At 38.3% G+C, this 843,031-nt stretch carries 692 protein-coding genes, 2 tRNA genes, 3 rRNA genes and 1 riboswitch (1 of these 698 cut by a window edge); of the genes, 328 read left to right on the top strand and 369 right to left on the bottom strand.

Annotated features, from left to right (window positions below):
* The 4 genes from fusA to AABJ44_RS11400 all read left to right on the top strand — a co-directional run.
* On the top strand, positions 1-369 hold the 3' end of the coding sequence (gene fusA / locus AABJ44_RS11385) for an elongation factor G (protein ID WP_074642389.1). It extends 1,728 nt beyond the left edge of the window; the window shows 369 of its 2,097 coding nt (coding positions 1,729-2,097); its start codon lies off the left edge, out of view; the stop codon is at positions 367-369.
* Between the two features lie 154 nt (positions 370-523).
* Entirely contained in the window at positions 524-1,183 is a 660-nt protein-coding gene (locus tag AABJ44_RS11390) for a hypothetical protein (RefSeq protein ID WP_338369178.1), read from the top strand.
* 141 nt (positions 1,184-1,324) lie between these two features.
* Complete coding sequence (locus tag AABJ44_RS11395; protein WP_338369179.1) at positions 1,325-1,846, top strand: hypothetical protein; 522 nt, start codon at positions 1,325-1,327, stop codon at positions 1,844-1,846.
* Positions 1,847-1,915: 69 nt separating this feature from the next.
* Positions 1,916-2,365: a hypothetical protein gene (locus tag AABJ44_RS11400; RefSeq protein WP_338369180.1), complete on the top strand. Its 450-nt coding sequence runs from the start codon at positions 1,916-1,918 to the stop codon at positions 2,363-2,365.
* 104 nt (positions 2,366-2,469) lie between these two features.
* On the opposite strand, the gene AABJ44_RS11405 is transcribed toward AABJ44_RS11400, so the two are convergent.
* On the bottom strand, positions 2,470-3,282 hold the full coding sequence (locus tag AABJ44_RS11405; RefSeq protein ID WP_338369181.1) for a YesL family protein: 813 nt from the start codon (positions 3,280-3,282) through the stop codon (positions 2,470-2,472).
* A 60-nt stretch (positions 3,283-3,342) separates the two neighbouring features.
* Between AABJ44_RS11405 and AABJ44_RS11410 the strand changes: the two genes are divergently transcribed.
* The 5 genes from AABJ44_RS11410 (at position 3,343) to AABJ44_RS11430 (ending at position 7,773) form a co-directional block, all read left to right on the top strand.
* Entirely contained in the window at positions 3,343-3,783 is a 441-nt protein-coding gene (locus AABJ44_RS11410) for a MarR family winged helix-turn-helix transcriptional regulator (protein WP_074642379.1), read from the top strand.
* A 98-nt stretch (positions 3,784-3,881) separates the two neighbouring features.
* The gene (locus AABJ44_RS11415) at positions 3,882-4,886 is read left to right on the top strand and encodes a BMP family ABC transporter substrate-binding protein (protein WP_338369182.1); all 1,005 of its coding nucleotides are present in this window, start codon (positions 3,882-3,884) and stop codon (positions 4,884-4,886) included.
* 81 nt (positions 4,887-4,967) lie between these two features.
* On the top strand, positions 4,968-6,092 hold the full coding sequence (locus tag AABJ44_RS11420; protein WP_338369183.1) for an ATP-binding cassette domain-containing protein: 1,125 nt from the start codon (positions 4,968-4,970) through the stop codon (positions 6,090-6,092).
* Positions 6,089-6,970, top strand: coding sequence for an ABC transporter permease subunit (locus tag AABJ44_RS11425; RefSeq protein WP_338369184.1), 882 nt, complete (start codon positions 6,089-6,091; stop codon positions 6,968-6,970). The genes AABJ44_RS11420 and AABJ44_RS11425 overlap by 4 nt, the downstream gene beginning before the upstream one ends.
* Complete coding sequence (locus AABJ44_RS11430; protein WP_338369185.1) at positions 6,967-7,773, top strand: ABC transporter permease subunit; 807 nt, start codon at positions 6,967-6,969, stop codon at positions 7,771-7,773. The genes AABJ44_RS11425 and AABJ44_RS11430 overlap by 4 nt, the downstream gene beginning before the upstream one ends.
* Here AABJ44_RS11430 and AABJ44_RS11435 read toward each other — a convergent pair.
* The 3 genes from AABJ44_RS11435 to AABJ44_RS11445 form a co-directional block, all read right to left on the bottom strand.
* A complete protein-coding gene (locus AABJ44_RS11435) occupies positions 7,757-10,117 on the bottom strand; it encodes a methyl-accepting chemotaxis protein (RefSeq protein ID WP_338369186.1) in 2,361 nt (786 codons plus the stop codon). The two genes, AABJ44_RS11430 and AABJ44_RS11435, sit on opposite strands and share 17 nt — an antisense overlap.
* Before the next feature lie 88 nt (positions 10,118-10,205).
* A complete protein-coding gene (gene lysS / locus AABJ44_RS11440) occupies positions 10,206-11,843 on the bottom strand; it encodes a lysine--tRNA ligase (RefSeq protein WP_338369187.1) in 1,638 nt (545 codons plus the stop codon).
* A 250-nt stretch (positions 11,844-12,093) separates the two neighbouring features.
* A complete protein-coding gene (locus tag AABJ44_RS11445; protein WP_338369188.1) occupies positions 12,094-13,587 on the bottom strand; it encodes a family 43 glycosylhydrolase in 1,494 nt (497 codons plus the stop codon).
* Between the two features lie 88 nt (positions 13,588-13,675).
* On the opposite strand from AABJ44_RS11445, the gene AABJ44_RS11450 reads away from it, so the two are divergent.
* Together AABJ44_RS11450 and AABJ44_RS11455 are read left to right on the top strand one after the other, a co-directional pair.
* The gene (locus AABJ44_RS11450) at positions 13,676-14,614 is read left to right on the top strand and encodes an alpha/beta hydrolase (RefSeq protein ID WP_338369189.1); all 939 of its coding nucleotides are present in this window, start codon (positions 13,676-13,678) and stop codon (positions 14,612-14,614) included.
* Positions 14,614-16,065, top strand: coding sequence for a family 43 glycosylhydrolase (locus AABJ44_RS11455; RefSeq protein ID WP_338369190.1), 1,452 nt, complete (start codon positions 14,614-14,616; stop codon positions 16,063-16,065). The genes AABJ44_RS11450 and AABJ44_RS11455 overlap by 1 nt, the downstream gene beginning before the upstream one ends.
* Here the strand turns inward: AABJ44_RS11455 and AABJ44_RS11460 are convergent.
* Complete coding sequence (locus AABJ44_RS11460; RefSeq protein WP_338369191.1) at positions 16,060-16,905, bottom strand: helix-turn-helix transcriptional regulator; 846 nt, start codon at positions 16,903-16,905, stop codon at positions 16,060-16,062. The genes AABJ44_RS11455 and AABJ44_RS11460 overlap by 6 nt on opposite strands.
* Positions 16,906-17,068: 163 nt before the next feature.
* Between AABJ44_RS11460 and AABJ44_RS11465 the strand changes: the two genes are divergently transcribed.
* From AABJ44_RS11465 to AABJ44_RS11480, 4 genes are all read left to right on the top strand, one after another.
* A complete protein-coding gene (locus AABJ44_RS11465; RefSeq protein ID WP_338369192.1) occupies positions 17,069-18,763 on the top strand; it encodes a type 2 periplasmic-binding domain-containing protein in 1,695 nt (564 codons plus the stop codon).
* Positions 18,764-18,889: 126 nt separating this feature from the next.
* Positions 18,890-19,858 carry an ABC transporter permease gene (locus AABJ44_RS11470; protein ID WP_074642344.1) on the top strand — a complete coding sequence of 323 codons (969 nt, stop codon included), beginning with the start codon at positions 18,890-18,892 and terminating at the stop codon, positions 19,856-19,858.
* The gene (locus AABJ44_RS11475) at positions 19,855-20,802 is read left to right on the top strand and encodes a carbohydrate ABC transporter permease (protein ID WP_218141037.1); all 948 of its coding nucleotides are present in this window, start codon (positions 19,855-19,857) and stop codon (positions 20,800-20,802) included. Before AABJ44_RS11470 ends, AABJ44_RS11475 begins: the two co-directional genes overlap by 4 nt.
* A 141-nt stretch (positions 20,803-20,943) precedes the next feature.
* Positions 20,944-22,335, top strand: coding sequence for a carboxylesterase/lipase family protein (locus tag AABJ44_RS11480; protein WP_338369193.1), 1,392 nt, complete (start codon positions 20,944-20,946; stop codon positions 22,333-22,335).
* Here AABJ44_RS11480 and AABJ44_RS11485 read toward each other — a convergent pair.
* From AABJ44_RS11485 to AABJ44_RS11500, 4 genes are all read right to left on the bottom strand, one after another.
* Entirely contained in the window at positions 22,330-23,652 is a 1,323-nt protein-coding gene (locus tag AABJ44_RS11485) for a GH1 family beta-glucosidase (RefSeq protein ID WP_338369194.1), read from the bottom strand. The two genes, AABJ44_RS11480 and AABJ44_RS11485, sit on opposite strands and share 6 nt — an antisense overlap.
* Positions 23,653-25,026: a glycoside hydrolase family 5 protein gene (locus AABJ44_RS11490; protein ID WP_338369195.1), complete on the bottom strand. Its 1,374-nt coding sequence runs from the start codon at positions 25,024-25,026 to the stop codon at positions 23,653-23,655.
* A gap of 62 nt (positions 25,027-25,088) precedes the next feature.
* Entirely contained in the window at positions 25,089-26,825 is a 1,737-nt protein-coding gene (gene ettA / locus AABJ44_RS11495) for an energy-dependent translational throttle protein EttA (RefSeq protein WP_074642333.1), read from the bottom strand.
* 110 nt (positions 26,826-26,935) lie between these two features.
* On the bottom strand, positions 26,936-27,763 hold the full coding sequence (locus tag AABJ44_RS11500; RefSeq protein ID WP_338369196.1) for a pyridoxamine kinase: 828 nt from the start codon (positions 27,761-27,763) through the stop codon (positions 26,936-26,938).
* A 110-nt stretch (positions 27,764-27,873) separates the two neighbouring features.
* Between AABJ44_RS11500 and pdxR the strand changes: the two genes are divergently transcribed.
* Positions 27,874-29,295 (top strand): MocR-like pyridoxine biosynthesis transcription factor PdxR, encoded by a 1,422-nt coding sequence (gene pdxR, locus AABJ44_RS11505; RefSeq protein WP_338369197.1) that lies wholly within the window; start codon positions 27,874-27,876, stop codon positions 29,293-29,295.
* A 3-nt stretch (positions 29,296-29,298) separates the two neighbouring features.
* On the opposite strand, the gene AABJ44_RS11510 is transcribed toward pdxR, so the two are convergent.
* From AABJ44_RS11510 to miaB, 3 genes are read right to left on the bottom strand one after another with little or no spacing between them, the layout of a single operon-like run.
* Positions 29,299-30,291, bottom strand: a complete 993-nt coding sequence (locus tag AABJ44_RS11510) for an SPOR domain-containing protein (protein ID WP_338369198.1) — start codon at positions 30,289-30,291, stop codon at positions 29,299-29,301.
* Positions 30,292-30,296: 5 nt separating this feature from the next.
* Positions 30,297-30,632, bottom strand: a complete 336-nt coding sequence (locus AABJ44_RS11515; RefSeq protein ID WP_338369199.1) for a LapA family protein — start codon at positions 30,630-30,632, stop codon at positions 30,297-30,299.
* Between the two features lie 8 nt (positions 30,633-30,640).
* Positions 30,641-32,014 (bottom strand): tRNA (N6-isopentenyl adenosine(37)-C2)-methylthiotransferase MiaB, encoded by a 1,374-nt coding sequence (gene miaB, locus AABJ44_RS11520; protein WP_338371297.1) that lies wholly within the window; start codon positions 32,012-32,014, stop codon positions 30,641-30,643.
* A gap of 93 nt (positions 32,015-32,107) precedes the next feature.
* Between miaB and AABJ44_RS11525 the strand changes: the two genes are divergently transcribed.
* On the top strand, positions 32,108-33,109 hold the full coding sequence (locus AABJ44_RS11525) for a LacI family DNA-binding transcriptional regulator (RefSeq protein WP_338369200.1): 1,002 nt from the start codon (positions 32,108-32,110) through the stop codon (positions 33,107-33,109).
* Between the two features lie 364 nt (positions 33,110-33,473).
* Here AABJ44_RS11525 and folE2 read toward each other — a convergent pair whose 3' ends face one another.
* Complete coding sequence (gene folE2, locus AABJ44_RS11530; protein ID WP_074642319.1) at positions 33,474-34,244, bottom strand: GTP cyclohydrolase FolE2; 771 nt, start codon at positions 34,242-34,244, stop codon at positions 33,474-33,476.
* 2 nt (positions 34,245-34,246) lie between these two features.
* The gene (gene folD / locus AABJ44_RS11535; protein ID WP_338369201.1) at positions 34,247-35,119 is read right to left on the bottom strand and encodes a bifunctional methylenetetrahydrofolate dehydrogenase/methenyltetrahydrofolate cyclohydrolase FolD; all 873 of its coding nucleotides are present in this window, start codon (positions 35,117-35,119) and stop codon (positions 34,247-34,249) included.
* Positions 35,120-35,219: 100 nt separating this feature from the next.
* Here folD and AABJ44_RS11540 point away from each other — a divergent pair, with 100 nt between their 5' ends.
* The 5 genes from AABJ44_RS11540 (at position 35,220) to AABJ44_RS11560 (ending at position 43,158) form a co-directional block, all read left to right on the top strand.
* A complete protein-coding gene (locus tag AABJ44_RS11540; RefSeq protein WP_338369202.1) occupies positions 35,220-35,837 on the top strand; it encodes a TP0733 family outer membrane beta-barrel protein in 618 nt (205 codons plus the stop codon).
* A gap of 14 nt (positions 35,838-35,851) precedes the next feature.
* Positions 35,852-37,075, top strand: a complete 1,224-nt coding sequence (locus tag AABJ44_RS11545; protein WP_338369203.1) for a hypothetical protein — start codon at positions 35,852-35,854, stop codon at positions 37,073-37,075.
* Positions 37,076-37,101: 26 nt separating this feature from the next.
* Positions 37,102-39,705, top strand: coding sequence for an AAA family ATPase (locus AABJ44_RS11550; RefSeq protein ID WP_338369204.1), 2,604 nt, complete (start codon positions 37,102-37,104; stop codon positions 39,703-39,705).
* A gap of 199 nt (positions 39,706-39,904) precedes the next feature.
* On the top strand, positions 39,905-41,623 hold the full coding sequence (gene ilvB, locus AABJ44_RS11555; protein WP_338369205.1) for a biosynthetic-type acetolactate synthase large subunit: 1,719 nt from the start codon (positions 39,905-39,907) through the stop codon (positions 41,621-41,623).
* 2 nt (positions 41,624-41,625) lie between these two features.
* A complete protein-coding gene (locus tag AABJ44_RS11560) occupies positions 41,626-43,158 on the top strand; it encodes an NFACT RNA binding domain-containing protein (protein ID WP_338369206.1) in 1,533 nt (510 codons plus the stop codon).
* Here the strand turns inward: AABJ44_RS11560 and AABJ44_RS11565 are convergent, their stop codons facing one another.
* The 3 genes from AABJ44_RS11565 to AABJ44_RS11575 all read right to left on the bottom strand — a co-directional run bounded on the left by AABJ44_RS11565 (position 43,159) and on the right by AABJ44_RS11575 (position 46,699).
* A complete protein-coding gene (locus tag AABJ44_RS11565; protein ID WP_338369207.1) occupies positions 43,159-45,030 on the bottom strand; it encodes a TonB-dependent receptor plug domain-containing protein in 1,872 nt (623 codons plus the stop codon). It lies immediately after the preceding gene.
* Between the two features lie 228 nt (positions 45,031-45,258).
* Positions 45,259-45,798 carry a hypothetical protein gene (locus AABJ44_RS11570; RefSeq protein ID WP_338369208.1) on the bottom strand — a complete coding sequence of 180 codons (540 nt, stop codon included), beginning with the start codon at positions 45,796-45,798 and terminating at the stop codon, positions 45,259-45,261.
* Positions 45,799-45,853: 55 nt separating this feature from the next.
* Positions 45,854-46,044, bottom strand: a riboswitch (cobalamin riboswitch).
* Positions 46,037-46,699 (bottom strand): HAD family hydrolase, encoded by a 663-nt coding sequence (locus tag AABJ44_RS11575; protein WP_338369209.1) that lies wholly within the window; start codon positions 46,697-46,699, stop codon positions 46,037-46,039. Its footprint overlaps the riboswitch before it by 8 nt.
* Positions 46,700-46,836: 137 nt before the next feature.
* Between AABJ44_RS11575 and AABJ44_RS11580 the strand changes: the two genes are divergently transcribed.
* From AABJ44_RS11580 to AABJ44_RS11645, 14 genes are all read left to right on the top strand, one after another.
* The gene (locus AABJ44_RS11580; protein ID WP_074642297.1) at positions 46,837-47,046 is read left to right on the top strand and encodes a FeoA family protein; all 210 of its coding nucleotides are present in this window, start codon (positions 46,837-46,839) and stop codon (positions 47,044-47,046) included.
* 27 nt (positions 47,047-47,073) lie between these two features.
* Entirely contained in the window at positions 47,074-47,292 is a 219-nt protein-coding gene (locus AABJ44_RS11585; RefSeq protein ID WP_338369210.1) for a FeoA family protein, read from the top strand.
* 22 nt (positions 47,293-47,314) lie between these two features.
* The gene (feoB, locus tag AABJ44_RS11590) at positions 47,315-49,660 is read left to right on the top strand and encodes a ferrous iron transporter B (RefSeq protein ID WP_338369211.1); all 2,346 of its coding nucleotides are present in this window, start codon (positions 47,315-47,317) and stop codon (positions 49,658-49,660) included.
* A gap of 38 nt (positions 49,661-49,698) precedes the next feature.
* Positions 49,699-49,854 carry a FeoB-associated Cys-rich membrane protein gene (locus AABJ44_RS11595; protein ID WP_338369212.1) on the top strand — a complete coding sequence of 52 codons (156 nt, stop codon included), beginning with the start codon at positions 49,699-49,701 and terminating at the stop codon, positions 49,852-49,854.
* Between the two features lie 162 nt (positions 49,855-50,016).
* Positions 50,017-51,246, top strand: coding sequence for a tyrosine-type recombinase/integrase (locus AABJ44_RS11600; RefSeq protein WP_338369213.1), 1,230 nt, complete (start codon positions 50,017-50,019; stop codon positions 51,244-51,246).
* Entirely contained in the window at positions 51,239-52,195 is a 957-nt protein-coding gene (locus AABJ44_RS11605; RefSeq protein WP_338369214.1) for a tyrosine-type recombinase/integrase, read from the top strand. Before AABJ44_RS11600 ends, AABJ44_RS11605 begins: the two co-directional genes overlap by 8 nt.
* Positions 52,185-53,219, top strand: coding sequence for a tyrosine-type recombinase/integrase (locus AABJ44_RS11610; RefSeq protein WP_338369215.1), 1,035 nt, complete (start codon positions 52,185-52,187; stop codon positions 53,217-53,219). Before AABJ44_RS11605 ends, AABJ44_RS11610 begins: the two co-directional genes overlap by 11 nt.
* Before the next feature lie 43 nt (positions 53,220-53,262).
* Entirely contained in the window at positions 53,263-54,699 is a 1,437-nt protein-coding gene (locus AABJ44_RS11615) for an RNA-binding domain-containing protein (protein WP_338369216.1), read from the top strand.
* The gene (locus AABJ44_RS11620; RefSeq protein WP_338369217.1) at positions 54,696-56,276 is read left to right on the top strand and encodes an SH3 domain-containing protein; all 1,581 of its coding nucleotides are present in this window, start codon (positions 54,696-54,698) and stop codon (positions 56,274-56,276) included. The genes AABJ44_RS11615 and AABJ44_RS11620 overlap by 4 nt, the downstream gene beginning before the upstream one ends.
* 9 nt (positions 56,277-56,285) lie before the next feature.
* Positions 56,286-56,771 (top strand): hypothetical protein, encoded by a 486-nt coding sequence (locus tag AABJ44_RS11625; protein WP_338369218.1) that lies wholly within the window; start codon positions 56,286-56,288, stop codon positions 56,769-56,771.
* Between the two features lie 3 nt (positions 56,772-56,774).
* On the top strand, positions 56,775-57,452 hold the full coding sequence (locus tag AABJ44_RS11630) for a YARHG domain-containing protein (protein ID WP_338369219.1): 678 nt from the start codon (positions 56,775-56,777) through the stop codon (positions 57,450-57,452).
* Positions 57,453-57,478: 26 nt separating this feature from the next.
* On the top strand, positions 57,479-58,675 hold the full coding sequence (locus AABJ44_RS11635; RefSeq protein ID WP_338369220.1) for an SH3 domain-containing protein: 1,197 nt from the start codon (positions 57,479-57,481) through the stop codon (positions 58,673-58,675).
* 278 nt (positions 58,676-58,953) lie between these two features.
* Positions 58,954-60,036, top strand: a complete 1,083-nt coding sequence (gene prfA, locus AABJ44_RS11640) for a peptide chain release factor 1 (RefSeq protein WP_074642288.1) — start codon at positions 58,954-58,956, stop codon at positions 60,034-60,036.
* Between the two features lie 89 nt (positions 60,037-60,125).
* The gene (locus AABJ44_RS11645; RefSeq protein WP_338369221.1) at positions 60,126-61,073 is read left to right on the top strand and encodes a N5-glutamine methyltransferase family protein; all 948 of its coding nucleotides are present in this window, start codon (positions 60,126-60,128) and stop codon (positions 61,071-61,073) included.
* Here AABJ44_RS11645 and AABJ44_RS11650 read toward each other — a convergent pair.
* From AABJ44_RS11650 to AABJ44_RS11665, 4 genes are read right to left on the bottom strand one after another with little or no spacing between them, the layout of a single operon-like run.
* Positions 61,070-61,366, bottom strand: a complete 297-nt coding sequence (locus AABJ44_RS11650) for a PG0541 family transporter-associated protein (RefSeq protein ID WP_338369222.1) — start codon at positions 61,364-61,366, stop codon at positions 61,070-61,072. The two genes, AABJ44_RS11645 and AABJ44_RS11650, sit on opposite strands and share 4 nt — an antisense overlap.
* A complete protein-coding gene (locus AABJ44_RS11655) occupies positions 61,366-64,491 on the bottom strand; it encodes an efflux RND transporter permease subunit (RefSeq protein WP_338369223.1) in 3,126 nt (1,041 codons plus the stop codon). The genes AABJ44_RS11650 and AABJ44_RS11655 overlap by 1 nt, the downstream gene beginning before the upstream one ends.
* The gene (locus tag AABJ44_RS11660; protein ID WP_338369224.1) at positions 64,491-65,501 is read right to left on the bottom strand and encodes an efflux RND transporter periplasmic adaptor subunit; all 1,011 of its coding nucleotides are present in this window, start codon (positions 65,499-65,501) and stop codon (positions 64,491-64,493) included. The genes AABJ44_RS11655 and AABJ44_RS11660 overlap by 1 nt, the downstream gene beginning before the upstream one ends.
* Before the next feature lie 29 nt (positions 65,502-65,530).
* On the bottom strand, positions 65,531-66,844 hold the full coding sequence (locus AABJ44_RS11665; protein WP_338369225.1) for a TolC family protein: 1,314 nt from the start codon (positions 66,842-66,844) through the stop codon (positions 65,531-65,533).
* A gap of 93 nt (positions 66,845-66,937) precedes the next feature.
* Between AABJ44_RS11665 and AABJ44_RS11670 the strand changes: the two genes are divergently transcribed.
* Entirely contained in the window at positions 66,938-68,779 is a 1,842-nt protein-coding gene (locus tag AABJ44_RS11670; protein ID WP_338369226.1) for a RelA/SpoT family protein, read from the top strand.
* Positions 68,780-68,798: 19 nt separating this feature from the next.
* Here AABJ44_RS11670 and AABJ44_RS11675 read toward each other — a convergent pair whose 3' ends face one another.
* Both AABJ44_RS11675 and AABJ44_RS11680 read right to left on the bottom strand, forming a co-directional pair.
* On the bottom strand, positions 68,799-70,301 hold the full coding sequence (locus tag AABJ44_RS11675) for a peptidase U32 family protein (protein WP_338369227.1): 1,503 nt from the start codon (positions 70,299-70,301) through the stop codon (positions 68,799-68,801).
* Between the two features lie 2 nt (positions 70,302-70,303).
* The gene (locus AABJ44_RS11680) at positions 70,304-71,308 is read right to left on the bottom strand and encodes an alpha/beta hydrolase fold domain-containing protein (protein ID WP_074642276.1); all 1,005 of its coding nucleotides are present in this window, start codon (positions 71,306-71,308) and stop codon (positions 70,304-70,306) included.
* 155 nt (positions 71,309-71,463) lie between these two features.
* On the opposite strand from AABJ44_RS11680, the gene metA reads away from it, so the two are divergent.
* A complete protein-coding gene (metA, locus tag AABJ44_RS11685; RefSeq protein ID WP_074642274.1) occupies positions 71,464-72,381 on the top strand; it encodes a homoserine O-acetyltransferase MetA in 918 nt (305 codons plus the stop codon).
* 194 nt (positions 72,382-72,575) lie between these two features.
* Here metA and AABJ44_RS11690 read toward each other — a convergent pair whose 3' ends face one another.
* On the bottom strand, positions 72,576-74,135 hold the full coding sequence (locus AABJ44_RS11690; RefSeq protein ID WP_074642272.1) for a sodium:solute symporter family protein: 1,560 nt from the start codon (positions 74,133-74,135) through the stop codon (positions 72,576-72,578).
* Between the two features lie 70 nt (positions 74,136-74,205).
* Between AABJ44_RS11690 and AABJ44_RS11695 the strand changes: the two genes are divergently transcribed.
* From AABJ44_RS11695 to AABJ44_RS11705, 3 genes are read left to right on the top strand one after another with little or no spacing between them, the layout of a single operon-like run.
* Positions 74,206-75,282, top strand: a complete 1,077-nt coding sequence (locus AABJ44_RS11695; RefSeq protein WP_338369228.1) for an endonuclease/exonuclease/phosphatase family protein — start codon at positions 74,206-74,208, stop codon at positions 75,280-75,282.
* 15 nt (positions 75,283-75,297) lie between these two features.
* Positions 75,298-76,263, top strand: coding sequence for a DNA-methyltransferase (locus AABJ44_RS11700; RefSeq protein ID WP_074642269.1), 966 nt, complete (start codon positions 75,298-75,300; stop codon positions 76,261-76,263).
* A 1-nt stretch (position 76,264) separates the two neighbouring features.
* A complete protein-coding gene (locus AABJ44_RS11705; protein WP_338369229.1) occupies positions 76,265-76,861 on the top strand; it encodes a pseudouridine synthase in 597 nt (198 codons plus the stop codon).
* Here AABJ44_RS11705 and AABJ44_RS11710 read toward each other — a convergent pair.
* Entirely contained in the window at positions 76,844-77,467 is a 624-nt protein-coding gene (locus AABJ44_RS11710; RefSeq protein ID WP_338369230.1) for a hypothetical protein, read from the bottom strand. The genes AABJ44_RS11705 and AABJ44_RS11710 overlap by 18 nt on opposite strands.
* Before the next feature lie 61 nt (positions 77,468-77,528).
* A complete protein-coding gene (locus AABJ44_RS11715; protein WP_338369231.1) occupies positions 77,529-78,419 on the bottom strand; it encodes a TatD family hydrolase in 891 nt (296 codons plus the stop codon).
* A 127-nt stretch (positions 78,420-78,546) separates the two neighbouring features.
* On the opposite strand from AABJ44_RS11715, the gene AABJ44_RS11720 reads away from it, so the two are divergent.
* Together AABJ44_RS11720 and AABJ44_RS11725 are read left to right on the top strand one after the other, a co-directional pair.
* Positions 78,547-79,278 (top strand): hypothetical protein, encoded by a 732-nt coding sequence (locus AABJ44_RS11720; protein WP_338369232.1) that lies wholly within the window; start codon positions 78,547-78,549, stop codon positions 79,276-79,278.
* Between the two features lie 26 nt (positions 79,279-79,304).
* Entirely contained in the window at positions 79,305-79,853 is a 549-nt protein-coding gene (locus tag AABJ44_RS11725) for a hypothetical protein (protein WP_338369233.1), read from the top strand.
* Between the two features lie 9 nt (positions 79,854-79,862).
* Here the strand turns inward: AABJ44_RS11725 and AABJ44_RS11730 are convergent, their stop codons facing one another.
* Both AABJ44_RS11730 and AABJ44_RS11735 read right to left on the bottom strand, forming a co-directional pair.
* Positions 79,863-80,909, bottom strand: a complete 1,047-nt coding sequence (locus AABJ44_RS11730) for a radical SAM protein (RefSeq protein ID WP_338369234.1) — start codon at positions 80,907-80,909, stop codon at positions 79,863-79,865.
* The gene (locus AABJ44_RS11735; protein WP_338369235.1) at positions 80,909-81,313 is read right to left on the bottom strand and encodes a hypothetical protein; all 405 of its coding nucleotides are present in this window, start codon (positions 81,311-81,313) and stop codon (positions 80,909-80,911) included. Before AABJ44_RS11735 ends, AABJ44_RS11730 begins: the two co-directional genes overlap by 1 nt.
* 120 nt (positions 81,314-81,433) lie before the next feature.
* Between AABJ44_RS11735 and AABJ44_RS11740 the strand changes: the two genes are divergently transcribed.
* The 11 genes from AABJ44_RS11740 to AABJ44_RS11790 all read left to right on the top strand — a co-directional run bounded on the left by AABJ44_RS11740 (position 81,434) and on the right by AABJ44_RS11790 (position 94,665).
* Positions 81,434-83,494 (top strand): 4-alpha-glucanotransferase, encoded by a 2,061-nt coding sequence (locus AABJ44_RS11740; RefSeq protein ID WP_338369236.1) that lies wholly within the window; start codon positions 81,434-81,436, stop codon positions 83,492-83,494.
* A 1-nt stretch (position 83,495) separates the two neighbouring features.
* The gene (locus AABJ44_RS11745) at positions 83,496-87,104 is read left to right on the top strand and encodes an alpha-amylase family glycosyl hydrolase (protein ID WP_338369237.1); all 3,609 of its coding nucleotides are present in this window, start codon (positions 83,496-83,498) and stop codon (positions 87,102-87,104) included.
* Positions 87,105-87,275: 171 nt separating this feature from the next.
* Positions 87,276-87,425, top strand: a complete 150-nt coding sequence (locus AABJ44_RS11750; RefSeq protein WP_338369238.1) for a hypothetical protein — start codon at positions 87,276-87,278, stop codon at positions 87,423-87,425.
* An 84-nt stretch (positions 87,426-87,509) separates the two neighbouring features.
* Positions 87,510-88,550: a radical SAM/SPASM domain-containing protein gene (locus tag AABJ44_RS11755; protein ID WP_338369239.1), complete on the top strand. Its 1,041-nt coding sequence runs from the start codon at positions 87,510-87,512 to the stop codon at positions 88,548-88,550.
* Positions 88,551-88,564: 14 nt separating this feature from the next.
* A complete protein-coding gene (locus tag AABJ44_RS11760; protein ID WP_338369240.1) occupies positions 88,565-89,455 on the top strand; it encodes a PqqD family protein in 891 nt (296 codons plus the stop codon).
* Between the two features lie 56 nt (positions 89,456-89,511).
* A complete protein-coding gene (locus tag AABJ44_RS11765) occupies positions 89,512-90,180 on the top strand; it encodes a hypothetical protein (RefSeq protein WP_338369241.1) in 669 nt (222 codons plus the stop codon).
* A gap of 12 nt (positions 90,181-90,192) precedes the next feature.
* Complete coding sequence (locus AABJ44_RS11770) at positions 90,193-90,675, top strand: hypothetical protein (RefSeq protein WP_338369242.1); 483 nt, start codon at positions 90,193-90,195, stop codon at positions 90,673-90,675.
* A complete protein-coding gene (locus tag AABJ44_RS11775; protein WP_338369243.1) occupies positions 90,662-92,383 on the top strand; it encodes an ABC transporter ATP-binding protein in 1,722 nt (573 codons plus the stop codon). The genes AABJ44_RS11770 and AABJ44_RS11775 overlap by 14 nt, the downstream gene beginning before the upstream one ends.
* Positions 92,380-93,012, top strand: a complete 633-nt coding sequence (locus tag AABJ44_RS11780) for a C39 family peptidase (RefSeq protein WP_338369244.1) — start codon at positions 92,380-92,382, stop codon at positions 93,010-93,012. Before AABJ44_RS11775 ends, AABJ44_RS11780 begins: the two co-directional genes overlap by 4 nt.
* A complete protein-coding gene (locus AABJ44_RS11785; protein WP_338369245.1) occupies positions 92,996-93,844 on the top strand; it encodes a hypothetical protein in 849 nt (282 codons plus the stop codon). The genes AABJ44_RS11780 and AABJ44_RS11785 overlap by 17 nt, the downstream gene beginning before the upstream one ends.
* Positions 93,841-94,665 (top strand): CPBP family intramembrane glutamic endopeptidase, encoded by an 825-nt coding sequence (locus tag AABJ44_RS11790; RefSeq protein WP_338369246.1) that lies wholly within the window; start codon positions 93,841-93,843, stop codon positions 94,663-94,665. Before AABJ44_RS11785 ends, AABJ44_RS11790 begins: the two co-directional genes overlap by 4 nt.
* 4 nt (positions 94,666-94,669) lie before the next feature.
* Here the strand turns inward: AABJ44_RS11790 and AABJ44_RS11795 are convergent, their stop codons facing one another.
* The 5 genes from AABJ44_RS11795 to AABJ44_RS11815 all read right to left on the bottom strand — a co-directional run bounded on the left by AABJ44_RS11795 (position 94,670) and on the right by AABJ44_RS11815 (position 99,190).
* Entirely contained in the window at positions 94,670-95,440 is a 771-nt protein-coding gene (locus AABJ44_RS11795) for a hypothetical protein (RefSeq protein ID WP_338369247.1), read from the bottom strand.
* 54 nt (positions 95,441-95,494) lie between these two features.
* Positions 95,495-96,043 carry a hypothetical protein gene (locus AABJ44_RS11800; protein WP_338369248.1) on the bottom strand — a complete coding sequence of 183 codons (549 nt, stop codon included), beginning with the start codon at positions 96,041-96,043 and terminating at the stop codon, positions 95,495-95,497.
* Positions 96,044-96,142: 99 nt separating this feature from the next.
* Positions 96,143-97,447, bottom strand: a complete 1,305-nt coding sequence (locus tag AABJ44_RS11805; RefSeq protein WP_338369249.1) for a PALP domain-containing protein — start codon at positions 97,445-97,447, stop codon at positions 96,143-96,145.
* Positions 97,448-97,508: 61 nt separating this feature from the next.
* The gene (gene argR, locus AABJ44_RS11810; RefSeq protein ID WP_074642241.1) at positions 97,509-97,979 is read right to left on the bottom strand and encodes an arginine repressor; all 471 of its coding nucleotides are present in this window, start codon (positions 97,977-97,979) and stop codon (positions 97,509-97,511) included.
* 161 nt (positions 97,980-98,140) lie between these two features.
* Positions 98,141-99,190 (bottom strand): hypothetical protein, encoded by a 1,050-nt coding sequence (locus tag AABJ44_RS11815; RefSeq protein ID WP_338369250.1) that lies wholly within the window; start codon positions 99,188-99,190, stop codon positions 98,141-98,143.
* Between the two features lie 114 nt (positions 99,191-99,304).
* Between AABJ44_RS11815 and AABJ44_RS11820 the strand changes: the two genes are divergently transcribed.
* Genes AABJ44_RS11820 through AABJ44_RS11830 form a run of 3 tightly spaced genes read left to right on the top strand, consistent with a single transcriptional unit; the run spans position 99,305 to position 100,872 of the window.
* A complete protein-coding gene (locus tag AABJ44_RS11820) occupies positions 99,305-99,838 on the top strand; it encodes a TlpA family protein disulfide reductase (protein WP_338369252.1) in 534 nt (177 codons plus the stop codon).
* Between the two features lie 18 nt (positions 99,839-99,856).
* Positions 99,857-100,003 (top strand): CD1871A family CXXC motif-containing protein, encoded by a 147-nt coding sequence (locus AABJ44_RS11825; protein ID WP_177177727.1) that lies wholly within the window; start codon positions 99,857-99,859, stop codon positions 100,001-100,003.
* Positions 100,003-100,872 (top strand): 4Fe-4S binding protein, encoded by an 870-nt coding sequence (locus AABJ44_RS11830; RefSeq protein WP_338369254.1) that lies wholly within the window; start codon positions 100,003-100,005, stop codon positions 100,870-100,872. Before AABJ44_RS11825 ends, AABJ44_RS11830 begins: the two co-directional genes overlap by 1 nt.
* Positions 100,873-101,013: 141 nt before the next feature.
* Here AABJ44_RS11830 and AABJ44_RS11835 read toward each other — a convergent pair whose 3' ends face one another.
* Positions 101,014-102,597, bottom strand: a complete 1,584-nt coding sequence (locus AABJ44_RS11835; RefSeq protein ID WP_338369255.1) for a glucose-6-phosphate isomerase — start codon at positions 102,595-102,597, stop codon at positions 101,014-101,016.
* A gap of 87 nt (positions 102,598-102,684) precedes the next feature.
* Positions 102,685-103,584 (bottom strand): LysR family transcriptional regulator, encoded by a 900-nt coding sequence (locus tag AABJ44_RS11840; RefSeq protein ID WP_338369256.1) that lies wholly within the window; start codon positions 103,582-103,584, stop codon positions 102,685-102,687.
* A gap of 120 nt (positions 103,585-103,704) precedes the next feature.
* Here AABJ44_RS11840 and metE point away from each other — a divergent pair, with 120 nt between their 5' ends.
* Together metE and metF are read left to right on the top strand one after the other, a co-directional pair.
* On the top strand, positions 103,705-105,957 hold the full coding sequence (gene metE / locus AABJ44_RS11845) for a 5-methyltetrahydropteroyltriglutamate--homocysteine S-methyltransferase (protein ID WP_338369257.1): 2,253 nt from the start codon (positions 103,705-103,707) through the stop codon (positions 105,955-105,957).
* 3 nt (positions 105,958-105,960) lie between these two features.
* Positions 105,961-106,854, top strand: a complete 894-nt coding sequence (gene metF / locus AABJ44_RS11850) for a methylenetetrahydrofolate reductase [NAD(P)H] (RefSeq protein WP_338369258.1) — start codon at positions 105,961-105,963, stop codon at positions 106,852-106,854.
* Positions 106,855-106,857: 3 nt separating this feature from the next.
* On the opposite strand, the gene AABJ44_RS11855 is transcribed toward metF, so the two are convergent.
* The gene (locus tag AABJ44_RS11855) at positions 106,858-107,283 is read right to left on the bottom strand and encodes an RrF2 family transcriptional regulator (RefSeq protein WP_074642223.1); all 426 of its coding nucleotides are present in this window, start codon (positions 107,281-107,283) and stop codon (positions 106,858-106,860) included.
* A complete protein-coding gene (locus AABJ44_RS11860; RefSeq protein WP_338369260.1) occupies positions 107,276-108,460 on the bottom strand; it encodes a MalY/PatB family protein in 1,185 nt (394 codons plus the stop codon). The genes AABJ44_RS11855 and AABJ44_RS11860 overlap by 8 nt, the downstream gene beginning before the upstream one ends.
* A gap of 192 nt (positions 108,461-108,652) precedes the next feature.
* Here AABJ44_RS11860 and AABJ44_RS11865 point away from each other — a divergent pair, with 192 nt between their 5' ends.
* The 3 genes from AABJ44_RS11865 to AABJ44_RS11875 are packed head-to-tail and all read left to right on the top strand — an operon-like array spanning position 108,653 to position 112,470.
* Positions 108,653-109,990, top strand: coding sequence for a nitrogenase component 1 (locus AABJ44_RS11865; RefSeq protein WP_338369262.1), 1,338 nt, complete (start codon positions 108,653-108,655; stop codon positions 109,988-109,990).
* Between the two features lie 16 nt (positions 109,991-110,006).
* On the top strand, positions 110,007-111,479 hold the full coding sequence (locus AABJ44_RS11870; RefSeq protein ID WP_338369264.1) for a nitrogenase component 1: 1,473 nt from the start codon (positions 110,007-110,009) through the stop codon (positions 111,477-111,479).
* Positions 111,480-111,489: 10 nt separating this feature from the next.
* Positions 111,490-112,470, top strand: a complete 981-nt coding sequence (locus tag AABJ44_RS11875; protein ID WP_338369266.1) for a PLP-dependent cysteine synthase family protein — start codon at positions 111,490-111,492, stop codon at positions 112,468-112,470.
* Here AABJ44_RS11875 and AABJ44_RS11880 read toward each other — a convergent pair.
* On the bottom strand, positions 112,456-114,912 hold the full coding sequence (locus tag AABJ44_RS11880) for a glycoside hydrolase family 2 TIM barrel-domain containing protein (RefSeq protein ID WP_338369267.1): 2,457 nt from the start codon (positions 114,910-114,912) through the stop codon (positions 112,456-112,458). The two genes, AABJ44_RS11875 and AABJ44_RS11880, sit on opposite strands and share 15 nt — an antisense overlap.
* Before the next feature lie 198 nt (positions 114,913-115,110).
* Between AABJ44_RS11880 and AABJ44_RS11885 the strand changes: the two genes are divergently transcribed.
* The 3 genes from AABJ44_RS11885 to AABJ44_RS11895 all read left to right on the top strand — a co-directional run bounded on the left by AABJ44_RS11885 (position 115,111) and on the right by AABJ44_RS11895 (position 117,861).
* Positions 115,111-116,040 (top strand): LysR family transcriptional regulator, encoded by a 930-nt coding sequence (locus tag AABJ44_RS11885; RefSeq protein ID WP_338369268.1) that lies wholly within the window; start codon positions 115,111-115,113, stop codon positions 116,038-116,040.
* Between the two features lie 92 nt (positions 116,041-116,132).
* Positions 116,133-117,398 (top strand): urease accessory protein UreH domain-containing protein, encoded by a 1,266-nt coding sequence (locus AABJ44_RS11890; RefSeq protein ID WP_338369269.1) that lies wholly within the window; start codon positions 116,133-116,135, stop codon positions 117,396-117,398.
* 1 nt (position 117,399) lies between these two features.
* Positions 117,400-117,861, top strand: a complete 462-nt coding sequence (locus AABJ44_RS11895) for a Fe-S-containing protein (protein WP_338369270.1) — start codon at positions 117,400-117,402, stop codon at positions 117,859-117,861.
* On the opposite strand, the gene AABJ44_RS11900 is transcribed toward AABJ44_RS11895, so the two are convergent.
* Positions 117,858-118,496: a TatD family nuclease-associated radical SAM protein gene (locus AABJ44_RS11900; protein ID WP_338369271.1), complete on the bottom strand. Its 639-nt coding sequence runs from the start codon at positions 118,494-118,496 to the stop codon at positions 117,858-117,860. The genes AABJ44_RS11895 and AABJ44_RS11900 overlap by 4 nt on opposite strands.
* A 147-nt stretch (positions 118,497-118,643) precedes the next feature.
* Between AABJ44_RS11900 and AABJ44_RS11905 the strand changes: the two genes are divergently transcribed.
* Genes AABJ44_RS11905 through AABJ44_RS11935 form a run of 7 tightly spaced genes read left to right on the top strand, consistent with a single transcriptional unit; the run spans position 118,644 to position 125,793 of the window.
* Entirely contained in the window at positions 118,644-119,468 is an 825-nt protein-coding gene (locus tag AABJ44_RS11905; protein ID WP_074642209.1) for a transporter substrate-binding domain-containing protein, read from the top strand.
* Between the two features lie 30 nt (positions 119,469-119,498).
* On the top strand, positions 119,499-120,209 hold the full coding sequence (locus AABJ44_RS11910) for an amino acid ABC transporter permease (RefSeq protein WP_074642208.1): 711 nt from the start codon (positions 119,499-119,501) through the stop codon (positions 120,207-120,209).
* On the top strand, positions 120,206-120,868 hold the full coding sequence (locus AABJ44_RS11915; RefSeq protein ID WP_338369272.1) for an amino acid ABC transporter permease: 663 nt from the start codon (positions 120,206-120,208) through the stop codon (positions 120,866-120,868). The genes AABJ44_RS11910 and AABJ44_RS11915 overlap by 4 nt, the downstream gene beginning before the upstream one ends.
* A 12-nt stretch (positions 120,869-120,880) precedes the next feature.
* Positions 120,881-121,633 (top strand): amino acid ABC transporter ATP-binding protein, encoded by a 753-nt coding sequence (locus AABJ44_RS11920; RefSeq protein WP_338369274.1) that lies wholly within the window; start codon positions 120,881-120,883, stop codon positions 121,631-121,633.
* Between the two features lie 59 nt (positions 121,634-121,692).
* Entirely contained in the window at positions 121,693-123,168 is a 1,476-nt protein-coding gene (locus AABJ44_RS11925; protein WP_338369276.1) for a nitrogenase component 1, read from the top strand.
* A gap of 29 nt (positions 123,169-123,197) precedes the next feature.
* The gene (locus tag AABJ44_RS11930) at positions 123,198-124,463 is read left to right on the top strand and encodes a nitrogenase component 1 (protein WP_338369277.1); all 1,266 of its coding nucleotides are present in this window, start codon (positions 123,198-123,200) and stop codon (positions 124,461-124,463) included.
* A gap of 13 nt (positions 124,464-124,476) precedes the next feature.
* On the top strand, positions 124,477-125,793 hold the full coding sequence (locus AABJ44_RS11935; RefSeq protein ID WP_338369278.1) for an MATE family efflux transporter: 1,317 nt from the start codon (positions 124,477-124,479) through the stop codon (positions 125,791-125,793).
* Here the strand turns inward: AABJ44_RS11935 and AABJ44_RS11940 are convergent.
* Positions 125,786-126,400, bottom strand: coding sequence for a flavodoxin family protein (locus AABJ44_RS11940; protein WP_338369279.1), 615 nt, complete (start codon positions 126,398-126,400; stop codon positions 125,786-125,788). The two genes, AABJ44_RS11935 and AABJ44_RS11940, sit on opposite strands and share 8 nt — an antisense overlap.
* Before the next feature lie 184 nt (positions 126,401-126,584).
* On the opposite strand from AABJ44_RS11940, the gene AABJ44_RS11945 reads away from it, so the two are divergent.
* The 4 genes from AABJ44_RS11945 to AABJ44_RS11960 are packed head-to-tail and all read left to right on the top strand — an operon-like array spanning position 126,585 to position 130,567.
* Positions 126,585-127,667, top strand: coding sequence for a methionine ABC transporter ATP-binding protein (locus AABJ44_RS11945; protein ID WP_338369280.1), 1,083 nt, complete (start codon positions 126,585-126,587; stop codon positions 127,665-127,667).
* Between the two features lies 1 nt (position 127,668).
* Complete coding sequence (locus tag AABJ44_RS11950) at positions 127,669-128,403, top strand: methionine ABC transporter permease (protein ID WP_338369281.1); 735 nt, start codon at positions 127,669-127,671, stop codon at positions 128,401-128,403.
* Positions 128,404-128,427: 24 nt separating this feature from the next.
* Entirely contained in the window at positions 128,428-129,354 is a 927-nt protein-coding gene (locus tag AABJ44_RS11955; protein WP_338369282.1) for a MetQ/NlpA family ABC transporter substrate-binding protein, read from the top strand.
* 19 nt (positions 129,355-129,373) lie between these two features.
* Positions 129,374-130,567: a M20 metallopeptidase family protein gene (locus AABJ44_RS11960; protein WP_338369283.1), complete on the top strand. Its 1,194-nt coding sequence runs from the start codon at positions 129,374-129,376 to the stop codon at positions 130,565-130,567.
* Here AABJ44_RS11960 and AABJ44_RS11965 read toward each other — a convergent pair.
* Entirely contained in the window at positions 130,564-131,250 is a 687-nt protein-coding gene (locus AABJ44_RS11965; RefSeq protein ID WP_338369284.1) for a YczE/YyaS/YitT family protein, read from the bottom strand. The two genes, AABJ44_RS11960 and AABJ44_RS11965, sit on opposite strands and share 4 nt — an antisense overlap.
* Before the next feature lie 169 nt (positions 131,251-131,419).
* Between AABJ44_RS11965 and AABJ44_RS11970 the strand changes: the two genes are divergently transcribed.
* The 15 genes from AABJ44_RS11970 (at position 131,420) to AABJ44_RS12040 (ending at position 146,225) form a co-directional block, all read left to right on the top strand.
* Positions 131,420-132,238, top strand: coding sequence for an ABC transporter ATP-binding protein (locus AABJ44_RS11970; protein WP_338369285.1), 819 nt, complete (start codon positions 131,420-131,422; stop codon positions 132,236-132,238).
* Positions 132,235-133,167 (top strand): ABC transporter permease, encoded by a 933-nt coding sequence (locus AABJ44_RS11975; protein WP_338369286.1) that lies wholly within the window; start codon positions 132,235-132,237, stop codon positions 133,165-133,167. Before AABJ44_RS11970 ends, AABJ44_RS11975 begins: the two co-directional genes overlap by 4 nt.
* Positions 133,168-133,189: 22 nt before the next feature.
* Positions 133,190-134,287, top strand: coding sequence for an ABC transporter substrate-binding protein (locus tag AABJ44_RS11980; protein ID WP_338369288.1), 1,098 nt, complete (start codon positions 133,190-133,192; stop codon positions 134,285-134,287).
* Positions 134,288-134,315: 28 nt separating this feature from the next.
* On the top strand, positions 134,316-135,788 hold the full coding sequence (locus AABJ44_RS11985) for a nitrogenase component 1 (protein WP_338369289.1): 1,473 nt from the start codon (positions 134,316-134,318) through the stop codon (positions 135,786-135,788).
* Positions 135,785-137,140, top strand: a complete 1,356-nt coding sequence (locus tag AABJ44_RS11990; RefSeq protein ID WP_338369290.1) for a nitrogenase component 1 — start codon at positions 135,785-135,787, stop codon at positions 137,138-137,140. Before AABJ44_RS11985 ends, AABJ44_RS11990 begins: the two co-directional genes overlap by 4 nt.
* A gap of 33 nt (positions 137,141-137,173) precedes the next feature.
* Entirely contained in the window at positions 137,174-137,563 is a 390-nt protein-coding gene (locus AABJ44_RS11995) for a NifB/NifX family molybdenum-iron cluster-binding protein (RefSeq protein WP_338369291.1), read from the top strand.
* Between the two features lie 123 nt (positions 137,564-137,686).
* Positions 137,687-138,667, top strand: a complete 981-nt coding sequence (locus AABJ44_RS12000; RefSeq protein WP_338369292.1) for an ABC transporter permease — start codon at positions 137,687-137,689, stop codon at positions 138,665-138,667.
* A gap of 181 nt (positions 138,668-138,848) precedes the next feature.
* The gene (locus AABJ44_RS12005; RefSeq protein WP_074642171.1) at positions 138,849-139,628 is read left to right on the top strand and encodes an ABC transporter ATP-binding protein; all 780 of its coding nucleotides are present in this window, start codon (positions 138,849-138,851) and stop codon (positions 139,626-139,628) included.
* A 45-nt stretch (positions 139,629-139,673) separates the two neighbouring features.
* Positions 139,674-140,237 carry an ECF-type riboflavin transporter substrate-binding protein gene (locus AABJ44_RS12010; RefSeq protein WP_338369294.1) on the top strand — a complete coding sequence of 188 codons (564 nt, stop codon included), beginning with the start codon at positions 139,674-139,676 and terminating at the stop codon, positions 140,235-140,237.
* Between the two features lie 80 nt (positions 140,238-140,317).
* Positions 140,318-142,036: an ABC transporter ATP-binding protein gene (locus tag AABJ44_RS12015; RefSeq protein WP_338369295.1), complete on the top strand. Its 1,719-nt coding sequence runs from the start codon at positions 140,318-140,320 to the stop codon at positions 142,034-142,036.
* On the top strand, positions 142,024-142,857 hold the full coding sequence (locus AABJ44_RS12020) for an energy-coupling factor transporter transmembrane component T family protein (protein WP_338369296.1): 834 nt from the start codon (positions 142,024-142,026) through the stop codon (positions 142,855-142,857). The genes AABJ44_RS12015 and AABJ44_RS12020 overlap by 13 nt, the downstream gene beginning before the upstream one ends.
* Positions 142,858-142,997: 140 nt before the next feature.
* Complete coding sequence (locus tag AABJ44_RS12025; protein ID WP_338369297.1) at positions 142,998-144,089, top strand: ABC transporter substrate-binding protein; 1,092 nt, start codon at positions 142,998-143,000, stop codon at positions 144,087-144,089.
* Between the two features lie 83 nt (positions 144,090-144,172).
* Complete coding sequence (locus AABJ44_RS12030; protein WP_074642160.1) at positions 144,173-144,376, top strand: DUF4418 family protein; 204 nt, start codon at positions 144,173-144,175, stop codon at positions 144,374-144,376.
* Positions 144,361-145,551 (top strand): ABC transporter permease, encoded by a 1,191-nt coding sequence (locus tag AABJ44_RS12035; RefSeq protein ID WP_338369299.1) that lies wholly within the window; start codon positions 144,361-144,363, stop codon positions 145,549-145,551. The genes AABJ44_RS12030 and AABJ44_RS12035 overlap by 16 nt, the downstream gene beginning before the upstream one ends.
* Complete coding sequence (locus tag AABJ44_RS12040) at positions 145,548-146,225, top strand: ABC transporter ATP-binding protein (protein WP_074642157.1); 678 nt, start codon at positions 145,548-145,550, stop codon at positions 146,223-146,225. The genes AABJ44_RS12035 and AABJ44_RS12040 overlap by 4 nt, the downstream gene beginning before the upstream one ends.
* Positions 146,226-146,234: 9 nt before the next feature.
* On the opposite strand, the gene bioB is transcribed toward AABJ44_RS12040, so the two are convergent.
* The 7 genes from bioB to cysK all read right to left on the bottom strand — a co-directional run bounded on the left by bioB (position 146,235) and on the right by cysK (position 152,341).
* Positions 146,235-147,191: a biotin synthase BioB gene (gene bioB, locus AABJ44_RS12045; protein ID WP_338369300.1), complete on the bottom strand. Its 957-nt coding sequence runs from the start codon at positions 147,189-147,191 to the stop codon at positions 146,235-146,237.
* 70 nt (positions 147,192-147,261) lie between these two features.
* Complete coding sequence (locus AABJ44_RS12050) at positions 147,262-148,431, bottom strand: trans-sulfuration enzyme family protein (protein WP_338369301.1); 1,170 nt, start codon at positions 148,429-148,431, stop codon at positions 147,262-147,264.
* A 1-nt stretch (position 148,432) separates the two neighbouring features.
* A complete protein-coding gene (locus AABJ44_RS12055) occupies positions 148,433-148,903 on the bottom strand; it encodes a NifB/NifX family molybdenum-iron cluster-binding protein (RefSeq protein ID WP_338369302.1) in 471 nt (156 codons plus the stop codon).
* A 203-nt stretch (positions 148,904-149,106) separates the two neighbouring features.
* Entirely contained in the window at positions 149,107-149,958 is an 852-nt protein-coding gene (gene nifH, locus AABJ44_RS12060) for a nitrogenase iron protein (RefSeq protein WP_074642152.1), read from the bottom strand.
* A 119-nt stretch (positions 149,959-150,077) separates the two neighbouring features.
* On the bottom strand, positions 150,078-150,431 hold the full coding sequence (locus AABJ44_RS12065; RefSeq protein ID WP_338369304.1) for a NifB/NifX family molybdenum-iron cluster-binding protein: 354 nt from the start codon (positions 150,429-150,431) through the stop codon (positions 150,078-150,080).
* Positions 150,424-151,302 carry a radical SAM protein gene (locus AABJ44_RS12070; protein WP_338369306.1) on the bottom strand — a complete coding sequence of 293 codons (879 nt, stop codon included), beginning with the start codon at positions 151,300-151,302 and terminating at the stop codon, positions 150,424-150,426. The genes AABJ44_RS12065 and AABJ44_RS12070 overlap by 8 nt, the downstream gene beginning before the upstream one ends.
* A gap of 100 nt (positions 151,303-151,402) precedes the next feature.
* Positions 151,403-152,341, bottom strand: a complete 939-nt coding sequence (gene cysK / locus AABJ44_RS12075) for a cysteine synthase A (protein ID WP_074642148.1) — start codon at positions 152,339-152,341, stop codon at positions 151,403-151,405.
* Positions 152,342-152,541: 200 nt separating this feature from the next.
* Between cysK and AABJ44_RS12080 the strand changes: the two genes are divergently transcribed.
* From AABJ44_RS12080 to AABJ44_RS12105, 6 genes are all read left to right on the top strand, one after another.
* Positions 152,542-152,988, top strand: a complete 447-nt coding sequence (locus tag AABJ44_RS12080; RefSeq protein WP_022932533.1) for a PTS sugar transporter subunit IIA — start codon at positions 152,542-152,544, stop codon at positions 152,986-152,988.
* Between the two features lie 91 nt (positions 152,989-153,079).
* Positions 153,080-153,520, top strand: a complete 441-nt coding sequence (locus AABJ44_RS12085) for a hypothetical protein (protein WP_338369307.1) — start codon at positions 153,080-153,082, stop codon at positions 153,518-153,520.
* 149 nt (positions 153,521-153,669) lie between these two features.
* Complete coding sequence (locus AABJ44_RS12090; protein WP_338369308.1) at positions 153,670-154,449, top strand: transglycosylase SLT domain-containing protein; 780 nt, start codon at positions 153,670-153,672, stop codon at positions 154,447-154,449.
* Positions 154,450-154,656: 207 nt separating this feature from the next.
* A complete protein-coding gene (locus tag AABJ44_RS12095) occupies positions 154,657-155,271 on the top strand; it encodes a CoA-binding protein (RefSeq protein WP_338369309.1) in 615 nt (204 codons plus the stop codon).
* A gap of 20 nt (positions 155,272-155,291) precedes the next feature.
* Entirely contained in the window at positions 155,292-156,467 is a 1,176-nt protein-coding gene (serC, locus tag AABJ44_RS12100; RefSeq protein WP_338369310.1) for a 3-phosphoserine/phosphohydroxythreonine transaminase, read from the top strand.
* Positions 156,467-157,648: a 3-phosphoglycerate dehydrogenase family protein gene (locus AABJ44_RS12105; RefSeq protein WP_338369311.1), complete on the top strand. Its 1,182-nt coding sequence runs from the start codon at positions 156,467-156,469 to the stop codon at positions 157,646-157,648. The genes serC and AABJ44_RS12105 overlap by 1 nt, the downstream gene beginning before the upstream one ends.
* A gap of 80 nt (positions 157,649-157,728) precedes the next feature.
* Here the strand turns inward: AABJ44_RS12105 and AABJ44_RS12110 are convergent, their stop codons facing one another.
* From AABJ44_RS12110 to parS, 4 genes are all read right to left on the bottom strand, one after another.
* Positions 157,729-158,166, bottom strand: a complete 438-nt coding sequence (locus AABJ44_RS12110) for a helix-turn-helix domain-containing protein (protein ID WP_338369312.1) — start codon at positions 158,164-158,166, stop codon at positions 157,729-157,731.
* A 127-nt stretch (positions 158,167-158,293) separates the two neighbouring features.
* Entirely contained in the window at positions 158,294-160,018 is a 1,725-nt protein-coding gene (locus tag AABJ44_RS12115) for an RNA polymerase sigma factor (RefSeq protein ID WP_338369313.1), read from the bottom strand.
* Between the two features lie 82 nt (positions 160,019-160,100).
* Positions 160,101-160,541: an RES family NAD+ phosphorylase gene (locus AABJ44_RS12120; RefSeq protein WP_074642138.1), complete on the bottom strand. Its 441-nt coding sequence runs from the start codon at positions 160,539-160,541 to the stop codon at positions 160,101-160,103.
* The gene (parS, locus tag AABJ44_RS12125) at positions 160,538-160,930 is read right to left on the bottom strand and encodes a type II RES/Xre toxin-antitoxin system antitoxin (RefSeq protein WP_074642136.1); all 393 of its coding nucleotides are present in this window, start codon (positions 160,928-160,930) and stop codon (positions 160,538-160,540) included. Before parS ends, AABJ44_RS12120 begins: the two co-directional genes overlap by 4 nt.
* Positions 160,931-161,107: 177 nt before the next feature.
* On the opposite strand from parS, the gene AABJ44_RS12130 reads away from it, so the two are divergent.
* Positions 161,108-162,397, top strand: a complete 1,290-nt coding sequence (locus AABJ44_RS12130) for a BspA family leucine-rich repeat surface protein (RefSeq protein WP_338369315.1) — start codon at positions 161,108-161,110, stop codon at positions 162,395-162,397.
* 39 nt (positions 162,398-162,436) lie between these two features.
* Complete coding sequence (locus tag AABJ44_RS12135) at positions 162,437-164,203, top strand: BspA family leucine-rich repeat surface protein (protein WP_338369316.1); 1,767 nt, start codon at positions 162,437-162,439, stop codon at positions 164,201-164,203.
* An 80-nt stretch (positions 164,204-164,283) separates the two neighbouring features.
* Here AABJ44_RS12135 and AABJ44_RS12140 read toward each other — a convergent pair whose 3' ends face one another.
* The 4 genes from AABJ44_RS12140 to AABJ44_RS12155 are packed head-to-tail and all read right to left on the bottom strand — an operon-like array spanning position 164,284 to position 167,980.
* Complete coding sequence (locus tag AABJ44_RS12140; protein ID WP_074642132.1) at positions 164,284-164,511, bottom strand: hypothetical protein; 228 nt, start codon at positions 164,509-164,511, stop codon at positions 164,284-164,286.
* Positions 164,512-164,542: 31 nt separating this feature from the next.
* Complete coding sequence (locus tag AABJ44_RS12145) at positions 164,543-166,300, bottom strand: AMP-binding protein (RefSeq protein ID WP_338369317.1); 1,758 nt, start codon at positions 166,298-166,300, stop codon at positions 164,543-164,545.
* A 21-nt stretch (positions 166,301-166,321) separates the two neighbouring features.
* Complete coding sequence (locus tag AABJ44_RS12150) at positions 166,322-167,071, bottom strand: rhomboid family intramembrane serine protease (protein WP_338369318.1); 750 nt, start codon at positions 167,069-167,071, stop codon at positions 166,322-166,324.
* A 51-nt stretch (positions 167,072-167,122) separates the two neighbouring features.
* Entirely contained in the window at positions 167,123-167,980 is an 858-nt protein-coding gene (locus tag AABJ44_RS12155; protein WP_338369320.1) for a DUF1295 domain-containing protein, read from the bottom strand.
* A 68-nt stretch (positions 167,981-168,048) separates the two neighbouring features.
* Here AABJ44_RS12155 and AABJ44_RS12160 point away from each other — a divergent pair, with 68 nt between their 5' ends.
* The 13 genes from AABJ44_RS12160 to AABJ44_RS12220 all read left to right on the top strand — a co-directional run bounded on the left by AABJ44_RS12160 (position 168,049) and on the right by AABJ44_RS12220 (position 182,259).
* Positions 168,049-168,360, top strand: coding sequence for an ATP-dependent Clp protease adaptor ClpS (locus tag AABJ44_RS12160; protein ID WP_074642125.1), 312 nt, complete (start codon positions 168,049-168,051; stop codon positions 168,358-168,360).
* A complete protein-coding gene (locus AABJ44_RS12165) occupies positions 168,353-170,755 on the top strand; it encodes an AAA family ATPase (RefSeq protein ID WP_338369321.1) in 2,403 nt (800 codons plus the stop codon). The genes AABJ44_RS12160 and AABJ44_RS12165 overlap by 8 nt, the downstream gene beginning before the upstream one ends.
* Positions 170,736-171,683 (top strand): sugar ABC transporter substrate-binding protein, encoded by a 948-nt coding sequence (locus AABJ44_RS12170; RefSeq protein WP_338369322.1) that lies wholly within the window; start codon positions 170,736-170,738, stop codon positions 171,681-171,683. The genes AABJ44_RS12165 and AABJ44_RS12170 overlap by 20 nt, the downstream gene beginning before the upstream one ends.
* A gap of 5 nt (positions 171,684-171,688) precedes the next feature.
* Complete coding sequence (locus tag AABJ44_RS12175) at positions 171,689-173,206, top strand: sensor histidine kinase (RefSeq protein ID WP_074642121.1); 1,518 nt, start codon at positions 171,689-171,691, stop codon at positions 173,204-173,206.
* Positions 173,199-174,764 carry a response regulator gene (locus AABJ44_RS12180; protein ID WP_074642120.1) on the top strand — a complete coding sequence of 522 codons (1,566 nt, stop codon included), beginning with the start codon at positions 173,199-173,201 and terminating at the stop codon, positions 174,762-174,764. The genes AABJ44_RS12175 and AABJ44_RS12180 overlap by 8 nt, the downstream gene beginning before the upstream one ends.
* Before the next feature lies 1 nt (position 174,765).
* Positions 174,766-175,815: a sugar ABC transporter substrate-binding protein gene (locus tag AABJ44_RS12185; RefSeq protein ID WP_074642118.1), complete on the top strand. Its 1,050-nt coding sequence runs from the start codon at positions 174,766-174,768 to the stop codon at positions 175,813-175,815.
* Between the two features lie 189 nt (positions 175,816-176,004).
* Complete coding sequence (gene chvE, locus AABJ44_RS12190; protein WP_074642117.1) at positions 176,005-177,066, top strand: multiple monosaccharide ABC transporter substrate-binding protein; 1,062 nt, start codon at positions 176,005-176,007, stop codon at positions 177,064-177,066.
* Between the two features lie 111 nt (positions 177,067-177,177).
* The gene (gene mmsA / locus AABJ44_RS12195) at positions 177,178-178,725 is read left to right on the top strand and encodes a multiple monosaccharide ABC transporter ATP-binding protein (RefSeq protein ID WP_074642115.1); all 1,548 of its coding nucleotides are present in this window, start codon (positions 177,178-177,180) and stop codon (positions 178,723-178,725) included.
* 1 nt (position 178,726) lies between these two features.
* Complete coding sequence (mmsB, locus tag AABJ44_RS12200) at positions 178,727-179,968, top strand: multiple monosaccharide ABC transporter permease (protein WP_074642113.1); 1,242 nt, start codon at positions 178,727-178,729, stop codon at positions 179,966-179,968.
* Positions 179,969-180,059: 91 nt separating this feature from the next.
* A complete protein-coding gene (locus AABJ44_RS12205; protein WP_338369323.1) occupies positions 180,060-180,869 on the top strand; it encodes a hypothetical protein in 810 nt (269 codons plus the stop codon).
* A 33-nt stretch (positions 180,870-180,902) separates the two neighbouring features.
* Entirely contained in the window at positions 180,903-181,193 is a 291-nt protein-coding gene (locus AABJ44_RS12210; RefSeq protein ID WP_074642110.1) for a hypothetical protein, read from the top strand.
* A 4-nt stretch (positions 181,194-181,197) separates the two neighbouring features.
* Positions 181,198-181,653 (top strand): ASCH domain-containing protein, encoded by a 456-nt coding sequence (locus AABJ44_RS12215; RefSeq protein WP_074642108.1) that lies wholly within the window; start codon positions 181,198-181,200, stop codon positions 181,651-181,653.
* A 30-nt stretch (positions 181,654-181,683) separates the two neighbouring features.
* Complete coding sequence (locus AABJ44_RS12220; RefSeq protein WP_338369324.1) at positions 181,684-182,259, top strand: hypothetical protein; 576 nt, start codon at positions 181,684-181,686, stop codon at positions 182,257-182,259.
* Between the two features lie 56 nt (positions 182,260-182,315).
* Here the strand turns inward: AABJ44_RS12220 and rny are convergent, their stop codons facing one another.
* The 5 genes from rny to AABJ44_RS12245 form a co-directional block, all read right to left on the bottom strand.
* A complete protein-coding gene (gene rny, locus AABJ44_RS12225) occupies positions 182,316-183,845 on the bottom strand; it encodes a ribonuclease Y (RefSeq protein WP_338369325.1) in 1,530 nt (509 codons plus the stop codon).
* Between the two features lie 98 nt (positions 183,846-183,943).
* Positions 183,944-184,741 carry an LPS export ABC transporter ATP-binding protein gene (gene lptB / locus AABJ44_RS12230; protein ID WP_338369326.1) on the bottom strand — a complete coding sequence of 266 codons (798 nt, stop codon included), beginning with the start codon at positions 184,739-184,741 and terminating at the stop codon, positions 183,944-183,946.
* On the bottom strand, positions 184,731-185,480 hold the full coding sequence (locus AABJ44_RS12235; protein ID WP_338369328.1) for an LptA/OstA family protein: 750 nt from the start codon (positions 185,478-185,480) through the stop codon (positions 184,731-184,733). Before AABJ44_RS12235 ends, lptB begins: the two co-directional genes overlap by 11 nt.
* Positions 185,458-186,018, bottom strand: coding sequence for an LPS export ABC transporter periplasmic protein LptC (lptC, locus tag AABJ44_RS12240; RefSeq protein ID WP_338369329.1), 561 nt, complete (start codon positions 186,016-186,018; stop codon positions 185,458-185,460). Before lptC ends, AABJ44_RS12235 begins: the two co-directional genes overlap by 23 nt.
* Positions 185,993-187,696: an AMP-binding protein gene (locus AABJ44_RS12245; RefSeq protein WP_074642098.1), complete on the bottom strand. Its 1,704-nt coding sequence runs from the start codon at positions 187,694-187,696 to the stop codon at positions 185,993-185,995. Before AABJ44_RS12245 ends, lptC begins: the two co-directional genes overlap by 26 nt.
* Before the next feature lie 145 nt (positions 187,697-187,841).
* On the opposite strand from AABJ44_RS12245, the gene AABJ44_RS12250 reads away from it, so the two are divergent.
* Positions 187,842-188,525: a tRNA-uridine aminocarboxypropyltransferase gene (locus tag AABJ44_RS12250; RefSeq protein ID WP_338369330.1), complete on the top strand. Its 684-nt coding sequence runs from the start codon at positions 187,842-187,844 to the stop codon at positions 188,523-188,525.
* Here the strand turns inward: AABJ44_RS12250 and AABJ44_RS12255 are convergent.
* The 4 genes from AABJ44_RS12255 to AABJ44_RS12270 all read right to left on the bottom strand — a co-directional run bounded on the left by AABJ44_RS12255 (position 188,522) and on the right by AABJ44_RS12270 (position 193,321).
* Complete coding sequence (locus tag AABJ44_RS12255) at positions 188,522-190,201, bottom strand: glycoside hydrolase family 3 protein (protein WP_074642095.1); 1,680 nt, start codon at positions 190,199-190,201, stop codon at positions 188,522-188,524. The genes AABJ44_RS12250 and AABJ44_RS12255 overlap by 4 nt on opposite strands.
* A complete protein-coding gene (gene trxB / locus AABJ44_RS12260; protein ID WP_074642093.1) occupies positions 190,194-191,120 on the bottom strand; it encodes a thioredoxin-disulfide reductase in 927 nt (308 codons plus the stop codon). Before trxB ends, AABJ44_RS12255 begins: the two co-directional genes overlap by 8 nt.
* Positions 191,121-191,226: 106 nt before the next feature.
* Positions 191,227-192,186, bottom strand: coding sequence for an aromatic acid exporter family protein (locus AABJ44_RS12265; RefSeq protein WP_338369331.1), 960 nt, complete (start codon positions 192,184-192,186; stop codon positions 191,227-191,229).
* A gap of 16 nt (positions 192,187-192,202) precedes the next feature.
* A complete protein-coding gene (locus AABJ44_RS12270) occupies positions 192,203-193,321 on the bottom strand; it encodes a glycoside hydrolase family 18 protein (protein ID WP_338369333.1) in 1,119 nt (372 codons plus the stop codon).
* A gap of 111 nt (positions 193,322-193,432) precedes the next feature.
* Here AABJ44_RS12270 and AABJ44_RS12275 point away from each other — a divergent pair, with 111 nt between their 5' ends.
* Positions 193,433-193,792 carry a tautomerase family protein gene (locus AABJ44_RS12275; protein ID WP_338369335.1) on the top strand — a complete coding sequence of 120 codons (360 nt, stop codon included), beginning with the start codon at positions 193,433-193,435 and terminating at the stop codon, positions 193,790-193,792.
* A 98-nt stretch (positions 193,793-193,890) separates the two neighbouring features.
* Here the strand turns inward: AABJ44_RS12275 and AABJ44_RS12280 are convergent, their stop codons facing one another.
* Positions 193,891-194,655 (bottom strand): nucleoside phosphorylase, encoded by a 765-nt coding sequence (locus AABJ44_RS12280; protein WP_338369336.1) that lies wholly within the window; start codon positions 194,653-194,655, stop codon positions 193,891-193,893.
* A gap of 109 nt (positions 194,656-194,764) precedes the next feature.
* Between AABJ44_RS12280 and AABJ44_RS12285 the strand changes: the two genes are divergently transcribed.
* Together AABJ44_RS12285 and AABJ44_RS12290 are read left to right on the top strand one after the other, a co-directional pair.
* A complete protein-coding gene (locus AABJ44_RS12285; RefSeq protein ID WP_338369337.1) occupies positions 194,765-195,190 on the top strand; it encodes a hypothetical protein in 426 nt (141 codons plus the stop codon).
* Positions 195,191-195,223: 33 nt separating this feature from the next.
* Complete coding sequence (locus AABJ44_RS12290) at positions 195,224-195,751, top strand: flavin reductase family protein (protein WP_074642081.1); 528 nt, start codon at positions 195,224-195,226, stop codon at positions 195,749-195,751.
* Between the two features lie 12 nt (positions 195,752-195,763).
* Here AABJ44_RS12290 and AABJ44_RS12295 read toward each other — a convergent pair whose 3' ends face one another.
* From AABJ44_RS12295 to AABJ44_RS12305, 3 genes are all read right to left on the bottom strand, one after another.
* Positions 195,764-196,162, bottom strand: coding sequence for a pyridoxamine 5'-phosphate oxidase family protein (locus tag AABJ44_RS12295; protein WP_338369339.1), 399 nt, complete (start codon positions 196,160-196,162; stop codon positions 195,764-195,766).
* Positions 196,163-196,238: 76 nt separating this feature from the next.
* A complete protein-coding gene (locus AABJ44_RS12300) occupies positions 196,239-196,586 on the bottom strand; it encodes a VOC family protein (protein WP_338369341.1) in 348 nt (115 codons plus the stop codon).
* The gene (locus AABJ44_RS12305; protein WP_338369342.1) at positions 196,549-197,235 is read right to left on the bottom strand and encodes a GyrI-like domain-containing protein; all 687 of its coding nucleotides are present in this window, start codon (positions 197,233-197,235) and stop codon (positions 196,549-196,551) included. The genes AABJ44_RS12300 and AABJ44_RS12305 overlap by 38 nt, the downstream gene beginning before the upstream one ends.
* A 108-nt stretch (positions 197,236-197,343) precedes the next feature.
* On the opposite strand from AABJ44_RS12305, the gene AABJ44_RS12310 reads away from it, so the two are divergent.
* On the top strand, positions 197,344-200,874 hold the full coding sequence (locus AABJ44_RS12310; protein ID WP_338369343.1) for a glycoside hydrolase family 2 TIM barrel-domain containing protein: 3,531 nt from the start codon (positions 197,344-197,346) through the stop codon (positions 200,872-200,874).
* On the opposite strand, the gene AABJ44_RS12315 is transcribed toward AABJ44_RS12310, so the two are convergent.
* Positions 200,867-202,021 carry an SLC13 family permease gene (locus tag AABJ44_RS12315; RefSeq protein WP_338369344.1) on the bottom strand — a complete coding sequence of 385 codons (1,155 nt, stop codon included), beginning with the start codon at positions 202,019-202,021 and terminating at the stop codon, positions 200,867-200,869. The two genes, AABJ44_RS12310 and AABJ44_RS12315, sit on opposite strands and share 8 nt — an antisense overlap.
* Before the next feature lie 119 nt (positions 202,022-202,140).
* Between AABJ44_RS12315 and AABJ44_RS12320 the strand changes: the two genes are divergently transcribed.
* A complete protein-coding gene (locus tag AABJ44_RS12320) occupies positions 202,141-202,842 on the top strand; it encodes a GTP pyrophosphokinase (RefSeq protein ID WP_338369345.1) in 702 nt (233 codons plus the stop codon).
* A gap of 62 nt (positions 202,843-202,904) precedes the next feature.
* Here AABJ44_RS12320 and AABJ44_RS12325 read toward each other — a convergent pair whose 3' ends face one another.
* A complete protein-coding gene (locus tag AABJ44_RS12325; RefSeq protein WP_338369346.1) occupies positions 202,905-203,375 on the bottom strand; it encodes a hypothetical protein in 471 nt (156 codons plus the stop codon).
* Between the two features lie 169 nt (positions 203,376-203,544).
* Between AABJ44_RS12325 and AABJ44_RS12330 the strand changes: the two genes are divergently transcribed.
* Positions 203,545-204,261 (top strand): septal ring lytic transglycosylase RlpA family protein, encoded by a 717-nt coding sequence (locus tag AABJ44_RS12330; protein WP_338369347.1) that lies wholly within the window; start codon positions 203,545-203,547, stop codon positions 204,259-204,261.
* 218 nt (positions 204,262-204,479) lie between these two features.
* On the opposite strand, the gene gdhA is transcribed toward AABJ44_RS12330, so the two are convergent.
* From gdhA to pyrB, 6 genes are all read right to left on the bottom strand, one after another.
* Positions 204,480-205,838 carry an NADP-specific glutamate dehydrogenase gene (gdhA, locus tag AABJ44_RS12335; RefSeq protein ID WP_338369348.1) on the bottom strand — a complete coding sequence of 453 codons (1,359 nt, stop codon included), beginning with the start codon at positions 205,836-205,838 and terminating at the stop codon, positions 204,480-204,482.
* Positions 205,839-206,064: 226 nt separating this feature from the next.
* Complete coding sequence (locus AABJ44_RS12340) at positions 206,065-206,412, bottom strand: nuclear transport factor 2-like protein (RefSeq protein ID WP_074642063.1); 348 nt, start codon at positions 206,410-206,412, stop codon at positions 206,065-206,067.
* A 93-nt stretch (positions 206,413-206,505) separates the two neighbouring features.
* Positions 206,506-207,555, bottom strand: coding sequence for an alpha/beta fold hydrolase (locus AABJ44_RS12345; protein ID WP_338369349.1), 1,050 nt, complete (start codon positions 207,553-207,555; stop codon positions 206,506-206,508).
* Between the two features lie 86 nt (positions 207,556-207,641).
* Complete coding sequence (locus AABJ44_RS12350; RefSeq protein ID WP_338369350.1) at positions 207,642-209,165, bottom strand: dihydroorotase; 1,524 nt, start codon at positions 209,163-209,165, stop codon at positions 207,642-207,644.
* Positions 209,166-209,174: 9 nt separating this feature from the next.
* Complete coding sequence (locus AABJ44_RS12355; RefSeq protein WP_074642057.1) at positions 209,175-209,612, bottom strand: aspartate carbamoyltransferase regulatory subunit; 438 nt, start codon at positions 209,610-209,612, stop codon at positions 209,175-209,177.
* Between the two features lie 13 nt (positions 209,613-209,625).
* The gene (gene pyrB, locus AABJ44_RS12360) at positions 209,626-210,552 is read right to left on the bottom strand and encodes an aspartate carbamoyltransferase (RefSeq protein WP_074642056.1); all 927 of its coding nucleotides are present in this window, start codon (positions 210,550-210,552) and stop codon (positions 209,626-209,628) included.
* 210 nt (positions 210,553-210,762) lie between these two features.
* On the opposite strand from pyrB, the gene AABJ44_RS12365 reads away from it, so the two are divergent.
* On the top strand, positions 210,763-211,890 hold the full coding sequence (locus AABJ44_RS12365; RefSeq protein WP_338369353.1) for a helix-turn-helix transcriptional regulator: 1,128 nt from the start codon (positions 210,763-210,765) through the stop codon (positions 211,888-211,890).
* Positions 211,891-211,996: 106 nt separating this feature from the next.
* Here AABJ44_RS12365 and fabV read toward each other — a convergent pair whose 3' ends face one another.
* Both fabV and fabF read right to left on the bottom strand, forming a co-directional pair.
* Positions 211,997-213,250, bottom strand: a complete 1,254-nt coding sequence (gene fabV / locus AABJ44_RS12370; RefSeq protein WP_338369354.1) for an enoyl-ACP reductase FabV — start codon at positions 213,248-213,250, stop codon at positions 211,997-211,999.
* Between the two features lie 9 nt (positions 213,251-213,259).
* Positions 213,260-214,516: a beta-ketoacyl-ACP synthase II gene (fabF, locus tag AABJ44_RS12375; protein WP_338369355.1), complete on the bottom strand. Its 1,257-nt coding sequence runs from the start codon at positions 214,514-214,516 to the stop codon at positions 213,260-213,262.
* Positions 214,517-214,684: 168 nt separating this feature from the next.
* Here fabF and AABJ44_RS12380 point away from each other — a divergent pair, with 168 nt between their 5' ends.
* A complete protein-coding gene (locus tag AABJ44_RS12380) occupies positions 214,685-215,800 on the top strand; it encodes a DUF362 domain-containing protein (protein WP_338369357.1) in 1,116 nt (371 codons plus the stop codon).
* Here AABJ44_RS12380 and AABJ44_RS12385 read toward each other — a convergent pair.
* The 6 genes from AABJ44_RS12385 to iorA all read right to left on the bottom strand — a co-directional run bounded on the left by AABJ44_RS12385 (position 215,797) and on the right by iorA (position 223,025).
* The gene (locus AABJ44_RS12385; RefSeq protein ID WP_338369358.1) at positions 215,797-216,228 is read right to left on the bottom strand and encodes an amino acid-binding protein; all 432 of its coding nucleotides are present in this window, start codon (positions 216,226-216,228) and stop codon (positions 215,797-215,799) included. The genes AABJ44_RS12380 and AABJ44_RS12385 overlap by 4 nt on opposite strands.
* A gap of 96 nt (positions 216,229-216,324) precedes the next feature.
* Positions 216,325-217,635 (bottom strand): phenylacetate--CoA ligase family protein, encoded by a 1,311-nt coding sequence (locus tag AABJ44_RS12390; protein WP_074642045.1) that lies wholly within the window; start codon positions 217,633-217,635, stop codon positions 216,325-216,327.
* A gap of 367 nt (positions 217,636-218,002) precedes the next feature.
* The gene (locus AABJ44_RS12395; protein ID WP_074642043.1) at positions 218,003-219,253 is read right to left on the bottom strand and encodes a SpoIIE family protein phosphatase; all 1,251 of its coding nucleotides are present in this window, start codon (positions 219,251-219,253) and stop codon (positions 218,003-218,005) included.
* A 74-nt stretch (positions 219,254-219,327) separates the two neighbouring features.
* Positions 219,328-219,897, bottom strand: a complete 570-nt coding sequence (locus tag AABJ44_RS12400) for an indolepyruvate oxidoreductase subunit beta (protein WP_338369360.1) — start codon at positions 219,895-219,897, stop codon at positions 219,328-219,330.
* A 114-nt stretch (positions 219,898-220,011) separates the two neighbouring features.
* The gene (locus tag AABJ44_RS12405; protein WP_338369362.1) at positions 220,012-221,298 is read right to left on the bottom strand and encodes a hypothetical protein; all 1,287 of its coding nucleotides are present in this window, start codon (positions 221,296-221,298) and stop codon (positions 220,012-220,014) included.
* Positions 221,298-223,025 (bottom strand): indolepyruvate ferredoxin oxidoreductase subunit alpha, encoded by a 1,728-nt coding sequence (gene iorA / locus AABJ44_RS12410; protein WP_338369363.1) that lies wholly within the window; start codon positions 223,023-223,025, stop codon positions 221,298-221,300. The genes AABJ44_RS12405 and iorA overlap by 1 nt, the downstream gene beginning before the upstream one ends.
* A gap of 153 nt (positions 223,026-223,178) precedes the next feature.
* Here iorA and AABJ44_RS12415 point away from each other — a divergent pair, with 153 nt between their 5' ends.
* Both AABJ44_RS12415 and AABJ44_RS12420 read left to right on the top strand, forming a co-directional pair.
* On the top strand, positions 223,179-223,487 hold the full coding sequence (locus tag AABJ44_RS12415) for a type II toxin-antitoxin system Phd/YefM family antitoxin (RefSeq protein WP_338369365.1): 309 nt from the start codon (positions 223,179-223,181) through the stop codon (positions 223,485-223,487).
* The gene (locus tag AABJ44_RS12420) at positions 223,484-223,927 is read left to right on the top strand and encodes a type II toxin-antitoxin system VapC family toxin (protein ID WP_338369366.1); all 444 of its coding nucleotides are present in this window, start codon (positions 223,484-223,486) and stop codon (positions 223,925-223,927) included. Before AABJ44_RS12415 ends, AABJ44_RS12420 begins: the two co-directional genes overlap by 4 nt.
* Here the strand turns inward: AABJ44_RS12420 and AABJ44_RS12425 are convergent.
* Together AABJ44_RS12425 and AABJ44_RS12430 are read right to left on the bottom strand one after the other, a co-directional pair.
* Entirely contained in the window at positions 223,924-225,306 is a 1,383-nt protein-coding gene (locus AABJ44_RS12425; RefSeq protein ID WP_338369367.1) for a TrpB-like pyridoxal phosphate-dependent enzyme, read from the bottom strand. The two genes, AABJ44_RS12420 and AABJ44_RS12425, sit on opposite strands and share 4 nt — an antisense overlap.
* Positions 225,307-225,480: 174 nt before the next feature.
* A complete protein-coding gene (locus AABJ44_RS12430) occupies positions 225,481-227,124 on the bottom strand; it encodes a class I adenylate-forming enzyme family protein (protein ID WP_338369368.1) in 1,644 nt (547 codons plus the stop codon).
* Positions 227,125-227,300: 176 nt separating this feature from the next.
* On the opposite strand from AABJ44_RS12430, the gene AABJ44_RS12435 reads away from it, so the two are divergent.
* Complete coding sequence (locus AABJ44_RS12435; RefSeq protein WP_074642029.1) at positions 227,301-227,459, top strand: rubredoxin; 159 nt, start codon at positions 227,301-227,303, stop codon at positions 227,457-227,459.
* A gap of 64 nt (positions 227,460-227,523) precedes the next feature.
* Here the strand turns inward: AABJ44_RS12435 and AABJ44_RS12440 are convergent, their stop codons facing one another.
* Entirely contained in the window at positions 227,524-228,015 is a 492-nt protein-coding gene (locus tag AABJ44_RS12440) for a DUF456 domain-containing protein (RefSeq protein ID WP_083379762.1), read from the bottom strand.
* Complete coding sequence (locus AABJ44_RS12445) at positions 228,012-229,445, bottom strand: HD-GYP domain-containing protein (protein ID WP_338369370.1); 1,434 nt, start codon at positions 229,443-229,445, stop codon at positions 228,012-228,014. Before AABJ44_RS12445 ends, AABJ44_RS12440 begins: the two co-directional genes overlap by 4 nt.
* A gap of 128 nt (positions 229,446-229,573) precedes the next feature.
* On the opposite strand from AABJ44_RS12445, the gene hisG reads away from it, so the two are divergent.
* The 8 genes from hisG to AABJ44_RS12485 all read left to right on the top strand — a co-directional run bounded on the left by hisG (position 229,574) and on the right by AABJ44_RS12485 (position 235,545).
* Complete coding sequence (gene hisG / locus AABJ44_RS12450; protein WP_074642025.1) at positions 229,574-230,446, top strand: ATP phosphoribosyltransferase; 873 nt, start codon at positions 229,574-229,576, stop codon at positions 230,444-230,446.
* A gap of 68 nt (positions 230,447-230,514) precedes the next feature.
* Entirely contained in the window at positions 230,515-230,910 is a 396-nt protein-coding gene (locus tag AABJ44_RS12455) for a GxxExxY protein (RefSeq protein ID WP_338369371.1), read from the top strand.
* Between the two features lie 42 nt (positions 230,911-230,952).
* Entirely contained in the window at positions 230,953-231,567 is a 615-nt protein-coding gene (gene hisB / locus AABJ44_RS12460) for an imidazoleglycerol-phosphate dehydratase HisB (protein ID WP_338369373.1), read from the top strand.
* Positions 231,568-231,590: 23 nt separating this feature from the next.
* Positions 231,591-232,250, top strand: a complete 660-nt coding sequence (locus AABJ44_RS12465; RefSeq protein WP_338369375.1) for an SGNH/GDSL hydrolase family protein — start codon at positions 231,591-231,593, stop codon at positions 232,248-232,250.
* On the top strand, positions 232,250-232,699 hold the full coding sequence (gene rnhA, locus AABJ44_RS12470) for a ribonuclease HI (RefSeq protein WP_338369377.1): 450 nt from the start codon (positions 232,250-232,252) through the stop codon (positions 232,697-232,699). The genes AABJ44_RS12465 and rnhA overlap by 1 nt, the downstream gene beginning before the upstream one ends.
* Positions 232,700-232,775: 76 nt before the next feature.
* A complete protein-coding gene (locus AABJ44_RS12475; RefSeq protein WP_338369379.1) occupies positions 232,776-233,642 on the top strand; it encodes a hypothetical protein in 867 nt (288 codons plus the stop codon).
* Complete coding sequence (locus tag AABJ44_RS12480) at positions 233,639-234,826, top strand: DUF8086 family protein (protein ID WP_338369380.1); 1,188 nt, start codon at positions 233,639-233,641, stop codon at positions 234,824-234,826. The genes AABJ44_RS12475 and AABJ44_RS12480 overlap by 4 nt, the downstream gene beginning before the upstream one ends.
* An 8-nt stretch (positions 234,827-234,834) precedes the next feature.
* A complete protein-coding gene (locus AABJ44_RS12485) occupies positions 234,835-235,545 on the top strand; it encodes a hypothetical protein (RefSeq protein ID WP_338369381.1) in 711 nt (236 codons plus the stop codon).
* Positions 235,546-235,582: 37 nt separating this feature from the next.
* On the opposite strand, the gene groL is transcribed toward AABJ44_RS12485, so the two are convergent.
* Both groL and AABJ44_RS12495 read right to left on the bottom strand, forming a co-directional pair.
* Positions 235,583-237,208 (bottom strand): chaperonin GroEL, encoded by a 1,626-nt coding sequence (gene groL / locus AABJ44_RS12490; RefSeq protein ID WP_338369382.1) that lies wholly within the window; start codon positions 237,206-237,208, stop codon positions 235,583-235,585.
* An 88-nt stretch (positions 237,209-237,296) separates the two neighbouring features.
* Positions 237,297-237,923 carry a hypothetical protein gene (locus AABJ44_RS12495; protein ID WP_338369383.1) on the bottom strand — a complete coding sequence of 209 codons (627 nt, stop codon included), beginning with the start codon at positions 237,921-237,923 and terminating at the stop codon, positions 237,297-237,299.
* Between the two features lie 107 nt (positions 237,924-238,030).
* Here AABJ44_RS12495 and AABJ44_RS12500 point away from each other — a divergent pair, with 107 nt between their 5' ends.
* The gene (locus AABJ44_RS12500; RefSeq protein ID WP_338369384.1) at positions 238,031-239,281 is read left to right on the top strand and encodes a response regulator; all 1,251 of its coding nucleotides are present in this window, start codon (positions 238,031-238,033) and stop codon (positions 239,279-239,281) included.
* 3 nt (positions 239,282-239,284) lie between these two features.
* Positions 239,285-240,169 carry a histidinol-phosphatase gene (locus AABJ44_RS12505; RefSeq protein WP_338369385.1) on the top strand — a complete coding sequence of 295 codons (885 nt, stop codon included), beginning with the start codon at positions 239,285-239,287 and terminating at the stop codon, positions 240,167-240,169.
* 1 nt (position 240,170) lies between these two features.
* Here AABJ44_RS12505 and AABJ44_RS12510 read toward each other — a convergent pair whose 3' ends face one another.
* Positions 240,171-240,527 carry a TraR/DksA family transcriptional regulator gene (locus AABJ44_RS12510; RefSeq protein ID WP_074642008.1) on the bottom strand — a complete coding sequence of 119 codons (357 nt, stop codon included), beginning with the start codon at positions 240,525-240,527 and terminating at the stop codon, positions 240,171-240,173.
* 145 nt (positions 240,528-240,672) lie between these two features.
* Here AABJ44_RS12510 and infA point away from each other — a divergent pair, with 145 nt between their 5' ends.
* Both infA and tyrS read left to right on the top strand, forming a co-directional pair.
* Positions 240,673-240,891, top strand: coding sequence for a translation initiation factor IF-1 (infA, locus tag AABJ44_RS12515; protein WP_074642006.1), 219 nt, complete (start codon positions 240,673-240,675; stop codon positions 240,889-240,891).
* Positions 240,892-241,234: 343 nt separating this feature from the next.
* Positions 241,235-242,467 (top strand): tyrosine--tRNA ligase, encoded by a 1,233-nt coding sequence (tyrS, locus tag AABJ44_RS12520; protein ID WP_338369387.1) that lies wholly within the window; start codon positions 241,235-241,237, stop codon positions 242,465-242,467.
* A 51-nt stretch (positions 242,468-242,518) separates the two neighbouring features.
* Here tyrS and AABJ44_RS12525 read toward each other — a convergent pair whose 3' ends face one another.
* The 11 genes from AABJ44_RS12525 to AABJ44_RS12575 form a co-directional block, all read right to left on the bottom strand.
* Complete coding sequence (locus AABJ44_RS12525) at positions 242,519-243,109, bottom strand: J domain-containing protein (RefSeq protein WP_338369388.1); 591 nt, start codon at positions 243,107-243,109, stop codon at positions 242,519-242,521.
* Positions 243,110-243,239: 130 nt separating this feature from the next.
* Entirely contained in the window at positions 243,240-243,815 is a 576-nt protein-coding gene (locus AABJ44_RS12530; protein WP_338369389.1) for a hypothetical protein, read from the bottom strand.
* Between the two features lie 88 nt (positions 243,816-243,903).
* Positions 243,904-246,753 carry a glycosyl hydrolase 115 family protein gene (locus tag AABJ44_RS12535; protein ID WP_338369390.1) on the bottom strand — a complete coding sequence of 950 codons (2,850 nt, stop codon included), beginning with the start codon at positions 246,751-246,753 and terminating at the stop codon, positions 243,904-243,906.
* A 95-nt stretch (positions 246,754-246,848) separates the two neighbouring features.
* Positions 246,849-247,946 carry a family 8 glycosyl hydrolase gene (locus tag AABJ44_RS12540; protein WP_338369392.1) on the bottom strand — a complete coding sequence of 366 codons (1,098 nt, stop codon included), beginning with the start codon at positions 247,944-247,946 and terminating at the stop codon, positions 246,849-246,851.
* Between the two features lie 102 nt (positions 247,947-248,048).
* Positions 248,049-249,455 (bottom strand): ATP-dependent 6-phosphofructokinase, encoded by a 1,407-nt coding sequence (locus AABJ44_RS12545; protein WP_338369393.1) that lies wholly within the window; start codon positions 249,453-249,455, stop codon positions 248,049-248,051.
* Positions 249,456-249,578: 123 nt separating this feature from the next.
* On the bottom strand, positions 249,579-250,427 hold the full coding sequence (locus AABJ44_RS12550; RefSeq protein ID WP_338369395.1) for a carbohydrate ABC transporter permease: 849 nt from the start codon (positions 250,425-250,427) through the stop codon (positions 249,579-249,581).
* Positions 250,424-251,341 (bottom strand): carbohydrate ABC transporter permease, encoded by a 918-nt coding sequence (locus AABJ44_RS12555; protein WP_338369396.1) that lies wholly within the window; start codon positions 251,339-251,341, stop codon positions 250,424-250,426. Before AABJ44_RS12555 ends, AABJ44_RS12550 begins: the two co-directional genes overlap by 4 nt.
* Before the next feature lie 90 nt (positions 251,342-251,431).
* Positions 251,432-252,826, bottom strand: a complete 1,395-nt coding sequence (locus AABJ44_RS12560) for an ABC transporter substrate-binding protein (protein WP_338369398.1) — start codon at positions 252,824-252,826, stop codon at positions 251,432-251,434.
* 560 nt (positions 252,827-253,386) lie between these two features.
* A 5S ribosomal RNA gene (gene rrf, locus AABJ44_RS12565) occupies positions 253,387-253,498 on the bottom strand.
* A 97-nt stretch (positions 253,499-253,595) separates the two neighbouring features.
* Positions 253,596-256,521: ribosomal RNA gene (locus AABJ44_RS12570) — 23S ribosomal RNA — on the bottom strand.
* A gap of 282 nt (positions 256,522-256,803) precedes the next feature.
* Positions 256,804-258,349 (bottom strand): 16S ribosomal RNA (locus tag AABJ44_RS12575).
* The 16S, 23S and 5S rRNA genes sit together here, the layout of an rRNA operon.
* Positions 258,350-258,977: 628 nt before the next feature.
* Between AABJ44_RS12575 and pepT the strand changes: the two genes are divergently transcribed.
* Positions 258,978-260,207, top strand: coding sequence for a peptidase T (pepT, locus tag AABJ44_RS12580; RefSeq protein ID WP_338369399.1), 1,230 nt, complete (start codon positions 258,978-258,980; stop codon positions 260,205-260,207).
* Positions 260,207-261,490, top strand: a complete 1,284-nt coding sequence (gene murA / locus AABJ44_RS12585) for a UDP-N-acetylglucosamine 1-carboxyvinyltransferase (RefSeq protein ID WP_338369401.1) — start codon at positions 260,207-260,209, stop codon at positions 261,488-261,490. Before pepT ends, murA begins: the two co-directional genes overlap by 1 nt.
* Before the next feature lie 16 nt (positions 261,491-261,506).
* Here murA and AABJ44_RS12590 read toward each other — a convergent pair whose 3' ends face one another.
* The 3 genes from AABJ44_RS12590 to AABJ44_RS12600 are packed head-to-tail and all read right to left on the bottom strand — an operon-like array spanning position 261,507 to position 265,213.
* Positions 261,507-263,789, bottom strand: a complete 2,283-nt coding sequence (locus AABJ44_RS12590; RefSeq protein ID WP_338369402.1) for a radical SAM protein — start codon at positions 263,787-263,789, stop codon at positions 261,507-261,509.
* Between the two features lie 22 nt (positions 263,790-263,811).
* Positions 263,812-264,714, bottom strand: a complete 903-nt coding sequence (locus AABJ44_RS12595; protein ID WP_338369404.1) for an AEC family transporter — start codon at positions 264,712-264,714, stop codon at positions 263,812-263,814.
* Between the two features lie 16 nt (positions 264,715-264,730).
* Complete coding sequence (locus AABJ44_RS12600) at positions 264,731-265,213, bottom strand: COG2426 family protein (protein ID WP_338369405.1); 483 nt, start codon at positions 265,211-265,213, stop codon at positions 264,731-264,733.
* A gap of 68 nt (positions 265,214-265,281) precedes the next feature.
* Here AABJ44_RS12600 and AABJ44_RS12605 point away from each other — a divergent pair.
* Together AABJ44_RS12605 and murD are read left to right on the top strand one after the other, a co-directional pair.
* Positions 265,282-265,367 (top strand) — tRNA-Leu (locus AABJ44_RS12605).
* Between the two features lie 34 nt (positions 265,368-265,401).
* Positions 265,402-266,805, top strand: coding sequence for a UDP-N-acetylmuramoyl-L-alanine--D-glutamate ligase (gene murD, locus AABJ44_RS12610; RefSeq protein ID WP_338369407.1), 1,404 nt, complete (start codon positions 265,402-265,404; stop codon positions 266,803-266,805).
* Here murD and AABJ44_RS12615 read toward each other — a convergent pair.
* Together AABJ44_RS12615 and leuA are read right to left on the bottom strand one after the other, a co-directional pair.
* Positions 266,802-268,904 carry a methyl-accepting chemotaxis protein gene (locus tag AABJ44_RS12615; protein WP_338369408.1) on the bottom strand — a complete coding sequence of 701 codons (2,103 nt, stop codon included), beginning with the start codon at positions 268,902-268,904 and terminating at the stop codon, positions 266,802-266,804. The two genes, murD and AABJ44_RS12615, sit on opposite strands and share 4 nt — an antisense overlap.
* A gap of 106 nt (positions 268,905-269,010) precedes the next feature.
* Positions 269,011-270,714, bottom strand: coding sequence for a 2-isopropylmalate synthase (gene leuA / locus AABJ44_RS12620; protein WP_338369410.1), 1,704 nt, complete (start codon positions 270,712-270,714; stop codon positions 269,011-269,013).
* 112 nt (positions 270,715-270,826) lie between these two features.
* Here leuA and AABJ44_RS12625 point away from each other — a divergent pair, with 112 nt between their 5' ends.
* From AABJ44_RS12625 to AABJ44_RS12640, 4 genes are read left to right on the top strand one after another with little or no spacing between them, the layout of a single operon-like run.
* A complete protein-coding gene (locus tag AABJ44_RS12625; RefSeq protein WP_074644543.1) occupies positions 270,827-271,795 on the top strand; it encodes a TAXI family TRAP transporter solute-binding subunit in 969 nt (322 codons plus the stop codon).
* A 57-nt stretch (positions 271,796-271,852) separates the two neighbouring features.
* The gene (locus AABJ44_RS12630) at positions 271,853-272,383 is read left to right on the top strand and encodes a DUF1850 domain-containing protein (protein WP_338369412.1); all 531 of its coding nucleotides are present in this window, start codon (positions 271,853-271,855) and stop codon (positions 272,381-272,383) included.
* A 21-nt stretch (positions 272,384-272,404) separates the two neighbouring features.
* Positions 272,405-274,453 carry a TRAP transporter permease gene (locus AABJ44_RS12635; RefSeq protein WP_338369414.1) on the top strand — a complete coding sequence of 683 codons (2,049 nt, stop codon included), beginning with the start codon at positions 272,405-272,407 and terminating at the stop codon, positions 274,451-274,453.
* Positions 274,454-274,488: 35 nt separating this feature from the next.
* Positions 274,489-274,761, top strand: a complete 273-nt coding sequence (locus tag AABJ44_RS12640) for a co-chaperone GroES (protein WP_074644538.1) — start codon at positions 274,489-274,491, stop codon at positions 274,759-274,761.
* A gap of 70 nt (positions 274,762-274,831) precedes the next feature.
* Here the strand turns inward: AABJ44_RS12640 and AABJ44_RS12645 are convergent, their stop codons facing one another.
* From AABJ44_RS12645 to AABJ44_RS12685, 9 genes are all read right to left on the bottom strand, one after another.
* A complete protein-coding gene (locus tag AABJ44_RS12645) occupies positions 274,832-276,682 on the bottom strand; it encodes a tetratricopeptide repeat protein (RefSeq protein WP_338369418.1) in 1,851 nt (616 codons plus the stop codon).
* Entirely contained in the window at positions 276,663-277,133 is a 471-nt protein-coding gene (nusB, locus tag AABJ44_RS12650) for a transcription antitermination factor NusB (protein ID WP_074644534.1), read from the bottom strand. Before nusB ends, AABJ44_RS12645 begins: the two co-directional genes overlap by 20 nt.
* Positions 277,134-278,219: an MOSP complex formation periplasmic protein, TDE1658 family gene (locus AABJ44_RS12655; RefSeq protein ID WP_338369420.1), complete on the bottom strand. Its 1,086-nt coding sequence runs from the start codon at positions 278,217-278,219 to the stop codon at positions 277,134-277,136. It abuts the gene before it with no gap.
* A gap of 74 nt (positions 278,220-278,293) precedes the next feature.
* A complete protein-coding gene (locus tag AABJ44_RS12660) occupies positions 278,294-280,117 on the bottom strand; it encodes an alanine--tRNA ligase (RefSeq protein WP_338369422.1) in 1,824 nt (607 codons plus the stop codon).
* Between the two features lie 61 nt (positions 280,118-280,178).
* On the bottom strand, positions 280,179-281,750 hold the full coding sequence (locus AABJ44_RS12665) for a pallilysin-related adhesin (RefSeq protein WP_338369424.1): 1,572 nt from the start codon (positions 281,748-281,750) through the stop codon (positions 280,179-280,181).
* A gap of 129 nt (positions 281,751-281,879) precedes the next feature.
* Positions 281,880-282,311, bottom strand: coding sequence for a hypothetical protein (locus tag AABJ44_RS12670; protein WP_338369426.1), 432 nt, complete (start codon positions 282,309-282,311; stop codon positions 281,880-281,882).
* Complete coding sequence (locus AABJ44_RS12675; protein ID WP_338369427.1) at positions 282,308-285,373, bottom strand: clostripain-related cysteine peptidase; 3,066 nt, start codon at positions 285,371-285,373, stop codon at positions 282,308-282,310. Before AABJ44_RS12675 ends, AABJ44_RS12670 begins: the two co-directional genes overlap by 4 nt.
* Before the next feature lie 231 nt (positions 285,374-285,604).
* Positions 285,605-288,082, bottom strand: a complete 2,478-nt coding sequence (locus AABJ44_RS12680) for a glycoside hydrolase family 94 protein (RefSeq protein WP_338369428.1) — start codon at positions 288,080-288,082, stop codon at positions 285,605-285,607.
* 83 nt (positions 288,083-288,165) lie between these two features.
* On the bottom strand, positions 288,166-289,176 hold the full coding sequence (locus AABJ44_RS12685; RefSeq protein WP_338369429.1) for a LacI family DNA-binding transcriptional regulator: 1,011 nt from the start codon (positions 289,174-289,176) through the stop codon (positions 288,166-288,168).
* A 278-nt stretch (positions 289,177-289,454) separates the two neighbouring features.
* On the opposite strand from AABJ44_RS12685, the gene AABJ44_RS12690 reads away from it, so the two are divergent.
* Positions 289,455-291,503: a methyl-accepting chemotaxis protein gene (locus AABJ44_RS12690; protein ID WP_338369430.1), complete on the top strand. Its 2,049-nt coding sequence runs from the start codon at positions 289,455-289,457 to the stop codon at positions 291,501-291,503.
* A 6-nt stretch (positions 291,504-291,509) separates the two neighbouring features.
* Here AABJ44_RS12690 and AABJ44_RS12695 read toward each other — a convergent pair whose 3' ends face one another.
* From AABJ44_RS12695 to AABJ44_RS12755, 13 genes are all read right to left on the bottom strand, one after another.
* Positions 291,510-292,217, bottom strand: coding sequence for a glycoside hydrolase family 11 protein (locus AABJ44_RS12695; RefSeq protein ID WP_083379853.1), 708 nt, complete (start codon positions 292,215-292,217; stop codon positions 291,510-291,512).
* Positions 292,218-292,354: 137 nt separating this feature from the next.
* Positions 292,355-293,983: a glycoside hydrolase family 5 protein gene (locus AABJ44_RS12700; RefSeq protein ID WP_338369432.1), complete on the bottom strand. Its 1,629-nt coding sequence runs from the start codon at positions 293,981-293,983 to the stop codon at positions 292,355-292,357.
* Positions 293,984-294,146: 163 nt separating this feature from the next.
* The gene (gene ilvC, locus AABJ44_RS12705; protein ID WP_338369434.1) at positions 294,147-295,625 is read right to left on the bottom strand and encodes a ketol-acid reductoisomerase; all 1,479 of its coding nucleotides are present in this window, start codon (positions 295,623-295,625) and stop codon (positions 294,147-294,149) included.
* A 46-nt stretch (positions 295,626-295,671) separates the two neighbouring features.
* On the bottom strand, positions 295,672-297,117 hold the full coding sequence (gene trpF / locus AABJ44_RS12710; RefSeq protein WP_338369435.1) for a phosphoribosylanthranilate isomerase: 1,446 nt from the start codon (positions 297,115-297,117) through the stop codon (positions 295,672-295,674).
* Between the two features lie 69 nt (positions 297,118-297,186).
* Complete coding sequence (locus AABJ44_RS12715; RefSeq protein ID WP_338369436.1) at positions 297,187-298,794, bottom strand: bifunctional anthranilate synthase component II/anthranilate phosphoribosyltransferase; 1,608 nt, start codon at positions 298,792-298,794, stop codon at positions 297,187-297,189.
* 13 nt (positions 298,795-298,807) lie between these two features.
* Positions 298,808-300,262, bottom strand: coding sequence for a chorismate-binding protein (locus tag AABJ44_RS12720; RefSeq protein ID WP_338369437.1), 1,455 nt, complete (start codon positions 300,260-300,262; stop codon positions 298,808-298,810).
* Positions 300,263-300,278: 16 nt separating this feature from the next.
* Positions 300,279-301,043: a tryptophan synthase subunit alpha gene (trpA, locus tag AABJ44_RS12725; protein ID WP_338369438.1), complete on the bottom strand. Its 765-nt coding sequence runs from the start codon at positions 301,041-301,043 to the stop codon at positions 300,279-300,281.
* 1 nt (position 301,044) lies between these two features.
* Complete coding sequence (trpB, locus tag AABJ44_RS12730) at positions 301,045-302,313, bottom strand: tryptophan synthase subunit beta (RefSeq protein WP_338369439.1); 1,269 nt, start codon at positions 302,311-302,313, stop codon at positions 301,045-301,047.
* Between the two features lie 160 nt (positions 302,314-302,473).
* On the bottom strand, positions 302,474-303,181 hold the full coding sequence (locus AABJ44_RS12735) for a hypothetical protein (protein WP_338369441.1): 708 nt from the start codon (positions 303,179-303,181) through the stop codon (positions 302,474-302,476).
* A gap of 99 nt (positions 303,182-303,280) precedes the next feature.
* Positions 303,281-304,042, bottom strand: coding sequence for an exodeoxyribonuclease III (locus AABJ44_RS12740; RefSeq protein WP_338369442.1), 762 nt, complete (start codon positions 304,040-304,042; stop codon positions 303,281-303,283).
* A gap of 20 nt (positions 304,043-304,062) precedes the next feature.
* Positions 304,063-304,665: a hypothetical protein gene (locus tag AABJ44_RS12745; RefSeq protein WP_074644495.1), complete on the bottom strand. Its 603-nt coding sequence runs from the start codon at positions 304,663-304,665 to the stop codon at positions 304,063-304,065.
* Entirely contained in the window at positions 304,653-304,811 is a 159-nt protein-coding gene (locus AABJ44_RS12750; RefSeq protein WP_177177755.1) for a TMEM14 family protein, read from the bottom strand. The genes AABJ44_RS12745 and AABJ44_RS12750 overlap by 13 nt, the downstream gene beginning before the upstream one ends.
* 73 nt (positions 304,812-304,884) lie before the next feature.
* A complete protein-coding gene (locus AABJ44_RS12755; protein ID WP_074644493.1) occupies positions 304,885-306,531 on the bottom strand; it encodes a Na/Pi cotransporter family protein in 1,647 nt (548 codons plus the stop codon).
* 75 nt (positions 306,532-306,606) lie between these two features.
* Here AABJ44_RS12755 and AABJ44_RS12760 point away from each other — a divergent pair, with 75 nt between their 5' ends.
* Both AABJ44_RS12760 and AABJ44_RS12765 read left to right on the top strand, forming a co-directional pair.
* Positions 306,607-307,410 (top strand): hypothetical protein, encoded by an 804-nt coding sequence (locus AABJ44_RS12760; RefSeq protein WP_338369444.1) that lies wholly within the window; start codon positions 306,607-306,609, stop codon positions 307,408-307,410.
* Position 307,411: 1 nt separating this feature from the next.
* On the top strand, positions 307,412-308,068 hold the full coding sequence (locus AABJ44_RS12765) for a YfcE family phosphodiesterase (protein ID WP_338369446.1): 657 nt from the start codon (positions 307,412-307,414) through the stop codon (positions 308,066-308,068).
* 32 nt (positions 308,069-308,100) lie between these two features.
* Here the strand turns inward: AABJ44_RS12765 and AABJ44_RS12770 are convergent, their stop codons facing one another.
* From AABJ44_RS12770 to AABJ44_RS12780, 3 genes are read right to left on the bottom strand one after another with little or no spacing between them, the layout of a single operon-like run.
* Complete coding sequence (locus tag AABJ44_RS12770; RefSeq protein ID WP_074644486.1) at positions 308,101-308,901, bottom strand: DbpA RNA binding domain-containing protein; 801 nt, start codon at positions 308,899-308,901, stop codon at positions 308,101-308,103.
* A gap of 5 nt (positions 308,902-308,906) precedes the next feature.
* Positions 308,907-309,764, bottom strand: a complete 858-nt coding sequence (locus AABJ44_RS12775) for a GNAT family N-acetyltransferase (RefSeq protein ID WP_338369449.1) — start codon at positions 309,762-309,764, stop codon at positions 308,907-308,909.
* A 51-nt stretch (positions 309,765-309,815) separates the two neighbouring features.
* The gene (locus AABJ44_RS12780) at positions 309,816-310,436 is read right to left on the bottom strand and encodes an ATP-dependent Clp protease proteolytic subunit (RefSeq protein WP_338369451.1); all 621 of its coding nucleotides are present in this window, start codon (positions 310,434-310,436) and stop codon (positions 309,816-309,818) included.
* A gap of 136 nt (positions 310,437-310,572) precedes the next feature.
* On the opposite strand from AABJ44_RS12780, the gene AABJ44_RS12785 reads away from it, so the two are divergent.
* From AABJ44_RS12785 to AABJ44_RS12795, 3 genes are all read left to right on the top strand, one after another.
* Positions 310,573-311,277: a late competence development ComFB family protein gene (locus AABJ44_RS12785; protein ID WP_338369452.1), complete on the top strand. Its 705-nt coding sequence runs from the start codon at positions 310,573-310,575 to the stop codon at positions 311,275-311,277.
* A gap of 204 nt (positions 311,278-311,481) precedes the next feature.
* Positions 311,482-312,963, top strand: coding sequence for an alpha-N-arabinofuranosidase (locus AABJ44_RS12790; RefSeq protein WP_338369454.1), 1,482 nt, complete (start codon positions 311,482-311,484; stop codon positions 312,961-312,963).
* A 29-nt stretch (positions 312,964-312,992) separates the two neighbouring features.
* Positions 312,993-313,217, top strand: coding sequence for a DUF6171 family protein (locus tag AABJ44_RS12795; protein WP_074644562.1), 225 nt, complete (start codon positions 312,993-312,995; stop codon positions 313,215-313,217).
* Between the two features lie 2 nt (positions 313,218-313,219).
* On the opposite strand, the gene AABJ44_RS12800 is transcribed toward AABJ44_RS12795, so the two are convergent.
* The 16 genes from AABJ44_RS12800 to AABJ44_RS12875 all read right to left on the bottom strand — a co-directional run bounded on the left by AABJ44_RS12800 (position 313,220) and on the right by AABJ44_RS12875 (position 335,953).
* Positions 313,220-314,593, bottom strand: a complete 1,374-nt coding sequence (locus AABJ44_RS12800; protein ID WP_338369456.1) for a hypothetical protein — start codon at positions 314,591-314,593, stop codon at positions 313,220-313,222.
* A complete protein-coding gene (locus AABJ44_RS12805) occupies positions 314,593-315,369 on the bottom strand; it encodes an outer membrane lipoprotein-sorting protein (protein ID WP_074644473.1) in 777 nt (258 codons plus the stop codon). The genes AABJ44_RS12800 and AABJ44_RS12805 overlap by 1 nt, the downstream gene beginning before the upstream one ends.
* A 66-nt stretch (positions 315,370-315,435) precedes the next feature.
* Positions 315,436-316,791 (bottom strand): ABC transporter permease, encoded by a 1,356-nt coding sequence (locus AABJ44_RS12810; protein WP_338369457.1) that lies wholly within the window; start codon positions 316,789-316,791, stop codon positions 315,436-315,438.
* 12 nt (positions 316,792-316,803) lie between these two features.
* Positions 316,804-318,327 carry an ABC transporter permease gene (locus tag AABJ44_RS12815; protein WP_338369458.1) on the bottom strand — a complete coding sequence of 508 codons (1,524 nt, stop codon included), beginning with the start codon at positions 318,325-318,327 and terminating at the stop codon, positions 316,804-316,806.
* 23 nt (positions 318,328-318,350) lie between these two features.
* Positions 318,351-319,202, bottom strand: coding sequence for an ABC transporter ATP-binding protein (locus tag AABJ44_RS12820; protein ID WP_074644466.1), 852 nt, complete (start codon positions 319,200-319,202; stop codon positions 318,351-318,353).
* A 316-nt stretch (positions 319,203-319,518) separates the two neighbouring features.
* The gene (gene pth / locus AABJ44_RS12825) at positions 319,519-320,175 is read right to left on the bottom strand and encodes an aminoacyl-tRNA hydrolase (protein ID WP_338369459.1); all 657 of its coding nucleotides are present in this window, start codon (positions 320,173-320,175) and stop codon (positions 319,519-319,521) included.
* Positions 320,172-321,098, bottom strand: coding sequence for a DUF4340 domain-containing protein (locus AABJ44_RS12830; RefSeq protein WP_338369460.1), 927 nt, complete (start codon positions 321,096-321,098; stop codon positions 320,172-320,174). The genes pth and AABJ44_RS12830 overlap by 4 nt, the downstream gene beginning before the upstream one ends.
* Before the next feature lie 15 nt (positions 321,099-321,113).
* Positions 321,114-323,174, bottom strand: coding sequence for a GldG family protein (locus AABJ44_RS12835; protein ID WP_338369461.1), 2,061 nt, complete (start codon positions 323,172-323,174; stop codon positions 321,114-321,116).
* Between the two features lie 13 nt (positions 323,175-323,187).
* Positions 323,188-323,922: an ABC transporter permease subunit gene (locus tag AABJ44_RS12840; protein WP_083379851.1), complete on the bottom strand. Its 735-nt coding sequence runs from the start codon at positions 323,920-323,922 to the stop codon at positions 323,188-323,190.
* Entirely contained in the window at positions 323,922-324,854 is a 933-nt protein-coding gene (locus tag AABJ44_RS12845; RefSeq protein ID WP_338369462.1) for an ABC transporter ATP-binding protein, read from the bottom strand. Before AABJ44_RS12845 ends, AABJ44_RS12840 begins: the two co-directional genes overlap by 1 nt.
* Positions 324,855-324,956: 102 nt before the next feature.
* A complete protein-coding gene (locus tag AABJ44_RS12850; RefSeq protein WP_338369463.1) occupies positions 324,957-327,977 on the bottom strand; it encodes a hypothetical protein in 3,021 nt (1,006 codons plus the stop codon).
* 79 nt (positions 327,978-328,056) lie between these two features.
* The gene (locus AABJ44_RS12855) at positions 328,057-329,229 is read right to left on the bottom strand and encodes an aspartate aminotransferase family protein (protein ID WP_338369464.1); all 1,173 of its coding nucleotides are present in this window, start codon (positions 329,227-329,229) and stop codon (positions 328,057-328,059) included.
* Positions 329,230-329,309: 80 nt separating this feature from the next.
* A complete protein-coding gene (locus AABJ44_RS12860; protein ID WP_338369465.1) occupies positions 329,310-331,280 on the bottom strand; it encodes a diguanylate cyclase domain-containing protein in 1,971 nt (656 codons plus the stop codon).
* 119 nt (positions 331,281-331,399) lie between these two features.
* Entirely contained in the window at positions 331,400-332,740 is a 1,341-nt protein-coding gene (locus AABJ44_RS12865; RefSeq protein ID WP_338369466.1) for an acetate kinase, read from the bottom strand.
* A 116-nt stretch (positions 332,741-332,856) separates the two neighbouring features.
* The gene (locus AABJ44_RS12870) at positions 332,857-334,542 is read right to left on the bottom strand and encodes a peptide ABC transporter substrate-binding protein (RefSeq protein WP_338369467.1); all 1,686 of its coding nucleotides are present in this window, start codon (positions 334,540-334,542) and stop codon (positions 332,857-332,859) included.
* Positions 334,535-335,953 carry a TP0584 family protein gene (locus AABJ44_RS12875; RefSeq protein ID WP_338369468.1) on the bottom strand — a complete coding sequence of 473 codons (1,419 nt, stop codon included), beginning with the start codon at positions 335,951-335,953 and terminating at the stop codon, positions 334,535-334,537. Before AABJ44_RS12875 ends, AABJ44_RS12870 begins: the two co-directional genes overlap by 8 nt.
* Positions 335,954-336,119: 166 nt before the next feature.
* Here AABJ44_RS12875 and murJ point away from each other — a divergent pair, with 166 nt between their 5' ends.
* Together murJ and AABJ44_RS12885 are read left to right on the top strand one after the other, a co-directional pair.
* Complete coding sequence (gene murJ / locus AABJ44_RS12880; protein ID WP_338369469.1) at positions 336,120-337,748, top strand: murein biosynthesis integral membrane protein MurJ; 1,629 nt, start codon at positions 336,120-336,122, stop codon at positions 337,746-337,748.
* Complete coding sequence (locus AABJ44_RS12885; RefSeq protein WP_074644441.1) at positions 337,745-338,896, top strand: M24 family metallopeptidase; 1,152 nt, start codon at positions 337,745-337,747, stop codon at positions 338,894-338,896. Before murJ ends, AABJ44_RS12885 begins: the two co-directional genes overlap by 4 nt.
* Here the strand turns inward: AABJ44_RS12885 and AABJ44_RS12890 are convergent.
* Together AABJ44_RS12890 and AABJ44_RS12895 are read right to left on the bottom strand one after the other, a co-directional pair.
* The gene (locus AABJ44_RS12890) at positions 338,893-342,051 is read right to left on the bottom strand and encodes a tetratricopeptide repeat protein (protein ID WP_338369470.1); all 3,159 of its coding nucleotides are present in this window, start codon (positions 342,049-342,051) and stop codon (positions 338,893-338,895) included. The genes AABJ44_RS12885 and AABJ44_RS12890 overlap by 4 nt on opposite strands.
* 16 nt (positions 342,052-342,067) lie before the next feature.
* The gene (locus tag AABJ44_RS12895; protein WP_338369471.1) at positions 342,068-343,600 is read right to left on the bottom strand and encodes a LamG-like jellyroll fold domain-containing protein; all 1,533 of its coding nucleotides are present in this window, start codon (positions 343,598-343,600) and stop codon (positions 342,068-342,070) included.
* A gap of 3 nt (positions 343,601-343,603) precedes the next feature.
* Here AABJ44_RS12895 and uvrC point away from each other — a divergent pair, with 3 nt between their 5' ends.
* Positions 343,604-345,592, top strand: coding sequence for an excinuclease ABC subunit UvrC (uvrC, locus tag AABJ44_RS12900; RefSeq protein WP_338369472.1), 1,989 nt, complete (start codon positions 343,604-343,606; stop codon positions 345,590-345,592).
* Here uvrC and AABJ44_RS12905 read toward each other — a convergent pair.
* From AABJ44_RS12905 to AABJ44_RS12915, 3 genes are read right to left on the bottom strand one after another with little or no spacing between them, the layout of a single operon-like run.
* On the bottom strand, positions 345,589-346,473 hold the full coding sequence (locus AABJ44_RS12905) for a 2-oxo acid dehydrogenase subunit E2 (protein ID WP_074644432.1): 885 nt from the start codon (positions 346,471-346,473) through the stop codon (positions 345,589-345,591). The two genes, uvrC and AABJ44_RS12905, sit on opposite strands and share 4 nt — an antisense overlap.
* 12 nt (positions 346,474-346,485) lie before the next feature.
* Positions 346,486-347,121: an MBL fold metallo-hydrolase gene (locus tag AABJ44_RS12910; protein WP_338369473.1), complete on the bottom strand. Its 636-nt coding sequence runs from the start codon at positions 347,119-347,121 to the stop codon at positions 346,486-346,488.
* A gap of 22 nt (positions 347,122-347,143) precedes the next feature.
* The gene (locus tag AABJ44_RS12915; RefSeq protein WP_338369474.1) at positions 347,144-348,160 is read right to left on the bottom strand and encodes a LacI family DNA-binding transcriptional regulator; all 1,017 of its coding nucleotides are present in this window, start codon (positions 348,158-348,160) and stop codon (positions 347,144-347,146) included.
* A gap of 332 nt (positions 348,161-348,492) precedes the next feature.
* On the opposite strand from AABJ44_RS12915, the gene AABJ44_RS12920 reads away from it, so the two are divergent.
* From AABJ44_RS12920 to AABJ44_RS12950, 7 genes are read left to right on the top strand one after another with little or no spacing between them, the layout of a single operon-like run.
* Positions 348,493-349,557, top strand: coding sequence for a PTS sugar transporter subunit IIC (locus tag AABJ44_RS12920; protein ID WP_338369475.1), 1,065 nt, complete (start codon positions 348,493-348,495; stop codon positions 349,555-349,557).
* 50 nt (positions 349,558-349,607) lie between these two features.
* Positions 349,608-350,393: an SDR family NAD(P)-dependent oxidoreductase gene (locus AABJ44_RS12925; protein WP_338369476.1), complete on the top strand. Its 786-nt coding sequence runs from the start codon at positions 349,608-349,610 to the stop codon at positions 350,391-350,393.
* 58 nt (positions 350,394-350,451) lie between these two features.
* Positions 350,452-352,194, top strand: coding sequence for a DNA repair helicase XPB (locus AABJ44_RS12930; protein ID WP_338369477.1), 1,743 nt, complete (start codon positions 350,452-350,454; stop codon positions 352,192-352,194).
* Complete coding sequence (locus AABJ44_RS12935) at positions 352,187-354,283, top strand: helicase-associated domain-containing protein (protein ID WP_338369478.1); 2,097 nt, start codon at positions 352,187-352,189, stop codon at positions 354,281-354,283. The genes AABJ44_RS12930 and AABJ44_RS12935 overlap by 8 nt, the downstream gene beginning before the upstream one ends.
* Positions 354,284-354,291: 8 nt before the next feature.
* Positions 354,292-354,924: a histidine phosphatase family protein gene (locus tag AABJ44_RS12940; protein ID WP_338369479.1), complete on the top strand. Its 633-nt coding sequence runs from the start codon at positions 354,292-354,294 to the stop codon at positions 354,922-354,924.
* A complete protein-coding gene (locus AABJ44_RS12945) occupies positions 354,902-355,516 on the top strand; it encodes an L-threonylcarbamoyladenylate synthase (RefSeq protein ID WP_338369480.1) in 615 nt (204 codons plus the stop codon). The genes AABJ44_RS12940 and AABJ44_RS12945 overlap by 23 nt, the downstream gene beginning before the upstream one ends.
* Positions 355,517-355,533: 17 nt before the next feature.
* Entirely contained in the window at positions 355,534-355,959 is a 426-nt protein-coding gene (locus AABJ44_RS12950) for a hypothetical protein (RefSeq protein ID WP_338369481.1), read from the top strand.
* Positions 355,960-355,992: 33 nt separating this feature from the next.
* On the opposite strand, the gene AABJ44_RS12955 is transcribed toward AABJ44_RS12950, so the two are convergent.
* Complete coding sequence (locus AABJ44_RS12955; protein ID WP_074644406.1) at positions 355,993-356,631, bottom strand: hypothetical protein; 639 nt, start codon at positions 356,629-356,631, stop codon at positions 355,993-355,995.
* A 224-nt stretch (positions 356,632-356,855) separates the two neighbouring features.
* Here AABJ44_RS12955 and AABJ44_RS12960 point away from each other — a divergent pair, with 224 nt between their 5' ends.
* From AABJ44_RS12960 to AABJ44_RS12980, 5 genes are all read left to right on the top strand, one after another.
* The gene (locus AABJ44_RS12960; RefSeq protein ID WP_074644404.1) at positions 356,856-357,806 is read left to right on the top strand and encodes an SGNH/GDSL hydrolase family protein; all 951 of its coding nucleotides are present in this window, start codon (positions 356,856-356,858) and stop codon (positions 357,804-357,806) included.
* Between the two features lie 76 nt (positions 357,807-357,882).
* The gene (locus AABJ44_RS12965) at positions 357,883-358,506 is read left to right on the top strand and encodes an SAP domain-containing protein (RefSeq protein WP_338369482.1); all 624 of its coding nucleotides are present in this window, start codon (positions 357,883-357,885) and stop codon (positions 358,504-358,506) included.
* An 11-nt stretch (positions 358,507-358,517) separates the two neighbouring features.
* Entirely contained in the window at positions 358,518-358,871 is a 354-nt protein-coding gene (locus tag AABJ44_RS12970; RefSeq protein WP_338369483.1) for a VOC family protein, read from the top strand.
* 7 nt (positions 358,872-358,878) lie between these two features.
* Positions 358,879-359,112 carry a DUF3781 domain-containing protein gene (locus AABJ44_RS12975; RefSeq protein WP_338369484.1) on the top strand — a complete coding sequence of 78 codons (234 nt, stop codon included), beginning with the start codon at positions 358,879-358,881 and terminating at the stop codon, positions 359,110-359,112.
* Between the two features lie 128 nt (positions 359,113-359,240).
* Positions 359,241-360,635, top strand: coding sequence for a FliM/FliN family flagellar motor switch protein (locus AABJ44_RS12980; protein WP_074644393.1), 1,395 nt, complete (start codon positions 359,241-359,243; stop codon positions 360,633-360,635).
* Between the two features lie 19 nt (positions 360,636-360,654).
* On the opposite strand, the gene AABJ44_RS12985 is transcribed toward AABJ44_RS12980, so the two are convergent.
* The 9 genes from AABJ44_RS12985 to AABJ44_RS13025 form a co-directional block, all read right to left on the bottom strand.
* Positions 360,655-361,464, bottom strand: coding sequence for an ABC transporter permease (locus AABJ44_RS12985; RefSeq protein ID WP_338369485.1), 810 nt, complete (start codon positions 361,462-361,464; stop codon positions 360,655-360,657).
* Between the two features lie 2 nt (positions 361,465-361,466).
* The gene (locus tag AABJ44_RS12990) at positions 361,467-362,261 is read right to left on the bottom strand and encodes an ABC transporter permease (RefSeq protein WP_074644388.1); all 795 of its coding nucleotides are present in this window, start codon (positions 362,259-362,261) and stop codon (positions 361,467-361,469) included.
* Positions 362,261-363,244, bottom strand: coding sequence for an ABC transporter ATP-binding protein (locus AABJ44_RS12995; protein ID WP_338369486.1), 984 nt, complete (start codon positions 363,242-363,244; stop codon positions 362,261-362,263). Before AABJ44_RS12995 ends, AABJ44_RS12990 begins: the two co-directional genes overlap by 1 nt.
* Positions 363,231-364,139: an ABC transporter ATP-binding protein gene (locus AABJ44_RS13000; RefSeq protein WP_338369487.1), complete on the bottom strand. Its 909-nt coding sequence runs from the start codon at positions 364,137-364,139 to the stop codon at positions 363,231-363,233. Before AABJ44_RS13000 ends, AABJ44_RS12995 begins: the two co-directional genes overlap by 14 nt.
* A 68-nt stretch (positions 364,140-364,207) precedes the next feature.
* The gene (locus tag AABJ44_RS13005) at positions 364,208-364,924 is read right to left on the bottom strand and encodes a sensor histidine kinase (protein ID WP_338369488.1); all 717 of its coding nucleotides are present in this window, start codon (positions 364,922-364,924) and stop codon (positions 364,208-364,210) included.
* Positions 364,925-364,945: 21 nt separating this feature from the next.
* On the bottom strand, positions 364,946-365,632 hold the full coding sequence (locus AABJ44_RS13010) for a LytR/AlgR family response regulator transcription factor (RefSeq protein ID WP_338369489.1): 687 nt from the start codon (positions 365,630-365,632) through the stop codon (positions 364,946-364,948).
* Positions 365,629-367,752, bottom strand: a complete 2,124-nt coding sequence (ppk1, locus tag AABJ44_RS13015; protein ID WP_338369490.1) for a polyphosphate kinase 1 — start codon at positions 367,750-367,752, stop codon at positions 365,629-365,631. Before ppk1 ends, AABJ44_RS13010 begins: the two co-directional genes overlap by 4 nt.
* Before the next feature lie 10 nt (positions 367,753-367,762).
* Positions 367,763-369,292: a Ppx/GppA phosphatase family protein gene (locus AABJ44_RS13020; RefSeq protein ID WP_074644375.1), complete on the bottom strand. Its 1,530-nt coding sequence runs from the start codon at positions 369,290-369,292 to the stop codon at positions 367,763-367,765.
* Between the two features lie 12 nt (positions 369,293-369,304).
* On the bottom strand, positions 369,305-370,732 hold the full coding sequence (locus AABJ44_RS13025; RefSeq protein WP_074644373.1) for an MGH1-like glycoside hydrolase domain-containing protein: 1,428 nt from the start codon (positions 370,730-370,732) through the stop codon (positions 369,305-369,307).
* Between the two features lie 266 nt (positions 370,733-370,998).
* Here AABJ44_RS13025 and AABJ44_RS13030 point away from each other — a divergent pair, with 266 nt between their 5' ends.
* Entirely contained in the window at positions 370,999-372,570 is a 1,572-nt protein-coding gene (locus tag AABJ44_RS13030; RefSeq protein WP_338369491.1) for a YifB family Mg chelatase-like AAA ATPase, read from the top strand.
* Between the two features lie 316 nt (positions 372,571-372,886).
* Here the strand turns inward: AABJ44_RS13030 and AABJ44_RS13035 are convergent.
* Positions 372,887-372,969 (bottom strand) — tRNA-Leu (locus AABJ44_RS13035).
* Positions 372,970-373,015: 46 nt separating this feature from the next.
* Between AABJ44_RS13035 and recQ the strand changes: the two genes are divergently transcribed.
* Entirely contained in the window at positions 373,016-374,869 is a 1,854-nt protein-coding gene (recQ, locus tag AABJ44_RS13040) for a DNA helicase RecQ (protein WP_338369492.1), read from the top strand.
* Here the strand turns inward: recQ and AABJ44_RS13045 are convergent.
* From AABJ44_RS13045 to AABJ44_RS13060, 4 genes are read right to left on the bottom strand one after another with little or no spacing between them, the layout of a single operon-like run.
* A complete protein-coding gene (locus tag AABJ44_RS13045; RefSeq protein WP_338369493.1) occupies positions 374,853-376,013 on the bottom strand; it encodes a sigma-54-dependent transcriptional regulator in 1,161 nt (386 codons plus the stop codon). The genes recQ and AABJ44_RS13045 overlap by 17 nt on opposite strands.
* A gap of 22 nt (positions 376,014-376,035) precedes the next feature.
* The gene (locus AABJ44_RS13050; RefSeq protein WP_074644363.1) at positions 376,036-376,776 is read right to left on the bottom strand and encodes a WecB/TagA/CpsF family glycosyltransferase; all 741 of its coding nucleotides are present in this window, start codon (positions 376,774-376,776) and stop codon (positions 376,036-376,038) included.
* A 29-nt stretch (positions 376,777-376,805) separates the two neighbouring features.
* Positions 376,806-377,645, bottom strand: a complete 840-nt coding sequence (locus tag AABJ44_RS13055; RefSeq protein WP_338369494.1) for an RsmE family RNA methyltransferase — start codon at positions 377,643-377,645, stop codon at positions 376,806-376,808.
* An 18-nt stretch (positions 377,646-377,663) separates the two neighbouring features.
* Positions 377,664-379,145: a S41 family peptidase gene (locus AABJ44_RS13060; protein ID WP_074644359.1), complete on the bottom strand. Its 1,482-nt coding sequence runs from the start codon at positions 379,143-379,145 to the stop codon at positions 377,664-377,666.
* 70 nt (positions 379,146-379,215) lie between these two features.
* Here AABJ44_RS13060 and AABJ44_RS13065 point away from each other — a divergent pair, with 70 nt between their 5' ends.
* The 7 genes from AABJ44_RS13065 (at position 379,216) to AABJ44_RS13095 (ending at position 387,800) form a co-directional block, all read left to right on the top strand.
* Entirely contained in the window at positions 379,216-380,361 is a 1,146-nt protein-coding gene (locus AABJ44_RS13065) for a nucleotide-binding protein (protein ID WP_074644357.1), read from the top strand.
* A gap of 12 nt (positions 380,362-380,373) precedes the next feature.
* The gene (lgt, locus tag AABJ44_RS13070; protein WP_338369495.1) at positions 380,374-381,348 is read left to right on the top strand and encodes a prolipoprotein diacylglyceryl transferase; all 975 of its coding nucleotides are present in this window, start codon (positions 380,374-380,376) and stop codon (positions 381,346-381,348) included.
* 2 nt (positions 381,349-381,350) lie between these two features.
* Complete coding sequence (locus AABJ44_RS13075) at positions 381,351-381,695, top strand: hypothetical protein (RefSeq protein WP_338369496.1); 345 nt, start codon at positions 381,351-381,353, stop codon at positions 381,693-381,695.
* Positions 381,696-381,697: 2 nt separating this feature from the next.
* Positions 381,698-383,122 carry an NAD(P)H-hydrate epimerase gene (locus AABJ44_RS13080; RefSeq protein WP_338369497.1) on the top strand — a complete coding sequence of 475 codons (1,425 nt, stop codon included), beginning with the start codon at positions 381,698-381,700 and terminating at the stop codon, positions 383,120-383,122.
* Between the two features lie 77 nt (positions 383,123-383,199).
* Positions 383,200-384,423: a GGDEF domain-containing protein gene (locus tag AABJ44_RS13085; protein WP_338369498.1), complete on the top strand. Its 1,224-nt coding sequence runs from the start codon at positions 383,200-383,202 to the stop codon at positions 384,421-384,423.
* A gap of 158 nt (positions 384,424-384,581) precedes the next feature.
* On the top strand, positions 384,582-386,672 hold the full coding sequence (locus tag AABJ44_RS13090; protein ID WP_338369499.1) for a glutamine synthetase III family protein: 2,091 nt from the start codon (positions 384,582-384,584) through the stop codon (positions 386,670-386,672).
* A gap of 84 nt (positions 386,673-386,756) precedes the next feature.
* Positions 386,757-387,800 carry a glycoside hydrolase family 5 protein gene (locus AABJ44_RS13095; protein WP_338369500.1) on the top strand — a complete coding sequence of 348 codons (1,044 nt, stop codon included), beginning with the start codon at positions 386,757-386,759 and terminating at the stop codon, positions 387,798-387,800.
* A 73-nt stretch (positions 387,801-387,873) separates the two neighbouring features.
* Here the strand turns inward: AABJ44_RS13095 and purD are convergent, their stop codons facing one another.
* From purD to AABJ44_RS13125, 6 genes are all read right to left on the bottom strand, one after another.
* Positions 387,874-389,214 carry a phosphoribosylamine--glycine ligase gene (gene purD, locus AABJ44_RS13100; protein ID WP_074644339.1) on the bottom strand — a complete coding sequence of 447 codons (1,341 nt, stop codon included), beginning with the start codon at positions 389,212-389,214 and terminating at the stop codon, positions 387,874-387,876.
* A 71-nt stretch (positions 389,215-389,285) separates the two neighbouring features.
* The gene (locus AABJ44_RS13105; RefSeq protein WP_338369501.1) at positions 389,286-391,355 is read right to left on the bottom strand and encodes a methyl-accepting chemotaxis protein; all 2,070 of its coding nucleotides are present in this window, start codon (positions 391,353-391,355) and stop codon (positions 389,286-389,288) included.
* A gap of 91 nt (positions 391,356-391,446) precedes the next feature.
* Positions 391,447-392,457, bottom strand: a complete 1,011-nt coding sequence (locus AABJ44_RS13110) for a glycosyltransferase family 2 protein (RefSeq protein WP_338369502.1) — start codon at positions 392,455-392,457, stop codon at positions 391,447-391,449.
* A 15-nt stretch (positions 392,458-392,472) separates the two neighbouring features.
* Complete coding sequence (locus AABJ44_RS13115; RefSeq protein ID WP_338369503.1) at positions 392,473-394,554, bottom strand: hypothetical protein; 2,082 nt, start codon at positions 394,552-394,554, stop codon at positions 392,473-392,475.
* A 14-nt stretch (positions 394,555-394,568) separates the two neighbouring features.
* A complete protein-coding gene (locus AABJ44_RS13120; protein ID WP_338369504.1) occupies positions 394,569-396,548 on the bottom strand; it encodes a hypothetical protein in 1,980 nt (659 codons plus the stop codon).
* Positions 396,549-396,612: 64 nt separating this feature from the next.
* Positions 396,613-397,008: a hypothetical protein gene (locus AABJ44_RS13125; protein ID WP_338369505.1), complete on the bottom strand. Its 396-nt coding sequence runs from the start codon at positions 397,006-397,008 to the stop codon at positions 396,613-396,615.
* Between the two features lie 172 nt (positions 397,009-397,180).
* Here AABJ44_RS13125 and AABJ44_RS13130 point away from each other — a divergent pair, with 172 nt between their 5' ends.
* The gene (locus tag AABJ44_RS13130; RefSeq protein ID WP_074644328.1) at positions 397,181-398,041 is read left to right on the top strand and encodes a flagellin N-terminal helical domain-containing protein; all 861 of its coding nucleotides are present in this window, start codon (positions 397,181-397,183) and stop codon (positions 398,039-398,041) included.
* Positions 398,042-398,149: 108 nt separating this feature from the next.
* Here AABJ44_RS13130 and AABJ44_RS13135 read toward each other — a convergent pair whose 3' ends face one another.
* From AABJ44_RS13135 to dnaX, 4 genes are all read right to left on the bottom strand, one after another.
* Positions 398,150-398,704 (bottom strand): STAS domain-containing protein, encoded by a 555-nt coding sequence (locus AABJ44_RS13135; protein WP_074644325.1) that lies wholly within the window; start codon positions 398,702-398,704, stop codon positions 398,150-398,152.
* 76 nt (positions 398,705-398,780) lie between these two features.
* Positions 398,781-399,380: a recombination mediator RecR gene (gene recR / locus AABJ44_RS13140; protein ID WP_338369506.1), complete on the bottom strand. Its 600-nt coding sequence runs from the start codon at positions 399,378-399,380 to the stop codon at positions 398,781-398,783.
* A gap of 3 nt (positions 399,381-399,383) precedes the next feature.
* Positions 399,384-399,695 carry a YbaB/EbfC family nucleoid-associated protein gene (locus AABJ44_RS13145; protein WP_074644321.1) on the bottom strand — a complete coding sequence of 104 codons (312 nt, stop codon included), beginning with the start codon at positions 399,693-399,695 and terminating at the stop codon, positions 399,384-399,386.
* A gap of 2 nt (positions 399,696-399,697) precedes the next feature.
* On the bottom strand, positions 399,698-401,773 hold the full coding sequence (dnaX, locus tag AABJ44_RS13150) for a DNA polymerase III subunit gamma/tau (RefSeq protein WP_338369507.1): 2,076 nt from the start codon (positions 401,771-401,773) through the stop codon (positions 399,698-399,700).
* Positions 401,774-402,110: 337 nt separating this feature from the next.
* Here dnaX and AABJ44_RS13155 point away from each other — a divergent pair, with 337 nt between their 5' ends.
* From AABJ44_RS13155 to AABJ44_RS13190, 8 genes are all read left to right on the top strand, one after another.
* Entirely contained in the window at positions 402,111-403,157 is a 1,047-nt protein-coding gene (locus AABJ44_RS13155; protein WP_338369508.1) for a hypothetical protein, read from the top strand.
* Positions 403,144-403,911, top strand: coding sequence for a Nif3-like dinuclear metal center hexameric protein (locus tag AABJ44_RS13160; RefSeq protein WP_338369509.1), 768 nt, complete (start codon positions 403,144-403,146; stop codon positions 403,909-403,911). The genes AABJ44_RS13155 and AABJ44_RS13160 overlap by 14 nt, the downstream gene beginning before the upstream one ends.
* Before the next feature lie 13 nt (positions 403,912-403,924).
* Entirely contained in the window at positions 403,925-404,470 is a 546-nt protein-coding gene (gene lspA / locus AABJ44_RS13165; protein WP_338369510.1) for a signal peptidase II, read from the top strand.
* Positions 404,471-404,486: 16 nt separating this feature from the next.
* A complete protein-coding gene (locus AABJ44_RS13170) occupies positions 404,487-404,882 on the top strand; it encodes a hypothetical protein (protein WP_074644311.1) in 396 nt (131 codons plus the stop codon).
* On the top strand, positions 404,879-405,568 hold the full coding sequence (locus AABJ44_RS13175) for a 5'-methylthioadenosine/adenosylhomocysteine nucleosidase (RefSeq protein ID WP_338369511.1): 690 nt from the start codon (positions 404,879-404,881) through the stop codon (positions 405,566-405,568). Before AABJ44_RS13170 ends, AABJ44_RS13175 begins: the two co-directional genes overlap by 4 nt.
* A gap of 91 nt (positions 405,569-405,659) precedes the next feature.
* On the top strand, positions 405,660-406,154 hold the full coding sequence (locus AABJ44_RS13180) for an S-ribosylhomocysteine lyase (RefSeq protein WP_074644307.1): 495 nt from the start codon (positions 405,660-405,662) through the stop codon (positions 406,152-406,154).
* Between the two features lie 21 nt (positions 406,155-406,175).
* Positions 406,176-407,645, top strand: coding sequence for a DUF1538 domain-containing protein (locus AABJ44_RS13185; RefSeq protein WP_338369512.1), 1,470 nt, complete (start codon positions 406,176-406,178; stop codon positions 407,643-407,645).
* Complete coding sequence (locus tag AABJ44_RS13190) at positions 407,642-408,298, top strand: P-II family nitrogen regulator (RefSeq protein ID WP_074644302.1); 657 nt, start codon at positions 407,642-407,644, stop codon at positions 408,296-408,298. Before AABJ44_RS13185 ends, AABJ44_RS13190 begins: the two co-directional genes overlap by 4 nt.
* A gap of 2 nt (positions 408,299-408,300) precedes the next feature.
* Here AABJ44_RS13190 and AABJ44_RS13195 read toward each other — a convergent pair whose 3' ends face one another.
* Together AABJ44_RS13195 and AABJ44_RS13200 are read right to left on the bottom strand one after the other, a co-directional pair.
* Positions 408,301-410,421 carry a heavy metal translocating P-type ATPase gene (locus AABJ44_RS13195; protein ID WP_338369513.1) on the bottom strand — a complete coding sequence of 707 codons (2,121 nt, stop codon included), beginning with the start codon at positions 410,419-410,421 and terminating at the stop codon, positions 408,301-408,303.
* Positions 410,421-410,783 carry an ArsR/SmtB family transcription factor gene (locus AABJ44_RS13200; RefSeq protein WP_074644297.1) on the bottom strand — a complete coding sequence of 121 codons (363 nt, stop codon included), beginning with the start codon at positions 410,781-410,783 and terminating at the stop codon, positions 410,421-410,423. The genes AABJ44_RS13195 and AABJ44_RS13200 overlap by 1 nt, the downstream gene beginning before the upstream one ends.
* 143 nt (positions 410,784-410,926) lie before the next feature.
* Here AABJ44_RS13200 and AABJ44_RS13205 point away from each other — a divergent pair, with 143 nt between their 5' ends.
* Positions 410,927-411,676, top strand: a complete 750-nt coding sequence (locus tag AABJ44_RS13205) for an RNA methyltransferase (RefSeq protein WP_338369514.1) — start codon at positions 410,927-410,929, stop codon at positions 411,674-411,676.
* On the opposite strand, the gene AABJ44_RS13210 is transcribed toward AABJ44_RS13205, so the two are convergent.
* From AABJ44_RS13210 to AABJ44_RS13270, 13 genes are read right to left on the bottom strand one after another with little or no spacing between them, the layout of a single operon-like run.
* A complete protein-coding gene (locus AABJ44_RS13210; RefSeq protein ID WP_338369515.1) occupies positions 411,645-413,603 on the bottom strand; it encodes an EAL domain-containing protein in 1,959 nt (652 codons plus the stop codon). The genes AABJ44_RS13205 and AABJ44_RS13210 overlap by 32 nt on opposite strands.
* Before the next feature lie 47 nt (positions 413,604-413,650).
* Positions 413,651-414,352 (bottom strand): thioesterase II family protein, encoded by a 702-nt coding sequence (locus tag AABJ44_RS13215; protein WP_338369516.1) that lies wholly within the window; start codon positions 414,350-414,352, stop codon positions 413,651-413,653.
* 1 nt (position 414,353) lies between these two features.
* Positions 414,354-415,577 (bottom strand): MFS transporter, encoded by a 1,224-nt coding sequence (locus AABJ44_RS13220; protein ID WP_338369517.1) that lies wholly within the window; start codon positions 415,575-415,577, stop codon positions 414,354-414,356.
* 2 nt (positions 415,578-415,579) lie between these two features.
* A complete protein-coding gene (locus AABJ44_RS13225) occupies positions 415,580-419,785 on the bottom strand; it encodes an amino acid adenylation domain-containing protein (protein WP_338369518.1) in 4,206 nt (1,401 codons plus the stop codon).
* A gap of 4 nt (positions 419,786-419,789) precedes the next feature.
* Positions 419,790-430,310, bottom strand: a complete 10,521-nt coding sequence (locus AABJ44_RS13230) for an amino acid adenylation domain-containing protein (protein WP_338369519.1) — start codon at positions 430,308-430,310, stop codon at positions 419,790-419,792.
* Positions 430,311-430,338: 28 nt separating this feature from the next.
* Positions 430,339-431,265: a hypothetical protein gene (locus AABJ44_RS13235; protein WP_338369520.1), complete on the bottom strand. Its 927-nt coding sequence runs from the start codon at positions 431,263-431,265 to the stop codon at positions 430,339-430,341.
* Positions 431,266-431,269: 4 nt separating this feature from the next.
* Positions 431,270-432,121 carry a hypothetical protein gene (locus AABJ44_RS13240; RefSeq protein ID WP_338369521.1) on the bottom strand — a complete coding sequence of 284 codons (852 nt, stop codon included), beginning with the start codon at positions 432,119-432,121 and terminating at the stop codon, positions 431,270-431,272.
* A 26-nt stretch (positions 432,122-432,147) separates the two neighbouring features.
* On the bottom strand, positions 432,148-433,365 hold the full coding sequence (locus tag AABJ44_RS13245) for a hypothetical protein (protein WP_338369522.1): 1,218 nt from the start codon (positions 433,363-433,365) through the stop codon (positions 432,148-432,150).
* Position 433,366: 1 nt separating this feature from the next.
* Complete coding sequence (locus AABJ44_RS13250) at positions 433,367-434,044, bottom strand: ABC transporter ATP-binding protein (RefSeq protein ID WP_338369523.1); 678 nt, start codon at positions 434,042-434,044, stop codon at positions 433,367-433,369.
* Between the two features lie 8 nt (positions 434,045-434,052).
* Positions 434,053-434,793 (bottom strand): outer membrane lipoprotein-sorting protein, encoded by a 741-nt coding sequence (locus AABJ44_RS13255; protein ID WP_338369524.1) that lies wholly within the window; start codon positions 434,791-434,793, stop codon positions 434,053-434,055.
* Between the two features lie 14 nt (positions 434,794-434,807).
* The gene (locus AABJ44_RS13260) at positions 434,808-436,013 is read right to left on the bottom strand and encodes an FtsX-like permease family protein (RefSeq protein ID WP_338369525.1); all 1,206 of its coding nucleotides are present in this window, start codon (positions 436,011-436,013) and stop codon (positions 434,808-434,810) included.
* Positions 436,014-436,019: 6 nt separating this feature from the next.
* Positions 436,020-437,195 carry an ABC transporter permease gene (locus tag AABJ44_RS13265; protein ID WP_338369526.1) on the bottom strand — a complete coding sequence of 392 codons (1,176 nt, stop codon included), beginning with the start codon at positions 437,193-437,195 and terminating at the stop codon, positions 436,020-436,022.
* 30 nt (positions 437,196-437,225) lie between these two features.
* Positions 437,226-438,209 (bottom strand): hypothetical protein, encoded by a 984-nt coding sequence (locus AABJ44_RS13270; protein WP_338369527.1) that lies wholly within the window; start codon positions 438,207-438,209, stop codon positions 437,226-437,228.
* Between the two features lie 324 nt (positions 438,210-438,533).
* On the opposite strand from AABJ44_RS13270, the gene AABJ44_RS13275 reads away from it, so the two are divergent.
* The 4 genes from AABJ44_RS13275 to AABJ44_RS13290 all read left to right on the top strand — a co-directional run bounded on the left by AABJ44_RS13275 (position 438,534) and on the right by AABJ44_RS13290 (position 442,714).
* A complete protein-coding gene (locus AABJ44_RS13275) occupies positions 438,534-439,229 on the top strand; it encodes an HAD-IA family hydrolase (RefSeq protein WP_338369528.1) in 696 nt (231 codons plus the stop codon).
* Between the two features lie 18 nt (positions 439,230-439,247).
* Positions 439,248-440,168 carry a 1-phosphofructokinase family hexose kinase gene (locus tag AABJ44_RS13280; protein WP_338369529.1) on the top strand — a complete coding sequence of 307 codons (921 nt, stop codon included), beginning with the start codon at positions 439,248-439,250 and terminating at the stop codon, positions 440,166-440,168.
* A gap of 101 nt (positions 440,169-440,269) precedes the next feature.
* A complete protein-coding gene (locus tag AABJ44_RS13285; RefSeq protein WP_338369530.1) occupies positions 440,270-441,244 on the top strand; it encodes a glycoside hydrolase family 43 protein in 975 nt (324 codons plus the stop codon).
* A gap of 219 nt (positions 441,245-441,463) precedes the next feature.
* Complete coding sequence (locus AABJ44_RS13290; protein WP_338369531.1) at positions 441,464-442,714, top strand: BspA family leucine-rich repeat surface protein; 1,251 nt, start codon at positions 441,464-441,466, stop codon at positions 442,712-442,714.
* Between the two features lie 95 nt (positions 442,715-442,809).
* Here the strand turns inward: AABJ44_RS13290 and AABJ44_RS13295 are convergent, their stop codons facing one another.
* The 6 genes from AABJ44_RS13295 to AABJ44_RS13320 form a co-directional block, all read right to left on the bottom strand.
* The gene (locus AABJ44_RS13295) at positions 442,810-443,901 is read right to left on the bottom strand and encodes a hypothetical protein (protein WP_338369532.1); all 1,092 of its coding nucleotides are present in this window, start codon (positions 443,899-443,901) and stop codon (positions 442,810-442,812) included.
* A complete protein-coding gene (locus tag AABJ44_RS13300; protein WP_338369533.1) occupies positions 443,901-444,899 on the bottom strand; it encodes a hypothetical protein in 999 nt (332 codons plus the stop codon). The genes AABJ44_RS13295 and AABJ44_RS13300 overlap by 1 nt, the downstream gene beginning before the upstream one ends.
* Positions 444,900-445,007: 108 nt before the next feature.
* Positions 445,008-446,552 carry a glutamate synthase subunit beta gene (locus AABJ44_RS13305; RefSeq protein WP_338369534.1) on the bottom strand — a complete coding sequence of 515 codons (1,545 nt, stop codon included), beginning with the start codon at positions 446,550-446,552 and terminating at the stop codon, positions 445,008-445,010.
* A gap of 143 nt (positions 446,553-446,695) precedes the next feature.
* Positions 446,696-447,601: a diacylglycerol kinase catalytic domain-containing protein gene (locus AABJ44_RS13310; protein ID WP_338369535.1), complete on the bottom strand. Its 906-nt coding sequence runs from the start codon at positions 447,599-447,601 to the stop codon at positions 446,696-446,698.
* A gap of 2 nt (positions 447,602-447,603) precedes the next feature.
* Entirely contained in the window at positions 447,604-448,620 is a 1,017-nt protein-coding gene (locus AABJ44_RS13315) for an SPFH domain-containing protein (protein WP_338369536.1), read from the bottom strand.
* A 180-nt stretch (positions 448,621-448,800) separates the two neighbouring features.
* On the bottom strand, positions 448,801-451,209 hold the full coding sequence (locus AABJ44_RS13320; RefSeq protein ID WP_338369537.1) for a phosphoketolase family protein: 2,409 nt from the start codon (positions 451,207-451,209) through the stop codon (positions 448,801-448,803).
* 373 nt (positions 451,210-451,582) lie between these two features.
* Between AABJ44_RS13320 and AABJ44_RS13325 the strand changes: the two genes are divergently transcribed.
* Positions 451,583-453,391: an EAL domain-containing protein gene (locus tag AABJ44_RS13325; protein ID WP_338369538.1), complete on the top strand. Its 1,809-nt coding sequence runs from the start codon at positions 451,583-451,585 to the stop codon at positions 453,389-453,391.
* Between the two features lie 2 nt (positions 453,392-453,393).
* On the opposite strand, the gene AABJ44_RS13330 is transcribed toward AABJ44_RS13325, so the two are convergent.
* Positions 453,394-454,575 carry an aldo/keto reductase gene (locus AABJ44_RS13330; RefSeq protein ID WP_338369539.1) on the bottom strand — a complete coding sequence of 394 codons (1,182 nt, stop codon included), beginning with the start codon at positions 454,573-454,575 and terminating at the stop codon, positions 453,394-453,396.
* A gap of 95 nt (positions 454,576-454,670) precedes the next feature.
* A complete protein-coding gene (locus tag AABJ44_RS13335) occupies positions 454,671-459,260 on the bottom strand; it encodes a glutamate synthase-related protein (protein ID WP_338369540.1) in 4,590 nt (1,529 codons plus the stop codon).
* Between the two features lie 330 nt (positions 459,261-459,590).
* On the opposite strand from AABJ44_RS13335, the gene AABJ44_RS13340 reads away from it, so the two are divergent.
* A complete protein-coding gene (locus tag AABJ44_RS13340; RefSeq protein WP_338369541.1) occupies positions 459,591-460,979 on the top strand; it encodes an HD domain-containing phosphohydrolase in 1,389 nt (462 codons plus the stop codon).
* On the opposite strand, the gene asnB is transcribed toward AABJ44_RS13340, so the two are convergent.
* The 4 genes from asnB to AABJ44_RS13360 form a co-directional block, all read right to left on the bottom strand.
* Positions 460,976-462,730, bottom strand: a complete 1,755-nt coding sequence (gene asnB / locus AABJ44_RS13345; protein ID WP_338369542.1) for an asparagine synthase B — start codon at positions 462,728-462,730, stop codon at positions 460,976-460,978. The two genes, AABJ44_RS13340 and asnB, sit on opposite strands and share 4 nt — an antisense overlap.
* Positions 462,731-462,961: 231 nt before the next feature.
* Complete coding sequence (locus AABJ44_RS13350; RefSeq protein ID WP_338369543.1) at positions 462,962-465,283, bottom strand: formylglycine-generating enzyme family protein; 2,322 nt, start codon at positions 465,281-465,283, stop codon at positions 462,962-462,964.
* Positions 465,284-465,496: 213 nt separating this feature from the next.
* A complete protein-coding gene (locus AABJ44_RS13355) occupies positions 465,497-467,167 on the bottom strand; it encodes an ammonium transporter (RefSeq protein WP_338369544.1) in 1,671 nt (556 codons plus the stop codon).
* A 235-nt stretch (positions 467,168-467,402) separates the two neighbouring features.
* Entirely contained in the window at positions 467,403-469,508 is a 2,106-nt protein-coding gene (locus AABJ44_RS13360; protein WP_338369545.1) for a glutamine synthetase III family protein, read from the bottom strand.
* Positions 469,509-469,817: 309 nt separating this feature from the next.
* On the opposite strand from AABJ44_RS13360, the gene AABJ44_RS13365 reads away from it, so the two are divergent.
* Both AABJ44_RS13365 and AABJ44_RS13370 read left to right on the top strand, forming a co-directional pair.
* The gene (locus AABJ44_RS13365) at positions 469,818-470,705 is read left to right on the top strand and encodes a hypothetical protein (protein ID WP_338369546.1); all 888 of its coding nucleotides are present in this window, start codon (positions 469,818-469,820) and stop codon (positions 470,703-470,705) included.
* 401 nt (positions 470,706-471,106) lie between these two features.
* A complete protein-coding gene (locus AABJ44_RS13370; RefSeq protein ID WP_338369547.1) occupies positions 471,107-472,387 on the top strand; it encodes an O-acetylhomoserine aminocarboxypropyltransferase/cysteine synthase family protein in 1,281 nt (426 codons plus the stop codon).
* 96 nt (positions 472,388-472,483) lie between these two features.
* Here AABJ44_RS13370 and AABJ44_RS13375 read toward each other — a convergent pair whose 3' ends face one another.
* From AABJ44_RS13375 to AABJ44_RS13390, 4 genes are read right to left on the bottom strand one after another with little or no spacing between them, the layout of a single operon-like run.
* Positions 472,484-472,882, bottom strand: coding sequence for a PaaI family thioesterase (locus AABJ44_RS13375; protein WP_074930011.1), 399 nt, complete (start codon positions 472,880-472,882; stop codon positions 472,484-472,486).
* Between the two features lie 19 nt (positions 472,883-472,901).
* Positions 472,902-473,684, bottom strand: coding sequence for an energy-coupling factor transporter transmembrane component T family protein (locus tag AABJ44_RS13380; protein WP_074645387.1), 783 nt, complete (start codon positions 473,682-473,684; stop codon positions 472,902-472,904).
* Complete coding sequence (locus AABJ44_RS13385; protein WP_338369548.1) at positions 473,685-475,436, bottom strand: ABC transporter ATP-binding protein; 1,752 nt, start codon at positions 475,434-475,436, stop codon at positions 473,685-473,687.
* Between the two features lie 38 nt (positions 475,437-475,474).
* Positions 475,475-476,032: a tryptophan transporter gene (locus tag AABJ44_RS13390; protein ID WP_338369549.1), complete on the bottom strand. Its 558-nt coding sequence runs from the start codon at positions 476,030-476,032 to the stop codon at positions 475,475-475,477.
* Between the two features lie 304 nt (positions 476,033-476,336).
* Here AABJ44_RS13390 and AABJ44_RS13395 point away from each other — a divergent pair, with 304 nt between their 5' ends.
* Entirely contained in the window at positions 476,337-476,951 is a 615-nt protein-coding gene (locus tag AABJ44_RS13395; protein ID WP_338369550.1) for a DUF2271 domain-containing protein, read from the top strand.
* Here AABJ44_RS13395 and AABJ44_RS13400 read toward each other — a convergent pair whose 3' ends face one another.
* Positions 476,952-478,061 (bottom strand): 3-deoxy-7-phosphoheptulonate synthase, encoded by a 1,110-nt coding sequence (locus tag AABJ44_RS13400; RefSeq protein WP_338371298.1) that lies wholly within the window; start codon positions 478,059-478,061, stop codon positions 476,952-476,954.
* Between the two features lie 23 nt (positions 478,062-478,084).
* Positions 478,085-478,894: a prephenate dehydratase gene (locus tag AABJ44_RS13405; protein WP_338369551.1), complete on the bottom strand. Its 810-nt coding sequence runs from the start codon at positions 478,892-478,894 to the stop codon at positions 478,085-478,087.
* A gap of 435 nt (positions 478,895-479,329) precedes the next feature.
* Here AABJ44_RS13405 and AABJ44_RS13410 point away from each other — a divergent pair, with 435 nt between their 5' ends.
* From AABJ44_RS13410 to AABJ44_RS13430, 5 genes are read left to right on the top strand one after another with little or no spacing between them, the layout of a single operon-like run.
* Positions 479,330-479,974, top strand: a complete 645-nt coding sequence (locus AABJ44_RS13410) for a sulfite exporter TauE/SafE family protein (protein WP_338369552.1) — start codon at positions 479,330-479,332, stop codon at positions 479,972-479,974.
* A 15-nt stretch (positions 479,975-479,989) separates the two neighbouring features.
* Positions 479,990-481,195: a 4Fe-4S binding protein gene (locus tag AABJ44_RS13415; RefSeq protein WP_338369553.1), complete on the top strand. Its 1,206-nt coding sequence runs from the start codon at positions 479,990-479,992 to the stop codon at positions 481,193-481,195.
* A complete protein-coding gene (locus AABJ44_RS13420; protein ID WP_338369554.1) occupies positions 481,192-482,337 on the top strand; it encodes a hypothetical protein in 1,146 nt (381 codons plus the stop codon). The genes AABJ44_RS13415 and AABJ44_RS13420 overlap by 4 nt, the downstream gene beginning before the upstream one ends.
* 7 nt (positions 482,338-482,344) lie before the next feature.
* Entirely contained in the window at positions 482,345-482,782 is a 438-nt protein-coding gene (locus AABJ44_RS13425; protein WP_074645369.1) for a LytTR family DNA-binding domain-containing protein, read from the top strand.
* Complete coding sequence (locus AABJ44_RS13430; RefSeq protein WP_338369555.1) at positions 482,779-483,225, top strand: DUF3021 family protein; 447 nt, start codon at positions 482,779-482,781, stop codon at positions 483,223-483,225. Before AABJ44_RS13425 ends, AABJ44_RS13430 begins: the two co-directional genes overlap by 4 nt.
* Here AABJ44_RS13430 and AABJ44_RS13435 read toward each other — a convergent pair.
* Positions 483,203-484,402, bottom strand: a complete 1,200-nt coding sequence (locus AABJ44_RS13435; RefSeq protein WP_338369556.1) for an LL-diaminopimelate aminotransferase — start codon at positions 484,400-484,402, stop codon at positions 483,203-483,205. The genes AABJ44_RS13430 and AABJ44_RS13435 overlap by 23 nt on opposite strands.
* 9 nt (positions 484,403-484,411) lie before the next feature.
* Entirely contained in the window at positions 484,412-485,275 is an 864-nt protein-coding gene (dapF, locus tag AABJ44_RS13440) for a diaminopimelate epimerase (RefSeq protein WP_338369557.1), read from the bottom strand.
* Between the two features lie 248 nt (positions 485,276-485,523).
* Between dapF and AABJ44_RS13445 the strand changes: the two genes are divergently transcribed.
* The gene (locus AABJ44_RS13445) at positions 485,524-486,666 is read left to right on the top strand and encodes a carbamoyl phosphate synthase small subunit (RefSeq protein ID WP_338369558.1); all 1,143 of its coding nucleotides are present in this window, start codon (positions 485,524-485,526) and stop codon (positions 486,664-486,666) included.
* 13 nt (positions 486,667-486,679) lie between these two features.
* Here AABJ44_RS13445 and AABJ44_RS13450 read toward each other — a convergent pair whose 3' ends face one another.
* A complete protein-coding gene (locus AABJ44_RS13450) occupies positions 486,680-488,770 on the bottom strand; it encodes a methyl-accepting chemotaxis protein (protein ID WP_338369559.1) in 2,091 nt (696 codons plus the stop codon).
* A gap of 207 nt (positions 488,771-488,977) precedes the next feature.
* Here AABJ44_RS13450 and carB (AABJ44_RS13455) point away from each other — a divergent pair, with 207 nt between their 5' ends.
* Positions 488,978-492,139 (top strand): carbamoyl-phosphate synthase large subunit, encoded by a 3,162-nt coding sequence (carB, locus tag AABJ44_RS13455; protein ID WP_338369560.1) that lies wholly within the window; start codon positions 488,978-488,980, stop codon positions 492,137-492,139.
* Between the two features lie 30 nt (positions 492,140-492,169).
* Positions 492,170-493,762 carry a CTP synthase gene (locus AABJ44_RS13460; protein ID WP_338369561.1) on the top strand — a complete coding sequence of 531 codons (1,593 nt, stop codon included), beginning with the start codon at positions 492,170-492,172 and terminating at the stop codon, positions 493,760-493,762.
* Between the two features lie 73 nt (positions 493,763-493,835).
* On the opposite strand, the gene gltA is transcribed toward AABJ44_RS13460, so the two are convergent.
* The 7 genes from gltA to AABJ44_RS13495 all read right to left on the bottom strand — a co-directional run bounded on the left by gltA (position 493,836) and on the right by AABJ44_RS13495 (position 505,126).
* The gene (gene gltA / locus AABJ44_RS13465; protein WP_074645353.1) at positions 493,836-495,311 is read right to left on the bottom strand and encodes an NADPH-dependent glutamate synthase; all 1,476 of its coding nucleotides are present in this window, start codon (positions 495,309-495,311) and stop codon (positions 493,836-493,838) included.
* 10 nt (positions 495,312-495,321) lie between these two features.
* Entirely contained in the window at positions 495,322-496,176 is an 855-nt protein-coding gene (locus AABJ44_RS13470) for a sulfide/dihydroorotate dehydrogenase-like FAD/NAD-binding protein (RefSeq protein ID WP_074645351.1), read from the bottom strand.
* A 126-nt stretch (positions 496,177-496,302) separates the two neighbouring features.
* On the bottom strand, positions 496,303-497,511 hold the full coding sequence (locus AABJ44_RS13475; RefSeq protein ID WP_338369562.1) for a hypothetical protein: 1,209 nt from the start codon (positions 497,509-497,511) through the stop codon (positions 496,303-496,305).
* A 10-nt stretch (positions 497,512-497,521) separates the two neighbouring features.
* Positions 497,522-500,254 carry a hypothetical protein gene (locus tag AABJ44_RS13480; protein WP_338369563.1) on the bottom strand — a complete coding sequence of 911 codons (2,733 nt, stop codon included), beginning with the start codon at positions 500,252-500,254 and terminating at the stop codon, positions 497,522-497,524.
* A gap of 179 nt (positions 500,255-500,433) precedes the next feature.
* A complete protein-coding gene (locus AABJ44_RS13485; RefSeq protein ID WP_338369564.1) occupies positions 500,434-502,842 on the bottom strand; it encodes a helix-hairpin-helix domain-containing protein in 2,409 nt (802 codons plus the stop codon).
* A gap of 80 nt (positions 502,843-502,922) precedes the next feature.
* Positions 502,923-503,816 carry a hypothetical protein gene (locus AABJ44_RS13490; protein ID WP_338369565.1) on the bottom strand — a complete coding sequence of 298 codons (894 nt, stop codon included), beginning with the start codon at positions 503,814-503,816 and terminating at the stop codon, positions 502,923-502,925.
* Positions 503,817-503,896: 80 nt separating this feature from the next.
* On the bottom strand, positions 503,897-505,126 hold the full coding sequence (locus AABJ44_RS13495; protein ID WP_338369566.1) for a dicarboxylate/amino acid:cation symporter: 1,230 nt from the start codon (positions 505,124-505,126) through the stop codon (positions 503,897-503,899).
* A gap of 57 nt (positions 505,127-505,183) precedes the next feature.
* On the opposite strand from AABJ44_RS13495, the gene AABJ44_RS13500 reads away from it, so the two are divergent.
* Together AABJ44_RS13500 and AABJ44_RS13505 are read left to right on the top strand one after the other, a co-directional pair.
* Positions 505,184-505,909, top strand: coding sequence for a hypothetical protein (locus tag AABJ44_RS13500; RefSeq protein ID WP_338369567.1), 726 nt, complete (start codon positions 505,184-505,186; stop codon positions 505,907-505,909).
* 5 nt (positions 505,910-505,914) lie between these two features.
* Positions 505,915-506,592 carry an MgtC/SapB family protein gene (locus AABJ44_RS13505; RefSeq protein WP_338369568.1) on the top strand — a complete coding sequence of 226 codons (678 nt, stop codon included), beginning with the start codon at positions 505,915-505,917 and terminating at the stop codon, positions 506,590-506,592.
* A gap of 3 nt (positions 506,593-506,595) precedes the next feature.
* Here the strand turns inward: AABJ44_RS13505 and AABJ44_RS13510 are convergent, their stop codons facing one another.
* Positions 506,596-506,910: an isoamylase early set domain-containing protein gene (locus tag AABJ44_RS13510; RefSeq protein ID WP_074643933.1), complete on the bottom strand. Its 315-nt coding sequence runs from the start codon at positions 506,908-506,910 to the stop codon at positions 506,596-506,598.
* Positions 506,911-507,090: 180 nt separating this feature from the next.
* Here AABJ44_RS13510 and metK point away from each other — a divergent pair, with 180 nt between their 5' ends.
* The 5 genes from metK (at position 507,091) to AABJ44_RS13535 (ending at position 511,587) form a co-directional block, all read left to right on the top strand.
* Positions 507,091-508,308, top strand: coding sequence for a methionine adenosyltransferase (metK, locus tag AABJ44_RS13515; protein WP_338369569.1), 1,218 nt, complete (start codon positions 507,091-507,093; stop codon positions 508,306-508,308).
* A gap of 265 nt (positions 508,309-508,573) precedes the next feature.
* A complete protein-coding gene (nth, locus tag AABJ44_RS13520) occupies positions 508,574-509,206 on the top strand; it encodes an endonuclease III (RefSeq protein ID WP_338369570.1) in 633 nt (210 codons plus the stop codon).
* 74 nt (positions 509,207-509,280) lie between these two features.
* Entirely contained in the window at positions 509,281-510,156 is an 876-nt protein-coding gene (locus AABJ44_RS13525; RefSeq protein WP_338369571.1) for a mechanosensitive ion channel family protein, read from the top strand.
* 28 nt (positions 510,157-510,184) lie between these two features.
* A complete protein-coding gene (locus tag AABJ44_RS13530) occupies positions 510,185-511,258 on the top strand; it encodes an HD domain-containing protein (RefSeq protein WP_338369572.1) in 1,074 nt (357 codons plus the stop codon).
* A gap of 17 nt (positions 511,259-511,275) precedes the next feature.
* Complete coding sequence (locus tag AABJ44_RS13535; protein WP_338369573.1) at positions 511,276-511,587, top strand: YhbY family RNA-binding protein; 312 nt, start codon at positions 511,276-511,278, stop codon at positions 511,585-511,587.
* Here the strand turns inward: AABJ44_RS13535 and AABJ44_RS13540 are convergent.
* The 5 genes from AABJ44_RS13540 to pyrE are packed head-to-tail and all read right to left on the bottom strand — an operon-like array spanning position 511,584 to position 515,729.
* A complete protein-coding gene (locus tag AABJ44_RS13540; protein ID WP_074643921.1) occupies positions 511,584-512,444 on the bottom strand; it encodes a hypothetical protein in 861 nt (286 codons plus the stop codon). The two genes, AABJ44_RS13535 and AABJ44_RS13540, sit on opposite strands and share 4 nt — an antisense overlap.
* Positions 512,408-513,196 carry an ABC transporter ATP-binding protein gene (locus AABJ44_RS13545; RefSeq protein WP_338369574.1) on the bottom strand — a complete coding sequence of 263 codons (789 nt, stop codon included), beginning with the start codon at positions 513,194-513,196 and terminating at the stop codon, positions 512,408-512,410. Before AABJ44_RS13545 ends, AABJ44_RS13540 begins: the two co-directional genes overlap by 37 nt.
* A complete protein-coding gene (locus AABJ44_RS13550) occupies positions 513,193-514,197 on the bottom strand; it encodes a FecCD family ABC transporter permease (protein ID WP_338369575.1) in 1,005 nt (334 codons plus the stop codon). The genes AABJ44_RS13545 and AABJ44_RS13550 overlap by 4 nt, the downstream gene beginning before the upstream one ends.
* The gene (locus AABJ44_RS13555; protein ID WP_338369576.1) at positions 514,197-515,042 is read right to left on the bottom strand and encodes an ABC transporter substrate-binding protein; all 846 of its coding nucleotides are present in this window, start codon (positions 515,040-515,042) and stop codon (positions 514,197-514,199) included. Before AABJ44_RS13555 ends, AABJ44_RS13550 begins: the two co-directional genes overlap by 1 nt.
* Complete coding sequence (gene pyrE / locus AABJ44_RS13560) at positions 515,043-515,729, bottom strand: orotate phosphoribosyltransferase (RefSeq protein ID WP_074643911.1); 687 nt, start codon at positions 515,727-515,729, stop codon at positions 515,043-515,045.
* Positions 515,730-515,767: 38 nt separating this feature from the next.
* On the opposite strand from pyrE, the gene AABJ44_RS13565 reads away from it, so the two are divergent.
* A complete protein-coding gene (locus tag AABJ44_RS13565; RefSeq protein ID WP_338369577.1) occupies positions 515,768-516,403 on the top strand; it encodes a hypothetical protein in 636 nt (211 codons plus the stop codon).
* Here AABJ44_RS13565 and AABJ44_RS13570 read toward each other — a convergent pair.
* The 6 genes from AABJ44_RS13570 to AABJ44_RS13595 form a co-directional block, all read right to left on the bottom strand.
* Complete coding sequence (locus tag AABJ44_RS13570; protein WP_338369578.1) at positions 516,395-517,897, bottom strand: phosphohexomutase domain-containing protein; 1,503 nt, start codon at positions 517,895-517,897, stop codon at positions 516,395-516,397. The two genes, AABJ44_RS13565 and AABJ44_RS13570, sit on opposite strands and share 9 nt — an antisense overlap.
* 63 nt (positions 517,898-517,960) lie before the next feature.
* Entirely contained in the window at positions 517,961-519,403 is a 1,443-nt protein-coding gene (gene mnmE / locus AABJ44_RS13575) for a tRNA uridine-5-carboxymethylaminomethyl(34) synthesis GTPase MnmE (protein ID WP_338369579.1), read from the bottom strand.
* A 13-nt stretch (positions 519,404-519,416) separates the two neighbouring features.
* On the bottom strand, positions 519,417-521,756 hold the full coding sequence (locus tag AABJ44_RS13580) for a putative glycoside hydrolase (protein WP_338369580.1): 2,340 nt from the start codon (positions 521,754-521,756) through the stop codon (positions 519,417-519,419).
* A gap of 35 nt (positions 521,757-521,791) precedes the next feature.
* Positions 521,792-523,249 (bottom strand): HD-GYP domain-containing protein, encoded by a 1,458-nt coding sequence (locus tag AABJ44_RS13585; protein ID WP_338369581.1) that lies wholly within the window; start codon positions 523,247-523,249, stop codon positions 521,792-521,794.
* Positions 523,236-524,363, bottom strand: a complete 1,128-nt coding sequence (locus tag AABJ44_RS13590) for a hypothetical protein (RefSeq protein ID WP_338369582.1) — start codon at positions 524,361-524,363, stop codon at positions 523,236-523,238. The genes AABJ44_RS13585 and AABJ44_RS13590 overlap by 14 nt, the downstream gene beginning before the upstream one ends.
* A 14-nt stretch (positions 524,364-524,377) precedes the next feature.
* On the bottom strand, positions 524,378-530,422 hold the full coding sequence (locus AABJ44_RS13595) for an Ig-like domain-containing protein (RefSeq protein WP_338369583.1): 6,045 nt from the start codon (positions 530,420-530,422) through the stop codon (positions 524,378-524,380).
* Between the two features lie 137 nt (positions 530,423-530,559).
* Between AABJ44_RS13595 and AABJ44_RS13600 the strand changes: the two genes are divergently transcribed.
* Positions 530,560-531,303, top strand: a complete 744-nt coding sequence (locus AABJ44_RS13600; protein WP_338369584.1) for an NAD-dependent protein deacylase — start codon at positions 530,560-530,562, stop codon at positions 531,301-531,303.
* Here AABJ44_RS13600 and AABJ44_RS13605 read toward each other — a convergent pair.
* The 3 genes from AABJ44_RS13605 to AABJ44_RS13615 are packed head-to-tail and all read right to left on the bottom strand — an operon-like array spanning position 531,300 to position 536,886.
* Complete coding sequence (locus AABJ44_RS13605; RefSeq protein ID WP_338369585.1) at positions 531,300-534,428, bottom strand: hypothetical protein; 3,129 nt, start codon at positions 534,426-534,428, stop codon at positions 531,300-531,302. The two genes, AABJ44_RS13600 and AABJ44_RS13605, sit on opposite strands and share 4 nt — an antisense overlap.
* Positions 534,400-536,133 (bottom strand): putative ABC transporter permease subunit, encoded by a 1,734-nt coding sequence (locus tag AABJ44_RS13610; RefSeq protein WP_338369586.1) that lies wholly within the window; start codon positions 536,131-536,133, stop codon positions 534,400-534,402. The genes AABJ44_RS13605 and AABJ44_RS13610 overlap by 29 nt, the downstream gene beginning before the upstream one ends.
* Positions 536,134-536,142: 9 nt before the next feature.
* The gene (locus AABJ44_RS13615; protein WP_338369587.1) at positions 536,143-536,886 is read right to left on the bottom strand and encodes an ABC transporter ATP-binding protein; all 744 of its coding nucleotides are present in this window, start codon (positions 536,884-536,886) and stop codon (positions 536,143-536,145) included.
* A gap of 180 nt (positions 536,887-537,066) precedes the next feature.
* Here AABJ44_RS13615 and AABJ44_RS13620 point away from each other — a divergent pair, with 180 nt between their 5' ends.
* Positions 537,067-537,966 (top strand): RpnC/YadD family protein, encoded by a 900-nt coding sequence (locus tag AABJ44_RS13620; protein WP_074643887.1) that lies wholly within the window; start codon positions 537,067-537,069, stop codon positions 537,964-537,966.
* 148 nt (positions 537,967-538,114) lie between these two features.
* Here the strand turns inward: AABJ44_RS13620 and AABJ44_RS13625 are convergent, their stop codons facing one another.
* The 22 genes from AABJ44_RS13625 to AABJ44_RS13730 form a co-directional block, all read right to left on the bottom strand.
* Positions 538,115-550,834 (bottom strand): Ig-like domain repeat protein, encoded by a 12,720-nt coding sequence (locus AABJ44_RS13625; RefSeq protein ID WP_338369588.1) that lies wholly within the window; start codon positions 550,832-550,834, stop codon positions 538,115-538,117.
* A 243-nt stretch (positions 550,835-551,077) separates the two neighbouring features.
* Positions 551,078-552,907: a dihydroorotate dehydrogenase gene (locus AABJ44_RS13630; protein WP_338369589.1), complete on the bottom strand. Its 1,830-nt coding sequence runs from the start codon at positions 552,905-552,907 to the stop codon at positions 551,078-551,080.
* An 81-nt stretch (positions 552,908-552,988) separates the two neighbouring features.
* On the bottom strand, positions 552,989-553,459 hold the full coding sequence (locus tag AABJ44_RS13635) for a GNAT family N-acetyltransferase (protein WP_074643880.1): 471 nt from the start codon (positions 553,457-553,459) through the stop codon (positions 552,989-552,991).
* Between the two features lie 330 nt (positions 553,460-553,789).
* Positions 553,790-554,698 (bottom strand): NAD-dependent epimerase/dehydratase family protein, encoded by a 909-nt coding sequence (locus tag AABJ44_RS13640; protein WP_338369590.1) that lies wholly within the window; start codon positions 554,696-554,698, stop codon positions 553,790-553,792.
* Between the two features lie 17 nt (positions 554,699-554,715).
* Complete coding sequence (locus AABJ44_RS13645; protein WP_338369591.1) at positions 554,716-555,537, bottom strand: glycosyltransferase; 822 nt, start codon at positions 555,535-555,537, stop codon at positions 554,716-554,718.
* A 12-nt stretch (positions 555,538-555,549) separates the two neighbouring features.
* Entirely contained in the window at positions 555,550-556,026 is a 477-nt protein-coding gene (locus AABJ44_RS13650) for a hypothetical protein (RefSeq protein WP_338369592.1), read from the bottom strand.
* A 37-nt stretch (positions 556,027-556,063) separates the two neighbouring features.
* The gene (locus AABJ44_RS13655; RefSeq protein ID WP_338369593.1) at positions 556,064-556,309 is read right to left on the bottom strand and encodes a phosphopantetheine-binding protein; all 246 of its coding nucleotides are present in this window, start codon (positions 556,307-556,309) and stop codon (positions 556,064-556,066) included.
* Between the two features lie 3 nt (positions 556,310-556,312).
* Positions 556,313-557,587, bottom strand: coding sequence for an AMP-binding protein (locus AABJ44_RS13660; RefSeq protein ID WP_338369594.1), 1,275 nt, complete (start codon positions 557,585-557,587; stop codon positions 556,313-556,315).
* 17 nt (positions 557,588-557,604) lie between these two features.
* Positions 557,605-559,611 (bottom strand): nucleotidyltransferase family protein, encoded by a 2,007-nt coding sequence (locus AABJ44_RS13665; protein WP_338369595.1) that lies wholly within the window; start codon positions 559,609-559,611, stop codon positions 557,605-557,607.
* A gap of 10 nt (positions 559,612-559,621) precedes the next feature.
* Complete coding sequence (locus AABJ44_RS13670) at positions 559,622-560,605, bottom strand: ABC transporter ATP-binding protein (RefSeq protein ID WP_338369596.1); 984 nt, start codon at positions 560,603-560,605, stop codon at positions 559,622-559,624.
* A gap of 11 nt (positions 560,606-560,616) precedes the next feature.
* Positions 560,617-561,408 (bottom strand): ABC-2 family transporter protein, encoded by a 792-nt coding sequence (locus tag AABJ44_RS13675; RefSeq protein WP_338369597.1) that lies wholly within the window; start codon positions 561,406-561,408, stop codon positions 560,617-560,619.
* A 2-nt stretch (positions 561,409-561,410) separates the two neighbouring features.
* Positions 561,411-562,205, bottom strand: a complete 795-nt coding sequence (locus AABJ44_RS13680) for an ABC transporter permease (RefSeq protein WP_338369598.1) — start codon at positions 562,203-562,205, stop codon at positions 561,411-561,413.
* Positions 562,198-563,325 carry a serine hydrolase domain-containing protein gene (locus tag AABJ44_RS13685; RefSeq protein ID WP_338369599.1) on the bottom strand — a complete coding sequence of 376 codons (1,128 nt, stop codon included), beginning with the start codon at positions 563,323-563,325 and terminating at the stop codon, positions 562,198-562,200. Before AABJ44_RS13685 ends, AABJ44_RS13680 begins: the two co-directional genes overlap by 8 nt.
* On the bottom strand, positions 563,322-564,620 hold the full coding sequence (locus AABJ44_RS13690) for an amidohydrolase family protein (protein ID WP_338369600.1): 1,299 nt from the start codon (positions 564,618-564,620) through the stop codon (positions 563,322-563,324). The genes AABJ44_RS13685 and AABJ44_RS13690 overlap by 4 nt, the downstream gene beginning before the upstream one ends.
* Before the next feature lies 1 nt (position 564,621).
* The gene (locus AABJ44_RS13695) at positions 564,622-565,371 is read right to left on the bottom strand and encodes a phosphorylase family protein (RefSeq protein ID WP_338369601.1); all 750 of its coding nucleotides are present in this window, start codon (positions 565,369-565,371) and stop codon (positions 564,622-564,624) included.
* On the bottom strand, positions 565,365-567,374 hold the full coding sequence (locus AABJ44_RS13700; protein WP_338369602.1) for a PEP/pyruvate-binding domain-containing protein: 2,010 nt from the start codon (positions 567,372-567,374) through the stop codon (positions 565,365-565,367). Before AABJ44_RS13700 ends, AABJ44_RS13695 begins: the two co-directional genes overlap by 7 nt.
* 2 nt (positions 567,375-567,376) lie before the next feature.
* Positions 567,377-568,024, bottom strand: coding sequence for a dTMP kinase (tmk, locus tag AABJ44_RS13705; protein ID WP_338369603.1), 648 nt, complete (start codon positions 568,022-568,024; stop codon positions 567,377-567,379).
* 10 nt (positions 568,025-568,034) lie between these two features.
* Positions 568,035-568,895 (bottom strand): radical SAM protein, encoded by an 861-nt coding sequence (locus tag AABJ44_RS13710; RefSeq protein WP_338369604.1) that lies wholly within the window; start codon positions 568,893-568,895, stop codon positions 568,035-568,037.
* Between the two features lie 11 nt (positions 568,896-568,906).
* The gene (locus tag AABJ44_RS13715; protein ID WP_338369605.1) at positions 568,907-569,992 is read right to left on the bottom strand and encodes a radical SAM protein; all 1,086 of its coding nucleotides are present in this window, start codon (positions 569,990-569,992) and stop codon (positions 568,907-568,909) included.
* 24 nt (positions 569,993-570,016) lie between these two features.
* Complete coding sequence (locus AABJ44_RS13720; protein ID WP_338369606.1) at positions 570,017-570,667, bottom strand: class I SAM-dependent methyltransferase; 651 nt, start codon at positions 570,665-570,667, stop codon at positions 570,017-570,019.
* Between the two features lie 12 nt (positions 570,668-570,679).
* On the bottom strand, positions 570,680-572,242 hold the full coding sequence (locus AABJ44_RS13725; protein WP_338369607.1) for a hypothetical protein: 1,563 nt from the start codon (positions 572,240-572,242) through the stop codon (positions 570,680-570,682).
* A 49-nt stretch (positions 572,243-572,291) separates the two neighbouring features.
* On the bottom strand, positions 572,292-573,146 hold the full coding sequence (locus tag AABJ44_RS13730) for a radical SAM protein (RefSeq protein ID WP_338369608.1): 855 nt from the start codon (positions 573,144-573,146) through the stop codon (positions 572,292-572,294).
* Positions 573,147-573,509: 363 nt separating this feature from the next.
* Between AABJ44_RS13730 and AABJ44_RS13735 the strand changes: the two genes are divergently transcribed.
* Both AABJ44_RS13735 and AABJ44_RS13740 read left to right on the top strand, forming a co-directional pair.
* Positions 573,510-574,040, top strand: a complete 531-nt coding sequence (locus tag AABJ44_RS13735; protein WP_338369609.1) for a hypothetical protein — start codon at positions 573,510-573,512, stop codon at positions 574,038-574,040.
* A gap of 317 nt (positions 574,041-574,357) precedes the next feature.
* Positions 574,358-574,852, top strand: a complete 495-nt coding sequence (locus AABJ44_RS13740; RefSeq protein ID WP_338369610.1) for a hypothetical protein — start codon at positions 574,358-574,360, stop codon at positions 574,850-574,852.
* A gap of 142 nt (positions 574,853-574,994) precedes the next feature.
* Here AABJ44_RS13740 and AABJ44_RS13745 read toward each other — a convergent pair whose 3' ends face one another.
* The 14 genes from AABJ44_RS13745 to pyrF form a co-directional block, all read right to left on the bottom strand.
* Positions 574,995-575,630, bottom strand: coding sequence for a 4'-phosphopantetheinyl transferase family protein (locus tag AABJ44_RS13745; RefSeq protein WP_338369611.1), 636 nt, complete (start codon positions 575,628-575,630; stop codon positions 574,995-574,997).
* A gap of 2 nt (positions 575,631-575,632) precedes the next feature.
* Positions 575,633-576,643, bottom strand: a complete 1,011-nt coding sequence (locus AABJ44_RS13750) for a hypothetical protein (RefSeq protein ID WP_338369612.1) — start codon at positions 576,641-576,643, stop codon at positions 575,633-575,635.
* Position 576,644: 1 nt separating this feature from the next.
* Entirely contained in the window at positions 576,645-577,649 is a 1,005-nt protein-coding gene (locus tag AABJ44_RS13755; protein ID WP_338369613.1) for an ABC transporter ATP-binding protein, read from the bottom strand.
* An 18-nt stretch (positions 577,650-577,667) separates the two neighbouring features.
* Entirely contained in the window at positions 577,668-578,465 is a 798-nt protein-coding gene (locus tag AABJ44_RS13760; protein WP_338369614.1) for an ABC transporter permease, read from the bottom strand.
* 8 nt (positions 578,466-578,473) lie between these two features.
* Positions 578,474-579,391 carry a 2,3-diaminopropionate biosynthesis protein SbnA gene (gene sbnA / locus AABJ44_RS13765; protein WP_338369615.1) on the bottom strand — a complete coding sequence of 306 codons (918 nt, stop codon included), beginning with the start codon at positions 579,389-579,391 and terminating at the stop codon, positions 578,474-578,476.
* Positions 579,392-579,406: 15 nt separating this feature from the next.
* Positions 579,407-579,649, bottom strand: coding sequence for a phosphopantetheine-binding protein (locus AABJ44_RS13770; protein WP_338369616.1), 243 nt, complete (start codon positions 579,647-579,649; stop codon positions 579,407-579,409).
* 1 nt (position 579,650) lies between these two features.
* On the bottom strand, positions 579,651-580,616 hold the full coding sequence (locus tag AABJ44_RS13775) for a hypothetical protein (RefSeq protein WP_338369617.1): 966 nt from the start codon (positions 580,614-580,616) through the stop codon (positions 579,651-579,653).
* Positions 580,604-581,647 carry a cysteine peptidase family C39 domain-containing protein gene (locus AABJ44_RS13780; protein WP_338369618.1) on the bottom strand — a complete coding sequence of 348 codons (1,044 nt, stop codon included), beginning with the start codon at positions 581,645-581,647 and terminating at the stop codon, positions 580,604-580,606. The genes AABJ44_RS13775 and AABJ44_RS13780 overlap by 13 nt, the downstream gene beginning before the upstream one ends.
* A gap of 16 nt (positions 581,648-581,663) precedes the next feature.
* Positions 581,664-581,909, bottom strand: a complete 246-nt coding sequence (locus AABJ44_RS13785) for an acyl carrier protein (RefSeq protein ID WP_338369619.1) — start codon at positions 581,907-581,909, stop codon at positions 581,664-581,666.
* Between the two features lie 4 nt (positions 581,910-581,913).
* On the bottom strand, positions 581,914-582,714 hold the full coding sequence (locus tag AABJ44_RS13790; protein WP_338369620.1) for an ABC transporter permease: 801 nt from the start codon (positions 582,712-582,714) through the stop codon (positions 581,914-581,916).
* The gene (locus tag AABJ44_RS13795) at positions 582,711-583,655 is read right to left on the bottom strand and encodes a hypothetical protein (RefSeq protein WP_338369621.1); all 945 of its coding nucleotides are present in this window, start codon (positions 583,653-583,655) and stop codon (positions 582,711-582,713) included. The genes AABJ44_RS13790 and AABJ44_RS13795 overlap by 4 nt, the downstream gene beginning before the upstream one ends.
* A 17-nt stretch (positions 583,656-583,672) precedes the next feature.
* Positions 583,673-588,664: an amino acid adenylation domain-containing protein gene (locus AABJ44_RS13800; RefSeq protein ID WP_338369622.1), complete on the bottom strand. Its 4,992-nt coding sequence runs from the start codon at positions 588,662-588,664 to the stop codon at positions 583,673-583,675.
* A gap of 189 nt (positions 588,665-588,853) precedes the next feature.
* Positions 588,854-589,156 (bottom strand): helix-turn-helix transcriptional regulator, encoded by a 303-nt coding sequence (locus tag AABJ44_RS13805; protein ID WP_338369623.1) that lies wholly within the window; start codon positions 589,154-589,156, stop codon positions 588,854-588,856.
* 373 nt (positions 589,157-589,529) lie between these two features.
* A complete protein-coding gene (gene pyrF, locus AABJ44_RS13810; RefSeq protein ID WP_338369624.1) occupies positions 589,530-590,468 on the bottom strand; it encodes an orotidine-5'-phosphate decarboxylase in 939 nt (312 codons plus the stop codon).
* 131 nt (positions 590,469-590,599) lie between these two features.
* Between pyrF and AABJ44_RS13815 the strand changes: the two genes are divergently transcribed.
* Together AABJ44_RS13815 and AABJ44_RS13820 are read left to right on the top strand one after the other, a co-directional pair.
* Positions 590,600-591,742, top strand: coding sequence for a DUF4932 domain-containing protein (locus AABJ44_RS13815; RefSeq protein WP_338369625.1), 1,143 nt, complete (start codon positions 590,600-590,602; stop codon positions 591,740-591,742).
* A gap of 17 nt (positions 591,743-591,759) precedes the next feature.
* A complete protein-coding gene (locus AABJ44_RS13820; RefSeq protein ID WP_338369626.1) occupies positions 591,760-593,400 on the top strand; it encodes a S41 family peptidase in 1,641 nt (546 codons plus the stop codon).
* Positions 593,401-593,448: 48 nt separating this feature from the next.
* Here AABJ44_RS13820 and ppdK read toward each other — a convergent pair whose 3' ends face one another.
* The 3 genes from ppdK to AABJ44_RS13835 all read right to left on the bottom strand — a co-directional run bounded on the left by ppdK (position 593,449) and on the right by AABJ44_RS13835 (position 601,049).
* Positions 593,449-596,139, bottom strand: coding sequence for a pyruvate, phosphate dikinase (gene ppdK / locus AABJ44_RS13825; RefSeq protein ID WP_074643863.1), 2,691 nt, complete (start codon positions 596,137-596,139; stop codon positions 593,449-593,451).
* Between the two features lie 163 nt (positions 596,140-596,302).
* Positions 596,303-597,505, bottom strand: coding sequence for a BMP family ABC transporter substrate-binding protein (locus AABJ44_RS13830; protein ID WP_338369627.1), 1,203 nt, complete (start codon positions 597,503-597,505; stop codon positions 596,303-596,305).
* A gap of 1 nt (position 597,506) precedes the next feature.
* Positions 597,507-601,049 (bottom strand): HD domain-containing phosphohydrolase, encoded by a 3,543-nt coding sequence (locus tag AABJ44_RS13835; protein WP_338369628.1) that lies wholly within the window; start codon positions 601,047-601,049, stop codon positions 597,507-597,509.
* 95 nt (positions 601,050-601,144) lie between these two features.
* Here AABJ44_RS13835 and AABJ44_RS13840 point away from each other — a divergent pair, with 95 nt between their 5' ends.
* Together AABJ44_RS13840 and AABJ44_RS13845 are read left to right on the top strand one after the other, a co-directional pair.
* Positions 601,145-602,635: a hypothetical protein gene (locus tag AABJ44_RS13840; RefSeq protein WP_338369629.1), complete on the top strand. Its 1,491-nt coding sequence runs from the start codon at positions 601,145-601,147 to the stop codon at positions 602,633-602,635.
* Between the two features lie 8 nt (positions 602,636-602,643).
* Positions 602,644-603,726: an SGNH/GDSL hydrolase family protein gene (locus AABJ44_RS13845; RefSeq protein ID WP_338369630.1), complete on the top strand. Its 1,083-nt coding sequence runs from the start codon at positions 602,644-602,646 to the stop codon at positions 603,724-603,726.
* Here the strand turns inward: AABJ44_RS13845 and argA are convergent.
* From argA to AABJ44_RS13905, 12 genes are all read right to left on the bottom strand, one after another.
* Positions 603,701-605,014: an amino-acid N-acetyltransferase gene (gene argA, locus AABJ44_RS13850; protein ID WP_074643850.1), complete on the bottom strand. Its 1,314-nt coding sequence runs from the start codon at positions 605,012-605,014 to the stop codon at positions 603,701-603,703. The genes AABJ44_RS13845 and argA overlap by 26 nt on opposite strands.
* Positions 605,011-605,679, bottom strand: coding sequence for an epoxyqueuosine reductase QueH (locus AABJ44_RS13855; protein WP_338369631.1), 669 nt, complete (start codon positions 605,677-605,679; stop codon positions 605,011-605,013). The genes argA and AABJ44_RS13855 overlap by 4 nt, the downstream gene beginning before the upstream one ends.
* Position 605,680: 1 nt before the next feature.
* Positions 605,681-607,321 (bottom strand): alpha/beta hydrolase family protein, encoded by a 1,641-nt coding sequence (locus tag AABJ44_RS13860; protein WP_338369632.1) that lies wholly within the window; start codon positions 607,319-607,321, stop codon positions 605,681-605,683.
* Between the two features lie 15 nt (positions 607,322-607,336).
* Positions 607,337-608,518 carry an FprA family A-type flavoprotein gene (locus AABJ44_RS13865; protein WP_338369633.1) on the bottom strand — a complete coding sequence of 394 codons (1,182 nt, stop codon included), beginning with the start codon at positions 608,516-608,518 and terminating at the stop codon, positions 607,337-607,339.
* 63 nt (positions 608,519-608,581) lie between these two features.
* Positions 608,582-610,987, bottom strand: a complete 2,406-nt coding sequence (locus AABJ44_RS13870; RefSeq protein WP_338369634.1) for an MMPL family transporter — start codon at positions 610,985-610,987, stop codon at positions 608,582-608,584.
* Complete coding sequence (locus tag AABJ44_RS13875; RefSeq protein ID WP_338369635.1) at positions 610,959-611,585, bottom strand: LolA family protein; 627 nt, start codon at positions 611,583-611,585, stop codon at positions 610,959-610,961. Before AABJ44_RS13875 ends, AABJ44_RS13870 begins: the two co-directional genes overlap by 29 nt.
* Before the next feature lie 6 nt (positions 611,586-611,591).
* On the bottom strand, positions 611,592-612,563 hold the full coding sequence (locus AABJ44_RS13880) for a lysophospholipid acyltransferase family protein (RefSeq protein ID WP_338369636.1): 972 nt from the start codon (positions 612,561-612,563) through the stop codon (positions 611,592-611,594).
* A complete protein-coding gene (locus AABJ44_RS13885; RefSeq protein ID WP_338369637.1) occupies positions 612,560-613,321 on the bottom strand; it encodes a glycosyltransferase family 2 protein in 762 nt (253 codons plus the stop codon). Before AABJ44_RS13885 ends, AABJ44_RS13880 begins: the two co-directional genes overlap by 4 nt.
* Positions 613,321-613,698 (bottom strand): ApeI family dehydratase, encoded by a 378-nt coding sequence (locus AABJ44_RS13890; RefSeq protein ID WP_338369638.1) that lies wholly within the window; start codon positions 613,696-613,698, stop codon positions 613,321-613,323. The genes AABJ44_RS13885 and AABJ44_RS13890 overlap by 1 nt, the downstream gene beginning before the upstream one ends.
* A 14-nt stretch (positions 613,699-613,712) precedes the next feature.
* Positions 613,713-615,725 (bottom strand): AMP-binding protein, encoded by a 2,013-nt coding sequence (locus AABJ44_RS13895; protein WP_338369639.1) that lies wholly within the window; start codon positions 615,723-615,725, stop codon positions 613,713-613,715.
* A gap of 15 nt (positions 615,726-615,740) precedes the next feature.
* Positions 615,741-615,992: an acyl carrier protein gene (locus tag AABJ44_RS13900; RefSeq protein WP_074643826.1), complete on the bottom strand. Its 252-nt coding sequence runs from the start codon at positions 615,990-615,992 to the stop codon at positions 615,741-615,743.
* Between the two features lie 15 nt (positions 615,993-616,007).
* Positions 616,008-616,265, bottom strand: coding sequence for a phosphopantetheine-binding protein (locus AABJ44_RS13905; protein WP_074643824.1), 258 nt, complete (start codon positions 616,263-616,265; stop codon positions 616,008-616,010).
* Positions 616,266-616,383: 118 nt separating this feature from the next.
* Here AABJ44_RS13905 and AABJ44_RS13910 point away from each other — a divergent pair, with 118 nt between their 5' ends.
* The 6 genes from AABJ44_RS13910 (at position 616,384) to rocF (ending at position 622,514) form a co-directional block, all read left to right on the top strand.
* Positions 616,384-617,046 (top strand): beta-ketoacyl synthase chain length factor, encoded by a 663-nt coding sequence (locus AABJ44_RS13910; protein WP_338369640.1) that lies wholly within the window; start codon positions 616,384-616,386, stop codon positions 617,044-617,046.
* Between the two features lie 21 nt (positions 617,047-617,067).
* Positions 617,068-617,916, top strand: a complete 849-nt coding sequence (locus AABJ44_RS13915; RefSeq protein WP_074643819.1) for a lysophospholipid acyltransferase family protein — start codon at positions 617,068-617,070, stop codon at positions 617,914-617,916.
* Between the two features lie 95 nt (positions 617,917-618,011).
* Positions 618,012-618,512 carry an RNA polymerase sigma factor gene (locus tag AABJ44_RS13920; RefSeq protein ID WP_177177746.1) on the top strand — a complete coding sequence of 167 codons (501 nt, stop codon included), beginning with the start codon at positions 618,012-618,014 and terminating at the stop codon, positions 618,510-618,512.
* Entirely contained in the window at positions 618,496-619,281 is a 786-nt protein-coding gene (locus AABJ44_RS13925) for a hypothetical protein (protein WP_338369641.1), read from the top strand. The genes AABJ44_RS13920 and AABJ44_RS13925 overlap by 17 nt, the downstream gene beginning before the upstream one ends.
* A 35-nt stretch (positions 619,282-619,316) precedes the next feature.
* Positions 619,317-621,536 (top strand): caspase family protein, encoded by a 2,220-nt coding sequence (locus AABJ44_RS13930; RefSeq protein ID WP_338369642.1) that lies wholly within the window; start codon positions 619,317-619,319, stop codon positions 621,534-621,536.
* A gap of 72 nt (positions 621,537-621,608) precedes the next feature.
* On the top strand, positions 621,609-622,514 hold the full coding sequence (rocF, locus tag AABJ44_RS13935) for an arginase (RefSeq protein ID WP_074643810.1): 906 nt from the start codon (positions 621,609-621,611) through the stop codon (positions 622,512-622,514).
* A gap of 21 nt (positions 622,515-622,535) precedes the next feature.
* Here the strand turns inward: rocF and AABJ44_RS13940 are convergent, their stop codons facing one another.
* Complete coding sequence (locus AABJ44_RS13940) at positions 622,536-623,393, bottom strand: YitT family protein (protein WP_338369643.1); 858 nt, start codon at positions 623,391-623,393, stop codon at positions 622,536-622,538.
* Between the two features lie 104 nt (positions 623,394-623,497).
* Between AABJ44_RS13940 and htpG the strand changes: the two genes are divergently transcribed.
* Positions 623,498-625,477: a molecular chaperone HtpG gene (htpG, locus tag AABJ44_RS13945; RefSeq protein ID WP_338371299.1), complete on the top strand. Its 1,980-nt coding sequence runs from the start codon at positions 623,498-623,500 to the stop codon at positions 625,475-625,477.
* A gap of 155 nt (positions 625,478-625,632) precedes the next feature.
* On the opposite strand, the gene AABJ44_RS13950 is transcribed toward htpG, so the two are convergent.
* The gene (locus AABJ44_RS13950; RefSeq protein WP_338369644.1) at positions 625,633-627,561 is read right to left on the bottom strand and encodes an AMP-dependent synthetase/ligase; all 1,929 of its coding nucleotides are present in this window, start codon (positions 627,559-627,561) and stop codon (positions 625,633-625,635) included.
* Between the two features lie 86 nt (positions 627,562-627,647).
* Positions 627,648-629,756, bottom strand: coding sequence for a methyl-accepting chemotaxis protein (locus AABJ44_RS13955; protein ID WP_338369645.1), 2,109 nt, complete (start codon positions 629,754-629,756; stop codon positions 627,648-627,650).
* A 142-nt stretch (positions 629,757-629,898) separates the two neighbouring features.
* Between AABJ44_RS13955 and AABJ44_RS13960 the strand changes: the two genes are divergently transcribed.
* Positions 629,899-630,663, top strand: coding sequence for a tRNA1(Val) (adenine(37)-N6)-methyltransferase (locus AABJ44_RS13960; protein ID WP_338369646.1), 765 nt, complete (start codon positions 629,899-629,901; stop codon positions 630,661-630,663).
* On the opposite strand, the gene AABJ44_RS13965 is transcribed toward AABJ44_RS13960, so the two are convergent.
* Positions 630,660-631,322: a TetR/AcrR family transcriptional regulator gene (locus AABJ44_RS13965; protein WP_074643789.1), complete on the bottom strand. Its 663-nt coding sequence runs from the start codon at positions 631,320-631,322 to the stop codon at positions 630,660-630,662. The two genes, AABJ44_RS13960 and AABJ44_RS13965, sit on opposite strands and share 4 nt — an antisense overlap.
* A gap of 127 nt (positions 631,323-631,449) precedes the next feature.
* On the opposite strand from AABJ44_RS13965, the gene AABJ44_RS13970 reads away from it, so the two are divergent.
* Positions 631,450-631,677, top strand: coding sequence for a hypothetical protein (locus tag AABJ44_RS13970; RefSeq protein WP_074643786.1), 228 nt, complete (start codon positions 631,450-631,452; stop codon positions 631,675-631,677).
* 73 nt (positions 631,678-631,750) lie between these two features.
* Positions 631,751-632,581, top strand: a complete 831-nt coding sequence (locus tag AABJ44_RS13975) for a DUF975 family protein (protein ID WP_338369647.1) — start codon at positions 631,751-631,753, stop codon at positions 632,579-632,581.
* A 35-nt stretch (positions 632,582-632,616) separates the two neighbouring features.
* Here AABJ44_RS13975 and aspS read toward each other — a convergent pair whose 3' ends face one another.
* Entirely contained in the window at positions 632,617-634,455 is a 1,839-nt protein-coding gene (aspS, locus tag AABJ44_RS13980) for an aspartate--tRNA ligase (RefSeq protein ID WP_338369648.1), read from the bottom strand.
* A 119-nt stretch (positions 634,456-634,574) separates the two neighbouring features.
* Here aspS and AABJ44_RS13985 point away from each other — a divergent pair, with 119 nt between their 5' ends.
* The 8 genes from AABJ44_RS13985 to AABJ44_RS14020 all read left to right on the top strand — a co-directional run bounded on the left by AABJ44_RS13985 (position 634,575) and on the right by AABJ44_RS14020 (position 640,781).
* The gene (locus tag AABJ44_RS13985) at positions 634,575-635,822 is read left to right on the top strand and encodes an integron integrase (RefSeq protein ID WP_338369649.1); all 1,248 of its coding nucleotides are present in this window, start codon (positions 634,575-634,577) and stop codon (positions 635,820-635,822) included.
* A gap of 18 nt (positions 635,823-635,840) precedes the next feature.
* Positions 635,841-636,038, top strand: coding sequence for a hypothetical protein (locus tag AABJ44_RS13990; RefSeq protein ID WP_338369650.1), 198 nt, complete (start codon positions 635,841-635,843; stop codon positions 636,036-636,038).
* Between the two features lie 52 nt (positions 636,039-636,090).
* Positions 636,091-636,363 carry an XRE family transcriptional regulator gene (locus AABJ44_RS13995; RefSeq protein WP_338369651.1) on the top strand — a complete coding sequence of 91 codons (273 nt, stop codon included), beginning with the start codon at positions 636,091-636,093 and terminating at the stop codon, positions 636,361-636,363.
* A 213-nt stretch (positions 636,364-636,576) separates the two neighbouring features.
* A complete protein-coding gene (locus tag AABJ44_RS14000; protein ID WP_338369652.1) occupies positions 636,577-637,419 on the top strand; it encodes a hypothetical protein in 843 nt (280 codons plus the stop codon).
* Between the two features lie 106 nt (positions 637,420-637,525).
* Complete coding sequence (locus AABJ44_RS14005) at positions 637,526-638,215, top strand: tetratricopeptide repeat protein (protein WP_338369653.1); 690 nt, start codon at positions 637,526-637,528, stop codon at positions 638,213-638,215.
* Between the two features lie 114 nt (positions 638,216-638,329).
* Positions 638,330-638,905, top strand: a complete 576-nt coding sequence (locus AABJ44_RS14010) for a hypothetical protein (RefSeq protein WP_338369654.1) — start codon at positions 638,330-638,332, stop codon at positions 638,903-638,905.
* A gap of 124 nt (positions 638,906-639,029) precedes the next feature.
* Positions 639,030-640,190 carry an SH3 domain-containing protein gene (locus AABJ44_RS14015; RefSeq protein WP_338369655.1) on the top strand — a complete coding sequence of 387 codons (1,161 nt, stop codon included), beginning with the start codon at positions 639,030-639,032 and terminating at the stop codon, positions 640,188-640,190.
* A 177-nt stretch (positions 640,191-640,367) separates the two neighbouring features.
* Positions 640,368-640,781 (top strand): NUDIX hydrolase, encoded by a 414-nt coding sequence (locus tag AABJ44_RS14020; protein ID WP_338369656.1) that lies wholly within the window; start codon positions 640,368-640,370, stop codon positions 640,779-640,781.
* Between the two features lie 4 nt (positions 640,782-640,785).
* Here AABJ44_RS14020 and AABJ44_RS14025 read toward each other — a convergent pair whose 3' ends face one another.
* Both AABJ44_RS14025 and AABJ44_RS14030 read right to left on the bottom strand, forming a co-directional pair.
* Positions 640,786-641,067, bottom strand: coding sequence for a DUF2442 domain-containing protein (locus tag AABJ44_RS14025; RefSeq protein WP_338369657.1), 282 nt, complete (start codon positions 641,065-641,067; stop codon positions 640,786-640,788).
* A 10-nt stretch (positions 641,068-641,077) separates the two neighbouring features.
* Entirely contained in the window at positions 641,078-641,338 is a 261-nt protein-coding gene (locus AABJ44_RS14030) for a DUF4160 domain-containing protein (RefSeq protein WP_338369658.1), read from the bottom strand.
* Between the two features lie 156 nt (positions 641,339-641,494).
* On the opposite strand from AABJ44_RS14030, the gene AABJ44_RS14035 reads away from it, so the two are divergent.
* The 43 genes from AABJ44_RS14035 (at position 641,495) to AABJ44_RS14245 (ending at position 676,299) form a co-directional block, all read left to right on the top strand.
* Entirely contained in the window at positions 641,495-641,956 is a 462-nt protein-coding gene (locus tag AABJ44_RS14035) for a hypothetical protein (protein ID WP_143064211.1), read from the top strand.
* A gap of 290 nt (positions 641,957-642,246) precedes the next feature.
* Complete coding sequence (locus AABJ44_RS14040; RefSeq protein WP_338369659.1) at positions 642,247-642,834, top strand: transglycosylase domain-containing protein; 588 nt, start codon at positions 642,247-642,249, stop codon at positions 642,832-642,834.
* A gap of 283 nt (positions 642,835-643,117) precedes the next feature.
* Entirely contained in the window at positions 643,118-643,699 is a 582-nt protein-coding gene (locus AABJ44_RS14045; RefSeq protein ID WP_338369660.1) for a hypothetical protein, read from the top strand.
* Positions 643,700-644,002: 303 nt separating this feature from the next.
* A complete protein-coding gene (locus AABJ44_RS14050) occupies positions 644,003-645,097 on the top strand; it encodes a YARHG domain-containing protein (RefSeq protein WP_338369661.1) in 1,095 nt (364 codons plus the stop codon).
* A gap of 100 nt (positions 645,098-645,197) precedes the next feature.
* On the top strand, positions 645,198-645,704 hold the full coding sequence (locus AABJ44_RS14055) for a hypothetical protein (protein WP_338369662.1): 507 nt from the start codon (positions 645,198-645,200) through the stop codon (positions 645,702-645,704).
* Between the two features lie 609 nt (positions 645,705-646,313).
* Positions 646,314-646,730: a hypothetical protein gene (locus tag AABJ44_RS14060; RefSeq protein WP_338369663.1), complete on the top strand. Its 417-nt coding sequence runs from the start codon at positions 646,314-646,316 to the stop codon at positions 646,728-646,730.
* A 327-nt stretch (positions 646,731-647,057) separates the two neighbouring features.
* Complete coding sequence (locus AABJ44_RS14065; RefSeq protein ID WP_338369664.1) at positions 647,058-647,477, top strand: hypothetical protein; 420 nt, start codon at positions 647,058-647,060, stop codon at positions 647,475-647,477.
* Between the two features lie 401 nt (positions 647,478-647,878).
* Entirely contained in the window at positions 647,879-648,502 is a 624-nt protein-coding gene (locus AABJ44_RS14070) for a transglycosylase domain-containing protein (RefSeq protein WP_338369665.1), read from the top strand.
* 370 nt (positions 648,503-648,872) lie between these two features.
* Positions 648,873-649,859 (top strand): NADase-type glycan-binding domain-containing protein, encoded by a 987-nt coding sequence (locus tag AABJ44_RS14075; protein WP_338369666.1) that lies wholly within the window; start codon positions 648,873-648,875, stop codon positions 649,857-649,859.
* 63 nt (positions 649,860-649,922) lie between these two features.
* Positions 649,923-650,645 carry a DUF5071 domain-containing protein gene (locus AABJ44_RS14080; RefSeq protein ID WP_338369667.1) on the top strand — a complete coding sequence of 241 codons (723 nt, stop codon included), beginning with the start codon at positions 649,923-649,925 and terminating at the stop codon, positions 650,643-650,645.
* A gap of 308 nt (positions 650,646-650,953) precedes the next feature.
* Positions 650,954-651,856, top strand: coding sequence for an RHS repeat domain-containing protein (locus tag AABJ44_RS14085; protein WP_338369668.1), 903 nt, complete (start codon positions 650,954-650,956; stop codon positions 651,854-651,856).
* Positions 651,857-652,438: 582 nt separating this feature from the next.
* Positions 652,439-652,672: an AbrB/MazE/SpoVT family DNA-binding domain-containing protein gene (locus AABJ44_RS14090; RefSeq protein ID WP_338369669.1), complete on the top strand. Its 234-nt coding sequence runs from the start codon at positions 652,439-652,441 to the stop codon at positions 652,670-652,672.
* On the top strand, positions 652,666-653,004 hold the full coding sequence (mazF, locus tag AABJ44_RS14095) for an endoribonuclease MazF (RefSeq protein ID WP_338369670.1): 339 nt from the start codon (positions 652,666-652,668) through the stop codon (positions 653,002-653,004). Before AABJ44_RS14090 ends, mazF begins: the two co-directional genes overlap by 7 nt.
* Before the next feature lie 108 nt (positions 653,005-653,112).
* Entirely contained in the window at positions 653,113-653,616 is a 504-nt protein-coding gene (locus AABJ44_RS14100; protein WP_338369671.1) for a YcxB family protein, read from the top strand.
* 294 nt (positions 653,617-653,910) lie between these two features.
* Complete coding sequence (locus AABJ44_RS14105; RefSeq protein ID WP_338369672.1) at positions 653,911-654,768, top strand: hypothetical protein; 858 nt, start codon at positions 653,911-653,913, stop codon at positions 654,766-654,768.
* A gap of 108 nt (positions 654,769-654,876) precedes the next feature.
* On the top strand, positions 654,877-655,368 hold the full coding sequence (locus tag AABJ44_RS14110; protein ID WP_338369673.1) for a hypothetical protein: 492 nt from the start codon (positions 654,877-654,879) through the stop codon (positions 655,366-655,368).
* A gap of 170 nt (positions 655,369-655,538) precedes the next feature.
* Entirely contained in the window at positions 655,539-655,832 is a 294-nt protein-coding gene (locus AABJ44_RS14115; RefSeq protein WP_338369674.1) for a hypothetical protein, read from the top strand.
* A 400-nt stretch (positions 655,833-656,232) separates the two neighbouring features.
* Positions 656,233-657,600, top strand: coding sequence for a chitobiase/beta-hexosaminidase C-terminal domain-containing protein (locus AABJ44_RS14120; protein WP_338369675.1), 1,368 nt, complete (start codon positions 656,233-656,235; stop codon positions 657,598-657,600).
* A gap of 4 nt (positions 657,601-657,604) precedes the next feature.
* Positions 657,605-658,057 (top strand): hypothetical protein, encoded by a 453-nt coding sequence (locus AABJ44_RS14125; RefSeq protein WP_338369676.1) that lies wholly within the window; start codon positions 657,605-657,607, stop codon positions 658,055-658,057.
* A gap of 250 nt (positions 658,058-658,307) precedes the next feature.
* On the top strand, positions 658,308-658,766 hold the full coding sequence (locus AABJ44_RS14130; protein ID WP_338369677.1) for an SMI1/KNR4 family protein: 459 nt from the start codon (positions 658,308-658,310) through the stop codon (positions 658,764-658,766).
* 190 nt (positions 658,767-658,956) lie between these two features.
* Positions 658,957-659,799 (top strand): enhanced serine sensitivity protein SseB, encoded by an 843-nt coding sequence (locus tag AABJ44_RS14135; RefSeq protein WP_338369678.1) that lies wholly within the window; start codon positions 658,957-658,959, stop codon positions 659,797-659,799.
* A gap of 136 nt (positions 659,800-659,935) precedes the next feature.
* The gene (locus tag AABJ44_RS14140; protein ID WP_338369679.1) at positions 659,936-660,361 is read left to right on the top strand and encodes a hypothetical protein; all 426 of its coding nucleotides are present in this window, start codon (positions 659,936-659,938) and stop codon (positions 660,359-660,361) included.
* Between the two features lie 60 nt (positions 660,362-660,421).
* A complete protein-coding gene (locus AABJ44_RS14145) occupies positions 660,422-660,658 on the top strand; it encodes a hypothetical protein (protein WP_338369680.1) in 237 nt (78 codons plus the stop codon).
* Between the two features lie 99 nt (positions 660,659-660,757).
* Positions 660,758-661,237, top strand: a complete 480-nt coding sequence (locus tag AABJ44_RS14150; RefSeq protein WP_338369681.1) for a DUF2716 domain-containing protein — start codon at positions 660,758-660,760, stop codon at positions 661,235-661,237.
* Positions 661,238-661,552: 315 nt separating this feature from the next.
* Positions 661,553-662,266, top strand: a complete 714-nt coding sequence (locus tag AABJ44_RS14155; RefSeq protein ID WP_338369682.1) for a hypothetical protein — start codon at positions 661,553-661,555, stop codon at positions 662,264-662,266.
* 298 nt (positions 662,267-662,564) lie between these two features.
* Positions 662,565-663,188 (top strand): transglycosylase domain-containing protein, encoded by a 624-nt coding sequence (locus AABJ44_RS14160; protein ID WP_338369665.1) that lies wholly within the window; start codon positions 662,565-662,567, stop codon positions 663,186-663,188.
* Positions 663,189-663,564: 376 nt separating this feature from the next.
* Positions 663,565-664,419: a hypothetical protein gene (locus AABJ44_RS14165; RefSeq protein WP_338369683.1), complete on the top strand. Its 855-nt coding sequence runs from the start codon at positions 663,565-663,567 to the stop codon at positions 664,417-664,419.
* A 124-nt stretch (positions 664,420-664,543) separates the two neighbouring features.
* Positions 664,544-665,164 carry a hypothetical protein gene (locus tag AABJ44_RS14170; RefSeq protein WP_338369684.1) on the top strand — a complete coding sequence of 207 codons (621 nt, stop codon included), beginning with the start codon at positions 664,544-664,546 and terminating at the stop codon, positions 665,162-665,164.
* Positions 665,165-665,510: 346 nt separating this feature from the next.
* On the top strand, positions 665,511-666,092 hold the full coding sequence (locus tag AABJ44_RS14175) for a DMP19 family protein (RefSeq protein WP_338369685.1): 582 nt from the start codon (positions 665,511-665,513) through the stop codon (positions 666,090-666,092).
* A 98-nt stretch (positions 666,093-666,190) separates the two neighbouring features.
* On the top strand, positions 666,191-666,763 hold the full coding sequence (locus AABJ44_RS14180; protein ID WP_338369686.1) for a hypothetical protein: 573 nt from the start codon (positions 666,191-666,193) through the stop codon (positions 666,761-666,763).
* A 123-nt stretch (positions 666,764-666,886) separates the two neighbouring features.
* A complete protein-coding gene (locus AABJ44_RS14185) occupies positions 666,887-667,927 on the top strand; it encodes a hypothetical protein (protein WP_338369687.1) in 1,041 nt (346 codons plus the stop codon).
* A 125-nt stretch (positions 667,928-668,052) separates the two neighbouring features.
* Positions 668,053-668,544, top strand: coding sequence for an NUDIX hydrolase (locus AABJ44_RS14190; RefSeq protein ID WP_338369688.1), 492 nt, complete (start codon positions 668,053-668,055; stop codon positions 668,542-668,544).
* A gap of 76 nt (positions 668,545-668,620) precedes the next feature.
* Positions 668,621-668,905: a type II toxin-antitoxin system Phd/YefM family antitoxin gene (locus AABJ44_RS14195; RefSeq protein ID WP_074643711.1), complete on the top strand. Its 285-nt coding sequence runs from the start codon at positions 668,621-668,623 to the stop codon at positions 668,903-668,905.
* Complete coding sequence (locus AABJ44_RS14200) at positions 668,895-669,245, top strand: type II toxin-antitoxin system RelE/ParE family toxin (RefSeq protein ID WP_338369689.1); 351 nt, start codon at positions 668,895-668,897, stop codon at positions 669,243-669,245. The genes AABJ44_RS14195 and AABJ44_RS14200 overlap by 11 nt, the downstream gene beginning before the upstream one ends.
* A 340-nt stretch (positions 669,246-669,585) precedes the next feature.
* Positions 669,586-670,194 (top strand): hypothetical protein, encoded by a 609-nt coding sequence (locus AABJ44_RS14205; protein WP_338369690.1) that lies wholly within the window; start codon positions 669,586-669,588, stop codon positions 670,192-670,194.
* Between the two features lie 381 nt (positions 670,195-670,575).
* Positions 670,576-671,508 (top strand): phosphotransferase, encoded by a 933-nt coding sequence (locus tag AABJ44_RS14210; RefSeq protein WP_338369691.1) that lies wholly within the window; start codon positions 670,576-670,578, stop codon positions 671,506-671,508.
* A gap of 81 nt (positions 671,509-671,589) precedes the next feature.
* Positions 671,590-671,835, top strand: coding sequence for a type II toxin-antitoxin system prevent-host-death family antitoxin (locus tag AABJ44_RS14215; protein WP_338369692.1), 246 nt, complete (start codon positions 671,590-671,592; stop codon positions 671,833-671,835).
* A complete protein-coding gene (locus AABJ44_RS14220) occupies positions 671,835-672,149 on the top strand; it encodes a type II toxin-antitoxin system RelE/ParE family toxin (RefSeq protein WP_338369693.1) in 315 nt (104 codons plus the stop codon). The genes AABJ44_RS14215 and AABJ44_RS14220 overlap by 1 nt, the downstream gene beginning before the upstream one ends.
* Positions 672,150-672,253: 104 nt before the next feature.
* Complete coding sequence (locus AABJ44_RS14225; RefSeq protein ID WP_338369694.1) at positions 672,254-672,787, top strand: nitroreductase family protein; 534 nt, start codon at positions 672,254-672,256, stop codon at positions 672,785-672,787.
* 3 nt (positions 672,788-672,790) lie between these two features.
* Complete coding sequence (locus AABJ44_RS14230; RefSeq protein ID WP_338369695.1) at positions 672,791-673,195, top strand: peptidoglycan DD-metalloendopeptidase family protein; 405 nt, start codon at positions 672,791-672,793, stop codon at positions 673,193-673,195.
* 14 nt (positions 673,196-673,209) lie between these two features.
* Complete coding sequence (locus AABJ44_RS14235) at positions 673,210-673,923, top strand: hypothetical protein (RefSeq protein WP_338369696.1); 714 nt, start codon at positions 673,210-673,212, stop codon at positions 673,921-673,923.
* A 47-nt stretch (positions 673,924-673,970) separates the two neighbouring features.
* Positions 673,971-675,005, top strand: a complete 1,035-nt coding sequence (locus AABJ44_RS14240) for a Gfo/Idh/MocA family protein (RefSeq protein WP_338369697.1) — start codon at positions 673,971-673,973, stop codon at positions 675,003-675,005.
* A gap of 43 nt (positions 675,006-675,048) precedes the next feature.
* Positions 675,049-676,299 (top strand): carcinine hydrolase/isopenicillin-N N-acyltransferase family protein, encoded by a 1,251-nt coding sequence (locus tag AABJ44_RS14245; protein WP_338369698.1) that lies wholly within the window; start codon positions 675,049-675,051, stop codon positions 676,297-676,299.
* 108 nt (positions 676,300-676,407) lie between these two features.
* Here the strand turns inward: AABJ44_RS14245 and trhA are convergent, their stop codons facing one another.
* The 3 genes from trhA to AABJ44_RS14260 all read right to left on the bottom strand — a co-directional run bounded on the left by trhA (position 676,408) and on the right by AABJ44_RS14260 (position 678,693).
* Positions 676,408-677,310 carry a PAQR family membrane homeostasis protein TrhA gene (gene trhA / locus AABJ44_RS14250; RefSeq protein ID WP_074643674.1) on the bottom strand — a complete coding sequence of 301 codons (903 nt, stop codon included), beginning with the start codon at positions 677,308-677,310 and terminating at the stop codon, positions 676,408-676,410.
* Between the two features lie 87 nt (positions 677,311-677,397).
* On the bottom strand, positions 677,398-678,180 hold the full coding sequence (rlmB, locus tag AABJ44_RS14255) for a 23S rRNA (guanosine(2251)-2'-O)-methyltransferase RlmB (protein ID WP_338369699.1): 783 nt from the start codon (positions 678,178-678,180) through the stop codon (positions 677,398-677,400).
* A gap of 15 nt (positions 678,181-678,195) precedes the next feature.
* A complete protein-coding gene (locus AABJ44_RS14260; RefSeq protein WP_074643671.1) occupies positions 678,196-678,693 on the bottom strand; it encodes a YchJ family protein in 498 nt (165 codons plus the stop codon).
* A 74-nt stretch (positions 678,694-678,767) separates the two neighbouring features.
* On the opposite strand from AABJ44_RS14260, the gene AABJ44_RS14265 reads away from it, so the two are divergent.
* The 6 genes from AABJ44_RS14265 to AABJ44_RS14290 all read left to right on the top strand — a co-directional run bounded on the left by AABJ44_RS14265 (position 678,768) and on the right by AABJ44_RS14290 (position 684,719).
* The gene (locus AABJ44_RS14265; RefSeq protein WP_338369700.1) at positions 678,768-680,342 is read left to right on the top strand and encodes an ATP-binding cassette domain-containing protein; all 1,575 of its coding nucleotides are present in this window, start codon (positions 678,768-678,770) and stop codon (positions 680,340-680,342) included.
* Between the two features lie 48 nt (positions 680,343-680,390).
* Positions 680,391-681,473: a glycosyl hydrolase family 18 protein gene (locus AABJ44_RS14270; protein ID WP_074643667.1), complete on the top strand. Its 1,083-nt coding sequence runs from the start codon at positions 680,391-680,393 to the stop codon at positions 681,471-681,473.
* Between the two features lie 100 nt (positions 681,474-681,573).
* Positions 681,574-682,176: a hypothetical protein gene (locus AABJ44_RS14275; RefSeq protein ID WP_338369701.1), complete on the top strand. Its 603-nt coding sequence runs from the start codon at positions 681,574-681,576 to the stop codon at positions 682,174-682,176.
* Between the two features lie 181 nt (positions 682,177-682,357).
* Complete coding sequence (locus AABJ44_RS14280) at positions 682,358-683,719, top strand: PFL family protein (RefSeq protein ID WP_338369702.1); 1,362 nt, start codon at positions 682,358-682,360, stop codon at positions 683,717-683,719.
* Positions 683,720-683,727: 8 nt separating this feature from the next.
* Positions 683,728-683,859, top strand: a complete 132-nt coding sequence (locus AABJ44_RS14285; RefSeq protein ID WP_338369703.1) for a hypothetical protein — start codon at positions 683,728-683,730, stop codon at positions 683,857-683,859.
* Positions 683,856-684,719 carry a GNAT family N-acetyltransferase gene (locus AABJ44_RS14290; protein ID WP_338369704.1) on the top strand — a complete coding sequence of 288 codons (864 nt, stop codon included), beginning with the start codon at positions 683,856-683,858 and terminating at the stop codon, positions 684,717-684,719. Before AABJ44_RS14285 ends, AABJ44_RS14290 begins: the two co-directional genes overlap by 4 nt.
* A gap of 26 nt (positions 684,720-684,745) precedes the next feature.
* Here the strand turns inward: AABJ44_RS14290 and AABJ44_RS14295 are convergent, their stop codons facing one another.
* From AABJ44_RS14295 to AABJ44_RS14305, 3 genes are read right to left on the bottom strand one after another with little or no spacing between them, the layout of a single operon-like run.
* Entirely contained in the window at positions 684,746-685,531 is a 786-nt protein-coding gene (locus AABJ44_RS14295) for a hypothetical protein (protein WP_338369705.1), read from the bottom strand.
* 14 nt (positions 685,532-685,545) lie between these two features.
* Complete coding sequence (locus tag AABJ44_RS14300; protein ID WP_074643654.1) at positions 685,546-686,244, bottom strand: ABC transporter ATP-binding protein; 699 nt, start codon at positions 686,242-686,244, stop codon at positions 685,546-685,548.
* Positions 686,245-686,253: 9 nt separating this feature from the next.
* A complete protein-coding gene (locus tag AABJ44_RS14305) occupies positions 686,254-686,607 on the bottom strand; it encodes a GntR family transcriptional regulator (RefSeq protein WP_074643652.1) in 354 nt (117 codons plus the stop codon).
* 143 nt (positions 686,608-686,750) lie between these two features.
* On the opposite strand from AABJ44_RS14305, the gene AABJ44_RS14310 reads away from it, so the two are divergent.
* Positions 686,751-687,527: a helix-turn-helix transcriptional regulator gene (locus AABJ44_RS14310; RefSeq protein ID WP_074643649.1), complete on the top strand. Its 777-nt coding sequence runs from the start codon at positions 686,751-686,753 to the stop codon at positions 687,525-687,527.
* On the opposite strand, the gene AABJ44_RS14315 is transcribed toward AABJ44_RS14310, so the two are convergent.
* Together AABJ44_RS14315 and AABJ44_RS14320 are read right to left on the bottom strand one after the other, a co-directional pair.
* The gene (locus AABJ44_RS14315) at positions 687,524-688,420 is read right to left on the bottom strand and encodes an alpha-hydroxy-acid oxidizing protein (RefSeq protein WP_338369706.1); all 897 of its coding nucleotides are present in this window, start codon (positions 688,418-688,420) and stop codon (positions 687,524-687,526) included. The two genes, AABJ44_RS14310 and AABJ44_RS14315, sit on opposite strands and share 4 nt — an antisense overlap.
* Before the next feature lie 13 nt (positions 688,421-688,433).
* Entirely contained in the window at positions 688,434-689,519 is a 1,086-nt protein-coding gene (locus AABJ44_RS14320; RefSeq protein WP_074643645.1) for a 6-phosphofructokinase, read from the bottom strand.
* A gap of 197 nt (positions 689,520-689,716) precedes the next feature.
* Here AABJ44_RS14320 and AABJ44_RS14325 point away from each other — a divergent pair, with 197 nt between their 5' ends.
* From AABJ44_RS14325 to AABJ44_RS14340, 4 genes are all read left to right on the top strand, one after another.
* A complete protein-coding gene (locus tag AABJ44_RS14325) occupies positions 689,717-692,761 on the top strand; it encodes an adenylate/guanylate cyclase domain-containing protein (RefSeq protein ID WP_338369707.1) in 3,045 nt (1,014 codons plus the stop codon).
* A gap of 18 nt (positions 692,762-692,779) precedes the next feature.
* The gene (locus AABJ44_RS14330; protein ID WP_338369708.1) at positions 692,780-693,442 is read left to right on the top strand and encodes a YczE/YyaS/YitT family protein; all 663 of its coding nucleotides are present in this window, start codon (positions 692,780-692,782) and stop codon (positions 693,440-693,442) included.
* 88 nt (positions 693,443-693,530) lie between these two features.
* On the top strand, positions 693,531-695,411 hold the full coding sequence (locus tag AABJ44_RS14335) for an OPT family oligopeptide transporter (protein WP_338369709.1): 1,881 nt from the start codon (positions 693,531-693,533) through the stop codon (positions 695,409-695,411).
* 11 nt (positions 695,412-695,422) lie between these two features.
* Positions 695,423-695,776, top strand: coding sequence for a PqqD family protein (locus AABJ44_RS14340; RefSeq protein WP_074643635.1), 354 nt, complete (start codon positions 695,423-695,425; stop codon positions 695,774-695,776).
* A 110-nt stretch (positions 695,777-695,886) separates the two neighbouring features.
* On the opposite strand, the gene AABJ44_RS14345 is transcribed toward AABJ44_RS14340, so the two are convergent.
* Entirely contained in the window at positions 695,887-697,368 is a 1,482-nt protein-coding gene (locus AABJ44_RS14345; RefSeq protein WP_074643633.1) for a DUF1846 domain-containing protein, read from the bottom strand.
* A 98-nt stretch (positions 697,369-697,466) separates the two neighbouring features.
* Here AABJ44_RS14345 and AABJ44_RS14350 point away from each other — a divergent pair, with 98 nt between their 5' ends.
* Positions 697,467-698,570, top strand: coding sequence for a GGDEF domain-containing protein (locus AABJ44_RS14350; RefSeq protein WP_338369710.1), 1,104 nt, complete (start codon positions 697,467-697,469; stop codon positions 698,568-698,570).
* Between the two features lie 87 nt (positions 698,571-698,657).
* On the opposite strand, the gene AABJ44_RS14355 is transcribed toward AABJ44_RS14350, so the two are convergent.
* The 14 genes from AABJ44_RS14355 to AABJ44_RS14420 form a co-directional block, all read right to left on the bottom strand.
* Positions 698,658-699,926, bottom strand: coding sequence for a beta-ketoacyl-ACP synthase (locus AABJ44_RS14355; protein WP_338369711.1), 1,269 nt, complete (start codon positions 699,924-699,926; stop codon positions 698,658-698,660).
* A 95-nt stretch (positions 699,927-700,021) separates the two neighbouring features.
* Positions 700,022-701,434, bottom strand: coding sequence for an MBL fold metallo-hydrolase (locus AABJ44_RS14360; RefSeq protein WP_338369712.1), 1,413 nt, complete (start codon positions 701,432-701,434; stop codon positions 700,022-700,024).
* 201 nt (positions 701,435-701,635) lie between these two features.
* A complete protein-coding gene (locus tag AABJ44_RS14365; RefSeq protein ID WP_338369713.1) occupies positions 701,636-702,307 on the bottom strand; it encodes a C39 family peptidase in 672 nt (223 codons plus the stop codon).
* A gap of 179 nt (positions 702,308-702,486) precedes the next feature.
* Positions 702,487-703,239 (bottom strand): 3-oxoacyl-ACP reductase FabG, encoded by a 753-nt coding sequence (gene fabG, locus AABJ44_RS14370; protein WP_338369714.1) that lies wholly within the window; start codon positions 703,237-703,239, stop codon positions 702,487-702,489.
* 114 nt (positions 703,240-703,353) lie between these two features.
* The gene (locus tag AABJ44_RS14375) at positions 703,354-704,787 is read right to left on the bottom strand and encodes a glycoside-pentoside-hexuronide (GPH):cation symporter (protein ID WP_338369715.1); all 1,434 of its coding nucleotides are present in this window, start codon (positions 704,785-704,787) and stop codon (positions 703,354-703,356) included.
* A gap of 21 nt (positions 704,788-704,808) precedes the next feature.
* A complete protein-coding gene (locus AABJ44_RS14380) occupies positions 704,809-707,148 on the bottom strand; it encodes a glycoside hydrolase family 3 C-terminal domain-containing protein (protein ID WP_338369716.1) in 2,340 nt (779 codons plus the stop codon).
* Between the two features lie 91 nt (positions 707,149-707,239).
* Entirely contained in the window at positions 707,240-707,728 is a 489-nt protein-coding gene (locus AABJ44_RS14385; protein ID WP_074643614.1) for a hotdog family protein, read from the bottom strand.
* Between the two features lie 12 nt (positions 707,729-707,740).
* Positions 707,741-708,979, bottom strand: coding sequence for a linear amide C-N hydrolase (locus AABJ44_RS14390; protein WP_338369717.1), 1,239 nt, complete (start codon positions 708,977-708,979; stop codon positions 707,741-707,743).
* A 9-nt stretch (positions 708,980-708,988) separates the two neighbouring features.
* Positions 708,989-710,176 (bottom strand): beta-ketoacyl synthase N-terminal-like domain-containing protein, encoded by a 1,188-nt coding sequence (locus AABJ44_RS14395; RefSeq protein WP_338369718.1) that lies wholly within the window; start codon positions 710,174-710,176, stop codon positions 708,989-708,991.
* Positions 710,177-710,178: 2 nt separating this feature from the next.
* On the bottom strand, positions 710,179-710,796 hold the full coding sequence (locus tag AABJ44_RS14400) for a DUF3261 domain-containing protein (RefSeq protein ID WP_338369719.1): 618 nt from the start codon (positions 710,794-710,796) through the stop codon (positions 710,179-710,181).
* A 1-nt stretch (position 710,797) separates the two neighbouring features.
* Positions 710,798-712,243 (bottom strand): TrkH family potassium uptake protein, encoded by a 1,446-nt coding sequence (locus AABJ44_RS14405; protein WP_074643604.1) that lies wholly within the window; start codon positions 712,241-712,243, stop codon positions 710,798-710,800.
* The gene (locus AABJ44_RS14410) at positions 712,243-713,688 is read right to left on the bottom strand and encodes an NAD-binding protein (protein ID WP_338369720.1); all 1,446 of its coding nucleotides are present in this window, start codon (positions 713,686-713,688) and stop codon (positions 712,243-712,245) included. The genes AABJ44_RS14405 and AABJ44_RS14410 overlap by 1 nt, the downstream gene beginning before the upstream one ends.
* Before the next feature lie 21 nt (positions 713,689-713,709).
* Positions 713,710-714,321: an ECF transporter S component gene (locus AABJ44_RS14415; protein ID WP_338369721.1), complete on the bottom strand. Its 612-nt coding sequence runs from the start codon at positions 714,319-714,321 to the stop codon at positions 713,710-713,712.
* A gap of 118 nt (positions 714,322-714,439) precedes the next feature.
* Positions 714,440-715,207, bottom strand: coding sequence for a type III pantothenate kinase (locus AABJ44_RS14420; protein ID WP_338369722.1), 768 nt, complete (start codon positions 715,205-715,207; stop codon positions 714,440-714,442).
* Between the two features lie 315 nt (positions 715,208-715,522).
* Between AABJ44_RS14420 and AABJ44_RS14425 the strand changes: the two genes are divergently transcribed.
* Positions 715,523-716,443, top strand: coding sequence for a helix-turn-helix domain-containing protein (locus tag AABJ44_RS14425; RefSeq protein ID WP_338369723.1), 921 nt, complete (start codon positions 715,523-715,525; stop codon positions 716,441-716,443).
* Entirely contained in the window at positions 716,424-717,266 is an 843-nt protein-coding gene (locus AABJ44_RS14430) for a CPBP family intramembrane glutamic endopeptidase (protein WP_338369724.1), read from the top strand. Before AABJ44_RS14425 ends, AABJ44_RS14430 begins: the two co-directional genes overlap by 20 nt.
* A gap of 39 nt (positions 717,267-717,305) precedes the next feature.
* Here the strand turns inward: AABJ44_RS14430 and AABJ44_RS14435 are convergent, their stop codons facing one another.
* The 7 genes from AABJ44_RS14435 to AABJ44_RS14465 form a co-directional block, all read right to left on the bottom strand.
* A complete protein-coding gene (locus AABJ44_RS14435) occupies positions 717,306-718,094 on the bottom strand; it encodes an alpha/beta hydrolase (protein WP_338369725.1) in 789 nt (262 codons plus the stop codon).
* A 105-nt stretch (positions 718,095-718,199) separates the two neighbouring features.
* Complete coding sequence (locus AABJ44_RS14440) at positions 718,200-718,955, bottom strand: TIGR02757 family protein (RefSeq protein ID WP_338369726.1); 756 nt, start codon at positions 718,953-718,955, stop codon at positions 718,200-718,202.
* 18 nt (positions 718,956-718,973) lie between these two features.
* Positions 718,974-720,440 (bottom strand): response regulator transcription factor, encoded by a 1,467-nt coding sequence (locus AABJ44_RS14445; RefSeq protein WP_074645731.1) that lies wholly within the window; start codon positions 720,438-720,440, stop codon positions 718,974-718,976.
* A 2-nt stretch (positions 720,441-720,442) separates the two neighbouring features.
* A complete protein-coding gene (locus tag AABJ44_RS14450; RefSeq protein ID WP_338369727.1) occupies positions 720,443-722,242 on the bottom strand; it encodes a sensor histidine kinase in 1,800 nt (599 codons plus the stop codon).
* 118 nt (positions 722,243-722,360) lie between these two features.
* Entirely contained in the window at positions 722,361-723,995 is a 1,635-nt protein-coding gene (locus AABJ44_RS14455; RefSeq protein WP_338369728.1) for an extracellular solute-binding protein, read from the bottom strand.
* A gap of 106 nt (positions 723,996-724,101) precedes the next feature.
* Positions 724,102-724,986, bottom strand: coding sequence for a carbohydrate ABC transporter permease (locus AABJ44_RS14460; protein WP_074645723.1), 885 nt, complete (start codon positions 724,984-724,986; stop codon positions 724,102-724,104).
* Between the two features lie 12 nt (positions 724,987-724,998).
* Complete coding sequence (locus tag AABJ44_RS14465) at positions 724,999-725,970, bottom strand: ABC transporter permease (RefSeq protein ID WP_074645721.1); 972 nt, start codon at positions 725,968-725,970, stop codon at positions 724,999-725,001.
* A gap of 243 nt (positions 725,971-726,213) precedes the next feature.
* On the opposite strand from AABJ44_RS14465, the gene AABJ44_RS14470 reads away from it, so the two are divergent.
* Positions 726,214-729,585 carry a hypothetical protein gene (locus tag AABJ44_RS14470; protein WP_338369729.1) on the top strand — a complete coding sequence of 1,124 codons (3,372 nt, stop codon included), beginning with the start codon at positions 726,214-726,216 and terminating at the stop codon, positions 729,583-729,585.
* Positions 729,586-729,688: 103 nt separating this feature from the next.
* Here AABJ44_RS14470 and AABJ44_RS14475 read toward each other — a convergent pair whose 3' ends face one another.
* Entirely contained in the window at positions 729,689-731,554 is a 1,866-nt protein-coding gene (locus AABJ44_RS14475) for a methyl-accepting chemotaxis protein (protein WP_338369730.1), read from the bottom strand.
* Positions 731,555-731,729: 175 nt separating this feature from the next.
* Between AABJ44_RS14475 and AABJ44_RS14480 the strand changes: the two genes are divergently transcribed.
* From AABJ44_RS14480 to AABJ44_RS14490, 3 genes are all read left to right on the top strand, one after another.
* Positions 731,730-733,184, top strand: coding sequence for a glycoside hydrolase family 30 protein (locus tag AABJ44_RS14480; RefSeq protein WP_338369731.1), 1,455 nt, complete (start codon positions 731,730-731,732; stop codon positions 733,182-733,184).
* 8 nt (positions 733,185-733,192) lie between these two features.
* Complete coding sequence (locus tag AABJ44_RS14485; RefSeq protein WP_338369732.1) at positions 733,193-734,668, top strand: family 16 glycosylhydrolase; 1,476 nt, start codon at positions 733,193-733,195, stop codon at positions 734,666-734,668.
* Between the two features lie 88 nt (positions 734,669-734,756).
* On the top strand, positions 734,757-736,649 hold the full coding sequence (locus AABJ44_RS14490; protein ID WP_338369733.1) for an EAL domain-containing protein: 1,893 nt from the start codon (positions 734,757-734,759) through the stop codon (positions 736,647-736,649).
* Here AABJ44_RS14490 and AABJ44_RS14495 read toward each other — a convergent pair.
* Entirely contained in the window at positions 736,630-737,868 is a 1,239-nt protein-coding gene (locus AABJ44_RS14495; RefSeq protein WP_338369734.1) for an SGNH/GDSL hydrolase family protein, read from the bottom strand. The genes AABJ44_RS14490 and AABJ44_RS14495 overlap by 20 nt on opposite strands.
* 79 nt (positions 737,869-737,947) lie before the next feature.
* Positions 737,948-738,364, bottom strand: coding sequence for an FMN-binding protein (locus AABJ44_RS14500; RefSeq protein ID WP_338369735.1), 417 nt, complete (start codon positions 738,362-738,364; stop codon positions 737,948-737,950).
* A 32-nt stretch (positions 738,365-738,396) separates the two neighbouring features.
* Here AABJ44_RS14500 and AABJ44_RS14505 point away from each other — a divergent pair, with 32 nt between their 5' ends.
* The gene (locus AABJ44_RS14505; RefSeq protein ID WP_074645707.1) at positions 738,397-739,674 is read left to right on the top strand and encodes a DUF2130 domain-containing protein; all 1,278 of its coding nucleotides are present in this window, start codon (positions 738,397-738,399) and stop codon (positions 739,672-739,674) included.
* Here the strand turns inward: AABJ44_RS14505 and AABJ44_RS14510 are convergent.
* Together AABJ44_RS14510 and AABJ44_RS14515 are read right to left on the bottom strand one after the other, a co-directional pair.
* Entirely contained in the window at positions 739,671-741,077 is a 1,407-nt protein-coding gene (locus tag AABJ44_RS14510) for a GGDEF domain-containing protein (RefSeq protein WP_338369736.1), read from the bottom strand. The two genes, AABJ44_RS14505 and AABJ44_RS14510, sit on opposite strands and share 4 nt — an antisense overlap.
* A gap of 115 nt (positions 741,078-741,192) precedes the next feature.
* A complete protein-coding gene (locus tag AABJ44_RS14515; protein WP_218141070.1) occupies positions 741,193-741,654 on the bottom strand; it encodes a MarR family winged helix-turn-helix transcriptional regulator in 462 nt (153 codons plus the stop codon).
* 126 nt (positions 741,655-741,780) lie between these two features.
* On the opposite strand from AABJ44_RS14515, the gene AABJ44_RS14520 reads away from it, so the two are divergent.
* The gene (locus tag AABJ44_RS14520; protein ID WP_338369737.1) at positions 741,781-742,353 is read left to right on the top strand and encodes a hypothetical protein; all 573 of its coding nucleotides are present in this window, start codon (positions 741,781-741,783) and stop codon (positions 742,351-742,353) included.
* 147 nt (positions 742,354-742,500) lie between these two features.
* Positions 742,501-742,974, top strand: coding sequence for a glutathione peroxidase (locus tag AABJ44_RS14525; protein ID WP_074645698.1), 474 nt, complete (start codon positions 742,501-742,503; stop codon positions 742,972-742,974).
* Here the strand turns inward: AABJ44_RS14525 and AABJ44_RS14530 are convergent.
* Complete coding sequence (locus AABJ44_RS14530; RefSeq protein WP_338369738.1) at positions 742,971-744,008, bottom strand: hypothetical protein; 1,038 nt, start codon at positions 744,006-744,008, stop codon at positions 742,971-742,973. The two genes, AABJ44_RS14525 and AABJ44_RS14530, sit on opposite strands and share 4 nt — an antisense overlap.
* 368 nt (positions 744,009-744,376) lie before the next feature.
* Between AABJ44_RS14530 and AABJ44_RS14535 the strand changes: the two genes are divergently transcribed.
* The 5 genes from AABJ44_RS14535 (at position 744,377) to AABJ44_RS14555 (ending at position 753,340) form a co-directional block, all read left to right on the top strand.
* On the top strand, positions 744,377-746,593 hold the full coding sequence (locus AABJ44_RS14535) for a hypothetical protein (RefSeq protein ID WP_338369739.1): 2,217 nt from the start codon (positions 744,377-744,379) through the stop codon (positions 746,591-746,593).
* A gap of 265 nt (positions 746,594-746,858) precedes the next feature.
* Positions 746,859-750,110, top strand: coding sequence for a carbamoyl-phosphate synthase large subunit (gene carB, locus AABJ44_RS14540; RefSeq protein WP_338369740.1), 3,252 nt, complete (start codon positions 746,859-746,861; stop codon positions 750,108-750,110).
* 292 nt (positions 750,111-750,402) lie between these two features.
* Positions 750,403-751,788, top strand: coding sequence for an AmmeMemoRadiSam system protein A (gene amrA / locus AABJ44_RS14545; RefSeq protein ID WP_338369741.1), 1,386 nt, complete (start codon positions 750,403-750,405; stop codon positions 751,786-751,788).
* Between the two features lie 17 nt (positions 751,789-751,805).
* The gene (gene amrS / locus AABJ44_RS14550; protein WP_338369742.1) at positions 751,806-752,654 is read left to right on the top strand and encodes an AmmeMemoRadiSam system radical SAM enzyme; all 849 of its coding nucleotides are present in this window, start codon (positions 751,806-751,808) and stop codon (positions 752,652-752,654) included.
* The gene (locus AABJ44_RS14555; RefSeq protein ID WP_338369743.1) at positions 752,651-753,340 is read left to right on the top strand and encodes a helix-turn-helix domain-containing protein; all 690 of its coding nucleotides are present in this window, start codon (positions 752,651-752,653) and stop codon (positions 753,338-753,340) included. Before amrS ends, AABJ44_RS14555 begins: the two co-directional genes overlap by 4 nt.
* Here the strand turns inward: AABJ44_RS14555 and AABJ44_RS14560 are convergent.
* Positions 753,282-753,671, bottom strand: coding sequence for a cupin domain-containing protein (locus tag AABJ44_RS14560; protein ID WP_338369744.1), 390 nt, complete (start codon positions 753,669-753,671; stop codon positions 753,282-753,284). The two genes, AABJ44_RS14555 and AABJ44_RS14560, sit on opposite strands and share 59 nt — an antisense overlap.
* Before the next feature lie 94 nt (positions 753,672-753,765).
* Between AABJ44_RS14560 and AABJ44_RS14565 the strand changes: the two genes are divergently transcribed.
* Positions 753,766-755,496 (top strand): ABC transporter ATP-binding protein, encoded by a 1,731-nt coding sequence (locus AABJ44_RS14565; RefSeq protein WP_338369745.1) that lies wholly within the window; start codon positions 753,766-753,768, stop codon positions 755,494-755,496.
* Between the two features lie 10 nt (positions 755,497-755,506).
* On the opposite strand, the gene AABJ44_RS14570 is transcribed toward AABJ44_RS14565, so the two are convergent.
* Both AABJ44_RS14570 and AABJ44_RS14575 read right to left on the bottom strand, forming a co-directional pair.
* Positions 755,507-756,538, bottom strand: coding sequence for a Gx transporter family protein (locus AABJ44_RS14570; RefSeq protein WP_338369746.1), 1,032 nt, complete (start codon positions 756,536-756,538; stop codon positions 755,507-755,509).
* A complete protein-coding gene (locus AABJ44_RS14575) occupies positions 756,522-756,884 on the bottom strand; it encodes a NusG domain II-containing protein (RefSeq protein WP_338369747.1) in 363 nt (120 codons plus the stop codon). The genes AABJ44_RS14570 and AABJ44_RS14575 overlap by 17 nt, the downstream gene beginning before the upstream one ends.
* Before the next feature lie 73 nt (positions 756,885-756,957).
* Here AABJ44_RS14575 and AABJ44_RS14580 point away from each other — a divergent pair, with 73 nt between their 5' ends.
* Positions 756,958-758,382, top strand: coding sequence for an HD domain-containing phosphohydrolase (locus tag AABJ44_RS14580; RefSeq protein WP_338369748.1), 1,425 nt, complete (start codon positions 756,958-756,960; stop codon positions 758,380-758,382).
* Between the two features lie 147 nt (positions 758,383-758,529).
* Positions 758,530-760,851, top strand: a complete 2,322-nt coding sequence (gene pheT, locus AABJ44_RS14585) for a phenylalanine--tRNA ligase subunit beta (protein ID WP_338369749.1) — start codon at positions 758,530-758,532, stop codon at positions 760,849-760,851.
* Positions 760,852-760,914: 63 nt separating this feature from the next.
* On the opposite strand, the gene AABJ44_RS14590 is transcribed toward pheT, so the two are convergent.
* The 9 genes from AABJ44_RS14590 to AABJ44_RS14630 all read right to left on the bottom strand — a co-directional run bounded on the left by AABJ44_RS14590 (position 760,915) and on the right by AABJ44_RS14630 (position 774,551).
* Positions 760,915-761,418 (bottom strand): response regulator transcription factor, encoded by a 504-nt coding sequence (locus AABJ44_RS14590; RefSeq protein ID WP_338369750.1) that lies wholly within the window; start codon positions 761,416-761,418, stop codon positions 760,915-760,917.
* A 3-nt stretch (positions 761,419-761,421) separates the two neighbouring features.
* On the bottom strand, positions 761,422-762,396 hold the full coding sequence (locus AABJ44_RS14595) for a hypothetical protein (RefSeq protein ID WP_338369751.1): 975 nt from the start codon (positions 762,394-762,396) through the stop codon (positions 761,422-761,424).
* Between the two features lie 106 nt (positions 762,397-762,502).
* Positions 762,503-763,501: a 2-hydroxyacid dehydrogenase gene (locus tag AABJ44_RS14600; protein WP_338369752.1), complete on the bottom strand. Its 999-nt coding sequence runs from the start codon at positions 763,499-763,501 to the stop codon at positions 762,503-762,505.
* Between the two features lie 149 nt (positions 763,502-763,650).
* The gene (locus tag AABJ44_RS14605) at positions 763,651-766,485 is read right to left on the bottom strand and encodes a chitinase (RefSeq protein ID WP_338369753.1); all 2,835 of its coding nucleotides are present in this window, start codon (positions 766,483-766,485) and stop codon (positions 763,651-763,653) included.
* Positions 766,486-766,500: 15 nt separating this feature from the next.
* On the bottom strand, positions 766,501-768,576 hold the full coding sequence (locus tag AABJ44_RS14610) for a glycosyl hydrolase family 18 protein (protein ID WP_338369754.1): 2,076 nt from the start codon (positions 768,574-768,576) through the stop codon (positions 766,501-766,503).
* Between the two features lie 284 nt (positions 768,577-768,860).
* Positions 768,861-770,909, bottom strand: coding sequence for a beta-1,3-glucanase family protein (locus AABJ44_RS14615; protein WP_074644212.1), 2,049 nt, complete (start codon positions 770,907-770,909; stop codon positions 768,861-768,863).
* Positions 770,910-771,032: 123 nt separating this feature from the next.
* Entirely contained in the window at positions 771,033-772,058 is a 1,026-nt protein-coding gene (locus AABJ44_RS14620; RefSeq protein ID WP_338369755.1) for a GGDEF domain-containing protein, read from the bottom strand.
* Between the two features lie 55 nt (positions 772,059-772,113).
* Positions 772,114-772,761, bottom strand: a complete 648-nt coding sequence (locus AABJ44_RS14625) for a YczE/YyaS/YitT family protein (protein ID WP_338369756.1) — start codon at positions 772,759-772,761, stop codon at positions 772,114-772,116.
* Between the two features lie 2 nt (positions 772,762-772,763).
* Positions 772,764-774,551, bottom strand: coding sequence for a hypothetical protein (locus AABJ44_RS14630; protein ID WP_338369757.1), 1,788 nt, complete (start codon positions 774,549-774,551; stop codon positions 772,764-772,766).
* A 186-nt stretch (positions 774,552-774,737) separates the two neighbouring features.
* On the opposite strand from AABJ44_RS14630, the gene AABJ44_RS14635 reads away from it, so the two are divergent.
* The 4 genes from AABJ44_RS14635 (at position 774,738) to AABJ44_RS14650 (ending at position 779,957) form a co-directional block, all read left to right on the top strand.
* Positions 774,738-776,015, top strand: a complete 1,278-nt coding sequence (locus tag AABJ44_RS14635; RefSeq protein ID WP_338369758.1) for an endo-1,4-beta-xylanase — start codon at positions 774,738-774,740, stop codon at positions 776,013-776,015.
* A gap of 80 nt (positions 776,016-776,095) precedes the next feature.
* Positions 776,096-779,254, top strand: a complete 3,159-nt coding sequence (locus AABJ44_RS14640) for a DNA translocase FtsK (protein WP_338369759.1) — start codon at positions 776,096-776,098, stop codon at positions 779,252-779,254.
* An 18-nt stretch (positions 779,255-779,272) separates the two neighbouring features.
* Positions 779,273-779,533 carry a hypothetical protein gene (locus AABJ44_RS14645; RefSeq protein WP_338369760.1) on the top strand — a complete coding sequence of 87 codons (261 nt, stop codon included), beginning with the start codon at positions 779,273-779,275 and terminating at the stop codon, positions 779,531-779,533.
* Positions 779,534-779,624: 91 nt separating this feature from the next.
* On the top strand, positions 779,625-779,957 hold the full coding sequence (locus tag AABJ44_RS14650; protein WP_074644193.1) for a hypothetical protein: 333 nt from the start codon (positions 779,625-779,627) through the stop codon (positions 779,955-779,957).
* Positions 779,958-780,164: 207 nt separating this feature from the next.
* On the opposite strand, the gene AABJ44_RS14655 is transcribed toward AABJ44_RS14650, so the two are convergent.
* From AABJ44_RS14655 to AABJ44_RS14685, 7 genes are all read right to left on the bottom strand, one after another.
* Positions 780,165-780,485, bottom strand: coding sequence for an immunity protein Imm33 domain-containing protein (locus AABJ44_RS14655; RefSeq protein ID WP_338369761.1), 321 nt, complete (start codon positions 780,483-780,485; stop codon positions 780,165-780,167).
* Positions 780,482-781,009, bottom strand: a complete 528-nt coding sequence (locus AABJ44_RS14660) for an ankyrin repeat domain-containing protein (RefSeq protein WP_338369762.1) — start codon at positions 781,007-781,009, stop codon at positions 780,482-780,484. The genes AABJ44_RS14655 and AABJ44_RS14660 overlap by 4 nt, the downstream gene beginning before the upstream one ends.
* On the bottom strand, positions 780,999-781,847 hold the full coding sequence (locus AABJ44_RS14665) for an RHS repeat domain-containing protein (RefSeq protein ID WP_479681742.1): 849 nt from the start codon (positions 781,845-781,847) through the stop codon (positions 780,999-781,001). Before AABJ44_RS14665 ends, AABJ44_RS14660 begins: the two co-directional genes overlap by 11 nt.
* A gap of 287 nt (positions 781,848-782,134) precedes the next feature.
* Positions 782,135-782,671, bottom strand: coding sequence for a hypothetical protein (locus tag AABJ44_RS14670; protein WP_338369764.1), 537 nt, complete (start codon positions 782,669-782,671; stop codon positions 782,135-782,137).
* Positions 782,672-782,969: 298 nt separating this feature from the next.
* The gene (locus AABJ44_RS14675; RefSeq protein ID WP_338369765.1) at positions 782,970-793,292 is read right to left on the bottom strand and encodes an OmpL47-type beta-barrel domain-containing protein; all 10,323 of its coding nucleotides are present in this window, start codon (positions 793,290-793,292) and stop codon (positions 782,970-782,972) included.
* Between the two features lie 18 nt (positions 793,293-793,310).
* The gene (locus tag AABJ44_RS14680) at positions 793,311-796,664 is read right to left on the bottom strand and encodes a hypothetical protein (protein WP_338369767.1); all 3,354 of its coding nucleotides are present in this window, start codon (positions 796,662-796,664) and stop codon (positions 793,311-793,313) included.
* Between the two features lie 164 nt (positions 796,665-796,828).
* Positions 796,829-798,001 (bottom strand): type III PLP-dependent enzyme, encoded by a 1,173-nt coding sequence (locus AABJ44_RS14685; protein WP_074644178.1) that lies wholly within the window; start codon positions 797,999-798,001, stop codon positions 796,829-796,831.
* 261 nt (positions 798,002-798,262) lie between these two features.
* On the opposite strand from AABJ44_RS14685, the gene AABJ44_RS14690 reads away from it, so the two are divergent.
* Positions 798,263-798,469, top strand: a complete 207-nt coding sequence (locus AABJ44_RS14690; RefSeq protein WP_338369768.1) for a hypothetical protein — start codon at positions 798,263-798,265, stop codon at positions 798,467-798,469.
* Between the two features lie 22 nt (positions 798,470-798,491).
* Here AABJ44_RS14690 and AABJ44_RS14695 read toward each other — a convergent pair whose 3' ends face one another.
* The 10 genes from AABJ44_RS14695 to AABJ44_RS14740 all read right to left on the bottom strand — a co-directional run bounded on the left by AABJ44_RS14695 (position 798,492) and on the right by AABJ44_RS14740 (position 808,478).
* Positions 798,492-800,417, bottom strand: a complete 1,926-nt coding sequence (locus tag AABJ44_RS14695) for an NAD(+) synthase (protein ID WP_338369769.1) — start codon at positions 800,415-800,417, stop codon at positions 798,492-798,494.
* A 126-nt stretch (positions 800,418-800,543) separates the two neighbouring features.
* Entirely contained in the window at positions 800,544-802,028 is a 1,485-nt protein-coding gene (locus AABJ44_RS14700; RefSeq protein WP_074644171.1) for an APC family permease, read from the bottom strand.
* Between the two features lie 9 nt (positions 802,029-802,037).
* Entirely contained in the window at positions 802,038-802,436 is a 399-nt protein-coding gene (locus tag AABJ44_RS14705) for a Rid family hydrolase (protein ID WP_074644169.1), read from the bottom strand.
* Positions 802,437-802,802: a P-II family nitrogen regulator gene (locus AABJ44_RS14710; RefSeq protein WP_074644166.1), complete on the bottom strand. Its 366-nt coding sequence runs from the start codon at positions 802,800-802,802 to the stop codon at positions 802,437-802,439. It lies immediately after the preceding gene.
* A gap of 42 nt (positions 802,803-802,844) precedes the next feature.
* Complete coding sequence (locus AABJ44_RS14715) at positions 802,845-803,984, bottom strand: tyramine oxidase subunit B (RefSeq protein WP_074644163.1); 1,140 nt, start codon at positions 803,982-803,984, stop codon at positions 802,845-802,847.
* A gap of 147 nt (positions 803,985-804,131) precedes the next feature.
* Positions 804,132-804,956 (bottom strand): helix-turn-helix domain-containing protein, encoded by an 825-nt coding sequence (locus AABJ44_RS14720; protein WP_074644162.1) that lies wholly within the window; start codon positions 804,954-804,956, stop codon positions 804,132-804,134.
* 118 nt (positions 804,957-805,074) lie between these two features.
* Entirely contained in the window at positions 805,075-806,220 is a 1,146-nt protein-coding gene (locus AABJ44_RS14725; protein WP_338369772.1) for an NAD(P)/FAD-dependent oxidoreductase, read from the bottom strand.
* Position 806,221: 1 nt separating this feature from the next.
* On the bottom strand, positions 806,222-806,536 hold the full coding sequence (locus AABJ44_RS14730) for a (2Fe-2S)-binding protein (protein ID WP_074644157.1): 315 nt from the start codon (positions 806,534-806,536) through the stop codon (positions 806,222-806,224).
* Positions 806,537-806,551: 15 nt separating this feature from the next.
* Entirely contained in the window at positions 806,552-808,135 is a 1,584-nt protein-coding gene (locus AABJ44_RS14735; protein ID WP_338369773.1) for an FAD-dependent oxidoreductase, read from the bottom strand.
* Positions 808,136-808,154: 19 nt separating this feature from the next.
* Positions 808,155-808,478: a (2Fe-2S)-binding protein gene (locus tag AABJ44_RS14740; protein ID WP_074644152.1), complete on the bottom strand. Its 324-nt coding sequence runs from the start codon at positions 808,476-808,478 to the stop codon at positions 808,155-808,157.
* A gap of 199 nt (positions 808,479-808,677) precedes the next feature.
* On the opposite strand from AABJ44_RS14740, the gene AABJ44_RS14745 reads away from it, so the two are divergent.
* From AABJ44_RS14745 to AABJ44_RS14765, 5 genes are all read left to right on the top strand, one after another.
* Entirely contained in the window at positions 808,678-809,604 is a 927-nt protein-coding gene (locus AABJ44_RS14745; protein WP_338369775.1) for a DUF2156 domain-containing protein, read from the top strand.
* Positions 809,598-810,113: a hypothetical protein gene (locus AABJ44_RS14750; RefSeq protein WP_338369777.1), complete on the top strand. Its 516-nt coding sequence runs from the start codon at positions 809,598-809,600 to the stop codon at positions 810,111-810,113. The genes AABJ44_RS14745 and AABJ44_RS14750 overlap by 7 nt, the downstream gene beginning before the upstream one ends.
* 42 nt (positions 810,114-810,155) lie before the next feature.
* Positions 810,156-811,577, top strand: a complete 1,422-nt coding sequence (locus AABJ44_RS14755; protein ID WP_338369778.1) for a diguanylate cyclase — start codon at positions 810,156-810,158, stop codon at positions 811,575-811,577.
* A gap of 16 nt (positions 811,578-811,593) precedes the next feature.
* Positions 811,594-817,722: an alpha-2-macroglobulin family protein gene (locus AABJ44_RS14760; RefSeq protein WP_338369779.1), complete on the top strand. Its 6,129-nt coding sequence runs from the start codon at positions 811,594-811,596 to the stop codon at positions 817,720-817,722.
* A gap of 133 nt (positions 817,723-817,855) precedes the next feature.
* The gene (locus tag AABJ44_RS14765; RefSeq protein WP_338369781.1) at positions 817,856-819,940 is read left to right on the top strand and encodes a transglycosylase domain-containing protein; all 2,085 of its coding nucleotides are present in this window, start codon (positions 817,856-817,858) and stop codon (positions 819,938-819,940) included.
* Position 819,941: 1 nt separating this feature from the next.
* Here the strand turns inward: AABJ44_RS14765 and AABJ44_RS14770 are convergent, their stop codons facing one another.
* Positions 819,942-820,316 (bottom strand): desulfoferrodoxin family protein, encoded by a 375-nt coding sequence (locus AABJ44_RS14770; RefSeq protein WP_074644138.1) that lies wholly within the window; start codon positions 820,314-820,316, stop codon positions 819,942-819,944.
* Between the two features lie 246 nt (positions 820,317-820,562).
* On the opposite strand from AABJ44_RS14770, the gene AABJ44_RS14775 reads away from it, so the two are divergent.
* The 5 genes from AABJ44_RS14775 (at position 820,563) to AABJ44_RS14795 (ending at position 826,619) form a co-directional block, all read left to right on the top strand.
* Entirely contained in the window at positions 820,563-822,401 is a 1,839-nt protein-coding gene (locus AABJ44_RS14775) for an adenylate/guanylate cyclase domain-containing protein (RefSeq protein WP_338369783.1), read from the top strand.
* The gene (locus AABJ44_RS14780) at positions 822,401-824,338 is read left to right on the top strand and encodes an adenylate/guanylate cyclase domain-containing protein (protein WP_338369785.1); all 1,938 of its coding nucleotides are present in this window, start codon (positions 822,401-822,403) and stop codon (positions 824,336-824,338) included. The genes AABJ44_RS14775 and AABJ44_RS14780 overlap by 1 nt, the downstream gene beginning before the upstream one ends.
* A 65-nt stretch (positions 824,339-824,403) precedes the next feature.
* Positions 824,404-824,898 carry a deoxycytidylate deaminase gene (locus AABJ44_RS14785; RefSeq protein WP_074644130.1) on the top strand — a complete coding sequence of 165 codons (495 nt, stop codon included), beginning with the start codon at positions 824,404-824,406 and terminating at the stop codon, positions 824,896-824,898.
* Positions 824,891-825,796 (top strand): hypothetical protein, encoded by a 906-nt coding sequence (locus tag AABJ44_RS14790; RefSeq protein ID WP_338369787.1) that lies wholly within the window; start codon positions 824,891-824,893, stop codon positions 825,794-825,796. Before AABJ44_RS14785 ends, AABJ44_RS14790 begins: the two co-directional genes overlap by 8 nt.
* Positions 825,797-825,836: 40 nt before the next feature.
* Positions 825,837-826,619: an amidohydrolase family protein gene (locus tag AABJ44_RS14795; protein WP_338369788.1), complete on the top strand. Its 783-nt coding sequence runs from the start codon at positions 825,837-825,839 to the stop codon at positions 826,617-826,619.
* Here the strand turns inward: AABJ44_RS14795 and mnmA are convergent.
* Both mnmA and AABJ44_RS14805 read right to left on the bottom strand, forming a co-directional pair.
* Positions 826,609-827,787, bottom strand: a complete 1,179-nt coding sequence (gene mnmA, locus AABJ44_RS14800; RefSeq protein ID WP_338369789.1) for a tRNA 2-thiouridine(34) synthase MnmA — start codon at positions 827,785-827,787, stop codon at positions 826,609-826,611. The genes AABJ44_RS14795 and mnmA overlap by 11 nt on opposite strands.
* A 130-nt stretch (positions 827,788-827,917) precedes the next feature.
* On the bottom strand, positions 827,918-828,367 hold the full coding sequence (locus AABJ44_RS14805) for a hypothetical protein (protein ID WP_338369790.1): 450 nt from the start codon (positions 828,365-828,367) through the stop codon (positions 827,918-827,920).
* 241 nt (positions 828,368-828,608) lie between these two features.
* Here AABJ44_RS14805 and AABJ44_RS14810 point away from each other — a divergent pair, with 241 nt between their 5' ends.
* The 4 genes from AABJ44_RS14810 to AABJ44_RS14825 all read left to right on the top strand — a co-directional run bounded on the left by AABJ44_RS14810 (position 828,609) and on the right by AABJ44_RS14825 (position 831,333).
* Positions 828,609-829,535 carry an exopolyphosphatase gene (locus tag AABJ44_RS14810; RefSeq protein ID WP_338369791.1) on the top strand — a complete coding sequence of 309 codons (927 nt, stop codon included), beginning with the start codon at positions 828,609-828,611 and terminating at the stop codon, positions 829,533-829,535.
* 138 nt (positions 829,536-829,673) lie between these two features.
* The gene (locus AABJ44_RS14815; protein ID WP_256210402.1) at positions 829,674-830,375 is read left to right on the top strand and encodes an AzlC family ABC transporter permease; all 702 of its coding nucleotides are present in this window, start codon (positions 829,674-829,676) and stop codon (positions 830,373-830,375) included.
* The gene (locus AABJ44_RS14820; RefSeq protein WP_074644117.1) at positions 830,375-830,683 is read left to right on the top strand and encodes an AzlD domain-containing protein; all 309 of its coding nucleotides are present in this window, start codon (positions 830,375-830,377) and stop codon (positions 830,681-830,683) included. Before AABJ44_RS14815 ends, AABJ44_RS14820 begins: the two co-directional genes overlap by 1 nt.
* A gap of 2 nt (positions 830,684-830,685) precedes the next feature.
* Positions 830,686-831,333 (top strand): HAD family hydrolase, encoded by a 648-nt coding sequence (locus AABJ44_RS14825; RefSeq protein WP_338369793.1) that lies wholly within the window; start codon positions 830,686-830,688, stop codon positions 831,331-831,333.
* On the opposite strand, the gene AABJ44_RS14830 is transcribed toward AABJ44_RS14825, so the two are convergent.
* Both AABJ44_RS14830 and AABJ44_RS14835 read right to left on the bottom strand, forming a co-directional pair.
* A complete protein-coding gene (locus AABJ44_RS14830) occupies positions 831,311-831,697 on the bottom strand; it encodes a hypothetical protein (RefSeq protein ID WP_338369794.1) in 387 nt (128 codons plus the stop codon). The genes AABJ44_RS14825 and AABJ44_RS14830 overlap by 23 nt on opposite strands.
* A gap of 158 nt (positions 831,698-831,855) precedes the next feature.
* Positions 831,856-832,983 (bottom strand): hypothetical protein, encoded by a 1,128-nt coding sequence (locus tag AABJ44_RS14835; protein ID WP_338369796.1) that lies wholly within the window; start codon positions 832,981-832,983, stop codon positions 831,856-831,858.
* A 184-nt stretch (positions 832,984-833,167) separates the two neighbouring features.
* On the opposite strand from AABJ44_RS14835, the gene AABJ44_RS14840 reads away from it, so the two are divergent.
* Together AABJ44_RS14840 and AABJ44_RS14845 are read left to right on the top strand one after the other, a co-directional pair.
* Positions 833,168-834,724: a glycoside hydrolase family 43 protein gene (locus tag AABJ44_RS14840; RefSeq protein WP_338369798.1), complete on the top strand. Its 1,557-nt coding sequence runs from the start codon at positions 833,168-833,170 to the stop codon at positions 834,722-834,724.
* Entirely contained in the window at positions 834,711-835,211 is a 501-nt protein-coding gene (locus AABJ44_RS14845) for a GNAT family N-acetyltransferase (RefSeq protein WP_338369799.1), read from the top strand. Before AABJ44_RS14840 ends, AABJ44_RS14845 begins: the two co-directional genes overlap by 14 nt.
* A gap of 1,233 nt (positions 835,212-836,444) precedes the next feature.
* Here the strand turns inward: AABJ44_RS14845 and gyrA are convergent.
* The 4 genes from gyrA to gyrB all read right to left on the bottom strand — a co-directional run bounded on the left by gyrA (position 836,445) and on the right by gyrB (position 842,908).
* A complete protein-coding gene (gene gyrA, locus AABJ44_RS14850) occupies positions 836,445-838,955 on the bottom strand; it encodes a DNA topoisomerase (ATP-hydrolyzing) subunit A (protein ID WP_338369800.1) in 2,511 nt (836 codons plus the stop codon).
* Between the two features lie 98 nt (positions 838,956-839,053).
* Positions 839,054-839,578, bottom strand: a complete 525-nt coding sequence (locus AABJ44_RS14855) for a GNAT family N-acetyltransferase (protein ID WP_338369801.1) — start codon at positions 839,576-839,578, stop codon at positions 839,054-839,056.
* Positions 839,579-839,594: 16 nt separating this feature from the next.
* Positions 839,595-840,881, bottom strand: coding sequence for a condensation domain-containing protein (locus tag AABJ44_RS14860; protein WP_338369803.1), 1,287 nt, complete (start codon positions 840,879-840,881; stop codon positions 839,595-839,597).
* Between the two features lie 101 nt (positions 840,882-840,982).
* Positions 840,983-842,908 (bottom strand): DNA topoisomerase (ATP-hydrolyzing) subunit B, encoded by a 1,926-nt coding sequence (gene gyrB, locus AABJ44_RS14865; RefSeq protein WP_074644100.1) that lies wholly within the window; start codon positions 842,906-842,908, stop codon positions 840,983-840,985.
* Positions 842,909-843,031 lie beyond the last annotated feature (123 nt).

Here is an 843,031-nt window from a genome sequence, read left to right on the forward strand (position 1 = left end):
GATAACGCATTCCAGATTGCTGCTATTGGTGCTTTCCGCGAAGGTTACATGAAGGCTAAGCCTGTAATCCTCGAACCAATCATGAAGGTACAGATGACTGCACCTACTGAGTTCCAGGGTAACCTCTTCGGTCTTATCAACCAGCGCCGTGGTGTAATCGTTGATTCAACTGATGAAAACAACACTTCTACAGTAAACGCAGAAGTTCCACTTTCAGAAATGTTCGGATTCTCTACTATCCTCCGTTCTTCAACTCAGGGTAAGGGTGAGTTCACAATGGAATTCCTTAAGTATGGTAAGGTTCCAAACAACGTATCTGAAGAACTTCAGGCTAAATACAAGGAAGAAAAAGCAGCTGGTAAGAAATAATTAATTTCTAACCACTGATACAAAGGCGACTTGGTTTTTCCAGGTCGCCTTTTTTTATTTTTATTTATTTGCTTTATATCAATTCATAGTTTAGAATAGAGGAAGTGATCAGATATCTGATTTAAAAACATTTATGCACCTCAGGAGGTCGACTATGAATAAGAAAGATTTAATCGCTCACAGCCCTGTGAGATATTTTGATGTGACAAATGCAGGTTTAAAAGACGGTGAAATGGGACTCATAACAGCTAAAAAAGGTCTTGGAAAGACTTCTATTCTGGTTCAGTTTGGAATTGACAGCCTTCTCAACGACAAAGCTCTCGTTCATGTTTCTTTTGACCAGCAGTCATCTAATGTAATTGCCTGGTATTCAAGTGTTCTTGCTGAAATTGCTAAAAAGAAGAGTTTGAACCTTGATGATGTAAATGAAGAAATTGTACGCAACCGCACAATTCTGAACTTTAATCAGGAAACATTCACTCTTCCAAAGGTTGTAAACACACTCAAGGCTCTTAAAGACGGAGGTACATCAATTGCTTCTGTAGTTGTAGATGGTCTTGATATGAACAAAACTTCTGCAGACGACATCAAATGCTTTGGAGATTTCATCAAAAAAGAAAAGATGACTGCATGGTTCAGCTTTACAAATGAAGCTGCAGACCTTAAGGGAACACTTGCTGCAGATAAGCTTGATAACTTTGCAACAGTTGCACACCTTGCTGCAGAAGGAAAAGTTCTTTCTCTTGCAATTCTTAAGAATGGAGAAGGTAAAGTTAGTCTTGATGCAAAAACTTTGCTTATGACTAAATCATAAAATATGATGCTGAATTAAGTTCAGCTGACGCGTCACCCCGAACTCGTTTCGGGGTCTTTTTTTTTAAAAAAAAGTGCACTTTTTTTATCTCCCGGGTGTCTAAATACATGTAAACAAACTCATACAAAGGGAGATAATTTTATGAAAAAACTTACTACTATTCTTACTATTGCTGCAGCTGCACTTATGTTTTCAAGCTGTATTATTGTTGGAGCTGATGACCTTCCAGATGTAATTATTGAAGAAAAAACAAATACTCCAAAACCTTCAAACCCACAGCCGGAGCCAGAACCAATTTACTATCACAGTATTACATGTAAAAACCAGACTTCGTATACAGTTACAGACTGGTGTGTAAAAAAGGACAACATTGTTACTTATCCAAAATCTGGTTATAACCGCTCTATTCGTTCTGGCGGAGAAGACATGATTTTGGATCTTCCAGAAGGATACTACAAGGTATACTTCTCTTTTGAAGATACATACCAGCTTAATCCAAGTGATTATTACAGCAGCGAAAGCATTTACCTTAACAAGGATGTAATCTACACTCTGTATGAGCGTCAGGTTACAGTTGCCTGTCGTGCCGCTGGTACATCAGATAAACCTCAGTTGTATCTTGCAGGTTCTGATGGAACTGAAATTGATTTAGTGAGTGAGTAAAAAACAAAGCAGCATTTTGCATAGCAAAATGCTGCTTTATATGCTACAATTAGGCTCAAGGAGCACAAAATGAAAAAGATATTTCCAATACTTCTAGTAACAATGATATTAGATCTCTTTTCGAGTTGTATTCTTGTATTACCGGAACATACATTGTATTTTTATAACGATACTAAAAACGAATATGTATATGACTGGTATCTGAAAGATTTAGATGGAACTGAATATGCAGTCTCAAGTGGTTATTGTGAAGTTGGACCTGGCGAATATGATTATATTTCAAATTTGAAAGAAAATTGCTACCAAGTTTGGTTCTGCGAAAAAATAACTCAAGATAAAGACTATTATTGGCATACTGATAATTATTTTGAACTTAATAGTGATGCAACATTCTATTTAAGTAATACAAAAACATACTCAGGAAGTCCTCGATCTGCAGTTTCTGAAAATAATAACTTTGAAAATAATTATGTCCTTAAAGATTCAAAAGGAAATGTATACAAATTAGTCCGCGACTAACGGGGGCGTTGCGGGGGAACTCCCCCGCAGGGTAGGTAGCGGAAAACGCCACAGGCGGTTGAAGCGAGGGAGGTGCCCCTCCCTACACTACCATAAAATCTGAACTATAAATCCTGGCGCTGATCGTCCTTCCATGGGAAGAGGAAGCTGCGGATTGGGCGAGGACCGAGGATGTCGCGGTCTTCGGCAATTAAATCGTCCCAAGGAATCTGGCGGCGTTCTTTTTTTGTTTTCAGTTCAGGATGCTCTTCCAGATAATCATATTTATAAAGAAGAATGCGAAGTGCATTGGTATTTGCAATAAGAATACCTGTCATTGAAGGAAAGAATCCGATTGCAACTACTGACAGAACCAGAAGAATAAGATTATAAAGTCCCATCAAAAGTGTAAAACCGGTATTATCGAAGAGGATTATAAAGCTCTTCTTAAAGCATTTTCTGAAGTTGTTGTGCATAAGGGCACGGATAGGAATGAACCACTGCATTGCAAGCAGATAGAAGAAATCTACCCAGAAAATTGCACAACCAAGCGCAAATCCCAAAAGTGTACCAGATTCAACTATATAATATCTGATTGAAAAACTTGATACGAGGAAAACTCCGGCATTCATAAGGCCGAACAGTGCGCCGTCTTTTATTGCTCCTGGAATTGCCTTGAAGAAATCGAGCATATGGATTCCTTCGAAGTTTGCAATATGTGCAGCTGAATCACTGTAAGCTACAATAAGAATAGAAAGAAATACTGCACCAAAAATTAAAGCAAGAAGAACGAAGATTTCTGACTGTGTATTTGCAGCAAGACCATTCAAAAGAACTATACCAATTCCTGAAAAAAGGAAAACGAGATTTGCCATAATAACTGAAAGAAGGTTGTCCCAGCCATCACAGAAATTCTTTTTAATAATAAAACCAAACATATTTAAAATTTAACAATTATTACTATTAAATACAAGAAGATTTCGTGGTAAAATAATGTTATGGACGTAAATTCTTCTATTTCACTACTTTCTAACATTCATTCTATTACAGCTGATTTTCTTACTGAAAGGCTTAAAAATAAGGGGTTTCCGGAATTTGCTTCTTCTCATGGAAATATTCTTTTTCAGCTCAGTGTTAATGAAAAAATGACTATGGGAGATCTGGCTGAAAAAATTAACCGCGATAAGTCTACAACTACTGTGCTAGTAAGAAAACTTGAGGCTGAAGGATTCATTACAGGAGAACCAGACCCGTCAGACAAACGCAGCCGAATAATCTATCTTGCAGATAAAGGCAAACAGTTTAACTCAATTGCACAGGAACTTTCGAAAGAACTTCTGGATACATTTTACAAGGACTTTTCTGATACAGAAAAAGAGAAGTTTTTTAAATCTCTGCTAAAAATCAAAAAGAATTTCTCACAGTGCACACAGAGATAATATATCCAGTTATTTAATACTTCGTGTCCTCTTTTGCTCTGTGAGGAATTTTTTACCGGTCACTTGACTCTACTTTTATATAAAAATATATTATACACATGAAAAAGATAATTTTATTTACAACTATTTTTGCAGCAATCCTTTCTATGGGATTTGCTAAGGCTAAAAAAACTGACAAAACTTCTATTGCAGTTTTTGTTCCAGGAATTATTGATGACAGTCCTGTTTATAACATGCTTGTTCAGGGGGTAAAAGCCGCTGTTGAAGAAAAGAATCAGAATCTTTCTAAAAAAGAAAAGGTTAATCTTTTTATTATGGAAGCTGGTACTAACCAGGCTGAATGGGGTGCAAAGATTACAGCTCTTTGTGCTGAACAGAAATATGATGTAATTATTTCTTCTAACCCTTCTCTTCCAGACCTTGTTGAACCAATTCTTAAATCATTCCCAAAACAGAAGTTTATTCTGATGGACGCAACTAAAGAAGGAAATCAGAACATTCATACTATCTGTTACAATCAGTATGAGCAGTCTTATCTTACCGGTTATATCGGCGGACTTATGTCTAAAAGCCATAAGCTTGCTTTGATTGCAGCTCAGGAATATCCTGTTATGAATAACATTATTCTTCCTTATTTTGAAAAGGGTGCAAAGGCTGCAAACGCTGATTCTACTGTAGACTTTAGAATTGTAGGAAACTGGTATGATGCAACAAAGGGTGCAGAAATTGCAGATGCTGTTGCAAAGAAAGGTGTTGATGTAATTCTTCCTATCTGTGGCGGTGCTTCTCAGGGTGTTATAACTTCTGCTGTAAATAATGGAATTTATGTTACATGGTTTGATGACAATGGCTTTGCAAAAGCTCCTGGAACTATTATTTCTTCCAGTGTTATGAAGCAGAAGGAAATGTCTTATAATGTAACTAAGGAATTTATTGAAGGTAATACTCCTTGGGGAACAGCTAAAATGGTTGGAATAAAAGAAGGTTTTGTTGATTTTGTTCAGGATGATCCGAACTATATCAAAGCCGTTCCGGCTGACATCAGAGAGAAAATGAAGAACCTTTTGGATGATATTCGTTCAGGAAAAACAGAGATAAAATAGATAATAGATTGCTTCGCTACGCTCGCAATGACGTCATTGCGAGGAGCCTGAAAGGCGACGTGGCAATCCATATAAAAATAGATGCTGAGTTTAAAAGATATCTGCGTAAAATATTCTTATAAAACTGTACTCACCGGCGTTTCGCTGAATTTTGAAAAAGGGAAAATTTATTCCCTTCTCGGAGAAAACGGTGCCGGTAAGTCTACACTTGCGCGTGTACTTTGTGGAGATATTCTGCCGACAGGCGGAAGCATTTATCTGAATGAAAAAAAACTGAATATAAGAAAGCCGAAGGACGCAATCAGAAACGGAATTGTTTGTGTTCACCAGAGACCACTGCTCGCTCCTTCAATTTCTATCAGGGATAATCTTAGAATCGGCATCAGCCATAAGATGATAAAGCTTATTCCTGAGTTCACAAAAAAATGGATTTTTGGGCGTGAACTTTCAGAAACAGTAAAAAACATCAGTGAACAGGAAGTGTTTAATACATCTCTTGCCGGTGCACTGCTCAAAAGTCCATTTGTACTGATTCTGGATGAACCGCCCTTTTTAGACACACAGAAAATCAGAGAGCTGGCAAACAGCGGACTAATCATAATTATAATCACACACAGTTTTAAAGAAGCTATTGAAAAATCTGATGAAGTGATTTTGCTGAAAGATGGAAATGTTCTTGAAAAAACTTCTGCAAAAACAATTACCGAAGCATATATAAAAGAAAAACTCTTCGGACTTACAAAAACTATAACAACTCCAGATTTTATTGAAAAAAAAGATATTTCTGAAGAAGAGGTTATGGATCTCAGACGAGAGACCTTCGGGTCAGGCTCGAAGATGACAAAAAAAAATATCGGATATATTCCTTCTGACAGAACATTCCGAGCCTCGAATCCTAACCTTACAATTTTTCAGCTTTGCACAGCCTATCATACAAAAGGCAAACAAAAAGAACTTGAAGAATACTCAAAAAAACTGCTTACAAAAGCAGATGTAAATATAAGATTAAATGAAAAAGCGTTGTGTCTCTCCGGTGGAATGTTACAGAGATTGATTCTTGAACGCGAACTGGAAGAGAATCCGGAAGAGCTTTATCTTTTTGATCCGACTCATGGACTGGATGCAGAAGCCACAGAACGGCTTTATTCCAGACTTGAAGGACTTGCAAAAAAAGGCGTGAAGATAATAATAGGAAAGGTAGAATGAATATTTATTACACAGGCTCTGCACTGAATCTTTCTGCCTTATATATGATTGCGGGAAGCGGTGCTTTAATTTCAATGAAATCGGGAGATTTCAATTTAGGCGGCGAAGGACAGATTTACCTTGGTGGTTTTGTAAGTGCAATTGTGCTGGCAAAACTTGCAGAAAGTGGAAATCCTGCAATGTCATGTTTCGCCGTTCTTACAGCAGTACTCGCTGCCTTTATCTGTACCGCGCTGATGGCAGGAGTTTCTGCTGTTTTTAAGATTTTCCGCAATGCAGATTTTCTGTTTACCTCGTTTATTGCTTCGGCTGCCATGATTCCGTTTATTGACGGTCTTGTAAGCGGACCGTTCAGAAGTACCACAGACAATCTGCTGGCAACGCCTTTTATTCCAGAGAAGGTTCGTCTTCCTTCTATTCTTCCGCCATCGCCACTTAATGCCTCGTTCATTCTCGCACTGGCATTCTGTGCCGCCGCATGGTTCTTACTCAACCGCACAGCCTGGGGACGCCAGTTATGCATACTCGGCACCAGTCCAGAGTTTTCACGTTTCGCGGGCTTCGCAGGCCACAGACTTTCCCTTAGTTCCGCATTACTTTCCGGCGGCCTCCACGGCCTGGCCGGGGCGGCCGCCATCGCAGGAACCTACTTTACCTGCCATCAGGGCTTTTATTCCGGTATGGGATGGAACGCCTTCTCCGCAGCCCTGATTGCAGGAGCTAATCCTCTGCTGCTTATTCCGTCGTCTATTTTTATGGGCTTTATTACAACCTATTCAAATAAGTTTGCGCTCTATCATAATTTCGGATTCGATATCAGCAGTATGATTCAGGCCGTTATACTGTTTTTAATTGCATTTAAGCCGAGGTCAAAATGACAATACTCGCTGTTTTATCTTACGCCTGCCCTCTTATTCTCTGTTCGATTGGAGCCCTGTTTACTGAATACGCAGGTTGTCTTGCGCTTTTCTTAGACGGACTTGTTTCGTTCTCTGCCTTTTTGTTTTATACATTCACTGTAACAACAGGCTCGGCAATTCTTGGGGCGGTGATGGCATGCCTCGGTGCGGTAGGAATTACACTGACGTTCTCGGCAGTTGTAGAGCGAGGGGGAGCTAACAGGTTTATTGCCGCCATAGCAATGAACCTGTTATTTGGTGCGCTGTGTTCTTGTTTGTCGTCGGTGATTTTTGGGACTCGCGGAGTTCTGGCGGCAGAACTCTTCCGTTTTTCTGCGAACTCGGCGCGCGCGGCGACTGTAGTTGTTACGGCGGTACTTGTTGCGATTGCGGTGATTTTCTTAAGATACGGCCGCCACGGGTTATATATTCGGATTGCGGGAAGTGATGCGGATGTATTACAGGCAAAGGGTGTAAATCCAGGCGTAATCAGAACTCTGTCCTGGTCACTTGCAGCCCTTTACGGTTCTGCAGCTGGCTGCTTTCTTGCTATGAGACTCTCTTCTTTTGTTCCTAATATTTCAAGTGGACGAGGCTGGATGGCACTTGCAGTAGTTTTCCTTGGCAAAAAGAAACCGCTGCGCATTGTGGCAGCGGTTCTGGTTTTCTGTATTGCAGATGTTTTCTCTGCTAATATTCAGAATTATATTTCGGGCATTCCATCTTCCTTTTTGATTTCACTGCCCTATCTGGTTTCGCTTCTTCTTATTTTTGTAAAATAGTACTTTCTAAATCATCATTTTTGAACATGTCATCACTGATTCCAAAGCCACCAGCCATTGCAAGCTGATTCAGTTTTGCATTGATTTCATCAAGGCTTGGGCTCTTGTATACAAGTTTTACATTCTCGTTTTCTGCCCCGACAACTCCTCTTTCACCAATTTCTTTAACCTCATCAACTTCAGAAGTTTCTGACGAAGTTGCAAAAATGTCACTTCCCGAATTAGATCTGCTGAACATTTCAAAACCGCCAGATTTCTTTTCTACTGGAGCAGCAGGGGCTTCTTCTTTTACTTCATCTTCCATTATAGGAATTTCTTCTTCCATTATTTCCGGAATTTCAGGTTCTTCAGTTTTTTCAACAGCAGCAGGGGCTTCGATTACAACCGGCTTTTCAATTACTGCAGGCTTCTCATTTACTCCAGGCTTCTCATTTACAACTGGAACGTCAGCCTCTGGTTCAACAGCGACAGGCTCTTCCATTACAGTCTTTCCAACTTCACTTGTCTTGAACTCTTCAAGTACAGTTTCAAGCTCTGACAGGTTTCTGTAACTTTCATCACTTGAAGAACTAACATTCTTCATCTTCTGTACAATATCTGCAGTCTCTTCCTTAATCTTCTTAAGCGAAAGAATAGCCTGGAAGAATACCTCATTCATGTTATCAACCTGCTGAGAAACCTTCTGCTGTTTTCCTGCAAGATCTCCACAGTATTTGTTCATCTCATCTGCGGCAGAAGAAGTTTCTTCACTACGCTGTTTAATCTGAAGCATCTGTGAATCAATTCTTCCAATTCCGCCAGTAATTTCCTGCAATGAACTTACTATCTGATCTGCATGAGCACTAACCTTTTCAAAAGCCTCAAATGCAGACTGACTCGATTTGTTTGCATTTTCAACAGCCTGTACGATTGCATTTACAACGCGGGAAATCTTATCTGCATTTTCAGAAGTTTCCTCTGCCAGAGAACGGATTTCCTCAGCAACGACACCAAAGCCCTTACCTGCTTCACCGGCATGTGCAGACTCAATTGCAGCATTCATAGAAAGAAGGTTTGTCTGCTCTGCAACGTTATTGATGATTGTTACAACTTCATAAACTTCATCAAGCTGTTCAGCGACGTGTCCAAGGATTTCATTTGTAGCAGTAATCTTATCATCACCATCGGCTACATAAGTATGCATTTCCTGTGCACTTTCCATTCGCTCTTCAGCCATCTTGCTCATGGACTCAAGGGTCTTAACAACTTCTTTTACTGCGCTGTTACTGTTTTCAATTGCGGTAGTCTGAACATTATTACTCTTAACCAGCGTATCAACATGAACATTCATTTCCGCAATTACGCCAATTGCAGCATTCATAACTTCTACCATTTCTGTAAACTTCTTACTCATTTCATCAATATTTGAATCAATCTGAGTTGAAGCTGTTGCCGTACTATTAGCAGATTCATTGATTATTGCTTCTGCATCAATTGCTTTTTTTGCAGTAGATTTTACAAGCAGGAAGAAGTTATTTATCTGTGTAACCATATCGCTGATATTTGCCATCAGCATATGCATTTCATCGCTTCCTTCAGGATTTACATTTGCAGTAAAGTCTTTTTCTGCAAGTGTAGAAGTAACATCCTTTACCTTGATGATTCGCTTAGAAATCTTTGAAGTAACAAAGAAAATCATGCAAGCAAGAATGATTGATGTAACTGCTGCAAAAATAATTGTAATTGCAACGAATTTAGTTTCTCTTTCCAGAACAATTCTTTCTATATAATTAAGGGTTTTTGTGTTCAGCTCCATAAGAGAAACATAGAGAAGTCGGATTTTTTTAATCTGTGTATGAGCATCCTCTGTGAGGCTTAAAAGATTTAAAATATCTTCATCCTGTGTATAAAGATTTGCTGTTTCACGGATACCAAAACTTTTGATACTTGTGAGCACGGAAGTATTAGGCTTTGTTGCTTCCATTGTTTTTAAAATATTTTCAACTGGTCCAAAGCTGTCATTAAGCAGCTGCCAGGTAAGTTTTGTCTGTTTGAGGCTGGATTTTAAATCTTCCGGGAATGAATCAATTACCGGATTTTCAAGAAGATAATTAAAGGATTCTGTAATTGATGTTTTTTTAGAATCAAATGCAGAATAAGCTGTTTCTATTTCAAAATCCCAGTAATCCATTTTTTCCAGATAATCAACTATGGATGCAAGCTGAGATTCAGTTTTGATTTCCATTATCTGGTAATTTTTAAGATTTTGAATCTGAGTAATATTTACGATTGAAAAGACTGTAAGAATTACAGACTGAAAAACAGTAAAAAGAATTATAAAAGAGAATTTGCCATTAAGTTTCATAAAATAACAATCCTATGATAAATATTTTATCATAGGATTGTTATTTTTCAAGAATTATTGATTTTCTTCTATTATAAATAACATTTCGTTAATAAACAGAAAGAATCTTTTCGAGCTTTTCTTTTCCGATAATGCGGAAGAAGCTTCCGAGACGTGGTCCCTGATCTTTGTTGATGAGTGCATTGTAAAGTGCTGTGAACAAAGTCTTTGATTCAAGTCCCATTTCTGTAGCGATGTCGTACATTGCCTGCTGACATTCCTTGTCGAGCTGGAATGTATCGAGCTTTGGAAGTACTTCATCACGAACACGCTTTACTGCTGTAAGAATGTCGCCAGAGAGGTCTGCCTTGCTTCCGTCGTTGCGGAGTTCGAAGCAGAAATCTGGAGCGCAGTCTGGAGCTGAATGCTTTACCCAGAACCATGCACATTCAATACGGCGGCGGAGGCGTTCTTCCTGTTCAGGTTTTACATCTCCAAGTGCCTTAATTACAGCATCAATATCACCAGAGTAAATCTGGAGCAATGTTGTAAGCTGGCGAATTGTTACCTGATATGGCATTGTTTCTGGAATCTTTCCGTCAATCTGAGAAAGCATATAAATACGCTTTTCCTTATTAAAGTGATCTTCAGATTTAGCCTTATCAATTCCGTAAACTACACGTTCAGTCTTGTCGTAGTCCTCATAAACCTTGAGAACGTCCATATCAAAGCTGATTGCAAATTCTGTATTAGGGCGTGTACCTGCAAAGAGGTAGCGAAGAACTTCTGCCTGATAAACATCAAGAGCATCAGGAAGAGCAATTACCTTACCCTTTGATGAAGACATCTTTCCTGGCACCCCTTTCAGGTTTACAAAGTCATAGCGCATTGTAACTGGAGCATCCCAATTGTAGATTCTCTTAGAAACAAGTTTTGCTGTATCGTAGCTTCCACCTGGACTGATGTGGTCTTTTCCACCCGGCTCGAATACAACCTTTTCTTCGTTCCATCTCATTGGCCAGTCAACACGCCAGCCGAGCTTTGCGCCCTTGAAAGTACGGATATCTGCAGTTTCGCAGTTACCACATTCACACTTATAAGTGATTCCGTATTCGCCGTCGTAGTCTGTAATTTCAGTTGTATCTTTCTGGCACTTTCCGCAGAAAATTGCTACCGGCCAGTAAACATCTTCCGGCTTCATTTTATGAGCGTCATCGCGGTATTCGTTCAAACATTCCTTGATCACGTCGCGGTTCTGCATAGCCTTTTTCATACCTTCTGCATAGCGGTTAGCACGGTAGCGGCTTGCCTGATAAAGGAACTCAGGAGAAATGCCAACGCGTGGAAGCTGAGTTTCAATATCAACCTCATGGTGGCGGGCATAGTTTTCATTGCGTCCAGTTGTATCAGGTACCTCAGTAATTGGATAGCGGAGGTATTTTTCAAGGATTTCAGGGTCAGGCATGTTAGCAGGAACTTTGCGGAATACGTCGTAGTCATCCCATGAATAAATAAAGCGTACGTTCTTACCGCGGTCGCGAAGTGCGCGAACTACTAAGTCTACTGTAATGATTTCGCGGAAGTTTCCAAGGTGAACTGTTCCAGAAGGTGTAATTCCTGAAGCACAGGTATAAGAATCCAGATCTCCCTTCTCACGGATAATCTGGTTAGCCATCTGATCTGCCCAGTGACAGAGGAGTGGATCTCTCTTTTCGTTATTCTGATTATTCTGATTTTCGTTACTCATAGATGTATATTATAGTAAAAAAATGAATATGTAGGAAGTAGTTTTAGAATTTTCGGTATTGTAAAGGGGTTCCGTATAAAAAAAAATAGTGTAACTTTGGCGCGAGGAAGCGGATTTGTGGGGCAAAAAGACTTTGTTTGTGGCTGCCGCGAGAGCGGCAGGTATAATAGTTACTATACTACAAACAACGTCTAGCGAAATATTGAGCGTTATTGTCCTACAAATACGCGCCCGGAAGCCAATTATACGGTTATTTGATTCTCCACGAAATCAGTTCAACACCTTCAGGAAGAATGATGTAGAGGTCGTGAACACCATTTATGCCGCTGAACTTTGTTCCAATCTCAGTGCCAGTGCTTCCAATTCCATCAATACTCAACTTGATTGATTTTCCTTCAACAGGAATACATTCTACAGAGAACTCAGTTTCTGTACCTTTGAACTCTACACCCTTGAGGCAGAGGTATGCGCCATCTTTAACAGCAACTACAGTCTGCCTGCTTGTAACGGCAGCATTGCGTGAGCTTGCCATTGTTGCAGCAGGAACAACATCACCAAGTGCAAAAGTTCCAAGCTGTTCTACACCCTTCTTTGTTGACTTCTGAATTGGGAGAGAGCCGTCTGCATTTACTGCAAAATGATCAATAAAGATATTGCGGTATCCGCCCTTCTCGCTTCCGACTGTTTTTTCAAGAGTCTGTGTGTGGTATGCGATATACCAGTTTCCGCGGAAGTTGAAAATCCAGTGATGGTTATTTCCCCAGGCACCAAAAATAGTTCCAGGATTTTCCAGAGTGTAACCCTTGTACTCGAAAGGTCCGAGAGGATTCTTTGATGTCATATAACCGATTACTGCAATTGGCATCTTATCTGGATCTTTTGTATCTTTTCTGTCTGCCCAGTTTGTACAATAAGTATAATACCAGGTATCACCAATCTTATTGATTCCAGAATCTTCAAAAAGGAATGGAGCATCAATAACTTTAGGTTCTCCTTCAAGATGAACCATATCTTCACTCAAGGCAGCGCAGCGGGCATTCATAGGATGTTCATATTTATCAGGATCATGTCCACCGCCAAAATAAATATATGCCTGTCCATCATCATCAACAATTACAGCAGGATCAAAAAGCCAGTTGATTTTTTCGCAGGTTGGAACCTTTCGGGAAATAAGAGGTTCTTTAATCGGGTCAACAAAAGGACCAACAGGAGACTCTCCTTCCAGAACACCAATTCCGTTTCCACTGTCTGCAAAGTAAATAAAGAACTTATCTTTTCCATTGATGTTCTTCCAGCAGACAGCAGGTGCCCAGGAATTGCTTGCCCAGAGAGCAGCACCAATAAAATCATTTTTTCCGGCAACTTTGATTTCTCCGCAGTCAGTCCAGTTTACAAGATCCTTTGTACTGAACACGTTAAGACTTGTAATCTTATTATATCCGTTATCAGTTTTGCCTTTTGTAAATTCAAACTGCTGCATATCATTTGTTGTATAAAGATATAAGGTATCCTTATAAATCAAAATGGCAGGATCTGCACCATATTTGTGTGCAACAACAGGATTATTCTCTCCCGGCATTTTAAAAGCTTTTTCTGCCATAAGCTTCTGCATTTCTGTTACAGCAGTTGCTTCCAGTATTGTCTCATTTTTTGATTCCATCTTTTTTCCTCCGTTACATGAACTTGCCGCCGTAATTATACTTAAAATCATAATTACGGATACAAAATATCTTGCACTTTTCATAATTAAATTATAAAGTTTATTTAAAATAATGTAAAACGTTTAACTATTTTTTACGGAAAATTTCTTAGAATAAATCAGGATAATAATCATGAAGAGAACTTTTATCATTTTCAGCATTGCAACAATCTTATTTACCGGCTGCAAAAATAAAAAGACAGACTTTCCGTTTGAAGCGAATCCGATTTCTCAGGCAATCAAACTTGAGAACCAACCAGTCACAAAACAGCAGCTGGACCGCATTCCGGAAGCTTACCGCGTTATTGTAAAGGACGGCGGAACTATTGAGCACATCACTTATGAATCTAAAAATTATTATGGTGATGGTCAGACTAAAGAAAAAAAAGCAAACGTCTATCTGCCTGCAGGTTATGACAAATCAAAAAAATATAAAGTGCTTTATCTGATGCACGGAATCGGCGGTGACGAAAACGAATGGGGTATGAAAGACGAACAGTCCCTCATCAAAAAGATAATGGACAATCTGACTGTAAAAGGTGATATAGAACCTTTTATAATCGTAACACCAAACGGACGTTCAGGCAGCGATCCGAATCCGAACAAAACTTATCTTGCTTTTTATAAATTCGGAGAAGAGCTCCGCAACGATCTGATTCCTTATATGGACTCACACTACTCTACTTATGCAGACAGAGACCATCGTGCAATGGCCGGCCTTTCTATGGGCGGAATGCAGACTATAAATATTGGAATCTGTGAATGTCTTGATTTGATAAGTTATTTCGGTGCTTTTTCTGCAGCTCCAACTTCTTATGAAGCAGCAAAGGTAGCTCAGGTTTTAGACCGAAATGAAAAACTGCCGGTACATTATTTCTATAATATTTGTGGTACTGAAGATTCGATTGCTTATGGAGCTCATGCAGCTGCAGCTAAACTTCTTCCGCGCCTTACAGACCGTCTCACAGAAGGCGAAAACTTCCGCTGGCAGGAACAGGGCGGCGGTCATGATTTTGGAATATGGAATTTAGGATTTTATAATTTTGTAAAAGTTTTTGGAGGTAATAAATAATGAAAAAGCAGGGCTTTAATCCTTACTTACCGTCATGGGAATATATTCCAGACGGAGAACCACATGTTTTCGGAAACAGAGTTTATGTATATGGTTCACACGACTGCTTTAACGGCTGGGTTTTCTGTCAGGGAGATTACGTGTGCTACTCTGCTCCGGTAACTGACCTTAGAGACTGGCGTTATGAAGGAGTAATCTATCCTAAAACTTCAGAGGAAATGAATGCTGACGGACACATGTGTCTTTATGCTCCAGATGTAACAGTTGGACCAGACGGACGTTATTACCTCTATTATGTTTATGATAAAGTAGGTTTTGTTTCTGTTGCAGTCTGTGACACACCGGCAGGAAAATATAAGTTCTACGGACATGTTCACTACAAAGACGGAACAAGACTGGGAGATCGTAAAGGCGATATACCGCAGTTTGACCCGGGCGTTATTACAGAAGGAAACCGCACTTACCTTTACACAGGCTTCTGCGGAAATCATATGAAAGACAGAATTGGAGCAATGGCTACAGTCCTTGGACCTGACATGCTCACGATTGAAGAAGAACCTGTTATTGTTGCTCCAGGCGACTGTTACACTGATGTTACAGCCCCAGTTACAACAGACTGCCCTTACAAACAGGATTCAGTTGAAGAATGGAAAAACTATAAAGACCACGCTTTCTTTGAAGCTCCTTCAATCAGAAAAATTGGCGATACTTATTATTTTATTTTCTCATCTCAGGTTATGCATGAGCTTTGTTATGCAACAAGTAAAAATCCAACTTCAGGCTTTAAGTATCAGGGTGTAATTGTAAGTAATGTTGATATGCATATTGATTCCTATAAGCCTGCTGATATGCCGGCAGCTTTTGGAGCAAATAACCACGGCAGCATTGAACTGATAAACGGTGAATACTACATCTTCTATCACCGCCACACAAACGGTAACTGGTTTAACCGTCAGGGTTGTGCAGAAAAACTTAAGGTTCTTCCAGATGGTACAATTCCACAGGTTCAGATTACTTCATGTGGTTTGAACGGTGGTCCTCTTGAAGGAAAAGGTGAATACCCTGCATACATTGCCTGCAATATCTTTAATCCGGAAGAAAAGAACTGGATTGTTGATATCAGACATCCCCGTGTTTCTCAGGACGGCCGCGATGGCGATGAAGAAACAGGATATATCGCAAATGTTCAGAACGGCTACATCTATGGCTTTAAATATTTTGATTTCAAGGATGTAAAAAAGATTTCTATATTAACCCGCGGTTATGTTTACGGAAAATATGAAATCAGAACAAAGTGGGATGGCCCTGTACTTGCAGAAATATCAGCAGGCTGTTCTAACATCTGGGAAACAAACAGTGCAGACATCAGCATTCCAGACGGAATCGGCGAACTGTACTTTAAGTTTGTCGGTGGAGGAAGCCATCAGTTCAAGGGATTTATACTCTCATAAACTGTCCTGACGCCAGATCAGTTTCTTTTTTTTATTCTGATACTGCTTTGGCGTACAGTTCATATATTCTTTAAACTTTCTCGAAAAATACTGAATATTGTTAAAGCCGTTTGAAGTTGCAATTTCCGTAATATTATTATTCGTGTAAATCAAGTCCAGACAGGCTTTTTCAATACGGTATTTATTTATGTATTCTGATACATTCATTCCCGTACTTTCTTTAAATAGTCTGATAAAGTGACTCTTGCTGTAATTTGTAAGCTTAAGGATTGCTCCAAGGCTTATAGATTCACTGTAGTTTTCACGGATATAATGAATTGCATTATCAATTGCAGAAAGACTCCGTTTTTCATTTTCAACAACCTGTGAAAAACGCTCATACTGGTCCGTTTCTATTGCATAGGAAATCACATCAAGAATAATTGAACGGAGAATAACCTCCATACCTTCTGAATTTTTTTTCATTAAAGAGATATTATGAAATCTCTGAGCAAGTTCCGGAGGCATTGTCAGAAAGCGGCACAGTCTGATTCCTTCAAAAAAAAGCCTGCACGGATCATTTTCACTGCCCAGTGCAGAAATATCAAACAGAATACGGTAACAATGAAACTCCAGAACCCCTCTTCCCTTCTTAAGAAAATGTTCTTCAAAAGGATTGATGAATATGAAATCACCTTCAGATATATCAGAAACTGTATTTCCGATATAAACCTTGCCATTTCCTTTTTTTATGAAAAGAATTTCATATTCTATCTGTCTTAAAGGCTCTTCCTGATAACTGTTTTGCGAACTAAAACTGACGGCAACCGGTTGCCGTACTATTCGCTGTTCATTCTGCATAGGGGTATTCTACTATGAAAATTCTCGAAATTCAACGCAAAATAAGACTTTTTTATAAATATTATGATACTTTTAGTGTTTTTTCCCAAAAATAACCGATTTATCATATTTATAAAACGTTTTACCATGTTTTTACTAAAAGTTTTATAAATGGAGGACTTTTATGAAAAAAATTATGTTAGTTGCTGCAGCTGCAGTACTGGCATTGAGCCTGGTGGGATGTAAAGGCGGCGCTTCTGGAAAGAAAGACGCTCTTAACATCTCTGTATTTACAATCCAGCAGCGTGAACAGCCACCTGCTGACAACAAAGCTTACAAATGGATTGAAGAGAATTTCGGTGTAACATTCTCTTGGGATATCCTCGTAGGTGATAAAGACCAGAAGATCGGTGTACTTATTGCTTCTGGCGACCTTCCTGACCTCGTAGAAGTAGACTCAGAGAAGTTCCAGGGTGCTGGATGTCTCCGCGACCTTAAGCCACTCTTGGAAAAATATGCTCCTAACCTGATGAAGCACTATTCTTCAGCTTGGAAGAAGATGATTGATCAGGATTCTGAAAAAGATGCTAATGGAAACATCGTAAAAGAGCACATCTACTCTCTTCCTAACTACGGTGTAATCGATGGAATCCCATCTGATACATACTACAACCAGAATGGCTGGTGGATTCAGAAAGCAGTTCTTAAGGAATTCGGATATCCAAAGGTAAAGACAATTGACCAGTACTTCGATCTTATCGAAGCTTACTATAAGAAGTATCCAACAATTGATGGAGCTCCAACAATCCCATTCAATATCATTACAGCTGACTGGGAAGCATTTGACCTCTGGAACCCACCTAACTTCTTGGCTGGTTATCCAAACGATGGTAACGGACACGTTACTCTCGAAAACGGAAAATATGTTTACACAGACAACTTTGCTGATGAAAATGCTCACAGATGGTTCAAGCTCGCTAACGGATATTTCCAGCGTGGTTTGATCGATCCAGCTTCATTCACAGACAACCGTGACCAGTACTATGCAAAGATTGCACAGGGCCGTGTACTCGGTATGTTCATTCAGGGATGGCAGTTCATGGGTGAACCAGAACAGACACTCTGGACAGCTGGAAAAGATGAAAGAACATATGCTCCATTGGCAATCACATTCGATGAATCAATTAAGCCTCACTACCGTGACCAGTCACTTCCTAACCTCCAGAGAGGTTATGGTATTACTGTAAAGTGTCCAGAAGACAAGGCTATCAAGATTCTTCAGTTCATGGACAAGATGATTCTCGAAGAGAACCAGAGAGTTCTTTACTGGGGATTCGAAGGCGAAGACTGGCAGAAAGATGCTCAGGGACGCCCTTCAAGAACAGACAAGCAGCGTGCTGAACAGAAGGATCCAAACTGGATTCAGAAGAACCGCGCTACTCTCTGGACAGAAGAAGCTCCAAAACTTGAAGGAACACTTCCAAGCGGATATACACGTCAGATGGATGACCTCGCATGGGAATATGCTCTTGCACAGAAGCAGGTTGACCTTGACCTCTGGGCAGCTTACGGAGTTGGTTCTTATGCAGAATTCGTAGATGCTAACCCTCCAAAGAATGCTGGATGGTACCCAATGTGGCAGTGTAACCCATCAGCTGAAAACGGCGGATTCGAAGAAGAAGCAGCTGTAGCTATGGCTGGATTCGAAACAATCCAGAGAAAGTATCTCCCACAGATGATCATGGGTAAACCAGCTGACTTTGAAAAGACTTGGAACGAGTACTGCAACTTGCTTAAACCTCTTACAGAGAAATATAACAAGTTCATGCAGCAGCAGCTCGATCACCGTGTAGAAGCATTCGGTGGTTTCCAGGACTAGTTTAGTATTGACTCTAAGTCAGACTTAAACTTGATGTAAGAGTGTTGTTTGCACTCTTACATCTAAAAAAAAGTCCACGGATTTTCTGTGGACTTTTTTTTAATCTTTAAAAACAGGTGTTTTTTTATGAAAAATAAAAAAGATTCTAGTACTGCAGAAACAACTTCTACAGCACTTGTAAACAAAAAAAGCAAATGGAAGCTTTTAGGCAAGCAGAAACTGCTTATTCTTATGTCTCTTCCTTTTGTTCTTTACATTATTCTGTTCAGATATGTCCCTCTCTGGGGTTGGACAATGGCTTTTCAGGACTATAAGCCATATAAAACTTTTGCACAGCAGGATTGGGTAGGCTTCAAATGGTTTGTACAGCTTTTCACTGAGAAAGAATTCCTTCTTTCTTTAAGAAATACTGTTGGAATGAGCCTTATTAGTACGGCACTTGGATATATTACTGCTATTGTGATTGCCGTATTCTTGAACGAAGTACGTTATATTGGTGTTAAACGCTTTGTTCAGACTGTATCTTATCTCCCACACTTCCTTTCTTGGGTTATTGTTACAGGCTTAGTTGCGAATGTTCTTTCCGTTGAAGACGGAATTTTAAATGACATATTATTAGGTTTAGGACTTGTTAAACAGCCTATTCAGTGGCTTGCAGTTCAGAAATACTTCTGGCACATCATCGGTTGGACTTATGTATGGAAGGAAGTAGGTTGGAACACAATTGTATACCTTGGTGCAATGACTGCAATTGACCCATGTTTGTATGAAGCTGCTCAGATTGATGGTTGTGGTCGTCTCCGCAAGATCTGGCATATCACTTTGCCAGGAATCAAACCTACAATTATTATCATGATGATTATGTCTGCCGGACATATTCTTGATGCAAACTTTGAAATGCCATACTTGCTGCAGAATGGACTTATCCAGGACGTTGCAGAAACTATCGATATTTATGTATTGAAATACGGTTTCAAACTTTCTAGATATGGACTTGCTACCGCTGCCGGTATCTTTAAGAATGCAGTTAATATCTTGCTTCTTATTATAGCTAATACAATTGCAAAGAAGAGTGGTGAGGAGCGCTTGATATGATGGACGAAATTAAGAAAAATGAATATGCAGCAGCAAAAATGAGAACAAATGTAAGTAATATCATTTTTGATATAATCATTTATATTGTTCTTGCATTTGTTGTTATTTCAACTGTATATCCTTTCTGGAATACAATTGCAATTTCTTTGAATGATGGTTTGGATTCCCTTAAAGGTGGAATTAAGTTCTTCCCAAGAAAATTCACATGGAAGAACTATCAGGATTTGTTCCAGACTCCACGTATTTTCCAGGCTGGAATTATTTCGGTTACTCGTACAATTCTTCAGACTATTTTAAGTGTATTCTGTACTTCTATGCTTGCTTATGCACTCAGCCGCAAAGAATTTGTAATCAGAAAGCCATTAACAACTATTCTTGTAATTTCTATGTATGTAAACGCTGGTTTGATTCCAGGATATATGCTTATTAAGAACCTTCACCTTCTTGGAAAATATTCTGTTTATATTATTCCTTGTCTTGTTGATGTCTTTAACTTTATTCTTGTAAGAACTTACATCCATGGTTTACCAGACAGCTTTGTTGAATCAGCTCGTATTGATGGTGCTAATGAATTTAAGATTTTCATGCGTATCATCTTCCCTCTGATTGTTCCTTCAATTGCTATGGTTTCTTTGTTTACTGCTGTAAACGCATGGAACAGCTGGTTTGATACTTACCTCTACTGTTCTAACAAGCCAAAGCTTCACTCTCTGCAGTATGTATTGATGTCATTCCTGCAGCAGAGCCAGAACCAGAGTTCAAATGCAGCTGATGCTAACTCTATGGCTATTTCTGCCGGAGCAGGTTCAACTGCTTCTAAGGCTACACCAATCAGTATCCGTTCTTCAATTACAATTGTTGCAACACTTCCTATCCTCGTAGTATATCCGTTCGTACAGAAATACTTCGTTGTAGGTATGACAATTGGTGGTGTTAAAGAATAAGGCTAAAATCGAAGAACCGTTAAAAAACGGGCTGCGACAGCGGGCCGTTTTAGGTTCATCGAAAGAATGCCTCAGAGGCAAGCTGTGCTTGCCGACTTAAACGGTGGATAATAACCACCGTTTTTTTTTGGAGAATTAAAAATGCTAAGAATCGTAAAAACAAAACTTGGTACCGTTGAAGGTATTCCTGCTGCAGATCCACGAATAACTGCATTCAAATCAATTCCATTTGCAAAGCCACCTGTAGGAGACTTACGTTTTGCTCCACCACAGCCTGCAGATCCATGGGAAGGTGTTCGCGAATGTTATAAGTTCCCAGCAATTCCTGTTCAACCCTCCCCTAACCGCAATCCTCCACCAGAGGATGTATACTCACGTGAATGGTCTGTAGATCCTGATATTCCTGTAAGTGAAGACTGTCTATATCTTAATATCTGGACACCTGCAAAAACCGGTAACGAAAAGCTTCCAGTATATTTCTGGATTTTCGGAGGCGGCTGGCAGGTTGGTCACACAGCAGAAATGGAGTTCGACGGAGAACGTATTGCCCGCCGCGGTATTGTTGTAGTTACAGTTAATTACCGTGTAAATCTTTTTGGTTTTACATGTCATCCAGAACTTACTGCAGAATATCCAGACAAACCTGCAAATATGGGGCTTCAGGACCAGCAGGCCGGATTAAAATGGGTATATGAAAACATCGAAGCCTTTGGTGGTGATAAAGAAAACATTACAATCGGAGGCCAGTCTGCTGGTGCCGGCAGTGTAATGTTCCATATTGAAAATGAAGAGAGCAGAAAATACTTTAAGCGTGCCGTAGTAGACAGCGGACTCATTTATACTCCGAACATGCCTGACATGTTCCCTAAACGCAATGTAAAAGAAGCAGAGCAGCTTGGTGTTGAATTCTTTAAGTTCTGTGGCTGTAATTCCCTTGCAGAAGCCAGAAAACTTACTACCGACCAGCTACGTCAGAAATGGAGTGAATGGGGCGGTTATGAAAAATCAATTGCCTGCTGGACTCCTGTTTTTGATGAACAGTTTAATAAAGGCAGTCTGATAGATGTAGTAAAAGAAGGTAAATGTACACCATGTCCTATCTTTACAGGTTATACTACTGATGAATTTATATTCGGTGGCATGCATGCTGTAGAAATGGGTGTACGAAAGCTGATGAAGGAAGAGGAAAACCGCGGATTGGATATTCAGAACTACTGTTATAAGTTTGATGTTCCAATTCCTGGCTGGGATCACCCAGGTAAGTTCCATTCTGTTGATTTGTGGTTCTGGTTCGAAACTCTCGCTAAGTGCTGGAGACCATTTAAGGGAGTACACTATGATGTTGCACGTCAGATGTGTGATTATCTTTGTAACTTCATTAAGAATGGAAATCCAAACGGAAAAGACCTTTGTGGAGAGCCACTTCCTGAGTGGACACCATTTAAAACAGAAAAGGCGAACTTCATGGAGTTCACTACTTACAGTGCCCTCAATGAAATTCCGCCTTCTGCTGAAATGAAGAAATACTTATAAGTTTTCTCCGTTAGATTCTATTACTTCTTTATACCAGTAAGCTGAATCCTTTGGAATGCGTTTGAGTGTATTATAATCACAGAAAACCATTCCAAAGCGAGGATTGTATCCCTTAGCCCATTCAAAGTTATCCATAAATGACCACTGGAAATATCCGCGGATATCACAACCAGCATCTGCGGCAGCCTTTAAGCCACGAAGATATCTGTGTAAGAAATCAATTCTGTTAGGGTCATGAACTTTTCCATCCAGGCTCTCCCAGTCGTGGCATGAAAGACCGTTTTCTGTAATGTATACAGGAAGATTCCATCTCTTTGTAAAATGCTTTACACCCCACTCCAGAGCACGGTCAAAGGTATCCCAACCGATTTCTGTATGTGGTGTTCCTCGAGGTCTTTCATATCCCTCTTCATATTTACCCTGATAGATATTCTGTCCGATAAAATCAATCTTCTGACTGATAAGCTTCATATCTTCATCAGTTACTTTAGGGAAGATGTCTTTACATTCATTTACGAGGTCTTCAGGATAGTGTCCGAATACGATTGGATCAGCCCAGTAAGCATCAGACCAGATAAAGAACGGCTTATGACAGCTGAAATAAATATCATAAGCTGCTTTTTCATCCATATCTCCATTAGGAATACGAGGCATTGTTGCCAGGGTGATTCCAACCTGTGCATCTGGAGCAAGTTCACGTATAGCACGAACAGCTTTTCCATGAGCAACATGAACATTATGTCCTGCAAGAAGAAGGTCACGTGAACCACACTTCATTCCAGGAGCATGAACTCCAAAAAGATTTCCACAGCCAAGGAATACAGAAGGCTCATTGAAAGTGATGAAGTGCTTTACTCTGTCACCAAGTTTTGCTACAACTGCACGAGTATACTCCTCAAACCAGTCTGAAATTTCAGGATTCAACCAGCCGCCTTTTATCTGAAGTGAATATGGTAAATCCCAATGATAAAGAGTAACAAATGGAGTAATATTGTATTTCAAAAGTTCATCTACAAGATTACTATAAAACTCAAGTCCCTTTTCATTTACCTTGCCGGTTCCTTCAGGAATAACACGAGGCCAGGCAATTGAAAAACGGTAAGCCTTAAGTCCAAGATCAGCCATCAGCTTTACATCTTCCTTGTAGCGGTGATAGTGATCGCAGGCAACCTTTCCGTCTGAACCGTCTTCTATTCTTCCAGGCTCTTCACAAAATACATCCCAGATAGACGGTGATTTTCCGTCTTCATTCCATGCACCTTCAATCTGAAAGGAAGCTGTTGCAGCTCCCCACATAAAATCTTTTCTAAAACTCATTTAGTTAGCCCCTTCATTTATAGCTTTAATAATCTCAGGGAAATACCAGGTCTGATTATAACGGTTGTAAAATCCATAGTGTTCACTATATTCATTACCTTCAACTTCCCAAACAGCATTATCCCATACAAAACAAGGCATGTCATTAGCTTTTGCATTTTTTACAAAAGCACGGAACCATGCAACACGGTCCTCGAGATTATTCTTATTAGTAGCACCGTATTCACCAATATAAACTGCATATCCGTTAGCAATAAAATAGTTATGCAATCTTTTGAACATTGATGTGAAATCACTTTCAACCTTTGGAGAAAATTCTTTGATTCCAGGTGATTCCATTGCAAAGTTGTATGGAGTATACATATGAACTGAAACAATAAGTCTGTCCTTGCTGCCATCATAATCCTGAGGCATTTTGAATGTACTTTCAAGTGCAGATTCAGGAGATGCCTGTAATGATGGAATTGCAACCATACGCTTTTTATTGTTTCCGCCGCTTGCACGAATTACATCAAGAATATTCTGTGTAAGCTTATTGAGATTATTCATTGCAACAATTGATTTCATTGAGCTTGGATTATAATACCACTCCTCTTTTGTTCCGCAGAGACGAGGCTCATTCAGAACTTCAAATACAAGGTGCTCATCATAACCATCATTAAAGGCAAGAGCAATCTGTGCCCAGGTATTACAAACAAAATATGCAGATTCTTCATAGTTTTCATCTGTAGGATAGAAACCGCCACCTCTTGGCATTTTTGCATTCTTTTCATAGTTATCATGATGGATATTGAGAACAACATACATTCCGTCTTCAATTGCCCAGTCAACGATTTCTTTTACACGCTTCATCCATACAGGAGCAATAGTATAGTTATTATCTATAATATGACGGCTCCATGACACAGGAATACGGATAGTTTTGATTCCTGAGGCAGCAAGTCCATCAATCATTTCTTTTGTAGTATAAGGTTGTCCCCAGCTTACCTCTGAAGCAAGTCCCTTTCCGCCACCTGTAGCATCAAGAGTATTACCAAGATTCCAGCCGGTTTTCATATCGCGGACAAGTTCTAAAGCTGTAATATCTTTGAAAGCTTTTTTACCGGTGTCAACTACGGCATTTTCGCGATTAAAACATATAATTTCGAGTGGATTTACTTTGGTAACAGGAGCGGGCTCAGCGGCTTTTTCTTCAGTTTTAACAGGCTTAGCAGTGCCTTCTGAAGACTGAGCTTTCAGGAATCTGTCTGCCATAGGATTACTGAATTCAGCAGAATTATTTTTCTTTTCTGATTTACCGCTGCAAGAGAATGCAATAACGGCAAAACACATCAAACATAATAACTTAAGTGTAGTTTTAAAAAAAATCTTCATACCCCTAACTATAATAGAAGTATGAAGATTTTGACAGTCAGAAATATCTCTGATTATTGTATTTATCTACTAAGCTTGCGATAAACTGTGCGTTTTGGAACTCCGGCATCTTCACCAAATTCCTTGAGCTTCCATTCTGCATATTCAGACCAGTTTCCTTCAAAGAAGCGAACTTCTGAGTTGTTTTCAAATGCAAGAATATGGGTACAGATACGGTCGAGGAACCAGCGGTCATGGCTTACTACAAGCGCACAACCGGCGAAGTCTTCGAGCGCTTCTTCGAGGGCGCGGACTGTTTCTACGTCGAGGTCGTTTGTAGGTTCGTCGAAGAGCAGAACGTTTCCACTTTCCTTAAGCATCATACCAAGGTTCAGGCGGTTGCGCTCACCACCAGAAAGCACGCTTACCTTTTTATTCTGATCCGGGCCTGCAAAGTTGAACCAGCCGCAGTATGCGTGAGCGTTTACTTCGCGAACACCACCTTCGAGAGCTCTACCCTTTTCATCTACAGCACCGAGTTTTACGAGGTCTCCGCCACCGCCAAGAGTTTCGTAAACAGTTTTGTTCATATCAAGGCCGCTTCTCATCTGATCTACGTAAACAAGCTTTACAGTCTGACCAACTTTGATAGTTCCGGCATCCGGTTTTTCGCCACCTTCAAGACCAGCTGCATCAACAATCATCTTAAAGAGAGTTGTTTTACCGGCACCGTTAGGTCCAACAATACCAACGATGGCACCGGCTGGAATATGTACGTTGAGATTTTCAAAAAGAAGCTTGTCGCCGAAAGACTTTGTAAGATTTTCAATATCAATTACCTGACCGCCAAGACGTGGACCGGCTGGAATAGAAATCTGAGTATCCTTAAGCTGCTTTTTGCTTTCCTGAGCCATGAGCTCGTTATAGCGTGTGATGTGTTCCTTATGCTTTGCCTGACGTCCCTTAGCGCCCATGTGAATCCATTCCAACTCGCGCTGAATTTCTTTCTGGCGTGCAGATTCATTTTTATTTTCCTGTGCAAGGCGGGCATTCTTCTGTTCAAGCCAGCTTGAGTAGTTACCCTTGAATGGATAGCCTTCACCGCGGTCAAGCTCAAGAATCCAGCCGGCAACCTGATCAAGGAAGTAACGGTCGTGAGTTACAGCAATTACAGTTCCTGGATAATCATTAAGATGTTTTTCGAGCCATGCTACAGTTTCTGCATCGAGATGGTTTGTAGGTTCGTCGAGAAGAAGAATATCTGGCTTCTGAAGAAGAAGACGGCACAAAGCAACACGGCGGCGTTCACCTCCAGAAAGTACATCTACAACCTGATCAGCAGGAGGACAGCGGAGGGCGTCCATAGCAAGTTCAAGGTTATTGTCGAGGTTCCATGCATCGAGAGCATCGAGCTTTTCCTGAACCTCACCCTGGCGTGCACAGAGCTTATCAAAATCTGCATCCGGGTCACCAAAGGCTTCATTGATTTTATCGAATTCTGCAAGAAGGTCTGTAATTGGTTTTACACCTTCCTTTACAATTTCCATTACAGTTTTACCAGCTTCAAGCTCTGGTTCCTGTTCGAGATAACCGATTGTGTAACCTGGAGCAAGAGATGTTTCACCGGCGAAGTCTGTATCTTTTCCGGCAAGAATCTTAAAAAGAGAAGATTTACCAGAACCGTTAGGTCCTACAACGCCGATTTTCGCACCATAGTAATATGAAATACTGATATCTTTAAGGACAACCTTAGTTCCGTAAGAACGGGTAACCCGGTCCATTGTGTATATGATTTTTTTATCGTCGAATGTTTTTGCCATAGTGCGGTCTCCTGTATTGTTTCTGATTTTTTTCATTTACAGTTTACATAAAAAAAACGAATGAAACAACACATAACCGCACCATTTGCAAAGACATTGTAAAAATCAGATTATGACAGACGCTGAATAAGATATGGAAGAGCCAGTTCAAACTTTACGCCGTACCAGTGGTCTTTGTCGCCGGCAGTAAGTTTAATTGCTTCCACTACAACATCAGCTCCAAGACTTGCAGCTTCCAGAAGAGACTTACCGCGAAGCAAAGCACCCGCAACTACAGAAGCGTAAAGATCTCCGGTTCCATGAGAACTTACAGCCTGCTTTTCATTAAAGTAATATTCAACTTTATTACCATCATAAACTGCAACACCAAGTTTAGAAGGCTCAAAACTGACTCCCGTAACAATTACATTTTTAGCGCCAAGGGCTGCAAGATCGCGAGCCATTTTTTCGATAAACGCTTTATCATAACCATCAGCTTTATATGGCTGGTCAAGAAGGAAGGCAGCTTCTGTAAGATTTGGCATAATAACATCCGCGCCGTTAATCAGCTTTTTCATCTCCTGAGGGAAATCCTCATCAAAACCTGTGTAGAGCTTTCCGTTGTCGGCCATTACCGGGTCAACAATGCGGAGAGCGCTAGGACGGGCAGCTTTTTCCATAATTTCAAGAATGTATGGAATCTGAGTTTTTGAAACATAGCCGGTATAAAATGCATCAAAGCTCACTTTTTCCGTAAGCCAGCGTTCAAGGATTTTCGGCATATCGTCTGTAAGGTCGTGAAAAGTCCAGCCGAAATAACCTGCAGTATGATTTGAAAGAACAGAACTTGGAAGAATTCCAGTTTCAATTCCACAGGCAGAAATAACAGGAAGTGCAACTGTAAGCGAGCACTGTCCGACACAAGAAATGTCCTGAATTGTCAAAAGTCTTTTATCCATTTTATTACCTCGAAAAAATTGCCAGATGGCGATATTTATAGGTAAATAGTAGCGACAATCTGATATTATAGATATATTCAATTTATAATAAGTTTTATATAATCAGATTTATGATAACTCTGGACTTTGAAAAACGCGGGAACAAAACTCTAACAGATTTTCTTTACACTTCAATCAAAAATCAGATTCGGGATGGAGTACTGAAAGAAAATGAAAAGCTTCCTTCAAAACGCTCTTTAAGCCAGCACCTTGGAATCAGTGTGATTACCGTACAGAATGCTTATCTTCAGCTGATTGATGAAGGCTATATTTATTCTATAGAAAAGAAGGGATTTTTTGTTTCAGATATTGCAAGACATTTGAAAAAGGAAACCGCCGAAGACGCCCGCAGCCATAAAGCTGACCACAGAGAATCAGAAAGCACAGCAGCCCCGCTTACTTACTTTGCAGATTTTACAAGTAATGCGGCAGTGCCAGGGAAGTTTCCCTTTGGACTGTGGTCGAAGACTATGAGACAAGTGCTTTTTTCTGAAAATGAGAAATTACTAAAACGAACTGATGTTTTTGGCACACTGGAATTGAGGCGTGCAATTTACCGACATCTCAAAGCCTTCCGCAACATGGACGTTTCCGAATCTCAGGTAATTATAGGGGCCGGAACAGAATCGCTGTATTCTATGCTGGTTCAGTTTCTTGGGAGAGATGAAATATTTGCCGTAGAGAATCCGGGTTATCACAAAGCGGCAGAGATCTTCAGACTTAACGGGGTAAGGTGTGAGCCGGTGAATATTGACGAGCACGGAATAATCATAGAAGAGCTTCAAAAGGCCGCGGCAAATATTGTTCACGTTTCTCCATCGCATCACTTTCCGTCCGGCGTCATAATGAACTTTAAGCGTCGCACTGAACTTTTGGAATGGGCAAAAAAAGCCCCGGACCGTTTTATTATTGAAGATGATTATGACAGCGAATTCCGTTTTATTGGAAAGCCGCTACCTACCCTGCAAAGTATTGATCAGAACGGTCGGGTAATTTATATAAACACCTTTTCTAAAACTCTGTCCCCTTCCTTTCGAATCAGCTATATGATTTTGCCTCAGGAGCTTGCAGCGGAGTTTTCGCAAAAGCTCGGTTTTTACTCGTGTCAGGTTTCGAGTTTTGAACAGTTTACGCTTGCCCGTTTTATAGAAGCCGGACATTACGAAAAGCATATTAACCGAATGAAAAATTATTACAGGAGCCTGCGGAATATTTTGATTACAGGTATTGAAAACTCGGCGCTTTCAAAGGCTTTTTCGATTCGTGAAGAGAACTCGGGACTTCACTTTCTTTTGACTCTGAACAACGGATTTAATGCCCGCCTTATACAGGAAAAATGGCGGAAGAAAGGAATCAACATTCAGCTTTTGTCAGATTATTATTATGATAAAAAAACACTGCCCTCAACTGAAAGCTTTGTAATAAATTACTCGGGAATCAAAAAGGACAGTGTTAATACAATTATTCAAAAAATGAGCCAGGCTCTTAATTAATTTTTATTCAACTCCATAGCAGTCATAGCCGCTGCTTCGAAGGCGGTCTGCAACATTACCGTTTTTGTCTTCGCGAACAAGAACAATATAGTATGTTGTACCGCTGGCTCGTTTTTCGGTAGTTATGTATGAATCAAAACCTTTGGCTTTTACTTCATCAGCAAGGAGTTTTGCATTGTTTTCTGTACGAAAAAGACCAAGCTGCCATTTAGTAAACTTAGCAGGCTTTTCTGCAGCAGCTGTTTGAGTAGAAGTTTGTTTTGGCTCTTCTGGAACTGCGAAACTTCCTGTTCCCTGTTCTGCTTCACCGCTCTTTGGAACAAAGAACCAGAATGGAGTTGGAAGCAGTTGTGCATCACCCTTTACAATAGAAGATTCTATAGATTTTGGATAAAGTTTTGTAATTTCTTTTGAATACGAGCTGTCGCCGGTTACATACCAGAGAGTAAGAAGAACTGCTGGCTTTACAGTATTCATTGAATCAACTTTAAGATATGCCTGAAGCATTACTACAGGTTCCTGAATATCAGAAACCTCTTCTGCCTTACAGAGAGCACTCCACTGAGTATAAAGTTTGATATAAGCCTGAACGTCAGCATTTTTAGAATTTCGTACAGCAGAATTGAGGTAACTGTCGGCAGTAGCATAATCACCGGAACTTAAGGCACAGCGTACTGCATCAAGAACGATCTGCTCGTTTGATTTCTTAGGCATTCCCTCTGCATTACCAGCCGCAATTGCAGCTGCCTGTGCATAAGATTTTTGGGCATCGGCATACATAGCCATTTGCTCCTGAAGCGAGGCTAAGAAAACATAAGTTGCACGCTTTTCAGCAGCAACAGTCATTTTAGAAATTTGAGATTTAAGATAAGAAACCGATTCTTCAACAGAATCTTTTTTAGCAGCCTCGGCCGTTACGAAGGAGGCTGTTAGTTCTGCGGCAAATATTGAAGTACAGAAAAAAACTGTCAGAACTACGGAAATTATTTTCTTCATATATATTATATCGGTTCGTTTTTCTTTGCATCTTTAGCAGCCTTTTTAGAGGCTTCTTTTTCTTTTGCCAGACGAAGTTTTTCTTCTGCACGTGCTTTTTTCTCCAGCTTTTTTGCAGCGCGAGCTTCTGCATCAGAGGCAGGAGCTTTCATTTTTGCAGCAAAAATAAACAGAAGCGCAAAAATTATTCCTGCACCAAAGGCAATCAGTGTAAGAACTGCAACCGGCAATTCTGTAAAAGTCTTAAAAAACCAGAATGTACAGACATTCGAAAGATTCATGCCGATGAAGAAAGCCATAAAAATGACAATCAGAAGGATAAGAATTAGTGTAATTACCATACTATCTCCTAAACAATTTCACCACGGAAAGTGTTACCACTGAGTTCTGTTATTTTTACATTTACAAAAGTACCGATAAGAGAAGCCGGTGCCTTAAATGCAATTTTTTCGTGCTGTTCAGTCTGACCTAGAAGTTCTTCCTTATTATCGCGGCTTACACCTTCTACAAGAACCATTGCAGTGCTGCCAACACGTTTACTCATCTGCTCATGAGTATGCTCCAGCTGAAGGTCAATTACACGCTGCAGACGCTCCTTACGGGTATCAACAGGAATCTGTTCCCATTTGCTGGCAGGAGTTCCTTCACGAGGATTATAATAGTACATCATTGCAGATTCATACTTTACCTGGCGCATTAGATCCAGAGTCTGCTCTACATCTTCTTCAGTTTCTCCAGGGAACCCCATCATAATGTCAGTTGTAAGAGAAACATCTGGAATGCGTTCTTTGATTTTTGCTACAAGTTCAAGGTAATGCTCTCTTGTATAACGGCGGTTCATCTTTTCAAGAACCTTTGTAGAACCATTCTGAACCGGAAGATGAATATGATGGCAGATAATCTTTTCACGGGCAATTACATCAATTACATCATCAGAAAAATCCTTTGGATGAGAAGACATAAAGCGCACCCATTTTATAGGTGAATTTGTATCGCGAAGATGGTCTGCAATTTTCTGAAGCAGCTGTGCAAAGTTCACACCATCATCACTATGATAGCTATTAACATTCTGACCAATTAAAGTGATTTCACGAACATTCATTTTACTAAGCAGATCAATTTCATGAAGAATCTCATCTACAGGGCGGCTGAGCTCGCGGCCACGAACATACGGAACTATACAATAGGTACAGAAGTTATTACAGCCATGCATGATAGGAACAAAGGTTGAAAAAGCACCAGGTTCAGCAGATAAAGATGCAAAACGGTATTTTTCCGAATCATCAATCTGATAAGGCTTTCTCCCCTCTTCAATTGCTGTTATGATTTCTGAAAAATGATGTTTAGCATAAGTTCCTACAACATAATCAATAAAAGGATAATCTTTCTGAAAGCTCTTTAAGAGACGTTCTGCCATACAGCCCATAACAATCAGGGTAAGAGGCTTTGCTCCGTCTTTCACATATTCAACAGCCTCTTCGAGCATTTTTGTTTTTGCACCAAATTTACACTCGCGCACAGCCTTAAGACCATTAAACCAGCCAAGGCGACCAAGAATTCGGTTTTCTGCAGTTTCGCGAATAGAACAGGTATTGATTACTGCAACATCGGCAATCTGCGCAGATTCAGATTTTTTCCAGCCTCTCGCAATAAAAAGCTGTTCAACTGCTGCAGATTCTGCAATATTCATCTCACAGCCATAGGTTTCAAAAAAATACGTCAACATACACCTTTATTGTACAGAAAAACTAAGATTTTATAAATATATACCTAATACCTTTGCGTTAACTTTCTTTTTACTATATAATAAATAAAAATGAGAAACCTTGTAACTATGAAAGACATAGCCGATGAGCTTGACATCACGGTCATGTCTGTATCAAAAGCGTTATCAGGTAAAGACGGGGTGAGTGAAGATCTTAGAGCCAAGATTCTTGCTAAGGCGGAGGAACTTGGCTATAAAAAAGCTCAGAGCTCTACTATTGATGACGGAACCTCACATAATATTGGTATTTTGATTGCAGAACGCAGTATGAATGCCAATGCTACCTATATGTCCCTTCAGCAACCGCTCATTTCAAATCTTACACAGTTAAATTATTATGGAATGACAGAGATCATTTCCGACGAAACAGAACACCTTCTTCTTCTTCCTAAAATCCTTAAAGAAAATAAAGTAAGCGCATTTATTATTCTTGGTCAGATGAGTAAAGAATATGTTCAGGTACTTAAAAACTCCGGAAAACCATTTTTATTTCTTGCCCATATTTATGATGATGTAAATGAAGGTGGAATTATAACAGATAACCTTTATGCAGGCTTTACCCTGGCTAATTACCTTGTTGAACAAGGCTGTAAAACAATAGGTTTTGTCGGAAACATTCAATTTGCAGAAATCGTAATGGACCGCTACCTTGGAATTGCAAAAGCACTTCTTCACCACGGACTGGATCTTCAGAAAGAGCTTTTGATTCCAGATGTAACTGATTTTGGTGAAGAAATAAGTCTTATTCTTCCAGATAAAATGCCAGATGCCTTTATCTGTAATGATTGCCGAACCGCTTACAAACTGATTCATAATCTTGAAGGCCTTGAATACAGTATTCCAAAAGATATTTCTGTTGCAGCCTTTGATGATGGTATATTCGCAGATATCGGTATCCCAAAACTTACGACATATAGTATTAATTATAACACCATGGCTCTGCTCGCTGCAGAAAGTATTGTTCTTAAGCTCGAAAATCCTAATTTCCACATTGGAAAGAAAGTTGTTCACGGAAATGTTGTTGTCCGTGACTCTGTAAAAAAGCAAAAATAACCTGAAACAGACATATTTCTCACAATATTACCTAAATATGACTAAGGTAATATTCCGTCACACACAAAATGCCTTAAAATATTCTTAAAATGATATATTTTTCAACTATTTTAAACTTTTTTTAACATTTTCAATATTTTTTCTTGACATATTACTATAGTCATATTACTATAATCATAGGTAAACGATGAGTTTACCGGAAGTTCAAAACCTTAATTTAATAATAAGTTAAAAAAGGGCGAGTAAAACAAGTATTAAAAAATAAGTTAAAAACAAAATAATTATTTAAAAAACAGTTTTTGGGTCTTTTGGTATTTTACGTATTAGAATATGAGCCGTCAGAGTTTCTGGCGGCTCTATTTTTTTATATGGAATATTCAGCAAATGCATATGCATTATGATTATGAATACTTTCGTCGTTCTCTGCTTCTACAGAAAAACTGGTAAATCCAAGCTTTTTTAATCCTAAATACACTTCACGTACAACATCTTCAACGAACCGTGGATTCTCATAAGCATGTTCTGTAACATATTTTTCATCCTTACGCTTCAGAAGTGAATATAATGGAGTAGAAGCACAATTTTCTATTGTTGTAATTACATCTTCAATCCAGAAAAACTCTTTATATAGAAGACGAACGCTTACAAGACCTCTCTGATTATGAGCACCATATTCACTTATGGCTTTACTGCATGGACAAAGGGTTGCAACAGGAACCTGAATTGAAATATAGAACTTACGGTCTCCATCTTCACTTACTTCGCCTTCATACGAGCATTTATATTGCATAATTCCAGAGGCTTCTGTAACAGGAGCTTTTTTCTCTATAAAATATGGAAATTCTATACGACCAAAAGACTTCTGTGCGTCAAGTTTTACACGAATCTCCTCAAGCATATCAAGAAAATGATGCATCGAAATATCCGTATGATATTTATGGAACACTTCAATGAATCGAGACATATGTGTACCTTTGTAATTATGAGGAAGATTTACATATAAATCTACAGTTGCTGTCGTATGCTGTTTTGATGCAGTTTTATCAAGAACGACAACTGGATATTTTACACCCTTTACACCAACCTTCTGAAGAGGTACGGCACGGGTGTCTTCTTCATTTTGAATATCACGCATTTTTAAGCCTTTCTTTCTGCACTCTCAAGAGTATTCTGCATGAGCATTGCAATTGTCATAGGTCCTACTCCACCAGGAACAGGAGTGATAAATGAAGTCTTCTCCTTCAAATCATCAAAATCACAATCTCCAATCAAACGGAAGCCAGACTTTTTAGTAGAATCTGGAATGCGGTTTACACCGACATCAATTACTACTGCCCCTTCTTTTACCATATCACCAGTAAGAGTGTGAGGATGTCCGCTTGCTACAACGATAATATCAGCCTGACGTGTAATTTCTGCCATATTTTTAGTACCAGTGTGACACATTGTTACAGTACAGTTTACGTCCTTGCGTGCAAGAAGAATAGAAACCGGCTTTCCAACGATATTTGAGCGGCCGATTACAACAGCATGCTTACCGCTTGTCTCAATTCCGGCTTTTTTGAGCAGAACAATAATTCCATGTGGTGTACAAGGAAGGAAGCCTGGACGGCCAATCATAAGATTACCAACGCTTACAGGGTGGAAACCGTCAACATCCTTTTCAGGAGAGATAGCCATAATAACTTTTTCTTCATTAATATGCTTTGGAAGTGGCAGCTGAACAAGAATTCCGTGAACGCTGTCATCTGCATTAAGTTCATCAATAAGCTTAAGAAGTTCTTCTTCGCTTGTGCTTTCTGGAAGATGTACAGAACGGTCTACCATACCAACTTCTGCAAGTGCCTTCTGCTTGCCTGTAACATAACTTACGCTGGCTGGATTCTCTCCTACAAGAATTACTGCAAGACAAGGTGCAATTCCTTTCTTTTTCAACTCACTGACCTTATTTGCAACCTCCGCACGAACATCTGCAGCAACCTGCTTACCGTCGATAATAACTGCGCTCATGTAACCTTCAAAGCTCCTTTCTGTTTTATTGATAAACTGCTATAAAAACAGTATATTCTTATAGTAACAAAATATACTGAAATAAAAAAAAGGTCGCAATATGAAACGCTTTATTTCCATATTATCAGCCGTTCTTTTATTATCCGCTGCTGTATTTGCAGACGATTATTATGACGATGATGAAGAATATGACGACGGCTATGTTTATGAACAGAATGGTGCTGGAGACCAATTCTTAAAAATTGATTTGGCTGCTAATTTTCCATTAAACTTTGACTCTCAGCTTAAAGTTGGAGGGCTCGTATCTATTGGATATTACAGATTCCTCAATCAATATCTTGCTATAGGTGGCGATTTACTGGTTTCTTACAATCGATCTGTAGGAAAAAAATCACTTTTCTCAGTTCCTGTCACATTTGGTGTAATGTATCAGCCTTATGTAGGAAAATTTGAGTTTCCACTTCAGCTCAATATAGGTTTTGCAACACAGACATGTCAGTCTATGACCTATTTTCCAGCCTTTGCTGCTAGATTTAATGCAGGTGTTTATTACAGATTCTCAGAAACCTGGTCTTTCGGAATCAGTTCTACAACCTATTGGATTCCAGAGTTTTTCTGGATTGGAAAACGCGAAGATGGTAAAATTAACTACAAAGGCTATAAATCAGACAATGGATTTTTCACAGGCGTAGGTCTTTCTGTCCGCTATCACTTCTAATACAGGATGTAAAAATGAAAAAAACAACTTTATTTATAGTATTAACTTCTATTTTATTTATAACAGGCTGTCAGCAACCTATCTATGAAGCAATTCGAGAAGACGTTGCACCAGAAGAAGCTACAGTTTCCGGAGACATCACAAATATCACCCGCTATACAATTGGCTCAAAAGAATATCTTTTCCTTGCCGCAGACGGTGGTCTGAGATATAAGCAGACGGATAATACAAAACACGGTTCATGGAGTAGATTCCCAGTTCCATTCTCTTTGAATCAATATAATTATGATGATTCAACTTATTCAGGAGAACAGATACTTACAGTTCTTGCAAACAGCGATTATCTTTATCTTATAACAGCAAAAAATGCACATACAGAGATTGAAGGTTATACATATCCTGCTAATATCAAACTCTGGGGTGCTAAAATTACTTCAACAACAGCAAAAACAGACTGGACTCTTGTTACAGAAAATAATACAGTTCTGTTCCCTATAGCTGAAACAGAAATTTCTAGTAGTTCTACATATTATGAATCAAAATTCAGAGTATTCCAGACAAATGCACCTCAGCAAGCACATAGACATGCTTTTGTCAGAAGTTATAACTCCACAGACAAAAAATGGCATTACTATGAATTAACCGGTCTGGATGAATTTGATGAATCAACAATGCCTGCTGAATATACTATTTCAGGGATAATTGATCCATCTCCATCTTCTGCAGAAGACTATGTTCCAGTTGCAACTTCTGTAGTATATTTTAATGGCGGACTTAAGTTCTTTACTTCAACAGTTGCTACAACAAATGAAAGCTATGTTGCTGATGCAAATCTTTATTATTATTCAGATTCAAACACACTCTATTATTCTGACGGAACAAACACTAGCTCATTAGAAGGCAAAACAACTATCTGTTCTTTAGCAACAACTGCAGATTCTATTATTATCGGCTATGGTTATCCAGGATCTAACACTTCATCTCCTAAGGCAGGAGGAATTGGAAGAGCTGCATATAATGAAAATGGAAAACTTGAATTAGCAACATTTGACAATAACGCAACATTCCAGATTACAAGTTCATATCTTGTTTTTGCTTTAGTCAATGCAACCCCAGAAAAAAAAGAAGAAGACAGTAATCTATATGCTGCCGTTACTTTTTATGGAACAGGTTCCGGCTTTGGCAATATCGGGCTCTGGTCATACTATCCTGATAGAGGTAACTGGAACCGCGAATAACCTTCCGATAAATAATCAGGAGAGAAATGTCAGAAAACTCTTTATTTGAACAGATAAAACTGACTCAGGAACCTCTGGCGGCCCGCATGCGGCCGCGAAATCTTGATGAATATATCGGACAGGATCATATTGTAGGTAAAGGCCGGCTTTTACGCCGCGCCATTGCCGCAGATCAGCTTACTTCCATAATTTTTTACGGCCCGCCAGGTAGTGGTAAGACTACCCTCGCCCGTGTAATTGCAAATCATACAAAATCTAACTTTTTGACATTAAATGCCGTGCTTACAGGTGTTCAGAATATCCGTGACTCAATTAAGCAGGCAGAAGATTACTATAACCTTTATTCACAGCGAACAATTTTATTTGTAGACGAAGTTCACCGCTGGAATAAAAGCCAACAGGATGCTCTTTTACCATGGGTAGAAAACGGTACAATCATCCTGATTGGTGCTACTACAGAAAATCCTTTCTTTGAAGTAAACAAGGCTCTGGTTTCACGTTCCCGTGTATTCCAGTTGAAACCTTTGACTTATAACGACCTTGAAAAAGCAGCTCATCAGGCATTAACTGATGTTGATCGTGGTTACGGACACTGGAAGGTTGAGTTTGAAGAAGGTGCTCTTGAACATCTTATAGAAACAGCAAATGGTGATGCACGTTCTCTTTTGAATGCTCTTGAACTTGCAATTGAAACTACTCCGGAAAAATGGTCGCCATATTCAGATCCGCCGGTGCCGGCTTATGGTACTAAGATTTATATTTCAAAAGAAGCCGCCGAAGAATCTATTCAGAAAAAAGTTGTACTTTATGACCGTGACGGCGACTATCACTACGATATAATTTCTGCATTTATAAAATCTTTGAGAGGACGCGATCCTGATGCTGCCTGCTACTGGCTTGCAAGAATGGTTGCCGCAGGAGAAGATCCTCACTTTATTTTCCGCCGTATGCTTATTTCTGCCTGTGAAGATACCGGTCTTGCAGATCCGAATGCGATTACAGTTGTAGAAAGCTGTGCAAATGCATTTGACAGAGTTGGTATGCCGGAAGGCCGCTATTTCCTCGCACATGCAGCACTTTATCTTGCGACTGCTCCTAAATCGAACAGCAGTATGGCATTTTTTGATGCATTGGCCAGCGTTGAAAAAGAAGATTCTGAAGTACCAAACCATCTGCGAGACAACAACAGAGATGCAGAGGGCTTTGGACATGGAGCCGGTTACCTCTACCCTCACGCCTACCGCGACCACTGGGTTGCACAGCAGTATCTGCCGGATACCTTAAGCGGCAGGGTTTTCTATAATCCAAGCACACAGGGCTATGAAGCAACAATAAGAGACGGAGTTCTTTCGCGCCGCGAACTTCAGATTGCAGCAATTCTTGAAAAGACACAGAGTCACGAGCAGTATACATCTGATGAACTTGCATCTTCTCCAGAGGAAACAGGTTCTATCAACATATTCAGACAGATAAAAGCTGCTGCCGGTACAAATGATGATGGACTTGAAAAATCAGAATATGGAGAAAATCCAATTTCTGAATGGTGGGTAAACGAGCATTTCAAAAGCGGAAACGAAAAGAAAGAAGAAAATCTTACTTTCAGCCCAAAGGATCCTGCAAAAGAAGTTGTATTCAACCGTGCAGACCGTTTCTGGCAGCAGAGACTTGATTCTAACAGAGCCGAGGTTCTGCTTGGAATCCGCGATACAATGACTTCTATGGCCGAACTTCTGCGCCATCACCGCTCACTCATCTGGAATGCAGACAGCGGTCTTTTACTTTGGGAAATTGCCCGTAAAACCCCGGAAGGTGTTACCTGTGGTGTATGCCGAACAGAACAAGGAAAACAAATTCTTGAACAGTATGGCCGTACTCTTGGAAGTCTTGACCGCCCTATATTACAGCATCGCGGAACTTCAATCTCTACAGATTTCCTTACTCAGAAGGACTTTTATAATATTCTCGTAAAATTCCAGTATAACGGGGTCATTTTTGACCGTCTGTTCTTTACAGATCCATTTGCGAGTGAGCCTTCTATTATTGCTCTTGCTGATTGTCTTTCTGGAATTATGACACCTCAAAAGGATTCTGATGAACCTGACACACCTTCTGTACCTTATGCTGATATAGATAAGGGAGTAGAAAAAGCCGGCGAAGATTTTGCATACGAATGTCCGCTTGCTAAAAACTGGAAAGTTATCATTTCTCAAAAAATCCCTTGTCATGGACAGCATATCAGCGAACTTGTACGTAAACAGATTCTATCTCCAGATAATCTTGGACAGTTCCGCGAAACATTAGATAAAATGGAAGCTGCTGAACAGGAGTTCTTTGGTGATAGAGACAACCAGCTTTTCTCATGGGACAGCATTTTCATTGCAAACCTTTTCAGAAAGAGAGGATTTAAGGTAAAAGTTGCCTCACAGATTCTCACTGAAAAACGCCGCATAACTCCATCAGAAATCGAAAAATGGTTTACACCAGAATCTTCAGCATATGGTGCAAAAATGAGTGAAGCCTGCGGCAATGCAGAACTTCAGAAAATCGTAAACCTTATGCTTGCAGCCTGCGACCGTACACTTTTTGAATGGAAAAGCGAAGTTGCGTTCTTTACAATTGAGATGTCTTGACACAACGCCAAAAATTTGGAAAATATAATATATGAAATTCAATGCTTTAGTCAAAGTCGTAGCAGTCCTCGTCCTTGTGGTTAATAAATAACCAGAGAGTGAATGTTATATACTTTGTGATAAGCAAAAAATATAAGAGAAGCTCTCCGGTTAGGGGAGCTTTTTTGTTTTCCAGCTGGAGCAGCACAGGAGATTTATAATGAAATACACAGGCGCACAAATCATTGTTAAATTACTCGAGATGTACGGAATTGAAACCGTTGCAGGTATTCCGGGAGGTTCTATTCTCCCTCTTTATGACGAGCTTAATCGTTCTTCAATCCGACACGTCCTTGTGCGCCACGAGCAGGCAGCCGGATTTTTTGCACAGGGTATGGCTCGCTCTACAGGCAAGCCTGCCGTTTGTCTTGCTACAAGCGGTCCTGGAGCTATGAATCTTCTTACAGCAATTGCAGATGCACGTGCAGACTCTATCCCTATCATCGCAATTACAGGTCAGGTAAATACAACATTGATTGGAACTGATGCATTCCAGGAAGCAGATACTTTCGGCCTTTCATTCCCAATTACAAAGCATTCTATAATGGTAAAAAATCCTTATGAACTTCTGGAAGCAATTCCTAAGGCTTTTGAAATTGCATTAAAAGGAAGACCAGGTCCTGTTCTTATTGATGTACCACGTGATGTACAGCTTAAAGAATGTGATTTTGACGTATGGCCGGACATAAAAAAAGTTCGCCTTCATGATATAAAATTCCACACACCAATTGATGAATATTCTGAAAAAATGGGCTTAATCACTGAGGCTCTATCAAAAGCAAAACGCCCTGTATTGTATTGTGGCGGTGGCTGTAATTCAGAAGAAGCAGTAAGTGGAATTAAAAGTTTTTTACAGAATTACAGACTTCCTGTTGTTACAAGTCTTATGGGAATCGGCTGTATTCCAGAAAGCAACGAGATGTATATCGGTATGGTTGGTATGCACGGAAATCATGCCGCAAATGTTGCCATGCATGATTCAGACCTTGTAATTGCAGCCGGAGTTCGTTTTGATGACCGCGCAACCGGCGTTGTTTCAAAGTTCTGCCCGGATGCAAAAATCATTCATATTGATATTGATGCTGCCGAAGTTGATAAGATTATTCCGGCTTCTATTTCTGTAGTTGCAGATGTTGAGTCTGTATTCCCTGTAATTGCACAACTGATTGCAGAAAAGAAAATTACAAGTGATGAAGGCTGGCTTAAAAAGATGGCTAAGCTCCGCAAGGAACACTTCTCTCTTGAATGCGGCCGTCCAAAGAATGAAAAACTTACAAATCCTCGTGAACTTATTTCTAAAGTTCCTGAATATGCAGAAGCAGCCGGTATGTCAAAAGACAAACTGATTGCAACTACAGATGTTGGACAGCATCAGATGTGGGCAGCTCAGTATTACCCTGTTGAACGACCACGCAGTTTCCTAACAAGCGGCAGTCTTGGAACTATGGGTTTTGGACTTCCTACTGCAATTGGTGCTTCAGTTGCTAATCCGGATTGTAGAGTTGTTTGCTTTAGCGGTGACGGCTCAATCATGATGAATGTACAGGAAATGGCAACTCTTGCTGAACTTAATCTTCCGGTAACTGTAATCGTTTTCCAGAACGGAACACTGGGCATGGTTTATCAGCAGCAGAAATTCCTTTTTGATAAGAATTACAGTGCTTCTGTTTTTGGACGTTCACCAGATCTTCTTGAAATTGCACGTGGTTTTGGAATTGAAGCTATTGATGCCGACAGCGATGCAGAATGGTATAAAAAAGCTTTTGACAATAACCGTCAGAACAAACCTTGCTTTGTAAGGGTAAGCGTTGATTCTGAAGAAAACGTACTTCCATTTGTTCCTGGTGGTAAGGCTAATATAGATTCAATAAGGGATTAAAATTGTCACTCAATTGTAATGAAATAAATCTGATTCTCGAAGAGCTTAATCTTGAAGGTGCATTCATTCAGGATATAATTCAGCCGGGTTATGATACACTTGCGCTTTATACTTATAAAGAAGGCAATGCAAAAACTGTTTTGATTTGTACTGCCCAGAACTCGGTGCGCCTTAATGCGACCAGACGAAAAATTACAAAGAACGATAAGCCGCTGCGCTTTATGGAATTTCTCCGCGCCCGCATTAAGGGCTGCCGCATAAACTCGGTTAAACAGATTGGAGTTGAGCGCGTTATTAAAATGGAACTCAGCCGTCTGGTTGAAGAAAAACCGAAGGGTGCAGCAAAGGGAACCGTGCATATTTCACTGGTAAAAAAGCCGGTTCTCAGCAAGGATGAAATTGAAGCTCAGGGTGAGCCTGTTGAAATTGAAGAAAACTACATTCTTTACATTAAGCTCTGGAATAATGCTGCGAATGTACTTCTCTGCGACACGGACGGCACTATTCTTGAACCAATGTTCCGCCGACCAGAACGTGGGGAAATGAAGGATGAAAAGTTCGCGGAGCCCGCCGCGGATGAACAGAAGGTGGCCGAGGCATTGGTGCGGTTCCCGGTCCGTGAATGGTCAGAACATCCAACCTTCAACGCCTACATCGACTGGTGGTACTCGGAACACTCTGATACACTCTCGCGCGAATCACTGCTTGAAAAGGCTGAAAAGTGGTACAACTCTACCCGCTCGAAAAAAGAATCGGCTCTTAAAAATCTGGAAGATAAACAGGAATCCTTCAAGAATGCAGAACAGTTAAAACATCAGGGCGACCTTATTCTTTCTTACGGCTATATGATAGACGGAAACAGTAATTTCCTTGAATGCGAAGATTACGAAACTGGAAAAACTGTCCGCCTTATGATTGATCCGAAAAAAAATGCACAGGATAATGCAGCCGAATATTACAAAAAATACAAGAAGGCTATAAGCGGAAGCGAAGAACTCGTTCATGATATCGAAATAATGAAAAAGCAGCTGGAAAAACTTGATGCTCTTTATGAAGAAATTAAGAACGAAAAAAATCCTGTAAAAATAGAACAGCTGCTGCGACGTGATACGACTCCAAAACAGCAGCAGAAGAAAACTCATCCTGGACTCGACTACACAGTGGACGGCTGGTACATTCTCGTAGGCCGTGATGCAAATGAGAACGACGAACTTCTCCGTCATCATGTTCGGGGTGATGATTTGTGGCTCCATGTACGTGATTTCCCTGGCGGATATGTTTTTATAAAAGCCCGCAAAGGAAAAACTGTTCCTCTGGATATTCTGCTGGATGCAGCTAATCTTGCAGTTTATTATTCAAAAGCCCGCAACGCCGGAAAGACAGACCTTTACTATACTCACGTAAAATATCTTCGCCGCGCAAAAAACGGTCCAAAAGGCCTTGTACTTCCAACTCAGGAAAAGAATCTTTGTATAGAACCTGATAAGTCACGACTCGCCCGTCTGGATTCTCTGCGTGCAGACAGTCAGTTGTAATTAAAAGAATTTGTATTTTCCGCCGAGGGTTAGTGAAATGCCGGGCATTGTATACCCCTGCACAGACTGATAACGCCAGTTGAGAAGATTATCGAGTTTTATATAAGTAGTGAACTTATTGCGAATCGGTGCAGATTCTGCAGAGAGATTTACAAGAACATAAGGTTTCAGATAATACAGATTCATATTGTCTGTATAGCGGCGTCCAATATAGTTTGCACTTAGTGTCATTTTTGCAAACTCCAAATTAAGTCCTGTCGAAAGATTGCATACAAAATCAGGAGTCCACATAATTCGTTTGCCATAGGTATATTTATTTGTTATATCTAAAAGGCGATTGTAAAGATATTCTCCGGCTAAATCCACAGTCCAAAGCCCGGCAAAGAAATCTGCATTTAAATTAAAATCTACACCAAGATAAAATGCGCTCGAAAGATTTTCTGTCGTTCTGGTTTCCCATTTAATTTTATCAGTGTAATAATCAGAGAAAACTGTAAGATCTAAGCTTAAAACAGAACTTTTCTTTCCCTGTCCCAGTTTAATATTTTTTAAAGCCACTCCCAGATCAGCACCTAATCCGCGTTCAGGTTTCAAATCAGGATTTCCATGATAGCCCCCACCCTGCCAGAACAAATCATCCATATTCGGAAACTGAACCATGTGGTAAACATCTGCCGTCAGCTGTAATATACCGCCTGCAAAAATATCATGATTCCACGCAACACCAAACTTAGGAGTAAAAGCAAAATTAGTTTTAGTATCATTTATACAAAACTTAACAGCAAGCGGCACACTTATGCTAAAGCCTCCACCTGCTGCAAATTTTGTTGTTTCCTTAAAAACTCCGGAAACCTGATAATGCTTTCCATCGTTTGAAGAATCAAGTCTTGTAAAATCAGCTGAGATGCCAGCCATCTGCTGAAGCCGCCCGCCTACGAGCGAAACAAAATCAACACTTCCTGTATATTTTACAGTCTGAATAAAATGACTGCTGTTTTCTTTTCCGTTATCTGTTTTATAAAAGCGGTTATTAGAAAGCCACACCAGGCTGTTTTTCATATTAAAAAGGCCACCTGCAATCGCCGGGTTCCAGACTGTAAAAGAAATATTATTATTGTAATCCCGCTGAAGCCCCTGATCTCTGGAATTTATGACGCCCGGTGTATTCTTATGTCCGCCATAAAATATATCTCCAACCGAAATATAATTTCCATCACCAAAATAAGTGGTAATAAATGCCGATGCATTTCCATCTATAACAGCTGCATTTTCCTGACTTTTTAAGGAACCTTTTTTATCATAAGCGCCAAATACACCATCACAAAGTGAATATAATCTGTCTATCTTATAAAGATATCGATTAGCAGCATAATTCAAATTTCCGCTTGTATTAAGAAAAGTATTTTCACCCAGCCGTCCTTCAAAATTGAGTTTCTGAAAAACAGAATCCAGCGGCCGTTCATAATTGAAAAAAGTTTTTGCAGATATATCTGCCGTCAGTGAGTTTTTTAATTCCAGCTTTTTCATAGTGATGTAAATAACACCACCGACAGCCCCTTCATCTTCCACGCCTTCTGTAAAACCGCCGCGAACAATTTCGATTTTTTCTACTGCAGCAAGATTTATAGAAGAAAGATCAAAGGTTCCGTACTGCGCATTATTCACACAGATACCATCAATCACAACCCGCACCGTCTCATCTGTAAAAGCGCGGATACTCGCCTTACTTTCCAACCCATACGGCCCGTAAGAAAGCATCTGAATCCCACAGCGCTCCACCAGCTCCGGCAGACTCTCATAATGCGCCACCTCAATTTCCTCCGCCGTAATCACAATCTTCTGTTCAACAGATGCCGGAATATAAGTTGTCACCTCCGGCAGAATAATTTCCGCCTCATCGGCAAAAATGAGAAAACTAAAAATATGAATTGAAAAAAAAAGAATTAAAAGACGGTGTTTCATGATGGTTCATAAGGAGGGGGAAGTCTCCCCCTGCGCCCGCACGTTGTTGCGGGCTACCCCTTCCAGCGGGGCGAAAATTACAGAGTTCATTTGCCCCCAAGGCTGTTCATTGCAAGCATAGAGGGCGATTAGAAAAAACTATTCTGTTACTTTTGTAAACGGTGTATTTATATAAGCAAAATATTTATTTGCTTTAGTATACTTTGTCACACACTCTTCCAATGTTGAAACAAATTCCTGATCAGTATAATCTGCATCACACATTTGTACCGAATTTGCTGTTAATTCCTGATATGCAATTGCTCCCCATTTGCCAGTTACATCAACATCATCATATCCGCTACCATTCCACAAAGAAATTGGGCCAGAAAACTGATAATATATATATCCAGAGTTTTCTGATACTTCTCTTATATATACAGTACCATTATTATAACTATAGTAAGATGCAGGTTTAATCATATCTGCTTTTATCTGACAATCATAGTCAATATAAGTATTCCATTCTTCAAAATTATCTTCCCAGTTTCCAATAATTGGATGAGAAGCTGATAATTCTTTTACTACATAAACCTTCTCAACAAGAACTTCTTCTGTCTGAGGTTTACATCCAGTCAGAGCCAAACATGCAACAACGAGAGCTGCTGCGAACAAACGAGAAAATTTTAAATTTTTCATTATTTCCTACCCGGGAACCGAGACTGCGCAGTTCCCAAAAAAGAGAGATATCCTTTCATACGAAAGGTGTGTACCAAAGTTTCCGGGCTTGAAGCATTTGCATCTGAAGCCTTCCCAGACCAGACGGTCCAGTGGCTGTATTTCAGATGTCGTTTTTATCTTCATACCGTTGCGCATTCAGCTCAGGCCTTGCACCTGATTCCATTGAAATACACAAAAAAATATAGCATAAAACGTGTTATTTTGTAAGATATCCGGCAAGCTCTGCGGCATTCATCATGATTACTTTTGCGCCGTGTTCTTCGAGGAACTTTTTACCGCGGAAGCCCCAGTCTACGCCGATTACATCGAGGCCGGCATTCATTCCAGTCTGCATGTCTACATCTGAGTCGCCGATGAACACTGCGCGCTGACCTTCAGATTTTCCATCCATACCGGCACGGCTCAGAATCTCATAGATTCCGTCTGGTGCAGGCTTAGGTGGCATACCAGGACGGCTGCCGGAAATAATATCAAAAAGGCCCGGGAAGTAGTCATCACAAAGAGCAATGGCGGCAGGCTCAACCTTATTTGTATTTACAGCAATTTTGATTCCAGCAGCGCGGAGAGTTTTTATACAGTCCACTACTCCATCATAAGGAGCGGTTTTTATTGCACAGTGCTTTTCGTAATATGCAATAAAATCAGCAAGAATCTGCTCAAACTGAGGATTGCTGCGGCCGTCTGCAAGAGCACGTTCGATCAGCTTTGGAATTCCGTTTCCTACCATAAAACGTACTTCATCTACAGTATGAAGCGGAAGGTTGTATTTTGTAAGAATGTCATTCAGAGAATCTGTCATGTCATCAAGAGTATTAAGGATTGTTCCATCCATGTCAAAAATCGCAAGTGAGTATTTCATACGCATCAATATATAACAATGAAATAAAAAATACAATTTAATAGAAAATTAATTTCTCTTTTGATAGTATTGACTAACCTGTTAGTTAATACTAATATTAGGCTAATCTAACACTATGTTAGAGGGAGTTAACTAAAATGCCTTTAACTATGGCTTGTCAGGATGACAAGTTTCTGATCAAAAAAATCAATGGAAAAGAAGAAGTAAGACGCTTTCTGGAAAATCTGGGATTTGTTGCCGGAGCCGAAGTGTCTGTTATTTCAAAGATGTGCGGTAATATAATCGTTCAGATTAAGGAAAGCCGTGTGGCCATCAGTAAAGAAATGGCTCAAAAAATCATAGTTTAATTCAGTACATTTTATAGGAGAATAAATATGACTTTAAGGGATGTAAAAACAGGCCAGACAGTTACTGTTGAAAAGCTGCTTGGCGAAGGTGCGGTAAAGCGCCGTATTATGGACATGGGAATTACAAAGGGTACAGAGATTTATGTGCGCAAGGTTGCTCCACTTGGAGACCCGGTAGAAGTTACAGTTCGCGGCTACGAACTCTCGATTCGCAAGGCCGACGCAGAACTCATTCTGTTGAAATAGGACGACCGGAGGAAACACGACAATGATAAAAATAGCTTTAGCAGGAAACCCGAATGCGGGAAAAACCACATTATTTAATGCGCTCACAGGCTCAAATCAGTTTGTTGGAAACTGGCCTGGAGTAACTGTAGAAAAAAAAGAAGGAAAGCTTAAGGGCCACAAGGATGATGTTGTAATCACAGACCTTCCCGGCATCTACTCGCTTTCTCCATATACACTCGAAGAAGTTGTATCGCGCGACTATCTTGTAAAAGAACGCCCTGATGCAATCTTGAATATTGTTGATGGAACAAACCTTGAGCGAAACCTATATCTGACAACTCAACTTGCAGAGCTCGGTATTCCAATGGTTGTTGCTGTAAACATGATGGACGTTGTAAAGAAGAACGGCGACAAGATTCACGTTGATGCAATGTCAAAGGAGCTCGGATGTCCTGTACTTGAGATTTCAGCTCTTAAGGGAACCGGCTGTATTGAAGCGGCAGAAATTGCTTTGAATAAGGCAATGGAAAAAAAACCTATGCTGTATAAGCACCGCTTTGAAGGCTGCGTTGAACATGCTCTTGCTCACATTGAAGAAGCAATCGTTCACAATCTTCCGGAAGAACAACACCGCTGGTACTCAGTAAAACTTTTTGAACGTGATGAAAAGGTTATCAAAGCTCTTGGAATTGAACCTTCAAAACTCGAACATATTGAAAAAGATATCAAAGCGTGTGAGGCAGAACTTGATGATGATTCAGAATCTATCATCACTGCTGAACGCTATAAGTATATTGAATCAATCATAAAAAACTGCGTAACAAAAAAGAACCGCACTAAGCTCAGCACTTCAGATAAGATTGACCGCGTTGTTACAAACCGCTGGCTTGCTCTCCCAATCTTTGCTGTTATAATGTGGTTTGTTTACTACGTTGCAATGGTAACCGTTGGTGCCTCAGCAACAGACTGGGCAAACGACGGACTCTTTGGTGACGGATATCACCTGTTTGGAATCGGTACAGGGGCTTACGAAGAAGCAGCCGAAGAATACGGTGACACAGCAGCAATTCTTGAAGCACTTGAAAACGGTGATGTTACTTATGTAACTGTTGATGAAGAAACTATGGAAGTTTCTGAACCAATTGAAATTACAGATGAAGTTGCAGAAGAAGCAAAAGCAATGGCAGAAAAGTACGGTGAAGAAGGACCTGATCCAGCAGACTACGGTGTATGGGTTCCTGGTGTTCCAGTCCTTATTGAAAGCGGTTTAGATGCAATCGGTTGTGCAGACTGGCTTAAGGGACTTATTCTTGACGGTATTGTTGCCGGTGTTGGTGCAGTGCTCGGATTTGTTCCACAGATGCTTGTTCTGTTTATCTTCCTTGCCTTCCTTGAAGCTTGTGGTTACATGGCACGTATTGCCTTTATTCTTGACCGTGTATTCCGCCGCTTTGGACTTTCTGGAAAATCATTCATTCCTATGCTGGTTGGTATGGGTTGTGGTGTTCCTGGAATTATGGCTTGCCGTACAATTGAAAACGAACGCGACCGCCGCATGACAATCATGACAACAACCTTTATTCCATGTGGAGCTAAGCTTCCATTTATCGGACTTGTTGTTGGTGCTTTGTTTGGTGGAAGCCCATGGCTTGCAGCAAGTGCTTACTTTATCGGTTGTGCTGCAATCATCATTTCCGGAATTATCTTGAAAAAGACAAAGCCTTTTATGGGCGAAGTTGCTCCTTTTGTTATGGAACTTCCTGCTTATCACTGGCCAACAGTTACAAACGTTCTTCGTTCAATGTGGGAAAGAGGATGGTCATTCATTAAGAAAGCCGGTACAATTATCTTGCTTTCGACAATCGTTATCTGGTTCCTTTCATTCTTTGGATGGGCAGACGGCGGATTTGGAATGCTTGAAGAAGATCAGATGGATTCAAGTATTCTTGCAAAGATTGGTGGACTTATCGCATGGATTTTTGCACCTATCGGCTGGGGTAACTGGCAGGCAGCTGTTGCTTCTATTACAGGTCTTGTTGCTAAGGAAAACATTGTTGGTACAATGGGTATTCTCTATGGTGGAGAAGAAACCTGGGCTAACATGGCTGCAGCATTCACAGCGCCAGCAGGTCTTTCATTCCTGATTTTCAACCTTTTGTGTGCTCCTTGTTTTGCAGCAATCGGTGCTATCAAACGCGAAATGAACAGCAGAAAGTGGACTTGGGCAGCAATCGGCTGGCAGTGCGGCTTTGCTTATGTAATTTCATTCATCGTTTACCAGTTCGGAAGCATGTTCACTGAAAATGCAAATATTGCAGGCATTATCTGTGCAATTGCAGTGCTTGGATGTTTGTGCTACGCTTTGTTCAGAAAGGCTAAGAATTAGATCCCGAATCAAGTTCGGGATGACGTGGAGGTTATAATATGGGTACATTAATAGTTGGTTTAATTCTTATTGCTGTTGTTGCATGTGTTATAACCTCAATGGTTAAAGCAAAACGCGCAGGACGCAGCCACTGTTCGTGTGGCAGCAGTTGCAGTTCATGTGGCGGAGCTTGTCACTGCGCCTCTAAAAAATAAACCACAGAGGGGGTCGGCGAAAATGAAAACTTTTGGATTTTTGAGCTTATCCTAACTAAAAAGAAATCCATACTTATTGTCATATTCTCTTATGATATAAAGAATTAATAATATAAAAGTTTGGATTTTATTTTCGATATTCAAGACAAGGAGGATATTGTTATGAATATCGAAAAATTAATAGCGACATCGGATGTTTTGTTCAAAGCAATGAAAGAGCAACACTATACAGATTCAAATATAGAAAAGTATATTTGCGAAATTCATTGGATACAAAAACATGGAAAAGACAAAGATTTTTCATCTTATGTTGATTTATGTAATTATCGACTTGAAAGAAAAAGAGTTTCTGTTGGTGTGGTATATAGCTATCGTTCTATGTATCGCGTTTTCAGGGACTTTGACGAAAATAATCAATTGCCATTGCACTATAAAAGAAATCCTTTGCAACCTGTTAAAAGTGCATATTTATGCTTAAATCCCTATTTCAAATCACTGATTGATAATTATATCTCATATGCTACTAATGAAGGACATAGTGAAAAAACTATAAGCTCCTGTGTAAGAAAAGCTGCATGTTTTCTTAAATTTTTTCAGCAAAAAGGGTTTGCAACATTCGCAAAGGTGACAGAGAAAGAAGTATATGCTTTTTTTCTTGATGAGAATAATCAACTAAATAAAAGTCACTCTTATAAAAAGGCCATAACAACAGCGTTACAGGTAAATCTTGAAGATTCTGATGTGCAAAGAATTATGAACTATGTACCAGAAATAAGGAAAATACGAACGCTTTATCAGTTTCTAACAGTAAAAGAATGTGAAGTAATAAAGCACGAGCTGATGGATAATCATTTTTCATTACGAGATAAGGCTATCCTGAATATTTTGTTTTACTATGGACTACGGGCTTGTGATGTAGCTAATCTTAAATTGGAAAATATAGACTGGCAAAAAGATAAAATATCTTTATACCAGTCAAAAACCTTAAATCTGGTTGAATTACCTCTTTTGCCAATTGTTGGAAATTCAATATACGATTATCTCAAATTTGAGAGACCAAAAAAACAGAGTCAATTTCTTTTCCTTAAGTCGTTTTCTCCATATGAAGCCCTCAATAGCAATGGTATTTATAGCATTTCAAATAGGTTATTTAAAATAACTGGGCTTAGGCAGAATAAAGGAGATCGTCGAGGAACGCATATTTTCAGACATCATATTGCAACAGCATTAGCATCCAGTGGATTTTCTCAACCTGTAATAAGTGCAACTTTGGGACATGTCGAACCAACTTCCTTAGAGCCATATCTTGAAGCAGATATAGAACATTTAAGACCATTTGCACTTAGTCTAGAAAACTTTCCAATTGACGAGGAGGTGTTTACAAATGACTGATTTAGAAAAGAATTTAGAGGAAAAAATAAAGCTCTTCCTCAATTACAAAACAGTTTCTGGTGGTATGAATAGAGTATATATACAGACTTTAAGACGATTTGAAAAATTTTGTTATGAAAACTTTGCTGCTCAGAAAGAATTAACTCAAGAAATGATTGATTCTTGGTGTCAAAAAAAATCTTCTGAATTGAATGGATCTAGAAATACAAGAATAAAAGTCGTTAGAGCCTTTATAAAATTTCTTAATCAAAGAGCCTTGTCATGCATTGAACTGCCGGTGCTCCTGAAGTCTGAGAAATCTAAATATATACCACATTCATTCACAGAAGAAGAATTGAAGGCTTTCTTTTTTGAATGTGATCATATTTGTAAAGATAGTCGCAGATTTTCCAATTATAAGAACCTTGTTGTTCCGGTTCTTTTCCGCTTGCTATATAGTTCTGGAATTCGAACAACAGAGGCCAGATTGTTAAAAAGAGAAGATGTCGATTTTGAGAACGGCATTCTTAAAATTCGAAAAGGGAAAGGCTCTGATAAACATTATGTTGCGCTTCATTCCTCTACCGTTGATATGTTAAAGAAATATGATTTTGCAATGGATAAATTGAAAAAAAATCGAACATATTTCTTTGAAAAATCTAATGGTTCTTTTTTTGATACAAGCTGGCTTAGCAGATGTTTTAGGGAGTGCTGGTACAGAGCTAATAAAACATCTGCAGTGCCTTATGATTTGCGGCACAACTATGCAACAACTAATATAAATAGTTGGGAAACTGATTCATTCGAATTCAATGATAAATTGTTTTTCTTGTCTAAATCTATGGGACATAAAAAGTTAGTATCTACACTCTATTATTACTCGATAGTCCCGCGTCTTAGTGAAACTATAAAAGATAAAACAGAATCTGATTTGAATGAAATAATAAAAGAGGTGAATTATGAAGAATAATGCGGAAGCTATAAAATTTTCGAAATATATATCAGATTATCTTTACAATTATGCACCTGCATTTTTAAGCCGTTCAAAAGATACTCTGAAATCTTATGAAGATACTTTGGTTTTATATATCAAATTTTTAGAAAAAGAAGGTATCACTTCTTCAAATCTATCAAGAAAAGCTTTTGAAAGAACGTATATAGAAAAATGGATACTCTGGTTAAAAAATGAACGCAGTTGTTCTCCAGATACCTGTAACAATCGAATGAGTACATTCAGAGGATTTTTGAAATATCTTGGTTCTAAGGACATAAAACTTATGTACCTGTATGAAGAGTCAAGAACTATTCACAGATTAAAAACTTTGAAGAAGAAAGTTACAGGTGTTTCTAAAAAAGGAATTCAAGAATTATTGAATCAACCAGATTTGGGAACTAAGATAGGTCGAAGAGATTATACGCTTTTAATGTTGATGTATAGTTCGGCAGCACGAATTAATGAGATTTTATCATTAAGAATAAAAGATTTATTCTTAGAGGGACCTCATCCTTATATGAATTTGTTTGGAAAAGGTGAAAAGATTAGACCTGCTTTTCTCATGCCAAGAACTGTTACCAACTTGAAAGGTTATATTGAATCCGTACATGGAAAAAATCCTAAGCCGGAAGATTACTTATTTTTCTCGCCTGTTGGAAATCGGAAGGAGAAATTAACTCAGCCGGCTATTGCAAAGCGTATAAAGAAATACGCAGAAGCAGGCAGTGCAAAAAGTCAGGAAATTCCAATTAATTTGCATTCACATCAATTACGGCATGCAAAAGCCACGCATTGGCTGGAAGATGGAATGAATATTGTTCAGATAAAATTTCTACTTGGACACGAAAGTGTTGAAACGACAATGAAATACCTTGATGTTTCCATAGCCGAAAAAGCAGAAGCACTGGCGACACTTGAAGATGAAAAGGAGGCAGCGCTTCCTAAAAAGTGGGAAATGGATGATGGTTCATTATCTGAATTTCTTGGATTACCAAGATAAATTTTGTGGCAAAATATCACCCATATTACTTACTTTATTACCCATGTGTGATATAATCATCATGGGTGATAAAGTGAATAATCAATTACATGAATTATTAGATGAACTCCGTTCTTATGATACTGAACGTGAATGGTTTGAGTTTAAGGAAAACTGGTTTGATCAGACTCAGCTTGGACAGTATATTTCTGCTCTCTCAAACAGTGCAGCAATTGAAGGTCGTAAGAATGCTTATTTTGTCTGGGGAATTCATAATGATACACATGATGTAACAGGCACAACTTTTAACTGCAACATGGATATTAAAAATGAGCCTTTAAAACATTTTCTTGCACGACAGATTTATCCGGATTTAAATTTCAATTTTGAAGAAACTAATTATGAGGGTAAAAAAGTAGTTGTTCTTACTATTCCGGCTGCAAGGACAGTTCCTACAAGTTTTGATAACGAACGCTTTATACGAATTGGCTCAAGTAAGGAAAGTCTCAGAAAGTATCCGGAAAAAGAGTCTTATCTGTTTGATGTCCTTCGGCACGGATTTCCAACAATTGAGAATACACCCTCAAAATATCAGGATCTAACATTTGAAAAACTGTTTATTTATTATGGTGCTAAAGGTCTGAAACTTAATCCTGATAATTTCAAAAAGAACCTTAATCTTCTTACAGAAGATGGACAATATAACATTCTTGCACAGTTGCTTTCTGATAATTCTCAGATTCCGTTAAGAGTTGCCATTTTCTCAGGAAAGACAAAAGCTGATAAAATGTATTCTATCCGCGAATTTGGTTACCAGTGTATTTTGTATACGCTTGATGAAGTTCTTCGTTATGGAGATGTCTTGAATATTCTTCAGGCAGATGAAAAGGATAGAGTTGTTGAGCGAAAGGACGTTCCTTTGTTTGAAAATGATGCTTTCAGGGAAGCTGTTATAAATGCGTTTGTACATAACAAATGGGTAACAGAAAATGAACCGATGATTACCGTTTTCTCAGATAGAATTGAAATTCTTTCTCGGGGAATACTACCACCAGAACAGACGCTTGAAGGTTTTTTTAGAGGTGAATCTGTCCCTGTAAATAAGAAGCTTTCAGAAATATTCTTACAACTTCATATCAGTGAAAAAACTGGCCGTGGTGTTCCAAAAATTACCAGCACATACGGAAAAAGTGCATACGAATTTCATGAAAACTCTATTGTTGTAAAAATCCCTTTTAATTGGATTAACAATATGGGTGATAAAGTGGGTAATAAAACGGGTGATAATTCAAAATTAAATAATACTCAGTCCAAGATTTTTTCAGAAATCCGAAATAATCCAAATATTACAAAACCTCAAATTGCACAGTTGGTCGGAGTTGGAAAGACTACCGTTGATAATGCAATTGCAGTTCTCAAACAGAAAGGTTATATAAAACGCTCAGGTTCCAATAAAACTGGTTTCTGGGAAATATTAAATGCAGGAGAAATTGAGAAATGAAGAAGATTTTTTTTATAGTTTGTTTGATTTTTATAAGCACTTTCTCATGGAGCCAGAATGTTGAAATAATGAAAAGGATTCCTTTTGGAACTGAGGGTGCATTTAATTATTCATCCTCTTGGGATGAAAACGAAGGTTCTGCTCCTGAACTCAGTGTTTTAGCGTCCTTTGAAAACATGATGATAGTTTATGACGGAAAGAATTATTATGAATTAAATCTTATTAGTAAAAAACTTAAGAAGAAACTGTCCTTAAAAAATAATGCCCCTTATACTGGAACCCAAATATATGGAAATCTTTCAGACGGTTTTCTTTATGGAAATGTTGGAGCTGGTGCAGGACAGAATGAAGATTATCTGATTATTTATCATAAAGGAAATGAATATAAAATCGAAAACAAAACAAGCCTTTTCCCATATGGAATTTATGATTATGCATCCTTCCTTTGCTTAGATGATACAGTTTTCTTTATGACTACTGGAAAAACACTTGTTTGCATTCAATTAAAAAAAGATGGTACTTATACTGTTAAAAATGAAAGAGAAACCTCTGAATATCTGGATAAAGGGATGGCAGAGAAACTTGGCTTTATCTTTACAAGAAATAAAAAGGGCAATATTTCAAGAATCTGTATAGGTGATTATTCACTAAATAGAAGTTCAGATGGGATTAATTATTGGAAACGAAGAAATGATACATTCCAAATTATGAATCCACAATATCAAGACAAAAAAAATATAGACTCTTTTTCACAAAATCCTGGTTTTCCTGTATATACTCTGACCGGGACAGATTTAAAGGGCTTTCATTATTTTATGAGATTTGATAGTGAAAATGGAAGATTTTCAAATGATAATCCTGGCTTTAATGTAAAGTTTTCTATTGCAGTTTTGACTCCTTTTGATAGTAAACTTTATATTTATGAAGATTACAAAGAAAATGAATGGAATCCTGCCCGCAATAAAGCAGGAAAACCAATCTGCAAAACTTCGTTTTATATAGCTCCAGATGGAAGTATTTATTTTTCTGATTGCAATGCTCAGAATAAAGAATGGTTGATTAAGAAGATTCCAAACAGATTATATGATCAGTTAGATGTAGATATCAGCCATATCGGAATAATTATAAACAACAATATTCCGCTTTACGAAAATGCAAATTCATCTTCAGCTGCAAATGGAAACAATTATGAAAACGACATAGTTTTGCAAAAAGAGACAAAAGGCAATTGGAGTAAAATTCAAAAACTAGATGGTCGCGAAGGCTGGGTAGAAACGAAGTTCATCAATTTTGATAATCAGCAATCAACATCATTTACAAACGTAGCGGTTAACAAAATAATGAGTTGCAATGATAATTTGCGTCTGCGTTCAGAAGAAGCAACTTCAAGCAATGTAATTACAACCATGCAAAAAGGGACAAAAGTCAAAATCCTGAAACTTGGCAAAGCAGAAACAATCGATGGCATAAACAGCAACTGGGTACAGGTAGAAGTTCTTTCTGATGCAAAAAATAAAGACGGTAAAGAAATAAAATCAGGCACAATAGGCTGGTGCTACGGCGGATATTTGGAATAAGGTTTGAATATGAAGAAGAGACTTTTACTTACAGCAATTATTCTCGCAATGAGCGTTTTATGTTTCGCTTTGGAAGTGGAAAAACTTGGAGAAATAAAAGATATATATTATAGAGATGGTATCGCAGGTGGACCCGGAAGTCCAAATGAGCTTGCCATAAATGAAGTTGATAACACAATAAAAATCATTAATAGCACATCTGATTTTACTTATTATGATTTGACTACTCTGGAAGGTGTCAAAAAAACTGAATATCGGAATACCTTTGGTTTGATGCAAATTGAATTGGGAGATTTCGATATAAGTTGCCATAGTGATGTTTTAATTCTGGAAAAAGACAATGAACAGATTCAATATATAGCCGGATATGAAAATATCAAGTCTGGAATCAGTTTCATTCTCAAAAAAGATAATGGCTACATAATTTATTATGTAAATGAAGATGGATTTCCAAGTGCTGTAGATACCACCGGCCGTATCTATTCAGAAGAATAAGCAATGGCATATTTGAAAAAATATGACCCGGAAAAATACGAGCAGAGCAAGAGTACTTCTGGTGAATTAGAACTCTACAATGATTTTATTCGCAATCGTGTCCTTATCTGGGGAAAAACTCATTACATGAAACACAATGTAATGGTGCAATATGACCTTCAAGGAAATTATTATTTTATGCAAGACTTTGGAAGCCTTGGTTCTGACATTGGATGTTACTTTAATGATAAGTGTATTTTTTACAAATTTACTGAAGGATTAAATCCATACTCTGAAATAATCAAGAACTGTAAAGATGATGATTATTATAGCTCCAGCTGGTATCTTGGGTTCGGCGGCAACATCTACTACTACATAGCCGGCGAAGAATATACCGAAGTATTCCGCATCCGCCGCACCTGGGGTGATCCAGATTTTTATGCTATGGCCATCAACGGCTACACAGACGACTCTTACGGCCAGTACGTAAACAAGGTTCTTCCAACTTTGAGCAAAGCAGAACTCCGTCTTTTGAGAAATACAATCTTTGCCATCTATGGCGTTCACTTTAAAAGCGCAGACCTTTCAACTCATTTCAACAAACAAGTCTGGTACACAGATGAAGGCAAAACATCTGGTGAAGTGACGCTTCCGGCGCATCGTCAGAAGCTTGTTGAGATGATACAAAAGTTAGAGAAATAATCAAAATCTATCTGGAGTTAAAAGAAATGAAAAAGACATTCATATTTATAACTTTACTTTTCATAAGCACATTTTTATGGTGTCAGAATGTTGAATTTAAAAAAATTAAACAATTTAAGAATGATAAGGCATCTGTTTATATTAGAGAAGAGGTCAATCCTCAGGATGATATTACTGGTAACGATATCTTTTTTGATGCTGATGGAAATTTTATGATTTATCAGCGTGACAAGAAATTGATGCTTTTCACCAATAAAGATTTAGAGATTGAAACACAGATAAAAATTAATACAGATACATCTTTGCAGACTTTCCAAACAATTGAAAATAATATTTTTATGGGAAACCATACCGAAGCATTCTATTTTAATAAAAATGGTTCTGAGTTTTTTCGAGTAAATATTTATTCAATATTAAATAAGCTTAATGGAGGGGACAGTAATTGGTTCACTGATTGTTATTATGATGAAGAAAAAGATATTTTGTTTTTTACATACCCTCATAATTCGGTAAACAGCATAGTAAATCCTTCTTTTGATGAAGTTCAGAATCAGAAAAATTTCCGTAATGCAGAAGAAACAAGTAAACTTCTTAAAAATGGAAATTATGATCCTCATCTGACTTTAGATTCAGATAATGATTTATATATTGATGGAGTCAGATGCAGATGGAATGCAACAGCTTATGAAACTACAGATTATGTAATTACTCTAAATAACAAGCGTAAAACTATTAGGGTTTTTGACAGAAAAGAAAGTGAGGTGTTATATTACACCATTCCTGAGAATGAAACCGAAGAATCCATCACCTATCATCCAAACGGCGACTGGTATTTCCTGACTATAAACTGGACAACAGACACTCACACCCTTTGGCGAATCGAAAATACCTGGGATTCACAGTGGCGCGAGCAGTGGAATAAAGAACACATCAATTTTGATAATCAGGATTCAGCTTCATCAACAAACGTAGCTGTAAGCAAAGTAATGACTTGCAACGACAATCTTCGCCTTCGTTCTCAGGAAGCAACATCAAGCAGTGTAATCACAACCATGCAAAAAGGCACAAAAGTCAAAATCCTGAAACTTGGCAAAGCAGAAACTATCGATGGAATAAACAGCAACTGGGTACAGGTAGAAGTTCTTTCTGACGCGAAAGACAAAGACGGCAATGAAATAAAATCGGGTACCACAGGCTGGTGCTACGGCGGATATTTGGAATAAGTTCTTTTTGCGAAGAACTTGTTATGGTAAAGATAATAAAAATAAAATCCAAACTTTCAACTGCTTAATTATATGTAATATATGGGGTAAGTTTGAAAAGTTTGGATTTATAAAAAGAAGGGATAACGGCAGGCATAGCCTGCCTCTGCCGCTATTTTTTAAGGATAATCCTAAAACGACCCGCTGTCGCAGCTCGTTTTTTAACGGATTCTCTATAAGAGCGGGGATTCATCCCCCTCCTTTTCATATTTTCTTTTCTATGATAATATACTCAAATTATGGATTTACTGAAAAAGCTTGATGAATGTGAGAAGCGCTTTAAAGTTGTAAGCGACCTTGTAATGGATCCGAATCTTGTAAAGGACCCGAAGAAGTACAAGGACACAATGCGTGAGCACGGATACCTGACTGAAGTTTGTGCACTTTATGACGAATACAAAAAGGTTTTGAGCGGTATCCAGGACGCTAAGGAAATGATTACGGCAGAAGATGATGCCGAGATGAAGGAAATGGCTCGCGAGGAGCTTAAGGAACTGGAAGAAAGACAGCCTAAGCTTGAAGAGGATATTAAACTGAAGCTTGTTCCGCCTGATCCTCTTGATGAGAAAAATATTATTCTTGAAATCCGCTCGGCTGCGGGTGGTGACGAAGCTTCGCTTTTTGTACGAGACCTTTGGGAAATGTATACACACCTCGCTGAACGCAAGGGCTGGAAAACTGAAACTATGGAAGCTCAGGAAACTGAAGTTGGTGGTTTCAACAAGATTGTAACTTCTATCAGCGGTAAGTTTGTATATGGTACACTTCGCTGGGAATCTGGTGTTCACCGTGTTCAGCGTGTTCCTCAGACAGAAAGCCAGGGACGTCTGCAGACTTCTACTGCAACTGTTGCTGTTCTTCCTGAAGCTGAAGAAACTGAAATTGAAATTAAACCGGGCGACGTTCGCGTTGACGTAATGCGTGCCGGTGGACCTGGTGGACAGTGTGTAAACACAACTGACTCTGCCGTTCGTCTTACTCATATTCCGACAGGTCTTGTTGTTATTCAGCAGGATGAAAAGTCTCAGATTAAGAATAAGGAAAAGGCTTTCCGAGTACTCCGTGCCCGCCTCTTCGACCTTGAAGAAAGCAAAAAGCAGGAAGAGCGTGCAGCTGCCCGCTCAAGCATGGTAGGTTCTGGTGCCCGCTCTGAAAAGATCCGCACTTACAACTTCCCTCAGGACCGCGTAACTGATCACCGCATCAACTATTCGGCTCATAACCTTCCTTCTTTCATGATGGGCGAAATGGACGATATGCTCGATGCATTGAACGTTTACGCTAAGGAAGAGCAGTTGAAGTCGGATATCACTGAACTTTAATTTGATGTAGGGGGGAAGTCTCCCCCCGCGGCTGCACTTCGTTGCAGCCTACCCCTTCCAGCGGGGGACACCCCCGCAACGCCTCCGCTATGACAATTCGTGAATATAAGAATCAAATAATCAAAACAATTTCATCTTCCGCATCTCCACAACTAGATGCAGAAATCCTGTTATGCCATTTTCTGAACTACAATAAAACACAGCTTCTTATGAATCAAAATCAGGAATTGTCAGACGCCACAAAAACTAAAATAGACGACGCTGTTGCCCGACGCGCAACAGGACTTCCTATTGCGTATATCACCGGACACAAGGAATTTTACGGTTACGACTTTATCGTAACTCCAGACGTTTTAATTCCAAAGCCAGACACAGAGATTTTAGTAGAACGCGCTGTAGACGTTATTCTATCGATGATGGATGCACGCGGTGAGAACCTTTTAACAGTTTGTGATATGTGTACCGGTAGCGGCTGTATTGCAGTTGCAGTGGCTAAGACTCTGCTTGAAGACGAAAGAGTTCCGGCTGAACAGCTGCCAAAGTTTACACTTGCCGACATCTCAGAACCTGCGCTCGATATAGCACGACGAAATGTTGCTGCCCTGCTCGGGGACAGGCCGGACAGCACGCTTATTCTCTCGCGCTTTAACTTTGTGCGCACTAACCTCTTTGATGCAATTTCTGAAGCAATTAAATATGATGTGATTCTTTCTAACCCGCCGTACATTCCGCACACAATGGTGGATGAACTTTTACAGGACGGTCGCAGCGAACCGCGCCTCGCACTCGACGGCGACATAACAATAGACGGCGATCGCGCCACAAATGACCGCGGCGAGCCTGCTGATGATGGACTAGCGATAATCCGGAACTTAATTCCGCAGGCTGCTGCACACCTCGCACCGCGCGGTTCAATTATTATGGAAACCGGCGAGTACAACGCAGAAGCAACAGCCGAGTTCGCGGAGGCAGCCGGCTTTAATACGGAGATTCACAGAGATCTCGAAGGCCAGCTCCGCGTAGTCGAGATTTACTAGAACTCAACAGCTTTTGTAAAGAACAAACTGATTCCCTCGTTCGGGAAGCGCTGTTTTACTTTTTCTACGACTTCATTTACCTTGCGGGCATCTGCTTCTTCAACATACGAAAAAAGCACAAAGTTCATTTCCGGCCAGATGGTGTCACCAAGCTTTTTAGTGTGAGAACCGCGGCCGTGGATTTCCGGAATTACGGTATATTGAATTGAAGGAATCTCTTTTTCAAGAGCTTCTGTAATATCTTCCTGAACAGACTGGTTCGAAATTATTTCAGCACGATAAAGTTCTGACATTATTCATCCTCCTCCCAGCGGCTTTTATCGTAATCACCGGTGTTTTCAACATGCTCAACCACCGGGCGAGCACCGCGCTTTCTCATTACCAGGCTGTACAATACCGGAATTACCAGCAGTGTAATAAACGTACTGGAAATCAAACCACCTACTACAGCAATGGCAATAGGGCGAACCATACTTGACTGGCCTTCTGTTGTAAAACACATCGGGAGCATACCAAGAATTGTTGTAAGGGTTGTCATCAATACCGGACGGAAACGGCTCTTTCCAGCTTCAAAGCAGGCATTCTTAAGCTCGACACCACGTCCTACAAGAATATTCGTGTAGTCAACAAGAATAATACCGTTATTTACAACAATACCAATCAGCATGATAACACCGACTGCTGTCATGAAGGAAAGTGCTTCTCCAATAATCTTATGAATCAGAATTACACCAATGATAATGAACGGCATTGTTGCAAGGTTGATAAGCGGAGCCTTGAACGACTCGTAGGTTGCAGCCATTACACCAAATACCAGCAGAATTGCCATAATCGCAATCTTAAGATAGAAGCCGTACTGGCTCATTGTTTCTTTCCAGGCTCCCTTATAATTAACTACAACTGAATCTGGAATAATAACATTTTCCTGAATGGCGGCCTTAATTTCTTCTTCAATTACGTTGTCGTTTTCTTCTGTAAGATTGCTTGCGCGAACGTGAATGATTCGCTTCTGGCTTTCACGGCGGATAGAAACCGGACCGAGGCCTTTTTTAATCGATGCAAAGTTTGCAACGCTGACCATTCCGCCGTTTCCACGAACGTAAATGGATTCAAGGTCGTTGATTGTCTTGCGATCTTCCGGACGGTAAGCAACTACTACGCTGTAATCTTTTCCGTTGCTCTTGTAAGTACAGGCGGTAGAACCGTTAATCGCATAGTTGATTTCGCGTGCGACGGTTGCAATGTCTACACCCATGTTGTAGGCGCGTTCACGGTCAATAACAATTTCAACCTGAGGAAGTCCCTTATCCATACTTACAGAAGGCTCGCTGATTTTCTTGTTTGCAGAAATAACTTCACGGATTTCTTCTGCAGTATTCAAAGCCGCATCAAGATCATCTGAAAGAAGAACGACATCTACACTGCTTCCCATCCACTGACCACGGAAACCTTCGCTAAAGGAAAGTCGTGCACTAGGGAATTCTGCAAAATGCTTACGGAGCTTATTCTGCATATCCTGAGCAGAATCAATCTGCTTTGCAGTTTCCGGAAGAGCAATTGTGATGGAACCGCGGTTTGTATTACGACCACCAATTGAAGTAGTTACAGTTTTAATTCCTTTACATTCGGCTTTAACATATGCCTCAAGTGCAAGTACGACCTCTTTTGTTTCTTCAAAAGGAGTTGCAGTTGCCATATTGATATTCAATTGAACCTGATCATCACGGCCGGCTGGAATCTGATTAATCTGCATTGTCGGAATAAAGGCAAAAGAAATTACAAGTACACAGACAGCAGCAACAATTGTAATCAGACGGTTATCAAGGGCTGCTTTTAATACGCGTGAATACAAACGGATAAAGAACTGAATTATTCCTTCAAAAAATCCGTATAGTCTTTTCAGCACAGGATTTGAAACAGGTTTTTCATTTCTGTTTGAAAGCGGAAAGAATTTTCCTGCCAAAACAGGAACAAGGAAAATAGCAACCAGCAGAGAAGAAACAAGGGCAATTACAATTGTAAAAATTGCAGCCTTAAACATCTGCCCCATAAATCCAAGATCTTTAATAAAGAAGATAAATGGAAGGAATACACAGATTGTTGTAAGGTTTCCTGATGTTACCGACATGAGCATTTCCTGTGAACCAAGAATTGCAGAAGTACGAGGCTTAGCACCACGCTGCCTGTAAGCATAAATATTATCAATCATTACGATAGACGCATCTACAATCATACCTACACCAAGAATCAGACCTGTAAGGGTCATCATATTTAATGTAAGTCCAAACATACTCATTGCAAACAGAGTAATGATAATTGAAAGAGGAATAGAAATCGAAATGATAATTGTTGACTTAAAGTTTTGAAGGAAGATAAACAGAATGATAACCGCAAGAATAAGTCCCTGCCAGGCAGAAGTAATCAAAGTATTGATTGTTTCGCGGATAGCGTCTGTTGAATCCTGAATGATTTCAAGAGTAACATCCGGCGGAAGATTCTGCTCTGCCTGATCAATCTTTTTATAAACATTATTTGCTACAGTTACAGAGTTTGCATCTGACTGCTTTGTAACACTGATATAAACACCTTTTTCACCATTGATGAACGATTCCTGTGTTGTATCGCTGTAACCGATTGTTGCTTCACCTATATCTCGAAGTCTGATTGCATAACCGTTGATAATAGAAATTACAGTATCATTAATTTCATCAAGGCTTGTATATTCACCAGTTGTTCGAACAATATAGTTTCTGTGTCCTTCCTGAACCTTACCACCACCAAGTTCAAGATTCTGTTTTGAAAGAGCACCTGTAACAGTTGGAACTGTAAAGCCGTAAGCAGCCATTCTGTTCTGATCAAGTTTTACATTTACCTGTGCAGAACGTCCACCATAAACTTCAGCTTCACCTACACCATCAGCCTGTTCAAGAATACTTACTACATTGCTCTCGGCAATTGATTTTAAGTCATCTACAGAACGGTTACCACGGATAAGGATTCGCATGATTTCGCCGCTGTCTCCAGTGAAGCGGAAAATTGTAGGAGTTCCCGCATTATCAGGAAGACCTCGCTTTACTCTATCAAGCTTATCGCGGACATCATTCATTGCAGCTGTCAAATCAGTTCCATACTCAAACTCAAGGGAAACGTTAGAAGAACCTTCATTCGAAGTTGATGTAAGATTCTTAAGACCGTTTACGCTCATAACAGCACTTTCAATCATCTTTGTAATAGACTTTTCAACAGACTCAGGGTCTGCGTTTGGATAAGATGTATTGATTGAAAGAGAAGGATTTTCGATTTCCGGCATAAGTGCAGTTGCTACATTGCTCAGGGTAAAAATACCAATCATTCCAAGCAGAGCAAAAACAATCAGAATCAATACCGGATGTTCAAGTGTTTTTCTGCTTAAACTCATTATTTTTTACCCTCTGGCTTTGGACTTTTTTCATCACCTTTATCTGCAGGTGGTGCTTCTACAAACTCCACGTTGCCGCTGATATCACGAACTTTTGCACCTTCATAAAGTGAAAGCATACCTTCAAGAACAACAACTTCACCGGCAGCAAGACCATCAGTAACCTGATTGTAACCGTCGATATTTTTTCCACGGGTTACCTTGCGCTTTGTAACAGTGCTATCATCTTTTACAACATACAGATAATATTCATCACTGTTTTCAACAAAGGCATCCTGAGGAATAACCGGATAGCCTCCAAAATCAACAGTAAAAAGCTTAACGCGGGCAAACATACCGGCATTAACCTTGTCATATTTTTTATCAAAATTCAAAATGATTTCTTTTGTACGTGTAGCAGGATCTACAACTGGAGAAATACGAACAACTGAAGCAATAAACTTTTCTTCGCCATAAGCCTGAAGTGTGATTTCTGCCTTCTGACCGATTGCGATATCTGCAACATATCGCTCCGGCACCTTTGCTGTAATCTGAAGATTGTTGATATCACCTATTTTTGTGATTACTGAATTTGCACTAACCTTTTGGCCGATTTTTACAGGAGAGGTAATGATACTTCCGTCGATTGGAGCTGTAACAGGGCTTTTTGCATAATAACTTCCAGGCTCAGACGGGTCGATATAAGCAATAATGTCGCCCTGCTTTACTGAAGAGCCGAGAGAAACCAGCATCTCTACAACCTTACCCCCTATAGAAGGAAAAACTTCAATTGATTTCTGAGTTTCAATTTCACCGTTTGTATAAACGAAATCTGTAATTGTTTTCTTTTCTGCTACAGTTGTACGAACTGCAGTTGCTGTCTGTGGACCTCGGCCTCCAAAACCTCCGAATCCACCAGACGCTGAGTTTTTATTTTTTGCTGAGCGGGTTATTAAAAATACTGCACCAGCTGTAACAGCAAGAATGGCAATCAGAATAATTGCCGTAGTTGTAGTTTTTTTCCTGTCCATATATACCTCTTAATTTTTCCTAATTTATTTTATTCGTTTCCCAAAGATCCAAATGGAACTCCGAGTGTATTTTCCAGATCTAAAACAGCGCAAATCAGATTGTAAATATGAGATTCTCTGTCTGTTTTTGCTTTAAGAAGTGAATCTGAAGCGTTCTGCAAAGTAAGTAAATCGCGTGAACCGTGATTATAGGCAGTAAGAGTCATATCATAAGATTTCTGCGCAATTTCTACATTGCGGTTCAGCATCTCCATCTGACTCTGCTTCTGAAGAATATTTTTTATACTGTTCTCAAGATTAAGGGATGCTGTTGTCTTTTCATCTTCAAGCTGCAATTCGAGATCTTTTAAAGCTCCCTTTTGTGCTGCAATACTAAGAGCTCCATTTGACCATGGAAGATATCCATCTAGAGGAATTCTTACTCCAAACGACAAACTATGACTTTCATTTTCATTTGCTTTAGTAATATCTTCTGTTTTATCAGACAATCTATTCATTCCCCAGGAATATGAGGCCGAAATTGAAGGTGCATAAGCAGAAAAGCGAGTTGCAAGCAGCGAGTTTTTCTGTTGTTCAATATTTGTCTGAATCTTCTTTACTGAAGGAAGCTCCTCTACAGTCTGCGTAACTGTAAAAGTTTCAGGAGGAATTGCATCCGAAAGAGATCCTGAAAGTTCAATTTTTTCATCCTGCGAAATACCAAGAGTCTGCTTAAAGGAAGCCATATTATTCTGATAAGCTATTTCTGCAGATTCTATTGTCGGGCGCTGGCTTTCATAGCTGTACTGAGACTGCAAAAGGTCGAGTTCAGAAAGCTGGCCGCGGTTATATTTATCGCGGTTATTTTCATAACGAAGACGTGCTGTTTCCATATTACGCTTCTGGAGAGATATACTTTCTTTTGTATACAAAAGAGAGTAAAAAAGCTTTCTTACACTCAGTTCAACCTGACGAACAGCATCCTCATAAGAAGTTTTTCCACTTTCAAACTTAAGTCGAGCTTCCTTTATTGAAGTATAAAGTGAAGGTGTAAGAGAAAGACTGACAGAAGCACTAAAGCTATAAGTATACTTATTTGAAGCTTCTTTTTCTGTAAGCAAACCATCAAAAGGAATTTCATAGGATCCGCTTAAAGAGGCAGACGGACTTACACCATTCCAGGAAGTCTTATTACGCTTATCCAGTGCGTCCAGAGTAATTTTCTGACGTTTAAGGGAAATATTGTTATCTGCAGCAAGAACTACTGCATCTTCCACTGTAATAACTCTAGATTTCTCAGTTGCAGTCTGCGCATACAGTGAAAATGACGCAGCCACAATCATTGTAAAAATTAAACGTTTCATATTATACTTTCCATATTAAATTATACTAAAATTACAAGCTTTTTTATAGAAAATTACTGTCATTTTTTAGAATTATCTGTTATTTTTATGGGTATGAGCAGCGAAAAAGTGTTTGATTCAGACATAAAAAATCCGGCTGCCCTTCTGGAAGAGTTCTTTTCAAAGCATGAGTATCTTTCTCCAGAAGAAAAAGAGGCAGTTTCACAGGCATGGACTCTCCTTGTTACAAAAGCAGGTGACAGGGTACGTGAATGCGGTAAGCCTTACTATCTCCATCCTCTAAGAGTTGCAAATATCCTTGCAGAAAGCAAACTCGACAGCCCTACTCTTGTAGCAGCCATTCTTCATACTATTCTGGATTTTAATGTTACAGAAGAAGAACTGAAAAATCAGTTCGGCGAAAATGTCTGCAATATCATTCTTACAGTAAATAAGATTCTCAATCTGCCTATAAATACAAAAACCATGCATCAGTCTGATGCAATCCGTAATATGCTTTTTGCTATGTGTGATGATGCACGAATTATCCTCATTACACTTGCAGACCGTCTGGACCGTATACGCAATATCAAAAACTTTACGGCTGCAGACCAGCATATGATTGCCTCTGCCGTTATAGAAATCTGGGCTCCGCTTGCAGACAGACTCGGTATGCAGGCAGAAAAAAATGAATTTGAAGATTTAAGCCTTAAATATACTAACCCGGCAGTTTTCCAGCAGATTAAAGCCATTGTTTCTCAGAAAAAAGATGAACGTTCCAGCTACCTCGAAAAGGCTGTAAACAGCATTTATAAGTCTGCAGATAAGATGGGCATGAAGATTGAAATTCAAAGCCGTGCAAAGCACTTTTATTCAATCTATCAGAAGATGAGAAAGCGCAACAAGGAAGCCGGCGAGCTTTTTGATTTGCTTGCACTCCGTATTCTGTGTAACACACCTGCAGAATGCTACACTCTCGTTGGTATTGTACACGGACTTTGGAAACCGCTGGACGGCCGTTTTAAAGATTACATTGCAATGCCTAAGGCAAACGGTTATCAGTCACTGCATACAACTGTAATGTGTGAGGGTAAGCCTCTTGAAATTCAGATCCGTACCCACGACATGCACAATATGGCTGAGCACGGAATTGCCTCTCACTGGCTTTATAAAAAAGGCAGCTCACGAGAGCTGATAGAAGAAGACCGCCTTGCCATTTACAACAAGCTTCAGCAGTTTAAGGACAGTCTCACAGAAGGCAACAATTTTGAGACTCTCAAAAACGAACTCCTTGGTGATGAGATTTACGTTTTTACTCCAAAGGGAGATGTAAAGAAACTTCCGATGGGAGCAACTGCAATTGACTTTGCTTACTCTATTCACTCGGCTATCGGTGAAAAGATTATTGCAGCAAAGGCAGACGGAAAAATCATTCCTTTGTCTAAAGCGCTTCAGAATACACAGATTATTGAGGTAATCACAAATCCTCAGGCTCATCCTACAGAGGCCCAGCTTAAGCTTGTAAAAACAAGTAAGGCTCACCAGAAGATTCACTCTTGGCTCATGGCAAATGACCCTACCTTTAGTGAAAGACTCGCTCTTAAAGCTGAGGAAGCCGCCGCAGCCCAGGGTATTGAGGGAACGGTTGGTACTGCGGGTGCCGGTGGTACTCACTTCAGCAGGGTAAAGAAATCCCGCCCTAAAAAAGGCAAGCAGGAAATTACCGAACAGAAGCCTCGAAAAAAATGCGGTATTCTCGTACAGGGAGAGCGCCGTGTTCTTTACAATATTGCGCAGTGCTGCCATCCGGAATATCCGGACCTTATTGCGGGATATGTTACAAGAACTAAGGGTGTTTCAATTCACCGCGCCGACTGTCTGATTTATCAGCGTATTCCTCAGAAAGAAGAACGCAGTGTTGACGTTGCGTGGGATGATGGTCACGACCAGCAGTAAGCAGCTGGCCGACCGATTTTTATCTTCCAGTGTCGCGGATTTTTCCTTCTACATAATCAGGATCAAGAGTTCTGAGCAGAGTTGCTTCAGGCAATTTATGAGAAACATAAAGATATGTCGGATGTCCGTCGCAGGTCCAGTTCATCTTCAAGCCGGTTTCAGAATCAATGATTTCCCATTCACCAGCAGGAATTGTAAGCGAACAGAATTCTGGTGAAACAAACTCAATGTCATCCTCAATACGAATCATGTTCATTGCATTGCATTCATACATATACCAGCCGTCTTTCTTTTCAAACGGAATAATTCGGCGGTCAGGATGCTGCTCGTAATCCTTAAGACGTGCTTCGCGGGCTGCAGGGTGCATTTCGTCCAGAGCTTTCTGATTTTCGACTCCGCGTTTCTGACCTTCTGTATAAACAGTGTCAAAAGCGGCATCTGTGATTTCCTTTCCAATTTCCGCTGCAAGCTGATATTTACTGTCGCTGGCACCGGTTGTAGTTTTATCGGCATCGGCCTTGTTATAGTAAAAGCCTGTTGTGCTTTCGCGGTGAGCTACATTTTCGAGCTCTGCAATATAAGGAGCAGCTTCTTCGTCTGTGATTTTTCCTTCAAGGACATCGAGGGCTTTGCGGTGTGCACGGGTTACCATTGCAACATAGTAAACACTCTTCATACGGCCTTCGATTTTGAGGGAATCAATTCCGGCATCGCGGAGATCTGCAAGGTGTTCAATCATGCGGATATCTTTTGAAGAAAGAACTGCAGTAAAATCTTCACCTTCAAAAATCGGGAACTTTTCGCCAGGTCTCTGCTCTTCTTCAATTGTAAGAAGTCCGCTCTGTGCCATCATTTTTGCTTCTTCAGCGGTTATGATATGAGGAGCCGAACTGTCGTTTCCTGAATCACGGTCTTCTGCAAGTTTAAAATTCCATCGGCAGGTATGAGAACAAAAACCACTCTGTGCGCTGCGGCCTGTAAGATAAGCACTCATAAGACAGCGGCCGGCATAGGCAATACACATTGCACCGTGAACAAAGGTTTCAAGTTCCATATCAGGAACAGAATCTTTTATGCGGCGAATCTGATCAATGGAAATCTCACGTCCAAGAACAATACGAGAAAACCCCATGTTCTTATACATCTTAACAGCTTCACTGTTTACGCAGCTTGCCTGGGTACTTAAGTGCAGCTGGGCATTAGGAAATTCTTTCTGAAGTAATGGAACAATACCGATATCCTGTACGATAAAAGCATCTATCGGATACTGTTTAAAATAATCGAGATTTGCCTTTAATGCATCGATTTCTTCATCATGAAAAGAAATGTTGAGTGCACAGTGAAGACGACGTCCAGGAAACTGAGCTTTAAGTGCCTGAACCTTTTTATATTCATCTTCATAAAAATTGTCGGCCTTTACGCGGAGAGAAAATTTCTTAAGACCGATATAAGCGGCATCTGCTCCATAAGCATATGCATAGTATAATTTTTCAACATTGCCGGCTGGCGATAAAAGTTCCATTGTTATGCCTCCGAACGAAGACTGTGTTCGAGTTTAGGCTTGTTTTCAATCTGAACGGCAGCTTTTCCTGCAGTTCCCTCCGTAACAACTTTTCCAACTTTATCTAAAGCAAGATGAGATTCATGTAAGTATTCGTCTGCCATCTGGAACATGAACATCATATCTGGCCATATATCAAGTTCACATTCATTTCCTGTGGAACGAAGATTAGATGCAAATTCCCTTGCATCATCCAGAAGGATTTCTTTTTCACCCATCTGAATAAATACAGGTGGGAAATTCTGAAGAGATTCATCACCTGCAAGAAGTGGAGAAACCATAGGACTTTTTGTATTTGATTCGTAAGTATAAACTGAGCTGCTCTTTCTAAGAACGTCACCACTCATTACTTCATCACTGATTTTTTTTGTCTGAATCAGTTTTGAACATTCAGAAACATCAAGCCATGGAGAAAAAAGAATTACCTGTTTGATGCAGGTGCGGTATCTCTCGCGAAGATTAAAAATCAGAGAGCATGCAATTGGAGCTGCAGAACTATCAGCTGCAATTATGATTTCCGGCATCTGAGGTTTTTCGCCCTTTTCTGCATTTAATGAACAGGCAATCTGTTCTTCTGTAAAGAGAGATTTAAAAACATTCTGAATATCTTCATTAGCAGCAGGGAAAGGGAAAGCAGGTGCTAAACGGTACTCTGGAACAACTACACGACAGAAGCATTTTGTTGCAAGAGAAGCACAGAAACTTGCGTAAGCTGCGCGTGAACCGCCGACAAAGGAACCGCCGTGAATATAAAGCATTACACGATTTGAAGCATAAATCTCCGGTGCAAGCACATCGCACTCTGTATTTCCGTATTTATATTCAGTACGCTCAACTCCGTTAGGCAAAAAAACAGTTTTAAAGCCTTCATCAAGTTTTGCGCGGAAAATATCTACATTTGATTTTGACCCGAAGGTAAGAAGTTTGAGTTTTTTGATTGCACCTTTGCGGTCGTTTTTGTTTTCCATATCTATATATTATAGCAAAAAGGAACGTTTTCTGCTAGAATAGGCCCTAAATTACACTAAAACATCGTCATTGCGAGCCGTAGGCGAAGCAATCCATTTAATAGATTGCTTCGCTTCGCTCGCAATGACGGAGATTTATTACAAGGAGGTTTACGATGCCTATTAAAATTCAATCCGACTTGCCAGCATGCGCAACACTTGAAAAAGAGAACATCTTCGTCATGACGGAGAAACGGGCGATGGAACAGGATATCCGTCCGCTTAAAATTGCGATTGTAAACCTCATGCCTAACAAGGAAGTTACAGAAACTCAGCTTCTTCGTTTGCTCGGAAATACACCACTTCAGATTGAGATTTCTCTTGTTAATATGGAAAATCATTCCAGCAAAAATACAGACCAGAGCTACCTCGACCGTTTTTATATTCCTTCGAGCGAGCTCTATAATCAGAAGTTCGACGGCATGCTGATTACCGGTGCACCTGTTGAGCAGATTGAGTTTGAAGATGTTGATTACTGGGAAGAGCTTTGTAAAATTATGGATTATGCCCGCCAGAATGTTTACTCTACCCTTTATTTGTGCTGGGGCTGTTTTGCAGGTCTTTATCATCATTATGGAGTTCCAAAGCACGCACTTGAAAAAAAGATGTCGGGTATTTTTATGAATGAACGTTCTGTTGAAGGCGATCCTCTTCTTCGTGGTTTTGATGACACCTTCCCTATTCCACAGAGCCGTCATACAACTCTTATAAAAGAAGATTTGATTAAACATCCTGAACTTGTAATTCTTGCAGAAAGCGCAGAAGCAGGTGTTACAATTTTGAAATCAAAGGATAACCGCGAAATCTTTATGACCGGCCACCTTGAGTATGACACAATGACTCTTGCTCAGGAATATTACCGCGATACAGATAAGGGAATGAAGGTTCCGCTTCCAAAGAACTACTTCCCTACAAATAACGTAAACCGTATGCCAACCAGTTACTGGCGTGCTACGGCGCATCTGTTCTATTCGAACTGGCTGAACTATTACGTTTACCAGGCTACGCCGTTTAATTTGTCTAGCATTAAATAAAAAAAAGCCGGCTCATATCAATGAGTCGGCTCGCAAGTCTCACCTCTGAGGCATTTTTGTGTAGAACCTAAACCGACCCTGTGTAAGCCCGCTGGCGGGCGTTGTTCTATAGCAGAGCGTTAAGAAAATTGCGAAAGCAATTTTTAGCTCTACTATATTCGCAGCTCAGTTTTTAACGGTTCTGCTATTATAGCCTAGTCTTCCTCTGAAAGAGCGTTAGTTGTATGAACTGTAACTGTTGTATTGTAACAGTCGAACATCTTTTCTACCCCAGCCGGACGGGTCTTTGCTGTGCAGAGACTTACGATTGGCACGATGATCAAAGATGAAAGCATACTGAATACACCAGAGTAAAGTGAGTTCTTGAAAATCAATCCGAGAACTGGGCCGCTTACGTGAACAAAGCCCATAGAAATTGAAAGCTGAATTAACATCAAAACACAACCGAGTGTGAACGAAGTTGCAACTGCAGCCTTACTTGTCTTTTTCCAGTAGAGACCGAAGAAGAACGGAGCAAGGAAGGCACCAGAAAGAGCACCCCATGAAACACCCATAAGCTGAGCAATGAAAGTAACTTTTGACTTAGCCTGAACAATTGCGATTACAGCAGAAATGATAATGAATACAGCAACGAAAGCACGCAAAATCAAAAGATTATGTTTATCACTTGATTTTTCTTTTTTGAAAGAGTTGATGAAGTCGAGTGTAAGAGTTGAACTTGATGTAAGTACAAGAGAAGAAAGTGTAGACATAGAAGCAGAAAGTACAAGAATCAAAACTACAGCAATAAGTACATCACCAAGACCAGAAAGCATTGTAGGAACAACACTATCAAATCCATTAGCAGCAACCTGTTCAGGTGTATTGAACAGACGTCCAAATCCTCCAAGGAAGTAACATCCACCAGCAACTACGATTGCAAAGAAAGTAGAAATTACAGTTCCAATTTTGATAGAACGTTCATTTTTAATAGCATAGAACTTACCAACCATCTGAGGAAGTCCCCATGTACCAAGTGAAGTAAGGAGAACTACAATCAGCAGATAGAACGGCTGCGGACCAAAGAATGAAGTATAAGCTCCCTTTAAAACAGGAGATTCAATCTCAGACATCAAAGCAAGTGACTGCATGAATCCGCCGTTCTTAGAAAGAACTGCGAGAATTACTGCAACAATACCAATGAGCATGATGATACCCTGGATAAAGTCGTTTACAGCAGTTGCCATATAACCACCAACAATTACGTAAATTGCTGTGAGAATTGCCATTACAATTACACAAACTGAATAGTCAACATTGAAAGCCATTCGGAAAAGACGTGAAAGACCGTTGAACAAAGATGCAGTGTAAGGAATCAGGAAAAGGAAGGTAATTGCAGAAGCAACAACCTTAAGAGTCTTTGATTCATAACGCTGACCAAAGAAATCTGGCATTGTCTTTGAGTTCAGGTGCTGTGTCATAACACGAGTACGACGGCCAAGAATTGCCCAAGGCATAAGCGATCCGATGAACGCATTTCCAAGACCAATCCAGGTTGATGCAACACCAAAGTTCCATCCGAACTGTCCGGCATAACCAACGAAAATTACGGCAGAGAAATAAGATGTACCGTAAGCAAAAGCAGTGAGCCATGGACCTACAGTCCTGCCTCCCAATACGTAACCGTTTACATCGTTTGAAACTGCGCGGCATTTAATACCAACAAAGATGAAAACGGCGAAGAAAAGAATAAGTAAACCTAGTTTTATAATCATGATACTATACATAATAACAAAATTATTTTCTATTGTATATCCCCGCACCCGTGATATAATAGTTTTTACCATGAAAAGACGAATGTTTATTATTATTCCCGCAGCTGTAATTTGCGCTCCGGTTTTATGCGTTGTACTTTTATTTCTCTTTCTCACTATTATTGAATACAGACCAAAACCTGTAGAAGAGGTACCATTCACAAGCGAAAAAGCAATGCTGAGCAAAGGTGAACCTGTTTCCATTATGACATGGAACATAGGATTTGCAGGTCTTGGAAAGAATGAAGACTTCTTTATGGATGGCGGCAAAATGAGCAAGCCGGATTCAAAAAAGACTGTTGAGAATTATTTTTCCGGTATTAAAAGTATTATCGGAACTCATGAATCAGATATTCTTTTCATTCAGGAAATTGATACAAAGTCTGCCCGAACCTATAAAATCAATCAGGTTGAAGCAATGAAAAACTTTACCGGAAAAGGCGGAGCTTTTGCTTACAACTATAACTGTATCTTTGTGCCTATTCCGTTCCCGCCAATGGGACGCATTCAGAGCGGAGTTGCAATTTATACAAACTTCGAAACAACTTCAGCACATCGTCTTGCACTTCCTGTTCCTTTTACATGGCCAACAAGGGTAGCAAACCTTAAACGCTGTATTCTTGTAACACGAATTCCTGTTTATGAAAACGGTGGTGCTACAGAACAGGAGCTGGTACTTGCAAATTTCCATCTTGAAGCTTATGACAGTGGCGAAGGAAAAATCGCACAGACAAAAGCTCTTAAAGATTTTATTGATTCAGAATATGCAAAGGGAAATTATGTAATTGCCGGCGGTGATTTTAATCAGAAGTTCCCGGATTCTACAGCCTTCCCGGTTATCAGTCCAGACGGATGGATTCCAGGCCAGCTGGATGCAAGTATTACAGATGGCGGATGGAAGTTTGTTTATGATGATTCAAAACCAACCTGCCGTTCTCTGGAAGCTCCTTATAATGATGAGAAGGCAAAGGCTCATAACTGGCAGTACTATGTAATTGACGGTTTTCTTATTTCGCCTAATATTGAAGAACTTTCTGTAAATGTAATTGATGAAGATTTTGAAAACTCTGATCATAACCCTGTTTACATGAACTTTATTCTGAAATAAAATCTTCAGTTAATTATGGAAGAAAAAAAACGGGCAGGACGTAACCGCACAATTACATTAAGTGAAGCAGAAAAAGAGACTCTGAAAAAAAGACTGATTGAAGTCCGCGGTGATTTCGATACGGCCTCCGGCCTTCTCAACCAGCAAGATTTTCTGGATCACACAATAAACGCAGACCTTCTCACTGCCTTGCCGCTTCTCCCGGATGAATTTGCAGATTTAATCATTATTGATCCTCCTTATAACCTCACAAAAAATTTCAACGGTAAAATTTTTACAGCCCGCGACGAAGCTTCGTATGAAGAATACCTTATGTCATGGTTTCCACAGGTTTGCAAAAAACTAAAGCCTTCAGGTTCCCTTTATATGTGCGGTGACTGGAAATGTACGGCAGCTCTTCAGCGGGCAATGGAAAGCGAACTTTCAATTTTGAACCGCATCACCTGGCAGAGAGAAAAAGGACGTGGAGCAAAAGCAAACTGGAAAAACGGAATGGAAGATATCTGGTTTGGCGTAAAAGATCCAGATAATTATTATTTTGATATTGAAGCCGTAAAGCAGAAGCGCCGGGTAATTGCCCCTTACCGCGAAAACGGAAAACCAAAAGACTGGGAAGAAAGCGAAGACGGGAACTTCCGCCTCACCTGCCCTTCAAACTTCTGGGATGATATAAGCGTGCCTTTCTGGTCCATGCCGGAAAACACAGATCACCCGACTCAAAAACCAGAAAAACTTTATGCAAAACTGATTCTGGCAAGCTCGCGTCCAGGAGATGTTGTTTTCGATCCTTTCCTTGGTAGTGGAACTGCAAGCGTTGTTGCAAAAAAGCTCGGCCGTCACTGGTGCGGAGTTGAACTGAACGAAGAATACTGTATGCTCGCTGAAAAACGCCTTGAACTTGCCGAAACAGACAAAGAGATTCAAGGCTATAGTGATGGAGTTTTCTGGGAAAGAAATTCTGCAGCACTTTATAAGAAATAAGATGAAGACTTCTTCCAGCTCAGAAAAAATCTACCTCATAATGAATAAGCCTTGCGGGTATGTATGCTCGGCAGTTTCTGATTCTCATAAAACCGTTTACGATTTACTGACTCCAGAATTACGAGAACTCGTTCAGGGTGCAAAACGCGGAAGCAGGCTTCACACAATCGGACGACTGGACTGCGATACAAGCGGGCTTTTATTGTTTACCACAGACGGATATTTTTCACACAGGATTGCTGCAATGTCAGAAATCACAAAAACCTACCGGGCCACTCTCACCATCCCCGTACCCCTGGAGCAACAAGACTCGTACATCACCCGCGCCTCTCAAGGACTCACACTTCCACCAGAAAAAAAATATGGAGAACAACAGGCCGAGCCTGCCATTCTCCATTTTATAAAATCAGACCTCTGCGAAATCACCGTTCACGAGGGAAAGTTCCATGAAGTCCGCCGTATTTTCCGCGCCCTCGGCAATGAAGTAAAAGACCTCGAACGTATCTCCATCGGAAGCCTACAAATGCCTGAAGAGCTCAGCTCCGGACAGTGGCGGGAACTTACGGAAGCTGAAATAAATCTATTTATGTTCTTTTAAATATTTTTTATATTCCTTTTTAAGAAGAAACTGTTCTTTTTCTTCATTATTATTATCAATAAGCCAGTTTGCAAAATAAGCATATCTTTCGTGTACATCTTCTGGAATTGTAATTCCAATAATATCTTTAATTGATTCCATAGCGATAAAAGCAAAGGCTCTTCGTTTAAAAATCCAGAAATAAGTATAATCTGGTTCTGTCCATTTCCAATTAGATTTTCCGAAATAATCTCCTGGTTGAATTGCTGTTGTAGATTCATTTAGATAAGAATAATGATATTTTACATTTTCCTTATGACTGGTAAAACCACCAAAAATACTACATGAATCAAAGACACCATCCAAATTTGCAAAGCTTATAAAGAATACTCTTTTATCAAAATTTTCTTCAAGGCCTTCACGCATGATATAAATCCAGTCTGAAGTTTCTTCATTCTTATAAAATACAATATTATCTTTCTCATAACTTTTTGTAAGATTATAAGTTTCAAGTAACTTGTTTAACTTTTTCGAAGAAAAGATGTCAGAAGATTTCCACTTAGCACCAGCTGCAAACAGACATGAAACAGCCATCAGAACTGAAAAAAATGCAATAACTTTTTTCATCAATAACTCCTATATTTATAGTATAAGGCAGCATTGTGATAATACCAAATAAATTATTATATTATAATTTAAAAAGCTTACGAATATTCTCATCAACAAGATTGCTGAGTTCTTCCGGCGATGTTCCACGAACCTCGGCTGCAAAATTATAAACATGCTCAACATTTACCGGAGTGTTTACAGTCCCTCGCAACGGCACCGGAGCAAGATAAGGCGCATCGGTTTCACACAAAAAGCGGTCTGCAGGAACAAATTTTAAAAGTTCTTTTATCGCCTCTAGCTTAGCTTTTTTGTTGTAGGTAACGGCTCCGCCAAAAGCAATATACCAGCCACGGTCAAGAAAAGCACGGGCTTCATCAATTCCGTAGCTATAGCAGTGAATAATTCCGTTATCGTAGCCAACGTTTTTTATACAGGCGAGAGAGTCTTCAAAGGCATCGCGGCTGTGAACAATTACAGGAAGGTTTAATTCACGGGCAAGCTCCAGATGAGACTCAAACATTTCGCGTTCACCACGGTAAGTTGCCTCATCAAAATCAGATTCACAACGGCCATCCTCTCCACTCGGATTCCAGTGATGGTCCAGCCCACACTCACCCACCGCAACAATTTTACGATTAAGAGTATCCTGGTCTCCACATGCAGAAGCAGCTTCTATAGATTGACGCAGAATCTTCATCTGATTCTCTCTGTCATGAATTGCTCCGACATCAGGCCAGATACCGGCAGTAAAATACATAAACTCGCGGACTTTAGCAGCAAGTTTTCCGTCTGTAATTCCGGCAATAGCCTGTTCAACACAAGACTGACGCTCTGCCAGATCATCACAATGAGTTCCTATATCAAGACCAAAAAAACAGTTACGCGCAGCCATGGTAGACAAAACTTCTACACCGTTTACTCCGCGTTCTGTCGTCATCATTTTAAAATGGAAATGTGTATCTGAAAACATAGTGTGAGTTTATCAATTTATAAACAAAAATACAAATAACAGAAAATGACTGATTATTTAAAAATTGACAACAGAGAATTTTTCTTATATATTCAATTTAAAATAAACAAATTAAAAAAGAGGTATTATGTCATCTTCTAATTCTCACATACCAAAGATATCTTCAATTCTCACTTTTATATTTCTAATAGCTTTTCCAGTAGCATTTGAATTGTTATTTTCATTTATACAAGCTTTAAATTATGATTTTGAAATTTTGCCTGTAATTATTTGTGGAATCTATTTGCTTTCTGCCCTTATAATACAATTCAAAGGTGATGTTGTACTAAGAAAGAAGTTTTTAGTTATCATATTATTTTTTATTCTTCCATTAGCATCACTGGCTATTATGACTACAAAAACCAATTACTGGTATAAACCATATGATCTAAAAAAAACAACAGCAACAGTTTATTTATATAATGAAAGTTCTAGTGAGGAAATCAAAAGAATAACCTGTACAAGCAATATTCCATACACACTGATTGATAAATTTTATGCTTTTGTGTGGTATAAATCTAACGATAAATGGATACTTCTGGAAAAAAAGAAAAGAGCAGTGTTAAAAATAAGACCTGGAGTAACAACTTTTGAAATTCAAACAGAAAATGATAAATCAAAAAAATATATAGTTGATTTGAATATGCCTGATATAAAAGTATCAGACGGAGATGAAATATTCCTGTGTTATGGCGGTAAAAACTTCTTCCAGTTTACACCAGATACTAAAGCACGTAAAGCCATTATAGATGGAACCTTTACAGGAACTATTTCTTTACCAGAAGGTGCTCCTTCAAGTAAAAAAGAAGAAACTAAATAAAATTACAAAGTTATCAGGAGCGTTTTATGATGAACCCAGATTGCCAGTTATTAAAAGATTTTTATGTAAAAGTATTTGAAACTGAATCATATAGAAATTTTGCCGGAACAGATGATTACATATATGAATTTGAAAAAAAACTTATAAAAACTGAAGGATTAATTAAGATTTTAAGTTTTATTATTCTTTTTGCTATATATCTTTCACTAATTCTTTTTTTTAGAGGTGCATATAAAAAAATAATTATTCTTCCCCTTTTAATTGTTGCATTGATAATTACAAAGATCTTTCAGAAAACATATAAATCAAAAATAAAAGCAGCATATAAAAAATTGGAAATATACCGAAAAGAAGTTCAGGATATTGCTGCACAAACAGAAAATCCTCCACTTCCAGACGACAAATTTACACCAGAGCATTTTAATAATTTAATAGCAGTTTTTGAATCTGGGCGTGCAGACAACCTTAAAGAAGCTCTAATTACTTATGATCAAGATCTCAAACATAATGAAAAGATAGAAGAACTTAGAAATATCCGTAGCGCAATTAATTCCTATCATTACTACTATATCTAACTGTATATATCAGCAATGCCACAGCGGGGTTGCAAGTTTATTGCTGAACGGCTGAGGTTTTGTAAAATCTGGCAGCCAGCTGGTATCATCACTTAATTCCTGATAAAACAGATACTCAAAATCATAGGCTTCGATGAGGTCCTGAATATCTGCGTCTTCTTCGGCAGTTACGAGGCGGTTTTCGAGATTGGAGAGGGCGCGCCTGCGGGCTGCAAGCTGAGTCTCGGATTCGTTGAATTTTACCGGGGTATACTGGTTCATCAGAGAAATAATGGCGCGCCCGTCGGCGTTTTCTTTAAGCCACGCGAGGACGTCGGCGGTTTCGGCGAAATGGCCGGGCATAAAAAGGTGTCGGATAATTACGCCGGAAAGCAGTTTGTCGCGTGGCTGGCCGGGTTCTGCCCATTCGGCGGGTTTCGCATCGGGAGGTTCTGGGATTTCGGCAATTTCAAGCGGATTATTGTCAATCATCCAGCAGATTGCGGCAGTTGCTGCCTCTGGATAATTCGGGGCTGCAAACAGTGACTTTGAAAGAGTTCCGTCCAGTGTTTTAAGGTCGGGCAGCCATATTGTTACAAGGCCCTTTAAAAGCTCGAGCATTTCCACGGTTTCATAAGCGGAAGAGTTCCAGCAGAACGGTATTGTAACTCCACGGTCGCGGGCTTTACGTAAACAGGCTGCGATTTTTGGGATGTGGTGGCTGCCTGTAACAAGATTTATGTTTTCTGCCCCTGCGGACTGAAGGCGCAGGCAGATGTCGGCAAATTCTTCTTCATCAACTACACGGCCAAGTCCATCCTGACTGATCTGATAGTTCTGACAAAAAGCACAGCGCAATGTACAACCGGTAAAAAAGATTGTTCCGCTTCCACCGAAAACTGTTACCAGAGGCTCTTCTCCAAAATGAAGGCCGGCAAAAGCTATACGGAGGTCGGCTGGTTCACGACAGAAACCGGCACTTCGAGTCTGCTCAGAGACCTCGAAACGATCTGCCTCACAGGCTCTCGGACACTGACGACAGTTTTTATAGAGCGCTTCTATCTGTGATTTTTCCATTAATATGCGCCCTTGCTTACAAGAATCTTCATCAAATCCTGAAGTACATCAACATCAAGATCTTCTGCTTCAAAATTTACAAGGCGGCCGAATTCATTCCAGTCTGCATCAGAAATAAACTCCTGAAATTCATCACTGTTCTCAAGAAATGCAAGATATGCTGCCAATCGGTTCTGATTTTCTTCTGATGGTTCTGCTTTTATATCTGCTGAGCGGTAAATATACTCATTTTCCCAATATTCATAAACAGAATCTGCCAGTTCACCCACCATTGCTGCATTACGTTCAAAAAGGCGGCGCAGGTCATTTTTTACGCGGTTATAATCAGATTTTCCACCGTTATTCTGGCGGTCATGTTTTAGAGATTTCTGCATATCAGAAAGAAATTTATTAATGTCTGTCATATCTTCCATTATATCATTTTTTATGATTCTGGTGCTAGTTCAAATACAAATGGAATTCTTTCTATAATTTCTCATTATTTTCTCATTATTTTTATAAATTCGTGCTATAATATTTGCCGTATGACTAAGGGAAAATTGACTGGAACTGCGGTTCCGCTAGGTGCATTATATACAAAAGATAATCCTGTAATTGGAGAATTTCCAGATTTAAAACCGTTTGCTGACTTCTGTAAATCTGCTGGAATCTCTATTATCCAGCTTCTGCCGGTAAACGACACTGGAACACAAAGTTCGCCATATTCAGGTCTTTCTGCTTTTGCTCTTCATCCTATCTATATACGTATTTCTACTATTGAAGGATTCGATGCACTATATTCATCAGATGCAAAATTTAAAACAACTTATGATGATCTGTATAAAAATCATAAATACTGTCTGCGATACGACTATGACGGCATTTTGAATGCAAAAACTGATCTTTTGAAACAGCTTTACGACAATACTGACGAGGGAAAAACGGGAGAAGCTGGAGCTGCCCTTTCTAAGTGGATAAAAGCTAATTCATGGGTAAAAGATTATGCGGTTTATAAGAACTTAAAGTGGAATTATATGCAGGCTTCATGGAAAAGCTGGCTTGATTCAGACCGCTCAAAAACTAAGGAAGAAATCACTGCTCTCTGGAATAAAAAGGCCTTCAAAAAGGAACATCTGTTCTATGCCTGGACTCAGATGATTGCCGATGCTCAGTTTAAGGACGCTGTTGAATATGTTCACGGTCTTGGTCTCAAACTCAAAGGTGATATGCCAATTCTGATGAATGAAGATTCTGCAGATGCCTGGGCTTATCCGGAAGTATTTAATCAGGATCTCCGCGCCGGCGCACCTGCTGATGGTGATAATCCGAACGGACAGAACTGGGGATTCCCTACCTATAACTGGAAAAATCTTAAAGAAGATAATTACAGCTGGTGGAAGGACCGCCTTAAAAATGCTTCAAAATATTATGATGCATATCGTCTCGATCATATTCTGGGCTTTTTCCGCATCTGGGCAATTCCAGAAGCAGATTTGAATGCCTTAAATGGTCATACTGAGCCTTATGCTTTCATCAAAAAAACTGATTTATATGAACTTGGTTTTGATGATGACCGCATCCGCTGGTTGAGTCAGCCTCATATTCCAACTAATGTAATTGAAGACATTACCTGGAATCATGATAAGGCGCATCAGATTCTCGCAATTTTCTGTAATAAGATTGACGGTGAAGAGCTCTGGCGTTTTGATCCGTCTGTAACCGGCTCAAAGATGATTGAGAGTGCAGATCTTTCTGAACTCTGTGCAGTTGATGCAATTCCACGCGTAAAGAAAGTACTGGAAGATTACTGGAGCAATCGCACTCTTCTTGAAATTTCAAAGAACAAGTATGTTCCGCTGTGGACTTATGGTCAGTCTACTTCATGGGGCACTTTAAACGATAAAGAAAAAACTTCTCTGCTCGAGTGTTTTGATGAATTGAATTCAAAAAACGAAAAGCTCTGGAAAAAGCAGGCTGACGAAATCTTTGCTGCAATTACCGGTGCCGTAAAGATGATTCCTTGTGGTGAAGACCTTGGCGTAAGTATTGAATGTGTTCCAAAAACTATGGAAGCACATAAAATACTTGGACTGCGCGTAGTTCGCTGGTGCCGTGAATGGAGCAAACCGGGTCAGCCTTATGTTCCTTTTGCTGATTATACTCCACTTTCGGTTACTACCACATCTGTTCATGATTCATCTACAATACGTGAATGGTGGGAAACTGAAAAAGAAAGCGTAAAGGCATTTATTTTGCAGAACGGCGATGCCTTTGGAATTGAAACCGGTGCAAAGGATGGACCTTTGTTCACTGCATCAAAAGAAGAAATTGAACCTAAAGCCACAGCAATTGCTCAGTCAGATTTCACTCCGGAAATCGCGGAGTCTATTCTCAAAGCGTCTTCAACTTCTGCAAGCCAGTGGTTCATTCCACCGCTTCAGGATTTCCTTTATATGTCTAAAAATCTGTGGCTGGAAAAAGCTTCAGATGAACGCATAAATATTCCGGGCACGGTTACTGCCTTTAACTGGACATACCGTCTGCCTTGCACGGTTGAAGAGCTGTGTGCAAACAATGATTTAATAAACAAAATTAAGAGGATATAAAATGAAGATTTCACACAACGAGTTTCACATCAGCAGAAAGGTACGTGATTTGTGTACTTTCGATAAGGGACTTTTTGCTTCAAGCGGAAATGTTGTTTTTGCAAACATGAGCAACGTCCGTAATTTCCAGCTGCTGTTCAATAATTATATTGAACATGTTACTGGTGATGAAAGCAAGAAACTCTCTGCCGGTCAGCTGAATGCGATGGGACTCATTGATGAGATTCTTCATTATGTTTGTATGCTTTACCGCCGCGACAAAGTAGCTTCGTTCGGACGGGATTTACTTGCGGAACTCGATAAGGAATACGGCAAGTCAGAAATCGACGCCCTCCTCCTTGATTTTATGAAAGAGTTTCCTCCGGTTGCAGTTTATCAGGAAAAAATCCGACCTGAAGAATATCTGGCACAAACAGAACTCGATGCAGGCACAGGTCTTGAACGCTCAAACCGCGAACAGACTCTCGAGGAACTGATTCTCCTTCATCTTGCAAATGAAAATCAGGCTTTTAAGCCTTTCCTTCTTCTTTTTGATGATAAGGTTCTTGCTAAAAATCCTCTTTACAAAACTACCTGGAAATCAATTCAAAAATATGCTGCAACACAGCCGACCTTCGGACCTTTTAATCATGACCTGATTACACTTCTCCGTGAGCCTCAGGTATTTGCTCCTGACAGTCTGCGCGGTCAGCTTGAATATCTTCAGAAATACTGGGATAAGTTCCTCGGTGAATGGCTCAAGCGAATCTTAGCCGGAATGGACACAATCTCCGAAGAAGAAAAGGCTGCATGGCAGGGTTTTGGCGGCGGCGATCTGCCGGACATGGTTCCGTATTCTTTTGAAAATCTTATGAACGAATACGAGCGTTTTTCTGCTGACAGTGCCTGGATGCCGAATGTTATTCTTATGGCAAAGACTGTACTTGTCTGGCTCGACCAGCTCACAAAACAGTACGGCTACCCTATTACTAGACTCGACCAGATTCCAGATGCAGAACTCGACCGTCTTCGCGACGAGGGCTTTACAGGTCTCTGGCTCATCGGCCTTTGGGAACGTTCTAAGGCAAGTAAAAGAATCAAACAGATTTGCGGAAACCCGGAAGCAGCTGCGTCTGCCTACTCTCTTTATGATTATAATATTGCTTCAAATATCGGTGGCTGGGATGCTCTTTCTAATCTCCGTCAGCGCTGCTGGCAGAGAGGAATCCGTCTTGCATCCGACATGGTTCCAAACCACACAGGTATGGACAGCGACTGGGTTATCAATCATCCTGATTACTTTATTCAGCGCCGCGATAATCCCTTCCCACAGTACTCCTTTAATGGAGAAAACCTTTCTCAGGATGGCCGCATTTCACTTTTCCTCGAAGACCATTACTACAGCAAGAATGACTGTTCTGTAGTTTTCAAGCGTGTTGATAATTCGAATGGTGATACACGCTATATCTACCATGGAAACGACGGTACAGGTCTTCCCTGGAACGATACTGCCCAGATTGACTTTTTGAATCCTGCAGCCCGCGAAGCAGTTATGCAGGAAATCTTACATGTTGCTCATAACTTCCCTATCATCCGTTTTGATGCGGCTATGGTTCTTGCTAAAAAATCTATCCGCCGCCTGTGGTACCCGGAGCCGGGACATGGAGGAGACATTGCAACCCGTTCAGAAACAGGCCTCAGCACACAGCAGTTCAACGACGCAATTCCAAATGAGTTCTGGCGTGAGGTTGTAGACCGCGTTGCTCAGGAATGCCCGGACACTCTTCTTCTTGCCGAAGCTTTCTGGATGATGGAAGGCTACTTTGTACGCACTCTCGGCATGCACCGCGTTTACAACTCGGCATTCATGAACATGCTTAAAAAAGAAGAAAATCAGAAATACCGCGACACTATCAAAAATACAATCACCTTTGATCCGCAGGTTCTTAAACGCTATGTAAACTTTATGAACAACCCGGATGAGGAAACTGCGATTGCTCAGTTCGGCGACGGCGACAAGTACTTTGGTGTATGTACACTTATGATTACTATGCCGGGTCTTCCAATGTTCGGTCACGGTCAGATTGAAGGCTTTACTGAAAAATACGGAATGGAATATACAAAGGCTTACAAGGACGAAAAGCCAAGTCAGTATCTTGTAGACCGTCACTGGCATGACATTTTCCCTCTTATGAAAAAGCGCTACCTCTTCTCTGGAGTTGAAAACTTCCTTCTTTATGATTTATGGGAAGACGGCCATGTAAATGAAAACGTATTTGCTTATTCAAACGGCTGCGGCAACGAGCGTGCTATCGTATTCTACAACAACAAGTACGACCAGGCTCACGGCTGGATTAAGCAGTCAGATCCTTATGCTGTAAAAACCGGCAATGGTAATGAAGTTGTTATGAAGAGCCGCAGCGTGTCTGAAGGTCTTAACCTCACAGCTGAAGACGACAAGTACTGCATTTTCCAGGAACATAAGAGCCGCCTGTGGTATATCCGCAAGAGCAGAGAAATCTGTGAAAAAGGTATGTTCGTAATGCTCAACGGCTTCGAATATCAGGTTTATCTGAATGTTCATCAGGTTAGCGATGAAGCAGACGGACGCTACCGCATTTTGTGTGTATCGCTCAACGGTAAGGGCTGTGAAGACATTGAAACTGCTTGGCAGGAAATCATCTATAAAGATTTATATGATGTACTTTCCAAGTTTGCAGAAAAAACATTTGTGCCACTTGTTGAAGCATTCGCAGAAGCTCCAGCTGGTAAAGCACCTGCAATTACAACAATTCTCAAGGATGCAGAAAAGCCTGCACTTGAGTTCTACAAATTTGCAGAAAAACTTGCCGCTGCAGAAACTAAAGAAAAAACTGCAAAAGAAAAGCCTGCCACAAAAACAAAGAGTCCAGCAAAGAAGACTGCAGATAATTCTGCAAAGGCATATAAGCTATTCTGCGACCGCGTAAAAACTATTGCGAAACTCCATAAGGCTGCAGCTACAAAAACTCCTGCTGACCTTCAGAAAGCACTTTCACGCGCTGCATCAACAGCAAAAGCAGATCTGTTTACAAAGCTGATTCTTCAGGCGTCACCGGAAAAAGAAACAGCTCTCCTCGTTTGGGCCGCTTCTTCACTATTCGCAGAAAACGGATTTGCCGCAAAGTGGAACCTGGGTCGAAAGTTCAATGAATATCTGATGAACGAAAAACTGATTGAAAAATCTCTACGCCCTGTATTTACAAAGCTTTTACTGCTCGCATCAAAGAAGACTCCTCTCGATATTGCTGAACTCATTGTACACAGCCGCTACGCCGTACAGCTCGGCGGAATCAACAATTTCGACAACATCATCTGGTTCAATAAAGAACTCGTAGAAGAAAGTCTGAACGATGCAATTATGCTCATGGCACTGGATTCAAAAGCTGCTAAACTTCCAGAAGTCTTCAAACTTCATAAAGTTTTATTCGCCGCAAAACTCAAGTCAACTTACAAAGCCGATCTCTTTGTAAAAGAGTTTGCTCCGAAGCCAGCTAAGAAGGCAGTAAAAAAGACCGCAAAGACTCCTGCAAAGAAGCCTTCTAAGAAGACTGCAACTAGCAAGACCCCTGCAAAAAAGGCTAAGAAGTAATACAAACGTATTACAATACTACATCCACATTTTTTCTCTCCCAATCACTTTTTATGACCTATTTAAATCGCTTTATGACCTACCGCTTTCAAACCTCTGTTTTATAATTTTTATTACCCGTTCGTTGAACGAGAAAATGCAAAAACTATATTAACAAAACGGAGGTAAACAATGAACTATCAGTCACCAACAGTTGAATGTTTAGGTGAAGCAGATATGAGTTCTGTAATGGGTGCTTACGTATGGGCCGTAGGACCTGTATTTGTTGCCGTAGCAGCAGTTCTTTTATTAGTGCTTACCGCTATTGATATTACTCCATAACGATTCAAATTATATGAAGTAATACTCTCCGGGCAAATAGAAATATTTTTTTATTTGCCCATTTTAACATTTACGAGGAAAAAAATGTCTGATAAAAAAAATATTTCTGTACAGGAAAAACATGCCTCTATTGTAAGAGGTCCTATGCAGGTTGCCTTCGATATAACAAACAAATGTAATTTTAAATGCTTACATTGTTATAACAATAGTAGTGAAAACAATCGAATCCCGGATGAACTTACAGATGCTCAGGTTATCAGGTTTATTAAAGACTTATGTACTATGAAGCCATTGAATGTCTGCATTTGTGGAGGAGAACCTTTATTAAGATTTAATTTAGTGTGTAAGGTTGCAAAACTTTTATCATCGCATGATATTCAGGCTTCAATGGTTACAAACGGTTTTCTTATGACAGAAGAAAAAGCCGCTGCGTTATTAAAGGCTGGAATATCCAGAATTCAAATTTCTGTAGATGGAGCAACAAGTACTTCTCATGAACATATGAGACAAATGCCAAACAGTTTTGAAAGAGCCTTAAACGCATTAAGACTCTTAAACAAGGTAGGCTTTACTCAGGTGGGAGTTGCCTTCACACCAACAAGCTTTAATTCAAAAGAAGTTATTGATGCTTATAAGATCTGTGAGGAAATTGGAATTTCAGAATTCCGAATTCAGCCACTTATGATATTGGGACGAGGAAAAAAGAATATCAATGAAATTCTTGCCACCCCAATGCAATACAGAAATCTTGTACGCGACATTAATTATCTGATCAGCAATAAAGGAATGGCAAAAATCCAATGGGGAGACCCTATTGATCACCTTATACGCTTTAAGACTGTTGCACAACACTTATATGCATTCCTTAATGTTCAATCAAATGGAGATATTGTACCTTCACCTTACCTTCCGATTTCGGTTGGAAATATTAAACGAACATCAATTCTAAAATACTGGAAAAAAGGTTTGCCAAAAATCTGGGAAAGTCCTTTTATACAACAGTGTGCTGAACAGATAAAATGTGTACCTGATTTTGCAAAGGAACACACAGGTCAACCAATAGTCTGGTATGACGAAAATATAAAAATTGATTTGATAAAAGAAAACAAAAAACTATTTGCATAATAAGGAAAACAAAAATGAGTATACAAAAATCTATTCCAATATTTGATAAAAGTAATCTTGCCTATATAAGAGAAGAAAAAAAAGGATTTGTAACATTGATTTCAAAGAATCATCCGGAAATGAGGGAGCTTGTAATCAATTCAACATCTAATGAAATGCTTCAGCTTTGTGATGGAAATAATTCTGTAGGTGATATCTTAAACTCACTCACAAAAAAATATTACAAAGTTCCAGAAGAAGTCCTCAAAAAAGATTTGAGTAATTTATATGGTAATATGTCACGTCTGGGAATTCTTGACTGGAAAACAGAAAATCCATTTATTCTTGAACGAGAAGTTATTCTGGATGATACACATTCTCTGAAAGTGTGTTCTGAAGAAAATTTCAGAGAACTGTATAACTTTTACCAAGATGGTTTGAACAATAAATTTTCTCAAGCCGAAAATATCGTTTACTTTTGTCCTTATACCATTAAAGATGAATATGGAGAAATTTCAATTCGTCAGAAAATCTTCAGCTATACAGAAGAATTTTTTGCCCTCTACAACAAGGATAAATTAGAAGGACTTCTTTCCATTAAGCTGCCTATGAATCCTTCTCAGAGTGCAATGATCAGAACCTGTATAGTTCCAAAGAACTATATGGAACCATTACTGAACTATGGTTTTGAAACTCTTCCATATATTTCTGTAGTACCTGTAACTAAAGTAAAATTTATGACTGATAAACTGGCTGAAACAGATTCTACAAAAATAATCTCAGCATATCTTGAAAAAGATTCTTTTGTGTCTGAAGGTATTTATAAAAATGAAATCGGATTTGGCCATGATATAACAATACTCAGCAGATTATATGATGAGAAAACCGTTTTATCTATAAACAAAAAGAGAAACATACAATGGTAAATCATAAAAGAAAAACAGAGCTTTTTTGCATTCTTATATTGATATCTTTCTCCAGTTTGTTTTCAAGTGAAATCACAAAAGAAGATATTATAGCAGCAAATACTCATAAGAATTCGCAACTTCAGACAAGTATTATTACGCAGAAAATCTCTTTTTTTCAAAATAATAATCTCACCGATTACTTCTATATCATATACAATAAAAACAAATCTGTTCGTATTGAAATGAAAAATAATGTCAATGATGAAAAAGTAATTGAAACCTTCATTTATGATGGTACAGATTATTGGAAAATCAAAGCCGGGATGAAAGAAAAACTGGAATTGAAAGATAAAGTCTATCAAAATACAGTTTCTTCATCCTGGCTGTCTTTAATTGAAAATCCGGGTTGTGTGATAACCACCCAGAATGATGAAATAGTTCAACTTAATAATACAATCAATAAGGATAACTATGAATTCATAATTCAAAAAAAAGACTTGAGTTTACAGAAAATTACTGTAACATCCAATAATAAGAATGTAACTGTAGTAATAAATGATTTTTATGAGATTGAACCGGGATATAAGGTTATAAAAGACTGTAGTGTATTTGAAAATGATACCTGTCTTTATAAGATTGATATGCTTGATATTCAAATCAATCATATAATTCCAGATGATTACTTTAATGTAAGTAAAATAAAAAAATTTAATCTAAAAGATGCAATAAATAATTTATTTTAAATTGGAGGAACTATGCGCTTAAAAAAAATTATTGGATTTTTAAACAAAAGAAAAGATGGAATCTATGAAAATGCAGGCTTTATAGGAGGCACCGTTACCGGCATTCTCATAGGCCTTTTTGAAATTTTTATTCTTCTGGCTTATAGTGACACCTTAAAATCTACGCTTGAAACTCAGATATCTATGTATTCAGGTATGTCTGTTAATATAGATTTACTTTATATTGCAACTATAATCCTTACACCTCTTTTAGTTATCATCATACATATGTTACTCGGTGTGCTGTTTGGAATGACAATTTCAAAAAAGCTTAAAGACAAAAAGATTCTGATTCTTTTTGTATCTGTAATCATAGGAATCTTATTTGGATTTATAACAAGCAGTCCAATCTCAAGAATAATTACAATCATAATTATTACTGCAACCTGGATAATCTTTGGCATAATACAAGTTTTACTTCTCTCTAGATTTGAGCATAAAAATGAAGAACAATAATTTATCTTTTAACAATTACCTGCGACTATATTTTACCTGTGTTAAAGAATACATTCCGTTTATTATTATTGGTCTGTTTTTATCTATTGTAAGTCAGTTTTGTGCCCTGCTTATACCATTAATCTCCAGATACATTCTTGATGATATAATAGTAAATTCTTTTTACAGTTATCTTCTGCCCGCTTTTCTCATAGGCATCGGAGTAAGTCTGATTTTAGTTGCATCATCTTTTTTTGCAAACTACTTTTTATATATCGCAAATGGACAGGGCGGTATAAAATTAAAGAGTCAGTTTTTTGCAAAAATGCAGCTGATAAAAATCGGAGATATAAATAAATACGGAAATGGAGCATTAACACACAGAACTATTTTTGATCTGGATAACATTATAGGGTACTGGACACAAATGGTTGCAACCATTCCCCTGATATTTACTTTTATTGCCGGCACTATAATCATGATAAAAATAAATATCAAGATGACTATTTATATTTTTATAGTTTCGCTGGTTCAGTTAATAGTTATAGTTCTTTTCAGTAAATCAATAATCAAAACTTCCTATCAGATTAAACAAAAAAGTGAAATGGTAACTTCAAATATTATGAAGTTTTTTGAAAAGATTGAATTAGTACGTACTCACGGAACTGAAAAAACGGAAAGAGAAATATTCAGAAATAATTTGTTTTCTCAGTTTAAAACCTCAAAGAAATATTTCTTACTTGGAAAAGGATATAATAATACAACCTCTTTACTTTCATATCTCTGGGTATTAATTGTTCTTTTTACCGGTGGAATATTTGTAAAAAATGGAGTTTTATCCATTGGTTCCTTGCTGGCATTTATCATGCTTATGAATGTTTTAAATGGCCCTATTTTCAAGGTATCAGAACTGATAATAACCTATCAGGATATGAAAGCTGCAATACACCGCGTCAATGAACTGAACAATCTTGATCCATATATTACAATAAACGATAACGCAAAAACAAATATAGAAAATATCTTCCCTATTGAAATAAAGAACCTTTCTTTTGGGTACTCGGCAGATCATAACATCATCAATAATATAAATCTTACAATAAACAATAATGAATTGATAACACTTGTTGGAAAAAGCGGTTCTGGAAAGACAACTTTCTGTAAGCTTCTAGCACGTTTTTATGATATCAATGAAGGTGAGATTTTATTTAATTCAAACATAATCTCCAATATAGAGCTGGAAGAACTAAGAAAAAATGTACACCTGAGTTTACAGAATATCTTTGTTTTCAATGATACATTATGGAACAACCTGACCTATGGATTATCGGAACAACCGGATGAGTCTAAGGTTTTTGATGCGATGAAAGCTGCCGGAATAGATTTCTTTAATAAGCTTGATTCAGGCTTTGATACAATCATCGGGCAAAATGGAACGAATCTTTCTTTAGGAGAATGTCAGAGAATTGCCATAGCGAGAAGCATTCTGATAAAACCTAAACTGCTTGTTTTTGATGAGCCAACCTCTTCTGTAGATCCAGAGACAGAAAGAGTTCTGCATAAGGCTTTTTTAGAAATGAAAAAGAACTGCACAATCTTAATTATTACTCATAGAAAATCTACACTTAGTATTGCCGACAGAGTTTTATATTTTAAGGATGGCAGTATTACTGAAGAAAGCAAAACTTCCAGAAAAATTCTATCATTTTTTAAGGATGAAAAAAAATGAAAAGATTTCTGATTTTCTGTCTTCTTATAATATTATTCGAGCCTGTTTTTTCATTAGACAGAAAATCTTATTTACAATTAAGTTTTGAAAATTCAGAAAGACAGATATCTGAGTTCTCATGTGGATTTGCAGCAGTTACAACTGTTCTCAAAACCTTCTTTGAAATAAATATTTCTCAAGAAAAGCTTATGGAAGAATACGGAAATGATTTACTCAAAGAACACAGAGGCATCAGTTTTCTGGATATGAAAAAAATCTCAGAATTATATAATCTGACAGCAATTGGCTTTTCAGTAAATTTTTCTGCATTTGAAGAATTTGTAACATATTCAAAAGTCCCAGTTATTGTCCACGAAATGAAAGATAAAAAAGATATTAACTCCGGACATTTTATAATTGTTCTTGGAGAAAAAGAAAATTATTTTTATATACTGGATCCCACATATGGAGAACAGTATGTTTCAAAAAGCAGTTTAAAAAAGACAATGACTGGAAATATTCTTCTTATTTTACCGCCAGACTCATCACCTGATAAGGATACTCTTGTCAGTTATTCTCATAAAAAAATGCAGGAAATACTGAATAATAACAAAATGGAGAAAATGAATTTTTATGAAAGCTATTATTAAAAAAATTATTATCCTATGTTTCTTTACTTCAATTACAAGCTTAATCTGGGCCGAAGCTGATGATTCAATCTTTGAATCAAACTTTAACGGCAGCTCATATATGCTGTCAAACACAACATCATTTATTGATAATAATCAAACTGGCCTGCACAATATTTCATTCGAAAATAATACGAATTTCAGTTTTTGTATTAAAGGCAAACATACACTCTCAATAAACATTCCTTTCCTTTTTTTATATAACTGCCAGTATACAGCAGATGAAGAAAACAATGTTTTATTCCTGAATATAGAAAGTATAAATTTATCGTATAATTATTTATTTAAATTCGAATCGTTCTCATTAAAAACAATAACAACTATATCATTTCCGACAAATTATAATCTTATACAAAAACGGTTATCCGGCACTACAGAAAATGTAATAATAAATACACTCGAAGAAAATAATAATGACCAGTTAAAAAAAGCAAATAATACAAAGCTTGGATTAGGCTTATCATTTATTCTTAAAAAAGATCCTTTCATGCTTTTTCTAACCCCTTCCGTAACTTTCCCACTTTATAATTTTGATGTTACAAACATCGGGTTAGAAACAAGCGGATACTTTCTTATAAATTCCTCAATTGACTTCATTGGAAAAAATGTATTGCAAATTTCTTTCTTGAATACCATCCCGAAATGGCAGACTACAGATGTAATATCTGCAGGAATTGTATATAATCTAAATACCAGTTCAAAGATTGAAGGACTTGTTTCAGCCTGTTTTATTACTTCCAGAGTTTTACCAGGCTTTTCACTCAGCTATAAATACACCGGTAAAGTTTTATGACAATAAACAAGAGATTATCATTCTTTCTTCTAACACAGCTTATTCTTATTGGTATATTCGAAATTATCTCTCATCTCCTGAAAATCCCCATTAATTTCTTTTCCGTGTTATATATGTTTTTCCCATTTTTAGGAGTGATAATTACAAAACTTCATTATGGCATTCCTTTTGATTATTCTGTCGTAAAAATTAAACTTTCAAGATATTATTTATATGCAATTCTGATTCCTTTTATCATCACTTTTCTATCAATTTGTTTTGCATTGATTTTCTTTAAAGACACAAAACTTTCCTTATCTTTTTCAGGACTTTCAAAATTGGGGCTGTCAGGAAGTTCAACCCCTTACACTCTTTCACAACTCGGCTTATTATTTCTAAAAAGCATAATATTAGGCTCAACAATAAATGCATTCTTTGCATTAGGAGAAGAAACTGGCTGGAGAAGTTTTTTAGTCACAGAACTGCAACCATCAATGAATAAATATAAGATGATAATAACCATTGGTTTTATATGGGGACTCTGGCATATACCATTGATTCTGGCAGGAAGCAACTACCCTAACTATCCGATTACAGGCAGTTTTTTAATGATTATATTCTGCATACTGACAAATCCAATATATATATTTCTTTTAAGATCCAAATCCATAATTCCAGGGGCAATTTTTCATGGAATGATAAATGCCCTTTCATCAATATCAATTGGAATGATTGAAGGGCAGAATGTTCTTACAGTCGGAAATTTAGGTATTTCAGGGCTAACAGGTATACTTTTATTTGATTTAGTTCTCTATTTTGCAAGCAGAGAAAAAAGGAAATAAATTATTAACCTTTTACTTTGCCTTCATCATATACAATTTCAAATTCTTCATATCGATTTAAAAAACCATGTTTATCACCAACTTCAAGAATTGTATAAACACATTTTAATCGGTTTTTTAAAGCACCGACACCCAGATAAACTTCAGGGGCAATTGCATCATATTTTATATGCTGCTGTATTCTTGTCAGAATCTTTGCATCACGAGCATCAAGCCCTTCATACTCAGCCAGATTCAATCGTTTATCATTTTTTTGATTTTCCAGATTGTTAATGTAAAAGATAACGAATATATAAGTGATTATCATTACAAGGCTGGTAGCCATTCTAAAAACAAGTTCTACAAGAAATTTCCTAACTCCAAATCTCAGGGAAATCAGAGACAGCAAGAAATATACTAAAACAATTAATGATATTTGTAATTTCGTATTTTTAGATTTTATACCTCTGGCATACAAAGAAGTAATACAAATAAAAAACATCCCTGTAGACATAGGATTCATATACTCAAAACAACATAGAAAACTATATAAAAAGGAAGTAAGAGTAATTAAACCGATTTTCACAGGAAAGAAGGCAAGTAATATACAGAGGAATACACAGACAGTGTTTATGAAAAAAGCAAAATTATCATATACATGGTTTAATCCATAAATACTGTTATCAATTTTTGTAATTCTAAAAACGTTTGATGTAATAAGAATTATTGCTGCAATAACAGCAGAAATACGAATTCCCCTTTTAAATCTTTCTGAATAAATGCTATATTTTTCCATAAACTGTGTCCATATTAAAGTTTCCTCCTCCGAATTTAATCAAATTAACAGATATTACCAGATTTGAGCTCTGATATCTGAATAAAATAAATCATCCAAAGCTGGACACTCTATTTTTGAAAGCTTATTCAAAAGATCATTCTTGATCAATTTATAATTCCAGTTTCCACTTACAAGAGGATTATAAATGCCATTCTTTTCATCCTTTTGAGAAGAATGCTTATAACCTTCTAGCATCTTAAGAGCAAGAAGATTCATTCCATGATTAATGATTGCTTTATTACCGCCTTTGAAATTTGAAATTGCATCAAGTCTGTTAAAAATATTGCTATCATCAGATGGCACATGTGCACAATACTTCTGGAAACCTTTTAATTCTGCAAGATACAAACAAATATGTGCGATAGCAGTTCTTTCAGCATCTTCACAATTTGCAGCAAAAGGAATTGTTGCAATAATACGAGCTGTAGTGCTATTAGAGAGCTGATTTTTTTCTAAATCTGTAAGTCTGAAAACAACTGCCGATTCTTCAACAATATAATTCCATTCAGCAAGATTCCACTGTTCATTATTTTCTGCGTAAGCTAAATTTAAATTGTTCACTTTTAATACTCCTATAGTATTTTTTTTAAATTATATCATTCTTTTTTTTTAAATAAAGGTCATAAAAAGTCATAACAGAAAAAATCAGTTCTAAAAAGTCTACAAACTCTCCACAATCTTCCTTAACTCGTCAACAGAAGAAATTATTGGCCGTCCCAGCTGAACAGGGCGCTGTGCTTCCTTAATATTTTCCGGCATTTCCGGTGCTTCACCAATTACATGACGGCAGTAATCAGAAGAAAGAGACGGATGATTATATGCAGTCAGAATAAAGGCACCGTCCTCATCAAAAACCTCGGCACAATTTTCTTTAGCAGCTGCATACGCAGAAGCAGTATCCTTATCTGCAAAAACGCCGTACTTCATATAAAGCTCTTTTGCAGCCGCATCACGCTGTTCATCAGAAATATCAACAGGGAAAATAAAGTTTCGCATCATCATCTCGTTCTTTCCAAAGAAAGATTCAAGACGTTCAAGGTTTGCAGGAATTGCAGGGTTTGCTTCCCCGCGGGCCTTCAAATCAACAAGAGAATCCAGAACAACAGGACTTCCAGAAGCACTACGAGCCAGCGCAGAAGTACTAGGAACATAAAAACCGTTTACAGGCAATGCAAAACGCCAGCTGTAAAGACCGGCAATAAGACTACCGTAATTACCTGCTCCCATAGCATAATAGAATTCACCATTAAATTTATTCTTCACCTGAGCAAAAGAATATGGGAAAAAGAAAATCTGACCAAGCAGACGGCACACATTAGTTGTATTAGCAACAGTAAGACCATACTGCTGAACAAAATTTCGGTCAGTAAAAACTTTAGAGATTGCAGCCTTGATTTCTGCTTCAGTTCCTTCCATTTCTACCGGGTAAATATTTCCACCGTTCCAGGCAAGGCTTTCTTCATCAAGACCACGGACAGTACCCTTTTTATAAACCAGAACAGCCTTAATATTCTTTTTTCCCTTGAGGATTTTAGACATCAGAGCACCAAGACCGCCATGTGTAAAATCAACAAAAACAGCCTTGCCACCCTTCAACTGCAAAGTAGTTTCAAGATAAGAACAGAGATATGAAACACCATAATCACGGTGACAACCAGTAAAGCCATGATACATCTCTGTCATAAAAAGGCTTCCGTCCAGCTGACGAACAACCGGCTCAACAGGGAATGCGGCAGTAGCAATAGTTTCACAAATAATAGGAGAAAATTCTTCGTGCATTAAAGCCGAAGTCAAAGAACCTGCGATAGAAGAAAAAGGTGTTGTTTCATCAATGTAATAAATCCAGCGACGCATGTCCTCAATTGAACTAGGGACAAAAACACCACCGTCTTCTGGAATACAATCTCTCACAGCCTGTGAAAAACTCACAGACAAATCATTATTTCGTGTACTTGTAAATAACATAGAGTAAGTTTAACTTAAAAAAGCAAATGACTCAACTAGAAATGCATTTCCGTGAGATACGTTAGTCTTCAATACCTGGTATATGTTTCTTGAGTTTTTCCATAAACTGTTCACCAGTTACGCCCTCTCGAAGACAGGCAAACATACAGTTATCACCGGCAACAGTTCCAAGAACCTCATCCATATTCAGATTATCAATCGCATTGCAGACAGTGTTCGCATGCCCCGGGAAAGTTTTAATAACAACAGTATTTCCCGAAAAATCAATACTTACATAGCCGCGTAAAAAATCCTGAACGTAAATAGCTTCACTCTCACCATTCTCGTCCTCACCTGGCAAAGCATACTTATAACCGTTCTGTCCATCAGGTACCTTTCCAACCTTCAAAAGCTTAAGATCGCGGCTAAGAGTTGCCTGTGTTACGTCGTAACCTTCCTTCAATAGCAGCGCAAGCAAATCATCCTGACTTTCAATAGTATTATTCTTTATAAGTGTTTTAATCGCCTTAAGGCGTGACTGTCTTTCCTTCATAATGTATAAATATACACTTTTTATGCATTTTTTACAAGAATATATGAGGGGCGGAGCCCCGCCCCCGCGGCCGCACTTCGTTGCGTCCTCCCCGCTCTTATTGGAAATCCGTTAAAAAATAGCGGCAGAGGCAGGCTATGCCTGCCGACCTTTCAACGCTTTTAATTATTCAAACAAACTTTTATTCCAACATCAACTTCATGATGAATTACAAGTCCATTATTAAATCTGGTTTTAAGATTAGAAGCCTTATGTTCAAAGGCTAAATCACTATTACAATAAGCAGAATGTTCAAATCCGGCAGTATAACCTGCAAAAATATTAAAATACTTTACAGGAGTAACTCCAGCAGCTACGCGGCCAGAAATATAACCTGCGCTTCTGAATCTATTATCTGAATCCAGGAAAAAGACATTGTTATAGAGGGCTTCCACTCCGACATTAAATATTCCGAAAGACAGTCTTGTACCAACTCCTGTAAAATTTTCAAAGTTGTAAAAGAATTCTTTTTTGAACATATTTCCATTACGGAAAGGATTATCTGTCATAAATCCAACTACAGTATAGAAATATTCCTTACCGCTGGTAAATGTATATCTTATATTGTCATTACTTGTATAAGATGTACCAATTTCAATAATACCGTTTTTAGAAATATTGATTAATCCAAGCTGGAAATTACATTCACCAGAACAGATATTTATCAAACCAATCTGAGCACCTTTTAAATTTCCCTTCTTAATGTTTAAAATACTGGCTGCCTGTACACCATTTGAATCTTCGCCACCAGCATAATTCATTATTCCAGCTCCCTGAAAGCCAGAAAAAGAACCTGCATTTACATTAAGTATTCCTGCAAGCTGAGAACCATCAAAGTCTCCACCATTCACATTGAAAATACCAGCACCCTGAACTCCATCAAACTCACTTGTATTCCAATTTAAAATTCCAGATAACTGAACGCCATTAACCTCATGGGTAACGTTATATAAGCTTGAAGCCTGCAAAGCATTAACCTGATATACGGTAGAACCAAGCATACCGACAGCAAATGGAGTTACTACATCTTTTTGAGAAAACAAATAAAATTCATTACTTACAAAAGAAAAAACAAATGGTGCATTAATCTTTTCTCTTTGATTTTCATTTGCAAAAAGAGAGCAGGAAACAACAGAAAGAACAACTAAAAAGATTTTTTTGATTTTATTCATATTTTTACCTCGTTGAAATAATAAACACCTAAGATACTGGTTTATGTTACATAAAACAATAAAAAAATTAGCCGATTGCATAAAAAACTATTATATTATATTCAGGAGCAACCTATGAAAAGATTACTTTCCGTTTTAATTTTACTCGGAGCCGCTGCTGTTTTATTTGGGCAGACAAAAAATAAGGCGAATTCAAAACCATTAACCTTCTCTTCTGTAGATTTAGAAGGCAATAAGATTTCAAGTGACTTATATTCAGACAACAAACTCACAATGATAAACATCTGGGGAACATTCTGTGGCCCTTGTATCCGCGAAATGCCGGACCTTGCAAAACTCAGCGAAGAAAATAAAAGCAAAGGCGTTGAAATCATCGGAATTCCCATTGATATTGTCGACGACTGGGGAAAAGTTGATCCACGATTAAAGTCAGATGCCCTTATGATTATTCAAAAGACTGGTGTTAAATACAGAAATATCGTTCCAACAATCGATATGTTCCAGACCATGTTACGAGGAATTCAGGCTGTACCTACTACAATCTTCGTAGACAAAAACGGAAATCAGATTGGAAATGCCTATCTTGGTTCCCGAAGTCAGAAAGACTGGCAGAAAATCATAGATAAACTTTTGGAAAGTCAGAAATAGGTTTATAATAAAATCCGTATGACCGGAAAGAAAAGACTTATCATCTCAATTTCAGTTCTCTGTTTTGGACTTCTTCTGATTGCAGCAGGAATCTACCGCGGAGAAGCAGCAACTGTCTTTCAAAAAGCAACAAAACTTTGTCTTGAATGCATAGGAATAGGCTGATGAAAAAGCGAAACTCAGCCGAACTCCGCCGGGAACCAAACAAAATCAGGCTTCTCATACAGCTGACATTCACCGCCATCTCCAATGGCTATATAAAAGGCTTTGCTAAGGGACAGATTTTTACTGGAGCAACAAAATATCTGTGCGTTCCCGGAATGAACTGTTATTCGTGCCCGGGTGCACTCGGATCCTGCCCGATTGGAGCTCTGCAGGCAACACTGAACGCCCGGCAGTATAAAATGTCACTGTATGTTCTTGGTTTAATGACGGTTTTCGGAACTTTACTCGGTCGTTTTGTCTGTGGCTTTATCTGCCCCTTTGGTTTGATTCAGGATCTGCTTTTTAAGATTCCTTTTGTAAAAAAAATCCGCCGCCTGCCCGGAGAAAAAGGCCTTCGCTGGCTGCGTTTTGTTTTTCTTGGCATTTTTGTGATTTTACTTCCGCTTTTTGTGATTGATATTACAGGCCTTGGAGAGCCCTGGTTCTGTAAATGGATCTGCCCCGTGGGAACTCTAGAAGGCGGAATCCCACTCGTTCTTTTGAATAACGCAATGCGAGGGGCCGCAGGCTTTCTTTTCCGCTGGAAACTTGTGATTCTTGCAGTTACTTTACTGAGTTCTATTATTATTTACCGGCCGTTCTGCCGCTATGTCTGCCCGCTTGGCGCAGTATACGGGCTGTTCAACAAAATCTCTCTATATCGCATAAAAATCGATTCCCAAAAATGTACAGGCTGCACTGCCTGCCAGAAAACCTGCAAACTAGACATCCCCGTCTGGAAAAATCCCGACAGCATGGACTGCATCCGCTGCGGAGAATGCAAAACAGCCTGCCCGCATGGTGCAATTTCGACTACAGTTTTAAAATAAAAAAGACACAGAGAAAAGTCTCTGTGTCCTCTTATGCTCTGTGAGAAATGTTATCTCACACTATTTAATCAAAAGTCCAGCATACGAGTTCGTCAAGGCACGCTTCGCTAAAAGCCTTGACAAACTCGTTTAGCAGCCTTGTTATTTGATTAAAAGGCTGCTATAAGCCTTGAGAGCTCCTTCCATGTTTCCGGAAAGAACAGTCTTAGCCAATTTCTTACCGAGCTGTACACCTTCCTGGTCGAAAGAGTTTACATTCCATACAAATCCCTGGAACATAACTTTGTTCTCGTAGTGAGCGAGCAAAGCACCAAGTGATTTTGGATTAAGCTGTGCACCGTAAATCAAGCTTGAAGGACGTCCACCGGCAAATGCCTTGTTTGGATTCTCATCAGTTTTACCGCAGGCAAATGCAACAATCTGAGCTGTTACGTTAGCGCAGAGTTTAACCTGGCTTGTTGAATCTTCAATTACAACATCTTCACCAGTCTGGTTTTCGCGGAATGCGATGAACTGGAGAGGAATGATGTCTGTTCCCTGATGGAGCAGCTGGTAGAATGAGTGCTGACCGTTTGTTCCCGGTTCACCAAAAATTACAGGACCAGTTACGTATCCAAGTGGCTTACCGTCGCGGTTTACGCTCTTTCCGTTTGATTCCATATCAAGCTGCTGAAGGTGTGCAGGGAAGCGGCTGAGTGCCTGGCTGTAAGGAAGAATTGCAGTTGCAGGATATTCCTGAACGTTTCTCTCGTAAACACCAATCAAAGCATCCATAAGAGCAGCGTTCTTTGTAATATCTTTGTTCAAAGAAAGTTTATCTTCTTCTGCAGCACCATCAAGGAATTCCTGGAATACCTTTGGTCCGAAAGCGAGGCTCAAAACAGCTCCACCAACACCAGAAGTTGAAGAGTAGCGGCCACCAATATAATCATCCATATAGAAAGCAGCCATATAGTCTGGATTGTGAGCGAGAGGGCTTGTTTCGCTAGTTACAGCGATCATATGCTTGCTTGCATCACAACCAGCCTTTTTAATGAAGTCTTTTACGAAAGATTCGTTTGTAAGAGTTTCAAGAGTTGTTCCTGATTTAGAAACAAGAATGAAAATTGTCTTAGAAATGTCGAGTGACTTTACAACACTTGCAGCATCATCAGGGTCTACGTTAGAGATGAAGTGTGCTTCCATTTTGAATGTGTTGTTTTTCTTTGCCCAGTTTTCGAGAGCAAGGTACATAGCGCGTGGACCAAGGTCAGAACCACCAATACCAATCTGACAAACTGTTGTATATTTTTCACCTTTTTCGTTTACAAGTTTTCCTGAATGAACATCGTTAGCAAAATCAGCAATGCGTTTTACTTCGTTGATGTAGAATTCACGTTTGTTTACACCATCAGCCATAACATCTTTACCAAGCTGACCGCGTGTAAGCTGATGAAGAACCATGCGCTTCTCTCCAGTGTTGATTACAGCACCATCAAGAAGCTCCTGATATTTTTCTACAAGCTGCTGCTCTTCTGCGAGCTCAGCAAGAGTTTTAAGAATCTGCTCGTTTACCTGTTTAGCAGCGAAGTTGTATGTCAGCGCTCCGCCCATAGGAATAGAATATTTTGCGATTCTATCTGCAGCACCTGAACCAGAAAGTTCATCTGCTATAGAAACCATACCTTTAAGAGACTGCAACTTCTTCCATGAAGAAAGTGTGTCTGCATTTGACCATGTAGCCATAGATTTACCTCAGATAATCAAATAATTGCCGTAAATTAACTGTCGGCACAGTCTATTATAATAAATTATAAAACCTAATACAATTATTTAAGGAATATAAGTCTTTATTGCCTCTAAATAAGAGAGCGCATATTGAGAAAGAACTACATTTTTATGAGTCACAACCCCAACTTTCATATAATCATCCAGCTCAAGGGGCCTTGAAATAATACTGCTTCCATTCAATTTGCTATCAATAACACCAGAACAGACTGTATATCCATTCAAACCGATTAAAAGATTAAAAAGTGTTGCACGATCCGTTACTTTAATATTCAACTTATGATCAATTGCAGGGAGCGGCTCTTCGCCAAAGTAAAAGGAATTATATTCACCCTGTTCATAAGTCAGATACGGATAGGCTTCCAGATCCTCAAGACAGACAGTTTTCTTTTTTGCCAGCGGATTATTTTTTGAAATAAAAACATGAGGTTCTGCAGTAAACAGTTCTTTAAATACCAGATCATTTTTTTTCAGAAGTTTTAAAATTATTTCCGTATTTTTTTTATTAAGATAAAGAATACCGATTTCACTGTTTAATTTTGCAACATCATCAATAATCTGACTCGTCTGACTTTCACGTAATGTATAATCATATTCAGAGCCGCCATACTTTTTGATGACATCAACAAAAGCATTTACTGCAAAAGAATAATGCTGGCACGTTACACTGAATCTTTTCTGCTTCGTTTTATTTCCAAGATATTTTTCTTCCAGAAGTGAAGTCTGTTCAAGAACCTGTCGGGCATAACCTAAAAACTCCCTTCCCTCATTTGTAACAACAACACCTTTATTAGTTCTTGAAAAAATAGAAATTCCTATTTCCTTTTCCAGTTCATGAATTGCAACTGTAAGACTCGGCTGTGAAATATAAACTTTCTGGCTTGCCGCCGTAACATTTCCGTATTCAGCAACGGCAACTGCATATTTTAACTGCTGTATTGTCATATAAAGCATTATAACACTCACCATAGTTTTTATCTATGACAAACACACAAAATTAAGTATTAGATATAATGATAGATACCTAGTATATTTATAGGCAGTAATCAAAGTGGAGGTACAATTTTGAAAACATCAGTTATAGGATTTCCAAGAGTTGGTGCAAACCGTGAACTTAAATTTGCATCAGAAAAGTATTTCGCAGGTAAAATTACTGCTGAAGAATTACAGGCCACTGCCAGAGAATTACGTAAGAATGCCTGGCTTTTGCAGAAAAATACAGGAATTGATTTTATCAGTTCAAATGATTTTTCTTTCTACGATAACATGCTCGACACAAGCTTTATGCTCGGTGTAATTCCACAGCGCTACAAGGCACTTTGCCTCTCAAAGCTTGATACTTTCTTTGCAATGGCACGAGGCTATCAGTCAGACAAGGGAGACGTAACTGCCCTTCCAATGAAAAAATGGTTCAATACAAACTATCATTATATTGTTCCAGAATTTGATGATTCAGTAGATATTCAGCTTGATGATACAAAGGCACAGGAAGAATACAACGAAGCTAAGGCTCATGGAGTTCAGACAAAGGTTGATGTAATCGGCCCATACACATTCTTAAAGCTCAGCCACTTTACAGGCAGCAAACAGCTTAAAGATTTTTCTGCAAAGACTGCAGAGGCTTATAAACAGCTTTTAGCAAATGCAAAAAGCTGGGGTGCAAAATGGATTCAGATTGATGAACCAGCTTTAGTTCTTGATATGACAGATGAAGACAAAGCTCTCTTCTCAGATTTATATAAAATCATTCTTGAAAATAAGCAGATTAAAGTTTTGCTTCAGACATATTTTGGAGATGTCCGCGATTATTATAAGGAACTTCTTTCATTTGATTTTGATGGAATCGGTCTTGATTTTGTTGAAGGAAAAGAAACTCTTAATCTTCTTAAAACCGGCACAAAAGAAAACTGTACATTATTCGCAGGTGTACTCTGCGGAAAAAACATCTGGAAAAACAACTATGCAAAAACCTCTGCCCTTCTTGAAACAATTCAGTCAAACTGGAAAGGCGAAGTTGCAATTTCAACTTCCTGCTCACTTCTTCATGTTCCATACACAGTAAAGAACGAACAGAAGCTTGATCAGAATATCTTAAAATACTTTGCATTTGCAGAAGAAAAACTTACAGAACTTTCTGATTTAGCTGCAAACAACCAGAAGGCTTTCGCAGAAAATAAAGCACTTTTCGAAACAGAACGTGTTGCTAAAAATTCTGACATCGCTTCAAAGATTGCAAATCTAAAAAAAGAAGATTTTGTACGCCAGCCTGCCTTTGCAGAACGTGAAGCAATTCAGAAAAAAGAATTCCAGCTTCCTTTATTCCCTACAACAACAATCGGATCTTTCCCACAGACTCAGGATGTTCGTGCAAACCGCTCTGGCTTTAAGAAAGGAACTGTTTCAAAAGAAGATTACGTAAAGTTCAATCAGAAAAAAATTGCTGAATGTATTGCCCTTCAGGAAGAGATTGGTCTTGATGTTTTAGTTCACGGTGAGTTTGAACGCAACGACATGGTTGAATACTTTGGAGAAAACCTCGACGGTTACATCTTTACACAGAATGCCTGGGTACAGTCTTATGGAACACGTTGTGTTAAACCGCCTGTAGTCTGGGGTGATGTAAGCCGAAGAAATCCAATCACAGTTGAATGGTCAAAGTTCGCTCAGAGCTGTGCAGACAAAAATTCAAAGAAGCCTGTAAAAGGAATGCTCACAGGCCCTGTAACAATTTTGAACTGGTCTTTCCCACGTGAAGATATCAGCCTCAAAGAAAGTGCATATCAGATTGCCCTTGCAATCCGCGAAGAAGTTTTAGACCTCGAAAAAGCAGGTATCAGAATCATTCAGATTGATGAAGCAGCCCTCAAGGAAAAACTCCCACTCAGAAAAGAAGACTGGCATTCAGAATATCTTGACTGGACAATTCCTGCCTTTAATCTCGTTCACTCTGGTTGTAAACCACAGACACAGATTCACACTCACATGTGTTATTCAGAGTTCATTCCTATCATTAAAAATATTGATGATATGGATGCAGATGTTATCACCTTTGAAGCAAGCCGTTCTAACCTTGAGATTCTGAAAGCTCTTAAGGACAATAATTTCCGTACTGAAGTTGGCCCTGGAGTTTATGACATTCACTCACCTCGCGTTCCTTCAGTCGAAGAAATTGTAAATGCCGTAGAAAAAATGAAGACTTATATTCCTCAAAGCAAACTCTGGATTAACCCTGACTGTGGATTAAAAACCCGCGGTGAAACAGAAACAGTTGCAAGTCTTAAAAATCTTGTTGCAGCAGCAAAACAGGTAAGGAACTAATTTATGATAGATAACAGCATTTTCGACAATAAAACAGTTTTTTCATTCGAGGTGTTTCCTCCAAAACGCAGTTCTTCAATAGAAACTATTTATAGTACATTAGATGAACTTTCTGATCTTTCTCCGGATTTCATAAGTGTTACTTACGGAGCCGGTGGAAGTGAAAACTGCTCAAACACTCTGGAAATTGCCAAACGAATTAAAAAGTCCTGTAATGTCGAAAGTGTGGTTCATCTTCCCTGCCTTCATCTTTCAAAAGCAGAAGCAGCCACTATGCTCCAGCAATTCAGCGAGAATGGTATAGAAAACATATTAGTACTCCGTGGAGACAGAATTGAAGGCAGAGCACCTGCAGGAGATTTTCTTCATGCCTCTGATTTGAGCAGTTTTATAAAAGTAACTACGGGCAATAGCTTTCATCTTTCTGCAGCCTGCTATCCAGAAAATCATCCTGAATCAGAAAGTATTTTTTCTGATCTTAATAATCTGAAATTAAAAGTGGACAGCGGCTGCAATCATCTTATTTCACAATTGTTTTTTGATAATCATATCTTCTATAGATTTATTGAAAACTGTCGTCTTGCAGGAATAGATGCTCCTGTTGAAGCTGGAATCATGCCAGTTATAAACCGTGCACAAATTGAAAGAATGGTCAGCCGCTGCGGCGTAGTACTTCCGGAAAAGTTTAAAGTTATGCTCGATAAATATGGTGATAATGACGAAGCAATTATGGATGCAGGAATAGCCTATGCCGTAAATCAGATTATTGATTTAGTCAGTCATGGAGTTGATGGAATCCATCTTTACACAATGAATAAACCTGTTGTTGCAAGAAAGATTTATGAAGCAGTAAAGAATATTATTTCGATTCCAAAAACTCCAGCACTTGCTTCCTGAGTCTTAAATGTAATACATTTCGCCAAAGTCAGCCTTATTTTTTTCAACCAGCGTGTTGAGTGTCACAGAGTCAACATAATCGTTGATTACATGCTCAAAATCTTTCCAGTAATCGTCATTTCCAACATTGCTGATTACATTACTATGCGACTCACCTACCGGTGACAGATCACCTTCCAGTGCACGAAGAATCTCTCCGGTTGTATAATCTTCAGTTTTCTTTACAAGTCTGTAACCGCCATTGCTTCCGCGTACTCCAATCACAAGACCAGCCTTACTCAACTGAATCAGAATCTGCTCCAGATACTTTACAGAAAGATTATGTCTGTGAGACAACAGCTTAAGAGAAATAAATTTACCCTCAGGCTGTTCGGCGAGCTCTGTCATAATCAGCAGAGCATACTGTCCACGAGTTGAAATTTTATACATGTTTAATCTCCTTGAATGCCCCCGCAATACGGTTTAGCGCTTCTTCAAGTACCGGCCGGGGTGTTGCCACATTTATTCTCTGATAACATTCTCCTTCCGGTCCAAACATAGTTCCACGGTCAAGCCAGACTTTTGCTTTGTTTACAATGATGTCATCAATTTCTGAATCAGAAAGCCCCAGCTTTGAAAAATCCAGCCAGAGAAGGAAGGTTCCTTCAGGTTCAATCAGACGCACTGATGGAAGCTTTTCTACAAGAAAGTTTCTCACAAAATCAATATTTTCTTTTAAATGCTTATGCAAATCCAAAAGCCACGGTTTACCATTTTTATATGCTGCAAGTGCTGCTGTAAGCCCCATAAGACTTGGCTCATCATACCCAGTTTTGTCCTTTTCAATTCTGAACTTATTGCGCAATACTGGATTCTTTATAAAGTTTGTAGAAAACTGAAGTCCTGCAAGATTAAATGTCTTACTTACAGACATTGAAACAATTGAGTTTTCTGCAGCTTCTGGAGAAAGGGTTGAAAACACAATATGCTTATTCGGTCCATATACAAAATCATTATGAATCTCATCTGAAAACACTATTACATTATTTCGCAGACAAATATCCGAAAGCTTCTGCAATTCCTCGCGTGTCCATACACGGCTTACAGGATTATGAGGACTGCACAAAATAAAAAGCTTTACGTTATTTTCTATAATCTTCTTTTCGAAATCTTCAAAATCAATATAGTACTTGCCCTCTTTTTCGTAGAGCGATGAAGTTACCAGCTTTCGGTTATTCAGCTCAATCATATTCTTAAACGGATAGTAAACCGGAGTCTGAATAATTACGCTATCACCTTCCTGAGTAAATGCTTTGATAGCACAGGAAATTCCAAAAACTACACCCGGGGTTGTTACAAGCTCCCGACGTTCAGGTGAAAAATCATGCTCTGTCTGCATCCAGTTTTTTAAAGCAGCAAAAAAATCATCATCCAGGCAGGAATAACCGAATATTCCATGATTTACTTTATTATGAAGTGCCTCAAGAATTGCAGGCGAAGTTGGAAAGTCCATATCTGCAACCCAGAGAGAAAGAACATCTGCAGGCTTGCCGCGAATAACTGCCAGATCAGTTTTTATACAGTTTGTTCCGTGGCGGTCAATCACGGTGTTGAAGTTATAACTCATGTGTACTCCTTTGGTGGCATTACGGGGGGAGTCTTCCCCCTCCTCTCTTAAAAAATACTAAAGATTTTTAATATAACCTATTGACTTAGTAGGTTACATGTAGTATAAAAGCATTAACCTATTAAGTCAATAGGTAATTTCTATAAGTCAGAAAGGATAAGCAAAAAAAGCTTTCCGTATATAGGAGCGATTATGGCAAAAATACTGGATCAGCCGCGGTACAAATGTGCTCTTGCCGCAATGCAGACTGTTCACGCAATTACAGGTGCAATTCCTGTTTTGCACTCTGGACCTGGATGTGCTGCAAAATTAAATGATAACAACGGAACAAGCGGACGTTTCAGCCCGAATATTTTTCCGTGTAGTTCTGTAAGTGAAAAAGAAGTTGTTTTTGGTGGAACCGGAAAACTTCGTTCTACTATTGAAAATGCTCTGAAAGTTATTGATGCCGATTTATTCGTTGTCCTTTCGGGCTGTACCAGTGAAATTATTGGTGATGACATTGAAGAAGTTGCAGGCAATTTTGAAAATGCCGAAAAGCCTGTTCTTTGGGCAAAAACTCCTGGGTTTAAGGGAAATAACTATCTTGGTCACGACTGGATTTTGAAATCAATTTTTGAACAGTATCTGGAACGTGAAGAGGTTGTTACAGCCTACTCTGATGCAGACGGAGAAGTAAAAAAAGAAAAAGGTCTTGTAAATCTTTTTGTGGCTCCTCCTCAGCAGGATCCTTACTGGCTCGGAAACCTTCGCGAAATTGAAAATCTTCTTACTGCAATCGGGCTTAAGCCAAACACAATTTTTGGATTTGGCCGCGGAATCGAAAATCTTAAAAAGATTCCTCAGGCAGAATACACAATTCTTGTTTCGCCTTGGGTTGGTCTTGAAAGTGCAAAGTATCTTGAGCGCCGTTTTGGAATTAAGCTTTTGCAGTACCCGGTTCTTCCTATTGGTGCGACAGAAACTACAAAGTTCCTTCGTACAGTTCAGGAGTTCACAGGTGCAGATAAAGAACTGACTGAAAAAGTTATCACAGAAAAAGAAGCTGAATTCTATTACTATATCGAACGCTTTGCTGACACTCTTCTTGAAACCCGTATTCTTGGAAAGCGCTTTACAGTTGCCAGCGACAGTGAATATGCAATTGCCGTAACAAAGTTCCTTGTAAATGATATGGGTCTCTTCCCTGAAAAGATTTTCATTACTGATGACGCTCCAAAAGTACATCAGCAGAAGATTATTGATGAAGTAAATAATCTGAACTACGGAATTACAACTCAGGTTCAGTTTACAACTGATGGTCATGATATACACGAGCAGATTAAGAATGCTGATTTTGCAGGTACTCCTTTGATTATCGGTTCAAACTGGGAAAAGAAGCTTGCCGCTGAAATTGGCGGTCACTTTGTAAACGTAAGCTACCCAATGCTCGAAAAACTCGTAATAAATGATCACATTGCCGGCTATTCTGGAGGACTTCACCTCCTCGAACAGATATTTACTGCTGCTATGAGTAAGCTGAAGCTGTAGGAAGGAGGACGAAAATATGCCTTATAATTTTAAGAACGCAAATATAGCAATACGCGAGAACCGACTTGGTTCAATTACAGGTTTCGTTGGAGACCTTGAAACTCTGGTAAAAAAATCTGAAGACGGAACACTGCGCAACCGTGAACGCTGCTTCAGCCAGTCGAGTTCATGTCTTTCCGGCTGTGCTTTGAACGCACTTGCCGCAATCCGTAACGTTGCAGTTGTTTACCACGCTCCTGCTGGTTGTACAGCAATGGCAAGTAACGATGCTGTTAAATTTGGACAGATTGCAGCCCGCGTAAATAAAACAACTAATTCAGTTTTTGTATGTACAGACTTGAACGAAAAGGACACTGTATTCGGAGCTACAAACGACCTTCGAAAAATCATTCATCACACTTATAACACTTACAAGCCTGATGCAATCTTTGTTTCTACAAGCTGTGTTTCGGGTGTAACTGGTGAAGATGTTGACGGTGTAGCAAGCGACATTAATGACGAGCTCCCGATTCCGGTAATTCCTGTTCACTGTGAAGGTTTTAAGAGCCGCATCTGGGCCAGCGGTTTTGATATTTCAGACCACGCAGTTCTTCAGGGAATTGTTCAGCCACCAAAACAGAAACGCCGCACAATCAATATCAAGAACTTCTACGAAAGCGCACGCCCTCAGATTACAAAAATTTTTAATGAAGTATTTGATGCTGAGCCACAGTTCCTCTACTGTAATTCAACTATTGAAGAACTCAGCCACCTGAGCGAGGCTCTCGCTACAGTTTGTATCTGCGGTACTCTGGGAACCTATCTTGGTAACGCTCTTGAAGAAACTTACGGCGTTCCATACGTTCGAACTTTGAACCACTCTGGTATCACAGGCTTCGAAACCTGGCTCCGTGCAATTGGTGACACAATTGGTAAGCGTGCAGAAGCTGAGGCTTATATCGAAAAGCAGAGAGCAATTTATCTTCCTCAGATTGAAGAAGTAACAAAGTCTCTCAAGGGACTGAGTGCTGTAATCGGTATGGGTCCTGGCTTTACTTATGAAATTGCCCGCGTTCTTCAGGAATTTGGAATGAATGTTGAATACGCTCTTGCATGGCACTACGACTACAAGTACGACAACGGCGAAGTTCCACCTGCCCTCGAACACCTTTTGAAGACTTCGCCAAAGGATATGAAGGTTGCTGTTGCAGATCAGCAGAACTACGAAGTTTTGAACATTCTCAATCACTATAAACCTGATGTTTACTTCAGCCGTCACCCTGGTACAACTGTCTGGGCAATCAAGCAGGGATATGCTGCAGTCTTTGTTGCAGATGAATACACAGTATTCGGCTACGAAGGAACTTTGAGTTTTGCAAAGCTTATCCGCGATACAGTAACAAACCGCAGTTTTGAAAAGAACCTCGCTGCCCGTATTAAGCTGCCATACACAAAGTGGTGGTACGAGCAGAATGCAGACAAGTTTATAAAGGATGAAGTAAAAAAATAGGAGAGCAACCATGGCAAAAAATATACACGAATCACTGACAGAACTCGTTGGAAATACACCGCTGGTACGACTCCACGGCTATGAAAAAAAACTTGGACTTAAGGCTCACCTTCTTGCAAAGGTCGAATACTTCAACCCGATTGGAAGCATTAAGGACCGCATTGTTCTGCGCATTATTGAAGATGCAGAACGTGAAGGAAAAATCAAACCGGGTGTAACAACTTTGATTGAATATACAAGTGGTAACACTGGAATTGCAGTAAGTGCTATTGGTGCAATGAAGGGCTATGATGTAACAATTTACCTTCAGGATGGAACAAGCCAGGAACGCTTCGACATCATGAGGGCCTTTGGTGCAAATGTAACCCGCATAAGCAATGTACCAGAAATCCAGGATGCGTTGAAAACAACAAACGGAGACTTTGTTGCCGCTACCAATATTTTGAAGCAGCATATCCGCGACCGTCAGGCTGCAGGAGAGGACATCTTTTTTGTAGACCAGATGCTCAATCCAAAAAATCCTCTGGCTCACCACGACACAACAGGCTTGGAAATCTGGGAGCAGACAGAAGGCGACCTTGCGGCAGTTGTAAGTGCTGTTGGAACAGGTGGAACAATCCGCGGAATCAGTGATTATGTGAAGTCAAAAAATCCAGCTGTAAAAGTTGTTGCAGTTGAGCCAGCACTGGATGCAACTGCCCTTACTGGTATTCACAACTTTACAGAAGTTCCACAGGAGCGCGTTCCTGTTACTGTTCGCAATACTACCGGTGTTTATGACGAGGTTCTTATTGCAACTGTAAAGCCTTCTTTCGAGGCAGCCCGAATTGTTGCAAAGTCTGATGGTGTCTTAGTTGGAAATTCAAGCGGTGCAGCTCTTTGGGGAGCAACAGAACTAGCAAAACGTCCAGAGTATGAAGGAAAGAACATTGTTGTTGTCTTCCCTGACACCGGATTACGCTATTTGAGTACAGATTTATTCAAGGAATAAAGTCTTAGGCTCAAAACCTTCTGCATACACGGTGAGCTTTGACTCACCGTCTTTATAGCCCGAACGCAAAACTGCACAGGCCTGGCCCCGGTAAGTTACAGAGGTCTCGTCTGTGTAGTTTTCGTCGGTTATCGGATTTCCGGAACCAAAGCCTGCAAGAGATGCAGGACCTTCTACTTTTGCAGTAAGTTTTATTGCTGCATCTGGCACAGTGCGGCCCTCTGAATCTACAATATCAATCATAACACAGGCAGCGTCGTGGCCATCTGCCTTAAGTGATTTTTTTGCACAGGTCAATTTGATTTCTGCGCCCTGTCCCACGGTAGAAAGACTATCACGGCTAACTTCTTTGCCATCAACATAGCTCACAGCTTCTACCCTACCCGGCTCATAAACAGTTTCAAATTCCGCCATATTCGGCATAGGCGCCTCACAAGAAACTTTCCTTCTGCCGATAGATTTTCCGTTCACAAAAACTTCAACTTCCTGAGCCCGAGAGAAAACTGCAAGCTTTACAGGCTTCCCCTCAAAACCAGGGTAAGTCCATTTTTTCATAAACTGAGGAAAACCCCAGAAGGTCATCATTTCTACCTTGTCGTAAGCAGCAGGATCTCTTGAGTAGAGATATGTTTTTTCAGAACCCCAAACTACACTGCGGTATTCTCCCTGAGGAAGCAGGCGTCCTGTTATATCATAATCTGCATCTTCTGCTGTACGATATGGAAAATGAGAAGTCTGCTGAGGCATGATTTCCCAAGGCTTTTTATTTATAATCGGATCATCTTTATCTGCATAAAAAGATTTGCCAAGACCGGCTTCACCAAGATAGTCCCAGGCAGTCCATGTAAAGTCGCCTATTACATAAGGATGACTTTCGATAAAAGGCCAGCGGTAACCAATCTGATTTGGAAAATTTTCAGAACCAAGAATTACACGCTGAGGAAACATTTCATGATCTTTTTCGTATTGGTCTTCCATGTAATTGTAGCCAACGATATCAAGACCGTTTGTAAATGGCTCAGTTGCTTTTTCCCAGAGATTTTCATAAACACCGATATTTACATTCTGTGCCAGATACTGTCCGCTGGCAAGCTTATCATCAAGGCCGCTCCACATAGAGCAGATTCCATTACTTACAGGTCTTGTTGGGTCCAGCTCTTTAATAGCTCGGGCTAACTGAGTTGCACGGCTATAGCCCTTTGCAAGTCCTCCTCGTTCCGGTATTTCATTTCCTGTAGACCAGATGATTACAGCAGGGCTGCTTCGGTCACGCTTTACAAAAGCAGTTAAATCTTTTTTACAGTTTGCTTCAAAATACTGACTGTAGTCTCCGGCCCTTTTTCCTACCCACCAGGCATCAAAGGCTTCATCAAAAATATACATACCAAGTCTTTCGCAGGCTTCTACAAGAACAGAAGACGGCGGATTGTGAGCTGTTCTGATTGCATTAAAGCCCACTTCCTTAAGCTTACGGATTTTTCTGGCTTCTGCTTCATATAAAGAAACTGCACCCAAAAGACCGTTATCGTGATGCAGACAGCCTCCCTTAAGCTTTACGCTTTTCCCGTTTATCAAAAGGCCTCGCTCTGCATCTGCAGAAATTGTACGTACACCAAAAAGAAGTCCTGCTTCGTCAGCAGGAATATCATCCTTTTCCTCAAGGCAGGTGCGGTACTCCCCCTTACTTTTTACGGTGGCCTTTAGCTTATAAAGATTTGGATTATCACAATCCCATACTTTTGGATTTTTCAGATTTATTGAAAGATATGCTTTTTCGCGGGAATTAGCAGCGACAAAAATCACAGACTTTGATAAGGCTGCAACAGTCTCTTCGCCATCAGGAATCAGTTCCGTGCAAACTTCCACCAGTCTGTTTTCCTGTGTATCATTTACAACTTCAACTTGAGCTTTTACAAAAGCTGTGTCTCCGGAAACTTCGCTTGTATAAGCATAAATGCCATCATCAGCAATATAAAGCAGAGGACTACGGCAAAGCATAACTCCCCGGTAAAGTCCAAGGCCTGTGTACCAGCGGGAATTACTTACCGAGCCGGAGTTTACATTCACGGTAATTCTGTTTTCTTCACCGTATGCAAGATAAGGAGTGATATCAACATAAAAAGGAGCATAACCGTAATTCTGGCCGGCAACCTTGCAGCCATTTATATCAACGGTAGCATTCATCATTACGCCGTCAAACTTGAGTCCCAGCTTCTGTCCCTTCCATTCAGCGGGCACAAAAAGGAACTTTGTGTAATTACAGATTCCGCCATTAAAAAAACCACTGTCACAGGCTGCATAACAATCTTTAGAAACTTCAGTTCCAATCATAGCGTCGTGGGGAAGATTAACCTGAAGGCCTTTGTCATTTTCCAGACTGCCAACAGAATCAAGATAGCCCCATCTGAAGGTCCAGTTTTCATCGAGAGATATTTTTTTCATAAATGCTCCATTTTTAGTTAAACGTTTAACCTTATTGTAATATGATTTTTGACAGATTACAACTAGATTTTGTAGATTGCCACTTCTGCAGCCCGCAATCCATTATGATTATTGACAATTCAGATAACAAAATATAAACTAAATATTACCTAGTATTTTTATAGGTTATTATAGCAAAAACAAATTTTCGGAGACAATATGACACTCCAGCAAATTCGATACATTATTGGCGTAGCAGAAGCAGGTTCTTTGAACAAGGCTTCTGAAAAGCTTTTTGTCTCCCAGCCTTCCCTCACCAGCTCGGTACACGATGCCGAAGGTGAGCTGGGGTTTGAAGTTTTTCACAGAACCTCACGCGGAGTAAAGGCTACTGAACGTGGAGCCGATTTTATCCGTGAAGCCAGAGATTTATACAAGCAGTACGAAAATCTTATAAACAAATATTCCGCAGAAGGAAAAAAGGCTTTTGCTGTATCAACACTTTATTATGCCTTTGCCCGCACAGCTTTTGTAGAAATTGTAAAAGAGTTTTCACGAGATTCTTATGATTTTGCTTTTCGTGAAAAAAAAGCCTCTGGTGTAATTGCAGACGTTGCACTTGGAAAAAGCGAGCTTGGTATTTTGTATTTAAGTGATGCAAATCGGGAGTCCATTCAGAAAACGTTGAGAACAAACAATCTTGAGTTTCATCATCTTACAGAATGTAATGCTTTTGTTTACCTGCACAAAAATCATCCCCTTGCAAAAAAAGAAAGTATTTCACTGGAAGAACTTTCCGAATATCATTTTGTCACTTTTGATACAGATGATGTAAAATCCTTTTTTTCAGCTGAAGTAATTTCCCGCTTTGGACTGGACAAGGCGATCACCGTGGCAGATCGAGCAACTGAACTAAATCTTATGCAAACCTTAAACGGCTACACCTTTTTATCTGGAGTTTTTGGAGAGGATGGAAATGAAGACGATGATAATTTTGTTTTAATTCCCTTACAAAATCACGATGAAAAAATCAGCCACAGTTTTGAGCTGGGCTACATCACAAAAAAAGTTGCCCGCATGGATAACATCAGCCTCACTTACATTGATGTGATTCGACGCATTTTGCACATAGCCGGTTTTACCTGCTAAATACAGGTTAGTTTTATGAATACTGGTGTTAACAAAAAATTAACCTTTTACCTAGTAACCATGTATGTAAATGTATGTTATAGTAGTGTCTTATGAATAAACACTATTATGTAAAAATAGCCGGGATTTACTGTGCACATTGCAGAACAGTAATTTCTTCTTTTATTAAAAAAGCAGACTTAGACGCAGATATAAAAATATCCGGGAACATTGCAAAAATAAAATCAGACAAGCTTAGCGATACAGAAATTATTCAGGCAGTTACGCAGGCAGGCTATACGACAAAAAGCAAATGGATTTGCAGTAGCTTTAACAAATGGAAGTTTTTTCAAATCCTTGAATTTGCAGGCTTTGCGCTATTAATTTTTCTTTTGCGTTTAATCTTAAAATCTCTTTTGGGTTATGACATTCTGAATGTGATTCCCGTAATTGATACAAAGCTTACTTTTGCAGGACTTTTGCTTGCAGGCTTTTTAACAAGCTTTCACTGTATTGGAATGTGCGGAGCAATCAATCTTGCAGTTTCTAAAAACAGCAGAAAATCTCTTTTATATAATGGCGGAAGAATTTTCTGTTATACAGCAATTGGATTTTTTGCAGGACTTTTCGGAAAGACAATTTCGATAAATCAAAGCCTTTTATGTGTGATTATTCTGCTACTAAGCCTTTTTATGATTTTTCTTGGCTTTTCAATGGCAGGCTTCTTTTCTGTAAATTTTAATCATTTTTCTCTGCCGTCAAAACTAAAAACTTCAAGCGTTTTTTTGACCGGATTTTTGAATGGCTTTATGCCCTGCACCCCTTTAATCACAATGCAGCTATACGCTGTTTCTACTGCAAGTCCCTTTAAGGGGGCCTTTGCCATGCTACTGTTCGGACTGGGAACCCTTCCTTTAATGCTTGGCTTTTCATTTGTTCAGAATTTTCTTGGCGGCAAAAAAGCTCTGCTTCAAAAAATACTTGCCGTTTTTATTCTGCTTATGGGGCTTGCCATGTTCCTTCGCGGGCTTACGGGCCTTGGAATCAATACAGGCTCTACAGATTCAAATCTAAAAAAATGGAAGACAGCCCAGATTAATTCAGAAAAAACAGAGCAAAAAATAGAAATCAACCTTTCTTATGATGGTTATGAAGATTTTGCAGTCCAGGAAGGAATCCCTGTAACTTTGATAATTAATGCAGAAGAAGACTATATTACGGGCTGCAACAACAGAGTTATCAGTAATGATTTTGATTTCGACGTAACACTTGTACCCGGAAAGAACGAAATCTGTTTTCTACCAGATAAAAATGGAACTTTCATATACAGCTGCTGGATGTATATGTTAAAAAATAAAATTTATGTTTATGAGGAATAATATGAAAAAATTACTTTTAATCACAATGCTTTTTGCTTTAATTTCTACTTTTGCTTTTGCCGCTAAAAAGTCAAAGTATATTACGCCAGTCCCAAAAAACGGACAGATTACTATAAAAAAATCTCAACTCTCAAAGGATGCTACCTATATCAATTATAAGGCTGGTGATATTACAGTTCAGCTGATTGCAGTAATCGCTGATGATAACACCTACAGACTTTCTTTTAATACCTGTCAGAACTGTAATCCATCTCCTAAGGCATTTTTTTCACAAAAAGGAAAAAATCTTGTCTGCCAGAACTGCGGAAACCTCTTTACCATGAATGATGTAGGAGCGGCTTCTTACGGCTGTAATCCGGCAAGAATTCCTTTTACTCAGACAGATTCTGAACTTATCGTTTCAACAGAGATTCTGAAACAGGTAGCTCCAGCTTTTAAGAACTGGCAGGGACCTGTAAATTAATTCACAGGAACAAATCTTCTGATGCGATGAGTTACACCCAGTCTTTCGCATAGACGGCTGCACTCCTCTTCATCTTCTTTTGAGATCGTTGTTTCAACCGTAGTCAGCACAACCTTAGGAACAAAGTTTTTTGCCTGCTCTGCAAAAGCCAGCATTGCAGGAAAAGCTTTTCCCTTAAATACCGGACGAACAGTTTTTTCGTAGATTTCTGGATTACTTGAATTCAGGCTTATGGAAAGAGCATCTATTTTCCCGGCCAGAAGAGGAGCAACAGGCTTTTTGTTTATTAAATCAGCAAGTCCGTTTGTATTAATGCGTACCGGCAGAGAATAATTTGCCTTCAAAAAAGCAGCTACTTCAAGAAGCACATCCAGAGCCTCTGTCGGTTCACCGTAACCACAGAAAACAAATTCTTTGTAGTTTTTGAAACGTTCAAGTTTTGCCTCTTCTTTTATGGCAGCAATCACTTCGGCCGCCGTAGGTTCATGCTCAAGCCAGAGGGTATCTACATTATCAAACTCTGCCCCGCTTACTTTCTGACGGATGCAAAAAATGCATGCACAAGGGCAGCGATTTGTAAGATTTATATAAAGGCCATTGTATTCGGGGTAGATGATTGTCATTGATTTTTTCATAAGAGTGATTATTCTACAAGATTTATGAACTGTCAATTATTAAAAAAATCTATAACTAATATATAAAACTACTATTAGTCAAAGATTAGAAAATTATATATAACCTAGTACAACGGTAGGAAATAAAAAAACTTACCAGGAGGTTATATGAAAAAGAGTTTTTTAAAATCGGTTGCAGTTATTCTTGTTGCAAGTTTCATTGCATCAGGAGCCTTTGCTGCTTCTAAAAAAGAAAAAAAGAGCAAAACAAAAGTACAGACAATTCTTGTTGGCACAGGTTCCAGTGCGCCTCTTTACTGTTATCTTGATGACAAGGGAGAACTTGCAGGCTTTGAAATTGATGTAATCAAGGCCATTGATGAACTTCTTCCACAGTATAAATTCGAATTCCAGATTTTTGATTTCAAAAATATTCTTCTTGCCCTAGCAGCTGGAAAAATTGATATTGGTGCTCACATGTATGAATCTAATCCTGAGCGTCGTAAGAATTATCTTTTTACAGAATATGGCTACAATGATTTTTCAAAATATATTGTAGTTCTAAAAGAGAATACAGAAGTAAAATCTCTCAAGGATTTAGTTGGTAAAACAGCACAGGCTTCTACAGGAAGTGCAACAGGAGCAATTCTTCAGCACTGGAATGAAGATCATCCAAACGAACAGATTAATGCCGTTCTTACAAGCACACTTACAAACGAGCAGATTGTTGCTTCAATGAAGAATGGTACTTATGATGCTTTCTTCTCTAACATTCCAAGCTTCAATCAGCTTCAAAAAGAGTACGGCGGAATTTTCCGTCTTGTAGAAGAACCTATTTCAACATCAGCTTCTTACTTCATTTTCAATCTTGATAATCCAACTCTTAAAGCTGATGTTGATGTAGCCCTTAAACAGCTTATTGATTCTGGTGAGCTCTCAAAACTCGCAATCAAAAATCTTGGCTCTGATACAACAAAAAATATCAATAAATAAAAGTTTATAAAAAAAAGTCTGGAGGTAAAAATGGCAGATTTGTTTTCATGGCAGCGAGTTGTTAAAAATTTTCCAATATTGATTACAAAGCTGCCGGTTACCTTTGAAATTGTTGCAGTCGCATTTTCCCTGGGATTCATACTTGCACTTCTGATTGCAACAACACGAATTAAAAAAGTTCCGCTTCTGAACCAGATTCTTACAGTTTTTATTTCTTTCGAAAGAGGCACTCCTCTCCTGGTTCAGATGCTTGTAGTTTATTATGCATTTCCTATTGTCCTTTATAAAGCTTTTGGAATTGATTCACGACGATGGGAAAAAATTATCTTTGTTGATTTAGCCTTGATTTTAAATCAGGGAGTTTTCCTTGGAGAAATATTTAGAGGCGCAATTCTTGCAGTTCCAAAAGGACAAAAGGAAGCAGCCCTTGCCTGTGGTATTTCAGATTTTAAGGCCTTTATAAAAATCATTCTTCCACAGGCAATAAGAATAGCCCTTCCTTCAACAGGGCTCACTTTGATAGGGCTTTTTCAGGAAACATCTTTAGTTTACATGCTTGGTGTAATGGACATCATGGGCCGTGCAAGTGCACTTGGTGCAACCAGCGGTCACAATCTGGAAAGCTATCTGATTATTGCACTTATCTTTGTACTTATTAATTTTGGACTTACAGCCATTACAACAAAAATTGATAAAAACCTTACTTACGGTACTAAAAACCTAACCGGGAGGGCAGCATGAAATTCAGTCTTGAATATTTATGGAAGTGTATTCTTTCGGGCATAATTTATATTCCAGTTACACTCAAACTTGCATTGATTCCCCTTGCCCTTGCAATTGTTTTTGGAACACTGATTGCTCTGGCCCGCATTTTTAAGGTTCCGGTTGTAGAAAAGTTCTTTAAGATTTTTGTTGCAATATATTCGGGAATTCCAGGTGTTGTGACAATGCTGATTTTTCATTTAATTTACCTGAGTCTTTTTAAACCGGCTAAAAATGGAATAATGCTTCTCGCCTACTTCACCTTTACTTTAGGAAGAACAATTGTTGTCAGCGAATCTGTTAGAGGTGCCTTTCTTTCTATTCCAAAAGGACAGTATGAAGCATCTTATGCCTGCGGTCTTTCTACTTTTCAAACACTAAAAAAAATCATTATCCCGCAGGTGATTCCGGTTGCACTTCCGGCACTTACAAACAATACTCTTGGTTCAATTAAGAACACTTCAATCGTTCTGGTTCTTGGAATTGTTGATGTTTTGAATGGAGCTACGATTCCCTGTGCAGACACATACAGCTATGTAGAAGGTTATGTAGCAGCCGCAATTATCTATTGGGTAATTAATGCCATTGTAGAGTTTTTCCTTGTTCATCTGGAAAAACATCTTTCTAAAAAAAAATAGGGGATATTAAAAATGATTAAAATAGAGCACGTAAAAAAATCTTTTGGACATCTTGATGTTCTTCATGATGTTTCGCTGACAGTTGATGACGGTAGCGTTGTTGTAATTCTTGGTCCAAGCGGAAGCGGTAAAACTACCCTGCTCCGTTCAATTAATTTTCTGGAACGGGCTGACAAAGGTAAACTAACCATCGGTAGTTCGTCAGTAGATTTACATTCTGCAAAGAAAAAAGAAGTACTGGAAATCAGAAGAAAGACCTCAATGGTTTTTCAAAATTATAATCTCTTTGCAAATAAGACTGCTCTTGAAAATATTGTCGAAGCACTTGTTACTGGTCATGGAATTCCAAGAGCACAGGCTGTAGAACGGGCTAAAGAAGAACTTCGCAAAGTTGGTCTTAGTGACAAAGAAAATTATTACCCAAGCCAGCTTTCGGGCGGTCAGCAGCAGCGTGTAGGAATTGCCCGTGCCGTTGCCCTTGATGCAGAAGTTATTTTATTTGATGAACCAACCAGCGCACTAGACCCGGAGCTTGTAGGTGAAACGCTTGCGCTGATTAAACAGGTCGCAAAAGACGGACACACTATGATTGTTGTAACTCACGAAATGTCTTTTGCAGAAGATGTTGCAGATAAAGTTGTATTTATGGATGGCGGATATATCGTTGAAGAAGGCAGCCCTCAGGATATTTTCTATCATCCAAAAGAAGAACGAACCAGACAGTTTTTACGCCGTATAATACCTGTCGGAGAGTATGTCATTTAAAAAAGTTTTCTTTGTTTAAACAATTACAAAAAAAGTGAAAAAGAAAATCAGGAGATTTTATGAATAAACAGATTCCAGATACTATCAGAGATAAACACCCGGGATTTGCAGATGTACAGGTGGGAAGTTCTGGAGAACTCAGAGAAAAGGCTCAAGCCCACTGCTTGAAAAACGCTCACCGCACTTTTGAACAGGGCATTCAGTGTGTTCAGGTAAACAGCATGAATGCGCTTGTAAGCCTGCAGGATACAGTAATGGTAATTCATTCACCTTTGGGCTGCTCAGGCTGTGCTTCTTTTGGAGCAATCGACAGACTGAATGTTTATAAACATCACAGAGGCCGCGACAATGCCCCAGACAGTCATGTCATTTCAACTGCCCTTGGAGAAAAGGAAGTAATTCTCGGTGGTGAAAAACGCCTGCACGAAACAATTGACCAGGCAATAAAAAGATATAATCCTAAAATTGTTTTCATTCTTGCTTCCTGCGCTTCTTCAATTATTGGAGATGACATTGATGCCGTAGCAGAACAAAAGGAAAAGGAATATAAGGCGAAGGGTAAAGACATTATTTTTGCTCCGGTTCACTGCGAAGGCTTTAAGAGCCGCAATCACGCAACAGGCTACGACCTTGCTCTTGCAACTCTTCAAAATTATGTTATCCGAGACGCTCACCCGCCAAAACAAAAAGGACTGATAAATCTTTTTGCAACCCATTCTTTGAGCTGGGCAGATCAGCAAGAAATGAAAAGAATGTTGAATGCCATAGGTCTTGATGCAAACATTCTTCCCTATAATGCAACTTACGAAGACATTATGAAAATCCCGGCAGCGGAATACAACATCTCTGTCTGTCAGATTTTTGCTGATGAATACATAAAATTTTTATCAGAAAAATACGGCACGCCTTATGCCGTAACAAACATGCCTATTGGAACCCGAAGTACAAACCGCTGGCTCCGTGCAATTGCTGCTCTGGCTGGTAAGGAAGAAGAAGCCGAAGCCTTTATAAAGGCCGAAAGCGATGCTGTACGCGAAGAAGTTGCCAGAATCAAAAGAAAGACAGACGGACTTCGTGCCTGTCTTACAGCCGGTACCGGTCGTGGCTTTGCCGCCGCAACCTTGATTGGCGACTACGGCATGAAGCTTTTGTGTATGCATACACCTTATTATGATGAAGCTTATATTGATGATTTCAAACGACTGGAAGAATTGCACGGAACAGACTTTATCGTAAACATTGCAGATATGCAGCCTTATGAACAGGTAAATCTTTTGAAGAAATACAAACCTGATGTATTTATCGGAATGTCAAACTGGGTTTCACGATTGGGAATCCCTTCCTTCCATATTCTTGATTCAAAACGCCCAACCTTTGGCTACCGTGGAGTTTTGTATCTGGGCCGAAAAATTGAAGATGCCATCGACAATAATAACTTCAATAAAAATCTTTCAAACTATTCAAAAAATGCCTACCGCGAAGAATGGTACAAAAAAGATGCCTTCAGCTATCTTCAGCTGCCGGAAGAAAATTAAGTGGCAGAACCAGACAAGGAGTTTTCAAAATGGAAAAATGTATAGAAAGGCCAAGAAGCCTCTGTTCCCTTCACGGTGCTCTTGATGTAATAGGAAATATTTACCGTGCCATCCCTATTCTGCACGCCAGTCCCGGATGTTCAATGCAGGCTTCAAGCCGCACAAACCTTTATTACCTTGGCGGTTATCACGGGCTTCCAAGTTCAAATGCCTACGAAAAGGAAGTTGTATTCGGCGGAACTCAGAGACTAAGAGAGACAATTAAAGGGAGCCTCGAAATTATGGACGGTGACTATTACGCAGTTCTTACCGGCTGTTCCATGGGAATTAATGGTGATGATGTAGATAGCGTAGTAAAAGAGTTTGAAGCTTCTCCTTATCCTATTGCAAGCATTGACACAGCAGGTTTCCGAGGCGACACCTACACAGGCTATAACATGGCCCTTCTTGCAACTGTAAAAAAACTTGCAAAGAAGACAAAAACAGATTCCCGTCTTGTAAACATTTACGGCCAGCCGCCAAGTTCAGACATCACATTGCGTGGCGACCTTGAAGAAATTACAAGACTTCTTGCAAGAATCGGCGTAAAGGCAAATACCTTTTTTATCCGTCGCGACGGAATTGAACAGTTGAAAAATTCAGGCAATGCAGCCCTTAACATCAACCTTTCACCATGGCTTGCTAAGAATGTAGACACCTATTATAAAGAAACCTTTGGAATTGAAACCCTAAGATTTAACGGCTGGCCGGTGGGTCCTAAAGACACTGCAAACTTTTTGAGAACAGTAGCCGAGCGGCTTGACCTCGATTCTAAGCTTGTAGACAAAGTGATTCACGAAGAAGAACTCTATGTCTACGAATATCTTGACTCCCTTTTTGGAAACTTTGAACGCCATCGTTTTATTCTGGTTGGCGAATGTGCAAAGGCTCTGGGACTTGCCCGCTTCCTGGTAAATGTACACGGTCACATTCCTCTTGCAATCATCTTTACAGATTCTGTTCCAAATCAGTATCAGGACAGCATCCGCGAAGAAGTTCAAAAGCTGGAATGTCCGCGCAAAGCAGAGGTTTATTTTGAAAATGATGTCTGGGAAATTGAACAGATTGCCCAACAGTATGATGGTAGGGCAACTCTTTTTATGGGCAGCTCTTATGAAAAGAAACTTGCACAGAAGCTTGGAAGCCACTATGCAATTACTTCAAATCCTTGTCTTGATAAAGAAATACTTAACCGTTCTCATATAGGTACGCACGGCTGCATTTCTTTAGTCGAAGATTTGTACAATCATTTCTAAAATGACAACCGATATGACACAGGGGAAGATAGTTCCCCTTTTACTAAAATTTTCCGCTCCCCTGCTGCTGGGAAATCTCTTCCAGCAGTTTTATAACACTTTCGACACTTTTATTGTTGGAAGGGTTATTGGAAGTCAGGCACTGGCCGCAATAGGCTCAACCTCACATTTTGTGAATACTGTAATTAATTTTTTCAACGGGCTTGCAATTGGAGCCCAGGTAGTTATTTCTCAGCTTTTTGGTGCAAAGAATTTTCCAAGCCTGAAAAAAGCAATTAATACTACAATTTATGCAAGCTTTATTTTCAGCATCCTCGCCACCGTCATTCAAATAATTCTTTCTCCTTTTGTATTAAGATTAATTTCTACACCGCCGGATGTATTAGTCCAGGCAAACCAATATCTGAAAATTTACTTTCTTGGAACAGCCGCCCTCACCCTCTACAACATGGGGTCTGGAATTTTAAGAGCACTTGGAGATTCAACACGAGCTCTTATTTTTCTGGTTATCTCCTCCGTTTCAAATATTGTTCTTGATATTCTTTTTGTAGTTTTGCTTGGCAAAGGAATTGCGGGAGCAGCTTATGCTACTGTACTCAGCGAACTCTTAAGTGCCATTCTGGTTATAATTTCACTTCAGAGACTGGAAGTCAAAATGCGGCTTGAACTTAAGCATCCTCAAATTGATTTTTTGATTTTGAAAAAAATTATGAAACTCGGTTTACCAGGTGCAATTTCTTCTTCCATCACATCTTTTTCAAATACCTTTATGCAGAAATACATTAATTACTTTGGAACTTCCTGCATGGCTGGCTGGGCAATTTTTTCTAAGTTCGATCAGTTTGCTATATTACCAATGCATAGTCTTGCAAGCGGAGCAACTACCTTTGTTGCTCAAAACTACGGTGCAAAAAAATCAGAAAGAATTCGTGATGGAATAAAAAAATCATTTATACTGAATTTCAGCGTTATCAGTATTTTAAGTCTGCTATTGATTTTTCAGGCAAACTTCTTTGCCAGTCTTTTTTCAGATGATGTAGAAGTCATTTATTTCGCAGAACGCTTTATTTATCTCACTGCTCCTTTTTTTGTTTTATGTGGTTTTTCAATGCTTTTTTCAAATGTAATGAGGGGTTTTGGAATTGCATTCCGTCCAACCATTATTACATTTGTAGGATTCGTTTTATTCCGCCAGATAATGCTTTTGATAATTTCCCAGACTTCAAATTCCTTTATCTTGATTGCTCTGGTATATCCGGCAGCCTGGCCGCTGGTAATCATCATATACATTATCTGGCTTTTTATATTCAGAAAAAAACGTATTAAATAAAATTAGTCCAGGCGTGTTCCTCTTTTTCAGGAAGACCAAACTTTTCTTTACCAAGAGCAATAGACTTAATCAAAAAGCTCATATTGCGAGCTAGAACGCGGAGAGTCTGCATGCCTTCAGCATCTTCTGAGGCTTCTCCCGGAGCACCACCGTGAATATTATTCCAGTACTGGCTGCTTGCAACCGGCATTCCGCTGATTGTAAAAAATTTATTCACTACATCAAAAGAAGCTGTTGTACCGCCACGGCGCGCACATACAAAACCAGCACCAACCTTCATTGTCTTATCAAAGCTGCTGCTGTAAAAAAGTCTCTGCAGGAAAGCCTGAACAGTTGCGTTTGGAGCGGAGTAATAAACAGGAGTTCCAACAACAAGACCATCAGCATCCTTAAACTTAGCCGCAAACTCATTTACAGCATCATCAAAAACACATTTACCAAGCTCGCCACAGCGGCCACAGGCAATGCAGCCACGGATATCTTTGTTACCGATGTTAAAAATTTCAGTTTCAATTCCCTGCTCTGCAAAAATCTTTTCCATCTCGTGCAGACCAAGCAAAGTGTTGCTGTTAGCACGTGGGCTTCCGTTTACAAGTAATACCTTCATAACCGCTTCTTATCCTCTTATAAAATGAATATGCCTAAATGATAATCTGAGAGACAAAGGAAATCAATGAAAAAAACTCCTGTAAAATTGCATAAAAAATCTGCGAACAAAGCTTGCTTGACAAGTCTCTGTTTTTAGGCTATATTCCTACTAACTTACTAGGTTTATAGGTAGATATAATACAATGATAGTTATAGATTCCGTTGATAAAACTTATCATCTCAAAGGTAATGATGTAGAAGCCCTGAAAAAGGTTTCGCTCACAATTGAAGACGGCACAATTTACGGTGTTATCGGATATTCGGGAGCGGGAAAATCTACACTGGTTCGATGTATAAATCTGCTTGAAGTTCCTGATTCCGGCAGCATTACGGTAAATGGAACTCAGCTCACCTGGCACGACAGCGAAGGAATTTTCCACCGCAAAACAAATCATGAAATGAAAAAGGTACGCCGTGGAATTGGAATGATTTTCCAGCACTTTAATCTGCTTGACCGTTCTACAGTTTTTGACAACGTAGCCTACCCGCTTAAGTATAGTGGCCTTAAAAAAGAAGAAATTGAAGCCCGCGTAACTGAACTTCTGGAGCTGGTTGCTTTGAGTGACAAACGCAATGTTTATCCAAGCCAGCTTTCGGGAGGCCAGAAGCAGCGCGTTGCAATTGCTCGTGCCCTTGCAAATAATCCTAAGGTACTGCTTTCTGATGAAGCAACCAGCGCCCTGGACCCTGAAGCAACGGCCTCTATTTTGAATCTTCTTAAAGAACTGAATAAAAAACTCGGGCTTACAATCATCATAATCACTCACGAAATGAGCGTAATTAAATCTATCTGCCACAGAGTTGCCGTTATGGAAAAAGGCCGCGTGGTAGAAGAAGGCGATGTATATTCTATTTTTGCTGAACCTAAGCAGGAGATTACAAAAAAGTTTATTGCTTCCCAGTCTTCTCTTGCAAAGGTTTCAACACTGGTAAATGATCCTCTGGTAAATAATCCGGCAGAAGGTGGCAAGCTGATTAAGCTGACCTTCTTGAAAAACTCTGTCGGCGAATCTTTGATTTCTCTTGTTTCTCAGAAGTTCAATGTGCGCCTTAATATCGTGCTTGCAAATGTTGAGATGATTCAGGATTCCCCACTCGGAGAAATCATTGTTGTGATTAAGGGCGAAGATAAAAACATTGAAGCTGCCCTCGCTCACTTTGTAGAGCAGAAAGTAAAAGTGACCGAGCTTGCTGAAAATGTAAAAGATGCAAAGGAGGCAAACTAATATGGAGACATTCGAAAAAATCTTTCCGAATCTTTATGCCTACTGGTATAAGTTTTTGAACAACTGCCTTGCAACCTTTCAGATGTTCATCATTTCGGGTTCAATTTCTTTTGTGCTTGGACTGATTTTTGGTGTACTTCTGATTGTTTTTAAGAAGGATGGAATTAAGCCGAACAAAGTTTTCTACACAATAATAAGCGTAATTATAAATCTTTTTCGATCGATTCCATTTGTAATTCTGCTTGTTTTTCTGATTCCTTTTACCCGCTCAATTGTGGGAACTGCAATCGGAGTAAAAGGTGCCATTATTCCTCTGATTTTTGGAACGGTGCCATTCTTTTCCCGACAGGTTGAAACAGCTTTGGAAAATGTTGACCCGGGAAAGGCAGAGGCAGCCCGCAGTATGGGAAGCGGAACCTTTGGTTTGATTTTCCGCGTTTATCTTCATGAATCAGTTCCGGAGCTTATCCGCGTGACTACAATTACGGCCATCTCTCTTGTTGGTCTTACAACTATGGCTGGTGCCGTTGGAGCCGGAGGACTTGGAGACTTTGCCATCAACTACGGTCAGGGGCTCAATCATCAGGATATCATTTATGCCTGCATAATCATTCTTTTGATTTTTATCTGCCTGCTGCAATTCATTGGTTCTCTGCTTGCAAAGAAAACTACAAACCGAGAACTTTTTAAGCATGTACAAAAGGACTCCGTAGGGAATCCTGAAAATAAATCATAAGTCAAAAAAAGGAGAAATTGAATTATGAAAAATACAAAAAAGATTTTTGCCCTGCTTCTTATTGCAGGAGTACTCAGCAGCGGAGCTTTTGCTGCAAAGAAAGCTAAAACTCAGAAGGTAAAGGTTGGTGTTTGTGGTGCAAACAACGATCAGTGGAAGGCTGTTCAGTATGTTCTGGACAAGGAAAACAGCGGAATTAAAATTGAGCTTGTTGAGTTCAGTGCTTACAATCTTCCTAATGAAGCTTTGAATTCCGGCGATATTGATTTGAACGCTTTCCAGCACAAGGCTTATCTGAATAACGACGCCGGCAAAAATGGTTATGACCTTACAGTTATCGGCGACACTTTGATTGCCCCTCTTACTTTGTATTCAAAGAAATACAAGAGCCTTGATGAAATCAAAAAGGCAGCAGGAAAGAACGGAAGCAAGACAGTAAAATCAGACGCCCTCAAGTTTGCAATTCCAAGTGACGGTACAAACCTTAGCCGCGGAATTAAGCTTCTTGAAGCTGCAGGACTTATCAAGGTTGATCCAGCAGCAGGTTATATACCAGAGCTCAAAGATATTACAGAGCTTGTTTATAATGTAGAAGTCGTTCCACAGACTGCAAATACTCTTCCTCAGACTCTCAATGATTATGCCGGAGCTACAATCAACGGAACTTATGCAATTCCTACAGGCCTTATTCCTTCAAAGGATGGTCTCATCATCGAAAAGCAGTCTGAAAGCGGAGATAACCCATATGTAAATATCATCGTTGCACGCACAAAGGATAAGGATAATGATGTTTACAAGAAGATCGTAAAGGCTTACCAGTCACAGGTTGTTGCAGAATATATTCTTTCAAGATTCGAAGAATCTTTCTTCCCTTCTTTTGCTTACAAGACTGTAAGTGCTGATAAGGCTGCTGAAACTGTAAAGGCAGTTGATAAAGCAATTAAGTGGTAAAAAAGCGGAGGATGTGAAAATGACAGAAAGCATAGAAAAAGAACTTCGTGAAGAAATCAAAAACGACCACGACTACATTGTTTCTCTGCGTCGTCATTTTCACATGAACCCTGAAATAGCAAAAGAAGAATTTCAGACTGCTCTTAAAATCGAAGAAGAGCTGGATAAAATAGGACTTGCTCATAAACGCGTCGGAGACACCGGCGTTTATGCAGAAATTAAGGGCAGCACTGGTGGCCCTTCAAAAACAATAGTCCTTCGCGCCGACATAGACGCCCTGCCCATTCAGGAAACTCACGAGTGCGAATATAAATCAAAAATACCTGGCCGCATGCACGCCTGTGGACACGACGCCCACACAGCATCCCTTCTTGGAGCGGCTCGTATTCTCAACTCTCACAAAGATTTATTCTCGGGCACAATCCGCCTCACCTTCCAGGCCGGAGAAGAAATAGGCTATGGAGCGAGAATATTTGTAGATGGCGGCTATCTTGATGGCGCAGACAGAAGCTTTGGAATGCACGCCGCGTCAAATCTTGCAAGAGGAAAAGTCGCAGTAGTTCCAGGTCCAAACAACGCCAGTGTCGACTGGTTCAAAATCACCGTAAAGGGGGCACCGGCTCACGTTTCAACACCTCAGCTTGGCTCCGATGCTGCCTACATTGCAAGTCAGATTGTAATTTCAACCCAGGCTTTGATAACCCGCCGCACCTCCCCTATGGACAATGTTCTTGTAGGAATTGGAAAAATCACAGCGGGCGATGCCTATAATATCGTAGCACAAAAGGCAGAACTCGAAGGAACTATAAGAGCCTTTACACCAGAAGTCCGCGAAAAAACAAAGCAGATGCTTTCAGACATGGCAAAACAGACAGCACAACTTTTTGGCGGAGATGCCCAAGTTGAATATAAAGATTTTACTTCGCCGCTTATAAACGACCAGACTTCAACAGAAGAAGTTCAAAAAACTGCCATACGACTTTTTGGCGAAGAGAATGTAATTAAAAACCGCCAGGCTTCTCTCGGCGGTGATGACTTTGCAGAATATATTATAAAGGTGCCGGGAACCTACGCCTACTTTGGTACAGGAAATCCCGCAAAAGAGGGAACAACCGCAGCCCATCACGATTCAAAATTTGATATTGATGAAGATGCCCTGATTCAGTCGGTTTCTTTATACACCTTCTACGCAATTGATTTTTTGAATAACTAAGCAGTTGCCTGGATATTTTCCTGCTGACTAACCTTACCAGTCACAAGAACTTTAGAAATCTCAATCACTCCGCGATGTTTCAACTTTCTTGGCTCAAAATGAATAATCATATAAACCAGCTGCATCACAAGCCCGGCACCAAAAGTTCCGATAACCGTTCCAATTCCAACAGGGCCATCCAAAAGCCAGCCGCCAAGAAGAACCACTGCCCACAAAATTATTTCAACAATTCCAATAGGCACTTTCGGCATTCTCTTTCCAAGACCAACAAGCAGAGCATCGCGAGGTCCACAACACTGCTCGCTCTTCATATAAATTGCCATTCCAAGAGCCATAAATACAAAGCCCACCAGCATATAAATCACACCCAAAGGCAAACTCTCATTAAGCGGAAAAGGATTTAAGGTATTGTAAAGCTGAACAAGATTTCCGGTAATCAGGGCATCTATAATTGTACCGTAGCCGATTTTTTCTTTCATAAGAATATCAATGCCCAAAATCACAAGAGCCATAATTGTCATTGACATTCCATAGTTGAGCGGAGTGTGGTAAGAAATCCCCATGCCAAGACAGTCCCATGGAGCAAGACCAATATTTGCAAAAATTGTAAGGTGTACGCCAAAGGCAAAAACAATAAGTCCCAGAACAATTTTTAACCATTCAAGTAAAATTCTTTTTCGCATAGAAGTGATAGTAATCTCAAGAATCACATACGTCAAGATATGGGTTGCTTTGTCGCATCTATAAAAAAAGTCTATCGCTCATATCTAAAATTTGTATTGGTAAAGAATCTTCAAACAATATATAACCTAGTTATACACTAGGTTTTTTCATCAAAAGGAGATAACTAATATGATTGACCCCGTAATTGAAATAAAAAATCTTTCAGTATCTTACGAAACGGAAAATTCAACTTATGAAGCCTTGAAAGAAATAAATCTGACAATCAATCGAGGCCAGTTTATCTGTATTGTTGGTTCATCTGGTTGTGGCAAAAGTACTTTACTTTCTGTTCTTGCGGGGCTTCAGCCTGTAACAAACGGCAGCGTCACAATCAACGGAAAAGAAATTCACGGACCTGGTGCAGAACGTGCTGTTGTTTTTCAAAGCTATTCTCTTTTTCCCTGGATGACTGCGCTTGAGAATGTATCTTTTGCTGTATATGAAACCAATAAAAAACGAGGCACAAAGCTTTCAAAAAAGGAAGCTGCTGAAATTGCCAAAACCTATTTGAAACGAGTAGAGCTTTCATCTTTCGAGAACCAGCTTCCCGGAGAACTTTCCGGTGGAATGCAGCAGCGAGTTGCCATTGCCCGTGCCATGGCCTGCGACCCGGAGATTCTTTTAATGGATGAACCATTTGGAGCTCTCGATGCAAAAATCAGAGAAAACCTTCAAGGACTCATTTTAAAAATGTGGGGAGAAGAAGAAAAGAAAAAAACAATAGTTTTTGTAACTCATGATTTGCATGAAGCAGAACTTCTTGCAGACCGAATTGTTTTTATGGTTCCAAAAAGAATTTACGCGGTTATTGATGACACCTTACCGCGTCCAAGAAACTATGCATCAATTCAAGAAAGTAGTGAATATAAGGCACTTTATCAGAAACTCGTAAAATATTTTTACAATGAAACAACTCAATTAGTTAACGACGAAGGAGCATACATATGAGAAATAAAATTACCCGGTACTTTTTTAATCTTCCTAACCTCTTTTTTATTCTTACTCTTTTGTCTTTTCTCCTGCCTAGTCATTATACAGAAGGCAGAAGCGAAGGCTTAAAATCACCACTTGTATTTGTGATTTTGCTTTTCTTTATTGAATTCTACTTTATCTTTCAACTCTCAAAATTGAAAAACACAAGAGCTGTTCTGGATATTGCAACTTTTGTATTTGCTTTATTTTTCATCTGGGAATTACTTGTTACAAGACTTGATGTTTATCCAATAATTTTCATTCCATCTCCAGAAAATGTTTTTGCAGTTTTTATTGATGACAGAGTGAAGATGTTTTTAGGACTCGTTAATTCTTTGTTCTTACTTTTGATTGGAATATCAACTTCTTTAGTTTTCGGTGTAATTCTTGGTACATTTGTCGGCTGGAATCAGCGGCTCACTAAGGCACTCTATCCAATATCAAAAGCAATTTCAACTGTACCATCACTTGTTTACACACCTTATGTCATTCTGATAATGCCAACTTTCAGATCTGCTTCAATCTTTGTAATTTTCCTGAGCGGCTTCTGGAGCACCTTTATGGGCTCAATAAACAACACAGCTTTTGTAGAAAAAAGGGTAATAAATTCAGCAAAGGTTCTGTCGCTTTCAACGACCACAATACTTTTCAAAATCATCATACCTTTTAATCTGCCTAGAATTATAAACAATTTGCCAATAAAGATTTCAGCAGCAATAATGACACTTACCGCTGCCGAGATGTTAGGTGCAGATAACGGCATCGGCTACTACATCCGCAATGCCTTAAACTTTGGAAATTATACAAAGGCAATCGCCGGAATCTTTTTTATGGGCTTTCTGGTAGCAGGATTAAACGCAGCTGTTTCCATCATAAAAAAGCATCTTATTAAATGGAATTATTAATAAAAAAATAAAAGGAGACATTATGAAAAAAATCACGAAAACAATTACATTAGCATTTCTTGCACTTACCGTCGCAGCAGGCACTGGCTGCAAGAAAAAATCTACAGCAAAGCTCAGCTTAAATGTAGGTAAACGCTCAGACTCAAACAGTATCGACCCAATTATTGATACTGCCCGTCTTGAAAATCTTTTTGAAAAAAATGGTCTTGAAGTTCACTTCACAGGATTGCCAAAAAGTTCTCTGTTGAATTCGGTTGCTGTCGGAAAAATTGATTCATCCTACCTTAGTATTCTTTACAATCTGAATCTTGGTGCTCAGGGTGAAGACGTAATCTTGTTTGCTGGAACCATGTCTGGAGGTCAGGGAGTTCTTGCATATAAGGGCGTTGCAGATGAAGTAAAAAATCCAAAAAACTGGAAGGGTAAAACAATTGCAGGACAGATTGGTGGCACCGGAGAGATGGTTATCAAAGCTGTATTAAACCGCGATTATGGTTATGTCCTCGACAAAGATTTTAAATATAAATCTTTTGAAACTGATGCAGAAACAATTGCAGCCTGCTCAAAGGGAAACACAGATGTAATTATTGTTTCAAACAACTTTGTTGATTCAGCAATTAAGCAGGGCTATGTTTATCTTTTCCCTCTTACAGATTTGGAAGATGATTTTGTATGCTGCCGTCAGATGGCCAATGGAACAAAATTCAAGAACAACAGGGCCGCTTATCTTGCATGGCTCAAAACCGTTATTGAAGCCTATAAAATTTACAAGACAGAAGAAAAGAAAACCATCGATGTTCTGGAAAAAGATTCAGGACAGACAAGAGAATGGCTCCACAACTTTATTTATGACCTTGATAAAAATCAGAGACGTTTCTACAGCCCTGACCCAAATTACAATGGTGTTAAACTTTACTATGACACAATGATTAAACTTGGTTATATAGAAACAAACAGAGAGCTCACGGAATTCTTTGATATTTCACTTTATGCACAGGCCCTCAAAGAAGTAATAAAAGAAAATCCTGAAGAGCAGATATACAAAGATTTATGGACATACTTTTTAAAGCATAACAATCAGTATCCTGATTTTGCAAAAAACTATTCCGAAAACTTATAAGCAGCAAAAGTATAAATGAGGTTATAAAATGGCAATTAACATTTCAAAAGCAGAAGTTGAAACACGTGACAACCGGCTAGGTGCTCTAGTTGCATATCATGGTTCAGCCAGTGAACTTCAGCAGGCATCAAAAAAACGTCAACTGAAAGAAGACCAGAGATTGTACTCTCAATGCAGCGACTGTTCACAAGGCTGTGCTGAAACCCTATCTTACATGATTCGCGATGCGGCAATTGTAGTACACTCCCCTCTTGGTTGTCTTGACCCTGTAGAAAAATATGAAAGAGTCGATGCAAGTGCAAGAGCCCGTGGACTGGAACCACACAGAATTCAGGTAATATCAACAAACATGGGAGTTGATTCAACAGTTTACGGAGGAATAAAAATTCTTCGAGAAGCAATCCATGAAGCCTATAACCGCTTTCATCCAAAGGCAATTTTCATTCATTCTTCCTGTGCAGCAGGAATTATTGGAGATGATATAGAAAGCATTGTTGATGAAATTGAAAGCGAACTAGGCATTCCTCTAGTTCCAATTTATTGTGAAGGTTTTAAATCAAAAACCTGGGCTTCCGGCTTTGATGCCGTATTCCATGGTGTTCTTCGTAAAATAGTAAGAAAGCCGGAGAAAAAACAAGAGAAACTTGTAAATGTAATCAACTTTGCCGGACGAGACACTTTTTCGCCATTTTTCAAAAAGCTGGACCTAGAAGCAAATCTTGTTATTCCAAATGCCACAATTGAGCAGTTGGCCCAGATGTCAGAGGCAGCCTGCACCACACATATTTGTGAAACGCTTGGAACCTATGTTGCCGCAGCCCTCGAAGACAATTATGGAGTACCACAGGTAAAATCTCCTTCGCCTTATGGCATTGACTGGACAGACCGCTGGGTTCGCGAGCTTGCAAAAGTAACAAACAGAGTTGAGCTTGCAGAAAAGGTCATCAAAGAAGAACACGAAAGACTTGAACCAATTTTCGAAGGCTACAAAAAAATCCTGACTGGTAAAAAAGCATATATTTATGCAGGAGATTCTTACGCCCATAACCTTGCAAACATGGCAAAGGATTATGGAATGGAAATCGTAGGAATCACAACCCTTCACCACGATCAGACAACTGATGACAAGAACACTAATCTTGATACCCTTAATGAACTTATAAAATCTATAGGTGATGTAAGTAATTTTTCAGTCTGTAACAAACAGCCTTTCATCATGTATAAAATTTTGCAGGAACTAAAACCGGATATTCTGATTACCCGCCACAACAGTATTGCAACCATTGGAACCAAGCTTGGAATTCCTTCAATCCGGGCAAATGATGTAAATGTACTTAGCTGCTACGATGGAGTTATAAATCTGGGAGCAAGAATTATAGATGCCCTGCAATCAAGTAAGTTTTTTACAACCATTGCAGAGCACGTTAAATTCCCATACAGCAACTGGTGGATCAACCAGAACGACCCATTCTATTTTGACAAAAAGGTGGAGACAAAATGAGCAAATTAATTGAACAACCGCGTTTTTCATGTGCACTGGCTGCACAAACTACAGTACTGGCAATTCCACGGGCTCTTCCTATTATACATGCGGGACCAGGCTGTGCCTCAAAAACCTTCCGCGTACTTTCAGAAGGCTGCGGAAATCAGGGCGAAGGTTACGGCGGAGGCGGTCAGATTTCCAGCACAAACACAGGACAGAAGGAAGTTGTTTTCGGAGGAGAAGACAAGCTTCGTGTCCTCACAGAAAACGCACTAAAAGTTCTTGATGGAGATTTGTTTGTCTTAATGTCTGGTTGTACCTCCGGCATTATCGGCGATGATGTTGTTTCGGTAGCAGGAAAGTTCAGAGAAAAAGGACATCCTGTTGTAGGAGCCGAAACTTCAGGCTTTACAGGAAACAATTATCACGGCCACGAGCTGGTTGTAAATTCAATAATAAATCAGTTTGTGGGAGATGTAACTCCAAAAGTTCAGAAAGGGCTTGTAAATGTTTTTTCAGTTGTGCCAAATCAAGATCCTTTCTGGAGAGGAGATCTGGAAGAAATCAAAAGAATTCTTACAGAAATTGGACTGGACGTAAACATTCTTTTTGGAAGTGAAAGCCGGGGAATTTTTGAATGGAAAAATATTCCTAATGCAGAGTTCAACATTCTTCTCTCTCCATGGTGCGGACTAAAAATAGTTGAACTTCTAAAGAAAAAATACGGAACTCCATACTTTCAGTTTCCATATCTTCCGGTTGGAGGAAAAGCAACGAGCCTCTTCCTAAAGAAGCTGGCTTCCTTTGCAAATCTGAATCTGGAAAAAGTAAATACAGTCATCAAAAAGGAAGAAGAACGCTTTTATCAATACATCGTTGGTCTTGCAGATTTTATGTCTGATTATAGAAGCAATCTTCCAAACGAACTGTATGTTGTAGCTGATTCCGAATATGCGCTGGGAGTTTCAAACTACCTGGTAAATGAACTGGGACTTCAGCCAAAGGGTATTTTTATAGATGATGATCCTCCTTCAGAAGAGATTAAAAATAAAATACTTGAGTACGCCGAAAACCTTGCTCCGGAAATTAAGAATGTAATTTACTTTGAAGCTGACGGTGGAAAGATTCATCAAAAGCTTAATGAACTTATTGGTAATTCAAAAAAGGCAATTATATTCGGAAGCTCCTGGGAAAAGCTTGTAACAGAAAAAAATAACAACATGCTGATTCATTTAAGCATGCCTATTATTAATGATGTAATTTTGAACAAGAGTTTTGCAGGCTATAGCGGAGGCTTAAAAATTACAGAAGAAATGTACTCAAGCATTTTCCATCGCGGAAATATTTCTAAAAACGTACAGACCTTATAAATCTGTATAATTGCATAAGGAAGGAAAGAAAGAATGACCTATAAAATTGCCATAGCAACTTCAGATAAAGAAAACATTAATTTACATTTTGGAAAAATAAAAACTCTTGCCATATTTGAAGTAAACGAAGATGACGGAAGATTTAAGCTTCTTGAAAACCGCCAGATTGATTTTTCTTCTATTCCAAAAGTAGAAAAAGCAGAAGGCGGCTGTTGCTGCGATTCCGGCTTTGTTACTGCTCTTGTTCAAATTGTAAAAGACTGTACCTATTTTCTGGTTGCAAAAATAGGAAACCGTCCTTTCCGACTGCTTCAAGAAAATAACATCAATTGTATTGAAGCACCTTATGCAATTGCAGAGGCAATTAATAAAGTAAACGCCTACTATGTCCTGCATAAAAAAAGAGAAGTCTTCGTCTATTAAATTTTGCCTTACAAAGAGTAGTTATAGATTTTTTCTATAACTACTATAAAAAAAATATATTTGCGAGAAGTGCCAAAAAATTATATAACCTAGTAAGATACTAGGTTATATAAGAGGTTATTAATGGCACATACAGATAAAATAAAATTTACAATCAAGTCACTTCTTTATAGAGTTTTTCCAATACTGGGAACTCTTGCTGCACTTGCCGTTCACAACTTTATTCCAAACAGCAGTCTGCACCCGGCAGCAAAAACTTCTTATTACAATATACTTTTGCTTATTCTTCTGGGGCTGGCTACTCTCTTTTTCATACTTTCGTTTTTCATAAAAAAAATTCGCGCTGGGCTCGAATTAAAAGGCCCATTCCTTTTTGGAACCGCGGGACTTGTAATAGTTATCAATTTAATAACCGCAAAGCTTGCCCTGTTACCTGTAATCTTTTTTCCAAGCTTCGACAACATTCTTGCAGTCTTTATAGAGCAGACAGCCCTTCTTGGAAAATGTATCTGGTATTCCTTCCGCCTGCTTTTACTTGGAGTTTTCTGGGGGGTTCTTATTGGCTTTATTACAGGAGTTCTTCTTGGTTTTTCAAAGAAAGTTTATTACTGGATCAATCCATATATCAAACTGATAGGTCCAATTCCGGCAACAGCCTGGATCCCACTTGTTCTTACAACCTTCCCTACTCCTTTTGGAGCAAGCGTTTTTATCATCGCTCTGGCAGTATGGTTCCCGGTTCAGCTGATGACAAGCTCGGGCATTCAGAACACAAGCAAGGTATATTTTGAAGTCGGTAAAACCCTTGGAGCCAGAACCTTCTTTCAGGTTTTCCGTATTGCAGTTCCTGCTGCCCTGCCAAATATTTTCCAGGGAACTTTCAACGGAATCTGTGCCGCATTTATTGCCCTTATGACTGCCGAAATGTTCGGTGCAAAATATGGAATCGGCTGGTACATCAGTTACCAGAAAGCAATGATGCTTTACAGCGGAGTTTACGCCGGCCTGCTTATGATTGCAGTTTTCTGTACTGTGATTATTACAGTGCTCTTTAAGGTAAGAGGTAAGCTGCTCAACTGGCAGAAGGGATTAATAAAGTGGTAATCAGGTTATAGGTACTAGGTTATAGGTTTTAGGTTTTAGGAGGAGGGGGAAGCATCCCCCTCGCTTCAGCCTCCTCGGCTTCGCCTGCGGTGGCTTCCGCTACCCCTTCTCCTAGGGGCTTTGCCCCTAAAACCCTCTAACCTAAAACCTATCACCTAAAACCTTACTAAAGGAGGAAACAATGTCTGGAGAAATTAAATTAAACAATATAACAAAAATCTTTAATCAGGGAGAAGCCGAAGAAGTAACTGCGCTCAATGGAGTTGACTTTACAATTCCTGCAGGAAGCTTTGTTTCACTTATCGGCCCATCAGGCTGTGGAAAGACTACCCTGCTCCGCTGTATCGCAGGACTAGAAACTCCTACATCGGGAGAGGTCAGTGTGGATGGCACAAAAATCACAAAACCTGGCAGCGACCGTGGCTTTGCTTTTCAGCAGGCAAATCTTTTTCCCTGGCTCACAATCCGCGACAACGTGGCCTTTGGCTTAAAGGCGCGTCACATATATAAAGAGCGTAAAAAGGACGTTGATGAGTTCATAAAACTTGTTGGCCTCGAAGGTTTTGAAAAATCCTATCCCCATCAGCTTTCGGGCGGTATGAATCAGAGAGCAAGTCTTGCCCGAGCCCTTGTAGGTCACCCAAAAATTCTTTTGCTGGACGAGCCTCTTGGAGCCCTCGATGCCTTTACCCGCATGACCATGCAGGACGAAATTATCCGCCTTTGGAAAGAGCACAACACAACAATGGTTATGGTAACCCATGATGTTGACGAAGCTGTTTATCTGAGCGATTATGTAGTAGTAATGTCACCACGCCCGGCAAAGGTAGAAAAAATCATTAAGATTGATTTGAGCCATCCTCGCGCACGTGGACAAGACGTGTTCTTAAAATACAGAACACAGATTCTTGAGATTCTGAACTATGCAGGAAAGGTTCAGGAAGCAGAATACGCAATTTAACTTTACCTACCTTTTTGTAGGTATAAAAAATAAAAGAGGTGTTATATGGCAGATAACAAAGGAAAATCAGTTATTCGTCAGGTTGTAGCAATCGGTATTGGTGCTGCAATTTTTGTTGCTTTAACAACAGTTCAGATTCCAATCGGATTCGTTCCTAATACAGCTTTGCAGGTACGTGCCGCTGTTTTGACTTTCTTTGCAGCAGTATTCGGCCCTGTAGCAGGCTTTGCAATAGGTTTGATTGGACATGCTTTAGGAGATGCACTTTTCTATGGAAGTGTATGGTGGTCATGGGTTTTTCCGGATGCAATCTTTGGTTTGCTCGTTGGTCTTTTTGCAAAAAAATATGCAATTGAAGAAGGTGGATTCGGTTTTAAACAGTGCCTCGGATTCAATCTTGTTCAGGTTCTTTCAAACCTAATTGCATGGGCTTTGATTGCTCCAGTTCTTGATATTGTAATCTACAAGGAACCTGCAAACAAAGTTTTCATTCAGGGAATCACAGCTGCAATCACAAATCTTGTAATTGTTGCAATTCTCGGAAGCCTTCTTGCTTTTGGTTATTCAAAAATCAAAACAAAATCCGGTTCATTGAAAGAAGAAGAATAGTTTTTTATATACGGTCGTCATCCCGATTTCTGGAAGGCGACCTTTTTTTTTCATCTTAATCTTGTTATAATCATTCCAAAATGGAATCCATCATCAGTTTTAGAAACGTAAGTTTCCAGTATCGGACTAAATCAACTCCTACTCTAAAAAATATAAATCTCGAAATCAAAAAAAGCGAAAAAATATTAATTATAGGTTCTTCTGGTTCTGGAAAATCAACAATAGCTAAATGTATAAATGGACTCATTCCATCAACTTATGCCGGAAAACTCGAAGGCGAAATTTCTGTCTGTGGAGAAAATCCGGCTGAAGCAGGAATTTTTGGAATCTCAAAACACGTAGGAACAGTTTTACAGGATACAGACGGACAATTTATTGGCCTTACCGTTGCAGAAGATATTGCCTTTGCACTTGAAAACGACAACGTTCCTAGCAAAGAAATGCACGAAAAAGTTCTTGAAGCAGCAAAAACTGTTGATGTAGAAAAGCTCTTAAAAGCAGTTCCGGCTACTTTAAGCGGCGGTCAGAAACAGCGTGTTTCACTTGCCGGCATTCTTGTGGACAATGTAGAAGTCCTTCTTTTTGATGAGCCTCTTGCAAATCTTGATCCGGCAGCCGGGAAACGTATTATTTCACTTATAGATAAAATCAATGCCCAAACAGATAAAACTGTAATCATAATTGAACACCGTCTCGAAGATGTTTTATACAAAAAGGTCGACAGGATTATTGTAGTTGAAGACGGTCAGATAGCCATCGATACAACTCCTAACGAACTTTTGAGTACAGACATTCTCCCTCAAAAAGGAATCAGAGAACCTCTATACATTGCCGCCCTCAAACACGCCGGCTGTAAACTTCAAGCCCAGGATAATCTTGAAAATATTGAAACAATGAATCTTGAGCCTTATAAAGAAAATCTAAGAAAATGGTTCCAGCAGATTCAGATTCCGGCATCACAACCGTCAGAAGAAATTGTCCTTGAATTAAAAAATGTTTCCTTTGCTTATGATAAATCAAAAACGAATACTGTCGAAAACATCAGTTTTAAAATTCACAAGGGAGAGATGGTCAGCATCGTTGGAACAAATGGTGCCGGCAAATCTACAATAGCATCTTTAATCTGCGGTTTTAACAAACAGGATTCCGGAGAGATTTTCTTAAACGGTCAGGAGATTTCAAATCTTTCTATTAAACAGCGCGGCGAAAAAATCGGCTTTGTAATGCAGAACCAGAATCAAATGATCTGCAAATCTATAATATATGATGAAACTGCCCTTGGTCTTGCCGTGCGAAAAGTACCGAAAGACAAAATTAAAGAAGAAGTTTATAAGGCTTTGAAAATCTGCGGAATGTATCCTTACAGAAACTGGCCGGTAAATGCAGTGAGCTTCGGTCAGAAAAAGCGTGTCACAATTGCATCAATTCTTGTTATGAATCCGGAAGTGATTATTCTTGATGAACCAACTGCAGGCCAGGATTACGCGCATTACACAGAAATCATGGAGTTCCTTCGTAAATTAAACCGCGAGCTCGGAATTACAATCATCATGATTACTCACGACATGCACCTTATGCTCGAATACACAGACCGCGCAATTGTACTTTCAAATGGTCACATAATTGCAGATGATAAAAGTTCTAAAATTCTTACAGACGAAGAAATTACAGAACAGGCCAGTCTTAAAAAAACAAGTCTTTATGATTTAGCAGTAAAATGTGATTTTGAAAATCCTTCCAGTCTGGTAGATGCCTTTATTTATTATGAACGAGGAGGCATAAGTTCATGGCAAAAATAATTTCTTACGTTGAAAAAGATTGCTTTATTCATCGGCTCAGCGGCCTTACAAAACTGATTTTCTTTCTTCTGTGGACAATTACCAGCATGCTCACTTATGACACCAGAGTTCTGGCAGCAATGCTTGTAATCAGCATAATCTGTTTTAAGCTTTCAAAAACCGACTGGAAACAGGTGCGCTCAATTTTTATTTTTATTCTTGTCTTTTTGATTTTAAATGTACTTGCAATTTTTCTTTTTTCACCTTATGAGGGCTGTAAGATTTATGGAAGCAGAACAGAGCTTTTTCATATTGCAGGAAATTACACTCTGACTTTCGAACAGCTCTTTTATGAACTGAATATAATCTTAAAATACTTTACGATTGTGCCTTCTGTTTTTATGTTTATTACCTCTACAAATCCAAGTGAATTTGCGGCAAGCCTGAACAGAATAAAACTCCCCTACACAATCTGCTATTCAGTTGCAATTTCTTTACGTTATGTTCCTGACGTTCAGTCTGATTTCATCAAAATCAAAAATGCTCAGGAAGCACGCGGTATTGAAATGTCTTCTAAGGCTAATATTTTTTCAAGACTCTTCAATATGAGTGCAATTTTATTTCCCCTGATTTTCAGCAGCATGGAGAAAATAGATTCTGTAAGCAATGCCATGGAGCTTCGTGGTTTTGGAAAAGAAAAAAGCCGTAGCTGGTATTCTGCAAAAAAACTTAAAACTTCGGATTGGATTATTATAATTCTTACAATTCTTTTATCAGGCCTTGCTTTATTTGTCACCTATTTTGATGGCAGCAGATTCTGGTATCCTTCTACATTTTGGTAATCAGATATAGTTTTTTCCTATAACTAAGATAAGAAATAAATATTACTCAGCCTCCTTTTTTTCTGTTATAACATACTAAGATAGTAGGTAATTAAGTTATTATTGTCCATATTATATGAACAATAATACTGGAGGTATTTATGAAACATTTATCAAAAATTGTGAGAATGACACTTGGAGCACTCGCATTAGCAGGAGCATTAACATCATGCTCAAAAAAACAGGCAACAACAGCAAGCAGCGCACCTGAACAGAAGGTTGTTAGAATCAACTTTCAGACAGGAAGCCTTTGTGGTGCTCCAGTTCATGTTGCATGGAAGCTCGGACTTTTTGATGAAGAGCTTGCAAAAATCGGACAGAAGGCTGAATATGTTCAGGTTGTCGAAGGTGGTGCAACACTTGCAGAAATGATTGCATCTGGTAAGGTTGATGCCGGTTACGGTCTTTATGCAACTCAGCTCCAGGCTATTGAAAATGGACTTCCAATTTCCTTTACATCTGGAATCCATATTGGTTGTACAAAGTATTATGTACGTGCAGACAGCGACATTCAGTCGGTTGCAGATCTTCGTGGTAAAACAATCGGAGTTCCAGGACTTGCAGACTCTGCAGTTATGAATCTTAAGCGTAAATTAATGGACGTTGGTATTGGTGTTACAGCAGAAAAAAATGAAGTTGAATTTATTGCTTATGCTTCTGCAGACCTTGCAATTGCTTTAAACAACGGTGCTGTTGACGTAATTGGAGCTCATGACCCAGTTGCAACAAAGGGTGAACTTGCATACGGCTTTAGAAAGATTCTGGATACAGGAATTGATGAAAAGTTTGTAAAAGAATATTGCTGCCAGCAGTTTGTAACTCATAAGCTCTTACGTGAAAATCCAGAAGGAGCAGCTGCAATTACACGCGCTTTGCAGAAGGCAGCTGCTTATGTAGAAGCAGAGCCAAGAGCAGCCGCTCAACTCCAGATTGAAAATGACCTTGTTGCCGGAGACCTGGATTTTAATGCCGCTCTTCTTGAAGAAATTAACTATCAGCCAAGCCGTTCCCTTGGAAAGAAAACCTTTGATTCCGCTGCCCGCCAGCTTCAGAAAGCAGGAATCCTTAAGGCTTCTACAGATATCGAAAAGTTAATTGAACAGGGCTACATTGAACTCTTTGGTGTTCCAGATGGCTACATCTACGATAGCGCGACAAAAACTTATAAGGAAATTAACGGCTCAAGAGCCTAGATGCTGAAACAAGTTCAGCATGACATGGAATATCAAGTGTCATTCCGAACTTGTTTCGGAATCTAATACAAAGGAGAAACAACATGAAAAACATCAACATTATTTTATCATCACTCATTGCATTGCTCGGTTTACTCGTTGGCATTGCACCTTACACATTCGCTAAGGTTTGCGGCATGGCCAGCATGCACTGCCACAAGGTAACAGCACCTGTAGTATTAGTTTTTGGAATTGTGATTTTCGTTATCTCGTTAGCACAGACTATCATCTTATGGAAAAAGCGATAACAACAAAAAGACTTGCGCTTGAAAATATCAGACGCAAGCCTTTCCGAACGGCAGCCCTCATCACACTGACTTCACTTTCAGCAGCCGTACTTTTTGGAAGTCTGATTATAACCTCAAGCCTAAAAGGCGGCATCAAGGGATTCAAAAATCGACTTGGCGCAGACCTTATGATTGTTCCAAAAGGTTATGAAGGTCAGATGGAAAATATTCTTCTGAATGGAGAACCAAATTATTTTTACATGGATAAAAGTGCCGAAGAAATTGTCCGCACTGTCCAAGGAGTAAAAGAAGCAAGCGGTCAGTTTTATCTGACAAGCCTGAGTGAAAGCTGCTGCGATTTCCCGATTCAGATTATCGGCTTTGAGCCAGATACAGACTTTTTAATTCAAAACTGGGCCAGAACAAAAGTCCGACCTCAGAAAGGAAGCGAATATATTTTCGCAGGAAGCAATATCTCAACTCCAAATAAAGAAGTAAAGTTTTTCGGTCAGCAGCACAAAATAACCTCCCGCCTTTCTAAAAGCAGCACGGGTATGGATAACGCAATCTACACCGACCTCAATACCCTGCAGAATATTTTTGAGGATGCAAAAAGCAAGGGCTTTGGTTTTATTTCTGATGGAGACACAAACACAAAAATCTCTTCTATTTTTGTAAGGTTGCAGCCAGATGCAAAACCAGACAGTACTGCCCTTCGCATAAAAACAGCTCTACCAGACGTTCAGGTAATTACAGGTTCATCTTTCATTTCAAATCTTGCAGAACGAATTTCAGCCTTTGTGATTTTTCCTCAGGCATTAAGTTTATTTATTCTTTTAGTTACAATTTTTACACTGGGAATTGTTTTCTCCCTAATTGCAAATGAACGCTTCAAGGAATATTCCATTTTGAGAGTTCTTGGAGCCGACAGTGGCACTCTTAAAAAGCTTCTTTTATTTGAAGCAGGCAGCATAGGATTTTTTGGAGCAATAATCGGCATCTTTATTTCGGCCCTTATAGTCCTGCCATTCAACCTTTTGATTTCAGAAAAAATCGGATTACCATTTTCACTGTCAAATCCGCTTGTAATTACAGGCTTTGCCTTAATCAGCTTTACAATAATAGTTTTAGCAGCATTAATTTCTGCCCTTTACAGCGCAATTAAAATTTCGAAAAAGGAAGTGATTTTCAAATGATAGATATAAAGCATCTTACAAAAAGTTTTCAAACCCCAGGAGGAAAAATTACAGTCCTGAATGATTTTTCCCTCACAGCTCTAAACGGCACTTTTCTTGGAATTGCCGGAAAATCTGGAGCTGGAAAAAGCACTCTCCTTTCTTTAATTGCAGGTCTGCAAAAACCAGACAGCGGTTCCATTAAAATTGATACAAATGAATACGAAAACTCCCCTACAGAAATCACTTCCCTTTCAGAAAAAGAACTGTCTGCCTTCAGAAATAAAAACATAGGCTTTGTTTCTCAGGAACAGAGCTTCCTTGAAAATCTTACCGTGCTGGATAATGTAAGGCTGCCGTCTTATCTTTCAAAAGGAAAAGCTAGTTCTGACACCGATACAAAAATCACCGAACATGCCCGCAGTCTGCTTGAGGCCTTTGATATCGCCCATCTTGCAGATCAATACCCGCAAAATCTTTCCGGTGGCGAAAATCACCGGGTTCTCATAGCCCGAGCCCTCATTAATAATCCACAGATTATTCTCGCTGATGAACCGACTGATTCCGTAGACTCCGAACGAACAGAAGAAATAATCCACATCTTCCGCAGTCTGGCAAATCAAGGTAAAATCGTAATCCTCGTGAGCCACGATAAGGAAGCACTCAAACTTTGTGATAAGATAATAACTATATAAATTAAATACTTAAAAAGTTCTGCCAAGCTTCTTAAAAAGCTCTTTATCACTTTTTATTGAAGTCCCGGTGGTAGTAAGCATATTCCCGGTGATTGTAGCATTTGCGCCGGCATTAAAGGCTCTTTCTCCACCATTAGAAAGATGGCAACGCCCGGCTGCCAGTCTGATCATAGCAGTTGGATTAAAATAACGGAAAACTGCCACAGTACGCAACACTTCATCTTCTGCTAAGGCAGGAAGATTTTCCAGAGGACTTCCCTTAATTGGACTAAGAACATTTATCGGGATTGAATCAACAGCGATTTCACTCAAAGAAAGAGCCATATCAATTCTGTCTTCAAAAGTTTCTCCCATACCAATAATTCCGCCAGAGCAGGCACGCAGTCCCACTTCCTTAACAAGCTTAAGAGTATTCAGTTTCATCTCGTAAGTGTGAGTTGTACAGATGTTTGGAAAATTTCTGCGGGAAGTTTCTATATTGTGATGATAATTTCTTACACCTGCGGCCTTCAACTGCAAAAGCTGCTCCTTTGTTAAAAAGCCCATTGAAGCACACAAGTCAATATTTACACTTTCATGCATTTTCTTGTAAGCCGATAAGGCCTTCTGAAACTCTTCTCCACTCAAGGCCTTTCCTGCTGTTACGATAGCAAAACGATGTATACCTTCTTTCTGATTTTCTTTTGCTGCCTGAATTATTTTTTCTTCATTAAGAAAATCATAGACTTCGCAATTTGTATGATTAAAGGAACTCTGTGCGCAGAATTTACAGTTTTCGCTGCATCTGCCACTGCGACCATTAATAATTGAACATAAATCAACACGGTCTCCACAAAGCTCTTTTCTTATATAATCTGCACCCTGACAAAGCTGATTGAGATCACAATCCTTAAAAAACGAAAAATCTTCACCGCGCTGTAAACGACGGCCTTTTACAATTTCTTCTGCAAGTGTTTTTAAATCCATGCACACAGTATATTATAATCCGTTTATATTGTAAACCTATATTCAAACATCAGGTTTACAATATAATAAATTATAAAGCCTGTTTCAGATCAGCAATAAGGTCTTCAACATTTTCTATACCGACCGAAAGCCGCAGAGTTTCCGGGGTGATTCCATTCTTAAGACGGAGCTCTTCCGGAACATCTGCGTGTGTCTGGGTTGTCGGATAAGTAATCAGAGTTTCAACGCCGCCAAGACTTTCTGCATATTTTATGAGGCGAACTTTTTCCAGAATGCTCAGAGCTTTTTCTGTACTGGACAAGCGGAAAGTTACCATCGATCCAAAACCACGAGACTGTCTCTGCATAATTTTGTGCCCCGGATGTTCTTCAAGCCCCGGATAAATTACTTTTGTAACAACCTTCTGAGTTTTAAGCCAGCGGGCAATTTTATCTGCATTTGACTGAGCTTTTTCCATTCGGATTCCAAGAGTTTTTATTCCGCGAAGAACCAGCCAGCTGTCAAATGGAGCTAAGCCTGAACCTGTTGTTTTTATGAGGAAGCGAAGCTTTTCATTTATTTCCGGATTTTTTGTAATTATAAAACCGGCCAGTGTATCGTTATGACCGGCAAGAAATTTAGTACCGCTGTGAACAACGACATCTGCTCCAAGAGCAAGCGGGTTCTGGAAATATGGAGACATAAAAGTGTTATCTACAATCAAGAGAAGTTTATGAGCGTGTGCGATTTTTGCCATTGCGGCAATATCGGTTACGTTCATCATCGGGTTGGTTGGAGTTTCGACATAAATTGCTTTTGTAGCCGGAGTGATTATACTTTCCACGTCATCGCCGGAACAATTAGCACGGGTAAACTGAATTCCATTTTTTGAAGAAACATTATCAAAGAGACGGATTGTGCCGCCGTATAAATCTGAATCTACAATCAGGTGATCGCCGGGCTTAAAGAGCTCCATGAGCAGAGTAATTGCCGCCATGCCGGAAGAAAGGGCAAAGGCATCGGTGCCGCCTTCCAGCTGGCAGACAATTTTTTCCAGCTGTTCACGGGTAGGGTTTTGCAGTCTGGAATAATCAAAGCCTGTGCTTTTTCCTACTCCAGGATGGGCATAGGTTGCTGTCTGATAAATAGGGAAGCTGATTGAACCATAGTGATTACAGTTTTCACGACAGGCAGGCTGCCCGTCATTATTCTGACTATCTTCTTCAAGATGAAGACATTTTGTTTCTATTGAAAATGACATACTATTCTCCAAACTTCAAATAATAAGCGGCAAGTTTTTCCAGAGCTTCACTTATCGGCAGCTCTATATCAAATACGCTGATTGCATTACGCTGGAACTGTCGTCCCATTCCCTGGCCTATCTGAGCCGCAACTACCGATCGGCAGTCTAATAGAAGTTCTACGGCCGGTGCGAGTGGACCGGTAGCACCGCCGCCGCAACCACCACCTGAACCGCCGCAACCACCACCTGAACCGCCGCAGCCCGATCCGCTTCCGCAGCCAAAGCCACCACCGCCACAGCCGCCACCGAAGTTTAACTCAGTCGCTGCATCTGGCGATGTCGATTCATTTTCAAGAACCGGCACCTCACGTTTTTCAATAAAACAAAACTTACTTCCCTTCAGTTCATAAATTAAAAAAGACTTAGCCTGACCAAAATGTAAATCAACATTGAGACCGTCGGATGATGCAATTGCAACTTTTATGCTCATTTGTATTCCTTATTAAATGGATTGCTTCGCTTCACTCGCAATGACAAACTGTACGCTGCGCTCCTCGCGATGTTACAAGGGGGGGGCGTTGCGGGGGCCTCCCCCTCAGAAGGGGTAGTGAAAGACCGCAAAGCGGGCTGGAACGAGGGGAAGGCCTTCCCCTCCCAACTATTCCCTATTTACTATCCCCTAAAACCTAAAAACTAGATCTTATAATCATCCTCAAGAGCTTCCATGAGACCGTACTCAAGAAGGATTTCCTCGAGACGTTCCTGGGTCATTGGAGTTGGAATTGTGAAGTTTGTATTATTAATTACGGCTTCTGCAAGGTTGCGGTATTCCTGAGCCTGTGCTGAATCCGGCTTATATTCAATTACAGTTTTGCGGTTGATTTCTGCACGCTGTACGATGTTGTCGCGAGGAACGAAATACAAAAGCTGTGTTCCAAGTTCCTTTGAGAAAGCACGGAGCAGATCAAGCTCACGGTCTACGTTACGGCTGTTACAGATGATTCCACCAAGACGAACACCGCCAGCCTTTGCATAACGGCTGATACCCTTTGCAATATTGTTAGCAGCGTAAAGGGCCATCATTTCACCAGAAGCTACGATATAAATTTCCTTAGCTTTACCTTCGCGGATTGGCATAGCAAAACCACCACAAACTACGTCACCAAGTACATCGTAGAAAACAAAATCAAGGTCGTCTGTGTAAGCACCAAGATTTTCAAGCATGCTGATAGAAGTGATGATACCACGTCCTGCACAACCTACTCCCGGCTCTGGTCCACCTGATTCAACACAGCGTGTTCCACCAAAACCTGTTCTCATGATACGGTCGAGTTCAACGTTTTCACCCTCGTCGCGGATTGTATCCAAAACTGTTTTCTGTGCCAGTCCTCCAAGCAAAAGTCGTGTAGAGTCTGCTTTAGGGTCACATCCTACAACCATTACTTTTTTTCCATGCTCAACAAGTCCTGCTGTCAAATTCTGTGTGGTGGTTGATTTTCCGATTCCACCCTTTCCATAAATTGCTATCTGTCTGATTTCGCCCATAAGAAGCTCCTCTGCACGGATGTCCGTACCATAAAATATAAATATTATTGTTATATACCTATCTATTTACTAGGTAATAACAATATACTTTTATTTACCTACTATGTCAATAGGTTTAATTAAAATAATCCCTGAATTCGATTGTATTTCCACACTTTAAGGATGGCGTCGTCAATGCTGCCGGGAAGTTCCATTGCTGTAATTCCTTGTGTAGTAAGAGATTGGATTGCTCCATCGCCGATGCGGCTGGCTATTACGTATTTGCAGTCGGTGAACTGCTGGACGTGGATGTCCATTGCGGACTTGTCGTGAAAGCCATCCTGGCACACAGGTTTTACGCTGCGTTTCTCCAGGAGGTCATAGCCTTCATCATCGTCGACGATATAGATATAGAAGATTTCTGATTTTCCGTAGTGAGTGTTTACTGTTTCGCCGTCTGTGCTGGCTATAGCAACGCGGTATTTATCAGCCATGGGAGAAATTTTCTCCATAACTGCCCGGGCCAATTTTTGCATAAAGCTGGCGGGAAATATCTGATTTTCCCGGTACGCCTGCTGCGTCTGCACGGCAGTGATTACAATGCAGGAAGAGCTCGATATATTCACCGGCGGCACGGCGTGCTGCCTCGATTTCTGCACAGTTTGGAGCCGGCTCGTCCTTGAGTTTTGCAGAAGGAATTAGCGGTATGATGTTGTACTTTTCGGCACCGGCTTCTGCGACCGCCGCGGCGATCTCGGAAATGTGAGCGCCGTTTATGCGCGGAACTAATACCGTATTTACTTTTACGGTAATTCCCGCTTCGGCAATTTTTCTGATTCCGGCAAGCTGATTTTCTATGAGGATTTTTGCGCCCTCTACCCCGTCGATTTTTTTGCCGTGCCAGATTATGTAATCGTTGAGCTGAGCTTCAATTTCCGGATCTACGGCATTTACGGTAACGGTAAGACTGTCGATTCCGGCAGCAATTACTTCATCGGCACGTTCGTTGAGAAGCAGGCCGTTTGTACTCATACACTTTATGAGCTGCGGATACTGCTGCCCTATCAGATTGAAAGTTTTGAAAGCATTATCGCTGGCAAGGGTATCGCCAGGACCGGCAATTCCTGCCACTTTGATTTCGGGACTGATCTGAATTGCCTTTCCTACAATTTCTGCAGCCTCTTCGGGCTTAAGAACATGAGCTGTTACGCCTGGTCTGTTTTCTGTTGTGTTGATTGAACGCTCGCAGAAGCGGCACGCGATGTTACAGCCTGGACATACAGGAAGATGTATGCGGCCTGTTGTAGCTCCGTGGCTACCAAAACATGGATGTGATTTTTCAAGTTCGGAAAACGATTTTGGCATAGGCAGACTCCTGGGGGCGCTACGGGGGCGAAGCCCCCGTAGAAGGGGTAGCGGAAAACCGCAGGTTTGAAGCGAGGGGAAGGCTTTCCCCTCCTCTATTTTAGTTATCGCTGAACAATGGTGTAGAAAGGTAGCGGTCGCCTGAATCAGGAAGAAGAACTACGATTGTCTTTCCCTTGTTTTCAGGACGCTTTGCAAGAATGCTTGCTGCCTTAAGAGCGGCACCACTTGAGATTCCTACAAGGATACCTTCGCTGCGGGCAAATGCACGGCCCTCTGTGAAAGCATCTTCATTTTCAATTGGAAGAATCTCGTCGTAAATCTTTGTGTTGAGAACGTCTGGAACGAATCCAGCACCGATTCCCTGAATCTTATGTGCACCGGCTGTTCCCTTTGAAAGAACAGGGCTTGTTGCAGGTTCAACTGCTACGATTTTTACGTTTGGATTCTGTGACTTAAGATATTCACCAACACCTGTCAAAGTACCACCTGTACCAACACCAGCTACAAAGATATCAACTTTTCCGTCTGTCTGTTCCCAGATTTCTGGTCCAGTTGTCTTTTTATGAATTGCAGGATTTGCAGGGTTTACGAACTGTCCCGGAATGATACTGCCTGGTGTTGCTTTCTGTAACTCCTCGGCCTTTGCAATAGCTCCCTTCATTCCTTTTGCGCCTTCTGTAAGAACAAGCTCAGCACCATAAGCTTTAAGAAGATTGCGGCGTTCAACACTCATGGTGTCTGGCAAAGTAAGGATTGCTTTATATCCCTTAGCTGCGGCAACTGCTGCAAGTCCGATTCCTGTATTACCAGAAGTTGGCTCGATAATTGTTGCACCTGGCTTTAAGATTCCTTTTTCTTCTGCATCTTCAATCATTGCAAGAGCGATACGGTCTTTTACGCTTCCTGCCGGATTTAAATATTCGAGTTTAGCAAGAATTGTTGCGTCTTTTACTCCTGCTGTCTTTGAATATCCGTTCAACTGTAAAAGCGGTGTTCCGCCTATCAATTCCAATGCACTCTGTTTAATATTACTCATTTTTGATCTCCTATTACTTTAGTAGGTTTTACAACTTCAATATAAATCCAATTACCTACTCTGTCAATAGGTAATTGCAAAAAAAGAGGATTTTCTTCACGATTTTTGATGTTATTTTTTCCTTATTTAAGAAGCATTTTTTCTTTATATAGGGGGTTTTCCACTTGACAATTTTTGCAAGTGGAAATAACATTTATGTTATGGACTTAAGAACAGTATTAACAACAGACACCGTGAACCTTCATCTGAAAGGCACAACAAAAGAAGAAATCGTTGATGAGATGATTGATGTTTTGTTCAAGGCTGGAAAGGTTACAGACAAGGATGCAGCACGCGAATGTGTTTTGGACCGCGAGCGCAAAATGTCTACAGGTATGAAGCACGGAATCGCTATTCCTCATGGAAAAACTGACACAGTAAAAGATTTGGTTGCTTGCATTGGTATTTCTGATAATCCTGTAGATTTTGATTCTCTGGATCAGGAACCTTGCCGCATTTTTATTATGACTTTGTCTCCAGTAAACAAGACAGGTCCACATCTTCAGTTCCTTGCAGAAGTAAGTCTTTTGTTCAAGAGTCCTGAAAAACGTCAGGAAATTCTTGACACTCAGGATAAGGCTGAAGTAATCCGTATTCTGACTGAATAGAAAAGATCCGGGGTTTACCCCTGATATAACATACTCATCAGATAAAACCGGGTCTTTAAAGCCCGGTTATTTTTTTATTTGAAGGAAAAATATGAAACTTGATCCAATTTTTACAGTAAAGAATAAGAAGCTCTACACTATTTCTGATAACAGTGAGGTTGATACAGCTACCCTTAAACGTATTGATATTCTATGGAGCACTGTAGAACTGGATGAAGAAATCTATAATGAAGAATTCCTCGCTCAACTTAGAGATCAGTTGAAAGCAATGGAAGAAACAAACACATTCGCTGTTCTTGTTCCAGTTGCTGACAAACCTCTTGATACTCCAGAGCAGGAAGAAGCCTTCATAAACACTTATAACCACACTGCCCGCCGCGTAAAAGACTGTACCAGCGTAGCCGGATTTGAACTCATTCCTCAGCTAAAAGATAAACAGGCTTTTATGGACACTCTGGCTAAAAAACACGCGCAGTACGTCTATTTCACAAAGGCAGAAAATCCTCTGTCAGACGACATTGTGTTATACTAACCGCACAATTTTACAACAAACCGCACTATTTGCGAAGAAAATGTAAATTTTTCACAAAAATTCACAAATTTTCTTCAAAATCACTTGCATATATTTATCATTTGTGGCATTATACACCGCGACAACGAGAGAGCAAGAGGGAAAAAAGTATGCAGTCTAAAGAGAATCAGAACAGACTTGCAGGTACGTGGTTCCTCACCGCATTTTTGTGCATCGTTTTAGCTTCTGCAGCCGTTCTAGTTTATTTTTTGCTGCCTAATGCATCGGAACCGGTTCAGCCTGTAACTGAGCCTTTGACTATAATTGATTTGTCAGAAGAAACTGAAGAAGAGCTTTCAGCAGCTTTTCAGGATTATTTTACTGAAGTTTCTCTGAATCGTCTTACAGACGACTACGATAATGGATTGAACTTATATCGTCAGCCATTATCTCGCACAGCAGTAGAGTGGTTTTACTTTCAGATTACTGGAAGTAAAGAGGTAACTCAGGCCATTCTTACAGAAGCTGAGAAAAATGATATTCCGCTTTCTTTGGCATTTTCACTTGCCCACACAGAAAGCAATTATAACACAAGCGCGACCAACAGAAACGCTAACACTACGATTGACCGGGGCTTGTTCCAGTTGAACAGCAACTCCTTTCCCGAGCTTTCGGAGCCAGATTTCTTTGATCCGTTTGTAAGTTCAAAATATGGTATGGCGCACCTTAAGTTTTGCCTGAATACTGCCGGAAACGAAGTTTCTGCACTTGCAATGTACAATGCAGGAACCGGCCGTGTTCGTTCAAATAAGACTCCTTTGTCTACTTTGAACTACGTTGGCAAAATCATGTCATACCAGAAGATGCTTGATCAGCTGTTTGATGAACAGGTTGCGTCTTACTTTGAGACCACAATGACACCTGGAATCGCAGTTGCTTATGCACACTAATTAATTTGCCTCCTAATTTTTTTGAGGATCCGGTTTTTATAGTTTTTCCGGATCCTCTTTTTTTTAACCAGAAATCCATGATATATAAAATTTACTGTTATATTTTTAACATTATTTGCAAATTTTCCCGAATTCTGCTAAAATTCCACTCAAATTCAACATCTTTTGTTCTAAATTCAATTCCCACTATATAAAAGGAACTTTATAATGCAAGCATTAAATGATCTGCCGTCTGCAACAAGGAAAAGACTTGTCCAGCTGGAAGAACTTTTGAAATCCTGGAGCGGAGAGAAAATTACTTCCGCTAAGATTTGTGAATTGACCGGTTGGAAAGATTCTCTTGTTCGGCATGATTTATGGCTGATTAAGAACACAGCGCGCGGCTGGAAGAACGGGTACAATACTGCTACTCTTCTTCAGACGATTCGCAATGCACTTCATGGAGAAGTTCAGAACGAAAAACAGAACGTCTGCATCGCAGGCCTTGGCCGCCTTGGAGCAGCACTTCTTGATGACGGCTTATTCAGCGGCAGTCAGTTTGTAATAAAAGCAGGATTTGATTCAAACGTAAACAGGGTTGAAATCCTTCGTTCAACGTTTCCGCTCTACCCGGCTAGCGATATGAATTGGGTGATAAAACAGGAAAAAATCACCTTAGCAATTCTCGCAGTTGCAGACAAGGATGCACAGACAATGTGTGACAGGCTTGTAAAGGCCGGAATTACAGGAATTGTAAATATGACCCGAATGGTACTGAGTGTACCGGAAGGCATAAAAATAGAAAATTTAAGCGTATTGAATGCGCTGAAAATGATAACTTAAAAAGACAAAGGAGTCGTTGTATGGCAAGAGTGTACAATTTTAGTGCGGGACCTAGCTGCCTGCCGGAAGAAGTTTTGCAGGCATGTGCTGCAGAGATGATGGATTATAATGGAACTGGTCAGTCAGTAATGGAAATGAGTCACCGCTCTAAGGCTTATGAGCCAATCATTCAGGATGCTGAAGCTATGGTTCGCAAGTTGATGAACGTGCCAGACAACTACAAGGTTCTTTTTGTTCAGGGTGGTGGTTCTACTCAGTTCGCAATGGTTGCTGAAAACCTCGGAATCCACACAGGAAAAGCTGCTTACATCGAAACTGGTGTTTGGGCAAAAAAAGCTGCTGCTGAAGCTAAAAAACTTGGCGTAGAAGTTGATATCATCGCTTCTTCAAAAGACAAGAACTACTCTTATATTCCAAAGGTTGAAAAGATTGAAGGCGACTATGATTACGCTTACATCTGCTTCAACAACACAATCATGGGAACACACTACGAGTACATTCCAGACACAGGAAACATTCCACTCGTTGCAGATATTTCTTCATGCGTTTTGAGCGAACCACTCGACGTTTCTAAGTTCGGCTTGCTTTTTGCAGGTGCTCAGAAGAACCTCGCTCCAGCTGGTGTTACTCTCGTAATCATCCGCGAAGATTTGATTCCTGAAGTTGAAAACTGCCGTGCTGGTACACCAACTATGCTCGCTTACAAGACACACGCAGACAACGATTCTATGTACAATACACCTCCATGCTACACAATCTATGTACTTGGAAAGGTTCTTCACTGGCTCGAAGCAAATGGCGGAGCAGAAGGAATGCTCAAACGTAATAAGGAAAAGGCTGAATACCTTTATAACTACCTCGACAACAACGAAGGGAACTTCTATCACACAACAACAGAAGTTGGAAGCCGATCTTTGATGAACGTTACATTCCTTACAAAATACTCTACTGCAGAAACTTCATCTGCTGGTAAAAAAGACGAAGCTGACCGTACAGAAACAGAAAAAGCAGCTCTCGCAAAAGAAAAGGAAATCAACGACAAGTTCGTAAAAGAAGCTGCTGCAGCAGGTCTCGTAAACCTTAAGGGACATCGCCTTGTTGGTGGTATGCGCGCATCAATCTACAATGCAATGACTCTCGACGGAGTTAAGGCACTTGTTGAGTTCATGAAGAAGTTCGCTAAGGAGAATGCATAATGAGTTTCAAGATTCAGACATTAAATAAGATTGCTTCAGTTGGTCTCAACCAGCTCGACCGCGATAATTATGAAATCGCATCAGAAATCAACAATCCGGATGCTATTCTTGTACGTTCTGCAGATATGCACGAAATGCAGCTTTCAGACAATGTAAAGGCTGTTGCACGCGCAGGTGCAGGTACAAACAATATCCCAATCCCAGAGCTTACAGAAAAAGGTGTTGTTGTATTCAACACTCCTGGAGCTAACGCAAACGCAGTAAAAGAACTTGTAATTCTTTCACTTTTGCTTTCTAGCCGCCCTGTAATCGATGCTAACAAATGGGCAAAAGGTCTTTCTGGAAAAGGCGACGAGATTCCTGATCTCGCAGAAAAAGGAAAGAGCCAGTTTGTTGGTCCAGAATTGATGGGAAAAACACTCGGTGTAATCGGTCTTGGTGCTATCGGTGCTATGGTTGCTAACCTCGCCCTCCATTTTGGTATGGACGTTTGGGGTTACGACCCATTCCTTTCTGTAAACGCAGCTCTTAAGCTCGACAAGAAAGTTAAGATTGCTGAAACTTTGGACAGCCTCTATGCTAAGTGTGATTACCTTACAATCCACGTTCCACAGACAAACGACACCAAGGGAATGATCAACGCTGCTTCTATTAAGAACATGAAAGACGGTGTAAGAATCATCAACATCGCTCGTGGTGGTCTTGTAAACAATGCAGACATCATCGCAGCTCTCGACAGCGGAAAAGTTTCTGCTCTCATTACAGACTTCGCTGCAGAAGAACTCTTGAACCATCCAAAAGTTGTTTGTATGCCACACCTCGGAGCTTCAACTCCAGAAGCAGAAGACAACTGTGCTATCATGGCAGCTGCTCAGCTCAAGGACTTCCTCGAGAACGGAAATATCGTAAACTCTGTAAACTTCCCTAAGACAGTTACAGACAACCCAATTCCAGCAGGTGGAACACGTCTTTGTATCAGTCACAAAAACATTCCTGATACAATCTCTAAGTTCACAACAATCCTTGGTGAAGCAAAGTTGAACATTTCTTCTTTCATCAACCAGGCACGCGGCGACGTAGCTTACAACATCATCGACGTAGACGGTGTTGTAACAGATGACATCATCGCTAAACTCGCAGCATGTGACACTGTAAACAGAGTTCGCCCAATTTTCGGCTAATTCAGTGAATTAAAAATATAAAGTCATATAAAACCTTAACAGCAGAGCCGCAAGACTCTGCTGTTTTTTTTCCTGAAAAACTATTCCTTTTTATACCATCCGTTTATCGAATCCATAACAAAATCTTCAGGTCCAGAAATGATGATGCGTGTATTTTTACCATGCTTTTCATATTTTAAGACAGCATCGGCACAGTTGTTCATCGCATTGCAAAAATACTCGGAAAGTTCATCAGCTTCATCATCTTCCATTACAAAATCCAGAATAGAACAGATTCTGTTAGTTTTCTTTTCTGCATCTGCCATAAAATCATAAACGACAGCATTTGCCTTTGATTTTATACCGGGTACAACATTCGGATTTGAAAGAAATGCGCCTATTTCTTCAGGGGTAAACTGCCAGATTCCATCAATTTTTTCACCCTTAAGATGACCCATCGAAATATAGTTTCTGAGAGAACGGGTTGTAAAACCAGAAATAACCGCCAGTTCATTGATATTATAATAATTCTTTTCCATAGTAATTCTCCTTTGCCCGCTTTTTTTTGCGAGCCGTTTTGTCCCGGGAACTACATTTAGTATAATTCAGACACACACTGGAATCAATTTGAAATATGACGAGTTTTTCATAGCAAAAGGCGCCACCCTATTTCAGCTCCTTTCCAAGACAGATTATCATTGCAGGAACCGGCTCATTATTGCTGGCAAACTCATTTTTATACCAGCGGTTCCAGGCCCCCTGATAGAGCAGTGCCATAACAAAGGCATCTGCACATTGCTGATATTTCATATAATCAGGAATCAGTTTCTTTAAGTGATTTGGAACTTCAACAGGCTTTACAAAAAGTTCTTCTAATTCTGAATGAAACTTTTTGCAGAAATCCAGAATTGATTCATGGAAAATTGTTTTGAATAAAACTTCTCGATCTTTATAAGATAAAACAGGTATATTCAAAACTTGAGTATAGTGCCCTTCTCCAGAATTATCTGAATCAATTTCTTTTCCAATAAAATTATATTTTTCATAGTTTTCAATGACTTTCGTATCGAAGAATCTTGGCTCTATCAAAGGAATATCACTTTCTTCTTTAGCATAAAGAGCATAACACATCTGCAAAAATTGTAACTCATTTAAAGGCCAGCATTGGCTATAAGTCCAGCCGGCTGCTACATCATAACCATATAATCTGATATCTTCAAAGTTCTTATACTGACCAATAATAACCGTATGAGGACCATTTAATTTACAAAGAGTATGTCCTGTAACATAATCCCAGTCAGTTTTGTAATCAATTGAAGTTTGAAAACCATAAGCATAGCCTCGCCACTTTGCATCATGCAATACTTTCATTGTATCAAGTTCTGATGTTATTTGAGCTGAAATTTCGCGGACAGCTTCATGAATAATAAAGATAGCAGAAAACTGAATCAAACTAGCTTTTTGTCGTTCATTCATCTTTTTATAACAATCTAACTGACGAATTCGGTCAAGATATGTTTCAAGCTCACACCACATTTTCTGTGCATTTTTTTCTGCAAGAGCTTTATCATGATCATAAGCATTATCTTTTTCTTCTTGAGTAATAATAATAAAGCTTGTGTAAACCTTATCTCCCTTGCGTGCCATTAAATCATATGAAATCAGTTCTTCAACAATAGGCTCAATATAAGCTGCAGAAATACCCAGTCCCTGTGAAAGTTCAGTAATTGTCAATGGTTTCTTATAAGCCATAATCAGAATATTCTGATGAATTAGATGGGAACTGTTATTTATATAGCTGACAGGACACCCTGTCTCTGTTTCTCCATACACCCACACATGCAGCAACTCCGGCTCATAACTCTGTTTTTCGTACTTTTCCATTTCATTCTCCAGTTTGGCTTTAACATTCATACGAGCGGTGTTCAGGCGGGATTTTACCGTGTTGGCATTTACGTCCAGTTCGTCTGCAATTGACTGCAAATCCTGGCCATGGATAAAATGACGAACTAAAACTTCACGGTAATTTTTAGAAAGCTGAGCAATTATGCGGCGGACATTTTCTTCATTTTCTTTTCTGATGATTTTTTCCAGCGCAGTCTCCTGCCCTTCTTCCTTGCCGGCAATTTCAAAATCCGGAATTACACCATAAGAAATGACAGGCTTTGAATATTTTGAACGTAGAAAATCATTAAACTTATGATTCAAAATGCCAGAAAGATAAGTCTTCGGATTTTCAATTTTCGTACCGTTTTCCAACGCAACGATAGCACTTATCAGAGTCTCCGAAACAAGATCCTCAGCCTGCTCAAAGTTATTAGTTTTACTAAGAGCAAGCTTCAGAAGATATTCGCCATAATCAAATAAGTGCATTTCGTTGTTGCTGTTCATTTTTCTAGTCTACCATTTTTCTCGTATATAATGGTAGTCGTAAAAAAGAGAAAATGGGTCGGTGAATTATAATTTTTTTCTATCACATCAACCTTACATCAAAAGAAAAATCATGCACCTCATTGATAAAAACCTTTTTAAAATCATCATGAAGCGGATTCAAAATCAGATTATATTCGCCTTCATATTCATAGGGAAGAATAACTGAAGGAACTTTGAGCATGAGACTGCTTTTTTCTTTGAGCCAGTTTGTACCATATTCTACTTCAGTTGTATCAGGAGGAAGTTTTAAGATTTTCATTGATAGAATGGAATCTGGAACATATATAGAGGCATAAGCCATGTTTACAGGAGGCATTGATTTATCTGTATGAACAAGAATTTCAAGAGCAGCAAGAGACAGTGAAGATGAGGTATACAACGCTGGATAACCTTTTTCATTCCAGCGCCCGCCAAAAAGCTCTGCACCTCTACCCGATAAATTTTCTATGCGTTCTTTGCGTGCAATTCTGAATACAATCATGAGAACACACCGTATTCAATACGGCCAAGAATATCCATTACTTCTTCTGCACCAAAGCGGGAACTCATTGCCTGTACAGGAGTTATCCCACCCAGAACATTATTCGGTGATTTCAGCCATTTTACGGCATTTTCCTGAGAGCCAAAAATCTCCTTTGCTTTTTCGTAAGCTCTCATGAGGGAAATAGTTACTTCTGCTGCCTGCTGAGGAATATTCTGATCTGGTTTTAGTCGTGAAAGAGTTCGTGCACTTGTACCTGCAATACCTGCAAAATCTTTATCTGTGTACTTAAAAATTACATGAACAAAGCTGTTGTATTCATTTTTTTGAACTCCATTAACTGCCATCATACGACAATTTACAGGTGTATATTGTTTTGGTTTATTCATAAGCACCTCCAGACAAAAAAAACGCCAACTGACGTCTATTATAACGCCAATTGACGCTTATAAGCAAGTTATTTATTTTTCAAAAAAAAAAACAATCTTTATATCTAAACAAGGCAGAGTTCCCTTGCGGGTATGTTTCCTTTTTTGTATAGTAGAATTAAAAAGGAGATTTATAAAATGAAAAACTATTTCAAAAATTTCGCCGCACTTGCCCTAAGTGTTTTGCTGGTTGCCGGAATTACAGCTTGTAATAATGAGTTTGAATCAGGCAATATTAACGAAGCCCAAAAAGTTCAGATAATCCTCGACAACGACTTTGTTACCATCAGAATGGTAAATAATGACGCCCGAACCATAACAGAGCAGGTTCCCTACACAAAAAAGGACTGGGCCTACAGTACCACAACAGTTACCTATGGCGGAGTTAGTGACACAACAGAGTTTTACAGCAAAAACTCAAGCATTAATGTAGAATGTAAAAAAGAAGGCGAATACACCTTTCAGTCTTCAGCCTACAAGGCAGACAAAGAGACTATTATTGCCACCTCTGATCCAGTAATTAAAAATATTACCCCTGCCAATGGTAATTCTGATTTGACCATAACCTATACAAATTTCGAAAGTTATGAAGTAACCATCGGCGTAACAGGGACAATTGAAAACCAGTGGGGGGAACAGAAAGAAAACATCGCTCTTTTATCTAAAGACTGGTTCGAAAATGAAAATGCACCTTCAAAAGAAAAAATAAAGTCTATCAGTTTTATCAAAAATGCAAATACCGTATCCTTCACAAAAGCATGGTCTGGAGGAGAAAACGTTACAGTTTATTATAATTCAAATAATGAAAGCATAGTTGTTTCTGCTGCAGAGCGTACAATTGTTGCGCCAAAAGATTGTTCATTACTTTTTGATGGTTTTAAACACGCAAAATCTATAGATTTGAAAAATTTTGATACATCAAATGTAACTAGCATGCGTGCTATGTTTTTCGGCTGCTATAGACTTACTTCTCTCGATTTAAGTAATTTTGACACATCAAAGGTTACTAGTATGGAAAGTATGTTTTTCGGTTGCTCAGGACTTACTACTCTTGATGTAAGTAATTTTGATACTTCTAATGTTACTAGTATGGTTACTATGTTTTACAATTGCGCAAATCTTACGATTCTTGATTTAAGCAATTTTGATACTTCTAATGTTACCAATATGAACAGCATGTTCATGTCTTGTTGTAATTTAAAAACTCTTGACGTAAGCAACTTTGACACTTCAAAAGTTACCGATATGAGTTATATGTTCTATTACTGTCATAATATTAAAACTCTTGATTTAAGAAATTTTGATACTTCAAATGTTACTAGTTATGCATCAATGTTTGAGGAATGCAATAGTCTTGACGTAACTTACAATCCAGCCACATGGACACTACGCACAGACTGGGCAGGAGTAACTTTTATAGAAGAATAGCATCTTTTGTATAGTAGAATTAAAAAGGAGATTTATAAAATGAAAAACTATTTCAAAAATTTCGCCGCACTTGCCCTAAGTGTTTTGCTGGTTGCCGGAATTACAGCTTGTAATAATGAGATTGAATCAGGCAATATCAACAAAGCCTCAAAAAGTCAGATAATCCTCGACAACGACTTTGTTACCATCAGAATGGTAAATAATGAAGCCCGCGCCATAACAGAGCAGATTCCTTATACAAAAGAGGACTGGGCCTACAGCACTACAGAAGTTATCTATGACGGAGTTAGTGCCACAACCGAGTTTTACAGCAAAAACTCAAGCATTAATGTAGAATGTAAAAAAGAAGGCGAATACACCTTTAAGTCTACAGCCTACAAGGCAGATAAAGAGACTATTATTGCCACCTCTGATCCAGTAATTAAAAATGTTACCTTTGCCAATGGCGATTTTGATTTGACCATAACCTATACAAATTTCGAAAGTTACGAAGTTACAGCAGGCGTAACAGTAACAATAGAAAACAAGTGGGAGAAAGAAACTGCAATTTTATCTAAAAACTGGTTTAATAACAAAAATGCACCTTCAAAATCGAGTGTAAAGTCTATCAGTTTTATCAAAAAAGCTTATACAGGTCCCTTTACCAAAACATGGTCTGGAGGAGAAAACGTTACAGTTTATTATAATTCAAATGATGGAAGTATAGTTGTTTCTGCTGCAGGTCTTACTATTTTTGCGCCAAAAGATTGTTCAGGATTTTTTAATGCTTTTCAATGCGTAGAATCTATAGATTTGAAAAATTTTGATACTTCTAATGTTACTAGTATGAGAAGAATGTTCGGTTCATCTAATGGTTTGAGTTGCGTAAATCTTACAACTCTTGATGTAAGCAATTTTGATACTTATAATGTTACTGACATGAGCGAAATGTTCCATAACTGCGTAAATCTTACACCCCTTGATGTAAGCAACTTTGATACTTCTAATGTTACCAATATGTGTCGTATGTTCTATAACTGTTATGATATTAGAACTCTTGATTTAAGAAATTTTGATACTTCTAATGTTACCAATATGGTCGAAATGTTTACCTCTTGTCGAAATCTTGATAGTCTTGACTTAAGTAATTTTGATACCTCTAATGTTACCTATATGTCCCAAATGTTTAGCCAATGTGGTATTGCTAGTCTTGACTTAAGTAATTTTGATACTTCAAAAGTTAGCAATATGTACGGCATGTTTTTCGATTGTCGAAATCTTGCAAGTCTTGACGTAAGTAATTTTGATACTTCTAATGTTACCGATATGTCCTACATGTTTTGCCAATGTGATAAACTTGCTAGTCTTGACGTAAGTAATTTTGACACCTCAAAGGTTACTAGTATGGATGGTATGTTTTCCGGTTGCTCAGGACTTACTACTCTTGACTTAAGTAATTTTAATACTTCTAATGTTACCAATATGTCCAGCATGTTTAACAATTGTAGTAAACTTGCTAATCTTGACTTAAGTAATTTTGACACTTCTAATGTTACCAATATGGCCAACATGTTCACGCATTGTTGTGATTTAAAAACTCTTGACGTAAGCACTTTTGACACTTCAAAAGTTACCGATATGAGTTATATGTTCTATAACTGTCATAATCTTAAAACTCTTGATTTAAGAAATTTTGATACTTCTAGTGTTACACGTAAAGATTCGATGTTTTATTTGTTCGTTAATACCTTAAAAGTAATTTACACCCCAGCCACTTGGACATTAGGCACAGACTGGCCATCAGGAATTACTTTTACAACAAAATAGGACAATCATCCATTAATTCGATTCCAAATCGTAAACGGGCAAGAACTCTGTTCTTGCCCGTTTCATTTACCCTCTAATAACTAATATAATCCACAGCCGTTTTTTCTTTCTTCCGGATGTGCAACCTCGAAGCCACACTTTGCTTCGGCATTCAAGTCACGGAGTTCCTTCTTACCATCAATGTAAAGTTGGTAGTCAATGCCGGTTCCTTCATAGCCGCAGCCTACGTCCCAGTCGTCGCCGAGGGAGTCTTTTATAATCTGTTCGCGTTCTTCGCGGGTGGTATCTTTAATTAATATGCTTTTCATAAAATTGCCTCATTTTAATATGCCGGTAAAATTATTTCAATTCCCGAATATTATCAATTGACTTCTTTATAAAGGCAATATCTCGTTTTCCGGAAGTAGCAATAGGAAATGAAAGCCAGGAACAGAATAAATGAGGAACTGCATCAGGAAGAACAAGAAGATTCTTTAGGCTGCTTTGCAGTTCCCTCAAATATTCAATTTCTTTTTCAGGATTATTATTTATAATTTCAGCGACTTCATTTTCCCAGACAATATGAGCTACTAATTCATTAGGATTTTCCGGATGTGTCTGAACTTCACAAATTTTTACATGTGGGGATGTCTGCACGGCAGCTTCTATATCAAAATTATAAACAGTCTTTCCATTTATCACAGAACAATCACTTTTTCGTCCCTGAACAACAAGACTTCCATCTGGATTTATATACCCAATATCTCCAGTCTTACACCATTTTTCTCCATTTTCATCAATATAAAAATAGTCTTCTGTTGCTTCTTTGTTATTCAGATACTCGAGCATGCAAACTTCCGATTTTACCATTATGTTTCCGCGCTCTTTGTACTTTAATTCTTTATGATTTTCATCAAAGACTCCTATGATTGCGATATCACGTAAAGGAATGCCTGATGCACTGTTAGAAAATTTATAATTTGTTATATCAGTTGTTACTGTAGTTCCACTCTCACATTGTCCATATCCACTTAACATACGAGCCTTACAGCCATGAGTTTTAAGAACAGACTCAATCTGCTCAACATCTTTTGCTGTTAGAACTTCTCCTCCACTAAAAGGATATTTTAAGAAACTTAAAGATTTTCCTTTCAGTTTTTTCAGACTTTTTTCAAGTGTAAAGCCCTGATACATTATTGCACTGGTAAGTATATATTCAGGTTTAAATTTCAGAACATTTTTGACAAATAAATACTGATCAAAACGAGGATCTATACAGATTTTTACGCCATACGATAACGGAAAATTAATACTGAGGCTTAAACCCGTCAAATGCCATGGCGGAACATTCTGGTAAATAGACTGTCCTCTTGTAATTTCAAAGCCTGAATTACCATACGCATTTATCAATTTTTGAAAACTATCTACAGATAAAACAATTCCCTTTGACGCTCCTGTTGTTCCACTTGAATAAACCATTGCTAAAGGCTTATGAACCTCATAAGGACAAACCGAAGTTTCTTTCTGATTATTTCCAATTTTGATAAATGTATTCCAGCTGATTTCATTGCTTTTATTAATCTTAATACGTTTTGAAAAAAATCTGAGAAATGTAGAATTCATCAAAGGAAGAATTACAACTTTTTTATCTGGATGCTCTGAAAATATTTCCCGATATTTTGGAAAAAATCTGTCTGCAAAAATGATAACCTTGCTTTTACACTCATCAATACGCATCAGAAAATCTTTTTCAGGAAAAAAAGGAGATATAATATTAGCAGCGGCCCCAATCTTACTTAATGCATAAAAAGTATAGATTACCTCGGGAGTTGTTGTAGAACATATTGTTACAAAGTCTCCATCCTTTACACCGAGTTTTTCCAGAGATTTTGCTACTCGATTTATATTCTCAAATAATTTGCCATAAGAAATTTTTGCACCAAAATATTCAATAGCTGTCTCGGTTAAATGATTTTTATTATTCTTTATCAGACCAATATATGGAGTTGTATTCAGAAATAAATCTTTTCGTTCAACTCCTTCGTAAAACTGATTCCAGGGTTTATCAATACTTGGATAACCAGTTTTTATCGACTGAGAATTCTCCTGTGAAAACATTTTTATATCTCCAGCTATATTTTAAAATTTTAAGGTTCCGACTACTGTAGTTTCGTCATCATCATAAGAAGGAGTTTTATTCTTTTTATTTCTAGGACTCTGACTGTCGATTTCTTCAGCGTAGGCTATTTTTTCAGCACGACTTAAAAGACCACCCGAAGTCTTTTTCGAAGCTTTAACTTTAGGAGATGTAAGGAATGCAAAAAGACTGCCGCACAACCCTCCGGCAATACAGATGATAATTTTTACAGCACCCGCCCCAGTAAAAATTTCAAGAAAAATAAATAGAATTATTACTGCAGCAAAAGAAAGAGGAAAAGTCTTTTTGGAAAAGGACATAAAGGCATTCAGAAAAATCATCATGCAGACAACTGGAACAGCACCTTGAAGGCTTTCTACACAGAAGCAGGCATTCAAAACTCCGGCAAATAAAGCCGACACAAAAATCATAATTCCTATAATTACAGAACCATAACGCTCTTCCATTGCTGGTCCCAGAAGCATTATAAGAATCAGATTGGTAATAAGGACAGAGCCGTCTCCTGCTCCAAAGATATATAATAGAAGACGAATATACGATAAAGGTTGTTTTACAATAAAGGGCAGCACTCCAGCCTGAGTTGTCGGAGACGCCAGAATCTTTTCCATTGAGCCGTTTTTTATTGCAAAACTATTTAATAGAAAGAGAACTGCACAGATTATTACAAAGGAAAGAGTAACCGGAGCATCATACGAAACTTTAAGATTTATTTTAAACTTCTTTTTACTCATAAATAGAGTATAGCATGAAATCTGTAAAAAACGTATGATTTTTCAGTAATTTTACAGCATCCTGGTGCTTTTCTTATATTCTTCAAAACCTGGTTTTCGCGCCTGATGTTTATCTGCCAGAGGAATACTTACAAAAAGGAACATAAGAGTATTTACAGTTGCTCCTGTTAGAAGTATAAGATTTCCGCCCAGTGCTACAACACTTGCAAGTCCAATACCCCACCACATAAGAATCTCGCAGGCATAGTTTGGATGGCGGGATTTTTTCCATAAACCGGTATGAATAAAACCTGCTGTACCGGAATTTCTGAACGCATGCATCTGGATATCTGCTATTCCCTGGAATATAACTGCAAGAAAGCTTATAGCTATAAACACTATACACCACGGCTGAAAAACAGCACCTTCATGTACTACAGTAACAGCAGGAAGAATACAAAGATAAACAACAACAGTTGGAAACAGATGAATTCCAAAAAAGTTTACAAAACCATAGAGTTTTCCAGATTTCTGACGTAACATTACATAACGCCAGTCCTGATATTCAAAACTTTCAAAATTATAAGCCCAGTTTGCAGTCAGGCGGAATGCCCAGAAAGCTACGACAGCAAAAAGAAGCAGAGAAAGAGCGAGACTGCCTGACAATTCAGAAAAATCACAAACCTTAGCGATTGTAGCTGCTAGAATTACAGGCGGTTGTACACTCCAGTATGGATCATATACAGAAGCATTATTAAATACGAGACTAAAAATAAAGACAATTACAGTTGCTGTAATATCAGCCAGTAAAAGTGAAATCTGATAGGAATACGTCGCATTGAAAAACTCATAAGCGAAAATTCCGCCGAATACAGCAAGAATATAAACTAAAATAATCACAGCAAGAGCTGCAAATCTGTTTTTAATCATAATTCAATTATACACGCAAATTTACTTTTTATCTTCTTTTTTTGACTTTTTTGTGCTATATTATACGTATGAGCGATTACAGCAATCAGATATCACAGGCAGGAAGCGGAGTTGCAGAAGATGCATCTATCACACTTCCTCCAGAACGAAAGGTTGTCTTCTATAATGATGACTTTACGACAATGGAATTTGTCGTAGACGTTCTTGTATCTATTTTTAACAAGTCTCATAGCGAAGCAGAAGAGTTGATGCAGACTGTGCATCAGGAAGGTTCTTCTGTTGTAGGCGTTTATACTTATGATATTGCTGTCTCACGCACAAACCTTACTATACAGGCAGCACGAAAAAACGGATTTCCGTTAAGGGTAGAAGTTGAGTAATCAGGAAAAACCACAGGGCAGCGTAAAACAGATGAAGGTGAGCACCATGCTCAGCCGAATTCTGTCTGAGTCGCTCTTAGTTGCAAAAGATTTTCATCACGAATTTTTCACCCCCGAGCATGTGCTTGCCACTGCCATTAGAGATGAATTTGTTGAACAGCTGCTTGCAAATAGTGGTGGTGATACAAAAGAACTCAAAAGTGAAGTAAGCAATTATCTCACAACAAAACTTCCTGTAATTTCCGAAAATGCAAATCCTGAAATAATTAAAGCTCCTGTTGAATCAGCTGGTTTTCAGGCTATGATGAACCGCGCCGTTTTCCACTGTATTTCGTGCGATTCAGACATGATTGATATTACCGATATTCTTTTAAGTATGTTCGACGAAAGCAAGAACTACAGTTCTTATTTTTTGAAAACCTGTGGTGTTGAACGACTCAAGCTTATGGAGAATATTACAAAGGTTAGACCTCCTAAGAAAAATCCTCAAAATCAAAATCAGATTCCTGGTGATATGCCGGGCTCAAATAATCAGGGCGGTCTAAAACGTTTCGCAGTTAATATGACAGAACAGGCCGCAAAAGGCGCTTATGATGTTCTTGTTGGCCGCGAAGCCGAACTTGAACGTACAATCCAGATTCTTTGCCGCCGTTCAAAAAATAACCCGCTGCATGTTGGTGATGCAGGTGTTGGTAAAACAGCAATTACACAGGGACTCGCCCAGCGTATTGTAAATGGTCAGGTTCCGGACCTTCTTAAAGGCTACACTATCTACGCGCTTGATATCGGACTTCTTCTTGCGGGTTCTAAGTTCCGCGGTGATTTTGAAGAGCGATTACATTCTGTAATTGACGAACTCAAAGAAAAGAAGAAATCAATCTTATTTATAGATGAAATTCATATGATTATGGGAGCAGGTTCTAACGGATCAACTCAGGTTGATGCAGCTAATCTTTTAAAGCCTGTTCTTGCAAGCGGTGAAATTAAGTGTATCGGCTCTACAACTTTTGAAGAGTTTTCAAAGAACTTTGAAAAAGACCGAGCCCTCGCCCGCCGATTCCAGAAGATTGATATTCTTGAACCTTCTCAGAAAGAAACTGTTCAGATTGTAAAAGGTCTGATTCCTAAATTCGAAAAACACCATAATGCGGTATATTCAGACGGCGCTGTAGAAGAAGCTGTAAAACTTTCAATTCAGTTTATGCCGGACCGCCGCCTTCCAGACAAGGCAATTGATATTATTGATGAAGCCGGCTCATACCAGCACATCCTGAAATCAGGCGGCTTCACCGGTAGGCGCGACTCACGCACCGGCACCGTCTCACACCCCGGACTCGTCGCAACCGCACCACAGCCGGTCCGCGTTACCACAGATATTATCCGCCGCGTTACGTCCCGCATCGCAAAAGTTCCGCTGGACACTCTCCGCGGCGAAGAAAAAGATTCACTGCGAACAATAGAAGCTACACTCTCTCAGAGTATTTTCGGTCAGGACACTGCCGTCACAACTCTTGGAAAAGCCGTTAAACGAGCCCGCGCCGGATTCCGTAATCCGGAAAAACCGGAAGCCTGTTACCTCTTCGTAGGTCCAACCGGCTGTGGAAAAACAGAACTTGCCCGCACCTTAGCCGCTATTCTCAAGGAACCACTTCTCCGCTACGACATGAGTGAGTATCAGGAAAAGCATACTGTAAGCCGCCTCGTTGGTTCTCCACCGGGATATGTCGGCTTTGAAGAAGGCGGACAGCTTGTAAAAGATGTTCGCAAAAATCCGCATGCAGTAATTCTCTTTGACGAAATTGAAAAGGCAAACGAAGATATATACAATGTTCTGCTTCAGGTAATGGACTACGGTCAGCTTACCGATAATCAGGGACGCAAGGCAGACTTCCGCTCATGCATTATCATCATGACAAGTAATGCCGGTGCCCGCGAACTTGAAAAAGGCAGCATTGGTTTTGGCGATGCCACACCTGCAAATATAGAAGCTTCACTCAAGGACGCAGTAAGCCGCGAGTTCCCTCCGGAATTCCGTAACCGTCTCGATGCCGTAATTCCATTTAATTATCTGGATATTGAAGTTGCAAAGAAGGTTTGCCGCAAGGAAATCGACCGCCTTGCTCAGCGCATGAAGGAAAAGAAAGTTCAGCTCACTGTTACAGATCGCGCCGTTCAGTACATTACAGAACTCGGCTATTCAAAGGAATTCGGAGCACGCAATATTGCCCGTACTGTTGAAGATGAAATTGCCGACCGCCTTGTAGATGAAGTTCTTTTTGGAAAGCTCGAAAAGGGCGGCGCAGTAACTGCAGATTATAAAAACTCCGGCAAAACAACCCGCTCATCAAAATCTCAAAATGGTATAACTTTCACTTATGGAAAAGAAAACAACTAGGCTCATAAAATGGATTCTGCTGATTTCTTCATTCATCGCACTTCTCGTTTTTGCCATTTTGTTCTATGCCGTTTTTCTTTCTGCCCGCGCCAGAATCCAGAATCAAAGTGATTATAATCCATCAGATACTTGTCTGTATCATGTAATCATAACAGGAACCTACGAAAATCAGAGCTTTCTTTCTGAAGTATATAAGGGAGCAGCCAGACTTGCAGGCGCTTACAAAACGATTGTAGACCTGCATGTTCCAAACTCACAGGCAGACACAGAATCTCTACAGAGCCTTCTGGATTACTGTTCATTTATGAACGCAGACGGAATCATTATCTATATGGACTCTGCAGAAGAACCACCTGTTCTCCTTACACGTTCCGACTCTCCAGAAATCCCGATTATCACAGTTGGACAGTTTTCTCCAAATATGCAGCAGATTTCTTTTATCGGAACCAACAACTGGCAGCTTGGAAAAAAAATCGCAGATGAATCTCAGGCACTTTTACCAAATGGTGGAAATGTTTACATTCTCGAAGAATCTGCAAACCAAAGCTCAAACAGCCTCATAAACAGTATTCATGCTGCCTTACAGGATAATTACAATATTACGACAACAGTAATTGATAAACTATCTTCAGAAATTCAGCTTCAAGGTACAAACAATATCTTCATTTCACTTACAGAAGATGACACCATTACATCTGCTCAGATTCTTTCTGAACAGTTTAATATGGCTCAATATAAACTTATTGGCTTTGGCGGTAACGAAGTATGCCAGCTCTATCTTCAAAAGGGCTGGATAGAAAAACTTGTTTCTCTGGATCCTGAAAAAATCGGAGAAACTGCAATTCGTGAATTATTTGAATACCGCACAAAGGGTTACGCAAACAGTTACATTACAGCAGATGTAAAAATCAGCACGGCACTGAGGTAAAAGTTATGATGAAGTTAAATCTAATCAACTACATCAGAAACAAAAGCCTCCGCTGGCGAATTATGATCTGTATCGCAATTGCGACTCTCATACTTTTTGCCAGTCTGCTTACTACAATGCGTCTCTCGCTCTATTCAATGAATAACCTTGGAGCTTCTTATAAATCCAACTCTGAACTTACACATTTCTCACAGGCTGTTACTACAACAGAAAAAGCCATGGAAGATTATGTAAGCTACCGTACCTTTGAAAGTATTGATGCTTACTATAACTCACGCACAAAGGTTGAAGATTACTTTGAAAAGTTTCAGGAGTTCCCTTCAAAAAATGAAGTTGCTCATAAAGAATATATTGTTCATCAGCTAACTGAAGCATTTCTCTACTATAGTAATCTTGCAATTTCTGCACGACGTGCGAATAATGAAGATGAGATTTCGCTGAACTACAGTTATGCAATGGACAGTTATAACTATCTGCTTTCTCAGATTCTCGAACTGAACAATCTTCGCCTTCAACAGAATGCTGAGCGTTACGAAGCAAATCAATCAAAAATCGTAATCTCAAATACACTGGGTGTTGTTTTCTTCCTTATCTTTTCTATTTTGATTTTCTTTGTACTCTACTTCACTATCACTTCAATCATGGATCCACTTGTGGAAATTTCTGAAGTTGCACATAAAGTTGCCCGCCGTAATTTTGATGTTCCGCTTTTTAACCGTGAATCAAATGATGAAATCGGAAACATCTGTAAAGCTTTTGACCGAATGATTATCAGTATCCGCGAATACATCGATACAATCTGGGAAAAGGCCCGTACCGAAGCAGAACTAAAGGAAAAGGAAATTGAAATGCAGGCGCTTTATACAGATGCCCAACTCCGCGCCCTTCAGAATCAGATAAACCCGCACTTCCTTTTCAACACACTGAATACCGGTGCCCAGCTTGCCATGATGGAAAATGCCGACAAGACCTGTTACTTTATTGAACAGGTTGCAGATTTCTTCCGCTATAATATTCAGCAGCAGAGCCGCACAGTTTCAATTGACGAAGAACTCGCTTTGGTAGATAATTTTGTATATATAATGAAGGTGCGTTTTGGTAACCGCCTTGAATTTATAAAAAAGATTCCCGAAGGTTCTTTCCCTCAGCAGATTCCTTCAATGACCTTACAGCCTCTTGTTGAAAACTGTATTAAGCACGGACTCAAAAATTCAAAAGGAAAAGTCTGCCTTGAAGTTTCAATTGAAGACAAATATATCGTCATAAGTATTTCTGATAATGGAGAAGGAATGCCTGAACAGACTCGAAAAGCTGTTTTTGAAGCAGTTGCTTCCGGAACAACAAGACTTGCACCAGAAGTGCTGGATGATAATTCTACACACAATGGAACAGGTCTTATCAGTGTTTTCCTGAGACTTCGACTTCAGTTTCATAGGGATGATCTTTTTGATATTACTGATGCAGAGGGAACTTCAGAAACCCCTGGCACAAAGTTTATAATCAGGATTCCAAAGCATGTTTAATATATTAGTAACAGATGATGAACAGATTGTAATCGATTCTCTTTCCTTCATAATCAACAAAAACTTTGCTGATGAAGCCCGTGTATTTACTGCACTTTCCGGCACAGAAGCAATTGAAATTGTTATGAAAGAAAATATCGACATTATGTTCATGGACATCAACATGCCTGGACTCAGCGGTCTTGAAACTGTAAGTGTAATCACAAAGCTCAAACCGAATATTGTTTTTGTGATTTTAAGTGCCTTTGACCGCTTTCAGTATGCACAGGAAGCAATCAATCTTGGAGCCTATAAATATATAACAAAACCGGTAAACAGAAATGTCGTAATAGAAACTATCAGAGGCGCAATGCAGCTGGTTCAGGAAAAACAGGGTAAACTTTCTGCAGACATGGAGCTTCACAAAAAACTCGACCTTGTTTCTCCAATGATTGAAAATGATTTTATCTATGCCTGTATCTACAACAATGATAAATCTATAGATCTATCTTCTTACCTCGATTATTTTAATCTTACCGATAATCCGTGGGTTTTCTGCTGTTTTGAATTTCCAAACATCAATTCAGATAACCAGTACAGCACATACTTAAAGATTCATGAACTTTTAAATACAGAGCACCGCTGTCTTGTAAGCAGCTTTATCATGAACCGTATTGTAGTATTTTTCCCGATTTTTTCTGTTACCCCTGAATATTCAGAAATCCAGGAACAGATAAAAAAATTCTACACTACTCTCAGCTATAATATTACAACAGGAATCCGTGCCGGAGTAAGTACAATCTTTTCTGATAAGACAAAACTTCAGGCTTCTTACAGTGAAGCACTTTCTGCACTTAATAAATCAGCATCTGGCGGCGGACTTATCTTTTCTGATGGAATGAGTTTTACCGGTGAGCAGGAATCAACCTTAAAGAAATCAAGTACCGGAGAATTCAAAAATCAGATTATAAACAAACTTTCATCTGGAGATTCAAACGGAGTAAAATCTTTCCTTGAACTCTTTACTTCTGAATTGATTTCCCAGCAGCTTCCTGGAGATAAAATCAAAAATTCATTCTTTGAATTAATTGTTACTGCAAACAATGCAACAAAAGAACAGAACAAAGCTTTTTCAAGCGATACTTTCGATAATGCATTTGCAACGCTCAGCACAGAAAATGATATTAAACTGATAAAAGAGTTTGCCCAGAAATTCCTTATGGAATGTACACAGGCAGTTTCCAGTGTTAAAAAGGCAGAAGAAAATCCTATCATTAAGAAAGTGTGCACATATGTTGATGAAAATCTTTCACAGGATATTTCACTCGAAACTGCTGCAGACTTTGCAGGTGTAAGTTCCTTTTATTTAAGTAAGCTTTTCAAAGAAGAAAAAGGTGAAACTTTCATCAATTTTATTTCTGACAAGAGGCTTGAAAAATCACGTCAGCTTCTGTCTGAAACCAATCTTTCTATTAAAGAGATTACTGCTGAAGTTGGTTATAATGACCAGAACTACTTCAGCCGAATATTTAAAACAAAGTACGGCCTTTCACCAAAGGAATACAGGAAGGTAAAATAAAATGTTAAAAAAGTTTCGTTATGTGCTGACTGTAACACTCTGTCTCTCAACTATTTATTTTGTTTCCTGTAAAAAACAGGAAGCCTCTTCTACAATCCGACAGCCTTCTGCCGCACCGGCAAAGTCTCTGACTATAGGATTTTCCATTGATACGCTTGCAATCGAACGCTGGCAGCGCGACATGGATGTTTTTATTAACAAGGTAAAGGAAATGGGCGCGGACGTAATTGTCCAGAATGCCGGCAACAGCATTGAAGAGCAGAACCGTCAGCTTATGTATCTGCTCGAACGCAATGTTGATTGTGTTGTTGTTCTTCCTAAAGATGCTGCATCTATTACAGAAAGCGTACAGAAACTTCGCGCAAAAAATATTCCTGTTATTTCTTATGACCGCCTTGCTCTTAATGCCGATGTAAACCTTTATCTCACTATCGACAGTGAGAAGGTTGGCGAGCAGATGGCCCAGGAAATGCTCAGATGCACAAAGGGACAAAACTGGTATTGCATTCTTGGACCTTCAGAAGATTATAATATGACTCTTATTATGGATGGAATAAAACGTATTTTACGAAACACATCCGTTCATATTAATCATACTTTCTATACCGATGGCTGGAATTACGATCTTTCTTATCAGGAAATGGTGAGAATTCTTAAAAGTGATATTTTCCCAGACGCCATTATATGCGGAAACGATGCGGTTGCAGCCAGCGTCATTCAGGCAATTAACCGCTACTATCCGGACACACATATTCCTGTATGCGGTCAGGATGCTGATATTTCAGCCTGCCAGTATATTATTCAGGGAAAACAGGACTTTACCATCTACAAACCAATCATTCAGCTGGCAGAAGTTGCGGCAGAATGCGCAGTTCACCTTGCCCGCAAGGAAGATATATCTGAAAACCGCTTCAGAATCCGCCCTATAAACAATGGTTTTGCTGAAATTCCTGCAATCTGGCTCGAACCAACCCATGTTGATAAATATAATCTGGATAAAGTAATTATAGAATCCGGCTTCCATAGTGCTGCTTCTATCTATAAAAATTAGCACAATTTAAACCACAAAAAAATCTAGATTTAACATATTTTCCTAGTACAAATCCCCTAAACAAAATAAGAAAATAGCAAAATTCTTAAGATTTTGCGTGAATTTCAGGACTTTTAATACGCTATACTCCTATATGTATAAAAGAGCCGTTGGCTCTAATAAAAAAAAAATTTAGGAGTGTTTTTTTCTATGAAAAAAATTATCGCTATTCTTTTGGCAGTTGCTACATTATCAACTGCAGTATTTGCAAAAGCAAAAGCAAAAGTAGGTGTTTCAATGCCTACAAAAGACCTTCAGCGCTGGAACCAGGATGGTGCAAACATGAAAGCTCAGCTCGAAAAAGCTGGTTATGATGTAGACCTCCAGTATGCAGCAAACGATATCCCAACACAGATATCTCAACTCGAAAACATGATTACAGGAAAATGTAAGGTTCTCGTAATCGCATCTATCGATGGATCTGCTCTTTCTAACGTTCTTGCAACAGCTAAGAAAAAGAAGATTCAGGTAATTGCTTACGACCGCCTTATTATGGATACAGATGCAGTTACATACTATGCAACATTCGATAACTACAAAGTAGGTACTCTCCAGGGTGACTACCTTGTTGACAAGCTCGGACTCAAGAGCCGCTCAGCTTCTGACCCAGTTTATATGGAATTCTTCACTGGTGACCCAGGTGACAACAACATCAACTTCTTCTTCGGTGGTGCTATGGACGTTCTTAGACCATACCTCGAGAAGGGTGTAATCGTTTGCCGCTCAGGACAGACAGAAAAAGCACAGGCTGCTACTCTTAACTGGTCTACAGAAGAAGCTCAGAAGAGAATGGAAAACCTTATTACATCTAACAAGTACGGTCCAAAGGGAACAAAACTTGACGCTGTATACTGCTCTAACGACTCTACAGCTAACGGTGTAACAAACGCTCTCCTTTCTGCTGGTTATACAGCTGCTAACTTCCCAATCATCACTGGTCAGGACTGTGATATCATTTCTGTAAAGAACATGCTTAAGGGAACACAGGCTATGTCTGTATTCAAGGATACACGTACACTCGCTTCAAAAGTATCTGAAATGGTTGACGCTATCCTCTCAGGAAAGAAAGCTCCTGTAAATGATACAAAGACATACAACAACAACGTAAAGGTTGTTCCATCATATCTTTGTGAACCAGTATTCGGTGATATCAATAACTACAAGACATTGCTTATTGATTCAGGATACTACAAGGAATCTGAACTTAAATAGTCAGACATGACTTGATTAAAGGGCTGTTCCTTCCGGTGGTGGAGTTAATCGAAACCACCAGACAGCCCTTTTTTTTAATCATCTACAAATTATTAATTAAAGAGGGTTCCAATGGCTAAAACATTATTGGAAATGAAAAATATTACCAAGTTATTTCCTGGCGTAAAAGCTCTGGATAACGTAAATCTGACCGTTGAAGAAGGTGAGATTCATGCTATTTGTGGTGAAAATGGTGCCGGAAAATCAACTTTGATGAATGTTCTGAGCGGTATTTATCCATATGGAACATACACAGGCGACATTGTATACGATGGTGAAATCTGTAAGTTCCAGACAATCAGGGACAGTGAGGCAAAAGGTATTGTAATCATTCATCAGGAGCTTGCCCTTGTTCCACTTCTCACAATCGGTGAGAATATGTTCCTCGGAAACGAAAGAGGATCTAAAGCAAAAATCAACTGGTCTGAGACCTTTGATAAATCAGATGAACTCTTAAGAATGGTTGGTCTTAAAGATTCATCAAAGACCTTAATTAAGGATATTGGTGTAGGTAAACAGCAGCTTGTAGAAATTGCAAAAGCACTCGGTAAGAACGTAAGACTTCTTATTCTTGACGAACCTACAGCATCTTTGAACGATACAGAAGCTAAGCATCTTCTTGACCTGCTTCTGGAATTCAAAAAACAGGGAATGACTTCAATTATCATTTCTCATAAATTGAACGAAGTTTCATATGTAGCTGATAAAATTACAGTTATTCGTGATGGTACATCTATCACATCCCTTGATAAAGCAAAAGATAACTTTACTGAAGATACTATTATTTCGGCCATGGTAGGACGTTCTCTTACAGACCGATTCCCTAAGCGCGAACCTCATATTGGTGAAGTTTGTTTTGAAGTTAAAAACTGGTGCGTAGACCATCCTGTATTTGATGGAATTAAGGTTTGCGATAACATCAACTTTAATCTTCGCAAAGGTGAAGTTCTTGGTATCTCAGGACTTATGGGTGCAGGACGTACAGAACTTGCAATGAGTATTTTCGGACACTCTTACGGTACAAACATCCATGGTCAAATATATATGAATGGAAAGGAAGTTTCCTTCCCTAATGTAAAATCTGCAATTAAAGCTGGTCTTGCTTATGTAACAGAAGACCGAAAAGGTAACGGACTTATTCTTACTGAATCAATCTGTAAGAATACCACTGCTGCAAAACCTGAAAAGATTTCAAAGCACTTTGTACTCGACTTTGATAAAGAGCGTCAGTATTCAGAACAGATGGCAAAAGAAATGCATACTAAGTGTGCAACTGTAATGGAAGATGTAGGAAACCTTTCGGGTGGTAACATGCAGAAGGTTCTTCTCGGAAAATGGCTTTTTGCAGAACCTGATATTCTGATTCTTGATGAACCTACACGAGGTATCGACGTAGGTGCTAAGTATGAAATCTACTGTATCATCAACAGAATGGTTGCTGAAGGTAAATCTGTAATTATGATTTCTTCTGAAATGCCTGAAATTCTTGGTATGTGTGACCGCATTTACGTAATGAATGAAGGTAAAATGATTGCAGAAATGAATGGTAAAGATGCAACTCAGGAAAAGATTATGACTGAGATTATTAACTCAGGTAAGACTGAGAACTTAGGAGAATAAAATGGAAAACAAAGCTAGAGTTAGCAATAAACTTAAGTCAGTGTTGAAAGGCAACACTATGATTTTTATTCTTGTAGGAGTAATGCTTTTGTTCGAAATCCTTATTAGAATTTCTGGACACGGCTCTTTGTTTGCTCCTGCAAACATCACAAACATTATTCGTCAGAATGCTTACGTAGCTATTCTTGCTACAGGTATGCTGCTTTGTATTCTTACCGGTGGTAACATCGATTTGTCTGTTGGTTCTGTAGTTGCCCTTGTTGGTGCTCTTGCAGGTGTATTCATTGTAAATCTTGGAATGCCTATCTGGCTTGCAATCTGTCTCTGTCTCCTTATGGGTACATTGATTGGTGCTTTCCATGGTTTCTTCATTGCTTATATCCACATTCCACCGTTCATCACTACCCTCGCTGGTATGCTTTTGTGGCGTGGTGTTGCAACAATCATCCTTGATGGTAAACCAATTGCTCCATTCCCACAGAAATATCTTAACCTTTTTGAAAGCTTCATCCCTAGTCCAAGTGATGAAACAATGGAAAAGTTCGGTGAACTTGATCTCTTTGATGAATGGGTAGATAAATATACTTTGATGGTAACTCTTATCATCACTCTCGTATGTATTCTTGCATTCGTAATTATGGAAATCATCAGCCGCCGCAAGAAGATTAAGAACAATTACACAGTTTCTTCAACAGGATCTTTTGTTTCTAAACTTGTAATTCTTTCAATCGTAATCTTGATTTTGGGTCAGTTCCTTGCACGTGACCGTGGTCTTCCAGTAGTTCTTATTCTGATGGGTGTAATCATCGCAGTATATTCATACTTCACACAGAATACAGTTCCTGGCCGCTACCTCTATGCAATTGGTGGTAACGCAAAGGCTGCTAAACTTTCTGGTGTAAACACAGATAACGTAATGTTCTTTGCTTACACAAACATGGGATTCATTTCTGCAGTTGCTGCTCTTGTAACAATTGCCCGCTTGAACTCTGCTCAGCCAACAGCCGGACAGAACTACGAAATGGATGCTATCGCTTCCTGCTTCATCGGAGGTGCTTCAGCTTACGGTGGAACTGGTACAGTTTCAGGTGCTGTAATCGGTGCTATCTTCATGGGTGTATTGAACAATGGTATGTCAATCCTCGGTGTAGATATGAACTGGCAGCGTGCTGTTAAGGGTCTGGTACTTCTTGGTGCTGTAATCTTTGACGTTGTTTCAAAGAGAAAGAAAACAAGCAAATAAATTGCCTATTAAAAGTTTCATTTAAGTCCTTCTTGTAAACTTTACTGCCGAAGTGTAAGACACTTCGGCAGTTTTTTGTTATAATATAGTTATGAATAAGTCTGAATTATTTGTTGAATTATATAATCGCTATGGTGCTGTAAAACGCGCACGGGGATGCTTTTTATATACAGCAAAAAATATGCGCGTAACTGACATGTATCAGGAAGAAGGCCGTGCAATTCTTGGCTGGGAAGGTGGAAGTGCTTTCACACTGATGAAGAACACTATTTCCCGCGGACAGACAGGAAGTTTTATCTGTGAAGATAAGCCATCATTAAAACTTCAGAAGGCAGTAAGCGAGCTGTTTGCTTCAGACAGAACAGTATTATGTTTTTCATCTCAAAAAGCAGCTTTAGCTGCAGGTCTTTCAATTTATTCGGAAGGTACAAGTGTTTACCGGCCATGGAATATTCAAAACGAAAAAATCAATATTTCAGAAATACCAGCTCTTATTCTGAGTCCTCCCCTTCCCTGGGCAGAAACAGTTTATCTTTTGGCCTTGGATACCAAAAAACTCAATGAGAATCCTGATGCTTTACTTCTTGTTCGCGGTGCAATTAAACTTCCTTTTGCAATGGAAGTAGCTTATACCCGTGCAATCTACAATCTGATAAAGGCACTCCAGGAACGTGAAGAAAAAAACTGGTTCATTTATGATCCTGTTCTTACAAAATACTGGGAACGCAGAGGACCTTATCTTTTCCCTAAACTTCCAGAGGATGAATACCACAAGTTCGTACTTCACTGCCTGGATTGCGGAATATTGATAAGTCCAGAATATAATAATCCTTCCATAGTTCCTTTTGGAACAGACAAGGGTGTTTTTACAAAATTAAAAAACTCACCTTTTGAGTATTAACAGTCGAAAATTACAATAGAAAGGGATAATTATATGGATCCACATATTTTATTGTTTATTATCAAACTGATAACCGGCGGAATAGTTGCTTTTCTCGCTATTCTTTTGATGTCCAAAAAACGGACAGCAGCCTGGTCTTTCATGGTTTCTGGATTTCTTCTAAACTATGCAGCTTTAGTATACGAACTATTGATTGAACTTGGTGTACTTACTGCCACAAAATATAATTTATGGGGAATTCCTGTTTCTACTTTAATCTGTGCCGTACTACCGGCTCTTTGCTATATAATAGCATTTATTATTATGCTTGCTAAACGGAACTAAGAAAATGACAAATATTGATGAATACTGGAATAAATTTATAAAAGATACTGGTCGCAGTGAAGAAGACCGCTGTGCCGGAGACTTAAACTTTGAAGCAAAAGGTTTTGTTGGTGATGAACTGATTACTCTTGTCCTCACAGACAGAAAAACTGCTTTTTTTACAAGCTGGGCTACTTATGCAATTGATCAGGAACCGCTTCCTGTTTCCGGGGAATTATATGTAGTTTTAGACCGCGCAGATAATCCTCGCTGTGTAATTGAAACTCAGAGTGTAGAAATTGTTCCTTTCAATGAAGTTACCTGGGAAATGGCTCGTCTGGAAGGTGAAGACGAAGATCTTGGACAGTGGAAAGAAAGAAAACAGGAATATCTTGAAGATGAAGGTGCAGTTCTTGGTTTTGAATTCACACCTGATATTAAACTTGTTTTCCAGACTTTTAAGGTTGTGTATAAAGCCTAAAATTGACAATCCCTTATAAAGGAGTTCGAAGTGAAGAAATTAGCTATTATCTTTTTTTCAATATTTACTTTCTGCTTTACTCTTTCTGCTAAAGAAGATTTCTTCAGTTTTTCAGCAGGGCTTTCATCAGGAGTTCCAGTTTACGGAAGAAACTCTGTTGTTTCTACAGGCAGTGAAATAGAAAAAGGAAACAGAGTAATTCTTGGAAGTACAATAGCAGCAAATCTGAATGTCTTAAAGCAGATAAGTTTCTATCTTGGAAATGATATTCTCTGGGATATAACCTGGAATGCATCAGATAAATCAAGCAAACTTCATGTAAGTTTTCCTCTTGGAATAAAAATATATCCTGGAATCGGCGGATTAAATGCCGGACTTGCTTATACTCTTGGTTTTAGGGCAGATAATATTAAGGTACAAGAACTTGGTGATTATAACGCTATTACACCATGGGGAAACGGTTTTAAGTTTCAGGTTGAATACAATTTTGCGCATGAAGGAAAATCTAAATACTATCCGAGTATAGGCGGCTACTGGAATCTGATGCCGCGTGGCAATAATTCTTATGATAATCTGATTGTGCTGTATGTAGCAGCAAACTTCTAAATAAACATTGTACACAGGACAAAAAAAATGACCGCTCAAAGCGGTCATTTTTTTTATTAGCGGGCGTATTCCACGATTCGTGTCTCGCGGATCATTGTAAGCCTGATTCGTCCAGGATATCGCAGGTCAGATTCAATCTGCTTTGCAATATTTCTGGCAAGCTCTTTTACATCGCCATCTGCAATCTTTTCGTTATTAACAAGAATGCGGAGCTCACGGCCGGCCTGAATAGCGTAAGCTTTTTCAACACCGTTGAAGCTTTCTGCAATCTGCTCAAGATTCTCAAGACGCTTAACGTAATTATCAATTGTTTCGCGGCGTGCACCAGGACGTGCTGCAGAAATTGCATCTGCAATCTGAACAACAACAGCTTCAAGTGATTCTGTTGGAACGTCATTATGATGAGCTGCAATTGCATTAACAATAACAGGATTTTCACCCATCTTACGTGCCATTTCAGCACCAACTTCTGCGTGGTTCTGATCGCTGTCTGTTTCTGCTCCCTTACCAATATCATGAAGAATAGCAGCACGCTTGGCAACTTCGCGGTCTGCACCAATTTCTGCAGCAATCATGCTTGCAGCCATTGCAACTTCTTTAGAATGGTAAAGAACGTTCTGTCCGTAACTTGTACGGAAGTAAAGGCGTCCAAGAGCGCGGATTCCGTCGGTATTCATATTGTGGATACCAAGATCGAAAAGCGCACGTTCACCTTCTTCGTAAATCTTGTTCTGAATTTCGTGAGTAACCTTCTGAACAATTTCCTCGATTCTTGCCGGATGAATACGTCCGTCAGAAATAAGGCGTTCAAGAGATTCCTTTGCAATTTCCTTGCGAACCGGGTCAAAACAAGAGATTACAACAGCTTCTGGAGTATCATCAATAATGATATCTACACCAGTAAGAGTTTCGAGGGTACGGATGTTACGTCCTTCACGGCCGATAATACGTCCTTTCATCTCATCACTTGGTAATGATACTGTGGCTACTGTAATGTCACTGGTAGTTTCCGGCGCAATTCTCTGAATTGTGGTAACAAGAATGTCTTTTGCTTTCTTTTCTGCAGTAAGTTGAGCTTCCTGCTCGATTTTGTTGATAAGAGCCTGTGCATCATGACGAGCATCATTCTCAAGATTCTTGATAATCAAATCTTTTGCTTCCTGCTGAGAAAGTCCAGAGATTTTTTCAAGTTCCTGACGATAAAGCTCTTCCTGTTTAGAAAGTTCTTCTTCTCTTTTTACCATTGCAGCTTTCTTATCTGCAAGTTCTTTTTCGTTTTTTTCAAATTCCGCTGCACGCTGATCAAGGAGTTCTTCTTTCTTGTTTACCCTTGCCTCGAAGCGCTGCACTTCGGCTCTGCGTTCACGGTTTTCCCGCTCCTGCTGATTTCGTTCACGAATGAGCTCATCTTTTGCATTTAACAAAATTTCTTTTTTCTGTGCTTCTGCTTCCCGAATAGCGTCCTGTTTAACGCGCTCGGCTTTCTGTTCAGAAGCTGTTAATTGAAATCTGGCATAAATCCAGCGAATAATCCATCCAAGAACAATTCCAGCAACAGGGAGAACTATGTACAACACGATGTTCATACTTCACTCCTATTGAAAATTTTTAGAATAGTTCAAACTTAATAATACTATAAGAAGAGTCAGATGTCAAATTGAAAATATAGAGACACCTGTATCGCCTACATGCTAAAATCTTTACCAAGATAAATCTCGCGGGCTACTTCGCTTTCGAGAATCTGCTGCTTTGAGCCCTGAGTCATGATAGTTCCCTGATTTATGATAATTGCACGGTCTGTAATTTCAAGAGTATCGCGGACATTATGGTCTGTAATGAGGATTCCAATGCCTCTTTTTGCAAGAAGGCGGATCATGCTCTTGATATCAGCTACGGCAATAGGGTCAATTCCAGCAAAAGGCTCGTCCAGGAGAAGGAATTTCGGCTCCATGGCAAGGGAACGGGCAATTTCTGTACGGCGACGTTCACCACCGGACAAGGTAAAGGCCTTCTGCTTGCGGATGCGGCCAATAGAAAACTCTTCGATAAGTGATTCAAGCCGCTGTTTCTTTTCTTCTTTTGTAAGGTCCTTACGGGTTTCGAGGATTGACCAGATATTTTCTTCTACTGTGAATTTTCTGAATACAGAAGGTTCCTGTGGAAGGTATGCAATTCCAAGACGGGCTCGTTTATACATAGGAAGTCCAGTTATTCGCTGATCATCAAGAAAAACCTCTCCCGCTGTAGGCTTATAAAAACCTACTACCATATAGAAAGTAGTTGTTTTTCCAGCACCGTTCGGACCGAGAAGTCCTAAAACCTCGCCCATCTGCATGGAAAATTCAACACCGCGGACAACTTTTTTGTGACCGAACTGTTTATAAAGACTGGTTACACGAAGAGTGTGGGTATCTGGAGTAATTATTTTTTCTTCAGCTGGAGTAATAATTGTTCCCTCTGTTTCGTTGTTTTCATTCTCCATCTTTTACCTCAGTTTTCTTCATTTCAAATTCTGTAGTCTGATTTTCTGTTTCAGGGTCTTTAGATTCCGGTTCAGACTCTGTTGTCTTAGGCTCTGGCTTTGATTCTTTAGTATCAGTTACCTTACCCTTTACATTTCCACCAAGAGTGATATCCTGAGTATCCATGTTTAAAGTGATATTCTGAGCTCTGAATACATCATCCTTCTGCTTTACCTGAGCATTTCCAGATAATTCAAGCAGCTGTGAATTTTTATAATAAACTGCATAAGAGCCTGAACAGACATTTTCTTTTTGGGTCAACTTTATTTGAATCTGAAGTACAGCAATTTCTGTATCCTGATTATATTCGATTATCTGAGCCTCTGCCCTTACATCATTATCTTTATCATCAAGTTTTACATTACCTTTGAGCAATGCAATTTTAGTGTTACGGTCATATTCAAGGGAATCACAGGTAAAATCCATGTGTGTTTCAAGATTTTTTCCCGAAATACTTCCAGTTGCTTTTATATAACGGTAATCATCTCCAGAAAGCTCTACATCTTCTGCCTGAATTTCCATTGTGTCAGTTTTGATGTAAGCATTTCCAGAAAGGGTTGTTGTTGTATTAGTATTTCCTGCCCTTCCCGTCATTCTGTTAGCAGAAAAGATGATTTTTTCAGCACACAAAGGCATCAGAAAAGAAAATAACAGAGAAAAAAAAGTCAGTTTATGTTTATTCAACTTTATTTGCATCATCAGAGGTCTCTATTGTACCGGTAATATTTCCTCGGAAAGAGAAAGTTTTACTAACTCCACTAGCAGAAAAACCACTTCCTCTCATTATTGTATCATCTTTTTCAATTTTTACCATATCGCTGCGGCCACTTGTGAGCTGTTCAGTTTTACCGTTCCATTTCAGCATATTAGCCTGAAAACGCATTTTTTCCGGCGCATTATACAGCTCTATATCATCATAAAGCTCATAGATTTTCTTTCCGGTATCAGCAAAAATAATACCGCAACTGCCTTCGGTCTCTGCCTTTCCTTCATCATCGTATGAAATAAAAGAAATATCTTTGCCGTAAGTTTCGTTGGTATTTTTGTATTGCTCAAGAGTTCCAGCCGTAACTTCCAGAGTAGGCTTCATATTTTCATAGCGAACTAGTTTTGTATCTTCAAATACAAATTCTGGAACCTTATCTTCAGCATTTACGGTCTCAGCATATTTGAGAGAACAGGAGAAGGATAAAACTGTAATCAGGAAAACACTAAAAATCCTGTTTGATTTTTTCAAGATCCTTACCCTTGTCTTTTTCACGAATCTCAACACGTCTGATCTTTCCGCTTATAGTCTTAGGCAGTTCATTTACGAATTCATAAATTCGAGGAATCTTATACATTGCAGTGTTTTCTTTTGCAAAGGTAGAGATTTCAACTTCCATTTCCTTCTTGTCTTTGTCTGCATAAGCAGGAACAAGAACAATAGTAGCTTTTACAATCTGACCACGTTTTGCATCTTCAACACCAGTAACGGCACATTCCATAACAGCAGGATGCTTCTGGAGAACTGACTCAACCTCGAACGGACTGATTCGGTAGCCTGACGATTTAATAATATCATCCTTTCGGCCGACAAACCAGATATAACCGTCATCATCGCGATAAACATTATCACCAGTATGATAGAAACCACCGTCAAAAGCTTCAGCGGTAAGAGAAATATCCTTGTGATAACCGGTAAGGAGTCCATAAGGGTGGCCCTGATCTACATGAATACAAAGTTCACCTACTTCTCCATTTGGAACAGGCTTATCGTTTGGATTTAAGATTTCTACATCATAAGCAGGAGAAGGACGTCCCATAGAACCAGGTTTTACAGGAGAATCCATAAAGTTTCCACAGATAACTGCTGATTCAGACTGACCATAACCTTCGTAGATACGCTTTCCAGTCTGTTCAAGCCACTTATCGTAAACTTCACCATTCAAAGCTTCACCGGCTGTACTGAAACGCTGACACTTGCTGAGATCGTATTTAGAAAGATCCTGACGAACAAGGAAGCGGTAAACAGTTGGAGGTGCACAGAAAGTTGTAAGTCCATACTTTGAAATCAAAGTAAGCATCTTATCCGGCTTGAGCATGTTCATATCATAAACAAACTGTGCAGTACCGCAGATCCACTGACCGTAGATTTTACCCCAGCTTGCTTTAGCCCAGCCGGTTTCTGCAATTGTAAGATGAAGACCATCGTCTACAACACAGTGCCAGTATTTTGCAGTAATAATATGTCCAATAGGATATGTAAAGTCATGGAGAACCATTTTTGGATAACCCGAAGTACCAGATGTAAAGTACATAAGCATAGGGTCATTGTTATGAGTTGCAGCTTCGCCTACAGGACGAGGGAATTCTGGATCGATTTTTTCATATTCTTCGTGGAAATTTACCCAGCCTTCGCGACTTGGTCCAACTGTTACAAGATACTGAACAGAAGGTGATTTTTCCATTGCCTTTTCGATTTCTTCCTGAACATGTGGATTATCATATGAAATAATCATTTTAACATCAGCAGCATTAGTGCGGTATTCAATATCAGTTTTCAAAAGCTGATCTGAAGCTGCAATTGCAACAGCACCAATTCTGTGAAGAGCTGGAAGAAGGAACCACCATTCATAACGACGGCGGAGCATAAGCATTACCATATCACCCTTTTTAATTCCTTTGAGGGTGAGCCAGTATGCAGCTCTTTTTGATTCACGGGAAATATCAGCAAAAGTAAAAACCTTTGCTTCATCTGAATTATCATCTATCCATACAAGAGCTCTTTTTTCAGGAGTCTCACGTGCATAGCGGTCTACAATATCATATGCAAAATTAAAATCTTCTGGAGCTGTAAGACGGCAGTTTGCCTTAAGGTCTTCATAGGAAGTATATTCGCGATAATCTTTAATATATTCATGGGCAAGATTCATTGTGCCACCTCTAAAAAAAACTATCCCCTATTATGACAGTTATGATATTTTTGTCAATGACTGTAGTTTATTAAAGAACAGAAAACGCATAACAGTTCCTATCCTTTAATAATATCTTGAAATTTGATAATATTTGTACAATTTTATGAGTGAACTCTGTTATAATTGTTTTAAACCAAAATCAGCATGTCTCTGTTCTTTCACAAAAGAAATTGATCCCGGCATTAAATTTGTTTTATTGATGCATCAAAAAGAAGCAAAAAGACAGCGCACTGGTACAGGCCACATTGCAAAGATTTCTCTAAAGGATTCTGAAATTCTTGTAGGTTTTGAATTTGAACATAATAAAAGACTTCAGGAGCTTCTTTCAGATCCTCAGTATTTTCCAGTTATGATGTATCCGGGAGAAGAAGCCTGGACTGCAAAAAAAGAAGGCTTTGGAGATGTATTAAAAGGAAAAAAGCTTCTTGTTCTGATTCTTGATTCTACCTGGTTTTGTGCGCGTAAGCTGATTGAACATAATCCTTTTTTACTGAAACTTCCACGACTTTCGTTTTATGGAGATTACCGTTCTATCTTTACATTCAAGCATGAACCGCGCCCAGAATATATTTCTACTATAGAAAGCTGTTATTATCTGATTAAGGAAATGCAGGTGAACGGACTTTGTCCGGCAGATGTTGATCCAGAACCTATGATGAATGCATTTAAACAGATGATTAAGTTTCAGCTGCAGGCAGAAAATGAACGTATTCTTGGAATAAGGCCGAACAGTCACAGCTATGATGCAAAGTATAATAAGCTGAGGGAAATTCCGACCTTTGACTAATTATACGGTTTTGTTCCCGTTGGCACATACTCGCCATTAACTGCACCAAGCATTGCCTTTAATGAATAATCGCAACGCCAGCTGTAGCCAAGGAGAATTGAATCTGCCCACTGAAGTTTTTCTGTAAGTGTCGGAGTCATATTACAGAGAATTACAACTTTCTTACCCGACCCCTTAAAATATTCAGCAATCTTCACATGATTTTCGCTTGAAACACTGATGATTACAGTGTCATATCCAGGTGCAACAGACGGAAGGTTATCAAGAACCCACTGAGTTTCGTTAGGACCAGTTTCGTATGTGTAATGGAATTCTCCTGCATCTGGCCAGCGCTGTTTTCCGGCTTTGAAGAAACTTGTAAGAGACCCCATCAAAAGAACGCGGCCAGCTTTATCTGCAGTAAGAGGAAGACTTCCCTGCTTTTCTACAGTAACAGAACGACATGCCTGTTCAAGGAAGAATTTTTCTCCTTCACGGTCAGGAATATGAGAATCAATTGTATTTGGATCTGGATAAAGAGGTGCCGCATTACCAGACTTAAAATAATCAAGTTTTGCCTTGATTACACGACAGGCAGCATCTTTTACACGCTCGCGGAAATTCTTATCCAGAGTCATCAGCTCAAGATTCTTATACCAGAGCGCTTCATTAAGTTTTGCAGTTGTTGATGAAAGAATGATATCGTTACCTGCTTCCAGTGCCATCTTAAAGGCATTAGACATAGTTCCCGCATAAACGGTTGCACCAACCATCATCATATCATCAGTGATAATAAGACCTTCATAACCAAGCTGATTTCTCAAAAGGTCTGTAAGGAAATAATGAGAAAGCGAAGCTGGTGCACCTGAAGTTTCAATAAGCGGGAAGCTCAAGTGACCAGACATAACTGCAGGCACCTTTTCTTTTATGAGATAAAGATATGGTGTAAGTTCGCGGCTTTTAAAAGTATTAAAATCAATATTGATTACAGGAAGTTTTCCGTGAGAGTCCAGACTTGTGTCGCCATGTCCAGGGAAATGTTTTGCTGTTGAAAGAACTCCGGCTGCTTCTGAACCTGAAACAAAAGCGGCTCCAAGAATTCCGGTTTTATCAGGATCATCACCAAAAGAACGTGTACCTATAATTGAAGAATCATGATCTGTGAAAAGGTCTACAGTTGGCGCAAAGTTCATATTGATACCGAGTGTTTTAATCTCCCGGCTTATATAATAGGCAGATTTCCAGGAATCAACGGGATAACCACCAGCACCAATTGCCATATTACCCGGAGTGATAGAAGTATCGCCCTTTACATGGCGAATCCAGCCACCTTCCTGATCAGTTGCTACAAATAATGGAATCTGAAAACGTCCTTCTGCTGCTTCATGCTGTAAACTGGAAACTGATTTTGCAACAAGATAAATATCATCTGTGTTCCAGCCAAAAACTTTAACACTGCCAAGGCCTCGTTCTACCCACTGATATAAAAGCTCAGGAGGTTCTGCACCTGCCCAGCCAAACATAAAGGTTTGAGAAAGGAGTTCTGCATCAGTCATTTCATCAGTAATCTGACGCGCTAACTGATCATTTGGCATTTGAGTCCAGAAATTTACAGAATTCCTTTCATTCTGAGACCAGAGAAAATTACAGCCGGCAGCGGCAAGAAGTACAGCAAGAAGTAGACGTCGTTTAAGCATTTCTGATTCTTTCGCTGGCTACATGAGCAGCGATTGCTCCATCTGAAACTGCTGTAACTACCTGACGGAACGGTTTGCTGCGTACATCTCCGGCAGCAAAAAGACCTGGTACAGAAGTTTCCATATTTTCATCAGTAATAATATATCCGGCAGGATCCTTTGGAAGCATGTCTACAAGCTCTGTCTGAGGAAGCATTCCGGTAAAGATAAATACTGCATCTGTTGTAAGCTCTGTCTGTTCTCCTGTTTTTACATTTTCTACAATAACAGACTGAACACGTCCTTCGCCCTTAATTTCTTTTACAACTGAATCGTAAACAGGCTTTACTCCGGCATTAAGCATTTTGTCGATAACAGCCTGCTGAGCACGGAACTTATCGCGGCGATGGATAATTGAAACATCGCTTGAAAGAGTTGAAAGATAGATTGCTTCACTGCAGGCAGAATCTCCTCCTCCTACAACAACAATCTTTTTATTTCTGAAGAATGGACCATCACATGTAGCACAGTAAGATACACCACGACCAGAAAGTTCTTTCTCGCCTGGTACTTCAAGATTTCTGTGAATAGCACCGGTAGCAATACAAAGACAGGTTGCTTCATAAGCAGCCTTCTTAGTTTTAATCATAAAATTGCCGCCAGTTTTATCTATAGAAATAACCTGTGCCTGAACAACCTTTGCACCAAAAGCTTCTGCCTGTTTCTGCATAGTCATCATATAAGTAGCGCCATCAACAGCAGGAAATACTCCCGGATAATTTTCCAGTTCAGATATCTGGAGAACCTGTCCACCAGCGCCTGCAACATCAAGCACAAGAACAGAAAGTCCGCCTCTAGCAGCATACTGTGCAGAAGCAAGTCCCGCACAACCAGCACCAATAATTACATAATCGAATTTTTCGCAGTCTATATTTTCCATAGATACCTCAATTGTAACAAAATTTATGCTATTACTCTAGCATATTGCGGCCAGCAGTTTGGAGTATATAATCTCTATACAGGAGTGTCAATAGATTGTGTACAATCTAATTTATATTATTCAGATAAAAATCTCTTTTTATTTCAAGAAATTCCTGTAAACGTTCCAGCAGAGTAAACAGATTTGCACGGTCTTCAAACTCTGCCCTATGTACTGGAAGTGGCACAGTTTTCATTTTGTTTCGGATTTCTTCAAGTTCTGTGAGCAAAGCTTGAACATCATTATCCTTGTGATATTCAACAGAAACCTTTTCCAGAAAATCAGCAACCATCTGAGCTGTTCCCGGAACAGTTTTTATATGACGCACACATTTAAACATTTCATATAGAACTTTTGTCTGATTTTCGCGCATTAAAAGATAACGGGTATCAAAAGTATCACGACTTGTAAACTGATTATTGAAGTTTTCTTCTGCCTGTTTTTTGGCAATAAAAAGATTTTGATTTAAGGAATCAAAACAGGTTCCGTCATAATCTGCAAAAGAAGGATTGAGAATGCGCAGTGACATACGGTGTAATACAAGCTTTATTTTTTCATCAGTCTGATTTTTCAGTTCTTCGATATAATCTGTTTTTTTATGTAAAAAGATATTTACAAGTATGCCAAAACCAACTCCGACAACAAACAGAAGTACTTCATTTAGGATTTCTGACGGACCAGTTTTTCCCAGACTTAAGAGATGTGAAATCAAAACTGAATCCATTGCCATGGAAGAAATCCAGCCGCGCCACTGACAGATTAAAATAAAAACAGCAAGGTAAATAAAGAAAACAGGAACAGTAAAACCACAGAAATTAAACAGCAAGCCGGAAATAACAAGTGCAACGGCAAAAGCCAGAAAACGAGAAAAAGCAGTTTTTAAGGTTTCCTTTTTTGTAGGTTGTACAGAGAGGATTGCAACAATTCCTGCCGATACAGCAAACTCCAGTTTTAATAAACGGGCTATAAGAATTGCCATAACTGCTGCAAATGTAATTTTCAAAGTGTTCAAGAAAATCTGCTTCATTCTATCTACCAGTTTATTATTCCATTGCTTTACTTATAGCTTGCAGAAGTTCTGACTTCATATCATGTCCATATTCCCAATACATAATTCCTGCAAGATGATTTTCTTTAACATAGGCTGCAGCGGCTTTCATAAACTTTTCAGATGGATAATTTACAAAAATCTTTTCTTTTGAATTATATCTGTAAGACTGTTTTGATATTTCGTCAAAATAATCTTCAAAGCCGACGCTAAATTTTGTTTCCAATTCTGTGTAATCAAAATTACCAAGAAATACACCCTTTTTCTGGAATAAACCGTGTGTTCCGTTATCAACAATACCACTCCAGGCAAAACCATAGGTTGGAACACCAAGGACTATTTTTTCTGCAGGAATTCCTTTTTTAATGTAAAGCTTAAAACAGGTATCTGAACTCCAGCCTACTGGATCATAAGGATTGGTATACAGACTTGCATTAAAGCCTGTTGTATCAGTCCAATCTCCATAATAGTCATAACACATAAGATTTATATAATCACAAATCCTGCTTACTGCTTTTACATCATTTTTTTCTATAAACCACATATTAGATGGAATTGCTGTAGTTAAAATAAATTGTTTGCCGGTTAATTTTTCTTCACCATCTAAAGTTTTTTTCAGATCTTCAAGAAGGTAAACATAATTCTCTTTGTCCTTTGGACTGGATTTTATTGGCTGTCCCCAGTCTGGACCAACAGGAAACTCCCAGTCTATATCTACACCATTTAAATCCATTTCTTTAATGAGTTTTAATGTACTTTGAACAAAAACGCTGCGTTTCTTCTCATTACTTGCCGCATCAGAAAAACCTTCTGCACCCCATCCGCCTATTGAAATGTTAATTCGTAAATCAGGATATATCTCATGGAGTTTTGAAATCTGCTTTTTTATATATTCTTTATTCTCTAACTGAACCTGTCCTTTTCTATCTATATACGCAAAAGAAATATTCAGATCCGTAAGCAAGTTGCCTTTTATATCTTCTGCTTTCCAATATTGTCCATTATCCAATTCCCATGTACTTCGAATGTACGCCAGTTTTACTTTTTTCATCGACTTTGCCTCTGCATTAAACAGACATAAAATAAGAACTAAAATACCAATTATCTTTTTCATTATATAAATTATAACACAGATTCATTGCTTTGTGAAAACTAACAAATTGGAAACTGCTATGTTGTTATTGTAAATTTTATTGTGTAGAATAAAAACATAGGAGGATTGAAAATGCCATTAGTAAAAGTTGAATTAAGAAAAGGAAAGAGCGCAGAGTTTAAGAAGACTGTCCTCGAAAGCATTCACACAGGTCTCATCAGTTCACTTGGAATTGAAGACTGGGACAGATTCCAGAGAATCATCGAAATTGAACCTGAAGATTTTGAAACAGCTCCAGGTAAAACTGATAATTTTATGATTATCGAACTGACAATTTTCCCGGGTCGTACAAAAGAACAGAAAAAGAATGCTATTGAAATGATTACAGCAAATCTGAATAAAAATCTTAATATAGAACCAACTGATATTTTTATTATTATGAATGAACCTCCTCTTGAAAACTGGGGTATGGGAGGCAGACAGAAATGTTAGAACTCAAATTAAAATTGCGTTAGCGCGAGGACGATGATCGTTCGCAAAAGGCAGACATAGCGGCCTCACACGAAACGAAGTTCGTGTGAGGAAACGCCCTAAAAATTATTCACTAATTCACGACACAACATCACAAGATTATAACGGATACCTTTACGACTATTCCATGAACGGGTATCCCAATCATCATGAGAAACGTCATCGCCACCATAAATGATGGCTGCATAATCAAACTTGCGGAACTGTGCAATGGCAATACAACCAGCCTGCTCCATCTCAACGATTTTTGCACCTTCTGCTTTACGCTGTTCTACGAGAGCTTTTGTTTCACGGAACATAGCATCAGTAGTCCAGGTAATTCCAGTAAGATATGAAATCTTATGTTCATCAAGATAATCTGTTACTTTTTTTGTAACAGCCTTATCTGTATAGATATATCGGGACGGCTCAATATAGTGATATGAAAAACCTTCATCGCGGATTGCACCTTCTACAACAAGCAGTTCTCCAACTTTGATTGACTTATCAAGTACACCACCACCGCCGCAGAACATAACTTTTGTAAGACCGCAGGCAGCGAAGACTTCGAGATTTCCTGCACAGGCAGGACAGCCAACATAACCGAGTGTAATCAGAATTTCTGGGGCATCGGTGAAACGGTAAATATCAACCGGATTTTCACCACCAAACTGACGCTCAATTTCAATAAGTCCGTCCTTTTTTAAAGACTCCATGACCTCTGGAAAGAAAGTAATAATCAGTTTGTCCGTCTTAAACTTCTCAAGATTCCATTTGAATGGATTAACAACTGCATCCTGGTCTGAATCAAATTCCAGTACCGGATATTCACTAGCTCGTACCATGGCAAACCTCCTGTGCACATTTTAATTTCTGAAAACCTACCACACATTTGGTTGTGTTGCAAGATAAATTCACTTTTAATAAACTTCAACTTCCGTTAAAATAGTTACCATGAATCAGATACAACAAGAAATTGCAAAAGCACTAATTCAACTTTCAGAAAAAAACTTGATAACAGAAGCAACTGTTGCTAAAAAAATACGAGAAAACCTGAAATTTAATGGAAAGCAAAAAGCTGGTTTATGCTTTCAGGATATTGAAGAAGCCGCTTTTAATATAGAAGAAACAAACAATCTGCATTATTCAGTTCACCTCAATTCTGCAAATGATCTTCTCCTCAAACAATCAGAAAAAGCGGAAGGTCTTAATGCGGATGCAAGAAAACGCCGCCTTGCCAGTGAAAAGTCAATGAGTGTTCTTACAAACGGCGATGTAAAATCTGCACTTTCAGGTAAAGCAGAAGGATCAAAGCCCTACAAAAAACGTACCGAAAAAAAGCATATGAATGTAAACAAAAATTACGACGACTGGGAATAAATCGAAAACCATTTTTAGAAAAAGGAGATTAAAATGAATAAGATTACAGCAGAAGAATTAAACGAAAACCCATTCAAACTGATTGATAAAGACTGGATGCTTATTACAGCAGAAAAGGAAGGCCGCACAAATATGATGACTGCTTCATGGGGCGGACTTGGTATTCTCTGGGGAAAGAAGGTTGCAACAATTTATATCCGTCGTTCACGCTTTACAAAAGGATTTGTTGATGATGGTGACAGTTTTTCACTTTGCGTTCTCGGCGAGGAATATAGAAAGCAGCTTTCATACTGTGGAACAGCCAGCGGCCGTAATGAAGATAAGATTGCTGCAAGTGGTCTTACAGTTGAACACTCAGATTTTGAATCAGATGGAAATAATTTTTCAGTTCCATATTTTGCAGAATCCCGACTTGTCCTGGTTTGCAAAAAACTCTATGCACAGGAAATGAAACCGGAATGCTTTACAAAATATGGAAAAGATATTCCATCAAAAATGTACGCTGACGATGACTGGCACACAATTTATGTTGCAGAAATCGAACAGGTACTTGTGAAATAATAAAACCCTGGATTAGAACTTAACAACCTTAGGCGCACCACCGAAACTGTAAATTGTTGCTACAGCGTTCTTGAAATAAAGAACTTCGGTGTTGTCGTCATCTGCTGAGTACATATTCTTCAAATCAGGATAGTGCTCAAGCATATCAACCTTAGCCTCGCGGCGGTCATCACGAACAAGCTCGCCTGCGAGACGAAGCCACTGTCCAGTTGAACCTTCAAAGCAGCAGATTTCTACCTTTGGATTTTTCTGAATCTGCTTTGAAACATCCTTGCTCTTTCCTGTCTGAATGTAGAGCTTGTTGTCAAAAATATTTACAGTTCCAAACGGTCTGTTTCTAGGCTGTCCGTCCTCAACAGTTGCAAGATAGTAAGTTCCGCACTTTTTGATAAAATCGTATACGTCTTTCATTTTTCACCTCTACCTTATTATACCACATTTATAAATTTATTAGTAATATGGAAAAACTATAAGGGCGTTCCCGCACCTAAACCGCCGTATAAACTTCAATATGATTTCCTTCTGAATCAACAAACTCAGCAACCCAATTTTTACCAATCTGTGTTAACGGAAAACAAAGTTCTTTGCCAAGAAGTTTTTTCTTCATATTCTCAAGAGAATCAAAATGAATACTCGGAAGACAATTACTACCGAACGTATGTTTTTCTTTCACTTCGTTATAAGCAAACAGATTAAACCTGAAACCATCTATTTCGAAACGACTTCCTATATTGCCTTTTTCGGTAACCTTCTGTGCAAAGAAATCTTCATAAAACTGAACAGCACGATCCATATCATCAACACAAATATATAGAGAATCTACACAACAACTCATTTTTACCTGCCTTTTTAATTGGATGACGAATTACTGTTTTACATTTTTCAGGTGCTGTCTTTCTCGGGTCGCTCAAATAGATTTCATGATGATATCGGTTCTCAGAAAAATCCAGATCGTAACCATTTGCCTTCGCAAAATCATCCATTAATTTTACCGAAGCAGGCTCGTCATCATACGAGCCGATATGCATAATCTGAACACATTCGCCTTCTTCAAAACTAAACAGCTCTGCTCGCGAAACATCCAACCCCTTCTTGTGCACAACACTTTTCTTCGCCCATTCAAAATCAGCTTCAGTTACAAAGTCCGGCAGCCTTATCAACGAAATCCACTGAAACTCATCCTTGCTTGAATAATCAATTCCAGGCATTCGCAAGCCATTTTTATCCTGCCACCAGAAACCTTCGAGCGGCGGCACAACATAATCAAAATAGCCTTCAATTCTATGGTCACCCATTTTGCTCATTTTTATTGTGTATGAAATTGCGTAAAGAAGCTCCAATGCACTTTTATATTCTCCACCTTCTTCATTCGGATTTCCCTTACCACGAACCGCCACAAACTGCATCTTTGGAATTTCAACAATCTGTGGTTTTGCCTTTGGAAGATAAAATTCTTTGTATTCTTTTTTGTAATCAAATGCCATCTTAACCTCCTGATTTCAACATCAATTATACAACACAAAATATGACATCAGCATGTCATATTTTTCTCTTATTAACAGATTTTGTTTTCCCTATTATACTTGAACATTATGAAGAAATTATTCAATGATGGCTGGCAGTTTGCCGAACTTGCTTTAGATGAAGCTTCAATGTATAAGGATGGAAAACCTGTTCTCTTTACTCCGGACCAGTTTTATGATTCAGCTGCTACGCAAAGTTTTATACCGGTGCGCGTGCCTCACGACTGGCAGATTCATCATGTAAATGAACTGTATAAAAACAGCGTAGGCTTCTATAAAAAGAGTTTTTCACTTACTGCAAAAGAAATAAATGGCCGTCATTGCGCAATCCGTTTTGAGGCTGTTTATATGAACAGCGCTGTATGGGTAAACGGAAAAAAGGCCGGTGAATGGAAGTACGGCTACTCTACTTTTGAGTTTGATATTTCTTCATTAGTTCATGAAGGCGAAAATGAAGTTCTCGTGATTGCAGTTTACCAGAACTGTAACACACGCTGGTATTCCGGTGCTGGAATTATCCGTGACGTTTATTTTATAAATACAGATCGAGTTTATCTTCCGACAGACGGAGTTTATTTCACTGCAATTCCGGCCGATTCAGCAAATCTTGATGGCGAATGGAATATCAAAATCTCAGTTGAAGTTTCAGGTGCAATCAGCGGACATAAAATAGAAAATATTATTTCTACTCCAGATGGAACTGTTTATGCAAAAACTGAATTCCCGTTGTCGCCAGTACCTGTTCGTGAAGAAGAATCTGACTGTCTGCATCAGAATGTGCCTTCTCTTGCAACCACTTCAATTTCCCGAGCACAGGAAGAACTCGTTGTTGAACAGCCTGTTCTCTGGGAACTCGAAGCACCTTTCTTTTACACACTGACTACAAAACTTATGGATAAAAACAATGTTGTAATTGATGAGATTCAGCAGCATTGTGGTTTTAAATTTGCAGAATTCACAGCAGACAAAGGCTTTTTCTTAAATGGCCGACATCAGAAAATTTACGGTGCCTGTCAGCATCATGATCAGGGCGCACTTGGAGCTGCTTTTCATATTGATGCACTCCGTCGTCAGTTCAGAAAACTCAAGGAAATGGGTGTAAACTCTGTGCGCTGTTCTCATAATCCGCCGCCATCTGCCTGGATGGACCTATGTGACGAAATGGGACTTCTTGTTGATGATGAGATTTTTGATATGTGGGAAAAACCGAAGACCACTTTTGATTTCGGAAACTATTTCAACGAATGGTGTAAACGCGATGTTACAAACTGGGTACGCCGCGACCGTAATCACCCGAGCCTTATCATGTGGTCAGTTGGAAATGAGATTTATGATACTCACATGGGCAACGGTTTTGAAATCACAAAGCGACTCTACGCCTGTGTTCAGAAAAATGACCCGAACAAAAATGCCCAGATTACAATTGCTTCAAATTATATGATGACAGAAGGCGCACAGAATTGTGCTGGTGAAATCGATACAGTCGGTTACAACTATCTTGAGCGCCTCTACAACGAACATCATCAGAAAAATCCTGACTGGAAGATTTATGGAAGTGAAACTGGCTCAACTGTACAGAGCCGTGGAATCTATCACTTCCCTGATTCGCTTAAGCTCGTTACCTTCAGCGACGGCCAGTGTTCAACTCTTGGAAACTGTACAACTCCATGGGGCTGCGCAAACACACAGACTGTAATTGCAAATGACCGCGACTGTCCGTTCAGCGCAGGCCAGTATATCTGGACAGGCTGGGACTACATTGGTGAACCTACTCCGTATCACACAAAATCTTCTTTCTTCGGTCAGATTGATACCGCAGGCTTCCCTAAAGACACCTTCTATCTTTTCAAATCTGAATGGGCCGGCAACAATACAAAACCTTTCGTTCATCTTCTCCCTTACTGGGACTGGAATGAAGGTCAGATGATTGATGTAAAAGCCTACACAAACGGTGAAAGCGTTGAACTTTTCTTTAACGGAACCTCACTCGGCCGCCAGAACATAAATCACAAAGACGGTGCAGAACCGTTTGGTCACTGGATTGTAGAATATCACAAAGGCGAAATCAAAGCTGTTGCTTATGATAAAGATGGAAACGCAATTGCAGAAGATGTAAAAAAATCTTTTGGAGATCCCGCTAAAATCATTTTGAATCCGGAAACAGAAGATGAAAGCGGAAAATCTGGATCCCTCCACTTTATTCAGATTATGCTCGCAGACAAGGACGGCACACTTGTAGAAAACGCACGTAACTACATTACGTTCAACGTCGCAGGAGATGCAGAACTTGTTGGCATGGATAATGGTGACTCAACAGATTATGAGGAATACGTTAGTGCAACCGGCCGAAGCCAGACAAGAAGACTTTTTGCAAACAGACTGATTGCAATTGTCCGCTCAAAAAACAACAACTCAAGTTTTGTAATCACAGCAGCCAGCACTGGACTTCAGAATGTTTCCCTCAAGTTTGACGGCAAAGAATGGAAGGAAGCTGCACCATATTTTGCAATCCGCCCGGAAAAGGATTTTATCCCGACCCGAAAAATTGAACTGATTGCAGACGGCTCAGCAAAACTCGATGCCACACACCGCGAAGTTCACGTAACTGCAAAAGTTCTCCCGGAAAATGCAAGCATCAAAGAAATAAAATGGAATCCGGTACTCAAGGAATGCGTTGCGAGTGATAATATTGAGGTGTGTGATGGCCTCATCCGTGCTGCCGGCGACGGTGAATGTATTCTCCGCTGTACCGCCCGCAATAACACAGAGTATGACGAAGTAATCAGCGACCTGCCGTTCATCGTAAGCGGCATCGGAACTCAGAAGCGAAATCCTTACACACTCATAGAAGCCTGTCGCTTCGATAAGTATGACGACACAAACAACAAATCAAAACCGGAAATGTCTCTCGAAAGCGGAATCTCAAACCGTAAGTGCGGCGCAACCTGGGTTAGTTTTGATAAGGTTGATTTTGGTGCAGATGGCGCCGACACTATTCATCTTCCTATTTTCAGTTTCTCAACAGAGTTCCCTATTGAAATCTGGGATGGCACCGGCACAAATCCCGACACCTCAAAACTCCTCGGCCGCTTCACCTACAAACACGAATCGATCTACAACACATATTCAGAAAATGTGTTTACACTGGATCGCCGACTGTTCGGAGTTCACACAATCACAATTGCCTTTGACTATGATCTCTATCTGCATGGCTTTTATTTTGAAAAGTCACAAAAGGCTTTTGCAAAACTGGCAGCCCTCGATGCAGACTTAATCGCCGGTGACTCATTCACAAAGACCGATATCGCAGTAGAGAAAATCGGAAACAACGTAAATCTTGATTTTGCGAATATGGATTTTGGAGACAAATCAGCCACCTCAATCACAATCTGCGGAAAGTCAAACACCGAGAACAATACAATCAACATCAAGTTCTTTAGCGCAGACGGTACAACATCAACTCAGGTAATCGAGTTTACACATACAGATGATTATGAGGAAAAGACGTTTGAAATTGCACCAGTAACAGGCTCACAGAAAATCAGTTTTGTTTTCCTCCCTGGCAGCAACTTCGACTTCAAGTGGTTCAGATTTAGATAAGATAAACAATTACGCCTAAGATCACCAGCAGCACGACATTATACGCAGTAAATACTGCAAAGTAATTGTCGTGCTGTTCTGCTGTATACAGCTTAAACGAAATCACACTCGCCATAGATGCAATCAGAGTTCCAAGGCCACCTACGTTTACAGCGAGCAGCAGCATCGCACCATTCTGTGTAAAGCCACTCAAAAGCAGAGCAGCAGGAACATTACTTATAACCTGACTAGCTGCAATTCCCGTAATATAAGTCTTAAGCGGAGATGACAAAAGCGACTGAATAAAATTAGAAAACGCCGGCACCGTAGAAATAGTCTTAGTAAAAATAAAGAAGCCCGCAAAAGTCAAAAGCAGACTGTAATCAACCTTCTTGAAAAGTCTCCAGTTGCAAACCGCCATCACAACAACCGTAATGCCCAGCATAATCAGATAATTCACAACATGGAAAACTGTCAAAAGACAAAGGATAAAATCTGTAAAATAAAAGAAAGTGCGGAAATCAACCTTAAGACTTGCCCTCTGAGTCTGCAGTGCGTTACCAGATAATTCATGAGGCTCTTCAAATCCTCCATGCGCAGCAACCTTCCTGCGAGTCAAAAAGATAATAATCACAGCAAGAATAAAAAGCGACGGTACCGCAATCTTTGCTGTCAAAGCAAAAAACTCTAGCGCTGAAAATCCGTAATACGAAAACAGAAAAAGATTCTGAGGATTTCCCATCGGAGTAATGCACGAACCAAGATTTGCCGCCAGAGTTTCCAGCACAATCAGATGCAGCGACGAAAGATTTATGCGCTTAAAAATCAACAGTGAAATCGGCACAAAGGTCAAAAGTGCAACATCGTTTGTTACAAACATCGAACTGAAAAATACAAGATAAGTCAAAAGAAAATAAAGAGAGCGACGGGTCTTACAAAGACGCAAAAGTCTTGCTGCAATCACATCCAGAAAGTTCTGACTCTGGAACGCCTTAATTACAATCATCAAAGAAAAAAGAATCGCAATCGTTCGAAAATCAATAGCCTGATAGCAGACAATAGGCGCCGGCCGAATTACACAAACAGAAATCACCGCCAGCAGCAGAGCCGCAAAAAGCACAGGCTCCTTCTTTATAAAATTAACAAAAATTCCAACTGCTTTTTTCATAGTATTAAGAGAATATCACAAACGCATTTTACGAGCAACGGATGTTTTTTTTCATTTGCCGAAACCTTTCTCTTGTTAGTATATTTTATATATAGAGACAAAATTTTTGAGTAACAATTATGAGCGACGAAATTCTTGAAGAAACGATAATTGATGAGGCGACAGCGCTTCCGCCGTCATTGATGAATAACATGGCTGTTTCTGGCGATTTTTATAAGATGGCCTTCCAGTTTCAGCAGATTATGATGATTTATGAAAGCGCAATTAAACAGATTGAAACAAAACTCGACATTCTTAATAAGGAAAGCAGCGTAAACAGAACACGTAACCCTATCAGCACAGTAAAAAGCCGCTTGAAAAGTCCGGAAAGCATTGCAAAAAAACTTGAAAAAAAGGGCTTCGACATCAGTTTTGATTCCATGATGAAAAATCTCAACGATATTGCTGGAGTTCGTGTTATCTGTCCTTATATTTCCGACATTTACACAGTGCGAGACATGCTTCTCAAGCAGCCAGACCTTAAGCTTATCGTACAGAACGATTATATCGAAAATCCAAAAGAATCCGGTTACCGAAGCCTTCACCTTGTAATGGAGATTCCCGTTTACCTTTCAAAGACAGAACATAATGTCCGTGTAGAAATTCAACTGCGTACAATCGCGATGGACTTTTGGGCAAGCCTTGAACATCAGCTGCGATACAAAAACAGTGCAAAGGTGCCGGACAGCGTAAGACGAGAGCTTTTTCGCGTAGCTGAAACAATTGCAATGACCGACCGCGAAATGGAAGAAATCGCAATTGAGCTGCAGGCGCTGGATTAAAAAAATAACGGTTCCCTTCAAACTGAGAACCGTTTTCGATAAAACTCCTTATTTATCTTTGCTTAAATGCCAAGCTGTTCACCTTTTTGATAGCCGGCATCGGTAAGGATGATTATCTGGTTATTTCCTGCATATGTATAATCTGTTCCTTCAATAAATCCATATGCAATAAATTCATCAATATCATCTTGAGTAACAGGCATTAATGCCTGACCTTTATAACAAACGAATGCAACATAAGGTTCAGGACTTTGATATGTAACTGTCACTGTAGCAAGAAATTTTGCAAACCCTGCATCAGTAAATGTCAATGTTGTACCACTTAATGTATAATCAGTATCTGATACTAATCCGCATGCAACAATAAATGCATCAATATCAGCTTTCGTGCCATCTTCACCAAATGATATTCCAGCATATACAATTTTGTAGGAATCATCATCAGCATCTTTCTTACAACTTGCAAATAAACCAACAAGAGCCAAAGCCAGAAGAATACTCAAAAATTTTCTAATAATGCTTGTATTTCTCATTTAATCTCCTCTGAGGCCGTCAATATCCGACAGCCTCATTTTATTGAAAGTTTCTACTATAATTATCCTCCCACCAGTCTGTTCTGTCAAATTTTTTCTCCTTATGCCGAAATTTTGCCGATATTGTAGTATGCGCAGATTTTTTATTTTGATCTCCTTTTTTACACTAATGATTCTAACACGGCCAGAAACTGTATCCGCCGAAATATACAAAACCGGCGTAACAGCCTCTTATTACGCAGAAGATTTTCATGGTAAAAGAACCTCAAACGGAGAGCGCTTTAATATGAACGATTACACCTGCGCACATAAATCTTTGCCCTTTGGAACAATTCTTAGAGTTACTAATCTTGCAAATGGAAAAACAGTTGATGTCCGTGTAAACGACCGCGGCCCCTTCGTCGCTTCCCGTGAAATAGACCTCTCAAAAGCCGCAGCAATAAAACTCGGAATGATAGGCAGCGGCACCACAAAAGTAAAACTTGAAATAGTAAAAAAAGGAGCAAACACAAAACTAAGTCAGCAGACCGCAGCTTCGGCATCTAAAATTATGGCAAAACTAGGTGGCGGCAACAGTTTGGCAACAGCCGCAAACTCGGCCAGCTCGAAAACCACAGCCTCTCCAAAGAAACCTGCCAACCTCGCCCCTGGAACCTACTGGGACATCCAGCTCGGCGCATTCAGCTCAAAAGAAAATGCAAAAGAATTTGCCCGCAAGCTTTTCCGCGCCGGTTTTAAGAACATAGTTCTCCAGACTTCTGCCAGCAAAGGCATAACCCGAGTAGCAATCAAAGAAATCCCGGCAGAAAAAGTCCGTACCACTCAAGACCGCCTCTCCAGCGCTGGCTTCACAGAACAGACACTGAGGAAAAGAAAATACGAATGATCAAGGCACGCTTCGCTTAAAGCCTTGACTCATTCGTTTTGAGGCTTGGAATTGCATTATCAAGCCTCAAAAAAAAGAGCCCGGAAACGGACTCTTTCTTATGGATTAAACTGCAGCCGAAGGCTGTCAGTTTGAATCTGTTTTTGCACGCACGCGAAGCGTGTCGTGCCATTAAAAGTTTTAGACTGCAGGCGCCAGCCTGTCAGTCTGAAAACGGATTAAACAAGACCCTGTGCAACCATTGCATTAGCAACCTTAACGAAACCAGCAATATTAGCGCCAGCAACGTAGTTAACCCAGTTGCCTTCCTTAGCACCAAACTTAACAGCTGTATCGTAAGCGTTGTTGTGGATGTTAATCATGATGTTGTGGAGCTTCTCGTCAACTTCTTCAGCAGACCAAGCGAGGCGTTCGCTGTTCTGAGACATTTCGAGACCAGATGTAGCAACACCACCAGCGTTAGAAGCCTTTCCTGGAGCGTAAAGAATCTTAGCAGCGAGGAACTTGTTTACAGCATCGATGTTAGATGGCATGTTAGCACCTTCAGCAACAAGCTTTACACCGTTCTTCAAGAGCTTTTCTGCATCTTCACCAAGAAGTTCGTTCTGAGTAGCACATGGGAATGCACAGTCAACCTTAACTTCCCATACCTTCTTTCCAGCATAGTACTTAGCGTTAGGGAACTTCTTAACATATTCAGAAATACGACCGCGTTTTTCACCCTTGAGCTTCTTAACCCAGTCAAGTTTCTTCTGTGTAATACCTTCTTCATCATAGATATATCCGTCAGAATCAGAAAGTGTAACAACCTTAGCACCAAGTTGAATAAGCTTTTCAGCAGCGTACTGAGCAACGTTTCCTGAACCTGAAACTGAACATACTTTTCCTTCGAAGTTGTCGCCAACTTTCTTGAGCATTTCCTGAGCAAAGTAGATAAGACCATAACCTGTAGCTTCTGTACGAATCAAAGAACCACCGAATGAAAGTCCCTTACCTGTGAGAACTCCAGTGTACTCGTCGCGGATTCTCTTGTACTGACCAAAGAGGTAACCAATTTCGCGACCACCAACGTTCTTATCACCAGCTGGAACGTCTGTATCAGCACCAATGTGGCGATAAAGCTCAGTCATGAAAGACTGACAGAAACGCATAACTTCTTTATCTGATTTTCCATGTGGATCGAAGTCAGAACCACCCTTTCCACCACCCATTGGGAGAGTTGTAAGAGAGTTCTTAAGAACCTGTTCAAATCCAAGGAACTTAAGTACAGAAAGGTTTACTTCCTTAGAGAAGCGGAGACCTCCTTTGTAAGGTCCAATTGCACTGTTGTACTGTACGCGGAATCCACGGTTTACGTGATACTTACCTTTGTCGTCCATCCAAGGTACTCTGAACTGAATAACGCGCTCTGGCTCTACAAGTCTTTCGAGAATTGCGTTTGGCTCAAGCTCTGGCATTTTTGCAACTACTGGATCGAGAGTTGTCAAAACTTCCTCAACTGCCTGAAGGAATTCAGGTTCGTTAGCGTTCTTTGCTTTTACTTCTTCCCATACACGGTTTACGTAAGCATTTTTCATTTCTATTTACTCCTCGGCAAACACAAAATCTGCATTTAGACATCATTCTGCATAATTATGCATTTCCAAGGTATAAATATACCACAAACCGCGTTTCTATGAAAAGTAGTAAAACCCAAATTCAGCCCGAATTTCGTTAATTTTTATTAAAGTTTTGAAGTAAAAATGAAGACAAAAAAAGGAGGGGGAAGCCTTCCCCCGCTCTTATCGACAAAGGGGTCTCCCCTTAAAAACCCCTTCTCCACTCCGGAGGTTCGCCGTCATCAGCCCAGTATTCATCTAACTCTGCAATTTTATCATTTTTCAATTTTATAAAACTCACTACATGAAAAGAAGATCCATCATCAGCAGAAACAACATGACCTGCAAGAATTATTGTCTCGCCTGCTTTTTCAATACGTTCAATTTCACCTTTCCATTTTCCAGGATAATCACAATTCACCCGAACATATTCCAAAACAGAAAACTGCTCATTAGTACAATGCCATCTGATAACCGCATCATCTGTAAAAAAAGATGGAAGTTTTTCTCTGTTCTGAAGAATCACAGCATTCCAAAACTCTTCAACTTTCAATCTTTCACCCCTCTATCCGTCCAGATGTGCGCTCAATATACCGCTCCAGTCCAGACCGGCCGTCGGCATTCAAAGCTGTAACTTTTTCATTTTTTATTCTATCATCTGAATCCAATTTAAACAATCTGCATTCATTTTTTGAATGTGCTCGTATGCATTAACTTTCTGGCGTTTGCCACTGAGCAGTGTTGTCAAAACTGGAGAAATCAAAGAAATATCGCAAAGCCCCATGTGAACAGTCCCTTCATAATAAATATTTGTATACAAAGGATTATTGCTTTCTAAGAACTTTGCATTATTTTTGTAATCTTTTCTTTGCTTCAAAATCGGATAACTTGAATCAGAATATACATTCAAAAGAGGAACAGTATAATCGCTGTCATCAAAAACAATTTCACCTTCCGAGTTTTCATAAACATCTGCCATAAAAGGAGACTCAAGTGCAATAGCCCCAATAACATCAGTTCTTGAACGAGCCATAGCATATGCTGCAGAACCACCAAGAGAATGGCCGAACATAATAAAATTAACAGGACCATTCTTTTCCATGTAGTCATCCATAACTGCATTCAAATCTGCTTTTCTGATTCTCATCCATTCTGAAAAGACTTTATATGTAGTTTTCCAGTCTTTATCCGGGTCAATTGAAGATGACTGTTTTAGAAACTCTTTACTCAAACCCGTTTTTCTTCCATCTTCATAAACCATGCTGGAAGCCTGGCCCGGATGCACAACAGCAAGTACTGTATATCCATGACTGGCGAGTTCTTTATAAAATGTACCGTTATTATCCACAGTTCCGCCTGAACCATGAGTCGCAATTACAACAGGATGATTTTCACTGCATTCAAGAGGCTGCCATTTTCTAACCTGAAGCTGACGCAGACTTCCATCATTCAAATATGGATCAACCTGATTTTCAGTTACCCAATAATCAGTCGAGGAAAACTGATATTTTCCTGTTACAGAAATTTGTTTTGCAGGTGGAAAAATTGCAAAGAAAATAGTCAGAATAAATATTATTATAAAAGAAAAAACAAAAAGAACCCGACAACTCTTTTTAACATTCTTTTTTTTCAGACTTTTCTTTACAAGAAAAAAGAGAACCAGTTCAACAATAAGTAACAGTAAAAAAACAATCATGTTGTGCACCTTTTTTAATAGCTATTTACTATTATAACACCTGATGCATAGCAATTTGTTACATATTGAAATTAAAAAAGCAAAGATTAACTTTCAAACACCAGTCGGCCATCTATAAAGAGATATTTTACCTTACCAGTAAGTGTACGGCCTTCAAATGGAGTTGCCTTTCCTTTACTGTAGAATTTAGAACTGTCTACTGTCCATTCTTCATCCGGATCTACAATTGTGAGGTCTGCATCGTAGCCGGCTCTCAAAAGTCCCTTATGAAGTCCAAGCAGACGAGCCGGAGCAGCCGACATCAACTGACTTAAGCGGCGTGGATTAAACTGATTGTCTTTTACGAGAACGCTGTTACATACGCCGTAAGCAGTTTCAAGACCAGTGAAACCAGGAGCACCTGCAGCTTTATCATCCAGCGTATGAGGAGCATGATCAGTAGAAATTACATCAACAGTTCCATCGCGGAGTGCTTCAAGTACAGCAACGCGGTCATCCTCGCTGCGCAATGGTGGATTTACAAGAGCTCTGATATATGGTTCATCTGTTCCACAAAGAGCAAGATGATGTGGTGTTACTTCACAGGAAACAGAAAAGCCTTTTTCGGTTCTTGTAGTTGGAGCAAACTTTTCGCCGTCTTCAAATGCCTGATATGCAGCATCTGCTTCGTCTGCGTTATAATCCATTTCTTCATCATAAAGTTCATTCTTTGCTTCACGAACTGCATTGATAGAAACTGCAGTACTTACGTGAGCAATATGAACATGGCAGTCAGCCTCTTTTGCAAGCATGATGTTACGAACTGTTGCTACATCTTCAGCAAGGGCAAGGATTTCGTTTGCTTTAGTCAAAGCTAAATCAATGCGGTCCAAAGCTTCAGCATTTGCTTCGTCATCAGCATCAAAATCTTCATCGCCGGTTCCCCATGCAGAAAGACCAACGCCCTTCATAATTTCAAGAGCTTCTGCACGGAATGGTTTTGCCAGTGGACCGAGAGTCATATCTTCACTGTGACAGCTTACAATCAGACCTTTTTCACCAGCCTTAGTCATTGCTTCAAGCATAACACCAGAAGTTGGAACATCACGGCCATCTTCGGTAATTACCGGAACATATTGTTTTTCTACAAAATCAAGATGAGAAGTATCTGTGCCTCCAAAATTCTTTGTAAGACTTACTGTCTGAAAAAGATGTGTAAGCCCGATTGCTGCAGCTTCCCGCTCAATCTTCATTGCCATTTCAATAGAAGAAACAACAGGATTTGTATTTGGCATTGCAACGATGGTACCGTAACCACCAGCAGCAGCTGCGTGAAGTCCGGAGGTCAAATCCTCTTTCTGAGTTTGTCCCGGATAACGCAGATGTACATGCATATCAATAAAAGCAGGAGTCAGAGTAAGTCCATGCGCATTATGGAGTTCGATTGAAGTCTTTTCATCAACTCCGTCTTCGGCAAGTACTGAGTGTGCCATTTTTTCGAGAGTCTCTGAATTGGTGTAATAGCCCTGAAATACAGAACGAATCTTTCCGTCCATTACAAGAACAGCACCTGGAGTGTCCATACTTTCGTCCAGAAGACGCGCATTATAAATTAAAACTACTCTGCTCATATTTTTTCCTTATTTATTCTTGCCACCAGCCAAATATAATGTATCGCAATATTCGCAGCGGTAAACACCTTTTGATTTATCTGTAAGAATAAAAGTTGGTTTTACATAATGCTCAGTCTGTGTAATACAGCGTGGATTCTTGCATTTGAAAACACCCTGTACACGACTTGGAAGTTCCATGTTGATTTTGCGTACGATTTTTTCGTTTTCAATTACGTTTACGCAGATATCCGGATCAATAAAACCGAGCACTGAATAATCAATATTGATAATATTATCGATTTTGATGATATCCTTTTTGCCAGACTTTTCAGAAGAAACATTCTGAATGAGGCAGGATGTAAAAGGAGCTTTATCGAGTCCGAGCCACTGGTAGATTTCCCAGCCAGAACCGGCATGAATGTGATCTATAACAAGTCCGTTTTTAATTGTATTTACGTTCAACATTTTCCCCTCCTCCTTAATCAATAGCTCCAGTTATCTTCGCAATCAAAGCCATTCTTGCGTACATACCGTACTTAACCTGCTTAAAGTAAGCGGCGCGTGGGTCGTTATCAACTTCTGGTGTAATTTCGTTTACGCGAGGAAGTGGATGAAGAACGATCATATTCTTGCGTGCAAGCTTCATTTTCTCTGAATCAAGAATGTAGCTGTCCTTAAGACGGATATAATCCTGTTCGTTGAAGAAGCGCTCCTTTTGAACGCGGGTCATGTAAAGCACGTCGAGCTGGTCGATTACGGCGTCGAGGCTCTCAACAATTTCATACTGAACGCCGGCCGGCTCAAGAACGTTTGTAATCAGATAGTCCGGAACGCTGAGCTCCTTTGGACTGATGAAGATGTATTTATTTCCCTTAAAGTGACGGAGTGCTTCGGCAAGTGAGTGAACTGTACGTCCAAACTTAAGGTCGCCGCAGAAGCCGACTGTATGATTTTCAAGGCCACCAAGCAACTGACGGATTGTTACAAGGTCGGTAAGGGTTTGTGTCGGGTGATAGTGTCCACCGTCCCCGGCATTGATAATCGGGCATGCAGAATACTTGCTTGCAAGCAGCGCTGCACCCTCTTTTGGAGTACGCATTGCAATTACATCGGCATAGCTTGAAACTACGCGGATTGTGTCGGCAAGAGTTTCTCCCTTTACTGTCGAAGTATTGTCGGCATCAGAAAAGCCTTCAACTGAACCGCCAAGTCTAAGCATAGCAGCTTCGAAAGAAAGTCGGGTTCTAGTACTCGGCTCAAAAAAAAGTGTCGCAAGAATTTTCCCGCGACACACGTCTTGAAATGATTTAGGATCAACAATAATCTGTTCAGCCAAAGAACAAATTTCTTCGATTTCAGAAACCGAAAGATCATCCGGCTGAATTAAATGACGACCAGTTAGCATTGGTTACTCCGTATAAATTTTCTTAGATATTATCAAAAAACGGGGAATGTTACAATAATATTTCCATGCATGTTTACTGATTATCCAACTCTACGTTGAGAGTTTTCCAAAAATAAATTGTTAGGATTTTTCACCATCTTCTGATAGTATACAATTACCGCGCGGAATTAAAGGCACTCAAAAGATAAGTGCCCCTAAGGAGATAAAAAAATGAAAAACTCAATTGGAAACAACATCAAATATTACAGAAAGCAGCTTGGTCTTACTCAGGAAGAACTGGCAGGACAGTTGTTTGTAACATCTCAGGCGGTCAGCAAATGGGAAAGTGACGCAGGATTGCCAGATACAGCACAGATTGTTCCGCTTGCAAAAGTCCTTAATATCTCAACAGATGCGATTTTTGGACTTGAGCAGGGAAATTACGATGATCTTGCAGCAGCAAAGGTGCATGAAAAATTCCGCGAACTTCGCAGTCAGATTGATAAAAGAAAGGGTGCGCTGGAATCCTGCGAATATCTTCTTTCTGAATGTGAGGCAAATCCTCTGAACTTTGAAATCTATATGAACTTTGTGCAGAGTGTTGCAAATCTTAGCCGTAACATAGAAAACTTCGGCGAATACAAAAAGGGTATGAACGAAACCTTTGATAAATATTTTGATGAAGCCCTGAAGAAATCAGTTCAGGTAATCAGATACTGCAAGGACAGCAACTGTGTTGAAAAGACTCACTTTGCCCTTTCCTGGCTTTATATACAACGAAAGGAATACGAAAAAGCCCGCGAACATATTGCAAAGCTTCCGAGCGCACACTCAAACATGCTGCGCGAAAGTATTCTTGCAAAACTTGAAGGTTTTGAAAACGGCATAGAAGCCCAGCTCAAGGCGCAGCATAATAACTCGCAGTCGCTTTGTCTTCCTTTCAACAAGGAGTTCGTATATTCTGCAGAAACTTATTTCTGGAATAAAACAGAAAGCACTCCGGCCTATTGTGAATGGGCATTGAACATTATTTTTGCAGTCTGCAAGGATCCGACTATGAAACCATATTGTCAGGGCTTTGTAAAAGATTTGTATGCCTTCAAAATCTGCGCTGAATTAAAGACAGGCCTTGATGAAGCTGCCCGCACAGATTTTGCAGAAGTAAAAAAGCTGATTCTGGACTATGTTGATTTCTGTGCAGCCGAGCTTGAACGGGAAGACCTTCTTGCCTGCTATGATGAAAAAGGACTTCTGAATATGAAGCTCTACACAAAAGAAGATGCCGACCGCCGCATTAAAGAACTTGAAGAAAAAATCAAAAAATGGTGCGGCGAAGAAGCTTTGAAAAAAGTGTTGTAGGAAAAAGCACCGACCATGTAAAACAAAACGCCGCAATCGCTCCTCGCGACTGCGGCGTTTTTTAATACCGTCATCCCGAAACAAGTTCAGCATGACGCGTCAATCATTAAATCTGATCCATTCTGGCAACATCAGCTGTGTAGTCGATTCCTTCTACATCAAAACCGTTTGTTGCGTAGAAATCATGCTTGTAACCAACCAGGTCACAGATTTCTTTGATGTTGTCGTTGTTTACCTTAGACATCAGCTTATCAACTTCGGCCTGAACATCTGCCTGCATTTCCCAGTCGTCTACGCGGATGCGGTTTTCTTCATCAACCGGAACCTTGCCAGCAGCATTGTTTTCACCTGTGTAAAGGCGTTCTGCAAAAAGGCGTTCCATCTGCTCGATACAACCTTCGTGAGTTCCCTTTTCCTTCATAACCTTGAAAAGGATAGAAAGGTAAAGTGAAATGATAGGGATAACAGCAGAAGAACGAGTTACGAGTCCCTTGTTTACAGAAACGTAAGCAGCACCACCGAGTTCCTTAGAAAGCTTCTCATTCAAAGCATGGGCAGTAGCTTCAAGGTGCTTTTTAGCCTGTCCGATAGTTCCATCGCGGTAAATAGCGTGGCTCAACTCTGGTCCGATGTACGAATAAGCAACTGTACGGCAACCTTCTGCAAGAACACCAGCGGCAGCAAGCTGGTCAATCCAAAGCTGCCAGTCTTCGCCACCCATTACTTTTACAGTGTTTGCAATTTCTTCGTCATTTGCAGGTTCAGCAGCAGACTCTTTAAGAGTGTCTGTAAGAATATCAATTCCAAGACCTGCGTATGTTTTACCAATTGGTTTGATAACTGATTTATAAAGTACGTGAGCACCAGTTTCGCTGTTAGGGTCAATCTTATCCGGGTCGCTGCGCACCGGTGAAGCCAAACTGTAAACGATAAGGTCGAACTTCTTTCCAGCCTTCTTTGCTTCATCAATAATCATTTTGCGTGTTTCGTGACTGAAAGCATCTGCAGAGAAAGTCTCTGTAAACAAGCCTTCTGCCTTAGCAGCGCGGTCGAATGCGAGGTTGTTGTACCAGCCTGGTGTACCGCCCTTAGTTTCTGTTCCGGCCTTTTCAAAAGAAACACCGATAGTATCTGCACCGTATTCGAAAGCTGCAGAGATGCGTGAAGCAAGTCCGTAACCTGTAGAACATCCCAAAACAAGAACGAACTTAGGACCGTTTCCGCCCTCTTTCAAGCTCTTTGTTCCGCGCTTAGCCTTCTGTGCTTTTACATAAGCAATCTGATTTTCAACTTCCTTAGCGCATCCAAGAGGATGAGCGTTAAGACACATGTTAGAACGAACCATTGGTTTGATTATCATAATTTACCTCTATATCTTCTTTAATATAATACATCCGTTATGACCGCCAAAGCCGAGTGAACAGCTGGCAGTTGCATTGATTTCACAAGACACGCCTTTGTTTGGTGTGTAGTCCAGGTCGCAGCCATGCTCTAAGTCCGGCTCGTCCAGGTTGATTGTCGGCGGAACAAAATTATCTTCCATTGCCTTGATACACATAATTGCTTCAATAGAACCAGCTGAACCAACCATGTGCCCAATTTCACTCTTAGTAGAAGAGATGTGGAGTTTCTTTGCATCCTCTCCGAATACACTCTTAATCATCAAAGTTTCTGCAGTATCATTTGCAGAAGTAGAAGTTCCGTGAGCATTGTAGTACTGAATATCAGATGGCTTCATGCCGGCATCTTCAAAAGCACGCTTCATGGCAAGAGCACCACCGCTTCCATCCTCACGAGGAGCAGTAATGTGGTAAGCATCTGAACTTGCACCGTAACCAGCAACTTCAGCATAAATCTTAGCACCGCGAGCCTTTGCGTGCTCATACTCTTCAAGAATCAAAACAGCAGAACCTTCAGCCATTACAAAACCGCTGCGGTTCTTATCGAATGGACGGCTTGCCTTTTCCGGCTCATCATTAAAACTTCTTGTCAAAGCAGAAAGTGCCTGATAACAGCCGATATTAAAACCTGTAATATTAGCATCAACACCGCCAGCAAAACAAACGTCGAGACGGCCGCTGCGAATCATATCAAGTGAAAGTCCAAGAGCATCAGTTCCAGAAGCACAAGCTGTAGACAAAGTCCATGAAGGACCGTAAATCTGAAAGTGCATTGCAACACCGGCAGAAGCTTCGTTATTCAAAACAAAAGGAGCTGTTAAAGGTGGAATGCGGTCTACACCACTTGCAGGATCCAGATATTTTTTATAAGCAGTTTCCAAATCATCAGAAAGACCAATACCAACGCCAGTTACAATACCAGCTTTTTCATCTTTAAGATTATCAGCAGTAAGTCCGGCATCTGCAGCAGCTTCAATACTTGCACCAAGCAGGAACTTGCTCATACGGCTCATTTTGCGAGCCAGTTTGCGGTCTACACCATAATTATTTATATCAAAATCTTTAACTTCACCTGCAATCTGCACCTGATGTTTAGAAGCATCAAAAAGTGTGATTTTTGTAATTCCACTTTTTCCGTTCTTTACATTTTCCCATGCAGTTTTTACATCGTTTCCAACAGAAGAAACGCAACCCAATCCTGTTACAACAACTCTGCGTTGTGCCATTTAATACCTCAAAAAATAAAAAAGATGAATTAGTATAGCATATAAGATGAGATAATAAAACAGTACATTTCTTTGACATTTTTGTCAATAATGTCAAGATAAATCACCCAATAATTCAAAAGGAGATTTATCTTGTCTTTATTTACAATATGAGCCTATAATTAACAAATGACCACAACGGTGGCGCTGCAAAGATGCGCGGAATATGATTTTGATAAGGTTCTCGAATGTATTCATGTGATGTTTGAACTTGTTCCGCCTCCAGATGTCCATGGCAAAACAGTTCTTCTTAAACCGAATATTCTTTATCCAAAGTCTCCGGACCTTGCAGTGTGTACGCATCCGGTTGTAGTTGGTGCTGTGGCCCGGGCTTTTAAAGATCTCGGCGCTGCCCGCGTAATTGCCGGAGAATCCCCTGCTATCGCTAATTCTACAATGGCTGCAAAGGTTACCGGCATGTACGATCAGGTTGTCAGTAATGGCGGAGAATGGGCTGATTTTAAGACACCCGACGTAGTAGCCTGTCCAGACGGTAAAATAGTAAAAAGCTTTAATTTTGCGAAACAATTTCTTGAAGCCGATATTATAGTTTCAGTTGCAAAGCTAAAAAGCCATCAGCTTATGGCTTATACCGGCGCAATGAAAAATCTTTTCGGTCTGATGATAGGACTTGAAAAAGCAGAACAGCACTACCGTTTCTCCAACAAAGCTGATTTTGCAGCTTTTCTTACAGACCTCAATATTGCTGCAAAACCTCAGTATGCAATTATGGATGCAATAGTGGGAATGGAAGGGCCCGGCGGACCTGGTGGTGGAGCCCCGATAAAACTCGGGTTCCTCGCCGCCTCGGACAATATTTTAGCCCTGGACTGGAAATGTTCGGAACTCGTAGGCTATAATCCTCATCTCATTGCAAATCTCGAAGATGCCCTAAAACGCAGCCTCTGGCTCAAATCAGAAAAAGAAATAAAAACAGCAGGAGCCTCAGAAGACACCTGCCGCTGTACAACTTTCAAAATAGTAAAAGAACCAAGCGAAACACTGCAGAAAATGATGCCTCGCTGGCTCAACCTTATTGCAACTCCACTTCTCACAAAAACACCGCGTTTTAATGCCCGCAAGTGTAAAAAATGCGGCCGCTGCGAACAGATTTGTCCCGCACACCTCATAAAAATGAATGGGCCGGACGATTCCGCCCAGCTGAACGACAAACAAAAATGTCTGCACTGCTTCTGCTGCCACGAAATCTGCCCGAACGACGCAATAAAACTTAAGCGTTTTTAGATATTTGCCAGTTCGTCCTGACCAATCATTCTGATACCGTTCTGATCACAAACCTTTTCAGTTTCAGGAACATCAGTACAACGGATAATCATATAAGCCGAACCAGACTTACGTCCAGTAAAGCCGTACATATATTCAACGTTGCGTCCGTTATCAGCAAGAATCTTAAGAATCTTATTCAAACTTCCAGCCTCATCCGGAATCTCAACGGCAATTACCGGAGTAGATTTTACGATATAGTGAGAACGCTCAAGCGCCCCCATAACCTGCTCTACGTTTTCTACAATAATACGTGCAATTCCAAAGTCGTTAGTATCTGCAAGGCTGATAGCACGAATATTAATATTATGAGTTGCCAGAACGTTAGTAAGCTCCGACAGTGCATTCTTTCTGTTTTCGATAAAAATTGAAATCTGGTTAATAGTCATAGTTTATTCTCCTTATGTAGGGGAAAGCCTTCCCCTCGCTCGCACTTGCGTTGCTCGCTACCCCTTCTAGCGGGGACACCCCGCAACGCCCCGCCGTTAATCATGAAGCTTACGTGTATCAATTACACGCTTAGCCTTACCTTCACTTCTTGCGATAGACTTCGGTGCCACTAATGTAACCTTAGCCTTAATCTGAAGAACACTCAAGAGTGCGCTCTCAAGCTGTTTTTCCTGCTTATTGATTTCAGAAACAACGTCGCTGAACTTCTCGGCTGTCATCTCAACCTTAATTTCGAATGTATCAGTGTTGTTTACGCGGCCAACATGAATCTCGTAGTTTGCAGGGTAACCGTTCTGCATGAGAACACCCTCAATCTGACTTGGGAATACGTTTACACCACGGATAATAAGCATATCATCAGTACGTCCCATAGGCTTACTCATACGAACGAAAGTACGACCGCAGGCACAAGGAGCACGGTTCAAAACGCCGATATCCTTTGTGCGGAAGCGCATCAATGGGAATGCCTGCTTTGTGATTGCTGTGAATACAAGCTCACCCTTCTCGCCATCTGGAAGTCTCTTTCCAGTTTTTGGATCAATAGTTTCGATAATGAAGTGGTCTTCGTTTACGTGCATACCAGCCTGTTCCTGACACTCATAAGCAACGCCAGGTCCCATAACTTCAGTAAGACCGTAAATATCATAAGCCTTAAGGCCGAGAGATTTTTCAATGTCGCGGCGCATTTCTTCAGTCCAAGGCTCAGCACCAAAAATACCAGCCTTAAGATGAATATCATCTGGAGTGAGTCCCATATCCTTAAGGGTTTCGCCAAGGTATGCAGCATAGCTTGGAGTACAGAACAGAATTGTAGATTTCAAATCCTGCATAAAAGTAATCTGGCGCTGTGTGTTACCAGATGAAATTGGAATAACCTGAATACCAAGTTTTGTTGCACCACCATGAACACCAAAGCCACCAGTGAAAAGTCCGTAGCCGTAAGCGTTCTGTGCAATATCATTTTCATCACAGCCGATTGCTACGAGCTGACGTGCAGTACAGTCATCCCAAATGTCGAGATCTTCTTTTGTATAACCTACAACAATCTGCTTACCAGTAGTTCCAGATGAAGCGTGAATACGAACAACCTTGCTCATTGGAACAGCGAAAAGTCCATATGGGTAAGTTGCACGGAGATCATCCTTACAGGTGAACGGAATCTTATCAAGATCATCGAGTCCCTTAATATCGTCTGGAGTTACACCTGCTTCCTCGCAGCGCTTTCTGTAATATTCAACATTCTCATAAACATGGCGGAAATTTTTAGCCAGTCTTTCGCCCTGAAGCTTACGAAGCTCCTCAAGTGGCATACATTCTGATTCTTTCTGATAATATTTTAAATTCATAGAATTCTCCTAAAACAACGTCATGCTGAACCCTTCGCAGCATAGCTGCTCGGAGACTCGCTAAAAATAGTCCACTGGACTATTTTTGCCCTGCTACGCAGTGCCGCTCCCTATGTTTCAGCATCTTTTTTACAGGCCCTGAAACGAGTTCAGGATGACGTTTTTTATTTTTGTTTTTAATGTAAAAAGATTAGTTACCGTGCACTGTTCAATGGAACGCATTGCACAAAAAAAATAGAGAAGTTCGCCCTTAGGCGAAAAAGAAATAAAAGGAAAAGAAGCGGCTCTTAAGTAGGCCTGTAATTCTTAACATATACTGAATATTACCACGCTTAGAGCCGCTTGTAAAGATTAAAACAAAAAATTATTAGAATCTGATATTCATAACTGTAATATCATCTGGCAGCAGTGAATGCTGAATCCAGTCTGTTACAGCTTTTTCGATAGCCTTTTCTGCAGAATAAACATCAGTATTGAACAGTTCTCCAAAGAATGCCTTTGTACGAGCCTCATCATAACGCTCACCATCATCGCTCTGCATATCAGTAAAACCATCTGAATACAAATCTATCTGAAGACCGTTTTTCAGTGGCATCTTATAAGGACCTTTCTTATCTCCTGTAATTGCATCAGCAACTGCGCCCATTCCAAACGGAGGAAGTGTTGGAACAAGAGTAGCAACACGGCCTTTTCCTGCTTCATCTTTCAAATATGCAAAAACATTTGTATGTCCACAGTTAAATACGTTTACTGATTTTGCTTTATAATCTACACAACAAATTGCGCCAGTAATAAAATTACCAACCGGAACAATTTCTTTTAAGAAGTTATCCAGCATTACAACAAGCTGACTCGCATTCAGCTTTGAACAATCCTGCATTGCAAGCATAGAAAAAATCGAACCGAGAGTAACTGTCAAAAGAGCTGCAGAAACATTCTTTCCAGAAACATCAAAACTTCCAATCAGATATCGGCCTTCACAAAGCTCCTGAGCAATATAATAATCGCCACCAACAGCATTTGCCATTTTGTTCCATATACATACATCAAAAGGAAACTTCTTTGTATCAGAATTCTTTTTAAGCATGTTCTGCTGAATGGCGGCAGCCTTTTCAAGATCCTGAGCACGAAGTTCTTCAAGCTTTGCATTCATTTTGGCAATAGATACAATGCCATAAAAGCTTCTGTTATTTATGAGAACAATAATATGTTTGATTTCAACACTGATTGCAGTTTCATTTACCTTAGCCGCAACCTTTTCAATAAAGTCACTACAATTTAAGGTAAACGGACATTCCTTTACATAATCACCACAAGTCTTTGAACCAAATAGTTTAAAACCAGAACCAGAGCTGCGTTCAAGAGCATCTCGTTCAACAACACCTATTACAGCATCATCTTTTTCAATTGGAACCGCCGTTAGATCCGGCTGCTGCTCAAACATTTCGAGCACAGTATCAAGGCTTGCTCTGCTGCTTACAGGCTCAATCGCCATTGCAATTGAACCGACCTGTCTCTCATTAAAACTATTTTCAAAACCTGTTTTTTTAACGTCTACTGAACTTTTTTCTTCTAAATCCTCAGAAAAAAAAGAACTGTCTATAACTTCTTCTTCCATCAGAGTTTTCCCCTACAACGTTTTCATTAATTATAGCACAGTTCTTTTATTCTGCAATATTTTTTTAGGCTGCGTTACTCACCGCGTCCAAGCTTAAATGCCTTTTTGTTCATTTCAAGGAACTGAGGCTTAACCAGCTTTTCAATTGCAGCAAGCCATGCGTCCTCCGGGAAGTCCATATATTTAGAAAGAAGTCCCATCAGAACAATGTTTACAGACTTTGCAGTTCCTGCCTGCTCAGCGAGAGTAAGACAATCCAGAGCATCAACCTTAAGACCTGCTGCTGTCATTTTTCCAACCAGGTCTTCAGGATATTCTGCCGCGCCGGTAATAACTGGCATCGGGTCAATCTTCTGAGTATTCACAACAATCTGTCCGCCCTTGCGAAGATATTCAGTGTAGCGCGCAGCCTCAAGCAATTCAAAAGAAACAATAAAATCTGCCTCGCCCTTATCAACGATTGGTGAATAAACCTTGTCGCCATAGCGTACATAAGTTACAACCGAACCGCCGCGCTGGCTCATACCATGAACCTCGCTAACCTTTACATCGAAGCCTGCATCAAGCAGAACCTGTCCCAAAGTTTTAGACGCAAGCAAAGCACCCTGGCCGCCCACGCCAACTATCATTATATTTTTTACCATAATAATCTCCATCATTAAGGAGGGGGAAGTCTCCCCCTGCGCCCGCACTACGTTGCGGGCTACCCTCTCTGCGGGGACACCCCGCAACGCCCCCAGTAAACAGCAGAGTTCATTTTATTCACTTAAAGTTTTTTTCCATTCAGCAAGCGACTTCTGATATTCTTCACGTTCTGTTTTTGGAAGAAATTCAGTCGCATACGATCCTGCTGCAAGACCTTTCTCTCTCATTTCTATAAACTTTGACACATAAGCTTTACAAGCTTCTTCCTTTGTAAAAGTGAATGGTTCTTTTACATACTCTGTGTTTGATGTACTAGTATTGCTATATGCAGGATTTCTATTCGCATTATAATTGTAATTGATAATTGAAACATCCCCCGAATAATCGCCATATTCAAGTTTATAACTAGAACCTTCCTTATAAAGAACTGCACCATCAGGGAGGGAAAGATATTTTAAGGGAATATAGCTTGTATATTCGTTATCTCTTTTTCTCAGTTCAAGAACAAGAGTTCCATCTGGATTTATAACATAACACTCGTAATCATTGTCTTCAAGTCTTCCATCTGTAATATAAGAAGCATCTTTATAAACAACTGTTACATTATGATCTAGAGAAGTAGAATATCCGGAATAAGAATCAGATGCGTAGTCTATTCTATAAAGATTATTATTTCCAATTGTATCCAAATCATCCAAAGACTGCCCAGCTACAATTACTTTATTGTCACTAACATAAGTCTTTTCGAATACAGGAACAGCCTTTTCAATAGTCCAATCCGCTGTATTATATCGATAGCAAACACCTTCTCCATAAACTGCAAGATTCTCATATTTTCCATTTTTATAAGTACCGGTTATATAAAGATAAGCTTCAGGGAAGTTTCTGCCTCTATCCGACCAGCTTGCAAGATGCCAGAAGATAACAGCTTTAGAATCTTCCAAAACAACTCGAACAGTACCAAAATCTCGTGTTGCATACATTTCCAGAAAAATGTCTACATCATCAGATGAATACATTGTCAGGAAGTCATCTCTTGCACTCTTAAGGGTATCTCCAATAACACCAATTCTTATGTTCTTTCCAAATTCAAAGTCTTCTGTTTGCGAAATACAGTATTTCAATATAAACAACAGAAGATCTGAGTTTGTAGATATTTTAGACTCACTAACAGAAATGCTATCCTGTTCTGCTAAATTTACAAGTACAGGTTCAGCTGCCCGTGTAAGGCTTCTGTTGTCTGTTCCGAGCATCTCAGCAAAATCAGCTGCTGTAACAGGAAGATTTTTCAAAATCTCGTTAGGTGTTACAGTTTCTGGATTACCACTGCCAATAGTATTATTACAACCAATAAACGCCATACAAAGTACAGCGATCAAAATCAAAATAATCTTTTTCATTACAACGCTCCAAACTTACACATCTGTGAACAAACACCACAGCCAACACATAATGTTGTATCAATCTTTGCCTTGCCGCCCTTCATTGCGATGGCAGGACATCCAATCTTCATACACATCTTGCAGCTCTTACATTTTGCTTCATCAACCTTGAGCGGTGGATTGTGCTTAACTTCTTTGAGCAGTGCACATGGACGGCGGCTGATAATAAGGCTTGGCTCTTCAACTTCGAGTTCTTCCTTAACAGCAGCTTCACACTCAGCAATGTTATATGGGTCTACTACGCGAACACGGTTAATTCCCATTGCCTTAGCCAACGCTTCGAGATCTACGCGGCCGGCAGGGTCACCATAAAGGTTCTTTCCAGTTGTAGGATTCTGCTGATGTCCTGTCATACCTGTAATTGAGTTATCAAGAACAATTACTGTAGATTTAGACTGATTATAAGCAATTGTTGCAAGACCTGTCATACCAGAGTGCATGAATGTTGAGTCACCAATTACAGCAACAGATTTCTTTTCATTCTCTGCTCCACCAGCCTTGTTCCAGCCGTGAAGTCCACTGAAGCTTGCACCCATACAAAGAGTAACATCCATTGCGCTGAGCGGTGCAACTGAACCCAAAGTATAACATCCGATATCACCAAATACAGTTACCTTAAGCTTGTTCAAAGCGTAGAACATACCGCGGTGTGGACAACCTGCACACATAATAGGCGGGCGAACAGGAATTGCAGTATCAAGTTTTGTTCCCTGTGGAACTTCTTTTCCAAATGCAGCAGCAACAAGATTCTGGCTGAATTCGCCGCAGATCGGGAACATATCTTTTCCATGAATCTCAACTGAAAGTCCAAGACCACGAACAAATGTTTCAATAACAGGATCAAGTTCTTCAACAACAATCAGCTTTTCAAGACCTTCTGCGAACTTGCGGATCATATCTCCAGGAAGAGGATTTACCATTCCAAGCTTCAAAATATTTACGCTGTCACCAAGAACTTCCTTTACATACTGATATGAAGTTGATGAAGTGATGATACCAGTTTTAGCACCAACATCTTCTATCTTATTAATACCAGAAGTCTCACTCCACTTGGCAAGATCAGCCATTCTCTGCTCAACAAAAGGATGGCGGCGGATAGCATTTGCAGGAGCCATAACGTACTTGCTGATATTCTTTTCATAAGTCTTGTGCTCAGGAACAACACGTTCAGCTGGCTCAGTAATACTCTGGCTGTGAGCAACGCGTGTACACATCTTGTACAAAACAGGAGTATCAAATTTTTCACTGATTTCAAAAGCCATAGCGGCAAAGCGGCGTGCCTCATCGGCATCACTTGGCTCAATCATAGGAACCTTAGATGCAATAGCGTGATGGCGGCTGTCCTGCTCATTCTGAGAAGAATGCATTCCAGGGTCATCTGCAACACCAATAACAAGACCGGCATTAACGCCAGTATAGCTCATTGTGTAAAGAGGATCGGCAGCAACGTTCAAACCAACGTGCTTCATACCACAGAATGCGCGGCGTCCAGCCAGACACGCACCAAAAGCCGACTCAAGAGCAACCTTTTCATTCGGTGCCCATTCACAATAGATTTCCTTAAATCTTGCTGCTTCTTCAGTAATCTCCGTACTTGGAGTTCCCGGATAACTTGAAATAACTTCACAGCCCGCTTCAAACAAACCACGCGCAGCTGCGGCATTTCCTAACATCAGTTGTTTCATTGTATTCCCTTATAAAATATTTTTTTTAAGTGAGAATGTAATTTTACAGCGATTTTAAAGAATGGTAAATAGTCGACTACCCTGTCTATATAGCTATTTAAACTTGATTTTATAGCTATCTGAATTTATAATAACCTTGCAAAGGAGGCTATCATGAATACAGTTCCTATGTACGAAGCAAAAAACAAATTGCCGCTATTTATGCATCAGGCAGAAGAATCGGGCCCGGTTTTTGTCACCCGCAGAAATAAAATTGCAGGTGTTATCCTTTCTATTGATGATTACAACAAACTGCTTTCAAAGCAGCCCAAAAAAACAATTCTTGAAGCTGCAGAAGAATTCCGCAGAAAAACCGCCGGCACATTAACAAATGAAGATATCGATAAGATTTTTGATGTTAGGGATCATACTCCTGACTCTTATGAAAGCCATGTTTTTGATGGAGTATTTGACGCCGAATGATTTATGAAGAAGAACCTCATTACCTGTTAGACTCAAATATAATTTCCGAAATTATTAAACCGGAACCAGACTTTAATGTTATTTCCAAAATTGCAGAACATAATTCTGATTGTGCAATCTGTACGCCAGTATGGCAGGAAATTCTATATGGATTATATCGAATGCCGGAAGGAATGAACAAAAAATATCTTGATAACTTTATCAATGATGATGTTCATGAAAATTTCAAGATTAAGAATTTTACGGAAAAGGCCGCTGCAATTCAGGCTGACTTGAGGGCAAAACTCGAAAAAACAGGCGCCCCAACTCAAAAAGAAGACAGCATGATTGCCGCCATCGCACTTGCAAACCACATGGTTTTAGTCACCCGAAATACTAAGCACTTCACCGCCATTCAGCAGGTCAGCGACCTGCTGATTGAAAACTGGTTTGAAGCTTAAAACTCATTTCCAGGGAAACGAGGAATCATATCTGTGGCTTTTTTGATTTCTGCGTCGCTTGGAATGTAATCTCCCATTTCTCCGTCGTTGAAGGCCTTGTAAGCATACATATCAAAATAGCCGGTTCCTGTAAGACCAAAGACAATGTTCTTTGCCTCGCCAGTCTCCTTACACTTCATTGCCTCATCAATTGCAACACGGATTGCGTGGCTGCTTTCCGGAGCCGGCAAAATACCTTCAATGCGGGCAAAATCTTCTGCGGCCTGGAAAACAGAAGTCTGTTCTACAGAGCGTGCCTCAAGCAAGCCCTGGTCGTAAAGCTCACTTACAATGCTGCTCATTCCGTGGTAGCGCAGTCCTCCGGCATGGCTTGCAGAAGGCATAAAACCGCTTCCAAGAGTGTACATTTTCTGAAGCGGGCAAACCTTACCGGTATCGCAATAGTCATAAGCGTAAACACCCCGGGTCAGGCTAGGACAACTTGCAGGTTCAACCGCGATAATCTTATAATCAGCCTCACCGCGGAGCATTTCACCGGCAAATGGAGAAATCAAACCACCGAGGTTACTTCCACCGCCCGCACAGCCAATGATGATATCAGCTTTTACGCCGTACTTGTCCAGGGCGGCCTTAGTTTCAAGACCAATCACACTTTGGTGCAGGAGAACCTGGTTCAAAACAGAACCAAGCACATAGCGGTAACCTTCGTGGGTCATTGCGTGTTCAACAGCCTCGGAAATTGCACAGCCTAGTGAGCCGTTAGTTCCCGGGAACTCGGCATTTATGCGGCGACCAACCTCTGTATTCATGGAAGGAGAAGGAGTTACATTTGCACCATAAGTGCGGATTACCTCACGGCGGAAAGGCTTCTGCTCATAAGAGCACTTTACCATATAAACAACGCAGTCCAGACCAAAGTAAGAGCTTGCCATAGAAAGGGCAGTTCCCCACTGGCCGGCACCGGTCTCGGTTGTCACACCCTTGAGGCCCTGTTTTTTTGCGTAGTAAGCCTGGGCAATGGCAGAGTTCAGTTTATGGCTGCCCGAAGTATTATTGCCTTCAAACTTGTAGTAAATGTGAGCCGGAGTTCCAAGCTTCTTTTCCAGACAGTAAGCGCGGACAAGAGGTGCCGGGCGGTACATTTTATAGAAGTTTCTGATTTCTTCCGGGATTTCGATATAAGCGTCAGTTTCGTTGAGTTCCTGGGCCACCAGCTCCTTACAGAAAACCTTTTCCAGTTCTTCTGCAGTACAAGGCTTGTGAGTCTGAGGATTCAAGAGTGGAGCCGGTTTCTTTTTCATATCTGCGCGGACGTTATACCAGGCCTTAGGCATCTCCGATTCTTCAAGATAAATTTTATAAGGAATTTCCTTTGCCATAATATAACCTCCGTTGGCACTTTTTTTTGAGAAAATCGTGTGTTTCTTTTTAGAGAAACAAATAACAGTTTGTAATATATAACAGGAAGTTATTTCTGTCAATATTTTTTGAATATCACCAGTTTAAAATACAAAAGGCGGCACAAAGCCGCCCTGTTTTTATAAGTTTTCTTACTAGGAATCAGCCTGCATAACCTTGAATGGGTCTTCTGTGCGGTACATTTCACGCAGCTTAGGCTTTTCGATTTTTCCTGTAGGATTACGAGGAACCGGCGCAAAAATAATCTTGCGAGGTCTCTTGTACTTTGGAAGCTCCATACAGAAATTGTTTACATCTTCTTCAGTACAGGTGTAGCCCTGCTTTACTTCGATGATTGCTGCCGCAATTTCTCCAAGACGCTTATCAGCAAGACCAATAACAGCAACGTCCTTAATTGCTTCCATCTTGTGGAGGAAGTCTTCAATCTGAACAGGATAAAGGTTTTCACCACCAGTAATGATAACGTCCTTCTTGCGGTCTACGAGGTAGATAAATCCGTCAGGATCCATCATTGCCATGTCACCAGTGTAAAGCCAGCCTTCGTCATCCATAACCTCAGCAGTAGCCTCTGGATTCTTGTAGTAGCAAACCATAACGCCAGGTCCGAATACAGCAAGCTCACCTACATCACCATGCTTAACTTCCTTGCGGTTTTCATCAACAATCTTAACCTTCCAGCCATAACCAGGAATTCCGATTGCACCAATTTTGTTGTCGTTGCCAACACCAAGGTGAACACAACCAGGTCCAATACTTTCTGAAAGTCCGTAGTTTGTATCGTAGTCGTGATGTGGGAAATATTTTTTCCAGTCTTCAATAAGCTTCTTTGGAACAGGCTGAGCACCAATGTGCATAAGGCGCCACTGATCAAGATGGAAGTCAGAAATCTTAAGGTCACCTCGGTCAAGGCTGTCGAGAATATCCTGAGCCCAAGGAACAAGAAGCCATACAATAGTACAAAGTTCATCAGATACAGCTTTAAGAACTGTTTCCGGCTTTGTACCGCGAAGAAGCACAGCTTTACTTCCGGAAATCAAAGACCCAAACCAGTGCATCTTGGCACCTGTGTGGTAGAGCGGCGGAATACAAAGGAATACATCATCCTTTTTCTGACCGTGGTGCTGCTGTTCAACTGCAGCAGAGTGCATAAGGGCACGGTGCTTATGAAGGATAGCCTTAGGGAAACCAGTTGTTCCCGAGCTGAAGTAAATTGCAGCTTCATCATCATCTGTAAGTTCAATGTCCAGATTTTCAGAAGAATAGTTCATTACAGAAGAAATATAGTTTTCTGAGAAAGTTGGAGTAAGACCTTCGCCAACATAAATGAGAAGGCGGCGGTTCATGATTTTTTCTGAAATTGTTTCAAGACGGCCAATAAATTCAGGGCCAAAGAAAAGTACAGAAATATCAGCAAGATTCAGACAGTAGTCAATTTCATCAGATGCATAGCGGAAGTTGAGAGGAACAGCGAGGGCACCTGTCTTCAAAATACCAAAATAAATAGGAAGCCACTCAAGGCAGTTCATAAGAAGAATACCTACTTTGTCGCCTTTACGAACACCGCGCTCAAGCAAATAGTGAGCACAGCGGTTAGCCTTTTCGTTAAAAATGCGCCAGCTGATTTCGCGGCGGTAAGGAAGATTAGGCTCCGGCTGGGTAAGGTCAAATTCCTTCCAGGTCATGCGGCGGGTGTCTTTTACTTCCGGGTTTAATTCTACAAGCGCGCAGTCATTTGCATACTTTTCTGCGTTGCTTTCAAGATATTTGGTGATTGGCATAGTTTTTACCTCTAACGTCATCCTGAACATACTTCAGGATCTTTTATAAATAGTTAAGAAAATTATAAAGGATAAAGTTGAAAAATAAAAGTGGAAAATCTCATCTATTTTTCTTTACATTTAGAAATTCGGTGTTATAATTTATAAATATAAAACTTGTTAGATGAGGTGGAGACATGGAAAGAATGCAATGCGATAACTGCGGACACGTTTACGATAAAGACGAAGGCGATCCAAAGAACAATGTAGCCCCAGGAACAGCATGGGCTGATGTACCAGCTGATTATAAGTGTCCTGAATGTGGTGCTGGAAAAGACAAGTTCATCATAGAATAGAAATAAATCTTTTTGATTTATATAAATTAGGGGGAAAGAGCGTTTCGAAAGAAACGCTCTTTTTTTATCGGAAAAAGCTAATTACAAATACCCAGATAAAGCCAAGTACTGTAATCATCTTAAGGCCCGTACCAAGCAGAAATCCCATAAAAGCACCAAAGGCAGCCTTAAACACACCTTCGCTTCTGCCCTCTTTATTAATAAACTCACCAATCAAAGCACCAAAGAAAGGACCAAGAATAATTCCCCATGGGCCTGTAAAGAATCCTACGATAAGACCAATTGTAGCTCCCGTAGTAGCATATTTACTGCCGCCAAATTTCTTAGTCATCGTAACCGGGAAGAAATTATCAGCAATTGAAACAACAACCGCAATAATTCCCGTTATCACAAGACACAAAAGCGAAATCGAATTGTATTCAGAAAAATAAGCCGCCAGCAGCCCTGCCCAGGCAAGCGGTGCACCAGGAAGAACCGGCACAAAAGTTCCCAAAAAACCGACCAGAAGTAAAACTCCTGCAACAATACATAAAATTACACTAATTCCAGTACTCATTTTCCTGCCTTCCCAAAGTTTTTTAATTCAGGATGGTATTTTTTCCATCTTGCAAGTTCATCATCAAATTTTGCGCCCTCAAAGGTTTTAAAGTCGCGGTCTATTTTGATAATCTCATCTTTCAAACTCACTACCGCATCTGCAATACAAGGTTCAAAAGCTTTACCCTTCTCCGCTTCAAAAACCTTAACAGCATCAGCAATAGACATAGGTTCTTTATATAATCTCGGACTAATCAGAGCATCAAGAACATCAGCTGCCCCAAGAATCCGTGCACAAAGAGGAATTGTATCTCCGGTAACCCCATATGGATAACCGCTTCCGTCCCATCTTTCATGATGATAAAGTGCCATTTCTTTTGCCGTTACATTAAAAGTTCCATCATCTATAGGAGGCATACCTTCAAGAATCTTTCTACCTTCCATTGGATGAGTTTTCATAATTTCATATTCTTCATCAGTATACTTTCCAAACTTATTTACAATATCCTGAGGAATCCTGATTTTACCAGCATCATGTAAAAGGGCTGCTAACATAAACTCATCTATCTTTGCATCAGTTAACTCCTGCGCATAATAGCCATTTGACCTCAACTGCTTACAGATTTCCTGAACATACTTGCCGGTATGATAATTATGAGTAACTCCAAATATATCAAAAGCACCAAAACTGCCGCCAACAAATTCAATAATCTTATGCTGATTTTCATTAAGATTTACGTTACGTGATTTTAGTTCGTTATTCAGCTTTTCAATGTACTCATTCTTTTCCTGAAGTTCTTTATTAGTATTAAACTGCTCAAGAGTTTTTTCATTCAGGCGTTTATAAGCACAATCTTTATCTGCATTTATAGACATAAGACGACGGAATGTTTCATAAGTTCTCTTTGAAAGCAAGTCAGTAACCAGAAAAACAAATATAAATTCAACAATTACACCAGGAACATTTTCTATAAACCAGCGCTCCTGAGTTTTTACACCGCTGAGAACCAGAGTTACAGCCGAAGAACGAAGCCAATAAGCAATTATTGTAAGAAAAAAATTGATAGTTGTAGTGATTCGAGTAAGCTTGCGGTTATAATAAAGACAGCTGATAAACGGAGCAAAAGCCCATGAAATAGTAAGAACAATTACACCTTTCATACCCAGCAGGAACACAAATCCGGAAATAGCTAAAAGTCCAAGGTACATGGAAACATACTGAAGTTTCTTATTCCAGGTTTTATTCAGTATAAAGCACGTAAAAGCCATTACCAGAGTGTATATCAAAATCATAAACGCATAAGGTGTTGGTACATACCATACACCCACATAAGTAAGAACAACAAATGAAATTGGAACTATAAGAGCGCAAAAAAGAATTGTATAGATTTTCTTATTGATATTTACAATATTCTCTGTAAAAAATGAGTCTTCTTCGGTAATCGGCATAAGAAAAGTATAACATGTGGGTATTGATTTAGCAAATTCTTGAATTAACCTAAATACTTCTATATACTTAAGTTATACTAAAAAAAAGTGGTGATGCTAAAAAAGCTTCGCACACAGGAGAATGGAAAATGGACAAACTAAAAATCTTATTGGCTAAAGGCCGCATCTACGAGTCAGTTTATGAACTTTTAAGTGACGTAGGTATTTCAATCCATCTTCCTGACCGCACATACTTCCCGACAACAAATCAGGAAGACCTCGCATTCCAGGTAGTAAAGCCACAGATTACAAGCCTTCTTCTTGCAAATAACAAGGCAGATGTTGGATTTTCTGGAAAAGACTGGGTTTATGAAAATCAGGTAGAAAACGACGTTGTAGAAATTATGGATCTGGGCTTTGACCCTGTACGCATTGTAGCTGCAATTCCTGAAGCACGCGATTTTGACAAGCTTCTTAAAGGACAGGTTACAATTGCAACAGAATATCAGGTTCTGAGCCGCAAATGGGTTGAAAACAAAAAAATCGACGGAACAATCTTCCGCACCTGGGGAACTTCAGAAGGTTTCGTTCAGGACACAGATGATTCAATCGCACAGATTCTTATCGACAACACTTCAACAGGTTCTTCACTCAAAGCAAACCGCCTCAAGATTGTAGACACTCTTATGGAATCTTCTACAAGAATGTATGCAAGCAAGGCTGCAATGGAAGATCCTGCAAAGAAGCAGAAAATCATGGAGCTCAAAATGCTCTTCGAAACAGTTTTGAACGCACGCAACCGCGTAATGCTCGAAATGAACTGCGCAGAAGACAAGTTCGACACCCTCATCAAGGGAATCCCAAGCATGAAGAGTCCAACCGTTTCCCCACTTTTCGGCGGCAACGGCTACGCAATCAAAATTGCAGTTAAGAAGTCTGAAGTACCAACTCTCCTGCCAAAGCTCCAGAGCCTCGGTGCCACAGACATCGTTGAATATGAACTTAGAAAGGTAATGCTTTAAGATAAAATTCCTCACAGAGCCAAAGAGGACACAGAGGATTTTAACAGTTTTTTCGGAGGAAGATTTTTTTGACGAAAAAGGAACTTGATGAATTAACTGAAAAGATTATTGGAATTGCAATTTCAGTACATAAAGAACTGGGACCTGGACTTCTTGAAAAGGTTTATCAAAAATGTCTAATGATTGCACTGGAAGAAAACGGTCTTAACGTTGAATCAGAAGTTCCTGTTGAAGTTATCTTTCATGGTCAAAAAATTTCAGATGAAGCATACAGAATCGATTTATTAGTTGAAAATATAGTCGTTTTAGAATTGAAATCTGCATCAAAAAATTCAGATTTATTCAAAAAACAACTTGGGACTTATTTAAAGTTAGCTGATAAACCTTGTGGTTTACTTATAAACTTTAACGAAGTATTATTAAAGAATGGAATAATCAGAGTAATGAATGGATATCTAAACTAATATCCTCTTTTGCTCTGTGTACTCTGTGAGGAATTTATTTATATGAGAACTGCTACTATAAAAAGAACTACCGGTGAAACACAGATTGAACTCACCCTGAACCTCGACGGTACAGGTAAATACGATGTTGAAAACCCAATCGGATTTTTCGACCACATGCTCCGCAGTTTCTGCAAGCACGGACTTTTTGATCTGAGCGGAACAATCAAGGGCGACCTCAACGTAGACCAGCACCACACAATTGAAGATACCGGAATTGTACTCGGCGAATGTTTCAAAAGAGCACTCGGCGACTGTGCAGGTATTTTTCGCAGCGGTTTCTTTATTTACCCTATGGACGAAACTCTCGCTCAGGCCGCAGTAGACTTTGGAGGACGTCCTTACCTCGTTTGCAACTCACAGCTCACAGGTATGCCGCTTGTAAGCATACAGAATGGCAAAGAAGGTTCTTTCCAGACAGACTGCTTTGAAGACTTCTGGCAGGGCTTTGCTAATGCTGCACTCTGCAACTTACACATCGACGTTATCCGTGGACGCAGTGATCACCACAAAATTGAAGCCTGCTTTAAAGCTGTAAGCCGCGCCATTCGCAGCGCAACAGAAATAGATGCCCGCCGCGGCGGCACAGTTCCAAGCACAAAAGGCGTTATTGTTTAAGCTTTAAAACGCAGAAGGTCCCCATGAAACTCGTAGTCTTCGGCGATTCTATCCTAAAAGGCGTAATCACAATTCCCGGTTCCGGAAAACTCTTTGACGTAACCGAGAATGATTCACTTACCCTTGCACAGAAAAAGCTTGGATTCGAGCTGGATAACCGTTCAATCTACGGCAACATCACAAGCAAGGGCCTCCTCAAACTCCAGAAGTTTTTTGAAAAAGGCGGAGAAGCAGATTTTTGTATAATTGAGTTCGGCTCAAACGACTGCGACTATGACTGGGGAACTTTTGTGCAAAAGGTTCCATTGGCAGAGTATCTGGAAAACCTTTCTCAGATGGTAAATCTCTGCCGCGCCAATAAGGTAACCCCTCTTATGATGGGACTCATACCTTATGTATGCGACGACTGGTTCAAAACAATCATAAAGGGCCAGGATGAAGAAAACATTCTGAAGTTCCTCGGTGGCACTCCAGAAACACTCGGTAAAAATCAGCTTGCCTATAAAAATGCACAGGCAGACTTTGTAAATAAAAATAATGTTCAGTTCTTAGATCCATGGAAAATCTTTGAAGGTCACAAAGAACTTATGTGCTATGACGGAATTCATCCGAATGAAAAAGGCTATGAACTTCTTGCAGATGCCTGGATTAAATTCCTGTCAGAAGTAAAAAAGGAATTCTAATGAAAGAAATAACTATATACACAGATGGCGGATGCCACGGAAATCCTGGCCCTGGTGGCTGGGGAATTGTTGTAATTGCAGACGGAGTTGCAAAGCAGCTTTCCGGCGGTGAAAAAATGACAACAAACAACCGCATGGAACTTATGGCAGCAATTACAGCTCTCACCGTAGTTCACAACACTCCCGATTTTGCAGGCAGCCATGTTACTGTAAACATCGACAGTCAGTATGTAAAAAACGGAATCACCACCTGGATAAAAAGCTGGAAAGCAAAGGGCTGGAAAACTGCCGATAAAAAGCCTGTAAAAAATCAGGACCTGTGGATACAGCTCGACAGTCTCAACGCTGGTCTCAATGTAACCTGGAACTGGGTAAAAGGCCATGCAGGAATCGAATACAACGAAATCTGTGATCAGCTTTGTCAGTCAGAAATCGCTAAATTCGAATAGCCGTAAAATCTCAAAAAAAATCATTTTTCTCTCTAAAAACTTCCTAAAAAGTTCTATCTGATACTATTTATATAGTATGAGAAATTTGATTTTTTATACTATGATTTTCACTCTGGTGCTCGCAACCAGTTCCTGTTCACAGGCAATGACACAACCGGCGGAAGAAACTCTGGAAATCAGTTTACCCGCCTGGCCTCCAGATGGCTGTTACACTGACCACTATCCTCAACTCTCCCGCTGGTACATCCAGATTGCCGGGGCCGGGTTTCAGAAATATTTTTATTCAGCGCAATCACAAATATCTGTTCAAATCAAAAAGAACCGTCCACTCTGCATAACCGCAAAGCCGATAACACTGCTTTATGACGGAAGCGAGAGTGACTATTTTAAGCCGGCCGGCTATATGTATCCTTTTTCAGAAGACTCCTCATCAAACACCACGCCCACATTAAATTGGGAACAGGGATACCTTGCAAACCTTATGCAAAAACTTTTTAAGCGCTGTAACGCAGAAGGATTGTCTCAAATTGATACTGAATATCTCATAAGCACCTTTAATTGGAGAAAAGCACAGACAGCCATCGAACAGAAAATCCATAGCGACTCAGAAATCTTTTATAATCCCTGGCTTATTCCAGAGTCGCCTGTTCTTGAAGCTGTCAGTTCACATAGTTTTAAATCCTCTCTGCTTACACCTGCGGGAATACTTTCTATAACGACCGATCAGCTTAAAAATTCTTTTATAGCCTCAGATTCTCCCCTTCTTTCCTCTTTTATTCCTGAAAATTTCTGTATAGAGCAAAAAAATCAGTTTACTGTTATGAAAAATTCCCCCATAATAATAGGCGACGGCAATAAATACGCACTTTACATCATCTGTAAAAGCGCAAAAAATATATCACTTGAGCTTATTTATCTGCCGATATACATTGAAGATATATGAAAATTTTTAAACTGGCATTATTGTTCACCATTTTCTCTGTTTCTCTTTTTGTCTGTGGCTGTAAGAAAAAAACTGCTCAGATTCCAGTTCAGAATACAATCACTGTTGAAATCACAAAAACAAATCATGCATGGTATTATTTTTCTAACTATACTTACCATTTTGTAGACCGACCGCAGAATGCACCTCTGCAGGCTCAAAAGCCCTGGACAGAAAGCATAAGAATCTCTTCTGCAAATAACGAGGCATGTACACAATATTCTGAATCAAAAGCCTTTGCTGTCGTAAACCGCCTTGGTATTCTTTCCTTTAATGATGAAGCAATTACTCTTTCACAGGATGCAAGTTTATTTACAGACCGAACTGCAGGAAATCTTGTTTTTCTGAACAATGTTCCGGTTTACTCAGTTTATAAAAGTGCCTTTTTCAATGATACAATTCTTGCACCGGATTATAAGAACGACAGTTCATCACATCTTTTCCTTTTACAGTTTGATTCACATGCAAAGATTTCATATCCTATTCTGAACTGTAATAACATCACAGACAAAACAAACTCTGAAGTAACAGATTTTTACTGGAATGGACTTGAATGGTGCTGCAGTATAAAAACTATTTCAGATATTAAAAATGAATTTTCTTATATCAGATTCAAACCTTTAATCCCACTTCTTGCCCTTTCACCTTCAACTGCAGAAGGTAAGATTGATATTGAAGAATGCGATGCTGATTTTTTCAGAAGCTGCAGAGTACATCACAATTATACTGATGCTCCAGATAGAATTAAAAAACTGCTTTCAGGTTTTGATACAAAACTTCCTTTTATAATCGAAGTAAAAAATGCAGGCGGCAGTTCACCTCGTATTTATGAAAATACAGTAGCAAACTCAAAAGAAAAAGAACTTAACGCAAAGGCTATTCTTTCTGCAAACTGGAGCGCTGCTTTGTTTGAAGATGGAACTCTTTTCCTAGAGGGCGCACTTCCAGGAAAACATATTCTTCGCAGTGGGAAAGCTGTTGCAATTCGGCTTCCAAAGCTTCCTGTAGGTTTTATATATTCTGATTTTGTAATTTCAGGAACAACTCTTTATGCAGCATGGGAAGAATCTTCGTTCTATAAAACAGGACGTGCCGGCTTCCTTCAGGTAAATCTTGAAAGAACCCTTTACAGCAGAATGATTTAGAGGTATTTGTGAAACCTATTAGAAAAATCCTTTTGATTTTTGCAAGTTTATTTCTGCTGTCTTCAATTTCTGCTCAAGAAGAGTCAGAAATTCCGGCAGATATTTCTTCTTCAGAAGAAACTGCAAAATCCATTCAACCTGCAGATTTTGTTCTTCAATTTGAACCTGGCATTTATATAAATACAGAAAGCAAACTTGTAAGTGCACCTTCTCCTGTAGTTTATCCTATTTCTGTAGGTTTTCTCTGGCCGGAACATTCAGTGTTTGCCATTCAGCCAACCTTAAGCTTTTTTATGATGCATCATCTTTTATATGAAGATAAGGCTCTGCCTGCTGAAATAGAAAACCGTACTACAACAACCCTTTCATTCATGCTGAACATTCCGGCAGTTTATTCAATTTATCTTTCCAACAGCAATTTTCAAATTACTGCAGGACTTGGAATTTTCATGAGATTCGGGATTCTTTCACCTGGTGTGAAGGAAGGAGATTCCGGCTGGTCAGGAAGTGCCGGCAGTGATGTAAAAAAGATAAACAGTTATTTCTGGGGAAATATGCGCTGGCTCTACCTTACTTTGGGTGGTAGCTGGCTATATAATTTGACCCCGCAGCTAAAGGCGGGGCCAACATTGAATATTTATCTGCCTGCGGGAGGTCTCATAAGCGACGGTTCCGCACAGGCAATGATTATTTCGGCAGGTATTAAAATCTGCCGTTAGCACCTTCGTCATTGCGAGCCGAAGGCGAAGCAATCTACTAATACATACCGCCCATATCAGGAGCTGGGGCAGCAGGAGCCTTAGGTTCAGGAATATCAGTAATTGCACATTCTGTTGTGAGGAGAGTTCCTGCTACAGATGCAGCGTTCTTCAAAGCTGAACAAGTAACCTTAGCTGGGTCGATAATTCCGGCCTCAAGCATATTTACCCATTCACCAGTACGAGCATTGTAACCAATACCCTTCTTTTCTGATTTAGCACGTTCTGCAATTACGCTTCCGTCAAGACCAGCATTTTCTGCAATCTGGCGCATTGGCTCTTCGAGAGCGCGGCGTACAATCTTAAATCCAACCTTTTCATCTTCTGTAAGGTCAGCTGGGATTTCGTTCAAAGCCTTAGAAGCTTCGATGAGTGCAAGTCCACCACCAGAAACGATACCTTCTTCAAGAGCAGCACGTGTAGCAGCAATTGTATCTTCTACGCGGAACTTCATTTCCTTCATTTCTGTTTCTGTGTTAGCACCAACGTTGATTACAGCAACACCACCAGCGAGCTTAGCAAGTCTCTTCTGGAGCTGTTCCTTGTCATAAGATGATGTAGACTTTTCGATAGCAGTCTTGATTTCTGCAACACGGTCTTTGATAGCCTTAGAAGATCCTGCACCACCAACGATTGTTGTGTTGTCCTTGTCAATCTTAATAGACTTAGCCTTACCAAGAACTTCTGTTCCAGAAGTTTCAAGTTTAAGACCAACTTCTTCTGATACTACAGTAGCTCCTGTCAAAATAGCGATATCCTGAAGCATATCCTTACGTCTGTCACCAAAGCCTGGAGCCTTAACAGCACAAACTTTGATTGTTCCACGGATTGTGTTCAAAACGAGAGTTGTAAGAGCTTCACCTTCAACATCTTCACAGATGATTACGAGAGCCTTACCTGCATTTGCAACCTTCTCAAGAATTGGGAGAAGATCTTTCATAGCAGAAATCTTTTTGTCGTAAATCAAAACGTAAGCGTCATCAAAATCAGCTTCCATGCGCTCACGGTCTGTTACAAAGTAAGAAGAAATGTATCCGCGGTCAAACTGCATACCTTCAACTGTATCAACAGTCATTTCCATGTTCTTTGATTCTTCTACAGTAATAACACCGTCTTTTCCTACCTTTTCGATAGCGTCAGCAAGCATCTTACCAATTTCAGGATCGTTGTTTGCAGAAATTGTAGCGATGTTTGTAATATCATCAGCACCCTTTACAGGCTTTGCATTCTTTTTGATTTCGTCAACGGCAAGCTTTACAGCCTTATCCATACCGCGTTTAATTTCAATTGGTCTCATACCAGCAGCTACAGATTTAATTCCTTCGCGAACAAGTGCGTAAGAAAGTACAGTTGCAGTAGTTGTACCATCACCGGCATCATCGTTAGTTTTGCTTGCTACTTCGCGAACGAACTGAGCTCCCATGTTTTCATATGGATCCTGGAGTTCAATTTCCTTAGCAACAGATACACCGTCCTTTGTGATTACTGGTGAACCGTATTTCTTATCCATCATAACCATACGTCCACAAGGACCAAGTGTTGTTTTTACAGCCTTTGAAATCTGCTCAACGCCACTCAAAAGCTTTTTTCTAGCATCTTCACTAAACAATAACTGTTTTGCCATTTCTATATACCTCTTTTATTAGTTTAAAATTTAATCTTATAGTATAAAATATAGAAATTTCCGCCAAACGGCAAGGAAATTCGTATTCTTATTCTTCTGCTGTAATATTAGTCTGTCGGAACTTTGCAAACTGAAAATCGTCAAGTTTTACAAGCAGGCGGTAAAGTCCAAAGCCAGCGAAAGTACAGATAAGACGGTCATTTACAGTTAAAGGAATTCGGGGAACCAGATATGAAAAGAAAGTTCCCATTTTCAACTGACGCATAACCTCTGAAAAATTATCAAAAGCAGAAAAGCCTGTTGAAGTCTGGAAAAGCGGAAGCACAAAGGTATCCAGTAAACTTGCAGATGTAAAACTGAAAACAGAAGAGACTACAACAATAATCAAAAGATATAAAACAGTCATAATACGGCTGTACAGGAATTCTCTTTTATTTCTGGAAAATAACCAGGTAACAAATACAATCAGCATTCCACAAATTGCATAAAGGCAATCATAAAAAGAAAAAGGAGTACCTGTATATCGGCACAGCAAGACAATCATCAGCGGATTAAAACTCGCAGCAACTATAAGACCGGGAATAAGTCCCATATAAAGTGTTATTGCAACAGCAAATTCTGTATCAAGAAAACATGGCAACTGCAATTTATAAGCCATAAATGATGTAAAAAGATCTCCAAGTATTGCAATTACACAAAAAAGGATGTTTTTCACAAACGGTTTCATGGTTAGTATATCCTACACGAAAATCAAATTTATTATAACATGAATCAAAAAAAATCTCACTTTTCGTTTAGAAAAATCTATGTTATTATATAAGTATGAAAAAGGTATTGATTGCAGACAGTCATCCGTTATTCCGTGATTTTCTTAAACAGAAGCTTTCGGAAGACCAGATTGAAGTTATTACAACCCAGGAAAACCGCGATATTTATACAAAGGTTATTACCTCACTTCCAAACCTGATTATTCTGGATATGGAAGAAGATAACTCTATGGAAATGGAGTTTCTTGAAAAGAAGATGCACGATACAAACTGTGCAGATATTCCTGTCATCATTACCGGTCCAAAACAGGATCGCTCAAATATCGCAGCCTATGCAAAATACGGTGTAATTAAATACTTTGAAAAACCTGTTCAGTTTGACATGTTCTTTAAATCAATAGGCCTTGTTGTACGTGTTCCACTCTCAATGGATACAACACCTTGTATTCTGGACCTTCACCGAAATAATAATATTATCTTTATTGAACTTGCACTTGGACTCAACCGTGAAAAGATAGCACTTCTTCAGTTTAAGCTTTCAGAAATGATTGAACGTGAAAAGCTGGAAAATCCTAAGGTAATCATCATGCTTACAAACCTTGAGCTTACTTTTGTAGACGGCTATAACCTCGAATTCCTGATTGATAATGTTCTTGCCAGTTCAAAAATTCATGCAAAAAATGTTAAGATTCTTTCTCTAAGTAATTTTGTAAAGGAACTTGTAAACGGACATACAAATTATGCCGGCGTAGAAATTTCTTCTAATCTTTCAAGAATTCTTAATGACCTTGTAGATACCTCTGTTACTTCAGATATTTCAGACCTTATTACAAACCGCTTCCTTACCCCTTCTTACGAAACTGAAGATTCAGCATCTATTGCAACACGCTTTTCTTCAGATGGCCTTGAATATTCAGGAAAACCTAAAGAAACTGGAACCGTTCTTACAATTGCAATTATTGACAGCGATGAATCCAGCCTGGAAATCACAAAGAATTATTTTGAACAGGCCGGTGCAGCCTGCTTTACATATACAAAAGGTCAGGAATTCATAAATGACTATGACGATGGAAAGTTTGATCTTATTCTGCTTGATGTACTTTTAAATGATCAGACAGGGCTTTCTCTTTTACAGAGACTTCATGGAATGCCTCATTCGCCTCCAATTGTTATTTATTCTCAGAGTCTTCAGAAGGATATCATTGTAAAGGTTTTGAGTGCCGGAGCTGCAAGCTATCTGGTAAAACCTCAAAAGCCAAATGTTCTTATACAGAAATGTCTTTCAATTCTTAAAACAAAGGAATAAGTTGTGTCTTTACAAAAAGTTAATTTTCATACTCATTGCACTTTCTGCGATGGAAAAAACACCGCAGAAGAGCATGTAATTTCAGCCATTGAAAAAGGTTTTACAGCGCTTGGCTTTTCAAGTCATTGTTTTCATCCGTTAAATCCTGATTTTTATAAATCAGTAGACAGTATCTGGCACATTCCTTCTGAAAACATAAAAAGCTATGCAGAGGAAATAAATCGCCTCAAAGCAAAATATGCAGATCAGATTAAGATTTTTCTTGGCTTTGAAGCTGATTATTTTGATTCTCCGATATATGGAACTGCAATTCCAGACAAAGCAAAATACGCTGAGTTCTCGCCAGATTACCTGATTGGAGCCGTGCATTACATCAATACAGACAAAGGCTTTTTCACAGTTGATCACAAAACAGAAATAGTAAAAGAAAATATCGAACGCTTTTATACAAAGGCTGACGGCTCAATTGATGGAAAACAGGTAGTTTGTGATTATTTTGCAGCTGAACGAGAAATGCTTCAGAAAGGTAACTTTGATATTCTTGCACATTCAGATTTGATTCGTATAAGAAATACAGTTTTACATTTCTTTGATGAAGAAGATACCTGGTATAAAGATGAATTAAAAGCTACTGCGAAGGTTATTGCAAAGGCTGGTGTTATTACAGAAATAAATACCGGGGCAATTGCCCGCGGTAATATGGATGATACATATCCGTCCCAGTATTTTCTGGAACTTTTACATAATAACGGGGTACCAGTATGTATCAATTCTGATGCCCACACTGTAAGTAATCTGGATGCAGCCTTTGACCGCGCAGCAGACAATGCCCGCCGCGCCGGCTACTCAGAACTAGTTTACCCACAGAACATTGTTATTAAACTATAGGTTAGCGGTTCTTTCTCTCCTGTGCACTTGCGCAGTTAATACACATAAGTGCATAAGGAAGAACTTCAAGTCTTTCCTGAGGAATTTCTTTACCACATTTTACACAGCGGCCGTAAGTTCCCTGATTGATTCTGTCGAGAGCACTGTCAATCTGCTGAAGTCTATTTGCATCCTGAGTTCCAAGAGCAGTAAGAAGAGTTCTATCAATTACATCAGCAGCAACATCTGCTTCATCTCCAGATTCAACGGTTTTAATAAGGCCACGCATATCTTCACTCTGATCAGCTAATGAAGCAAGAAGAGTTTTTCTCTGTTCAAGTAAATATTCCTTCATTTTTTTAAGAAAAGCTTTGTCCATATTTATAAATCCTCCCAAAACCATTTTTTACTTGTGTTGTCAAGTTATGCTGTTTTGTATATAATAACTAATATAAATGCAAATCGGCAAAAAGACAAATTCTTTTTTGCGATTTTTTTTAAAATTTTTATTATAAAGGGAACCTATGGCAAAAGAAGAAGCTATTGAAGTACAGGGCGTAGTAAAAGAGGCCCTTCCTAACACAACTTTCCGCGTAGAACTTGAAGGCGGACACATTATTCTCGCACACCTTTCTGGAAAAATGAGAAAGCACTACATCAGAATCGTTCCTGGCGACAGTGTAAAAGTTGAGCTTTCTCCATATGATTTGAACAAGGGACGTATCGTTTTCCGCGAGCGCTAATAAACTGCTGTCAGCCTTTGTTGACAGATAAAACAATATCTGATAAGGTTTACACACTATGAAACACATTGTCCGTTGGGCACAGAAAATCAATTCCTCTACGTTGGCTTACCTTTATTATAGCTATGATTTTCTCTCTACTTATGCGGAAACAGCACGCTAGTGTGATTGTGTTTTACTGATTAAGGTAATTACAAGGCTTTCCGTAAAAAGGAAAGCCTTTTTTTATTGCAGGTTGATAATATTTTTATCAACCTGCAAAACGGCTGAGTCAAGGCTTTAAGCGAAGCGTGCCTTGACCAGACGTATATCACGATTTTGTAAATAAGGAGATTATACTACTATGACATTATTCGAAGATCTAAAATGGCGAGGTCTTATTAAAGACGTTGCAGGCGAAGAAGCTGATTTGCAGAAAGTTTTGGACGGAGCTCCATTCGCTTTTTACTGGGGAACAGACCCAACTGCCGATTCCCTTCACCTCGGCCACTATTCTTCTCTTTGTATGGCAAAACGCCTCGCTAATGCAGGACATCACCCGGTTCTTTTGTGCGGTGGTGCCACAGGCCGCATTGGTGACCCACGCCCTACAGCAGAACGCGAAATTATTTCAGAAGAAGCTGTAAACGCAAATATCGGTGGAATCCGAGAGCAGATTAAGCGCCTCGTTCCAACTGCAGAACTCGTAGATAACTATGACTGGTGGAAAGACCGTTCATTCCTCGACACACTTCGCGACATTGGTAAATATATCAGCCTGAACTACATGCTCGACAAGGATATCATCCGCCGCCGTCTTGAAACTGGAATTACCTTTGCAGAGTTCTCATACATGCTTCTCCAGGGCTTTGACTTTGTTCACCTCTTCCAGGAAAAGAAATGTATCATGCAGGTTGCAGGTTCTGACCAGTGGGGAAACATCACAACTGGTGTAGACCTTATCCGCAAAATGCTCGACGGACAGGCATATGCCTTCACAATGCCACTGATTCTTGACGCAACAGGAAAGAAGTTCGGTAAGTCAGAAGGAAATGCTCTCTGGCTCAACAAGGACAAAACTTCTCCATACGCAATCTACCAGTACCTCATCAACGCTGATGATAACCTGGTTCTTGATTACCTCAAGGTGTTCACATTCCTTGCAAAGGAACAGATTGAAGAAGTTTACGCTCAGCAGCAGGCTGCTCCAGAAACCCGTATTGCACAGAAAACTCTTGCATGGGAAGTTGTTAAAGACCTCCACGGAAAAGAAGAAGCAGACAATGCAGTTATGGTTTCTGAAAAGCTCTTCAAAGGCGAGTTCAAAGGCCTTTCTGTAAATGATATTTTGATGGGACTTAAGGGAGTTCCAAACTTTGACTTTAAGGAAGAACTTCCACTCGTAGACGTACTCGTAAACAACGGTATGGCAAGTTCAAAACGCGAAGCACGCGAATTCATAAAGAATAATGCTATCTCTATCAATGGTGAAACTGTAAATGATGAAACAAAGATTATCACTAAAGATATGGCACTTGAAGGAAAGATAATTATCTTCAGAAGAGGTAAAAAGAAGTATTATATAGGACTTATCTAGTTCTTAAAAAAAGGTTGCGAAATTCGCAACCTTTTTTTATTGTACTGGGGATTATCTGGATGTCTTAAATAATCCTTTCAAAGATCTTATTATTCCAGTTATACCATTAACAATCACACCAATACAGATAATCGGGCCGAATGGTATAATAAACCATGAAAATCTAAAGAACATCATACCAACTAAAGTTTGAAGTACCTTTAAAACAAAGTTTGAAAAATATGAACTTCTGGTCTGATTTTCTTCATCATGTGAATAATTATATTGAGAATAATTTCCTCTTGAATTCTGAGCCTGCTGATTATAGCTGCGTCTCTGAGCACCATTAAACCATTCCCAGAAATTATCATCACCAAAAGGATTTGAATAAGTATACTGATATTGTCTCTGATACTGCTGTTGAGTAGAACTGTTGCTGTAAGCATTTTCTGAGGAATAACCACCAAGATCATAATTACGACGTTTTGCTTCGTCTCCAAGAACATCATAAGCAGCACTTATCTGCTTGAATTTTTCTTCTGCAGCAGTATTTCCTGGATTTCTATCCGGATGGTATTTAAATGCAAGAGTTCTATACGCCTTTTTAATTTCATCAGCTGTAGCATTTTTAGAAACGCCTAGTATCTCATAATAGTTGCTCATACTTATAAAATAATAAAAAACTTCATACGTTACAAGGCAAAAATCGCAGAACCATTAAAATTTGAAACAAAAAAAGAGACAACCTTAAAAGGCTGTCTCTTTTTCAGATCATATCAACCAGAAAATACTATTAAATTGTGAATTTAACACCAACAGAAATAGTACAAATGCCTGCAAGGGTACAAATTAATGCTCCCTGATAGTTTGTAATATTAAAGTATTCTCCCCCACCTCCCATAAACAATGGAAGTCTAACCCGCCATGTCAGCCCAAACACATTATTGAAATTAAAGCCTCCACGGTAATATAAAGATAGTGTATGAATCGCCGGAATATCCATATAAGCCGCTTCATCAGCAACCTTATTCAAAAGATTAACATAAGAAGAAGTTAGAATTAAATACTCTAAACCAAAGGTTGCTACCGGACCTTTATCAAAAGGATTTGTACAATAACCTACAGAAATTGCAGGAGCAACTCCAAATCCTTCACCAGTAAAACCAGTAGAAATAGCAACACCAAGTTCAGCATCCAGATTATAGATATTAAATCCAATAGTTGGTTCAAGCCCCAGAATGGATATTCTTACACCTGGCACAACAGCAAAAATCTTTTCTGATTTTGGCTCATCAAAATCATCTGAATTTGCAAAGAGTGATGGTATAAATGCTGCACACAGAATAATACACAAAAGCAATTTTTTCATAATACACCTCCTCGTATAATTCAATTATCGGTATAAAAACTGAATTCCCGTTAAGTTTATACTGACTTAATGAAAATGTCCAATAATATTATTTTAAGAAGAAAGTTTCAGGCGCACCAAGATAAGACTTAGGCATAGCTTTGTTTGCCTCATGAATAACAATCTTCTCAAGAACAATATTTGGAGTCACAGGACTTACCTTAAGAGAATTCAGACCTGCATGGCAATCAGCATAAACAGTTGCAATACGAATATGATTTGTAATATCTGTACTCCATGGTTCCTGATTATCACCTACAGCAAACTTTTCTGAATCTACTACATCCTTCAAAAATTTTTCACCATTTATCTCAGCGACAAACTGCAGTTTATTATCTTTATAAGCAGGATTTGAAGGATTCAGATAAAAATCAAATGCCATAAGTCCACCTGTTTTTTCAGCAAAATCCTTATCCAAAGCAAAAGCATACTCTACAAATGGAGCTGCATCAGAGCCTGGAGCAAAACTTTCTGTAACAGCTTTAGCCTTTACAGCACCAAGTGTTTTACCATATCCATCCAGAACATCAAAATCAGCAGAACGAACAAAATGAGGTGCTTCAATACTGATATAATCTTCAGTCTGAACAAAAGTACCTGCAGGGAAATTACAGTCAGGAACAGAAGCATCAACATGAATATTTACAAGAATACGGGCTCCATGACCGTCATTTCCTTCTATTTTGACTATTGCTTTTTTATCAGCGGAAGCAGAAAGTTTTTCGCGGTCAATTTTAATTTTGATTGTATTAAGTCCACTCTTACCGTCTGCAGTCAGTTTTTCAACATCATGCTCAACAGTAAACGACAGCCAGTTACATTCTGTAGAAGTATTAAGTTCAATACCTTCAGAATTACAGCAGGCAATCTTTACACAGGCTTCATTCACATCAGGATTTCTGAAGGCTGTAAGCTGAAGGTCTCGTATAGTCCAATCCTGACCTGTTGTATAGAATGAACTGCCTTCTACCCATACTACAGCACGCTTTTTTCGTGTAGGTTCAACATACATATAAACCGGATACTGGTTATTAGCCTCACACCAGTTACGGAAACCGAAGTGCTCAGACCATCCCATTCCATAGAAGCGTCCGCCTCCTACCTTATCACAGGCATCAACGATAGCCATATCGTAGGCAAAACATTCCTTCATTTTATCTGCATAATTATTTGCAACAAGTGCATTACGTTCTGCAAAGAAACGGTTCTTTCCACTGTAAAGCTGCATTCTTAGAACATTCAGGTCACCACAAACAGGGAGATAAACCTGACTGTAAAAGCCAGCCTCCTGTTCTGCAGGGACTGCTTTTAGCAGGGCTTCTGTACGTGAAATCAAATTGTTTGCAGCAGTAAGCATTCGGTTTCCTTCACTAAAGTTTTCTGCTGCAAAAGTATCCGGCTGAATGCACTCTGTACGGCGCATATTAGCTATCTTTGTTGCATTAATAAGGATATCAGCAACCTCTGCTTTCTGTTCATCATTAAAATAATTGAACTGGGCATTAACCCACTGACGGGTATATTCAACAGTTGTAAACTCAGGCTTACTGTAAGTCTCGTAGTCATAAGCAAGATTTAAGAAATATGAAAGAGGGAATTCATTTGTAAGAACATCTCCCATATTAACAATCCAAAGTTCACGGATACCAAACTCATAAGCCGCAGTCATCTGCTCTTTAACTTTTTGCAGATAGTTTGTATTAAACCATTCGTAGCTATAAGGCGAACCATGATAATCAAAATGATAATACATACCATAGCCGCCGTTATGAGAACGCATATGTTCTGTTGGAACAGTACGGAGATTTCCATGATTATCATCGCAGAGCATAAGAGTTACACCCTCAAGCTCAGGATCATCCATAAGCCCCTTTGTGTGCTTATCACCATAGAAATATGGCTCAACCTCTTTGTAGAGAGCCAGCATACGAGGAACTTTCATTATATCTTCATTTACATTTTCCCGGATAAGGCGGTTTTGAGTTTTTATAACATCGCGAAGAAGATTGATATTATCCGCAAGAGTAGCATTCTGCATGATAGCAGTATCAGATTCACCACGCATACCAACAGTAATAACGTTTTCAAACTTACCGTTGCGCTTTAAGCCGTCTTCCCAGAACTTTGTGATTCCTTCTCTGTTTTTCCAGAAGTTCCAGGCATCACCATAAATTGAATCAGGACCACGAACATAACGGTATTCCTCACCATTACGACAGCAAGGTTCGTGATGACTTGCTCCCATAATTACACCCATTTCATCTGCAAGTTCGGCATTTGCAAGTCCTGGACCGTCTAAACTGAACTGTGCAGACCACATAGCCGGCCAGAGATAGTTTCCTTTTAAGCGAAGTAGCAGCTCAAAAATATGCTCGTACATTTTGGCATTAAAACCGCCAAAGTTATGATTTGTAAAATTACCGTAAGCAGGCCATTCGTCATTAATGAAGAAACCACGGAACTTTACAGAAGGCTCTTTTGAAACAGTTACACCTTCTTCCAGCTCTACAGCTTCGCGGTGAGAAGGAAGCACACCAGCCCAGTCAACAAGAGGAGATACTCCCATAAGCTCCGAAAGATGAAAAAGTCCGTAAATAGTACCGCGCTTGTCACTACCGATAATAATCAATTTATCGTTACGAACAGCAAAAATGTAAGATTCGCGTTTACCTGTGATTTTTGAGAATTCTGCAGAAAGTCTGTGTTCTTCAGCAAGTTTTTCTGCGAGTGGAGACTTCCCGAGTGTTGCAAAATATACATCGCCATCACCCACCGATAGAGAAGGCTTTTTTCCTGTCACCCTCTCCACATCAAGACAGACTTTGCAAGCAATTTTTTTTACACCGGAATATTCACATTCATCAAAAACAAAAACATTCCTTCCATCAATTTTTAACATATATACCTCTAAAATAATAATGCCCGGTCTATTCGCAGCAAAACTTTTGCGAGCCGGGCAATAACACAAGTAATATTATATCACAAGGTTACACACTAGTATACCAAATATTTACCACTTAATGCCAGAATTGCAAAAAAATACAGACAGTTATCGTAGTAGCGGCGGCGGCCAGTGCGCATCGGTGTATTCCACAGACGTCTAACCGCACGTTCAGCAGCAGCTCTGGATTCTTTATCATCACTCTTAACCGCCGCCGCAGCCTCGGCCACAGTAGCAATTAAACCGATAGGATGCCTTGCGTTTTTCTTCAATTCAGTTCCATCAATCAGATAATCTTTAAGATCATCAGCTTCCTTACCATCAAAGAAATTGATTATATTAGCCGCAATCTTAGAAAGTGCTGCATTACCGCCAAACCACAGTGCATCAAGACCAACATTTGCAGCAACGCGGTAAGAATCACTAAAGAAAGTTCCGTGATACTTAGGAGGAAGCGGTTCACCATCATCATTTGCATATTCAGAAGCAAGACCTGTTTCCGGATGACATGCCTTCACAAGATATTTTCGACTGGCTTTTGCAGCAGCCTTCCAGTAATCCTTATCACAAGGATCAGCATATTCAGCAAAAAGCTCATAGAAATGAGGAAGGTGGTAAGAAGGGTCTGTAAACGGACAGTTTGGAACAAAACGGATGTGGTGATTTTCTTCAAACCACATTTTATTTTCACTATGAATGGCAACACGAAGAATAGAACGTCCCTCTTCAGTATAATTGAAGATACCTTCACCATTACCCCAGCGGCGTGCAGCAAAGAAAAGAGCCATTGCAAAATATTCTTCACCATCCGGAGCCGGACCATCAGCATTTTTAGTGCCGTCAGGTTTGTTAGACCAGCAGAAATATCCTGCATTAGGTCCAGTTTCCATATACATATTCTTTTTCGACCATTTCCAGATCCGGTCAAAAATATCCTTACGGTTCATCTGTACGGCCATCATCATGCCATAAGACATACCTTCAGTACGTGCGTCATCATTACCGGTATCTTCCATATAGCCGGTATTGTCTTCTGCTTCAAAATAAAAATGATTTGGATTCTTCTGGTCAAAAATATTATTCCAGCATTCAATTACACGGTTTTCTATATCAAATTTAGAAAAGCCGAATTCTTCCAATATACTTTTCATAATTAAAAGCATATACCCGAAAAGTCCGGCCGTCCATAAAGGGAAATTCTTATTATCTATATAGAAAAAAAAGACCCCGAAACGAGTTCGGGGTGACTTTAACTATTTTGCTTTTTTCTGTTCGCTTGGCTTAGACTTAGCACCAGCAACAGCAGCAGCCATCTTTTCGAGGGCCTTATCCTTATCATTAACCATAAGAATTGGCTGTCCAGTAGCATCCAGAGTATCGCGCCAGAGAGATCCTTCAGGATCAACAGCGTTACGATGAGCAGTTACAGCCTTAATTGGAAGGTGAACGAACTTGTCATGAACAAGACCAATTACACACTTTGTCTTTCCGGCCATAGCAGCGTGAACCGCATTGTTACCAAGACGCTCACAGTAAATAGAGTCACTTGCAGTTGTAACAGAAGCACGAACCTGATATGAAGGATCGATATATTTAAGGTTGATTTCGATATTCTTAGCCTTGAAGTATTTTTCAATTTCGCTCTTCAAGAATACACCAATGTCAGAAAGCTTCTTGTTTCCAGAAGCATCAGTAGCACCAGTAGCCTGAAGAAGATCCTGACCAGCACCTTCAGAAACAACGATTACAGCGTGACCACGCTTAGCAAGACGGCGCTCAAGACAAGCAAGGAAGCCGTTCTCACCTTCCATTTCAAAAGGAACTTCAGGAATAAGACAGAAGTTAGTCTCGTGGCTTGAAAGAGCTGCAGCAGCGGCAATAAAACCAGCCTCGCGTCCCATAAGCTTTACAAGACCAATACCATTGATCTGAGAAGCTGCTTCCATGTGAACAGCAGCAACAGTTTCCTTAGCGCGCTGAACAGCAGTTTCAAAACCGAAAGAACGGTCAATAAACATAAGGTCATTATCTACAGTCTTAGGAACACCAACAACAGCGCACTTAAGACCACGTTTTTCAACTTCGCATGCGATATCATAAGAACCGCGCTGAGTACCATCACCACCAAGAATGAAAAGCATGTTGATACCGTCGCGTTCAATACAGTCTACAATTTCACCAACGCGCTGACCGCCACCACGGCTAGTTCCGAGGTATGTACCACCAATCTTGTGGATTTCGTCAATAAGATAGCGGTCAAGCTCAAGTGGCTCATAGCCGCTCTCAGGGAAGAATCCGCGGAAACCGTACTGATATCCCTTAATAGTCTTAACACCGTAGCGTGTATTCAAACAGCGAACAATAGCACGGATAACATCGTTCAAACCTGGGCAGAGACCACCACAAGTACAGATACCAGCCTTAGCGTGAGTAGGATCAAAATAAATCTTCTCACGAGGACCAGCCTTCTCCATAAGATTAGATGAATCAAGCACAACAGGTTTAGTTTTATCGAAAACGTTTACGTTAGAAATAACATAAGAATCGTCGCTTACATAGTTAGCAGTGTAGTCACCGTGAACAGTAGAAAGCTTAATCGGAGACGGAATAGTACAAGGTCCCAGATTATCAATTGTGAAATCGAATTTTTCTTCAGACATAACACACCTCAAAAGAATAGTTAAAATAGAATATAATTTATACGTGTTTTTTTCAATACTTAATCTAACTATATAAATGAAATGAATTAAAACTCAACTTCACACTACTGTCTATATAAATTACTACCCCTTAACAGCCCCGCTTGTAATTCCTGAATATATTTGTTTCTGGCATATTATAAACACAATAAATGCCGGTACCATAGAAATAATTACTCCTGCGCAAATAAGATTATATTTATTTCCCAGTGGCCCAGTAAATGTATATAAGGAAATTGCAACCGTACGAATCTTTAAATCCTGCAGATAAAGATTCGCACAATAATATTCATTATAACAACTAACACCTTTCAAAATTAGGCTTGTTACCGTAGCTGGCTTAAGCAGAGGAAGAATAATACTCCAGTAAATTTTAAAATAAGATGCTCCGTCAATAATTGCAGACTCATCCAGTGAAACAGAAATATTTTCCATAAATTGAATAAATATATAGATGGAAATAACATCTGTTCCCATCATCATAATGATATAGCCATAAAGATGATTTATTAATCCCAGTTTTCCCATAATCGAATAAACCGAAACCTGCATGGCAACTCCTGGCAAAAGAGTGGCAAAAAGAAATAAACGACGAATCAACTTATTTCCCGGAAAACGGAATCGGTTTAATATATAAGCCAGCTGGGAACTAATAAGGATTGAACCTGCAAGAACAAACACAAGAACAATCAGTGAATTAAGAAAAGCCCTGCCCATATTTGCAAGCTTAAAAGCATCAAGAAAATTTCTAAAATATAAAAGCTTTGGCAATACCATTACAGACGTAGACTGGTATTCGTCTGCATTCTTAAGAGAAGTAATGATACATGAAACCAAAGGAAGAATAGTCCAGAAGGCAAAAAAAGCAAGGACAAAATATTTCAAAAACTGTTGAATAATTGATTGATATTTTGCTTTTTCATTAATCATCATATAATATCCCCCTTTCCGTTTCCTGTATCTGCATTACGAAATGCATATTTAAGTACCAGCTTCTGAATAATAGTCACAATAAAAATGATGAGTAAAAGGAATACAGCCATAGCAGATGCGAGTCCAACTTTTTGGCTCGTATGTGCAACCTGATCCATTATGATAAAGAAAGTTCCCGTTCCATTCGCACCTTTTGTAATTACAAAAGGTGGCTCAAAAGCACTAAGAGAACCTGTAATAGAAAGAATGATATTAAGAGTTACAATTGTTTTAATACTTGGAAGTATTATATGGAAGAATTGCTGAACCTTTGAAGCTCCATCCAATTCAGCAGCCTCATAAAGTTCTGCATCAACCGACATAATAGCCCCAATAAAAAGAACCATATTTTGACCAAGATATCTCCAGATTGAAGTTCCTACCAGAGAAACATTATTAAGCCCCTGAGTTTTAAGCCAGTAAGGAAGACTTTCCAATGGAAATCCTATCCAGCCAAGAACAGTATCCAAAACAAAACCATGTGTAAAGAAGAATTTAAAAATAAAACCGATTGCAATACCATTTATCAGAAATGGGAAAAATAGAATTCCCTTAAACAAATTTCCAAGTTTAGTTTTAAAACTAAGCAGAGTCGCCAGTAAAAGAGCAAAAACAAGCTGAACAACAGAACCGGCCATATAATAGAGAGAAATCTTCAAAGAATTAAAAATATCATCTCTTGTAAATAAATCCTTATAGTTTTTAAGTCCTACAAAAGTCCGTTCTCCAATATATTTCATTTTATAAAAGCTGTAGGATACCATTTCGCCAAAAGGCAGATAAGTAAAAGTAAAAAGAAGAAGCAGCGGAATTGTAATAAAGGCAGAAATGACAAGCCATTTTGAATAACGCATATTTATTAGAATTTTTTTCATAATATTTCCCAGAAGGAGGACTGCAGCAGTCATCGCTAAAACCACTGCAGTCCAGTTTTCTTTTAGTTATGTTTACTTTTTACAAAAGAATTAGTATTTAATTTCAACTCCTTCGCTTACCTGAGCATCAGACCAGGCCTTATTCCATTCATCCATAATGGCATCAAAGGTTTTTGTTTTGTTTGCAGCATGTTCAATAATCTGCTGAACCTTAAGATTTCCACCAGCATTAATATTAAGTTCTGACTCAGAGTTAAGTGTATTGAATAAATCTGATTCTCCATCTACCGCAGGATTATCTGATACAAACGCAACATTATTTTCAGAGAAGGCTGCATAAGCTGCAGGATAATTATTGTCACCAGCTGCAATAGGAATACCGCCTTCGTTATAAGCAAATCCAGACTTTTCTGTAAACCACTTTACAAAAATCATAGCAGCATTTCTGTTATTCTCAGAAGCCTTAGCATTAATACCAAAACAGTAATCTGGACCAGCTGATGCATACTGTTTACCATTAATTGTGATTGGGAAAGACATATATCCAATATCATCAGGATTAGGACCAGCACCCTGCATCTGAGTAAATGCCCATGAACCAAGCACCATAGTTCCGATTTCTCCACGGTTAATCATACCCTTACAACCTTCCCAGTCTGTAGTGGTATAATCATTCTCAATGTATTTACTGGCAGCTGCATCATAGAGAACCTTATAAACTGCATAAGCATGAGTACCATCACCATAATTCTTAAATGGATTCTTTGTGTGAAGAAGAACATTATTCATGTAGTCTGCATCACCTGTCGCTGAACCACCAACATAAGCATCCCAGGCACCCATTGTCCAGCCTGCAGCATAATTTGTGTAAAGAGGAATAGCATTTGTTTTTTCTTTGATTAACTTAAGATCTGCAATAAATTCTTCAGTTGTTTTTGGAAGCTGAGTGATTCCTGCCTGCTTAAACACTTTTTTGTTATAAAGAACACCCTGAGCATTTCCTGTTGAAGGAACTCCATAAACTTCCTTCTCATATTCCCAGTTTGTAGCAAACTTAATCTGCTTTTCCATAGTTGCAAGGTCACCAAAAGAAACAAAGTAATTCTTGAGTTCTTTTTTATCTATTGCAGGAATCATCATAATGTCGCCCCAATCACCACCCTGCAAACGTAGAAGTGCTGTACTTGCATAATCAGTAATGCCTTCAATTTCTACTTTGATGTTGGGATAAAGCTTATTGAATTCTGCAAGATATTTTGCAAATGTCACACCAGAATACGAATCCTGAAGCATATCGGTTCGATGAGTCAGCAATTTTAATGTAGCCGAAATATCAGAACCCGTTTTACCAAGCTCAACATCTGCATACTTAAATGATTTTCCTTCATTACTACTAGAGGAAGGACTTTTTTTTGAACATCCAGAAAACCATAAAACAAATGTCACAGCCATAATAGCTGACACAACTTTAACTAACTTTTTCATTAAAATATCCTCCTAATAAACTTTTAATGTTTTAAGTTATTTTAAGTGTATCATTAATTGTTTTTAAAGCAAGTTTAATTTGTTTTTTAAGTAAATATTAAACGTTTAATTAGCAAGATTTTTTATGATTTTGTACTTTTTTCTTTGGTGGTTGAGTAGGCAAAGCCATATTGAAACCTCAGTTATGAGATCTCAGCCCAATGGTTTCGATACACTCGCTTCGCGAGCACTCAACCATCGTATTATTTTAAGAATTTTTAAAATAAAAAAGCCGGCGGCTTGGAAAGCATAGCTTTCCTGTCCGGACTATCGGATGAGCCTAAACAACGCTCCACCGGAGCGTCGTTTTTAACGGCTCTCAGATTTACGGTCTACTATGTCGGTCGGTTTCACCGACCTTACCTTGTTTGAGAGCTTTGCTCTCAAACAAGCCCATTTATTTTCTGAACTCTCAAAACTTTACATCATGATATAAAACTTCCCGAGTTCGTTCGTTCCGGGAAAGATCTTCCGAGGATTAATTAATGTAAGGATTTCTTAAAAGATTTTAGACAAAAAAAAGCCGGCAGCTATCTACTTTCCCGGAACGAATCCAGTATCATCGACGTAAGAGAGCTTGACTTCCGTGTTCGGAATGGGAACGGGTATTACCTCTCCACTATGGCCACCGGCATTATTAACAATACAAAGTTACGAAGAGTGTTGGACGATTTCTCGTGCACACAGGACGGATTATTTAGAAGTGTTCGTTTTGAACGGAAACGATGATATGGCCAAGTCTCACGACTTATTAGTAATGCTCGGCTGAACGCCTCACGACGCTTACACCTGCATCCTATCAACCTGGTAGTCTCCCAGGAGTCTTCAGGGAACTTAAAGTTCCAGGGAAGTCTAATCTTGAGGTGGGCTTCCCGCTTAGATGCTTTCAGCGGTTATCCCTTCCGGACTTAGATACCCAGCACTTACCCTTGGCAGGATAACTGGTAAACCAGAGGTTCGTCCACTTCGGTCCTCTCGTACTAAAAGCAGCTCCTCTCAAACTTCCATCGCCCATAACAGATAGGGACCGAACTGTCTCGCGACGTTCTGAACCCAGCTCACGTACCACTTTAATTGGCGAACAGCCAAACCCTTGGGACCTGCTCCAGCCCCAGGATGTGATGAGCCGACATCGAGGTGCCAAACTTTCCCGTCGATGTGAACTCTTGGGGAAAATCAGCCTGTTATCCCCGGAGTACCTTTTGTCCGTTAAGTGATGGCCTTTCCACTCAGCACCATCAGATCACTAAGACCTACTTTCGTACCTGCTCGAATTGTCACTCTCGCAGTCAAGCCTCCTTGTGCCTTTACACTCGTGCTCCGATTTCCAACCGGAGTGAGGAGACCTTCGCGCACCTCCGTTACTCTTTGGGAGGCGACCGCCCCAGTCAAACCGCCTGCCTAACATTGTCCCCAATCCTGCTTCAAGGATAAGGTTAGAAATCCTGTTCATCAAGGCTGGTATTTCACCATTGACTCCGCGCAACCTGACGGCCACGCCTCACAGTCTCCCAGCTATCCTACACATGATAAACAGGATCCCAATATTAAGTTACGGTGAAGGTTCACGGGGTCTTTCCGTCTAATTATGGGTATCCGGCTTCTTTACCGGAATATAAATTTCACCGAGTCTCGCGTTGAGACAGTGCCCAGAATCGTTACACCATTCGTGCGGGTCGGAACTTACCCGACAAGGAATTTCGCTACCTTAGGACCGTTATAGTTACGGCCGCCGTTTACAGGGGCTTCGATTCAATGCGTCAGATTGCTCTTGACATCTCCTCTTAACCTTCCTGCACCGGGCAGGTGTCACCACCTATACGTCCCATTGCTGGTTCGCAGATGGCTGTGTTTTTGATAAACAGTCGCCTGGGCCTGCTTTCTGCCGCTCACTATCATTTCTAACGTGAGCCACACTTCTTCCGAAGTTACGTGCGCATTTTGCCGAGTTCCTTAACGCGAGTTCGCTCGTGCGCCTTAGATTACTCATCCTTCCTACCTGTGTCGGTTTCCGGTACGGTTTAATTAGCCACACTTAGGAATTATTTCCCGGCACCTTGATTACGTCCGCTTCAGTTGCACTTTCTGCTTCCTCGCTGTAACGACTCATCTCAGAGCTTCTTTTAACCAGCTCCTCAGCAACTCGTCGCTTTGACCGGGACAACCGTCGCCCGGCCGGATTTCACCTCATGCGTCATTCCATAAAAACTAATTAAGTATTGGATTATAAACCAATTTCCCATCGACTACGACTTTCGTCCTCGCCTTAGGGGCCGACTTACCCAGGGCAGATTGCCTTTACCCTGGAAACCTTAGGTTTTCGGCGAGCGGGGATCGCACCCGCTTTTTCGTTACTTATGCCTGCATTCTCTCTTGAATCTCCTCCAGAACCCCTCACAGGTATTCCTTCATCAGTTAATTCAATGCTCCCCTACCAATCATTACCTATGTAATGATTCCGGAATTTCGGTTTCATGCTTAGCCCCGTTACATTGTCTGCGCACGGATGCTCGACCAGTGAGCTGTTACGCACTCTTTTAAGGAATGGCTGCTTCTAAGCCAACCTCCTGGCTGTCTGTGCATCCGCACTTCATTTCACACTCAGCATGAATTTGGGACCTTAATTGCCGGTCCGGGCTGTTTCCCTCTCGACTACGAACCTTGGCGCACGCAGTCTCACTCCCATACGCTGAATACCGGCATTCGCAGTTTGATTGAAATCGGTAGGATTTGACTCCCCCTTTTCCATCCAGTGCTCTACCTCCGGCATTTTTGTATGAGGCTGTCCCTAAAGGCATTTCGGGGAGAGCCAGCTATCTCCAGGTTTGTTTAGCCTTTCACTCCGTGTCACAGGTCATCACTACCTTTTTTAACAGATTACTGTTCGGCCCTCCAACAGGTTTCACCCTGCCTTCAGCCTGCCCATGACAAGATCACCTTGGCTTCGGGTCTGCGTCATGCAACTTTTCGCGCTGTTCACACTCGCTTTCGCTCCGGCTCCAGAACTTCTATTCTTTAGCCTCGCTGCATAACGCAACTCGCAGGTTTATTCTACAAAAGACACGCCACTACCCTTGCGGGCTGTGACATCTTGTCAGTCTATGGTTTCAGGTTCTCTTTCACTCCCCTTACCGGGGTTCTTTTCGCCTTTCCCTCACGGTACTTGTCCGCTATCGGTAGCTGTTCAGTATTTAGCCTTGGATCGTGGTCGACCCGGATTCTGACAGGGTTTCACGTGCCCCGCCATACTCAGGATACCGCTGAAGACTCTTTCATTTCGGATACGTGGCTTTCACACTCTCTGACGCTCCTTCCCAGAAGCTTCTCCTATAAAAAAGTTTTCTCTAAACTTCGTATGCGGTCCTACAACCCCACTTAAGTGGTTTGGGCTTCTCCCCGTTCGCTCGCCGCTACTTGGGGAATCTCTGTTGATTTCTGTTCCCGAGTTACTTAGATGGTTCACTTCACTCAGTATTGCTCCTGTGTCCTATATATTCAGACATTCAGGTGATATCATCGCTGATACCGGATTACTCCATTCGGAAATCCGGGGGTAAACGGATATGTGCTCCTGTCCCCGGCTTATCGCAGCTTATCACGTCCTTCTTCGCCTGACAGCTCCCAGGCATCCGCCATAGACCTGTATTCGCTTGGCCATATCATCTTTTCCGCTCTTAAACTTAAACCGGGATTTTCGTGTGTGTACATTTTCTAACCAAGCAGTACACAATCCCTCGCTTACAAGCGTTTCTTCTCGTTAATGCGTCTGAAGATATTCCCGCATTAACTTCCGTCCTTCCTTCGTAATTTCAAAAAACTTCGTACATCCAGACTTTCACATCCTTCAGTACCTTTTGTATGTTCTTTAACATACCAGAGAAAGAAATAACTGACCGATTGTTTTGTGTGTACACAAACACTTTTGATTCCTTTTCTTAAAAGGAGGTGATCCAGCCGCACCTTCCGGTACGACTACCTTGTTACGACTTCACCCCCCTCACGGAACGTACCTTCGGCATGGTCCTCCTTGCGGTTAGACTCACGACTTCGGGTACCCCCCACTCGGATGGTGTGACGGGCGGTGTGTACAAGGCCCGGGAACGTATTCACCGCACCGTGCTGATGTGCGATTACTAGCGATTCCAACTTCAAGGAGTCGGGTTTCAGACTCCTATCCGGACTGAGGCAGGCTTTCTGCGTTTTGCTCCACATCACTGCTTCGCTTCACTCTGTACCTGCCATTGTAGCACGTGTGTAGCCCTGGACATAAGGGCCATGATGACTTGACGTCATCCCCACCTTCCTCCGGTTTGTCACCGGCAGTTCCGCCAGAGTCCTCAGCTTTACCTGCTAGTAACTGGCAGTAGGGGTTGCGCTCGTTGCGGGACTTAACCCAACACCTCACGGCACGAGCTGACGACAGCCATGCAGCACCTGTTCACAGGCGCATTGCTGCGCTTACTTATCTCTAAATAATTCCTGTGTATGTCAAACCCAGGTAAGGTTCCTCGCGTACCATCGAATTAAACCACATGCTCCACCGCTTGTGCGGGCCCCCGTCAATTCCTTTGAGTTTCACCCTTGCGGGCATACTCCCCAGGCGGTACACTTATCGCGTTTGCTTCGGCACCCATTCTCATGAACGGACACCCAGTGTACATAGTTGACTGTGCGGACTACCAGGGTATCTAATCCTGTTTGCTCCCCGCACCTTCGCACCTCAGCGTCAGTCATCTGCTGGCAGCCTGCCTTCGCCATTGGTATTCTTCCAGATATCTACAGATTTCACCCCTACACCTGGAATTCTGGCTGCCCCTCAGCGACTCAAGTTCTGCAGTTTCCAACGCAGTTCCGGGGTTGAGCCCCGGCATTTCACACCAGACTTGCAGAACCGCCTACATGCCCTTTACGCCCAATAATTCCGAACAACGCTCGCAACTTACGTGTTACCGCGGCTGCTGGCACGTAATTAGCCGTTGCTTATTCATGACCTACAGTCACCACAAAGCGTTTCTCTCACTCTGCTTATTCCTCAGTCATAAAAGGATTTTACAACCTTCCGGCCTTCATCATCCACGCGGCGTCGCTCCGTCAGACTTTCGTCCATTGCGGAATATTCTTAGCTGCTGCCTCCCGTAGGAGTCTGGGCCGTATCTCAGTCCCAATGTGCCCGATCACCCTCTTAGGCCGGGTAACTATCGTTGCCTTGGTGGGCCGTTACCTCACCAACTAGCTAATAGTACGCGGGCCGCTCTTCGTGCGAATCAAAAGATCCTTTCCTGCATGTCCTCTGACAACATGCAGCGTATCCGGTATTATCTCCTATTTCTAGGAGCTGTCCCCGTCACAAAGGTACGTCACCCACGCGTTACTCACCAGTCCGCCGCTCTAGGATTAGTGCAAGCACCAATCTTACCGCTCGACTTGCATGCTTAAGACGCGCCGCCAGCGTTCGTTCTGAGCCAGGATCAAACTCTCCATGATTATTTCAATAGCCCGAAGGCTAATGATCTTCATAAACAGTTCAAACCAGCTTTTATCTATTTGCTGAATTGATTTACAATCGAGTTTTAAGAACTAAAACTCGCGGGTATGTTTTTGTTCGTTGATATAAAAAACATAAAAAAATTATTTAGTCAGTTATTTCCTTCCCTGATCTGTCAAAGAACTTTTTGTTTGTTCTGTGTCGCAACTCAGTGTTGCGACGGTGAAAATGAATATATATCTTTCCCTGAAAACTGTCAATAGCTCATCCCGTTTTTTTTTGTGTTTTTTTCACTTTTTTTATATTTTTTTGTAACTTTTTTTCTGCAGTATTCTCACAGTTTTCCGGCTCATATCACCACAAAATGAGCTCCCGCTGAAAAAGTACAGAGACTGCGGTGAGCCTCGTCGCTCCGCTCGTATCTTCTGCCGAACCGGCGGCCTCAGTATCGGCTCAATGCAGTCTCTGCCCTTTTTCCGCTCCGCTCATTTTCTGGCGCATGCACGGAGTTCTGGAAGAGATTTCTGTATGTGAAAGAAAACACAAATATTAACGTGTAGGTGGAGATCTCAATAGATTATATAAATCTAGAATCCCCAGCGGAAAATCGATATAATGGCGGACGCTATGAATTATATTTACAATAATAAAGAAGAAGAAAATAAATTATTGGACCGTTTCTGCAGATATGTAAAAATCTGGTCTGAAAGCGACGGCAAAGCTGCAGATGCCGGAGTGTTCCCATCAACAGAACGTCAATGGGACATCGCAAAAGTTCTTGTAAAAGAACTCCGAAATCTCGGGACACGAAATGTTTACCTTACTGACAACTGCTATGTAGTTGCAAAAATTGATTCAAATATCGTAGAACCAGAAGAGCGCAAAAAATATCCTACCATCCTTTTGATGGCACACATGGATACTGTAGATGATGTTTCCGGCGAAAATGTAAAACCTGTAATCTCTATGCTCTCGGCCTCAGAATCTCCAACAGGTCAGGATGATACAATCGTAAAATCAGATGGAACTACACTTCTTGGAGCTGATGACAAGGCCGGAATTTCTGCCATTATGGCTGCTGTTGAATATCTAATGAATCATTATGAAGATGAAGGTCTTCAGCATGGACCGATTGAAGTAATGTTCTCTCCAGATGAAGAAACAGGACACGGAATGGATAAGGTTCCGCTCAATATCCTTAAGGCAGATTATGCAGTGACTGTTGATGCAGGAGATGAAGGCGAGCTCGAGTCAGAATGTTTTAATGCCTGGAGCGCTACCGTACGCTTTACGGGAAAAACCTGCCATACAGGAAACGGAAAGGCAGATGGCATGATTAACGCCGTAACACTTGCCGGAGAATTTGCAGCTAATCTTCCTCATGATATGGCACCAGAAACAACAGAAGGCTTTGAAGGTTTTATTGCTCCAATGGAGATCAACGGAACTATTGAGAGCTCAAGTGTAGAAATGCTTCTCCGTTCATTTTATACAGATGAAATTGAAAAAGAAAAAGAAATCATCAAGACTGCTGCAGAAAAGGTTATTTCAAAATTCGGCGGTAGTTATGAAGTTGAATTCAAACAGCAATATCTGAATATGAAGGCAAAACTCGATGAACGCCCGGAAATTATGGAACGTCTGGAAAAAGCCTTCGCTGATGCCGGTGTAAAACCAATCAAACAACCAATTCGTGGTGGAACTGACGGTTCTCGCCTTACTGAACTTGGAATTCCAACTCCAAATATCTTTACAGGAGCTCATGAATTTCATTCAAGAAATGAATGGCTTTCTCTAAACCAGTGTGCAAAAGCTGCCGATGTATTAATTAACTTATTAACACAAAAGGTGAAATAATGCACGAATATGTAATTGAGGGTGGATATCCTATTCAGGGAACAGTTACAGCAAGCGGCAACAAAAATGCAGCCTTGCCTTGTATTGCGGCAACTCTTATGACAGATGAGCCGGTTATCCTTCACAATATCCCGGAGATTCAGGACACAAACGTTATGTTTGAAATTCTTAAATCTCTTGGTGCAAAAGTAGAAAAGTTAAGTAAACACAACTGGAAAGTCCAGTGTGATAAAATAAATACAACTGAACTTCCTAGTGACCTTACAAAAAAGGTTCGCGGTTCAATTGTATTTGCAGGACCTCTTCTTGCAAGCAAAGGAAAATGTGAAATGACACCTCCTGGTGGTGATGTAATCGGTCGCCGCCGTGTAGACACTCACTTTCTGGCCCTTAAAGCACTTGGTGCAAACATCCATGTAAACGGACGCTTTGAATTTTCTGCAACAAAACTTGTTGGTGCAGACATCTTCCTTGATGAAGCATCAGTTACTGCAACAGAAAACGCCGTTATGGCTGCTGCCCTTTCTGAAGGTGAAACAATTCTTCAGAACTGTGCGAGCGAACCTCATGTTCAGGACATCTGTAAGATGCTCGTTGCTATGGGTGCTAAAATCACAGGCATTGGTAGTAACATTCTCCGCATCACTGGTGTTAAAAAGCTTCACGGCTGTGAATTTACAATCGGACCTGATTATATTGAAATTGGTTCATACATCGGTATGGCAGCCGCTACAAAAGGAAAAATCACAATTAAGGGTGTACGCGCAGAAGAAATGCGTCCGCTCAAATACAGTTTTGCAAAACTTGGAATTACCTGGAGTATTGATGGCGACGAACTTACAGTTCCAAACACTCAGAATCTTAAGGTAAACGACGACCTTGGAAATGCAATTCCAAAAATTGATGATATGCCTTGGCCTGGATTCCCTGCTGACCTTACATCAATTATGACTGTAACTGCAACTCAGGTTGATGGTACAGTTTTGATTTTTGAAAAGATGTTCGAAAGCCGAATGTTCTTTGTTGATAAGCTGATTTCGATGGGCGCCAAAATTACTTTGTGTGATCCGCACCGCGCTGTTGTCTGCGGACCTAGTATGTTGCATGGTGACCATCTTGTATCTCCTGATATTCGTGCCGGTATGGCAATGGTAATTGCAGCAATGTGTGCACACGGAACAAGCCGGATCAGTAATGTTTATCAGATTGAAAGAGGCTATGAGGATTTAGTTGGTCAGTTGAAAAAACTGGGCGCTCATATAGAAACTGTTGAGATTGAATAAATCGCTTACCGGCTCTCTAAAAATCTAACAAAACAAGACCGCGGCCCAGAAGTTTTTTCAGATTTGAAATAACAGAAGGAGACGCGGTTATTTTATTTAACGCAGCCACACGTACATCTTCAGTCACTTCCGGACGTAATGCAAGAAGAATATCAACATCTATAAACTTTGATGGAGCAGTCTGTTCTTCCATAAGATAAAGCCAGCGATATTCTGAAGCAGATGAATTTGATAATCCGCAAAGCACTGGTGTGCCTCCAAGCCACCAGAGGTTCTGCGCTGTTTTCTCATTAAGGCCAGCCCCCCTCTTACGGTTCTTTTCTTCATATTCTTCAATTTTCTTTTCAATGAAGTCTCTTCCAACGGTTGGCGGTGGAACAGGAAAATCAAACCATTTCTGAACTTTCTTTTCTAATCCATCGCCATGCATCCAGCAGTTGAGGGAGTTTTCCAAAGGAAGTTGAAATTTGTCATATTGATTTTCATCCTTAAAGTGAATATTGTTTCCTGCAAAGAGCCCGCCCTTTTTATCTGATTTTGGCTCTACAGGCTGCAGTTTTTTCTGCTTGCCTTCTTTCCATTCTGTATAAACTGTAGAATTTTTTGTAAGTACAAACTTATGCCAGAAGCAGCTGTCCAGCAAGCCTGCACTGTAAAACTGGCGGAGAGTTTCCATGGAATCAATGATTGTCTGAGCTGTATCATACCAGAAACCAAAAATCATATACGCATGAACAAGTACACCCGCTTCTTTAAGAGCCGCACACGCACTAACGATTGAAGAAATATCAGTTCCTTTATTGATATTTTCAAGTCCACTTTCAGCTGCTACTTCAAGCCCTGCAGAAACACCACCAAGGCCACAGTAACTTAAGAACGCAGCAAGATCTTTTGTAAATGTTTTTTCAAAACGGATATTGCCCCAGAAGTAAAGAGGATTTCCGTGTCTTGCATTTTCCAGAGCGAACTTTTTCAGAGCAACAGGAGGCATGGCTTCATCAACAAAATGAATGCCATAAACATTTTTTTCGCGGGCAGTTTTTAAAAGTCCTTCATAAAGATTTCGAACTTCTACCGGGCGATATGCACAAACATAATCAAGCTGAGTATCACAGAAAGCACAGCGGTGCCAGTAACAGCCATGTGCAAGATAAGCTTTTATCCACGAACCGTCTGTCCAGATTCTATGCATTGCATTTTTATCATCACACATGCGAAGGTATCGTGAAAAATCTATATCTGAATAATCTGGAATAATCTGTGCAGTGATTTCTGTTTCATATTTTTCAAGTTTTTCATCCTGCCAGACAGGTTCAATAACTTTGCCGTTTTGGAAAAGACGGAGTTTGTAGAGAGGATTAGCAATCATCGACTCTGCGGCAGTTTCAACAGACTCAACCACCGTATTATCAAATAAAGCTTTGTAAGAGCCATAACCTCTGTCATAGGAAATTGCGTCGATGTATTTTCCGAGAGAGGCATCGCGTAGTTCACGGAGTTCTGTATTTACAAAGCCGCCGCCGATGCAGATAAAAACCTTCTGCCCATATTGCGATTTCAGAAAGCGGGCTGTATACAAAGCAGGAATAAAAGTTCCGGCAAAAGGAATAGAGATACAGATGAGCGTTTTTGAAAAGATTGCCGGGTCAAGTCCGGCAATGACAGTGGTACCCCATCTTTCCAACACGGGTTTGTAAAAGTGTTCCAGTATCGGAGAATCAAGCCCCTTCTCTACTTCAGCAAAAGTTCGTTCATCAACTGTCAGGGCTTCTGCATATCTGATAAGTGAAAACTCTTTATCAAAAACTGCGGTTATATAATCTGCTAAATCTGCAAGTGCATAGGAACACAAAAAGCGGACATCATCTACAGAAGGTTCGCGGCCGTCCTGTGCAAGTTGTTCAAGGAAGTTTTCCATTCGCTGACCACGGGGAGCAAATGGAGAATACAAAAACTGATGTTCTTTCTCGCGCGCACCGCCACCGCTGAGAACTGCAGTTATAAAATCAATCCATTCAATCCAGTTTTCTTTCTGGCTTATATAACGGCGTATATTAAAAGCAGTGTTATCATCACCATTTTTTTCTGCTTTATCTGCCATTGAAAGTGCAGTTTTTTCAGAAAGAGAAAAAAGCTTTTCCAGACCACTTCGACTGAAAATCTCATAAAACAGCTCTATGCTTAAATCAGCCCACTGTGCATCTTGTCCTTCTTTCTTAAAAAATGAAGTAAGATAAGCCCCAGAAGGATACGGTGCATTCAGCTGTACAAGAGGTGGAATAATGGTGATAACATTCATATCTTCATTATAACATCAAAACTTATTTTATTATAAGTTCTGCAAGAGCTACAAAGCTTGGTAAAAAGAAAATGCACAGAATACTTGTAAACGAAATGATTAAACTTGCATAAGTTTCGTCACGATTAAAGATTACTGCAAAACCTGGAATGGTTGTTGCCGCAGGACACATTGAACAGATTAAAGCAACGAAAAGCAGAATACGGCAGTCCGGAACATTCGGAAAGAGCTTCCATACAATGAAAAGAATGCAAATGTTCAAAACAGCACAGGCAACGTGACGCAAGAGACTTACCTTCACAATTTTGAGTGCGTATTTTTTGCCGTCTGCTGGCTTAAAGTTTGCAAGAAGAATACCTATCAGAATCATACTTACAGCAGTATTCAAATCGCCAATCATTGTAACAGGACGGGCAATAAATTCCGGCAGAGTCCATGGACTGCAGAAAATTGCAACACCAAGAATAACAGCAATTATATTTGGATTTGTAATGATTTTTTTCAGATTGATTGAACCGCTCATAATATAGTAGCCGTAGGTCCAGATCAAAATATTGAAAACTACAAGATAACCCATCAGATAGAAAACACCGATATCTCCAAAAACACCGCGAATCAAAGGAATTCCGATGAAGCCGCAATTTGTAAAACAAACAGAAAGACGGTCTACCTGTTCTTTACTTGAAAAATAACCGAGCAGAATCATAACCCCATGAAGAATCAGGGCAATTACAAAAACAAAACCAAGCTGAGCAAGTTTATCTGCATCAAACTCAAGGTTGAAAGATTTTACAACCATAAAAGGATTGATAAAATACAAAAGAAGCTTACTCAAAAACTTCTGCTGCAATTCTTCAACCTTAAAAATCTTTGCAAAAATAAATCCACTAAGAGCAATCAATGCCATAGTGATCAATTGTTTCATTACTAATAAATACATATTATTTTCCCAGCGCTGCAAAAATTGCTGTAAATAACCCCAAACTTCCTGCCATCATGATAAGACCGGCAAGCAATACTCCAAGAGTTACTGCAATTACTGTATCACGGAAGCGCATATCTAAAAGACTTGCTGCAAGAGTTCCCGTCCAGGCTCCTGTTCCCGGCAGAGGAATGCCTACAAAAAGAAGAAGAGCAATAAAGATTCCCCGGCCTGCTTTTGCCTGCATTTTTTCACCAGCGGCTGTACCTTTTACAAGGAAGAAACGACATATTCCACCGATAATTTTTTTATTCTGTCCCCATTCCAGAAATTTACGTGCAAAAAGATAGATAATTGGAACAGGAATCATATTTCCAACGATACAAACTATATAAGAAGGAATAATAGGAAGCTGCATTGCCTGCGAAACCGGAATGGCACCACGCAACTCAATTAACGGCACCATAGAAATCAAAAAAATCCAGATATAATTCTTAAACATACGCAGATTATAATAAAATCTAACCGTCTTGAAAATATCCTGCTTTTAATATATGATGATATTCACTTGCCGGGATGGCGGAACTGGTAGACGCCCAGGACTTAAAATCCTGTGCTGAGCAATCAGCGTGCCGGTTCGACCCCGGTTCCCGGCAGGAAGGCCTCCTTGGAAACAGGGAGGCTTTTTTTATGGAGAAAAAAATGACACCACACGTTTATCCGCGCCAGTGCGCATTCAAATCAGTTGAAGACATTAAAGGAAAAAAGGTTACCATTATGGGCCTTGGTCTCAACGGCGGCGGCGAAGCTGCGGTGCGTTTCTTCTTGAAAAAAGGTGCCTATGTAACTGTTACTGACATGAAAACCGAAAAGCAGCTCAAGGCTACAATTGATAAACTGAGCTCCGATGAAAGCCTTGATCTCAGCCGCCTTACCTACCGTCTCGGTGAACACAAAATAGAAGACTTTGAAAATGCAGACTGTGTTATTAAAAATCCTGGTGTTAAATTCGAAGGCAATAAATATCTTGCAGCAGCACGCGCAATTGAAACAGACCTCAGTATTTTCCTTCGTTTTACAGACTGCCCTATTATTGCCGTTACAGGAAGCAAAGGTAAATCTTCTACAGTAAGTGCAATTTATTATGGTTTGTCACAGGCTGGCTACACAACCTTCCTTGGCGGTAACATCACAGTTAGTCCGCTCACATTCTTTGATGAAGTAAATAATGACACTCCAGTAGTTATAGAATTCTCAAGCTGGCAGCTCGCTGACCTCCGCGGTCGTGGAGTACTCCGTCCTCATATCGCAGTCATCACAAAGATTGTTCCGGATCATCAGAACTGGTATGGCGACATGGAATCTTATGTTGCAGATAAGCGCCTTATTTATGCAGATCAGACAAAGGGTGATTATTCTATTTTTGATTCTGATGACTGGGGAGACCGTTTTGCGAATGAAACAAAGGCAACTGTTCTCCGCTATGGTTCAAAAGCAACCTGGTCTATTGAGCTTGGAGAACTTTTAGTTCCTGGTGTTCACATGAAAACAAACGCTCAGAATGCAGCAACAGTTATGCACCTTATGGGAATTCCAGATGAACGAATCAAAGAGATTTTACAGCGCTGGCCAGGAATCGATCATCGCCTTCAGTATTTCCACAGCTGGAAAAATGATGCAGGCACAACTGTAAAGTTTTACAATGATTCCTGTGCAACAGTTCCTGAGGCAGCCGCTGCTGCAACACAGGCATTTGGAAAACCTGTAATTCTTATGACTGGTGGTACAGAAAAAGGACTCGAACTTACTCCGCTAATCAAAACTCTTACCGCGCCTGACGCAGATACAATTAAGGTAAAAGATATTTATCTTCTTGCAGGAACTGCAACTGATAAGCTTGTTCCGGAACTGGATAAGGCAGGAATAAAATATCACGGACCGTATAACGGACTGGAACCGCTGCTGAAAGAATATAAAGAAAACGCCGGGGAAGATGTATTTGTCTTCTCCCCTGGCGCTACATCATTCGGAATGTTCAGCAACGAATTTGACCGCGGCAACAAATATATGGCCGCAGTCAAAGAAATCTTTTAAACCTTAAACAGATCTACCTGTTCACCAATCTGCTGAATTGAGTTCTTAACCTGAATAGAAATCTCACTGAGGGTCGTTCCGGTTTCATTAATCTTTCGGGCCCCCACAGCCATCTCATCCATACTGGTGTTCATCAAATCTGTAGATTCCTTAAGAATAGTCATATCCTTTACAATCTGTTCGTTTCTTCCAGACATTTCCTGCGAAGAATTACGAACTTCACTTGTTGAAGAATTCAAATGACGAAGAGCATCAAGAATCTGCTTAGAACCTTCATTCTGTTCTTCCATTGCAGCCTGAATCTGAATGACAAGTTCATCTGTTTCCTTAATGCGGTTTGATACTTCAGTAAGGGCTGTACTTGCTTCATTTGAAGAGCCTACAACTTCAATAATAGAATTCATAATCTTATTAAGCTGTTCACCAATCTTCTTTGACTGTTCAGAAGAGGTTTCTGAAAGTTTACGGATTTCATCTGCAACGACAGCAAAGCCCTTACCTGCTTCACCAGCATGAGCCGCCTCAATCGCCGCATTCATAGCAAGAAGGTTTGTCTGTTCTGCAATATCAGAAATAGCAGTATTTGCTTCCTGAAGCATTTCTGACTGACCTTCAATCTGGCGGATACGCTCGTTTACATCTTCCTGTTTAGAGAATCCGATTTCAGCATTGTCTTCAAGAGACTTAAATGAAGATGACATCTTTTCAACAGACTTGTTTACAGAATTGATATTTCCTATCATCTCTTCTACTGCAGCAGAAGCCTGAGTTACACTGGAAGACTGATCTTCAATAAGTGCATCAAGATCAATAATAGCATTTGAAATATGCTGAACAGAATCGCTTGTTTCACGAACACTCTTATCCTGATTTACAATCTGAGTATGAATACTGTCTATATTTGCAATAATTTCTGTAATTGAACTTGCTGTATCTTCTGTACCGGCATCAAGATTTTCACCACTGGTTCCCAAATCTGCTTTTGATTCCTTAAGATTTTTTACAATATCCTGAAGTTTATCCAGGAACTCATCAAAATTGATAATCATTGCTCCAATTTCATCACGGACATAAAGAGAACAGCGTTTTGTCAAATCTGCATCACCAGTCTTAAGTCCTTCAAGGAATACAGTTACGTTTTTAATTCGCTTCATAATCCAGCGAACAAAGAAGTAACCGATTGTCGCAAGAACAAGGAACAAAAGTATTGCAACAGGAATTACCATAGAAAGTGTACTGTTTCTTACAGAATCAATAACCTTCATTGACTTTGCAACAAAGACCATACCGGCAATTGTTTCATCGTCATTATATAATGGAGCGTAAACTGTATAATATTCTGTGTGAGCAATTATATTTTTTCCTACATATTTTTCACCATTATAAAGAACCTGCTGCACAATTTCCTCATTATCCAAATCAAGATCAATCAGATGAAAACCAAGTGTAGTTGCCATATATTTTTTACCATAAAATATTGAACACTCAACTGTATGAAAATCATGTACAATACTTACATAACCATCAGTTCCCATTGTTGCTATATCATAAGCAATCAGCAGACTACCCAGAGTAACTCCATTTTTTATAACCGGCGTTGCAACTACAATTCCAAATTTCAATGTTCCAAGCTGAGTATAACAATAAGTCTTTCTTCCCCTTATTGCTGTTGCCACTATAGGAAGATCAAGAGTTTGTCCCGCAGTAATCTCCCAGCCCGCAGTAATTTTTCCATTTGTATCAGTTATTGCCAGAAGATCGACATTACAAATTTCACCTTTTTCTTTTAGATAAGCATTTGCATCATCTGTATATGAACCATCAAGATAACCTTTAATATGGTCTGTCGAAGCAAGCATATCGGCATAACAACTGAGAGTATCAAGCCAGTCATCAAGAATCCACTGCACACCACCAGTTGTATCTTCAAGTTCTTCAACTGTCTTTGACATAAGACCACGGTCAAAAGTAGCCAGAGAAACTGCTCCAGAAACAAATACACCAATGATACTTGCACCGACAATCATTGCAATAAGTTTAAATTTTAATGAAATATTCTTCTTCGGATTTGGGTCAAACCTATCTAACTCTTTTGCCATATATGCTCTCCTATAAGTCAAATCAGCAAAAAACAATTTTTAGATAATAATTCTATAAGCTACTATATTATTAAATTATCTATTAGGTTTGAGAAAAATGCAAATTTTATTTGAAGTTCAGGGCTGAGACTACTGCAGCAATACCGGCACGACCAACGTTGGAACTCTTTCCGACACCCCATACCTGTTCGCCGTTATCCTTTGTAATCTGAACATAAGCCATAGCCTGGGTATCTGAACCAAGACCAATAGAGTGCTCGTGGAAGCTTGTGATATTAAAAGCTGGAGCCGGAGTCTGCTTCATGGCACTTACAAAGGCATCAAGAGGTCCGTTTCCATTTGCAGCAATTGCATAGCGTGTTCCTTCCCATTCAACAGTAGCCATACCGGCAACCTGCTCAGGAAGATCTGAACCTCTTTCACCTTCTATATGGCGCTCTGTAATTTCGAGAACGTTAAGAGGAGATTTTGTATAAAGCCAGGCTTCAGCAAAAATATCATAAACCTCGTCCGGACTAAGTTCGCGCTGAAGTTCGTCTGCACGAGCTTTGATAACCGAACCAATAACCGGATGCATTGCTTTTGGTGCTGCAATACCAAACATAGTTTCGAGAATATATGCTGCACCACCCTTTCCACTCTGACTGTTGATGCGGATAATGCCATTGTATTCACGACCAATATCATGAGGGTCAATGGAAAGATAAGGAACATCCCATAACAGGCTTGAAGTTCCTTCCATGCGTGCATTGATTGCCTTTCTGATTGCATCCTGATGAGAACCGCTGAATGCAGTAAATACAAGTTCGCCAGCATAAGGAGAACGCGGATGCATTGTCATTCCTGTTAATCTTGTGAACTCGGAAGAAATAAAATCGAGATCAGAAAAATCAAGTTCAGGATCTACGCCCTGGGTATACATATTAAGTGCAACGGTTACTATATCCAGATTTCCGGTGCGCTCGCCGTTTCCAAAAAGACAGCCCTCAACGCGCTCTGCTCCGGCGAGAAGTCCAAGCTCACACTGAGCAATTCCCTCGCCGCGATCATTATGATTATGAAGGGAAATTATACAGTTTTCACGACCAGGGAAATTCCGGCAGAAATATTCAATCTGATCTGCAAACTGATTTGGAAGATTACATTCAACAGTAGCAGGAAGATTCAAAATCATCTTATTATCCGGTGTAGCACCCCAGGCTTTTAAAACAGCGCCACAGATTTCCATTGCAAAATCAGTTTCTGTCTGAGTAAAGTTTTCCGGAGAATATTCAAAACGGAAGTTTGTTGGTGTACGGCCTTCGGCTTCAGCTTCTTTTGTAACAGCAGATATGTATTTTTTTACACACTTTACACCGCTTACAGCTAAATCAATAAGTTCTTCTTTTGATTTTCCAAAATTGTATTTTCGCTGAGAAGGAGAAGTTGCATTATAGATATGGAAGATTACATTTTTAGCACCATCAATAGCTTCAAAGGTTCGCGCAATCAGATGTTCACGAGCCTGACACAAAACCTGAATGCAGACATCATCCGGAATAAGTTTCTTTTCAATAAGACGGCGGACAAATTCAAACTCAGTATCAGACGCAGAAGGGAAACCAACTTCAATCTCCTTAAAACCAATCTTAACAAGCAGATTAAAAAATTCGATTTTCTGCTCAATTCCCATTGGATTTATAAGAGCCTGATTTCCATCGCGTAAATCTACTGAGCACCAGACAGGGGCTTTAGTAATTGTGTTTGAAGGCCATTTTCTGTCTTTTAATGGGACAGAAATAAAGGGCTTATATTTTCCACCTGGATTCATATCCGCAACTCCATTCATAATTTACAAAAAAAAACATTTCCACGCAACACTAGTCTCATTGAAACCGATGCTTATATATAGTAAAATATTGATAATATAATTGGAGGAAGATATGAAGAAAGTATTTAAGGCTTCATTGGCACTGCTCGCAGCTGCCCTCATTTTCAGCGGATGTACTAAATCTAATGCAAACGCTAAGAAGGACTACATTCTTGCAACAGGCGGAACCAGCGGAACTTACTATCCGTTCGGTGGTGCAATTGCAAACATCTGGAACACTAAAATTGCCAATATGAACGTTACGGCTCAGGCAACTGGTGCTTCTGCAGAAAACCTCAGACTTATCAACAAGGGAGAAGCAGAGTTCGGAACAGTTCAGAACGATGTTATGGACTATGCTTACCATGGAACTGATATGTTTGCAGGTGAAAAACTTTCAAACATCATGACTATTGGAACTATGTATCCTGAAGTTGTACAGATTGCAGTTTCTAAAGCAAGTGGAATTAAATCTGTATCTGATTTCAGAGGAAAGCGCATTTCTGTTGGAGATGCAGGATCTGGAGTTGAATTCAACGCTAAACAGATTCTCGAAGGCTATGGTCTTACATTTGATGATATCAAAAAGAGTAACCTTTCATTCAAGGAATCAGCTGAAGGTATTCAGAACGGAACTTTGGACGGATGTTTCGTAACAGCCGGTGTTCCAAACTCTGCACTTCAGGAGCTCGCATTTACAGCAGGACTCATCCTTATTCCTATCGATCAGGCTGCAGCTGATGTAATCTGCAACAAATATGGCTTCTATACATATACAACAATTCCTGGTGGTACTTATAAAGGAACAGACGAGGATACTCCAGCACTTGCAATTAAAGCTACACTCGCAGTAAGTTCAAAACTTGATGAAGACACAGTTTACGAGATGACAAAGGCTCTCTTTGAAAACCTCGACGAACTTGCACGCGGACATGCTAAAGGTAAGGAAGTAACTGCTGCATCTGCAATCACAGGTGTTTCAGTACCTTTCCACCCGGGTGCTAAAAAATATTATAATGAGATCGGATTGAGTGTAAATTAAATCTCTATAATAAATACAAACGGTGTCTAAGGCACCGTTTGTAAACATTAATAAATAATGAAAAAAGTAATAAAAATAAGTTTAATAATTGTTATTTTTTGTTGTTTAGTAGCCGCAGTGTTTTTTTCACCGGTAATCAATGTACTTTCTATAAAAAGTAGAAAATGTCAGCCCCAGCGTTTTTATTCCATCGAAGGCTACTCAAAAGGTTTTGTTATTTCATATACACACTCTGTAAATAAAGGACGTATTCATGACTTTTATAAGCACACAGAGGATGACAACATTGAATTATACAAAACATCATTTGTATCTTATGGAGCTGGAATTCCAGAACCAGAAGAAACCTCTGGAGCAGTTTTTTCTGTTACCCAGGACAGTTATGTAATTGAAAACCTGAACAGAATTGTTCCTCGCCTTGTAATGGCTGTAGGTCTTACTGCAAGACATACAATTGTATTTGATACATCTTTTACAATAGGCTCAAAAGAATTCATACTTACAGATTATTTCGAACCTCAGACGAGTATAATTCTGGAGTATAAAAAAGTATCTCTTTATTCATATTTGAAACATGAGATGAAATAAATTAAGTTTAAGGAGGTCCAGATGGACAAACAAACCCCGGCTGAACACAGCGCGATTGACAACATTCTTCCAACTTCAAATGAAGATGAAATGAAAAAACTGATGCAGAATCTTGACCGGGAGCAGGCTTATCGTGAACATAAATGCTGGCGACAATACATCACTGTTATTGTTTCTATAATTTTCGTTGCTTTCCAGCTTTATGCAACTCTTTCTGGTGCAATTACAGCACAGATTTTACGTGCAAGCCACCTTGCCTTTGTTCAATTTCTGGCCTTCCTGCTTTTCCCTGCTACTAAGAAACTTCCTAAAGACACCCTGCCTTTATATGATGTAATTCTTGGTCTTGCAGGTGCCGGCTGCTGGATGTATATCGTAATTAACTTTCAGCAGCTTGTACGCCGTTCCGGAAATAACACAACACTCGACGTAATCATTGGTATCATAGGTATTCTGATTCTTTTTGAAAGCTGCCGACGCATTGTTGGACTTCCAATTATGATTATTGCCGGAACATTTGTAATTTATGCTTTTGTCGGAAAATATCTTCCTGGATTCCTTCACCACAGAGGTTATTCCCTTCAGCGTGTAGTTTGTCATCTTTTCTATAACACAGAAGGTATTATGGGAACTCCTATCGGAGCCTGTTCAACCTTTATCTTCCTGTTTATTCTCTTTGGTGCACTTCTTGAAAAGACTGGTATTGGACAGTTCTTTATTGATCTTTGTAACGCAATTGCCGGTGGTGCGAGCGGTGGACCTGCTAAAGTTGCAGTTCTTTCATCTGCTCTCCTTGGAACAGTTTCCGGTTCGTCGGTTTCTAATACTGTTGGATCAGGTTCTTTCACAATTCCTATGATGAAACGCCTCGGCTACAAAGGAGAATTTGCCGGTGCAGTTGAAGCAGCTGCTTCTACAGGTGGACAGCTTATGCCTCCAATCATGGGTGCTGCAGCTTTCCTCATGGCAGAAAGCCTTGGTATGCCATATATCACAATTGTAAAGGCTGCCATTATTCCTGCTATCCTTTATTTCACAGGAATTTTTATTACAGTACATCTTGAAGCTAAAAAACTTGGTCTTAAAGGAATGCCAAAAGATAAGCTTCCACGCTTCCTTCCTTTGTTCCTCAGCAAAGGTGTTATGATTCTTCCTTTAGTTGTAATCATCTGGTTCCTCTGTGCTGGAAAAACAGCAGTTTACGCAGCCCTTATGGGAATTGTAGCCTGTCTTGTAATTGGAATTGTAGTTTCTATCGTAGACCTGGCAAAAGGAAGAAAACCAACATTCGGTTCAAAAGACCTTATTGATGTTATGTGTGCCGCCGCTCGAAATATCATCAGCGTAGCGATTGCCTGTGGTATGGCTGGAATTATTATTGGTGTAGTAACTCTTACAGGCCTTGGTCTTAAGCTTGGTGCAGGTCTTGTAGCACTTGCAGGCGGAAAACTCTTCCTCACTTTGATTTTTACAATGCTTGCTTCAATCATTCTTGGTATGGGTGCTCCTACAACAGCAAACTACCTGATTACTTCAACAATTACTGCCGGAGCTATCATTCAGCTTGGTGTTCAGCCACTCGCTGCACACATGTTTGCATTCTACTTTGGAATTATTGCAGACGTTACTCCTCCGGTTGCCCTTGCAGCCATTGCCGGTGCCGCCATAGCAAAAGCACGACCTATGAAAACTGCCTTTAATGCTACAAAACTTGCAATCGGAGCATTTATCATTCCGTATATGTTTGTTTATAACTCACAGATGCTTATGATTGATGCATCAATTGGACGTATTCTTTTCATTATTGCAACTGCCTTAATCGGTATGTTCGGTATCAGCGTTGCACTTGAAGGCTATGGATTTAATTTCACAGGACTTCTTCATGGAACTGACAAACCGGTTGCATTAAAAACTACTTTTGATGTTGTTGAGCGTGTTCTTTTTGCAATTGCCGGACTTCTTTGTGTAATTCCAGAAACAAGGTCAGATATTATTGGTCTCAGTATGATTGCAATTCTGATTGCTTACCAGCTGATTACCAAAAGAATTTTATTGACGAAGAAACAGTAAAATTATTATTTTATATATAAGAGGTACAAAATATTATGAAAATCAAACCATTAGCAGATCGTGTTCTTGTAAAGAACGACAAAGCAGAAACTAAAACAGCAAGCGGACTCATTATCCCGGAAGCTGCACAGGAAAAAACTCAGACTGCTACTGTAGTTGAAGTTGGACCTGGAACTGATGAAAATAAAATCACAGTAAAGAAAGGCGACAGAATTATGTACGACAAATATGCCGGAACTCAGGTAAAGATTGACGGTGAAGATCACCTCATTCTCCGCATGAGTGATATCATTGCTGTTATTGAGTAATGTGTAAGACCGCTGACGGCCGTTGTTCAATAGCAAACCGTTAAAAAAATTGCGAAAGCAATTTTTAGGTTTACCACTTAAGCTTATCTTTTAGCATGGATGCCCTTGCGTTATCAGGATACAAAGAAGCTGCGTATTCTGCTGAACGGAGGGCATTTTTTATATCCCCGTCACTAGCATAAATACAGGCAATTCTATACAAAATTTCAGAACGCTTTGCATTACTGCTTTCACGACCAGCAGTCTTTCCATACAAATCCAGGGCTTTAAGCTTTTTTCCAAGAGATATATAAATACTTCCAAGATTCAGACAGGTTGATGTAGAAACAGACTGAGAAATATAGCCATCTTCCAGCAGACCTGCGCTCTCATAAACACAATATTCATGAAGTCTAAGAGCTTCATCTGCCATTTTATAATAAGCAGCAAACCAGGCACCAAATTCCATCATAGAAAGATCATATCCACGGGCTTTATCTATAAACTGTTCCCAGAAATCACGCTTTGAATCATATTCACTGATATCTGTTACATGATCATAAAAAAGCTTCCAGGCATCATCATACTGCTTTGTATTAAGCAGGAAATTAAGCGCATACTGAACAAGAAGTCCTTTTAACTCTCCGTCTTCATTAAGACTGTTTTCTAGCATATTCCAGAGATCGCGGTTTTTATCTTTTTCTGATATTGATGAGTCTGTTTTATAACGAAGATCAAGTTTTGCAATATTCAGATACGGATCATTAGTACGGCGAAGAGCTTCGTCAATTCTGTAAAGAGCATCACTCATTGGAATTTTACGGCGGTTATCATAACGCTCCATTTCCAGAGTTGAGATACCGGCTTTTCTGAGAGCAGCAATTTCAGTATCTTCCTCACGCTCAAGATTAGAACGATAAGCAAAATCTGCATATAAAATTAAACCCGGTACATTGTCTGGCCAGCGGTTTACAACATAGAAAAGAAGATCAGCATTCTGGTCATCCATTCCCTGATTTTGAGCCCATCTTGCACTGTTCAGAATTATATTAGAAAGAAATTCCTCATCACTTTTACGAACCTTAAGTTCATCAAGATTCATTACAATACCGCGTCGTGCATTTTCTGCAGCTTCCATTTCGGAAACAGCCATATACGAATCTGATTCCAGTGCAGTAAGAAGGACTGGAGAAGTTTTAAAAGTAACAGTTCCCTGATATCCGGTCATGAGACGGCGGGCTTCTTCAATTGCATCAATTGAATCATAAAACTGTCCGGCATCATAGCAGACCATAGCCCAGAAATATGCATCATCAGCATCAAGGAAGAAAGCAGGATTTAAGCTTGCTGCAAGGTTGTAATCACCGTTTATAAGATTGAAAGCTGCGCAGTTACGTAATAAAACCGGATTCTTTGAAGTCTTATAAGCATCTAAGAAAATCTGATAAAATTCCTTTCGGGTATAAAATGTAAAAGCATTATCACCTGAAGCTGCTGCCTTTTCTGCTGAATCCCGAAGAATATACTCTGAATATAAGGAAGCGTATTTAGTTCCGCGTAATTTCTCCGCAACCTTCCCAGCATCCCCGAGGCGGCCTTCTCTCAACAAAAATGCCGCATACACAGCCTGCAGTTCAAGATTACCGCCGTTTTTCTTCAGCGACTTCTTAAGGAGTTTCTCGGCCTTTTCAGATTCGCCGAGAGTTATATATCTTTTGTAAATGCCGATGTAAGTCCACGAATCGTAAGTCCGCTTTTCAACTTTTTTGAGTTCCTTCAAAGCCGACTGCATCTGATTCTGCATTACAAGAGCGTCAATAACATCAAACTGGCTTGTTAACGAGTTTTGTTCTGCCCTCATCCGACAAGCGGGAAAGCAGAACAAAATCAAAGAAAAAAATATAAATGTAAGAATTATTTTTTTAAGCTCTTTTCGGCTCATCTTTTCCTATTTTATCAAGCACTGCATTAATAAACTTATAGGAATCATCAGTGTCAAAGTCTTTGGCAATATTTACAGCCTCATCAATGACAATCTTTGGCTCAGCGCCGTTCTGGAACAAAAGCTCATAAACACTTGTACGAAGAATTGCAAGTGCAACACGGCTTATACGTTCCATACTCCATGATGCAGAAAGATGACTTTCAATAAGCTTATCAATTTCATCTATATGACTTATTGTACCAGCAATTATCAAACTTGCAAATGTTCGCTCTTCTTTTGAAGTTTCTGAAAGTTCAACAACAGGCTGTTCAGCCGGATCAATACTTCCATCAACCTCAACATCCTTCTGCAACCATTCAAAAGAAAGAAGGTCGTCCAAAGAAGCTTTAGTTACATCCCATGAATAAACTGCCTGAAAAGCAATTACTCTACCATTTCTTCTGGACACTTAGTTCCCCCAATCAAGAATCTTATCCAAAGCAGCACCTGTTTTCTTCATATCAACATTTTCTGCTGTGTGAAGTTCTTTTGCGAGATTTGTAGCTGCATTGCTCATATAAATCTGCTGCTTCTGCTGAGTAAGATTAGCACGGATATAATCATAAACTGTAACAGTTGTTTCAGGCTGAACCAAATCACCGATAGCAAGCATCTTTGCATCGTATTTCTTGATTACGCTGATAAAGCGATAATCTGTTGAAGTTTCTTCAACCTCAGAGGTATATCCTTCACCCTGCTGGAAAACCAACATAAGATTCTGAAGAGGCATCTGCAAACCACTTGCTGCAGCTTCAGTCTTAGGGAATACACCAAGTCCAGCCTTGAAGCCAGAATTATCTGCCTGAGACTGAACTGCAATCTGTTCTGCAGTAAGAGCCTTAGTAGTGTATTTTGTATAGAAATCAGTTGCTTTCTGCTTTGCAGCTTCAGGATTATTATCTTTTGGAACGATTACAACAAGCATTTTAATCATATCATTCCATACGAATGAAGATTTATTGCTTTCATAAGCCATTCTGATTTCTTCATCAGTAGCTGCAACCTTCTGAAGTTCAGCCTGATTCTTCTGAACAACATACTGCTGCATCAAAAGAACATTCTTAAGGTGTTTCTTATAATCAGCCTTATTCATTCCGGTCTGTTCCAAAAGAACTTCATCCAGAGTTTTACCCTGCTGCTTTTTAAGAATATCTTCAAGGTCTTTTTCTGAAACATTTACACCAAGTGACTGACTCATAGACTGTGCAAAATACTGATCTACAGAGCTGTCTGCTACAGAAATACCTGCCTTAGCTGCAGCCTGAACAATCAAAGCTTCCTCAATCAATGTATCAAGCACCTGTTTTCTTTCTTCAACTGTAAGAGTTCTGTTAATCTGCTTCTCATAAGTTGTACATCTTACCTTAAGCTGCCTGAGAGTAATGGATTCATTCTTATTAAGTTTTACAACTGCGAGAGGCTGCAAATCTGCCTGTGCAAACATTGCAAAAGTTGCAAACATTAAGATTGAAAGAACTGAAATAATTTTTTTCATTTTATAATCCTTAAAATATTTAGTATCAGTTTTGTTTGTCCATATAATATAACAATGGAACTGTCGGAAAGTTACTACTTATCCAGAGGAAGCCCACCGCTGATTACAGCACGGATACGACGAACACCAGCTGAGCTTGACTGTTCCTTCTGAATCTTGAAGTCACCAATCTGAGCTGTGTGCTGAACGTGTGGTCCACCACAAACTTCCTTACTGAACCAGTCTGATTTAGCGTCGCGGCCAATTGTGTAAACCTTAACGTCTTCACCATACTTGTTAGTAAAGAGAGCGCGTGCACCTTCTGCTTTAGCCTTGTCGAGTGGCATAACTTCCATAGTAACAGGAAGGTCTTCCTTAATCTTTTCGTTTACGATGTCCTCAACCTTCTGAATTTCTTCTTTAGTCATTGGACGTTCGAAAGTGAAGTCAAAACGCATACGCTCGTTGTTGATATTTGAACCTTTCTGAGCAACCTGGTCGCCGAGAACGTTTACCAGAGCCTGCTGCAAAAGGTGTGTTGCAGTGTGATATTTTGTTGTAACTTCAGACTGTTCAGCAAGACCACCCTTAGCTGCTCCTGCATCAACTGTCTTTGAAGCTTCCTGGTGCTTGCGTTCAGCTTCTTTAAAGCCTTCAACGTCAACAGTAAATCCGTTTTCTGCACCAAGCTCCTGAGTAAGCTCAAGAGGATAGCCATATGTTTCGTAAAGATTATAAGCAACCTTTCCGCTGATAATCTTTTTAGGATTCTTCATAAGGTTTGGAAGAAGTTTCTGGAATTCTGCTTCACCCTTCTTGAGGGTAAGACGGAACTTTGCTTCCTCTGCAGTAAGTTCTTTGTAAACCTTTTCGCGGTTTGCTTCGAGTTCCGGGTAAGGTCCCTTGAAGTTTTCGATTACTGTAGCAGCAATTTCTGCCATAAAGTCTTTTTCGATACCGAGCTTCATTCCGTGGCGAACTGCACGGCGGATAAGACGGCGGAGAACGTAACCAGCACCTACACGGTCTGGAGTAACTCCTCTCTGGTCTCCAAGGATAAATACAGAAGAACGAGTATGGTCAGCAATAATACGAACTGACTTATCTTTTTCTTCGTCTGTACCATATGTGTAGCCTGAAAGGACTTCAATTGTCTTAATGATTGGCTGGAAAACTTCTGTAAGGTAAACAGATGTCTTTCCCTGGAGAATACAGTTTGTACGCTCAAGTCCCATACCTGTATCAACGTTCTTTTTCTCGAGCGGAAGAAGTGTTTTTTCGTCAACGCGGTTGTACTGCATGAATACGTTGTTCCAGATTTCCATCCAGTTTCCGCTGTCTGTACCTTTATTTGAACCTACAGGTGGGAGACCTTCTCCAACCCAGTAGAAAATTTCTGTATCCGGACCACAAGGACCTGTTGGACCTGCTGCCCACCAGTTATCTGATGCTGGAAGATATGCAATCTTATCCTCTGGCATTCCATTATCTTTCCAGATCTGAGCTGCTTCTTCATCGCGAGGAGCGTTTTCATCACCTGCAAATACAGTTACAGAAATCTTTTTAGGATCAAGGGCAAGCCACTGTGGACTTGTAAGGAATTCATAAGAATAAGCAATAGATTCTTTCTTGAAATAATCACCAAGTGACCAGTTTCCAAGCATTTCAAAACATGTAAGATGACTTGGATCACCTACTTCTTCAATATCGCCTGTACGGATACACTTCTGATAGTCTGTGAGACGGGTTCCCGATGGATGCTTTTCACCAAGAAGATAAGGAACGAGAGGGTGCATACCCGCCATTGTAAACAAAACAGATGGGTCATTTTCAGGAATTAAAGACTGACCCGAAATCTCAACATGATTTTTACTTTTAAAAAACTCAATATATTTTGAGCGAAGTTCATTAGCGTTCATAAACTTGTATTATATTGAAAAAATTGTTATTTGAAAAGTAGTTGCCTATAACCTTCGGTACTCAATCACTGGTGTTTCTACTGAGTACATACGACCTGCCCTCTACCGCAAAGCAGTCGGTAGAAGTAAGCTTAACCGGAGTAAAAGTTATTGTATTGTAATCGGTAACAACTTTTTCGACAGTTTTTCTTTTTACAGTTTCTGTAATTACCTTTGTTCCAAATTCCATAGAATAATTTTCAGCAAGAATAGAACCTTCTGTATCCGAACGGAACTGAATTACGTTATAACTGCCGATTTTTTCGATAGAATAAATACCAGCTTCAGAAAGCCCACCATTTAATAGAGAATATTTATACTCTCCAAACTTCAATGTAACAGTAGAATCAGCAGTAGTCCAGTTATCACCCTTCTGAAGTTCTTTCATATAACTATCTTTTTCTGTTGAAGCGGCAAAGTCTCCAAAGGTATCCTGAAGAGCCATCTTCTTATAGTTTCCATCCCACTGTGTATTTTCACTGATAATAAGGTTGATATCATCGCGCAGGGTAATTTTGATTTCATCAGTATTTATGAGAGAAATATCAAAACGGCGGTGAAGGTTCATGATATCTGCATTTACAGCAGTCAGATAGATTCCGTTATGGCGAAGCTTACTGTCTTCCCACTCGTAAACTTCCTGAATATCTTTATAAAGCTGAATGATTTCTGTATCAGGATAATTGAAATACATATAACGGATATTTCCGTCTGTATTTGAAGTTTTATACCAGAGTCCGTCAAGGAAGGCTGCAAAAGTTTCTACAGTACCATCCTGAATGCGGGAAAGCTCAGTCGCAGCAAGACGGCCGGCTGTTACGTTTATTTCACGAACAAGTTCATATTTCTGTGAAGAAGGATTCCATTTATATTCCTGCTGGATCTGATTCTGGCCAACTGCAGGCTTATCTTTATCTGCATTAGCAGCATCCTTTGGAATATCCGATTTATAAACCCATACAGAAAAACTTTCACCTTTTGACATGGCAAGTGCATATGATTCAGAACGTTCAGTCTGCTGAATAAACACAGTTCCATCACACGAAAAATCACCAATATTTCTAAGATAATTTTTTCCATGTTCTTTTGAACACAAATAGATTTTCATCACATAATTGCCGTCATCAGCAAGTCCCTGATATATAAGGGCATTTTTATGTTCACCAGTAACATCCATTCCCATATAAGAGAAGGTTCGGGTTCGGGTAAACTGTGTCTCAATAGGTTCAAGTCGTTCATAAAGTCCAGATTCAGAATCTATAAGCGCCGCAACAATCCAGAGATTCTGCGAACTTGCCTTACGAACGATGATTACTTCATCATCATAACCATCATTATTTATATCTATTGTAAGTGCACTGATTAAAGTTTCTCCGGAATATAAAGGAACGAAAGTTTCATATTTTTCTGTTTCTATTGAAGAAGAGGAAGCTTCATTTTCTGAATTAGCAGATGAAGAAGATTTTGGAGTAACGATGCGTGCTCTCGTAGAAGATTTATCTTCCTTTGTCAGCATCTTTTTAGAAACAAAGAATACACCTGCAATTAAAGCCGCCGCAAGCACAAATAAAACCGGCACTGTTCTAGACTTCATACTTATTAAATATATTGTGAATTGCGGAATTTCTCAAGGTGTGATTTTTTTATTCCTTTCTAAGGATTTTTCAGTCTAATAAAAAACCGGATAGATTTCATTTCTACCCGGTTTTTATTTTTTTAGACTTTATTCTACACTAAGAACCTTCATTTTTTTGGTCCAGGTGGAAGAAGCGTCGGTGAGTTCGCCAGTTACTGTTACAGTCTTACCAGTAAACTCCTGAAGAGTTTTCTTTGTCTCAGCATCAGTTACTTCGAGAATAAATGTTACACGACTTCTAGAATCTGCATTTTCTACAAGTGTAAAACTGTTTCCATTATTAAGCAGTTTACCACTCACAGAAATAGTTTCACCAACATTCTCCTGCGAAAGATATGATGAATTCAAAGACAACTTTGGCTGAAGTGATAAAGTATCATCAACTGCAATATTCTCTTTTACAACTGTTTTCTGAGACTTCTGTTCGTTCTGACTCTTTTGTGCCACATTTGTTTTTGAAGCACAAGAAGTCAAAACGGCTGCTAAAAGCATTAAAGTAAGAATCAGAATCTTTTTCATTCCTGTACTCCAAACCAATAAGAAAGCAATTCGCTCCACTTAGATTCTTTTCCAAACTCAAGGTCTGTCATATACCAATCAGGTAATTTACCCTGTACAATTTTTTTACTGACTGTTGCAAAACCTGCACCACCAATTGTAAGACCATAATAATGATTATAAGTAGATGCATTTGTTGATGAACCTTCAATCAAAGAATAAAAATCATTTGAATCATTTAACATACTGTCTCGCCAGCTGTATTTTACAGCCTGTCCCAAAGCAGTAATTACATTGTCTGCCGCAGTATAAAGCTCTGACCATGCATTTACATTTGTCGTACCATTTATTGAAGTTGCAGAACAATATTTCATCATATCTGCGATGTAGCCAATATCATAAAGCCAGACATACGATCCCATATAATAGATAGAATCATCTATATAATATTGTGTTGAAGTATTATTTGTTACAAACAGTTTTTCTGCATTTGTATAACGCATTAAATACTTAACATAATCAGCTTCATTAGAAGTATCTGTTAGGCTAATAAATCCGTTAGATGCAAGTTTCACTTTCTTTGCTCTTCCTTCAGTAGATAACAATACATCGCATAAAGAATCAATAGTTGTTTTTACATTATCAACCTCATTAAGGTCAGTAATAGTAAAGGTAGTCATTCCTAAATGTCCCTGCCACTCCAGACTATATTTTTGGCTGTCATTTAAGCTACTGTAATAATTGTATTCAGAAGCATTCTGTGTATAATAATTCCAGCGGTCTGACTGACCACCATACTGTGCTTTATAATCTTCTACAATCTGTTTTCCAATGGCATCTATTGTTGTATCTTTCTTGAAAGATTTCATTAAAGCAACATAATTCAAACCATTTCCAGGAATATTATTTGGAGAAGCAGCCAGATATTCTGCATAATTCTTAAACTGATAAGCGTCTTCAAAAGAAGAACCAAGACATACATCCATAAGAATCATGCTTAATTTATTTGAAGCCCCATAACCAACTGTTGCTAAAGCATCAGAAACATCCTTTGTTTTAAGGAAATCTGAAGAAGATGACTCATCCCAACAAAGCGCACGTCTATCATCACTAAGTGTCAGTGTTTTGCCATCCGCAGTTTCTAAATACATCTGATTTCTTGGTCCACCACCATGGTCGCTGAATTGAAGAATGACACCCTTATTTGCAGTGTAATGGTCATTTACCCAGTTTAAGAAATTAATAAGAGTTTGTTTGTTACCCATATTAACTTCACCACAAGATGTTGGCTGAGTAGTAGAAACCTGCTTGTTTGAACCTACAAGCCATGGTGCTGTATAAGACAAATTCTTTGTATTGCTTGAAAGCACACAACCTGTACTTGTTGTATATGTTGTCGTACATCCGCTGTCACTTCCAAGTTCAAAAATGTATGAACCTGTTTCACCAATTTGAGGTGTCACAGTAATTGGATCTCCATTATCATCTTCATCTTCCCAACTAACTGCACCATCCCAAAGAGCTACAACATTAACTGAGTCATAAGAACTATTGGGAGTTCCATTTGAATCACGAATCTGATAAAGTCCATATTCGGCTTCATTCATATCAATAAAGATTGGATGATGCAAGTTGTTATCTCCGTCCATATACATTGCTACTACCCAATCACTTTCTTTTTTAGTGATTTGTGGTGTTACTGTTTTTGTAGCAGACTGATCGCTAGAACCTGTAATTACTTCAACTGTATATTCTGTTCCATTTTCAAGTCCAAAAAATTCAACATTTGCTGTTGTTGATGCATAAACTGATTTCGATGTAAGTTCAGAGCCATTCAAATAGAGTTTTACCGTATATGAAGAATAACCAGTTACCGGAGAGAATGACACATTTACATAAGAATCTGCAACAGTTGCATTCAGATCTGAAACTGGTTTTGGAGATGTAATTGTTATTGACTTCGAGGAAATTTCATGACCATTTGTAACTTTAAAAGAATGTGTTCCTTCGCTTAAAGGTGTTTCAAATTCATATAAAAGATATCTATAGTAACTTGTATCTTCATAAGATACAGGAACACTTAAATCAAAATCCTCATAATTAACGTTATCTAAAGAGTGAGTAAATTTAACCCCTGCATAAGAGCCATCATCCAAAGGATAAACTAAAGGATCAAATAATTGAAGCTTAAGAGTTGTTGCAGAAACATCTGTTATTGAGACTAACTTTGGAGTATAAATTGCATACAGAGTGGTATCTTTTGTAATTGGTTTTGTTTTATCAAACTCAATAGCTTTTGCTTGAGATGCTTTTGAATCAGACCAGTACATAAAATAGTTATATGATCTAGACGGATTTGGAGGCATTTCATCAGTAGTTAGAGAAGCTAAAGTATCTCCTGATTCAACCTCTACAGATGTTACAAAAGTATCATTGTCATAGAAAGTAACCGTTTTTGGATTTGTAAGATTCTTACATTTCACTTCCTTTTTATCAGATGCATTTTTACTGATTACTTTTATCCAATGAGTTCCTTCAGACAAACGACTATTAAACGTATATGTCAGATATCTGAAATTTGTATCATCTATATAAGTTGGAATTTCAGAGATTGTAAATGGTTCATAGTTATAATTATCAGTAGAATGCTCAAAAGTAATACCCGCATAAGAACCATCAACCAATGGGTAAACAGCTTTACCTTTTAATTTAAATGTAATTTGTGTTGCTGTCAGTTCCTGTATAGAATCATAGTAGGTACTGGTATATAAGTCAGGAGCATAGATAGCATATAAAGTAACATCTTCTGTAAAAGTAGCTGTATTTAAATCAACTTTCCCTGCTTCTGCCGCAGCAATTGAGTCATTAGATTTAGACCAGTATAAAAAAGTATTATACGCATCAGAAGTACTTTGGTATCCCCAATACTTTTCACCATAGAGGACATCTACAGTTCTTGTTTCATTTCCAATTTTGAATGTTATAGTTACACTACTAGGATTTACCTGGCTAGGACACCCTGTGAACATAAAGACGAAAAAGCAGGCTAATAGGCCAGCTAGAAAAACATGTTTTCTTTTCATATAGTTTCTCCTTTTTATAAAAAAACTTTAAAAATATTTTTAATTCAAAATATCCTACAAGATTTTTATGCCTATATTTTGTTTTGTCAAGTGTAATAGGGCAAATAACCTAGGTTATTTTTATACTAAAAGGTTTTAGTATAAAAATAATTGAAAAAAATAAAAAAAGAGCGATGTTTTACAAAACACCGCTCTTTTTAATTGTTAAGTTTATCGATTTCCAGAAATCTATTAGCCTAATGTGATTTCAACATTAACTTCTTTCTTTCCTTCAACGTATGGAACTACACATCCGTCAACTGCAGCGCCGTCTACAACCATGCTCTTTACGCCCTTGCATACGTGGCCTGGGTTTTTGATTGTGATGTTGTATTTAGAACCGCGGAAAAGACGTGTTGCTGTAAATCCGTCCCAGTCAGCAGGGATAGAAGGATCTACCTTGAGTCCGTCGAAGTCTGGCTGAATACCGAGGATGTACTGGCTGATTGCAACCATGTTCCATGCTGCAGTACCTGTAAGCCAAGAGTTCTTACCCTGGCCAAAGTTCTTGCCTGTCTGGCCGATATCAGAACCTGCATCCTTACCACCAATCATCTGGCCGTATACATAAGGCTCTGTCTTGTGAAGATCAGATGTTTCTTCTGTATAAGCAGGAGCGATTTCTGAGTAGTACTTGAATGCCTGATCACCCTCACCCGCATAAGCAGCAGCACAGATAATCCATGCATTGTTGTGTGTGAAGATACCAGCGTTCTCTTTGTATCCGCCCGGATAAGTAGAGATTTCACCGTACTGTACGTAGTATTTAGAGAAAGCAGGATTGTTCAAAACAAGACCGTGCTTTGTGTTCAAGCGTTCGTCAATTGCTGCGAGAGTCTTCTTTGTTGCATCCTTGTCGATATCAGACATGATTGCAAAGCCCTGTGGTTCAATGAAGATCTGTCCTTCTTCACATTCCTTAGACCCCATCTTCTGGCCGTTTGCGTCGTAAGCACGCATAAACCAGTTTCCGTCCCAAGCACTGTCCATCATAACTTTCTTCATCTTGTCGATTTCTGCCTGAGCCTTTGCTGCTTCGTCCTTCTTGCCCAAGTGATTCAAGATTCCTACGAAATTTGGTCCAACATAAGTGAAGAGTGCTGCAACGAATACAGATTCTGCAACCTTTGAGTAACCGCCTTCGTTCTTAAACTTAGGGTTTGTATATGTCTGGAAGCTCTCGCCTGGTGTGTCAGAGAAACATGAAAGGTTGATACAGTCGTTCCAGTCTGCGCGCATTGCAAGTGGAAGTCCGTGTGGTCCCAGGTTGTTTACAATGTGGTAGAAGCTTACTGTAAGGTGGTCGAGCATTGACTTAGCCTTAGACTCATCGTTGTCATAAGGAACCTTTGCATCGAGGATTGACCAGTCGCCAGTTTCTTTAATGTAAGCTGATACGGAAAGAATCATCCAGAGCGGGTCATCAGAGAAGTCTCCACCGATGTCTGCATTTCCTTTCTTTGTGAGTGGCTGATACTGATGGTAACATCCACCGTCTTCAAGCTGAGTAGAAGCAATGTCGATAAGGCGTTCGCGTGCGCGGTCTGGAATCTGATGTACGAAACCAAGAATGTCCTGGTTTGAATCGCGGAATCCCATTCCACGACCAATTCCGCTCTCAAAGTAGCTGGCAGAACGTGAAAGATTAAAGGTAACCATACACTGATACTGGTTCCAGATGTTTACCATGCGGTTTACTTTGTCTTCCGGTGTGTTTACGTTGAGGATGCCAAGCAGCTTGTCCCAGTAAGCGCGGAGCTCTTTCATACCTGCTGCAAACTTTTCTGGTGTGTTGTATTTTTCGATCATAGCAAGAGCTTTTTCTTTGTTGATTGTCTTGCCGTCTGCCTCGAACTTTTTGTCCACTGGCATTTCTACATAACCCAGGATGAATACGAGAGTTTTTGATTCGCCTGCTTTAAGAGTGATTTCCTTGTAGTGAGAAGCAATTGGAGACCATCCGTCAGCAAGTGAGTTTCCACATTTTCCGTCGAGAACCTGCTGTGGGTTATGGAATCCGTTGTAAAGACCAATGAATGTATCGCGGTCTGTATCGTATCCGTCAATCTTGTCGTTTACTGAGTAGAATGCAAAATGATTGCGGCGGTCGCGGTATTCTGTTTTATGGTAGATTGTTGAATCTTTGATTTCTACGCGGCCTGTAGAAAAGTTTCTCTGGAAGTTTGTACAGTCGTCCTGAGCATCCCAAAGACACCATTCAGCGAAAGACCAGAATTTGAAAGTCTTGTCTGAACCACTTTCGTTTGTAAGAACTACCTGCTGAACTTCGCCATCATAATCCTGTGGTACAAAGAAAGTTACCTGTGCTTTAAGACCATTCTTTTTACCTGTGATAATTGTGTAGCCCATACCGTGGCGGCATTCGTAAGCATCAAGTTCTGCTTTTACTGGAGACCATCCAGGGTTCCAGATTGTTCCATTGTCGTTAATGTAGAAATAGCGGCCACCCATATCGATAGGTACATTGTTGTAGCGGTAGCGTGTGATGCGGCGGAGACGAGCATCTTTATAGAAGCTGTATCCTCCTGCTGTGTTGGAAATTAACGAGAAAAATCCCTGAGTTCCAAGATAGTTGATCCAAGGATAAGGTGTGCGAGGAGTTTCAATAACATACTCGCGGTTGGCATCATCAAAGTGTCCAAACTTCATAATAATCTCCTGTATGTGTTTCGAGATAGCGAAAACGTTGTAGTAAAAAGTATATCGTATGAATAAAATTTATGCAATGAATTTTAGCAAAGCTTTACAACAGTACCGCCATGAATTAACCGACCTGTTACCATTTCTTTTTTTGGAACAAAGCTTTCAGGATTTTCGATTTTGTCCAGCAAGGCTTCTGCCATTGTTCGTCCAATTATTTCACCGTTCTGTTCGTAGGTTGTGAGAGGAGGAATCATCATTGAAGTGAGTTTAATACCATCATAACCAACAATACTTATATCTTTTCCCGGAACAATTCCGTGGCTGTTCAATTCACGGATTCCTCCGAGTGCCGCATAATCATCCGGATAAAAAATACAGGTCGGTGGCTCCGGCAAAGATATCAAAACCTCAGTTGCAGCAGAGCTTGTTACCGGGTCATGATACAAACCTTCGGCAAAGTATTCAGAAGGTGTTTCTATTCCATGTTTTTTGCAGATATTTTTGAATGCCTCGACACGCTGTTCTGTTACCCAGGTCTTTTCACCATGAATCATTGCAATCTTTTTATGGCCTTGAGAAATTACGTATTCCAGCAGTTCATCTATTCCGGCCGAATAATCACTCATTACCGCAGAATGATCCATATCATAGAAATAATCGAGTGAAACCGTAGGAATCTCACTCTGAACAAGCTGCTTTACCCCAGAAGAAGTATAATCACAGGAAAGAATTGCAACTCCATCATAATTACGGGCAAGCGCGTGTGCATAATAATCATAGTTCTTAGTTGAGTCGCCACTTACAAAGGTCATCTCATAACCTTTACTGAAGGCAACCTTCTGAATACCACTGATAATTGTTGCAAAGTACTGATGCTGAAAACCAGCACCGGTTTTATCTTCAAAAATCACACCAATATCATAAGTGCGGTTTGTACGTAAACTTCGTGCAGCTATATTCGGATGATACCCCATTTCACGAGCTTTCTTTTGTATAAAATCTGTTGTCTCAAAACTAATTTCAGGACTCCCCTTCAGGGCTTTACTTACTGTTGAAAATGAGACATTACATTCTCTGGCGATATCCTTAAGCGTAACCAAAATCCACGCCTCCACTAAAACGTTGTAGTTAATATAATACACCCATTTGGTTTATTTACGCAAACGTTTTCGATTATTTATAACTTTCATTAAATGTATAGAAGTCTAAATTGGTTGTACAAATATATTTATCTTAAAAAAAGCTATTATGTAAAAAGAATTTATTATATATAATGCTCTTGCATTTAAATATTAAATTGTGTACAATCGGTTCTAATTGTACACAATTTAAAAGTCACTGAGAGAGAGTAGAACGACATTTTTTCTGGAGAAAAAAAATGAAAAGAAATGGATCCGTTTCGGTTCGAGTGATTAGTTTAATTGTAGTAGGAATGCTTGTTTATTCCATTGCATTATTTACTGTTATTAACAATCAGATTATCAAGGGATTTGAAGGTTATATAGAAAAATCTCTTGTATATGATAGCAAAGGCGTTCAGGATTATATTGATGAAGTAACCGCCGATCTCCAGCGATCTACTACCAGCCTTAAAGAAGCTTTCTATAATGATTATGAACAGAGAGGATTTGCCCCCCGCTTTGTAAACGATATTTGTCACAATATAATTAAATATTTTGATGCAGAAGGTGCAATCATTGTTGATTCAACCGGTAAGAAAATAACAACTACAAGTCTTGGATCTGTTGATTTTACCCGTTTTATTAAGCGTGCAGTTGCAGGCGAAGAAGTTGCTTCTACATTTATTGATGGAAAACACCTTTATGCTGTTGTTGCCTCACCTCTCACTGTAAACGGAAACATAGTTGGTGCAACTGTAACAAAACAGCGCATTACAAATGATAAGTTTGTTGCAAAAATCGCAGCTCTTTATGATGTTGAAGCAGAATATTTCTCTGGTTATAAACGTGTTTATTCTACTTACACTCTTATGACAGGAAGTGAAATTCAGAATAAAGAAGCAATTGACAGCGTTCTTAAGGGAACTCCTGTTCTTGGAACTGTAAATGTTAAAGGCGATAATTACATTGCTTACTACTTCCCTATTAAAGACGCAGAAGGAAATGTTCTTACTTCCTTCTATATTGGTAAACCTGTAAGTGATGCTTATGACATTGCAAAAAAGATTATCGTTCCATTACTGTTAATTACTGCAGGAATTACTATTGTTCTGGTTATTCTTCTGATTATAGTATTATATAGAACAGTTCTGAAAAAAGTTAAGTTTGTAGGAAAATCTATTAAGACACTTTCTTCTGGAAATGCAGACCTTACAATTCGTGTACCGGTAAAAGGAAATGATGAATTCAGTGAACTTGGATCTGACGTTAATACCTTTATTGATCTTTTACAGGGGCTTGTTAAAAAGCTTAATGGAGCACAGACTGCTCTTGAACAGATTGGTGCAGAACTCGGAGTAAACTCTCAGGAAACTGCAAGTGCAACAACTGAGATTCTTGCAAATATCAATAGTGTAAGAATGCAGGCAGAAACTCAGTCTGCTGCTGTTACAGAAACTTCAAACGTACTTGAGAACTCAAGAGCACATGTAAGTGAACTTGTTGATCTGGTAAATAATCAGGTAGCTGGTATTTCACAGGCATCTGCTGCTATTGAAGAGATGATCAGTAATATTGCAGCAGTTTCTAATTCAGTAAAACTGATGTCTGAAAGCTTTAAGATTCTCGGCTCAAATGTAGGCGACGGAAACCAGAAGCTTGAAAACGTAGGTGCCCGTGTAAATCAGATGGCTGCTCAGTCAAAGATGCTTATTCAGGCAAACAATATGATTGCACAGGTTGCATCTCAGACTAACCTTCTTGCCATGAACGCTGCTATTGAGGCTGCTCATGCCGGTGAAGCTGGTCGCGGATTCAGTGTTGTTGCTGATGAAATCCGTAAGCTTGCAGAAACAAGTGCAACTCAGTCAAAGAATATTTATAACGAACTTAAAGAAATCTCAGGTTCTATTGATGATGTAGTTGGTCTTTCACATGAAGCTCAGAACTCATTTGAAGCAATTGTAAATCAGCTTAATGTAACAGATTCAATTATGAATCAGATTGATAACGCAATGACTGAACAGAGCGCTGCTTCAACTCAGATTCTTGAAGCCCTTGCAGATATGAGAGGCCAGTCGGTTTCTGTAAATGAAAAGTCTGTAAATCTTCGTAAGGGTATTGAAGATGTTCAGAATAACATGAGTGTTGTATCTCAGGTTTCTGATGTTATTCTTGGAAGCATGGATGAAATGGCAGCTGGTTCACAGCAGATTACCACTTCATCACAAAGTGTTTCAGATCTGGCACAGAATACACGCGAAAACATCGAAGTGATGGATTCTCTTCTGCGCCAGTTTACAGCTTAGTTTATATTACCAAACTGTAAGATTTGCGTAACCGCTGCTCTGGTAACCTTCAACTTCCATAATCTGGTAGTCCCACTGGTTACCAAGCTGCATTCCACATCTTGCCCATGCATTGAAGTGGTTTGCAGTTGTAATGGTATTGTTCTGTCCCTGAGGACGTTTCTGTTGTCTTACACTCCAGTACTGATCAAAGGTTGCATTACCAATGATAGAAGGCTGGTTGTAACGGGTTGTCTTGTAGATATCATACCAAGCACCGTCTGTATATACATTTCCCATGTACTGACCTGTTGGGCGATAGTTACCCCAGGTATCAACGATGTAGTACTCTACAAGTTTACTTCCCTTAGTCCAACCATATGCTGCAAGGTAGCCGTTTCCAGAAGGATTCCATGCACCTGCATTATAGTTGATATTTCTATAAGAACCCTGGTTCCAGCCTTTTCCGGCTGTGAAGTTTCCACAGTTCTGCCACCATACAGAATAGTTTCCTCCATCTCCCAGAGTCATCTGTACGTTTCCGCCACCATCTGTCCAGAACGAATAATACATTCCGCCATTCCAGCCTGTACTATTCCAACTGACTGTAGCAGCTCTCGAAGCATTTGATGCTTCTGAGTCAGTGATTACATCGCCAGCTGCATTGTTACAGCTGGTGAGACACAGCATTCCTAATACTGCCGCTACAGCAGTTATTAAAATACACTTTTTCATTGGATTTCTCCTAAGAAGTTTTTTTTCTGAACATTTATCTGCAGATATAAAGTTCCTATACCATTTATTATGAGGCATAATTCTGAAAATGATATAGGAATGTTTTCTTAAGAGATTTCCCCAATCGGAGATTTCCACTATGGCATGAATTTTATCGAAGAAACTGTTCCGGAACCGGAAATTATAAGACCTTTTGCTTTCCATGCAGCTGCATCACTTGCAGTAATAATGTAATATAGTTCTTTTCCAGAGACATGTATATTTTCTCCACCGGCATTTCCGTTTAAGAAATCACCAGTGTTATAATTTGTTTTCCAGTCAGAACTTGTCAGACGTAAGAGTGCACCACCATTATCAAAAGATACCTTAAGAATAGAGCCCTCTTTAGCGTCAGCAAAAAGTGAAGCAGCCGGTATATATTCACTCTTCCAGTTCATAGTCTTTTTTTCATTGCTGATGGTTATTGCTTTTTTTTCATTCCAGCCGATAGTAACTGGAGTAGGAGGAATGTATTCAGGAATTTTATAACCTTTCACACCAACAGTATCCATCATAGCTTTTATGATTGAAGGAAAATACCACTTTCCAGATTTTCTATCCAGCCAGCCATGATGCTCGCCATTAAAACCACCTTTTACATTTTCATTGCCATCTGCATCAGAAACCATATTATCCCAAATAACGATTGGAATACCAGCTTCTTTTGCTTTTCCAAAATAGTATTTAGACCATTTTATGCGTTCTGCAGTATTGCTTTTATTTGAAGCACTAGCCTCACCCATTACAACCCCGATTCCTTTATCTGTGTAATTTGCTTTCAGGTATGAAAAATTAAAATCAAGGGTAGACTGATCATCAATACCAAATATAGAATCAGAATTAGCCATTGCGAAGTTATATGGCGAATATGCATGGGTTGAAAGAATCAATTTATCTGATGCTGTATCTGTCGGAAACTTATAAGATGATAGCATAACCGGGTGAGTTCCAGTGGCAGCATAAGCTGGAACCATAATAAAGCGCTTTGAATTATTTCCACCTGTTGCACGAATTGCGGCAATACATACGTTTTCATACTCTGTGATTACTGCGCTATATTTTTTTGCTGTTGGAGCATCATCTATATTCCATTCAAGATTTGTACCTATTGCACGAGGTTCGTTTAAAACCTCAAAAATCAGTTTGTCGCCGTAACCATTATTAAATGTAGTCGCGATCTGTCTCCAGACACTTTCAAGATATTTCTTTGAAGCAATTTTTATAGACTCATTATCAGGTGAAACGGCAAATCCAAATAAACCGGCCCCTTTTCCAAGTTTTCCTGCTTCCTGATTATCATGATGAACATTCAGTATGACATATAAATCTTCTTCTATAGCCCAGTCAACAATCTGCTTTACGCGAGCCATCCATTCTGAATCAATTGTGTAATTTGTTGTATTTGTAAGATGATTATGCCAGCTTACCGGAATTCGAATTGTTTTAAAACCGGCCTCTGCTACAGCCTTTATCATTGCTTTTGTAGTACGAGGCATGCCCCAGCTTGTCTCTTCGGCTAAACCAGAATTATTAGAAGTAGTATTACTGGCATCAAGTGTATTTCCAAGATTCCATCCGACAACAAGTTTTTTTGCAAATTCAATACTAGAAACCTGACTTATTGAAACCGCAGACTTCTCTCTAGAATCACAGTTACCATAAACTGGCAGTAAAAGAACGACAAATAATAAAAAGACTTTTTTAAACTTAATAAGGTTAGTAATCATTTTAGCCTCCTAAGTTTGCTCTTGTATAATCTTACTAATAAAAACTATAACACAAATATCAGATAAATCTATTAAAAAACGTTTTATATGATTAGAAAAAGGTGGTTAAAAAGAAAAACCGTGCCCTTTTAAGAGCACGGTTTTAATATACGACCTGTAAAAACTACAGAAGAGGCTTCATTGCTGTCATGTAAGCGCGGAGTTTGCGGCCAACAACCTCGATTGGGTGTTCGCGAATTTCTGCGTTTACTGCAACGAGTTCTGCATTATTTACAGCATTGTCTTTTACATCAAGTCCCTTACCAATAACGTCTGTATGGAGTTTTGGCATAAGGTCTTTTGCCATCATTGGAGCTGCAACGCGGCTGAAGAGGTAACATCCGTACTCAGCAGTATCAGAAATTACGCGGTTCATTTCATAGAGACGCTTGCGGTCAATGAGGTTTGCAATAAGAGGAACTTCGTGGAGTGACTCGTAGTAAGCTGATTCAGGTTTAATTCCTGCATCAACCATAGTTTCGAATGCGAGCTCACAACCAGCCTTAACCATAGCAACCATCAAAATACCCTTGTCGAAGTATTCCTGTTCTGTGATTTCGTCTGCAGCTTCTGCATTCTTTTCGAATGGGAGCTTACCTGTATCTTCACGCCAAGCGAGAAGGTCTTTATCTCCTGCTTTCCAGTCTTCCATCATTGTGCTAGAGAACTTACCGGAAATGATATCGTCCATGTGCTTCTGATAGAGAGGAGCAAGAAGTTTCTTAATATCTTTAGAAAGCTGATTAGCCTTAATCTTTGCAGGGTTAGAAAGGCGGTCCATCATATTTGTAATTCCACCCCATTTGAGAGCTTCACAAATTGCGTTCCAGCCGTGCATAAGGAACTTTGTAGCATATTCAGGTGAGATACCTTCTTCAATCATCTTGTCGTAACAAACGATTGTACCAGCCTGGAGCATACCACAGAGAATTGTCTGCTCACCCATAAGGTCAGATTTAACTTCTGCAACAAATGAAGATTCAAGAACACCAGCCTTTGAACCACCCATACCAACAGCAAGAGCCTTAGCATAAGCCCAGCCCTTTCCTTCAGGGTCGTTTACAGGATGAACGGCGATAAGATCTGGTACACCAAATCCGCGCTGGAACTCGTGCCAAACTTCTGTACCTGGTCCTTTAGGTGCACACATTACAACAGTGATATCAGGGCGAATCTGCATTCCCTCTTCAATCATATTGAATCCGTGGCTGTACCAGAGTGCAGAACCTTTCTTCATTTTTGACATAACTTCTGTGATTACAGGAGTATGCTGCTTATCTGGAGTGAGGTTTCCAACAAGGTCAGCAGTTGGAATCATCTCATCATAAGTTCCCACTTTAAATCCGTTTTCAGTTGCATTCTTCCAAGACTGGCGCTTTTCTGTAATTGCACTTTCACGAAGTGCATAACTGACATCAAGACCAGAATCGCGAAGACACATACCCTGGTTCAAACCCTGAGCACCACAGCCGACGATTACAATTTTCTTTCCTTTAAGTGCGTTAACTCCGTCAGCAAATTCTTCTTTAGCCATAGAGCGGCAGTGACCGAGCTGAAGACGTGCCTCTCTCCATGGAATTGAATTAAAATAGTTGTTTCCCATAACAAAACCTCTGAAAACTTATAAAGATTTAATATTTTAAGTATAATTAAAACTCTTGATTGAGTAAAGATGTTATAATTTTCTTCATAAGCTCAGAATCCTTTTTTCCAGTTAAAATTTCCACTCCACCGGAAACATCTACCAGTTCAGGAGAAAACTTTTCCTGTATATCCTTCACATTATCCGGAGTTATTCCACCTGCAGCCCAAAGATGATTTTTTACAACTCCATAATTATGCACTTTAGAATCCATCAGAAAACGAGGTTCTCCCATTGAGAATAATTCTTCTATATCTTTTTCTGCAGACAGAGTTTTATCTGTTACGGCAAAATAATGTGGCAGCGTAAGTAATCGTTCCGGAACCTTGCTGTAAGGAATTGCATGCAACTGAATGCAGTCTAAAACTCCCTGTTCAACAAGCTCTGCAGCTTCCTCTGCTTCTGGCGAAACAGGATCTGTAATTACAGCGACTTTTATTGCTGATATATTTTTTAGAACCGGCTGTATTTTTTCAAATCTGTTGTGCTTATCGCCGCAGACATTACGTTCAAAACCTGCAGCAAAAATAAAGCCAACAAAATCAGCACCAAGAGAATCTGCATAAATTACGTCTTCAGGATTTGTTAATCCACAGATTTTTATAAATGAATGATTCTTATTTTTCAGGCGCTGTGAATAATTGAGCCAGAATTTTGAATTCAAAGTCTCCGAAGATTTTACGAAGTTTTCAACAAGTTTTTCCCGAATCTCAGGTTGTTTTGCAGCAGCTTCACCAAGCAGCATACCCGCAAAACCAAGGCTTCCTACAAATGCAGCACTTTGAGGTGTACGAATTCCACTTTCAAAAACTACTCTGGCATCATCTCCCATAATTTTACGAATTTCAAAAAGAAGTTCACAAGGCTTCAAAAGATCAATTGTAAAATCACGGAGGTCTCTGCTATTCACACCACAAACAATCAGTTTACGTTCTTCTGCCGTTAAGCTTTTTACCAATGCAGAAAGTTTTTTTATATCTGCATCGGTTCGCACTTCAACAAGAGAAGTCATATTAAAAGAAGCAGCTTTTTTTGCCATTGAAAGAATAGTTTTGTCATCAAGGATTCGAGCAATTAAGAGTACCGCATCAGCTCCAGCGAAATATGCAGTTTCCACCTCTTCAGCATTTATAAGAAAATCCTTGCGTAAAACAGCAGGCCCTGAAAGTCCTGATTCAGCTTCATATTCATCAACAGACTTACAAACCTCCATTAAGTCACCGAGACTTCCCTTAAAATAATTCTCTTCTGTAAGGCAGGAAATTGCAGCAGCCCCTGCCTTCGCATAAGACCTGGCAGTATCTCCTGCATTCAACTGAGGAGCAATATCACCTTTGCTTGGAGATGCTCTTTTTACTTCAAGAATAACGCCCTTGCTTTGCAAAAAAGAATGCACAGGTCTGTTACGTTTTTCAGGAAGCTTAAAGCCAAAGGATATTCCTTTATTCTTCATATCCTCAGTCCGGCGTTCTACAATTTCTTTTAATATGTCCCGCTCAATTGTTTTTCCACACATATTGCATTAAGCCGCCTTTAAACTTTCTGTTTTAATCTGCTCAAGTTTTCTGAGTGCAGTACCGCTGTTAATTGCACTAACAGCCATATCATATCCTTCTTTCAGGGTTTTAACTTTACCACTTAAATAAAGCACTGCACCGGCATTAAGACCTACTGCAGCCTTTATTGTTGCACGACCACTGCCATTCAAAACTTCCATTGCAAGAGCAGCATTGTCTGCGCCACTGCCACCTTCAAGCTCATCAATATCAGCATTACTGATTCCAAACTTTGCAGGTTCAATTACATATCGATATTCTTTTCCATCTTCATTGATCTGGAAAACATCGGTTGGTTCACAAGGTGAAATCTCATCGAAACCATCGCGGCTATGAATTACCATTACCCGCTTTGCCCCCAAAGCTTTAGCAGCTCTTGCGTAATCTGCCATCAGGTCTTTGCTATATACACCGAGCACTTCATACTCAGCCCCAGCCGGATTCAAAAGAGGTCCAAGCACATTGAAGATTGTTTTGATTCCGAGGGCTTTACGAACAGGTGCTGCAAAACGCATTGCAGAATGATACACAGGAGCCATAAGAAATCCAAAACCGGTATCTTTCAAAAGGTTTGCTGTAACTTCTGGTTCAGCCATAATTTTAATTCCAAGATTTTCATAGAAATCAGCAGCACCACTCTTCGAAGAAACAGCTCTGTTTCCATGCTTAGCAACTGGCTGTCCACAACTAGCAGCAACAATTGCACTGAGACTTGAAATATTAAAACTGCCTTTTTCGTCTCCTCCAGTTCCTACGATTTCTGCAAGCCCCTGTAAAGTTCTTGGGAATGGAGTTTTCTTTTTCATAAGAGCTCCGGCACAACCTGCCATTTCTTCTGCAGTCGGAAGACCAAGTGCTGACATAGCAGTAAGAATTGAAGCAGTAATTTTTTCATCCATTGTTCCATCAGTAAGATTTTCCATAAAAAATGCAGCCTGCTCACAAGTCAAAGGCTTTTTCTCATCAATCAGCTGGCGAAGATATTCTGCAACTGGAAGATTATCCCGTCTGTAATTTAAGAAGCCCTTGAACAATTCCTGACAGCCCTGACTTGCGATGCTTTCCGGATGGAACTGAACACCTTCAATTTCGAGTGTCTTATGGCGGATACCCATAATATCTCCATCCTTTGCACGAGCTGTAATTTCAAAATCAGAAGACAAAGTAGCTTCATCAATAACTAACGAATGGTAGCGTGTAAACTTAGCACTCTTTCCGATAGTTCTGAAAACTCCTCGTCCGTCCAGATCAATTTCTTCTACGATTCCATGTTTAATAAATTTTGCCTGAACAATTTTTGCACCAAAGGCTTCTCCTATTGCCTGATGTCCAAGACAGATTCCAAGAATAGGAATTTTTCCAGCGAAATATTTTATAGCGGCAAGGCTCACTCCTGCTCCAACAGGATTTCCAGGGCCAGGAGAAACTATAAGATGGCTTGGCTTCAATTCTGCAAGCTGGTCTACTGTCATCTCATCATTTCTTACTACTTTTATTTCTTCTGATGTTGCATTCTGAAGAGACTGCACAACATTAAATGTAAAGCTGTCGTAATTATCAATAACTAAAATCATATTTCTTACCTCTCTATTTTGTTAATGTATCTATTAAAGCACCAAGTTTTTCACAGGTTTCTGTGAACTCTCTTTCAGGCGTTGAATCATAAACAATTCCACCACCGGCCTGAAGATTCCATACATTTCCCTTGCGTAAAGCACAACGAATTGAAATACAGAAATCCAGATCTCCGGAAGGCTGAATATAACCTACGGCTCCTGCATAAAAACGACGCTTTGTTTTTTCAAGTCCACTGAGAATCTGCATAGCGCTGATTTTTGGAGCACCGCTTACTGTTCCTGCAGGGAAAGATGCTCTTAAAACCTGAATAGGCTTTACACCTTCTTTTACAGTTCCCTCGGTTGTACTTACAAGATGAATGACATGACTGAATACTTCACAGTCCATGTATTGTGGAACCTTCACACTATCCTTTTCACAGACACGGCCTAAATCATTTCGTGCCAGATCAACAAGCATAAGATGCTCTGCCTGTTCCTTAGGATTATTTCTAAGTTCGAGTTTATTCTTTTCATCTTCTGCTTCATTCTTACCGCGACGGATTGTACCTGCAATCGGATGAATTGTTGCCTTACCTTTTCTAACCCGTACAAGACTTTCTGGAGAAGCACCTGTAAACTGGAACGAACCAAAATCAATATAGAACAGATATGGAGAAGGATTTACTTTACGGAGCTTTCCGTAAACAGCCATTGCAGGAGCATCACATTCAATCTGTACTCTGCGGCTTGGCACAGCCTGAATGATATCGCCGGCAACAATATGCTTTTTCAACGCATTAACCTTGTTTACATATTCTTCTTTTGAAGCTTCCAGATCAGTAAGCATTTTGTAGTCGAAACTGAAATTGTCTTCTTCAACATAAGAAAAATCCATATCATTTATACGCTTCAAAATACGTTCCATTGCTGCATGCAGATCAATCTGATGTTCGTTGTAATTAAGAGCAAAGATATGCATTTCTTCTGTAAAGTGATCAAAGATAATATAGATATGTCCGGTAACAAAAAGGCTTTCAGGAATATCTAATTCATCCTTCTGTTCAAAGAACTTTATATTGTCACAGTGCTTTGCAAATTCGTAACTGAGATAACCAAGTCCGGAAGCTGGAAGCGGAAGTTCAGAAAGAGGACCTTCCGGAGTTCTATTCTGCTGAGCAACATATAAAAGAGCATCAAGAATATCAGGTGCTTTTTCCCGGCCGAGAGCATCAAGACTTTTTTCTCCCTCTAAAACCACCGGGTCAAAAGGAATATCTTTTCCATCGATTACAAAGAAGATTCCATCATCATTCTGTTTGATTTTGAAAGCTTCTTCTGTCATCAGAATTGAATAGCGTTCACGGCCTTTTGCAAAACTTGCTGATTCAAGAATTGCACTGGCTCCTATTTTTTTTGCAAGAAGATACGGCGTGTATCTTGAGTTCTGAATACATTTGTACATTAAGTCCATTCTTATTTTCATTTCCGGCCTCCGATTTTTAATTGTTTTTATTTGTCAGCTCTTCTGCTTTAGCACGAACTGCTTTATAAAGATCTTCAGAATTATCTTTATTCTCTGTGATTATTCGGACAAAAACACTGCCCGCAACAATTGCTTCAACACTGTCTGCAAGAGCCTTTGCCTGATTTCCATTTGAAATTCCAAACCCACCGTAAAGCTTACTTCCGCCTTCTCCAGTTGCTTTCAGAAAATCAATAGTTGCTTTATCTACTGAAGTTTCAGTTCCTGTAATACCTGTTCTTAAGGCAGCATAGATATAAGGAAAACCTGCTGTTGCCATTTTCTTAAGACGCACAGGACTCATGCTTGGTGCTGCTACAGGAATATTATTCATTCCATTTTTCTGACAGGCTGCTGTAAGTCCTTCATCAAAATCAAAAGGAAGATCTGGAATTATCATTCCGGTAACTCCGGCAGCTGCAGCCTTCTTACAGAAGTTTTCAACTCCAGGGGTATAAACCAGAGAACCATAGCTCATAAGATAAATTGAAACTTCGGGAAACTCCTTATGAAGTTTTGCAATAAAGATCAATCCATCTTCTGTTTTATAACCACGCTTAAGCACTTCTGTACATGCGCCCTGAATCGCAGGACCATCTGCACTAGGATCTGAAAATGGAAGCTGAACTTCCAGGATAGAAGCACCACCGTCAACAAGTGCCCGCGCTGCAGTAAACGCAAGTTCATCTGTAGGATAACCTGCAACAAGATGACTCATAAGTTTTATTTTATTGTCTTTCATTTTACTTCCCCATTATCTGTGCTGTATGAATATCTTCATTTGCTTCAAGTCGTTCTATTTCTGAATGAAGGAATGAAAGCCATTCTGTTTTACGGAAAACTGGTGATGTAATGAATACATCCTTGTCACCACGTCCACTCATATTTATGATGATTGCTTTATCTTTTGGAAGTGTCGGTGCAAGACGAATTGCTTCTGCTCCGGCATGTGCACTTTCCATTGCGAAAAGAACACCTTCGTTCTTTGCAAAAAATTTAACTGCATTAAGAGCTTCGTCATCTCGCGCTGAAGTAAACTTAATACGGCCACTGCAACCTAGAGCTGCAAGCTGTGGTCCAATTCCACAATAATCAAGACCTGCAGAAATGGAACGGGTTGGTAAGGCCTGTCCATCATCATCAAGAAGGAATCGTGATTTATAACCATGCATAATTCCTTCGCGACCTGCATTTCCTGTCATACGGGCTGCATTCTCACCAACTCCATCTCCGATTCCACCTGCTTCTACCCCAATAAGAACAGGTTCTTTTTTATCAATGAATGGTGAAAAGAATCCTATAGAATTAGAACCACCGCCTACGCAGGCAATCATTGCAGCAACATCAAGACCACGTTCCTTAACCTGCTTTTCAACTTCCCGTCCAATTACACTCTGAAATTCTCTGACCATATCTGGAAAAGGAGCCGGACCAAGGGCACTACCCAGAACGTAATGTGTTGTATCAGGATTTGCGGCCCAGTCACGCATTGCTTCATTTACAGCATCTTTTAAGGTACGACTACCACTTGTAACTGCATGTACCTTTGCTCCGTAAAGTTCCATTGCTGCAACATTCGGCTGCTGACGGCGAACATCAACCTCGCCCATGTAAACAGTACAATCAAGGCCAAGTTTTGCGCAGGCAGCTGCAGCTGCAACTCCATGCTGCCCAGCTCCTGTCTCTGCAATAATTCGTTTTTTACCCATGCGCTTTGCAAGCAGACACTGTCCAATTGCATTATTGATTTTATGTGCGCCAGTATTTGCGAGGCCTTCAAGCTTTATATAAATCTGAGCTCCACCTAAAAGATTTGTTGCTGTCTCTGCAAAAAGAAGCGGAGTTTCACGACCAATATAATCCCTCTGAATTGTTTCAAGTTCTTTTATAAATGACGGATCTGCCATTGCTTCCTTAAAAGCAATTTCCAATTCATCCAGCGGACCTCTTAAAACTTCCGCTACATATTTACCGCCAAAACTGTTAAAAAATCCGTTGTCTGAATGCGTCATTGTTACCTCTGTAATGTTTCTATTTATAGTAACATTACAGTATAAAATACGTTTCTGTCAATAGAAACATAAATAATGTTTTGTTATTATTGCTTTTTTTATGAAAAGAAAAAAAAACAGCCAGATGTATCTGGCTGTTTTTTCAATTTAATGAATAATCTTATTTCTTAACAAGAAAGCATTTGTCTAAAGCTTCTTTGTCATGTGGTTTCCAGTAATACTGGGTTTTATCTGCATTTGTTTTAAATTTGTCAGTAATTGAATCAAAGCCAGAATCTTCTACGTCCCACAATAAACGTCTTAATCCATTCTCTGCAGTAAAATCCACGTAATAATCATATAAATCATCATCATAAGAGATGCTAGTTATAAATCTGTAACAATCATCGCTAAGCGTTGCAAGCTGAGCTTTGTCATAGTATTTTGATATTGAATAATTATTTTCTTCAATTAACCAGCCTAATTTTTTAAGTTTTGTTTTTAATTCTTCAGATGTATCATTCGGAAGAGTTCCAGAAATAGTTATACTAAAGTTATAAATTCCTTTATCCGTCTTATCAATCTGTCCGTTTTTATACGAAAAATTGAGCTGATATTTTACAATTCGATCTTCCCAATCATAATAGTCATCGATTCGTCTGTAATTCCATGTCCCATCTGACATTTCAATTGCATCAACATCTACTGTTAAACTGTTTTCATCGAACAATGCAGTATCAAAGTCAACTGTTTTTGAAGAAGAATCATTTACAACGTCATCTGCTGAATCTTTACCATCATTACCATTGTTACCACCATTACCATTGTTATTTCCAGTAGATGGAGAACATCCAACAAACAACATTGCTGCAACAACGATCAACCCCAAAACTTTTGTAATTTTTTTCATTTTTTTCTCCTTTTATTTTTTAAATTACAAATATTAATTTAATAATAACATAACAGAGAATCAGTCCACAAGTTTTTTTTATTCAATTTCAACTGATATCGGACAATGATCGGATCCAAGGACATCTGCAAGAATTGTTGAGGATTTTACTTTTTCAATAAATGATGGATTTACACACTGGTAATCTATACGCCACCCGATATTCTTTTCACGGGCATGGAAGCGGTAGCTCCACCAGGTATACTGTTTTGGCTCTTCACAGAAATGGCGGAATGTATCTACATAACCGGCCCCGGTGAACTTATCCATCCAGGCACGTTCTTCCGGCAGGTAGCCGGCATTTCCTTCGTTTGCTTTAGGATTTGCAAGATCTATAGGTTTGTGAGCGATATTGTAGTCACCACAGAGTACGATATTAAAACCATCTGCAACAAGCTGGTCGCATTTTTTAAGCATGGTATCACAGAAAGCAAGCTTGTAGTCCAGACGTGCACCAGCATCCTGACTGTTTGGAAAATAGGCAGAAATTACAGCAAGTTTTCCGAACTTGGCAATTGTTACACGGCCTTCATCATCAAAGCGTTCATCACCCATAATTTCAACGCTGTCGGGTTCTGTTTTTGTAAAGATTGCAGTTCCAGAATAGCCTGGGCGTTTTGCACTTGAAAAGTATGATTTATAAACACCGCCAGGAGCTAAGAGCTCAGGCGACAATTGACCGGGATTAGCCTTTGTTTCCTGAATACATACAACATCTGCGCCACAACCAAGCAGCCAGTCAATGAAGCCTTTTTTTTCTACAGCACGAATACCGTTTACGTTCCATGAAATGATTTTCATATCGTTCCCTATTAGTTTTACTATAAAATCTTATATTTTTTATCTTCTTTTCTGACCTTAAAAAAAGCCTTAATACAATTCGGATTTAAAATTGCGATTTGAATATGATCTTTTTCACGAAATCCAGCAGTAGGATATAATTCATTACCCTCAAAAAACACACCCCGAACTGAATCATAAGCATTATCGGGATTTTCTTCTTTTTGCTGCGCAACTAAAGAATTAATTAAAAAGCAATCCAATTCCCTTTTTAGTCTGTCTTTTCCAATTTTATTTTCAGGTAATTCTAAGCCAGAATTTTTAAGATTTTCATAATGTTCTTTAAGTTTTTGAAGATTTTCCTGTTCAGTAAAATCAAGGCAATTTCCAAGACAAATAACAGCCCCTAAAACTGCAGGCTTTTCAATTTGTTGTTTTGAATTTTGAGAATGTTCTTTTAGCATTATTGCCCATTGCAATGCCCGATCAGGATCGTTTTCCCAGAAATACATTCCCTTTCCAAGCCAGTCGTACTGATTCTCACTATAATTCAACTTTTTAGATGTTCCGTTCACCAAAGAATCACACAAACTTTGGTCACAACCATGAAAACCAAAAATTAAATTCTCTTTTACTTTGTACATTTCTTATTTGGATCAGGATCGTATTTTGATTTACTTAATTGTTTATTTACAATTTTGTAACCGCAATAAGCTAATACAGCTGCAGATAATACTCCTGCTACAGTTTTTGTCTTAGAGTTAGTTCTTTTATTTGAAGAAGTATTCATTTATATCCTCCAAAACTAATTTCAAAATATTATATCTTATAAGAATTTAATATTCAACTTTGCGAAAAATTAATTATCCATTAGTCAGAATTTCTGAAATATTAAAACAGTTGTCACCAATGTGTTCGATTGTGCGGACAATGTCGATGTAGAGAAGCTCAGACTTAACATCTGCACCACCCTCGAGACGCTTGCGGGCAACCTTCTTAAGGTCTTTACGGAAAGCATCGATTCCATCTTCAAGTTCGCGGGCAAGTTCAAGTTTTTCTGCAGTAAGCTGTTTGTTGATATTTATGCGGATAAACTGAAGGAACTGTCGGGCTAGCTCAATATACGGAAGAAGACGTTCCATATCTTCGCTCTGGAATTTCATCTTCTTTTCGATACTGCGGATAATCAACATGATTGTTCCGTAACAACTGTCACTCATATTCTCAAGTTCATCAACAATCTGAATCATATTAGAAATGTGATTCAACTGCTTTTCTGTAACCTGAAGTGATTCACACTTAATAAGGTAGTGAGTAATCTGCTCATGCATCTGATCTGCATAATCTTCTGCAAGTTCACTTGCTTCTGCATGCTTTTCTATAAAATCAGAATTACGCTTTGTAACACCAATCTGAATCTTATCAAACATATCTGTTACAACATCTGTCATATCTGCAATAGCTTTTTCTGCCTGCATAATGTGAGTTGTAATATTGTCCTTTGAAACAAGACCTGTAAATTCGAGTTTGTAAACGTTTGAAGTTTTTTCCGGATCGTCCTTGATAATCTTTTTTGCAAGTGTGATAAGCGGATTCTGCAGCGGTAAAAGAACGATAGTAGAAAGAGTTTTGAAAACTGTATGCAGCATTGAAATACGGATTGCAATATTTGAATGCTGTCCGCCAGGTGTAAGCATCATCACTAAATCCAGGAACGGATGGAAGAAGATAAGTGCAAGTACAGTACCAAACACGTTGAACATAACGTGAATCATAGCTGAACGGCGTGCATCTGCATTTGCTCCAAGAGAAGCAAGTACCGCATCAATAGTAGAACCGATGTTACTACCAAGTGTCATAGCAGCAGCCATATCCCAGCTTACAAGTCCGTTATAAGCCATTGTGATTACGATTGCAGAAAAAGCTGAAGAAGAATGCAGAAGTGCTGTAATCAGAATACCAACTACAAAGCCAATTAAAATTGCAGCAGGACCTGTACCCTGAATCTTAAAGAGCCATCCAAGCTGTTCAGGAGTGAATACATCAGAAAGTCCGCTCAAACCAAGGAAGAGCATACCGAATCCCATGAGAGCTTCAGCCCAGTTTCTGTAACGGCCCTTTCTTAGAATTGAAAGAAAATATCCGGCACCAAAAACCGGAATGGCAAATGCTGATATTTTGAAATTAAATCCGAAGATTGCAACAATCCATGCAGTGATTGTAGTACCAATATTTGCACCAAAAATTACACCTACTGACTGTGCAAGAGTCATAAGTCCGGCATTGACGAAGGTAACAACCATTACAGTTGTGGCACCCGATGACTGAACAATCATCGTAACGAAAAGTCCGGTTAAAAGGGAAGCAAAACGGTTTCCTGTAAGAACAGAGAGAGCACGCTGCAGGCGTTCTCCAGCACTCTTCTGGATACCGTCACTCATCAGCTTCATTCCATAAAGAAGGAATCCAAGGCTGCCAACAAGTTCTAAAACGGGCTGTATGACATTCATATTCCTATGATACCGAAATAGCCCCTCCTTTTCAAGAAAAATAAAATGCTGTAAAATAGAAGAATGGGTGTGGAAATGAAAAGAAAACATACTGCTATCCGCAGATTTCTTACAAAAACTGGCGTTGCAGTTTGCATATTGGCTGTTTTTTCTGCAGGCTTTACAGGCTGTAAAAAAAATCAGAAAGATAATGATCCCAACAGCGTAGATTTGACTTTAAATCAGGCTGATTCACCTGCGATTCAGTCGGCACCTCAAAAATGGCACGTTACCAATAAAAGAGTAATGGTGCTTTTTGGTTATGATTTTAATAATCCCGAAATAAAAGAAAGTCTGCTCTCACTTCTTCGAGAAAACTTTGGTCTTGATGAAGACGGCGGACTCATTTACCCGGTTACCTATCCGGAAGATTTTAAGCACGGTGTAAAAGGCTATGCTTCTGATTTTACTGCTGCCCTTCAGACTGAAGAACTGGACCTTTGCGGTGTTGTACTTCTTGGTGCACCTGAAAATACTCATATTGCACTTGCCCGTAATCAGGATAAATGGGAACAGGAAGTTCCTTACCCTGTAATTGCACTTTTTCCTCAGGATGATGTTCTTGGTATTGAATCTACCTGCGATATTGTTGTTGATAAGGGACAGACTGCAGGACTTACCGGAGAAATCGCTCCTGAAGAAACTGACGGTCAGATTCATCAGAATGCGCCGGAAATTATCGTAGAAACAATTAAATATATTCAGCTGCTGGATGGTGCCCCGGAGCGTTCGAAGGCTCTGCAGAAGCATATGCAGCAGATGCTCGAAGGATATCAGTTCCACCACTACACGGACCCGGAAACCGGGCTGATGTCGATAAATCATTTTGTATTGAATTAGTATGATAGAAATTTCACAGCACACCCAGAATATAATCGGATCACGAGATGCTATTGCTGCGCTCGAAACGAAGGATCACGCCCGACTACTTATTATTTCGGATTCGCACGGACGTTACCCGGTTTTCGAGAGTATTGTGCGCGGCTATGGAGCTAAATGTGACGCGCTGATTTTTTGTGGCGACGGCGTGAGTGATGTCGCAACTTTGCTTTATAAACAGAAAATCGATGAGAAACTGGCAGAGTGTGTGCCGCCGGTGATTGCAGCCGTACGCGGAAATTGTGATCCGTCCAGCTACCCGCTAGATAAAGGCAGCCTTTATTTTTCAGAGCTGATTGAACTTAAGGTAAACGGCCGCGGCATTCTCGTAACTCACGGCCATAACCAGGGTGTTGATTTTGGATTAGAAACTCTCGGTCTTGAAATGCAGGTTTCAGAATGCAGCACTGCTTTTTACGGGCATACTCATATTGCTCACGAAGATACGTTCAAGAATTTTAAGATTGTGAATCCGGGAAGTTGTGCAAGACCTCGGGGAGGCCAGCCAGCTGGCTTTGCAATTGCTACTGTTGAAAAAACTTTTGTTGATATAGCGTTTATAAAAATGACGTTAAAAAATGATGGGACCACAGAGTATTCTCTATGGTCCCCATATTGATGGTGGTTTCGACAAGCTAAACCACCGGTATTTTAGTTCATGCCGAATGGCTCTTTATCTGCGGCAGCTTTTTCTGCAGCAGCGTAAGCAGCAGCATCTTCTGCGCTCATCTGAGCAACTTCCTCAGCATACTCTGTCTGATTTTCTGCTTCAACTGATACAGTCTCTGCTTCAGCATTTTCTGTACCTTCTGCATCTGACTTCTGGCGGCTGTAGCTTACAGCAAGCTTGCGGCCACGGTAGTCATAACCGTTAAGTTTATCAATTGCAGTCTGAGCATCTTCTGTATAAAGCTGTACAAAAGAATAATTTGCAAGAACCTTAATATCACCGATACGCTCGCGGTCAATACCAGCGATTGCAATAAGAATACCTACGAGGTCGCGTGGGTAAACACGGCGGTTTTTACCAATGCTGATGAAGATTGATGTAGCCTGATCTTCAGGAATCTCTACACGTGGATGACGTGGACGTTCTTCTTCCGTAGCTGGAGCAGCCTCTGCCGGCTCTTCAACACGTTCTGCACGTTCCTGGCGGAAATTTCTTTCCTGGCGGTTACGGTTATTTCTTTCGTTGCGGTCATTACGTTCGTTACGCTCGTTGCGTTCAAAACGGTCACGGCGGTTATTAAATGGATGATAGTGCTTCAATGCTTCTTTAAGCAGATATGCTATTACATACTTACGAACTGTAAGTGGAACATTCTTCTTAAATAATTTGTTTAAATCAGAAAGCAAATCAACATTTTCTGAAGTTCTAACTCTCTCTGTTGCATTTGCAAGAAATTCTTCAAGTTGTGCTTCGTTAAGCTCAAAATCACGATTAAATGCCATTTTTTTTATTCTCCTATTAAAGACAAAATGTAACCGGAGTTGATTTTTCTAAAGCCTGTACGTGTTAATAACGGCTGTAAAATATCCGGTGCAATAGTATTCGGGATAATAACCCATTCTTTTCCACAGTTTCTAAGGCTGGATATACACATATTAATAAGTTCTGTACTTATTCCAAGTCCCCGGAACTGTTCAGGAACAAAAAGACTTGTAATCATAACAATCTTTTCCTGATTTTGTAAAAGCGGAGATGCTGTTATACAACCTGCAAAATCATCTGAAAGACTTGAGCAAATAAAACCGGTCTGAGTTTCTTCTGCGGCCCCTTCAAACTGGGCTCGCCATAATCCGTAAAATGCTCTGTTTAATTCCAGTGGCAGTGTCTCATCCTCGCAGGAATCTGCAGTAATATTCAAAAGGATTGTTTTCTTATCAGCAGCTGAATCATATTCCTTGAACGAAAAATCATCATGCACTAAGGTATCATCCGATTCTGGTAACTGATCTAATTTTTCTAATCCCCATATTTCTCGCAGTGAATTATACCATTCATTGATACGTGCCGACATAAATCTGTGCTTATATATATGCCATCGTTTATCAATTTCAGGATAGTTTTTTAATACGTTTCTAAAATTCTTAAATACCCCCCTTCCTGAATGCAGAGCACTCTGAAGCTCTTCACGGGCCAATGGAGCATGAAGATTATTTACAAATTCTTCACGCAAATCAAAACCATCTGATGGCCCCCACTCAGGTAAACTGTAATACTTTTCATCATCTGGTGTATTACCATCTGAATCAGAAATAACGAGCTGACCTTCAGGTGCAGAGACGGCATATTCAACATCCTGATTTTCCATAGCAGAGATTATGTCGTCTGTGAGCGAATCGGTCAGTTCAAATTGCATAGACTATTTTGAAGGAAGTTCTTCGCGTTTTGAAACAATCTTACTGATAAGGCCATACTTTACAGCCTCATCTGCATCGAGCCAGTAATCGCGGTCAGTATCTTTAGTAACCTGTTCAAGAGAAGTTCCAGTTGCATCTGCAATAAGTTTATTCAACTTAGCACGGATTTTTTCCATATCCTTAGCATAAATCTCAATATCAGTTGCAACTCCACGCATCTGGCCGAGCGGCTGATGAATAAGATAGCGGCTGTTTGGAAGTCCGAGTCTGCGCTCTGCAGGAACAGAAACAAGAATAAGTGTTGCAGCTGAAGCAATGAGTCCCATACCAATGAGATAAACTGGAGCTTTTATAAAACGAATTACATCATAAATAGCAAAACCTGCGTCTACATCTCCACCTGGTGAGTCAATATACATGTAAATTGGAGATTTTGAATCTTCTGCATCAAGAATCAGAAGCTGTTTAGCAATTGCATCTGCAAGTTCTTTATTTACTTCGCCAGTAAGGACAATCTGTCTTGTCTTAAGGAATCTGTCCGAAAAAGGATCTGGCATTTTCATTTTTTTTTCTTCTTCCTCATCATCAAAACGAGGACTTGTATAAATAGATTTTAAGTTCATAACATAAATATACTAGAAAATCCGGCAGTTTTCAATTGAAAAAACTTTAGACCAAATTTAAAAAAAAATTGTTTTATTTATTATTCTCCCTTATAATATATAATTAACGAAAACGTTTTATCTAGGAGAAAGGATTATGAATGTACATAACTTAATGGAAGATGTAGTAATAAAGGCTGTTAATACTCTCTATGACCGTGTTAAGGGTGAAAACGTTCCCTGGCTTACATGCGACTGTGAAAACTGCCGTCTGGATACTGTAAGTTATGTACTCAACCGAATTCCTCCTAAATACGTTGTTTCAGGCCGTGGTGTAACTCACAATGTTGAATATCTTGCAAGTTCTCAGCTTCTTGCTGATATTGATTCCATGGCTCTTGAAGGAATGCGAACTGTAAGTACTACAAAGCGTCCGTTCCATAATGAAAACAGACAGGACTGTGAAATTCACGGCAGTTCAGCAAAGGCAGAGCCGGCATTTAACTTCTTTACATTTATGGGTGTTGTTCTCGACGGTAATACTTTTGAACCTGTTACTAATGCAACAATCACTTTGAAAATGGATGGCAAGGTAGCCGAAATGGTTGATAAAACCTGGTCTAACCCGTTCCATCTTGTTCCAAGCACAAAGGGCGTTTATTCTTTCTGGGTTAAATCTTTACCTGCAAAAGAAAGCGGAGAACGTCAGTACTTCCATTTCAGCATTGAAATTGAAGCAGAAGGCTATTCTGAATCTGTATATCATTTTGAAGTTCCAATTATGAGTGAAGAGTGTGTACGCCAGACTCTTGATTCTACCTACACTCTCAAAATGAAAGATTTGGTTATCTTCAAGAAATAGTGTCATGCTGAACTTGTTTCAGCATCTCTAAAAAAAGATTCCGAAACAAGTTCGGAATGATACACTTTTCATATAAACTTAGAGAATCATACAACAAAAAATCTTCATTTTATGCAGAATTGAATTGCAATGAAAACGTTTGCGTGTTACAATGACAATTAGTAAAACGTTTAACTAACAAAAAAAAATCAGAAGGATTTTATCATGGATTCAATTATTGTTAATGCAGACCTCGACGGCAGTCAGATCAGCCGCGACATTTACGGTCATTTCAGCGAGCATCTTGGTCGTTGTATTTATGGCGGATTCTGGGTTGGAAAAGATTCAGAGATTCCAAATATTAACGGTTATAGAAAAGATGTTGTAGAAGCCTTTAAAGAGCTTGAGATTCCAAACCTTCGCTGGCCGGGCGGATGCTTTGCAGATGAATACCACTGGAGAGACGGAATTGGCCCTTATGAAAATCGTAAGCGCATGATTAACACTCACTGGGGTGGAGTTGTAGAAGACAACAGCTTTGGTACACATGAATTCTTTGGACTGTGTGAACTCCTTGGCTGTAAACCTTATGTAAATGGAAACGTAGGAAGCGGTACTGTTCAGGAAATGTCTGAATGGGTTGAATATATGACTTTCGGCGGAGAATCCCCAATGAGTAAACTCCGTGAAGCAAACGGCCATAAAAAGCCATGGAAACTTCCTCTTTTCTGTGTAGGTAATGAAAACTGGGGCTGTGGTGGAAACATGAAGCCTGAATATTATGCAGACCTTTACCGCCGCTATCAGACATACGTTCGCCAGTACGGCAAAGATAAGATTTTCAAGATTGCCTGTGGACCTAATGCTGCAGACTTTAACTGGACAGAAGTTCTTATGCGCGAATCAGCACCTCTTATGGACGGTCTTTCTCTTCACTATTACACAGTAGAACCAGACTGGAACGGAAGAAAACCAGCCTGCGACTTTACAGAAAAAGACTGGTACCTCACAATGCGCAATGCAGGCTTTATGGAAACACTCGTACGCCATCACGATGAAATCATGACTAAGTATGATCCTGATAAGCGTGTTGCCCTTGTAGTTGATGAATGGGGTACATGGTTCGCTGTAGAAAAGGGAACTAACCCTGGATTCCTCTATCAGCAGTCTACAATCCGCGATGCTCTTGTTGCCGGAATTACATTGAACATCTTCAACAATCACTCTGACCGTGTTCGTGTTGCAAATATTGCTCAGGCTGTAAACGTTCTTCAGTCTCCTGTTCTTACTGAAGGTACAAAGATGATTAAGACTCCAACATGGTACGTATTCCACATGTACAAGCCACACATGGATGCTACAAGCCTTACTACCCGCGTTGCTTCTAATCAGATTGGTCCAAAGGATGCTCGTATTGATTCTGTATCTGCTTCTGCTTCTCACAAGAAGAATGTTTATACAGTAACTCTTACAAACGCAGAACTCAAAGGCAAGAAAGAAATCAACATTACTCTTGCAGGTCTTAAAGGTAAGATTAAGGAAGCATCTGCTACAATCCTTACTTCTAAAGAAATGCATGTATGCAACAGCTTTGATAAACCAAACGAAATCAAAGAAAAAGCTCTTGAAGTTAAACTTTCCGGAGCAAATGAAATGTTCATTACAGTTCCTGCAATGAGCGTTGTTACTGTTCAGATCCAGGCATAATCGTGGAACCGTGTCCAGTATGTGAAAACATGCAGCACCTCTCCACTATGGATATGACTCCAGAGCTCGTGCAGGAAATGGCCGAGCAGGAAGAGGTTGCTGATTATGTCGGTGATGAAATTGTTGAAAAAAGACTTTCAATATGTAAAAAATGCCCCCGACTAATCGGAGGCATGACCTGTGCAGACTGCGGCTGTTTTGTTCAGTTCCGCGTGCGTCATAAAACCGCAGCCTGTATAAATGGAAAATGGTAAAACTAGAAGTTTCCGCCGCCAAGTGTGGCTGAAAGTTTTAGAGATATTGTTGGATTCTTATCAAAGCTCTTAAAAGTAAGAGATGGGCCCATACCTACCTTTAATTCATTGATTGGTGAATAGAACAGCATTGCAGTTGTTGTAAGTGAAGTTCCTGAAACAGCTGCGATAGTTGCATCATCTACACCAGCCATTTTCATACCTGCAAGTGCTTCATCTGTAAATTCTTCACGTCCAAAATTTGCCATTGCAAAAAGGCTTGCAGAAAAATCTTTTGTTCCAAAAACTTTTCCAAAACCAACCATTGCAGCAATATTATGACCACCGATTACATAACCTTCAAGATCTTTTGTATTACCATTGAAATAATACTGTGCAGCAAGAGAAATCATTGGCTCTTTCCAGTAATAGTTTAGACCGGCAGTTGCCTGGAAGATATTTGATTTATCATCCCAGTCTGTGTTTTTTGTCCATTCTGTAGAAGATCCATAGCTGTATACAAATTCTCCAAAGAAGCTCACTTTCTTAAGGCTTCCTGTAGCAGTAAGCATTACTTTTGGTGCATTCTGATATTTATAGAAAGCACCTACTCCAAGTTCACAGTTGCCGAGAAGAACATCTGCTTTTGCAGCAAATGCTGTATCACGAAGATATGTTTCTGCAGTCTGGCCAGCAAAATCTGTAGAAGGAATTACATATAACCACAAACAGTTCTGACTGTCAGGGAATACAATCTGAGTACGAAGGTTCAAAGCTCCATCAACCTGCAATTCAGGATTTTCAGGATCAATTGAACTTGTGTTAATCATATCTGATACAGGACTAAAGAAATATCCTGTTCCCCAGGTAACTGTATGAATACCAAAGCGGAAAAAAGCTGTATCTTTGATAGAGAAATCTGTAAAGAGTTCTTTGAGTTTAAACCAGTCCGAAACAGAAGTTACAAATTGTAGATTTGTCATTGAAGAATTAGGATCTAAATAAGTAATAGCATTTGTTTCAAACGGATAAGCAAAACCAAACTTAGTATACATACGAAGATTCTGAGATGGACGTGCATCTACAGAAAGCAAAGCACTTAATTCCGGCTTAAGAGTTGTATTCTTTAGATTCTCACCAAAATCAGTTGAATCTGGTGAATACAATATTGTGTTTGTTCCTATACTGGCAGTAAGGCTTCCGCCTACTTTTACTGTACCGGAATCAAAAATAACACCCTTACTCAAATCAGTTTTAGCAGAAACGTCATCAACTTCTACAATGCTGTCGTCAGCAAAGAAATCATCATCACTGCCACCAAAGAGGTCATCATCGCTCTGTGCAAAAACGGAAGTTGCAAGCAGCAACGCTCCGCATAAAAATATCAGTTTTTTCATTAGTTCAATCCTTCCAAATATGCTTTAGTGAAAATCTTATCCGGGAGAGTATCAAAAGTAAGATCAGAAATTACCTGCTGTGTCTGCTCACCCTTGTTCAATTCATCACGCACGATTAACTGTGTTGCTACATAGCCAACTTTTCCGCGTACTTCAACCTTTGACCACTTTGGAACAAGAGTTGTACGCATAAGGCGGTCTGAACCAGAATAATCTTCCTGCTTAAGAGGAAGAGGAATATCCTTACGAAGATATAATTTTGTTTTTGCATAAGAAGGCTCTTTTGTTTTAGCCTGGAGGACAATAATGTCTACAGGGTATTTTCCAAGAGTTCCTTCTTCATAAGAAAATATTTCGTAATTCTCACGCCAATATTTGTTGTTCTTTTCGACATCATCAAGTTTTACGTCTGAATCACCGAGTGCTTCCTTAATTGAAGTATGTGTAAACTTGCGGGAAATCGGATCATATGACCATATGTTTTCATCATTACGAAGATAACCTTTTCCTTTATCAGCCTCAGGGAAAAGCTGAACAATTGTCATAAGCTTCTTGTCTGTACGATCAAAAACCTTAAACTGGATATTTTCTTTTGGTCTACCAGGCTTTTCAACAACAAGAGAAATTGTTGCAGAATAATCACCGTGATAAGCCTGAATATCCTGACTCTCCTCCAGAATTTTATAACACTTATCTGCTACATCGGCAGAAACCTGAGCAGCAAGTGCACCTGTAAAAATTGCTGCTGCTACGATTATTGAAAGTATTTTTTTCATTTTTTTAACCTCCGGTTATTGCGGCTCTCATAGTTTCGCCGCTTGAGTCATTCTTTAGATTGTTGGTTACTTTACAGTTCGAAGTGCTTCGGCTGGGCTCATGCGAGCGGCCTGCTTTGCACTGCCTCTTACTGCAAAAGTTGTAAGCACAATCAGAATTATATACTGAAGTATAATTGATAATGCAGACAATTTAAATGTGAAGTGTCCCTTCTGCAGGAAGAACGCTAGTGACTCATTTGCGATTGGAATGCAATGCACAATTGCCATAGCAATTATTGCAAAAATCAAACCTGCAAATGCACCTATAACACAAAGAATAACGGCTTCATTAGTAAATACACGGCGTGTATCTTTACCAGTCATTCCAAGTGCACGCATTGTACCAATTTCACGGATGCGTTCATACAAAACCATACGGTAAGTATTTGAAACGCCAACCATTACAATCAGAAGAATAACAATAAGAATTACAGTTGTAATGATATGTACAATGTTCAGTACAGTCTTAATCTGTGGAATTTCATCGTACAGAGTTTCAACTCCATACTTTACACCCTTCCATTCGTTTTCCGGTTTCCTTGTATCAATCTGCTTTTCAAGACCTTTTCCAACATTTGTTGGATTTGTTTTCATAGCAAGTCTTCGGTCAGTTACGTTTATCTCCGGATTTTTTTCATGATCCTTTCTGATTCTGTCTTCAATCATCATGGCAGCTTTAGTCTGCTGATCTTTATCACGAAGATAGATTGAGAACATTGAATAACCGCCTTCCGGCATTTCAATAATCTTGTTTACATCTTCAATATCTGCATAAGCCTGCATTGTATTGATAAAGCTGTTTGATTTTAAGATTCCAGTGATTACCATATCAGCAAAGGTGTTCTGTCCATAAACTGTATATGTTGAATAAATTACCTCATCACCAATCTGAACATTCAGAGATTCTGCAACCTTCTCGCTTATGATAAGTCCGTTTTCAACATTTGGGTCTACTCCACCACTAACAAACTGGAACGACTCACGAAGCTGCTTTTCTTCAAGGTCACGACCATAAAGCTGAAGCACAGATTTCTTTCCGTTGAAGATTATGTTTCCGCTCGACATTGTATAGCATGAATAATAATCATATTTGATGTTAAGCTCATCAACGATATTTTTTACGTAATCTCTGTCACGTACAATATTTACAAGCTTAACTTTTCCACCAGGAGTTTCCGGATTAAGCCATTCCAATCCCTGTGTAATTACATTTCCACCAATGAGCTGAGTAATCTGATTTTCGAGGTTTCCTACCATTCCGGTTGTGAGACCGTCAATTGCAGTTACTACAAAAAATCCGAAGGCAATTGCTACTGCAAGAATGGCGTTACGTCTTTTATTTCTTGTAAGATTTCTAAGTGCTAATGATACTGTTTTCATTTTACGTACCTCCTATTCCTTGCTGAGTGCCTTAATCGGTGTAATTCTGAGTGCAGATTTTACAGGGTATCTGTTACTGATAATACTTCCGATAAGGGCAATTACAATTGTTATAATTATGATTTTTGGAGTTGGGCTGAAGTGAAGCAAACCACCACCAAGAATCATTTTTGCAATTGTGTTTGTAATTGTGATGTTGAACGAGTTGAAAATCATCATACAGATAAAGGCGAAGATGACACCTGCTATTGATGAAAGAGTTGTAAGAATTATTGCTTCTGAATAGAAGAGTTTCTTTACAAACTTCTTTTCTGCTCCAATAGCACGCATTGTACCGATTTCACTTGTACGTTCAATTACAGAAACTACCATTGTATTCATGATGATGATGAATACTACAATCGCAAGAATTATGATAAGCAGGTTGAAGATAAAGCCAATTCCATCAACTGAAGCTGAATAAGAATAAGCAGCTTTTTTCCAGTCCATTGCAAGAGCATTTACACCTTCATCCTTAAAGCGTTTATTGAGCTGTGCTACAAGTTTTTTGTCTGCATGCGGATTATTGAGCTTAGCAACAATAAACTGCCATGCACCATCATCAGTTTTATTCAATTCATCACGAAGGCTTGTATCTCCAAGAATGCTGTCGAAATCTGATGTACTTCCGAGAATGCTTGTATCTTCTTCAAAATCATCAAAGAAATCATCACCACCAAAGAAATCGTCTTCTGACATTTCAGAAATTGAAAGGTCTACAGAGTCTGGCAATTCCTGACTGAACGAATTTGCATAAGTAAGTTCTGCAAAAGAACGTGCGAGTCCAGGCTCACAATAAACACTCTGGAACATAGCAGAATATTCATTAGCAGGCTTAAAGATTCCAACAACCTTACCTTCACGGATTACACCACCCATGCTGGCAAGAAGAACATCGTCTCCAACTTCAAGAGTTTTATCCCAGGCCTTATAAAAACCTTCAATTACACGAGTATCTACGATAATCTCGTTTGAACCTGGAGTTGGATAATGACCTTCAATCATTTTCAAATCCGGGAAGAGCTCCCAGTAACTTCCTGATTCACCGGCAAAAAGCATTGAAATCGGGAGGTCCATAATTCCAAGGTCTTTATCATCATCCTGAAGAACAGAGAAATCAATTTCAGCATCTTTTGAAAGAATTACCTGTGCTGAAATAAGCTTTGACTGTTTTTTGATTCCATCTGTTTCTGCAAGAATCTTTTCGATTTTATCAATATCTGTAAGAGCTGGAATCTGAGGAACTTCAGTTGTAATATTTGTAGAGTTCACTCCAAATAAATCTATTGTTGTACCTTTTTCAGGGATAACCGAAATTGCAAGATCTCCGGTTACATTTGCCCTGAAGTCGTTTTCAAGTCCGCGGTTTACAGATTCAAGGAACGAGTTTCCCATTACAACGATTGCTACACCAAAGAGGATAAACATCGAAATAATAATGGTTTTAGATTTATGTTCCTTGAGGTTGCGGAGGGCAAGTTTAATTATGTCTTTCATTTAGATCTCCTGTAACCGCAAGCTTAAATTTTATAAACGTCCGAACCTTCTTTGTGCTCGTCGTTGATTACCTGACCGTCAAGAATGTGAACAACATGATCACACATATCTACAATACGAGAGTCATGTGTAGAGAAGATGAAGGTTGTCTGAAGTTCAGGATCCTTGTTCAAAGATTTCATGAGTTTGAGAATCTGTTCTGAGTTCTTTGAGTCGAGGTTGGCTGTAGGCTCATCAGCAAGAATTACAGGAGCCTTTGTTACGAGAGCACGGGCAATAGCAACACGCTGACGCTGACCACCAGAAAGTTCATTTGCCTTGTGATTCTTCCAGTCTGTAAGACCAACCTTTTCAATAAGGTAATTGATCCATTCTTCTTTCTGAGCTTTTGTAAATTCATCTACAGGGCTCTTGGAATTTTTATCTTTTGATTCAAGAAGAAGAGGGAATTCAATATTTTCATAAACATTCAATACCGGAATAAGGTTGAAAGTCTGAAAAATAAAACCAAGATGAGAACGGCGGAGAGCAGTAATTCTACGGTCGAGCTTTGAAGGAATTGCAACACGAACCTTCTTTTTCTTTCCGTCTTTTTTATCTGGACCAGCTGATGCCCATCTTGTGTTAATGGTTTCTGCATCAGCAAGATCTACACCGTTATAAACATCTGTGTCACCAATTACGATTGAGCCACTACTAGGAAGATCAATAAGACCTATCATATTCAAAATTGTTGATTTTCCTGATCCTGAAGGTCCTGAAACTGCGGCGAACTCTCCCTTCTCAATATCGAAGGAAACTCCACGAACGGCTTCAATCCTTTCTTTTCCAAGAGGATAGAATTTGTGCACGTCTTTTAAGCTAACAACTGCCATTTTATATACTCCTTTCTCTATATTGTATTTAATACCGTATTAGTGTATTAGTTGAATAATACAGTAATACATTAAACGTGTCAATAGATTCATTATTATTTTAACAATTGAGAAAGAATAAAGTGTTACCAGTAAATTTGGCGCGAGGGCGTGAGTCATGAGGTAAAAAGACTTTGTTTGTGGATGCCGCGAGAGCGGCATTATAATAGTTTCTATGCCACAAACAACGTCTAGCGCATTATTGCGCGTTTTTACCTCATGAATCACAACCGGGAGCCAAAAGATGCTGAAACAAGTTCAGCATGACGGCAGTTTATTATATGAGATTTTTTTTACCCCAGTTTTGTATTAAATCCTTGGGTTCTTTAGAAAGAAGAAGTTTTACCAGCAGCAGATTTGTCTGACTGAATACATTCTGCATGATTTCCTGCTGTTCGGCTGTAAAGCGGCTTAATACCCAGTCGGCAACGCCTATGTTTTCGTTGTCCGGGCGGCCAATTCCAAAACGCAGGCGGAAGAAGTCTGGAGTATTCAGTACGGCCTTAGTTGAACGGAGACCGTTGTGACCTCCGAGGCCGCCGCTCCACTTAAGACTTACAAAGCCCGGAGCAAGTTCGAGTTCGTCGTGAACTACCATGATTTCAGATGGCTGGATTTTATAAAAGTTTGCAACTTCGATAATGCTGTCGCCACTCAGATTCATATAAGTCATTGGCTTGAGGAAGTAGATGTGAGCCGGTGCCTCTTCCGGTACAAGAACCGGAGAGCCGTCTTTCTTTGAACAGATTTTTGTATCACAGGCCCACTGGGCGAGCTCCGCCGGTGTAAACGACGCAATCTCACCCTTGAACTTACTCTGCCATGAGAGGCGGTTAGCAAATGGCAGGGAATCTTCAAAATACCAGCTTACATTGTGGCGGGTCTTTTCATATTCCTTGCCGTAATTTCCTAAAAATGCTACGAGTTTAATCATTTTGAAAGCTCGTCCAGAGATTTAAGATACTGCTTTACAGAACTCTCGTTTACCTTAAAGCGGTAAGGAGTTTCGCTGCAGGTTCCATAATACTGCTGAAGATCGTTCTCATTGTTTTTAGGAATTGCGAAGAACTCAACTGTAATATCTTTATATGCACAAGTGATTTTTGCAGTAACTGTTTTTGTTCCTTCGAGAACTTCACTATCATCATACCAGTCGCGGGTAGAAAGAGAAGCAAAGGAATTAAGCCAGTTTGCAGCAGCACCAGTATCAAGCTCATAGCCCTCTTCTGCACCGCTGACATTCCATGCAAGATCTTCACCTGTTCCCATTCTAGAAACAGCCCAGTTTTTACCAGAAGCGTAATCTGTAATTGCTACGTTAGTAATATCAGGTGAATCAAGATTCAAAACAATTGTAGTACGAGCAGCAGCAATACTTGTATCCAGAGTATCATTAATTCCACCAGAAACAAGATAAATATCCTTTCCACCATCAATTGTTGCATAACACTGAGAAGAAGAAACTGCAGTTTTACCAATTGTAATTGTACGTAAAACCTTGTCGCCGAGCTTTGCTGTTACTGTAATTGTTTTACCATCTGCAAGTTCATATTTTTCTGCATTATTTCCAGAAGAAATATTTCCGACCTTATCGAGGGCACGAACATTAGAAATTGCATCAATATAGGAATCTACCATCGACTGGCTAGCCGGATATTTTTTATCACTTACAAACCATTCTTCGCCATCTTTATAAACACTGAAGGTTTCCATTGGAGTAACAAATTCCAGAGAATCAGGCTTATCTTTGAGTGTAAAATATTTTGTTGTATCGCGCGCAGCAAGAGCAAGTTGGATTGTACAAACAGCAAGCAGCACAACATCTGCAATGATCAAAACTAGTTTTCTTGTCTTCATATCGCTACCTTCTAATTACTTACTAATTGTTCTTGTATCGTCTGGATTATATTTCTTATTGATTGCACGACGACGTGCTGTACGAAGTCTCCAAACAAGAAGACCAACGAGAGCAACAAGAACTGCAAGTCCATACTGATTCAAAAGTTTCCAGAAGCTTACTGCAACCGGAGTCTTAATTGTAAGATTGTTTACAGAAAGGCTCTTGGTACGCATTGTACAAAGATCTTCATTTCCGTTCATATAATCAACAACATTCATAAGGAACATTGAAACAGGGCTCTGACCGTTTTCATCAATTACCTGACTTGTTGTAATTTCAGAAGAACCTGCAACAAAAAGCTTACCAGGCATTACACTTGTTTTGATGTAATTTGATGTTTCGAGTTCTCCGGCACTTTCTGAAGAATCCTCTGAAGCTGCCCCTGCAGGAGCTTCATCAAAGGCACTGTCAAACTTACCTTCAAGGAGAACTGCTAGATTGTACTGTGCATATTCAGAAGCATCTGAAGGAGTTGTCATCATCAAAGGATTAAGCATAATACTTTCAGAAACAGCCCAGGCTTCTTCTGAAGTCTTTGCAAGTTCAGTTACCTTAAGATTCTTATTTTCTTTAGCAGCAGCTGCATTAAGAGAACCGCTCTGAAGAAGATAAAGAGAACCGAGATTGTTTGTAATTACATTTTTCTTAGCAAGATATTTTTTATGGATTTCTGGAACCCAGTAATAGTTGAGTTCACCGTACTGGTTATTAAGACTCTTAAAACAGTTCTTATCCATAATCATATTTTTACTGCGTTCAATACCATACTTTGTAAGAAGGCGTTCAAGATTTGAATCATTCTGTGCAAAGTTTGTAATTCCATACATCTGATCCTTTCCTGCTTCAACAACACCGTCAAGCATGAGCATTACGTTTCCACCACGAAGAAGGAACTGATCTACCTTGTAAAGTTCTTCTTCTGTGAAATCCATTTTTGGACCATTGATGATGATTGCATTCATTCCGGCTGGAATATCTTCAGAGTTCAAATCGATATCTTTCAACTCATACATTCCAGAAATCAGCTTTTCAAAATTAGCAGCCTTATCAGCAGCAGTATGATCTACTTCGCCATGACCTGTAATATAACCGATTGCCTTTGTATTAGAGAAAAGACTCTGAAGTCCCTCATTGATTGTGTTTTCAACATCTTCCAGACCAGCAACAGCATAACCAAAGAAAGAACGCTGAACACCAAGTGGAAGGGCATAAATCTTTTCGCCATGTTCGAGAACAAGACCAATAGCAGCCTTTTTCTGAACACCTGAATCCTGATAAGTAATTGTCTGAATACCGTACTTAGCAGAAAGAGCAGCTGCATCAGCAGAATCAGGACTTACAAGCTTATATTCAAGACGACCAAGATTCTGTTTGTTTACTGAATCAAAAGCCTGACGAACAATCTGATCAGCCTCCTCTGCCCCGCTGATTCCAAGCCATTTAAGAGGCTCACTCAAGTAAAGGGTCAGGCTGATTTTTTCATCCTTTCCAAGACCTGCAAGTGAGTCAGCCATAGAAATCATCTGAGAAATCTTTGAGGTAAGATTAAACTCAAAACCATCTGAAGTCTGAACCGGATTCATGATTTCAATATTGTCGCCATAGGCAACAGCAATTCCCATGTAAACCGATTTAAGACCGACTTCATTATTTTTAAGTTCCTGAATCTGAACCTGCTGAATTCCAAGATCACGTGCAAGTTCTTCATTCTCAGGTTTAGACATATCCATATAAGAAACAGAGAAGTTCTTATTTGCCGCACCCTTGTATTCAACAAGAATATCTTTTACATACTGAGAAACACTTGTGTAAGTTGAAGGAAGATTGTCGCTGAAGAATACACGGATTGAAAGAGGCGCATCCAGATTCTTTACGACAGTTTTACTTGCCTTTGAAAGTGAATATGATTTTGGTGCAGTTAAATCAAAACGAAGGAATGCTTTGTGTCCTGCAAGATTCAAAAGCACAAGGAAGATTACAAAAAGAATAAAATCTGATTTTGGACTTTTGAGCCACTGTAATATTTTTTTCATCTTTTTTACTCCGTTAGTTTTTAGCGTTCTGCTGAACTTTTACTGTTGCAGTAAAGAACAGTGCTGTAAGGGAAACAAAATAAATCAAATCCCTTGTGTCAAAAATTCCGCGCGAAATAGAAGTAAAATGTCCGCTTGCAGAAAGATAACTGAAGAAACTTACAATCTGTGATGGCAGGAAAATCAGGAATGTATCAATCATTGTAAGAGCCATACAGATTATCATAGCTGTGAAGAACGCAATAATCTGATTTTTTGTTACAGAGGTTGAAAAAACTCCGATTGCAGTAAAGCAGGCACAAAGGAAGATTGCACCGATATATCCACCGACAATAGGACCAAAATCAGGAGAACCAAAAATCACTGTCGGAAGAATATAAAACAGAGTTGGAGCAAGCATAATCAAAGTGCTTAAGAAAGATGCAAGATATTTTCCTGCAACTACATCAAGTTCTGTAACAGGGAGAGTCATCAGAGTTTCGATAGAACCTACACGACGCTCTTCTGCAAAAATCCTCATTGTGAGGGCTGGAATAAAAAGAGAAAGGAGAACAGGCAGTAAAGAAAAATACTGTCGGAGTTCTGCTCTGTTGTAAAGGAAGAATACTGAATAAAACAGGATTCCTGTAACTATAAGAAAAAGCGCAGTTACAATATAAGCAACCGGCGAAGTAAAATATGCCTTAAGCTCGCGCTTCATAATAATGATTGCGGGGCACTGTTTTTTTGCTGATTTATTGTCACTCATTATTTAGCCTCCGTCAAAGTATGGAATACATCTTCCAAAGAATTCTTGTTGATAGCAGCTTCATACAAATCAATTCCGCCTTCAACAAGTTTTCTGATAAGAGATGGTCTGATTTCAGCCTCTCCATTAACAGAAACTACCAGCTGTGAAAGACCAGTTTCACCATCTTTAGCACCAACTGTTACACCTGCTACACCAGTAATTGATTTAGCAAGTTCTGCAGCACTTTCTGCCTTTTCAGTACCAACAGTAATATAAACTGTAGATGAAGTTCCAATGCTGTTCTTAAGTTCTTCAATTGAACTGTCTGCAACAAGCTTACCGCCGGAAATAATAATTGCGCGGCTGCAGATTGTTTCAACCTCGCTCAAAATATGAGTAGATACAATTACTGTACGGGTTTTACCGATTTCGCGGATAATTGCGCGAACATCCTCTACCTGGTTAGGGTCGAGACCGGAAGTCGGTTCATCAAGAATAAGGATTTCCGGATCATTCATAAGTGCATGTGCAAGAGCAACACGCTGGCGGTTACCGCGGGAAAGTTCAGAGATATTCTTGCTCATTACTTCCTTAAGTCCGCATTCCTTGCAAAGAGCAGGAACTTTTTCTACCGGATTCTGACCATACATGTTTGCAATATATGCCAGATAATCTTCAACTATCATTTCTCCATAAAGTGGAGCTGATTCAGGCATATAGCCGATTTTCTTTTTTGCTTCAACAGGATTTTCACAAATATCAATGCCATCAATCTTCACAGAACCAGAAGTTGGGGCAAGAAAGCCTGTTATCATTCGCATTGTTGTGGTTTTGCCAGCGCCGTTTGGGCCAAGAAGTCCTACAATCTGACCTGTAGGAATAGAAAAGCTGACGTCATTTACCGCACGGAAATCCCCGAAATTACGGGAAACGTGGGAAACTTCTATCATTTTAGATGTCCTCCAATTTTTTTGTCTATATTAAATATAACAAATAAAATGGAAAAAGTTAAATAAGAAAAATCACAGATTTTTTACTGATTTATTGCCGTTTTACAGATGGAAACGCACATCCAGACTGATTCCATAACCGTGGCTCTCCGGATAATAGGTGCCGGTAAGAGTGGTATTGATTGGAACAGTTGCAAGCTTACCGGTTGTAATATTCAAATCGAGATTAAGAATCAGATAAATTGCCTGAGTATATGAAACACCCTGGAAAACCTCTGCAAGATAATCTGCATGACGAATATCCGGAAGCCGAACTTCTGAGGTATCATAAACAAGGGCCATATTATACCCGAACCAGAGCCCTGCCCTTCGTGAATACAAAACATATGGAATTACACTGTTATGAATCTCACGGCCAATTAAAAGAACTTTAAAACTTGATTCCAACGCAGTACCAGGTTTATTTACAAACTCTGCGTTAATAACTCCAGGCATACTAAAAATCCAGTTATCTTTCATAGAAAAAGGAAGTAGCCGTGGAATTGCAATGGTTGCAAACCAGCCCACATTAAACTGTGTAATATCAGAAATAGTTTCTGAAAGAAGATTTTTCTTTTCGGCATTTGTAAGATTACTATTATTCGGTGCGAGATTCTTACGGGCTTCCTGCAGCAATCTGACTTCACACATATCCCACATCAGATAAGACCTGACACCTACAGAAAGCCCACGCTGCTCAAATGTAGAATAACCATATTGATGGATATTCGTATATTCAACTTTTGCAGAGATTTCATAAAGTTCATAAGCAGACCTGAAAGAAGGCCAGGCTGAAAGACCAGGGCGTATATCGCTTTTAGTCTGATCGTAATAATCTGTAGAAACTGTATAGCTTCCCTGAATGTCAAAAATAAGCTGTCTTAAAGCCAGGCCCAGAGGAATCTTCCACTGTGTACCGGCAAGTATTTTGAAATTATATTCTCCATCAAGATTGAAATTGAAAATTGCTCCGGCCCGTATTTTTACCGGTGTTGAAGAATTTTCTATATAGAACGCTGCCGATTTATCTTTTTTAAGATTTAAGGATTCCGACCTGATTCTTGCCAGATATGAAGAAGGCATATTCTTTGTCCATGAAAAATCCAGAGGTAGATAAGTCCAGCCGAGAGATAAAACTGCCTGTGTATTCATACATGGATCCGGCTGGTTTTCAATTGAAACGCCTAGTCCCGGCCAGTAGAGATTTCCTTCATTCAAATCCAGAATCTTAATCGGGAAGAACGGTGTAAAGGAAAGGTCTGTCATGTACTTAAAAGGATTGTAATTTCGTACATTATAATCAGAAAGAGAGGACTGGCTGTGATTGCCAGATTCATTATTTGCTGACGCCAGATTTTCTTTTCCTGCCTTCTGTAAATATCCGTTTTCCAGTTCAACTGCAGATAAATCAACCTTACGCAACTGATTCTGAGAATATTTTTTTGCACTATAAAAGAGCTCGTTCCTTGAAGAAACAAAAGGATAATGAATACCGCCGGAAACATCTGTAGAAGTTAGTCTAACTGCCGCTGGTTCAAATTTATCTGTGAGGAAAATAAAACCGGCTCTGGTAAAGGTACTGTCACCTGGCTGTGTGTACGTGAATGTGTAAATCGGACTGCCGCCGCGGCGCTGGCAGGAAAGGTGCTGGATTTTGAGCGGAGGCTCAGAATCTTTTTGTCCGTCGGCTTTTATAAGCCAGCTTTGTTCAATAAGATTCTGTTCTTCTGAATTATTCTGCGACTTCCCAAAATTCAATCTGCATAAATAACGCTCAGTTCCTTCTGCGCGGATATAAGCAACAAATCCGTTTCCGCTATATACCGGAGAAAAAGGAATTGTATTTCGGGCAAAATCCTGTCTGAAAATCAGAGTTGTTTTTTCTTTCTTCTTTTCATCCAGCGGCATTGTATGGATTTCAAGCGCAGGAGTAACGTCCTTAATATTTACACCGGCAACAGCATAATCTCCGGTTTCTGTTAATACAATTGCAGCATCCCGCAGCTGATATTTTTGATCCAGAAATTTTCTTTCCTTCAAATCATAAATGCTGGATGAGACCGAATAAAGTCCTTCTACCGATCTTGGCTGAATATTTGTAACTGCAATAAAACGTCCATCTGGCGAAAGTGCCATGCGCTCAATTTTATCTGCAAGAAACAGAATCTGTCTCATTTTCAGCTGACTGTGCTCATCAAAAATATCAACCTCATGACGGATTCTGTCATACCAGACAGTTCCATAATCTGTAATCAGAATATGTTCATAATTTGCATCTTTATCTTTTGGAAAAACAAGTTCGCCTTCTTTCTCATAACTTTCAAGAACCATCAGACTGGCAGGAAGAGGTACAGATTCTTCAAACTGATTCCAAAGTTCTGTAAGCGTAAGTCCATATGTATTTTTGAAAACTCCATGTGTAAGCAGCGGATTTATTTTTCCGCTTTCTTCCCAAAGCTCGGCATATTTTTCTGCACCATAAGTATTCATCAAAAAAGCAGAAAAGCCGGTACCTGCAGCAAGTGCAAGTTCTTCTCCCGGGTACGTATCACGAACTGTTATTACCTGACTCCACTGAGGAAATTTTCCTTCAAGTTTTGCCTGTGAAAGCAGCTGCAGAAAATATCCATCATTTAAAAGCCCTTCCCCTTCAGAACTTTCCGCAAGATATGCGTTTCCTTCAATAAATGAATAAGGAAGATTAAAAAGTGCAACCGGCTGATAGGAATCACCAGCAATCCATTTTGCAACAAACTGATTAAAAGGACTTCTTATTGATTGAGACAGAGCTTTATAAATCTCACGATAAAAAAGTCCGAGCATAGAATCTTTGAAAACTGCGGTATCATAATCTGCCGTAGAATCAAAAATGATAATTCTGTTATAAGGATAAGGTGTATAGTCTACCGAAAGAACATCGGAGTCCGGAGAAATTATTACCGGCATACGAAGTTTGTGCTGAGAGTTTAGAGCATCTGCGGCTTTCTGATAAAGTCTGTCGACGTTTTGAACAAGCAAGAGGGCTGTATCTTTACTTTCTTTTGAATAAATAATATCAAAATACTCTGTTTTTATAAGAGACATTCTGCGCGGCCGCCCAAGTACATTTGCAGAATACAAAGGCTGCGCGCAGAATAAAAGCAGAAGAAACAGTCCTGCCAGTTTATTTACAGAATTCTTCAAGTACACTCTTGTAAATTGCAAGACCTTCATCTATTTCTTTATCAGAAATATTGAGAGGAGGCAGGAAGCGAACAACATCACTGCCTGCTGTTGTAGTACACAGTCCTTTTTCCAGACAGCGAACTTCAATATCAAAAGGTTTAATGCTTGAATCAATCTGAGTTCCAATCATAAGGCCTTTTCCACGAACATCCTTAACGATTGGAAGGTTCCAGCTTGCAATTGCTCCACGAATATAATCACCTGCATGATTTACTCTGTCGAGGAAAGCAGGATCACTTACAGTTTCAAGAACTACAAGACCAGCAGCACAGGCAAGAGGATTTCCTGCAAAAGTTGACTGATGATCACCGGCAACAAATACATCTGCAGCCTTACCACGGAATAGACAAGCTCCCATAGGAACACCGCCTGCAATTCCCTTTGCAAGAGTAACAACCTCAGGCTTAAAGCCAAGCCAGTCGCTTGCAAGGTAAGTACCTGTACGACCAACACCAGTCTGAACTTCATCTGCCATTACAATTGCTCCGGCAGCGCGGGCAGCATCAGCAGCAGCCTTAGCCCATTCTGGATTTATCAGATTTACACCACCCTCACCCTGAATACATTCAATAAAGAGTGCAGCAGTTGTATCATCAAAAGCAGTTTTGATTGCTTCAAAATCGTTTGCCTTAATTATCTTAAAGCCCTCTGGATAAGGAGCAAAACAATCCGGATGGAAGCGGTCCTGACCAGTTGCAGTAAGAGTAGCAAGAGTTCTTCCGTGGAATGATGATTCCAGAGTTACAATTGTTTTTCTTTTATCTCCACCATTGAGCTGACCATATTTTCTAGCCAGTTTAATAGCAGCTTCATTTGCTTCTGCACCAGAATTTCCAAAATAACCGCGCTCAAAGCCTGTTACTTTAAGAAGATTTTCTGCAAAATCAAGACCTACATCTGAGAAATAATAGTTTGAAATATGAATCTGGCGACGTGCCTGGCGAGAAATTGCTTTTACCAGCGGTTTATAATTATGACCAAGACAGTTAACTCCAATACCGGCAATAAAGTCGATGTACTTTTTACCGTCTGCCGCCCACATTGTTGAACCCTTTGATTTTTCAAAAATAACGTCAAAAGAGCCATAGTTGTTTACAATTTTCTTTTCCATAGCATCGCCTCGCTTTGTATAAATATGCAGGAATTATGATATTTTTTGAATAAAAATGCAAGATATAATTTGAACCTTATTTATTTCTTTTGACCATCACGCTGGGCATGCTTAATCTTTTTTTCTTCATAGAGATTTTTATCTGCCTCTTTCAACAGCTCATGAAGGTCTGAGTTTTTTGAATCAAACTCTACAGGACCAATACTTATTGATAAGGTGAACGGCAGCTTTGCATCTTTTGAAAACTGTTCATTAAGAATAACCAGGCGCTTGCGTAAATCATCAACCTTGTACATCGGGAAACGTGGAGCAACAACTCCAAACTCATCTCCACTCAAACGGCCGACCATATCTGAATCACGGAAGGCTGCCCTTAATACCATTGCCTCTGTTTTTATTGCAAGGTCACCTATTTCATGTCCCCAGGTATCGTTCATTGTTTTTAGGCCGTCCATATCGCAGAAGAAAACACAGCCTTTGTCATCAGAAATTGTAGCAATGTCTATTAACTGCTGGCCGTATTCCATAAAACCACGGCGATTAAAAAGCTGCGTAAGTTCATCTGTTTTTGACTGGAAATTAAGGGTCTGATTTTTTTCAGCTAACTTTGCATGTTCTGCTTCTTTCACAGAATATACAAAAGAATGAACAAAAGAATTTACAAGAATCTTAAGGAAGATTGTATAAATCGGATATTTATTTGTAGGAAGTCTGCAGACAAGGTATCCATAATTTGTGCCCTGTAAGAAAATTGGAAGCAGATAATAATTTCCTCTGTAAAGATCTTCAAATCCATCAGGAAGAATTTTCTTATGAGGATTAAATTCTATTCCACCTTCATCATAATAGTTTTCTGCAAGGTCACGATTTTCATCTATCAGCATGAGAAGTTTTGCCTTGTCCGGCATAACAAAATCATCACTAGGAGAAAGTTCTATTGCCTCATCGTAAACACAAATGGCAAGCATGTGGATATGAACAACCTTAAGATTTGTCACAACTGTTTTAAAGTATTCATTCATTGAGGTAACGGAGTCCGTCATATTCAGAACGTGATAAATGGTAGCCATATCATTTAAGCCGTTTCCAAACAGATCCAGCTCTGTCATTACCATTGTATCACGATCGTGATAGCCGCCGTCATTATCGTAATAACCGTAAGATTTAAGTTTAAGATCCATACAGCCGCACGACTGTCTGTAAAGCGGATAAGCCTGAGTTTTTACAACTTTAGGAACATCTTCTCCACAAAGAAGTTTATAGGCGAGCTCGGCAGCATCATAACCGGTTTGAGCAACCTTCTGACTTATTGTTGAAAGATTAGGTATACAGGTTACTGCAACCTCCGCATCATCAAAACCAAAAACACAGACATCATCAGGAACATTTACTTCCAGTTCTGCAAAAATACTTTCAACTCCTGCTGCCATATAATCATTGGCACAAAGAATTGCATCAAACGGCACTTCTTCGCGTGATTTATATTTTCCTTTGATACAGTCATAGGCAGACCGGGGTGTAAAATTTCCGGCAAAAATCCAGTCTTCATTTATCTCAAGTCCGTGTTTTTTCATTGCAGCACGAAAAGCATTTTCACGGCCTTCTGATTCAGGCGAATGTGTAAGTGCTGCAGACATAAAAGCAATCTTTTTCCTGTTGTGCTTTTCTATAAGATGCCCGACTATTTCGTCATAGGCATCTTCGCACGAAATACAGGTATAATGATTTGTCGGTAAATCAAGAGGATTTGAAATAGAAATTACCGGCTTCGGCATAAGACACTCAAAAGCCTTTGCCAGTTCTTCACACGTCATGTCATGACAAAAAGAATTTGAAACAACTATTACTGCATCTACATTTTCTGATTTTATAAGTTCGAGCGCTGTCCAATACTGATAATCATATTGAAAGGCTTCGTTATGAGGCGCGTTGATTGTTGAAATAATTACGTGTACATCGTTTTTGTCCCTGAGATAATCAATAATGCCATCTACAACAACAATGTTGTACTCTACTGTCAGGTCATACACTAGTACGGCAATGTTTTTCATACATTTAATTATACAACAGGGAAAGAATTAAGTAAAAAATTTTTTAAATAAAAAAATCCCCGTAACAAGATTACGGGGACAAATATATAAGGATTGATTTTGCTAATAATGCAGATAAATTACTTCAACAAATCGCGTGCAAGAATCTTAGCAATGTTTGGTCTCTTTACGAGGTCGCCCTTCAAGCCTTCCTCGCGGGCCTTGTTTACGTAGTTAGGATCCTGGAAGCTGTACTTGAAGTTTGTATGAACATCGTAAGTTCCCTTCATGAGAGCGTAAGCATCTTCTGTCATTACGAGCTCTTCGTCTGTTGGGATAACGAAAATCTTTGTCTTTGAATCATCAGCGTGGATGTATGTTTCAGCGTTACCTGTGAATGACCATTCGTTGCGCTGTGCATCAATCTTGATACCGTAGTTTTCAAGACCTGAACAAGCCTTCATACGAGTGATTGGTCCACGCTCGCCAACACCTGCTGTCCATACGATAGCATCTACGTGGCCGAGTTCTGCCATGAAGGCACCGATGTACTTCTTAATGCGGAGAGCTTCCATTTCGATTGAAAGCTGACAGAGCTTGTCACCCTTTGCAGCGTCGATTTCGATATCGCGGCGGTCAGAATATTTTCCTGTAATACCAAGACAACCACACTTCTTGTTGAGTGCCTTGTCCATTTCATCAGCTGACATACCAGTTTTTCTCATGATATAGAAAGGAAGAGCTGGGTCGAGGTCTCCGGAACGAGTTCCCATTACAAGACCTTCAAGAGGAGTAATACCCATTGTTGTATCGTAGCAAACGCCGTTCTTAACAGCACACATAGAAGAACCGTTTCCAATGTGGCAGATGATAAGGTTGCAGTCTTTTGGATCTTTTCCGAGGAGAACTGCAGCGCGTTTTGCTGTGTAAAGGAATGAAGTTCCGTGGAAACCGTAGCGGCGAGCTGCATATTTCTCGTACCATTCGCGTGGAATAGCGTACTGGAAAGTTTCTTCCGGCATTGTCTGGTGCCATGCTGTATCCATGATAGCTGAGTGAGGAACGTTTGGCATTACCTTCTGAGCAGCTTCAATACCCATGATGTTAGCTGGCATGTGGAGAGGTCCGAGGTCTACTACCTCGCGGAATCCGTCGAGAACCTCTGGAGTGATAAGTACAGACTTTGTGAACTTTTCGCCACCATGAAGTACGCGGTGACCTACAGCTCCAATTTCGTCCATAGACTTGATAACACCAACTTCTGGATCTGTGATTTCTTTAATAATAAGTTCGATTGCTTCTTTGTGAGTTGGACAAGGACTTTCGATTTCTGTTTTCTTTCCCTTAGCCTTGTGAGTAATACAGCTTCCTTCAATACCGATGCGTTCTACAACACCGTTAGCCATTACTTCTTTGTTGTCCCAGTCATAAACCTGGTACTTTGCAGATGATGATCCGCAGTTCAATGTAAGAATTACCATTGATATCTCCTAAAAATTGAATGCAAAAAAAATATGGTGGTTATTCTTCGGTCCCTGAGCGGAGTCGAAGGGTAAACCACCATCTTAATTATAAAAAAATTCAAAGCGATTTTCAATTATTTCATAACAATATTTTCAGAATTGAACTTAGGCTGTTTTTTATACAGATACTTAAGCGGATGAATATCGAAGGCATTTACGTACCAGCCGCCTACTTCCTTTACATCTACAATATTCGAAGAAACAGAGCGATAAAGCGGCATCACCATTCCATCATCAAGAAGGATTGTTTCTGCCTGACCAAGGAGTTTCATTCTCTCTGTTTCATCTGCAGTGGCAGCCTGTTCCAGAAGTTTATCAAACTGTTCATTCTTCCAGCCAGATTCATTCATTGTAGAACCACCACGGAAAAGTTCCAGGAAGGCCAGAGGGTCAGCAAAATCTCCAATCCATGAAGTAACAAAAATATCTGCATCTGCAGAACCTATAGAGGCATAATACTGATATGAAGGTATTTTTCTGATTTCAAGTTCAATTCCAAGAGGATCAAAAGATTCCCTCAAAAGCTTTTCATCTTCTTCTGTAAACTCGTTTTCAAAAACGTGCATCACAAGAGGAATTATTTCTTCCTGTGAAACACCGTATTTTGCACGGGCATCCTTCATTCTCATAGAAGCTTCAATTGCATCAGTATAATCAAAACCATCTATCTGAGGATAACCAGAAAGCGGATAAACAAGTGTAGTTGCAGGAATCAGATATTTTTTATGCATATGATTCCACGGAAAAGCCTCGAGCAAAGCATTTCTGAATTCAGGATAATCCCAGACCGTAGAACACTTGCTTTCTGCAGGCTTTTTAGAACTCATCTTAAAATACAGGAATCCTGTTCCAAACGAAGCATTTACCTGAATTGCAGAAAGATCAAGAAGTTTCATCTGATTTACCTGAGCAGTAACCCAATCTACCGCGCCTGTATTAAAATAGTAAGTATTATCATCTGCATTTTCTGACTGAACAAAAGTAATGCGCTCAAGAGTAACTTTTTCGTGATCCCAGTAATAAGGATTTTTCTTCAGGATATATTTACGGTCGGCAATAATCTCAAGTTCGTAGGCACCGCTGTAAACTTCCGGGTTACTGTGAGTAATTGAAAAAGCGGTATGACAGAGAATCTTAGGAAGATAGTTAGCAGGTGTATTCAGATAGATAGAAAGCACATTTTCTGCAGTTGCATAAATGCCTACTTCATCATAATTTCCCTGGCCGTTACGGAAAGCTTCGGCACCGCGTACAATATCAAACAGAGAAGAATAAGGAGCTGCAGGATTTGCAAGCATACGAAGCCAGCTGTCACGAACACTCTCGGCGGTAATCTTTTCTCCATTACTGAAACAGGCATCATCACGCAGGGTAATTGTCCAGCGCTTTTTATCACGGGAAATCTTAAACTCTTTTGCAATTGCATACTGTGGCTCAAGCGAAATAGGACTGATTGTAAAGAGTCCTTCATAAAGGCCGTTTAAAAGCTGTGAATCACTTGAGTAATTTGTAACCTGTGGATTAAGTTCATGAACGCGAACAGACTCAACGATTATAAAATTCTGCTGAAGTTCCTGAGGTAATTTTTCCTTCTGTTCAGCAGCACGCTGTTCTTCATTTTCAAGTTCAAGCAGTTCTTCTGGAGTAAGTTCTCCATGTCCTTCAGATTTTTCTTCAGAATTATTCTGGGCAAAACATGGAGATATAATAAGTGCGGCAAATAAAAACGCTGCAGCACATTTTCTGATTTTTTTAAGCATTATTTGATATTCCTAATTTCTGCATTTGTTCTGATTCTTCTTTATAAGAAACATAATCACTGCGTTTCTTATTAGCATTTATTATGGAATTGCGCAAGGCAGAAAGTTCAATCTGCATTCCCTTTACATGGGCTTTTAATTCATTCTGAACTTCCTTTTTGAAATATGCATCAAGAGAATTTATTATGACAAATTTTGACTGAAGCTCAGAAATCTGTTTATTTACAAAGCTTAAAATCATATCTTCCTGAACGGATTCAATTTTCTGATATTCATTTCCCTTTGCAGCAATTCCATTATATATACGTTCTTTCTTTGCAAGATCTGAAAGGAAATCACTGACATTAAGTTTTTGAACTCGTTCAACACCAGTTTTTGCATCCTTTACAGGAAGCTGGCAGATTCTTTCTTTTTCTTTAAGATTAAAGGCTTTTCTAAGCAAAGCCATAAACTTATTCCAGAAGTTTGCTTTACGTGTATAAAGCACATCAAAATTATCTGTAAGTTTTGTATGCAATTGAATTAAAGTAGGTGCCGTTGCTCCAAGTGCAAGTACTGTCTGCATAAGCATTTCTTTTGTATCTGGACCAGTCTTTTTCTTAGCAGCTGTTTTTGCTGCATTCTTAATTGCAAGTTTCTCTAATACAGCAGCCTGTTTTCTTTCTTTATCAGGACCATGATCTTCTTCTATAATTTCATTTACAAGATCATTATAAAAATTCTTTTTTCCTGTTACTTTTGAATAGAGTCTCTTAATTTCTGAAAGCTCACCTTCTGCAGACTCTGCAGCTTTTGCCTTATCAAAATCAGGATGTTCAAATAAATCTTTTCGAAGGCCACCCTTATAAAGCTCCCGCTGGAACACGCCGAGTTCTGTAAGCATCTTTTCAATAGTTTTTGATGCCTGCGCGCTTTTTGCAACGCTGTCGTTAATCATACTCTGAACAACATTTGGAGCTCCGTTTTTAGCACCATTAACAGTAATAGCCAGCGCTCTTGTATTCATTTTTGCGTTGTTCATAGAAAGGTCATCCCATTCAAAGACCTTATTAAAATCGAGCAGTTTTTTTACATTCTGGAGAGTGAAAGATTCTGTTGAAAAACGAAAGTAGGTACAGATGTAATCCAGCATGGTTTCATAATCTGAAAAGCGTTCTCCGAAAATATTTGGGATATCGCTTTCTGCAAAAGGAGTTGAGTCTGGTACAACGATACTGGAAATCTTTTTATCAAGACGATACGGATCAGGTACAATCAGGGACTTTTTTACAAAGTTCTCATACAAATTATGAACACAGGTATGCAGAAGTCGATACTGACTTAGCATTTCCTGTAAACACTCTGAGTTATACCATTCCTGTTTCTGACTAAGAGCCGTTTGCAGCTCCTGCCTAAATTTTTCCTCTTCCATATCTTCTATTATCGGCAGAAAGTCTCAATTACTTGCTTAAAATTTTCACAGGGGTTCCTGGCACCACCGATTCGAAATTTACCTCTGTTCTGCTGCCTTTATTGTCTTCTCCAACTACAAAATAAAATGAATTGAATAAAAAACGCAATTTTTTTAAAATGGTTCCATGAGTGAAAAAAAATCTAAATCTATTGTAAAATCCGGGCTGCTTCTTACCCTCATGACTTTTGCTTCCCGCATAATGGGACTTATCCGCGAAATGACAAAGGCGTCTTTTCTCGGTACCGGCCTTTATGCAGACAGTTTTTCTGTTGCATTTATGCTTCCTAACCTGTTCCGAAAGTTGTTTGCCGAAAACGCAATATCTGTTGCCTTTATTCCAACCTTTAAAGATTATCTTGCACAGGAAGATACCCTCGAAAATAAAAGGACAACCCAGGAATTTCTTAATGCTACACTGACTCTTGTAACCTTTATGACAGCCTGTGTTGTTAGCCTTGGAATTCTTTTTGCTCCATTTATCATCCCGATTTTCTGTAAGGCGCCAAATCCAGATGTAGCTGATTTTGCTGCAAAAATGGAATATTACCTTCTTGAGTTCGATGAAACTACCGTGCTCACAAGAATAATGTTCCCATACCTTTTCTTGATTTCTGTTGCAGCCTTCTTCCAGGGTGTTTTAAACACCTGCGGAATCTTTGCACCTTCCGGCTTTACTCCGGTTATGTTCAACGGAATTGTAGTTCTTTCAACTTATATTCTCGCTCCTCATACTTCGAATCCAGCCCGTGCTATGGCAATCGGTACAATTATCGGAGGTTCTGTACAGGCTGTATTCCAGTGGCCTTTTGTATACAAAACAGGCTGGAAAGTTGGACTTGCTTCTCTGAAAAAGGCTTTTACAAATCCGGGAACAAGAAAGGTTATGGCTCTGCTTGCACCAACAATTGTCGGTATTGCAGCCTATCAGCTTAATGACACAGTTTCTACAGCACTCGCAAAACGCGTGGGCCCAGGAATTGCTTCGAGCCTTCAGTACAGCATCCGTCTTCAGGAACTGATTCTCGGAATTTTTGCAGTTTCAATCGGAACTGTAATCCTTCCTGATCTTTCTGGTTTTGCAAATAAAAAAGACTGGACTCAGTTTAATTCAATGCTGCTTCAGGCAATCAAAATTATGACTTTGATTTCCATTCCAATTACAGCCTACTCTCTGATTTCCGGCCGAGAACTGATTTCACTGCTATATAAACGAAATCAGTTTGATGATGAATCTGTAATTATGACACTGGGTATTTTCCGCTTTCATATTCTGGGACTGCTTTTTATTGCACTTAACCGAATTATGGCACCGGCCTTCTATGCACAGAAAAAACCAAAGCTTCCTACTATTGCAGGACTTATAAATTTCGTCTCAAATATTCTGCTGGTTTTTATACTTTCAAAACCAATGGGTGGAAACGGAATTGCATTGGCACTCAGCCTTGCAAGTCTTTTAAACACAGTTTTCCTTTTTATCTTTATGAAAAAAATGGAAGCGATTGAAGTCGGCAGACTTTCACGGGGCACTCTGCTTTATGCGCTTAAGATGTGCGTACTTTCTGTGATTGCCTCTGTGCCGACCTACTTTGCACACAAGGCTTTGTGCGGTATATTTGATGGTCACGGAAATCTCATTGCATACGGTGCACCTGTTCTTATTTCTGCTTTACTTTTTGCGACTATAGGTGTACTCGAATTGATTATTACAAGAGATGAAGTTATCAGCGTTATTTTGAAGAAGGTGAAAAAATGAAAGAATATTCTAAAGAAGAACTGAAAGAAATCTACAAAGCACGCCGCAACGTTCTTGCTGCAAAACTCCGCGAAACTGAAACCGGAGCCTGTGTTTTTGTAGACAGCGAGGAACATCGCGATCCTGCAGTTGCTTACTACACAAATCATGCAAACGATGCTGTTCTCGTAATTTTCAGCGACGGCTACAGCGTTCTTATTGCCTGGGATGAAAATCTTGCAAAGCAGAATGCATTCTATGACAAGCTCGTTCCATTCATGCGCTATAAGAATGAAGCAAAAGATGCTGTAAAGGCAATTCTTAATGCCTGCTATACACATGGAGAAAACAGTAAGGTTGAACTTCCTCCTTACCTTACTTATCCTGATTATCTTAAGTTTATTGATGCGCTTGAAAACTATGACTGCCGCTGTAAGGAAGACGGCATTCATAAGTTCGTAGTTGATTGCCGCATGATTAAAGACGAATACGAAATTGAATGTACAAAGGAAGCTGCCCGTATTGGCGACCTTATAATCGATGAAATTGAAAAGCAGGTTATCAAAGGAAAGATTAAAACTGAAACTGATGTTGCTCTTTTGATTGAAAGACGTCTCCGTGAGCACGGCTGTCAGAGAACTGGTTTTGATACTCTCGCTGCAGGTCCTTCCCGAAGTTTTGCAATTCATGCATTCCCTGGATACACTGCTGCAGAATGGCCTGCACAGGGGCTTTCTATTCTTGATTTTGGTGTTGTATATAACGGCTACACAAGTGACACAACTCTGACTATTGCAAAAGGTCCATTAACAAAGGAACAGGAAAAACAGCTGGATCTTGTGCAGAAGGCTTATGATGAAGCGCTCAAGTTATATAAACCTGGCCGCCCAATCATCGACGCTGCAAAGAAATGTGATGCTGTGTTCGCCGCTGCGAAACGTAAAATGCCTCACGGACTTGGTCATGCAGTTGGTCTGGAAATTCATGAGCTGCCACGCGTAAATCTGCGCGCTACACCGGAAATGCTTTTTAAGCCTGGTATGATTTTAACATGTGAGCCGGGCCTCTACGATGTTGAAATCGGTGGTACCCGGCTCGAAAATGATGTCCTCATCACCGAAGACGGCAATGAGGTAATTACTCATTCAAGAATTATCAGAATTGATTAAAATATAGCAACTTTCTGGTCTATAAGAGCAATCTGCTCAAGTATACCATCGGCACTTACGCACAACGCATTGCACAGCTCCCTGTCTTCAAGGCCCTGTGCAAGTTTTTTCATATCTGTGATTACGTGACGGATAAGATCGTTGCTTAATTCTTCATCGCAGCAGTCTTCGAGCTGGCGGTTGTATTCTTCGCCGAGAACTCCGGACTTAATAAGTGACTCTGCTGTAATAAGAAGTCCAGGTTTTCCAGACATCTTCTGAATGATGTACTCGATAACCATTCGCATACGGCAGCAGTCGAACGAGTTCTTTTCCTTTTCCGGCAGGAAGCCGGCAAGGGTACGAAGAGTTTTAAACAGTTCGAGCTCAGCAGAACAAGATTTCTTCATCTCGTCATCGTTGAGGATGCGGCCAATTTTATCAATCATATCATCAGCTGTAACAAAATTTTCATCACTTAATGGTTCATCATTTGATTCTTCAATTACCGGAGCAGGGCTCTGGTAAAAATCATCACCAAAAAGAGAAGACATTTCATCTACAGTTACAAATGGGTCACTGGTAAGTATATCCATATCGTCCTCTATAGTTTCGTCTACAACAGGCGTTTCGTCAACACTTTCTTCTTCAATTATCGAATCTTCGAAAATTGGTTCATTCTCAGCATCTGATTCTGCTTCAACAATTGGTTCCTCGACAACTGATTCTTTTTCAAACACAGGTTCTTCTACAAAATCATCAATCGCTGATTCTTCAAAAACCGGTTCGTTCTCAACAACAGCATCTTCCTCTACAACCGGTTCATTTTCAACAACTGGCTCTTCTGCAGTTACAGTTTCATCAAAAACAGGCTCTTCAACAAAAGGTTCCTCTACGACAGTCTCATCTGCTACAGGTTCTGGCTGTAAATCATAAGCGGAAAGTTTTTCTTCCACAGCTTCTTCAACGGCCTTTTCTACAGTCTGTTGTATCATCTTTTCATTTTCCTGCTTAAGTTCATCAGCAAGTTCTTTCTGCTGAAGTGCAAGCTCTCTCTGCTGGAGTTCAAGTTCTTTCTGCTGATTTTTTAGATCCTGCATCATCTGCTGTGCTTCAGGCATAGAGACCGGAGATGAAGCGTTCTGCTCAGCAAACTCAGGCTCAACAACACTGCTGTCAGGTTCGAACATCGGCTGTTCAGATTCAGCTGCTGGAGCCTCAGGACTTACCACAGGATTTCCTGCAACAGGCACAGAAGTTTCTGCTTTTGATTCTGGGATTTCTGGTTCAGCTTCTGAAACATCTGAAGCTTCCGGCTCTGCTGCAGTTTCTTCTTCCTGATCAACGATACCACCGTCCTCAAAATCACCAAAATCAAAATCTCCAGCATCTTCAGAAAGTCCGCTCTTCAAGTCGTTTCCAGTTTCTGCTGCATCAGGAGTCATCATTGTCATTAGATCTGAATCTTCAGAATTTTCATCGTAAGCTTCATCTTCCTCATCAATAAGAGGTTTGTTTACAGCATCAGGATCATCATCAAAATCTTCCCAGAACTCTCCGTCCTCGCCAGAAAGTGCCTGTTCAATAGGAGGAGTTGCTTCGAGGCTGCCGATATCAGGAAGTTCATCTTCCTCATCACTACCGCTCGACAAAAGTGCATCAACCTGGTCTGCAGTATTTTCATCGTTATCTATAAGACTTCCACTCTCTGTAAGATTTCCGCCTTCTTCCTCTGGAAGTGTATCAGCATCAACAGCGATTGGCATTTCTTCATCATTATAGATTTCTTTATTTGCTTCCATTTCTGAATGAATCTTTTCAAGCTGCTTAACTGCATATATATTCGGATTCTTTAAAGACAAGCCTTTTTCATATTCTGCTTTTGCTTTATTCAATTCACCGCGGGCTGTACTGATAGTTCCAAGAAGATTATAACCTTCCGGCATATTCGGACGACTTTCAACAAACTTATTAGCCATTTCTTCTGCCTTTTCATAATTGCCAGTCTGAATATAACGGTCGGCAGCGTTAATCATATAATCCTTATAATGGTGATTGATTTTTCTGATTTTATTGAAATATGTTTCAGCAGCTTCTTCATCTCCACGACAAACAAAATACTGACCGTAAAGATCGAGAATCTGAAGGTCTTTTCCGTCGCTCTTTTCATCAATCTTTTTAATAACATCAAGAGCTTTGTCATAGCGCTGTGCAGAAAGCAGCACATGAGAATACTGCTTACAAACATCAAGATTTTCCGGCTCAATACCAACTGCATCTACAATCTTTTCCATTGCAGGTTCAATCTTCATTCCCTTTTCGAGAGATTTAGAAAGTCCCAGCAGAATGTTGATGTCGTTATTCTTTAAACTTTCTGCACGCTTAAAAGTTTTAGTTGCATTGTCATAATCAAACTGATTCAGATAGATTCGTCCAAGAATACATAGCAGATCTACATCATCCGGATGCAGCTTAATTGACTGCTCAACAAGTTCCTGAGCCTGTTTTGTTTCCTGACATCTTATGAGAAGTTCACTAAAATCACGGATTGCTTCGAGCCAGCCCGGACGAGTTTTAAGGGCCGTTTCATAACAGCGCACTGCTTCAGGGAAGTTTTTAATATCTTCATAAACGTGAGCAAGATTGTAATTCAAAATAGGATGATTCTGATCTACCTGAAGTCCACGCTTATAAGTTGCGATTGCGGTATTGTAATCTTTTTTGGCAAAATAAATGGCACCAAGATGATTATGGGCAAGAACATCATCAGGGTTTCGGGAAATAACAGATTCAAAGGCATCAATGGCATCATCATAAGCACCCATCTCTTTGTAAGTAAATCCAATGCTGTAATTTACTGATGGATTATTAGCAGAACTTTCCTGAGCTTTGTGCAGAATGTTTACAGAATCCTCGTAACGCTTAAGACGGCGGAAGATTCCTCCAAGGCTGACCATAGCATCGGTATTTTCTGGATTCACGGTAATTATCTGCTCATAATAAGGAATTGCTTTTTCATCCTGACCTGCACGCACATAAATGCTTCCAAGCTGCTGAAGATATTCTACATTTCCTTCATCTCCACGCAGCATCTCCTTATACAGCCTTGCTGCAGTTGTCCAGTCATGAGCTGTAATTGCATTCTGTGCCTTTGCTAAATTTAAACTGTTTGCCATATACCTTCTCCCTTCCCTACTTTAACCGTGCCAATGGTCTTGCGAAAACTTCCTTAGAAAGATTTCCGACTACCCTCATATCCAGCGCTGACCAGGCTGCCACTGCAAAATAGTATATTTTACCGTTTTCCAATCCTGTAACTGTAAACGAGCTTGTATTTCCAACATTGATTGGTGATTCACCTTCTATTGCAATTCTTCCAAGATATTCTCCGGGACGGGTTCCATAATAAAGATAATAACCGCCGGCTGTATCATCTACAGAGTAATTCCATGAAACTGTAACACTACCGTTACCAGCAACTGCCTTTACAATAAACGGAGGCAATGGCTCAGGTAGTTCTGTAAAATCAAGTTTAATAGTTGTAATTGCAGGTGTCTGTTCACCGTTTCCATCAGGCATAAGTTCAACTGCAACCTGGAAATAAAGGCCTGTAATTCCTGTAAGTTCCTCTCCACTTTCTACAGGCTTCCATTCAGGATATTCTTCGTTCCAGCCATAAAAGTTTTCTCCAGAACGCACGTAATAGCATACTTCTGTCTGAGCAGGAACATTCATTTCTGCTTCAAGCTTATTTAATACAGAACCTGTAGAAACCATAATAGGCTTAGTTACAAAACGGCCGCCACTTGGGAGATACTGTGTATGTCCAACTCTTCCTGCATTTTCTGCTGACTGGAAATCTGGTGGAGTATAAGGACGACGAAGGATTCTGAAATCATCTATCTTTCCTGTATATTCCGAACAGATTGCGAGTTCAGAAGGAGTTCCAAGATAAACAAGACTTACATCTCCGCCTTCTGAACGGGTTGTTGTTATATATGTAAGGTCTTCTGTAATTCCGTTAACTATATATTCAAGAATACCCGTCTCACAATCAAACGACAGTACATGATAGCTCCAGACATCAGGTATGATTTTTGAAGAGCCTTTCAGTTCAACTTCATTACGGCCAGCTTCATTCACATATAAATCAAAAATATTGTTCAATTCCCAGCGCAGATGACCTTTATCAAAAGTACCGCTTATAACCTGGAATGCAAGCCGTCCGTCTTCATTTCGAGAAGATTCCCAGTTCAAAACTATTTCACCATTTTCTGCAATTGAAGGACAAAGCCAGAATTCAATTGAGAATGAGCCCATCAAACCTTCAGATCCAAAGAAACTTCCCGGCTGTCCGGAAATGCTGAGCCCCCCCATATTTCGGCTGAGACCTGCAGCTTTTTCATTTTTTGTCTGATTTGTAAGCTGGAAGTTATTTCTGTTGATAGTATAGTCGCCGTTAGAAATCGGCATCTGAGCATCTTCAAAATCTATAAGTAAATCTGTATATTCATCAAATACAAAAGAGTTAGAAGCGAGCTGAATACAGTCATAGCCATAACGGCCTTTTCCAGTAGTTATATTTTCCTGCTGCTGAAAAACAGGCCAGCCGCCTTTTCCACCAAGTACATATTCCTTAGCAAAAAGTTCAGCCGCGCCACAGGCACACATCACAGCCGAAACCGCTATAATAAGAAGTCTTTTTTTGATACAATTTCCTAACATAACATGACAGCCAAAACTACCGGTGGAAACCCCGCAACAATCCGCGAGGTTCTACACGAAACAGCTCTGAAAGCTCCTCAATCTAGTGGTGTTTACCTGTGGCGAAACGCAGAAAACACCGTAATTTATGTGGGAAAAGCAAAGATCCTTAAGAGCCGCCTGTCTTCCTATTTTTCAGGACAACAGAGCGTAAAAACAAGGCTTTTAATCTCCCACGCCAACTCTATTGAATACATCACAACAGCAAATGAGTATGAAGCTCTGCTGCTGGAAAACAACCTTATTAAAAAATACAATCCCCGTTACAACATTTGTCTGAAGGACGGAAAATCGTACCCGGTTCTCAGGATTACCAACGAGGATTATCCTAAGATTTTTAAGACCCGCCGCATTCTCCAGGATGGCTCAACCTATTTTGGACCATTTCCTGATGTAACGGCTCTCGAAACTTTTCTTGAAACTATCTTCAAGCTGTATCCGATTCGTCATTGCAGAACTCTCCGTAAGCGGGATACCCCTTGTTTATACTATCACATGAAGCAATGTCGCGCTCCCTGTTGTGGTAAAATTTCTAAAGAGTCCTACAATTTATACATCGGTGAAATTAAAAGACTACTTGAGGGAAAAGGTGAAGAAACCGTTGCAGCACTGAATGCCGAAATGAAGGCTGCAGCCGCCGCTTTGGACTTTGAAAAGGCTGCCCGTTTACGCGATGGCATTAAAGCACTCATGGTTCTTCAGAATCAGAATATAGTAGAAAGCTTTGAAGCGGATGATCGTGATTATATTGCTTACCACAGTGAAGGCGAACTTGTAAGCTTTACTGTCCTTAAGATTCGCCAGGGTAAACTGCTCGGTCGTGAAAACTACCGCGCCGAATCTCTCAACGATGATGATGACTTAATTGCCGAGTTTATGGCAGTTTTCTATGATGATGCTGTAAATATTCCACCGCAGATTTATATTCCTGCCACCGAAGAGTTTGATCACATTGCCCGCTGGCTTCATGAAGAAAAAAAAGCTACTTCGCAGGTTATTATGGTATCTTCTCATGATCTTCCACGTGATGTTGCTGCACTTCAGATGGCAAAACAAAATGCAAAAGAAGATATTGTCCGACGTCTTCGCGACAGAGGCGATATTCCTGCAATGGAAGAACTCAAACTTAAACTTGGACTGGATACTCTTCCAATCCGTATTGAAGGTTTTGATATTGCGCATATCGGCGGAAAGTGGCCGGTTGCTTCACTGATAAGCTTTTACAATGGAAATCCAGATAAAAAGAATTACCGCTATTTCCGTCTTAAGACTACAGACGGTTTAATAGATGACTTTGCTTCCATGAAAGAGGCTGTTTCACGCCGTTACACAAGACTTTTAAACGAACAGACAGATTTGCCTGATTTGATTCTTATAGACGGTGGTATCGGTCAGGTAAATGCTGTTGAAGAAATTTTAAATTCCCTTGGACTGGATATTCCGGTTGCAGGTCTTGCTAAGCGTGATGAAGAAATTTATCTTCCGGGAAACAGTACGCCAATCTGTCTTCCAAAACGGAGTGATGCTCTCCGACTTCTCCAGCGCGTACGAGACGAGACTCACCGCTTTGCCACAAGCCGTAACCAGAGACTCAGAACAAAAGAAAATACTCAGTCCATTTTCCTGGAACTTCCGGGTGTTGGCGAAAAGCGTGCATTGCAGTTACAGCGCCAGTTTATGACATTGGAGGCCCTTGCCGCTGCCGAAGAAAGTGCTATTGCTCAGTGTCTGCACGTAAAGGCTGCTGAAGCTGCCGACATTCTCCTTAAGGCCCGTGACCTCAACGCCCAGCGCAAAGAGAAAAAAGATTTACAGAGATTATCGCTCGGCGCCGCCGGCACTACAAAAGAAAAAGCAGCAGAGGCAAGCTATATTGCTGATCTTGCAAGCCAGGCTCTGGCCGCCGCCGAGACCCCGCCCGACTACGGTTCCTTAGCGGAGTCAAAGGATTAAGGAATATCCTCAACAACCTGTTTAGGCGGCTGCTCAAGTAATTCCGGATTTTTAAGATATTTGTGTAATTCGTGCAGGGCTTCTGAATAATACTGTCCGTCACAAATTCTATCATCAGTTGTAATTACATAATCCAGGAAATGCTTTTTGGTAATTGTTCCATCACGTTTAATTACATTCTCATGCCGATTAGTTGCGAATGTAATTATCATTGGAACATTTCCAAAATTGTACAGATGATGGAATACAGAAGGTATTCCCAGAGATCCCATAGAAGACATTACCAGTGAACCATGGAAAGGACTCATATCCAGAAGTGACTGAGGAATATGTCCATTATAATCAAGATGATAAAGAAACTTCATCATTAAACGCAAAATCCAGCGTGGAAGCTTAAAAATCAAACGAAGGAATTTATCCATGTCGCTTGCATCTTCAGGATCTGTCTGCTGCTGATATTCGGTTATTTTATCATGCATCTGTTTATAAACATCATTGATTGTATCTTCCGGCTTAAAGAAGAACTTTATCATGGTCTCAGGAGCATTCATTGTAAGAGCTTTCTTTACTGCCATGCTCACTTCAATATTGTTTCTTGCATAAACACGATAACCATTAACAAAGCGGTTTATACCTGGTTTCTGACTTACAGTTCGTACATATGCAGCAGCAAAAACATACATTACATTAAAACCGTCAAAACCTTCCTGACGTTTCTTATGAATATAGGATTCTATTGCATCCAGTTCCACACCATCAGAAATATAATTATTTGCATCGTTGCGGGTTTCCATTACATACAAGGCAAATATGGACATCGGCTCCATTGATCGAATCAATCTACCGTCTTTTCTGTCTCCGCGACGTCGTTTATATGGCACTGGCTTCTCCTCCTAGCTGAGAAAACTGTTGTATTTTATAAGTTCAACATATTTAAATGGGGCACCATGACCAAAATAAAATTCAGTATCATCGGAAAAGGTAAGCGCCTTTATTTTTTTAAGACTATTATAAATATCATTTTCATTACCGGTTGGCAAGTCGGTACGGCCTATGTTTGTTTCAATTAAGGTGTCACCGGTAAACACAACCTTTTCGTTTTCAAAATAAAACATACAGCTTCCTGCTGTATGTCCTGGAGTATGAATCACATCAATATCAAAACCAAAAAGATTTATTTTACCTTCAGAAAGGGTTTTAAAATTCACCTTCGGTTGATAGAAAGTGCCAGCCAGAATTGAACCATTCTTTCTTGAATTAGTAATTACCTCAATTTCATCATTAAAGCAGTAATATTCAACTCCAGGATTTTTTTCTGCAAAAGCATTTATCCCCATTATGTGATCAAAATGTCCATGAGTCTGCAGGACAAATTTTACAGGAGGAATTGTCTTTAAGTAATTTTCAAATTCAGAATCATAATAACCGAGGTCTACAATAAAACTGCACTCCCCGGCTGAGCAGACATAAACATTACAGGAAAAGGCTCTCTGATTCACAAAGGTTCTGATTTTCAAATTCTGTGCCAAATTAAATTACTCCATCAATCAATTAAAATAATCTGAAACCTCTGATTGTTTTTACAGAATTACGTTCTATAAGCTCAGGACGGCAGCGAATAATTGACGGAACTGTTTTTCCATCAATCTGATCCAGCATCATCTGTGCAGAAATCTCTGCAATTTCATTTGCACTCTGTCTGAATGTTGTAAGGCCGGCGTATTCTGCAGCAAAATCATCATCAAAACCAATTACTGAAATATCTTCCGGAATTTTTATATTATGATCTTTTGCATAATCACACACACCAAAAGCAAGCTGATCATTAGTGACAAAAACGGCTGTGATATCTTTTCGGCGTTTTATGAGACGGCCGAATGCTTCGTAGGCACTTTCTTTATCCCAGGTTGCGCTTAATTCATATAGTTCTTCATCATAAAGATTATAGGTTTTAAGAGCTGATTTAAAACCCTCATAACGCTCAGTTGGAGCTGCAGAAATTCCATCCACTGGTGCTGAAATATATGCAATTTTTTTGTGTCCATGATTTATAAAATACTCTGCAGCGGCGTATCCACCCTGTTCGTTTGCAGTAATAACCGTACAAATATCCTTAAAAATGGTGTTTGTAGAAACTCTTGGAAGATTTGTTCTTATAAAATCATCAAAATCTGAAGCATTGTTTGTAGCAGGGTTTATTATAATTACACCGTCAATACAACGGAAATTTGCATGTGAAAAATATGTCATATTAAAATGACGCGAAAGGAAAATAATATCATAACCGGCAGCTTCTATTTTTTCTCGGAACCGGTTCAAAACAGGAGAAAACAAAGGATGTGAAAAGCCTTTATTCATTCCTGTATCATCATAAACTACGCCTATAAGATAGGATTTTTTGGTTGTAAGGGTTCGGGCAGAAATATTCGGCTCATAACCAAGTTCTTTAGCCTTATTTATAATTCTCTGTCTGGTCTCCTCACTTAGAGAGCCGAGCCCGTTTAAGGCCTTTGAAACAGTAGGTGCTGAATATCCAGTAGCTTCAGCAATGTCGTATATAGTGACCATAAATCCCTCAAAAAAAAAAACGCCGACCTAAAGGAATACGGCTTTCCCAGGTCGGCAAAAAAATCTCAATCTGCAGGACAACATACAGGAGGAACCCGCAAATATGAAAAAATAGTTTTTAGGCAACCGGTTGCCTAAATCTAGTATAAACCACATATTGCACCTCGTCAACTTTTCTGATATTTTATTCGAAGATTTTACGTTTGAGATGACTGGATAGTCAGAGTCCATAGAGTCCTGCTTTACCGGTGACGCCACGGCGCGCCGCGTATCACATCTACCAAGTAATTTACTGAACATCATTATTTTTTTCTCAAGAGGTTATAACCGCTATGAATCGTTATGCAAAGCGTTATCTTATTGACGCTATGTCAGGTATGGCTCAGGGACTTTTTGCATCCCTGTTGATTGGAACAATTATTAAGACTTTAGGTCAGCAGCTTCTTCGCCTGAACCAGAATGCTGTTTTCCAGTTCCTCGTAAACGCTGGAAACTTCGCAACAGACGCACATGTTGTTGGTGCCGCTATGGCAATCGGTATTGGTTTTGCAATGGGAGTTCCAGCTCTCGTTCTATTCTCTCTCGCAGCAGTTGGAAGTGCCGCTAACGTAACTGGTGGTGCTGGTGGCCCACTCGCAGTTCTCTTTATTGCAATCATAGCTGCAGAAATGGGCTGTCTCGTAAGCAAAAAGACAAAGGTGGACATCATCGTAACTCCAGCTGTTACAATTCTTATTGGTGCACTTTTGACAGTTTTGACTGCTAAGTACATTGGTGCTGCAGCAAGTTCAGTTGGTAAGTTCCTCGTTTGGACTACAAAACTTCATCCGTTCTGGATGGGTATTCTTGTATCAGCTGTAGTTGGTATTGCTTTGACTCTGCCAATCTCTTCTGCTGCTATTTGTGCTGCTTTCGGTCTCACAGGTCTTGCTGGTGGTGCTGCTGTTGCAGGCTGCTGTGCTCAGATGGTTGGTTTTGCAGTTTTGAGCTTCCGCGAAAACCGCTGGGGTGGAATTTTGAGTCAGGGTCTTGGAACTTCTATGCTCCAGATGCCTAATATCATCAAAAATCCAAAAACATGGATTCCACCAATCCTCACTTCTATGATTACAGGTCCAATCGCTACATGTCTCTTTAAGATGGAAATGAACGGTGCTGCCGTAAGTTCTGGAATGGGTACCTGTGGTCTCGTAGGCCAGATTGGTGTAATTACAGGCTGGTTCGAACCAAGTGAAGTTGCTGTTGGACATGGTGCAGTTGCAATTCAGCCAGGTTTCGTTGACTGGCTCGGTCTTGTACTTATCTGCTTTGTTCTTCCTGCAGTTTTGTGCTGGGCATTCGGACTTCTTTTCCGCAAAATCGGCTGGATTAAAGAAGGCGATCTCGCTTTGAACTAACTTTTAATAAATATCTTTACAGACTGCCTGTTAAGCGTAACAATATAAGCATGAAAAAGATTGCAATTATTACTGGTGCTTCAGGCGGGCTTGGTAAAGAATTTGTTTCCCGCCTTATTTCTGAGGTTGATGAGCTTTGGGCTATTGGACGCAATGTTTCTAAACTCGAAGCTCTGAAAAATGAAAACGGTTCACAGGGTGAAAAAATCATTCCGCTCCAGATGGACCTTTCTGACATAAAATCCTTTGATATTCTATCTTCAAAACTGCATTCAGAAAACGAAACAGATGGTATTGAAATCAGCTGGCTTATAAATAATGCCGGTGCCGGACGTTTTGGTCCTTCAAAAGATTTCTCAACTGAAGAACTGAATATCAGCATCACCTGCCACTGTACTGCCATTGCTTCAATCTGTAATATCTGTATTCCTTATATGAAGGCAGGCAATCATCTTGTAAATATTGCATCACAATCAGCATTTTCCCCATTACCATATATCAACCTTTATGCTGCAACTAAAGCTTTTGTTTACAGTTATACCCGAGCACTCGGTGAAGAACTTAAAGACTCAGGAATTATTGTAACTGCAGTCTGCCCAGGCTGGATAAAAACCGGTCTTATTGTCGAAAGCTTAAACGGCAAAAAAGTGCACTTTCCGCTTCTCACAACTGCCGACAAGGTAGCCGCAAAAGCACTCAAAGATGCAAGACGGGGAAAGCCTGTTTCAATCTACAAGCTTTCTGTACGCTACATTGCATGGCTTCAGAAACATCTGAATAATTCTATCTCTGTTCGAGTATGGGCAAAACTGGTTGAAAAATACGTGAAGAAATAGTTATTTTTTTCATTCTTATTCTATAAAAAAACGATTTCTGATATAATTCTCGTTTGCGATGAATTATGAAAACCCGTTAATTGTTCAAGGCGACCGCTCGCTTTTACTGGATGTACATGCCCCTCTTGCTGAGGAATGCCGAAATGCACTTATCCCATTTGCTGAGCTTGAAAAATCGCCGGAACATCTTCACACATACCGACTTACTCCCCTTTCTCTCTGGAACGCTGCCAGTGCGGGTTTTTCTGCCGATGACGCTGTAGAAGTTCTCCAGAAATTTGCACGCTATGATGTTCCTCAGTCTGTTACTGCCTGGATTAAAGAAACTGAAAGCCGTTTTGGAAAGATTAAACTTATTGCAGGTCCTGATATTGAAGTTCCTGTAAAAGAAGGTTCAGCTGAAAAAATAGTTGAACACTTTTTATATCTTGTTGCCGACAGCCTTCCCGTTTTTAAGGAGATTGGTGCAAATCATTCTGTAAAAAAACTTCTCACAAATACACTTGAAGACAATGGAGCTCCTGAGCATTCCTTCCTGCTAAAACTTACAGACCGCGGTACAATCAAACAGCTGCTGCTTCAGGCTGGCTGGCCTGTAAAAGACGAAGTTGCATTAGTTGATGGAGAGCCTCTTGATGTTTCTTTACGGGAAACTACAAGCGCAGGTCGTCCTCTTCAGATTCGTGAATATCAGAAAGGAGCTGCAAACGCCCTTGTTGGAGATAAAGGCCCTGGTACAGGTTTTGGAACAATTGTTCTTCCTTGTGGTGCCGGTAAGACTATCGTAGGCATGACAATTATGGACATGCTCAAAACCTCTACTCTGATTATTACTACTAATATTTCTGCAGTTCATCAGTGGATTGATGAACTGCTTGATAAAACAAATCTCACTTCAGATCAGATTGCAGAATACTCTGGTGAATCAAAAACAATTAAGCAGGTAACAGTTGCAACCTATCAGGTTCTTACCTGGAGACCGGACAAAGAAGGTCCTTACCCACACTTCTCTATTTTCCATGAACGTCCATGGGGACTTATTATTTATGACGAAGTTCACATGCTGCCGGCTCCGGTTTTCCGTGTAGTTGCAGATTTACAGGCAGTGCGCCGTGTTGGACTTACAGCAACTCTTGTTCGTGAAGATGGTTGTGAAGGTTATGTATTCAGTCTTGTTGGACCAAAACGTTATGATGTTCCATGGAAAGAACTTGAGCGTGACCAGTGGATTGCAAGTGCAGAATGTATTGAAGTTCGAATAGACCTTCCTGCCACTCAGGAAATTGAATATGCCGTAGCAGGAGTCCGTGAAAAACATAAAATCGCAAGTATGAATTCTGACAAACTACCGGTAGTTAGGAAAATTATTGACAGTCATCCTGAAGATAAAATTCTTGTAATAGGTCAGTACCTTCAGCAGCTGGACGAAATTGTAAAAGATCTGGGCTGTCCTATAATCACAGGAAAAACACCGAACACCGAACGTGACCGCATATATAATGATTTCCGCGAAGGAAAAATCCGCGTACTTGTTGTGTCTAAGGTTGCAAACTTTGCAATCGATCTGCCGGATGCTTCACTTGCAATTCAGGTAAGCGGAACATTCGGAAGCCGTCAGGAAGAAGCACAGAGACTCGGTCGTATTCTTCGTCCAAAAGAAAGAAAGTCGCGCTTTTTCACTTTGATTACCAGAAACACTGTTGAAGAGGAATTCGGTTCAAACCGCCAGAAGTTCCTTGCCGAACAGGGCTATGAATATAAAATTGTAAGATACGACGGAGAACTTAACTTAGATGAATGAAAATGAAATCAACAGCTGGAAAGAAGCTTTTTCTTCCCTGCCAGACAAACAGTTTTTTAATACAGTCCGTCTCTATCTTGGAGAAATAAAAACTCCATATAATAAACAGCGACTCACAGAACAGCTTGCCGGCTTTATAAGAAAAGAAGAAAATCTTACAAGCATTCTCACTCTCCTTGATGTTTTTGATGTAAAAGTGCTCACTGCAATTTCAATGATTCCAAACGCTTCACAGGAAAGCCTTGCTGATTTTTTTCATGGTGAAACTTCAGTTACAGAAATCTATGCTGAAGTCATAAACCTTACAGAACGTCTTTTAATCTATAAAGAAAAATCTCAATATTCAGAAAAAGAATATATAAAAATAAATCCACTCCTTCGTGAAAATCTTATTCCATATCTCGATGCTTCTTTGATTTTCCCGAATTACAAAGCAGAAATTACTTCAATTGAAGATGTATTTACCCTATCTCCAAATCTTCTTGCTGCTTTCATAACTTATATACGTATCCGCGGTATTTCCTGTAAATCAGACGGAACAATCAAAAAGAATGATCAGAAACGACTTTCTGAAATTTTCCCGGGAAAAGAAAAACTCATTCAGCTTTTGATGAATGCCTTTGTAAATCTTTCATTGGTTTATGAAGATGAAAAAGAAACCTGCTACGTCATAGATATTTCCAGGCTGCAGAAATTTTCTGAGCTTCCGGAACTTCAACAGTATGCACTTTTATGTGCCGCAGCTGTTTCACGTTTCAGTAAAGATGGATTAAAAAAAGAAGCTCAGTTATTGATTGACTGTCTTACTTCTGTACCAGAAACAGGCTGCACTCTCGAAACTATTCTACGTCTTGCATTCCTTGCCGGTACCTATACTGAAGATGGAACCACATCTGTACGAAAAAGCAGATTCAGTCAGATTCTTGCTGCTGCGCGACAGGAAGCCGGTGCAGAGCCAGAACAAAATGCAGAACTTTTAGACCGGATGATTGACTGCGCTCTGGAGTTTGGACTGCTACAGAAAATCGGAAAAACTGGAGATGGTGTTGAACTTTATAAAAGCTCGAACGAATTATTAAAGGTTGTTTCAACCCCGCTCATCAATCACTCTATACCAAAAGTTTTGAATATCGATTCAACCTTCACTGTTACTCTTATGCCGGGACTTACACTCCGACAATTGCTTCCTCTTACAGATTTTATGCTCGTAAAGAAAAGCGGAGTCGTAACTGAATTTGAAATAACAAAACAGTCAGTATCAGAAGGCTTTGATCACGAACTTTCACCAGACAGTATTTTTGAACGTCTCGAAAGCTATTCTAATTATCAGATTCCTCAGAACCTAAAAATAAATATAACTGAATGGTATAATTCCTATTCTTCTGCAACACTTTATTACGGTTATATTCTGAAAGTAACAGACAACAATATTTCATTTGCAGAAAATAATCCGAACATCAGAAAATACATAAAAGAAAAACTGGCCGACGGCATTTATCTTTTGAATCTCCCGGCCGGCACAGACATTTCTACATTTGTTGAAGAAAGTTCTCTTGATTTTATGGGCAATGTAAAAACTTCAACAACAAAATCAGAATTCACAAGCTTCCCTCTTTTGCGTCCAGGTCGTAAGCCAATGGTACTTGAAACCCGCAGCAAAACAGAATCAAAGAAAACTTCAATTGCAGAAGCCGGAAAGATCCTTCAGGCACTAAAGGCAAGTCTTAAAAAACTTGATATGGATAAAGCTCAGAAGGAAAGCCTCGAACACAGAATTTCAAGCAGACTGATTCTTTCCGAAGCACAGCTTAAAAATGCTTCAATCCGTACGGAGATTTTAGAAGCTGATGGTATGGATTTTGCAGGTAAAGTACATCTGATTGAAGCTGCAGTAAAAGAAGAAGATATGATGGAAATCCGACTTCCTGCTGCAGATGGAAAAGGCGAGTTTTTCACACTTGTCGGAAAACCACTCAGCATTTCCCGCCAGCCTGGAGAAGCAGTTATGCGTATTCAGATTGAACCGACCAAAGACATCGAAAACCTTTTGGTAAGCAGAATTACACATTTAAGAAGATTAAGATTTTAGGATTTAATATGGAACTCTATATAGTACGACACGGAACAACCGACTGGAATGCAGAAAAAAAATTCCAGGGCGCAAAAGATATTGAACTCAATGAAAACGGACGCCGACTTGCAGCAGAACTTGGAAAACGTCTCGACCAGTCTGGTATAGACTTTGACTGTATTTATTCATCACCGCTAATCCGCGCTTATGAAACAGCCTGCCTTATCCGTGGACACAAAACTTATCCGATTATCAGAAATCAGCTTCTTACAGAAATCAGTTTTGGCGGACTCGAAGGCCTTCCGTATAATGAATGGATAAACACAGACCACCCAAGAAAATATTTTTTCACAGAACCGGGAAGCTATGTTCCACCGGAAGGCGGCGAAACTTTCCAGTCTGTCTGTGACCGTACAAAGAAATTTGTTCAGACTATTATCGAACCGATTCAGAACAGCCAGCCAGATTCACGCATTATGATTGTTGCTCACGGAGCTCTTTTGGCAGGAATGATGTGTTATCTCGAAGGCCACGGTGTTGATAATTTCTGGGGAAGTGGTTTGAAAGGAAACTGTGAAGAAGCTGTTTATCAGTTTGATGGCAACAAGTGGACAAAGACTCATGAGGATGAAGTACATGAAAACCCTTATCAAAAATAAAAATGATCAAGAATCTATAAAGACCACCGCCGACACTCTCAAAAACGGTGGAATCGTAATAATTCCAACTGATACAGTTTACGGTTTCAGCGGAATCGTTGATCTCAAAAACGCAGCCTCAAACTTCGAAACCGATGCAAAAATTCGGACTATCAAAGGGCGGGCAGAAACAAAACCGCTCATTCAACTGATTGCAAAGCCAGAAGATATTCATCTTTATACTGATGATGCCCTTCCAGCAGAACTCCTTTCAAAATGGCCGGGCGCCCTCACAATCATTGTTCATATAAAAAAAGACTCGCCACTTGCTGCCACAGCGATTCCTGAATCAGGCACAGTAGCCTTCCGTTGTCCTGGTGACGAATGGCTAAGAAAAATAATTACCGAATGCGGGGCTCCAATATTCAGCACCAGCGTAAACCGCAGCGGCCAGCCAGTTCTGGACACAGCTGACGCCATTTCCAGTGAATTCAAGAACGAGGTTGACCTGATTATCAATGACGGCGACAAAAAAGGTGCCCTGCCATCTACCCTCGTCATGCTCGAAAACGGTAAAGTCAAAGTGTTGCGTCAAGGCAGCGTAGAAGTATAATTTTAAATAAGAAAGCTATGAACGGAAAAATCTCAATTATACAAAAAGACGAAGCCTACTCTTACGATGAATTATCCTTTATCGAAGAAAACATTTGCCCGCTGATTACTGATAAAAATCAACAGACTGCTGTAAATGAAATTCTTAAAAATCTCAAAGCAGCAATTGAAAATAAAAAAACATCAGCCGCTATTTTTTTTATGCCGCAAACTACCTTCAATATTTTTTCTTTGCTTCAGGGAGATAATTCCATTTGCAAGATTCAAAAAGAAGATATTGAAGCGTTGAATAATACTTTTGAATCAATTGATAATTGCAACCAACCGATATTCAAGCACTTTAAGAAAAAACTGAAAATACTCAACGAATATCTCCAGGAGGGAAACTCTGTATCTCCGACCGTAATTGCGGCAGATAATTTTTCTGATATAAAGATTAAATAAGATTTGTACACCCCTTTAATTCTGCAAACATTTTTATTGTTTTTCAGAAATTAAAAGATATAGATTTAAATAATATGCAATACTTTCATACATATTTATCTTCCGGTTAATTTTCATAGAAAAAAACTGAACACATAATGGAAATAAAAAAATACCTATAAATGAAAAAATAATAAGGTAATTTGATAGAAGTTCATTTTTTGAAAAGATAGATATAATAACCGGCAATAGTACTATAGACAAATATTTCTCAATATTATTCTCCTGCTTATTTGATTCTTTTTCCTTTTTATTTTTGAAATAAGTAATTATTTGCGGAAAGGATTCAACCTTTATTTTATTCCTTGCCAAATTTTGTATAAATTGATTTAGAAACTCTTCTTCATACTTCTGTCCTTTTTTATAAAAAAAGTTTTCTCTTCTTTGAATTTTTAATCTATAGTTATAAAAAAATAAAAAATACAAAAGAAAGATAACAAGAGAGCAAATTTTTCCAATAATAGATTCATTATGTACATTGAAATAGAATAGAACAAAGGAGATTAAAAAATATCCCCCCCAGAAAACAATGTATATTGCTTTATCTAAAATAGAGCCATTCTTAAAGATATTAAAACCTTTATATGATTCTTCAACTTTCTCTATAATACTATAAAAATCCTCTGTAAACATTTTTCATTTCCACCCTTAAGCATTTGCAAGACTCACAGGCATAATTGATAAATCAGAAAGATCAAATTCCAAGCCGTATAATGTAGATAAATTTAAAATCCACAAAATTATTATAACACTAGTATCTCAAAAATAAAATTTAAATAAAAATATATCTTTGTTTTAATTTTCAATCTATGCCGCCTCATGTTATAATCAATCAAAAAAAAACACAGAGGCTTAAAATGATTTTAACAAACAAGGAATTACAAAACTTCTATTTTGGAGCTTATAGTTTTGAAGAAACTAACGAAGGGTATTTACAGGCATTCCAATATACAAAAGAGCAGATGGAATATTTTAAGAGTGGACTTGATTTCTGGTACGACAGATGTATGGCCAGCAATGCAAAAACAATCGAGTTGAAAACTGAAGCACAGGCTATTTCTTTTGACTATAAATTTCTCTGGAAGGGCTCAGACGATTCTTTTGAATTAATGATTGATGGACTGATTACAAAAATTGAATATGTAAAGAATCTAAAAAAAGAAGGCAAACTTGAATGGGCGCTTCCTTCTGGTATGAAAAATATTGTAATTTATCTTCCAGCAGATGCCACTGTTTTAATTCGTAATTTCTCAATTGATTCAATTGCTGAACGACCTGCTAAAAATGAAAAAGTATTATGGCTTGGTGATTCTATCACTCAAGGCTATGGACCGCTTCGCTCTGCGCAAACATATGTTAGTGTTGCAAACAGACTTTTGAATTATGAAATTATAAATCAGGGAATCGGCGGTTATGTTTACGATAAAAAATCTCTGCTAAAAATGGAAGGTTATAGTCCTGATAAAATCATTGTTGCACTCGGCACAAATCAGTATGGCTGTGAAACAATGAAAGATATAGAAGAGTATTACGAGACTCTCATGTCACTTTATGGTAATGATATTCCTGTATTATGCATTTCTCCCTTGTGGCGTGGAGACAACATGGATGGAATTCCGACACTCGAACGCTTCTGCAAAAATGTAAAAAAGATTGCCGGAAGTTATAAAAACGTAAAGGTAATAGATGGCTTTAAGATGGTTCCACATTTAAGCGAATATTTTCTAGATAATCTGCATCCTAACTGCCTTGGAACAGAAACTTACGGTCGAAACCTCGTAGAAGAAATTCGAAAACTTGGATTCTAGAAATATGACACTGTGTTGTCATATTTAATAACGTATAATTTCTTTATCAAACTGATAGTTATGATAAGGAAATTATATGCTCCGCCCTCAATTCAAAGAAATAAAATCATACGAAGAAGTCTCTAAATTCTACTGGTATCGTGAAGAGCTTCAAAAAATCTGTAAACAGCTTGGACTTGATTCATCTGGTTTTAAGGCAGATTTGAATCATTCTATTGAAGAATACTTCAATGGAAATCTGGTAAGATCTGTAAAATCACATCGTCTTACAGAAAGGGGAATACACTATACTAAATCCGTTGTCACCACTCACCTCACACTGCAAACAAGTCTGTTGGAATGTCGTTTCTGCTTCAACCAGCGCTTCCGAGATTTCTTTTCTGAACAGACTAGAATCAAAAACCTTAGATTCAATGTTGATATGGTTGCAACTGCACGTAAGGTAAAAGAAACAAATGACACAACCTTTACCCTTGGTGATTTGCTAGACATCTACTACGGCAAAAAGACCTATAAAAAATACGACAAAGTTTCTTTGCAGTGGAATAAGTTTGTTCAGGATTTCTGTGCAGATCCAGCAGCATACCTGTTTCCGAATAAACTAAAAACTACTGCCAGGCTCTGGAAAATAGTGCGCGAATCAACAAGAGAAAAAGTATTTAAACATGAATTGTTAGACGAATTTGAAAATAAAATTTAAGGAGTACTGCTATGACTTGCCATATTGATTCTTTGTATATAATTGTTGATGATTTGGAAAGAGCAATTGCTTTTTATGAAGATCTCTTTGAACAGAAGATTCTCAATAAAAGTGAGCTCGGTGGTTATTTTAATATTAATGGATTCAGATTTCATCTGTTTGCTTATAAAAAGGTTAGTGAGTCACACACTTATGGAAGTAACTGTTTACCGAGCATTTGTTTTGCATCTCTGGAAGAAATGAAAAGAAAGATTTCTGACAAAGAGATTTGTTTCCCCCTTACAAAAATCAGCAAAAACTGGGTAGCAGAATTTGTTGATTCAGAAGGAAATCACATTGAAGTTTATACACCTGTTAAGAAATAAAAATGATTTGATAGAAAATATCGAAAAACTCCACACAACACCAATGGGCGTGGAACGTATCCGTCGTAATCTCTCACTTGGTAATGATGAAAAAGATGTCATTGCGTTCTGTCGCCAAAAAATCCTGGATATCCGCTCTGTAATTACACGCCATGGGAAAAACTGGTATGTCAAAATTGATGACTGCATAATCACCGTAAATGCCTACAGTTACACGATAATTACAGCGCATAAAGCGTAAAAACAGGAAGTTCTCTACTATGTAGTAGTAGAATTCTACTCAAAAATCAAGATTTCTACTAATTCCTACGATAAATCGAGTGACAACGCTATATTCCTGACCTATACTTATCATCAGGAGATTAAAAAATGGATGCACAGAGAACTGGAAAACTGATTAATTATTTACGATCGAAAAAGGGGATAACCCAGAAGGAGCTTGCGAACCTTATAAATGTAAGTGACAAGGCTGTAAGTAAATGGGAGCGTGGCGACGGGTGCCCTGATGTAGGAACTTTACCGGCCCTTGCACAGGCTCTCGGTACAGATGTAGATTCTCTTTTGAAAGGAGAACTCAAAGAAGTTGCTGAAGAACGGAAAATTTTAACTGAAGAAGAGCTAAAAGCTGAAATTGCAAAAATGGAAGCTGCCGGAACTCTGGAAAAACCGAATAATAATACAAGTCTTTTGAAAAATCCTTTAGCGCGAATTCGTATCTATGATTTTAAGCGTCCTGATCTATTTGGAAAGTACGAGCTTCGAAAAATCTTTAATTTCTTTGATATGTTGTGCGAAAAATTCCGTAATGAACTTGCAGGTAACAGAAATGATTTACTTGGAATAAAAGTTTGCGCTGTGGATCAGCTTACAAATGAGGAGTTTATCCGAAGCCTTCCCCAGAGAACTTTTTTCTATACTTATGATTATAACAACTCCGGTTTTGCAATTGAAATCGATCCTCAGATTGGAAAGGTTCTGCTCAAGCATGATTTAAAGAAATACCCCGAACTAACGCAGACAGACAGTGACTGCCTTAAGATTGCTTACATAGACAGGTTCTCTCAGATGCTTCAGGAACTGATTTTTTCAAACACCGATAAATCGATTCCATGGGAAGATTTTAAAAAGCCATTTACAAAAGATTTAAATACGCTTTTGCCGTGGTCTGCCGGTCAGAATTTGAGTGAGATGTGTGTTCTTGTTACGCTTGCCCTTACAAGTGATGTTTGCACTGGAATGATTAACATTCAGTTGAATTATTCTTATTTATCACGTCTTTGCCGTAAAGCAGGTTTCTTTGGAAAAGATAATCCGCAGCTGGAAAATCTAACTGATATAAAAGCACGCCCTTGTGAAAATAATGTGCTTGTAGAATTCGGCCGTTTTATTTCTGATTCGGTAAAACTTGAAGCCGGCACACTTCTTATGAGCAATAAAAAATTCGGAACTCCTTTGAATGTTATTATTGAGAACAAAGTTCTCTTTGGTGGTGAGGCTGTTATTGTCGATGAAAACTTTGGAGTCAGAATAATCGAAGTAAAGCAGGGAGAGCCTGTCCGTTACGATGAAGAACACTATATTGCCCTGCGACTTGGTGCAACTTATCTTTCTCAAGAAGATATTGCACGTCTTGATGAGGGATTCGTTTTACAACTGGACAGTCTACCAGGAAAACCAATTGCAATTATTCAGGATGGAAAATGCGTTGCCCGCGGCGAAGTTGTGATTATTGATGATATGTTTGGAGTGCGAATTGTAGATTAATCTTCGCCGGCGCAAAAGTTTAATTTCCTGAGCTCTTATAATACTTAATACTGAATCTCCAGAAGGCATATGCCAGCAGATACATAACAAGTCCAACAAAAGGTGTGATGTACATAAAGATTGTCGGATAACTAGCCATATCTTCTTTTCGCAGCAAGTACTGAGCCGGGAAATAATTTACAAAAGCGAATGGTACAACGAAGGTCATCAAAAACTGAATAGCCTTATGAAAAATACTTATCGGATAGCAGGCGAACCTTCGTGTGTTCCAGTAGAAAACTTCCTTAAGCGCATTAGTTTCCAAAAGATAAATATTCAGTGTTGCAAGAAATAAGAAAATTGCTCCCTGAATCAAAACACCTCCCGTAATTGTCAGAATATAATAGAACACTCTAAGAGGCGTCCACACTACTCCAACCTTTGAAGCAGAAATAATAAAGAGAACAATTCCAAGCCCGCCCTGTCCGACAGCCGCAAACCAGTCTGCATTTGCAAAAATCAACTGATACAAAAGTCCACGTGGCCTTAAGATATATCTGTCAAAGCCACCGCTTCTTACCGTACCACCAAAATCACGAAGCCCGGTAAAGAAGATAATCAGAAAACCGTAAGTCACATAAACCAGGCTTGAAAGGAAAAGCATCTCATAAATATTCCAGCCATTGAGAGTATCAAACTTCAAAAGAGTAAAAAAGATTACAATGATTGCCGTTGACTCGCGCAGAAAAACTGCAAGCGAACGAAGAATCGCATCAACCTTATACTGAAACCAGGACCGGAAAATCATCCGCGTGTACACTGCTGAAAGACTAAACAAATCAGATTTCATAATTAACCTCCCTGAACCACAAGTTTCTTTTTGCCCTTGTTCCATAAAATAAATCCGCAGGTCATAAGGCAGACAATCCAGATAAACTGTTTGATAAAGCCTGCCACAACTTCGCTACCATTTATGCTTCCAAGATAAATCTGAACCGGCGTAAAGTAAATTCCTTCGAAAGGAGTAAAGGCTATTATCTTTCTGACAATCTCCGGCATAAACCAAAGCGGAATCATTGAGCCGGACAAAACATTTATAAAAACATTTTTGATTGTCATGATTGCCCACACATTCATAAGCCAGAACGAAAACATCTGAAACATAAAGCTGATGCTCCAGAGAACTCCGTAACCAAGCAGTGCACTCAGAATAAAAAGTCCAAAGGCACCTGCACTTGCCGGCCGCTCAATTCCGATAAAAATCACAGCGACTATCATCGCTGGTATAAAGTGGAAAATCAGTTTGAACAGTGCAATTCCAAGATTATCTGCCAGCATTCTTCCGTGAAAACTCACAGGCAGCAGCATCTCTGTTGCAATACTTCCATCATAAAGTTTGCTAGAAAGGTAATAATCATTTACAACAAAAAATGATTCCAGTCCCAGCGACAGAACAAAGTTTGTCGTTACCATACTCAGCGTAATTCCATCAACCGCCTCACGCCCGCCGTACAGAGCCTTGTAAATCTCAACATAAATCACAAGGCGGATAAGCGTATTGAAAATACCCATCCAGTGATCCAGCCGGTATGCACTTTTTTGAAGAAAGCTCTTTTTTGCAAAGGCCAGATAAGGAGAAATTGTCATTAAGAAACCTCCCCGTTATACATCTTCTGAATTATACTTTCGATTTCCGGTTCTGCAACGGTTATATCACGTACACTGTATTTTCCAAGAATCTCGTGCATCAGTTTATTTACATCTACAACATTGTTATCGAAGGTGAAGCTCATTTTTCTGTCACCAAGATTTTCAATGGCAACCTTGCTGATTGGTTCAACTGTAACTTCTTCATTGAACTCCGCAATAAGACGGCGTGTTGTTCCATACTTGCCGCGGATATCCTGAAGCGAACCGTCAAACATCAGAGAACCTTTATCAATAATTATGATTCTCTTACAGGTCTGTTCGATGTCCTGCATATCGTGTGTTGTAAAAATCATTGTCACTTTGTCCTGCTCATTCAGCTCGCGGATAAAATTTCTGATAGTCTCCTTACCGATGATATCAACGCCGATTGTAGGCTCATCAAAAAATACAATTTCCGGTGAATGTAAAAGTGATGCTACAATATCAGATCTCATTCTCTGTCCAAGTGAAAGCTGTCTTACCGGCTGATTCAAAAAGCCCTTCATATTAAGCATTTCGGTAAAGCGATCGAGGTTCGCTTTGTATTTCTCTTCCGGAATACGGTAAATGGCACGAAGAAGTTCGAAACTGTCGATTACAGGAAGATCCCACTGCAGCTGCGACTTCTGTCCAAATACAACGCCGATTTTTCCAACATAGGATTTTCGCTGTCTGTAAGGAATAAAGCCGTTTACGCTGATTGAACCAGAATCCGGACAGAGGATTCCCGAAAGCATTTTGATTGTTGAAGATTTACCGGCACCGTTCGGCCCGATAAAACCGACCATTTCCCCCTTCTCAATCGTAAAGCTTAAATCCTTTACAGCGTGCTTGATTTCATATTTCGGAACAAACATATTTGCAATCATTCCGGGAATACCAGCGCTTCTTTTGTTTATCTTAAAATCTTTTGAGATATTCTGGACTTCAATAAAGCTCACTTTTTTTTACCTCACCGTTCAATTGTTTTATTGTATCTCCCAGTTTTGCTCTGCGAACAATCACAGACTTTACCCGGGAATGTAAACAGATTCGTTCCAGCACTTCCTTAGACGAAACGTGATTGGAATTATATTGGATTGTTAATTTATCATTTTCCAGAATGTAGCGTTCTATCTCGAGATCCGAAATATCAGGAATAGTTCCTTCAAACTCGATGTAACTTTCTTCCATCGGGGCCATACTTTTATAGAGTTCTTCCTTTGAACCATAGAATGCAAGAGCTCCCTTATCCAGCAGAAGAACTCTATCTGCAATTCTGGAAATATCTTCCATGTCATGAGAACTTACAAGAATTGTTTTGCCCTGTTTTTTCTTGTCTTCAATCAATTTATAAAAAGCGGCTTTTCCATTCTGATCCAAACCAATACAAGGTTCATCAAAAATATATAAATCTGCATCACGCAATAAAGTAAGTCCAAGTTCTGCACGTCTTTTTTGTCCAAGTGACAGACTCTTCGGTTTTGAATGGAGAAGTTCTGAAAAATTAAGTTCGTGTGAAATCTTCATTAGACAGGTTTCAAACTCAACCTTATTCATTCCATACATAATTCTGATTTCATCAAGATGGTCCATAATAGTAAGATTATCTTCATAGACAGGAATATCAGAAAACAGTACTGAAATTCGTTTTGCGATTTTAGATTTATTATCAACAGGATTTTGCCGTAAGGTATGAACTCTTCCAAGTTCTGGCTTTAAAAGTCCTGAAACCAGCTTAAGAAAGGTTGTTTTTCCCGCACCAGACGCACCAATAATTCCAACTGTAACGCCCCGGGGAATATGAATATCAATATCGTGTAATACAAACTTATTTACATAATCAAAAATAACCATAGGTCATCCTCTGAAATTACAATACTCCGGGAAGCTCTATGGAACAAGTAGGTTGGGATAAACAGTATTTATTTAGGGATAAACATATTCACAATGAAAAAGCCGTCTTCTTCATAGAAGTCTGTCATACCAGAATAAGCCTCAACAATTTCTTTTATCTGATTAACACCAAAGCCGTGTTTTTCGCTGTCAGTCTTGGTAGACTTCAAGTCAGGATTTTCCTCAAGTACAGATTTTGAAATACGGTTTTTTATAGAAATTACATCGTAGCCTTTTTTCTCATAAACGCTAATGCTGATTTCTTTTCTCTCTTCCATGCGTTCCGCTTCAATCGCATTGTCCACTGCATTTGAAAAGACCGCCGAGAAATCAATTCCCTTCATTTTTTCAAATGAAGCCTTTCCAATATCTGCCTTAACGTCTATTTCTTCCTGACGACAAATCTCAAGCTTATCATTCAGAATATGATTCAACAAAGGATTTCCGGTTTCAACATAACTTCGTACAGCATTCAATTTATCAAGTATTTCAGAAATATAGTTTCTGGCATTTTCGTAATCGCCGCTGTTTATGTACGAGGTCATCACCATAAGATGATTTCTCATATCGTGCTTGAGCTTTCTTGTATTCTGATGAAGCTGCCTGATTTCCTCTTCCTGCTTATTGATTTCTTCCATCTGCCATTTATAGGAATCAAGCTCGTATTTCAAATCTTTATTCTGAGCTTCAAGTTCGAGAAGTTTCTGAGTCAGTTCTTCAATTTCTTTTTTCTTATTGCAAAACATTTTTATTTTCCAGCCACAGATTTATCGGCGCATGTAACGCAAAATACTTTTCTTTGCAGTTTCAGAATAAGACTTACCAATCGGAAGAACAGTTCCATTATCCAGCTCAAGTTCTTCAGTTTTCAAAACTCTTATGTGTTCCAGATTCACAAGAAAGCCCTTGTGGATTCGCAGAAAGTCACTGTCTTCAAGTTCCTTTTCCACAGCCGTCATTGTTGATCGCATTTTGTATTCATCTGCAATTGTGTGTATAGCAAGATAATTTGCCTGACCTTCAAAGTAAAGAATATTACTCTGTGCTAAAGTCACAAGTTTAGAGGCATTCTGAAAAACAAAATTTTTGTTACGGCTAACCAGCTGCTTTTCACAATCTGACAGGACTGCCTTTAATTCTTTTTCCAGAAACTTTTTTCTGACAAACGCAAAAGGATGATATTTAAAACTGTCGTATACAAGCTCATCATGTGCCGTAACAAAAACAATAAGTGTATCAGCTTTTTCCCGAGTAAGAGCAGCTGCTACTTCCATTCCGCTGATACCAGGCATATCAATATCAAGCAGCAAAACTTCCGGCCACTCATCAGAAGATGACAGCAGAGTCTCCCCATCTGAATACGTCAGTACCTCACTTGAAGGAAATTCTTTTTTAATAAAGGAAGTTATTTCTTCAACAATTTTGTTCTCATCATCGCATACCGCAATTTTCATTTTCGTCTGACCTCAAAGCGGGTTTCTTCGCTCTTAGGCTTTTTTTCCTCGAGCTGGCGGTATTTTTTATAGAGAACTTCCTGTGCCCGGATTACTTCATCTTTTTTGCCACGAACAACCGGCTCCCAGCTTCCATTTGACTGAAGTTCCATTGCAGTTGTATTATCAGCAAAATAAGTATCAAGGATTGATTTTATATCTTCAAAAGCAACCTTATCTAAGATCGGGAACATGAGTTCAATTCGGCGGTCAAGGTTGCGGTTCATCCAGTCGGCAGAAGAACAGTAAAGCTCAGGTGTTCCGCCATTCTGGAAATAGAAAATACGGGCATGTTCAAGATAACGGTCTACGATAGAAACAACGCGGATATTTTCACTAAGACCTTCAACTCCAGGTACCAGCATACAGATTCCACGAATATTTAAAAGAACCTTTACACCAGCCTGACTCGCCTTATACAAAGCAGAAATAACTTCTTCATGTGTAAGGCTGTTCATTTTAGCAATAATCAATCCAGGGTTTTCAGCCGTGCTTCTTTCAATTTCGCGATTTATCATCGCAATTATACGAGACTTCATTGTTACCGGTGCCATAGAAAGACAGTTCATATTCTGCAATGTCGAATAACCGGTTACGAGGTTAAAGAACTGAGTTGCATCATTTGCAATCTGCAGGTTTGCAGTGAACAAAGAAATATCTGAATAAAGTTTAGCAGTCTTTGTATTATAGTTTCCTGTAGCGAGGTGAACATAACGGCGGATTGTATCACTTTCACGGCGGATAACCATCAGGATTTTTGCATGCACTTTAAGATTTACAAGTCCGTAAATTACAGTAACACCGGCCTGTTCCAGTTCATTTGCCCAGGCAATATTGCGTTCTTCATCAAAACGTGCCTTAAGTTCAACAAGTACGACAACCTGCTTACCACGCTGAGCTGCGCGTTCCAGAGCATCAATAATCGGAGAGTCACGGCCAGTACGATACAAAGTCATTTTGATTGCCAGGACATCATCATCATCTGCTGCATCAGAAAGAAATTTAACAACCGGGTCATAGCTTTCATACGGTACATGAAGAATTCTGTCATGCATCTTAAGCGAATCCCAGTAAGGTTCTTCTTCCGGAAGGCCTGCCGGATAAAAATGCTCCCACCTTTCAAAACTCAAAGCCGGAGCCTCATCTGCATCGCGAAGTTCCATAAGATCTGCAGGATTTATAATCTGATTTACACGGTAAACATCATCTTCTTTAAGTTCAAGTTTTTCCATCAGAAAACGGATAATTTTCTGACTCGAAGAATTACAGGTCATTTGAACAGGGAACGAAGATTTTCTTTGAATCAGAACATCTTCCATCGCATGAATAAAGTTCTTTCCCGCATCCTCATCTACAGCAAAATCAGCATCACGGGTTACCTTAAAGAGCAGAGTTTCTTCAACATCAAAACCAGGGAAAAGCTTTGTACCGTACTGTGCAACAATATCCTGCAAGAGAGCAAACTGACGGCTATTACTGTCGCCACCAGGAAGCCAGTAAATATTTGAAATGCCATCCGGAATCTCAACAAAGGCAATTCGTGGTAAATCATCACTACCCTTCAAAGCTTCTGAACCAACCTTAATTCCCTTAATCGGAGCTAGCAGGAATGCTGCATAGGTTGTCAGATTTTTGATATGAGGAAAAGCTTCAACATCTGTACGAAGCGGAGTAAGCAGAGGGAAAATTTCAGAATTAAAAACACCACTCAGATATTCAATCTGCTGCTGCGTGTACTGCATTGGAGTTACATAAATCAGCCCTTTTTCTGCAAGAGATGGAAGAATGTCTGACATAAGGCATTCCTGTTGTGTTCGCATAATCTGATGAGCACGGGCCGAAATTGAAGTATAAACCATATGTGGTGAAAGTCCCGAAGCATCTGTCTGATTAGAATTTTCCATTATCAGACGTTTAATTGAAGCAACACGAACCTGAAAGAATTCATCGAAATTCGAAGTTACAATAGAGAGAAACTGCAGACGCTCTAAAAGAGGAAGTTCCTTATTGAGCCCCTGAAATAAAACACGGGCATTAAACTCAAGCCAGCTGAGTTCACGGTTGAAATATCTTTCCTGCATAGTGCTCTCCTTACAGCAAAATCACCTTATAACCAAAAACCGATTCAAACATACCCGACTTTTCGTTGAGCGCAATTTTTTCAAGTACGGTATTTTTGGAAGCCTTGGTATGAATTACAAGCGAGTTCTGCTGAACCTTAATAGAAAAATCACTGAACTTCTGGATGTGTCCGCGATCCAGTGCATCTGCAATACGAAGAATAGCCGTAAGTTTTAAGATAGTCATGCGGTCTGCTCGCGGAAGCATAAGGAAGCTGTCTTCATCCTGAGGAACAGAATTACCTTTATGATATTTTGCAATCTCGGCAACAATAGTATTATCCTTACGCGAAAGTCCAAAAATCTCCGAATTACGGATAATGTACGAGCTGTGAAGGTTGTGATTGTCGTAACGGATGAAACCGCCGATATCATGAAGAATCGCCGCCGTCTCCAGAAGCGTTCGTGCATGCTCACTAAAGCCGAGATCATTTTTAAGAGTATCGTAAAATTTCACCGCAATCATACGAACACATTCCGCATGATTTTCATCACCATGATATTTACGAAGCAGGTTACGAGCCGAAGCCGTAATCTGCATATTGAATTCTTTCTGAAGTTCTTCGTTTTCACTTGAGTGCTGGCTTAAAAGAAGACCATTACGGATATTAGTTTCAGGCGCCAGAAGTTTTTCTGCTTTAGTAAGATGCAGAAAGAGATTGTAAATCAAAAGACTTACCTGAAGGGTTTCAGCTTCGTTGTAGGAAATCTTAAAGCGTGCAACACATTCATCAACGCTGTAGCCCTGAATCTCTTTTGCAAATTCAGAAAAATCATCCTTATCAATTTCCCAAAGGAAGGTTGAAATAGGACGACCAACATTCAAAGCCGCAAGAGTAATATCCGGGCCAACCGCAATAAACTGCTTTACTTCGCTCAGGTTTAATTCACTTTCGAGAGAGCCCTTTGTATTGTAAATTGATTCCGAAACATAACGCTGAATATCATTGTAAGAACTTGTCTGATTTTTCATCTGCTGATCGATACGGACAGTTCCAAGACGAAGACTGTGAACACCCGCCATCTTACCTTTAGACATCAGCATGATTTCAGTTGTACTTCCGCCAACCATCAGAATTACAGTATCAGAATCCTTAAAGGCAGGAGTTTCGTTTTTAATACATTCAGAAACAGCAAGATACATCAGCTTGTTTTCTTCAATGCCGTCTACAATGCGGACATGGAAACCGGCCTGAACGAGAATACGGTCCATAATAGGGTCACTGTTCTTTGCATCACGGAAAGCACTCAAAGCGATGCAGGTACATTCTGAAGGCGAAATGCCCCAGCTAGCAAGCTGTTCACGATAACGGATGAGAATAGAAATAAGCTGATTCTGAGTTTCCTGGCTGATTATGCCACTGGTAAAAACGTCTTTTCCAAGAGAGAGGGGCTTTTCCGAACGGTCCAGAATATTCTGTTTTCCGTCCGGTAAAAATTCGGCTACAAGGAGGCGAACCCCTGTCGAACCTATTTCAATTACTGATTCAGGGGCTGCCATCTAAACCTCCTATTATAGCTTGTCGATAAGCATTGAACATTTACCGCTTGGAATCGGTAAAGTCTTTTTCTTCTGATCGAGGATATTTATAGTGAAGTAGTAGAGCTTTTCGCTTTCCATCTGGATTTCCCAGCCGCGCGAACTCTTGTTCGACAGAATTGTGATGAGGTTGCGCTTAAGCGAAAGGTTTTCTATACCCATAATTTCAAGGTTCGGAATAATCCAGTCTACAGTCTTACGAGGAAGGCTGATGGAAAGTCCGATTACGTTTTCAATCATCAAAGCAATTGTTGAAAGGCCTGCTGTAAGAAGATAACGTGAACGTGCATAGTCTTTTTTGTTGATTTTTGCACGGCCTTCTTTATTAGGCATATATGCTTCAAAGAGATCACCAGGCTGCTTGTTTTCATTAGGCATAAGACCTTCAAGAACGTAGTAAAGGTGACGGATTGCACACTCGCGGGCAAACTCGTACTGAGCATATTTTTCAAGACCTTTGATTACCATAAAGTTGAAGGCTGGCATTACAGAACCACAGTAACCGTTTCCGTCTTCGCTGAAGTTAGGGTTATCAACACTGAGGGTTGGGAACGGATGGTCTGTACCAAAAGTCTTAGGATTGTTTAAGTGTTCAACAAGAAGGTCAGCTTTATCAGCATTAGGGATTTCAGCAAGCATTGTCCAGTAAGAAGCAATTGTCTTTACCTTAACCTGCTTTTCATCCTTATCAAGATCGTAGTAGAAACCAGATGCATTATCCCACATCAAAGAATTGATTTTTGTTTTGATTGAGAAGTACATCTTGCGGTACTGGAAGCTGATATCTTTATCATTAAGAATATCACCAAGAGCCGACATATAAGAGGCATTGATAGCCATACATGCGTTGAAATCTACAGGATAGTAAACTTTCTCACGTGGTGAGTTAGTCATTGAAGATGCGCTTACAGGAACTGAATAAAGGCCGTTGTCTTTCTTGAATTTTTCATCAAGCCATGACATATATTTCTGAAGAGCCGGCATTACATCCTTAATGCGCTTTTTGTTAGCTGATTTATGGAAAAGATTATATTCAGCAAAAGCAAACAGAGGGAGACCAACTCCTTCTTTATTATCTTTATCGAGGACAGGCTCATTTGTTTTTACATCATACTTCCAGCGGATTGCTCCAGAAGCTTCCTGACGTTCATAAAAATAATCAATGTTCTTACATGCATCAAAATTTCTATTAGAATATACAAGAAAGAAAGTTGAGAAAATAGATTCGAACTGATTGATAACTAACTTATCCTTTTCTGGATAAATAAATAAGCCCTCTGAGTCCTGCTCTCCGGTTTCCGGGTTAATCCATAATGAAGAAACCCAAGACCAAGTCTTATTATAAATGTCTACAAAATCCTGATCGTAAAAATGGATTTTTGGAAAATCATGCTTATTCACAAGAACTCCTACTTTTTGCGGTTGCTAGCGGTGTCTGAATTTATTTAGTGGATAAAACCGCTACATATAATATAACACACTTTTTTGAAATTTGATAAAAAATTTCGCAAAATTATACAAATTTTTTCTTCATATTCAAGAGGTAAAGGGTGTTTTTTTGAAAAAAATCCATTTTTTCAGATTTTTTACAACTTTTTTCCTCTTTTGGCCAAATTCATTTCCTGAATTCTTCTATCTTTTCCTATTTTATTATGGAGGAAAAATAAATGCAGATTTATTCATTTTCACCCTTTGGTTACGAAGGGGCTCTGGTTACCGTGGAAGTTGATTTGCGGCGCGGTATTCCAGCCACGGATATTGTAGGTCTGGCGGACGGAGCTGTAAAGGAGTCGCGGGAGAGAATGCAGGCAGCAATCAGAAATTCGGGTTTTGAATATCCGGGAGAACGGGTGCTGATAAGCCTGTCTCCTGCAGATTTGAAAAAAGAAGGTGCCGGTTTTGATTTACCGGTGGCATTGGGAGTTCTTGGTGCTAAGGCAATGGAAGATGGTTTTAGTGGCTTTATTGATGAACCGCTGCTTGTAATGGGTGAACTGGAATTATCAGGAAGGATTCGGGCTGTAAAGGGTGTACACGCCGCGGTGTCTACGGCGGCGGCCAGTGGCATTATGCGATGTATAGTTCCTGTTCAGAATGCTGATGAAGCCCGAGAGATTGCAGGAGTTCAGGTTTATGGAGCAGATTCTCTGGAAAATGCTTTCCGCGCAATGAGCGACCCGTCATTTTATGTAGCAAGAAATATGGAAAATGGAGAAAATATGATTCCTCCGGGATGTATAGATCAGGACGGTGTTTTCTTTCCCAAAATTGCACCTGGGTATGAGTTTGCTGAACTAAAAGGTCAAAAGCAGCTGGTAAGAGCCCTTCAGATTGCAGCAGCAGGTGGACATAATCTGATTGCAATGGGAGCGCCCGGCTGTGGTAAAACAATGGCAATTCAGAAGTTTCCGGCTATAAATCCTGTACTTACAACTGATGAAGCACAATCAGTAACAAGAATCTGGTCTCTCGCGGGACTCATAAAACCAAGTGAACCACTGATCAGAATCCCACCTTTCAGAATTCCGCATCAAACAGCGTCCATAGAAGGTATCTGCGGCGGCGGCCCAACCTGCCGTCCCGGAGAAATATCGCTTGCACATAACGGAGTGCTGTTTCTCGATGAAGCCGCCGAGTTCCGCTCGTCTGTTTTACAGATGCTCCGCGTCCCCCTTGAAAACGGTACAATTTCTCTCAGCCGTGCGGGCCGTACTACAGTTTACCCAGCCCGCTTCCAGCTTTTAATGGCCGTGAACCCGTGCCCCTGCGGAAACTACGGTTCTCACTCTAAAATCTGCCTGTGCAGCCTGAAATCCATAGATCAGTACTGGAAAAAGTTTTCTGCACCGCTGCTGGACCGTGTAGACATTCGTGTTTTCGTAGAAAATAAAGCTGAAGAAAACTGCGAGCCGGAAGAACGCCCGGGCCTCACAACAACGGAAGAAATAAGAACAGGAGTAGCCCGCGCCATCAAAGCCCAGCGAAAACGCCAGGGCATAAAAAATGCCCAGCTCTCACCGCAGGAAATCCTAGACTTCTGCGCCCTGGACACCGAAGGCAGAAAATCTCTGGACAACGCCACCCTAAGATACGGCTTCTCCCCAAGAGCAATCGCCTCCTGCCTGAAAGTCGCCCGAACCATAGCCGACATCGCCGCCGCAAAGGACATCGCAAAAGAGCACATGGACGAAGCCATAGATTTCCATAAATTATGTTCTTCATTACCTCCGGAATTATAATTCATCTTTGAGAACTCAGTACTGGAGTGGTGACTTGAACTCGCCAACGATCGAAGATTCGTTAAAAAACAAGCTGCGACAGCAGGTTGGTTTAGAATCATCCATCGTTTGGCGCATTTTATGAGTTAAAAGAAAAATGCTCTGAGTACTCAGAGCATTGAAATCTTACCGGAGTGGTGACTTGAACTAGCCTAAAATTGCAGAACCGTTAAAAAATGGGCTGCGACAGCGGGCCATTTTAGGTTCTACCATCGTATGGCTCATTTAGAATGGGAAACAAAAAAAGGTTCTCTGAACTCAGAGAACCTTATGAGGATACCGGAGAAGAGACTTGAACTCTTACACGATTGCTCGCAACAGATTTTGAGTCTGTCGTGTCTACCATTCCACCACTCCGGCGTGATTTGCTAAATATATCAAAAACATGAGGATAAATCAAGTGCAAATGTGCTATAATAATTATGTGAAAATCGTTGCAACCGCCTTTGAGCACGCCGATCCAGCCATAGTCTTAAAAACCGTTTTTGGCTATGACAGCTTCCGCCCGCTCCAGAAAGATATCATAACTAATGTACTGAAGGGTCATGACACCCTCGCCGTAATGCCGACAGGCGGCGGAAAGTCACTGTGCTATCAGCTGCCGGCCCTTATATTAGAAGGGCTCACTGTAGTTGTTTCACCACTCATCTCACTGATGCAGGATCAGGTCAGCTCCCTCGAAACAGCAGGAATTCATTCTGCCTTTCTTAACAGCTCACTCAGCTGGGAAGATTACTGCCGTGCTACAGACGAAATAAAATCCGGCGAAGTTAAAATTGTTTATGTTTCTCCAGAAGGACTTGCAACTCAACGAATTCGGGAACTGCTTTCAAGCGACACACTCAAAATCAGCTGCATTACAATTGATGAAGCACACTGCGTTTCACAATGGGGTCATGACTTCCGCCCGGATTATCTGGAAATCAAAACTATCCGCCAGTTGTTTCCAAAAGCCGTTATGCTGGCCCTTACCGCAACCGCAACGGAACATGTTCGTATGGATATATGCCAGAATCTTGGCATGAAGAATCCTAAAATCTTTATCTCCAGTTTTAACCGTGAAAATATTTATCTTGAAGTACTCCCAAAACGCAACGCTGTAGAACTGGTAATCAACTGCATCAGAAAGCATGCCGGTGAAAGTGGAATCATATACTGTACGTCACGAAAACAGGTAGACGAACTTGCTGCTACGCTTGATAAAAAAGGTTATTCGGTTCTCCCCTACCATGCAGGTCTGACAGATGATGTCCGCGCTAAAAATCAGGAACTGTTTATCAAAGATGAAGTTCAGATTATCGTAGCTACAATTGCCTTTGGAATGGGAATCAACAAGCCGAACGTACGTTATGTAATCAATTATGATTTACCAAAATCAATAGAAGAATACTATCAGGAAATTGGCCGCGCCGGTCGAGACGGACTTCCTTCAAGTGCGCTGCTGCTTTACAGTGCGCAGGATATTCACAAAATCCGCTGGTTCTTTAAGGAATCTGTTTCTCCAGAAAAGGATGAGTTTCTGCTTCAGGGGATGATTAAATATGCAACCGCGCGAGGCTGCAGGCGAAAAGCCCTTTTACAGTATTTTGGCGAAGTCTATGAGCCGGTCAAAGATTCTACCTGCTGCTGTGATATCTGTTCTGCAGGTGATATCCCTTTACAGGATGTGACAATTCCTGCCCAGAAACTTCTTTGCTGTATCATAAGAACAAATGAACGCTTCGGAGCCGGTTATGTTACAGATGTACTGCTTGGTTCAAACAATCAGAGAATTATTGATAACGGGCATGACAAAATCACAACCTGGGGAATCGGAACTGAATATAACAAATCTGAATGGCTTGAACTGACAGACCTTCTTATTGATGAAGGCTATATAATGAAAACCGGTGAGTACAATGTTCTTGAAGTAACGCCACTCGGTAAAAAATTTATTGCCGCACGAACAGAACTTAAGCTCCCTATGAAACCGGAAGCAATGAGAGTTACAAAGAAAGCAGTTTCAAAAGTTGCCGCTGAAAAACCTGCAGCCAATGACACTCAGGCTGAGGCAATCATTAACAATCTTAAGGCCTGGCGCAAACGTAAGGCTGATGATTTGAATGTTCCTCCATACGTAATTTTCGGTGATAAAACACTTCTGGATCTTGCTGCAAAGAAACCAAAAAACCGACAGGACCTTTTGAATATTTACGGAATTGGCCGCATGAAAGCAGAAGAGTTTGGCCGTTCAATACTGCAGATTATTGAGGAAAGCTGATATCATAAAACTCAATTGAATCTGTCGTTATCAGGCTGCCATTACAGTTTTTGACAGCATCTCGCAGACATTTATTCAGCTCACGAACATTTCCCGGCCAGTTGTATGCTTCCAGACGATTCATTGCTTCATCAGTTATTTTGATATCATCACCCAGATATACGCGAACCATTTCTCGTATATCTTCCTTATGTGAACGCAAGGGCGGAATACGTATTATATGATCGCAGATACGGTAAAACAAAGCATCCAGGAAAGTCCCGTTTTTTAGCATTTTTCCCAGATTTGCATTTGTCGCAAAAATCATTCTGACATCTGCATGCCGTTCTATATTCTCACCAATCCTTTTAAAATTTCCCGTATCCAGGAAAGTCAGAAATATAGACTGCAAAGAAAGGGAAGCAAGCCCAAGTTCATCAACAAATAAAGAGTTTTTATCCGCCGTTTCAAAATGCCCTTTATGATCATAATCAGCATTTGTAAAAGCACCTTTTTTATGACCAAAGAAAGCACTTTCTGCCAGAGATTCGACAATTGTTGAAACACTTACAGCAACTTTTTCTTTTCCGCCCCTGTCAGATAATTCGTGAATTAAACCAGCTGCTGTAGTTTTTCCAGTTCCAGTTTCACCAAGAAGCAGCACAGGTTCTTTAGTACAGGATGCTTCCAGTATCTGTCTTCTGATTTTCTGCATTACATTTGAATTACCGGCAAATAATCCGTCAAAAGAAGCCGGCACAGGCTGATTTAAGGGCTTTTCAAAATTATAATCTTTTTCAGAAGTCTCTACTAAATTGATTACATGAAAACAATAAGCACGGAAATAATCTGTATTGATTGGAAAAGAAAGTGAATAATTAAAGTTGGTTTCCACATAATTCAGAACATGTGTGGAAAGATCCGGTGGTAAAATAAAAATTGAAAAGCTGGAATACTTTTTTCCATATTCCAGACTTTCAGGATTGAAATCATTAAATAAAGAAGCATCAATAAGAAGAAGTGTGGTTTTTGAAGTATTCAGCTCAGAAAAAGCAGAAACAATCGTCAGTTCCATTTCATCTGAGCACATGGCTTCAACGAAATTGATTACATCCTGTCGTTTTGTAACTAAAGACAATCTGACAAAATCGGGAACTTCGGGCACAATCCCTCCATTTCTTCATTTTTTAATTTTTTCTGAATAACCTATACCAAACCAACACAATTATATACCACATGTATGGCAAAAGCAAAAAGATTTTGAACGGGTTATGAAGCACTTCAACAAAGATTTCATGACCTTTATTGAATGTTGATTCCTTTACACGTTTTACGCGCTCAGAGAAAATTCCAAAGGCATCTTTGTAATAAAGAAAAATGCTTGAAGAGAAACGGTTGCGGCGCTTATATGGCCAGCAGTTTTTATCTTTAATTCCGTCACTTAAGAGTACCAGAGATGGCTGAGCCTTAAAGATTGCTTCAACAATATCATCTTCAACTGATTTTGGATAATATCCACCGTAACGTCCGATTACACGGAGATTACGGAAGGTATCTTTAATATTCTTTTCTGCTTTATTAAGAGTTTTTTTGCTTGATCCAAAAAGATAAAGAGTCTTGTAATGAGCATCAAGAATTGAAAGTATTCTGATTACAGCCTCAAAGGGATTATAACGGACAGGCACATCCTTTTTAAGGAAACGCGCACCTTTAAGAATACTCTTTGAAACAGGAATTATGAGGTCTGCATTTTTTATACACTCAGAATAAACTCCCTTGTGACGGGCCTTTAAGAGATTCCAGATAGATAGAAAAACAATCTGCTTTGTACCTGGTTTTGCAAGTAATTCCAGAATCTCTGTTTCGAGATTTTCCGGCTGAATTACATCAACAGGAACTCCGATTAAGGAAATACGTTTAATTGACATATATAATACCCCACCTTTAATTTTCTTTTTTACGACTGATTTATTTCAGACTGTACGGCGGCAATTCCATAGAGCGCCGCCGTCTCACACCTTAATATATTTACGGCAAAATGAATCGGCTGAAACAGTCCTTTTTCTTCCAGAGTTCTCACTTCATCCGGGCTTATGCCACCCTCGCTGCCAACGGCAATCGCCGCCCGCTTAATTTTTCCGTAGCCGCCCGCGTCAGCGACTCCCGCCCTTAAGTTTCCACTGCAGTCGCCGCGCTCCGAAAGTACAAAACCGACGTCCACAGAAGAATCCGAGCTCCACAGTTCAATCGCCTTCTCAAGGCTCATCGGCTCAAGCACCTTAGTATCTACCGGAGATCCGCTTTGCTGGCGTGCCTCACGGATAATTTTCTGAAGGCGTTCACGTTTTGAGCCCATCAGTGCCTGTGCACTGCTCTTTTCGGAATATTCACCGACCACAGGAATAATCACCGCAACGCCACACTCTGTAGCCTGCCGGACAATAAGTTCAAATTTCTGAGGTCTCGGCAAAAACTGAAACAGCCAGTATTCAACGCCTTCAGCACCGTTTACAGAAAGTCCTGCACCTTCAATATCTTCTGCCTGAACACCGCGGGTTATAGACTTTGCAGCATCCCCATGTCCCGAAGTATCGGCACAAATCTGAAGTGTAACCCGTCGCGCATTTTCATCAATCTGAGCTACTGTTGCATTGTTTAAACTGCCATCGGGAAGTCGTACGCTGATCATATCACCGGGACGGACTCTAAGAACCTGCCTTAAATAGCGGTAGTCCTTTCCATCCAGCTGAATGAGTCCGTTTTTTTCCTTCCCTTTTTCAACGATAAGCTGACGCATTTTAAGCTTCTACCATTATTATCTGAGGCTTGCAGTAAGACCACTGCCTTCGGTTGCTTTTTCTTCCTCAACCTCTTCCTGAAGCTGGCGCAGAGTCTTTGTATTCTTCAGCATTTCAGCAAAATCTTTATTCTGTACTGCCTTAATTGCTGCATTCAACTGCAAATCATAATCTAAATCATAAAGCACTGAAGGCTGAGTTTTCTGCACCTGTATACGGATAAGACGGCGGATAAGTCTTTCATCAAGCGGATAATCCTTAGCAATCTTAATTGCAGCAAGAGCAATATCAGCCTCTGTCATATTCGGCTTGCTTTCTGCAGCTTTATTGATTACTTCAGACTTGATCATATCAACATAAAGTTTTTCTTCTTCTTCACTAAACTCAGAAAGATTTTTTACTTCCTGATCAGGAGGAATACCAATCTTATCAATATTCATATCACTTGGTGTGTAATAACGTGCCATTGTGATTTTGATTCCGTCTGTATTACTGAGCGGAATTACCTGCTGAACAGAACCTTTTCCATAAGTTCTTTCTCCAACAAGATATGCAAGATGATAGTCCTTAAGAGCTCCGGAAACGATTTCTGAAGCGCTGGCAGCACCTCTGTTAATCAGAACAACTATAGGAATATTCTTTTTGATTGTAGTTTTTTCTTTATTTGCAGAGAACTGAGAATTTTCAAAAAGAAGACGGCTCTTTGTAGAAACAATCGGACCGGCATCTATAAATTTATCTGCAACATCAACGGCACTTGTAATGAGTCCACCTGGATTATCACGAAGGTCAATAATCAGACCGTTATAGCCGTTCTTTTCAAAGCTGTCTAAAGCATCCTGAAGGCGCAGTGCTGTATCCGGTGTAAACTGAATCAAACGCGCATAACCGATTTTTGTTCCTTCAATCATTCCATACTTTACAGTTGGAACTTCAATAAGGGCACGAATCAGTGTTACATCAAACTTCATGCTTGTACCGCGGAGAATTGTAACTGTAACTGGAGTTCCAATTTCACCGCGAAGATGCTGAAGCACTTCGTTCATTGTCATGCTTGGAGTTGGCATTCCATCAATTGCAGAAATTAAATCTCCTGCCTGAATACCAGCCTTTGCACCCGGAGTATCTTCAATCGGAGAAGCAACCTCTACATAAGCAGGCTTTGCCGGAGTAGATTCCGCTGCTTTTGAAATTGAAAGACCGACGCCTCCGAAACTTCCCGAAGTTGTATCACTTAAATCACGCATATAAGCTTCATCAAGATACAGGGTATATGGATCACCGATGGCATCCAGCATTCCCTTAAGCGCACCTTCATAAAGGATTTTCGGGTCTATTTCATCAACATAATTCTGCTGAACAAAGTCAAAAACAGAATTAAGCTTCTTTACATACTGAAAACTTGTAATTTTTGAATCATTTTCAACCGACGACTCTGCAAAACACTGAGATGTACACAACAGAATAGCTGCTGCTAAAACCTTGATGATTTTCTTCATAATAATCTATTCTATGACACAAAAACCAAAAAATCTACCTTTTTATAGATAATTGTGCTATAATCACAGTATGTCACAGATTATACCAATAGCCAGTGGAAAAGGCGGTGTTGGAAAAAGCCTTCTTTCTGCAAATTTAGCAATTGCCCTTGGACAACAGGGAAAAAAAGTTGTTTTAGCAGATCTGGACCTCGGAGCGTCTAACCTTCATTTAGTAATAGGTCAGAGACCTGGAAAAGCCAGCCTTGGTTCCTGGTTTACAGATAAAAATGATTTTCGCGAAATAATTCAGCCGACTGACTATCAGAATGTCAGTTTTATAGCCGGTGACAGCCAGATTCCAGACCTCACCTCTCTTAAGCATCTTCAGAAGGTTAAACTTATCAGGAACCTTAAGAATATTGATTGTGATTATGTGATTCTGGACCTCGGTGCTGGAACCCATCAGTTTATTCTTGATATGTTCCTTCTTTCTCCTCAGGGAATTATTGTTTCAGCTCCTGCTGTTACTGCAACTTTAAACGGCTATCTGTTCCTGAAGAATGCTGTATTCCGACTTTTATACACAACTTTCAAAAAAGGAACTCCTGGTCGTGCATACCTTGATGAACTGAAAAAAGATTCTGCCACCATGCAGAAATTATATATTCCACAACTGATTCAGGGACTCGCTCAGCATGATCCTCAGACAACTCAGACATTCATTAATCGTATGCAGCAATTCCGTCCTCGCCTTGTAATGAATATGATTGAAGATCCTAAAGATGCAGACCGTGCTTCAAGAATCAAATCTTCATGTAATCAGTATCTTGGTCTTGAAATTGAATATCTTGGTCTTATGTACCGCGATATGCTTCAGGATAAGGCTCTTGCTTCTCAGCTGCCTGTTGTTGTTTATAAACCTCAGTCGCTTTTGGGTCAGGCAATATACCGCATTGCTGATAAGGTGATTTCTACACCTCCGCACGAGTTTGATACAGACTTTAATCCGGATAGTTTTAATGACAATTTCCAGGAAGTTGAAGATGATGCAAATGAAGACTTCAATTTCCGTCTTTCTGGAATTGATGATATTGTTTCCAGCGGTTCTTTGAGCATCAGTGAACTTGCAGAAATGATTAAAACTCAGCAATATGAAATCACTCAACTCCGAAAGGAAAATAATCTGCTTAAGTCTAAACTGATAAAGGCAACTCAGCAGGGCTTTAAATTATAAAAGGACTTAAAAATGTTTTTATACATCAATTACCCATCATGGATTCACCCTCAGATTTTCCCAGGTGTGAAATTTCTTGAACTCTTGCGCTGGTATGGGCTTATGTATGCCGTTGCCTTTGCAACTGCATATTTTCTTTTGAAGAAAGTCTGGAAAGAAGGTGCCCTGGATACTCCAAAAATCAAAACTACTGAAGATGATTTGTTCAGCTTTATCTTCACAGGAATTATTTTCCTTTTGATTGGAGCACGCATTTTCTCAACTCTGATTTATGATACAAGTGGACTTTACCGCCATAAGCCATGGCTTATTTTCTGGCCTTTTGATTCAAATGGTTCTTTTACAGGATTACAGGGAATGTCTTACCACGGTGGTTTTGTCGGTGGATTTTTGGGAATGGTTGTCTGGTGTAAATTCAAGAAACGTTCCTTACTTAAATATTGTGACGCTATGGTTTGCGCTATTCCGCTCGGTTATACCTTTGGACGTCTTGGTAATTTCTTAAACGGCGAGCTTTATGGCCGAATTACAACAATGCCATGGGGAATTGTATTCCCTGATGCAGAACGTTTTTCTTCAAATCTTTCATGGGTTCAGAACTTTGCTGCTAAAATCGGAATGAATATTACAGCAAGTGGACTTGTAAATCTTCCGCGCCATCCAAGTCAGCTTTATGAAGCTTTCTTTGAAGGTATTGTTCTCTGGCTTATAATCTGGTTTGTCCGCAAACACAAAAAATTTGACGGTATGCTCGCAGCAATTTATTCAGGCGGTTATGGAATATTCCGCTTCTTTATTGAATATTTCCGTGAACCAGATGCAGACCTTGGCTACAGAATTGCAAAAGATGCAAATGCCCCAATTTATACAACTACATCACTTTTAAATATTTCTACCGGTCAGATTCTTTGCATTTTGATGATGGTATTTGCCGTTACTTATGCAATTATCAGCTGGAGAATTTCAAAAAAACAGGAGACAAAATAATTATGAAAAAATCAGCTAAAAGACTCGCAGTTGTTCTTGCTGCCCTTATGACTATTCAGCCTGCAATGTTTGCAGTTGATGGAGCTCTTACAAAAGAAATCGTAGCACTTGAACTCGAACTTACAAAAATGAAGACACGTACCGGCGAATATGCAGATATGAGCGAAGCTGCTCTTAACAGAAAAATCGACCGTACAAAGAAAAAGCTCGATAAGAAAAAGTCTAAGGCTAAAAAAGAAGCTGAAAAAGACAAGGAAGCAATTAAAGACGGCGCAAAGAAAGCTGGAAAAGAACTTAAAAAAGCCGGAAAAGATATTGGAGATGCTTTCAAAGAAATCTTTGACTGATTATGCAGCCCATATTCACAAATCCCACACAGCTTGAAAAACTCGCAAAAGAAAAATATGCCGTACCGCAGTTTTTGATGATGGAAAATGCGGCACGGTCGCTTGCTGAGTTTATTCTGGATTTTGCACCTGAGCGGGTTGTTATTTTATGTGGAAAAGGAAATAACGGTGGCGACGGCTATGCTGCTGCAAGACTTCTGCAAAATAAATGTGACATTTCGGTTATCTGCATAGAGCCTCCTTCTGCCGAAGAAGCAAAAGTTCAGTATGAAATGTGCAAACGCCTGGGTATTGAAATAAGCGACAGCGACCGGTGGTTGAGTGACCGACCACAAGTCATCCTCGACTGTATTTACGGCACCGGCTTCCACGGTGAACTCCCAGAAACTGTAAAAAATCTTCTTGATGAAGCAAACAAAGCAGATGCCGTCAAAATAGCCTGTGACATTCCTTCAGGTCTATATTTTAATGCTGACTATACAATCACAATGGGAGAACAAAAACTTTCTCTTTATTCTGATAAGGCAAAAGCAGTCTGCGGTAAAATAATAGTAAAAGATATTGGAATTGCCCGAGAAAAACTCGAAACACCAGAAGCTTGCTGTCAGCTCATCGAGGAATCTGATATCACCCTTCCACTCCGCAAAAACCGTGCCGCCCACAAAGGAACTTACGGACATACTGTTGTTTTCTGCGGTGAAAAGGCAGGAGCCGCAATTTTAGCAGCAACCACAGCAATGAATTTTGGAAGCGGACTAACTTCACTGCTTCCTGTAAAAGACTCAAATCTTTCACAATTTAAGATTTCACCTTCACTGATGATTGCAGATTCAATTCCAAAGAAAGCGTCTGCGATTGCAATCGGTTCAGGATTTACAGAGTTCTCAGAAAACGCCGCTCAGCAGATTAAAAAATGGTTCACTACTCAGAAATCTCCTGCAGCTGTTTTCGATGCCGGATTTATAACAGCTCCAGAGTTCCCGGCCCTTCTCGAAGAACTCAACAAAATTGATGAAGCAAGAATCGTACTTACACCACACCTTGCAGAATTTTCAACGCTGATTAAAAACCTCACCGGCGAGGAAATCTCCGTTTCTTCTCTTGCTGAAAATCCGGAAAAGAAAATTGAACTGGGAAAAATCATAACTAAACGCTTTCCTGAAACTACGGTGATTATTAAAAGTGCGAACACGTTTATTATTTCGGGAGAGGAATGTTTTGTAGTCGCAGACGGTCCTCAGAGCCTTGCAAAAGGTGGCAGCGGCGATATTCTTGCAGGTCTTACTGCAGCCCTTCTCGCCCAGGGATACACAGCAAAAGATGCAGCAATCACCACGGCTGAACATCATGCGCTGGCAGCCCGTAAAATCGGGGATCAGGCTTATGATTTAACCCCTGAAAAACTGATTTCATTTATTTCTATATAGTTCTTTTTTTACTGTTAAAAAACTGTAAAACGTTTTATAATTGAAGGTACGATCATCTAAAGAGGGAGATTTCAGATATGTATTATTCAAGCATCGGAATTCTTGCAATTCTGATACTTTTTATTATCAATTTTTCAATCTTAGTAAAAACCTCATACAAAAAACTTGATGACGCACACAGGGCTTACAAACGCTTTTTAATTAGTGTTGCAGCCTTCTACATCGCAGATATTTTATGGTCTCCTCTATACATTCTGAATATTAAAGTAATCAACTTTATAGAAACAACTTTGTATTTTGTTATCATGGCATTCTCAGTTTTATTCTGGATCCAATATGTAATTCTTTATCTGAAAGAAAACAATCTCTTTTCAAAGATTTTTCTCTGGATGGGTCGAATATTTCTGATAGTCCAGTTACTTGTTCTGATAATCAATCTGTTTGTTCCTATTGCATTCTGGTTTGAAGAAGACGGAAGCTATCATACTTCCTGTGCCAGAAACATAAATCTTGCAACCCAGGTGTTTTTATGTGTAATTCTTGAAATCTATATGATTAGGGTAATCATCAAAACAGAAGGAATCATAAAACGAAGACATGAAGCTATCGGAATATTCTGTCTGAATATGATTATCTTTATCACTCTTCAGGCAATTGATCCATATGTACCGTACTATTCAATCGGTTGTCTGCTTGGAACCTGTCTGCTTCATACTTTCGTTCTTGAAGATGAAAAAGATGCCCGCCGTGAACAGCTGGAATCAATTCTTAAGGTTGAAGAGATTCAGGAACTCGAGCTCGGAAAAACACGTAAGATGGCTTATTCAGATCCACTTACCGGTGTAAAAAATAAAATGGCCTATCTGGAAGATGTAGGAAGTTTTGAACAGAAAATCGAAGACGGTTTCCTGCAGGATTTTGGGCTTGCTGTTTTTGATTTGAATGATTTAAAAATAACAAACGATACCCTTGGGCATGATGCCGGCGATAAATACATTCAGGAAGGCTGTTCACTTATCTGTAACAGTTTTAAACACAGCCCGGTTTATCGTATCGGTGGTGATGAATTCGTTGTCTTCCTTTCTGGAGATGATTATAAAAACCGTGACAAAATTCTTATAGAATTTAATCAAACTATTGATAATAATCTTAAAAACGGCGGTGTTATTGTTGCCTTCGGCTTTGCAGATTATTCAACCTTAGAAGAAAAAGGCTTTATGCGCCTATTCGAACATGCTGATAAAAAGATGTATGAGTGTAAGCAGGATTTAAAAGCCAAAAAGTTGAAACTGTCGCAGTAATTCAGTAAAATTAAAGAAAATCCTGAACCCTTCGCAGCATAGCTGCTCGGAGACTCGCTTAAAATGCTCCAGTGGAGCATTTTGACGGCTTTCAGCCGTCGCTCCCTATGTTTCAGGATCCACTAAAAAGCGCAACGACGCGCGACCTGGAGTTCCTCATGTCAAACACAAATGTTCCTGAACTTTTTGGATGTCTTGTATTTAACCAGACTGTAATGAAAGAAATGCTGCCTTCACAAACTTACAAGGCACTTAAGCATACAATGGAAGAGGGAACTCCGCTCGACCTTGAAGCTGCAAATCAGATTGCAGAAGCCATGAAAAACTGGGCAATCTCTAAAGGCGCTACACACTACTCTCACTGGTTCCAGCCACTTACTGGTATTACAGCAGAAAAACACGATTCCTTCCTCTCTCCTGCAGATGAAGGAAAAATCATAATGAGTTTCAGCGGAAAAGAGCTGATTAAGGGTGAACCTGATGCTTCAAGCTTCCCAAACGGTGGTAAGCGTTCTACATTCGAAGCCCGCGGTTACACTGTATGGGACCCTACTTCTTATCCATTTGTAAAAGACCACACACTCTGTATTCCGACAGCCTTCTGTTCTTATAACGGTGAGGCTCTCGATAAAAAGACTCCGCTCCTCCGCTCAATGGAATCTATCAACGAGCAGAGCCTTCGCGTACTTAAGCTTTTCGGAAATAAAGCAAAGCACGTTACAACAACTATGGGGCCAGAGCAGGAATACTTCCTTGTAGACGAAAAACTTTATCAGAAACGTAAGGACCTTAAGATGTGCGGCCGTACACTCTTTGGTGCACGCCCTGTAAAAGGTCAGGAAATGGACGACCAGTACTTCGCTGCAATCAAACCTCGCGTAATCAAATACATGGAAGATTTGAACGAAGAACTCTGGAAGCTTGGAATCTACGCAAAAACTGAACACAACGAAGCCGCTCCAGCTCAGCACGAAATGGCTCCAATTTTTACTACAAGTAACCTCGCCGCAGACCAGAATCAGCTCACAATGGAAATCATGAAAAAGGTAGCACGCCGTCACGGCCTTATCTGCCTTCTCCACGAAAAGCCATTCAAAGGAGTAAACGGAAGCGGTAAACATAACAACTGGTCTATTGCAACAGATCTCGGTGAAAATCTTTTTGCACCAGGAAAAACTCCACGCGACAATGCACAGTTCCTCCTGTTCCTCACAGCTGTTATTAAAGCTGTAGATGATAATCAGGATCTTCTCCGCTACTCAGTTGCAAGTGCCGGAAACGATCACCGCCTTGGAGCAAATGAAGCGCCTCCAGCAATCATGTCAATTTACGTTGGTGACGAACTAGATGCAATTCTTAAGGCAATTAAGGACGGTACCGACTACAGCGGAAAGACCGGCGGAAAAATGACAATTGGTGCAGATGTACTTCCTCCAATTCCAAAGGATTCTACAGACCGCAACCGAACTTCTCCATTTGCCTTTACAGGAAACCGTTTTGAGTTCCGTTCAGTAGGAAGTGCACTTTCTATCAGCGGTCCAAACACAATTTTGAACGCAATTCTTGCAGATACACTCCGCGCCTTTGCAGATGAACTCGAACAGTCTAAGAACTTCGACGAAGACCTCGAAAAACTCATTAAGCGCGAAATCACAGCACACTGGCGTATCCTCTTCAACGGAAACGGTTATGGCCAGGAATGGATTGAAGAAGCAGAAAGACGCGGTCTCAAGAATTACCGCACAACACCTAAGGCTATCGAGCATTACGTAGACCAGAAAAACATCGACCTCTTCACAAGACTCGGCATTTATACACCGGAAGAAATGAAGAGCCACTACGACATTAAGCTCGAAAAATACTGCCAGGTAATGAACATTGAATCAAACACAATGCTCGAGATGGTTCACAAAGACATCATCCCTGCAGCTTTCAAATATCTGAATGTACTTGCAGACACAGAATTCAAGATGCAGCGCGTTTTCAACCTCTGCGATGCAGGTCTTAAGCTTATGAAGGAATTAAATATCCTCGTAAACGACCTTTCAAACAAGGCAGACCTTCTCGCAAAGAAACACGAAGAAACCCGCGCAATTGCAGACCTCATGCAGCGTGCACACGCTTATGCAAAGGTTGTAATCCCAGCAATGGAAGATGTTCGCGCCATCGCCGACCAGATTGAACCACTCCTCGGCGAAGAATACAAACCATTCCCAAGCTACGAAGACCTTTTGTACAGCGTTCAGTAAGATAAGAAAATCACCCTATTAAACTCCTATGGAAACATTCTGTGTTTTATGCACATAATAATTTCCATAGGAGTTTTTTATTTTATGAAACAATTTAAAGGCTTTATGCACGGCGTAAATCTTGGTGGCTGGTTTTCTCAGTGTAATCATACAGAAGAACGTTATGATACTTTCATTAAGGAAGAAGATTTTAAGACAATTGCTGACTGGGGACTGGATCATATCCGATTGCCGATTGATTATGAACTTGTAGAAAATGCTGACGGACAGAAACTTGAAAAAGGCTATGAAAGAATCCGAAAAGCTGCTGAATGGTGTAAGACAAATAACCTCAACATGATTCTGGACCTTCATAAAACCTGCGGATTTTCTTTTGATATCGGTTATCAGGAATCAGGCTTTTTTGATGATGAAAAACTCCAGGAACGTTTTTATAAACTCTGGGAGTCACTTGCAGAAAGCTTTAAGGATATTTTTGCAGGATCAAATAACGAAATCTGTTTTGAACTTTTGAATGAAGTTACTGATCAGGCTTACTGCAAAAAGTGGAATGCAATTGCAAAGACTTGTATTGAACTAATCAGAAAGATTGCTCCAACAACAAAAATCCTGGTAGGAAGCTACTGGAACAATTCTCTGGCATCTGTAAAAGACCTGGACGAACCATACGACGAAAACATCGTATATAACTTCCACTGCTATGAACCGCTGTTGTTTACACATCAGGGTGCACCTTGGGTTGGACAGAAAATGAATCCTGATTTCAGATTCCCTCTTAAATCAAAATTTTCAGATTATATTAAAATGACTTCAGAAAAGGTTGGTCAGATTGGAACAGCTTTCGGAGCTTTTTCTCCTGATGTGACTGTTGATGTTTCTTACTTCGAAACAATTTTTGCAGAAGCTGTAAAGGTTGCAGAAGACAGAAACGTTCTGCTTTATTGCGGTGAATACGGAGTCATCGAAAAGGCAACTCCAGAAGACACTCTTGAATGGTATAAGCTGATTTCAACAGTTTTCAACAACCACGGAATCGGTCGTGCAGCCTGGAGTTATCGCCAGATGGACTTTGGATTAAGTGACAGCCATCTGGATGCAGTTCGTTCAGAACTTATCAAATATCTATAAAAAAAGACCCCGATTCTGAAACAAGCTCAGAATCGGGGTAACACATCATGCTGAATCAGGTTCAGCATCTCTATTAGAGCTTTCCGCTCTCTGCAGCTCCCGGAAGACCAATATCCTTTCGGAAGAATGCACCGTCAAACTTAATTGCGCTTATTCCCTGATATGCTTTTTCCCATGCTTCCTTGAAAGATGAGCCGTAAGCACTGCAGGCAAGAACACGTCCACCGCTTGTGAGGATGTCTCCATCTCCACGACGGCCTTCAACAGCACCGGCAACAAATACTTTTGCAGTACTTGCGTTTAAGAGCGGTTTGTTGAAAGTAATTTCCTTACCCTTTTCGTATGCTTCCGGATATCCACCGCTAACCATTACTGGTGCAACCTGATAACCTGGCAGCCATTTGAATTCGAAATCCTTAAGAGTTCCATTCAAAATAGCAGTACACATAGAAGTAAAGTCAAAGTCCATAAGTGGAAGAACAGCCTGTGTTTCAGGGTCTCCAAGACGAACATTATATTCAAGAAGCTTTGGACCTTTGCTTGTAAGCATAACTCCAAAGAAAATAAATCCGCGGTAATCAAACTTTTCTTTAATAAGTCCCTTCAATGTTGGCTGAAGAATATCCTTATCAAACTGCTTCATTGTTTTATCTGTTACATCTTCAAGAGGACAAACAGCACCCATTCCACCAGTATTAGGACCTTTAGCACCGTCCAAAAGACGTTTGTGGTCACGTGCAGGAAGGAATGGAACAATTGTAGCATTTCCGCTTACAGCATATTCAGGAGTTACAGATACTGCAGCAAGTACAGAAATCTCAACACCTTCAAGATACTCTTCAATTACAAGCTTTTTACCTGCAGCACCTACTTTACCGTTGCCCATCATATCTTCAACAGCCTGTAGAGCCTGTTCTACAGTAGCGGCAACAACTACACCTTTACCAGCTGCAAGACCATCAGCCTTAACAACAATTGGGGCTCCGTGCTTTTTAATATATTCACAGGCTTCATCTTTATTTGTGAAGGTTTCACTTGCAGGACAAGCTACACCGTATTCTTTCATGAATTTTTTAGAGAGGTCTTTACTTGCTTCAAGCTGAGCAGCAGCTTTCTTTGGACCAACACAAGGAATGTCAGCCTTCCAGAACTCATCAGCAAGACCTTCAGCAAGAGGATCTTCCGGTCCAATTACAGCCATACGGCAGTTTTCGTGTTTTGCAATTGCAACATAAGGGTTTTCGCCCTCTTTAATGTAATCACAATTTTTAGGATTTACATTTACACATTTTGACTCGTAAGCAGTGCCTCCGTTTCCAGGAACAACAACTACTTTATCAACAACAGGACTCTGAGCAATTTTCCAGCAGATAGTGTGCTCACGACCACCACTGCCAACTACGATAATATTCATAAACAGATATTACATGATTTTGCAATAAAAAAAAAGAGGTGGCATTCTAAGAATACACACCTCTTATCCAATTATACTTTAAATTCGTCAATACGCTCTGAAATATCATCAACTGCGTTTGTCATGTCTTCAGTAAGCTTGTGCAGGTTCTGAGTTGTATTTTGTGTAACCTCAGTTGTCGATACAATCTTATTGAAGTTCTGCGCCATATTCTTTGATGACTCTTTAAGACTTGCAATAGCATCAAGAACAGAAAGTGCCCGATCCTCAATTTTCTTACTTGAACGCTGAACGCTCACAGAAATATTATTCATCTTTGTAAGGGTTTCGAGCAGGTTCTTAGAACCTTCACTCTGCTCTTCAGTTGCTTTCTTAATTGAGTAAACCAGATCAGAAGTATTATTTGTCTTATCAGATACAATTTCAAAACTAGCCTTACTCAAATCAGCACTTTCTACTACCTTCTGAATATTTGCCGCAATCAGTTTAAGGTTTTCACCAATACTCTTAGACTGGGTAGCAGAAGTATCAGCAAGCTTACGGATTTCCTCAGCAACGACAGCGAATCCCTTACCGGCTTCACCCGCATGAGCAGACTCGATCATGGCATTCATAGAAAGAAGGTTTGTCTGCGAAGAAATGCTGGCAATAACCATGTTTGTATCCTGAAGAGTTTTACTCTGTGCAAGAACTGAATTAAGAAGTTCGTTTACAATACGGTTCTTCTCAATACCTTCAGCAGTTGCAGCATTAAGCTCTGTAAACTCACCAGCCATCTTATCAATCGAACTAGTAATAGACTGAATATTTCCAATCATTTGCTCAATTCCAGCACTAGCCTGAGTAATAGCTTCTACTTGAGAATCAATCATCTGATTAAGGGTTCTGATGTTTGAAGAAATCTGTGCAACAAGTTCACTGGTATCAGTTACGCTCTTATCCTCTGCCTCAAGAGTTGTTGTTGCAGCCTGAATTTCACTTGCAATATTGTCCATCTGATTTTTCGTTTCATCAAGCTGAAGCTTTACACTTCCGAAGGTCTCTTTAAGGTTAAAGTTTGCATTACCAATTTCAGTAACAGTTTCGTGGACTGTATTTAAGAATACATTAACAGATTTCTTTACCTGAGAGATTTCATTATTGTGATAAATTGTAAGACGTTTTGTAAGGTCTTTATCACCTGTATTAAGGTCATCAATATTATTTTTGATTGAAGAGAACTTAACAATAATTGTTCGGATAATAAGAAGTTCCAGAATCATTAAGACAAATGCAATCAAGAATCCTCCTGCCAAAGATACATTCTGCATATAATTTGCAATCTCTTCCAATTCGCGTTTTTCAACAGTAGCAATTATTTTCCAAACCTTATTGTTTAAGGCAAAGGTTCTAGTATATACCTGAAGATGTTCAACATCTGATTCGCCAAGAATATCCTCTCCAGCTCGGAGCCCATTTGCATCATCATAAACAGAAATTCGTCCTGTTTTAAAAAATGTTTTTCCAAGTGAATTAATAGGTTCAAGTTCAAGGAAGCCTACACAACCACCAGTAATTTCTTCACCAGTTTTTTCATCAATAAAATCTGATTTTACAAAAAGAGGCATTGTATAACCACCAGCAGCTGCCATTCGTGGAGATTCAAGCCATATAGAAACATTGTCTTTTTTATGATTTACATAGTATTCCTTCTGTAAAATACCGGCTACAGAAGTTCCACCTTTTGTATTGAAGGTTTCTGGTCCGCCATCCTTTGCATCATGGTTTGTATCCCAGAAAACCATACAATATTCAAAACCATCAGGCTTAGGAACTGTTTTTACTCTCTGCTTGATGTGCTCAGGATTATCTACAGGATCTACAATGGCCCGCTGAAATACCTCCAATAACGTTACCTGATTTCCAAACCAGGTTTTTACGTTATCTATAGCAGAATCAAGAAAGTATTCAACTGACTCATCATAAATACTTTTAATTGGCGCCTTAATATTACGTGAAATAAAAACAAGAAAAACTGAAATAAATGTGAGAATTTCCAAAAAAGCTATAACACCATATTTTAATAGGAGTGATTCTTTTCTCTGTTTTTTCTCCCTTTTTTTCTTGGATTTTCCTTCAGTCTTTAAAATCTGCTCTTCCATAATAATGCCTCACTATGTAAAGAAAAAAAATAATAACAGTTTGTTATCGACTCCACTCCTACTTATAAGTATAAAGTATAATAGGTGAAAGTCAAATTTTATTGACTGAAAACTCTTGTACGAAGTCTTCTCCCCAGTAATCACAGAGTAGATCATAAGCCTGCGCATGAATTTCTGGGGAAACAGCAGTTTCTAACTGAGAAATATTATTTTTGATATAATGACGGCAGGCTATACGGATTTTATCCAGCTGATTTTCAGTAAAAGTTCCCTGTGGAAGATTAGCAATTTCATCAAAAATTACCGTAAAAACATTTGCAGCAGAACAAATCTGTTCCCACCGCGCCAAAGAAGTTATCTGAGTATTTGAAGAAATTCCAAGCCCAATATTATAGAGATAAACCGGCGTTTTGATGCTGATATATGATTTTGCCTCCAAAGCAATAAAAAAATAAATCAGATAATCATCTGCCATAACACATTTTGTAAATGGAATATGATTGAAAGCCCGCAGATAAACCTCACGGTCTATAAGCTTCGCACAAAGATAACCAGAATGCTCCTGATTTAAAAAGCAATTGATAATCTGATTTTCAGATAGCTTAGGACTCTGCAGATTTACCCCTATCTGTAGTTCTTCTATTGATTTTTGAGAAATCTCCGAACAGGCTTTAAGACTCATTGCACCATGTACAATATCTGATTGAGATTCCTTTGCTGCAGAATATAAATCAGAAAGTGCACCAGGAAGCAATTCATCATCACTATCCAGCATGGTGATATATTTTCCTCTGGCAGCCTCTACAAGAATTCGCCGGGTTTCTACAGTCTGTAAATTTGTTTGATTTTCAATATAAGTGATTTCAACAGGAGAAAGCCCCTTTTTTTTTCGAATCCGATTACTTTCTTTTTGAACAAGCTTTACGATTTTCTTGCAGGAAAAGCCCCGTTCATCAGTTCCGCAACTGGCATCATTCACCACAACAATTTCAAACTCCGCAAAATCCTGCGCAATAACCGACCTAAGGCACTGCGCAAGATAAGCTTCCGTATTGTACACTGGGATGCAGACGGAGATTAACGGAGCCGAGTTTCTTTTCATAATAGCGTTTGAATCCTAGAAACTATGATAACCAGAATCCATGTAACCATTAAATGAAACATTAACGTTTGTTGTTGTAACAGATAAGGTTCTTAGGTTCAAAGAATAAACTCTATTTGTATTTTCAGAATAACCATAAGCCCCCTCATCAGCTATAATAAGTTCATCTGGCTTACGAGCTATGATTTTTTGAGGACCATAGAGAGTTCTTGGAGAATTTGCTTCTGTTCTAATTGGTTCAAGGATTTCGTTTATTTCATTTATTTGAGCTTCTGCCTCTGATGAAAACTCACCAGCATCCAGCAAAGGTAAATCTTTCAACGCAAAAGGATTTGAACTTGAATAATTCCTTAATCGATTTCCCAGATCATAATCAATCTCCTGTGCGAGCTCGCTTATTGAATCAGAATCATAATAAGAGTAGAACCATCCAAAGAGTTTTGGAGCATCTGGAGACTCATCAATTGGCTTATAAAGCATATTATGCTGATTTCCCGAGACAGTGCTTTCAAATTTTGCGATTCCTCCCTTTACAGGAGAACCATCACTATTTTTATCCAAAAGCAGGGCATATAAAACAGTGATATCTTCTGATTCTTCAAAAAGAACGAAATCACTTACCATGAAACCAGAAGAAACTCCCAAGGCTTCATTAGTTACCGGGATTCCAAAATCTTCTGTTGCATAAACACTACATTCAGAAAGAAGTGTAAGTTTTTCATCGCTTCCTGAAATTGCAAATTTCATGAGGGTAAAGGTATATTCTGATATGTAATTTACTGTAAATCCACCAGATTCACGTTGTGATTTCTCCGGAACAGTTCCCAAAACATAAAGATATTCTGAATCAGCACTTAGTTTTATTGAATCATAAATATTCGAAGAAAACTCAATCGCTGCATTTTCAGAATTGAATAATGTATAATCTCTTAATTCGCCATCTTTAAGTTTTAAGATATGATATTTACCATCCTTCTTTGATACAAACCAAACATTTCCATCATATACACATGCAGGATATTCCGAAGCATCCATAGGTATGTGTTTTCCATTGGTATATCCGGTATAAGATGGATAGCTAAACAAGAATTTTTGATTGTCTATAGTTTCAGTTGAATATATTTTATTATTTTTCGCATCAAAACAAAAACTGTTTATATCTTTACCAAATCTGATTCCATCTTCTAGTTTTGCTTTTTCTGATATCTCGGAAAAAACTCCGTATCCTGTAGAAGAAGACCATTCATATTCAGATTCAGTCCAAAGATTCCATAAAACTATCGGATATTCCAAATCAGAAGGAAATTCCTGTTCGTCAAAGTCAAAGAATAACTCATCAGTTAATATAAATGTATTATCCCCAGTTGTCTGCCATACATCGGTTACGAAACCACTAAATACGTTTATAACCTCTGTTAATGAATAAAGTTTATCATTTTGTTCCCGATAGACATCAAAAGTTACAGTGTATGCACCTGCTGGAATATTATTTAAGGACAATACAGCTGTTTTTTGATTATTAAAAGTTATAGATCCACCTTCAATTGCTTCATCCGCAAATGAATATCGAATTTCAGTTATCTGATCTTCATATTCCATTGTATCATCATAAAATGAAAGGCTTATTGAACCGGTAAAATCATTTGAAAATACAGGATAGACATTTAAGGAAATCTGAACAGGTTCAATTTCTACACCCTCTTCCTGTTCAGCTACTTCTATTTCTACTGGTAAATGACTCTGCAAAATAACGTTATCACCGATTTTTCCCACAGCCGAAAAAGCCCATTTACCTTCGGCTGTAAGTATAGCTTCAAAGTTTTCTTCACTTCCGTTTTCAACTATTACAGAAGGAACACTTTCATCTTCACACACTGCAGTTATTGTCCAGTTTATATCTTCATTTATTTCAAAAGAAGGATATGCAGCTCTGTTTACAGTTTTTGCTTTTTTCTGCAAACGAACAGAACCTCTTACTGGGTATCTTCCTAACTGAGCCTCATCTTTTTTAACAGGTGAAGTCGAAATACCATCACAAGCAGCAAACAAAAACACACTTAAAACAAATAATAAAACACTGATTTTTCTAATTTTCATTTTCGTACTCCCCATTAATCTATTTCATGCAAGAAGCCATATTCGCTTACATCCCATGCTATTGGACTATCTACACCGTCCCTTACTTCTGAAGTAACTGCAAACCTAGTATTAAAATCAGATATATTTAATCCACTATTTTCATCAACATATAGAACCTGAACATTATAATTGTAATCTTGAGGTGTAATTGTTGCGACAATTTCTTCCTCTGAGGTTAAAGCACTTTTAATTTTAATTGACGCTTCATAATATGCTGGAGAACTATACTCATTTCTTTCACGTGAAAGATAAATATCATTTCCTTTAAGAACGGCATCGCCTCCCATAAACAAATCTCCATATTGATTCAGATAAACACCATTACCATTTTCTGCTGCAGCATTATATGAAATTGAACCTCCATTCATATCTACACTACAAGCAATTCCTCCCCCAATACCAGCAGAATAGTTATAATATATACCTCCCGTAATAGAAGCCGGAATTAACTCATAATCTTCATCCTTTCCACTATATCCTAAGTAAACAGTACCACTGCAATCGACTCCGCCTCCTTCGGCAGCAGCCTTATTACTGTAGTGTTCAGCATCTGCAGGCCCGGTTGCATCTTTATTACCTATAACTGCATCTCCATATATAAAAAGATTACCATATACATATACACCGCCACCGTTTTCTCCAGCTTCGTTATCACATATAACACCGCCAGACATATATAATGAACGAGAAGTATATACGCCACCACCATAGCTTGCTGCATAATTACCAGATACTATAACTCCCTCTCCTATAACTAAATCTCCGGAAGCACAGTTTATTCCTCCACCCTGGTAATTATATCCACCTGTTAATTTTAGATTCTCAATTGATACTTTTGATTTTGTTTCTATAGTGAGTGCAGCTGCTCGATTTGCCTCATTTGCATTAATAATATCTCTTGGTACACCGTTATTGAGCTCTGAAGTTCCTCTCAACAAGATATCGCCTGCACCGACAGGTTGTAATATTTGAGGTGTTGAGAATTCGCCTTTTAGATTAATAGTCCAGTTTATTTTTTCTTCTGTCTTTAATGATAAAGTAGTTATCAGATTACTTGCTTTTTTTAATGAGGCTAATGCATCTTGCTCAGATAATCCTTTATTAGAATCATTTCCATCTGCACTAACATATAATTCTGTTGGCATAAATGCATTTAATTCAAAAGTCTGACTTGCAATTACTGGCAAAACACCATTTTTCAAATATGTTGCAATAACAAAAAGATTATAGTTTCCTGTTAGATCAAGTTCTGAAATAGTAACTAATGAATCACTTACGGTGTAATAATCAGCATCAAGAGAGTTTCCCTTATACATAAGTTTTACTGAATAATTTACATCCGAAAGAAGATTTTCTTCCTGATCAATTGCAGAAAGTGTAATTACATCACCACCAACAAAAATTTCATCCTTATCAATCTCAATTGTAAATGGAGTATAATCCAAATTTGAAGTAATTGAACCTTCTGTCTGAATTTGTTCCACAACTTCTTCCAGCACTACAGAAAGGGGATTTTCACCGGCTTGAACTTCACGAACTTCTGAACGACCGTGATAAATTTCTTTTATTTTAACTTCAAAATCAAGATAAATTGAAACTTCAGCATACACTGGTATAGCTAATGGTACTTCTGGAAAAGTAACTTTATAACCATCTTCTGAACGTAGTTGTTCATTAAGAAATAGTTCCCATTCATCAATAGACTTTGATTCTTCATACAATTTTATTTCTTTTTCTTCATTAGAATCAAATAACTTAACTGAAATCCTAATAGACTCATCTTTTTCTGATGCACGACTGATAACCTGTCGAATAACTTTTGATGGAATCGAAAAAGAAATCTCTGTCTCCTGGGCGGAATTGTTTGAACATGAAATGAGTTCTAAAGATCCACAAATAAGAATTAAACAAAATAGAATTGAGGAAAAAATCGCAGTTAGTTTTTTTCGCATAAAGCTTCTCCCGTTAATTATGCATTTGAATTTATTATAAATGATAATTGGGATAATTCAAGAATTAATCAGCACGAGGACGATGACAGTTGGAACAACCAACTACATGTACATGCTTTTTTCCGAGAGCTTTATTGAAAAGACGGGCTGTAAGGCTTTGATCCTGTGCAACTTCCTTGTGGCACACCGGACAGATTCGTTTTACGCCTGGCTCACAACGGGGATAGCAGTGAGGGCAGCCCATAACAATCATAAGCTGATCTGGAACATTCATAGGACGATAAACTTTTGAAATAATGTTCTCTCCTACGTACAAATTTGAGTCACATAGCGGACATTTTACCGGCTGCATCACCTTCTGGCGGGATGATTTCTGATTTTTTCTATTAAAATATTTTATATACCAGGCAATCAGTGCGATTATTACACAAACTGCAAGGCCCATTAATAAATAATCCATAGCATTATTATAACACAAAAAAATAAAAAAAATATTTAATTTTTCCTAAACTTTTTTTTCACCAACCCGAAAATCAAGTATAAGGGTGGTGGAAACCCGTGAGATAAACCACGTTGTGGTTTTAAACCCACCAATGTGTTTTATCTTATAACCTAACTATAAGGAGATTATTATGGTTATTAATCACAATATGAGTGCTATGTTCGCTCAGCGTTCCCAGGGAATTCAGGATCTTAACAATCAGAAGAGCATGGAAAAACTTTCTTCTGGTATGAGAATTAACCGTGCCGGTGACGACGCTTCTGGACTTGCAGTTTCTGAGAAAATGCGTGCTCAGATCCGCGGTTTGAACCAGGCTTCAACAAACGCTCAGAATGGTATTTCTTTCATTCAGACAACTGAAGGATACCTCCAGGAAACAACAGACATCGTTCAGCGTATCCGCGAACTTGCTGTTCAGTCTTCAAACGGTATCTATTCTTCTGAAGACCGCATGCAGATCCAGGTAGAAGTTTCTTCTTTGATCGCAGAGGTTGACCGCATCGCTTCTTGTGCTCAGTTCAACGGTATGAACATGCTTACAGGTCGCTTTGCTCGTCCTACAGGTGAAAATGTTGTTACAGGTTCTATGTGGTTCCATATTGGTGCTAACATGGATCAGAGAACACAGGTATATATTGGAACAATGTCTGCTACAGCTCTTGGTCTCCGCAACATTGGTGATGAATCAATCATGTCTCTTGCAACTCCAGATGAAGCTAACCGCGCAATCGGAACTCTTGATGAGGCTTTGATGAAGATCAACAAGCAGCGTGCTGACCTTGGTGCTTACCAGAACCGCCTTGAGAAGACTGTTACAGGTCTTGATGTTGGTGCTGAAAACCTCCAGGCTTCTGAATCACGCATCCGTGATACAGACATGGCTGAAGAGATGGTTAAGTTCACAACTTCTAACGTACTCTCTCAGGCTGGTACAGCTATGCTCGCTCAGGCTAATCAGTCTAGCCAGAACGTACTCAGCTTGCTCCGCTAGAATTAACCTATCCCCCGTCATCCTGAACTTGTTTCAGGATCGGGATAAAAAAAACCGATGCGAACTGCATCGGTTTTTTTATTTAACAAAAGAATTAAAAATCAGAAATTAGCCGAGAGTAATTGCTCCAGCCTCGCTGATTGTAATTATTGCTTTACAGTTAGTACAGCGGAAACGACCTGCGTGTGCTGCCTGAATATTCTTTCCACATGATGGACAAACAAGCATCTTAGGGAATACTGGACCTGGAGCAGAACCTTCATCATGACGAAGGTACTCCAAAGCTTCTTCTGTAGTATCCTTAAGATTGAAGAACTGAGAGAAACCAAGAATCTGGAATACTTCAGCTACCTTCTCCTGAACTTCAGAAAGAATAATATCTCCGCCCTTTACCTTTACCATCTTAAGAAGGATTGTAAAAGAACCGAGACCTGTAGATGACACATATGACAAACCGCCACAATTAAACAGAAGATTAAAGTACCCTGCTCCGATTACTTTAGTAAGCTGTTTCTGAAAGAAAGATGAATTGTAAGTGTCGATATACCCATCCAGGACAACCATACAACCGTTCTGGACTCCTGGAATCTTATGCAAAGTGATCTTGAGAGAATCGTCCTTGTCACTGTCAAAGCCTGAAACGATAGAATTATTTGATTCCATTTAAATTACTACTTATGTATTATTATAAAACAAGAATTTCGAATTGTCTATTAAAATATGAAAAATAAAAAATCCGTTAAAACTCGCTGCGACCACGGAAACTCAAAGCTAAAGTGCGCTTATCAATGTATTCAAGGTCGCCGCCGACAGGAATTCCTGTTGCAAGTCGGGTAACTTTTGGTGAATCAGGAAGCTGAAGTTCCATAATCACCTTATTAAGATAGAGAGCAGTTGTATCTCCTTCTACTGTAGGATTTGTAGCAATTATAATTTCTGTAACGCTGCCATCTTTTATGCGGTTAATCAGTGGCTGAATTGAAAGCTGTGCCGGTCCGATTCCTTCGAGAGGACGGAGCAATCCTCCAAGAACATGGTACTTTCCCTTGTATTCACCATAGGCTTCAATTGTAGAAACGTCCTGCGGCTGTTCAACAACACAAATCTGAGATGAATCACGAAGCGGATTTGAACAGATTGGACACGGATCTGATTCTGTCCAGGTACCGCATACTGAGCAGGGCTTTATACGTTCCTGAAGATGTCCGAGATTCTGGGCAAACTTCTGGACATATGAAGAATCCTGTTTTAAAAGCCAGTTTACCATGCGGATGGCACTTTTTTTACCGATTCCAGGGAGACGGGAAAAGTTATTAGCTAATTCATCAAATGCATTCATAGACTAAAGTCCAAACTGACTGAGGTCAAGTCCACCAAGAATAGAACTTGATTTTGCCTTAATCTGTTCCTGTACATTTTCAACAGCGTTTTTATGAGCCGAAACGATAAGATCTTCAAGCATCTGAACATCACGATTATCAACACAAATCGGATCAAGCTTGATTCCCAGCATCTCGAATTTACCATTAAGTGTGACAGTTACCATGCGGCCACCAGAAGAGCCTTCTGCACGGATATCTGCAAGTTCCTTCTGAAGTTTTTCTGACTGTTCTTTAATTGCCTGTGTATTTTTAAGCAATTCAAATGGATTCATTATTACATCCTCCCGGCAACAATGGTGCCCTTAAAAGCATTTACAAGAATATTAACCTGAAGGGGTATTTCTACCTTTTCTGCAGGCATCTGTGCTTCCTGTACCTTTAAAGTAACATTGAAATGCATTTGACGTCCACAGATATTTGAAATCTCTGCAGATATCACATCTCTTTTCTTTTCTATAAGGCCTAAGTCATAATCGCTTTCAACAGTAGTCTTTACTGTGTCGGCTTCTATAACCCATAATCCAGTTTTTTCTACATTTGAAGCAGCAAATCCATCTGTAATGGCAAGTGCTGCAGTTACCTGGCCGCGGAGCTGACCTATTGAAATTGTCTGACCACTGGCAGTAACAAAAGTATCCTGTAATTGAGCTGGTGCTTTGACTGCTGCAGGACTTGAAGCATTTTCATAAGATTCTTCTGCCTGTTCAGCAAGCTCTCCTTCATCCGGATAATACTCATCATCTGGAGGGGCATCCATATTTGACCAGCCGTCATCTCCATCTTCTGCATCCGGATTCATTGAATAACTGTCTGCATTTAATGGAATGTCCATTGCAGGCATAACCTGACCATCGTCGGTAACATTTTCCTGAGAAATATGAAGTTTAAGACGCTCGTCAAGTTCTGCCGGATGACTTACCTCTGCCTCTGGGGCAGCCACTGATTGTTCAGGCGGCAGTGGACCGCCATCATGAAAAGGGTTCGGATTCTCCCCACCGGCATCCGGCGGCTCCCCGCCTCCTCCGTTCGCTTCTTCTTCAATCAATTTATCAAGCATTGAAAGTTTTGGAAGGCCGTTTGGAATCGGATTGATACCGAGAGCCTGCTCAGTTTTTGGCTGAACCGGCTGTGGCGCAGCATTTACTGGAGCAGTATTTACTGGTGCAGCCTGATTATTGAGCGGAGCTGCTGCTGAAGGCTGTGGAGCACCTGCAAGCAGATTCTGTGCCGCATCAATTGCCTTCTTAACCTCAGCATTAGAAACAAAATTGCCAATCCAGCACAAGCGGCTGAATGCAAGCTCAAGTTCATAACGAGGAGAAAGCGAATATCGGATATCACGATAAAGCTGCAAATATATAGAAAGAGCCCGTTCAATCTGGATTGTATTCCAGGCTCCTAGAACTACACTGCTGTAACGCTCCGGAGAATTTCCAAGAAGAGACTCTTTTTTAACACCGTTCTTAATAAGAAGAAGACTGCGGAGATAATCTGCGCTGTTAGAAATCAGCTGTTCAATTGAAACACCAGCCTGCAGGAATTCATCAATCAGATTGATAACTGCTTCTGTATTGTTCTGAGCACAAGCCTCAAAAACAGTGTTCAGGCGGTCAATGCCAACAAGACCAAGCTTATCGCGGATTTTGTCGTAAGTCATATGGCCGTCGCTGAAAGCTACAACCTGATCGAACAGAGTGTAAGCATCGCGCATAGAACCTGTAGACTCGCGGGCAATCCAGAAGAGAGCTTCATCATCAGCCTGTATACCTAATTCTGCGGCAGCTTCTGCAAGGCACTGCTTTACTTTATCAATTGCAACCAGACGGAAATTAAACTGCTGGCAGCGAGACTTGATTGTTGCAGGAACCTTCTGAAGTTCTGTTGTCGCAAAAATAAAGATTACATATGGAGGCGGCTCCTCAATAGTCTTCAAAAGAGCATTGAAAGCCGAAGTTGAAAGCATGTGGACTTCGTCTATGATATAGATTTTGTATTTTGCATTACTTGGTGGAAAAAGAACTTCATCCTTAATCTGACGGATATTCTCAACACTGGTATTTGACGCACCATCGATTTCGATTACGTCGAGAGAAGTACCTTTTGTGATTTCTTGACAGGTAGAACAGGTTCCACAAGGATTATCTGTAGGCCCGTTCTGACAGTTCAAAGCTTTTGCAAGAATACGCGCTGTAGAAGTTTTTCCACAACCACGCGGACCTGAAAACAGGTATGCATGAGCTATTTTTCCGGATTTTATTGAATTCTTAAGAGTTTCCGCTACAAATTCCTGACCAACAAGGTCATCAAACTGCTGCGGTCTCCTTCGAGTCGCTGTTACTTCGTATGACATAGAGTAAATTATAATGGGAATTTTCAGTTAAGGAAAGTCTAAAGGCCAAGATTGCGGGTCGAAGAGATTCCTCTATATAAATAATTAATCGTACTATTGGCTCCCGGGCACATATTTGCAGGACAAAAACGCGCAATAATGCGCTAGACGTTGTTTGTGGTATAGAAACTATTATACTGCCGCTCCCGCGGCAGCCACAAACAAAGTCTTTTTGCCCTGCAAATCTGCTTCCTCGCGCCAAAATTTCATTACGTCTTTATAATGCCTCCCCTGTACAGCCCCGCAATCTTGGCCTTTAGACTTTCATATTTCCGTAAATCCCATTATAATTTATTCTATGAAATTCTACGGTGAACTCTTAGTTTTTGCATTATTATTTATTACCAACCTGCGCGTATTTTTTGTACATCATGTGCGGCGAGATCCTCTTGTTGTACTGGCTCCGTTCACCTTTATTGTAGCGATTCTGCAGATTTTCGCATGGAAAATTGATGCTTTTACAATTCTTGGACTCTTAATTGCACTCTTTGTCCTTCTTTCAAACTTCCATGCTATTTTCAGATATCTTGAACGCCTTTATATTGACCATTACAGCCCGTTAATGAGGGTTTGGGCGGCTTTTACAATCATCTTTTCTGCACTCGCACTTGCAGCTACAATTTATTTTGCACCAGTAGAACAGCATTCAAGAAAACTCAACGTTTCGGAAAATCAGTTTCTATATAAAGGAAGCTTTAGAAGCGGTTTTGAAAATGCCAGTGCTGTTGGAAAAAAATCTCTGACACTTTATGAGTTTGCTCCAGATCAAATATCAGAGACAAACCCACAGAAATATGAAAATCTTATAGTGTTGTTTGAGCCGGACAAACGAGGCGATACAGAACACTATAAGCCTTATCTTCAGCAGCTGGCTTCTCAGGGAATTACAGTTTATTCTGCTGATTTTTATGCTGATGACGGACAGTGGCTTCATAATATTGGCGATAAAAAAATTCTCCGCCGTCTGATTATGGTTATTCAGAGTGTTCTGAACGAGAAAAAGTTTACATCTCAAAAGGAATACTACTCTTTCAACATTTCTCAGGAATATTCAGTTCTGCTTCCTTTACTTCGAGAACATTGTGGTTCCGATAAGAAATTCTTCCTTATAACTGATTTTATGGCTGATATTGCGGCTGACGACTTAATGAAGAAAAATCCGGAAGAAATTGCCGGTATATTAAAACTTTCTTCTATTGATAACTATAAAACTTCTGGATATGGCTGTATTGAACAGACTGATCCTCTTTTAGCAATGGTTCTTGGATTTTCGCGGGATTCTTCTCTTGCAACTCCAAAGCTCCTGGCTAAAAAAACTGTGGAGGCCCTTAATGACCTTAAATGAACTGGACGAGTGGCTGAACGCGTTCCTTAAAAAAGAAGACTTTCCTGGAGACCCTTCGCGGAATGGTATTCAGGTGCAGAATTCCGCCCCGGCGGAGAAACAGATTAAGACGGTAGCTTTTGCGGTGGACGCATGCGAAGCAACTGCTCTTGCTGCAGCTGAAGCTGGCGCAGATGTTCTGGTTGTTCACCACGGACTTTTCTGGGGTGGTTGCGAAACACTTACCGGTAATTTTTATAAGCGTGCGGCCGCCTTTATTAAAAACGACCTTGCTTTAATCGGCTACCACATTCCTCTTGATGCAAACAATCCTTATGGAAATAACTACGGACTGGCGGCCGCCCTCGGGCTTTCAAAGCTTGAACCGTTCGGTTTCTGGCGTGGAATGAGTATTGGAGTTCGCGGTGAATTCACTACACCAGTGTCTCCAGAAGACCTCAATTCTTCACTTTCAAAAATCACAAAAACAAATGCCCGCCTCTTCCAGTTCGGAAAATCACAAATCAAAACTGTAGGAATTATTTCCGGAGGAGCCGGTGAAGATGTGGATCAGGCTGCTGAACTCGGTTTAGACTGTTACATTACCGGTGAGTTCGCTCATGAGCAATATCATCCTGCAGAAGAATTTGGTATCAATGTAATTGCCGGAGGCCATTACGGCACCGAAACTATGGGAGTTTCCCTGCTTAAAGAAAAAATAGAAAAGGAGTTAGGTCTTCGCACGTTATTTATTGACCTGCCGACAGATTTATAAGTATATTTTTAATATGAATAAAGAATTAAAATCAAAACTGCTGCCAATTTCACTTGCAGTTCTAGTAGTTATCCTTGATCAGGTTACAAAAATCCTTGTAATGAAAAATATTCCGCTTTATACAATAGGCGCACAGTTTTTTGGAGATTTTCTGAGAATCATTCACGTAGCAAATACAGGAGTTGCGTTTAGTGTAGGTGCAACCTGGTCTGATACTTTGCGCCGTTTACTGTTTTCTCTTATTCCTCTTATCGTAATTGGTATTGTTGTTGGAATTTACTTTAAGAATAATACCTGGACTAAGGTTCAGCGCTGGGCAATTATGGGTATTGTCGGTGGAGGTCTTGGAAATCTTATTGACCGCTTTTTCCGTGCCGAAGGTGTTGTAGACTTTATCGATGTTAAATTCTATGGACTTTTTGGTCTTGAACGATGGCCAACCTTTAATGTTGCAGACGCAGCAGTTGTTGTCTGTGGTATTATTCTGATTGTTTCATTTATCATTACTTATATAAAAGAATCTAAAGAACAGAAATCTCAGGAATCTGAGAATAAATAAAAAAAGAGGTATTCACATGGACATGACTGATGAAGAAAAAGCGGAGAGACTTGAACGTCAGAAAAAGGAACTTGAACTTCGTGCTAAAAAACGCAATTCAAGACTTTTCCTGTTTTTCGGTAGTATCTTTGAAATCGTAGAAACTCTCGCTGTAATTCTGCTGCTTTTTGTATTTTTCTCTTTCCTGATTTTCAAAGTTTTTACTCTTCCAGAAGCTACTGCACGCACTGTTTTCCAGTTCAGTACTATCGTTAGCTTTATCGGTGGTCTTTTCCTTGGCTTTATGATTTATAAAACTTGTGCAAACTTTGTAATCGAAAAGTTTAATCTTACTGATAAACTTTCAAATGAAGTTCTTGGACATTATTCAAAGCGCGCTCGCGCTGCAGAAAAAGAGGCATTAAAAAAATGATTGGAATTATTGGAGCAATGGACAGCGAGGTTGAAACTCTTTTTGCCCGCATGTCTGCAAAAGAAAAAGTTAATATCAACAATCTGATTTTCTACAAAGGAAAATTATATAACAAAGATGTTGTTATCGTAAAATGTGGTATTGGAAAAGTAAACGCTGCTTTATGTACACAGCTTTTAATACTGAATTTTAAAGTTTCAAAAATTATCAATACTGGTATTGCGGGAGCTACTGGTACTGGTCTTAATATTTATGATTTTGTAGTTTCAACAGAAGCAGTTTATCATGATTTTGATACTGTGTTCTTTGGCTATAAACTTGGACAGGTTCCAGGAATGCCGGAAGCTTTCGTTGCAGATCCAGCTCTTGTAAATGCAGCAGTTTCTGCTTTTGAACATACAGATTTTTCTAATAAGTTGAAAATAGCAAAAGGCCGCATTGCTTCTGGTGATCAGTTTATTTCCGGTGGTGAAAAGAAAAACTTTATCATTTCTAACTTCCATCCTCAGTGTGTTGAAATGGAAGGTTGTGCAATTGCACACGCATGCTATGCAAACAAAGTTCCTTTTGTAATCATTAGATGTATGTCTGATACTGCTGACGAAACTGTAAAAGAAACATATTCGGAAGAAACAGCATCACGTCTTAGCAGCACTTTCCTTCTGGAAGTAATTAAAGAAATATAAATTAAAGTAATAAACGGACACGTCAAGGCACGCTTCGCTTAAAGCCTTGACATGTCCGTTTATCGGTTTTTTTAAGGAGGTTAAACCCGCTATGGAAGTTGTTCAGAGTTTTACTATTGATCATACACATTTGAAACCTGGTATCTACATTTCTCGCGAAGACAAAGGTTTTACAACTTATGATCTTCGTATCACAGAACCTAATAAAGAACCTGCAATGGGACCTGGAGCAATCCACAGTCTTGAGCATCTTATGGCTACCTGGTTCAGAAATTCTGAAGTAAAGGATGACGTAGTTTACGTTGGTCCTATGGGCTGTCTCACAGGTATGTATATCATCATGATTGGAAAATACTCTGTAGAAGATATGCGTCAGCTTACAATCCGCTGTCTTGAATGGATTCTTACTCAGAATGAAGTTCCTGCGACACGTCCTGAAGCCTGCGGAAATTATCTTCTCCATGATCTTCCTATGTGTAAGTGGGAAAGCAAACGCTATCTTGACCGTTTGAAGAATGATTTCCATTGTGAATATACAAAGCTTGAAGTAAAGCTTGATGATGGAAAAGTTTTTGCAGACGCATAAGGTAAACTGACAGAATATTAAATGAACATTCTGAACAAATTAAAAGAAACAGCAGTTTCGGTTCTGCCGGTTATGGCAATCGTGCTGTTTCTTGGATTAACCTTTGTTCCTCTTGATAAGTATCTGCTCGCACGCTTTGTCGTTGGCGGGCTTTTGCTTATTATTGGCCTTACAATTTTTCTTCTTGGTGTAGACCTTGGTATTCAGCCGATGGGCGAAAGAACTGGTTCTGCACTGACAAAAAAACGTTCTCTCCTGCTTCTGCTTTTTGTAGCTTTCATAATCGGATTTATTGTAACTGCTGCGGAACCTGATATTCAGGTTTTTGGTGACCAGGTACGGGGTATTTTTCCTGTCGTAAATAAAACAGCTATCACCTTTGTAATTGCAGGCGGAGTTGGTCTTTTTATAATGCTGGGACTCTTGCGCACTGTTTTGAATCTTTCCCTTAAATGGACTTTCTTCATTGCATACTCAGTACTTTTCATAATTTCTATTTTTGCACCTGAAAGCTTTTTTGGAATTGCCTTTGATTCTGGCGGAGCAACAACAGGTCCTATGACTGTACCTTTTATTATGGCACTGGGTATTGGTGTTTCCAGTGTCCGCGATGATAATGACAACAGTTTTGGTCTTACAGGAGTTTGTTCCATCGGACCAGTTATGGCAGTTTTGATTTATGCGATATTATTGAAAGGGCCTATAGTTAATGGTCCACTGACTGGAGCCGAAAGTGCTGCAGTATCTAACGCAGTATCAGAAAACTTTGCCCAAATCGCTGCACACGTCTTCCGCGAATCATTGATTTCTATTGCACCGCTTTTTGCATTGTTTATAATCTTCCAGATTTCCCTTTTGAAGATGACGAAACGTCAGGTAATCAGAATTATAATCGGTTTTATTTATGCTTTTATAGGCCTTACGATTTTTCTGATTGGAGTAAAGGGCGGTTTTTCGCAGGCAGGCGCAGAACTCGGAGAAAAGCTTGGATCTCTTGCTGTTGAAAATGGTGGTGCCTGGTATGTGCTCCTTATCTTTACCGGACTTCTTTTAGGCGCAATTATTGTCTGTGCAGAACCTGCTGTATGGGTTTTAAGTGAACAGGTAGAAAATGTAAGTGGCGGTACAATTAAAAGAAAGGTCCTTCTTATTTTCCTTTCTGTGGGTACTGCAATTGCCATTGCTCTTGCCATGCTTCGCGCTGTTACAGGTTTTAATCTTAAATATGTTATTATCCCAGGCTATATAATTGCTATGACTCTTATGATTTTCTGCCCTTCTCTTTTTTCAGGAATTGCTTTTGATTCGGGCGGAGTAGCTTCGGGACCTCTCACCTCAACTTTTGTACTTTCATTTACTCTTGGTGCTGCCTCAAGTGGAAAAGGCGGAAATGATTCTTTTGGTGTAATTGCTCTTGTTGCCATGATGCCGCTGCTTGCAATTCAGCTTATGGGAATCATCTATAAACTCAAACAAGGAGGCAAAAAATGAATTATAAGCTTCTTGTGAGTATTGTTCCTCATGACAGCGGGGAACTAATATCTGACGCAGCAAAATCAGCGGGAGCTGGCGGTGGTACTATTGCAATGGGCCGCGGAACTGCATCGAACGGAGTTCTACAGCTTCTGGGACTTGGCGATACTTCAAAAGATATCGTCTACATCATTCTGGAAGAAGAAAAATGTGAAGCTGTTCGTACTGCAATAATTTCAGCATCCGAAACAAAAAAACATTTTGGAGTGCTTTTTACAATCGAAGTAGGAAATTTTGTAAAAGCAGGTAATACAGATTCAATCGAAAAATCAGAAATAAAAGGGGGCAAATCTATGGCAACCAGTACATATCAGATGATAAACGTAATTGTAAACAAAGGCTATGCAGAAGATGCAATGGCTGCAGCCCGTAAAGCAGGAGCTGGCGGCGGTACAATTATCGGTGCCCGTGGAACTGCAAAAGAAGGAGATGCAGCTTTCTTTGGAATGAAGATTGTCCCGGAAAAAGAAATGCTGATGATTCTCGTTCCATCTGATAAAAAGGATGCCATACTCCAGGCTATCACAGCCCTTCCTTGTTTTGCAGAAGCCGGAAGCGGAATCATCTTCTGTAATGAAGCCCAGGATTTTACTCTCCTGGGCAAAAAGTAATCTTATTTCTTACTAGTTTTCAGCAGACGTAGGCTGTTAAGAACCGCAAGGATTGTTACACCGACATCGCCAAAAACCGCAATCCACATATTCGAAATGCCGAGGGCGCTGAGAATCAAAATAGCTCCCTTAATTCCCAAAGCTCCATAGAGGTTTTCATAAACAATGCGCAGGGTGCGGCGGCTTATTTTAATTCCGTCTACAATCTTACTTGGCTTGTCTTCCATAATAATGATGTCTGCAGCTTCAATCGCAGCGTCACTTCCCATATTACCCATTGCGATACCAGCATCAGCACGGGCAAGAACAGGCGCGTCGTTTATACCGTCGCCGGCAAAAATCAGAGTACCGCGTTTCTTTCCACCCTTAGAAAGATCTGCAAGAAGTTCTTCAACCTTAGCAAGTTTGTCTGCACTGAGCAGCTGACCAAAAGCTTTTTTAAGCCCGAGCTTTGCAGCAACTGTATGTGCGGCACGTTCGTTATCTCCGGTAAGCATTACAACATTTTCAACGCCAATTTTGTGAAGACCTTCAACAGTTGCCTGTGAATCATCTTTAATTTCATCGCTGATTACAATGTGGCCACTGTACTTTCCTTCACTTGCAACGTGAATTACAGTTCCGTCCTGATGTTCAGAACATTCACTGTAATTGATACCAAACTGTTCCATAAGCTTTGTGTTACCGGCAAGAACTTCCTTACCATTTACAAGAGCTTTTATACCCTTTCCGGCAATTTCTTCTACATTCTCAAGTTTTACATTGTCGCAGCATTTGTCGTGATGAGCAGCTTTGAGTGAAGCAGAAATCGGATGTGTAGAGAACATTTCTGTATGTGTTGCAAGAGCAAGCAGTTCTGTCTCTGTAATAGAAGAATCTGTTGCGTGAATATGTGTAACAACAAAGTTTCCTTTTGTAAGGGTTCCAGTCTTGTCGAATACGGCAGTTTTTGTACGGCCGAGTGCTTCAAGGTATACACTTCCTTTAATCAGGATTCCATGACGTGCAGCTGCTGTAATACCACCACAGAATGAAAGTGGAATTGAAATAACAAGCGCACAAGGACAGCTTACTACAAGGAACATAAGTGCACGGTATACCCATGTACTCCAGGTTGCCTGCCATGCCCAGTTGCCAGACTTAAAGCCAATTATCACACTTGGAATAATTGCAAGTGCCAGAGCAGAATAAACAACGATTGGTGTATAAACACGTGCAAAGCGTGTTACAAACTGCTCAGACTTTGTCTTGTTTTCTGTTGCATTTTCAACGAGTTCAAGAATACGTGAAAGAGCCGAATCACCGGCATGTCGTGTTGTTCTGATTTCAAGTACGCCCTGTTTGTTGATTGAGCCGGAAAGAACTTCGCTTCCAACAGATACGTGCTGAGGAATACTTTCACCAGTAAGAGCTGAAGTATCAACAAAACTGTCACCGTCTACAACAACACCATCAATAGGAATACGGTCACCAGGCTTTACAATGATTACAGAATCAGTTTCAACTTCTTCAGGATCTACTTCGCGAGTTTCTGCTCCAACCTTTACGGTTGCATGATCCGGACGAAGTTTTGCAATCTCTTCGATAGAATCCCGAGATTTATCAACTGCATAATCTTCAAACTTTTCACCAACCTGATACAGAATCATGATAGCAACAGCTTCTTCATATTCACCAAGAAGAATCGCACCAATGGCTGCTACAGACATTAAGAAAGATTCATCCATCAGTTCGCCATGTATAAGGTTAGAAACAGCGCCAATTACAATATCCTTTCCTGTTATCATAAAGGCAATAAAATACAGTACCATACAAACTGCTTCATGAATCAGATCAATTTTTGCTACATCAGAAAGCCAGTTTTCTACAGGAAGATGCTCTATTACAAGTCCAAGTACAAACATTACTGCGGCAAAAATCAACTGCTTTACAGTAAGTTCATGTTCTTCTCCATGCTCGTGTCCATGTTCATGGTCGTGACCGCAGCCACATGAACATCCATCGTGTTCGTGATGGTCATGGTGATGTCCGTGTTCATGCCCGCACTCGCAGTGTTCGTGTTCGTGTTCATGTCCGCATTCGCAGTGTTCATGTTCATGTTCGTGTTTATGTTCGTCGCTCATTATTCTTTCTCCTTAATATGTTCTATACCACACTCTAAAATACTCTTTACGTGATCGTCTGCAAGGCTGTAGTAAATTACCTTGCCCTCACGGTTTGTACGCACCAGATCAGATTCACGTAAAGTCCTCAACTGATGAGAAACAGCCGAAACCGACATTCCCAGCAGCGCCGAAATATCACATACGCAAAGGTCACTTTTATCAAGCGCATAAAGAATCTTTACACGCGTTGTATCACCAAAAATCTTGTAAAAATCAGCAAGGTCAAAAATCATTTCATCTTCTGGAAATGTTGCCCTAACTTTTTTTACGGTCTCTTCGTGAATTACTTCGCCTTCGCACAGTTCTTCATTCTTTTTCATTGAGACTCCTGCTGTTCATTTGAACAAACATTCAATTGAATAGCTACTCAAATAATAATGTCATTTGAATAATTGTGCAAGTGTTTTTTAGAAAAAAAATAACTCATTTGCCATAAACCGCTTTTTTTCTTATACTGATTTTCATGAACCTTTCAAATATTGTAATTGTATTAGACCATCCGGATGAATCAAGAAATATTGGTGCTGCATGCCGCGCCATGGCTAATAATGATATAAGTGATTTACGAATTGTCGGCAACAAAGCAGACTACGACATAGAACATATTCACGTCCTTGCAATTCATGCCGGTGCAATTTTTGATAATGCCAGATTCTTCAATTCTATAACAGAGGCAACAAGCGATTGTGCAATTTGTGCTGGCACAACAAGACGTCGGGGTAAAAAACGTGGCAAACTGCTTCTGCCAGAGGAATTTGCAGAGATGGCAGACACAACCACAAACAATTCTGGAAAGGTTGCCGTTATCTTTGGAAACGAACGCACCGGACTTACAGATGAACAGCTTGATGAATGTAATCTTGGAGTTACAATTCCATCTTCTGATGGCTTCGGTTCTTTAAATCTTAGCCATGCTGTTCAGATTATGAGCTACCATCTTTTCCGTTATTCTCTTAAACAAAAAAAAGGCGAATACAGAGGTTATACACCGCTTACACTGGAGCGCGTAGATCAGACCGTAAAAATAATTACAGATGATATGCAGAAAATCGGTTTCTTTAAAATGCCGGGCCGCGAAGATATGGAAAATTTCTGGAGAAGTGTTTTAAGTCGGGCAAGTCTTTCAGAGGGTGAAGCACAGTATCTGGAAAAGACATTTAATAAAATGGCAGGACTGGCGTCTAAGAACGCTTCGAATTCTTCTCAGCAATAAACTTAACGAACTCTTCTTCTGGAATCGGCTTACTGAAATAGAAGCCCTGAGCATAAGTGATGCCAAGACTTGCAAGGTAATCAAACTGCTCTTTTGTTTCAATTCCCTCAACAACAATCTTTCGTCCCATCTTGAGGAGCATTGAAATCATATTTTCCAGAAGAATCTTTGCATTCTTAGTTCCTTCAGTCTCATCTTCTTTAAAACAAGGCCATAAAAGGCTCTTATCAATTTTGATCATTTCAAAATCTGCTTTAGCTATTCTGGAAAGATTTGAATAACCAGTACCAAAATCATCCATAGAGAATGAACAGCCGAACTTCTTAAGTTCTTCCATATTCTTTTTAAGCATGTAGCCCGAAGTTACCGCAATAGATTCTGTGATTTCAAGATTAACGCAGTCCGGTGCAATATTATACTTCATCAAAAGTGACTTCATGAGTTTTGGAAGATTTGCATCTACAGATTGCAGTCCGGAAAGGTTTACCTCTATATGATTCATATGCTGTTTTTTGAGATTGTTTTCAGACATGAATGCGAATACATGATTAAAAATCAGATTACTGAGCGGCATAATCATGCCTTTCTTCTCTGCAAGCGGAATAAACTCTTCTGGAGAAACATAGCCGATAGTATTTTCATCTTTAAGACGTACAAGAGCCTCGGCATTTGTAAATCTCTTTTCGGCAAGACTATAAATCGGCTGATAATACATTACGATAGAATTATTCTTTATAGATTCAGAAACAATATGAAGAATCTGTCGGCTTCGGATTCGCTTTTCGCGGGCCTTATCATCAATTCGTCTGATAAAGCCGATAGAACGACCGTAGGTTTCTGTATCTTCAGCAAAGTCAAGCAGTTCAACAACCTGTCCATCAAAAGGGAAATCTTCAGGACAGAAAAGAACATTGGCATGAGCATTTAGACGAACAGATCTGTCTTTAAGCTCCCATGGACGAGAGAATCTGTCTGCAAGAATCTCAAGGCAGGTATCGATTTTTGAAATATGCTTGTTGTCTACAATAAAAGCAAGCGTCATTCGGTTCATGCGGTAACACTGGGTTTTAAAAGATTTTTCAACAAATTGTTTTATTTCAACCAGAGTTTCTGCAATTACATTTGTACCTACATAGTTTTCAATGATTGACGCTTCATCAAGTTCCATGCTTACTATCGCATAATTTTTTTTGCAGCTCATAAATTCCTGCAAAACAGTTTTAAGCGCATAGTAATTAAAGGCTCTGGTTTCACTATCAAGATATTCAGAAGGATTTTCAAGCGACAGGAACATCAGAAGAATGATGGCAGAAATACCAACACTGGAAATTAAAATCTTTGGCTCAATAATCTGAACGCCACCGAATCCAACCCAAAGTGCCATAGTCATAAGTACACAGATTTTCTGTTTACGGTGAGCCTTATTTTTCCAGTGTCGAAGGGTCTGAAAAACCGTCATTGCAGAATAGATGATAAGAACTGCATAAACACAATTTACCATCAATCCAAAAGAATAAATTCCATCTTCTTCTATATAATAATCTATTGGTGCAAAAAGAACAGAAGCCAGAGCGAAAACATACGAAACAATGATCACCGAAAGCTCCGGCTTTGAATAACGTCTCTGATTGCGATTAAGTATATCAATATAGAGATAGATACACGAAAGAGCGATATACAGAAAAATAATAAAGCCCTGGTGCGTAAAACGAACAAACCAGAGCGGACATGAATCAAAATAAACAAGTGCAAAAACTGTAGCAAAATCAAACAGCAGATAGAGTAATGCACTCACCATCAAAACAGAAAAGATTTTGTTTGAAAGCAGTTTGATTTTCGGACGTAAAAAATAGATGACTTCAAGAATCAACATGATTGAGAGCGATGCGATTTGAAATTTTATATGGTTAAATAAAAATGAATTCATCTAACCATATATTTTACAACGAGATATGAAGAAACGCTAGATTTTTTTTATGCTGTAAAACTCTGAAGGACAGAACTCATTTTTATATCATTAAGAATCGTATCACATATATTTCTGACATTCTCATTTTTCAAAATATATTCATGCCCACCTTCGAAGACTTGTGTATTTTTAACTCTATAATAATCTTTCCACACTTTATTCATATCAATATTTTCGTTATTTCCAGAAAACAAACTAACTTCTATGGGATATTTTTTTTCCAATGCTTTATAATTATTTAGATTATTTATATCATTTTGAATAATTGGAAAGAAAAAATCAAATAAAGAGTTATCTGTCATAATATTGCTGGCTGTCATATTTTGACGCAATAATAATTCACGAATTCCTTCTTTTGAAGTATCAATTTTTTCATGAATTGGACTTCCACTTGAAAGATAAATGATTTTTGGAAACTGAAGTTTTCGACAATTTATTGTGTTACATAAATCTAAAATAACATTAGTACCATAACTATGACCTAGAAAAATATAATCCTCTTCCAGAAGTCTTGAATATTTTTCCAGGAAATCAATTGAAACTTCATGAATTGATTTAGAAAACTCTTCTCCATATCTTGCCCCATGCCCCTTATATTCATATAAAAAGCATTCAACAAAAGAATTTGATAATTGTTTCTTATATTCCAAATATAAATTAGCAGAGGATCCTGCATGTGGAAAAATAAAAAGTCTTGTTTTACTCATGTTACGACACCTGTACATTATTTTGATTTATTTTTTTATTTGCTTTTATACTAAATAATACACAAAAGATTAGCATCAATAATCCGGCAAAAGAATACCAGTATTGTACCGAAGTTATTTTTGTAAATACTATTTCTATAACCAATCCAATTGGGATTACAGCAGTATTAACTGCAGAAATTGTTCCAAACATAACCCCCTGTTCTTCTTTTGGTATCTCATTTTGAAAGAAGGCAGTTATATTTGAATTAAAAATTGAAAAAAGATTTCCTACTAAAAACAACAAAATATAATATATAAAAAGATTAATATTCTGGAAAAATAAGAGTATACCAAAAACTAAAAAGAGGATTGAATATAAGAAAGCAGAAACTATTATTCTATTATGATAATTTGATTTATTCTTAAATAACCCGACAATTAGTCCTCCAACAATCATTCCTATTACATAAGATGCTTCTATAATAGCTAAAATACTAACATCTTTTTTCAAAATACTACTTACCAAAAGTGGCAATATGGTTATTGATGGAGACATGCATAGATTCAATAAAGCAATAAAAATTGAATACTGAAAAATATCTTTATAAACCTTTAAGGTCTTAAATTGCTCAATAATATTCTTCTCTTTTGTTTCATTTCCTATTATTTCATTAACACGGAAAAAGCATAAACACAAAATTGCAAATAATGCAGTAACTATTTCAAGCAATAAAATATTATCAATGGACCATACCTTTAATAAAATAGCACCAACTATTGGAGCTACAAAATTTGATATTCCATTAATAGTTAGGTTTACTCCTGCAGCAGATGTTAGATTTTCTTTTCCTACTGAGTTAGAAACTGCAATAACTGATGCTAAGGTTTGAAATTGATTACAAACACTTCTTATAAAAAATAACATATAAATAAAGAATGTATTTGCATAATCATTTTTTAATAAGAAAACAAAAATACAAGTAGCCAGTGCAGAAATTAAATCCGAAAAGATCATTATTTTTTTCTTTTCAATTTTATCAATAATAGAACCAATTATCGGACCTAATAGAATAGCTGGGATATATGTAAAAATTGTAGATACAGATAAAACAATTGTAGAACTATATTTTTCTGTTATATACCAGATTAATGCAAACTGAACAATGTTACTTCCACAAATGGAAATTAATTGACCACCCCATAGCGGTAATAATCTAAACAACTCTTTTCTATTATTATTCATCTTTAAATACCTTTTTCCAAATTTATTAATAAATTTTTTCTTAGTTTATTATTCATTGGATCCCAATGAAAATTTAATTTTTTTAGAATTGCTTCAGTATATTGATTAGAACTAAAATGATTGCTTTCGAGTTCTTCAATATGCAGATGGACTAATAAATCTTTATAATTGGAAATCTTACCATTAGATATATCAAGTTTTATATTATCCAGGAAACTCTTTGGTGATATTATTTTAATATCATTATCATTTTTTACAGATTCATCAAATAATTCTATATTAGGATTCCAAACATGATATATACTTTGTTGTTTATGAATTTCTGACAATAAAAGTATTGCATCTGCTATATTATTAACAAAACTGTACTCATTATATAAAATGCCTTCTGGTATAATTCTATTTTTTACAAAAGCATTTAATCTTGCTAAAAAAGCATTCTGCTGCCAATCTTGTTGGAATTTTCCATTGATAGAATCGAAACATACATTACCGATTCTCATAATACACCAATCTGTAAAATCACTATTTATTAATACTTTTTCAGCTTCTATCTTTGATTTAGTATATAGATTCATTTTCAAATCAGAATGTAAATTTATTGTCTTCTCATTAAAAACACTATCTTCACATCCTGATACTACAGAAGCTGTAGATATATGAACTAATTTTTTTCCTTTATTTGTTTTACAGAAATTAATGATATTGCAAAGACTATCAATGTTTGATTCCTTAAATGAAGTCCAGTCTCCAAAATGTTGTACTTTAGCTGCAGCATTTATTACAACATCAACAGATTCTGATATAGAATTATATATTTCTTCATTTAAATTAAATCTATTCTTTGATAAATCGCTTTCATATATTTCTAAGCGGTCGGAAAATGATTCAAGATTATCATCAAAAAAATATTTATAATTTTTTTCTATTCTTTCTCTTACAGATAAATTTAGTCTGCTTCTTCCAAGAATAACAATCTTTGAATTAGTCTGCGTTAAGAGTCGATTTAATATATATATACCTAAATATCCTGTTGCTCCAGTTAATAAAACAATTTTATTTTCATAATTATCCATTGAAGGAATTTCTAGATTATAGTTTTCTTCCACTTTATATACAGGAATTGGCTTTGAAATAAAATCATTTAATTTATTTACTTTATCCAGTAAGGAATAATTAGTATTTATATTTTTGGCTACAATTTCTTTAATAGTTTTCTTCTCAAAAATATCAGAAAATGAACAATTTATTATTTCCACCATTTTTGAATATACTTTTATTGCCTTTATTGAGTCTCCGCCTATCTCAAAGAAACTGTCATTCCGTCCTACCTTTTCTACGCCAAGTACTTCCTTCCAGATTTCTGCAAGCTTCTCTTCTGTCTCTCCTTCTGGCGCTTCGTATTCACTACTTCTAACTTCCATTCCGCCATTCTCCTTCAGTTTCCTCTTGTCCACCTTTCCGTTCTTTGTTAATGGAATCTCTTCCACCTCTATGAATCTTCCGGGTATCATATACTCTGGCAGTCGCTCTGAAAGTTTCTGCTTGAACTCTTCATAATCTGTCTCTTCTTCCACTGCTATGTAGCCCACAAGGCTCTTTACTCCTCCTTTCTCTTCTACCACTACACAGCTTCCCTTTACTCCTCTCTGACTCTCTATTGCGGCCTCTATTTCTCCTATCTCTATTCTGTATCCGCGGATCTTTACCTGTTCATCTATTCGTCCAAGATACTCGATGTTTCCCTCTTCGTTCCATCTTCCAAGGTCTCCGCTCTTATATATACGCTCGCCTTCTTTCCACGGACTTTCTATGAACTTCTCCTGGCTTATCTCTTCCTTATTGATGTACCCTCGGCCGACTCCTTCTCCTCCTATCCACAGTTCTCCGCTTACTCCTTCTGGACATAGTTTTCCGTTTCGGTCTACTATATAGATGTTTTTGTTATAAATAGGTTTTCCTATAGGAGGCATATTCTCTTCTGCTTCTGCATATGTACTCCAGATTGTATCTTCCGTTGGTCCATACAGATTATACAGCTTATACCTTTCATTCTTTATTCCGTATCTTAATAGATCTCCTGCTGTCAGAAGAATTTCTACACACTCTGGTATTTCATATCGTTCTTTCAGCACTACATTCATATATGCTGTTGGCATGAATACGATATTTATTTTCTTTTCCTCTACAAATTCTATTAAATTATGTATATCGTTCTTCTGTTCTTTTGATGCTATGTATAAACTGTTTCCATGTATTATGCAGCTGAATATTTCAAATACCGACGCATCAAAACTGATGCTTGCCATTTGCAGCATCCTGTTTTCGTCTTTTTTCAGGAATATGTCTTTATATGCATACACTGTATTTACCAGGCTTTTGTGTTCTATCATTGCACCTTTTGGCTGCCCGGTTGTTCCTGATGTGTATATGATATATGCAAGGCTCTTTCCGTCGTTTATTACTTCCGGATTGTCTTCCCTTTCACTTTCCGCTTCCCTTATCAGGATTCTTTCCTTTCCGCTTTTCTCCGTTGCCTTATACCCTTCCTCATCACACAATATTAATCGTGCTCCCGAGTCTTCCATCATGTAGCGGATCCTATCCTCAGGATATTCAGGATCTGCTGGTACATATGCTCCTCCTGCTTTCAGGATTCCAAGCATTCCCGCTACTATTTCGATTCCTCGCTTTCCGCTTATTCCTACCCGCTCTTCTTTCTTTATTCCTCTTTCCCTAAGCCAGTGCGCTATTCGGTTTGCCTTTCGGTTCAGTTCTCCGTAACTGATGCTTCCGCCTTCTTCCTCTATCGCAGTTTTTCCTTCACTCTTCTTTACCTGCTCTTCAAACAGCTCGGCTATTGTCTTTCCTTCCGGATACTCTGCTTTTGCCCCTTCATGTCTTGCTGTCAGTGCCTTTTCTTCTTCTTCACTCTGCAAACTTAATAATTCTATCGAAGTAATCTTTTTTATAACTACATCATGAATAATATGACTCATATGTTCATAGATTTTTTTAAGACTGTATGTAGAATAGTTTGCATCGCCTTGTAATTTTATATGAAATTGACCTTCACTTTTATTAACTACTTCAGCAAATCCATAATTTGTTCTTTCTTTAGCCTCAACATTTTCAACTGAGAATTCAGACTGACTCAAACTGTTTTGATTTACAGGAAAATTTTCAAAAGTATAGATAATATTAATTGGTTTTCCTAAAATATTTTGTAATTCACTAATTCCAATATAATTATATTTCTCTCCCTCGTAAAACTCAGTTTGCTGATTTTTCATTAAATCAATTATAGAAGTGTTATTTCTAACTCGAATTATTCTATTTTGAATTAATATTCCTTTAATATTCTCAATATCATATATAGGTGCATTCCTTCCAGAAGATATTTCACTAATAATTGCATCTTCACTATTATTATATTTTTGAACCAGGATACCTAAAATTGTAGAGAAGAAAATACTTTCCGTAATCTGGTTATTTTTACAAAATGATTCAATTTGTTCTGATAATAATTTATCCGTAATAAAAATCTCTTCACAGTCTTCTTTTCCAGATAGCCCAAAATTTGGCATTTCACTGTTAGAATCATAACCTTCAAGATAATTACACCAGAATTCTTTTGCAGCTTTATCATTTTTTATTGTTTCATACCACTTAATATAATTACTAAATTTAGTAACTTTTCTCGTTTTTATAGTACCATTTTTTATAAGCTGAAAATAATTATCTATAATTTCACTTAATATAAGTCCTAATGACCATCCATCTAAAATAATATGATGAAAAGAAAAAACAAAATAACTTTTATTGTTTTCCGAATCTTCAATAAGTTTGAATCGAACTGGTTCTTCATTTTCTAAATCAAATTTACGATTTCTGTCGGTTATCTGATATTCATATAAATCTTTCTGAGTCCCATTAGTAATAGAAAGAGAGTTCATGCTTTTTTTCATTACGATTTGTCTTGGTTTGGAAAGCCCCTTAAAATAAAAAACAGTTCTCAATATAGGATTATCCATTATCAGTCTTTCGATGCTTAATTTCATAAGTTCAGCATTTACTTGTTTTCCTATTGTTAATGTTACCTGTTCATAATAAGCTTCAGCCTTTGGATTTTGTAACCAATGAAACAGCATGCCTTCCTGCATGTTTGTTAATCCATAAATATCTTCAATATTACTTTTATTAATCATTTTTTCAATCTCCTAAAATTATCTTCAAATCATCAAAACTAATATCATTTGATGTAAAATCTTCTGCTACATATACAATTTTATTTTTATGATTTAATACATCAATTATTTCATGAATTGATTGTTCATACTTTTCTGTAAATTCTTTTACACCATCCTTCAAATCCGATGTTATATCTAATTCTATTCCATTCTCACTTGCATATCCGTTTATTGTTATAGCATTAAATAATTTTCCATCTGGATCAATAAATGACGGTAAATCTACATTTGTAGGTCTCAATGAAGTTGTATTATTTATCTTTAAATCTCCTAAGAAATTAAAACACACAGGAATATCTTCTTCATATTCACCTATCAAATAACCCAATCCATTATCAGGAACTTTAGATAATTCATTTCTTACATTCCAAAGTAAATCAAAATCATCAGTTATATCACTGGTATCAAATCTTACAGGGAACATAGAAGTAAACCATCCCACTGTACTATTAATTTTTGCCTTAATTAGTTCCTCTTCCCTACCATGACTTTCCATCATAATTTTTGCTTTTCTAATTCCATAGAAATGACACATAGTCTTAACTAAAGCGCAAACTAATAGTTCATGAACTGTAACATTGCTTTCTTTATATAATTCATTTAATAGATAATCTGAAAGTTCTTTATCTATATGAATTCTCTTGTTTTGCTTTATATTACAACGTTCAAGATGAATATAATCAAAGTCTAAATTCCTTTTCCAATATTCTGTATTTTTAATATAGGAGTCTGAAGTTTTATATTCTTTTATAGAATCAACCCATTTTTGGAAAGGAATGTAATGTATTGGTGATATTTGCTTATCATCAATAACGGATTTATAATTTCTATAAATCTGATCAACAAGAATTCTCCAGGATACACCGTCAATAGCAAGGTGATGAATTAACACTCCTATATAAGTAGTATTTCCTTCAACAATACAAATCTGTATCAATTTACCTTTTTCTATATCTATATCCTTATATAATGGTTCTATCTCTTTTCTCAGAACAATTTTAGGATCTTCAGATGTTTTGATATAATGTATGAAATCATAATTTAATGGTTCTTCCAGAATATATGATATCCAATTTCCAACAGAGTCTTTCTTATAAATTGTTCGGAAAATATCATATTGATTGTATATCTCAAGGATTACTTTTTTGAGTATTTCAATATCAATTTTCTTTAATGACTCTAATACAATTCCTTGATTATAATAATTTATATTTCCTTTCCAATTCTTGAAAAACCATTTCTGAACAGGAGATAAATCTGTTTCTCCTGTTCTAACTTTTATTTCTTCATATTTCGCGATTTGTACACATTCTGCTATTGCCTTTATTGTCTTCTGCTCGAAAATATCTTTTATCTCTAAGCCTAAGCCTTCGTTATTGAGTCTGCTTACTACCTGTATTGCCTTTATTGAGTCTCCGCCTATCTCAAAGAAACTGTCATTCCGTCCTACCTTTTCTACGCCAAGTACTTCCTTCCAGATTTCTGCAAGCTTCTCTTCCGTCTCTCCTTCTGGCGCTTCGTATTCACTGCTTCTGACTTCCTTTCCACCCTTCTCCTTCAGTTTCCTCTTGTCCACCTTTCCGTTCTTTGTTAATGGAATCTCTTCCACCTCTATGAACCTTCCGGGTATCATATACTCTGGCAGTCGCTCTGAAAGTTTCTGCTTGAACTCTTCATAATCTGTCTCTTCTTCCACTGCTATGTAGCCCACAAGGCTCTTTACTCCTCCTTTCTCTTCTACCACTACACAGCTTCCCTTTACTCCTTTCTGACTCTCTATTGCGGCCTCTATTTCTCCTATCTCTATTCTGTATCCGCGGATCTTTACCTGTTCATCTATTCGTCCAAGATACTCGATGTTTCCCTCTTCGTTCCATCTTCCAAGGTCTCCGCTCTTATATATACGCTCGCCTTCTTTCCACGGACTTTCTATGAACTTCTCCTGGCTTATCTCTTCCTTATTGATGTACCCTCGGCCGACTCCTTCTCCTCCTATCCACAGTTCTCCGCTTACTCCTTCTGGACATAGTTTTCCGTTTCGGTCTACTATATAGATGTTCTCATTATCAATCGGCTTTCCTATCGAGACATTATTTATATCTTTGGCTTCATCATATCTGTAAATCATACAGCCTACGACTGTTTCTGTTGGGCCGTATTCATTATAGATTGTCACTTCATGGTTATACTTTTCTTCTATTCCCCTGCATACTTCTCCTGTCAGGTTCTCCCCTCCAAGTATCATCGTATGTATATTCTTTCCTCTTTTTCCGTTCTCCTTCATTACCTTCAGGTGGGTCGGAGTCAGCTTTACTATTCCTATTCTTTCATCTTCTTCTATTTTTTCTATCAGCCTGCTCTTATCTTCTGATGTTATTGTTATTATCCTGTTTCCTGATAATAACGGCACATATATCGAAGTTACTGTCAGGTCAAAGCTTATTGATGAATGGAATGCAAAACCGTTTTCTTTTCCTTCCCTCACATACTGCTTTATTGCCCATGTTATGTAATTTACAACGCCGTTCTGTTCGAGCATTGCACCTTTTGGCTGCCCGGTTGTTCCTGATGTGTATATGATATATGCAAGGCTCTTTCCGTCGTTTATTACTTCCGGATTGTCTTCCCTTTCACTTTCCGCTTCCCTTATCAGGATTCTTTCCTTTCCGCTTTTCTCCGTTGCCTTATACCCTTCCTCATCACACAATATTAATCGTGCTCCCGAGTCTTCCATCATGTAGCGGATCCTATCCTCAGGATATTCAGGATCTGCTGGTACATATGCTCCTCCTGCTTTCAGGATTCCAAGCATTCCCGCTACTATTTCGATTCCTCGCTTTCCGCTTATTCCTACCCGCTCTTCTTTCTTTATTCCTCTTTCCCTAAGCCAGTGCGCTATTCGGTTTGCCTTTCGGTTCAGTTCTCCGTAACTGATGCTTCCGCCTTCTTCCTCTATCGCAGTTTTTCCTTCACTCTTCTTTACCTGCTCTTCAAACAGCTCGGCTATTGTCTTTCCTTCCGGATACTCTGCTTTTGCCCCTTCATGTCTTGCTGTCAGTGCCTTTTCTTCTTCTTCACTCTGTAACCTTATTTCTCCGATTCGTTTTGTTCCCTCGTCGATTATTCCTTCTGCTGTCTTCTCCAGCCACTTCCAGTATCTGTCTATTAATTCGTCGCTGTATCTTCCTTCCTCATAATCTATTTCGAATATATCTTCTGCTCCCTTTCGGCTTCCCTGTATCGTTAATCCGAATTTTACTCCTGAGACTTCATTCTTTTCTGTTTCTACTTCTATTCCTTCTCCGAACTCTAAATATTCGCTTCCTACTCCTTCTATATTCTGCCATGCAAACATTACTTCAAACAGTGTTTTTCCTTCCCTTCCGGCATACTTACTTATTTCCTTCAGTGAACATTCATTCCTGTCAAAGGCTCTGCTTATTCCTGCCTTTATTTCTCTCTCATACTCTTCCTTCTCTTTTGTTCCTTCAGGCCTTGCTCTCATTGCTAAGGTATTTACAAACATTCCTATTACATTTTCTATTTCCCTTTCTTTTCGCCCTGCCTCTACTACCCCTACTACTACATCTTCCTGTCCGCTTATCTTCGACAGCATTATTGTTATTGCTTCATAATAGAACATAAATGCTGTCAGTCCCTTTCCCCGACAGTATTCTTCTATCCTTCTGCGTTTTTCTGTGCCTATCTTATATGTCCTGACTTTTCCCTTTCCATTTCCCTTTCCGCTGGTTATCAGTTCCATTTCTTCCAGGGGTTCTTCATACACTTCTTCCCAGTACTTCTCTGCTGCTTCTTTCCTGCGGCTGTATTCTTCTCCTTTCTGCCATTCTGCATAATCTGCATATCTTATTTCTGGTTTTTCTTTTTCTTCTCCTCTGTATATTTCACTCAGGTCTTTGATTATAAGGCTTGTTGATACTCCGTCTGCTGCTATATGATGCATATCTGTACACAGTACTACTTCATTCTCTGTTTCCAGTATCTCTACCCTTATCAGGCTGTCTTTGCTTAAATCAAACCATCTTACAAATGCTCTCTTCTGTTCTTCTATTTCTTCTTCTCTTACTTTTTTTACTTCTACTTTTATTCTTCCTTCTTTATTTATCTTCTGCTCTAGTTCACCTTTCTCATTCAGCCTGTAATTTGTCCTCAGGCTTTCATGCCGCTCTTCTATCTTCTCAAATGCTTTCTTCAGCCCTTCTACATTTACTTTGCCTTTTAGTCTCAGGAATACTGGCATATTGTAATTTATATTTCCCTTTCCTGCCCTTTCATGCTCTATATATATCTGCTGCTGTTCTGTTGTCGTTGCATACCACTCTTTTTCTGCGACCCTTTTTATATGCTCGTATTTTACTTCCTCTCCAGCTTTCCTTACTATTGCGCCTATTGCCTTTATTGTCTTCTGCTCGAAAATATCTTTTATCTCTAAGCCTAAGCCTTCGTTATTGAGTCTGCTTACTACCTGTATTGCCTTTATTGAGTCTCCGCCTATCTCAAAGAAACTGTCATTCCGTCCTACCTTTTCTACGCCAAGTACTTCCTTCCAGATTTCTGCAAGCTTCTCTTCCGTCTCTCCTTCTGGCGCTTCGTATTCACTGCTTCTGACTTCCTTTCCACCCTTCTCCTTCAGTTTCCTCTTGTCCACCTTTCCGTTCTTTGTTAATGGAATCTCTTCCACCTCTATGAACCTTCCGGGTATCATATACTCTGGCAGTCGCTCTGAAAGTTTCTGCTTGAACTCTTCATAATCTGTCTCTTCTTCCACTGCTATGTAGCCCACAAGGCTCTTTACTCCTCCTTTCTCTTCTACCACTACACAGCTTCCCTTTACTCCTTTCTGACTCTCTATTGCGGCCTCTATTTCTCCTATCTCTATTCTGTATCCGCGGATCTTTACCTGTTCATCTATTCGTCCAAGATACTCGATGTTTCCCTCTTCGTTCCATCTTCCAAGGTCTCCGCTCTTATATATACGCTCGCCTTCTTTCCACGGACTTTCTATGAACTTCTCCTGGCTTATCTCTTCCTTATTGATGTACCCTCGGCCGACTCCTTCTCCTCCTATCCACAGTTCTCCGCTTACTCCTTCTGGACATAGTTTTCCGTTTCGGTCTACTATATAGATGTTTTTGTTATAAATAGGTTTTCCTATAGGAGGCATATTCTCTTCTGCTTCTGCATATGTACTCCAGATTGTATCTTCCGTTGGTCCATACAGATTATACAGCTTATACCTTTCATTCTTTATTCCGTATCTTAATAGATCTCCTGCTGTCAGAAGAATTTCTACACACTCTGGTATTTCATATCGTTCTTTCAGCACTACATTCATATATGCTGTTGGCATGAATACGATATTTATTTTCTTTTCCTCTACAAATTCTATTAAATTATGTATATCGTTCTTCTGTTCTTTTGATGCTATGTATAAACTGTTTCCATGTATTATGCAGCTGAATATTTCAAATACCGACGCATCAAAACTGATGCTTGCCATTTGCAGCATCCTGTTTTCGTCTTTTTTCAGGAATATGTCTTTATATGCATACACTGTATTTACCAGGCTTTTGTGTTCTATCATTGCACCTTTTGGCTGCCCGGTTGTTCCTGATGTGTATATGATATATGCAAGGCTCTTTCCGTCGTTTATTACTTCCGGATTGTCTTCCCTTTCACTTTCCGCTTCCCTTATCAGGATTCTTTCCTTTCCGCTTTTCTCCGTTGCCTTATACCCTTCCTCATCACACAATATTAATCGTGCTCCCGAGTCTTCCATCATGTAGCGGATCCTATCCTCAGGATATTCAGGATCTGCTGGTACATATGCTCCTCCTGCTTTCAGGATTCCAAGCATTCCCGCTACTATTTCGATTCCTCGCTTTCCGCTTATTCCTACCCGCTCTTCTTTCTTTATTCCTCTTTCCCTAAGCCAGTGCGCTATTCGGTTTGCCTTTCGGTTCAGTTCTCCGTAACTGATGCTTCCGCCTTCTTCCTCTATCGCAGTTTTTCCTTCACTCTTCTTTACCTGCTCTTCAAACAGCTCGGCTATTGTCTTTCCTTCCGGATACTCTGCTTTTGCCCCTTCATGTCTTGCTGTCAGTGCCTTTTCTTCTTCTTCACTCTGTAACCTTATTTCTCCGATTCGTTTTGTTCCCTCGTCGATTATTCCTTCTGCTGTCTTCTCCAGCCACTTCCAGTATCTGTCTATTAATTCGTCGCTGTATCTTCCTTCCTCATAATCTATTTCGAATATATCTTCTGCTCCCTTTCGGCTTCCCTGTATCGTTAATCCGAATTTTACTCCTGAGACTTCATTCTTTTCTGTTTCTACTTCTATTCCTTCTCCGAACTCTAAATATTCGCTTCCTACTCCTTCTATATTCTGCCATGCAAACATTACTTCAAACAGTGTTTTTCCTTCCCTTCCGGCATACTTACTTATTTCCTTCAGTGAACATTCATTCCTGTCAAAGGCTCTGCTTATTCCTGCCTTTATTTCTCTCTCATACTCTTCCTTCTCTTTTGTTCCTTCAGGCCTTGCTCTCATTGCTAAGGTATTTACAAACATTCCTATTACATTTTCTATTTCCCTTTCTTTTCGCCCTGCCTCTACTACCCCTACTACTACATCTTCCTGTCCGCTTATCTTCGACAGCATTATTGTTATTGCTTCATAATAGAACATAAATGCTGTCAGTCCCTTTCCCCGACAGTATTCTTCTATCCTTCTGCGTTTTTCTGTGCCTATCTTATATGTCCTGACTTTTCCCTTTCCATTTCCCTTTCCGCTGGTTATCAGTTCCATTTCTTCCAGGGGTTCTTCATACACTTCTTCCCAGTACTTCTCTGCTGCTTCTTTCCTGCGGCTGTATTCTTCTCCTTTCTGCCATTCTGCATAATCTGCATATCTTATTTCTGGTTTTTCTTTTTCTTCTCCTCTGTATATTTCACTCAGGTCTTTGATTATAAGGCTTGTTGATACTCCGTCTGCTGCTATATGATGCATATCTGTACACAGTACTACTTCATTCTCTGTTTCCAGTATCTCTACCCTTATCAGGCTGTCTTTGCTTAAATCAAACCATCTTACAAATGCTCTCTTCTGTTCTTCTATTTCTTCTTCTCTTACTTTTTTTACTTCTACTTTTATTCTTCCTTCTTTATTTATCTTCTGCTCTAGTTCACCTTTCTCATTCAGCCTGTAATTTGTCCTCAGGCTTTCATGCCGCTCTTCTATCTTCTCAAATGCTTTCTTCAGCCCTTCTACATTTACTTTGCCTTTTAGTCTCAGGAATACTGGCATATTGTAATTTATATTTCCCTTTCCTGCCCTTTCATGCTCTATATATATCTGCTGCTGTTCTGTTGTCGTTGCATACCACTCTTTTTCTGCGACCCTTTTTATATGCTCGTATTTTACTTCCTCTCCAGCTTTCCTTACTATTGCGCCTATTGCCTTTATTGTCTTCTGCTCGAAAATATCTTTTATCTCTAAGCCTAAGCCTTCGTTATTGAGTCTGCTTACTACCTGTATTGCCTTTATTGAGTCTCCGCCTATCTCAAAGAAACTGTCATTCCGTCCTACCTTTTCTACGCCAAGTACTTCCTTCCAGATTTCTGCAAGCTTCTCTTCCGTCTCTCCTTCTGGCGCTTCGTATTCACTGCTTCTGACTTCCTTTCCACCCTTCTCCTTCAGTTTCCTCTTGTCCACCTTTCCGTTCTTTGTTAATGGAATCTCTTCCACCTCTATGAACCTTCCGGGTATCATATACTCTGGCAGTCGCTCTGAAAGTTTCTGCTTGAACTCTTCATAATCTGTCTCTTCTTCCACTGCTATGTAGCCCACAAGGCTCTTTACTCCTCCTTTCTCTTCTACCACTACACAGCTTCCCTTTACTCCTTTCTGACTCTCTATTGCGGCCTCTATTTCTCCTATCTCTATTCTGTATCCGCGGATCTTTACCTGTTCATCTATTCGTCCAAGATACTCGATGTTTCCCTCTTCGTTCCATCTTCCAAGGTCTCCGCTCTTATATATACGCTCGCCTTCTTTCCACGGACTTTCTATGAACTTCTCCTGGCTTATCTCTTCCTTATTGATGTACCCTCGGCCGACTCCTTCTCCTCCTATCCACAGTTCTCCGCTTACTCCTTCTGGACATAGTTTTCCGTTTCGGTCTACTATATAGATGTTCTCATTATCAATCGGCTTTCCTATCGAGACATTATTTATATCTTTGGCTTCATCATATCTGTAAATCATACAGCCTACGACTGTTTCTGTTGGGCCGTATTCATTATAGATTGTCACTTCATGGTTATACTTTTCTTCTATTCCCCTGCATACTTCTCCTGTCAGGTTCTCCCCTCCAAGTATCATCGTATGTATATTCTTTCCTCTTTTTCCGTTCTCCTTCATTACCTTCAGGTGGGTCGGAGTCAGCTTTACTATTCCTATTCTTTCATCTTCTTCTATTTTTTCTATCAGCCTGCTCTTATCTTCTGATGTTATTGTTATTATCCTGTTTCCTGATAATAACGGCACATATATCGAAGTTACTGTCAGGTCAAAGCTTATTGATGAATGGAATGCAAAACCGTTTTCTTTTCCTTCCCTCACATACTGCTTTATTGCCCATGTTATGTAATTTACAACGCCGTTCTGTTCGAGCATTGCACCTTTTGGCTGCCCGGTTGTTCCTGATGTGTATATGATATATGCAAGGCTCTTTCCGTCGTTTATTACTTCCGGATTGTCTTCCCTTTCACTTTCCGCTTCCCTTATCAGGATTCTTTCCTTTCCGCTTTTCTCCGTTGCCTTATACCCTTCCTCATCACACAATATTAATCGTGCTCCCGAGTCTTCCATCATGTAGCGGATCCTATCCTCAGGATATTCAGGATCTGCTGGTACATATGCTCCTCCTGCTTTCAGGATTCCAAGCATTCCCGCTACTATTTCGATTCCTCGCTTTCCGCTTATTCCTACTCGCTCTTCTTTCTTTATTCCTCTTTCCCTAAGCCAGTGCGCTATTCGGTTTGCCTTTCGGTTCAGCTCTCCGTAACTGATGCTTCCGCCTTCTTCCTCTATCGCAGTTTTTCCTTCACTCTTCTTTACCTGCTCTTCAAACAGCTCGGCTATTGTCTTTCCTTCCGGATACTCTGCTTTTGCCCCTTCATGTCTTGCTGTCAGTGCCTTTTCTTCTTCTTCACTCTGTAACCTTATTTCTCCAACACATATTTCTTCCTGTGCATAACACATTCTGATAATATTTTCAAAATAGTTATTCAATAAAATTACATCAGATTCAGATAGTCTATCTATTAAGAAATCATAGTTAATATTTAAACATTCCTGATTATCTCTATCATCTATATTTATGCATAATGTTTCAGTCTGCATATTATTTGCAAACCATATTGTTTTTGAAGGAATCCCTAATTCAATATTTGCATTTTGATAACTTATCATTACATCATAAAGAGGTCCGGTTTTTATGCCACTACTTCTTAGATCATTTAATAAATCTGAATATGTATAATTATGATGTCTAAAAACTTCAAATATTTTCGTTTTAAATTTTTCAATTAATGTGCCATATGTATCATTTTCATTAACTTCCGAAAAGACTGGATGAACAGTAACAAACATACCTGCTGTATTCTTTTCTTTTTTACCAAAGCGATTTAAGACAGCAGTTCCTAAGAAAAACGAATCTACACCTCGATTCAATTTGTACATGAGAATTTGTATTGCAACAAATAAGATATTATATTTTGAACAATTATACTTTTTCTCTAATGCATTGATTTGATTATAAAGTTCTCCTTTTATGAAAAAGGATTTTCTTAAAGATTTATACGAACTAACATCTTTATTACTAAGCAATGTTATATTAGGAACTTTATTATATTCTGAAATAAAGAAATCTTTATCTACCTCAATTCTTTTAGCAAAACTAATTTCTTTTTCTTCACATAAATCAATATAATTATAAGCTTCAACTGGTTTGCCTTGAATCAAATTAGCAAATTGAATTCCTAATAAAGAAAAAGTCCATGCATCTGAAATAATATGATGTATTCTTCCTAAAAGACCACACTTATTATTTACATAAATAATATATAAGGTGCAAAGTTCTTCGTCAAAATCAAAAGATTTACCTGCTATTTTATCAGCAAATTCTTTTAACTCAGATTCATCACGAAATTTTTTTATTGCAATATTATTTCTATATACAAAATCCTTTACTTCTTGCTGTACAGTACCATTTTTCTCAGTTATCTTTACGCGAAGCATATCGTTGATTTCATATATCTTATTAACAGCTTGTAAACAAACATCTTCTGAAGCTATATAATCCAACAAAATACAACCACAAATTGTATTAATTGAACCTCCTATTACTTTTTGCTGATTATAAATTTGAAGCTGATACTTTGTTAAATTATATTTCATTTTTTCCCTCTTTTTATTTACTAAAAATCTATTTTATATATTCGTGAGCTAATTTTTCTTTAAGTTTATTCCATTCATTAACTGATATTTTATTTTTCTCTGCTAATGAAAACTTAAAACTTTTATAATTTGGATTTCCACAATTTTTTGTATTGATTTCTATAACGTCATAATTTTCTGTATCGATATAAATCTTCCCATCTAGATTTTCATAACCATTTACGACCAGATCAAAAATGTAGCATTTCTTGGATTTGTATATTGATTCCTCAATAAACTTACAATCAGCTTTTCCTACATACATATTGATTTGCTTATTCAATCCCAAAATACTTTTCAAAATATCTATTCTGGTCGAACAGTTCGTATTCATCATTCCAAATGAAAAATCTTTTGTTTTATCTTTTAAGAATGGAATCATTGTTATTAAATCAACGAAATCTATATTTATATTGAATAAAGGCATAGCTCCATACTTCAAAGGAGCTTTTACTTCATTTTTTAATATAGTTTTTACAGTATTATCTGTATATAACGCCTCACATACTTTTGTAACTTCATACTTTCCATTTACAAAATAGGCTTCCATTTTCTTTGGTTGAAAATGTTCTAAATCAAAATCGCATGTTACTAAATCAATATTACTATGAGTTTGAGGATATAATTTATAACTCTCACTCCTTACAGCTGTAGGATAATATACATATATATCTGCAGGCTTCGAATCATCCTGATTTGATTTTATATAGTGATATAAAGTTCCAGTTTTATCGTAAATAGAACCTATCTCTACTTCTTCCTCAGAAAAAAAATTGCAGAAGTTCTCTATCTGATTTACAGTTACATTATTTTTATAAGGCAAAGGAATGAATAGCAGCCATCCAACTATAAAAAAAACAATAAGAAGTAAAATAAAAAAGAGTAATACACAATAACCTATTATTTCTTTTTTCATCAGATTACTCCTTTGGTTCAAATCCTAGCCTTATACGAGCCTCTTCTGTTTTTTCATCAACAAAAAGATTCCAATCGTTTAGATTCATGACTTTTCTATTACGGAAAGAAATATCAAGTTTTCCAACTGGTCTAACATTTAAAGTATTTGTATACTTCATAACTTTCTTATATTTGTCATTTTTATCTAACCAGATAGTCTGTTTCTTTCCTGTAGCCTTTGCCAGAATACCCTTTTGTGAAATCTCCCACTTTTCACAATTAATTCCATTTACACTTTCATCTCCACAATAAGAAACAACTGAAGTACTTACTGCACCGTTATAGAGAGTGCCTACTTCAAAGCTTTTATAATTGCCTGAATAATTTCTCATAGCAAACCATAAATCTAATTGATATAAAGACATTTCATATAAAGGATATAAAGGGGTATTTTTTTTCAACGAATATGATTTCAATTCTTTTTTGTTATTGTAATAAGTCATCGATGTTTTTAATCTTTTATTTTTTACATCATATTCTGCAGTAGAAACATCATTTCCTGAGATTTTCAAATAAGAAAATGGATTATAACCTTTTACTTTTTTCCAGGAACAAACATCAGGATTAATTTCTCCTGATACAATCATTACCATAGGTGATACAGTTGAAAAATCGATAAAACACTCAACTGTTTTATCATCTTTCACATAGAAATATAAATTCATTTCTTTTTTTCCACCTAATTCTTTGATGTAATATGAATACATATTACCAACATCCATCATTTTTGCAGAATCATACTTAAGCTCTTTAATTTGCGCAAAACACAATGAACTTAAAAATGCTAAAACCAAGAACATTAAATTCTTTTTCATATTTACTAAATCTCCTTGAAATTAATTTATAAAAGTATTTTTGCTCCAAGAACTAACGACCATTCTTCGCCGTTGTATAAACAAGCTTCACTGTTATTTCCTCCAATATTAATTTTAAATATGGACTGTAACTGTAAAACCTGTTGAATTAAATAAGATAAATCTAAAGTAACTGTATTTCCTACATATGAAGCATTATCATCAAAATTAGGAAATGTAATGATATCTGAAACAGTTAATGATAAATTAGAAATAAAAGTGTAATTAAACAAAAGTGCTATATTATGATTAAAAAAATTTGATTTTTTATTGTAAATTGAATTGTAATAGGCAGGCACGTTATTTAGTATATTTGCTATATCAGATGATTCCTCATTGGTATATCCATTATTACAAAAACAATATTCTGCTATAAAATAAAAATCTGATTTATAGTACTTAAAACCTAAACTTGCATTAAAATCAAATCCTGTTTCTTTTTCAACAATTGAAATATTCTCATTCTTTTGAACTATTCCATATTTTGTTCTTTTCATATTCATCATTAGTTCTGAATATATGGTTAAATAATCAAATTGAATGGACATTGAAATTCCAATTGGAAAATTATTAAATTCTTTTATATCCAGAATGTATGAATAAAGCGAAAGTCCAAAATTGTTATAATATATATCTATAATTGACAATAATGAAATATCATCTAAGTCTTTTTCAAGATCATTAGATTCAAAATATAACAATTCAGAAAAACTAATAAAACTAAATGGAGTCCAAGAGAAGAAAAGTGCTCCAGTTCCTTCATAGATAGTACTTACGATGTCATTTCTTCTTTGATTAACAATATTGACCAGTGGGAAAAAATTATTATAACCAAAATTAAAAACTTTTTTCCCTAAACAAATTTTTGAATTGTTAAGATTCCAATTTAAATATAATTGATTTATATCAAAAAAAAATGAAGTTCGTTGTTTTTGATTATTGTTATTATAATTTACCATTGAACCATAACATGATAAATCTATCTGCGCATAAAGATTATCTATCGGGTATAAAGTAAATGAGGTATCCAAAAGCCCCATCATCTCGGCTTGAATTAAATCTTTATTTACATTAGCAAAGAAACCATTAGTTGAAGGTTGTGTTAAACTTGCATATGTAGATGCTGATCCAGTAAAGCTAAAATCGAGTGAAAAAAGTTTCACAAGTGAAAAGAGAAAAATAAAAGCACAAATATTTTTTTTCATATTATTTTACCTCTATCTTCTCGATATTTCCATCACGTAAAAAAGCAATTTGTTTCATATATTCCAAAATCAATTCATCGTGAGTGGCAAAAACAAATGTAGTACCTAACTTCTCATTCATTTCTCTCATGAGCGAAATAATCTGTTTTGAGTTTTCAGTATCCAGATTGGCAGTAGGTTCATCAGCAATTATTACAGGAGGCTTTCTTACAAGGGCTCTGGCTATAGATACTCTTTGTTGCTGTCCGCCAGATAACTCTCCCGGCTTATGATATAAGTAATCTTTAAGTCCAACATTTTCAATTGCAAATTCAATTTTCTCTTTAATATTCTGTTTCTTTTCCCCTTGAATAAGAAGAGGAATCTCAACGTTCTCATATACATTTAATTCTGGAATAAGATTATAATTCTGAAAGACAAACCCTAAATATCTTTTCCTAAATTCTGATCTTCCTTTTGCATCTAAAACTCCAACATTTATATTATTAAGAAAATACTTTCCAGAATCTGGGATATCCAATAATCCAAGAATATTTAATAAAGTAGATTTTCCACTTCCAGACGGCCCCTTTAATGCAATAAAATCACCATCATTAATATTTAAAGATACCTCATTTAAAGCTATAACCTCATGAGCATCCCTTTTATATACCTTTCTTAATTTTTCTACTTTTATCATGTAATCACCTACTTAACATGTGCCTTTAAATATCCAACTGAAAACATTTCATCTGTAATTTCATATTCATCATCAAAATCTTTCATCTCAACAATTGAATAATTACTTGTGTTCGATGAGTTTACCACCCTAAATCGAACATATTTCATTTTCCCATTTTCCTTATTTACCTCTTCTATTATTGATTCCTTAATTAACTGATCAGAATATGAATAGAATAATCTTTTAACAGGTAATAATGTTTCAACATCAATATATGTAATAATTTTGCTATAAGTACATCTTTTCTCTTTTGCCAATAAAGTAAGCTTATATACATTTTTACCATCTAATTCTGTTTCTTCGACAGTCTGAGTATTATATAAATACGATAACATTGAACTCATTACATCTTCCTGCGATAAAACAGTTTGATAAAAATTTGTTCTTGCAGAAACCTGTTGTAATCTATCTGTCTTTCTAACATACATATAAATTGTTTTATCTAAGCGTAATTGTCCCTGTCCTTTCATAATAGCCGGATTATTATATATAACCAGATACTTACCATTTCCTTTTACATATGCATCCAAATCGTAGTACTGTTTTTTAATATTCTTCTCATAACTTTCAATTAGTAAATGAAATTTTGAAGTACTTGGAACATAAGCTAAATCAGATTTCTCTAATAGATTATCAGGGATTTCTGCATTAGCAAAAAAACATAGAACCAGCGATACAACAATTAAAACGAATGATTTTTTTTTCATACTATTCAGGTCTCCTATTCAGATGAAATAATATCTTTTATATGCATTTTTAAATATTTATTTGCACCCTGTAATGATGATAAGAGTACAAAAAAGAATGTTATACAAATCACACAAATCATTAAGTGGACAGGACAATTAATAATAATTGTATTTCCACCTAACAAGGATACGAAATCCAGATGAGCAATACTTTTAATATGTACAAACGATAATAGATATTTAAAGACATTGAAAAAAATAATTGCTAAAACAATTGAAAGAATATAAAAAAAACATGTTTCAAAGAAAACAATTAACAATATTTCTTTTGGCTGCATTCCAAATGCCAGATAGGTTGATAATTCACTACGCCGCTTACGGAATTCCATAAAATACATATGCTTTATAGAAAGGAATAAAATAACAGCAATAATCATGATTATAAAAATCATTACTACTATTAAAAAGATTCTATAATATGAAAACATCAAATAACTATTATCATTTTCAAAATCTGTTCTTGTAGAAATATTTGTCGTCTTCACATATTTTTTTTCAAAGTCATGTGCAATATCATGTAATTCAACATCACTAATAGTACTTTCAAAATAAATTTTTATATCTGTTGCAATTTCATTTAAAACTATTTCACAGGAATCTTCATATGGAATAAAAATTACATTGTCATACAAATATGGATTCCCAATATATATACCTGAAATTACAACTCTTAATGTATTCATAAAGCCATCATCAGCTGTATATTGAATTGTTATATAGTCACCAACTTTAGTTTTTAAAATCGATGCAGTTTTTACATCAATTAAACAACTTCCTCTTGAAAGAATTTCTGCCGGCTTTTCCACCCAACCAATAGTTTTTTCAAATTTCGGGAAATAAGATTTTTCAATTCCTTTACAAAGGGCATTACTATAAGATTCTAGACTGGAAAGAATTACTGGCAATGTACATTCTTTATATATTTCAGATCTGCTTGATAAATTGTTATTAGAATCAATAACAACCTCAGATATATCTCCTTCTGTATATTTAGAATTTATATATATATCGCCCTGATAATTATTTAAACATTCTAACATTTGGTTTCCAGCCCCTATAATAAGGCCAATAGAAAGAAGAAAGATTATGATGGAAGGAAATATAAACCATACTTTTTTTAACATATCTTTTCGTCTAACACGAATATTTCTTACTGATGTAGAAATTTCAAACAGCATTCTTCTTTATTCCTTATCAATATTTTTTAACGATATATTCCTAATATTTATAACTACAGTTTTCGCAGCACCAAATACCAGCAATGCTAAAAAAACTAGAATGATGCTTAAAAACAGGTAAAAATCTGTTTTTACAATAAACTGGGATGATGACATTAACATTTCTGTTGAGACATCAATGCTATAAAATCCAAGAGCATTAAAACCTTTAATAATCAAATAGCTTAGTATTACTCCAATAAGGCAGTTATAAAGAAAATATATAATCAGCTCAGAAAAGATTTTTATTCCAATAGAAAGAGGAGAGGCACCAAAGGTCAGATATACAACAATTTCTTTATTCTTTTCTTTCAAAATTAATTTTGCATTTGAAATAATATTAATAAATAAGAATACTCCGAGACTAAATAAAATAAGAATTTCAAGAATTAAAATCGCTGATGTAACCAGGCGACTTATAGAAAACATCTTTTTGCCTTTTATAAAAGTGTAATCACCTTTAATGAACAAAGAACTATCTACATCTGTAAGAACTTCATTTACTTCGTCATCATCACAGCAACATATTTTTCTTAATGATTCTAAAGGAACATAAGAAATATTATCTCCAAAAAGAGCTCCTACATTACCAAATGATATATACCCAACAAGTTTCATTACTTCATACGAAGGATATCCATCTTTTGTCATTAGAGTTATATATACATCGTCACCTAATTCAACTCCAATCGTAGAAGCTGTTGAATAAGTCAGAAGTATTTCATTAGCATCAGGATTAAACTCTCTTCCCTCTTCAATTTCAATATGATTTCCAAAAGAAAATTCTTCTGCTTCTATTCCACATAAAATTGTTGGAAGGCTCTGTTTATTCTCTATCAATGCCTGGAGTCTAATTCTTGGAGTAAAATCTCTATTTTTATTTTGTTTGCTTAAGAAGTCTGAATAATTAAAATACTTTTCAAAAGAAGGTGGGGAATAAAAATCTACAAACTCATCATCATAGACAGAAACTATATTTCCTCCAACCAATGAATCAACCCAAAAACTTTGTACGTTTGTCTTCATCTGTTGCAGTAAGGAAATAAGAAAAACTATTACTACATAACAAATAATAAGAATAAGCGAAAAACTCTTATGGCGGTTTCTGATTCTCCAGAATCCTTTTAAAACATTTTTAAACATAATTTAACTTTTTTTAAAGTTTGTTATGCATTAAAAGTAGTGAGCCCATTGCATAACAAGACCATTAAAAATCCATTCATCTCCAACTTTATATTTTTTTATTTTCCCAGATATATTTGAACTATTATCCATATACAATCTGCGACTTGAAATTGAGGAAGAAATTTGAAATTCATTAAACTTATTACCTGCGATTAAAAGCTGCAAACTAAAAGCCTTTGTAACATAATTACCATCAAAAGCTTGATTATAATCGCCATAATCGTTCCCATCATAATGTCCTGCAATTGTATAGGAACAACCAATTCTCTTTATGATTTTTGGTAAATCGTAACCTAAATAAAATGTAAGTGAATATTGCCAACCATTTACATTATCAAAAGTTCCTTGCCACTGCCAAATTTCTTTATTATCTACAGAAGTCAGGGCTTCATATTTATTTGTATAACTCAACATTGTAAGAACATGAGTCCATTCTCCAGGAAATAAAAACCCAAAATCAAATTGAAAATTAGCCTGCATTATAAAATCATATTTCCACGTTGAAAAAGGATTAGAAGGTTCGTAAAGTTCTCTTTCTTCATCATACCTTGCAACTCCATAATTACCTGCTAAATTCCAACCGGTTCCTAAAGTGCCACCACAAATAAAATTCATAACTGGAGAGGGAGAAAAAATAACTGCAAGTTGATTATCAAATGTAATTGGAGTTAAAGTTGGACCTGCAATAAAAGAAATATTTGCATCTGAGAAAATAATACTGCTACCTAAATCTAATGGTATAGAATACTTAACAACAAACTGGCCAAATGGAACAGGTATTCCAAAACCTTTTATTGGCGCAAAGCGATTTTTATTTTCATTTACTGTTTCATTTGCATAAGAAGGTGCTATTTGTAAGCCTAAAGAAGAAATGTAACTAAAACCAGATTTAGAATTATTATCTCCCTCTTCACTTACAGCAAAAAAAGAAAAGCACAATATAATACATATACTTGTAAATACTTTTTTCATAGCTACTCACTCTTTGATTTTTTTATAAATAAGAATTTCTAACAAAAGTACATCTTTGCCAAATAACTTTTATTAATTTTCTTTGTTTACTTATAATTTTTTTTTATATTTTTAAGAATAAAAATTCAACAAAAAAAAACTAATTAAATAACCATTTATGACAAATGTCATAGCAAAAAGTTATAAAATATGACAAATGTCACAGCAATATTGCTTTAGTCATATGAAGGTGAAACCAAAATTTTGATTTATTTCTAAGTTTTTATAAATAACTGTAATAAAATTTAACTCGGCAGAGATTTATATTTCTGATATATTAGTTCTATGAAATTCTCTCATCTGCTTTTTGATATGGACAATACACTTTATCCTGCAAGTTCTGATATGGATAAGGGGATTACACGCCGAATGCTCGAATGTGTAGCTGATTTTTTTCATTGTGATATGGACAAGGCAATTGCTTTACGCGCAGAAAGAATTGTCCATTACTCTACAACCCTTGAATGGCTCCGGGCAGAAGGTATGTCTGATATAGAAGGATTTCTTGCACATGTTCATCCTGACAATGAAGCTGATGAACTTTTACCACAGCCAAAACTGCGGGACTTTCTTATTTCCCTAAATATGCCGATGTCTATTCTTACAAATGCGCCTCATGAACATGCAGACCGCATACTTGGTAAACTTGGAGTTGCAGATCTTTTTGAAGCAGTAACTGATATTCGTGATGCAAACTTTAACGGAAAACCTTATCCAGATGCATTTATGGCAGCTTTGAAAAAAGCTGGAGCATCTCTTGAAGATACCTTATTCCTGGATGATATGCAGAAATATACTGACGGCTGGGTTGCACTTGGCGGAACAGCAATTCTGATTGGCGACAAAAATGGTAAGCCGCTTAAAGCAGATGCCCGTTCAATGATTGAAGCCCGCAAAGCAAACACAAGTGGAAAAGAAGGACAGACTATCAGAATGAATTCCATTTATGAACTTCCAGATTTTCTTGCTGAAAACAAATAATCTAAAGGCGATAATTATATGAAGATTTTATGTATTTGTTTAAGTTCAACCCTTCAGCGTACAATTTCCTTTAAGGAACTGAAGCTTACTGAAGTGAACCGCTCACAGAATTATCGTCTGGATGCTTCTGGAAAGGCAGTAAACTCGGCTCGAGTTTTGAACCAGCTTGAAAAAGGAACTGCAACGGTTGTTTGTCCTCTCGGAGAAAAGAATCTTTCCGCATTTACTGATGCTGCTGCAACTGATGAACTGGAACTATGCTATGTAACAATTCCCGGTAATACCCGTGAATGCTGGACATTACTTGACCGCACAGCAGATACAACTACAGAACTTGTTGTCGGAGAGCCAGTTTTAGATAACGAAGATGATTTGAAAGCTGTTTCTGCTGCTGAAATCAAAATGCTTAAGTTTATCAATGATGCACTGCCACAGGTTGATGCAGTCCTTCTTGCAGGAAGCCGTCCAAAAATCTGGAGTGATGATTTATATGCTACAATCTGCGGAATGACACATGATGCCGGTAAGATTTTCTTAGCCGATTATATTGGCGATGATATGAAGCGAACACTTGCTTCATCAGTTCCAGACATCATCAAAATCAATGAAGAAGAATTCCGTGCCACATTCCCTGAAATGGCAGACAAAAATCTAGAACAGGCAATTACAGAAAAAAGCCGTGAACTCAATAACATCATCGTAATTACCAGAGGCAAAGATTCTACACTGGCCGCAGATTGCGGTCACTTCTTTGAGTGCCCGACAGAAAAAGTTACTCCACTCAATACAACAGCCTGTGGTGACAGCTTTAATGCAGGTTTTCTTTACGAATATATAAAAACACATGATATTAACGCAGCCCTTAAAAAAGGTACCTGGTGTGCTGCCAGAAATGCTGAAAATGAGGCCCCTGGTACACTAGGTAATACTGCCGATTGAAAAAACATCTTCTAGATAATATAATGACTAAAATTAGGCAACCGGTTGCCTAGGATAAAATACCAGAAATTTGGCCATTATTGGCCATACAGGAGATTTTTATGAGTATCGAAAAAAAGCCGCTTGTAAATGACCTTTACACAGCTGACCCTTCAGCACATGTTTTCAATGGTAAGATTTATATTTACCCATCTCATGATGAAGACATCGACGTAGAAAACAATGACAACGGCGACCAGTATGATATGAAAGACTATCACGTTTATGAAATGAAAGACACAGAAACTTATCCACGCGACTGTGGTTGTGTTTTCACTCTCAAGGACGTAAAGTGGGCAAGCAAGCAGCTTTGGGCTCCTGACTGTGCAGAAAAAGACGGAAAATATTTTTTCTATTTCCCAGCACGCGACAAGAATGGAATGTTCCGTGTAGGTGTTGCAGTTGGTGATAAGCCGGAAGGTCCTTTCACTCCAGAAGATGACTACATCCAGGGAACTTACAGTATTGACCCATGCTGTTTCCAGGATACAGACAATAAATACTATCTTACAATGGGTGGTCTCTGGGGAGGCCAGCTCGACCAGTACCGCAACAACAAATGGAGCGCAGACAATAAAGAACCACAGGGAAAAGAACCTGCTTGTACTCCAAAAATTGCTCTTCTCAAAGACAATATGACAGAACTTGCTGAAGAACTCCGCGACCTCGTAATCGTAGATGAAAATGGTGATCCACTTACTGGTGGTGATGATGTTCGCCGTTACTTCGAAGATCCATGGTTGTTCAAGAAGGGTGATACATACTACTTCACATACTCAACTGGTACTTCTCACCTCTTGTGCTATGCAACAAGTAAGAATGTTTACGGACCTTACACATACGGCGGATGTATTCTTTCTCCAGTTCTGGGATGGACAACACACCACTCAATTATTGAATACAACGGAAAATGGTACCTCTTCTACCATGACTGTGAGCGTTCAAAGGGTGTAAATCAGAAGCGTAACGTAAAGTTCCGCGAGCTTACATTCAAGCCAGACGGAAAAATTCAGACAATGGACGGATTTGACCGCTAAGTCATAAAAAGTCATTCTGCACTTGTTTTTTGCAAATTTTAGATATAAAATTAATAATATGTTATATCTAAAAGTTAATTTATATCATGCAAAAAATAAAAACAGAATTAATTTCTTTTCAGAATAATATGGAATCAAAAGGCCATGGTTTACAATTATGTAAGCCATGGCTTTTTATATTATAAAGTTTCGAATTTATTCGAAAAAAGGAGTTGTTTTATGAAAAAAACTATGTTTATTGCTGTAATGGCAATAATGGCGCTGCTAACCGTTTTTACTGGTTGTAATAATGCTGCAAATCCAGTATATGAACCTGAGCAGCAGGATGGGCTGGCTTTTGTATTAAAATTACCAGAAAGACCTAATCAACGTGCTGCATATTATGATCAGTCAGATGCAGAGTGGTATGAAATACAAATTCGGCAGAATGATAATTTTATCAACTCGACACGTGGCCAACCTGGTGAAATTGTACGTCTCGAAGTTCCAAGAGAAGGCTGGTATACAATATCAGTATATGCATACAATTACAACGGAACATTAATTGCAGAAGGCTATAAGGAAACATATATTTCTGCATCCGATGGTGAATTAGTAATCACTATTATGATTAATCCTAGAAAAAAGCAAATAGGTTTTTATATTGAAATCATATGGGCACCAGCGCCAGATGATGAACCTTACAACGAAACCATTGGTCATCCATTGAGAAGTGGTAGCGAAATAAATGACATCTTAAAAACTATTACGCCTTGTGAATACATTGAAACGACAGACGGTAAAGACAAACTATGTTTTTATTTAGCAGAAAGATTTACGCGTAGTGAGCAACCAATCAATACAAATTATTATCTTGATATGAATAATAACGTTCCAGTATGGTACGAAGCAGAAAACAAAACAATTTATTACTATATTCAAGGCAATGATAGCCTTGTATTAAATCCTGATTCCAGCTATATGTTTGAGGGGTTAAACAGACTTAAATCAATTGATGTTGACCAATTTAATACAGAAAGTGTTCAATATATGGATTATATGTTTGCTAACTGCGAATCTCTGACATATCTTAATCCAGGTCATTTCAATACTCAAAATGTCAGAAGCATGAATTGTATGTTCATGAATTGTAAATCCATAACAAAACTACCTGTTGATGGTTTTGACACAGAAAAGGTGCTGGACATGTCTTATATGTTTGCCGGATGTGAATCACTACCTCATATTGACATAAGTAATTTTGAAATGTACCAGAATCCGAAAATTTATGGTATGTTTAATAATTGTTCAAACCTTGAATTTATTTATGCACGTCCTGATACTGACTGGTGTAAATACATAAATGACATAGATATTGGAATATTCTTTGGCTGTATCAGACTTCCAAACTATACAGATGAGAAAACTTCTGTCAGATATGCACATATAGGAAATTATAATGACTGTATAGGCTACTTCACTGAAAGATAATACTTTTCTTCATGTATAAGAAGAAATAAAGAAGCCCCTTGAAAACTGACTGCAAAGTCATTTTCAGGGGGCTTTTTCTTTAACCGTAGAGTTTCTTATTTATCCCACAATTTTGTGCTGGTGTTGCCATCAAAAAAAGCTACTCCATAATAGGAACCTTCTATGAGCGGGTCACGAGCCATATAATAAACTCCCGTTGAATCTGCTCCCAGGACAGCAACACAACCTGTAACATCAGATACAACAGTTTTAATTGTCTTTTCATTATAATCATAACAGATGAAATTGATACTTCCATTTACACTGGCAGGTAAAACAATCTGATTTACAGCCGGCATAGTAAAACCATAACCAAAGAAGCAGTCAAAATCAGAAGGGAATAAAGAATCTTTATTCAGATTTTCTGTGCATTCAATATCATCTGCGTTTGAATTTCCTGTCAGGGAAAATTTATAGATAAGAGGCTTTGCTGCCGATTTATCTCTTCCACTTAAGAAAGCATATACACCATTCTCAGTATTTAAGATTCTAAGAAAGTCAGAATTTTTTGCGGTTGAAAAGCATTTATGAATACCCTTCTTTGTAATGAAGAAAACATTGTTTTTTGTATCTTCCCTGTTTCCACCGCAAATGCAGATTCCATCTTCCGTAAAAAAACAATCAGAAACAAAGCAATCAATATTTCCTTTCCAAATCTGCTTTAGTTTTAGTTTATCTTTTTTATATGAATATTTTAATTGATAAAGCGAAAAGCAAAAGCCCTTGTTTTCATCAAATGAATTAGTCTGAGTAAGAACATAGTTTTTGTCTACAAAAGAAATATATCCGTTTAATTTTACTTCGCAGCTTAATTTTTGATTATTATCAATATGATACAAACTCTGTTTCTTTTTATCCCAGGCGAGAATGTATCCGTTTTTAAGAGAAGAACTTACTGCTCTCTGAGTATAGCCCTCTGAAGTTAAATAAGATTTATATGATTTTGTAATAAATTGATTTTTTGAATCTGAAGAAAAAGAATATAATCTTCCATTTTTTACAAAAGGAATTTCAGATTCTTTATTAACAGAATTCCTGGCAGAACAACTGGAAAAAACAAGCAGGCAGGTCAAAAAAAATACCGCAAGTTTTCTGCAACCTGCGGTATCCAATCTGCCCTTTGCGGTTGCAACGGACAGACAGCTCATTAGTACTCCCTGATTTTCTCGTAAGCCTTATTGAAATAAGGTGAAAGTAAAATCTCTTCAGCAAGAACTATATTTGTTTTAGCAGTAGCAATGTAATCATTTATTGCTTCCTGTTTCTTCTTAGAGCTATAGAAGAAGCGTACTGCATAATAATCTTTTACGAGTGTATAAAGACCAGAAGTTGTCCAGTCTATGAGATTTGAGTTAGAGTCAATATCCCAACCATATTTATCGTAAACCCACCATACAACCTTAGTACAATACCAAGTATATGTATCTGCTTTTGTAACAACATTAAAGATGTTTACTGTATTCTTAAAGAAACCGTATTCCATATTTTTGTTGTTCATATTACAGTAAGTGTCCATATAATTCTGAGCATAATCAAGCTGTGATTTGTTCATAGAATATTTTGGATTAAGGACACACGCATTTACTTTATTGCGCCAGTCTGTAGCTGTTTCATAACCAGCACCTTTAGTAATAGCTGTTTCAAGACAGTAAACATTTTCATTGTTTGGATCATACTTATCCAAATCAAGAACAGCTCCATGATAGTAAGAACCTGGCAGTGTTTTTGGAGATACCCAGTCAATTACAGAACCAACCAGATCATCTGTTCCACCAGAAATATATACAGCACCATCCTTATTAAATGGCATATCAGTCATTGCCGGATAGTTGCTTGAACCTGATTTTCCACTGCTTCCTGCACGAGCAGCTCTTGCAACAGCAAATTCATCGCCTGCCTGCAGCATATCTGTACCATACTTTGCATCGAACTTTGCAAGAGCATCAGTCTCGCCCTCAGTTCCGAGCGCAGCAAGTATATCAGCAAAATCAGCATCAACTTCTGCTTCCCAAGCAGCAACATCTTCTGGTTGAACTCCCGAAGAAATTACAGCCTGCTTGCTGTCATAATGTTCAGTTGGAAAATCAGCTGAACATCCCACGAAAATAACTGCAACTGCAGCTACCCAAAGAAAAGATTTCTTCATAGTTTCTCCTACAAGAAAACAATTAGTTTTTTTTATTGATTTCTTATTTTTATATAAACTATTGTAACATAGAAAATCTTTTTGACAACTTAAAAAAATCCTTTTTGCTTATTTCAAATATTCATCTATCTGTTTAGCACATTCACGGCCTTCAGAAATGGCCCAGACAACCAGTGACTGGCCGCGGTGCATGTCTCCGGCGGTAAAGATTTTTGCAGTTCCTGTTGCGTAATTTTCAGGAGCAGGAGAAGCAACTGTACCGCGAGGTCCGAGTTCAACTCCGAAAGCATTTGCCGTATATTCTTCACAACCAACAAAGCCTGCAGCAACAAGAAGCAAATCACAAGGCAGAGTTTTTTCTGTTCCTGCGCGTTCAACAAGTTGACGTTTTCCATCAATCATCTTGAACTCAACTTCTATTGTCTTAACAGCTGTGATGTGACCGTTTTCGCTAATAACTTCTTTTACAGTTGTTTCATAAACACGAGGGTCGTGACCGAACTTTGCGATTGATTCTTCTGCACCGTAATCAACCTTAAGTACTTTTGGCCACTCCGGCCATGGATTGTTTGCGGCACGTTCAACAGGAGGACAAGGCATCATCTCAATCTGAACTACCCCGCTTGCTCCAAGACGGATTGCAGAACCACAGCAGTCATTACCTGTATCACCACCACCTACAATCACAACGTTTTTACCACAAACTTCAATACCTGATTTTGCAGCAAGGGCAGAAGCAATCTGATCATTTGTTGATTCTGTTCCGATTTTTTCGAGAGCCTCATTTGTCTGAACGACACTCTTTGTAACTGCTGTAAGGAAGTCTACGGCAAACATAACTCCACCGGCAGCGCCCTTATTCAGCTTATCCATTCCTGCTGCCGCGAGGGCTCTCGCCTTTTTTGCACCGCAGCACAAAGCAACTGCATCAAAATCTTCAAGAATCTGAGAAGCAGCATAATCGTGGCCGACATCAGCATTGAAAACAAACTCAACACCTTCTGCCTTCATCAGTTCAATACGGCGGTCAACAATCTTTTTGTCGAGTTTCATATTTGGAATACCGTACATCAAAAGTCCGCCGGCCTTATCTTCTCGCTCATAAACTGTAACACTGTGGCCGCGACGATTGAGCCAGTCTGCACAGGCAAGACCTGCAGGGCCCGCACCAATTACAGCAATCTTTTTTCCACTGCGATTTGCAGGAATCTCCGGCTTCATATATCCGGTTTCAAAAGCTTTTTCGATGATAAAAAGTTCGTTGTCATGAACAGTAACGGCACTCTCGCCTACAACAGGAGATCCACAGTTACAGGCTTTTTCACAGAGGGCTGGGCAAACACGGCCTGTGAATTCAGGGAAACTTGAAGTTTTCAAAAGACGCCATGCAGCCATATCAAACTGGCCGTTATAAAGAGCATCGTTCCATTCTGGAATATAATTATGAAGCGGACATCCGGTAACCATTCCGGAAAGCTTCATAGCACTCTGGCACATAGGAACACCGCAGTTCATACAGCGGGCAGCCTGCTCACGGCGGGCTTTTTCATCAAGTTTAGGGTGGAATTCTTTGAAGTTTGTAATTCGTACAAGCGGCTCAACACTGCCGTTTTCCACACGTTTATAATCCATGAATCCTGTTGGTTTTGCCATTTTTTTCCTCGCAAAAATAAAAAAGGCGCCGTAAGAAGAATCCGAAATTTTCAGACTCTTTTTACGGCGCCTTTGCCTTAAACTAAATTGTTTCTATATTATTGCAAAATGACATATTGTTGTCAAGTTATGCCAGTTGTCACTTACACAATAATATGGGCCTTTGTATCAGCAAGCCCGATTTTTACAATTGCCCCGGAATTAAAATTCAGAAAATCCTTTTCTATACCATCACTGAAAATAACACCTTTCTGCGGCATAAAAGATTCAATAATTAAAGGATGTGCTTCATCAACATAACCTGAAACTATATTTGCATCTGAATACTTGCTTTCAAAAGGTTCTCGCACAACAAAAAACAGCTGATCCTGATCCCAGGTCATATCTATTTCAGTGCGCTTATTAGACATTCCAGATACCTGTTTACAGATTGAACTCAACCAACCGGTTGAACCTGCACCTGTAGAAACAATAATTCCACTCGATGACTGATTTTCATTTTCTGTTCCAAAAGTGATTTTATATCTGGCAGAAATATGTGATGCAGGACCAATGAAAAAATCATTAAAAGCAAGAAGAGTCTGGCCATCATTCAATGTTGCCTTTGCCATCGTTATATCATCACAATTAAACCTTGAAGAAATGATTCTTGGGATTTCTTCAGAAAAATTTTTCATATTATGCGGAAGCAGAACTCCATCATATCTGGAATTATCTGGATTAATTGCAAATATCGGAAGACCTTTTACATATTTTGCAGTATTTGCAACAAGGCCATCCTGTCCCACAACAACAGGGAGATCCTTTTCTGAAAAAATATAATTCGGGAGATAACTTCTGTCTATTACTTTACACTTAAAATTCACGGACAATTTTTCGACAACAGCAGCAAGTGATTCCTTGAAAATCATATGCTCCTGTTCATAATCTGAAAAATCTCCGCCACTATGCTCAATATAAAACTTAGCCTGAGCTTTAGTATTGAATCTCTCAATTAAAGACTCAAGCCTTGTTTTATTTGTGATAATTACAGCATTCTCTAATTTCATTTCTATTCATCATCACGATCGATAAGTGATTTTAAAAGATCTGGTGTAATGTTGAGATTTCCAATTTTTTCAGATTTCTCTGCAAGTTCTCTGAATGCAAGACCAAGATTATCTGCAGCAGAAAGACCGTTATTATTCATTGCCATGAGGATATGCCAGTCAAGATTCTTATATGGAGCAAGAGTTTTTTCAAGTTCATAGCCCTTTGCATCAGCCTGTTTCTTGATATTTTCAGCCTGCATATCTGTAAGAGTCTTTTTCTTTTCCTCAATCTCGATATCAGAAGCAATCTGCATATCTCTAAGCTTATGCTCAGTCTGGGCTTTTTCAAGCTGAAGCTCAGCTGTTTTCTTATCAATCTGCTTCTGTTTTTCTTTTACCGCAATTTCTGTATTCAATTCACTCTCACGAATTTTTCTTTCCTGTTCTACTGCAAAGTTTCTTCTTTCGTAAACAGCCTGATCAGCTTCCTTCTGCAAGGCCTCACGAGTTTCTGTCTCAAGTGCTTTTCCCATTTCAGGTGATGGAGAAACTCCAAGAACTTCTACCGAAAGAATCTGAACTCCAAGGAGTTTTACTGCCTTTGAATTCAAAAGATTTTCCTGAATGATTGCAGAAATATCTTGAGCACAACGAAGTCCTTCCTTTAATTTCTTTCCCTGAATATATGAAGAAACTGCTGTCTGGGCTTCATTATTCAATCGCTGTTCCAGAACCTCAAATTTTTCAAAGCGAGGGCGTTTATTTGCATTTACAGTAAAATCGAGAGCTTCGGAAAGCGCCTTTGGATCAGAGATATTATAAGTTATCTGGCCCTGAACTGTAATTTCCTGAAAGTCTTCTGAAGTTTCCTTGAAAATAAAAGGAACATCTCGAGTTCCTAACGGTATCGCTGTCAAAGAAGAAGACGGCTTATAATAAAAGAAAGACAAACCTCTTCCTTCACGCTTAATCTTACCTTTACTGTAATGAATTACATAGGTCATCGAATCAAAAGAACTGAATTTAATTCCAAACATTTTAAACTCCCGAAAGCCACATTTCAGCTTTCTCTTTTTTTGTATATTTACATTCTATTAGATTAATAAGTATATGGTCAATTCAAGATAATCTGTAATAACGAAAAACAATAAAAAAAGATGACCCCATAAAATATGAGGTCATCTTGAAACTTTTTTAAGTTATATATTCAAACTTTTTTATTTAGTTTCTGGTGTGTGCCACTTCCAGTTTACTACCTCTGGCAAATCTTCACCGAGTTCTGAGATGTGCTGCTTGTGAGCAACGAGTGTATCATTCATCTTCTGAACGAGGTGGCTAGACTTGTTTCCGAGCTGTGGCAGGTACTGCAATGCAGCCTTTACGAGGTCAAAGCGGTCAATCTTGTTCTGTACACGCATGTCGAACGGAGTTGTGATTGTACCTTCTTCGTGGTATCCGTAAACGTGGAGGTTGCGGTTTTCACGAAGATATGTGAGCTCGTGTACCAGCTTTGGATATCCGTGGAATGCGAAAATAATTGGCTTGTCCTTTGTGAACAATGCATTGTATTCGCTTTCGCTGAGTCCGTGTGGATGCTGATGATCGCTCTGAAGCTTCATCAAGTCTACAACGTTTACAAAACGGATCTTAAGATCTGGAATATTGTCGCGGAGGATTGTTGTAGCAGCAAGAGCTTCGAGAGTTGGTGTATCACCACAACAAGCCATAACGAGGTCTGGTTCCTGACCATCATCGTTAGAAGCCCAGTCCCAGATACCAATACCCTGAGTACAGTGCTTAACTGCCTGATCCATTGTGAGCCACTGGCAGCTTGGGTGCTTAGAAGCAACAATTACATTTACGTAGTTCTTGCTCTTAATACAGTGGTCGAATGTAGAAAGAAGACAGTTTGTATCAGGCGGCAGGTACATACGTACAACATCAGCCTTTTTGTTAGAAATATGATCGAGGAAGCCTGGATCCTGGTGTGTGAATCCGTTGTGGTCCTGCTGCCATACGTTTGATGTAAGGATGAGGTTCAAAGATGCGATTGGTGCACGCCACTTGAGCTGTGAGCAAACCTTGAGCCATTTTGCATGCTGAGAAGCCATTGAGTCGATGATACGAATGAATGCTTCGTAGCTTGCGAAGAATCCGTGACGACCTGTAAGGAGGTAACCTTCGAGCCATCCTTCACACATATGTTCAGAAAGGTAAGAGTCCATGATACGGCCGTTGTGAGCCAGCTTATCATCTGTTGGAAGGATCTCTGCGTTGAAGTCGCGGTTTGTAGCTTCGAATGCAGCGTAAAGTCTGTTAGACATAGACTCATCTGGTCCGAAGATACGGAAGTTCTTGTTGTCTTCATTGAGCTTAAGAACATCGCGGATATAGTTTCCGAGCTCTTTCATATCCTGAGCTTTTACGCTACCAGGAGTTTTAACTTCGAGAGCATATTTTTTGAAGTCAGGTGTGCGGAGGTCCTTAAGAAGGTTTCCACCGTTTGCATGTGGGTTAGCAGAAATTCTGTGTTCACCCTTTGGAGCGATAGCCTGGATTTCAGCCTTGAGGCGGTAGTTCTCGTCAAAGAGTTCTTCCGGTTTGTAAGACTTGAGCCATGCTTCGAGCTCTTTCATGTGTTTTGCTTCGTTTGGATCCGGTTTTGTGAGGTCGATTGGAACCTGGTGTGCACGGAATGAGTTTTCAATTGGATCGCCGTTATCGTTGAACTTTGGACCTGTCCATCCCTTTGGTGTGCGGAGAACGATCATTGGCCAGAATGGGCGTTCTGTCTTTCCGTTTACACGTGCATCGCGCTGGATCTTCTGGATTTTTTCGATACAGCGGTCAACAGCAGCAGCCATTGCGTGGTGTACTTCCATGTGATCTGTATCTGGAGCAGCTTCAACAAAGATTGGCTCCCATCCGCATCCGTGGAAGAAGCTCTTAACTTCATCCTTAGAAATGCGGGCAAATACAGTTGGGTTAGAAATCTTATATCCGTTGAGGTGGAGAATTGGAAGAACTGCACCGTCAGTTACAGGATTGAGGAATTTGTTTGAATGCCATGCTGTAGCCAATGGACCAGTTTCTGCTTCACCATCACCTACGATACAAGTTGTGATAAGGTTAGGATTATCAAATACAGAACCGAATGCGTGAGCGATAGAATAACCAAGCTCACCACCTTCGTTGATAGAACCTGGAGTTTCTGGTGCAACGTGGCTTGAGATTCCACCTGGGAATGAGAACTGCTTGCAGAGACGGCTCATACCTTCTTCATCAAGACTTACGTTTGGATAAACCTCTGAATAGTAACCTTCAAGATAAGAGTTAGCTACGAAGAAGTTTCCTCCATGTCCTGGACCTGAAATAAGAATCATGTCGAGGTTGTATTTTGTGATAGCTCTGTTCAAGTGAGTATACACAAAGTTCTGGCCTGGAACTGTACCCCAGTGACCAACGATTTTTGTTTTTACCTGATCGCGTGTTAAAGGCTTTCTCAAAAGAGGATTCTCTTTCATGTAAAGCTGGGCAGCTGCAAGATAGTTAGTTGCACGCCAGTACTGATCAAGTCTGTTGAAGTATTCTTCTGAATCTTCAATACGTTTTGCCTTTTTAGACATATAATACTCCTGATTAGGGGTTTACCCTTAGGCTTCCCCCTAAAAAATTACGTAGTGAGTTTACTGACATACAGGTTTTATTGCAAGAGGATTTTAACGCTTTAACGTAATTTTTACCCATTTTTTATTTTAAAAAGGGGTATTTTCAAGTTTATAAGACATTTTTATTTTGCCATAAAATCATTTTTACCCATTTTCAGTTTTCAAAAAGGGGCATTTTTCGTTTATAGCCCATTTATGACCCAATAATAACACTTAAGAATGTTTAAAATACAAAAATCGGTAATCTCAAAAACTGTATGTATTAAAAAAAAACTGGCGAAGAATGATTTCGTGCGCTACAATAAAAGCAGGATAAAAACGGGGTGTTAAAATGTTTATCAATAAATTAAATCAGCTCTACAAACCAAAACGAATTCTCTTTTATCAGAATGCTAGTGATGAAGATATTCATAACTTCTATCGTGGCAATCTGAATGATGAAATTGGTAACCATGCAAACGCCTTTGGAACTTATGATTATCCTGGAATTTTCTATATTTCCCGCAACGGAAACGACAGTCATATCGACAAAGTAATTGGAATTGAATACCGACTGGATGATGACCGAATCTCTTATCCAGAAAATCTTAAATCACTTATTCTTGATGAGGCATTTTTTTATTCCATCGAAATAGATAATGAAATAGAAATAGATATCAATTCTATTCATCAGATTTTTGAACAGGTTGCAAAGAAGGATTATGCACATAGAGCCTTCAGCGACTTGTCCATTAAACAGAATCCAGGTGTAATCGGAGTGTTCCCTGGAAGTAAGAAAATCAGAATTCTCTATGAATGGAAGCTCAATCAGGAATGGGCAAGTAATATTATCAATGATGACATAGAATCCTTTGATAAAAAGTTTCTATATGAAATGGCTTTCCTTGATCCGATTACAAAGCATCAGAACTGGAATCATCTTTTGCCATTCCTTGAAATGCCAATGATTGCAGGAATTAAGGATTATACTTTTGTACATTTTGATGTTAAAGAGTTCCGTGTATTAAATGAAGTTTACGGTCATATTACAGCGAATAAAGTGCTTTCCAACATATCAACTGCAATGAAAGAATCAGAATATATCTACGCCAGCGCAAGATGTCACAACGACAATTTTGCAATGATGATTAAAGATATGCCAGATGATCAGACAATTGAATTTCTGAATGACTTTTTTGAAAAACTTTCGCATATCGAAGAAGCTCCTGATTACAAAATCTACTTCCGCTGTGGTGTTGTTCCAATGCAGCGTGCAATGCTTTCCGGAAACCGAGTTGCTGATGCAGGAAAACTGGCGCAGTCATTAGGCCAGACTTCTAACCACACAGACATTACGATTTATACCGATAAGATGCATGATGATATTCTGTGGGGAAATTACATAAAGGCTTATCTTGATACGGCGATTAAGAATGATGAATTTGTTGTTTATCTTCAGCCAAAGTTTGATATCAATCAGGAAAAGATAAAAGGTGCAGAAGCACTTATCCGCTGGAATTATAAGAATAAGGAATTTATGCCTCCATACCGTTTTATTCCGTTCTTTGAAAAGGATGGCTCAATCGACAAGGTGGACGATATTGTTCTTTCAAAAGTATGCGCTGCTCTGGCTGAATGGAAGAAGGAAGGTCGTGAGCTTTATCCGATTTCGGTAAACCTTTCGCGTACCCGCATGTACGACAATAATCTGATTGATTATCTAACCGGCATTGTTGATTCCTACGGTGTAGACCATAAATATATTGATTTTGAATTAACAGAAAGCGCCAGCTATGATGACATGAAACAAATTATCTTCATTCTTAACGAGCTTCGTTCAAAAGGCTTTAAGATTTCTATGGATGATTTTGGTACGGGCTACTCTTCTCTTTCACTGCTTACCCAGATGCCGCTCGATACCCTCAAAATTGACAAGAGCTTTGTTGATAAGGTTGGCTCAGTTGATGACAGTGAAAAAGATCTCACTGTCATTCGCCATATTATTTCTCTTGCAAAAGAACTCAAGTTTGTCTGCCTTGCAGAAGGTGCAGAACAAAAGGCTCAGGTAGACAAACTGCGCAGCCTCGGCTGTGAAGTCATTCAGGGCTACTATTACAGCAAGCCTATTCCGATTGAGGAATACGAAAAGAAATATCTTTAATCTTATTTCTTTAACAGAAACTTCTTCACTACAGCAATTCCGATTTTATAAGTGATTGGAAGAAGAGCTTTGTCTGCTTTCTTTAATTCTTCTCGTATTGCAATATTCTGAGGACAGTGCTTTTCACATTTACCGCAGCCTATACACTGACTTGCCGTCTGATTCTGTTTACGGAGCCCTACAGTCTGCGCAAATTCCCAGCGGCCTGAATGTTTGCTTTCTGTATACATTTCGTTGTAGCAACGGAAGATTGCAGGAATATCAACATTCTTAGGACAAGGCATACAGTAACGGCAGGCAGTACAATTAACCTTCATTTTAGAGTTGATTTCTTTTTTGATTTTTTCGAGGAAATCAATATCATCCTGTGTAAACTCTCCGGCTTTAGCTTCGCTTGCAACACGACAGTTTTCCTGAATCATTTCGATTGAATTCATTCCGCTTAAAACACAGGTAACAGCTTCCTGATTAAACAGCCAGCGGAAAGCCCACTCTGCAGGAGACCAGCCACGAGGATTTTCCTTAATCATCTTTTTTGCAGTTTCTGGTAAAAGGTCTACGAGCTTTCCACCGCGCAAAGGCTCCATTATCAAAACTGGTATACCGAGGCGGTGAGCTTCTTCTACACCTACACGTCCAGCCTGAGCAAATTCATCAAGATAATTATACTGAACAAGACAAATATCCCAGTCATAATCATGAAGAATCTTCATAAACATTTCTGTATCGCCGTGGAAAGAAAAACCAATGTTTCTGATGGCACCGGATTTTTTCTTTTCTGCAATCCAGTCGAGAACGCCGTTCTTTTTCAGATTTTCCCAGGCAACATAATCTGTTAGATGATGCATGAGATAATAATCAACATAATCTGTCTGAAGGCGCGAAAGTTCTTCATTAAAATAACGGTCGAGGGCAGCATTGTTGTTTACAAGATATTGAGGAAGCTTTGTCGCAATTTTTATTTTATCGCGGATATTATTTTTCTTAACGATGGTTCCGAGGGCTGCTTCACTACCCGTATAAATATAGGCGGTATCAAAATAATTAACACCGGCATTGTAAGCTTCCATAATTTCTTTTTCAGCCTTATCAATGTCGATGGCGCCCATACTGGTTGTAAAACGCATACAACCATAGCCTAAAAGAGAGATTGGATTTCCGTTTTTATCGTTCCTATACTGCATATTAAAAAATTACTACCAAATTCGTGAATTTGGTAGTAATTTTTTGTTATATTAAAGTCTAAATATTTACCGAATTCGGGTATCCGCCCAATTTCCTAAGCAGTACATTTTCTGAAAGCTGCGAGAACTGCTTCTTCGTGATCAGAAATTGTCTTTTCCTGCTCTGCAATTTCCTTCATGATGCGAAGGTAATCGTTAGGAATGATTTTCTTGAACTTTGACTTCATATTGTCCCAGTCTGCAAGAATTGCCTTTGCACGTTCACTGCCGGTTTCTTTTGCATGCTGTTCGATGAGAGCGTGGAGACGGGCTTCGTCTGTTGTACCACTGAGAGTTGTTGTCTCATCATCGAGGGCATACATCTTAACCAGTTCATGATTGAGACGTTTGTAGAGGTCGTGGTTCTCATCCATAACATAAGCAACACCACCGCTCATTCCGGCACAGAGGTTCTTTCCAGTTCCACCAAGAATTACTGCAGTTCCACCTGTCATATATTCAAGGCCATGGTCACCACAGCCTTCTGCTACAACTGTCGCACCTGAGTTACGAACACAGAAGCGTTCACCGGCTACACCGTTGATAAAGGCTGTACCTGATGTTGCACCAAAGAGAGCTACGTTTCCTACTATTATATTGCTGTCAGCTGCACCGTCGAAGGTTGCCGGCTTTGTAATTACAAGTTTACCGCCGCTCAAGCCCTTACCGAAGGCGTCGTTGGCATCGCCTGTGAGACGGAGTGTGAGTCCCTTAGGAATGAAGGCACCAAAGCTCTGACCTGCTCCACCCTTGAAGTTTACGCAGTATGTATCGTCGGCAAGAGTGTTACCGAATTTCTTCTGGATTTCGGAACCGAGAATTGTTCCTACCGTTCGATCGGTTGACTGGATATCGATTGCATCTTCTGTCTTTCCTTTTTCGAAATCTGGAACAAGCTTTGTGAGGTCGATGCGCTTTTCGAGTTCGAAATTAAAGAGAGAACGGTCTGATTTCCAGGCATCTTTGTCTTCGGCTGAAGTTGCAAGTACTCGGCTCATATCTACGAGGCCGGCTCTCTTGAAGCCCTGCTTGTCTTTGAGCTTGAGAAGGTCTGTACGACCGCAGAGTTCTTCCACAGAATGAACTCCGAGCTTTGCCATAATCTCGCGCATTTCCTGTGCGATGAACTTCATGAAGTTTTCAACGTACTCTGGTTTTCCAGGGAACTTAGCACGGAGCTTTTCGTTCTGAGTTGCAACACCAAACGGACAGGTATCCAGCTGGCACACGCGCATCATAGAACATCCCATAGAAATAAGAGGAGCAGTTGCAAAACCAAATTCCTCAGCACCAAGAAGAGCCGCAATTACAACGTCGCGTCCGCTCATAAGTTTACCATCAGTTTCAATTACAACACGACCACGAAGTCCATTCTGAATCAAAGTCTGATGTGTTTCTGCAAGACCAAGCTCCCATGGCAAACCTGCGTGGTGAATTGAACTGATAGGTGCAGCACCGGTACCACCGTCGTGTCCGGAAATCAAAATTACCTGAGCACCGGCTTTAGCAACACCGGCAGCAATTGTACCAACACCGGCTTCACTTACAAGTTTTACCGAGATACGTGCGGCGCGGTTTGCGTTTTTCAAATCGTAAATCAGCTGTGCAAGGTCTTCAATAGAATAAATATCATGATGAGGCGGTGGCGAAATGAGGGCTACACCAGGAGTTGCATAACGTGTCTTTGCAATCCAAGGGTAAACCTTTTTACCAGGAAGGTGTCCACCCTCGCCCGGCTTTGCTCCCTGGGCCATCTTAATCTGAATTTCCTGTGCGCTCAGGAGATACTCTTCTGTAACACCGAAGCGGCCGCTGGCAACCTGTTTGATAGCTGAATTGTATTCTGTACCTAGGCGCTCTGGCTTTTCTCCACCTTCACCAGAGTTTGATTTTCCGTGAAGGTGATTCATAGCGGCTGCCATGCACTTGTGAGCTTCTTCAGAAATTGAACCGTAAGACATGGCACCGGTCTTAAAGCGTTTTACAATTTTATCTACACTTTCTACTTCATCAATTGAAATCTCTTTGCCAGACTCATAGTTGAAGTCGAGCATTGCACGCAAAGTATGAGGATGATCATTTGAATCAACAAGAGCTGTGTATTCCTTAAAGCGTGCGTAGTCTCCGTTACGTGTTGCCTGCTGAAGAGCCACGATTGTCTCAGGATTATAAAGGTGACTTTCTGCCTGAGGACCGCGGCGGAACTTGTGCTTACCGAAGGAATCGAGGTGCTGGTTTACTGTAAGACCGGCAGGGTCAAAGCCCTGGTCGTGATGGTAACGTACATCCTCTTCAATTTCCTTGAGGCTTACACCACCAACGCGGCTTACTGTATTTGTAAAATATTTTTCAACAACATCAGATGCAATACCAACTGCTTCGAAAATCTGAGCAGACTGATAAGACTGAATTGTAGAGATTCCCATCTTTGCGGCAATCTTTACAATTCCATTTATGATTGCTTTGTTGTAGTCGTCGATAGCTGTGTGATAATCCTTGTCCAAAAGCTTCTGATCGATGAGTTCGGAAATTGCCTCGTGAGCAAGGTAAGGGTTGATTGCACGCGCACCGTAGCTCAGACACATTGCAGCCTGATGAACATCACGAACCTCGGCAGTTTCAAGAATGATTGAAACGGCAGTACGCTTCTTTGTACGGATGAGGTACTGTTCAACAGCAGAGGTTGCGAGAATTGCAGGAATAGCAGCATGAGTTTTATCTACACCGCGGTCACTGAGGATGATGATGTTGTAGCCTTCGGCGTAAGCAGCGTCAATCTGAGAGAAGAGATTATCGAGGGCACGTTCAAGTGCGGGGCGTTGCGGGGTGTCCCCGCTAGAAGGGGTAGCGGAAGACGGCTCGCCGGCTGGAGCGAGGGGAAGGCTTTCCCCTCCTACTTCAAATAAAATCGAAAGAGTTTTAGATCTCAAGCCGGGCTGATTGAGGGCTGCAATTTTTATGAGGTCTGTACCGGTAAGAATTGGATTATTGATTTCGAGTACACGGCAGTTCTTTGGAGTTGGTTCGAGAAGGTTTCCATCAGTTCCAACGTAAACAGTTGTGTCTGTTACAATTTTTTCGCGGAGGCTGTCGATTGGAGGGTTTGTTACCTGAGCGAACAGCTGCTTGAAATAACTGAAGAGGCTTGGATGCTTTTCGCTCATAACAGCGAGAGGTGTATCAACACCCATACTTGCTGTAGGCTCAACACCATTCTTTGCCATTGGCAGAACCATCTCGTTTACATCTTCGTAATTCCAGCCAAATGCGCGGTACAAAATGTTGCGTTCTTCAAGTGTGTGAACCGGTATCTTTTTGTTAGGGATTTTAAGATCAGCAAGATGAACAAGATTCATATCTATCCATTCGCCATAAGGATAAAGGTTTGCATACTGATTTTTACATTCTTCGTCGCTGATGATTTTTTTCTGAACTGTATCTACGAGGAGAATGCGGCCCGGCTGAAGGCGTGATTTAATTTTGATATTTTCTTCTGGAATGTCGAGAACACCAACCTCTGAACTGAGGATAAGCATTCCGTCTTTTGTAATATAGTAGCGGCTTGGGCGAAGTCCGTTGCGGTCCAGAGTTGCACCAAGAAGGTCACCATCACTGAACAGGATTGCGGCAGGACCGTCCCAGCTTTCCATCATGGTTGCCCAGTAGTGATAGAAATCTTTTTTGAGGGAAGGCATATTGTCATCGTGCTTCCAAGGCTCCGGAATACACATCATAACTGCGAGTGGAAGAGGAACTCCATTCATCAAAAGGAACTCGAGTGTGTTGTCGAGCATTGCAGAGTCTGAACCAGTTGTGTCAACAGCAGGCAGAACTTTTTTCATCTGGTCGCCGGAAAGTTTCTTTGATTCAACAGTTTCTTCGCGGGCAAGCATACGGTCTACGTTTCCGCGGATTGTATTGATTTCACCATTGTGTGCTATGAAGCGGTTTGGATGAGCACGCTGCCAGCTTGGCTGTGTGTTTGTAGAAAAGCGTGAGTGTACGATCGCAAGGCTTGAAGCGTAATCAGCAGACTGAAGGTCGTTGTAGAAAGTACGAAGTTCGTGTACGAGGAACATTCCCTTGTAAACGATTGTACGGCTGCTCAAAGAACAAACGTAGGTCTTATGAGCGGCATCGGCTTTTTCAAACTCACGTCTCACAATATAAAGCTTGCGGTCAAACTCAATCCCCGTCTCACAATCAGCAGGCTTCTCAACAAATCCCTGCCAGATTTCCGGCATACAGTCGCGGGCTTTCTTACCGAGCACTTCTGCCTTTACAGGAACCTTACGCCAGCCAAGGAACTTAAGTCCTTCAGTTTTTACGCAGGTTTCGAAACGGGCTTTTTCTGGGGTTGCACCATCAGCAGGAAAGAAGAACTGACCAATTCCATATTCACGTTCACCGAGTTTTCCAACAAGGTCAGCAGCTTCCTTCTTAAAAAAATCATGACTAATCTGAACCAGGATTCCAACACCGTCTCCTGTTTCACCACTCGCGTCTTTACCTGCGCGGTGTTCCAGTTTTTCAACAATACTCAGAGCGTTGTCCACAATTTTGTGTGACCTACTTCCATCAATATTAACTACAGCTCCAATTCCACAGTTGTCGTGTTCAAAACTTGGCTCGTATAAAGTTTTCATCTTCGTCATACTCCAGAAAAAAGCAAAGGCCGCACGCACAGAATTTCTATTTCTGTACACGCAGCCCCATTGCCGACTTTGAGATAAAATATCTAAAAACAAAAAAGGCCGTAGACACAATCTCGTTAAATCCGAAATTCTATCTACGACCTCTTTGCCGTTTAGTTCTTTAATAATAATGAATTTTTATAATCATAGTCAAGTATTCTATAAAAAGAAACAAAAACACCTGAAGTATTTTTATGGTAATACTTTTTATTTGAAAAATCTCTAAATACCATGATATAATTTATAATTGGGTGTGAGAACATATCGGAGAGAAGAAAAAAAATGACACCTGTAAACATCGCCCTGAATATTTATAATATATTTCTGGGCATTATTCTAATTATCTCAATTGCTTTACGCCGCAATACCATAACTAAACAGCAAAACTGGATTAAGTGGATGGTAATTTCAAACATTATTCTGGCTGTGGCGCATACCTGCTATCTGCTTTTCAGAACAAAAACAGGAACTGTATATTACATAATATGCTCAATTGCGATTTTTATTATGTACCTTGCAGTTTTTGCAATTATCGATATAACGATAATTTTTTTTGTTCGTTATCTTAATCAAAACCGCTTCAAAAAAGCTCTTACAATTTCTCTGCTTGCTATAACCATTGTCTTTAGTTTTTTCCTGATTTTAACACCTTTTACTGGTGCGTATTATGTACTTCATGCAGATAATTCAAAAGAGTACGGACCTTTAATTTTTATTCCTTATTCTCTTCAAGCTTTGATTTATGTTCTAATGATTATATATCTCATATCAAATCGAAAGACTCTGAAAGCTCAGAGAGTAGCTACAATTCTTTCCTTTGTATTATTTCCGCAGATTGCCCAGATTATTCAGTTAACTCAACATGGACTATATCTTATTACTACAGGCTATTCCATCACTTTTCTGATAATGGTTATTTTCGAAAACCACAGGCTGGAAACTTCTCTGGATTATACTGAAGTTGAACTTGATGAAAAAGAAAATGAGTTGAAGGAAAAACTTTCTGAAATCGAACGTTCTAAGCTCGCTGTAATCAAGATGCAGAATCACACAATCGAAAGTCTTTCCAACCTTGTTGAAAACCGCGACGAAGATACAGGCGAACATGTTCGACGAACAAGAGCTTATGTTGAACTTCTTGCGGTTCAGTTAATGAAAAACAATCATTATTCAGAAATCCTTAATCCACGTTATGTAAGATTTTTAAAACGTGCAGCACCTATGCATGATATCGGAAAAATCGTTGTTCCTGATGCAATCTTAAAAAAGCCTGGTTATCTGACAGATGATGAATTTACTCAAATGAAAAGACATGCTTCGGAAGGCGGTCGTATCGTACATGAAATTATGGATGGCTATGAAGATCCGGAATACATAGACATTACTGCCAATATTGCAAAATATCATCATGAAAAATGGGATGGAACTGGTTATCCTGATAATCTGAAGGGAAGTGAAATTCCTTTATGTGCAAGAATTATGGCAATTGCAGATGTTTTTGATGCACTGGTTTCGCCGAGAGTTTATAAATCTCCAATGTCTTATGAAGAAGCCTTTAAGATAATATACGAAGGAAGCGGCATTCACTTTGATCCGATTATTGCTCATGAATTCCTTCAGATCAAGGGAAAAGCCGCTTCCGTCAATGAAAGCTTTAAGTATATAGATTAGTAAGCTTTGTCATGAACCCCGGCAATGGCACGTCCACTAGGCTCGTCCATGTTCTTCCAGGCTGCATCCCACTCAAGTGCTTTAGCCGTTGAACAGGCAACTCCGGCTTCGTGTGGTACACAGCGGGCTGCACTGTCGCTTGGGAAGAGGCGGCTGTAGATTTCGCGGTAATAATATTCCTCTTTTGTTTTTGGAGGATTTACAGGAAAACGGTTTTCACGGCGTGCAAACTCTGCATCGCTTACTTTTTCTTCTGTCATCTTTTTAAGAGTATCAATCCAGTTATAGCCTACACCGTCACTAAACTGTTCCTTCTGACGCCATGCAATGCTTTCTGGAAGAAGGTCTTCAAAGGCTTTACGCAAAATCCATTTTTCCATGCGCTGTTTGCCGTCCGGCAGTTTGATGTTCATTTTATCTGATGGATTCAAGCCCATTGCAATATCAATAAAATCTTTATCAAGGAAAGGAACACGGCCTTCTACACCCCAGGCCATAAGAGACTTGTTTGCACGGAGACAATCGTAAAGATGAAGCTTGCTCATTTTACGTACGAGCTCTTCGTGGAACTCCTGAGCGTTTGGTGCCTTATGGAAGTAAAGGTATCCGCCGAAAAGCTCATCACTACCCTCGCCCGAAAGAACCATTTTGATTCCCATAGATTTGATTACGCGCGCAAGCAGGTACATAGGGGTGCTGGCACGAACAGTTGTGATGTCGTAAGTTTCGATATGATAGATTACATCTGGAAGAGCATCGAGGGCTTCCTGAATTGTAAAGTGAACTTCGTGGTGAACGGTTCCTATATAATCTGCGGCTTTCTGTGCAGCGATGAGGTCTGGAGAACCTTCGAGTCCAACTGCAAATGAGTGGAGCTGTGGCCACCAGGCTGCTTCCTTACTGTCTGTTTCAATTCGTTTTTTACTGTATTTCTGAGTTACAGCTGCGATGATTGATGAGTCGAGACCGCCAGAAAGAAGAACGCCGTATGGAACGTCGGACATCAGCTGTGCCTTTACAGCAGATTCGAGTCCGTTGCGAACTTTTTCGATTACACTTGGGTTTATAACTTCACCCTTGTCGTCTGTTGCTTTAGGTGCGTTCTTTACTGCATCGAAGGACTCCCAGTCACGGTGATACCAGCGGGTTGGTTTCTCGTCTTTTGAGTAGAAGTAATGTCCGTTCGGAAACTCTTCGATTGTCTGACAGTCGCCTTCGAGAGCCTTGAGCTCGCTGGCTACATAATAACGGCCGGCCTTGTCCCAGCCCTGATACAATGGAATTACTCCGATTTCATCGCGCGAAATGAGGTAAACATCGTTCTCTGAATCATAAAGCGCGAAGGCGAAAATACCAGAAAGCTCTTCAATCATTTTTGTGAAGTCGCCGCTCTCACGGTATTTTTTATACAGCGGAATAATAACCTCACAGTCACTTCCTGTACGGAATTTATAGCTGCCTTCAAACTTGGCACGGATTTCCTTGTGATTATAGATTTCGCCATTTGCAGCCAGAATAATCTTTTCATCATCACTTACAAGAGGCTGCTTTCCGCTGAGAGGGTCTACGATTGAAAGACGCTCGTGACTCAGGATAGCATTATTACCAGTGTACACGCCGCTCCAGTCCGGCCCACGATGACGAATCTTCTTAGACATCTCCAGAACCTGCGCGCGAAGTTCTTCTTTCAAGCCCTCCGCAATCGGTGCACTACCGCTGTTTAAATCAAATGCTCCTACAAAGCCACACATATATAACCTCCGAGGCAAAAAAAGAGGCCGTAGACAACACCTCGTGCAATTTGCACAAAGTCTTATCTACGACCTCTTTGCCGTTTCTATTTTTATACTACTTTGGTTATTTTGTGTCAATCAGACCACTTTTTCTGAAAACATACGTTGAAGAAATTACTACACTCTAAAAACACAAATGCCGGCTTTCACCGGCATTTGTGTTTTTATGTACCCTAGAATTAACAAATACTACAAAGCGGAGCGAACCACGCGGAAGCCAAAACTATAGCCACTGCGGTCCGGAGTGTTGTAGAGTCGATTGCAAACAGAGGAGGAGTAGGCAAGGTTGTTCCATGAACCGCCACGTTTAACACGGTCAGAGCCAGAAACAGCCCCAGTAGGATTAGCAACATCCCCAGTTGTCAAAGAATCTTCATACCAGTCATAACACCATTCCATGACATTTCCACTCATATCATAAATACCAAGTGAATTGCAGTCTTTTTTTCCTACTTCGTGTGTTCCGTATCCTTCATTTCCACTTGAAGGTTCTACATCTCCTGTTGTTCCATTTAAAATGTTGAAATAGTACCAGCCTACACTATCAAGCCCTGTATTTTTGAAAGAAAAATATGTTGTACCATCTGCTGTCGGAGTACCGCTAAACAGATAGTCCCATGAATCTTTTGTCTGGTCTCCACCTCGTGCTGCAAATTCCCATTCTGCTTCTGTTGGAAGGCGGTAACCATTTGCACCTGTTACTAATTCAACTGTAGCTCCAGTAATATGTCCTGAACTTACAGAAGTAACTGTAATTGAATATGCTTTTGTTAGATTTAACTTTTCACTTAATACATTACAGAAATAAACTGCATCATACCAGGAAATGTTTTCTGCTGCACGTAATTTTTGAATTTCTCCAGTTCCAAGTGGATAGTTCCCAGCTTCCTTACATTCAAAAGGTTCTGAAGTAAGTTTATATTCAGTTCCATTAACAGTTACATTCTGGTTTGCCATTACAGCTGTATATAGTTCCTGTGTAACTTCATACTTACTCATAATGTATGGATTTAATGTCACATTGCGTCCCTCTATAAAAACACCCGAATAATTATTTTTATTCTGTTTTCCTGTAATAGTTACAGGAGTTTTTGTAACGTATACTTCTCCAGTTTTATCGAAAGTTACATTACCAATCTTAATTGCTTCCTGTGCTACTTGCCCAGCATTGCTATCAGAACCAGAACCACTTCCCAATGCGGAGCGAACCACACGGAAGCCATGATTGTCGAACCAGTAAATCGGGTTGCTGCCGTTCCGGCACGCAACAGAGCAGTCCTCGGCAATATTGCTGCAGCCACCACCACGTATTACGCGGCTGGAACCAGACGCCACGCCAGTTGCAGGTGTTGAAGATATTATGCTTGGAGTATTTTCATTATCATGCCAATCCCAGCACCATTCCGATACATTTCCAGACATATCATAAAGGCCTAGAGCATTTGATAATTTCTTTCTCACCTCATGTGTTTTACTTCCACTATTTGATGTATACCAAGCATATTCACCAAGTTCTGATATGTCGTTTGTTCCTGCGAAATCTGTTGGATCATCTGCTGTTACACCATTTTTTCCCCCAAGTGCAGCATATTCCCATTCTGCTTCTGTTGGTAAACGATATCCATTTGTCTTGAAATTACAGTTTACTGCGTCCCATGTTGAATCACTGCTTGCATGAACTTCTCCCCAGTCTGCTGGATTCGTACTGCCATTAATTGAATAGCAAGGTGTAAGTTTTTCTGCAATACTTCGTTTATTACAATATACAATTGCATCATACCAGCTTACACTTTCTACAGGCCGGTTCTCCTGAACTTCACCACCTGCTGCATTATTGTTAAAACGACTAGGATTAGTTCCCATTATACTTACATATTCTGCCTGAGTTACCTCATGGTCGCACATGTAAAAACTATCTATAGTTACTGTACGGCCTTTGCGGAATACACCTTTAAGATAATCATCATTATACAAGTTTCTTGAATAAGCAAACTTTGTTCCACCTGTAACTGTAGAACCTTCTACCTTTACAAAATCTGCAGATACAAGAGGTGTTTCTGAACCACTTTCCCATTCAATCTCAACATCAATACCAACGTCTTTTACATTTGGATTCAGTTTTACATTTACTTTTACATCACCATCTGCAAGGCTGATTGAAACAGGTGATAAACCTTCAGCAATAACTGTAGTGTCTTTATAAGCTGTAACACTAATTGTATATAAGCCTTCATCTGCTACTGTAAGTCTGATTTTATCTCCAGGGTTACCTGTTTCACTCTTAAGCACTGTTCCAGATTTTATAAGCTGTACTTTGTAAGAGTTTGCATCAGATTGTTCATAATATGCCACTCTTGCTATGCTTGCTTCTGGAAGCTGAAGAACAAAAGCCATTTCATTTTGTTTCTGAGATTCATTTTCGGGTTCTGTTTGAGCAGAGTTTTTACAACCTATAAAAGCTGCAGCCATCACCATAATTGCCGCTACGGCAATCAATTTTGTTTTTTTCATAAACATTTTTCTCCTATGTTTTTTGAAATTTCTTTTAAATATTTTACCAATTCAACTCATTTATGTCTTTTTATCTGTTTTAAATATAACAACTTATTATATTTATTTTAAACAAACATTCCTAACTGGTCTGGAATCGAAGATAAAAAAAACGCCCGGCTTTCGCCGGGCAAATATTATGAGTAAATAGAAAACAACCTAACGTTAGTTAGCCTAATCCTGCAAAGCCTCGTATCCTTCTTCGCCAGTTCTAACCTTAACAACGTTCTGAACATCGTATACGAAGATCTTTCCGTCGCCGATGTGGCCTGTGTAAAGAACTTCCTTAGCAGCTGTTACTACGAGGTCTACTGGAACTTCGCTTACTACGATATCAACCTTAATCTTTGGAAGAAGTGTCATATCCATTTCAACACCACGGTACTTCTGAACGTTTCCGTGCTGCTGTCCGCAACCAAGTACGTTTGTAACTGTCATACCTGTTACGTTGATGTCGTTCATTGCTGCCTTGAGTTCGTCGAACTTGCTCTGGCGAGTAATGATTGTAACCATGTGGAACTTTGCATCCGGACGGCTTGTAGCCTTTGCAACTGGAACTGCCTTTTCAACAGGAACGCTTGATTCTCCACCTGCAGCACCTTCTGTCATAACCTGAGGGGCCATGATAAATCCAGCGTAGCTTGAATCAATACCGTGCTCAAGCTTATCAAGACCGATGATTTCTTCTTCGCGGCTTGCACGGAGTCCATGGAGCTTCTTAATAAGGCTGAATGTGATAAGCATACAAACTGTTGTCCATGCAACAATTGTAACTTCACCAAGACACTGAACACCAAGATGCTTGAAACCGCCACCGTAGAATACACCGTTTTCAACGTTGAACAAACCATCAGACAAAGTACCCCAGATACCGTTTGCAAGGTGAACTGCTACGGCACCAACCGGGTCATCAATGTGAAGCTTAAGATCGAGAAGTTCTACTACAACTACTACGATGATACCTGAAACAATACCGATGATAGATGCACCGAGAGCGTCTACTGTAGCACAAGTTGGAGTGATTGCAACAAGACCAGCAAGAGAAGCGTTGAGTGTCATAGAAACATCAGGCTTACCGTTCTTAACCCAGGTGAAAATCATTGTTGTAACGCAGGCAACTGCAGGAGCAATTGTTGTAGTTGTGAATACAGCAGCAAGACCACCAACACCAAGAAGCTGGGTACAAGCAGCACCGTTGAATCCGTACCATCCGAACCAGAGGATGAAAGTTCCGAGTGCACCAAGTGTAAGTGAGTGACCAGGAATAGCATGAACCTTTGTTACCTTTCCGTCCTTATCGTAATCGTACTTTCCGATACGTGGACCGAGGAAGATTGCACCAATCAAAGCAGCTGTACCACCAACAGAGTGGATTGCAGCACCACCAGCGAAGTCTACGAAACCAAGCTGTACGAGCCAGCCCTGTGAGTTCCAAACCCAACCGGCTTCAATTGGATAAACAACTGCAGAAATTACTGCAGAGTAAATACAGTATGCGCTGAACTTTGTACGTTCTGCCATTGAACCAGAAACGATTGTTGCAGCTGTTGCACAGAATACTAAGTTGAAAACGAATGCTGACCAGTCGCCTTCAGCAAAGTTTGTAAACAACTGCATATTTGGTTTACCGATTACACCAAAGAAATAATTTTCACTCATCATCAAACCGAATCCGAGTAACATAAACATAGGAGTTCCGATACAGAAATCCATCAGGTTTTTCATGATGATGTTACCTGCATTCTTCGCTCTTGTAAAACCAGTTTCAACCATTGCAAATCCACACTGCATAAAGAATACAAGTGCGGCGCCGATTAAAAACCACACACTCCAAACTTCACTCATATGTTACCTCCTGAGTAAGGCCGCCCGGTAGGCGGCCGGTGATAAATAGCAAACCGTTAAAAAAAATTGCGAAAGCAATTTTTTAGGTTTACCACCTAAAAAATTCATAAAAATAATAACGGCGATGATATCAAAATGTTGTGCACAAACATTCGACATCATCGCCGTATAATCACAAATTAAATAAACTCTCTTCGTTACAATATAGATCCTGTATCAAGTTCAGGATGACAGACTATCTTACGCTGAACAAGAGATCACCATAACTTGGGAATGGCCAGAGCTCTTTTGGTGTAATTGTTTCAAGTTCATCAGCACAGAGACGCAATTCGTTCATTGCTGCAAATACATGCTCGCGGTAGAAGAATGCTGTCTTGCTTGAATCGCCTGCATCTGCAGTTTTCTTTGCTTCAAGAACTTCGCTTTCAAGCTTGTCTGTTTTGCTGTAGATGCTGCTTGTAAGTGCAGAAACCTTTTTGAGCATAGAGCTTTCGTAAGTTGTATCGCACTCGCTGCATGCAGCTTTTTTCAGATTGATTGTTTCTGCCAGTTTGTTTGCATATTTGCTTGCAGCTGGAAGAATGAACTTGTTTGCCATCTCGAGCATAGTCTCAGCTTCGATGTTGATGATCTTAGAGTAGTTCTCGTTATGAATCTCAAAGCGGCTTGTAAGTTCAACCTTGCTGTATACACCAAACTTTTCGAATACCTTAACGTTCTTTTCGTCGAGGATGTGTGGAAGAGCTTCTGGTGTAGATTTAAGGTTGTAAAGTCCGCGCTTTTCAGCTTCCTTAACCCAGGAATCATCATAACCGTTTCCGTTGAAAATGATTCTCTTGTGATCTTTGATTGTCTTCAAGATGAGGTCATGGAGATCGCCCTTGAAGTCTTTTGATTTTTCAAGAATATCAGCAAACTGTGAAAGTTCTTCTGCAACAACAGTATTTAAGAATACGTTTGCACATGCGATTGATTCGTTAGAACCAAGCATACGGAACTCAAACTTATTACCAGTGAAAGCAAATGGTGAAGTACGGTTACGATCTGTTGTATCCTTGTTGAAGTCAGGAAGAACAGTAACACCAATCTGCATTTTTTCTTTTTCGTGTTTTCCGTAAGGAACGCCCTTTTCGATGCTGTCGAGAATTGCGCTGAGTTCATCTCCAAGGAAGATAGAGATGATTGCTGGAGGCGCCTCGTTAGCTCCAAGACGGTGATCGTTACCAGCCGATGCTACAGAGATTCGGAGAAGATCCTGATACTCGTCAACAGCCTTAATGATTGCACAGAGGAAGAGGAGGAACTGCGCATTCTGATCAGGTGTTGCACCAGGATCAAGAAGGTTCTTTCCAGTATTTGTAGAAATAGACCAGTTATTATGTTTACCACTTCCGTTTACGCCGGCAAATGGTTTTTCGTGCAAAAGACAAACCATTCCATGTTTTGCAGCAATCTTTCTCATCATTTCCATTGTAAGCTGGTTGTGATCGCAGGCAAGGTTTGTTGTAGAGAAAATCGGAGCCAACTCATGCTGAGCTGGAGCAACTTCGTTATGTTCTGTTTTAGCAAGAATACCAAGCTTCCACAGTTCTTTGTTCAAGTCTTTCATGAATGCCTGAACACGAGGTTTAATCATACCAAAGTAATGATCTTCAAGTTCCTGTCCTTTAGGAGCTTTAGCACCAAAAAGTGTACGGCCTGTATAAATCAAGTCTTCGCGTTTGTCGTAAACTGACTTGTCTACAAGGAAGTATTCCTGTTCTGGACCTACAGTTGTTTTTACGCTTGTAACTGCTTCATTTCCTTCAAAAAGTTTAAGTACGCGAACAGCCTGTTTTGAAATTGCCTGCATTGAGCGAAGCAATGGAGTTTTCTTATCAAGAGCTTCACCTGTATATGAACAGAAAGCTGTTGGAATACAAAGAGTGCCGTCTTTGATGAAGGCATAACTTGTTGGGTCCCATGCTGTATAACCGCGGGCTTCGAATGTAGCGCGGATTCCTCCACTTGGGAAAGAAGAAGCATCTGGTTCACCCTGAACGAGTTCCTTACCGCTGAACTCCATGATTACTTTTCCATCACTTGTAGGAGTAATAAAGCTGTCGTGTTTTTCGGCAGTGATTCCTGTAAGTGGCTGGAACCAGTGTGTAAAATGAGTAGCGCCTTTTTCGATAGCCCAGTCTTTCATTGCATTAGCAACAACAGTAGCAACCGATGCGTCGAGTTTTTCGCCGCCCTCAATAGTTTTCATAAGCTGTTTGTAAGTTTCCTTAGGCAAACGAGCTTTCATAACAGTTTCATTAAAAACGTTCTCGCCAAAAATTGGTGTTACTTCATCCATTTTTTATGCTCCTTATTAAAAAAGTAAAGGCGCAATAGTTTATTCCCGGAGCGTCCTCCAGGAACAGTCTATTGCGCCTTTGCTATAATATCCAAAATGTGCCGGCGCCACACCGTTGATGTCTTACGGTGCGCATTCCGGCGTTAGTTAAAACAAAAAGGTCGCAGAAATACCATTTCTGCGACCTCATTGCCGTTTGATAGTTTTGTTATACAGTTTCAAAAAAAAATTGTCAATAACATATAATAAAAAAAATATTATTTCTGAAATAAATCTTGAGATTTTCATATTTTCCTTTACAATTGAAATATGAAAAAAAATGACAAACCGCTCCCACCGTGGGCACCCCTTATCCCAGAAGGTGCATTTATTTCTTATGTACCTACTTACAGAGTTGGCGAATATTTCGACCGCTTTCATAAAGATTCCTTTAAGCCGGCTGATTTTGATGCGCTCACATTTTACTTTTATGACCCGACTGAGCACGGCTATCCTAAAGATAAAACTTACCCGCTGATTACTTTCTTACACGGTGCTTCAAATGCACTCGAAGGAGAAGTCTGCATAAATTATACAGGAGCAGAATTTTATTCGAAAGACGAGTACCAGAAAACTCTCGGAGGCGCATATCTTCTTATTCCACTGACGAATGAATATCGGAATGAAGAGGGAAAACTACGCGGCAGCTGGCGAGAAACTCCGACAAAAGCTGTTTACGAACTGATTACTGAATTCATAAAAAACAAGATGGGCGGACACTGTGGAAAAAAAGTACTCATAGGTAACTCGGCAGGTGCCTGGATGTCGTTTGAAATGGTAAATGAATACACATCATTTTTTGACGTGCTCATTCCTGTTGGCGCCGGCGAGATTCCAGACGACAAAACCCTGGACCGCTACGATGAAGAAAACGTAAGCCTCTTTTTTGCTATTGGTAAACATGACGAAATAAATGATTATGAGACACTGGTGCGCCCTCGCCTTGAGCGCCTTAAAGCAATGAAGAACTGTTTTATTTTTACTCCGGAATGGGTCTATAACGGTGATAAGGGAATTGCTTCCATTTACTTTGGTTTTGAAATGGGACAACACTGCCTTGTAAACCCGATGCACTGCAATCTGATGTTTGATGACGGAACGCCTATGGACCCACGACTCCCAAATGGTGTTACCGGCTGGATTGCGAGTTTGCTCTAATTTAATATTTTCGATTTTTAATTTTTCTCACTTTTTTCTCAATTCCCTATTGACATAGTAGGTAAAGCATTGTATAAAGGAGTTACCTACTAAAACAGTAGGGTTAATTCTTAAGTCAAATCTTAAACAGGAGGCGCAGGAATGAAAATCTATTTCGAAAAATTAGTCCGTGAAAATTTCCGCAACGGAGTCATGCGTCTCTGCTGTGACATTCGCTTCGCGAACTTACCAGGTTTTGCTTCGCAAAACCTGTAGTTTGCACTAATTTAATCATATTCCCAAAAATAACATGAGGGGTCTTAGGGGGCGAAGCCCTCTAGGAGAAGGGGTAGCGACCAACGAAGTGGGCGCGCAGGGGGAAGGCTTTCCCCTCCTAAAAAAATTATTACAGAGGTATCATTATGGCAAATTATAAATTCGAAACTTTACAGTTACACGTTGGACAGGAAAGTGCAGATCCTGCAACAGATGCACGCGCAGTACCAATTTATCAGACTACATCTTACGTATTCCATAATTCAAAACATGCTGCAGACCGTTTTGGACTTGCTGATGCTGGAAATATTTACGGACGTCTTACAAACTCAACACAGGATGTTCTTGAAAAACGTGTTGCGGCTCTCGAAGGCGGTTCTGCTGCCCTTGCTCTTGCTTCTGGTGCTGCAGCTATCACTTATACAATCGAAGCTCTCGCTGCAAACGGCGGACACATTGTTGCACAGAAAACAATTTACGGTGGTTCATACAACCTGCTCGCGCACACACTTCCACAGTATGGTATTTCAACAACTTTCGTAGACGCTCACAACCTTGCTGAAGTAGAAGGTGCAATCAAAGAAAATACTCGCGCAATTTATATTGAAACTTTGGGTAATCCAAACAGCGACATTCCTGATCTTGATGCAATTGCCGAAATCGCTCATAAACATGGACTTCCAGTTGTAGTTGATAATACTTTTGGTACACCTTATCTTATCCGTCCATTTGAGCACGGTGCTGATATTGTTGTTCACTCTGCCACAAAGTTCATTGGTGGTCACGGAACAACACTCGGTGGTATTATTATTGAAAGCGGAAAGTTCAACTGGAAGGCCAGCGGAAACTATCCTCAGATTGCAGATCCAAACCCAAGCTATCATGGAGTTTCTTTCTACGACGCAGTTGGACCAGCAGCTTTCGTTACTTACATCCGCGCTATCTTGCTCCGCGACACTGGTGCAACAATCAGCCCATTCAACGCATTCCTTCTTTTGCAGGGCGTTGAGACTTTAAGCCTTCGCCTTGACCGCCATGCAGAAAATACAAAGAAAGTTGTAGAGTTCCTTAGCAAGCATCCAAAGGTAGAAAAAGTAAATCACCCTTCCCTTGCTGATCATCCGGACCATGCACTTTATCAGAAGTACTTCCCTAATGGAGGCGCTTCAATCTTCACATTCAACATCAAGGGCGGCCGTGAAGAAGCATGGAAGTTTATCGACAATCTTAAGATTTTCAGTCTGCTTGCAAACGTTGCTGATGTTAAGTCTCTGGTTATTCATCCGGCTTCTACAACACACAGTCAGCTCAACGACGCAGAGCTTGCTGATCAGGGAATTGCTCAGAACACAATCCGTCTTTCAATTGGTACTGAACATATTGATGATATCATTGCAGATCTTGAAAACGGATTTGCGGCAATCTAAAAGAATTTCTTAGGAGGGCGGAGCCCCGCCCTTCGCTCGCACGTTGTTGCGAGCTACCCCACCCAACGGGGGTTACCACCCCCGTAACGCCCCCGCTTATTTTACGAGTTTCATTCCACTTATTGTTACGAAGGCAATTTTTGTTCCGAGATCGTCGGTAATATCGATTTCGTAAAGGCAGGTAGAACGGCCATCTTTGATGAGGCGCGATTCTGAAATCAGCTTTGTACCCTTTGCCATTCCGATAAAGTTTATCTGACTTGTAACTGAAACAGTCTGCGGCTGATTGAAATTTGAGGCAACGGCAAAGGTGTAATCTGCGAGCGTAAAGGTTGCGCCGCCCATTACTCCGCCGTAAGCATTCTGATGTTTACGTGTTATTTCCATTGAACAGCGGGCATAGTGATCGCCTACTTCTTCAATTACGATTCCTGTTGTTTCTGTTGCATAAAGGTCGCCGCCAAAAAACTCGCGGGCTTTTTCTAAATCTGTCATAAGTTTAATCTACCACTATTTACAAAATAATTCCGCCTGCGAGAACAGCTGCTCCAAGCAAAAGGAACACGATGTCACGAAAATGTACCTTGTATGATTTTGTACAGCAGGCTCTTGTACGGAGATAAAAGCCGCGGAGCTCTGCTGCAGTTGCTGTTGACTCAATCTTGCGGACTGAAGAAATAAGCAGCGGGAAGCAGAGTGGCAGAATCATTCCAATCTTTTTGAAAGGATTTTTTACTTCAAAGTCTACACCACGTGCCTGCTGCGACTCGATGATTCCGCTCATCTCAATTGAGAAAATAGGAATAAAGCGGATTGCACTTGTAAAGGTAAAAGCGTATTTGTACGGAATGTGCAGATACTTTACCATTGTATTTGAAAGATCGTTGAGGTTTGTTACCGAAATCAAAATTGAAAGCGGAAGAGCAGCTCCCATAAGGCGAAGCACAAGAAGAAGCGCCTTCTGAATTGCAACACCTGTAATATAAAAACTACCGATTGTTAGGATTGGATCTCCCTGACGGATTACCAGCACCTGAAGGACAAACAGGAAGATTGACATTTTGATGAGTCCTTTGAGGATACCCAGTGTTCTTTTTAAAAGGCCGTTGCCATGGACAATCCCTGCGTTACCAGCTGCAGCCATCAGAACGTTGAAAACAATTACACCAATCAAAAAGAATGGATTTGCAGAACAGAACGAAGCTGCACAAATCAAAATTGAAACAAATATTTTTACGAGGGGATGCATTTTATGAAGCACTGAGCTTCCTGGAAGATAATCGAGAAATCCTTTCATTTACATCACCTCTTTAATTTTCTTAATCATTTCGTCGTCTGTGAAAACACCGCTGAAGCTGTCGCCGAGCAGCATTGCAACCTGTGCGATCTGTGGAGCAAGAAGACGGGCTTTACTGAGCAGCGCCTTGTTACTGAGAACTTGGCGGGTTTCGCCCTGACCAAGGATTTCACCACGGTTCATAACGATGACAGTTTTTGCAAAGTCGAGAACAACTTCCATATCGTGGCAGACCATAATTACTGTAGTTCCGTTTGCATTGAGCTCGCGGATCCGGCTCATCATTTCCATACACTCGCGGTAATCAAGACCGGTTGTAGGTTCATCAAGAATTAATATTTCCGGATTAAGTGCGATGAGACAGGCAAGACAGAGTCTCTGGCGCTGACCGCGGCTCATGTTGAATGGCTCAGTGTCGCCGTCGAAACCAAACTCATCAAGTGTTTTTTCTACGCGTGCTTTTATTTCATCTTCTGCAATTCCGTTGTTACGAAGACTGAAGGCAATTTCTTCACGGACTGTAGCACAACAGATCTGGCGGTCCGGATTCTGGAAAAGAAAGCCGATGTGTTTTGCAAGCGCACTGACCTTCTGCTTTTTTGTATTTTCTCCAAGCACGAGTACGTCGCCAACGCTTGGTTTAAGAAGTCCGTTTGTAAGTTTAGAGAAAGTTGATTTTCCCGCACCGTTTGATCCGATGATTGAGATAAAATCTCCCTTGTGAACTTTTACATTTAAGTCGTGAACATTGGAAGTTTCGTTGTAAGAAAAAGCTACGTTTGAAAACTCGAGAACAACGTCGCCTGAAGATTGTCGGGTCAAGCCCGACAATGACATTTCGGTGTTGTCATCCTCTGGTGCAGCGTTGTCATTATCGGGCTTGACCCGATAATCCTTCCCAGTCACCTTCCTTACAAACTCCGCAGCCTCTTCCGCATTCAGACAGATTCTGTCTTCAGGCTTCATGTCCTTTGGAGCAAGCCCTTCGGCTACCATCTTACCAGTAAGAGTCAAAACGCGGGGACAGTTAATTCCGGCCTCTTCCATTTCACGCTGATGTGTAAGGGTACTTCTGATTTCACCGTAGTGAACACAGGTACCGTGTTCAAGAACAATAAGTTTTTTTACAAATTCGCAGAGCAGCATAATCTTCTGCTCTGCTACTACAATTGTGATTCCCTTTTCTTCGTTGAGCTTTTTAAGCATCTCAAAAATCTGAACCGAAGAAGCAGGATCGAGCTCGCCGGTAGGTTCATCAAGAACAAGAATATCCGGTTCGAGCGCAAGAATTGCCGCAATCACAACCTTCTGCTTCTGTCCGCCACTGAGCGAAGAAATCTCCTTGTGACGAAGCTCGCCGATTCCAAGAGTATCTAGAGAAGATGTGATACGGCTTTCAATTTCATCAGCCGGAATACCAAAGTTTTCAAGACCAAAAAGAATTTCGTCTTCAACAAAGTATCCGGTAATCTGGCTTTCAATATCCTGAAATACAGAACCAACCTTCAAAGCAAGCTTTCCCGCATTTATATCAAAGGTGTCGGTCCCATCAACCTTAACACTTCCGTAAAAATCTCCGGTATAGTGATGCGGGATAAGCCCGTTGATGCAGTTACAAAGTGTTGTCTTTCCCGCACCAGACTCGCCGATGATTCCTACGAATCCGCCTTTTTCAATTTCCAGCGAGATTTTGTCCAGAGCATTTTTCTTAGCCCCGGCGTATTTGAATGTCAGTTCCTGTATTTCAATCATTATTTCCAGTCCCGTCATCCTGAACTTGTTTCAGGATCCTATTTTTCTTCAATGATTTCTTTCTTGAGTGCTTTCATAAGTGGTACATAAAGTGCAGCTACGATAATAGCATTCAAAGTTGCAGTACCAAGAACGATAGGCACATAAGCTGCCATTGCAGAAGGATCAGACTTGATGAATACAAAAAGAAGAACTGTATAAAGTCCGCCAGAAATTACTGTACTTACGAAAGTTGTAATTGCTGCAAGACCAATTTTCATTCCCTTTGACTTAGCTGGGATGAAAATCAAAAGACCCATTGCAAGAGCACCTGCTGCTTCAGAAGCAAAGTTCAGGTAAGGAGTTCCAGGGAAGAACTGGCAGATAGCACCAGCGATAATACCAATAATCAGGCTGTAATATACCTTTGGTCTGATCAAAACAATTGCCATACAGTACATTGCGATAATGAAGTTTGGTTTCATTCCAAAGAAGTTGATGAAAGTTCCAACAAAGAACTTAAGAACTGCGCCGGCTGCAAGTAATACTGCTGTAAGGAGCAGGTCCTGAAGGCTGATGCCTTTTTTTTCTGTCTGAGCTAATTCTCTTTTTTCCATTTTAGATTCCTCTGTTTAAAGTAGATTTTTTTCATGAAAAATTGAGTGGCATCTCTCGCCTCTCGTTACTATTGACAGTAACATTAACTTACGTTACTGTCAATAGTAACATTAAAAAAAATGATAAATTTGGGAAATTTTCATAAATTTTTGATAAAAAAGATCTTTTCTGCTGTTCAAGCTGACATTTCATACTCTTTTATCTGTTATAATAATAAGATACAAATATTTGAGGATGAAAGTTCTTTTCAGCAAAATATTTTAAACATTCTGAAAAAATTTCTAAGAAACTGGAGAAATAATTATGAAAAAAATAATCGCATTAATCACACTTGGAATGATATTTATAACTTCAATGCTTTTTGCAAAGGAAGTTACAATTTCAGTTGGCGCCGGCGAATGCTGGAAGCAGAAAAGTGAACCGCAGTTTTCTGTCTGGCTGGAAGATGAAAATGGAAATTTTATTCGGACTCTTTATGTAACTCAGCGAGCCAGCAAAAAGAACTGGAGAATGAGTCCAAAAGAAGGCCGCCCGGAATCACTACCGGTCTGGTATCATAAATCAAAAAACAAAGCCGCAAAAACAGAAAATGAACTTGACGCAGTTACAAGCGCAACCCCAAAAGGTGGAATCATTTTCAATGCTGATATTGGAGAAGCCGCTTGTCGTATCTGCGCAGAGTTCAACACCAGCTTCGACTACAACGAAAACTACACCAAGAAAAACAGCGGCGTAAACGGCCAGCCGTCAATTGTTTATATTGCCGACATCTCCTCCGATTTCTCAGAAGGTGAAATTCTCCTGCAACTTTCCGGCACCGGCGCAATAGATGGCAGTGATGGAAATATCTATCCTGTTCCAGTCGAACTCACCACAGCCCGCAGGATTGTAAAGGCTGTGGCGGTAAAGGCCAATTAATTACAACTTGTCAGCGATGTCGTAGATCAGGCGTTCAGTTTTTTCCCAACCAAGGCATGGATCAGTGATTGACTTGCCGTACACGCCTTCACCGATTTTCTGGCAGCCGTCTTCGATGTAGCTTTCAATCATGAAGCCTTTTACGAGTTTGTTTACACGGTCGCTATGGCGGCATGAATTGAGGACATCCATTATGATGCGAGGCTGCTCAAACGGATTCTTGTTAGAATTCGAGTGGTTGGTGTCGATGATGACGGCCGGATTTTTAAGTTCACGTTTATCGTAAGCATCACAAAGACGAACCAGATCCTCATAGTGATAGTTCTGCTGATTTACACCATGCTTATCTGTTGAACCGCGGAGAATTGCATGACAGTGCTCGTTACCTTCTGAGTGAACTTCCCAGCCACGGTAGATAAAGGTGTGAGGATGCTGGGCGGCTAGAATAGCGTTCATCATAACTGCGTAGTCGCCGCTGGTCGGATTTTTCATTCCGACTGGAACCTCGATGCCGCTGGCTGTGAGACGGTGCTGCTGGTCTTCTACTGAGCGGGCACCGACTGCAACGTAACCAAGAACATCATCAAGATACTGATAGTTTTCCGGGTAAAGCATTTCGTCTGCAAAGATAAAGCCTGTTTCTTCTACAGCACGCATGTGCATGTGACGGCAAGCAACAATTCCTTTGTAAAGATCCGGCTTCTGGTTTGGATCCGGCTGATGAAGCATTCCCTTATAGCCTTCGCCTGTGGTGCGCGGTTTGTTTGTGTAAATACGTGGCACCATCATGATTTTATCTTTTACCTTTTCCTGAACAGGAACGAGACGATTCATATAATCAATTACAGCTTCCTCATTGTCGGCAGAACATGGACCGAGAATCAAAAGAAGCTTGTCTGAGCGGCCCTCAAAAACAGCACGAAGCTCGGCACGCTGTTCCTCAACTATTTTTCCAACTTTTCCCGAGAGCGGATACTGTTCCTTTACCTCCGCTGGGATTGCTAATCTTTTTTCGAATTGCATATCCATTTCATTTACCTCCTGAGTAAGGCCGCCCGGTAGGCGGCCGGTGATAGATTGAAAAGCGTTAAAAAAAATTGTGAAAGCAATTTTTTAGCTTATCCTTCTATTTTTTAGAACCTTCCCAGTACTTTTAATTTACTGCATCGATATTCCATCTCGGAAATCATCTGCTTATAGGCTTCGGTGCCATACTCGCCTTCTGCCTCAATGTAAAAATAATAGCTCCAGGCCAGCCCCTTGAGCGGACGGCTGTGAATTACGCTCATGTTGTAGCCGAACTCGCCGAGCTTGTTCAAAACTTTTACCAGAGCACCAGCTTCATTCTTTACTGCAAACATCAAGATGAAAGTGTTATTATCTGAACCAGTTTCTACACGTTCACCTTCATTTTTTGAAAGAATTGCAAAGCGGGTTGAGTTGTCCTGATGACCATTTATGCCAGGCTCAAGAATTTCCAGTCCATACAAGGCTGCAGTGTCCGCGCTCGCAATTGCAGCGACGCTAGGGTCACCGAGTTCCGCTACCATCTTCGCTGCCCGCGCCGTATTCACCGCCGGCTCCGTCACATACCCGTGCGCCGCAATAAAATCCCCGCTCTGCTCCAGAGCCTGCGGGTGACTCACAACCTTCCGCACCCCCTCTAAGCGAGCGCCCCTGACCCCGAGCAGGTTCTGCATAACGTTCAGCGTATAAACGCCGTTCACAAACAGCGAGCCCTGAAACATAAGGTCTGTAACCTGGCCAACCTCACCGGCATAGGAATTCTCTATCGGAAGAACGGCGTAATCGCACTCTCCCTTCTCCACTGCTTCATAAGCCGAGCGGAAATCTCCATAAGACTGCAGCTCCTGCTCGGGGAAAATCCTCCGTGCCGCAATGTGAGCGAACGCGCCTTCGATTCCGCTATATGCAATTTTCATAAAACCTCCGCAAAAAAAAAGCGGTTCTACCCGAAAAGATAGAACCGCTTTTTGTATCAGCTGTATTTTCTACATTCTATGCTTTTCGTACGACGCATCTCTTGCCAAAAAAGTAAAAGGCAAAAAATGAGAAGAAAGCAAATGTAAAAAATGAAATTCCAAAAATCATTGTTGAAATACTAGCGAAACATAAAAACTTCGTCAATATGTTATTATTCATAGAAACATAATTTTTTGTTATACCCCCCACGCCCGGCAATTTCTTAGACCTCAAGCTCTTATTTTCACCCCGCACTTATGCATTTCACCACCCCATTCCTGCATCTTGCCGAAAACCATATTGTGCGCAAAACTAACCGCCCTTATTATGAAATCAGACTAAAAAAACGGCCGAACACCGTCAATTATCGGGAATACGGCCCTTAAGGAGAACCCATGATTTTAGAAGCAATCTTATTAGGCGCATCAACCGGCACCTACTGTTCAATGTACTGCGGTCCAGTTCTTATTCCGTTCTTATGTGGCACAGAAAACCCAGGCTATAAACGCAACGCCGGCCTCACAGGCGCTTTTCTCGCTGCACGCCTCGTAACCTATTTTATTCTAGGTGCAGTTTTCGCTGGCCTAGGCTATCTCGTAAACGACTACATTGATCCGGTTTTCGCAAGAAAGCTTTCACTCTTTGCATACATCTTCAGCGGACTTATTCTCCTGTGTAATTCCCTCGGAGTAAGATTTCCATGGGGCTGTTCACATAACGGCTGTAAAGTTCAAAAACTTCGCCGCATCGGTAACGACTGGGTAACCGCTGTAATCGCAGGTCTTGCCGTTGGACTCCATATCTGTCCTCCGCTCTGGACAGCAATGACCCGTTCAATTTTTGGCGGTCACGGACTTCCGGGTCTTTTCTACTTTGTATTTTTCTACATTGGAACCCTGCCGTTTTTTATTCCGCTGCTTGGCATTCCGTTTTTCACAAAGAGAGTCGGTATCATCAGAAAGATTTCCAGAATCGCACAATTTTTTATAAGCATCTATTTTATATATTTTCTTGGCCTTCAGCCTCTGATTTTCGGTTAATCAAAAGGAGCTATTATGATTTCAAGTATTATTTTAAGCAGCTTAATGTTTTTTATAATTTTCTTCTTTGTTATTCTGATGAATAATTTTGCACTTGCTGCAATTATTTATGCGGCTTTTCTTTTCTTCCTTTACGCAAGGATGACTTTTTCTGAACGCAAAAGAGCCGGAAGCGGAGTAATCTACCGTCGTATTTTCCAGACAGTTTTTGCAGTTGGTTTTTGTATTGCATTCATCACTGACTTACTTGCTGAACGCGGAAGCATGGCAATCACAAATCAGGCAATGAGTAACTCAGAACTGCCATTCTGTCATATTGCAATTCCACAGGTACTCGTGCCTCTTATGATTACAAAATCAATTATCTTCCCTGCAAGAATTTCAGGACACTACGCAGCCGTTGCAAGTATGTTCTTAATCTGGTTCATCTGCACAATTACTATCGGCCGCGGCTGGTGCAGCTGGGTATGCTTTTACGGTGGCTGGGAAGACGGTTTTTCACGCATCGGAAAAAAGCGCAGAATAAATCTGCTTCCTAAAAATAAAGAAATCAGAGAAATCAGCTTTGGCTTTTTCATGTTTATAATTCTTTCTTCTTTATGCGAACTTGCCTGCACTTATTGTGAATGGTTCTGCCCTTTCAAACTTGTAACTGAATACAGTCCTGTTACTTCCATTCCAAGCCTGATTGCAACCATTATGTTTATCGGACTTTTTATCGGTCTGGTTGTTGTTCTTCCAATTCTCACAAAGAAAAGAACTCAGTGCAGTGCTCTCTGTCCGTTTGGAGCATTTGCATCTCTTACCGACCGCTTCAGTATTTTTCAAATTAAGATTGATACAGACAAATGCTCGGGCTGTATGAAGTGTGCAACCGCATGCCCGTTCTGTGCCATCGATATCAAAACAATTCAGGATAAAAAAGGTCACCCGGAAATCACCTGTGCAAAATGCGGAGAATGTATTAAGGCCTGTCCTAACAAAGCAATCTCTTATGATTTCCGCTTCAATCTTAAAAAAGGCGGCTGTAACTGCGGCTCAAAATCATCAGCTCCAAAGACAAAGTTCGGACGTGTTATTCAGGAACTTCTTCATCCGGCACAGCTCTTCCGTTTTGCAGCCTTTACTTTTTCTGTAATCATGTCTTCGGGATTTATGATTAAAACACTCAATATTATTTTCAGTCCGCTCGCAGCTTTAATTTCAGGAGGTGCAAAATGAGTAAAACTGTAAAAGAGCTTTTTGCTGCCATCAGCCATAAATATCATGTACTGACAGCTGTATTTACCTGCTTTTTTGGAATTGCATTATTCTTTATTTTTTCTTCGACCATGACGAGTTTTGTCGGCTCATTCCTGCATGTACATCCCTCATATACTGGAGGAGAAATTGCAGGAGATTTTGTTACCCCTGTAGAAAAATATGACCTTGTCAGATATACGGTTTATCAGCCTGTAATAAATGCAAAATGGCAGCAGAACGCAGAATACTGGCAGCTGATGCTTGAGTTTAAGAATCGAGATGCCGGTAATCAGAAACTTATGATTTACATAAAGTTCACTGAGCCGGAATCTGTTACAGACTATGATATTGCACTTCAAATCTCTGACGGAGAAGGAAAAGTTTATGACAATAACGGCACTTACCTCTGCAGCTCTGAATATTATTTATTAAACAATGGATCTACAATCAAACTTCGTATTCCTCTTCAGGATAAAAAAAAACAGACAGTCCTTGGAGCTAAAAAAACTTATCACTATATAGAAGCCGATAAGAGCGTGACATCTTCACCTCTGGAAGTAAACATGGAAGTCAGAAAAAACTCCAGGAAAGAAAAGGCAGAAAATGCTGCATATGTAAAACATGTAAAAGAATTGTATGCACAAAGCAGAACCGCAGAAACTTTCACAACACAAGCTTCAGACGCACCTTCTTCTGATGATATTGATGCCTGTCTTTCTTATTACAGTCAGAAACTGGAAGCAAATCCGGAAGATTATCTAAGCATGGTTTATTACGGAATGTATTATGCAATAAAGGGAGGGCAGTCAAATATTATGTCTGCAGTATCCCTTGTAAATAAGGGCTTTGAATATATGGATAAAGCTGCAGAACTTTCTTACAACAAGCCTGATGAAATTGAAGTTCTTCTGACAAGAGCCTCTGTAAGTGCTTCTGTACCGGAACAGGTTTTTGCAAAATCAGAAAGTGGAGCTGAAAACTTTATCCGCATTGTTTCCCTCACTGATGACATAAACTTAAAAGCATACTGTTATGTAATGGCTTATGAGTGTTACCAGAAGTGCGGAAAAGATTCAAATGCATTTCTTTCATTGCAAGAAGCAAAAAAGGTGTTACAATAGATTCATAATGAAAGTTACTATTCTTGAAAAACAAGCCGGCGAAGAAGACGAGCTTATCGTAAAATGCGATTACCTTGATGAAAGCCTCACAAAACTGATAAATCAGTTTAAGGGCAGCAAAGGAAAAATGAATTTTTATAAAGATTCTAAAATCGTTTTCGTTGAACCGGAGGACGTTCTCTATTTTGAATCTGTAGATGACTCAGTTTTTGCTTACACAACGGATTGTGTTTACGAAACAAAGTCAAAACTGTATCAGCTGGAAGCAGAATTACCGGCCAGTATCTTCTTCCGCGCCAATAAGGCAGTAATCGTGAATCTGGATAAAATCGACAGTCTTGCCCCTATTTTCGGTGGGCGCTTTGAAGCCATTTTACAGAACGGCTACAAGGTTGTAATTTCACGAAATTACCTGAACACATTAAAGGAGTTATTAGGTTTATGAAAAACTCAGATGAAATAAAAGAAATGATTTCTATAATGATAAATATTGCAACTCGAGTAATCACAATGATTTTTGTAATCATAGCAGTATTCTATCTGGTTATAGGTGATGCCGATTTAATTAAGTTTTCTTTAGAAGACATTTGTGGAATTCTGGTGATGGGTCTGGCTTCGGGTCTTGCATTCGGTCTTTTTTACATTAAGAAAAATACAACTACAAAACAGTCTATAATCATTCATATAATTTACTTTTCAATTTTGAATGTTGTACTGCTTTTGATTGGCTTACATCTTGGATGGTTCAGAAAAGAATTATCGTCTCTTATTTCAATGGAGATTATGTTTGTTGCAGTCTATGCTGTTGTAACACTTCTTGTTTATCTTTTTGACTTCAATGAAGCCAAAAAGATAAATCAAAAACTTAACGACCGAAAGAAGCTTTAATTCTTTCGATTGCTTCGATAGTTCGCTCGCGGCTGCCAAAACCTGTAAGGCGGAGGTAGCCCTCACCCTTCTGTCCAAAGCCGCTTCCCGGTGTTCCTACTACCTGACTCTTTTCAAGCAGTTCATCAAAGAAGCTCCAGCTTGTATAACCTTCTGGAATCTGAAGCCATACATATGGAGAATTCTTTCCACCAAAAGCCTTAAAGCCTGCAGCAGTTACACCTTCAAAAATAAGGCGTGCATTTTCACGATAGAAACTCAGATTTTCCTGAATCTGTTTCTGTCCTTCTTCAGAATAAATTGCAGCAGCACCACACTGAGTAATATAAGAAACTCCGTTGAACTTTGTTGACTGGCGGCGCATCCAAAGAGCATTTAATTCAGTTCCATCAAAAACAAGTTCATGAGGAACAACAGTATAACCGCAGCGTAAGCCGGTAAAGCCTGCTGTCTTTGAGAAAGAACGCAATTCAATTGCACAGGTTTTTGCTCCCTCAATTTCGTAAATTGATTTTGGAATATCTGGTTCAGTTACAAAAGCTTCATAAGCAGAATCAAAAAGAATTACACTATGATGAGCATTTGCATAATCAACCCATTTTTTGAGATAGCTCTTTGGTGCAACTGCTCCAGTTGGATTGTTAGGGAAGCAGAGGTAGATGATGTCTGCAACAGGTGCATCATCTGAAGGAATCTCTGGTAAGAAACCAGTCTCTGCAGAACAAGGCATTATGATGATATTGTTCTTTCGTCCATTCATAATGTTTGTATCGATATAAACAGGATAAACAGGATCACAGATTGCAACAGTGTTGTCAGTTGCAAAAATGTCACCAATGTTTCCGCAGTCAGACTTAGCACCATCTGAAAGGAAAATCTCATCCAGTTTCATATCGATTCCACGCTTTGTATAATCCCATTCCAAAATCTTTTCACGCACAAAATCATAGCCCTGCTCAGGCGGATATCCGCGGAAAGTTTTTGCATCTGCCATTTCATCAACAGCTTTATGCATGGCATCAATAACAACCGGACAGATTGGCTTTGTAACATCACCAATTGAAAGTTTGATTACATCTGCTGATGGATGCGATGCGATAAACTCGCGGGTCTTTTTATTAACAGTTGAGAAAAGATAGCTCGCTTCGAGGTCTAAAAAATTCTTATTTATTTTCATTTTGTTCTCCTATAAATCAACGTTTCCTGTAAATACATTTTCTGCAGGGCCGGTCATAAATACGCTGTCTCCCTCGTTGCCGCTCCACTGAATCTCAAGATCTCCACCAAGCAGATGCACTGTGATTTTCTCGCCCGCATCAACAAGGCCGTTCAGAATTGCAGCAACTACAGTTGCACAGGTTCCGGTTCCACAGGCAAGTGTCTCGCCGGTTCCTCGTTCCCATACACGCATCCAGATTGTGCGGCGGTCTTCAACATAAGCAAACTCGGTATTCGTACGCTCCGGAAAAAACTTATCGTTTTCAAAAAGCGGGCCGATTTCGCAAACCGGGAATTCAGAAGGCTTTTTATCAATGAACACAACTGCATGTGGATTTCCCATTGAGACGCAGGTTGTTTTGTATTCAACATCAGCAATTGTCAGAGGATGTTGAATTACCCGGCCACCCTTCAACACAACAGGAATCTTTTCCGCTTCCAGAATAGGACTTCCCATATCTACTGAAAGTTTTGTTACCTTATCGCCTGGTTCGCCTTCTTCCACTTTCAGGATTTTTACTGCGCCCATAGACTCAGCAGTAAACTCGCGGCCCTTAGTGTAGCCTGCATCATATACATATTTCCCAACGCAGCGGATTCCGTTACCGCACATCTGGCTTCGGCTTCCGTCGGCGTTGTACATCACCATTTCAAAATCAGCTTTTGTACCTTTTTTGATGATGATGATTCCATCTCCGCCGATTCCAAAATGACGGTCTGACAACTTTATGGCTGCCTGCTTTTCGCCTTCAGCACCACCCGGAAAATCTTCCTTTGTGCAATCAAAATAAATATAGTCGTTTCCACAACCATGCATTTTTGTAAACTTCATGATTACCTCACAAAAACAAAAAGAGGTCGTAGACAAATTTCCCCCGGGAAACTTATCTACGACCTCTTTGCCGTTATTTTGTTTTAACTTTTCAATAGAAAAAAGTCAATAGTAGTACTATTGAATACTACTAAAACTCTTGACCATACCTTTCATACGCTGTATAACATTAAAGAACAAAGGCGTTCATTCGATTTGCAGACTTATTGTCTTTAAATGGAATGAACGTCTTTTTTTTGGAGAAAATCATGAAGGCGTGGTTAATATTAGCAGACGGAACAATCTTCGAAGGTACCTCAATCGGGGCAACCGGTAAAACTATCGGTGAAACAGTTTTTACAACCGGCATGACCGGATATCTGGAAACTCTCACCGACCCAAGCTACTTCGGTCAGATTGTTACCCAGACTTTCCCGCTCATCGGAAACTACGGCGATATTCCGGTGGACTACGAAAGTAAAAAATGCTGGGTACGCGGCTATATTGTTCGCGAACTCTGTGACCTGCCTTCAAACTTCCGCTGCGGCGGTACACTAAGCGACTTTCTGAAAAATCAGAACATTGTCGGAATCTGTGGAATTGATACCCGTGCCCTTACAAAGCGCCTCCGTGAATCCGGAGTTATGAACGGTATGATTATCAGCGGTGTAGAAAGCTGTCCTGCCGTAACTGAAGCTCTCTTAAGAGAAATCAAAGCATATAGAATTGAACAGGCTGTTGAAAGTGTTCAGCAGAATTCTGTCGGGGGCGTTACGGGGGTGTCCCCCGTTGAGAGGGTAGCGACCAACGAAGTGGGCGCGCAGGGAGAGACTTCTCCCTCAAAATCCATTGTACTTTGGGACTTTGGAGCAAAAGCAAATATTCAGAGAGAACTTGAAAAACGCGGCTGCCACGTAACTGTTGTTCCATGCACTGCCACTGCTGACGAGATTCTCGCTCTAAATCCAGATGGACTTATGCTCAGTAACGGACCTGGAGACCCGGCAGACAATGTTCAGATTATTGAAGAACTGAAGAAGATTTGCGATGCCGGCACTCTTCCAATTTTTGGAATCTGTCTTGGTCACCAGATGCTCGCTCTTGCACGCGGCTGTAAAACCAGCAAACTCAAATATGGTCACCGTGGCGGAAACCATCCATGCAAAGATACGGAAACCGGCAGAGTTTATATTACAAGTCAGAATCATGGTTATGCGGTTGAAAACACTTCAATTCCTGCATACGCAAAAATGAGTTTCTTTAATGTAAATGATGGTACTGTAGAAGGAATTACATATACTGATATTCCGGCTTTCAGCGTTCAGTTTCACCCGGAAGCATGCGGCGGTCCGCACGACACAAACTTTCTGTTTGACCGATTCATAGAATTGATGAACCGGTCAAAGCAGTAATTAAAGAATGTGATTATTCGAAATCATACGAAGCTTCTGTCTTAAACTGTCCGACATCAGAGCCAAGCTGATTTACGTTCTGGTTTAAGGCTTCAACACAATTATCAAGCTGCTTACCGCTATTAACAACACTTCTTGCGTTTCCTGTCATTGAAACAATGCTGTCTCCAACTGCATCAACAGAACTGTGAAGGCCGTTCATTTCATCAAGAACGTGCATACTCTTATCGGCCATATTCTGAGAAGCCTTACGAACATCGTCTGTATTCTTGTCCATTTCAGAAAGCATTTCAATTACGTTACGAGATTCTTCATTCTGTTTTTCGAGGGACTGTCTTATAGACTGAACAAGTCCGTCTGTTTCAAGAATGCGTTCAGAAACTTCATTAAAGGAAGCACTTGATTCCTGAGAGGCTGTAACGATTTCATCAACACTGGCCTTAATGTTCTTAAGCTGATCACCAATTGTCTTAGACTGTGCTGAAGAGGTTTCTGAAAGTTTTCGGATTTCATCTGCAACGACAGCAAATCCTTTTCCGGCTTCACCAGCATGTGCCGCCTCAATAGCTGCGTTCATGGCGAGAAGGTTTGTTTGACTTGCGATATTTGCGATTGCCTGGTTTGCTGCCTGAAGCATTTTTGACTGCTCTTCAATCTGGGCAATTCGTTCATTTACTTTCTTCTGTTTAGAAACTCCCTCTTTTGCCTGTGTATCAAGTGCATTAAATGAAACGGCCATGTTTTCCATAGAGTCACTAACCTGTTCAATGCTGTTTACAAGATGGCTTACTGCGGCAGAAGATTTACTGATTCTTTCTGTCTGTGAATCAATCATCTTGGTTACTGTAGAAATACTGTCCACACTTTCCTGTACAACAAGTGCAGTTTCGTTATAACCAACTGACTGCTTTACAATCTGTTCACGCAGACCTTCAAGATTTTCGCGGATATTTGTCATTGCATCAGAAACTGCTGTAACACTGTCGCGTACATTATCAGAAACTACATCTAGATTGGCACTACTGCATTTAATATTACCTATCATGCTCTGAAGCTTGTTTGCAAATACATTAAAACTGTCTACTACAGTTTTGATTTCTGTTGTTGAACTTTTGATATTTACACGGCGGGTCAAATCTGCATCACCGGCAGAAATATCATGAAGGGCTTTAGCTGTAGAACGGATTGGACGAACAATACCGCGAAGAATCAAAATCAGGAAAATAAAGATTACTGCAAGCAGAACTACAAAAGAGAGTATGATAATCTGTACTGATTTATTAACAAATGAGTCTACTGCTGCTGTTGAACGACCGTAAATAAAATACCAGTGAGTTCCTTCAATCTGTGTTGATTTATAGTAATAAGGAACACCATCCTTTGTTGTACGGATTACTTCATTACTGCCGGAAAGGAACTTATCTGCAATATCGTTATAAGCTCCTTTTTCAATTGTTCTGATATTATCCTCTGCTGTATATTTTTCGTGCGTCGCAAAATATCCAGTATCTGTAAGGATGAACATTCGTTCATCTTCATACTGTTTTTTTTCATTCAATGATTTCTGGATTTTTGATAATGGAAAGTCTACGGAAACAACTCCAAGAGATTTTCTGCTTTCATCAAAAACTTCTTTTGAAATACTTACTACTGAAGTATTAGTTTCAGAATCTGTATAAACATCTGAAAAAACAAAATTGTCTGGATCTGCAAGAGCGCCTAAATACCATGGACGTGTATGTGGATCCCAGCCTGCATCCGGCTCCCACAAAGAACCATCATAATAATGTTCGTTTATAACGCCATAAAAACCTGTGGAATCCACATACGACTTAGTGAAGTTTATAAAGATCTTCAGGTTATCCTCTTCATTTTCATAAGCACCGCTTGCAAATGTATCGGTAAGTGCTTCCAGCAGATTTCGGGGTTTTTGCATTGCACCCATTACATATTCAGAAGCTGCATCACTTGCAGAAATAAGATCATCCTGTGTCTGCTGGCTTGCATAGAACTTCAATCTGTTGGCAGATATGAACATCATTAAAAGAAACAATACCACTGTCGGTATCGAAATCATAAATAGAGAACGTTTTAGAAGTGTCATGATTTTTCTCTCTCTCCTAGTTTTATAAATACGCTTTGTACTTATACATAGTAATTTTACTTCTCAAAACGATTTTTTTCAACTTCAAAAAATACAATAGTAAAAAATCAACCTACTTAACATAAACATTTATTTACGCTATATTATTTTAAGTCAATGGCGACACTATCCTAAAGGGGTGGTGTCGCCTTTTTTTTGGGGTTAATGATGTCACTCAATAAAAACATACACAAAGTAATGATTATCGGTTCGGGTCCTATCGTAATTGGACAGGCAGCCGAATTTGACTACGCCGGAAACCAGGCCTGTAAAGCCCTTAAGCAGCTGGGCCTTGAAGTTTGTCTTGTCAATTCGAATCCGGCAACTCTTATGACAGATCATTCAATGGCAGACGAGATTTATCTTGAGCCGCTTACACTTGAAACCCTTCAGAGAATTATTGAAAAAGAAAAACCTGATTCCCTGCTTTCAACTCTTGGTGGTCAGACCGGTCTTACTCTTAGTATGGAGCTTGCAAAATCCGGCTTTTTGAAATCTCATAATGTACAGCTGTTAGGTGCCCGCCCTGAAACTATCGACAAGGCTGAAGATCGACAGATGTTCAAAGACACAATGGAAGCTATCGGCGAACCTTGTATCCCTTCAAAAGTTGTAACAACATACGAGGATGCAGTTGATTTTGTTCATAACGAAATTGGCTTCCCGGCAATTATCCGACCGGCCTTTACCCTTGGTGGTACTGGTGGTGGAATCGTAAACAACGACCGAGAGCTTGATGAAATTGCCCATAACGGTCTTCACCGCTCACCTATCCATCAGATTCTTGTTGAAAAATGTATTTCGGGCTGGAAGGAAGTTGAGTTTGAAGTTATGCGTGACAGCACAGGAAACGTAATTACTGTCTGCTCAATGGAAAACTTTGACCCGGTCGGTGTTCATACTGGTGACTCAATTGTAATTGCGCCAACCGTAACTCTTGCAGATAAAGAATATCAGATGCTGCGTTCAGCTGCCCTGAACATCATCAGCGCACTCGAAATTGAAGGTGGTTGTAACTGCCAGTTTGCTTTGAATCCGGATAGTTTTGAATATGCTGTAATTGAAGTAAACCCTCGAGTTTCACGCTCATCGGCACTAGCATCTAAAGCAACAGGATATCCTATTGCTAAGGTAGCGGCTCTTATCGCTGTAGGATTTACACTTGATGAGATTCCTAACTTCGTAACAAAGAAAACTAAGGCTTGCTTTGAGCCTGTTCTCGATTACGTAGTTGTAAAAATGCCGAAGTTCCCGTTCGACAAATTCGTATACGCTGCCCGCAAGCTCGGCACTCAGATGAAAGCAACTGGAGAAGTTATGGCCATCGGTCAGAACTTTGAAGAAGCAATTCTGAAAGCCTGCCGCGGACTTGAAGTTGGCGTAAAAGACCTGAATCTTCCAGCCTTTGTAAAAGAAGGTGATGAAAAGATTCGTGAGCGTGTTGGACAGTGCACAGACCAGCGCATTTTTGCCATTTACCAGGCACTTAAGCGCAAGCTTCTCACAGTAGAACAGATTCACGACATTACAAAAGTTGATGAATGGTTCTTGTGGAAACTGGAGAAAATTGCTGCTGCTGACACTTCCGACGCCCTCATCTTCCCACCACGCAGTTTCAAAATGGTTGATACCTGCGCCGGCGAGTTCAATGCAGAGACTCCGTATTTTTATTCGACAACAAATGGAGACAATGAGGCTGAACAGTATCTTCAGGAACTCCATGAAAATAAAAAAGATTCCAAAGGAACTATTGTAGTTCTCGGTTCAGGTCCAATCCGAATTGGACAGGGAATCGAATTCGACTACGCTTCTGTTCAGTGCGTACAGTCGCTGAAAAAAATAGGCTATGAAGTTGCAATCGTAAACAATAACCCGGAAACAGTTTCAACCGACTTCGACACAGCAGACCGTCTTTACTTTGAACCGCTGACACCGGCAGATGTAATGAACGTTCTCGCTGTTGAAAAACCGCTCGGTGTTGTAGTTGCATTCGGTGGTGGAACTGCCATTAAACTTGCAAAATATCTGGACAGTCAGGGAGTAAAAATTCTCGGAACCAGTGCCGATGCAATTGACCTTGCAGAAGACCGTGAACGTTTCGAAGAACTCTGTGACCGTCTGCAAATCAAACGACCTCGTGGTCTTACAGTTTTCACAGAAGTTGAAGCTCTGGAAGCTGCAGAAAAAATCACCTACCCTGTTCTTATGCGTCCAAGTTACGTACTCGGCGGACAGAACATGATTATCGCCCGAAACAGTGCCGACGTAAAGGAATACATGAAAATCATTTTGAGAGCTGGAATTGAAAATCCAGTCCTCATAGATAAATACATGGAAGGACAGGAACTTGAAGTTGACTGTATTTGTGATGGTGAAGATGTATTGATTCCTGGAATCATGGAACATATTGAACGAACCGGTATTCACTCCGGAGACTCAATTGCTGTTTATCCTGGAATATTCACATCAGATATCGAAGAAAAAATTATTCGCCAGTCATCAGACCTTGCTCTGGCTCTCGGTACAAAAGGGCTCGTTAATATTCAGTATCTGATTTATGACGATGGCAGTGGAAACGACCTTTACATCATCGAGGCAAACCCTCGTTCAAGCCGTACAGTTCCGTACCTCAGTAAAGTTTCAGGCGTACCGATGATTGAACTTGCAACCCGCGCAATGCTCGGTGAAAAAGTCCGCGACCTCGGCTATGGCACCGGCCTTTACAGAAAGCCGGATTACTTTGCAGTAAAAGCTCCTGTTTTCAGCTTTGAAAAACTGATGGACGTAGATACACATCTCGGACCGGAAATGAAATCAACAGGTGAAGTTCTTGGAATTGCCGCAACCCGCGAAGAAGCAATTTTTAAGGGACTCGCTGCAGCAGGCTGGAAGATGATAAGACCAAACTCTACAGTAGCTAAGCCTGTTGAAAGCAGCGGAATTCTTTTCTCCGTTCGTGCTTCAGACCTTCCTGAGCTCCCTGCCCTTGCCCGCAAATTCTACGATCTCGGCTTCACTCTTTACGCAACAACCGGAAACGCAGACACAATTGAACGCAGCGGAATGACAGTAACTCACGTAGCAAAAGTTCATGAAAATTACAATGACAACGTAATGACTCTTCTCGAGAGCGGCAAAATTGCATACTTTGTTTCAACTTCCGCTAAGGGACGCGATCCGGTAGCAGAAAGCGTAAAGCTTCGCCGTCTCGCCGTAGAACGCGACATCGACAGTCTCACCGCAATCGATACAGCTAATGCCCTGGCCGATAGCCTTGCATCACCATTCAGCCTCACAAACGCCAGTCTAGTCGACATCAATCACATGTAATATAGGAAAGTTATTTTAGAGAGGAAAGATATGAGTAAATTTATTTTTGTAACAGGTGGAGTTGTATCAGGATTAGGAAAGGGAATTACAGCAGCAAGTTTAGGACGCCTTTTGAAGTGCCGCGGGCTTAAGGTAACAAGCCAGAAGCTCGACCCATATATGAACGTTGACCCGGGTACAATGAGTCCATTCCAGCACGGAGAAGTTTTCGTAACAGATGATGGTGCAGAAACCGACCTTGACCTTGGACACTACGAACGCTTCATCGATGAAAATCTTACAAAATATTCAAACATGACAAGTGGACGTGTTTACTGGAACGTTTTGAACAAGGAACGCCAGGGTGAATATCTTGGACAGACAGTTCAGATTATTCCTCACGTAACAAATGAAATCAAAGACTTTGTTATGAAAAATGCCGAGGTTAGCAATGCCGACGTAAGTATTGTTGAGGTCGGCGGTACAATCGGTGATATCGAAAGCCAGCCGTTCCTTGAAGCAATCCGTCAGCTTGCGCTTGAAGTTGGACGCCGTAACTGTCTTTTTATTCACGTTTGTCTAGTTCCTTACATCAGCGGTTCAGATGAATATAAATCAAAGCCAACACAGCACTCTGTAAAAGAGCTCATGGCCGTTGGTATTCATCCTGATATTATTGTTGCCCGCTGTGATAAAGAAATTCCAACAGACATCCGAAAGAAGATTTCCCTCTTCTGTAACGTTGGAGAAGACTGTGTAATCAACAACACAACCTGTCGCAGCCTTTATGAAGTTCCTCTGATGCTCCACGCTCAGAATATGGATGATGTTGTATGCCGCGACCTTGGACTCGAAACAGGCGCAGACTATCCTATGCTTGCAGACTGGTCTCGAATGGTAGAAACAATTCATGCACGTCAGGGTGAGATTCAGATTGCACTGGTTGGAAAATATGTAAAACTTCACGACTCATATCTGAGTATTGTTGAATCACTCAACCATGCAAGCTTTGTTGTTGGTAAGAATGTAAAAATCAAATGGGTTGATTCAGACAGCGTAACTGATGAAACAGCTCCGGAAGTATTTAAAGACTGCGCTGGAATCATTCTTCCGGGCGGATTCGGTCACCGTGGTGTAGAAGGAATGGTCTGCTCTTGTCGTTATGCACGTACCCACAAGTTGCCATATTTTGGAATCTGTCTTGGAATGCAGATAGCAGTAATTGAGTTTGCCCGCAGCGTACTCGGTTATTCAGATGCAAACAGCCGCGAATTTGACGAACTCTGTGAACATCCTGTAATCGACCTGATGAAAAATCAGGAAGGTGTAATCAAAGGCGGCACAATGCGTCTTGGTTCATACCCATGCGAAGTTACTCCGGGAACAATTCTTGAAAAAGCTTATGGAAGTACACATATTGATGAACGCCATCGCCACCGCTATGAGTTCAACAACGATTACCGCACACAGATGCAGGAAGCTGGTCTCACAATCAGTGGAACAAGCCCTGACGGAACTCTTGTAGAAGCCGTTGAAGTTGCCGGCCAGTTCCATGTTGGCGTTCAGTTCCATCCGGAATTCAAGAGCCGTCCAAATAATGCAGGACCTCTCTTTGTAGAATTCCTTAAGGCTTGTGATAAATAAAAGGTAGCACGTAGAAATAAAAAAAGGCCGGCTGGAATCAGATCCAACCGGCCTTTTCATTTATGCAATATAATTACTTCGCAAGGTATTCATTGATACCAGCTGCAGCCTTACGTCCTTCACCCATAGCAAGGATAACTGTAGCGGCACCAAGAACGATGTCTCCACCAGCCCATACTTTTGCGTGGTGTGTAGCCTGCTTTTCATCTACGAGGATGTGTCCGCGCTTGTCAGCATCGAGACCAGGTGTTGTGCTTACGAGAAGTGGGTTAGAACCATTTCCGAGAGCAACAATCATAGCGTCACATGGAACATCATGTTCTGAACCTGGAATAGCTACTGGAGAGCGGCGTCCTGATTCATCTGGTTCACCGAGTTCGTAGCTAAGGCAGCGTACGCCAACAACCTTTCCTTCTTCGTTTCCAAGTACTTCTACAGGGTTTTCGAGGAAGCGGAAGTTTACGCCTTCTTCTTCTGCGTGACCAATCTCTTCGAGACGAGCCGGCATTTCGTTTCTTGTACGGCGGTAAACAACATCAACAGTTTCGGCCCCTAGGCGGAATGCCATGCGGGCAGCATCCATTGCAACGTTTCCCGCACCACAAACTACTACGTGCTTTGCTTCGTAAATCGGAGTTGCAGCATGATCCTTATCGTAACCCTTCATAAGATTTGCACGAGTAAGATATTCGTTTGCAGAGAATACACCAATGAGGTTTTCTCCTGGAATGTTGAGGAACTTTGGAAGACCTGCACCAGTTCCTACGAAAGCAGCATCAAAGCCTTTTTCTTCAAGAAGCTGATCAAGTGTATCTGTACGGCCAACAAGGAAGTTTGTTTCAAACTTTACGCCGATTTTCTTAAGATTTTCAATTTCGTCCTGAACGATTTTCTTTGGAAGACGGAACTCAGGAATACCGTACATCATAACGCCACCACACTTGTGGAAAGCTTCGAATACAGTAACTTCATGACCGGCACGTGCACAGTCTGCAGCAACTGTAAGACCTGCAGGACCTGAACCGATAACTGCAACCTTTTTTCCTGTTGCTGGAGCGACTTCCGGCATTGTTACCTGATTGTTCTCGCGTTCCCAGTCTGCAACAAAGCGCTCGAGACGACCGATAGAAACAGCCTTTTCTGCACTCTTGTAAACCTTACCAACAGTACATTTTCCCTGACACTGTTTTTCCTGAGGACAAACACGACCACAGATAGCAGGAAGGAGTGATGTCTTTTTAATAATATCAACAGCAGCCTTGAACTGGCCGTTTGCAATCTCTTTTACAAAGCCTGGAATATCGATATTTACAGGACAGCCTTCCATACAGAATGGCTTTGCACACTGAAGACAGCGGTTAGCTTCAACGATAGCCTGTTCAGCGCTGAAACCAAGAGCAACTTCGTCCATCTGGCGAGCGCGAACTTTTGGATCGCGGGCTGGCATTTCCATCTGTGGAATTGCATTACGATCTTTAGCTGTAAGCTTGCCGTTAGTTTTAATCAAATCCTGGATTTTATTTAATTCTTCTGTTACGTTAATTGCCATTTTTATGCTCCTACTTTGCAAGCTTATCAGCTTCTGCCTGCATCTTGCACTTGTGGAAATCTTCAGTTTCACGTGGCTTGAAAGACTTCATACGCATCATCATGTTGTCCCAGTCTACAATGTGTGCATCGAACTCTGGACCATCAACACAAACGAACTTTGTTTCACCGCCAACACTTACACGGCAGCCACCACACATACCAGTTCCATCAATCATGATTGTGTTCAAAGAAACTGTTGTCTTTACACCGTACTCCTTAGTTGTAAGAGCACAGAACTTCATCATAATTGGAGGACCGATTGCGATAACCTCTGCTGGTGGGCACTGGCTTTCACACATTTCCTTTACAGGTACTGTTGAAACACCCTGACGTCCAGCCGATCCATCGTCTGTCATGATGATTACTTCGTCAGCAAGAGCCTTCATTTCATCAACATAAATCAAAAGGTCTTTATTACGTGCACAGATAACCATGATTACCTTATTACCGATAGCCTTGTGAGCCTGAACGATTGGGTAACATGGGGCAACACCGAAACCACCACCAACAACAAGTACAGGGCGGTCATATTTTTCAATTTTAGAAGGATTTCCAAGAGGACCAAGAACTGCAGGAAGTTCCTCGCCAGCCTCTTTCAAAGAGAGTTTATAAGTTGATGCACCTACAGCCTGGAAAACGAGAGCAATCCAGCCCTCTTCAGCATTTGCATCAGCAATAGTAAGCGGAATACGCTCACCAAAATCCAAATCAACCTGAACGATTACAAACTGTCCTGCCTTGCGGTTACGTGCAATTTCAGGAGCAGTAACCTTCATATAAAATACACCGGCAGAAAGCTGTTTTTTTTCAATAATTTTAAACATCTTCAGTCCTCTTAAAAAATAAATGGTAAATTATTGTACAATATGGGGAAAATCAAGTCAATTGAGGACAAAAAAAACGCGATGGATCACTGACCACCGCGTTTTTCGCTATTCACACAGACTTTATTAGAAGCCTACAGAAACGTATGCGTAACCGCCTAAACCGGCTACTTCCATACTCTTTATGAAGTTTGGAGACTGTGTTGAAATACCAAAATCAAACTGAACAAGACGTAGATTTATTGTTGTTCCAAGCTGATGAATAAAAACCTGATCTTTATATTCTGTTGAAACATTGAGCTTGAAGGCATTAATAAGATTAAGACCAATGCCTAGATAATACTCTGGATAGAATATTGCATCACTGGTGAAAGGTCTTCTGATTCCAAAACCAACACCGGCACGAGCATTAAAGAGTGTTCCGAGAAGGTCTTTATCAGCATAAATATTAACCTTTAATGGGCGGTGAATAGTTAATGTTGTATATTCATTTGTTACAGTTTTTTCACGCTCAGTTTTCTCTGGATTTTCATAATCAGAAACCTTTACACTATAATCCATTCCCCACTGAATATTAGATTTATAACCTAATGTACCAGGAACGATTGGAATACGGCTGGTTAAACCTACTGTAAATGATTTTGTTAGATCCCACGATAATCCAAGACCAAAATCAAAACCAAAACCTTTAGTTAAGGCAGCAGAAATCTTACCTATATCAAAATTAATTTTATTATCTTCTATAGACAATCCTGTAAAGGAATAAACATCCATGTTCATATCCATAGAAACATCAAGACTTCCATCAGATCCGTTTACTACAGTAGCTTTTGCACCACCGCCGCGCATAGACACAACAGGAATAAATACTGCAGGCTGTACTTCAACCTTAAGTCTTCCGAACTTTATACCTATATCCAGATGAGAAAAGGCAAAAACATCTGCATCATTATCGAGACTGAAAGTTATAACGTCACCCACTGAATTTCCATTTCCAAGGAAATCAAAAAGGTCTTTACCGACAGACATGCTTTCATATAACTCAAGTCCGGCAGAAAGTCCAACATGTACATTTACAATATTAAAATTCATTTCCCAGATTGGTTTAGCACCTGCACGGATATTAAAACCATTATCAGGACACTCATCAGCCAGCTGAGGTAAATCAATTATCAAATCCTTCTGCAAAAGTTCATTAACAGTAAAAAGATTGTTTGATGCTCCAAGTTCAGTACCAGCTTTTATTTCAAAGAATCGCTGAGAAAAGAAGTTTCGTGAAAAGGCAGCAGTAGATATAACTGAAACTGCAAAAATACAAGCAAATAATTTCTTCATCTTCTACCCCCTATTTTAACTGAACAATTCCGTCTGTTTTAAGACTGATTTCAGCATAGACATTTACAGATTTATCACGAGTCATTGCTATTGACGCACCTTCTTTCATTCGTAATTTAATCTTTGGACTAATACTATCTGAAGAAGACTTCAACTGACTGACAGTTTCTGCCCCAAAAGCTATTTTACCTGACTTATTTAAATTATAATAATTATCAATTGTTCCAGTACCAAAAAGATCTATACCTATCTGAACATCCTTAAAAGTTATAGGCAATTTATTTACTGTATATTTGACCTCCAAAGATTCTACAGCATCAATGTATTTTGAAAAAATAGAATCATCAGAAGAATCAGAACTGCCTGAACTTGATGATGAACCAGAAGTATTAGAAGAATCTCCTGTGATAGAAGTAAGATCTATTTCTACATATTCTACCTCTCCATCTTCATCATCCTTTACCTGGAACTTAACAGGAAGCTCTAAAAGTGCATAAATACCGATAGAACCTGACTCTGAGTTTTCCAAAGCAGCTTTAGTAATTTTAATTCCACTGCTTCCTGTTCCACTCAAAGAAATATTGTAATCTACACAAAGCTGAGATTCCTTAAAAGTACTCTCAGGAATATCATCTGGTTTTGTAAGTAACTCTTTAAGTGAAACCACGAGACTTGAGCCTACTGTTGCTTCAGATATAACTACTTCATCTCCATTTTCATTCTTTTCTGTAACAATATTTGGTTCTGCTACAAACTCAACATCTACTTCGTTTCCGTTTTCATCATAAGCTTTACCATTAGTAAGAATTGGCTTTTCAAAAGCACCTAACTGAGTTGGAGTTGAACCATCAGATGGGTTTGTTCCATAGAACATTGTTACTGATGAAGAACCGAAATCCAGATTTTCAAATACAGAATCACCATCAACTGTTACATCAGGTCTTGTAAGATAGAGATACAGTTTACAATCTGGAAGCTCAATGTTTTCTGCAAATTCTTTTCCAAGTGAATCTTCCAAAGAAGCATACAATGAAGATGGATTAAAACCTGTTCCCATTGTATCTGACATTGAAGGAAGAGTATCAAGATTAATAGTTACTGATTCCCAGTCAATTACCGGCTCAAGATTTATTGCAAAGTTATATTTTGTTCCAGGCTTAACCTTTTTTACAGTAATTTTATCCTGCTCTCCTCCAGGAAGTATAACATCAACCTTAAAATCAAATGCATTGAATTCATCTGAAGCAGATGGAGATGATTCAAGTTTTACTGTTCTTGTATAATCCTCAACGTCATCATCACCACTAAGAATATTTATTGGAAAATCTGTTTTTCCGCCTTCAATATTTATGTTCTTTCCTAATGTTGCATCATACATATCATGAATATCAAAGAAGTCTGAGAATACCGATAGAGAAATAACATTTTCTGAAGGTAAGGTATTTGTATATGTACCTTTTACACCACATTTATGAAGCTCTAATGCCTTAACTATTTTTAATACATCCTCTGGTATCTCTTGTGTTTCATTGAATGAAAGGCTTTGATTTGAAAGTTTCACTGTTACACTTTCAATTTCTCTTATTTTTGTTCCGATTCCAATAGAAGGTTTCTTTTCAAAATCAATAGTTGCATTTGCAATAACAATATTGAAATCTACATTTGCGTGAATATCGTCTGTAGTTATTGATTTATTATCCAATGGAAAAGTGGCAGGACTAGTAGCTGCAGTCTGAACTCCACTTTCAAGATTAATTCCACCAGTTAATTCAATCTCATAAGCCGGATTTACATTTTTCCATTCTTTAGGAATTGAAAAATTCAGAGTTAAATCTCCGTCACCAATGGTACATCCATCAACATTATCAAGACCACTCAGTCCATCAATATTCTGAGTGAAACTGTATGAAATTGGCTGAGTTAATGTAAGGCCTTCTACAGAATTAATCTGATATGGATGTACTGATTTATTTGAAGTATCGATTGTAGCAATGAATGCTTTTGAATTTGAAGTTTCAGAGAATTCTATGCTGATATCTGATGTCTTAAAAATAAATGAACTCAAATTTATTTCTGCAACACCATTATAGAAAGTTCCACTGACAGTTTTTCCATTACTTCTTAAATAAACTGTACCATTATATGAAGTATCGATAGTTGTAATAATATCATTCACAGATGTTGATGATGAAGATATATCAACATTATATGCTGCAATCTTCATTGTACCTTGCTTAAAAGACAACTTATCTGCAAAATTATAAATCTGACTGAAAGTAGACGTACCATAATTCAGCATGATACCGGCAAGTCTGAATTCATTACAAATCTGTTCATTAACCTCATCAAGATCTATATCCAGATTATAACTGAAGTCTACTGTAGGAACTTCAAATTCCTTTTCGAAAGAAATGTTACTGATAGAATCTGCGAGAGCTCCTTTATCAAAATAATCACTGATATCTATAGGAATATTCTGTAAAGGCATATACATCAGGAATTTTTGAGTGTCACCTGATTTCTTAGGCCAGTAATCGTAAATCTTTCCATTATTTGGAAGTTCAACCGTACCGATTAAATTACTTACCCCAAGTTTATCACTTAAATCTTTTTCAACATTACCAAGTGAAAATTCATAATCTGCATTTGTCTTAACAGAAATTGTTTCCGGAAGCTTCCATGAGCAGCTTCCTAATGCAAATACCAAGCCTATAGAAATGATAGCAAAAGCTATTTTTTTCATAAGACACCTCCTATATCCGCTCTCGCGGCAAACTCTCTCTAAAATATATAATCTAATATATAATCTGGATTTATGTACGGACTTTTTATATTCTTAAATTTATCTTATTAATTTTTGTCTATTTGTAGACCTAGGTATTATAACACGCGAGGTCTACAAAATAAACACTTTTCAAAAAATTATTTTTTATTGTTAAAGAAGGCTGCAAATGGATTATAGCTCATACCATCATCGCTGCCAGAATTGTAGTTGTTATTACTGCGGCGGTTATCGTCACGACGTGGCTGTGAGCCGGCATTTCCTGATGCTCCACTCTTCTTTACTACAACAACACGGCGACCATTACCTGAAGCACCTGCTCCAGCAGATGGTTCACGGCGAGCTGTACTCTTCTGACCAGTTCCAGCACGGCTTGCAGCATCACTCTTAAGAGAAAGGGCGATACGGCGACGGTCGCGGTCCAGTTCAATAATAGTAAACTCGTGAACATCACCTACTTTTACAACATCCATAGGGTTTTCTACGAAGCTGTCGCTAAGCTCACTGAGGTGAACAAGACCAGTTTCATGAAGACCGATATCAACAAAGGCACCAAAGTCTACTACGTTCTTGATTTTACCGGTAACCTTCATACCTTCTTTAAGGTCTTCGAACTGTAAAACACCCTTCTGCATGATTGGAGCTGGATAGCCATCGCGAGGGTCGCGGTTTGGCTTCTGAAGCTCTTCTACGATGTCTTTTACAGTTGTTTCGCCGATATTATATTTTTCTGCAAGTTTTTTAATCAGATCAGCAGGAACCTTTTCTTTGTTCTGAATATATGGAAGAACTTCGCGTGCTGCATCGTAGTTTTCAGGGTGAACCCAGGTATTATCAAGTGGATCAGAGCTTTCTGCAATCTTAAGGAAGCCGGCACACTGCTCAAAGGCCTTAGGACCAAGGCCTGGAACGTTTTTAAGGTCTTCACGGCTCTTAATCTTTCCGTTCTGGTCGCGGTAAGCAACAATCTTCTTTGCAGTAGTTGAATTGATACCAGAAACGTACTTGAGGAGTGAGTAGCTGGCAGTATTAAGGTTTACACCAACGTTATTTACAACCGAACCTACAACTTCATCAAGCTGTTCAGCAAGTTTTTTCTGATTTACATCGTGCTGATAAAGACCGACACCAATAGCTTTAGGGTCGATTTTAACGAGTTCTGAAAGTGGGTCCTGGAGACGGCGGCCCATAGAAATGGCACCACGGATTGTAAGGTCGAGGTCCGGGAACTCTTCGCGGGCAATATCACTTGCCGAATAAACTGAAGCACCAGATTCATCAACTACTGTATAAACTACATCATTATAGTTATCGCTGATTACCTTGCTAACGATAGCCTGAACTTCCTGCGAGCCGGTACCGTTACCAACAGCAACAACCTGAATATCATACTTATCGATGGCGTCATTGATCATTTTGTAAGAACCGTCCGGGTCTGTAACCTGGAAGAACTTAAAGTAACCGAGGTACTTACCGGTTTCATCAAGAGCTGCACACTTTGTACCGGTACGGATACCAGGGTCAACACCAAGAACACGGCTTCCCTTAATTGGCTGTGTCATCAAAAGGTTTTTGAGGTTTTCGCTGAAAATACCGATTCCGTGAACATCAGCTTCGTCTGCTTCGTCACTGCGGATTTCGCGAACAACGGCAGGGCTGAGCAAACGTACAACGCCATCTTCAATTGCTTCTTTATGATATTTATTGCTGATAGTTGCTTTTCTCTGAAGAGCTGCAACTGCTGAATCAACATCAACATCAATTGTAACTTCAAGAGCACCTTCGCGTTCACCACGGTTGATAGCAAGAATGCGGTGTGGTTTTACTTCGTTCAAAGGCTCTGTGTAATCCCAGTACATTTTGTAAGTAGAAGTATTCTCGGCAACAGTAGCGTCCTGTCCTTCTGGAACAATACCCTTTGTTTTGATTGTTCCGGTTCTCATATAAAGATCGTGAATTGTTTCGCGGTTTGCAGTTTCCTGGCTTACACGCTCTGCAATAATATCTTTTGCACCAGCGAGGGCATCTGCGGCAGACTCAACATTCAAAGCAGAATCTTCATTATCAGTCTTTACGAACTTTTCTGCTTCTTTTTCAACTGCAGCGTCATCGTTGTCTGCAAGCATAAAGTCTGCCAATGGCTCGAGACCTTTTTCTGCAGCAACCATACCGCGGGTCTTCTTCTTTTTCTTGAACGGAGCCCAGAGGTCTTCCAATGCTGTCATAGTTGTGGCAGACATAATTGCGTTATAAAGAGTTTCTGTGAGTTTTCCCTGAGCAAAAACGCCTTTTACAATTTCAAGGCGGCGGTCTTCAAGGTTATGATATGATTTATAGAGGTGGTCACAGTCGCGAACCTGAACCTCATCAAGATTGTCATGCTTTTCCTTGCGGTAGCGGCTGATGAAAGGGATTGTACATCCTTCTTCAACCAGGCTGATAACTGCACTCACCTGCTGCACGCGGATATTCAGCTCTGCAGCGATTTTTTTCATAATTTCCACTTCGTTAACCGAAAGTGCGTCGATAGTTTCTTGTGTAAATTCCATAGTGGGAGTAATTGTAGTGAAAAGAAGATAGTCGGGCAAGACAAAAAAAAAGCCCCGAAACATATTCGGGGTTTCAGGCATTATTCTGTTTCTTCTTCGTCTTCAGATTCTTCTGGAGGAACATCATCCGGAGTTTCTGCATAAGTCATATCAAGAAGCTGATTACAGTTATTTGAAAGAATTCTATAAAGCGCCGGAATCAGCTGTTCACGGATTCTATCATCAAGTCCGGCAGTACCATTAGAGTTTATAAAAGAGAAAACATAGAGCATTCCGCCATTCACAGAACGTTCCATAGCAAGAATTGCACCAGAACGGAAAAGGAAGCCCTTAAGATTAAAATGAATATCCTGAATCTTCTCGTAAAGCTTAAGTTCTAATTTATCATCTGGTACAAGAATAGTAAAATGAGAAAGACTTATATCCTGAAGACTTCCTGTTACCGGATCATTATAATTCTGTCCCTTGTAATAAGTATAAGTACAGGCAGAAGAACACAAGGCACGAATTGTCTTTCGACGTCCCTGAGCCTGGTTTGCAAACAAAATTCTTCTAATCAAGTCAAAATTATTATTTTTCTGATATTCAAGCTGAATACAACCACAGCGGCAGCCATATTCGTAAAGATATTTACGTTCCAGCTGATTTTTTTCAAGTTTTGACTGACGTTTTGTATACAGGATTCCTACTGAACTTGCATTATCATATTCTTGAATATAATCATGAATATAGTCTTCCCAATCCAAACCAGGAAGTTCATAATCAATATTAAAGAAAATAATCAGATCTTTAAAAAGAGATGTTATTACCTTAACCTTTTTCTGAATATTTACGCGTTTATCAAAAGGAACATAATAACATTCATATCCCAGTGCAAAATATTCTTCCAGGTAGGCTTCCGGCATTAAAGATGTATCCGGTAAAATAAAAAAGGTTTTTCTTCCTGTTACAATTTCATTGACAGATATTCCCAAACCAAGCCTCTTTATTAGGGTTTAATTATATCGTAAAAATACGAAAACACAATATAAAACCCTAATAAATTGTTATAAAATTAAATAAAATGTGTTATTGAGTGATGCTCTATAGTCTTAGTCTTTACAGCTACAATATAACTGCCAACCATTGCAGTAAGTGTATCAAAAACAGCTGCAAACGAGCAGATAATCATTGAAGCCGGCTTTAAAAGCAGGAAGCTTGTTTCAAAACCACGTGCATATTTTGAACACAAAATAGTAAGCAGTACAAAAGCTCCACCAGCAGGAATTCCACCAAGCAGGAAGGAAAGTCCGAATGAAAGACCAAAAATCCAGAGAATATCAGTTACAGGAATACTCAAACTTGAATATGAACGCCATATCAAAATAAAAGATATTGTTGTAACAAGAGCAGAACCACCACGTGCATAAATAGAGAACATAGGATAAGTAAAGCCTCGGCAACGACGACGAATTCCAAGACTGTCACTGAGATGGCGGTTTGCAAGAGGAATTACAAGATTTGAATCGCCACTAAAGAAAGAAAGTATAAGCGGTGCAATACTTGCATACAAAACCTTATAAGGATGTGGATCATGACATACAAAATGCAGAATAAGAGGATAGATTATTCCAGCCACAATCACAAAATCAACCAGGAACATAATTACCATTGGAGTAAAGATTCCAGGCTCAATTACCTTACGGAAATCCATAGTCCAGTAGCAGACAATTGCAATAGAAAGAATTGAAAGGATTTCAGTAAAGAAGTTTGCAATATTATAGAAAAGATCTGAAAGAGCATCTGAAAGTGCATAAACAGGCTTAAAAGCAACTTCTTCTGATGCACTTTCCCAGCCAATTATGAAAGCAAAAACAAGAGAAACCAGAAGGAACGAACCTTCACGAAGTGCTTCAAATCCTGAATAAGGGAAAAGAGAAAGAATCAAACCTTTTACATCAATCGAAAATGCTTCAGTTGCTACATCAACCGTAATTGGAATACGTGGGAGTTTTACCATCAGAATTGAAGCAAGGCCTACAAGAGTTAGAATAAGTGATGATGCTACGATTATAAGTACAGTTAATCCTGTTGTTTTAAGAAGCAGTTTTGAAGTTCTGAGCTTGGAAACAGCAACAATAGCACTTGTAAAAAGCAGTGGGACAACAACATATCTTCCCACTCTTATAAATAATTCTGTCAGAAATGCAATTGCATTTGCAAAAGCCGCATTTTCTGTAGGAAGAATAAAAGCAGCAAGAATACCTAACGCAACACCAATCAAATACTTAATCCAAACTTTCATAGTTAGTCATTATAACATAGTATGGATTGCAATGCCATAGTGTGTTATAATCAAATTATGTCTAACACGCTGTTAATTGGAAAGGATTTGCCAGACGGGCTTGCTTTTGCAGAAGCACTGGCAGATTCAGGACGCTCAGTATTTGGAACTGCAAAATCTGAAGCCGATGCTGCAAAATTTGAATCAGAAAAGATTTATGCAACAACCTGGAATAAGTCTTCGGCTGTTTCAGCTCACTCTGTGATTATCAGGGCAGAAACAAAACTCGAAAATCTGGATGAAGCAATCTTTTATTTTGATGCTTCAACCTTCTGTTCACAATTTGAACTTGACCGTACAGAAGATATTTCCAATGGTATTGATTCCATGATTAGCGGTTTTCTATATTCATCTAATGAACTTTTAAAGAGAATTGACCAGCGAAAAGAAAAGATTTCTGTTTTATTCCTTGTAAAAGAATATCCTTCTAAATATGAATTGATTTCTTCAAAAGCTGTAGGACTCGTACCTGCAAGTACAATTGTAAGTACCGCACAGGCAGCTTTCTGTGCCCTTGCCGAAAGTTTTTCTACAAATGTTGCAGACAGAGATTATCTTTCTGTTGTTCTTGCTAAGTGCAGCTATTCAAATGAACTATATAAAAATGAAGATGCCATTGCAGACTGGACAGTTTCCTCACTGAACACTGTAAGGACAATGAAAAATCCACAGACTGTAAAACAAGCCGGAACCTGGAATAAGGTTGGAGGAAAACTTCAGACCGGTTTTGCACTCTTCAGGTAGGCCTTATGAATATTTATATAGAATATACAATCAGATTAGCATTAAGTTTTGTATGCAGCTTTATTCTTGGCCTTGAACGAAAGAGCCATCAGCATATTGTTGGAATCAGAACCCTGGTTTCTATGGGACTTTCATGCTGTCTGCTTTCTATTCTTTCCGTTTATATGGCAGAAACTCCAGCAGTAAACGGCGATCCTACAAGAATTGCGGCCGGTGTTATTACCGGAATCGGATTCCTTGGCGGAGGTGCCATTCTTAAACTTGGTCTGAACATCAGAGGTCTTACAACTGCAGCTATCATTTTCATGACATCTGCATTGGGTATGTCTTTTGGTGCAGGCCTTTATATTCCAACTGTAATTACCTTCTTTATCATTCTGATTATTCTTTTGACAATGGATAAGGTTGAAAAGAAGATTTTCCCGGCCGCTAAAACAAAGTCGGTTATTATTCAGGTTTCAACTGCCGGTTCTGATTTTGATTTTCAGGAAAAATTTGCTGATATCATGAAGAGCTATGGCTTTATTGTTCATGATGTGAATCCACAGTTTCATCCGAAAGACAACATTATGCAGCTTTCATATACTGTAAAAACACCTGATAAACTTGAAGCTGTAAAGATTGCAAAGGAATTTAGCGAAAAGAACGAGAATCTGATTAGTTTTACGATTATTGATAAATAATGCCTACTGGCGTGTAACAACAACAGAGTTATCTGCGTTGCTGAAAGGAGCCGGGATATATTTGTCGGCTTTCCAGTCATTTTCCCAGCGGCAGCCGTCTAATAAGTAGCGGAACTGATATTCACGGTCAGCAGCCAGTTCAAGAGTCACAGAAAAACTTCCGTCATTTCCAAGGATAAGAGGGGTATCAGTACTGCTCCAGCTATTGAAGTCACCGGCAAGGTTTATTGTTTTTGCTCCCTGAGCAGCTTCCTTTGAAACAGTAAATGTAACTTTACAGGTCTTCTTATCTTTTGAAAAAGACTTTTTCAATGACATAATTAATTGACTCCTTCCCCTTTTTTCGTCCCTATAGCGTAAAAATATTGCATTTTTATATTTTATGCAATATAGTTAAGATGTAAATTTTATAATCGTCGTTTCCGCCGATTTATCCAAATTGCAGGGCGGAATTCTTCTCGTATGAGAGGAAAAATTCTTGCTAAATAGGAGACGTATATGTCTATCTTATCTAACAATCATTATTTATTTACATCTGAATCTGTAGGTGAAGGTCACCCAGATAAGCTTTGTGATCAGGTTTCTGATGCCGTTCTCGATTATTGTCTTTCTTTGGACAAAGATGCCCACGTTGCCTGTGAATCTTTCTCTACAACTGACTTTTTGATGGTTGGTGGTGAAATCGGTTTCCAGAATATCAAGGTTGATGCTGAGTTCACAAAGAAATTCAATGCTCAAGTTGAAAAAATTGCCCGCGGCGTTGCTTTGGACATCGGTTATAATGCTCCAGAAATTGGTCTTGATGGTGCTAACTGTATTTTCATGAACCGTCTTCATGCTCAGTCAGCAGATATCAACCAGGGCGTTGTAGGTACAGGTCTTGCTGAATATGAAGGTCAGCAGGGTGCGGGAGACCAGGGTATGATGTTCGGTTATGCTTGTAACGAAACACCAGCTTTAATGCCTGCCCCAGTTTACTATTCTCATCAGATTCTTCTTCGTGCTCATGAATTGCGTCACAACGGAACTATTAAATGGCTCCGTCCTGATGCAAAATCTCAGGTAACAATTGAATATGATGAAAACAACAAACCTTGCCGTATCGACACTGTAGTTGTTTCTCACCAGCACAATCCTGATGTAGATTACGATACAATCAAAAAGACAATCATCGAAGAAATCATTAAGCCTGTTCTTGAACCAACAGGACTTCTTAAAGGTGATACAAAATACTTTATCAACCCAACTGGTAAATTTGTAATTGGCGGACCTGATGGAGACTCTGGTCTTACAGGACGCAAAATCATCGTAGATACATACGGTGGAATGGGACGCCACGGTGGTGGAGCTTTCTCTGGAAAGGATCCTTCTAAGGTAGACCGTTCAGCAGCTTACATGGCACGCTACATTGCAAAGAACGTAGTTGCAGCAGGACTTGCAGACCGCGCCGAGGTAGAACTTGCTTATGCAATCGGAGTTCCATTCCCAGTTTCTATCATGGTTGAAACATTCGGTACTGAAAAAGTAAGCCGCAACAAGATTGAAGCCGCTGTAGAAAAGGTATTTGACTGTACACCAGCAGGAATTATTAAGACTCTGAACCTTAAGCAGCCAATTTACCGCAAGACAGCATCTTACGGACACTTTGGCCGCGAAGGCTTCCCTTGGGAAAATACAGACAAGGTTGACGAGCTTAAGGCTGCGGTTTCACAGTAATAGTCTGACCATACTCCAGAAGCATTCGGCCTTCTGGAGTAAATTTTTCTTCTTTTTTAGGCTGATTTTTAACGTTGTAAGCATGAATAGGGATATTCTTTTTAGAATCTACATGGAAAGGTCCTAAATCATAAGTTTTATATTCTCCCTTTACAAGTGAATAAAAATTATCTATCTTTTTTCCTCCAGGAAAAGTATAACTTATAATGATGTTTTTACGAGTTTTTTATTTAAATATTGTTGATTTTTCATTATTGTAGAAAATATGACATTGCTTTCAAAAGAGGAAATGACAGAAGCTTTCAAGCGCTGGAAAAAAGCAAATCCTGCTCCAGTTTCTGAACTGGATTATGTAAATCCATTTACACTGCTGGTTGCTGTAGTTCTTAGTGCACAGGCAACAGATAAAGGCGTAAACAAAGCGACCGCTGCTCTGTTTAAGGTAGCAGATACTCCGGAAAAAATGCTTGCACTTGGAGAAGGAGGTCTCATTTCCTATATCAAAACAATCGGACTCTATAAAAACAAAGCCAAACACGTTATGGGTCTTTCTAAGAAGCTGATTGATGATTTTGACAGTAAAGTGCCGGGAACCCGCGAAGAACTTATGACACTTCCGGGAGTTGGACGTAAAACTGCAAATGTAGTTTTGAATGTAATTTTTCATGAACCTACAATGCCGGTCGATACGCACCTGCTTAGGGTTGCCCCAAAAATCGGACTTGCCGAAGGAAATACACCGGAAACTGTAGAAAAAAGTCTGCTTGAAAGAATACCTCCAGAGTTTCTGCACGATGCTCATCACTGGATTTTACTGCACGGGCGCTACGTCTGTACTGCAAGAACTCCTAATTGTGAAGAATGTCTGATAAAGGATTTGTGTAAGCATAACAGCTGAAGTCTACATTAGTTTCGACAGGCTCAACCATCGTAACACTTGAAATCATCAGGAATCAGCGGTACATTTTAGGAATGAACGATAAAATCAATTCTATTGGTGAAGCGGCAAGTAATGCTGCTAATGATATTTTCTTTGATAAAACTACATCGTTTTTCAGCTGGATAAAGACTTTTCTTACATGGGAAAATCTTTTTAGATTGATAGGAAGCCTTCTGATTCTTTTCATAATATGGCTGGCGTTCCGTCTCATAGCCAAGGCTATCCGCCGTGTACCGGAATCAAAACTCCCGGCTCAGAGAGCAGCAATAGTCGTTAAATTCCTTCGTTATATATGTTATGTAGTCATTGTACTTTATGTACTCGGACTTTTCGGAATCAATCTTAAAGCCATCTGGGGAGCTGCAGGAATTGCCGGAGTTGCAATCGGTTTTGCTGCACAGACTTCAGTAAGCAATCTTATCAGCGGACTTTTCGTTTTGACAGAAGGTTCCATCCACGTTGGAGATACAATCATTGTTGGTGATGTAACCGGTATTGTTGATGAAGTAAAACTTCTTTCTATCCGTGTTCATACCTTTGATAATCAGATGGTTCGTATTCCGAACTCTACAATTATCAACAGCAATCTTACAAATAACTCATATCACAATAAGCGCCGCTGGACAGTAAAGGTTGGCGTTGATTATTCAACTGATATGAATCTCGCAATTGAAACCTTAAAAAAGGCTCCTGCGCTCTGCCCTACAGTTTTGAAGGACCCGGAACCAACAGTCTGGTTTGACGGTTTTGATTCAAGCAGTATAAATCTTGTTGTTGCAGTCTGGTTTAAACCTGCTGATTTCCTTCAGACAAGAAATGACATCCACATTGCAATCAAAAAAGTACTGGATGAAGCAGGAATTTCTATTCCATTCAACCAGCTTGATGTAAAGATTAAAAATGCGTAATTACTACGCACAATACGACTGGGAGACAATGCTGAAACAGCATGCCCCAGTCAAATATGATATTTCCGAATATTTTGAAATCCTCTGCCCAAAATCTGATTATCCTGATTTTTTAGACAGGTATATAAAACTGCCGGTTATGCAGCGTCTGGCTGGAGTTGGTCTGCTTTGCGGAACCGACTGGACACCTCTTTACAGAAACCGATTTTTTTATTCCCGCCTCGACCATAGCAAAGGTGTTGCACTGATTGTCTGGCATTTTACACATGATAAGGCCCAGACTATAGCAGGACTTTTGCACGATATTTCAACACCAGTTTTTTCTCATGTATCTGATTTTCGTAAGGGAGATATGCTGACACAAACAGCGACTGAAGAACCAACCGCACAAATAATCCGCGGAGACGCAGAATTAGGCCGCCTGCTTGCAGAAGATGATCTGACTCCCGCTCAGGTTGAAGATTATCATATTTACCCGATAGCCGATAACGAGATTCCACAACTCAGTGCAGACCGCCTTGAATATATGTTTCCTTCCGGAATGGCTCTGGATGGAAGCTGGACAATGGATGAAATCCGCCGCTGTTATAATGATCTGATAATTCTGAAAAATGAAGATGGACAGGATGAACTCGGCTTTCAGCATGTTGAAATTGCAGAACTTTATTGCGAACACTTTTGTATGATAGGTCATATTCTTCAGTTGAATGAAAACAAACTTGCACTTCATCTTCTTGGACAGATTATAAACCTTGCTGAAAAAGAAGGTGTTCTTAGTGAAGAAGATTTTATGACACTGAGTGAAAAGGAAGTAATGGAGAGGCTGGACGCGGTGGTTGAGTGTCCACGCATCGGATGTACCGAAACCACTTTATTACCTCGCCTATATAAAACATTCCGCACCATGACGTCTATTGAGCATATCGAAGAGCCGATGGATGAAAAGGAATATTTCTGTATCAACCTGAAGGTAAAGCAGAGATATATAAACCCTCTCGTTAATGGGCATCGGCTCTCTGAGGTCTCAGAAAAAGCCCGCCGCATTATCGAAGACTTCAAAACCTACAGCGACACTCCGTATGGTTGCGTGAAGCTCGTTTAATCACTAAAATAGAGCACATGATTGAATTAACCAGTAAACAGAGAAAATATCTCGAAAAAGAAGCACATGACCTTCAGCCGGTTGTAATTGTTGGTGGCGCCGGACTTACAGAGGGTGTTATTCAGATGGTAGACAATTCTCTTGCTTCTCATGAACTCATCAAAGTAAAGTTCAACGAATATAAAGACGAAGTAAAAGAACTCACAGCAGAAACCTGTGAAAAATGTAATGCTACACTTGTCCGAATTATCGGATTTACAGCAATACTCTACCGCGAGGCAGAACAGCCGGAAGACCGCGCTTATTCAGCTGCACTCAAAAAGTGCTAATTCTGACTCTGGCGTCCATATACCCAGCGTACAATCGCCAGAGCAAACTTCATCTGGCTTTCTGGCAGGAAGATATAATATTTCTGTTCCGTCGGAGAGCTGGAGGTAAGTTGCATAACACTGTTGGAAATTGACAGCACGGCAGTAAGAGCAGAGATTGGAATCTCTGAAGTGCCAGTTTTTGAAAAAATTACCACACGCTGATCAGTTACAACAAAATCCCCTTCATTATCCTTTTGAACAGTTTCAGTTGCATACAGAATTTTTTCACCCTGATTTGCCTTTAGACGCAGAAAGTGAACAAGCGGCATTTTTGAATCATCTGTTAATGGCAGCTTGTAAAGATTAGTATCTACATAAGGATTTTCATAATCTTCTTTCTTTCCAGCTGAACGGAAATTACGCCATAAAATCAAGATCATTACAATTACGAAAAACAGAAAGAAATAGAAACCGCGGCCAAGTGTACGACCACTCTGTTTCTTTACAGAACGCGGAACACGTTCTTCTTCAGGCTCTGATTTTTCTGAATCTGATTTCTGTTTTTTATCTGAAGCAGGAGATACTTTCTTTTCTTTTTTTGATGGACGACCTGGAGTTGCAGGAGCATCATAAGCTGTTTCACCACCGGAATATTTAAACGGAAGAGAAACACCGCCAGTGTTATAAGAAGGTTCGAGAAGAAGTACAAAAGCAACAATCGCAACATACAAAAGAGAACCTGCTGCAGTAATAATTATTTTACGCTTTTTCTTCCAGGAGGTCTGAAACCACATGAGGGAAAGTCCAATTGGAATAAGAAGAATTGAACAAAAACAAGCTATTGTAATGATTGAAAAGACTTTATTTCTTTGCATTCGAAATCAACTCCAAATGTATACTTTAAATTCTCTGTATTCATTATATCAGATGGAGCGCCGGAAAGCACGGATTTTTTTGGAGGAAGCAGAATGATTCTGTCGGCAAAACGAGCAGCTAAGTTGATGTCGTGGACGGTCGCGAGAACTCCGAGATTTTTGGAATGGGCAGTGTCGCGAAGCAGCTGCATAAGATGCGGCTCGTAAACATAGTCGAGGTTTGCGGCCGGTTCGTCGAGGAGAAGAAACTTCGGAGTCTGAGCAAGTGCACGGGCAAGACGGACCTTCTGGAATTCTCCGCCGGAAAGGCTGTGAATGTACCGGTCTGTAAACAGAGAAAGACCAAGGTCCGCAAGAACACCATCGGCAATTTTATAATCCGCGGCGGAATAATGCCCGCTTCGAGTATATACATACCGGCCCTGAAGTACATAATCACGAACCTTAAAATCCCACTCCGAGTATTCGTTCTGCTGCATATAGGCAATAATACGAGCACATTCACGGCGAGACAGTTTTGAGACTTCAGCTACGCTCTGGTTATCTGAATTCACCCACTTTATTTCCCCTTTTACTTTTAAGGCCGAATCCTTCACACCAGCCATCACGCTCAGCAAAGTAGATTTCCCCGCCCCGTTTGGTCCACAAAGACAAACAAACTTACCCTGCTGCAACGAAAAATTTATATCCCTTAAAACTTCTTTGTCACCATAACTTGCCGAAAGTTTTTTAATTTCAAAGCTCTCACTCATTTTCTTCCTCCAAGACACAATGCCAGGAAAAATGGCACACCGAGAATTGATGTAATAATTCCGGCAGGAAGCTCACCCGGTGCAATAATCACACGAGCTAAAGTATCAGAAAGCAGCAGTAATGCTGCACCAAAAATCATACTGAAAGGAACCAGAGTACGTGCCTTAGGCCCAAGAAACTTGCGGACAATATGAGGAGCCATAAGTCCAACAAAACCGATAGTTCCTCCTGCACACACTGCAGCACTAACAGCAAGAGCTCCGCAAAGTAATACAAGAACACGGAGTCTGTCTACTTCCACTCCGAGCGCGGCTGCTGATTTTTCGCCTCCGGTAAGTAAGTCAAGCGGGCGCGACACAATAAACATAAGAATTATAGAAACTACAGAAGGCAACAGGATGAACAGCAGTTCGTTCCAACCACGTCCGTTAAAACTTCCAAGAATCCAGGTATAAATAGAATGAAGTTCTTTGTTGCAGGTAAGAAGCAGCATGGAACTTAAAGAAGAATACAATGTTCCAAGCGCCGTACCGCAAAGGAGCAGCATTACTGAAGATGACCTTCCACCCCGGCTGAATGCAAGTGAGGTCACAAAAAGTCCAGCAACAAGGGCTCCCGCAAAAGCACAAAGATTCACCGGTGAAATATAAGCCCCAACTCCACCTTTTCCAGTAAGAGCCATGATTCCCGGCACAATGCTTGCAATCACCGCCCCTAGTGTAGCCCCGGAACCGATTCCCATAATTCCCGGCTCAGCCAGTGGATTACGGAAAAATAACTGGAACACTGCACCACTTCCACCAAGCAGAAGACCTGTTAAAAAAACAAGCAGCACACGAGGAAGTCGCAGCTGCCATAAAATGATATTTTCAAATTTATCTCCCTGGCCAAAAACTGCCGCAAGGCTCACCTTTTCTGCACCGAGCATAAGAGCTAGAATCACAGAAATAATAAGGAGAACTGATGACAGTATTTTCCAGCACAGGGATTTTCTTTTCATTACTTCAACAAATCAGAAAGTTCAAGAACCACATCTGCAACACGTGGACCTGGTCTTGTGTACACATTATCATCTACAACAAAAACACGTCCACCCTTCACTGCCGGAATATCTGCCCAGCCATTGCGCAAGCCCACTGCCGAAGATTCCAGACCAGTACTTGCAGGAATAAGAATTACAGCAGGCTCTCGGGCAATAATTGTTTCCTCACTGACCATTGGATATGCATCAGATAAATCAGCAAAAATATTTTCACCGCCAGCTGCCTTAATTACATCATTTATAAACGAAGTTGAACCAGCAGACATATAAGGCGCATTCCAGACTTCCCAGTAAACCTTTATCGGTCCATCCTTCTTTGCAGCACCAGCAGCCTTCTTCAGTTTTTTCTCCATATCATCTACAACTTTTGCAGCCTCTTTTTCATGACCGGTAATTTTACCAACCTCGAGAATCTCTTTTTCTACAGAAGCAATAGATTCGCCCTTAGAAACGTAATAAGCAATACCATTGCTCTCTAAAGTCGAAATCAAAAAGTTGTGCATGCCCTCTGTAAGATAAACGAGATCCGGCTTGAAAGACATGATTGTTTCAATACTCAGAGTTTTTCCATCAAATCCACCGACAACAGGCTTTGCTTTTGCTTCAACAGGAAAATCAGTAAACTCACTAACTGCAGAAACCTGGTCTCCGGCACCAATTGTAAAAAGTATTTCTGCTGCGCTTGGCGACAGAGCAACAATCGATTTTGGATATCGAGATTCAGAAGTCTTTGGCTTACGTGCATATAACGCAGAGATTAAACTGATAAATAAAAATAATGTAAAGATTCTTTTTTTATTCATTTATTTGCAGCCCCACTGCGAATAATATGAATCAAGTTCTTTCTTAATTTCATCAGTAATTACTTTCTTATCACCGTTTGTATAAAGCGCATCAACAACATCGCTCATAGAAACAATAGCGCGTGCAGGGAAGCCATACTTTTCTGTAATTACTTCGAGAGCAGATTTCTCGCTGTCTGGAGCACGCTCTTCGCGGTTAAGACTTACGATTTCACCAACAATTTTGATGCTACCCGAAGTTGTTTCGAGAGCCTTGATTTTCGGATAAACCTCTTCAATAGATTTTCCTGATGTTGTAACGTCTTCAATAATTACAACGCGATCACCATCCTTAATCTTATAACCGAGGATTGCGCCTTTATCTGCACCGTGATCCTTCTCTTCCTTGCGGTCACAGCAGTATTTAATTTCTTTTCCATAAAGCTCGCTGTAGGCAACGGCAGTCACAACTGCAAGAGGAATACCCTTGTAAGCCGGACCAAAGAAGACATCAATATCATCACCAAAATTGTCGTGAATTGCCTGAGCATAATATTTTCCAAGCTGTGCAAGCTGCCCGCCGGTCACATAACCACCCGCATTCATAAAGAAAGGCGACTGTCTTCCACTTTTCAAAGTGAACGACCCGAACTTAAGCACTTCGCAGCGCACCATAAAATCAATAAATTCTTTCTTGTAATTTTCCATGATTTATATTTTATCAAAAATGGATTATACTTCCAACCATGAGTGCAACTTTTTTATTTCCTGACAGTAAAGATTTCTCACCTGACTTAAAAGAGGTAGCACGCTATCTTGGTTATAGGAAGGTAGCTGGACCGGATGTTGATGTTTCAGCGCTGATGGAAAAAGCAGCAAAAGAGATGCAGTCTGTTATAAAGCCACAGGCGGTGTTTGAGGTATTTGATTTGTCTGTGGTTGAGTGCTCGCAAAGCGAATGCATCAAAACTACCACAGAACTCAAATTCGCCGACATCACTCTTCACTCAAGAGACCTCGGCGCAAATCTTAAAGACTGCTCAAAGGTTGCACTTGTGGCAGCAACTATCGGACCACAGGTAGATGCATTGATTCGCCGTTACAGTTCTACAGACTCTGTTTATGCAAGCATTCTGCAGGCTACCGGTGCTATGTATATAGAAGAAGTTGTTGATTTATTAAATGCAGAAATAAAAAAAATCGCCGAAACTCAAGGACTAAAAACTCGTCCACGTTATAGTCCTGGCTACGGCGATGTTCCTCTTGATGTGCAGAGAGATTTTTTCCGGCTTCTGCCATGTACAAGAATCGGGCTTACACTTATGGACACCCTGATTATGGCACCAGAGAAGTCGGTTACGGCATTTATCGGTTTATACTAAACAGCTTCTATCCAATCTATCGAAACCGTCTGTTAACTGTTTTGCAATTTCTACGAGTTTTGCTAAATCACCTTTACGTGCGCCTTCAATGTTAAGAGGCATAACAGGATCATGCAGACTCAAACGTAAAAGCATCCAGCCCTGAACGTCTTCTCCTTTAAAACTGATTCGAACACCTTCATAAGATTCTGGCATTTCATACTCAGCCTCAATGGCACGTCTCTTAAACTCAGCAAGAACACTCTGTCCATATTCCTTAAAGTTTTCTCCGGAAATCTTAAAGCGGTATTCACCTTCTTCAACAAGTGGAGGAAGCTTTTCAATAAGGCTGTCGAGCTTTTTACCCTGTGCATTTGCCTGAGCCAATGCAATTACAAGCTTTACAGCAAGGAAGGCACCGTCATCAAGGAAGTAGTTATCTTTAAGAGCTCCGTGCCCAGATGTCTCCATAGCCAATGGCGCAACTGTTCCTGCAGCATTCAATTCCTTCTGCTTGTTGATTACGTTCTTATAACCACGCATATAGCAAAGATGCTTAAGACCAAGAACATCCTGAAGGAAGTATGTAAGACGATCCGAAGTAACACTGTCTGTAATAATTGTTGAACCAGGATACTCAGGAGCAAGAATTGCAGCAATCATCGCAATAATTGAGTCACGGTTGATTTCGCTTCCATCACTCAAAACTGCAGACATGCGGTCAACATCTGTATCAAAAATCAAACCAAGATCTGCCTTATTTGCGAGCACAGCACTTCGGATTGCTTCCATTGCCTGTTTATTTTCAGGGTTTGGAATATGGTTAGGGAACATTCCGTCCGGCTCAAGGAACTGGCTTCCAGTTGTATCAGCACCGAGCGGCTGAAGAATCTTATCAACAAAGAAACCAGAAGCACCGTTTCCACTGTCCACAACAATGTGAAGACCAGACAAAGGTTTATCACCTTTTCCAAGATCAGCCAGACCATCAGCAATCTTATTCTTAAGATATTCAGCATAGATTGAAAGAAGATCCAGTTTTTCTACAGGTACATTGATTTTTGAAGGATTAAGGAAACCTGCAAGATTCAGGATTTCTGTAATATCTTCATGTTCAAGGCCACCATCATCATCAAAGAATTTAATACCATTTCTGTTAAACGGAAGATGGCTTGCGGTAATCATTGCAGAACCGTTGAAATTTGTCTCCGGGAAAACAATAGACATAAACATTGCCGGAGTTGTTGCCATTCCACAATCTGTAACAGTTGCGCCAGCGCTCACCATACCGTCAATAAGAGCATCTGCAAGATCCGGGCCTGTCACACGAGAATCGCGGCCAACTCCAAGATGAAGAGAAGTAGCATCTACATCAAGCTTCTTTGCAAGCCAGCTAACATAAGCACAACCAATTTGCTTTGCAATCTGTGGAGTAAGATTTACATTTTCTCCCTCAACTCCTTCAATTGCAACACCACGAATATCACTACCATTCTGCAGCTTCATCAAATCCATAATAATCCGTCCTTCGTAATCATTTTTTTTCTTAATTATATTCTGATAACAATAAAAAGTCGATTATTTTCCAACACAGAAGTTAGCGAAAATGCTTCCGAGGACATCATCAGGAGTTACGTCGCCGGTTACTTCGCCAAGAGAGTCGAGAGCATCTTCAAGATCCTGGACTACAGCGTCGAGAGTGTAATTGTCGTCGGCACTTACAAGGGCATGTCGTACACTTTCGAGGGCCGCCGATACCGCTTCCTTCTGACGTGCCGAGCCCAAACCCGCCTGAGTGCGCTCTGTTGAAAGGCCGGCTGTTAAAATGTCGGAAATTCTGGCAAAGAGCTCTGAAAGGCCGTCTCCGGTTTTTGAGGAGATTCGGCATACAGAAGGGGAAAGGCTTCCCCTCGCTCGCACTTCGTTGCTCGCTACCCCTTCCAGCGGGGACACCCCGCAACGCCCCGTATTATCCGGGCTACTCTTTTCAGGAGCTGCAGCCTTATCAATCTTAGTTTCAACCACAATAAGCGGTTCAGAACAGTTTTCTATGAATTCACGGTCCTCATCATTGAGCCCGCTCTGAGAATCTACAAGATACAAAACAACATCCGCATCGTGAACAAGACTGCGGCTGATTTCTACACCCTGAGCCTCAATTACATCGCTTGTTTCGCGGAGGCCGGCGGTATCGAAAAGCCGAACCGGAATTCCGTTAATACTTGCCCAGCTTTCAAGCCAGTCGCGGGTAGTTCCCTCAATATCACTTACAATCGCGCGTTCTTCCTTTAAGATTGCGTTGAACAGTGAAGATTTACCGGCATTAGTGCGGCCAGCAAGAACTACACGAGCTCCGTCCTGATACAGTTTTTCACCTCGCCAGGAATCAGCAAGAGCCTGGAGACGGCTCGCCGCAGCTTCTATGTCGCCGCGGTCAAAGGAGTCGGCGATGGTTTCTTCGTCCTCCGGGTATTCGATTTCAACTTCAATCGCGGCGAGCGTATCTATGATAAGCTTTTTAATAGAATCGATTTCTGAAAATAAAGAGCCCGCAAGTCGCCCTGCTGCATGAGAGCGCGACACATCTGTATGCGAATCGATGATTTCTTTTACAGCTTCTGCACGGGTAAGATCAGTTTTACCGTTAATAAAAGCACGGAAGGTATATTCACCGCGGTTTGCCTGTCGGAATCCAATCTTCAACGTCAGATTCTGAATTGCAGTAACAACGGCAGGTCCGCCATGGCAGAAAATCTCTACCATATCTTCACCGGTAAAACTTTTTGGTGCACGGTAAACGGCAAGCATGACTTCGTCTATTTTTTTATCAGCATCATGAATCCACCCGTAAACCAGGGTGTTCCCCGGGGCCTCCAGCAATGCCTTAGGTCTGCTGAATACCTTGCTTACCAGTTCAATACACCCCTTTCCCGAAACACGAACAATACCCAAAGCGGCTGGCGCAAGAGCTGTTGCAATTGATGAAATTGGTTCTTCTGGAGTGTACTGATTTGGTGTCATTTATTTTCCTTCTTTATGGCATTACCTTTAAGAATGGATTAAATCTTGTTGTTTCTTCTTCTCTGTACGGATACAAAATACTGTCCAGAATCGAAACATCAGAATCCACATAAAGCGGCTTCATCTTATCACCAATTGCCGGTTTACGGAATTCCCTGCTGGCTTCTGATGCAGTTCCAATAAAAGTTTCAGTTGCTTCAATATCTGGCGGAGTAGTTCCATATTCCCCGGAATTATTCCAGCACATATACCCGCGGTCCAGAGAATCGCGAACACCAAAGAACTGCTTCTTAATATAATCAGAATCATAATAAAGTCTGTCGTAGCTTACATTCAGATAGAACGACTGAACCCATGGACGAATAATTGCTCTGTTGCGGCACAAAATTGTATTTCTGAAAGAACCGTAATAATAAATGCGGTATGTACGGTCTGCCACAGGAGCATAGTTTAAGAATGTCTGTTCAAAATGACTTGGATAGAACATCGGTCCAATCACATCAACATACTCAGCAAGCATTTCTGCGTCCTGACCAGTTCTTGTTCCACTACGATACCAGCCGTTTGCACCATAAATATCAATTCCAATCGGTGCTTTAATATTTGCACGTGCATAAGAAAGGAACGAAATCAAGGCAGATTCCTTATCCATTCCCTTATCCTGCCAGCGATACTGTGCATTATAAAGATTCAAACCATCTGTCGGAAAGCGGATATAATCAAACTGAATTTCGTCAAAGCCGCGTTCAATCAGTTCTTTTGCAATTGCTACGTTATATTCCCAAACCTCTTCGGAATACGGGTCTACCCACTGCTCATCATAATATGCAGTTTCTTTAGTACCGGTAGGCTGCTCATTTTCATCAAGAACATCCTCGTAGCCTTTAATTCCCATCCACGGTTTGTTCAACTTTTTATCCCAGACAGCGTATTTTCCATTTTTGTATTTTGAGAGAGAGCGGTCTTTAAAAGTAACAATACGTGCTACCAGATAAACATTTTCGCTCTTAAATTCCTTAATGAATTTATCAAGGTCTTTAATTGCATAGCCAGAGGTAGAACATTTTTCCAGAACCAATGGATCTTTTGAATCATAACGAAGGAAACCATAATCATCCTTCATATCAATTACCATTGAGTTCATATTGCGGTCTTTAATAACCTTCTTGAATTTCGCAACTCCTTCAGGGAAGCTGCACTGGTAAGCAGAGGCATAAATGCTCTTTCTACCGTTTGCAATTTCTGCATAAGGAGAGTTCACAGTTCCCGGATAAAGCAGCCAGAGTTCGTTCAATTGAAGTCCGCGTGCAAATCCGCTTCTAGACTGAGGAATCCAGGCAGTATTTATCATACCCGGAACAGAAGAAAATGCTTCATGCCAGTCTCGTTCCTGACTTGGAGTACCAGGACTTTGAAGACTATCCAAATCAATAGCGCCAAAGCCTTCAAGCTTAGTATATAGAAGCACATTATCTATTGTAGTAAGTCCGTCTGTAACATCAGTTGGTTCAGAACCTGTATAAATCAGCTCACCTTTCTTTTCCTGCCAGTTGAGACGATAGATTCGCGGAATATAAGTCTGAGAAATATAGATTTCTGTATAAACTGAACCGTCTGCATTGGTTCGTACAACCGGAAGAATATCAGCAATTTCATCCGGAGATGTAAGGGAAGGCATTTTTTCAAAACCGGCATCAATATCTGTCCAGCCAGCCTTCTGTCTATCCGGGAAAATATAGGAAAGTCCAAAAATTGGATGCGCCATAAAGACTACAGTCTGATCATCGAGTGTGGCAACGGCAACTGCCTTCATTCCAGGAGAATTTTTACTCATAGAACCAAGGTCTTTCCATGTAAGTCCGCCATCACGGCTGAAATAAACACTGTCCTTTGTAGCAGTTACAACCTCGTTATTATTAAGCGGATTTACAGAAAGGTCTTTGAGCTCCTGAATCTGAAGCGAAAGGGTTTTCTGTCCTTCTTTAAAGGTTTTTATAGTAAGGAATGGAAGTCCATTATCACGTTCTTCAAATTTCTTTAAATCCTGAGAATAAAAAACTCCTTTCTGAGTACGCATAAGCCAGGAAGGATGTGGAACACCACTGCTATCTGCAATATTTACACGCAAAAGCTGATCTACACGAGCTTCTGTCCACAGAGGAATTGCGGAATTTCTGTTTGTTACGCGGAAAAGTCCGTTATCTGAACCTACGAGGAATACTTCTGTTTCCGAATCGTTATCCAGTGCACTTACAGGATTCTTTTCCGGAAGTCTATATAATGGTTTTACCTCGTCTGAAAAAGCAAGGACCGTTAAAAAAAACAAAGAGAGTACAAAAAGTGATTTTTTCATACTCTCTTTATCGGTAGATTTTGCTTAAATATTTACTACAGAATCTTATCAAGTGCTTCTACGACATCCTGATCGTACAAAGCAGACTGTTCTTTAAGTGTATTTATAGCAGATTCCTTATCCATAGCACCACGATAAGAACGCTTACTTGAAAGTGAAACGTAACTTTCTGCTACACGGATAAGACGTGCAATCTGTGGAATCTCGTCTCCAGAAAGCCCCTGTGGATATCCAGAACCATCGATATTCTCATGATGCTTTGTTGCAGCATCTTCAAATACACTCCAGTACTTCTTAGGAACAAACTCAAGATGTTTTTCTGCAAGATTAACGTGCTCGTTCAATGCATGCTTTTCTTCTTCTGTAAGCTGAGTTGCAACAAGAAGATCAGGATCAATTGCAAGGAATCCTGCATCGTAAATCATAGCAGCACAGAAGTTGAGCATTGCCATTCCCTGAGGAAGTCCAAGCTGAATAGAAAGCTTGTAAACCAGCTCGGAAACGTTCTTTGAATTATTCTTACGGCCTGTAACATTATCAATCTGCTGGCCAATTTCCTCACACTTAACAGCAAGCTGCTTAAGTTCTTCTTCATCCTCTTCAGAAAATGTTACATCCGGAAGAGCCTGTGCCGGAGCCCATGTAGAAGAACCAGCAATTCTAAGTGAAGGGTTTCCACCATAGATATCTGTAATTCCACCAAGCATAAGGCGATTTGTCTGGCTCTGATTCTGAGCAAGAAGCTTAAATGCCTGTGCATACTGTTCCTGCTGCATGAGATTTGCCTTAGCAGCTCTTCTTATTATTACTATAATCAGCATTACAAGGAATGCGATTATGATTGCAATTCCAATAATTGAGAAAGCAATTACACGTGTAGAACGCTTTGTTTCTCTTGCAGTTTCAGAAAAGGCATTTCCCATATCCTTAAGACCAGATTCAAGGGCATTCTTAAAATCTTCCTGTCCTTGTTTTGTAGCTTCAGCCTGCTCCTTCATTGCTGCAGCCTGTTCTTTCATAGCCTTTGCCTGAGCTTCCATAGATTCCTGCTGAGCCTCAAAGCGTTCCTGCTCAACCTTGCGTTGTGCAGCAGTCTCAGCTTTTTGTGCAGCCTTTTCTTTATTAGCCTGATCGGTCTCTATCTGCTTAACAAGCTTTTTGATTGAAGTATTCTCAATATTAGGATACTTCTCAAGATTCATCTTGATATCAATGAGAGCCATATCATCATATTTTTTCTGAAGTATCTGAAGCTTCTGCTTATAAACAGTCTGTGCAAAATACAAAACATTTGCCTGAGAATCCTCATCTTTTGCAACTGCAAGAGCCTGGTTTACATACTTATAAGCATCTTCAATGTTTCCATCGTCAAAAGCTTCTTCTGCCTTATCCAGAAAGCGTACAGCTAAATCTGTTGTTGCCGCAAAAGTTTGGGCAGTGAAGAAAACAACTAATAATGCAATTAAAATTCTTTTAAGCTTACCTAACAACATTTTCAACTCCAATAGCCAGAATTACACTCGCTCTATTTTCCATTCCATCATTCTTAAGGAAGAATTTATCCCTCAAGCCAATATTGAAATTTAACTTTACTTTTTCCAATTCCGCAAATGGAATTGCCATATTCATAGCAAAACCTGCTGCCACTTTTATATTTTGATAGAATAAATGTCCTGCAAGCCAGTCAGCGCCAATATCCACCTTAAGCGAGCCAAGCGACAGATTTCCCATTTTTATTCCTATAAATGGAGAGAAGAAGTTACCAACGACAGTTTCTGTAAGTGGCGCAGTATCTGATTTTCCTGTAATTACAGCACCAAAACCAGCTCTTATAAACAGGTTCTTAGAAATATTAGCAAATGAATATTTTAATGCAGCTTCGAAATCACCAAGCAATGGAACCATCTTTTCTTCTTCCACTGGAATAGTAAGGAACTGAGCTCCTGCAAATGCATCTATACCAAGAACATTTTTATTCTCCATTGTATATTCATAATCAAAGTCCAAACAAATACCATAATGGAACGAATTTATTGCAGAACCCTTATCCATTAAATATGCAATATCTGCCATTCCAAGTTTTAACAGCCAGTTTGTACTTGTAAGCTTTGTTTCTTTTCCAGAAACATATACAGAACCTGTAGAAGTTTTTGTAGCTGCAACATATTCTTTTTCTACGTTACTGCGCTGTTTTTCCTTCTCCATTTCAATTCTTGCAAGCTCAAGTTGTCTCTGATGTTCACGTTCTGCTTCATGTTTACGCTGAATCTCATAAGCATCAGAAATTACACTGTACATTTCTACAGCTTCTTCGTTATCAAGATTATTCTCAATAAGAACAAGTGTAGCAGACATAGCAAAATCATAATCATTATTAACAATAAGACGTCTGATTTTCTTCTGAGTATAGTTTTCCATTAAATAGTAATATCTATCTTTTGTGTTTCTAGAAAGAATACTATTTAATTTACTATCATCTTTTGCAGAAAAGCAGCTATCTATCTGGTTATAAATCTCGCTTACATATTCTTCCAGAGCAAAGAGCTTGCCAGAAGAACACAGTAACAAAACTGCTAAAGATAATATTTTTATTTTCCTTCCAAACATTCTCACTCCTTTGCCTAGAAGATATTCGTTCTAAATCCAACTGCAATCTGTGGAATCAAACTCTTTATGTTTGTTCCTGAGACGTCGGTAGGGATAAACCACAGTGAGCCTTCTGTATACATTGAGAACGAACTGAAGGCTTTCACATTCTGAAGTTTAATTCTTGGGAATTCAATCTGTGCAAGCAGAGAAGAAAGAATCTGTGATTTTCCACTGTTCGTCTGTGTAAACATTGCAAATTCAGCACCTACACCAAAGCCTGCATAGAGCCAGTCCCAGTCGTGACCAAGGAAGAAGCTGAATGGAATAGAAGCAATACTTGCAATAATCTTAAGGCTGTATACATTTCCACCGTAACGCATATCTGTAAAATCTCTCTTGAACAGGTTAGAAACTGCGTCACGCTGCTGCTGTGTAAACTGACCGTAAGAAGCCTGTACCTTTACAACGTCATCGAAGAAGGTAAGTCCGGCACCTACAGAGAACAGTGTTGCACCCCACAGACGGAAGTCTAAGTACAAGCCCTGGATGAATGAAGGAACTTCGTAACTTGCTTTATCACCCTTACGCAAAGCAACAGTTACATCCTCAAGTTTTACATCATCATTTGAAAGACCTGAAGCATTAAGTACCTGGTTATAACGACCACCATTAATTGGAGCAATCAGGCGGATTGAAGGTGCAGTATTATCAACCTGAATGATTGTTCTTGTGATAGCTGTTTCACCGTTCTTCATCGTAGCGCGGATGAGGAAGAAGTGATATCCTTCTGCAATATCCTGATTTTCTATACGGTACATCCACTTTTCATTCTTAGAAAGCTCTGTGAATGTCTTACCGTTATCAAAACTCAATTCAATCTTAGCAACCTTCTTAGCGGCTGTTGCTGCCTTCTGCTCAGGAGTTGCTTCCTTAGTTCTAGAGAAGAGGAGTTCATCTTCACTGATAGAGTAACCTGCCTGACCTCTGATGTAAGGACGGTTGATTGCAAAGTCACCGTAAGTAAAGTTATCAATCTTAATCCATGGTCCAACAGGACTATAAGTAATAGTCTGTTCGCGAGATTTTACAGTCTTTCCATTAGCAAGAACTGAATCTACACGATAAGTGTGTACACCTTCTTCAATATCTTCTGGACCAAGATCAAACTTAAAGAAGCCACAATCTGTAAGGGTTGTATCTGAAACCAGCTTATTATCAACATAGAGATTCAAGAGTGTAATTTCACTTTCAGAAGCAGCCTGTCCATAAACTGTGAACACACCGTTCTTATGTTCTCCGTTGAGTGGATACAGAATATCTACAGTTGCAGGAGCAATATTCTTTTCAAGGTGAATATTGCGACTGACATTAGTTATGTTTCCAGCCTTATCTTTTCCAGTAAGTTCTACGTTATAGAAGCCGTCTGGAAGATCACGCATATCAATTGTTTCACCAATAATACGGTCAATCTTAATCTTACGGATACTTGGTGCACCACCTCTTTCAAGGTTTCTGATTGTAATGTAAAGATCTGTAACCTCTACGTTATCATAAGTATTACCAGAGAAGAACAGCTGACCAGTTGTTGTAGAATCATCAAGCGGCAATTCAAGGTTCAGGTAAGGAGCATCGTTATCGATATTGATAAGGCTCGAGTAAAGTCCCTGAATACCATAGTTATCTGTTACCTTAAGGAAGACAACCTGAGTTCCACCAGGAATAGCACGTGTATCTACTGTGTAGCTCCACTTTTCTGTTCCTACAGCCTCGTTATAACTGTTACCGTTATCAAGCGAAACCTTAACATTTGCAATTCCGTTCTTATCGCTTGCCCAACCAGAAATTGTAACAAGATTACGTACAGAAGTATCGATTGTAGGCTTTTCTACAGCACCCTTTGGCTCTTCAAGAGAAATACGGTAAGTACGTGAAACCTCAGGTCCCTTTACACCATTGATATCAACAGCATAAACAGTAACTGTATGCTCGTTATCTACCATTGTATCAAGAGGTACATCAATTGAGAAACTTGTATTCAGTTTGTACTCTGCATCTGCATTAGTCTGCTTGAATACTTCTTTTGTTGATACCTGCTTGTATGAACCGTTATCAATCTTATAGAAGATTGAAGATTCACCATCATCATCGTAAACAACACCCGAAATTGTAAAGTCACGGGTAATTACCTGCATATCTTCCGGTACATGAATTTCTGCACGTGGAAGGTCAGATTCATTATCAATACTGAACAGCCATGATTCTACCGGAGTTGCATTTCCAGCATCATCGGTGAAGACAAATGACATTGCATCGCTTATAGGTGCTTCTGGTGTACCAACATGAGTATAGATAAGAGGATTCAATTCAATTGGCTGACGAACCTGTGCCCTGCCCTTTTCTGGAGGAGCCAGATATTCTGCCTTAGCAAGAAGTCCGTTATCTGATACTTCAAATACAATGAGGTTATCACCGTTTACAACATCAATTTCCTGAGGCTCAACTACTCGAACTTCTGGAGGAGTAACATCCTTATAAGCTGATGTATAAATATAGGTTTCGTGACCCGAAGTATCGCGGGCACGCATATTGATTCTGATAAGACCATCAGGCAATTCAGAAATATTTACATCTTTAGAGAAGGTTACACCAACTCTGTTATTGTTTCTTGAAAGATCAAAGCTAGACCAGTTTTCTCCGTTATCGAGAGAGTATTCTACGGCTCTGATTCCAAGAGGATGAGCTGCAGTTCCCGAAAGTCTAAAGGTATTTCCTACCCACTGGAAAAGCTCTGGAGTTACAAAGTTGATTTCAGGTGCACTTGTATTTGCAATAAAGTTCAACGGAGAAGAATTGTGTGCATCACCAAAGCGGTCTGTAACTCTTACAACCACATTCTTATATACTCCATCTTTTTCTGCATAGAGAGTAATAAGATTTCCATCAGCCTCAGCAACAAGACCTGCAGTTGAAGAAACCAGTTCTACTCTAAGAGGAGCATTGTAATTTACATAATAGAGGAATTTTGAGCCATTGCTCAAAACATAGTTATTATCAACTTCATCATATACAGTGCCAGTAGCAGGCATTGGATAGATTCCTTCTTTATCATTGATAAGTTCAGCCTCTGCCTCACGTACAACTGTGAAAGAACCTGTTACTGTCTGCTCAAGCGCACCAGCCTTAATTACAGCACTGAGTTTATTAACACGAGAAGGAAGATTTGTTGCAGGAATTTCTGCAATCCAGCGCATTGGTTCTTCTAGAGTAGGCTTAATAAGCTTTGCAGCACCTTTTTGTGTAACAGAACCACCGGCAATTTCTTCACCTGTTATTTCGAAGTTTACAGAATTAACAACCGCGCCAGTATCAATATAAAGACGGATTGTTGCAATATCTTTTGAGTTGTAGCCAAGAACAATCGGCATACCACTCATATAATCAGCATCATTGATCTGTACAATGTGTGCAGAAAGAGAAGGCTTTTTAACTGCAGTGAACTTTCCAGCAACAGGCTTACCATCTGTAGTTGCAGTATTAAAGCTTACAGGATTATTTCCTTCTACCATTTCTTCGCGGAAATAAGTCTGATAATCTGCTTCAAGTTCACCCTGATAAACTGCTACAGCATAAACATCAAAGCCATCTGCCCAGAATACTGCAGGTGCTTTTGGAACAGGCATCTTTCCATTCTGCTCTTCTACATCTGGAATATTCTTAACTGCAAATGCCTTGGCTTTTTTGTTTCCGCCGGCACTTTCAGCAATCAATTCTACGATATGAACACCGTAACCATAGTCTTCTGCATTAAAGGTAAATTTGAATGAACCGTCTCTTGAAACATCAATTGACTTAAGATCATCATTTGTAGAAGGAGCTGTTGTAGTTGCAATAATTCCCTTCTGAATATCTACCTTAGCAGACATTACTCTGTATTTAAGACCACCAACACCAGTTTCACAGGTAACTTTACCACTTACAGCAAAAGAACCTTCAAGTCCATTAAGTGCATTTGATTCTGAGTAATCACTAATTGTAATTTCAGGAAGAGCAGTATCGGCACGGAATCTCAAAGGACGAGATTCAATAGTCTTTCCTTTGTCTGTTTTGATTCTTACAACAACAGGATCTGAACTTCCAATTGCATTCTGTGGAATAAGGCGGATTAAATTGCCTTCAAGTTCAACCTTTGCAAACTTTGTTGATGGAACCAGCTCTGCACTTGCAGCATTAGCTCCAATCAGATAACCGGTAACAGGGAAGTCTGGATTACTTATGATTGAACCGTCTTCGTCTACAGTGCTGTCATCAAACACAACAACAGGCTCTTCACTCTTAACAACTGTAGTATTAGTTACATAGTAAAGTGCTCTATAAGTTGAAACACGACCAATCATATCTTCAGCTTCAATTGTAAGGTTCATTACACCCTTAGCGCTTTCCGGAAGAATTGGAAGTGTATATGTATAAGAAGTTGCATTCTTAAGTTCTGTAGAACTTTCTGCAAGACCTTCTTTACCCCACTTAAGAGATGAAGAAACCCTTACAAGACCTACTCCAGAAGTAATTCCCAAACTGAAGGTACGTCCACTTTCCGGATGGATTTCCATACCGTTTACAAATTCGTTTCCGTCTTTTCCACCATTAAGTTTCGCTTCACCAAACTGAGGAGCAATTCCGCGGGAAACAATATTAACTACTACAGGATTTCCAACAACATCATTTACATCAACTGCAGTAACAGTTACTTTATGATTTCCTGTTGAAAGTGCTTCTGCATCACAAAGATGATAGTAGAATACACCCTTTGTTTCCTGAATAATCGGCTCATTATTATCAAGCTGAATTCGAACTTCCTTTACACCATCAGGATCTGTTGCAATACCGCGTACAAAAAGCGGATCTGCATCACCAAAGTTCTGACCTTCAGCAGGTTCAGAAACCGATGTTACAGGCTTGTCATTTTCCTGATTTAAAGGAATATTGCGGCTTACGTCTACAATATTGCCTGCACGGTCTTTAGCATGAATTGTGAATTTTGTCGCTTTATCTTTGATTGCAAGTGTGTCTACATTAACGGCCCAGTAAGGGTTACCAGGAATAAGATCAAAGGTGCCAGACTGAGAACCGAATGTCCATGAAAGTTCTGTTACACCAATTGTATCCTTTGCATAACCGGCAACTGAGAATTTACCGTCCATAACCTGACCTTCTGCCGGATAAACAATTCCAACATCAGGCTTAGTATTATCTATAAAGTACAGGAATGAATACATTCCCACAGAACCAGCCATATCTACAGCCTTAAACCAGAGAACAGCAGGTCCATCATTAAATTTCTTTGTATCAACTGAAACTGTGAAATCACAAAGAGACTTATTCTTGTTTCCGCCGAACTTAAGAGGTGTGAAGTTTTCGCCGTTATCTACAGAATAATAAAGCTCTTTAATTCCGTTTCCATCCGAAACAATACCGTCAAATTTAACATTTCCAGAAACAAGAATACCCATTGTCTTGTCCTGAACTTCTGTTACAGGTTGTTTACGGTCAAGCTGCCAGGTAAGCACATAAGGGTTACTTACTCTTGGCTCTTCATTTATATCGTAACCAATTACTTTGATTGTATGGTCACCTTCTTCAAGGTCATTTGTATCGAGGTAGTAAGACCAGAATTCCTTTCCATCTGCAGTAACTCGTTTTTCAGTCTCTTTTCCTTCATCAAGAATGAGTTCAACCCGTGATACACCATCATCATCAACACATGTACCTACAATATTAAGGTTACCAACGACACGCATGTGAGGATACGGGTTTGTAATACCACAGATTGGAAGGTCAGATTTTGGATCCAGATAAAGGTTATGAGGTCCTTCAATATGAACATTACCACCAAGGTCGCGGGCTGTGATCATAATATTGTACTTGCCCGGCTTGCGGCTATCCAGATCAAACTGTTCCTGCCAGCTGTTCATGTTTTCAACTGAAATTTCTTCAACATCACCTTTTCCGTGTGCAAAAGATAATCCTGCAACGAACACTGAGAAAATAGTAATTAAGAATACTTTTTTCATCTTATCCATGTAGCACCTCTATATATTTTTTGCAAAATCCTTTTAATTTAAAATCCCTCATTTTATTATCGGTAGGAATATACTATTTAATTAGAAAAAGTTAAGTTATAATATATTTAAGAATTTTTTAATCAGGAGAACATACTATGAGTACAACAGACATTTCCATTTTACAACAGATTATTGATAAAAGCAAAAAAATTGTATTTTTTGGTGGAGCCGGGGTTTCAACCGAATCCGGCATCCCGGATTTCCGAAGTGTGGACGGTCTGTATAATCAGCAGTGGAAATACCCGCCGGAACAGATTATAAGCCGCTCTTTCTTTTACCAGAACACTCCTGAGTTTTATAGATTTTACCGTGCAAAACTTTTACCACAGGGAATTAAGCCAAATGCAGCTCATTATAAACTTGCTGAGCTCGAAGCAGCCGGAAAACTGCTTGCTGTAGTTACTCAGAATATTGATGGACTGCATCAGCTGGCTGGAAGTAAAACTGTTTACGAACTTCATGGCAGCACATTAAGAAATTACTGTCTGGACTGTCATGCTTTTTACGATGAAAAGATTATTATTGAAAGCGAAAATACTCCTGATAAACTGCCTCACTGCCCAAAATGTGGAGGACTTATAAAACCTGATGTAGTTTTATATGAAGAAGGTCTGGATCAGAGAGTTATTGAAGGTGCTGTAAAAGCTATAAAGGCTGCCGACACACTCATTATTGGCGGAACTTCACTTACAGTGTATCCGGCAGCAGGTCTGATTGATTATTTCCATGGAGATAACCTGATTCTGCTGAATAAATCAAGCACACCTCAGGACAGAATGGCAAATCTTGTAATTCACGAACCAATTGGAGAAGTACTTTCTCAGATTTCGGTAAATTAAAAACCATTCATACTGAAGCCAAGTAAAAGTCTTATTCTCTCCTGCGGATTCAATTCTTTATAGGAATGAATTGTATAACTATAAATTACATACAATTCCATTTGATAATTTGGACTCGCAAAAAGTCCGACGTTTGGAGTCAGTTCCAGACCGGTTTTTATATAAGCAGAATCCAGATAATAACCTCTGCCATCTGAAATTGCATCAAAATACTCTGGAAGATGAGCTGCCTGAAATCCGTTTTGAGAAGCTGAACCTGCAGTTCCAGTTGCAGAATATCCAAGATTTATGTAAAAATCATTCAGATAAACAGCCGTTATTCCTGGAAGTGCCTTCTGAATATCCATAGAAAAGGCCACGACTTCTACAGATGCATCAAAAACAGGATAGCCTATAGTGATTTCTGGTAATCCTTCTACCGGAGTAGAATCCTGTTCGATATCTACATAGCCGTAATTCGAAGAAGATGGTAACAGCGTAAAACCGGCAGTAAGAGGAAGATTATAAGTAGAACCATATTTTGATTCAAAAGGCAGAAGATGAGGTATACAAATCTTTAAGCCCGCAGAAACTACAGAAAGATTAAGCAGACTTTTATCCGGTGAAGCCAGTGGCGCAATATATCGATTTCCAAGCCCGACCGCAGCACCAAATCCTCCTCGTTCAAAACGTCCTGGTCCTGTCTTTCTGATATTTGAATACTGAAGCTTTAAGGTATCTGATACAGAAAAATTACTCTGACTGTTAAAAAGAGCTGTTGCAGTATTAGTGATTATAATAGAAGAAATCCTTCCGGTTTCAATAACACTTGAAATGTCGGAAACAATACCACCATGCTGCCAGCCGTTTTTATTGAACTCAGATTTTATTGCTGTCTGAGATTTAAAAAGCGAAGTTTCAGTTCCTTTGTTGATTGTAAGAGAAACTCCAGTAGCCAGTGATACAGGATTAAAACCTGCGGTGAGAGTATATAAATCGTCAGTTCCGCTAGTCCACGGATTTGCAGTTATATAGGTAGCTCCAATCATAAAATCATATATATTTGAAGCATAAGTTTCCTTTGTACCAAAGTATTCTGATTGATAAGTGCTCAGAGGCATAAAAATGCCATGAAGTAAATATGGGAATGGTTTGTATGGGGTTGTCTCAGAAATTAAACTACCGATACTAGCCTCCCCGACATCGCCGCCAAGTTCCGCACTAGTCATATCTTCAACCGCGGCGGCGGCCTCCCCGGCTATTGCACCGTCCACTTCCATAATCTCCGCAGAGCCGGTTCCGTCCCTCAAACACAAAACGCGGTTCTGGCGCAAAAACTTTCCTATATAAACAATTTTCCCGTTCCACAAAACCGGCTCAAATATTCCACCGGAAATGTCCTGAGAACTCAGAATCAACCGTGCAGACATTTCCAACTGGTAGTGACCGACATCTCCCATAGCGCCGTCCACCTCCAGTTTTCCGAGCCGTGGCAAAGTGCCTTTCTGGGCGTAGGAAAAATAGAAAGTTGCAGTGTCAGGTGAGAGGGCGGAGTTTTCTGAGAGCTCCGCATACGACAGCGATCTCACCGCCATTCCCTCAGGGAAAATAAATTCGCTTATCGGAGTTCCGTCCAGGGAAGTCACGCAAAGGCTGTATGTGAGACGATTTTTCTTTATCCATGCAAAAGCTCCGTTGTTCAGAGCCGTAAACGCAAACGGATTTATTTCTACATCAAGTTTTATTTCTTTATGCAGTTCAGTACCTTTTATCCGGCGGCCAGACTCCTCAAGTAAAAGTTTGTAAATTACAATTGAATAATTCTGGTCAAAATACTTCTGCGCCACAAGATAAAAGCCGCCGGCTCCGTCCTCTACAACAACGCCGTCCTTAAGGCCTTTTTCTTTTACAGAATAAAAAGACTTTCTGTCAAAATCATATAACTTAATGCGAGCAACAGGGCCCGGCGCATTTTCACTCATATAACTCACAGCCAGAAAGCGACCGTCGTTCGAGAGCCGCACCCCGCTTATTCCCTGCTGAGAGAAAAGCTTATGAACAGCTGGTGCCGGTGATTTGGAAGAACTCCGACCATCACTATAACCATCAGCTTCGAATACTCGTGAACCATATTTATCCAGCCAGACAAGCCGGCCACCCGCAGAACTCAAAGAACCATAAAGAGAACCTGCATCATTTAATCTTGAAAAACCTGACCTCTCCGGTTCAAAAAAATCATAAACCAAACCAGCCTTTACAGGATTTGCTGCGACTTCCGGAACCTCATAAGCTTCTTCAAACTGACTCCATGCAGTCCGTAACTTTACACCAAAAGATTTTTTGAAAGCCTTTGCAACAGTAAGATTTTTTCCGTTTACAATGCGATACCAGAATTCCGCATAAGGCTCCATTCCATATTTTTCCTGAAGCCACTGATGAAAAGCTCCGTTAAAGAAATAAGGTGCCCCACTCGGAACATTATCGGCAGAGCCCGAAACATCATGATACGAAGGAAACGCTCCTTCATTTTTTGCCTGTTTTACATAATGCTTTGCGTATTCATCATTAAGGCGGCCCTCGCCTGCTGCACTTTCACTTGTAACAGTTGCGCCCTCGGCCATTCCGGTTGTTACGGTAAGCATACCGGGCGCCACACCATCACCAAAAATCTTTCCAACACCGCGCCAGAAACCGCTTTTCATATTGTAAGTAACAGCGTGAGTTAATTCGTGACGGAAAGTAGAAAGGAGAGTTTCACTAAAAACTGCAAGCTCGCTGGAACCTGCAACGGAAGTATCATAAATAGCAATATGATTATAAGGAATTGCAGTCCAGAACGCATTGAACTGTTCAACTGCAGGAGTAATGACAACCGGCATTCTAAACGAAGGGACCAGTCCATATTGACCGGCAACCTCTTCGTATACCGTGTCGGCTTTTTCGTAAAGAATTGCAGCACTTTTTTCACAGCGCTCAGGGTAAATAATATCAAACCATTGAGTTTTTGCTACACGAAGATTTTTTTCACCCCAAAACATTCCACTGTGCGCAGAAAGTTGAGCACATAATAAAAACACGGCAAGCAGAGAAATAAACTGCCTGTCGTTATTCAGTTTTTTACATATCCTGAAGTCTTTTTTCTGCATATCTGAAATATCCCGCTCCTAGAGGTGCAGAAATTATAACATATAAGATGCTTAAAATCACAATTGAAATCATCTTCTTTGGCAGAACAAAAATAATCAGCAGCAAAAGAATCACAATTGTAAGCATAGAAATCAGCATTGACCACAGAACATTAAAATTCTGCTTAGTTGCAGCAATCGGATTTTCCCAGTTCAATTTTGGATTTATTGTATCAATAAACATATCAATAAAAATCAAAAATATAGAAACCGAAACCGAAAAAATCACCATCATAAAGCAGATAGCAATAAAATCTGTCAGTGAAAACGGAATCTTAAGGATAGCATAAGCAGCAGCCATAATATTTATCATTACGATATTCGAAATTCCTATATAAAGCAGAGCATGCCAGAATTTCACTTTTACAATCATATCAAACTTAACAGGCATTGCTTTAAGATCATTCAAAGACTTTCCTTCCCGGGAAAAAGAAGTAGTAGCAAGATTTGCAAAAGTTCCGCAGAAAATTACAAAGGCAGCTCCAATAAGCGCTGTATAATATTTGATAGAGTTTAAGTCTTCTGGAGTAAGCTTAGCAATTTTTGTTCTAAAAGAAACTAAAAGTCCATCGATAGATTCTCCAGTAGCTATAAAACCTATTCCAAAAGAGAGAAGAAAAATTACCGGAAAGAGATAAACAAAAAGCGGACCGTTAGCAAAGAAAGCTGGTTCTCTGACAATGTTTCTGAAATCGCGGACAAAGAGCGCATGAAAAACAGAACCCGAACGAACATCTTTTTTAATAACCTCTTCGGCCTTTTCTGAAGAAATCTTTTTAGTCTTTTCATCAGAAAAACCATTAAGACTTTTTACATACATTTTTCCAACTAAAGGAACAAGCACAAAAAGTTCAACACAGCCCAGAGCTGCAAGAATCAGAATAGGAATGATTTTGCCATTCAAAGCACCGGAAATATACATAAACACCGGAACCTTAGAACTGAACTCAAAAATCATATCGATTGAAGAGCCAATCTTTTCGCTTACAAACTCCGGATTAGAAAACGAAATAGATACAGAAGAATTCATAAAGCCATAGCACATACAGAACAAAATAAGCAGAACTGTGGCAACTCCCGTAAGCAGCTTCTTTTTTCTAAGCGCCGGCACAAAATACAAAATCAAAATAAAAAGCAGATAGATTACAAAAACGGCAGTAACCGAAAATGAAATTGCCGAAACTAAAAAGCCCAGGTAAAACAGCGGATTTACAAGCAGCCCTTCATTATAGCCATATACAATTGAACTGATTGTAAACATTCCAACACCGAATATGGCATCAGCTATAAATGAAACTGTAAACTTTGCACCCAAAAACTGGCCGGGAGTAAGCGGAAGACTCATCAAAAATTCGTCGCCCTTACCTGTATAATAGGAAGATGCTACAGAAGTAAAGCCAAAGAACATAATCACGGCAACTGCAACCATCATAGAAACAAAAGGCATCATATGCTGATTTCCATTGCCAGCCAGATAATTGTAAGTACCAGACATATAAAGATAATACATTCCAATCATTACACAGAAAATGTAGATTGCAACAAGAATAAGAAATATGCTTTTTATGATACCCTTTGGCCCTTTCTTAAAGTTTTCCCGAATCTGGGTAAACACATTCTCATTTGTAACCAGAATCTTATAAAGTTTTAAAATCATAGAAATCATGGCGGCCTCTTACTGTGCTTTTGCAGTGCTGCCAATCATTTCCAGGAAGATATCTTCAAGTGACTGACCGTCTTTTCCATGCTGTTCTTTGAGTTCACTCATAGTTCCCTGAAAAATCAGCTTTCCCTGTTTAATAATTCCAATACGGTCGCAAAGCTTTTCTGCAACTTCCATTACGTGAGTAGAAAAGAAAACAGTTTTTCCTGCATTAGCACGCTCGCGCATAATTTCCTTTACGATAAAAGCAGCCTCAGGATCCAGACCAACCATCGGTTCATCAAGAATCCAGTTCTGAGGATCTGTAATAAGGCTGGCAATCAAAAACAGTTTCTGCTTCATACCATGGCTGAAAGAAGAAATCTTATTATTCAAAACTTCTTTAAGCCCAAACTTTGTACAGTAGTTTTCAATACGCACCTTGCGGATATCTGCAGGAACCTTATAAACATCACCAATAAAATTCAGATATTCAATTGCCTTAAGACGAGAAACAGTTTCCGGATTATCAGGAACAAACGCAAACTGACGCTTAGCAGCTACCGGGCGTTCCTTAATTGAAATACCATCCAGCTCAAGCGAACCTTCATCCGGCTGAATTATGCCCGTTAGCATTTTTATAGATGTAGTTTTACCGGCACCATTAGGCCCCAGAAAACCAAAAATCTCACCATTATTCACAGTAAGCGAAAGCGAATCCACCGCCTTCACCCCACCCTTGGTATATGCCTTTGAAACATTTTTAATTTCAAACATTTTTTTCCTCCATTTTTTTTACTATAAATGATTGATGCTGTTTTTTCAAATTTAATCAGGATTATTTCTCAAATATTGCACTTTTCGTTCTGGTTTTACTAATTATATAGAGAGGAATTTCTATCAGAATCTTTATTCGGCGGAGGGAACAATATCTAAATGATTTTAAGAGGTGAACAAATGGAAAGTCAAGAAACAACACAGTATAATCGAGAATACAAAGACAGACTTTTTAAGTATATCTTTGGTAAAGACACAGAAGACAGTAAAAAATGGCGACTCCAGCTTTATAATGCGCTCAACGGCACAAATATTACCGATCCCGATGCCCTTAAAATCAATACTATTGAAAATGTAATTTACATCAGCATGCATAACGACATTTCCTTTTTAGTTGATACAGAAATAAATCTTTACGAAGAACAGAGTTCATGGAATCCGAACATGCCGCTCAGAGGGTTCTTATACTTTTCAATCCTGTATCAGTTATATCTAAAAGATAACAATCTATCCATTCTCAGTCGACATAAGGTAATGATTCCTCGTCCCAGATTTTTTGTTTTTTATCATGGAAAGAAAACAGATCCTGATACATGGAAACTTAAATTATCAGATTCATTTCTTGGAAACCAGAAAGAACATGGTGATTTTGAATGGACCGCTACAATTATAAATCTTCGTCCAGATGAAAATGTTCCACTTAACAAAAACTGTACTCCGTTGTATCATTATGTAAAGTTTGTCTCTATGGTAAGTTCAAACATGGATGCAGGCATGGACAAAAATAAAGCTATCGAAGAAGCTGTTGATGAAGCCATAAAAGAAAAACTTCTTGATAACTTTTTCAAAATCAATAAAGCGGAGGTAATTGGTATGTGTTTAACTGAGTTTGATGAAGAACTTGCAAAGCGCACATGGCGCAATGATGGCTACATCGATGGCCGTTCCGAAAAAGCAAAGGAAGCTGCCATTAACCTCTTAAAGATGAATATTCTTTCTCCAGAACAAATTGCACAAGCCGCCGGCCTCTCGTTAGAAGAAGTCCTCGAACTTCAGAAAAGCATTCTGGTAAAAGCCTAAAAAATAGCCCCGCCACAAAAGCTCTAACCAACGTGACGGGGCATAGTCTGTAAAGACTAACAACTACGGAGGCAAGACGCTTGATTGCGTGTTGCCTCTTTATGTTTTAATTAAACTCCACTTGACCGAGGGGCAAGTGGAGTTTTTTTTACCAGTTTGCGCTGGTGATGTCGCCTTTGATGTAAGCCTTTTCGTAGTATTTGTCGGTCATATAACCAAGAACTACTGATTTACTGTAGTCTGTTGCTTCGGTTTCAACACTAGTTGGTACACCACCACAAACTGTCGCATCTACTGGTGTATTTGCACTTGGAATTGTCATACATTCCCAGGCACCTGTAAACTTGTCACCGACAGCACCGTTACGTAAATTATCCATGTCTTTACGCCAAGCAACTTTTATAGAGTTTGAAGTTCGGCTTGACGATGAATTGTAATAGTAGATATAAGGAATATATTTTCCACTCTGTTCTCGAACATTAACAGTAATGTTTGTACCTACAGAAAGATATGAATCTACAGTTACAACTTCAGGTGTTGCATCATTATAACTATCGAGATATGCATACTTTAAGTCACCCTTTGCACTATTATAATATGCAATATGGATATGGCCACCTGCATCAACAGCAAGATCTACATACCATCCAGTATAGCTAGCTGTATCAATTGGAATTGCTTTAGTTTGCCATACTGTGTCACTCACAGTATCTGGATCCGTGTTATACGAATAATACAATTTTCTAGCAGATGAATCATACCAGGCAACAACAGCAATATAACCATTTGTACCGTCAGAATGAGGAAGGATACCAACTGATACATATTCTCCACTACCTTTCGTACTAGTTTTGTTAGCTATTGTATGATAACCATCCACAGTTGTTGTAGTCGGATTATCAGTCCTACTGAAAGAAGCCAATGTATTCATTATACCTCCCGAATTACTTGCAGAACTCAAAGTTCCTGAATAAATCGGAGATGAAAAGTTCTCAGCAGCATAATATGGTAATGTATAATAATATTGATTATTTTGGTTATATACATTTTTTCTAGTTAATTTGTAATAGTTGCCTTCTATTTCAACATAATAACCTGTATAATTTGTATTATTATCATTACATCTCCATCCTTCTACATAGTCACTAGCACTTGCTCTAATACTGGCTTGATAAGTAAATGTTTTAGAATTATAACTTTGGGTAAATGATTCACTTCCACCACTCTTAGATCCGAATCTAAATTTAATTGGATTTGAATTATCATTATAATCGTAATAGGCAACTGCAAGATATGATTTACCATTTATCGTATCTGTGTACGAAGCCAATTTTGGTTGTTTTACTCTATCAATATTATATACCCCGGTATCCTTATTATAGACCATTTCGAGATGTCGCTTAGAAGCTGAATTATATAAATATGCTACATCATTACCAACAGAATCAGGCATACTACCTGTATTAGGTGTATAGAATACAAATCTTGCAGAATCGTTTGTAATACGGTCAGTATTTGTTGCTACAGCATATGTGTTTCCGTAATCATCAAAAATAACATTTGTATTTTGGAATTTATTATAACTGTAGTCGATTTGTCTTACTGTACCATTCTTGTTAACATACATACTAGGAACACCATAGCCATAGCTCATATAGTAATTACCATTCTTATCCATCTTCAGCATAGGACTGGTAATATTTGTTTCATCCAGGAAGTAATTCATATCCCAAACAACAAGTTCAACATCATCTGTAAGAAGATTGTTTGTTTCGTCATTTGCCTGACTGTTATACAGAGCAACACTATCTGTCTTAAATGAAGTTGCATTATTGCCAGTAGCTTTTTCTGGATTCTGGTTTATATTGTTAAGGCTTTCTATGTTATTTACTTTAACAGAAAGTTTTCCACTATTTGAACCTGTACCAATTGCTAGATTCAGATATGAAGACTTAGAATCGTCTGCGTCTGTACCTCCAGCACTTAAAGTTCCTATAGTTGCAGAACTAGACACTGAATTTGCTGTCAAAGCAAGATTGAAACCATAAACCTTTACAGTTTCTGTTTGTGCTGTTTTATTTGTATCAAGATAACTTCCCTTAACAATGTACTTACCAGTTGCAGAGCGGGCAAATTCTTCACCGGCAGATTCTGAAATGTCTGTTACAAGTTTAGTGATGTATGGAACAACATCCACCTGCAAAGGTTCAACTGCAGTTTTGTTTTGAGGGTTATTATCGCTTGCACTTGCTTCGCTTGCGGCATCTTCAGCAAGAACTTTGATATTTACATTGGCAGCAGTAATTGTAGAAATTTTTGATGTATCCCAAGTAAATGTCCATTTTACCGAATGACCAGTATCTGTTACTGAGTTATCAGATGTCTGGAATGCAAAGCCATAGTTTGTAATATTTCCTGCTTTATCTACCCAAGATGAGCCATTGTAAGTTGCAATTTGATAGTAATCTACTGCAGAATTACCAGAACCAACAGTCTTCTTTGTAAGATTTGCATTACCTGTACCACTTCCAAAATGAGTTTCCATACCAGGTACACTGATATACAGAGCACTAAGTTTTCGAGCATCCGAAGCAGTTCCTTCTATCTTTATAATACCAGAAACCTTGTCATCTCCATCCTTCTCACCTGTTCCAGTAAATACAGAACTTGAGAATTCAGATTTCAACTCTATGTGTCCACGAGCCACTGTTTTTGTCTCGCTCTCAATCTCTACATCTTCATAAAGCGCACTAGACTTCTTTATGTCTCCGTCTTTCTTCCAATAGAATGGTGTAATTGCTACAGATGGTGGATCTTCATCATAAACGGCAAATTCAATTAACGGAATATTGATATAAACTTTATTTGGATCACCAATTTCTTTCCTATCATATATCTCGTAATATAAACTCCATGCATCATTATTTTCAGAAATCAATCTCTGATATCTTACAGGATTATTAGGATCCAAATTATGTCTTATTGTTGCTGTATTAGTATCCAATTCTCCATTCTTTACATGCTCATTTATCTCTGTCCAGTCTGCATTATCGTAATCATCATTTCCATCCATTAATTCGATACCAGCATCATTTGTACCATATCCAATATAAGAGGTCTCAGATCCCTTCTTTATCTTGTAATAAAGTTTATCATTACCACCAACGATTTCTGGAGTCACCTCCATTGTACTCTTAACTATAATCTTTGGTACTGTAATTGAATCTGCTCCATTCTTGTAAAGAGTTGGTTTATCATCCATTCCTTCTGGGAAATATGTAATAGTTTCTGGAGATGTTTCTGCGATACTATTATCCTGGTTTACGTCTCGTCCAATCTTTACACTTACAAGACGTGGTTTATTGTTTTCTACAGAAGCATTTACAGAATTATATGCACTATTTCCTGCCTTATCGAAAATTACATAATGAATAGTAATGTCGCCATCTGGGATATTTTTAGAATTGATATACAAATTCCAATCCCAAGTTGAAGTATCAATATTCTTCAAGTATTCCATTATACCATCAAAATCATCATCGTCATATGCACTTGCATATCCATAACGATAGTCATCTGTAACTCCGCTTGTTGCATTAGATGGTTTCTTTTCTTCTTTTGAATTATCAACAACATTTGCTATTGCAAAATAAACCTTATTATCTGATGGTAATGCAGCTGGTGCACTAGACAAGGTAACAGTCTTCTTATTTTCAGAAATACCCTGGATTCTATAAACAAAGCCATCAATTTTTACAAGGCCACCGATATGAACATAACTTGCAACCACAGTAGTAAGAGTAACTTTTGCACCATCAAGTCCATTTGTGGCTGCCGTTGCAGAACCCCAATATAGTTTATCTCCTGTTGTATCCTGAGAAATAGAGGTAGATGCTCCAGTCATCATTCGAGAAATATCATTATCATCTACTTTTGCTCCTCTCTTATACATTGGATCAAATATATAAGTATCATTTTCAATTGTACGAGTAAAGTAAACAGCAACCCGTTCTACTCCCGAGTCAGAATTATTTTTTTCATACGCTGTTGAATGCAGACCATAGAAACCATTTGAGTTCTTTACTTCTGTTGCTATACCATCAGAAGAATTTGATGGATCTGCAAATATTGGAGCTTTGTTATCATAGTAAATGATAAACTCTTTTTCAGCATCTCGAGTATCTGGTGATTTATTTTCCCAAACTTTAAGTTTAAATCTGTTTCTTCCTGATTCAGAAGCATCTCCAACTTTTATCTTAAAGGTATAGTTAATATTTCCATTATCTAATTCCGAAGTGAATCTGATATCTCCTGTAGTCTGAGAAGAAAGATCATCTGAGTAATCTCCATATTGATTATTCTCCCCGAAATCATTTTTCTTTATTTCTTTAATTCCAGAACTATCATCTCTAACTTCACCTTCAAGCCACCATATGCCTCTAATATACATACCCTCAGTATATACAAGTTCTCTCTGCTTAGTACTTGTTGGATCTGCTGGAGTTGCGTATTGTACAAGCTTCAGAGTGTCCTGCTTAAAGTATGGATTATCTTTATCTACCTTAAAGGTTCTAATTTCGGAACGGCTTACATTAATAACAGTTCCATCTCCGTTATCATCATCTGAAGCGTAAACCCACATTGTCACATTATTTGAAGTAGCATCTTCATTAGGGAATAAATGAGAGGTATTTACAATCTGGTTCCATGAACCACCTTCTACTGAAGTTTTTATACCGATATCATCAATATCAGCATCTGATACAGATGCTCCAGATACAATATTGGCATTTGTCTTCATATTTCCAAAGGCATATTTATCTTTTAATAAATTATAATCAGCAGTAGTCCAGTTACCATCATTATTTACATCAAACTGCAACCATACAAATTTTGGATCTATATTATCTTTTGCAGTACCCATGAATGACACAGACCCACCGAGAGTTTGACCATCTGAAGTTGGATACCCAATTGTAACAGTTGGAATATTTCCTAATGGATCTACATAAACAAGCTGATAGTTATATCCAACATTATTACAGTTATCTTCAGACTTAATCCAAACATGAACTGGATGATGTTGACGAGCCAGAGCAGTTTTATTATCTATATCTGACTGTTCAAGAATTCCTAATGTAATAAGATACTGCTTTAACAAGGTTGCATGAGTTTCATATACATCTTCCTCATCTCCACCATCAAAATTAACTTTAAATGAAGATGTACCAGCATTTGTTTCTTCTTTCCATGAAGTAATTGTTGTACCATCAGTAACATCTTCTTTTGTTACAGCAAAAGAAACTGTTGTTTTTTCTGATTCACCAACAATACTACCATTTACTACAGCACTACTTGTAACAGATGCGGGGGCAGAAATATTAATTGTAGGATCTGTATTATCTATTTTAATAATCTTTGTTTCTGTAGTTGGTCGTGTTCCATCGTATGTAATAAGTGATGTATTTCTTTCTCCACTTGCAAGATTTGTTACATCTACAGGATTATCATCTGCAGACTTCCACAGGAAGAAGTTTTCTTTTCCATTTGTAGTGGTTTTATCAGGACCATCCAGATGGAATAAATATGCTGTTCTTGTATATGTTCCAGCATTAGTACCACTTGAGATAGTTACTGTTTTGTAATCAACTGCAACAGACGAAAGACTTCCTGTTTTTGTTCCACTTGCTGTAGATATTAACCAGTAATCAGCGGTTGATGTCGGCTGATTTCCTTTTGTATAAATTGTCTTAGTTACTTTAGTAGATTCATTCTTATACACCCATGAAGTTATAGCCTGTGATTCATTATCATTTTCGTTTGCCGGAATAGACAAATAAACTTGTTTTACATCATTTGCATCATATGCATATTCGCGTAAATAGAATTTTTGTCTTTGAGTACCACCAAAATATTCGCTGGAAATTGTAGATGCCCATGCATTTTCATCTTCAGGAGTTCGTGTAAATGCGAAATCCTCTGTTTCAGGAGCTTCTGTATCTACAGCAAGGAATATTACAGTATCCATTATAGAACTGTCTTTATAACCAAAGCTATGTCCATTACGATCCGTTAATTTTGGCATAACTTCAACATCAGAATTACCTGGATTCAACTTGGTTTCATAGCTTATATAGTTACCATTTGAATCGGTTTCATTTGTTGTAACTTTGAAATAGATATTCTGCGGACCATCATCTAATGCCAATTCGAAACTACCATCATCTGATGAATATGTAAGGCTTGATCCTGTTACTGTTGAGTCTGTAAAGGTACCAGTATCTCCAATACGATAAGCTAATGCATTTGGTATTTCATCATCATCTGATACGGAACCTGACAATACAGCATCCTTTGAACCAGCACGATTATTGCTTGCCATATTCAAAAGAGACATTGAAGTAATCTTAACAACAGGACGGTCTGTATCCTGATCTATTATTACTTCAATAGGATCTGAATAACCTATATTGTCTGTAAGATCTTTTACTGCTGCAGTAAAATAAACTCTAGAACCATCTGTTACAGGATCTGTACCATTTAATTTCTTTGTATTTATACCTGTAAAACTCCAAGATGAAGAACCAGTTGGACTACACTGAACAGCTTTCCAGGCAGAATTCCAAGACTCATCACCTGGAACTGTCTTATTCTCTGGTTTTGCAGGAGCTGCAGCATTTGATGCTACTATTCTATAATACAAAGCAACGGCTTCTTTTACACCACTACCATCAGTATCTTCTGCAGTTCCTGAAAGGAGAATTGTTCCGTTTATCTGTGTTTTATTATTATTTCCTGCATCTGATTTATCTGCATCTGTTGGAGATGCTATTGTTACAGATGGGGCGGTTGTATCAACCATTACATTTGCAACAACTCGTTTTGAAGAACTACCTGCAACATCTTCTGCAGTTGCTGATACTGTATATGTCTTCTTATCTTCCAGAATTGATTTTACATTTCCTTCCCAAATATTATTGCTGCCTGTATATGTACATGATACAGTTCCTTTATCTGTAGACAATTTTACAGTCTTAATTCCAGAAGAGCTATTTGAAACTCCAGCGACTCCTGGATCTGTAACTTTTACCTGAACAGTATAATCACCACCATTAGAATGCTGGATATCAGTTGAACCAACCAATTCTATCTCTGGTGCAGTTGTATCCACATTCATAGAATAATTTGAGTAAATACGTTTTGGTGTTGAAGTTAATTCATTGCCATCACCATCGTGGTCGATTGGATCAGAGCAGTCAATATAGTAGTTACCTACATTATCCTCTGCAACAATTACCAGATAGTTACAACCTTCATTCAACTGAGGAATTGTGAATGAATAGGTTGTTTCCTCAATTTTCCAGTATTTATAGAATTCTATTGCAGTAGCATAATCTGGAGAGTCTTCTTTTACAGTAGTCCATGAGCCATCTGTAGGGTTAAACTTCTTTCGTTCAACTACTTTCTCAGAATTCTTATAAAGTTGATGTCCACTATATGGATCTGAGTCTCCTTTCTTAACATTATAGAATACACGCTTATATTCAGGAGTAGAAAGAGGCGCCAGATACTGGTTATTACTTACAACATCTTCAACAAGGTCATTCTTTCTTGCTTCAAGAGCAGCAAGTTTATCAGGGGCAGTCAAATCATTTTCGGTATAATACCATTCTTCATTCTTTGTAGTATCAAATATTAAAGATTGTGATCTGTCATAAATCTTATAGTATATCTGCTTAATACCGCTACCAGTTCCATCAGTGAAACTTCCGCGAACTTTCTGTGTATAAGAATTTCCAAATGAACCACCTGAATATTTTCCACCTGCAGCTTCATCTATTTTTGAATATTGTTTATTCGGTGTAACAGATGTATCTGTATAACTATTCCAAGTTAGTCCAAAGACAGAAGCATTCTTTTCATCTCCAGTTTTATTATTTATGTCATCATTTGTTCTGTCACTAATACGGAAAACCAAATCTTTACCTGTTATGTCAATTTCATGTACACCTGTTGGTCTGTCATTATCAAATACAATATCCGGTAAATCATATGATTTTGAATTACCCGCATAGTCATAAACTGTAATAGTTGCAGTTGCTGATGTTACAAATTCACTCAAATCAATATTAGCAAAATATGCAGTACTTGCAGTTTTTGAATATTTATGAGAAGCAGCATCTTCAATTTCAAGTTTTACTAGTTCTACTCCAGAAGCAGGACCTTCAGTTGCCGGTGCATCTTCAGGTTTTGAATCATCAGTCAATCCTGAAATTATGAATTTACCCTGCTTATTATTGATGAAATAATTCTCTATATATTCTTCTTGTACGGGATTGTCATCATCATCATTTATAACATTACCGTTTTCATCTGTCTTATTTCTTTTAGCTTTCTTGGCATATACAGAGAAATGATCTGAATCTGTTGTGAAATTAAGTTTATCAAAAGTAGGTTCTACAGTATCACGACTGATTGCAAACAGATTCTTTTCTGCAGAAAGACCTTCAGCCCCAGCTGCATTATTACCAGACACTTTTAATGTGTCTGTACCGAGCATTCCATTTGTAAACACTGCCTTCCAGGATTTTACTGATAATCTATTTTCATCTGTAAGAGTTGAAATTGGATATGAATCATTTGTATCACTAGCAACCGCAGTAGAATAAGTTACAGTTGGCTGTTGAGGTTTATTGTCTGCTCCATTTGTAGTTCCTTCAAAACTAAGAGGTCGTACACCACTTTGTTCATCTGAATAATTTCCATAAACAATAAGCTGTGATGTATTATTGATGTAAACAGTTCCACTTGGTGTTTTTAATGTTCCATCATTACCAATCTTATACTTATAAACTTCGAGAGTTGGACCCGATGTATCTACCTTTACAGTCTTTGTAACCTGAGTTGCAAGATTTCCTGCAGCATCTCTAGCGTTAAGCGTAATTGTTAATGCAGCTCCATCAGAGGCAAGTTGTGCAGAACCAGTCCAGTTATCATTTTCATCTAATGACAAAGGAGATACTCTCTCTCCACCATTTTTATTTAAGGTAATACACTGTACTGTTGAAACACCTGAAACGGTATCAGTTACTACGACATCAACTTTTAATGTTTTTGATTCATACCATTTATTTTCATCATAAACTACATCGTTCAATTTTAATGTAGTAGTAATAGTATCATTATTATCAATATAATCAATAATTGGTGCTGTATAGTCTATTGTAATCTGTTTCTTTTCTGAACTTTGAGTTTTTCCGACTTTATCTGTAGCCTCAGCCCAGATTTCATATTTTCCTTCAGCAAGATAGTTTGTTGCGCTGGTATTTTCACTTGCTCCAAATACAATTGTTTTAGTCCATGTATTATTTGAACTAATACCAGAAACTGGAACATCAAGCACTTTTGGTGTAGTACCATCTGATTTTACTTCTTTTATATAAACCTTTACAGATGTCAAACCAAGTGTATCAGAAGCTGTTCCAGAAATTGTAAAACTTCCTTTTCCAGCAGTAATATCTGTATTATTATAAATATATTTATTAATACTTGCTGAAATTTCAGGATTACTAAAGTCTACATCAAATTCACGTGTTAAAACACCTGATTGGTTTCCAGCATCATCTTCTGCATATACATGGAAATAATATTTCCCTTCTAGAAGTTTTCCAACCTTTTCTGACTCAGGTGCCGAGCTTTGTATAAATGCTTTTTCGATTGCATAAGAACCATTTGATGCTTCCATTTCTGTAAATGAATCAACAGTCAAGTCAGGACCATCTATTTTATAGAAAATTTTAGACACTCCAGATTTCTCATCTTTTGCAATTCCTGTAAACTGAACAGTTTCATCGGTTAATGCTGAAGTACCAGTTTTTCCTGATATTGGTGATTGAATTGTTATTGTTGGAGGCTCATTATCAATATATAATGTGACAGACTTCGGAACACTCGCATTTCCAATTGAATCAACAACCTTGTAATATACAGTTATATCTTTAGCTTCTTCATTGATATAATAATCTTCTATCTTTATGTTATCCGTAAAAGTAAGATCAGTATCTAAAATATTAGATGCAATTTTCTTGTATTTAGAAATATCCGTATCTGAACTGGTTTCATCAGTATAAGTTCCCCATTTTCCATCTGTGCCTTTCTTTACAACCTGTCTATAAATTTCATAAGGACCTTCAGATGGAGTAATAGTTACAGTATTATTAAATTCATAAGTGCTGTTTCCATATTCTTTATCTGATGTTACTGTAATAGAAGCTTTATCCTGTGTTACACGAACTATAAATGGACCTATAATAGTCTTTTTAGAATTATCAACGGTATCCACTGCAATTATTGCATATTCATAGAAACCACAGTCAGTATCATTAATAGGGAATGAATAAGAACTAATTGTAACCAGTTTATTTGGAGTATCTTGTGTTACTTCAAAAACATTGCTTAGTTTTGTCGCATCTGATTCCCAATTTGCTATTGTATGTGTATTTCCATTAGCTGTAATTTCAAGTTTTTTATTTACAATGAAAAGTTTTGCAGCTCCATCATCATCATAAAGTTTAAACTTTAACACAGCACCTTTTTCTACATTACCTACTTTTGCTCCTTCCTGCTGATAATAAGCATTTATATCATCCATTGCAAAATCGAGTTTAGTATAAGTCTCATCTTCACCGATATAAGGTAAATCTGTACTTTGATTAATTATAAAAGTATAGTTTTCATCTCTATCTTTTGTAGAAGATTTATTACCAGCAATATCGTATGCAGTTACCCTGAATATAATTGTCTTATTATTATATTCATCTGCAGCAGTATTAATTTTTATTGTTTGACCTGTAGTTTCTGTTATTATTCCTTCAGAAATAACACTTGAATCTGCAGCATTTATAATTTCATATTTTGGTGCTAAATACTTTGGCTCCTTTCCTGATTCAACTTCTTCATCTTCTGAAGCAAGTCCAGAGCCACCTTTATCATTTAACATTACTGTAAATTCAACTTCACCATTCAGATATGCACCACTTTCTTCTGTACCAATATTATCGCTGAATTTCTTTGCTGTTGCTGGTTTTGTAATACTAATACTTGGAGCATCAATATCATAAACAATTGTCTTTTCAATTCTCTGAGAAAGCTGTCCACCAAGATCTGCCTTAAAAATTAACTTATGAATTTCATTTTTATCTTCAAATGCATCATAAGGGTATGTGAAATCGTAGTGTAAAGCACCATTAACTTTAATAGCCTCAGCTTCTTCAAATTTAATTTCTTGAATAAGATTATTGTCTTCATCGGTTCCCTTGTAAATAAGAATCGTTGGTTCTCCCATTTCAACTTCAACATAACCTTCAAAAATCTGACTAGCTGTGTTTTTTCCAATATATGTTGTTGCATCCTCTGGTTTATTGATTACAAGATTTGGACCATTACCATTTGATGTTAGACGGAATCCGAATGGTTTTCCGCCATCAGCTTCTACCTTATTATTTGACTGGTCTTTACCTTCTACGCCAAATACGTAGGTTTTTCCAATTTTAAGACCTGCAACTCCTTCATCACTACGAGAGAGTCTTACATTGAAACGATATGAAGATCCCTTAGATTCCATTGTAGCATCTGGATAAATCTTCTCATCTTTAATTACATAGGTATTATCCTTATTGAATATTATTTCCTGTGCATAAACTTTAAGGCTGGTTTCATCAAGAGGAATATCATCAAGACCAGGAGAAACTTCAACTATTACGCTCTGACCTGTTGTAATATCATTTGCTACACCTGTAAAATCTGAACCATCAAGTGCAAGAGGACTACGTCCAGTAACAATATAAGTTGGATTATTTTTTGGATTAAGAATAAATGCACTTACTTTCTGCTGATAATCATCGGAAAGTAAATAATCTGTTTTTACTGTTGATGGAGATACGGCTCTTGAAGCTGTTTCGCTGTAAGTTCCGTTTAAAATTGAGTACAACTCTGTAATCTTATAATACTGTAAAAATGGTGTATAAATATTTTTATACAGGTAGAAATACTCCGCACAGTTTCCTTTTTCATCATCTTCTGTAGCTGTTTCATCTTCATCTGCATAACGGGCTGCGCCATCATATGCATAAATCTTACAATAAAGCTGTTTTCCAGTTCCATCTTTTGGAACATTTATAGAAAATTCTTCTGTTTCTCCTTTATTGTATATATAATTCTCATCTTCTGAATCATAATCTGCCGCATCCATTGAAATAGAAAGCGGTACATTTTTTAGAACAACCGGTTCATCATTAACCGGCTGTGTACATTCTTTGTCAGTAAAAAGCTTCAGTTCTATGCGACTGATATTGTTTGTATCTGCGGCCTGACCTTCGAGGGTAAACTTCTGACCATATTTGTCTGGACTTGCTAAATCTTTTGCGGTTGAAGGACGTGTAAGTACTATAATTGGAGGGGTGTTATCGATAGTAAAAGTTCGTGTTACAATTGTTTTTCGGTTAGTAGAGTCTGCAATTGTGATGGTTGCCTGATATGAACCATCTATTACTTCTTCTGCAACTGGATCAATTACATATTTCCAGGTACCCTTTCCAACTTTTAATTCCTTAAAGTCGGCATCAAAGGTATGTGATTTGCTGTTTGCCAGCCCGTCAGTTCGTTCAAGCTTTACTTTGACGGAGGCGATTGTACCGTCATCAGTCCAGTTACCGGCTATGGCAAATTTATCACGGATTACTGCATCTACTGGAGGAGTTGAAATATCCAGTGTTGGTGGGTCTGTATCTACAGCGGCACCAAGACCTATTTCACAAGAAATGGCAAAGACCGAAACAAGAAATAATAAAGCAATTGTAAACTTCTTCATATCAACACCTCTTATGAGTCAAAACTTTTCAAATTTTTTAAATGTTGATACTTTTTAAAATGTTACTACTTATCTTTATTTATCGGCAGAATACCCCTATTTTCTCCATAAAAAAGGGTTTCTAAGATGTCAAAATCTTAGAAACCCCTCTGTCGTTAAATATATTACAGTTTATCAAAATAAGCAAATTTTTTTCTATATATAAGTAAAATCTTATTTTGTCTTAAAATTCTTTGTTTCTTCCTATTTCTGAATAATTCCACGCATTTCTTCTATATTATGATATCCTTTGCGCTTCATAAATGCAGCAAGACCATCTATCATTTCAATCATCGCATTTGGATTTGCAAAAGTAGCTGTTCCAACCTGAACGGCTGAAGCACCGGCCATTATGAATTCTACGGCGTCTTCCCAGGTAGCAGCACCACCAATAGCGATTACCGGAACGCGCTTCTCTGCCGGCAATTTGTTGATTGCTTCGACAACTTCATAAACAAGGCGCACTGCAATCGGGCGAACGGCTGGACCACCAAAGCCTGCTTTAAGTTTATCAAATACAGGAACTCCACGTTCAATATCAATTGCAATTCCCTGGAAACTGTTACACAAACTGATTGCATCTGCTCCGGCTTCAATACATGAAAGGGCAACAGGAACAAGCTCCTGAGATTGCGGTGTAAGTTTTACGATGAGAGGCTTTTTGGTTACGGCCCTTACAGCGCGGACGGCACTTTCTGCTCCTACGCAGGTCATTCCAAAGGCAGCACCACCGGCACTTACATTAGGACAGGAAATATTAAGTTCGATTACAGGAACATCTGTTGAATCCAGCAGTTTTGCACCTTCAACATAAGTTTCAAGTGATGAACCGGAAAGATTTGCAATTGCTACCGGTTTAAGAGCCATCATCTCTGGTAACTCGTGTTCTATAAAATGTGGGATTCCAGGATTCTGAAGACCGATACTGTTCATAAGTCCGGCCGGAGTTTCATGCAGACGGATTCCATCATTTCCCTGACGAGGTTCAAGTGTAAGTCCTTTTGAAGAAATTCCTCCGAGTCTGTTTACATCAAAGAGTGTTTTATATTCAACTCCAAAACCAAAAGTTCCAGAACTTCCAATTACAGGATTAGGGAACTTCACGCCTTTGAGCGTAAAACTGAGGTCCGGTTCCTGATCAGCAGCAAGAGGTTCGCGGCGAGGCTGAACTTTGATGCCTGCTACTTCTGTTACACTATTAAATAGAAGAATATCACCATCAAAAACAGGTCCTTCTTTACAGCAGCGTTTTTTTCCTTCTGTTGTATCGATTACACAACCAAGACATACTCCAACTCCGCAGGCCATATGAGCTTCCATACTGAGCCAGCTTTTTACCCCAGCTGCTTTACAGATTTTCTGAATATACGCAAGCATTGGAGTTGGACCGCAGGCATAAACAGCTTCGTAATTTCCTGCCTTCAGAGTATCCTCTGTGAGAGCAGCTGGAAGCATTCCGTGAACGCCTACACTACCGTCATCTGTAGTGATTACAATTTTTTCTGCTTTTAGATTTTCGAGACCGTAACTGCCGCTTTTGAATGAAGCATAAAAATCGTACGAACCGGCAGGAAGAGTTTCTGCAAAACCAGCAACTGGCGCAACACCAATACCACCGCCGATAATGAGAACCTTTCGGTGGCTGTCTTTGTCGAAACTATCATTAAAACTTGGCATCGGGAATCTGTTTCCACAAGGACCAATCAGATTGATAAGATCTCCAAAATCCAGAGAACAAAGTTCCTTAGTTCCCTTTCCTTTCAGCAAAATCAGAAATGTGAGTTCAACACGATTTTCTTCTTCGATAACAACCTGTGAATGATAAACACTGATTGGCCGTCCCAGCAGAACATCTGAACGAACGGCATGAAGCATATAAAACTGTCCTGCAGCCGGTTCCTGTGAACCTGCCTCCAGCAGAACTTTCAATGAATAAACGCTTCCAAAAGGAACTGCTCCAACAACAGGAGCACACTCACTTACAACACCCTTTGCAAAAACAGGGTACGGAATTCCCTGACAATCCTTGAACATTATAAACCTCGCTTTCTTCGGTTTATTACAATACTGGCAAAAGGGGAATTTTTCAATTAGTGTTATTTAGATTTTATTTAATTATAGGAAAGCTGTTTTTTCCATATTGATTGTCTTTTCTGCAAAACCAAATCTATCATAGAGATTTCTGGCTGCATCGTTACTGGCACAAACCTGAAGTTCAACTTTTTTATACTTTTCTTTTTTTGCATATTCAAAGGAATAATTAAGTAATTCAGTTGCAACACCACGATGCTTATATTTTTCTTTTACAGAAAGAACATCTATATTTAATGATTTATAAAACTTAAAATAATTCTGTGAACTTTTTCTCGTACGATGACAGATAACCAAGCCCATTATTTCTTTATCACGAGCAACCCAGATCATGTTTGACTTAATAAGTTTTTTGTATTCTCTTTTTTTCAGCTGCTCACTACTTTTTATGATCTTATATAAATCAGGTCTCAAACTACAGTGATAGTCCTGACATTCCTGCATAATACTTAGAAGCTCTTCATAGTCATTTTTTCTGGCACTTTCAATTACCATAAAAGCCCTCGATATTTTTACTTGAATTTGTGTAAAAATCAAGTTGGAAATGGTAGTAACCATTACTACCATCCAACTTTTTACAATCCTTATACAGGTGTTTTTAAATAATTGTTTTTAACTCTTTTTTAAATACTTTTTATTTTGTAATTATTATTAAATGATTTTTAAATTATTATTAAATAAACTTTTTTTATTACCTATACTTTACCCTATTTTTGATTATAATCAACCCTCTAAAAGCGGGTTTATGACAGAAGTCATATCTCTTTTTTAACATATATGACAAATGTCATAAGATTAACCACGGTTATTCAACGATTAAACACATTAATTCTGTAATTCCATTATGACATCGGCAGTATCTTTTATGATATTCTCAATAGAATAAACAGGATACCAATCCAATATCTCTTTTGTTGTCTGAATGTTAGCGATTAAACAATCTTGATCAAAAGCCCTTTTTGGAAGAACGGAAGTTTTAATATCAATTAATTTATATTGTTTTGTTAATTCAATTATTTCTTTGATTGAATACCCTTTACCTGATGCAACATTTAGAATATTAGAACTATTTAATTCTATACATTTTAATATTGCTCTTGCTACATCTTTTACATGAATATAATCTCTTATCAAAGTACCATCAAAGGTATTAAAATCTGTTCCTAAAATATCTAGTCTATTATTCTGGAGTAATAAACTAATAATATCATTTGAAATTCGTTTTTGACTTGTTACTCCTACCACATTAAAGCATCGTAAGATCTCATAATCAATATTCTTAATTTTTTTATACCAGATTAATAGATTTTCATTAGTATATTTAGTAAATGAATAAAAACTTTTTAGTTCCAGTTCTGAATCCTCATTTATATTTTCACCAGAACTATATATAGCAGAAGAAGATATATATATAATTTTTTTACAATTATATTTGTCACAACAATCTAATATATTTATCATTCCATCAATTTCATTCTTTGAATACTTATCTATATCTACAGATGCTGCGATAGATTTCAATCCATATAAAATCAATGTAACATCTACTGATATCTCTTGATATACTTTTTCTAAAGTTTCAATTTTTTCCACATTTCCAATAAAAGAAGGACAATTGTCATTCTTTGAACGGCTAAAAGAAAAAATATTATATTTTCCTTCTTTTTGTAATTGAAAAATTACTTCAGAACCAATAAAACCGGTTCCTCCAATAACTAATACATTTTTTTTCATTTTTTATTATCTCTTTTTTACTTTATTAATTGTTTTTGATTATTAATGCTATCAATTATGTCTTCATATGACCCGTTTATAAAATTGTCAATATAAACAGTATTTTTATCATTTACTCTATAAACTCTTATATATTTTTCAGTAAATTTCATAAATAATTCCAGGAATTTTTCCTTATTCTTTATTTTTTTATTATTTTGAATACCATCTATAAATTCACAAACTTTACTTACATCAAATGAAACTACACAAGCTGAGTTTGCATGATAATTATATGATATTAATCGCTTCGGAAGAATTATTCTTTTATATGGTCTATCTCCTAAATTAGTCCGCCAATTTATATTTGTTGCAGATTCTTCATGTATAAAATTCCAGCTTTGTACATAACCTCCAAGTTCACGAATCCATTCAGTTTTAAATATTTGCATCCATGTACACATATAAATAAAGCTATGCGGAATATGCATATATTTACCATCTTCATAACATCGTATATATAAAGCATCGTAATCATTATTTGACAAGAAGGTAACTAATTCAGGAATATTTCCTGTTAACGAATCATCATTATCTATTGTATAAAAATACTTAGTACATACATTATCAAGAATTTTTTGTCTGTTATTAGCAATTCCTCTTTCTTCGCAGTAAATATACTTTGTATTTACTCCAGATTCTTGTAATTCATAAAAAAAGGAAGGTTTATTGCTTGTTAAATCTTCCTTATTCTCGGAAATAATAACATCTATAGGTTGCCCTTTCAAAAAGTCAATTACGTTTTGAGCTATCTTATTCCCAAATGTTGTAATTCCTATTGTTAAAATACTTTTTTCCATAAATCACCTCTTCTATTTTTCTATTTGTATATTAATCTCGCAATTTGATAATTTTACTTTCTTAAGCTGCATGTATTCATGCATAAAGACAAATCTTGCAGAAGAATATGAAGTTGGCGTGACCAAAGCGTTTGTAGTAAAACTACACTTAAAAGGTTCCCCAGCAACAATATCTTTTATTACCAACTGCTTTTTAGGAGTAATATCTTTCCAAAATTCTACATTTTGACTTCTATCAACAATAGAAAAATACATAATCGGAATATCTTTATTAGCAATACCCGAAATTTCTACTCGTATTTTATTTCCTTTTTTTATGATGAATTTCTTTCCCAACGCAGGTCCATATCCTTGATAATTTGGACCATAGGAATTGTATGACAATGTTGTATTAAATGAAAAATCAACATCCTTTGTATCATTTGCATATAAATATTCTATTGATAGAATAAGTAATATTAATATCAAAATTCTTTTCATTTCTTTCATCCTTTCTCCTGTATTAATCAATATTTTTCTTTCCATTTTATAGATTAGTTATGTTATATTTTTTTAGTGTTTCCATTATCGTATTAACAGAAAGAAAATTTTTAAAAAGTAAATCTTCATCTTTTATTTCAATGTTAAAAGCTTTCTCAATATTAATTATCATTGATATAAGCACCACTGATGTTAATCCATAATCACAAAGATTCTCAATCTGCTCTATATCTTCATCTTCCTTTATTTCCGACAGATTCTGTCGTATTATTTTTATAAGTTCTTCTTTCATTTACTACTCCTTATACTTTTTTTTATTTTTTTTATAATTGATTTCATCTACAATGATAATCTTTACATGTTCATAAAAATATAATTTCTCTTCTATTGTTTTTATCCGGAAGTTTTCTTTTTTTCCTAAAACGATATATAAATTCAGGCAATTATTATTATATCTTACATTGCAATCCTTTATTTCTTCTATCTGAAGAACTCTCTTCTCTAAATCTTCTAAACAGACTTTATAACCGCTATCTAAAATTACTACATTGTCTAAGCGACCATCTATATATAATCTATTATTATCAAAATGGCCTATATCTTTTGTATGATACCATCCCTCGCCATCACAAATGCTTTCACCATTTATATATTTTCTACAAACAGTTTCTCCTCTTATAAGAATCTCACCATTATCTGCTAACTTTATTTCAGTAAAAGGTATTACACCACTATTAGTAGTAGTTTCATTAAAACTTCCTGATGCAACACCAGAAACACATTCTGTCATTCCATAACCATTTATAATATGAATCTTTTTTAATAAAGCTAAATCATAATATTTTTGTGCTAAGTATCCTCCTCCAGTTGCAATAAATTTCATTCCTTGAGCTATTTCCAAGAAATCAATACTGTCAAAAAGAGTAATCAGCATGTTTGGCGGAAGCATCATTACATCTATTTTTTTCCTCAATAATTCCTTATATAAAAGCAAAGAATTATTAACTGTATACATATCACCACCAGTTAGAAAACACAAAACAGCAAAAGCTAACCCCATAGAATGCGACTGATTTAAAACATGCAGTGATACATCTTTATTTTCTATCATAAATTTTTCATTTATCAATTTTTGATTTTTAATGAAAGCATTATATGATATTACAACACCTTTTGGATTACCTGTTGTTCCAGTTGTATATATAACAATTTCACTTTCTTTTAGATTCAAAACCTTAGTACTTACGCTTTCGACATTTTCCGATTGTATAGATTCATTTTCATACCAGATTTCAAAATCACACATCGTTTCGTTTTTTATTTTAGTTAGTAATTCAGGATTTACTTCTTTATCAAGAATTACTAATCTTTTACAATTTAATATACCTGCAAAAAAAATCGGCCACCATTCTAGATACTCATTTAATCTAATAATTATACACTGATGATCTTTTAATAGTTTATTCCATTGAGCTATCTCTGAAACAAGTTCTGATTTTAATTTTTTTTCTTTTCCGTAATATATACAGCCACGAACGTTTTCAAGTTGTGTTTTCAAATCTTCATACATATACTCACCACTCAATATTAATATTCAAGAACACATTTCATCACAAATTCTTCCATTTCTTTTGTAACAGTTATATCTAATTTCTTTAAAAGCGATCCAATTTTTTCTTTCTTAAAACAAACATATGTATATTCCAAAACTTTCCATATGTTATCTTTAATATTTTTCCCTTCTAGAATTTTTAATAATTTCTGAACATTTATTTCTTTGTTTTCTATTAAATAACAAATATCTCTTAGATTTGATAAAACAAATTTTAATCCATTTTGTTTTTTTTCAATTACTGTATCTTTATAGAAACTATAACATAGTTGTATCAACTCTTTTTCTGGTGATAGTATTGGAAATTTTAAGGATCCATCAGTAATATATTCTATATCTTCTAGAAAAACTTCCGTTTCTATCTCATCTTTGATTTTTCCTCCAAAGAATATTGAAAAATTAATATCAATCTTAAAAACATTAGAGGAAGAAAAACTAAATGAAGGCATTTTTTTTGTATATGGATAAACTTGATGTGAAGATAATTTGTAATAGATAATTTCCTCACGACTTGCTTCAATAAAATCACCTGTTAAAAAATCATAAAAGCCTCGCTTATAATTCTCCTGCTCAATTAACTCCTCTATTTTTGCAAGGTCTTTCTTACATACTAAGAAATCAATATCATTATAATCTCGCAATATATTTGAATTTTTATAGTATCTATTTGCTATAGATAAACCTTTTATACATACATATGAAATTTCGTTTTTTAATAAAATCTTATTTAATTTTTTAAACTCACGTTTAAAATAAAAATCCAATTCTTTTTTATTACTCATAGTATTAATAAGAAGCATTTTATAATACGTAGGAATCTGAGATAACAAATTATGAGTAATTAGATGGTAATAAAGATTCGAAATTATCTTATGCTTACAGCAAAGTGTAAACAATCTTGTTATATTCTCTTTTGTACATAAATTCTTTTTCAGGCATTCAACTTCTTCATCATCTAAAACTTCTTTAGAAAGTGTAATTAGCATTGTAAAAAGATTCTCGCTTTCTTTATCTATCTTCTCTTCGATATATGGATATTTACTCTGAAGGTAATTGAAGGCTTTTATTAAACCATCTAGAAAAATACTCTGAAAACCTCTATAAACACTATTTCCAGTATCTAAAGCTTCAACACCTCTATAAATATGTCTCAACATTCTTTTACAAATTATAAATAGAAGTAATTTTTCAGATATTTCTATATTTGTATACTTTTTTAAGGAATGGAAAAAATCTACTGAAGCATTAGCAATAGATTTTGATTCTGTATCTTTTATGCAAATTTCAAAAAAACACAGAGCAATATCTTCCATAATATATCCTGGTTTTACTCTTTCAAAATCCATAAGTATATTAGCTGAATTTTCTATATATCCGATATTCTTCAAATTATAATCTGCATGAATCAATTGGTAAGGAGCTTTTTTTAATATTTCTTCACATTCATTAGTTATATTATTTAAGTATACATTTATTGTCTCTATCTTATTTCTATATTCTGGTAAATGTTTGCTTATCAGATAATTTTCTAATTCCATATTGAAATCATTATTACATATATATCTACATGATTTTTTTTCATTTGAATCCACTGGAATTGATTTGAAAGCATCAAACATTTTGAACATCAGATTTATTGTAGACTCATTACTCTCTGGATTATTTGAATAATGTTCAAAATCTAACCATTCATATAATTCTACAATTTGATTTTGGTAATAGAAAAAGAATGAATTGCTTTGTGTTCTATAAATTTGAGGTGTATTTATTTTTTTATTTTTTAAGGACGCTATTGCTTCATATTTTTTGTTAAGTTCCTGCTCAGTAATATTTCGGTTATGATGTAATTTTAAAAAATAATGCTTTGTACCATCAGAAATTTTATATATAAGTGGAGTATCACTCAATTTTGTACAAATTTTCAAATTAAACAAACCGTATTCTTCTTCAACAGTATTCATGTAATTCTGCAAGTCAAACATATCTCACCTCTTAGGCTAAATAGTATTTCTTAATAACATCTTCAATTGTCTGATACTTTATTTCAAATGTCGCAATAGGATAGATACTATTAAGCGTTTCAAGAAGTTTATAAATATTGGTTTCGCTTGAATCTATGTTTATAGAAATTTGTCTATCAGCACTTTTTTTTATACTTAGATTAAGAATTGAAAATTTATTCTCTTCTATGCTATCTTCGAAATCTACTGTTAGTACAAAATGCTGTAAAATCTTCTTTTCAATTGATATAGCATCGCTATCTTGTACAATCTTACCTTTATTGATAATCACAATACGAGAACATAGTTTTTCTACATCTTTTAAATCATGAGTTGAAATTATAAATGTAGTACCAAATGATTTGTTACTCTCGGAAATTATTTTACATAATAATTCTTTTGCAACAATATCTAAACCTAAAGTAGGTTCATCTAAGAAAACAATTTTAGGATTATGCAAAAGACAAGAAATAATTTCTGCTCGTTGTCTTTGCCCATAACTTAATTGTCTAGGAGGTTTTTCTAAATAATCACGCTCTCCAATAATATTCTCAAAGAACTTTAATCTATCAGAAAAATCTTTTTCAGAGATTTTATAGATATCTTTCATAAGTTCAAAAGTTTTGATTACGGGTAAATTCCACCACATAAGAGATTTAGATCCAAAGAAAGCTCCAATTTGAGGAACGTTTTTCTTTCTATCTTCCCAAGCTCTATTACCTAGAACTGAAATTGTACCCGAATCTGTTTTTAGTATACCTGTCATGCATTTAAACAGAGTCGATTTTCCAGCACCATTTGGCCCCAATAAGCCTACAATCTCGCCTTCTTTTATATCAAGGGAAATATCATCTAAAGCTTTTACAGTTTGATACATAGGTTTAAAAATACTTTTGAGAATACTACCAATACCTTTGTATTTCTTTTCCCATTTATATTCCTTTGTTATATTTTTAATGCTTATTATATTTTCCATTTAATTACCTCTTAACCTACACTCTGATAATATTTTGATCTTAAATTCCATACTCTATAACTAAAAATAAAAAGTCCTATAGCTACAAATACAAATATTAGAGGAATATAATAATATTGCCTAAAATTTGCACATACCTTATAAAATATTTGAGTAGGCTCAAAAACGACATAAGCTAATGGTACAAAGGAATATAAAATTATTCTTACAAGCCTATTATATATAGACGTTGGATACCATAACATTTCTTTAAAAGCTCCAAATATATTATCTATAGGTTTCCAATCTATTACTGTAAATGCAACAGTAGACAAAACTAATAAAATTGAAGCAAATACAAGAACACTTCCAATCAGTAATAAAATAAATATACAAGCATTCAAAAATGTCCAAACTATTCCAAAACTATTGGCAAAAAATAAGAAGAGTATCAAACTTGTTATTAATTGACCTACATATGCAAAATCAAAATTATAACAACAAACATAAGAAATTGTGTTCATAGGCATAAGTAGAATACGATCAAAATATCCACCCTGTATGTAATAACCAAGATGCCTTAAATTATTAAAAAATAATGAACAGATACTATAACTAAGATGTGCAAACAAATAGATAAATAAAAACTGGCCACTTGTTAAATCTCCAAATCCGTGAAATTGACTCAAAATAATAAGCATTATTGAGATAGACATAATCTCTGACATAAAAATAGTAAGTATCATTAGAAAAAAACTACCTTTAAATAAGAGTGTATTTTGTACTGAATTTATAACGATTGTTTTTATTGCTTTTAAATTCATAATTAACCTCCAAAAGATTCAACTCTTTTTATTCCCTTCTTCCAAAGTAATAAAAGTACAAATGAACCTGCAATACAATAAAGGATCAGAATCCAAAGCTCAAAAAAATACACGTCTTTTATCGTTAACCCCATCAAATATGAAACAGGGGTATAGAGCATTTTTGAAAAAGGTAAGTAATCTGATAATACAGAAAGTCTGCCAGTAAAAAACCATAGAGGTAATAAAGCCCCTGAAAAGAACTTAAAAATTATTTCTCTAAATTTTTGTAAAACTGCAGTTTGCTTAATCCAAAAACATAAAACATCGATAAGAGAAAAAATTAGAAAATTAAAATATAAACCTATAACAATATTTATAAGAACTATTGGTAATCGAGCAAGATTTATATTCCATATTGGCCTATAATCCCAAGACAGTATTAAAAGGGTAGGAATTATATTAACAACAAAACGAGATATTGCTTTTCCTAACATTTCGCAATAATTACTAAAGAGTATTGATACAGGATATATCATCCTATGTATCAGTGAACCATTTAAATAGGCATCTGACAAAGTTGTTGTCGGAGCTGTTCTATATATAGCAGATAATGCAGCTGACAAAATCATATAAAGTAAAGTATCATTTACCATTCTTGGATTAAGTCGATTTGCTGCAAAAGCAACTGCACTATACCAGACAGCAACTTTAATATAATCTGTAAAAAAAGTAGATAAGAAAGTTAGAATGTTACTAGTTCTATAATAAAGAGCATCTGAATATCCCATTTCTATATATTTCACATACTTATTCACAGGCCCCTCCATCAAAAATATCAATTACTTGATAGATAATCTCTCTAAAACTATCTGTTCGAACTTTATCAATTGCGGAAGTTACAACACATAAATTCATATCTGGCACAATAAAAATATATTGGCCACCTCTTCCATAAGCAAAACTAATATTATGATTGTTGTATTCTGTATTCCACAGAAAATATGAATAATTAAGATTATCTTTTGGAATAATATCTTCACATGGAATATCAAATACTATAGGAGAAAGCATTTTTTCTATCCATTGCTCTGATACTACCTGCTTTCCTTTATAAGAGCCTTTATCTAATATCAATTGACCAAGTTTAGCTAAATCCCTTGAGCACAAATATAAATCTTTACTTCCTGGAAGAAGTCCAGAATCATTATATGGCCACATAAAATCGTATATTTCTAATTTATCAAAAACATATTTTTTTACAAAATCGATATCAGATAATCCGGAAGAATATGCAACCATTGCCATAAGCGACCGACTTTCATTAGAGTCATAAGAAAAATAAGTTCCAGGTTCAAATAAAATTCTAGCACTTGGAATTACATTTAATCCATAATCCAGACCATTTTTTATAATTTTGATTTTTACCAGAAATGAATTTGAATATTGTTCCCAGTTTATACCAGAACTCATAGTAAGCATATTTTCGACACTAATTTTATCAAATCCTTCTGAAATATGTGTAAGCTCTAAATTATTAAATAAATCAATAAAAGGAACTTTTTCGCTCTTTATAAATCCCTCATCTATTGCAATCCCAGTACATAAAGCTATAACAGTTTTTGTACAAGAATGAATTTCAAATAATGAACTCTGGTCATTACCATTATAATAAGATTCTGAATACACCTTTCCATCTTTCATTATTATTAATGATGTAATACCATCATGCTCATTTGGAATATCCGAACTCATATTTTCAAGTTCTTCTTCATATTTCTCAAGTTCCTCGTCATCAGCATATTCTAGTTCTGTTTCTGGAATTTCAAATTCCAATTCATTATCTTTTATATTCCTTTCTTTATGAATATTTGGTGTAAATGCAATAGCCAAACAACAAACAATATATAAAAGAGGTATAATCTTTTTCACGTTCATTCTATACCTCCTGATTTAACATCAAATAAAATTTTTGTTAGAGAATTGTATTCATCAAATAACTGATTTTTATCAAAAAAACTTGGATTATTATTTTCAAATACAATATTTCCATTACTGATTAAATAATCACACTGAAATTCAGAATTTGCATATATTAGATTACTAATAAGCGAGCTATAATCAGGATACATATAGTTTTCAGCCTTAAAAATACTTATATTTGCCATATTACCAACCAAAAGCTGCCCCTCATTTTGTTTAACATAAACACACTCTGCCGGATTATTAATAATCATCTTTAGAAGACATTCTGGATTAATTGAACCGTGTTCCATTAATGCCAATAGCTTTAATTCTTCAAGAAGATTTGCCGAATTATTCGTAGCAAATCCATCTGTCCCCACTACAATAGGAATTTCATTTTCTATCAGTTTCTTTATTTGAGGAAATCCATCATTAAGTTTTAAATTAGATACTGGACAAAGAACGACTTTTGTATTTTTCTCTTTGAGAAGTTTTATATCACTATCAGTTAAATAAATAGAGTGTATACAAAATGTATTTCTACCCAATAATCCAAATTTATCAAGCATCTTAATTGGTGTATTCGAATACTTATTCTCAATCAATTCGATTTCTTTTTTTGTTTCAGCAACGTGAACAAAGAGTTTGATCTCTGGATTCGAATTCATAATTGTTTTAATTTCACTAAGGCGTTCTGCATCACAAAGATATAAACTTTGTAAAAAAATTGAAACTGAAACATTTGTATTTTTATATAATTCGCTAATCTTATAAAATTCTTCTATATTATTGTAATAATTTTTTAGTTTGCTGATGTTTACCACAGGAAAAAGACATATAGCACTTAATCCAGACTGATATAATTCCTTCCATCCTCGATTACCAACTATAAATCCTGTTCCATTACGCATACATTCATATACAGTTATCAAACTAGATAATCTATGAATATCAGATTCTTTTTCTTTCCACAGAGAGTTTTCATAAGTATTATGACTTACATTAAGATATTCCCATAAATTCATACCATCACATTTAGTTCGAAATATTGTTTCACCCAGATGTACATGTAAATTATAAAACGATGGCATTACAATATGATTACTTGCATCTATAATTCTCAAATCTTCTGAATCTCTATGATAAGATATTTCTTTCTGAATTAATTGAATTTTATTCTCGTGAATCAAAATATCTGCATTATAAAGTTTTCTTTTAGAGTCTATAGAAAATAAAGTTCCGTTTTTTATCAATATATCTTTAGCCATATTAATCATACTCTTCATATTCAATGATATGACTCTTCTGACAATTACAGTCCTCCTGACAATTGTCTAATAAGGTTTTATACAGTTTTCCAAAGAGTTTATTATTTTCTTCTGAATTGAGCATATCGCAAGAATCCTTATAATAAACATTGCTTACAACTCCAATTGATAAAAAGCAAACATTTAACTCTCTAGCATAATACACAAATGGAGATATCCAATGTCCAACAACATCCGCATGATTATTCCAGAAAAAATCTATTTCAGCCGAACTTTCAAATCCAGGTCCATCTGTACATATGTATGTTCCATTATTAAATATATTTACTTTCTTATAATATTCGCTCTTATATAAATCTTCTAAAACCTTTTTTTTCCAATTTTGACAGAACGGTTTAGTCATATCATATCGAATTTTTATATTCGATCTTGTTTTTTCAATATAACTCTTTGGTCTACAAGTCGTATTATCAATATAATCATCTATGACAAGAATATCTCCAACATTCAAGAGAGGATTAATTCCTCCCACTTTAGAAACCATACCTAGACATTTTACAGAATATTTCTCTATCAAATATGGAATTCCAAAAGGAACAAGCCCTAAATTTTCAATAAAAATTATTTTATCATTTTTAGCTAATGAAATATCACCATATGGAGTTTTTTCACAAACTCTATTTAATTCTAATCCAGAAGCTTTTTCAAAATAATTTAAATATCTTTTGCTTTCTGACAATAACATTAACATTTTTTTACACCTTCTAAATTCATATATATTTTCTCATTTGATTTTAGTTTAGAAAAACTTTTTCCGACCGCAACTGCTGGAATATTTTTTTCGCGAAGCATTACAGATAAATGACATAACATTGACGCATCCTCAAAAATCACTCCAGACACATTTTTCAATATTGGGGCAATACCTAGATATGGTTTTTTTATTGCAATAATTACAGGTTGAGACTTTGCAATATCTGCTATAGTAGTTTGTAAAGATTTATATATATTTTCATTCATTATGTCTGAATCTATAAAATCAACACTTATACCAACTCCAAAAGAATAGTTATTAATTTCTTCAACAATTGACTCTGGAATTACATAAAGGCTTCCATCTATTATTCCTTCAGAAATAATCATCGATTCGCTTTCAGAACAATCTAAATAACTCATATCATCTTTTTCTAGACTTATGTCTGCTGCGTATACTTCATTATTGCATACCCACCATTCAATGGAACCTTTTTGGGAATCTTTATATAAACTACGTGTTTTAGTAGCAATTTGAATAAATAATTCCTCATATTTTGAGAATGATGTATTATCGTTTTTAACTAAATATGTTTTTCCGCTAGGAAATTCTATTTTGTATTTTAAGCTTTCATGGTAATCATTTTTATAAATGAATTTACCGTTACCATCGACTTTATATTTGGCCCCCATCAATTCTCCGGTTTTAAGACCTTTCATTATTCCATCAATAGCTTCTATATAAATAGTATCATTTTCAAGATATCTACTTATAACTGAAATCTCATTAAGAGGAATATCTCTTATCGAAATAACTGTGCCTTTATTTTGAAAGAAATTTTCTATAAATTTTAATGCATTTTCTTTCTTCTCAACTACATCAATAAGAGTCTCATTTATGGCAAATGTAACATATTCGCCATGAAATTCTTCTAAACAAGTTCTCAATTTTTTTTCAAATCTAGCATCATAATTTTCGATAAAATACCATGCCAAATGGTTCACATTACAATTATCGCAACTCCTATAAAAATGTTGCTTTTTACCACACCACCTGGTCATTTTTCTGTTAAGTGCACTATTGCTTTTATTTATCTCATCAAGATTTGAAATTGAACAAATTTTGGGATCTTCGTTATTTTTAACTATGTCTTTCTTAATAGTTGTAATAGGTCTAACTTGAATAATGAATATTTCATTATCACTAATACACCATTCTAAATCTAATTGATTGTTTAAAACTGGAACAAGTTGATTTCTAACATCTATAAATAATTTACATATTTTTTTTACTGCATTGTCATCCAACGAACAAGTTCCATCATTTATATTAACAACAAAATGTAAACCAGTTTCATCTCCATCTGTTAATTGTTCAGAAGTTCTAGATGTCATTTCTACAACTATTTCTTCTTTTCCATCTATCGGATTTGCCGTAAACATTATTCCTGCATAATCAGCATATTTCATCTCTTGAATAATAATTCCCATTTTAATGTCATCAAACGATTTATACTGATTACCAAAATAAAATAATGTTTTTAAACTGAAATTCGAAGCCCAACATCTTTTTAAATATTTTTCTAAATCTTCTATATTTACATCAAGATAGCTTTCATATATTCCTGGAGCACTTTTATTATTCATATCTTCATATATTGAAGATGACCTTACAGCAAAAGGTCCACTCATGTTAAAGTTTTTTAAAGTCTTCTCAATTTCCTCTAAATAACATTTTGGAATACATATTTTATATATATATTCTTTTAATTCTTCTATTCTATTACTTATACTAAGTTTATTATCCCATATTGTTTTCAAATTCTTATATAAAGTTATATTTTCCGGAAGTTCGAGAATATCGAGAAAAAAATCTGATTTTAGAACAATAAATGGAGGCACATTTACTTTATCTTTAATAAGAAATAAATTATAGGCTTTATTTCCCACACAAAATTTTGTTTCTGGTTTATTTTCAATATCATAAATAAATTGGTTCATAATCATTCCTTATATAATTCTTTTCCAAGATTATAAAAATCTTCTGTTGGAACAATTTGCTCTATTTCCTTCTGAACCAACCTTACAACTTCATTTAAATCATTTTTTTCTGTATCAATAATAGACCAGTTATATAATCCTGCGAGAGTTTCATAGCAATTCATAACGTTTTCAACATATTTTTTTTCTTTCTGATATGATAATTGCTCTTTTTTTTGAAATCTTCTATAAAATTCATCAATACTTATTTTCAGATAAATAACCTTATCTGGTAATAAGATGTCAGCATAAAATTTTGATAAATAATCCAATGAATAATTTTCTTTTCCTATATGGTAGGCATATAGAGAAAAAATATATCTGTGAAAAATTATATTTTTATTATTACGAAGAAGTGGAATTATCTCTTTTTTTTCTTCTTCCTTGCGTAAATCATGAGTTATGATTAGTTCTTCAGCATCTGAAATCTTCTCCCCTGGTTGATCTAAATATGCAGCTGCAATCCGCTGGTTTTCATACCATGCTTTTGGAGGATGTTTCATTTGTATATAATCAGTATAGATTTTATCTTTCTTTACTAATTCATTGATTACTGATGTTTTCCCTGAACCATCAATACCACAAAGAACTATTAACTTACCACGGCTCATGAATAATCTCCTAACATTTTGTATTATTTTTTTGTAATTCTATCAGCATTTCCTTAGTAAGCAGCTGTTCATTTATATCAAAACTTTTATCTCTATGCATAATACAACCAAGAACCTTGCCCTCACTTGTTATACCTAAAATATTTTGACCAGCCCTGCAGTATTCTTCATTACAAGCACATATTCGCTTTGTATTAATAATCATACCTTGATTACGATGGCGATTTATTATTTCCATAACTTTGTCTTTTTCAAAATCTGATAAAGCTATTTTCTCTGTCTCCACCTTATCTTTTGCAACATCGACAATTACTGCTAAAAAACTTATTGAATGAACACCAAGCTCTTCGGCTTTATTTATTATCTCTTCTATTTCAGAAAAATTACTTTTAGTTAAAACTGTAGTTAAATGAACTTCTAGGCCACTATTTTTGCAATGAATTATTCCAGAAATAGCTTTTTCTAAACCATTCTTTGTTCCTCTTAGATAATCATAAACTTCAGGATTCACAGTATCTAAAGAAATCGAAATTTCAGATAAATAATTCGCTAGAGTTTTTGCTTTTTGTTCGTCAATAAGTGTTCCATTACTACATAAATCACAATCTATATGTTTAGTTTTAAACCATTCTAAAATTTCAAAAATGTTCCTATGTAACAGAGGTTCTCCTCCTGTTAATATTACATCATGAATTTTAATATCTCGTAAATTATTTATGATTTTTGAAATTGAAGCTATCGACATTGTCTTTCTGTCTTTTGCATGACAAAATATACAATGCTGATTACAACAATCTGTGATTTCTAGTAGTATTCGATATCCATCATTATGTCGATTTCGAAAACAACAAATACTATCGTAACTTTGCATAAACCCCTCAACTAAGCTTTAAAGAAAAGTGTTGGAAGATAATCTTTATGCACAGAATTAAATTCCAAATTGTTAGGATTTATCCTTACTGAAAAATCTGGATAATAATTTTCAGATCTAAATGGACAATAAGGATCTGGTTCATTAAATGTCTGATACCAAAGATACCTTCGATCCATTACACCGCCTCTACACTTGGCTGCATTTTTGCAAGCTTTGCATTTCTCTGGAATTTGGAAATCCATTCCCATTTCATCAGAATCAATATCTTTTAGTAAAGCATCTTTTATGTTTCTCTGACGGAATTCTTTTGTAATCAAATAAGTCGAAGGAGTAATATCTCCATTTGAAAGAATACGTATACTCTTTAATCCTGACGGATCACTTACGGCTTCTCTATTTGTTAAAATACTTGAGAATAACGGATCTCCTAAATATAAAATCTGATGATTCTCATCAATCCATTTTAATGCGTTAAGTAAAGTATCGTATTTAGCAACAAAAGAACGAATCCTTTCATCTTTGATATTCATTGGTCGGAAAATATTTGTTCTTAATTTACAATCAGCCTCTGCAGCAATATCAAATATACCTTCAAGATTTTCAATTTTCAGAACATCATTTATTCCAATAAAAACCAATGTAGCTTCTATAGGTTTATCCTTACAATAATTAAGCATGTTTTTTGCATTATCGAAAGCACCTTTTAGACCTCGCAACTCGTCATGCTTTTCAGCAATGCAATAATCTAAGGAAACATCTATTTCGGCAATTCCATCATTCACAATTTTTTCAAAACGTGAATTTTCCATCATCTTCTTATAAAGAGTACCATTTGTCGTAATTGCTTGTTTTATATGTGGATAATTCTTTGCAACGTATTCAACAAAATCATACCAATCACTCAACAATGAATTTTCACCAGTACCATAATTGATTGAATCCAATTGTTCATAGTTTCTATCTACGAACAACTTCCAATCTTTAATACCGACATCCTTATTTCTGATTTCATTACGAACATCAGCACTATAACAAAACTTACAGCTCATATTACAAGCCGAAACAATTCCCCATCCAGCATCTACGTGATTCACTTTTTTTACTCCTTATTTATATATTTATTTTTCTTTCTTAATATGAACAAAATAATGTATCCCTTTTGCAGGATTTCCATTACGAATAAAATGTTGAATTTTATTCATTGAAATAATCTTGAATGGATAAGTTAATTCCCAAATATCTTTCTCATCTACATATGCATGCGGAATTCCTTTTTCAAACCCTTCACTACTAATCATTGTATATCCATCAATTGATTTATCTTTATCAAAATTTGGATTTTCTTTTGAATTAAAAGTTAAATATGCTTCTCCCCCATCTTTCAATAGTCTATAAATTTCTGATAATACTTTTTTCATTCCATTAAAATCGGTATGATAAATTGTATGAAAACAAATTATTCCATCAAAACTTTCATCTTCAAATGGAATGCTTATCATATCTGCTACTTTAGCATTTACCTCTAGCCCAAGTTCTTTAGCAGTTTGTTTTACATATTCAATGCCAGATTCAGAGAGATCAATTGCAGATGATGACAGTCCATTTTTAGCAAAGAAAAAAGCATGACGTCCTTTTCCTGTTCCTAAATCTAAGATAGACTTGAACTTCTGACACCAATTGATTGCTACTGGTAAAAATTCTTCAGAAATTAGATTCCAGGAATCAGATGTTACATCCGTCCAATCCCAACCTTTGTGTTCAACACTCATTATCAAACCCCCTTAATTTTGACTTAATAAATTTATAATTTTTAATGAAAGCTCTTTATTTAGCACAAATAACTCTTTTATATAACTTTCTATTCTAGCTTCATCAAACAGCTTATACATTTTCATCTTTAAAATTGAATTTCTAAGAATACAAGTTTTTGTAACTTCTTCTTCACAAAGTTTTATTAGAGTAGAATAAACTTCTTCATTAATTTCTTTGCGTACAAATAAATATTCTATTCTATCTCTGTTAATAACCGCTCGTTCATATAAGACATGAGATATTCTGATATCACGAATTAAATATTGTATATTTTCTTTTTTTGCTAAAAATTCAATACAATTAATTCCCTTTTTGGAATGTAAAAAGTCATATCGCGAATGATATTCTATATTTTCTTCAGGATATAAATATTCTTCAAATTTCTTTTTAATTTTTTCTTTAGTAAAACGTATTGTTTCATATCCAGGATTGTAATTTAAAATGCTTAAAGCACGATTTTTTATCTGATTTCTTTTTGAATTAAAATCTTTAAATGATATACTTCCTTTTTTTATTACTCCATGATCATAATATAAAAGTAATAAAATCTGATTATCTTCATCTACGCCATATATTAAATCTTCATGAAAATAAGAACCATTATCATCATTTTTTTGACAAGAAATATTGTCATTTATAAGCATTAATATATATCTTCTTAATGAAAGTTCAACTTTTATATAATCTAAAGTTGTTAAGCCTAATTCTGCTATTTCTTTTTCACCTATTATTGTTACATCGATAAAATAATCAGAGGCAACCACTGCAAAATTTTTAATTGGAAAATATATAAAATCCAATCTTGCCTTTCCATATTCATAAAATTCGAGATTTATATAATTCAAGAATAAATTTTCATAATAAACATTATTACCAAGACAAACGGCAAAACCGATAGTTTTATATGACTTTTCTTCATTTAGTTTCTCAATCAAAAATTCACTTGAAGAATAATTATCACTTTCTATATATCCAAATAGAGAATTATTTCTTAAAACTATTTTTAATATAGCTGCCTTATTATGTGGATTATATATATTATCTGCTTGATATTGTTGAAGTGATGTGTATATTCCATCCTTCGCGAAATACCCTAAAGATGGGCCTAAATCAAGCCCCCCTAGATTTTCATTATAGTTCTCCAAATAATCTTCTGATAACTCAGAAATAAATAATTTAATAGTCGCATAAGGGCTAGAATACAAAAAATAATCAATTTTTATCTCTACTTCATCCATATTTGAATTAATCTTTCTAAAGAATATGGAATTCATTTCAGTATTCCACTTATTGGCATAAAAGATCAGGTTATTTAATTCTCTTTTGAATTGAAGTTGACTATTTTTAATTGTATAATTTTGTTCCGCAAAGTTATTTACATAAAGCAAAGCGACAGCTTCATCTACATTTGCTTTTTTTTCAGAAGATGTTTCTATACAATTAAAATACCCATGATGAGCATACGACCTGATAGCAGGATTATAATTAACAGGTAACTCTATTTTTTCAGGTCGAGAAATTACACTGTCCATCGCATTCTTCATTCTTTCTAACCTTCAATAACTTTTTTATTCTAAAAAATTAAGATTCAATAAAATATATATCCTTAATCTCTTGCTGTAATTCTGGTTCATAACTATCAAAACTAATTTGTGTATTTAAACCAAAATTCTGTTCATAAAAACTTCGTACCAATGAAATCTCATTCTTGTTAGTTCTTTTACAAGTAAAAGAAACTAATATGTTTTCTGGAGAAAATGCATCAACACACAAACTTAAATTTGTCAATACTTTATTAAAATCCCCTCCTATTCTTGTCTTCCTATAAGTATCTTCCGTAACAGCATCCATAGAAAACACAAAAGAAAACTTTATTCCCTTTTCTTTTGAAATAGATTTTAATAAATTGATACTTTCTTTATTTAAACAATTTCCATTAGTTACTGCTTCAATTTCTTTGGTATCATTAATTGAAAGAGAACTTAGATAATTTAGTGTTTCTTTTAAATAAAAAAATGGTTCACCTTTGTTAGTTAATACTATTTTATTAAGGTTATGGCCTTTTAAACCATATAAAACATGAAAATACAAGTCTTTCTTCTTCTGTGAATCATAGTGACACCCGTCATACCAGCAATTGTAACATTTTAAATTACACGCGAGAGAAAGCCCAACAATAATAGTATGTATTTTATTATTATCTACTAACATACATTTAGAATTATTACAGATAGGGTGACCTGAAATTAATGTTTCTCTAGGAAAACTTAATAATGGTAATTCATGAATATATTCAACAATATCTTGTTTGCATATTAAATCATTGTAACCTATATGCCATTCTGGTTCTAAAAGACAACATCTTGATAATTGAATTACATCCTCTAAATAACACTTTTTTCCTGAGCTAAAGCCATATTTATATGTTAATTCCATTACCTCGTTATATTCACAAGACATTGAATTACTCCATTACGTGAATTATTTATTATGATGAAATGTTTTTAGCTAGACCTAGTTAATAAATAATTTCTTTTTTAAATTTATTTTTATTATTAATAATAACGATAACACAGATTTTTCAGATGTAAATAAGCGAAAAGCTGATTTATGACATATGTCATAGTTTTTTTTTGTAATTTATGACATATGTCATCGATTTTTCGATTAAAATATGACGACCGAGTTCAGTTTCCTTTATTTACTTATAATGTCATAAAAAATATTTAAAAATTCTTCTTTAAAAATGACAGATGTCATAGTATAATTAATGCAAACTAAAAAGTTAGGAGCAAAAAAATGACAAATCTGGCAATTAAATGCGAGGAACTTGAAGTTCCTGAATGGGATTATTTCGTTTCTGAAATCCAGACAATTTACCGCCTTACAGATGAAGAAACAGATAAGTTTTCTAATAGCACTACAGCAAAAATTATCGCTGCTATACCTTTTGTAGCAGGATGTTACCGCCCTGAAGTTACCGCTATTGCACATCTTTCTTTGTACATGAATGAGATTAAGGGATTCCAGAAATATTATGCATGCAATCCTTTAGATGACTGCGATTTATTTGAGCGACTAGAACCTATTTCTCATTTCCGTGGCGGTGACAAGAAAATAATCGAATGTGGAATGAATACTCTGGCCTATATAATGATTGAAGGGTATCATAAATCAGAAAAATTTGATGCAGCGCATGGTAATTATAACCCTTTTGTTTCAGGAAACTGGAATTATAAGAGTCTTAAAAACATGCTAAGTAAAAAGGTTTTTGTTGATTTTAATCCTTTTATTATTATCTTACCATCGATTGGTGGTGGTTACTGGTAATAACAATGACAATTATATACTCGAAAAAATTCATTAAAGCCGTCTCAATTTTTTCAATCGTAGCTGCAACCCTTTTAACTGCACGAACAGGAATGCGTATTTTTGATATTATTGTTAATTATTCAGATTATACAGTTTTATCAAAACTACAGTTTTTCAAGTTTATTAGCATAATAGTAAATAATCTGATTTTTATAGGTATTTTTATTTTTTTGATTTTTAAACCTCAAAGATTTATTCTACTTGGAGTGATTGCCTTATTTATTTCTATAGATAATCTCATAAGTAATGTCCAATCTCCTTATATGGGAATACCTATGTATACGCTAAGTATTGCAACATTTGCAGTACGAGGTTTCTTCTCAAAAAAAACAAAATTAAAAATCTCTTTCTTTACTGCAATTTATATTATCAGCTTAATACTTCCTGTTCTTTTTGATGATGATTTTATCGAACATATGATTACAAAAATAGCCATTTCATTTGTCACTCTTATTGCTCTTTTCTTTTTTACAGAATATGCAATGCAAAAAGGAACAAAACAGGCTACAAAAGATAAAGTCTTAAATTTAGCAGCATTTAAAGGACTCGACCGCAGCGATATGTATCTTTTGCAGCAGGTTCTTGATAACGTAAAATATAAGGAAATTGCACAGAAAATTCATGGCAGTGAGGGAGCCCTTCGCAATAAACTCAGTAAAATTTATAAAGTTCTTGAAGTGGGCGACCGCACTGGTTTTCTAACTATTTATTCCGGCTACGAATTAATTTATGAACCGGAATTAATAGACTCACTTATAAACCAATCTTAGTTCCTGTTCCAACAAATTGTATTTTGTAAATGGCTTAAGGGCATTGAAACCTATGTAAGAATTTATTGTAATGATATCTTTATCCAGGATCTATACAAAGCAAACCATAATCTTTAAAGAAACCACCTGACGCTTATGAATATTATGTATATTCATAAGCATCCAAATCAGATATTATTGAATTAATTTCTTCCATATCGATATACACTACTTTTTCTTTTGTATTTGAAATAACAGAAAGAACAAAAGATTTATAAAACAAGGTATTCATGGAAAAATTAAAGTCAAATATATTTACATCTCTTATCTTCGCAGAAAGTCCTGTCCCTTTATATTTACAAAAACTTTCTTTAAGTGTCCATAATTTTGTAAAACCATTTGAATCCATGCTAATTTGTTTTATTTCATCACTGCAAAAAAAACGCTCTGCTACAGATTCATCAAAATTTACATATTCCTGTACATCAACACCAATATTTGACGTACTAATTCCACAGGCGACAGCATTCTTACAATGGGAAAAACTTATAAATAAGTTTGGAAAACCATCGAGATAAGGTTTACCATTTTCATGTTTATAAACTTCTATTTTATTCCTTATACCAAATTCCCTGAATAATCCGACACGAAGTAATATAAAAACTATAATTGATAATTTTCTATCAATTTGAAATTTATATTTTTTTGAGTATTTTCTTCTTATTTCTGATACATACTTTTCATAGTTTATTAAATATGTATCAGAAATTTTATCCAGATCTGAAAAGAAATAGACCATAATTATTTATTAAAAACTTCTTCTAATGTTTTATAAATTTCATCTAGTTTATTCTTTTCAACAGTAATAACATTTGTCATCTGCTCTATTATCTGATCCATTAATTCTTGATTCTTTGTAATTGAAAAACGTATTACTCTATTACGAATAACCTGGTATTCACTAATAATATAATCATATAGTTCAATATACTGATTTAATAAATCAGTATTACATTCTTGTGCTAATAATTCAAATCTTGCTTTCATAAGAACTTTTTGTTCATATAATCCCTGCAATGCCCGAACATCATCGTCTTTTCCAGAAGCAACATCATTTATTAAATACTTCAAAATTATATCATGAATTACGAATCCACTTTCAAATTTAGTTGGAATAAAAATTTCAAACATATCTCGCTTTATGCTATTTTTATATTCAAAAAATTGTGTCAAAATTTCATTTTTATCTAATGCAAGATTAAGTTCTTTATTTACTGGAGTTAGTAAATGTACATTTGTGTAATATTCTGTACCACCAATATTCGGATGATCCAAAGTATTATAACCATCTTTTATTTCTTCATATGAACAAATAAACTTTTGATATTTTCTCTGTAAATTATCAGCACATAAAAAACTTTGTGTCTCATCGTCATATCCATATAAAAATATTTCATGGACAAAATTATAATTTTTATAGAATGGATGTTTTGGATTATAAAAGCTATTTATATACAAAAAGATATATTTTCCCTTATTCAAATACTCCTTCATTTTATCTACGAAATCACAATTGTTTTCTCCAAAAGCTTCCTGCTTTATTTCCTCATGTTTTATCAATGGACATTCATCTATAATACTTTTATACGTTTTAAAGAAAATAATATTATTGGATTTTAAGTAATTAATCTGTGTAAGATAATTACACATCCATATTTTCATATCTCTATTCATTGGTGTTATTGCAAATATATCTCCATAAATAGGAAATACATTTATAAATGGTTTATGTAAATCTAATTCTATCTTCATTTTATGCATTCTCCTCTAATAAATCACATACAATATCTTTTAATTCACGATTAGTTATATTTATATCTTGAATTTCATTCATATAGTCTTCCATTAGTACTTTAATAACAGATAATAAACTTTCATTTTCAATCAAAATCTTATAATCATTATTATTTTCATCATAAGTTATACAATCATTTCCAAGCTTCTTTTTCAAAAGACTTAAAAAATTGATATCTGAATGATTCATTCTAATAGAGAAAATTTTATCTGTCCGATATTTTTCGTAGAATTCATTTAAAAATCCGTTAAATACTAAATTGCCATGCTCAATAATTATTAACTTGTTACATACTTCACTAATATCATCAAAATTATGACTAGTAATAATTATTGTTGCTCCATATTTCTTATTATATAATTTCAAGAAATCGCGAATATTATTTTGTGAAATAATATCAAGTCCAATTGTTGGTTCATCAAGAAAAACTACTTTTGGCCTATGAATTAATGAAGCTATTAATTCCATTTTCATTCGTTCACCCAACGATAATCGTCTAACTTGTATATGTAACAATTCACTTACATGTAAAGTTTCTACCATTTCAGCAAATAAAGCATCATAATCTTCATCGGAAACTTCATATATAGACTTGTTTAATTCAATTGAGTCGATTGCAGGTAAATCCCACATCAATTGACTTTTATTTCCCATAACAATTCCAATTTGTTTCAAAAATTCTGATTTCTTATCATATGGATTATAACCAAGAACAGAAACACTTCCTTTTGTTGGATTCAAAATACCAGATAAAATTTTCATTGTTGTGGTTTTACCTGCTCCATTTAATCCAACATAACCAGTTATGGAGCCTTCTTCGATATCCAAACTGATATTATTCAATGCTGTTTTATGTAATTTTTTACGTAAAAAGAAATTTTTTAAAGATCCTTTAATTCCTTTTTCTTTCTCATAATACTCATATATCATGCTTAAATTTTTTATATTTATTACATTTTTCATATATAACTCCTAGATTTATTAACTTGACGCACTTACATATTTTCGTAATCCAAATTTAAAAATCAAGTTTGAAATTTGATAAAATATAACCATTATTATGAAAGATAAAACAACCTTTTTTAAGGATATTGAATTTGTAATTGCTAATACAGGAAAGTTAAATGCAACAGCCAATGGAATAATGTATGTAAATATTTTTTGAACAATTAACGGATATACAGAAATTGGTTTATTTCCTATATTATATAACTGAAAAAATATTTTCATACCAACATCAATTTTAATAGACCAGAATGAAATACACATGATAGAAAAGAAAATACTATAAAGAATAATAACAGCATTTACAAAAACAATTACACTATAGATAATTCCTTTAAATGTAATGGGTATTTTATAATGGATGATACAAAATATTAGAAGAATGATTTCAATAATAAAATTCGGTAACTGTGATACAGTTGAATTTGATAATGAAATTAATAATCTATTATTTATTGGTTTTAATATAATATGATCTAATTTTCCTTCATTTATCAGTGATGGTAGTTGATACAATCCTCCGACAAACAACAATGTTATTACACAATCCAATAAAGCTGAAATTAGCACTAATATGATTGATTGTTCTTTTGTCCATCCACCAATGGTTTCAACATTTTGATATATTACAAGGAAAAACAAATAGTTACTAAGTACTATTGTTAATTCAAAAGTACCTCGCAATATAAAATCTGCTTTATACTCCATTTGTTGCATTAAGTTACTAGTAAATAATTTTACATAGATTTTGAAAAATCTATTAATATTTTTCATAAAACCACCTAATAGATAATTCCCATATAACGATCACCCTTATCTGGGAAAACAGTAACAACATTTATTGGTTTATCAAATTCTTTTCCTGCAAAATATTTTTTGATTGCAGCATATAACGAGCCAGAAGAGCCACCTGCAAGAATTAAGTCTTCTTCAATTAATTTATTGCAACACTCAATTGATTCCTTTTCATTTACTATTACTACTTCATCTATTTTTGCATATTTTAAGATATCAGGAACCTGACTCGAACCGATACCTGGGATATTTCTTTTTTTAGGTTTCTGACCAAAAATAATAGAGCCCTCAACATCTACCGCAATTATTTTAATATTTGGATTTTCATCTTTTAATCTAGTAGATATACCAGAAATTGTTCCTCCAGAACTTACTGCAATAAAAGCATAATCAATTTTATTAAGTTCATGAACAATTTCTTCTGCAACAGTATGATAATATGCATCCTTCATGTAAACGTTAGTATATTGATTAATCCAATATGAATTTTCATGCGTTGCAACATATTCTTTTACAATTTTAATTCTTTCTAATAAATAGCCACCACATTCATCCATTTTATCTGCTACAATTATATTCTTACATAGTTTAGATAATATCTTATAATTACATTCCGTTGTTTTAGGATCAATAACACAAACGAAATTCATATTTTTATTTTTTAAATAACTTGCTAAAGCAATACCAAAATTTCCTGATGATGATTCAACTATTGTAGTATCTGGTTTAATTATTTTTTCTTTCAATAATTTTTCTATAACATACGCGGCAGAACGATCCTTTATGCTTCCAGATGGATTACTTCCCTCTAGTTTTGCATAAACATTAATATTTTTATTCTGAAAACTATTTATCCTTACTAACTGTGTATTTCCTATTCTTTCATTATATGTATTAATTAACATAACCAATCCTTTCCTTTAAGCATTTTTTATTAATTCAATAAAATTTTTGATCGAAACAATCGAATCAAAATCTTTAATAATGTATTCATCAATATGAATCTTAAATTCTTCTTCAATAAAAATAAGAATTTTTGTAAAACCAAATGAATTTAAACCAAACTGGGTTAAATCCGTCTCTAGATCGACTGTCTCTAAATCGATATTCAAATCACCATTTTCTGAAATAATCTTTCTTACTTTTTCTTCTATTAAATCCATCTTATAAATCCTTTCCTATATTTTTAGCCCGTGCAGTATCATAAATGTATCTTCCAATACACATATCAAATACAGCCATTCCCATAGGATTAAACATTATCAATTTATCTGTATCTATTTTTTCAATCTCATTTTTTAGAATATATTCATCAATACTAATAGTTTTATCTTTAGTCAGATTCTTATATTTATAAAAGTTTTCTATATCAGTATTTTCTCTACATACTTCGTCCCAATCATCTACAATAATTGTTGCATTATCCAAATACTGATAAAAATCTACTGTGTAATCTCTTAATGAAACATTCATCAACAAAGCTCCCTTTTTAGGTTTTTTATTAATATATGGAGCATCTGATACAGTACAAGTAAAAACTATATCTGAATTTAAGAACGCATCTTCCCACTTACTAACTAATTTTATTTTTTTATTATTTTTTATAACTTGATCTTCAGACATATCACGTAAATCAAATACACGATATTCTGTTACACTTTCTCCTAAGATAGTTTTTAACATTTCGAAATGCGCTTTTCCGATAGGTCCCCATCCCATTATACCAATTTGTAAATTCGATAAGTTTCTATTTTTTTTATAATTTGATATGATTGAACCGGAAACAGAAGCTGTTCTTAAAATACTTAAATATGGAGAATTAATAATTGAAATTGGAACGCCTGTTTCAGTATCATTTAATACTACAACACTATTAGCTCTTCTAATATTCTTTTTAATATTATCAGGAAAACTAGCTATCCATTTAATTCCTGAAATATTAATATCACCTCCAACATAAGAAGGCATAGCAATAATTCTATTCTTTGGATTTCCAAATCGTAAATAAGGCTTTAAAGGTTGAGCAAAATCTTTCTCATTAATAAGCTTTAAACCTTTTTCTATATAACTAATAGAATCCACAAAATTTAAATTTAATTCACTTAATTCATTATCACCTAAATATAACATTCCATTACTTCCTTTACTTTATTCCAGTTTTTATAATTTTCTAATTCCAATTCTTGAATTTCAGTTAGTTTTTGTTTTAGTTTTTCTGTATATTTCCATTCTTTCATATAAAGGCTTTTTTCTAAAAGAAAACCAACATTTACCCACAAATCAGCCAAATTTGAAATATTATTTTTTAATTCCTCTACTTCTTCTTTGTCTGACTCTGAAAATGAAATATCTTGTAAGCATTTTTCCAAATATCTAATACTTGTTTTTTTCTCAAGAGAAATAGAACATAAATCTTTTATTGTGAATCCCTTTGTATCTTTTTTATTGTCCAAATAATAAAACAAATCACTAATAAAAAGATTTAATACATTCAATGTATTATTTTTTTCGTTACAAATTGTACTTAGATCATCAAAAAAAACTTTTTTGAAATCAGATTTCTCATTTTCTATTTTTACTACTTCATATGTTTTTGTATTAGAATTCATGTCCAAATGATATTTGAAACAATGTTCTAAATCAGAAAGCTTAATCTTAAAAAAAGGATTTACAGCAGCTTCGACACAGTTAAATTCTTCTTTATCAAAATCATAATCGGTTATTAAAATAGAATGAAATCCACTTTTTTTTCCATATTGTACCTTTGTTGGTGTAAACATTAAGTTATATTCACAAATTACAGGTATACCTTTATTTAATTGTTGGATAATAAAATCCTTAAAATCATTAAAATTATTATGCTCTTTATATAGAATTTTCACCCCATATAATTTAAGTAATCTATCTGGTAAATATCCAGATAGATTATTTTCTCCAGAATTAAATACTTCTTTATGAAATTTTTTATCGATTCCAAATGAAATATTTAATTCAGAATCTAAATTCTCAATTAAACCATTTTTTTCATAAAAAAAAGAATTATTTAAATATAAATAATCTAATCCATCAATTTTGTTATCAGCTAGCAATACAGCCTCAAACAGTGGATACGAACAAATTGGAAAAAATGGATATATATCATTTTTATCAATTTGAATCATATAATCCTCCTTTGCTTCAACTTTTTTTATCATTAATTTTTGAAACAGTTTCTTCAACAACATGTTTCAGACTTAATTCCTCAATAAAATCTGCAACATCTAATTCAACATCAAATTGATCATCAATTGCAGAAAGTAATAAAACTAGTTTTAATGAATTCCCCCCTAAATCATAAAAATCAGTTTCAAAATCAACATTATCAAGTTCCAGGATATCAATCCAAAGTTTTTTTATACATTCTTCAATAATCTTTTCTTCCAATACACTAACCTCCAAAAGCTGAATACTTCGCTAAGCCCTTTTTCCACATTATTCGTGAAAAAATAAATAAAATTAAAATCCATAAAAAACCAACTAAAGACTGCATTACCATTTCCTTTTGCTCATATCTACCCTGTAAAATTCCAACAGGATAAAAAGCAAGATATTGGAATGGAGAATACTGTAAAATCTTGAATATTGGCTTTGGTAAAATTGATAATGGAAAAACCTGCCCACTGACAATATTTTTAAGAATATCTAAGGTCATAAACAGGCTAGTTATACTATGCATAAAAAAAGCACACGTACTTAATGAAAATAAAATAAGAAATTGAATTAAATATCCTAGTACTAATGCAATCACAAAAAAAATAACTATTGAATAATTGAATTCCAGAGTAATGCTTGATCTAAGTATAACACCCAATACAATTAAAGGTATTATGCCAACAAATATAAAGATTACATTTTCTGGTAAAGAATAAATAAATTTGTATTTCATAAAATCGTATGGACGAACTAGAAATTGATTAATAGAACCATACTTAATACTATCTGCAACACCATGGTAGTCATAGCCTGCTTTTAGAAGATTTGAAACAATTAACATAATGAAATAATAAGTAATCATTTCATTATTCGTATAACCAAAAGCATTATATGATCTTTCTCTATACACTGTATTCCAAACTGCCATTGATGCAAGTGTTGGTATAAATGAATAAAGTAACCACATAAAACTATTCAATCTATATTCAAATCTATTTAAAACAGATACTTCAAATATTTTTAAGAATTTGCTCATATATTACTTTCCCTCTTTAGAATTTTTAGAGTTTGTAATTCAATGATTCTTAACTCTTCAAGAATAGATATGAAAATATCGCTTTCGATTTCTTTCCCAAGCATAAGTTGCATTAAACGAATATTTAATTCTTTCCATTTCCTATCTGCTTCATAAAGATAATCAACGGCTTCTAGTATCGATAAATTATTTTCATAATTTCTAAGTAGTAGGATTGCTAAAGAATAACGACAATTACCTATATTTTTGATTTTCAAAGTAAGTTTATTTAATTCTGGATTCAGATTTTCGGAAAGCATTTCTTTAATTCGACAAAGATCTGCAAATTCTTTTTGCAATCTTGCATAGTTGTCGTTTATCATTTCTTCACTATTATTGAACCCTTTACTTATAAAAGGAATAAAAGACTCATTCTTTTCTGTAAAGTCTTTTATTCCTTTTAATGTACAAATACTTTTTATTCCTTGTACTAAATTTTGATGAGAAAGATAAAACTCTTTTACTTCACTCTCAAAAGGATCAAAACATAAATATTCATTTCGCTCATCAGAAAATCCACTAATTATAAATGAATGAAGTAAATGCTCCTTTTGATATGCTTTATTCCAGGAACAATAAAATCTATCAATATTTACAATGCAATCGTTTTTTTTGTTTAACTCTTCCTTTAAGCTTTTTAAATCAGAATCAATTAATACCTTTTCTAAATATAAACCGCAAAACTCTTTGAAGAATTTATCAAAATCTTCAGATTCAATAATTTGTAAATTATCATATAAGTATTTACAATCATTCTTCAGATTAAAACCCCAATACAAACATGTAATTACAAATATATCTCTATTAAACGTTTTTTTACTTAAGAAATATAAAGCTGATTGAAAACAATCTAATCCTTCTTTATATTTTTCTAATATTTTTTTAACTTTATTTTGTTCCATTTCTATATACCGAACTTTTATATTTTTTCTTCTATTAATTTAGCCACTTCCTGTACAGAAGCTATTCCGCCATATAAATCAGAAATTTCCAAATCATAATCTAATTCATCTGATATTTCTGCACAAAGCATAACAGCAGATAAAGAATGACCTCCAATAGTAAAAAAGTTATCTGAATTAGAAAAATCATCTTTTTTCAAAACAATTTCAAAGATACCTCTAATTGTTTTTTCCATTTCTGTCATTTCTGGAATATCACATTTGGTTGTAGTCTTTTGTTGACTACTACTCATATCATAAATGGCTTTCAATTCATTAAATTTTATTTTCCCGTTTCCTGTTTTCGGAATACTATCAACGCGAATAAAACTTACTGGTAACATATAATTTGGATATTTCTTCTCGAGTATCTCTCGTAAATCCTTTGATTTATCTTCATCATGTGATGTATACAATACTGAATACTCATATGTATTGTCATTTTCATAATACACACATGCAACAGCATCAATATTTTTACACTGCTTTAATTCGGATTCTATTTCAGCCATATTTATACGATATCCACGGCATTTAATAGTTCGATCTTTTCTACCAATAAAAGTAAATTTTCCATCACCATTAATGAAAGCTACATCTCCAGGAAAATAGCATTTTTCATTATTAAGTTTTGTAGTAAATCTATTCCCTATATAACCATTGGATACACATTTACCAAATACTGCTACATTTCCTTCAACTCCAAATGGCTGCTCCTGAAGATTTTCATTCAATACTTTTATGCAGCATCCTTTAATTACTTTCTCTTCAGCAACAAGTCCTTCTTTATTTATTTGTTGAATTAAAATTGTAGAAGAAGTTTCTGTTGTTCCATATGTATTATATAATGTTGCAGTAGGGAAATATTCGTAAAAAGTCTTAACCAAATCTTTGTCCAATTTATCACTACCAGAAAAAACCATTCTCAATGAATTAAGTGATACATTTTCTCTATCAAGAGCATGTATAATTACTCTTAAAAGAGAAGGAGAAAGAGTTATATATGAAACATTATTTTGTTTCAAAGTATTGATTAATACACTTTCATTTAATACTTCTAATTTATCTAACATTACTGTAGTAACTTTAGTATATAAACCTACAAAGAATTCAAATAAATGAGTTACTAAGGTAAAAGGTCTTAGACTTCCAATAATATCATCATGCTTTAATGGATAATCTTCTATCTGAGCAAAAATTCTGTTATATACGCTATCTCTTCGTATTTCTACATACTTTTCTTTTCCGCTAGAACCAGATGTCAGAATAATGCAAGCTATATTTTCATTACTTTCCTTTGCTTTATTTGTTTTGTATACAAAATAATTATTATACTTTCCAATCCGTTCATATTGTTCATCAATAAGACTTTCTGTTGAAAAAATATAATTAATGCTTATATCATCAACAATTTCATTAATTGAATCTTTAGGCCTTGTTATATCACAAGGCAAGTATGCAACCTTATTTTGATAAAACGAATAAAGAAGTATTAAATAGTCGATATCTTTTTTTCCATAAATTATGACTCTGTCTTTACTATTTATTCCATATTTCACAAATTCTTTAGAGACATTTTTTATAGATGCATATAATTCTCCAAACGAAATAGAACTATCTAGTGTTTTATATGCTATTTTCTCTTTATTGGATTCCAAGTCATGCTCAATCCATTTTAACAGATCATTTTCGCACTGAATTTTAAAAGATTCTTCACGTCTATCCAAATCTTTGATATAAAAATAATACTTTTCATCAATAACATTTGTATCTTTTATTAAATCTTTTCCAGCATCCAAAATCTTCTTAACAATTAATTCATAACTTTTTAAATAATTAGTTATAGTTTCATCCTTGAACAAATCTGTCAAATAAGATAATTTCACAAATACCTTTCCATCTTGTTCATTACCATACATTGCCAAATCATATTTTTTATAACCAATATCTATTTCTTCAAAATTTACCGTAATGCTTGAATCAACAGGGAAATCAATTTTTGGGAAATTAATCATATCAAACATTACCTGGAATACAGGGGTATAACTCGTATTTCGTTTTATTCCCAAATCCTCTACAATCCATGGGAAAGGATATCTAGAATTATCAATTGCTGAATTTACTATAGATTTTGTTTTATGAATCAAATCATCAAGAGTATCAGTTCCGTTAATATTAAATCTTAACGGAAGCATATTTAGGAAATCTCCATATAAATTCTCAGTTTGTTCAGAATTTCTACAACCATATGGAGTTCCAATCATAACTTCATCTTGATTACTATATTTTGACAATAAAACGTAATATGCTGATAGCAAGAAAACAAACAAAGTAATGTTATTATTCTTACAGAAATCTTTTATTCTTTTTGATAAGTCTACATCAAAGGTAATTCCTTGAGATCTTCCTTTATAAGTTGGAATTTGAGGCCTTGGGAAATCATAAGAAACATCTAATACCGGCAATTCTCCTGACAAATTCTCTTTCCAGAATTTTCCTTCTTTTTCAAGTTTAACTCTTGTTATATTTTTTCTTTGCCACTCTGCATAATCATGAAATTGTAATACTTTCTTCTTTTCAATAGATATTAAATCTATCTGTCTATATACTTCTATAAACTCCTTTATAAACTGTCGCATTGCCCAAGCATCCATTATAATTTCATGCATTGTTATAACTACAGTTATCTGATTCTCAGAAAGTTTGAATATTTTTATTCTAATAACACTATCATTTTCAATATCAAATGCTTGCTGTGCATCTTTATAAGCAACATCTTTCATTTCAGATTCAGCAGATTCAAAATCAAGCTTGGATAAATCAATATATTCATAATTTGAAAAACTATATGGTTCAATAAATTGTTTTACTTCATAATCGACTTCAACAAAGCGAGTTCTCAAAACATCATTATTACATATTAAATAATTAATTGTTTTATTAATTTTTTCATAGTTTGCATTTCCAAATATATTCAGCAATCCTTGAAATGTATAAAATGGAACATTCTTTGATAATTTCCATAAGAACCATTGTCCACATTGTCCATAACTTGCAGCAAAATAATTCTCTTTATTAGAGGCTGTAATAATATTCTGATTATCTGTAGCAACACTTTTATAAACATAACTACATAATTCAATTAAATCTTTAGATGAATAGAAATCACTGAACGAAATTACAACATTCAATTCTTTTCTGATTCTAGATATTGTTTGAATTGCAGTAATTGAATTTCCTCCCAACTCAAAGAAACTGTCATTTCTGCTTATTGGAGAAACATTCAAAATATTTGACCATATTTCAGCTATTTTCTTCTCTACCTCATTACAAGGAGCTTCATAAGTTTTACATTCAACTTCACGAACAAGTTTTGGTTCTGGAAGCTTTTTTTGATCTACTTTTCCATTTGCAGAAACTGGAATTTGGGCTATACTAACAAACTGTTCAGGAACCATATAATATGGTAATTTCGTTTTTAACCATTCTTTTAGTTTTATAAAATCAATATCATCAGATACAATATATGCTACCAGTTTTTCCTGCTGCTTTGTTTTACGATCATTCTGATCATTATGTAAATAATAAACAAAATCTGATTTAAATGTATGTTTTACGACACAACAATTATTAACTTTGTCATATCCTCTGATTACTTCTTCTATTTCTTCCAACTCAATTCTATAGCCATTTAACTTTATTTGTCTGTCTACTCGTTCCCAAAAAATATAATTTCCATTCTCATAAGAAACTAAATCACCTGTTTTGTAAACTTTTGTTGTTATGCCATGAATTTTTACTTCTTTGAAAGCATCTGCGGTCTTTTCAGGATTATTTATATAACCATTTCCTAAACATATACCACTTACATATAACTCCCCTCTCTCTCCTTCTTCTGCAAAAATAACCTCATTATTTGAATCAATCTCCCTAACAACATATAAATTTGCATTTTTAATTCCTTTTCCTATAGGAACTTTCTTTTCATTATTTGAAATAGTTTTAGGAACTAAATAATGAGTAATATCATCTGAACATTCAGTCGGTCCATATGCATTTACAAGAATACCGTCATAATTCATTGAATACCAATTACAACATAAGGAAACAGGCAATGATTCTCCAGTTAGTAATATAAAACGTAATAATGATAAATTTTCATGCAGAATTGGATTATCTTTTATTTCTTGTAATAATTCTGTAAATAATGTAGGTACAAATTCAACGATATTTATTTTATTATTCTTTATATAATTTAATAAAAAACTTATATCTTTTGCATTATCACTTTTTATAATATGAACTTCTCCACCAACAAGCAAAACAGACAAAAATTGCCATACAGAAATATCAAAAGATTGCGGTGCAGTTTCTAATAAAATAGTGTCTTTCGAAATATTTAATATTTCAATTTTATTTCGAAGATGATTCATCATACCAATATGATTAACAATTGCCCCTTTAGGCTTTCCTGTTGTTCCTGATGTAAAAATTATGTACGCTTCATTTTCACAATATTGATTCAAATTAAACTTTTGTGGTTTTTGAAAGTTCTCTATACATAACTTTTTCACACAGTCAATTTCTTTAAGTTTTTCACAATATTCTTTATTTGTTATAAATATCTTTACATCAGCATCTTCAATCATTTGCAATTTTCGATCATTCGGTGCATTAGGATCGATAGGTATATAAATTCCACCAACCTTAAAAATTGCAATAATTGTAGCTAAGTACATTACAGATCGATCCATACAAACCGCAATTTTATTATTCTCCATTTCTTTGCTTACATAATAAGCAATTGAATCAGAAATTGAATTTAGTTCTGCATACGATACATAACTAGACTCATCTCTCGCAGCAATTTTATCTGGATACATTTGTACAATTTTTGTGAAAACATCAATAAATTTATCTTGCTCTGTAAAACCACAACTTGCCAATTCTACATCTACTTTTTTAACCATTTTAAAATAATTCCCCTTATAAGATTCTTTATTACATATATACATTTAGAAGAGCTTCTTATCATAAACCTCTTCAAAATTGATGGAATGCAAAAAAAGTTTATTGATTTATTTATTGGAATAAAACATCGTATTACAAGTAGTTTTCAAAGTAAGACAACATAATATGTATTTTAAAACATCATTTTATTAACTATATTCATTAAACAAACGCAGAATTTCGTTTTTTAGCCTTGAAATATTTTTATTAAGTATTTTAACTTCTTGAAGATTATTATATGGATTCTCTAAGAAAAGTTGATAAGGAAACAAATTTGTTGCATTACATATTTTATCTATTACTTCAACAGAAGGAAAATATTTTCCATTTTCCAATGCATTGTAATAATTTGTTGAAACATCAATTAATTCAGCAAATTGAGATTGGGTTAATTCAAGTTGATTACGGTAGTATCTAAGATTATTAATCAATACTTTTTGTGTATGATTCAATTAACAACTCCTATTATTAATCTTACTTAAATAACTCCTCTCTTTATTGATAAAAAATCTTTTTATTTATATTTATATATAGATTAAACATCAATTAGTAAAACGTTTTCTTATGACACATGTCATATCTTTTTTCAAAATTTTATGACAAATATCATAATATATATACTAATTATGACTAAAGTCACAACCTATTTTTTTATACATGTATATAGCAAAAAAAAGTCTGCCCATAACTAATGGACAGACTTTTGATTAGCGAATTAAAAGAAACAATAATAACTTGCTGAATATAAAGAACTCGACCGCACTGGATTTCTGTCTATTTATTCCGGCTACGAATTAATTTATGAGCCGGAATTGATAGACACACCTACAAACTAGCCTTAGCCCCAAGCAGATCATTTTTACTGAAGAGACTTGCTCGAGCGGCAGCCGCGGCGATGTCTTCCAGTTTTAGAGTTCCGCTGTCGCGTGCGCCAGCAAGCTCGGAGTCTTTTTTCCAGGCACAGAGGATTCCGCGGCTTGAATTAACAGCACCGCCGGCATTGTCCAGAAGTGTAGCTGCGATTCTTGCAGCACCGCCCTGTGCACCGTAACCAGGAATTAAAAAGAAAGTTTCTTTATATTTATCGCGAAGCCAGCGGGCATCTGCTTCCTGAGTAGCACCTACAACAGCTCCAAAAATTCCACAGGTCTGATTATTATAATCTGCACATGAATAACGCCATTCTTCGCCGATACGTGCAATTTCATCACCTACACGCTCAAGTAAAAGTCCACCCTCTTCAAGTTTCTGATGTTCAATATCTGTCATTCCAGGGTTACTTGTACAAAGCAGGACAAAAGCTCCCTTACCCCCCTGTTCTGGCAGACTATATTTTGTAAATGGCTGAAGGGTATCAAATCCCATATAAGGATTTATTGTAATGATATCTGTTTCAAAATCACCGGTAAAATGAGCACGAGCATAAGCATCTGAAGTTGCTCCTATATCGCCGCGCTTAATGTCAGAGATTGCGATAAGTCCGCTTTTACGAACATATTTCAAGGTTTCTGAATAAACCTTCATACCCTCAAGTCCCATTGCCTCATAATAAGCAATCTGAACCTTAAAACAGCAGGCAGATTTATCAGCAACTACGCGGTCAATAATAGCCTTGTTGTAGGCAAGAACTGCTGCAGGGGCACTCTCATACTGAGCACGAATATTTTCTGGAATATAAGAAGGATCTGTATCCAGACCAACGCAAAGCGGTCCATTTTTCAAAGAAAGCTCCTGGAGGAGCTGCATGTTATGTTTGTTACTCATGTGGAAAATATACCCCGAAAACGCCCTAATTTCAATGTGACATTTGTCATAATTTTTTATATTTTCATTCAACCAAAAATGTATTTTTTTCGACTATTATTATATAATTATAGAAAAATAGGAGAAAAAATATGAAAAAATTATTACACGTAACCTTTACCAGCCTTGCTTTACTTACTATAGTTACTGCATTTACCTTGTTTACGTCCTGTTCAAAAAAATCTGAACTATCTCCTGTAAACATTAATCCTGTCGTATATCAAAACGATAATGTTACAATCAAAGTAGATCCCAAACTGGAACTGCTTATGATAGCCCTTCGACTTGCAGAAATTGAACCTTTTTCATTCAACTATTACGGTCAGGACTATTCTCAATTTGTAGATGGAGTAGACAATTTATTTGCAAAACAGAAAGAACATCCTTTTGTAAAAGATCTGAAAAGCAGATATAAAAATTATAAAGACAGCTACCGTGATATTGTTGCAATCACACAGTATATATCTGATGACATGACGCAAATGACAATCAAGCAGAAAGAAATGCCAAAAGAACTAAAAACATTCTGGAAAGGCGTTAATTTTAAAACTTTTATAGCCCAGTTCAATGATTTTGCTAATGTTTCAAACTTTGCCAGAATCTGGATTTTATATGAGCCACACCTTAAACGGCAGGCAATTGCCGAACAAGAGTTTATGACTTATAACAAATCAATTACAGACTGGATTTCTGAATACTTCTTTGCTCCAGATTCTAAACCTGAATACGAAATATTCAGTACAACTCTAACTGCTTCGTATAATTTTTCTTTAGCCCCAACAAGTAAAGATGGTAAAACAAAAATTAAAGAAATTCGCGGCGCATATTGGACAAAAGACATAGAATGGAATAATTTCCAGATTGCTTTGCATATTAGTGGAGGTTATATTTATTCCTTACTAGAAAAACATTGGGATATTCTTTCAGAAGATATTATCAGAATCACCAAAAAAATTTATGAAGATAATCAGATTACAGAAAAAGTAACTGACTATATTTCTTTAAGTACTGCCGTAAATCTTTTAGCAATAGTATTTTCTTTAGATTATGATATAGCAAAAAATAACGAAGAAATAAGTACCGCATTTAGAAATGGTATAACTACAAATTTCCTTTTTACAGATGTTGATAAACTTCTTTCAATTTCAGAAGCTTACAAATCAAACCGAAAAGCTTATCCTGATTTCGAAACTTTTGTTGTCGAATATCTTCCTGGAGCACTCAAAGAACTGTAATAAAAGGAAATAGCAACATGAAAAAACGACACTTATTCTGGATTATTCCCTGCGGAATTATTCTACTCGCTTTTCTGGTAGCTTTAATTGGACATATTGCAAGCCCAGTACCATCAAAAAAGTATGTAGCAAAATATAAAGAACGAAAAACTATAACAGAAAAAGAACTAGAAGAAGACCTTGAATATCTAAAGTATTATTTCACCTACTCTTACTGCGGTTATGCAGAACTAGTAGAAGCAGGTTTTGATATTGATGCTTTAATTGCTGATATTAAAAAAGACTGCGATAAAAATAAGCACGGTTCTACCTATGATGCAAGTGATGTCCGGGCAAATATTGCAAAACGCGTTCTTCAGCATCATTGTATTGATGATAATCATTTTGCTGTATGCGGTGAATCAAAGCTTCCAAACTCGCTGTATTTTACAGATATTTACGTTAAGCCGCTTGATACCGGAGATGAGAAAAAATATATTGTTGTCAAAAATGAGCGTGACCCGTTCCCGGAAAAGGTTCTGAAAAGAATGAATAAATATGTTCCAGCTGATATTCAACCCGGACAGTTCTACACAGGACCTGAATCTATGCTCTATGAATGGTTTGATGGAAAAGAAAAGATTTATAGAGTTGGTACTCTCTCTCGTCAGAATGTAAATAACATTCAGATTATGATAGACAGAAAACGTGTCACTGCACCTGTAGTTTCAAATAACAGCCTGGAACGAGCCGGTAAAATGCAGGGTATGAGAGAGACAAATGATACTCTGTATATTTCTCTTGTGGACTTTATGTTCGGGCAAAGTTCAAAAGTAATAAATGAAAAAGAATTTGATATTCTCTGTGAAAATACACGTATAAAGAGTCGAGGTAAAAAGCAGATTATAATTGACCTGCGAAGTAATCCCGGTGGATACGGTTACAGAGCTGCAATGCTTTATTCATATCTTTTTTATAATCAGCATGAAGAGATTCCTCATAATTTGATTGAATATATTTGCCAGATTACAGAAGATGGTGAATATATTTCTATGTGTCCAACTTATGGAAAAGGTTTTATTTATTCGAAAGTAAAAGCTTTACTAGGCAAAATTAAGGCTCTTAAATTTCAGAAAAAATCGAAGCTCACCAAAACCTACTTTGAACGCTATAATGAAAAGATTGAAAAAAGATTCCAACATCAGTTTTTAAAGGCCTCTGTTAAAGAATTATTTATTCCATACAGCAAAGCAATAAAACTTGATATGCCAGATCCTGTAATAACAGAATTACCCGCTCCAGATTTCTCTGGTGATATTTATGTTCTGACTGATAAATATTCAGCATCATGCTCTGAATATTCAATTGCTACATTACGCAATCTTGCAGCAAATTCAAAAGTTACAATTCATCATATTGGAGAAAATACGAGAGGTGCAGTATTTTTTATTGATGTAAACTCTTTTATTATGCCAAATTCAGGCGCATGGATATCTCTTCCAACAGGCCGCGTTTATTCCGATGCCTTTGACCATCCAACCTTCCACGGCGAAGGCTACGGCTGGTTCCCGGAATACTGGGTAACTCATTACAATCTGCTGAATACACTTTGTAATCTGATTGATGACCCGGAACTTGAAACCGCACTCCAGGGTCTGGAAAAGTGGCAATTACAATAAAAAAAAAGCTGCTCTTACGAGCAGCCTTTTTTAGTTTTGTATCAAAACTTATTTCTTAGCCTTGATAACAGCCTGAGCACCAGCAAGACGAGCGAGTGGTACGCGGAATGGTGAACAAGATACATAGTTCAAACCAAGCTTGTAGCAGAGTGCAATAGAAGCTGGGTCTCCACCATGCTCACCACAGATACCAAGGTGGAGGTTCTTCTTAACTGAACGTCCCTTAGCTTCTGCGATTTCCATAAGAGCACCTGGACCATCTGGATCAAGTGTAGCAAATGGATCGTCTTCGAGGATTCTCTGATCGAGGTAAGATTCGATGAACTTACCATAGTCATCACGGCTGAAACCGAATGTTGTCTGAGAAAGGTCGTTTGTACCGAATGAGAAGAAGTCAGCGAACTGAGCAACCTTGTCAGCGATAAGAGCAGTTCTTGGGAACTCAACCATAGAACCGATAGCAAACTTGAGGTTTGTACCACATTCTTTGTTTACGTTAGCAATTACAGCTTCTGCCTGACCGCGGATCTGTTCAACTTCACGGTAAGAAACAACGTTAGGAATCATGATCTGTACTTCGTGAGCAACGCCTTCTTTGTCGAGCTTAGCTGTAGCGCGAGCGATTGCTTCAACCTGCATTTCATAGATTTCTGGATATGTAATAGCAAGACGACATCCGCGGTGTCCGAGCATTGGGTTGTGTTCGTCGAGAGCAGCAACTTTTGCAGCAAGAACAGCTGGCTTAATGTCGAGTTTTTCAGCGAGAGCCTTGAGCTGATCCTTAGATTCAGCCTGGATGAACTCGTTGAGAGGTGGGTCAAGGAGACGAATTGTTACTGGGTAACCCTTCATAGCCTTGATGATTTCGTAGAAGTCTTTCTGCTGATATGGAAGGATCTTAGCAAGGTTAGCCTTGCGAGCTTCTGTATCTTCAGAAACGATCATCTTCTGGAATGCAGTAAGTTTTGGTTCGTCGAAGAACATGTGTTCTGTACGGCAGAGACCAATACCCTTTGCTCCGAAGCGGAATGCATCTTCAGCATTCTTTGGTGTATCACCGTTAGCGAATACATCGAATCCCTTAACCTTCTGTCCAGAAGCAGTTGTGCGTGAAGACTTAGCGCGAACTTCGTCTGCCCAACCAAGGAATGTTTCGAGGTCGCCAGAGATAGTAGCAGGTTTTACAGCAACCTGTCCTTCATATACTTTACCTGTAGCACCGTCGATTGTGAGGAAGTCACCCTTCTTGTATGACTTGCCCTTTACAACGATTGTATTTGCATCTTTGAATGTAACGTCTGCACAACCACAAACACAAGGAGTTCCCATACCACGAGCAACTACGGCAGCGTGTGATGTACGTCCACCAGTTGATGTAAGGATACCCTGTGCAACAGCCATACCGGCGATATCATCAGGAGATGTTTCTTTACGTACGAGAAGTACTTTCTTTCCTTCTTTTGCCCAAGCTTCTGCTTCGTCAGCTGTGAATACAATCTGACCACATCCAGCTCCAGGTGATGCGTTAAGACCAGCAGCGATTTCTGTAGCCTTCTTTACAGCTTCCTTGTCCAACTGTGGGAGGAGGAGCTGGTTGAGCTGCTCTGGTTCTACGCGGAGGAGAGCCTGCTCTTTTGTGATGAGCTTTTCAGCTACCATGTCTACAGCCATCTTTACAGCAGCTGCACCAGTTCTCTTACCATTGCGGCACTGGAGCATATAGAGTTTACCTTCTTCAACTGTGAACTCCATATCCTGCATATCGTGATAGTGCTTTTCGAGACGAGCACGGATCTTGCAGAGCTGGTCATAAACTTTTGGATTTTCTTTTTCGAGCTGTGAAAGCTTCTGTGGAGTACGGATACCTGCAACAACGTCTTCACCCTGAGCGTTCATAAGGTATTCACCCATGAATACGTTCTCACCAGTTGAAGGGTCGCGAGAGAAACATACACCAGTTCCAGAAGTGTTACCCTTGTTACCGAATACCATTGCCATTACAGAAACGGCTGTACCCTTAAGAGCACCTTCCTTAATGTTGTTGAGCTTGCGGTACTTAATAGCACGTGGGTTCATCCAAGAACCGAATACAGCTCCGATAGCTCCCCACATCTGTACTTTAGCATCCTGAGGGAAGTCTTCTCCCTTTTCCTTTTTGTACATTTTCTTGTACTTTTCAACAATCAATTTGAGTTCATCAACGTTCAACTCTGGGTCATCTTTAATACCACGGATAGCTTTTACTTCGTCAATGATAGCTTCGAATTTATCATGATCTACGCCCATAGCAACGTCACCGTACATCTGAATAAAGCGGCGGTAAGCGTCCCAAGCGAATCTTTCGTTTCCTGTTTTTGCAGCAAGACCAAGAACAGCCTTGTCGTTAAGACCGAGGTTAAGGATTGTATCCATCATACCTGGCATAGAAATAGCAGCACCTGAACGTACTGATACGAGAAGAGGATCCTTCTCATCACCAAGCTTTTTGCCCATAGCAGCTTCAAGCTTTGCAAGATAAACATCAACTTCTTTTGCCAATCCAGCTGGGTACTTGCGACCGAGCTTGTAGAATTCCTGACAAACATCTGTTGTGATTGTGAATCCAGGTGGAACTGGAAGACTTAAAGGTTTCTTTGCCATCTGAGCAAGGTTTGCACCTTTACCACCGAGTTCAGCGCGCATTGACTCATCGCCGTCAGCGTCGCCGTTACCAAAAAAGTAAACATACTTTGTTGCCATTGATTTTACTCCATATCAATAAAAAGATTTTCAATGTTAATGTAAACATTTTATAGATAAAAATGATTACAGTCAATGATGTAGACTACTATGTCAAGAGGTTTAACGAAAAAAATCCCGTACTAAGTTCAGTATGACAATGGTTTCAATACGATACTTCGAATCACTCAACCACCGTAATAACATCTTTCAAAATATAGTTGAATGATGGAGCAGACTGCATTGCATTTTCTATATAAGGAATATTGAGATTGTAAGTATCTGATTCATCAAAAGGATTTATTCCGACATAATCTCCCTGAAAAACTAAAATTCCTTTTGTCTTAAACTGTTTGATTTTTGCATCGATTTCTTCTTTTGTTCCGTCTGCTGCAATCAACTTGTTCAAGCCAATCATTTCGCACCAGTCGTTTTCAAATCCTGCTGCAGCATCATTTCCAAAGACATCAGCCTTTACCATCGATTCAATTTTCTTTCCTTTAATTACAGCTTCTGTTGCAGAAATAAAATAAGGAGTCCAGTTAATTCTTGTAGAAATAAGAGAAGTAGTTGGGGCAACATCTGTCATTGTCTGATTATATCCTACATGATAAACAAGTTTTCCATCACGGGTACTTGCCGTCTCACAAGCTATAGCCGGTCCTGTAGTATCAGAATGCTGAGCAATAATTACACAGCCTTCATTTATCAGCCTTTCAGCTAACTTCCGTTCGGTAGTTGTATTTCCCCAGGTATTTGTATAACTCACAGACATTACAGCTTCCTTCACAACGCTGCGAACACCAAGGAAAAATGCCGTATAACCAGAAATTACTTCGGCAAAAGGAAAGGCTGCAACATAACCGATTTTCACCTGATCAGGAGTAATTCTTCCCTGCTCAATCAAGTCCTTTAATTTCATTCCTGTTACAATTCCAGAGATATATCGTCCCTGATATATTGTCCCCATAAAGTTATGATAATTCTGAAGCACAGGTTCTTCATTTGCATTTGAGCAGGTTGCCTGACAGAACTGTACCTTTGGGAATTCTCCGGCAAGTTTTTTCATTACATCGCCATAACCATAACTTGTTCCAAAAATTAAATCACAACCATTTGAAATAAGATCGCGGATAGCCGGCTCACAATTTTCTTCTGGAATATTATATTTTGAAATTGTTGTAATGTTTTGAGGGAACGCTTTTTCGAGCTCAAGCTGAGAACGCACAAAATTATTTGTGTAAGGAGTACTACTGTCTCCAATATAAACAAAACCAACCTTTATATTTTTCTGTGTGTAATCTGTGTACAGAAAACGCATTCCTATTCTAAGAATACATACAGTAATAACAGCAGTAATTGCAGTAATCAGATATTTCTTTTTCATACTAATCCTCCGCCTCAACACTCAACTGATTGATTCCAGAAACGTCTATACGACCTGCAGCAATCAGTTCAAGAAGAATATCTACAAGATGAGGATCAAACTGTGTTCCTTTTCCATTTTTTAATTCTTCAATAACAAGGTCCATTGGCATTGCATTTCTGTACACACGATGCGAAGTCATTGCATCAAAAGCATCTGCAAGTCCAATAATACGGGCAGTAAGCGGAATCTCTTCTCCCTTCATACCACTGTTATAACCGGTTCCATCATATCGTTCATGATGATATTTAGCTCCGTCGGCCACATTTTTGATATGAGTAAAGTCCTTAAGAATTTCACCGCCGATATCAACATGTGTTTTCATTGTGTTATATTCATCTGCCGTTAGTTTTGCAGGCTTGTTAAGAATAGAATCCGGTACACCAATTTTTCCGATATCATGAAGCAGACCTATCTGACGGATATTTTCAAGTTCTTCTCCATCAAAACCAAGCTCTGCTGCAATAAGCATTGAATAAACAGCAACTCTAAGAGAATGTCGGCCAGTTCTCTTATCGCGGGCTTCTACTGCATTCGCAATAGAAAGAATTGTTTCATTACTCATACGGATCTGTTCACGTACATGAGCAAGTTCTTTTTCCTGCTTTTCATAACGAAGATTCTGAATAGTTGCCGTTACGTACCAGGTTAACCAGGCAATTGCCATTATCAGAACAAAGAATGCATAAAACTTAAACCACCAGTTATCATAAATATGGAAAGGTTTTTCAATTTCATAAACAATCTCCTCTACAACATTAAGGCCCTTACTGTCGAGAAGAGAAATATGGAAGTTATATTTACCTGCCGAAATGTTTGAATAAATCACACTTGCAAGTTCATTCTGCGTCATCACATTCGGCTGCTCATCTATTCCTTCCATGTAGAGGCTGATATACGGATTATTTATAGAATAATTCAGGATTTCTGGAATTACTTCTATGCTGTCACTGTCACCAGGAATTACAAACGGGATATCCTTCTGCACCATGTAGCGTTTTCCATTTACGAGAACTGATTTGAGCTGCATTCTGTAAGAGCAATCATTTTTGTCGTAGGCATCCAGATTCAGACAGCTCGCACCTGTATCACACGAAAGATAAAGATTTCCTTCGTCATCTATATAATTCCATGAGTTTGCAGTAAGTGAGCCTATAAGTCCACGCTTTAAATCCAGAAGGATATAATCAACCTTGTTTCCAGAAAGCAGAGCCTCTCTTGTTACAACAAAGATTCCTGCACTTCCGAGCACAAAAATATTTCCGTCGTCGCGGACTATCATGTCGTAGTTATTTGAATATGGGAAATTTGAAAGAACTCTGATATTAAAATCCTTATCAATATAACAAAGTCCATTACTTGTGATTGCATAAAAGGCACCGGTCTGCACTGTACCTTCATGATCATTTACGGTTCGCAGTATTACATTAGAACTAAGGCCGTCCTGACGGCGCAGCAGTTTTTCAATTTTCTGATTTTTAATAATTGCAATTCCGCCGCCATCGGTGCCGGCTATGAGAGTTCCGTCTGGGAGCTCTGAGAGTGTGAGGACTACCTGGTTTTCAAAGCCGTCTGCTTTTGTGAGACGTTTTGTTACTGTGCCGTCTTTTAAGAAAGTAATTCCTTTTTTACCGGCGGCGGCTATTGTACCGTCGGAGAGTTCCAGGAGAACTCGGAACTGCTGCGCTGTATCGGTTTCATAAGCTTCGATTCTGCCGTTCTTATCTAAACAGTATAGTCCTTTAGTGTAAGTACAAACCCACATGCGATCCTTACTGTCCTGCATCAGACAACGTATGCGCAGTCCTTCCATCATTTTTGTAAGCTGATTTTCACACGGCTTTCCTTCTTCTGCATCAATCATAGAAAGCCCATCATCTGTTCCAAAATAAATCTTACCATTAAACTTTGTAACTGAATTGACTACTGCCTCATCAAAACCTGCTGAAAGATAGATTTCTGCAAAGGCTGTTTCACACATTTTAAGAAGTCCAAGACGCGAAGAAGAAAACCACAGGTTGCCTTGATAATCTTCAATCATATTATCAATTGAATTATTGAAGATTCCGGTTTCTACCATATGAAAACTGTTATCTTTTTTGTAATCAATATAACCTACACCAGCATCTGAACATAGGAACAGAACATTCTCTTTAAAGACCAGAGAATTGATATGATTCATTGAACCACAGTTAATGCGTTCAAGCAGTTTTAGACTGTCCTTATGAACAGCACCGGTTATAGACTCTTCAAGCTCAAACACAAAAAGCTGATTTCCTTCTGTGGCTGTATAAAGTCTGCCGTCCTCCGCAAAAGCCGCCGAAATAAATTTCTCATTAACCGCAGCGGTCATCATCACCTTCATATCCTGAAGTACGAAAAGCTTACCGCCAGCAGTGACTGCCGCTACATGCCCGCGCCCGTCCGCAGTTACACGAAGAGCCGAGTGGACCTCAGGTACAATTGACTTAATACGAATACCGTCATTTATCTCTACAACCGCAAGCTCTGCCGAAGTTCCGACATAATACATTCCATCCGCAGCTGATGTAATGCAGCGAACAGAATCTGCAGGAAGTCCGTTTTTTTCAGTAAGCACGTTTGTAATTTCTTCATTGATGATAATTGAAAGTCCGTTATCATTTGTACCGACAAACATTCTTCCCTCATCATCAACAAAAAGACAGCGGACTGTTTTTATTGAATCATACTCATTCATAAGACGGAACTCTTTTCCGTTATGACGGTAAAGTCCGGCATAAGTTCCTATCCACAAAATTCCATCTGAAGTACTGGCAATATCATTTGCTTCTCCACCGGGAAGTCCGTTTGTGTTGTTGTAAACCGTCCGGATATAGGAGTCAAACTTTTTCGAAGAAGCATAAGAACGGAACGGTACAAACACTCCCAATAAAAACACAAATAACAGAGCGGCCAGAGGCTTTACTGGTTTATCCACTTTTACTTTTAAATATCTGTAGATTTTTATTCCAAAATAAAGCGCGCCAAGAGTGATAACCTTATCAACAAAATCAACATAAAATTCACCCAGTACAATCTGAATTGGCCGTGCAACGCCCCAATGCTGAAGCATGGCAATTATTCCATCGCCCCAGTAATTACCTGTCATTCCATCATAAAAAATTACATTCAAAATACAGGAAATAACAACGCAGACTCCGGTTACCATTACGCTGAGTGACATTGTTCTAAAAAGATTTTTCATCCAGCCATACTTAGCAAAATAACCTACAACAAGAGCGATACAAATGCTGGTAATAGAATAAGCATAGGAAACAGGATTTATAAAACCATAAAGAATATTTCCTGCGGCTCCTACAATTGCTCCACAGAACGGACCGAGTACATAAGCCATAAGAAAGGTACCAAAGGCATCGAGCCATAACGGGAGCTGAATTTTTTCAGCAATCACCTTTCCGATAAAATTTAACAGTATGCAAAAGATTGTTAGTATGATTATCTGAGAATTTCTATACTTTTTCATTCACGGTCCCTAAATTTTGATTATATAACAGTTTTTTTGAATTCTCAAAATATTTCCCTATGTTTTTCACTTGCATTACGTGTATAATAGAAAACATGAACAAGGTTTTATTAACTCCGGCAACCTGTGCCCTCGACATGGGAGACGGCAGCGAACGCGGTCTTTATGTAAATCAGGATTATATTCTTCAGAAGCTCAAAAAGGTTCATCGTGGAATCAGTTTAATGTATACCTATTATCCAAATGATAAGGAATGGCCTACACGTGCCTGTGAAATTGATACTGGTCGTGAATCTACCGGTGCATGGGATTCTCCATATGAAAACTATTTCCCGTATCGAGGTGGACGCGAAGGCTTAAGAGATAACGAGCCTTTTAATTTTATGAAAGAAATCCGCCGTCATGGAATGGATGTTGTTTTAACACTTACTATTGATCCCCACATAAAAGAAGAAGATATCATTCCAATTGCTAAGGATCTCCGCCCTTATGGCCGCGTGCTCTTACGCGTTAATCATGAATGTACTGGTGACTGGTTCTGCTATACAAAACGGGCAACTTACCAGGAAATTGCAGACTTTTTTGTAATGACCTGCAAGGTAATGCATAAATATGCTCCAAACGTAAAGATGATTTTGTGTGCCGGAATGTATATGTCTGACGGAAAACTTGAAATGGAAGACATTTTCCTTGAAGCTCATAAGGCTGCAGATATCTGGTCTGGCGACAATTACCTTTCTCTTCACTGGGGCTGGCCAAATGATATTGTAAGTAAAGATACAATAAATTATGCCCGCTACAGCGTAAAAGAAGTATATGAAAAGTGTAAGCTCACTTACAAGCGTCTCAAAAAAATCACAGGACAGGATAAGCCTATGGTTCTTTCTGAGCTTAATGCTGATGGCGATGTTGCAGGTCCATTTGCTCAGTCAAATATGATGAAAGAATTTATGGAACTGCTACAGGCAGATAAAGAAAAATGGCTGAGTGCCTTTACTTTCTATCAGTTCCGTGATGACGGCCGACTTGGTCTTGAAATTACCGATCCGAATAACAGCGAAATTGGAATTGAACAGCCGATTATGGCAATGTATCGAGAACAGCTGCACAGACCTTTCTTTAGTCAGAAGATTAAAAAAAGCGAAGATACCGGAGAGTTCCCTGTAAAGCTCCGCTGGGGTGGCGCAGAAGATGCAGAAGGAATTGAAGTTCCTGTTAAACTTTCAAAAACTCCTGTTCAGTTTGAACTTCATTTTAATGACAAGCTGATTCCTCTCAACATGATGATTGAATTTAACGGCTGGTGGTTCTACAAAGCTCCAGGTACAAAATATGTTGATTTAATGCCTTACTTCTTTGAAAGCAAGAATGCAGTTAAAAAGCCGGGCACTTTCAAACTGCACTATTTCCTGCCTCCTGCAGACGGAATGAACTGTCCTCAAAAAGGCTGCAAACCTGCAGGCGACCCATATGAAGTAAAGGACGGTGACTGGCTGTACAATTACTATGCTGAATTACCAGAACTTCCTGAAATCTCGCTTCTGGAAAAAGCCGTGTGCATTAAGACTACTAAGTGTATTAAATAGAGGACCCTATGAAACTTTCTTTTGACAATCTTATCTGGAGCGGTCGCTATCTCGACAACGAAGGTATCCGTTATTTTGATTATTCTGCCAGTGGCTTTTGCTTTGTGATGAAAGGTAAAAATGCACAGGCAACATTTGTAAGCGATCCGGATGGTTGGTCAGAAGAAAATAAGGCTGTACTAGGTGTTTTTATAACTGAAGGAACTGATACAAGTATTGGCGCAATTCCTGAGGAACCTGATTTCCGTTTAACCTTACGCGAGGCTGAGACTCGCTGCACACTGTTTGAATCTGATGTAGAGAAGACTGTAACCGTTCGTGTTATGAAATTCAGTGAAGCAGCTTTCGGGTATGCAGGGCTGAAGAATATTGAGATTGACGGAAAATTGCAGACTTCTACACTGATTTCAACCGAACAGCCATTAAAGCTTGAGTTCATCGGCGACAGCATTACCTGTGGTTATGGCGTTGAAGGAATCTGGGAAAAAGATACCTTTACAACACAACAGGAACGCCCGGACAAAGCTTATGCTTTTCTTACAGCTAAAGCACTTGGTGCAGAGATTCAACTCTGCAGCTGGAGTGGAATCGGACTCACCTCAAATTATGTAGATCCAGAAACTGTAAACCTTCCTGAAACTCAATGGCTGATGCAGGCTACCTGGCCGTACACAGACAAGTCGCTTTCACTCAGACTGGAACTTGAACCAGAAGTGTGGAAACCTGAAGGCCGCTTTGAACCGGACATTGTTGTAATCAACTTGGGAACAAATGATATAAGCTGGGTGCGCGGAATTGAAGACCGTCGTCTTAATTATGTAGCACAGCTTCGCCATCTTATGGAAGCTGTTCATCGCCGCAGCCCGCGTGCAAAAATTGTATGCTGTCTTGGAATAATGGGAGAAGCCCTAAATGCCTCTGTAGCAGAAGCAGTTGCTCTTTTCAAAAAAGATTTTCCAAAGGTAACGGCTGAGTTCCTGTCTTTTACTGAACAAAAAACAGAAGACGGAATTGGCGCCGACTGGCATCCGTCTCCTGTAACTCATAAAAAAGCAGCAGAACTGCTTACCGCTTTAATCGGTAAACTTTAGAATTTCGCTGAGGAGTCCAGAGCTTCTGTCTCTCCTCTGGCAGTGAATCAATAGTATCTTCTACAAAACCAAGCTGTTCAAACCAGTCTGCTGTTTGAGTTGTCATGATAAAGATTGATGTTGAATCAGCCTGTGTTGCCTGTTCAATCAGATTGTCCATAAGCTTTGGACCAATTCCCATATGAGCATAATTTTCATCAACAGCAACAGCGGCAATTTCTGCCTGTCCATCCTGATAAAAATGAAGTGCTGCACAGGCATGCACACCGCCATCTAATTCAAAAACAATATAATCTGCCAGATCTGCAGAAAGCTGAGCTTCTGTTCTTGGCAGGAGTTTTCCGGCATCCATAAACGGCCGCATGATAGAAAGTACAGAAGGAATATCTGTCTGAACCATAGGACGAACCTTTCCATAGCCGCCGGTATAAATCATTGTACCGGAACCAAGTCCACTGAAGATTTCACATGGAAGAACTCCGTCCTTATTTCCATTCAGAATATGTACACGAGTTACACCTGCACGGCAAGCTTCCTGAGAAGCTTTCATAAGATTTCTGATTTCTCCACTTATTGAAGGGTTCGCATCAAGAAATCTGTCTACTTCTTCCAAATCCATTGCAGGTATATTTCCAGTTTCTGAAAGTGCCAGACCTTCTGGAATTGCATAATTCTGAGCTTTAATTTCCTCATTGAACATCATAAAGAAAAGCTTATCTGCCTTGAGGTTCATTGCAACCTGCTTTGCAAGCAGCATTGAAGAAATATTATAAGGATGCCCTGCAGCATTCCAGCCGATACATGGGAAAATCGGAATAAAACCGTCATTCAAAACAGTGCAGATTGCATCTGTTTCGAGTTTATCAATTTCTCCGGCAGTTCCATAATCAAAACCGTTGAGCACACCTTTTCCACGTGCGCGTACCCAGTTTCCGATTACGGCTGTAATATTATTTGCAGCAAGACTTGTCATTACTGTATTTGAAACATCAAAGGCTGCCATTTTAATCAAAGGCATTGCATCTGGAGTTGTAACGCGCATATTCTCGTTATAAGTCCATTTGATTTTTGCATTGTCCAGAACTTCATCAATACGACGTCGTGCTCCAGGAATCAGAACAACCTTTAAACCGGCCTGATGGAGCATAGCTATATCTCTTATATGAGAAGAAAAAAGTGGTGAACTGATTGTTTTATCATCAAGATAAATAACCAGAAGTGCATTCTTAAATTTCTGAAGATAGCGGATTACGTCGCGTACATTTTCTGCAGTTTTTGATGTTGTCATGATTCTATTATAACAGAATTCTTATTGTTTTTGGAATAAACACAGCCACAATAATCCTGGCGGTACATTCCATATTCTTCGCTGATTTCAAGGCTTCTCTTAAAGCCGCCTTTTTTCTTGAAATCTGATGGAAGCCAGTGCGGTCCGCCTTCCTTTTCCAGTTGCTCACCAATCACATTTAATTTTTCTGCATCCTTAAACGGACTGATTGAAAGGGTTGTACAGAAATAGTCGAAGTTGCCGGCGCAGGCATATTCATAGGCTCGACGCAGACGGAACTCGTAGCAGCGGCGGCAGCGTTCTCCTTTTTCAGGTTCTTTTGCGAGTTCAGGATTTTCCTGGGTTCCTACTGCTTCATAAAATTCCTCTGGATCATAGTTCTGTTCAACAACTTTCACCTTCCCTTCCAGAGCCGGCGGAAAACTTTCATAGAGTTTCTTGAGCTCTGAAAAACGGCGTTCATATTCTTCCTGAGGATATATATTCGGATTATAATACAACACTGTTATATCAAAATACTTATATAAATACTCAAGGACATATGAGGAACAAGGACCACAGCAGGCATGAAGCAGCAAAGATGGCTTTGATAAACTATCGCCAGTTACCAAATCCATCTTTTCAAGAATCTTATCCAGCTGTTTCTGATAATTTACCTTCTGCATATTACTGTCTGGTAAACTGGCTCATGAACTGCCATGCGTGTTCACAGGTATGTTCGCGACAGTCATGTCCCTGTCCGCTGATACTTGCAAACACACTGAGAATACGGCCATCTGTACTACGGAACTTCTGCATTGTGAGGGTAGCATCCCGACTTTCGTCATAAGACTGTTCTACCTCATCACCATTGATTCCCCAGATTTTGTTTTCCCAGGTATCTTTATTTTCCAGTGTTACTTCCTGCTCATAACGTTCAGCAAGCTCTGCATTATTTAACAGTAAAACATATGCCATTCTGTCCAGACATTTCTGTTCCTGGAACGGAAGTTCTGGAAGAGGAGTTACTTCACCACCGGCATAAAAAACCGGAACTGGAACTGTTGTATTTATTCCTTTTTCAACTTTGTTTCCGTAAACGTTACAGCCAACATCAAAAGTTGCATCCATTGGAGCTGCTGCAGCAAGTACTTCCGGATATTCCTGAATCATATCCCAGGTTTTGCAGCCACCCATTGAGAAGCCTGTTGCATAAATACGAGTTGTATCAATGCTGTATTTTTTCTTTAAGATTTCCAGCAGTTCAATCATTTCTGTCGCTGTACTGTTGAGATGATTTTCAATTGTAACCAGAAGGAAATTATGACGATGAGCAATCTTTGCCCAACCTGCCATTGTAGAAAAGAAGAAACAGCTGTCCCCACCACCATGGAAGCCAAGCACAAGAGGAACGGGCTTTGCATCAGGGCTATCAAAAAGTCCCTTGTTGTAAAAAGCAAAGTATCCGATTTTATGATTTTTTGTTCCCTTGTCATCTCCACAGTTATCCGATGAAGTTTTTACTTCTGCAATTCCAGGTTCAATTACAAGTCCATCTTTTTCAAGATCCGGGTCAATCTGAAGCGGTCCATTCATTCGGCGGAACTGTTTAGCAAAACTGTAATAATCGGAAATAAATTCTTCTGGTGAAGGCTCACGAGCACGTTTGATAAAATGTTTACAGCGTGATTCGAACAGAGCATTTGCATCATCGCTGTTTCCATAAGAAATGACCGGAATATCATCTGCTCCAACTTCAGGAGCTACTGTAAGTCCATTTAAAATACAGGTTGCAGGAGCGAGGTCTGAGCGGCCCCAAAGTCCATCACCTTCAAAATGATGAAGACAGTTTTCTGCAATGTAATCGGCACCTTCTCCATAACCAATCAGAACTGCACGGAAAATTGCACCACGAATATAATAACCGTCTATTGAATGACGGAAGAAATTATTAGCAATTACAACTCCATCTTTATGATACTGATGAATGCGTGAGTTAGAAATGATTTCAGAAAGAATATCTGGCTCAGCATTTTTCCATTCGCAGATTTTTCCATCTGCAACAGGTGAAATAAATACGACACTTGAATCAAAAGCAGCGGCGAGCTTTTCAAGGCCTTTAGCACGCGCGAACGAAATTGCTTCGTTCTGCTGGAGAGGCTTATCCGCGAACACAAGAAGATATGGTGCTATAAAACCGTAATTCAAAATATCGCCCGGCAGTTCAGTTTTAGGAACATAAACCTGTGCTTCAAATTTTTCGTATGTGTTTTTCCAGAAGACTCCGTTTTCTGTTTTTGTTACTTCCGGCATTGTTTCCATTTTCATTTTTTTACACCACTTTTATTTCAACATTTCATCTGCAAGCTTTTCGAGCTCGGCTTCATTTTCTTCTGTCATTGTGATTTTGATTGTTACTTTATTTTCTGCAAAAGTAATATCCTTACTTCCTTCAAACATTGCAACAATTCCCTTTGCAGCAGAAGGTACCCATGAACCATTTTCTATCAGTCCGATTTTCCTATTCTGATAATTACGCTCTGTAAGATATTCAATAAATTCCCGCATCTTTGGGAATACGCCGCCACAATAAGTTGTTGTAGCAAGAATCATTTTTCCATAGCGGAAGGCATCTTCTACGCATTCATAAATATCTTCACGGGCAAGGTCATTCAAGGCAACCTTAGGACAGCCCTTTGCCTTAAGAATTTCTGCAATCTTCTCTGCAGCTTTTTTTGTACTTCCATAAACTGAAGTATAATTTACCACAATACCTTCGCTTTCTACACCATAGCTCGACCAGGTATTATAAGTATCAAGATAATACTTGATGTTGTCACTTAGAACAGGGCCATGAAGTGAACAGATTGTTTTAATCTCTAATCCTTCTGCCTTCTTCAAAACTGCCTGAACCTGTGGACCGAACTTTCCGACAATTCCAAAATAATAGCGGCGTGCTTCACAAGCCCAGCCTTCAGGATCATCGTAATCATTTGCACCAAACTTTCCAAAAGCATCTGCAGCAAACAAAACCTTTTCTTTTACATCATAAGTCATGATTACTTCAGGCCAGTGAACATTTGGAGCTGCAATAAACTTCAAAGTATGATCTCCAGCAGCTGCACCAAGTTCAAGTTCTGTACCCTCGCCTGCAACTATCTGACGATCTGCGAAATCGGTTCCAAACATGCTTTTCATCATGTTAAAAGACATCTTAGAACCAACTATTTTTGCTTCAGGATATTTATCTGTAAAGGCTTTTATATTTGCCGAATGGTCCATTTCCATGTGCTGAACAACAAGATAATCAGGCTTGCGTCCACCAGCGGCTTCAAGCACATCGGCAATATTCGAGAGCCACTCTTCACCAAAGTGGGCATCAACCGAATCCATTACGGCAATCTTGTCATCTAAAATTACATAGGAATTGTAGGCCATTCCATTTGGAACTTCGAACTGGCCTTCAAACAAATCTATTTCATGGTCATCGACACCGACATATTTAATTGAATCACAAATTTTCATTTTTTGCCTCTTTTCTGTTTTTTATAAAGTATATCATAACAAACAGAAAAGGGCATTCAATTTTTATTCCTGTCGGCCGTAAAAGAACGAACTGATATAGGCTGTGGCAAGCCCTATAAAAATAGAAAGTCCGATTAGATGAACAGGCTTAAAGGAACTCAGGGCAAGAGCACCAAAAGATATGATAGTTGTAACAAAAGAAACCATTGTTGCAAAAGGTTCGAGAATAGAATTAGATTTCTTTTCGTTTTCCATCATATAAATGATATAGTCCAGTCCAAGTCCAAATACAAGAATCAAACCTGTTACTGAGAAAAATTCCATGTTGATATTAAATGCTGCAAAACAGGCTACCACCACAAGAATAATCAGGAATGGAACGGAAATAATCTTAAAGGCCTGTTTCCAGGAATAGAAGAAACGCAGCATTATAAACATAAGTATGTATGCTGCAATAAAGAACTTAAGAATCATTACCGTAAGGCTGTCGAGGTCAGCACTGATATCCTGTGACTTACTTATAAAATAAACATTATCATCTGCATCAGCCAGAGAACGATATGCAGCGTAATCAGTTACTTTAGTCGGTAATAGTACTGTAAAATATTTTCCATCGACATTTCCAAGCCAGGCAGAAGAAATAGCCGATTCAACAAATGCAGGAACATTTCCGTTTTCAAAAGATACATAACTATTCTTTGTTAATTCATAATCGGCTGCCAGAGACATATAAGCATCAAAGTTTTCAACCTCATCAAAGCCAAGTGCCTGAAGATGTTCCGGTGCGGACTTCATGAGCTTCTTATAAGCCTCACGGGATTTTTTCTGTGTCTCTTTTGATGGAATAAAACTCGAAGTACTTATATATCCAACGCTTCCATCTGTAAGTGTTTCAAATTCCTTTCGCAGCTTTTCTTCATTTTTCAGGGCTTCATCTTCTGTTTCACCGCTGACAATATACCAGCCGCCTGGAGTATACTGAATTACCTGAGAGGCTGTTATCTCATCCTGTAAAAGACGTCCCTTCATATCATAAAGAGTAAGCAGATTGTTTTTGATTTTTACGTTTTTATGGAAAACTGCTATCGAAAGAATTGATAAAACAAATAGTGAAATTATAACTGTTCGTCCTACCCATTTACGCTCAAGGTTTGAAGCAAGTTTTGCAAAGCCGTTTGTAAAACGTACATTGCCCCGCTGTTCCGGAAGTTTGATATAAGGATATACTGCAACTGTTGTAAGGAACGAACTTATAAGACCAGCAAGACAGAAGAATGACATCTGCTTCAAAATCATAAATGGAGCAAACAGTAATATAGTAAAACAGATTCCTGTAGAAATTATTGCCATGAGTAAGCCGGAAAAAATATGATTTCGAATTTCTATACTGGATTTTAATTCCTTATTTGCTGACCAGTGTGTAAAGAAATGAAGACTATAATCTATACACGAACCAATCAATGATGTTCCAAATACAAGGGTAATAACGTGCATTCTATGGAAAACTGCAAGTGTCGCAAGTACTGCAATTCCAAGGGAAACCAAAATTGAACCAACAGAAAAAATCAGTGGTCGCACAGAACGGAAAATAAAAATCAAAAGGACTATTACTACAAGCATTGAAACTGTAGCAATAATTGCAATCTCCCTGCTTGCTGAATTAGAACTTTCATGACTGTGAAAAGGAGTTCCCGAATATACAAAGTTTGTTCCACTTTCAGCATTTCCAGCTTTTTCACAAACTCTATAGATTTCCGTAATCGCATTATCCTTAGAGGCAAGCTTAGAACCCCTGCGGCTCAGCACACCCCTAATCATAACATACCACCTGCCATCGAAGCTCGAAGCAAGCACACCATCCTTTACACTCATGGCAGTTCCGGAGTTCTGAAGAGCATTCAGATAATTCTGTAAATTGTATTCAGTCAGCAAAAATGGATCAGAATCAAGATTATCCAGCGGCAGCATTGTAAAACCACCATAAGCCTTAGATAAAGCTTCGATGGCAAAATCCTGAGCTCCCTCATCACTTGCAAGAATTGAATCGGCTGTTTTCTCATCAATCAGGAAACTACGATACTGATATAAAAAGTCCGTAATCTCGCCCATTGCACTTACATCGTTATAAAGAGAAATGCTTTCAAAATTCTTGCTGTCCTTTAGCTGTGAATAAACAGTTTCTGCGACCTTCTTTGCTTCTGAAAAATCTTCATTTGCAACAAGCACAAAAATATTCTGTGAAGTTACAGACATCATTTTATCATCTGCTTTTTTTACAGAAGCCATTGAAATGTTTTTTGGAACAAGATTAAAGAGGTCTGAATCTATACCAATTCGACCACGAAATACGATAAGTGATACAAGAAAAAAAACAACGATGAGAGCGTGATAAAAAATCCAGCCACCCAAAAGTTTTTTCTGTGAAATATTCTGAAAATAATTATTCAATAACAAAGATCTGTTTTTCATCTTCAGAAAGCTCCTTTGGATATTTCTGATTTGTAAACTCATAACTGATTGTATTACCAGAAGCTTCTGACATCACAAGCGAATCCAGAACTGCAAATTCTGAATAAGTTCCAGACAATACAAGTGTTTTCATGACAGACGCAATAGTAGAATCTTTTGGTTCAAGACTGATTGTCCATTTACCGCTTTGATCTATTTCAAAATCACAATTAAAATTCTTTTTAAGCTCAGTTACATTTCCAGATAAAACTGAAGTTAGAGTTCCAGAAATATTTTTGAAAATCTGATTATCTTTTCCACTTAAAACAGTTTTCTTTCCATTTGCTGCTGTTTGCACAACGGCTGTGTTTGTAAGTATCAGAGAAGAAAAAACTGGTTTTTCTGTACTCCATAAAATTCCATCAGGGCTGATAATAAATTTACCGGTAGACTTTAACTTACGACCGTTCGTTTGTATTGTTTTAATCTGTGTAAAATCTCCAGTTGTATTCGGATGAGAAGCAAGGCTTTCACAAACTGAATCAAGAGAGTGAATATTCTGAGCGAAAAGAACTGTGGTAATAAAAATCAAACTTAATAAACAAAGGGTTTTCTTCATAACACATTAACTCCAGAAGTTAAAAAAATTATACCACTGATAAGGATACAAAACACAGAACTTTTCCAGTTTTTCTACAAACTCCCCGCAGCATTTTTCAATAAAAGCTCCACGTTCTGAACGACTGCAATAAGCAAAATCAACTTTGGATTTTTCAATATAGATATTATATTTAGGATTAAAAATTGAAAGCTTTTCACGCATTCCAAACATAAAATACACAGGAAGTTTTACAAGTGCTGGAATTAAGAAAACTCCGTATGGGAATTTTGCCTCACGTCCAAGGAAGCTTTTTGTAATTACCTTATCCCGATTATGAATACTTGTTCTGTCACCTGCAGCAACAATCAGAGCTCCTTTTTCAACCTGTTCCTGAATCAGAATCATAGACTCCGGCCCAAAAGTTGAGGCATCAATTACATTTGTAGAATACTCAGGATTTATTTCTTTAAGGGTCTGCGTAAAGTTCTCACTCATCTGCATGTCCATGATGATGACAACCGGAACTTTTCTTCCACAGAGCTTTGTTACATAATCCTGCATACTTCTCATAAGCTCCATATTCCCGGAATGTGAAGCCATAAGAATTGCGCTTTCACCCTTTTTCAAATGCTCAACGAGATCTTTTATATCATCATCCTGCATAGAAATACGGTCAAAACTCACTTTACCAAGCCAGCCTTCCATTTTCTCAATAAGACAAAGTGCAAAACTCAAAATCTGCTTGAACGCGCTGATTCTGTGAGGAACTTTTCCATTTGTAAATTCCCTGAGTTGTTTCTGATATGCGCGCGCAAATTTTCTTGCATGAGAAGCGAATATTAAATAGAAAAAAGCTATAGGATAGCAAATTGTATGTACAAGTGCAGATGGCAGACTCTTCAGAAGGAATAAAATAATTTTCAAAGGCTTATTTGTTTTTATGGCCTCTTTTTCTTCTGACCAGTGAGTCTTGTCATCAAAAGATGAATCTTTCATCCAAAAATCTTCCTCTTCAATAAAATAGGAATTCGTAAAACCATTCCAATACAAAGTCGTGCATAAGTAAATGAGATGTGAAGAGTATCTCTTACTGCACGGAAATTAGAAACTCCGCCTTCTGGATAATGGACTTTTACTGCTTCTGAAATAACAGGAACATTGAGCCATAATAAATGAACCAGAATATCGATATCATAGCCCATATGAGTATCAATGATTGAGTGACGACGTAAAACTTTACAGTATGGTGCAACAGGATAGATTCTAAAACCAATCAAAGCATCGCGTACCTGATCTGAAGTTGTAAATGAAACTATATGAATCCAGGCATTAGAAATCTTTCTTGCAACTACACGATGATGCGGTGCCGATTCATCATAAACCGGATAACCGCAGATAATTGCCTTTGGATTCTGTTTTGAAAGCTCAAGAAACTGAGGAATTCTTCCTGCATCATGCTGCCCGTCTGAATCAATCTGAAGAATGTGTGTGAGCCCCATTTCTTCTGCTTTACGCACACCAGTCTTCATTGCTTCACCCTTACCCTTATTTTTTGGGTGCACAAGCAAAGTTATGAGAGAATAGCGTTCTGCAATATCATTTATAAAAGCCTTGTTCTTTTCATCATTTCCATCATCTACAACAATGATTGGATAATTATACTGAACCAGATTTTTAACAACTGATTCAAGAACAGCACCATGATTATAAACAGGAATTACAAAACCAAATTTCTGTTCTGTTTGATCTGACATTATGCAGAAATCTCCGAAAGCGCAGCAAAAGATCCTGAGGAATAAACCTTTCCTTCAACATTTGCATCTGCCATATTGAAAGTTACTGTTCCTTTGTCCTTTTTATAAGTCAGTTCAAGGTGGATCTTTGTATCAGGTTTAATAGGCGCAGAAAATTTCATTCTTTTGATATTTGGAACATATCTCTGTGTGCCAAAATATTTTCTTGAAAAACGTGTGATTACTTCAAACTGTGCAACTGCAGGCAGAAGTTTGTACTGTGGAAAGTGTCCATCAAAAAAATCACTTGAAGCTGGAATTACAAATTCCAGTGCTACTGAGTTTTCTTCTTTTGAAACTACAACTTCATCTTTAATATCATGATCGTTAAAATTCATACTTTACCTCTTATTTACTCAAACAATGCCATTACTTCCAGTTTGTGAATTTTTCCCTGAACATCTGACGGCAGCTTTTCTACAAAACGCCATTTTTTAGGAATTACTACGTTCTCAAAATATTTCATCAAAAAGTCATGGAACCAGCGGTTCATTTCAAACTTTTCGCTATGTGCAAATTTTTCGCGTCCCTGTGCATTCAGAACAACAGCAGCTGCGAGATACTGACGTACCTCGTTACTCAAAGCCACAACCTTTACTTCGCTAACAAAACCTGTTTCAAGAAGACGATTTTCAACTTCGGTCATAGAAATACGTTTCTCTTCGATTTTTACAATGGAATCTGCGCGCCCCTTAAGAAGGAAACGGCCGTCATCATAAAGTTCAACAAGGTCTGCAGTAGCAACCCCTGACGGATCTTTGATAAATGGCGATTTTACATTCAAGCAGCCGTCTTCTCCAACCCAAAGCTTAACACAGTCATAAGGTGTCCATACAAGACCGTCTCTGCTCTGCTGGCGGTATGCAATTCCGGATGTTTCTGTAGAACCATAACCTTCCATAGGACAGAAGCCAAAAAGTTTTTCTGTACTAACGGCAAGCTCTTCAGAAACTGCTCCACCACTTACAGAAATAAATACATCCTTCATATCAAGTTTATCTAAAACTTCTACAGTACGCTTAAGGAAGGCCGGTGTAGAAACCAGAACGTAAGAAGTATCTGTAAGCTTTTCAAATTCAGAAGGAAACTCTATGCGCTTGCGGCGGAAAGGAAGCCCAAGTGTAAAAGGAAGACAAATACACCAGTAAAATCCATACACGTGATGCTGACTTACAGTTGTAATCTGCTTACGCTTAAAGTATTCTTCGCCCCAAAGTGAAATTACAACACTATTGTCAGTTTCAATTTCTTTCATTGTATGACGAACAGCCTTAGGCTTTCCTGTACTTCCGGAAGTATAAAGATAGATTTCTGTTTCTTCATCATTAATTTCTGGAGTTGTACGAATATCTGTTTCAGAAGGCATTGTGGCTTTTTCAATCAAATCTGGAATGAAAAAGCTTGTATCATCAAGCGGAACATTCTGATCTGTAATAAAAGAAACTCCAGGCGTCTTCACTTCTGCCATAAAGCTTTCTGTAATATTCTGAGTTATATAAACTGTTTTTTTGCACTGCAGAATTGCAACGAATGTACAAAGGAAATACCAGTAATCTTCACAATGAAGAATATATTCTTTTGCTGAATGCGAATCAAAAAAAGCTCTCATTTTCGCAGTATCAGTTAGAAAATCTTTCCAGGTTTTATAATCCTTTTTTGACCATACATCATCATAACAAACAATGTAATCATCTTTTCTGGAATCTGCCTTAAATTTTGTGATAGGGAATAACTTCATCATTTTCTTATCCACCAGTTTTCTGATAATAAATTCTATTGTAAACAGCATTCCCATAAGAACATAGGAAATACCACCATTATATATTGCCCAGACCTTTCGAGCCGTTTCAGGTGAAAGACCGAATATCTTTTCTGAGAAGGTTGTAAGCGTTGCTGCCGTTCCATTCAAAATAAAGAAACAACACCAGACTATTGTAACCTTCTCGCAGTACTTATATACCTTATGTTCAAAAGAAGAGCCCTTTATGGATTTGTCTGACAAAGTTGCAAAGCGAAAAATAATGTTTGGCGGCATAAAGAGTGTGCTTCCAAAAACAAAAAGCATTGTCGCACTAATTACAACGGAATAGATTTTAAGAAAAAACTCTTTTCCCGTTATAAAACAAAAAAGACCGGCAGAAAGAAAAAGCACTGAACTAAGAAAAGGTTTCCAGTCCAAAGATGTTTTTTCATTTGCATCGGTCTTTTTGCTCCCTGTAGCACTCAAGAAGAATGCAGCCGCCAGCGCAATAATGCTCAAAGAAAGAATCTTTGTATCCACCTTGAAAATTACAAGCATTGTAAAAACAAGAATTGGATAAACGGCAGCAATCACATAAAAAAGTGCCTTAAGGAATTTTTTCATCAGTCTTCAACAACCTTATGCCATATATGGTACAAGAGCGTCTACAACATCCTGAACAGTCTTTACTGTCTTAAAAATAGATGGGTCAACATTTCCCTTATCTGCAGGCATGAATTCCTTCATCTTAACGATAAGGTCGATTGAGTCGATTGAATCCAGATCCAAATCATCTCCGAGAAGAGCATCAGGAGTTACATCTCCTTCATCAAGTTCAAATTCTGAAACAAGGATTCCCTTAAGTTTTTCAAAGATTTCGTCTTTAGACATAATAAAACCCCTAAATTATTTTTTTTGCGCTGAAATATATTCAGCCAGCGCATTTACTGAAGCAAAGTATTTTTTGTTATCATCACCATCTGATGAATATTTCAATCCAAATTTCTTTTTAAGCGCAACACCAAGTTCAAGTGCATCAATTGAATCAAGTCCCAAACCTTCTTCAAAAAGTGGTTCAGAATCAACAATATCATCAGGGGTTATATCTTCCAACTGAAGAGCAGAAATGATCGTTTCTTTGATTTCTGTTTTAAGTTCTTCCATAATCCATAACCTCTAAAATACAGCCAATTTTTTGGATTATAGACTATCAGTTAAAAAAATACAAGATATCGCCAAAATGTGCTTTTTTACATTAAAATAATAGTATAAAATGGGCTTTATGCGAAATATTTATTTATCAGACATTACAATGTGGGCTCCTGGACTTGGCTCTGATCCTGAATTATGGAAAAACTGGGCAGAAAATAAAGAATCCATTGCTCTTTCAAACGAAAGCCCAAAACTTGAATATACAAATCCTCTGTTTCGAAGAAGACTTTCGCAGATTACTAAAATGACTGTTGAAGTTGTTCATGCGTTGCTGGAAAAAAGTCATATCAATAAAGACACTAAGCTTGAATTCATTTCTTTACGCGGTGAAATTGCAAGAACATTTTCTGTAACAAAAGGAATTATTGAAGACGGAATTATTCTGCCGGCTGGCTTTTCTCTTTCTGTATTCAATACTCCAATTTCTTCTGCTACCCTTGCCTTTGGTTTGAAAGGCGGATATTCTGTTTTGTATCCTTCTAAGAATGATTTTTCTGAATCCTTTAAGGCTGCAGTTGCTCCTATACTTGCAGGAACAGAAAAGGAAGTTATTCTTGTTTACGCAGATGAATTTGTACCAGAGGCTTACGGAGATAAAAGACCTGCCGAAAATATACCGGTAGCATTTTCTTGTGTTATAAGTGTTGAAAAGAAGGATGAGTGTATTGTATTTGAAGACTTTTCAAATGTTGGAAAATCTCCAGTTGAATTTCTGAGGTTTCTTTTAAAGTAGTATTATGTTAGGATAAGATTTATGAGCAAGCAGAAAGTGAGCTATAAAAGCAAACAACCAAAAATTAAGAATATTTTTAAATATATTTATTTTTGTGTTTCAAAAATTGTTGCTATTCTCTGTTTCGGCCTTGGCGCTGTTATTTTAGCCATTTTTGTATTCCCATTTATAAGAATTTTCACTCTTCACAAAAAAGATTTTGGTATTATTGCCCGCGCATATGTTTCTCATACATTCAGGGTATTTCTTAGAAATCTTGATGTCTGTAAAACTTCTCATCTTAAGGTTGAAGACAGACAGGCCTTCCGTGATATCCACAGCAAAATTATTGTAGCAAATCATCCTTCACTTCTTGATTTTGTTTACATTATGTCGCTTGTACCTAATTCTACATGTATTGTTCGTGGCAGTCTTACTCATACTCCACTTCGCGGCGTTATTAAGCAGGCTTATATTACCAACACAACTGATTTTGATGATGTACTTGTTGAATGTAAAAAGCTCACTGATAAGGGCTGTAATGTAATTATTTTCCCGGAAGGAACCCGAAGCCCTCGAATTGGTCAAAATAATTATAAAAAAGGTGCTGCCCGAATTGCACTTTACTGCGGTTGTGATGTTCAGCCTATGTTTATTGGCGGAAGCGATAAATACGGTCTTGGTAAACATGACCCGCTATGGTCTTACAATCACGTGGAAACTTATCTGTATGATATAAAGATGCTGCCGGTAATTCCTATCAGCAAGTTTAAAGATCTTTCTGAGCCGATTGCCGCAAAACATCTTACAGAAGAGATGGAGAAAGTTATACGCAGTGCAGGCGATGAATATGCAAAAACATACACTGGTCTTACACTGAATAATTATTAAGAAATTGCCGGGTCTGGCCCGGCAATCTTTTTTTAAATTATGTAACACTTTTTCACTTCTCGAGTGTTAAACTTAATGACAGGACAATTTGTACAATGAAAACTTTGTCAATGGATGACTTTGAAAATCTTTACCGCCAGTACGGCCCTATGGTTCTCAGACGCTGCCGCTTCATTCTTAAGAATGAGGAAAAGGCTCTTGATGCCATGCAGGATGTATTTGTTCGCCTTATTGAAAGAAAGGAGAAAATCAGCAATGTCTGCTCCAGCCTTCTTTACACTATGGCCACAAATATCTGTCTTAATAAAATAAGATCAGACAAACTGCGAAATGGTCCGGAATTTGATGTAATTGCAGAAATAGTTGAAGATAGTGCAAGCGCAGAAGGAACAGAAAAAATCGAAACTTCTATTCTTCTTGATTGTATCTTTTCTGAACGTGACAACAAGGACAGACAGATTGCAATTTTACATTATGTAGACGGCTATACTCTTGAAGAAACATCCCAGAAAATGAAAATGTCTGTTTCCGGAATCAGAAAACGTCTGGAAAAACTTAAAGAATATGCAGGAGGAAGATATGGCAATTCCAACTAGAATTTTAGAGGAAATCAAAAACTCTGAAGTCGATGCTAAAAGCTTCTACTCAACTTACGGAAAAGAAAATATCGAAGCCGCTATTAACGACCTCAAAAAATCTGATGAAGAGATACTAAATACCTATTCTGTACAGGCTATGAAGGCTGCAGTTGCCGGTAAACTCAATGAGGGAAAGATAAATAATTCAAACAGTACAATTCTAAAATTCCCTGCTTATAAAATTGTAAGCTATGCCGCTGCTGCCGTACTGCTTGCTGCAATTCTTATTCCTGCCGGACTTAAGAATTCAAGAATCCCTGCAGGTCAAACCCCAACAGAACGTGTAAAGGGAAATGCTGCAGCTCATTCAGTAACTGAGCCACAGATTAAACTTTACCGCCAGAAAGGACTTGAAATTCAGGCTTTGAATGATGGTGATTTTGCACGCTCTGGAGATGTAATTCAGATTACTTATAATGCTGGCTCTGATGAATATGGAGTTATCTTTAGTGTTGATGGCAACGGTAATATTACACGCCATTTCCCTGAAAATACCTGGCAGGCAGCTCATCTGGAACGCCGCGCCGATGAAACTCCACTCGATTTCTCATACGAGCTGGATAACGCACCGGACTTTGAATGCTTCATCATGGTAACTTCAAAGAAACAGTTCTCACTTGATGGCATTGAAAATCAGATTAAAAACAAAACTGATATAGATTATCTTACAAAACTTTCTTATCTGCCTAAAAAAACAGAAGGCATAACCTTTACTCTGGAAAAGTAAAGCAGTTTCACGAATAGTTGAAAAGGAAGGAAAAGATGAAAAAACTTATTTTAATGACTATTGCGCTGCTTTCCCTTACTCAGGCCTTTGCAGCAGCAACAGAAGAAAATACAAGCGGAGTAGACAGATATGCTGTTTACATCGGTTCAAATAAGGGTGGAAAAGGCCGTGAGCAGCTTTTATATGCAGGAAGCGATGCTCAGAATTTCCAGAAAGCAATGGCTGAAATCGGTGGTGTAAGTGATGCAAACAGCTATATTCTTATTGACCCGACTAAAGAAGCTATTGATGATACATTAAACAAAATATCTCTTAAAATCACAAACAGTCAGAGTCATGCTAAACGTTCTGAATTTATCTTCTATTATTCAGGACATTCTGATGAAAACGCTCTTTTGCTTGGTGATATTCCTTATGATTATTCAGCATTAAAAGCTGCAATTACTGAGGTTCCAAGTGATATTCACGTTGTAATTCTTGATTCCTGCTACTCTGGAAACTTCATCCGTACAAAGGGTGGTCAGAAGCGTAAACCATTTTTGATTGATGATTCTTCTGTAGTAACCGGACATGCATATCTTTCATCAAGTTCTACTAATGAATATTCTCAGGAATCAGATGAAATTGAATCCTCTTACTTCACAAATGCAATGATTACAGGTCTTCGTGGAGCTGCAGATGCTTCTGGTGATAACAAGGTAACTTTGAATGAACTGTATTCTTATGCCTTCAACGATACTCTTTCAAAAACAGAATCAAGTAAGGCAGGACCTCAGCATCCAAATTACAACATCACTCTTGTAGGTTCAGGAGACCTGATTCTTTCTGATATCTCAAGTGGTGAAGCAATGCTTTCTCTTTCAAAGGATGCAAAGGGTAAGTTCATCATCCGTAATGCAGAAGGTAAACTGATTTCAGAAATCAATAAGGTTGCCGGTCAGCCAATTTTTATGGCTCTTCCAGCTGCTCAGTATTCTGCGATTATTATTGATGAATACTCAACAAAACAGGGTTACTTCATTCTTGAAAAAGATCAGATTTATGTGCTTGATCAGAATTCTCTTACAAGCATTAAGAGAAAATCTAATCGTGTGCGCGGAAATACATCAGACGACGCAGATGATGACATTCTTCCAATTGATGATCTTGATGAACGAAAACCAGCCAGAAGAGGCTCAAGACGCCGTTATGATACAGAAGAAGAAATTTCTGTAATCTCTATAGAACCTTCTGAATCTTCTGAAGAAAAATCAGAAAGCAAAAAAGAAGATCAGTTTATTTCCTTCTTTGAAACCTTTAATTCCCGCAATATGACTTATTTCCATATGTCTGCAGTACCAGGAATTTCAATTACAGGTGGAGAAAAAGAGTATTCCCTCTTCTCTATGGGTCTTATTGGTGCTCTTGATACAAATGTCTGTGCCTTACAATGGTCAAATATTATGAGTATCACAACTCATAATATGATTGGTGGGCAGATGTCCGGTATTTTTAATACTGCAGGCCAGGTATATGGTGTTCAGGCAGCTGGACTTTTCAATACTTCTGGAAATGTAAACGGAGGCCAGTTCTCAGGTCTTTTCAATGTTGGTAAAAAGGTGAACGGTATTCAAACTGCGGGCCTTTTCAATGTTGCAAATGAGATAAATGGTGTACAGACTGCCGGATTATTCAACTATGCAAAAGAAGTTTCTGGTGTTCAGATTGGTTTAATCAACTATGCTGAAAAAAGCAACGGTATTGCAATCGGTTTAATCAATATCATTAAAGACGGTATGCATCATGTTGGTTTCAACTGGGATTCAAACGGTATGTTTGATGTATTCCTCCAGAGCGGAACAAAGAATCTGTTTATCACTTTCGGTGCTGCAATGGACAGACGGGATATATTCGAAAAGTATAATGAAAATCGTACTGTGATTCTTTACAGTGGTCTTGGTACAGAATTGAGATTTGGCTTCTCTAGTCTTGATTTTGAAGTTCTTTTCAAGAGCGTTTACAATCAGGATTATATGCCTACTACATATCAGGAATTCAAAGAGTTCAATTTTGCGTCTATCATGATTCCTTCGTTCAGATTTACATTTAATATTCTGAGCATGAACCATCTTGATCTTGGACTGGGCTTAAGCCTTGATATTCAGAACAAAGGAACTAACGACAGAGCCTTTGATTATACTTACCACCGATGGGGTTCAGATAATAATGAAACAAATCTTTACCCGGCTGTATTCCTCGGCTTTAAGATTAAATAAGGTTAGAATCAAAAACCTTCAAAAAGATTATCGGACTTGACCCGATAATCTTTTTTTTTTAGAATTCTTAGTATGAATGTACATATTTTGGAAATGCCACTGGACTTTGGTGCCAGCAGACACGGTTCAGACATGGGACCTTCTGCAATCAGACTTGCAGGAATAAAAGAGAAACTTGAATCAATCGGACACACAACTTACGTTCACACAGATATTTTTAAAGCTACTGCACAGGAATATGAAAAACCTGGAAATCCAAATGCAAAATACTTAAAACCAATTGTAAGAGCCTGCAACAAACTTGCCTCTTCTGTTGAAATCATAACTTCCGAAGGAGATTTCCCGCTTGTTCTTGGTGGTGATCACTCTGTAGTTCTTGGTTCTCTTGCCGGACTTGCAGCTACTGCAAAAAAAACTGGCCAGAAAATTGGTGTACTTTATGTAGATGCCCATGGCGATTTTAATACAAATGAGACAACACCAACAGGAAATATTCACGGTGAATGTCTTGCGGCTTCTGCAGGCCTTGGACTTCCTGAACTCACAAATCTATATTTTGATGGTCAGAAGGTTGATCCAAAGAATATCTGTTTTGTAGGTTCACGCGATCTTGACCCGGGCGAGAAAAAGCTGATGAAGGAAGCCGGCGTTACAGTTTTCACAATGAGCGATATTGACCGCCAGGGTTTTGATACTGTTGTAGAAAAGGTAAAAACCTTCTTCAAAAAGGTTGATATTATTCACGTAAGTTTTGACATGGACTGTCTGGATCCTATGTTTGCACCGGGAACTGGTATTCCGCTCCCAGGTGGACTTACAAACCGCGAAGCACTTCTTCTTATGGAAGAAATTGCTACAACCGGCAAAGTAAAATCAGCTGAAATCGTAGAAGTAAACCCTATTCTGGATGTACGAAATCAGACTGCAATACTTGCTGTAAATCTTGCAGCACGTTTGCTTGGCGAAACTCTTTATTAAATTTTCGGGGCGGCTGGCCGGCTAATCCTGCTTTTTCATAATGAAATTACCCTTGAGCATTTTTGTCTGCAGAATGTTGACGAATGCGCAAGGGTCTGTTTTTTTTATGGAACGAAGCAGTTTGTCTTCTTCATCTGAAGAAATTACAGTGTAAAGCATTTTACGCTCGGTTCCCTGATAGCAGCCGTTTCCAGTAAAAAGTGTTGCGTCATGACCTGTTATTTCGCGAATCACCTGTATAATCTGAGCAGGATAATCAGTAATAATCAAAAGTGTAGATTTCTGGTATCTCTTGTAAAGGAAGTTCAGAATCTGAGTGCTTACAAACTGAAATACAATTGAATACAGCGCGCGGCTCCAGCCAAATAAGAGACCGAAAATTCCAAGAATAATCACATTAAAAACAAGGATATGATTCCAGATACTGTGACCTGTTTTTTCAGAAACATAAATCGAAATAAAATCTGTACCGCCACTGGTTGCGCCAGCTAAAAGACAAAGACTGATTGCAAAACCATTTACAATTCCACCAAAGATGGAGCAGAGCATAATATCATCTGTCATCTGAAAGCCCGGGAACAGATCTGTAAAAAGACCGGATGCAATAATTGCCCAGATGGAAAGCAGTGTGAATCTTTTTCCAACGAAGCGGAAACAGATAAGAGCCGGTACAATATTAAGCCCCCAGTAAAAAACAGTAAAAGGAACATGAATCTTAAAGAATTTGGAAAAGACTTCCTGAAGTAAAAGTGAAATACCAGTGAAGCCGCCCGGGAGTAAGCCTGCGGTAGATACAAAGGTATTAAGGTTCAGTGCCATAACAGCGGCACCTGCAGTTACGAGTAAAAATCTCAGAAAAAGTCTAACATTGTCTCTCATATTTATAGTTTAAGCGATAAATGTGATTCGGTGAAGAAAAAAAATTTGCCTTTTTAAATAAAAATTTATTATTTTTAAAGATGATTCTAAAATCAGAGGTAATCATGGCAAAATATGAATTTCAGACAGAAGTAAATCAGCTTCTTAAACTTATCATTCATTCACTTTATTCAAATAAGGATATTTTCCTCCGGGAAATCGTTTCAAATGCATCAGATGCTCTTGATAAATTAAAGTATCTTACAGTTTCTGATGAAGCTTTTAAGGCAATTAAGTTTGAGCCAAGAATCGACATCACTTTTGATGAAAAGGACAGCACACTTACTGTTCAGGATTCTGGTATTGGTATGACAGACGAGGACCTCACAAACAACCTCGGTACAATTGCCCGCTCCGGTACAAAGGCATTTATGGAGCAGCTTACAGCTGAGGCAAGCAAGGATTCTGCTCTTATCGGTCAGTTCGGTGTAGGTTTCTACTCTGCATTCATGGCTGCAAATAAGATTGATGTTTATACACGCAAGGCAGCAGGTGACGGAAAAATCTGGCACTGGTCTTCTGACGGTACAAACTCTTACGAAATTGAAGAAGTAGCCGTAGATAGTGCTGCTGCTAAGAAATATGGTTTTGATAAACCTGAATTGAGCGGATCTGCAATCGAAATGCACTTGAACGACGACAGCAAGGAATTCGCTTCACGCTGGAAGATTGAAGAGCTTATCAAAAAGTATTCAGACCACATTGCATTCCCTATCTTCCTTCACTACGAACAGAAAAAATATGATGATAAGGGAAAAGAAACTGGCAGCGAGAGCAAAATTGACCAGGTAAACAGCGCTTCTGCACTTTGGAAGAGAAGCAAGAGCGAACTTAAGGACGAAGATTACAACGAGTTCTACAAGACATTCGGCCACGACGGACAGGATCCACTCCACTACGTTCACACACATGCAGAAGGAACTCAAGAATATACAACATTGTTCTTTGTTCCACAGACAGCTCCTTTTGATATGTACCAGGCTGATTACAAGAGCGGACTTAAGCTCTATGTAAAGCGTGTATTCATCACTGATGATGACCGAGAATTGTTGCCATCTTACCTCCGCTTTGTACGTGGTATTATCGACAGCGAAGACTTGCCATTAAACGTAAGCCGTGAAATCCTTCAGCAGAACCGCATCCTCGACAATATTAAATCTGCATCTGTAAAGAAATTGCTCAGCGAGTTCAAGAAGATGGGCGAAGCCGCAGACAAGGCAAAGAAAGTTGCAGAAGCAGACCGCACAGACGACGACAAGAAAGCAATTGAAAAGTGGAGCAAGTTCGTAAAGAACTTCAACCGTCCTATGAAGGAAGGTCTCTACAGCGACTACGCAAACCGCGACGAAATTGCAGAAATCGTTCGCTTTAAGTCTACAGATGCAAGTGGAACTGGTGATGACAACTACACAAGCTTTGCAGACTATGTTCAGCGCATGAAGACAGACCAGAAGTCAATCTTCTACATCAGCGGAAGCGACGAAAAGAACCTTCGTGCAAATCCACTCGTAAAAGCATACACAGATAAGGGCTTTGAAGTTCTTATTATGGATGATGATATTGATGACATCGTAATTCCAGGATTCGGAAAATATAAGAACGAGTTCGAGCTTAAGGCTGTAAACCGCGCTGGTTCAGACGAAGACCTCGGCGGCGACAAAGAAGAAGCTAAGAAGAAGGAAGAAGCATTCAAGCCTGTAGTTGAAAAGATTAAGAAGGCTCTCGGTGACAAGGTTAAGGAAGTTAAGCTTTCTAAGACCTTGAGCGGTGAAAACCCATCTTGTATCGTTGTAGATGAAAATGATCCAAGCTATCAGATGATTCAGATGATGCGCGCTATGGGTCAGGCTGGTCCTGATTTGAAGCCAATCCTCGAAGTAAATGGTGACCACCCAATTCTCGCAAAGATTAAGGAAAGCGACGACGAAGCTCTGATTGCAGACGTTTCAGAAGTTCTCTTCACTCAGGCATTGATGATTGCCGGTATGGAAGTTAAGGAACCTGCGGAGTTCGTAAAGCATCTTAATAATCTGTTGAGTAAATAAAAAAAGACCCCGAAACAAGTTCGGGGTGACAGTCATCTTGATTAAAGGACGACATCTTGATAAACAAACGTCATCCTGAACTTGTTTCAGGATCTATAAAAAAAGCACGCTGATTTATAACCAGCGTGTTTTTTTTACGTTCGTTTGATTTTAGGCTACTCAGTGAACATCGATTCAATCTTATCTTTATACAAATCGTTGATGCGGAAGCGCATGATTTCCTGTTTTGCTGAAAGTTCTACGCCAACTTCGAATGGCTTTGTGATGAGGGAGAACTTTGAAATACGTTCGAACATCTTGAAGCCGTTCTTTGCACTGATAAGGTTTGCGATTTCTGTTTCGTAAAGCTTCTGAATTGCTTCTGATTCAAGAAGATTTTCGTAAGTATCATACTGCAAACCATTGTAAGCAGCGTAGTTTTTAATTTCATCTTCATCAACAAGAATTAAAGCTGCAAGGTAGCGCTGGTCCTGACCAACAACTACAGCCTGCTTAATATAGCGTGATTCAGAAAGCTTTGTTTCAATAGGAAGAGGTTCAAGGTTTTCACCACCGCGAAGAACGATTGTATCCTTAATACGGCCCTTAATACAAAGTTCGTTATGAATTGTCATAATTGCAAGGTCACCAGTATCAAGCCAGCCGTCTTCATTGATTACCTTTGCAGTAAGGTCTGGGCGTTTGTAGTAACCTTTCATTACTGTTGGTCCCTTAATCTGAAGAACACCTTCTTTACAGCGGCCAAGAACAAAACCGTCCTGTGGGTCAACAATGCGTGCTTCAACACCACGGATTGGAGAACCGATAGTTCTGAAAATTGGATCAGCCATAGGGCGAACTGCAACGATTGGAGCAGTTTCTGTAAGTCCATAACCTTCTACAATCTGAACTCCGATTGCCCAGAAGAATTCATCAATAAACTTAGGGAAGGCACCACCACCAGCAACACCGGCACGGAAGTTTGTACCAAGCATAGATTTGATTTTTCTGAATACAAGAAGATTTCCAAGACCATACAGTGGCCACAAAAGAGTCCAAGGAATCAGACAAACAATCCACCAGAATACAGGATAGTAGCGTGTATAGCAGGCATTTTTGTTGAACATGCGTCGAGACATTGCCTTCTGAATCTTTGCAACGCGAACAAAGAAGTTAAACATTGCAAGAACAATACCACCTGTTTTACGCATCTTCTTTGTAATTCCATCATAAACTGCTTCGAATACACGAGGAACAGCTGGAAGAAGATGTGGATTAAGTGTCTTAAAGTCTGCCAGAAGAATTGAACCAACCGGCTTAGAATAACAAAGACATGCACCCTGAATCAAAATTACGTATTCAACTTCGCGTTCAAAAACATGCCATACTGGAAGCACGCTTAATGCTCTGTCACCAGGGTTCAGGAAGATACGCTCTGGAATTTCATCAAGCTGAGCAAGGAAATTGTGATGAGTAAGCATTACTCCCTTTGGTGTACCTGTAGTTCCAGAAGTAAAGATGATTGTAGCAAGTTCATCACCCTTACCCTTTTCAAGTTCTTCTTCTACTTTACCCTTATTTTCAATACGCCATTTCTGGCCAATCTTCATCAGATCTTCATAAAGAAGAATTGTTACTCCTGCAGCCTTTGCAGTTTCCTGATTATCTGCTTTTACATCACTTTCAATAGATATGATTGTTTTAAGTGCAGGAAGCTTATCTTTTAAAGAAAGAAGTTTTGTAACCTGTGAGTTATTTTCAACTACACAATACTTAGCTTCTGTAATAGAAAGGATTTTTTCAAGGTCGATTGGAGTTGCATCACAGCCTCGTGGAACATCAACAGCTCCAATATTCATAATACCGAGGTCTACATATAACCATTCTGCACGGTTATCAGAAATAAGACCAATTGGATCGCCACGCTGAATTCCAAGGCTGAGTAAAGCTGCACCAAAATCAAGACCAAGCTGGTATACTTCACGATAAAGCACAGGTTCAAACTGACCATTCTTTATGCGCTTCATCTGTGCATTTACTTCAGAAAACTGCTCAGCAGAATTCTTTATCATTTTTGGAACAGTGTAATTCTCATCAAAAATCATAATTTTTTACTCCAAAATGAATGACATTTTTGATGCTTTTTGTCATTCATTCTTGAAGTATATAGTGAGTTTAAAAAGATTTCAAGTTAAACTTTGAACAAATCAATCTCTGAACCAATCTTCTTAATATTGTCGGCAACAGTGCCGGTGATTACAGAAAGGGCTGCACCAGTTGCATTCATTCGCTCAACACCAATCTGCATTTCATCAATACTACCCTTCATTGAGTCAGTTGAAATCTGAAGTTTCTCAATTTCCTTGAGAATGTGTTTATTTCCTTCTGTCATTTCATCAGATGCAGAACGTACTTCAGAAGTTGAATTATTCATAGCATGCAAAGCATCTATAATCTGCTTAGAACCAATCTGCTGCTCTTCCATTGCACCCTTAATCTGCTCAATAATCTGACTGGTTTCTGCAATACTGTTAGTAATTGCTGTAAAGGCTGTGTTTGTTTCGCTTGAAACGCTTACAACATCCTGGATAGTCTCAGAAATCTTCTGAAGCTCATTTCCAATTGTCTTAGACTGATCAGTTGAAGTTTCTGAAAGCTTACGGATTTCATCGGCAACGACAGCGAATCCTTTACCTGCTTCACCAGCATGTGCCGCTTCGATTGCCGCATTCATAGCAAGAAGGTTTGTCTGTTCTGCAATATTGGCAATAGCGATATTTGCTTCCTGAAGCATCTTAGACTGTTCCTCAATACGCATGATTTTTTCATTTGCATTATTCTGTGTAGTGAAACCAGCTGAAGAGTGCTCCTGTAATGTATGGAAGGATTCAATCATCTTTCCTACAGAATTATTAACAGCATTGATATTTCCAATCATCTGTTCTACAGAGGCAGAAGCCTCAGTTACACTTGCAGCCTGAGATTCAATCATACGCTCAAGAGAACTGATATTTGAACTGATCTGATTTACCGCGCCGGCAGTTTCCTGTACAGAATCAGCCTGACTAAGAATCTGTTTATTTACGCTTTCGATATTTGCAATAATTTCTGTAATTGATGCAGAAGCATCCTGTGTTGTTTCCTGAAGTCCGCTATCAACACTAATAAGATTTGATTTAGATATCTGGAGATTTGTTACAATTCCCTGAAGTTTTTCAACGAAGGTATTAAAGCCCCGAACTACATCACCAATTTCATCATTTGAAGCTGCTGGAATACGCTGTGTAAGATCTGCATTTCCACTGGCAATTGTTTCAATAGATTTCTTTACAACAGTAAGAGGCTTAATAAGAAGTCTTACAAGAATAACAATTATGACAGCAGAAATTAAAAGTGTTATCATATTTACATATGTAAGAGAGCGATTCATTGAACTCAGTGTACCAAAGTAATAATCATATGAAGCTACACCAAACAGTGTCCAGGTTGTACCAGGGATTTTTTTGTATGAAGCAATAAGATGTACATGAATATTAGGATCTTCAAAGGCATCGATACCTTCTTTTCCCTGGAAGATATTTGCAAGAATAAGACCAAGTCCTTGTGTTTCATCAAGCTGCTGATCTCCATTTGCATTTTCATCAGTTCCTTCATTTGCATTTGCAACAGTTGTACTTGTAGCCCAGTTGATAACCGATGGATGCAGTCCACCACCCATATCGATCTTTGAAATTGTATCAAGGATTGTATTTCCCTGGATAACCATTACGATTGCACCAATTGGTTTATGATTTTCGTTATATACCGGTACTCCATAATGCTGAAGAATACTATTAGTAACAGCACTTAATGCAGGATCCGAAACAAAATCTTTTCCAGAAAAAGATTCTTTGAAATAAGGACGGGCTGCAAAATTCATAAGACGGCCATCATCTGTAATTGCATTTCCCTGTGCATCATAAAAGGCCATATTCTGAATATTTGAGCCAATTGAAGCAGCAACTTTTTTCAGCTGATTCTGTTTATCTGCCAGAGAAACTGTTTCATCCTTCATAATAGCAAGTTCTGCAATTGAATGAAGAGTCTGAAAGTGCTTATCGTTTATAGCCTGAATCTGGTGAACAACATCCCAGGAAAGAGAATCTATCTGACTATAAACACTTCTAGTCATTCCAACAGAAGCTTCTCTATATGCAACTTCTCCAAAGATAATGTTTGCGACAAAAAGAACTGCCAGAAACATTACCAACAACTTGACTGCTAAAGAAATACGAAGTTTACCAATTCTTGTTTTAGCCATTTATCCCTTCCATTAATAAACAATCAAATATAGAATTGTTTTTTTCTATAATTTTGTTTATGTTAATAAAAATAGTATATCACACTTTTTGTTAATTGCTAATTTTTTCTAATATATAGTAAATTTCTGTTATATTTGAACTATGGAACAGGTTGATACATTACGCAACGGCTTTAAGATTATTCAGGACACAGAACGCTTTCAGTTTGGAATAGATGCGGTTTTACTGGCTGATTTTGCTGTTTCAGGAGGTTTACGCTCTGCAAGTGGAGTACAGGCTGGTGAAAAAGTAATCGATCTGGGAACAGGAACCGGAATTATTCCACTTTTAATGGCTGGAAGCCAGGCTTTAAGCTCAAATAATCTGAAATCTTCAATAACATTTACCGGACTGGAAGTTCAGGATGCTTCTGCAGAAATGGCAAAGCGCAGTATAGCCCTGAATCAGCTTGAAAATCAGATAAATATAGTAAAAGGTAATTTATGTGAGGTTGATAAACTTTTTGATAAACACAGTTTCAATGTTGTAACCTGTAATCCGCCTTATATGGCTGACATTCATGGAAAAGGTAATAATCTGGATGCAAAAACAATAGCACGACATGAAGTTTTATGTACACTTGAAGATGTTGTAGCAGCTGCAGATTATCTTCTGGCTACACACGGGCGTTTTTTCATGATTCACAGGCCTTACCGACTTCCAGAAATTTTCGAATCACTTGCAACTCATAAGCTGGAAGCAAAAAAAATGCGGCTTATTTACCCTTTTGCTGACAAAGAACCGAATATGGTAATGATAGAAGCCCGTAAAAATGCAAAGAGACGGCTCATAATTGAACCGCCTCTTGTAGTACGTAATGATGATGGTGAATATACCGATGAAATTCATCGGATATACGGTGATTAAAGAGATTTCAATACAGCATCTACCAGTTTGAGAGTTCGGCTAAGGGCAGCCTCATCTGTTGGAAGTGCAAAAAGTCCACCAGCCTTACTGTCTGGATTCTGTCGTACAATCTCTTTTCTTGCTGCAATATAGTAATCTCTATGCTGAATAATGATTGCAGAGAGCTGTGCAGCAATATCTTTAAGTTCCTTATCTGTTTTCTTTGCAATTTTCTTTGCAGCAGCAAAAGCAGTAAGAATATCCTTTATTGCATCACAAATTCTGTTGTTTTCCCCTTCAACAATTTTGAATGCATCAAGATTAAAATACTGTTCGCTGTGAACGAAAACATAAATCTGGAACAAAGGTTCGTTTTCAAAAAGCTCTGTATAGCGTGTTATGAGCTTCTTAAACACTGCAGAAGGAGCTGTTTTTCCACCCTTAATTCCTTCAAGAGTCTTCTCCTGCGTAAAACCTACAGCTTCTATTTCTTTAGCACAATAAGAAAGTGTTGCAGTATACATAGCATCGCGGCTCTCAAAGTGGTTATAGAGAGAAGCCTTTTTAATCTCCAGAATATCTGCTACATCAGCCAGAGAACTGGCGCCGGCACTCTTATCAAAAGCGCTGGCCATAAAAGCCTGAATAATTTTTTCCTGTGAAATATTTTTCTTACTCATACTATAAATATCGGTAACTAACGTTAATTAGTTTAAGAAAAAATGAACGGTCGTTAGCCAAAAAAACATTGCAAAATACCCAATTCGTTATAAAATAGAGATAAAGACAAATCAGGAGGTCATTTTAATGGCAAAAAAAGGTAAAGATTATTTTGGACTGCCATGGCTTATCAGCCTTATTCTGGCAATTATTCCGGTAACTTCATGGTTATTTGGAGCTGTAACCCGCTTCCAGGAAGGAAAACCTGTTGCAGGTATTATCCGCCTGCTGCTTCTCGGCTGGAACGTAATCTGGATTATCGATATTCTTTGTGTTCTTTTCACAAAAAAGATTCTTAGAATTCTGAATATGTAAAATAAATTCCCGTGTTTTTGCACGGGAATTTCAATTTTACAATTAAAAAATTGTTATTTAAAAAGGAAAATTTATGAATTTCAATGCTAAAAAAGTATTGGCTGCTGAACAGCTAAAGCCTTATTCTAAAACACCGCGTCTTGCGTTACTAATCAGTTTAATTGTTTCTTATACTCTGGCAATCATATTTACAGTATTTATTCCAATCCGGTTTTCCCCGTTTTCAAAAATTCTTCCTAAGATCTATAGTACAAACTTATTTACTAATTTCAAATTTTCCACCACATTTCAACCTTTTCAATTTCTTGATATTTTAATTACCGGTTTAATAACTCCTGTTTTCAGCATGGCATATTTTGCGTTAATTGTTCAGATTGCAAAACAAAAAAAGACCGACCAGTATTATAATTTTACACTTAAAGATTATTTTGCTAATTTCAAGCTTGCTGGGAAAGGTATTGGTAATTACTGGTGGACTATTCTATGGGTATCCATATGGGGACTCCTTTTCCTTATTCCACTTATTTGCATTGAAGGTTTTGTATTTTACATTTTTATAGAAAAAAAACTTATAGATCCAAAAATAGCAAGCAAAATTATCAATATATCTGGCTTAATTTGTTTTTATTCTGTTTATATTTTCAAATGGATTGCCTATTGTCTGAATACCTACGCTATTGCAGATAATCATGCTTTGAAAATCCGGGAAGCAATGAATGTAAGTAAATCAATTACAAAAGGACATCGCCTCGAACTTTTTCAATTTTATCTGAGCTTTATCGGCCAGTATTTCCTGATTATTGTTACACTCGGAATCGCTTCTATCTGGCTTCAGCCGCACATTAATATGTCGGTTTATAACTTATATAAAGAACTGCTGGAAAATTATAAACCTGCTGAATAAATAAAAAAGGCTGCCCGTTTGGACAGCCTTTTTTATTAGTCGTCTTTTTCTACGTCGTAGCAGGTAATGTGAAGGTCTTTCAACTGCTGTTCATCAACAGGAGAAGGACAACTGTCCATAGGGCTTGCTGCAAGGTTATTCTTAGGGAAGGCGATTACCTCGTGGATTGACTCTTCGTGGCACATAAGCATTACGAGACGGTCGAGACCAGGTGCAATTCCTCCGTGTGGTGGAGCACCGAACTTAAATGCCTGTACGAGGAAGCCGAAAGCCTTCTCTGCGCGTTCGCGGCTGTAACCAACGATTTCAAAAATGCGTTCCTGAAGAGCAGGATCATTAATACGCATAGAACCTGAAGCAAGTTCGTATCCGTTGAGTACGAGGTCGTAAAGGTCTCCCTTTACTGCGCCCGGATCCTGTTCCAGTGTATCCCAGTACTGCTTCTGTGGAAGTGTGAACATGTGATGTTCTGTTTCCCAGTGGTTCTCTTCTTCGTTCCATGCAAAGTATGGGAAGTCGATAATCCATGCAAAGTGAAATTCATCATTTGGATTATAGAGGTTGAGATCTTTACCAAGCTGCTTACGAACGGCACCGAGTGCTGTACAAGCAAGCTGCCAGTTTTCGTCGCTTACGAACAAAATCAAGTCGTTCTTTTCTGCACCGAGTTTTGCACAGATTTCAGTTTCTTTTCCGGCGTAGAACTTTGAAATTCCACCTTCGAAAACGCCTTCTGCATTTACTTTCATCCATGCGAGGCCCTTAGCTTTGTATGTCTTAGCAACTTCTTCGAGTGCTTCAATATTCTTGCGGCTGTATTTGTCTGCAACATTCTTTACAACGAGAGCCTTGAGACCGCTTCTCTTATGGCGCTGAACGTCACGGCCAGAATTAGCAGCACCTGCCTTGAATGCGTTGAAATCAGCGAGGTCAGCCATGAAAGCTGCATCCTGCATCTTCATGTCAAAACGAAGGTCTGGCTTATCGCTTCCGTACCAGTCAAAAGCATCTTCCCAGGCAATGCGGTCGAACTTTGCCGGCAGATCATAATTCAAAGTCTTTTTGAAGATGTACTGCATCATTCCTTCTGTTGTTGAAAGAACTTCTTCACGGTTTGTGAAAGACATCTCCATATCAATCTGAGTAAACTCAGGCTGGCGGTCTCCACGAGCATCTTCATCACGGTAGCAGCGTGCAATCTGGAAATACTTATCGAATCCAGAAACCATCAGAAGCTGCTTGTAAAGCTGTGGGCTCTGTGGGAGAGAATAGAATTTTCCAGGGTGAACGCGTGACGGAACGAGATAGTCACGTGCTCCTTCCGGAGTTGATTTAATGAATGTAGGAGTTTCAATCTCAAGGAAGCCTTTACCAGTAAGGTACTCGCGTGTAGCAAAAGCAACCTGGCTTCTGAGGATGATATTGTGCTGCATTGGCTCGCGGCGGAGGTCAAGGTAGCGGTACTTCAAACGAAGATCTTCGTTTGCAACTACGAGAGTTCCGTCCTTCTGGCGAACTTCTTCGATAGAGAAAGGAAGTTCCTGAGAAGTTGTGAAAATCTGAATATCAGATGCTTCAACTTCAATTTCGCCTGTTGCCATATCAGCATTAATATCTTTATCTGAGCGTGCATTTACAACGCCTTCAACTGCGATACAATATTCACTCTTAAGGCTGGCAGCAATCTTCTTAACATCATCACTAGCACTATCGCCAACCATTACCTGTGTGATTCCATAGCGGTCACGCAGACGGATAAACAAAAGGCCGCCCAAGTCACGGGTACGGCTTACCCAACCGTTCAAAACAACTTTCTTACCAACATCACTCTTGCGGAGCTCGCCACAAGTCACTGTACGCTTAGTATTTTCCATAACACAGTATTTTAGCGTTATGATAGAAGTTTTACAATTAGATATAAAAAAATCATTTTTTTTCTCCTAAAAACTTCCTAAAATAGTAAAGTCTATACCATATTAAGTATGAGGTTTTTGTGATAAATAATAATACAAGTAATTATGACATTCTCATCAGCGACTTTGATGAACACTACTTCAAAGTAGATTTTCCAGGACAGTTTGATAAGAAGATGCTGGACGCCGTGCGAGCTGTACCCGGGCGAATCTGGAATTCTGAATTGAAAATCTGGATGCTGCCGCTTGAGTTTGTAGAAAATGGAAAAAGTTCCACTACTGCACTTCTGGAAAATCTGTATGCGACGGGACTTTATAATTTTTCAAAAGATGAATCTGGAAATACGAAAAAAGTCTTGCCACATGTCCCATATCAAAAATCAATTTCAAAAATGAAAGACATGCTGCAGGTAAGACATTACAGCAAGCGGACAATTGAATGCTATTTGCGATGGGTAAAAGAGTTTTTGGAAAAATATGGTCGTAATGGAACTGATGGGCTTGGTCAAAAACAAATCAATGAGTTCCTGACGACACTTGCTGTGAAATACAAAGTAAGCCCTTCTACACAAAATCAGGCACTGGCAGGACTGTTATTTTATTTCAGATTTGTAAAAGGCAAAAACCCGATAGAACTTGAATCAGTTATAAGGGCAAAGAAAAAGCCACGGATTCCTGTTGTATTCAGCCGTGCAGAAGTTCGCAGGGTGATTGAATATATGCCCGTTGAGAAAAGACTCTGCGCAGAAATGATTTACGGAACCGGCATGCGCTTAAATGAACTGATTGAACTTCGGATTCTGGACGTTGATTTTGACCGGAGTGAAATCATCATAAGGCATGGAAAAGGTGATAAAGACAGACGCGTGATGCTGCCGCAAAGCCTCATCCCAAAAATCAAATCTCAGATAGAAAATGTGAAAAAACTACATGAAAAAGATTTAGCTGATGGATGGGGGGCTGTTCCACTGCCAGGTGCACTTGCCGGAAAATACCCCGGCGCAGAAAAAGACTTGAAATGGCAATGGCTCTTCCCGCAGAAAAACCGCTGGAAAAATCCGAACACAGGTGAAGAAGGAAGGTGGCATATGGACGGCACTCTATTACAAAGAGCCGTCAAAAGCGCTGTGCTAAAAGCGGGCATAAACAAAAACTCGAGCTGCCATACCTTCAGACATAGTTTCGCTACACACTTGTTGGAAAACGGATACGACATAAGAACTGTACAGGAGCTGCTGGGACACAATGATGTGAAAACTACGCAAATTTACACGCATGTACTTAACCGAGGACCGAGTGGAGTTATCAGTCCGCTGGATAATATGTAATTTTATGAGTCAAATTATTTGACAGGTGTAACAGATATGTGGTACAGTAAAACGTCAACAATAGATAAAGACTCTTGTCTGATTTATAGAGGTCCTTGTTTCATAATAGAATGGTTCTATGATGAAAACGGATACAGTCAGCCGTATGAATATTTTCTAAAATCTTCTACTGGCCAAAAACGAAAATTCCTGCTCAAGAAAAAGCACTGGCAATAAATAATATGGCAAATTATTATCTGTGCCATAAAGATAGCATGGAGGAATAATTATGGAATCAACCTTTGATAAATTCATCACAAATAATCCCAAAGAAAAAGCAAAATTCGAGAAAGAATATAATGATTTTCTCCTTTCAGAATTTATTTTGGAAAGAATGGAAAAGGAAAATCTGTCTGTACGTGCTCTTGCAAAAAAAGCCGACGTCTCCCCTACTATTATTCAAAAACTAAGAAAAAGTGAAACCGCTGAAAAAATTAATTACGGGACTTTCATGGCAGTAATAAACTCTTTGGGATATAAATTGAAGCTTGTTCGTTTATAAAATATATTTCCTAAGATTAATGATGTCTCAATAACAAAATAAAGAACTTATGCATATCCGTATAAAATCCTTTAAAAGTCACATAAGTTGTTGTAGAATAAAGACAAGTCAGTTACTTATTAAAGACAATATTTGAATTCACAAAAAAACTTAATGGGAACTGTCGAAGAAATGTTATGCTGACACCCGCACTGGGGTGCCTAAGAAAAAAATATGGAAAAATTTGTAGGAAATACTTTTTTTAATAAAATTAAGTATCCGTTTATTATTTTAAGTCTCATATCTTTATTGTTGTTAGCAATACTTTATGATTTTTCATATACATTTTCTAATACATTTTTAATTTTGTTAATAATTTATTTTATTGCTAAATCTAGAAAAGTTAGAAATGCTTATAAAATTGAAAATAATTCTTTTACGATAAAATCATTTGGAAAAATTAAGGAATTCAATATAAAAGAATTAACTGATTTTTATGAAAAAAAAGAGGGAAAGAACTTAATTTACATTTTTCAATTCGGAAATAAAAAAATTCATATATATTATGACGAAAATATGAAAGAAATAATTGATTCCTTTTATGCAAACCATTTTGAATTCTTTTACCAAAAAAAGAAACAAGAATATGATTCTGGAAAAGAACGTTGTCCGGAAAGCAAAAGAAATGAGCTTATAATCCATATTATCTATGGAAGCGTTTTATTATGTTGGACAGTTTTATGTGTTATTTTGTTTCTTAAAGATAGTAATGAGTATTTAAAATTTGTTATCTTATTTATTATGTTTTGGCAACATTGGTTCATAGAATTACATCGTATAAGAAATATGAAAAAGTATTTTAACAATGAAGGTTTTCATGAAAAGAAATATATTATTCCATATTCAGAAATAAAAAGTATCATAAAAACAAAGAAGAAACTTCTAACTGTACGTTGGCCGACAACAGTAGACTATTTAACAATTACTACTGATGTTGAAAAAATAGATATTGAAGATAATATATCATGTAATGTATCATTTTACAGATATATTCAAGAGAAATTAAAACTGAATTAAAGATATTAGCATAACAAAGGTTCGTAGCCGACAGCGGGTCAGGCCCGCTGCGGTACAACCAGTTGTTATGTGGACGCCCGCACTGGGGCGCTGATATGAGGGAAAAATGAAACAAAAATTATTAAATTTTTTCTTAATCATCTTATCCCTTTTACTTATTGTAATAACAACCTCAAGAATTATTTTTATAAATCAGTTTACTACAGCATTTATATTAGATATTTTAAGAAATTATTTATTTGTTTTTATACTCTTTGGTTTTATTAAATATACATGGAAAAGTTTATTTTTAAGTTTAGTTACTTCATCCATTATTTTATGCATCTCCACTATTGAAATTCTATTACGGATAAAACATGGAGAAACTTTTATCCAGTTAAAAGTTCTGTTAATTTTTCTTATTAGTATTTGTGTATTGATATATTATTTTTTCATAAAGTTTTTCAAGGAATTCTGTATAGAACAAAATGCTCAAGCACTTGTCATTAAAAATAAAATTAAATCTGCAATTTTAGTTTATTCAGTACTAATCAGAAAGAATAGAAATAGAACAGACCTTATTTATTCTAGAGGAACTCTTTTTGATAAAATAAACAAATATAAAAAAGCGAAAAAAGATTTCCTTAAATCTATAGAATCTGAAAATCCTGATCCTAGAGGTTTTATTGCATTAGGAATTTATAAATATGAAAATCATGAAAACGATAAAGCTATTGAATTATTGAGAAAGGGAATACAATTGAATCCTGACTTATATGAATATCTTCCACAACCCATGAAAGATATTATAAAATAATAAAACACATAACAAAGGTTCGTAGCCGACAGCGGGTCAAGCCCGCTGCGGTACAACCAGTTGTTATGCTGACACCCGCACTGGGGTGCCTTAAGAAAAAAGGAAAAAAAAAGTATGGATTTAAAAGAAATTGAAGAAAACATTAAGAATTATTCCAATGAAAAATTAATTATTGAAGGAATAATTAAAGTAAATGATTATATTCCTGAAGTACAGGAATTATTTAAGAAAGAAATAGAATTTAGAAAAATTTCAGAAGAAGAAATCAATAAAATAAAAGAAAAAAATGAAATAAACAAAAATGTAAAAAAACATAATAAATCAAATAAGCTAAGAGGCGTTTTGCTTTTTATAAATATAATTTTATTTATCGATTTTTTTATATATTTATTTGCAGGATTCTTTGCAATTAGAAATATTGGTTTAATTGAATCATTTTTATTATTTATAATTTCAATAATTTGCATACTGAGTTTCATTTTAATACTTTGCAGAAAACAAATAGTAAAAAAAATATTTATAATTTTAATGTGCATTTGTATACTAATAAGTATAATAAATATATTAATTTTTTTATTTACTAATTCAATTGGATCAATTGGAAAAGATTTATATTTAATAATTAAAGATAGTTTGTTTATAATTTATTTCTTAAAATCGAATTATGTAAAAACTTATCTAATAAAATAAAGCATAACAAAGGTTCGTAGCCGACAGCGGGTCAAGCCCGCTGCGGTACAACCAGTTGTTATGCCCACGGCTCACTGAGCCGGTAGGATTTTTAAATTTTAAAATAGTAGGAGATAAATAGTAAATGAAAAAGCTTATTTTAATCACTCAAATTTTATTTATTGTTTTAGTTATTACATCATGTTCTAAACAAAAAAAAGATTTTGAAGCTACTTCCAATGAAAGTATTGAAACCGAAAATACTTTAACAGAAGCAACTACCTCAGAAGTTAAGGAAGAAAATCAAAAGTCTCAGTTTACCTACGATTACACACAGCAAGACGATATTTTAGGAATTATTCCTGGTAAAGACGGACGCCCCGATGAAGTTGATATTGCATACGGACATATAATCAATATGAAAGATTGGTTTATGACAGATATGTCTCAAGATGGAAAATATTCCATCAAATATACCGGGGAATATTATTATACTTACGCTAGGTATTACATACCAAATGAAGGCGAACGCAAAGATTTAAATCTTATTATGCTAAAAGAAGAATCTCCTCTTTATAATCCAAAAGATTTAGGAGCAACTGAAAAAGATATATGTAGTCTGGGTTGTGAATTTATACCTATAGCAAGAAGTTCAGAACCTATATCGTTTAATGAACAAACAACTTATTGGTTCAAAGTAAGTGAAGATAAATGGATTCCGGGCTCATCTGTTTACATTCAGCCGGGAGCTTTTGACAAACTTTCTGTAGAAGACTTATGGGTTGGAATGGACTTTGAGGAAATAAAGGATGGTGCATGGTTCGTTGTAAAAACGAATGACGGTTCTTCTTTAAGACTTCGTGATTCCTCAAATATACAAACAGGAAATGTGATTTCAAGTATTCCTCAGGGAACATGGATATATGCTGAAACTCAGACTTCCAAAACCGAAATAATAGATGGAATAGAAGCTCGCTGGTATAAAATAACATATCCTGAAAAAGGTTATGTATTCGGTGGTTATCTTGAAAAACAGGATGATGTCTGTGGATTGAGTTTTGCCCAATTCGAAGTAATGCACTATCGTCATGATGATAGTAACAATTATACATTCAAAGTCTATTCAGCTCCCACTACAAAATCACAATACCTTGGAGAATATGAAATCAAACCAGATGAATATGGTTATCTCGCTATGATTGAAACAAAAGAATTAGAAACAGTAGATGGAGTTCAAGGAGTTTGGATTAATATAAAAGAACCTGTAGAAGGTTTTATTTTCGGTTATAATTTTATATATAAATAATTTCAAATATGTAAATCTATTATACGCGGCAGTCGGTGCTGCCGCTAAAAGATATATTTTTGTAGTAACAAGGCATAACAAAGGTTCGTAGCCGACAGCGGGTCGAGCCCGCTGCGGTACAACCAATTGTTATGCTCACACGCCACTGGCGTGGTATAGGAAATAAAAAAAGTAATTATGGTAGATAAAATTCAAATGATTGGTACGGCTTTTTTGCCAATAGATAAAACCAACAAAAAAATTTTAGTTTCAAAAAGAAGTATGAATAAAAAATATTTTCCGGGCTATTGGGAAGTAATTGGCGGAAATCTTGAATTTGGGGAAGATTTTACAGACTGTGTAATCCGAGAAGTGAAAGAAGAGATAAACTGCAATATAAAAAATCTGACACATTTACATTCACGAACAATGTATCTTAATGATTTGATGTATATTACAGTTGCTTATTATGGCGAAATATTAGAAGAACCTGTTTTTAATAAAAATGAAATTTCTGAAATCAAATGGATTACTGAAAACGAAATAGACGATTTTGAATTTTGTCCTGGTGATGTTGAATTATTGAAAATAGGTTTTAAGAGTATAAAGTAGCTGATCAGGCAATATGCGCCAAAGGATCTTCTACTTCAATTCCTTTTTCGTAAATTGTATAAGGGTCAATATCGATACAATTGTATTTATCGTATTTACCATCCAATGTCCATGCAAGAGTTCCATTCAGGACTGTACAGTTATTTATGTAAAAATCTAAATCATTTAGTTTAGAGAAAACGCCTTTGCCTACTAAATGAGATACATTATATTCTTTTATCTTTCCATCTACGAAATAAACGAAAACATTATAATTGTCTTTAGGTAAAACCTGTACAACTTCCATTTGTACCTCCTTACGTAAGTGGATTTATTTTTGCTGGTAATTCCATATTTTTAGCCTGATTCCAACTATCTTTAAGTTCCTGCTTATGCAATTCAGACCAGGCTAAAACCAATTTCAATTTATTTGAGGGGATAGCTCCTTTTAGTACGCAAGAATTCTCTATTTCTACTAATGCTTCTTGACCAGCATATTTTGCATGAAAATGAGGTGGTAAATGATCATCAAAATAAAGGCAAATTTCTATTCCTTCAAATTCACTAACAACAGGCACTATTTACTCCTAAAATAAATATATCATAAAAAAACAATATCGACTATAATAAAAAGCATAACAAAGGTTCGTAGCCGACAGCGGGTCAAGCCCGCTGCGGTACAACCAGTTGTTATGACGACAGGCGCACTGGCCTGCCTTTTTTTTGGAGAAAAAATGAAAAGAACTGTTTCGTTATTATTTATATGTGTATGTATTTTTAAATGTTACGCAATAAATTTTGAGATAGTTAATAAAAATTTTCCATATTGGGCTTTCCAACAGAATTATTGTTCTGAAGAAGAAACTGATCCAGAAAATCATAATAATATTGTACTTTCTACTCATTTAGTACAAGCATTTCCATTTCCTTTTACTCATCGAGTATTCGATTTTTTAGTTGATAAGAATATAACATGGAACAAAATGACAATTTATAGTTTTTCTTATCAATCAGAGGATGGCGAAGTTACTATTATAAAAAATAAAAAAATAAACAATGAGAGAATGTTTAATATAATTAAAGATTATCATTGGATTAAAGAAATGGAATATTTTGAAAACGTCATGGGAAAAATTGTATATAGTTTTGATGATGGTGAAATAATTACAGAATATACTGAATTAAGAGTTTGGTAATAGAAGAATATTTAAGAAAGCAAGTCGAGCTTGCTTTCTTAAATGAAATTGAACTTTAGGATTTACGCGAAGAAGCGATAGTACGCGGCTTTACGCCGCTTAGGAAAAGTATAATAATAGAAGCATATGCTTCATTTGGTTGTACAGAATTTTCATAAAGAAAAAAGGTTTTATGGAATCTAATTCTGTATAAGAAATATATTTGTCATAACAAAGGTTCGTAGCCGACAGGCAGTCAAGCTGCCTGCGGTACAACCAGTTGTTACACGGACGCCCGCATTGGGGCGCTAGTGAATAAAAAAATGAAAGTATTACTAAAAATTTTAAAATTTGTATTTATAATTCTTTTTTCTTTTATTCTTATACTTTATATAAGTTTAAATATTTATGTAAAATCAAAAGAAGTCAAAGTTGATAAAAATGAATTAATAAGCTTATCGACAATTTCTTTATCAGATAACCAAATAAAAATAGCAAGTATAGTATTAAATAAACAATCAAATCCTAAATTTCATAATTATTTCTTTTTAATAAATGATGCATTTTCTGGAAGAAATAATGTTGCTCGAATAACTGCATTTACTTATATTGCAGAACATGATGATTTTCGGCACATCACAAGTATTGAAAGACATGTTGTAGAACTTGCAACGAAAAGATACATTATGAAAAAGATTGATTATACAATCTGCTATAATTACCTATTTTCAAAATTATATTTCGGAAACAGTATATACGGTCTTTCCGAAGCTTCTGACTTTTACTATTCAAAGAAATATACAGAATTAACAGACAAAGAATTTATAAGTCTGTGTTTATTGCTCCATAATCCAGCTTTTTATGATTTTCGAAATGAAAAAAAAAAGAAAAAGATGTGAAGAAGAACTAAATAGAATTTATTTACTTTATCAAGAGAAGTAAAAAAAATTAAATTGAACTTTTAGGCTTGGACGAAGAAGCAATAGTATGCGGCTTTACGCCGCTTGAAAAATATAAAAAAAGAAGTATTGGCTTCTTAAAAAAATATGGAATAGATTTTATAATCTATAAGAAGCAAAAGAAATCATGTAACATGCACTTCAAATCGGATGTCGGGTCAAGCCCGCCACCGTTTAAGTGCGTAGTTATACGGACGCCCGCACTGGGGCGCAATAGGAAAAAATGAAAAAAGTAAGTTTATATTTAGTTATTTTATTAATGTTTATCTCTTGTTCTACAAATAAAACAGTATATTTAAAAGCTATTGGGCCTACATCGTACGAGGAAAATGGTATAAAAGTAAGTGTATCAGAGCAACAGGAATATTGGATTCATTTTGATCCAGATACATATCCTGCAATGATAAGCTTTCATTTTGATTCTGATATATTACCTAATTATTTTACTGTAAAAAGTGTTCAGCTAAATGTTGATAAATTTAATATAGCTGTAAAAAAGGAGATAAATAAAACTATCATATTAGAGGAAAAAGACTTTAATACTGAAAGAAAATATTATGGTTACTTCTTTTGTGATGACTATCTTTATACAAAAGATATTATCGAAGCATGGAATAAATATAATTCATTTCCAATAACTCCGAGACTTTTGTATAAAGAGTTTAAAAATGTAAAAGAAGTAACATATACATTAGAAGTTGAATATAAAATAAACAATATTCAATCAACCTCATTTTACAGTTTCCCATACTCAACAAGAAATGTAACTTCATTAAGACTATGGGATACTTGGATGAGTGTATAATTAAGGAAAATTTTAGAAAGCAAGTCAAGCTTGCTTTCTAAAATTAAATTGAACTTTAGGGCAGCACAAAGTAGCAGTAGTACGCGATATTCGTCGCTTAGAATTGTTCACAAAATATTCGAAGCGTTGCTTCTTAAAAAAATAAACAGTAACTTCTTTTAAAGAAAAATAAAAAAAGAAAATATTGTTTAAGAAATAATTTCGTGTAACAAAGGTTCGTAGCCGACAGCGGGTCAAGCCCGCTGCGGTACAACCAGTTGTTATGTGGACGCCCACACTGGGGCGCATTTGGAGGAAAAATAAATGAGTAAAAGAGTTCTTATTACTTTTATTTTGATTGCTTTAAGTAGCATTTGTTTTGCTCAAGGATTTTCTACACCTTGCGATTTGATTTACCCCGATGCTTTGTATAAAGACTCTTTTATTCTTCTACAGAAAAATGTGAATATTCAGAAGTGTGGCGAAAGGAGTTTTGAAAGCGAAGTTGTCCTTGATGTGGAAAATGTAAAAGGAGCTGCAGAAAGTACTTTCATATATTTAAATCCATATGATCCAACATCAAGAAGCTTAAAAGAAGATTGTATTTCAGTATACATAAATAATAAGTTTGTAAGAGCTGTCAAAGATAATTCTGAAGATGGTGACATGTTTTTATTCACTGCTTTTGTCCCAGAGGGACGTTTTAAAATAAAATATGTAATGGAACATGGAGGCAGTGAGATATCTGGTACATACTATTGTGAAATAGAGAATAATTATATAGGAAAATGGAATGTTTCTGCCAGTTATTCAGAAACAATTTCTGCTTCTATTTACAATGATGTTATTTCTTTTGACCCGGCAGATGTAAAACTAGTCGGAACTGGAAAACAAAGTGGCAATTCATATTTCTTAAAATCTGGATATATTTCTTATTCAACCAAAAAAAAGTATTCAGGGTTTTCTATTCATTGCCAAAATTTTTACAATGGGTTTGGTGGTGGCAGTGGTTGCCCGATACCACCAAGTATTTATAGCGATGATGAAAAAATACATTCTGCAATAGGATATATATATGAGTTTATAACAGATGCAAGAATTGTTGAAGAAAAGTTAAAATGGGATAATGATAACGATTACCTTAACTATAGTTTTAGTAAATTACTCGAAGTATTAGAAAAATTGGATAAAGATGAATTAAGACTTTTGAGGAATGCCTTTTATGCAAAAAACAATTATGTATTCAAGAATTCTTCCCTGAATAATTTTTTCAGTTCAGCTATATGTTATTTTCCAGACAAGTCTGTGACTGTCGATAAAATCAAAATAGAAAAACACGAAAAAATATTGATTGAAATGATTCAAGCAGCTGAAAAAGGCGAATCATCTGAATCTGTTATTAATAAGTATAAAGAATAGCACATAACATGCAGTTCAAAGCAGACAGCAAGTCAAGCTTGCCGCTGTTTAACTGCGTAGTTATGTGGATTGCCAGTGGCAACGAAAAGGAAAAAAAATTATGCCAACAGTCGAAATTGTTTCATTAGATTGTAATAGATTATTACCCATAAAAAATAGCACACTTCCTTTTACTGTATTACAAAATAGAAAATTAATTAGTCATAGAAGTTTATTTCAAGAAGAGTTAAATAAAATTAATGGAACTATATTGCATTTAGGGAATAAAAAATTTGGTAGAAATACTTGTTTTTTTGCCAGTGAATTAATAGATTGGGCTTCAGAAATTGAAAAAATGAAATTAATAAAAATTAATGGTAAAGAAAAATTTAAAGAAGATTTAGAAATATTCACTTTTACACCTTCCATGTTTGCATCAATAATAAAAGTATTAAAATGTGCATTAAAGTATTCTCCGATAAATAAAATATTTTTTTACACAGATATTCAAACTGGAAATGATTTAGAAGTTGGAAAAATGTATGGGAATATAAGCTTTGAAGATTTTATAAAAAAACAAAATGGGGAATATTATATATTTAATACCTTGTATGAAATACATAAGTAATACATTTTATATGTATAGTGACAGTAATAAAGCAGAAGTCGGAAGGTAAAACAATGAATAATATTATATTTGATTTAGAAGAAGTAATATTTCCTGAGTTTTATACAAGAAAAGATAATAAGGGAATGAATATGTTTTTTTAAAAACATCAGAAGAAGTAAATAATCAAACAATAGTATTTCAGAAAGATAAAACTGCTTTTGAAGCGTTTGAAAATCATATTCATTTATGGGAAAAAATAAAGAAAAAAGATCAAGAGAAATATAAGAATTTGGGATTTAAAATTGCACAGAATTTAAAGACTAAATTAAATACAGACTTTCCAAATAAACAATTTGTCGTTTTTCTAGAATTGAATTTTGAAGAAAGTTCAATAATTAGATTTCATCAAATTTGGAATGGAGAACCGTTGTATTTTGATGTTAAAGAATTTTCCAATATATATAAATTTTAATAAATGAATTATAATCAAATTCTAAAAATTTAGACAAATGTTTAATTATGATATTCACATAACAAAGGTTCGTAGCCGACACGCGGTCAAGCCGCGTGCGGTACAACCAGTTGTTATGACGACAGGCCACTGGCCTGCCGTGTCTTGGAGGAAAAATGTTTTTTTGGAAAAAGAAGAAAGAAGAAATTACTTTTGAAGAATTTAGTTATACAAAATTTGCAGTATGGCTTAATGAAATATTAAAAAATCCTCTTCCGGTAAATGTAAAAGGTATAAACTTTAATTTATATGAAGAAGAAAAGGAAAATACCTTCGGCGTTCAGTTTGTCGCAACATCAAGTTTTGATTCAAATGATGATGACTGGGCATGTGATGAAGTTTTCAGTTCCAATGAAAATATGTATTATTTTACTAATGAAAACGGCTGGGAACAAACACTTAAAGAAGTTGAAAAAAATGTCAAAACATACCTGGAAAAAGAAGAGTATTCTTCAGTTTTAAAAAAATATGAAGGAATCGGGCTTGGTTTTGTAGATGGAGATTTAATAATAGTTTATAAGAAAGATAAATAAGCTAAGGAATATTTCAGAAAGCAGTTCAAGCCTGCTTTCTGAAATAAAATTGAACTTTAGGGCTTGGGCAAAGAAGCGGTTTTATGCGGCTTTACGCCGCTTAGGAAAAGTATAATAATAGAAGCATACGCTTCAAATGGTTGTACAGAATCTTCTAAAAGAGAAAAAAAAATTAAGAAAGCTAATTCTGTATAAGAAATATAATTGCCATAACAAAGATTCGTAGCCGACAGCGGGTCGAGCCCGCTGCGGTACAACCAGTTGTTACACGGACACCCGCACTGGGGTGCTAAGTAGAATAAAAAAAATTGTATCTAAGGAAATTTTATGTTAAATACACCTGTAGGAAATATTATGTTAGAATTAAATGGACGAGAGTATTCATATTTAGCAAATGAAATACCATACACAAAATTTCCAGTAGATAAAAGATATAAAATCATAATTCCAAATGTGGAATGTGGTGATCAAATCTCAATAAAAATAAGTGATGCGTCATATACAGATATTGGTCCTGGTTCTGGAGAGCGATTAGAAGCTTTAGAAATATATTCTGAAAATTTTCAAATGGATATTGGATGTTTAGGTGAAATAGAAAATGTTAATTATGAGTATATAAATAAATACACAGAATTACAAATTACATTTAATAGACAATATTCAAATTTTATAATTTTAATTGCTTGGCTTGAATCTACGACAGACTCTCTTACAAATGCTTGGCTTGAAGTAGATCCTGAGTATTGATATTTATAAAATACTTCGAAATTTACAAATTATTTGGAAGTAATTACTTTTTATGAAATATAAAAAATTTTCAGACTGACACAAAGAAGCGTGTAAATATAAAATTGGAAAATAATATAAAGCAAGTCAAGCTTGCTTTATATTATTGATTTAACTTTAGGGCGAATCAATGTAGCGATAGTACGCGCCTTTCGTTGCTTAGAAATTGTTCATAAAAAAATAGAAGCGTTGCTTCTGGAAAAATATACAGTATTTTCTTTAAAAAGATAAAAAAAGAAAGTATTGTTTAAGAAATAATTTCGTGTAACAAAGGTTCATAGCCGACAGCGGGTCGAGCCCGCTGCGATACAACCAGTTGTTACACGGACGCCCGCACTGGGGCGCTTGGAGAAAAAAGAAAAATGAAAGTTATATTAAAGATATTAAAATATGTATTCATAATTCTTTTTTCTTTAATTCTTATACTTTATGTTAGCTTAAATATTTATGTAAAATCAAAAGAAGTCAAAGTAGATAAAAATGAATTATTAAGATCGTCAACAATTTCTTTATCAGAAGAACAGATAAAAATTGCAAGTATTGTTTTAAATGGAAATAGTAATCCAGAATTTCATAATTATATCTTTTTAATAAATGATGCATTTTCAAAAAGAAATTATGTTGCTCTTGCAACAGCTTTTAGTTATATCGGAGAGCATGACAATGATAATTTTCGGAAAAGCACAAGTAATGAAAGACGTATAATAGAACTTGCTACTAAAAGGTTCATCATGAAAAAAATTGATTATGTACCCTGTTATAATTATATATTTTCTAAATACTATTTTGGAAACAATATGTATGGTCTTTCAGATGCTTCAATTTTTTATTTTTCAAAACAATATACAGAATTAACAGACAAGGAATTTATTAGTCTGTGTTTATTACTCCATAATCCAACTTACTATGATTTTAGAAATGAAAATAATAGAAAACGATGTGAAGAAGAACTAAATAGAATTTATTTGCTTTATCGAAAAGAATAAAAAGAATATATTTTAATCGAGTCAAGCTCGATTAAAATATAAAATTGAACTTTTGGGCTTGGGCGAAGAAGCGATTAAATAAATTGGAAAATAATAGAAAGCAAGTCGAGCTTGCTTTCTATTATTTATTTTACTTTAGGGCGACATAAGATAGCAGTAGTACGCGACTTTCGTCGCTTAGGATTGTTCATAAAAAATTAGAAGCGTTGCTTCTATAAATAAACAATATTTTTTTTATGAAAAATAAATAAGAAAGTATTGTTTAAGAAATAAATTCGTGTAACATAGGTTCGTAGCCGACAGCGGGTCGAGCCCGCTGCGGTACAACCAGTTGTTATACTGACACGCCACTGGCGTGAATGAGGGAAAAATGAAAAATAAAATTTTATTTGTTTGTATTTTTATTTTATGTACTAAACTATTTGGAAATGAAATAAAGATTTATGCTCCTGTTGCTCAAAATTTTTTAATCGACAAGAATAATTATGTTCGGTACTCAACACTCAATATGTTTGATAATTCCTCAGACACAGTATTTGCAGTAACACTTAAGGAAATCAACAAAGCAAAACCGCTGATAGTAATATATTTTGGTGAACATGCAGAGTTTGATTGCATTTCTATCAAGCCAGGTTATTTTGATGAAAGATATTTTGAAAAAAATCATAGAATTAAAAAATTAAATCTTAAAATCTTCAACTGTGAAAATATCGAATTTAATGAAACGGTAGAATTTCAAGATAAAATGGTTGAACAGAAAATCTCTTTTGGAAAAAAAATAATAGCGACCAAAATAGAAATATATTCCCAAGATGTTTTTCCAGGTTCAAAATGGGATGATTTAGTAATATCTGATATAAACTTTTCATTAAACGGTTCTTCACAAAAAGTTTTATTTGAATCAGGTGATTGTGTTTATGGTTCTGAATATCATAAGTATGAATATGATAATCAGAATAGACTTACTCACGAACATGCTCAATATGGCAAAGCAGGCGCTGATGATAAATACTACAAATATGAAAATGGTAAAATATACAAAGCCTATGTTGGGATGGATGATAATCCAAATGATTTAAAATACGAGATTGTAGATTCAATAAATGATACAAATCCTAAAAATAAAGAATTTTTTTATAAAGACGGCCGAATAATTGCAGAGAAATTTACCCGTAACAACAGTTTTTATATAAGGCAATATATTTATGAAAATAATCAGCTTCAATCAATAATAACAATCAGTGAGAATTCAAATTGGATGAACAAATTTACAGAATTTTTTTACAATGAAAATGGATTGTTAGTTAAAACCGTAGGTTATGAAGATGCTACTATTTATAAAAAAAGATATGAATAAACCAGTATAACAAAGGTTCGTAACCGACAGGCAGTCAAGCTGCCTGCGGAACAACCAGTTGTTATGGCGACAGGCCACTGGCCTGCTTTTTGGGGAAGTATGAAAGAATTTTTTGATATTTATATTATTAAGAATTCTCGTAATAAAACTGAAATAGAGTCTTTTAACAGAAAATTTCTAATTAATTATATAGAATTATCTAAAGAATATGAAATCCCTCAATATTCAGAAAATCCGTCTCTGGTATTACAAAACTCAGAAGAGTTATTATCTTACTGTGAATTAAATACAAAAATAAATTATGCAGTTTATTGGTCTAGCACGAAAAATAATCTAAAATCTGAAATATTTTATACATTAGATGGTTATACAATATTTGGTTTGTCTACTGAGAATGAAAATGAATGTAATTTTCTATTTGAAGAAATGAGCAAATTTCTTGGTTGTGATTTTGGTTACATTACAATTGAATCACCAGCACCTTTTTCACTGGATTCTTTTTCCAATGAGTATCTATCTTCATTAAAAAAGAAAGAGAAATATCAAAAATACATTCCCAATGATAAATTTGATACGAGGAGCATCGAAGGTATTTCCATTGATGAAATAGAAAATGACAGGGCTTTATGCTATGCTCTTTTATGTTGGTGCCAAGATCCAAATTGGCCTGTTGCACAAAAAATAATGGAACTGTTGAAAAAAGCGTCAAAGAAAATAAGTCCATGCGTTTCAACTATTTTAACATTTGATGATGATTGGAAGTATGGCTTGAAAAATTTGCTTTAGAGTCATGAGGAAAGGGAATATTTCAGAAAGCAAGTCAAGCTTGCTTTCTGAAATGAAATTGAACTTTAGGGTTTACGCGAAGAAGCGGTAGAACGCGGCTTTACGCCGCTTAGAAAAAGTACAATAATAGAAGCATATGCTTCAAATGATTATACAGAATCTTCTTGAAGAAAAAAATGATTTAAGAAATCTGATTCTGCATAAGAAATATAATTGCCATAACAAAGCTTCAAAGCCGACAAACCGGTCAAGCCGGTTTGCGGTTTAAGCAATTGTTATACGCACAGCTCACTGAGCTGGAAAAAGAAATGAAATTTAGAAAAATTATATTATTATTCATATTAATAAAAATCTCATTTTCACTATCTGCCAATGAAAAAATATTTGAAAAGCAATTTGTGATTGATGGAAAAGAAATAATAAAAAAAGTAAAGCTTAAACAAAAGACAAAATATACTTCATTCGGGAAACCTTTATATATATCAATTGACGAAAAAATTACTACAGTTTTCTTTTATGATAAAAATGGTCTTCTCCTAAAATATTGGTACAGTTGTAATGATGAAGAATTATTTTGTGATACGATTGATTTTGATATTTCTAAAATAAAAAGAACTGACTCTTATCGAGAAGTACGATATTTATATGATAATCAAAATCGTATAATCAATGAAGAAGAATTAGAAACCGGAAGATATAACAGATATTCATATGATGATTTCGGAAATATAATTTTAAAGAAAAGTAACTCAGGAAATATTATCTATGAATATGATTCAAAAAATAGATTAATTCATTTAATATTTTCAACAGGTGAAGAAGAATTTTATGAATATGATTCACAAAATCGAGAAATATTAAAAAAAGAAATTCGTTCTTCAGATTATTGTATTTTTAATTATACTTTATATTCAGATGATAATCTTAAAAGAGAATATAGAAAAATATTTTATCTAAAAAATGATATAATTTTAGATTATACAGATGTTTACTTATACAATAAAAATAATGAACTAATTTATTCAACATTTCATTCAGACATTCATATGCCAGAAAAAACATATAAAGTTTACCAATGTTATTATGACTACGATAATGGAGAAGTTGTACATGTTAAGACAATATCTTCTGAAAAAGAAGTAAATAATTATTATGAGAATATAGTTGATAATCAAGAAATCATTGCTATAATTTATGAAGAAATACAATAAACGTATAACAAAGGTTCGTAGCCGACAGCGGGTCGAGCCCGCTGCGGTACAACCAGTTGTTATGTGGACGCCCGCACTGGGGCGCTTTTGGAAAAAAGAATGAAAGTAAACAAAGCATTATTAAATATCTTTCTTATTGTAGCCTCAATTCTTATCTGTATTCTTCTTTTATTCCTTATTAATAAATTCTTTTGTAATATAATAGATTCTGCAAGAAACGATAGCCATCCCGTTGGTGCATTGGGAGTTGTTATAATAGAAATTCTATTTACATTATCATTATTATCTTTAATTGGATTTACATTCATTATTAAAACAATAAGAAAAATCTTACAAAAGAAATATAGTATTTATACTTTTATTGTTACTATAATATTTGCTCCATATCCTTTTATACTTGTATGGTTCATCATAGAATATTTTTGATAATATTTTTAAGTTTGTATTATTTCAACAAGTCAAGCTTGCTGAAATAACGAATTTAACTTTAGGTTTTGGATGAAGAAGCGATTCAATCAAAAAAATATTTTTCTTGACAAAGTTGAATATACATTGTATATACTAACTGTATGGAGGTGCATTATGCAAGCAGTAGTTCAGAAATGGGGCAATAGCCTCGGTTTTAGAATTCCATCTCTTTGGGCAAAGGATAACAATGTAAAAAGTGGCAGCAAGATTGAAATAATTGCAGAAAAAGGAAAAATGATTATTCTTCCTCAGAAAAAATCTCTTGATGATATGATGTCTATGGTAAACTCCGATAATACTCATTCGGAAATTTCAACAGGACAGGCGGTAGGTAAAGAAGAATGGTAAAATCAAATTATGTTCCAGAAAAAGGCGACTTGGTTTGGCTAGACTTCGATCCACAAGCTGGACACGAACAAAAAGGACGGAGACCTGCAATTTGTGTTTCTCAGAAAATATATAATAAAAAAACTGGACTTGCTTTGTTCTGCCCCATCACAAGTCATATAAAAGGTTATCCTTTTGAAATTGTCCTGAACAATCACTCTATCAACGGTTGTATTTTAAGTGACCAGGTAAAAAATCTCGATTGGACTCAAAGAAACTGTGACTTTATAGAAAAAGCAACAGAAGAAGAAATCAATACTGTTGTTGACAATATCAAACTGATGATTGAATAAAATAATCACATAACAAAGGTTCGTAGCCGACAGCGGGTCAAGCCCGCTGCGGTACAACCAGTTGTTATGGCGACACGCCACTGGCGTGCCCTGAAAAGAGGTAAAAAAATGGAATATACAATCAAAGGAAAACTTTCTTTTACGGATTATAAAGATTTCTTGTTAGCTTCGTTATTTTATAAAAAACATAGATTAATCATTTTAATTTTATGTTTTGCATTTATAATTTATAATTTTGTATCAAAAGTTCTGAAAGCACAGGATTTACTAACAGCAATCATTGAAGTCTTACCTCTTTTAATTCTTATATTTATTTATTTTATAATTTATAAAGTATTTACAAAACGCTCATATAAAACTGATTCTGTAATGCAAAAAGAAATGTCTTATACATTTTCAGAAGAAGGAATTTATTGGTCAACAGACCGTGGCTCTTATAATTATAAAATAGAAGATTTCAGAAGATTCTTTTTTTCAAAAAAAGTAATAGCAATATACATTTCAAATCGTAAAGCTATTGTAATCCCTAGACATTTTTTTGAGACAAAAGAACAAGAAGAAAAAATAGAAAAGTTTATAAAAGAAAAATATATGATTGAAAATAAAAAGTAATTATGGAATAAAATTTCATCGAGTCAAGCTCGATGAAATTTTGAAATAGAACTTTAGGGTTTACGCAAAGTAGCGATAGTACGCGGCTTTACGCCGCTAAAAAAAGAATAGAAGCGTACGCTTCAAATGATTGTACAGAAAAATTCATAAATAAAAAAAAGTATTTATGGAATCTAATTCTGTATAAGAAATATTTTTGCCATAACAAAGGTTCGTAGCCGACAGCGGGTCGAGCCCGCTGCGGTACAACCAGTTGTTATGCTGACACCCGCACTGGGGTGCTAGGAGAGAAAAATGAAAAAAGTATTTATTGTTGTATCAATATTTTTTTTCTGTATAAATTTATTCTGTACAGAAATATCAAAAAAAGAATTAATTGGAAAAGATAATCAATTTCAAATAAATGAAACTTTTTATTTTATTGAATTCTTAAATGAATCAGAATTTACTTTCCATTATCCTTATGGAGGATATAGTGGAAAAAAACTTAAATATACTTTAGAAAATAATCAACTTACATTAATTAGTGAAAACGGCAAACCATTTTATGATGACAAAATGAATAAACTTTTATTTCCAAAAGGGAATAAAACCATTCTTTTTTACGAAGATAATTCAGATGATTTTTGGTGCAAAGAATTATTCAAAAATGAAAATGTTTGTTTAAGAAATTTTAAAAATCAAACAGAAATTGGCAAGGAATGCTCAATAGATGGAGTAAAGGTTATCAAACACAGTGGTAAAGAATTTGTTTTAGCAAAAGAAAATTTAAGATTACGTGAAAAACCAGATTTACAAGCCGCTACAGGAGGATTCAATTACAAGACATATTTCGGTACAGCAGAATCTTTTCTAACCGGTCGATATACTTATAAAGGATATAAAGTAAATTCATTTACCGATTATCCATTATTATTGAAAGGTATGACAGTAGAATATGAAGCAGTAACAGTAAATCAACAAACAATAGACGGTATCACAGCACCCTGGTATAGAATCATACTTGATGACCATAAAGAAGAGGGGGCATGGCTACAGAGATTTTGGGTTTTCGGTGGATATTTATCGGAAATAGATAATCCTAGAAATCCTGAATATGAAGAACAATTAATGCAAAGTGCAATTGAAAAAGGCATTTTGGAAAAAGAATAAATAATAGCATAACAAAGGTTCGTAGCCGACAGCGGGTCAAGCCCGCTGCGGTACAACCGGTTGTTATGACGACAGGCACACTGGCCTGCCCTTTTTTGGAGAAAAAGTATGGAAGAAAATATTGTACATAAAACCAACTCATCTTTTTCAACAAAAAAATTTTTTAAAATCGTTCTTAAATATGTTTTTCTGATTATAACTTTGTATTTAATGAATTTCATTTTTGAACATGTAATAATTCAGCTTTCTATAAAATATCGAGAAGAGTTTTTCTTAAAACACGGATGGAATAGAATTAACTTAAATCTTTTTATATCAATTTTTACAATCACATTTGCTTTCTTATATTTATTATTTGATATATTGTCTTTTATAAAGAAAAATAAATTCCTAAAAATTAGTTCAATATTTTTTGATACATTATTACTAGTTTCTTCGATTTTATATTTTATTCAAATAATAATTGCAATGAACAGAGCTCCTGGAGAAGCAGGTTTTGGATTTTTTCTTCTTCCAATTTCAATAATTATATTTCTTTATTCAATTTTTAGCATAATACATAAAATAAAAAATCTAATTTCATCGAGTCAAGCTCGATGAAATTATGAAATAGAACTTTAGGGATTACGCGAAGGGGCTGTTTAGAAAAAAGAATATTTTAGAAAGCAAGTCGAGCTTGCTTTCTAAAATGAAATTGAATTTTAGGGCGAGGACGAAGTAGCGGTAGTACGCGGCTTTACGCCGCTTCAAAAAAATATTGAGATAAAAGAATGAAAGATTTTAACCCATCAAAAGGAATTATCGTTTATAATGATTTTAATCTAGATTTATCAAAGCCTATCATAGATCAAAAAAATTTCTTAAAAGAGGATTTACTTCAAATTTCTTTTTTAGATAACTATCTTCTAGATTTGGGATGGTATCCTGAAGGAAACACTAATGGTAAATTTATTTTACACATTATAAAAGATTTTGATTGGGAGAAGCCGATTTTGAAAAAAGAAATTAATTATGGTATAAACATTTACAAAGAAATTAATGACACATTAGAATTGTTTTCTTAAAAAATATTTAAAGAATGACAGTATTAAGTGACATTCGATTTGATGATAGTATAATAAAATAAATACTAGGTTATTTTTAAAGAAGAAATATTTATGTCATAACAAAGGTTCGTAGCCGACAGGCAGTCAAGCTGCCTGCGGTACAACCAGTTGTTATAGCGACAGGCTCACTGGCCTGCCTGGTTTTAAAATTTTTATAGCGAAGCAAGGTAGCGGTTGTATCCAGGATCGCAGGCTGGCAGGAAAAAATAGTAATCGTAAAACTGAACACTAGAAACTAAATCTGTTTTATTGTTAGAATATGCTATAACAAAGGTTCGTAGCCGACAGCGGATCAAGCCCGCTGCGGTACAACCAGTTGTTATGTGGACGCCCGCACTGGGGCGCATTGGAGATGTCTATGAAAAGAAATTTCTTATTATTTTTATCATTTATTCTTTGTCTATTCTTTTTTTCTTGTTCAAATCTGAATAATGACCTAAATAAACCAATTAAACTGAAGAACTTGTCTTTCGATAAAAATCCTGGTTTATATACTGAAGCCATTGAAGTCTCAATCAAATCAGTTAATGGAGGAACAATCTATTACACATTGGATGGTAGTAATCCAACAAAAAATTCTTATATATATAATTCTCCTATTTCTCTCAGTAAAGATGATTCTTCTACTACAATTACTGCAATTGAAATGAAAGATGGTTTTGAAAATAGCGAATTATTAATTGGTACTTTTAAAATCAAGTATGAGGATATAACAAGCATCGATTTTGAAATTGACGATATTTTATATCTTGGAAATGAATATAACTTAAGTGTAAATTTCTATCCTAGAAAAAATCCAAATCTAGCAATTTCTTACACATCCAGCAATAATGGTATAGTATCTATTGATGATTCCGGAAAAGTAACTCCCTTAAAAAAGGGAGAAACATTCTTACAAATAACTCTCCCAGATGTTAATATCTCTTATCAGAAAAAGATCTATGTTTATGAAGATGTAATTATAAATAATATGATTCAAACAGAAAATGTTACATGGGGACCTTATGAAAGAATAGTATTGAACACTGAAAAAGTACAATTAAATACAAATTGTATACTGACAATTAATTCAAATACATACTTAGAAGGAACATTTACAATTCAAACTTGGGGACGAATTTTCATTAATGAAGTAGCTACAAATATTAAAATTGATACACTTTATATACGACCACAAGAAGGTTATTGTAATGGTATACAGCTTTATGGTTTAGAAGGAAATAAGTTACATATCGAACAAGCACCTGCAGGTATTACATATACTGACAATGTAATTATTCGGAAATGTAAATTAAATTCATTTCATTATCAGAACGTAAATGGCTATGATCGAACTTTAGATGGAACACAAAAGATTCTTATTGAACAAAATATATTCAAAAATTATGCATTTATTATGATGTATCAAGGATCTGGTTTTTTACAAGAGAATTTCTTAGTACAACATAATAATTTTTTGGGAGATGTTAAAGTTATGAATTATTACAATAATTTTACATTTATATATAATTCTTTTGACTATAAAAAAATTGAATTTGGATGTAATAAACTTACATCGTTATATTCTGGTAATTATGACTATTCAAATAATTATTGGGGAACCACAGATACCAATTTGATAAAATCTGTATTAAAAGATAAGAATGACGATTTAACCCTACCATATGAAATCAACTACTTACCAATTCTTCAAGAGCCGACCGGGTTAACACCACGTATTGAATAATAAAATGGATTTTTGTAAGTTATTTCAATGTGTAGAATTATTTCACAATGCCATTGTTGAAATAAAGAATGAATTATCTATAGAGTTCCACAACTTTCCAGCAGGAAGTTGTGGAACAACTTGTATATTACTAGCAACTTTTCTAAATGAGAATGGATTTGAAAAAATAAAGATGATAATAGGCGGAAAAGAATTTTTTACAGAAAATTCATATCAAGAATATAGTCATGCTTGGTTAGAATTAAACAAAATCCTAGTAATTGATATTACAGCTTATCAATTTCCTGAAATTCAAGAAAAAATATTCATTCATAAGAATTCCTTATGGCATAAAGGATGGAAAGTATTGGAAGAAATTAAAGATCCCAATATTTATACTTCAATAGCTACTACTAATTCAGATTTTATTAATTACTCAAAAATTAAAGAAAAGATTTTAAGAAAAGAAAACACATAACATGCGCTTCAAATCCGACAAACCAGTCAAGCTGGTTTGCGGTTTAAGTGCGTAGTTATGCTCACAGCCTATTGGGCTGGTAAGTTTAGGTAAACAGTATGCGACTACATAGATTGGAAAATCTTTTTGGTTATATATAAATTATGATATATTTATTCGTCCATCTAATAGAAATTGGGAATGATACTGATTTATATACAAATGTGAAAAATACATTTTAGAAAACTGTTTCTCATTTAAGGGGGAAATTATGTTTGGGAACAATAAAGAAATTGTAAAATTTGTAAATAAATGGGCTGTAGAGCCAAAAAACGATCCTGAAATAGAACAAAAAATTGCTAGTCTTGAAAAGGCCTATGGAGTTACATTTCCAAGTAAATATTTGTCATTAATAAAAGAAGCAAATCCAATATATTGTCCTAATTTATTGGATTACATATCTGATAATGATATAGCTATTTATGATGTCCAAGATTTTATTGATCCGTTAAAAATAAGAGAAGAAACAGATGAATATATAAATGGTGGAATGCCAAATGGTTATATTGGATTCGCATTAGATTGCATGGGAAATATGTTTTGCTTCAAATACGATGAATTAAAAGAAAAAAAGGATGCAAAGATTTACATATTCGATCATGATCTTTGTGAAATAAACGAGGTGGCAAATTCATTTAGTAAGTGGATAAAGAAATTCAATTCAATCTAAAATAAATAAAAAGGAATATATTTTTTAAGTCAAGCTTGTAAAAATAATTATATGTATAGAAGAAAAGAGAAAAAATTAAGAAACAAAAATAAAGCATAACAAAGGTTCGTAGCCGACAGGCAGTCAAGCTGCCTGCGGTACAACCAGTTGTTATGCTGACACCCACACTGGGGTGCTTAGGAGAAAAAAAATGGAACACAAAAATATTGATGTAAACAAACCTGTAGAAAATCCAAAACTGGTTGAACTCTTAGACCAAAGAAATCATATATCTCCACAGAACGAAGATTGGGATTCTCTTATGAATAATATTCTTCAGTATATAGCTGAAGAAGGAGTGTTTCTTGCAGTAACACAGTTTGATAAAAGTAATGTTCTTAACCATGGAGACGGAACTTCAACAATACAAAAAGATACAGTCATTCAGTTTGAATCTCTTTCGACCAATGATGGAGAAACTTATTTCCCGATTTATACTGATTGGAAAAACCTTAGAGAAAATCCTAATCACAGTACTGGTGAAATAGAAACAATGATTTTGACATTTGAGGATGTTTATACATTTTCAAAGAGAAATACTGGAGCAGTATTAAACCCTTTCAGCCATAACCTACTTTTGAATAACTCTCTTTTAGAAAATATGAAAAAAGTTCTTGACGAAAGAAATAACAGCCACAGAGCTCAAATTGAAATTAAAAGTGACACGAGAGTAATGCTTGGTGAGCCAAAAGATTATCCGATAACATTAGTTGAAGCAATTAAGAATTATGCAAAAACAAACAAGAATATCAAAACAATTTATCTTAAGCTGATGGTTATGGAAGGAAAACAAAGTTTCCTTTTAATTGTTGATTTTAAGGGTGATAGAAATACAATTTTTGATCAACTTTTTAAGGTTGCTCAGCCATATATTCCTAAAGAAATGTTCCTTTATGTAGTTCCATATTCAGAGGAGTTTGGTAAAAATGCGGCAGATAATAAACCTTTCTATAAATTAGAAAAAACTGGATTCTTGGGATTTTTAAGGAAATAATTCTGATATAATGATTCTAAGAAATAAAAGAGCATAACAAAGGTTCGTAGCCGACAGGCAGTCAAGCTGCCTGCGGTACAACCAGTTGTTATGCTGACACCCGCACTGGGGTGCTTAGTAAGAAAAGGGAGAAAAAATGTTAATTGGAAGAATTTTGCTTGCACTTGCTGCAATTTTCGTAATTTTATTTTTTGTATTTTTTATAGTCGCAATTGTAAGAATTATAAAAAAGAAGACAGCAAAGAAGTATTTCTTAATATCCATTGCAAGTATATTTGCTTGTTTTGTATCCTTTTATTTGTGCATAACAATCCCAGAACAAGCGTATCAGGACGACTGTGATGTAGTAAGGCTTCAGCATCTTATTTATTATGGAAACTTAATCGAAGAATATAAATCAAAAGTTGGAAAATATCCATTTGAAGGAGAAAAACAACAAGTTTATGCTTTTGTATACAACAATACACAAAAGTATTATTGCGATGATACAAATCCATATCCTCATATACAAAAAACACCTAAAGAATTCTTTTCTGAATTGGAAAAAGGCTTAGGTCGTTAAATCGATCAATTATTTGATCCACAATATGTTCCAAGTGATAGACCTGTTTTTTATATCTACATGATTGATGGAAATCAATATTTCTTTGCTGTACATCTTTCTAAAAAATATTCATTTTCAAAAAAAGTAGATACCAAATATTATAAAACTGAAATTTCAAATATTCGCGATGAAGAATATCAGGTTTATGAAATGGAAGAATTGGAAAAAAATGAAGAGTTTAAAGAAGCCACAAGTAAAGATTTTGCCGGATATTTTGAAGTAAGAAAAAATCAACATATACGAGATTATGAATAAATAGCATAACAAAGGTTCGTAGCCGACAGCGGGTCGAGCCCGCTGCGGTACAACCAGTTGTTATGGCGACAGGCCACTGGCCTGCTTTTTTAGGAAGAAATGAAAATTATTGGAGATAAAGATTTACAGGGATTATGGGACATAATTGAGAATAAATATTGTTTCGGCCCTTGTTGTACTCAAAAAAGGTATAATTGGATAACGCTTCCAATTCCGAATAAAAAGTATTCAGTAAAAGAAATCTGGTCAAAGAATAATGAAAAACTTATAAATTCTTTTTTCGAAGAACTCACAGAAGATAAGTTATTTGCATTAGACTGGCAACATGATGGATTTACTTTTTCACCAAAAGAATATGATACAATAAATTTTGAATACTTTGATGAAATAAGGGGATGTAATGTATATTTTCCAACATATTATCCTAATGGAGATTATTATTTCTTCTTCGATAAAAATTTTGAAATTGGATTATTCGGGCATCCTTGGTTGAAAGAAGTATTTGTTCTTGGCGAAAAATTAATTCAGAAGTTTGATTCAAACAAAAATAATTTGAGAATAGTAGAAATAAAAGAATAAATTGACAAAAGAATATTTAAGAAAGCAAGTCAAGCTTGCTTTCTTAAATAAGAATAAAACTTTAGGGTTTGGACGAAGAAGTGATAGTACGCGGCTTTACGCCGCTTAGGAAAAGTATAATAATAGAAGCATACGCTTCAAATGGTTATACAGAATTTTCATAACGAAAAAAGTATTTTTGAAATCCAATTCTGTATAAGAAATATAATTGCCATAACAAAGGTTCGTAGCCGACAGCGGGTAAAGCCCGCTGCGGTACAACCAGTTGTTATGGCGACAGGCCACTGGCCTGCTTTTTTAGGAAATTAAAAAGTAATGAAAATAATATTTTATATTTTTGCAGTTCTTTTTATTCTCATCATTTTTCTTGTAGTATATAAATTAATTTCCAGAGAACTTAAAAAAAATTCTGAAATCCAAAAAAAGATATTAAATGAATGTAAAACCGAAGAAGAATGTAATACCGCATTAAAAAACTTAAAAAGAAGAAACATAAGAAAGGTGATTATTATTACATTAGCTTTTTATGTTGGTATTCCTATTATTTGCTTTCCTTGTTTATTAGTAATAAGAAAGATTTCCGTTTCTAATAGAAATCAAATCGTTACTTCACAAGAATATATAAAAAAATATTCTTATAAAGAAGAGTGGTTTCTTTCCGACACAGTCGGAGGAAATTCTATATATGAAATTAAAATAAAAACTTCTTCAAAAAATGAGAATACTACGACTGATGAAATACAAGCAGAATTATTTCATACAATTACGCCATTTTCTCAATCCATTTGTACAGATATAACCCTAAAGCTGACAAATAATAAAAAGTATGTTTTTTCATTTACAGATGCCTGGAATAATAAAGCATTTGGCTGGATAAAATTTGGTTCAAAAGAAATTGAATTATATTTAGACTGTAATGAGTTTGATGAAACAGGAAAAAACTTTGCACGACTATACGGAGAAACAATAAAACTCCATGAAACGACAAATGATAAAGATTTTCTGAAGAATGCATTAGAAGAAAAATAAAAAGGGAATATTTAAGAAAGCAAGTCGAGCTTGCTTTCTTAAATGAAATTGAACTTTAGGGTTTACGCGAGGAAGCGGTAGTACGCGGCTTAAGAAAAGTATAATAATAGAAGCATACGCTTCAAATGGTTGTACAGAATTTTTCATAAAGAAAAAAAAGTATTTATGGAATCTAATTCTGTATAAGAAATATAATTGCCATAACAAAGGTTCGTAGCCGACAGCGGGTCGAGCCCGCTGCGATACAACCAGTTGTTACACGGACGCCCGCACTGGGGCGCTTGGAGAAAAAAGAAAAATGAAAGTTATATTAAAGATATTAAAATATGTATTCATAATTCTTTTTTCTTTAATTCTTATACTTTATGTTAGCTTAAATATTTATGTAAAATCAAAAGAAGTCAAAGTAGATAAAAATGAATTATTAAGATCGTCAACAATTTCTTTATCAGAAGAACAGATAAAAATTGCAAGTATTGTTTTAAATGGAAATAGTAATCCAGAATTTCATAATTATATCTTTTTAATAAATGATGCATTTTCAAAAAGAAATTATGTTGCTCTTGCAACAGCTTTTAGTTATATCGGAGAGCATGACAATGATAATTTTCGGAAAAGCACAAGTAATGAAAGACGTATAATAGAACTTGCTACTAAAAGGTTCATCATGAAAAAAATTGATTATGTACCCTGTTATAATTATATATTTTCTAAATACTATTTTGGAAACAATATGTATGGTCTTTCAGATGCTTCAATTTTTTATTTTTCAAAACAATATACAGAATTAACAGACAAGGAATTTATTAGTCTGTGTTTATTACTCCATAATCCAACTTACTATGATTTTAGAAATGAAAATAATAGAAAACGATGTGAAGAAGAACTAAATAGAATTTATTTGCTTTATCGAAAAGAATAAAAAGAATATATTTTAATCGAGTCAAGCTCGATTAAAATATAAAATTGAACTTTTGGGCTTGGGCGAAGAAGCGATTAAATAAATTGGAAAATAATAGAAAGCAAGTCGAGCTTGCTTTCTATTATTTATTTTACTTTAGGGCGACATAAGATAGCAGTAGTACGCGACTTTCGTCGCTTAGGATTGTTCATAAAAAATTAGAAGCGTTGCTTCTATAAATAAACAATATTTTTTTTATGAAAAATAAATAAGAAAGTATTGTTTAAGAAATAAATTCGTGTAACATAGGTTCGTAGCCGACAGCGGGTCGAGCCCGCTGCGGTACAACCAGTTGTTATACGCACAGCCCACTGGGCTGGATAAAAAGGAAGGAAAAATGAAATTAAAAAATGTTTTAACAATCTTTTGTTTAAGTATTGTTTTTATAGGATGTAATTCAAAAGAAATTGATGAATTAATGAAAAAAAATGAATCAATAGAAAAAGAAAATAAAAAATTATCTAATTCTATACAAAAACTGGAAACAGAAAATCGTAAACTTAAGGAAAAAAAGGATGAAAAAAATCAATTTGGTTCACCAGAATTTGTATATGATTTTAAAATAAATACAATTATAGAATCAATTTTTAAGGATTTTCATTATGAATTTCCTGAAATAATAAATTTAGACAATGTAAAAAAATATACTTATGATGTTTCTAAATTTTCAGAAGAAGAAAAAAAGTTTTATGATTATGAAACTTATTCAACTATGCCAATAGACAATATTTCAGAATATAACTCTTCTTATTTTGATCAAAATAAATATGTAAAACTTACGGATTATGATATTGTAGAAAATTGTTTAAAAGAAAAAAAACAGAAATTAAATAGAAAACCTTTGGATAAAATTGAAGAAAATAAAATTCGCGAAATTCTAATTGGTTTTTACTCCTTTCTTGGACAAAAAAGTTTTAATACTTTATTAGATACATATTTCATTACAGATATTAATAGAGAAAAATATTTGGAATCTTTTTTAATTGATTATAGTGATTTGAAATATCAAAATGCCCCCTTTGAAATTTACATAAATACTTTTTTCAATGATGATATCGACAAATATGAAAAAGATACTATTTTAGTTGAACTAATGTATTCGCATCCAATTAATTATGTGAGTTTTGCCATAAAAGAAATTGAAGGAAAGTATAAGATTGTCAAATATATTGGAATTTATGATGAAGAATAACTTCATATATATTAAATAAACGTATAACATGCACTTCAAATCGGATGTCGGGTCAAGCCCGCCACCGTTTAAGCGCGTAGTTATGACGACAGGCGCACTGGCCTGCCCTTTTTAGAAAAAATATATGAAAAAACTTTTTATAATATTATTAATTGGGTTTTTGAATATTAATCTTTTCGCTCAGGAATTTCCGTTTCCACCGGAATTAAAATGGTGGATATCAGAAATTCAATCAATTGATAAAAATGCAAAAATCGAAAACTTTAAGTTTTCAGAAGAACATTCCATTCTTAATCAGGATTCACCAATATCATATAAAAACCGTTTATATCCAGTATTAAAAAAATGGAATTACTTTGGAAACGAATTTGCATATTTTGATATCTATGCTTCTCTTGAAAAGAATAAAAGTGGCAAATATTCAATTTATGGAGAACCTGACTCAGCTTTCGGAATATTTGATAAAAATGAAAATTTACTTTTCATAGATTTTTTCGGGAGTTCAAAAGGAATAGATTCATTTTGCTGGGTAAGAGACAACAGAATTATTGCGGTTGGTAGAGATATAATAAATTCATATGAAGATGGATTGTCTGATATTGATTTTATAATCTATGATTATTACTTAAAAAATGACGGGGAAATTATAGTTAAAGAATATACCTATAATATAAAATCAGTAAATATGGCTAAAATAAAATTAAGGTGGGTTGAACAAAGAACCGATTACTTTGAAATTAATTAACATGGTATATTTTTTAATCGAGTCAAGCTCGATTAAAAAATAAAATTAAACTTTAGGGCTTGGACGAAGAAGCGATAGTACGCGGCTTTACGCCGCTTAGGAAAAGTATAATAATAGAGGCATACGCTTCTAATGGTTGTACAGAATCTTCATAAAGAAAAAATGATTTAAGAAATCTGATTCTGTATAAGAAATATAATTTGTCATAACAAAGGTTCGTAGCCGACAGGCTGTCAAGCAGCCTGCGGTACAACCAGTTGTTATGTGGACGCCCGCACTGGGGCGCATTTGGAGAATGATGAAAAGAAAAATTCTTATAATTATATTTTTTCTAGGAGTTAATACTATGTTTTGGGGTAATGATTTAGGAAATTGGAAGGAATATGAATCCTTAAATAAAAAAACATTGTTCGGTAATGAAGAATATTGGAAAAAATATAATGGAATATCGGCTACCTTGGCAAAAGAAATACCACAAGCTTTCCTTTATGAAGTAGTTTGCTGTTATGGCTATTATGTAATAGGAAATTCTGAAAATGAAGAAATGCGACAAAAATTTCTTGAATTACCAGAAATACTAAGATATACAATGTTAATTGGTTTATATGAAGGTGAAATCAATAATGGAGGATTTGCGCAATTTTACGATAATATAGGTTATATCGTATTTGAATTACAAAAAGGTTTAAAATTTTTTGGTCTTAAAAAAAATAAAAAACTTATTGATAAATCAATATCATTAATAAAAAAAAGAATTGATATTTCGAATTATTATGAATTATGTTCAAAAGAAGAATTACCTTTAGATGAAATTGATGATGAACTAAGTAAATTAGATGATAGATTTTATGAATATCCTGAAGACTTTACAGAAATTATAAATTCTTATTTGGATAAAAATAGAGAACAATTAATTACGATAAAATAATCACATAACAAATGTTCGTAGCCGACAGCGGATCAAGCCCGCTGCGGTACAACCAGTTGTTACACGGACGCCCGCATTGGGGCGCAGGAAAGAAAACAATGAAATTTAGAAGTAAAGTTTTATTAATTTTTTCTTGTTTTTTACTTGGAATAATCTGTTTATTGTGTTTTTTTAATACAAGTTATTTTGAACCTTGGTGTCATGAAAATGAATGTTTTTTGGTTTATGGAATTACAAGCAAAGAATTAATTAGAAAAGTAAGAAGTTATTATTATTCAAATAAAGATATCTGGGTTTGGGATAAAAATGAAGAAAATGAATACTCTTTAGCCTTTAATCATTATACACCTATAAATTGGATTCCAAGTGAAGAAATTAAAATTTTAATTAATGATAAAATTTATCACATAAGTATTCCAGAGACAGAAGTAGTAAGAATAGAAATACACGGTATTTATAATTCAAAAGTAGAAAATAGAATGGGAAAAAGATTTATATGTACTTCGAACTCTATGGGAGAGATAAATCGGCTAAATAGAAGTGAAGAAAATAATTATTTAGTAAAAGAATTTGAAAATCAATTTATTAAAGAACTCGATGTGAACTATATTTGGGAAGAGCCACCTTTAATAAATCTTTTATTTCGAAAAATGTATATTTCTTTGCATTAACTAATTTTCAGAAATATAATAAATCGTGTAACAAAGGTTCGTAGCCGACAGGCAGTCAAGCTGCCTGCGGTACAACCAGTTGTTATATGCACAGCCCACTGGGCTGGTTCGAAGAAGGATAAAATGAAAATAAAAAGTTTTTTTATATTCTGTTGTTTTAGTATGTTTCTGATTGGATGTAATTCAAAAGAAATAGATGAAATCAAAAATAAAAATGAGTTATTGGAAAAAGAAAATAATGATTTGAATACTCAGATTAGTGATTTATCAAATTCTATAAGAGAGTTAAAAAAAACAAATTATGAATTAAATCATCAACATGAAGATTCTGAACAAAATATGATTTCAGATTTTGAATTGACTACACTAATCGAATCCATATTTAAGGATTTTCACTATGAATTTCCCGAAATAATCAATTTTGATAATATTAGAACATATACCTATGATACTTCAAAATTTTCGAAAGAAGAAAAACAATTTTATAATGATTATGTCGGTTGTTATTTACCGGAAATCTTTCTAACAAAAGAATATATATCTTCTCATTTATCAGAATTCACAATAAACTTTATAGAAAATGATATCGTATTTTGGGGATATAGAAGATCAAAAAATGGTATACATTATGATATTGAAAATAAAAAGTTTTATACATATACCACTTTTTCAAGCAAACAAATAGAAAATTTTTCAGAATACAAATCTTTTCAAACCAATGGAAGTGAAAAGTATATAAGATTAACCGATTTCAACCTTATTAAAGAAGTTATAGATGAAAAAAAACAGAAAATGAATAGAGAGCCTTTAAGCAAGTTAGAAGAAAATAAGGTATGCGAACTTTTACTCCAATTTTATTCATTACTTCAACAAAATAAATTTAATAAAATATTAAATAACTATTTTAGCTCAGTAGATAAAAATTATATTTCACACTTTGAATGGGATAGATATAATAATATGTTTTATATAAATTATGGATATCTATATGATCATGTTGATCCATTTGATATTTACATAAATACATTCTTTAATGACAATATTGATAATTATGATGAAGATATTATTTTTGTTGAATTAAAATATTCAGATCCAACTAAATATGTAAGTTTTGCAATAAAAGAAATTGATGGAAAATATAAAATAATAAAATATAATTTATAATATAAGCATATAACAAAGGTTCGTAGCCGACAGCGGGTCGAGCCCGCTGCGGTACAACCAGTTGTTAGGTTGATGGCGCACTGCGCCACTTATGTTTTTTTAGAAAAAGTAGATGGAGAAAAAAAGTGGAACTTTGGGATTTATATGATAGTAAGCGAAATCCTTTACATAAAACTCATGAACGAGGGCAGCCTTTTGCCGAGGGAGAGTTTTATGTTTGTACAGAAATCTGGGTAAAGAATTCCGAGGGCAAATTTTTAATAACAAAAAGACACCCCGATAAAAAAAGCGGTAATCTTTGGGAATTTTCCGGTGGCGGGACACTTGCCGGCGAAACAACAAAACAATCTGCAGTTAGAGAACTGGAAGAAGAAACCGGCATTAAAATTGATGAATCAGAATTAGAACTTTTTGCAACTTATCAAAAGAAAAACTATTTTCTGGATTTATTTCTAGTATGTAAAGATATTGACCTTAAAGATATCCGCCTCCAGGCAGAAGAAACAGTAGATGCCAAATGGTGCAGCCCGGCAGAAATTCAGCAGATGATAGATAATGGGGAATTCGTCTATTCAGTTAGTCTCCGATTTGAATTGTATAAAGATATAGTCTGTTAGGTTTATCTGTACGAAAGTTACTTTTTTCTTGTTAAATCAGTCTTAATATGGTAACATATAAAGACTGGAGGTTTTTATGATTACAAATGTTCAGGAATGCATTAAACCGATTTCTTATATAAAAACAAATGCCGCTGACATGATGAATTTTGTAAATGACAAAAAAGAACCGTTAATCATTACACAAAATGGTGAATCACGGGCAGTATTAATTGATGTTGAATCTTATCAGGAAATGAAAGATGCATTCAATTTGTTAAAAATCATTCAATTCTCTGAAATGGATGTACAAGCTGGAAGAACAAAACCTGCAAAAGAAGTTTTTTCAAATTTAAGAAGGAAGTACAATCTTGGAAGATGAAAAAATTGAAGAAATTATAATTTCAGAATTTGCCGAAGCAGATTTGGATGAAATTGCTGCTTATCATTATTCTCGAAGTCCAAATTACGTTGAAAGAATAATTTCAGAATTTGAAGAAAATGTAGAGTCTCTCCAGAACCATCCTAAAAGCGGAAGAATCGTTCCCGAATTGGAACGACAGGGAATAACAAAATATAGAGAATTGATTCAAGAATATTATAGAATCGTTTATGAAATCTCAGGTAATACAATAATAGTTCACACAATAATCGATGGCCGAAGAAATTTTGAAGAAATAATAATTTCAAAATTATCTCGATATTATGGTAACAAAACCTAACAAAGGTTCGTAGCCGACAGCGGGTCGAGCCCGCTGCGGTACAACCAGTTGTTATAGCGACAGGCTCACTGGCCTGCCTGGTTTTAAAATTTTTATAGCGAAGCAAGGTAGCGGTTGTATCCAGGATCGCAGGCTGGCAGGAAAAAATAGTAATCGTAAAACTGAACACTAGAAACTAAATCTGTTTTATTGTTAGAATATGCTATAACAAAGGTTCGTAGCCGACAGCGGATCAAGCCCGCTGCGGTACAACCAGTTGTTATACGGACACCCGCACTGGGGTGCAAGAAAGAAAAGTACGCGACTTTCGTTGCTTCAGAAAAGGAAAAAAAGGATATATATGATTTACACTTTTCTTTATGGAATAGATGCTATTTTCAGAATTAATAAACACTTTGTATTTCATACTACTGTTTATTTCTTTACATTTATTATTTCTATTTTAGGTTGGATTTTTTTAAGGAAAAATAAATCTTTATTAAAAAGCTGTTTAGGGTTTATTTTCTTACCGGCTTTCCCATTATTTAATACATTATATAATTTTGAATCGGATCTTCATCATTTCCATATAAAGAATTTCATTATATTTGGTTGTATTTTTCTTATAGTATTTATTGCAAGTTTAACTTTCATTGTATTAAAAACAAAGAATAATAATGTAAATAAAAGTGTGACACAATTTGTTTTCATTGTATTATCTGGCTTAATGATTTTTTCACACAGTTGCATAGAATTAATTCCAAATTTTGAAAACTATTTAAATGCACCATTCTTTTATTTTTCAATAATACTTATAATATATTATTACCTAAGAATTTTAATCATCAGACTTTATAATAGTAATAATGTAATATCACAAAAATTGAATACAATTTCTAATATCATATTTTGGGTTTATATAATTATATATGATTTTGCATGTTTTGGAATGGCTGCTGCTAGTATATAAAAAACTTTTATATACAACGATTAAAGCATTTATTATGTGTCCTCCTTTAAATGGCACTTAAAATGGAGAAACAAATGGAATTCTTAATTGAGTTACTTCCTATTATAACAATAGTTTGGTTTGTGTATTCTATAATACAATTTTGCAAGACAAATAAAGAAAATATTTATAAAAGAAAATCTTTGAAGAAACAAATTATAGTATCTGGAATAATTAATGTTGCATGGATTATAATTATTGTAGTATTTTTATATTTAATAACGGTAGTATATCGTTAAATATAAATCGTATAACAAAGGTTCGTAGCCGACAGGCAGTCAAGCTGCCTGCGGTACAACCAGTTGTTATACGCACAGCCCACTGGGCTGGTAATTTAGAAAAATGACAGAAAAAATTGTAAATGAAATATGTAATAGTTTTTTCCACACGCTTCCAACTAAAATCATAAGAAATACTGTTGGTTTAGCAGGCTATGTTTATACAGTCCAGATTTGTGACGATAAATATGTAATAAAAATTTCTGATGATAAAAATATAATTTCCGGAGCTACCTATTGGTTGGATAAAATAAAACATCTGGATATTCCAACTCCAAAAGTAATTGCAGAAAACACTTCTACATCTCCATATTATTTTATAATGACTTTTATATCCGGAAAAGATCTAGGTATTGTTTATTCATCACTTTCAAAAGATGAAAAGAAAAATATCGCAAAAAGGCTTATCTATTATCAGCAGGAAATTAAGAAACTTCCTATGGCAAGAGGATTTGGTTCACTTAATTCTTATGAAGATTCTGACAATCTATTCAATACCTGGGAAGACTTTATATTAAGCGAAATCAAAAGAGCCGAAGACGGCATAAGAAAAAATAATATTTTTGCCACAGAATATGTTTCGAAAGTTCGAGATTTAATTCCTGATTTTAGAGAATATTTTTTAACTATAAAACCTCAACCGTTTTTGGATGATGTAACAACAAAAAACGCGCTTATACATGAAGGAAAGCTTTCTGGAATAATTGACCTTGATTGGATTACTTTTGGAGATCAGATTTATTTCCTTAGCCTCACGACAATGGCTCTATTAAGTATGAAGGCTAATTTGGATTATATAGATTATTTGAAAGATGAAATGAATCTGAATAAAAATCAGGAAAAAGTTGCAGAACTATATGTTCTTATTTTCTGCATTATTTTCATGTCAGAGAAAGGAGCGTGTTTTAATAAAAATACACCAATTCCTGTTACTAACCAAGAAAAAAATCATCTAATAAAAATATTTGATGATTATCATGAAAAAATAAAGCACTAATTAATACTAAATATTACTTGACAGTTAAGAAATACCTTAAGATAATATGTTCGTAATATTTTACGAAGTTAGGAGGTACACATGATATCAATAAAACCTGTATCTGATTTACGAAATTACAATGAAGTGTTACAGGATGTCGCAGATGAATCTCCTGTTTTTCTCACAAAAAACGGAAGAGGAAGTTATGCAGTTATCACAATAAAAGATTACGAAAGATTAACCGCCACAAAAACTCTTTTTGCAGAATTAAAAAAAGGAGAAGATTCTGCAGCAAAAAATGGCTGGTTGGATACTGCTGAAGTCAGAAAAATGGTAGGTCTTTAATGTATACAGTAAAGGTTACTCCACAAGCTGCAGAAGATTTACTAGAAATAAAAAATTACATAGAAAATGAACTTCAAAATCCTATTGCTGCACATAATACTGTCTTAAATATTGTTGAAACATATGAAAACTTATCTACCCTTGCAGAAGCTGGTATTCCGATAGAAAGATATGTTCCCTTTCCAACTGATTATAAATTTGTTCTGGCTAATAATTATTCAATCTTTTACAGAATTGATGGTAATATTGTAAGAGTAATAAGAATAATGTATTCAAAACGAGATTTTGCAAGAATCTTGTTTGAAGATAAATAATCGTATAACAAAGGTTCGTAGCCGACAGCGGGTCAAGCTGTCTGCGGTACAACCAGTTGTTATGTGGACGCCCGCACTGGGGCGCTTTTAAGTGAGAAAACAAAATGAATACAATAGATACCATCATGACTCGCCGCAGTTATCGCGGTAAATATAAAAATCAGGCTGTTCCAAGAGAAGACTTACAGAAGATTCTGGAAGCTGGCCTTGCCGCCCCTTCCGGCTGCAACAAGCAGACCACTAGCTTAATCTGTGTTGATAATGCTGAGATTCTCAAAAAGATTAACTCAGTAATTGAACCTCCAGTTTGCGAAACAGCCCCTGCAATGATTTGTGTGCTTTCTCAAAAAATAAATGCGTATCGCGACAGATGTTTTTCCGTTCAGGATTATTCCGCTGCCATCGAGAATATGCTTCTCGCAATTGTCGAACTCGGCTATCAGAGCTGCTGGTACGAAGGCCACATCACCGACACTGACCGCATCTGCGACAAAATCGCAGCAATCCTGAATGTTCCAGATGATTATGACCTCGTATGTATTTTGCCTGTAGGAATCGCAGAATCAGAGCCTTCTATGCCTCGAAAGAAAGCCTTTGAAGAAAGAGCTTGGTTCAATGTATTTGGTGCTAAAGGATAAAAAATGGAAAAGAAATATTTACTTGTTGTTATTACAATTTTATTTTGCACTTCTCTTTTTTCGGAAGATTTAGAAAACCTTATTCCAAAAAAAACTAAAACTGAAAATGAATATTTTATCCCAGGAAATGAAGGAGATATTATTTACAGTTTAGGTGAAGGTGTTGTTGATATCGGTTTTGACAATATAAAAGGATTATATATTATTGCTGATTACAATTCACTGGGAATTAAAGTTACATATTGCAATCTTGGAACTATTTCAGTATCAAAAAAGCAAAAGATTAAAAAAGGAGATAAACTCGGTTCAATTGGAATGACAGGCTTTACAGACCAGACTGGTTGTTCCATGATAATTGAAATTAATGAGGATTCCTTCCTTTTTCAAAAAAAGAGGCTTGAATTCTAATACAGGAGATAAATATGAAAAAAAGATTTTTTTTGCTAAGTATAGTTTTTTCTTTGGTAGTAACTTCAATGCAATCTGAAGAAACGATTCTATCTGTTTTTGAGAATTCATATAAAGAAGAAAATATCGAGATTTGCTTAAAGAATGGATTAAATAAACTAAACATAAATTTAGATTCTGAAATTCCAACAGAACGATTATCTGCAATAAACTTCATCTTAAAAAATACTTATGAAAATAATATTCATAAAATGCGTGGTGAAGAAGATAATAAGGTTTATATAAAAGACACAGGTGAGGAAGCTGTGTTTGATAAAGATGGGAATCTTGTTACAAATGACTGGAATAAAGGTTCATATAATTATGGAACCTACGACAAACCAATTCAAAAATTTGAATTAGATATTTGGCCATGGCTTGTTTGGGGAAATACAAGAACAGATCCAACATCTTTTGCAGAAAGATTTTATTATTATTTAACGGATTTAGATATAGGAATTCAAAAATATATATTTTTGAAAAAGAAATCTGATTTAGAAAAAATTAATTATTCTGAATTAAAAGAATCTGATAAATTGGTGTATCACTTTTTTAATTATTTAATATTCAATGAAAATTACACATTTGATTTATCAGAAAAAAATATTAAAAACTACAAAAAGAGCGCAGATAATTATTGGAACTTCTTATCTCAATTATTTTCACTTTCTGGTTTCAGGAATGAATAAGAAAAACTTTCAAAATCTTCTAACCTATTATAGACTATAGTTAAGATATGTCGTTGAATTCAAAAAATAATTCTAAGATTTACACAGCGGCTCTGGTCGGCACAGGGCACATTGGTTTTTCTCTTGGTTTTGACAAAAAACGTGAACAGCCTGCTTCTCATACAATGGCCTTATTAGGCAACAAACGCATTAAGTTGATTGCCGCTGCTGACACAGACTCGGAACATCTTGCAGATTGGAAGAAATTTGTAAAAGGCGCAGAAACATTTTCTTCCAGCGAAGAGATGTACAACGAAATACCAACTCCCGACATAATTACTGTCGCTGTAAACGAAGACTCTCACATGAAAGAGTGTCTTGCAGCTATTGAGGCAAAACCCCGCCTTATTATTCTGGAAAAACCAGTCGCGCTAAACAGCATCCAGGCTGCTGAAATTGCTGAAGCCGCAGACAAAGCCGGAGTTCCGGTTATGGTCAACCATGAACGACGCTTTGCTGCAGACTATAATATGGCAAAGACTTATCTGAAAAATATTGGGACCTTGCAGTCTGTCCGCGGAGAATTGTATTCAGGCCTGCGTATTTACGGCAAAGAGTTTGAAAACGACGGTGCCTACAGCCTGCTTCATGACGGAACTCATCTTGTTGATATAATCAGCTGGCTTCTGGATGAAAAACTTTCCAAACCTCTTGTTACTGGAATTTTCAAAGATGATAAAGATGTGGTTCGAAACTTCAGCGCACATTTTTCAACTCCATCCTGTGCAGTCGTAACAATCAGTATGAGTGGCCGCAGCCGCTTTTTCAGCTTTGGTCTTGATATTCTTGGCACAGAGGGCCGAATCTGTCTTGGCAACGGTTATGCCAAATTCTACAGACGCAAGGAATCAAAACTGTACACAGGGTTCTTTTCACTTTCGAAAGACAGGAGCATTCATCTCCCTAAGAAAACCGGATACTTTTCAAATATGATTCAGAATGCAGTTGATTTTCTGGATAAAAAAGAAAAGCTGCTAAGTTCTCTATCTGCAGCGATTGAAGACCTGAAGGTTCTTGAAGAGATAAAAGCGAAATTTATTTAATCTTAATTTACAGTGTCTTAATAACAAAAGGAGTTCACTTTATATGAAAAAAGTATCAAAAATCATCTGTATCATTTTAAGTTCAATTCTGGCGCTGGTTCTGATTACTGCAGTAGTATTTAGTATTATCTTTAGAAATGAAATATCTGCTATTTCATCTATCAAAGTTCTTAAGCCACGCGTAGAAAATTCTCTGCAATGTGGAATCTACGAAATGTCGTTTAATGGTGATTATTATTTTGATGATTACCTTGCTCAGGGCGGTGCAAAAAATGACAGAGAGCTACTGGATTTCATTATGAATAAAATGACAAAGGGGCTTTTGAAGCTTAAAATCAAAACTTCAAAAATCGGCTGTTCTTCTTTTACTGCACGTAAGCCAAACGGAGAACATCTTTTTGCCAGAAATTATGATCTTTATTCTACAAATACATGTATTGTCCGGATTAAAGGTAACAAAAATCGTCATGCTTCAATTTCAACTGTAGACCTTTCTTTTATAAATATTCCGGCCTATAAAAATGTAAATAATCTTATTTCAAAAGCTTACTGCCTCGCTGCTCCTTATGCCCCTCTCGACGGAATAAATGACGCCGGTGTAAGTTGTGGAATTTACATGACCTATCAGGGAGATGGTAGAAATGTCATTGCTACAGATCAGAATACAGATCTTCCTGATTTTTCTCCAACTACTTTTATCAGAATGATTCTGGATTATGCAGATTCCCTGGAAGAAGCTATAGATTTTGCAAAAGCTTATGATATGCACGATTCAGCCGGAACTTCATTTCACATAATGATTACAGACCGCTCTGGAAGAAGTGCGATTCTAGAATGGGTATACGGCAAAAACGGTTCTGATAATAAAGGGGCCTTAAGAAAACTTGTCGTTACTTATAATGATGCTGATGAGCATATTGGTCCTCACGAAGCAGAATCGGATTTTCAGTGGGTTACAAACTTTATCATTCAACCAGGCTACTACCAGGAATACAGTACAAAAACTCTGGTAGGCTGGGACCGCTACAATATTCTGTATGACGAACTTTCCAAAACAGACGCTATTATTGAAGATGAAATGTCTGCAATGAAGATTCTGCAGAAAATTGCTCAGCGAACTATACGCCCAAACCGCAAAGCTGACGATTATATTCTGACAATCCACAGTGTAATCTATAATCTCGACAATCTTACAACTCTTTGGTGCGGAAACGAGCAGTACACTGATACAAACGGAATGTTTAAATATAAGTTTGATAAAAATAAAAACTGTTTTATACGGGATTTATTATAAAAGGAATATGAATGGGGGCGTTACGGGGGCGAAGCCCCCGTTAGAAAGGGTAGGCCGCAACGAAGTGCGGACGAAGGGGAAGACTTTCCCCTCCTTCTGTTTTATGATTTATGCTCCGAGGAAGAACAACGAGAAGAAAATATATACGCTGCCGAACAGCATTATGATGTTGCTGAGGAGGTGCATGAACTTGATTTTCTTGAGATTGTAGAAAATGATTCCTATGAGATAGAAAACTGCTCCGAGAACGAGCATGCTGAAGCTCTTTGCTGAAAGAACTTCGAAAAGATTTTTTGCTACGAAGAGTCCTGAGAAACCTGCGAGAATGTAAAGTGCTACGTTCAATTTGTCATATTTTTCGCCGGCAATTGAGTAGAAAAGGATTCCGATAAATACAAGGCCCCATACGATTCCGAAAAGAATCCAGCCTATTTCTCCCTGAATCTTTGTAATTGTATATGCACTGTAGCCAAAGCCTATGATGAGGAATGAGAAAACATGAGAAAGGCGGTTGAATACCTGTTTTGCTGTGATGTTTGTAAGTGCATGCTGAAGTACTGAACTGAGGTACATCAGAATCATTGATGCTCCGAAAAGCGAATAGAAAACTGTTGTAATATTTACAAAGCTATCAAGCTGACCTACTGCGATTGTATCCAGAATTGCTGTTGCAGCAATAAAAAGCATTACGCCAATTCCCTGAACGATTGAACTTCCGATTTCCTCGCCTACTGTTAAACGGCGTGATTTCTTTGCGAGCTCCAGAAGACGTTTTTCATTTGCAATGCGTTTTTCTGCACGCTTCATGGCACGTTCTGTTTTTGCATATTCTGCAGCTGCATATTTTGCCTTAAGACGCTCTGGATCTTCTGCGTACTGAATATTTATCTGCTGAACGGCGTTTTCGTAATCAATTTTAAGCTGCTTAAGTCTTGAACGTTTTTTTGACTTAAGAGATTTTAATGTAGATTTTCTGACTGCTTTTTGTGCAATTTCATCTTGTCTGGACATAGTGTTACCTCACTTTTATATTATTATAACATTATGACACTTTTTGTCAATTTTGTCATGAATATAATTCTGATATTTATATAATCACTATTTACTAAGCTCATATAACAGCACGCCTGCTGCAACAGAAACGTTTAAGCTGTCGATTTTTCCGCAGGTTGGAATTGAAACTATGGTGTCGCACTGTTTTTCCAGAAGCTGTGCTATTCCTGTTCCTTCACTGCCCATTATAATTACTGATTTTGGAGCGAACTCTATTTTACGGCAGTTTTCTCCACCAGCATCGGCTCCATAAATCCAGAAACCTGCATTTTTGAACTGTTCTGCAGTACGAACAAGGTTATTTACGATTGCTACAGGCACCCAGGCACTGGCTCCAGCACTTGTACGGCCTATTACTTCGTTTCCAGCTATATCACTGGCACTATTGTGTTCTGGAAGTACAACAAGAGCTGCTCCAAACTGGTCACAGCATCGGATAATTGCACCTACATTATGAGGATCTGTAACACTGTCCAGAATAACAACAATAAGGCGGTTTTTATTCTCTGGAAGGTCGCCGCTATGGGTTTTTATCCAGGAATCAAAATCTACTATATTGGCGGTTTGTTTTTCGCCGCCTTCGATTTCCATTACAAGACCACGATGGTCGCGCAGGGGTTCATCGAGACCAGCTACAAGAGTATCGAGTTTTTTGTCATCTGACTGAATTACAGGAATTCCTGCTTCTTTTGCAGAAGCAAGAATTTTCTTAACGCGCGGACCTGGCTTGCTGTAATAAAGCTTAAGCCCGGCAGGAGCAGATGTTTTGTCCTTACCCTTTGATGCGCGAATTTTTTCTTCTATCGAATGAAAGCCTGTTACTACCATACGTCTACAAAAGTACTAGCGGCCGCAGCACTGCTTATATTTCTTACCACTTCCGCAAGGACATGGATCATTACGTCCAACCTTTGCACCAACACGCTTTACTGTTGTAGGAATTACATTTCCTGCAACATATTTCCAGTCATCTCCAACTTTCTTGAAAAGAGAAATTTCGTGATGAACATCGTGCATATTGTGAAGTGTATAATCTGCTTCGAATTCTACAATCTGCTCGTCTTCTTTTTCACCGTTTTCTGTACGAAGAATTTTAAGTCCGTTCCACTGTGACTGTTTGCTCCATTCTTCTGTTGCCTGGCGGTCGATTTCGCCGATTCCTTCACCTTCTTCACAAGAATTGATGATGTAATCAATTTCGTGCTTTACATAAGAAGTGTAGCGTGCACGCATACATGCTTCTGCACTTGGAGCTTTTGTTTTTCCTTTGATAATTGGTTCACAGCATTCGCTGTATGTTTTGCCCGAACCACATGGGCATAATTCGTTATTAGTACTCATGATGATTATTTTAATGATTTAATTCTTCTAGGGCAACAGTACACATTGAGAACTAAATTGATTATAATCCTCGTATGTGCAAAAACTTTATAACTGTTCAGAACTGTAGAATTGAAAATAACCGTGACGTACTTATACCTAATATCACCTGGAAGCTCAATGAAGGAGAAGTCTGGCTCGTTACCGGTCCAAATGGAAGCGGTAAGGCAGATTTTTTGAATGCGCTGGCAGGAAACTCCGGACTTAAAATTACGCCTAATGAAACTCTTTTGAATGGTGACCAGGGGCTTTTTTCCAATATCTTTTCTGATTCTACTGATGTTGTTTCACTGGAACGGGCTGCACGCCTTATTCAGGAAGAACGCGAAAATGATGAAAGTGATTATCTTGAAGGCGGTGTTGACCATGGCCGTACCGGACGAGTGTTTATTGCACAGGCACTTTATCCAGAACTCAAAAAAGGTATGCCGCTGCCGGATGCAGCATTTCATATTGAAAACGAACCTGCTATAAAACTTTGCGGAATCGAGAAGATTCTGGACCGCGGCCTCAAATATATGTCTACCGGAGAGATCCGCCGTACACTCTTGGCCCGCGCCCTTGTTTCAGGCAAAAAATTCCTGATTTTAAGTGATCCTTTTGCGGGGCTGGATGTTCAGAGCCGCACTATTCTTCTGGACTTTTTTGATTCAATTGCACGGAAAAAAGGCTTTCCTCAGCTGATTCTTGGAATGGAACGCTGGCACGAGATTCCTGATGCAATCACACATGTTCTGGAATTCCGGGATAAAAAGGTTTCTTACTGTGGAGAACGCTCTGGTTATGAAGCTCTTTTACAGGAACGTTCAAAACAGGGAGCGGCTGACGAAGAAGAAAAACGTCAGAATTTTAAGGATGGATTTGAGGAGCTGAATACAACAGCTTCCGTCAAAGACCTCGATAATCGTGAAGTCCTTGTAGAAATGAACGATGTTAATGTTGGCTGGGATGATCACCAGGTTCTCAGTCACCTTAACTGGAAGCTGGTTCGCGGCGAACACTGGCTTGTGCGCGGTCCAAACGGAAGCGGAAAAACGACCTTCCTCGAGCTTATTACCGGCGATAATATGCAGGTTTTCAGCAACGATATACGTATTTTTGGTAACCGCCGTGGTTCAGGCGAAACAATCTGGGATATCAAAAAAAGACTTGGAATTGTTTCTTACAGAATGCATGTTGAATACCGTATGCTCGGCGGAACTTCCCTGCTGGCAGTAATTATCAGCGGCTTCAGAGACAGTATTGGTTTATATGGAGAAACTCCTACCGACCTTGAAATAGCAACAGCAAAAAAGTGGCTTGCACTCGGCGGTTTTGAAGGCCGTGAATCAGAAAGTTTTGGTTCCCTCAGTTACGGTGAGCAGAGAGCTATACTTATTCTACGCTCAGCCGTTAAAACTCCGGAAATTCTTATTCTTGATGAACCTTGCCATGGACTTGATGAACAATATCGTTCAAAAATCCTTCAGCTGATGGAACTCATTGGTAATGGAGGCACAACAACAATGCTCCATGTTACACATGACCCTTCCGAGGTTCTCTCATGTGAAAAACATATCCTGGAACTGCATCCAAATGAAGATCCAATGTGGAAAATCATTACATTATAATAAAGAATTATCACAACTTAGAGGCACATACTGCCGATAATCTTTATTATGAAGAAAACAATCAGCTTATTAATTGTCCTCTCAGTTTTTTGCTGTGCCTGTTCTGCCCGCGGAAAAGCTGATACAGAAATTCCTACAGAAGAGGTTGAATATGCCTACAAAGGCGATGAACCTTCTGTAAATCTGGAAGAAGAAGAAAAACCTCTTGTTCCCCTTTATACCCTGCGTCAGCCAACCGGAAATCCAGTTCCTTTACGCGAAAGCTGGGGTTACGTAATGCAGAGCCGTCTGGATGAATATGATAATTCCATTCCATTAACAGACGTATGCTTTTTCTCAGCCGAAGTAAACTGCTACGGCGAACTTACAGGTATACCAAACAGAAACCGCATAAATACAGGAAAGGCACGCTGCCATCTCGTAATCACCTGTGACAGTAAATCACTAACACATTTCATCCTTGAACCGGGAAGCAGTGCAAGAAAGAATCTTCTTAAAGCAATTGTAAAAGCCGGAGCTCCATACGACGGAGTTCAAATCGATTTCGAGCTTGTACCGGCAAGAGACCGTAAAAACTTTATCACCTTCTGTTCAGATTTACGTTATATGCTTGGAAAAGCAAAATGGTTCTCTATTTGTGTACCAGCCCGCTTTAAACTTCTTTCCGAAGATATTTATCCTTACACAGAAATAGCACAATACTGTGACCGTGTTTTTGTTATGGCCTACGATGAACACTGGTCTGGCGGACGCCCTGGCGCAGTAGCATCAGTTGACTGGTGCCGTAAAGTCATGGAATACGCTCAGAAAGCAATTCCACCTAAAAAACTGATTATGGGAATTCCTTTCTATGGAAGAACCTGGGCAAGTGAAACAACAGCAGGTGCGTGGTATTTCAGCGGTGCAAACCGAATTATGACAGAGCATAAAGTTCCGGAAGTCACATACGAAAATGATATTCCGACTTTTAAATATACAGCACAGGTAGATGTAACCGGATATTTTAATGATGCCTATTCCGTAGTCGAACTCTGCCGCCTTTATCAGAATGCCGGTATACAAAAAATGGGATTCTGGAGAATTGGTCAGGAAGATCCTGCAGTATGGGACTGGATAAAGATTAACAAATAGAGTGACACTTTTTCTCCTCACATGTGTTATAATAGTGAATACGGAAAAAGCCGGACTTGAAAAACTTATTTAAGAGCTTTTTCCAGGAGGATAAGACCTTATGAAAAAGATTCTTTCTATTTTATTGATTTTATTTACAGTTTCTGCAGGATTTGCTTTTGCTAAATCTAACGCTTCAGATCCTTTTGATGATCTTGTTGAAAAACTTTTGAAAGATTTAGATGATGAAGGTGCAACAGTTGCCGTAAAACTGTTCAATTCTGAATTAAGCAATAACGAACGTAAGAAGATTTCTAAATCTGTTCAGTTCTCACTTTATTGCGCAGATGTTCTTGAAGTAGTTGCAAAATCAACTGATGCCGACTACATCTGTACAGGAAAAATTGAAGCAGATGGTCCAAATTACATTATCAGCGCAAAACTTGTTGATAACTATGATGATACTGTAATTGGAAAAGCTAAGCAGAAAGTTCCAAAGGATTATTATGCAGACAAACCAACTGATGTAAAAGTTCAGACAGTAGTTGTTGAAGATTCAGTTGATGCAGACGATATTCTTGGAGCACTTGTTGTAGGAAGTATTATCGGTGGAGTTTTCCACGCAGCAACAACACCTCCACGACCTGTAGTGGTAAGACCTTCCAGACCATCAAAGCCATCAAGACCAAAGCGTCCTGCTAAGGCTCGTCCTAACAGACCGTAAATTTACAGGATAAGAGGGGGATGCCTCCCCCTCGCTTCAGCCCGCTCAGCGGTCTTCCGCTACCCCTTCTGCGGGGGACACCCCCGCAACGCCCCCCGTTTTACAACTAATTTTCCTACCTTGCCCCCATTAACAGTTTTCATTAAAATACTTAACAATCACCTTAAATCAGGAGCTTAATATGATTTTTTCACCAGTAGAGATTCAGGAAACAGTTAATATGTTTATGCGACAGAAGCTGGATATCCGCTGTATTACAATGGGTATTTCACTTTTGGATTGTGCTGATTCAGACAGCAAACGAGCCTGCGACAAGATTTACGACAAAATTATGAAAAAGGCCGGGAATCTCGTAAAAACTGGTCAGGATATTGAAAAGGAGTTCGGTGTACCAATCATCAACAAGCGTATTTCCGTAACTCCAATTGCCCTGGTTGCCGGTGCAAGTGAAGCTAAAAACTACGTTCCATATATTAAAACCCTCGACCGCTGTGCTCACGAGCTCGGCGTAAACTTTATCGGTGGTTTTTCTGCCCTCGTTCAGAAAGGAATTACTCCTGCTGACCGCATCCTCATCGACTCAATTCCAGAAGCCCTTGCTTCAACTGATTTTGTATGTTCATCTGTAAACGTTGGATCAACAAAATCTGGTATCAATATGGATGCCGTAAAGCTGATGGGTGAAACAATCGTAAAAACTGCAGAGGTTTCTAAAAACTGCGAAGTAAACGGCTGTGCAAAGCTCGTTGTATTCTGCAATGCACCGGAAGATAACCCGTTTATGGCAGGTGCATTCCATGGTCCTGGAGAAGCTGATTGTGTAATCAACGTTGGTGTATCTGGTCCTGGAGTTATCCTTGCAGCAGCAAAGGAATATAAAGGTCAGCCAATCAACGTACTCGCTGATGGTATTAAAAAGATGGCCTTTAAGATTACCCGTATGGGTCAGCTTGTAGGTAGTGAAGCCGCTAAACGTCTTGGCGTTCAGTTTGGTATTCTGGATTTAAGTCTTGCTCCTACTCCTGCAGTCGGCGACTCAGTTGCCCGCATCCTTGAAGAAATCGGTCTTGATGGTTGTGGTGCTCCTGGAACTACTGCTGCCCTCGCAATGCTTACTGACATGGTAAAGAAAGGCGGTGTTATGGCTTCTACAAACGTCGGCGGACTTTCAGGTGCCTTTATTCCTGTTTCAGAAGACGAAGGTATGATTGAAGCTGCAAAGAACGGTTCTATCTGCCTTGAAAAACTTGAAGCTATGACTACAGTATGTTCTGTAGGTCTTGATATGATTGCCATTCCTGGTGATACTCCTGCTACAACAATCTCTGGTATTCTCGCTGATGAATTTGCAATCGGTATGGTAAACAATAAAACTACAGCATGCCGCCTTATTCCTGCTCCTGGCAAAAAGGCAGGTGAATGGGTTGAGTTCGGCGGCCTTCTCGGAGGCTGCCCTGTAATGCCTGTAAGCAAGTTCGGCTGTGCAGACTTTATCAACCGCGGCGGCCGTATCCCGGCTCCAATCCACAGCTTCAGAAACTAGGAGGCCTTATGAAAAAGCTGCTGATTGCAATTGCCTTCGCAATGGTTTTAATGGCTGGCTGTTCCTCAGTTTCTGTAACTCATGAAGACGGTTCTCATACCGTTCTTTATCCGGACGGCACTCTGGAGCATATCAATTGACCTTAATTCCTGTTGAAACGCCGGAAGATTTTCTTCTGGCGCAGCAGTTTATAATTCCGCACGAAGAAACCTGTACTACACTTGCCTCTCTTGTGCGGAGAAAAACCGACAAACTTATTTTTCTGAAAAATGAAAATGAGATTTCCGGTATTCTTAGTCTCGATTCGACAATCTATCACTGTATTCCAGATATAAATCTAATAGACAATAACTCCCTTCTGGAAAATCTGCCTTATCTTATGAAAAAACCGGTCCGCTGCATAAGTGGTGAAACAAGCGGAACCGAGTTTCTGGTGGAAATAGTTAATTCTATAAATGGTAGTCTCGATACAACCGCTTCGCGGCCACTCAACCACCCCGAAATCAAATATCCGTACCGCATGCTCCGGTGGTCCTCTAAAAAGATAGTTTCGACAAGCACAACCACCGAAAATGGCGAAGAAATCATCCGCTGTACCGAGCACGACATGGAAATTCTGCACCCGCTGCAAAAAGATTATATGAAAGGCGAAGTAGCAGTTCCGGGACGTCAGCTTACAGATGCAGAAGTAGACATCACTCTGCGCCAGATTCTCAAAAATCAGCTGTGTTTTGCGCTGACAGTAGACGGCGACATTGTAGCAAAGGCAAACACTAATGCTATCGGAATAAACTGTATACAGATTGGCGGAGTTTACACTCACCCGCTCTACCGTCGTAACGGCTATGCAGGTGCCCTTGTACAGGCACTCTGTAACCGTGCTTTACAGGCCGGCCGTAAACCAGTTCTTTTCGTAAAAGAAAAAAATACGCCCGCATTCAATCTCTACCAGAAACTTGGTTTTGAAGAATGCGGGCGCTATATGATTGCTTATTATTAGAGCCTGAAACAAGTTCAGGATGACTGTTATTCCAGATTCAGTCTTAACTCCATGATGAAGTAAGTTACAAATCCATAAATTACTGAGAAAATAAGTCCAATAAAAGCAAGCCAGTAAAGCATTATGGCATCATGTGGAAGCCAGTTGGCCATAATTGCTCCTGTTATTCTTGAAGTTACGCTTGTAATAGCAATGATAGCAATAAGTTTTGCCATTGTTCTGTGCTTCTTTGACAAATGTCCGATTGCATTTATCAGATAAGTAAATAAATGAATACAAACACTCCATGATAAAGAAAAGAGAATAACGCCAAACATAGTTACCAGCCAGCCTTCTTCAAAATGGATTACGCTGAGATTTTTAATGCACAGTGCAATAAACGAAATCATCATAACAACTAGAGAAGTTACGGCCCAAATAAACATTGTTAGAATTCTTCCCCAGAGATGTTCCCCCATAGTTACCGGCAGTGAAAGATTCAAATATGCTTCATCGCCAAGCAGACCATGCTTAAAACGTTTTGAAATAACGCTTATTGTAACAACACCGGCAACTATTATGATAATCCAGTAAATCATAAAGAAGAATCCAGCCAGACCATCTGTCCAGTTTTCATTTCCATTGATATTAAAAGAGAAACTGAAATTAAAACCACCATCTGAAGAAACCGGAATAAATAATCCTGTCATCAAAGCAAGTGCAATTATTGCAATATAAATTGGTACCAGAATACGAGATGAATGCTTTAATTCATATTTACAAACTTTTCCAATCCAAGGAAACGGATTTCTGCTAGTATTTTTATTTTCCATTTTTCACTCCTGATTTAGCATCTGAATTCTTCGCGGAACAATGTATCAATAGACATACCTGTTTCCTCACGAATTGTATCAACATCACCTTCGCGGATTATGTTACCTTCCTTAAGGAACAGCACATAGCCCAAAACGGATTCAATATCGCTGATTAAGTGTGTTGAAATAATTACTGTTGCATTTTCACTATAGTTTGAAATGATTGTATTGAGGATATAATCGCGTGCAGCAGGGTCTACTCCACCAATCGGCTCATCAAGCATATAAAGCGGAACTTCACGGCTCATTGTAAGAACAAGCTGAACCTTTTCCTTGGTACCTTTTGAAAGGCTCTTCAGCTTATCATCTGCATCAATCTTCAATGTCTTAAGCATTTCATAAGCTTTATCTTTATTAAAGTTTACATAAAAGTCTGTCATCATCTGAACAAGATCCCTTACAGTCATCCAGTCGTTGAGGTAAACACGATCCGGCTGATAAGCTGCAATTGCCTTAGATTCAGCACCAGGCTTTAAACCGCAAACTTTGATTTCTCCAGATGTCGGTTTTAAGAGACCGGCAGCCAGTTTAAGCAAAGTTGTTTTTCCACTTCCGTTTGGTCCTAAAAGACCTACTATTGCACCCTTAGGAACACTGATATCAATTCCCTTCAGTGCAGTCTTTGTAATATATTTTTTAGTAAGATTTTTGCATTCTAAAACTGTTTCCATTACTTTCTCCTATTCTTCTTCGATAATCTTAATTACTTCTTCCTTATCGAAACCAAGGGCCTTCATGCGTTCAAGAAAAGCCGCTATTTCACTTTCTGCAACTTCTTTCTTCATATTTGTTATCATTTCCTTATCATCTGTGATAAATCGCCCTGATGTTCTTTCAGTGCGCACCAACCCCATTCTTTCCAGTTCAGAAAGAGCTTTTTGCATTGTATTTGGATTTACCTGAGCTTTAACCGCTAAGTCTCTGACTGAATCAAGACGGCTGCCTTCCGGGAGCTCACCGGAAATTATCTGCGCCTTGAAATAGTCTATCAGCTGGAGATAAATCGGTTTATCATTTGTAAAGTGATATTCCATTAGTACCTCATTATCAAAATAACCATGGTTATTGTATTAAGCACATAATACAGTAATACAAACCATATGTCAACATTTTTTTTTGAATTTTTTTCAATTATATTATAAGATGATAACAATACCAGAAAAGGATAATTAAAAATATGGAACAGAAAACATATACACGAGCTCAAAAAAACTTGATACGATTTTTCTGTATAATCGGAATTGTCGTGGAAATTCTGTGCATCCTTCGTCTTTTTTTGAGAACTGATTTTAACCTGGGCATTCCAGATATTCAAACTGTAACTGATTTTCTTCTTTCTGATTTGTGCCTTACAATTATTGATTCAGCAAGTTTTATTATTTTTATAATTCTGCTTTTTGTACCACAGCAATTTGAACTTTTTGCTCTTGTTGCCTTCATTTATTCGTTTAAAATTATTGCAGTTGAAACTGTTGTAGAAAACCCTATTGGGCTTTTGCTTTATCTTCTTGGTATTTCATGTCTGTTATACAAGGATTTTTATAAAAAACATGGTCACTTGAAAACAGCAATTGCCATTATCTTATATTTTGGACTTGTCAGTCTCAGTTTAAGAAAGGGGCTTCTGTGTTTTATCAATTCTCTTGTAATTACTCTTGGATATTCTCTTACTTTCCTTGCTGCTATTTTCTTTGTAGTAAACTTCCTGAGAATTATTTACGTTAAACGTAATGCACGAATCTGGGACCTTTCAAAGTATCCTGAGCTTACAGAACGCGATAAGGAATGGCTCAAGCAGATTCTTGAAGAAAAGCGTTATGAAGAAATTGCAAGTGATTCGGGAATTACTGTAGGAACTCTTAAGAACCGTATGCATCAGATTTTCCTGATTGTTGGTGTTGAAGACCGCATCAGTCTGCTGGCTACATACGGCGGTTATGATGTAAAGTTCTAATTGATAAGTTCTTTTACAGTTTCGTTATAATGATCATCATAAGTGGCACGGATTAAAGGCCGTGCCATTATTATTTGATCAGCCCCAAAATAGAGTGCTGTCTGAATATCTTCGCGGGTACGTATTCCACCGTCGACCCAGATTTCCTTACAATACTTTTTAAGTTCTACAGCGTGCTCTTTCATGAACTGTGCGGTGCTTCCAATACGGGTTTCTACGCGGCCACCGTGATTAGAAATATAAACAACATCCGGCCGTACCTCGCGAACCAGTGCTATATCATCATCTGTAAAAATACCCTTAATTACAAACGGAAGCTTTGTATGCTCGCGGAACTCTTCGAGCTGAACTGCAGTTTTACGCTCAAGGTTTACAAGATTTCTCATTGTAACAATGTTGTATGAGTCTATATCAATTCCAATATGACTTGCATATGGACGCACCCACTCTATGCGTTCAAAGAGGCGTTCCTGAGGATAGGGTTTCAGGAAGAAGGCAGCATCGATTTCTCGAGTTCGCTCAGGGACCTCAGTGTTCAATTCTTTTACTGCAGCGACACCAAGCTTCAGTTTTTCATCCGGGCAGCCATCACCTACACAAAGGCCAAAGCCTGCCTGAGCCGCATTCATGAGATATGGCAGATAAAAGTCTGCTTCATTTGCGTAGCCGATGTTTTCTACCGCGCCGGTAACCGGACCACAGCGAAGTTGTGCCGGGCTTACGGTAATTTTAGAGATTTCCTCTTTTTTTGTATTATACAGCTCTTTCCAGCCTTCGCAGTTCAGCTGGAAATTCTTTCCTTCAAAAACACCACCAAGTCCAGGTAACATTCCCGGACAACCGTAGCCGTCACAAACTGCACAGCGATGGCATTTCAAATCACCAGTTCCCACCTTGTTCCCCTCACTAGTCGCCAAAACAAATTCCTAAATCTCGTGCTGTCTTAAGAACAGGCTCCTCTTCAGTTATCTCTTTTACTTTTCCTGCAACAACAGAAAGTGGAGTTGCCACAATACTGCCGTTCTTCACTGCGACAAGATTTCCAAATCGCTTTTCTGCCAGGAAGTCTGCTGCAGCACTACCAAGCTTAGTTGCAAGAATCATATCATAAGGAGCAGGATCTCCTCCTCTCTGAAGATAACCAAGCACAGAAGTTCTTGTTTCGATTCCTGTTGCTTCTTCAATTTCTTTTGCAACGCGGAAACCTACAGACTGGCTCATACTCTCACGAGCCTTCTTAAATTCTTTTTTGCTGAGCGCAGCTTCATTTAAATCAATTGCACCTTCTGAGCAGGCAATAATAAAATAGTTCTGTCCTTTAGCTTTTTTAGCCTTCAGGTATTTTGCAATCTTCTTAATATCATACGGAATTTCTGGAAGAAGAATTACATCTGCACGTCCTGCAAGTCCTGCATAAAGTCCAAGCCAGCCAACCTTGTGGCCCATAATCTCAACTACCATTGCACGGCTATGACTTTTTGCTGTAGTTCTGATTGCTTCAATTCCATGAGTTGCAACATCAATTGCTGTATGAAAACCAAAGGTTTCATCTGTACCAACAATATCATTATCAATTGTCTTTGGCATTCCAATTACATTAAAGCCAGCTTCAGAAAGCAACGAGGCAGTAGTATTAGTTCCGTTTCCACCAAGACACACAAGCGCATCAAGTTTATTCTTTTTGAAAGTTTCTTTAATTCCTTCTACAGGAAGAAGTCCGGTTTTTGGATCAGGAACAGGATTCTTAAAAGGCTTCACGCGGGAAGTTCCAAGAATTGTTCCTCCCTGAGAAATCAACGGCTCAAGATCAATTGTATCCATCTTGAAGGTATCGTTATCTATGAGTCCGCGGTAACCGTTACGAATACCAATAAACTTCATTCCATAATTATTCTTACCAGAAATACATAATGCGCGAATTGCTGCATTTAATCCTGGTGCATCTCCGCCGGAAGTAAGAATTCCGACTGTTTTAATTGTAGAAGCTTTCATAACTATGATTATAACCTTTTTTTGATAGAACGGACAACTAAAAAAACAGGACATCCGCATTATAAAGAATTAAACCGTGAATTTTGGCTCCCTGTCGCATATTTGCAGGGCAAAAACGCGCAATAATGCGGATGTCCTGTTTTTATATCAATCACAAAAATTTGCTTTAAAATAACAATGCGTTAAAATGTTAATTGATGAAGAAATCAGCTATTTTACTTGCTTTACTTTTAGGCTGCTTTACAGCAGTCTATGGTCAGTCTGCGGCGGAGGGAAAGGTTGATCAGACATTTCTGAATGACTTTGTATGCCGAAACTGGACTACGGCGGATGGGCTTCCTGGTATGACGATTACTGCAATCATGCAGGATCAGAAGGGCTACATCTATGTTGGAACTTATGAAGGTCTCGTACGTTTTGATGGCGTAGAGTTTGTTACATTTTCACGCAATATCGACCCAAAATACGATTTTGCTTCTGTCCGTGCAATTTTTCAGGACACTAACGGAAACCTCTGGGTTGGTCATAACGATGAAGGTGTAACCTGCATTCAGCCGGATGGAACCATTCTGAAATACACTACAGAAAATGGACTTCCACATAATTCTATCCGCGCCATCTGTGAAGACTTTAATAACAATATCTGGCTTGGTACTGCTTCGGGACTCTGCTATCTTACACCTGAACATGAAGTTAGAATTCCGGAAGGTCTTCATGAACTTGGACAGGATACAATTCAGGTTTCTCGACTTTACTGTGATACTGCAGGACGAATCTGGATTTCTACAGCCATAGAAAATGACCTGTTTGTCTTTTCTACTAGAAAACTCGAACGCTTTACCGGAATCACAAAAATCAAAAATCCTTCTGTAAATGAAGTAAGCCAGGATAAGAGCGGTGCCTTCTGGTTTGGTGTTGCTCCTCACTACGCTGTACGTATTAAAGACACAGAAGAAACTGTTTTTGACATAGGCCATGACCATCAGGAAGGAACTGTCGTAAACTCAATCTTACAGGATACTGCCGGAAACTTCTGGTTCGCATCTGACTGCGGTATTACAATTCTTCACAATGGAGTTTATACCTATTACGATAAGCGTAACGGACTTGCTGACGATTATATAAACCACATTTTCGAAGACCATGAAGGAAACATGTGGATTGCCTACAATCGCGGTGGTATTGAAAAAATGAGTCAGGGTAAGTTCCGTACAATCGCAATGCCTATTGCCGTTAATGCAATCTGCGAAGATCCTGTTCGCGGTGTTACCTGGCTTGGTGCCGATAACGGACTTTACTGTTACAATAAAGACAGCCAGTTTGTTGAAAATAAAATTACTGAACTTTGTAAGGGTGCGAGAATCCGCCATGTTGGAATGACTTCTGACGGAGAACTTCTCATTTCTTCTTATTCTGATATCAGTCAGGTATGTGTAACCAGCAATGATAAAATCACCGTATGGACAATGAAAGACGGCCTTGCCGGTCTTAAATGCCGCGTTTCAATTAAAACCACTGACGGAAAATATTACGTAGGAACAACACAGGGATTGAGTATTATTGAAAAAGACGGAAGCATTCATTCCCTCACCAGAAAAGAAGGCTTTGAAAATGAATTTATTATGAGCCTTTACGAGGACAAAAAAGGACAAGTCTGGGTAGGTACAGACGGCGGCGGAATCTACATTCTTAAAGATGAACAGATTATCAAACACTATAATTCTGAAAATGGACTTGCAGGAAATGTAATTTTTAAAACTGAACCTATTGAAGACAGTGGACTTTGGATTGCAACCGGTACCGGAATTTCAAAATACAATGAAGAATCTGATACCTTTGCTAATCTGAATTCTGCTAATGGACTTGGTACCGACAGTGTTTTCCAGATGATTTGTGATTATACCCAGACTGTATGGATGACCAGCAACAAGGGTATTTTCTCTGTAAATCTTGCTGACATGGAAGATGTTACCATTGGAAAACGTAAAAAGATAAATGCAAAATATTATGGAAGTTCTGATGGTCTTAATACCGGTGGTATTACATCAACTTCTGTTTCTACACAGGATTCTCTTGGCCGTGTTTGGTTTACCCTGATTGACGGTTTTGCAATTTACGACCCGGTTAAATCCGGCAAAAATCAGATTCCTCCAAAAATTGAAATTCAGGAATATTCTATTGATAATGTTAAGTATGATTATCATGGTGAAAAAATTATTCTTCCGCCATCTGCAAAACGTTTGAGCATTAAGTTTACAGGTTTAAGCTTTATCTCTTCTGATCAGATGCGCTTCTGCTACAGACTCGGTGGTTTTGAAAATAATTATTCTGAATGGTCTAATCTCAGAAATGTTTCTTACACAAACCTTAAACCAGGCACATACAAGTTTACCGTAATGTCTGAAAACGGAGACGAAATTAAGAGTAAACCTTCAGATCCAATCATCATCATCAAAAAGCCTTACACCTGGCAGCAGCTCTGGTTCCAGATTCTTGTTGGTGTAATCATTGTTGGAATTGCAACTCTCATTGTATTCCTCAAAATCCATTCTATGCGCCGTTATCAGATTGAGCTGGAGAAAAAGGTTGAAGAGAGAACTCACGACCTTAAACTGGAAAAGGAAAAATCTGAAAAACTTCTTTTGAATATTCTTCCTTCAGAAGTTGCCAAAGAACTTACAGAACATCCTAACCAGACAATCGCTAAAAAATTCCCGAACATTACAGTTTTGTTTACTGATATTGTCGGCTTTACAAAAATGAGCGATGGTATGACAGCTGAACAGGTTGTTACTATGCTGAACAAGATGGTTACACTTTTTGATGAACGTGCTAAACGGGAAGGCATTGAAAAAATCAAAACTATTGGTGATGCATATATGGCTGCCACAGGCTTTACCGAAGAGCCGGATAATGACGGAGCCCTCCGTATGGTTCACTTTGCAATCGGACTTATGGAAGATGTACGCCGCTTTAATGAAACCTCTCCTGCTAAGGTTCAGATTCGTCTTGGTATCAATACCGGAAATCTTGTTGCAGGTGTAATCGGAAAATCTAAGTTTATTTATGATATCTGGGGCGACACGGTAAACGTTGCAAGCCGAATGGAAAGTACAGGTGAACCTATGAAAATTCACGTTACCGAAACTACTTACCTGCAGACTCAGGATCAATTTGCTTACAGCGAAGGTATTGAAGTTGAAGTAAAAGGTAAAGGAAAGATGAAGACATACTTCCTTTAATTCGCTATACTCGGCACTATGAAATTTTCATTCAAACAATTCATTGTGCCGAACTTCGGCAAACGCCTTGCGTTTATGCTGCCCGCAGTAATTCTGATGGGCGTTTTCGTTTCTATTCTCGTTGAAATCGGCTGGGGAACTGACCCGGCCAGTTTTATGAACCTGAACATTGCAAGTACACTTGGCTGGGGCCTTGGAAACACCGAGGTCCTCGTTTACGGCCTTATGCTCATTTTCACTTTCATTTTTGGTGCTCAAATGATTGGCTTTGGTACTCTCGCCAATATGATTCTGATTGGCTATGTAATTGACCTGTGCCGCTGGATCTGGAAAAACATTGGTTTTGCTCAGTTTATTTATGATAGCAGCTTTGCCGTACGTGTAGTGATTTTTGCCGTTACACTTCTTTTATTTGTTGTTGTAGCTTCAATTTACATCAATGCACAGATGGGTGTTGCACCTTATGATGCAATTCCAAATATTCTCAGTGGCTGGATTACAGTTATTCCATTCGCTGTAATCAGAATCTGTTTTGATCTTGCAGCTGTTGGTATTGGTGTAATTGCAGGAAAGATGAATCCAGATGGCATTCAAGGTTCTATCGTAGGTTCTATTTTGATGTCGCTTCTTCTTGGTCCTGTAATCAGCCTTGTAGGAAAACCTCTTAAAAAGATTCTGTAAAATTCAAAACATTTCAAGTTTCTACAAACAGAAACAAACTTCATAACCTATGGTCTCAGTAGGAGTATTATGTTATACTTATAAGGTTATGGATAATAATAAATGTTTCAAACCTTTTATCCCAGCTGATAAAATTGTTCCGGAAATCACTCCGGTATCTATTATCCTGGGTATCATTCTTGCCGTACTCTTTGGTGCGGCAAATGCGTATTTGGGTCTGCGTGTAGGAATGACAGTTTCTGCTTCTATTCCTGCAGCCGTACTCTCAATGGGTATCATTCGAATCATTATGAAACGTGATTCTATCCTTGAGAATAATATGGTGCAGACAATCGGTTCAGCCGGAGAATCTCTTGCTGCTGGTGCCATTTTTACCCTTCCTGCTTTGTTCATGTGGGCTGCAGAAAGTGATGCAATTCACAAGCCATCTTTCTGGGTAATTGCAATCATCTCTTTGTGTGCCGCTCTTCTTGGTCTTATCTTTATGGTACCGCTTCGCTCTGCTCTTATCGTAGAAGAACACGGTGTTCTTCCTTTCCCAGAAGGAACTGCCTGTGCTGAAGTTCTCCTTGCAGGTGAAGAAGGTGGAGAAAAATCAAAAATTGTTTTCTCTGGTCTTGGTGTTTCTGCTCTTTACAAATTTATTGCAGACGGAATTAAACTCTTCCCTTCAGAAATCGACTGGTCAATTAAGCCTCTTGGTACTGGATTTGGAATGGATGTTCTTCCTGCTCTTGCCAGCGTTGGTTACATTTGTGGAAAGAAAATTTCTGCTTATATGTTAGCCGGTGGTATTCTTGGCTGGTTTGTTGCCATTCCTTTGATTTACTTCTTTGGTGATTCTTCTGTATTTGCTCCAGCTTCTGCTGCTATCAGCGAACTTGGTGCATGGGGTATCTGGAGCAGCTACATCCGCTATATTGGTGCTGGTGCTGTTGCAACTGGTGGTATCATCAGTCTGATTAAATCTCTTCCAACAATCATCAAAACTTTCAAAAAGGCAGTTAGTGGCTTTGGTCACAAGGAAAATGTTGCAGAACGTACAAACCGCGACCTTCCTTCTCTCTTCCTTTTGATTCTTGCAGCAGTAATCGTACTTGCAATCTGGATTATTCCAGTAATTCCTGTAGGACTTCTTGGTGCAATCATCATTTTGATTTTTGGATTCTTCTTCGCTACTGTTTCAAGCCGCATGGTTGGTCTTGTTGGTTCTTCAAACAACCCGGTTTCTGGTATGGCTATTGCAACTCTTATTATTGCAACTGCTCTTCTTAAGGGAACTGGTCATACAGGTGTAGCAGGAATGACTTCTGCAATCTGTATTGGAACTATCATCTGTATTATCGCTTGTATGGCTGGCGATATTTCTCAGGACTTGAAAACTGGTTATATCGTTGGTGCTACTCCTAAAAATCAGCAGATTGGTGAATTGATTGGTAGCGTTGTTTCTGCAGCTGCTATTGGTGGAATCATGTATCTTCTTGATGCTGCATGGGGCTTTGGTTCAAAAGAACTCCCAGCACCTCAGGCAACTTTGATGAAGCTTGTAGTTGAAGGCGTCATGGGTGGATCACTTCCTTGGACACTTGTTCTTACAGGAGCCGGAATTGCTGTTGCAGTTGAAATTATTGGAATTCCAGTTCTTCCTGTTGCAATTGGTCTTTATCTTCCTATTCATCTTTCTGCTCCAATTTTTGCAGGTGGTCTCCTCCGTGCATTCTTTGACCGCAAAGGTGAAGAAGGTAATTCAATTACTGAAAAGGGAATCCTTTATGGTTCAGGACTTATTGCCGGTGAAGGTCTTATCGGTATCCTTCTCGCTGTATTCGCAATAATCCCACTTTCATCAGGAAAATCTCTGCTTGAAGCAATTGATCTTGGTGGAATTCTCGGCAACTTCGGTGGTCTTGCATTCTTCATCCTTTTACTTGCTTCTTTTGTGTGGTTTACTGCTCGTAAAAAGAAATAGGAGTTATGACGATGAAAAATAAAACTAAGACAAGAAAGCTTTCTGCAAACTATATGGATATAGTATTTATTAAAAATGCTGATATTCAATGGCGCGTAAAAGAAAATGGAATTGTTGAAGTTGATATGGTAAACAAGGGATTTTTTAATTCCATTGCCCAGAAGTTTTTTCATCGTCCGAGAGTGAGCCATATTGCTCTGGATAAATACGGAACAACCTTGTGGCTCGCGCTCGACGGCACTGCAACGGTAAACGATGTTCTTGAAAAAATGAAAGAAGCTTTTCCAGAGGAACAGGATAAAATGCTGAACCGTGTTGTTCAGTTCCTTACTACCTTGGAAAGCTGGAAGTTTATTAGTAGATAAAGAAAAAGCCCGAACAATGTTCGGGCTTTTTCTTTATGTCATTGCGAGGAGCGGAGCGACGTGGCAATCTACAATGGATTGCTTCGCTACGCTCGCAATGACCTAGTGTATTAGCCAATAAGTGGCTTCTGTTTCTTACTTACAGGCTCACAAGTCAATACACAACCAAGCTTCTTGAAAATCTTTCTGTCGACTTCACTCAGCATAACAGTTGTATGAACCTGACATCCACGAAGATTTGGCAGCTGCTCAATTGCCATACGGCAGTTCTCGTCTTCACGAGAAAGCATTGCAAGTGCAACAAGAACCTCATCTGTATGCAAACGAGGATTGTTTCCGCTCAGGAAATCAACCTTCATACGCTGAATTGGCTCAATCATCTCTTTTGGAATAAGCTTAAGTTTGTGATCCAGACCAGCAAGATGCTTTGTAGCATTCAAAATAAGAGCTGCACTGGTTCCCAAAAGCTCTGTTGTTTCAGATGTAATAATTGTTCCATCTGCAAGTTCTATAGCTGCACAAACTGTTTTTGATTTTGCAGCACGTTCTTTTGCAGCAACAGTAACCTTGCGGTCATCAGTTGTAATCTGTGCCTGCTGCATCAAAAGATTTATCTTATCAACTTCTGATTCTTCTGCATTGCCTTCTACAAGACGTCCAACTGTTTCGTAATAGCGGCGGATAATTTCCTGCTTACTTGCTTCGCAGCAGGCATCATCATCAAAAATACAATAACCGGCCATATTTACGCCCATGTCTGTAGGAGACTTATATGGGTTGTTGCCGTAAATTCCTTTGAAAATAGCATCGAGAACAGGGAAGATTTCGATATCGCGGTTGTAATTTACTGTTGTTTTTCCATAAGCCTCAAGGTGCCATGGGTCAATCATGTTTACGTCATTAAGATCTGCTGTTGCAGCTTCGTAAGCAAGGTTTACAGGGTGCTTAAGCGGAAGATTCCAGATTGGGAAAGTTTCGAACTTAGCATAACCAGCTTTAATTCCACGCTTATTTTCGTGATAAAGCTGACTCAAACAGGTTGCCATCTTTCCGCTTCCTGGTCCTGGGGCTGTAATTACAACGAGAGGACGTGTTGTTTCAATGTAATCATTCTTACCAAATCCTTCATCACTTGCGATAAGAGGAACATTTGAAGGGTATCCAGGAATTGTGTAATGATAATAGGCCTTAATTCCCATCTTCTTAAGACGGGCACGGAAAGCCTTTGCAGCTTCCTGACCTGTATAATGTGTAATTACAACACTACCAACCATGAGTCCGCGGTTCTGGAACTCATCTCTAAGGCGCAAAACATCCTTATCGTAAGTGATTCCGAGATCACTACGAACCTTGTTCTTTTCAATATCTACTGCGCTGATTACAATTACGATTTCCGCTACGTCGGCCAGTTGCATGAGCATCCGTAATTTACTGTCTGGCTGGAAACCTGGGAGAACTCGGGAAGCATGATAGTCGTCAAACAGCTTTCCACCGAATTCAAGATAGAGTTTATCGCCGAATTTGGCGATCCTTTCTTTAATGTGTTCTGACTGAATCTTCAGATACTTGTCATTATCAAATCCGTTTTTCATACGGTACTTAATTATAATGCATTTATTATTTTTTCACAATGATTATTGGTTGACACCTTTGAAGATGTAGAGTAAATTTGTAAATGGAAGGGAAGTTTATGATTTCAAAAATTAAAAAGCTCTTAGGACTCGAGAAATTACATCCCGACGTCCAGTTCTTTCTGGATTCTGAAAACCTCAATATAGCGCAACCTGCTTCCTTCATTGTAATGATTGTTGAGTTTGGATTATTCCTTAATACAATTATTTACGTTATAAGAAGTGGACGACCGCCTTCAGCAAATAATCTTTTTTACAGAACTCTTTATGGTCTGATGGTTATTGCATCGGCACAGCTTTTTATTTATTCCACATACCACAAAAGAAGAGGAATTCATTTTAAGCGTTTTGCATTAGACTCAAGTATTATTATTTTCTTTCTCTCTGTTATTGCTTTTGGAATTTGCATTTCTATTAAAGATTATATTCATGGTGAACAGATCCTGGTTTTTATTACTATAGAACTTTTTGTTGCCTGTCTTTTTATGGTTAAACCATATCTTGCAATTATACTGATAACTATTCCTTTTACTATTTTTTATTTCATGATGGCATCAGCTAACGGTATTTCTAACGCAACAAGAATAAACTATCCGGTCATTATGTTTTTCTTTATTCTTGTAAATATTGCACACTATCAGCAGTTTCTGAGAATTGCAAATCATAATGTTGTAAATCACGCCCTCGCAGAACAATTGCGTAATGCATCCCGCTACGACTTCCTTACTAAACTTAAAAATCGAACTGCCTTAAACATGGATTTTGAAGATTCTGATAATCCTTACTTAAATTCTCATTTTATTGTTATGCTCACAGATATTGATGATTTTAAGATTTATAACGATACAAAGGGACATAATTTTGGCGATGAATTACTCAAGAGACTAGCTTCAATCATGCAGAATAATTTTGGAAAAACACATTGCTATCGTTATGGTGGCGATGAATATCTGATTGTGCTTCCTGAAATCAGAGAAGACCTGTTCCTTGAAAAAATCAGAATCGCAAAAGAATGCACTAAGAATGAATTTCATTTCAGTGGCGGCTATACCCACGGTTATGTAAGTTCAGCTAAAGATCTGCATCACCTTATCAATATTGCCGACAAGAATCTCTATGATGCCAAAGGTTCCGGTAAAAATCAGGTAATTGGAAAGTTTTAATTGTACATAAAAAAAGCCGCCAGTGGTTGAGAGATGCTAAGCATCGTATCTAATCCGCCGACGGCTCTTTTATAAATGTTTGAATGTTTACTGATTATTCCACTTCTTGAAAATCAATGATGTGTTTACACCACCGAATGCGAAGTTATTAGCCATAACGTATTCTGCATCGATGTTGCGTCCTTCACCCTGTATGTAGTCGAGTGGAGCACACTCTGGATCTACATTTACGAGGTTTACATTTGGATGGAACCAACCTTCGTTCATCATGTTGATTGTAAGCCAGCTTTCTACACAACCGCAGGCACCGAGGATGTGTCCAATGTATGATTTAGTAGAGCTGATTGGTACAGCGCGACCGAATGCCTTGTAAACAGCCTGAGTTTCGGAAATGTCTCCGTGAGGAGTTGCAGTTCCATGAGCGTTTACATAAGCAATCTGATCCTTTGAAATACCAGCATCTTCAATTGCCATTTCAAGACATTTTGCCTGAGTTTCGCTGTTTGGAGATGTGATGTGTGAACCGTCCATATTTGTTGCAAAGCCTGCAATTTCGCAGTAAATCTTTGCACCGCGTTTTACAGCATGCTCAAGGTCTTCCAGAATCAAAGTACCGGCACCCTCGCCAATTACAAGACCATCTCGATCTTTGTCGAAGCACTTAGGAGTAGCTTCTGGAGTTTTATTCATGCAGGATGTTGCACCAAGCGTATCAAAAATTGCAGCGTCTGGAGCAGAAAGCTCTTCTGCACCACCGCAAATCATAATTTCCTGTCGTCCGTCTTCTATTGCTTCATAGCCGTAACCAATAGACTGTGAACCGGAAGTACAGGCTGTATCAGTAATAATAACACGGCCGCGAATCTGCCAGTAAACGCTCATGTTGCAGGCATTAGTCTGTGGCATAGCCTTGATGTAGGTCTGGCTGTTGAGGTGCGAAGAATCCCCAGTTTCAACCATTTTTGCAAGGTCACCGATGGCATCCATACTTCCCATACAGGTTCCATAAGCAATACCGGTGCGGCCGTTCTTGAGTTCTTCAATTACATCATCACCGTCTTCTGCAAGCAGGCCTGCCATGGCAAGAGCGTCGTGTGTAGAAAGAAGTCCCAGCAAAGCAACGCGTCCCATTCCGCGAACCTTCTTGCGAGGGAAGCTAGGCAGCTCCTCATCAAAAGGACAAGCCAGACGGGTATTCATTTTTGTGTAGCGTTCCCATTCCGGCATATAGCGGATTTTATTTTTACAGGTTTTTAAATTTGCATAAGCAGTTTCCCAGTCGCGCCCAAGCGCAGAAACCATACCGCCGCCAGTAACAACAACACGGCGTTTTCCATTTGGTTTTGTGAATTCCATTTTTTATACTCCCAAAAAAGGTCAAAATGACCATAAAAATCAAGTAATATGGCAAGGATACTCTAAAAAGCAATAAAAGACAACTAAGCTGATTTTTAGAACTTCTTTAATGCTCCATGTCCCGGATAAATCACATAATCTGAGTATTTTCTTACAAGATATTCACGGGCTTCCTTAGCAAGAGCTGCATCTGAATCAACACCAGTCATTAAGAATGGTGCCAGTGCGTTAAACTCTTTCTGGTCATCTGAGAAGCCCTTTATGTTTACGTAAATATCTCCACTGAAAACGATTTTCAGTTCATCACAGACAATTACAGTATCTCCGCGAACGTGACCACCCTTTCCTTCATAAAAATCAAAACGTTTACCGGCAAAGAAATGACTTCCTATATGCTCAAGAACTTCATCGCCAGTACGACGGCCAACAGCAATACACTTTTCAAGAGCCGGCGGCTCATATCCGGAAATTATACGGCTGAGTTTGCAATAAGGTTCATGCAGAGGATTCTGTTCACGGAAATTCGGTTTACCCTCAACTTCAAGCGCAAAATTATCATAGCAGCTGCCACTCATATAAATTGCATCAAACTCGGAATGCAGCCCCACATGATCCAGGTCGCCATGTGTAATAAAGGCAGATTTTTTGAGTGTTGAATAATTATGGAAAAGCTCTTTGAACAAGGCCACCATTTCGGAACGATAGCAGGCAAATCCGCTGTCTATAAAAAGCAATTCATCATCACTTTGAATAACATAGGTATTACTGCCACACGAAGGTTCTATCATAAAAAGAGTAAGCTTATCGTTAAGTGTATAAAACGAAACAAGAGGATTAAAGTTTTCACCTTTTCGTTCACGGACAAAACTTGCAAACCGGCGGATATAATCAAAAGTCTTTAACGGAGATTTTTTCTGCTCATCAAGAATCTGCATCATACGATTGGCATAAATCAAAACCTTGTTTGTCTGTTTCTGATTCAGATTCAAAATTGAACGCATCTCATTGGCAAAGGTAACATAGAAAACTGTACCATCAAGAAGACGGTCGGTTACTTCGTAGTCCAGGATTTTGATTTCACAAATCTGAGAAATCTCATCAATAAGGGCTCGAATCTCTGATGTATTTTCAATCAGAAGGCCCATTTTAAAATACTGAACGCCCGTTCCATTTTCCTGCGAACTGATATATGAAATATTTACCTTATGTGAATTCAAAATCTCCAGAACAGGAAGCACTGCGCCGCTTACATCCGGCAGAGTCAGGACAATCATCAGAATCTGACTCTCATTTGTACTATCTGTAAGGTAGCCGCATTCTGCGAGTTCAGCTTTAATCTGATTATGCTGCTCATCATTTGCCGCAACTTCAATAAAAAGCGTATGGAGATCTACCGCCTTGTTGTAATTAACTCGGACAATATTTCCTCCATGGCGGGCAATAATCTGGCTGGCTACAAGAAATGCTCCAACTTTATCTGGCATTCTGGTTACATAAGTTTTCTTCATATCGATAGGATTATACATAGTCCTTTCAACTTGGACAACTTACATTTTCTTTTTAATTAAAACTGTGATATAAAAAAGAACATGAAAAAACAGTTGTCGCAATTCTTATTGCGCTGCAGCATATGATTAAAGACAGAGAAAGCCACTCATCTCATGGAAATGGTGGCAGTTCTTCGTCATCAGGAAATTAATTCCGTCATATTATTTCATTACATAAAACATATTGCGGTATAACGGCATTTTAAGCATCGAAGTATTCCAGAGTTTTTTGAATTCTGAAACTGGAACTGTACGATTGTAATAATTGCCGTTATCCTCAACATTTACCCAGTCTTTTATTGAATCTGCAAAATAGATATTCTCTTCATCATAACCTGTTATACAGGCAAAATGTAAATAACTTTTTCCTACAAACGAACGGATTACAACTATTACAGGCTTTCCACGAGCGATTTCATTTTGTAATGCAGCAAAATTTCCTGTGCAGGCTGTCATTTTTATTCCACGTTTCTTAAAAAACCCTGTAATTCCTTTTGGAAAAGCAATGCCACCTTTCATCTGAAAAGGAACATCTTTAAAGGCTTCTTCCCCATTTATAGATTCACCTGAATGTCTAAGAACAAAGGCAGAAGAATACCCTGCACATCCTCCACCCTGCTGAAATTCAAAATAAGAATTATCTGCAGTTTTAACAGTGTTTGAAGCTGGACTAACAAAGAACTTTGAGAATTTTGCTTTACGGTTAAAATGCGGCTTAAGAGGGCCCATCAGAATAATATTTACAATTGTTGTAATAACAAAAGCAGTCAAAAGAAATTTCACAATCTCATATACAATTTTTCCTGGCATAGAGCCTCCTTTAGTTTTAGCCATATAATCCTCCACTTGTGTTTAATTCAGTTTATGCTTTTATAATAGGAGCAAAAAACTGAGAACACAATGGGGTTTCAGGTAAGTTGCATTTTCTATAGGGTAAGATATAAAATTTTCAGGGTAAAAAAAAGGCTACACCTTAAGTGCAGCCCTTTTAATAGCAATCTTTAGATTATAGATTACATACCACCATCAATTTCGATTACCTGACGTGTAATGTAAGCAGCGCCTTCGCTCAAAAGGAATACTGCAGCAGCAGCGATTTCTTCTGGTTTTCCGGCACGTCCCATTGGGATTGTCTGCATGATGATGTCATATACTTCCGGGCGGATAGCCTTAGTCATATCAGTTTCGATTACACCTGGTGCAATTGCGTTACAAGTGATTCCACGACCTGCAAGTTCTACAGCCAAAGCCTTTGTAGCACCGATGATACCAGCTTTAGAAGCACTGTAGTTAGACTGTCCGCGGTTTCCGTGAACTCCACTTACAGAAGAAATTGTGATAATACGTCCACCGCGCTTGTTCTTGCGGCTTGCCATTGGCATCAAAAGTGGGTTGATTACATTGTAGAAGCTGTCGAGGTTTGTATGAATAACCTTGTCCCAGTCTTCGCCACTCATAGCAACAAATGTATTATCGCGGGTAACACCAGCGTTATTTACGATTCCCCAGAGAACTCCGTGCTTTGCGCTCAATTCGCTGAGCTTAGCTTTACAGTCTTCGCGGTTTGAAACATCAAACTGAATCAGTTCGCCCTGTCCACCGGCAGCCTGAATCTGAGCAAGAGTTTCTTCAGCCTTACCCTGACTTCCATTGTAGTGACAGATTACATAATATCCGGCCTTAGCAGCCTCAACAGCGATTGCGCGGCCAATTCCACCGCTGGCACCAGTTACGAGAACTTTCTTATCAGCATTAACGTTTTCCATTTTGTTTACTCCTGTTAAAGGCCTGTCCGGCCGTTTTAATCATCTTATTATGACATTTTTGACAGATTTTGTCACCCATCATATCATTCTATTAACAATCTATTATCATTCAATTTATTTCTTTAATTCAGAACAGATTCTCTCATATTCCTTTTCATCAATTTTATACTTCTTCTCAAGAATCAGCCATGCCGCAACAAGCGCAATAAAAGGAATCAGAGTGATTCCAAGACGCAGAACAAAAAGCTGTCCGCCGGTCGCACCAGAAATATACTGATCTGCAAGAGTCAGAACTTCCTGAGATGACATTTCGCCAGTTCCAGCCTTAACTTCAAGCGCACTCACACTCTGACTTATTGCATAAATGCCGCTTATAATCAGAACAAGATTTACAATTCCCTGATTGATTGCAGTTGAAAGCTTTGCAGAAAAAGAACGTACCGTAGAAATAATTGAATCGTGTCTCTCGTGGAATTTATATTCATCATATTCAATTGTGTTGTTCAGCATAACCAGAAGCACAAGATTAAAAAGCCCCTGGCAGAAGAAAATCACAAAGCCCGAAATATTGATGAGAAGACGGCTCTTAGGAAGAATATATCCGGTTAGCAAAAGAATCAGATAACCGGTTCCAATCACAATAGTGATTAAACGGAGTATCTGGCGACGGGTCATGCCTTTTGTAAAAAACGGGAAAGCAATCTGAGAAAACAGCGTTCCAAGCCCGTACATTACAGTGAACAGGAACACAAGATTTCCACCCTCGGAATAGCCGAACTCAAAATAGAAAAAGTTCATGCCAAACATCAAAAGAAGATTTGTTCCGATATTAAAAAGCAGCGACGCAATTCCCGCAGGAATGAGCTGATCGTTTCTGGTAAAAATCTTGAACATGTCTTTGAGGGAGAGTGAGTCTGCGTGCTCTGCAGCTTCGTGATGTCGCTCGCGCACGCCAAGAACGGTAATCATCTGAAAACCTATAAAGCACAGCGCAACAATAAGCGCCGTAACTCTGTAAGCATTCACCGCATTTCCCGCAATCACCGTAGGAACAATTCCCGCAACACTAAACTGACCGATGCAGATAAAAATGCTCATCAGCGTAACAAGAATATTTCGCTCGCCCGCATCACTCGAAAGAGAAGGCAGCATTCCCCAGTACGCAATATCGTTCATTGTGTAGGTCATTCCCCACAACAGATAACTGATACCAAAGAACACTACAAAGCCCCAGCCTTCCGGCCGGATTGTAAACAGAGCAAGAATTACTGCCGCGTTCAAAACCGAACCCGCAAGAATCCACGGCTTATACTTTCCGGCCTTGAAGTGGCAGTTTTCAATTATGATTCCCATGAGCGGATCATTAATGGCATCCCAGATAAGGCAGATTACAATGATTGCCGAAATCACACCGAACTGCGCAACTGTAAGCTTCATTGTATACTGAATGTAAGTCATCAGATACATACTCACAAGAGCGTATGCAGCATCGCGGCCGGTTGCTCCAATTGAATAAGACCATTTTGTTCTGTTATCAAGCTTTTCCATTTTTTACATCCTGCTAAGCTGCTATCTGTTTGCCATTCGCACAATTCTTGACATCAGTTTTTCTGTAAAGATTCCATTTGTTATGCTGATTAAGCTTTCAAGAGGATTTTCTGCAATTGCACTGAGTACAATTTTTACAGACGGATCATCTTTTGATTTTCCACGCATAGAGAACAGAATAATTCTATTTATAATTTTCAAAATTACTCTTACAGCAAAACTTTCTTTTGCCATATCGCCAAGATTGTCGGCAGAGGTAAAAGTTCCCTTGTGATGCTGTTCGTAGAAGGTGTTTGTAAAGAAGGAATCATAAAGCGCGAGGTCTGGAGTATAGGCTGAGTTCTCTGTATTGGCAGAGGTCTGTCCCACAGCCTGCTCTGCACTAACACTAACCTTCTGCTCAAGAACTATTTTTCGAACAGACATTCCGACTTTTATTGTATATTCACCAGCGTCAGGAATAAAGTTGTGAGCTGTTGTATCGTAAGTCTTGAAAGCATTTTCGTCGAGGGTAACAGTTACGCGTTTTGTTTCACCTGGTTCGAGGAGAGTTTTTTCGAAACCGCGGAGTTCCGGATAATCAACACCTTCCTTCTGGATATAAACCTGAGAAGCCTCTGCACCTTTTACCGCGCCGGTATTTTTCAAATCAAAAGAAACTTCACGCTTTTCTACATCAACTTTAAGATTTGAATATTCAAAAGTTGTATAGCTCAAACCAAAACCAAACTCATAGCGGACAGGAATGTTCTTTGCTTCGTAGTAACGGTAGCCAACGTAAGAACCTTCTTTATATTCAATGTTGTCTTCTTCGCCGGCAAAGTTTCCGTAGCAAGGAGTATCTTTTTCTGAGAATGGGAAAGTCTCTGCAATTTTTCCTGATGGATTTACACGACCGCTGAGCAGTTCTGCACAAGCCTCTCCACAGGCTTCACCACAAAGATACATATGAAGAACAGCACGAACTTTATCTGCAAAATAAATGTCGATTGGTGCACCACTGAAAGTTACAGCAATTACATCTGCACCAAGAGCGATGATCTGGTCGAGAAGTTTTGTCTGAACTTCCGGCAGCGCAATATTTTCACGATCAAAGCCTTCGCCTTCAAACTCTTCTGTAAGACCACAAAAGAAAAGTACAGGACGTTTTTCGGCTGCAGCCTTTTTAGCCGCTTCAATTGCCTGAGCATAACCGTGCTCACTTGTATCTCTGATATCTCCTGAATAACCTTCTGCAAAATCAATTTCATAACCAAGAGCCTTAAGACTCTCAAGAGCATTAGGATGAGGAGCTGTTGTAATGTGACTTGAACCGCCACCCTGAAATTTCATTGTGGCAGCCATGCCGCCTATTACTGTAATTTTTGATTTTTCTGGAAGTGGAAGTACTCCGTCATTTTTCAAAAGAACAGCAGCGTTAGTTGCAAATCGAAGTGCTGCTTTATGATGAGCAACAAAATCAATTTTAGAATTATCTGCTTCCTGCTGATGACCGCCATTCCATTTCTGAGCTGCTTCAATTACAAGGCGGTTTGCTTCTTCGAGTTTTGTTCTAACCTCTTCATCATCCTTATAAACTTTTTCAAGCTGATGGGAGAAGTAGCCGTTTGAATCGGGCATCGCAAGAGACATTCCGGCCTTAAGACAATTTACAGCTCCAATACATGCACCCCAGTCTGAAATTACAATTCCCTTAAAGCCCCATTTTTTTCTGAGTACTTCTGTAAGAAGGAATTTGCTGGCAGCCGCATACTCGCCATTTACCTTGTTGTATGAAACCATAATGCTTGCCGGCTGAGCCTTGCGTACAGCAATTTCAAAAGGTCGCAGATAAATCTCTGAGAGTGTTTTTTCATTTACGATTGAGTTTGAAGTCTGGCGGCGTTTTTCCTGATTGTTGCAGGTAAAGTGCTTTAGAGAAGTTCCGATTCCAAGCGCCTGCATTCCGTTGATATATTCTGCCGCAAGAGTTCCCGCAAGATACGGGTCTTCAGAAAAGTATTCAAAGTTACGTCCACAAAGAGGTGAACGCTTAATATTTGTTCCCGGTCCAAGCACAACATCAACCTGCTGACACTGTGCTTCTTCCGCAATTGTTTTTCCAAGTTCGCTTAAAAGCGATTTATCCCAGCTGGCAGCCATACAGCTTGAAGTCGGGAAACAGGTAGCAACACGACTGCGATTCAAATCTGCATAATGCTCAGTTTCCTGAATGGCATCCTGTTTACGAAGTCCGTGCGGACCATCACTCATTGAAAAGGATGGTATCTTTCCTCCTGCATCATAACTATTCCAGCTGCCTACACCATTAAAAAGCCGCATCCTCTCTTCGTCAGATAATTGGGTTAAATAATCTGCCATTGAAAACCTCACATGAAAAATACTTTGTTTAAATTATAAAATACTTTTCATAAAAGGCAAAAAGATTTTGCGGCTTTTCAGAAAGATAAGGTTAAGCCCCGAAGAGAGCCTCTGCATCTTCAGTTTCCATTACAGAAACCTTAGTTGTTACAACAGGCTTTTCATCATTTTTGTTTGCATACAGTTCGCAGATATAGCGGTAAACATGATTTTCTTCATCACGGAAATCTTCTATTGCCTTCATCTGAATTGTTGTGTTGTTTCTGAAATAACCAACATCAGCCTTGAATTCCATTACAGACAGAATAAATCCAGGAAGCGGAGTACGTCCCTTGATAGTATTTGTGATTCCAGTGAGAGCTGAAATACACTGAGCCATAAACTCAAAACCAGCCCAGCTTGGAACTCCATCAAATTCTGGTTCATAGAAAATACAGTTTTCTGTGATATCGTACTCACTTGTAATTGTGTGATTATTTACATCATGCTGAGTAACTCGTGAGAGCAGGAACATTTTTCCCTTGTGTGGAAGATAGTTAATAAGCTCATCGTGCTCAATTAACTGCTGAATTTCAATCATTTTATACTCCTTTTATTGTTCTATAATCTTTCCATTCTTTATTTGATATTTTAGCATTCCCTGAACATTCTGAAATTGTTCGGCCGGACACCACAAAAGACTCAGTTCATCAAGATTATAAACTGCACTGTGAACTGTTAAGTGGGTGTTAAATTGCGGGCGATTTGGATCTATTGTTCTTTGAGCAACGCTGCAAAGAATATCCATGGCCTGCATTTCGTCCTGAACTAAACCATTTGTTCGGGAAAGTTTTTCATAAATAATGTCGTATCTATCTTTTCCAGTAATGTATTTTTCTTCTGTACCTTCGTAGTAGCCTGGTTTAATTATAAAATTTGTAATCCACTGAAAATCACTGGCCGACTCTCGAACTCCAATATCAGAATCTGAATCATTGTAGGTTACAACAAGCTCTCTTTTTTGCCCGAAAAAATCATCCTTATCTAATAAATTAACCCATTCCAGAATCGCGCTGCGACCAGTTTTATCGGCAATAATAAAGTGAAAAGAAGCCTTTCCAGAATCATGCATATCATACATCTTTGCAAATTCAACCGCTTCTTCAAGGGAATCAGCATAATCAAGAATCATTCTTATAAACGGACCAGTAGAAATATCCGGCTTATCTGTATTCTGATTTGTTGGAATTGATCCCGTTCCAGGTCCCTGCCCAGATTCCAGTACTCCGCAACTTACACCTGCATCATTGATACCATCTAATGGAATGTATACAGCTGTAAGACTAAATATCTTTGTAACAAAGGAATCCATATCTTTTTTATACGGAATTCCAAAAAATGAAAGATCTACTGTAGATATAGAAGCATGACGCATTTTATTTCCCTTAACTTTTACAATACAGGTATTTGTTGCCGGATAATCATAATTACGTGCAAAAAGTTTCTGACCGGCTTTTGTTTTTGCTGTAAAAGCCGAACAGCCAAAGGTACCTGAAGTAACGTTCATTTTTATAAGGCCCTTTGTGATTTTTTTACTGAAAAAATTTGTAAGCTCAGCGTCGTTTTTGGCACCACCCATTTTTATAAAGTCATCAAAATAATAATTTCCTTTATAAGTAATTTCGTAAACGCCACCCTGCAGTGCATCTCTATCAGCTGGCTTTAACTGTCTGATACTTGAATACACAGAAATTTCGTTTCGTAAAACAAAAGCAGTTCCTGCTATAACGAGAAAAATCAAAGCAAAAAGTGACGCAAAAATTATTAGAAAAATCTTTACGGGCTTTTTCATTTTTACTCCTTATATACCAAGTACCAGGCATGCATTAGCGCCACCAAAAGCAAAGGAATTAGAAAAGCAGACCTTGAGTTCTTCCTTTACTTCGGCTGACTTTCTGTCCACAATATTAAGCTGTGGAAGCTCTTCATCCTGTTCTCCATCCCAAATCTGAACGGGAAGTTTAATATTATTCTTTTTATTATTTTCTACAAGAGCCTTCCAGCAGATTGCAGCTTCAAGAGCGGCTGCAGCACCAAGAGTATGTCCTGTAACAGGTTTTGTTGTAGAAACCGGAACCTTAATTCCCTGAGCACCAAATACTGCATCTACAGCTTTTGCTTCCATGCTGTCATTAAACTTTGTACCTGTTCCATGAAGATTGATGTAGCCGACATCTGTAGCAGCTACACCAGAACTTTCAAGGGCACGGCGGATAGCTTTTTCTGCACCTGCTCCACTAGGATCTGGTGAAGTCATGTGATAGGCATCTGCACTTTCACCCCAACCAAGGAGTTTTATCTGGCCAGCATCACGACTCAACACAAAGAATGCAGCACCATCACCAAGAGTAATTCCCTGTCTGTTTTTACTGAACGGATTTGTGATTTCACTGGAAACCGCTTCAAGTGCACTAAAACCAATCAAGGTTGTATCGGATGCTATATCAATTCCACCGACAACTGCTGCATCAACAATTCCAGCCATAATCAATTCAGCACCTTTTATGATTGCCCCAGCACTAGATGAACAGGCAGTTGAAAAAGTATTTACAGGTCCGCGTATACCAAATTTCTCAGCAATAAAAGTTGAAACATAATCCGGCCCCTGAATTTCAAGAGAATAATTATCAGGAAATTTTTCTTCTTCAAAATATTTTCTGTGACCCGCAAGCGATAATTCAGTTCCGTTATCACATGAGCCGACACAAACTGCAACACGTTCTGCACCGTATTTAGAAACGACAGCCTTTATATCATCAGCAATCTGTTCAAGCGCTGCATTTTCAATACGCATTACTTTCATTTCATAACGAGCACCGCTTGGCTTTAAAACTTCTTCACTGATTCTTGCTGCAACATATTCTTCACCATTACAGGCAGTTACTTTTTTTATACCGGTTTGATTTCCTTCTGTTACACTATTCCACAATTCATCTATATTTTTTCCTGCGCAACTCATTACGCCAGGCTTAGAAAGATAGAGTTCCATATTTATTCCTCAATTTTTGTTAGTTTATATTCATATCCACGAAGATAATTTTTAATTGTGATAGTATCATCGTGATTTGAGATTTCTTCAATCAGTTTACTGCCGTCAAAGATTTTACGTATTTCTTCAGGAGTTCCAGTCTCCCACATAATTACGGTTTCTTCAAAAGTGAGTCCGGCATTCTTATAGTTTTCTTCCAGTACAGCAGAATCATAAAACGCATTCTGAATATCACAAATGATATATTCGCCAGGAAGATTTTTTGGGAAATAGGCAGAATCAAAAACAACTTTTGTGCCATCATAAAAAACATTTCCCATATCAGCACCAAAATCATTCATAAGCGAAAGACTGATTCCGGTTTCATCAATCTGTGTATATGAAAGAAACGAAAAACTTGTATTGCCAAAGTTTCCGTCCAGAATACGAAAAACATCATAAGCTCCATCAGCATATTCAGGAAGAAGCAGTTCAACCTTTTTTGAATTTGTGATGTAAATTGGGCGAAGTCCTGTAGCAGTGATTTTCCCTGCAGATGTTTTAGTCACATCTGTTGATTTACAGGAAATCAAAAAAAGTGACAGAACAAAAATGCGGAGAAAATTTGAAGATCTTTTCATACTATTTTTCCCAGTAAACCGGCAAGAAATAAATAATCATAGTATAAAGTTCAAGACGTCCTGCAAGCATTGCAAAACTATACCAGTATTTTACAAAATCTGGAAGGAAGCCGAAGTTTTCTGTAGGACCAAGCAAAGCATAACCAGGACCAATATTTCCGACCATACTGAGGGCGCCTGTGAATGATGACCAGACGTCGAGATTTCCAAGACAGCCGACAAAAGTAGTTACAGCAACAAGACCAAAGTAAACTACCATAAAGGCAGCTACATTAAACACTATATCCTTACGTCCAGGACGTCCATTCAAACGGATTGAAAAAACTCCGTGTGGATGAAGCATCTTACGGGTTTCATTCTGAACCTGCTTTCCAAGTACCAGCCAACGGATAACTTTTATACCACCCGAAGTGGAACCGGAACAGCCACCAATAAAGAATGTCACAAACAAAAGAAACTGAGATACAGCCGGCCACTGCATAAAGTCCGCTGTAGAAAATCCGGTAGTTGTCATCAGTGAAACAACCTGGAACGATGAATAGCGAAGAGACTTTCCAACACTGCCATAATAGCCCATCAGAGAAATTGTTACGGCAATAATAAGTGCAAAGATGATTACCAGATATGCTTTGAACTCAGAGTTAGTTCCAATGTCACGGAATTTTCTTGTGATGATGTAGAAATACAAGCTGAAGTTGATTCCAGAAAGGAACATAAAAATCATAATGATTACATCGATAGCAACCGAGTTATACGCACCAATAGAACTGTTACGTGTAGAAAAACCACCGGTACCTAAAGTTGCGAATGCATGGGAAAGCGCATCTGTAAAAGTCATTCCGGCAATTTTAAGAGCAATCGCTTCGGCAACAGTAAATCCAAGATAAATGAGCCAGAGGATTTTTGCCGTAGTTGTGATGCGAGCAGTTACCTTGCCTTTTTCAGGACCTGTTGTTTCTGCCTTAATCAACTGAAAACCACCAACACCAAGCAAAGGCAAAAGTGCAACAGTAAGAGTAACGATTCCCATACCACCAATCCAGTGAGTAAGACAGCGCAGCATATTGATTGATTTTGGCAAGGTTTCGATTTCACTTAAAATTGTTGAACCTGTTGTTGAGAAACCACTGACACTTTCAAAAAGTGCATCAACAAAGCGTGGAATGCTTCCGCTGAAATAAAGCGGCACAGCACCCATCAGACTAACTACAACCCAGGAAAGTGCAACAATTAAAAAAGTCTGGCGGGTATTCATTGTGATTTTTCTGTGACGGGTTGGAAAATTAACCGCAGCCACAAACACAAAACTCACCGCCATTGGAATTATAAAAGGAAGATAAACCTGGCTTTCTCCGTAATAAAAAGCAAAGCCAAGAGGAATAGCAAAAAGAACGCCTACTATTGAAAGAAGAATGGAAGCTATTTTTAAGAATGAAATTACAAACACTATTCACCGCTCCCGAAGAATGCCAGAACCTTTTTGCTGTTTTCTGCAACTGTAATAAGTACAATGTGGTCGCCGGCAGTAATGCGAGTTGTTCCTGTTGCAATCTGATACTGGTCTACTCCAGATTTTTTGTCCATCAAAACAAGGAAGCTTCCAGGATTTGAGATTTCTTTTAGTTCTTTTCCGCTTGCCTTTGAATCTGAAGTTACTTCACATTCAACAATTTCAAGCTGACCATTTGTTACAGTATGAATTTCTTTTACAGATTTACCGCGAAGGTGACTCATAATAGAGTCTACAACGGCGTCGCGGAGAGGAACCGGAACATCAATTCCAAGCTTGCGGGAAATCTCAGCAAAGGCAGAACTTCCTACAAGGCTTACAGTCTGCTTTACGCCAAGGGATTCAAGATAAGCGGCAAGCACCATATTCATTTCATGGTTGTGAGTTGTACAGATTGCAAGGTCAAAGTTTACGATTCCTTCATCACGGAGGAAGCTTTCATCAGTTGCATCCGCCCTCATTACCCGCGCCTCCGGGAATTTTTCCGAGGCGGCTTTCGTGAGCTCATCATTATTGTCGATAATCACAAAATCAAAATTGCGTTTAGCCTTAATGCTTGTGAACAGGCGTGCAATACCGGATGCTTTCTGAGTTCTGCCCATCAGCTTTTCAGCAACAATAGTTCCGATGCGGCCGGCACCAATTAAAGCAACCTTACGGAGCTCTTTCTGCTCGCCACCGCACAGCTTCATAACTTCAGAAATATTATCCTTTGAAACAAGAACACCAATTATTGTGTCAGCTTCAAGCTTAGTGTCTCCGCTTGGAAGCATTGTTTCGCCGTTTTTTTCAATATAGGCTACAAGGAATTTTATGTCGGTTTTTGTGCGGAGATCTTTAAGAAGAGCACCGTCAAACTCGCTGCCCTCAGTAATTGTAATACGGGCAATTTCGAGATCTGTATTATCAAAAGTGATTACATTACCAACCGCACCATTTTCAACTGCCTGAACAATTGCATCTGCAGCCTCAACGTCCGGGTGAATCATATAGTTTACGCCGTAAAGCGGACGGTGTTTTCCTGCAAAAGTATTTGAGTGCTTTTTTTCTGCTTTTGCGGTATTTACGTAATAAGCGTAATTGCGCACGCGGGCAATTTTTAAGATATCTGGATACACTGCATCTACGAGGGAGCAAGTAATCATATTTACTTCATCGGAAGAGGTTACGCAGACAAGCGCATCGGCCTTGGCAATGCCAAGTTCTTCGAGGGTTTCAAGATTGTTGCCGTCTGCACACATAACTGTACAATCCAGCTGATTTGAAGCGTGACGGATTGTGTTTTCGTCGTTATCTACAACGGCAACCTGATTTTTTTCATTAATTAAGAGTTTTGCGAGCTGAATTCCAGTAAATCCTGCTCCTACGATTACAATTCTCATAGGAGCATTATACTACGTTTTCTACTCCTGCGACAACTTAGATTTCTTTTTTCCTGCAATGAACAATCCGGCAAAAACAGCAGCACAAATGATTGTTGCAGCAACTGCTTCAAGAACTGCATTAAATCCGCAGGCAGCTACAAGAGCAAAATATCCCATTCCGCCAAGTGCTTCACGAACATCTGCAGCCTTGAATATATAAAGACTTCCAAGAACAAGGAGAGTATGAGCTACAGTTGTGATAAAACCTGTAATTCCTGCAGAAACAGTTTTAGGCATGTGAGGAATAAGATTCAAAGCCTTCCAGAGTCCCCATGCAATAACAGCAATCAGCATACGAGGAAGAACTGAAATAAGAGGATTTACAAAGAAAGGATCGAGAACTCCACTTGGGCTCATTGCAGCCTGAATCAAAGAGAGGCTTCCGAATACGAGACCAACAAAAAGTCCTTCTGGAAGACCAGCGAGCATACAAATCAAAATTACTGGAATATGAAGAATTGTGATTGATGCTGTTGCTCCGATTGGAATGAGTCCGAGCTTTGTGATTCCGAGTACGATTACAAGTGCGCTCAAAGCACCTGTGAGTGTGAGTTTTTTGTTGAGTGATAATGTTGAGTTTGTGTTTGTCATAATTGTTTCCTTTTGTTCTCGTCATTGCGAGCCGCAGGCGAAGCAATCCACATAACGAGCTCTCAAAAATCTGGATTGCCACGTCACTTCGTTCCTCGCAATGACGGTTAATATAAAATTAGTTGAGTTCCAGCGCCTTTTTTACGCCGGCAAGTACGAGGCCTGGGATGATTTTATCAAAAAGATTGTAATCTTCAAAAGTTCTTGCAAAACCACCAGTGCCAATTATTACTGCGTCTTCACCATGAAATACGTTCTTTTTAAAGAGATGACAGAATTCCTTAATTGAACCGGCTGTTCCATAATAAAGTCCGGCCTGAATTGCCTCTGTCGTAGATGAACCGTAAACGTGCTCCGGCTTCATAATTTCAACCGAAGTAAGATTTGCAGTTCCACCTGCAAGCGCATCCACAGAAATCTTAAGACCTGGCATAATAATACCGCCTAAAAATTCCTTGTCTTTAGAAACAAGTTCCGCAGTGGTTGCTGTTCCCATATCGATGATAATCAGATTTTTTCCAGGATAAACTGCAACAGCTCCCATAGCCGCAGCAATCAAGTCTGCACCGATTTCTTTAGGATTTGAATAACGCAGCTTAAGTCCGGTCTTAATTCCAGCCTGAATAAAAAGTGGTTCGTGACCAAGATACTTAGCACACGCATTAGCCAGCGAATGATTTACAGAAGGCACAACAGAGCAGCATCCGATTTTTTCAATCTTCTGCCAGTCAAACCCATTCTCGCGCAAAACCGAACGCAAAAAAACGCCAGTTTCATCGGAAGAAGAATTTACATTAGTTGTTCTTCTGAATCTCAAGACACAGTTGTCGCCTTCAAAAAGTCCGAATGCAGTGGAAGTATTTCCTACATCAATAGTCAGAATCATGCGCTCCTCCTTTTAAAAAGAAATAAATTACAGGAAGAGCACCTTAAGTGCTTAAGTTCATAGTACCTGTCCTCCTTGGATCATGTCTTTATGATGTGAGTTCTAATGGCCCGTAAGCCAAATAAAAAAGCGAGAATCAATTCCTTACGGTAACTGTCCTCGCTTTGTAGAATAAAGAAAAAAAACAAATGTGTCAAATTTAAGACATGCAACGATAAGTAGCATAAAAATTCTGTTTTGTAACATCCACTTTCTGTTATAATTTACACAGCGGTTTTATGATTTGTGCAGATACTTGCACAGGAGGAATGCATTATGACTTTTGCTGAAAAACTTAAAGAACTCAGAACACAGAAAGGAATTTCTCAGGAACAGCTGGCAGAAAAAATTTATGTCAGCCGTCAGGCAATCACTAAATGGGAGAGCGGAAATGGGATTCCGGATATTGAAAATCTGATTTCTATTTCTAATCTGTTTAATGAATCGCTTGATTCGCTTTTGAGTGAAGAGAAAAGCCTTATTTCAAAACATGAGTTTCTTTATGAAAGCCGCACAGAATATGACCTCGACAGTCCAAAGAAAATCGATCTTAGACTTGGAACTGCTCACGAGGTTATTATTGAAAAAACCAAAGATGAAAAAATTCTTGTAATCGCTGCATCAAACAAACTGAGCTATCTTGCCCAGCAGGTAAAGGTAAAGATTGTTGAAAATAAAAAGCGTATGGATGTTGTTGTAAAACATTCTGCAGATTTGTCTGACATTGCTGCAGAAGAAAATCTTTTTATTCTTATAAAAATTCCGGAACGTTTTGTTGCTGATGTTGAACTCGCATCCGAACTGGAAAATCTGAAAATCCGTGACATCACTTTTGACGCTATTGAGTTTGATGGAAAAGCAAAGTTTGTTTCTATTACAAATGCCTGCGGACATGTTGAACTGAATACAACTTCAAATCTGAATATTCAGGTAAAAGCCGCAAAAGTAAAACTAGACCTGAATCAAATCCATGCAGTTTCAAAAATACGATTTGATGAAAATCAGAAATATTATCTTAAAAACACCGGCCGTTTTTCCCGCTTTATAGATTCCAATTCAAATATTCTTATCGGGAAACGTAATCTGGAAGATCCTTCAGAAGCTACAGATTTAATTGTAGAACTCAACGGCTGGAAATCAGAAGCTCAGATTTTGAACACAGAGCAGGAGAAAGAAAATGAATCAGATTCAGAATAATCAGACTTTTTATACATATAAACCAATACGATTTTATATTCAGGTTTTTATTGCAACCTGGGCCTTCTGGCTTTTTGCAATTTTATTCAATGATGGACTTACCTGCACTATCGGAATGCTGCTTGGACTTATAAGTCCTGCCACTATTGCAATTATTACTGTATTCACTTCTAAAAGTGATGCACTGAAAAAAGATTTTAAGCGAAAGATTTTTAATTTCTGGAAACTTAAACCGCTTTATATTCTGGGCGGCTATCTGATTATGACAGTTATAATCTGCTGTTCAATTCTCTTTTCACTTTTGTTCGGCGGCTCACTGGATCAGTTTTCTTTTACAGAAGGATTTACTTTCAGCGGGCCAGGTCTTTTTGGAGCTTTCCTAACCATAACTCTTGCCGCTGTTCTTGAAGAGGTAGGCTGGCGAGGCTACGGAGAAGATTCCATTGCTCAGTATCATTCGTGGTTTAAGGAATCAATTATTTTTGGATTTGTATGGGCTGCATGGCATCTTCCCCTATTCTGGATTCCTGGGACTTATCATTATGAAATCAGACTTATGAATAATATTTACATGTTCAATTTTTTGATTTCAGTTGCACCAATGGGATTTATTACAACGTGGGTTTATGTAAAAAATAACCGAAGTATGCTGGCAAGCATTCTGTTTCATCTTTTTGTAAACTTCATTCAGGAAAAGACTGCAATGACACCGGATACAAAATGTTTCGAAACAATATTTGTCACCATTGCGGCTGTAGTCATCGTACTCACAAACCGCGATATGTTCTTTGAAAAGAGACATATCGGACATATTCTGGAATAGAAAAAAGGCGGTCTCTGACCGCCTTTTTTTAAATTCAGCTTAATCCTTGAAAGCTTCCGGAATGAACTTACCGGCCCATTCCTGCCAGAAGTTCATGTCGTGAATGCCAGGACCTTCCTGGTAAACGTGTTTAACACCTTCATCTTCGAGGAACTTGTGGAACTCGCGGTTGCGTTCAAGAAGGAAGTCTTCAGTTCCACAGGCCATCCAGATATCAGGAAGTTTTTTACCGGCAGCCACCTGCTTTTTCATAAGGTATTCAGGATTATTATCGCTTTCCTTGAGTTTCGCAGGATCGCCGAAACACATTCTGTAGTAATCATAATTTGCTACAGGATTACCTTCGCCTTCTTTCATTTTAGCAACTTCGTTATGAATGAGAGCTGAAGAAAGTGCTATAACCTTTCCGAACTTTTCTGGATAAGCAAAACCTGTATGAAGTGCACCAAAGCCACCCATTGAAAAGCCCATGATATATGTATCATCTGCGCTCATTGCAAGATTGAAAGTTTTACGAACATATTCAAGAAGTTCAACTCCAAGGAAAGTTGCAAACTGTCTGCCTGTAGCAGGACCATCAATCCAGAAAGAATTTTCACCGGTTGGAATTACTACTGCAAAGTTATACTGCTCTGCAAGATTTCCAGGAACCCAATTGAAAGCTGCTCCACTATAACCGTGAAGGAGGAAAACTGTCTTCATTGGTTTGTCATCACGCTTGAGGTCATTGCGTGGAAAGTCACGGCGGATATCATTTGGAATCTGCATTAAAAATGAAACGTCACGTTTGAGAACGTCGGAATAAAATCTTATTGAAAGGTCTGCCATTGAAATCTCCTGTTTTTTAGTTAATCGTTTTATCAGATTATATCATAATTCTAAAAGATTTTAATAAGAGATTTTGATTAAATAAATTTATTCTCTTTAACGGTGCTATTTATCTACACCGACGCCGAATAAGGCGAAATCGCCGCGACAGGGATCGCCTGGAAAAACTTCGGATAGGGCGGAAGTTAGTAATTCTGCAGTTTTACGGGAAGCAGCAGCTTTTTCTGGTATGAGACCAAGTTTTGCTGCCTCTTGCATTACGTGAGTATCGAGGGGTATTATGAGCGATGAGGGATCTGCCCATTTCCAAAGTCCGAGGTCCACAGGAGAATTGCGTCGCACCATCCAGCGCAGGAACATGTGGACACGTTTATTGGCACTGGTTCGGCCTTTTGGAACGATTGCGGAATTTGGAAAGGCGGATGCGATGATGTCAGATAAATTATGAGCAGCAGTATATTGAACCTCAAAAAAATCACCGAGACTGCCGGCACGTTTCAAGATTTCTGCAAGTTCTCCAAAGAATATCTGCATGTCATCATAGGAATAGAATCTGTAAAACTTAGCGGTGCCCTTCGGAAACTCTTTAACGTATGCACCTGTTTTTAGCCATTCGCTTATACTTCCTAACGAACGGTCGGCAGTTTGCAACACATCACAGATTTTTGGAATAAACTGTTTTCTATTTCCGAACGCAAGCATTGCCGCAATAAAAGAAGCGGCTTCGACATCTGCAACTGTACCTCGCCCAGCCTCCGGCTCATACCAGCGGAGAAACTGTGACGGGTCAGCATCACAAAATGACGACACCTCATACTTGTCTGCAAGTTTACGTAATTTTTCTTTCAGTTCAGCATTCATATCAGTGAAAGAATAATATCACGAAATATGCTTGTTGCTCCACTCAGTTGGAGACATACCTGTTTCTTCGCGAAATATCTTCATGAAATATTTTACATCAGAAAAACCACAGCGTTCTGCAACTTCATAAACTTTGTAGCAGCCCTTTTCAAGAAGCTTTTTTGCCTCATCAATTCTAAGACGCTTGAGGTATTCGTTAAAGTTTACGCCTGTATGCTCTTTGAACTTTTCTGAGAACCAGGTATAATTTACAGAAACCTGATTTGCTACCATTGCCATGTTTATGTTTTTCTTAAAGTGAGTTTTTATGAATGCAAGGGCTTCTGTAATGTACGGAGATTCTTTAGTATCCTGTTTCAACAACGCTGCAAGATAAACTGCGTAATCAAGTACACTGCTCTGCCATTCCGGAAGATTTGCAAACTCAAAAATGTTTTCTATCATTATGCTTTTGATATGCAGGTACATGTCTGAATCTGTAAAGCCCGGATATCTTGTAAACATATTTGAAGTAATTTTTCTATATAAATAACAAAGGGTTTCTGAATTAAGTTTTGCGTTGTCATTAAAACAGTTGAAAAGATTTTCTACATCTTTCTGCGCTTCTTCCGGAGAAGCAATATCACAATGGCTGATCATTTTTTCATAGCCTTCATCAAGCTGAGTAAAGTCGCTTATGTGAGTATCATTTTCCCAATAATACAGTCCGCCTCGTCTTTGTCGTTCCAGCATCATTCCGGTTTCGGCATCAAAGAATGACTGCATTGCGGCGGTTCTTGCCTGACGTCTCATTGTTCGAAGCATTGAATAATCATCGGCTGGTCCTGAAATTCCTACGATATAGGTATCCAGATAAGTCGGATCATATTTAACTTCAACTCCATCAAAAGGATAAACTAACAGTACGGAATTTCGTGTCTGTTCAACAACGTAGTATCTTCTGTCATGCATTACAGCTTCGACTGCCTGAATAGGATTTTTTCCATAAATAACAATACAACGAAGTCCGTTCTTTATTGTGATTTCCGGAAGACCTGAAACATCATCAAGGCGCCCCTTCTCTATTATCTGACGGAACTTCTGTTCATTCTGTTCTTTTTCTTCTTTCTGGGAATTCATAATTGCAGAGTTCACTGCGCTTATAAGTTCTTTTTTATCAACCGGCTTTAGAATATAACTGAGAGCACCACTTTGGATTGCAGCCTTTGCATAAGAAAAATCATCATAACCACTAAGTACGATTATTGCAGGCTTCTGTTTTTCATCCAGTTCAGAAAGCTGCTTCATGAGTTCTACGCCATCCATTACCGGCATACGGATATCTGTAATTAAAATTTCTGGCTTCTTTTCCTTACAGAACTCGAGAGCTTCTTCTCCGTTTTTTGCTTCTATAATCTCCAGCGGAATATCTATTGAATCCAGAAGGATTTTTTTTAGTCCCGCACGAATGAGTTTTTCATCATCTGCCAGTACTATTGTTATCATGATTATTCTCCTAAAGTGTTCTTTAAATTCCGTGGAACAGGAATTTTAATAAGAGTTCCTTCTCCTTTTCTCGACTCGATTATCATCCGATAATCTTTTCCACAGAACATGCTTAAACGCTGCTGAATATTTTTCAAACCGATGCTGCCTTGTGAATCGCGCTCATAATTATCATCTGAAAGATAGGTCATCAGTTCTTCCTGTTTTTCTTTTGGAATTCCTTTGCCAAAATCGCGAACACATAACCAGATTCTGTCTGACTGTGTACCTTCTTCTGTATAAACACGAATTACTGCATCCTTTCCTCGCGGCTCGATTGCATAGAAAAAAGCATTCTCTACAAGCGGCTGCAGACTCATTTTTGGAATGACAATATTTTTATATTCATCATGAATTTCTGTTTGAAGTGAAATTACATAATCATTTCTGATGTTCAAAAGGTAAACATACGAACGGATATAATCTACTTCCTCTTCGAGGGTTACTGTATGAACTCTCCAGCGCAGACAATAATGCATAAGTTTGCCAAGAACATTTATGCTTTCTTCTACATCTGTTTCGCCGGCAATTACTGCCTGCATTTTTATTGTTTCAAGTGCGTTATAAAGGAAGTGTGCATTTATTTGATTCTGCATTGCCTTCATTTCTGTATCTGCAATCAGATGCTGTTCCTTTTTGATTTCTTCAATCTGATTTCTAAGCTGCTCAGTCATTCTGTTAAAGGTATGCTGAGCTTCAGTTACTTCATCGTGGCCGGTTACTTCTACGCATGCCTCAAGATTTCCTTCCTGAACCTGTTTCATTCCACCAATCAGATTATAAACACGGCCCATAAGTCGTGAAGTAAGATATCGGACTAAAAAGTACAAAAGAAAAACCGTAAGCCCAAGTCCAACAAGAATTCCTGCCTGGATTAAAAACAAGCTTCTCTGCATTTCTTCAGAAGAACAGGTATGCAGAAGAATAATATTCATGTCGGGAACACGTATCCAGCTTGAATAACGAATATCTTCTTTATGACGCAGAATCATTTTTCCGGAATTAAGAATTTCACCCTGCTTGCGGCGATAAACTGTTTTGTAAAAATCCTCAAAGAGTTCTGGACTTAATGGTGCACGTGAACGCTCTACTATTTCATTTGTGATTGGAATCAACTCCATTTTATTTGTCTGTTCATTTAGAACTTCACGAAAAGCATAGTCATCATTATATTCATTGATTTTTTTGAAGAGGAATGGAAAAAAGTCACTGGTCTTCATTGCTATCTGAATGTAGCCGATTTCCCTGTGATTATTTTCCAGTCTTCTTGTTGAACAAACTGATTCGTATTTTAACGAGCCCTGATTTCCAAGATAGTCTGCCGTGTAGCTATATTCCCAGCGCTCCAGACTTTCAAGGTCTGTTCGTGAAGAATTCATAAAAACCGGCCAGCGTTCTGGAATAAGTGAATTATCACTGAATACGCGAAGTCCATAAATGTTCGGTACAGTTTCAAGTGTACGTTCGAGCATTGTGGTTTCAGAAATCATTGTATCGATTATTTCATCTTCATTGCTGCGCTCTGGAATTGTAAAGAAGAGCATTAGACGTTTATTACTTTTTACAAGCTGTTCAAAAAGATTAAAGGATTGGATGTTCTTTTGAACCTGTTCGTAGTTTTCTGTAAGAAGACCTTCACTGTTTGCTTCCAGTTCTTCAACACGAGAACGGCGGATAAGTCCCATTGCAGTAATTACTAAAATAAAAAGGGGAATTACGACAATACAGGTATAGGCAAAAACTAATTTTTGTGAAAAGTTCATCCTTATCATTTTATATGATAAACCTCGTATTGTCGAATTCCCTGGATTGGAACATCGCTTCACTCCACGCAATGACTACCGTAATTGTCATTGCGAGCGAAGCGAAGCAATCTATAATTTACATACCAAGCTTCTTCTTGTTTTCGTTCATAAGCTTAGACTGAGCGGCGATAACCTTATCAACACCCTTGTCTTTCTTATACTGGTTGAAGTCTGCAACGATCTTGTCGAACTCAGCTTCTGAACCTGCACGAATCAACTGTGGAAGAACCTTACCCCAGCGGCGCTGGATGTCTTCGTAAATCAGCTGTTCATCAGATCCAACAGGAAGTGTAAGTCCGTCGTATGCTGCATAAGAGTGTACATATGGACGTGTCCAAAGCTGTGGCTGCTCGAGAGAAGGAGCATAGTCAGCACCGAACTGTGCCTGCCAAGCTGTATCCATAAGCATCCAGTATGTGTACTGAACACCAATCTCTGTTTCCTGCTTGTTCTTGTCGTTCTTATCGAGGTCAGCAACTTCTTTTGTCAACTTTGGTACACCGTTTTCGATTGTGTATGTTTCACCTTCGATACCGAAGTTTGTATCCATCTGACCTTCTTCTGAGATGAGGTAAGAAAGGAACTGAATAGCGCGAGCTGGATCTTTACAGTTCTTTGAAATCAAAGTTACTGTCCAACCTGCAATACCACCACCAGCGAGTACTGGATCATCACCCTTTGTGTTCTTTGGACCATCTACAGCAATGTAGATAGAGTTTGGATCACGTGCATAAAGAGCGTTCTGTGGAGCCTGCATATCCCAGTTCTGATAGAGCATACAGAAGTAGCGGCCCTGAGCAGCTTTCTCTTCAATCTGGCTTCTCTTGTCTACGAATACGTCTGTAGCAAAGAGACCTTCTTCGTGAGCCTGGCGGAATGCTTTCATCCAGCGGATATACTCTGGATCATCTGTAAGACCGAGGTCTGCGTTTACGAATTTACCATCTTTTTCTGGAGCAATTGCAAGGAAGTGTGAGAGGTAACCCTGGAGCTGAGAACAACCAGTATCACCGAATTCGTTTGTTCCGAATGGAATAAGTGACTGACCATTTACTGTTGGGAACTTAGCCTTTGCAGCGCGGAGTGCACCAAGGAATCCCTCTGGAGTTGTCATGTCTGGACTTCCGATAGCTTCGTACATATCTTTACGAACAAGGAAAGTTTCGTTTGAAGTAAGTTTTCCCTGATACTTCTCGTAGTCTGTTGAAGTATAAGATGCGTTTGGATATCCGTAGATATGTCCGTTTGGCTGACGATACCAGCCAACCTTTACAGGATCTGTAACCTTCCAGAAGTATGGATCATACTTGTCTGCAAGTTCATCAAGTGAATAAAGAAGATCTGAATCGATCATCATAGGAATCTGACCTTCCCACCATCCCAAAGTAATGAGATCTGGAAGAGCGTCACCAGCGATCATAGCATTCAATTTTTCAGCTTCGTTTCCTGCAGGAACGATGAAGTTTACATCTACACCAGTTTTCTCTGTAATGTACTTAGAAACTTTTGAATCACCCCAATGGCGTGCAAACCAGCTGAAGTTAATATACCAGTCAAGCTTGATTGGCTTGTCAGCATTTGCTTTCCAACCTGGAACATCAGCAGATGCTTTAGTACCAGTTGTTTTACCAGCTTCTTTCTTGCTGCAGCCTACGAGAGACATAGCAGCAACCATAGCAAAACCTAATGCTACTACCTTTAATTTCTTCATATTTATTTTCCTCCTATAAATATTATCCAAAATGTAAGTTACCAACGCTTCGCGTTGCTTTCGATTCACGCGTACAAAATCCTGCGCCACTGCTCGGATTTTGCTGCTAACCTTTTATAGAACCAATTAACATTCCCTTTACAAAGTATTTCTGCAGGAATGGATATACACACATAATCGGGAAAGTTGTTACAACCATAGTTGCCAGACGAACCGACTGTGAGCTTACCTGCTGAGCAGAAACGCCGGCAGGCATTGCAACAACTGCTTTAGAAGCAGAAGCACTGGCTACAACACGATACAGGTAGGTTTGAATCGGCTGTAATTCAGATTTATTGATGTACATAACTCCGGCAAAATAATCGTTCCAGTGGCCTACTCCATTGAACAAAGCAATTGTTGCAATTACCGGCATAGATAAAGGGAGTATAATTTTTATAAAAATCAGCATGTCGTTTGCACCGTCGAGCTTAGCAGATTCTTCGAGTCCGGCTGGGAGGCCGCGGAAGAAAGACATGAAGATTATCATGTTATAAAAGTTGAACAAGCTTGGGATGATGTAAACCAGGAAGTTGTCGTAAAGACCAAGGTTTTTCAACGTAATGAAGTAAGGAATAAGACCGCCACCGAAGAACATTGTGATTGTTCCGATGATTGTATAAATCTTATTTCCCATAATGTGCTTTTTAGAGAAAGCGTATCCAACCATAGCTGTGAAGAAAACGCTTGTTACTGTACCAATCAGAGTTCTGAGAACTGTAATCATAAAAGCTCTGACAATTGTACTGTCCTGGAAAACTGTCTTGTAGCTCTGAAGACTGAACTTTCTTGGCCACAAGTAGATTCCGCCACGGAGAGCATCGTTTGCATCATTGAAAGAAATGATAACTGTATACCATACTGGATACACTGCAATAAAGCAGAGAAGCACCATAATGATTCCGATAATAATGTCACCAGTTGTTACTCTATTTAATCTTGAATGTGTCATTTTTTTCCTCCATTAGAACAACGATGTGTCGTTCAACTTCTTAGTAACCTGGTTAGCAATGAACAGCAGGATGAAAGCAACTACCGACTTAAACAAACCAATTGCCGAAGCATATGAATATCTCATTCCGCGCATAGCAGTCTGATATACGTAGATATCAAGTACGTTACTTCTTGGTGCATTCAAAGGATTGTTCAATACCAGAATCTGATCGAAGTTAGTATTCAAAAGTCCACCAACAGCAAGGATGAACATGATAGTTACAGTAGGAGCAATTGAAGGAAGTGTAATTGTCCAGATCTGCTTCCAGCGGCTTGCACCGTCAACCTTAGCAGCCTCATACATTTCCTGATCAATACCTGCAATAGCAGCAAGGTAGATGATTGCAGACCATCCAAGTTCCTTCCATAAATCAGAAAGAACTGTAATAGCCCAGAAATATTTAGGATAAGCAAGGAAAGCTACACTCTCTTTAAGAATACCCATATTTATGAGAAGCTCATTGAAAAGACCACCATCTCCAAGCCAGGTAGTAAGAATACCACCGAGCACAACCCATGAAAGGAAGTGTGGCATATATGTAATAGTCTGAACCGCTTTCTTAAATCTCATATTTCTAACTTCATTCAAAAGCAACGCAAAAACGATTGGCAGAGTGAAGTTAAAAACCAGTTTAAGAATACTGATTCCTAATGTGTTTGCCATAACATTGAAGAACTCTTCATCTTTGAAGAAGTTGATAAAATGCTGGAAACCACCGTTAGTAGCCCATGGTGTTGTAAAAAATTTCTTGCTGAACAAAGGAGTTGTTATAAAAAAGTTTTTCTTGAAAGCAATTAAAATTCCGTACATCGGGATGTAGTTAAAAATCAACATCCACACAATTCCAAGAAGTGCCATAAACTGAAGATATTTTTCTTCACGTAATCTTACCCAGAAGCTTTTCTTAGGGATTACCGGCAAATCATTGTTTTTCTGTTTCATGACAGTACCTCGCTTACATTTTGGAGTATAGACGCACTTATACCATATGAAAAGTTTGTAAATTTTCAGAAAGGTGTAAATATTTCGGTTTTCGGGGTGTTTTTGAGCATTTTTGTGTTGATTTCCCTGATTTCTTGCTTTAGTTTAAGATTAGTAAGAAGTTTTTTTTATAAACCTGCAGACTGAACCTTGGAGCTGGCTTAGTGAGTTCAGTCTGCGGATTTTATTTCAGGAGGATTTTAGATGAAAAAGGTAAAAGGCTGTTTCACAACATTACCAGGAGAAACTGGCCAGTTCTACAAAATTGAGAATTATGACTGCATGGATGATTTCTTTATGACAATCACAAGTGCATCTGATATATGGAATTTCTGCTGGTCACAGGGTGGAATTACAGCCGGAAGAATTGACTGCGATCATGCAGTTTTCCCTTATTACACAGCAGATAAAGTAAGTGATGCAAAATCATATACCGGTTCTTACACAGCAGTTATGGCTGGTAATGTTATCTGGGAACCTTTTGCAAGTCTTGGAGCAAGTCCTGCTATCCGTCGTCTTGCCGAAAAAAATATCACAAGAAATATCTATAAAAACGCTACCGGAACAGAAGTCTGGTTTGAAGAAATAAATGAAGATTTGCAGCTTTCTTTCCGTTATGGCTGGACTTCTTCTCCTAAATACGGCCTTGTTAAAAAAAGCGTAATTACAAATCTTTCTGATAAATCAATTTCTGTAAAAGTTCTTGATGGCTGCCGAAATATTCTTCCAGCCTGCGTAACTGCAGATTTCCAGAACAGCAACAGCGTTCTTCTCGATGCCTATAAAAAAACAGATTTAGATTCAACTTCTAAACTTGCACTCTTTGCAGTTTCTTCTATTGTTACAGATAAGGCTGAACCAAGCGAAGGTCTTTTTGCAAATGTCAGCTGGTTCAATACAGAAGATGATTTACTGCTTGCACCTGATGCTCCTGAACAGTTTGCAGAAAAAGGCAATATTGAAATAATGGATGTTGTAAAAGGAAAACGTCCTGCAGCTTATATTTGCCGTAACTTGTCTTTAAAAGACAGTGCATCATGGTATCAGGTATTCGATACACGCCTCGATGCATCAAAAATTGCAGTTCTGAAAAAAGAACTCAAAGACCGCACAAAACTCACAGCTTCACTTATAGCAGATATTGAAGACGGTAAAAAACTGATGGAAACTTATATTGCCGAAGCAGATGGTTTCCAGGAAACAGCCGAAACAATGACCTGCGTACATCACTCAGAAAACGTTATGTTCAATATTATGCGCGGTGGTTTCTTTGCTAACAGCGGAAAAATCAGCCTTACAGACTTTATTAAATTTGTTGAACAGCGCAATAAAGCTCTTGTAAAACTTGCAGAAAAAGTAACTTCTGCAATCACTGCATCAGCAGATAAAGACGGCTTTGTAAATTATGGCGAACTTGAAACTGCAGTTCAGAAAAAAATGAACCCACAGCTTTCACGCCTCTTCTATGAATACATGCCTCTTACCTTCAGCCGCCGTCACGGTGACCCAAGCCGTCCATGGAACCGCTTTAATATTCACCTGCGCGACAACGACGGAAATCCTATCCTGAACTACGAAGGAAACTGGCGCGATATCTTCCAGAATTGGGAAGCTCTTGCCTGGTCATATCCACAGTACATAAAAAATATGACTGCAAAATTCCTTAATGCAATGACAATTGAAGGATTCAACCCTTACAGAATTTCCCGCGAAGGAATCGACTGGGAAACTCCAGATCCTGATAATCCATGGGCACAGATTGGTTACTGGGGAGATCACCAGGTAATCTATCTTCAGAAGCTGCTCGAAGTTTATGCAAAACTTAATAAGGGACAGCTTGTAAGTGAACTGGGTGAAAAGATTTATGCAAGTTCAAATGTTCCTTACAGAATTAAGTCATATAAAGATATTGTTACAGATCCAAGAAATACAATTGCCTTTGATTATAAACTCAGTTCTACACTCAAAGCCTGTGCTGCAAAAGACGGTTCAGATGCAAAACTTGTAACTGCAACAGGAACTGCCGGACATGGCGAAGTTGCTATGGTAACTCTGGCAACAAAACTTCTTCAGGTTGTAATTGCTAAGATGGCAAACTTCATTCCAGGAGGCGGAATCTGGCTTAACACACAGCGCCCTGAATGGAACGATGCAAACAATGCTCTTGCAGGCTACGGACTTTCAATGGTAACTCTTTATTACCTGCACCGCTTTGTAAAATTCCTTAATGAACTTTTTGCTTCTTCAGAAGCTCAGACTTTTGTTCTGCCTTCAGCAGTTGCAGATTGTTTCAAGGGACTCGGAAAACTTTATGCAGATTCTCCTGCTAAAAAGACTGCAACAAACGCAGCTCTCCGAAAGAAGTTTGCAGATGAAGAAGGTAAGCTCTTTGAAAAGGAAAGAACTGTTCTTTACAAGAAGGGCTACGGCGCTTCAGAAAAGACTCTCAAGAAAACAGAAATTCTTGCTACCCTCAATTCAATTCTCGAACACATTAAAGCTACAATTGAATTGAACCATCGTAATGACGGACTTTATCACGCATACAACACAATGAAGATAACAGGCTTTGGCCAGGACGGTCTTGGCGGAAAAATGGAAATTGAATATCTTCAGGAAATGCTTGAAGGACAGGTAGCTGTTCTTTCTGCTGAAGTTCTCGAACCTGCTGAAGCATTGAGCGTTCTTAAAGCTCTCCGTGCAAGCCGCATGTATGAACCTCGTCAGAACTCTTATATGCTCTACCCTAACAAGGAGCTTGCTGCATTTGAAGATAAGAATGTGATTAAGAGTATTGATGTTGAAGACCTCAGAGCTTTCATTGAAAAGACAGGCGGCTCTGTTCTTTATGCAGATTGCAATGGTAAATTCCATTTCAACGGTGAGTTCCGCAATGTACGCTTCTTGCGTGAATTCTGCGAAGCTCTTCCGGCTGCTAAAAAACCAAAGGCAAAAGAAATGGCTGCCCTCGAAGCTCTTTATGAAAAGACTTTCAATCACCAGAGCTTTACAGGACGAAGCGGTACTTTCTATGCTTACGAAGGACTGGGAAGTATTTACTGGCACATGGTTTCTAAACTGCTGCTTGCTGCTCAGGAGAACACGATAGCCGCTGTGAATAAAAATGCGGAGGCCGACGTTGTAAAAGAACTCTGTGAAGCTTACTATGGGGTACGTGCCGGTATTGGGTTCAATAAGGAGGCCGAAGTGTACGGTGCTTTCCCAGCAGATCCATATTCACACACACCTTTCCAGCAGGGCGCTAAGCAGCCTGGTATGACCGGTCAGGTAAAAGAAGAGGTTCTGACACGCTGGGGCGAACTCGGTGTAGATATTGAAAACGGGCTTGCTCAGTTTAAGCCGGTAATTCTTAAGAAATCAGAATTCTTTAAGGACGGAACACTCAAGTTCACATGGTGTGGAACTCCTGTAACTTACAAGCTAACTAACGATAGTTCGTCAATTACAGTAAACGGCAAACGCCGTGACGGAACAGTTCTTACTGCTGCAGAAACTGCAGACCTCTTTGCCCGCAACGGCAAAATCAAAGAAATTATTGTAGAAGTAAACCTGTAAAATTATAGGTGAGTATCTATAAAAAATCCCCGGCATGTTGATATGTACCCCCTTTCTGTTTGTCCAGAAAAGGGGGTACATATCATGCCCGGGGATTTTTCTTTTAAATCTTAAACTTTCGAACTTCTTCTCGAAGATTATTAAAGTTCTTCTGATTATCATTTGTAAGATCGAAACACAATTCAACAGCCTTGGTTATCTGGCCTGAACCTGCCGCCATCTCATTCATTGAATCATTGATTTCACGGGTAACATCTGCAAGGTGAGCCATTTCTTCACCAATCTGTTTACCACCCGAAAGAAGAATTCCCGTATTCTCTTTAACTATATCTGAAGAAGTCTGGATTTCGCTGATAGACTGAAGAACCTGCGCACTTCCTGCATCCTGTTCGTCCATCGCATTTTTAATAACTTCTTCCTGCTGCTGAACTTTCTTTGTAAGTTCAAAAATAACTTCAAACTGATTCTGTACAGATTTTGTATTATCAGAAACGTTTTGAATGATTTCCTGAAATTCATTTAGCTGAGAACTAATTGTTTTACCCTGAGTATTAGACTGTTCTGCAAGTTTTCGAATTTCTCCGGCAACTACAGCAAATCCCTTTCCGGCGTCTCCTGCATGTGCAGCCTCAATAGCAGCATTCATAGCAAGAAGGTTTGTCTGAGAAGCAATACTCTGAACAACGTTTGATGCCTCTACAAGAGCAGCAGATTTTTCAAGAATAATCTGAGCAAGTTTTGCAGACTCATTGATTCGTTTACGACCTGTTTCTGATTCAGCACTAAGCTCATGAACAGTTGCAGTATTGTTTTCAAGAATCTGACTTACAGAACGAATATTTGCAACCATTTCTTCAACAGCGCTGGAAGATGTAGAAACTCCGGAAACCTGTGCTGTTACGCTTTCGTTCAGCTCATTTATTTTGTTAATCATGTTCTTAATGGTTGAATCACTCTTCTCTACACCATTAGCCTGATTTTCAATACGGGCTTTTACACTGTTTATATTTGCCATAATTTCTTCTATCGCTGCAGAAGTTTCAGACATGCTAGAGCTTACGTTATCAGCAGTATCTGCAGCCACAGTTACAGATTCATCAATATCTTCAATAAGTCCTTTTGTTGCATCCTTAAAAGAATTCAAATCATTGATTAAAAGACCAAACTCATCACGACTTTCTACAAGGAGAGTTTTACCTGTATAATCATTTGCCGCAACCTGACGGGTAAAATCTGTAATCATTTTTACACGACCACTCATACCTTTTGCCTGAAGCAAACTACAAATTACAATAAATGTAGCACCAATAATTCCTTCAGGGAAAACATAATGCCAGATCAAAATTGAAATAGGAAGATTCTGCAAATTCGTAACGAGAACCGGAGTTATGGTAATCATAAGAGTTCCAATTGCAGTACAGGCACTTATTAAACCGCTTCGCATAATTAACGAAAGACCTTTAAATTCTTTTCTGTAAGGAACTGAATAAAGTGATTCTTCCAAAGTCTGAAGAAAACGAATATAGAATGTAGCTGAAATTACAATTACGTTTCCAATACATGTTGTATAGAGAGGTTGTACATCAACATAAATTCCCTGTCCATGGAACGAAGTCTGTATGATTGCAGCACAAACTGCACCATTAAGAATAGCTGTTGCAAGTGTAATGTTCTGGAACAGTTTTGCTCTTTTATTTATTTTTGCTACCGAAGCAGGATTTTCAGGATTGAAGTCTCTGAATTTTCGTTTTTGTGTAAACCACCAGGTAAAGACAAAAGTCAGTACAAGAATAATTCCAATAATTCCAATTGGTGATGTCAGACCTCGTAGTGTATCGGAAAATTTAATTACTTTTAGATAAACAAAAGCAATCCAACTTGTAAAGAAAGGAACCAGATAGGTAGCCAGATAGATGATAAATAGTTTTTTAGAAAAAACTATTTCCGAAAGATTTTTGTTGCTTTTCATGCTGCAAACTCCTTTTAGTTTTATAAATATAATTATTTCATATAGTTGTTAACTATAAACCATAATCGACAGAATTGCAAATTTTGTCGATTTGACTGTAATTAGCCGAAAAATTTACACCATTCAGAAATTTATCAAACTATCATAATCATTGAGTGGTGTTTATACTAAAAACATGAAAATAGAAAAGCTATACGAAACTGCAAAAGACACAGCGGAACGCATCTGGGAACTTACACCTGAAGAGCGACTTTACGAAGGTGGCGGCTGGATTCCAACCACACTCACCCTCAAGCCTGAAGAAAACTTTCAGAAGTTCTACGGCTTCGGCGGCGCATTAACAGAATCATCTGGTTATGTCCTTTCCCGCCTCCCATCACAGATTCGTAAGCAGGCAATAGATGCTTACTATAATCCAAAGTGTGGTAATGGTTATCGTTATGCACGCATCCACATGAACTCATGTGATTTCTCTCTTGAAAACTGGGCCTGTGTTCCCGAGAAAGATGAAACACTAAAGTCTTTTTCTATGGACCGCACCGATAAATATATTTCTCCATTGGCTATGGAAGTTCAGAAAGCTGCAAGAAACGAAGGAAGTGATGTCCAGTTTCTTATGAGTCCATGGTCTCCTCCATTATGGATGAAAGACAACGGTGATATGAACCACGGCGGACACCTCCTCGACTGCTACAGGGAATTATGGGCTCAGTATTTTGTGACCTTTATTAACAAGATGGCAGAACGTGATATCAAAATCAGTTTTGTCACAATACAGAATGAACCGGCTGCTGTTCAGACCTGGGATTCCTGCGAATACTCAGCGACAGAAGAGGGAGAATTTGCAGCAAAATATCTTGGTCCTGCACTCGAAAAAGCCGGCCTCGGTGATGTAAAAATTTACATCTGGGATCATAACCGCGATCTTGCACTTGAACGTCTTGAAGAATCCCTTAAGGTTCCTGGAACAGAAAAATATGTAGCAGGCCTTGCCTTTCACTGGTACTCAGGTGATCAGTATGACAATATCAAAGAAATCGCACGCCGCTATCCGGACATTGATCTGATTTTTACAGAGGGCTGTATTGAAGGCGGTCCACGTAACGGAGCCTGGTTTACAGGTGAACGTTACGCTCACAATATCATCAACGACCTTAAAAGCGGTTGTACAAAATGGATTGACTGGAACATCGTGCTTGATATGAAGGGCGGTCCAAATCATGTAGGAAATTATTGTGATGCTCCAATTCTTGCAGATGTTGCAGACGGAACACTTCATTTCCAAAGTTCATATTATTACATTGGACACTTCAGCAGATTTATCAAACCTGGAGCTGTAAGACTTGGTTCTGACTTTTTCTCATGGATGACTCCTGCAACAGTAAGTGGTCATCTTACAGACGAAGCCGAAACCGTTGCCTTCAAGAATCCTGATGGAACAATAATTCTGATTGTTACAAACCGTACCGAAGCAGATCTTGCTTTTGAATTTAAAATTGAGACCTCCGATAAAACTGAAACTGCAAAACTTCGTGACTGGGAACAGGCACGAACAGAAGGAAGTAAAAACACAGACGGACTTTTCCTTAAATGCCCGCCACGCGCAATACAAACTTGGATTTTAAAATAGGAGTTACTATGAAAAATTTTTCAAGAAACATTATTTTAGGAACCATTACGGCTGCTTTAGTAGCAACTGTAATTTTTATGGGATGCACAGAACACAAATCAAAGGCAAGAGTTTCAAAACCTGAAACACCTGCAGGCTGGCATCTTGTATGGAGCGATGAGTTCGACGGCAAGCAGATTGATACAACTAAATGGGATTTCCAGATTGGAACCGGAAGTCAATATGGACTCGAAGGCTGGGGAAATAATGAACTTCAATATTACCGCAAGGAAAACGCTTTTGTAAAAAACGGAAATCTTGTTCTTGAAGCCCGCAAAGAAAATTATGAAGGCTGTGCTTATACTTCTGCACGACTTCGCACAGTAAAGGATGATGGAACAGAGCTTTTTACAAAGACCTATGGCCGAATTGAAGCACGAATCAAAATGCCGACAGGAAATGGTTTGTGGCCTGCTTTCTGGCTTCTTCCTGCAACAACAGATTATGGCACCTGGGCATCGTCTGGAGAGATTGATATTCTTGAAGCAAAAGGACGTCTTCCAAACCGTGTTTACGGAACAGTTCATTTTGGACAGGCTTGGCCGGGAAATAAATATACAAGCTCAATGTACAAATTCCCGAACAACGAAACAATTGCAGACTATCATGTTTACTCCCTTGAATGGGAACCAGGTGTTCTTCGCTGGCTTGTAGATGGAAATAAATATTTTGAAACTTCACAGTGGTGGTCTCTCGGAGCTGGAGCTTCTGAACCTTATGAATACCCTGCCCCATTTGATAAACCGTTCTACATTCTTTTGAACCTTGCCCTCGGTGGAAATTACGATGGCGGAGTTTCACCAGAAGATTCAAACCTTCCAGCTCAGATGCTCGTAGATTATGTTCGTGTTTATGAAAAAAATGATCCTTATGCTACAGGTGTAAAGCGACCAACACCACAGCGTGACGAAACAAATTTTAAGGAATTTGAAACAGCAGATGGCCATAACTTTATTTTTGATTCAAAACTTAATCATGTTGTTTCTGAAACTAAAAATGAAGGAATGTCTTCAAACGAAAACATGGATGTAAAAACTCACGACTGGTATTTTCTCGCTCTTTCAGATTTTGACGGAAAAGCTGTTTCATCAAAAGAAGATGACGGCCGTCGTGTGAAAATCACAAATCCTGGAAATCAGAATTACTCAGTTCAGCTGATTCAGCATCTTCCAGTTGCAAAAGGCTACTCTTATAAAATTCAGTTTGATGCAAAGGCAAGCGCTCCACGTAAAATTGCAGTTAAGCTTGGTGGTGATGCCGATAACAGCTGGTCTGTATATTCTCCTGAATATTATCCTGAGCTCGACACAACTGTAAAACACTACTCATATTTTTTCACAATGGAAAATGACACAGATGCTACAGCCCGTCTTGAGTTCAACCTTGGACTGGACTCGAACGATGTCTGGATTGGAAATGTCAGTGTAACTCAGGAAGAACTGTAATTCACAAAAAATCCTATAACAAATTTTTATTGCTTATTTAATGAGCCTCCCTCATAATAGAAGGTATGCCTTGTGAGGGAGGTTTATCATGTGGAACTACAACTTAGTAATTCCTGAACTAGTTATAATTACAACATTTCTCATTTTTTATTTTACGCAACCACGTCTGCCTATCAGGCTTCATAAATCTTTTCTTTTTATCCTTATTATTGATACATTAACAATTTTTTTTGATGTTGGTTGTGCAGCAACTCTTGAATATCTGGATAACATTCCTCTTCGTATTCTTCGAATTTCTAATGTAATTTATTTTCTGCTTTTTGTTCAGCGCATGATGTGTTTTACAATATTCACTAATATTATCCTTTCAAAAGATATTCGTTTCAGTAAACGCCGTATAATTACATATCTGCTTCCATTTATTGCAATCAACATAATAATTCTTTCTAATCTTTTTGTTGATACAATTTTCTGCATTTCTGATAAGGGTGAATACAGTAAGGGCCGTCTTTATAATCTGATTTACATCTGTGCTTTTTACTATATTGCAGTATGTATTTTTCTTACAATTCTCAACCGTAAAAAACGGACACGCGGAGAATTCATTCCTGTCATTGCTTATAACCTTGTATTGATGACTGGATATATTATGAGAATTATTTATCCGACTTATCTCTTAATGAATTTCTTTACCCTGATTTCAATAATTATAATTTATCTTTCTTTTGAAAATCCTACACTTTTTAAAGAAGAGAAAAGTGGTTCTTTTAATAAAAAAGCACTTATGTTTATGCTGAGGGAAATTAACCCAGAATGGCATCCTTTAATTCTTGGCTTTACAATTCACAATTACTCTGACCTTCGAGAGATTTACAGTTATACACAAACTGATAAAGGGCTTTCTCTAATCGGAATGTACCTTAAGCAGACCTTCCCGAAACTTCTTCCATTTTACCTTCATGATGGACGTTTTGTTTTGATTGGAAAAAATCTTGAAGATGCCGAGCTGATTCGTACTTATATTTCACAGCGTTTTGAAGCTCCATGGAAAACGGATGATGATATTGATATGTTTCTGGAAGTCTGTTTTACACAGGTAAAACCAGAAATTCTTTCCTCTGACAGAGGAGTGCTTTTTACTGCAATTCTTACTACTCTGGCAGAACTTGATCCAGATACACAGAATCACAAATATATTGATTCAAATGACATCAACAGAATCAGAACGAACATGCAGATTAAAAAGTCTGTAGAATTAAGCGTAGAACAGAACTCCATTGAACTTTTTCTGCAGCCAGTTATTGATGCAAAAACCCGTAAACTCATTGGAGCTGAATCTCTTGCTCGAATTCGAGACACAAATAATGAATATATTCCTCCGCCACTCTTTATTCCGATTGCCGAAAAGAACGGCCGCATCAATGATCTTGGAGAACAGATGTTTGAAAAGACCTGCAAGTTTATAAAAGAATATGACATTGAAGCAATGGGTCTTTCGTGGATAAATGTTAACCTTTCTCCAATTCAGTTTTTAAGACGAGACCTTGATAGAAGATTCACCGCCATCCTTCAGAAATACGATATCTCTCCGGAAAAAATCCATCTGGAAATTACAGAAGAGTCTATGATAGATTTTGATCTTCTGCAGAATCAGATGCTTAAAATGAAGGAATCGGGATTCCGCTTTGTACTTGATGATTACGGCCGTGGCTATTCTAATGTTGCACGAATGAAGAAGTGTCCGTTCATCAACGTAAAACTTGATATGGAATTTGTCTGGGATTATTTTAAGGAAAAAGATCAGATTCTTCCAACACTGGTTCAGACCATCAAGCAGATGGGCTTTACTGTTACAGCTGAAGGAATTGAAAACCAGGAGCTTGCCGACACCATGAGAGACATCGGCTGTGATTACCTCCAGGGGTTCTGTTTTTCTAAACCGCTTTCTGCAAGCGAGTTTGCTACAAAGTATACCCCATAGCAACAATTGTAAAGCCAAGTTTCTCTGAACCCGGAGCCATCTTTACCATTACAGTATGCTTCTCTGCCTTGCGTTCATCAATAATGATATTCGGTTCGCAGTTGTTCCAGCCGCCGGATTTTCCACCGTCGTAGGTTGCTACCTTGCGGCCGTCTACATAGATTTCGGCGTTTCCAAACTTTTCTGCACTTCCGCTTGCCTGAACTTTGTAAACAAAAACCAAACTCTTACAGGTGAGTTCCATTTTGAACGGAACATTTTCTGATTTTGCATTGAGCTTCTTTTTCCAGTTCTCAGGGAAGTCAGAAGTATTTGTCTTTTTAAGTGTCTGACAGTTGCGGTCGGTTTCTGTAAAATCACCACGTTCTATTTTTACGTTAGCATCTTTGTTGTCAGGGAAGATTCTCTTCATGCCGTAAAGGGCCGGCTCTTTAAAGCAGGAAGCCGGAACATGCTGTTCAGAATCCTTTGCTGCCTTATCCATCTTATCAATGAGTGCCATAAGACAATCACACATAAACTGATGACCTTCATAAGTTGGATGTGCGTAATCTGTAAGGTACTGCTCTTTTGTAAATACCTTGTCGGCAATTGCCTTATTAACAACCTCGAGCATATTTACATGAGGAATTGCATAATGATTTGAAACCGGGATTTTCTGTGCAGAAGTGTTTCCATAACTTGCTACTGCATAAATCGCAATTACTGCACATTCCGGATTAGCGAGCATTGCTGTACGCATAATTGCTTCAAAGCTTCTCTGACACAAAACATCGCCGTTATCATTTACAGCAAATTCAATTATCAGAAGATCTGGAGCTCCGCCGCAAACTTTAACAACATCCTGGTCATATCGCACGATTCCTAAAAGGGAACCGGTTCCACTGAGTCCTGCGTTATTAAAAGAAATGCTGCTTCCGTCGCCCGGTGCATATTTAGCCTTTAATGCACGGTAAAACTGATAGGCATAGCCGTCGGTAAATTTTGCCGGGCCAGCGCCTTCTGTAACAGAACCTCCTATAGCAGCGACTTTTACTTTGTCGCCGCGGCGGATTTTGGCGAGAACTGCCTTCATCCTTGCATTATTGCCTGTATTTACAATTGTATTCTCTACCATTGCCTGATAGTTTGAATCACTCAATTTGAATGGATTTGCCTGTACCATAGCTGCACTCATAATCCCCAACATCACTCCTAAAAATGCTTTTTTGATTTTCATAAAAAAACCTCGTGATAAAAAATTACCACGAGGTCTGCATATTTAGAATAAGTTGAATTTCTTAATATTTCGTTATCAGCTATTTTTTCCCGGCCAGTGCAGTACTTACACAACTGATATACACAAGGCTTCCCAGCTCCGCTCCCTTAATTGCCGGCACAACAATTTCATTCTGCTCAATCATTTTATCCAGGATAGGACGGGCAGATTCTCCATCAATTCCATCATTTTCAAGCACATCTATTTTTTTCAACTGATGATTTTCAACAGTTACGTTGAGTTTCAGATGCAGAAAGGTTGTATGTGTCTGTCCTTCGTAAGTTCCATCTGCAATCTGACTCATTTCTACTTTATAAAATGGAAGAGAAGAAGCTTCTTTAAGACGTGCTTTTTTACGGGAAATAAGATATCCCCCAGCCATAAGACAGATCAGAGCAATCAGCATTAAAATTGAGGTTCTATCCGGACCTCTTCTTCTTCGTTTATAGATATTCATAATTATGTTATAATAAAATCAGAGGTCAAAAAATGCAAGAAATTAAATGTCCAAAATGTGGTGAAGTTTTTCAGATTGATGAAGCAGGTTATGCAGAAATTGTAAAACAGGTTCGCACCCGCGAATTTAATGATGAACTGCAGCGCCAGAAATCTGCAATGGATTCAGAGAAAAAGATGGCTGTTGAACTTGCTGTTTCAAAAGCTAATTCAGAAAAAGACAATCAAATTGCAGCCCTCAAAAATCAGCTTGAAGTACGAAACAATGAACTTAACAACATGAAGGATAAATCAGCTGCTGAACTTAAGATCGCCCTTTCTCAAAAGGAACAGGAAATTACACAGCTTCGCAGCGCAATCGAAGCAAATAAATCAAAAACTGAACTGGAAGTAAGAACCGCACTCCAGGAAAAAGAAAGCCAGATTCAGGACCTCCAAAGCAAACTAAAAATTGAACAGAGCGAAGCTCAACTCCGCGAAAATGCTCTTAAAGATCAGTACACAGCACAGCTCAAAGCAAAAGACGAAACAATTGCATTTTATAAAGACTTCAAGGCAAAGGAATCTACCAAGCAGATTGGTGAAGACCTCGAACAGTTCTGTCTTGCAGAGTTCAATAAAAACCGCGCCATTGGTTTTCAGAACGCTTATTTTGAAAAAGACAACGAAGTTTCAAAATCAAGCGGCAGTAAGGGCGATTTTATTTTCCGCGACTTCAGCGGCGAAGGTGAAGATAAAATTGAATTCATCTCCATCATGTTTGAAATGAAAAATCAGGCAGATGAAACTGCAACAAAACATAAGAACGAAGACTTCTTTAAGGAACTCGATAAAGACCGCACAGAAAAAAAATGCGAATACGCTGTTTTAGTTTCCATGCTCGAAGAAGACAATGATTATTACAATACAGGAATTGTGGACGTTTCTTACAAATACCCTAAGATGTACGTTATCCGTCCTCAGTTCTTTATTCAGATAATCACAATTCTGCGCAATGCTGCTTTAAACAGTCTGGAATATAAAAGAGAAATCGCACAAATCAAAAATCAGAATATTGATATTACAAACTTTGAAAGTGACCTTAATCTGTTTAAGGATAAATTCCTGAACAATGTTGATCTTGCAATGCGCCAGCATTCTTCTGCAATAGAAGAAATTGATAAGGCAATTAAGACTCTTCAGAAAATAAAGGATTTGTTTGAGAAGTCGGATAATAATCTGCGTCTGGCAAATAATAAACTGGAAGATCTTACAATCAAAAAACTGACACGCAATAACCCGACAATGAAAAAGAAGTTCGAAGAACTCTAACGTCTTTTTCGTTCCGGATGAGCTTCGTAAAAAGCTTTTTTATCCTCATACATATTTATGTCAGCTTTTCTCATTGCATCATAAATACTCTGGCTGTCTTCTTCAACACAAAGGCCTATAGCAAAACTTACAGTTTCTGTTTCTTCTGCTACAGCCTTCATCTGGCGTGAATAATCTTCAAGCTCTGACATGCTGGTACCTCTTAAAAGCACCATAAACTCATCACCGCCAGCACGGTAAATTTCTTTATCCGGGAAAATATGTTTCAGAACTTTTGCGGCATCTTTTATCAATTTATCGCCGGCTGAATGTCCTTCATTATCATTCATCTGCTTAAGACCATTCAAATCTGCAAATACAATTCCAATGTTTTCTCTTCCGGGACGATTATCAATACTCAACTGCATTACCCGATTGTTCATTTCATTTCTGTTCAGAACGCCAGTAAGTAAATCAACAGTACTGAGAATTTTGAATTTATCGAACATCTGATAACTGGAAATTTCTGACGCAATAAAATAAGTTGTGAGCTCAAGAGTTTCTTTTATATGCAGGGTTTTATCTGTATCAAAGTTTGTTGCCCATATATATCCTAAAAGTTCAAAACCAGATTTTAATGGAAAGAGAACAAGACTTTGAACGTGAGCTTTTACCAGGGAATCATACCAGAGAGGATTCTTTTCCTTTATATATTCCATATCCTGTTCATTTTCAAAAATGAAACAGTTACTTCCTCCAATAATATCATCCCAGGTTCTGACAATTTCATAAAAATCTTCAGTAAACCAGCCTGGATTATAATCAACAAAATCTGAGGAAATATCTTCACCCAGCATTGAACATTTACTGGAAAGCCCGTCAATATTCAAAATACCACAATAAGCAGCACCACAAATTTCGCGGATATCCTTAATAACATCCTTCATCGTTTCTTTGAAATCAGAAGTTCCGCGAAGCTTTATACAGGTATTTAAAACTTCGGCTGCTATACCCTGCGAAACGTTAGACATTTTAGAAGATTCTGCTTCATGTGTAAGTTCCTGGGTATAAGTACAGTAACAGAGATTACCGTCTTCATAATCGATTGGAAGTGAAAAAAGATTGAACCAGAAATCAAAACGTTCAGGATGAACATAGGAATGCATTGGCTTTTTTAGAACCGCACTGCTATAGCAAAATAATTCAAAGTTTGTGTCTTTAGGAATATAATTCTGATATAAACTGTTGGGGATAAATTTGTTAGTGAGCATTTTAGGGGCGTCAGGAATATTTTCTATTGAGTCAATATAAGCTTTATTTCCTGCTACAAGTCTGATTTCGCCCCATTTTCCGTCTGGAAGTTTTTCAACCGATACAACACAGGTCATCGAATGAAAACCATCAACAAACTTCTGAAAATCCATTAGATATCCTCGTCCCCTCTCACTTTTAATACAACATTATAATTTTAACATACAAGGATGGATTTATCAAATTCAGATTGTCCGGTCTTACAAAATGCAGAACCGGACTATAGGGTTATTCTTCTTCCTTTTCCATCATATTATGCATTATCTGATGGAGGGTTTTGAGTAAAGGACCGGCTTTATCCATGTCTAAAATGTTCTGACACATCATCTGCTGCGGAACATTTACACATTTTTCTTTCATGCCTCTCCCCTGGTCAGTAAGCTGAATGTAAACGGTGCGTTCATCTTTTCCACCGCGAGTACGTGTAACAAGTCCCTGACCTTCCATTTTCTTAAGAAGCGGAGTAAGAGTACCAGAATCAAGAAAGAGTCTTTCTCCAAGTTCTTTGACTGTAACATTATCCTTTTCCCAGAGGCTAAGCAAAGTGATGTACGAAGTATAAGTCAGCCCAAGAGGTTCAAGCAACGGGGTATATTTTCTGATAATTTCCTTTGAGCATACATAAAGTGCAAAGCACAACTGATTATCCAATGCCAGTGCATCAAAATTCATATTTCCATTTTCACTCATAATTTTTGATTGTATACAATTAAATTGAAATAATCAAGTGACAACAGTATTTTTATTAAATCTTTGCTTGTTTTGAAGAATAATTTGTACTATGATAAATTAAGTGTTTTTAAATGGGGGATTTTTATGAAAAAAATACTTTTTGCTTTGGCTGGAGTTTGTTGTCTGCTTTTCGCTTCTTGTGCAACAACTTCTTTTGGTAATTTAAGTGAATTTCCTTTGATTGAGTCTGGTGAATTGTCTTCTGGTCGTTACATTGTTCTTGGTGAAGTTACAGGAGCAAGCAACTTATCTATGACTAATGAGGAATATGCTAAACTGATTAAAAATGAGTTTTCTCTTGAACCACAGAATGTTCAGGTAAAGTTTATTAATGATTCTGGAGATTACGGATTTATCGGTAAGCGTGCAAACATCAAGATGAATGTATTTGAACGTTCTGCAGCCCTTGCTGAATATAAGATGATTCAGACTGCAAAACATAATCAGGCTGATGCAATTGTCTTCCTTAAATCAAATACAACAGTTGAAACAAGTTATAAAACAACCTTTGTTAAAACTGTAGTTTCTGGTTATGCAGTTAAAATTAAGCCGGATTCAGGATATACAATTGAAGTTCCAGTTGAAGAAGTTCCTGCTCCAGAGGCAGAAGCTGAAACCGAAGAACCAGAAGTTACTGAAGTTACAGAATCTGAATAGTTTTCCTGAAATAATTTAATTCAGAAAAATTTTAAAGCGTTTGTTGATTAAATTGCACACAATTTAGTTGACAAACGTTTTTTTTTACGTTATATTGATTATGAAATTAGATTGTGCACAATTTATTTTGTGTTTGTGAGGTATTTTATGACTTTATACGATTTTTCTGTAAAAACAAGAGATGGAAAAGAAACCAGCCTTAAAGACTATGAAGGCAAAGTTCTTTTGATTGTAAATACTGCAACAGGCTGTGGTTTTACACCTCAGTATACAGGTTTGCAGGAATTGTATAACAAATACAAGGATAAGGGATTTGAGATTCTTGATTTCCCTTGTAATCAGTTTATGAATCAAGCTCCTGGAAGTGATGACGCAATTCACACTTTCTGTACTGGTCGCTTTGGAATCACTTTCCCTCAGTTTGCAAAAATTGATGTAAACGGAAAAAATGAAGATCCTCTCTACACATACCTTAAGAGCAAAAAGCGCGGTTTCTGTACATCAAAAATAAAATGGAATTTTACTAAATTTTTGATCTCTAAAGATGGTACTGTTTTGAAGCGTTTTGCCCCAACTGATACACCTGCAAAAATTGACGCTTACATTGCAAAGGCACTTTAATTTTTCTTAAGAGCCTTCTGCTCCAGAAAACCGACAGCCTCTTCGGCCCAGCTGAACTGGCTCATAAACTCCCCGGCAAAACTTTTAATGGCAGAAGGTTGTCCATCAAGAAAATCATAATAATCGCATTTGATAACTTCCGGATTTATTCGGAAGTTATTATATTCTGCAATAAAAAAGTTCTGAATCTCAAGTTCATTTAAAGTATGTTTAATATCTACTATCAGATTTCGGAAACTGCTTCCATAACGGGCTGAATCTGCACGCTCGCCCCACAAAACAGAAATCAATTCTTTAGTCTTTACTGAACTACCCTTTTTATAAATCAGATAGCCCATTAACTCATCACTTTTGGTGCGTGAAAACTTCACAACCTTGTTTTCATATATCAGCGTAAAATTTCCGAATGTTTTTGCTTCAAGATTCTGTTTCTGTTTTTTAAGAAACAGAAGATGTTTTTTCTCTACACGACGTTTATAAAGAGAAAGGAAGAACAAAAGTCCCACCATGATAAGAGAATTAGCATAACCACCTGCTCCAAAAGCTTTATATAAATAAGGAGTCATAACCCCAATAGTGATTACCATACCTAAAAGAAAAAGCATTGGAGAAAAAGAACAAGTACATACCGCTATAACTGCAGTCATACAAAAAACTATAAAGCCGTTAAAATATGCGCCTACAATTACTGTAAAAACTGCATTTGCAAATAAAATATACATGAGAACATAAAAAGAAATAGTTTTATTAAGATAGGATTTTTTTCGTTCCTGCTCTTTTTTCTGTTTGCTCGCAAAAAAAGCATAGGAACTTGTAATAAGCATAACTATATAATAGATAAATGAATTTATATGCTTAGATAATTCAGAATAAAATTTGATAGAATACAAACCTATACAAAATAGTGCAAACCCAAACAAACATGCACTTGCAATATGAACAATAATTCTGTTTGATTCACCAGCATCTGCCAAATCAATATAAGATATTCCATACTTTTCGTTATACTTTTCTATTAAATCTTTAATTATCATAACTGGAGTATCATTATAACATGCTTTTTAAAAAAAACATAAATTTGTGCTGATTTGGTGCTATTTTTTTTTATTTTATGTGCTGATTCTGTGCTTTCGATGTAATAAAATAGGGCCATCGACTGAAAATAAAAGGACTATTTCGGCCAGAATGACCCTGGTAATATATAGACTTGCGGAAGTCGGAGAGAGAGTTATTTATAAAAGTCTTAATAAACGAAAACCTCCTTTATCGTTTATAACCAACCTACCCGAGATCACTCACGGTCCCGGGTAATTTTTTTACACATCCACAAATTACTTATCTGAAAATCTAAATTACATGCTATAATAGTTTTATTACAAAATACTTCACTAGGAGGAAAAAAGTGAAAAATTTATTAAAAGTCGCCGTAGTTGTACTTTTGCTAACTATGGCATTCGTTGTCAATTCCTGTTCATCAGCTTTAGACGAGATAGAATCTTTAAAGAATGATAACCCGGAATTAGTAGAAACTGGAAACTCTATCTCTTCTGAAAGTTCAAGAGCAGTAACTTCTGCAGAATTAAATGAACCGCTTACTCTTGAATTCGCACGGGATGGAAAAATTACCATAACAAACCCATGGAGTACACTTAGATACAAAAAAAATGATGGAAATATTATTGCAGCTGTAGATCCAAATAATCCATCTGTTTGTACTATAAAAATGTCTCAGGGTGATAAAATTTGCTTCTATGCAGTAAAATCTGAAAATACATATAGTAAAACTATGAATATAGACTCAACTTCAGACTGTTATCTATATGGAAACATAATGAGTCTTGTTACTTTTGATACAAATACAGGCAATTGGGATCCAAATTATAAATATCTGCGTGAATCATATACTTTTTGTGAACTTTTTCGTGAGAATAAACATATTAAAAATCATTCTTCAAAGCAAATCTGTTTACCTGCAAACAATCTTAAAGACAATTGTTATTGTAGAATGTTCGAATCCTGTACATCCCTTACAACTGCTCCTGAACTTCCTGCCACAAGCCTTGCAGAAGCTTGCTATGCCGCTATGTTCTATTACTGTGAATCTTTAATAAATGTACCAAAAAAGCTTCCAGCCACTTGGCTTTATAAACATTGCTACATGAGCATGTTCTTTGGATGTATCGCTTTAACGACTGCTCCAGAGCTTCCAGCTCAACATCTTGATACCGCATGCTACGAGTGTATGTTCTATCTTTGCCGATCATTAACAACAGCTCCAAAACTTCCCGCTACAACGCTAGCCAGTGAATGTTACGATAGTATGTTTGGCGATTGCTACTCTTTAACAGAAGCTCCTGAACTTCCTGCTAAAACTCTTGACTGGGCTTGCTATCGAGATATGTTCATATACTGTACCTCTTTAAAGAAAGCTCCTGTTCTTCCCGCTACACAACTAGAAGAAAGGTGCTATGCAAGTATGTTCTTTGCCTGCAGGTCATTAACAACTGCGCCTAAACTTCCAGCAACCACTCTTACTGATAGCTGTTATCGATCTATGTTTGAAAACTGTACTTCACTAACAAATGCACCATATCTACCTGCAGATACACTCTCAAAAAATTGTTACGAAGAAATGTTTAAGGGATGTAAAAATCTTAATTTTATACAATGTCTGGCTACAGATATTTCTGCATCTGAATGTACAAAAGATTGGGTATATGATGTTCCAGTCAGCGGTACTTTTGTTAAGGTAACCAATGCAGTATGGCCAACTGGTAATAATGGAATTCCAAATGGCTGGACAATAAAAAACATAGAAACCAAAGTTCCAGAATATGACGAAGATCCTTTAACTCTGGAATTTATAGAAGATGGTACAATTAAAATAATAAATCCATGGAGTACACTTATGTATTCAGTGAACGGAGAAAATGTAGTTTATATATCAGCAATAAATAACTCACCATTTACTATAACAGTTAAGAAAGGTGATAAAATTTGCTTCTATGCCGAAAAATCTGAAAATACATATAGTAAAACTATGAATATAAACTCAACTTCAGACTGCTATCTATATGGAAACATAATGAGTCTTGTAACTTTTGATATAACATCATACACATGGAATCCAAAATACAAAATACTGCATAATTCATATACATTTGCATATCTTTTCGAGCATAATAATCATATCAAAAACCATCATTCCAAACAGCTTCTTTTACCGGCGGAAACACTTACAAGTTATTGCTATATTGGATTATTTTATGCTTGCACCTCACTTACAAAAGCTCCTTCACTTCCTGCAACAACTCTTAATCCGTTTTGTTATGACTCAATGTTCAAAGGATGTTCATCATTAACGAATCCACCTATCCTTCCTGCAAAAACTCTTTCTAATGGGTGTTACCAATATATGTTTAAGGGATGTAAAAACCTTAATTATATAGAATGTCTGGCTACAGATATTTCTGCCAAGGATTGTACTAATTCTTGGGTAGAAGGTGTTTCATCCAGTGGAACTTTTATTATCTCTCTCAATACTCTTTTGAAATGGCAAAGGGGAAATAACGGAATTCCAAATAATTGGACTGTAATTAGGTCATGGCCAATATTTTGATGGAATTAAATATAACTTAAATAATTTAATATAGTTACATAAATTCTATTTGAAATTATATAACTACTAGAATAATCTTGAAAACTTTGATAATATATACTCTCAGTATGAAAACTGAAGCGTGTTTTGACATGAATATTCTCAAGATTAAAAACACTGTTCATACTATTTTTATTTGGTGATTTCTAAGGCGGAATTCTTTTGAATTCCGCCTTTTTTTTCGCTCAAGCGAATTTACATTGCATTTTATAGGAGTAAATAGATTATGAAACGAGAAGACATCAAAAAGGTTTTGATTATTGGTTCGGGCCCGATTGTTATTGGTCAGGCATGTGAGTTTGACTATTCGGGAACTCAGGCTTGTAAGGCTTTGCGCGAACTTGGCTACAAGATTGTACTTGTAAACTCTAACCCGGCTACTATTATGACTGACCCGGTTATGGCGGACGCTACTTACATTGAGCCGCTGAACGTTGAGCGTCTTTCTCAGATTATTGAAAAGGAACGTCCTGATGCACTTTTGCCTAACCTTGGTGGTCAGACCGGTTTGAACATGGCTATGGAATTGAACAAGGCCGGCGTTCTTGATAAATACGGTGTAAAAGTAATTGGTGTAAACCTGGATGCTATTGAGCGTGGTGAAGACCGTGAGATTTTCAAGGAGACTATGAAGTCGCTTGGTATTGACACTCCTCGCTCGGGAATCTGTCACACTGTTGAAGGTGCTGAAAAAATTGCTGAAGAAATCGGCTTCCCACTGGTTGTTAGACCTGCTTATACTATGGGCGGTCAGGGTGGCGGTTTCTGCTACAATGTTGAAGAGCTTCGCACTATTGTTGCAAACGGTCTGGATCTTTCTATGACTCACCAGTGTTTGATTGAAGAGTCTATTCTTGGTTGGGAAGAGCTTGAAGTTGAAGTTGTTCGCGACTCTAAGAATCAGATGGTTGCAATCTGTACTATCGAAAATATTGACGCCGTTGGTGTTCACACTGGTGACTCTTTCTGTGCCGCTCCTTTTATGACTATCGACAAGGATCTGGAAAAGAAGCTCCAGGAAATGGCATTTAAGATTGTTGAGAACATCGGTGTTATCGGTGGTACAAACGTTCAGTTTGCTCACAATCCTAAGACTGGTCGCGTTGTTATTATTGAGATTAACCCACGTACTTCTCGTTCTTCTGCACTTGCTTCAAAGGCAACTGGCTTCCCTATCGCGCTGATTTCTGCAAAACTTGCCAGCGGTTTGACTCTGGACGAGATTCCTTACTGGCGTGACGGCACTCTTGAAAAATATACTTTGGGCGGCGCTCCTGATGGAGATTACGTTGTTCTTAAGTTTGCACGCTGGGCTTTTGAAAAGTTCCGCGGTACAAAGGATGAACTTGGTACATCAATGAAGGCCGTTGGTGAAGTTATGGCCATCGGTAAAAACTTTAAGGAAACTTTCCAGAAGGCTATTCGTGGTCTTGAAAATGGCCGCAGCGGTCTTGGTTTTGCAAAAGACTTCAATAAAAAATCAGCTGATGAATTATGCGAAATGCTTAAGGTTCAGAGCAGCGAGCGCTACTTCCAGCTTTATGAAGCAATCCGTAAGGGTGTTCCACTTTCTAAACTTTCTGAAATCACATACGTTAAAGAGTTCTTCCTCCAGCAGATGAAAGAGCTTGTTGATTTGGAAGAGGAAATGCTTAAGAACCCTGGACGTGTTCCGGAAGACAAGCTTCTTATTCAGGCTAAGAAAGACGGTTTCAGCGACAAATATCTTTCTAAAATCCTTAAGGTTGCAGAAAAAGATATCCGCAAGAGACGCAACGAGCTTGGTATTAAAGAAGCATGGCTCCGTGTTCCGGTTTCCGGTGTTGAAAATGCCTGCTACTACTACTCAACTTACAATGCAGAAAAAGACACTTCTGTTGCAACAGACAACAAGAAGAAGATTATGATTTTGGGTGGTGGTCCTAACAGAATTGGTCAGGGTATTGAATTTGACTACTGCTGCTGTCATGCGGCTATGCAGTTGAAAGAACTTGGTTACGAAACAATCATCGTAAACTGTAACCCGGAAACTGTTTCTACTGACTATGATACTTCTGATAAACTTTACTTCGAGCCAGTTACAACAGAAGACGTTCTTCAGATTTACGAAAAGGAAAAGCCATTCGGAGTTATCGTTCAGTTTGGTGGACAGACTCCACTTAATATTGCACGCGAACTTCAGGAAAACGGTGTAAATATTCTTGGTACAAGCATCGACTCTATCGACATCGCCGAAGACCGCGACCTCTTCCGCCACATGATGGAAAAACTGGAAATCCCAATGCCAGAAAGCGGAATGGCAATTGACTTCAATGAAGCAAAGGCTTGCGCTGATAAGATTGGTTACCCAATCATGATTCGTCCTTCATTCGTTCTTGGTGGACGCGGAATGGAAGTAATCTATGACGAAGCTACTTTGAAGGAATACGTTGAAAAGGCTGTTGGTGTAACTCCTGACCGCCCACTTTTGATTGATCGCTTCTTGAAGAATGCGCTTGAGTGCGAAGCTGATGCTTTGGCTGATTCAACTCACGTTTACATCCCTGCTGTTATGGAGCACGTTGAGCTTGCGGGTATTCACTCTGGTGACTCAGCTTGTGTAATTCCTCCGGTTTCGATTCCGGCTGACAACCTTGCAACAATCAAAGAATATACAAAGAAGATTGCTGAAAGCCTCCACGTTTGCGGTTTGATGAACATGCAGTACGCAATTGAAAACGGAAAGGTTTATGTAATTGAAGCTAACCCACGTGCTTCTCGTACAGTTCCTCTCGTATCAAAGGTTTGTGACACACAGATGGCCCGCCTTGCAACTCGTATGATGCTTGGTGAATCACTCGAATCACTCGGCCTCAAAGACAAGAAGATTCCTTACTACGGAGCAAAAGAAGCAGTTCTTCCATGGGCTCGCTTCCCTGGAGTTGACCCAATCCTTGGACCAGAAATGCGTTCTACTGGTGAAGTTCTTGGTCTTGCTGAAAACTTCCCACTGGCATTCTACAAGTCACAGGAAGCTGCAGGAAGCGAACTTCCACACGCACCGGCTGCCTGGGAAAACAAGAAGGTTCTTATTTCCCTCAGCAACAAAGAAGGCCAGAAGGATCAGGTTCTCGAAATTGGAAAGACTTTGAAGAATCTGGGCTTTACACTAGTTGGAACCCAGGGCACAGCAGACTTCTACAACGCAAACGGAATCAAGTGCGATGTTGTAAACAAGATTGGTGCCGGCCGCCCAGACGTAGTAGATATGATTATGAACAAGGAAGTTTGCCTGGTAATCAACACACCAAAAGCAAAGCGCAACTACGCCGAAGACCGCAAGACAATCCGCAAGGCTTGTTTGAAATACAAGGTTTCTTACATCACAACAATTGCCGGAGCGCTTGCAGCGGTTAAGGGTATCGAGTCTGTAAAGAACGGTAACGGTGGTGAAGGTGGAGTTAAGAGCCTCCAGGAATATCACAGCTTGATTAAATAATAAAACCCGTCATAGACCCTGAAACATAGGGAGCGGCCCTGCAAGGCAGGGCAAAAACAGTCCAGTGGGCTGTTTTTAGCGAGTCTCCGAACAGCTATGCTGTGAAGGGTTCAGGGTGACAATGAACGCCAGTTCTGACTTCGGTTGGAGCTGGCGTTTTTTTATGATGTAAATCACCTGCTGTCCGCGAATAACGTGAATCTTTGAACGAATAGAGTTTTTTTCTAAAATTGAAATTTCATGCTATGATAATATAAAACAGTTTGCAATTAAGAAAATCAGGAGGCCACACATGTCGATTATTGCTGCGTTTATGGTGCCGCATCCGCCGATGATTGTGCCAGAGGTTGGACGGGGAAGTGAAAATCAGGTTGAGAAAACGATTAAGGCTTATGAGAAAGTTGCTGATGAAATTGCAGCTCTTAAGCCTGAGACCATTATTATTTCGAGTCCTCACAGCATAATGTATTCTGATTATTTTCATATTTCGCCGGGGGGTGGGGCCAGAGGTTCCTTTGCTGATTTTGGCGCACCTCAGGTAAAATTTGATGTTGATTATGATGAAGAACTTGTGAATCTGCTGAACGCGAGAGCCGAGGCATCGAACTTTCCTGCCGGAACCCTTGGCGAAAAACGGCCGGAACTTGATCACGGCACTATGGTTCCTCTCTGGTTTATTACGAAAAAATACAAGGATTTTAAACTCGTGCGCACGGGGCTTTCGGGCTACGACCTTTTGAAGCATTATGAATATGGCATGATGATTAAGGATGCGATTGAGTCTCTGGACCGCCGTGTTGTCTATGTTGCGAGCGGTGATTTGTCTCACAAGCTGCAGGATTACGGACCTTACGGTTTTGCAGAAGAAGGACCTGTTTATGATAAGCGTATTATGGAGGTTTGTTCGGGCGGCCGCTTTGGAGAGCTTTTTGATTTTGAGGAAAACTTCTGCGAGAAGGCGGCGGAGTGCGGACATAAGTCATTTGTGATTATGGCGGGCGCGCTGGATGGTCGTGCTGTTGAAGCAACTCAATATTCTCACGAGGATGTAACTGGCGTTGGTTATGGAATCTGTTCATTTATTCCAAAGAGTAATGATGAAGACAGGCATTTTCTTGATGCGAGATTAAAGCTGGTTGAAAATGAACTGGTGGAAAAAAGCCAGAAGTCTGATGCGTATGTGAAGCTGGCCCGGGCCTCGGCGGAATATTTTGTGAAGAATGGAGATGTGATGCCGCTGCCGGATGATGTGGTTCCGGAGCTTTTGAATGTCCGTGCAGGTGCTTTTGTTTCCATCCACAAGTTTGGAGCCCTACGTGGCTGCATCGGCACTATCGCTTCTACACAAGAAAATCTCGCGCAGGAGATAATTCAAAACGCTGTTAGCGCAGTTTCAAAAGATCCACGCTTCCAGCCTGTTACAGAAGATGAATTAAAATATCTTGATATAAATGTTGATGTATTAGGCGAAGCTGAAAAAATCAGTTCACCGGCAGAGCTCGACGTAAAAAAATATGGCGTAATCGTTCAGAGCGGTTACAAGCGCGGTCTTTTACTTCCTGACCTCGATGGTGTTGATACTGTTGAACAGCAGATTTCAATTGCAAGACGAAAAGGAGGTATTGCTCCTGACGAGAAAGTTGATTTATTCCGCTTTGAGGTTGTGCGCCATTATTAGCGCACGGAGCAGTAAATATGGCAATTTGTGATGTATGCTTCAGGCAGTGTAAAATTGAAGAAGACTCAACAGGATTTTGTGGTGCACGTACCTGTCGTGATGGAAAAGTTGTTGCCGCTAATTATGGCAGACTCACATCCATTGCTCTTGATCCGATAGAAAAAAAGCCTCTCAAAATGTTTCATCCAGGTTCGCAGATTTTGTCTCTTGGCTCATACGGCTGTAATCTTCGCTGTCCTTTCTGTCAGAACTACAGTATTTCCTGGTCGCAGAAAGCCTTTGAATATAAAGACAAAGCGGAATATTATGCGCCTGAAGAAATTGTGAAGATAGCTTCAGACCTCCGCCCCCGCGGAAACATAGGTCTAGCCTTCACCTACAACGAACCCCTCATAGGCTACGAGTTTATTCGCGACACAGCAAAACTTTCAAATGAAGCGGGCATGCAAAATGTCCTTGTGACAAACGGAACTGCTACCCAGAAAGTGCTGAACGAAATCTCCCCATACATCGACGCAATGAACATAGACCTCAAGGCATTCACCAGCAACTTTTACAAAGACTTTCTCGACGGAGATTTCCAGATGGTGAAAGACTTCATCCAGACCGCCGCAGCTTCCTGCCACGTAGAACTCACAACACTAATCATCCCTGATGAAAACGACAGCGAAGAAGAAATGCGCGAACTCTCCGCCTGGCTCGCTCAACTCGAAAATCAGCTGAATAAAAAAATCCCTCTTCATATCACAAGATTTTTTCCAGCCTTCAAACTCACAGACCGCGAGCCCACACCAGTCACCACAATAATGCGCCTCGTCGAAGTCGCAAAAGAAAATCTCGAATTTGTTTTCCCGGGGAATATATGATGAACGAAATTTCGTACCGCACAAAAAATGACGACATTGAATGCGTTCATTATAAAAACTGGACAAAGGCTTACCCACCACACACTCATGCCGAACACCTCACTCTTGGAATTGTTGAAGCGGGAAAAGTTTGCATTGTGATGAACGGCGCTTCAAAAGTTTTTGGCGAAGGAGATGAGTTTCAGATTCCACCGGATGTTCTTCATGAGATTAAGCCTGTTGATGACAAAGGCTATTCGATGCTGGTTACCTGCGTGCGTGTATCGTCACCAAAACCGGACAACTCCGACAATAAATCAGACGACACATCACTTGTAGAACTCAAAGATTCAATTCTTGATCAACCCGAAAATCTTTATCTCATTGAAGAAATGGCACAGGACACAAACATCAGTCCGTTTCATTTAATCAGGAAATTCAAAAAATTGTATGGACTCACACCACATCAGTTTCAGATTCAGTGCAAGGTGCGTAAAGCACAGAAGCTGCTGGAAGAAGAAAAAAGCGTCTGCGAGGTAACTTATGATGCAGGCTTTTGCGATCAAAGTCACCTCGACAGATGCTTTCAAAAAATTGTGGGTATGACTCCCAAAGAGTACAAGGAAGCCTCAAGCCCATCAGAAAATACTAGCACAAAGCCGGAAAAAACTTCGCAAAAAGATAAAGACCTTCCGGACCAGCATTAACTTCGTGCGGTACCTTTGCCGGCATAATCGAAATCACGCCCGGCTCATAACCAAGACTCTTCCCATTATTTACACACTCACCGTAACCCGCAATAACCTCATGAGTTTCCAGCTGAGTTTCGTGAATGTGATTCTTAATGCTTTTATTTGGCGCAATTCTAACCAGATGATAACTGAAGTCTCCGCCAGTATCTTTTGATGTAATGATGTGCTTAAGCTCAACACCTTCAAAAGTCGGATGCTTGTTCCAGTTGATTTTACTGAAATCAATTTCACCGTTCGGCAAACGCAGACAGCCGCTGTTAAATTTTTCAAAAAGTTCTTTACTCATATTGTTACCTCTTGAACAAAGTGTAATGAAGACATGAATTAAAAAATTGGATAAAATTGCTCTTAAATAAAAACTTATAATCTGGAAGAAATATATGGACTTTTCAAAACACCCGCTTAAGATTTTTTTCTCTTACTACAAACCACACTGGCCCCTCTTTGCAGCTGATATGACATGTGCTGTTTTTATGGCAGCCATTGATATTGCATTTCCAATGTTTTCACGGTATGCACTGAATACCCTGATTCCGAATCATGAACTGAAAACCTTTTTGATTCTTGTGGCTGTACTGCTTGTTGGTTTTTGCCTGCATAAAGGCTGTAACTGGTTTGTTGCTTACTGGGGACACGTTTTTGGAACACGTGTTGAACAAGATATGAGGCGGGATGTTTTTGATCATCTGGAAAAGCTGCCTTTCAGTTTTTATGATACTAACCGCACCGGAAAAATCATGTCGCGTGCGACAACTGATCTTTTTGAAATTACAGAGCTTGCTCATCACGGGCCGGAAGATTTTACAATCGCAATGCTCAATCTGATTGGTGCTTTTGTAATGATGCTTCATATTCGCTGGGAGCTTGCTATTATTGTTGTAATTGTACTTCCAGTAATGATTGCAATTGGAATTGTTTCGCGTAGAAATCTTTCGAAAACTTCTAAAAAAGTAAAAGAAATTACCGCCGAAGTAAACGCCGGACTGGAATCCAGCATTTCTGGGATTCGTGTAACAAAAGGCTTTAACAACGAAGAGTTTGAACGCAAACGTTTTGCCGGATTTAATAAGCAGTTTAGTGATGCAAAAAAATGGCGCTATAAATACATGGCAACTTTTTTCTCAAATATTGAATTCTGTAATAATCTGTTGTCACTGGTTGTGCTGGGAGCAGGCGGATATTTCATTATTAAAGGAAAAATGACTCTTCCAGATTTGGTTGCTGCAAATCTTTTTGTAGCAGCCTTTAGAGCGCCAATTGGTAAACTGAACTTTCTTGTTGAACAGTACACAAACGGAATGGCAGGTTTCCATCGCTTCCTTGAAATTATGCGTACAGAACCAGAACCAGCTGATTCACCAGATGCTGTTGAGATTCTCTCTGCACGTGGAAACATCAATTTTAAAAATGTTGATTTTTCTTATACTGCAGATTACCCTGTTCTTTCTGGTGTAAACCTCGACATCCGCTCCGGTGAAAAGTTTGCCCTGGTAGGTGCCAGCGGCGGCGGCAAGTCCACCCTCTGCAACCTCATTCCACGCTTTTATGAAATTACCGGCGGTGAAATAAGCCTCGACGGCATCGACATCAAGAAAATTAAAAAGAGTTCCCTCCGTTCACAGATTGGAATTGTCCAGCAGGATGTCTTTTTATTCGCCGGCACAATCCGTGAAAATATTGCCTATGGAAAACCAACTGCAACCGATGCAGAAATTGAACAGGCTGCGCGCCGTGCAGAAATCCACGACGATATAATGAAAATGCCAAACGGCTACGACACAATTGTCGGTGAACGCGGAATCAAACTCAGCGGCGGCCAGAAACAGCGCGTTTCCATTGCACGCTGCTTCCTTAAAAATCCACCAATCCTTATTCTCGACGAAGCAACTTCCGCCCTCGATACTGCAACTGAAATTAAAATTCAGCATTCATTTGATGAACTGTCAAAAGGCCGTACAACACTCGTAATTGCACACCGCCTTTCAACAATCAAGAATGCAGACAAGATTGCTGTTGTAACAGATCACGGAATTGCCGAGCAGGGCACACATGACGAACTTATGGCAAAACGAGGAGAATATTATAAACTACGAACTGTTCAGGAAGAATAGTTCCGAACTGTTAATTCTTATTAAAGACAAGCGCAGTTCGAAGTTTTGTAAAGATTGAACCTGATGTATTTACAAAACTAACTACCATTAGTTTGTAATATTTTAATGTAAGCCCCAGAAGACTTTTTTCTCCAGGCTGAATACAAACTGCACACTGACTGAATGCAGTTACTGTTGAAAGCCGGAGAGCCTTTTGAATGCCACTAACCAATGCACCATGTGTTATTGAAAATCCCAGAACCTTAAATAATACATGGCCATTTGGAACCAGCACGGAAGTAATAAGAACAAAGAGCCACAGAGAAATATGTGGAAGAAGTAAAATCTTTCGCCCGCTGAGTTTTTGTGAAACAAAAGCAATCAAAAGAAATCCGCACAAAACATAAGTGTTCTTAATAAAAAATACCGAGGCGCTCGCCGTAATCAAAACAATTAGCAATACAATATTAAATACTTTCCTTTCATTATTTGAGTCTGCCGAATCTACCGTAGAAGTTTTCAACTCCCCGTCTTCTGCATTGGCTCCCACAGATTCACCTACTGCATTCTCCAGCACTACCGCCAGCCATGCTGTAATCACACCACTGATAACATTAAAAATCAGCATTGGACCAAGCAAACTCCAGGTACCCTGACCAAGATACAGCGAAGTAAGACTTATCTGAACTACAGCACTTACGGCAGAACCGAGAACAGAAATACCGTAAAGACTCAGAATTCTTCTTTGACGAATCATCCTGCTCAGACAAAACATCACCAGTACACTTGCAATACTCTGTGCAAAAGACACAAGAAAAAAAGGAGAAAAAAGAGTACCGGCCATCAGATTGGCACAAACTGTTTTTACTACACCCAAAAGCATAAATGCCGGAAAGGAAAGTTCGAGTCCCATCAGTAAAGCAGCATTTCCCAGACCAAGGCGAAAGTAAGGAAAAATACGCGGTATAAGCAGCTCTGCATAAGAGAACATAAGTGTCAAAGCAGCGAGGTATGCAATTTTTTGTCGGGTTTCAAAATTTAGTTTTTTATTCACTGATTGCATCTAACTCGTCCTCGCTTTCAACTGTGATAATTATTTTATTCGGTAGACATACCAGCGGATTATGCCAGCCCTGAGTGATGCAGGTTTTATTTGGACACGGAGAATCTGTTATCCTTACCAAGCCGTTTTTAATTTCAAAAGTAGTTGGACCAAGTTCGCCCTCTACAGTGTAAATTCCATTTTGTGATGCAGAATATTCGTAATGTGTTCCATTGGCATTTACGCAAATCTTCGAACCTTTATGTCTGGCTCCGCGTATAGTCAGCAGTATTCCACATATGATTAAAATAAGAATTATTAAAATGTCCAGCGGCCTTAATCCAAGCTTTTTTAATTGTTTCCCCATAATCATATTATAACAGAAATATGTCATAAAAATACATTATGTGTTTTTGAAATTTTAGTTTATAATATAATCGATGACGAAAAAACATTTCCCTAAAATTACAAAAACAATAATTCTTTTCATTGTTCTTACAGATTTCATTTTATGTTCTCTTGTATTTACAGTAAGTTATTTTTCTTTTAATCAACAGTTCCGCGAACAATATGATACTAGTATTCAGGAAATTTGCAGGGCTGCACGAGAAACTCTGAATCCCGAAGATTTTCCTAAATATCTTCAAACAAAAGAACCTGATGAAAATTATTATTCCGTATTCAATAGTCTGAAGAATTTTTGTGATCAGTTTGAATTAAATGTAATTTACGTTTCTGCTGTTAAAGCTCCAGATTACACTCACATTTTCTATTTTTATGATCCTTGTGGCAAAGTAACACACTGGGAACCTTATCCTCTTGGATATGAAGAAGATTATTTTGAACCAAATTATAATGCATCTACCAAACGTGTTTTTGAAGAGGGCGCAACTATTACCCGCCATACTATTAAAACTCGCAGTGGCTCTCACATTACCGCCCAACTTCCAGTTTATGATTCTGCAGGAAAAATAGTTGCAGTAATTGGTGTAAATAAAAGTATTCAGGAATTCGTTGATGCCCGACAGTCTTTTGTTCGTTTTGTTATTATTACTGCTTTAATTTTTGGTATCTTTTTTATTGTTGTTTTCTCTTTCTATTTTAATCATCGTTTTATTAAACCTATTATGATGATTACAAATGAAACAAATCGATTCTCAACATTCAATGGTAATCCAAATAACGAACTGCTTGAAATTACAAATCGTGATGAGCTTGGAACTCTGGCAAAGTCAGTATTCCAAATGGAAAATTCTATCGCTGATAATATTTCGGCTCTCACCCGAATGACGGAAGAAACTGCTAAGGCTCTTGCGACTGCAATTGATGCTAAAGATAAATATACTCATGGTCACTCAATCCGTGTTGCAGAATACTCAAGAGAGATAGCCCGTTTGTCTGGAAAAAGTGAAACTGAATGCCGTGACATTTATATTGCCGGCCTTTTGCATGATGTTGGTAAAATCGGTATTCCTAATGTGATTATCAATAAGCAGGATAAACTTACTCAGGAAGAATATGATAAAATTAAAACTCATCCTGTAATTGGAAAGCAGATTCTTTCGAATATCACTCAGACTCCACACATTTCCGACGGTGCTTATTATCATCATGAACGTTATGATGGAACAGGATATCCTACTGGATTAGCTGAAGAAGCCATTTTAGACATTGGCCGCATTATTGCTGTAGCAGATGCCTATGACGCTATGACAAGTAACCGCAGCTACCGTAAAACTCTCTCGCAGGAAAAAGCCCGCCGCGAAATCGAAGAAGGTATTGGAACTCAGTTCGATCCTGTTTATGCAAAAATCATGCTAGCTATGATCGATGCAGATAAAGATTTTAATATGCGCGAGATGTAAGCCGGGGGCGTTACGGGGGTGTCCCCCGTTAGAAGGGGTAGCGGAAAACACCGAAGGCGTTTGAAGCGAGGGAAAGACTTTCCCCCATAATTGAATATCTCTCGAAATTCTTCTATAATTAAACATTAAAATTTCTCGAGGAAAAAAATGCCTAAAATCGAATGTAACGAAAAACTGTTTTTTGATGCTATCGGAAAAAAATACACTTATGATGCTTTGGAAGATGTACTTCCTTGCGCTAAGGCTGAGCTGGACGAAAAGCCGGATATGAGCCAGCCTGAAAACGAGCGCGTTGTAAAAATCGAATTGAATGATACTAACCGTCCGGACCTCTGGTCTACAAACGGTGTTGCCCGCCAGATTAAACTTCACGAAGGCGGAAAAACTGTTGATTATATGAAGCTCATGGCTAACCACGGAAACAGCGACTATGAAGGCCGCATTGTTGAAGTTGACCCAGAGCTTAAAGATATCCGCCCTTACATGGTTGCATTTATGATTACCGGTAAGGCAATTGATGATCCTATGCTTAAGGACATCATCCAGACTCAGGAAAAGCTGGCATGGAACTTTGGACGCAAACGTAAGTCTATTTCTATGGGCGTTTACCGCGTTGACCAGATTAAGTTCCCTGTTAAGTATCACGCTGTTGATCCTGACAAGACTTCGTTTGTTCCACTTCAGTGCGACGCTCCAATGACTTGCCGCCAGATTCTTACTGACCATCCAAAGGGAAAAGACTTCGGCTGGATTCTCGCTGATATGAAGAAGTTCCCACTCTTGAGCGATGCTAAGGACGAAGTTCTTTCTATGGCTCCAATCATCAACTCAGCTACTCTTGGTGCTGTTCAGGTTGGCGATAAGGACCTTATGGTTGAGCTCACCGGTGATAATATTGAAAACCTCATCCTTTCTGCAAATATCGTTGCATGTGATTTTGCTGATCAGGGATACGAAATCAAACCTATTCTTGTAAAGCATCCTTATGATACAGGCCTTGGAAAGGACATTATGGTTCCTTACTACTTCCAGCCAACTACAAAGACAACTCTCGGTGCAATCAACAAACTTCTTGGTTCTAATTTTGATATGAACAAGGTTGTTGATGCTCTTACACGCATGGGAAGCACAGTTGAAGTTAAAGGTGAAGAAATCACTTTGAGCCCGGCTCCTTACCGCAACGACTTCCTCCACGAAGTTGATATTATCGAAGACGTTATGATTGGCTGCAATGTTGCTGCATTCGAGCCACGCACTCCACAGGACTTCACTGTTGGTCGTCTTCTTCCACTTACTGAGTTCAGCCGCAAAGCAAAGACTTTGATGGTTGGTCTTGGCTATCAGGAAATGATTTTCAACTATGTTGGTTCTAAGAAAGACTATATTGATAATATGCTGATTGATGGTTCTAAAGTTATCGAAATTGCTAACCCTATGAGTGAAAACTATCAGTTCATTCGTCCAGAAATCCTTTCTTCTCTTTGCCGTGCCGAAGCAGGTTCAGCAAACGCTATGTACCCTCACAAGATTTTCGAAATCGGTAAGGTTGCATATCTTAAGGAAGATGAAAACACTGGAACAATTACACGCCAGCACCTCGGCTTCCTTACAGCTGCTAGCAATGCTAACTTCAATACATTGGCATCTGAGGTATCAAGCCTCGTTTACTTCCTCGACCACGAGTACAAGGTTGTTGAAAGCGAAGATCCACGCTTCATCCCTGGACGCCAGGCACAGCTGATTGTAGATGGTCAGCCAGCTGGTGTATTTGGTGAAGTTCACCCACAGGTTCTCGAGAACTGGGGAATTACAGTTCCTTGTGCAGCCGGAGAACTCGACCTCGAAACTTTGATGGCTACAGCTGATACTAAAACTGAAGCTGAAAAGGCAAAGGACAAGAAGGTGGTTTCGACAGGCTCAACCACCGAAGCTCCAGCAGGCAACAATCAGAAATCAGAAGCTGAAACAAACCCTGTAAAATACTTCAACGAGCACATTGAGCTCCGCGTTGCAAAAATCACAAAGGTTGAAACAAACCCACAGGGCGACAAGCTCTATATCGAAACTTTGGATGACGGTACAGGCACAGAACGCATTATTCAGAGCGGTCTCCGCCCATACCTCACAGAAGATGAACTTCTCGGTCAGCACGTAATTATCGCTGCTAACCTCGCTCCAAGAAAGATGAAGGGCGTAGAAAGCCGCGGAATGCTCCTTGCCTGCGACTACACAGAAGACGGAAAAGAAAAGGTTGAACTCCTCACAGCTCCATGGGCTGCTCCAGGAACAATCATCCAGATCGAAGGTGCCGAATACAATGGTGAAAAGCCAGCCAAAATCGACATCGACCACTTCTGCAAAATCGAATACCGCGTAAGTGGCAAGTGCTTCACAATCGCAGGTCAGAAAGCCCTCGCAGCAGGCAAGCCGGTTACAACTAACAAAGCTGATAACTGCGAAGTTTGCTAATAAACGGAAACATCCGTAAAACAGAAAACCGTCCGAGATCTCGGACGGTTTTTTTTATGCCTTTTATTCTTTCAGTTCGGTACGGGATTTGATTTGCAGTTTTTCGAAGATTGTGGACATGTGGCGTTTTACGGTTTCTATGCTGATGAATAATTCTTCGGCAATCTGGGCGTTGGAATAACCGCGGGCGGCCAGGCGTGCTACTTCTTTTTCTCGTGGTGAAAGAACGGCGAAACGGTCAGGTGTCTCGCTTGACTGCGGGACCGAAGTTTCTGTCTGCTTTTTCTCAAACGGAATCAAAAGTAGCTTAATTAAAATACCAAACAGCATAGGCCGGAAGTTTACAAAAAACATCATCAAAAATGCTGTTATCGTGTAAGCAGAATAGGCGTCACTGCCAGCTGTGAGATTTCGCTCAATCGCAGAAATCAAAATCACAAGCTTGACTACAGTGACAAAACTTACGCTCAACACTGCTGCTTTTGAGAAATCTTTTTTCTTTTGCAGAAATGCAGGAATCATGAAAATCACAATTCCCGCAATCACAAGAATTAAATCTTTTATCATCTGCTATTCCGATTCCCCGAGCAACGAAATCTTACTTCCCACAGCAAGCAGAATCAGATTTATAATCAGGCTATAAATCATAGGCAAACTTGCAAGAAGAATATTTATTCCAAGATATTCTTTATTTTCAAGATTAACCATAGTTGCCATATAACCGCCAATAGAACACATTATTCCGTCTAGAATAAGAATTACCTGCAGTGTATGAATAGCATTCAACGAAATTGCTTTTTGTGAAACAGAAAGCCTTGTGTTTTTGGCCGCAAATTTCAGAGTCTTGAAAAACTTCTTAAAATTCCCTGATATTGCGAGCAACAAAAAGCTGGTAACAAAAATATAAATCAATCCCGGCGCATCAATTAAGTAAGTTGTGACAGAATACTGTCTTTCTACATTATTTACCGTACATGAGTAAACAATCAGATAATAAAGACCAGCAATCAATGCAATTGTAATTATGATTTTTACAATACGGAAGATTTTCTGCTTATTCGAAAGTTCAATTTTTTCTTCAGGCTCTGTTTCTTCTGTCATAAAATTAATTATGCGGATTCTAAGCTTTCCTTTTAGGGTAAAAATAACCATTCCGAAAAAGGCCAGATAATATAGAGAACAGAACATTGTTGCAAGGTTTGGACCAAGAGCCTGAGCATCATAGAAATTCAGATAAAAGTAGACTCCGGCAATAAACATAAAAAAGATACAAATCAAAGCTAATGTCTTGAAGGAATAAGTAAGTACTGTTTCTATTTTCTTAAGACCGGATAAATCTGTTTCTTTGATTTTTTTGGGAGAAGAGAAAATCTTAAGAAAACTTTTCCCGTATCCGCTGAGCGAAATCATCAGAACAAGAATTACAATAATTCCAGACAAGAGCACTGGCTCTAAAAATTCCCAGACATATCCGCCGCTTGAAAGGCTGCAAATTGTCGCAGTAAAAGAAAGAACCAGTAGAGATAAAAGAAATTCGATAATCATAAAACCTCCTAAAAGGCTTGGCCGGCTTGCCTTTGACTATCTCAATTATCCCACTGGTTCTATTCTAAAACAAGATGTAAAAAGTTGTAATTTTAGTTGTAATCTTTTATTTCACCTCATTTACAAGCTCTTCACCTGCAGCAAATGCACGGATATTTTCCAGCGTTGTATCTGCAAGATTTTTGAGTGCGTTTGTTGTAAGGAAAGCCTGATGGCCTGTGATAATAACATTCGGGAAGGTGAGCAAACGCGCAAGCACATCATCTGTCATAATATCTGTAGACCAGTCGCTGAAGAAGTATTTGCTTTCCTCTTCATAAACGTCCATACCGATTCCGCCGATGTGACCGTGCTTCAACGCATGAACAAGCGCCTTCGAGTCTATCAAGGCGCCACGGCCTGTATTTATAATCACTGCATCATGCTTCATCATTTTCATTGTGTCGTGATTTACGATGTGCTTTGTTTCTTCGGTGAGCGGACAGTGAAGACTCAAAACATCACTCTGCTGGAAGATTTCATCCTTGCTCACGTAAGTAGCGCCAGTTTCACTCGCCCACTTTTCATTTGGATACGGATCATAAGCAATAATCTTCATACCAAAGCCTTTCAGGATTCCAGCCATTATCTGACCGATTTTTCCTGTACCCAGGATACCACCGGTAAGCCCGTGCAAATCACGGCCTGTAAGTCCATCAATATTGAGATTTGCAGTTTTTGTCCTGAGATAAGCCTGAGGAATATGACGGGTAAGCGACAAAAGCAGTGCCGCCCCATGCTCAGCAACCGCGTACGGTGAATAAGCCGGAACTCTTACAACTTTAATTCCTGCTGCACTGGCCGCCTTTAAATCAACATTATTAAAACCTGCACAACGCAGAGCAATCAGTTTTACACCGCACTTTTTCAGTTCAGCAATTACGTCTGCATTCACCACGTCATTTACAAAAACACAGACTACGTCATAACCCTGCGCGGTCAAAGCAGTATTTTCATTAAGCTTAAAATCACGGAAATCTATTTCATAATTAAAGCCACCGTCTGTATTGGCCTTTGTAAACGATGCCTTGTCATAAGAACGTGTATCAAAAAATGCTACTTTCATATTGTCAGCCTCCTATGCTCTATAAATAAGTTAACACCAGAACCTGTGAATCGTCAACTTTAGCCCACCCTGGGGCCTCAAGCACCCATAAAACAACAAAGGCCAGCCCGAATTTCTCGGACTGGCCCTACTTTTCCTATTAAATCAGATTAATAGTTATTCAAGAATGCTCTATTCTGGCGTCCAAAACTGTTATTGTTCTGGAGCGCATCCCAGTTAATAGACCATGTCATGAATCCTCTCATTCCAGGATACTTTGCTTCAAGAGTTCTGAAGGCCCCCTGAAGCTGTGTATTAGAAACCTGACCTGAACCTGCAGCACCCTGTGAACATGGTACAGCAATTACAACCTGATCTGCTCTAAGTCCCGGGAAGAAGTACTGATTTCCACCATTAAGATAGAAACCGTCTATCAACATTTCGCACATCTCTACCAGAGAAGGTTCATCTCCCATTGAATACCAGCTGCCGTCATTTCCCTGAACTGCTGCTGAATTATAGAGCTGCACCTGAACATAAGTAGTTCTGTCTCTCAAAGCGTGAATCATAGGAATATATCCACCGGCACGTGAATCAACATATCCGTTTATTCCACCGTAATATGTATGACCAAGCTGCATATAGAAGGTTTCCGGAGCCCATGAAAGAATGAAGTCATCTCCATAAGAATCACAAATCTGACGGATTGCATTAATCATATTTACAATTCTTGGTGTTTTAGGATTTGCAAAATCCGGGTCTGCACCACTATTCATTGCAACAGAAGACTGCTCAAGGTCAATATCAATCCCATCAAATCCATATTCATTAATAAAGCCTTTGATATCATTAACGAAAGTGTTTACAGCTGAAGAATTTTCAAGATAGAAATATCCTTCATAACCGCCGATTGAAAGAACGATTTTCTTACCCTTTGCCTGAAGAGTTTTAATGTCTGCCTTGAACTGATTTACGTCCCCTGCAACCCCAAACTTCATGCGGCCATTTCCGCTTCCTGGAGTAACCGGTTCAGCAAATGAAACGTTAATTACATCCCATGAAGAATCTACGTCAGCAAGGCGGATATATGGACAGCCACCGTCCCAGGTATGCCAGTAGCCGCTCATAATGCGTTTAGGAAGGCTTTTGTTGATTACAGGGTCTCCGCTTCCAGTACCAGGATTAATAACCGGAGGTTCCTCTTCCTGTCCAGGCTGAGGCTCTGGTTCAGGCTGTGGCTGAGGAGTAACTACTGGAATTGTAGAAGCAGAGCCCTTTGTTACTGTGTAATTAACAGTATTCGATGCTGCTGTACCAAAGCTGTTAGAAAGCTTTACCTGATAAGCGTAAGTACCATTAGCCTTGTTTGAAATATTGAATACATAGCTTTGAGCATTTGGCGAATTATCAGTGAAGGTTTGAGAAGCAATTAAGTTTCCGTTTTCATACAACTGAGCAAGAGTACCATTATTGCCCCACCACATATTCATTTTGATTCCAAAAGTTGCCTCACCATTCCATGTAGACTGCTCGATGAAAGGTGTTCCAGGAATGCCTGTTGCTTTAGGACTTGCAGGAACTTCTGTTGAAGGAGTTTCACTGCCAGGATTCTGATTTCCAGGATTGTCAGTTGAAGGCTCTTCCTCATGTGGAGGCTCGTTTCCAGAATCATCACCAGGAGTGTCGCCTGTATCGTCATCTCCTGAATCATCATCTCCAGGAATTACGATTGTGCCGTTTCCATTATCATAGCCGCCATCTGCTTCGTTCATAGCCTTGAGTTTTGCACCAACAACCTTAGAGAAGTTCCAGCCGTTTGAAGCATCCCAGTTAATAGACCAGGTCATAGCACCACGAATATTTGGATACTTGTGAGGAGGCACATAAGAACCGTGCTTTGTTCCATAAGCCAGTGTATCCAGAGCATTTACAACAATCTGAGGGTCAACATATCCGCTGCCGGCACCTCTTGTACTTGCAGGAAGTCCAAGACCTACCTGATCTGCACGCAGGCCGTTTTCAAGCTGAATTGTTGCAAGAGCAGTCAAAAAGTCTTCTCCACCCTGAGCATAAACTTTTCCATCATAACCACACATAGTACCTGAATTATAATACTGTGTGTTATTAACAGTCAGAATATCTTTGATTGCCAGAGCAAGCTTAAAATATTCCTGACCAGTACCCTGCATATCCAGAGTCTGTGGAGCAAAGGTGATAATAGAACCCTTTGGAATAGCACGAAGGGCTTTTTCAATGTATCGAGCCTGAATACCATGCTCAAGATCGATATCTACACCTTCAAAGCCATATTTGCGCATAAGGTTTGTTACAGAAGTTGCAAAACGATTTGCATCTGCATCACTTGCAATTGTAACATTACCAGTTTCACCACCAACCGAAATAATTACATGCTGGCCGCGTGCCTGAACAGTTTTAATATCCTGAATGAACTGTGCTTCAGAAAAACCTAATGAAGTATCAAGATTAAAAGTTACTTCACCCGGATTTCTTGTTGCATCAGCAAAAGAAACTACAATCAGATTATAAGTTTCTGGAACTTCACTGATGCGCAGTACCTTAGCACCATTATTAAAATTCTGCCAGTAACCGGTAAGAATATGCTTTGGAAGACCCGGAACAGTGATTACAGTTTCATCTTCATTATCATTTCCAGGATTTTCATCTTCTGCCGGAGGATTATCTGGAGGCAAAACTGTCTCATCCTCTGCAACTCCAATTTCAAGCCAGAGAGCAGGAACGCCGTCAGGCTGCCAGCCGTCTAAAGCTGTGTGAGCAAGACGACACTGATATACTTTACCGTTGTAGGTAACCTTATCACCAATATTGTAATAAGTTCCTGCAGCCCATGGAGCAATTGCTGAATATGCAGCACGTGCACTAGCCGTCTGTGAATTCTGTAAATCAGTTACAGCATTAGAACAGCCCGTAAAAGCAAGGCCGAAAGCCAAAAGTCCGGCCCCTATTATTTTATGAATTTTTTTCATTTAATAACCTTCTTTTTAAAGTCTTGTCCACAAGGCAGGAGTATCTGCCGGATTCCAGGTTTCTGAATATGCTACGTGTGTTACCAGACAGCTGTAGTTAGCACCATTGTAAGAAACAACCTGTCCTGCAGTATAAGTTCCCATTACTGCCCATGTGTTACCACCAGCTGGAGGCTGATTGTTTCCTGGCTGATCTCCACCCTGATCTCCCGGCTGAGGCTCTGGCTCAGGTTCTGGTTCAGGCTGTGGCTGTGGGTTTACTGGTTCAGAAGAAGCGCTTCCCTTAGTTACTGTATAAGTTACAGTTCCAGAAACAGCTGTTCCAAAGCTGTTGATAAGCTTTACCTGATATGCATAAGTTCCGTTAGCCTTTCCAGAAATATTGAAAGTATAAGACTGTGCATTAGGAGAATTATCTTCAAAGCTTACCGAAGCAATCTTTACACCGTTCTCATAAAGCTCTGCAACAGTACCGTTATTTCCCCACCACATATTCATTCTTAATCCGAAAGAAGCTTCTCCATTCCATGAAGTCTGTTCAAGAGAAGGAGTTCCCGGAAGGCCTGTAGCCTTAGAACTTGGAGGAACTTCTGTACCCGGATTTGTACCAGGGTTAGTTCCTGGGTTATCATTTCCAGGATTTGTACCAGGGTTAGTACCCGGATTGTCATTTCCCGGGTTAGTTCCAGGATTATTATTACCAGGATTGTTTCCACCATTATCACCAGGATTTATATCTGTTCCAAAATCAACACCATTCAAAATTGATTCATGAACAATGTTTACAAGGTCATAACCGTTTTTCCAGTCATCACCATCGAGCTCCCAGTACATAGCTCCACCAAGACCAAGCTCATTGATGTAGTCGCACTTTGTTTTGATTGTAAGCTGATCATCATAAGTATAAAGCTCACGAGTTCCGCGATTATAAAGCCAGCAAGCCTTACTTACTTCATCACGATACTTTACCCATCCGGCAGTATTTTCCAAAGCCTTTACAGCAAAATAAGGGCTCTGTCCACCAACACCCCATTTTCCAGACAAGGTTGAACCACCAGTACCAAACATACCGTCTCCAATGCCATCACCATCAAAATCGAGACCACCAGATACATTGTTCCAGCCACGACTGTAGAAAGGAAGACCTACAACAATTTTACTTGCAGGAACACCTTCTGAAATGAATTTCTTTACAGCCCAGTCAATGTTATACTTTTCTCTAACATCATCAGAATAAATGCCGCAGTTCATGTTTGCATAAAGAGGAGCCTGATGTCCTGTATTGCTTTCGAAAGCACCATGCATATCGTAAGTCATAAGGTTCAAAGCATCCAGATATTTGCAATAGTCACCAGGATTTGTTACAGCAATTTTATCATAACCTACGCCAATAGCAGCTGTAAGTTCATACTTTTTACCATCTTTGCGTCCCTGAGCATCCAGAGCTTCGCGGATAGCTTTTAAGAACAAAGTAAAGTTTTCTTTATCTTCAATTCCACCAGGAGCACCAAGATCGTATTCATCATTTGGATCTTTTGTACGATTTACACCAGGGTATTCCCAGTCGATATCAACACCATCAAGACCATACTGAACAACAAAGTTTTTTAAATTTTCTGCAGCACGTGCACGTGTAGTTGCATTAGCAGCAGCGGCATGGAAGCCATTTGATTTTGTCCATCCACCAACAGAAATCAAAACCTTAAGATGAGGATATTCCTCCTTGAGTTTACGTAACTGACCTAAGTTACCTTTGTACTCTGTATCCCATTTGTCACCAGGGTATACAATATCTGTAGTTGCCCATGGGTCAAAAATCTGAACCGCCTGCGAAGAAGGATCCAGACCAACAAATGCATAATTAATGTGGGTTAATTTGTTTGCAGGAATAGATGTCGCATAATAGTTATCATGCGCACCATAGATTCCCCACTCACAGAAATAACCAACAACCCTTTTTGAACTGGTAGCCACTGCTGCCGCTCTTGAAGAGCTTGAACCTTCCGCAAGGTCCGAAGCTACAATCCCTTTACAACTCGTAAAGGCCAATGCCATTGCCATAGCAACCAGAATCGTTTTTGTCTTTTTCATCACAACCTCCTATGTGTGGTGTAATAATTTTGATTAGACAAGATAAACTCAAACTCTTAGGGCCCTGTACAATACATATATATGTTTGTACAAACAGTGTACAATAAATAAATCATAAATCGTCTTTTAAAGAATTGTCAACAAAATATTTGATTTTTGTAGGGGTTTTTACTTATTTTACACTATTTGTTTGTAAATTCGGTGTACATACTTAAATGTGAGAAAAAGCCGTCCGATTTTTCGGGCGGCTTTTTCAAGAAAACTAAAGAGTTTCCATATTTAGATTAAAAACCAAGTCTTACAACTACACCACGAGCATTTGTAGTGAAGGTTGTAGCACTCTGGTCATTTACATCGTCATAGCAGAAGCCATATGCAAGACCGCCGCGTTCGCTGTGATCATGCCAGAACTTTGAATAGTAGTTACATGGACCTGCATTGTAATATGCTGCAGCATTATTCCAGTATGCATCTGGTTCCATGTGAGCAACGTGACGGTTAAGAGCTGCACAAATCCAAGCTTCAAGAGCAAGTTCCATAGGATTTCCGGAAGCGAGAACTCCGTAGCCTTCGAAAACTTCACTTGTAGTTGGCTTACCGCGGATTACATAAGTCTGACCTGCAGCTGCAATTGAACCGTAAGCTTCGATACAGCGGAAATAGAGATTTGTTCCGTCACCAGTAAGAATAAACTTTCCCTGTGGATGAGTTACAGTCTGGCTCTTAGAAGCAATTGTGTTCCAGGTCTGTGTAACGTAATCATTAAAGTAATTACCGTAAGCACCACCAGTTCTGTTATCAAAAGCACCCTTACATGGAGCAAAGATTCTGTATTCACTTGCAAGAGTCTTGAACTCAGCTGGCATTTCTTTCTTGAAGTAATCCCAGATAACTTCACGCTTTGTTGAAATACCAGTCTGCTGAACACGACCATCATTGTCATAAACATTCATAAGAACAGGGAAACCAAGCTGATCTACCTGAGTTGTATTTACCCAGAAACCGTTGTCCGTTACTGTATACTCAAGCCAGTCAAAATATGTTTCGTAGTTAGCATCTGAAGGATTGCTCAAAGAAGGAAGAACTACACCGTTGCCATTTCCCCACATTACAAGAGGCTTACCGTAAGAGTAGTAAATACGTCCTGAGTGAGAGAGAGGAATCTGGAAACCAGAGTACTTTACATCAGCAAGTGTGTACTGCCATGCAGAAGAATCAGAAGAGCCGATTGGAATAAGAGCTCCGTCTGGACGTGCATAACACCATACATTGTTCTGATTCATACAGATGATGTAGATGTAAATCTGATTATCTGCAAATTTTCCGCGTGTATGATTCTGGAACTGATAAGTTACCTTCATTCCCTGTTTACGTTCTACAAGAGTATCGTTTGTATCAATTGGGATACCTCTGTCACCTGGCTGTGGCTGAGGCTGTGGTTCTGGATTTACAGGATCTCCGCTACTATTAGAAAGATTAGTAAGTTCCCAAAGCTGAGCGTCTGTACCATTCCATGTCCAAGTCTGAACGTTTGCACCGTCTTCTACAGAAGCAGCACTTACATCAAGAGCAAGATTAGAATAAGCATTTATGATTTTGTAGTAGGAACCTTCTTTAGTGATGTACCAGTCCTGATTTCTGTTATTGAGGTCAGTCCACTGAATAACATTTGTACCATCAGTTGTTCCCCAGTTAGCTGCATCAAGTGCAAGGTTAGAATATGCATTTATGATTTTCCAGGTGCCGTCAGAATTCTGGCGCAAAATCCACTGCTGGTTTGCCTGATTGTCACCATACCCCCACTGATGAATGTTAGTACCAGGAGCTGTCTGCCAGTTATCATTGTCCAGGGCCTTTCCAGAACATTTAGCAAGAATTTTATAAGTAGCACCTGAAACAAGACCAGAACTGTTTTCTACAGGAGCTGGAGTTCCCTTTACAGTAACTTCAATACCTTCTGCTTCTGAACGTCTTCCATTCTTTACAGCAGCTACTGCAACTACATGATTTCCAGCATAGCATTCAATTTCTACCTGCTTTAGAATTGAAGTTTCATCAACTTTTTTTCCATCAAGATAAATATACCATTTGTCTGGCATAACGGAAGGACATCCCCATGCAAGACGAATCAGATTATTCTCTCCAACATCAGCTACAAGACCAAAAGGAATTGCAATTGAAGAATCTATTGAAACAGATCCATCAACCGAAACACTTCTCGAAGCTGAAAGTACAGTTTCATTTGAAACATCATACCCCAGATTTGAGCACCCGCTAAGGCTCAGCGCAATAGCTGCAACTCCCGCACAAATAGCAATTCTTGCTTTTTTCACAAAAGACCTCCAAATTTTTTTATGGACTTTTTCTCCATAAATCATGGTCTCATTGAATTTTTGTGCCGTCAATTCGCAAAAATTTCGGTATATACCTATTATTTTCTGTTATCAGGGGATATATTACTTAACTACGCAGTTTTTACCGTTACGTTTTCCGTAATAAAGGCGGTCGTCAGCATTGCGGATTACCAGTTCATAATCTGTAAGATTTGTTCCGGTACACATACCAACAGTAACTGTAACTTTTATTTTTTGATTATCAAATTCAACAATATTGTTTTCTATTCTTTTTCTCAGATAAGTAAGATGTTCATAAGCCCGAATTTCATCTGTTTGAGGCATGTATAAAACAAATTCTTCCCCACCCCATCTGACTGTAACAAATTCATTATCATACGATTCTTCTATTATTGAACTTACAGCTTTTAAAACTGCGTCTCCTGCTTGATGACCATAAGTATCATTTACCTTTTTGAAATCATCAATATCAAAAATTGCAATCGTATATTTGTTTTCATTTTCAGTTTTATTACGCTGCATGATATGTTCAAAAAAGCGGCGGTTAAAAAGCCCCGTCATCAAATCATGATCACTACAATAAGTCAGTTTTTCATTAGCAGCATTCATCTCAAAGAAATACAGATTTGAAATATAGAACATTGTAAATAGAGTGATGCAGAGATTTAATAATCCGATTTCCTGTTTACATTCATCTGTTACAGGAAGATATTCCGGAAAGATACATATCTGTTTGATGTGAATAAAATAAATGGCAATTGCATAAATAATGCCACATCCCTGAAAAATCTGCTTCATTCGCCTTTTTGGAGGAAGCAGATAATAAACTGAAGAAATCATTCCAACTACATAAAAGATATAAAAGAATGATCCTCCAGAAAATAATTCACTTGTTAATGAAAAAGTCAGAATTTCAAAATATGTAAAAATAATGTAAAAATCTTTTTCTTCTTTATAACTGACAATTACAATTGAATAGAAAACTGTGCTTAAAATATTCAACATTGAAAGAGGAACTAATCCTACGAAAAAAAATAAAACGGAATTACCTGCATGCACCATAAAGCACATAATCAAAAAAATCCAGGTCTTTTTTTTCGAAAGATAATCAAGAAATTTTTCGCACATAGAAACTCCCTTAAATATATTTTAACACAGTTTCTATATAATTCATAAAATTTTTTTATTTATTCAAAATTGGTCTTGCACAGTGAACATTAAAGAATTCAATGAGAGGTCCCATGAAAAAGGCCGTAATTATTGTACCAGCACCTGCAATTGTGATAATGGCTCTTGCAGCTCCACCAGAAAGCATGAAAAGTACTACGCCGAGAATTACACAAACAAGGTCAGTAATAATGCGAACGTACTGGAATTTTCCTTTGTGCCAGGTATTTACGACAATAAGAGCAACCGCATCGTAAGTTGAAACTCCAAGATCTGCAGTCATATAGAAAGCTGAACCAAAGCAGATGATTACAACACCAATCACAAGACACGCAATTCTTACAGGAAGAGATGGATCAACTATTACAGTCTGAAGATATTCATAAGTAAACTGTGTGATATATCCAAGTAAGAACAGATTAATGAAAGTTGCAATTCCAATATAGTGACGGTCAAAAATCAGCATGAAAATGAAAAGCACAGCGTTCGCAATAACATACAGCGTACCAAACTTAATTGGTACGAACGCATCCAGTCCTGCCATAAACGACTGAAACGGATCTACACCAAGTGCTGCAATTTTGAAAATACCAACACTGATTGCACAGATGATTACACCAAATAATGACATTAAAATGCGTTTAACAAGATTCTTCTTATCCATAATTATTCCTTAATTTCGAAAAAGTCAAACTCTCCCGGAGTTGCACGACCGTAGAAAACCGTTTCTGAATTTGCTGCGTTATCGTCCGGTCCCTCTTTTACATACAGCGGCTTATAAACCTGTGGCTTAAACATTTCTGGGCGGTCGCTGTCTGGAATGCGGACTAATTCCTTTACACGGCCCTTAATATGCACATGGAACTCCTGTGGAGCACAGCCATCCCAGGCATAGCAGTAAATACCAAAGGTTTTGTTGTCGTAAGTAAAGAGTGATACACCGCTGCCACCGTCAATCCAGATGCCTGTAGTGTCGAGTTCACGACGGATTGTTGTAAGAACCGGAGCAGGAAGGTCGTAAAGCTTAGAAGGCATTTCTGGAATTGAAAGTACCGTAAAACGTCCCTTGCCATAAGTATCGTAACAGAGGATACTCTCATGGTATTCACCGTGACCCGCATTCATAATAGACCAGGTTGCATTGTTACGGTGCTCAAGCAGAGGGAACTCTATTGACTGAGCTGATTTCACATAGTTTTTGAAATGTGGAATTTCAGCTGGTGTCTGGAACTCATCTGCAGAAAGAACGCGATTTGTATAAGTTACGCTTGTAAGTTCGGAGATCTCCGGATATTTCTGCAAAGCACCAATCATAAAAGACGACGTCGCAATTGCGTGACCGCCGGCCTCAACAAACCGCCGCAGCTTTCCGACAATCTGCGAATCCTCGAGAGCCGCCGCAGTTACCAGTACTTTGCGCGAAGCGCCGACCTCTGAGAACTCCGGAAATTCACAGCATGGCTCCATCGGAACTCCGACCATACCAATAAAATCCTCAATATGGTCATCACCCTGAGAATTAAACGGAATATAAGTCTTCAAACCGCAAGGTTCACCAAGCCGTCCCAAAATCCTATCCAGCTTGTCATACATAAAGCCAAGCGGAGTTGCACGTTTATTTCCTGCAATAGAAGGCCAGCAGAACATCATAATTTCCTTTGGCTTAGCAAATGCAGTCAGATATGCCTGCTCAAGGTAAGTATCAAATCTGTCGCAATCATAAGGATCGAACCAGCCGCCACCATTACGGCCTGGTGCAACACTTTCAAAATAACGCATCAGCGAATATGAAAGATATCGCGGCAAATGCTGATCCTGTTGAGCTCCATGACGGGTTTCTGTTCCAGTGTAAATTGAATCAAAAATCTCACGCTGCTGACCCGGATTATAACCGGTTTCCTGGAAACTCTCGCGCCAGTTCGGATATTTGATGATTATATGAACCTTCGGATTTACCTTCTTGGCCGGCCCGATAATAAGATCTCGGGAAACTTCCATCATCTTTGCAAGACGGAATTCCTTCCACGAACGATTACCCTTTTCGCGGATACAATCCTCACACATACACTGTGTAAAGAAAAAGTCATCTATAATGAATTCATCAAAAAGACCTGCAGTATATTCGCTCACTTCCTTAAGACGGGCACGCATCGGCTCATTACAATAACAGAAAGTATTAAACAGACGTTGACGCTTTTTATCGCTCTCATTCAGATCTGGAGTTACAGTTGTAATTCCGCCGGAAACTTCAATTCCGTAATCCTTCATTACGCGCTTTATCATTTCAATCTGTTCACGGGAAGCAAACTCATCACGATAAGTTTCAAGGTAAATCTTATCGATTTTCACATATTTCTGAAGAAAATCTGCATCTTTGCGAAGCTGTTCTTCAGTTACGCGGTTTACCCATGCAGCCACACAATAAGTTACGGTCTTGAAATTTTTATAAAACATAGCAGGCTTAAGCTCCTAAAAAATGATAAATATATCACGGAATTTTAAAAAATTATAACACGGAACTTTTATAAATATTGAAATCTTCTCTATATTTCTAGTAAGTTTTTTTTACAATTTTTTTACACGCCCATTATATAAAACCTCAATTTTTTGTGTACAATAATGATTAATTCGAGGTTATATATGTTTCATAGAAAAGATTCAGCAAAATTCAGAGTTCTCGACAGCAACGGAAAGCCAGTCGCAAATACAAAGGTTCATATCAATCAGATAAATCATGAATTTTTGTTCGGCTGTGGTGCTTTTGAAAGCCTTCCGTACACTCATGGACAAGCTGTACACAACGGTACCGGTGCACCTCTTCCAACAGGACCAGACGGCAAACAATACACCGAAGAAGAACTCATAAAAGAACATGATCGCCTCGAAGACCGCATGAACAAATGGCTTGGTCTTTTCAACTATGGAACCCTTCCTTTTTACTGGGGCGGCTATGAACCCGAAGAAGGAAGCCCTCACACAGATCAGCTTATGGCTGCTGCCAAATTCCTTAAGAGCAAAGATGTAACCGTAAAAGGACATCCTCTCTGCTGGCATACAGGCTGTGTTCCATGGCTTATGGAATATGACAATGAAACAATCCTCAAAAGGCAGCTTGAACGTATTCACCGCGATGTAGGCAATTTCAAAGGCGTAATTGATATGTGGGATGTTATCAATGAAGTTGTGATTATGCCTGTTTATGATAAATATGATAACGCAATTACCCGAATCTGTAAGGAATATGGCCGCGTTGGACTCGTAAAAAAGGTTTTTGATGCAGCACAGGAAACAAATCCAGATGGAATCTTCCTTATTAACGATTTTAATCTTTCTGAGAAATACGAACAGCTCATTACAGACTGTCTCGATGCCGGAGCTCCAATCAAAACAATCGGACTTCAGTCGCATCAACATCAGGGAGTGTGGTCTCTCGAAAAAACAGAAGAAATTCTGAGCCGTTTTGAACATTTTGGCCTTCCAATTCACTTTACAGAAAACACAATTGTTGCGGGTCCTCTTGTTGCACCGGAAATCACCGACCTTCAGGATGCACATTATAATGATGATGATTCAACTCCAGAACTCGAACAGAAGCAGGCCGAAAATCTCGAAAGAATGTACCGCAACCTCTTTGAAAATCATCCGCTTGTCACAGCAATCACAAACTGGGACTTTGGCGACGGAGCCTGGCTCAATGCCCCAAGCGGCGTAATTCGTAAGGACGGAAGCCTTAAACCATCATATAATGCCCTTCACCACCTTATAAAAGAAGAATGGCACACTGAACTGGACGCAACAACCGACGCAAATGGCTTTATCACAATTGAAGGTTATAAGGGAAAATACGAAATTTCCAGCAGTGCCGGCAAAAAAGCGACATTTGAACTCAGTAAAGGCGGCGATATTCAGCTCATTTAGAGCTTTCCATCCCTTTTCTGTGTCTTTTTATTACTAATAATTTCTCTAAAATCTTTTTTGATTGTTCCGATAATGGAACTATGAGAGCATCTAATAAGTCTAGTATCATAACCGGAGTCGTTTTGCTCGCGCTGGCGGCCCTTTTTACAATCAGTTTAATTCTTCTGCCACTGGATTACGGCGTTGCCGGTCCAGGACATAACAATATTATTTACTTACTCGGAGACATGCTGTATTCAGTATACGGATTCTGCAGCATTTTGATTCCATCTTTCCTGCTTGTTTCAGGACTTTCATGCTTTGCTTCTAAGTGGACAGCACGCAAAACACTTCGCCTTTTAACAGCACTTATTCCATTTTTTACCTGTGTTGTTACAGAAAGCATTATACGTTCAATTGTAAAGGTAGATCATTCTCCTTTTGCCATTGCTAAAATCCTCATTGCGCTTGTAACTGGCGCTATGTTAGTTGTAATTGAATATCTCGGAACTGGAATTATAGCTGATCGTCTTAATCATGGCGGCTTTAAAAATCTTAGAAAGAAGCCTTTAAAAGGCAAAGATTCCGCAGATGATATTCTTTCTGATGTTGAAGATATTTCAGAACCTGAAGAGACATCAGATGAAGCAGATACTGAACTTCCAGAATTCAAAAAACTTTCAAAACTCAAAGTACCAAAGGACACTCTTTTTGGTAAGTTGAAGAAAAAGTTCAAGAAAGCTGATGATGAAGATGATAACGATGAAACTGTAGTCTCAAAACCAACAATTTTTGATGAAATTCTTGATGATGTTGAACCATATGAGGAAGAACCAGCTGCAGAAGAAGAAACTTCAGTAGAAGAGCCTGTTGCAGCTGAAGCCTCTTCCCTCACACAGGAAGAATTTGCCGCCCTCACAACACCAGCCGATGAACTGGAATGGCCGGGACTTCCTCCACAGCCAAAGAATCTTCCTCCAGAATATGATGCAGATTTCGATGAAAACGATCCTGCCTTGGAATTCCCTCCAAAAGATGACAATACAGACGATACAGTAGTTGAAGCTGTTGAAGACGCACAGCCAGTAGCTCCAGAAAAACCAGCTTCTGACGATAACAATGACCCATACGCAACAACACGCTATATAGACTCAGTTGTGGAAAATCCTCTTTATCCTCATAAAATCGTGATAAACGATGATCCAACCCCTGCTGAAGAACCGGAAAAAAAAACTCCAGCTCAACCAGTAACTGAAAAACCTAAATATCCTACACGCATCCAGCTTCAGGATGATGCAGTTTTTGAATCAAAAACAGAACCTGCTATCAATACAAAGCCAGCTATTTACAATAAGCCTGCAGAAGATGCTAACGAACGTGCAGTTGGTTCATATTTTGAAGATGAAGTTGATGAACCAAAAATCGCAACAAAAGAAAATCTCTATAATTACTTTGAGAATGTAGATACTAAAAAAACAGCTCCAAAGATTGAAGACCCATATCAGGCCGAAAAGAATCAGGTTTCTGAACCTGACGAAACTAGCACAGCCGTAGGGGACGACCATCAGATCTTCTCACAGCTTGCCCAGCAGGAAGAAACACAAGAAGAAGTAAATATCTCAACCGCCGCAGCAAGCGTATTTGCGGCAATGGATGCAGATATCAGAAAAACCATGCCGACAAAAGCACCTGCAGCTAACGCTCAGAGCTCAAACCCAGCCTCTGCAAACAATCTCACAAGAGATGAACTTTCAGATTTCTTCAATGCCCAGCAGGAAGAAAACACACCTAAAACAAAAGAAATCGCCGCAAATCCACCAAAAACACATCGTGCCGCAAAGAAAGGCCCTTATGTTATTCCTTCAGATTTGCTCACAGCATACAAAGATGACCAGTACTGGATTATCGACGATGCAACAAAACAGGCTTCACTCAACCTCAAGCAGACCCTCTCAGAGTTTAATATCGAAGCCGACATCATCGGAATCAAAAAAGGTCCGGTTGTTACAATGTTCGAAATCCTTCCGGCACCTGGCGTAAAACTCAGCAAAATCGTAGCCCTTCAGGATAACATTGCACTCAGCCTTGCAGCACAGTCAGTCCGCATCGTAGCACCAATTCCTGGAAAGCAGGCCGTAGGTATTGAAGTTCCAAACAGAAACCGCTCAGTAGTCGGCTTCCGTGAAATCATAGAAATGGACCTTCCTGAATGGAAGAAAATGGCCGTTCCAGTAGTACTTGGTAAAGACATCCTCGGAAAAGCTCAGCTTATCGACCTTGTAAAAACACCACATATGCTTATCGCCGGTGCAACAGGTTCCGGAAAATCCGTTTGTGTAAACTCTCTGATTCTTTCAATCCTGTACAAGAGAAGCTTCGAAGATGTAAAGATGATTCTCGTAGACCCTAAAGTAGTTGAGCTTAAGCTGTACAATAATATTCCTCACCTGCTCACTCCGGTTATTACAGAACCTAAGAAGGCACTTCAGGCCCTTCAGTGGTGTCTGTGTGAAATGGAACGCCGCTATGCCCTTCTCGACAGCATGGGTGTACGCGATATTTCTAACTACAATGCAAAAATCAAACAGCAGAAAATCTGTACACAGAAACTGCCTTATATTGTTGTTATTATTGATGAGTTTGCAGACCTTATGGCAACAAGCGGTAAGGAGCTCGAAAACATCGTAGCCCGCCTTACAGCAATGAGCCGTGCCGTAGGAATCCACCTCGTACTTGCAACACAGCGTCCGTCTGTAAATGTAATCACAGGTCTCATCAAGGCAAATATCCCAACCCGAATCGCATTTATGGTTGCCAGCCGTACAGACTCTAACATCATTATCGATACAGTAGGTGCCGAAAAGCTTCTCGGCCGCGGTGATATGCTTTACGCTTCTGCAGTTGATCCTGCTCCAATCCGTATCCAGGGAACATTCGTAAGCGATCAGGAAGTAGAAAATGTAGTAACCGCAGTAAAAGATTACGGCGAACCAGACTACATCGACGAAGAAATTTTTGTTGAAGATGAAGAAGACGAAGCTCGTGACCTCTTCGGAGAACCAATGAGCGACGACGATCCGTTGTACGATCAGGCCCTCGAAATTGTAGTTCAGAGTGGAAAAGCCAGCGCAAGTTATCTCCAGCGACGCCTTAAAATCGGTTACAATCGTGCTGCACGTCTCGTAGAAGAAATGGAAGAGCGTGGAATTGTAGGCCCTGCAAACGGTGCTAAACCTCGCGAAGTAATTCATATTCCATAATAAATAACCGGGGTCCCAATGATTCTTGCAATTTTGTGCTTTATAGCCGGTGCCGCACTTATTGCCATCGGCATATACTTTCTCACTCCAGGCTTCCAGAGCAAAACAAACTTCCGTCACACAAAAGCAATCAGTTATGTTGCACTAGGACTCGGAGCTTTAACCCTCGTCTGGAGCTTTATGCTGTTTACCTTCCCACAGGCACAAGCCGCACTCGCATTAGTTTACATGTTCCTTTTACTGGGAGCCGTTACCGCCTTGATGATTTTAATGAAATAAAACTCCAGACAATTAGTAAATCAAAACACCGAATTTTTTTTACTTTTCAAACAAATTCACTTATAATTTAAATATAGGAGTAAAAAAGTATATGAATTCAATGTTATTAAACATCATCATTCAGACAATGCCAAAAACAGATGCCAATAATTTTGAAGATTCCCGTCTGATTGTTAAACCAAGACAAAAATGGAAGGAAGACGGTTTCAAAGGACTCATAATTCTTCTTTTATGTCTCGCCGCAATAATACTTACAGATAAAGTTCCTGTTCCATATTTAGGAAGCATTTTCTTCATTGGAGGCTTCTTCGGACTGCTATACACCTTAATGTTCACCATCCGCGGCTTCATGGTTTACAAATACTACTATGATATTTACAAAGAAGAAGATTTAAAAAAGCTCGACGAAAATTATTCAAAATAGATTTTTTTTAAGAGGGGAAAGCCTTCCCCTGTCTCCAGCCCGCTCCGCGGTCTTCCGCCACCCCTTCCAGCGGGGGCGGAAATCACAGAGTTCTGTGCCCCCGCAACGCCCCAATAATTCATTTTGTAAATCCACAGTCTGAAAATTCAAATGTATTTTCATTTACAGTTTTGTCTATTTCCCCATAATTATATATTTGTATATATTTCAACTAACTAAAGCTTTCCCTGTTTTTGTATCAATAAAGTATTTTTTATTATTTTCATTACACAAGGTTAATTCAGTTCCAATAGGTAAATCAAAAATTGAATCTATAAAAGGCTCAAACTTTACAACTGTTTCCCATGCACAAATAGTAAGATTTGCACTTTCTGCTAGATACTCTTCTGTGTCGTTTTCAGAGAAAAAACGCCAACCATTATCTATATCATTTATTGAGTTCTCTCTTACACACCATTTTAAGCGGCCATAACCTTCTAGAATATTTTTTGAAACTACCGCCCCTCCTAAATTACGCTGATTTTTCATAAGTTCTCCAATTTCTTTTTTATATTATCCCATCCATTATTAATAATTAAATTTCTAATACTAATACCGGCATTATTTTTTATATCAAAATCTTTAATTCGTACAATGCATTTTTCTATGAATGACATTACTTCTGGTGTACGGACTTTATAAGATTCAAGCAATAATGTAAAAAAAGCTGTATTTCCAAAAACGTTATCTTTCTGGATTAATGATACATCCTTTTTCAATAAAATTTCACCTATTTCTACTGCTCCTTCATATCTAATGTTTGAAGCAAGAATATGAAATTCATTGTATCCAAAATTAGTCACAACATTCACCTTAGCATTATTCATTAATAAAAAACGGGCAATATCAAATTTTCTTTGGGAGATTGCATTTTCTAATAATGAGGCACCATTCACAGTTTTGATATCTATTACGTCTTTCAATTGTTCGTTATTTAGTTGAATTTTTTTACATAAATCTTCTACTGTCCCGAATCTAACTATTGTTGAATAATCTGCATTTTTAATTTCCATAAATCACCTCATTCATATTTATGACCTCTATTGGTCCTTTTGCATAAGGTGGACGACTATTTGAATATGGCTTTTTAACTTCATTAACATTTTTATTCTTAGAAAACTGTTCTTTAAATGTTGCAATTATTGATCCTAAATTTTCAGCACTTTTATAAGCTACAAAACTGTCTATTAGACTTTCTCCAATTGCATCTAGTTTATACATAAAAGATGCAAAATATTGTTTATTCTGTGCTGCTTCATTTGAAGAATTAAAATAGTCTTGTCCAAAATCAAGATTGAACAATCCGCTTATATTATTATCAATTTGTGGACAGATTATGTTATTCCATTTTCCGGTATTTGAATATCCTTGATTCTGTAATGCATAGTCTGTTTCCAAATTAAAACTGTTATAATAATCAACAGTATTTTTTTCAGATTGCGTTCTTATTTGATAAGCATAATCATCTCTAGTAGGAGAAAGACCTTGCCAATCAACAAGTACAATTGGATTCACGTTACAATAATTCCACCAATTGACACCATCACGGATCGGATCAGAAACTGTAAATCGTCCAAGTTCACTGTCATACCAGCGGGCATTGAAATAATACAGACCGCTTGCCTTAACAAAGAACTTACCGGTGTAACTTGGGGTAAACTTAGAATCACCCTTTTCATTCAGAATACTTCCGATAGCTTCATAACCTGCTTCCCAGACTACAGTTCCGTTCTCGTCTGTAACAACTTCAGTTGTACCCAGGTGGTCAATATGATGATAGTATACCACACCTTCGTTTACTTCGCACCATAAAGTTGTGTTAGCCCAGATGTAAGTTGTTTTCTTTGCGATATTGGATTATGGCGGTTCCCGTCTGCTTCGCAGCCGGTCGCTTCTTCCCCACCGGAGCATTTTGCCGGCTCAAAGCCGTCGCTCCCTAGGTGGCCGCCTTCGGTGCAGCTCCACACGCTAACTTTTTTTTACTTTACCGAAGAAAATACACTCCCCGTTAAATCTGAATGTATTTTCTTCGTAGCTCAAAAAGCCATGTCTGTTTGAGTTACTTACATAATGTCAAAGAACTGATTTTACATATATAATGGTTATATGTATGTATGAATTAATCAAATTTAAAAAAATTAAATCTTATCCAATGGAACAAAATACATATTCTCTGAAATTTCATTTATTCTTTTTTCTTTGCGAGTTATTTTATCTCCATTATTATCATATGGATGAAAATAAAATTCATAATAAATAAATGAATCTCCTCCTAATCTATAATCATAAAATTCGATTTGATTGGAATACATTATATTAAACTTAGTATAAAACAAAAATCCAGCAGTCCCTTGTATTGGTATATGTGAACGTTTTTTTGGATACTTTGCAAATATTTCATTTATTGAATTTTTGTTTGGATCCCAAATCTCACCATTTTGTCCTTTTGGTGAATAACCATATTGAAGAGCAATATTACCCGCAAAAAAGGAACTTGTTGAATTTGAATTTAAAAAAATTAAATTATAAATCTGTCCTGAAAATATAATTCCAATAAACATTAACAGGAAAGAAAAATCTATTATTATTTGTTTCTGAAATATAAATCCACTAATCAGTAGAAATATATAAGGAATCAGGCAAATTACCCCTCCTAAACGCCTTCTAATTACCATAATGAATCACCCTTAAGGGAAGAAGTATCAATTATTCCTGACCCAAGAACTTTTTGAGATTTTGTTTTATTATTTTTCAACATTTTCTTAAGAACATAAATTTATCTTTTGTATATTTACTCAAATAATTCTTTTATAAAAAAACTTGGCATAAATATATATTGAAGCAAAAATAATAGATACTATAATAATAGTGAATAATTTTGCCTCCTTTGAAGGTATTTTTTGTATTCTTAATTGCATATACGATAATGCTAAACAAACAAAATACCCAATTAAAATTTTTAATTCCAACATATTATTCTTCATCCTTATTAAATAACTCAATTGTTGCATTTACTTGTTCTTGATCATTAATTTGATAATAAATGATTCCATTATCCCCTTTATTAAGGGAAATATTACCATTTTCAATCATATTATTAATTGACTCTCTTGCAATATAATAGTTTTTTTCAACTGCGCTACGTGAATCTCCCATTAAATTATTTTCATATACAGATAAAACAAGGTTATCTATTATGTAGGAGTTTGAATCTACTAAAGATAATCCAGTTTTAGTTATATCAATAGCATCTGATACTTTTCCTAATATCTTTGCAGCAGAATTAATCTTCTTTCCAATTTTAGATCCTTTTGACATACCATTTGTAAATCTTTTTGAAATTTCTACTATATCATTAGCTGTACCAATTTTATTTAAAATTGAATTAACTTCTTTAGACATTACATGTCCTGCCGATAAACTTGAATCTATAACCTTAAGTTTATCAAATGGAGTCATAAAATTTGATAAAGATTTTCCAAACTCACCAATTCCTATTGGATAAAAGTCTAATATATTGTTTGCCAAATTTAATAATTTTGTACGTGTTTTATCATATGTAATTATACCATACTTTCCGACCTCTGCATCATAATACGAATAGCAGATCTCTCCAGTGAAATCTAAAAATGAAATGGGATTCCCATTACAGTAATTCCACCAATTTAAGCCATCACGAATTGGATCGGAAGTTGTAAATTTTCCCAGTTCAGAATCATACCAGCGGGCATTAAAGTAATACAATCCACTTGCATTATCAAAGAATTTACCTGTGTAGCTTGGTGTGAACTTAGAATCACCCTTTTCATTCAGAACACTTCCGAAAGCTTCGTAGCCTGCTTCCCAGACTACAGTTCCGTTCTCGTCTGTAACAACTTCGGTTGTTCCCAGGTGATCAGTATGATGATAGTATACCACACCTGCGTTGACTTCGCACCATAAAGTTGTGTTTGCCCAGATGTAGGTTGTCTGCTTTGTATCATTTTCTTCTGAACACTCGTTGTAAATAACGCGGCCGTCAGCTGTGTACTCATAGAACTCAGTAACAGTCTTTGCTATCTCTTCATTTTCTACTTCTACGAGATCGCTCGGGTTATAGTTCTGATATGTCTTTTTAACAAGAAGACCTCGGTAATCGTAAACATAACTTCCGCGTTCCTTTAAGTTAGAACTTCCTTTTCCAGAATAACTTGCTTTTGTCATACGGTTCTGTAAATCGTACTCGTATGTCCAGAGCTCACCATCTGTTTCAGAGAATGTCCATGCAGAGAAAAGTTCATTTCCAGAATCCTGTGCTTCAGTTCCACGGGCTGTAAGATTTCCGTTCTTGTCGTAGTTGAAGTACCAGTTTCCAGCTTTCTTTATGAGGTCGCTGTTTGCATAGTATTCATAAAATTTTACACGACCATTTGGATTTGCGTATGTTTCAGTCTCAGTCAGTCGGTTTCCACGTGCATCATATGAGAATGCATTTACTTTTCCGTTTGCAATGTAACTTACTTCAAACAGGTTCCAGATATTTCCGCTGTATGTTGCGTGATCTACAGGTGCATAATCCTCATCACGTTCATCCCAAAGGGAATGAAGTTTTACATAACGGGCTTTTGTTTCTTCTTTGAATATTAAATTCCAGCCTTCACGGCTGTTTTCCCAAGTTACCTCATCATCATGAATCCAGTTTTCGCCTTTTTCATCACTACTGAGCCATACTTCAAGGTGTTCAGGTTTGATGCGATTATTTCTTGCAAATACTTTAAGCGAACAAAGAGTCTGGGCTTTTTCGAGATCTACGATTACAGAACCTGCATAGTAGTCTAGTTTGACAGATTCACTGTTGTATATACCTTTTTTCTTTCCGCTTACGTCATTCTGTACGTACAGGAAGTTTGTTTTCTGACTTTCTTTTGTTGAAACTTCAACCTCTGCACCATTATGTTCGGATATGAGACGTCCCATTTTATCATATTCGTAAGTATTTTTTATATCAGGATTATCAGCAGTTCCCTTTGAAATCGAAGTAATATTTCCAAGCTTATCCCATCCAAGTTCTCTTGCCTTATACTTTTCAAGATCCCAACTATAGCCACTTAATGTACCTGCTGTATAATCCCATGTTCTGGATGTAACCTTTTTGTTTCCTGCTGTAATAGAAAGTAAACGTCCAAGTGAATCATATGTTCCATTATCTGCATAAGTTGTACCACTGCCATTATTTATTGCAGTAAGCTGTCCTAATGCATTATATGAGTAATCAGCTTTAGAACTATCCGGATATGAAAGCTCTATAAGATTTAATGCATCATCATATTGATATGATGTATTAAACCTCTTTCCAGCTACAGATGTTTCAAGAGAAGTAACAAGGTCATAAGCATTAGCTTTATAGTTTCCACTTATAAAGTTTATCTTTGAAACTACCGAGTTATCAGATGCCAGATACATAAAGCAGTTTTTGTCATATGTGTAGCTCTTTGATTCAGTCTTTCCATTTAATGTACGAACTTCTTTCAAGAGTCTTCCGCAGGCATCATATTCATTATTAAGTATGATTCCTTTAGGATCTGTCTTTTTGACAAGGAGCCCACGCTTATCATAAGCATAACTCCACTTTGTTCCGTCGTTCTTTTCTTCAAGAACAGGCTGTCCAAAATCGTTATATGTTATTTCCCAGATCTGGGATCCGCTTCCTTCGTTGTTATTCTCATTACGATAAGTCTGATTACCCCATACATCATATTTAAAGTCTATATATTTATCATCTTCATCTTTTTGACATGTTACCAGATTAAGTGAATTATACTCAAAAGTCTTATAAGCTCCACTTGCATTTGCAGTTTTTACAACACGGTTCAGTTTGTCATAATCATTTATTTTTTTCTGTCCGTCAGGGAAATCTGTTTCCAAAAGATTGTTAAGACAGTCATAAGTATATGAAGTTATACAGCCTGATTCAGTAAGAGTCTTAATGTTTCCGACATTGTCATATTCCCAGCTTCTTTCAATACTCTGACAGTTGTCTCCACTAATTTTCTCTGTTAGTTTTCTGTTGCGACTATCATAGGTCCACTCTGTTAGTTTACCAACTGGTTCACTCATGCTCAGTGCATTGCCTGCTTTATCATAAGTGATTACATATTCACGTTTTTCATGGCCTGCAGCAACTTCAGGTAGTACTGCTTCAACAAGACGCTGAAGATCATCATATTTATATTCAGCAACAAATCCCATTGCATCAGTCTGCTTTATAACCTTATCATTTCTATCATAAACATAAGTGATTACACCGTCTAATGCATCTGTTTCTGTTTTCTTCTGGTTACGTGGAGTATAAGTATATTCTTTTACATTTTCTTCTTCATCAATTTCTGTACGAATATTTCCATTTGCATCATAAGTATATTTAACAGTACGTACATCTGAAGATGGAGTTCCGTTTATAACTGCATACTTTTTAACAGACTCTGCGCGTCCCATTGAATCGTATACTGTTTCTTCAACACGGAAATTATTTTCATAGCCGTTTTTCTTTACAGATGCAAGTCCCATATCGTTATATTCAACAATGTCTACAGGAATTACAGTCTTTTTTATTTTATTTTCATAAACTTCTACGGAAGGTTTTTCTACCTTTTCAACTTCGCCGAATACTGAGTAACTTGTTTTTGTATCCTGACCAAGCTGATCTGTTGTTTTAACAACACGGCCATTTGCATCGTATACATAGCTTACAGTCTGATTTTCGCTTGTATTCATCTTTTTTATCTGAGTTTCTACAAGTCCATCATATGAAAGTTGTTCTAAAGTAGCACTTCCGTTTCCATTATGATTTTCATCATAAATAGTTCGTTCAGAAAAATTGTCATAATATACAGTTGTTTTTGTTGTTCCATCCGGATTAGTCTGCTTTACAAGACGGTTCAATTTATCATATTCATAGCCTGTTACATTTCCGTTTGCATCTGTCATTTTTATGACATTATTATTGTTGTCATATTCCAGAAGTGCTTCAGAAACTTCTTCTTTACCTGAAGAATAATCATAAAGCTCCTGTTTAATAAGGTTATGCAGGTAATCATAGAAATATTTTGCATAAATCTTACCATCTTCATGTTTTACCGTAATGGTTCTTGCCTTATCATCATATATAATGAAATCAGTTTTTCCGGCAGGATATTCTGTTTTAGTAATACGGTTTAGCTTGTCGTATGAATACTTTATGAGATTTCCGTTTCCATCTTTTTCCCACAGTTTGCTTGAAGTATAAATACTCTTTGCAGACTCTAATGTAATATCCTTTCCTTCATAAACTGCCTTAGTGTTAATCTGTCCGTTATAGTAGCTATATGAATAATTTACTACCTGACCAAGAGGATTAACTGTTTTACTTATTTCACCGTCTGCATATTCAGTTGTTGATGCTGCCCAGTGATCCTTGTTATAAATACCACTCCAGATATTTCTTCCATACTGATCATAGGCATTTGCGTTGTAAACTGTAAGGTATCCATCATCGATACTCTGTGCAACAAGAAGATTTTTCATTCCTCTGACTGCAGAATCTTGAGAACCTGGCACACCTTCATATGGGAAGCCTGTTATTTTCGCACTATCGGTTCCATAATATTGGTTGATAGTAGTCTTTACTCTAGTTGTTACTGAATTATCTTTTCGACTAAGTTTTTCAACCTGTTTTTTTATGTTTCCCCAGTTATCATATTCATAGGTTACTTCAGAAATTACAGCATCTCTGTCTGATGTCTCACTTAATAAGTGTGATTTTTTGTTATCCCAGGAATATGATTTAGTCTCATAAATATCACCATTTATCTTTTTGATTGTTGTTAATGCAAGACGTGTATAATATGCTTTTTCATAATTGCTTTCTTCAGTCATTAATAAAGGAGCACTTATTACATCTATAACGTTATCTTCAACAAAGGTATATTTATAATATTCTTTACTATTTGTACTATAATCATTTGTTGTTTTTGTATTTCCATCATCAATTATACATTTTGTTACTAGATACTGAGAACCATAACCTGTAATATTGTACTCATATTTAGTTTTTTTCTTTAAATCTCCATTAATAATAGTAACTGACTGAGTTAAAAGCTTCTGATAAAAGTCATAACTGAATTTTATTGCTGTAGGAATAAAACCTAGGAAATAATCCGCAGGTTTAGTCTCAAACTGACTTAAATCAGCAAGATAATACTCTATTTGAGTTTTACCCTTTTCTGGAGTAGTTATTTCACTTATAAACTGCGGCCATTCTATACCAAACCTTGCAGTAAGCGTTACTGAATATGCTCCAAATACTTCTTTCAAAGCAGATAATGGAGGGAAAATATCCAGCAAAGTAAGGAAAATATTTACCTTAAGGCTACCTCCTCCAGATATTATTATATTTGACTCAGAGTAATCTGATTTATATTCTGAAGATCTGCCTTGTGCATCTGTAACTTTCTGAAGTTGTGGTAATATTCCCATAAGACTGTCGAGTTTAGGAGATGTATATTCATATGTCCATTTTTCTGTATTTCCATATGTATCCTTTTTTTCAATTGATGTAATATACGGTCTTAGGAATTCTCCTTCATTATAATTAATCTTAATTTCATTACCGTATGGATCTAAAATTGATTTTAACAGTCTTCTATTAGTTTCACTATATTTAAAATTAATTACATTTTCCCCTGAAGGGTCTCTAATTTCCTTTATTCCTCCTAAAGGTGTAAATAAATACTGCATACCATCTTTCATTGTTAATTTTGATTCCTCAATAACCCATCCAGACATTGATATTGCAGTTCTTATAGCTCCTGAAACACTTGTAGTGCTTGAAGCTGCTGAAAATACTTCAAATAAGCCCTTTTCTATACCTAATGAATCACCTGCTGCCAGACTTGTTTCCAAGTCTGGATTTAAGCTACGACGTACTTTTAATTCTAGTGTAAAATCATCCCCATTATGATTTTCCATGATAACATTATGGTATAGTCCAAATAGATCATCTGATGAAACAGTTTCCATCTGATTTGTAGAATAATACGAACCATTAGGAAGTCGTACCATTATATTATTGTTATCACACATTATGTATGGCAGATTAAGACGCCAGCCCGCTCCCATGGCAAGGTTATAATCTCCATTTCTCATAAAATAATTTTGAAAGCATTGTTTTACAGTATTTTCTGCAAGGCTTTTTCCATATCCTGCTAACTGGCGTAAAATATTTGCACCTATAGCTGCATTAAAATTAAACGCCAAAGTAAGCTGGGTTCTCATACTCGGACCGTCAATTCGTGCTGTTTGAGTATCATAAATTCTCTTTACAGGGAACTCAAAACCATTCTTTCCATGAATGACAAACTCTGTAGCTTCAGTCATCATTGTACCGCTTTCTGGAGATATAACTACATCACCTGCCTGACTCTCTGTATTTCCGTATGCATGACCTGCTTTTTTAAGCTCTTCTGGTGTCAAATCATTCATAAGGGTTGGCTGAATCGCATAATTAGTAAAATGATTTGTCGCAACAATAATAATGTTCTGATCTATGTCTATTGCAGACTTTTCGACCCTGAACCATCTACCCCATAAATCATCATAATAGTAAACTTCAAGGTCACTCTCAGGGAATCCGTTAGGTACAATTTCTTCATCATATGTCATGAAGAATAAAACTTCTTCATCGAAATGAGTATGCTCCTGCTCTACAAGATTTCCACTTCCGTTATCTACAAGTGTTGTGAATGAATAAATTGGAGAAAGAATAGGGTTTGTACTGTTTTCATGTAAAATAGGAGCATCAATCTCCTTTATCATTACACCTTTTATATTGTTGTCTTTTCCCATTGCAGGAAGTGCCATGGTTATATGCTCATATTCAACCGCTGTCGGTTCATCTTCTTTAAGAGGAACGATTGAAACACCCGTCATAGCAAGTATTGCTTCTTTTTCCGGGCTATAGTTATGAGCCTTGTCTTCTGCCATAACAGACATTCTGACTTTAATACCATTATCAAGATTCTTCTTGTAACTGCATGCAGGTAAAACTATTTCCTTAGATACACCATTTTCCCAAAGATTCTTTCCTTCAATTACAATGGTATTCTGTATATCTCCTTCCTGCCACTTTATATGATATGCAATAATATCATCATCTTTTGTAGACCATTTTCCTTCCATGTTTCCGTTTCCAGGAATAAGGCGGCAGTTGTCTACTGCAAGCGGAGGAGTTGTATCAATATGAAGGCTGTATACTTCGGTTTCTGTTATGTTTCCCGCTTCATCGATTGCCCTTATAAGTGCATTATGAATTCCATCTGCAAGAACATCAAACTGATACGGGCTTTCTATAACCTTCCAGTTATTATCATCAAGTTTTAATTCAAATCTGTTAACACCAGATGTTTCGTCTTCTGTTGCAAACTCTGCAGTTGGTCTACTGTTGCTGCTCCAGAACTCTATGTCAAATTCTGCTTCAAAAGCTTCTGGCGGAGTTACGTCTATAAAGTATCCTGAACTTGTTCTTGTAACGTTTCCTGCCCAGTCATATGCACTTACTGTAAGGATATGTTTTCCATCACTCATTACTGGTGTATTATCACCACTAATAAAGTCAATTTCCTGTTCCCCATCTATACTGAGGGTATATTTTTTGATTCCACTTGCAGCATCTGTTGTTTCAAAATAAAGACTTATAGAATTCTGACTTGTCCATTCTTCTTTATTGATGTCTGCAGTAAATGTAAAATCCTCAGGACGTGTTACATCTACATATATACCAAGAGTTTCAAGTCTTATGTTTCCAGCCTTATCTATTGCACGTACAAATACATTATGAATTCCATCTGCAAGTTCTCCAAGATTCAAAGGTGATTCACATAATGCCCATTCTCCGTTATCCAGAATATATTCATATCTGTCTACTCCGCTTGTAGCATCTGTTGTTTCAAAGCTTACAGTTACATTATTTGTATTTCTCCAGTTTTCAATATCACTTTCTATATCCGCATTTATCACAAATTCTTCTGGAATAGTAGTATCAATACAGAACTCTACAGTCTTTCCTTCACTCTTATTACCAGCTCTATCGTATGCATAAATCGTCCAACTGTAAAAATCATCTTCCAGTTCATAATCTTTTGAATAAATATTTTCTGCACAGTATTCTGTTGCATATTCATCTACTTCGTACCATAAGTCCTTTTCATCACTTTCAGTTTCTATTTTTATTACTGACTCCGGCCAATAGACACCATTTTCTGGAAGCTTTATTTCAAACTCAGGTGCAGTTGTATCTTTTTCAACAACTACTTCTTTTTCTGCGGTTCTTCCAAGACTATCTTTTACGATAACTTTATATGCATTTTCGCCTTCTTCAAGAACACATTTATAGCTGAACTCGCCATCTGTAATTACAACAGTTTCACCATTTATCTTTAATTCCGGCTCAACTGCATTCCAGACTCTTCCCCTAATTTCATACTCATCTTCCTGAGTAATGATTCCTTTATCAGCTCCTGATACATAAAGTTTTATTGTATCAGTCAGCTTATAAATTTCTTTTGTCCAGAATGCTACAGTTTCTGTATTATCTTTAAGTTCTATTTCTATTCTCTGATAACCGCCTGTTAATGCAGTTTCAGTTGTAAATCTTCCATTTCTATCAACTGCAACTTCTTTGCCGTTTATAAATGCTCTGTAATGATTTCTTTCTGCTCTTCCACTGATTACAAATGTATTTGCTGTAACGTATTCAACAGATTCACTGCAGTTTAATGTTCCGCCTTTCTGTTTCTGTCCACCTTTGATAAAAAAGATTTCCTTATATTTCTTTCCCTGATTTTCTGCTGTTACTTCAAGTTTTCCCTTAATACGGTAAAAATCCATTTGAGACAAAGGTAGATAGAATAATCTGTCGCTTCTCTGTAATCCATATCCGTTGATTTTAACGTTATCCAGAGAGTTTCCACTCCATCCTATAATACAGCCGTTCCATTCACCATCTTTTAAAGTCGGTCTGTATAATTCAATGTCACATATTTTTTCTTCTTTAACTTCGCTATTTATGTTTTCACGAATTAAGCAGCTTTCAACATTATTGTTTTCAATTTTTATAAACTGCTCACCAGCTCTTAAGCATTCTTTTTTAATAAAATAATGCAGAATTGTGTTTTCATTTAAAAGTGAAGCTTTATCTGCTTCGATTTTTCTATCATTTATAAATAATGCAGGAACTTTTTCTGTTTTACAAACGCTTACCTCAAGTTCCAGGTCTTTATAATCTGTCTGTTCTATAAAATAAGATGCACTTTCGTCATTTATTCCGTAAATCTCTTTCCAGCCTTTCTTACCTTCTTCTGCACCCGCAAGTCTTGTACCTTTTATTTCAAGTTCACTGATAAAGCGAGCCTGCTCCCATCCACCTGGGAATGTAATTCTAAGACGTTTTGCTGTTACTCTAGAAACATCTTCCTGTACCCAGCTTTCATCTTTTTGATTATAAGGACCAATCTGTACAAGAGTCTTCCAGCGGTTATTTTCTTCATACTCTACTTTGATAGATCTGAAGGCTCTCTGGATATAAGTTCTTATAGATGATATTTCATAAATACCATCAAGATTCCAGATTATCTGTGCTTTTTCACGAGGCTCACCAATTATATTGCCGAATATTTCATCTGTACGATTTACTTTTTTCTCGCTCTGAATTTCATAAGGAAGATACCATAACGGTTCATACCATGGACCTGATACCTTAGAATCCCAAAGGCGCTCTGGTTTTATATTAATCTGCTCTTTCAGGTTAAACTCATAACTTGCAGGAAGTATTTTTCCACTTTCTTCTTCATTTCGTAAATCAAATTTTACTTCCTTGATTTTAATTTCACTGGCATTTTCACCACTTAATCTAATTCCAAGGATATTTGATTCCCTTCTCATTTGCGGTAATGTCATTTCGACAATACCGTCAAATGGACCGTATTTAAAACAGCCGCTTAATGCAGTCTGTCCGTTTCCATTTTCTTCATAAAGCTGGATTTTAGAATTTTCCGGAATCTCACACTCTATATAAACAACATCTTTCTTTTCTGCTGTTTCTGATTCAATCTCTATCCAACCGTCTGTCTCCCCTTCCTTTAATGCCCAGTATGTTTCACTGTCATTATCAGCTATCTGCCATGGAGCCTTATCTATTCTTCCATTTGTACCAGATTTGTAGTCATATGCAAAAACTAAACCTGTAAACAATATTCCTGTTATAAATGCCAGACTTCTTTTCATATTTTCCACCTTTTTTAATTATCTGATTAATCCGTTTATATAGATATTTCGCTCATTATCTTCAACTATGACTGATTCATAATTGTAGTTTCCATCTTTATCGGTTTTTATTCCGTATTCGCTACAGCCGCTTATTCTTCCGCTTCCAATTTCAAGATTTCCGCCAAGAAGATGAATACCTGTAATACTATCTTTTATCTCAAGATTATCTGCAATAAGACTTCCATTTTCAGTTAATACAACGCCTCGTCCACTATTACTTACAAATAACTTTTCACATTCAAGTGTTGAATTAAGTTTCAGTCCGTATCCAGAACACTTATTAAGTTTTATTTCCTTTGCCTTAAGGCTTTCTCCATTCATAAGGATTCCATTACCACAGTTTTCCATCTTTATTGAATCAGTAAGCTTCATGCTTACTCCAGGGAATACTGTAAGGCCGCAGTCTGCATCAAATAAATTAAGACTGTCTCCACTCAGATTTCCTTTTACTACAATTCCCCTCCACTTGTTTTGCTTTTCTTCTTCTGCGGCTTCAACATACTTGTCATCCTTAAAGCCTGCCTGTACAAATCTGATAGTTTTTGCTTCTCCTTCATCAAGGATCAATTCTCCGCCTTGCTCTACTGTAATACCACCTTTGTCTTCCAGGTTAATACTTCCAACACAAAGACATGTTATATCGCTGTCATATTCACTATGCGCAGTATCTCCTATCTGAAGCTTCATGTTTTGAGGCACAATTATTTCCTTTTTGATTATATGTTCACCTCGCCATACTTCGTCTCCATAAAGGGTTCCGAACTGGGTGTCTATGATGTTTACCTTAAACTCTGCTTCATCTGTACCAGCTTTTATTTTCAATGTGTACTCTGATAATGCTCCTGTTCGTTCTGGTGACTGCTCGTAATAAATGTTTTCAAAACTTGCATTATTGTTTTTCTTATAATCATTTTCTTTACTTGTCTTTCCGTTTCCAAAGTCCCAGAAAAGCTCTGTAAACGCCTGACCACCTTCTGCAGGTACAATTTCCATCTTAATCGGCTGATTTGGACGTGCTGTTATTCCGTCTGCATTGTAACTTCCAGCATCTCCTACAATGAGTCTTGCTTTTCCTCCAAGTACACTTGGAGACTGTGCATAAAGTCTTACAGTTTTATCTGTCCACTGTTCCTGGTTTCCCGAATATCCTTCCGTAAGTTCTACTGCCAGTACTGTCGTAACATTATACTGAAGCGCATATTTTCCTATCTTTACCCAATCACCGTCCATTTCTTTATCACGGGATATAAATACATTCTTATTGTTATTTCCAAGAACAAATTCCCCGCAGCCTGCAGTTCCGCCCTCCACTCCTACTGGATTTGTATCCGTTTCCTGAAGCTTAAACTTTCCGTTTTCGCTTGTCAGTTCTACATATCCCTGAACCAGTACCTGATATTCTTCAATGTCTGGATCTTCTACCTTTATCGCAAGTCCTACTACTGCAGTATCCGGCATTTTGAAACTTTCCGTGCTACCTTCTATTATTTCTCCCTGATCATTAATTACAAGATAAGTATCTTCCTCGCCTTTTACCCTGATACTGTACCGGCTTTTATTGTTTGTCAGTTTTATTATTGTGTCATTACATATTGTCTCTGTTATTGTTTCTGCCGGGTTTACAGGATCTGTATATTCATAAATACAGTCATATGAAATGTTTTTATGCGTAAAGCCTGTATTCTCTACTGCTGTATCTATACAATAAGTTCCAGAATCATCTGATATGATTTTATCTTTCAGATTGTCGGTTTGTGTCGTGAGTCTTTCCCAGATACCTTTAGCGCTTGTATTAAACTTATCAGCTTTTGTATTACCGAAACTGGCCTCTGTAATTGGATCATACTTTGATGAGTCTTTTGAATTAGTCAAAGAGAAACGTCTCTTAAGTCTTATATTTGTGTAATTTGCAGTTGTACAGTCTGATTTTTTACTAGTAATTCCCGTGTAGAAGTTTACTTTTACCCTGTTCTTTTCTTCTTCTGGTTCTTCATAATCCGTAAAGATTGATGCCGGTACAAAATAACCCTGATCTCCACCAAGAGTCACTGTTTTGTGATTTCCGGCTATATCGGTTACCATTAATTCGAATTTTATGTAATTATCTATATTTCTGTTTAAATCTTCACTCTTATCATATGTATAAGTTACATATTCTATTCTGTTTTGTCCTTGTTTATCTTCAATATCAATTGATACTGAATCTCCTGGTACATCATTTACTATAGGAGTTACTGTTACTCCTGCAATTCCACTGTCTGCATCCCTGATATCATGTATATTTAATAAAAACTTACTTTTGTAATTATTTTGCTCTTCAGCAAATTCTGATTTATATTCAATGCTGGTTTCAAATGCAGGTAAAGTTTTATCTATTTTGATTGTTGCCTCGCTTCTGTTACCAAGCCCGTCAACTGCCCATAGTGTATGAATACCTGTTTCATTATATAGCTCTCCACCGGTTTCCGAAACTCCAGCTCCATCTTCATATTTTATATACAGATCTTTGTTTGTCCATTTTTCTGGAGAATGATGTTCAGTTTTATTTTCATCATAATATGCATCTATAGTTGGACCAGTTAAGTCAATGGTTATTTCCCTCTCTCGTACATTTCCTACATTATCTGTAGCTACTAATTTGTATATGCCATCTTCAAGGTCGTCTAATATTATTCTTTCTCCATTATTATTCGCTGCATATACCTTACGAAAAGAATCTTGTACTTCAAGCCGTTTTATTCCTGACTGAGTATCTTCTGCTGTTACATCTATTTCTCGTTTTCTTAGAGTATTTGAAATATTTAGATAAAATATTGGAATCCATAAACTCTCCATCCCCCCAAAGCCAAGATTTTGATAATAACTTAATTCTTCTTTTTCTTCATTAGACAAAATATATGGCGCAGTAGCATCTACTATAATATAAAAATAAGATGGTTCATCGTTTGGTATTTCGTTAAAACCACTTTTAATTATTATAATATTGGAATTACATGTATAAAAATATGTGCCTCTAGATTTATACATTGTATCTTGAATTTGCACATAACTATATGCTGTTGCGGTTGGTGTTGTTATAAATACCCCTTCTGGCACCTCGCCAATACTAACAGGTGGATTCCACGTCTTACTCTCAACGTATGTTACTATAAGTTTTATTATTACCCCTTTTTGAATATATATGGTTCCATTAGATTGAGACCACTTTCCTTTTGGTATCTCTATTTTGTAACGATTGGTTGTTATAACGCAGTCATACTCTTCTGAAGATAAATTAAATACATTTAAAAATAATACTACTAAAATAATTAAAATACTTTTTTTCTTCATAATTCTTCCTTTTATTATTTTTATACATGTGTAATAAAACCAAGTCAATCAAAAAAAGATTGAAATACACACTTTGTGACAAATGTCACAAAAAAAAACAGGGTCATATAAAAAACCCCGCAGAAGCACAAACTCCTGCGGGGTTTATCAGGTTTAGAACCAGTTTATTTCATAAAATAAGTCTTAATCGGCGGGAATCCGTTAAACGCAACCGATGCGTAAGTCGAAGTATAAGCACCTGTTGAAAGCCAGTAGAGTTTGTCTCCTGGTTTCAGGGAAATCGGAAGCTTATATTTTGCATCTTCGTACATGATGTCCATACTGTCGCAGGTTGGGCCGGCGATGATTACTACGCCTTCTTTTTCGCCTGGAGCGTCGCGACTTGTTACAACAGGGTATTTAATAGACTCATCGAGAGTTTCGATAAGACCGTTGAACTTTCCGGCATCAACATAAACCCAACGGGCAAGTGCTGTGTTGTTTTTGCGTGATGTAAGAATTACTTCGCTTGTAAGTATTCCGCTGTCTCCAACGAGGGAACGGCCTGGTTCAAGAATGATTTCTGGAATATCATCACCAAAGTCTTCCTGGATATAACGGGTAATTTCTGAAGCATACTCAGCCAGTGTGTTTGTAGGCTCGATATAGCTTGCCGGGAAACCACCACCCATATTGATCATAGAAAGGCGGATACCTTCTTCCTCTTCAAGAGATGTAAAGAGGTACTTTACCTTTGCAATAGCGTCGTTCCACTGACCAATATCGCGCTGCTGGCTACCTACATGGAAGCTGATTCCATAAGGAGTAAGTCCAAGATCACGTGCAAGAACAAGCAAATCATAAGCCATATCAGGATGGCAGCCGAATTTGCGGGAAAGAGGCCAGTCTGCACTAACTGAATTTTCTACAAGAATACGTACATAAATGCGTGAACCAGGAGCATTCTCGGCAATAGCCTTCAAGTCATCCTTACTGTCGGTTGCGAACATGCGCACGCCCTTATCATAGAAATATTTAATGTCCTTTGCCTTTTTAATAGTGTTTCCGTAAGAAAGTCTGTCTGGAGAGACATTAAATTTAGAAATCATGTCCAGTTCGTAGCGTGAGGCAATATCAAAATTTGAGCCCATTTCAGCGAGCATTTCAAGAACTGGTTCGCCTGGATTTGATTTCATAGCGTAATAAATACGCGCATAAGGGAATGAATCTCTAAGTCTAATGTAGTTCTGCTTGATTGTATTGAGATTAATTACGACATTTGGAGTTTCCAAATCTTTAGAAAAGTCGAGAAAACGCTGCCAGTCCTTATCGCTGACATAGTCTTTACGATTAAACATCTACTACCGCCTTAATAATAGTGATAAATAACCGGTCAAAGCCGTCACGCTGCCTATGTCTAAGGAATCCTAGTTTATTTCAACGTTCGGTGAATAATAACAAAAAACATAAATATAGTTAATTACTTTTTAAAAAATTTTAATAAATAGTTTTTTGGCATTTTAAGCACGAATTTTAGCATTTCGTGTACTTTTATTGTCCAGTAAGTAAAAAGTGGGATTATAATGATTTTATGAATTATTTTTGTGGAGAAGACTAATATGTCACAGGAAATTATTGAAGAAACAGAAATCAGACCAGATGGTTCAAAAAGGATTGTAAAACGCACTGTTGAAAAAGGAGTCTCTTTCGGCTCAGCACTTGCAATGGTTATAAGCTTCGTAACCTGGAAATCAGTTTTCTGGGCAATTATCCACGGTCTCTTTGGCTGGGCATATGTTATTTACTATTTTATTAAGTACAGGTAAATAACATACACCTGATTCTCCCTTACAAAGTTTCAAGCTCTTTCAACCAGACAGTAGCCATAGCGTCGCTTGGCATACGCCAGTCGCCGCGTGGAGAAAGATTGATTGTTCCGACTTTTGCACCGTCTGGCATGCAGCTTCGTTTGAACTGCTGACTGAAGAAACGGCGGTAAAAAGTTTTAAGCCACTTTAAGATAACTTCGCGGCTGTAAGTTTTTCCGAGCTCAGAATGCTGGGCCAAAAAGAAAATCTTTGCAGGCGAAAATCCGAAACGAAGAAGATAATATAAGAAGAAATCGTGCAGTTCATAAGGGCCAACCAGATCTTCTGTTACCTGAGAGATTTTTCCATCTGTTGGAGGAAGGAGTTCTGGTGAAACTGGTGTGTCCAGAATATCACGCAGAACTGCTGAATCATTTTCATCGGCAAACCACTGAACTAAATAGCGGACCAGAGTTTTTGGAATTGATGAATTAACTCCGTACATAGACATATGGTCGCCGTTATATGTGCACCAGCCCAAAGCAAGCTCGGAAAGATCTCCTGTTCCAATCACTATACCATTTGTCTTGTTTGCATAGTCCATAAGAACCTGAGTTCTTTCTCGTGCCTGGCAGTTTTCGTAAGTTACATCGTGAAGGTTTTCATCCTGGCCAATATCTTTAAAATGCTGGCGAACAGAATCTGCAATGCGAACTTCTTTAAGAGTTACGCCGCATTCACGGGCAAGGGCACAGGCATTGTTATAAGTGCGGTCTGTTGTGCCAAAACATGGCATTGTTATTGCGGTGATTTTTTCGCGGCTGGCACCTACACTGTCAAAAGCGCGGCAGGTAATTAAAAGTGCTAATGTAGAATCAAGGCCGCCTGAAAGACCTATCACGGCAGACTGACAGTTTATATGGCGAAGTCTTTTTGCAAGCCCCTGATACTGCAGGGTAATAACTTCAAGACAGCGTTGACTTCTTTTTTCTTTATCATTAGGAACAAAAGGATGTGAATCTATATATCGGGTAAAGTTTTCTTTCTGATTTTCTAAATCAAAATAAACTGTAGTATAGTCTTGCTTAAGCGGATTGTTGTTGACTGAATAGCCATAGCTTGTTGTTTTTCTACGTTCCTGACAGAGACGCTCAACATCTATATCAGCATAAACTGTAGCATTTGAAAACAAGGTAGATTCTGCAAGCAGGCTGCCGTTTTCTACTATCAGACTGTGGCCGGCAAAAACCATGTCCTGTGTCGATTCGTCCATTCCGGCATTTGCGTAAAGATAGGCACAAATTGAACGTGCCGACTGAGCCTTAACCAGAGTTCTGCGATATTCTGCTTTACCGATAATTTCGTTTCCGGCAGAAAGATTTGCAATTACTGTAGCACCAGCCAGAACATGACTGCTTGATGGAGGAAGTGGAACCCACAAATCTTCGCAGATTTCACAGGCTACTTTTAATGACGGATTATTTGATTCCTGAAGAAGGATATCTGTTCCAAAAGGTACATTTTCAAAACCTGCAAAATTGATAAAGCGGGTTTTCATATTCTGCTGGAAAGGAGTAAACTGGCGGCGTTCATAAAACTCGCCGTAATTTGGCAAAAATGATTTAGCATAAAGCGCAAGAAACTTTCCTCTGAAAATGGCAGCGGCACAGTTATAAATGCCTTCTGTAGAAAAAACTGGGAGCCCCGTAAAAATCAGGGCATTCAGTTTTGCTGTTTCTTTGATAATATAAGCAAGTTGATTTTCTGCAGATTTTTGAAGAGCCTGCTGAAAGAAAAGGTCTCCGCAGGTATAGCCTGTAATAGAAAGTTCTGGAAAAACAATAATTGCAGCCCCGTTTTCAGCAGCTTCTACGGCACTTTTTACAATTTCTTCCGAATTAAAAAGGCAGTCTGCAACTTTCATCCGAGGACTGACACAAGCAGTTTTTATAAATCCATATGTCATATTTTCACCAACTTTGGGTATTATATCAAAAAAGAAATATTATTGCTGAGATTTTATACAGCAGGTTTAAAATAATAAAAAACTCCTGCAATAAGAAAACTTACTGCAGGAGCATATACAATTTATTTAATTACTTTTTGGTCTGGTTCCAGTATTTGTTTCTGGAGAAAGAGGCTTAATCTCTGGTTCTGCAACCATATGAAGCTTCTTTGCAATTTCCGGATAATGACGAATCTGATAAAGATCTGTATCCATGGCCATAACCTCTTTAATTTCATAGCCCTTGAACATAGGTCTCTTGATTACAAACTTACACCAGAAGAAAGCATAAACTGCAAGAATTACAGAAACACCTGCAAAGACTAAATAGATAATCTTCTTTAATTCCCAGCTTGGATCTATGTTCCAGATCATGAACAAATTGCCAATTATTCCGAGCACAGGAATAACAATTCCAAATGGAAGCTTAAAGGTTCTTGGTGCCTTTGGTAATTTCTTTCTTAAGATGATTACATCAATATGAACCATAACATAACAGAAAATCCAAAAGGTACAACCAGTAAGAATCAAGAATACAAGGGAATCACTGCTTGAGAGTCCTATTGCATTCAAAATCACCATTACAACCGCTACAAGAATCAATCCTACATAAGGTGAACCTGCAGGTGTCTTTCTAAGGAAGCTTGTAGGCAGCAAACCGATTTTTGCCATACCTGCACATAACTGGCTTACACCAAACATTGCTGTATTAAGTGTACTAATTACAGCAAGCATTGAAACTACTGACATCCAGATTGTACCGGCTTTTCCAAGAAGAAGTGAACCGTAAAGAATATGTGGAACTGTACTTTCTCCCAGTGCTTCCCATTCTGTGTAATTCTTGAAACCGATTGTCAGAAGAATCTGCATAACAAGAATAATTACAAGACTCAAAACCATTCCTATTGGAACAATCTTTCTTGAATTTTTTACATTTGGTGAAATTGGAACTATATATTCAACTCCAATAAAGAGGAAGAAGGCAAGTCCCAGCAGCGACAGTGTATCAGTAAACTTTTCTGTCATAAAAGCCGGCTGTTCAATCAGTGTTGAAGGATTTACCTTGATACATCCAAGAATACCCATAATAACCAGGGAAACAATCAGTCCGTAGGCTACGATGTTCTGGATTTTTGCAAACATATCAACACCAAAAAGATTCAAAACAAACAGAATAACAATCAGTGCAATTGTCCAGACTGTAGGTGAAACAGGAACAGCTGTTAATACGGTACTCATAGTATTACCAAACATGGCTGCTTCCGAACTTCCCAAAATCATCTGACAACAGATGAAGCCACCCATATTTGTAATAATTGTGATGAATGGTCCGCAACTTGCAAGTGTAAACTGTGCCAGTCCACCTGTAAGGTTAGGCATCAGTGCATTCAATTCACAGATTGAAAGTGCTGTCAAAATATTGAAAGCACAGGCAATCGTCATTGTTATTATAAAGGGCAAACCAAGTATACTTGCTCCCTGAGCGATTGAAAGCAAAACACTAGTTGCAACAATCAACCCGACGCCAGTAGCAATAACACTCGGCAGACCTAATTTCTTTTCATCTGCCATATAGTTCTCCTATTCTTCTAATTCAGTTCCAATTGCAGCCGACATTTCAACTTCTACCAGTTGGGTCGGCCTGTTAAGTTTTGCAATTGTAACGCCAGTACACAAAGGCATAACATCGTGAAATATTTCTGTATAAGCAGCCATTCCAGCCTTTTCGAATTCCGGAGTCTGAAAGATTCTTACTTCAAAAACATCTTCTTTCTTTCCGCCAGCCTGTTCTATAATCTTGACCTGTTTTTCAAGAATATATTTGAGCTGAGCATAAGAATCTCCTTCTCCATATACGGAACCATCAGGCTGAACTGCTGTTGTTCCACCTACAAAAATAAAATCACCTATGCGGACTGCACGGGAGTAACCAGCTTTCTGTTCCAGCGGTGCTCCCGATGAATAGTTCTTTCTTTTCATTTATTTCTCCGTTGACAGCAGGGCATCCATACCTTCTTCTCCAGTACGAACACGAACAATATTTGTAACATCAGAAACAAAAATCTTTCCATCTCCAATGTGACCTGTGTAAAGTTCTTTTTTCAGGAACTCAATTACATCAGGGACTTCATCAGTTGGAACAACCATCATTACAACTTCCTTTGGAAGAAGCTGGATTTCCTTTTTTTCTTCAACTTCAAATTCCTGAGTTCCATGCTGAACACCACAACCCAATACCTGGTAAACTGTCATACCAGTAATTCGGAATTTTCCCAAAGCACTTTGAAGGGCTGCAATTTTTGAAATACCTGTAATTACTTCTACTCGACTAAACTTTTCTTCCATAAGTAATCTCCTTTTTCTGTGATATCTTTATCATCAGTTTTTTTATCTTAAATCTGGTGTCTCCCACAGATTTAACTTTGTACCAATACCTTTTTCCAAGGCATTTCGATAAACAATTGTTCCCCAGGCAACATCTTCAACCGGCATACCACCAACTGAATAAACTACGATTTCCTTTGGATCACGATGTACAGGTATTTTTCCTGTCAGGATATCTCCCAAATCATCAATCTGTTCACGCTTCATCTTGCCTTCTGCAATCAGATCTTCAACATGAACTGCAGGAATTGGAACAGTCTTATAAGCTTCTGGCGCATATTCTTCTTCCCAAGCTTCATACAAGGCAATATTGTCTGTTACAGTTCTTGCTCTGTTGATTATGAAGTCATCATCAAATCTAAGGGCTGCTGTGGAGCTGATGATTGTACCTGGCTTTATCCACTCTTCCTTGATGTATGGATAAATACTTGTATCGCCGGTAGTTGGTGTAGATGTGCTGACAGAAATAATATCTGCATCTCTACAAGCTTCTTCTATTGTATCTACTGCATATACTTCTTTTACTGACGGATAATCCTTCTTTGCGTCAGCAATAAATTTTTCAAGGCTTGCCTTACCTCGGCCTTTTACCTTGATAACTTCAATTCCTGGCCGTACTGCCATTGCCGCTGCAAGAGCTGTCTTGCTCATAACTCCAGGTCCTACAATTCCAATTACCTTAGAATCTTCTGGAGCAAAATACTTATAACCAACTCCCGGAACTGCACCTGTTCGATAAGCAGAAAGAATGTTTGCACTCATATAAGCCAAAGGTGCTCCAGTATCCTTATCATTCAAAGTCAGCATAAGAATTGAACGTGGTAAACCTTTTTCCCTGTTTTCTGCGTTTGAGCCATACCATTTCATTCCTGCCATATCAAATTTTCCACCAAGATATGCAGGCATTGCCATAAAGCGGCGGTCTGGGCCATCTACAGGCATTTCTGGGAATGGTGAACTTGCCGGGAAGGTAACCATTGTTCCGTGAGAGTTACCATTTGCACCTCCCATTCTGTAGTTTCCAACTTTCATAAGCTTGAACATCTCTTCCATTGCTTCGATGCAGCCCTTCATATCTTTTACCCCAGCTGCAATCATGTCCTGTTCATTAAGATATAAAAAGTCAATTTTTGGGTATGCCATGTTAATCCTCCTTCTAGAAACAAAAAAGGCGCCGGATTTTCAAAATAATCCAGCGCCTTTGCTTTGCCCTTGTTTTTATAACTTATGAATGGATACTACAAATTATCTCCAATGTATAATTGTAAAAAAAGGAACTATTAATTCAAACTAAATATTTTTAATAGAACTAATATATTTTTTGTTTTCTACTTCTTCCGCATATTCTCCTGGAGTCTTTCCGGAAAACTCCTTGAATTCATGAATAAAATGAGCCTGATCATAAAAATTATATTCTGAAGCAATACTTGTAAAACTGTCTCCAATTCCCTTGTTCATATCATCTAATAAAAACTGAAATTTTATAGAATTACAAAGCTGTTTAGCACTTAAGCCAAGTTCTTTATCAAAAATCTTGTTGATATATCTGGAAGAATAGCCGGACAATTCTTCTAATTCGCGGACTTTTACTATTCCCTTACGTTGAATAATTAAATCTGAAATCTGCTTGAATAAAGTATCTTTGGTATCTCCATTTTCATAAGCCTGGAACTTTGAATATTCCTGTAAAAAGGTTAGCATGCGGCTGTTAAAATTCTTTTGTTCGCCCATTTTTTTACAGAAGTCTCTGGTAGAAAGTAAATCATCTAATATAACGATATTTCCAACTAATTCCTTTGGGGTATATTCTTTTACAAATTTTGTAACACTTGGCTGAAGTCTGACACCAAAATAGTCTGCATTCTTTTTGACTGAAAAAGTACGCTTTTCAACTGTAATTCCAATCAGATGTGTTCTCACACTTCCATCTTTATATTCAAAGATTAAATTACTGCAGCTGTCTACTAATAAAGGCAGTGTAATATCCTGACTTGAATTATTTGAAAAACTGAAGAAATGTGAAATGCCATTTTCGATTAATATATGCTGACAGAAGTTATCTGATTCCATAACAAAATATGGCTGAATTGAAATAAGGGCCTGGTTCTTTTTCACGGGAAAAATCCTTTAAAATAAAAAAAAGTGCAAAGGTATATATGGGGTTACCCAAGTACACCTTTGCACCAATGTTCCAAAGTATGCTGGAAAAAGAACCCTTTGTCAATTTCTTTTGCTATTTTGCCGGCTTGAATCTGTCGTATCTCAATGGACTGATATCTGCCGGGCAGGAACCTGTACAGATTAATTCTGCAATGTTGTAAGCTGCTGCAGGTCCAATTCCAAAACCATGTCCTGTAAAACTACATTCAACATACAGCCCCGGAACTTCATCTACCTTACTTACTGTTGCACATCCATCCACACAGAAATCTACATATCCGCCCCAGGCGCGAACAATCTTTGCATTTTCCAGCATTGGGAAATACCCCAGGATTCCACGGCTTGTTGCACTAATCATACTTGAACCAACCAGTGGATATGAATCATCTATATGAGCAGGACATTCATCAAAACCATCTGTTCCACCCATTACAAAAGAACCATGCTTTGTCTGATGTCCGTAGAAATCGGCCATGGCAGTACCAAGCATTTGCCTGAACATCTGAGGTTCAGCTTCTGTAACAAGACAAGTAACCGCACGTTTATGCATTGGAATAGTTATTCCTACAGTTTCAAGAATTGCATTACTTTCATAACCTGCAGCAACTACTACAGTCTCGGCTTCAAAGAATGTTTTTTCATCACCTTCTCCAGCTTCAACACCTGTAATCTTGCCAGCTTTGGTAACAATTCGGCTCACTGGAGCTCCTGTTATAAAATCAGCTCCCAATTCACGAGCCTTTTTATAATATCCCAAAGTTGTAGTCAGAGGGTTTGCATGACCGTCTGTTGGACACCAGGAAGCACAGGTAACTTCATCACTTAAATAAGGATTAATCTTTTTTACTTCTGCAGCATCAATCATTTTTACTTCGACACCGCAGGCATTCGCTCCATCAGCGAGTTTCTGCAAAATAGCCTTATGCTGATCATTTTTACCTAAACGTAAGTTTCCTTCCTGAGTGTATTCTGTATCAACTCCAAGTTCTTCACTTAAGGTTGGCCAGATATTCTGAACTCCCCATTTCATTAATGGTAATTCTTTTGGGTTACGTCCTGATTGTCGCACTCCACCACCATTGCGGCTGGAACCACCGTTTCCAATATAATCACTTGCTTCAAGAACAATTACTTTTTTTTCTTTCTTTGCAAGATAATAAGCTGTAGCGTTTCCTACTATTCCAGCACCTATAACTATAACATCAGCCTTTGTCATCATATTACAACACCTCCGAAGCAAGCGTTTTCATTTCTGTTGGTCTTATAGGCCCTCGACTTGTAGCCGGATTAATAAGAGCAGGACTTACTTTTTGTTCTGCTGCAACTATTCCTTTTACAAGCTTAGAACAAGTCTGCCCCTGACAAAGCCCCATACCTGCTCTTAAATATCTTCTTATTTCCTGCATTGTAAACATTCCAGCATGAACAGCTTTTCTTATTTCGCCTTTTGTAATTTCTTCACAACGGCAGATAATCATGTCATCATCTGGCATTGGAACAAATTCTCCTATATCTCTTGATCTGTCATTCATCATACAGCGGTCTCCTTTTTATTTTTCCAGGCGCCAGAAGCGAGCCTTATATCCATATTCATTTGGAACTTTCATTGTAAGAAGATGAGTATGATCAAAAGCTCCTGCACTTCTTACTCCAACAATCTCTGCATCACATAAAGCTTCACCACTTCTACTCAAAGCCTTTCCAACAGTTCCCTTTTCAGGAAGCGGCAGGAATTCGTAAGGAAGGGTTATACTTGTAAATCCAGGTTCAAAATCTTCATGAACAAGGAATATTGCCTGTCCGGAACATGATGCTACACACATACCGCAGCCTGTACATCCACAATTATCTGGAGCAACAACAGGAAGTGCCGTAATACAGGAACCAATCTTAATGCAATTTTTCTTACATGCATCCTGACATGGGTTACAAGGAATATTCTGTGTACATTCAATTACCGGATGGATTCCCTTCTGATGGGTTACTCCCGGATATCTTTCAATTTCATCTTCTGCAACAAAGCCCTTAGTTAAAAGATTCATTGAAGTTGGTATTCCTTCATCAGTTTTTTCAATCAGCTTGCCACGGTTAGCTGGAGCAAACATTCCCTGACGCAGACTGTCCAAATCTTTTGCATAGACAGTTTCTGTTTCTGTCATAACCTTTTCTTCTGTAAAGCCAAGCTTGTAGGCTGCCCTGAGTCCTGCCATTCTTCCTTTAATCATGGCTGAACTTGCTTCTTCTATTCCACTTACATCTCCTGCTGCAAATAAACAAGGAACAGAAGTTTCGCCATATTCATCAACAATTGGAACCTGGCCGCCACGTCTAGGATTATCTTCCATTTTGCAGCCAGACATTTTTAATAACTGACTCATCGGAGACAAACCAACTGCAACGCAGACTGTATCAACATCTAATTCTATTTCTGTTCCAGGAATAATTTTGAAGTGTTCATCAACCTTGCCAATAATTACACCTTCAACCTTTTCAGTACCAATAACCTTTTTGATTGTATAACCAAGATAGAAAGGAACTCCTGTACGAGCAACCTTTGCCGCATGAACACCATAACCGCCAATTCTAGGAGCCGCATCAACAAGTGCGACAACTTCGCAGCCAGCCTGAAGAAGCTGAAAACTTACTACCAGACCAACGTTTCCACTTCCAAGCATTAAAATCTTTTTTCCAGGCTTTACACCATGAAGATTCATCATTGTTTGAGCAGCACCGGCACCAATTACTCCCGGCAAAGTCCAGCCTTCAAATGGAACCATATTTTCTGCTGCACCAGTTGCAATAATTACGCTATCTGCCTTGTAATGATGTACCGCTCCATCGTGATTAACAGTAACTTCCTTATTTTCAAAGATTCCAATAACAGTCGCATTAAGCTTTACCTGAACACCTGCATCAGAAGCTTCCTTAAGAAGTTCTGTTCCAATATTAAATCCCCTGATTTTTGCTTTATGCTCTTTTGAACCAAAGAACTTGTGAATCTGCTTAAAAAGCTGTCCTCCGGGTTTATGATTTTCATCAAAAACCATTACAGACATTCCACGCTTTGCCGATTCTATTGCAGCACTAAGTCCGGCAGGACCTGCGCCTACTACTATTAAATTATATCTTTCCATAATACATCTCCTGTTTGCCTTACCAAGTTTTTTCAGCAGAACAACCATATTGTGTCTGCACTTTCATTCCTGCTTTTAATGGAGTTATACAAGTTCGTGTATTTGGAACACCATCCACAACCATTACGCAATCTGTACATCTTCCAATTGCACAGAAAATTCCTCGTGGTTTATGCTGTTTTGAAGTTTCGCGATGTTTAAGAATTCCTGCGGCTCGTAAAGCAGCAGCAATAGGTTCCCCTTCGTACCCCTGCATTTCATTACCATCTAAAGTAAATGTCACCAGAGCACCTTTTTCAGGAACCCCTAATATTGGATGTTCTGTTATTCTTTCAGTTTCCATATTGCATCTCCTGCTTTTCTTTCTGATAGACTAACTATAGTTTTGTTATGAATTTTGTACTTGTAAAAATTGGAACTAATGGGATTTGATTTGGTGGTAAAGGGGGGAAAGTTAAAAATTTTGTTTTAATTGATTTTGTACAATTTATTTAGACTTTTTAACTTGTTTTTGTTATTCTATATCAGTAACTTTTATGTATATGAATCTTCTTGATTTTGAGTATTTGAGAAATAACCTTGATACTTCAAATTTGTACGGCAGCGATTCTTGTATTGCAAATCTTTTTTTACTGCAGACTAAGTACAATACTGAACTCAAAATTAAAAATGGTATTTTAATCCGATATTATTATGGTGATGAAAATCGAACCGGATATGGATTTCCGATTCCAATAAAATCAGCAGATAAGTCGGAAAACTGGCTTTCAGACGCCATAAATGTATTAATTGATGATGCACATTCGCAGAATCGCCCCTTGAGTTTTTGTATTTTGACTCAGGAACAGAAAAATCAGCTCGATGCATGTTTTGCTACTGATTTTCCGCACCTTAGCGCTGACTGGAAAACTAACCGCGATGACTGCGATTATGTTTATCTGCGTGAAAATCTTGCTGAACTTCCGGGCTCGCATTATCAGAAAAAGCGAAATCATATTTCGCGATTCAAACGTACTTACGGCGAAAACTGGGAGTTTAAGGCCTTCCCGGAAAATGATATTGCGGCTGATATTCTTCAGGTTTCTCATAAATGGTTTGCAGAAAAACACGGTGAATCTGACCAGATTCTTCAGCTTGAACAGCAGAGTATTGAGCTCGCGCTAGAAAATGCAGAACTTTTGGGATTGCGCGGCGGCGTTCTTTATATCAACGGGGAGCCGGCCGCTATGACCCTTGCCGCACCAATTTCTAATGATGTTATTGATGTAATTTACGAAAAATCCTTTGGCGAATTCGAGAAAAATGGTGCCTACGCGGTAATAAACCAGCAGTTTGCCCGCCGTTGTCAGGATTTTCTTTACATTAACCGCGAAGAAGACATGGGCGTAGAAGGTTTACGCAAAGCCAAACTCTCTTATAAGCCAACGATGATTCTCGAAAAATTTTATTGCGGGGGTCTCATATGCTAAGTTCAATCCTCGCAAAATCCACCTGCGCAGCCTGCAAATTCTGCTGCAGCTTCCGCCGCCAGAGCCTCTGGGAAACCCCGATTTTTGACGAAGAAACCATGAAAAAGCTTCAGGAGCTCTATCCGTCAGCTAAATTCCGCCCTGCAGGAAATAGCGGCCATTCTTACACCTTCGACATTTCCGACGCATACAAAACACAAGACTCCGAAGAAGAAGCACTCTGCCCCTTCCTTGACCCAAACCACGGCTGCGCACTTCCGCCAGAACTCAAACCCTTTGACTGCAAAATCTGGCCGCTCCGGGCAGTTAAACAACCCGAGCCCGAAAATTCCAAAAAACTAGCCGTTGCCCTCACTCCAACCTGCCCTGCAATCAATAAGGTTCCACTTGAACGCGTCCGCGAACTTGCAGAATCAGGTCTCGGCCAGCAAATTCTCGACTACGCAGCCTCACATCCCGACATAATCAAAGAATCAAGCGAATTTCTTTCAAATATCATCTATAAATAAATTCATAGCAGAAAACTTTATTTGCATTTATAATGATATGTTATGGGACATAACAGTTCAGAAACAAAATCTTATGATATTTCCACGCTCAGCCGTCTGATGAAAAAGGATTTAATCTTTGTTATTGCTGTTTTCCTTATTCTGCTTTTGATTTTTACTGACATAAGTATTTACGAATCCTTTGGCTCCGTACGATCCAGAAAACTCGAAGCTTATAATCTTGCAGCATTATGTTCCTCAGAAATTGAACGCAACTGTATTCACACCTTTCAGATAAATGGAATATTTGCTTCCCTGGTAATGCTTGATGAAGCTAATCAGAAGAATTTTGAAGAAATGGCAGCCCGCATTCTCCCGGATTTTCCCGCAGCAGATTGTGTTCAGCTTGCACCCAATGGAATTGTTTCTTCAGTTTACCCGCTGCAAGGTAACGAAAAAGTCTTTGGCCATAATCTTTTTGAAGATGAAAAACGCGCCGATGAAGCTTATAAAACAAAGGCCAGCGGCATAATGACAATAGGCGGTCCATATCCTCTTATACAGGGAGGAGACGGATTTATCGGCCGTCTTCCTGTTTTTCTGGATGATCAGAAAACACAGTTCTGGGGTTTTGTAAATGTAGTAGTTCGTGTTTCGAGAATCATTGAAACAATGAATATTTCTACAATGGAAAGCCGCGATTATGTTTATTCAATTTATAAAATAAGTGACGTTACAGGAAATCGTACCCATATTTACGGAACCGACCTCGAAAAACTTCATAAACCAATCAGCGTTCGCATTGATATGCCTAACGCACACTGGGAACTTGCAATTGCCCCAAAAAGCTTCTGGGTAAACATACATCTTGTAATCGTTCTAACTACCCTTTCTCTTCTTTTGATTTGTGCCTTTACAATTCTAACCCTGCTTTTCTTAAAACTCCGTCAAAGCAATATTCGTCTTGCACAGGTTGCAACATTAGATCAGCTTACTGGTCTTTATACAAAACAAACAGCAATTTTCACACTAAAAAAAGAAATTGATTATGCAAAACGTAACGGAAGCCAGGTTGCTGTGTGTTTTATAGATATGAATAATTTCAAACAGATAAATGACAGATTCGGCCACACCGTTGGCGATACCGCGCTTGCTAAAGTCGCAAAACGTCTTATGGAATCTGTCCGACCAGAAGATATTATAGCCCGCTTTGGCGGCGATGAATTCATAATCATCTTCAGGGGAAAAAATACCGGTACAGATTATCAATCTACCGTTGAACGAATAAGAACCGTTTTAAATGTTCCCGCTAAGCTTTCTGCCCATGTACTTGCAGATATTTCAGCTTCAGTTGGTCTTGCAGTTTATCCTACCAATGGAAACGGAGTTGAAGAACTTATAGCTTATGCAGATAAAGCTATGTATAAAGAAAAGGCCCGTATGAAGCAGGCCGCAAAAATCGAAACAAATATTGAAACCATATAAAAAGTCAGAGGTTGTTATGAAAAAATCCAGTTTTCTCTTTTTGGCTGCTGTTTCAGCTATCCTAACGTTCGGTAGTTGTAAAAAAGCACAGGCACAAAGTTCAGATTCCCTGATGTCTAAATCAGATATCTCTTCCCAGGGCTCTCCTGAGTATAAGGAAAGGAATTCTCTTAATCTGAACACAGATAGTACCAATCAGGTAGATTATGATTCAATCAAAAAATTCTTCACATTGGATTATACTCCTGAATATCCTGATTCAGCTTTTGCCCCTGCAGAAGATTCTAAAAAATCAAAGAAAAAAACTGCAGATAAAACTGAAGAAAGTAAATCTTATATTCCAGGAATCAGAAAGCTTGCTGACTACGTCACAAAATATATGACTAAAAAAGCAAACCTTCAGGATTACAAACCAAACGATGAACTGGAAGAAGACGATAATACAAAAGAGTTCTATATAGAAGACTGGGGTCCTCAGGGAAAAATCGTTGCAGGTGAAAATCATCCATCTTTCTATGTAATTTTCTCACGCCCTGTCCGTTCTCTTCAGGCCTTAGACAAACCTCAGTCTACTTCAGACATAATGACTATTGAACCTGCTCTCCCTGGAGTATTCCGCTGGTATGGAACAAAACATCTCAGCTTTGAATCAGATATTCCAGCCGATCCTACAATTCAATATACAATCAAAATAAATCCTTCTATTAAAACTCCAGATGGAAAAAAACTTACAGGTGATACAGCCTTTACAACTCAGGCAGAACCGGTTGAAGTAATCAACCTTTGGGGTGGATATATTAAAGACAGCGACTGTGCATATAACTGGAATACCGGAGCTCTTCCTCCTTATGAAAACCGCTTTGTTATGCGCACAAATTATACAACCACACTCTCAGCAATTAAACAGAACCTCACTGTTTTAGTAGATGGTACATCCGTTATTTGCGACATTCAGCCTGTTTACAAAGACATTTTCCATATGTGGTCTAACCATGCAGATTTTGATGAAGCAGCAGGCCGCACAAATACCTATCTTGTAGAAATCAAAAGTGATGTTCCTCATAACACACTGGTTGAAGTAATAAATACAAACGGAAAATCAGAAAGCTACAATACACTCATGACCTTTACAATAGAAGAAGTTGGTGAAATGACAGAATATTCTTCTGCAAAATACACCTGGCCTCTTTCAGTTTATTTCTCTCAGGTTCCAGATAAACAGACCCTCATAAACAATATTACTTATGATAACAATCTTCCTCTTAAAGAAGAAAACATTGTAATAAACGGCCGTTCAGTTAAAATCTGTAATCTTCCTTTTGACTATAAACAGGAACATACAATCACCTTTAATTCAGAAATTAAAGATAAATACGGTCAGAATCTTTCACTTAAAAAAGCAACATATAAATTTAAGACACCAGAAGTAAAGGCTTATGTAAGATATCAGAATCATGGCACTACAATGCTCGAAGCACAATTCCCTCACAAAATGATTTTTGAACATCAGAATCTTATTTCGGGAACTTATGCGCTTCAGAAAACTGACCGCCCTGCTGGAAACGGATATTATGCCTTTAATAAAGACAAGTCTTACTCCAAGCTTTTCGACCTGGGTAAAAAGAATCAGCGTAATTTCCAGGAACTCGATTTAGAGCCTTACCTTGATGACGGCTATGGCTTTGTCAGTTTTGAAAGTACTGCAAAATATAAAGAATACAACTACTGGCGTGAAAAATATGAAGATGAAACTTCTTCTATGAGCGGTGTTGTTCAGGTAACAGACCTTGGTATTACAGCGCGAATGTCTATTAACAAAGCTGTAGTAATGGTACGAAGTCTTTCAACCGGAAAACCAGTTGAGAACGCTGAAGTTTATATTGTTCATAATTTAAATGATTATCAGACCTGGGTTGACGGCTCTTATGTTCCAAAGAAGATTTTTGTGTACGGAGATGAATCAACCTATGATAAGATGATTGCAAAAGGCCAGACAGATAAGAATGGGCTTGCTGTTATTACCTACGATGAAAAACAGATTAAAAACATTCAGAGTGATAACCGTAATGCTTTTGTTTATGTTGTAAATGGTAAAGATAAAGCTGCTTTTGCTCCTTCTTCGCATAACACCTGGCGTGCTGGAGTAAACACAGGTTCTATGGACAGAGCACGTACTCCTCAGCAGAGAACCTTTATGTTTGTAGACCGCGGAATTTACCGTCCGGGAGAAATTGTTACCTTCCGTGGAATCGACCGCGATCAGCTGCTCGGTTCATTTACACCTCACAGCGGCTGGTACTCAATTACAGCAAAAGGATCCTGGTGGAACTCAAAAGAAATCATTGAACCAATTGCAGGACAGCTTTCAGAAACCGGAGGCTTCTATGGTTCATTTAAAATTCCTGATGATATAGAACGCGGTATTTATAGTCTTGTTTATTCACGTGAAGGCGATTCAAATGAAACAGCAACAATCCGATTTACAATTGCTGATTTTGAACGTGTAAAATTTGAGTCATCAATTACAGTTCCAGAAATCACATATTTCAGTGGCGATAAACTCACTGCAAACCTTTCTGCAGACTATCTTGCCGGAGGTTCTCTTAGCGGAGCCAAATATGATATTTCATGGTATAAGCAGGCAACAACTTTTAAAACCTCAGAGCCGGAAGCAAAAGGTTATTCATTCTATACAGGAGTTTATCCAGACAGAATTTATTATTCAAATGATACAGGTACTCTTGGTGTAGACGGTACAGCCGCTCTCATTTGTGAATCAGAAAAGATTACAGATGGTGCTCCTTATATCTACCATGTTGAATCAGCAGTTACAGATATTTCAAATCAAAGAATTGCAGCTTCAAATGATATTTTTGTTAATGCTGCTCAATTCTATGCTGGTATTGGTAAAGCACAGAATATCAACGGTTTTGCAAAATCTGGAACAAAGCTTGATATTCCTTATATCCTCGTAACACCAGAAGGAAAAGTCATGAAGGAAAGTGATGTACCTCTAAAAGTTTCATCACTTGAATATTCACTTTCTCATGAAGTCTGGACAATGGTTCATGAACAGAGCGTTGACGACACAATCTATACACGTTATGAACGTTCAGATGTAGAAGATGCCAGCGGAGAACTTAAAGCCCTTGCAAAAGGAATCATCAATATTACTCCAAATACAAGCGGCTGGTACACACTCACACTCACTGGAAAAGACAACCGCGGTGGAAAAGTAATCTGTAAGAGTGAATTCTATGTTACAGGAAGCGGCTCAAGCTGGTTCGATCAGTACAATTCAAATTCACTTAAACTTACTCCAGATAAGTCTCAGTATAATCCGGGAGAAACTGCCCACGTACTTCTTGAAAGCCCGCTTCCAGCTGGCGACTATCTGATAACAGTAGAACGTGAAGGAATCTTTACAGAAGAAATCCGTCACTTTGACAACGGAGCCGAAGTCCTCGATATTCCTGTTGCTGGAAATTATGTACCTGTTGTTTATCTCTCAGTTTCTTCTTACTCAGAACGCCATGGCGCACCAACACATAATTATGGAGAACCAGACCTCGACAAACCGAAAGGCTACTATGGAGTTACACCTATTCTCGTAAATCCTTATGTACGTTCTTTCTCTGTTAAAGTTGAATGTGATAAGCCAAGCTACAAACCTGGAGATATGGCAACAATTAAGTTCACAGCAACAAAAGGCGGAAAACCTTATGAAGGCGCTGAACTTACAGCTATGGCCGTAGATCGTGGAGTTCTCGACCTTATAAATTATCATGTTCCAAATCCAATCGATTTCTTCTACAGCAAAGAAAATTTCCCTCTCAGAGTTTATGGTGGAGACTCACGTGCTTATCTTATGGACCCTGTAACTTACAGTGTTAAAAATCTGATGGGTGGAGACGCACTTGCAGAAGACGCAGAAAAGGAAGACGAACGAAAGGATTTCCGCCCGACAGCTTTTTTTGAACCTGTTCTTGTAACCGATAAAAATGGTGAAGCAACCCTTACCTTTAAAATGCCAGACAGCCTTACAACTTATCGTATTACTGCCTTTGGCGTAAAAGATGATTTGTTTGCTTTACAGGAAGAAGAGGTTAAGGTTCAGAACCCAATAAATATTCAGCAGGTTCAGCCACGTCGTCTCCGTGAACGCGATACTGCAGAATGTGGAGTTCTCATTACAAACCTTGATAAAAACGGACAGAACGTAACTGTAAGCCTTGAAGTGCTTTCTCCAGATAAAGATACTGCACAGGATATTCTTGAAGGCCGCAAAACAATTCCTGGAAAAGGTTTTGTTGATGGCGAGAGTTCTCACACAGTTTATGTTGCCTCTGGACAGTCCAGCGTAGTTTATTTTGATGTTGCAGCTCAGACAGAAGGAACAGTAAATCTTGTTTATACAATTAAATCTGATATTCTGAATGAAAAACTTATTTCACCGATTCGTATTGAAAAGACCTTTGTATATGAAACCGTTACTATGACCGGAACCATTTCTGATGGAAGTAAAGGTCTTGAAAAAGAATCTCTGATAATTCCTGGTTTTGCAAAAGAAGGCCGGGGAGATCTTAAGTTTACTCTTGATGCTACACGACTTGGTGTACTTGGCAGTTCAGTTAATTATCTCTTTGATTATCCTTATGGCTGTCTTGAACAGCAAAGTTCTCGCATACTACCGTTAGTTTGTTTCGGCGAATATATTGATGTCTTTGGTATGAATTCAAAACTACTGAACATAAAAGACTGTATCACAAGCTTTACAAAAAAATGGAAGGATTATCAGCATGAAGACGGAGGTTTTGGTTACTGGCCGGATTCATACTATTCTTCTTCATTTGTAAGCATGCGTATTTTATACATCTATGCACTTGCAATGCAGCGGGGTTATACACCAGAAGATATTCCTATCAATGTAAAGAAACTTTCAAAATATGTTTATGATAGAATTCTCGATTATAAATCTCATGTTACTAATTCGAACTTCTATGATTACGATATGGCTTTTGCCTGCTATGTTTACAGTCTGCTGAATGATACTTCCCTCAATTCTGTTCGTGAAGCACTTTATGGCAGAGCAGATGAACTTACTCTTGATTCACTTGCCTACCTTTCGTTAGCTTATCAGAATTCAGGTAAAGCAGCAGATACAGAAAAGGCAAAAATCATTAACAAGAAAATCCGCCCATACCTGCAGCCAGATCAGCGTAGTGTCACCCTCTCGAAAAAAGCAAAAACGGGTTACTGGTTCTGCTATCAGAATGAAACAGTTCAGTATGCAGCAATCCTCTCTGCTTTTGTATCAGAAAATCCGAACGACAATCTTGTAGACAAATTGATTTATACACTTTTGAAAAAACAGTCTCGTGGTTACTGGCAGAATACAATTACAACTTCTGCTGTGCTTGAATCAATTTATACCTACATTCAAAAGCGCGATCTCGACTCTACAGACTATACTGCTACAGCTTCACTCAATGGTCGTCAGCTCATGAAAGAAAGTTTTAAAGGCGCAGCAGCTAAACCTAAAACTTTGAGCCTGCCTTTTGAAGATGATTTTATCTCTTCGCTTTCACGCGATAAGGCTATACCACTTGTATTTGAAAAGGATGGCGACGGTTACTTATTCTATACTGTAGAAATGAGATACGCCCTTCCAGATGAAGCACAGGCCGCACGCGATGAAGGTTTGAATATTACTTATGAAATCACAGATTTTGAAACTGGTGAACTTATAAATATTTCAAAAGATACCTGTGATGTAACTCTTGAAAGCGGCAAACTTTACAAGGCTAAGGTTTTTGTACAGACCAACCGCACAAGAGAATATGTTGCAGTTCGTGCACCAATTCCTTCTGGTGCAGAAATTCTAGACTTTACTCTTGTAACAACAGGTTCTGCAGCTCAGAGTAATAATTCACAAGGCTGGCGAAGCTGGATCAGTCACAAGAATATAACTGATAACGAAGTGCAGTTCTTCTGGGATGAAATGCACAGCGGCCGTTACTTCTTTGACTTTACATTCCGTGCTGTACGCCGTGGTATTTATCCTACTCCACCAGTTCAGGGTGAATGTATGTATGAGCCGGAAACCTTCGGCCGCAGCGATGGATATCTGTTTATAATTAAGTAGAATGCTTCGCTGTCGTTTACAGAAATTACGGTGCTCCCGCCGGCTTATTCGTGCGGGTGCACTTATCCTTATCCTTCTCTTTGCTTTTCCTGTGGTACTGCGCCTCGTTCCATTTCCTGAGCTAACGGAATTTATGGCGCAGGAATACAGTTGCAGGATTTACGACCGCCGCGGCGAGCTGATTCAGGTAACGGCGCTTAAGGGCGGTGGACGAAGAGAATTTACACCTCTTAAGGAAATTCCTAAAGATCTCCAGAAAGCTTTTCTGAAACAGGAAGACCGGCGTTTTTATTTTCATCACGGTGTAGACTGGTTTTCTCTTTTACGGGCCGCCTCGCAAAATCATCAGTCAAAAAGAATAGTCCGCGGCGGCTCGACAATCTCAATGCAGCTCGCCAAAGCAATAAACAAGGACACCTCTTTAAATTTCCGCCGTAAGTTCTCCGACATCTTTACCGCTTACCGTATAGAAACAAGACTCAGTAAAAAAAAGATTCTCGAACTTTATTTAAACTCAATTTATTTCGGAGCTAACTCTTATGGCGTAACTTCAGGAGCACGTTCTTTTTTTGGCTGTGAACTTTCACAACTCAATAAAGGTCAGCTGCAGGTTCTTTCAATAATTCCCCGAAATCCGTCTTTTTATAATCCAGTTGCATTCCCTGAACATTTTAAAATTTACTCAAAAGAAATTGAGCAGGCTGCTCATACAGCGCATTTTTATAAATATCCTTTTAAGCTTCCTCATTTTATAAATTATGTTATTTCTGATTTTAAAAAGAATAATCAAAAGCTTCCCTATAAACTTACTACTTCCATAAATCTTGAAATCTCTCAAATGGCAGAAGATTTTTTAAGGGAAGCTCTCGAAGAAGCACGACCTTCAAGAATCACAAATGGTGCACTTTTGCTATTAGATAACTCAGACGGCTCCGTACTTACCTGGCTCGGTAACGGAGACTTTTTCGACTCTGAAAACTCTGGGCAAATTGACGGCGTTCTTGTAAAGAATCAGCCTGGAAGTTCAATGAAGCCTTTCCTTTATGCACTCGCTATTGAAAACAACATACTCCAGCCAGGTACAGTTCTCGCAGATGTACCAACTGAATTTGGAAATGAAAAACTTTATATTCCTGAAAATTTCAACAACCGGTTTAATGGTCCTGTCCGCACACGAATAGCACTTGCATCCAGTCTTAATGTTCCGGCCGTTTCAACACTTAATAAACTGGGAGTAAAAGCTTATCTCGAAAAACTTTACGAACTTGGTTTTGAATCTCTTCGTGAAAATGATGCCGGACTTAAAGCAGATCTCGGACTCGCTCTTGGAGCAGGAGAAGTTTCATTAAAGGAACTCGTTCCTGCTTTCAGTGTCTTTGTAAAGGATGGAACATATTTACCATTAAACTATAACAATCAACTAACTAACGGTCGTCAGTTGTACACAGCAGATACATCGCGCATTATTACATCAATACTTTCTGATAAAGGTGCACGTGCTCTTGGTTTTGGTTATACACAAACATTTCAAACTGACTACCCGTCTATTTTTAAAACCGGGACATCCAATCAATATCAAAATATTATTGCGCTCGGAGCAACACAACATTTTACGATTGGTGTATGGATGGGAAACTTTTCCGGTAACACAGTCATTGGAAAAACAGGATCTTCACTTCCAGCCTGGGTTGCTAAAAACATTCTTGATAAAATTGAAAACTCGACAACTCCATTCCCTGAACCAGAACACTGGCATAAAGAACGTATCTGTTCCCTTTCAGGACAGAAAGCATGTTCAAACTGCCGGGCGGTAGTTACAGAATATGTTAAAGATGGTACAGAACTTCCAGATTGCAGCTGGCACACATCCCTGTCAGATTCAAAGGAAATATCAACCATCTATCCACCAGAATATCAGCAGTGGCTTCGTTCTCGTCCTGATAAGGGCTTAATTGAATATGCATTATTGCCGCTTACCTTTATTACTCCAAAACAGGACTCCCTGTTTTTCTACAGCAGTCTCAATAAAAATCAGCAGGCTATCCCATTTGAAGTAACCGGTGGTTCAGAATCAACTCTGGACATTTATTATGATGAAAAAAAAATCGCCACAATCGACCGGCCGTTTAACTTTTCACTTCCGGTAAATCGTGGCGATCATTCATGCCGCGTTCAATGCGGTAACGAAGAACTCATATTGAATTTCAGTGTAAAATAATTTAGCACTTCCAAAGTTTATGCAGATTACAGAACTCCCAAGCACCTTCTACTTTTTCTCCATCAAGAAGTGCAAATTCTGCTTTAGGTTCATCACCAGGCTTAAGCTGCTTTTTCTGAATTCCTTTATTTGTTGCAATTACAATCCACTCAATATAATGCTCTGGAAGCATTGGATGAGCTACTGAACCAACACTTACAGTTACCTTATTTCCTTCTACATTTACAACAGGAACATGCTTTTCAACTGCAGCATCAGTTGTTCCTGGAACAAGTTCTACCATACTTTCACCACAACATACTGTAGGAACTCCGGTATCTTTTACAACTACGATAATCTTACCACAAACTGTACAGTAATAAAATTTCACATCCATTTTTTTTATCCTCCTGATAAATCATATTATTAAAGGGTACATAAAGAATTCTCATTTGTCAAATATAAGTCGATTTTTCTACCGATATATATAAAAGTAACATATAATTGTATATAAAGTGTTAAAAATTTAAATCAGCGGAGAGTCATCTTGTATAAACGACTATCTTTTCCTCATTTGTTTTTGATTTTGTTTTCATTCTTATTTTCTGTTTCATCCCTTTATGCCTCAGAAAACTCCATCGCTATGCCAGAAACAAAAAATCTTATAAGACTGGACGGCAAATGGGAACTCTTTCTTGAAAAAACTCCTGAACAAACTTTTAAACTCCTAGATTCTGGAACTCCTGCAGATTTTATGTCTTCTGTTCCAGGAACCTGGAATACTGAAGTATTATATACTGGTAAAACTTCTCCCATAACTTACGGATGTTACAGATACATCTGCACTAATCTTAATCCTGCAAAAAAGTATGCAATTCTTACAAGAGAATCTCCCGGAACCTCCTGCGCACTTTACATTAACCGAAAGCTTCTTGGACAAACTGGCGATCCTTTTGCAATGACAAAACCTACCTTCAACGAAAAGCCTAATGCTTATAATCCTTCTCATTCACAGAGTATTCCCTTTTATTGTGAATTTTACCCTGACTCAAATGGATCTGTTGAAATTGTTTTTTTAGTATCCAATTACTTCTATAGAAAAGGTGGCCTCTGGGATGCCGTTTATTTTGGTGAACCTGGATATGTTATGCGTACTAATAATATGACTCTGCTTTTCAATGAATTTGTAATCGGCTGTCTTTTATTTATTACGCTTTTAAATTTAATTCAATTTTTCATCAATAAGAAAAAATGGGAATATTTTTATCTGGGAATCGCCTCTCTTGTTTTTGCATTAAGAATCGGAACTGCTGATTATTGTTCTTTCGGATTCCTTTTCCCAAATCTTATATCTGAAGTAAAAGTTAAACTTGAATATACGGTTTTATGGATTGCACCAATTTCAATTATTCAAATGATATTTAAGATTTATCCTTCACCAAACCGTGTAATCATTTTTAAATGGCTCAAAGAAAAATACATACGACACTTTCTTGTAATTGCAGATTTATTACTTGGTATTTCATCACTGATTGTTCCGGCCTACTATTCAAGCCGACTTGTTCCACCTTTGCAAATCGGTATGGGAATAATTTCTGTTTACGTTATCATCTTTATCATTTCAAACTTAATTAAACATAGAAAATATTCTTTATATAACAGCATAAGTTACAGCATGCTTTTCCTTGGCGCTATTATTGATATCATTTATTCACAACAGAAAGATCTGATGCCTTTTTCTTTCTTCCCGATTTTTCTTGTTGCTTTTGCTATCATTCAGATTCTTATGCTTGCTGCAATTCAAAATGATATTCACAAAAACACAGAAAAATCTTCTCAGGAATTACAACGCCTTAATGAAGCTTACCTTCGCTTTGTACCAAAAGAATTCCTTCGTCTTCTTAATAAAGAATCAATTATCAAAACAAAACTTGGTGATTATTCAAACATTGAAATGACAATTATGTTTTCTAAACAGAAATTTGATGATTCAAAAGATGATATATCTCTCGAACAGCATTTTGTTCTTTTCAATGAATATCTAAAACAGGTTTCTCCTATCATCAAAAAATATGATGGTTTTGTAAGTAAATTCCTGAGCGGCGGATTTATGGCTCTTTTCCCTAATTCAGAAACCGATGCCGTTCGTGCTGCTCTAGAAATCAATGATTGTACTAAAAATAATACCTGGATTGGTATTCACTATGGCCGAATGATTATCGGAACAATAGGAGAAGAAAATCGTCTCGATGACACAGTTATTTCAGATACCGTAAATACTGCATCGCGAATTGAATCTGTTTGTGAAAAGCTTGGAAAAAACATAATTATTTCTCAAGTACTGCATAAGCGTATTTCCCAGGAATCAACATTACCAGTTGAACTTAATGAACTTGAAGCTATTTATGTAAAGGGCAAAGAAAAGCCTCTTCAGCTTTATGAGGTTACGAGAAAAACTAAAAGAACACAGGAGACAGAGTAATGAAAGCATTAAAGAAATTTGTATTTTCCACATTTTTACTTTCAGGGCTTTTTTCTTACAACCAGTTACCTGCTCAAAGCCTGCCCGATTTTTCAATCTCAACCTACAGAATAGAAAATCCTTCTATATTAAATCATTCGAGTGTAGAAATAAAATCTAACTGGGATTTCTATTGGGGTAAATTTATTTCTCCTTATGATAATACAACAAAACCAGACGCTGTAGTTTCAACTCCTTCAGACTGGAACAAATATCAACTCTCTAAAGAAATAAATGAAATCACTAAAACAGGTCTTGGTTCCGGAACATATCGTCTTAAAATTACAAATCTTACTCCAGGTACAGAATATGTTTTTCCTACCTATAAACTCGCTTATAATGCCTTTACTGTTTTTGCAGATAAAAAGATGATATATCAGTCTGGAGTTCCATCGGAGAAATGGGAACAGACTATTACTAAACAGTTCTTTGATACAGCCCGCTTTATACCTGGAGATGATGGAACTGTTACGCTGACAATCTTTGTTTCAAATGATTTTTATCGTAAGGGCGGTTTACGAGGAAAGCTTATTCTTTATGAAGAATCTTATTATAGAAATTATTATTTCCGTACATTAACCTCTTATTCTATTTTTACCGGCATTCTTTTAATGATTTCCATTTATTGTCTTTTGAATTTCTTCCTTAAGAAAGACAAATCTTCCTTATATCTTTCGCTTTTAATTCTTTCAGTATTTACAAGACTTGCTACTGCTGATTTTTCTGTTCTTAAAGTGATTTTCCCAAATCTTCCTTTTACTGTAATGCTTCGTATAGAATATATTTCTGTATTCTTTATACCAGGTTTCCTTACACTCTATATTGATACCTTAAATAAATTTATTTTCAAAAAGATACCTGCAATGGTTATTGCTGCTCCAAGTTTTATTTTCTTTATTCTTGATTTAGTACTACCAATCAGACAGGCAAATATGACCGTTCCATACATGCAGACTTACATGTACACTGTAATAGCCGTTGATTCTCTGCTTTTTATAATCAGCTTCTTTAAAGCACGGGATGTAATTACAACAATTTCTATTATATCGCTCATTATTGTTGCTCTTGGTGCTACCTTTAATATTCTTGCAATTCATCATATTAAAATTTTTGGCGGTATCAATTTCCTGATTCCAGCTTTTGCACAATTCGCTTTCTTGCAGATTATTCTTCTTGCTTATATTCAGAATAAGAACTATCTCAAAGTTTTTGAGCTTCATGATTATCTTAATGAAACAAATAAAGCCTATTATCGTTTTGTACCAAAAGAATTTCTTGAACTTCTCTGCAAAAAAGATATTACAGAAATTACTTTGGGCGAATATAAAATTTCTAAAGCCGCAGTACTTTCAGCAGATATCAGAAACTTCACTTCTACTTCCGAAAAACTTGTACCTATTCAGGTTTTTGATATGCTGAATTCTTATCTTCGTCGTGTAGCTCCTTTAATCCGTAAATACAATGGTATTATTGAAAAATATCTTGGTGACGGAATTATCGCAATTTTCCCGGAAAGTTCTGAAGCAGCTTTAAATTGTGCAATTGAAATGCAGGAACAGATGATAGAACTTCGTCAGGAATTTGCAGAACGTGGAATGCCTCAGATTAAAATAGGAATCGGAATTCACTATGGTGATATTGTAATTGGAACAGGCGGAAATAACGAACGTATGACTGAAATTTCACTTTCCAAAGATATTGATATAGCAATTCTAACAGAATCTAAAACAAAACAATATCACAAGCCTATTCTTGTTACTTATGATGCAATTAAATATGCAGCTACAGAAGCCCGCAATAATGGACATAAATTTAACTTTTATGGACAGAAAATTCATGATGCTCAGTCATCGGTAATTTTCTCAATTTTTAATGATAATTTTGAAAATGCATTATAATCATTTTTTAAATCTGATTGTATGTTTTTTCATTTTTTGGAATAATAGATTATGAGAGGAAAAAAATGGGACAAATTATTCAAAAACGTAATGATTACATTTCCTGGGACGAATATTTTATGGGAGTTGCAAAACTTGCCAGTTTACGTTCTAAGGATCCAAACTCACAGGTTGGTGCTTGCATTGTAGGCCAGGATAATAAAATCCTTTCAATGGGTTATAATGGCTTTCCGCGAGGCTGCTCAGATGATGAGTTTCCATGGGCACGCGAAGGCGACACCCTCGATACAAAATACGCTTATGTTACACACAGCGAATTGAACGCCATTCTTAATTATCGTGGCGGTTCTCTTGAAGGCAGTAAAATTTACGTAACTCTTTTCCCATGCAATGAATGTGCAAAAGCTATTATTCAGTCTGGAATTAAGACTGTAGTTTATGCAGAAAATAAATATGACGGAACCCCCTCAGTGGAAGCTTCTAAGAAACTAATGAATGCAGCCGGCGTACGTTATTACCAGTATCAACCAACCGGCAAAAAGCTGGAAATCAATGTTTAAAAAGATTTCCAAAACTTATCTTCCTCTCATTGCATTACTTGTCCTCTCTTTATCGTTTCAGAGCTGTAAAACAACTCGTTCCTTAGCAAAAGAAGCTATTGAACCGGGAGCTCCAGAAGATGCAACATTTATTGTTGCTCATGATGTTGTTTTTCCAGAATGTGAAGGAAGTTTTAAATATATCTTTTTCCGACTCTATAACCCTGCTTATAAAAATCCTTTTTATGTAGCAAATCTTTTGAAGGGCGGCATAAAAATGACAAAAACAGAAGAAGTTCCTGATTTAAGTCATGCTGCTATTAATTTTTCTCTAGATGATAGTTATTATGGTCTGACCCTTGGTGGTGAACACCAGTTTGCCGAAGAAGAATGTGCTATTCCGGAAAATAACAAATATATGAAAAACTGTGATCCAACTAAATCTGAACAGATTACTTACGGATTACGAGTTACCGAAGAAGAATTCGAAAAAACTCAGCAGTTTGTAGAACATTATAAAAACAGTACCGACATTAAATATGCTCCAAGCCTAAATTTTAAGCTGGCCATATTCAGCCTTAAAAGAAAATTCTTTGCGCCAAAAGATCACAAACAGTTTGGAACTCTTATTTATCCTGAAGATGCAAAAAACAAAAAAGTCGACAGAAAGAAAAAGGATGATTATCTGAATGATTTTGTCTGTTCAACTTTTATTGGATACGTACTTTATAATAATGTAGAAAGTGTTTCAAAGTTTTTTGATGAAAACAACATTAAATACGAATATATGAACGTTACTGATATTTCTTTAATTCCAGGTATGACTCCACTCTTTTACTCAAACTGGGATAATTATCTGGAAGCTGCAAATGCCTTTGTAGAGGAATATCCGGAATTTAAGGAATACTTAAGTAATTAAATTTGACTAAAGTTTATTAAAACAGTATTCTTTTCCCGTTATGATTATTGATTTCCATTGTCACATTTATCCTGCAAAAATCGCTGAAAAAGCTTCTAAAAGCGTCGGCGATTTTTACAACTATCCAATGAAATATCATGGAAGCCCTGAAGAACTTCTTGAAAGCGGTTCTAAAATAGGTGTTTCTAAATATGTAGTTTTACCGGTTGCAACAAAGGCTATGCAGGTTGAGCCTTCAAATAATTTCATTATTGAACAGTGTGAAGAACATCCGGAATTTATTGGCTTTGGAACGATGCATCCTGATTATGATAATTACGAAGCAGAATTACACAGAATTAAGGCAACTGGCCTTCGTGGTGTTAAGCTTCATTCTGATTTCCAGATGTTCCAGATTGATGCAGCACGTATGGATTCTGTTTATGATATTATGACTGATCTTGAATTACCACTTATTATACATGCGGGTGATAAACGTTATGATTTTTCTGGTCCTCAGCGCATCTTAAATCTTCATAAAAAACATCCAAAACTCACTCTGATTGCAGCACACTTTGGCGGCTATTCGGAATGGGATAAATCAATGGAATATCTTGCTGGTGAAGATGTTTATTTTGACACCTCAAGTACTCTTGAATGGCTTCCAGTTGAAAAAGCAAATGAAATGATTCGCGCACATGGAGTTGAAAAATTCCTGTTTGGTTCTGATTTCCCAATGTGGGATCATGAAGGAGAACTCGAACGCTTCAACCGTCTTGATTTGACGGAAGAAGAACGCGATATGATTTTCCACAAGAACGCAGAAAAATTACTTAAACTGTAAAAGCCTTATAAATTACACCGCCACCGACAATTACACCGTCTTTATACAGAACGGCAGATTGTCCAGGTGCAACAGCTCTCTGTGGTTCTGCAAAAGTAATCTTCCATGGCTGTCCACGATACTTAGCTGCTTCTTCAGCATCACAAGTATAACGCTCAATATGCGCAGCAGCAGGCTTACTTGCCAGTCTGATTTTTACCATTACATCAATAGGTTCAGAAGGTTCTACACCAGCCGGCCATACAAAATCATCTGCAATTAAAGCATTTGAATTGAGAGCCTCGTTTGGAGCTAAAACTACCAGATTATTCTTAGCATCAATTGAATGTACATAAACAGGATAATTAACAGCTACACCAAGACCACGACGCTGTCCAACAGTGTAATGTTCAATTCCTCTGTGTTTACCAAGAACATGACCATCAAGATCAATAATATCACCCGGTACAGAAGGCTTATCAGCAAACAGTACATCAAAATACTCTTCACCAATAAAATCCTGGCTTTCTTCACGATTTGCAGCTTCAAGACCGGCTTCTTTTGCAAGAGCAAAAACATCAGCCTTTTTCATAGCTGCTAAAGGAAAACGTACTTTTTCCAGTGTTTCAGAAGGCACACGATACAAAAAGTATGTCTGATCTTTTGAAACATCTTCAGCCCCGGCAATCATACAAGGCCGTTTATCAGAACCAAAAACTCCTGTTTCCGGACGAACAATTTTTGCATAATGCCCGGTACAGAAATAATCATATTTGATTCCAAGCTTTTCAATTCCTGCAAGAAGTGCACCGAATTTAATCAGCATATTGCAGCGGATACATGGATTAGGTGTTCTTCCATTTCGATATTCGTTTTTGAAGTATTCAAGAATCTCGTTTTTGTAAGTTTCTTTTACATCGATTACATGATATTCGATTCCATGTGCTTCACAAAAACGTTTACATTCTTCAATGTTCTCTTCTTCACCAGGTCCAAAACAAGCTTCACGAGTTTTTGTTCCTGTATGAATTTCTGGAAGACTTCCATCCCACAGCGACATTGTTGCGCCTATAACCTTACAACCTCTCTGTAAAAGAAGAAGTGCTGTAAGTGTGGAATCAACTCCACCAGACATTCCTACAACAACTGTGTCGCCTGTCTTAGGCATTTCCTGCATTTCGTATTTCATATTGCCTACTATACCACAAGGTAGAAGGTTAGAAAAGCAATTTGCACTTTTTTTTATTTTGCTTTTTTCATAAATAAAACTGAAATAAGAGTGTCTATTTGATTTATACGACACTCTTATTATTTATTCATTATTCAAATTTATATGATGTAATTCCAATATATTTTACATCCGCATTAGAATTCTGAATTACTAAAGCTTCAGCAGTTCCTGTCAACGAAGAAATGTCCATATCCTCCATTCCAAGATTATACTGAACTACTAATGCATCACCCCAATCATCTGATGCATTAGCAAGTAAAAGATACTGGCCTAATCCCCAATCTACTTCAATTTCCTGCTGATTTTCATCATAAAATAATGCATTTACCTTCAATTTTGTTTTATCACTTAAATCAACAGGAGCATCGAAAGGAATATAAATACCACCATCCCAAGCAGAAGCAAAAGGAGTTTCATTTATCCATTTAATATCCGATGAGAATCCTGATTCTTTTGGATCACTACCACCACTACATCCAACAAATACCATAGTCAGGAGCAAAGCAATTGCTCCAATATGCAATCTAAACTTTTTCATTTTTTTAATCCTCCTAAATGAAAACTTTAATTTATGAGTTTATTATTATTTCCATCCCTAAAAAATTTCAAATGAAATTTATGGTTTTCAAGGGAAGATACGGAAACCCTCTTATGTTTTACTCGATTTAATTGTATACAGTAAGATAAATCCCCTATGCTTTTTTTAAATTTTTAAATATCTTTTTTAGAATTTCTCTGTTAAAATATAAATGAATATTTATATTTCGAGGGTTAACTATATGGGTATGAGACTTGTAACACGTTCAGATTTTGACGGATTAGCTTGTGGTGCATTACTCCTTGAAGCAGGAATTATTGATCACTGGAAGTTCGCACATCCAAAAGATTTGCAGGACGGACTTATTCCAATCGACAGCAATGACTGTCTTGCTAACGTTCCTTTTGTAGAAGGCTGTGGTCTCTGGTTTGACCATCACTCAAGTGAATTTGAACGAAATCAGCTTGAAGGAAAATATAAGGGAGAAAGCCGCATTACTCCTTCTTGTGCCCGAATTATTTATGAATATTATGGCGGAAAAGAAAAGTTCCCTAATTTCGATGATATCATGGTTGCAGTAGACAAAGTAGACTCAGGTAATCTTACAATTGACGAAATTCAAAATCCTAAAGGCTGGATTCTGGTAGGATTCCTGATGGACCCAAGAACAGGACTTGGACGCTGGCGTGAATTCACAGTTTCTAACTATCAGCTGATGGAAAAACTGATGGTAGCATGCCGCGACAAATCAACCGAAGAAATTCTTGCAATGCCAGACGTAAAGGAACGCATTGAAGTTTATAACGAGCAGACAGAAAAATTCAAAGAAATGGTAAAAGCACACACAGTTGTTGATGGAAACCTGATTATTTCAGATTTGCGTGGTGTAGATCCTATTTATACCGGGAATCGCTTTATGATTTACAGTATGTATCCTAATCAGAATATTTCTGCATGGATTGTAAGCGGCCGTGGTGGTCAGGGCTGTTCTGCAGCAGTCGGCTACAGTATTCTGAACAAAACAAGCAAAGTAAACGTTGGAAGCCTTATGCTTAAATATGGCGGAGGCGGACACGAAAAAGTTGGAACCTGTCAGTTTACTAATGAAAATATGGAAACTGAACTTCCTAAAATGCTTGCCGAATTGAAGGAAATGGCAAACGCTTAGAATTTGGCAAAAGATTAAATAATTGATACAATTAATGGGCTGTCTGAAAAGACAGCCCATTTTCGTCATTGCAAAACGCAATACAATATGTCATTGCGAGGAGCGCAGCGACGAAGCAATCCATTTTGTGGTGGGAATATGAAAAATAAAGTTTTTCTTGAAGGAATGCGCGATGGTGTGCCGATTGGATTAGGTTATTTTGCAGTAGCCTTTTCTCTTGGAATAGTGGCAAGAAATGCCGGTCTCACACCAATTCAGGGTTTTATTGCAAGCTTTTTTTGTGTAGCTTCAGCCGGTGAATATGCACTGTTCACATCAATTCAAGCTTCAGCAGCCTTCTTAGAAATTGCTTTAATCACACTTGTAGTAAATGCCCGCTATCTGCTTATGAGCACCGCTCTTACACAGCGTTTTGACCCAAAAACACCGTTAATTCATCGATTTTTAATAGGTTTTGGCATAACAGACGAAATATTTGGAATAACAATCGCACGTCCAGGCTATATCAATCCTGTTTACAATTATGGTGCTTTATTAGTTGCAATTCCACTCTGGAGCCTTGGAACTTCACTGGGAATCATAGCAGGAAACTTTTTACCTGCCCGCGTTGTAAGTGCTCTCTCTGTAGCTCTTTACGGTATGTTCCTTGCAATTATTGTACCTCCAGCAAAGAAGAACATTGTAATTATGATTTCTGTACTTATAAGCTTTGCTGCAAGCTATGCTTTCTCGATTATTCCTGTTGTAAAAGAGCTTTCTGGAGGCACAAGAACTATCATTCTTACTGTAGTGATTTCTTCGATTGTTGCACTTGTTAAGCCAATTCCGGAGGATGAATAATGTCTCTTTACATATATATTTCAATTTTTACTGCATTTATTGTTTCATATCTGATTCGTGTACTTCCACTTACTCTGATTCGTAAACCAATAAAAAACCGCTTTATCCGATCATTTTTATATTATGTGCCATATATTACACTTGCAGTAATGACATTCCCTGCTATTGTTGAAGCAACTCAATCTCCTGTTGCAGGAATTATTGCACTTGTAATTGGTATCTTACTTTCATATTTTGGAGCTGGACTTTTTCCTGTAGCCTGTGCCTGCTGTGTGGTAGTTTTTGCAGCAGAATTTTTTCTTGTTTAATTATGTTTGATTATATTTTTTTTGATTTAGATGGAACCCTCACAGATCCTGCTTTGGGAATCACAAATTCGTTTATACATGCTCTTAAATATTTTGGTATTGAAATTCCTTCTTATGAAAAACTTTGTTCATTTATTGGCCCTCCACTTCCAGAAACTTTCAAAACACAGTTTGGATTTTCAGAAGAAAAAGCATCTGAAGGCGTAAAAAAATATCGCGAATATTTTGCTGAAAAAGGACTTCTTGAAAATTCAGTTTATTCTGGAATTCCTGAATTACTTGCAGAACTTAAAAATAAAGGGAAAAAACTCGTTGTTGCAACCTCTAAACCAGAAGAATACTCCGTACGCATTATAGAGCATTTTGGTCTTTCGAAGTATTTTGAAAATGTCTGTGGAAGTAAAATGGACGAAACCCGCAGTAAAAAAGATGAAGTTATAGCGTACGCCATCGAACGAAATAATATTTCAGATAAATCAAAAATTCTGATGGTTGGAGACCGGAAACACGACATTCTGGGCGCAAAAAAAGTCGGCATTAAATCCTGCGGAGTTCTTTTTGGTTATGGAAGCCTTGAAGAACTTAATGCCGCTGGTGCCGACTTTATTGCAGAAAATGTTTCACAGCTTACAAATATCTGTGTGTTTTAGAACAAATTAACAAAGTATGGGAACCAAATCCTCTTTTTGCCACATCAATATCTTCATTTAGAAATTCAATTGGTAAAAAGATATTTGTAATTCCATCATGTTTAATTACTTCAAAATTTTCATTCTGAAGATAATACAGCATTCGCTCTTTACATGGAATTGTAAATAAGTTTTTATAGCTATTGTTTGATTTGTAACTATAAACAAAAGTTCCAATCAGGTTTTCATATTTTTCAGGTGCTTGAATAATTTTGTAATACTTGTTGCTCTGATAATCCTTCTCTTCAAGCTTCCAGTTATTTGAAAAAGCAGATGAACCCAATCCAACCAACATTAAAAGAAATAATTTTTTTTTAATATTCATTTTTTTAATCCTTTTTATGATACTTTTATAATAATCCATCGTTAGTAAGTTTACAAGATGCTAACAAAATATTATTTTCCGAAATAGTACTATAGTCATAAAAAGGTTAAACTAGTAAATATTAGATATGACCTTGGTCATAACTACTAACTGTTAGTTTATTGAAAGGTAATTCCAGTCACATCTACTCCAAGCCCTGTAAGCACAGAAGCCATTGTCTGTGTTGTTGCCCAGATATCCGGCTCATACCCTTTTCCATCTCCAAGATAGTTCTTTGGAAGAATTTTTCCTAAATATTTTGAGCCAAAGGAAATTTCAATATTAAGGTTATCATTTTTAATAGTATTAGAACGATCATAATTCTGCATACCACCTGAATGAGTTCCAACAAGCAATGTCTTAAATTGTGATTTCTCATTACCAAAAATACTCCAGACCTCACCTGAACTAGTACTCCAGTTATCCTGTAAAACAATTACTGTACCTTTATATTTTTCAAGATTTAAAATTTTTTGCAATTTTTCTTGAACATAATTTGAACCACCATAATTCGATCTTGCATCAAGAATAATAAATTCTTTATTTCTACCTATTACTCCAACTGCTTCTAAATTTGTAAAATAATTTGCATTAGCTTCTACACAACTTGTAAATCTTACATAATATGCATTTGATGTTTCTTGTTCAAAATATATATCACGCTGATCCTTACTTTTTTTACATCCTTCATCATAAGCTGTTTCCTGATAATATGTAAACTCTCGTATTTTCATATCAAAGTGACAGTCTTCCATGTATTTATCAAATAATGCTTTTAGTTCGGAAGTATTTTTTATTTTATTAAATTTCTTTTTATTTAAGCCTCGTTTCTTCATATCAGAAAATCCAACATATTTAGAACTTAAATTTTCCCAAATATATGACAGATCTTCTTTTGAAACAGGAATGTCTGCACATAAAACTTCCGGAAAATATTTTTCAATAAAAGATTTAGAAAGAAAAGGGGAATCTATACCATCCATTTTGTCTATTACAAAATCTTCATTTTCAAGAAATTCTATAACCCCTGATTTACAGGAAGAATTAAATGCATTTCCAAAATCTCCATGTCTATGAGATGTCACGGCCACTACTGAAGAACCTATTAAATTTTCATATTTTTCTGGGGCCTTTGTTACAATATAATATACATATAAATCATATGGATATTCCTGAACATCCCAACCATTAGCAAAAAGAATTGAACCTAAAATTAACAATGTGATAATCAAACTTTTTCTTTTCATATCATTCTCCTTATAAAATTTATGTATACTAATAATAAACTAACGATTGTAAGTTTACAAGGTTTTTATTTAACAGTATTCTATAAAAAGAAACATGAAACTTTTTCATAAAAACTACCGATTGTTAATTACAACAGTCGGAATTATTCTGCTATCAATACTACCACTCGTAAGGAACAGAAAAATGAATATCAAAAAAACTACAACTTTAGAAACTACCGAAAGTCAGGTTATGAAAACAGCTTCCTCGTATATTATCCCAGCAGATTTCCCGGATCCGGATATCATCCGTGTAGACGACACCTATTACATGGTAAGCACAACAATGCACTATATGCCGGGCTGCGTAATCCTTCGTTCTTACAATCTTGTAGATTGGGAACACGCAGCCTATGTTTATGATGAGCTTGAAGATACTCTTGGCCAGACCTTGCAGGACAATAAAGGTATTTATGGTAAAGGCATGTGGGCCGCCTGCCTTCGTTACCACAACGGCAAATTCTATATCACTTTTGTTGCAAACGATACTCACAAGACATATTTGTATACAGCAGATAAAATCGAAGGCCCGTGGCATAAATCTGAAATAAGCGGCTTTTATCATGATATGTCGCTGCTATTTGATGAGGATGGAAAAATCTACTGTGTAAGTGGAAATATGAACATAAATCTTACCGAAATGAAGGAAGATCTGAGTGGACCTAAAATCGGTGGAATTAACAAAACAATCATTCGAGATACCCCTGAAAATGTCATTTTAGGCTACGAAGGAAGCCATATTTATAAGATAAACGGAAAATACTACATCTTCTTTATTCACATGCCGAAAGGCAAAATGCGTACCGAAGCCTGCTTTATTTCTGATAAAATTGATGGTCCTTACACAGGAAAAGATGTTTTATGTTCAGATCTAGCAGATTGGAACAGTGGAGTTGCTCAGGGCGGTATTGTCCAGGCTAACAACGGAAACTGGTATGGAATTCTGTTTCAAGACCACGGAGCTTTAGGAAGAATCCCGGTTTTAGTACCTGTAAAGTTTGTTGATGATTTTCCTGTATTTGGAGCTGCCGGATTTGCACCACGACAGATAAATGTTCCGGATAATCGACCAGGCTATGAATACAAAGAACTTTATAGTAATGATTTTACAAATCCAGCCTGGCAATGGAATCATATTCCAAACAAAGAACTTGTAAACGTTGAACCTTCTGCTTTTAGTGTAAAAACTGATAAAACCTCTATAAATGTTACAAAAGCTGCAAACACTTTAACTCAACGAACTTTTACAGAAAACTGCTGTGGAAATGTAAGTTTAGATGCAGCTAAACTTAATGATGGAGATATTGCAGGGTTATGTGCTCTTGAAGGTGAATATGGATTTATTGGAATCACAAAGAAAGAAGGAAAACTTAAGCTTATTGTAGCAGAACACAAGATTCCATATACGCCATGGAGTATGGGTGTTTATGATGATGAAGAACCAGTGATTACTACAGAAAAAGATTTAGATTCGTCTAAAATAACCCTAAAAGCCACATTCTGTCTTGAACATACAAAAGAAAACGTACAATTCAGTTATTATGATAAAGATTCCCAAAATTATATAGATTTTGGAGAACCGGTAAAACTTCGCTATACTCTGGATCAGTTTGTAGGCGTACGTTTTGCATTATTCTGTTATTCCACTAAAAAAGCCGGTGGAAGCGCTATATTTAAGGATTTTGAAATTGGAATACTTTAAAGCACAATTAAATCAACTGGATAAAATATATTCTCTATATTCTAACGCTATAAATACAATGGAAACTGCAGGTATTCATCAATGGGATGAAATATATCCAGATAAACAGATTTTAGCTGAAGATATAGAAAAACAGCAGATGTATGTTGGAATTGAAGACCAGAAAATCGCAGTTTGCTTTGTTTTAAGCGAAGAATGTGATGAAGAATATAAAAATGGTAAATGGAACTGGCCAGATGCAAAGTTTAATGTAATACATCGTCTTTGTGTAAATCCAGCATTTCAGAACCAGGGAATTGCAGCTAAAACACTCAAATATATTGAAAATCTATGTAAATCAGAAGGATATGAATCTATCCGCCTGGATTGCTATACTTTGAATCCTTATTCTCAAAAACTCTATAATAAAGCCGGATATTCTGTTACTGGTTACGCAGACTGGAGAAAAGGACGCTTTGAACTGAGAGAAAAGAGACTTTCTGAATAAATAAGTCTTATTTACACAAAATACATAATTATTCAAATAATTATATTTCTGGCATTTAGATATTTTATTAAATATATCTAAATGCCTTTTTTTTAATATTTAATTATTTAATTCTTAAATCTAGATATCTTTGAACAAAAAAAAACTGAATAATCCTGAAATATAGATATATTTTCATAAACCTATTTTATTTCCAATACTTCTGTAAAACATTACTCTTTTTCGGATAATAATTAAAATAAACAACCGAACATTCATTATTTTTAATGATATACGACCGTTTATTAGTTTTTAAACCTAACGAACGGTCATAAACCACTTTTTGTTTCACATGAAACATATATAAGCTTATTTATTGGATTTTATTTGTTCTAACAGTCAAAATGACATGTTTCACATGAAACATTATTAAGTCTATTATCTAATCTTCCATATATCATCTGCTATTATATTTTATAAGATTTACCAGTTTTTTCAGGGATCTAGAATTATATGTTTCACATGAAACAATCTATTACTCCATTTATGTGATAATTCAATTATATTATTAAATATGTCTAAAGATACAATATATTATTTTATAATGATTTCGATATGACTTATATTTCGCTAACTAATCTATTTATAAGGTTGTTTCACATGAAACACTGATCTAGTATTAAATAGCCGTATAATTTATTTGATATCAATGTTCCACGTGAAACTTAAAATACTACTCCCCTACCCTACTCTGATTTTATAAAATAATTGATATTTGTTATTCTGGTGTTTCACATGAAACACTTTTAGACGCTTATCTATCTTTTTCCTAAGTGTATAAATTTCTAAGCAAATCGATATATAAAGGAATCTTATATTGATAAGAGATAATGCTAAGCGGTTGCTCAAACTCTAGTCATCAACTTTTTACTAAAAAATGTTTCACATGAAACTTATCCACATACCCACAGACTTATCCACAATTAATTAAAAATGTGGATAACTTGTTGATAATGTGGATAACTTATATTTATGATTTTTCACGTGAAACAAAAACGGCTGACCAGAATTATTGGTCAGCCGTTTGCCTGATGTATATATATTTTCACCCTAGAACTAAAACTTTCTGATATTAGCTCATACCCTTGTAATAATTATTAAACAAAAAAATCGTTTTGTCAATAATAAAAAATATTTTTCTAACTAACGATTGTTAGGTATCAAAACTAACTTTCGTTTGTTAGATGACTTGTATTAGTCTTCGTCAGCCTGAACTTTATCAAGACCTACAATGAAGTCTGGTTCAGTAACACGAACAACGTTTACACCAGAAGCTCCTGTTCCCTGTTCCTTGATATCTGTTGCCTTAAAGCGCAGTGTCTTACCCTGGCTGGTCATACATACAACTTCATCTTTATCTTTAACGTTGATGGCACCGATGATTTCACCCTTAGATTCAGTGTTACCAAAGATTCTCTGTCCGCCTGTTCCACGTCCATGAACTGAATACAGGTCGAATGAAATTCTCTTTCCAACACCCTTTTCTGTAAGAAGAATCATATTTGCATCTGGTTCAACTTTTACAGCTGCTGCAATCTCATCACCTTCAGAAAGCTTCATTCCCTTAATACCGCAGCTTGCACGTCCCATCAGACGAACAGAATCTTCTGTGATACGGAGAGCCTTACCACGGCGAGAAATCAACATAACTTCAGAATTACCTGTTGTTGGAATTGCACTGATAAGCTTATCGTTATCATTAAGTTTAATACCGATGATACCGCGTGTTTTAGCATTCTGGAATTCTGTAGAACGAACCTTCTTAACAACACCCTGTGAAGTTGTCATGAACAGGAACAGATCTTCTGAGAACTCTTTGAGTGAAACTACAGTTGTAATTTCCTCATCCGGACCAACCTGAAGAAGTCCCTTGATATGAGCACCACGAGCAGCCTTTTCACTTTCCGGAATCTCATGAATCTTCATCCAGTAAGCACGGCCTAAGTTAGTTATGAATAACAGATGTTCCTTTGTAGAACCGATGAACAACTGATTAACGTAGTCATCATCAATAAGGTTGGTACCGTTACTTCCAGTTCCTCCCCTACCCTGCTTTTTGTATTTATCAGCTGGAACACGCTTGATGTAACCCATACGGGAAATCATAACAACCATGTCCTCATCTTTAATCATGTCTTCAACATTGATCTGTTCAACTTCGCTTGCAACGATTTCTGTACGGCGGTCATCACCATACTTTTCTGCAAGGCTGCGAGTCTCGTCTTTGATAAGTCCAAGAATCTTGTTGTGATCAGCAAGAAGTCCTTCGAGGTAATCAATGAGTGCCTGAAGTTCTTTAATCTCTTTCTGAAGATCTTCGATAAGCAGATGTGTGAGGCGCTTGAGCTGCATATCAACAATTGCCTGAGCCTGCTCATCATCAAAATTGAATCTCTTCTCGAGTTTAAGTTTTGCATCCTCTGTATTTTCAGAGCTCTTGATAATCTGAATAACTTCATCAATGTTATTGATGGCAGTAATCAGAGCTTCCAAAATATGCATGCGGTGTTTAGCAACTTTTAAATCATAAATTGTACGGCGTGTAATAACTTCGTCGCGGTGATTTACAAAGTGCTGGATAAGCTGCTTGAGTGTAAGAACTTCCGGCTTAAGATAAGTTGGAGGCAAAGTAAGCATGCCTGGCTCATCATAGCGTGGAGCTCCTTCTTTTTCCTGTGGAACAAGTGCAAGATTGATTACACCGAAGTTTGACTGTAAATCTGTTTTAGCAAAAAGCTGATTCAGAACGATTTTTGTAATTGCACCTTTTTTAAGATCAACTACAAGGCGCATACCTGAACGGTCTGAAGATTCATCGTTTGCATTTACAACACCGTCGATCTGCTTATCGCGAACAAGCTCTTTGATACGACGGATAATATTTGTTGTATTTACGCCATAAGGAACTTCTGTAAATACGATTGATTCCTTTCCGCGTTTATCAGTTTCAATTGTGAACTTTGAACGGATAACAATTTTACCGCGTCCTGTTGTATATGCTTTTTTGATTCCAGCTGTACCGTAAATAATACCGCCGGTCGGGAAGTCTGGTCCCTTAATATAATGCATGAGTTCTTCAACAGAAATCTCAGTATTATCGATGTAAGCACAAATTGCATCTGCTACTTCACGGAGATTATGTGTCGGCATGTTTGTTGCCATACCAACGGCAATACCAGTTGTACCGTTACAAAGAAGGAATGGGAACTTTGAAGGAAGAACTGCAGGTTCGTCGCAGGTATCATCAAAGTTGCGAATCATGTCGACGGTGTTCTTGTTGATGTCGCTTGTCATCTCTTCGGTGATCTTCGACATCTTAGCCTCAGTGTATCGGTAAGCGGCCGGAGGGTCACCGGCGATTGTACCGAAGTTTCCCTGTGGAGTTACTGTTGTATATCTCTGAGCAAAATCCTGTCCAAGACGAACAAGAGCATCATATACAGAAGCATCTCCATGTGGATGGTAGTGTCCCAAAACTTCACCAACGATGGTAGCACATTTTTTTGTCTTTCCACCGCTTGCAAGATGAAGAGTATCCATAGCGTACATAATACGTCTATGTACAGGCTTAAGACCATCACGAACGTCAGGCAAAGCACGCTGAACAATTACAGACATTGAGTAGTCAATATAAGCCTGCTTAACTTCATCCTCAATCGGGATTTTAATGAGAGAGCCACCTTCGGCAGTTTTGATTTCTTCCATCGTCTTCTCCAATGAAGTAACTTAAATAATCGTACAATTGTAGCATTTTTTTAAGTTTTAGTCTTTAATTGCCATAACTAATGAGTGGTAGTTATGATTTATAATACTTTTCTGTATAATTTGGCCTTAAAAGTCTGGCTACCGTCGAGTTTTGAATATTCAGCATCCTGATAATAAGACATACCGAGTTTTTCCATTACACGACGAGAGCCATAATTGTCTACACAGAATTCTCCATCAATAATTTTGATATCAAATTTGCTTCGACCGTATTCAATTATTTTTTCCATTGCTTCAACTGTAAGACCTTTCTTCCAGTAATCACATGCAAGGTTATAACCTATTCTCCAGGTGTCTATATCTTCGTGATAGTACATTCCACCACTTCCAATCAGCTCGCCTGTTTCTTTGTAAACAAATCCATAATCTATGTTCTTTTCATTTTCATAAAGATGAGACAACCATTCACGACCATCTTCAGGACTTTTATAAAGAGGATAGATTATGAATTTGTTTACTCTAGGATCACCTGTCCATTTAAAAACTGCATTTAGATCATCTACAGAAAGAGGACGTAAAATTAAACGAGAAGTTTCTAATACAGGTAATTCTACTTTTTTCATTTGTTACTCCAGAATTTTATGCAAGATGTTTTATCTGATCTTCAATATTTTTTAACATTGATTCATAATCAAATGCTGCATCTTTATTATATTCCATTACGATATTCATTATTCCATTAACAGTAATTACACATAAGCTGCAATCAAAATTAGTCTGCATTGGTGAAGAAACTTCCATTTCTTCTACTTTTACTTTACTTGTCTCAGAAAAAGAAGCTCTTCCTATGTTACTAATTAAGAAAGGACGTCTTTTTGGTGAAAATATTGCATTATATTTTGCAGCAATTTCATTTTTGTAACATCCAGTTGATTCAAAACATATTGCGTCATATAAGCTTGCATCAAGCAAATTATTCATCGCCCAAGAAAAAATAATATTTTTTTTATCCTGCAAAATAGCATGTACGTTTTTATGAATAGAAGTTGCATTTTCCCAGAAGTTTTTTGTCTCATCATAGAAAGTATCTACACCAAATCCACCTGAATAATTGCCCATTCCTTCTCTCATTTCAGGTAAGCCATCTGCAACAACAGTTAGCTTTTCATTACGGGCAAAAACTTTTGCTGCAGTTGTCATTAAAATACTGTTGATACTTACTTTATACTTTTTACTTATGCTGACCAATTTTGTCATTTCTTTTTGATCAAACTTCAATGTTTTTACACTTTTTGTATTTTTAGACCAGTATTTGTCAAAAATATTTAAGTAATCTTCGTTTGTAAATATTGTATTATTCTGTTTCCACATTTCATTAAAAGAAACTAAAGTATTTTTAAGAGAATCTGGAAGAGGAATATTATTTTCAATATATTTTTGAGTAACTACATTATGTGGGAAAACTGGTTTATCTTCGTTTTCGAAAGTTCCATTTTCTATTGCATCAAGATTTTTTATAATTTCATCGAACAACATTAAGACTGATTTTCCGTCACCACCTAAGTGATGCTCAATCATTCTTATATTCATATAGCCATCTAAATCTTCAATGATAAAGCGAATCATTTCTCCTTTATCAAATCGGAATGGAATTTTTGACTGTTCGTTAGTTAATGTCTGTAAATCAGTATGATAGTTTCTTACTTCAATACTTGGATTTACCTTTTCTCCATTATAAATAAAATAAGCTTGTCCGTCTGATTTTCTTTCAACACGGCTTCTTAAACTTTCAAATCTGTTTACACTGTAATTAATTGCAGTTTTTAAATTATTAACATCTGTACAGCCTTTGATTTTGACAGATGCAATAATATGCATTGAAAGTCCATCCAGCATTACCCTGTCGTTAGTAATTTTTTTTTCCATGTTTTCATCTCCTTTATATTTTTTAATTGTTTAATTTTAAAATTTAAAATAAATCTAAATTTCGTAAATTGAGGAAATTTTAGATTTGATTTCTTTTTAGATTAAATATCCAAATTAGCGTAGCTTGAGTTTTCTTCGATGAATCGGCGGCGTGGCTCTACTTCTTCACCCATACATACGCTGAAAATTTTATCTGCAGCCATTGCATCAGGAATTGTTACAACACGCATCTTACGGTGTGCAGGATCCATTGTTGTTTCCCAAAGCTGCTTACCATCCATTTCACCAAGACCTTTGTAGCGCTGAACATCTGCCTTATCACGCTGATCACCAAGAGCTTCCAGAGCAGCATCGCGTTCTGCATCACTGTAACAATAAACAGGATCTTTCTTACCAAGCTGAACTTTGAACAGCGGAGGCATAGCAAGATATACATAACCGTTTTCAATCAACTTCGGCATGTAGCGGAAGAAGAAAGTCAAAAGCAATGTACGGATATGTGAACCGTCGACATCGGCATCAGCCATGATGATGATTTTATGATAACGGAGTTTATCGATGTTGAAGTCTTTTCCAAAACCTGCACCAAGCGAAGCAATTACAGGCTCGAGCTTATCGTTGTTCATTACCTTTTCTGGACGAACTTTTTCAACGTTAAGCATCTTTCCCCAGAGAGGAAGAATAGCCTGAGTTTTAGGGTCTCTACCCTTCTTTGCAGAACCACCCGCAGAGTCTCCCTCGACTATGTATACTTCGCAGAGCTCAGGATTTTTCATTGAACAGTCAGACAATTTTTCTGGAAGACCGAAGCCATCACTCATTGTCTTTTTGCGCATATTGTCTTTTGCCTTTCGGGCTGCAATACGTGCCTTAGCTTCATCAATTGCCTTTTTAAGAATTGATTCAAGCACCTGGGGATTCTGTTCAAAATATATTGTGAGCTTTTCTTTTACAATCTGATCTACAATTGTGCGGACTTCTGTATTACCAAGTTTTTCCTTTGTCTGACCTTCAAATTCAGGCTCAGGAACTTTCATGGAAATTACTGCAGTAAGACCGCTGCTCAAATCTTCATAAGTAAGTTTTTCATCTTTATCAAGATTTTTCTTAAGCTTGTCGTTTCCTTCGAAGAACTTGTTTAAAACAAAACGAACGGCACTACGGAAACCTTCGAGGTGTGTACCACCATCACGGGTATTGATGTCGTTAACGAACGTTCGTACGTTTTCAGAATATCCTGAATTGTAATGCATTGAGATTTCTGTAATAACATCATCCCGTTCTTCTTTGATATAAATTGGTTCAGCTGGAACAACAGCCTTACCTTCATCAATTTCTTTTACGAATTCATTGATACCGCCTTCAAACTTAAGAACTTCTTCTTTAGGAGTTTCAAGTCTTTCATCGCGGAAAATGATTACAACGCCGCTGTTCAAGAATGCAAGTTCACGAAGACGATCACGAAGTACGTCATAATCATAAGTTGTTGTTTCTGTAAAGATTGTTTTATCAGCCTTCCAGCGGATTGTTGTTCCATGTACATCCGGGCCAACATCTCCAATAACTTCTACTTTTGTTTTTGGAACACCACGTTCATATTTCTGCTGATAGATATGTCCATCACGTTTTACAGTAGCTTCCATCCAGTCTGAAAGAGCATTAACGCAGGATACACCTACACCATGCAAACCACCGGAAACCTTATATGACCCCTTATCGAATTTACCACCGGCATGAAGACGTGTAAGTACAAGCTCAAGAGCGGAAATTTTTTCTGTAGGGTGAATATCAACAGGAATACCACGTCCGTTATCTTCAACGCGGCAAATATCATCTCTCTCCAGAGCGACAACTACAGTATCACAGAAGCCAGCCATAGCTTCATCGATAGAGTTATCTACTGTCTCATAAACAAGGTGATGAAGTCCCCTCGGACCCGTTGAACCAATATACATACCAGGTCTTTTACGAACTGCTTCGAGTCCTTTCAAAACCTGGATGTTACTTGCACCGTAATCAGCTGACATATTTATATCCTTTTGTATGATTTTCTTTTGAAATAAATGTCTAATATATAAGAAAATATATAAGAATAGTTAATTTTACAGAATTTTCCCTTTAAATTCAATAAAGCTTATAACTAACCGTTG

This window comes from Treponema bryantii, assembly GCF_036492245.1.
GTDB lineage: Bacteria > Spirochaetota > Spirochaetia > Treponematales > Treponemataceae > Treponema_D > Treponema_D bryantii_C.

What these genes read in the sequence shown, in the direction of transcription:
- AABJ44_RS11390 (WP_338369178.1), top strand. Translation starts at nt 524, where the DNA reads ATGAATAAGAAAGATTTAATCGCTCACAGCCCTGTGAGATATTTTGAT.
- AABJ44_RS11395 (WP_338369179.1), top strand. Translation starts at nt 1,325, where the DNA reads ATGAAAAAACTTACTACTATTCTTACTATTGCTGCAGCTGCACTTATG.
- AABJ44_RS11400 (WP_338369180.1), top strand. Translation starts at nt 1,916, where the DNA reads ATGAAAAAGATATTTCCAATACTTCTAGTAACAATGATATTAGATCTC.
- AABJ44_RS11405 (WP_338369181.1), bottom strand. Translation starts at nt 3,282, where the DNA reads ATGTTTGGTTTTATTATTAAAAAGAATTTCTGTGATGGCTGGGACAAC.
- AABJ44_RS11410 (WP_074642379.1), top strand. Translation starts at nt 3,343, where the DNA reads ATGGACGTAAATTCTTCTATTTCACTACTTTCTAACATTCATTCTATT.
- AABJ44_RS11415 (WP_338369182.1), top strand. Translation starts at nt 3,882, where the DNA reads ATGAAAAAGATAATTTTATTTACAACTATTTTTGCAGCAATCCTTTCT.
- AABJ44_RS11420 (WP_338369183.1), top strand. Translation starts at nt 4,968, where the DNA reads ATGCTGAGTTTAAAAGATATCTGCGTAAAATATTCTTATAAAACTGTA.
- AABJ44_RS11425 (WP_338369184.1), top strand. Translation starts at nt 6,089, where the DNA reads ATGAATATTTATTACACAGGCTCTGCACTGAATCTTTCTGCCTTATAT.
- AABJ44_RS11430 (WP_338369185.1), top strand. Translation starts at nt 6,967, where the DNA reads ATGACAATACTCGCTGTTTTATCTTACGCCTGCCCTCTTATTCTCTGT.
- AABJ44_RS11435 (WP_338369186.1), bottom strand. Translation starts at nt 10,117, where the DNA reads ATGAAACTTAATGGCAAATTCTCTTTTATAATTCTTTTTACTGTTTTT.
- lysS (WP_338369187.1), bottom strand. Translation starts at nt 11,843, where the DNA reads ATGAGTAACGAAAATCAGAATAATCAGAATAACGAAAAGAGAGATCCA.
- AABJ44_RS11445 (WP_338369188.1), bottom strand. Translation starts at nt 13,587, where the DNA reads ATGAAAAGTGCAAGATATTTTGTATCCGTAATTATGATTTTAAGTATA.
- AABJ44_RS11450 (WP_338369189.1), top strand. Translation starts at nt 13,676, where the DNA reads ATGAAGAGAACTTTTATCATTTTCAGCATTGCAACAATCTTATTTACC.
- AABJ44_RS11455 (WP_338369190.1), top strand. Translation starts at nt 14,614, where the DNA reads ATGAAAAAGCAGGGCTTTAATCCTTACTTACCGTCATGGGAATATATT.
- AABJ44_RS11460 (WP_338369191.1), bottom strand. Translation starts at nt 16,905, where the DNA reads ATGCAGAATGAACAGCGAATAGTACGGCAACCGGTTGCCGTCAGTTTT.
- AABJ44_RS11465 (WP_338369192.1), top strand. Translation starts at nt 17,069, where the DNA reads ATGAAAAAAATTATGTTAGTTGCTGCAGCTGCAGTACTGGCATTGAGC.
- AABJ44_RS11470 (WP_074642344.1), top strand. Translation starts at nt 18,890, where the DNA reads ATGAAAAATAAAAAAGATTCTAGTACTGCAGAAACAACTTCTACAGCA.
- AABJ44_RS11475 (WP_218141037.1), top strand. Translation starts at nt 19,855, where the DNA reads ATGATGGACGAAATTAAGAAAAATGAATATGCAGCAGCAAAAATGAGA.
- AABJ44_RS11480 (WP_338369193.1), top strand. Translation starts at nt 20,944, where the DNA reads ATGCTAAGAATCGTAAAAACAAAACTTGGTACCGTTGAAGGTATTCCT.
- AABJ44_RS11485 (WP_338369194.1), bottom strand. Translation starts at nt 23,652, where the DNA reads ATGAGTTTTAGAAAAGATTTTATGTGGGGAGCTGCAACAGCTTCCTTT.
- AABJ44_RS11490 (WP_338369195.1), bottom strand. Translation starts at nt 25,026, where the DNA reads ATGAAGATTTTTTTTAAAACTACACTTAAGTTATTATGTTTGATGTGT.
- ettA (WP_074642333.1), bottom strand. Translation starts at nt 26,825, where the DNA reads ATGGCAAAAACATTCGACGATAAAAAAATCATATACACAATGGACCGG.
- AABJ44_RS11500 (WP_338369196.1), bottom strand. Translation starts at nt 27,763, where the DNA reads ATGGATAAAAGACTTTTGACAATTCAGGACATTTCTTGTGTCGGACAG.
- pdxR (WP_338369197.1), top strand. Translation starts at nt 27,874, where the DNA reads ATGATAACTCTGGACTTTGAAAAACGCGGGAACAAAACTCTAACAGAT.
- AABJ44_RS11510 (WP_338369198.1), bottom strand. Translation starts at nt 30,291, where the DNA reads ATGAAGAAAATAATTTCCGTAGTTCTGACAGTTTTTTTCTGTACTTCA.
- AABJ44_RS11515 (WP_338369199.1), bottom strand. Translation starts at nt 30,632, where the DNA reads ATGGTAATTACACTAATTCTTATCCTTCTGATTGTCATTTTTATGGCT.
- AABJ44_RS11525 (WP_338369200.1), top strand. Translation starts at nt 32,108, where the DNA reads ATGAGAAACCTTGTAACTATGAAAGACATAGCCGATGAGCTTGACATC.
- folE2 (WP_074642319.1), bottom strand. Translation starts at nt 34,244, where the DNA reads ATGCGTGATATTCAAAATGAAGAAGACACCCGTGCCGTACCTCTTCAG.
- folD (WP_338369201.1), bottom strand. Translation starts at nt 35,119, where the DNA reads ATGAGCGCAGTTATTATCGACGGTAAGCAGGTTGCTGCAGATGTTCGT.
- AABJ44_RS11540 (WP_338369202.1), top strand. Translation starts at nt 35,220, where the DNA reads ATGAAACGCTTTATTTCCATATTATCAGCCGTTCTTTTATTATCCGCT.
- AABJ44_RS11545 (WP_338369203.1), top strand. Translation starts at nt 35,852, where the DNA reads ATGAAAAAAACAACTTTATTTATAGTATTAACTTCTATTTTATTTATA.
- AABJ44_RS11550 (WP_338369204.1), top strand. Translation starts at nt 37,102, where the DNA reads ATGTCAGAAAACTCTTTATTTGAACAGATAAAACTGACTCAGGAACCT.
- ilvB (WP_338369205.1), top strand. Translation starts at nt 39,905, where the DNA reads ATGAAATACACAGGCGCACAAATCATTGTTAAATTACTCGAGATGTAC.
- AABJ44_RS11570 (WP_338369208.1), bottom strand. Translation starts at nt 45,798, where the DNA reads ATGAAAAATTTAAAATTTTCTCGTTTGTTCGCAGCAGCTCTCGTTGTT.
- AABJ44_RS11575 (WP_338369209.1), bottom strand. Translation starts at nt 46,699, where the DNA reads ATGAAATACTCACTTGCGATTTTTGACATGGATGGAACAATCCTTAAT.
- AABJ44_RS11580 (WP_074642297.1), top strand. Translation starts at nt 46,837, where the DNA reads ATGCCTTTAACTATGGCTTGTCAGGATGACAAGTTTCTGATCAAAAAA.
- AABJ44_RS11585 (WP_338369210.1), top strand. Translation starts at nt 47,074, where the DNA reads ATGACTTTAAGGGATGTAAAAACAGGCCAGACAGTTACTGTTGAAAAG.
- feoB (WP_338369211.1), top strand. Translation starts at nt 47,315, where the DNA reads ATGATAAAAATAGCTTTAGCAGGAAACCCGAATGCGGGAAAAACCACA.
- AABJ44_RS11595 (WP_338369212.1), top strand. Translation starts at nt 49,699, where the DNA reads ATGGGTACATTAATAGTTGGTTTAATTCTTATTGCTGTTGTTGCATGT.
- AABJ44_RS11600 (WP_338369213.1), top strand. Translation starts at nt 50,017, where the DNA reads ATGAATATCGAAAAATTAATAGCGACATCGGATGTTTTGTTCAAAGCA.
- AABJ44_RS11605 (WP_338369214.1), top strand. Translation starts at nt 51,239, where the DNA reads ATGACTGATTTAGAAAAGAATTTAGAGGAAAAAATAAAGCTCTTCCTC.
- AABJ44_RS11610 (WP_338369215.1), top strand. Translation starts at nt 52,185, where the DNA reads ATGAAGAATAATGCGGAAGCTATAAAATTTTCGAAATATATATCAGAT.
- AABJ44_RS11615 (WP_338369216.1), top strand. Translation starts at nt 53,263, where the DNA reads ATGTGTGATATAATCATCATGGGTGATAAAGTGAATAATCAATTACAT.
- AABJ44_RS11620 (WP_338369217.1), top strand. Translation starts at nt 54,696, where the DNA reads ATGAAGAAGATTTTTTTTATAGTTTGTTTGATTTTTATAAGCACTTTC.
- AABJ44_RS11625 (WP_338369218.1), top strand. Translation starts at nt 56,286, where the DNA reads ATGAAGAAGAGACTTTTACTTACAGCAATTATTCTCGCAATGAGCGTT.
- AABJ44_RS11630 (WP_338369219.1), top strand. Translation starts at nt 56,775, where the DNA reads ATGGCATATTTGAAAAAATATGACCCGGAAAAATACGAGCAGAGCAAG.
- AABJ44_RS11635 (WP_338369220.1), top strand. Translation starts at nt 57,479, where the DNA reads ATGAAAAAGACATTCATATTTATAACTTTACTTTTCATAAGCACATTT.
- prfA (WP_074642288.1), top strand. Translation starts at nt 58,954, where the DNA reads ATGGATTTACTGAAAAAGCTTGATGAATGTGAGAAGCGCTTTAAAGTT.
- AABJ44_RS11645 (WP_338369221.1), top strand. Translation starts at nt 60,126, where the DNA reads ATGACAATTCGTGAATATAAGAATCAAATAATCAAAACAATTTCATCT.
- AABJ44_RS11650 (WP_338369222.1), bottom strand. Translation starts at nt 61,366, where the DNA reads ATGTCAGAACTTTATCGTGCTGAAATAATTTCGAACCAGTCTGTTCAG.
- AABJ44_RS11655 (WP_338369223.1), bottom strand. Translation starts at nt 64,491, where the DNA reads ATGAGTTTAAGCAGAAAAACACTTGAACATCCGGTATTGATTCTGATT.
- AABJ44_RS11660 (WP_338369224.1), bottom strand. Translation starts at nt 65,501, where the DNA reads ATGGACAGGAAAAAAACTACAACTACGGCAATTATTCTGATTGCCATT.
- AABJ44_RS11665 (WP_338369225.1), bottom strand. Translation starts at nt 66,844, where the DNA reads ATGAAACGTTTAATTTTTACAATGATTGTGGCTGCGTCATTTTCACTG.
- AABJ44_RS11670 (WP_338369226.1), top strand. Translation starts at nt 66,938, where the DNA reads ATGAGCAGCGAAAAAGTGTTTGATTCAGACATAAAAAATCCGGCTGCC.
- AABJ44_RS11675 (WP_338369227.1), bottom strand. Translation starts at nt 70,301, where the DNA reads ATGGAACTTTTATCGCCAGCCGGCAATGTTGAAAAATTATACTATGCA.
- AABJ44_RS11680 (WP_074642276.1), bottom strand. Translation starts at nt 71,308, where the DNA reads ATGGAAAACAAAAACGACCGCAAAGGTGCAATCAAAAAACTCAAACTT.
- metA (WP_074642274.1), top strand. Translation starts at nt 71,464, where the DNA reads ATGCCTATTAAAATTCAATCCGACTTGCCAGCATGCGCAACACTTGAA.
- AABJ44_RS11690 (WP_074642272.1), bottom strand. Translation starts at nt 74,135, where the DNA reads ATGATTATAAAACTAGGTTTACTTATTCTTTTCTTCGCCGTTTTCATC.
- AABJ44_RS11695 (WP_338369228.1), top strand. Translation starts at nt 74,206, where the DNA reads ATGAAAAGACGAATGTTTATTATTATTCCCGCAGCTGTAATTTGCGCT.
- AABJ44_RS11700 (WP_074642269.1), top strand. Translation starts at nt 75,298, where the DNA reads ATGGAAGAAAAAAAACGGGCAGGACGTAACCGCACAATTACATTAAGT.
- AABJ44_RS11705 (WP_338369229.1), top strand. Translation starts at nt 76,265, where the DNA reads ATGAAGACTTCTTCCAGCTCAGAAAAAATCTACCTCATAATGAATAAG.
- AABJ44_RS11710 (WP_338369230.1), bottom strand. Translation starts at nt 77,467, where the DNA reads ATGAAAAAAGTTATTGCATTTTTTTCAGTTCTGATGGCTGTTTCATGT.
- AABJ44_RS11715 (WP_338369231.1), bottom strand. Translation starts at nt 78,419, where the DNA reads ATGTTTTCAGATACACATTTCCATTTTAAAATGATGACGACAGAACGC.
- AABJ44_RS11720 (WP_338369232.1), top strand. Translation starts at nt 78,547, where the DNA reads ATGTCATCTTCTAATTCTCACATACCAAAGATATCTTCAATTCTCACT.
- AABJ44_RS11725 (WP_338369233.1), top strand. Translation starts at nt 79,305, where the DNA reads ATGATGAACCCAGATTGCCAGTTATTAAAAGATTTTTATGTAAAAGTA.
- AABJ44_RS11730 (WP_338369234.1), bottom strand. Translation starts at nt 80,909, where the DNA reads ATGGAAAAATCACAGATAGAAGCGCTCTATAAAAACTGTCGTCAGTGT.
- AABJ44_RS11735 (WP_338369235.1), bottom strand. Translation starts at nt 81,313, where the DNA reads ATGACAGACATTAATAAATTTCTTTCTGATATGCAGAAATCTCTAAAA.
- AABJ44_RS11740 (WP_338369236.1), top strand. Translation starts at nt 81,434, where the DNA reads ATGACTAAGGGAAAATTGACTGGAACTGCGGTTCCGCTAGGTGCATTA.
- AABJ44_RS11745 (WP_338369237.1), top strand. Translation starts at nt 83,496, where the DNA reads ATGAAGATTTCACACAACGAGTTTCACATCAGCAGAAAGGTACGTGAT.
- AABJ44_RS11750 (WP_338369238.1), top strand. Translation starts at nt 87,276, where the DNA reads ATGAACTATCAGTCACCAACAGTTGAATGTTTAGGTGAAGCAGATATG.
- AABJ44_RS11755 (WP_338369239.1), top strand. Translation starts at nt 87,510, where the DNA reads ATGTCTGATAAAAAAAATATTTCTGTACAGGAAAAACATGCCTCTATT.
- AABJ44_RS11760 (WP_338369240.1), top strand. Translation starts at nt 88,565, where the DNA reads ATGAGTATACAAAAATCTATTCCAATATTTGATAAAAGTAATCTTGCC.
- AABJ44_RS11770 (WP_338369242.1), top strand. Translation starts at nt 90,193, where the DNA reads ATGCGCTTAAAAAAAATTATTGGATTTTTAAACAAAAGAAAAGATGGA.
- AABJ44_RS11775 (WP_338369243.1), top strand. Translation starts at nt 90,662, where the DNA reads ATGAAGAACAATAATTTATCTTTTAACAATTACCTGCGACTATATTTT.
- AABJ44_RS11780 (WP_338369244.1), top strand. Translation starts at nt 92,380, where the DNA reads ATGAAAAGATTTCTGATTTTCTGTCTTCTTATAATATTATTCGAGCCT.
- AABJ44_RS11785 (WP_338369245.1), top strand. Translation starts at nt 92,996, where the DNA reads ATGAAAGCTATTATTAAAAAAATTATTATCCTATGTTTCTTTACTTCA.
- AABJ44_RS11790 (WP_338369246.1), top strand. Translation starts at nt 93,841, where the DNA reads ATGACAATAAACAAGAGATTATCATTCTTTCTTCTAACACAGCTTATT.
- AABJ44_RS11795 (WP_338369247.1), bottom strand. Translation starts at nt 95,440, where the DNA reads ATGGAAAAATATAGCATTTATTCAGAAAGATTTAAAAGGGGAATTCGT.
- AABJ44_RS11805 (WP_338369249.1), bottom strand. Translation starts at nt 97,447, where the DNA reads ATGTTATTTACAAGTACACGAAATAATGATTTGTCTGTGAGTTTTTCA.
- argR (WP_074642241.1), bottom strand. Translation starts at nt 97,979, where the DNA reads ATGAAGGAAAGACAGTCACGCCTTAAGGCGATTAAAACACTTATAAAG.
- AABJ44_RS11815 (WP_338369250.1), bottom strand. Translation starts at nt 99,190, where the DNA reads ATGAATAAAATCAAAAAAATCTTTTTAGTTGTTCTTTCTGTTGTTTCC.
- AABJ44_RS11820 (WP_338369252.1), top strand. Translation starts at nt 99,305, where the DNA reads ATGAAAAGATTACTTTCCGTTTTAATTTTACTCGGAGCCGCTGCTGTT.
- AABJ44_RS11825 (WP_177177727.1), top strand. Translation starts at nt 99,857, where the DNA reads ATGACCGGAAAGAAAAGACTTATCATCTCAATTTCAGTTCTCTGTTTT.
- AABJ44_RS11830 (WP_338369254.1), top strand. Translation starts at nt 100,003, where the DNA reads ATGAAAAAGCGAAACTCAGCCGAACTCCGCCGGGAACCAAACAAAATC.
- AABJ44_RS11835 (WP_338369255.1), bottom strand. Translation starts at nt 102,597, where the DNA reads ATGGCTACATGGTCAAATGCAGACACACTTTCTTCATGGAAGAAGTTG.
- AABJ44_RS11840 (WP_338369256.1), bottom strand. Translation starts at nt 103,584, where the DNA reads ATGACAATACAGCAGTTAAAATATGCAGTTGCCGTTGCTGAATACGGA.
- metF (WP_338369258.1), top strand. Translation starts at nt 105,961, where the DNA reads ATGATAGATAACAGCATTTTCGACAATAAAACAGTTTTTTCATTCGAG.
- AABJ44_RS11855 (WP_074642223.1), bottom strand. Translation starts at nt 107,283, where the DNA reads ATGTATAAAATTTCAACTCGTGGACAGTATGCTCTGCTGATTATGACA.
- AABJ44_RS11860 (WP_338369260.1), bottom strand. Translation starts at nt 108,460, where the DNA reads ATGAGTTATAACTTCAACACCGTGATTGACCGCCACGGAACAAACTGT.
- AABJ44_RS11865 (WP_338369262.1), top strand. Translation starts at nt 108,653, where the DNA reads ATGGCAAAAATACTGGATCAGCCGCGGTACAAATGTGCTCTTGCCGCA.
- AABJ44_RS11870 (WP_338369264.1), top strand. Translation starts at nt 110,007, where the DNA reads ATGCCTTATAATTTTAAGAACGCAAATATAGCAATACGCGAGAACCGA.
- AABJ44_RS11875 (WP_338369266.1), top strand. Translation starts at nt 111,490, where the DNA reads ATGGCAAAAAATATACACGAATCACTGACAGAACTCGTTGGAAATACA.
- AABJ44_RS11880 (WP_338369267.1), bottom strand. Translation starts at nt 114,912, where the DNA reads ATGAAAAAAATATCTCTCGATGAAAACTGGACCTTCAGATGGGGCTAT.
- AABJ44_RS11885 (WP_338369268.1), top strand. Translation starts at nt 115,111, where the DNA reads ATGACACTCCAGCAAATTCGATACATTATTGGCGTAGCAGAAGCAGGT.
- AABJ44_RS11890 (WP_338369269.1), top strand. Translation starts at nt 116,133, where the DNA reads ATGAATAAACACTATTATGTAAAAATAGCCGGGATTTACTGTGCACAT.
- AABJ44_RS11895 (WP_338369270.1), top strand. Translation starts at nt 117,400, where the DNA reads ATGAAAAAATTACTTTTAATCACAATGCTTTTTGCTTTAATTTCTACT.
- AABJ44_RS11900 (WP_338369271.1), bottom strand. Translation starts at nt 118,496, where the DNA reads ATGAAAAAATCAATGACAATCATCTACCCCGAATACAATGGCCTTTAT.
- AABJ44_RS11905 (WP_074642209.1), top strand. Translation starts at nt 118,644, where the DNA reads ATGAAAAAGAGTTTTTTAAAATCGGTTGCAGTTATTCTTGTTGCAAGT.
- AABJ44_RS11910 (WP_074642208.1), top strand. Translation starts at nt 119,499, where the DNA reads ATGGCAGATTTGTTTTCATGGCAGCGAGTTGTTAAAAATTTTCCAATA.
- AABJ44_RS11915 (WP_338369272.1), top strand. Translation starts at nt 120,206, where the DNA reads ATGAAATTCAGTCTTGAATATTTATGGAAGTGTATTCTTTCGGGCATA.
- AABJ44_RS11920 (WP_338369274.1), top strand. Translation starts at nt 120,881, where the DNA reads ATGATTAAAATAGAGCACGTAAAAAAATCTTTTGGACATCTTGATGTT.
- AABJ44_RS11925 (WP_338369276.1), top strand. Translation starts at nt 121,693, where the DNA reads ATGAATAAACAGATTCCAGATACTATCAGAGATAAACACCCGGGATTT.
- AABJ44_RS11930 (WP_338369277.1), top strand. Translation starts at nt 123,198, where the DNA reads ATGGAAAAATGTATAGAAAGGCCAAGAAGCCTCTGTTCCCTTCACGGT.
- AABJ44_RS11935 (WP_338369278.1), top strand. Translation starts at nt 124,477, where the DNA reads ATGACACAGGGGAAGATAGTTCCCCTTTTACTAAAATTTTCCGCTCCC.
- AABJ44_RS11940 (WP_338369279.1), bottom strand. Translation starts at nt 126,400, where the DNA reads ATGAAGGTATTACTTGTAAACGGAAGCCCACGTGCTAACAGCAACACT.
- AABJ44_RS11945 (WP_338369280.1), top strand. Translation starts at nt 126,585, where the DNA reads ATGATAGTTATAGATTCCGTTGATAAAACTTATCATCTCAAAGGTAAT.
- AABJ44_RS11950 (WP_338369281.1), top strand. Translation starts at nt 127,669, where the DNA reads ATGGAGACATTCGAAAAAATCTTTCCGAATCTTTATGCCTACTGGTAT.
- AABJ44_RS11955 (WP_338369282.1), top strand. Translation starts at nt 128,428, where the DNA reads ATGAAAAATACAAAAAAGATTTTTGCCCTGCTTCTTATTGCAGGAGTA.
- AABJ44_RS11960 (WP_338369283.1), top strand. Translation starts at nt 129,374, where the DNA reads ATGACAGAAAGCATAGAAAAAGAACTTCGTGAAGAAATCAAAAACGAC.
- AABJ44_RS11965 (WP_338369284.1), bottom strand. Translation starts at nt 131,250, where the DNA reads ATGCGAAAAAGAATTTTACTTGAATGGTTAAAAATTGTTCTGGGACTT.
- AABJ44_RS11970 (WP_338369285.1), top strand. Translation starts at nt 131,420, where the DNA reads ATGATTGACCCCGTAATTGAAATAAAAAATCTTTCAGTATCTTACGAA.
- AABJ44_RS11975 (WP_338369286.1), top strand. Translation starts at nt 132,235, where the DNA reads ATGAGAAATAAAATTACCCGGTACTTTTTTAATCTTCCTAACCTCTTT.
- AABJ44_RS11980 (WP_338369288.1), top strand. Translation starts at nt 133,190, where the DNA reads ATGAAAAAAATCACGAAAACAATTACATTAGCATTTCTTGCACTTACC.
- AABJ44_RS11985 (WP_338369289.1), top strand. Translation starts at nt 134,316, where the DNA reads ATGGCAATTAACATTTCAAAAGCAGAAGTTGAAACACGTGACAACCGG.
- AABJ44_RS11990 (WP_338369290.1), top strand. Translation starts at nt 135,785, where the DNA reads ATGAGCAAATTAATTGAACAACCGCGTTTTTCATGTGCACTGGCTGCA.
- AABJ44_RS11995 (WP_338369291.1), top strand. Translation starts at nt 137,174, where the DNA reads ATGACCTATAAAATTGCCATAGCAACTTCAGATAAAGAAAACATTAAT.
- AABJ44_RS12000 (WP_338369292.1), top strand. Translation starts at nt 137,687, where the DNA reads ATGGCACATACAGATAAAATAAAATTTACAATCAAGTCACTTCTTTAT.
- AABJ44_RS12005 (WP_074642171.1), top strand. Translation starts at nt 138,849, where the DNA reads ATGTCTGGAGAAATTAAATTAAACAATATAACAAAAATCTTTAATCAG.
- AABJ44_RS12010 (WP_338369294.1), top strand. Translation starts at nt 139,674, where the DNA reads ATGGCAGATAACAAAGGAAAATCAGTTATTCGTCAGGTTGTAGCAATC.
- AABJ44_RS12015 (WP_338369295.1), top strand. Translation starts at nt 140,318, where the DNA reads ATGGAATCCATCATCAGTTTTAGAAACGTAAGTTTCCAGTATCGGACT.
- AABJ44_RS12020 (WP_338369296.1), top strand. Translation starts at nt 142,024, where the DNA reads ATGGCAAAAATAATTTCTTACGTTGAAAAAGATTGCTTTATTCATCGG.
- AABJ44_RS12025 (WP_338369297.1), top strand. Translation starts at nt 142,998, where the DNA reads ATGAAACATTTATCAAAAATTGTGAGAATGACACTTGGAGCACTCGCA.
- AABJ44_RS12030 (WP_074642160.1), top strand. Translation starts at nt 144,173, where the DNA reads ATGAAAAACATCAACATTATTTTATCATCACTCATTGCATTGCTCGGT.
- AABJ44_RS12035 (WP_338369299.1), top strand. Translation starts at nt 144,361, where the DNA reads ATGGAAAAAGCGATAACAACAAAAAGACTTGCGCTTGAAAATATCAGA.
- AABJ44_RS12040 (WP_074642157.1), top strand. Translation starts at nt 145,548, where the DNA reads ATGATAGATATAAAGCATCTTACAAAAAGTTTTCAAACCCCAGGAGGA.
- bioB (WP_338369300.1), bottom strand. Translation starts at nt 147,191, where the DNA reads ATGGATTTAAAAACACTTGCAGAAGAAATTGTAAAAGGCCGTCGTTTA.
- AABJ44_RS12050 (WP_338369301.1), bottom strand. Translation starts at nt 148,431, where the DNA reads ATGTCATTTTCAATAGAAACAAAATGTCTTCATCTTGAAGAAGATAGT.
- AABJ44_RS12055 (WP_338369302.1), bottom strand. Translation starts at nt 148,903, where the DNA reads ATGAGCATAAAAGTTGCAATTGCATCATCCGACGGTCTCAATGTTGAT.
- nifH (WP_074642152.1), bottom strand. Translation starts at nt 149,958, where the DNA reads ATGGGCGAAATCAGACAGATAGCAATTTATGGAAAGGGTGGAATCGGA.
- AABJ44_RS12065 (WP_338369304.1), bottom strand. Translation starts at nt 150,431, where the DNA reads ATGGCTGATAAATACCGCGTTGCTATAGCCAGCACAGACGGCGAAACA.
- AABJ44_RS12070 (WP_338369306.1), bottom strand. Translation starts at nt 151,302, where the DNA reads ATGCCAAAATCGTTTTCCGAACTTGAAAAATCACATCCATGTTTTGGT.
- cysK (WP_074642148.1), bottom strand. Translation starts at nt 152,341, where the DNA reads ATGAGTAATATTAAACAGAGTGCATTGGAATTGATAGGCGGAACACCG.
- AABJ44_RS12080 (WP_022932533.1), top strand. Translation starts at nt 152,542, where the DNA reads ATGGACTTAAGAACAGTATTAACAACAGACACCGTGAACCTTCATCTG.
- AABJ44_RS12085 (WP_338369307.1), top strand. Translation starts at nt 153,080, where the DNA reads ATGAAACTTGATCCAATTTTTACAGTAAAGAATAAGAAGCTCTACACT.
- AABJ44_RS12090 (WP_338369308.1), top strand. Translation starts at nt 153,670, where the DNA reads ATGCAGTCTAAAGAGAATCAGAACAGACTTGCAGGTACGTGGTTCCTC.
- AABJ44_RS12095 (WP_338369309.1), top strand. Translation starts at nt 154,657, where the DNA reads ATGCAAGCATTAAATGATCTGCCGTCTGCAACAAGGAAAAGACTTGTC.
- serC (WP_338369310.1), top strand. Translation starts at nt 155,292, where the DNA reads ATGGCAAGAGTGTACAATTTTAGTGCGGGACCTAGCTGCCTGCCGGAA.
- AABJ44_RS12105 (WP_338369311.1), top strand. Translation starts at nt 156,467, where the DNA reads ATGAGTTTCAAGATTCAGACATTAAATAAGATTGCTTCAGTTGGTCTC.
- AABJ44_RS12110 (WP_338369312.1), bottom strand. Translation starts at nt 158,166, where the DNA reads ATGGAAAAGAATTATTATAATATCAATGAACTGGCGGTTATTTCTGGT.
- AABJ44_RS12115 (WP_338369313.1), bottom strand. Translation starts at nt 160,018, where the DNA reads ATGAACAGCAACAACGAAATGCACTTATTTGATTATGGCGAATATCTT.
- AABJ44_RS12120 (WP_074642138.1), bottom strand. Translation starts at nt 160,541, where the DNA reads ATGATTGTATTCAGAATTGCACGCAAAGAACGCATAGAAAATTTATCG.
- parS (WP_074642136.1), bottom strand. Translation starts at nt 160,930, where the DNA reads ATGAATAAACCAAAACAATATACACCTGTAAATTGTCGTATGATGGCA.
- AABJ44_RS12130 (WP_338369315.1), top strand. Translation starts at nt 161,108, where the DNA reads ATGAAAAACTATTTCAAAAATTTCGCCGCACTTGCCCTAAGTGTTTTG.
- AABJ44_RS12135 (WP_338369316.1), top strand. Translation starts at nt 162,437, where the DNA reads ATGAAAAACTATTTCAAAAATTTCGCCGCACTTGCCCTAAGTGTTTTG.
- AABJ44_RS12140 (WP_074642132.1), bottom strand. Translation starts at nt 164,511, where the DNA reads ATGAAAAGCATATTAATTAAAGATACCACCCGCGAAGAACGCGAACAG.
- AABJ44_RS12145 (WP_338369317.1), bottom strand. Translation starts at nt 166,300, where the DNA reads ATGTTTTCACAGGAGAATTCTCAGTCGATAAAAACTGGTTATCCAAGT.
- AABJ44_RS12150 (WP_338369318.1), bottom strand. Translation starts at nt 167,071, where the DNA reads ATGAGTAAAAAGAAGTTTAAAATAAATCTTAAAGTTTCGTATGATGCT.
- AABJ44_RS12155 (WP_338369320.1), bottom strand. Translation starts at nt 167,980, where the DNA reads ATGATTAAAAACAGATTTGCAGCTCTTGCTGTGATTATTTTAGTTTAT.
- AABJ44_RS12160 (WP_074642125.1), top strand. Translation starts at nt 168,049, where the DNA reads ATGAGCGATTACAGCAATCAGATATCACAGGCAGGAAGCGGAGTTGCA.
- AABJ44_RS12170 (WP_338369322.1), top strand. Translation starts at nt 170,736, where the DNA reads ATGGAAAAGAAAACAACTAGGCTCATAAAATGGATTCTGCTGATTTCT.
- AABJ44_RS12175 (WP_074642121.1), top strand. Translation starts at nt 171,689, where the DNA reads ATGATGAAGTTAAATCTAATCAACTACATCAGAAACAAAAGCCTCCGC.
- AABJ44_RS12180 (WP_074642120.1), top strand. Translation starts at nt 173,199, where the DNA reads ATGTTTAATATATTAGTAACAGATGATGAACAGATTGTAATCGATTCT.
- AABJ44_RS12185 (WP_074642118.1), top strand. Translation starts at nt 174,766, where the DNA reads ATGTTAAAAAAGTTTCGTTATGTGCTGACTGTAACACTCTGTCTCTCA.
- chvE (WP_074642117.1), top strand. Translation starts at nt 176,005, where the DNA reads ATGAAAAAAATTATCGCTATTCTTTTGGCAGTTGCTACATTATCAACT.
- mmsA (WP_074642115.1), top strand. Translation starts at nt 177,178, where the DNA reads ATGGCTAAAACATTATTGGAAATGAAAAATATTACCAAGTTATTTCCT.
- mmsB (WP_074642113.1), top strand. Translation starts at nt 178,727, where the DNA reads ATGGAAAACAAAGCTAGAGTTAGCAATAAACTTAAGTCAGTGTTGAAA.
- AABJ44_RS12205 (WP_338369323.1), top strand. Translation starts at nt 180,060, where the DNA reads ATGAATAAGTCTGAATTATTTGTTGAATTATATAATCGCTATGGTGCT.
- AABJ44_RS12210 (WP_074642110.1), top strand. Translation starts at nt 180,903, where the DNA reads ATGGATCCACATATTTTATTGTTTATTATCAAACTGATAACCGGCGGA.
- AABJ44_RS12215 (WP_074642108.1), top strand. Translation starts at nt 181,198, where the DNA reads ATGACAAATATTGATGAATACTGGAATAAATTTATAAAAGATACTGGT.
- rny (WP_338369325.1), bottom strand. Translation starts at nt 183,845, where the DNA reads ATGAACATCGTGTTGTACATAGTTCTCCCTGTTGCTGGAATTGTTCTT.
- lptB (WP_338369326.1), bottom strand. Translation starts at nt 184,741, where the DNA reads ATGGAGAATGAAAACAACGAAACAGAGGGAACAATTATTACTCCAGCT.
- AABJ44_RS12235 (WP_338369328.1), bottom strand. Translation starts at nt 185,480, where the DNA reads ATGATGCAAATAAAGTTGAATAAACATAAACTGACTTTTTTTTCTCTG.
- AABJ44_RS12245 (WP_074642098.1), bottom strand. Translation starts at nt 187,696, where the DNA reads ATGAATCTTGCCCATGAATATATTAAAGATTATCGCGAATATACTTCC.
- AABJ44_RS12250 (WP_338369330.1), top strand. Translation starts at nt 187,842, where the DNA reads ATGAGTGAACTCTGTTATAATTGTTTTAAACCAAAATCAGCATGTCTC.
- AABJ44_RS12255 (WP_074642095.1), bottom strand. Translation starts at nt 190,201, where the DNA reads ATGCTTAAACGACGTCTACTTCTTGCTGTACTTCTTGCCGCTGCCGGC.
- trxB (WP_074642093.1), bottom strand. Translation starts at nt 191,120, where the DNA reads ATGGAAAATATAGACTGCGAAAAATTCGATTATGTAATTATTGGTGCT.
- AABJ44_RS12265 (WP_338369331.1), bottom strand. Translation starts at nt 192,186, where the DNA reads ATGAAGCAGATTTTCTTGAACACTTTGAAAATTACATTTGCAGCAGTT.
- AABJ44_RS12270 (WP_338369333.1), bottom strand. Translation starts at nt 193,321, where the DNA reads ATGAAAAAGATAATTGGTATTTTAGTTCTTATTTTATGTCTGTTTAAT.
- AABJ44_RS12275 (WP_338369335.1), top strand. Translation starts at nt 193,433, where the DNA reads ATGCCATTAGTAAAAGTTGAATTAAGAAAAGGAAAGAGCGCAGAGTTT.
- AABJ44_RS12280 (WP_338369336.1), bottom strand. Translation starts at nt 194,655, where the DNA reads ATGGTACGAGCTAGTGAATATCCGGTACTGGAATTTGATTCAGACCAG.
- AABJ44_RS12285 (WP_338369337.1), top strand. Translation starts at nt 194,765, where the DNA reads ATGAATCAGATACAACAAGAAATTGCAAAAGCACTAATTCAACTTTCA.
- AABJ44_RS12290 (WP_074642081.1), top strand. Translation starts at nt 195,224, where the DNA reads ATGAATAAGATTACAGCAGAAGAATTAAACGAAAACCCATTCAAACTG.
- AABJ44_RS12295 (WP_338369339.1), bottom strand. Translation starts at nt 196,162, where the DNA reads ATGAAAGACGTATACGATTTTATCAAAAAGTGCGGAACTTACTATCTT.
- AABJ44_RS12300 (WP_338369341.1), bottom strand. Translation starts at nt 196,586, where the DNA reads ATGAGTTGTTGTGTAGATTCTCTATATATTTGTGTTGATGATATGGAT.
- AABJ44_RS12305 (WP_338369342.1), bottom strand. Translation starts at nt 197,235, where the DNA reads ATGGCATTTGATTACAAAAAAGAATACAAAGAATTTTATCTTCCAAAG.
- AABJ44_RS12310 (WP_338369343.1), top strand. Translation starts at nt 197,344, where the DNA reads ATGAAGAAATTATTCAATGATGGCTGGCAGTTTGCCGAACTTGCTTTA.
- AABJ44_RS12315 (WP_338369344.1), bottom strand. Translation starts at nt 202,021, where the DNA reads ATGAAAAAAGCAGTTGGAATTTTTGTTAATTTTATAAAGAAGGAGCCT.
- AABJ44_RS12320 (WP_338369345.1), top strand. Translation starts at nt 202,141, where the DNA reads ATGAGCGACGAAATTCTTGAAGAAACGATAATTGATGAGGCGACAGCG.
- AABJ44_RS12325 (WP_338369346.1), bottom strand. Translation starts at nt 203,375, where the DNA reads ATGAGAAATACAAGCATTATTAGAAAATTTTTGAGTATTCTTCTGGCT.
- AABJ44_RS12330 (WP_338369347.1), top strand. Translation starts at nt 203,545, where the DNA reads ATGATTCTAACACGGCCAGAAACTGTATCCGCCGAAATATACAAAACC.
- gdhA (WP_338369348.1), bottom strand. Translation starts at nt 205,838, where the DNA reads ATGAAAAATGCTTACGTAAACCGTGTATGGGAAGAAGTAAAAGCAAAG.
- AABJ44_RS12345 (WP_338369349.1), bottom strand. Translation starts at nt 207,555, where the DNA reads ATGATTGTTTTTTTACTGTTACTTATTGTTGAACTGGTTCTCTTTTTT.
- AABJ44_RS12350 (WP_338369350.1), bottom strand. Translation starts at nt 209,165, where the DNA reads ATGAGCAGAGTAGTTTTAATTTATAATGCGCGTCTTCTGGACGAAAGT.
- AABJ44_RS12355 (WP_074642057.1), bottom strand. Translation starts at nt 209,612, where the DNA reads ATGTTGAACGTAAATACAATTAAAAACGGACTTGTTATAGATCACATT.
- pyrB (WP_074642056.1), bottom strand. Translation starts at nt 210,552, where the DNA reads ATGCTAACTGGTCGTCATTTAATTCAGCCGGATGATCTTTCGGTTTCT.
- AABJ44_RS12365 (WP_338369353.1), top strand. Translation starts at nt 210,763, where the DNA reads ATGAAAAACTCAATTGGAAACAACATCAAATATTACAGAAAGCAGCTT.
- fabV (WP_338369354.1), bottom strand. Translation starts at nt 213,250, where the DNA reads ATGATAATCAAACCAATGGTTCGTTCTAACATGTGTCTTAACGCTCAT.
- fabF (WP_338369355.1), bottom strand. Translation starts at nt 214,516, where the DNA reads ATGGCACAACGCAGAGTTGTTGTAACAGGATTGGGTTGCGTTTCTTCT.
- AABJ44_RS12380 (WP_338369357.1), top strand. Translation starts at nt 214,685, where the DNA reads ATGACCACAACGGTGGCGCTGCAAAGATGCGCGGAATATGATTTTGAT.
- AABJ44_RS12385 (WP_338369358.1), bottom strand. Translation starts at nt 216,228, where the DNA reads ATGACTATTAACCAGATTTCAATTTTTATCGAAAACAGAAAGAATGCA.
- AABJ44_RS12390 (WP_074642045.1), bottom strand. Translation starts at nt 217,635, where the DNA reads ATGAATTTAAAATATTATCAGAAAGAATCAGAATGTATGCCACTTGAG.
- AABJ44_RS12395 (WP_074642043.1), bottom strand. Translation starts at nt 219,253, where the DNA reads ATGGAAGAAGAAGTTATAGACAGTTCTTTTTTTTCTGAGGATTTAGAA.
- AABJ44_RS12400 (WP_338369360.1), bottom strand. Translation starts at nt 219,897, where the DNA reads ATGGTAAAAAATATAATGATAGTTGGCGTGGGCGGCCAGGGTGCTTTG.
- AABJ44_RS12405 (WP_338369362.1), bottom strand. Translation starts at nt 221,298, where the DNA reads ATGAAAAAGATTATTTTGATTTTGATCGCTGTACTTTGTATGGCGTTT.
- iorA (WP_338369363.1), bottom strand. Translation starts at nt 223,025, where the DNA reads ATGAAACAACTGATGTTAGGAAATGCCGCAGCTGCGCGTGGTTTGTTT.
- AABJ44_RS12415 (WP_338369365.1), top strand. Translation starts at nt 223,179, where the DNA reads ATGAATACAGTTCCTATGTACGAAGCAAAAAACAAATTGCCGCTATTT.
- AABJ44_RS12420 (WP_338369366.1), top strand. Translation starts at nt 223,484, where the DNA reads ATGATTTATGAAGAAGAACCTCATTACCTGTTAGACTCAAATATAATT.
- AABJ44_RS12425 (WP_338369367.1), bottom strand. Translation starts at nt 225,306, where the DNA reads ATGGCAAAGGAAATTCCTTATAAAATTTATCTTGAAGAATCGGAGATG.
- AABJ44_RS12430 (WP_338369368.1), bottom strand. Translation starts at nt 227,124, where the DNA reads ATGCCAATCACCAAATATCTTGAAAGCAACGCAGAAAAGTATGCAAAT.
- AABJ44_RS12435 (WP_074642029.1), top strand. Translation starts at nt 227,301, where the DNA reads ATGGAAAGAATGCAATGCGATAACTGCGGACACGTTTACGATAAAGAC.
- AABJ44_RS12440 (WP_083379762.1), bottom strand. Translation starts at nt 228,015, where the DNA reads ATGAGTACTGGAATTAGTGTAATTTTATGTATTGTTGCAGGAGTTTTA.
- AABJ44_RS12445 (WP_338369370.1), bottom strand. Translation starts at nt 229,445, where the DNA reads ATGCCGATTACCGAAGAAGACTCATTTTTTACAGAGAATATTGTAAAT.
- hisG (WP_074642025.1), top strand. Translation starts at nt 229,574, where the DNA reads ATGGACAAACTAAAAATCTTATTGGCTAAAGGCCGCATCTACGAGTCA.
- hisB (WP_338369373.1), top strand. Translation starts at nt 230,953, where the DNA reads ATGAGAACTGCTACTATAAAAAGAACTACCGGTGAAACACAGATTGAA.
- AABJ44_RS12465 (WP_338369375.1), top strand. Translation starts at nt 231,591, where the DNA reads ATGAAACTCGTAGTCTTCGGCGATTCTATCCTAAAAGGCGTAATCACA.
- rnhA (WP_338369377.1), top strand. Translation starts at nt 232,250, where the DNA reads ATGAAAGAAATAACTATATACACAGATGGCGGATGCCACGGAAATCCT.
- AABJ44_RS12475 (WP_338369379.1), top strand. Translation starts at nt 232,776, where the DNA reads ATGAGAAATTTGATTTTTTATACTATGATTTTCACTCTGGTGCTCGCA.
- AABJ44_RS12480 (WP_338369380.1), top strand. Translation starts at nt 233,639, where the DNA reads ATGAAAATTTTTAAACTGGCATTATTGTTCACCATTTTCTCTGTTTCT.
- groL (WP_338369382.1), bottom strand. Translation starts at nt 237,208, where the DNA reads ATGGCAAAACAGTTATTGTTTAGTGAAGATGCTAGAAAAAAGCTTTTG.
- AABJ44_RS12500 (WP_338369384.1), top strand. Translation starts at nt 238,031, where the DNA reads ATGAAAAAGGTATTGATTGCAGACAGTCATCCGTTATTCCGTGATTTT.
- AABJ44_RS12510 (WP_074642008.1), bottom strand. Translation starts at nt 240,527, where the DNA reads ATGGACAAAGCTTTTCTTAAAAAAATGAAGGAATATTTACTTGAACAG.
- infA (WP_074642006.1), top strand. Translation starts at nt 240,673, where the DNA reads ATGGCAAAAGAAGAAGCTATTGAAGTACAGGGCGTAGTAAAAGAGGCC.
- tyrS (WP_338369387.1), top strand. Translation starts at nt 241,235, where the DNA reads ATGACATTATTCGAAGATCTAAAATGGCGAGGTCTTATTAAAGACGTT.
- AABJ44_RS12525 (WP_338369388.1), bottom strand. Translation starts at nt 243,109, where the DNA reads ATGAGCAACTATTATGAGATACTAGGCGTTTCTAAAAATGCTACAGCT.
- AABJ44_RS12530 (WP_338369389.1), bottom strand. Translation starts at nt 243,815, where the DNA reads ATGAAAAAATTGCTTTTGTGTATTATTCTGTGTGCAGCATTTATACCA.
- AABJ44_RS12535 (WP_338369390.1), bottom strand. Translation starts at nt 246,753, where the DNA reads ATGTTAAAAATTGATGGAAGGAATGTTTTTGTTTTTGATGAATGTGAA.
- AABJ44_RS12540 (WP_338369392.1), bottom strand. Translation starts at nt 247,946, where the DNA reads ATGAAAAGTATATTGGAAGAATTCGGCTTTTCTAAATTTGATATAGAA.
- AABJ44_RS12545 (WP_338369393.1), bottom strand. Translation starts at nt 249,455, where the DNA reads ATGTCTGAAGAAAAATTCGATTTCACAATTGATAATCTGGGACCTTGT.
- AABJ44_RS12550 (WP_338369395.1), bottom strand. Translation starts at nt 250,427, where the DNA reads ATGATGATTAATGAAAAAGCAAAATATCAATCAATTATTCAACAGTTT.
- AABJ44_RS12555 (WP_338369396.1), bottom strand. Translation starts at nt 251,341, where the DNA reads ATGAAAAAAATTCTAATAAATATGCGTTATTCAAAATGGCTTGTCATT.
- AABJ44_RS12560 (WP_338369398.1), bottom strand. Translation starts at nt 252,826, where the DNA reads ATGAAAAAGTTAGTTAAAGTTGTGTCAGCTATTATGGCTGTGACATTT.
- pepT (WP_338369399.1), top strand. Translation starts at nt 258,978, where the DNA reads ATGAATTATATTTACAATAATAAAGAAGAAGAAAATAAATTATTGGAC.
- murA (WP_338369401.1), top strand. Translation starts at nt 260,207, where the DNA reads ATGCACGAATATGTAATTGAGGGTGGATATCCTATTCAGGGAACAGTT.
- AABJ44_RS12590 (WP_338369402.1), bottom strand. Translation starts at nt 263,789, where the DNA reads ATGAATGTTATCACCATTATTCCACCTCTTGTACAGCTGAATGCACCG.
- AABJ44_RS12595 (WP_338369404.1), bottom strand. Translation starts at nt 264,714, where the DNA reads ATGAAACAATTGATCACTATGGCATTGATTGCTCTTAGTGGATTTATT.
- AABJ44_RS12600 (WP_338369405.1), bottom strand. Translation starts at nt 265,213, where the DNA reads ATGTTTAAGAATTATATCTGGATTTTTTTGATTTCTATGGTGCCGTTA.
- murD (WP_338369407.1), top strand. Translation starts at nt 265,402, where the DNA reads ATGGAGAAAAAAATGACACCACACGTTTATCCGCGCCAGTGCGCATTC.
- AABJ44_RS12615 (WP_338369408.1), bottom strand. Translation starts at nt 268,904, where the DNA reads ATGGCAAAAGAGTTAGATAGGTTTGACCCAAATCCGAAGAAGAATATT.
- leuA (WP_338369410.1), bottom strand. Translation starts at nt 270,714, where the DNA reads ATGAATCCAGGTGGAAAATATAAGCCCTTTATTTCTGTCCCATTAAAA.
- AABJ44_RS12625 (WP_074644543.1), top strand. Translation starts at nt 270,827, where the DNA reads ATGAAGAAAGTATTTAAGGCTTCATTGGCACTGCTCGCAGCTGCCCTC.
- AABJ44_RS12630 (WP_338369412.1), top strand. Translation starts at nt 271,853, where the DNA reads ATGAAAAAAGTAATAAAAATAAGTTTAATAATTGTTATTTTTTGTTGT.
- AABJ44_RS12635 (WP_338369414.1), top strand. Translation starts at nt 272,405, where the DNA reads ATGGACAAACAAACCCCGGCTGAACACAGCGCGATTGACAACATTCTT.
- AABJ44_RS12640 (WP_074644538.1), top strand. Translation starts at nt 274,489, where the DNA reads ATGAAAATCAAACCATTAGCAGATCGTGTTCTTGTAAAGAACGACAAA.
- AABJ44_RS12645 (WP_338369418.1), bottom strand. Translation starts at nt 276,682, where the DNA reads ATGAGCCGAAAAGAGCTTAAAAAAATAATTCTTACATTTATATTTTTT.
- AABJ44_RS12655 (WP_338369420.1), bottom strand. Translation starts at nt 278,219, where the DNA reads ATGAAAAAAATTATTTCAGTTCTTTCAATCTTAATGTTTGCAACTTTT.
- AABJ44_RS12660 (WP_338369422.1), bottom strand. Translation starts at nt 280,117, where the DNA reads ATGAACGCTAATGAACTTCGCTCAAAATATATTGAGTTTTTTAAAAGT.
- AABJ44_RS12665 (WP_338369424.1), bottom strand. Translation starts at nt 281,750, where the DNA reads ATGAAGTCTAGAACAGTGCCGGTTTTATTTGTGCTTGCGGCGGCTTTA.
- AABJ44_RS12670 (WP_338369426.1), bottom strand. Translation starts at nt 282,311, where the DNA reads ATGAAAAAGATTCTGATTCTTACTTTAATGCTTTTAGCAGCCGTTTTG.
- AABJ44_RS12675 (WP_338369427.1), bottom strand. Translation starts at nt 285,373, where the DNA reads ATGAAAAGAAAACATGTTTTTCTAGCTGGCCTATTAGCCTGCTTTTTC.
- AABJ44_RS12680 (WP_338369428.1), bottom strand. Translation starts at nt 288,082, where the DNA reads ATGAAGTTTGGACACTTTGATGATGCCAACCGCGAGTATGTTATTGAA.
- AABJ44_RS12690 (WP_338369430.1), top strand. Translation starts at nt 289,455, where the DNA reads ATGAAAAGAAATGGATCCGTTTCGGTTCGAGTGATTAGTTTAATTGTA.
- AABJ44_RS12695 (WP_083379853.1), bottom strand. Translation starts at nt 292,217, where the DNA reads ATGAAAAAGTGTATTTTAATAACTGCTGTAGCGGCAGTATTAGGAATG.
- AABJ44_RS12700 (WP_338369432.1), bottom strand. Translation starts at nt 293,983, where the DNA reads ATGATTACTAACCTTATTAAGTTTAAAAAAGTCTTTTTATTATTTGTC.
- ilvC (WP_338369434.1), bottom strand. Translation starts at nt 295,625, where the DNA reads ATGGGAAACAACTATTTTAATTCAATTCCATGGAGAGAGGCACGTCTT.
- trpF (WP_338369435.1), bottom strand. Translation starts at nt 297,117, where the DNA reads ATGAAGAATAAAGGAATATCCTTTGGCTTTAAGCTTCCTGAAAAACGT.
- AABJ44_RS12715 (WP_338369436.1), bottom strand. Translation starts at nt 298,794, where the DNA reads ATGATTTTAGTTATTGATAATTACGACAGCTTTACATTTAATGTTGTG.
- AABJ44_RS12720 (WP_338369437.1), bottom strand. Translation starts at nt 300,262, where the DNA reads ATGAAAATAAGAATGGACTTAATGTACAAATGTATTCAGAACTCAAGA.
- trpA (WP_338369438.1), bottom strand. Translation starts at nt 301,043, where the DNA reads ATGAAAGACAATAAAATAAAACTTATGAGTCATCTTGTTGCAGGTTAT.
- trpB (WP_338369439.1), bottom strand. Translation starts at nt 302,313, where the DNA reads ATGACGCATTCAGACAACGGATTTTTTAACAGTTTTGGCGGTAAATAT.
- AABJ44_RS12740 (WP_338369442.1), bottom strand. Translation starts at nt 304,042, where the DNA reads ATGAAAATCATTTCATGGAACGTAAACGGTATTCGTGCTGTAGAAAAA.
- AABJ44_RS12745 (WP_074644495.1), bottom strand. Translation starts at nt 304,665, where the DNA reads ATGTACAAAGTAAAAGAGAATTTAATTTTTGGTTTTCATGGTTGTGAC.
- AABJ44_RS12750 (WP_177177755.1), bottom strand. Translation starts at nt 304,811, where the DNA reads ATGAATACTTCTTCAAATAAAAGAACTAACTCTAAGACAAAAACTGTA.
- AABJ44_RS12755 (WP_074644493.1), bottom strand. Translation starts at nt 306,531, where the DNA reads ATGAATGTCATACAGCCCGTTTTAGAACTTGTTGGCAGCCTTGGATTC.
- AABJ44_RS12760 (WP_338369444.1), top strand. Translation starts at nt 306,607, where the DNA reads ATGAAAAGAAAACATACTGCTATCCGCAGATTTCTTACAAAAACTGGC.
- AABJ44_RS12765 (WP_338369446.1), top strand. Translation starts at nt 307,412, where the DNA reads ATGATAGAAATTTCACAGCACACCCAGAATATAATCGGATCACGAGAT.
- AABJ44_RS12770 (WP_074644486.1), bottom strand. Translation starts at nt 308,901, where the DNA reads ATGGCATTTAATCGTGATTTTGAGCTTAACGAAGCACAACTTGAAGAA.
- AABJ44_RS12775 (WP_338369449.1), bottom strand. Translation starts at nt 309,764, where the DNA reads ATGGAAAATCAGGATGTTGAATATGCCGTCTCTGCACCTGAAGGTCAG.
- AABJ44_RS12780 (WP_338369451.1), bottom strand. Translation starts at nt 310,436, where the DNA reads ATGAACTTAAAATCTATTTATACAAGTCCTCGTTTTGATGATGAGGAA.
- AABJ44_RS12785 (WP_338369452.1), top strand. Translation starts at nt 310,573, where the DNA reads ATGAATGTACATAACTTAATGGAAGATGTAGTAATAAAGGCTGTTAAT.
- AABJ44_RS12790 (WP_338369454.1), top strand. Translation starts at nt 311,482, where the DNA reads ATGGATTCAATTATTGTTAATGCAGACCTCGACGGCAGTCAGATCAGC.
- AABJ44_RS12795 (WP_074644562.1), top strand. Translation starts at nt 312,993, where the DNA reads ATGCAGCACCTCTCCACTATGGATATGACTCCAGAGCTCGTGCAGGAA.
- AABJ44_RS12800 (WP_338369456.1), bottom strand. Translation starts at nt 314,593, where the DNA reads ATGAAAAAACTGATATTTTTATGCGGAGCGTTGCTGCTTGCAACTTCC.
- AABJ44_RS12805 (WP_074644473.1), bottom strand. Translation starts at nt 315,369, where the DNA reads ATGAAAAAAATACTTTCAATAATCGTAGCAGCAGCAATTTTTACAGGT.
- AABJ44_RS12810 (WP_338369457.1), bottom strand. Translation starts at nt 316,791, where the DNA reads ATGAAAACAGTATCATTAGCACTTAGAAATCTTACAAGAAATAAAAGA.
- AABJ44_RS12815 (WP_338369458.1), bottom strand. Translation starts at nt 318,327, where the DNA reads ATGAAAGACATAATTAAACTTGCCCTCCGCAACCTCAAGGAACATAAA.
- AABJ44_RS12820 (WP_074644466.1), bottom strand. Translation starts at nt 319,202, where the DNA reads ATGGCAGTTGTTAGCTTAAAAGACGTGCACAAATTCTATCCTCTTGGA.
- pth (WP_338369459.1), bottom strand. Translation starts at nt 320,175, where the DNA reads ATGATTAAACTCGTAGCATTTTTAGGAAATTACGGCAAGGAATATGAA.
- AABJ44_RS12830 (WP_338369460.1), bottom strand. Translation starts at nt 321,098, where the DNA reads ATGAAGACAAGAAAACTAGTTTTGATCATTGCAGATGTTGTGCTGCTT.
- AABJ44_RS12835 (WP_338369461.1), bottom strand. Translation starts at nt 323,174, where the DNA reads ATGAAAAAAATATTACAGTGGCTCAAAAGTCCAAAATCAGATTTTATT.
- AABJ44_RS12840 (WP_083379851.1), bottom strand. Translation starts at nt 323,922, where the DNA reads ATGAGTGACAATAAATCAGCAAAAAAACAGTGCCCCGCAATCATTATT.
- AABJ44_RS12845 (WP_338369462.1), bottom strand. Translation starts at nt 324,854, where the DNA reads ATGATAGAAGTTTCCCACGTTTCCCGTAATTTCGGGGATTTCCGTGCG.
- AABJ44_RS12850 (WP_338369463.1), bottom strand. Translation starts at nt 327,977, where the DNA reads ATGTCTCTTATAAAAACAGAGTATTTTGATATTATTTATTCAAAAGAA.
- AABJ44_RS12855 (WP_338369464.1), bottom strand. Translation starts at nt 329,229, where the DNA reads ATGGAAAAGAAAATTGTAAACAACTATGGCTCTTTTGACGTTATTTTT.
- AABJ44_RS12860 (WP_338369465.1), bottom strand. Translation starts at nt 331,280, where the DNA reads ATGAAAAACATTGCCGTACTAGTGTATGACCTGACAGTAGAGTACAAC.
- AABJ44_RS12865 (WP_338369466.1), bottom strand. Translation starts at nt 332,740, where the DNA reads ATGGTAATTCTTACATTGAACTGCGGATCATCATCTGCAAAGTACCAG.
- AABJ44_RS12870 (WP_338369467.1), bottom strand. Translation starts at nt 334,542, where the DNA reads ATGCTTAAAAAAATCAGAAAATGTGCTGCAGCGTTTTTATTTGCCGCA.
- AABJ44_RS12875 (WP_338369468.1), bottom strand. Translation starts at nt 335,953, where the DNA reads ATGGAAGAGGAAAAATTTAGGCAGGAGCTGCAAACGGCTCTTAGTCAG.
- murJ (WP_338369469.1), top strand. Translation starts at nt 336,120, where the DNA reads ATGAGTGAAAAAAAATCTAAATCTATTGTAAAATCCGGGCTGCTTCTT.
- AABJ44_RS12885 (WP_074644441.1), top strand. Translation starts at nt 337,745, where the DNA reads ATGAAAGAATATTCTAAAGAAGAACTGAAAGAAATCTACAAAGCACGC.
- AABJ44_RS12890 (WP_338369470.1), bottom strand. Translation starts at nt 342,051, where the DNA reads ATGGCAAACAGTTTAAATTTAGCAAAGGCACAGAATGCAATTACAGCT.
- AABJ44_RS12895 (WP_338369471.1), bottom strand. Translation starts at nt 343,600, where the DNA reads ATGTTAGGAAATTGTATCAAAAAAAGACTTCTTATTATAGCGGTTTCG.
- uvrC (WP_338369472.1), top strand. Translation starts at nt 343,604, where the DNA reads ATGACAGCCAAAACTACCGGTGGAAACCCCGCAACAATCCGCGAGGTT.
- AABJ44_RS12915 (WP_338369474.1), bottom strand. Translation starts at nt 348,160, where the DNA reads ATGGTCACTATATACGACATTGCTGAAGCTACTGGATATTCAGCACCT.
- AABJ44_RS12920 (WP_338369475.1), top strand. Translation starts at nt 348,493, where the DNA reads ATGAATCGTTATGCAAAGCGTTATCTTATTGACGCTATGTCAGGTATG.
- AABJ44_RS12925 (WP_338369476.1), top strand. Translation starts at nt 349,608, where the DNA reads ATGAAAAAGATTGCAATTATTACTGGTGCTTCAGGCGGGCTTGGTAAA.
- AABJ44_RS12930 (WP_338369477.1), top strand. Translation starts at nt 350,452, where the DNA reads ATGAATTATGAAAACCCGTTAATTGTTCAAGGCGACCGCTCGCTTTTA.
- AABJ44_RS12935 (WP_338369478.1), top strand. Translation starts at nt 352,187, where the DNA reads ATGAATGAAAATGAAATCAACAGCTGGAAAGAAGCTTTTTCTTCCCTG.
- AABJ44_RS12940 (WP_338369479.1), top strand. Translation starts at nt 354,292, where the DNA reads ATGGAACTCTATATAGTACGACACGGAACAACCGACTGGAATGCAGAA.
- AABJ44_RS12945 (WP_338369480.1), top strand. Translation starts at nt 354,902, where the DNA reads ATGAAAACCCTTATCAAAAATAAAAATGATCAAGAATCTATAAAGACC.
- AABJ44_RS12950 (WP_338369481.1), top strand. Translation starts at nt 355,534, where the DNA reads ATGAACGGAAAAATCTCAATTATACAAAAAGACGAAGCCTACTCTTAC.
- AABJ44_RS12955 (WP_074644406.1), bottom strand. Translation starts at nt 356,631, where the DNA reads ATGTTTACAGAGGATTTTTATAGTATTATAGAGAAAGTTGAAGAATCA.
- AABJ44_RS12960 (WP_074644404.1), top strand. Translation starts at nt 356,856, where the DNA reads ATGATTTTAACAAACAAGGAATTACAAAACTTCTATTTTGGAGCTTAT.
- AABJ44_RS12965 (WP_338369482.1), top strand. Translation starts at nt 357,883, where the DNA reads ATGCTCCGCCCTCAATTCAAAGAAATAAAATCATACGAAGAAGTCTCT.
- AABJ44_RS12970 (WP_338369483.1), top strand. Translation starts at nt 358,518, where the DNA reads ATGACTTGCCATATTGATTCTTTGTATATAATTGTTGATGATTTGGAA.
- AABJ44_RS12980 (WP_074644393.1), top strand. Translation starts at nt 359,241, where the DNA reads ATGGATGCACAGAGAACTGGAAAACTGATTAATTATTTACGATCGAAA.
- AABJ44_RS12985 (WP_338369485.1), bottom strand. Translation starts at nt 361,464, where the DNA reads ATGAAATCTGATTTGTTTAGTCTTTCAGCAGTGTACACGCGGATGATT.
- AABJ44_RS12990 (WP_074644388.1), bottom strand. Translation starts at nt 362,261, where the DNA reads ATGACAATTTCTCCTTATCTGGCCTTTGCAAAAAAGAGCTTTCTTCAA.
- AABJ44_RS13000 (WP_338369487.1), bottom strand. Translation starts at nt 364,139, where the DNA reads ATGGTTATTTTTGATTATGTAAATAAGTTTGTATTACACGATATTGAT.
- AABJ44_RS13005 (WP_338369488.1), bottom strand. Translation starts at nt 364,924, where the DNA reads ATGTTTTGCAATAAGAAAAAAGAAATTGAAGAACTGACTCAGAAACTT.
- AABJ44_RS13010 (WP_338369489.1), bottom strand. Translation starts at nt 365,632, where the DNA reads ATGAAAATTGCGGTATGCGATGATGAGAACAAAATTGTTGAAGAAATA.
- ppk1 (WP_338369490.1), bottom strand. Translation starts at nt 367,752, where the DNA reads ATGCAGGAAAGATATTTCAACCGTGAACTCAGCTGGCTTGAGTTTAAT.
- AABJ44_RS13020 (WP_074644375.1), bottom strand. Translation starts at nt 369,292, where the DNA reads ATGGCAGCCCCTGAATCAGTAATTGAAATAGGTTCGACAGGGGTTCGC.
- AABJ44_RS13030 (WP_338369491.1), top strand. Translation starts at nt 370,999, where the DNA reads ATGCAGATTTATTCATTTTCACCCTTTGGTTACGAAGGGGCTCTGGTT.
- recQ (WP_338369492.1), top strand. Translation starts at nt 373,016, where the DNA reads ATGTGCTATAATAATTATGTGAAAATCGTTGCAACCGCCTTTGAGCAC.
- AABJ44_RS13050 (WP_074644363.1), bottom strand. Translation starts at nt 376,776, where the DNA reads ATGTCAATTAAACGTATTTCCTTAATCGGAGTTCCTGTTGATGTAATT.
- AABJ44_RS13055 (WP_338369494.1), bottom strand. Translation starts at nt 377,645, where the DNA reads ATGCGTCAGCTTATCGTTGAAAAAGGGAAGGAAAAAAACGGACTCATT.
- AABJ44_RS13060 (WP_074644359.1), bottom strand. Translation starts at nt 379,145, where the DNA reads ATGAAGAAAATCATCAAGGTTTTAGCAGCAGCTATTCTGTTGTGTACA.
- AABJ44_RS13065 (WP_074644357.1), top strand. Translation starts at nt 379,216, where the DNA reads ATGTCACAGATTATACCAATAGCCAGTGGAAAAGGCGGTGTTGGAAAA.
- lgt (WP_338369495.1), top strand. Translation starts at nt 380,374, where the DNA reads ATGTTTTTATACATCAATTACCCATCATGGATTCACCCTCAGATTTTC.
- AABJ44_RS13075 (WP_338369496.1), top strand. Translation starts at nt 381,351, where the DNA reads ATGAAAAAATCAGCTAAAAGACTCGCAGTTGTTCTTGCTGCCCTTATG.
- AABJ44_RS13080 (WP_338369497.1), top strand. Translation starts at nt 381,698, where the DNA reads ATGCAGCCCATATTCACAAATCCCACACAGCTTGAAAAACTCGCAAAA.
- AABJ44_RS13085 (WP_338369498.1), top strand. Translation starts at nt 383,200, where the DNA reads ATGTATTATTCAAGCATCGGAATTCTTGCAATTCTGATACTTTTTATT.
- AABJ44_RS13090 (WP_338369499.1), top strand. Translation starts at nt 384,582, where the DNA reads ATGTCAAACACAAATGTTCCTGAACTTTTTGGATGTCTTGTATTTAAC.
- AABJ44_RS13095 (WP_338369500.1), top strand. Translation starts at nt 386,757, where the DNA reads ATGAAACAATTTAAAGGCTTTATGCACGGCGTAAATCTTGGTGGCTGG.
- purD (WP_074644339.1), bottom strand. Translation starts at nt 389,214, where the DNA reads ATGAATATTATCGTAGTTGGCAGTGGTGGTCGTGAGCACACTATCTGC.
- AABJ44_RS13105 (WP_338369501.1), bottom strand. Translation starts at nt 391,355, where the DNA reads ATGGAAGAGCAGATTTTAAAGACTGAAGGAAAATCCAAGAAAAAAAGG.
- AABJ44_RS13110 (WP_338369502.1), bottom strand. Translation starts at nt 392,457, where the DNA reads ATGAAAAGAAACTCGGCTCCGTTAATCTCCGTCTGCATCCCAGTGTAC.
- AABJ44_RS13115 (WP_338369503.1), bottom strand. Translation starts at nt 394,554, where the DNA reads ATGAAAATTAGAAAAATCAGTGTTTTATTATTTGTTTTAAGTGTGTTT.
- AABJ44_RS13120 (WP_338369504.1), bottom strand. Translation starts at nt 396,548, where the DNA reads ATGCGAAAAAAACTAACTGCGATTTTTTCCTCAATTCTATTTTGTTTA.
- AABJ44_RS13125 (WP_338369505.1), bottom strand. Translation starts at nt 397,008, where the DNA reads ATGGATTATTTATTAATGGGCCTTGCAGTTTGTGTAATAATCGCACTG.
- AABJ44_RS13130 (WP_074644328.1), top strand. Translation starts at nt 397,181, where the DNA reads ATGGTTATTAATCACAATATGAGTGCTATGTTCGCTCAGCGTTCCCAG.
- AABJ44_RS13135 (WP_074644325.1), bottom strand. Translation starts at nt 398,704, where the DNA reads ATGGAATCAAATAATTCTATCGTTTCAGGCTTTGACAGTGACAAGGAC.
- recR (WP_338369506.1), bottom strand. Translation starts at nt 399,380, where the DNA reads ATGAATGCATTTGATGAATTAGCTAATAACTTTTCCCGTCTCCCTGGA.
- AABJ44_RS13145 (WP_074644321.1), bottom strand. Translation starts at nt 399,695, where the DNA reads ATGAATCCATTTGAATTGCTTAAAAATACACAGGCAATTAAAGAACAG.
- dnaX (WP_338369507.1), bottom strand. Translation starts at nt 401,773, where the DNA reads ATGTCATACGAAGTAACAGCGACTCGAAGGAGACCGCAGCAGTTTGAT.
- AABJ44_RS13155 (WP_338369508.1), top strand. Translation starts at nt 402,111, where the DNA reads ATGAAATTCTACGGTGAACTCTTAGTTTTTGCATTATTATTTATTACC.
- AABJ44_RS13160 (WP_338369509.1), top strand. Translation starts at nt 403,144, where the DNA reads ATGACCTTAAATGAACTGGACGAGTGGCTGAACGCGTTCCTTAAAAAA.
- lspA (WP_338369510.1), top strand. Translation starts at nt 403,925, where the DNA reads ATGAATAAAGAATTAAAATCAAAACTGCTGCCAATTTCACTTGCAGTT.
- AABJ44_RS13170 (WP_074644311.1), top strand. Translation starts at nt 404,487, where the DNA reads ATGGACATGACTGATGAAGAAAAAGCGGAGAGACTTGAACGTCAGAAA.
- AABJ44_RS13175 (WP_338369511.1), top strand. Translation starts at nt 404,879, where the DNA reads ATGATTGGAATTATTGGAGCAATGGACAGCGAGGTTGAAACTCTTTTT.
- AABJ44_RS13180 (WP_074644307.1), top strand. Translation starts at nt 405,660, where the DNA reads ATGGAAGTTGTTCAGAGTTTTACTATTGATCATACACATTTGAAACCT.
- AABJ44_RS13185 (WP_338369512.1), top strand. Translation starts at nt 406,176, where the DNA reads ATGAACATTCTGAACAAATTAAAAGAAACAGCAGTTTCGGTTCTGCCG.
- AABJ44_RS13190 (WP_074644302.1), top strand. Translation starts at nt 407,642, where the DNA reads ATGAATTATAAGCTTCTTGTGAGTATTGTTCCTCATGACAGCGGGGAA.
- AABJ44_RS13195 (WP_338369513.1), bottom strand. Translation starts at nt 410,421, where the DNA reads ATGAGCGACGAACATAAACACGAACATGAACATGAACACTGCGAATGC.
- AABJ44_RS13200 (WP_074644297.1), bottom strand. Translation starts at nt 410,783, where the DNA reads ATGAAAAAGAATGAAGAACTGTGCGAAGGCGAAGTAATTCACGAAGAG.
- AABJ44_RS13205 (WP_338369514.1), top strand. Translation starts at nt 410,927, where the DNA reads ATGAACCTTTCAAATATTGTAATTGTATTAGACCATCCGGATGAATCA.
- AABJ44_RS13210 (WP_338369515.1), bottom strand. Translation starts at nt 413,603, where the DNA reads ATGAATTCATTTTTATTTAACCATATAAAATTTCAAATCGCATCGCTC.
- AABJ44_RS13215 (WP_338369516.1), bottom strand. Translation starts at nt 414,352, where the DNA reads ATGAGTAAAACAAGACTTTTTATTTTTCCACATGCAGGATCCTCTGCT.
- AABJ44_RS13220 (WP_338369517.1), bottom strand. Translation starts at nt 415,577, where the DNA reads ATGAATAATAATAGAAAAGAGTTGTTTAGATTATTACCGCTATGGGGT.
- AABJ44_RS13225 (WP_338369518.1), bottom strand. Translation starts at nt 419,785, where the DNA reads ATGATTAATAAAAGTAATATTGAAGATATTTATGGATTAACAAACATG.
- AABJ44_RS13230 (WP_338369519.1), bottom strand. Translation starts at nt 430,310, where the DNA reads ATGAAATATAATTTAACAAAGTATCAGCTTCAAATTTATAATCAGCAA.
- AABJ44_RS13235 (WP_338369520.1), bottom strand. Translation starts at nt 431,265, where the DNA reads ATGAAAAAAGAAATAATAGGTTATTGTGTATTACTCTTTTTTATTTTA.
- AABJ44_RS13240 (WP_338369521.1), bottom strand. Translation starts at nt 432,121, where the DNA reads ATGAAAAAGAATTTAATGTTCTTGGTTTTAGCATTTTTAAGTTCATTG.
- AABJ44_RS13245 (WP_338369522.1), bottom strand. Translation starts at nt 433,365, where the DNA reads ATGAAAAAAAATATTTGTGCTTTTATTTTTCTCTTTTCACTTGTGAAA.
- AABJ44_RS13250 (WP_338369523.1), bottom strand. Translation starts at nt 434,044, where the DNA reads ATGATAAAAGTAGAAAAATTAAGAAAGGTATATAAAAGGGATGCTCAT.
- AABJ44_RS13255 (WP_338369524.1), bottom strand. Translation starts at nt 434,793, where the DNA reads ATGAAAAAAAAATCATTCGTTTTAATTGTTGTATCGCTGGTTCTATGT.
- AABJ44_RS13260 (WP_338369525.1), bottom strand. Translation starts at nt 436,013, where the DNA reads ATGCTGTTTGAAATTTCTACATCAGTAAGAAATATTCGTGTTAGACGA.
- AABJ44_RS13265 (WP_338369526.1), bottom strand. Translation starts at nt 437,195, where the DNA reads ATGTTTAAAAATGTTTTAAAAGGATTCTGGAGAATCAGAAACCGCCAT.
- AABJ44_RS13270 (WP_338369527.1), bottom strand. Translation starts at nt 438,209, where the DNA reads ATGAAAAAAGTATTTACAAGTATATGTATTATATTGTGCTTTTCTTTT.
- AABJ44_RS13275 (WP_338369528.1), top strand. Translation starts at nt 438,534, where the DNA reads ATGAAATTCTCTCATCTGCTTTTTGATATGGACAATACACTTTATCCT.
- AABJ44_RS13280 (WP_338369529.1), top strand. Translation starts at nt 439,248, where the DNA reads ATGAAGATTTTATGTATTTGTTTAAGTTCAACCCTTCAGCGTACAATT.
- AABJ44_RS13285 (WP_338369530.1), top strand. Translation starts at nt 440,270, where the DNA reads ATGAGTATCGAAAAAAAGCCGCTTGTAAATGACCTTTACACAGCTGAC.
- AABJ44_RS13290 (WP_338369531.1), top strand. Translation starts at nt 441,464, where the DNA reads ATGAAAAAAACTATGTTTATTGCTGTAATGGCAATAATGGCGCTGCTA.
- AABJ44_RS13295 (WP_338369532.1), bottom strand. Translation starts at nt 443,901, where the DNA reads ATGAGCTGTCTGTCCGTTGCAACCGCAAAGGGCAGATTGGATACCGCA.
- AABJ44_RS13300 (WP_338369533.1), bottom strand. Translation starts at nt 444,899, where the DNA reads ATGAAGAAATCTTTTCTTTGGGTAGCTGCAGTTGCAGTTATTTTCGTG.
- AABJ44_RS13305 (WP_338369534.1), bottom strand. Translation starts at nt 446,552, where the DNA reads ATGGCAAAACCAACAGGATTCATGGATTATAAACGTGTGGAAAACGGC.
- AABJ44_RS13310 (WP_338369535.1), bottom strand. Translation starts at nt 447,601, where the DNA reads ATGAAATTAGAGAATGCTGTAATTATCACAAATAAAACAAGGCTTGAG.
- AABJ44_RS13315 (WP_338369536.1), bottom strand. Translation starts at nt 448,620, where the DNA reads ATGTTTGGAATTAAATTCAGTTCTTTTGATTCGATGACCTATGTAATT.
- AABJ44_RS13320 (WP_338369537.1), bottom strand. Translation starts at nt 451,209, where the DNA reads ATGTCTAAAAAGGCAAAACGTATTGAAGATTCAGAAGAATACTTCAAC.
- AABJ44_RS13325 (WP_338369538.1), top strand. Translation starts at nt 451,583, where the DNA reads ATGTTTATCAATAAATTAAATCAGCTCTACAAACCAAAACGAATTCTC.
- AABJ44_RS13330 (WP_338369539.1), bottom strand. Translation starts at nt 454,575, where the DNA reads ATGCAGTATAGGAACGATAAAAACGGAAATCCAATCTCTCTTTTAGGC.
- AABJ44_RS13335 (WP_338369540.1), bottom strand. Translation starts at nt 459,260, where the DNA reads ATGAAAACTTTATACGAGCCAAGTTTTGAACACGACAACTGTGGAATT.
- AABJ44_RS13340 (WP_338369541.1), top strand. Translation starts at nt 459,591, where the DNA reads ATGACACCTGTAAACATCGCCCTGAATATTTATAATATATTTCTGGGC.
- asnB (WP_338369542.1), bottom strand. Translation starts at nt 462,730, where the DNA reads ATGTGTGGCTTTGTAGGAGCATTTGATTTAAACAGCGGTAGTGCACCG.
- AABJ44_RS13350 (WP_338369543.1), bottom strand. Translation starts at nt 465,283, where the DNA reads ATGAAAAAAACAAAATTGATTGCCGTAGCGGCAATTATGGTGATGGCT.
- AABJ44_RS13355 (WP_338369544.1), bottom strand. Translation starts at nt 467,167, where the DNA reads ATGAGTGAAGTTTGGAGTGTGTGGTTTTTAATCGGCGCCGCACTTGTA.
- AABJ44_RS13360 (WP_338369545.1), bottom strand. Translation starts at nt 469,508, where the DNA reads ATGGATGAAGTAACACCAATTTTTGGCGAGAACGTTTTTAATGAAACT.
- AABJ44_RS13365 (WP_338369546.1), top strand. Translation starts at nt 469,818, where the DNA reads ATGAAAAAAAATGACAAACCGCTCCCACCGTGGGCACCCCTTATCCCA.
- AABJ44_RS13370 (WP_338369547.1), top strand. Translation starts at nt 471,107, where the DNA reads ATGGCAAATTATAAATTCGAAACTTTACAGTTACACGTTGGACAGGAA.
- AABJ44_RS13375 (WP_074930011.1), bottom strand. Translation starts at nt 472,882, where the DNA reads ATGACAGATTTAGAAAAAGCCCGCGAGTTTTTTGGCGGCGACCTTTAT.
- AABJ44_RS13380 (WP_074645387.1), bottom strand. Translation starts at nt 473,684, where the DNA reads ATGAAAGGATTTCTCGATTATCTTCCAGGAAGCTCAGTGCTTCATAAA.
- AABJ44_RS13385 (WP_338369548.1), bottom strand. Translation starts at nt 475,436, where the DNA reads ATGATTGAAATACAGGAACTGACATTCAAATACGCCGGGGCTAAGAAA.
- AABJ44_RS13390 (WP_338369549.1), bottom strand. Translation starts at nt 476,032, where the DNA reads ATGGAAAAAAGAGAATTAGCTCAGACAGAAAAAAAAGGCATCAGCCTT.
- AABJ44_RS13395 (WP_338369550.1), top strand. Translation starts at nt 476,337, where the DNA reads ATGAAAAAAATAATCGCATTAATCACACTTGGAATGATATTTATAACT.
- AABJ44_RS13405 (WP_338369551.1), bottom strand. Translation starts at nt 478,894, where the DNA reads ATGAAAATTGCATATAGCGGAATCGAAGGCGCGTTCGCTCACATTGCG.
- AABJ44_RS13410 (WP_338369552.1), top strand. Translation starts at nt 479,330, where the DNA reads ATGATTTTAGAAGCAATCTTATTAGGCGCATCAACCGGCACCTACTGT.
- AABJ44_RS13415 (WP_338369553.1), top strand. Translation starts at nt 479,990, where the DNA reads ATGATTTCAAGTATTATTTTAAGCAGCTTAATGTTTTTTATAATTTTC.
- AABJ44_RS13420 (WP_338369554.1), top strand. Translation starts at nt 481,192, where the DNA reads ATGAGTAAAACTGTAAAAGAGCTTTTTGCTGCCATCAGCCATAAATAT.
- AABJ44_RS13425 (WP_074645369.1), top strand. Translation starts at nt 482,345, where the DNA reads ATGAAAGTTACTATTCTTGAAAAACAAGCCGGCGAAGAAGACGAGCTT.
- AABJ44_RS13430 (WP_338369555.1), top strand. Translation starts at nt 482,779, where the DNA reads ATGAAAAACTCAGATGAAATAAAAGAAATGATTTCTATAATGATAAAT.
- AABJ44_RS13435 (WP_338369556.1), bottom strand. Translation starts at nt 484,402, where the DNA reads ATGAAAATAAATAAGAATTTTTTAGACCTCGAAGCGAGCTATCTTTTC.
- dapF (WP_338369557.1), bottom strand. Translation starts at nt 485,275, where the DNA reads ATGAAGTTTACAAAAATGCATGGTTGTGGAAACGACTATATTTATTTT.
- AABJ44_RS13445 (WP_338369558.1), top strand. Translation starts at nt 485,524, where the DNA reads ATGAAGGCGTGGTTAATATTAGCAGACGGAACAATCTTCGAAGGTACC.
- AABJ44_RS13450 (WP_338369559.1), bottom strand. Translation starts at nt 488,770, where the DNA reads ATGACACTTCTAAAACGTTCTCTATTTATGATTTCGATACCGACAGTG.
- carB (WP_338369560.1), top strand. Translation starts at nt 488,978, where the DNA reads ATGTCACTCAATAAAAACATACACAAAGTAATGATTATCGGTTCGGGT.
- AABJ44_RS13460 (WP_338369561.1), top strand. Translation starts at nt 492,170, where the DNA reads ATGAGTAAATTTATTTTTGTAACAGGTGGAGTTGTATCAGGATTAGGA.
- gltA (WP_074645353.1), bottom strand. Translation starts at nt 495,311, where the DNA reads ATGGCAATTAACGTAACAGAAGAATTAAATAAAATCCAGGATTTGATT.
- AABJ44_RS13470 (WP_074645351.1), bottom strand. Translation starts at nt 496,176, where the DNA reads ATGTTTAAAATTATTGAAAAAAAACAGCTTTCTGCCGGTGTATTTTAT.
- AABJ44_RS13475 (WP_338369562.1), bottom strand. Translation starts at nt 497,511, where the DNA reads ATGAAGAAATTATTTGCTTGTATTTTTGCAGTTTCAGTTATATCTACT.
- AABJ44_RS13480 (WP_338369563.1), bottom strand. Translation starts at nt 500,254, where the DNA reads ATGAAAAAAATAGCTTTTGCTATCATTTCTATAGGCTTGGTATTTGCA.
- AABJ44_RS13485 (WP_338369564.1), bottom strand. Translation starts at nt 502,842, where the DNA reads ATGGAATTTACACAAGAAACTATCGACGCACTTTCGGTTAACGAAGTG.
- AABJ44_RS13495 (WP_338369566.1), bottom strand. Translation starts at nt 505,126, where the DNA reads ATGAAAGTTTGGATTAAGTATTTGATTGGTGTTGCGTTAGGTATTCTT.
- AABJ44_RS13500 (WP_338369567.1), top strand. Translation starts at nt 505,184, where the DNA reads ATGTCTAACACGCTGTTAATTGGAAAGGATTTGCCAGACGGGCTTGCT.
- AABJ44_RS13505 (WP_338369568.1), top strand. Translation starts at nt 505,915, where the DNA reads ATGAATATTTATATAGAATATACAATCAGATTAGCATTAAGTTTTGTA.
- AABJ44_RS13510 (WP_074643933.1), bottom strand. Translation starts at nt 506,910, where the DNA reads ATGTCATTGAAAAAGTCTTTTTCAAAAGATAAGAAGACCTGTAAAGTT.
- metK (WP_338369569.1), top strand. Translation starts at nt 507,091, where the DNA reads ATGTCTATCTTATCTAACAATCATTATTTATTTACATCTGAATCTGTA.
- nth (WP_338369570.1), top strand. Translation starts at nt 508,574, where the DNA reads ATGACATTGCTTTCAAAAGAGGAAATGACAGAAGCTTTCAAGCGCTGG.
- AABJ44_RS13525 (WP_338369571.1), top strand. Translation starts at nt 509,281, where the DNA reads ATGAACGATAAAATCAATTCTATTGGTGAAGCGGCAAGTAATGCTGCT.
- AABJ44_RS13530 (WP_338369572.1), top strand. Translation starts at nt 510,185, where the DNA reads ATGCTGAAACAGCATGCCCCAGTCAAATATGATATTTCCGAATATTTT.
- AABJ44_RS13535 (WP_338369573.1), top strand. Translation starts at nt 511,276, where the DNA reads ATGATTGAATTAACCAGTAAACAGAGAAAATATCTCGAAAAAGAAGCA.
- AABJ44_RS13540 (WP_074643921.1), bottom strand. Translation starts at nt 512,444, where the DNA reads ATGCAAAGAAATAAAGTCTTTTCAATCATTACAATAGCTTGTTTTTGT.
- AABJ44_RS13545 (WP_338369574.1), bottom strand. Translation starts at nt 513,196, where the DNA reads ATGAGTGAGAGCTTTGAAATTAAAAAACTTTCGGCAAGTTATGGTGAC.
- AABJ44_RS13550 (WP_338369575.1), bottom strand. Translation starts at nt 514,197, where the DNA reads ATGAAAAGAAAATCCCTGTGCTGGAAAATACTGTCATCAGTTCTCCTT.
- AABJ44_RS13555 (WP_338369576.1), bottom strand. Translation starts at nt 515,042, where the DNA reads ATGAATAAAAAAAGAATCTTTACATTATTTTTATTTATCAGTTTAATC.
- pyrE (WP_074643911.1), bottom strand. Translation starts at nt 515,729, where the DNA reads ATGGAAAATTACAAGAAAGAATTTATTGATTTTATGGTGCGCTGCGAA.
- AABJ44_RS13565 (WP_338369577.1), top strand. Translation starts at nt 515,768, where the DNA reads ATGAGTGCAACTTTTTTATTTCCTGACAGTAAAGATTTCTCACCTGAC.
- AABJ44_RS13570 (WP_338369578.1), bottom strand. Translation starts at nt 517,897, where the DNA reads ATGGATTTGATGAAGCTGCAGAATGGTAGTGATATTCGTGGTGTTGCA.
- mnmE (WP_338369579.1), bottom strand. Translation starts at nt 519,403, where the DNA reads ATGACACCAAATCAGTACACTCCAGAAGAACCAATTTCATCAATTGCA.
- AABJ44_RS13580 (WP_338369580.1), bottom strand. Translation starts at nt 521,756, where the DNA reads ATGAAAAAATCACTTTTTGTACTCTCTTTGTTTTTTTTAACGGTCCTT.
- AABJ44_RS13585 (WP_338369581.1), bottom strand. Translation starts at nt 523,249, where the DNA reads ATGTTGTTAGGTAAGCTTAAAAGAATTTTAATTGCATTATTAGTTGTT.
- AABJ44_RS13590 (WP_338369582.1), bottom strand. Translation starts at nt 524,363, where the DNA reads ATGTTTGGAAGGAAAATAAAAATATTATCTTTAGCAGTTTTGTTACTG.
- AABJ44_RS13595 (WP_338369583.1), bottom strand. Translation starts at nt 530,422, where the DNA reads ATGGATAAGATGAAAAAAGTATTCTTAATTACTATTTTCTCAGTGTTC.
- AABJ44_RS13600 (WP_338369584.1), top strand. Translation starts at nt 530,560, where the DNA reads ATGAGTACAACAGACATTTCCATTTTACAACAGATTATTGATAAAAGC.
- AABJ44_RS13605 (WP_338369585.1), bottom strand. Translation starts at nt 534,428, where the DNA reads ATGCAGAAAAAAGACTTCAGGATATGTAAAAAACTGAATAACGACAGG.
- AABJ44_RS13610 (WP_338369586.1), bottom strand. Translation starts at nt 536,133, where the DNA reads ATGATTTCTATGATTTTAAAACTTTATAAGATTCTGGTTACAAATGAG.
- AABJ44_RS13615 (WP_338369587.1), bottom strand. Translation starts at nt 536,886, where the DNA reads ATGTTTGAAATTAAAAATGTTTCAAAGGCATATACCAAGGGTGGGGTG.
- AABJ44_RS13620 (WP_074643887.1), top strand. Translation starts at nt 537,067, where the DNA reads ATGGAAAGTCAAGAAACAACACAGTATAATCGAGAATACAAAGACAGA.
- AABJ44_RS13625 (WP_338369588.1), bottom strand. Translation starts at nt 550,834, where the DNA reads ATGAAGAAGTTTACAATTGCTTTATTATTTCTTGTTTCGGTCTTTGCC.
- AABJ44_RS13630 (WP_338369589.1), bottom strand. Translation starts at nt 552,907, where the DNA reads ATGTTCAAGGATTGTCAGGGAATTCCGTACCCTGTTTTTGCAAAGGGT.
- AABJ44_RS13635 (WP_074643880.1), bottom strand. Translation starts at nt 553,459, where the DNA reads ATGGTAATTGAAAGTGCCAGAAAAAATGACTATGAAGAGCTTCTAAGT.
- AABJ44_RS13640 (WP_338369590.1), bottom strand. Translation starts at nt 554,698, where the DNA reads ATGAAAAAAAATGTATTAGTTATTGGAGGAACCGGTTTTATTGGTTCT.
- AABJ44_RS13645 (WP_338369591.1), bottom strand. Translation starts at nt 555,537, where the DNA reads ATGGAAAAAAGTATTTTAACAATAGGAATTACAACATTTGGGAATAAG.
- AABJ44_RS13650 (WP_338369592.1), bottom strand. Translation starts at nt 556,026, where the DNA reads ATGAAAGAAATGAAAAGAATTTTGATATTAATATTACTTATTCTATCA.
- AABJ44_RS13655 (WP_338369593.1), bottom strand. Translation starts at nt 556,309, where the DNA reads ATGAAAGAAGAACTTATAAAAATAATACGACAGAATCTGTCGGAAATA.
- AABJ44_RS13660 (WP_338369594.1), bottom strand. Translation starts at nt 557,587, where the DNA reads ATGTATGAAGATTTGAAAACACAACTTGAAAACGTTCGTGGCTGTATA.
- AABJ44_RS13665 (WP_338369595.1), bottom strand. Translation starts at nt 559,611, where the DNA reads ATGTTTGACTTGCAGAATTACATGAATACTGTTGAAGAAGAATACGGT.
- AABJ44_RS13670 (WP_338369596.1), bottom strand. Translation starts at nt 560,605, where the DNA reads ATGGAAAATATAATAAGCATTAAAAATATAACAAAGGAATATAAATGG.
- AABJ44_RS13675 (WP_338369597.1), bottom strand. Translation starts at nt 561,408, where the DNA reads ATGAATTTAAAAGCAATAAAAACAATCGTTATAAATTCAGTACAAAAT.
- AABJ44_RS13685 (WP_338369599.1), bottom strand. Translation starts at nt 563,325, where the DNA reads ATGAACGTGAAAAAGATTATACCTCTTTTATATATTGTTTGTTGTTTG.
- AABJ44_RS13690 (WP_338369600.1), bottom strand. Translation starts at nt 564,620, where the DNA reads ATGGCTAAAGATATATTGATAAAAAACGGAACTTTATTTTCTATAGAC.
- AABJ44_RS13695 (WP_338369601.1), bottom strand. Translation starts at nt 565,371, where the DNA reads ATGTTAATGTTATTGTCAGAAAGCAAAAGATATTTAAATTATTTTGAA.
- AABJ44_RS13700 (WP_338369602.1), bottom strand. Translation starts at nt 567,374, where the DNA reads ATGAACCAATTTATTTATGATATTGAAAATAAACCAGAAACAAAATTT.
- tmk (WP_338369603.1), bottom strand. Translation starts at nt 568,024, where the DNA reads ATGAGCCGTGGTAAGTTAATAGTTCTTTGTGGTATTGATGGTTCAGGG.
- AABJ44_RS13710 (WP_338369604.1), bottom strand. Translation starts at nt 568,895, where the DNA reads ATGCAAAGTTACGATAGTATTTGTTGTTTTCGAAATCGACATAATGAT.
- AABJ44_RS13720 (WP_338369606.1), bottom strand. Translation starts at nt 570,667, where the DNA reads ATGAGTGTTGAACACAAAGGTTGGGATTGGACGGATGTAACATCTGAT.
- AABJ44_RS13725 (WP_338369607.1), bottom strand. Translation starts at nt 572,242, where the DNA reads ATGGACAGTGTAATTTCTCGACCTGAAAAAATAGAGTTACCTGTTAAT.
- AABJ44_RS13730 (WP_338369608.1), bottom strand. Translation starts at nt 573,146, where the DNA reads ATGGAATTAACATATAAATATGGCTTTAGCTCAGGAAAAAAGTGTTAT.
- AABJ44_RS13735 (WP_338369609.1), top strand. Translation starts at nt 573,510, where the DNA reads ATGACAAATCTGGCAATTAAATGCGAGGAACTTGAAGTTCCTGAATGG.
- AABJ44_RS13740 (WP_338369610.1), top strand. Translation starts at nt 574,358, where the DNA reads ATGTATACGCTAAGTATTGCAACATTTGCAGTACGAGGTTTCTTCTCA.
- AABJ44_RS13745 (WP_338369611.1), bottom strand. Translation starts at nt 575,630, where the DNA reads ATGGTCTATTTCTTTTCAGATCTGGATAAAATTTCTGATACATATTTA.
- AABJ44_RS13750 (WP_338369612.1), bottom strand. Translation starts at nt 576,643, where the DNA reads ATGAAGATAGAATTAGATTTACATAAACCATTTATAAATGTATTTCCT.
- AABJ44_RS13755 (WP_338369613.1), bottom strand. Translation starts at nt 577,649, where the DNA reads ATGAAAAATGTAATAAATATAAAAAATTTAAGCATGATATATGAGTAT.
- AABJ44_RS13760 (WP_338369614.1), bottom strand. Translation starts at nt 578,465, where the DNA reads ATGAAAAATATTAATAGATTTTTCAAAATCTATGTAAAATTATTTACT.
- sbnA (WP_338369615.1), bottom strand. Translation starts at nt 579,391, where the DNA reads ATGTTAATTAATACATATAATGAAAGAATAGGAAATACACAGTTAGTA.
- AABJ44_RS13770 (WP_338369616.1), bottom strand. Translation starts at nt 579,649, where the DNA reads ATGGATTTAATAGAAGAAAAAGTAAGAAAGATTATTTCAGAAAATGGT.
- AABJ44_RS13775 (WP_338369617.1), bottom strand. Translation starts at nt 580,616, where the DNA reads ATGTTATATTTAGGTGATAATGAATTAAGTGAATTAAATTTAAATTTT.
- AABJ44_RS13780 (WP_338369618.1), bottom strand. Translation starts at nt 581,647, where the DNA reads ATGATTCAAATTGATAAAAATGATATATATCCATTTTTTCCAATTTGT.
- AABJ44_RS13790 (WP_338369620.1), bottom strand. Translation starts at nt 582,714, where the DNA reads ATGAGCAAATTCTTAAAAATATTTGAAGTATCTGTTTTAAATAGATTT.
- AABJ44_RS13795 (WP_338369621.1), bottom strand. Translation starts at nt 583,655, where the DNA reads ATGGAACAAAATAAAGTTAAAAAAATATTAGAAAAATATAAAGAAGGA.
- AABJ44_RS13800 (WP_338369622.1), bottom strand. Translation starts at nt 588,664, where the DNA reads ATGGTTAAAAAAGTAGATGTAGAATTGGCAAGTTGTGGTTTTACAGAG.
- pyrF (WP_338369624.1), bottom strand. Translation starts at nt 590,468, where the DNA reads ATGAGTAACAAACATAACATGCAGCTCCTCCAGGAGCTTTCTTTGAAA.
- AABJ44_RS13815 (WP_338369625.1), top strand. Translation starts at nt 590,600, where the DNA reads ATGAAAAAATTATTACACGTAACCTTTACCAGCCTTGCTTTACTTACT.
- AABJ44_RS13820 (WP_338369626.1), top strand. Translation starts at nt 591,760, where the DNA reads ATGAAAAAACGACACTTATTCTGGATTATTCCCTGCGGAATTATTCTA.
- ppdK (WP_074643863.1), bottom strand. Translation starts at nt 596,139, where the DNA reads ATGGCAACAAAGTATGTTTACTTTTTTGGTAACGGCGACGCTGACGGC.
- AABJ44_RS13830 (WP_338369627.1), bottom strand. Translation starts at nt 597,505, where the DNA reads ATGAAAAAGAAATATCTGATTACTGCAATTACTGCTGTTATTACTGTA.
- AABJ44_RS13835 (WP_338369628.1), bottom strand. Translation starts at nt 601,049, where the DNA reads ATGAAAAAGTATAGAAATTCTCAGATAATCATACTAACAATCTTTTGC.
- AABJ44_RS13840 (WP_338369629.1), top strand. Translation starts at nt 601,145, where the DNA reads ATGAACAAGGTTTTATTAACTCCGGCAACCTGTGCCCTCGACATGGGA.
- AABJ44_RS13845 (WP_338369630.1), top strand. Translation starts at nt 602,644, where the DNA reads ATGAAACTTTCTTTTGACAATCTTATCTGGAGCGGTCGCTATCTCGAC.
- argA (WP_074643850.1), bottom strand. Translation starts at nt 605,014, where the DNA reads ATGACAACATCAAAAACTGCAGAAAATGTACGCGACGTAATCCGCTAT.
- AABJ44_RS13855 (WP_338369631.1), bottom strand. Translation starts at nt 605,679, where the DNA reads ATGCAGAAGGTAAATTATCAGAAACAGCTGGATAAGATTCTTGAAAAG.
- AABJ44_RS13860 (WP_338369632.1), bottom strand. Translation starts at nt 607,321, where the DNA reads ATGAAAATGGAAACAATGCCGGAAGTAACAAAAACAGAAAACGGAGTC.
- AABJ44_RS13865 (WP_338369633.1), bottom strand. Translation starts at nt 608,518, where the DNA reads ATGAAAATTTGTGATTCAATTAAATATGTCGGTGTCGATGACCATGAA.
- AABJ44_RS13870 (WP_338369634.1), bottom strand. Translation starts at nt 610,987, where the DNA reads ATGAAAAACAGATCTTTGTTATTGAATAATTATTTTCAGAATATTTCA.
- AABJ44_RS13875 (WP_338369635.1), bottom strand. Translation starts at nt 611,585, where the DNA reads ATGAAGAAAACCCTTTGTTTATTAAGTTTGATTTTTATTACCACAGTT.
- AABJ44_RS13880 (WP_338369636.1), bottom strand. Translation starts at nt 612,563, where the DNA reads ATGAAAGATTCATCTTTTGATGACAAGACTCACTGGTCAGAAGAAAAA.
- AABJ44_RS13885 (WP_338369637.1), bottom strand. Translation starts at nt 613,321, where the DNA reads ATGTCAGATCAAACAGAACAGAAATTTGGTTTTGTAATTCCTGTTTAT.
- AABJ44_RS13890 (WP_338369638.1), bottom strand. Translation starts at nt 613,698, where the DNA reads ATGAATTTTAACGATCATGATATTAAAGATGAAGTTGTAGTTTCAAAA.
- AABJ44_RS13895 (WP_338369639.1), bottom strand. Translation starts at nt 615,725, where the DNA reads ATGAAAAAATTCCTTAAGGCACTTTTTTATGTGATTGCTGCCGTTTAT.
- AABJ44_RS13900 (WP_074643826.1), bottom strand. Translation starts at nt 615,992, where the DNA reads ATGTCTAAAGACGAAATCTTTGAAAAACTTAAGGGAATCCTTGTTTCA.
- AABJ44_RS13905 (WP_074643824.1), bottom strand. Translation starts at nt 616,265, where the DNA reads ATGGAAGAACTTAAAACAGAAATCAAAGAAACGATCATTTCTGCTCTT.
- AABJ44_RS13910 (WP_338369640.1), top strand. Translation starts at nt 616,384, where the DNA reads ATGCGAAATATTTATTTATCAGACATTACAATGTGGGCTCCTGGACTT.
- AABJ44_RS13915 (WP_074643819.1), top strand. Translation starts at nt 617,068, where the DNA reads ATGAGCAAGCAGAAAGTGAGCTATAAAAGCAAACAACCAAAAATTAAG.
- AABJ44_RS13920 (WP_177177746.1), top strand. Translation starts at nt 618,012, where the DNA reads ATGAAAACTTTGTCAATGGATGACTTTGAAAATCTTTACCGCCAGTAC.
- AABJ44_RS13925 (WP_338369641.1), top strand. Translation starts at nt 618,496, where the DNA reads ATGGCAATTCCAACTAGAATTTTAGAGGAAATCAAAAACTCTGAAGTC.
- AABJ44_RS13930 (WP_338369642.1), top strand. Translation starts at nt 619,317, where the DNA reads ATGAAAAAACTTATTTTAATGACTATTGCGCTGCTTTCCCTTACTCAG.
- rocF (WP_074643810.1), top strand. Translation starts at nt 621,609, where the DNA reads ATGAATGTACATATTTTGGAAATGCCACTGGACTTTGGTGCCAGCAGA.
- AABJ44_RS13940 (WP_338369643.1), bottom strand. Translation starts at nt 623,393, where the DNA reads ATGAGAGACAATGTTAGACTTTTTCTGAGATTTTTACTCGTAACTGCA.
- htpG (WP_338371299.1), top strand. Translation starts at nt 623,498, where the DNA reads ATGGCAAAATATGAATTTCAGACAGAAGTAAATCAGCTTCTTAAACTT.
- AABJ44_RS13950 (WP_338369644.1), bottom strand. Translation starts at nt 627,561, where the DNA reads ATGATTTTTGATGAGAATTACACTGTTCCAAAAATGATAAAGAATTCT.
- AABJ44_RS13955 (WP_338369645.1), bottom strand. Translation starts at nt 629,756, where the DNA reads ATGGCTAAAACAAGAATTGGTAAACTTCGTATTTCTTTAGCAGTCAAG.
- AABJ44_RS13960 (WP_338369646.1), top strand. Translation starts at nt 629,899, where the DNA reads ATGGAACAGGTTGATACATTACGCAACGGCTTTAAGATTATTCAGGAC.
- AABJ44_RS13965 (WP_074643789.1), bottom strand. Translation starts at nt 631,322, where the DNA reads ATGAGTAAGAAAAATATTTCACAGGAAAAAATTATTCAGGCTTTTATG.
- AABJ44_RS13970 (WP_074643786.1), top strand. Translation starts at nt 631,450, where the DNA reads ATGGCAAAAAAAGGTAAAGATTATTTTGGACTGCCATGGCTTATCAGC.
- AABJ44_RS13975 (WP_338369647.1), top strand. Translation starts at nt 631,751, where the DNA reads ATGAATTTCAATGCTAAAAAAGTATTGGCTGCTGAACAGCTAAAGCCT.
- aspS (WP_338369648.1), bottom strand. Translation starts at nt 634,455, where the DNA reads ATGGAAAATACTAAGCGTACAGTGACTTGTGGCGAGCTCCGCAAGAGT.
- AABJ44_RS13995 (WP_338369651.1), top strand. Translation starts at nt 636,091, where the DNA reads ATGGAATCAACCTTTGATAAATTCATCACAAATAATCCCAAAGAAAAA.
- AABJ44_RS14000 (WP_338369652.1), top strand. Translation starts at nt 636,577, where the DNA reads ATGGAAAAATTTGTAGGAAATACTTTTTTTAATAAAATTAAGTATCCG.
- AABJ44_RS14005 (WP_338369653.1), top strand. Translation starts at nt 637,526, where the DNA reads ATGAAACAAAAATTATTAAATTTTTTCTTAATCATCTTATCCCTTTTA.
- AABJ44_RS14010 (WP_338369654.1), top strand. Translation starts at nt 638,330, where the DNA reads ATGGATTTAAAAGAAATTGAAGAAAACATTAAGAATTATTCCAATGAA.
- AABJ44_RS14015 (WP_338369655.1), top strand. Translation starts at nt 639,030, where the DNA reads ATGAAAAAGCTTATTTTAATCACTCAAATTTTATTTATTGTTTTAGTT.
- AABJ44_RS14020 (WP_338369656.1), top strand. Translation starts at nt 640,368, where the DNA reads ATGGTAGATAAAATTCAAATGATTGGTACGGCTTTTTTGCCAATAGAT.
- AABJ44_RS14025 (WP_338369657.1), bottom strand. Translation starts at nt 641,067, where the DNA reads ATGGAAGTTGTACAGGTTTTACCTAAAGACAATTATAATGTTTTCGTT.
- AABJ44_RS14035 (WP_143064211.1), top strand. Translation starts at nt 641,495, where the DNA reads ATGAAAAGAACTGTTTCGTTATTATTTATATGTGTATGTATTTTTAAA.
- AABJ44_RS14045 (WP_338369660.1), top strand. Translation starts at nt 643,118, where the DNA reads ATGAAAAAAGTAAGTTTATATTTAGTTATTTTATTAATGTTTATCTCT.
- AABJ44_RS14050 (WP_338369661.1), top strand. Translation starts at nt 644,003, where the DNA reads ATGAGTAAAAGAGTTCTTATTACTTTTATTTTGATTGCTTTAAGTAGC.
- AABJ44_RS14055 (WP_338369662.1), top strand. Translation starts at nt 645,198, where the DNA reads ATGCCAACAGTCGAAATTGTTTCATTAGATTGTAATAGATTATTACCC.
- AABJ44_RS14060 (WP_338369663.1), top strand. Translation starts at nt 646,314, where the DNA reads ATGTTTTTTTGGAAAAAGAAGAAAGAAGAAATTACTTTTGAAGAATTT.
- AABJ44_RS14065 (WP_338369664.1), top strand. Translation starts at nt 647,058, where the DNA reads ATGTTAAATACACCTGTAGGAAATATTATGTTAGAATTAAATGGACGA.
- AABJ44_RS14070 (WP_338369665.1), top strand. Translation starts at nt 647,879, where the DNA reads ATGAAAGTTATATTAAAGATATTAAAATATGTATTCATAATTCTTTTT.
- AABJ44_RS14075 (WP_338369666.1), top strand. Translation starts at nt 648,873, where the DNA reads ATGAAAAATAAAATTTTATTTGTTTGTATTTTTATTTTATGTACTAAA.
- AABJ44_RS14080 (WP_338369667.1), top strand. Translation starts at nt 649,923, where the DNA reads ATGGCGACAGGCCACTGGCCTGCTTTTTGGGGAAGTATGAAAGAATTT.
- AABJ44_RS14085 (WP_338369668.1), top strand. Translation starts at nt 650,954, where the DNA reads ATGAAATTTAGAAAAATTATATTATTATTCATATTAATAAAAATCTCA.
- AABJ44_RS14090 (WP_338369669.1), top strand. Translation starts at nt 652,439, where the DNA reads ATGCAAGCAGTAGTTCAGAAATGGGGCAATAGCCTCGGTTTTAGAATT.
- mazF (WP_338369670.1), top strand. Translation starts at nt 652,666, where the DNA reads ATGGTAAAATCAAATTATGTTCCAGAAAAAGGCGACTTGGTTTGGCTA.
- AABJ44_RS14100 (WP_338369671.1), top strand. Translation starts at nt 653,113, where the DNA reads ATGGAATATACAATCAAAGGAAAACTTTCTTTTACGGATTATAAAGAT.
- AABJ44_RS14105 (WP_338369672.1), top strand. Translation starts at nt 653,911, where the DNA reads ATGAAAAAAGTATTTATTGTTGTATCAATATTTTTTTTCTGTATAAAT.
- AABJ44_RS14110 (WP_338369673.1), top strand. Translation starts at nt 654,877, where the DNA reads ATGGAAGAAAATATTGTACATAAAACCAACTCATCTTTTTCAACAAAA.
- AABJ44_RS14115 (WP_338369674.1), top strand. Translation starts at nt 655,539, where the DNA reads ATGAAAGATTTTAACCCATCAAAAGGAATTATCGTTTATAATGATTTT.
- AABJ44_RS14120 (WP_338369675.1), top strand. Translation starts at nt 656,233, where the DNA reads ATGAAAAGAAATTTCTTATTATTTTTATCATTTATTCTTTGTCTATTC.
- AABJ44_RS14125 (WP_338369676.1), top strand. Translation starts at nt 657,605, where the DNA reads ATGGATTTTTGTAAGTTATTTCAATGTGTAGAATTATTTCACAATGCC.
- AABJ44_RS14130 (WP_338369677.1), top strand. Translation starts at nt 658,308, where the DNA reads ATGTTTGGGAACAATAAAGAAATTGTAAAATTTGTAAATAAATGGGCT.
- AABJ44_RS14135 (WP_338369678.1), top strand. Translation starts at nt 658,957, where the DNA reads ATGGAACACAAAAATATTGATGTAAACAAACCTGTAGAAAATCCAAAA.
- AABJ44_RS14140 (WP_338369679.1), top strand. Translation starts at nt 659,936, where the DNA reads ATGTTAATTGGAAGAATTTTGCTTGCACTTGCTGCAATTTTCGTAATT.
- AABJ44_RS14145 (WP_338369680.1), top strand. Translation starts at nt 660,422, where the DNA reads ATGATTGATGGAAATCAATATTTCTTTGCTGTACATCTTTCTAAAAAA.
- AABJ44_RS14150 (WP_338369681.1), top strand. Translation starts at nt 660,758, where the DNA reads ATGAAAATTATTGGAGATAAAGATTTACAGGGATTATGGGACATAATT.
- AABJ44_RS14155 (WP_338369682.1), top strand. Translation starts at nt 661,553, where the DNA reads ATGAAAATAATATTTTATATTTTTGCAGTTCTTTTTATTCTCATCATT.
- AABJ44_RS14160 (WP_338369665.1), top strand. Translation starts at nt 662,565, where the DNA reads ATGAAAGTTATATTAAAGATATTAAAATATGTATTCATAATTCTTTTT.
- AABJ44_RS14165 (WP_338369683.1), top strand. Translation starts at nt 663,565, where the DNA reads ATGAAATTAAAAAATGTTTTAACAATCTTTTGTTTAAGTATTGTTTTT.
- AABJ44_RS14170 (WP_338369684.1), top strand. Translation starts at nt 664,544, where the DNA reads ATGAAAAAACTTTTTATAATATTATTAATTGGGTTTTTGAATATTAAT.
- AABJ44_RS14175 (WP_338369685.1), top strand. Translation starts at nt 665,511, where the DNA reads ATGTTTTGGGGTAATGATTTAGGAAATTGGAAGGAATATGAATCCTTA.
- AABJ44_RS14180 (WP_338369686.1), top strand. Translation starts at nt 666,191, where the DNA reads ATGAAATTTAGAAGTAAAGTTTTATTAATTTTTTCTTGTTTTTTACTT.
- AABJ44_RS14185 (WP_338369687.1), top strand. Translation starts at nt 666,887, where the DNA reads ATGAAAATAAAAAGTTTTTTTATATTCTGTTGTTTTAGTATGTTTCTG.
- AABJ44_RS14195 (WP_074643711.1), top strand. Translation starts at nt 668,621, where the DNA reads ATGATTACAAATGTTCAGGAATGCATTAAACCGATTTCTTATATAAAA.
- AABJ44_RS14205 (WP_338369690.1), top strand. Translation starts at nt 669,586, where the DNA reads ATGATTTACACTTTTCTTTATGGAATAGATGCTATTTTCAGAATTAAT.
- AABJ44_RS14210 (WP_338369691.1), top strand. Translation starts at nt 670,576, where the DNA reads ATGACAGAAAAAATTGTAAATGAAATATGTAATAGTTTTTTCCACACG.
- AABJ44_RS14215 (WP_338369692.1), top strand. Translation starts at nt 671,590, where the DNA reads ATGATATCAATAAAACCTGTATCTGATTTACGAAATTACAATGAAGTG.
- AABJ44_RS14220 (WP_338369693.1), top strand. Translation starts at nt 671,835, where the DNA reads ATGTATACAGTAAAGGTTACTCCACAAGCTGCAGAAGATTTACTAGAA.
- AABJ44_RS14225 (WP_338369694.1), top strand. Translation starts at nt 672,254, where the DNA reads ATGAATACAATAGATACCATCATGACTCGCCGCAGTTATCGCGGTAAA.
- AABJ44_RS14230 (WP_338369695.1), top strand. Translation starts at nt 672,791, where the DNA reads ATGGAAAAGAAATATTTACTTGTTGTTATTACAATTTTATTTTGCACT.
- AABJ44_RS14235 (WP_338369696.1), top strand. Translation starts at nt 673,210, where the DNA reads ATGAAAAAAAGATTTTTTTTGCTAAGTATAGTTTTTTCTTTGGTAGTA.
- AABJ44_RS14240 (WP_338369697.1), top strand. Translation starts at nt 673,971, where the DNA reads ATGTCGTTGAATTCAAAAAATAATTCTAAGATTTACACAGCGGCTCTG.
- AABJ44_RS14245 (WP_338369698.1), top strand. Translation starts at nt 675,049, where the DNA reads ATGAAAAAAGTATCAAAAATCATCTGTATCATTTTAAGTTCAATTCTG.
- trhA (WP_074643674.1), bottom strand. Translation starts at nt 677,310, where the DNA reads ATGTCCAGACAAGATGAAATTGCACAAAAAGCAGTCAGAAAATCTACA.
- rlmB (WP_338369699.1), bottom strand. Translation starts at nt 678,180, where the DNA reads ATGGTAGTAACAGGCTTTCATTCGATAGAAGAAAAAATTCGCGCATCA.
- AABJ44_RS14260 (WP_074643671.1), bottom strand. Translation starts at nt 678,693, where the DNA reads ATGAGTACTAATAACGAATTATGCCCATGTGGTTCGGGCAAAACATAC.
- AABJ44_RS14265 (WP_338369700.1), top strand. Translation starts at nt 678,768, where the DNA reads ATGTGCAAAAACTTTATAACTGTTCAGAACTGTAGAATTGAAAATAAC.
- AABJ44_RS14270 (WP_074643667.1), top strand. Translation starts at nt 680,391, where the DNA reads ATGAAGAAAACAATCAGCTTATTAATTGTCCTCTCAGTTTTTTGCTGT.
- AABJ44_RS14275 (WP_338369701.1), top strand. Translation starts at nt 681,574, where the DNA reads ATGAAAAAGATTCTTTCTATTTTATTGATTTTATTTACAGTTTCTGCA.
- AABJ44_RS14280 (WP_338369702.1), top strand. Translation starts at nt 682,358, where the DNA reads ATGATTTTTTCACCAGTAGAGATTCAGGAAACAGTTAATATGTTTATG.
- AABJ44_RS14285 (WP_338369703.1), top strand. Translation starts at nt 683,728, where the DNA reads ATGAAAAAGCTGCTGATTGCAATTGCCTTCGCAATGGTTTTAATGGCT.
- AABJ44_RS14295 (WP_338369705.1), bottom strand. Translation starts at nt 685,531, where the DNA reads ATGGAAAATAAAAATACTAGCAGAAATCCGTTTCCTTGGATTGGAAAA.
- AABJ44_RS14300 (WP_074643654.1), bottom strand. Translation starts at nt 686,244, where the DNA reads ATGGAAACAGTTTTAGAATGCAAAAATCTTACTAAAAAATATATTACA.
- AABJ44_RS14305 (WP_074643652.1), bottom strand. Translation starts at nt 686,607, where the DNA reads ATGGAATATCACTTTACAAATGATAAACCGATTTATCTCCAGCTGATA.
- AABJ44_RS14310 (WP_074643649.1), top strand. Translation starts at nt 686,751, where the DNA reads ATGGAACAGAAAACATATACACGAGCTCAAAAAAACTTGATACGATTT.
- AABJ44_RS14320 (WP_074643645.1), bottom strand. Translation starts at nt 689,519, where the DNA reads ATGAAAGCTTCTACAATTAAAACAGTCGGAATTCTTACTTCCGGCGGA.
- AABJ44_RS14325 (WP_338369707.1), top strand. Translation starts at nt 689,717, where the DNA reads ATGAAGAAATCAGCTATTTTACTTGCTTTACTTTTAGGCTGCTTTACA.
- AABJ44_RS14330 (WP_338369708.1), top strand. Translation starts at nt 692,780, where the DNA reads ATGAAATTTTCATTCAAACAATTCATTGTGCCGAACTTCGGCAAACGC.
- AABJ44_RS14335 (WP_338369709.1), top strand. Translation starts at nt 693,531, where the DNA reads ATGGATAATAATAAATGTTTCAAACCTTTTATCCCAGCTGATAAAATT.
- AABJ44_RS14340 (WP_074643635.1), top strand. Translation starts at nt 695,423, where the DNA reads ATGAAAAATAAAACTAAGACAAGAAAGCTTTCTGCAAACTATATGGAT.
- AABJ44_RS14345 (WP_074643633.1), bottom strand. Translation starts at nt 697,368, where the DNA reads ATGAAAAACGGATTTGATAATGACAAGTATCTGAAGATTCAGTCAGAA.
- AABJ44_RS14350 (WP_338369710.1), top strand. Translation starts at nt 697,467, where the DNA reads ATGATTTCAAAAATTAAAAAGCTCTTAGGACTCGAGAAATTACATCCC.
- AABJ44_RS14355 (WP_338369711.1), bottom strand. Translation starts at nt 699,926, where the DNA reads ATGGAATTCACAAAACCAAATGGAAAACGCCGTGTTGTTGTTACTGGC.
- AABJ44_RS14360 (WP_338369712.1), bottom strand. Translation starts at nt 701,434, where the DNA reads ATGAAGAAAACTTATGTAACCAGAATGCCAGATAAAGTTGGAGCATTT.
- AABJ44_RS14365 (WP_338369713.1), bottom strand. Translation starts at nt 702,307, where the DNA reads ATGGCTAAAACTAAAGGAGGCTCTATGCCAGGAAAAATTGTATATGAG.
- fabG (WP_338369714.1), bottom strand. Translation starts at nt 703,239, where the DNA reads ATGGAAAACGTTAATGCTGATAAGAAAGTTCTCGTAACTGGTGCCAGC.
- AABJ44_RS14375 (WP_338369715.1), bottom strand. Translation starts at nt 704,787, where the DNA reads ATGGAAAAGCTTGATAACAGAACAAAATGGTCTTATTCAATTGGAGCA.
- AABJ44_RS14380 (WP_338369716.1), bottom strand. Translation starts at nt 707,148, where the DNA reads ATGGCAGATTATTTAACCCAATTATCTGACGAAGAGAGGATGCGGCTT.
- AABJ44_RS14385 (WP_074643614.1), bottom strand. Translation starts at nt 707,728, where the DNA reads ATGATTGAAATTCAGCAGTTAATTGAGCACGATGAGCTTATTAACTAT.
- AABJ44_RS14390 (WP_338369717.1), bottom strand. Translation starts at nt 708,979, where the DNA reads ATGAAAAAGCCCGTAAAGATTTTTCTAATAATTTTTGCGTCACTTTTT.
- AABJ44_RS14395 (WP_338369718.1), bottom strand. Translation starts at nt 710,176, where the DNA reads ATGGAACTCTATCTTTCTAAGCCTGGCGTAATGAGTTGCGCAGGAAAA.
- AABJ44_RS14400 (WP_338369719.1), bottom strand. Translation starts at nt 710,796, where the DNA reads ATGAAAAGATCTTCAAATTTTCTCCGCATTTTTGTTCTGTCACTTTTT.
- AABJ44_RS14410 (WP_338369720.1), bottom strand. Translation starts at nt 713,688, where the DNA reads ATGAGAATTGTAATCGTAGGAGCAGGATTTACTGGAATTCAGCTCGCA.
- AABJ44_RS14415 (WP_338369721.1), bottom strand. Translation starts at nt 714,321, where the DNA reads ATGACAAACACAAACTCAACATTATCACTCAACAAAAAACTCACACTC.
- AABJ44_RS14420 (WP_338369722.1), bottom strand. Translation starts at nt 715,207, where the DNA reads ATGATTCTGACTATTGATGTAGGAAATACTTCCACTGCATTCGGACTT.
- AABJ44_RS14425 (WP_338369723.1), top strand. Translation starts at nt 715,523, where the DNA reads ATGACTTTTGCTGAAAAACTTAAAGAACTCAGAACACAGAAAGGAATT.
- AABJ44_RS14430 (WP_338369724.1), top strand. Translation starts at nt 716,424, where the DNA reads ATGAATCAGATTCAGAATAATCAGACTTTTTATACATATAAACCAATA.
- AABJ44_RS14435 (WP_338369725.1), bottom strand. Translation starts at nt 718,094, where the DNA reads ATGGCAGACCTTTCAATAAGATTTTATTCCGACGTTCTCAAACGTGAC.
- AABJ44_RS14440 (WP_338369726.1), bottom strand. Translation starts at nt 718,955, where the DNA reads ATGAATGCTGAACTGAAAGAAAAATTACGTAAACTTGCAGACAAGTAT.
- AABJ44_RS14445 (WP_074645731.1), bottom strand. Translation starts at nt 720,440, where the DNA reads ATGATAACAATAGTACTGGCAGATGATGAAAAACTCATTCGTGCGGGA.
- AABJ44_RS14450 (WP_338369727.1), bottom strand. Translation starts at nt 722,242, where the DNA reads ATGAACTTTTCACAAAAATTAGTTTTTGCCTATACCTGTATTGTCGTA.
- AABJ44_RS14455 (WP_338369728.1), bottom strand. Translation starts at nt 723,995, where the DNA reads ATGAAGAAATTAAAGGTAGTAGCATTAGGTTTTGCTATGGTTGCTGCT.
- AABJ44_RS14460 (WP_074645723.1), bottom strand. Translation starts at nt 724,986, where the DNA reads ATGACACATTCAAGATTAAATAGAGTAACAACTGGTGACATTATTATC.
- AABJ44_RS14465 (WP_074645721.1), bottom strand. Translation starts at nt 725,970, where the DNA reads ATGAAACAGAAAAACAATGATTTGCCGGTAATCCCTAAGAAAAGCTTC.
- AABJ44_RS14470 (WP_338369729.1), top strand. Translation starts at nt 726,214, where the DNA reads ATGAAAAAGGTAAAAGGCTGTTTCACAACATTACCAGGAGAAACTGGC.
- AABJ44_RS14475 (WP_338369730.1), bottom strand. Translation starts at nt 731,554, where the DNA reads ATGAAAAGCAACAAAAATCTTTCGGAAATAGTTTTTTCTAAAAAACTA.
- AABJ44_RS14480 (WP_338369731.1), top strand. Translation starts at nt 731,730, where the DNA reads ATGAAAATAGAAAAGCTATACGAAACTGCAAAAGACACAGCGGAACGC.
- AABJ44_RS14485 (WP_338369732.1), top strand. Translation starts at nt 733,193, where the DNA reads ATGAAAAATTTTTCAAGAAACATTATTTTAGGAACCATTACGGCTGCT.
- AABJ44_RS14490 (WP_338369733.1), top strand. Translation starts at nt 734,757, where the DNA reads ATGTGGAACTACAACTTAGTAATTCCTGAACTAGTTATAATTACAACA.
- AABJ44_RS14495 (WP_338369734.1), bottom strand. Translation starts at nt 737,868, where the DNA reads ATGAAAATCAAAAAAGCATTTTTAGGAGTGATGTTGGGGATTATGAGT.
- AABJ44_RS14500 (WP_338369735.1), bottom strand. Translation starts at nt 738,364, where the DNA reads ATGAATATCTATAAACGAAGAAGAAGAGGTCCGGATAGAACCTCAATT.
- AABJ44_RS14505 (WP_074645707.1), top strand. Translation starts at nt 738,397, where the DNA reads ATGCAAGAAATTAAATGTCCAAAATGTGGTGAAGTTTTTCAGATTGAT.
- AABJ44_RS14510 (WP_338369736.1), bottom strand. Translation starts at nt 741,077, where the DNA reads ATGGATTTTCAGAAGTTTGTTGATGGTTTTCATTCGATGACCTGTGTT.
- AABJ44_RS14515 (WP_218141070.1), bottom strand. Translation starts at nt 741,654, where the DNA reads ATGAGTGAAAATGGAAATATGAATTTTGATGCACTGGCATTGGATAAT.
- AABJ44_RS14520 (WP_338369737.1), top strand. Translation starts at nt 741,781, where the DNA reads ATGAAAAAAATACTTTTTGCTTTGGCTGGAGTTTGTTGTCTGCTTTTC.
- AABJ44_RS14525 (WP_074645698.1), top strand. Translation starts at nt 742,501, where the DNA reads ATGACTTTATACGATTTTTCTGTAAAAACAAGAGATGGAAAAGAAACC.
- AABJ44_RS14530 (WP_338369738.1), bottom strand. Translation starts at nt 744,008, where the DNA reads ATGATAATTAAAGATTTAATAGAAAAGTATAACGAAAAGTATGGAATA.
- carB (WP_338369740.1), top strand. Translation starts at nt 746,859, where the DNA reads ATGAAACGAGAAGACATCAAAAAGGTTTTGATTATTGGTTCGGGCCCG.
- amrA (WP_338369741.1), top strand. Translation starts at nt 750,403, where the DNA reads ATGTCGATTATTGCTGCGTTTATGGTGCCGCATCCGCCGATGATTGTG.
- amrS (WP_338369742.1), top strand. Translation starts at nt 751,806, where the DNA reads ATGGCAATTTGTGATGTATGCTTCAGGCAGTGTAAAATTGAAGAAGAC.
- AABJ44_RS14555 (WP_338369743.1), top strand. Translation starts at nt 752,651, where the DNA reads ATGATGAACGAAATTTCGTACCGCACAAAAAATGACGACATTGAATGC.
- AABJ44_RS14560 (WP_338369744.1), bottom strand. Translation starts at nt 753,671, where the DNA reads ATGAGTAAAGAACTTTTTGAAAAATTTAACAGCGGCTGTCTGCGTTTG.
- AABJ44_RS14565 (WP_338369745.1), top strand. Translation starts at nt 753,766, where the DNA reads ATGGACTTTTCAAAACACCCGCTTAAGATTTTTTTCTCTTACTACAAA.
- AABJ44_RS14570 (WP_338369746.1), bottom strand. Translation starts at nt 756,538, where the DNA reads ATGCAATCAGTGAATAAAAAACTAAATTTTGAAACCCGACAAAAAATT.
- AABJ44_RS14575 (WP_338369747.1), bottom strand. Translation starts at nt 756,884, where the DNA reads ATGGGGAAACAATTAAAAAAGCTTGGATTAAGGCCGCTGGACATTTTA.
- AABJ44_RS14580 (WP_338369748.1), top strand. Translation starts at nt 756,958, where the DNA reads ATGACGAAAAAACATTTCCCTAAAATTACAAAAACAATAATTCTTTTC.
- pheT (WP_338369749.1), top strand. Translation starts at nt 758,530, where the DNA reads ATGCCTAAAATCGAATGTAACGAAAAACTGTTTTTTGATGCTATCGGA.
- AABJ44_RS14590 (WP_338369750.1), bottom strand. Translation starts at nt 761,418, where the DNA reads ATGATAAAAGATTTAATTCTTGTGATTGCGGGAATTGTGATTTTCATG.
- AABJ44_RS14595 (WP_338369751.1), bottom strand. Translation starts at nt 762,396, where the DNA reads ATGATTATCGAATTTCTTTTATCTCTACTGGTTCTTTCTTTTACTGCG.
- AABJ44_RS14600 (WP_338369752.1), bottom strand. Translation starts at nt 763,501, where the DNA reads ATGAAAGTAGCATTTTTTGATACACGTTCTTATGACAAGGCATCGTTT.
- AABJ44_RS14605 (WP_338369753.1), bottom strand. Translation starts at nt 766,485, where the DNA reads ATGAAAAAAATTCATAAAATAATAGGGGCCGGACTTTTGGCTTTCGGC.
- AABJ44_RS14610 (WP_338369754.1), bottom strand. Translation starts at nt 768,576, where the DNA reads ATGAAAAAGACAAAAACGATTCTGGTTGCTATGGCAATGGCATTGGCC.
- AABJ44_RS14620 (WP_338369755.1), bottom strand. Translation starts at nt 772,058, where the DNA reads ATGTGCGAAAAATTTCTTGATTATCTTTCGAAAAAAAAGACCTGGATT.
- AABJ44_RS14625 (WP_338369756.1), bottom strand. Translation starts at nt 772,761, where the DNA reads ATGGATAAGAAGAATCTTGTTAAACGCATTTTAATGTCATTATTTGGT.
- AABJ44_RS14630 (WP_338369757.1), bottom strand. Translation starts at nt 774,551, where the DNA reads ATGTTTTATAAAAATTTCAAGACCGTAACTTATTGTGTGGCTGCATGG.
- AABJ44_RS14635 (WP_338369758.1), top strand. Translation starts at nt 774,738, where the DNA reads ATGTTTCATAGAAAAGATTCAGCAAAATTCAGAGTTCTCGACAGCAAC.
- AABJ44_RS14640 (WP_338369759.1), top strand. Translation starts at nt 776,096, where the DNA reads ATGAGAGCATCTAATAAGTCTAGTATCATAACCGGAGTCGTTTTGCTC.
- AABJ44_RS14645 (WP_338369760.1), top strand. Translation starts at nt 779,273, where the DNA reads ATGATTCTTGCAATTTTGTGCTTTATAGCCGGTGCCGCACTTATTGCC.
- AABJ44_RS14650 (WP_074644193.1), top strand. Translation starts at nt 779,625, where the DNA reads ATGAATTCAATGTTATTAAACATCATCATTCAGACAATGCCAAAAACA.
- AABJ44_RS14655 (WP_338369761.1), bottom strand. Translation starts at nt 780,485, where the DNA reads ATGAAAAATCAGCGTAATTTAGGAGGGGCGGTAGTTTCAAAAAATATT.
- AABJ44_RS14660 (WP_338369762.1), bottom strand. Translation starts at nt 781,009, where the DNA reads ATGGAAATTAAAAATGCAGATTATTCAACAATAGTTAGATTCGGGACA.
- AABJ44_RS14670 (WP_338369764.1), bottom strand. Translation starts at nt 782,671, where the DNA reads ATGGTAATTAGAAGGCGTTTAGGAGGGGTAATTTGCCTGATTCCTTAT.
- AABJ44_RS14675 (WP_338369765.1), bottom strand. Translation starts at nt 793,292, where the DNA reads ATGAAAAGAAGTCTGGCATTTATAACAGGAATATTGTTTACAGGTTTA.
- AABJ44_RS14680 (WP_338369767.1), bottom strand. Translation starts at nt 796,664, where the DNA reads ATGAAGAAAAAAAGTATTTTAATTATTTTAGTAGTATTATTTTTAAAT.
- AABJ44_RS14685 (WP_074644178.1), bottom strand. Translation starts at nt 798,001, where the DNA reads ATGTTTAATCGTAAAGACTATGTCAGCGATAAGGACTGGCAGCGTTTT.
- AABJ44_RS14690 (WP_338369768.1), top strand. Translation starts at nt 798,263, where the DNA reads ATGTCACAGGAAATTATTGAAGAAACAGAAATCAGACCAGATGGTTCA.
- AABJ44_RS14695 (WP_338369769.1), bottom strand. Translation starts at nt 800,417, where the DNA reads ATGACATATGGATTTATAAAAACTGCTTGTGTCAGTCCTCGGATGAAA.
- AABJ44_RS14700 (WP_074644171.1), bottom strand. Translation starts at nt 802,028, where the DNA reads ATGGCAGATGAAAAGAAATTAGGTCTGCCGAGTGTTATTGCTACTGGC.
- AABJ44_RS14705 (WP_074644169.1), bottom strand. Translation starts at nt 802,436, where the DNA reads ATGAAAAGAAAGAACTATTCATCGGGAGCACCGCTGGAACAGAAAGCT.
- AABJ44_RS14710 (WP_074644166.1), bottom strand. Translation starts at nt 802,802, where the DNA reads ATGGAAGAAAAGTTTAGTCGAGTAGAAGTAATTACAGGTATTTCAAAA.
- AABJ44_RS14715 (WP_074644163.1), bottom strand. Translation starts at nt 803,984, where the DNA reads ATGGCATACCCAAAAATTGACTTTTTATATCTTAATGAACAGGACATG.
- AABJ44_RS14725 (WP_338369772.1), bottom strand. Translation starts at nt 806,220, where the DNA reads ATGATGACAAAGGCTGATGTTATAGTTATAGGTGCTGGAATAGTAGGA.
- AABJ44_RS14730 (WP_074644157.1), bottom strand. Translation starts at nt 806,536, where the DNA reads ATGATGAATGACAGATCAAGAGATATAGGAGAATTTGTTCCAATGCCA.
- AABJ44_RS14735 (WP_338369773.1), bottom strand. Translation starts at nt 808,135, where the DNA reads ATGGAAAGATATAATTTAATAGTAGTAGGCGCAGGTCCTGCCGGACTT.
- AABJ44_RS14740 (WP_074644152.1), bottom strand. Translation starts at nt 808,478, where the DNA reads ATGGAAACTGAAAGAATAACAGAACATCCAATATTAGGGGTTCCTGAA.
- AABJ44_RS14745 (WP_338369775.1), top strand. Translation starts at nt 808,678, where the DNA reads ATGAATCTTCTTGATTTTGAGTATTTGAGAAATAACCTTGATACTTCA.
- AABJ44_RS14750 (WP_338369777.1), top strand. Translation starts at nt 809,598, where the DNA reads ATGCTAAGTTCAATCCTCGCAAAATCCACCTGCGCAGCCTGCAAATTC.
- AABJ44_RS14755 (WP_338369778.1), top strand. Translation starts at nt 810,156, where the DNA reads ATGGGACATAACAGTTCAGAAACAAAATCTTATGATATTTCCACGCTC.
- AABJ44_RS14760 (WP_338369779.1), top strand. Translation starts at nt 811,594, where the DNA reads ATGAAAAAATCCAGTTTTCTCTTTTTGGCTGCTGTTTCAGCTATCCTA.
- AABJ44_RS14765 (WP_338369781.1), top strand. Translation starts at nt 817,856, where the DNA reads ATGGCGCAGGAATACAGTTGCAGGATTTACGACCGCCGCGGCGAGCTG.
- AABJ44_RS14770 (WP_074644138.1), bottom strand. Translation starts at nt 820,316, where the DNA reads ATGGATGTGAAATTTTATTACTGTACAGTTTGTGGTAAGATTATCGTA.
- AABJ44_RS14775 (WP_338369783.1), top strand. Translation starts at nt 820,563, where the DNA reads ATGCCAGAAACAAAAAATCTTATAAGACTGGACGGCAAATGGGAACTC.
- AABJ44_RS14780 (WP_338369785.1), top strand. Translation starts at nt 822,401, where the DNA reads ATGAAAGCATTAAAGAAATTTGTATTTTCCACATTTTTACTTTCAGGG.
- AABJ44_RS14785 (WP_074644130.1), top strand. Translation starts at nt 824,404, where the DNA reads ATGGGACAAATTATTCAAAAACGTAATGATTACATTTCCTGGGACGAA.
- AABJ44_RS14790 (WP_338369787.1), top strand. Translation starts at nt 824,891, where the DNA reads ATGTTTAAAAAGATTTCCAAAACTTATCTTCCTCTCATTGCATTACTT.
- AABJ44_RS14795 (WP_338369788.1), top strand. Translation starts at nt 825,837, where the DNA reads ATGATTATTGATTTCCATTGTCACATTTATCCTGCAAAAATCGCTGAA.
- mnmA (WP_338369789.1), bottom strand. Translation starts at nt 827,787, where the DNA reads ATGAAATACGAAATGCAGGAAATGCCTAAGACAGGCGACACAGTTGTT.
- AABJ44_RS14805 (WP_338369790.1), bottom strand. Translation starts at nt 828,367, where the DNA reads ATGAAAAAGTTTAGATTGCATATTGGAGCAATTGCTTTGCTCCTGACT.
- AABJ44_RS14810 (WP_338369791.1), top strand. Translation starts at nt 828,609, where the DNA reads ATGGGTATGAGACTTGTAACACGTTCAGATTTTGACGGATTAGCTTGT.
- AABJ44_RS14815 (WP_256210402.1), top strand. Translation starts at nt 829,674, where the DNA reads ATGAAAAATAAAGTTTTTCTTGAAGGAATGCGCGATGGTGTGCCGATT.
- AABJ44_RS14820 (WP_074644117.1), top strand. Translation starts at nt 830,375, where the DNA reads ATGTCTCTTTACATATATATTTCAATTTTTACTGCATTTATTGTTTCA.
- AABJ44_RS14825 (WP_338369793.1), top strand. Translation starts at nt 830,686, where the DNA reads ATGTTTGATTATATTTTTTTTGATTTAGATGGAACCCTCACAGATCCT.
- AABJ44_RS14830 (WP_338369794.1), bottom strand. Translation starts at nt 831,697, where the DNA reads ATGAATATTAAAAAAAAATTATTTCTTTTAATGTTGGTTGGATTGGGT.
- AABJ44_RS14835 (WP_338369796.1), bottom strand. Translation starts at nt 832,983, where the DNA reads ATGAAAAGAAAAAGTTTGATTATCACATTGTTAATTTTAGGTTCAATT.
- AABJ44_RS14840 (WP_338369798.1), top strand. Translation starts at nt 833,168, where the DNA reads ATGAATATCAAAAAAACTACAACTTTAGAAACTACCGAAAGTCAGGTT.
- gyrA (WP_338369800.1), bottom strand. Translation starts at nt 838,955, where the DNA reads ATGGAAGAAATCAAAACTGCCGAAGGTGGCTCTCTCATTAAAATCCCG.
- AABJ44_RS14855 (WP_338369801.1), bottom strand. Translation starts at nt 839,578, where the DNA reads ATGAAAAAAGTAGAATTACCTGTATTAGAAACTTCTCGTTTAATTTTA.
- AABJ44_RS14860 (WP_338369803.1), bottom strand. Translation starts at nt 840,881, where the DNA reads ATGGAAAAAAAAATTACTAACGACAGGGTAATGCTGGATGGACTTTCA.
- gyrB (WP_074644100.1), bottom strand. Translation starts at nt 842,908, where the DNA reads ATGTCAGCTGATTACGGTGCAAGTAACATCCAGGTTTTGAAAGGACTC.